The 922,746-nt window shown below is 42.1% G+C and carries 611 protein-coding genes, 9 tRNA genes, 3 rRNA genes and 7 pseudogenes (2 of these 630 running past the window's edge); 269 read left to right on the top strand and 361 right to left on the bottom strand.

What is annotated here, in order from left to right:
- The 9 genes and pseudogenes from KSX81_RS17750 to KSX81_RS17710 form a co-directional block, all read left to right on the top strand.
- Positions 1-1,520, top strand: the 3' portion of a protein-coding gene (locus KSX81_RS17750; protein WP_004312905.1) for an ATP-binding protein. It extends 886 nt beyond the left edge of the window; the window shows 1,520 of its 2,406 coding nt (coding positions 887-2,406); its start codon lies off the left edge, out of view; it ends in the stop codon at positions 1,518-1,520.
- The gene (locus tag KSX81_RS17745; protein ID WP_004308106.1) at positions 1,498-2,784 is read left to right on the top strand and encodes a sigma-54-dependent transcriptional regulator; all 1,287 of its coding nucleotides are present in this window, start codon (positions 1,498-1,500) and stop codon (positions 2,782-2,784) included. Before KSX81_RS17750 ends, KSX81_RS17745 begins: the two co-directional genes overlap by 23 nt.
- Before the next feature lie 214 nt (positions 2,785-2,998).
- The gene (locus KSX81_RS17740; protein ID WP_004308105.1) at positions 2,999-3,616 is read left to right on the top strand and encodes an RteC domain-containing protein; all 618 of its coding nucleotides are present in this window, start codon (positions 2,999-3,001) and stop codon (positions 3,614-3,616) included.
- Between the two features lie 242 nt (positions 3,617-3,858).
- A complete protein-coding gene (mobA, locus tag KSX81_RS17735; protein WP_224202605.1) occupies positions 3,859-4,203 on the top strand; it encodes a conjugal transfer protein MobA in 345 nt (114 codons plus the stop codon).
- 89 nt (positions 4,204-4,292) lie between these two features.
- Complete coding sequence (locus KSX81_RS17730) at positions 4,293-4,979, top strand: relaxase/mobilization nuclease domain-containing protein (RefSeq protein ID WP_004308102.1); 687 nt, start codon at positions 4,293-4,295, stop codon at positions 4,977-4,979.
- A 138-nt stretch (positions 4,980-5,117) separates the two neighbouring features.
- Positions 5,118-5,417: a hypothetical protein gene (locus tag KSX81_RS17725; protein ID WP_004308101.1), complete on the top strand. Its 300-nt coding sequence runs from the start codon at positions 5,118-5,120 to the stop codon at positions 5,415-5,417.
- A gap of 33 nt (positions 5,418-5,450) precedes the next feature.
- A pseudogene (gene mobC, locus KSX81_RS17720) lies at positions 5,451-7,463 on the top strand (conjugal transfer protein MobC).
- 38 nt (positions 7,464-7,501) lie between these two features.
- A pseudogene (locus KSX81_RS17715) lies at positions 7,502-8,245 on the top strand (DNA adenine methylase).
- Entirely contained in the window at positions 8,246-8,407 is a 162-nt protein-coding gene (locus tag KSX81_RS17710) for a hypothetical protein (protein ID WP_004308096.1), read from the top strand. It abuts the pseudogene before it with no gap.
- Positions 8,408-8,533: 126 nt separating this feature from the next.
- Here KSX81_RS17710 and KSX81_RS17705 read toward each other — a convergent pair whose 3' ends face one another.
- Genes KSX81_RS17705 through KSX81_RS17695 form a run of 3 tightly spaced genes read right to left on the bottom strand, consistent with a single transcriptional unit; the run spans position 8,534 to position 9,953 of the window.
- Positions 8,534-9,280, bottom strand: a complete 747-nt coding sequence (locus KSX81_RS17705) for a toprim domain-containing protein (protein ID WP_004318633.1) — start codon at positions 9,278-9,280, stop codon at positions 8,534-8,536.
- 45 nt (positions 9,281-9,325) lie between these two features.
- Positions 9,326-9,484 (bottom strand): hypothetical protein, encoded by a 159-nt coding sequence (locus tag KSX81_RS17700; RefSeq protein WP_004311895.1) that lies wholly within the window; start codon positions 9,482-9,484, stop codon positions 9,326-9,328.
- Positions 9,485-9,500: 16 nt separating this feature from the next.
- Positions 9,501-9,953 (bottom strand): M23 family metallopeptidase, encoded by a 453-nt coding sequence (locus tag KSX81_RS17695; protein ID WP_008771124.1) that lies wholly within the window; start codon positions 9,951-9,953, stop codon positions 9,501-9,503.
- A gap of 230 nt (positions 9,954-10,183) precedes the next feature.
- Here KSX81_RS17695 and KSX81_RS17690 point away from each other — a divergent pair, with 230 nt between their 5' ends.
- The 11 genes from KSX81_RS17690 to KSX81_RS17640 all read left to right on the top strand — a co-directional run bounded on the left by KSX81_RS17690 (position 10,184) and on the right by KSX81_RS17640 (position 22,649).
- Positions 10,184-11,323 (top strand): DUF4099 domain-containing protein, encoded by a 1,140-nt coding sequence (locus KSX81_RS17690; protein ID WP_004318630.1) that lies wholly within the window; start codon positions 10,184-10,186, stop codon positions 11,321-11,323.
- A 5-nt stretch (positions 11,324-11,328) separates the two neighbouring features.
- On the top strand, positions 11,329-12,753 hold the full coding sequence (locus KSX81_RS17685) for a DUF6047 family protein (RefSeq protein ID WP_004311892.1): 1,425 nt from the start codon (positions 11,329-11,331) through the stop codon (positions 12,751-12,753).
- A 4-nt stretch (positions 12,754-12,757) separates the two neighbouring features.
- Entirely contained in the window at positions 12,758-13,573 is an 816-nt protein-coding gene (locus KSX81_RS17680) for a DUF6047 family protein (protein WP_004311891.1), read from the top strand.
- 4 nt (positions 13,574-13,577) lie between these two features.
- A complete protein-coding gene (locus KSX81_RS17675; protein WP_004318628.1) occupies positions 13,578-15,026 on the top strand; it encodes a DUF6047 family protein in 1,449 nt (482 codons plus the stop codon).
- A 6-nt stretch (positions 15,027-15,032) separates the two neighbouring features.
- Positions 15,033-15,344 carry a hypothetical protein gene (locus KSX81_RS17670; RefSeq protein WP_004311889.1) on the top strand — a complete coding sequence of 104 codons (312 nt, stop codon included), beginning with the start codon at positions 15,033-15,035 and terminating at the stop codon, positions 15,342-15,344.
- Positions 15,345-15,373: 29 nt separating this feature from the next.
- Positions 15,374-16,444 (top strand): DUF6047 family protein, encoded by a 1,071-nt coding sequence (locus tag KSX81_RS17665; protein ID WP_004311888.1) that lies wholly within the window; start codon positions 15,374-15,376, stop codon positions 16,442-16,444.
- Between the two features lie 20 nt (positions 16,445-16,464).
- Entirely contained in the window at positions 16,465-18,231 is a 1,767-nt protein-coding gene (locus KSX81_RS17660) for a DUF6047 family protein (protein WP_004311887.1), read from the top strand.
- Positions 18,232-18,242: 11 nt separating this feature from the next.
- A complete protein-coding gene (locus KSX81_RS17655) occupies positions 18,243-19,445 on the top strand; it encodes a DUF6047 family protein (RefSeq protein WP_008643579.1) in 1,203 nt (400 codons plus the stop codon).
- A complete protein-coding gene (locus tag KSX81_RS17650; RefSeq protein WP_004318625.1) occupies positions 19,445-20,317 on the top strand; it encodes a hypothetical protein in 873 nt (290 codons plus the stop codon). Before KSX81_RS17655 ends, KSX81_RS17650 begins: the two co-directional genes overlap by 1 nt.
- A 209-nt stretch (positions 20,318-20,526) precedes the next feature.
- The gene (locus KSX81_RS17645) at positions 20,527-22,419 is read left to right on the top strand and encodes a type IA DNA topoisomerase (protein WP_005680137.1); all 1,893 of its coding nucleotides are present in this window, start codon (positions 20,527-20,529) and stop codon (positions 22,417-22,419) included.
- Between the two features lie 11 nt (positions 22,420-22,430).
- Positions 22,431-22,649 carry a hypothetical protein gene (locus tag KSX81_RS17640; RefSeq protein WP_004318621.1) on the top strand — a complete coding sequence of 73 codons (219 nt, stop codon included), beginning with the start codon at positions 22,431-22,433 and terminating at the stop codon, positions 22,647-22,649.
- A gap of 34 nt (positions 22,650-22,683) precedes the next feature.
- On the opposite strand, the gene KSX81_RS17635 is transcribed toward KSX81_RS17640, so the two are convergent.
- Entirely contained in the window at positions 22,684-23,091 is a 408-nt protein-coding gene (locus KSX81_RS17635; RefSeq protein ID WP_004311882.1) for a deaminase, read from the bottom strand.
- Between the two features lie 658 nt (positions 23,092-23,749).
- Between KSX81_RS17635 and KSX81_RS17630 the strand changes: the two genes are divergently transcribed.
- The gene (locus KSX81_RS17630) at positions 23,750-23,917 is read left to right on the top strand and encodes a helix-turn-helix domain-containing protein (RefSeq protein WP_008771129.1); all 168 of its coding nucleotides are present in this window, start codon (positions 23,750-23,752) and stop codon (positions 23,915-23,917) included.
- A gap of 5 nt (positions 23,918-23,922) precedes the next feature.
- Positions 23,923-24,234 carry a helix-turn-helix domain-containing protein gene (locus tag KSX81_RS17625; protein ID WP_004311879.1) on the top strand — a complete coding sequence of 104 codons (312 nt, stop codon included), beginning with the start codon at positions 23,923-23,925 and terminating at the stop codon, positions 24,232-24,234.
- Between the two features lie 65 nt (positions 24,235-24,299).
- On the opposite strand, the gene KSX81_RS17620 is transcribed toward KSX81_RS17625, so the two are convergent.
- The 25 genes from KSX81_RS17620 to KSX81_RS17500 form a co-directional block, all read right to left on the bottom strand.
- Positions 24,300-25,529: a site-specific integrase gene (locus tag KSX81_RS17620; RefSeq protein WP_004311878.1), complete on the bottom strand. Its 1,230-nt coding sequence runs from the start codon at positions 25,527-25,529 to the stop codon at positions 24,300-24,302.
- A 962-nt stretch (positions 25,530-26,491) separates the two neighbouring features.
- Positions 26,492-26,923 carry a DUF4369 domain-containing protein gene (locus KSX81_RS17615; protein WP_004301660.1) on the bottom strand — a complete coding sequence of 144 codons (432 nt, stop codon included), beginning with the start codon at positions 26,921-26,923 and terminating at the stop codon, positions 26,492-26,494.
- A gap of 216 nt (positions 26,924-27,139) precedes the next feature.
- Entirely contained in the window at positions 27,140-29,068 is a 1,929-nt protein-coding gene (locus KSX81_RS17610; protein WP_004301658.1) for a transglutaminase domain-containing protein, read from the bottom strand.
- Positions 29,069-29,072: 4 nt separating this feature from the next.
- Positions 29,073-31,082, bottom strand: a complete 2,010-nt coding sequence (locus KSX81_RS17605; RefSeq protein ID WP_004320926.1) for an O-antigen ligase family protein — start codon at positions 31,080-31,082, stop codon at positions 29,073-29,075.
- Complete coding sequence (locus KSX81_RS17600; protein WP_004308524.1) at positions 31,070-32,263, bottom strand: hypothetical protein; 1,194 nt, start codon at positions 32,261-32,263, stop codon at positions 31,070-31,072. Before KSX81_RS17600 ends, KSX81_RS17605 begins: the two co-directional genes overlap by 13 nt.
- Positions 32,264-32,273: 10 nt before the next feature.
- A complete protein-coding gene (locus KSX81_RS17595) occupies positions 32,274-34,589 on the bottom strand; it encodes a carboxypeptidase-like regulatory domain-containing protein (protein WP_004320927.1) in 2,316 nt (771 codons plus the stop codon).
- 110 nt (positions 34,590-34,699) lie between these two features.
- Positions 34,700-34,942, bottom strand: a complete 243-nt coding sequence (locus KSX81_RS17590; protein WP_004301649.1) for a hypothetical protein — start codon at positions 34,940-34,942, stop codon at positions 34,700-34,702.
- A gap of 23 nt (positions 34,943-34,965) precedes the next feature.
- Positions 34,966-36,306, bottom strand: a complete 1,341-nt coding sequence (locus KSX81_RS17585) for a radical SAM/SPASM domain-containing protein (RefSeq protein WP_004301647.1) — start codon at positions 36,304-36,306, stop codon at positions 34,966-34,968.
- A 150-nt stretch (positions 36,307-36,456) separates the two neighbouring features.
- Positions 36,457-36,837, bottom strand: coding sequence for a hypothetical protein (locus KSX81_RS17580; protein WP_004301645.1), 381 nt, complete (start codon positions 36,835-36,837; stop codon positions 36,457-36,459).
- A 32-nt stretch (positions 36,838-36,869) separates the two neighbouring features.
- Entirely contained in the window at positions 36,870-38,279 is a 1,410-nt protein-coding gene (locus tag KSX81_RS17575; protein ID WP_004301643.1) for a glycoside hydrolase family 28 protein, read from the bottom strand.
- A gap of 35 nt (positions 38,280-38,314) precedes the next feature.
- Entirely contained in the window at positions 38,315-41,578 is a 3,264-nt protein-coding gene (locus KSX81_RS17570; protein ID WP_004301641.1) for a DUF4450 domain-containing protein, read from the bottom strand.
- A gap of 16 nt (positions 41,579-41,594) precedes the next feature.
- Positions 41,595-43,706, bottom strand: a complete 2,112-nt coding sequence (locus KSX81_RS17565) for a hypothetical protein (protein WP_004301639.1) — start codon at positions 43,704-43,706, stop codon at positions 41,595-41,597.
- A 123-nt stretch (positions 43,707-43,829) separates the two neighbouring features.
- Complete coding sequence (locus KSX81_RS17560) at positions 43,830-45,503, bottom strand: RagB/SusD family nutrient uptake outer membrane protein (RefSeq protein WP_217725631.1); 1,674 nt, start codon at positions 45,501-45,503, stop codon at positions 43,830-43,832.
- Positions 45,504-45,505: 2 nt separating this feature from the next.
- Complete coding sequence (locus KSX81_RS17555) at positions 45,506-48,646, bottom strand: SusC/RagA family TonB-linked outer membrane protein (protein WP_004301631.1); 3,141 nt, start codon at positions 48,644-48,646, stop codon at positions 45,506-45,508.
- 20 nt (positions 48,647-48,666) lie between these two features.
- On the bottom strand, positions 48,667-50,346 hold the full coding sequence (locus KSX81_RS17550; protein ID WP_004301626.1) for a hypothetical protein: 1,680 nt from the start codon (positions 50,344-50,346) through the stop codon (positions 48,667-48,669).
- 7 nt (positions 50,347-50,353) lie between these two features.
- Positions 50,354-52,087 (bottom strand): DUF5108 domain-containing protein, encoded by a 1,734-nt coding sequence (locus KSX81_RS17545; RefSeq protein WP_032846044.1) that lies wholly within the window; start codon positions 52,085-52,087, stop codon positions 50,354-50,356.
- 16 nt (positions 52,088-52,103) lie between these two features.
- Positions 52,104-53,651: a RagB/SusD family nutrient uptake outer membrane protein gene (locus KSX81_RS17540; protein ID WP_004301622.1), complete on the bottom strand. Its 1,548-nt coding sequence runs from the start codon at positions 53,649-53,651 to the stop codon at positions 52,104-52,106.
- 13 nt (positions 53,652-53,664) lie between these two features.
- Complete coding sequence (locus tag KSX81_RS17535; RefSeq protein ID WP_004301619.1) at positions 53,665-56,931, bottom strand: SusC/RagA family TonB-linked outer membrane protein; 3,267 nt, start codon at positions 56,929-56,931, stop codon at positions 53,665-53,667.
- Between the two features lie 12 nt (positions 56,932-56,943).
- Positions 56,944-59,217 (bottom strand): fasciclin domain-containing protein, encoded by a 2,274-nt coding sequence (locus KSX81_RS17530; RefSeq protein ID WP_004301617.1) that lies wholly within the window; start codon positions 59,215-59,217, stop codon positions 56,944-56,946.
- A 26-nt stretch (positions 59,218-59,243) separates the two neighbouring features.
- Positions 59,244-60,935 (bottom strand): polysaccharide lyase family 1 protein, encoded by a 1,692-nt coding sequence (locus tag KSX81_RS17525; protein ID WP_217725632.1) that lies wholly within the window; start codon positions 60,933-60,935, stop codon positions 59,244-59,246.
- Positions 60,936-61,108: 173 nt separating this feature from the next.
- The gene (locus tag KSX81_RS17520; RefSeq protein WP_004301613.1) at positions 61,109-63,538 is read right to left on the bottom strand and encodes a glycoside hydrolase family 88 protein; all 2,430 of its coding nucleotides are present in this window, start codon (positions 63,536-63,538) and stop codon (positions 61,109-61,111) included.
- Positions 63,539-63,840: 302 nt separating this feature from the next.
- Complete coding sequence (locus KSX81_RS17515; RefSeq protein ID WP_004301612.1) at positions 63,841-65,151, bottom strand: glycoside hydrolase family 28 protein; 1,311 nt, start codon at positions 65,149-65,151, stop codon at positions 63,841-63,843.
- Between the two features lie 293 nt (positions 65,152-65,444).
- Positions 65,445-65,879 carry a hypothetical protein gene (locus KSX81_RS17510; RefSeq protein ID WP_004301610.1) on the bottom strand — a complete coding sequence of 145 codons (435 nt, stop codon included), beginning with the start codon at positions 65,877-65,879 and terminating at the stop codon, positions 65,445-65,447.
- Positions 65,880-65,925: 46 nt separating this feature from the next.
- Positions 65,926-67,470, bottom strand: a complete 1,545-nt coding sequence (locus KSX81_RS17505; RefSeq protein ID WP_004301607.1) for a right-handed parallel beta-helix repeat-containing protein — start codon at positions 67,468-67,470, stop codon at positions 65,926-65,928.
- A gap of 512 nt (positions 67,471-67,982) precedes the next feature.
- Positions 67,983-69,446, bottom strand: a complete 1,464-nt coding sequence (locus KSX81_RS17500) for a glycoside hydrolase family 28 protein (protein ID WP_004301602.1) — start codon at positions 69,444-69,446, stop codon at positions 67,983-67,985.
- A 220-nt stretch (positions 69,447-69,666) separates the two neighbouring features.
- Here KSX81_RS17500 and KSX81_RS17495 point away from each other — a divergent pair, with 220 nt between their 5' ends.
- The 9 genes from KSX81_RS17495 (at position 69,667) to KSX81_RS17455 (ending at position 85,971) form a co-directional block, all read left to right on the top strand.
- Positions 69,667-71,568 (top strand): rhamnogalacturonan lyase, encoded by a 1,902-nt coding sequence (locus KSX81_RS17495; protein ID WP_004320943.1) that lies wholly within the window; start codon positions 69,667-69,669, stop codon positions 71,566-71,568.
- Between the two features lie 137 nt (positions 71,569-71,705).
- On the top strand, positions 71,706-76,043 hold the full coding sequence (locus tag KSX81_RS17490; protein WP_004301597.1) for a two-component regulator propeller domain-containing protein: 4,338 nt from the start codon (positions 71,706-71,708) through the stop codon (positions 76,041-76,043).
- A 199-nt stretch (positions 76,044-76,242) separates the two neighbouring features.
- Entirely contained in the window at positions 76,243-79,206 is a 2,964-nt protein-coding gene (locus KSX81_RS17485; protein ID WP_004301596.1) for a glycoside hydrolase family 2 protein, read from the top strand.
- Positions 79,207-79,338: 132 nt separating this feature from the next.
- The gene (locus tag KSX81_RS17480) at positions 79,339-80,217 is read left to right on the top strand and encodes a sialate O-acetylesterase (RefSeq protein WP_004320945.1); all 879 of its coding nucleotides are present in this window, start codon (positions 79,339-79,341) and stop codon (positions 80,215-80,217) included.
- Between the two features lie 211 nt (positions 80,218-80,428).
- Positions 80,429-83,560, top strand: a complete 3,132-nt coding sequence (locus tag KSX81_RS17475) for a SusC/RagA family TonB-linked outer membrane protein (protein WP_004301593.1) — start codon at positions 80,429-80,431, stop codon at positions 83,558-83,560.
- A gap of 19 nt (positions 83,561-83,579) precedes the next feature.
- Positions 83,580-85,184 carry a RagB/SusD family nutrient uptake outer membrane protein gene (locus KSX81_RS17470; RefSeq protein ID WP_004301592.1) on the top strand — a complete coding sequence of 535 codons (1,605 nt, stop codon included), beginning with the start codon at positions 83,580-83,582 and terminating at the stop codon, positions 85,182-85,184.
- A 160-nt stretch (positions 85,185-85,344) separates the two neighbouring features.
- Positions 85,345-85,593 carry a DUF3791 domain-containing protein gene (locus KSX81_RS17465; RefSeq protein WP_032848700.1) on the top strand — a complete coding sequence of 83 codons (249 nt, stop codon included), beginning with the start codon at positions 85,345-85,347 and terminating at the stop codon, positions 85,591-85,593.
- On the top strand, positions 85,590-85,865 hold the full coding sequence (locus tag KSX81_RS17460; protein ID WP_004301589.1) for a hypothetical protein: 276 nt from the start codon (positions 85,590-85,592) through the stop codon (positions 85,863-85,865). The genes KSX81_RS17465 and KSX81_RS17460 overlap by 4 nt, the downstream gene beginning before the upstream one ends.
- Positions 85,765-85,971, top strand: coding sequence for a DUF3791 domain-containing protein (locus tag KSX81_RS17455; RefSeq protein ID WP_074726648.1), 207 nt, complete (start codon positions 85,765-85,767; stop codon positions 85,969-85,971). The genes KSX81_RS17460 and KSX81_RS17455 overlap by 101 nt, the downstream gene beginning before the upstream one ends.
- 98 nt (positions 85,972-86,069) lie before the next feature.
- On the opposite strand, the gene KSX81_RS17450 is transcribed toward KSX81_RS17455, so the two are convergent.
- The 11 genes from KSX81_RS17450 to KSX81_RS17400 form a co-directional block, all read right to left on the bottom strand.
- Positions 86,070-86,843 (bottom strand): hypothetical protein, encoded by a 774-nt coding sequence (locus tag KSX81_RS17450; protein WP_004301588.1) that lies wholly within the window; start codon positions 86,841-86,843, stop codon positions 86,070-86,072.
- 82 nt (positions 86,844-86,925) lie between these two features.
- Positions 86,926-88,206 (bottom strand): rhamnogalacturonan acetylesterase, encoded by a 1,281-nt coding sequence (locus KSX81_RS17445; protein ID WP_032848697.1) that lies wholly within the window; start codon positions 88,204-88,206, stop codon positions 86,926-86,928.
- A gap of 21 nt (positions 88,207-88,227) precedes the next feature.
- Positions 88,228-89,832: a fimbrillin family protein gene (locus tag KSX81_RS17440; protein WP_004301586.1), complete on the bottom strand. Its 1,605-nt coding sequence runs from the start codon at positions 89,830-89,832 to the stop codon at positions 88,228-88,230.
- Between the two features lie 21 nt (positions 89,833-89,853).
- Complete coding sequence (locus tag KSX81_RS17435) at positions 89,854-90,744, bottom strand: fimbrillin family protein (RefSeq protein ID WP_004301585.1); 891 nt, start codon at positions 90,742-90,744, stop codon at positions 89,854-89,856.
- A 31-nt stretch (positions 90,745-90,775) separates the two neighbouring features.
- Entirely contained in the window at positions 90,776-91,726 is a 951-nt protein-coding gene (locus tag KSX81_RS17430) for a fimbrillin family protein (RefSeq protein ID WP_004320947.1), read from the bottom strand.
- 173 nt (positions 91,727-91,899) lie between these two features.
- Positions 91,900-93,030, bottom strand: a complete 1,131-nt coding sequence (locus tag KSX81_RS17425) for a glycoside hydrolase family 88 protein (RefSeq protein ID WP_032848694.1) — start codon at positions 93,028-93,030, stop codon at positions 91,900-91,902.
- 13 nt (positions 93,031-93,043) lie between these two features.
- Positions 93,044-94,012: a polysaccharide deacetylase family protein gene (locus KSX81_RS17420; protein ID WP_004301582.1), complete on the bottom strand. Its 969-nt coding sequence runs from the start codon at positions 94,010-94,012 to the stop codon at positions 93,044-93,046.
- A 166-nt stretch (positions 94,013-94,178) separates the two neighbouring features.
- Positions 94,179-98,462, bottom strand: coding sequence for a two-component regulator propeller domain-containing protein (locus KSX81_RS17415; RefSeq protein WP_004301581.1), 4,284 nt, complete (start codon positions 98,460-98,462; stop codon positions 94,179-94,181).
- Between the two features lie 90 nt (positions 98,463-98,552).
- Positions 98,553-98,867, bottom strand: a complete 315-nt coding sequence (gene rhaM, locus KSX81_RS17410; RefSeq protein WP_004301580.1) for an L-rhamnose mutarotase — start codon at positions 98,865-98,867, stop codon at positions 98,553-98,555.
- A gap of 18 nt (positions 98,868-98,885) precedes the next feature.
- Positions 98,886-100,295 (bottom strand): glycoside hydrolase family 105 protein, encoded by a 1,410-nt coding sequence (locus tag KSX81_RS17405; protein WP_032845785.1) that lies wholly within the window; start codon positions 100,293-100,295, stop codon positions 98,886-98,888.
- A 3-nt stretch (positions 100,296-100,298) separates the two neighbouring features.
- The gene (locus KSX81_RS17400) at positions 100,299-102,140 is read right to left on the bottom strand and encodes a rhamnogalacturonan lyase (RefSeq protein ID WP_032845783.1); all 1,842 of its coding nucleotides are present in this window, start codon (positions 102,138-102,140) and stop codon (positions 100,299-100,301) included.
- A 244-nt stretch (positions 102,141-102,384) separates the two neighbouring features.
- Between KSX81_RS17400 and KSX81_RS17395 the strand changes: the two genes are divergently transcribed.
- The 3 genes from KSX81_RS17395 to KSX81_RS17385 all read left to right on the top strand — a co-directional run bounded on the left by KSX81_RS17395 (position 102,385) and on the right by KSX81_RS17385 (position 107,764).
- On the top strand, positions 102,385-103,527 hold the full coding sequence (locus KSX81_RS17395; RefSeq protein WP_004301577.1) for a glycoside hydrolase family 88 protein: 1,143 nt from the start codon (positions 102,385-102,387) through the stop codon (positions 103,525-103,527).
- 129 nt (positions 103,528-103,656) lie between these two features.
- On the top strand, positions 103,657-105,291 hold the full coding sequence (locus KSX81_RS17390; protein ID WP_217725633.1) for a rhamnogalacturonan acetylesterase: 1,635 nt from the start codon (positions 103,657-103,659) through the stop codon (positions 105,289-105,291).
- Between the two features lie 712 nt (positions 105,292-106,003).
- Positions 106,004-107,764, top strand: a complete 1,761-nt coding sequence (locus tag KSX81_RS17385) for an ATP-binding protein (protein ID WP_004301572.1) — start codon at positions 106,004-106,006, stop codon at positions 107,762-107,764.
- On the opposite strand, the gene KSX81_RS17380 is transcribed toward KSX81_RS17385, so the two are convergent.
- From KSX81_RS17380 to KSX81_RS17345, 8 genes are all read right to left on the bottom strand, one after another.
- Complete coding sequence (locus KSX81_RS17380; protein WP_217725634.1) at positions 107,745-111,143, bottom strand: DUF6250 domain-containing protein; 3,399 nt, start codon at positions 111,141-111,143, stop codon at positions 107,745-107,747. The two genes, KSX81_RS17385 and KSX81_RS17380, sit on opposite strands and share 20 nt — an antisense overlap.
- A gap of 170 nt (positions 111,144-111,313) precedes the next feature.
- The gene (locus tag KSX81_RS17375; protein ID WP_211480714.1) at positions 111,314-113,449 is read right to left on the bottom strand and encodes a hypothetical protein; all 2,136 of its coding nucleotides are present in this window, start codon (positions 113,447-113,449) and stop codon (positions 111,314-111,316) included.
- Between the two features lie 77 nt (positions 113,450-113,526).
- The gene (locus KSX81_RS17370; RefSeq protein ID WP_004301569.1) at positions 113,527-115,248 is read right to left on the bottom strand and encodes a RagB/SusD family nutrient uptake outer membrane protein; all 1,722 of its coding nucleotides are present in this window, start codon (positions 115,246-115,248) and stop codon (positions 113,527-113,529) included.
- A 21-nt stretch (positions 115,249-115,269) separates the two neighbouring features.
- Positions 115,270-118,320 (bottom strand): SusC/RagA family TonB-linked outer membrane protein, encoded by a 3,051-nt coding sequence (locus KSX81_RS17365; RefSeq protein WP_055234858.1) that lies wholly within the window; start codon positions 118,318-118,320, stop codon positions 115,270-115,272.
- A gap of 46 nt (positions 118,321-118,366) precedes the next feature.
- On the bottom strand, positions 118,367-120,379 hold the full coding sequence (locus KSX81_RS17360; protein WP_004301567.1) for a RagB/SusD family nutrient uptake outer membrane protein: 2,013 nt from the start codon (positions 120,377-120,379) through the stop codon (positions 118,367-118,369).
- Between the two features lie 21 nt (positions 120,380-120,400).
- Positions 120,401-123,580 carry a SusC/RagA family TonB-linked outer membrane protein gene (locus KSX81_RS17355; RefSeq protein ID WP_004301566.1) on the bottom strand — a complete coding sequence of 1,060 codons (3,180 nt, stop codon included), beginning with the start codon at positions 123,578-123,580 and terminating at the stop codon, positions 120,401-120,403.
- Positions 123,581-123,639: 59 nt separating this feature from the next.
- The gene (locus KSX81_RS17350) at positions 123,640-125,265 is read right to left on the bottom strand and encodes a fimbrillin family protein (RefSeq protein ID WP_004301565.1); all 1,626 of its coding nucleotides are present in this window, start codon (positions 125,263-125,265) and stop codon (positions 123,640-123,642) included.
- 45 nt (positions 125,266-125,310) lie between these two features.
- Positions 125,311-126,324 carry a fimbrillin family protein gene (locus KSX81_RS17345; RefSeq protein ID WP_157452186.1) on the bottom strand — a complete coding sequence of 338 codons (1,014 nt, stop codon included), beginning with the start codon at positions 126,322-126,324 and terminating at the stop codon, positions 125,311-125,313.
- A gap of 399 nt (positions 126,325-126,723) precedes the next feature.
- On the opposite strand from KSX81_RS17345, the gene KSX81_RS17340 reads away from it, so the two are divergent.
- The 3 genes from KSX81_RS17340 to KSX81_RS17330 all read left to right on the top strand — a co-directional run bounded on the left by KSX81_RS17340 (position 126,724) and on the right by KSX81_RS17330 (position 133,650).
- The gene (locus KSX81_RS17340) at positions 126,724-127,902 is read left to right on the top strand and encodes a tyrosine-type recombinase/integrase (RefSeq protein WP_211480715.1); all 1,179 of its coding nucleotides are present in this window, start codon (positions 126,724-126,726) and stop codon (positions 127,900-127,902) included.
- Between the two features lie 510 nt (positions 127,903-128,412).
- Entirely contained in the window at positions 128,413-131,544 is a 3,132-nt protein-coding gene (locus KSX81_RS17335) for a SusC/RagA family TonB-linked outer membrane protein (RefSeq protein ID WP_211480716.1), read from the top strand.
- Between the two features lie 24 nt (positions 131,545-131,568).
- Positions 131,569-133,650 carry a RagB/SusD family nutrient uptake outer membrane protein gene (locus KSX81_RS17330; RefSeq protein WP_004301560.1) on the top strand — a complete coding sequence of 694 codons (2,082 nt, stop codon included), beginning with the start codon at positions 131,569-131,571 and terminating at the stop codon, positions 133,648-133,650.
- 101 nt (positions 133,651-133,751) lie between these two features.
- Here the strand turns inward: KSX81_RS17330 and KSX81_RS17325 are convergent, their stop codons facing one another.
- The 5 genes from KSX81_RS17325 to KSX81_RS17305 all read right to left on the bottom strand — a co-directional run bounded on the left by KSX81_RS17325 (position 133,752) and on the right by KSX81_RS17305 (position 140,900).
- Positions 133,752-134,438: an SGNH/GDSL hydrolase family protein gene (locus tag KSX81_RS17325; protein ID WP_004301559.1), complete on the bottom strand. Its 687-nt coding sequence runs from the start codon at positions 134,436-134,438 to the stop codon at positions 133,752-133,754.
- Between the two features lie 88 nt (positions 134,439-134,526).
- Positions 134,527-135,912, bottom strand: a complete 1,386-nt coding sequence (locus tag KSX81_RS17320; protein ID WP_004301558.1) for a glycoside hydrolase family 28 protein — start codon at positions 135,910-135,912, stop codon at positions 134,527-134,529.
- A gap of 44 nt (positions 135,913-135,956) precedes the next feature.
- Complete coding sequence (locus KSX81_RS17315; protein WP_004301557.1) at positions 135,957-136,322, bottom strand: hypothetical protein; 366 nt, start codon at positions 136,320-136,322, stop codon at positions 135,957-135,959.
- Positions 136,323-136,360: 38 nt separating this feature from the next.
- The gene (locus tag KSX81_RS17310; RefSeq protein WP_211480717.1) at positions 136,361-138,511 is read right to left on the bottom strand and encodes a beta-galactosidase; all 2,151 of its coding nucleotides are present in this window, start codon (positions 138,509-138,511) and stop codon (positions 136,361-136,363) included.
- Between the two features lie 31 nt (positions 138,512-138,542).
- Positions 138,543-140,900 (bottom strand): family 43 glycosylhydrolase, encoded by a 2,358-nt coding sequence (locus tag KSX81_RS17305; RefSeq protein WP_181990078.1) that lies wholly within the window; start codon positions 140,898-140,900, stop codon positions 138,543-138,545.
- A gap of 242 nt (positions 140,901-141,142) precedes the next feature.
- Here KSX81_RS17305 and KSX81_RS17300 point away from each other — a divergent pair, with 242 nt between their 5' ends.
- The 6 genes from KSX81_RS17300 to KSX81_RS17275 all read left to right on the top strand — a co-directional run bounded on the left by KSX81_RS17300 (position 141,143) and on the right by KSX81_RS17275 (position 151,686).
- Positions 141,143-144,019, top strand: coding sequence for a sugar-binding domain-containing protein (locus KSX81_RS17300; RefSeq protein WP_118418879.1), 2,877 nt, complete (start codon positions 141,143-141,145; stop codon positions 144,017-144,019).
- 129 nt (positions 144,020-144,148) lie between these two features.
- Positions 144,149-145,387: a rhamnogalacturonan acetylesterase gene (locus KSX81_RS17295; RefSeq protein ID WP_004301553.1), complete on the top strand. Its 1,239-nt coding sequence runs from the start codon at positions 144,149-144,151 to the stop codon at positions 145,385-145,387.
- Positions 145,388-145,435: 48 nt separating this feature from the next.
- Positions 145,436-146,971, top strand: coding sequence for a glycoside hydrolase family 28 protein (locus tag KSX81_RS17290; RefSeq protein ID WP_118418878.1), 1,536 nt, complete (start codon positions 145,436-145,438; stop codon positions 146,969-146,971).
- Complete coding sequence (locus KSX81_RS17285) at positions 146,922-147,524, top strand: DUF4450 domain-containing protein (protein ID WP_118418877.1); 603 nt, start codon at positions 146,922-146,924, stop codon at positions 147,522-147,524. The genes KSX81_RS17290 and KSX81_RS17285 overlap by 50 nt, the downstream gene beginning before the upstream one ends.
- Positions 147,521-148,924, top strand: a complete 1,404-nt coding sequence (locus KSX81_RS17280; protein WP_004301550.1) for a glycoside hydrolase family 28 protein — start codon at positions 147,521-147,523, stop codon at positions 148,922-148,924. Before KSX81_RS17285 ends, KSX81_RS17280 begins: the two co-directional genes overlap by 4 nt.
- Positions 148,921-151,686 (top strand): glycosyl hydrolase, encoded by a 2,766-nt coding sequence (locus KSX81_RS17275; protein WP_004305257.1) that lies wholly within the window; start codon positions 148,921-148,923, stop codon positions 151,684-151,686. Before KSX81_RS17280 ends, KSX81_RS17275 begins: the two co-directional genes overlap by 4 nt.
- Before the next feature lie 346 nt (positions 151,687-152,032).
- On the opposite strand, the gene KSX81_RS17270 is transcribed toward KSX81_RS17275, so the two are convergent.
- Both KSX81_RS17270 and KSX81_RS17265 read right to left on the bottom strand, forming a co-directional pair.
- Positions 152,033-153,205, bottom strand: a complete 1,173-nt coding sequence (locus tag KSX81_RS17270) for a MalY/PatB family protein (RefSeq protein WP_004301548.1) — start codon at positions 153,203-153,205, stop codon at positions 152,033-152,035.
- A gap of 184 nt (positions 153,206-153,389) precedes the next feature.
- Positions 153,390-154,379 carry a hypothetical protein gene (locus tag KSX81_RS17265; protein WP_004301547.1) on the bottom strand — a complete coding sequence of 330 codons (990 nt, stop codon included), beginning with the start codon at positions 154,377-154,379 and terminating at the stop codon, positions 153,390-153,392.
- A 332-nt stretch (positions 154,380-154,711) separates the two neighbouring features.
- Between KSX81_RS17265 and KSX81_RS17260 the strand changes: the two genes are divergently transcribed.
- The 6 genes from KSX81_RS17260 to KSX81_RS17235 all read left to right on the top strand — a co-directional run bounded on the left by KSX81_RS17260 (position 154,712) and on the right by KSX81_RS17235 (position 163,641).
- On the top strand, positions 154,712-154,858 hold the full coding sequence (locus KSX81_RS17260; protein WP_004301546.1) for a hypothetical protein: 147 nt from the start codon (positions 154,712-154,714) through the stop codon (positions 154,856-154,858).
- A 200-nt stretch (positions 154,859-155,058) separates the two neighbouring features.
- Positions 155,059-155,844 (top strand): Cof-type HAD-IIB family hydrolase, encoded by a 786-nt coding sequence (locus KSX81_RS17255; RefSeq protein WP_004301545.1) that lies wholly within the window; start codon positions 155,059-155,061, stop codon positions 155,842-155,844.
- Positions 155,845-155,846: 2 nt separating this feature from the next.
- A complete protein-coding gene (locus KSX81_RS17250; protein WP_004301544.1) occupies positions 155,847-157,841 on the top strand; it encodes a tetratricopeptide repeat protein in 1,995 nt (664 codons plus the stop codon).
- A 365-nt stretch (positions 157,842-158,206) separates the two neighbouring features.
- Positions 158,207-160,735 carry an AsmA-like C-terminal region-containing protein gene (locus KSX81_RS17245; protein ID WP_004301543.1) on the top strand — a complete coding sequence of 843 codons (2,529 nt, stop codon included), beginning with the start codon at positions 158,207-158,209 and terminating at the stop codon, positions 160,733-160,735.
- A 19-nt stretch (positions 160,736-160,754) separates the two neighbouring features.
- A complete protein-coding gene (locus KSX81_RS17240) occupies positions 160,755-161,369 on the top strand; it encodes an L-threonylcarbamoyladenylate synthase (protein WP_004301542.1) in 615 nt (204 codons plus the stop codon).
- A 145-nt stretch (positions 161,370-161,514) separates the two neighbouring features.
- Positions 161,515-163,641: a GDSL-type esterase/lipase family protein gene (locus KSX81_RS17235; protein ID WP_004301541.1), complete on the top strand. Its 2,127-nt coding sequence runs from the start codon at positions 161,515-161,517 to the stop codon at positions 163,639-163,641.
- Positions 163,642-163,743: 102 nt separating this feature from the next.
- Here the strand turns inward: KSX81_RS17235 and nagB are convergent, their stop codons facing one another.
- From nagB to KSX81_RS17220, 3 genes are read right to left on the bottom strand one after another with little or no spacing between them, the layout of a single operon-like run.
- On the bottom strand, positions 163,744-164,556 hold the full coding sequence (gene nagB, locus KSX81_RS17230; RefSeq protein ID WP_004301540.1) for a glucosamine-6-phosphate deaminase: 813 nt from the start codon (positions 164,554-164,556) through the stop codon (positions 163,744-163,746).
- Between the two features lie 48 nt (positions 164,557-164,604).
- On the bottom strand, positions 164,605-165,801 hold the full coding sequence (locus tag KSX81_RS17225; protein WP_004301539.1) for an FprA family A-type flavoprotein: 1,197 nt from the start codon (positions 165,799-165,801) through the stop codon (positions 164,605-164,607).
- A 58-nt stretch (positions 165,802-165,859) separates the two neighbouring features.
- Entirely contained in the window at positions 165,860-166,837 is a 978-nt protein-coding gene (locus KSX81_RS17220; protein ID WP_004301538.1) for a TIGR01212 family radical SAM protein, read from the bottom strand.
- A 476-nt stretch (positions 166,838-167,313) separates the two neighbouring features.
- On the opposite strand from KSX81_RS17220, the gene KSX81_RS17215 reads away from it, so the two are divergent.
- Entirely contained in the window at positions 167,314-171,654 is a 4,341-nt protein-coding gene (locus KSX81_RS17215) for a hybrid sensor histidine kinase/response regulator transcription factor (RefSeq protein ID WP_004301535.1), read from the top strand.
- Between the two features lie 133 nt (positions 171,655-171,787).
- Here KSX81_RS17215 and KSX81_RS17210 read toward each other — a convergent pair whose 3' ends face one another.
- Both KSX81_RS17210 and KSX81_RS17205 read right to left on the bottom strand, forming a co-directional pair.
- Positions 171,788-172,555, bottom strand: a complete 768-nt coding sequence (locus KSX81_RS17210) for a class I SAM-dependent methyltransferase (RefSeq protein ID WP_004301534.1) — start codon at positions 172,553-172,555, stop codon at positions 171,788-171,790.
- Between the two features lie 223 nt (positions 172,556-172,778).
- The gene (locus tag KSX81_RS17205; protein ID WP_004320962.1) at positions 172,779-174,785 is read right to left on the bottom strand and encodes a family 43 glycosylhydrolase; all 2,007 of its coding nucleotides are present in this window, start codon (positions 174,783-174,785) and stop codon (positions 172,779-172,781) included.
- A gap of 338 nt (positions 174,786-175,123) precedes the next feature.
- Here KSX81_RS17205 and xyl3A point away from each other — a divergent pair, with 338 nt between their 5' ends.
- Positions 175,124-177,715 (top strand): xylan 1,4-beta-xylosidase, encoded by a 2,592-nt coding sequence (xyl3A, locus tag KSX81_RS17200; RefSeq protein WP_004301531.1) that lies wholly within the window; start codon positions 175,124-175,126, stop codon positions 177,713-177,715.
- Between the two features lie 723 nt (positions 177,716-178,438).
- On the opposite strand, the gene KSX81_RS17195 is transcribed toward xyl3A, so the two are convergent.
- The 12 genes from KSX81_RS17195 to KSX81_RS17140 all read right to left on the bottom strand — a co-directional run bounded on the left by KSX81_RS17195 (position 178,439) and on the right by KSX81_RS17140 (position 200,045).
- The gene (locus KSX81_RS17195; RefSeq protein WP_004320963.1) at positions 178,439-180,013 is read right to left on the bottom strand and encodes a glycoside hydrolase family 28 protein; all 1,575 of its coding nucleotides are present in this window, start codon (positions 180,011-180,013) and stop codon (positions 178,439-178,441) included.
- A 25-nt stretch (positions 180,014-180,038) separates the two neighbouring features.
- Positions 180,039-182,450, bottom strand: a complete 2,412-nt coding sequence (locus KSX81_RS17190) for a pectinesterase family protein (RefSeq protein ID WP_004301529.1) — start codon at positions 182,448-182,450, stop codon at positions 180,039-180,041.
- 41 nt (positions 182,451-182,491) lie between these two features.
- Positions 182,492-184,348, bottom strand: a complete 1,857-nt coding sequence (locus tag KSX81_RS17185; RefSeq protein WP_004320964.1) for a fimbrillin family protein — start codon at positions 184,346-184,348, stop codon at positions 182,492-182,494.
- A 55-nt stretch (positions 184,349-184,403) separates the two neighbouring features.
- The gene (locus tag KSX81_RS17180) at positions 184,404-186,056 is read right to left on the bottom strand and encodes a DUF5123 domain-containing protein (RefSeq protein WP_004301527.1); all 1,653 of its coding nucleotides are present in this window, start codon (positions 186,054-186,056) and stop codon (positions 184,404-184,406) included.
- 20 nt (positions 186,057-186,076) lie between these two features.
- A complete protein-coding gene (locus KSX81_RS17175) occupies positions 186,077-187,978 on the bottom strand; it encodes a RagB/SusD family nutrient uptake outer membrane protein (RefSeq protein WP_004301526.1) in 1,902 nt (633 codons plus the stop codon).
- Positions 187,979-188,003: 25 nt separating this feature from the next.
- Complete coding sequence (locus KSX81_RS17170; RefSeq protein WP_217725786.1) at positions 188,004-191,216, bottom strand: SusC/RagA family TonB-linked outer membrane protein; 3,213 nt, start codon at positions 191,214-191,216, stop codon at positions 188,004-188,006.
- A gap of 44 nt (positions 191,217-191,260) precedes the next feature.
- Positions 191,261-193,648: a BACON domain-containing protein gene (locus KSX81_RS17165; protein WP_004301524.1), complete on the bottom strand. Its 2,388-nt coding sequence runs from the start codon at positions 193,646-193,648 to the stop codon at positions 191,261-191,263.
- A 34-nt stretch (positions 193,649-193,682) separates the two neighbouring features.
- A complete protein-coding gene (locus tag KSX81_RS17160; RefSeq protein WP_004301523.1) occupies positions 193,683-195,488 on the bottom strand; it encodes a DUF5123 domain-containing protein in 1,806 nt (601 codons plus the stop codon).
- Between the two features lie 12 nt (positions 195,489-195,500).
- Positions 195,501-196,385: a hypothetical protein gene (locus KSX81_RS17155; protein WP_004320966.1), complete on the bottom strand. Its 885-nt coding sequence runs from the start codon at positions 196,383-196,385 to the stop codon at positions 195,501-195,503.
- 395 nt (positions 196,386-196,780) lie between these two features.
- On the bottom strand, positions 196,781-198,310 hold the full coding sequence (locus tag KSX81_RS17150; protein ID WP_004320967.1) for a pectate lyase: 1,530 nt from the start codon (positions 198,308-198,310) through the stop codon (positions 196,781-196,783).
- Positions 198,311-198,428: 118 nt separating this feature from the next.
- Positions 198,429-199,247, bottom strand: coding sequence for a LytTR family DNA-binding domain-containing protein (locus KSX81_RS17145; protein ID WP_004301518.1), 819 nt, complete (start codon positions 199,245-199,247; stop codon positions 198,429-198,431).
- Positions 199,248-199,250: 3 nt separating this feature from the next.
- Positions 199,251-200,045, bottom strand: coding sequence for a LiaF transmembrane domain-containing protein (locus KSX81_RS17140; RefSeq protein WP_004301517.1), 795 nt, complete (start codon positions 200,043-200,045; stop codon positions 199,251-199,253).
- Between the two features lie 346 nt (positions 200,046-200,391).
- Between KSX81_RS17140 and KSX81_RS17135 the strand changes: the two genes are divergently transcribed.
- The 7 genes from KSX81_RS17135 to KSX81_RS17105 all read left to right on the top strand — a co-directional run bounded on the left by KSX81_RS17135 (position 200,392) and on the right by KSX81_RS17105 (position 214,132).
- Positions 200,392-203,649, top strand: a complete 3,258-nt coding sequence (locus KSX81_RS17135) for a SusC/RagA family TonB-linked outer membrane protein (RefSeq protein ID WP_004301515.1) — start codon at positions 200,392-200,394, stop codon at positions 203,647-203,649.
- A gap of 25 nt (positions 203,650-203,674) precedes the next feature.
- The gene (locus tag KSX81_RS17130) at positions 203,675-205,582 is read left to right on the top strand and encodes a RagB/SusD family nutrient uptake outer membrane protein (protein WP_004301514.1); all 1,908 of its coding nucleotides are present in this window, start codon (positions 203,675-203,677) and stop codon (positions 205,580-205,582) included.
- A 15-nt stretch (positions 205,583-205,597) separates the two neighbouring features.
- Positions 205,598-207,517: a DUF5123 domain-containing protein gene (locus tag KSX81_RS17125; protein ID WP_004301513.1), complete on the top strand. Its 1,920-nt coding sequence runs from the start codon at positions 205,598-205,600 to the stop codon at positions 207,515-207,517.
- 84 nt (positions 207,518-207,601) lie between these two features.
- Positions 207,602-209,230 carry a pectinesterase family protein gene (locus KSX81_RS17120; RefSeq protein ID WP_004301512.1) on the top strand — a complete coding sequence of 543 codons (1,629 nt, stop codon included), beginning with the start codon at positions 207,602-207,604 and terminating at the stop codon, positions 209,228-209,230.
- Positions 209,231-209,323: 93 nt separating this feature from the next.
- On the top strand, positions 209,324-210,907 hold the full coding sequence (locus tag KSX81_RS17115; RefSeq protein ID WP_004301511.1) for a hypothetical protein: 1,584 nt from the start codon (positions 209,324-209,326) through the stop codon (positions 210,905-210,907).
- A gap of 31 nt (positions 210,908-210,938) precedes the next feature.
- The gene (locus KSX81_RS17110) at positions 210,939-212,600 is read left to right on the top strand and encodes a hypothetical protein (protein WP_004301510.1); all 1,662 of its coding nucleotides are present in this window, start codon (positions 210,939-210,941) and stop codon (positions 212,598-212,600) included.
- Between the two features lie 35 nt (positions 212,601-212,635).
- The gene (locus KSX81_RS17105; protein WP_004301509.1) at positions 212,636-214,132 is read left to right on the top strand and encodes a pectate lyase; all 1,497 of its coding nucleotides are present in this window, start codon (positions 212,636-212,638) and stop codon (positions 214,130-214,132) included.
- A gap of 144 nt (positions 214,133-214,276) precedes the next feature.
- Here KSX81_RS17105 and KSX81_RS17100 read toward each other — a convergent pair whose 3' ends face one another.
- The 4 genes from KSX81_RS17100 to KSX81_RS17085 all read right to left on the bottom strand — a co-directional run bounded on the left by KSX81_RS17100 (position 214,277) and on the right by KSX81_RS17085 (position 223,265).
- Entirely contained in the window at positions 214,277-218,812 is a 4,536-nt protein-coding gene (locus KSX81_RS17100) for a two-component regulator propeller domain-containing protein (protein WP_217725785.1), read from the bottom strand.
- A gap of 165 nt (positions 218,813-218,977) precedes the next feature.
- A complete protein-coding gene (locus KSX81_RS17095; RefSeq protein WP_171035768.1) occupies positions 218,978-220,726 on the bottom strand; it encodes a pectinesterase family protein in 1,749 nt (582 codons plus the stop codon).
- 358 nt (positions 220,727-221,084) lie between these two features.
- Positions 221,085-222,056: a pectinesterase family protein gene (locus tag KSX81_RS17090; RefSeq protein ID WP_004301505.1), complete on the bottom strand. Its 972-nt coding sequence runs from the start codon at positions 222,054-222,056 to the stop codon at positions 221,085-221,087.
- Positions 222,057-222,065: 9 nt separating this feature from the next.
- The gene (locus KSX81_RS17085; protein WP_004320969.1) at positions 222,066-223,265 is read right to left on the bottom strand and encodes a glycoside hydrolase family 88 protein; all 1,200 of its coding nucleotides are present in this window, start codon (positions 223,263-223,265) and stop codon (positions 222,066-222,068) included.
- Between the two features lie 301 nt (positions 223,266-223,566).
- On the opposite strand from KSX81_RS17085, the gene KSX81_RS17080 reads away from it, so the two are divergent.
- From KSX81_RS17080 to KSX81_RS17070, 3 genes are all read left to right on the top strand, one after another.
- Positions 223,567-224,973 carry a PTS galactitol transporter subunit IIC gene (locus KSX81_RS17080; RefSeq protein WP_004301502.1) on the top strand — a complete coding sequence of 469 codons (1,407 nt, stop codon included), beginning with the start codon at positions 223,567-223,569 and terminating at the stop codon, positions 224,971-224,973.
- A gap of 67 nt (positions 224,974-225,040) precedes the next feature.
- Entirely contained in the window at positions 225,041-225,961 is a 921-nt protein-coding gene (gene kduI, locus KSX81_RS17075; RefSeq protein WP_004301501.1) for a 5-dehydro-4-deoxy-D-glucuronate isomerase, read from the top strand.
- 328 nt (positions 225,962-226,289) lie between these two features.
- A complete protein-coding gene (locus KSX81_RS17070; protein WP_004301500.1) occupies positions 226,290-227,807 on the top strand; it encodes an MFS transporter in 1,518 nt (505 codons plus the stop codon).
- A 399-nt stretch (positions 227,808-228,206) separates the two neighbouring features.
- Here KSX81_RS17070 and KSX81_RS17065 read toward each other — a convergent pair whose 3' ends face one another.
- From KSX81_RS17065 to KSX81_RS17045, 5 genes are all read right to left on the bottom strand, one after another.
- The gene (locus KSX81_RS17065) at positions 228,207-231,728 is read right to left on the bottom strand and encodes an AAA domain-containing protein (RefSeq protein ID WP_004301499.1); all 3,522 of its coding nucleotides are present in this window, start codon (positions 231,726-231,728) and stop codon (positions 228,207-228,209) included.
- Positions 231,691-232,527, bottom strand: coding sequence for a twin-arginine translocase subunit TatC (tatC, locus tag KSX81_RS17060; protein WP_004301498.1), 837 nt, complete (start codon positions 232,525-232,527; stop codon positions 231,691-231,693). Before tatC ends, KSX81_RS17065 begins: the two co-directional genes overlap by 38 nt.
- A 17-nt stretch (positions 232,528-232,544) precedes the next feature.
- Positions 232,545-232,766 carry a twin-arginine translocase TatA/TatE family subunit gene (gene tatA / locus KSX81_RS17055; RefSeq protein WP_004301497.1) on the bottom strand — a complete coding sequence of 74 codons (222 nt, stop codon included), beginning with the start codon at positions 232,764-232,766 and terminating at the stop codon, positions 232,545-232,547.
- Between the two features lie 157 nt (positions 232,767-232,923).
- Positions 232,924-235,464, bottom strand: coding sequence for a bifunctional UDP-N-acetylmuramoyl-tripeptide:D-alanyl-D-alanine ligase/alanine racemase (locus KSX81_RS17050; protein ID WP_015532379.1), 2,541 nt, complete (start codon positions 235,462-235,464; stop codon positions 232,924-232,926).
- Entirely contained in the window at positions 235,440-236,459 is a 1,020-nt protein-coding gene (locus tag KSX81_RS17045; protein ID WP_004301494.1) for a GSCFA domain-containing protein, read from the bottom strand. The genes KSX81_RS17050 and KSX81_RS17045 overlap by 25 nt, the downstream gene beginning before the upstream one ends.
- 167 nt (positions 236,460-236,626) lie before the next feature.
- On the opposite strand from KSX81_RS17045, the gene dxs reads away from it, so the two are divergent.
- The 3 genes from dxs to KSX81_RS17030 are packed head-to-tail and all read left to right on the top strand — an operon-like array spanning position 236,627 to position 241,345.
- On the top strand, positions 236,627-238,531 hold the full coding sequence (gene dxs / locus KSX81_RS17040) for a 1-deoxy-D-xylulose-5-phosphate synthase (protein ID WP_004301493.1): 1,905 nt from the start codon (positions 236,627-236,629) through the stop codon (positions 238,529-238,531).
- A 1-nt stretch (position 238,532) separates the two neighbouring features.
- Positions 238,533-239,873 carry a Trk system potassium transporter TrkA gene (gene trkA, locus KSX81_RS17035; RefSeq protein WP_004301492.1) on the top strand — a complete coding sequence of 447 codons (1,341 nt, stop codon included), beginning with the start codon at positions 238,533-238,535 and terminating at the stop codon, positions 239,871-239,873.
- A 20-nt stretch (positions 239,874-239,893) separates the two neighbouring features.
- Positions 239,894-241,345 carry a TrkH family potassium uptake protein gene (locus KSX81_RS17030; protein ID WP_004301491.1) on the top strand — a complete coding sequence of 484 codons (1,452 nt, stop codon included), beginning with the start codon at positions 239,894-239,896 and terminating at the stop codon, positions 241,343-241,345.
- A 213-nt stretch (positions 241,346-241,558) separates the two neighbouring features.
- Here KSX81_RS17030 and KSX81_RS17025 read toward each other — a convergent pair whose 3' ends face one another.
- The 5 genes and pseudogenes from KSX81_RS17025 to KSX81_RS17005 all read right to left on the bottom strand — a co-directional run.
- Positions 241,559-242,941 carry an SGNH/GDSL hydrolase family protein gene (locus tag KSX81_RS17025; RefSeq protein ID WP_004301490.1) on the bottom strand — a complete coding sequence of 461 codons (1,383 nt, stop codon included), beginning with the start codon at positions 242,939-242,941 and terminating at the stop codon, positions 241,559-241,561.
- A gap of 49 nt (positions 242,942-242,990) precedes the next feature.
- Positions 242,991-244,124: a glycoside hydrolase family 130 protein gene (locus KSX81_RS17020; protein ID WP_004301489.1), complete on the bottom strand. Its 1,134-nt coding sequence runs from the start codon at positions 244,122-244,124 to the stop codon at positions 242,991-242,993.
- Between the two features lie 78 nt (positions 244,125-244,202).
- Positions 244,203-246,359, bottom strand: coding sequence for a GH92 family glycosyl hydrolase (locus KSX81_RS17015; protein WP_004301488.1), 2,157 nt, complete (start codon positions 246,357-246,359; stop codon positions 244,203-244,205).
- A gap of 30 nt (positions 246,360-246,389) precedes the next feature.
- Positions 246,390-248,663, bottom strand: coding sequence for a GH92 family glycosyl hydrolase (locus KSX81_RS17010; protein ID WP_004320975.1), 2,274 nt, complete (start codon positions 248,661-248,663; stop codon positions 246,390-246,392).
- A gap of 275 nt (positions 248,664-248,938) precedes the next feature.
- A pseudogene (locus KSX81_RS17005) lies at positions 248,939-249,271 on the bottom strand (DUF5005 domain-containing protein); the annotation flags it as partial.
- Between the two features lie 564 nt (positions 249,272-249,835).
- Between KSX81_RS17005 and KSX81_RS17000 the strand changes: the two are divergent.
- Positions 249,836-251,638: a reverse transcriptase domain-containing protein gene (locus KSX81_RS17000; RefSeq protein ID WP_008646012.1), complete on the top strand. Its 1,803-nt coding sequence runs from the start codon at positions 249,836-249,838 to the stop codon at positions 251,636-251,638.
- 115 nt (positions 251,639-251,753) lie between these two features.
- Here the strand turns inward: KSX81_RS17000 and KSX81_RS16995 are convergent.
- Positions 251,754-252,725, bottom strand: a pseudogene (locus KSX81_RS16995) (DUF5005 domain-containing protein); the annotation flags it as partial.
- A gap of 357 nt (positions 252,726-253,082) precedes the next feature.
- Between KSX81_RS16995 and KSX81_RS16990 the strand changes: the two are divergent.
- The 6 genes from KSX81_RS16990 to KSX81_RS16965 are packed head-to-tail and all read left to right on the top strand — an operon-like array spanning position 253,083 to position 264,238.
- On the top strand, positions 253,083-254,927 hold the full coding sequence (locus KSX81_RS16990; RefSeq protein ID WP_004301485.1) for a RagB/SusD family nutrient uptake outer membrane protein: 1,845 nt from the start codon (positions 253,083-253,085) through the stop codon (positions 254,925-254,927).
- A gap of 15 nt (positions 254,928-254,942) precedes the next feature.
- The gene (locus KSX81_RS16985) at positions 254,943-255,398 is read left to right on the top strand and encodes a DUF5004 domain-containing protein (protein ID WP_004301484.1); all 456 of its coding nucleotides are present in this window, start codon (positions 254,943-254,945) and stop codon (positions 255,396-255,398) included.
- Between the two features lie 15 nt (positions 255,399-255,413).
- Entirely contained in the window at positions 255,414-256,481 is a 1,068-nt protein-coding gene (locus tag KSX81_RS16980) for a DUF4961 domain-containing protein (RefSeq protein ID WP_004301483.1), read from the top strand.
- A 33-nt stretch (positions 256,482-256,514) separates the two neighbouring features.
- The gene (locus KSX81_RS16975; RefSeq protein ID WP_004320976.1) at positions 256,515-259,346 is read left to right on the top strand and encodes a SusC/RagA family TonB-linked outer membrane protein; all 2,832 of its coding nucleotides are present in this window, start codon (positions 256,515-256,517) and stop codon (positions 259,344-259,346) included.
- Positions 259,347-259,360: 14 nt separating this feature from the next.
- Complete coding sequence (locus KSX81_RS16970) at positions 259,361-261,136, top strand: RagB/SusD family nutrient uptake outer membrane protein (RefSeq protein ID WP_004320977.1); 1,776 nt, start codon at positions 259,361-259,363, stop codon at positions 261,134-261,136.
- 6 nt (positions 261,137-261,142) lie between these two features.
- The gene (locus KSX81_RS16965; protein WP_004301480.1) at positions 261,143-264,238 is read left to right on the top strand and encodes a SusC/RagA family TonB-linked outer membrane protein; all 3,096 of its coding nucleotides are present in this window, start codon (positions 261,143-261,145) and stop codon (positions 264,236-264,238) included.
- Between the two features lie 255 nt (positions 264,239-264,493).
- Here KSX81_RS16965 and KSX81_RS16960 read toward each other — a convergent pair whose 3' ends face one another.
- The 10 genes from KSX81_RS16960 to KSX81_RS16915 all read right to left on the bottom strand — a co-directional run bounded on the left by KSX81_RS16960 (position 264,494) and on the right by KSX81_RS16915 (position 283,697).
- Complete coding sequence (locus tag KSX81_RS16960; RefSeq protein WP_004301479.1) at positions 264,494-265,291, bottom strand: KilA-N domain-containing protein; 798 nt, start codon at positions 265,289-265,291, stop codon at positions 264,494-264,496.
- A 384-nt stretch (positions 265,292-265,675) separates the two neighbouring features.
- The gene (locus KSX81_RS16955) at positions 265,676-267,820 is read right to left on the bottom strand and encodes a TIM-barrel domain-containing protein (RefSeq protein WP_004301478.1); all 2,145 of its coding nucleotides are present in this window, start codon (positions 267,818-267,820) and stop codon (positions 265,676-265,678) included.
- Positions 267,821-268,851: 1,031 nt separating this feature from the next.
- Positions 268,852-271,533 (bottom strand): family 78 glycoside hydrolase catalytic domain, encoded by a 2,682-nt coding sequence (locus KSX81_RS16950; RefSeq protein ID WP_004320978.1) that lies wholly within the window; start codon positions 271,531-271,533, stop codon positions 268,852-268,854.
- Between the two features lie 9 nt (positions 271,534-271,542).
- A complete protein-coding gene (locus KSX81_RS16945; protein ID WP_044918361.1) occupies positions 271,543-272,949 on the bottom strand; it encodes an SGNH/GDSL hydrolase family protein in 1,407 nt (468 codons plus the stop codon).
- Positions 272,950-272,994: 45 nt separating this feature from the next.
- Complete coding sequence (locus KSX81_RS16940; protein WP_118418868.1) at positions 272,995-276,084, bottom strand: discoidin domain-containing protein; 3,090 nt, start codon at positions 276,082-276,084, stop codon at positions 272,995-272,997.
- 48 nt (positions 276,085-276,132) lie between these two features.
- Positions 276,133-278,472 (bottom strand): GH92 family glycosyl hydrolase, encoded by a 2,340-nt coding sequence (locus KSX81_RS16935; protein ID WP_004320981.1) that lies wholly within the window; start codon positions 278,470-278,472, stop codon positions 276,133-276,135.
- Positions 278,473-278,490: 18 nt separating this feature from the next.
- Positions 278,491-281,055, bottom strand: a complete 2,565-nt coding sequence (locus KSX81_RS16930; RefSeq protein WP_004320982.1) for a glycoside hydrolase family 38 C-terminal domain-containing protein — start codon at positions 281,053-281,055, stop codon at positions 278,491-278,493.
- A 12-nt stretch (positions 281,056-281,067) separates the two neighbouring features.
- On the bottom strand, positions 281,068-281,298 hold the full coding sequence (locus KSX81_RS16925; protein ID WP_004301471.1) for a hypothetical protein: 231 nt from the start codon (positions 281,296-281,298) through the stop codon (positions 281,068-281,070).
- Between the two features lie 77 nt (positions 281,299-281,375).
- Positions 281,376-281,900 carry an RNA polymerase sigma-70 factor gene (locus KSX81_RS16920; protein WP_004301470.1) on the bottom strand — a complete coding sequence of 175 codons (525 nt, stop codon included), beginning with the start codon at positions 281,898-281,900 and terminating at the stop codon, positions 281,376-281,378.
- 192 nt (positions 281,901-282,092) lie between these two features.
- Positions 282,093-283,697 carry a DUF6377 domain-containing protein gene (locus tag KSX81_RS16915; protein WP_217725737.1) on the bottom strand — a complete coding sequence of 535 codons (1,605 nt, stop codon included), beginning with the start codon at positions 283,695-283,697 and terminating at the stop codon, positions 282,093-282,095.
- Between the two features lie 262 nt (positions 283,698-283,959).
- On the opposite strand from KSX81_RS16915, the gene KSX81_RS16910 reads away from it, so the two are divergent.
- From KSX81_RS16910 to KSX81_RS16860, 11 genes are all read left to right on the top strand, one after another.
- The gene (locus KSX81_RS16910; protein WP_004320983.1) at positions 283,960-284,337 is read left to right on the top strand and encodes a hypothetical protein; all 378 of its coding nucleotides are present in this window, start codon (positions 283,960-283,962) and stop codon (positions 284,335-284,337) included.
- Positions 284,338-284,455: 118 nt separating this feature from the next.
- On the top strand, positions 284,456-284,806 hold the full coding sequence (locus KSX81_RS16905) for an NADH-quinone oxidoreductase subunit A (protein WP_004301466.1): 351 nt from the start codon (positions 284,456-284,458) through the stop codon (positions 284,804-284,806).
- Positions 284,797-285,399: an NADH-quinone oxidoreductase subunit B gene (locus KSX81_RS16900; RefSeq protein WP_004301465.1), complete on the top strand. Its 603-nt coding sequence runs from the start codon at positions 284,797-284,799 to the stop codon at positions 285,397-285,399. The genes KSX81_RS16905 and KSX81_RS16900 overlap by 10 nt, the downstream gene beginning before the upstream one ends.
- Positions 285,400-285,426: 27 nt before the next feature.
- Positions 285,427-287,019 carry an NADH-quinone oxidoreductase subunit D gene (locus KSX81_RS16895; RefSeq protein WP_004301464.1) on the top strand — a complete coding sequence of 531 codons (1,593 nt, stop codon included), beginning with the start codon at positions 285,427-285,429 and terminating at the stop codon, positions 287,017-287,019.
- A gap of 112 nt (positions 287,020-287,131) precedes the next feature.
- Positions 287,132-288,208 carry an NADH-quinone oxidoreductase subunit NuoH gene (nuoH, locus tag KSX81_RS16890; protein ID WP_004301463.1) on the top strand — a complete coding sequence of 359 codons (1,077 nt, stop codon included), beginning with the start codon at positions 287,132-287,134 and terminating at the stop codon, positions 288,206-288,208.
- Between the two features lie 12 nt (positions 288,209-288,220).
- Positions 288,221-288,709 (top strand): 4Fe-4S binding protein, encoded by a 489-nt coding sequence (locus tag KSX81_RS16885; protein ID WP_004320984.1) that lies wholly within the window; start codon positions 288,221-288,223, stop codon positions 288,707-288,709.
- Between the two features lie 2 nt (positions 288,710-288,711).
- Complete coding sequence (locus KSX81_RS16880) at positions 288,712-289,224, top strand: NADH-quinone oxidoreductase subunit J (RefSeq protein ID WP_004301461.1); 513 nt, start codon at positions 288,712-288,714, stop codon at positions 289,222-289,224.
- 32 nt (positions 289,225-289,256) lie between these two features.
- Positions 289,257-289,565 (top strand): NADH-quinone oxidoreductase subunit NuoK, encoded by a 309-nt coding sequence (gene nuoK, locus KSX81_RS16875; protein ID WP_004301460.1) that lies wholly within the window; start codon positions 289,257-289,259, stop codon positions 289,563-289,565.
- Between the two features lie 55 nt (positions 289,566-289,620).
- On the top strand, positions 289,621-291,510 hold the full coding sequence (nuoL, locus tag KSX81_RS16870) for an NADH-quinone oxidoreductase subunit L (RefSeq protein WP_004301459.1): 1,890 nt from the start codon (positions 289,621-289,623) through the stop codon (positions 291,508-291,510).
- 13 nt (positions 291,511-291,523) lie between these two features.
- Positions 291,524-293,008, top strand: coding sequence for a NuoM family protein (locus KSX81_RS16865; protein ID WP_004305342.1), 1,485 nt, complete (start codon positions 291,524-291,526; stop codon positions 293,006-293,008).
- Positions 293,009-293,045: 37 nt separating this feature from the next.
- Entirely contained in the window at positions 293,046-294,485 is a 1,440-nt protein-coding gene (locus KSX81_RS16860) for an NADH-quinone oxidoreductase subunit N (RefSeq protein WP_004301457.1), read from the top strand.
- Between the two features lie 140 nt (positions 294,486-294,625).
- On the opposite strand, the gene KSX81_RS16855 is transcribed toward KSX81_RS16860, so the two are convergent.
- From KSX81_RS16855 to KSX81_RS16845, 3 genes are all read right to left on the bottom strand, one after another.
- A complete protein-coding gene (locus KSX81_RS16855; RefSeq protein WP_004301455.1) occupies positions 294,626-297,436 on the bottom strand; it encodes an ATP-binding protein in 2,811 nt (936 codons plus the stop codon).
- Positions 297,437-297,628: 192 nt separating this feature from the next.
- Positions 297,629-298,837: a hypothetical protein gene (locus KSX81_RS16850; RefSeq protein WP_004301448.1), complete on the bottom strand. Its 1,209-nt coding sequence runs from the start codon at positions 298,835-298,837 to the stop codon at positions 297,629-297,631.
- Between the two features lie 43 nt (positions 298,838-298,880).
- Positions 298,881-301,595, bottom strand: a complete 2,715-nt coding sequence (locus KSX81_RS16845) for a TonB-dependent receptor (RefSeq protein WP_004301446.1) — start codon at positions 301,593-301,595, stop codon at positions 298,881-298,883.
- A gap of 456 nt (positions 301,596-302,051) precedes the next feature.
- On the opposite strand from KSX81_RS16845, the gene KSX81_RS16840 reads away from it, so the two are divergent.
- On the top strand, positions 302,052-303,617 hold the full coding sequence (locus KSX81_RS16840) for an ATP-binding protein (protein ID WP_004301441.1): 1,566 nt from the start codon (positions 302,052-302,054) through the stop codon (positions 303,615-303,617).
- Positions 303,618-303,643: 26 nt separating this feature from the next.
- Here the strand turns inward: KSX81_RS16840 and KSX81_RS16835 are convergent, their stop codons facing one another.
- The 4 genes from KSX81_RS16835 to KSX81_RS16820 are packed head-to-tail and all read right to left on the bottom strand — an operon-like array spanning position 303,644 to position 307,867.
- The gene (locus KSX81_RS16835) at positions 303,644-304,540 is read right to left on the bottom strand and encodes an AraC family transcriptional regulator (protein ID WP_004301439.1); all 897 of its coding nucleotides are present in this window, start codon (positions 304,538-304,540) and stop codon (positions 303,644-303,646) included.
- 34 nt (positions 304,541-304,574) lie between these two features.
- Positions 304,575-305,915 carry a mechanosensitive ion channel family protein gene (locus KSX81_RS16830; RefSeq protein WP_004301436.1) on the bottom strand — a complete coding sequence of 447 codons (1,341 nt, stop codon included), beginning with the start codon at positions 305,913-305,915 and terminating at the stop codon, positions 304,575-304,577.
- 37 nt (positions 305,916-305,952) lie between these two features.
- A complete protein-coding gene (locus KSX81_RS16825; RefSeq protein WP_004301434.1) occupies positions 305,953-306,981 on the bottom strand; it encodes a DUF4435 domain-containing protein in 1,029 nt (342 codons plus the stop codon).
- 22 nt (positions 306,982-307,003) lie between these two features.
- Positions 307,004-307,867 carry an AAA family ATPase gene (locus tag KSX81_RS16820; RefSeq protein WP_004301432.1) on the bottom strand — a complete coding sequence of 288 codons (864 nt, stop codon included), beginning with the start codon at positions 307,865-307,867 and terminating at the stop codon, positions 307,004-307,006.
- A 122-nt stretch (positions 307,868-307,989) separates the two neighbouring features.
- Between KSX81_RS16820 and KSX81_RS16815 the strand changes: the two genes are divergently transcribed.
- Entirely contained in the window at positions 307,990-308,907 is a 918-nt protein-coding gene (locus tag KSX81_RS16815; protein WP_004301430.1) for a DMT family transporter, read from the top strand.
- 90 nt (positions 308,908-308,997) lie between these two features.
- On the opposite strand, the gene meaB is transcribed toward KSX81_RS16815, so the two are convergent.
- From meaB to KSX81_RS16785, 6 genes are all read right to left on the bottom strand, one after another.
- Positions 308,998-310,089, bottom strand: coding sequence for a methylmalonyl Co-A mutase-associated GTPase MeaB (gene meaB, locus KSX81_RS16810; RefSeq protein ID WP_004320987.1), 1,092 nt, complete (start codon positions 310,087-310,089; stop codon positions 308,998-309,000).
- 11 nt (positions 310,090-310,100) lie between these two features.
- Positions 310,101-311,168 carry a DUF1573 domain-containing protein gene (locus KSX81_RS16805; protein WP_004301426.1) on the bottom strand — a complete coding sequence of 356 codons (1,068 nt, stop codon included), beginning with the start codon at positions 311,166-311,168 and terminating at the stop codon, positions 310,101-310,103.
- Between the two features lie 236 nt (positions 311,169-311,404).
- Positions 311,405-317,140 carry an alpha-2-macroglobulin family protein gene (locus KSX81_RS16800; protein ID WP_004301424.1) on the bottom strand — a complete coding sequence of 1,912 codons (5,736 nt, stop codon included), beginning with the start codon at positions 317,138-317,140 and terminating at the stop codon, positions 311,405-311,407.
- Between the two features lie 588 nt (positions 317,141-317,728).
- Positions 317,729-317,899 (bottom strand): hypothetical protein, encoded by a 171-nt coding sequence (locus KSX81_RS16795; protein ID WP_004301421.1) that lies wholly within the window; start codon positions 317,897-317,899, stop codon positions 317,729-317,731.
- 883 nt (positions 317,900-318,782) lie between these two features.
- The gene (locus KSX81_RS16790; protein WP_004320988.1) at positions 318,783-320,240 is read right to left on the bottom strand and encodes an aminoacyl-histidine dipeptidase; all 1,458 of its coding nucleotides are present in this window, start codon (positions 320,238-320,240) and stop codon (positions 318,783-318,785) included.
- A gap of 121 nt (positions 320,241-320,361) precedes the next feature.
- The gene (locus tag KSX81_RS16785; protein ID WP_004301414.1) at positions 320,362-321,348 is read right to left on the bottom strand and encodes a lysylphosphatidylglycerol synthase transmembrane domain-containing protein; all 987 of its coding nucleotides are present in this window, start codon (positions 321,346-321,348) and stop codon (positions 320,362-320,364) included.
- Positions 321,349-321,464: 116 nt separating this feature from the next.
- Here KSX81_RS16785 and rsmA point away from each other — a divergent pair, with 116 nt between their 5' ends.
- From rsmA to KSX81_RS16770, 3 genes are all read left to right on the top strand, one after another.
- The gene (gene rsmA, locus KSX81_RS16780; protein WP_004301411.1) at positions 321,465-322,265 is read left to right on the top strand and encodes a 16S rRNA (adenine(1518)-N(6)/adenine(1519)-N(6))-dimethyltransferase RsmA; all 801 of its coding nucleotides are present in this window, start codon (positions 321,465-321,467) and stop codon (positions 322,263-322,265) included.
- 65 nt (positions 322,266-322,330) lie between these two features.
- On the top strand, positions 322,331-323,671 hold the full coding sequence (gene mgtE / locus KSX81_RS16775) for a magnesium transporter (RefSeq protein WP_004301409.1): 1,341 nt from the start codon (positions 322,331-322,333) through the stop codon (positions 323,669-323,671).
- 85 nt (positions 323,672-323,756) lie between these two features.
- Positions 323,757-325,610: a DUF349 domain-containing protein gene (locus KSX81_RS16770; RefSeq protein ID WP_004301408.1), complete on the top strand. Its 1,854-nt coding sequence runs from the start codon at positions 323,757-323,759 to the stop codon at positions 325,608-325,610.
- 297 nt (positions 325,611-325,907) lie between these two features.
- Here KSX81_RS16770 and KSX81_RS16765 read toward each other — a convergent pair.
- A tRNA-Gln gene (locus KSX81_RS16765) sits at positions 325,908-325,978 on the bottom strand.
- A 265-nt stretch (positions 325,979-326,243) separates the two neighbouring features.
- On the opposite strand from KSX81_RS16765, the gene rsfS reads away from it, so the two are divergent.
- The 3 genes from rsfS to KSX81_RS16750 are packed head-to-tail and all read left to right on the top strand — an operon-like array spanning position 326,244 to position 329,628.
- A complete protein-coding gene (gene rsfS, locus KSX81_RS16760; RefSeq protein WP_004301405.1) occupies positions 326,244-326,603 on the top strand; it encodes a ribosome silencing factor in 360 nt (119 codons plus the stop codon).
- Positions 326,604-326,612: 9 nt separating this feature from the next.
- Positions 326,613-328,763, top strand: coding sequence for an ATP-dependent zinc metalloprotease FtsH (ftsH, locus tag KSX81_RS16755; RefSeq protein WP_044918366.1), 2,151 nt, complete (start codon positions 326,613-326,615; stop codon positions 328,761-328,763).
- Positions 328,764-328,779: 16 nt separating this feature from the next.
- Positions 328,780-329,628 carry a phosphatidate cytidylyltransferase gene (locus KSX81_RS16750; protein WP_004301401.1) on the top strand — a complete coding sequence of 283 codons (849 nt, stop codon included), beginning with the start codon at positions 328,780-328,782 and terminating at the stop codon, positions 329,626-329,628.
- Between the two features lie 102 nt (positions 329,629-329,730).
- Here the strand turns inward: KSX81_RS16750 and KSX81_RS16745 are convergent, their stop codons facing one another.
- From KSX81_RS16745 to surE, 3 genes are all read right to left on the bottom strand, one after another.
- On the bottom strand, positions 329,731-330,513 hold the full coding sequence (locus KSX81_RS16745; RefSeq protein ID WP_004301399.1) for a NigD-like protein: 783 nt from the start codon (positions 330,511-330,513) through the stop codon (positions 329,731-329,733).
- A 93-nt stretch (positions 330,514-330,606) separates the two neighbouring features.
- Positions 330,607-331,743: a lipid-A-disaccharide synthase gene (lpxB, locus tag KSX81_RS16740; RefSeq protein WP_004301397.1), complete on the bottom strand. Its 1,137-nt coding sequence runs from the start codon at positions 331,741-331,743 to the stop codon at positions 330,607-330,609.
- 12 nt (positions 331,744-331,755) lie between these two features.
- Complete coding sequence (gene surE, locus KSX81_RS16735) at positions 331,756-332,523, bottom strand: 5'/3'-nucleotidase SurE (RefSeq protein ID WP_004305393.1); 768 nt, start codon at positions 332,521-332,523, stop codon at positions 331,756-331,758.
- Positions 332,524-332,879: 356 nt separating this feature from the next.
- Here surE and KSX81_RS16730 point away from each other — a divergent pair, with 356 nt between their 5' ends.
- The 5 genes from KSX81_RS16730 to KSX81_RS16710 all read left to right on the top strand — a co-directional run bounded on the left by KSX81_RS16730 (position 332,880) and on the right by KSX81_RS16710 (position 339,081).
- Complete coding sequence (locus tag KSX81_RS16730; protein WP_004301394.1) at positions 332,880-333,644, top strand: ParA family protein; 765 nt, start codon at positions 332,880-332,882, stop codon at positions 333,642-333,644.
- 15 nt (positions 333,645-333,659) lie between these two features.
- The gene (locus KSX81_RS16725; RefSeq protein ID WP_004301392.1) at positions 333,660-334,550 is read left to right on the top strand and encodes a ParB/RepB/Spo0J family partition protein; all 891 of its coding nucleotides are present in this window, start codon (positions 333,660-333,662) and stop codon (positions 334,548-334,550) included.
- A complete protein-coding gene (locus KSX81_RS16720; protein ID WP_004301390.1) occupies positions 334,551-335,438 on the top strand; it encodes a DUF5683 domain-containing protein in 888 nt (295 codons plus the stop codon).
- 34 nt (positions 335,439-335,472) lie between these two features.
- Positions 335,473-336,768, top strand: a complete 1,296-nt coding sequence (locus KSX81_RS16715) for a lytic transglycosylase domain-containing protein (protein ID WP_004301388.1) — start codon at positions 335,473-335,475, stop codon at positions 336,766-336,768.
- Between the two features lie 72 nt (positions 336,769-336,840).
- A complete protein-coding gene (locus KSX81_RS16710) occupies positions 336,841-339,081 on the top strand; it encodes a RelA/SpoT family protein (RefSeq protein ID WP_004301386.1) in 2,241 nt (746 codons plus the stop codon).
- A gap of 123 nt (positions 339,082-339,204) precedes the next feature.
- Here the strand turns inward: KSX81_RS16710 and KSX81_RS16705 are convergent, their stop codons facing one another.
- The gene (locus tag KSX81_RS16705) at positions 339,205-339,549 is read right to left on the bottom strand and encodes a MerR family transcriptional regulator (RefSeq protein WP_004301384.1); all 345 of its coding nucleotides are present in this window, start codon (positions 339,547-339,549) and stop codon (positions 339,205-339,207) included.
- 20 nt (positions 339,550-339,569) lie between these two features.
- Positions 339,570-340,538 carry a M23 family metallopeptidase gene (locus KSX81_RS16700; RefSeq protein ID WP_004305395.1) on the bottom strand — a complete coding sequence of 323 codons (969 nt, stop codon included), beginning with the start codon at positions 340,536-340,538 and terminating at the stop codon, positions 339,570-339,572.
- A 171-nt stretch (positions 340,539-340,709) separates the two neighbouring features.
- On the opposite strand from KSX81_RS16700, the gene alaS reads away from it, so the two are divergent.
- From alaS to KSX81_RS16670, 6 genes are all read left to right on the top strand, one after another.
- Positions 340,710-343,328: an alanine--tRNA ligase gene (gene alaS, locus KSX81_RS16695; protein ID WP_217725738.1), complete on the top strand. Its 2,619-nt coding sequence runs from the start codon at positions 340,710-340,712 to the stop codon at positions 343,326-343,328.
- Between the two features lie 338 nt (positions 343,329-343,666).
- Positions 343,667-345,904 (top strand): GH92 family glycosyl hydrolase, encoded by a 2,238-nt coding sequence (locus KSX81_RS16690; RefSeq protein ID WP_217725742.1) that lies wholly within the window; start codon positions 343,667-343,669, stop codon positions 345,902-345,904.
- A gap of 29 nt (positions 345,905-345,933) precedes the next feature.
- A complete protein-coding gene (locus KSX81_RS16685) occupies positions 345,934-346,491 on the top strand; it encodes an RNA polymerase sigma-70 factor (RefSeq protein WP_004301378.1) in 558 nt (185 codons plus the stop codon).
- Positions 346,492-346,525: 34 nt separating this feature from the next.
- Positions 346,526-347,533 carry a FecR family protein gene (locus KSX81_RS16680; protein WP_008650585.1) on the top strand — a complete coding sequence of 336 codons (1,008 nt, stop codon included), beginning with the start codon at positions 346,526-346,528 and terminating at the stop codon, positions 347,531-347,533.
- A gap of 44 nt (positions 347,534-347,577) precedes the next feature.
- Positions 347,578-349,884, top strand: coding sequence for a GH92 family glycosyl hydrolase (locus KSX81_RS16675; RefSeq protein WP_217725739.1), 2,307 nt, complete (start codon positions 347,578-347,580; stop codon positions 349,882-349,884).
- Between the two features lie 104 nt (positions 349,885-349,988).
- Entirely contained in the window at positions 349,989-352,259 is a 2,271-nt protein-coding gene (locus KSX81_RS16670) for a GH92 family glycosyl hydrolase (protein ID WP_217725740.1), read from the top strand.
- 1,020 nt (positions 352,260-353,279) lie between these two features.
- On the opposite strand, the gene KSX81_RS16665 is transcribed toward KSX81_RS16670, so the two are convergent.
- From KSX81_RS16665 to KSX81_RS16650, 4 genes are read right to left on the bottom strand one after another with little or no spacing between them, the layout of a single operon-like run.
- Positions 353,280-354,587, bottom strand: coding sequence for a DUF4989 domain-containing protein (locus tag KSX81_RS16665; protein ID WP_195355001.1), 1,308 nt, complete (start codon positions 354,585-354,587; stop codon positions 353,280-353,282).
- A gap of 20 nt (positions 354,588-354,607) precedes the next feature.
- Positions 354,608-356,035 carry a BT_3987 domain-containing protein gene (locus KSX81_RS16660; protein WP_217725741.1) on the bottom strand — a complete coding sequence of 476 codons (1,428 nt, stop codon included), beginning with the start codon at positions 356,033-356,035 and terminating at the stop codon, positions 354,608-354,610.
- 26 nt (positions 356,036-356,061) lie between these two features.
- Entirely contained in the window at positions 356,062-357,222 is a 1,161-nt protein-coding gene (locus tag KSX81_RS16655; RefSeq protein ID WP_004301372.1) for a DUF1735 and LamG domain-containing protein, read from the bottom strand.
- Positions 357,223-357,231: 9 nt separating this feature from the next.
- The gene (locus KSX81_RS16650) at positions 357,232-358,302 is read right to left on the bottom strand and encodes a glycoside hydrolase family 18 (protein WP_117685348.1); all 1,071 of its coding nucleotides are present in this window, start codon (positions 358,300-358,302) and stop codon (positions 357,232-357,234) included.
- Positions 358,303-358,538: 236 nt separating this feature from the next.
- Here KSX81_RS16650 and KSX81_RS16645 point away from each other — a divergent pair, with 236 nt between their 5' ends.
- The 6 genes from KSX81_RS16645 (at position 358,539) to KSX81_RS16620 (ending at position 368,847) form a co-directional block, all read left to right on the top strand.
- Positions 358,539-361,865 carry a TonB-dependent receptor gene (locus KSX81_RS16645; protein WP_004301370.1) on the top strand — a complete coding sequence of 1,109 codons (3,327 nt, stop codon included), beginning with the start codon at positions 358,539-358,541 and terminating at the stop codon, positions 361,863-361,865.
- An 11-nt stretch (positions 361,866-361,876) separates the two neighbouring features.
- Entirely contained in the window at positions 361,877-363,499 is a 1,623-nt protein-coding gene (locus KSX81_RS16640; protein WP_004301369.1) for a SusD/RagB family nutrient-binding outer membrane lipoprotein, read from the top strand.
- Positions 363,500-363,598: 99 nt separating this feature from the next.
- A complete protein-coding gene (locus KSX81_RS16635) occupies positions 363,599-364,684 on the top strand; it encodes a glycoside hydrolase family 18 (RefSeq protein ID WP_004301368.1) in 1,086 nt (361 codons plus the stop codon).
- 11 nt (positions 364,685-364,695) lie between these two features.
- Positions 364,696-365,862 (top strand): DUF1735 and LamG domain-containing protein, encoded by a 1,167-nt coding sequence (locus KSX81_RS16630; RefSeq protein WP_004301367.1) that lies wholly within the window; start codon positions 364,696-364,698, stop codon positions 365,860-365,862.
- 25 nt (positions 365,863-365,887) lie between these two features.
- A complete protein-coding gene (locus tag KSX81_RS16625; RefSeq protein WP_149944041.1) occupies positions 365,888-367,312 on the top strand; it encodes a BT_3987 domain-containing protein in 1,425 nt (474 codons plus the stop codon).
- Positions 367,313-367,344: 32 nt separating this feature from the next.
- A complete protein-coding gene (locus tag KSX81_RS16620) occupies positions 367,345-368,847 on the top strand; it encodes a BACON domain-containing protein (RefSeq protein WP_217726107.1) in 1,503 nt (500 codons plus the stop codon).
- 267 nt (positions 368,848-369,114) lie between these two features.
- Here the strand turns inward: KSX81_RS16620 and KSX81_RS16615 are convergent, their stop codons facing one another.
- Positions 369,115-370,533 (bottom strand): ATP-dependent RecD-like DNA helicase, encoded by a 1,419-nt coding sequence (locus KSX81_RS16615; protein ID WP_217726108.1) that lies wholly within the window; start codon positions 370,531-370,533, stop codon positions 369,115-369,117.
- A gap of 95 nt (positions 370,534-370,628) precedes the next feature.
- Here KSX81_RS16615 and KSX81_RS16610 point away from each other — a divergent pair, with 95 nt between their 5' ends.
- From KSX81_RS16610 to KSX81_RS16600, 3 genes are read left to right on the top strand one after another with little or no spacing between them, the layout of a single operon-like run.
- Positions 370,629-371,315, top strand: coding sequence for a hypothetical protein (locus tag KSX81_RS16610; protein WP_008776763.1), 687 nt, complete (start codon positions 370,629-370,631; stop codon positions 371,313-371,315).
- The gene (locus KSX81_RS16605; protein ID WP_008776762.1) at positions 371,315-372,085 is read left to right on the top strand and encodes a DUF3822 family protein; all 771 of its coding nucleotides are present in this window, start codon (positions 371,315-371,317) and stop codon (positions 372,083-372,085) included. The genes KSX81_RS16610 and KSX81_RS16605 overlap by 1 nt, the downstream gene beginning before the upstream one ends.
- Positions 372,076-372,609 carry an RsmD family RNA methyltransferase gene (locus KSX81_RS16600; RefSeq protein ID WP_004314595.1) on the top strand — a complete coding sequence of 178 codons (534 nt, stop codon included), beginning with the start codon at positions 372,076-372,078 and terminating at the stop codon, positions 372,607-372,609. The genes KSX81_RS16605 and KSX81_RS16600 overlap by 10 nt, the downstream gene beginning before the upstream one ends.
- Before the next feature lie 24 nt (positions 372,610-372,633).
- Here the strand turns inward: KSX81_RS16600 and cls are convergent, their stop codons facing one another.
- From cls to KSX81_RS16585, 3 genes are all read right to left on the bottom strand, one after another.
- Complete coding sequence (gene cls / locus KSX81_RS16595) at positions 372,634-374,073, bottom strand: cardiolipin synthase (RefSeq protein WP_004301164.1); 1,440 nt, start codon at positions 374,071-374,073, stop codon at positions 372,634-372,636.
- 132 nt (positions 374,074-374,205) lie between these two features.
- Positions 374,206-377,127 (bottom strand): TonB-dependent receptor, encoded by a 2,922-nt coding sequence (locus KSX81_RS16590; protein ID WP_217726109.1) that lies wholly within the window; start codon positions 377,125-377,127, stop codon positions 374,206-374,208.
- An 83-nt stretch (positions 377,128-377,210) separates the two neighbouring features.
- Complete coding sequence (locus tag KSX81_RS16585; RefSeq protein WP_004305412.1) at positions 377,211-377,615, bottom strand: hypothetical protein; 405 nt, start codon at positions 377,613-377,615, stop codon at positions 377,211-377,213.
- Between the two features lie 80 nt (positions 377,616-377,695).
- Here KSX81_RS16585 and aroB point away from each other — a divergent pair, with 80 nt between their 5' ends.
- A complete protein-coding gene (gene aroB, locus KSX81_RS16580) occupies positions 377,696-378,757 on the top strand; it encodes a 3-dehydroquinate synthase (protein ID WP_004301156.1) in 1,062 nt (353 codons plus the stop codon).
- Positions 378,758-378,869: 112 nt separating this feature from the next.
- Here the strand turns inward: aroB and KSX81_RS16575 are convergent, their stop codons facing one another.
- Both KSX81_RS16575 and KSX81_RS16570 read right to left on the bottom strand, forming a co-directional pair.
- Positions 378,870-379,739: a helix-turn-helix domain-containing protein gene (locus tag KSX81_RS16575; protein ID WP_004301155.1), complete on the bottom strand. Its 870-nt coding sequence runs from the start codon at positions 379,737-379,739 to the stop codon at positions 378,870-378,872.
- A 679-nt stretch (positions 379,740-380,418) separates the two neighbouring features.
- Entirely contained in the window at positions 380,419-381,267 is an 849-nt protein-coding gene (locus tag KSX81_RS16570) for a 5' nucleotidase, NT5C type (RefSeq protein WP_004301154.1), read from the bottom strand.
- Between the two features lie 327 nt (positions 381,268-381,594).
- On the opposite strand from KSX81_RS16570, the gene KSX81_RS16565 reads away from it, so the two are divergent.
- The 6 genes from KSX81_RS16565 (at position 381,595) to KSX81_RS16540 (ending at position 387,514) form a co-directional block, all read left to right on the top strand.
- The gene (locus KSX81_RS16565) at positions 381,595-382,818 is read left to right on the top strand and encodes a site-specific integrase (protein ID WP_005775881.1); all 1,224 of its coding nucleotides are present in this window, start codon (positions 381,595-381,597) and stop codon (positions 382,816-382,818) included.
- Complete coding sequence (locus KSX81_RS16560) at positions 382,815-383,204, top strand: hypothetical protein (RefSeq protein ID WP_004328110.1); 390 nt, start codon at positions 382,815-382,817, stop codon at positions 383,202-383,204. The genes KSX81_RS16565 and KSX81_RS16560 overlap by 4 nt, the downstream gene beginning before the upstream one ends.
- 422 nt (positions 383,205-383,626) lie before the next feature.
- On the top strand, positions 383,627-384,832 hold the full coding sequence (locus KSX81_RS16555) for a primase-helicase family protein (protein ID WP_004328112.1): 1,206 nt from the start codon (positions 383,627-383,629) through the stop codon (positions 384,830-384,832).
- Between the two features lie 257 nt (positions 384,833-385,089).
- Positions 385,090-386,028 carry a toprim domain-containing protein gene (locus tag KSX81_RS16550; RefSeq protein WP_005775883.1) on the top strand — a complete coding sequence of 313 codons (939 nt, stop codon included), beginning with the start codon at positions 385,090-385,092 and terminating at the stop codon, positions 386,026-386,028.
- Between the two features lie 176 nt (positions 386,029-386,204).
- The gene (locus KSX81_RS16545; RefSeq protein WP_004329306.1) at positions 386,205-386,570 is read left to right on the top strand and encodes a MobC family plasmid mobilization relaxosome protein; all 366 of its coding nucleotides are present in this window, start codon (positions 386,205-386,207) and stop codon (positions 386,568-386,570) included.
- Complete coding sequence (locus tag KSX81_RS16540) at positions 386,567-387,514, top strand: relaxase/mobilization nuclease domain-containing protein (protein WP_004329305.1); 948 nt, start codon at positions 386,567-386,569, stop codon at positions 387,512-387,514. Before KSX81_RS16545 ends, KSX81_RS16540 begins: the two co-directional genes overlap by 4 nt.
- Before the next feature lie 21 nt (positions 387,515-387,535).
- Here the strand turns inward: KSX81_RS16540 and KSX81_RS16535 are convergent, their stop codons facing one another.
- Complete coding sequence (locus KSX81_RS16535; RefSeq protein WP_004329304.1) at positions 387,536-388,195, bottom strand: helix-turn-helix domain-containing protein; 660 nt, start codon at positions 388,193-388,195, stop codon at positions 387,536-387,538.
- A 23-nt stretch (positions 388,196-388,218) separates the two neighbouring features.
- Here KSX81_RS16535 and KSX81_RS16530 point away from each other — a divergent pair, with 23 nt between their 5' ends.
- Complete coding sequence (locus tag KSX81_RS16530) at positions 388,219-388,407, top strand: hypothetical protein (protein WP_005775886.1); 189 nt, start codon at positions 388,219-388,221, stop codon at positions 388,405-388,407.
- Positions 388,408-388,454: 47 nt separating this feature from the next.
- On the opposite strand, the gene KSX81_RS16525 is transcribed toward KSX81_RS16530, so the two are convergent.
- A complete protein-coding gene (locus tag KSX81_RS16525) occupies positions 388,455-389,354 on the bottom strand; it encodes a helix-turn-helix domain-containing protein (RefSeq protein WP_004329302.1) in 900 nt (299 codons plus the stop codon).
- 130 nt (positions 389,355-389,484) lie between these two features.
- On the opposite strand from KSX81_RS16525, the gene KSX81_RS16520 reads away from it, so the two are divergent.
- The 5 genes and pseudogenes from KSX81_RS16520 (at position 389,485) to KSX81_RS16500 (ending at position 394,475) form a co-directional block, all read left to right on the top strand.
- Complete coding sequence (locus tag KSX81_RS16520; protein ID WP_004329300.1) at positions 389,485-390,261, top strand: MBL fold metallo-hydrolase; 777 nt, start codon at positions 389,485-389,487, stop codon at positions 390,259-390,261.
- Positions 390,258-390,926, top strand: coding sequence for a radical SAM mobile pair protein A (locus KSX81_RS16515; RefSeq protein ID WP_004329299.1), 669 nt, complete (start codon positions 390,258-390,260; stop codon positions 390,924-390,926). The genes KSX81_RS16520 and KSX81_RS16515 overlap by 4 nt, the downstream gene beginning before the upstream one ends.
- Positions 390,923-391,798: a radical SAM mobile pair protein B gene (locus KSX81_RS16510; protein ID WP_004329298.1), complete on the top strand. Its 876-nt coding sequence runs from the start codon at positions 390,923-390,925 to the stop codon at positions 391,796-391,798. Before KSX81_RS16515 ends, KSX81_RS16510 begins: the two co-directional genes overlap by 4 nt.
- Positions 391,799-393,160 (top strand): annotated as a pseudogene (locus tag KSX81_RS16505) (hybrid sensor histidine kinase/response regulator); the annotation flags it as partial.
- Positions 393,153-394,475, top strand: a complete 1,323-nt coding sequence (locus KSX81_RS16500; protein WP_005775887.1) for a sigma-54-dependent transcriptional regulator — start codon at positions 393,153-393,155, stop codon at positions 394,473-394,475. The pseudogene KSX81_RS16505 and the gene KSX81_RS16500, both read left to right, overlap by 8 nt.
- A 272-nt stretch (positions 394,476-394,747) precedes the next feature.
- Here KSX81_RS16500 and KSX81_RS16495 read toward each other — a convergent pair whose 3' ends face one another.
- The 5 genes from KSX81_RS16495 to KSX81_RS16475 form a co-directional block, all read right to left on the bottom strand.
- The gene (locus tag KSX81_RS16495; RefSeq protein ID WP_004301153.1) at positions 394,748-395,623 is read right to left on the bottom strand and encodes a LysM peptidoglycan-binding domain-containing protein; all 876 of its coding nucleotides are present in this window, start codon (positions 395,621-395,623) and stop codon (positions 394,748-394,750) included.
- A gap of 141 nt (positions 395,624-395,764) precedes the next feature.
- Positions 395,765-396,844 carry a hypothetical protein gene (locus KSX81_RS16490; protein ID WP_224440819.1) on the bottom strand — a complete coding sequence of 360 codons (1,080 nt, stop codon included), beginning with the start codon at positions 396,842-396,844 and terminating at the stop codon, positions 395,765-395,767.
- A gap of 979 nt (positions 396,845-397,823) precedes the next feature.
- Positions 397,824-398,852, bottom strand: coding sequence for a phage/plasmid replication protein (locus KSX81_RS16485; RefSeq protein WP_118419194.1), 1,029 nt, complete (start codon positions 398,850-398,852; stop codon positions 397,824-397,826).
- A gap of 37 nt (positions 398,853-398,889) precedes the next feature.
- On the bottom strand, positions 398,890-399,690 hold the full coding sequence (locus KSX81_RS16480; protein ID WP_118419195.1) for a helix-turn-helix transcriptional regulator: 801 nt from the start codon (positions 399,688-399,690) through the stop codon (positions 398,890-398,892).
- Between the two features lie 23 nt (positions 399,691-399,713).
- On the bottom strand, positions 399,714-400,958 hold the full coding sequence (locus KSX81_RS16475; RefSeq protein WP_118419196.1) for a site-specific integrase: 1,245 nt from the start codon (positions 400,956-400,958) through the stop codon (positions 399,714-399,716).
- 679 nt (positions 400,959-401,637) lie between these two features.
- Between KSX81_RS16475 and KSX81_RS16470 the strand changes: the two genes are divergently transcribed.
- The 3 genes from KSX81_RS16470 (at position 401,638) to KSX81_RS16460 (ending at position 403,553) form a co-directional block, all read left to right on the top strand.
- Positions 401,638-401,712, top strand: a tRNA-Pro gene (locus KSX81_RS16470).
- A 57-nt stretch (positions 401,713-401,769) separates the two neighbouring features.
- Positions 401,770-402,990 (top strand): S-adenosylmethionine:tRNA ribosyltransferase-isomerase, encoded by a 1,221-nt coding sequence (locus KSX81_RS16465; RefSeq protein ID WP_004301146.1) that lies wholly within the window; start codon positions 401,770-401,772, stop codon positions 402,988-402,990.
- 44 nt (positions 402,991-403,034) lie between these two features.
- Positions 403,035-403,553, top strand: a complete 519-nt coding sequence (locus KSX81_RS16460; RefSeq protein ID WP_004301145.1) for an NUDIX hydrolase — start codon at positions 403,035-403,037, stop codon at positions 403,551-403,553.
- On the opposite strand, the gene KSX81_RS16455 is transcribed toward KSX81_RS16460, so the two are convergent.
- Positions 403,531-404,073: a glutathione peroxidase gene (locus KSX81_RS16455; RefSeq protein WP_004301144.1), complete on the bottom strand. Its 543-nt coding sequence runs from the start codon at positions 404,071-404,073 to the stop codon at positions 403,531-403,533. The genes KSX81_RS16460 and KSX81_RS16455 overlap by 23 nt on opposite strands.
- Positions 404,074-404,283: 210 nt before the next feature.
- Here KSX81_RS16455 and KSX81_RS16450 point away from each other — a divergent pair, with 210 nt between their 5' ends.
- From KSX81_RS16450 to KSX81_RS16435, 4 genes are all read left to right on the top strand, one after another.
- Positions 404,284-408,609, top strand: coding sequence for a CusA/CzcA family heavy metal efflux RND transporter (locus KSX81_RS16450; RefSeq protein ID WP_004301143.1), 4,326 nt, complete (start codon positions 404,284-404,286; stop codon positions 408,607-408,609).
- Between the two features lie 62 nt (positions 408,610-408,671).
- Positions 408,672-409,565, top strand: coding sequence for an efflux RND transporter periplasmic adaptor subunit (locus KSX81_RS16445; RefSeq protein ID WP_004301142.1), 894 nt, complete (start codon positions 408,672-408,674; stop codon positions 409,563-409,565).
- 70 nt (positions 409,566-409,635) lie between these two features.
- Positions 409,636-410,703 (top strand): sensor histidine kinase, encoded by a 1,068-nt coding sequence (locus tag KSX81_RS16440; protein ID WP_004301141.1) that lies wholly within the window; start codon positions 409,636-409,638, stop codon positions 410,701-410,703.
- A gap of 5 nt (positions 410,704-410,708) precedes the next feature.
- Entirely contained in the window at positions 410,709-411,503 is a 795-nt protein-coding gene (locus KSX81_RS16435) for a LytR/AlgR family response regulator transcription factor (protein WP_004301140.1), read from the top strand.
- A gap of 362 nt (positions 411,504-411,865) precedes the next feature.
- On the opposite strand, the gene KSX81_RS16430 is transcribed toward KSX81_RS16435, so the two are convergent.
- From KSX81_RS16430 to KSX81_RS16295, 28 genes and pseudogenes are all read right to left on the bottom strand, one after another.
- Positions 411,866-413,812, bottom strand: a complete 1,947-nt coding sequence (locus KSX81_RS16430; RefSeq protein ID WP_004301137.1) for a glycoside hydrolase family 97 protein — start codon at positions 413,810-413,812, stop codon at positions 411,866-411,868.
- 53 nt (positions 413,813-413,865) lie between these two features.
- Positions 413,866-414,813 carry a glycoside hydrolase family 43 protein gene (locus KSX81_RS16425; protein ID WP_044919587.1) on the bottom strand — a complete coding sequence of 316 codons (948 nt, stop codon included), beginning with the start codon at positions 414,811-414,813 and terminating at the stop codon, positions 413,866-413,868.
- Positions 414,796-417,123, bottom strand: a pseudogene (locus tag KSX81_RS16420) (GH92 family glycosyl hydrolase); the annotation flags it as partial. The gene KSX81_RS16425 and the pseudogene KSX81_RS16420, both read right to left, overlap by 18 nt.
- Positions 417,124-417,131: 8 nt before the next feature.
- Positions 417,132-417,929, bottom strand: a complete 798-nt coding sequence (locus KSX81_RS16415) for a basic secretory family protein (RefSeq protein WP_004323619.1) — start codon at positions 417,927-417,929, stop codon at positions 417,132-417,134.
- A gap of 12 nt (positions 417,930-417,941) precedes the next feature.
- Entirely contained in the window at positions 417,942-420,284 is a 2,343-nt protein-coding gene (locus tag KSX81_RS16410) for a GH92 family glycosyl hydrolase (protein ID WP_004323618.1), read from the bottom strand.
- A gap of 12 nt (positions 420,285-420,296) precedes the next feature.
- Entirely contained in the window at positions 420,297-422,576 is a 2,280-nt protein-coding gene (locus KSX81_RS16405) for a GH92 family glycosyl hydrolase (RefSeq protein ID WP_004297324.1), read from the bottom strand.
- A 76-nt stretch (positions 422,577-422,652) separates the two neighbouring features.
- On the bottom strand, positions 422,653-425,175 hold the full coding sequence (locus KSX81_RS16400; protein WP_004297323.1) for a glycoside hydrolase family 31 protein: 2,523 nt from the start codon (positions 425,173-425,175) through the stop codon (positions 422,653-422,655).
- A 116-nt stretch (positions 425,176-425,291) separates the two neighbouring features.
- The gene (locus KSX81_RS16395) at positions 425,292-425,750 is read right to left on the bottom strand and encodes a hypothetical protein (RefSeq protein ID WP_230595735.1); all 459 of its coding nucleotides are present in this window, start codon (positions 425,748-425,750) and stop codon (positions 425,292-425,294) included.
- A gap of 81 nt (positions 425,751-425,831) precedes the next feature.
- Positions 425,832-426,977 carry a SusE domain-containing protein gene (locus KSX81_RS16390; protein WP_004297320.1) on the bottom strand — a complete coding sequence of 382 codons (1,146 nt, stop codon included), beginning with the start codon at positions 426,975-426,977 and terminating at the stop codon, positions 425,832-425,834.
- A gap of 36 nt (positions 426,978-427,013) precedes the next feature.
- On the bottom strand, positions 427,014-428,933 hold the full coding sequence (locus tag KSX81_RS16385) for a RagB/SusD family nutrient uptake outer membrane protein (protein ID WP_004323617.1): 1,920 nt from the start codon (positions 428,931-428,933) through the stop codon (positions 427,014-427,016).
- 22 nt (positions 428,934-428,955) lie between these two features.
- Positions 428,956-432,093, bottom strand: coding sequence for a SusC/RagA family TonB-linked outer membrane protein (locus KSX81_RS16380; protein ID WP_004297318.1), 3,138 nt, complete (start codon positions 432,091-432,093; stop codon positions 428,956-428,958).
- Positions 432,094-432,202: 109 nt separating this feature from the next.
- A complete protein-coding gene (locus KSX81_RS16375; protein WP_224440820.1) occupies positions 432,203-433,798 on the bottom strand; it encodes a C2 family cysteine protease in 1,596 nt (531 codons plus the stop codon).
- Between the two features lie 432 nt (positions 433,799-434,230).
- On the bottom strand, positions 434,231-435,790 hold the full coding sequence (locus KSX81_RS16370; protein WP_004324754.1) for a glycoside hydrolase family 76 protein: 1,560 nt from the start codon (positions 435,788-435,790) through the stop codon (positions 434,231-434,233).
- A 42-nt stretch (positions 435,791-435,832) separates the two neighbouring features.
- Positions 435,833-437,986 carry a TIM-barrel domain-containing protein gene (locus KSX81_RS16365; RefSeq protein ID WP_074557423.1) on the bottom strand — a complete coding sequence of 718 codons (2,154 nt, stop codon included), beginning with the start codon at positions 437,984-437,986 and terminating at the stop codon, positions 435,833-435,835.
- A 231-nt stretch (positions 437,987-438,217) separates the two neighbouring features.
- Positions 438,218-442,168: a helix-turn-helix domain-containing protein gene (locus KSX81_RS16360; protein ID WP_118023839.1), complete on the bottom strand. Its 3,951-nt coding sequence runs from the start codon at positions 442,166-442,168 to the stop codon at positions 438,218-438,220.
- Positions 442,169-442,881: 713 nt separating this feature from the next.
- Positions 442,882-444,447, bottom strand: coding sequence for an IS66 family transposase (gene tnpC, locus KSX81_RS16355; RefSeq protein WP_004296722.1), 1,566 nt, complete (start codon positions 444,445-444,447; stop codon positions 442,882-442,884).
- 86 nt (positions 444,448-444,533) lie between these two features.
- On the bottom strand, positions 444,534-444,884 hold the full coding sequence (gene tnpB, locus KSX81_RS16350) for an IS66 family insertion sequence element accessory protein TnpB (RefSeq protein ID WP_004296723.1): 351 nt from the start codon (positions 444,882-444,884) through the stop codon (positions 444,534-444,536).
- The gene (locus tag KSX81_RS16345; RefSeq protein WP_004319308.1) at positions 444,872-445,276 is read right to left on the bottom strand and encodes a hypothetical protein; all 405 of its coding nucleotides are present in this window, start codon (positions 445,274-445,276) and stop codon (positions 444,872-444,874) included. The genes tnpB and KSX81_RS16345 overlap by 13 nt, the downstream gene beginning before the upstream one ends.
- Before the next feature lie 403 nt (positions 445,277-445,679).
- Positions 445,680-447,068: a phosphoglucosamine mutase gene (glmM, locus tag KSX81_RS16340; protein ID WP_004297312.1), complete on the bottom strand. Its 1,389-nt coding sequence runs from the start codon at positions 447,066-447,068 to the stop codon at positions 445,680-445,682.
- 42 nt (positions 447,069-447,110) lie between these two features.
- On the bottom strand, positions 447,111-447,806 hold the full coding sequence (locus tag KSX81_RS16335) for a DUF4827 domain-containing protein (RefSeq protein ID WP_004297311.1): 696 nt from the start codon (positions 447,804-447,806) through the stop codon (positions 447,111-447,113).
- A 118-nt stretch (positions 447,807-447,924) separates the two neighbouring features.
- The gene (locus KSX81_RS16330) at positions 447,925-448,962 is read right to left on the bottom strand and encodes a DHH family phosphoesterase (protein ID WP_004297310.1); all 1,038 of its coding nucleotides are present in this window, start codon (positions 448,960-448,962) and stop codon (positions 447,925-447,927) included.
- A gap of 46 nt (positions 448,963-449,008) precedes the next feature.
- Positions 449,009-451,102, bottom strand: coding sequence for a ComEC/Rec2 family competence protein (locus KSX81_RS16325; RefSeq protein WP_004323610.1), 2,094 nt, complete (start codon positions 451,100-451,102; stop codon positions 449,009-449,011).
- 8 nt (positions 451,103-451,110) lie between these two features.
- Positions 451,111-451,761: a ribulose-phosphate 3-epimerase gene (gene rpe / locus KSX81_RS16320; RefSeq protein WP_004297307.1), complete on the bottom strand. Its 651-nt coding sequence runs from the start codon at positions 451,759-451,761 to the stop codon at positions 451,111-451,113.
- Positions 451,762-451,859: 98 nt separating this feature from the next.
- A complete protein-coding gene (gene fmt, locus KSX81_RS16315; protein ID WP_008776731.1) occupies positions 451,860-452,831 on the bottom strand; it encodes a methionyl-tRNA formyltransferase in 972 nt (323 codons plus the stop codon).
- 71 nt (positions 452,832-452,902) lie between these two features.
- A complete protein-coding gene (locus KSX81_RS16310) occupies positions 452,903-454,696 on the bottom strand; it encodes a chloride channel protein (protein WP_004297305.1) in 1,794 nt (597 codons plus the stop codon).
- Positions 454,697-455,260 (bottom strand): L-threonylcarbamoyladenylate synthase, encoded by a 564-nt coding sequence (locus KSX81_RS16305; RefSeq protein WP_004297304.1) that lies wholly within the window; start codon positions 455,258-455,260, stop codon positions 454,697-454,699.
- Positions 455,261-455,462: 202 nt separating this feature from the next.
- Entirely contained in the window at positions 455,463-457,088 is a 1,626-nt protein-coding gene (locus tag KSX81_RS16300) for a RagB/SusD family nutrient uptake outer membrane protein (protein ID WP_004297303.1), read from the bottom strand.
- A gap of 25 nt (positions 457,089-457,113) precedes the next feature.
- Entirely contained in the window at positions 457,114-460,140 is a 3,027-nt protein-coding gene (locus KSX81_RS16295; protein WP_004323608.1) for a SusC/RagA family TonB-linked outer membrane protein, read from the bottom strand.
- 489 nt (positions 460,141-460,629) lie between these two features.
- On the opposite strand from KSX81_RS16295, the gene KSX81_RS16290 reads away from it, so the two are divergent.
- The 24 genes from KSX81_RS16290 to KSX81_RS16175 all read left to right on the top strand — a co-directional run bounded on the left by KSX81_RS16290 (position 460,630) and on the right by KSX81_RS16175 (position 485,358).
- The gene (locus KSX81_RS16290) at positions 460,630-461,061 is read left to right on the top strand and encodes an acyl-CoA thioesterase (protein WP_004297299.1); all 432 of its coding nucleotides are present in this window, start codon (positions 460,630-460,632) and stop codon (positions 461,059-461,061) included.
- A gap of 207 nt (positions 461,062-461,268) precedes the next feature.
- Positions 461,269-462,792: a histidine ammonia-lyase gene (gene hutH / locus KSX81_RS16285; RefSeq protein WP_004297298.1), complete on the top strand. Its 1,524-nt coding sequence runs from the start codon at positions 461,269-461,271 to the stop codon at positions 462,790-462,792.
- Between the two features lies 1 nt (position 462,793).
- Positions 462,794-463,522 carry a 3-oxoacyl-ACP reductase FabG gene (gene fabG, locus KSX81_RS16280; protein ID WP_004297297.1) on the top strand — a complete coding sequence of 243 codons (729 nt, stop codon included), beginning with the start codon at positions 462,794-462,796 and terminating at the stop codon, positions 463,520-463,522.
- 26 nt (positions 463,523-463,548) lie between these two features.
- Positions 463,549-464,772 carry a beta-ketoacyl-[acyl-carrier-protein] synthase family protein gene (locus tag KSX81_RS16275; protein WP_004297296.1) on the top strand — a complete coding sequence of 408 codons (1,224 nt, stop codon included), beginning with the start codon at positions 463,549-463,551 and terminating at the stop codon, positions 464,770-464,772.
- A 21-nt stretch (positions 464,773-464,793) separates the two neighbouring features.
- Positions 464,794-465,045, top strand: coding sequence for an acyl carrier protein (locus tag KSX81_RS16270; protein WP_004297295.1), 252 nt, complete (start codon positions 464,794-464,796; stop codon positions 465,043-465,045).
- Between the two features lie 2 nt (positions 465,046-465,047).
- Positions 465,048-465,965, top strand: a complete 918-nt coding sequence (locus tag KSX81_RS16265; RefSeq protein WP_004297294.1) for an acyltransferase — start codon at positions 465,048-465,050, stop codon at positions 465,963-465,965.
- An 18-nt stretch (positions 465,966-465,983) separates the two neighbouring features.
- Positions 465,984-467,054: a class I SAM-dependent methyltransferase gene (locus tag KSX81_RS16260; RefSeq protein ID WP_004297293.1), complete on the top strand. Its 1,071-nt coding sequence runs from the start codon at positions 465,984-465,986 to the stop codon at positions 467,052-467,054.
- Positions 467,051-467,488: a hydroxymyristoyl-ACP dehydratase gene (locus tag KSX81_RS16255; protein ID WP_052587878.1), complete on the top strand. Its 438-nt coding sequence runs from the start codon at positions 467,051-467,053 to the stop codon at positions 467,486-467,488. Before KSX81_RS16260 ends, KSX81_RS16255 begins: the two co-directional genes overlap by 4 nt.
- Complete coding sequence (locus KSX81_RS16250; RefSeq protein ID WP_004305454.1) at positions 467,485-467,928, top strand: acyl-CoA thioesterase; 444 nt, start codon at positions 467,485-467,487, stop codon at positions 467,926-467,928. The genes KSX81_RS16255 and KSX81_RS16250 overlap by 4 nt, the downstream gene beginning before the upstream one ends.
- Positions 467,913-469,685, top strand: a complete 1,773-nt coding sequence (locus tag KSX81_RS16245; protein WP_052587874.1) for a beta-ketoacyl synthase N-terminal-like domain-containing protein — start codon at positions 467,913-467,915, stop codon at positions 469,683-469,685. Before KSX81_RS16250 ends, KSX81_RS16245 begins: the two co-directional genes overlap by 16 nt.
- On the top strand, positions 469,678-469,959 hold the full coding sequence (locus tag KSX81_RS16240; protein WP_004297289.1) for a phosphopantetheine-binding protein: 282 nt from the start codon (positions 469,678-469,680) through the stop codon (positions 469,957-469,959). Before KSX81_RS16245 ends, KSX81_RS16240 begins: the two co-directional genes overlap by 8 nt.
- 3 nt (positions 469,960-469,962) lie before the next feature.
- On the top strand, positions 469,963-471,153 hold the full coding sequence (locus tag KSX81_RS16235; RefSeq protein WP_004297288.1) for a beta-ketoacyl-[acyl-carrier-protein] synthase family protein: 1,191 nt from the start codon (positions 469,963-469,965) through the stop codon (positions 471,151-471,153).
- A gap of 24 nt (positions 471,154-471,177) precedes the next feature.
- Positions 471,178-472,176: a beta-ketoacyl synthase chain length factor gene (locus tag KSX81_RS16230; protein ID WP_004297287.1), complete on the top strand. Its 999-nt coding sequence runs from the start codon at positions 471,178-471,180 to the stop codon at positions 472,174-472,176.
- Positions 472,173-472,850 (top strand): polysaccharide deacetylase family protein, encoded by a 678-nt coding sequence (locus tag KSX81_RS16225; protein WP_004297286.1) that lies wholly within the window; start codon positions 472,173-472,175, stop codon positions 472,848-472,850. The genes KSX81_RS16230 and KSX81_RS16225 overlap by 4 nt, the downstream gene beginning before the upstream one ends.
- 13 nt (positions 472,851-472,863) lie before the next feature.
- Complete coding sequence (locus tag KSX81_RS16220) at positions 472,864-473,499, top strand: LolA family protein (RefSeq protein WP_004323602.1); 636 nt, start codon at positions 472,864-472,866, stop codon at positions 473,497-473,499.
- Positions 473,474-474,034, top strand: coding sequence for a hypothetical protein (locus KSX81_RS16215; protein ID WP_004324728.1), 561 nt, complete (start codon positions 473,474-473,476; stop codon positions 474,032-474,034). Before KSX81_RS16220 ends, KSX81_RS16215 begins: the two co-directional genes overlap by 26 nt.
- Positions 474,035-474,037: 3 nt before the next feature.
- On the top strand, positions 474,038-474,472 hold the full coding sequence (locus KSX81_RS16210) for a 3-hydroxylacyl-ACP dehydratase (protein WP_004297282.1): 435 nt from the start codon (positions 474,038-474,040) through the stop codon (positions 474,470-474,472).
- Positions 474,469-475,659 carry a DUF2062 domain-containing protein gene (locus KSX81_RS16205; RefSeq protein WP_004297281.1) on the top strand — a complete coding sequence of 397 codons (1,191 nt, stop codon included), beginning with the start codon at positions 474,469-474,471 and terminating at the stop codon, positions 475,657-475,659. Before KSX81_RS16210 ends, KSX81_RS16205 begins: the two co-directional genes overlap by 4 nt.
- Positions 475,656-479,513, top strand: coding sequence for a trifunctional MMPL family transporter/lysophospholipid acyltransferase/class I SAM-dependent methyltransferase (locus KSX81_RS16200; RefSeq protein WP_004297280.1), 3,858 nt, complete (start codon positions 475,656-475,658; stop codon positions 479,511-479,513). Before KSX81_RS16205 ends, KSX81_RS16200 begins: the two co-directional genes overlap by 4 nt.
- Before the next feature lies 1 nt (position 479,514).
- Positions 479,515-481,005 carry a phytoene desaturase family protein gene (locus KSX81_RS16195; RefSeq protein ID WP_052587873.1) on the top strand — a complete coding sequence of 497 codons (1,491 nt, stop codon included), beginning with the start codon at positions 479,515-479,517 and terminating at the stop codon, positions 481,003-481,005.
- Positions 480,998-482,695 carry a C45 family peptidase gene (locus KSX81_RS16190; protein WP_004297278.1) on the top strand — a complete coding sequence of 566 codons (1,698 nt, stop codon included), beginning with the start codon at positions 480,998-481,000 and terminating at the stop codon, positions 482,693-482,695. Before KSX81_RS16195 ends, KSX81_RS16190 begins: the two co-directional genes overlap by 8 nt.
- Complete coding sequence (locus KSX81_RS16185) at positions 482,679-483,974, top strand: phenylacetate--CoA ligase family protein (RefSeq protein ID WP_004297277.1); 1,296 nt, start codon at positions 482,679-482,681, stop codon at positions 483,972-483,974. Before KSX81_RS16190 ends, KSX81_RS16185 begins: the two co-directional genes overlap by 17 nt.
- A 56-nt stretch (positions 483,975-484,030) precedes the next feature.
- Positions 484,031-484,600 carry a hypothetical protein gene (locus tag KSX81_RS16180; RefSeq protein ID WP_059365526.1) on the top strand — a complete coding sequence of 190 codons (570 nt, stop codon included), beginning with the start codon at positions 484,031-484,033 and terminating at the stop codon, positions 484,598-484,600.
- A 17-nt stretch (positions 484,601-484,617) separates the two neighbouring features.
- Positions 484,618-485,358, top strand: coding sequence for a hypothetical protein (locus KSX81_RS16175; protein WP_004297275.1), 741 nt, complete (start codon positions 484,618-484,620; stop codon positions 485,356-485,358).
- A gap of 277 nt (positions 485,359-485,635) precedes the next feature.
- Here KSX81_RS16175 and KSX81_RS16170 read toward each other — a convergent pair whose 3' ends face one another.
- Entirely contained in the window at positions 485,636-486,496 is an 861-nt protein-coding gene (locus KSX81_RS16170; protein ID WP_004297274.1) for a phosphodiester glycosidase family protein, read from the bottom strand.
- A 263-nt stretch (positions 486,497-486,759) separates the two neighbouring features.
- Between KSX81_RS16170 and KSX81_RS16165 the strand changes: the two genes are divergently transcribed.
- From KSX81_RS16165 to dnaG, 11 genes are all read left to right on the top strand, one after another.
- Complete coding sequence (locus KSX81_RS16165) at positions 486,760-486,981, top strand: DUF3791 domain-containing protein (protein ID WP_004305471.1); 222 nt, start codon at positions 486,760-486,762, stop codon at positions 486,979-486,981.
- Between the two features lie 23 nt (positions 486,982-487,004).
- Positions 487,005-487,460, top strand: a complete 456-nt coding sequence (locus KSX81_RS16160) for a DUF3990 domain-containing protein (RefSeq protein WP_004297271.1) — start codon at positions 487,005-487,007, stop codon at positions 487,458-487,460.
- Entirely contained in the window at positions 487,457-487,687 is a 231-nt protein-coding gene (locus tag KSX81_RS16155; protein WP_004297270.1) for a hypothetical protein, read from the top strand. Before KSX81_RS16160 ends, KSX81_RS16155 begins: the two co-directional genes overlap by 4 nt.
- A gap of 205 nt (positions 487,688-487,892) precedes the next feature.
- Positions 487,893-489,611, top strand: coding sequence for a single-stranded-DNA-specific exonuclease RecJ (gene recJ, locus KSX81_RS16150; protein ID WP_004305474.1), 1,719 nt, complete (start codon positions 487,893-487,895; stop codon positions 489,609-489,611).
- The gene (locus tag KSX81_RS16145) at positions 489,604-491,514 is read left to right on the top strand and encodes an ATP-dependent DNA helicase RecQ (RefSeq protein ID WP_138293815.1); all 1,911 of its coding nucleotides are present in this window, start codon (positions 489,604-489,606) and stop codon (positions 491,512-491,514) included. The genes recJ and KSX81_RS16145 overlap by 8 nt, the downstream gene beginning before the upstream one ends.
- Positions 491,515-491,552: 38 nt before the next feature.
- Positions 491,553-492,515 carry a tetratricopeptide repeat protein gene (locus KSX81_RS16140; protein ID WP_004297267.1) on the top strand — a complete coding sequence of 321 codons (963 nt, stop codon included), beginning with the start codon at positions 491,553-491,555 and terminating at the stop codon, positions 492,513-492,515.
- A 300-nt stretch (positions 492,516-492,815) separates the two neighbouring features.
- On the top strand, positions 492,816-493,664 hold the full coding sequence (locus KSX81_RS16135; RefSeq protein ID WP_004297266.1) for a prephenate dehydratase: 849 nt from the start codon (positions 492,816-492,818) through the stop codon (positions 493,662-493,664).
- On the top strand, positions 493,639-494,817 hold the full coding sequence (locus tag KSX81_RS16130; protein WP_032844052.1) for a pyridoxal phosphate-dependent aminotransferase: 1,179 nt from the start codon (positions 493,639-493,641) through the stop codon (positions 494,815-494,817). Before KSX81_RS16135 ends, KSX81_RS16130 begins: the two co-directional genes overlap by 26 nt.
- Before the next feature lie 90 nt (positions 494,818-494,907).
- Positions 494,908-495,969 carry a bifunctional 3-deoxy-7-phosphoheptulonate synthase/chorismate mutase type II gene (locus tag KSX81_RS16125; RefSeq protein ID WP_004297264.1) on the top strand — a complete coding sequence of 354 codons (1,062 nt, stop codon included), beginning with the start codon at positions 494,908-494,910 and terminating at the stop codon, positions 495,967-495,969.
- A 155-nt stretch (positions 495,970-496,124) separates the two neighbouring features.
- A complete protein-coding gene (locus KSX81_RS16120) occupies positions 496,125-496,898 on the top strand; it encodes a prephenate dehydrogenase (RefSeq protein ID WP_004297263.1) in 774 nt (257 codons plus the stop codon).
- Between the two features lie 106 nt (positions 496,899-497,004).
- Entirely contained in the window at positions 497,005-499,086 is a 2,082-nt protein-coding gene (dnaG, locus tag KSX81_RS16115) for a DNA primase (protein ID WP_004315469.1), read from the top strand.
- 29 nt (positions 499,087-499,115) lie between these two features.
- On the opposite strand, the gene folE is transcribed toward dnaG, so the two are convergent.
- The 14 genes from folE to KSX81_RS16045 all read right to left on the bottom strand — a co-directional run bounded on the left by folE (position 499,116) and on the right by KSX81_RS16045 (position 510,833).
- Positions 499,116-499,706: a GTP cyclohydrolase I FolE gene (folE, locus tag KSX81_RS16110; RefSeq protein WP_004297261.1), complete on the bottom strand. Its 591-nt coding sequence runs from the start codon at positions 499,704-499,706 to the stop codon at positions 499,116-499,118.
- A gap of 7 nt (positions 499,707-499,713) precedes the next feature.
- Positions 499,714-500,157 (bottom strand): SPOR domain-containing protein, encoded by a 444-nt coding sequence (locus KSX81_RS16105; RefSeq protein WP_004297260.1) that lies wholly within the window; start codon positions 500,155-500,157, stop codon positions 499,714-499,716.
- A 140-nt stretch (positions 500,158-500,297) separates the two neighbouring features.
- Complete coding sequence (gene tpiA / locus KSX81_RS16100) at positions 500,298-501,053, bottom strand: triose-phosphate isomerase (protein WP_004297259.1); 756 nt, start codon at positions 501,051-501,053, stop codon at positions 500,298-500,300.
- Between the two features lie 107 nt (positions 501,054-501,160).
- Positions 501,161-502,519 carry a BT_3928 family protein gene (locus KSX81_RS16095; RefSeq protein ID WP_004297258.1) on the bottom strand — a complete coding sequence of 453 codons (1,359 nt, stop codon included), beginning with the start codon at positions 502,517-502,519 and terminating at the stop codon, positions 501,161-501,163.
- The gene (locus tag KSX81_RS16090; protein ID WP_004297257.1) at positions 502,509-503,051 is read right to left on the bottom strand and encodes a DUF1599 domain-containing protein; all 543 of its coding nucleotides are present in this window, start codon (positions 503,049-503,051) and stop codon (positions 502,509-502,511) included. Before KSX81_RS16090 ends, KSX81_RS16095 begins: the two co-directional genes overlap by 11 nt.
- A 122-nt stretch (positions 503,052-503,173) precedes the next feature.
- Entirely contained in the window at positions 503,174-504,046 is an 873-nt protein-coding gene (locus tag KSX81_RS16085; RefSeq protein WP_004297256.1) for a peptidoglycan DD-metalloendopeptidase family protein, read from the bottom strand.
- A 20-nt stretch (positions 504,047-504,066) separates the two neighbouring features.
- On the bottom strand, positions 504,067-504,531 hold the full coding sequence (gene ndk, locus KSX81_RS16080; RefSeq protein WP_004297255.1) for a nucleoside-diphosphate kinase: 465 nt from the start codon (positions 504,529-504,531) through the stop codon (positions 504,067-504,069).
- Positions 504,532-504,754: 223 nt separating this feature from the next.
- Positions 504,755-506,851 carry an ATP-dependent DNA helicase RecG gene (gene recG / locus KSX81_RS16075; protein ID WP_004323589.1) on the bottom strand — a complete coding sequence of 699 codons (2,097 nt, stop codon included), beginning with the start codon at positions 506,849-506,851 and terminating at the stop codon, positions 504,755-504,757.
- Positions 506,852-507,511: a 2-C-methyl-D-erythritol 4-phosphate cytidylyltransferase gene (locus KSX81_RS16070; protein ID WP_004297252.1), complete on the bottom strand. Its 660-nt coding sequence runs from the start codon at positions 507,509-507,511 to the stop codon at positions 506,852-506,854.
- Positions 507,512-507,518: 7 nt separating this feature from the next.
- Entirely contained in the window at positions 507,519-508,070 is a 552-nt protein-coding gene (locus KSX81_RS16065; RefSeq protein ID WP_004297251.1) for a DJ-1 family glyoxalase III, read from the bottom strand.
- 27 nt (positions 508,071-508,097) lie between these two features.
- A complete protein-coding gene (locus tag KSX81_RS16060) occupies positions 508,098-508,973 on the bottom strand; it encodes a cell envelope integrity protein TolA (protein WP_009000282.1) in 876 nt (291 codons plus the stop codon).
- Between the two features lie 6 nt (positions 508,974-508,979).
- Positions 508,980-509,396: an ExbD/TolR family protein gene (locus KSX81_RS16055; protein WP_004305499.1), complete on the bottom strand. Its 417-nt coding sequence runs from the start codon at positions 509,394-509,396 to the stop codon at positions 508,980-508,982.
- A 7-nt stretch (positions 509,397-509,403) separates the two neighbouring features.
- Positions 509,404-510,120 (bottom strand): MotA/TolQ/ExbB proton channel family protein, encoded by a 717-nt coding sequence (locus KSX81_RS16050; protein WP_004297248.1) that lies wholly within the window; start codon positions 510,118-510,120, stop codon positions 509,404-509,406.
- Positions 510,117-510,833 carry a pyridoxine 5'-phosphate synthase gene (locus tag KSX81_RS16045; RefSeq protein WP_004297247.1) on the bottom strand — a complete coding sequence of 239 codons (717 nt, stop codon included), beginning with the start codon at positions 510,831-510,833 and terminating at the stop codon, positions 510,117-510,119. The genes KSX81_RS16050 and KSX81_RS16045 overlap by 4 nt, the downstream gene beginning before the upstream one ends.
- A gap of 148 nt (positions 510,834-510,981) precedes the next feature.
- Between KSX81_RS16045 and KSX81_RS16040 the strand changes: the two genes are divergently transcribed.
- Complete coding sequence (locus KSX81_RS16040) at positions 510,982-511,851, top strand: NAD kinase (RefSeq protein ID WP_004305502.1); 870 nt, start codon at positions 510,982-510,984, stop codon at positions 511,849-511,851.
- Positions 511,852-512,482: 631 nt separating this feature from the next.
- Here KSX81_RS16040 and KSX81_RS16035 read toward each other — a convergent pair.
- The 9 genes from KSX81_RS16035 to KSX81_RS15995 form a co-directional block, all read right to left on the bottom strand.
- A complete protein-coding gene (locus tag KSX81_RS16035; RefSeq protein ID WP_004297244.1) occupies positions 512,483-513,355 on the bottom strand; it encodes a hypothetical protein in 873 nt (290 codons plus the stop codon).
- Positions 513,356-513,549: 194 nt separating this feature from the next.
- Entirely contained in the window at positions 513,550-515,235 is a 1,686-nt protein-coding gene (locus tag KSX81_RS16030) for a hypothetical protein (protein WP_004297243.1), read from the bottom strand.
- A 33-nt stretch (positions 515,236-515,268) separates the two neighbouring features.
- Positions 515,269-517,137: a hypothetical protein gene (locus tag KSX81_RS16025; RefSeq protein ID WP_004297242.1), complete on the bottom strand. Its 1,869-nt coding sequence runs from the start codon at positions 517,135-517,137 to the stop codon at positions 515,269-515,271.
- A complete protein-coding gene (locus tag KSX81_RS16020) occupies positions 517,124-519,337 on the bottom strand; it encodes an alpha-N-acetylglucosaminidase (RefSeq protein ID WP_004297241.1) in 2,214 nt (737 codons plus the stop codon). The genes KSX81_RS16025 and KSX81_RS16020 overlap by 14 nt, the downstream gene beginning before the upstream one ends.
- A gap of 103 nt (positions 519,338-519,440) precedes the next feature.
- The gene (locus tag KSX81_RS16015) at positions 519,441-520,901 is read right to left on the bottom strand and encodes a DUF3823 domain-containing protein (RefSeq protein ID WP_004323584.1); all 1,461 of its coding nucleotides are present in this window, start codon (positions 520,899-520,901) and stop codon (positions 519,441-519,443) included.
- Between the two features lie 20 nt (positions 520,902-520,921).
- On the bottom strand, positions 520,922-522,772 hold the full coding sequence (locus KSX81_RS16010; protein WP_217725689.1) for a RagB/SusD family nutrient uptake outer membrane protein: 1,851 nt from the start codon (positions 522,770-522,772) through the stop codon (positions 520,922-520,924).
- Positions 522,773-522,778: 6 nt separating this feature from the next.
- A complete protein-coding gene (locus KSX81_RS16005) occupies positions 522,779-526,048 on the bottom strand; it encodes a TonB-dependent receptor (RefSeq protein WP_254884187.1) in 3,270 nt (1,089 codons plus the stop codon).
- Positions 526,049-526,335: 287 nt separating this feature from the next.
- Positions 526,336-527,478, bottom strand: a complete 1,143-nt coding sequence (locus tag KSX81_RS16000; RefSeq protein ID WP_217725691.1) for a FecR family protein — start codon at positions 527,476-527,478, stop codon at positions 526,336-526,338.
- 144 nt (positions 527,479-527,622) lie between these two features.
- Positions 527,623-528,213 carry an RNA polymerase sigma factor gene (locus KSX81_RS15995; RefSeq protein WP_004297236.1) on the bottom strand — a complete coding sequence of 197 codons (591 nt, stop codon included), beginning with the start codon at positions 528,211-528,213 and terminating at the stop codon, positions 527,623-527,625.
- A gap of 634 nt (positions 528,214-528,847) precedes the next feature.
- Between KSX81_RS15995 and mdh the strand changes: the two genes are divergently transcribed.
- From mdh to KSX81_RS15970, 5 genes are all read left to right on the top strand, one after another.
- Positions 528,848-529,789: a malate dehydrogenase gene (mdh, locus tag KSX81_RS15990; protein WP_004297234.1), complete on the top strand. Its 942-nt coding sequence runs from the start codon at positions 528,848-528,850 to the stop codon at positions 529,787-529,789.
- Positions 529,790-530,061: 272 nt separating this feature from the next.
- Complete coding sequence (locus KSX81_RS15985; protein ID WP_217725692.1) at positions 530,062-531,525, top strand: TolC family protein; 1,464 nt, start codon at positions 530,062-530,064, stop codon at positions 531,523-531,525.
- Positions 531,526-531,631: 106 nt separating this feature from the next.
- Positions 531,632-532,624, top strand: a complete 993-nt coding sequence (locus KSX81_RS15980; RefSeq protein ID WP_004297231.1) for an HlyD family secretion protein — start codon at positions 531,632-531,634, stop codon at positions 532,622-532,624.
- A gap of 2 nt (positions 532,625-532,626) precedes the next feature.
- Positions 532,627-533,808 carry an ABC transporter permease gene (locus KSX81_RS15975; RefSeq protein WP_217725693.1) on the top strand — a complete coding sequence of 394 codons (1,182 nt, stop codon included), beginning with the start codon at positions 532,627-532,629 and terminating at the stop codon, positions 533,806-533,808.
- Positions 533,809-535,068: an ABC transporter permease gene (locus tag KSX81_RS15970; protein WP_004297229.1), complete on the top strand. Its 1,260-nt coding sequence runs from the start codon at positions 533,809-533,811 to the stop codon at positions 535,066-535,068. It abuts the gene before it with no gap.
- A 154-nt stretch (positions 535,069-535,222) separates the two neighbouring features.
- Here the strand turns inward: KSX81_RS15970 and KSX81_RS15965 are convergent, their stop codons facing one another.
- Positions 535,223-535,792 (bottom strand): porin family protein, encoded by a 570-nt coding sequence (locus KSX81_RS15965; protein ID WP_004314733.1) that lies wholly within the window; start codon positions 535,790-535,792, stop codon positions 535,223-535,225.
- 398 nt (positions 535,793-536,190) lie between these two features.
- Between KSX81_RS15965 and KSX81_RS15960 the strand changes: the two genes are divergently transcribed.
- From KSX81_RS15960 to KSX81_RS15950, 3 genes are all read left to right on the top strand, one after another.
- Positions 536,191-536,556, top strand: a complete 366-nt coding sequence (locus KSX81_RS15960; protein WP_004297225.1) for a BlaI/MecI/CopY family transcriptional regulator — start codon at positions 536,191-536,193, stop codon at positions 536,554-536,556.
- 18 nt (positions 536,557-536,574) lie between these two features.
- Entirely contained in the window at positions 536,575-538,392 is a 1,818-nt protein-coding gene (locus tag KSX81_RS15955) for a M56 family metallopeptidase (RefSeq protein ID WP_004297224.1), read from the top strand.
- Between the two features lie 189 nt (positions 538,393-538,581).
- Positions 538,582-540,495, top strand: coding sequence for a TlpA family protein disulfide reductase (locus tag KSX81_RS15950; protein ID WP_004297222.1), 1,914 nt, complete (start codon positions 538,582-538,584; stop codon positions 540,493-540,495).
- 307 nt (positions 540,496-540,802) lie between these two features.
- On the opposite strand, the gene KSX81_RS15945 is transcribed toward KSX81_RS15950, so the two are convergent.
- The 8 genes from KSX81_RS15945 to mnmA form a co-directional block, all read right to left on the bottom strand.
- Positions 540,803-541,903 carry an Mrp/NBP35 family ATP-binding protein gene (locus tag KSX81_RS15945; protein WP_004297220.1) on the bottom strand — a complete coding sequence of 367 codons (1,101 nt, stop codon included), beginning with the start codon at positions 541,901-541,903 and terminating at the stop codon, positions 540,803-540,805.
- A 90-nt stretch (positions 541,904-541,993) separates the two neighbouring features.
- Positions 541,994-542,752 (bottom strand): tRNA (guanosine(46)-N7)-methyltransferase TrmB, encoded by a 759-nt coding sequence (gene trmB, locus KSX81_RS15940; RefSeq protein ID WP_004297219.1) that lies wholly within the window; start codon positions 542,750-542,752, stop codon positions 541,994-541,996.
- A 112-nt stretch (positions 542,753-542,864) separates the two neighbouring features.
- Positions 542,865-543,488: a DUF975 family protein gene (locus KSX81_RS15935; protein ID WP_217725694.1), complete on the bottom strand. Its 624-nt coding sequence runs from the start codon at positions 543,486-543,488 to the stop codon at positions 542,865-542,867.
- 45 nt (positions 543,489-543,533) lie between these two features.
- On the bottom strand, positions 543,534-544,565 hold the full coding sequence (locus tag KSX81_RS15930; RefSeq protein WP_255299315.1) for a branched-chain amino acid aminotransferase: 1,032 nt from the start codon (positions 544,563-544,565) through the stop codon (positions 543,534-543,536).
- A 38-nt stretch (positions 544,566-544,603) separates the two neighbouring features.
- Positions 544,604-544,813: an exodeoxyribonuclease VII small subunit gene (gene xseB / locus KSX81_RS15925; protein WP_004297216.1), complete on the bottom strand. Its 210-nt coding sequence runs from the start codon at positions 544,811-544,813 to the stop codon at positions 544,604-544,606.
- Positions 544,814-544,873: 60 nt separating this feature from the next.
- Positions 544,874-546,163 (bottom strand): exodeoxyribonuclease VII large subunit, encoded by a 1,290-nt coding sequence (xseA, locus tag KSX81_RS15920; RefSeq protein ID WP_032849644.1) that lies wholly within the window; start codon positions 546,161-546,163, stop codon positions 544,874-544,876.
- Positions 546,164-546,175: 12 nt separating this feature from the next.
- The gene (locus KSX81_RS15915) at positions 546,176-547,543 is read right to left on the bottom strand and encodes a S8 family peptidase (protein ID WP_074559857.1); all 1,368 of its coding nucleotides are present in this window, start codon (positions 547,541-547,543) and stop codon (positions 546,176-546,178) included.
- 24 nt (positions 547,544-547,567) lie between these two features.
- Entirely contained in the window at positions 547,568-548,653 is a 1,086-nt protein-coding gene (gene mnmA, locus KSX81_RS15910; RefSeq protein ID WP_195355863.1) for a tRNA 2-thiouridine(34) synthase MnmA, read from the bottom strand.
- Positions 548,654-548,763: 110 nt separating this feature from the next.
- On the opposite strand from mnmA, the gene KSX81_RS15905 reads away from it, so the two are divergent.
- Positions 548,764-549,627, top strand: coding sequence for a hypothetical protein (locus tag KSX81_RS15905; RefSeq protein ID WP_074559861.1), 864 nt, complete (start codon positions 548,764-548,766; stop codon positions 549,625-549,627).
- Here the strand turns inward: KSX81_RS15905 and KSX81_RS15900 are convergent.
- Genes KSX81_RS15900 through KSX81_RS15885 form a run of 4 tightly spaced genes read right to left on the bottom strand, consistent with a single transcriptional unit; the run spans position 549,617 to position 552,430 of the window.
- Complete coding sequence (locus KSX81_RS15900; protein ID WP_004297211.1) at positions 549,617-550,624, bottom strand: metallophosphoesterase family protein; 1,008 nt, start codon at positions 550,622-550,624, stop codon at positions 549,617-549,619. The two genes, KSX81_RS15905 and KSX81_RS15900, sit on opposite strands and share 11 nt — an antisense overlap.
- A gap of 19 nt (positions 550,625-550,643) precedes the next feature.
- Entirely contained in the window at positions 550,644-551,126 is a 483-nt protein-coding gene (gene ispF, locus KSX81_RS15895) for a 2-C-methyl-D-erythritol 2,4-cyclodiphosphate synthase (protein ID WP_004297210.1), read from the bottom strand.
- 39 nt (positions 551,127-551,165) lie between these two features.
- On the bottom strand, positions 551,166-551,780 hold the full coding sequence (locus tag KSX81_RS15890; protein ID WP_217725695.1) for a fumarylacetoacetate hydrolase family protein: 615 nt from the start codon (positions 551,778-551,780) through the stop codon (positions 551,166-551,168).
- Positions 551,780-552,430, bottom strand: a complete 651-nt coding sequence (locus KSX81_RS15885) for a redox-sensing transcriptional repressor Rex (RefSeq protein ID WP_004297208.1) — start codon at positions 552,428-552,430, stop codon at positions 551,780-551,782. Before KSX81_RS15885 ends, KSX81_RS15890 begins: the two co-directional genes overlap by 1 nt.
- Positions 552,431-552,595: 165 nt before the next feature.
- Between KSX81_RS15885 and KSX81_RS15880 the strand changes: the two genes are divergently transcribed.
- Positions 552,596-552,946, top strand: a complete 351-nt coding sequence (locus KSX81_RS15880; protein ID WP_217725696.1) for a translation initiation factor — start codon at positions 552,596-552,598, stop codon at positions 552,944-552,946.
- 36 nt (positions 552,947-552,982) lie between these two features.
- On the top strand, positions 552,983-553,492 hold the full coding sequence (locus tag KSX81_RS15875) for a TlpA family protein disulfide reductase (protein ID WP_217725697.1): 510 nt from the start codon (positions 552,983-552,985) through the stop codon (positions 553,490-553,492).
- Positions 553,493-553,691: 199 nt separating this feature from the next.
- On the opposite strand, the gene tsf is transcribed toward KSX81_RS15875, so the two are convergent.
- The 5 genes from tsf to KSX81_RS15845 form a co-directional block, all read right to left on the bottom strand.
- On the bottom strand, positions 553,692-554,684 hold the full coding sequence (tsf, locus tag KSX81_RS15870) for a translation elongation factor Ts (RefSeq protein ID WP_217725698.1): 993 nt from the start codon (positions 554,682-554,684) through the stop codon (positions 553,692-553,694).
- Positions 554,685-554,806: 122 nt separating this feature from the next.
- On the bottom strand, positions 554,807-555,643 hold the full coding sequence (rpsB, locus tag KSX81_RS15865) for a 30S ribosomal protein S2 (protein ID WP_004297204.1): 837 nt from the start codon (positions 555,641-555,643) through the stop codon (positions 554,807-554,809).
- Between the two features lie 121 nt (positions 555,644-555,764).
- On the bottom strand, positions 555,765-556,151 hold the full coding sequence (gene rpsI, locus KSX81_RS15860; protein WP_021645279.1) for a 30S ribosomal protein S9: 387 nt from the start codon (positions 556,149-556,151) through the stop codon (positions 555,765-555,767).
- A gap of 6 nt (positions 556,152-556,157) precedes the next feature.
- On the bottom strand, positions 556,158-556,619 hold the full coding sequence (gene rplM / locus KSX81_RS15855) for a 50S ribosomal protein L13 (RefSeq protein WP_004314716.1): 462 nt from the start codon (positions 556,617-556,619) through the stop codon (positions 556,158-556,160).
- A 647-nt stretch (positions 556,620-557,266) separates the two neighbouring features.
- On the bottom strand, positions 557,267-557,413 hold the full coding sequence (locus tag KSX81_RS15845; RefSeq protein WP_004297200.1) for a hypothetical protein: 147 nt from the start codon (positions 557,411-557,413) through the stop codon (positions 557,267-557,269).
- 546 nt (positions 557,414-557,959) lie between these two features.
- Between KSX81_RS15845 and KSX81_RS15840 the strand changes: the two genes are divergently transcribed.
- On the top strand, positions 557,960-558,967 hold the full coding sequence (locus KSX81_RS15840) for an IS110 family transposase (RefSeq protein WP_004307071.1): 1,008 nt from the start codon (positions 557,960-557,962) through the stop codon (positions 558,965-558,967).
- Here the strand turns inward: KSX81_RS15840 and KSX81_RS15835 are convergent.
- On the bottom strand, positions 558,949-559,869 hold the full coding sequence (locus KSX81_RS15835) for an IS3 family transposase (protein ID WP_138297508.1): 921 nt from the start codon (positions 559,867-559,869) through the stop codon (positions 558,949-558,951). The genes KSX81_RS15840 and KSX81_RS15835 overlap by 19 nt on opposite strands.
- Positions 559,870-559,904: 35 nt before the next feature.
- The gene (locus KSX81_RS15830) at positions 559,905-560,285 is read right to left on the bottom strand and encodes a transposase (RefSeq protein WP_004323573.1); all 381 of its coding nucleotides are present in this window, start codon (positions 560,283-560,285) and stop codon (positions 559,905-559,907) included.
- A 1,000-nt stretch (positions 560,286-561,285) separates the two neighbouring features.
- On the opposite strand from KSX81_RS15830, the gene KSX81_RS15825 reads away from it, so the two are divergent.
- Together KSX81_RS15825 and KSX81_RS15820 are read left to right on the top strand one after the other, a co-directional pair.
- Positions 561,286-563,094, top strand: a complete 1,809-nt coding sequence (locus tag KSX81_RS15825) for a leucine-rich repeat domain-containing protein (protein WP_254884246.1) — start codon at positions 561,286-561,288, stop codon at positions 563,092-563,094.
- A gap of 55 nt (positions 563,095-563,149) precedes the next feature.
- Positions 563,150-563,389: a leucine-rich repeat domain-containing protein gene (locus KSX81_RS15820; RefSeq protein WP_254884248.1), complete on the top strand. Its 240-nt coding sequence runs from the start codon at positions 563,150-563,152 to the stop codon at positions 563,387-563,389.
- Between the two features lie 294 nt (positions 563,390-563,683).
- Here KSX81_RS15820 and KSX81_RS15815 read toward each other — a convergent pair whose 3' ends face one another.
- The 8 genes from KSX81_RS15815 to yaaA form a co-directional block, all read right to left on the bottom strand.
- Complete coding sequence (locus KSX81_RS15815) at positions 563,684-564,175, bottom strand: DUF4488 domain-containing protein (protein ID WP_004297193.1); 492 nt, start codon at positions 564,173-564,175, stop codon at positions 563,684-563,686.
- 139 nt (positions 564,176-564,314) lie between these two features.
- Positions 564,315-565,718 (bottom strand): asparagine--tRNA ligase, encoded by a 1,404-nt coding sequence (asnS, locus tag KSX81_RS15810; RefSeq protein WP_004297192.1) that lies wholly within the window; start codon positions 565,716-565,718, stop codon positions 564,315-564,317.
- 105 nt (positions 565,719-565,823) lie between these two features.
- On the bottom strand, positions 565,824-567,317 hold the full coding sequence (locus KSX81_RS15805; RefSeq protein ID WP_004323572.1) for a pseudouridine synthase: 1,494 nt from the start codon (positions 567,315-567,317) through the stop codon (positions 565,824-565,826).
- A 74-nt stretch (positions 567,318-567,391) separates the two neighbouring features.
- Positions 567,392-568,738: an adenylosuccinate lyase gene (gene purB, locus KSX81_RS15800; protein WP_004297189.1), complete on the bottom strand. Its 1,347-nt coding sequence runs from the start codon at positions 568,736-568,738 to the stop codon at positions 567,392-567,394.
- 141 nt (positions 568,739-568,879) lie between these two features.
- Positions 568,880-568,954 (bottom strand) — tRNA-Val (locus KSX81_RS15795).
- Between the two features lie 35 nt (positions 568,955-568,989).
- A tRNA-Val gene (locus KSX81_RS15790) sits at positions 568,990-569,064 on the bottom strand.
- A gap of 187 nt (positions 569,065-569,251) precedes the next feature.
- Positions 569,252-569,797: a sugar O-acetyltransferase gene (locus tag KSX81_RS15785; RefSeq protein ID WP_004297187.1), complete on the bottom strand. Its 546-nt coding sequence runs from the start codon at positions 569,795-569,797 to the stop codon at positions 569,252-569,254.
- Positions 569,798-569,800: 3 nt separating this feature from the next.
- A complete protein-coding gene (yaaA, locus tag KSX81_RS15780) occupies positions 569,801-570,574 on the bottom strand; it encodes a peroxide stress protein YaaA (protein WP_004297186.1) in 774 nt (257 codons plus the stop codon).
- Positions 570,575-570,712: 138 nt separating this feature from the next.
- On the opposite strand from yaaA, the gene KSX81_RS15775 reads away from it, so the two are divergent.
- A complete protein-coding gene (locus tag KSX81_RS15775; RefSeq protein ID WP_004297185.1) occupies positions 570,713-572,695 on the top strand; it encodes a family 20 glycosylhydrolase in 1,983 nt (660 codons plus the stop codon).
- A gap of 101 nt (positions 572,696-572,796) precedes the next feature.
- Here the strand turns inward: KSX81_RS15775 and carB are convergent, their stop codons facing one another.
- On the bottom strand, positions 572,797-576,018 hold the full coding sequence (gene carB / locus KSX81_RS15770; protein ID WP_004297184.1) for a carbamoyl-phosphate synthase (glutamine-hydrolyzing) large subunit: 3,222 nt from the start codon (positions 576,016-576,018) through the stop codon (positions 572,797-572,799).
- A gap of 427 nt (positions 576,019-576,445) precedes the next feature.
- Between carB and trpS the strand changes: the two genes are divergently transcribed.
- Positions 576,446-577,540, top strand: a complete 1,095-nt coding sequence (gene trpS, locus KSX81_RS15765) for a tryptophan--tRNA ligase (RefSeq protein ID WP_004297181.1) — start codon at positions 576,446-576,448, stop codon at positions 577,538-577,540.
- Positions 577,541-577,630: 90 nt separating this feature from the next.
- On the opposite strand, the gene KSX81_RS15760 is transcribed toward trpS, so the two are convergent.
- The 9 genes from KSX81_RS15760 to guaB form a co-directional block, all read right to left on the bottom strand.
- Positions 577,631-579,976, bottom strand: coding sequence for a DUF2339 domain-containing protein (locus KSX81_RS15760; protein WP_128131787.1), 2,346 nt, complete (start codon positions 579,974-579,976; stop codon positions 577,631-577,633).
- A 718-nt stretch (positions 579,977-580,694) separates the two neighbouring features.
- A complete protein-coding gene (locus tag KSX81_RS15755; protein WP_004297176.1) occupies positions 580,695-581,882 on the bottom strand; it encodes an OmpA family protein in 1,188 nt (395 codons plus the stop codon).
- Between the two features lie 103 nt (positions 581,883-581,985).
- Positions 581,986-583,887, bottom strand: coding sequence for a DNA mismatch repair endonuclease MutL (gene mutL / locus KSX81_RS15750; RefSeq protein ID WP_004297175.1), 1,902 nt, complete (start codon positions 583,885-583,887; stop codon positions 581,986-581,988).
- 17 nt (positions 583,888-583,904) lie between these two features.
- A complete protein-coding gene (locus KSX81_RS15745; RefSeq protein ID WP_004297174.1) occupies positions 583,905-584,204 on the bottom strand; it encodes a hypothetical protein in 300 nt (99 codons plus the stop codon).
- Position 584,205: 1 nt separating this feature from the next.
- A complete protein-coding gene (locus KSX81_RS15740; RefSeq protein WP_004297173.1) occupies positions 584,206-585,969 on the bottom strand; it encodes an OstA-like protein in 1,764 nt (587 codons plus the stop codon).
- 22 nt (positions 585,970-585,991) lie between these two features.
- On the bottom strand, positions 585,992-587,374 hold the full coding sequence (locus KSX81_RS15735) for a peptidylprolyl isomerase (protein ID WP_004297172.1): 1,383 nt from the start codon (positions 587,372-587,374) through the stop codon (positions 585,992-585,994).
- A 9-nt stretch (positions 587,375-587,383) separates the two neighbouring features.
- Positions 587,384-588,229, bottom strand: coding sequence for a hypothetical protein (locus tag KSX81_RS15730; RefSeq protein ID WP_004297171.1), 846 nt, complete (start codon positions 588,227-588,229; stop codon positions 587,384-587,386).
- Between the two features lie 54 nt (positions 588,230-588,283).
- Positions 588,284-589,828, bottom strand: a complete 1,545-nt coding sequence (locus KSX81_RS15725; RefSeq protein WP_149964533.1) for a peptidylprolyl isomerase — start codon at positions 589,826-589,828, stop codon at positions 588,284-588,286.
- A 103-nt stretch (positions 589,829-589,931) separates the two neighbouring features.
- The gene (guaB, locus tag KSX81_RS15720; protein ID WP_004297169.1) at positions 589,932-591,410 is read right to left on the bottom strand and encodes an IMP dehydrogenase; all 1,479 of its coding nucleotides are present in this window, start codon (positions 591,408-591,410) and stop codon (positions 589,932-589,934) included.
- A gap of 175 nt (positions 591,411-591,585) precedes the next feature.
- Between guaB and KSX81_RS15715 the strand changes: the two genes are divergently transcribed.
- Both KSX81_RS15715 and KSX81_RS15710 read left to right on the top strand, forming a co-directional pair.
- Positions 591,586-593,376 (top strand): site-specific integrase, encoded by a 1,791-nt coding sequence (locus KSX81_RS15715; protein ID WP_055256596.1) that lies wholly within the window; start codon positions 591,586-591,588, stop codon positions 593,374-593,376.
- Positions 593,377-593,820: 444 nt separating this feature from the next.
- On the top strand, positions 593,821-594,702 hold the full coding sequence (locus tag KSX81_RS15710) for a hypothetical protein (RefSeq protein WP_055256626.1): 882 nt from the start codon (positions 593,821-593,823) through the stop codon (positions 594,700-594,702).
- A 79-nt stretch (positions 594,703-594,781) separates the two neighbouring features.
- On the opposite strand, the gene KSX81_RS15705 is transcribed toward KSX81_RS15710, so the two are convergent.
- Positions 594,782-596,626, bottom strand: a complete 1,845-nt coding sequence (locus KSX81_RS15705; RefSeq protein ID WP_109116201.1) for a DEAD/DEAH box helicase family protein — start codon at positions 596,624-596,626, stop codon at positions 594,782-594,784.
- Positions 596,627-597,548: 922 nt separating this feature from the next.
- Here KSX81_RS15705 and KSX81_RS15700 point away from each other — a divergent pair.
- The 3 genes from KSX81_RS15700 (at position 597,549) to KSX81_RS15690 (ending at position 599,897) form a co-directional block, all read left to right on the top strand.
- Positions 597,549-598,568 carry a DUF3871 family protein gene (locus KSX81_RS15700; RefSeq protein WP_109116202.1) on the top strand — a complete coding sequence of 340 codons (1,020 nt, stop codon included), beginning with the start codon at positions 597,549-597,551 and terminating at the stop codon, positions 598,566-598,568.
- A gap of 311 nt (positions 598,569-598,879) precedes the next feature.
- The gene (locus tag KSX81_RS15695) at positions 598,880-599,152 is read left to right on the top strand and encodes a hypothetical protein (RefSeq protein WP_004321173.1); all 273 of its coding nucleotides are present in this window, start codon (positions 598,880-598,882) and stop codon (positions 599,150-599,152) included.
- A gap of 157 nt (positions 599,153-599,309) precedes the next feature.
- Positions 599,310-599,897 (top strand): tyrosine-type recombinase/integrase, encoded by a 588-nt coding sequence (locus tag KSX81_RS15690; RefSeq protein WP_004321170.1) that lies wholly within the window; start codon positions 599,310-599,312, stop codon positions 599,895-599,897.
- Positions 599,898-600,331: 434 nt separating this feature from the next.
- Here the strand turns inward: KSX81_RS15690 and KSX81_RS15685 are convergent, their stop codons facing one another.
- Positions 600,332-601,405, bottom strand: coding sequence for an IS110 family transposase (locus KSX81_RS15685; RefSeq protein WP_008645115.1), 1,074 nt, complete (start codon positions 601,403-601,405; stop codon positions 600,332-600,334).
- A 514-nt stretch (positions 601,406-601,919) separates the two neighbouring features.
- Here KSX81_RS15685 and KSX81_RS15680 point away from each other — a divergent pair.
- Together KSX81_RS15680 and KSX81_RS15675 are read left to right on the top strand one after the other, a co-directional pair.
- Positions 601,920-602,105, top strand: coding sequence for a hypothetical protein (locus tag KSX81_RS15680; protein ID WP_004321167.1), 186 nt, complete (start codon positions 601,920-601,922; stop codon positions 602,103-602,105).
- 6 nt (positions 602,106-602,111) lie between these two features.
- Positions 602,112-605,147: a BACON domain-containing protein gene (locus KSX81_RS15675; protein WP_004321165.1), complete on the top strand. Its 3,036-nt coding sequence runs from the start codon at positions 602,112-602,114 to the stop codon at positions 605,145-605,147.
- Between the two features lie 109 nt (positions 605,148-605,256).
- On the opposite strand, the gene KSX81_RS15670 is transcribed toward KSX81_RS15675, so the two are convergent.
- The 6 genes from KSX81_RS15670 to tig form a co-directional block, all read right to left on the bottom strand.
- On the bottom strand, positions 605,257-605,649 hold the full coding sequence (locus tag KSX81_RS15670; RefSeq protein ID WP_010536483.1) for a hypothetical protein: 393 nt from the start codon (positions 605,647-605,649) through the stop codon (positions 605,257-605,259).
- 7 nt (positions 605,650-605,656) lie between these two features.
- Positions 605,657-606,316 carry a hypothetical protein gene (locus KSX81_RS15665; protein WP_010536482.1) on the bottom strand — a complete coding sequence of 220 codons (660 nt, stop codon included), beginning with the start codon at positions 606,314-606,316 and terminating at the stop codon, positions 605,657-605,659.
- 1,033 nt (positions 606,317-607,349) lie between these two features.
- Positions 607,350-609,530, bottom strand: coding sequence for a DNA helicase RecQ (gene recQ, locus KSX81_RS15660; protein WP_004305598.1), 2,181 nt, complete (start codon positions 609,528-609,530; stop codon positions 607,350-607,352).
- Positions 609,531-609,698: 168 nt separating this feature from the next.
- Positions 609,699-610,943 carry an ATP-dependent Clp protease ATP-binding subunit ClpX gene (gene clpX, locus KSX81_RS15655; protein ID WP_004297166.1) on the bottom strand — a complete coding sequence of 415 codons (1,245 nt, stop codon included), beginning with the start codon at positions 610,941-610,943 and terminating at the stop codon, positions 609,699-609,701.
- 2 nt (positions 610,944-610,945) lie between these two features.
- Positions 610,946-611,608, bottom strand: a complete 663-nt coding sequence (clpP, locus tag KSX81_RS15650) for an ATP-dependent Clp endopeptidase proteolytic subunit ClpP (RefSeq protein ID WP_004297164.1) — start codon at positions 611,606-611,608, stop codon at positions 610,946-610,948.
- Positions 611,609-611,751: 143 nt separating this feature from the next.
- Positions 611,752-613,107: a trigger factor gene (gene tig / locus KSX81_RS15645; RefSeq protein WP_004297162.1), complete on the bottom strand. Its 1,356-nt coding sequence runs from the start codon at positions 613,105-613,107 to the stop codon at positions 611,752-611,754.
- 441 nt (positions 613,108-613,548) lie between these two features.
- Between tig and KSX81_RS15640 the strand changes: the two genes are divergently transcribed.
- Positions 613,549-613,794: an RNA recognition motif domain-containing protein gene (locus KSX81_RS15640; RefSeq protein ID WP_004297160.1), complete on the top strand. Its 246-nt coding sequence runs from the start codon at positions 613,549-613,551 to the stop codon at positions 613,792-613,794.
- A gap of 66 nt (positions 613,795-613,860) precedes the next feature.
- Here the strand turns inward: KSX81_RS15640 and KSX81_RS15635 are convergent, their stop codons facing one another.
- On the bottom strand, positions 613,861-614,631 hold the full coding sequence (locus KSX81_RS15635; protein ID WP_004297155.1) for an ABC transporter ATP-binding protein: 771 nt from the start codon (positions 614,629-614,631) through the stop codon (positions 613,861-613,863).
- Positions 614,628-615,371: an MlaE family ABC transporter permease gene (locus KSX81_RS15630; RefSeq protein WP_004297154.1), complete on the bottom strand. Its 744-nt coding sequence runs from the start codon at positions 615,369-615,371 to the stop codon at positions 614,628-614,630. Before KSX81_RS15630 ends, KSX81_RS15635 begins: the two co-directional genes overlap by 4 nt.
- 75 nt (positions 615,372-615,446) lie before the next feature.
- Between KSX81_RS15630 and lptB the strand changes: the two genes are divergently transcribed.
- Positions 615,447-616,208, top strand: a complete 762-nt coding sequence (lptB, locus tag KSX81_RS15625; RefSeq protein WP_004297152.1) for an LPS export ABC transporter ATP-binding protein — start codon at positions 615,447-615,449, stop codon at positions 616,206-616,208.
- A gap of 106 nt (positions 616,209-616,314) precedes the next feature.
- On the opposite strand, the gene der is transcribed toward lptB, so the two are convergent.
- The 10 genes from der to KSX81_RS15575 form a co-directional block, all read right to left on the bottom strand.
- Positions 616,315-617,628, bottom strand: a complete 1,314-nt coding sequence (gene der / locus KSX81_RS15620; protein WP_004297149.1) for a ribosome biogenesis GTPase Der — start codon at positions 617,626-617,628, stop codon at positions 616,315-616,317.
- Positions 617,629-617,676: 48 nt separating this feature from the next.
- Positions 617,677-618,558, bottom strand: a complete 882-nt coding sequence (gene era, locus KSX81_RS15615; protein WP_004297147.1) for a GTPase Era — start codon at positions 618,556-618,558, stop codon at positions 617,677-617,679.
- An 86-nt stretch (positions 618,559-618,644) separates the two neighbouring features.
- Positions 618,645-619,652: a beta-ketoacyl-ACP synthase III gene (locus KSX81_RS15610; protein ID WP_004297146.1), complete on the bottom strand. Its 1,008-nt coding sequence runs from the start codon at positions 619,650-619,652 to the stop codon at positions 618,645-618,647.
- 87 nt (positions 619,653-619,739) lie between these two features.
- Entirely contained in the window at positions 619,740-619,925 is a 186-nt protein-coding gene (gene rpmF / locus KSX81_RS15605; RefSeq protein ID WP_004296852.1) for a 50S ribosomal protein L32, read from the bottom strand.
- A gap of 12 nt (positions 619,926-619,937) precedes the next feature.
- A complete protein-coding gene (locus tag KSX81_RS15600; RefSeq protein ID WP_004297143.1) occupies positions 619,938-620,516 on the bottom strand; it encodes a YceD family protein in 579 nt (192 codons plus the stop codon).
- 206 nt (positions 620,517-620,722) lie between these two features.
- Positions 620,723-620,833, bottom strand: a 5S ribosomal RNA gene (rrf, locus tag KSX81_RS15595).
- Between the two features lie 77 nt (positions 620,834-620,910).
- Positions 620,911-623,790 (bottom strand): 23S ribosomal RNA (locus KSX81_RS15590).
- Between the two features lie 160 nt (positions 623,791-623,950).
- Positions 623,951-624,024 (bottom strand) — tRNA-Ala (locus KSX81_RS15585).
- A gap of 63 nt (positions 624,025-624,087) precedes the next feature.
- Positions 624,088-624,164: transfer RNA gene (locus tag KSX81_RS15580), tRNA-Ile, on the bottom strand.
- A gap of 185 nt (positions 624,165-624,349) precedes the next feature.
- Positions 624,350-625,878: ribosomal RNA gene (locus KSX81_RS15575) — 16S ribosomal RNA — on the bottom strand.
- Together the 16S, 23S and 5S rRNA genes with 2 tRNA genes alongside form the textbook arrangement of a ribosomal RNA operon.
- Positions 625,879-627,208: 1,330 nt before the next feature.
- On the opposite strand from KSX81_RS15575, the gene KSX81_RS15570 reads away from it, so the two are divergent.
- The 5 genes from KSX81_RS15570 (at position 627,209) to gldH (ending at position 631,969) form a co-directional block, all read left to right on the top strand.
- Positions 627,209-627,721, top strand: coding sequence for a ferritin-like domain-containing protein (locus KSX81_RS15570; protein ID WP_004299950.1), 513 nt, complete (start codon positions 627,209-627,211; stop codon positions 627,719-627,721).
- 187 nt (positions 627,722-627,908) lie between these two features.
- Positions 627,909-628,862, top strand: coding sequence for a methylenetetrahydrofolate reductase [NAD(P)H] (gene metF / locus KSX81_RS15565; RefSeq protein WP_117610972.1), 954 nt, complete (start codon positions 627,909-627,911; stop codon positions 628,860-628,862).
- A 1-nt stretch (position 628,863) separates the two neighbouring features.
- The gene (locus KSX81_RS15560) at positions 628,864-629,988 is read left to right on the top strand and encodes an ATP-binding protein (RefSeq protein ID WP_004321058.1); all 1,125 of its coding nucleotides are present in this window, start codon (positions 628,864-628,866) and stop codon (positions 629,986-629,988) included.
- Positions 629,989-630,003: 15 nt separating this feature from the next.
- Positions 630,004-631,518 carry a stage 0 sporulation family protein gene (locus tag KSX81_RS15555; RefSeq protein ID WP_004304909.1) on the top strand — a complete coding sequence of 505 codons (1,515 nt, stop codon included), beginning with the start codon at positions 630,004-630,006 and terminating at the stop codon, positions 631,516-631,518.
- Positions 631,496-631,969 carry a gliding motility lipoprotein GldH gene (gene gldH, locus KSX81_RS15550; RefSeq protein WP_004324646.1) on the top strand — a complete coding sequence of 158 codons (474 nt, stop codon included), beginning with the start codon at positions 631,496-631,498 and terminating at the stop codon, positions 631,967-631,969. The genes KSX81_RS15555 and gldH overlap by 23 nt, the downstream gene beginning before the upstream one ends.
- 2 nt (positions 631,970-631,971) lie before the next feature.
- Here gldH and rodA read toward each other — a convergent pair whose 3' ends face one another.
- From rodA to KSX81_RS15475, 15 genes are all read right to left on the bottom strand, one after another.
- Positions 631,972-633,429 (bottom strand): rod shape-determining protein RodA, encoded by a 1,458-nt coding sequence (gene rodA / locus KSX81_RS15545; RefSeq protein WP_004304911.1) that lies wholly within the window; start codon positions 633,427-633,429, stop codon positions 631,972-631,974.
- Positions 633,410-635,272 carry a penicillin-binding protein 2 gene (gene mrdA / locus KSX81_RS15540; RefSeq protein WP_004324644.1) on the bottom strand — a complete coding sequence of 621 codons (1,863 nt, stop codon included), beginning with the start codon at positions 635,270-635,272 and terminating at the stop codon, positions 633,410-633,412. The genes rodA and mrdA overlap by 20 nt, the downstream gene beginning before the upstream one ends.
- A gap of 2 nt (positions 635,273-635,274) precedes the next feature.
- Positions 635,275-635,772, bottom strand: coding sequence for a rod shape-determining protein MreD (gene mreD / locus KSX81_RS15535; RefSeq protein ID WP_004299943.1), 498 nt, complete (start codon positions 635,770-635,772; stop codon positions 635,275-635,277).
- On the bottom strand, positions 635,769-636,614 hold the full coding sequence (gene mreC / locus KSX81_RS15530; protein WP_004299942.1) for a rod shape-determining protein MreC: 846 nt from the start codon (positions 636,612-636,614) through the stop codon (positions 635,769-635,771). Before mreC ends, mreD begins: the two co-directional genes overlap by 4 nt.
- Before the next feature lie 7 nt (positions 636,615-636,621).
- Positions 636,622-637,644, bottom strand: a complete 1,023-nt coding sequence (locus KSX81_RS15525) for a rod shape-determining protein (protein WP_217725858.1) — start codon at positions 637,642-637,644, stop codon at positions 636,622-636,624.
- 126 nt (positions 637,645-637,770) lie between these two features.
- Complete coding sequence (purH, locus tag KSX81_RS15520; protein WP_120078909.1) at positions 637,771-639,294, bottom strand: bifunctional phosphoribosylaminoimidazolecarboxamide formyltransferase/IMP cyclohydrolase; 1,524 nt, start codon at positions 639,292-639,294, stop codon at positions 637,771-637,773.
- Positions 639,295-639,445: 151 nt separating this feature from the next.
- Positions 639,446-641,482 (bottom strand): M13 family metallopeptidase, encoded by a 2,037-nt coding sequence (locus KSX81_RS15515; protein WP_004299939.1) that lies wholly within the window; start codon positions 641,480-641,482, stop codon positions 639,446-639,448.
- A gap of 209 nt (positions 641,483-641,691) precedes the next feature.
- Positions 641,692-643,647 carry an ABC-F family ATP-binding cassette domain-containing protein gene (locus KSX81_RS15510; RefSeq protein WP_032844152.1) on the bottom strand — a complete coding sequence of 652 codons (1,956 nt, stop codon included), beginning with the start codon at positions 643,645-643,647 and terminating at the stop codon, positions 641,692-641,694.
- A gap of 142 nt (positions 643,648-643,789) precedes the next feature.
- Positions 643,790-644,701 (bottom strand): NDP-sugar synthase, encoded by a 912-nt coding sequence (locus KSX81_RS15505; protein ID WP_004299937.1) that lies wholly within the window; start codon positions 644,699-644,701, stop codon positions 643,790-643,792.
- A 128-nt stretch (positions 644,702-644,829) separates the two neighbouring features.
- Positions 644,830-647,172, bottom strand: a complete 2,343-nt coding sequence (locus tag KSX81_RS15500) for a BamA/TamA family outer membrane protein (protein WP_032844153.1) — start codon at positions 647,170-647,172, stop codon at positions 644,830-644,832.
- A gap of 2 nt (positions 647,173-647,174) precedes the next feature.
- Positions 647,175-651,686 carry a translocation/assembly module TamB domain-containing protein gene (locus tag KSX81_RS15495; protein WP_165860829.1) on the bottom strand — a complete coding sequence of 1,504 codons (4,512 nt, stop codon included), beginning with the start codon at positions 651,684-651,686 and terminating at the stop codon, positions 647,175-647,177.
- A 114-nt stretch (positions 651,687-651,800) separates the two neighbouring features.
- Positions 651,801-654,134 (bottom strand): hybrid sensor histidine kinase/response regulator, encoded by a 2,334-nt coding sequence (locus tag KSX81_RS15490; RefSeq protein WP_217725857.1) that lies wholly within the window; start codon positions 654,132-654,134, stop codon positions 651,801-651,803.
- A gap of 40 nt (positions 654,135-654,174) precedes the next feature.
- On the bottom strand, positions 654,175-655,533 hold the full coding sequence (locus KSX81_RS15485; RefSeq protein WP_217725856.1) for an MATE family efflux transporter: 1,359 nt from the start codon (positions 655,531-655,533) through the stop codon (positions 654,175-654,177).
- 83 nt (positions 655,534-655,616) lie between these two features.
- On the bottom strand, positions 655,617-656,855 hold the full coding sequence (locus tag KSX81_RS15480) for a M16 family metallopeptidase (protein WP_004299932.1): 1,239 nt from the start codon (positions 656,853-656,855) through the stop codon (positions 655,617-655,619).
- Between the two features lie 5 nt (positions 656,856-656,860).
- Positions 656,861-657,700: a peptidylprolyl isomerase gene (locus tag KSX81_RS15475; RefSeq protein WP_022199759.1), complete on the bottom strand. Its 840-nt coding sequence runs from the start codon at positions 657,698-657,700 to the stop codon at positions 656,861-656,863.
- Positions 657,701-657,787: 87 nt separating this feature from the next.
- On the opposite strand from KSX81_RS15475, the gene KSX81_RS15470 reads away from it, so the two are divergent.
- The 3 genes from KSX81_RS15470 to KSX81_RS15460 all read left to right on the top strand — a co-directional run bounded on the left by KSX81_RS15470 (position 657,788) and on the right by KSX81_RS15460 (position 661,474).
- Entirely contained in the window at positions 657,788-659,161 is a 1,374-nt protein-coding gene (locus KSX81_RS15470; protein WP_004324634.1) for a sigma-54-dependent transcriptional regulator, read from the top strand.
- A gap of 215 nt (positions 659,162-659,376) precedes the next feature.
- On the top strand, positions 659,377-660,933 hold the full coding sequence (locus KSX81_RS15465; protein WP_128131700.1) for a sulfatase: 1,557 nt from the start codon (positions 659,377-659,379) through the stop codon (positions 660,931-660,933).
- 274 nt (positions 660,934-661,207) lie between these two features.
- Entirely contained in the window at positions 661,208-661,474 is a 267-nt protein-coding gene (locus KSX81_RS15460) for a hypothetical protein (RefSeq protein ID WP_004299920.1), read from the top strand.
- Positions 661,475-661,593: 119 nt separating this feature from the next.
- On the opposite strand, the gene KSX81_RS15455 is transcribed toward KSX81_RS15460, so the two are convergent.
- The 7 genes from KSX81_RS15455 to KSX81_RS15425 all read right to left on the bottom strand — a co-directional run bounded on the left by KSX81_RS15455 (position 661,594) and on the right by KSX81_RS15425 (position 677,300).
- A complete protein-coding gene (locus tag KSX81_RS15455) occupies positions 661,594-663,165 on the bottom strand; it encodes a LamG domain-containing protein (protein ID WP_022276192.1) in 1,572 nt (523 codons plus the stop codon).
- Between the two features lie 36 nt (positions 663,166-663,201).
- Positions 663,202-665,130, bottom strand: coding sequence for a RagB/SusD family nutrient uptake outer membrane protein (locus KSX81_RS15450; protein WP_004299918.1), 1,929 nt, complete (start codon positions 665,128-665,130; stop codon positions 663,202-663,204).
- Between the two features lie 13 nt (positions 665,131-665,143).
- The gene (locus tag KSX81_RS15445; protein WP_008649705.1) at positions 665,144-668,389 is read right to left on the bottom strand and encodes a SusC/RagA family TonB-linked outer membrane protein; all 3,246 of its coding nucleotides are present in this window, start codon (positions 668,387-668,389) and stop codon (positions 665,144-665,146) included.
- 36 nt (positions 668,390-668,425) lie between these two features.
- On the bottom strand, positions 668,426-669,817 hold the full coding sequence (locus KSX81_RS15440) for a glycoside hydrolase family 76 protein (RefSeq protein ID WP_004299916.1): 1,392 nt from the start codon (positions 669,815-669,817) through the stop codon (positions 668,426-668,428).
- A gap of 14 nt (positions 669,818-669,831) precedes the next feature.
- Positions 669,832-671,079, bottom strand: a complete 1,248-nt coding sequence (locus KSX81_RS15435) for a SusE domain-containing protein (RefSeq protein ID WP_004299915.1) — start codon at positions 671,077-671,079, stop codon at positions 669,832-669,834.
- 18 nt (positions 671,080-671,097) lie between these two features.
- Entirely contained in the window at positions 671,098-673,071 is a 1,974-nt protein-coding gene (locus tag KSX81_RS15430; protein WP_032844600.1) for a LamG-like jellyroll fold domain-containing protein, read from the bottom strand.
- A gap of 188 nt (positions 673,072-673,259) precedes the next feature.
- Positions 673,260-677,300: a response regulator gene (locus tag KSX81_RS15425; RefSeq protein ID WP_217725855.1), complete on the bottom strand. Its 4,041-nt coding sequence runs from the start codon at positions 677,298-677,300 to the stop codon at positions 673,260-673,262.
- A gap of 210 nt (positions 677,301-677,510) precedes the next feature.
- On the opposite strand from KSX81_RS15425, the gene KSX81_RS15420 reads away from it, so the two are divergent.
- The 7 genes and pseudogenes from KSX81_RS15420 (at position 677,511) to KSX81_RS15390 (ending at position 686,888) form a co-directional block, all read left to right on the top strand.
- A complete protein-coding gene (locus tag KSX81_RS15420) occupies positions 677,511-679,793 on the top strand; it encodes a GH92 family glycosyl hydrolase (RefSeq protein ID WP_004299912.1) in 2,283 nt (760 codons plus the stop codon).
- 53 nt (positions 679,794-679,846) lie between these two features.
- Positions 679,847-680,797 carry an endonuclease/exonuclease/phosphatase family protein gene (locus KSX81_RS15415; protein ID WP_004299911.1) on the top strand — a complete coding sequence of 317 codons (951 nt, stop codon included), beginning with the start codon at positions 679,847-679,849 and terminating at the stop codon, positions 680,795-680,797.
- 52 nt (positions 680,798-680,849) lie between these two features.
- On the top strand, positions 680,850-682,007 hold the full coding sequence (locus KSX81_RS15410) for a glycoside hydrolase family 76 protein (RefSeq protein WP_052587971.1): 1,158 nt from the start codon (positions 680,850-680,852) through the stop codon (positions 682,005-682,007).
- A gap of 59 nt (positions 682,008-682,066) precedes the next feature.
- Positions 682,067-683,512 carry a glycoside hydrolase family 125 protein gene (locus KSX81_RS15405; RefSeq protein ID WP_004299909.1) on the top strand — a complete coding sequence of 482 codons (1,446 nt, stop codon included), beginning with the start codon at positions 682,067-682,069 and terminating at the stop codon, positions 683,510-683,512.
- A gap of 495 nt (positions 683,513-684,007) precedes the next feature.
- A pseudogene (locus tag KSX81_RS15400) lies at positions 684,008-685,033 on the top strand (glycoside hydrolase family 130 protein); the annotation flags it as partial.
- Positions 685,034-685,165: 132 nt separating this feature from the next.
- Entirely contained in the window at positions 685,166-686,524 is a 1,359-nt protein-coding gene (locus tag KSX81_RS15395) for a transposase (protein ID WP_217726205.1), read from the top strand.
- A gap of 136 nt (positions 686,525-686,660) precedes the next feature.
- Positions 686,661-686,888 carry a hypothetical protein gene (locus KSX81_RS15390; RefSeq protein ID WP_332058876.1) on the top strand — a complete coding sequence of 76 codons (228 nt, stop codon included), beginning with the start codon at positions 686,661-686,663 and terminating at the stop codon, positions 686,886-686,888.
- Positions 686,889-687,189: 301 nt separating this feature from the next.
- Here the strand turns inward: KSX81_RS15390 and KSX81_RS15385 are convergent, their stop codons facing one another.
- From KSX81_RS15385 to KSX81_RS15370, 4 genes are all read right to left on the bottom strand, one after another.
- Positions 687,190-689,460: a GH92 family glycosyl hydrolase gene (locus KSX81_RS15385; protein WP_008997876.1), complete on the bottom strand. Its 2,271-nt coding sequence runs from the start codon at positions 689,458-689,460 to the stop codon at positions 687,190-687,192.
- A 219-nt stretch (positions 689,461-689,679) separates the two neighbouring features.
- On the bottom strand, positions 689,680-690,351 hold the full coding sequence (locus tag KSX81_RS15380; protein ID WP_004304960.1) for an RluA family pseudouridine synthase: 672 nt from the start codon (positions 690,349-690,351) through the stop codon (positions 689,680-689,682).
- Between the two features lie 9 nt (positions 690,352-690,360).
- Positions 690,361-691,107: a 3-oxoacyl-[acyl-carrier-protein] reductase gene (fabG, locus tag KSX81_RS15375; protein WP_004299904.1), complete on the bottom strand. Its 747-nt coding sequence runs from the start codon at positions 691,105-691,107 to the stop codon at positions 690,361-690,363.
- A 16-nt stretch (positions 691,108-691,123) separates the two neighbouring features.
- Positions 691,124-691,714, bottom strand: a complete 591-nt coding sequence (locus KSX81_RS15370) for a TetR/AcrR family transcriptional regulator (protein WP_004299903.1) — start codon at positions 691,712-691,714, stop codon at positions 691,124-691,126.
- A 237-nt stretch (positions 691,715-691,951) separates the two neighbouring features.
- On the opposite strand from KSX81_RS15370, the gene KSX81_RS15365 reads away from it, so the two are divergent.
- Positions 691,952-692,024 (top strand) — tRNA-Met (locus tag KSX81_RS15365).
- Between the two features lie 259 nt (positions 692,025-692,283).
- Here the strand turns inward: KSX81_RS15365 and KSX81_RS15360 are convergent.
- From KSX81_RS15360 to KSX81_RS15250, 23 genes are all read right to left on the bottom strand, one after another.
- A complete protein-coding gene (locus KSX81_RS15360; protein ID WP_115483804.1) occupies positions 692,284-693,081 on the bottom strand; it encodes a sialate O-acetylesterase in 798 nt (265 codons plus the stop codon).
- A gap of 17 nt (positions 693,082-693,098) precedes the next feature.
- Entirely contained in the window at positions 693,099-695,774 is a 2,676-nt protein-coding gene (locus KSX81_RS15355) for a glycoside hydrolase family 2 TIM barrel-domain containing protein (RefSeq protein WP_115483803.1), read from the bottom strand.
- Between the two features lie 19 nt (positions 695,775-695,793).
- A complete protein-coding gene (locus KSX81_RS15350; protein WP_115483802.1) occupies positions 695,794-698,151 on the bottom strand; it encodes a TIM-barrel domain-containing protein in 2,358 nt (785 codons plus the stop codon).
- An 8-nt stretch (positions 698,152-698,159) separates the two neighbouring features.
- Positions 698,160-699,953 carry a glycoside hydrolase family 71/99-like protein gene (locus KSX81_RS15345; RefSeq protein WP_217725407.1) on the bottom strand — a complete coding sequence of 598 codons (1,794 nt, stop codon included), beginning with the start codon at positions 699,951-699,953 and terminating at the stop codon, positions 698,160-698,162.
- Positions 699,954-700,009: 56 nt separating this feature from the next.
- Positions 700,010-701,023, bottom strand: a complete 1,014-nt coding sequence (locus KSX81_RS15340; protein ID WP_115483825.1) for a DUF6528 family protein — start codon at positions 701,021-701,023, stop codon at positions 700,010-700,012.
- Between the two features lie 57 nt (positions 701,024-701,080).
- A complete protein-coding gene (locus KSX81_RS15335) occupies positions 701,081-702,637 on the bottom strand; it encodes a hypothetical protein (protein ID WP_115483800.1) in 1,557 nt (518 codons plus the stop codon).
- A 389-nt stretch (positions 702,638-703,026) separates the two neighbouring features.
- The gene (locus KSX81_RS15330; protein WP_115483799.1) at positions 703,027-704,586 is read right to left on the bottom strand and encodes a hypothetical protein; all 1,560 of its coding nucleotides are present in this window, start codon (positions 704,584-704,586) and stop codon (positions 703,027-703,029) included.
- Between the two features lie 28 nt (positions 704,587-704,614).
- Positions 704,615-705,226, bottom strand: a complete 612-nt coding sequence (locus KSX81_RS15325) for a fasciclin domain-containing protein (protein WP_004310456.1) — start codon at positions 705,224-705,226, stop codon at positions 704,615-704,617.
- 13 nt (positions 705,227-705,239) lie between these two features.
- The gene (locus KSX81_RS15320) at positions 705,240-706,709 is read right to left on the bottom strand and encodes a RagB/SusD family nutrient uptake outer membrane protein (RefSeq protein ID WP_115483798.1); all 1,470 of its coding nucleotides are present in this window, start codon (positions 706,707-706,709) and stop codon (positions 705,240-705,242) included.
- 13 nt (positions 706,710-706,722) lie between these two features.
- Complete coding sequence (locus KSX81_RS15315) at positions 706,723-709,860, bottom strand: SusC/RagA family TonB-linked outer membrane protein (RefSeq protein ID WP_004322162.1); 3,138 nt, start codon at positions 709,858-709,860, stop codon at positions 706,723-706,725.
- Between the two features lie 335 nt (positions 709,861-710,195).
- Complete coding sequence (locus KSX81_RS15310) at positions 710,196-714,221, bottom strand: ATP-binding protein (protein WP_217725408.1); 4,026 nt, start codon at positions 714,219-714,221, stop codon at positions 710,196-710,198.
- Between the two features lie 111 nt (positions 714,222-714,332).
- On the bottom strand, positions 714,333-715,232 hold the full coding sequence (locus tag KSX81_RS15305) for an AraC family transcriptional regulator (RefSeq protein WP_004304986.1): 900 nt from the start codon (positions 715,230-715,232) through the stop codon (positions 714,333-714,335).
- Between the two features lie 144 nt (positions 715,233-715,376).
- Positions 715,377-716,531, bottom strand: a complete 1,155-nt coding sequence (gene fucO, locus KSX81_RS15300) for a lactaldehyde reductase (RefSeq protein WP_004304988.1) — start codon at positions 716,529-716,531, stop codon at positions 715,377-715,379.
- Between the two features lie 19 nt (positions 716,532-716,550).
- Positions 716,551-717,360 carry a rhamnulose-1-phosphate aldolase gene (gene rhaD / locus KSX81_RS15295; protein ID WP_217725409.1) on the bottom strand — a complete coding sequence of 270 codons (810 nt, stop codon included), beginning with the start codon at positions 717,358-717,360 and terminating at the stop codon, positions 716,551-716,553.
- A 93-nt stretch (positions 717,361-717,453) separates the two neighbouring features.
- Complete coding sequence (gene rhaT / locus KSX81_RS15290) at positions 717,454-718,473, bottom strand: L-rhamnose/proton symporter RhaT (protein WP_004304992.1); 1,020 nt, start codon at positions 718,471-718,473, stop codon at positions 717,454-717,456.
- A 3-nt stretch (positions 718,474-718,476) separates the two neighbouring features.
- Positions 718,477-719,733: an L-rhamnose isomerase gene (locus KSX81_RS15285; protein ID WP_004299875.1), complete on the bottom strand. Its 1,257-nt coding sequence runs from the start codon at positions 719,731-719,733 to the stop codon at positions 718,477-718,479.
- A 46-nt stretch (positions 719,734-719,779) separates the two neighbouring features.
- Positions 719,780-721,240, bottom strand: a complete 1,461-nt coding sequence (gene rhaB / locus KSX81_RS15280; protein ID WP_217725410.1) for a rhamnulokinase — start codon at positions 721,238-721,240, stop codon at positions 719,780-719,782.
- 271 nt (positions 721,241-721,511) lie between these two features.
- Positions 721,512-722,531, bottom strand: coding sequence for a phosphodiester glycosidase family protein (locus KSX81_RS15275; RefSeq protein ID WP_004322169.1), 1,020 nt, complete (start codon positions 722,529-722,531; stop codon positions 721,512-721,514).
- 44 nt (positions 722,532-722,575) lie between these two features.
- Complete coding sequence (locus tag KSX81_RS15270; protein WP_004324621.1) at positions 722,576-724,429, bottom strand: phosphodiester glycosidase family protein; 1,854 nt, start codon at positions 724,427-724,429, stop codon at positions 722,576-722,578.
- An 18-nt stretch (positions 724,430-724,447) separates the two neighbouring features.
- Positions 724,448-726,199: a RagB/SusD family nutrient uptake outer membrane protein gene (locus KSX81_RS15265; RefSeq protein ID WP_195645537.1), complete on the bottom strand. Its 1,752-nt coding sequence runs from the start codon at positions 726,197-726,199 to the stop codon at positions 724,448-724,450.
- Positions 726,200-726,222: 23 nt separating this feature from the next.
- The gene (locus KSX81_RS15260) at positions 726,223-729,798 is read right to left on the bottom strand and encodes a TonB-dependent receptor (RefSeq protein ID WP_004324620.1); all 3,576 of its coding nucleotides are present in this window, start codon (positions 729,796-729,798) and stop codon (positions 726,223-726,225) included.
- A gap of 150 nt (positions 729,799-729,948) precedes the next feature.
- Positions 729,949-730,971: a FecR family protein gene (locus KSX81_RS15255; protein ID WP_004299860.1), complete on the bottom strand. Its 1,023-nt coding sequence runs from the start codon at positions 730,969-730,971 to the stop codon at positions 729,949-729,951.
- A 119-nt stretch (positions 730,972-731,090) separates the two neighbouring features.
- The gene (locus KSX81_RS15250; RefSeq protein WP_004299858.1) at positions 731,091-731,663 is read right to left on the bottom strand and encodes an RNA polymerase sigma-70 factor; all 573 of its coding nucleotides are present in this window, start codon (positions 731,661-731,663) and stop codon (positions 731,091-731,093) included.
- 267 nt (positions 731,664-731,930) lie between these two features.
- Here KSX81_RS15250 and KSX81_RS15245 point away from each other — a divergent pair, with 267 nt between their 5' ends.
- From KSX81_RS15245 to KSX81_RS15210, 8 genes are all read left to right on the top strand, one after another.
- Complete coding sequence (locus tag KSX81_RS15245) at positions 731,931-732,404, top strand: arginine repressor (RefSeq protein ID WP_004310466.1); 474 nt, start codon at positions 731,931-731,933, stop codon at positions 732,402-732,404.
- 27 nt (positions 732,405-732,431) lie between these two features.
- Positions 732,432-733,010, top strand: coding sequence for a GNAT family N-acetyltransferase (locus tag KSX81_RS15240; protein ID WP_004299851.1), 579 nt, complete (start codon positions 732,432-732,434; stop codon positions 733,008-733,010).
- A gap of 13 nt (positions 733,011-733,023) precedes the next feature.
- Positions 733,024-734,232: an argininosuccinate synthase gene (locus KSX81_RS15235; RefSeq protein ID WP_004299848.1), complete on the top strand. Its 1,209-nt coding sequence runs from the start codon at positions 733,024-733,026 to the stop codon at positions 734,230-734,232.
- Positions 734,229-735,197 (top strand): N-acetyl-gamma-glutamyl-phosphate reductase, encoded by a 969-nt coding sequence (argC, locus tag KSX81_RS15230; protein WP_004304997.1) that lies wholly within the window; start codon positions 734,229-734,231, stop codon positions 735,195-735,197. Before KSX81_RS15235 ends, argC begins: the two co-directional genes overlap by 4 nt.
- Positions 735,198-735,209: 12 nt before the next feature.
- On the top strand, positions 735,210-736,331 hold the full coding sequence (locus tag KSX81_RS15225) for an aspartate aminotransferase family protein (RefSeq protein ID WP_217725411.1): 1,122 nt from the start codon (positions 735,210-735,212) through the stop codon (positions 736,329-736,331).
- 136 nt (positions 736,332-736,467) lie between these two features.
- Positions 736,468-737,241, top strand: a complete 774-nt coding sequence (gene proC, locus KSX81_RS15220; RefSeq protein ID WP_004324616.1) for a pyrroline-5-carboxylate reductase — start codon at positions 736,468-736,470, stop codon at positions 737,239-737,241.
- 39 nt (positions 737,242-737,280) lie between these two features.
- Positions 737,281-737,835: a helix-turn-helix domain-containing protein gene (locus tag KSX81_RS15215; protein ID WP_004299841.1), complete on the top strand. Its 555-nt coding sequence runs from the start codon at positions 737,281-737,283 to the stop codon at positions 737,833-737,835.
- Between the two features lie 7 nt (positions 737,836-737,842).
- On the top strand, positions 737,843-739,498 hold the full coding sequence (locus KSX81_RS15210; RefSeq protein WP_004299839.1) for an AMP-binding protein: 1,656 nt from the start codon (positions 737,843-737,845) through the stop codon (positions 739,496-739,498).
- A gap of 111 nt (positions 739,499-739,609) precedes the next feature.
- Here KSX81_RS15210 and KSX81_RS15205 read toward each other — a convergent pair whose 3' ends face one another.
- Positions 739,610-741,151 carry a glycoside hydrolase family 28 protein gene (locus KSX81_RS15205; RefSeq protein ID WP_004299837.1) on the bottom strand — a complete coding sequence of 514 codons (1,542 nt, stop codon included), beginning with the start codon at positions 741,149-741,151 and terminating at the stop codon, positions 739,610-739,612.
- A gap of 212 nt (positions 741,152-741,363) precedes the next feature.
- Between KSX81_RS15205 and KSX81_RS15200 the strand changes: the two genes are divergently transcribed.
- Positions 741,364-745,743, top strand: a complete 4,380-nt coding sequence (locus KSX81_RS15200) for a two-component regulator propeller domain-containing protein (protein WP_115483794.1) — start codon at positions 741,364-741,366, stop codon at positions 745,741-745,743.
- 36 nt (positions 745,744-745,779) lie between these two features.
- On the opposite strand, the gene KSX81_RS15195 is transcribed toward KSX81_RS15200, so the two are convergent.
- From KSX81_RS15195 to KSX81_RS15170, 6 genes are all read right to left on the bottom strand, one after another.
- Positions 745,780-747,084 (bottom strand): pectinesterase family protein, encoded by a 1,305-nt coding sequence (locus KSX81_RS15195; protein ID WP_004299829.1) that lies wholly within the window; start codon positions 747,082-747,084, stop codon positions 745,780-745,782.
- 33 nt (positions 747,085-747,117) lie between these two features.
- Complete coding sequence (locus KSX81_RS15190; RefSeq protein WP_115483793.1) at positions 747,118-748,791, bottom strand: DUF5123 domain-containing protein; 1,674 nt, start codon at positions 748,789-748,791, stop codon at positions 747,118-747,120.
- 16 nt (positions 748,792-748,807) lie between these two features.
- A complete protein-coding gene (locus KSX81_RS15185; protein ID WP_004305005.1) occupies positions 748,808-750,883 on the bottom strand; it encodes a RagB/SusD family nutrient uptake outer membrane protein in 2,076 nt (691 codons plus the stop codon).
- A gap of 10 nt (positions 750,884-750,893) precedes the next feature.
- Positions 750,894-754,145 carry a SusC/RagA family TonB-linked outer membrane protein gene (locus KSX81_RS15180; protein ID WP_115483823.1) on the bottom strand — a complete coding sequence of 1,084 codons (3,252 nt, stop codon included), beginning with the start codon at positions 754,143-754,145 and terminating at the stop codon, positions 750,894-750,896.
- A gap of 111 nt (positions 754,146-754,256) precedes the next feature.
- A complete protein-coding gene (locus tag KSX81_RS15175; protein WP_004299817.1) occupies positions 754,257-756,737 on the bottom strand; it encodes a glycosyl hydrolase family 95 catalytic domain-containing protein in 2,481 nt (826 codons plus the stop codon).
- Positions 756,738-756,758: 21 nt separating this feature from the next.
- On the bottom strand, positions 756,759-758,378 hold the full coding sequence (locus KSX81_RS15170) for a pectinesterase family protein (protein ID WP_115483792.1): 1,620 nt from the start codon (positions 758,376-758,378) through the stop codon (positions 756,759-756,761).
- A 283-nt stretch (positions 758,379-758,661) separates the two neighbouring features.
- Here KSX81_RS15170 and KSX81_RS15165 point away from each other — a divergent pair, with 283 nt between their 5' ends.
- Complete coding sequence (locus KSX81_RS15165) at positions 758,662-760,302, top strand: pectate lyase (RefSeq protein ID WP_004324613.1); 1,641 nt, start codon at positions 758,662-758,664, stop codon at positions 760,300-760,302.
- 167 nt (positions 760,303-760,469) lie between these two features.
- On the top strand, positions 760,470-760,670 hold the full coding sequence (locus KSX81_RS15160; RefSeq protein ID WP_004299812.1) for a DUF2007-related protein: 201 nt from the start codon (positions 760,470-760,472) through the stop codon (positions 760,668-760,670).
- 176 nt (positions 760,671-760,846) lie between these two features.
- On the opposite strand, the gene KSX81_RS15155 is transcribed toward KSX81_RS15160, so the two are convergent.
- A complete protein-coding gene (locus KSX81_RS15155) occupies positions 760,847-761,281 on the bottom strand; it encodes a hypothetical protein (RefSeq protein ID WP_004305010.1) in 435 nt (144 codons plus the stop codon).
- Positions 761,282-762,328: 1,047 nt separating this feature from the next.
- Here KSX81_RS15155 and KSX81_RS15150 point away from each other — a divergent pair.
- Positions 762,329-764,413, top strand: coding sequence for a BT4734/BF3469 family protein (locus KSX81_RS15150; protein WP_032845420.1), 2,085 nt, complete (start codon positions 762,329-762,331; stop codon positions 764,411-764,413).
- A gap of 180 nt (positions 764,414-764,593) precedes the next feature.
- Here the strand turns inward: KSX81_RS15150 and KSX81_RS15145 are convergent, their stop codons facing one another.
- The 8 genes from KSX81_RS15145 to KSX81_RS15110 form a co-directional block, all read right to left on the bottom strand.
- Positions 764,594-765,847, bottom strand: coding sequence for an acetylxylan esterase (locus KSX81_RS15145; protein WP_004299805.1), 1,254 nt, complete (start codon positions 765,845-765,847; stop codon positions 764,594-764,596).
- Positions 765,848-765,889: 42 nt separating this feature from the next.
- The gene (locus tag KSX81_RS15140) at positions 765,890-767,179 is read right to left on the bottom strand and encodes an alginate lyase family protein (RefSeq protein WP_004305013.1); all 1,290 of its coding nucleotides are present in this window, start codon (positions 767,177-767,179) and stop codon (positions 765,890-765,892) included.
- 34 nt (positions 767,180-767,213) lie between these two features.
- Positions 767,214-768,611, bottom strand: a complete 1,398-nt coding sequence (locus tag KSX81_RS15135) for an Ig-like domain-containing protein (RefSeq protein ID WP_115483791.1) — start codon at positions 768,609-768,611, stop codon at positions 767,214-767,216.
- Positions 768,612-768,638: 27 nt separating this feature from the next.
- Positions 768,639-770,375, bottom strand: coding sequence for a RagB/SusD family nutrient uptake outer membrane protein (locus tag KSX81_RS15130; protein WP_004324609.1), 1,737 nt, complete (start codon positions 770,373-770,375; stop codon positions 768,639-768,641).
- A 12-nt stretch (positions 770,376-770,387) separates the two neighbouring features.
- On the bottom strand, positions 770,388-773,624 hold the full coding sequence (locus KSX81_RS15125; protein WP_217725412.1) for a SusC/RagA family TonB-linked outer membrane protein: 3,237 nt from the start codon (positions 773,622-773,624) through the stop codon (positions 770,388-770,390).
- Between the two features lie 134 nt (positions 773,625-773,758).
- On the bottom strand, positions 773,759-774,274 hold the full coding sequence (locus tag KSX81_RS15120) for a sigma-70 family RNA polymerase sigma factor (protein WP_369746308.1): 516 nt from the start codon (positions 774,272-774,274) through the stop codon (positions 773,759-773,761).
- Position 774,275: 1 nt separating this feature from the next.
- Positions 774,276-775,589 carry a hypothetical protein gene (locus KSX81_RS15115; protein WP_229036790.1) on the bottom strand — a complete coding sequence of 438 codons (1,314 nt, stop codon included), beginning with the start codon at positions 775,587-775,589 and terminating at the stop codon, positions 774,276-774,278.
- A gap of 163 nt (positions 775,590-775,752) precedes the next feature.
- Positions 775,753-779,814, bottom strand: a complete 4,062-nt coding sequence (locus KSX81_RS15110) for a two-component regulator propeller domain-containing protein (protein WP_217725413.1) — start codon at positions 779,812-779,814, stop codon at positions 775,753-775,755.
- A gap of 154 nt (positions 779,815-779,968) precedes the next feature.
- On the opposite strand from KSX81_RS15110, the gene KSX81_RS15105 reads away from it, so the two are divergent.
- Complete coding sequence (locus KSX81_RS15105) at positions 779,969-782,236, top strand: heparinase II/III family protein (RefSeq protein WP_115483786.1); 2,268 nt, start codon at positions 779,969-779,971, stop codon at positions 782,234-782,236.
- Between the two features lie 226 nt (positions 782,237-782,462).
- On the opposite strand, the gene KSX81_RS15100 is transcribed toward KSX81_RS15105, so the two are convergent.
- From KSX81_RS15100 to prmC, 14 genes are all read right to left on the bottom strand, one after another.
- On the bottom strand, positions 782,463-782,627 hold the full coding sequence (locus KSX81_RS15100; protein ID WP_231940575.1) for a fibronectin type III-like domain-contianing protein: 165 nt from the start codon (positions 782,625-782,627) through the stop codon (positions 782,463-782,465).
- A gap of 170 nt (positions 782,628-782,797) precedes the next feature.
- Entirely contained in the window at positions 782,798-783,940 is a 1,143-nt protein-coding gene (locus tag KSX81_RS15095; protein WP_004299795.1) for a DUF1735 and LamG domain-containing protein, read from the bottom strand.
- A 32-nt stretch (positions 783,941-783,972) separates the two neighbouring features.
- Positions 783,973-785,094, bottom strand: coding sequence for a glycoside hydrolase family 18 (locus KSX81_RS15090; RefSeq protein WP_004322189.1), 1,122 nt, complete (start codon positions 785,092-785,094; stop codon positions 783,973-783,975).
- A gap of 33 nt (positions 785,095-785,127) precedes the next feature.
- Positions 785,128-786,768 (bottom strand): SusD/RagB family nutrient-binding outer membrane lipoprotein, encoded by a 1,641-nt coding sequence (locus KSX81_RS15085; protein ID WP_004299793.1) that lies wholly within the window; start codon positions 786,766-786,768, stop codon positions 785,128-785,130.
- 15 nt (positions 786,769-786,783) lie between these two features.
- Complete coding sequence (locus tag KSX81_RS15080; RefSeq protein WP_004299792.1) at positions 786,784-790,107, bottom strand: TonB-dependent receptor; 3,324 nt, start codon at positions 790,105-790,107, stop codon at positions 786,784-786,786.
- Between the two features lie 161 nt (positions 790,108-790,268).
- A complete protein-coding gene (locus KSX81_RS15075; RefSeq protein ID WP_052587969.1) occupies positions 790,269-791,255 on the bottom strand; it encodes a FecR family protein in 987 nt (328 codons plus the stop codon).
- Positions 791,256-791,311: 56 nt separating this feature from the next.
- The gene (locus KSX81_RS15070) at positions 791,312-791,866 is read right to left on the bottom strand and encodes an RNA polymerase sigma-70 factor (protein WP_217725414.1); all 555 of its coding nucleotides are present in this window, start codon (positions 791,864-791,866) and stop codon (positions 791,312-791,314) included.
- Positions 791,867-792,141: 275 nt separating this feature from the next.
- Positions 792,142-792,225: transfer RNA gene (locus KSX81_RS15065), tRNA-Leu, on the bottom strand.
- Between the two features lie 16 nt (positions 792,226-792,241).
- Positions 792,242-792,314: transfer RNA gene (locus tag KSX81_RS15060), tRNA-Gly, on the bottom strand.
- Between the two features lie 93 nt (positions 792,315-792,407).
- A complete protein-coding gene (gene argH / locus KSX81_RS15055; RefSeq protein ID WP_004305025.1) occupies positions 792,408-793,748 on the bottom strand; it encodes an argininosuccinate lyase in 1,341 nt (446 codons plus the stop codon).
- A gap of 10 nt (positions 793,749-793,758) precedes the next feature.
- Positions 793,759-794,169, bottom strand: a complete 411-nt coding sequence (locus KSX81_RS15050; RefSeq protein ID WP_004299788.1) for an SRPBCC family protein — start codon at positions 794,167-794,169, stop codon at positions 793,759-793,761.
- A 95-nt stretch (positions 794,170-794,264) separates the two neighbouring features.
- A complete protein-coding gene (gene pyrE / locus KSX81_RS15045; RefSeq protein WP_004299787.1) occupies positions 794,265-794,903 on the bottom strand; it encodes an orotate phosphoribosyltransferase in 639 nt (212 codons plus the stop codon).
- A gap of 78 nt (positions 794,904-794,981) precedes the next feature.
- Positions 794,982-795,464 (bottom strand): regulatory protein RecX, encoded by a 483-nt coding sequence (locus tag KSX81_RS15040; protein WP_004299786.1) that lies wholly within the window; start codon positions 795,462-795,464, stop codon positions 794,982-794,984.
- Positions 795,461-796,297: a peptide chain release factor N(5)-glutamine methyltransferase gene (gene prmC, locus KSX81_RS15035; RefSeq protein WP_004299785.1), complete on the bottom strand. Its 837-nt coding sequence runs from the start codon at positions 796,295-796,297 to the stop codon at positions 795,461-795,463. The genes KSX81_RS15040 and prmC overlap by 4 nt, the downstream gene beginning before the upstream one ends.
- 36 nt (positions 796,298-796,333) lie before the next feature.
- Here prmC and ribD point away from each other — a divergent pair, with 36 nt between their 5' ends.
- From ribD to KSX81_RS14995, 8 genes are all read left to right on the top strand, one after another.
- Complete coding sequence (gene ribD, locus KSX81_RS15030; protein ID WP_004299784.1) at positions 796,334-797,389, top strand: bifunctional diaminohydroxyphosphoribosylaminopyrimidine deaminase/5-amino-6-(5-phosphoribosylamino)uracil reductase RibD; 1,056 nt, start codon at positions 796,334-796,336, stop codon at positions 797,387-797,389.
- Between the two features lie 142 nt (positions 797,390-797,531).
- Complete coding sequence (locus tag KSX81_RS15025; protein ID WP_004299783.1) at positions 797,532-799,037, top strand: DUF6242 domain-containing protein; 1,506 nt, start codon at positions 797,532-797,534, stop codon at positions 799,035-799,037.
- Positions 799,038-799,064: 27 nt separating this feature from the next.
- Entirely contained in the window at positions 799,065-799,799 is a 735-nt protein-coding gene (locus tag KSX81_RS15020) for an isoprenyl transferase (protein WP_004299782.1), read from the top strand.
- A gap of 30 nt (positions 799,800-799,829) precedes the next feature.
- Entirely contained in the window at positions 799,830-802,484 is a 2,655-nt protein-coding gene (gene bamA / locus KSX81_RS15015) for an outer membrane protein assembly factor BamA (RefSeq protein ID WP_004299781.1), read from the top strand.
- 23 nt (positions 802,485-802,507) lie between these two features.
- Entirely contained in the window at positions 802,508-803,023 is a 516-nt protein-coding gene (locus KSX81_RS15010; RefSeq protein WP_004305030.1) for an OmpH family outer membrane protein, read from the top strand.
- 56 nt (positions 803,024-803,079) lie between these two features.
- On the top strand, positions 803,080-803,595 hold the full coding sequence (locus KSX81_RS15005) for an OmpH family outer membrane protein (RefSeq protein WP_004299779.1): 516 nt from the start codon (positions 803,080-803,082) through the stop codon (positions 803,593-803,595).
- Between the two features lie 108 nt (positions 803,596-803,703).
- A complete protein-coding gene (murI, locus tag KSX81_RS15000; protein WP_004299778.1) occupies positions 803,704-804,546 on the top strand; it encodes a glutamate racemase in 843 nt (280 codons plus the stop codon).
- A gap of 76 nt (positions 804,547-804,622) precedes the next feature.
- Positions 804,623-804,856 carry a DUF2007-related protein gene (locus tag KSX81_RS14995; protein ID WP_004299777.1) on the top strand — a complete coding sequence of 78 codons (234 nt, stop codon included), beginning with the start codon at positions 804,623-804,625 and terminating at the stop codon, positions 804,854-804,856.
- Here the strand turns inward: KSX81_RS14995 and KSX81_RS14990 are convergent.
- Entirely contained in the window at positions 804,825-805,973 is a 1,149-nt protein-coding gene (locus KSX81_RS14990) for a pyridoxal phosphate-dependent aminotransferase (protein WP_004299776.1), read from the bottom strand. The two genes, KSX81_RS14995 and KSX81_RS14990, sit on opposite strands and share 32 nt — an antisense overlap.
- 105 nt (positions 805,974-806,078) lie before the next feature.
- Here KSX81_RS14990 and proB point away from each other — a divergent pair, with 105 nt between their 5' ends.
- The 5 genes from proB (at position 806,079) to KSX81_RS14965 (ending at position 812,249) form a co-directional block, all read left to right on the top strand.
- Positions 806,079-807,161 (top strand): glutamate 5-kinase, encoded by a 1,083-nt coding sequence (proB, locus tag KSX81_RS14985; protein WP_004299775.1) that lies wholly within the window; start codon positions 806,079-806,081, stop codon positions 807,159-807,161.
- Positions 807,162-807,631: 470 nt separating this feature from the next.
- Positions 807,632-808,657, top strand: coding sequence for a hypothetical protein (locus KSX81_RS14980; protein WP_004299774.1), 1,026 nt, complete (start codon positions 807,632-807,634; stop codon positions 808,655-808,657).
- Between the two features lie 34 nt (positions 808,658-808,691).
- On the top strand, positions 808,692-809,738 hold the full coding sequence (locus KSX81_RS14975) for a hypothetical protein (RefSeq protein WP_004299773.1): 1,047 nt from the start codon (positions 808,692-808,694) through the stop codon (positions 809,736-809,738).
- A 226-nt stretch (positions 809,739-809,964) separates the two neighbouring features.
- Positions 809,965-811,221 carry a glutamate-5-semialdehyde dehydrogenase gene (locus tag KSX81_RS14970; RefSeq protein ID WP_004299772.1) on the top strand — a complete coding sequence of 419 codons (1,257 nt, stop codon included), beginning with the start codon at positions 809,965-809,967 and terminating at the stop codon, positions 811,219-811,221.
- A gap of 71 nt (positions 811,222-811,292) precedes the next feature.
- On the top strand, positions 811,293-812,249 hold the full coding sequence (locus KSX81_RS14965) for an acetylornithine carbamoyltransferase (protein WP_004299771.1): 957 nt from the start codon (positions 811,293-811,295) through the stop codon (positions 812,247-812,249).
- Positions 812,250-812,282: 33 nt separating this feature from the next.
- On the opposite strand, the gene KSX81_RS14960 is transcribed toward KSX81_RS14965, so the two are convergent.
- The 7 genes from KSX81_RS14960 to rpmH form a co-directional block, all read right to left on the bottom strand.
- Complete coding sequence (locus KSX81_RS14960; protein WP_004299770.1) at positions 812,283-812,675, bottom strand: rhodanese-like domain-containing protein; 393 nt, start codon at positions 812,673-812,675, stop codon at positions 812,283-812,285.
- Between the two features lie 14 nt (positions 812,676-812,689).
- On the bottom strand, positions 812,690-813,391 hold the full coding sequence (locus KSX81_RS14955; RefSeq protein ID WP_004299769.1) for a hypothetical protein: 702 nt from the start codon (positions 813,389-813,391) through the stop codon (positions 812,690-812,692).
- Positions 813,388-814,536, bottom strand: a complete 1,149-nt coding sequence (locus KSX81_RS14950) for a 1-acyl-sn-glycerol-3-phosphate acyltransferase (RefSeq protein ID WP_004299768.1) — start codon at positions 814,534-814,536, stop codon at positions 813,388-813,390. The genes KSX81_RS14955 and KSX81_RS14950 overlap by 4 nt, the downstream gene beginning before the upstream one ends.
- A 100-nt stretch (positions 814,537-814,636) precedes the next feature.
- On the bottom strand, positions 814,637-815,611 hold the full coding sequence (locus KSX81_RS14945; RefSeq protein ID WP_004299767.1) for a D-alanine--D-alanine ligase: 975 nt from the start codon (positions 815,609-815,611) through the stop codon (positions 814,637-814,639).
- On the bottom strand, positions 815,608-816,681 hold the full coding sequence (locus KSX81_RS14940) for an RluA family pseudouridine synthase (protein ID WP_004299766.1): 1,074 nt from the start codon (positions 816,679-816,681) through the stop codon (positions 815,608-815,610). Before KSX81_RS14940 ends, KSX81_RS14945 begins: the two co-directional genes overlap by 4 nt.
- Before the next feature lie 26 nt (positions 816,682-816,707).
- Positions 816,708-817,361 (bottom strand): PASTA domain-containing protein, encoded by a 654-nt coding sequence (locus tag KSX81_RS14935; RefSeq protein WP_008776429.1) that lies wholly within the window; start codon positions 817,359-817,361, stop codon positions 816,708-816,710.
- Positions 817,362-817,731: 370 nt separating this feature from the next.
- Positions 817,732-817,890 (bottom strand): 50S ribosomal protein L34, encoded by a 159-nt coding sequence (gene rpmH, locus KSX81_RS14930; RefSeq protein WP_004299762.1) that lies wholly within the window; start codon positions 817,888-817,890, stop codon positions 817,732-817,734.
- 192 nt (positions 817,891-818,082) lie between these two features.
- On the opposite strand from rpmH, the gene efp reads away from it, so the two are divergent.
- Entirely contained in the window at positions 818,083-818,649 is a 567-nt protein-coding gene (efp, locus tag KSX81_RS14925; RefSeq protein ID WP_004299761.1) for an elongation factor P, read from the top strand.
- A 70-nt stretch (positions 818,650-818,719) separates the two neighbouring features.
- Here the strand turns inward: efp and KSX81_RS14920 are convergent, their stop codons facing one another.
- Together KSX81_RS14920 and KSX81_RS14915 are read right to left on the bottom strand one after the other, a co-directional pair.
- A complete protein-coding gene (locus tag KSX81_RS14920) occupies positions 818,720-820,120 on the bottom strand; it encodes an alkaline phosphatase (protein WP_004299760.1) in 1,401 nt (466 codons plus the stop codon).
- A gap of 161 nt (positions 820,121-820,281) precedes the next feature.
- Entirely contained in the window at positions 820,282-821,877 is a 1,596-nt protein-coding gene (locus KSX81_RS14915; RefSeq protein WP_004305037.1) for a DUF6377 domain-containing protein, read from the bottom strand.
- 244 nt (positions 821,878-822,121) lie between these two features.
- Between KSX81_RS14915 and KSX81_RS14910 the strand changes: the two genes are divergently transcribed.
- The 7 genes from KSX81_RS14910 (at position 822,122) to KSX81_RS14880 (ending at position 836,337) form a co-directional block, all read left to right on the top strand.
- Entirely contained in the window at positions 822,122-823,975 is a 1,854-nt protein-coding gene (locus KSX81_RS14910) for a glycoside hydrolase family 13 protein (protein ID WP_004299758.1), read from the top strand.
- Between the two features lie 197 nt (positions 823,976-824,172).
- Positions 824,173-826,389 carry a glycoside hydrolase family 97 protein gene (locus tag KSX81_RS14905; protein ID WP_004299757.1) on the top strand — a complete coding sequence of 739 codons (2,217 nt, stop codon included), beginning with the start codon at positions 824,173-824,175 and terminating at the stop codon, positions 826,387-826,389.
- 105 nt (positions 826,390-826,494) lie between these two features.
- A complete protein-coding gene (locus tag KSX81_RS14900; protein ID WP_004299756.1) occupies positions 826,495-829,542 on the top strand; it encodes a SusC/RagA family TonB-linked outer membrane protein in 3,048 nt (1,015 codons plus the stop codon).
- A 29-nt stretch (positions 829,543-829,571) separates the two neighbouring features.
- On the top strand, positions 829,572-831,182 hold the full coding sequence (gene susD / locus KSX81_RS14895) for a starch-binding outer membrane lipoprotein SusD (RefSeq protein ID WP_004299755.1): 1,611 nt from the start codon (positions 829,572-829,574) through the stop codon (positions 831,180-831,182).
- A 35-nt stretch (positions 831,183-831,217) separates the two neighbouring features.
- The gene (locus tag KSX81_RS14890) at positions 831,218-832,390 is read left to right on the top strand and encodes a SusF/SusE family outer membrane protein (protein WP_004299754.1); all 1,173 of its coding nucleotides are present in this window, start codon (positions 831,218-831,220) and stop codon (positions 832,388-832,390) included.
- Positions 832,391-832,415: 25 nt separating this feature from the next.
- Positions 832,416-833,897, top strand: a complete 1,482-nt coding sequence (locus KSX81_RS14885; RefSeq protein WP_004305043.1) for a DUF5115 domain-containing protein — start codon at positions 832,416-832,418, stop codon at positions 833,895-833,897.
- Between the two features lie 163 nt (positions 833,898-834,060).
- Positions 834,061-836,337, top strand: a complete 2,277-nt coding sequence (locus KSX81_RS14880) for an alpha-amylase family glycosyl hydrolase (RefSeq protein WP_004299752.1) — start codon at positions 834,061-834,063, stop codon at positions 836,335-836,337.
- Positions 836,338-836,502: 165 nt separating this feature from the next.
- Here the strand turns inward: KSX81_RS14880 and KSX81_RS14875 are convergent, their stop codons facing one another.
- From KSX81_RS14875 to KSX81_RS14840, 8 genes are all read right to left on the bottom strand, one after another.
- A complete protein-coding gene (locus KSX81_RS14875) occupies positions 836,503-837,267 on the bottom strand; it encodes a UDP-2,3-diacylglucosamine diphosphatase (RefSeq protein ID WP_004299751.1) in 765 nt (254 codons plus the stop codon).
- Positions 837,268-837,339: 72 nt separating this feature from the next.
- Entirely contained in the window at positions 837,340-837,651 is a 312-nt protein-coding gene (locus KSX81_RS14870) for an iron-sulfur cluster assembly protein (protein WP_004299750.1), read from the bottom strand.
- A 161-nt stretch (positions 837,652-837,812) separates the two neighbouring features.
- Complete coding sequence (locus KSX81_RS14865) at positions 837,813-840,452, bottom strand: glycoside hydrolase family 2 protein (protein WP_052587968.1); 2,640 nt, start codon at positions 840,450-840,452, stop codon at positions 837,813-837,815.
- Between the two features lie 165 nt (positions 840,453-840,617).
- A complete protein-coding gene (locus KSX81_RS14860; RefSeq protein ID WP_004299748.1) occupies positions 840,618-842,657 on the bottom strand; it encodes a GLUG motif-containing protein in 2,040 nt (679 codons plus the stop codon).
- A gap of 27 nt (positions 842,658-842,684) precedes the next feature.
- Positions 842,685-844,880, bottom strand: coding sequence for a hypothetical protein (locus KSX81_RS14855; protein WP_004322195.1), 2,196 nt, complete (start codon positions 844,878-844,880; stop codon positions 842,685-842,687).
- 47 nt (positions 844,881-844,927) lie between these two features.
- Complete coding sequence (locus tag KSX81_RS14850) at positions 844,928-846,880, bottom strand: DUF5006 domain-containing protein (protein ID WP_004299746.1); 1,953 nt, start codon at positions 846,878-846,880, stop codon at positions 844,928-844,930.
- A 29-nt stretch (positions 846,881-846,909) separates the two neighbouring features.
- Positions 846,910-848,697, bottom strand: coding sequence for a RagB/SusD family nutrient uptake outer membrane protein (locus KSX81_RS14845; RefSeq protein ID WP_217725415.1), 1,788 nt, complete (start codon positions 848,695-848,697; stop codon positions 846,910-846,912).
- 10 nt (positions 848,698-848,707) lie between these two features.
- Positions 848,708-852,034, bottom strand: a complete 3,327-nt coding sequence (locus KSX81_RS14840; protein WP_004299744.1) for a SusC/RagA family TonB-linked outer membrane protein — start codon at positions 852,032-852,034, stop codon at positions 848,708-848,710.
- 257 nt (positions 852,035-852,291) lie between these two features.
- On the opposite strand from KSX81_RS14840, the gene KSX81_RS14835 reads away from it, so the two are divergent.
- Positions 852,292-856,227, top strand: coding sequence for an ATP-binding protein (locus KSX81_RS14835; RefSeq protein ID WP_217725416.1), 3,936 nt, complete (start codon positions 852,292-852,294; stop codon positions 856,225-856,227).
- A 33-nt stretch (positions 856,228-856,260) separates the two neighbouring features.
- Here the strand turns inward: KSX81_RS14835 and radC are convergent, their stop codons facing one another.
- Complete coding sequence (gene radC / locus KSX81_RS14830) at positions 856,261-856,956, bottom strand: RadC family protein (protein WP_004299741.1); 696 nt, start codon at positions 856,954-856,956, stop codon at positions 856,261-856,263.
- Between the two features lie 144 nt (positions 856,957-857,100).
- On the opposite strand from radC, the gene KSX81_RS14825 reads away from it, so the two are divergent.
- Positions 857,101-859,116: a family 20 glycosylhydrolase gene (locus KSX81_RS14825; protein ID WP_004299740.1), complete on the top strand. Its 2,016-nt coding sequence runs from the start codon at positions 857,101-857,103 to the stop codon at positions 859,114-859,116.
- Between the two features lie 146 nt (positions 859,117-859,262).
- Here KSX81_RS14825 and KSX81_RS14820 read toward each other — a convergent pair whose 3' ends face one another.
- The 3 genes from KSX81_RS14820 to pta all read right to left on the bottom strand — a co-directional run bounded on the left by KSX81_RS14820 (position 859,263) and on the right by pta (position 862,612).
- Positions 859,263-860,252: a glycosyltransferase gene (locus KSX81_RS14820; protein WP_004299739.1), complete on the bottom strand. Its 990-nt coding sequence runs from the start codon at positions 860,250-860,252 to the stop codon at positions 859,263-859,265.
- A gap of 101 nt (positions 860,253-860,353) precedes the next feature.
- Positions 860,354-861,553 (bottom strand): acetate kinase, encoded by a 1,200-nt coding sequence (locus KSX81_RS14815; RefSeq protein WP_004299738.1) that lies wholly within the window; start codon positions 861,551-861,553, stop codon positions 860,354-860,356.
- Between the two features lie 39 nt (positions 861,554-861,592).
- Positions 861,593-862,612: a phosphate acetyltransferase gene (gene pta, locus KSX81_RS14810; RefSeq protein WP_004322197.1), complete on the bottom strand. Its 1,020-nt coding sequence runs from the start codon at positions 862,610-862,612 to the stop codon at positions 861,593-861,595.
- A 196-nt stretch (positions 862,613-862,808) separates the two neighbouring features.
- On the opposite strand from pta, the gene KSX81_RS14805 reads away from it, so the two are divergent.
- Genes KSX81_RS14805 through KSX81_RS14790 form a run of 4 tightly spaced genes read left to right on the top strand, consistent with a single transcriptional unit; the run spans position 862,809 to position 865,948 of the window.
- Complete coding sequence (locus KSX81_RS14805; RefSeq protein ID WP_004299736.1) at positions 862,809-863,252, top strand: CidA/LrgA family protein; 444 nt, start codon at positions 862,809-862,811, stop codon at positions 863,250-863,252.
- Positions 863,249-863,944 (top strand): LrgB family protein, encoded by a 696-nt coding sequence (locus tag KSX81_RS14800; RefSeq protein ID WP_004299735.1) that lies wholly within the window; start codon positions 863,249-863,251, stop codon positions 863,942-863,944. The genes KSX81_RS14805 and KSX81_RS14800 overlap by 4 nt, the downstream gene beginning before the upstream one ends.
- Before the next feature lie 56 nt (positions 863,945-864,000).
- Positions 864,001-864,918, top strand: a complete 918-nt coding sequence (locus tag KSX81_RS14795) for a DUF2156 domain-containing protein (RefSeq protein WP_004299734.1) — start codon at positions 864,001-864,003, stop codon at positions 864,916-864,918.
- A 13-nt stretch (positions 864,919-864,931) separates the two neighbouring features.
- Complete coding sequence (locus KSX81_RS14790) at positions 864,932-865,948, top strand: GNAT family N-acetyltransferase (RefSeq protein WP_004299733.1); 1,017 nt, start codon at positions 864,932-864,934, stop codon at positions 865,946-865,948.
- 91 nt (positions 865,949-866,039) lie between these two features.
- Here KSX81_RS14790 and KSX81_RS14785 read toward each other — a convergent pair whose 3' ends face one another.
- From KSX81_RS14785 to KSX81_RS14765, 5 genes are all read right to left on the bottom strand, one after another.
- Positions 866,040-867,173: a glycoside hydrolase family 88 protein gene (locus KSX81_RS14785; protein WP_052587983.1), complete on the bottom strand. Its 1,134-nt coding sequence runs from the start codon at positions 867,171-867,173 to the stop codon at positions 866,040-866,042.
- Between the two features lie 4 nt (positions 867,174-867,177).
- Positions 867,178-868,473 carry a BNR repeat-containing protein gene (locus KSX81_RS14780; RefSeq protein WP_004299731.1) on the bottom strand — a complete coding sequence of 432 codons (1,296 nt, stop codon included), beginning with the start codon at positions 868,471-868,473 and terminating at the stop codon, positions 867,178-867,180.
- A gap of 9 nt (positions 868,474-868,482) precedes the next feature.
- The gene (locus tag KSX81_RS14775) at positions 868,483-869,523 is read right to left on the bottom strand and encodes a glycoside hydrolase family 43 protein (RefSeq protein WP_052587982.1); all 1,041 of its coding nucleotides are present in this window, start codon (positions 869,521-869,523) and stop codon (positions 868,483-868,485) included.
- 222 nt (positions 869,524-869,745) lie between these two features.
- Positions 869,746-871,479: a BNR repeat-containing protein gene (locus KSX81_RS14770; protein WP_004299729.1), complete on the bottom strand. Its 1,734-nt coding sequence runs from the start codon at positions 871,477-871,479 to the stop codon at positions 869,746-869,748.
- A gap of 49 nt (positions 871,480-871,528) precedes the next feature.
- Positions 871,529-873,529 carry a DUF2264 domain-containing protein gene (locus KSX81_RS14765; RefSeq protein WP_004299728.1) on the bottom strand — a complete coding sequence of 667 codons (2,001 nt, stop codon included), beginning with the start codon at positions 873,527-873,529 and terminating at the stop codon, positions 871,529-871,531.
- A 206-nt stretch (positions 873,530-873,735) separates the two neighbouring features.
- On the opposite strand from KSX81_RS14765, the gene KSX81_RS14760 reads away from it, so the two are divergent.
- Both KSX81_RS14760 and KSX81_RS14755 read left to right on the top strand, forming a co-directional pair.
- The gene (locus tag KSX81_RS14760; RefSeq protein ID WP_052587967.1) at positions 873,736-876,327 is read left to right on the top strand and encodes a helix-turn-helix domain-containing protein; all 2,592 of its coding nucleotides are present in this window, start codon (positions 873,736-873,738) and stop codon (positions 876,325-876,327) included.
- 82 nt (positions 876,328-876,409) lie between these two features.
- Positions 876,410-878,890 (top strand): glycoside hydrolase family 31 protein, encoded by a 2,481-nt coding sequence (locus KSX81_RS14755; RefSeq protein ID WP_004299725.1) that lies wholly within the window; start codon positions 876,410-876,412, stop codon positions 878,888-878,890.
- Between the two features lie 804 nt (positions 878,891-879,694).
- Here the strand turns inward: KSX81_RS14755 and KSX81_RS14750 are convergent.
- The 7 genes from KSX81_RS14750 to folP form a co-directional block, all read right to left on the bottom strand.
- Positions 879,695-880,555, bottom strand: a complete 861-nt coding sequence (locus KSX81_RS14750) for a TonB family protein (RefSeq protein WP_004299723.1) — start codon at positions 880,553-880,555, stop codon at positions 879,695-879,697.
- Between the two features lie 208 nt (positions 880,556-880,763).
- Positions 880,764-882,710: a glycoside hydrolase family 97 protein gene (locus KSX81_RS14745; protein ID WP_004299722.1), complete on the bottom strand. Its 1,947-nt coding sequence runs from the start codon at positions 882,708-882,710 to the stop codon at positions 880,764-880,766.
- Between the two features lie 35 nt (positions 882,711-882,745).
- Entirely contained in the window at positions 882,746-885,211 is a 2,466-nt protein-coding gene (locus tag KSX81_RS14740) for an alpha-L-arabinofuranosidase C-terminal domain-containing protein (protein ID WP_004299721.1), read from the bottom strand.
- Positions 885,212-885,531: 320 nt separating this feature from the next.
- The gene (locus KSX81_RS14735; protein WP_032853229.1) at positions 885,532-886,509 is read right to left on the bottom strand and encodes a glycoside hydrolase family 43 protein; all 978 of its coding nucleotides are present in this window, start codon (positions 886,507-886,509) and stop codon (positions 885,532-885,534) included.
- Positions 886,510-886,554: 45 nt separating this feature from the next.
- Positions 886,555-888,891 (bottom strand): beta-galactosidase, encoded by a 2,337-nt coding sequence (locus KSX81_RS14730; RefSeq protein ID WP_217725417.1) that lies wholly within the window; start codon positions 888,889-888,891, stop codon positions 886,555-886,557.
- A gap of 205 nt (positions 888,892-889,096) precedes the next feature.
- Complete coding sequence (cdaA, locus tag KSX81_RS14725) at positions 889,097-889,861, bottom strand: diadenylate cyclase CdaA (protein WP_004309664.1); 765 nt, start codon at positions 889,859-889,861, stop codon at positions 889,097-889,099.
- Positions 889,862-889,872: 11 nt separating this feature from the next.
- On the bottom strand, positions 889,873-890,739 hold the full coding sequence (gene folP, locus KSX81_RS14720) for a dihydropteroate synthase (RefSeq protein WP_182423421.1): 867 nt from the start codon (positions 890,737-890,739) through the stop codon (positions 889,873-889,875).
- A 117-nt stretch (positions 890,740-890,856) separates the two neighbouring features.
- Between folP and KSX81_RS14715 the strand changes: the two genes are divergently transcribed.
- Entirely contained in the window at positions 890,857-892,872 is a 2,016-nt protein-coding gene (locus tag KSX81_RS14715; protein ID WP_217725418.1) for a sensor histidine kinase, read from the top strand.
- Between the two features lie 77 nt (positions 892,873-892,949).
- Complete coding sequence (locus KSX81_RS14710; protein ID WP_217725419.1) at positions 892,950-894,245, top strand: UDP-N-acetylmuramoyl-tripeptide--D-alanyl-D-alanine ligase; 1,296 nt, start codon at positions 892,950-892,952, stop codon at positions 894,243-894,245.
- A gap of 81 nt (positions 894,246-894,326) precedes the next feature.
- Here KSX81_RS14710 and KSX81_RS14705 read toward each other — a convergent pair whose 3' ends face one another.
- A complete protein-coding gene (locus tag KSX81_RS14705) occupies positions 894,327-894,719 on the bottom strand; it encodes a VanZ family protein (RefSeq protein ID WP_004299714.1) in 393 nt (130 codons plus the stop codon).
- A 103-nt stretch (positions 894,720-894,822) separates the two neighbouring features.
- On the opposite strand from KSX81_RS14705, the gene KSX81_RS14700 reads away from it, so the two are divergent.
- Both KSX81_RS14700 and KSX81_RS14695 read left to right on the top strand, forming a co-directional pair.
- Positions 894,823-896,193, top strand: coding sequence for a sodium-dependent transporter (locus tag KSX81_RS14700; protein ID WP_004299713.1), 1,371 nt, complete (start codon positions 894,823-894,825; stop codon positions 896,191-896,193).
- Entirely contained in the window at positions 896,193-897,110 is a 918-nt protein-coding gene (locus KSX81_RS14695) for a helix-hairpin-helix domain-containing protein (protein WP_004305086.1), read from the top strand. Before KSX81_RS14700 ends, KSX81_RS14695 begins: the two co-directional genes overlap by 1 nt.
- Before the next feature lie 182 nt (positions 897,111-897,292).
- Here KSX81_RS14695 and KSX81_RS14690 read toward each other — a convergent pair whose 3' ends face one another.
- From KSX81_RS14690 to KSX81_RS14680, 3 genes are read right to left on the bottom strand one after another with little or no spacing between them, the layout of a single operon-like run.
- Positions 897,293-897,949 (bottom strand): ABC transporter ATP-binding protein, encoded by a 657-nt coding sequence (locus tag KSX81_RS14690; protein ID WP_004322218.1) that lies wholly within the window; start codon positions 897,947-897,949, stop codon positions 897,293-897,295.
- 7 nt (positions 897,950-897,956) lie between these two features.
- The gene (locus KSX81_RS14685) at positions 897,957-898,691 is read right to left on the bottom strand and encodes a ThiF family adenylyltransferase (protein ID WP_032842925.1); all 735 of its coding nucleotides are present in this window, start codon (positions 898,689-898,691) and stop codon (positions 897,957-897,959) included.
- Complete coding sequence (locus KSX81_RS14680; RefSeq protein WP_217725420.1) at positions 898,673-900,808, bottom strand: cation:proton antiporter; 2,136 nt, start codon at positions 900,806-900,808, stop codon at positions 898,673-898,675. The genes KSX81_RS14685 and KSX81_RS14680 overlap by 19 nt, the downstream gene beginning before the upstream one ends.
- Positions 900,809-901,060: 252 nt before the next feature.
- On the opposite strand from KSX81_RS14680, the gene KSX81_RS14675 reads away from it, so the two are divergent.
- The 16 genes from KSX81_RS14675 to KSX81_RS14600 all read left to right on the top strand — a co-directional run.
- The gene (locus tag KSX81_RS14675; RefSeq protein WP_004299708.1) at positions 901,061-902,068 is read left to right on the top strand and encodes an aspartate-semialdehyde dehydrogenase; all 1,008 of its coding nucleotides are present in this window, start codon (positions 901,061-901,063) and stop codon (positions 902,066-902,068) included.
- Between the two features lie 240 nt (positions 902,069-902,308).
- Entirely contained in the window at positions 902,309-905,146 is a 2,838-nt protein-coding gene (locus KSX81_RS14670; protein WP_004299707.1) for a TonB-dependent receptor, read from the top strand.
- Between the two features lie 4 nt (positions 905,147-905,150).
- A complete protein-coding gene (locus tag KSX81_RS14665) occupies positions 905,151-906,383 on the top strand; it encodes a DUF4876 domain-containing protein (RefSeq protein ID WP_004322223.1) in 1,233 nt (410 codons plus the stop codon).
- The gene (locus KSX81_RS14660; protein ID WP_004299705.1) at positions 906,376-907,887 is read left to right on the top strand and encodes a DUF6850 family outer membrane beta-barrel protein; all 1,512 of its coding nucleotides are present in this window, start codon (positions 906,376-906,378) and stop codon (positions 907,885-907,887) included. The genes KSX81_RS14665 and KSX81_RS14660 overlap by 8 nt, the downstream gene beginning before the upstream one ends.
- Positions 907,888-907,922: 35 nt before the next feature.
- Complete coding sequence (locus tag KSX81_RS14655) at positions 907,923-909,548, top strand: fimbrillin family protein (protein ID WP_004299704.1); 1,626 nt, start codon at positions 907,923-907,925, stop codon at positions 909,546-909,548.
- 202 nt (positions 909,549-909,750) lie between these two features.
- Entirely contained in the window at positions 909,751-910,338 is a 588-nt protein-coding gene (locus tag KSX81_RS14650; protein ID WP_004299703.1) for a hypothetical protein, read from the top strand.
- Positions 910,325-910,891: a PepSY-associated TM helix domain-containing protein gene (locus KSX81_RS14645; RefSeq protein WP_004299702.1), complete on the top strand. Its 567-nt coding sequence runs from the start codon at positions 910,325-910,327 to the stop codon at positions 910,889-910,891. Before KSX81_RS14650 ends, KSX81_RS14645 begins: the two co-directional genes overlap by 14 nt.
- Before the next feature lie 22 nt (positions 910,892-910,913).
- Positions 910,914-911,801: an ABC transporter ATP-binding protein gene (locus KSX81_RS14640; RefSeq protein ID WP_004299701.1), complete on the top strand. Its 888-nt coding sequence runs from the start codon at positions 910,914-910,916 to the stop codon at positions 911,799-911,801.
- A 70-nt stretch (positions 911,802-911,871) separates the two neighbouring features.
- Positions 911,872-912,540 carry a hypothetical protein gene (locus KSX81_RS14635; protein WP_004299700.1) on the top strand — a complete coding sequence of 223 codons (669 nt, stop codon included), beginning with the start codon at positions 911,872-911,874 and terminating at the stop codon, positions 912,538-912,540.
- Between the two features lie 40 nt (positions 912,541-912,580).
- Positions 912,581-913,615, top strand: coding sequence for a DUF4857 domain-containing protein (locus KSX81_RS14630; RefSeq protein ID WP_004322229.1), 1,035 nt, complete (start codon positions 912,581-912,583; stop codon positions 913,613-913,615).
- Between the two features lie 261 nt (positions 913,616-913,876).
- Positions 913,877-915,151, top strand: coding sequence for a hypothetical protein (locus tag KSX81_RS14625; RefSeq protein ID WP_008776472.1), 1,275 nt, complete (start codon positions 913,877-913,879; stop codon positions 915,149-915,151).
- 91 nt (positions 915,152-915,242) lie between these two features.
- The gene (locus KSX81_RS14620; protein WP_004322231.1) at positions 915,243-916,715 is read left to right on the top strand and encodes a sodium:solute symporter; all 1,473 of its coding nucleotides are present in this window, start codon (positions 915,243-915,245) and stop codon (positions 916,713-916,715) included.
- Positions 916,716-916,728: 13 nt separating this feature from the next.
- The gene (locus KSX81_RS14615; RefSeq protein ID WP_217725421.1) at positions 916,729-919,179 is read left to right on the top strand and encodes a DUF4922 domain-containing protein; all 2,451 of its coding nucleotides are present in this window, start codon (positions 916,729-916,731) and stop codon (positions 919,177-919,179) included.
- Positions 919,180-919,191: 12 nt separating this feature from the next.
- A complete protein-coding gene (locus KSX81_RS14610) occupies positions 919,192-920,562 on the top strand; it encodes a SpoIID/LytB domain-containing protein (protein ID WP_004322233.1) in 1,371 nt (456 codons plus the stop codon).
- 16 nt (positions 920,563-920,578) lie between these two features.
- Positions 920,579-921,862: an MFS transporter gene (locus KSX81_RS14605; RefSeq protein ID WP_004299693.1), complete on the top strand. Its 1,284-nt coding sequence runs from the start codon at positions 920,579-920,581 to the stop codon at positions 921,860-921,862.
- Between the two features lie 38 nt (positions 921,863-921,900).
- On the top strand, positions 921,901-922,746 hold the 5' portion of the coding sequence (locus KSX81_RS14600) for an acyltransferase family protein (RefSeq protein ID WP_004299692.1). Its footprint extends 270 nt past the window's final position; 846 of the gene's 1,116 nt are visible here — the first part of the coding sequence; its start codon is at positions 921,901-921,903; its stop codon lies beyond the right edge, outside the window.

Raw genomic sequence — 922,746 nt, 5'->3', positions numbered from 1 at the left:
GGGATCTGAACAGGATAAACCAGTATCAGCGTCAGCTGGAAGCCTCCAATCGTGAGAACACGGAGCTCCTACAATCCAGAAAACGCATGATGCTCACCATCGCTCATGACCTTCGTGCGCCACTGGCTACTATCAAAGGATGCGCCGAACTGCTCCCCGGGGAAGAAAAGAAGAGCCGCAAGGACGAGTATGCGGAAAATATACTCCATTCTTCCGATTACATGATCGGGCTGGTCAATACGCTGATCGGATTCTACCTGCTGGATACCGGCAGGAACAAACCCATCCTTTCGATTTTCCGGCTGGAGACCCTTTTCAGCGAAACAGCCCGGAACTACGGTTCGCTGGCCAAAAAGAAAAAGCTGCGGCTGACAACCGCCTTTTCCGGTCTGGATGTGGTAGTAAGCGGTGACCGTTCCCAGCTCCAGCAAATCCTGAACAATCTGCTTTCCAACGCCATTAAATTCACCCGGCAAGGTGAAATCCGCCTGCAAGCGGAATACCGGAATAAAGAATTGCATTTCTCGGTACAGGACACCGGTACCGGGATGACGGAGGAAGAAACAACCCGGATATTCACAGCTTTTGAACGGTTGGACAATGCCCGTAATGTTCCCGGTTTCGGATTGGGGCTGGCCATTGCAAGCAGGCTGGTCTCCGGGATGCAGGGAAGCCTTACCGTAAAAAGCAAACCGGGTGAAGGCAGCACGTTTACCGCATTCCTGCCACTCCTTGAGGCGGATGAATCCACCCAGATGGATGAGACACGCATCGCTACTGATTATCATCTGGATGGAATCAACGTACTGGTCATTGATGACGACCGGATGCAACTGAACATTACCAAAGAGATGTTTAACCGTAACGGAGTGCGGTGCGACTGCTGCCAGACCAGCCGTGAACTGGTTACCCGGCTACGGTCACAAAGATATGACCTGCTGCTGACGGATATACAGATGCCTGAAACGGACGGCTACGGAATACTTGAACTGCTCCGGGCATCCAATATGGAGAACGCAAAGACAATCCCCGTCATAGCGGTAACGGCACGGGTGGATGATGACAACGAGTATCTGTCGGGCGGCTTTTCGGGCTGCATCCATAAACCATTCTCTATGGAAGAACTGATAAATACAGTGGCACAAGTGATAGGAGAAAAAGACAGAAAGGAGTATGCTCCCGATTTCTCACTCATCCTTTCAGGAGAGGACAACAGGGAGGAAATGCTCGCCCTGTTTATCGAAGAGAGCCGGAAAGACCTTGCCGCATTAACCGCTGCCTTAGACCGACAAGACAAGGAGGCCGCCGCCTCCATCCTGCATAAGAACCTGCCCCTATGGGAAACCGTCCGTCTGGATTTCCCCTTGTCTCATTTACGGGAACTGGTGACAGAACCTGCGACAGAGTGGACCAATAGACAATCCATGGAAATGCGGGACATCATCCGGGCAGTGGAAAAACTGATAGTATACGCTGAAAAATACGGGAGGAAAGCCTATGAAAACAATCCTGATTATTGAAGATGATATTGTGTTCAGCCGTAGCATCAGCAACTGGCTGGTGAAAAAAGGGATGAAAACCGAATGCGTGGCAACCCTTGCGAATGCCCGTAAAGCCATCGGGCAAAAGGAGTTCGACCTAATACTGGCAGACCTGCGCCTGCCGGACGGAAATAGCACCTCGCTCCTGAAATGGATGAATGAGAAGTACTACTCTATCCCTTTTCTGATCATGACCAACTACGGACAGGTGGAGAATGCGGTGACAACCATGCAACTGGGAGCCATCAACTACCTGTGTAAGCCTGTGCAGCCAGACAATCTCCTGGCTCTGATAACGGAGATACTGGATAAAAACGATAACGAACAGGAGTTCTACCGAGGTGAAAGCCCCAAAGCCCATGAGATGTACCGTCTGATAGAGATGATTGCCTGTGCCGACATCTCCGTTCTGCTCCGTGGGGCTTCCGGCACCGGGAAGGAGCACATTGCAGCCGAGATACATGCCCGGAGCCATCGGAAGAACAAGCCGTATCTGGCTATCGACTGCGGGGCCATTTCCGATGAGCTTGCCGCCTCCGAGTTTTTCGGTCATCAGAAGGGAGCCTTTACCGGTGCGGAAAGCGACAAGGTCGGATTGTTCCGTGCCGTTAACGGAGGGACATTGTTTCTGGACGAGATAGGCAACCTTTCCTATAAGACACAGATGCTCCTGCTCAGGGCCTTGCAAGAGAAACGCTGCAAGCCGGTAGGTTCCACGAAAGAATACTCTTTTGATATCCGGCTGGTTGCCGCCACCAATGAGAATCTGGAAAAAGCCATCGGAGAAGGACGCTTCCGGGAAGACCTGTTCCACCGGCTCAATGAGTTCACTCTGCGGATTCCTACACTGGCAGAATGCCGGGAAGACATCCTTCCTCTGGCTTATTTTTTCTTGAAACTCACTTGCGCCAAGGCCCATAAATCGTTTCGTGGCTTTGACCGGCTGGCAGAGGCGGCACTGCTGGAATATCCCTGGCCGGGGAATATCCGTGAACTGAAGAATGTAATAGGTCGAGCCGTACTCATCTGCCAAGAGCAATGGATTTCCGTTTCAGACCTGAACCTTGAAATCTCCCTTCCTAAAGAAGAAGAAACGCAGTGGACGGAAGAAGAAAAAGAAAAGGCGTTGCTTCTCCAGACCCTTGAAAAGACGGGTGACAACCGTTCCAAGGCGGCCCGGTTGCTCAATGTCAGCCGGACTACCCTGTATGAGAAACTAAGGAAATACCATATCATCGACTGACCGGAGGATAACCCGAAGCAAATGAGGTTTACAAAAGTGTAAGCCGTCCTAACATTCTTGTCAAGGACGGCTTACACTTTTTATTTACACCCGTTTCTATATGAAATTTGTTTATTGTTGATTGTCAGTATTTTAAAAAGGTATAGAGCTTTAAACGATAGCAGAGGCATTTCATTTGGCTTACTCCGGTATAAACAAATCAAATGTATGCCGTATGAAACCATTTACAGAATGCCGTATATTCAATTATTTATCTCTGGCTTCAAGCCCAAAACAGACAGTTTCCGATGAAGAATTCTCTTCCTCCTATACCGAATATGAACAATACCTTTACGACCTCGCCATCGAATCGGTTTCCGTATCGGAAAGGCTGCGCCATCTGCTTCACAGCAAGGTAGAACTGATTTCCCTAAAGAAGTTATTCACCCGAACAGGACATTTCCACACGGCAGTAGCCGAATTCTATCTGGACAAATGCCTCCTGCTGGTGGAGGCGGAAATAGAGCTGGTCAATTTTGGTGTACAGTACCCCGGAACCATCACGACACCTTCCTCGTTTCTTTCATCGCTCCATTGGAAAGGTTCGCTGGTCAACCTGATGGAACTGATCTCCTCGCTGGATTACAGCGGGCTGATTACGGACGAAAGCGGCAAACGCCTCTCTTTCGCCGGTATCGTTTCCGCTTTTGAGAAACTCTTCAATGTTGCCATTCCCAAACCATATGACCTGCGTGCCGACCTTGCCCGGCGCAAAAAGAACTATTCCGTCCTGCTGCCCAAACTAAAGGAAACCTTTGAAAAGAACATCGCGGCTTGCGGAAACGGGAAGTGAACAGGGGTATTTTTACCCCCTGTCACAAATAGTCATCTCTTGTCATTTGTAGTCACTTTCCGATTTTAGGTTCGTATCAAAATTATCACTTATTTTGCTGCCGGATAAATAAAACCTGAAAAGATATGGCTAAAATCAATAGTACACGCAAACCCGGACGGGCTGACACTTCGAGCAAATGAAGAGGCGGACGGAATCCCAAAGAGGAATCAGAACTTCATTCTTATTATTACGGATTCCGTCTGGACGAACTCCAGAACATCGAGTTTGAGAGGCTCTTTGAGAATTCGGGAGCTAATAATAAATCCCAGTTCATCCTTGCCGCCCTTTTCGACAAACCGATGAAAGTCGTGAAAATAGATAAGGCGGCAACGGACTACTACATCAAGCTGACCAACCTGCAGAGCGAATACCGCCGGATCGGAGTAAACTATAACCAGGCAGTCAAAGCTCTGCATACCGGACTATCCGAAAAGAAGGCTCTTGCCATGCTCTATAAATTGGAGCAACTGACTATTGAACTAATATCTCTCAACCGGGAGATTATCCGTCTCACCCAAGAATTTGAACAATGGTTGCAAAAATAACATCAGGAGCCTCCGTTTACGGGGCATTATACTACAATCAAGAAAAAGTGGACAAGCAGCAGGCACGGCCACTGGCATGAAACCGGATCATGGAACCGGCAGACGGCCATCCGACCATCCAGCACTGCATCCGTTCCTTCGAACCGTATCTGGCGGCTAACCGCCGGACTGAGAAGCCCGTTATCCACATTTCATTAAATCCACACCCGGACGATGTGCTGACCGATGAACAGTTGACCGCTATCGGCCAGGAATACATGGAAAAAATGGGATATGGCAACCAACCCTATATCATCTACCGGCATGAGGATATCGGCAGGCCCCACATCCATATCGTCTCCCTGCGTATTGACGAGCAGGGAAAGAAAATTAAAGATTACAAAGAATGGCAACGCTCGACCGCTGTTTGCCGGGAGCTGGAGAGGAAATACCATCTGTTACCCGCCGAGAAGATGGAGCGACGGGAATCCCTGCCGCTGACTGCCGTCGATTACCGGAAGGGGGATATCAAGCATCAGATAGCCAATGTGGTCAAGCCCGTCATGCAGGGATACAAGTTCCAATCCGTCAAGGAGTTTAAAGCCCTGCTTGGCCTTTTCCATGTAACGGTGGAAGAGGCCCACAAGACGATAAAGGGAAAGACCTATCATGGACTGGTCTATGCGGCTACCGATGAAAAAGGAGAACGGACCGGCGTAGCCATCAAATCCAGCAAGATCGGTAAAAGCGTAGGCTACGAGGCACTCCAAAAGAAATTTGTGAAAAGCAAACAATGAATTGCCCGACATCCCGTACCCGTACAGACGAAGGAAGCTATCGCTACCGCCCTGCAAGGACAGCCCACCCGTCAGGGATTCCTGCAGGAACTTTCTGGAAAAGGCATTGCCGCCATACTCTGGCAGAACGATTCCGGTGTGATCTATGGCGTGACCTACATCGACCATAACTCAAAGACCGTATTCAAGGGCTCGCTTCTGGGCAAAGAATATTCGGCATCGGTTATAAACCGGAAGTACGGCACGATCCCACCGGAAAAGACTGAAGAAGCCCCTGTTATCCATCCGTCCGAACCGGAAATGAAAGAGACGGAGCTGGTGGAAGGACTGCTTGATATATTCTCTTTGGAATCCTATCCGTATCCGGCAGACGACCTGACGCAAAGCCCTTACGGGAAAAAGAAAAAGAGAAAACGCAGAGGTCCGCATCTGGGCTAATAAAATGTATCACCATTAATTATCATACCGCTTATGTCACAAGACGAAACCAGAGGGCTCAATAAGAACCTTGACTTCATGAGGGCCATCAGCATCCTATTTTTAGTGATGAATGTCTATTATTTCTGCTATCCCTATTTTCTTTCCATGAACCTGAACATCGGTGTCGTGGACAAGATACTGCTCAATTTCCAGCGGGATACCGGGCTGTTTTCCCATTCGCTGGTGAGCAAGTCCTTCAGTCTGCTCTTCCTTTTCTTCTCCTGCATGGGAGCGAAAGGACGGAAGGACGTGGAGATGTCATGAAGGAGTATCGGCTGTTACCTTATAGCCGGGATGCTGCTCTTTTTTGGTAGCGAGCTCTTACTGACGGCACGCTTCCCCGTCGCGCTTCTAACCTTATTATATGTAGCTACCGTAGCTGCCGGATATATCAGCCTGCTTACCGCCGGAACCTGGATCAGCCGCCTGTTGAAGAACCAACTCATGGATGACGTCTTTAACGACGAGAACGAGAGCTTCATGCAGGAGCGCAGGTTGATTGCCAATGAATACTCGGTAAACCTGCCCACCCGTTTCCGTTACCAACGAAAGACCTATTCAGGCTGGATAAACGTGATTAATCCCTTCCGCGCCTCATTGATATTAGGCACGCCGGGATCAGGAAAGAGTTATGCCATCATCAATAACTATATCCGCCAGCAGATAGAGAAAGGATTCGCCGCCTATATCTATGATTTTAAGTATCCGGATTTAAGCATAATTGCTTATAACCAGCTGCTTAAAAACAAGGATAAGTATGCCAAGCCGGTCGGATTTTATGTGATTAATTTCGATGATCCCAGATACAGCCACCGGTGCAATCCCCTCAATCCTTCGTTTCTATCCGATATCGCGGATGCATACGAATCAGCGTATGTAATCATGTTAAATTTGAACAAGAGTTGGATTCAAAAGCAGGGAGATTTCTTTGTAGAAAGCCCGATTGTGCTATTTGCGGCGGTGATCTGGTATCTTAAAATCTATGAAAACGGGAAATTCTGCACCTTCCCACATGCCATAGAGCTATTGAATAAACCGTATTCCGACCTGTTCACCATACTGACCTCTTACCGGGAGCTGGAGAATTACCTGTCACCTTTTATGGATGCATGGAAAGGTGGTGCGATGGAGCAGCTCCAAGGGCAGATAGCTTCCGCCAAAATTCCGCTATCAAGGCTGATCTCACCTGCCTTATATTGGATTATGACCGGAGATGACTTCACGCTGGATATCAATAATCCGGAGGAACCCAAAGTTTTGTGCGTCGGCAATAACCCTGACAGACAGAATATTTACTCATGTGCGTTAGGATTGTATAATGCCCGTATCGTTAAAATGGTCAACCGAAAAGGCAGGCTCAAATGCTCTATTCTAGTGGATGAGGTTCCCACACTTTACTTTAAAGGACTTGACACCCTGATCGCTACCGCCCGTAGCAACAAAGTGGCAGTATGTCTGGGAGCACAGGATTTCAGCCAGTTAATACGTGACTACGGTGATAAGGAGGCGCGGGTGATCCAGAACACAATTGGAAATATCTTTTCCGGGCAAGTGGTCGGAGAAACAGCGAAAAACCTTTCTGAAAGGTTTGGGAAAGTGCTCCAACAGCGCAAATCCATTAATATGACCCGTGAAGACACCTCAACCAATATCAGTACCCAGCTCGACTCGCTGATACCTGCCTCCAAAATCTCCAACCTCTCGCAAGGAGAGTTTGTCGGCAGTGTCTGCGACAACTTCGGGGAGAAGATAGAACAGAAGATATTCCATTGCGAGATCGTGGTGGACAATGAACGGGTAGCCGCCGAAACAAAAGCCTACAAGCCTATCCCCGTCATAACCGACTTTACCGGTGCGGATGGTAAGGACCACATGCAAGAGGAAATCGAAAGGAACTACTATCAAATCAAGGAAGACGTGACGCAAATCATCGAAAAAGAGCTGCTTCGCATCCAAAATGATCCCAACTTGAAACACCTGCTGGAAACGGCAGACGATGAATAATCCCTATTTAATTTATTAATCATTTAAATGTTGTAAACATGGAAAAAAAGAAAAGTTCTCCGGCCAACCTGCCGGGAAAACCCTGCTTCCCCTGGGTGGGAGGTAAAAGAAGACTGCTTCCCGTACTTATCGAATCCCTTCCGAAAGACTTCGGACAGATGGATACCTATGTAGAACCGTTTGTCGGTGGCGGCGCCCTCTTCTTCTGAATAAGACAAGCCTATCCGGAAATCCGTTGCGTCATCAACGACTCCAACGAGGCTCTGATCAATGTCTACCGCGTCATCAAGGAATCCCCGGAGCAGCTTATTAAAGTGCTTGCCCGGATACAGGACGAATACATCGCGCTGGAGGAACATACCCGAAGAAGGGTCTACTTCATGGAGAAACGTACCTACTACAATGAAGGAAACCCGAATAACATCACCCGTGCCGCCCTGTTTATCTTCTTCATGCGTACCTGTTATAACGGCATCTACTCCGTGAACCATAGCGGAAAGCTGTCCGTCACTTTTGGTGCCGGGGGACGGGTAAAACTGTTGGAAGAGGAACTGATCCGCTTTAACCACAAGCTGCTGCAAGATGTTGTGATTCTGGACGGTGACTACCGGCAGACCGCAGAATACACCGGAGCCAACTCCCTATTTTATTTTGACCCGCCTTATAAGCCGGTCAATGAGGGTAACTCCTGCACCTCCTACATGCCACAGGACTTCGGAGATGAAGAGCAGATCAACCTGGCAAATTTCTGCAAGGGAATAGGTGAAACCGGTGCCAAATGAATGCTTTCCAACTCCGATCCCCGGCAAAAGAACCCTGAGAACACCTTCTTCGACGACCTCTATGCCGGTTTCCATATCCAGCGAATCAGCATCTTCCGTTCCATCTGTTCCATAGCCGAGAAAAGAGAAGCGGTCAATGAATTGCTGATCAGAAATTATTAAGAATAAATATCCGGTGGTAGCCGGGTAGCAATAAAAAGAGAGCCAAATTCCCTCCAGCAGGGATTTGACTCTCTTTTTTATTGCCTGCCTTTCATGCATCAGACAAGGACCAGTATTTTATAATTTTCAACCGGACTGTTTCTTTGCAGGCTTTTCAATCAGCTTCGGGGCTGTTTCGTGCTGATGATCCGTCTTGTTCTCCTGCGCCATCTTCCTGCCCAACAGGTAATCGTTCAAATCGTTATACTCCCGGTAGCAGTCGGACTTGTCCCTGACCGGGCATCCGGCTTGCGCCATCTGCTGAAAAGCCTGCCTTCCGGCGGAATCGTTATCCAGTAGGCAGAGGGCACTCTTATACTCTTTCAAGACAGGGATAGCCTTGCCTACATTGCTGACCGAATTTAAAACGATATAGTCCGGACCGTTTCCTTTAGGCTGTCCGTTACCGGGATGCGTAGCCTTGAGCGTGAGGTATGAGAGATAATCCATAAAGCCTTCAACCACTATGCAACGGTCGCTGCCATTTTTGATATGGGTAATCTCTTTGGGCGATATGCTGCCTTTTAGGTATTTGTTACGGATCTCGTACCCGCCGCTCCGGTTGGCAAAGCCTACGGCAAAATACCATTTTCCCTTGTTCTGAAAATGCACTTCCTTGCATGCTTCCCTTGCGATTTCAGGCAAGATGCCTCTTTCTTTGAGATATCCCAGCAAGACCGGGTTCGTCAGCGGATCAATGCGTACCTGCCGGTAGCCGGTAGCCTGCGGTTCCGCCTGCCGGGGAGAGGCTGCTACCGGACGGAAAGCAGCCGGAAAATGTCCCTCTATCGTTTTAAGCGCATAAGAGATATCCTTCGTCTTTTGAAGCTCCATCGCCAGGGTGATGATGTCCCCTCCCTGTCCGATGCCGAAATCGTATCATAGGTTGCGGGATGCGCTCACCTTGAAAGAAGGTGTCTTCTCCTCACGGAAAGGGGAACAATACCAGATACTGTCCCCTTGTTGTTTTACCGGGTTGAACCCCATACGCCGGAGATAATCCTCCAACTGAATGCTCTTGGCTTCTTCAATGTTCATTGTGTAACGGATTAAATTAATGACTCTTTTTAGAACGGGAATCCTTTAGTATCACCCACTGCAACGGATTCTGCGGCTTCCCGTTTTTTCTCAGTTCAAAATGCAGATGGTTGCCGGTCGCTATGCCGGTATGACCGACATTGCCGATATGCCGACCTATGCGTACATCGCTCCCTTTCCTCACATGCAATTTGCTCAAGTGTGCATACAACGTGGAAAAGCCGCCCGCGTGCCGGATTTCGATGTACCAGCCGTAACTGCTGCTATACCTGGCTTCAACGACTTTCCCGCTTCCTGAAGCATAGACCGGCGTGCCATAGGGTGCGGCAAGATCCACTCCGGCATGGAGTATCCTTTTCTTTTTCACCGGATGCATCCTTATACCGAAACCGGAAGAAACGGCATACCTCCTCCGACTTTCATTCAATGGATACAGAATAGGATAATCGGCCAGTACGGTAACCGGCAACCGGCTGTCTCATATGAAAGACTTTCACTGCCGGGCAGAGTGGATACGGTAGATGACAGCACTGAGTCCGGCTTTATATCCCTTTGACGGGGACTGTGCAAAAGCCGGACATGACAATAAGTGACAGAACATGACAATTAATGACAACTTCCTCATAATCAAACTATTTAATGACAAAGATAGTAATTTTACCCTCGTAAATGATTCATTAATCTTTAAAATTAACGTATATGAACGATGTGAATTTAGCTCCTGAAAACAAGGAAGCAACCCCGGAACACGGGTATTTGATGGCGTATGACAAGAAAGAGCAGAAAGCCAAAGGTGTAAAAGGAATCGCAGCGAACGGAGAGCTGGAAACGCTCGAAGCTAACGAGGCGAACAGGGACCAGTTTATCAAAGTGGACCAACGTGGAAACTTCTTCACCAACTTCGGGAAGAATTTTCTCTACCAGTACAATAATCCCGGTCGTTACTCCCTCTACAACATGCCGAAGGAAACGCTCGTAGAGCAGGCCAAAGAAAAGATCGAAGCGGCGCAGGAACCACAGAACGAAGCAGTCAGAAGGGAACTGGCTTCGACCAGGGTGTATAATAACCATCGCTTCAACGAGCGGGAAGTGAATTGGGAACAGGCCGCCAAATACGGCATTACCCCGGACGGACTGAAGAACGCAAAGGACAGCCTCGAAAGAATGTTGCAGGGAAAGACTTCCGCTATCGCTTTCCGTGTGGCAAAAAATTCCGAGCTGGGGCGTGAAAACGGGGATGCCAAACTCTCCCTGTTCCGCGACGAGAACGGAGCTGTCAAGTTCGACATCCACTACATCCGTCAGGCTCCCAAGATCGGGGAAGACTACAGGGGACATGTCCTGACGGAAGAAGACCTCAAGGCCCTGAACCAGACCGGCAATCTCGGCAAGGCGGTGGATGTAGTCATTGACTACCGTACCAAAGAAACCAAATCCTGCTACCTTTCCAAAGACCCGGTGACCAATGAATTGTTCCATATGCCCGTAGAGCAGGCACGCATTCCGCGTAAGGTGAAAGATTATACGCTTTCTCCGAAAGAATACGATGCTGCCGTGCGCGGTGAGGAAGTACCGATCCGTTTCAAGTCTGATAATGGAAAATTTTATGCCACCTCCATCCAGATGAGTGCCGCCGAGCGAGGGGTGGAATTCCTCTGGGAAAGAAGCACCAAGAAGTTGGAAGAGGCACAGAAACAAGGTCAGGAACAAGACGGAAGCCAGCAGCAGCCCCATGCACCGGTACAAGTAGCCGGAAAACCCCGGAAAAAAGAGGAAGCCTCACAGCAAGCGGAAAAGAAACCGCGTACCCGTAAACCGTCCATCACACCTAAAATGTAAGAAAAATGGCAACCTATATTTCTGATGATCCCAAACTATTGGACGAGCTTTTCAGGAAAGACGGTGAAGGCCAGCTCCTTGTCGGTTATGAAACCGGCAAGGAGAAACCCCATGCAGAATCCTCCTATATGCTTTATCCTGCCAATCCCGACAGGCAAGACCCTGTCTATACGTTTATGGCCTTGTTCAGCCAACAATCGATAAAAGCCAAATACTCCGCCTTCGTACCGAATACCCGTCTGGAAATCTATTCATTCCCGAAGATGACGGATGTACCGGCTATCTCCGGAGATATTTCCAAAAAGGAATATATCAATCAGGTATTACTACCCTATATCCGGGAAAAGGGACTGGCTCCTCTAATAAGTACCAATCTGAGAAATGTCCTGTTTGCGCAGTCACGCAGCGATATCCTCATGATATCGGGAGAACTTCCGAAACTGACCACACAGCAGTTGGACGAGCTGGTCCATTTTCATCAGAAGCAGGATGAGCTGGCTGCCAGGTATGATTATAATCCGGTTTACAAATTACCGCTGCATGCTGTGGAAACGTCCAAAGGAATCTTGTTTTTCAGTGATACCAAAATGGGACGGGAGGGATTGAAGAGCTTTTACCAACAGTTATCCGGCAATTATTTCTGGGTTCATGGCGAACCCGGTCCTGTCAGGCAATACAACGTCAACTGCCTGTCCGACGATATCTGTCCTTTGGTGGATGCCTGCTACCGGAAGAATCCCCAAAGCGGAAAAGGGGAATATGATTTTGATAATGCTGTATTCTCAAAAGAGGCTTTCCGTGACAGGAAACAGTGGAAACTGGCGTTTGAAACGGACATGGAGCCGAGCGCTTCTGAATTTCTCCGCCTGAATGAATTTGCCGGATGTCCTGCGAGCCGTAACAATGCGGATATCAGCAAACTGTTGTATCTGATGGAGAACGGATTCAAGCGGGATATAATAAATGATCCCGATTTCGGATACCGGAATGTCTTTCAGGAGTATGTCACCCGGATAGACGACTGTATCAACGGACAGTCCTCGGGGCCAGATTTGTCAGATGTGCTGGATGACATGCGTTGGAAAGCGAAGAATATCCTTCTGACGGATTTCGATGTCCGTGGACACCGTACATTGGAAAGGACACTGAATGACAGGAGCGTCCCGTTTCTCATCAATGGAACCGATGCCGGCGAAGCCATGAGGCAAGCCTTGCTGGAAGGAAAGTGGATCTACTGTCCCCAAATATCCAAGTCAATGCCAGATTTACATTTCCTCCATGCCGAAAAGACATGCAACCGGGTAATGGCATATACCAAATCTCCCGTAAACAAGACCGTGTATCAGGAGAAAAACGGCAAAATCATTCCATATGTACCGGCTTTGAAAAAGGTATCGAAAACGAAAAGGAACAATTCCCTCAAAATGTAATGATATGAAGCAACCTGAACAATCCTATACAGCCATAGAGACAGCCCATGGCTTTGTGTTCTTTACTGATACGACGGAAGGACAGAAAAACAGGCAGGACTTTCTGCAATTTATGGCAGACCATTACTTCGATCCCCATTTCAATCTTGGTCCGGTAAATGTTTACCGGGCAGAAGGAGTCCTAAAGGATGGATCCTATGTCAATCCGGGTGAAGGCCTGTACCCGGAATATGCTTACCTGCAGATGGATAAGACACCGGAAATGGAGCTGGTCTACCGGAATGAGATGAAGCCGACCTGGGAGGATTTCGGTAGTTTCTGCCACAATATGCATTGTACCAGCAGCCATCGCAACCGTAATATCGCTGATATTTTGGAGGAAATAGAAAGCAAGGACCGTAAATTACTGGAGCTTTCCAAACAAGGTACAGCATCGGATATCCGGCAGCAGATAGAAGAAACCGGCCAGGATAAAGCCTTGCTGGACAAACTCCTCAAGCAGTATTACGATGTGCGTGGACACCGGACTGTTGGGAACATCCTCCGCGACCCGATGGAATGTGTCACCGTAGACGGTGTCCGGCTCTTTACCCCTCACCGGCAAGTATTGGCGGCAGGGCACGGACTCTTCCTGCCGGGAGAGGCAAAAAGCAACCCGTCCCATGCCTATGCATGGATAAACGGGGATTTCACCCGGATCGTATTTTCTAAGGATCCTCCTGCGAACAAACAGGTGTTCAAAGTGAAAACAGTCATCGAAAAGGCTTTGAATAAAAAGCAGGACGTGAAAAAGAAAAGAAATACCCACCCTAAATTGTAGAAATATGGACAAGAGAAACCAAATGGAAAATCCTTTTTTCGATCCCGACAAGCCGGGAAGTATTTTTGTCGGTATGGACCGTTACCATCAGTACTCTCCCCACCAGCCCCGAAATGCCCTCACATTCATTCAGAAAGGAGATGCGGACAGCCTGTTCCGCAAATTCCTGATTGACAATATCAAGGAAGCGGAGTGCTGCCCCTATATTCCGGATACGGAACTGCTCCGGTTTGACCTGGCGAACATGAGGCAGGTTCCACCGGTAGATACCCATACCCCTTTCGAGGAATATATCAGCAAGGAACTGCTGCCGTATTTTCAAGAACACTGCATTCCCCCTGCCAAACGCATTTCCCTGCGTGATGCGGTCTATACCTATAAATACAAGAATGAACCGGACGGCGGCATATTGAAGAAGTATCTCATGCAGGAACCCGCATACTTGGAGTTTCGATTACAGCAACAGGAAAAAAGGACATTGTACCGGTGCCAGCCGCGGTACACATTCCCCTTAAAAGTGGTGGAGAATGACTTCGGATACCTTATCTTTTCCGGTAACGAGATCGGCAGGAACGGATTCAGGGAGTGCATCCGGTACATCACGGACCATTACTTCGACCCGCACTACGATACCGGCCATCTGGCCGTCTACGACAGTACGTTCATGGACAAGAACCTGGTTCCTCTCATAGATGCCGCTTACAAGCCGTGCAAACCGATGGAACTGGATTATTCCTTCGATTTTTATCCGGCATCCTATATCGGTCTTGACGAACTGCCCAAAGAATTCATCGACAGTTTAAAACCGGTATGCTACCATTCGATGGAAGCGACAGCCGGGGATTTTATAAAATTCGCCACCGACTGGCATTTCAATAAGGATACGCAGGTTTCCATCAGCCGGGAGAACCATGACATTTACCGGCTGCTGACCGTCATGCGTAACGGTTATATGAATATTCATGAACAACCGTTTACCTATTTCAATGAACTGCTGCCGTATGCCAAGGAATTTGAAAAAGTCACGCAGGTTAAATCTGCCGGCGAATTCGATACGGGAAAGTTCAAGCGGTTGTCTACGGAAATCCGGAAGGCTGCCGATGGAATTTTGAAAAGGGATTTCGATGTGAGAGGGCACCGTTCCCTTGAGAATATGTTGAATGACTCCACCGTTACCTTCACCGTCGGAAGCCGAAAACTGAATGAAGTTCAAAAGACGGCACTGGCTTCGGGATACGCACTGTATCTCCCGGAAAACAACAAGGAGGCGACAAGGCATCTCCTTTTTTGCAAGGCCGACTTTGAGCAGGGCAGAATTGAGGGTTCCTCCAAGCCCTTCGGCGTCAGGACATACGTGATAAAGGACGGACTGCTCTGTCCGCTGCCGGAAGAGAAGAATACCGTTAAAAAGACTGAGAATAAGAACAGACATAACAATAACCGTTTAAAATAAAGCGATATGATACCTAAAAGTCAGATGTACCTCGGAGCGCGGATTGTAGAGAACGATCCGGAAGAGGAAACTCCCGTTGTTCCCTATAAAGGAACAGTAACAGCCATTGAAGAAACCGGAAAAGGGGAACTGGATTACTTTGTCTATATCCGGCTGGATGATGAGTCCATGAAACAAAAAAGAATCTCCCTTTGCTGCCCGGACAAGATCATGACCTGTTTTCCATGGACTATAGACCTGGAAGAAAAACAGAAAATGGAGCAGAAAATGAAGAATAAAAAAGTTCCCGACCCGTCGAAACGGCATAGACTATCTTAATCAACCATTCATCTAAACCATAAAATAATATGAGTACATACATTGGTTTCAATTTGAACAGCAACAGGCAGATTGAACATTTCCAGACCATAGAGAATCGTTATGGCATCAATTCAGATGGCGGCAAATTTCTTTTCGGGCAGGCAGAACTGGCCTTGAAAGGCTCCTACATTCCTAAGGAAGAAGTCTATTTAATACCATATCAGGGTGCTGTACAACCGGGGAACATTGAAAGGTTCATCAAGGACATGACCCATAACGGAGGACTGTCTTGTGCAACTCATTTCCCATTGCGGGATATCGCCTTCGTTTACGAGAATACATCTCCTTATGGCATCCATAATGTGGATAGCATCCAGAGAATGCTTCAAAAGGCCAAAGACAATCCCCTGCTGAAAAAACAACTGAACGCTTACCGCGCATTCCATCAAGAAAAGGAAAAAGATATCTACAACAGGGTGATTACTGCAATAAATACGAACCAGGGAGTCCTGATGTTCAATGATACCGGCAGGGGGATACAGTGTGCGCAGAAATACCTGCAGCATATTGGCGATAATTTCTTCTCGCCGGTTTACAGGGATGCGGATAAACTGCAAATATATTATTTCAGCACTTCCAATATCAATCTGATCAAAGAGGCGTCAAAGTGTTCGAACATGTTTGAACATGGCTTAAAAAAGATATACCTTCCCCAAAAGGCTCATTTCCTGGATTCAAATATGATAGCCAACTATACCCCGGCGGTAGAATGCAGCATGGCTCCCTCTTTGGAATGTTATAACCAACTGGCCGAAAAGTTGAATCTGGGCAAGAGCCAGAAGAATTATAACATAGGCGTACTCGACCGGATCTGCAAGACCGGGCAAATCGGGAATTTGGAAAAAGACAGCCGGTTCAACCATCAAAACAGCTTTGTCTCCCTGGATGAACGGATCAGGCTGTCTTATGTGGGGAAGCAGGATGGCACACTGCTGAAAAATGCACTTGAACGGACCATCAAGGATACGGCAAAGAGAATCCTGCAGACGGACTATGCGGTACGGGGCTATGAACCGCCCAAACAGGAAAAGAAAAAGAGTAGAAGTATCACCATGTAACTATTTTAAATTTCAATCGTATGCAAAAGCAAGAGATTTCAAACATTATGATTTTCTTTGTTACCCAGGACTTGGAAGGGCAACCCCGACAACTGGAGATGCACCTGATGCCGGAGAAAGAAGTATCGATGATGAATCAACGATTCACCGAATACCTCCAGCGGCAAAGGGAAATGTACAAGCCGTCCCTTGTCCAAAGCCACTTGCCGGATCTTTATCTGTGCCGCTACCAGTTTCCGGCAGGAGTAAGCTACCCGGATATCCGGCTCTTTGACAAGGATAACAGCTTGGTACAAAAATTCATCACCCGGAACGGAGGAAGCATGCAGGGCAATGTCTCATTGCGCGGACTGGAATACCTGCATTCTCACGATGAAGAAAAAAGCCTGCCCATGCTGGTAGCCAGCGGACTTGCCGACCACCTGCTTGTACAGCCGGAAGCCAAACGGTTCGCGCTGGCACAGGATACTCTCCACGACGATCCGTCGGAAACCCTGACCGCCGTGGAAACCGCCAAAGGAGTGCTTCTGTTCGAATATTCCGGCTTTGGAAAGACATGCTGCCATGCCTATATGCAACATCTGGCCGACCGTTTCTTCATTACGGACGAAGAGAAACCGGAGTTTGTCAACCTGTACAAGCTGACCCGTCCGGACGCAGAAGTGGTAAAGGCATTCCAAGCATCTCCCAATGCCTTCTCCTTATATACAAACTCTTTTCTGCCGGAGAAAGCACAATATCTGGATGCGACTATCCTGCGGAATGCCCGGCTGGACAGGAGCCACCGCATAGAACCGACATTCGATGCCTATGACAAGTTTGCTTCCTCCTATAACGTGCTCCCCAGTATTGCCAATGCCCAGATACTCCGGTTACTATCCTTACAGGAAACCGCAGGAATCTATGGGATAGACTATACAACCAGAAGGATTCCGTTCATACACAAGAATTCTTTCAACTCCCAGTTCAATGCGCTGCAGAATATTCCGGCTGAAAATAAAGGCGGACAGGAGAAGGTCAAATCACAGATCCGGGATCAGGCGGCCTATATCCTGAAACGTGATTACGGGCTTATCCCGGACAGCCTGCAAAACAAAGAGATAGACCCCATCATTTCCCTCCAGACTCCCAAAGGAGCCGTCTACCTGCCCGCCACGGATGAAGGAGCCATCTATAAACAGTGTTACCTGCAATATCTGGCTGACCGTTTCTTCACTCCGGAAGTACAGGCTCTGGGACGAATCAGAGAATTCTATATTTCCTGCCCGAACCATAGCACGGAGCATTACATGCAGAAGCATCTGGACCTTTTCCGGTCCAATCCTTTCTACGGGCAGCTGGCGAAAATGCCATTGTATCCGATAGAGCAATCCGAGCTGTTGAAGAAAGGCGGCTATCCCATAGAGCCGACATACCATGCATTCAAACAGTTTACGGAAGATTACCGGCTTTCGGTAACGCCGGAGAATGCCGAGATATTCACCCTGCTCTTTATACGGGAATACGGATTACCGGCTGATTTCAATACTAATGAAAGCTATAAGGAGTTCACCCACAAAGGAAATTTTAAACCGCTGGATCAAGAAATGTCCGAACTGCAATCCAAAAAGGGATATAGTGAAAAGGCATTCTACAATATTCAAAACAGGCAGCAGCAACTCGCGGACAAGATACTTGGCCTGAGATACAGACTGACCTGTCCTCCGTTGCAACTGACCGGACCGGCGGCTTCGGAAAAGAGAAAGACGGCTTCCCGTCAGAACAAGTCACATAATCCCCGCATCTAAAACTGATTATCATGCCTGCATGGATGGAAAAAATAAAAGATACATTCACCGCTAAAGCGGATTTAAAGAGCCTGTTTATTGTGTTACAGCCGGATAATCAAGTCTCGACTGTCATGGTCGTGTCGTATGTTCCGACGGATAAGGACTCTTTTCAGGTATTTATGGATCTGACCGCCCGGATTGCTATGGATCAGAAAACCATACCGGATAACTTATTGCTGCATTTTGAGGGAATACCTGCTAAAGATATTCCTTTCACCAGCGAACTACCGGCGAAAGACAGTGAGAAAGCCCTCAGTTTCATCGCCTCTTACGGAGGCATCACTGAAAACAACTCCGTACCTTTACGGAAAGCGGCTTATTTGAGAGCATGCCAAAGGGAACTGACGGCAGAGAATATCCGGGATCTGGACTACTCACCAGCTTATAAGTGCTTTATTGCACACGAAGATGCGATGGAGAAGATTGCGGCAGGAAAGCAAGCCAAACAGTTCTACACCATAGCTGAAACGGAACAAGGTGTCCGCGTATTCAATGACGGACTTTCCGGGACTATAAAGTTTCGGGATTACCTGCAATCGACAGCGGACAATTTCTACTCAAGCTCTTTGCAGGATGTGGAGTCATTGAATATTTACCGGATAGAAACCGTCTCCCGCCGGATGCTGGAACTCTCCAACGGGAATCAGACCACCATGCCGCAGGCCGGGATGGAAATTCTGGCGAATTACAAGCCGTCCGTCACTTTCGACATGCATCCTACGGGAGAAAATCTCAACCGGTTTGTCACAGCCGGCGCATTGGAACTCTCTATCCGTAACCGGAACATTATGACACTTCAGGACATAGCAGCCAGAGGATACGCCCATTTACCGGCAGACGAATCGTTTGCCTATAAAAAGGATTTCTTGTTTGTGGAGAAAGGTATCCGTGAGATTACCCGGCAAAAGGAATTGTACCGGGATTATCCTTTCTGGCAGAAGATGGATGAATTACAAAATGCTGCCAGGTCATTGGCGCAAACACTGTTAAACAGGGATGGAGTCCGGAAGAACTATCATCGGGTAAGCCCGCCTGTTGTTGTTTCTAAGAAAGGAGAAGCTCAAACAGCCGAAAAACCGCAAGACAAGCCCGGACTGTCCTGTGGCAATGAAAAGAAAAAGGTCAAGACAAAAACCGCTTCCGTTAAAAAGCAGGCGAAGCCCAAATTATAATGCATATGGAACTGATAAATAATACATTCATTCCCGAAAAAGAGATACCACGTAGCCGCAGGGCTGCCGGAAGGAAAGCATTCCTGCAAACTTTCAGAAACCTGTTTACCAGCCGGAATCATTTCAGGAGATTCATGGATACTTACCGTTTCAACACGATCCGCTGGAGCGCGTCCAACCTCCACGAACCCTCATGGGGAAAACGGATCGGATTATTCTTTCGTACCAAAAATCCAATCGCTATCCTCCGGGATGATTACCGGAGCAATCGCAGTAATCTGTTGAATAAATGGGAAACGTCCAGCCTGAACCGTATCCAGATGGAACTGGTCCGAATGGGTAGTATGCCTATTCAGAATAAGGACAGACATACTTTCAAAGCTCTGAACAGCATTGAAAAGAAAATCAAACAACTGCAGGAATATGAAGGATGTCCCGATATGAGCCATGAAAAGCAGCTTCTGGCAACATACAAGTACATTCTTTCTTCTCCTTTTGACCGGAAGTTCGGAGGATTGCCACCCGATGAGATTTGTGGGATGCTTCAGCAGAACGGACTGTCTGAATCAAACCTTCCTTACCAAAATTACGAAGGAATCCTCCAGGGCCGTGAAACAGTCATGTACGAACTGGCAACCGGAAAGAACGGGGAGAAATACCTCCAACCGGCAGATCAGGTGAAACTGAATGCGGGAATGTCAGGAATCTCAATGGATTTAATCAGCCGTTTTCCGGCAAAGGAAATACCCCTGCCGAATCTGACGGAAAGCATACAAGTATCGGAAAAGAAAGAGAAGCTCTCCATTCCCAAAGAACCGAAGAAAAGGGTACGGAAAGAAAAATCAAAGGTCAAGAGTGTAAAAATTAAATAGTCATTCATATTAAAAAAGAAAGTAACATGAAAACAATTTGTATTTGTGAGAAGCCCTCGGTGGCACGCAGCATTGCCCGGGTCCTGGGCGTAACGGAGAAACAGGAAGGATACTTGAGTGGGAACGGATATGCCGTCACATGAACTTACGGCCATCTGTTGGCATTGGCCCTGCCTCAAGACTACGGCATTGTCCATGTGGAAAAGGAGATGCTGCCTATTATTCCCGACCCGTTCAAACTGGTTGTCCGTCAGATTAAAACCGAAGATGGATACAAGGCTGATCCGACGGCTCTGAAACAATTGGAAGTAATCCGTAAACTGTTGGGTCAGGCTGATCAAGTGATATCCTGTACTGATGCAGGGCGGGAAGGAGAGTTAATTATGAGATATGTGCTTGAATATCTGGGATATCATAAGGAAACCAAACGCTTGTGGATATCTTCCATGACAGAAAAATCGATACGGGAAGGATTTGATAGCCTCAAATCAAGTAAGGAGTTTGACAACCTGTACCGTGCCGCTAAAGCCAGGAGAGAATCAGATTGGGTCGTCGGTATGAATGCCAGCCTGTCTTTGAGCATGGCTGCAGGCAAGAGTAACTATTCTCTGGGAAGAGTACAGACACCGGCACTTGGCATGATTTGCCGTCGATATCTGGACAACAGGGATTTTATAGCCAAACCCTATTATCTGCTACAGCTACGGACAACGAAAGCAGGGAAAGAACTCGTCTTAACCTGTACCGGGAAATATGATACACCGGAAAAACTCGATGTGGACCGTAAAAAAGTGTATGAAGAGACGACAGCCAAAGTGGTGCAAGTGGAGAAGAAAGAGGTTCCAGAAGAAGCTCCGCTACTTTATGACCTGACCGCCCTGCAACGAAGTGCCAATACCAAACTCGGACTGACCGCAGAACAGACGCTGAACATTGCTCAAAAATTATATGAAGGAGGCTACATTTCGTATCCCCGTACCGGATGTAGCTATATCACAGAAGACATCTTCGAACAAGTCCCTTCCCTCATCGGCCTGCTTAAGCAACATCCCCGTTTCACATGGCATGCGGAAAACCTCTGTAACCAGCCTTTAAACCGGCACTGTGTGGACGATAGCAAGATGACGGACCATCATGCGTTAATCATTACGGAGAACTATCCCCAGAGGCTTTCCCTTGACGAGCAGAATATCTATTCCATGATCGCGGGACGCATGTTGGAGGCTTTCTCCGGCAAATGCCTGAAAGAAACGGTATCCGTACAAGCGGACTGTAACGGCGTTCTTTTCGGGATAAAAGGAAGCCAAATCAAAGTTCCGGGGTGGAGAGGCATCTATAACGAACCCAGTGAGAAAGAAGAAGGAAGTCTTCTGCCCGAATTTCAGGAAGACGAAATATTGCCCGTGCTCGGTATTGATACATTGGTCAAGAAAACCAAACCGCAGCCCATATTCACTGAGGCAAGCCTGCTTGCTGCGATGGAAGGTTGTGGCAGAACATTGGACGATGAAAAGGAAAAAGAGGCAATGGAGGATTCCGGCTTGGGTACACCGGCTACACGTGCCGGAATCATCGAACTGCTCATTGCCAGACACTACGTGGAAAGAAACGGACGGTCACTGATTCCCACTCCCAAAGGACTGGAAGTATATGATATTGTAAAAGAGAAGATGATCGCCAACGTGAGCATGACCGGAGGGTGGGAATGCGCCTTGCATGAAATCGAAACCGGCAAAGTTTCCACGGAAACATTTACTCAGAGCATCAATTCCTATACCCAACAAATCACCTCGGAACTGCTTGCCCTGAAACTTAACCATCCGGACTTGCCACATTGTAACTGCCCCAAATGCGGAGCAGAAACGATTATCGTCTTTAACAAGGTCGCCAAATGCAGCGATCCCAATTGTGGGTTCCTGTTATTTAGAACGTTCAACGGCAGGGAACTGACGGATAATCAGATGCTCCTGCTGCTATCGGGGAAACGTACCGGATATCTGAAGTTTACCAGCAAGAAAGGAAAGAAGTATGAGGCATCACTCGAGCTGGATGACAATTACAGGATTGAGATGACTTTCAAGGATAATAAACCTAAAAAATAAAGAAGCGACTTATGAAAAAAGAAATGGAAGAGATACCGGATGAACTGAATCCGGACTTAATGCTGAATACGATTGCTTCCGAACTGCTGATCAAGATAGCCAAAGGGGAGATTGATATCCAGAAGCTGGTCAGGAAACAACTCTCGGACAGGGGAATCGATGACCAACGGAACTGGATAGGACCGGACAAGGCAAGAAAATATTGGGAGAAATATAAGATGCCTGTCTAAACCAAGTCAGTCAGGATAAGAAGATAATTGCAGGTTATTCAATCCGTTTGTAGGCCAGCCTGCAAATACCGGATCTGAAACATTTGTTCCCGGTCATTTCCCATGAGGAAGGACCGGGAATTTCTGTAAACAGACGTATGCCGTCCCCTTGGATATACGGTGCGACAAAAAGGATGATTTCATCCACCAACCAGTATCTGAACATGCTGCTTATAACGGAAATTGTATCCGGAGCCGCTTCTATGAAATAAATACCTTCATTTTTCTTTTTCCATTGTGTCAATGAGATGAAAGATACATCCGGCCCGAGAGTCTGTGTAGCACGTTCCCGTATTTTGGTGAGGCCATATTTGTTCGGATTATCCCACAAAGGGGAAGAAACAGTCCTGTCGAAGAGGTATCCGTCAAGAGTAGTGATTGCAAGTAATTGGAGTTTTGCCATAAGTATAATATTTAACCTATAAATATTATTCGGCAGAAGTATTTGAGAAAGCGTGGCCTTACCCAACTCCAAGACGGAGGTTCTGGTAAACCTATGAATAGTAGCTGTGTAAGCCACGCTATGACAAAGCATAGCATAAGCAATACACAAAAAGCCTCTATTCATTGAAATTTACCAGATTTCCGTCTTGAGACATTCTGCGAATGTTATGTCTATATCTAATTGGAAGGCTATTGCCTGCCATTTAAATCTATATTTCGTTCCAAAGATACTCATATTTCTGATTTCTCCGAAGAAATCCATATCATAAAGAAATGTGGCAGGGCAAAAAAGGAAAAAAGATGAAAGAGTTACCATTTGTATAAGGGATGTCGGATTTCACGACTCCCCCGTTAAATAAAAAGTATAAGAAAAGCTACGCTGACAAAAAATGACTATTAATGACTATTAACGACACTGGAAACTAAACGATTGATTTATAGTAATATTCCCTTTATCTTGCACCCAATTTCATTATTCACAATTTAATTTATAAATCATGGAACTGACAATTATCGAAACAAGTGCTTATCAGGACTTGAAGAAACAACTAAGTATGCTGTCCGTGCAAATGATGGACTTTCAAAAGAAAATAGCCCCCGTAACACCGGACAAGTGACTGGATGCGCAGGATGTGTGCCTGGCTCTCAATATTTCCAAAAGGGCACTGCAGACTTACCGGGATAACGGGCTGATTCCTTATTCTAATATCGGTGGAAAATTCTTTTATAAAGAAGTGGACATCCAGCAAATTCTGGAGGAAGGACTAATCAAAAAAAGAAAATAAAGAGTATGGCAGACATTATCACTAAAGATTCGGAAGAGTTCAAGGAACTTACCGGATGGATCAAACGGACAGGAAAAAATCTGGAGGCTGCTGCGGCACGGATACGTCCGACGATTGCAGACGAACATTATCTGAGTGGAGATGAGGTATGCCGGATGCTTCATGTTTCCAAGCGTACATTACAAACACTACGGGATGAAAAGGCAATACCTTATACCTCAATTACCTCTGTCGGGGGTAAACTGCTCTATCCGGAAAGCGGGCTATACGAGGTACTAAAAAAGAACTATAAAGATTTCAGGCGTTACTTGAAATAAGCAACCTGCCTGAATACGAAAAACACCCTTCAACATTTGCTGAAGGGTGTTTTTTCATACTTATTCTAATTGGCCAAGCGATACACGGAACCAATCTTGTCGCACATCCTATCCGTATCTTCCCCAACCTTCGGATTGATCAGTTCAGCATAGACTTGTGTGGAAAGAATCGATTTGTGTCCTAATACTTTTTGCAAAGTTTCTAACGGCATGCCTTTCAATATAGCCAAAACTGCAAAGGTATGTCTCCCGATATGAGGGGTGATATTTACATTACAATCACACTTTTTCCCTAAAACCTTAAAACTACTTTTCATGGTTTCATAATCACCGACGGGGAAAACGCAATCAGGAGAATCTTTCTTTTTGTTATCACCCTTATACTTTTCTACAAGTTCAATTGCTATAGGTAATAATTTCACGACGTATGCTACGCCTGTTTTTATACGGTTTCCCATGAGCCATGTGCCACCATCAGAATCTGTATGGATATTCTTATAAGTAATTGCTTTCAGATCTGCGAAGGCGAGGCCTGTGAAGCACATGAAAAGTAGCATGTCACGCATAGCCTGCTGACGTTTATACCTCAATTCTACATGTATAAGCCTCTGCAGTTCTTCTTCAGAGAGAAATGAACGTCTTTTATATCCCGGCTTACATCCAAAACCCGTGAAGGGATGAACTTTTATTAAACCTTTCTCTTGAGCGATATGCATTAGCCATTTCATGGTATTAACACGTCCGAATGCTGTAGAACTGGCCGAGCCGCATGTGCCCAACATCCAATTATAATAGTCTTCAATAAAATCTTTGTCAAGTTCATCAAGTGCAATGTCCTCAACATTCTTTTTGTCTTTCAAAAAAAGCAATGCGCTCTTATAATCGGCTACTAAACCAAGATAGGTGCTTTTTGCCTTTTCCTTGCCTACTTTCTCCTTGTATGACTCAAGCTGTTCCCTGAAAAGCTCCATAAGGGTGTGGGAATCTTCTTTAAAACCGACATAGCGGCTATAGACTTTCTTGGCTGTGACAAAACTGTCATGATCGCATATGTATTGGTAATGCTTGGCAATTTGGGCTTTGGCATTATCAAGTTCCTGGTTTAACATTCTAGCTTCTTCGGATTTCCCTTTAGCCCTATTAGCTTTGGCGTCCCATAAAGAAATAGACACCTCCTTCTTACAGCTAAAGCAAGCTGTGGTCTTGTTGATGGTAATACGTCCCATTACAGGTACTTTACCATTCTTAATCGATTGATTTTTAGTGTAAAACAACACTCTGAATGTACTTCTCATAACTCAACTTTTTTAGTTACAAATTTAATTACTGTTGAGGTATTTGAAGTTATGAAGAATAATGCAATATATTGAAAACTAATGCCTTATATCCGATTAGTAGGCAAATTGGAAGAGGTAACAGATAAGTAACATAACTCACTCCCAAATATGCTCTATTTAGCTTTATTCACCACATCCGATTAAAACATTAGTTTTATAACTATTTGAATTTTAATAGGTTTGCACTATATTTGCGCATCTTGAAAAAACACTTTGTTTCATGCTTTGAAACGAAGTGTTTCACACCGAGAAACGAATAGTTTCAAGCCTTGAAACTATTTTTGAAACTAATCGCCACAGGTGAAGAGGTGGTGAAGTTGTTACCCTTCACCCGCAAACTCCTTATTCATCGAAGAGACAGAGAAAAGGTGAAAGAAAACATAGAAAGATTGAAAATAAATATCCGATGAGAAAATCCATTCTATTCTGTAATAATTAAAAACCGCACCGATTAATTACTAATCCGTTAATCACTATTTAATACCTTTGTGCACCATTACGAGCTTTCCAACTAAATTTCAAAAGAGCAACTACACCCAAACTTCATATTAAGAAGAGCTATTTTGAAATAGCCTCAATGAAACGAGGGGCATTATTATGTATACTATCCAACAGAGATTTAGTCTTTTCTCTATACTCCTCCTTTTTAATAGTATAGTCCCGCCAAGCCAAAAGGATGTCCCGATCCGCTTTGGGCATTAAATTGAGAATATGCAGGCATTTGGAGAAAACAGGACTCTTTGACGCTCTTCGCCCATTCAAATAGAAAGATAACCAATATCGTACAACATTTGGATACATAGCATATTTCTCTAAGAAAATAAATTTCCCTTCCTCGGCATATGTGTATACCTCACTTAAAGATATACATTTATTATCTTTTAGAGTATCACTTTTTATTGTATCTTCTCGTTTAGTTCTTAAAGAACGCGTCTTACCAATTGTTTCCCCCGTTCAATAATATATTTGTTGTAATCGTCGTTTATAGAAGTACCTGACACATCACCATCACTTGCCCAGTCAACAACGCGCATCTGAATATTGCCAGGTTCTACTATAAAAGTTGTGCTATATTTAAGATATCTGCTTTTACTACAAAGAACTAATGCTAAAAAAGGTTCTTGATTGATCGTTCCTTCATAATGAAACACTTTATCGACCACCAATATACTGTCAATGAATGCTTGCTTTGAACGTTCATATTCACCTTGAAGAGATGAGAAATCATATAGCAATACATATTCATTATCCAAAGAATGATCAGGAAATTCACCTCTGATTGTGTATCTTTTTTGTCCATAAGATAGATGTAGCATAGATACGAAAATAAAAAAGAATAGATGTTTTATCATAATATTAGTCCAAATAAAAGTTTATCATTCACGTTGTAACAAAGAAAACCATTAATAGATTAATATAAAAACATTAACCGTATACAAATGTGTATACATTGGTAAATATACACACTTTGTATACGGTTTTTAAAGAAAGATCATTTTAAACGCAACGATTTAATAAAGTCAATAATCGTTTCATAAATAACATTCATTTTTAATAACAGATAAAGCTTACCACCACACTTGTTTACCATCTTCATAAGTAAAAATTCTCTCCTCTACACCATTGGTTAGATTATGTAAAATATATAATCGGCCAGTAGGTACATTTGAAAAATTTAAACTGAAATCGGTAGCAATCTGTTCTCCAAAAAATTTCCAAGAAGAATTGTCCCAATATTCCAAACGATATTGATTTCCCGGAACTATAAAGTTAGAATCTGTTTGAGGAACATATCTTACGCGCGTTATCTCATATGAATTATCCTTTCCTAAATCTAAACAAATATTACCTTTTTCTCCCTTATTCTTCTTAAAATAAGTATCGAAACTCCGATCCAAAGCCATCGTCCAATTTGTTTTAGTTTGCTTTATTGGTTCTCCGCTAAATCCACCTGTCAATAGAACTTCAACATTTGTCCCTCTCTTCTTCCCATAAAATTCTATTTCAGCCAAATTACCTTCTTTCTGTTCATCAAAAACGAATCGCACATACCTGTATGGTCTATTCACTGTTACGGTTGAATCAAAAATATCTTCATTCCCTAATTCATCAATTGTTATCAAGGTCCTGCCTGAAGAGAATTCTCTATCATCTGATACTTCTATTTTAGAGCCCAATAGTCCTTTCCTAAAAGAAGAAATGCGTGTGAATTTCGGGTATTTACGAACCAACCGCATATCTACATGATTTTTTGTGTAACATTGAATCAATTTTACTTCACCACTTTTGGTTAGAACAAACGGCTCTGTAGCCGAAATAAAAGTTCCATTAACATAAAAACCAGCCATATAACATACATCGCCTATCATATTTTGAAAATGAAATACCCCATCAGTCACCTTACCAAAATCAACAGGTACCCATTTCTTATTATCAAACACACAAATAACTCCATAAGGATAGTTCTTATATTGTTTCATATCACTGCCCTTTATCTCCACATCATAGGTATTAAAATAAAGATGTGAGACATCCATGCGATTTGGATTTAGCATATAGTCAGGAACATATTTTCTCGCATTCCCATCAATAACCTGTGTTTCAAAAGTTTGCCGATAAATTTTTGCTGGTTTATAAGCCAATTTCATTTTCTTTCGATCTAATGCGTCAAAAGCAAGAAATGCTCCACTATCCTTTAGAACTGCCACCCATTCATGTCCACCAGCTCTGTTCCCCCAACAATTAACATAATCTATTGTTGCAGGAATGCCACAAGCACGTAAAGCTGCCACATAATACTCACAAAAATGACGACATGATCCTCTACGAGTTTTTTCTAATTGAGATTTAGTTAAAGATATCGCATAATTCCACATTTGCTTACTATTTTGGTATTTACGTACTTTGACAAATTCGTGATATAGATCTTTTATAATCCGACTTTCGTCAAACATAGAATCTCTTAGAGAACGCAATTCCTCGAATTGTTTTCTTCGCTCCGGCTCTATTGGCTCATTGCCAACCCGATAAGGCAATACGTATCTGCAGAATAGATTAAAATCACGCGTGATAAAATTAGGGGCTGTTTGCCATGCTTCAAAAGCCACATCAATATTATCTATTAAAAAAGATGCAGATAAAGTTTTCCTATCATATTCACGTTCAAATAGTGAAGGTTTCATTTTCCCATAAGTCTGAATTAAGGTATGCCAACATTTTTTTGCCAGTTCTGGTTCTGATGAGGTTTCTCCTTTTTTATTTAATTCATCATAAAGTGCAAAAATCGTGTCATAACGTTCAATATCCTCTTTACAATAAGCAAATTTGTCACCTATATTATCCAACAAGAATGTTGCTGCCGCTAATTTCAATGAATCATTTTGATAATGTGCTAAAACTTTCCGTGTGATAATCCTATTTCCAGAGTAGAAATATACTCCCCAGCAAATAACAGTAACACCGAGAAGCAAAAAACTTATTTTCATCAACGCTTTCATATCTTTATTCTATTTCATTCTTCAAATTTTCATTATACCACAGATTAAATAAAAAAGAGTATTGCTCATTGATTATTTTATTTATATCTTGCTCTACGGGAGGCATATAACTTCTGTCTTTAGAAAAAACACCTAATTCCATTATACTCCCTCTTTGTCGGTACAGACTAGCTTGTTCTAATTTTCCCTCTTTCTCCAATATGGAAGCTAAATTAAACCATACCCGGGATAGGTTGGGTAATTGTTTGCTAACTTCATTCAAATAGGACAGTGCTAAATCGTTTTTTCCTAATTGTAAAGCAATACTTCCCCACTTAGCTAATTCTATTACATTTAAAGGCTTTTCCTGTTTTTCTTTTAATAATCCGCCTACTACCAGCTCTGCGAATCCAGGCTCTTGTTCATTAAGTTCTTTCCAAAAAGAAGTCCCAAGAATTCGAGGATTTTGTAAGATACAAGATCTTAATTCAGTTGCAGCGTTCTCTAACTGATGCTGTTGTTTATATTGCTCATATAGTGTCCACCGGAACAATAATTTGTCAGGATAGAGTTCCGTCATTTTTCTAAGTTTATCTTCGTTGTGAACTGCATTTTCTTTTTCTGACCAGCAATATTCATAATAAGCCAGATGAACATCTAAGGGATTTTTTAATTGGGCTTGCTTTATACATGTCAACGCCTTTGGTATATTAACCTTTCGATAAGCCATAGACTGATTAACTAATCTTGCAACATCATGATTAACGTTACAATTAAATCTAAAAATATAAAATACACATATCCATGCCAAACAGGGTATAGCAGCTAAAATCTTTATATTCGATCGTTGCACAATTACTATTTCTTCTTTTTGCAGGAAAGCGATTAATATCAAAGCTGATAATCGGACACTACTGGAATCAAAGAATGTAGAAAATGTTTGTTCCCGAAGAAAAAAGGCGAACAGAAAAAGAAATAATAGCCACAAATTACGCTTCTTCGCCTTCACTAAGTAGTAAACTATGGATAAAAGAAATAATATATAAAATATCAGACCGGCATATCCGCCTTCAATACCTATCTTTAAAAATGAATTCGCAGCGTATGAAGTATAAGAGTCAACCCTTTTTTCTCCATGCAAATAATAGTCCTTTGCCAATGTGTAATTATTGAGTCCCACTCCAAAAGGATATTCTTTCAAGACATCCGTTGTTAATTGGAAGGTATTTATTCGGCTTTTCGTACTACGCTGTTGGGATACAGTCTCATTTCCATGAAGTGTTTTTTTTATTTCTGTTGAATAAAGGCAAGCAACAACTATTACTAACAAACAATAGCCTCCACCAATAATTATCTTTTTCCTTTCGAATAATTTCCTATGTTCCAGCACAATTAACAATATGATGAAAACAATACCGGCAAGATAAATACCTCGTGAGAATGAAACTAAAGCCAAACATAAGATTATTGCACCTGATAGTAAAGCTATACCTTTTATTATTTTATTCTCACTATAAATATAGACAGCCGTTATAATCCCGCCAAACAACCATTGAAGGCTACTCCATTCATTATTGGGTACTCCCAATGGTTTATATAAAAATCTGAAATCATAAAGAGAACTAAAACCCATTTCATGCACTGACACACAGAAAAGATAAAAAGAATAAAAGGCTAATGCGGATAAGACAGCAATACAAACGGTAAATGATGATAGCAATGACTGTTCTCCTTTCTTATCGTATGTGATAATATACCTCAAAAGAAAGTAATACAGGATATTTGATGTGAGTGTAATAAAAGAATACGCACTCCCTGCGAAATTAACAGTAGGTCCCATCCCTATATATGCCCATAAAAGGAGCAAACATAAATCAATGATAGTCAGTTTTATCATTTGCCTGGTTAGACAGACAGTAAGGCAAATAACCAAAAGAAAAGTACAGATAAAGTATGGATCTTGTACGTAGAAAAAACGCATAAGAAACATGAAAACCAATAAACAACAAGCTATTTTATTTATTATTTTTTCCATATTATTTTTCTTAATAACGGACTCAACATTCTATACAGCATATAAAGAAAGAAATACAAAAACACTATTTGTAAAATACATTGTTGCAGATTCCCCCAATTAGGCATTTGATGATGTGACAGATTCATTAATAATAGTTCAATTCTTTCAGGAAAAGTATGATAGAATCTAATAAAAAAAAGTGGTAGTATATACAAGAAATAAAATCCGAAAAAGAAGTTTACCACTATTGTATAGATAACCAATGCTATTTTAGTTCCTTTGGAGAGTGACATTAAGTAAGGAACTTTATTAGTATTTTTATGCCTAAATTTGTTTATCATATACAGCATCCATTCTTTTCCTTTTTGACGTAAATTGGCAACACCTAAAACATCTGTCATAATCCAATATCCATCGAATTTAAAGAATGGATTTAGTGTGAGTAGGAAATTGAAATTCATAATCAATATGATATAGCTCAATAAACTACTTTGAGAATATAAATAAATTACCAAAAATGGAATTAAAAGTAATATCTGGAAATAGACTCCTCCAACATTAACAATACATCTTTTTTTTCTTGGAAGTTTCCAGACGCTTGATACATCTGTATAAAAGACTGGTATATTAATGTACAATCCAAGCCCGATCCCTCCATGAGAAATATCAAAATAGCGACAAGCTGAAGCATGTCCTAACTCGTGAAAAAGAGAAGAAAGAATAAAAAAGAATAGTAATCCGCTTAAAATATAAATATTCAAATTTAGGTGTTCTTTACCTATTGTACTGTATTCTATAAAGTAGAGAACATCCAAAGCTATAAAAAATAATATGACGAACAATATGAACCATTTATTAAATAAAGGAGCTAACAACGAGGAACATTTGTTGATGACATTCGCTGATATGAGTTCTCTATTATACAGAAAAGACTTTCTTTTGTTAGGAAGTTCGCTCTCTTTTTCCAACTTCTTAGCAAAATCATTTAAAAACGTCAAAATCTCCTCTTTCGAAAACTTTCCATTTTGTTTAGAATATTCTTCAATACTTGCTTCTTCACAACCGTTACATTTAAAGTAGGTCAGAAGTTCAGCCACATCTTTACCTATTTCAAAGAAACGTCCCGAAACCTCCATAAGAAAAGTTTCATGAAGGGAAGAAGTTGAAAATGGCCGGATTTCTATCTCTTGTAAATTCATTTGCTTCGTTTTAATCGCTTGATATGGTTGACTGATTCGTATCTTGTATAACCGAGTTATCGAATTTATGTTTTTTCTTTCCAAAAGTGAAACGATAATTTACTGATAAGCTAATTACATGATCGCTAACACGAGGTATTCGGTTTTCATATCTTCTTTCATAACCAATTTGCTGAAGGTGCCCCTTAGAAACTGCCTTGTACGGCGTTTGCATATATAAATCAATATTCCAGTTGCTGATACTGTAACCAGCTCCGAATCCCAGCATTCCAGGAAAATGAGTCATAAGACCGGAAGTGATTTTCATATACTTTGATGGTGCCATATAGTTTACATCAAAGCTCCAACCATTATGCATATAAAAAAGAGAACAGCAAAAGAAAAAACGATCAAAAGAAAAATCTTTCCACAAGGACACATCCATGCGATCATAAATCAGCACTGGCCTTAAACTAAATATCTGGGGAATAATATCATATTGCAAAGCCAATTCATAGTGCTGACTCAAACTTTTGCTTCCATTCAAATTTTGATATACAAACATTTTCCGTTCGTCATCATAACGATATAGTTCATAGTTCTGCGGATTACTTATGTGCAAACTAGCATAAGAAAGCAATGTCCACCTGGAATTCATAGTCCAATCATAATTTAATCCTGCATTATATTGCAAATAGTCTTTTAATTTAGGATTTCCTACAAACATCTCGTATTCATTTTTTTTATATTCGTAACCGGTACGATTTGAAAGACTTATTTCTGTACTACGGACAGTTCCGGTCAACTTCAACGAATGTCCCTTATGAAGATAGGAGAGTTTCAATGAAGGTATGAAGAAAGAACTGAACACATGATTTCCATTCGTCGTAGTATATGATAAATGTTCGGCAATGCTAGCTTGTAGATTAAATTTCTTCTTAATGCGATAATTATATGTAGCATAAAAACTGGTATTACCTTTATTTAAAAAGATCTCTGAATTTTGCCCCTCTTTTGTATTTAAGTTGTTAGTATGCGTAAAATTCTGATTTAGAGTCAAACTGACAGATGATTTATTTTTGAAACTTTTACTATAGTTACAATTAAGTCTTCCATACCAACTACCTTCGGCAGTAGCATTGGCATAAGAAGACGTTATGACTTCATCCGTACGCTGCTCATACCATCGATTGTAATCGTTGTTTCCATAACTTCCATACAACTCCAATCGAAGTATCTGCCTTTTGGGAAGAGTACGATTATAGCGTAATTGTAAAGCCGGATTCAACCTAACAGTATGTTTGTATTCTTGTTTCACGAGAACAGCGGATGTATTATTATACCGTTGCCGATTCCAGTTGTCATTTTCAGACATACTCCTATTCATCCGTAAAGAAGAGTAAAATGTTTGCAACTTATCTTTATATATATAATTTAGATAAGCTTTCAGGTTATTATTATTGTTTAATGAGGGCAATTCATCGTCTGTCCGGATGATGGTTTCGTCAGGAAAATGATAAATTGTTTCGGTATATCCTTCGTCATGATTTCTAAAATGAGTATAATTGTCCGATACTGATACAGCCCATTCAGATTTTCCTTCAAAATACTGGGCAGTTCCTCGTCCAGTGCCTGTTGGTTTGTTCAATTGATGCCTTGCGTTTAAAGCGATTGTTCCTAAGTAATCCCGTTCTTTAAGTATATAATCTAATATAGTAGAAGCTTCCGGGTAATCGGAACGACCTTGAGAATAAAAATCTACACGTTTAATATCTTTTGGGTTTAGATTCTGCACTTCTTCCCGTGTTGCCTCACGTCCGTCAATACACAATAATACGTTTTCTCTATGATAAGTGATAGTTGCACTTCGAGGGTCAGCTTCCAGCCCCGGAATCATTAACGCACGCAAAGCACTGTATCCGTCATAAGAGTGTCGTAACTGCTCGCGAGTAGGGAATGCCATTATTTTGTCTTCGGTATTTATCCGATTGGGAGCTAGCACAGTTACTTCCTGCATCTGTACCACTTTCTTATCCATCGTTATTTCTCCTAAACGAATCAGGGTCTCTTTGGTCGGATTCAATACTAAAGTAGTTTCTTTATAACCTAAATAACTGATTAATAGCTTGTACTTTTGTTCCGTATGTGGAAGTTTGAGTTCAAATTCTCCTTTACTATTCGTAGTTCCCCCTACCACAAAAAGCGTGTCATTCAGATAGCAGCGTATAGTTGCAGCCACTAAGTCTTGTTTCTCTTCATCTATCAGATGCCCCTGAATTTTCAGTTCCTGTCCAAAAACAGATATAGAAAAGAGTAACATACAAACTAAAAATACATTATTTTTCATTCTATATAAAATAAAAATAGAAGTTACATATCAGTATACTCTCTCAAATCAATTGAGAGAATATACTGAAAATAGATTCAATAATTAGCTTTAATTCATTACGGAATTACCTAATCTACCGAACAATGAAATCTTCCACAATGCTCTGAACAATGGTCATCGCAATGAACGTCACAAGTAAATTCATCGCAATCTTTACCACAAGAATATGCTTCAACTCCATCAAAATCTCCAGATAGTAATCCACCGATAGCCAACGGATCGGTTTCTAACCGCTGTTCCAATTCTTCAACATAAAGAGTTGGCAACTCTACATTCAAAGAACGTAGTTCTTTTTTCTCATTTTGTTCCATAAAAATAAATTTTAATTAATATTTTATTTAATGCTTAAATAAGCCTTATTCGCAGCATTATGAACTATATCCTCCATATGCGTACAACGATGTTTCTGTAAGTTTTGTGCCGGACATCCACCGCCACACAGTAATGCGTATTTACAGCTTGCGCATATAGCATTCTCCAAAAGATAGGTCTTTCTCCAACGTTCTTCGACTTGCTCATTCCAAACAATATCATTATTCAAAGAATAATTACCTATACAATGTTCTTTTTGATTCACAGTCTCCCAGCATGTATAAATTCTACCAAATGGATCAAACACAAATCCACCCGTTTGAGCACTACAAAAAGTAGAACGAAAAGATAGAGGTTTACCTTGTTTTATCGCTGCATGAATTCTACGATATACTCCATAATCTTGGCAAGTAGATTCCAAGCCATGTTTTTTATGCCATTCTATAAAATCTTTCTGTGAGAAGTATTGATAGGCTTTTTCTGTACTATCGGAATAATTTCTTAATAATGCAGAGTTTATAGAAAATAAAGGGTTCTCTGTATAGCCCAAATCACAAAAAATCGTTTGTAATCCCTCTAAATCTTCTATATTGTTTCGATCAGCATTCACTCTAACTGAAATAGCAACTCCTTTATTCAAAGCAATTCCAATATTTTCTACAATCGTATCAAATGTAGGGTATCCTTGATAATGAATACGACGTTGATTATGACGTTCTCTAATGCCGTCTATCGTTATCTGAATAAAGCTAATATCTTCCGGCGAGAGAAGATCTTCATAATATTTCAGGTCATAACCATTAGAGATAGCAGAAAACTTAAATCCTAATTCTTTACCCTGTTCAATAATATAAGATATAATATTCTTATTTCTCTTTAATAAAGGCTCACCGCCATACAAGGTTATTGACCTTGAGCGTAGTCTTTCGTCTGGTGCTATCTGTAATATAGCTTGATAGGCTTTATCTACCATCTCTTTGGTGAACGCTGTTCCATCTTTCTGAATATCTTTTTCAAAGCAATAAGGACAACGAAAGTTACAATCATAGGTAATTAGAAAAGTAAAACCTTTACGTAGCATACTTTCTTTTCTAAAAAGTGCTGTTGCTAAACGTTTAAAGTATTCTTTTTCTTCATCTTCTGTTTGTAAAGTGATATATCCTCTTTTTTCAAGAGTATCTTTTGTACTTTCTTCACAAGGTAGCACAGCCCTATCAAAATAAGGATTTTCTATCAGAAACCTTACTATGGACTTATCTATTAAATCTATAGCACCGGTATAGCCATGTATTAATAGGCTATCGTCAGGTTCACTTTCTAATTCTATCGATATTGCATACGATGATAATCTGTATTTTTCCATAATATTAGTATGAATGAAAAATGTTTTTCAATGATAATTTGTTGCAAAAGAATACATTTCTAAGTTAAGAGAAAAATATTAACCATATACAAATGCGTATACATTTACTTATACACACATTTATATATGGTTTTACTATAAAAAAGAGAATTATTCTAAATACAATGATTTGACAAAATCTGTAATAGATTCACAAGCAACATTCATTTTTTTCTTCAATCTACTACGCCGTATTCTAAAAGAACTCTCTAAAACATGAAACAACTCTGAAATTTGAGCATTATTAAAATCAATACGTAATAAAAGAATGATATGTATATCGTCTTCCGAAAGTGCAGGATAATAATGTCTTAACTTATAGATAAAACCATCCTGATGAAGATTTATCCAAAGTTCTAATTTATTCCAATCATGATTACTTATTACAGACAGAGATGTGATATAAATTTGTGCATCATAAGCTGTTTTCCAATCATTCTGTATATTTGAAACAAAACATTGGAGTTCTTCTAAATCTTCTTTTTCATTCATATTCGGATATTCTAAATTACTACAATTATACCCTATTTCACCAATTCACCATTGATATAAAGGTTCTTAAAAGTAACATCTTTTGCCCCTTTAATATCATTTGCTCCTTTGGCTACATTATTAAAATGAGAATCCTCTACACTGATATTATATACATGTTTATCATCCTCCAATCCGATAATAAGCACACCTAATTTACTCTTCTCACAAGTTACATTCTTCAAATGCACATTACGGACAATCGGGTCAAACCCTCTCTTACATTTCTCCCGATTCTCATATTGCAGATTGATGCGAAGTACAGCTTCACGACATTGTCCTACCGTCACATTGCGTACATATACATTTTCTATAAGTCCTCCGCGGCAAGTGCTCGTCTTAATACGAATGACACGATCCAGATTCGGGCTATCCATCCGGCAGTCTTCTACAAACAAATTGCGGTAACCACCCGAAATCTCACTGCCGATCACGACTCCTCCATGTCCATTCTTCATCATACAACCGCGTACAATAATATTCTCACTGGGAATATTCCATTTACGCCCGTCTTCATTACGTCCTGATTTAATGGCAATACAATCATCACCCGTATCAAATGTACAATTCTCAATCAACACATTCTTACAAGATTCAGGATCACATCCGTCTCCGTTAGGTCCACGATTGAAAACAGTCACTCCGCTAACAATCAAGCTCTCGCAGAAAAGAGGATGAATCACCCAAAATGGAGAATTTAACAAAGTAACACCTTCAATCAAGATGGTGTGGCAGGAATGTAAGTTCAATAGCTGCGGACGCATACCATCTTCCGGCCTCATCAGACGTTTGTACACAGGAGTCGATGTTTCACCATACATCAACAGACGTTCACGACCTCCATTGCGTTGAGCCACCATGCCTTCTTTCCAACCATACTTTACGGCTCCACACATCGGCCACCAAGTTTCCATGCTACCTTGTCCATCGATAATACCTTTTCCGGTTATGGCAATATTGCTTTCACCATAAGCATAAATCAAGGGGTGAGCATTATAGCAATCAATTCCTTCCCAACGAGTTAAAACTGCAGGAAAATAAAGGCTTTGATCTGTAGAGAATTTCAAAACAGCTCCCTCTTCGAGATGGAAATTCACATTGCTCTTTAGAGTAATAGGTCCGGTATAGAAAGTACCTTTAGGAACAATTACTGTGCCACCTCCTGACAGACTGCACTGTAGAATAGCCTGATTAATGGCTTCATGGCAAGGATTAGCCTCATCATCCGTTTTTGCTCCAAAATCAGTTATAAGAAATGTTCGTTTCGGAAAAGAGGTCCGTTTAATCTGTTTTTCGATACGGGCGCTTTCTTTAAATGCTTTATCAAAATCAACAGTATTCGCAGATGTTACCTCTGCCACAAAAAGCAACATCAGTAGTAAATTAATAGTTCTTCTCATCATAATTCTTATCCTTTTATTAATATGTTATTTTTATTTTATTGCAATGTAACTCCCATCAGACCGATAACAACATCGTTTGAAAGTGTTTCCAACGTCAGATGACTTAACTCTTTGGAAGGATTCAGAGGCATGTCCAAAAGTACACCTGCTCCTCCCTCGATGGAACGTCCATAAACACCCTTTATGCCTAAGTCCTTTCCCAAATCATTGCTAACCAAACCCGTCTTAAAATGAATGCGATAAGGACGGGGAGAAACAACGGTGAATGCCTGACCATCAACATAGAAATCCTGCTCAATAGGACACCAGTTATCCGGATTCACTAATTCCAATACATCAGAAGTTCCATCTGTATAGTATACACGAACAATACCATTAGCAATGCGACACTGCATGTGGTTGGTACTGCCTGCCATCATTAAATAGGCATGAGAAGCCCGACCGGAAAGCGGAATACTTAAACTGTCGGGATAATTATCCCACAACGAAGTAAAAGCAATATTGCTTCCTTGAGCCAATGTTCGGAACGGCACACCCAGTTTGGTAGTCAGCATCTCATCACGTACCAAGGCACGCAAACCTGCATCATCAATATCAGCAGTTAATTTAGGATGGCACCACTCGCCAATGCCCTGAACAGGAAGTTGTAAAGTGGTATAAGGCGAACGGGGTGTCAGATACTCATTCCGGAAAATATCAGTCACATTCGCATTGAACAAAGAATCCATATTCATCATCCGGCACTCTGACGTATTTACCTGTGAGAAAGGAAGAATGACCGGTGATTTTTCCGATTTTGTAATCTGTACGTTTACAGGCTGCCACCATTCCATCTGTCCTTGTTTCATGCGAACAAAGAATGTATGATGCCCCAAATGATCATTGACCTTACTTTTTATTAATGTATCACTAACATTCGGCTGTATCAGCACTCCCTGCGGATCATATATTTCACCGAATACCGCCCCTAAAATGGATGGAACACGGATCTCCGCTAAAGCCTCCGCCTGTCTTTCAGGCAAAACCGGATTCAGACAGTTTCCTTCCCACACAATTTCGACAATTGCTTTTTTGGCAGAAGAAGCAGGAATAACAACCACCGGATAACCGGAAGCAGCTTCCGCAAAGCTCCAGTCAACTTCTTTCCCATTTACTTTCACAGAATGAATCCTTTCTCTCCCGACATTCACTTGTAATGTCAATGCCAAAGGTGCCTTAAAACGTTGCTCTATCCGGTAAATATCTGTATCTTTCTCCCTGACAAAGTGATAGGTTATGTCAGGCAAAGAAATAGAAGCTTTTGACCATCCTGCGGGAAATCCCGGACGAATCACCATCTTCCCGTTCAATACATCGGGTAAAATGCCATACAATCCTTGTACCAGTAATCGGGAAGCTACCCCTATCGGATCTCCAAAGTCACGATAACACTCTCCACGGGCAGCATCATAAAAGCTGACTTGCCCCAAATTGCCGGGACTGTTACCTAAGTACATGCCATCCAGAAATGAACTTTTCATCAATCGATATGCTTCCTCCGGACGTCCTGCCTGGAAATAGGCCAAAGCTGTATGCATTACCTCTGCGAAAGCCACATTATTGATACTCCAGGAATAAGGTAACCAATTGGTAGTGGCAATCGTTGCATACCCCTCTTCCAGTCCATCGGCATACACGGGGATATGTGGTATTTCCGTATCAACATACCGTGTAGCCTGATAAGCTTGAAAAGGATCAGCAACGTCGCTATCGAGTGCATGGTATATAGTCCATAATCCCGGACTTTCGTGAAGCCGGCGATGTCCCATAAAATCCTGATATTCCGCCCAACAACCTTTGCCCTGCATCCAAAGACGCTTATTCATCGCTTTCAATATTTGCTCGGCTTCGTTCTGATAAGGTGAAGGATCTTCGCCTATCAAAGAAGCAAGAAAAGCTGCCATTTTATTGGCACGGTAGTTATAAGCCGACGAATGGGTGACCGCGCCACTGTTGTAGTAAAGCGCATCACTTGCCCAAATACAAGCGTATGCATCATATAAACCATCATTGTCCGGATCATAATTTAATTTTTCCCAAGCTAGATGGCGGGTAATCACAGGCCACATTTTGCGGACATACGCAGTATCTCCCGTCCAGTTGAAGTGCCATAACAATTCATCCATGTAACAAAGATTCATGTCATAGTGGTGCATCTGGTTGTTACGTTCAGGATTCCGGCAAATATACCCATTGCTATATTGAGGAGTTCCCCAACGTTTTTCCGAACGCGCCAGATTCATTGTAGAATCTTGTGCCGGATGAGGTATTGTATTCGGGACATCAGTCACCTGACTGGCTGCATAAGCATCAAAATGAGTCCGTGCCCGGTCATGCCAACCTAAAGCATCACCAGTATATCCGGCCCTCCACCCACTTAACGGCATACGCCAGCCAATAGCACCGTGCAACCAAGCCTGTCCGTCCCAGATTCCATCGGCAGCTGCGACCAATGCACCACCCAACGTGTTCAAATAAGGGTCCGGTGTTTCTATCTTCAAATGAGAAGCCAACGCCATAGAGGCTGCCTCCGCTTGTTGATAAAGTTTACGGACATTATAGCCTTCGGGAACCTCCCCACGTACCAAGTATACTTCTTTCTGCAAAGAAAGTTCACCTGTGACAAGGTCAGTCGCTTCGGCAGGAAGTTCGAAGCAATCAGCCGGATCTACCCCCATATCTCCATTACGACTCAAACGTTTTCCGGTAGCTCCCCCATGTTGCCAACGAAGTATAGCTCCTTTAGGCATATTCGAAGGAGAAAAACGCCAAATAGCTCCATCCATATCGGCTAATGCCAATACAGAAATACGCAGTTCTCCTTTTCCCCAAGACGGGTCTGTCAAATAATAGGTACGTTTTCCAGCCGAATAACGGGATTCACAATGCCCGGTGCAGTCAAGCGCCAATTCTGTTCCGTCACGAAGAATGACTTTGAAACTTATATTTCCTCCGCGTCCGTTATTATAAAAAGCAAAAACCGGCCGGTCACTTGTTTCTACACGAAAGGGACTGTGACTACCGTACAAAGCACGGGTATACCGATTCTTACCATTGACACAAACAAACTCATCACCATCGGGACGATATTGCAACGTCCTTTTTGTACCTCGCAGATGTTCATTCAAGGAGATGGATTCTTTAAAGTCACCGATCTGCTTTGCCTCTCTTTGAGCATTTAATGGTATCGCCGGCAACATCAAGAGGCAACAAACTGTCAGCTTTCCTTTTAAAATAAGATTCAGATGAAAATAACTCATATTTTTTTGTGTTTGATTATGGTAATGGCTTCAATCCTTCCCAACGGACATTCCAAGTTCCATCTTTCGGAAATCCCGGATTAATCTCCGTACATCCGTCCCAACCGGCACACATCATCGCAATAGCAGTCAGCAAGCCGCCATTACCCGGTAAATAAATACGTAAACGACCGTCCTGATAATTATGACCATTCGGCAAGTATGTGTTTGTGCGTTTATCCATCAGTAAAGCTCCGACGGCCTTTTCCGGTTCACCCAAACGGGCAGCATTCATAGCCGTCATCGGATAATCCCATCCCCAGGTTTTACCCCAATTCCAGTTATCCCAAATCCAGTGCAATGTATTTTTCATATAATCTTCCCGGATAAGTTTATTCATCGGAAGAATACCGACTGCCCCTAATACTGCCATGTGGTCGGAAGTATAACGAATATCTTTATAAGTATCTATGGCTGTTTCAGCAGCCAGATAAAGTCCTTCATTATTAGATGCTAAAGGGGAAAGTTTGTCGATCATTTCATCCCATTCCAGACTACGTTGCTGTCCCATACGTTCACGCCATTGTTGAGCGGTCTGCATGGCAAAATGCCAGTAAGAAAGTTCAAAAGGAGGATTAATTGTTTCTGCAGCACGCAACGTTTCTTGTGCAGGAATGGCACCTTTCAATACGTAACGTCCTTCCAGTTCATCGTATGTAGCAAAAGAGTACATAAATTCTGCAGTCTCCTGTACCAAACGATTATATTTCTCCAATACTTCTTTAGTCGGATCAGCACGATAAAGTAATTCTGCCAAATAAATTAAATGAGGTTGTTGCCAAATCAGAAAACTTCCTACTTTGGAAGGGGCTTCTGTTCCTGAAGGATCGGTCATTTTCATCCAGCGAACACCATCAAACCCTTGTCTTTGGGCTATTTGACGCGCTATCGGTTCAGCCTTTTCATACCAGCCTAATGTACGGTCAAGTAAGTTGCTACGATTCCAAAGAGCAAATTGAGCCTCGTGCCACCAGATCATTTCAAGATGGAATTTGCCAAACCACGAATTATAGGTAAGCCCCGTCTCTTGCGGAGGAGTAGTACCTGCGCTCTGAATAGCAAGCAAATATTGGCTAAGTACCACACGTCGTTCCAGTTCTTTGGCCCGTGGGTCTGTACATGCCGAAAAGTCAACAGCTGCGCCTTCCTTCCAAAACGAGTTCCAATAGTTTTTTGCTTCTTCTTGAGTTTGTGCTACAGTAACAGGCTGCGTTGAAGGAGCTGTACTAGTAAAAGCACATGTAAAAGCTAAATGATCGTCCATCGGAGTCAGGACAAAATAATGTTTTGCTTTCTCATTGAAAGTAGCCTTCCCTTCCCAATACAAAGTTACGAAATACTCTGTGCTATCTAAAGTATGTTTCAAAACTGCGGAAGATTCATTTTGAGTAACAATAGCCGTTGTATGTTTATCAATGGCTTCCCAATTACATGCATCATCACAATGAGCGCCCGTAGGATACGGAAAACGAAAACAAATCCCGGTATGCGCCTTAGAGGTAATATTTGCAGCAATCATATCATTAGAAGGATGGCAGACTGTCTCCACTTGATAATCTTCACCGTTTAATTTAAACCGACTTTCGATTTTTCCATCCCACAAGCAAAGTTTCTGATGAACGTCAGTTACCTGTTCAATATCCGTACCTTCTTCCACGTCAAAACCGACAATTCCTAAATGAAGACGATGCGGATTGACACGAAACCAATTAGCGGCATCCTGCTGTCTGCCTTCTTCTTTGAATTGAGTAGCGTAAAGTTCTTTCTTTCCCCTGCCAAAATCGTATTCTTTCAGGGTTTCTTCCGGAGTAAGCCGGTCCGGATTGGCGAAGCTATGCCAGCCCCACTGGCTTTGCGTTCCCAATGGAACTCCTTTTTTATAATTGTCCGGAAACGTCTGTAATCCGGTTATGTCTACCGTATAAGCAAACTCTCCATTTCCTACAGAAAGTGAAGCTAATGAATCGAATGCCGTCACAACAGGACTATTCCTTTCTACTAATGCCTCGCGGTCAATTATCGGCTGATTTCCATCTCCGCAAGCTGTCCAAATAAAAAGTACTGCAATAGATACTGCGAATGTTTTCATGATTCTTTATTATTGTTATTTACAAAAGTATTTATATTTGAAACAAATGACGCGGATTCTCATTCAAAAACCCGCGTCACCCATATTTTACTTAATCCATGTCAGTGGATTATTCAGGAAATTTTATTTTAAATTCCATTTGATGAAATAGTCTCCATTCATGATCTTTTCACGGATAGCGGCAACATTCCCCTTGCCTTCATATTTCTCGCAAATATATTTTGCCATAATACTGTTGTCATTATAACGTTTCGCCATACGGATCATAGCTGGATAAACCTTTCCTTCACAAGCCATTTCCAGCATCATTTCCTTCAACAGTTCCTCATCATTGCTTTTGATATCATTGGTGAATGACCGAGAGCCCATATTGGTTTTGGCAGTTCCACGCAAGCCGTTATCTCCATAAGCACGGTTAGTAATACTCGTCGTTCCGTTTGCCAGTTTATATACAGTTTTCAAACTGGTCCAGTGGGGAGTAAAGCCGTTCCATGTTCCGGAAAGAACTCCATCCGCATTTCTCTCGAATTCATCCACATAACCTTCAACACCGGTATTTATCAATGCATCAACGGCATTCTTCTTGCCGAGTTGGTTGAACGCTTCCGCCATCATGAGATAAAGTTCTGCACCACGGTACAAATAGACAAACACGTCATCGCGATAAGCGGCACGCACCGGATTATAGGGCGGACGGAATTTGCTGATAACCCACTTGCCATTGTATTCCTTGAAAGTATAGGTTTTCCTGAAATCTTCTTCGTTGGCACCTATCGGGTCGAAGTCTTTATCCGAGAAGCGTTCCATCGCTTTTTCAGCAGGAGCAAGCCAGAACTTATTGGGGTAATCGGAATCAAAATGTTTTAACAGACTGTTTGTCTGCTTATTCTGATAGTTGTACATAACAGCAGATACCGACTCATAATCGTAAGGAGTCTCGTAATTAAAGAACTTTCCCCATTGTCCCAGCAATTGGGCGTTACGCAGATAGGCGATAGACTGGTTCTGACTCTGTTGGTATCTTCTATTCATTTCACCTTGTATCAGATCAATACATTTCTGGTATTTACCCATCCACAAGCAGATTTCCGCATATACGGCATAGTAAGGAGGCGTCATCATATCCCAACGACGGTATTCACTGTTTGCAAGTTCTGTATCCGGATCCACCCAGTCTTTCCAAGCAGTCTCGTATGTTCCGTCTACATCATCAAAACCAATGTCCAGCAGATTTTTGCAGGCTGCCATGACATCATCCAATTCCAAAGTCTTGAATTTGGAAAGATCCCTTAATGAATCCATCGGTTTGTCCACCCATACGACTTTACCATAAATCTTGGCAATCGTCATAAAAGTCCATGCTTTTATACGCAACGTACTGCTGACCAAAGCTTTATAGCGGGTCATATCTATTGAATTGCTCTCCTTGTATGTCTGTAACTTCCGAAGATAGTCGTTGCACGCATTGATTATCTCATAATATCCAGCAGGATTCGCATACGAGTTTCCTTCCAGATCATCATCATAATTGTACAAGCTATACAATTCTGTGGGAGCGGTTGAGGTGGGTTCTACCAGTTCCCCCCTTAGTTCATTCAAGTAAATTGCCTTGTCACCGACAGCCTGCATCTTTGCCATGATACCCATATATCCCGAATACATTTCGCTCTCTTCAGAAATATATTCGCTGCCGTCCAACGTGTCATCCGTATCTACTTCAAAGAAGCTGTCACAGCTACCCATTACAGCAGCTGCAAAGATCAATGCGACATTCAGTATTATTTTTTTCATCTTCATAATTAGAATTTCAAGTTTATACCCAGTTTAACGGATTTTGGTTGCATTACTTTCGCATAATCGAATCCTTGTGTTGCGTTGTCGCTAGACGAATAAGCAAATTCAGGATCCAATCCTAAATATTTGGTAGCTGTCAGCAAGTTTTCACCGGTTACGTAGATCGTTCCGGAGCGGAAGAAGTTCCATATCGGTTTATCAAAGTTGTAGCTCAATGTGATATTCTTTATACGCAGATAAGAAGCATCCTCTATCCAACGTGAAGAGAAGTTGTTATTGCCGATAGCGTCTCCGAAGGTTGCACGAGGCATATCAGTCACTTGCCCTTCCACGCTCCAACGATTACTGACGGCAACGCTCTGGTTAGAAAAAGAAGAAGCCGATTCCAAAGTACGTCTTACGGCATTGTATGCTTTGTTTCCTTTAGAGTATGCAAATTCTGCGGACAGTGCGAAATGCCGGTAGCGGAAGTTAGTGTAAAAGCCTCCGAAATAATCGGGAGCGGCGCTTCCCAAAGATATACGGTCTTTTATGTCAATACGTCCGTCGTTATTCTGGTCAATGAAACGCACGTCACCGGCTTGATATGCCTGCATACTGCTGTTGACCAAATTGGCTTTGTCAGCTTCGGCTTGAGTGGCATAGACTCCGTCGGCCTGTAATCCGTAGAATTCGTACGGGCTTCCACCTACACGACTGACCACTGTGGCGCCATCGCTATATTCCAATGTCTTTTGGTCATATCCGCCTAAAGACTTGATCTTATTGTCGGTGAACGCGATATTTCCTCCCACAATCCATTCGAAATCGCGCAGATGGATTAAAGAAGCCTGGAAGGAGAGTTCTACCCCTTTGTTGTCGATTTTTGCACAGTTGGTATAATAGCCGGAAGTACCGTAAACGGCTGAAGTGTTGACATTCATGATTACATCCTTGCTTCTGCCCCGATAATAATCAACTCCCAAACTGATGCGGTTTCTCAAGAAAGCGGCGTCCAAGCTCAAGTTCATCTGTGTGGTCACTTCCGGTTTCAGGTGTGTATTCGGGATTTGTGTCCGCACAATGCCGGATACTGCCATGTACGGCAAACTGCTATAGTAATTTCTGCCATAATTGGAAGAGAAACGGCTGTTGCCGGTAACACTATATTCGGCACGGAGCTCCAGACGGTTAACCCAATCCTTGTCAATCAGGAAAGACATATTCTTTGCCATCCATGTCAATCCGGCAGACGGATATACACGGAAACGATTGGTATATTTTCCATTGGCAGAAGAACCGTCGACAGACATATTTGCAGAAACATTCAAAAGATTGTTATACGTATAGTCGGCATGGGCAAAGATGTTCATCCAGTTCCATTTTGCCAGATAACCGTCGAAATAAGAACCCACCTTATTGGCAGAATTTAATACTTGATAAAAGTCGTTTGTCGTATTACGGGCAAAAGCTCCATCAAGTTCGTTCTGCGTAGTCAGCACTTGGCATCCCGCCATTGCGTTAAGGACGTGTCTGTTACTGAACACTTTGTTGAAACGGGCATTCAGGTTATAGAAGTAGTTCTGCGTTTCCGCCACTCCTTCGCGCACGACGTTCTTCTGTTCACCGTAAGTGTCAATAGCGGGAACAATAACCGGATCGCTTACACCCGGCATGAAGATGTGCTCTTTGTTATAGTTATAATAAATGCCAAATACACCGTCGACAGACAGTCCGGGAATAATCCGATAGTTGAATCCGGCTTTGATATTGACATCATATTGACGGTTGTTAGCGTCCACTTCGTTCACGATGGCGACAGGGTTACTGACTGCAAAAGTCAAATCCTGACAGATACCATAATAATAAGATGAATAAAGAGGAGTAAAGTCACCATTGGACGTTTTCTGGTAAGGAGCAAGCAAAGGTGATTGCGCATAGGCTGCCAAAATCGGGTTGGTATGCCGGGACATTCCCTGTTCTTGGAAATGACCGTTCATATAAGCCAGACCGATAGTGGCATACACTTCAAAGTTCTTGCTTACGAGGAAGTTACCGTTTAATTGCGTGTGATAACGGTCTTGCTTCGTACTTTTCAGTATCCCCTGTTCGTTGGCGTAACCCAATGACAAGTCGTACTTGGCAATATTGTCACCACCTTCTATACGGAACAAATTGTCTGTGACGAATCCATTCCGGTAGAGTTCATCCTGCCAGTTGGTATTGTTGTTGTAAAGGTAACCGTTTTTGCCTTCTGCATCATTCATGAACGGGAAATTATTGAAAAAGTTCTCCATATTTCCATAGTAATTCATACCCATGTCAGACAGGAACGACTTATAATCGATACCAGACAAAAGCGGTATACGTTTATCATTCCAACTCATTCCGAACTGTCCGTAATAACTGATTTCCGTGTTCATATTGTCTGAAGTAGCACCGTCGGTTTCTATCAGAATAACGCCATTGGCACCCATCGAACCATAGATAGCAGCTTCCGCACCCTTTAAAACAGTGATGTTCTGAATATCATTGATATTATAGGCTTGAAAAATATTTCGACTATATCCGTTGATCATCTGCGAATTGTGCACGTCAGGAATATAAGGAATGCCATTGATAATCACTAGCGGAGCGTTGTTACCGACAAATGAACGCACACCGCGCAGATTCATATAGCTTCCTTCCCCCGGCATACCACTGCCGCGAGTGACCTGTAAACCGGCGATCTGACCGGCTAACGCACGGTCAATATTCATGCTGGCAGGCGTGAAATCCTTTTTAGTGATGTTCTCTGCCGAAGTAGTGACTTCATTCGTTTCAACCCGAAAAGGCAAAACCGTTGTCTCATTATATTTATATTTAGATTCGGGAATCAGGATGATGTTGATATCCTTCCGTCCGTCCAATGCCTGACGAACCGTGTAGTAGCCTACCGCCCAGACAGAAATCCACGCTTTCTTCAGATCCTTACATTCAGTTTGGAATACTCCGTTTTCATCTGTGGTCACATCTTCACTTCCTGTAACGGACACTACCGCTCCCTTCACCGGAGTATTGAGAGAAGATAGGATTTTTCCGCTTACCTTGTCCTGTTTCTGCGCACATACATCGGCTGCAAAAAGGCAAAGCAGAAAAGTGAAAAATAAAATTTGTATCTTTTTCATTTTGTCTTTATTTCATAAGATTAATAACAATCCTCTGTAGGTTTCAAACACCAGTGGAAGAAGATAGCCTTTGTCAAGCTATTACCTGAACCTTCAAAACGTATCGTGATAGGTTTGGCTTCTCCCGTAACGACCAACTCATTGGACATGACTCCACCATCGCGATCATAGTTACTATATTTGCTAACTCCGGCAGCTTTGGCAGCATTAGCATCATATCCTTCCGCATATCCACCGCCATTACGGTCGAAATGGAAATTGGTACCTTTATTTGCACTTTCTGAAGCGGTTCCTACCTCCACGTCATTGACAAATATCTTCACCTGTCCAACTTTACCACTTTTGTCCTGTTCAAATCCGAAATAAATCTTATATGTTCCTTCCGGAATCTTATAAGGTGAAACCTCATGCTCTGTAGTTCCCATTTCTTTATACTTGAATGGTGTAAATTCAAGCGTATAAGTTTTGTTTGCAGGATCTGCCAGATCATACACCAAAGTGTAATAATAGATTCTAGGAAATCCCATTGCAGGCCATCCGTCATGATAACTTTTACCATCGCTATGTCCAATTTCCTTATATGCCAGATTTGTCGTTTTGAAATAAGTTTCTTTTTCTAATGCCGTCATCTTTTCATAGTAATAAAAATGATCTTTCAGACGATAAATCAACACATTGGTAGGAATTTTCATCTTCTTCACATAGTATGCAGTTCCGTTACTCATGTTTACCGGATGGTCAAGATCTACTTCCTGAACGGTGGTACGCCACTGCTTGGAAAACACCGATTTGAGGTCTTCGTTCTCCTCAAAATCCAGTTTAGTGTACTTCTTGTTGAAAAACGCAGCTTGGAATACCCAGTTTCTAATGATACTGTCTTCGCGTTCCAGTCCCCATTCTGTCAGTTTCTGACGTGCGGTAGTCAAAGCATCATTGATTACCTCGTTGGAAGGAATCAGCATGGTTGCAGTCACGTTTTCCGACATAATGTCGAAGCCTTTATTCTCAAAATAAGGGGCTTTTACAGTAAATACGGAGTCGTAAACCGTATTTCCCGTGTTGTCCACTCCAATAATTTCACTGGCGTTCTTGTCGAATGTCAGTTGATTGCGCGACAAGATCATCTGACGGAAAATGGAATAATCGTCTCCCAATGATTCAATAATCTCATACATACTTCGCGGAGATACAATCGCCTGATCCAGTATGTAAAGATAACCATTAGTCAGTTTCACTATTTTAGTTACTGTTGCATTATTGAACTGGATGATGTTCCCGGTTTCTTCTTCCGTTTTCTTGATATTCAAAAATTTGCCACTCCACATCAAAAGACGTTGGCCATCTGTAATTTTAGACGGAGAAATAGATGCATCGGAGATATAAGTTTGAGCGGTATATACATCATCGTTGCTTGCAGCTCTTGTTGGTGCCAGATCTGCTTCCGTAGCTAAGATGGTGTACATCTGTTCCTTTTTCTGCATTTCGTCAATCATACCGGTTTCCTTAAACAACTGATACATATTGGTCAACGAAGATTCTTCTGCCAGATACTCGGTCAGCGGTTTATTGACAATCGTAATTTGGTCATTGTTTACTGCACTCTGCTCTTGAGCGTAATGGTTGTCCCATGTGTCGGAACAACTACTGCCTATCAATGTCAGAAAGGATAGAGCATATAGTATGTATTTTTTCGTTTTCATGGTTCTTTTATTCTTCTATTACAGGTTCAAATAAGATATAATCCAGATAAATACGATATTTAGAGTTGGAACTAGCGCTAGCTCCCGGATCTTTCAATACTATTTTTAAAGTATATGATTGAGTATCTGTAAACTCTATTTCATTATTTATGACGCTTTTATAGAGTCCTAATTTAGGAGCTGAACCTTCTAATTCTGTATAAGGCTTATATTCAGTTTGCTCGTTCAACAAAACTTCTTCTGTTCCGCTTATCAGCTTGAAATCCATTTGTCCGCCATTGCTATTACTTTGTTGCTTAATGAATAGTTGCGATGTAGCATATCCAAACTGCAGAGTCACTTTATATTTACCTTTGATAATGGAAGGAGTTTGCATGGAAACCCATCCAGTGTTACCAATATTCAGCATTAGAAGATCACCATTATTTGCTGTTTTCCAATCATTTTTTGAACTTATCTGGAAATAAGTAACATTATAATAACTGTCATACGCTCCTGCCGGATTTACTAATTCATATTGATAACAGTTTAATTCTGTCACCGAACACTTTTTCTCTTCATCTCCTACTGCCTGAAATTTGATACCTTCTTCTCCATGACCAGCTGCAATCCATTCACCGATGAGGGAGTAATTACACAAGTCGAACAAAACAGTTTCCGGTTCAGCTTCGGCGATGGGCAACCATGTGCTGACTTGATGAATGTATCCGTTCTTTGCCTGCAAGTCACTGTAATCTTCGAGGAACGTGGCACGATGTTCCTCATCTGCATAGTTGAGATAGAAAATATCATTCTTGTTGCTTACCTTGACGATATTTCCGGTACTTGAAGTATCCCAAATTTTAGAAGTTACGTCTGCTGTATCAAAACTCCTCATTTTCTTCAGATCATAGCTTCCCGGCAAAATATGATAGGCAACGTACTGATAAAGAGCATTATCCGGATTAGTATAGTCAGAACCTGCTTCCAATTTCCGTACTAAATCTTGCAAACTACTGATACCGTTTTCACTAAAAACTGCATCCGTTACGGCAAGGAAGGTATAGTTTCGCTTTTGCTGAGTAGTACCTCCCGACTGATTTTCTATGGTGTCGTAGATGGTATTGATTTCCTTTCCCCATCCGGTAGCATCCAATGCACCTTTCAGGATGGTGTAGTCTCCATTTTCAGCGATACGTTGATACACACTCTCGGTCAACGGAGTCAACGTGTTTTCAAGCACATAAACGTAGCCGTTTGATACCAAATTGGCAAACTCTATGACATGGGCTTCCTTATTCAGATAGACTGATTGCAAACCACCGCCGCCATTTTCAGCACTGCCGAAAGACACCGAAAGGAAGTCATCGGAAACCGTTTTTTTACTTAACGTGCCTTCTTGCTCGATAAATTTTTCCTGACTGATTGTATCTTGAACAATATGAAAAGAAACTAGGTTACGAGCATATTCCACTCCCAATTCTTCAATAGAAGTAATCCCCTTCTTCGTATAGAATGCTTTCACCGCCTCGTTCGTGGGGACAAAAAGGGTGAAATATTGAGTCGCTTGATTGACGGCATTGTATAGGTCAGCGTATTTCATAATGGAAATCCATTCTGAAAATTCACCGGAACGGCTGGACAAGTAAGTAGCAGCCGGCTGTATATCATAAACAGAGAACGTGTCTCCTTCATACGGATCATTGCAGGCCGTGCATAAGATAATGAGCAGCATCCAATAAATCCTTCCTATCTTTTTCATTTTATTCATGGTTTGATTATTTATCATAATAAGGGTTCTGTTCCAATAATCGGTTGGTGTTCACATCACTTTCGGGAAGAGGCAGATACCAGGCATCGCTGTTATTCAAAGCGGAATTTAGCCATTTAGGCTCTGCGGTGCTGTTGTTCTGCATCACGAGTTCCTTAAATTCAGCCTTATACTTAAAATTTTGCTGCTTTCCCAGACGAAGCAGATCATACCATCGTTTTCCTTCTGCGGCAAACTCCATGTCCCGTTCGTTCAGCAATAGTTGCAACAAATCCAGTTCACTAATTTCTTCCATAGCCACGGTCAAGGGAACTAAGTTGGAACGTTTGCGAATCTGGTTCATTATCTCTACGGCTTCCGTCCAATTCTCGCTACCGCCTTTCCGAATCAATGCTTCGGCTTTCATCAACATGACATCTGCCATCCGGTAAATGATATAATTGGCATCCATCTGATTTCCACCACGGATAGCTATCAGACTATTTGTACCCATCCCTGAGTATTTCCAAATAATGGCATTATCGGGATAATCGTCATAATAGCTGGGTGTATGAAGATTTTCGCGTGGTGCACATGAACCGAAATAAGTACGGACAGCCTCTTTCAGACTCTCCTCATACAAACGCAATGTCATCGCTTCAGAATACATATAAGTTTTATTGGTACTGGAAGTACTGTATGGCATAATACTAGTCGGACAATTGTTTGTCTGGTAATAAGTAGCGCCATCGAACTGCAATTCAAAAATGGACTCATTGCTATTGCCCGGATAAAAAATTTGGAACCATTGGCTGGGGACAGACATGAAAACCGGACGCCTACCGGAGGTAGCATTAATTAGATAGTCAGCGTAAGTGACGCATTCGTCATAATCTTCCGCCCATAAGCAGGTTTCCGCCATCAACGCATACAAAGCCCATTTGGTGGAACGTCCTTTAGTTGCCCATGAATCTTCAAAAAATTCCTTGGCTGCATTGGTATCCAGAGCTGTACGCATATCGCTCTTTATTTGTTCCAAGATTTCCTGTTCAGATGATTTGGCCACATTGGTCGGCATCTCATCATCCACGTAAGGTTCGGTGATCAAAGGTACTTCTCCATAATTACGTACCAGATACAGATACATCAATCCACGAATAAAATAGGCTTCCGTACAGTGTGAATTCATCTGGGATTCATGGTAACTTTCGTCTTTCTCCATCACACCCGGCGCATATTTCAATACAGCATTCGCCATGCCAATGGCTTGGTAGAATGTACCCCATGCCACTCTTGAATTGTTAGGAAGTACTTGAAAATTCTGGACTCTACCATTCTCGGTAGCTCTGGAAGGAACAATTACCGATCCGCCCCGCAACTCTCCCCAGTCAATCATATATGGAATACAATTGCGCATACAACTGTATCCTTGCGCAAGGATGGATTCCACGTCTTCAGCAGATTGCCAGTACATATCCGTGCTCTGCTTGTCTTTAGGCAGTACATCAAGCCAGTCACTGCAACCGCTCGTCAACAAGCCTCCTGTCAGTAATAGTATAACAAATATTTTTTTCATGTTCGTAGCGTTTTTAAAAACTTAGATTAAAACCACAAGTGAGCTGGATGGAGGTCGGCGTTACCGCTTCATCCTTTGCCAATGTTCTTTCCGTCTTCACTTCCGGATCCTGTCCTGTATATTTAGTAAAAGTGAAGAGGTTACGGCCGGTCACATAGAAATCAATATTATTGACTCCCCAAGCTCTGCATACTTTTTTAGGCAGACGGTAACTCAATGATAAAGTTTGCAAACGAAGATAAGAAGCATCTTCCACAAAACGGTCGGAACCTAAAGTGTTGTAACCTTCCCCATAAAGCGCGCGCGGGATTTCGGTCATATCACCTTCGTTGCGCCAACGTCTGAGCACAGCGGTACTTTGGTTGTTGATTCCGTACATAGATTCGTTGTTCAAACGAGTCATGTTAATGACTTTCTGTCCGTAACGGCCATAGAAGTTGGCAACCAGTTTGAATTGCTTGTAAGTAATGTTAAAACCGCATCCTCCGGTAAATCTCGGCTGTGAGTTGCCCAAATAGACAATATCATACTGATTGATGACACCATCATGGTTGATGTCTTCATATATGGCATCACCCGGAGCTACAGTATAATGACCGTTCATCATTACAATAGGATTACCTTTAACGTCTTTCATAATGTTGCCCTCTGCATCACGTGCATGAGTTGCTTCCGCATTCTGGTAAACACCTTTGTAGCGATAACCGTAAAAAGAGCCTAAAGGACGATCGACTTCATAACGAAAAGCATAGTTCCCGTTACCGAATGTGTAGTTTTCTTCCGTATAGTTTACCGGAATTTCTGTAATCTTATTGGTATTTTGGTTGATGTTGAAATTGAATCCCAACTGAAAGTCCTTACGTTTAAGAGCGATTATGTTTGCACGGAACTCCCAACCTTTATTAGTCATCTTTCCTGAGTTATAGTAAGCCATCCTATATCCACTACCGTAACCAATGCTGGTAGGCGTGCTCATTTTTGGTTGCAACATATCTCTTGTATACTTCTGATACACATCCACTGTTAGACTTACTCTGTTCTTGAAAAGAGAAATATCCACTCCTGTATTATATTCGGTAGTCGTTTCCCATTTCAACCTGTTGAGCTGCATGCTACTGGGTTTGATGGAGTTCATATTCATATAGTTGTCACCGGATGCATAAGAACCCAGATAGATGGAAGTACCTTCGGCGCCATTACCTTTTTCACCGACACTGAAACGGAGTTTGAATTCATCCAACCACTCGTCTGTGTTATTCATGAACGGTTCGTCAGCCAAATGCCAAGCAAAACCTGCCGCAGGGAAAATCCCCAAACGTTCGGACTTACCCATTGCCGAGTTACTCTCTACTCCAATGGTTCCGTTGAATACATAACGGTTGAGCAGCGTATAGTTAACAACGCCAATGCCATTGATATTACGCACCTTAGAATCACCGGAACTTACTTTTTGCACCGTGCTTCCGATAGTAGGGTCGGACAGGCTGGAAGATGCATTACCGGAAGTTTGACTGCCATAACTGGAGTTAGTCGTTTCATTCGTACGGAACAACAAGTTGGCAACCAATGAATGTTTGTCTTTCCAACTGTTGCGATACATCAACTGGTTTTCCGTAGCAATGGTCAGCTGGTCGGAAGAGGTATCTGTACTACGGTTGGCAAAACTGTCTGTCCAAGGAAGGCCGGTAGCAACCTGAGGCAAGAACATACGGCCTTTGGTATTACGGATATTCAAGTTCGCATAGGCTTTATAAGTCAACCCTTTCAATATCTGATATTCGATACGGAAAGTCATCTTGCTCTCCCGTTGGATCGTTTTCTTGACGCTCTCGTTTGCCATCGCTACCGGATTGTAATATTTGCTACCATTACCGTCCTCCTTGAATGCCGGATCCAAGTTGCTATATTCACTGTGATTGAAATACTGTGAAGTAAGTTCTCCGGTCGTGTCGTCAACGTAATAAGGCGATTTGTTTGGAGCTTTGCGGAAAGCTTCCGAGCGCACGTTGTAATAGTTTTCATCTCTTTTTGATTGAGAGTAGTTGAACTGTGCCCCGAAATTCAATCTTCTTGAGAACTTATAGTTGATACTCAAAGAAGAATTCAAACGGCTGAATCCGGTTCCGATCGTCGTACCGCCTTCATTGAGGTAGCCTAGAGAAAAACGATAAGTGGCTTTTTCACCACCCCCGCTCATGGAGAAGTTATTATCCCATGTCTGTGTATTCTTGCGTACCGCAGCCAACCAATCGGTATCTTGGTTGTATTCGTCAAAATAAGTCCAGTCCGGTTGATAACCGATCTCCGGAGAGTTATAAAGCATATTCAGATAATTTAGCGAATTACTAAGACCTATATAGTTGGCACTGTTCCACAGAGCTTCGGAAATCATGGCTGAATATTGGTTACCGTCCAGCATCGGAATGCTCTTCGGTTCAAACTTGGCAGAGAATTTGGAAGAGAACGTGAAACGGGTCTTTCCTGTTACTCCTTGCTTGGTTTTGATCATCAATACACCGTTACCGCCTTTAGTACCCCAGATGGCAGTAGCAGCAGCATCTTTCAAAACTTCAATGGATTCGATGTCCTGTGGAGATATGTTAAGTAATGCTCCCAAATCATCATTACTGATCGTAGAGAAGTCGGTATCGTCACTAATATTAGCCGGATAGGGCACACCATCGATTACAATCAACGGGTCGGCATTGGCATTCAGCGTACTTGCACCACGAATCTGAATATTAGCACGTGCACCCGGGTCGCCACCGCCCAACACAACATCCACACCACCCAACTGCCCTTGCAAGGCATCTTCGATGGTCGTAATCGGAGCTATGTCTACCAAGTCGCTCATCTGTACTTTCTGGGTAGCGGAAGTCTGTTCTCTGGCGGTAATACCCAATTCATTGCGTTCGATACGTTTTCCTTCAATGACTACTTGGTCAATAGTTCTCGTATCCTCCTGCAAGGTGACGTTCAACTTTTCTTGTCCCGTATACTTGATTCTCTTCGTTTTCATTCCAATATAAGAGAATACGATTGTCAGGTTTTTCTCCCCGGCAGGAATCTTCAGATTATAGATACCATCTACATTGGAAACGGTTCCACCCAAAGAACGGTTCTGGGAGTTCATGACGTTTATGTTGACTCCCATCAAAGGATCCGCTGTCGATCCGAACATTTCCGATACTTTACCGGACAAGACTTTGACTTGCCCGAAAGCCTCTCCGGTAGTGACAACGAATACTAATGCTACTAGTATGTATTTTAATAATTTCATAACTTATGTTTTTCATTTTAAAAAGACGCCATCAATCAAGTGAAAACAACCGTCTCCAAAAGCAAACGGGAAATTGGAATAAGTTGAAACCACTTGGCACTTGCCGTGTCCCTGCAATTCGAGGTTCAGAGTGCTTCCATTATCCGTATAAATGAGGTTGGGAGCTACGCTACTTTCAGTCTTGTATGTTCCGCTTTTGAAACTGGAACCGGGATAAGGATAGGCCGCGATGGTGTTTTTGGCACCGGTGATAAAATAGGAATTCAAATAATCCTTCAACGTCGCTGTGTCGAACTCTCCGGTCAGCTTGCCGTCTTCATCGAAAGAGGCATTGGTAGCGCCCGGAATCTTTCCTTCTGACAATGCTGTCTGTATGGCTTCATTCGTCGGAATAAATGCGACAAAGCGTCCTTTGCCAAAGATATTCATCATAGTCTCACCGACAGTAATACCCGCCTCCTTGAGCAATTGGGCAAAGTTGTAATAAACATAGCGCTTGTCGGCACAAATAGCGATGGAACGAGACAAGTCACCATTTTCCGCGCTAAAGAGCTGTTCATTGTCAAACCAATAAGAAGTACCGTTAGAGCCTTCACCAACTTTCGTGAACGAAGAGAATACCGTTCCTTGGAATTCTGGATTCAGTTGCATATTGAAACGGGCGTTACTAGTGATTTTCCCGTCTTTGACAAACCAGAAGTTCCAACTTGTCTGGGTAGTAATGACCCTTATCCCATTGTCCGGCAAAGAAGCCGATTGCGTTTCCGGGATATTCGCCGAATGAATATTCACAATACCTTGTTTGGAAGAATTGCTCAATTCCACCCATCCATCTTCCGTGTTCTGTTCCAACGTTGATGTGCTATAAGAGGTTCTAATCTCTGAACCTTCAAATTGCGCTGCTTTCGGAATCAACATAATGTATTTTGCATTGTTTGAAACGAAAGATGGTTGAAGAGAGGTTCCGTTCATTGCATAAAGGAACGAACGTGCTTCTTTATTTTGGAACATGGTGCCAAGTACGGAAGCAAAAGTAGTCGGTGTGCTGATTTTGTTCATACCATATAATACTCCGTTGACACACATAATTTTATCGTTCAGCGTATTCGGATTGACATTGATTTCGGAACCTTCCACAGACACGATTTTATCCTCACTTTTCGTACTACTGATACTCTTTTCTATGTCACCGGGAAATACTGCTAATCCGGCATCAATGAACTGACGCAGGAATGAATTCATAGCCAGTTTATCAACTTCGCCCAAGGAAGTATATCCTCCTTTTGCCCAGAATTCCTCAAAGAAGCTGTCGATTGCAGTATTGGACGGCGCAAAGATGGTATAACCCATAGCTGTCAAAGAGGTGAAAGCGAGTGAGGAGCTAACCGGCCATTCGCAAGCAATGTTAGGCAGACCATTGTGTTGATATTGGTATAAAGTGTCCACACCGTATGCTGCAGCATATGATTTGGTCAGGTTGTCATCGGCAACATATTCTCCAAAAGACTCGTATAGATTGAAAAATGTAGAATATTCGTCCCGTTTTTTCATCTCGGTATAGATAGTTTCCAAAGGTTCAAGCACACGGTCAATGGCATGAATGTAACCGTTGTTGGCTATAATGCCATACTCTTTGACAGATGCATTGGAAACATTGAATCCATTGTCTCCTGTCCAAGTGGAATTGGGGTAGAAAGCTTCGTAATTGCTTTTGGCATCCAGCTTTCTTGACTGAAAAAAGCGGTAAGAAAATACCGGAAGATAACGTTCAAGATGATACACCATAACGGAAGAACCATCGGATCTGTTTTCTAATTCCGGAGTGTCCGAACTTCTGGTGCGGTGCTTGTAGAATAATCCAGCATCAACATTTTTTTCTTCTTCCGTTTCTGTACTTCCCACAGGACGGAAATTAACTAGATTCTCTTTGGTGTAAGAGTAATAAAGTACATGATAACCAATGAGCTTTTTGACTTCGTTAATGGGCACGACTTCAATATTGGCATATCCTTTTTCGTTCAGATAAGCCTGAAAGGCTGTGTCATCAGGAGCCATGATAGTCAGAATACTTTTGCCTTCCAGCATTTGTTTGTAACCGGAAATCTCCAGTCCCCGTAGGAAGATAGAATAGTTACCGTGTTCACCGGAACTTAACACCTCCCATGCGTTGTCTGCCACCCAATCGGGCACTTCATAGTGCTCGTCCATCTTATCCTCACACGAAAGCAAGATCAATGGAAGGCATAGCAGCCACAACATCTTTTGTAAAAATGTAGCGTTTTTCATTGTTTGATAAATTATTAGATAAGTTACTATTCTCCGTATGCTTCTTGCCATGCTTTCTCATATTCATTTGGGAATTCAAGCGAAAGAGCATAGTTTTCAATATTAGTATATCCGTTTGCTGCAGTTCTTACAGCATCATTCGGATCATTTTTATTTAAGCCCCATTTATCTTCAAAATCATCGGGCATACCGTCACTGTCCGTATCTACTCTAGGAGTGCCAATATTGATGCTTTGCCAAGTCTTGGCAAGAGGGTATTGGCGTTCTAGGTTTTGGTTACGGAAAATCGTTCCTTTAATCCCTAATGTGGTTAGTTCATCAATCATGAATTGATCTACCAAATCACGATTGGGTAAAACCGGACCAACATTTTTAACAACCCAGTGATAGGCTTCTGTAGCACTAACTTTTATGGTGATTTCCGGATGCTGGCTGTCTGGTTTACTCAAAAAGACAGGAGTGGCACTGCAATAAGTTTGCCAATTGCCTTGCGTGATTTCAAATCCATTTAATGTGCCATCTTTATTATCATCGTAATAGTTGCCTACACAATAGGTATCGAAATCGCCATCACCGGTACCACCAATGAAAGGTTTAGTCGGATTTACTTGTTGATAAGTATCTGCCAAATAATTGTTATTGTCACTACTTATTCCATTATAATGATATTTCGTTTCATCATCGAACATACTCTTATCTGTAGTTGCTATAGGATATGACGTATTCACCCATGTATAAGCTGGTCCTTTGATAAAATAATTATTTTCAATGACTGTGTTGGAGTGCCCAGAAGATTCGCCACCCATATTATAAGCTGCTCCATTTCCCCAATTGTAGAGAACATTATTAACAAATTGATTCAGTCCTTTTACTTTAAAATTACGAGTCTTATTATCAATAAATAGATTTCGGTAAACAGTAATTCCTTCTTCGTCACTCGTTTGAACTAATCCTCCACAAGAGTGATTCTGACATCCTTGCCCTAGTATTGAATTTTGTAATGTAATGTTATAAAGTCCCTCTGGCTGTTTGTCATTGTTAAGTGAAAAACATTCATCTGTCCCCCATGTAAAAGAACAATGGTCATAAATTTGGTCGTGACCGTAAGCCGCTCCTCCCGCATCTATATTGTCACTGCCACTAACCTGCCGACCGGCACGCATACGCATATAGCGTACAATCAGGTTATCTGCATTGGTAGAAGAAGTCCTACCATTATAAAGTTCAATACCATCACCTGGAGCTGTTTGGAACAGAACCGTTTGGTTGTCCTTAAATACGAGCACTTCTTTGTTTAAATCAATCACACCCGATACGTTAAATACTATAATTCTGTTTGACTGGCTGACGGCATCTCTTAGTGACCCTGTACCGCTATTATTCAGATTGGTTACAACATAAACAGATTTAGTGTTACTTCCACGGGCACCATCAGCGTTTCTTCCATATCCCACTGCACCAGGAAATGCTGGTGCATTATTACTGGTAAAGGAAGGAAATGCCGGACCTGTAATGCCTTCATTATTACCTTCTTCATCATCCTCCACAAAAGTAATAGGGGGATTAATAGCAGGGTCTACATCTTCTTCATCTACCGGTTCTTTATCAACACAAGCCGCTAGCGATGAAAACGAAAATAAGAAGAAATAGAAAATGCTTGTAAAGCATTTCATGGCAATAGATATGCCTTTCCTCTGAAAAGATACAGTGTTTTTCATTCTTATAAAATTATAATTAAAAATACTTATTTGATTAATAAATAAAATCAAATTTAAAAAGTGTACATCCTTTAAGGAGTGCCCTTAATAATATTCTTAGGAATAGAAATATCCACAAATACCCTTACAAAAGTGTTGCAATATATAGCAAATATTTTCATCCCAGAATCTTGTTATTTATTCAACTCAATACATCCCATAATGAAAGGTCCTGTTGCTTTAGCATCATTATCTCTCATCTTCTCTCCTATATAATACTCGAAACTGCCGTCACGGTAAGGCTTACCACCTAACCCACCCACTTGGCAACATCTTGTCAATGTCAATGTTCCGTCCGGATTTGAGATTAGCAGTTTATTGCACAGACCTTTAAAGGCTTTTTCTGCAATGGCACGATATCTACTATCAATATATCCTTTATTTACAGCTTTCATATAGGCATACATACATTGTGTCGTAACAGAAGCTTCCGGAAAATTACCGGTACGTGAAGGTTGGTCAATTACCTGATACCACAAGCCATTTTTATCTTGGTATTTTGAAAGGGTTTCTGCTAATTCTTTCGTCCATTTAATCATATCAGCATAACCTGAATGATCTTGGGGAATATATTCCAAAGCATCTACCATAGCCATAAACCACCAACCTATACTACGTCCCCAGAAATTAGGAGAATGACCAGTCTCCGGATCAGCCCATCGCTGGCTCCGGTCTTCATTCCATGCATGATAGTAAAGTCCGGTCTTGGCGTCATAAGTATGTTGATGGCATAGAGTGAATTGTTTAACAGCCTCATCAATCCATTCCGGACAATTAAATTCAGCTCCATATCGAGCCATAAAAGGAGAAGCCATATACAATCCATCCAACCACATCTGATTAGGGTATATTTTCTTATGCCAGAAACCTCCATCTGTTGTACGAGGTTGCTTTTTTAGCTGATCTATCAAATTCTCGATAGCCAATTTATATTTCTCCTTTTTGGTTTCCTTGTACAAATCAAACAGAACTTTTCCGGAATTTATATAATCCAGATTATAGGTTTCTTTCTTATATAAATGAATCTCTCCTTTGTCGTCTACCAAAGAATCAGCCCATGCCTCTACATAATCAAAGTACCTACGGTCTCCTGTTTTCTTCCAAACTTGTAACATCGCACAACAACCTACTCCTTGCGCATAACCAAAATACAGGCGTTTTCCATGATCCAGTTGCCACGCTTCCGGGAAACGACGAATTTCCGAATCGGCAAACAGACGATAATAAGTGTCGGGAGCAAAAGTATCCGTACGGAAAGGAACTGCCGGAAGTCCGGCTTTATTAAACAGATTCACTCTAAAGAAAGTCCCATAACCGTAGCGTACAGCTACAGGTGCAGAGACATAAGTTGAAGAAAGTGTTATCGAACTTCCATCAATCACAGCATCAGCCGGATAAAACCGCGCATCATTGCCGGCAATAAAAAATCCTTTTACCGGTTCATTGCCGGGTGTCTGCAGGCCACCTTCCGCAAATTCAAAATCTAATGTAATTTCTCTCCCATTCACTTTCATTGATTTGTAGAGAGGTCCTGAATAAACAATCTTTTTACCATATTGCTTTGCTAATGCCCAAGCTGCCAGCCGTTCGCCCGGTGCAACTTTATTTCGTGGATGTATGTCGGTAGAATCGGCTGCATCCGTCACTACTGCCATACCAATGTTTTCAAGTCCACTTAACCATGTTTTTAATTGTGCTTCACGAATACCTGCCGGTTGTTTGTAATGTGGTGCAATCTGTACAAAATAGAAAGGCATATCCGGCTGATTCCATTCTTTCCGCCAACTATTTATCAAGTTAGTAAATACTTCCTGATATTTCTCATAGCGAACAGAGTTGGATTCTCCCTGATACCAGATATTTCCTTTCACTGTATACCCTACTATAGGAGCAATCATACCATTCCACAAAGTAGCCGGAACCTTACACTTATCTTTTTCCCTACTCACCTTTTCCTTCGAATATTGTTTTAAGACATCAGCATACAGCGGATTGTTTTCCATCACTTTCATACTTGTCCAGGATTCAGCATGTGTTCCTCCCCAAGTAGACTGAATCAATCCAACCGGTGTACTCAATTCTTTATACAATTTACGTCCAAAGACAAATCCTACAGCAGAAAAGTCCTTCAGATTCTCCGGATTACAAACCACCCACTTTCCAACGCAATCTTCTTTTTCACCATCAGGTGCCAGTTGATGCTCTACATGAAACAGGCGGATTTCCGGAAAATCAGCATCTTTCATTTCTTCCGCTTCATTCAACATTCCTGTTTTCCATTTCACTTGCGGATTACGGGCTACGGGAAATTCCATATTTGACTGTCCCGTACAAAGCCAAACTTCACCTATTAATATATTATTGATCCGGATCTTATTATCACCTTTCAACATTACAGATTGTCCGGAAGTAGCAGCCGGTGTTTGTATCATCAGTTCCCAATGACCGTTTGCTAAAGCAGTCACCTTGTATTTCTTATGATCCCATGAAGTCTTTACCAAAATCTTTTCTCCGGGACGTGCTTTTCCCCAAAAACGTACTTTCGCATTTTGCTGAAGTACCATATTATCTGATAATATAGAAGGAAGTTGTATATCTGCATGAATACCTATTGGAAAGAAACAGACCAATAACCACAGACAAAAAATAATTCTACAGAATTTCATTGTATTTTATAGTTTTAGATTCAATATTTTACTGAATAAGCACATGTCAAAGATACCGCATTACATGGTAGAGTTAAAGAAAAGGAATATGGAGAATTCGACTTTCTTATGTAAATTCATGTGCGTACAGCCCATCACACGCCTATTTTGTACGATTTTACAGGCTATGTACGATTTTCCAGTCTTTCTACCATTCTTTTTTAATTCACTTTATTTATCTCAACCTTTCTCATAACCAATGCATCAATAATATTTTCATCTATCTTCACATCTTTTTTAGCCGTAATAGTCAAATTGTCAAAACAGAAATTGGATAATTTATATTGTTTTGATTTCTCTACAGCAAAAAAGGAATCACAATCCAGATGAATATTACGCATTGTAATATAGCTGGAATACGAGACTGGCATATCCTTGCGATCTTTCAAATCATAAAACTGTGTCCAAGGAGCAATAAAGATACAATTGCGGACATTTCCTTTTATGTCTTCAACGAGGATGTACTTATATTGTTGGGGAGTATCCGGACGCATTTTCAACCACAACAGGCGTTTAGCCTGATCCAGATTACAGCGTCGAAGAATTATATTATGATTATATATCGATTCGCTACCGCAAGTCAGCACTCCGTGACAGAATCCGAAAGTACAGTCTTCAATGATAATATCACAATTGCCACCATTATCGGGATCTTGATCAGCCCATGGTCCTTTGCCACCTTTTAATGCAATTGCGTCATCATTAACCGACATATAGCATCCCTTGACAAGTACATTTTTACACGCATCAATATCGATTGCATCCGTACTTGGAGCCTTTATGGGAAAAGAAGGTGAAAAGATATGCAAATTCAAAAGTTTTACGCTATCACATTTATAAATGTGAGTTGTCCAAAACGGAGAATTAACAAGTCGCACATCTGAAACTTGTACATTATTGCTATGAGATATATGAAGTAGACGAGGACGCAATTCATCCATATTAGTACATTTAGGAATAACACGCCGCCGCAACCAAAATGACTTCCAATATCGTTCACCGTTTCCATCAACTTTTCCGTTTCCGGAAAGGGTGAAACCATCTACCTTATCAACATTAATCAAAGCTGAAAAGTACTTTAGGTTCTGTCCCTCCATCCGTGTTTCTATTACAGGAAAGTTGCTAATATCGTCACTACCTTTTAATATAGCTTTCTCTTCCAAATGCAAGTGTGTTCCCGGTTTAAAGAAAAGCGCACCACTAAGATAAGTACCTTCAGGTATAACAATGACTCCGCCTCCATTATCAGACGCCAAATCTATAACAGCCTGAATTTGCTCTGTCTGTAACAGTGTACTATCATTCACTACTCCATAGTCGGTAATCAAGAAATTCTTTCCTAATCCATTTATATCAGTTTTTTCATTTTTGTAAAACCAATCCGGTATAATTTTACCATCGGGAAATTTTTCCTGACTAAACAGTTGCAGACTACAACATGTCGCTACTATTAAAAATGCTGACTTTATCATTTTCTATATCTCGTTACTTTTTTTGCAAAAGTACCGCATGTTTCCATTTGCCCCAAAGCAAAGGATATGGAGATATTGATTTTCTTATGGAGTTCTATGCAAAAGATTCAAATACTACTTATCTATATACAATATTCCATATTCAGACTTATTTTTGTACATATATCGAATTAAAATAAAACGCTCTCTACAGTATCAAAAAAGCGCATCCTCTTTATAAAAGAAGACACGCTACGAATAGAGTTAAGTTTTTCTTATATCATTTATTCCGGGATGAACAATCCGGTAGACTATTATTTTGTAAACACAATCTCTCCTTTACGTCCGCCACCACGAAGAAAGATTTCATAAGTACTATTACCTGATTCTTTTATTTCCAACAGATCCAAATCCGTATTTTTTGTTTGTTCCCCGCGTATAACCGTTTTTAATACCCCTCCTGTTTTCCGCCCAGTTGAAAGTCCTCCTTTCCAAGTGAGTATATATTGTTTTCCTTCTGTTAGATTGGTTATTGCTACTTTTTCTGTAGCCAAAGTCATGCACCAGTTATTGGGCTGTTCAAGTTCGATCGCAATATCCCAGGTGAAATGAGGAGTTCCGGTTATACCAGTTTCTTCCGTAATAGTATCTTCCTTGCTACATGATGCGATAAGAACACAAAGTAGCAGGAAAAGCATTGCTTTCCTAAATATATCCAATGGTCTGTTTATTATCGTTTCTCTATTCATATTCTCTTTATTTTATGAATCGGTTTCATAATTCTATATTTCTGCGTCACCTGATCTGTTTCAATTTAGTTACGCCACCATTATCTGTCGTCGCTTTCAAATCAATTTCTCCCTTATAGGCCGATAAATCCACTTGTCTATCAGAGAAAGAAACTGCCTTACCATTAATATAGAAGTACACAAATGCTTCTGCGCCATGACCTACTATCTTTGCCACATCTCCCTCAACAAGTATTGCCGCATCTTCCAGCCAATCATAGCTAGTATCTTCACTGCCCCCGGCAAGAAAACAACCCATTCCGGCATTATATAATTTACTATTCGTCTTCAGCCGCAAAAATTCTACATAAGGAAGACTTCCGTCTGACTTACGAGGTAAGGCAAGCTGGGAAGCATCCAAACTAACAAAATCATCATCCGTCACAGCCATATCTACCGGAAGAAAAGAGTTGTTTGCTATTTCACATTCCGCTTGATTAACGTCTATGATATGTTTTCCCGAAGACTTTGGTGTATGCGACAAGTTATTCTTTATAATATGACCATATCCCGGCACGTCAACCGCTTCCGATGCAGTCTTCCTGTTCAACATACAGAAATTGGACGGGTTCTGATAACCCGTATTATTATACCACGCTATCCCTCCTAAATGATGATTGGCATAAAACCCCTTATTCTTATTCATATAAGCAAGGCAGTACTGAACAATGTGCATAGGAATCACACTTGGTGCTTTAGGATTATCACTCATCCCATATCCTCCGGACTTAAATCCGGTGCCATCACCAGCTTTACCACCGTCTTTCGTATATCCATTCAAGAAAGACCAACAGTTATCAATGGTAAAAACCGCCTGGCAGTTAATCAAATCAAAACCATCATCACTGTTATACCACGCACGACACCCCCGGAATACATTGCCTGTATATTGGGGAGAAGTGAGATGTCCACCGAATCCGTCGACGTTTCCACCTTTACCGCCATCGGATACAGGATCATAATTATTATAGGCATCGCAATTCAGCACCAGATTGTTCTTACCCGTCACTATATAGAAACCGATCGCCATACCGTCATGCATCGACAGATGTTCGTAGATATTATCACTTCCCCCTTCATTGCGGAAACATTCGGACTGGGTATGTCCCACAATAGTTACTTGTGTTCCCACCACCTCTATATTTCTGAAATGCAAATAAGAGCCACTTACATAAAACACAATAACACGTTCATTTTCCGGCTTTACCGCCGAAAGGTCAAAAACCGGACGCTCATTTTTATAACCGGAGTAACAAATTCGTTTGTCCGGTCCAGTTCCACTCTTTGACATTTTAAATACCCGGCTCCAAGTAGTACTTCCCGCAGTATAATGTTCCATTATCTCTGCTTCCGTCACTCGATATGTACCTTGCCGGATATATACAGTATCTCCTGCCATCACTTTTGATTGTGCTTTGTCCAACGTGGCAAAAGGCTTATCAATCGTCCCACTGTTTGAATCGCTTCCATTAGTAGCCACAAAATAATTCGTAGCCGAAAGAGAAAAGAGGAAACATCCTATAAAAAAAAGAAGAAGGCTAATGCGTTTCATGGTATATCAAGTATTATGTAGCAGCAAAGCTACTGTTTTTTATACCATAGGAGCTGTAATATCGTACGCAAAGAATAGAGTTTTGTGACAACGACGTCTATATCATTTACTTTTCATAACATATCCAAGATAAAGCATAATTTATCTTGAACCAAAAAGAAAAAAGATGACTCTTCTTTCATAATCTTCGTCAACGTTCTTAATAAACTATTGAAGAGTTTATTATAAACGGTATCCAAGTTTATTATAAACGATGAATCTCCGAATTAAGGATATAACCGTGATTTTTCGCAACAAAAAAGGCTGCAAATCCCATAAAGATTCACAGCCTTTGGCTCATACAGAAACTCTCACAGCTTAACTACTGTAAGGACTCCCTGATATATTGTCATCATATTGTACTAGTTTCTTTTTCATTCTTTTTAATCAAACCTTTTATCCATTGATATTCACACCTACAAATATACAACATAAAAAAGGCTTTGTCAAGAGCTTCCTGCCTGTAAGGAGAATTATTTGTAATTAATCTCAATCTTACTATCTATATTATCCGTTTGCCGCAATCGGCTTTTATCTTTTACCGTCAAATGAATATCCTGTAACTGGAAATTCTTTCCATAAGTTATCTTTCCGACAGATTCCACCTCCGCATTAATGTTAGACAGATAAAAATTCTCGATGCGATGACTTGCGCTCCATCCCGAAGCGGAAATAAAACGTTTTGCTCCATCTGCTTTTACGTGAGAGAAATACACATTACGAAAATGAGGATACCCCTTTTCCTTCGGCTCTACCGGAGTCAACATAGTAGTCCAGTGTTCAGGAACATCTTTTCCTTCATATTCTTTCGGCAAGGCAGAATAACTATATTTCGGATTCCAGTTCAAATCGACAGACAGAATATGAGTCACACTATCAGCCTCAACACGCGTCATATAGATATTCTCGACCGTTCCGCCACGGTTCATGGATGATTTCAGACGCAATGTCGTTCCTGTGCCATACGCTATCAGATCATGAGCCAGTACATTGCGGATAGAACCGGAAGTCTCACTTCCGCAAGTCAGCAAGCCCGCACCTTTACGGGCAATACAGTTACGAACCACCACATTCTCCGTCGGACGATTCACACGCAGTCCATCCGCGTCACGCCCTGCCTTAATACAAATATTATCATCGTTGCAATCCACATCACAGTTTTCTACCAGAATATTGGTGGATGAATCAATATCAATGCCATCCGTACTTGGTCCGTGACCTCCTACATTATTATTAATAGTAAGTCCGCTCACCGAACAATGATCCGAATACAAAATCTGACAAGCCCAGAATCCCGTACGCACCAACGTAAAGTCTTTCAACGTGATATGCTTGCTGTTGGAAACCAGTACTCCCCTCACCCGCTTGCAATCATAATCCACAATCCAGCGCAGATTCTTCTTCTCATATTCCTCCCGCATCGCCCAATATTTATCCCAGAATACTTTTCCGCGGCAATCGATAAAGCCTTCCCCCGTAAGAGCGGCATTTTCCGCATCCATTATATTGATAACAGCCGAAGGCCATGTCATTTCGATACCGGCAATGCGGGAAGGAAATTCCGGATAGTCCTGAATATTATCACTCGCAAGCAAGGTAGTACCTTTACTAAGATGCAGGTTCACACCACTCTTGATAAACAAAGCACCTATTTTATAATACCCCGGGGCAACAACTACCGTGCCTCCTCCCTGTTGGTGACAAGCATCAATAGCGGCCTGGATAGCAGGAGTACTAAATACGGAAGTGTCATTCCGCAACCCGAACTTTCCGGCATCCCATTCTGTGTTTTTCGGAGTCCTCTGCGCCCCCACCTGATCGGCCCACGATAAATCCGGCTTTGCAGACACACTTCCCCAATCATAAGCGGGAGTTGTCTTTTTCGGAGTTGTAACACCAATCAAGGCCAATAGTACAATAGATAAAAGATACTTCATAATTACTTCTTTTAGTTCATGTTGCAAAATTATCGCATATCATCAAAGAGGTAATGGACGGATGTACGCAAAAGATAGAATATTATATCATACGGACAATTAATTTGAAAGGGTGCACAATTGTATATAGTCTTTGTACATTTCTCCATTTCATACATTCAAAAAAGGAGTAATTTTGCGAGTGAATAAATATAATAAGGTCCAAACCGATGAAACAAATATGAGAAGAATTGCAATTTATCTATTGTGCATATTCATGTTGCTGCCTGTTGCAACAATGACAGCACAACCTGGTTATAACTACTCAAAGTTACAACGGGAGAAACTAAACCGCGGCGTAGTTGCCATTCGCGAAAACCCTTCAGAAGTAATCGTTTCGTGGAGGTATCTTTCTTCCGATCCGATACAGACCGGTTTCAATGTGTACAGAGACGGGAAGAAACTGACAGACACTCCCATCACAGTCAGCACCTTGTTCCGTGATAAGAATAACAGTCAGAAAACGGCTGTTTACGAAGTACGTCCTGTTCTAAAAGGCAAGGAGACGCATCACATTGACGGTACATACACACTCCCGGAAAACGCGCCTCTCGGCTATCTGGAAATTCCCCTGCAAAAACCGGCGGACGGAATAACTCCGGCAGGTGATACCTACACGTACAGTCCCAATGATGCTTCCATCGGTGACGTAGACGGTGACGGCGAATACGAAATTATCCTCAAATGGGACCCCAGCAATTCACACGACAATGCACATGAAGGCTATACAGGCGAAGTATACATCGATTGTTACCGAATGAACGGAGAACAACTATGGCGTATCAACTTGGGTAAAAACATACGTGCAGGAGCTCATTATACTCAATTCATGGTGTACGATCTGGATGGTGACGGCAAAGCGGAAGTAGTGATGCGGACTGCCGACGGAACAATAGACAGCAAAGGGAAAGTGATAGGAGATGCAAATGCAGACTATCGCGAAGAGGGAACTTTCGATCCCAGCAGAAATCAGATAATGAAACAAGGACGTATTCTGAAAGGCAAAGAATACCTGACTGTTTTTTCTGGAGACACCGGTGAAGCCTTACATACCATCGACTATATCCCTGCCCGCGGCAACGTTGCCGACTGGGGAGACGCAAAAGGTAACCGAAGCGACCGCTTCCTGGCTTGTGTAGCCTATCTTGACGGAGTACACCCAAGTGTTGTCATGTGCCGAGGCTACTACACGCGTACTGTTCTGGCTGCCTTCGACTGGAACGGAAAAGAACTGAAGAACCGTTGGGTATTCGACAGCAACCATCCCGGATGTGAGCAGTACGCCGGACAAGGAAACCACAATCTGCGTGTAGGCGATGTGGATGGTGATGGATGCGACGAAATCATTTACGGTTCCTGTGCTATCGACCACAACGGCAAAGGACTTTATTCTACCCGAATGGGACATGGAGACGCCATCCACCTGACACATTTTGACCCTTCACGAAAAGGTCTGCAAGTGTGGGACTGCCATGAAAACAAACGTGACGGCTCCACTTATAGAGATGCTGCAACGGGAGAAGTGTTGTTGCAGCTAAAAAGCAATACCGATGTAGGACGTTGTATGGCCGCCGACATTGACCCGACTCATCCGGGTGTGGAAATGTGGTCAGGAGATTCACAAGGTATTCGAAACGTAAAAGGAGAAATCATAGCCCCCAAAATGAGAAATATGCCGACCAATATGGCTGTCTGGTGGGATGGAGACCTATTGCGCGAACTACTGGATAGAAGCATGATTATTAAATACGACTGGGAAAATAAAAAGTTTGTTCCGCTTGTCAAATTCACAGGAACTCTTTTCAACAATGGAACGAAATCGAATCCTTGTCTGCAAGGTGACATTATAGGCGACTGGCGGGAAGAAGTACTCGTACGCTCCGAGGACAACGCTTCTCTCCGGCTCTACGTATCGACTATCCCGACCGAATACAGATTCCACACCTTCCTTGAAGAACCGATATACAGAATCAGTATCGCTACCCAAAATGTAGGCTATAACCAGCCAACACAACCGGGATTCTATTTCGGACCGGACCTTATAAAGATGAAAGGTACTTTCAGAGGATATCAAATCAAGTAAGTGTTATACTAAAAGTATCAGCGCCAACCACAAATACACATCTCTTGCCCTTGGTATTTTACTATACGAAGGGCAGATTTGTTTAAAATCCAAAGAAATAACTATCTTTGCCTGCATATAACACATATAAATCCACTATGAAGAAGAATACATTCCTTATATTATCGCTTTTATTGCTTTATCTCTATCCACTGTCGGCCTCCGTGGAAATTCGCTCCAATAAGCTGACTACCGGAGATGGATTAGCAAATAATTCGACCCGCTATATGATGCAGGACAGTAAAGGATTTATCTGGCTGGGAACTCTCAACGGATTAAGTTATTATGACGGCAATTCTTTCGTCAATATCTATCCGGATATAAATAACCCGCTCTCATTAGCCGATTCCCGCATCCGAAGCATGGAAGAAGACCCGAACGGCTTCATGTGGATTTCAACAATTTCTTCTTTTATCAGTTGCTATGATTTGCGTCATGGCTGTTTTGTAGATTTCACCGGAAATGGGGAATACAAGGAAAACTATTCCAAATTCATTATCCTTTCCGACAACTCTATTTGGTTATGGCATAATCAAAACGGTTGCCGCAGAGTCGTTTATCAGGACGGCAAATTTTCATCGCAAGCGTATAAAGAGAAATCAGGCAACCTGCCTTCCGATAAAGTACAATTCGTTCTGGAAAGTGCAAAAGGAGAAGTCTGGATTGGTACGGACAAAGGGTTATTGAAGTATCAGAATGGTAAAACGAACAACCTCGACCCGCAACAACAGAACTGGGAACACATCATTTCTTATGATAAATACACTTGTATCATTACCGATAAAAATGAAATCTACCGTCATACCTATTCCACGGACAAGCTGGAAAAGGTTGCGTCGTTAGCCGAGGGCTTTGATGATATAGGCCACGTCACAGGCAACTTCCTCTTGCAGGATAAATGGGTATTGTTTACCGTCAACGGCAGCTATATACTGGATATTCCGACCGGTAAACTAAGTCGTTACTCGGAACTGAATATCAAAAATGGCGCTGTCACCAGGGACAATAAGAAAAATGTATGGGTACATAACTATACGGGCAATTTATGGTACGTCGATATAACCACCGGCAAAATCAAACCTTTCCAGTTCCTTTCCTCCAAACATATCGGTTACATCGATGTGGAACGTTACAGCATCGTACACGACTCACGGGACATTCTCTGGATATCGACTTACGGCAACGGGCTTTACGCTTATGAATTATCGACGGGTAACCTGCAACACTTCACATTCGAAGTCAATCAATCCAGCCACATCAACTCCAACTATCTTCAATTTGTAATGGAAGACCGTTCCGGAGGTATCTGGGTAAGCTCCGAATTCTCGGGTTTATCTCATTTGGAAATTCTGAACAAAGGAACACAGCGTATTCATCCCAGCGGTGAAAACAGTTCCGACCGCTCGAATACCATCCGCATGCTCTTTCAGACTCAAAACGGCAATATCTACATGGCCAACCGCATGGGTAGCCTTTACGAATACAACTCTGCCCTGACCAAAGTGATCCGGCAAGAGGACTTCACCCATAACGTTTACAGCATGAACGAAGATCAGGAAGGCAACTTATGGCTGGGAATGAGAGGGATCGGCCTTCGCATCGGCGCAAACAAATGGTATAAGAATGACCCCAGAAACGCTAACTCTCTATCCAACGACCAGGTTTACTCCATTTATCGCGATAGAAAAGGACGTATGTGGCTAGGCACTTTCGGTGGAGGATTAAATTTAGCAATTAAAACTACCGACGGCTACCAGTTCAAACACTTCTTACAAGACAACTACGGTGAAAAACGCATCCGTGTCATCGAAGAGGACAAGAACGGACGCATGTGGGTAGGCACGAACAACGGTATTTATATCTTCCATCCGGATTCACTGATTGCATCACCCAAGAATTACGTGATTTACAATCATGCCAACGGCACATTCCCCAGCAACGAGATCCGTTGTTTGATGAACGATGATAAAGGTAATATGTGGATTGGTACTTCCGGGGCCGGATTCGCAGTCTGCCACCCGGGAGACAGCTATCAACACCTGACTTTCGATTGCTATGATATAAAAGACGGATTATCCAATGCAGTCGTACAATCCATTGTCCAGAATAAGGACCATAAAATGTGGATTGCAACCGAATATGGCATCTCCCGTTTCACCCCGGCTACCAAACAGATAGAAAATTACTTTTTCTCTTCCTACACTTTAGGAAATGTATATAGTGAAAACACCGCTTGCGTCAGCAATGACGGCAAATTATTGTTCGGAACAAACTATGGCTTGGTAGTACTGGATGCCAACAAGATAGAGACGTTGGACAAGCCTGCCTCCGTTATCTTCACCGGACTTCAAATCAACGGTGCGCACATGCTTCCGGGAGTGGAGGATTCGCCTTTACAAGAAGCAATGCCTTACATCAACGAACTGAACCTGAAATATTATCAGAGTTCACTCACGATCTCTTTCTCTACCTTCAACTATCTGGACGGGGTATCCAAATACTCTTACAGTCTTCCTCCATACGATACGGAATGGAGTTCGCCCTCCAGCCTGAACTTTGCCACTTACCGGAATCTGCCTCCGGGCAAATATGAACTACATGTGAAAGCCTGCAACGCCGCCGGTATCTGGGGAGAAGAAAATGTGATGGAAATCGTAATAGCTCCTCCTTTCTGGAAAACCGGATGGGCTTACCTGATCTATGCCATTCTAATAGCCATAGCGGGTTACTTCAGTTTCCGTATTATCAGAAATTTCAATGCGCTGCGTAACCGTATCGCTGTAGAAAACCAGTTGACGGAGTATAAACTGGAATTCTTTACCAACATCTCTCATGAATTCCGCACTCCGTTGACACTGATTCAAGGTGCTTTGGAAAGAATTGTCAACATGGGAAACCACTCCAAGGATATGCAACACTCCCTGAAGATCATGGACAAGAGCACGAAACGAATGTTGAGGCTTATCAACCAACTACTGGAATTCCGGAAAATGCAGAAAAACAAACTCGCCCTCTCCCTGGAGGAAACGGATGTTGTCGCTTTCTGCTATGAGATATTCCTTAGTTTCAAGGACGTCAGCGAATCCAAAAACATGGATTTCCGTTTCGAGCCCTCACAGAACTCTTACAAGATGCCTGTGGATAAGGGGAATCTTGATAAAGTGATCTATAACCTGCTCTCCAACGCTTTTAAATATACTCCTTCCAACGGAAAGATTATATTCAAAGTAGACGTACAGGAACAGAAGAAACAGCTCTGCATACAAGTGATCGACACAGGACTGGGCATCCCGAAAGAGAAGCGTGCCGAACTGTTCAAACGCTTTATGCAAAGCAGCTTCTCACACAGCAGTGTAGGCGTCGGACTTCATCTGACATACGGTCTGATCAATATACATAAAGGAACGATTTCTTATAATGAGAATGAAGGCGGCGGTTCCATCTTCACCGTCGAACTACCAACGGACGCCAGTGTTTATGAAGAAAAAGATTTCCTGGTTCCTAACCAGTTATTGATTGAAGAAGAGAAACAACGCCATAAAGAGTTTGTCACAGACGAAAATACGGACGAACAGGCAGCACCTCCCGTACCGTTGAACAAGCGGAAAGTATTAATCATTGAAGATGATAATGATGTCCGCGAATTCCTGAAAGAAGAAATCAGTCATTACTTCGAAGTAGTGGCAGAAGCGGATGGTATCAGTGGCTTCGAACGTGCACAAACTTATGATGCAGATCTGATTATCTGCGACGTATTAATGCCGGGTATGACGGGATTCGAAGTGACCAAGAAATTAAAGAATGAATTTGCCACCAGCCACATTCCCATCATTCTGCTAACCGCCCTCAATATGGAAGAAAAATATCTGGAAGGTATCGAATCCGGCGCGGATGCTTATATCACCAAACCATTCAGCATCTCCTTATTACTGGCCAGAATCTCCAAACTGATCGAACAGCGGGACAAACTGCGTGAAAAATTCTCCAACGAACCGGGAATGGTTCATGCGGCTATCTGTACGAACAACAAGGACAGCAAATTCCTGGCAAAACTGAATGAAATGCTGAACGAGCACATGGTGGAAACGGAATTTTCCGTAGATGACTATGCCAACCTGATGGGATTGGGACGTACCGTATTCTACAAGAAAGTACGTGGTGTCACCGGATACTCTCCCAATGAATACCTGCGTGTCATTCGTTTGAAGAAAGCTGCGGAATTATTGTTAACCGAAGACCTGACTGTTTCCGAGATTTCCTACAAAGTAGGTATCAACGATCCCTATTATTTCAGCAAATGCTTCAAGAATCAATTCGGAATAGCCCCTTCTGTTTATCAGAAGAACGGTGGTAAAGCTCCGGCTTCCAATGATACGGCAGAGAACACAGAACAAGCTTCCGAAGAAAAAGAAGAAGAGAATGAAACGGATGTTTAAAAAGAACATGTGCTAACCGCAGATAATAGTATCTCATTCTCCTATCAACGGGGAATGTGTACTATTATCTGAAATTGTGTACAAATACCAGTCGCTTTTTTTCATCATGAGATAAAAATTACATCCTTTCCGTACGGTAGTATATGTATGTTTTCTCTCAATGTACTTCCTTTGCAGCAGAACATTTTAATAGACTATCATGAAACACAAATTATTTCTTTTCGTATTTCTGCTGACTGCACTGTCTGTCATCAACGGACAGGCATCCGAACGCAAAAAATACAATTTCAACAGCGAATGGAAGCTGCGGATAGGAGACTTTCCTAAAGCCAAAGACGCAAAATTCGACGACAGTAAATGGAAACAAGTGACTTTGCCTCATGCCTTCAATGAAGACGAAGCATTCAAACTTTCCATCGAACAATTGACAGATACAGTGGTATGGTATCGCAAGAATTTCCGGATTCCGGAACTGAAAAGTAATCAGAAAGTATTCGTCGAATTTGAAGGAGTACGCCAACGCGGAGACTTCTATCTCAACGGACATTATCTGGGCAGACACGAAAATGGTGTTATGGCGGTAGGGTTCGACCTGACTCCACATATCAAAGAGGGTGAGAACGTGATTGCCGTTCGCACCGACAACGACTGGATGTACAGAGAAGAAGGAACTAACTCTAAGTTCCAGTGGAACGACCGCAATTTCAATGCCAACTATGGCGGTATTCCTAAAAACGTCTTCTTGTACGTTACTGATAATGTATATCAGACTCTTCCCCTATATAGCAACCTGAAAACGACAGGCGTATACGTCTATGCCCAAGACTTCGACATCCAAGGACGCAAAGCTACGATTCATGCCGAATCGGAAGTCAGAAATGACAGTAAAGCTCCCCGGCAATTCAGCTATCAAGTGAGTGTACTTGATGCAGACGGCAAACTAATGAAAACTTTCCAAGGTGATAAAGTGACTTTGAAAGCCGGAGAGACTAAAACGGTAAAAGCATCCGCCACCCTCCATAATCTTCACTTCTGGAGTTGGGGATATGGTTACTTGTATACGGTAAAAACCGCTCTGAAAGATGACAACAATCAGGTATTCGATGAAGTAAGTACCCGCACCGGCTTCCGCAAGACACGTTTTGCAGAAGGAAAGATATGGCTGAACGACCGTATTATCCAAATGAAAGGATATGCACAGCGTACCAGCAACGAATGGCCGGCAGTAGGCCTGTCCGTACCTGCCTGGTTGAGCGATTTCTCTAATGACCTGATGGTGAAAGGAAACGCGAATCTGGTTCGCTGGATGCACGTTACTCCGTGGAAACAGGATGTAGAATCCTGCGACCGTGTAGGTCTGATACAGGCAATGCCTGCCGGAGATGCTGAAAAAGACCGTGAAGGACGTCAATGGGAACAACGGGTAGAGTTGATGCGAGACGCGATTATCTACAACCGTAATAATCCGAGTATCCTGTTCTACGAATGTGGCAACAAAGCCATCAGCCGCGAACACATGATAGAAATGAAAGCTGTCCGCGACAAATACGACCCGTTCGGCGGACGTGCCATCGGATCACGTGAAATGTTGGATATCCGCGAAGCAGAATACGGCGGCGAAATGCTGTACATTAACAGAAGCGAACATCATCCGATGTGGGCGACCGAATATTGCCGCGACGAAGGTTTAAGAAAGTACTGGGATGAATACAGCTATCCTTTCCATAAAGAAGGTGACGGACCACTTTATAAAGGACAACCGGCCACTGACTATAACCGCAACCAAGATGAGCTTGCCATCACCATGATAGCCCGCTGGTATGATTATTGGCGTGAGCGTCCCGGAACGGGTAACAGAGTCAGCTCCGGCGGTACTAAAATTATCTTCTCCGACACTAACACTCATTACCGGGGTGCGGAAAACTACCGAAGAAGTGGAGTGACGGACGCGATGCGTATCGAAAAAGATGCTTTCTACGCACATCAGGTAATGTGGGACGGATGGGTAGATACGGAAAAAGACCAGACCTACATCATCGGCCATTGGAACTATCCGGAAAATACGGTAAAACCTGTGCAGGTAGTATCTACTGGAGAAGAGGTGGAACTTTTCCTGAATGGTAACTCCCTGGGTAAAGGCAAACGCCAATACAATTTTCTCTTTACTTTCGACAACGTAGCCTTCAAACCGGGCAAGCTGGAAGCTGTCAGCTACAATAAAGCAGGGAAAGAAATCAGCCGCTATGCTCTAAATACAGCCGGTGAACCTGCCAGTCTGAAACTTACCGCTATCCAAAACCCCGAAGGATTTCATGCAGACGGTGCGGATATGGCATTGATACAGGTAGAAGTGGTAGATAAAGACGGAAAACGCTGTCCGTTGGACAACCGCACCGTTCAGTTCACACTCAACGGTCATGCGGAATGGCGCGGAGGTATTGCTCAAGGTGAAAACAATCATATTCTTGATACAAACCTTCCGGTAGAATGTGGTATCAACCGCGCACTGATCCGCAGTACGACGACTGCCGGAAAAGTAACTCTGACAGCACAGGCTAAAGGACTTCCAAGTGCCTCTCTCACATTGGAAACGGTGCCTGTAAAAGTGACTGGAGGTTTGAGTTCCTATCTTCCGCAGTCTACCTTGAAAGGCAGACTGGACAGAGGCGAAACACCTTCTACCCCTTCTTACAAAGACAGCAAAAAGGGCGTACGAATCGTTTCGGCAAAAGCCGGTTCCAACAATAATGATGCTGAAAAAAGCTACGATGATATCGAACTGACCGAATGGAAGAATGACGGCAAACTAAGCACTGCATGGATTACCTATACATTGGAAAGAGATGCCGAAATAGACGATATATGCATCAAACTGCAAGGATGGCGTTCACGAAGTTACCCGCTGGAAGTATATGCCGGCAACACCTTGATTTGGAGCGGAAACACGGATAAAAGCCTGGGATATATTCATCTCAATATAGAAAAGCCCGTACGTGCCAATACGATAACCATCCGCTTGAAAGGAAACACTAGTGACAAAGATGCTTTCGGACAGATTATCGAAGTAGAGGCTAAGGCCGCCAATAAAATGGAACTGGAAAAAAGCAGCAGCAAAAACCAGTTAAGAATCATCGAAGTAGAGTTTCTCGAAACAATCAAATAAATAGTTCTCAACAGGTATTAGATTTCTCACACGATTGTTAGTTTGATAAGAAGTCCTCCCGAGCGATAATAAACGTGAGGAGGACTTTTTATTACCTCCATAGTTTATAAAATCATAAAGCATATTTCTATCATGAAGAATTTACTGATCCTTTTCATACTTGCATTCAGCTGCAACTGTATGGCGGGCAACAACGAACCTGCCCATGTGATTATCACCGCCGGACAATCGAATACCGACGGACGTGTACCCAACGACCGTTTGCCGGATTACATCAAAACAATGGCAACAGATACGGCTTTTACGACAGGAGCCTACAAGTATTGCAGAATTGCCCAGAACCGTACAGACGGGAAATTCCGTCCCTTCTGGCCTAAGAGTAAAAGAAGAGCCAAACCCAATACCTGGGGGTACGATGCTATTACCTACTATTGGCTGGAACAATGGTGGCAAGAGCCTTTCTATGTTATCAAATGGGCAATCGGCGGAACTTCTATCGAGCCTTCCAATGCTTCGGACAAATCAATTCATTGGTCGGCAAATCCCGAATGGCTGGCAAATAATACGGCAACCAGTGAGAAAGGACGTTCTTTACTTCTGTCCTTCATCAATGACATAGACGGCTGCATCGACAATACATTATCCAAGTTGAAAAACGGTTATCAGATTGATGCATTCCTATGGCATCAGGGAGAAAGTGACCATGCACATGGAGATAAATATTATGAAAACCTGAAAGCAGTAGTCACTTATGTACGCAACCATCTAAGCGAAAAAACAGGAAAAGATTACTCCAACCTACCTTTTATTTTCGGTACGGTAGCCAAGAAGAACAAACAGTATGGCAGCGAAGTGGAAGCCGCCATGAAACGTTTTGCTAAAGAAGATAAGAACGCATATTTGATAGACATGTCGGATGCGGAATTGATGGGCGACCGTTTGCATTTCAACCAAAATTCTGCCGAATATTTGGGCAAACAGATGTATGAACAGATAAAGGCAATCCGTTGAAAAGGCTATATTTGTACGTTCATAGGGGGTGGCGTACAAATGCCAAATGTGTTTTTTAGCAATTAGTATGAAATTACATCTTTTCCGTACGAATACTTGAGCGTAATTTCTCCTAATACACTTCCTTTGCAGAGGAAGTCAGACAAATGGAAAAACAAACCATGTCTGCATCTTCCGTTATTTACTAATTTAATCACTTAGAGATATTAACATGAAAAACATTTTGCATGGAAATGGCAGTCTGGGAAGGAAGATTCAATATCTCCTTTTAATGACTCTGTTCGTAGTACAATCTACCCTGTCGTTCGCACAAAACCGGACGGTGACAGGTGTAGTCGTAGATGAGAAAGATGAACCGATTATCGGTGCAAACGTCACTGTGAAAGGAACCGCCAAAGGAACGATTACTGATTTAGACGGTAAATTCGTACTCTCCGCTCCCAAAAGTGCCAAACTGCTGGAAGTGTCTTTTATCGGATATAACACTCAAACAGTAACCATTACCGATAAAACGCTGCAAATCAAACTGTCGGAATCCGCTATCGCACTGGATGAAGTCGTAGCAATCGGCTACGGTAGTGCCAAGAAAGGAAATGTGACCGGAGCTATCGCCAAAGTAAATGCCGAAAAGCTGGAAGACCGGGCATCAACCAATATCGCTTCTTCCCTGCAAGGACAACTGGCAGGTGTGGAAGTTCGTAGCACCACCGGTGAACCGGGTTCCGAATTACAGATTCGTGTACGTGGAGCTGCTTCTATCAACGCAGATGCTACTCCTTTATATGTAGTAGACGGTATTCCTGTCGATGACCTCGGTAGCCTCAACCCCGGAGACATACAGTCTATTGAAGTATTAAAAGATGCTTCCTCATCGGCTATCTATGGTTCCCGCGGTGCCAATGGGGTTGTCTTGATTACCACCAAACAAGCCGGTACTGATGAAAAAGTGAGAGTACAGTTCCAGGCCTCTTTCGGTATTCAGTCATTGGAAAGAAAAGTAGATGTACTGTCGCCCGAAGAATGGATTGAATTCCGTACCGCATATAATAATAACAGATATATTTCTCAATACGGGAGTAAAGGGGCAACGATTGAAGATGATTACGCTACCCGTCTGGCAATGATCGGTGGAAAGGAAAGTTATTATTTCCTGAATGACCCCCGCTGGACAGAACCCGGTTACGGCAATCTGAAATTGATTGACTGGCAGGATGAATTCTTCCGTCTGGCTCCGATACAGAATTATCAACTCTCTCTTTCAAGTGGTCGCGGTAACACTAAATATCGTGTATCAATGGGATACACAGATCAGGAGGGTATCGCTATCGAAAGTAATTATAAGCGCTTGAATTTCCGTGCCAATGTAGAATCGAAAGTATTCAACCGGATTACTGTCGGAGTTAATCTGGCACCATCTGCCAGTTGGAATGAAGGAGGACGTGTAGATGGTAAAGACCGTCAGGCAACGAACGTACTTACCATGGCTCCGGTTGCAGAACCTGAAGATGGCATCTATACCGGTGCAGGGGCTTACGGCTACTATCGTTGGACCAGTTCCAGCAAAATCAGTCCTGTTGCCTATATGGAACATGTACAAAACAAAGGAGAAAAGGTGCAATTCAGTTCATCTGCCTATATTAAAGCGGATATATGGAATGGCATTAAAGCAGAAGTGACCGGTTCGTATAATTTTAATAGTGCCCAAAGCCGTTCTTTCGTACCGAGCACCATCACCAAATACCGGACGGATGTGGAAGGCTACAGAACGACAGCAAGTCGTACCGAATCACGTGGTAATAAATTCCTTCTCCAAGGGGTGTTGCATTACAACAAGACATTTGGCCGGCACACTGTTGGAGCAATGGCCGGTTATTCTATGGAAAGTTCCGGTGGTTCTTCCATGAGATTATCAGCCACTCAATTTCCGGACAACTCTCTGGAAGTGATCGATATGGCCGACGTCGTACTCACTGCTGCTACAGCGTCCTTATCAACTCCATCCCGCCTGATGTCTTACTTCGGACGTTTACAATACGAATATGACGATCGCTACCTGCTGACGGCAAGTATCCGCCGTGATGGCTCTTCCCGTTTCGGAAAAGCGAACCGTTGGGGTATCTTCCCGGCTGTTTCCGGTGCTTATCGTATCTCAAACGAAAAATTCTGGCCGAAAAATTTCGTCATGAATTCATTAAAACTGCGTGCCAGCTGGGGAACAAATGGTAACAACTCCATTCCTACAAATACAGCGCTTGCCAAACTAAGCAGTGCCAATTATTCATCCGGAAGTATTATCAACGGTTTTGCACCGACATCGCTCGCCAATCCTGATCTTGGCTGGGAAAAGACTGAAAGCTGGAATGTTGCTTTCGATATGGGATTGTTCAACAACCGTATCTTCCTTTCTGCCGACTATTATGTGAAAACAACCAAAGACTTGTTATACCAGGTGACTGTTCCCGCATTGCTCGGCTTTACCAAAGCATGGGGAAACATCGGTTCTATCCGTAACAAAGGTTTCGAACTGGAAGTAACTACGCAGAATCTGACAGGCAGACTGAAATGGAGCACTTCTCTGAACGTTTCTTACAATCAGAACAAAGTACTTAGCCTGGGAGATGATAACAGCACTGTATTTACAGGATATGACAGCACCACACAGGTGTTTATGGTGGACCAGCCATTGAGATCTTTTTATATGTACGATGCTGTCGGAGTCTATCAGACACAAGCTGACTTACAAAAATATCCTGTAATGCAGAACAGCAAAGTGGGCGACGTACGCTACCGGGACGCAAATGGCGACGGAGTTATCAATGACAGCGACCGCACCTTGATGGGCAAACCCGATCCGGATTATACTTTCGGTATAACAAACACCTTCAAGTATAAAAACTTCGACTTATCTTTCCTGATTACCGCACAGACAGGAGGCCAGATTTACAGCGTCCTGGGACGTGCCATGGACCGTCCGGGTATGGGAGCCAACGGTAATGTATTGTCTCATTGGAAAAATATGTGGAAATCGGAAGCAGAACCGGGCGACGGAAAAACTCCGGGTATCGACAACGCCAATACGGGACAGTTCTATGACAGCCGATGGTTATACAGTACAGATTTCATAAAACTCAAAAACGTAACATTGGGATACCGTATTCCATTCAAAAAGAAGTTCATACAGAATGCCCGTGTTTATCTGACAGGGGAAAATCTTCTGATGTGGGATAAATACGAAGGTGGTTTCTCACCTGAAGCTAACAATGGCGGTTCAACGGGAGACTATGACTACGGTTCATATCCGCAAGCCAGAGTCATTACGTTAGGAGTGAATGTTACATTCTAAATAAAAAAAGAAAGAAACTATGAAACTATATAAATATCTTATAAGTGGAGGATTAGCGCTGACATTGTCACTGTCCTCTTGTGAAAGTTGGCTGGAAGTGGAGCCTAACGACACACGTACCACGGACTATTTCTATTCAACTCCCAGTGAAATGGAACAAGCCATTATCGGTATCTACAACGGCCTGCTTCCTATTTCGGACTATTCCTGGCTTATGTCGGAAGTTCGTTCAGACAATGCGTGGGTGGATAAAACGACGGATAAACAACGTGACTATATCGATATAGGAACTTTCAATCCCAACATTTCTACCATCAGTACCCTTTCCGGAGCCTGGAATAATCTGTACGAGATTATAGCCCGTGCCAATATGTTTCTTAGCAAAACCGACGGGGTTACTTTCTCTTCAGAAGCTATCAAAAACCAGTTTATCGGCGAGGCCAAATTCCTTAGAGCATTGGCTTATTTTGACTTAGTACGCTACTTCGGACGTATTCCTATCGTATTGGAACCGGTATCTGTGAATGAAGCGATGACGATCAAACAGTCTGAACCGGTGGAGGTATATGAGACAGCAATCGTCCCGGATTTGGAGGACGCAGTAAAGAAACTGGTAGACACTCCGCTGAATTATATGGGAAACAGCGCTTCAGCCGGGCGTGCTACCCAAGTGGCTGCAAAGTCTTTATTAGGACGCGTTTATCTGACAATGGCAGGATATCCCGTACAGGATGCATCTAAAAAGGCGTTGGCCGAGGAACTATTTAGCGAGGTGATCGATTATTCTTTCGCCAACAATAAATATTGGGCGAGCACAGCCGACGAATGGATTAAAATATGGATCAGTGACAACGACAACAAATATCATATTTTCGAGATCCAGTATATTGCAGCCAAGAACTATGGTAATCCAATGGTATTCAACTCTGTACCGGCTGTCAACGATTCTTATACGAAGATACAAATGTCCGGTAACAGAATATGGTGTGAGAACCAATTGGACGGTATTTTCAAGCAAACCGACGAAACAGGTGCTTTCATTGACAAACGTTGTGCAGGAACTATCAATACAAGTGAATTTGTCGACGAAGACGGAACTCCATATACAGGAGGGGATTTCTTCCTGAAATTCTTCGAGCACAAAATGAAACGCAAACTTTTAGGATACGAAGACATCGATGACCAGATTGCCGACCGCACCTATTTCCCCATCAATTATCCACTAATTCGCCTGGAAGATGTGATGTTGATGTATGCTGAAATTGTAGGACCTACCGGCAAAGGGAAAGAAATGGTGAATAAGATTCGTACACGCGCCGGACTGGATGCTTTGGATGATGATATTACCATCGAGAATTTTGCAGACTCTGTAGATATTGAACGCCGCCGTGAACTGGCATCTGAAGGAATCCGCTGGCACGATTTGGTACGTCAGAACCGATATGTAGGTGTATTGCAGGATATGTTCAAGCGCAATGGTTCCGATGCCAACGGAGTAATCACCAAGCCGGAAACGTACGAATTATACAAACTGGTCACCAAAGACTCATACATCTACCCGATACCGGATTCACAAATGAAAGTAAAAGAAGGATTGTACGAACAGAATAAAGGATATAATTAAGCGACATAATACTATTTATAAATTTGTTTGAAGGTTAGTAGTGAAAGTCCTCCGGCGGCAGCTTGGAGGACTTTTACTTGTATATACAAAAAAGTTCCGGCAATGTTGTTTATTTGCCTGCCATCAAGTATCTTTGTTTATAAACTGAATTTTAATGCTTATGTGTAAACAACCAGATATCCTAGAAAGTGAAAAGATTCACTTTGCAGTCATGGCGATAGAAGCCGGAGCACGCGAAATGGGAATTTCTCCTATGGAAATGCGCCGACGTTTAGAGAAAATGAACCTAATCAAACGTCTTCTACTGGACAATTACGAAGTGATGCACACACAAAGCCTAAAACATGTAGGCGAGGATGTGGCTGAAGCTTTGAAAAACTGGGAAGCACAGGAGGGCGGAAAAGTATGAAAATAACACTTTATCATGGTTCCACCCTTTCTATAGAGCATCCTTTAGCCAAAGTGGGACGTGCCGATTTAGATTTCGGTAATGTTTGCTCAATCAGCAACTCATTGATACACAGCTACATTTTGATAAGAGTTTTCCACTGGATACAATGGACAGAAAAGGAGGTAATAAATGAGAGAACAAGTACTTTGGAGAAAAATAAGTCGTATCATCCTATTATTATCGGTCCGATTGGAGATAAGCCCGGAACGAGCATTAAATCTGTTTTATGAAACAAATGTATGTGCCATGTTACATGACTCCCGTTACGGTCTGCATCTAATGAGCGATACTTATATTATAAATGATGTATTACGTGAATTACAAGACAAGCAGTGATTCAAGAATATAATATAGCTTACCACAACTCAAAAAGGAGGAAAGTTGTCTACAATGCAACTCTCCCCCTCTTCTATTTAATAGATTAATATATTCTATTATTTTCCTATAGCGCCAGCCCAATCTCTGGCAAAGCGGAAATTACCGATATTTCCTTTAAAGCCACTGCGATTTCTAAACGAAATAGCTTTCAGACCAGCTTTCAATGCACCTTCTTCACCAGCCACTACAACATCGGCTTTCGGTTCATTCTGATTTAAATCAGGATCAACGAATAAAGAAACTTCATTCTTGTCATAATCAACTTTCAATACCAGCAGATGCGTTGTATTATAATCATATACCATAGGAGCTTCGTTACGTTCTTTCATCAAGCCTACAGCAAATTTGATTTTATCATTTCCTTCACGTCTGACATATACTTGACCACGATTTCCTCCGCCAACATAACTGGCACTGGCAGCCAAGATATCTGCCAAATTACTTGAACCGACTTTAGCAAAGTTCACCAGACAAGCCAGGTAATAAGTTCCTTTAGAGTAAACTTTTCCTGATTCTACCAAAGAATATACGCTGACACGGGAACCTTTCACACCTTGCGGAAAACCAAAATTGATAGATGATCCCGCCTCACTATATCCGTCATAAGTCAAAGCCTTTCCAACAGTAGGACTTACCACTCCTTCAACCGATGTCGTAGTAAATGCTCCACACCAAGTATCTACGTTAATAGGAGCCCGTTTATCATCATAAACCGTTTTCTCCAAAGTATCGCCTACCTTATAACCTTTCAACAGGTCATTCTTCAAAACTTGTGCCTGGCTTCCCAATGCAAGAACTGCCAACGCCATTGATACAAACACTTTTTTCATAATCCCTCTTCTATTTTATGTTTTTAATCTACGTTATTTATTGATATTGAACCGGAATAATCCGCTATTATATTTCCATTTATTAATTACCATCCGGTTTCTCTATCTCCGTAAACGGGCAAAGATTCCATTTAAAGTCTTCGAATCTGTCGGGATGGTCTGGATTGAATCCTTTATAATCCTTCCTCAAGAACTTCACCGCATCCAAATCAGCTTTCTTCATTCCTTCAATAATACATTTAGCCAGTTCATAAGCACCGAAAGTATTGGAGTGGGAATTATCTTTCAGTTCCTTTGTCTGTCCCGGATAAGTATTAGCCGGATAATGCACGAACGCATGTTTAGAGCCATCTTCGCCCATTGCCTCGTAAAGTGTACGACTTATTTCATTCAAATCAATCAAAGGTACGTTTTCTTTGGCTGCCAACCAACGAATCGCATCAGGATAATCAAGGTGAGTGTTTACAATCTTACCGTTCTTATCAAAACGACGACGTTGCGTCGGAGTCACTAATACAGGATACGCACCTCTGGAACGGGCTTCATCAATATAAATCTTCAGATTATACATGAAAGAATAGAAAGCTCCTTTGCCGGGTCCTTTCTGTTTCTGATCGTTGTGTCCGAACTCCATAAAGAGATAATCGCCCTTCTTCATCTGTGTCAGGGCTTTTTTCAAACGTCCGGCACCGATAAAGGTATTAGCAGATTCTCCGGATTCAGCATAATTGGCAATAGCTACCTGATCGGTGAACCACCGTGGAAACATTTGTCCCCAAGCGGCCCAAGGTTCGTTATCATAATCAACCACGGTGGAGTTGCCGCAAAGAAAAATGGTAGGCACTTTATCTGCACGTTCAATGACCAGAGAAGTGATACGGGGCGCATCACCATTAAATTCAATAGTCAGTTTTTCATCCCAGTTCAGTTTATTCTTTTCACGTGCCTTGATTTTGACTTTCTCTCTTTCGCTGATTTTCATGTTCCGCTTGTTGACAGTAAAAGATTCGGTAATCATTTCTCCCTTTTTAGTCGGAAGATTTTCAATAAACAGTCGGCGGGACTCGGCACGCACCGTAGTATTTCCGGCTGAATCCTTACTGCCAAGGGTGACGGTTACTTTATAATTGCCATCGGGAACATTGACGGAGAAGAAGAAAGGCTGATTACTTTTTCCATCCCATGCCGGTTGCAAATCATATCCGTAACCTTGTTCGTCATTGAACAAGGTTTCGGGTGTCACTTTAGTATATCCCTCTTTTACCTTTTTGTCGGAAGTAAAGTCGAATTTATAGACTTGCGCACGTACTAAAAGGCAACCGGTTACCAACAAAAGACTAATAAGAAATAGTATTCTCTTCATCATCATACAAATATCTTTAATTTAGAATCCCAGGAAAAAACGATAAGTGTAAGTATTGGTCTTGACACCACCGGTTCCTGCCGAGCCAGCTGTTTTAGAATAAGTAACAATGTACATATTCTTATTATTCCGTTCCGTACTACTCCAATAGGTAGCAGATATATCCATTGTTTTATCCGATACTTTTATCAACTTAGTATTCAGCTTACTCTCTAAAGAATTATCTTTATCCTGCAAAGCAACAAGTTCCCCACTGGAAGGCACATACCAACCGGTAGTTATAGACGGAGACGGGAAGCTACTTTCACAATCATCCTGATATTGGAAACATTCAAAATCTGTTTTGAAAGTATCGTAGTACAAATCTAATACTTCCGAGTTGTTATATCCCAAAAAGCGAAGAGGTTTGTTTTTATTATTTTCATTTGCATCATAATATCCGGTAACAGATACATAAGAAGAAGTAAACGAAGTAGTCATAAACCAGTCGTGTATACTTTGAGTAAGAGCAGGAGAGAATTTGCCCGTTTCTGTATAGAGGCTCATAACTAACCCATGAACACAATTGGGATGCGAACGGAGCAATGCATCATTAGTGGCAGTATAGGGAGTTCCCGCCACATCTTTATACAACACAGAAGGCATCGGATTTCCCACCCAACAAACGATTCCAATACAATTATCCTTTGCAGGTTCTGCTTCATTGCCACTTACCACACTTCCATCTGCATAATAATAATCGCCTACCTGCAGATGATGGGTCACCTCTTTATATCCACCATCGACAACAAAACGTTTGTATTTTCCTTCTTTCATCTTTTCAGCCGTATCAAGCGTACATTGCTTATCATTATAATGACCGATAATCTGATTTTCCGAAGACGGTTTTCTTAGCAAACGATATTCATCTTTCTTTGCGTCATAATAAGGAGAAATTTTAGTTCCTTCCTCCACATTATCAAGATAAAAAGCTACATCGACAGACATAGCAACATAAGGAGTTTCTTCCGGCATTGCCACTCCTTCGGCATCTGTAAAGATATAACGAGTGGAAGGCAACTTCACAACAACCAAGCTCATACGGTGTGTTAACTGAAAGCTCAATGAGTAGTTTCCGTTCTCACCAATCAATGCAGTTGCATTTGAGGTCATCAAATCCTGTTTCGCATATGCTTTCTGATCACTTTGTTCTGTTGTCAATTCCCAACCGGCTGCCAGAGGAGCAAAAAAATCATCACCTATCAAATCCGTTTTTCCTGTCATTTCCGATTGATAAGGATAGTAAGCATAGAAATTCACTCCCACCAGACGATCATCATACAATATCGGTTTACCCGACCAGCTCGAACCATTGAAAGTGAAAGGCATATTATTGATTTCGTCCAATATCGCACCGTCTTTCACGGCGAACAGTCCAATCTGGTCGCCTTGTGTAAAGGTCGTGACGAATCCCGTATCTTCTGTACGCGTAGACGGTTCATTGCTAATTATCCCTGTATCAGTCACGTTCAGTACAATCCCATTCCGTACATTTCCCGGAACTTCTTCCTCATTTTGAGAACAACCAGCCCAACCGAACAATAGGATTGCCAGCAAGGCCACTTGCATAAGTTTATATTGTTTCATCTTCGCTTCAAATTTTGAATATTATTCTCTATCAGTTCCTTCAACCTCTTCGTCATCACCGTCCCACGAAACAGAATCTTTTTCTATTGTCACTTTCAATCCCGGTTTACCAACTCCTACATTGTATGTATATTGGTGTCCACCTTCTAATATGCCTTCACCATTGCCCGGCGTATGACCGAAATTCCTGCCGTCTTTCAACGCAACTTTAAAGAATAATTTGCCGGACATATCCTGCGGAATCATCAGCAACTGAAAAGAATAAGCGTATCCTTCTCTGGCATTTTCCAACAAATAAGGTTTCATCACTGTCGCTTCAACTCCTGCGGCAGACTGTAATTTGCCTTCTGCCATACTGCCCTTTGTTACAGCACTTACAGTGAACACAATATCCTTCAAATCTTCTTCCGATACAGTGTCTCCGTCACCTTTCACGTTGATAATCAGCTTCACCGTTCCGTGATGGAATTTAAGCTTCCGCTCGCTACGGAATTTCATTTTCTCATAGGCATAAAGGAAATCCGAGTTTTTATATGATTCTTCAATAGTCTGATCGGAAGCTACGGTCCACTCTGTCAACAAAGTTTCCGAAGAAGGATACCAGGCAAACAAAGTCTCTTCTTCCGTCGTTGTATACCAATAAAGAGGATCGTTATTTTTAGCACTCATTTCTCCTGATTGAGAAACCTCATACAACTTTTGTGAGAAACCATCGTATAGGGAAACAAGCTCTCCTCCATCCCATTCAGTCTTCTCCCCGATGCTACGCGTGAAAGTTATAGCTGACTTTTCCGCCATTAGCTCCATCGGATATTTATTATTTTGAGACTCGTCTTCCACTACATTGGTACAAGCTCCGAAGAAACCTGCTACTGCCAATAAACAGCCGAGCCATAATTCATTTCTTTTCATATCATTCTTTTTTTGAATCCTTGTCAGTCGTTTATTCAGTAACCGAAGCAGTTACATCTTTATCATCTTCTACGATCCAGTCTTCTATTTCCGCTTTGGTGATTGTCATTGCAGGATTTTCGAAGGTCACATTATAAGGATAGGCATGTCCACTCTCCAGATTCTGAACAGGCATGTATTGCGTGTAGGTCTCATCATTCATTCTCACTTCCAGCAAAACTTTCTCCGGCATATCCTGTGGGAATAAAATAATGGATGCAGTCATTTCACCTTCTGCCGGTTTAGCAATATCCATGCTTAATTCTGAATTTGGAGTAGCACCGCTTTTGGCAACAGCCTCACCGGTAGTCACATTAAAAGAGCCTTCCAACTGCAGGCTTTTCAAATAGACTTTCATATTATTTAATGTAGCTCCGTTGGTTGCTTTAAACTTCAATATGATTTTAGTCATTTTATGTGAGAAGTCGAAGGTAACAGGAGACTCTGCACGAACTCCGGTAGCCTGGGCAAATAGAAAGTCTATTTGTGGCTGTTTGTCGGTTGTCTGGTCTGCTCCGCTGATTGTTTTTGCAATCACTCCTTCTGTACCCGGCAATGTACCATTCGCTCCCTGATACGGATAATAAGCATTCAAAGTAAACTCACCTTCTCCTTTCAAACGGATATTATTGTCTGTTGAGCCTTCGTTCACAACACGGAACGAACCTCCGGTTTCATTGCGATATTGGATATTAATATAGGTATCCACTGCATTAGCGGTCGCATTATCCTCATCCGCTTCAACAGTCACTCCAATCCGGTCGTCCGAGCCCCATGCCGCACCGACAGCACGAGTTTCCTGTACATTATTCACCACTTCATTGATATTTCCATAAATTTCGATGGGTTTATAAGCGCGATCCGCCTTTCCCGACTCTTCATCACTACAAGCAGAAAAAGCTAATGACACTACCATAGCAGCAGCTAAATACATGTTTTTCATTGATGTCTTCATTTTAAGTTATTGTTTTTTTTAGTTTTTTACTCCTGCAAATGTAGACGTACTTATTGAAGTATACAATGGACGATTGTACGCAAATACCTTGGCAATTATCCATTCAAGGGAAGTAAGGCTACCGGAGTATAATTACCCATGGAGAAGTGTATATTATTCTATTATTTCAGCTTGTACACTTCCGTTCCGGCAAGCAGGAAACAACCTACACCGTAATCTTCAAAGTCGGGTACACTCTTATAAGTAACCGGCTGACCGTCTTTGGGCTCCTTACCCGTACCTTGTACATATCCCAGGAATCCGTTCGGATGTACGGCATCTTTCACCATAGCGTTCCACGCTTTTAAAAGGATGGGAAGATATTCTTTACGGTCGAGCAGTCCGTTACGAACTCCCCAAGCCATACCGTAAACAAACAGTGCTGTGCCGGAAGTCTCTTTGCCTCCGAAGTTCGTAGGATCATGAAGGCTGACATTCCAGAAACCGTCTTCACGCTGACACTTCTTCAATGCCTTGCTCATGGTCAGGAAATCATTGACATAGTCCTGACGGTGTTTTTCGTCAGAGGGAATTTCATCCAAGACACGCACCAAAGCAGCATATACCCATCCGTTTCCACGACTCCAATAGCAATCCTCTCCATTAGGCTCCTTATAGGGAGGATTGAAATCCTGATCGCGCCACCACAGACCGTCTTTCTGATTGAACATACCGGTTTCATCGTGCTGACTGCGTGTATAATAGTACATATCCCACATCTTGTCGTAGTACTTCTGTTCCCCAGTCATCTTTCCGAATTTAGCAAAAATAGGCATTGCCATCTGTACAGCGTCAATCCACCACCAGTCGTTCACCTGCGGGGTGTTCACTACCATATCGATACTTGCTTTGATATTCCGGATCATGTTCGGGTCTGACGGACAAATATTATATAAGTCGATATACGTTTGTCCACAGCAATGGTCGTCGGCGTTACGGGTGGTATTGCCGTTTCTCATTCCCCATTTGTGAAAATCAGCCCAATCGTAGGCATACTTATAATAATCCTCACGCGGATAAATAGAATAGAGCGCCATCAGCCCCTCATAATATACGCCACGTGTCCAGATATTACTGGGACGTACACGACCATAAAAACTGGGGATAGTATAATCGGCATACTTTTTCATAAAGTAACCGTTCACTTTCTTCATGACCTCCAATGTTTCCTTTTGATCGGGCAAGTTTTGAGCATTTACACTGACAGCACCTGTCAATATGAAAAAGAGTAATAGTACTAATTTATTTTTCATGTACATTCTTAGATTATTTATTGTTGAAACTTACTTTAATTTTCCCTGCATACGGATTGAAATCGAAAAGAACTTTATCTCCGGAAATATGTGCGGAAAGCTGCTTTTTACCTTGTTTCACAGACACCTTTTCTACTGCTTCTCCCACAAGCACCATGGTTAATGGTTCTGTATATATTTTCTTGTCCAATGTCATTTCAGGAGTAATCGTCAATCCCCTCTTATGTGTGGAAACGTTTAATCGAATATCATCCCTCTCCCTTATATAAGCAGCCACTTCACGAAACGTACCTACCCAAATCTTATCTTCCAGACTTTTCACTTTATCCAAGTGTTCCCAAAACAACGAAGGTTCCTTAAAAGCATCATATCCGTAATTGATTCCATGCGTCATACCTACTCCCCACTCCTCTTTCGTCATTAAATCATCCAGCCATTTGGCAAATCGTTGAGGGCTAGATTTTCCGCCAATCGAAATCTGTTTGGTACGTGTTCCCACTCTGTTTTTAGAAGCCAGCGCAACGATCTCATCTGTCTTATAGTTATATGGATAACAATAAGTGACAGGCATCACACCTATATTGGCAAAAATCGCACTATCATTCTTCTCTATTTCAGATTTCACTTGTTCCAAGGTCAAACGCTTCGCATTCTGATGTGACCAGCTATGATTGGAGATTTCATGTCCGTTCTTTGCCATTTGCTTTAGTTCATCCCAAGTCATTCGAGGTAACTTGGATGATGCCCCTTGTTCCGTATAAAAACCGCAAACCCAGAAGGTTCCTCTAAAGCCACGCTTTTCCAATTCCGGCGCAGCCACTGTGGAATGTTCTGCCAAACCATCATCAAAAGTATAGGTGATAGCACAAGTTTTGTCCTGCTTATATTTGGCAACGTAAACTTTCCAATTGGCAGCTGATAGGGTACTTATACCCAAAATATAGAAAAAAGAAGTCAGAATAAATAAAGAAAGTGTTTTCATGATTCTATTAAATGATTAAAGATATGAATATGAAAGCCATAGTCACACACTATTTACCCTGCAAAGATAGGTGTACCTTCCCTATTGTACAATGGACTATTGTACACAAATACAAGGACTATTATTCAATATAAAGGTCCGGAAGCGAAATGGATAAAAATCTGTTCTACATGGAATCTCCTTCACTATTCACACCACGCTGATAAACCGATGGTGCTACCCCAAACTGTGCTTTAAAGCATTTACTGAAATAGAAAGGATCACTGATGCCTACCTTGTAAGAGACTTCCGCAACCGTCAGATTATCTTCTGACAGCAATAACTCCGCCGCTTTCTTCATGCGCACCACACGCAAATATTCATTAGGCGAATATCCTGTTACGCCGCGTAATTTCCGATAAAAAACAGTTCGTCCCAACTTCATAAGCTGCGCAAACTCGTCAATAGAAAATTCCGGGCGGGCAAGATTCTGTTCGAGAATGGCAGCCAAACGGTCTGCAAATTCTTTATCCCGGTCGGTAGTACACATAGCCGGACGCACAATACCCGGTTCACTGGAGAACTTCTCACGCAATTTATCGCGCTGCTCGATCAAACGGAATACACGTGCCAACAGCAGTTTAACGCTGAATGGTTTGGCGATGTATGCATCCGCACCTGCCTCAATTCCTTCCAGATGCTTTTCCGGTGAGTTCAACGCAGTCAGAAGGATAATGGGAATATGACTCGTATCAAAATCTGTTTTTAGTTTCTTGGTTACTTCAAATCCGGTCATACCCGGCATCAGAACATCACAGATAATCAGGTCGGCATCATACGTACGGGCCTTTTCAAATCCGGACGTGCCGTCGGCAGCCACTTCCACTTCAAAGTATGCGCCGATTTCTTCCCGTAGAAACTCACGGATATCATTATCATCTTCAATAATCAGCACTTTCCGTTTATTCAAAGGAGCAACCATCTTTTCCGGGTCAGGAAGCTCTTCCGAAAGCTGTAACAAATGATGTGCGTGACCATCCGCCTCTTTCAGCAATACGTTGCCCGGAACAAGGAAGTCTTTCTCCGAATACACCGTCTTATCTGTCGGAATACATACGGTAAATACAGAACCGCCACCTTCATTGTCTTTATATTCAATCGTGCCTTTATGTACCTGCACCAGTTCGTGGCTCAAATGCAGACCGACCCCAATACTGTCACCGGAGAAATTACTCTGCATAAACCGCTTGAACAATTCGTTCTGTTTCTCTTTAGGAATCCCCACTCCTGTATCCGAAACCTGAATTTGCAATGTTTGTTTCCCTTCGTCCACATTCACCGAAAGAATAATCGTTCCGTTGGAAGGAGTATATTTAAATGCATTTGAAAGCAGGTTATAAGTCACCTTATCCAAATTTCCTTTATCAATAAACATCTTATAAGATGGCACCGAAGGCAAGAAACGGAAGTTCATATTCTTCTGTTCCGCCACGTCGCCGAAACTCAAGAATATTTCATAAAGGAAAGAGATGACATCCGTTTCCTCTAAAGAGAGTGCCAGCTTATTATTCTGCATCTTTCTAAATTCCAGCAACTGATTGATAAGCCTCAACATACGCTGCGTGCTCTTATCCATTGTTTTCAGCGGATATATCAATTCACGCGGGATATCAGTCACACGTTGAATCTTCTCCAATGCTCCCTGAATCAAGGTAAGCGGAGTACGGAATTCATGAGAGATATTGGTAAAAAACACCAGTTTATATTCTGTCAACTGCTTTTCTACATTGATGCGGTTACGCAAGCCGTTAAAGTTACGAACGATACGGAAAGCAAAGTACAAGGCTATGATTAATAACAGCACATAACCCAGCATTGCCCAAGTCGTTTTCCAGAATGGAGGGACAATTACAATTTTCAGTGTAGTCTCGCTATCATTCCAAACACCTGATCCATTGCTCGACTTGACGTGAAGTATATAAGTTCCCGGATTAAGATACTTAAACGAAGCAAAATTCAGAGGAGAAGGAGCACTCCATCCCTGATCGTAATTTTCCAGCCAATACATATATTTGGTATGGCCGCTATCCGAATAATCAAAAGTAGAGAAATCTATCAAGAATGAGTTCTGAAAAAACTTTAGGGTTATTTCGTCCGAATAAGCCAACGATTGCTTTAACGGAGAGTCCTCCATCTGCGGATTCATCTGGGTTCCATTGACATATAAATCCGTGAAAACAACCGGGGAGAAAGTTTCGTTATCCTGTATCTTTTCAGGATCGATCACTATTAATCCGTAGTTTGTGCCAAAAAGCAGTTTTCCATCTTCGCGCATACAGGCACTATTCTCACTATACACATTTCCCAATGTATAGGAAGAAAAGAAATAGTTTTCAAAAGAATGGGTAGCCGGATTAAATTTGGAAATACCATATTCGGTGGCAACCCAGAGATTCCCCTTTTTATCTCCCAGAATAGACTGGATTACATCGTTAACCAATCCTTCGGAAGTTCCGTAATGTTCATATTTCAAAGAGCAATAGTTATCCTGCGGCTCACAAAGATTCAGTCCCGAACCGGACGTACCAATCCACATCCGCCCTTCCGTATCCCGATAGATACACTTGATTTCATTACTGCAAAACTTTCCGTTTGTATAACTGAAAAGATGATAATTATCAGCATCTGCAATCAATGAATCCGGATGAAAAATACAAATACCCTCACTGGTTCCTACCCACACCATCCCATTTGCGTCTTCTTCTATCACACGCACCATTCTCATCCCGAATGTTTGCTGGAAGAAATGACGGAATTTATATTTACCGTCGGGAGTAGGTTCAGCCAGTTCCAGCCCACCGCCAAATGTTCCTATCCACATGCGGTCTTTACGGTCGCGATAAATGGCAAAAACGTTATTATCGGATAAGGCTGTCAAATCAGAAGGATTATTATAATACCAGGTGTCCCCCACTTTGAGACCATTTCCACGAGTTCCCATCCACATTCGTCCCTGTTTGTCTTCGGTGAGAGCATAGATATTAGAATGGAAATATTGATTGGTCATTTTTGAATGAAGGCTCGAATCAAAGGTGTATAATCCCCCCTTACGCGTACCTACACAGATATCCCCATTAGACATTCTGGTAAGCATACGGATGGTGTTCGACCGGTCGAACAAATCACGGGATTCGGGATAGATACGGGAAGTTCCTTCATTCAATACGGAAATACGGGACAAGCCTGAATATTCCGAAGCTACCCAGATGCCACCGGCACGATCTTCCATCACATATTGCAGGAAATCCGAACTGATATGACTCTGGTCATTAATGTTCGCCACAAAATGCTCCAGTTTATCTTCGGCGGTATTATAAGCGAAAAGCCCATTTCCATAGGTCGAAATCCAAATAATTCCCCGGGAATCATGGACGATATGATAACGTTCAAAGTCGATATAACTTATCTTATCCTGGGGAATCAACTGGAAATCCTTACTCTCTCCGGTTTCGGCAAGCACGTATGTAAGCCGTCCCGTATGATTGTATATCCAATAATCTCCACGATTATCACGTATCAATTCTCCCTTTTTAATATTCAAACGAGGATCTGCGGCCATCTCTCCGGTAGCAAACTTATAAGTATATACTCCGGTAGTAGTCAGGATCACCCACTTATCTTTCAACAGGAAATTTCCGGTTGGCGATGTCGCCCCTGCCACAGTGGCAAGAGAAGCCAACTTTTGCATCTTTTGAGTAGCCTCCTGATAATAATAGATATCTCCATCTGCTGTAAGGAAATACATATCGTCCTTATAGGACAGCGAAGAAGTGAAGTGGATTAATCGGTCTTCTATCCGATATTGTCCGTTGGAGACAGAAACCAGTCCGCATTGAGTGCCGATCCAGATACGGCCACTGGCATCCTCATTCACAAATTTCACCCGGTTATCCGGCAGGTTTCCACGTTCGGTCCTGAATACGGTAGATGTCATCTCACCATTTTTCTGATGTACCATCTTCCGGCAGCCATTTCCCGAATGGGAAAGCCAGACATCTCCGTTAGCAGCGACAAAAACCGTTGAATAATTCTGCCTTAACTCGCCACAACCGGTATAGTCCACAAAACGGGCACGTTGCAAATCATAGCAACTATATAATTCAGGTGTAGTAGAAATCCACAAAAAACCATCTTTATCTTCTGTCAGATCGTAAATACGGTTGTCTGCCAAAGATACCTCATCACCGATTTCCGGACGGAAAGTGAGAAAAGAGTTGCCATCATAACGACTTAACCCGTTCAAGGTAGCCAGCCACAAAAAACCTTTACTATCCTGATAAATATATCGAATAGAGTTATTGGGAAGGCCGTCACTCGTTCTCATTTGTGTAGAACGAAGCTCAATTGCACTATAAGCATTCAACACAAAACTAACAAGAAAGGTAAAGATCAAAAGGTGTCTTTGCATCATATAGATTCCAAGATTAATAATAAATGTTGGACAAAAATAGTCAAGATAGTTGAGATAATGAAAGAAACGGCTCACCTAATTACTAAAAAATCAATCCATGTGGAATACTTCCGGCAAAGGAATGGACACCGGTGAGTTGTCCGGATTCACTTCCATGATATCCGCCATATAGTCCCACCATTTCTGCACAATCTCCGTATTACCCAAGTCCTGCGAACCGGCCTCACCTTCCGTTTTCTGGAAAGCAAACAGGATATTGGTCTCCTTATCCCAATAAATCGAATAGTCCGACACTCCGTTTTTGGAAAGCAATGCTTTCAATTCAGGCCAGATGGCAGCGTGTCTTTTCTCATATTCAGCTTCACATCCGGGTTTTAAATACATTTTAAAAGCTTCTCGTTTCATGGTTCTATCTATTTAAAGTTAATCTTTCTTTTCTTCTGTATCGATGGCAAAAATAGGTGCAGTCGTCTTCTGTTTCACCTGATAATACTGAACGGCACTGTCATTCATCTGCGGGTACTGATTCTTCAATAGAGAGATCATTTCCGCACCTGCCCAAAGCACTGGTCCGTATCCATGTGCCGCATATACATTGACCGGACGATAGTAATAAAAAGCAGGATCGAAAGCCATCCCCGTACCCACACAAGTGCCTTCCACCTGACCTTCCGCATTGATCTTACCGGCCACGGCATGCCATCCCAAATGAGCGACAGGTCCATAAGCAATGGCATCAATCCAGCCTTTATTGATAGCATGCGCCAAACAGTATACGTAAATAGCCGTAGCAGACGTCTCCAGATAAGAATCATTCCGGTCGAGCAATTGATGCCAAAGCCCTTCTCCACTTTGCAAGGCAGTCACTCCGCGTACATGAGCCCGGAAATAATCCATCACTTTCGCACGTTGGGGGTAATCTTCCGGCAATACATCGAGCAATTCGCATGCTGTCAGCATAGCCCACCCATTGGCACGCGCCCAACAAAAGGCAGGATGATCGGTACTGCTTTCTACCCATCCATGACGATACAATCCTTTTTCAGGGATAAACATACGGTCGGCAAATTGCAGGAATTGTCTGACAGCCTCCGCCAGATATATCTCTTTTTGAGCCTTGTCATAACGGCTCATCTGGGCTACTGCGGGAATCCCCATAAACATGTCGTCCAGCCAAAGTGTATTATGTTGCGGACGATTGCGGGCAAAAGTACCATCTGCCAACCGGTATTCTTTATTCTGAATAAAATCAAAATAGTTCCCAATTAATCCGTCTACAGGAAGTGAGCGGTCTTTCACACGGACTTTCACCATCGCTGCACACACAGCCCCGGCATCATCCAGAGCATGAGGAGTGAGGATTTGCAGCAATTGAGGGTCTGTTGTGCCTTTCTCTTCGTACACACGCTTAAAATGAGGCGCCACTTCCGCCAGAAAGCGGAAACGGTTCTGCACATAATCCATGTAACGTTGATCGCCCGTAGCTTCGGCAGCTGCTATCAAGGCTGAATAGGTTACTCCCCATTCGTAACTTGCCAGACGGAAAGCACCACGTTCCAGTTGCGCTTCCTCTCCCATCGTGGTGTAGTCGGTAATCAGTTTACCTGTGTTCTTATCTACCACGCGTGCCGGAGTCTCCTTATCAATATAAGCAAATACACGATCTATATCTTTCTTGACCTGCCCGGGTGTCAGGTCACCATAAGTGCCCTGATAAGCAGGTTGCAGCAAATGCAAAGGAGTATTTGAATCATTCACTACCGTTTTCTTTTTCTGTGCACTAACCGGCAAAGTTGCCAGCAATAAAGCAATGGTTATGATACGAATATTCATAATCTATTTTTTAGGTATTTTACATCCTCTGAATACAGTGCCCTGAAGCTCCGGTCCGAAATAGAATCCGGGCTGTGTAGGCTGATTATAAGCCACATTCTGGGTAGCGATACTTATACGATAAATCGGATCTTCGAGGAAAGTATGAAAACGATAGTCGGTAGGAATAGTGGAGACGTAAAGCCGTAAAGCTGTATTATCAGCTGTACGCATCAGTATTTCTTCGCGCCAGTCACCTACGATATCTCCCTGAAGGCAAGGATTCGCTTTGGTTCCATTATTGGAAAGAGTTCCCTCAAAAATGGCTATGCGCTCACACACTCCTTTTTCCCAATTATATTTGCTGACCATATTTCTATCCAACAATTCACGCAACAAATCTCCATCCCACCAAACAGCCATATTACAGGATAAACCTCTTACCCGGTCTTTTACCACCTCTCCTTTCACATTCCTTATTCCTCCGGAAGCAACAGACCACATTTCAACGCCCGGTTGAGTCGGGTCAATATCAGCTGCCATACAACGCCCTACATCTGTATTGTCTTTAATCTGAAATAGAACTTCTCCGGTAGCTGCATCCCGATAGGTAGAACCATCACGTTTATTTTCATGACAATCCCATACTTGCAGCCCTTTACGAGAGGGGTCGAAATGAGTCAGATGAATGGCATCGCCGTGTCCCATTTCCGTGGTGTAGAGTCCTTTACCGTTATGGTCTATGGCGCATGAACCGTAGATGATCTCATCGCATCCGTCACCGTCCACGTCACCTACCCGCAGGTTATGGTTTCCTTGTCCGGCATAATCTTTACAACCGGGATTATTACTGTCGAATACCCAACGTTGTTTCAGCTCCTTTCCATCCCAGTCAAAAGCAGCCAAAACAGTACGTGTATAATATCCACGACACATCACTACGCTTGGGTGTATGCCGTCGAGATAGGCAACGCAGGCCAGAAAACGGTCGCTGCGATTACCACGACTGTCTCCCCAACCCATCAAGTCTCCTCTTACGGGCACATAATCAATTGTTTGCATCGCTTCTCCTGTCAATCCGTTAAAAACTGTCAGATATTCCGGTCCGGTCAGGATACGTCCTTGTTCATTCCGATAGTCAGCCTGCGCATCCCCAATCACTTTTCCTGTTCCATCCACCGTTCCGTCCGCGGTCTTCATCACTACTTCCGCTTTGCCGTCACCATCGAAATCGAACACCATAAACTGGGTGTAGTGTGCACCGGCACGTATGTTACGTCCCAGATTAATACGCCATAATAGTTTTCCGCTCAACTTATAGCAATCAACATATACTTCTCCCGTATAGCCGTCATGTGAATTATCATGTGCATTACTCGGGTCCCATTTCAGAATAATCTCATATTCGCCATCACCGTCCACGTCACCGATACTGGCATCATTCGGAGCATAAAAATAGTTTTGCCCTGACGGAGTCGTACCATCTTCGGGGCGGTTCAACGGAATATTCAGATAACCCAATGGGGCATTTGCCGGTAATTGATAGCTACTTTCCGTTTTACCTTCCCTTGCTTTCACGGTATAAAGTACAGATTCTGTCCCTGCATAGGTATCCTGAAAGAAAGTGGCATCCTTCAACGGGTGTTTGTTTATCTTTTCATCGTTCCTATAAATATCAAAAGATTCATTCATCGGGTCGGAAGACAAATAACGCCAGGAAACAGCCACAGTAGACGGATTCTCTCGGATAGCAATTACACCACGTCCCAGACGTTCGCGTTTCAACTTCGAAAAGTCATAGTTTGGCTGAGCTATCGAGAAGATAGCTATCAGGCAGAAACTAAAAAAAAGAGTTATGCACTTCATAGTTTTATCGATTAATCAAATTACAACACAAAAGTAAAGGACGCAGCCCATTGATAAAATAGAATATTGTACAGATATATGTAGAAATCATCATTAGACGTACTTTTAACACTATTTTCTGTCGTCTCGTGAACGAATTTAAAGACATTTGCACGGAAATCCATTGAAAAAGAAAAGAACGTCTCTTACCTTTGCCATAGAAATTAGTATAAACAGCAAATTAATAAAACAGAACTATTGTACCATGAAGAAACCACTATTCTTACTCTTTACAGGATTACTTCTTTCTTGTCTGATACCAGTCCATACGGTCGCAGCACAAGAACTCCCGACACAAAAAGAGACTTTAGAGAATATCATAAAGGTAAATGACTACTTTATGAAAAAGTATGCCGATTACACTACTCCCAGTTTTTACGGTCGTGTACGTCCCAGCAATATATGGACGCGTGGTGTATATTATGAAGGATTGATGGCTCTCTATTCTATTTATCCGCGTGAGGATTATTATAAGTATACTTACGACTGGGCCGATTTCCACAAATGGGGAATGCGCAACGGCAATACTACCCGTAATGCGGACGACCATTGTTGCGGACAGGCGTACATTGATATCTATAAAATCTGCCCGTCAGACCCGAACATGATTCGGAATATCAAAGCAAGTATCGATATGGTGGTGAACACCCCGCAGGTGAACGACTGGTGGTGGATTGATGCTGTGCAAATGGCAATGCCTATCTTCGCTAAATTCGGAAAGATGACCGGAGAACAGAAATACTACGATAAGATGTGGGATATGTACTACTACACACGCAGCCAACACGATAAAACGGGTATGTTCAACCCCAAAGACGGCCTGTGGTGGCGCGATCAGGATTTTAATCCTCCATATAAAGAGCCGAATGGCGAAGATTGCTATTGGAGTCGTGGAAACGGATGGGTATATGCTGCCTTGGTACGTGTATTGGATGAGATTCCTTCTGATGAGAAACACCGTCAGGACTATATCAATGATTTCCTGACCATGAGCAAGGCTTTGAAGAAATGTCAGCGTGAAGATGGTTTCTGGAATGTCAGTCTTCACGACCCGACGAACTTCGGAGGAAAAGAGACTTCCGGTACAGCCTTATTTGTTTATGGTATGGCTTGGGGAGTCCGCAACGGATTGCTCGACCGTAAAGAGTATCTTCCCGTCCTTTTAAAAGCATGGAACGCTATGGTGAAAGATGCCGTACATCCGAACGGATTCCTGGGATATGTGCAGGGAACAGGCAAAGAGCCTAAAGACGGACAGCCGGTTACTTATAAGAGTGTGCCCGACTTTGAAGACTACGGAGTCGGTTGTTTCCTGCTTGCCGGAACAGAAGTTTATAAATTAAAATAACATACACAGTTTTTTCATTAGGTTTAAAGATAATCATTCATTAGGTTTAGTTAGAGGTTAGTTAGTAGCTAGTTCCCTCACTGACTGTTTAGACACCGGTCAGTGAGGGATTTCAAAGAAAACAGATTCATGAAAAACAAATTATTCCCGTATATATGTTGGCTGACAGCCATTACATTCAGTTTGCAACTGCAAGCGCAAAATAAAGTTTCCGCTCCCATGGCAGATGTCAATCAGGTGGTTGACAACACGCTGGATAGCCTGAATAAAGCACGTACCTCGCGACCGGAAGCCGGTTCCAGCCGGAAAGGTGACAACCCTGTTCTGTTTCTGGTAGGTAATTCGACCATGCGTACCGGAACTTTAGGCAATGGCAACAACGGACAATGGGGATGGGGCTATTTTGCTGGTGAATATTTCGATTCCAACCGGATTACTGTTGAGAATCATGCGTTGGGAGGTACCAGCAGCCGTACTTTCTACAACCGTCTTTGGCCGGATGTAATCAAAGGTGTACGCCCCGGAGACTGGGTTATCATCGAATTGGGACACAATGACAATGGTCCTTATGACAGCGGACGTGCCCGCGCCTCTATTCCGGGAATCGGCAAAGATACGCTGAACGTAACCATCAAAGAGACTGGAGTGAAAGAAACCGTATATACATACGGGGAATATATGCGCCGTTTTATTCAGGATGTAAAAGCAAAAGGTGCTCATCCGATCCTATTCTCGCTTACTCCCCGCAATGCCTGGGAAGACAAAGACAGCACCATCATCACACGTGTCAACAAAACTTTCGGATTGTGGGCAAAGCAGGTGGCAGAAGAACAGCATGTTCCTTTTATTGACTTAAATGATATCAGTGCCCACAAATTTGAGAAGTTCGGCAAAAATAAGGTGAAATATATGTTCTACATCGACCGTATACATACAAGTGCTTTCGGTGCTAAAGTCAATGCAGAATCTGCTGCAGACGGAATACGTGCGTATGAAGGGCTGGAATTAGCCAATTATCTGAAATCTGTTGAGAAAGATACAGTGACAGGTTCCAGTCGGAAAGAGGGACGTCCGGTATTGTTTACTATCGGAGACAGTACGGTCCGAAATGAAGATAAAGACAAGAACGGTATGTGGGGTTGGGGAAGCGTAATTGCTGACGAGTTCAATTTAAATAAAATTTCTGTAGAAAATCGTGCTATGGCAGGACGAAGTGCACGTACTTTCCTCGATGAAGGTCGTTGGGATAAGGTATACAATGCCTTGCAACCGGGGGACTTCGTTCTGATTCAGTTCGGACATAATGATGCAGGAGATATAAACAAAGGGAAAGCCCGTGCCGAATTGCGCGGTTCGGGAGATGAGAGCAAAGTCTTTCTAATGGAAAAGACAGGCAAATATCAAGTTGTTTATACTTTCGGCTGGTATCTTCGAAAGTTCATCATGGATGTTCAGGAGAAAGGTGCCATTCCCATCGTTCTTAGTCATACGCCACGCAACAAATGGAAAGATGGAAAGATAGAACGTAACACCGAGTCTTTTGGCAAGTGGACACGTGAAGCTGCGGAAGCTACGGGAGCTTATTTCATTGACTTGAATAAGATTAGTGCCGATAAACTTGAAAAGAAAGGTGTGAAGAAAGCTGCAGCTTACTACAATCACGACCATACACATACTTCTTTGAAAGGAGCACACATGAATGCCAAAAGTATTGCGGAAGGGTTGAAAAAGAGTGATTGCCCGCTAAAAGAGTATTTGAAATAATACGAAAGAGAATCCTGTAAAGATAGCAAAGGACTAAAGGGAAATATAGACTATCCGGACTGTTTAAATATTCTATCTTAAAAAAGGAATATTTAAGCAGTGCAGAATGGAGAAAACAGCATAGCAGATGAAGAAGAATAAAAAAGCTCCGACATTTGTCAACACGCAAATCCTCATTCTTATCATTTATAGAGTTTATCTAGCATTTCACACCTATTTTATCCTACAACACTTGCAAGTCGATATCGATTCAGGGATTAATCTTCCATTATGTTATTATTTTCTTATTCAAAAGTCCAGGTAAATCAGAGAAAAACTAGCTTAAAAAAGCACATTTATATCTTCCTCACCGATGAAGGACAAGTTCATCGGTGAGGAAGATAGCGTTCATCGGTGAGGATCACCCTGTTGGTTTAAACCTAACGAACTCTTTTTCCGTTAGAAAAGACGCATATTCTGTCTGATATTATTCACTTTTCGCCTATATTTCTGCATATTATTGCACTTATTTATGCAGTTTTTTCTCTGATTCATCAATTTCGCAACGGTTATTTTCTAATATAATCTTAAAAACAGAACATCTGGACAGGATATGTTCATCCCCATTCAAGGGAAAAATGAATGTTCGTATCCAACATAATACAGTCGCAAATCATTGATTTATTCCACGGAATAGATTAACTTTGCCTGTACAAATTAAAAGCCTGCCAATATGAGCCAAGTGAAAGGAATACCATACGGAATATCCGACTTCAACCGGATGCGGAACGAAAACTTCTATTTCGTCGATAAAACCATGTATCTGCCCCTTATCGAGGAAATGCCCAGTTACCTTTTCCTTATTCGTCCGAGACGTTTCGGAAAAAGCTTATTCCTAAGCATGATGCGTACTTATTACGACATAATACAGAAGGATAACTTCGACAAGTATTTCGGTGACTTATGGATAGGAAGCCGTCCAACCAAACAACATAACAGTTTCCAAGTCCTTTTCTTCGACTTCTCAAAAGCAGGCTGCTCACTGCCGGGAGCAGATTTGATGAGTAGCTTTAATGAATATTGCAGTATCATCATCAACCAGTTTGCCCATGCATACGCATCTTATTATGATGAAGATTTCAAGTCAACAGTAGAAAGCATTGAAAGCGCTAAAGCAAAATTATCATATATAGAAGTAAAGGCTAAAGAAAAAGGATATCCTCTCTATCTGATAATTGACGAATATGACAACTTTACCAACGTCATATTGAGCGAACACGGACAGAAAATGTTCCATGACCTGACTCATGCCAGCGGCTTCTACCGTGAATACTTCAAGCAGTTCAAAGGTATGTTTGACCGAATTTTCCTAATGGGAGTCAGCCCTATCACACTGGATGATTTATCTAGCGGGTATAATATTGACTGGAATATATCGACTGATTCCCGTTTTAATGCCATGATAGGATTTGATGAAACTGAAGTACGTGAAATGCTCCGTTATTACCAACAAAATGGAAAGCTGGTCGGTGATGTAGAAGCGATGATTACAGAAATGAAACCGTGGTATGACAATTATTGCTTCGCCAGAACATCTTTGGACAACGACCGTGTGTTTAATTGCGATATGACTTTATACTATTTACGTAACCAAATTGATTTTCACCGTCCACCCGAAAATATGGTAGACAAGAATATCCGTACGGATTACAGTAAACTGAAAATGCTGGCACGCATTGACCACGACAACACCCATGAGGGAAGCCGCATGAGTACTATCGAAGAAATTGCGGCAAAAGGTGAAATACTGGTAGACTTACATACTTCGTTCCCGTCAGAAAAGATAGCAGATATAGAGAACTTCCGAAGCCTGCTCTATTATTATGGTTTACTTACCATGTGCGGCACCCGTGGCGACCGTCTGAAAATGTGCATACCTAACAATTGTGTGCGCGAGCAGTACCTTGGATTCTTGCGCGACTACTATCAACAGGCCCATACCCTGAATCTTTCACATCTGAAAGACTTGATAGATGATTTCGCCTTCGATGGTCATTGGCAACCATTCTTCGAAACCATCGCCCGTGCCTATCGGGAGAACTCTTCCATACGTGATGCGATAGAAGGGGAAAGAAACCTGCAAGGTTTCCTAAAAGCCTATCTTGCCATTGCTTCTTATTATCTCGTACAGCCGGAACTGGAAATGAACTATGGCTATTGTGACTTCTTCCTATTGCCGGACAAAATGCGTTATTCCGATATAGAACACAGCTATATCCTGGAGTTGAAATACGCTACACGTACAGCTACCAATGCTGAACTTGAAGCCCAAGCAGAAGAAGGAAGACAGCAACTGTTGCGATACAGTAAGGATAAAGTTGTGCAGAAACTGGCTACTGGAACGACACTTCACCTATTATTAATTCAGTTCCAAGGTTGGGATATGGTGAAATGTGAAGAAATAAATGCTTCTGCTATTCATCCTTCGGAATAACTTCCTGCATATAAATAGCATCCAAGCTCCAAAGAGCAGCATCATTCGTGCTAATGCTCGTACATTCATCTAATGGAGACGGTACTTCCGGCGGAAGTATGGTAGTGATGCGGAAAGGCGGTGCAGGTGTATGTTCCAACCGGGTAAACAAATCTTTCCAGGCTTCTTCAGCCATTTGGGTATTGCGCAAGTGATAAGCTGCGTAAGCCATCAGACGGGAGACACGAAAACGGCTATGGCTAAGTTCCCATGCTTTCTTCTTGTAACGTGCAGCATGATCAAGCCAGGCGTCTTTCCATTCGGGTATATCAATCATACGCATCATTTCATTGGCTATCTCAAATCCGCCCATGATCGTCATTAAATGGTTGGTTGTTTCCAATTTGGGGTCACATTCGGTTGTGATGATTCCTGTTGACGGATCAAATCCTAGAGCTTTGGGGCCGGTAAAGAGGCGGTTAGGCAGGACGGCAATGCTTTTCATTCCTGCTATTATTTTATCACGATAAGCAGTGTTACCTGTGCGCTCCCATTCTGTCATCCAATTACCGGCATAAGCCAGCCAGTCGGGACCGATACGCAAACGGGCGGGAGCGGTACAAGGATATTCACTGCGAGGTTGGGCCAGGCGCATAGGGTCCAAGTCATAGAGTTTGTGGTCGGCATCCTTCACTTCAGTCATTAAATCACCGCAACGTTCGTCTGTAGTAAGGTAATAGTAGAAACGGTTCCAGGCGGCCTGGCTGATTCGCGCTTCTTTAGCTCCGCATCCCCAATGACTTACATTATGCCGACTGCCTAATCCGGCATTGGGACCGATATGATAGACATCCACTTCGCCTGTATGACGCGTCATAGCTTCTGCCATACGCCAAATATCAATACGCCCGGTACGCAGGAAATTATACCATAGCCACATATTAGAAGCCAGTTCCGTATTGTCCCAGGCAAATCCTCCGACATCGTAACGCCAGGTATGACGAACAGGGTCATAAGCGTGCATCACATCACCATAATTCCAGAAACCGTACCACTTGTTTTGTTCGATTGCTTTCTGATAGAAGTCAATGTAAGCATCCAAGCGGTCTTCTACACGACTACGTAATGGAGTAGTACGGTCAGGGAGACTCCATATCCCGAAAGCTTGGCGGGCATGAAGATAATTCGGGGTTGGCATTAACAGACTAGGACTAGAAAACTGTTTGGCATAATCAGCAAAAGCCTTTTTCCCGGTATAGCCACTTTGTGGGATCAGTGTAAACGTAGTTGTACGAGCAATGCCGTATGGCGTATTCATGCCCTCCTGAACATCTTCATAGCTGGCATTCAGGTCATGAGCTATACGATCATAATGCCGCAAATCCATAGGTTCGGACTCCGGGCTCCACAACCAGGCGGTAAGGGTAGCTACCGGGGTTCGTGCGTCTGAAATTTCAATAGAAGAGGGATAAGACTGCCAAAAGTCATGCATACAAAGTCCTAATCCTCCGGTAATATCCCCGACAAAAGTATATCCATCGCTACGTGTGCCGGAAAAGGTTCCTATCCAGGGATTATCGTTATTGGCACGTTTACGAATGGAGAAAGCATCGGCAGTGAGTTGAGACAGACGGTAGTCATTCCATGAAGCCCAGTTATCAAGCAGAGAGCAGTTCTTTTCATCGAAAGATTCATAAGGTGGAATACGTTTGCCTTCCATTTGCTGTTGTTGCAGGGAGGGTTCATCAGTCGGCTTCTGTTGTGCATCCTTCTTTTCATTACTGTTTTTCTTATTATCTGTCTTATTTAAAGTGAGTATGCGACGCCCTACCAATGGTTGTACCGGCTCGCTCCACACTCCTCCATCTGCACACGAGAAAGCAATATGACGATTATACAGACCTTCACGCATAGGAACATCGAAACGGATACCCAAACTACGAATGAAATCTTTCTTCTGATCTCCGTCATAGACGAAGCTATGTACCATTTTGATCTGTTCACTGCCACCATAAAAGTAGAGACGTACCACAAAAGGAAGCCACTCACGGTTATTCCGTTTGTTCATATCAGAGTGATTCGCATAGTTCCCTTCCCCTTCAGAGTGATTCGTATCAATCTTCTTATTCCTGTTCCGATGTATCCCTTCCAACTTTACAAGTGCCCGTACAGAGCCCAGACGTTCGATGGTTACTGATTTTATTTCTCCTATGTAATGAGTAAAAGATATTTGAGATGTATTTTCTTGAATCGGCTCGCTTTGAGTATTACAAATCAGACGCGCTTTCTCTCCTACTTTAGTTCCTTTATATAATAGGCTATCAATCAGGAAATCTCCGCGTCGGGGAATAAATACAGAAATTAGCCCTGTTTCAATTTGAATATCTTCAGGCGTTTCAGTGATTGCAATAGAAGCATTAGGCTGTTCATTGATAGTTTTTGCTTTTCGGGGGGCTTTTTCTAATGTCAGTCTTTCCGTTCCGGCAGGAATGACCCCGGCAACTCCGCTCCATTTCACGGAACCATCCGGCCAGTAAGCCAAGGGCCAAGTATCTACCGGAATCTCTTGATTTCTATCTGTTTTTAGTCGCAATGAAGTTTCAGGAAATAGGTAGCCTTCATCAAAAGGAACTCCGAAACTTACAGCTTTGTCTTGTTCAGGAGTATTGCCGATCCAATGTAAAGGAACAGTAGACGTTTGGGGTGGTAAACATTCGTAGCGGAAGTTTGTAATGCGGGTACGGGATAAGGTGGTGCGAAAGCCGAACCATCCTTCTGTCAGAGGTTCGGCATCGCGGAAGTCCACCAGTCGCTTGCCGTCTATGTAATAACTAACCCTATTATTTTCATTTGTTATCTTAATGTGATACCAGTGATTCGCTTTTAACAAATGTTCGGTATCTGTATATTCTTTCAGTATGGCAGGACGTACCTTGGGATCTGTGATTCCTGCTTCATTGCCGTCATAACGACGGAAGCGTGTAGTAGAGTTATAATTTCCACCATATCCCATGTAATAGAGTTGCAAAGAATAACAATTCAGAAAGATTCCGCTACGCCACTTCTCACGTTTCCATATATTATCAGGATGTTTGGGGTCCGAAGCCATCCAAAAGCAATTCAGGTCACTCAAACGGTCTCCTTCTTTTTCTACAACTACACACGCATCATATTCAATGGTTACCCGTCCGCTCATCTTTTCTTTCCTCCATAAAGTAAGGCCTTTAGGAGACAGTATTTCAGCGGTATCGCCCTGAAATGTTACTTTATAATCCGGAGATTCCGACTCTACCTTCCAATATTTATGAAACTGGCGGGCGTTGAGGCCGGAAACTTTATTGTTTTGTGCGTTTGTTCCTAAAGTAATGAAAAGGAACAAAAGGATAAAGAGTTTTTTCATATGTATATTTGCTATCTCACCTTACAAAGGTAGGGAGAGCCGTTCAATTAAGAAATAGAATATTATCCATATATATGGCGATTCGTTCAACTATGGAAAAAGAACAACCCGATACTGTAACCGGATTGTTCTTTCCTTATAAACTTATACTAAATAGAATAAGATTTTTCTTATTCTTTCGGTTCTTCCGTTTCGGATGACTTCAAAGTTTCGGCACCTACATAATACCCCAGGTTAGTTCCCTGATTGTATCCCATGTTCTGCATAGCCTGAGACATGTCATAGTTATGGTCGGTCATCAAGTGTGGCAGACGGTGTGTAGTAGGATGATTCGTTGAGAATATATAGATTGATTTATAATCACTTGAGCCTAAAATAACCTCTTCACGGTAATCACCCAAAAAATCACCATAATAACAAGGATTATATTTTGAGGCATGATTTCCCTGATTACTACCATAAAGGTCAAAAGATATCAGACGATTCTTATTTGACTTGTTTACATCAGGGTTCGCTTTATAGCTCACAATACAACCGCGGTCTAACATTTCCCGAGTAGACTGACCACTCCAATAAATAGCCACATTATACATCACTCCGCTACCAATTCCAGTAGGATATGTAGTAGAAACCAATCCGGTACCATTACAACTAAACATACCTTCTTGTGTAGAAGACCAATATTCAAAATCCGGGCTATCCGGATCAACATCCGCTACTATACAACGCCCAACATCACTTGCATCTGCCGGTAAATTTCGTCCATGACCGGTAATCATACTACCATCTCTTGCATTCATCACCTGACAGGCATATCCATTTCCCTGACCTTCATAATCTTTTGACTCTTCAAAAGAAGCAACAATCTGCAATCCGGAACGGTCTTTTATGAATTTTCCGACATGCAATATATCTCCATGCCCATTTCCACTACACCATAACTCGCTTCCATTATCATCAATAGCTGCCGAACCATACAAAATCTCATCCCTTCCATCACCGTCCAAATCAGCAACACGGAAACAGTGTGAACACATCCCTAACCATTTAGACGAATGATCTGCTGTATCAAACTTCCAACGTGGAACCAATTCATTACCTTTTAAGTCAAGTGCCCAAACCTGCCAATTCTTATAAATACCTCTACTGATTATCAAACTAGGATTAGCCACTCGCGCTCCGGTTGTTTCATCAGGAATACCATCCAAATAAGCAACACCGATAAAGAAGCGATCCATACGATTGCCAAAATCATCTCCCCAATATTCACTCCAATACTTGGCACGTGACACTTTCGATCCTTCTCCTCCACGTGGAATATTATCTATACGAGTTATTTCACGTCCGTCATATCCCCTGCAAATAGAGATATATTCGGGACCCTCCATTATCAAACCGCAAGTAGTAGCTGTAGACGGGTCATTCAGATCTCTCGCAATAGCCGCTCCGGAGTACCAACCTTTACCATCTGTTTGACGATTACGATAATCATTCACTTTCCCATTTGCGTCAGTGATAATCTTACCATCGGCAAACTTTGTACCTTCGGAAGTACGGAAAGCAATTTCACACAAACCGTCACCATCAAAATCATACAAGATATAAGAAGTATAATGTGATCCGGAACGGATGTTAATTCCCAAATCAATCCTCCACAAGAAAGTCCCGTCCATTTTATATGCTTCCAACAGAGTAGTACCATTAAACCAAACTCCCATATTCGCTCCGTCGTATGGTTCTCTCTTCACCACAATCTCTAATTCACCGTCACCGTCCAAGTCACCTAGCTGAATATCATCAGGAGAATATGTAATCGATGCATCGGGTACATTCATGTTTAATCTAATTTCATGATAAAACTTTTCTGCCATTTCAGAAGTAAATGTATAATCGCAAAGCGTTTCAGCCTGATTAGCAAGAGTAACCCGATATACATTCGTTTTTGATACATCAATATCTGCATCCACCCAGGAAGTCGTATTTGAAATAGGTTCTTCATTCAATTTCACTTCCATCTCACCGTCTACTGATTTATAAATATCAAAAGCAACATTAGACGGATCGGTCTTCAATAATCTCCAGCTAATCAATGCGGATGCAATCCCTGATGCGTTATTGGGATCAGAAGCCGAAATAGGATCATAACTCACCCACATGGCGCGGCTACCCGTTATGACTTCGGTCGGCAGAGGAGGCAATTCTTCTGTTTGATTGCCATTGTTCACTTCAACGACGGGGTCATTATCTGAGCAAGCAACTATAGCCAGCAAATAAAACAGCCCCAATATTATATAATGTATCTTCATTTCTTTCGTTTTTTATTCTATAAACATCCGTTCTATGCAAGAATATCCTATTTCTATTCATCAGTATTCCGGTTAAGTTACCAACCCGGATTCTGCTCCAAATTAGGATTTTTCGATTTTTCACTCTGAGGAATCGGGAAGAAATACATCTTATCATCCCAACTTCTTTCTTTTACCTTACGCTCATACGTATAAGTATCATCCCCATTTTTCGTAATTTTCATTTCAACAATGTTTTTGAAATGTTTGTCACCCTCCTTCCAACGACGTACATCCCAAAAACGATGTCCTTCAAAGGCCAATTCTACCATACGTTCATTCTGATATTTCTTCCAGAAAGCATCATTGGTCATCCCTTGAGGGAATCCGGGCATCTCGGCACGCGTACGAACTACTTTGATAGCATCCACAGCCGAAGTTGTAAATTCATTATCCGTTGCATACGGACTACCCAGATACTTATATACAGCTTCCGCATAATTCAAATAGAACTCTCCAAAACGGAATGTAATCCATGAATGATAGGTCTTTGAAGCTGTACCGGCACGTAAGTCTACTGCCGTCTGACAATACTTCTTCAGATAATAGCCAGTCGGAGTTCCGCCACTCAAAGGCTCCGCATTTAGTCCGCCCTGATAGGTTTGCAGAGGAACAGTATTCCAGTTAGGCCACTTTTCGTCCCCATTCTTGGCAATAGTCAGATAGAAACGAGGGTCGCGGTTGGTATAATAAGGATTAGCAGGATCATAGTTATCCAACTCGTCCGGACGCAACCCTGTATCCTTCATCTCATACGCATCCACCAGTGTCTGTGTGGGACAGTTTCCACCTTTACAATTTTCCAACCCTACCGGGAAGTTATATCCCTCAAAAGAATTAGTGGTAGTAGTGGCACGACGGAGAAAAATCAATTCATTAGTAGCGTCATTGTAATTGTCCTTGCTCCAAAGTGATGAATAATCCTCCACTAAGAGTTTTGCCTTTTCAGCAAACCCATTACTGTCATCTAAAATTTCCTTATTGGCTTTAGCTGCACGATACCACAGTTCTCTATTATCAGTCGGATTAAATAAAGGACTTGCCGCATACAATGCTGCACGAGCTTTCAAGGCCAATACCGTTTTACGGTTGGCACGTCCTGTTTCCGCCGGACTACTAGGCAATGCCATATCTCCCAGTTTACTGTAATCGACGATAATCTTATCTTTAATATCATCACATTCGGCTATGATATAATCAAAAATCTCCTGTGCCGGTCTGCGCGATAACGTATTCGATTCTTCGGCTGTTAATATATGGTCGCTAAACGGCACATCTCCATATTGCCGTACCAAGTTAAAGTAGAAATATGCACGAAGGAAACGTACCTCATACTGGTAATTGGTATAGCGGAACATCTGTTGTGCATAATCACTGTTCAAAGCCAACTCGGGAAATGTCAGTCCGGTAAACTTCTCCAGATATAAATTACAATTGGCTATCCCTTCATAACAGGACGTCCACATGCTACTTTTAGCATTCGACGGACTCCAAGAACCATTGTAAAAGTCTTCAATCTGATTTCCCGAATAAGCATATTCGGACTCATCGGTAGCAGAACCAAGAATTGCCCCGCTATAGTTTCCAAAGTCCACATCCATGGACAAATAGATATTTGTTATCAGCCCTCCTACATTACCGAAGTTGAGCTTCACAAAATCCTCATCATAATTATTGTACTCATGATATTCCATCTTATCTGAGCAGGAACCGAGTGCGGCTACACACATCATTCCGTAGATAATGTTTTTCAGTTTCATTCTTTCGCTTTGTTTTTATGATTAAAAACCAATCGTAACACCGACTACTACACTCTTATTCAGCGGAGTCGCTACACCATAACATTCCGGATCTGTCACATCAATATGATCTGAACAGAACAAGTCTGTTCCTCTGACATATAACTTGGCACTCCCCAATATCTTAGTCTTCTTCATCCATTCTTCCGGAAATCTGTAATACACCTCCGCGTTACGTAACTTCAAGAATGACCGGTCCGCCAACCAAACTGTATTAGCCTGATAGTTATTGGCATTACTCTGTGAACTCAAACGAGGATATTTGGCATTTTGATTTTCCGGTGTCCAACGATTCTCATAATAATGAGTAGAAAGTGTCGTATTATTTATCAACGGCCAAAACATACTCTTCGTATTCAAGACAGCAGAATAGTTACCTGTTCCCTGAAACATTACATCTACTCCAATCCCTTTCCATTCGGCTCCCAAATGGAAAGAATAATAAATTTCCGGAGCCGTCGTACTATAACCGATAGCTGTTTTATCATTGGCATCAATGATTCCGTCTCCATTCACATCTTTATATTTTATGTCTCCCGGCACTACCGTACTAAAGTTTTGCGGAAGGCTGTTTGCTATATCTTCTTTATCTTTGAAGAAACCTTCAGCTACCATTCCATATACTTGTCCCAACCGATTTCCTGTTTGCACAAGATTCTTATACAAACGCGGTTCTTCCAGTTGTTCCTTAATTTCATTCTTATTCCAAGCAAAATTACCGCCAAGGTTGAACACTACATCTCCTAACCGTTTCGTATAGTTAAGTCCTAGTTCCACGCCATAGCTATCAACGATTCCGGCATTCTCGAACGGAGCATCTACGCCCAACACATCGGTATATTTTCCTTCGGAAGAGACCCAAATATCTTTTCTCCGTTGGTAATAGCCTTCTGCCGTCACGTCCAGTCCATTGAACAACACGGCATCAACACCAACATTGTATTTATACGCTTTCTCATGTGTCGAATTAGCAGTTGCCAGGCGCCCGATAATAGTACTTCCGAATTCAGAGTCGTAACTACTGTTAAACTTATATTGCGTACCGGTAGTCGTATAAATCTGATCCCAATAGTCATATACGGTAGTACTTCCGTCTTTAGGCAGATAATCAACATTGATCACTCCAAACGAAGCGCGCAATTTCAGGAAGTTCACCCAAGACACATCTTTCAACCATTTTTCTTCCGAAAGCACCCAAGCAGCAGAAATGGTAGGCGAGAAAGCCCATTTATGCCCCGGTGCCAATAAACTGGAGGCCGAGCCAACCAATGCCAGATCCAAATAATAGCGATTAGAGAAACCTACATGATTATACCAGGATACATTTTGCCGATAAATAGTAGTGTTCAATCCGTATGAATCACGATACTCATAATCCCATTTGAATTGAGAATACACATCCCACTTCCGAAACGAGCGATTGTAATCGACACTACCTGCAAAGTTAAATTGGCGCGCCCAGTTGTCAATACCTGCACCCGAACCCATTTCACTGGATTCGCCACCTGAAATGGCAGTATAAAACGGACCGTTAGTTGTCCAGCTTGTTGCATAACCGGCATACGTATAAGTCTTGCTATGGTCTTCCAGAATATTGGAATAGTTGTCATAAGCTAAACGAAAGTTTGCTCCCAATCCTTTCAGCAAACCAGATAAATCTTGTGACAAGGTAAGGTCGGCAAACAAACTGCGAGAGTGTCCTTTAGAATAAGCAGCTCCCTGCGATTGTGCGACAGGATTCGATGTTCCCGCCCAAGTAGTACTTCCTCCCCAACTGTCATCTTCCGTACGAACCGGAAAAGCTGCAGAAGGAATCGAATAAATCATATCCCATAGGTTAACCGAAGCCCCCGGAATCCGAGATTCGGACAAGGTACCGAGAAGATTCAACTTCAATTTGGTAGTGGCGGTTAAATCAATATCCAGATTTGTACGCAAATTAGCACGTGAATACATATTCTGTGTAGAATATCCGTCATTTGCATTCGGGGTTTTGATAAACCCTTTGTCTGTTAATAAATTCGCCATAGTATAGTAGCGGAACTTTGCTCCTCCCCCACGGAATTCGATCGTATATTTATTAGAAACTCCTCTGTCTTTAAAGGTTTCATCAATCCAGTTCACATTAGGATAGAGATAAGGGTACATACGGGAAGCCCCTCCACTACCTACTCCATTACGGAAAGCATCGACTTCTTCCGGAGTATACCGAGCTCCCAAACCTTCATATCCACGCGCTTCATTCACTGCAGAAGCATACGTAGCTGCATCTACAAATTCCGGACGTCGAGACTGAGTGTTAATGATATGATCATACGTAAAAGTTATCTCTTTTGTTTTGTACTTACCACGCTTTGTAGTAATCAAGATCGCACCGTTCACCCCTTTGTATCCGTACAATGCCACAGCCGCGGCATCTTTCAGGATGGAAACGGATTCTACTTCTTCTGGGCTCACCAAGCTCATGTCTCGTTCCAAACCGTCAACCAGCACAAGCGGTGTACTACTTGACAAGCTCTGCAAACCACGTACATAAAAGGTAGGATCTGCCATTAACCCGGTACTGGCCGCATTCTGCAAAGTAGTAAGGCCCAATCCATATCCATATAAAGAATTGGATATATTCCGGGAAGACCGCTTATTAAACTCTTCGTTATAGGTGGTAGAAACAGCTGCTGTTGATTCATGACGACTGAATGTCCGGTTAGCTCCCACATCAATAGTCTGAGCTGCATATCCCATCACAATAGTCATCGGACCATCAGTCTTTGCCACAACTGTGGTAGAGCCTTTGTCGACAGAAACGACACTCAAACGTTGTCCTTTCTCGACCGCAATCTCGAATTTACCATCTTTATCAGTTTCAACCCGGGTCTCCACTGCGCCACCTTCCACATTAACGGACGCTCCATAGACTGGGTTTCCCGATTTATCAACAACAATACCTATAATGTTGTTGTCTGTATTCTGTGCTCTGACCGGAATGCTCAAACAAACCAGTAAAGCCAGTATCAGAATCTTATTTTTTCTCATATAAATCAATATTCAATATTGTTTTAATCTATTTCGCTGTCTCACATTACCAACCCGGATTCTGAATCAATCCATATCCTTTGTTAATTTCCGTTTGCGGGAATGGAGAAAGATACCATTTGGGATCAAATCCGTATGTCCACCACCGACGGACCGGCTTGGATAACTCAAACCTTTCATATTCAAAACGAGTAGGCTGCAATGCCCCCTTGTTCTTATCTCCTTCATTCCATTTAGCATTTCCCGTTATACGATTACCGGTATCATCCAAACGATAGGCGAGCAACCCGTGCAGGCGCTTCTCGAAACGATCGGCACGCTTGTAACGGACAAGATCAAAGTAACGGCTATCTTCAAGCCCCAATTCCCGAACACGCTCGCACAGCAATTCTTCCAATAAGGCTGCTTTGTCAGAAAGTAAATTCTTATCTGTAACACACTCCGCCAAATCTTTCTTCAATCCTACGCGGGCACGTACTATATTCATTTGGTCAATAGCACCCCGGTGATCATTCTTGGCTTGAAGCAAGGCCTCTGCATAAGTTAAATAAATGTCAGATAAACGAAGATATACCCAATGCGTATACTGACGTTGGTACTCTGTTCCCAAATAATATTTCATATTTTTATAACCAGTCGCATAGTTACCTGATTCAAGTGCAGCATTTTGTCCTTCATCGTATCCTCCGACCCACAATTCATAAGGTAAACCGGACATTGTTCCTGCACTCCAGTCTAACATCTTCGGCAATCCGTTTACCATGCAATGCTCATACAGACGAGGATCACGGGTTAATACGATTTCCGACAATAGTTGTTCTCCATTTTTGAATGTTCCGGTCAGGAACATTGCATCCAACTTACCTTCTGTTTCCGTCTTTTTCCAGTCAAACGGAGTACCGTCGGCCCATGGGAACATCTCCACATATTCCTGTGTAGGCGGATATTCGGTACGACAAAGTGACGGAACAGCCCAGGAATGCCACATATAAGAACTTGAGTTGAAAGCGTCCGACATATTCGTGCGGACAGAATGCAAGACCTCCTTGCTGTTCTGACGAATATATCCCATACGATATGCCTGCCGATACTGTTCCGGTGTTTCTTCCGAAGCCTTATTCAGGCTATATCCGCCTTGACTCTCCAGCTCTTTAAAGAATGCTTCACAAGCCTTCAAACAGTTATCCCAAAGTTCCGCATGGTAGCCGCCGTACCATACCAGATGCTGCTGTTCAGCCTCTGAGTTTCCTCCTGCATATCCGTTGACATCGTTAAACAACGGAGAAGCGGCAAATTGCCAGATTTTGCATTTCAATGCCATCGCACCGGCCTTTGTCCAGTGTCCGGCCTTGCTGGCAAGATCGGCATCAGCATAAGCCCACACCAATCCACCGGAATTGATAGCATCATCCAACATCTTTATCATGTAGTTAACAGTCTCCTCTACCGTAGCACGGGGGATTTCATAACCTGACTCCGTACCGGTGAATGAAGCATATAACAATGGAAGACCTCCATAATGACGGAACATATCAAAATAGCGTGCCGCAATCAGGCATTTAGCTTCTGCCACCAACTGAGTTTTTTCAGTGCTATCCATGCCCGGCACTCTATCTATATTTTCCATTAACAACCAGCACCAGCGCACTACTTCCCATACCATTTCCCGTGTATATGGGAAAATATTACCACGCGTGCCATAGTTGGCATTGAGAGAACCCAAATAATACTGCTGATATACAGTTGCGTCACTAAAATAAAGTGACCAGCAGTCTGTTAGCGCATCCTTCTTTCCTAAATAAGGACTGGAAGAATCAGGAATATTACCGTTACTGTCCGTATTATAAGGTAATCCGTAATACTGTCTACTGTAACAGGTATTCAAAAATTGGCGCGTATATTCCGCACTATTGAACACTGTGTCAATAGTAGCATTTCCGCCCGGTGCCTTATCCAAAAAAGAGTTTCCGAATTTAATTTCGTCCACACATGAAGTGGAAACCAAACAAACCGCCGCTCCCAACATCGCACCGATGAACCATTTATTTTGTAATTTCATTGTATCTTTCCTTTATCTATTTTAGAATCCTAATTTCAAGCTCAACGTATAAGTCTTGGACAATGGATAAGAAGGTGCATTAGTAGCTCTTGCCTCCGGATCACCCCACAAATAAGGTGTAATCGTCCACAAATTATATCCTGCAAAAGCCAACTGACATGTATTCAGTCCAAGTTTCTTCATTAATGGGAAGTGAAAATTGTATGCCACCTGAAGAGTTTTCAAACGCAAGTATTTGGCATCTTTCTCATATAAAGTGGAAGTAGCATAATTATTCTTTGCATTATCAATGGTAGCTCTCGGATACTCCGAAGATTGTGACGGATTTTCCGGTGTCCATGTATGATCCAGATGGTATGCCAACAATCCTCCCTGCTCGCTATTGGAAGATGAATAAAACGGTTGACGAAATACATCCGAAATCATACGACTTACATTCCAGGCCCCTGTCCATTGAGTACTTATTTCCAGATTCTTCCAACTGAATCCTAAATTAATACCTAGCATATATTCAGGATCGTCTGTAAAGCCATAGTCATAACTTGCATCATTTGCATCAATCTTACGGTCACCATTCAAGTCAACATATACTGCATCTCCATTTTGAAGAATACTCTCGTGAGTGGGGAACGGACGATTAAATGTCTGCTCATATAGCGCAGGTGTATCCTCATCATAGAAGCGCCAGAAAACATATTGACTACGCGAACCGATACGGTGTCCCTTCTGATATTGATATAAATTATTCTGCGGTGCTTCCTTCTTTTCAAGAATCTCATTCTGATTATAAGAAAGGTTAATACCCGCCCAATAACGGAAATTATCGCCAATCTTATCGTTCCATTTTAAAGAAAGTTCCCAGCCCCAACTGTCTACACTTCCTAAATTTGAATAGGGAGTAATGAACCCTAACATTCCCGGAGCTGTACCGTCACGCAAAAGGATGTCATTACGACGTTCTTTATAATATTCAAAGGTTGTTTTCAGACGGTCATCAAGGAAGTTAATATCAACACCATAGTTCCGTTTCAGAGCTTTTTCCCATGTCACAGCAGGGTTATTCTTAGCTACCTCACGCGCACCCAGACTAACAGTACCATTATCTGTTCCGAATCCATATCCCCAGGCGTTAGTTGCTCCTCCACTTGCCGTTACACGATTTGCCAAGTCACCTAAACCGACATTATATGGATCAGCCATATACATAAACCGCGATCCTCCAATATTATCGTTACCTACCAAACCGACACTGGCACGTAATTTCAAGAAGCTAACCACCGACTTCAAAGGACGGAAAAACTTCTCTTCACTCATCACCCAACCTATAGAACCAGCCGGGAAATAAGAAAAGCGCAAATCGGACGCAAAGTTTTCCGAACCGTTATAACCCACATTAAACTCTGCCATATAGCGGCTCTTCCAATCATAAGTGACACGTCCGACTAATCCGACATATCCATGAGGAATGTCCGAATATAATTTCGGATAATACTCTTTCTGTTGATTATACAAAACTAAGGCTGTCACCGTATGATCACCAAAAGTACGATTATAATTAAAGCTGGCTTCCATATACCAATTACGTGCTTTGCCTGTAGTATACGAATACTTCACATCTGTATTCTCTCCAAACTTACGATAAGCAATACTACCGTCATCCATCAATACAGGAGTGTATGTAGCAATAGACCCACCAGAACCGACTTTATTAACTGTAAACGAGCTGTTATAAGATCCCTTCACTTTAAAAGAAAGTCCTTTAGTCAAGAAGTCCATTTTTTGATCCAGAATCACATCCACATTCAGCGAATTGTTGCTGGTCTGGCTGAACCCATTTCCATAATATCCCATACCTGTACCTCCTGTAAATGGTAATTTCAGTCCGTCTGAATAAGTCTCATCGCTCGAATTTACCAATTTTCCATCTATGATTCCCGGACTGGAGAAAGGAGTAGCATAATACATATTTTTAATCAATCCGGAAGATCCCTGACTCGTACGCGGTTGATCTGAATTATTCACATTACCACTAATATTGAATGACAAAGTAGTCGTTTTAGTGACATCCATATCCAAGTTTGTACGATAGTTAAACCGACGGTACTGATAGCTTAAATTATAAGGAAGATCAAACTCACTAAAAAGTCCTCCTTGCGTATAAGCACCTGCAGAGATGAAATAACGTACTTTATCTGTTCCTCCCGAGATGTTCAGATTATGCTGGCTCTGAAGCGTAGAGCTTTTCATAATATAGTCAGCCCATTGTATATTTGGGAAACGAATAGGATCGGAACCATCTGCAAATTTTTGAATCACGCCATCACTAAATAAGGCAGATTTGCCATCACCGGACATCATTTGATTATGAAAACGGGCATAGTCATAGGAACTTGCCTGTTCTACCATTTTTGTAGGCATCAATACAGAAGCAGAAGTAGTAAACGAAATTTTCGCCTTTCCTTCCTTTCCTCGTTTAGTTGTAATCAAAATGACCCCATTTGCTCCACGAATACCAAATACGGCTGTTGCCGAAGCATCTTTCAAGATAGAAATGGATTCAATTTCATTCGGGTCGATATCACTCATACTTTCACGATCCACACCGTCTACCTGAATTAACGGTGAAGAATTTTCCCAAGTAGCTTTACCACGAATAAAAATTTCAGCGGCATCCGCTCCCGGCTCACCGGAATATTGTACGGTAGTCAAACCTGTCATCTGCCCTCCTAATACATTGGAAACCGAACCTACAGATACACGGGTCAATTCTTCTCCCTTCACACTAGCGATAGCTCCTGTCATGGTCACTTTCTTCTGCGTACCATAAGCTACGATTTCCACCTCTTCAAGTGCTGTCACATCCTCTACCAGAATGACTTTCATGTCATTTTTCGCTACTACTTTTTTATCGGTATAACCTATAAAAGATACTTTCAATTTCGCACCGGGACGTACATTTATTCTAAATACACCGTCAATATCGGTAATTGTACCATTAGATGTTCCTTCCGCAAGTACACTTGCTCCAATTATCGGTTCGCCTTGGCTATCTACTACTGTTCCTTTTATAGTACTTTGCTGCTGTACAACTTCGATGGCTGCCGAAGCTGTTTGCAATCCCCATGCAGGTGCAAAAGTTGCTATAGTGAAAAACAGAGCGACAGGTAAGGTTGTCCCCTTTATAAAGTTTTTCTTATTCATATATGTATATGTTCATGATATAAGTATAATTTTAACGGACTTTATATACCGTCATTATTTTAGAATGCAAGCATCATACGGAAATAACCGGCACGCGAATCACGTTCACAAATTATGTGATATCTTCCACCAGCCATACCGTGTGTCCATTGGTTGGCTGGAGAACGCTGTGTGCTACTCCAATAGTGTCCACTGTTAGTTCCTGACTCGACAGAGGTCATCTCATCACCATTTACATTCTTGAGACAACGGTTAATAACACTCAAATTCTTAGCGACTGTATCCCAACACATTATAGAGGGCAAATACCAAGGAGTCACATTTGCCGGAATAGCTTCCGCTTCACGATAAGCCTTGATATACGCATAAGCATGGTCGCAAGTAGAAGGACTACCCATACCTTCGTAACACATAGTAAGTAACTGTGTATTATTGTATCCCATTAGTGCTGGGAAAACCAATGAAGCATCATTCTTGTTAACATCCTTCTCTGTGTTACAACCTACAAACTTGTTTGCCCAATTCTCATCTGAAGTAAACCAGTCTGAATAATAACCGGACTTACTTGAATGGAACATTTTCAAAGCAACATCATTTTGTTCACTATCTTTTACCACAGAATTCTTAATAGATAGCACTATACCGTGCGTACATGCAGGGAAATCGCGACGCAAAGCATCAACTTCTGCTGAATAGAGTTCAGTATGTGTTACACTGGGTTGTGAATTTCCTACATAACATACAATACCAATCACATTCTCCGGCACCGTTTCCGCATCTACTGAAACTATTTTTCCATCTGCACAAAAATAGTCTCCTACCTGCAAAGTATGGTTGATTTTACTTTTATCTTCGATGGTATACATTTTCGCCGTTCCTCCTTCCAGCGTACCTTTAGCTTCATATTCCATCTCACTTACTCCAGAATAAGTACCCTTAATTGAGAATTCCTTCTTCGGATTAACCAAGAAACGGTATGTATCCGTACTTTCCTGATAATAAGGAGTTGCTTGAGTATTGTTCACTGTAAACGAACCGGCTGTTAATGGTAACAAATAATCATCTATACCGCCATTTGTAAAGCTATAGGTCAAATTAGGCATCTTCACTACCGCAAGAGCCATCCGATGTTGCATAGTAAAAGCGATCTGTCCTTTCAAACGATCCCCCTGAACACTACCCGTACTCGTCATCAAATCATATTGTGTATAATTTCCTTCATTTTGTTCACTGCCTATTTTCCAATTGTTGACGTATGTTTCAAAAGGATCCACCTTCGTCGGATCAAAAGTCACATTCGCATTATACGGATAGTATGCATAAAAAGTCATCCGCTGAAATTGTGAACCTTTGTATTCAATAGGATCCCCTCCATCAGTCAATTCCCAATAGCCATCTGTCAGTGTGAATTTCCGATTCTTGATATCCTCTACCACCGTTTCTCCTCTTACCGCAAATATACCGATAGCATCTCCGTTAGAAAATCGGGTAGTATATCCATTCTCTGTAGCACGTGTCTTACCACTTTCGTCCATAAATCCTTCATCAGACACACTAATCTGAAATCCCTGCAAAGAATCCGGTGTTTCTCCGGTGAGTTCTTCATTTTGCGAGCAAGACGCAACTATGGCTGCGCCAGCCAGAAAAAGCATTGATATATAATTATATATTTTCATAAATCTCATGTTTATATTTTTAGCATTTTTATCTATATTAGATTGGTAAACAGATCACTTCACAACAGGCTGTGGAGTTACGGTTTCTTCTGTAATATTCCAACTAGGATTAGTTATCTCTGTTCCAGTTTCAGCTATACTCGGGTCGGATGTTATAGGATCGTGGTTTTCATCCTCCCATCCTATTATTTGCGTTTGTTCTGTAATTGTCAACACATAATTATTGTCCTCGTATTTATTTGTCTTGATGATGTAATTATAAGAAAATCCTGATTTCAATTCTGTCAAGTTAGCAAACTCGGCTTCATAAAGATAACCGTTCATTCTAGCTTGGATAGTTACTTTGCCTTGCACCTTCTGTGGCAGTAAAATAGCTTGTACTGTATAATTATCCTGCTCTCCTATTTTATCCCAATAAATATCATCTTTATCCGTAACAGGGTCTTCACTGACTGTTGTCTCCCCTGTTTTAGGATTAAATGTACCATTATTCTTAAGCCCAATAAGATAACAAGTTATATCTGCCAAGTCCACACCTTCGCCAGCTTGAAACTCCAATCTAATACGACTCATCACATGATTGAATGCTAATGTCACGTTCGGGGTTTGTGATGTAGCCTTCCCTTTGGCAAAAAGAAAATCTATCTTCGCACGTTCTTCTGCTGTAGCTTGATTTTCACTAGCTGTAGTCACTTCTAATGCAGGTTGTTCTTCACCTGATGTACCAGAAAATGGAGCGTATGCCACTACATCATACTCTCCGGAACCTAATACCCAAATTTCTTCTGCATTTCCTCCTTTTGCTGCAAAAAGACCATTGCCCTTGTATTTGTAATGAATATTCACTTGTTCCGTACCACAAGTGATTCCTACCGAGTCTTCTGCCTCCCAGTTTGTTTCCGTAGCTCTTGTAACAAGATTGCTAGCCTCATGATTGTTTATTACTGCACTAAAAGAAACTTTCGCTCCCGTATCACCGGTAAACTGAATATCAGTTTCTTTAATATCGTTGCTACATCCTGCTAAAAGTAGTAAGGCAACAGCAGTTGTGACATAGTTTTTTTTCATACCATGTTTTTTAAAGTTAAACATATTTTTGTTGATTAGTAAAATCGTCGTAAAGTAAAAAAGACAATGGCTGCATTCTTTTCCAACCAGCAATTGAAATAAATGAAGCCTTTTTTTTGTTGTTTTCCATATTCATTAGTTATATCTGTTAAGTTAAACAAAAGTTAGATTCTCTTTTTAAAAGCAATTTTTCACATTCTACCTGTGAAAAAGTGTTGCAAACATAACGACTTAATCAAGATATAGCAATGCAGAATCGTACAAATGCATGGAAAATACCGTCTTTTGCACGATATTCCATGTTGTAGGAGCGATTTTCGATTAGTTCCTAATGACTATGAACCTTTTTGTTTCTATTTTATTGTATGGAAAATAGTAATTTATAAACCTAAAAATGATATGGCGAATTTTTCAATTGTAGTTGTTCCAACTAAAAAATTATCAAATGGCAGACACCGAATAAGGATAGCCGTAGCACATCATTCTCAAACCAGATATATATCTACCCAATTTACTTTGGATTCTGCCAATCAACTAAAAAATGGTCGAGTAGTAAGGCATGAGAATGCAGTGAATATGAATGCCTGTCTTCGGAAACTAATCAATGAGTATGAAGAAATTGTTACATCGATCAGCTATTTACCAGCAATCTCATGTACCGAACTTATACGTATAATTACTTATGAACAAAAGAAAAAAGGTATAACCTTTCAAGCTGTTGCAAAAGAATACATGAATTTCATGAAAGGAGAAGAGCGGGAGAAATCTTATAAACTTTATAAGATAGCTTCCGAAAGATTAGTCAAATATATGAAAGGGGATTTTCCTTTAATTCAATTGACACCTATACATATCCAAGGATTTGCCAAAGTTCTTCACGAGGAGAATCTGGCAGATACAACTATCAGAATATATCTGACTTTGATAAAGGTGATATTAAATTATGCCGGTAAGATGAATTATGTATCTTACTCCATTCATCCTTTTGTCCTCTTTAAGATGCCGGCAAGTAATGTGCGGGAACTTGATTTGTCAATAGATGAACTGAAGAGAATACGTGATGTCCGGCTTTTAAAGCCTTCTTTATCCATGGTGAGAGATATTTTTATGCTTACCTATTATTTAGGCGGTATCAACCTGAGAGATTTATTAGTATATGATTTTAAAAATAAGAACGATATGCGTTATGTGCGTCACAAAACACGTAATAGCAAGAAGGGAGAAAATGAAATTGTATTTACTTTGCAGCCTGAAGCAAAAGTGCTCATAGATAAATATATGTCGAGAAATGGGCATTTGCAGTTTGGTAAATATTCATCTTATAAACAAATATATAGTTTAGTCTTCCGACATATAAATAAGGTAACAGAACTTTCGGGGGTAAAGAAAAAGGTTACTTACTATTCCGCCCGAAAGACATTTGCACAACACGGATATGATTTAGGCATTCAAATTGAAAAAATAGAATACTGTATCGGACACAGTATGAAAAATAACCGTCCTATCTTTAATTATATTAAGATTATGCAAGAACATGCCGATAAGGTGTTCCGTGCCGTACTTGACCAATTGCTATAGTATAGATAGTTTTTCACTGCTATTTTTAGTTCCTTCTTTTGCTAATCGATTTCATTCCGATCGCTATCCTTTTTTCGTTCCACTATAGTTATCCGCAAAGTACACTATAGTTACCCTTGCGGATAACTATAGTCAAACGCAAAGATAACTATAGTGGAACGAAGAAAGATTCGCATACCGGATAACTCATAATAGGTAAAAAAGATATTAATGGTACTAATTGTTCAAATCTTATCCTCAATTGATTGCTAGCTGTATGTAGTCGTTTGATGCGCAGGTAGTTATGTTTAAAAAGAGAATCTAACTTTTGTTTAACTCTATAATAAATATGCTATGTAAATATAGAAATACCATACAATATATTATACAACTAAACCTCTATAAAGTACTACGTTACAGGAATATCCATATAAAATATAAAAAGAAACAAAGAGTCTTCATTAGAGGTTAAAAAGATAAATCAACAATAAAGGATCTATAAACCAATATTTATAACTTAATAATTAAAGTATGAAAAGCAACAAAAAAGGTAATCACCTGTATGCCTATAAGGATACTATCCGACGGCTATTTCTTCTCACTTTGTTCTCCTTTTTAATAGTAGAATCCTATGCCCAAAACAAAACGATTTCGGGTACGGTTACAGATTTTACCGGAGAACCGGTTATTGGTGCCAGTGTGCTGGTTAATGGTACTACTAATGGTACAATTACTGATTTAAATGGCAAGTTTTCTCTTTCCAATGTACCAACTAAAGGTACAATCACTATCACTTATATAGGATACAAAAAGCAAGAAGTATCCGTAGCAGGAAATACTAACTTCAAGATAACTCTTCAAGAAGATACTGAAACGCTGGATGAAGTAGTAGTTGTGGGCTACGGTGTACAGAAGAAAAGCGATGTAACTGGCGCTATGGCCCGCGTAGGAGAAAAAGAATTGAAAGCAATGCCTGTAAGAAATGCATTGGAAGGAATGCAGGGCAAAACAGCAGGTGTGGATATTACATCTAGCCAACGTCCCGGAGAAGTCGGTAACATTAACATTCGTGGACAACGCTCTATTAATGCAGAGCAAGGACCACTGTATGTCGTAGACGGTATGGTAATTCAAAATGGAGGTATTGAAAACATCAATCCTTCCGACATTGAAGCTATTGACATTTTGAAAGATGCTTCGGCCACAGCCATTTATGGTTCACGTGGTGCCAATGGTGTAATTCTCGTAACTACTAAAAAAGGAAAAGAGGGAAAAGTAACCCTGAACTATTCAGGTACTGTTACTTTTGAAACATTACATGATGTCACAGAAATGATGTCTGCTACAGAATGGCTGGATTATGCTCGCCTAGCCAAATACAATGCGGGTTCTTATGCTTCGGCCACTCCAACTTTTGAAGCAGATAAAGCAGCATTCGGCAGTGTAAGCGCTTCGTGGAAGAATATCGAGCAAGCATGGTCAAATGGCAATTATGATCCCTCAAAGGTCGGCTCCTACGACTGGGCATCTCACGGCAAACAGACGGGTATCACCCACGAACATACCTTAAGTGCCTCCGGAGGTTCGGACAAATTCCAAGGTTATGCTTCATTCGGCTATCTAGATCAAAAAGGAACACAACCAGGACAAGCCTATGAACGTTATACATTAAAGACATCATTTGACGTAACTCCTGTTGATTGGTTCAAAATGGGTTCTTCAATTAACGCATCATATTCTACTCAAGACTATGGATATAGTTTCTCTAAATCCGTAACTGGTTCCGGTGACTTCTATAGTGCATTAAGAAGCATGATCCCATGGACTATGCCTTACGATGAAAACGGGGAATATGTCCGTTATCCAAGCGGTGACGTAAATATCATCAACCCCATCCGGGAATTAGACTATAATACCAATCAACGCCGTACTTTCCGTGCTTCTGCCAGCATGTACTCACAGATTGATTTCGGAAAAATTTGGAAACCACTGGAAGGTTTATCCTATCGTCTTCAGTTTGGTCCCGAATTTCAATTTTACACTCTAGGAGTTGCTAACGCTGCTGATGGCATCAATGGAGATGGTAACAACGGTGCACAATATAAGAACGAACAAAAGCGTGCATGGACATTGGATAACCTGATCTATTACAATAAAACTCTAGGTCAGCATAGTCTAGGAATGACATTGATGCAATCCGCTTCTGCCTATCATTACGAGATGGGAGATATGAGAGCCACCAATGTAGCCTCGTCGGATGAGCTTTGGTATAATATGGGATCTGCCGGTACATTGAATTCCTTTGGTACTGGACTAACCGAAACTCAGATGGCATCTTATATGGTTCGACTGAACTATGGTTACAAAGATAAATACTTGTTAACGGCATCTATGCGTTGGGATGGTGCCTCTCAATTAGCCGAAGGGCACAAATGGGCAAGTTTCCCCTCTGCAGCTATTGCATGGAGAATGGATCAAGAAGATTTCATGAAAGACATCAGTTGGTTGAATCAGTTGAAACTTCGTGTAGGTATGGGTGTTACAGGTAATGCGGCAATCAAAGCATATGCAACTAAAGGCGCTATCACAGGCTTATACTATAACTGGGGACAGAATGAGTCATCCTTGGGCTATGTACCTTCAGATCCTTCACAGAAGGAACCCGCCAAAATGGCTAATCCAACTCTAGGCTGGGAAAGAACTACACAATACAATGTCGGTGTTGACTACGGTTTCTTTAATAACCGACTTACTGGTAGTATCGATGCATACAAAACGAAAACTGATGATTTGTTACTGGAAATGTCAATTCCTTCACTAACGGGCTATGTTTCTACTTATGCCAATGTAGGTAAAACATCCGGATATGGCATTGACCTACAAGTAAATGCAATACCTATACAAACAAAAGATTTTTCGTGGAGCACTACTTTAACATGGTCAATGGATAGAAACAGAATCGACGAATTGTCTAATGGTAGAACAGAAGATGTGAACAATAAATGGTTTGTCGGTGAGGAAATCGGTGTTTATTACGACTGGGTATATGATGGCATCTGGAAAACAGAAGAAGCCGAAGAAGCTGCCAAATACGGACGTAAACCGGGACAAATCAAAGTGAAAGATTTAAATAATGATGATACAATAGATGCCAATGACGATAAAAAAATTGTAGGTCACACACGTCCACGCTGGACAGGTGGATGGAGTAACACTTTCAGCTATAAGAATTTTGAGCTATCCTTCTTTATTTTATCACGTTGGGGATTTACTGTTCCACAGGGAGCTGTTACTCTTGACGGTCGCTATATGCAGCGTAAAATAGACTATTGGGTAGCCGGTACAAATGAGAATGCAAAATACTATTCACCCGGTTCCAACGGTGAAGGAGCCGATGCCTTTAACAGCGCAATGAACTATCAGGATGGCTCATACATCAAAGTTCGTAATATCTCATTGGGTTATAACTTTACCCCACAACAATTAAAGAACTTGGGTATCAATAATTTGAAGCTATATGTTCAAGCCATGAACCCATTCAATATCTATAAAGCATGTGACTTTTTGGATACAGACTTGGTAAATTATGACAATAATACCAAAACATTTGGTTCACCTACCACTTTGAAGAGTTTTGTAATAGGTGTCAACATCGGATTCTAATAAACAAATTAAAGTAAAGACATTATGAAATTAAATAGAATATTATTTGCTGCTTTAATAGCCAGCATAACAGGAAGCTCGATCACTTCGTGCAGTGAATCTTTCCTTGATGAGAATTTAACAACTCAATATAGTACCGACCGCTTTAAGACACAAGAAGGTCTTGATGAATTAGTGACTGGAGCCTATCAGAAACTGAAATTCAAATTCAACTATATATGGGGGATTCAGTGCTACAACATGGGAGTAGATGAATTTACTGATGCTAATAATGTTATTCCAGCATGGAATCACTATAGTCAAGATTTAAATTCATCTGAAAATGCCGCTAACCAACCTATCTGGGACAATTACTACGGACTGGTTGAACCCGCAAACATATTGATCCAAAACATACCTCAATATTATAACCAAAGTTCACCTACATACAACACACGCTTGGGAGAAGCACACTTTCTAAGAGCCTATGCTTATTTCGAATTAGTGAAGCAATTTGGTGGTGTGCCGTTGAAATTAGTTCCGTCTACAAGCGCGGAAACATATTTTACACGGAATTCTGCTGAAGAAATATACACACAGGTTATATCTGATTTTGGAGAAGCCTACAGACTACTTCCGGATAAAGGTGAATCAATCGGACGAATTAACAAATATGCTGCTGCCCATTTCCTTGCAAAAGCACATTTATTCCGTGCCTCCGAATTGTACAGCGATTGGAATAGTAATTATATAGCATCCGACCTCGATGCTGTTATTCAATATGGTTCGGAAGTTGTAGACGCACATCCGTTGTGTAATGATTATGTAGAACTTTGGGACTATGAACAGCCGAACGGAGCCAATGAAAAAGTAAGTGAAGTGATTCTAGCAGCTCAATTCTCTAATGATGAATCAACATGGGGACGTTATGGAAACCAGATGCATCTTTATTATCCGGCCGTATACCAAGGTAATGATATAGGTGGATGTAAACGTGACATCTCCGGAGGACGTGAATTCTCATACGTAAGTGCTACAGAGTATACCATGCAGGTATTTGACCGTGTCAATGACTCTCGTTTCTGGAAATCATTCATCACCTGTTATGGAGCCAACGAAACCAAAAGTGCTCCCACCTGGACAGCAGAAGATATGCCATACGCTCCGGCAGGTGTAAAAGAAGGTGACAAACGTTTCAGTGGAGGTGAACTCGGTATGAAATACATCGTGAATGACCCGGGAGACAATCGCTATGAGAAATATCCCAACGCTCCGGCATATACTGTTTTGAAAGATGGAAAAATGTGTAACACGTATACATATGTACGCTATTTCAAAGGACAGGAACACAGCTGGAATATAAATGAGAAAACAGGTAATTATTACGATATCATACCTCACAAGCGTTCAGTAGCTTTATCTAAATTCCGTGATGGTTATCGTGTTTCCATCGCATCTCAATTCGGTACTCGCGATGCTATCATCGCCCGTTCGGCAGATGATGTACTAATGGTTGCCGAAGCATATATTCGTAAAGGTGAAGCCAATTATGACAAAGCTGTCGAATGGATGAACAAACTACGTGAACGTGCCGGTTATAAAACTGGTGAAGACCGTAGTAAGAACGTAGATGGTGGACAAGCTTATAAGAATAATCCTTATTGTTCCGGGAAAGGAGGCGGTCACTCCTCCGAAGGTGCTATTTACTGGGAAGAAAACACCTATTATGAGTCAAACAATATCGAACAGGAGACTACTGCTTCTACCAAAACTACGATGAAATTAAATAGTGTGGCAGACGTTTATAACTCTACAGTCGACACTCCTATCTACAACGAACTGGGATGTACATCCAATGCTGACAAAATGATGTGCTTCCTATTAAATGAACGTACCCGTGAGCTTTGTGGCGAATTGCAACGCTGGGAAGATCTGGCACGTACCAAGACGTTAGACGCCCGCTGGCATAAATTCAACGACGGTGCCAGCAGAGGTCTTGGCGAATTCAAATCGGAGAAACATTACTATCGTCCGATCCCCCAAGCCTTCTTGGACGGTATCACCAATTCAAATGGTTCTGCACTAAGCAATGAAGAAAAGAAAGCAATGCAGAATCCGGGATATTAAGATAAACAACTAAACTTATTGCCACTTGGCACTCTTTGAAATAGTATTCCTAATCAAAGAGTAGCAAGTGGCAATATTATTTCTTATATCTCCGTTGTTTTTCACTTCGTCTTCCTCATAAACATCTTAATCTGTTCACTAATCTGCTCCATCCCCTTTATCGAAGGATGACCGCTCTTTTTGTCAATATCATGCAGTTCAATACAATCAATGTTATAGTGATTGCAGATAGCTCTGACTGATTCATTAAACTCTTCCTTTAAACCAGAGTTCAGCAGAAAGTAGATTTCAACATTAGGATAACGATCAATCATGTGGTCAAGCAGATATGCCATAGCCGGACGGAATGTATATAAATCTTCCTTGGTCCACCCTTCATACTTGTAATCCCCAAGCGGTGAGCCGGCCCAACAATCATTCGTTGCACCGAAAATAAAGATGATATCCGGACATCCCAGCTTATCCATACGGGTAATAAAAGAACGATCCGAATAATCAGCCTGATTATAACCGGTATTACAAATCGTTGCACCGGAAAAAGAGTTGTTGACACAAAGGCGGTAGTTATTCTCTTTGATGAATTTATGCCACCAGGTCTGCTTTACGGAAGTTACATCCGTTTGCTGTCGCGGAGAAACATAATACCAAATGCTATTGGTATCGGGTTGCAGGTATCCTTCAAATGTTGAATACGAATCGCCTAAAATAGATATAGATTTCAGGCTTTGAGCAAAGCTGATACTGCTATATAGAGTGATTAGCAGTAATAAATAAAAGGATTTCTTCATCTTAGCATAAAGTTTTCAATTTTGCTGCTAAGATACTACATTATACTAAAATTATAGCATGAAATTTTCTACTACTTTCAGGAAAGGGTCATTTCCCTTTCCTATCATAAGTCACATTCTTTTCCACTACATTCTCTACATTATTCACTTTCTTCACGAACTCCTTTACCTCTCCTACTTTTACATCCCTAATCATTACATTCTTAGCCGGAAGTTTGGAGTTACCTTTCAGTTCGTAAATAGCATCTGCCGATTCACAAGTCACCTTATCCATATAAATACCATCAATACGAGTAATTCGTTCTTCATAAGTAGGTACCAGATCTTTCCATTGGTATAACACTTCGGTATCTATTTCGAGTACACGTTGAGCCGTTCCTGCCTTTACATTCTTCATATAAACATTCTCTATAAATCCACCTCTGCGATGATTGGTTTTCACAAAGAAAAGGCGCATCACAGAATTCGGAGCAGTACAGTCATGCATATAAATATTCCGTATTCCTCCCGATATTTCGCTTCCGATACCAAGTAAAGTATGTCCTTTTAGAATCTGACAATTACGGATAACGATGTTTTCACAAGGAGTATTCAACCGCCAAGCATCCTGATTACGTCCGGCTTTAATCACTACTGCATCATCCCCCTGATCGAAAGAGCAATCTTCCACTAAAAAGTTACGGCTCATTTCAAAATCAATACCGTCATTATTATGTCCGTGTGCTTTTACATCGAGATTACGCACTAATCCCCCGTCACACATATAGAGATGAATGGTCCAAAACGGACTTTCACGAATCTTAAACCCATCCAATAAAACATTCTTGCAACGATTGAAATGAATCAAATGCGGACGAAGATGGTTCTCCCCTATTGCCATCTGACGTTCGATCACAGGGATATTAGTCGAAGCTTTTGTATACAACTCCTTCAATGCTTCCAAATGAGGCTGAGGACGTTTGAACCATACTTTCCAGGTATCCATCTTCGGCTGAAGAGTCCCTTTACCTGTAATCGCCACGTTCTCACATTCAAAAGCATAGAGTAATGGCGAATAATTATAACATTCCAAGCCTTCCCATGAAGTCATCACTGCCGGAAGATAATCAGAAGGATTATCCGTAAAATTCAAAACCGCATTCTCCTCCAAATAAAGATTCACATTACTTTTAAAATGAATGGGACCGGTCAGCCATGTACCTGCCGGAACAACAACACGTCCGCCACCGGATTGGTTACACGCTTCAATAGCACTAGTAATTGCTTTTGTATTATCTACTCTTCCTCCATTGACGGCACCGAAGTCTGTAATTATAAAGTCCTTATCAGGATAGATAAACACTTTAATAGGTTGCATCGGAAAAGGAGCGGTTACTTTAAGCACTTCATAGTTGCCATTTTTCGAAGTAAAAGAAGCGGCCAACAAATAAAAACAAGTACAAGTTATTAAACTTAGAAAATATCTTTTAATCATATCATTACTCTATTATCCAACATACCAAGATAAAACATTCTTAGCTATTTCACACTCTGAAAATCGGGAATTCGTTTCACATTAGCGCCTTTCATTACTCCCTTCTTTATTGCTTCATTTGTGGCAGTAATTTCTTGTTTTACTTTCTTATAATAATCTTTTGTTAACCCATTGGCTATGGCATCTGACTCTGTTGCCGCCCAGAAATATTGATAATCTGTCAATATCAGATCCGGTGCCACTTTTGCAAAAAAGACAGAATCTCCTTCAAATTTTTCACGTAAATCTCCTAAATAAATAGTATCCGCCGGATTTATTTTCTTATCATTTTGAGATTTATTACTCGAATTACCAACACAAGAAGCAATTAATATTCCTCCAATCAAAAAACAATAGTTCAACAGTCTCATAATAAATAATTTAATTGTAACATAATTCTTTTCAACACTTATTTCACTGAAAACACCAATACACCCGCTGTAGGAATCTCTGTAGTCCCGATCAATGCTTTGGCTCCCTTCGATAAGTTGAAGGTATAAGGCTGATCTGAATAGTTTAATACAATTCCTAACCCATTCCGGTATTCCATTGTCACGCCATAAGGCAAATCCATTACCGGGATATTCAGCTGTGCATATAGCTTTTTCAATATATCTTTTTCCAATGCTCCATTGTGGCTGTCCACTCCTACATAGGTAATCGTACCTTTCCCCAGTTTGCGGAAAGTCACAGCCGGACTTCCTTCATAGAATTCGTTTTTATAAGTAGCCCATACTTGAGCATCTGCCGGAGGATTCAGAATCTCTCCCCATGTATTCCAAATATACTCTTTTCCGTCCATAACAACAGTACCGGGATTTTCGGGAAGCAGCAAATCATAAAAGTTCATTTCATTTCCGGTCAGCGGAGTAATCATAGAACCAAAGGGAGCTTCCGGAAGACGACCATAACGGTCTTTCTGTGCCGTACGACAAGTCAGAATGAGGTTTCCGCCGTTCTTTACATAAGTGATCCATTTGTCTACCAGTTCTTTATCAGCTAATTGATAAGTCGGTGCAATAACGACCGGATAATCGGACAAGTTCTTGGCTTCGGAAATAAAATCGACAGGTGCTCCGAATGATTTTAAGGTACGGTAATACTTTTCAATATGTGCAAAAGTATCCCATGTCCGGTTCTGTTTCTGTCGCTCAATGCTCCAGGAGTTTTCATGGTTAAAAAGAACAGCTGTACGACGGGCAAGGTAATCGGAAGGTTTGGTTTCACGGGAAGAGCTATGTTTACGAAGTTCACGAATCTCCTTTATAAATGTCTCATATTCTCTTCCGCCGGGAGTAACAGTCACTCCGTCCGTGCCGACAATTCCGTAATGATATTGTTCCGTGCCGTAAAGAGGCTGGCGATAACGATAGGTGCAGATAAAATCACTTCCACCGGCAAACACACTCCACATCCACAGACGAACTGCGCCCGGAAGAGGTTGGGGATTGATACTGCCCCAGTTCACCTGTCCCGGCTGTAATTCCATCACACCATAAGTTCCCTGTATCGGACGGAAAAAGTCATTTGCCCAGGCTATCCGCAACGGATTACCTACCCGGTAGCCTCGACGACCAATCCCCTCATTATCACCATATACCATATAACGGGTATAACTTTGAAAATCAAGCGAGGGGCTACCACCAATGTGACCTTCATCATAATTCGGTATATAATTCGTAGTCACCCATTGGTTCTTTGCATATTTCTTTATCAACAGACATTGTTCGTTCAGGAAATCATTGGTTTGTGATGCAGCAAAACGGCGGTAATCCAAAATTTGATGATGATTCATAAACATCTGTACGCGCTTGGGAAGCGTTATTTCATCAAAAGACGAATAAACCTCACTCCAGAAAGCAGTGCCCCATGCATTATTTAAAAGTTGAATGTCATTATTGTATTTGGCACGGAGAAAATCACGGAAAGCAAGCTCCGCTTTCAGATTATAATCAAACTGTACAGCAGGTTCGTTGTCGAGTTGCCATCCGATAATACGGGAGTCATTGCCATAATGTTGCGCCAGTTTTTCAATCATCTTGTATGATAATTCCCTGTAAAGAGGCGAAGCAAATGAAGCATGCTGGCGAGCACCGTGGTCAAGTATCGTTCCATCCTCATTCTTCAATAGAATTTCGGGGTATTTCCGGCTCATCCATACAGGAGGAGTGGCAGTAGAAGTACACATGATAACTTTCAAATCATACTTGGCTGCCAAAGCTACAGCCCTGTCCAGCCATGCAAAATCATAGCGTCCCTCTTCCGGTTCCAGTTGCGCCCAGGCAAACTCGGCAAAATGGGTAAATTCAAATCCCAATTCATGCATTTTCTTGAAGTCACGTTCCCACTGGCTCTCATCCCAGTGTTCGGGATAATAATAGACACCCGTCAAAGTCAGGTCTTTATCATCAAACCAGGGAGAAGTTTCAATTACAGTCTTTTGAGCTTGCTTCTGTTGAGTTCCGGTTGCCAGTCTCTCTGCTGCCTGTATTCCGGTAGAAACGGTTAATAGACCGGCACAGAAAGTAGCCAGAATTTTACTTTTTACCATATACTTCATAAATTCGATTGATTATTAGCGTTATAAAACGTTATTCATATATTTTCCATTCCCACAAACCGGCATCTCCCCTACGAATATGAAGACGGAGATAACGTGTCTCTCCTATCTCCTTAGCAATATGTGGAGAGCATACTTGTACTTTCCCTTGTTCAGCACACATCTGCCAATGTTTTCCGTCGATAGACTTCTCCAGTCGCCAGGTATGTCCTTCAGTGGGACGGGTAAAATAGAGCTGGCACTCCCCGACCTTACGGATTTCCTTTAAATCGACTGTAATAAACGGACTGCTATCCGTATCAGCCGCCATCCAACGGGTTCCATTCGATTCGTCAGCTACATGGGTAGCCTGATAAGTATGCGTGCGGGTATAGCTCTTCACCGAACCTTTTTCCGGCAACGGTTGATTGGGTTGCGTTTCGATATTGACCACGGAAGTACGGGGAGATTTCTCACTGGAAGCATAAAAATGCGACTGTAATGCCAGATTCGGCCGGGTCTCTTGGGAAGCAGCCAGATAACCTACACCACGCATATCGGGGATTAATGTCTTTATCGTTCCATCGTCATTAAATTCCATCCGGTTAGCATACACTTGACGGGTAGTTCCGCCATCTCCGTATTCCAGATAGAGAAAAATATATTCATCCGTTCCCTCGTCATAAAACACGTTGCCATGTCCCGGTCCCCACACTTGATTTTCAGGAGAAGAGAATAAAAAAATGTCGTTCCCCTCCGGCTTTACAAAACCCGTCAAAGGAGACTCGCGACTCATCATATAAGCATTGACATAATTCTGATGACCACTCAACGTATAAATATAGTAATAGATACCTTTACGCTTAAACATCACCGGACCTTCGGAATATTCCTGGCGGGCTGTTGCCAGAGTTACCGGCTCACCATCCAGATGAAGCCTGTCCGCAGAAAGCCGTCCCGCATTCCGGCGACGCCAGAAGATATATCCTGAACCATCGTCATTAATAAAAGGTTCTCCGTCAATATCATCAACGACAGCCGGGCTATCTGTTCCTTCTTCTCCGGGAGGCAAAAGCCCCTGTCCCGCAGTAAAATGGAAAGGACCATCCGGGCGATCAGCTACAAGTACATAAGTTCCCATCTTGTCATCCGGTTTCACAAACGTAACGTATAAATAAAACTTGCCGTCCTGCTCAATCACTTTTCCAGGCGCCCAATACCGGAAATAGCCCTTTTTCTTTTCACCTTTATCATTCGTGTAGTCATATCCTTTCGACCAGTCGAATCCACTGATATGGGAACCTTCGAAACTCCAGTTCACAAAATCTTTCGATTTCCATACGACAGGAGTTCCGGCACGTCCAAGTCCGTAATCCAGATCGGTAGTGCCATAAAGATAATAGGTATCACCAAATTTGGAGACAGACGGATCCGCCAGATTATCGGGAATAAGCGGATTATAGTTCCGGTCGGCAATCAGTGACTCCACAATGGAGGCATCCACCGCAAACGCCGTTCCATGACGAATCCCCCTCGGAAAAAAGACCTGATCGGACACATCTTCCCATGTTTCACCATAGTCCAAAGAACGAACAGCTCCATAACGATGGTCACGGTATTTATCAAAATAGACATAAAGCGTATCACCTACAAAAAGAGGAGCCGGACCTTCCGCCCAATATTTTCCTGTAATAGGCGCCGATACTTTAGTCGGGAATCCTTTTTCTATCTTCTTCGTACGCGTAACGCGCAAATTCTTTTCCGGCGGATTGGAATTTTCATTCTTGACTACCATTATCAGGTCTTTCCGCTTCGGGTCTTTCACAATAGCGGCATCAATCACACTGAAATCTGGATTGAAGAACATCTTCGTCTTCGAGAAAGTACGAAAGTCCTTCGTTGTTACATAATAAATACGATGATTCAGTCCCTTCTCACTTTCACTGGTAGCCACTTCTTTGTGACGGCCGGGAATCGTAGTTGCCCAAAAGATATAATAGGTTTGTGAAGGTTCATCATAAAACAGTTCGGGAGCCCAACAGTTATGTGCATCCGGCTCGTGCATCATCACAGGGATTGCTTGTTGCTCACTCCAATGAACCAAATCGCGGGAAGAGGCATATCCGATAATCCGGTCCGTCCAACTGGAAGTCCAGACCATGTGAAAAGTTCCGTCCGGCGACTGGCAAATGCTGGGGTCACGCATTAATTTATCTTTACCAACCGCAGGGGTAAGATAAGAACGTCCGCCATGTAAAGGCAGCCAGTTCAATCCATCATAACTATATGCTAAATGCAGTCCGTCTTTACTGTCATTGATAAAATAAGAAAAGAGGTAAGCTGTCTCACCGGCAAAGACTGTCATCACCGACCAAAGACTTAGAGCTATCCAGATTACTACTTTTTTCATGGTTCCTTATTAAGATTAAAAAGTTTACCTTGCAAAGATAAGGCATCTCCGCCCCTCCTCAAAGATAAAGAGCATGGACAATATTTCAAATCCATGTAGTTTTGTACACGAACGCTTTTAGATGTCCATTTTGATACAATATTCTATGTATCTGTACATCTTTCTATTTACTAAACCCTTAAAAAGCTCTACTTTAGCGGCAGATTTTAAAAAGAATGAAAAACATATCAACTCTATATATCATGAAACGACTTTTAGTAAGTATTGCTATCGTATTTATCTCCATACTGACCGTAGCGGGACAAAATCACTCTTTCAGTTTATCCGGCAAATGGAATTTCCGGATAGACCGGGAAGATACCGGCGTCAAGGAACAATGGTTCAAAAAATCCCTCGACGATTCTATCAACCTGCCCGGCTCCATGCCCGAAAAACTGAAAGGAGATGAAGTGACCGTCCATACCCAATGGACCGGAAGCCTCTACGACAGTTCTTACTACTTCAACCCATATATGGAAAAATACAGGATAGAGGGACAAGTAAAGCTACCCTTCTTTCTGACTCCCGACAAACATTATGTAGGTGTGGCCTGGTATCAAAAGAAAGTGACAATTCCGGCTGACTGGAAAGGAGAAAGAATCACTCTTTTTCTGGAACGTCCGCACATCGAAACTACTGTATGGGTAAATCAGCAGGAGCTTGGTATGCAAAACAGTCTTTGTGTTCCCCATGTCTATGACCTGACTGCTGCAACTACCCCCGGAAAAACGTACCTGATTACCATCCGTATCGATAATAGAATCAAAGAAATCAACGTAGGTCCCGATTCTCACAGCATCACCGACCAGACACAAGGTAACTGGAACGGTATCGTCGGACAAATCGAATTACAAGCTACTCCTAAAGTCCATTTAGAAGACATTCAGGTATATCCCGATTTGAGCAATCAGAAAGCGCTGGTTCGCATGAATATACAGTCTGCTTCTTCCATCAAGGGAGAGATCACCCTTTCCGCTGAGAGCTTTAACACGGACATTCAGCACAAAGTGGCTCCCGTACATCAAAGTTTCAACATCCGTCCGGGAGATAATCCGGTGGAAATGGAACTTCCGATGGGAAAAGAGTTTCTGACGTGGGATGAATTCAGTCCGGCACTTTATAAACTGACGGCAAAATTGACCAACGGCAAGCAAACTGACACGCAACAAGTACAGTTTGGTATGCGTGATTTCAAGATAGAAGGGAAATGGTTCTATGTAAATGGTCGCAAAACGATGCTTCGCGGTACGGTGGAAAACTGTGATTTCCCATTGACAGGCTATGCGCCGATGGATGTAGCTTCTTGGGAACGGGTGTTCCGCATTTGTCGTAACTATGGTCTGAATCACATGCGCTTCCACTCCTTCTGTCCGCCGGAAGCAGCTTTCATCGCTGCCGATCTGGTCGGTTTCTATCTGCAACCGGAAGGACCGAGCTGGCCGAACCACGGTCCAAGACTAGGTAACGGACAACCGATTGACAAATACCTGATGGACGAAACCATTGCACTGACCAAAGAATATGGGAATTACGCTTCTTACTGCATGCTGGCTTGCGGCAATGAGCCTTCCGGTCGTTGGGTGGCATGGGTCAGCAAATTCGTGGATTATTGGAAAGCAACCGATCCGCGTCGTGTATACACAGGAGCTTCCGTTGGAAACAGCTGGCAATGGCAACCTCACAATGAGTATCATGTGAAAGCCGGCGCACGCGGACTTAGTTGGGCAGGTGCACAACCGGAAAGTGAATCGGATTATCGTACAAGGATCGACACGGTGAAACAACCGTATGTATCACACGAAACAGGTCAATGGTGTGTATTCCCGAATTTCAATGAAATTCGTAAATATACCGGAGTCAACAAAGCGAAGAACTTTGAAATCTTCCGGGATATTCTGAACGATAACCAAATGGGAAGCCAGAGTCACGACTTTATGATGGCTTCGGGCAAATTGCAGGCACTCTGCTACAAACATGAGATTGAAAAGACCTTGCGTACTCCGGACTATGCGGGATTCCAGTTGCTGGCTCTCAATGATTATTCCGGCCAGGGAACTGCATTAGTCGGTGTACTGGACGTGTTCTTTGAAGAAAAAGGATATATCAACGCAGAACAGTTCAGACGCTTTTGCAGTCCGACCGTACCTTTGGCACGTATTCCTAAATTTGTATATGCCAACAATGAAACATTCCATGCCGACATTGAAGTATCTCATTTCGGAGCTGCTCCCTTAGAAAGTGCAAAAACAGTATATACCATTAAGGATAAATTCGGAAAAGTATATGCTCATGGAACTGTCGGCACCCGTCACATTCCCATCGGAAATCTTTATTCTTTGGGTAGTGTAGATATGACTCTGGAAGGAATCGATACACCGCAGAAACTAAATCTGGAAGTACGTATCGAAGGCAGTGATGCCGTAAACGACTGGGATTTCTGGGTATATCCGGCACAAGTGGAACTGGTACAAGGAACAGTATATACCACCGACACCTTGGATGCCAAGGCATTGGCTGTGTTGCAGGACGGAGGAAATGTGCTGATTACAGCTGCCGGAAAGATACAATACGGCAAAGAAGTCAAACAATACTTCACTCCCGTATTCTGGAATACTTCCTGGTTCAAGATGCGTCCGCCGCACACAACCGGTATTTTCCTGAATGAATATCACCCTCTTTTCCGCGAATTCCCTACCGAGTATCATAGCAACCTGCAATGGTGGGAACTGCTGAACAAAGCGCAGGTGATGCAATTCACCGACTTCCCGGCAACATTCCAACCAACGGTTCAAAGTATTGATACCTGGTTTATCAGCCGGAAAATCGGCATGTTGTTCGAAGCAAAGGTATTGAACGGTAAATTGATGATGACCAGTATGGACATTACTTCCCAACCGGAAAAACGAATCGTTGCCCGCCAGATGCACAAAGCAATCCTGAATTATATGAATTCGGATGCTTTTCGTCCGGCAGACAAGATAGCTCCGGAGCTGATACAAGCATTATTCACCAAAGTGGCGGGAGATGTGAAATCTTATACCAAAGATTCTCCTGACGAGCTCAAACCGAAAATTAACTAAATGGGAATTATCAGGCACGAATTACACGGATTACGCTGTTGCTTTATAAAAGCGTAATTCTAAAAACCGTGAAATCCGTGTAATCCGTGCCTAAATTCCATAAACAATATACATTAAATATCATTTTACATGAAAACTACGATCATAGGCTTGCTACTCTTGGCTACGGCAAGTGTCAATGCACAGGAGAAAGCCCAAACATACCAGTTGGCAGATGCTCCCCGCTACAGTGAGGAGACGGGATATGGATATGATCTCGTCGCTACTCCCGAAAAAGGCAGCAAGGCACCCTTCTTCTTTTCTGTCCGCGTGCCGGACGGTAACTATCAAGTAACCGTTCGCCTGGGAAGCAAGAAACAGGCAGGGGTGACAACAGTAAGAGGCGAATCACGCCGACTGTTCATTGATAACCTCGCTACTAAAAAGGGACAATTCGTAGATGAAACATTTATCATCAACAAACGCAACCCCCGCATTTCCGAAAAAGAATCCGTACGTATCAAACCCCGCGAAAAAGCCAAACTGAACTGGGACGATAAACTGACGCTGGAATTTAACGGCGATGCACCCGTATGCCAGAGTATCAGCATCAAGCCTGCCGATCCGTCGGTGATTACCGTTTTTCTATGTGGTAACAGTACCGTAGTCGACCAGGACAACGAGCCATGGGCAAGCTGGGGACAAATGATACCTCATTTTTTCGGTACGGACGTTTGTATCGCCAATTATGCGGAATCGGGCGAATCAGCCAATACGTTTATTGCCGCAGGACGTTTGAAAAAAGCATTGAGCCAGATAAAGAAAGGAGATTATCTTTTCATGGAATTCGGGCATAACGACCAAAAGCAAAAAGGGCCGGGCAAAGGAGCTTATTACTCTTTTATGACCAGCCTGAAAACATTTATTGATGAAGCCCGTGCACGGGGAGCATACCCCGTATTGGTCACTCCCACCCAACGCCGGAGTTTCGACGCAACCGGACATATCCGTGACACACACGAAGATTATCCGGAAGCCATGCGCTGGCTGGCAGCTAAAGAAAATGTTCCGTTGATCGACCTCAACGAAATGACCCGTACGCTTTATGAAGCTTTGGGAACAGAAACGTCGAAACGTGCTTTCGTACACTATCCGGCAGGCACTTATCCGGGACAGACCAAAGCTTTTGAGGATAACACCCACTTCAATCCATACGGAGCCTATCAAATAGCCCAATGTGTGATTGAAGGAATGAAGAAAGCCGTACCGGAACTGGCTAAACACCTGAAAATAGACCCGTCCTATAATCCGGCACAGCCGGACGATGTAAATGGTTTCCACTGGAACGAATCACCATTCACGGAAATTGAAAAACCGGACGGAAATTAAGAGATAAGTAGTAGGTATTAAGTATTAAGAATCAGGCATTAGATAAATATGAAAACCAAAAGCATCTTCCCCCTGTTCCTATTGGCAGGCACACTTTTGACAGCAGCTTGCGCCACCCCAACGGCTAAACAGGCAGGAAACAACAGCTTCGAATGGGGGCAAGTACCGCAACAACCGGATTTGTCATGGGCCGATAGTGTAGGCAGCCGGCAAATGCCCGGAAACCATGTAATTTTATCCGCTAATTCTTTTGGCGCAGTAGCAGACAGCACGGTGCTTAGCACGGAAGCTATCCAGAAAGCAATTGACAGTTGTGCCGTCAGCGGTGGAGGAACGGTAGTTCTCCAGCCGGGATATTATCAGACTGGCGCACTGTTCATAAAAAGCGGTGTCAACCTGCAACTGGACAAAGGGGTGACTTTACTGGCCAGCCCATCCATTCATCATTATCCCGAATTCCGTTCGCGGATTGCAGGAATCGAGATGACATGGCCCGCGGCAGTTATCAACATTGTCAATGAAAAGAACGCTTCCGTCAGCGGAGAAGGAACGCTGGACTGCCGGGGAAAAGTATTTTGGGATAAATATTGGGAAATGCGGAAAGAATACGAAGCAAAAGGATTGCGCTGGATTGTGGATTACGACTGCAAACGGGTACGGGGCATCCTCATAGAACGTAGCTCGGACATTACATTGAAAGGATTTACCCTGATGCGTACCGGTTTTTGGGGATGTCAGATTCTTTACTCCGATTATTGCACGATAGACGGATTGACCATCAACAACAATATAGGTGGACACGGTCCGAGCACGGACGGTATCGACATTGATTCTTCCTGCAATATCTTGGTCGAAAACTGCGATGTAGACTGTAACGATGATAATATCTGTATCAAATCGGGACGGGATGCAGACGGACTGCGGGTGAACCTTCCTACGGAAAATGTGGTCATACGCAATTGCATCGCCCGCAAAGGTGCCGGACTTATCACCTGCGGAAGCGAAACTTCCGGTAGCATACGGAATGTATTGGGATATAATCTGGAAGCAATCGGCACCTCCGCCGTGCTGCGGTTGAAAAGCGCCATGAACCGTGGAGGGACAATCGAAAACATTTATATGACCGAAGTAAAAGCGGAAAACGTCCGTCACGTGCTGGCGGCGGACTTGAACTGGAACCCCAGTTACAGTTACAGCACTTTACCCAAAGAGTATGAAGGGAAAGAAATCCCGGAGCACTGGAGAATCATGCTGACTCCGGTAATGCCTCCCGAAAAAGGTTATCCGCGTTTCCGCAATGTCTACGTATCAAAGGTAAAAGCGGAAAATGTGGACGAATTTATCTCCGCTTCGGGATGGAATGATTCGTTACGTCTGGAAAATTTCTATCTTTATGCCATCGAAGCGCAGACCGACAAACCGGGCAAAATCTGCTATACGAAGAATTTCAACTTGTCTGAAATCACATTAAAGACAGAAGAAAAGAATGTCATTGAACTAAAAGAGAATGAACAAAGTAATATCAACTTCAACTATGTTAAGACATCTCCTGACCATCGTACTGCTGGGAATCTTGCTCATTGATGCGCAAGCACAAGCACTGACGCCACCTGCCGGCACTTTCCGGTTGGGTATATCAAAAGGAAATGAAAGCCACTGGCTAAAGCCTAAAGAAAAGATACGGGGAGTGTCCTTCCAATGGAAAGCACTGCCCGATAGTCGTGGATTTATCCTGGAAGTAGAAGTCGCCTCTGCTCCGGAAGCCGATGCCCTATTTTGGAGTTTCGGCGATTGCCAACCGGATTCGGACATCAATGTATTCAGCGTGGAGGGACAAGCCTTCACTTGCTACTACGGAGAAAGTATGCAATTACGGACGCTGCAGGCTGTCACTCCTACCGATGATATTCGCTTGAGTGACGGACATAAGGATGCAACTCCCCTGATGCTTTATGAATCAGGCAAACGAACCGACCGCCCTGTACTGGCCGGACGTTGCAGTCTCTCCCCGGCTTCTTCCCGAAACGAAGGAAGCAAGCCTTCTCGGCTTTACTTCTGTTTCTACGAACAGAATGAAAAAGCGGATTACAACTACTATATGTTACCGGATATTTTTGCCAAAATCGACAAAAAATGAAAAGGATCTATTTATTATTCAGTCTGTTAATAGGTTGCATCTATCTACATGCAGCCATTTATAATGTAATGGACTTCGGAGCCAAAGCGGATGGGAAAACGATTGATTCGCCTGCCATCAATCGTGCGATTGAAGCGGCCGCACAGGCCGGAGGAGGCACAGTATATCTACCTGCAGGAGAATATGCGTGTTATTCCATCCGGTTAAAAAGTAACATTCATATCTATTTGGAACAGGGCACCCGTATCATTGCCGCCTTTCCCGGAAAAGAGGAAGGATATGATACCGCCGAACCGAATGAACATAATAAGTATCAGGATTTCGGTCACAGCCATTGGAAAAACTCTTTAATTTGGGGAATCGGACTGGAGAATATTACGATCAGTGGTCCCGGCTTAATCTACGGCAAAGGCTTGACCCGTGAAGAGAGCCGCCTACCGGGGGTAGGCAATAAGGCTATCAGCCTGAAAGATTGCAGAAATGTGACCCTGAAAGATTTATCCATGCTGCATTGCGGGCATTTCGCCCTGTTGGCTACCGGAGTGGATCATCTGACGATTCTGAATCTGAAAGTAGACACCAACCGGGACGGCTTCGATATTGATTGCTGCCGGAACGTACGTATCAGCCAATGCACGGTGAACTCCCCCTGGGATGATGCCATTGTATTGAAAGCCTCTTATGGATTAGGACGCTTCCAAGATACGGAAAATGTGACGATCAGTGATTGTTATGTCAGCGGCTTTGACAAAGGCAGTGTAATGGACGGCACTTGGCAGTTGGACGAACCGCAGGCTCCCGATCATGGTTTCCGTACGGGACGCATCAAACTCGGCACAGAAAGTAGTGGAGGTTTCCGCAATATTGCGATTACGAACTGTATCTTTGAACATTGCCGTGGATTGGCATTGGAAACGGTAGACGGAGGACATCTGGAAGATATTGTAATCAGTAATATTACAATGAGAAATATAGTCAACGCACCTATTTTCCTCCGGTTGGGCGCACGTATGCGCAGTCCTGAAGGCACTCCTGTGGGCACCATGAAACGTATTCTTATCAGCGATATCAATGTATGGAATGCCGACAGCCGGTATGCTTCTATCATCAGCGGAGTGCCGGGTGCATGTATTGAGGACGTAACTTTTCGGAATATTCACCTCTATTATAAAGGAGGATATAGCGAAGAGGATGGCAAACGTATTCCGCCCGAACAGGAGAAAGTATACCCCGAACCCTGGATGTTCGGCACTATTCCCGCCAAAGGGTTTTATATCCGCCACGCACGGAACATTACCTTCGACGGCATCCGCTTCCACTTTGAACAGCCGGACGGACGACCGCTTTTTGTAACTGATGACGCAGAAAATATAGAATACTATAACACACTGAAAGAATGATGAATAAAAGACAATGGATAGTTCTTTGCCTGCTCGCCGCAGGTGGAGTAATGCAAGCACAACAATGGCCGGACACTCCGGTGGAAGCACGTCCCGGCGCCAGATGGTGGTGGCTGGGAAGTGCCGTAGACGAAAAGAATCTGACGTATAATCTGGAAGAATACGCACGTACCGGAATGGGAGCAGTAGAAATTACTCCTATCTATGGGGTGCAAGGCAATGACGCGAATGATATTCAGTTCCTTTCTCCCCACTGGATGGAAATGCTTAAGCATACACAAGCGGAAGGAAAACGTACGGGTATTGAGATTGATATGAATACCGGAACCGGATGGCCTTTTGGCGGACCTGAAGTTAGTATAGAAGATGCGGCTACCAAGGCTATCTTCCAGACATACGAAATAGAGGGCGGCAAAGAGATTGAACAGGATATTAATGTGACCGATCCCAAGCAACAACCATTTTCTGTACTAAGCCGGGTGATGGCATATGATGAGAAAGGCAAATGTATCAACCTGACTGCTCACGTCAAAAAAGACAAACTGCAATGGAAAGCGCCTGCCGGCAAATGGAAAGTGATCGCTCTTTACATCGGAAAAACAAGGCAGAAAGTGAAACGGGCAGCTCCGGGAGGAGAAGGCTATGTGATGAATCATCTCTCAAAAAAGGCGGTAAAAAATTATCTTTCCCGCTTTGACCGTGCTTTCAAAAGTAGCAAGACAAGTTATCCACATACTTTCTTCAACGATTCATACGAAGTTTATCAAGCTGACTGGACGGATGATTTCCTGGAACAGTTCGCTCGTAGACGGGGGTATAAACTGGAAGAACATTTCCCCGAATTCCTGGATAAAAACCGTCCGGAAGTTAGCAGACGTATCGTGTCGGATTACCGGGAAACCATTTCCGACCTCTTATTGGAGAACTTCAGTCATCAATGGACAGACTGGGCACACAAAAACGGTAGTATCACCCGTAATCAGGCACATGGTTCGCCCGGTAATCTGATTGATATCTATGCTTCCGTGGATATTCCGGAATGTGAAGGTTTCGGACTGTCGCAGTTCCACATCGAAGGATTGCGTCAGGACTCATTGACCAAAAAGAATGATTCGGACCTGTCTATGCTGAAATATGCCTCCTCGGCAGCTCATATTGCAGGAAAAACGTATACTTCTTCCGAGACATTTACATGGCTGACGGAGCATTTCCGTACTTCCCTGTCGCAATGTAAACCGGATATGGATTTGATGTTTGTTTCCGGAGTCAATCACATGTTTTTCCACGGCACTCCGTATTCTCCGAAAGAAGCCGAATGGCCCGGATGGTTGTTCTACGCTTCTATCAATATGAGTCCGACAAACAGTATTTGGCGTGATGCTCCTTCGTTCTTCAACTATATCACCCGTTGCCAGAGCTTTCTGCAAATGGGACGGCCGGATAATGATTTCCTGATTTATCTTCCGGTATATGATATGTGGAATGAACAACCGGGACGATTGTTATTATTCACGATACACCACATGGATAAACTGGCTCCTAAGTTTATCGACGCTATCCATCGCATCAACAACAGCGGGTATGACGGGGATTATATTTCCGATAACTTTATTCGCAGTACACGTTTCAAAGACGGACAGTTGGTTACTTCAGGCGGAACGGGCTACAAAGCATTGGTAGTGCCTGCTGCACACCTAATGCCGAGTGATGTATTGGCACATCTTTATGAACTGGCCAAACAGGGAGCTACTATCGTATTCCTCGAAAATTATCCGACAGATGTACCGGGATACGGTCAGTTGGAACAAAAACGCCAAAGTTACCAGCGTACGCTCCGGCAACTTCCGGCTGTTTCTTTCTCGGAAACAACCGTTACTCCAATCGGAAAGGGGAAGATTATCACAGGAACGGATTATGCACGCACATTGGCCAGCTGCAATATTTCTCCCGAAGAAATGAAAACCAAATTCGGACTACAAGCGATCCGAAGAGTGAATGATACGGGACACCACTATTTCATCTCTTCCTTGCAAAATAAAGGAGTGGACGGTTGGATCACATTGGGAACGAATGCAGCCGCAGCCGCTCTCTTCAATCCCATGACCGGAGAATGTGGTGAAGCTAAGGTAAGACAGGCAAACGGAAAAACACAAGTCTATCTGCAATTAAAATCCGGTGAATCGATCATTCTGCAAACATATCAACAACCTTTGCAGGCATCCAAACCGTGGAAGTATGTCAAAGAGCAACCTTTCAGTCTTCGTCTGGATCATGGTTGGAAGTTACACTTCGCCGAAAGCAAACCGGAAATTCAAGGAACATTTGATATAGATCGCCCCTGTTCATGGACCCATATCGATCATCCGGCAGCCCAAACGAACATGGGAACCGGTGTTTATTCCTTAGACATCGAATTGCCGACTTTGCAGGCCGACGACTGGATTCTTGATTTGGGAGATGTACGCGAAAGTGCCCGTGTCCGCATCAACGGACAGGAAGCGGGATGCGCATGGGCAGTGCCTTATCAACTAAAGGTGGGCCAGTTCTTAAAACCCGGAAAAAACCACATCGAGATAGAAGTCACGAATCTCCCTGCGAATCGAATTGCAGAATTAGACAGGCAGGGAGTGCAGTGGCGCAAATTCAAAGAAATCAATATTGTTGATTTGAACTATCGTCCGGCCAATTATGGACATTGGAGTCCATTACCCTCCGGCTTGAATAGTGAGGTACGGCTGATTCCGGTAAATGTGATGCCATAGTTGAGACATTGTCATATCATCATACCGCAACAAACTACTTTTTCAATCTTGTACTTAAGACTTTTCAGTGCAAAGATTAAGGGTTTTCAGTACAGAGATTAGTAGTTTTTTATGCAGTCGGTAAGTCGTCCCGTTACAATGGGACAATAGGCACATTGCAAGGTGACCAATATCACCTTATAAGATGATATTGGTCACTTTGTAATATGATTACCTGTCTTTGGGAAGATGAGAAGCACTAAAGATACAAAATTAAATAGTAAAAAGCAAGAGTGAGACAGGAAATATAGCTTCATCCCCTGAACGGATTGATTTTATTTCCGAACCGGGGAATGGACTTAAAAGACTATTTTAAATCCATTACAGCCTGCTCCAACTGTTTCAATGCTTTTTCCAGCGTAGCACGTGGACAAGCAACGTTCAACCGCATAAATCCCTCGCCTTCCTTACCGAATGTTGTTCCATCATTCAGCGCCAGATGAGCATCTTCTACAAAAAGACGGTTCAGTTCTTCCTGATTGAGTCCCAATGCGCGGCAATCCAGAAAGATCAAGTAAGAGGCTTGCGGACGGATCATCTTGATAGCAGGAATATGTTCTTTCAAATACGTTTCAGTGAAATCCACATTTCCTTTAATATATGCTACCACTTGGTCCAGCCATTCTGTACCATGACTGTAAGCAGCTGCTACACTTAAATAAGCAAAGAGATGTCCTTCGCTAAACTCGCTTGCTTCCATATATGTCTGGAAACGGTGACGAAGTTCGTCGTTCTCAATAATTGCATAAGAACTAGCCAATCCCGGCATGTTGAATGCCTTGCTGGGAGACATAAAGACAAGAGAGTTCATCCGTGCCTTCTCTGAAATCAAAGCAAAGGTAGGATGTTTGTATGGAGGTAGGGTTAAGTCAGCATGAATCTCGTCAGAGATAACCAATGTGCCGCTTTCATAGCAGATGTCGGCTATTTGAGACAGTTCCTCTTTGGTCCATACACGTCCACCCGGGTTATGGGGGTTGCTTAGAATAAGCAATTTGCATCCTTGAATATCTTGACGGAAGCGGTTGAAATCAATATAATATTGTTCATCTTTCAGGACTAACGGGCTGAATACCACTTCACGTTCATTCTTTTGAGTGACTAAAAAGAAAGGATGATAAACAGGGGGCATTACCATTATCTTATCTCCTTTTTGCGTAAAGCAGTGGATCACAAAAGCCAAGCCGCGAACAATACCGGGAGTGAAAGTCAACATCTCTTCACGGATTGCCCAACCATGGCGCTCCTTCACCCAGTTAATAATAGACTCCGACCATTCTTTGCAAGCAAATGTATATCCGAGTACTTCATGCTCCAGGCGTTTTTTCAAAGCCTCTATGACAAAAGGAGCTGTGCGGAAATCCATATCAGCTACCCACATTGGAATCAGGTCATTGCGTCCCCAACGATTCTCTACTGCATCCCATTTTACGGAATCTGTACCATGACGGTTTATTATTTCATCAAAATTATAGTTCATACTGCATAATATTGTTAGGTTATGTGTATAATAAACAGTTAGCAAAGATAGTTGTTTTCGTGGTATTACCGAAAGGCAGCCTCTAATTTTGTATGCTCTATCAAAACATAGAGGGCCGGAGCAATACAGCATCCGACCCTCATATTCATACCCTGAAAAAAAACTAAGAACCTATTTGTCTTTATTATTCATTCCAACGATGCACTATAAATCCACGCTTACCATCTTCTGTTTTTAAAGAGATGAAATAGATATGCGGATGGCTCGTCGGACCTGTACCGATACGTTTTTCCAAAATAAACTCGGTCAGTTTAACGGCAGAGGCTGCTTTGTCTGTATACGAAGTCTTAGTGTCATTGATAGTCGTTTCAAACTTCGGATTACGGTTGGCAGCATTCACACAATTTAAATTGTTTGCCCAACCACCGTTAAAGTAGACATAATATGTATCTTTCACTTCACCGTTTTGTTGATACCAGTACATATCTTTTGGCGTCGCATAAGATCCGGTACTGGAAACTCCGGCCGTGTTAATATCGGCACGATAACCATCCCAATAAATACGTGGCGTCGGGTCGTCAAGATTGAGCGGTACCCATAAATCTATGGAACGGCTTTCCTTTTCCTGGTCGGTCACAGTAATAGTTGTACCACCGTCACCTACCACAGTAACAGTTACTGTAGTGCCGGAGATTGCCACAGTAGCTACCCCTTCATTCAGAGATTTAACGGTATAACCGCCATTACCGGTCAGTATTTTCATTTCACGAAGAATAACACCGTCATTATCCAGACGCAATACTTCCACTCCCTCCGGGAGCGATTCGAGTGTCAGTTCCTGAAGTTTACGTACTTCAACCGTCATGAGAGCACGATTGTAGCTATCATCCGAAAGACGAACGATGGTGCTACCTATGTCACTGCCTGTCAACAGTATCTCGTTGCCAACCACCTCGGCAGTCACCACATCCTCATTATCACTCTCTACACGATAATTCACACCGTCCAAACCAATACCGATATGCAGGACTTCTCCCTCAACGAGCACCGGATTGTGCGTAGTAAGCGGAACATTGACATAAGGGTAATACACATCTTTGTCATTTTCACATCCCGTCATCAAGCAGAGAAGAGCTAGAAAAGGGATAAAGGATAAATATTTTATTTGTTTCATTGATTCAAGATTTTTAAAGCCCGATTAAATCTCCCCAAGGGAATATCCGGACAGACTGTTAGTTTTATCAAGTTCTGCAATATCCCGTCTTATTAAAACAGAAAGAAGCATAATTGCCATCCCATTAATAATTAGGATTCTGATTTATCGGCCTGCTGCAACGAGGCACCTTACTGCCTACTTTTGTACATTACGAATGGTTTGGCAATATCAAAATTAACCATGACGAACTTTTCATCCGGATCATCGAGAAACTGCTTCCTATCGTAGAAGCGAATAATGAACCCAGAAAGGTTATCGTATTGTCCGACGTGCTTTTCTCGTTTGACGGAATGAGCGAAACGGCATTGACTTTCAAAATAAAAGCACTCAAGAAACTTGGACAAAAAGCGTATGCACAAAGTGTTTATGACCGTTTCCAAAAGGAGTACCAGCAACTCTATGGAGAGAAGTATAAGGAGAATTCGTTAGAAGAATAAAGACTTGATGCCATGCTTGGGAAACTTTTTTAGTCAAAAGAATAAAGGAACCTATTATAATTAATCATTTTATTAGGCACTTTTAAATAATTGTGTTCCTATCGATAAGAGTAGAGACTTAAAAAAAGCATAAGAGAAATCTCCTAATTGCTATTTACATAGAAAAATAGTACTTTTGTACTCCATTCAAAAAAGAATTTATGACGAAAGCATTATTTTTTGATATAGACGGAACATTGGTCAGTTTTGAAACTCACCGCATCCCGTCGTCTACCATTGAGGCACTGGAAGCCGCCCGTGCAAAAGGACTGAAGATATTTATCGCTACGGGACGTCCGAAAGCCATTATCAACAACCTCTCCGAATTGCAAGACCGGAATCTGATTGATGGATATATCACCATGAACGGGGCTTACTGCTTTGTCGGGGAACAGGTAATCTATAAAAGTGCCATCCCCCAGGACGAAGTAAAAGCGATGGGAGATTTCTGCGAGAAAAAAGGCGTTCCCTGTATCTTTGTAGAGGAACACAACATTTCCGTTTGCCAGCCCAATGACATGGTGAAAAAGATATTCTATGATTTCCTGCACGTGAATGTGATTCCGACTGTATCTTTCGAGGAGGCAACCAGTAAGGAAGTCATCCAAATGACACCCTTTATCACGGAAGAGGAAGAAAAAGAAATCCGTCCGTCTATTCCTACCTGCGAGATAGGCCGATGGTATCCTGCATTTGCCGATGTGACCGCCAAAGGAGACACCAAGCAAAAGGGCATTGATGAAATAATCCGCTATTTTGATATTAAACTCGAAGATACCATGGCTTTCGGAGACGGAGGAAATGACATCAGCATGCTCCGCCATGCAGCCATCGGAGTAGCCATGGGACAAGCCAAAGAGGATGTGAAAGCCGCTGCCGATTATGTGACAGCTCCCATCGACGAGGATGGCATCAGCAAGGCAATGAAGCATTTTGGTATTATCTGATTATGAGCGTAGACACCAATAACGCAGCGTTTCAAGACGCCCTGAACCTGATTCAATATACGCGTCAATCGGTTTTCCTGACCGGGAAAGCGGGTACAGGGAAATCTACATTCCTGCGTTACGTCTGCGAAAATACCAAAAAGAAACACGTTGTACTCGCCCCGACAGGCATCGCTGCTATCAATGCCGGAGGAAGTACGATGCATAGTTTCTTCAAACTCCCTTTCTATCCGCTGCTGCCGGATGACCCGAACTTGAGTCTCCAGCGTGGTCGTATCCATGAATTTTTCAAATACACCAAGCCTCACCGGAAGCTGTTGGAACAAATAGAACTGGTCATCATCGACGAGATTTCAATGGTAAGGGCGGATATCATTGATGCCATCGACCGAATCCTACGTGTATACTCTCATAATCTGCGCGAACCTTTCGGAGGAAAACAACTGTTATTGGTAGGCGACGTATTCCAACTGGAGCCCGTCGTAAAAAACGACGAACGGGAAATATTGAACCGCTTCTATCCTACACCCTATTTTTTCTCTGCCAGAGTATTCGGCCAGATAGACCTGGTATCCATCGAACTTCAAAAGGTATACCGCCAAACAGACCCCGTTTTTGTCGGCGTCCTCGACCATATCCGGAACAATACAGCCGGAGCGGCTGATCTGCAACTACTGAACACCCGTTATGGAAGCCAGATAGAAGAATCGGAAGCTGATATGTATATCACTCTGGCCACCCGTAGAGACACGGTAGACTCTATCAACGAAAAGAAACTGGCGGAACTTCCCGGAGACCCAATTACTTTTGAAGGAGTCATCGAAGGAGATTTCCCCGAAAGCAGTCTACCCACCTCACAAGAGCTCGTACTGAAACCCGGTGCACAAATCATCTTTATTAAAAATGATTTCGACCGCAGGTGGGTAAACGGTACCATTGGTGTCATTGCCGGAATTGATGAGGAAGAAGAAACCATCTACGTTATCACCGACGATGGAAAAGAATGTGACGTAAAGCGTGAATCATGGCGCAATATCCGTTATCGCTACAACGAAAAGACAAAAGAAATAGAAGAAGAAGTCTTAGGTAGCTTCACACAATATCCCATTCGGTTAGCTTGGGCCATCACTGTCCATAAGAGTCAGGGACTGACTTTCAGCCGTGTAGTCATCGACTTCACAGGTGGTGTATTTGCAGGTGGACAAGCATACGTGGCACTAAGCCGCTGTACCTCACTGGACGGTATTCAGCTCAAAAAGCCTATTAACCGTGCTGACGTCTTCGTCCGCCCCGAAATCGTAAACTTTGCCGGACGTTTCAACGACCGGCAGGCTATCGACAAAGCTCTGAAACAAGCGCAGGCCGACGTGCAATACGCTGCTGCTTCACGCGCTTTCGACAAAGGAGACATGGAGGAATGTCTGGAACAGTTTTTCCGCGCCATTCATTCCCGCTATGATATTGAGAAATCTGTTCCCCGCCGTTTTATCCGACGTAAACTTGGTGTCATAAACACCTTGAAAGAGCAGAATAAGAAACTCAAAGAGCAAATGCGCGAACAGCAGGAACGCCTCCGCCAATATGCTCACGAATATCTATTAATGGGTAACGAATGTATCACCCAGGCACACGACTCACGTGCCGCCCTCGCCAACTACGACAAGGCACTTAGTCTCGACCCTAATTATGTGGATGCCTGGATACGCAAAGGAATCACTCTCTTCAACAACAAAGAGTATTTCGATGCTGAAAACTGCTTCAACACTGCAGTCACCCTCTATCCGGCAAACTTTAAAGCTGTCTATAACCGTGGAAAGCTCCGGCTAAAAACAGAAAACACAGAAGGTGCCATTGCCGACCTGAACAAGGCCACTAGCCTGAAACCGGAACATGCCGGTGCACACGAACTCTTCGGAGACGCTCTGTTGAAAGTCGGGAAAGAAGGAGAAGCCGCCTTACAATGGAGAATTGCAGAAGAACTTAGAAAGAAAAAATAGCCTATTCTTCCCGACCTCCGCACCTATCCATCTTTGTCATCTACACACTTACATAAAAATCATCCTACACACAATATCTCCATCAAACAGTGCCCCCGCATGGCCTCCCGGCCTCGTTTTTCCGACGTCAAGCGCAGGTGGTTTCTCCGGCGTTAAAAAGGGCAGACTGTTTGAGCGTAGCGAGTTTCTGCCCTTTAGCCGGAGGAAACACCGGAGTAGTCGGAAAAACGCAGCCTTGATTCTTTCTTTTTGGTTCCTTTTCTTTCGTATCAAGACGAAAGAAAAAGAACTGATTCTCCCTCTATATCAAAAACTTTTATTAGTTTTGCTCTTTGTAATATCTCAAACTCTTAAAATAGAAGCAAATGAAAAAAGGTTTGAAAATCGCAGCTATCACAGTAGGAGTCATCATCATTCTGATGTTCCTTCTTCCTTTCGCCTTCCAGGGAAAGATAGCCGACATTGTAAAAACAGAAGGCAACAAGATGCTTAATGCACAATTTGACTTTAAGAACCTTAACATTAGCCTGTTCCGTAACTTTCCACAGGCTTCTGTCACTCTCGAGGATTTCTGGTTAAAAGGTACTGGTGAATTTGCCAACGACACCCTTGTACAGGCCGGAGAAGTTACTGCCGCAGTCAACTTATTCTCTCTTTTCGGAGATAGCGGTTACGATATTTCTAAAATATTTATTGAAGATACACGTTTACATGCCATTGTATTGCCGGACGGACGTGCCAACTGGGATATTATGAAACCGGATACAACAGCAACAGCCGAAGCTCCTGTTTCAGAAGAAGAAGCATCTTCTCCTTTCAAAGTGAAGCTACAACGCTTTGTTATCAAAAACATGAACCTGATTTATGACGATCAACAAGGGAAGATGTATGCTGATATCCGCGACTTTAACGCAGTCTGCGCCGGAGACTTAGGAAGTGACCGCACTACTCTGAAGTTGGAAGCGGAAACCAAATCACTTACTTACAAGATGAATGGAATCCCTTTCCTGGCCAATGCCAATATCTCCGCAACAATGGATGTGGATGCCGACCTTGCCAATAACAAATACACATTAAAAGACAACACCATCCGCCTCAACGCCATTCAGGCAGGTATCGACGGTTGGGTAGCCTTGAAAGATCCGGCTATCGACATGGACTTGAAACTTAACACGAACGATATCGGGTTTAAGGAAATCTTGTCACTGATTCCAGCCATTTATGCAACGGAATTCTCCAGTCTGAAAACAGACGGAACCGCTACGCTTACTGCAACGGCCAAAGGTATCTTGCAAGGCGACACCGTTCCTGCATTCAACATTGATATGCAAGTCAAGAATGCCATGTTCCGCTATCCGGCTTTACTGGCAGGAGTGGATCAAATCAATATCAGTGCCAACGTCCAGAACCCGGGAGGAAATATCGACCTGACGACGGTCAATATCAATCCTTTCAGTTTCCGTCTTGCCGGAAATCCGTTTAGCCTGACGGCTAATGTAAAAACACCGATCAGCGATCCGGACTTTAAAGCTGAAGCTAAAGGGATTCTCAATTTAGGTATGATAAAACAAGTCTATCCACTTGGAGATATGGAGTTGAACGGTACCATTGACGCCGATATGCAAATGTCAGGACGCCTTTCCTATATCGAAAAAGAGGAATACGAACGTATGCAAGCTTCAGGTACTATCGGACTGACGGGTATGAAACTCAAAATGAAAGATATGCCGGACGTAGAAATCAAGAAGTCTCTCTTCACTTTCACCCCGAAATACCTCCAGTTGAGCGAGACAACCGTCAACATCGGAAAGAATGATATCACAGCCGACAGTCGGTTTGAAAACTATATCGGTTACGCATTGAAAGGTACTACATTGAAAGGAAACCTGAATATTCGTTCCAACTATTTCAATCTGAACGACTTCATGGCCGCTTCTGCGGATGAAGCGACTGCATCAGAAACTGCGTCTACCGACTCCGTAGCTACAGCTGCCACGGGTATTATGGAAGTTCCCCGCAACATCGACTTCCAAATGGACGCTAACCTGAAACAGGTGTTATTCGATAAGATGTCTTTCAATAATATGAACGGCAAGCTTGTGGTAAAAGATGGCAAAGTGGATATGAAAAACCTCTCCATGAACACCATGGGTGGCAACGTGGTCATGAACGGCTACTACTCCACTGCCAACGTAAAGAAGCCGGAAATGAAAGCCGGATTCAAACTCTCCAATATCGGTTTCGCACAAGCTTACAAAGAATTGGACATGGTGCAGAAGATGGCTCCTATCTTCGAAAACCTGAAAGGTAATTTCTCCGGAAGTATTAATATACTGACAGATTTGGATGCAACCATGAGCCCTGTACTGAATACAATGCAAGGTGATGGCAGCCTTTCCACCCGTGATCTTAGTTTGAGCGGAGTGAAAGCAATCGACGAAATAGCCGATGCCGTTAAACAGCCAAGTCTGAAAGACATGAAGGTGAAAGATATGACACTGGATTTCACCATCAAAGACGGACGCGTAGAAACCAAACCGTTCGATATCAAGATGGGAGACTACACATTGAATCTTTCCGGTAGCACAGGCCTCGATCAAACCATCGACTACTCCGGAAAAGTGAAGTTGCCGACATCTGTAGGCAATATCTCTAAACTAATGACTCTTGACTTGAAGATCGGAGGTTCATTTACCTCTCCGAAAGTCAGCGTCGATACTAAAAGCATGGCCAATCAAGCTGTCGAGGCTGTAGCCGATGAAGCTATCAGCAAACTCGGACAGAAACTGGGACTGGACTCTGCCGCTACCGCCAATAAGGATTCAATCAAACAAAAGGTGACAGAGAAAGCAGCAGAAAAGGCACTGGATTTCTTAAAAAAGAAACTCAAATAAGAGAGAAGGAGAATGAATTATGCTTCTGAAGCTATATGACAAAAATAATAACCCGCAGGATTTACAACGAATCATCGACATCCTGAATGACGGCGGACTGATTATCTATCCCACTGATACGATGTACGCCATCGGCTGTCATGGTTTGAAGGAACGTGCTATAGAACGGATATGCCGGATCAAAGAGATAGACCCTAGAAAGAACAATCTGTCTATCATCTGTTATGACTTGAGTAGCATCAGCGAATATGCGAAAGTAGACAATAATATATTCAAGCTGATGAAGCATAATCTTCCAGGGCCATTCACCTTTATTTTGAACGGAACCAACCGGTTACCCAAAATCTTCCGCAACCGGAAAGAAGTGGGTATCCGTATGCCGGATAATAATATCATCCGCGAAATCGCACGCCTGCTGGATGCTCCCATTATGACGACCACTCTGCCCTACGAAGAGCATGAGGACTTGGAATATATGACAGATCCCGAACTGATAGATGAGAAGTTCGGTGACATTGTCGATCTGGTCATTGACGGAGGTATCGGAGGTATAGAACCTTCCACTGTAGTGAAATGTACCGACGACGAACTGGAAATCATCCGGCAAGGGAAAGGCTGGCTGGAAGAGGTATAAAAGCCGAAAAATGAATCGAACTGGTATGCTATATGATAGGAACGTGAATAAATAAGTTTTATTATTAGTAGCATGCCAGTTCGTTTATACACAGCAAAACAACGATTGGTTATCCCCCCAACAAACCAAAACCATCATATTCATCATGAAAAAATTAAATCACATCGGCATCTTTCTTGTATGTCTATTCATTACTATCCAATCATTTGCAAGTGAACCCATACGGGTAGCGTGCATAGGAAACAGTATTACTTATGGAGCATTCATCCCCAACCGGGAAATGAACTGCTATCCGGCACAACTTCAAGCTTATCTGGGAGATGGGTATGAGGTCAAAAACTTCGGAGCCTCTGGTCGAACTATATTGTCTAAAGGAGATTACCCATATTCCGAAACAGATACCTACAAAGCATCTCTGGAATATCAGCCCGATATTGTATTAATCAAATTAGGTACTAACGATACCAAACCGCAAAACTGGAAATACAAAAACGAATTCAAAGACAATTACCAGACATTAATTGACACATACCGGAATCTGAAATCACATCCACGTATTATTCTCCTGACTCCTATCCGTTGTTTCCTGCCGGAGGGTTCGGAAATCAATGCACAACTGATAGAAAACGAGGTACGCCCCACGGTGGAAGAATTGGCCTGGAAAAATCAACTGGAAATTATCAATCTGTTTAATCTCTTCGGCGACCAGTGGGATTCGGTTATGCTACCGGACAAACTGCACCCCTCTTCTATCGGAGCAGGAGTCATGGCCCAAAAGATATATGAATATCTCGCTGTAAAAGCAACAGCTTCTCCAACAAAGCTGCAGACATCACTGGGAATACAAGATGCCAAACGATTCAACTTCCATGGACACCAAGGGTATGAATTTGAGAATGAGGGAGTAAAATGCCTTGTAGTAGAGCCCGCAAAAGAAGCCATAGGAAAACCTTGGATGATTCGTGCACGCTTTTGGGGGCATGAGCCACAGACTGACATAGCATTATTGGAACATGGCTTTCATATTGTTTACTGTGATGTAGCCGACTTATATGGCTCGGATAAAGCTGTTCAACGCTGGAATAGTTTTTACAAGCGAATGGTGAAAGCCGGATTCAACAAGAAAGTGGCACTTGAAGGGATGAGTCGTGGCGGGCTGATTGTCTATAACTGGGCGGCACAAAACCCGGAAAAAGTGGCATGTATTTATGCAGATGCCCCCGTAATGGACTTCAAAAGTTGGCCTATGGGACAAGGTAAATCTGCCGGTTCCGCCATGGATACGAAACAACTTCTCAATGCTTACGGTTTTAAAAACGAAGCTGAAGCGTTGAACTGGAAAAAGAATCCGATAGACTGTGCACCGACAATGGCAAAAGCCGGAATCCCCATCCTGCACGTGGTAGGTGATGCTGACCAAGTGGTGTCGGTTGCTGAAAACACAGCCATTTTCGAACAACGTATGGAGGAATTGCATGCACCAATTACTATTATTCATAAGCCTGGAGTGGATCATCACCCGCACTCCCTCAACAATCCCGAGCCTATTGTGCAGTTCATCCTCAAAGCTACGAACAGGGCGGAAAATATGTGTGTGCATCCTGTACCGGGAAATGAATTCCGTTCGGCAGCCGGATGGACCCAAAACTCGGACTGGAACAGCGTAGCAAAAGACATAACCACCACTCTCAATGGGAAACATTTAAAACTGTTGTTATTGGGAAATTCCATCACACAAGGTTGGGGAGGTAACAGAAAAGAAGTGACTTACAAGCCCGGCAAAGAGGCTATGGACAATGCCATAGGAAAGGATAATTGGGAAAGTGCCGGCATATCCGGCGACCGCACGCAAAACCTGCTTTGGCGTGTCCGTTATGATAACTACAATAGTTGCCACCCTGAAAACATAGTGATTGCCATTGGAATTAATAATCTGATAAGTGGAAAAGACAGTCCCGAAAACACGGCTGAAGGAATTATCGCAGTAGCCAATGAAGTACGGAAGCAATTCCCCGAATCACGTATCATTCTTTTAGGTCTGTTTCCATCCGGTAAGGAACAACAGAGTAAAGTGCGCACACAATGTGATAAGATTCATGACATATTACAACATCACCGATTCGAGAAAGTTGAATATATCAATCCCACCAAATGGTTCACCGAAGCGGACGGAACTATGAAAGACGGACTTTATGGAAATGATTACATTCATTTCACTGGTGAAGGATATAAAGTAGCAGCAACAGAAATAGCCAAAATACTTGCTCGTTAGACAATCATCCAAAATCTAATCTTCACATAATAGTATCAGAAATAAAAAGGGCTGCGTCACATTTTCAGTGCGCAGCCCTTATTTCTATTATTTCATTACAAATTACTTAATCAATGATTCCGGATCCAAATGAGCAGATTCGATATCTTTGAAGTAACGGTAAGTACCCACTTTCAATTCAGCTGTAGCAGCATCATCACAAACGATAATACCCTTTTCATGCATTTGCAATGCACTGATTGTCCACATCTGTGTGATAGCACCTTCTACCGCATGATACAAAGCACGAGCTTTGTTATGACCATTTACAATAATCATCACTTCTTTTGCAGAAAGCACAGTACCTACTCCCACTGTCAAAGAAGTCTTAGGAACTTTGTTGATGTCATTATCAAAGAAACGGGAGTTAGCAATGATGGTATCCATTGTTAACGTTTTCTGACGAGTGCGTGAAGTCAATGAAGATCCCGGTTCGTTGAATGCAATATGTCCGTCAGGACCAATACCACCCATGAACAGGTCGATGCCACCGTATGACTTGATCTTTTCTTCGTAACGTGCACATTCTGCATCCAGATCCGGAGCGTTACCATTCAGAATATTAGTATTCTCGGGTTTAATGTCGATATGACCGAAAAAGTTATTCCACATGAAAGAATAATAGCTTTCCGGATGTTCTTTCGGCAATCCTACATATTCGTCCATGTTGAATGTTACCACATTCTGGAAGGAAACGATTCCTTTCTTATTCAGGTCGATCAAAGCTTTATACATGCCCAGAGGAGATGATCCGGTGGGACAGCCCAATACAAATGGTTTCTCGGGGGTTGGATTGGCAGCTTTTATTTTAGCGGCAACGTAATGTGCAGCCCACAGAGATACGGACTGGTAGTCCGGCTGAATAATAAGTCTCATAAGTCGATTATTTTATAGGTTAGTTAATAAATTATCTCATTCACTGTTTTAACGATCTTTCTTCAAACGGTCCGCCATGGCACGTGCCAGATTTTCGCACTGGGTATAAGTCAGGTCTTTCATAGCCTGCTTCATCTCCACCGGATCACCGATCAATTCGAATTTACTCTTTTCAGCAAACTCCGCCAGACGTTTCACCGCAGCACCTGCCCATGCAAAAGAACCGAAGTAACCCAAATAGCGTCCCTTCACCTCACGCAGCAGAATCTTTGAAAGCAGCGCTTCCACCTCCGGAAATATCTGATTACTATACGTAGGAGAACCGATAATCAATCCCTTATAACGGAAAATATCCGCTATGATATAAGAAGGATGACTCTTTGTTACGTTATGCATAACGATATTCTTAACCCCCTGTGCAGAAAGCTCTTCAGCAATAGCTTCCGCCATCTGCTCTGTATTTCCATACATGCTTCCGTAGGCAATAACAACACCTTCATCCGCATCATAACGACTCAAACGATCATATATGCCGATCACCTTTGCAATATTCTCTGTCCATACAGGTCCGTGAGTAGAACAAATGGCAGAAATGGGAAGTCCACCTAATTTCTGCAAAGCCTTTTGCACGGAGCTTCCGTATTTACCAACGATATTAGAGTAGTAACGAACCATTTCTCCCCAGTACTTATCGACATTGATCCGGGTATCCAGGAATCCGCCATCTACAGTACCAAAACATCCGAATCCGTCACCGGAGAAAAGAACTCCATCCGTTTCATCAAAAGTCATCATCGTTTCCGGCCAATGCACCATTGGAGTCATATAAAAACGCAGTTTGTGACGTCCTAAAGCGAGGAAATCACCGTCCTTTACCAGATATTGTTCACCGGTTACCCCATAGAAACCTTCAATCATACCGAATGTTTGCTTATTACCCACGATAATAATTTCCGGATAATGTTGTTTAATCAATCGGATAGATCCCGAATGATCCGGTTCCATATGATTTATAATCAAATAATTAATGGGACGTTCTCCAATCACTTGCTTGATTTTACGCAAGTAGACTTCAAAATAACAGATATCTACCGTATCTACCAATGCCACCATTTCATCATCAATCAGATAAGAGTTATATGAAACTCCATAGGGCAATGGCCACATCGCTTCAAATCTGTGCTTGTTACGGTCATTTACTCCCACATAGTGGACATTTCCTTTAATTCTTGTTTTACTTTCCATCTTTCAAATCCATTAAATATTTCTTCCACTATTCTATACTCCGCAAAACAGCTATTTATTAAGTGGTAAGTTTATCGTTTGCAAAAATAATCCTTTTTTCCGAATCCCTATACTTCTTACCTTGATAAGCACCTCTTTCTTTCATTCTTTTTTGTAAACGAGCTACAAATTCATAATTTTTCAATCCCCAGTCCGGAGCTATTAATAAATCTTTAGGAGATTGGGAAACAAAACGTTCCACAACCATATCGGGACGGAGATGTTCTACATAATCAATCACCAGATCAATATATTCCTCAACCTCGTTAAACAAATGAAAGCCAGCAGGAGTTACGTCATACTCATGCGCCATTCGCGTACCACGGATCAACTGTAACTGATGGATTTTAAGTGTAGCTAAAGGCAGATCGGAAAGAATTTCGGCTTGTGCCACCATTGTATCATGTGTTTCTCCCGGAAGTCCGAGGATGATATGTCCACCTGTCAGGATACCACAGGCCGCTGTCTGACACACAGCTTCTACTGTATCTGCATAAGTATGCCCCCGATTGATGCGTTTTAAGGTTTCATCACAAGTGCTTTCGATCCCATATTCTACCATGAGAAACGTATGTTTGTTCAAATCTTCCAGATAACGCAACAAACTTTCCGGCATACAATCGGGACGCGTACCAATCACCAGCCCGACTACCCCATCCACCGCCAATGCTTCCTCATACTTACGCTTCAAGCCTTCCAACTCCGCATATGTATTGGTGTAGGCCTGAAAATAGGCCAAATATTTCATTTCCGGATATTTATGGGCAAAAAAGCATTTACCTTCTTCCAATTGAATAGCAATAGATTTCTCTGTCCGACAATAATCCGGATTAAAAGTCTGGTTATTGCAGTAAGTACATCCACCCCACCCTTTTGTACCATCACGATTGGGGCAAGTGAAACCTGCATTCAATGAAATCTTTTGTACTTTGTAAGGAAAATATTTCCGCAAAAAAGTAGGGAAATCATTATATAATAGCTGTGTAGACATATTCATTCACTTCATTCTTTATTTTACCTACAAACATAAGCAAAATCAACGAGTTACGGAAAGTTGGCACAAAATATCTTCAATATATTAAAAATTTCATAAATACCATAAGATAAATTAATAAATATTGCAATTCGAAAAACTATTTAATTAGCTTTGCTATGATTTTAGGTATTGGCAGGAGGATACTTGTGAAAGTCTTGTGCAATTTATTCCCCAATTATGATTTCATCTCACCATACCCCATGCAACTCTTGTCAATAAAATTATCCTCTTTATAATCTTATTCAGATTATAAAGAGGATTTTTTTAACTAATATTACTCTCTTATTTTTGTTCAAAACACAACATAGAGATCAATGCTGTATAGGATGAAGAGGAAAAAATAGGAAAAAACGAGTATTATTCGTTCAAACCACTTATCGGACTTTCCATTCTGCATTGTTTTGTTTATTTTTGCTATAAACATTAAAGTAACTACTATGAAACGGCTCCATACTTTATTTCTTCTTCTAACAATAGCGATCGATATAGCTGCTCAACCTATCTGCCAAGTTAAACATTTCTCCGTGAGTGACGGTCTCGCTCAAGGTAATGTAATGAGCATTTTACAGGATCAGAAAGGGCTTGTTTGGTTTAGTACCTGGAACGGGCTTAACAAGTTTGACGGATACACTTTTAAGACATATAAAACTTCGCAAGAGAGTAAATATGCATTCGGCAGTAATCGCATGGGAACTATTTCAGAAAGCAAATACGGAGATATATGGTGCCCCACTTACGATGGACAAGCCTGTCTTTTTGATGTGGAAACCGAGAAGTTTATTGATGTTCTCCAACCTATTGAACTTTCCACGAAACAAACTAACAATGTTACACGCATTTATTCGCTGGAGAAAGGGATTGCCTGGATTCTCTGTGAAAGCGGATATGCATTCAGAGTGGACGAACAATTATGCAAAAAAGGAGAAGGCATCACACTTTATTCAGCTTCCAACCACAACCTGAAAGGAAATCAAATATTTAACATTTATCAAGACTCTGAAGAAGATGAATGGATATTGACGGATAAAGGTGTTTCCATCATAGGAAAGAAAACACTGGATACTGACTTTCCTTTCCAGTTCATCACCCAAATAAAGGAAACGATCTATCTGATTGCAGAAAATGACAAGTTAGCCAGATATGACTTCCACACTAAAAAACTGAAATTCGTAGATATTCCTTATCCGCATCATAAAATAAACAATGTCACTACCATAGGAAAAGATATGCTGGCATTGGGAACGGATAATGGAGTGATTTTGTATTCTATCCCGAAGAACAGTTTCCAGCAAATAGACATCCGTACAGCTACCCAAACTTCCAACGATGTAGAATCTGTCTATCAAGACCACTTGGGAGATATCTGGATTTTTTCAAAAGATCCGGGCATTGTCCATCTTAACCTCGTGACCAATGAAAAAGAGCATCTGTTCACCCCAAAAGATGAGATTATCAAGCATGGGCGTAAAAGTCGCAAACTTATTTTTGAAGATAATGCGAAAAACCTATGGTTACTCCCCACGGAAGGAAACTTTTGCTACTATGACCGGAAAGAAAGAACTCTCAAACCGCTTCTTACGGATATCAATAATCCTAAGTCTATTTTCAGTCCGTTAGTCAGGTCTTATACATTGGATAATCAGGGAAACTGTTGGTTTGCAACAGCACGTGGTGTAGAGAAACTATGCTTCTTTCCACAGAGCTATCAATTTAACCTGACTGATTACGAGGCAGAAACACGTGCATTCCTGCAAGACAGCAATAAACGTCTATGGACAGCATCGAAATCTAATTATATCCAGATATTCGCACCGGATGGTAACCTGGTGGGGTACTTATCCAAACAAGGAAATATCATTAAGGAAAAACAATCGTTCTATAATGGGGTATATTCGATTCTGGAAGATAAAGATGGAAATATATGGTTGGGGACTAAAGAAATCGGACTTTTCCAACTTAAAAAGACAGGAGCAAATCATTACTCTATTCACCATTTTGAACACCAGACAAATGATCCTTATAGTTTAAGCAGTAATAGTATTTATGCTATCTTTCAGGACAGTCGTAATCATATTTGGATAGGATGTTATGGGGGTGGATTAAATCTGCTGGCACAAGCTAAAGATGGAAAAGTTTCATTTATTCATAGTAATAATGAGTTAAGAAACTATCCCATAGCTTACGGTATGAAAGTACGCAATATTGCAGAAGCTCCGGGAGGAGTGATTTTAGTGGGAACGACTAACGGACTGCTGACATTCTCGAACAACTTCGAACGCCTGGAAGAGATTAAATTCTACCGGAATATCCGTAGACCGGGAGATAAAAACAGTCTTAGTGCCAACGATATCATGCATATCTATACAGACAAGAATAAAACCACTTATATCATCAGTTTCACCGGAGGCGTAAATAAAGTGATATCTCCCAATCTGCTGAACGAGAATATCCAATTCAGAAACTACGACAAGAACAACGGGCTGGCTTCCGATTTGGCACTATCAATGATTGAAGATACACAGAATCAGCTATGGGTTGTTTCGGAGATTGCGCTCTCCAAATTCGATCCTGCCAAAGAAACTTTTGAGAACTATGAATTAAGTTCCATCTATCAGGAATTCAATTTCTCCGAAGCTCTTCCTATTATCAATGCCCGTAACCAAATTATCTTAGGAACTGATAAAGGCTTTCTGGAAGTTTCTCCGGAGAAGATGCGGAAGAGTAGCTATGTCCCTCCTATTGTGTTTACAGGACTCAAGATTCAAGGACACCTTACCGATCACTCTATTGACAATCTGGAAGAATTGGAACTGGAGCCCTCTCAAAGGAATGTAACTTTCCAGTTTGCTGCACTTGATTATGTCAATCCAAAAGGGATTTTATATGCCTATCGCCTGCAAGGACTAGAAGAAGAATGGAATGAAGCAGATAATAACCGTTCCGCTAGCTACATCAACTTACCTGCAGGCAAATATCAGTTGCAGATAAAGTCAACAAACAGTGACGGGGTCTGGGTGGACAATGTACGGACTCTATCTATACATGTACTCCCCACCTTTTGGGAAACCTACTGGGCATGGCTGCTCTATTTCATTCTATTCATACTCTTTACGGCAAGCATCGTATATGTGTTGTTTTACATCTATCGGTTACGTCACAGAGTGGATATGGAACAACAATTAGCAAATATCAAACTGCGATTCTTTACTGACATATCTCATGAGTTACGTACTCCGCTAACTTTAATCAGTAGCCCTGTGACAGAGGTATTAGAGAATGAACCGCTTTCTCCTTCCGCCCGTGAGCATTTGACTTTGGTACATCAGAACACAGAGCGCATGCTCCGACTGATGAATCAGATTCTGGATTTCCGCAAGATTCAGAATCAGAAAATGAAACTACTGATTGAAGAGACCGATTTGATTCCACTTTTGCAAAAGGTGATGAGTAGCTTCAAACTGATAGCTGAAGAAAAGAACATAAACTATCAGCTGACTTCTACCATCCAGTCGGTATATAGCTGGGTGGATAGAGACAAGTTTGAAAAGATATTCTTCAATCTGCTTTCCAATGCATTCAAATATACACCTGCCGACAAGTCGATTACAGTCAATATCACAACGAAAGAGAAGACGGTAGAGATAGAGGTTGCAGACGAAGGAATCGGAATTGCAGTAGAAAAGCAACATTCCTTGTTCCAACGCTTCGAGTCATTGGTAAAACAGAATATTCTGCAACCATCTTCCGGCATCGGGCTGTCTCTCGTGAAAGAGATGGTGGAAATGCATCATGGCACTATTACAGTAAATAGTCAACCCGGAGTAGGCAGCCGTTTTACAGTAAGCTTGCCTTTACAACGGGAAATTTTCGAGGAGGATGTACAGGTCGAATTTATCCTGAATGATAGTCAGAGTTCAGCGCCTCATCCCGTCGATAGCATGAAAGCGCCGGAAGAGGTGGAAGAAAAAGAAGACCTTGAGACTAATTCGGATGGTTTCTCCATATTGGTGGTAGAAGATAATGAAGAGTTAAAGGCTTTTCTGAAAAGTATTTTGTCGGAGAATTATACGGTAATCACAGCTTCCAATGGTGAAGAGGGATTGCAACATGCTGTTGACGACCTGCCCGATCTTATTATCAGCGATGTTATGATGCCGGTGATGGACGGTTTAGAAATGATTAGGCAAATCAAAGAGAACAACAATATTTGCCATATCCCCATCATTGTATTATCAGCCAAGGCCTCTCTGGACGACCGTATCGCCGGATTGGAACAAGGCATTGACGATTATATCACCAAACCTTTCAGTGCTACTTATCTAAAGACCCGTGTAGCCTCCTTGTTACGACAACGCAAAGCATTGCAGGAACTCTATATGAATAGGCTGATGGAAGGAAAGAATACCTCTTCTCCCGATCCTCTGACTCCTTCACAACCACAGATTACTCCATACGACGAGCAATTTATGAAAAAAGTAATGGCATACATGGAAGAACAGATGGACAATGCCGAACTAACGATTGACGAATTTGCAGAACAGTTGATGCTTAGCCGTACAATCTTCTACCGGAAATTAAAATCAATCGTCGGACTGACACCTGTTGACTTTATACGGGAAATACGTATCAAACGTGCCGTACAACTGATTGACAGCGACGAATATAACTTCTCCCAGGTAGCATATATGACGGGGTTCAACGATCCGAAATATTTCAGCAAGTGCTTCAAGAAAGTGATAGGAATTACCCCGTCAGAATACAAAGAGAGAAAAAAATAACTCTTTGATAAGAATATAAAAAGTCCCTTTATACCCGGTTGTCTCATTATTCGATCAATCGAAATTCGATAGAGTAAACTGATATAAAGGGACTTTTCATACAAGATAAAGAGATTTGCCTGTCAACAACACATCAATATCCAAACTTACATTGACAAACAAACACCTGTTTTTCCGAATCACCATTAAATACTTCTTCTTCAAATCCTCCATATTTATGAATAATACTAAAACCATTCCATTCCAAATATGAATCCAACTCTTGAGGGAAAAACATTCTCATATCCAGATTTTGAATAGAATTGAATTCACCATTGATAAAATAATGCCATTCGATCCGATTAATCTGGGTTTTATTTTCATATCGCATTGTCTGCTTTATCGAGACTTCTCTTCCATCGCCAGTTGTATACGTGGCTATTTCCTGCTGCTCTTTCTCACCTTCAACTATATACCGAATATTCGGATTAAAACAATCCAACAGAAATAAGCCTCCGTCTTTGAGGTGATTTTTAACGACATGAAGTACCTTAAATAAATCTTCATTCTCATATAAATGATGGATCGAATTAAATGGAATAAAAATAAGGTCGTACTTCTTCTGTAAATCCAGAGTCCTGATATCCGCCTGAATGAAATTGATTCTTAGTCCAGCCTCGGCAGCTTTCATCTTAGCCTGATGGAGCATTGAAGCAGTGTAATCAACCCCACTTATATCATATCCATCCTTTGCAATAGGAAGAGTAAGTCTGCCAATTCCACAGCAAAGCTCAAGTATTCGGGCATCCTTGTTTTTAGGTAACCACCGCTTATAAAATTGCAAATCATCCATGCTGGTATTCATTCCATCATAAATATTTGCATCATAAATTAAATCGCCAACTTTATAATCACTATTCATTTGCCTCCTCCAATATCCATTATTTACTATTATTTCTTATACAAACAAGAATATCCCCAACGCACAATGTACCAAAAGGATATTCTATAAATAACCGGAAGTATTACCGGTCGTTCGCAAATGTAGTAAATATCTATAAGCCAGCTATGATTATCCTCTAAAACCTTTACTTTAGTGATTTTCTATTTCGATAAAGGTTCGATATATGACCTTGCTGGATATTCTACTCAAATATGAAATTCTTAATAGATAAGCTCTTATTTGAACCTCCGAACACAAAATAGACTTTCTCTTTCTTTCGTAATTTCTTTACTTCAAAACTCTGCTTCGTCCACTCCCCGTTAGTAGATTGAATAGTGCAAGAAGCCAACAGTTCCCCTTGTAAAGAACCTCTTCTCATCTCAAGAACTCCTCCCGGATTCAAAGCCTGCAGTTCGAATGTTATCTTTCCGGGTCTTTTCTTAAATGTCAAGTTATTAAACACAAGCCAATCGCTGTCCTTTATATCCGTTAGAAATTGCATCGGACGTTTGCCGACAGGACGAACCAATGTCATCCCTTCCCGGTCGTCATAACGAAAGAAGTCTATTTCCGTAAATGCATCATAATGATTGCCGCGATGCGCACTTTCCAGTTCAAAAGAGTCAAAGTCGGCATATCCGCAAGGATTTCCTTTCATTACATTATAACAACAGAGTGCATGCCGTATCCCTAGAAATCCCCAGAAATTAGAAACACCTTCAGGACCGAAACGATGATATTGGCGATTATCCAAACTATAATGAAAACGAGTAGCCCCTTCTTTCGTTGTTTCTGTGCGCAGATAAATTCTCTGAACATCTTTCAATTCAAGACTATCCACAATCATCTCTGCCGCATTCCGGTTCCCTTTTCTCATTTCAAGCCAAAAGCGGTTGTCCTTCTTTCTGACTCCAAATTGATACATCATTCTTCCCATAATCCCATTTCCGGCAAAGTCACCTTCCTTTAAACCGGACAAGTCTAATAATACCGTGCCCGTGCTATACGGTCCTGTCACCTTTTGAGTTAACGAGTTCCTCGCCCAATAAAAACCTTTGGCATGTTGAGCATATATTCTAAAATAACCCGGCCTGTCCGTCAAGCTCCACTTCTCTTTATACGGAACATGATTAAATTCCCAGACCGGAGCCAATTCCGGTTTGTCAAAAGAATCGGAATGATGAGGATAATTCATCTTATGTTTACCTTTGACTGCCGGTTTCCGATAAGTAACCACTCCTTTCCCCGGTCTGCCTTCCGGTCCGACAACCGGCCATTCATTCTCCCATTTCATAGGATATAACATAAGACACCTCCCCATATAATCGCGATCTTGAAAAGTGTATGCCCAGGATTCTCCTTCAGCCGTTTCTATATACCCACCCTGATGAACACCTGCACCGGCATAATTAATATCATCATCTATCAGAACTTTCGTTTCATAAGGTCCATAAAGGTTTCGTGAACGGCTTATCATCTGCACCCCATCATACCCCAACGCCGGATTAAAGACATAATACCATCCGTTTCTTTTATAAGTGTGACATCCCTCAAACAAATGGCCGTAACCTTCGGGAGCTGTTATAATGAGCGTTCCTTTATCTTGAGGGTCGAGCACTCCCGTAGCATCATCTTTCAACCGCGTCAGATAGATTTTCCCTTTTCCGTGAGTGACATACTTTTTACCGTCATCATCAATAAAAAAGCCGGGATCATACAACCGCTTTTCAAACTTATGCATCGTATAAGGACCTTCCGGCCTCGTACTCTTAAACATGACGAAGCCATCATCCGCAATATTGACTCCTATATAATAAATGCCTTCATCATATCTGATGGTAGGGGCCCAGCACAAACGGCTATAAGCCGTTTTCTCATTTTCCATCCGATATTGAGGCTGGAAAGTGATACTGTCATAGGCATGACCGATAATTTGCCAATTAATCAAATCTTTCGAATGACAGACCGGAATTCCCGGCATTGCCACGAAGGACGAACTAACCATGTAATAATCCTCCCCTACACGGATAATATCCGGATCAGGATAATCGGCATTAATCACCGGATTGGTATAGGTTCCGTCACCATTATCGGAGGATAACAGGACATATCTCTGAACAGGTGCACAAGCTTGCAGGAACGTCAATATGCACCCCAGAATCAAAAGATAAGGTAAACACTTAAAAGAACAAGTCGAATGATACATCATAGTATTCGCATTTTAATCAATGAATAAACGCCCGGATGAGCTTAATTAACAATGCAATATTAAGCATTTCCTCCATCCTGCCAGAGTAATAATCAGTACAAAAGGAGGACAATCATACATACCCTTTCAAACAAACATTTCAGTATCTTTCTATTTACATTATAAAGTTCACGTTCTATTCAGCTAAAATGTTTTATCTTTGAACAGGTCTATGGATTTATCGGCTCCAAATAAGCCTTGCATAGGAAATCCTCCTTTTCTACCGGATATTCCCCACAAAAATAATGAAAAGCACGTACTATTGCAGTCTCAAATCTAAAAACCAAAAGAACTAGAAAATGAAAAAGCAATGGATCATTGCCTGTCTTATCGGAATTCAAGGGGTAAATGTACAGGCACAACAACCCAGCAAGTATCCCTATCAGGACACGAAATTAACTGCGGAACAACGGGCGGACGATTTACTTCAACGCCTCACATTAGAAGAAAAAGTGGCGTTGATGCAAAACAACTCACCGGCTATTCCCCGGCTTGGCATTAAGCCGTATGAATGGTGGAACGAAGCTCTTCATGGCGTTGCCCGCGCCGGACTGGCTACTGTCTTTCCACAAGCCATAGGTATGGCCGCTTCTTTCAACGACGAACTATTATACGAAGTCTTTGATGCCGTATCTGACGAAGCACGCGCCAAGAACCGCCAATTCAATGAAAAAGGACAATATAAACGTTATCAGGGACTGACCATGTGGACTCCCAACGTCAATATCTTCCGCGACCCCCGCTGGGGACGAGGACAGGAAACATACGGCGAAGACCCTTATTTAAGCGGACGTATGGGAATGGCGGCAGTCAGAGGTCTGCAAGGACCGGAAGATGCCGAATATGACAAACTTCATGCCTGCGCCAAACACTTTGCCGTACACTCGGGTCCCGAATGGAACCGTCACAGCTTCAACGCAGAAAACATTGCACCCAGAGACTTATGGGAAACCTACCTTCCTGCTTTCAAGGAACTGGTACAAAAAGCAGGAGTTAAAGAAGTGATGTGCGCTTACAACCGTTTCGAAGGCGATCCCTGCTGCGGCAGCAACCGTCTGTTAACCCAAATTCTCCGCAACGACTGGGGATTCAAAGGAATCGTAGTCACCGACTGCGGAGCAATCGGAGACTTTTTCCAACGCAAGAAACATGAAACGCATCCCGATGCCGCCCATGCCTCTGCCGACGCTGTTTTAAGCGGAACAGATCTCGAATGTGGCGGTAACTTCAAAAGCATCACCGATGCTGTGAAAAAAGGCCTGATTTCGGAAGAGAAAATCAATACATCAGTCAAAAGACTACTGAAAGCCCGCTTTGAACTGGGAGAAATGAATTCGACTCATCCCTGGAGTAACATTCCATTTTCTGTTATCGACTGTCCCAAACACAAAGAACTGGCACTGAAAATGGCACACGAAAGTCTGGTATTACTCCAAAACAATAACAACATCCTTCCATTAAACCGTCAGATGAAAGTCGCAGTCATCGGCCCCAACGCCAACGACTCGGTAATGCAATGGGGTAACTACAACGGCTTCCCTTCACATACCGTTACTCTACTGGAAGGAATACGCGCCAAACTACCTGACGCACAAATCATCTACGAACCTGTATGCGGATATACAAACGACACCACCCTGCACAGCCTATTCAATCAGTGCAGCATCGACGGAGAAGCCGGATTCAACGCCACCTACTGGAATAACCGCGAATATAAAGGCAAGATTGCCGCAACCGACCGTCTGACCACTCCTTTCCATTTCAGTGCAGAAGGTTCTACCGTATTTGCTCCCGGTGTAGGATTGAAAAACTTCACCGCCATCTATCGTTCCACTTTCCGCCCAACAGATTCCGGTGCCGCCACTTTCCGCGTGATGACTAACGGAGGAGTTACTTTATTCCTCAACGGCAAGCAAATAGCAGAAGCCACCAACATCAAGAATCATACCAATCTGTATTCTTTCAACTACGAAGCAGGAAAGAGTTACGACATCGAGTTGCGTTTTATTCAGGTTAAAGATAACCCTACACTGAACTTCGACTTGGCAAAACAAACTCCAATGGATGCCCGTGAAATCCTGAACAAGTTGCAAAGCGCAGATGTAGTTATCTTTGCCGGAGGTATCTCCCCCCTATTGGAAGGAGAATCCATGCGGGTATCCGACCCCGGATTCAAAGGCGGCGACCGTACAGAAATCGAATTGCCCGCCATCCAGCGCGAAGTTCTTGCTCTTCTAAAGAAGAATGGAAAGAAAACAGTATTCGTCAACTTCTCCGGTTCGGCAATGGCCATCGTGCCTGAAACGCAGAATTGCGATGCTATCCTGCAAGCATGGTATCCCGGACAGGCAGGTGGAACAGCCGTTGCCGATGTTCTTTTCGGAGATTACAATCCTGCCGGACGTCTGCCTATCACTTTCTATAAAAGCATGCAACAATTACCGGATTATGAAGATTATTCGATGAAGGGACGTACCTACCGTTTCATGACGGAAACACCTCTTTATCCATTCGGCTACGGTTTAAGTTATACCCGTTTCTCTTATGGGAAAGCGACCCTGAACCAATCGAAGCTGACCAAAGGCGAAAAAGCAATTCTTACTATCCCGGTAAGTAACGTCGGGCAGAGAGACGGTGAAGAAGTGGTTCAAGTGTACATCTGCCGTCCTGACGACAAAGAAGGTCCGCAAAAAACTCTTCGTGGTTTCCAACGGGTTAGCATTGCTAAAGGTAAGACACAGAACGTCCAGATAGAGCTTCCGTACGATTCTTTCGAATGGTTTGATGCAGCGACCAATACCATACGTCCTTTAAACGGAACATATAAGATACTTTACGGAAACAGTTCAAATGAAAAAGACTTGCAAACGTGCAGTATTCAGATTCAATAGGCAATGCTATTACATACAATTTGAGGCCGGGTTAATGAACTTAGGCTACATTGAGAATTTATAAAAAAATGGTTTTTATTGTCAGGCCAAGAGTTATGGCTTCATAAAGTGATTGTTTTCAAGCTATTACCCACTGACAATAGAAGCTGACAATAGGCTGACAATAAAGATTTTCGTCTTTTATTGTCAGCCTATTATTGTTTAAAACTGCACTATGCAGCTATTATCCCTTACTTACCAAGCCTGCATTATTCCGCAAAGACACCGTTATTGTTCAACTAAGGTGCCGTTATCGTTCTGCTAAAGTATCGATCTTGTTAGTTCTTCACGGCCGTGACGAGATCTTTCCACGGCTGTGGTAGTATCTCACCACGGCCGTGAGAAGAAGCTACCACGGCCGTGGGAAGGTAAAGATAGCGGCACCTTTGCCCAACTATACCGGCACACTAATCAAACTATACAGGTATACTTACTCAACTATACAGACATACTTACTCAACTGTACAGGCATACGAATGCAACTATATCAGAACCTTAAAACAACAATTCCAAGATGTCAGCATAACTATACAATAAAAAAACAGGCTGACAATAGAACTCTTAATTCTTATTGTCAGCCTATTGTCAGCTTCTATTGTCAACATATATTATACTGTAATTCACTTCTTTAACTTCCGTTCTGACAGATTGACAATAAAAACAGTATAAAAACGAGTAGTACAGTTAGTTCTTGGTCAGCAACCGTTTCTCTGAAATCGTTCCCAGATCTTTTCCGTTAATGGTGATATCCGTTGTATTTTCGATCTGTATCATAGATTGGTCAGGAGTGTCAATTTCAACATTCTCGATGTTGAGCTTTGCCACTTGATTCACTACAATACCCTCTTTAGCACCAGTAACCACCATATTCTTGATGGAAATATTCTCAATCGGCATTTCGGGAAGTCCGTTCAGATACGCCGCCCGTCCTGCTCCCCTGCAAAACACATCCGAGATATAGATGTTCCTAAAAGCAGGAGTCTCTTCACTCACACTCGGAATCGGTTCACCGGGAGCACTTTTGGCCGCATAATATAAATCGGCAATCAAAGCATCATTAGGAATATCAATCATATTTATATTATTGATGTAAATATTCTCCACGACGCCACCACGTCCACGGGCACTTTTAAACCGCAACCCGACATCCGTACCGATAAAAGAACATTCGGACACATATACATTCTTCACTCCTCCGGACATCTCACTACCAATTACGAATCCGCCATGACCATGCAAAACGGTATTGTTTCTCACAATCACATTCTCACAAGGTTCACCTCTGCGACGGCCATCTTCGTCTTTACCAGACTTCAGGCAGATTGCATCATCTCCCGCATCAAAGAAACAGTTGGCAATCAGCACATTCTTGCATGATTCCACATCGAGCGCGTCTCCGTTCTGCGAATACCAGGGATTGAACACCTTTACATCATTCAATATCAAAGATTCGCACGAAAGCGGATGAAGACACCAGCTCGGAGAGTTTTTGAAAGTCACGCCTTCCAGAAGCACCTTTTTACTCTTCACAATACTTAGCAGTACAGGACGCAGCCAACTTTTCATCTCCTCCCATTCTTCACTCGTGATTTCAGCCTGTTGATTCCCCTGGCCAGACATGAGAACGGATGCTTTCAATGCCCCTTCATTAGGATACCACACCTTGCCGTTCTCATCCACATTACCACCGGAGTTCACCAGATTCTTCCACTGTCTGTCCGTCATTTTATCCTTCTTCACAGGACGCCATCTGTCTCCCGCTCCATCAAAAACGCCATAACCGGTAATAGCTATGTTTTCTGCATTCATTGCCGAGATAGGCGACTGGCAGCGCCGTGTATCCAGTCCTTCAAATGAAGTCGTAATAATCGGATACAACGAGGTGTCACCGCTAAACACAATCAAAGCATTCTTTTCTGCATGCAAATTGACGTTACTTTGCAAAACAATGGGGCCTGTGAGCCACAAACCTTCCGGAATGATTACTTTACCCCCTCCTTTGTCGTGCACTACTTTGATAGCCTTATTAATAGCCTCCGTGTTCAGCGTCACCCCATCGCTTTTTGCTCCGAAATCACAGATATTTACCTGATAATCGGGAAAAACGGGACGCTCTATGGCGGGCATGGAGAAAGGAAGGTCTGCATACATTGCCTTCAAATCTGTCTCCACATCCACCTGCTTGGCAGTACCCTGACAAGCACAAAATAGTCCTATGATGACCGATACCAAGCCAGTCATTCGATTCAATCTATTCATCGTATCTTTTTACCTAAACATTTTATTATTTGAACCAAGCCACATCGGTATAGCCATCCCAACTCATGATGGTTTCACGTGTACCGAAGTATTGATCGTATTGTTCCTTACTAAGTTGCAGCACTGTATTGCGCACCGTTGCCGGAATAGATTGATAAATATCAGAACCCGATTCAGTCTTGCAGTTGTAAAGTTTGCAGCCGGTGGCAACAGTAGGTACAGCCGGTGTCAGCGGTTTATTCTCTCCTACAAAGTTAGGACCGTACACATCGGCAAACGTACAGTTTAAGAAGGTCAGATTGTCCGGCTCAAACTGATAAATCAAAGTAGAGTTAGTAACGCCTTCGCCTACCGTGAAACGGCTGTTCAAGAATACATAACCCAAGTAACCCGCACTGACACGCGCTTGCATTACAGCACGTGTACCGCTAGGTGCATGGATCTGACAATCTTCAAACAGTACCACCTTACCCGACCCCCAGATGAAATCGGTAGCTCCGGCTATGAAACAATCTTTGAACCAGTTGTAACCTCCACCGGGAAGCAAAGTATCCTGGAAACTCAAGACACGGCAATTGATAAAAGCAGCCGATTTGTTGTTAATATAAAGTGCCTCGGCCTGACCATTCTTGCCTAGTGTCCAGCCATACGCATTCTCTATCGTCACATTTTCAAAGCGGATTTTATCACTGTTACCATCGAGTATCACCACCGAACGACCTCCGGAAGAGGGCACAATAGTGCCGGTAGGGGCAAACTGATCGATATTGGTTCCGCCGCCTATACCACCGTTAATATCATTGCTGTTATCATATTGAATATTGACAGCCGTATTATCACTAGCATTTCCTTTTACTGTGATGTTGCTTTGATCGCGCAAGTAGATAATCTCCTGATAGATACCGTCATCCATCCGGAATGTCTTAGCAGCATTCAAATCGACATGTGTGGCACAGAAGTCAATAGCACCTTGCAAAGTATAGAAGTCAGCATTGGGGTCGGTGTGACTAATTTTCACCTCATAGTTCGGTCCGGTCAATGCTGGTGCCGGCTTCGTCTTGAACGTCCATGCACGGCCATATACTCCCTTGAAGTCTGTTTGTTTCACTGCTGCCTGTTCGATGGTTACATAATATTCGGTGTCGGGTTGTAAGCGCTGTTGATGAGGCTTGATAATGAAGCTCTTACCTTCCACCCGTGCCGGATAATAATTGACGATACGACGACTAACGGAAGAACCGGTAGGCGTAACGCCGATAATATCCATCCACGTATTCAGTTGGGTCTGACCGTTTACGATAGACTGTCTGCGTTCTGCCATATTGATTTCATCTACCTGTTTATGGTCGCTCATACGATAGATGCGGATACAACCACTCGTACCAAGTTCGGGTGCAGTGCCTTCAAAGGCGATTTTCAGTTCGGTATCTGCTAGTGCTTGCTGCGTGCCGTCGGCAGGTGTGAAGGCATATCCTGATACAGGAGTCTTGTCACCTTCGGCCGTTCCGTCCTCACTGCTTCCGTCTTCCCAGGGAGCTGATGAGTTTCCGCCTTCCACATTTTCAAGACGTCCCATTTCTACAAAGCCGCTGTCGTCTATGTAGAGTGCGAATGTGTAGCTATAACCTTTGTGGAATTGCGGCAAAGCAATGTCCAAATTAGTAAATATCCACTCTTTCTCTCTATCGTCCAATACGAAAGACACTTTATAGCTGTCTGTCAATGCCGATGGAAGAATGATAGCTTCGTAGAATCCTGTTGTAGCATTGTGATAAGGGTTGATTGTAGCAACAGAGCTTTCGTCAACCGTCAGTACATCTGTTTGTATATTGAATGAAGCGGCAGTTTGCATCCCCTCAATCCGTACATCACTTACTTCCAACGGTTCTTTTTCCATATTCACAAACTTCAGAATCACTTTTGCCAGACGATGGGTAAAGTTTAATGAGATATGGGGTTCGTTCTCCGGAGAGTAGGTGTATTCTTCTTTCGTGGCAGCATATAGTAAGTCGCACGCCGTACTTCCTCTTTCTTGAGCGGCCAGTTGCACGGGATAATTAAAATTACGTACATCGGCATTATACGGATAGTATGCCACAAACTTCACCGGTGTTCCATCATTTTGCACTTTCAGCGGTGTAGTGGAAGTGAAAGAAACCGACGCACCCTCTTCCGAGCAGACATAAGGTACATTCGCTGCTTCTGTGACAGGTTCAAGAGTCTTCATATCCAATACGTATGTTCCGATCTTATCTCCGTCATTCCATGACGATCCGTCTTGGGTGACACGGGTTGAGAAACCTGTGAGGTCTACACCGAAGGTAACCTCTCCCGCAGTAGTAGGTTGTTTTGTACCTGAATCTTGCTCATCATCCGAACAAGAGAGGCAAAACAAACCACCTAACAAGGGATATAATAATGAATGAAATAATTTCATAACTGTAATGTTTAATCAGTATTACAAGAGTAATTCAATGGTTATTTTACATTCTTATACCAACGCGGGTCACCTACTTGAGCATCAATTCTCAGTTTGAAGTTGCCGTTTCCTGCATCTTCAAACAGTTCGGTAACTGTTTTGGACGTATCTATCCAGGCATTAGGAAAAGTATTGGTATCAATTGCTTTTCCATGTACATTCAATACAGGCATCTGTCCGGCTTCGGTAGCTGCCGCTGCATAGTTACCGGAGAATTCCCGTACATCCATTTTATAGCCTATGTTAGGGTTACTTGTAACGAAGCAGGCCGAAATATTATTCTTATAATAGAGATTACCATTCGCATATCGGCTTTCAAATGGAGTCTTTGCCATATCTGCCAATGTGCAATTTTCGACAGTGATAACTACACTATTGGCATCTTTCACGTAAATAACGCGTTCTGTCATTTTATAAAGTGTAGAGTTAGTGATAGTGATTGCTTTAGAACCATAATAGTTGAAGACATTTTGCATATTGGCAAACAGACAATCATCGATCACTACAGCAGAAAGTAAGTTTTGTGCCCCGTTATCTCCGGTTGACCAGTCACAAACAGTCTTCATGTTACTAAAGTTACACTTCTTGAAATCTACCACAGCATCAGTAGCGAGTTGGGCAGTTTCATTGTTAGTCAGCAGAGCGGTTGAGTTATCACCTGTAATATCCAAGTTATTCAATGCTATCTTTTGAAGACTGGTATATTGTATCTGTTTCAGATTCATCTTCACTTGTTTTTCTGTATCACCAATCAGTAACAACTCTGTTACAGCTTCGGGCACTACCATTGCATCGCTAAAGGTATAACCTTCTGCATTGGCAGCAAATACTAACGCAACTTTACCGGAAGCACCGGACAATATTGTCGACAGGTTTGTTTCTGCATTAATCGCTTTTTGAGCATAATCAGCAGGAATTGCTTCATTCTCTGAAACTTTATCACCGTCGCCATCCTCGCTGCCACCATCACCCCAAGGTGTGTTGCTGCCGGAACCACCGCCTATTTCTCCGCTAGTCTCTTTTCCTACATTGATATTGAAGGTATACTCATAGCCTGCAACAAACTTATCTATCTTGCTGCCTTCAGGCACTGTGTACTGATACTTACCACCGTCTGCCATGATAGTGAGCGACATTTTATTTATCAACTCTTCAGCAGGCAACATGATACCAATAAAAGATTTATCTCCTGTTTTCTGCAGGGAAATAGACTTCTGCGTATCCATGTTAGTCAATTTCCCGTCTATCAGGCTGAAAGTAGCTGTGGTATTCATCCCCCCTACCGTTATACTTGTCACATTCGACACGTTTTCATTCGTAATCTTAACACGTAGAAGCACTAACTTATGATGGAAAGTGAATGCCAATCCACCTGCCAACAATGATTCCGTTGACTGGTTGGCAGCCTTTGCCCACATTAAATCGTGGGCAGAGATACCGTCAGACTGATCGCTTACATCTACTTTATAAAGTGCTGCTGTGGCATCAATAACATCTGCAGATGTAGTATGCGGATAATAGGCTACGAAATTCGTAGGCATATCATAGATTGCTATTCCGGGATCGGACGAGAAGTTCGCCGTAAGCCCCTCGCCAATCGTCGTATATTTCACGTTAAGGGCATCGTTCAACACATTCTTATCTTCCGTATCGAACATATATATACCAATAGCATCACCGTTCTCCCATTCACTGGTTTCGCTATTCAATCGTGTAGTGAAACGGTCGTTGCCCGAACTGATAGTGCGAAGCATTCTTTGACCATCGCCATCAGTAAGAGAATTTTCATTAACTTCACTACAAGCTACTGCCAACGTTCCGGCAACCGCTAAGAAAAATAAATGTTTCAGATTCATAATATTATATTTTAATTTATTCTTAATCATGTAAGTTCATATTCTCAATTTAAATTTAAGGCAACCAACGAGTATCACCGGCACGGTTGCTTACAATCGGAGAAGAGGTATCCTTAATCGTCAAGTCTCCATTAGCCGGATCGGCAAACAGTTCGGCTGCCGTAATTTTCAAATCGGTCGCATTCATATTCTTACCTCCCAATGTATAGTCTGCGGTGGTATAGTTATTAGAGAATGTAGTAGTAGTGTTAGCACCGATAGCAAACAAGTCACCGCAAGGGGATGCCAACAAGATACCTTCCATTACCAATTTAGAACCTACGGCAGATTCAATGTTAATCAGACGTTGATTACGGCTGTAGTTGTAAATAGTTACATTCTTATATTCCAGGTCGATAGGTTTATCCATATAAGGAGCATAGAAAAGGTTACCCCAGCCATAACCATTGGTTCCATCATTGTCGTTGCTAAATGTACAGTTGCGGAAGATTGCACGGTCTACCTGGTCATAAGAAACTCCGTTATCTTTGTCGAAAGACTGAAGATTAAATGCACCATAAGCACTTGTTTGCCATCCACAACCTTCGAAACGGCATCCTTCCATTTCCAGATTCATAATGTACTTGGCATTAGCGGACTGATGGCGCCAGAAACCTCGGCGAAGACTTATGAAATCGCAATTTACAAAGCTGACATTCTCTATTGTGTATGCCTTGCTGGTATTCATAAAGTAGTTATTGTTTGCTTCATGACGGAATTCAATATTATCAAACTCCAGACTGGAGAGGTAAGAACCCTCTGCAATACTCCAACTACCTTCCAAAACAACAATAGGTTTAACTCCATCACGACTACCGGCCAAACGGAAGCCTTTCATCAAAGCGAACGGAGTGACGCGGTAAGAAGAACCTGCAGGCAAATAGTATTCTGTACCTTCGGGCACTTCAGGATCGACATCGTTGTTCAGCAACATCGCAGATAAATCGTCATCCAAGCCTACCGGTATGGACATAGCCGACGGGCCTGCCGTACGGAACGTTACCTGATTATAAGGTTTGTCATATTTACGCGGTTTACTGGTATCATACAGGTTGACAGCATACAGTGTATTCTTCGTTAAACCATCCACCTCGGCAAATCCCTGCATCATTTCTTCAATGGTCAGATAGCGGCTAATACCAGGCAGTGTCGTATTCATCATAGGGATAATGCTTATACTATCCACCGGATTCTGTTTATTGTCTTTCTTCCAGCGAATGATAGCCGATGATTCCGTAATTTCGGTTTTGGAAACATCTTCCACCAGTTGGGCATATTCCGGACGAGCTTCAGTAGAGGCACTGGTGTATTTCCATTGCGAGTTGTTGGTAGCGTTGGCAGCATTACTGCGTACACGAATATAGAAAGTAGTTCCGTAAGGAATATCATCGATAAACACATAAGGATCAGTGGTTTCTATCTCCATAAACAAGCTGGTATAATATTGATCCTGATGTAGTTGTACCGTATAAGAGATAGCATCGTTCACTTTATACCATACCAATGTCACAGAGTTTGCTTTCACCTCCGGTTTCTCCAATACAAACCGGGGCTGGAACAGGTCGTCCACTTTCGTATATTTATCATCTGCCTCGCAGCCTATGAACAGGGTGCCGCAAAGGAGTGCGGGCAGCATAGCCGTTGCAAGTTTTCGTAATAACTTTATCATAACGTTTGTCTTTTTACTGATTAGTATCCATAATAGTTCCGAATCAATCCGCGATGGTCTGTTATAACCTTTGCAGGATAAGGACACAGGTATCTCACAGGATCGGTAGGTTTCACTAATTGATCGTTGTTCTTGTTGATAAATCCACGGAAACTCCATGAAATAGCATCCAACGTTTCATAAAGCTGTGTTTCTTTGTTCAACACTCTCCATCCCAACGCATACTCCAATACTGTGTAACCGGCAGGGCGACCTACACCGGGACCATATTCGTCAATACCTACAATGTCTAATACCTTTCTATCAGAATGTTCAGGGTCCGTCACTTGCTTGTAATAGATATTAGACGGTACTTTCTCAATGCCTGGTACGTAAGCTCCGTTAGCTACCAATCCCCAATTAGTCATCTCGTTATAAAGATTGTAGATAACTTCACCATATTTATTCCAACGCGCAAGATCGTATTTACGAATACCTTCACCACCAAACTCCCATTTACGCTCATCCATGACTGCCTGGAAGAAATCTGCTTCATTAGTCAGGCTCTCTACATAACTTTCTACTTTATCCGTCCATTGAGCCGCATCGAAAGCACGGCGGCGAACACGCTTCAGTGCTTCTTTGGCATCGTCACGCGGTCCGTAAAGTTCATTGACTGCTTCAGCATACATCAGCAAAACATCTGCAAAACGCATACGTACACTGTTGATACCTGTATTAGAACCACTGGAAGCACCCAGCGGAGACTGCATATAGAGTTTGGACCATTTACCAACACCCATACCAGTCACTCCCATATCAATCTCCTGATTCAGGTCTTTATCATATTTATAAGGTACACAAGTCATATCACGACGCAAATCATCCTTATCAAACGAATAAACATACGTACCGCAGAAAGTTACATAGTTGCGGGCGCTGCCATAAGAGTGCTTACCTTCTGCAATAGTAACACCGATATTATAGCCATAACGACTGGTGACACTTTTCAGCATCGGAACAGCGAACATGACATCATCGTTGTTGGCAGTCTTCCAGTTACATTCATTTACCCACAAGTTTTCAAAACTTTGAGTCAAGTCGTGTTTGCTTTCTTTGATTACCTTCCCCAGATAAGTGATGGCAATCTCATAATAATGTTCAAAGTTATCACCTCGTTCCATGTAACCTACGTGAGTCACATCTTCTTTGTCGGCACGAAGAGTCCAACCACCCCGATAGAGAGCCAACTGTCCGATAAGCGACTGGCAATATTCGCGTGAAGCACGTTCTACGCCATAATCCAAATCGACTGCATATTTCATCATCGGTTCTACAGCTATCAAGTCATCAATCAGATATTCCAGAATGACATTGCGGTCGGTAGTACCCAGGCTGAAGAAGTCATCGGTCGCTTCCGTTGGTTTGATAATAAACACTACATCTCCCCATGTACGGATCAAGTCCAGATAGAGCATGGCACGAAGAGTTTTCACTTCTCCATACATCTGTTGTGTTTCGGAAGGAGTATCACCTGTTACTTTATCGGAAAACAATGGTGACTCCTGCACAGCCTGCAAAAAGTCGTTGGCATAATTGATAGCATAATAGATATTGTTCCAAGTAGCGTTCAATACCGACCAGGTGGGACGGGAATCAAAGCAGCCTATATCCGAGCCATTGGTACTGACAGTGTTGTTCTTGAACGAACTCATTTCCACATCGGTATTCGTATTCAAACCGCTGGCAAGGTTACTTCCGTACAATCCGTCTTCCGTCATGGAAGAGTAGATACGGGTCATCAACGCTTTCATCTCCGATTCGCTGGAAAATATGTACTCGGGAGTAAAGCCGGAGGCGGGCTGCACATCAAGAAAATCATCGCAAGACGTCAAAGTGAACATAGTTCCGGCAATGAGTGAGTATATTAGTTTCTTATTCATTGTTCTTTCATTTTATAGATTTCAATTAAAAAGTCAACTGTGCACCAAATGTATAGGTACGGCTACGCGGATAACGGTTATAATCAATGTTCGGTGTCAAACCGGTAGCGATGTTCACCTCCGGATCATAACCACTATATCCGGTAAGGGTAAACAGATTATTGCCCGATACATAGAAACGCACTTTACTCAAACCGACTTTCTTCGTCCACACACTTGGTAAGGTGTAACCGAGGGTAGCTGAATTAAGACGCAGGAATGAACCGTCTTCCACGGCATACGACATACAGATGGGGCGTCCGATGGAAGTGGGATTCCACATGGTAGCATTCTTATTGAATTCTGCCAGTACTTCCGGACTGTAACGGATCTCATTACCCATGTCGTCGAAGTTACGCCAGCGTTTATCTGAAGCGATGTCCATCAGGAAGTTGTTCTCTTTATTGTCCGCCCAAGTGGTCAGCATAATTTTGTTGGCATTCAGTACATCAAAATCATACATAAAGTTGAAGAACATACTCATATCAAATCCTTTATAAGTAGCATTCAGACCAAAACCTCCCGAGAATTTCGGAGTAGTGTTGCCAATAACAGTACGGTCGGCTTCTGTCAGCTGATAAGGATTGGTGCTGTTGGGATCTACCGGAGTGAGTTTCTTGAACTTGGCATTACCGGGACGCGGAGTGTCGGACAATGGGCTTGAATCTACCACTCCTTCTTTCAGTTTCCATGTTCTGGATTTGGAGTCGAAAGATTCAAAATCGGCTACGGTATAGAATCCATCATTGACATAACCGTAAATCAAACCACTGGTACCACCCACATAGGCACGATAATCATCAGAGTTCACGACGTCATTTCTCCAGGCCGAAGTGAGAATCCATTCTTTTTCACCACTTGCCAGTTTATCAATCTTGTTTTTATTATGACCGATATTGAATGTGGCGTTCAGTGAGAAGTCTTTCGTTTCTATCAGCCAGGCATTCAGTTGAAGTTCTATACCCCGATTGGATGTCTGTCCCACATTGGTCATCAGTTTAGTGTAGCCTGTGTAACCTGGAATATCCGAAGGCACCAGCAAATCTTTGACTGTATTCCAGTACACATCAATCGTACCGCTAAGGCGTTCTTTAAAGAAACCGAAGTCAATACCAATGTTACGTGTGATGGTGGTTTCCCATTTCACATCAGGATTGTACACATATTTAGAGTTATAGAAGTTATAGTAATAGTGGCTGACTTCTCCCCATCCGGCAGGACGGGAACTGCTTACCCCATACAATTTCTGATAAAGGTCGGCATCGATACGGTCGTTACCGGAAGAACCGTAGCTTAATCTCAACTTTAAGTTGGATACGACCTGATTATCTTTCAAAAAGTCTTCGTTAGAGATACGCCATGCCAACGCTCCTGCCGGGAAGAATCCCCAACGGTTACCTTTGGCAAACTTGGAAGAACCATCGGCACGCAGCGTTACCGTAGCGAGGTATTTATCATTATAGCCATAGTTGATACGGCCAAAGAATGAAGAAATACGAGAGGGAGAGGCCGCTGACGAGGAGTTCTCATAAGGAGTACCCAGCGACAAATTATCAAAGACCTTTTCTGCCGTGATATTTTCCGGAAAAAAACGAGTAGAGTAAGTTTTGGTAGTAGTCTGGTTATGCTTGATTTCCTGTCCCAACATCAGACGGATATCATGTGCTTCTTTTAGCATAAAGTTGTAGTTCCACACGTTGGTAAGCTGCCACTTGGTACCTTGTTTCATGCTCCATTCCGCCACCGGCTGGTTATTGTTGCTACGAGCTTTACTGGTCTCCATACCCCAGAAACGGCGTTGTTCTTCAGAGTTATTCTCGAAACCAAATTCACTACGGAAAGTCATACCCTTCATAATATCCCAGGTCACGGCTCCCATCGTATTGAGCGACTTGTTGATTCTCTTTTTATAATTTCTTTTCGATTCTTCTTTGGGATCAAAAAGAGTTTCCTCTTCCAGTTGATCGGGATCGAAATACGTATCGTCTTCGGGAAGTTTCATATATTCATCCAGACCCTTAGTCGGTTTTTCACGCAAAGCAGTCAACAAACTAACGCCTTCCGTACCGGATCCATCTACTTCCTTATGCAACAAACGCGTGCGGTATTCCAACGTCAGGAATTTAAAAGGTTTGAAGTTGAAAGAAGCGTTCATATTGTTTTGTTTCAGTCCGTTGCCTACCATCACACTCGGTTGGTCCTGATGGATAAAGGATAGTTTATATTTGACTTTCTCCGTACCACCATTCACACTAAGGTCTACATATTTGGCCACCGGATTGGAACCGAACACCTCGTCCTGCCAGTCAGTTCCGGCATTTCCCTGATAGATGTAGTGTTCGTAAGCATGTCCATACTTATTATTAAAAGCTGTAGGATTAGAGCTTTTCTGACGCGCATTTTCATATTGCATCAATACAAATTCGTAAGGGTCCATCACATCCAGTTTGTTGGAAAGTTCTTTGGTCTGCACATAAGTGTTCAGGCTAATGACAACCCGTCCTTCAACAGGACGTTTGGTTGTCACCAAGATTACACCGTTGGCACCACGCGCACCATAGATAGCTGTGGAAGCCGCATCTTTCAAGACCTCGATAGATTCAATATCGGTAGGTGGAACATCGTTCAGACTGCTTACTTCAAATCCGTCCAATATGATAAGCGGACTGTTATCTTGTGTAATAGAACCGCCACCACGTACCAAAATCTTAATTTCAGCATCCGGCGAACCGTCTACAGCTGTCACCTGCACACCCGGCAGTTTACCGACGATGGCTTCAGCAGCAGAAGTGGTCTGTACTTTCTCCAATATCTTGCCGGATACGCTGGCGATAGAACCGGTAAGATTACCTCTTTTCTGCGTACCATAGCCGATTACGACTACGTCGTCCAACATTCCAACAGCTTCTTTCATGTGGATATTAATGTTCGAGGTACGTCCTTTCAACGGTTCTTTTGCTTCTTCCATACCTACATAGCGAACTATCAACACGGCCTTGGCTACATTGGGCACACTGGTCAATGTAAATTTACCATCCAAATCGGTCGTTGCACCTATTGAAGTGCCTTGCACCGTTACTGTGGCACCAATTACCGGCCCCATATCGTCGGTCACCATACCGGTCACGGTAGCAGTCTGTGCCATAGCACCCACTGCTACCCACAGCAGGATAAATATGCTTATGATTATTTTATTCATCATTCTATGCTTTTATTGTAAATAGATTTATTTGCTCCACACCTTTATTTCTTTTCCATTACTATTCCGCCTTGGTTCTGATAATAGATAATGTGCTGAACCAAGTTGTGGAAATAAACTTCGATGTTCGGATAGCGTCCGTTAGGATCAACCGACGAACTGATTTTTTGTGCATCACTCGGATCGTTAGGATTCAACCCGTAAGCTTCTTCCCAAATATCAGGAATTCCATCACCATCCGTATCAGGCCAGGGATTCAACGACTTCACCTTAATGTAACCTTCAGTATCTGATACTGTATCAATGATACCGGGTTGCTTGGCTTTGCCGTCTTCTTCAGGTTTGGAACCGATATAGGTGTAAGTACCATTCTTTACTTCACGAACGATACGCTGATCTATCACATCTCTACGCAAAGAAGCTCCGGCATATTCCAATACTTTATCGTAAGCTTGTTCAGCCGTGTGACTGGTCAGTTTGCTGAAAGGTTGGTAATCTGCCATCTTCATAGCTTGCTTTTCTGCTTCAGGAACCGTACCCAGTGAAGAATCGAATTGTCCCCAAACACCCTCTGTCCAGTTATCAGCCGTGACACCTGTGTTACCTAACACATAATTGCCATTGATATAAGCTCTGGCAGTAGGATCACTTGACAGGATACGGTAAGAACGGTTGTTTGTTCCGGTAGCTGGCCCCGGTTTATAATAGCAGTTGGTCAGGTTGAAAGCAGCATACTTTCCGCCATAACTGCCTTGTCCTCTTCCACTCCAGTTGTAGTAGACATTATTCCTCACATCGAAATATCCGGTAAAGTCATAAGATTCTTGTGTACCGGGAGCAGACAAATCGGAGATACGCGGGCAGCGGCTACCGTGGTGTGCTAACAGTATGTGGTGGAAAGAAGCATTATCTCCACTAAACATAGCACCATAACCATGAGCACCCTTGGCATGGTTAGACAGGTTCATACTTTCAGAAGCGATACACCATTGTGCCGTGAAGTTCTGTACGCCATAGAAAGTCAGTGTTTCATCCACACTCCATCCGGCTGTAATATGGTCGATAATGGCATCTTTGAAATAGCGTCCGCCAATCGCATCTTCTCCATAATCGGCAAACTGATCGCCCGGACGGCAACGCAAGAAACGAACAATAGCATTCAGACTGCCACCTGCACCAATAGCTGGATCTTTCGACAGGTTAAAGGTGAAGTTGTAATTCTTCAATGTGATACCGTCGCCCGGTGCGGTCTGACCAATGATACTCAAATTAGGATATTCATTCAGATACAGCCCTCTTTTCAGTTCGATGATACCGGATACATCAAAAATAATGGTGCGTGGTTGGTTGGATTTCTCAATTCCATAGCGTAAACTGCCCTCAATAGGGGTTTCGTTTTTGTTATAATCTGCCAGCGTGGTCACACGATAGATTTCGCCGCCACGACCACCGGTAGTAAAACGACCGCCACCTTCGGCACCCGGGAAAGCGAGTATAGAAGTAGAATGATCGTCACCGATGCTTGTATCGGGTTTACCATATTGGAAGATGGTAATTACTTTATCCAACATCTCTACCGTTGCTGTACGTGGAAAGACTGTTTCATTATTTTCGATATTCAATACGACTTCATTGGCAGTAGAGTTTTTCTTATCCTGCGTAATCCAACTCTCGGATATTACAGCATCGTAATCTACCGGGTTTTCTCCTTGCGGAGCCGAGATAACCAGTTTAGGACATTTATAAGGAATGATATACTCATCCTGTTCTATCGTCACCTCACCGCTTACACCGTCTTGTGTCACTTTCAGGACACGCTGCAATGTATAATCTCCTACGGATTTGAATATCAGGACGGCTGTTCTGGTTTTGTTTGCATTTGCATCTACGGCAAATGTTACTTCATCCGTCACAAAACTGCGGGTTCTGGGAGTTGCTTCCTTCAACTTGATCCAGTCGTACTCTGCTGCTATCTCCAGTTCCCATTCCACATTTGCCACTACTTTGCAGGTGAATGTACCTCCCCGGAATGACAAAGGGTCTGATGAATAATCAAACAAAATATCGGGATCGGCCCCCAGTTGCTCTACGCTAATCTCTTGTTCCAATGTCGAGCCTGCACCCGACATTGATACTTTTACTGTTCCGGTGCGCTTGGGACCGTCTGTATTCTCGGTAAAAAACAAACGGAGATCACCATTCCCCTCTCCGGAGCTTTTTGATATAGTCAACCAGTCGCCTGTCGAGGTCACTTCGGCAGTCCATGTAGAGGTAGCCGTTACGTTGATTGTAAACGAACCGTCTACGTTACTCAACTTCACCTCATTCTTCGACACTTCCAGTTTGGCAGCTGTTGCACCCGCATTAGATTCGTCGTCCGAACTACATGCGCTCAACAATCCTACCAATAATATGAATAGAAAATATCTCATGTTTTATATCTTTATATTGTTAATACTCTATTGATTATTTAATCCAATGCGGATCACCAATTCCATTTGTATATACTTCGGAGTTTTTATCAGTAATAGTGAAATCTCTACCAGCCACATCTTTGAAGAGTGTTTCCATAGGGAGAGCTGTTTCTACCGGTATTTCAGCAGTATCAACTCCCCAGTTAGCCACTACAAAGCCATTGGTGCGATAGTTATTCTCGAAAGTCTTGCTTGTGACGTTTCTTGTAGTGAACCAAGTTCCCTGTCCGACTTCACAAACACCACTAAAGAGATTATTACGGACAACTAAGTGGAATGAAGAGGTATTCTTCGGATTTAAGTCGAAGAAGGTCATTGCAGCAGGAGCCATACTCACAAATGTACAATTCTCTATTGTCACATTCAATTCGCCTGTCATACTGCCCAAACCGGTTATCAAAGCTCTTGTCAGATTGTTGGCATGGAACGTAGAGTTCTTGAACACAAAGTTGTGTACCGGCGCGTCCTGCTTGGTAGAAAGACCGAACAGGCCACTTCCACCGGAATTCAAACCTAAGAAACGACAATTCTCAATCACAATATGATCGGCAATCTGTTTCTGTGCAGCATCTACTTCCTGATACCACATTGTACGTACCAAATCGCTGATTTCACAGTTCTTCCAAGAGATAGTAGATACATGGAAAGCTTGGTTTTTAAACTTAAAGAAATCGGAAGTTGTCACCTTTATTTTCAGATTCTCGAAGTGGAAGGCTTCAATAATGGCATCAGGACAGTTGATACTCATGTTGCCCATTTCCATAAATGCCAATTCTTCACCATCACCCGGTGCCTGTCCCATGATGTAGAGAGCTTTCGGTATTTCGGTCTGTGTACCTAATTTATAGGTAGCACCTGCTTTCAGGAAAAGTTTCACCTCATTTACAGAAGCATCCGCCAGCATTGATTTACAGATTGATTCAAGGTTCTCTTCCGGACTTACATATCTGTATCCGTCAGGAATTCTCATCGGAGCTTCCGGATTGATATCTTCTTCGTTCCATCCTTCCGAAGCAATTGTTACAGTGTAATCTTGTATGATCGGTTCATCTACGTTGTTCAGTGCAAACGCCACTTGTACCGTATCATCAGGCAAGATGGGGAATGTGCCATCGATAGCTTTAGATTGGACTACCGTATTATTCTTATCCAGATAGTCGATACGCACAGATACTGTTCCGCCTTCGCTTTGCGTTTGAAACAATACAAAGTCATCGGTGTAGTTCACTCCACCGGTTGTTGTCTCTTTCTCGCGTTGCACATCTGTCGGAGCTTTTACAAAAGTAGCATCCGATAGTTTATATCCTGATATTGGTGAAGAAACGACTGCGCGTAATTTCGAGTAGCTTTTATCCGATTTACGATCGGTAGACTTCAGACGAAGCACACCTGTACGATTGTACATACGCACACTAAGCGGTTCGTCGAACGGGGATTTATACGCCACCGGTGCCGAAATGGCATATTTTGTTTTAGCCGTCGGATCCTGATGTATCACAATATCATTCAGATTCTTCGGACTGGGAATAGAATCGGATTGTGTGGTAGAAATAATGTTATAACTCCCATTGGGCAACTGAAAGCGATAAAGCGACGAATAGTTGGCTACATACTCACCATCGGCTGTATAGATAAACAGGGGTTTGTTAGAGGCACCTGTGTTCACCGCCCACGGTTCGTCATCCAGAAACAGTTGTATCTCTTTTACTACCGAAGTGGCATATCGTTCTTCTTCCGAACAAGCTGTTATTCCCAACAGGAGCATTATTCCCGTCAGTGAATAGAATATATTTCTCATATAACTCCTGTTTTAAAATTCTGAAACTTCTATTGTAAACGGTTGAGTGGATGTACTCTTATACATGACTGTGCGTACCGAAAGCCACGGCTCGTCCAAGTAATTCTCATCCGTAATTTTCATATGTACGGTAGAACGCTTGGAAGACTCAAAGCCTATACCGGTATCAAGAGGGCTGATGATGCGATTCACCTCCTCGCCTCCTTTCAGATATACCACATCTATAGATGTTCTGGAATCTCCATTCACTGTGGGAAATGAATAAACCGAAGCTCCAAAGCCGGTAGAAAGATTAGTGGAGATGGTCACATTTTCTGTAATACATTCTTTACTCTTTACTTTATAGCCTATTGCCACATTTGTAAAAGTGACATTCAACTGGTCAAAACGAGTGATAGCACTCAATTCCTCCTCCGTCTCTTTCGGCTGGAACACTGCTTGCCCGACTAAACGTTTCAATTCTACGTTGAGCGAACTGACCGAGTTATCTGAAGTAAAGCCTACGACATCCGAAATATAAACCGGCTTTTGAATATGAGCATCCTGATAAACTACAACTTTGGAAAGACTATCTGTATCCACCAGATGATCGGCATTTGCCACGATGAAGGTTTGCAGATTTTCTCCTAAAGGAAGGTCGACTTTTAAATCTCCATTATTTAAAGGGAGATTTTTTCCATATACCATGGAATCTTGCAGGTAGACATAAACACCGACCTCTGTAATTCCATGTTCAGCAAAAGTTTCAAGACTAGCCCTACTGAAAGAAACGCCAACCGGTTGGGTTTCGGGCACATTGGGAAGTTGTTCATTCGGTTTCCATTCATCATCCATTTGCTGTGAACAAGAACAGCAAAGCAGAAATGACAGAAGAAATAAACTTGCTAGATGTTTCATAAATATTAGTTTATATATAATTTAAAGATATACAATTATTAAAAGAATAAAAATTCTATGCCCTTTTTCTTTAAAAGGCGGATTCAAGCCTAAGGAGGATTGGCTATTATAAGTGCTGGCTTCATGTTTCTCATTTGTTTAGATTTTCATTGTACATTAATGATGTTTTTCGCTAGAGTGATTTTTTTGTTCTTTCACCAGTGCAAAATTGAGGATTAAGCAAGAGAAGATAGAGTAAGATTTAGTAGAAAAGGAGTAAAAAACGGACTGGGGTAAAAAAGTGCCCCTCTGGTATAGCCATGCACAAAAAAGATATGCCCTTCAAATGTTATCATAAAACACCTGAAGGGCATATCATCTAAATTCTCCGCATTGAACGGGGAATTGCTGATTACCTATTTGTTCTGTGCATCGACTATATGTTGCACCAAACTATTCAAATATACCTCAAGATTCGTATATTGTCCATTCGGATCTTTCGTTTTTGTATTTCCATCTACGGGATTATTCGGATCAAGTCCGTTTTTTATTTCCCACTCATCAGGTATGCCATCACCGTCCGAATCTACCGGTGCCGAAAGACCTGCTATTGATAATTCCGGCCAGGGAGAATCGCCTGTGTCTTTGGGGCTATTGATAAATCCGGGTTTATTTCCTTCTCCGGTGAAAGTTGCCGTTCCTTTCCGGGTGTCGGAAATGATACGTTTGTCTACTTCATCACGATAATTACAGCAACCTGCATAGTTCATCACCTGTTCATAAGCCTTGTCAGCCGAATAAGTAGTGATTACTCCAAAATCAAGAGGTTCTTTCAGACGGATAGATTCTTTGGCATCTTCTGTCCAGAGGAAATCTACTTTTTCATCATTCTTCAACTGGGCATAGACTCCGTCCGTCCAGTTATCGGCAGTAACTTTGTTGTTACCTTCTATCTTATTTCCATCAATATAGAAAGTTCCCCATTTCTGCAGGTAAGGTTGAAAAGCCAAGTTCTTTTTGGGTTCTCCATCAACGTAAACATAAGCTTGCGGATAAACTCCGACTTTGGCAATACGATATTGCACCTGTTTGGAAGCCTGTTTTGTTGCCGGTCCCGGTTTATAATAGTTATTGACGATATTGACATGCTGATCTTCCCCGCCATAGCAACCGTTTCCAGCCCAGTTGTAGAAAACATTATTCCGGATATCAACACATTCGCCAAGAGCTAATGTAGAAGGACGAGGGCCCAGACGAGGCACGCGACTCTCACAGTGAGCGATCAGGTTATGGTGATAAGAAGCTTTATGTCCTCCCCAATTGCCTCCATATCCATGTGCCCCTTTTACATGAGTCGCTTTTCTTAATGCTTCAGAGCCAATACACCATTGTACCGTAGAGTTTTCCATACCATAAACGGAAAGACATTCATCTACACTCCAACTGACAGAGCAATGGTCTACCATAATATCTTTCTTATCACAGCCGCCCAACCCATCGGGTTCTTTCCCACTGGCTTCTCCGGGGCGGAAACGAAGAAAACGGATAATTACATTATTAGAATTAATAGAAAAGCCATAATCAGCCAGACAGATTCCTCCGGGAGAAGTCTGTCCTGCAATGGTGAGATGATCTTTCCCTGTTCGTAATTCCGATTTCAGATGAATCGTACCTGCCACATCAAAGACAATCGTTTTAGGTCCATTTTGTTTCAAAGCCCAACGTAAAGTCCCCTGCGAACCATCGTCTTCCAAAGAAGTCACATGATACACTTTACCACCACGGCCGCCTGTCGTGTATCTACCGTGTCCTTCAGCTCCGGGAAAAGAGATCACTCGATCTTCCCGGCCGCCTGTCTCCTGTTTTTCGGGTATGTCATAGGAAAAGGACATCATTCCTCCCGCAACCATTGCCAGCAGACAAACATAAACTAATTTTCTTTTCATTTCCTTATTCACATTATTAGATGATGGAAACAAAAGTAGTGGAAGCTTTTCATTCTGACATTCATTTTTTGACCGATATAGGGGAAAAATCAGTTTTTATGATAAGATTGAACAAATTTTAGATCCCCAGCCGCTCTTTTAATAACCGGTAACCGGAAAGACTTACTTTAAGTTTCACGCCAGTCTTCAATAACAACTGATAAGTTTCTTTTCCGAAAAGCTCGACCCGCGAAATTTGTGTTACGTTGACAATCGTAGAACGATGCACACGCACAAAAGTATCAGGAGACAGATGGGTCTCAAAATATTTCATAGTTTGTTCTTTCAGATATTCTCCGGTAGGGGTTATCAACATTACATAATCTCCACAGGCTTGTATGTAGATCAGTTCGTCTGTCTTTACCAGATGAATGCGGGAACCGTCTTTCACCGTAATGCGATCTATTAATTCTGTCTGTGGTTCTCCTTGTTGTTCGGTCACAGTTAGCTGATGTGCAGCCAATTCTTTATCCAGTTCCTGATTCTGTACTTCTTCTTTAGTTACGATCAGGCGATACCATAAAGTAATGGCAATCAAGGTTGGCAGCCCGAACAATAACCGGAAAGGTATGGTCTGCACAAAAGGAATATAGGATATGCCTACAATCCTCACCATGATATCACAGATCATAAAACTACCCGCCAGCCATAATAGGCTTCCAACGATTATCATGATTATATCCGTCTGGAACAACGAAACAAGACCGACCACAAACCAGGCCAAATAGGCTATGGCTGCCAGCCAACCAATTGTTGCCACTCCATCTACCAGAGCAGGAAGATAGTCGTTTCCGGTATATCCACAGACTAAAGCCACCTGTGTCGCAACCAGAATAAACGCCAGCACCAGCATCGGAATCCAGCGGAATGGATAATCTATTATCGGATGTGGTTTCATACGCTAGTCTTTAACTTCCAAGCCTCCGAAAGAAAGCGTTCCACGAATGACCAATATATTCTCCTTGTTTACATTCCCATTTTGCCAGCGTTTGTCATCACATCCTCCAAAGAAAGCATTGCATTTGAAGACGACTGTCCAATCCGACGGGACATAAATCTCGACTCCTCCCCAACTGCAATCCAAATCAATATAGGTTTCTCCCGGTGCAATATGGGTATGGCGAAGATCAATAGTCGTCCCCCCGAAAGAGGTACGAATCATGGCTCCTTTAAACAACTCATCAAGTACTACGTGACGTGCAGCTCCCCAGACATTCTCCGAACGCAAAAAGCCATCTACTGATTCCGATTGTTGTTGCTCACTCTCAAAGTTCATGCCGGGTCTACCCTGATGCATCTTCATCCATTGCCGACGATGTTCCATTGTATGCTGACGAGCCCATTGCGCCCTCTTATTTCTGCCGGGTTTGAAGATAAATAAAACACCTGCTATTATCAGAGCGAGGGGCCACACCATTGCCTGTGAATTTTCCGGTAACCAGGAAAGTCCTCCTATCAGAAAATAAACACCCGCCAGAAAAAGGATGATTCCACCGATGAAATGGCGGCGAATCATTGCATATATACCTAATAATATAAGGAGTGAATGCCAGGATACGATCAAATCAAATACTTCTGAAGTTATCCATCCCATATTACGGGCAAACAGTAGAATCCCGGAAAGGATAAAAAGCAAAGCTATCAGTATTTTACCGGAAAAGCCTGTAGCACGGGGAAAATTTTGTTTCTCTTCCATTGTTTCTATTATTAATTGATTAATGGTTCAAAGATACATCATTTCCCTATGCTTCCACAGGCTTTTCAGTTGATTTACGGTATAAATTCCGATGAATGCCGGATAAAAACCGGTGAAAAAATCAATTTATAAATCTCTGATTCGTATATTTGCCGGCCTTTAGAACACAAATAACACCCTTCAAAGCTAATAACTACACCTCGCAACAAACTAAAAAACAAAAAATACGAGGTGAAAAACAAATATTGCACATCACTATATCTTCATTCTCATACTTTTGTAGCGATGAATGAACTCTCATCGGGATTTTTATGAAATATCAAACAACAACCATTAATTAATAAACATGCAAAGAATGTCTAACAAAGTGAAAAACATGCGCTCCTTATTGCTAATACTATTTTCAGCAATATCGCTTAGCGTATCTGCGCAAACGATTACCGTAAAAGGTAACGTGAAAGACACCAGCGGAGAGCCTGTTATTGGAGCCTCTGTTGTAGAAAAAGGTAATACTACCAATGGTACGATTACAGATTTAGATGGTAATTTTTCTATTAAAGTTGATGGCAAAAAAACATTGGTTATTTCATACATAGGTATGAAAACTCAAGAAGTAGCCGTTCAAGGTAGAAAAACAATTAATGTACAAATGGTCGACGACTCGAAAGCTTTGGACGAAGTCGTAGTAATTGGTTACGGTACGGTCAATAAAAGAGATTTAACCGGTTCTGTAGCCTCTGTTAGTGCCAAAGACTTAGCTGCTATACCAGTAGCAAGTGCATCTGAAGCCCTTACCGGTAAACTTGCCGGAGTTAGTGTTACTACTACTGAAGGTTCTCCCGATGCAGATATAAAGATCCGTGTTCGCGGTGGTGGTTCACTATCACAGGATAACTCTCCTTTATATATTGTAGACGGTTTCCCTGTTTCAAGCATTAGTGATATCGCTCCCTCGGAAATTCAAAGCATCGACGTATTGAAAGATGCTTCTTCCACAGCCATTTATGGTGCCCGTGGTGCAAATGGTGTAATCATCATTACTACCAAGAGCGGAAAAGAAGGTAAAACGCAAGTAGACTTCGGTGCTTCTTTCGGTTTTAAACAGGTAACCAAACTGACTGAAGTCTTGAGTCCTTACGATTTCGTTGCTTATCAGCGTGAAATCGGTTCTCTGGATTATGGAAACTTTGCCGATATGGATATCTGGCGTTCTATTGATGGTACCGATTACCAAGACGAGATGTTCGGACGTACTGGAAACCAGCAACAATACAACATTAATGTAAGTGGCGGAACCAAGCAAATGACTTATAGTGTCAGCTATGCCCATAATGAAGAAAAAAGTATCATGCTTAATTCCGGCTTCAAAAAAGACAATGTAAATGCAAAAATTAAATCAGAACTGAATAAATGGATGACACTGGACTTTAACGCCCGGTTAAGTTACTCTACCATTGACGGTTTAGGTGGTGGTGCTGATACCAATGAATCCAATGCTGCCAATTCAACTGTGGCTAATGCTACCGTATTCCGTCCGGTTGATTCACTTAAATACAGTGATGACGACGAAGAAAACAGTTCGGCACAACAGAAATCTCCATTGGAACGTCTGCTTGCAACGGATAAAACCCGCAATACTTTCAACCAGAACTACAATGTAGGTTTAAACTGGAAACCATTCAAGAACTGGACATTCCGTTCCGAATTCGGATATGGATGGAAGTTTGACGATACAGAACAGTATTGGGGAGTAGATGCAGTATCTAATTCTAAATATGGATATAACGGTCAGCCACAAGCCTACCTGTTGAGAGAAAAGACGATGAGCTGGCGTAATGCCAACACATTGACCTATGATAACAAAAAACTGTTCAAAGGTCGTGATAAACTCAATGTATTGATCGGACATGAAGTAAGCAGCAGCCAAAGGAAATCAATAGAAAATGTATCTGTAGCTTTCCCTGTTACTATGAATTTCGATGATATGAAAGCAAATATGGGTTCGGGCAAAGCTTTAGCCAACCAATCTACCATTGCTGCAAAAGAAAACATATTATCATTCTTTGGTCGTGTGAACTATACTATGATGGATAAATACTTGCTTGCTGTTACAGTACGTGCAGACGGTTCGAGCAAGTTCGGTTCCGGAAATCGTTGGGGTGTTTTCCCGTCAGCAGCTTTGGCATGGCGTATCTCTGACGAGGCTTTCATGAGTAACACTCAAGACTGGCTGTCAGCTTTGAAACTACGTTTAAGCTTCGGTACTGCCGGTAACAACCGTATCAATTCCGGTTTGCTTTCCACCACTTACTCTTTGGGAGGTAATGATGCACGCAATCCTTTCTTCAACGGAGAAAGCACTACCATGTTGGAACATGGAACGAACTTATACAACCCCGATTTGAAGTGGGAAACAACAGTTACCCGTAACATCGGTATTGACTATGGATTCTGGAACAATCGTATCTCCGGTGCTATCGACTTTTACTGGAATACAACCAGAGACTTATTGATGCGTACTGAAATTCCTTCTCTCTCCGGATATAACTATCAGTACAAGAACTTCGGACAGACATCCAATAAAGGTGTAGAATTGTCTGTTAGTGCTGTTTTATTTGATAAAAAGAATTTCTCTTTGAACTTCAATGCCAACATTGCTTACAACCGCAACCGCATTGATAAACTGAATACAGACTCTCCCTGGCAAAGTAGTAACTGGTCAGGTAGTACAATGGCCAAATACGAAGACTTCCGCGTAGAGAAAGGCGGACGTTTGGGTGAAGTTTGGGGATATAAGACAAACGGTTATTATACTGTATATGATCCTGTCACCAACCCTACCGGCGAACTGGTTTGGGCAGGTAGCGAATGGGGATTAAAAGACGGAATGCAAGATAACAGTCCTACTATCACCGGTGGTAAATACTATCCGGGTGGTTTGAAACTGGAATGTGATAAAGATGGTAACCCTCTCAAACAACGTTTGGGTAACACTATCGCTCCTACAACCGGTGGTTTTGGATTCGATGGTCGCGTAGGTAATTTCGACTTCAATGTATTCTTCAACTACTCTCTCGGAAATGTAATTGTCAATGGAACAAAACTGGCAGCTTCTTTCCGTTCAGGTTCAAGAACCGGTTATAACTTAAACAATGATTTCAGACTGTCTAACCGTTACACATGGATTGATCCGGAAACTGGTTTGAACCTGTCGTCCAGCTCTACAGATGTCCTTAATACCTATGGAGACATGACAACAGCAGGATTACGTCTGAATGAAATAAACGCTAACGCCAATATGTACAATCCGGCCAGCGCTACTACCATGCAGCTGACTGATTATGCAGTAGAAAAAGCCTCATTCCTGCGTTTGAATAACATTACTATCGGATACTCTCTTCCGAAAACAATTGTAAGGAGAGCGTTTATGCAGAATGTGAGAATCTATCTGACAGGATATAACCTGTTCTGTTGGACTAACTACAGCGGAGCAGACCCTGAAGTCGATACAAGCAGTAAGAAAAATGCGATGACTCCGGGTATAGATTACGCCGCTTATCCTAAGAGCCGCACATTTGTGGGTGGTATTAACGTTACATTCTAATTAAAACATTAAACAGATTGATCGTATGAAAATATATAAGACATTATTCCTGGGGCTGGGGTTAATTGCCCTGTCTTCCTGTTCGGACTTCCTGAATCAGACCTCACCGTCTGAATTGGATAATGAATCAACTTTTAATAATGCCTATTATACAGAATTGGCACTTAATAAAGTTTACGGCAGCCTGACGCAAGACCAGACTTATTCTAACTTCCTACCTATCATTGCCGGAACCAATACCGACTGTGAACTGATTGACGGTTTGGGTACGGATGCAAGCAACACGTCCAGCGAACGTGGTAATATGAACTACAACGCTAATCCGGGATGGTCACAACTTTCCAAAGTATGGGATGCCATGTACGGAGTAATCGAGAATGCGAATCTGGTAGTAGATGGTATAAACAATAGCCAACTGATACAACAAGCAGGAGCAACCCGTACCAGCATGATGAGATTCCGTGCAGAAGCGATGACATTGCGTGCGATGATTTATTTCGATCTGATCCGCTTGTTCGGTGATATTCCTTTCAAAACAGAATCTTCCAACAGCGACCTGTCTAATGTTTACATTGGAAAGGCAGATCGTGACGATATCATGGATGAATTGATAATTGAACTCGAGGAAGCTATCGGATATTTACCTTGGGCTGGTGAAGACGGTTATACAACCGAACATGTAAGCAAAGGCTATGCTCACGCTCTCTTGGCTAACATTGCAATGACACGTGCCGGATATGCTATCCGCGAACAAGCTAAAGACGGATATATCACCGGAGATAACAGTGACGCTACTTATCCTACTCAACGTTGCAGCGATACCAAACGTAGAGAACTATTCGAATTGGCCGAAAAACATCTGGCAGCTGTTGTCAGTTCAGGAAAACATAAACTGAATCCTTCTGTAGAAGAATACTGGCGTTTAATAAATATCGGACAACTAGATCAGACTTATCAAGAAAACCTGTTCGAGATTCCAATGGGACTAAACAAAAGTGGTGAGCTGGGATATACTATCGGATATCGTATAAACGGTGCCAGTTCCCTATTCGGTCCGAAAGGTAACTCATCCGGTAAGTTGAAACTGACTGCTCCTTATTATCTGTCATTTGGCGAAGGAGATATCCGCCGCGATCTGACTTGTGCTATTTCACAACTTTCTACAGACAAAAACACCAAAGTATTTAAAGAATATATGTTAGGAAATGCTCCTTTCGGTCTTTATTGTGGAAAATGGGATTATCGTAAGATGATGGAAAACTCTGAATGGTACGCAGCTGTATTGGCCAGCGATCAGAAAGTTTGTTCCGGTATCAACGTAGTGAAAATGCGTTATCCGCAAGTATTGCTGATGTATGCCGAAGTTGTGAACGAACTTTATGGTAAGGGTGCAACAGCCGAAGGTTGTACATTAACAGCCACAGCAGCCCTGAAAGAAGTACACGACCGTGCTTTCACCGATGCAACCAAACGTGATGCTGCATGGACTGCTCTAATGGGAAAAGACTTCTTCGATGCAATTGTTGACGAAAATGCATGGGAACTGGCAGGAGAAGGTGTTCGTAAGTTCGACCTAATCCGTTGGAACCTGTTGAGCGAAAAAATAGACGAGTTCAAAAACGAATATACAAATGCAGTGTATAATGGTACATATCCACAGTATGTGAACTATAAATATCGCACGGACAATCCGATGTATATCGATATGACTTCTCTCGTATTTGGAGCTAAAGTAGGTGGAGAATATGAAAACAAGAGCTTCTTCGGAGCTGAAACCAGTGACAAGGAGCAAAAGAATCTGAAAGTAAACTTGCCTAGTATTTCTGGCGGATTGAACAAGGCTGTGAAGAATCGTTATTTATTGCCGATAGCTTCTACAACCATCTCTACCTCAAACGGTAAATTACATAACTCTTATGGTTATTCGGATTAATCTTAAAATCGTAAAATGATGAAGAATATAAAAAATATATTGGGAATGGGAGCTTTCATGCTCCTGGCCTCTTTGGCTGTATCTTCGTGTACAGAGAAAAGTGATTGGGATATTGACTCTTCCTACAGCCGTCCTTTCGGAACTGATGAAAACGGAATCAGTGTAGAAACAGACAGTAAAGTAGCCAGAGCGGTAGTAACTTGGAGCTCAACATCTAATACCGACTATTACATTATCGAGATTAGTCCTAACGAGATGACTGACGAAACTCCAATGGGATCAGAAGAAAATGGAAATATCGTTTATGGAAATGATCCTGCCAACCGGATCAAGCAGTCACCTTACACAATGGATAATCTGGCTGTAAATACGACTTATTATATGCGTATCAAGTCTATTTCCGGAGAGAAAGAATCTCGCTGGGTAAATTATAAAAAGACTTTTGCTTCAGTTAAGGAAGAAGCTATCCTGAATATCCCAACTACTGAAGACTTACCTGAAGGTCAAGGAAAAGTACGCATGTCATGGGAAGCCGGATTAGCAGTCGATCATTTCGAAATCATGGAAACAGGTGCCACAGAAGCAACTTCACGTGTTATTTCGTCAACAGAAGCTGCCGCAGGTGAAGCATGGGTTGAAAATTTGAAGTCGTTCACTGAATACACAATTACTATTTATAATGAAAATAATCCGCGTGGTTCACAGACTGTTACCATTCCTGGTTTGGAAATCGAATCTACCATCAGTGATATAACAGCAAATTCAGCTGTATTCTCATGGGAAGAAACGGTGGATGTAGATGAATATGCTTGTGTTCTTTCTACCGAAGGAGTACCTGAATCAGGAACCCAATTATCACCAGCAGATATTGCTGCACATAAGGTGACAATCACAGGTTTGGCTTCCAGTACGGAATATACGGCTTATGCTTTCGCAAACGGCTCTATATGTTCCCGTATCACCTTTACAACTAAGAAAGGTAAACCGACGGGTTATACTGAAATAGAATGGGAAAATGTAGATTGGTCTACTTTGAGTGGAAAGGTACTGATTAATATAAGCAACGATGCATCAATAATTCTGCCTAATAACAGTATTCCTGCTGACATTGAGGAAATTGTATTCTGGGGAAGCGAAACAAAACCAAGTGTAGAAATTAATAACATTGATTTCTCTGGACAATGTAAAAAGATTGAATTCTATAATCTAGATATTTATTCTACAAATAAAGGTGGCAATTTTGTCATTTATTTGGATAATCAAGGTAAGACTAATTCTGGTTCTGTAGAAAAGTTAGTTATCTCATCTTGTATGATAAGAGATTTCCGTGGTGTTATTCGTGTACGTAAAACAACAAGTAATGCAAATACAACAATAGAAATTGACGATTGTATTATCAAAGGATTACAAGGTGGACATTATGGCATTCTACATGCAAGCGATATAACAGGAAGTAGTGGTGCAGGTTCTCTCGCATCTCTCAAATTAAATCTAACCAATTCTACCATTGCAAACTTCATTGGAGCCGCTTCATCAATAGTAAGAACAGCAAACACTCAACAGAATGTCACTACTAATATTGAAAATTGTACGTTCTATGGCTTAACAACATCTGGTGAGCAATTAATGAGAGATATTACTGGAGCAACATGTACATTTAATGTTTCAAATACTTTGTTCGCTGCAAGTAACACTAATTATAAAGTCTTTAATTCGGCAACAGTTGCACCGTCAAATGTTAGTTGGCAGAAAGTTTATGCTACTAGTGACTTCAAATTCACTAATACAACTAGTTCTACAACATATGACACTATGACTTTAAGTTCATCTGAATTATTCTCATGCACTGATTCTAATTCCGAATTCACATTGACTTATGGCAACAATGTTTCTGAAGAATACAAAGTCATCGGTGACCAACGTTGGAACAAATAACTAAATAAAACTACAAGGTTTTCCGTCAAGTCTGGAATTTGCATTTACTTGACGGAGAATCTTCTCTAAAAAGCAACAGATATTATGAATACAAATTCAATCAATACAATAAGTAAATACTTACTTCTGCTCTTGTTGATTCTTACAGGTGCTTCCTGTAATGACAACGATGATGCAGAAGATACAAGCATCCCTGTTCTGATTTCACAGAATATCAATGATGGTGATGTAGTAGGTCCGAGCGGATATGTAGAACTGACTTTCAGCAAAGCTATGCGTCAGGCTCCAGACACAGAAATCTATTTCAACGGAGGAGTAGTGCGTGTATCCATCAACTACGAAAAAGTACGTTATACCTTCTCTGGTATGGAAAACAAAGAATGTACTTTCGAAGTTCCTGCCGGAGCATTAACGGATATGCAGGGAAGAGCTTACGACGAAGACTTCTTTTTAAGCTTTACTGCCAAATCTGAAATTTCGGGTGGTGGAAAAGTATTCGATGCAATTGTTGATTCAAAAGGGAATGGCGATTACACTACTCTCCAGGCAGCAATCAACGCCATCACTACTCCACCGACCAGTCCTTATAAAATCTTCATAGCCAACGGAACTTATAATGAATGTGTCCGGATCAATAAGAATAAACCATTTGTTCATTTAATCGGTGAGAGCCGCGATGGTGTTAAAATCCAGTTTGCAGTAAACCGTGTAGATGATTCAAGTAATGCTACCTCATGGCCTTATTCTATTTTCAACGAAAACTCACCAGCCCGCAAAGCCGGATATAGTGAAGAGCAAAACACAGTAGTGTTGATTGAAGCCACAGATTTTTATGCTGAAAACATTTCAATCATCAATCTTTATGGTGCATTCTCAAATCGTCACACTGGTGGTTTAGGTAAAAACGGACAGGCAGAAGCCTTGATAAACCGTGAAGACCGCTTTGCTTTGAATAATTGTTTGCTTGTCTCCTATCAGGATACATGGTGGACCCGTTATTGGAACAATACAACCCCTCATCGTGCATACGTTTATAACTCATGGATTGAAGGTCATACAGATTATATCTGGGGAAGTGGCGATGTACTTATCGAAAACAGTACATTCTATAATACAGGCAATGACGGTGGTAGCGTTATAACTGCTTCGCGTACCAGTGAAAGCGATAAATACGGATATGTTATAAAAGATTGTACGGTAAACGGTGATGATACAAAATTCTCATTCGGACGTTCCCAAGCCACAACCACGAAAACTGTCTGGATCAACACCAAGTTGAAAATGGATATTATAGATTCACACTGGGGATATGGTGGACAAGTACCTACACTATATGCTGAATATAACACTATCGACAAGAATGGAAATATGATTGCGGAAAGTAAAACAATCACCTCCGGAAACGTTTCCTTCACTAGTTCAGTGCTAACAGCATCCGAAGCTGCTAAATATACATATGAGAATATAATAACTATTGACAGCTGGAACCCGAAAGAGTATATGGAAACTCCCCTTGCAGCACCTACCAATGTCAATCTGTCGGGAAACACTCTGACATGGGATGCAGTATCCGGTGCTGCCGGTTACCTCATCTTTATGAATGGCAACTATGCAGGGCAAACTACAGACACTACCGTTACACTGACCAACACTGACGAAAGCAATATTTATACAGTGAAAACTGTAAGCCAGTACGGTACAGTAAGCGAATAAAACCAATAAGATTTAATAAAGAGTTCTTTGTCACATCATCAGCAAATATAATGTATGAGACAAAGAACTCTATTTTTTTAAAAGATAATTTGTATGCTCAAATCTATTAAAATGGGATTATTGTGCTTCTGTGTAATCAACCTATCGGTTGCTTGCAGCAGCGAAGACCCAAGTATCACTGATGAAACACCGGGACAGAATACCGGTAACGGTGGTAATGAGAACGAAGGTGGTGAAGAAGAGACACCTGCCGAAACGCGTTATGCCTTTCCGGGTGCTTACGGTGCAGGTCGTTATACTACCGGCGGAGCAGGCGGAGAAGTGTATACAGTAACTTCGCTTGAAGACAACGATAACACAACACAAGGGACACTACGCTACGCATTAAATCGCACGGGAAAGCGCACGATCGTATTTGCGGTAAGCGGATTGATAGAACTGAAAAGCCCCTTGAAGATAACCAACGGAGATGTAACGATTGCCGGCCAGAGTGCACCGGGTAACGGTATTTGCCTGAAAGGACATCCCGTATCCGTACAGGCAGACAACGTAATCATCCGTTTCATGCGTTTCCGCATGGGATCGGACAACTTTACAACAGAAGCAGAAGCCGACAGTGGTGATGCACTGTGGGGAAAGCAACATAAAAATATTATCATTGACCATTGTTCGATGAGTTGGAGCACTGATGAATGTGCTTCTTTCTACGATAACACTAACTTTACCATGCAATGGTGTATCATCAGCGAAAGTTTGAATCGTTCGGTACACACCAAAGGTAATCACGGTTATGGAGGAATATGGGGAGGATCACCCGCTACATTCCACCACAATTTATTAGCCCACCACAGCAGCCGTACACCACGTTTATGCGGTAGCCGCTATACAGGGAAACCGGAAAATGAAAAAGTCGATTTACGAAATAATGTTTTCTATAACTGGGGACCGACCAATGGTGGCTATGCAGGAGAAGGAGGAAGCTATAATTTCGTGAACAACTACTACAAGCCCGGACCAGTTACCAATACCAAGAAAAATATTGTAAACCGTATCTTCCAACCTAACGGTGATGACGGTACAAATAAAAACACCAAAGGTATATGGGGTACTTTTTATCTGAAAGGAAACTATTTTGATGGCACATGTCCTGAATTGAAAGCCGAATATCAATCTCTGCTTACTTCTGTAAACAATGACAACTGGCAAGGGTTACACCCCAATGCAACAGAAGCCGTTCCTTTACCCGATGGAGGAGAAAAAGCACTTCAGTCAAGTAACGAATTTACTATTTCCGAAGATGCATCCGAATTCACTCAATCGGCAAAAGAAGCTTATGAATCAGTATTAAAGTATGCCGGTGCTTCCTTAAAATATGATGATGTCGATAAACGCATCATAGCCAACGTTCGCAACGGAGATTATACGACAGACGGCAGTAATGGCAGTGAAAAGGGACTTATTGATAAAGCCAGCGATGTAGGTGGCTGGCCGGAATATAAAAAGGAAACCGGTCCGAAAGACACCGACGGCGACGGCATCCCTGATGAATGGGAAACTGCCAACGGTTTGAACCCCAAAAGTAAGGCCGACGGTTCCAAATATACTCTAAGTAAAACGTATACCAATCTGGAGGTTTACCTCAACAGTCTGGTAGAAACGTTGTATCCCAACAAATAAATCGTCTATATCCCCAAACAGTTAAAAGATAATGAAGCAGAAAATATCTCTATTTTATGTAGCTATTGCATTCAGCATCGCAGGATTATGTACCTCATGCTCTTCCGACGATCCTGTAGATGATACAGGTGGAGGAACAAATAATCCAGGTGGAACATCTTCTGATGTCAAGCAACTGGATTATGGAGAACTTCTTGCTTTCCCATACGCCGAAGGTCACGGTCGCAATACCACCGGAGGACGTGGGGGAAAAGTTTATCATGTGACTAGCCTTGAAGACGACGCCAGTGGAAGTATCAGCGGAAGTCTGCGCTGGGCTATGAAACAAGACGGTCCTAAAACGATTGTATTTGATGTGTCGGGTACCATCTATTTGAAATCGGAATTAAAAACCCAGAAAGATGATCTGACCATTGCCGGACAAACATCACCGGGCGGTATCTGTATCGCCAATTATCCATTTACGATTAATTCCAGCAATATCATCATTCGTTTCATCCGTTTTCGCCCCGGAAACTCTAACGTAGACTGCGACGGATTAGGAGGTTGTGACAAACAAAATGTAATCATCGATCATTGTTCAGTAAGCTGGGGAAGCGATGAATGTCTTTCTGTCTATGGTATGCAAAATTCTACCGTACAATGGTGTTTAGCTTATCAAGCCTTACGTGTGACTGATGTAAAGATCAATGCTGCCACAGGTAAATTCGCTTCTCACGGATATGGCGGTAACTGGGGAGGAAACTATGCCTCTTACCACCATAACCTGATAGCCCATTGCGAAAGCCGTGTTCCACGCCTTGGTCCCCGATATACTACATTAGCACTGAACAACAACGATGGAGAGCGAGTGGATATGCGCAACAATGTTTACTACAATTGGGGAGGCGAAGGCTGCTACGGTGGTGAAGCGCAACACGTGAATATCGTTAACAACTACTACAAGCCAGGCCCCGGAACCGATGAAAGCGGTAAAGCAGACCGTGCTTACCGTATCGCCAAGCCGGATGTATATCCGGAAAATTACTCCGGCGAAGCTTACAAAAAATGGCTTCAAACTTGGGGGAAGTTTTATATCGACGGAAATAAAGTGGTAGGCAATACGACTGTTAGCAATGATAACTGGACAAAAGGCGTATTTGAACAAATGGATGAAAAAAACTGTGCAACTACGGAGCTTTGGAACCAACATACCCAGATAAAGTCAAATTCACCGGTAGTTAAGGCAGGAAATGTAAGAACTCATACGCCGGATGAGGCTTATGAACGTGTGATGAGCTATGCAGGAGCCAGCAACTATCGTGATAAAGTCGACGAGTTGATAATCAGCGACGTTAAAAACAGAAAAGCAAGTTGCACGGGAGATGCCAGCAAATGGAAAGATCTTTCCGGCTACTCACAAAACAAAAGTGGATATATCAACGACCCGAAAGATGTCTGCACAGCCTTAGGAGTAAATGATCCCTACGATGTTCTGAAATCTGTAACCAATGCAAACGTGAAAGATACGGACGGTGACGGTATTCCCGACTACTGGGAAGAAGAATATGGTTTGAATCCCAAGAAATCTGCTGATGGAAAAGAAACGACTATTGACAAAAACGGGAAGTACACTAATCTGGAAATGTATCTCAATAGTCTGGTGCACGAAATCATGGTAAATGGTGCGACAGGTGGCAGTGTTATAGAATAAATTTAGTAAATTCGAACCCAAATGATAAATTAGTAATGAAAAAGAATATATTAGCAATCTGTAGTTTGATATTGGCTTTTCCTCTAGTGGGACAAGCCATGCAACCTGCCATTTCGGTTGAAAAAACATCAAAGGACTATCCTACCCCGGATCGTTCCAAAGTTCTCGCCTTCCCCGGTGCCGACGGAGCAGGAAAATATACCACCGGTGGTGCCGGAGGTGCTGTATACACTGTTACTTCCCTGGCAGACGACGGTTCGGAAGGAACACTTCGCTGGGCTATCAGCAAGAAAGGTCCCCGCACCATTGTCTTTGCGGTTAGCGGAATTATTGAATTACAAAAAGCATTAAAACTCAGCAATGGTGATGTGACCATTGCAGGACAGACAGCTCCGGGTGATGGCATTTGCCTGAAAAACTATACATTCTCTATTCAGGCAGACAATGTAATCATCCGTTTCATCCGTTCCCGTATGGGAGTCGACATCAAACAAAAAGGTGACGACGCAATGAATGGTACAAAAGCGCACCAAAACATTATCATAGACCACTGCTCCATGAGCTGGTGTACGGACGAATGTGCCACATTCTATGATAACCGTAATTTCACTCTTCAATGGTGCATCATCAGTGAAAGTCTCGCCAATTCTATCCACGAAAAGGGAGCGCATGGTTATGGAGGTATCTGGGGTGGACAGCCTGCTACTTTTCACCATAACTTACTCGCCCATCACACTAACCGCACACCCCGTCTTTGCGGAAGCCGTTATACGGGTCGTCCGGAAGATGAAAAAGTGGAATTATTCAATAATGTGATTTATAATTATGGCAGTGACGGTGCTTATGCTGGTGAAGGAGGTTCCTACAACTTTATTAATAACTACTATAAACCGGGACCTTTCAGTGCGACAAAAGGTTCTTTCAAACGCTTGTTTACAGCGTATGCCGATGATGGCAAAAACAACAATAAAGCAGGTGTTCATGGTGTATTCTATTTCAAAGGTAACTATATGGATCCTACCTGTCCCAAACTGACTGACAAGCAGAAAGAGGCTCTTTATAAAGTGAATATGGATAACTCTTACGGACTGGTTATCAAAAAAGACTTTGCCACAGAAAAGGAAGTACTGTCTAAAAAAGCATTTGACATAGCCGAACATACTTCTTTGCAACCTGCCAAGAAAGCCTACAAAGATGTTCTCGAGTTTGCCGGTGCTTCATATCGCCGTGACGCCATAGACCAACGCATCGTAGATGAAACTCTCAAAGGCACTTATACTTACGAAGGTTCTCACGGAAGCACGAATGGAATGATTGACCAACCGTCTGATGTAGGAGGATGGCCGGAATATAAATCAGAAACAGCACTTGTTGATACAGATGGTGATGGTATTCCCGATGAATGGGAAAAGAAACACAACCTTAATCCCAATGATCCTTCAGACGGAGCCAAATATACATTAAGCCCGGAATATACAAACCTGGAAATATATATGAACAGCCTTGTGAATCATCTATACCCTAAAAAATAATTTCGGATAACCAAGATGAGGGTAAATGTATCGGAACTCTCATAAACAAAAAATCACCCTCGCCACAGATAGTTGTAGTGAGGGTGATTTCGATAAAAGGGGAGCTTTGAACATCCCCCTTTCTATTTCTTTCCTTTCCTATTATTATCTCCCCACTCTATCCCGATACTCTGTAGGCGTCATTCCAACCTGTGCTTTAAAGCATTTACTGAAATAACGCGGATCATTAATGCCGACCATATACGAAATCTGGGTCATATTAAATTCTCCGGTTTCTATTAATTGTGTAGCCCGCTTGATACGCATTTCTTTGATAAATTCAATCGGAGCCAATCCGGTAAGTGTTTTCAGCTTCTTGAAGAAGACAGAACGGCTGACAGCCAGTTCCCGAACCAAATCATCTACCACCAGTTCTCCATTATCCATGTTCTGCTCCATCAATTCAACCAATTTATCCATAAACTTACGGTCGTTGGGAGACATTTCGAGAGTTGTAGGTGGAGTTTCGGACACATCTTCTTCAGCAGACGGCATATCCGTAGCCACAGGCACTTCCTCCTGACCGGTAGAAATATTGATATGCATCAGACTATCCCGGTAGAAACTTTGCAGTTTCTTACGCTGCATCAACAGATTTTCCACACGTGCTTGCAGATAGGTAGCACTGAAAGGCTTCGTTATATAATCATCCGCACCATATTCCAATCCCTCCAGTTTGCTTTCAATCGTAGTTTTGGCAGTAAGCAAAATGATAGGTATATGGCTGGTCGTCATATCCGCACGCAGTTCACGCGTCATTTCGATACCGTCTTTTTCAGGCATCATCACGTCACTGATGATAATATCCGGCAGGTACTTCAAAGCCTTGCTTGCCCCCTCCTTACCGTCAGCAGCTTCCACCACCCGGTACATCGGAGAAAATATACTGCGCAAGAATTCACGTAACTCCTGATTATCTTCGACTAACAGCATCAATTCTTTGGAGTTCTCTTCTTTCGCAAATTCTTCCCCATACACATCATCAATCTTCTCCGAATCATCGCTTACCAACGTTTCAGACTGAATGGAAGAATTGGCAATATCCACTACCTGTCCCATTCTTGCCGGAGCATCCGCATCTTCCAGAATAAACTCGGCTTCCTTATCGTAATGTTCTTTTCCCTTGAGGAAATCGACTTTGAAGCAACTCCCTTCTCCCAAATGACTATCAACGGAAATAGTCGCTTTATGCATTTCCACCAACTCTTTCACCAATGAAAGTCCGATACCCGTACTAGCCTGATTGAAAAGATTCTTATCTACCAGATTCTCAAAACGGACAAACAGTGACTTCTTTTTGTTTTCCGCGATACCGATACCCTGATCTTGCACACCGATAGAAACCATCTTTTCATCTTCCCGGATAAACATCGTAATCATCTTGCCATTCGGCGTATATTTAAATGCATTGGAAAGCAAATTGAATACAATCTTTTCCAGCTTATCGGCATCCACCCAAAGATAAAGATGTTCCTTTTCGGTCTGGAACAGGAAATCAATCCGATGTTCCTCGGCCACAGCTTCAAAATTTTCCATCACCTTACGGACGAAAGGTACAATATCCACCCGCTGCACCTGCATCTTCATCTTCTTATTCTGAATCTTGCGGAAGTCCAGAATCTGATTGACAAGACGAAGCATCCGATTGGTGTTCCGTTCAACCACCACTAACTGTTCGCGAGCATCAGCCGGCAATTTATCATTCTTCAAGACCTGCTCCACCGGACCGGCTATCAACGTAAGCGGAGTACGCAACTCATGCGATATGTTAGTAAAGAAACGCAGTTTTATATCTGAAATCTGCTGTTCGACCGAAACTTCATGCTTCAACCGATAAATAGTAAACAGGATATAAACGGCTACGAGAATAATAATCAGAATAAAAAGAACATAAAGCACATAAGCTACCGGCGTCTCCCAGAAAGAAGGCAGAATAACAATGTTCAGTATACGTTCATTATCCACCCACACACCATCACTATTCGTTGAACGAACACGGAGCACATACTCTCCTTTCGGAAGATTCGTATAAGTCACACTACGCTGCTTGTCGGCAAAAGTCCACTGTTTCTCAAATCCGTCGAGAATATAAGCATACTGTATATTCTGCGGATTAGTATAATCGAGTGCAGCGAAGTGAACGGAGAAAATATTCTCTTTGTGTGAGAGCACCAATGGGTCGGTATCGTCAATATCCACCTTCAACAAGGAGTTATCTCCGGGCGTAATATCCTCATTAGTCACCATCAGTTTGGAGAATACGATAGGTGGGATATAGCTACTCTTACGAATAGAGTCGGGATTAAATATAAAGACTCCCCCACTGGCACCGAAAAGCATACTTCCTTTAGCCGTCAATGTGGAAGCCGCTTCACTAAAGCGCACTGGGAAAGTAATACTACGTTCGTCGTAACTTTCAAAACGTTCTTCAGACGGGATAAATTTACAAATTCCATTCTCCGTACTAATCCATAAATTCTCCTTACTATCTTCGCGGGCAGAAAGCAAGACGTCGGAAGGAAGACCGTCCAGTACGGAATATGATTTGAACTCTCCGTGGCCGTCCTTACTGATAGATATCAGTTTGTTGAGTCCCCCACCGAAAGTAGCCAGATACAGTTCCTTTTTCTTAGTGGAAATAATCCAATGGACATCATTATTACTCAGACTTTGCGTATCGTTCGGCATACGGGAGAAATGATAAAACTGCACATCCTCCGGTTTCTTAAAGTTCTCATCAAAAGCAACAGCTCCCGTAGTTGTACCTACCCACAGGAGTCCATTATTATCGGAAGTAATGAAACGCGCTTTGTAGCAAGGATCAATCGGATACCCTTTCAGATTATTCCGGTGATTGATAAACAATGTCTTTCCTGCTTCATTCTGCGTGATATAATTGATACCTCCGGCAAAAGTAGCTACCCAAATACGACCATAATGATCTTCATAGATACAATACACATTATTATCGCTCAAACTGTACATATCCTCTTCACGATGAAGATAACGGGTCAGTTTATAAGACATTCCGTTGGAAGAAGTCGGCTCGGCACGGACAAGTCCGTCTCCTTTTGTTGCAATCCAGATGATTCCTTTCGAATCCTGAATAACAAAATAAACAGTTCCCAACATGGGAGTACCGGTAGTAGAAACGATGCCGCTTTCGGTCAGGTATCCTTTATAAGCTTTATCGGCATCATACATACGAAGCATGCCATCTTTCAAACCAACCCACAGATTACCCAGTTTGTCTTCGCACAGGGCACGTACCTCATTATGCAATGATTCATGTTCATGCGGCATGGGAGTCATCATCGCAAAAGGTACATTCCGATAAGTCACCTTCTCCAATCCCTTGGAGTGGGTGCAAAGCCATAAATTACCTTGTTTGTCGGAGAAAGCCGAATGAATCTTATTGGAGAAGCGCCAGTCACGGCTACCCAGTCCGTTATAGAAAGGAACCAACCGTTTTTTTTGAGGATCGAAGTAAGAGAAACCTCCTCCGTAAGGGTGTACCCAAAGATACCCGTTTACATCTTCATGGATATGGAAGGCCGGACGGGAACGTTCGGGATTACTGTATTCAATAAGAATCTGTTCACAGGTCACCACTCCGGTCGAGGGATTAAAATGGGCTACAACACCCGGTTCTTCCTGCTCGAACCACACTTCCGAAGAACGGTCTACATAAGCAGAAAGGATTGGTTTGGCGGGTAAAGCCTTACAAGTCAAAAATGAGTAATGCACGTTTGTTTTGGTCCGCAGGTTATAAGTAAAGAAACCATCCGAATCGGTAGTAATTACAGAAACGTCCGGTGCAACGGGGTGAATGGAAGTGATCTGCCCTTTTGTAGGAAGTTCGATCAACGTAAATTCTCCGCTATCTTTCTGATAAGACCAGATACGTCCATGATCCGAAGCAAAGCAGATGTCCTTATCCCGCTCCTGTACTGCATAGAAGGCTTGGTTCATGCCGCCAAACTTCCCTTTTGTCTCCGTAAAATAGGAATCCGGTTCTTTCTTACCGGGGCGGATCATGCCGAGGCCGTTATCCGTCAACAGCCAGTCATTGCCTGCTTTATCCTGATGTACTTTGAATACATGCAAAGAGGGAAACAGTTCCGTCTTACTGGAATAAATATCCCATGTCAGACGATTATTCTCATTCGGATGAGTTAGGATGCGGATGGCTCCGTCATTTTCTGTCAGCAGCCAGACGGTTCCGTTCGGCATCACCTCAATGGTATGTACATTGAAAGCACTCCCCTCCTCTCCGGCAGCAGGTACTTGTTCGAAAGTCTCCGTCTTCGGGTCGAAACGATGAACACGATTATCATAAGTCAGTAGCCACAAAAAACCGTAACGGTCTTCATAGATACGGTCTACGCGATTATTGGTCAGACTGATGTAGTTTCCCTGACGGGCCTTATATGTTTTAAAGGTATAACCGTTGAAACGGTTGATTCCATCCCAAGTGGCAAACCAAAGGTTGTCTTTGTGATCTTGCAAGATGTTCATCACCGTATTTTGAGACAATCCATCTTCAGTAGAATAGTGGGTGAAAAAACAGTGCTGCTGCGCATGTGTCGAGAACACAATAGCTAGCAAAAGAATTACTGAAATTAAGGTTTTCTTCATCATATAACTCGGTTCTGTGCCGTAAAGATAGAAAAATAGTTGTACTTTTATGCAATCTTTAGCGGCTATTTAACAGAATCGAGCCATTCTATAGGACAAGTGATCTATTGTCTTTTATATATCCATTGTTTTTTGCTTAGTAATTCATTTCTTTACATATTCGTCAAGTCAACGTTTCACTGTTATCAGTTTGTTTCCGTCCGCTACCGGATTCCATCCATCTTCGCCTGCCAGTACAGTCGTAATCTCGTATCCTTGTAGGTTTTTCAGTTGTTGGGAGAAAGCGGCACGCGCTTTCGGATTGGCTCCTTCGCCCCGGCTCTCATATTCGGCATAGAAGACTGTCTTTTCGTTCTCTTTCTTGCCCCAGTTATTCCAGCCGACAGGGAGAATGTGCTTACCCAGTTCGCAACGGATAAATACAGCTTGCGCATACGGACGCCAGGGACGAGACAGATATACTTTTGTAGCTTCCGGTTCCGCAGTCAGTTTGCAATCATAGAATACATAGCCATATTTTTTTCCTTTATCTGTAGAGGGAGCGGTGACATAACCATCCCGTTTGCTATGAATGTGACAACGGTTGAAAACAGCCGTAGACCAGCCGAAGATAAAATCAACCGTTCCTTCGATGTAGCAGTCTTCATAATATTGGCGGCTTTGCTTGCTGTATGTATAGAGGGTATCTTGGAAGCCGAGGAAACGACAGTTCTTAAAATAGACACGATCGGCAGATACGAAACAGACAACTGCTTGTCCTACGGGACCTGATGAGTTCTCGAATGTGATATTCTCCGCATAAAAATCGGGGGCATAGATGTAACAGCTGGACGAACCGGAAGTTCCCATGTTCTCGCCGAATACATTTTTCTTGTTTGCAAAACCGTCATAAGTCAGTATCGCACCGTCTTCTCCAATCAAAGAGATATTAATCTTGGATTCAGGGATGATGAGCTTCTCTTTATAAGTTCCTTTACGAATCAGGATAGTGGTACGAACGTCTTTGCGAAAATCGGGAACAGCATTGATAGCTTCCTGCACGGTAAAGAAATCACCGCTACCGTCTTGGGCCACTACATAATCGAATTGACGGATATATTTCGCCAGTTCCGGAATTTCCTTGCCGATGGCATCCACTGCCAGTCCGGCAATTGTTCGTGCTCCGTATACGTTTAAATGAGTATTGTCTTCACGACCTTTCGGGAAAGCCGGCACCTGATTGGGTTCGACAAACATGAATAGTTTCTTTGATTCTACAGGTCCAAGTCCCTGCACCAGGTCATGAGTAATCTTGTTCATGTCGATGAAAGTCACTCCCAGTTCTTTTGCCACATTGCGGGGAGCATCCAGATAGGCGCCATGCGTATCGAATAAAACAGTTCCTTCTTTCGGTTGTTCCTTTTCCCCCGGTGTACGGCGGACATCTTTTGCGATGGCATCATCCTTCGGCTGCACAAAGTTCCGACGGACGATAGAGTTGAACAATACCGGTATTCCACCTTTGGCACGGGTCTCATTCACATACCGGCGAAGAATTTCATCAAAAGTACTGCCCGGATCGGTGTGACGGGTAGAGTCTGCTTTCTCATCATTATGACCGAACTGAATAAAAACGTAATCTCCTTTTTTCACTTTAGAAATTACTTTTTCCCAACGTCCTTCACTGATAAAACTCTTGGAACTTCGACCGTTGGCAGCATGGTTGTCTATCCGTATATCTTCGGAGAAGAATCCGGGAAGCACCATTCCCCAACCACGTTCGGGGTTTCCTCCATCCATTTTCTTGTTAGCCATCGTCGAATCGCCTATCATAAAGATAGTGATGACCGGTTTATCTGCACGAAATGCAGAAAAAAGAATAAGAGCCGTTGCAAGTAGCCCTACCATTTTAACCCTAAGTGTTTTCATATTCTTCATCCCCTCTTACGAGTTTTATTTTTTGTTTTTATCTGCCACCTGCAACGTTTTGCTTGTATCTTACTTGCAATCAACCGATTGCAGCGTTGCAGATACTGTTGCAGATACCGTTGCAGATGTTTATCTGCAACACCTTATATAATCCTGTTTTGCACGCAGACAAATTCAGTTTCCACGTATAGGAACTACAGTTTCCCCGGTAAGAAACGCTAGTTTCCACGTAGAGATACGACAGTTCCCACATAGGGAAACTGCAGTTTCCTGCCTTGGAACGGGAATTTCAAGCCAGGAAAGCAAATGCCCAAGCCCGGAAACAAAAATTTCAAGCTGCATAAACAGTCGGAAAACCTACGTATTTTTATTTATAAGGATACCAATTACTGCTTTCCTTAAAGATATTTTGCGGAGTATACTTCATTGCCTCCTTATTTGTCAACTGTTTAGCCCATGCCACACGCCCGGAAGTATCTGCGCCCGCACCCGTATTTCCGAATTCGGCATAACGGGCTGTCTTTTCGTTCTCCGGATTCCTCCAATTGTGCCATCCTTCGGGACGGATATGATTACCAAACTCACAATTGATAAAGACCGTTGCCGCATAAGGACGCCACGGACGACCCAAATATACTTTTTTCACTCCCGGAGCGGCTGTCAGCTTACAGTTTTTAAATACATAACCGAATTCTTCACTTTGAGGAGTGGAAGCGGCAGTGATATACGAATCACGTTTACTATGCAGTTCGCAATATTCGAATAGAGCGGTGGAAGGACCAAAAATAAAATCGGTAGTTCCCTCGATATAGCAATTCGTGAATAAGAGACGCGCTCCTTCTGTTCCTGTATAAATAGTATCCTGATTTCCCAAGAAACGACAGTTGACAAACATCAGTCTGTCACCTTCGGTGTGAAGAGCTACCGCTTGCCCCAGTGGAGCCGCATTATTTTCAATCGTCAGGTCTTTGAAAGTGATGTCATTTCCCTCCACTTTTACCGTATAGGTGCGGAAAGTACCCATCTTATTGATATTGGCATGGTCATCATAAGTGATAATCGTTTTTTCTGCACTTTCGCCCACTAATTGCACATTCTTTACCCAGGAAGGAATGACCAGCTTTTCTTTGTATATACCGTTCTTGATATAGATCGTCACCGTATAATCCATAAAAGCACGGACAGCTTCCACGGCTTCCTGAATGTTACGATACTCCCCTGTCCCGTCGCGTGCCACGACTAATGTGTCTTTGCGTTGCTGTTGTTGTGCATAAACAGATGTTGCTCCCACACCCAGTAGAAGCAAACACATCATTCCTTTAAAAATAGTCCTTTTCATTGTCGGAAATTACTTTTGTAAACGTTCGTATTCCAAGCTAGCCATAATAAAAGGTCCTACGGCTTTAGGATCGTTATTGCGGATAGTTTCATTAATATAATAGTCATAATCGCCGGAACGATATACCTTTCCTCCCAATCCTGCCACTGCACAAGCCTTGGTGATGGTTACCAATCCGTTCTTGTCTACTTCGATAAAATTATCCAGGAATCCTTTGTAGCCTTTCAATGCCACATCCAGATAAGACTTATCAATATATCCCAAACGAACCGCCTTAAAGAGCGAATAAATGAACATAGCGGAACAAGAAGATTCTACGTAATTACCCTTATCACCACTCCGATCCATCACCTGATACCATCCTCCGGTCTTCGGGTCCTGAAGTTTCTTCACCTGCACAGCTACATTATTCAATATATCAAGCAGGGAATCTCTTCCGGCTTCATGCTGCGGAATAAATTCGAGCACATCCACCAATGCCATCGCATACCATCCCATTGCACGTCCCCATGTATGTTTCGACTGTCCGGTCACCGGGTCCGCCCAACGTTGAGTGCGGCTTACATCGCACGCATGACGATAAAGACCATTTTTAGGATCGTACGTATGACGGGCACAAGTGACAAACTGGTTGATTACATCTGCATAGTCCTGCGGAAGATTATTACGGAATGCATATTCCGCGTAGAAAGGAGCTCCCATGTAAATTCCGTCCAGCCACATTTGGTGGGGATAAATCTTTTTATGCCAAAAACCACCGTCCTCATTACGCGGTTGTCCTTCAAACTGGCTATAAAGCAGGTCGAGTGCTTTCTTATATTTAGGATTCTTGGTCTGCTCATAGATACGGAAAAGGATTTTTCCGGAGTTGATACGGTCAAGACTGTAATCGGTTAATTTATAAGCGGTAATGCTTCCGTCCTCGTGCACCATTGTATCCGCATACGCGATGGCGTAATCGCGAATTTTCTTGTCGCCATAAGCGTCGTACACATCGAGCATGGCTCCCAGTTCAAGTCCGTGGCAATAATCCCACTTCAGTTTCGGCTGAAAGTCGAGCTGCCAGGATTCGGGGTAACGGATCATTTCCGATTCAGTCAGTCGTACAGACCAGGGAAGCTTGCTGTCTACCTGTTGTGCCGATACGGAAGCGGTCATTGTAACCAATAAAGCCACTATAAAAAAATTATAAAAAGGAGTTCGTCTCATGGTTTGTTATTTTAAGGATTCAACATAGTCTTTTTTCACGCTACGAAAGTAGTGTTTTTCCTCCAAACCGAGTGGGATTTTTTAGTCAAGTAGGTGCATTTTTTGTTTTTCGTGCACGGAAACGACTAATTTTGTGCACGCAAACGTCAAAAATGTCCATTTTTGATGCAATATCTCATAAATTAAGAGTTTCGTTTTGGAAGAAAGCAAAAAAGGTCTTACTTTTGGCACGGTTTACAACTAATACCCTCTGGGGAAACACAGGTAATTTATCATTAAAACAGAGAAAAAATAGAACAGAATGGAAGAAGTATTTAAGTACATTATCGGTCTTGGAGCGGCAGTAATGATGCCAATCATTTTCACGATTTTAGGAGTATGTATCGGTATTAAACTTCCCAAAGCGCTGAAGAGCGGTTTGTTGGTTGGTGTCGGTTTCGTTGGTTTATCAGTAGTGACGGCATTGCTCACCAGCAGTCTGGGTCCGGCATTAAGTAAAATGGTTGAAATCTACGGATTGGAATTGGGAATTTTCGACATGGGTTGGCCTTCTGCTGCGGCGGTAGCTTACAACACTTCAGTCGGTGCTTTCATTATCCCTGTTTGCTTGGGAGTTAACTTATTAATGTTGCTTACCAAAACAACCCGTACCGTCAATATCGACCTTTGGAACTATTGGCACTTCGCATTTATCGGTGCTATCGTCTACTTTGCTTCCGACAATATCTATTGGGGATTCTTCGCTGCCATCATCTGTTACATCATTACATTGGTAATGGCTGATATGACTGCTCCTGCTTTCCAGAAGTTCTATGATAAAATGGACGGTATCTCTATTCCTCAACCGTTCTGCCAAAGTTTCGTTCCGTTTGCTATTGTAATCAATAAACTATTGGATAAAATTCCGGGATTCGACAAACTGAATATCGATTCTGAAGGTATGAAAAAGAAATTCGGATTGATGGGTGAACCGTTGTTCTTGGGTATTGTAATCGGTTGCGGTATCGGCGCATTGGGTTGTGCCAGCTGGAAAGAAGTATTGGATAATATTCCGGGCATTTTAGGACTGGGTATCAAGATGGGTGCGGTGATGGAATTGATTCCACGTATCACCAGCCTTTTTATCGAAGGTTTGAAACCGATCTCTGACGCTACCCGCGAACTGATCGCTAAGAAATATAAGAATAACACCGGATTGAGCATCGGTATGAGCCCTGCACTGGTTATCGGTCACCCGACTACCCTGGTGGTATCTCTGCTGTTGATCCCTGTCACTATCTTCCTGGCTGTTATCCTTCCGGGCAACCGTTTCTTACCGTTGGCTTCTCTGGCAGGTATGTTCTACCTGTTCCCGATGATTCTGCCTATTACAAAAGGTAACGTAGTGAAATCATTTATTATCGGTCTGGTGGCATTGATTGTAGGTCTGTATTTCGTAACAGGACTGGCAGGCTTCTTTACACTGGCTGCTAAAGATGTATACGAAGCAACAGGCGACCCGACAGTAAACATCCCCGCCGGTTTTGAAGGCGGCGCGCTTGACTTTGCTTCCAGTCTCTTCTGCTGGGGTATCTTCCACCTGACTTACAGTCTGAAGATTATCGGCCCTGCCATCCTCGTGGCACTGGCACTCGGAATGGCTATCTACAACCGTATCCGCATGACTAGAAACGACGCAAAGAACGCATTGAACAGTAATAAGGAATAAGTCGAAAAGCCTTTAACTGATAATAATAAGTGGTATATAATATATAACTCAATAAAAAACTCGAAAGATGAAAAAATTAGCAATTGCAATGATGTTGGGTATCGCAGCAATGTCTGCCTCCGCCCAGGTGAATTACAAGATGCAAGTGGCTTGCAGCCCGCAAGACGTGAAAACGTATGATACTAACCGCTTGCGCAGTAGCTTCCTGATGGAAAAAGTAATGGTTCCGAACGAAATCAACGTTACTTATTCTATGTACGATCGTCTGATCTTCGGTGGCGCAGTACCTGCAACAAAAGAATTGGTACTTGAAACAATCGACCCGCTGAAATCTAAATTCTTCCTCGAACGCCGCGAACTGGGTGTCATCAACATTGGTGGCGAAGGTATCGTAACCGTAGACGGTAAAGAATATACGTTGAAATTCAAAGATGCTCTGTACGTAGGTAGAGGCAAGCAGAAAGTGACTTTCAAGAGCAAAGATTCCAGCAATCCTGCCAAATTCTACATCAACTCGGCTACTGCCCACAAGGAATACAAGACTCAATTGATTACTATCGACGGACGTAAAGGTTCTCTGAAAGCAAACTCATTCGCTGCCGGAAAGCTGGAAGAAAGCAACGACCGCGTTATCAACCAGTTGATTGTTAACAACGTACTTGAGGAAGGTCCTTGCCAATTGCAAATGGGATTGACAGAACTAAAACCGGGTAGCGTATGGAACACCATGCCGGCACACACTCACTCTCGTCGTGTAGAAGCATACTTCTACTTCAATGTACCGGCAGGAAATGCTATCTGCCACTTCATGGGCGAACCTCAAGAAGAACGCGTCGTATGGATGCAGAACGAACAAGCTATCATGTCACCGGAATGGTCTATCCACGCTGCTGCCGGAACAAGCAACTATATGTTTATCTGGGGTATGGCAGGTGAAAACCTCGACTACGGAGACATGGACAAGATCAAATATACAGAAATGCGCTAACCGTTGCGTATTCCTGTATGACATATAATTTTTCAGACGCAGATAACGCGGATAGCACGGATCAAAAAATAAGAATCCGCATTATCCGCGTCATCTGCGTCTAAAAGATTAGACTCATTTGCTCTTGATTCACAAACTCGTTTATCTTCTTTCTGTATTACCCCCAACGTTGCAAATGATAATGCTATGAGACATTTTTATATCCTTTGAAACAAATAGCATATATAATGCAACGAATAATACATGATTTTGACCAATTTTTACAAATAAAATTCAGTCGAAATACCGACCTTTGTCAACGAAACAAAATCTATTTAAATCCATTATCATGAATGCATTTCAAAAAACAGGCGAAAAGATGACAAACTACAGATGGACCATCTGTGCTATGCTATTTTTTGCTACTACAGTTAACTATCTCGACCGTCAGGTTCTCTCATTGACGTGGGATGAATTTATCAAACCGGAATTCCACTGGGACGAATCTCACTACGGTACTATTACTTCTGTTTTCTCCATTGTATACGCTATATGTATGCTGTTTGCCGGTCGTTTTGTCGACTGGATGGGAACTAAAAAAGGATTTTTATGGGCTATCGGTGTCTGGTCGGCAGGTGCTTGTCTTCATGCCGTTTGTGGTATTGTCACAGAAGCACAAGTTGGACTTCATAGTGCAGCAGAACTGGCCGGTGCCACAGGAGATGTGGTAGTGACTATTGCTACGGTCAGTATGTACTGCTTCCTCGCCGCCCGCTGTATTCTCGCTTTAGGAGAAGCCGGTAACTTCCCTGCTGCTATTAAAGTAACTGCAGAGTACTTCCCTAAAAAAGACCGTGCTTATGCTACTTCTATCTTTAATGCCGGTGCATCTATCGGAGCATTGATCGCTCCTCTTACCATTCCTATTCTGGCAAAAATGTTCGGTTGGGAAATGGCATTTATCGTAATTGGTGGACTTGGCTTTATCTGGATGGGATTCTGGGTGTTTATGTATGATGCCCCGTCGAAAAGCAAACATGTCAATCAGGCAGAGCTTGACTACATCGAGCAAGATAATCGCGAAGCAGGCAGTGCTCCAATGACAGACGAGAAAGATGAAAAGAGAATGAAGTTCTGGCAATGTTTCAGCTACAAACAAACATGGGCCTTTGTCTTCGGTAAGTTCATGACTGACGGCGTATGGTGGTTCTTCCTTTTCTGGACTCCGTCTTATCTGAATACACAATTCGGTATCAAAACCTCCGACCCGCTGGGTATGGCGTTGATCTTTACGCTTTATGCAGTGACTATGTTATCTATCTATGGTGGTAAACTACCTACTATCTTCATCAACAGAACAGGTATGAATCCGTATGCAGCCCGTATGAAAGCGATGCTAATCTTCGCCTTCTTCCCGCTGGTTGTACTGTTAGCACAACCGTTAGGTACTGTTTCTCCATGGTTCCCGGTTATCTTAATCGGTATTGGTGGAGCTGCTCATCAATCCTGGTCGGCCAATATATTCTCTACCGTAGGCGATATGTTCCCAAGAACAGCTATTGCAAGTATCACCGGTATAGGTGGTATGGCAGGAGGCGTAGGCTCTATGATTCTTCAGAAAGTGGCAGGTAACTTGTTCGTATATGCTTCCGGAACAACGATGATCGACGGCAAAGAGGTGGAAATGACAAAAGAATTACTCGAACAAGGAGCACAATTCGTACACCCAGCCATGACATTCATGGGATTCGAAGGCAAACCAGCCGGATATTTCGTTATCTTCTGCGTATGTGCAGTAGCTTATCTGTTGGGTTGGGTTATCATGAAGGCATTAGTTCCGAAATACAAACCTATCGTATTAGAGTAAATCTATTCGAACAGATAGAATCATTAAAAACAAAAGAGTAACTCGTCGCCGAGTTACTCTTTTGTTTTAGCCAATTATTCAAAAAAATGAAAAATGAAAAAATAAAAAAGCCTCTTCTCACGAAGAAGGCTTTTTAGGTTTACTTATCCTGCATCATCCTCCTGCAAAATTTTTAACCGAAACACTAGAAACAGTGTTTTTGCATTCCTATAATGAAGTATAGTAAACGTTAAGATGAAAAAAAGGGAAGTCTCACGACTTCCACAATTCTTCTAACCTTAAATCTAAATCTCTATGAAAAAAACGTGTTGCAAATATAGACGTTTGTTCAACATAGAGGTGTTAATGAATTGCATAAAGAGAGAATAAAAACTAACATCTGCAAAATGATGCAATTTTTCAGAAGCTTTCTATTAATTTTAATAAACTTTTATAGAGTGGATTGCGTTCGAGTAGTTCGGGAACTCCTGTAATGAACATCTGTTTTCTTGCACGGGTCAAGGCAACATTCAGTTTCCGGTCGATCAAAACACCCTCTTCTTCCGTCAGATTGGATAGAAATTTTAGTTGGTAAGGGTAGTTGACACAGAAGGAATAGATTATTACATCACGCTCGCTTCCCTGGAACCGTTCTACTGTGTCAACTAGAATTCGGTTCAGAGCTGGAATACCTAATGATTCTATTTCTTTTTTTATCAATGCTATCTGACTCCGGTAAGGGGTAATGATCCCTAAAGTACGGGATTCGTCAAAATCTGTCCGATGATCTTCATAAATGCGAGCAGCTAAGTCGGCAACAATACGTGCTTCTGAATAGTTGATCTTTGCAGATGTTCCGGCCTTCTCCGGCACAGAGGGATAAAAAGCCAAACGACAAATGGTATCGGATGATTCTATTTGGTGAGGTAGGCCGACAGGGATCAGACGCCCTCCATAAAAGGCACGATTAGCAAACAAAGCAACTTCCGGATGCATTCGCCCTTGACGGCACAGCATATCGTAGGAGCGATGAACCGTTGCAGTACAGTTCCGGTAGAGGCGTTCAAACAAGGAATCTTTCAAATTGGTCAACCCGATAGACAGTAAAGATTCATCATAAATGGCCGATTGCTCCGTATTTTGCTGTACCACAGCAGGCAGTTGTTTATGATCTCCGATCAAGACAAACTTATCTATTGCATCTTTTCCGTCTTCTCCACGTGCACAGAGGATACCCAACAACTGCGGTTCCAATATTTGGGTAGCCTCATCAATAATGGCTACATCAAAATGCTTCAAACGAAACAGTTCCGGTTTGCCGGAAATAGCCGCTACCGTTCCCACAATAATCCGACAATTCCGGATGCGTTCGTACACTTCCGAACGACGGTTACAAGAGGATAATTCATTTTCAATCAGATGCCCGCGGTAGGCTTCATCACATGATAATTCACTTCCCACACGTATAAAATCAACAGCCGGAGCAATGGAAGCCAGCGACTTGCATATCTCATCGACAGCCCGGTTGGTGTATGAAAGCAAAAGAATCTGCGCATCTTTATCTGCATGAAAAGTCTCTACCATTTTCTTCAGGGCACATGAAGTTTTGCCTGTTCCCGGAGGCCCGATAAGAAGGAAATAATCCTGTGCGGCTTTTGCTTTCAAGGCGATTCGCGTAAAATCGTCTTCCGAACGGGAAATCATAGGATCCAATGATTCATCAAACCGAGGAGGACGCTGTGACAGCAACAAGTCACGGCGTTCCTTCCTTGCAGAAAGATAAATATATAACCCCTGATACATCGAGCGGAATGTTGTATCCATTGTATCATGTTCTATCGCATAAAGGCTTTCGGCAGGAAGTACGGATGGATTCTGCTGGGTAGCACGTAAGCGAATACCTATTTCGTTTTCTGTCAGGTATTCAATATTACCCTTGAAAACCATTTTATTGGTAACGTTATCTGTATCGCGGTTACGTTCATAAAGGATAATGGCATCGCCTTGACGGAAATTAGGTAGAGAAGTCTCTGTTTCAAGAGCTTCACTTCTGACAGTCTTACTTGCAGAGGCTCCATTTCCAAGAATATCATTTCCAATAGCTTTATCTCCGGTAATGTCATTTCCAATAGCTTTATCTCCAGTAATGTCATTTATGGTAGCCTCATTCAACAAAGTTTCCCCAGCCTTTTCCTTTTTAAAGAAAGAAAAAGTAAGTCCGGCTTTATGTTCATCGGCCGCATGATTCTCCTTTATTTTCAAATCATAAATGATTTCTCCGGCCTCGCATTTCTCCGCTAATGTAGAAAGCCATAAAGAAGCTGCCCCGGTACGTCCTTCATAATCCACATCACCGGATTTTGAGGTATAAAGTTCCTTTGTAATAAAGTTATACACCGCATAGAAGTAATTCTTTTCCAGTGGAGAAAGAGCTTTCAGTTTCGATTGAAAGTTATCAATAGAGGGACGCAGGTATGTTTCCCAAAAACGTCCTTTCAATCCTCGTTCATTCAAGGTGGAGGCATTGATTTCTTCCAGTTTTTGTGCCGTATATTCCAGACTATTGCGTAATTGGACGCCATATTCATCGGCCACAATGCGGTTACGCAAATCAATCACCCGACGTACCATCGCCCACGAAGGACGGGAGGGATAAAGGAGCGGATAACGGGTATAAAGCAAATAGGCTTTCACTTTCCGGTGATCCATTCCCATTGAATATTGCAAGACTGCTTGATAAAGTAACATCTGTACTTTATTATTCTCCTTCGGCTCTACCTTGCCCCGGATAGCGTATTCATCCGCCTTGCCGGATTTCATTTCTATGAAAGAAGACATATCCCGCTGCATATAGTCGAGACGTCCCTGAAGTCCGAGTGCTTCACAGATATAAGACGGTTCAAGCACGGCATCTGTCTTGTCCAGTTCATAACCGGCTGCATGAAAGGTATCATTAACCGTTTCACGAATATGATCGAAGTGCAGTTTGCAGTCCTCAAAGAATTGGCGTTCTTTCTCTTTGTCGCGCAAATCGGAACAGGCAGCCAGCTCAATAGGATAACGCCGGAAGGCTTTCTGCATACAGGTACGATAATCTATGTCTTCACTCTTCGCATGAATCCATTCGTCCAGAAAAAGATTGGCTATATTTCCCAGTAACAGAGGCCGGGCATTTTCGATCGGTTGAAGACGGGAAAGAAAATAATTGGCCGGATGATGCCCGTAATCACGGAAACACTCTGCCAAAGAACTGATGTCAAGTAAATAATCCGGTTCGAGTACAATGAAAGAAGGAGTCAGGATTCCTGTCTCATCCACTGCAACATCCAATAAATTGACCTGGGCATGACGCCAAAGCAATTTGCACGTTTCTGCAAACTCTTCATTTATTTGAGGGATATTATAACGAACTAAATATGGTTTCTCCGAGACTTCGTCCAAGGGAGTCACATACAAATATTGCTCGTCAGCATACTGGAAGCAGACACGCATTCGCTGCACTCGTTCGCGGGCAGGAGACGCAACCAGGTAGGTAGCATCCGCACGCGGAAGTAGCCGGTATAGTTCCATGGGAATATCCTCTTCCAGGAGTTTACGAATAAAGAAAGCTAACGTTTTCGCATCGCGCAAGAGTTGTTCCCGGTTGGGCTCCTGCTGGCGGTTCAAGATAGCATTCGAAGTGAGCCGGAAAGTATGCAGCCGGTTCTGCTCTGCAACAGAAAGACCGACCTTAGCCGCCACGAAACTGATTCGTGCGGAAAGGTCGGTCATCTGTAAACTTTCGTTTTGCATTTGCGCGCGACAAATACGCTCCAGCAAGTCGCGCATTTGCTTATATCCTACGGCAAGATAAGCATCTTCCGCCCGGCAAACTGCTAAAAGGATTTCATAAGATTCTATCGCTTCACTCTTCGGACAGGGCAACTTCATCTCCAGCTTCATCTTCAACTTCCTCTTCTGTTTTCTTCTTGTCCTTTATCATCAAAATACTCATCTCGTACAACAGATAAAGCGGAATAGCGACAACACTCAAGGTGAACGGGTCGCCCGTCGGAGTAATAATAGCAGCAGCTATCACTATGACGACAACCGCATGACGGCGGTATTTCCGCAGGAAGGACTTGTTGACCACTCCCATTAAAGAAAGCAACCATGTAACCAATGGAAGTTCAAAAGCCAATCCCATGCAGAGAATCAGCATCATAAAATTGTCGATATAAGAATTGAGCGACAGGATATTCTCCACTTCCGAACTCAACTGATAAGTAGAAAGGAAACGGAGAGTCAACGGATAAACCATAAAGTAGCCCAACAGTACACCGATGAAGAACATCAGTGTTCCGATAGTCAATGCTTTACGCACGCCCTTTCTCTCATTCGGATAAAGGGCGGGATTGATGAAACGCCATATTTCAAAAAAGATATAAGGCATAGCCGTCACCACCGACATCCAAAATGCTGTCGACATGTGAATAAAGAAAGGAGCAGCCAAGTTGATATTGACCAGCTTCACATAAAATTGTTGCGTGAAGAAGTCATCGGTCAAATCAAATGTTTTACCGATATGCCGTAATAAATCGTAGAATATGAAATCATTGTGGCAAGGCGCAAGTATTACATGGTCGAAGAGGTAGGGCATAGCAATAAAATAGCCTATTGCCAATACAAACCAAACTCCAACTACCCGAAAAAGTACCTTACGCAGTTCGTCCAAATGATCCCAAAAGGTCATTTCTGCCATCCGTATGTTGTGCTCTTTTAGTTCTTAGAAGGATCTACAGGTTTGTCCAACTCGTCTTTAGCCTTGTTTATTTCATCTTTCGCTTCGTTTACACCGTCTTTGAAGCTCTTTACGCCTTTGCCTAATCCGCGCATCAATTCAGGAATTTTCTTTCCACCAAAAAGAAGAAGGATAACCAAAGCGATAATAATCCATTCGGAACCACTGGGCAAAAAGCCTAACAATAATAAGTTTGTCATAAGTTTATTTGATATAAGAGGTTTTTAATAGTTGCTGCAAATATAATCATTTTCACCACAGATTACACGGATTCACACAGATTTATAGCTTATCTTTCGATTTATTGCTACTATATATTCTCTTCAATCTGTGTGAATCCGTGTAATCTGTGGTGAATTAATCCTGATAATATACCCGTTTCACCCGTGTCGATATACTTGTCAACACTTCATAAGGAATCGTTTCCAGCTTATCGGACAACACCGTAATCGGCAGATCATCACCGAAGATGATAGCCTGATCGCCTTCCCGACAATCAATATCCGTCACATCGATCATGCAAACGTCCATACAGATATTCCCTACATAAGGAGCTTTCTTTCCGTTCACCAGGCAATAGGCGTTGCCGCGTCCCAAGTGGCGGTTCAGTCCATCCGCATAACCGATAGGAATAGCTGCAATGCGTGAAGGGCGTACCAAATGCCCCATCCGGCTATATCCTACCGTATCTTCTTGAGGAACATCCCGGATCTGAAGGATGGTAGTCTTGAGCGTACTTACATTATGTATTATCGAATTGTCTATCGGGCTGACTCCATAAAGTCCGATTCCCAAGCGCACCATATCGTACTGTGCTTCGGGGAAACGTTCGATTCCTGCCGTATTACAGATATGACGGAGAATCTTATGAGAGAAGGCGGCCTGCAATTCTTGCGAACCTTTCTCGAACAATTCAATCTGTCCGCGGGTGAAAGCGTCGAACTGTGACGAATCACTTCCTACAAAATGAGAGAATACCGAACGGGGAATCACCGCGCTCTGATTCTTCAGTCGACGGATAAGCAATGGAATATCCTCTACCGCAAAGCCCAAACGGTGCATACCTGTATCAAGTTTCACATGAATGGGGAAGTTGGTGATTCCTTCTTTCTCCGCAGCTTTGATAAGTGCGTCGAGCAGATGGAAATTATAGACTTCCGGTTCCAGTTTATAATCAAACATGGTTTTGAATGCGGTAAGTTCCGGGTCCATAATGATAATAGAGGCGGTAATGCCTGCCTTGCGGAGTTCGGAACCTTCGTCAGCAACGGCTACAGCCAGATAATCGACATGGTGTTCCTGCAAACTCTTGGCAATTTCATACGAACCGGCTCCGTAAGCTGATGCTTTCACCATACAGATCATCTTTGTTTCCGGATGGCGAAGCATAGAACGGTAATGGTTCAAGTTGGCTACCATCGCCCCGAGATTTACTTCAAGAATGGTTTCATGCACCTTCAATTCGAGGGCTTCGGATACCAAATCAAAGTTGAACACGCGGGAACCTTTCACCAAAATCACTTCCGAATGAAGCGATTTGAGTATATTGGATGCAAGGAGTGCTTCTGTGTTAGGAAAGAAATAGCGTTCGAGATCATCATTAAAACGGGCGGAACAAGAAGATATCTCCTGCCCTACTCCAATCAGTTTATTAATCCCTTTGCTCTGTACCAATTGTGCTACACGCCGATAAAGCGTAGCGGTACTTTGTCCGGTTTCCAGTATATCCGACAGGATAAGCGTCCGTTTCAAGCCTTTCTTTTCCGAGCGGCGTACAAGGAAATCGAGAGCAATATCCAATGATGCCAGGTCTGAATTGTAGCTATCATTAATCAGTACACAGTTATTCTTCCCTTCTTTCACCTCCAGACGCATGGCAATCGGTTCGAGACGGGCCATCCGCTCGGTTATCTGGTCGGCAGGTGTCATCAGGTAAAGACAAGCTGCCAGACAATTCAGTGCATTTTCAATGGAAGCGTCATCGATGAAAGGAATACAGAAAGTATTATCCATCTCCAGATAACGATAAGATATAACGGTATGATCTTCTTTCTTGGTCACACGGCTAATATACAACGGGCGTTCAATGTCGGTACGGCTCCAGGCAATCTCACGCGCCGTCAGCATTGATTTTGCGACACAATTACTGATTAACTCGTTATCACCGTTGTAAATCACGACATCACAGTCTTTGAAAAGCGTCAGCTTTTCCATGCATTTCTCCTGCAAGGAGAAGAAGTTTTCCTGATGGGCACCACCGATATTGGTCAGAATACCAATGGTAGGCTTAATCATTCGTTTCAAAGCTCCCATCTCCCCCATCTCGGAAATGCCGGCTTCGAAAATACCCAGTTCGGCTTCTTCAGAAAGTTGCCACACAGAAAGTGGGACTCCGATCTGCGAATTATAACTGCGTGGAGAACGAACGATGCAACGATCCGGGCTAAGTAACTGATGCAACCACTCCTTCACAATGGTTTTTCCATTACTGCCGGTGATACCAATCACAGGGATTTTAAATTTATCACGATGTGTTTCAGCAAGCTTCTGCAAAGCTTTCAGAGGATTGGGAACGATGAGGAAGTTGAGAGTTGAGAGTTGAGAATTGAGAGTGGGCTGCGCACCATCATGCTGCATAGAACTCTCAACTCTCAACTCTCCATTCTCAACTTCTTTAAAGTCTTCTTCCGTAATTACAAAATTACGTACGCCCCGGTCATATAAATCGGGGATATAACGGGCTCCGCTGTTTCGTTTGGTAGTTAAAGCAAAAAAAAGAGTTTCTTCCGGAAAACTCAAAGAGCGGCTGTCTGTTAGCAGCCAATCAATAGTCGCTTTATGTTTGCCCACACGGCGGGCACCGATACTTTTGGCTATGGATTCAATCGCATATGACATAGTTCTGTTTCTTTTTGAAAATCTAAGTACGGGTATTTTCCGATAAGTCGTTCTATTTTTAACACTATTTGTCCTAAAAAGCGTTGATACGCCTCTGATTCGGGATGAAAGGGTTTGTGCGCCAAGTCCCGGCGGATGTCTTGCACAGCTACGATAACCTGCTTTGTTTCAGGAGAAAAGAAGGTTTCGGAGAAGCGTTCCCACAGGTAACGAATCGCCAGAGGAGACGGATGCAACATGTCATCGGCATAGAAGCGATAATCACGTAATTCATCCAATATGATTTCATAAGAGGGGAAATAGAACACTCGTTCCGGAAACAGTTGTTGCAATCGGTCGATGGCGAGCAGCAGAGTCGATTTGCTTAACTGGTTGGCGTGCATCCCGTCGCGTATATGACGGATCGGGCTGACTGTAAACAACCATTTCAGATCCGGATTCCGGGCTGACATTTCGGTGATGAGTGCTGTATAATCTTCTACAATTTCTTCTACAGACAGCCGGTAACGCAAAAAGTGACTCTCCGGCAATTGATGGCAATTAGCTACCACTTGTCCACTCTCCTTTTGTTTATAAACGTAAGCAGTTCCCATTGTCACCATCAGCCAGTTCAATTCCGGCAGTTTTTTATAAGCGTGGTGAAGACGTGAATTTATGGCATGCAATGTCTCTTCGGGCGTAAAAGCAGAAAAAGAGCCATGATGCATCGGGCTATGCCATAAATCTTTGTAGGCAAACAGATCTTGTTTGTTGTATTCCTTATTTCTTATAATCTCCCTCAAAGCAGATGAGACGGACAAAGGATTATAAAGAATACCAAAAGGATTCAGGTCCAGTTGAAATCCGGCATCCATTAATTGTCGCCCGATATTTTCCGCAAAACAGGACCCCATCAGAAGAATATGATCTGCATGACTGACCGACGGCATCCCGGCAGGTAATTCTACAGATGTTTGAAAGTTCATACGATTTTCCATCATTTCATTACGTTTCATGTGCAAAAGTAATCAAAAAACTATTTCCGCCCTCTTTTTCCTCACGATTCAATAATCTTAGGAAGCATAGAAAAACAGATACGTCTTTATACCGGATAAGATTTTATAAAAAAAAGGAGGTCGAATATACTTTCTTTTCGTATTTTTGCACTAAATTTCCTAGAATCATGAATAGTGAACCAACATATAACTTGTTAAACTCCATCAATTACCCCGAAGACCTACGTAAACTAACCGTAGAGCAACTACCGGAAGTATGTGGTGAACTAAGACAAGACATTATTAAAGAACTCTGCTGCAACCCCGGACATTTCGCCGCCAGCCTGGGGACCGTGGAACTAACCGTAGCTCTGCACTACGTCTACAATACACCATACGACCGTATTGTATGGGACGTGGGGCATCAGGCATACGGCCACAAAATTCTTACAGGACGCCGTGAAGCATTTTCCACAAACAGGAAACTCGGTGGAATCCGCCCTTTCCCGTCTCCGGAAGAAAGCGAATATGATACTTTCACGTGCGGACACGCTTCCAATTCTATTTCTGCCGCTCTTGGTATGGCTGTCGCAGCCGCCCGGAAAGGAGACGCCAAACGCCATGTAGTAGCCATTATCGGCGACGGATCAATGAGTGGCGGACTGGCTTTTGAAGGACTGAACAACGCATCTGCCACGTCGAACAACCTGCTCATTATCCTGAATGACAATGATATGGCAATCGACCGCAGCGTAGGAGGCATGAAGCAGTATCTTTTCAACTTAACGACTTCCAACCGCTATAATCAGCTACGTTTCAAGCTCTCGCGCATGCTGTTCAAGCTTGGCATTTTAAACGAAGAACGCCGCAAAGCGCTCATCCGTTTCGGAAATAGCCTGAAATCAATGGCGGCACAGCAACAGAATATTTTTGAAGGGATGAATATCCGTTACTTCGGTCCGATAGACGGACACGACGTAAAGAACCTGGCAAGAGTATTACGTGATATCAAAGATATGCAAGGACCTAAAATCCTGCACCTGCATACTATCAAAGGAAAAGGATTCGGACCGGCAGAGAAACACGCTACCGAATGGCATGCTCCCGGCAAATTCGATCCCGTCACCGGCGAACGTTTCATTGCCAACACCGAAGGAATGCCCCCGCTTTTCCAGGACGTATTCGGAAATACACTGGTGGAACTTGCCGAAGCCAACCCGAAGATTGTCGGTGTCACTCCCGCCATGCCCAGCGGCTGTTCGATGAATATACTAATGGAGAAAATGCCGAAACGCGCTTTCGATGTCGGTATTGCCGAAGGACATGCGGTTACCTTCTCCGGAGGAATGGCTAAAGACGGACTGCAACCGTTCTGCAATATCTATTCTTCTTTTATGCAACGGGCGCATGATAATATCATCCACGACGTAGCGATTCAGAATCTCCCAGTTGTTTTGTGTCTCGACCGCGCCGGACTGGTTGGCGAAGACGGTCCTACTCATCACGGAGCTTTTGATATGGCATGTTTACGCCCGATCCCTAATCTGACTATCAGTTCCCCGATGGACGAACATGAATTACGTCGCCTGATGTATACGGCACAATTGCCGGACAAGGGACCGTTCGTGATCCGCTACCCCCGTGGACGCGGCGTACTGGTGGACTGGAAATGTCCGCTGGAAGAAATTCCGGTAGGAAAAGGACGGAAACTGAAAGAGGGTAGCGACCTTGCAGTGATTACTATCGGACCGATAGGAAACGTAGCCGCCCGTGCCATCACCCGGGCAGAAGCAGATTTAGGTCTGTCCATCGCCCATTACGATTTACGATTCCTGAAACCGCTGGATGAAGAATTGTTGCATGAGGCAGGACGTAAATTCCAACGTATCCTGACCATCGAAGACGGAATTATCAAAGGCGGTATGGGTAGCGCTGTCCTCGAATTTATGGCAGACAACGAATACAAACCGACCGTGAAGCGTATCGGTATCCCTAATATATTTGTAGAACATGGGGCAGTTGCCGAACTATACCAACTGTGCGGCATGGATGAAGAAGGGATTCTGACTAAAATAAAAGAATTTATCAATTGACATGAAGATTATTATTGCCGGTGCCGGCAACGTAGGCACCCATTTGGCCAAACTGTTATCGCGCGAAAAGCAAGATATTATCTTGATGGATGATGACGAAGAGAAACTAAGTGCTCTTAGCGCCAACTTTGACTTGCTGACTGTTGCCGCTTCTCCTTCTTCCATCTCCGGATTGAAAGAAGTGGGCGTCAAAGAAGCCGACCTGTTCATCGCAGTCACACCGGACGAAAGCCGCAACATGACTGCCTGTATGCTGGCTACCAACCTGGGAGCCAAAAAGACAGTGGCGCGTATCGACAACTATGAATATCTTCTACCCAAAAATAAAGAGTTTTTCCAGAAGCTAGGAGTAGATTCGCTGATTTACCCGGAAATGCTGGCTGCTAAAGAAATCGTATCTTCCATGCGCATGAGCTGGGTACGCCAATGGTGGGAATTCTGTGGAGGTTCGCTGGTTCTGATTGGTACGAAGATGCGCGAAAAGGCTGAAATCCTGAATATACCGCTGCACCAATTAGGCGGTCCCAACATTCCTTACCATGTAGTAGCCATCAAACGCGGAACGGAAACGATTATCCCTCGCGGAGACGATGTTATTAAATTGCATGATATTGTTTATTTCACCACTACCCGCAAATACATTCCTTATATACGTAAGATAGCCGGCAAAGAAGACTATGCCGACGTACGCAATGTAATGATTATGGGAGGTAGCCGTATCGCAGTCCGTACCGCACAATATGTGCCGGACTATATGCAGGTGAAAATAGTGGATAATGACCTGAACCGTTGCAACCGTCTGACAGAGCTACTGGATGACAAAACAATGATTATCAACGGAGACGGTCGCGACATGGACCTGCTTATCGAAGAAGGGCTAAAGAATACCGAAGCATTTGTAGCCCTGACCGGCAACTCGGAAACGAATATCCTGGCCTGTCTCGCCGCCAAACGCATGGGAGTGGAAAAGACGGTGGCAGAAGTGGAGAACATCGACTATATCGGTATGGCAGAGAGTCTCGACATCGGCACGGTTATCAATAAAAAAATGATTGCTGCCAGCCATATCTACCAAATGATGTTGGACGCCGACGTGTCTAATGTAAAATGCCTAACTTTTGCCAATGCGGACGTTGCAGAATTCACCGTACCGGAAGGAGCCAAAATAACCAAACACCTGATTAAAGACCTGGGACTTCCCAAAGGCACCACCATCGGAGGAATGATCCGTAACGGAGAAGGTATCCTGGTGACAGGTGATACGCAAATCCGCCCCGGCGACCATGTAGTCGTATTCTGCTTAAGCATGATGATTAAAAAGATTGAGAAGTTCTTTCACTAAGTATCAACAAATACTTGTATATGATTAACTCGAAGATGATATTCCGGATTCTGGGTTTTCTGCTTCTGATAGAAACAGTTATGCTATTATGTTGTGGGGGTGTTTCTCTTTTTTATAAGGAGAATGACTTGCAGAGTTTTCTGGTTTCATCGGCTATTACCACTAGCATCGGTATTCTGTTGCTCGCCATCGGGAAAGACGCAGTGAAATCCCTGAATCGCCGTGATGGATATGTCATAGTCAGTGTAGCATGGGTCACCTTTTCCCTTTTCGGAATGTTACCTTATTATATAGGAGGGTATATCCCAAGTGTTACGGATGCATTTTTTGAAACGATGTCCGGGTTCAGCAGTACGGGTGCCACCATCTTGAATAATATAGAGTCAATGCCTCATGGAATACTTTTTTGGCGGGCTATGACGCAATGGATAGGCGGTTTGGGTATTGTATTCTTCACCATTGCCGTTCTGCCGATTTTCGGTGTGGGTGGGATTCAGGTGTTTGCAGCAGAAGCCAGCGGTCCTACTCATGACAAAGTGCATCCCCGTATTGGTATCACTGCCAAATGGATTTGGGGTATTTATGCCGGAATGACAGGGACATTGATTGTCTTATTAGTATTTGGAGGTATGAGTGTGTTTGACAGTATATGCCATGCTTTCACGACAACCAGCACTGGCGGATTTTCTACCAAACAAGCAAGTATCGAATATTATCATTCACCCTATATAGATTATGTAATCTCTATTTTCATGTTTCTTTCGGGCATCAACTTCACGCTATTACTGTTGATGTTCAATGGAAAAATAAAGAAGTTCATTCATGATGCAGAGCTAAAGTTCTATTTCTGGTGTGTCTCTTTCTTTACTATATTTATTGCAGTCTGGCTTCATCAGACTTCTTCTATGGAGATAGAAGAGGCGTTCCGTAAATCACTTTTCCAAGTGATTTCCTTGCAAACTTCTACGGGATTTGCCACAGCCGATTATATGCTTTGGCCTTCTATTCTTTGGGGATGCCTTGTAATAGTGATGATCATCGGAGCCTGTGCCGGCAGTACAACAGGAGGTATAAAATGTATTCGTATGGTTATCCTGTTTCAGGTTGTGAAAAACGAATTCAAACATATTCTTCACCCTAATGCCGTGCTCCCGGTGCGAGTTAACAAACAGGTTATTTCTCCTTCCATCCAGTCTACAGTATTGGCCTTTACTTTTTTATATGCAGTCATCGCTATCATCAGCATACTTATCATGATGGGGCTGGGAGTCGGTTTTCTGGAATCAATCGGAACCGTAATCTCAAGTATGGGTAATATGGGACCGGGACTCGGTACATGCGGCCCGGCTTTTTCATGGAGTCAATTGCCTGATGCCGCCAAATGGCTGCTTTCTTTTTTAATGCTCTTGGGACGTTTGGAATTGTTTACAGTATTACTACTTTTCACTTCCGATTTCTGGAAAAAGAATTAAGAATTCAATAAAGGTAGTCTCTTTAATGCAAAAGCTACAATAAGACATACATTATCAAGCTATTACAAAGAGTACTTATCTATTCATATATTCTCAACGATACTCACTGTAATGAGAAAAAATACTCATCGCAATGAGAAAAAGTTCTCATTACAGTGAGAATTCTTTCTCATTACGGTGAGTATTCTATCGTATTTGTACGTTGTTATCGCATCATATCTTTCTAAGTAAAATCTTTCTTACAACAGGCTTATTTATTTCATAAATCTTATTGATAAGAACATCCATTTCCTGTTGGCGAGCATCACGGACAGCTTCAAACATCATCTTTGAATACATATCACGACGTCCCTTCAACCAAACGTTTTTATCCAAGTTTTCATCCATCACCTCGATCGCTTTTCTGTCGTCAGCATACAACAATCCCTTTTGCTGGAAAAAGCCGAATTCACACCACGCATATTCTCTGAATGTTCTTTCAATTTCCCAACGATATTCATTCAGGTGCATCACCGTCAATGCTTGTTGGTACTGGGGAGTTTTGGATTCAGCAGCAAGATTAATGCCCTTTGCCAGTTCATCTCCACTCCAAGTTCCAATTTCTTCATCGTCTATCAACAACTTATAATTGCCTTTTAGTCCTGTTACTTTCAACGTTTCACGGTTCATCTCTTCCATAAAAGGAACAACTTTCAGCACTTCTGCCTGGCTCTTTTTCTGTCCCCAACCACGAGCAATAGTATCTAAAGGATAAGGAAGAGCTTCTGCCAAATAGTCAAAACTCAAATCTTTTCCATTCTTCTTTATATTTGAAACGGTACAATTTTCCGACTTAACGGCTTGTTTTTTATTAGCATTAATCTCCATATCCGCTACTTCCTTACCTACAAATCCCTGGGCTTTCAGGAAAAGATAGGCCATTACCATGTGTCCGTCGTTATCGGGATGAATACGGTCACTGCCACAAAGGGTAAAGGTAGGATCTTTCTGCTGATATTGCTGATTAATAGCTGTCATAGGAGCATTTAAATCGGTAAATTCCCAATTATTCTTAGCTGCCGATTCTTTCTGATATTCAACAAGCCGTTTGATGGTTTCATTTTTTGTCTTGAACGGTGTATTCTCTTTGAGTTGTACGGTTTCATCATACGGAGAAGTCCCGACCATCACGATACGGGTATCAGGAAGATCTTTAAAACGTTTCTCCATCTGCTGGTAATTCTTTATACTTTCCTGATATTTCTGCTCACCGAATTCTTTGGGCTTATCACCGTTATATTCAAAATATCCGGAATCATTCATACCAAAAGTAACCATCAACACGGAAGGTTTCATCGCAAAAATATCACCATCCAGGCGTTTATTCATATCATACGCCGTATCTCCACCAATACCACCGTTGAAAACACGGATAGGCATATCCGGAAAACGAGTCATATAATATAACCAGATGTATGAATGGTAATGCCCACCATCCGTTATACTATTTCCCAGGAACACTGCTCTCTCACCCTCCTTAAAAGGTTTCACAGTTTGTGCAAACGCAGCAGTACATGTCATACAAGCCGCTGCAATCAATACAAAAAGTTTTTTCATGTCTTAATTTCTATTTTATAAACTGTTATTTTCATTATGAACGTTTTCTTTATTTTTTGAGAGGATCATATACGGCAACTGCCACGCGTGAATCGGCACAGCCATAATATAAGAACCATTTCTGATTGTGGAATACAAGCCCTTCTATAAATACGGTTCCGGCTGGATATTGTCCGCTCTTTTCAAAGTCTGATTCGGGAATATAGAAAGGTTTATCCAAGCGATCGATTAGTTTAGTAGGATCTTTGGCATCAAATAAGGCTTGTCCGGCGCAATAAGAGTTGGCTGTATACAGTGTGTCTCCTTCTGCGCCCGATTTATTTTTGCCGTTATAAAATAAAAGGATTCCTTTGTCAGTCAGGATGGCAGGAGGACCACATTCGGTCAGGTCACTGTCGAACTTACCTGCGCGGGGAGTCATCACTTTCAGGAATTCTCCATTTTCATCCAACATCGGTTCCCAGTTGACAAGGTCCGTGGAAGTGGCTACATTCACAAACTTTTCTCCCCAGTACATCCAGTATTTGCCGTCAATCTTGGCAATCACTTGTTTGCCGTCAATTAATTTGGTTACGATAGAGGCAGATTTGGAAAATTCATCCATGAATCTTCCGTTGTATGCTTTTGCGAAAGCCGGTCCATGTTTTTCCCACGTTTGAAGATCGCGCGAGGTGGCCACTGCCAAACGTGCCTGTTTGCGGTTCCATTGTGTGTAATGCATTACGTAAAGCCCGTCTTCTGTTACAGCAACACGTGGGTCTTCGCAACCGCCGGGATTTTCCAGTTCTTTCTGACTGTCGTCTGCCGGATAAAATACAGGTACGGACATTCGTTTGAAGTGTAGTCCGTCGTCAGAAGAGGCATATCCCAAACGGGAGGTACGTGATCCGATACCGATTGCCGAGTTGTCTTCAGCCCGGTAGAAGACTACTACTTTCCCATCATAAACAGTAGCAGCGGGATTAAACGTATCACTCGCTTCCCATGCTACTGACTCCTGTCGCATCGGACAATAGAAAAAGGTAGTAGTGTCAGGAGAAATAATCGGATTAATTCCTTCCGGACGCTGGAAATCTGCCCACGCCCAATCCGGGAATTCTGCTGTTTGCTTCTTCTCGCCACAGGAAGTGATTAATGCGGCAGCCATCAGTAGATAAGCTATGTTTTGTAGTTTTCTTTTCATTTTCACGTTTGATGTTATAAATAAGTGCTCTTACAAAATTATCTTATATCATAAATTTATATACCTCGTTGATTTGCTTTAAGGGAAAGAGGGAGGCGTCACTTTAGTTCCCCACTTCACGTCAGGCTTGGACGAAGTAGTGTATTCTATTGTAGCCCCATTATTCAGTTGATCCCAATCGATCCATGTACTGTCATACGGTTTACCGTTTAGCTTCATGGACTTGATATAAATATTCTTTTCCGAACCGCCTTTTATCACCATATCCCCTTTCTTTAAATGAACTTTCACGGATGAGAATATCGGAGTGTTCACCGTAAAGCCTCCCACTCCCGGTATTTCGGGATAAAGACCGATACAAGCGAACACATACCAGGCGCCCATCGTCCCTAAATCATCATTGCCCGGCAAACCATCAATTTTACTTGAATACTGTTCATTCAATACACGGTTAATAATCTCCTGTGCTTTATAGGGAGTTCCGACCCAGTTGTATATCCAGGGAATGTGAAAGCTCGGTTCATTGCCGGAAGCGAACCAGGCATCATTATAGCCGGCATCCAGACGAGTAAAGAATTCATCCAGGCGTTTTTCTGCCGCTGCTTTGCCTCCAATGATTTCTATCAGACCGGCAATGTCGTATGGCACCATCCAGAAATAATTCTTATAGGTCGATTCACGGAAATCTTCAGTCAGTGGTTTCCACGAACCATCGGGATTGCGTGATTGCAACCATCCGGTTTCCGGGTTATACAGATTCTTCCATGAACGTGCAAAATGGAAATAACGCCAGCTTGCAAACTCATCTCCTACGGCATGTAAGGCAAATTGTGCGATTGCAAAATCAGCGGAAGTATATTCCAATTGTATAGAAGCGTTGTAATATCCTTTATCCAAATACTGTTTCAGGCCCGGACGAGCCTCAACCTCCTGTGACATTGCTCCCGGTTCTTCCGCTCCTTTTCTCATGGTTTTGAAAATCGGTTTCGGGTCATAATTGCGAGCACCAAAAGCGTAAGCATTGGATATCAGGATAGGAGTCGGATCTCCTTGCATCACGCCGGTCTCTATATTAGCCATCACCCAACGCGGGAAAGCACCACCAGCTTCTTCGGCAAACAATTGGTGAGAAATAACAATATCAGAGGCTACTTCAGGATCAAGGATTGATAATAGTTGAATCTGTGTACGATAGGTATCCCAGTTGCTAAAAGAAGTATAGTGCTTGGAACGGGATTTATGCACTCTGAAGTCAGCTCCCATGTATTCTCCGTTCACATCGCTGCATACATTCGGGTGAATGAATGAACGATACAGATGAGTATAAAATTGAGTGGTACGATCCGGATTGGTTCCTTCTACTTCAATCTTACCCAAATAATGATTCCATTTGGATTCTGCCTGATTCTGAATCTGCAGGAAATCCCATCCGGTATTCTCCGCTTTCAGATTCTCGCGTGCATTTTCTACTGATACATAAGAAACCCCAATCTTATATTGGATATTTTTCTTCTTATTTACATCAAAAGTAAAATAGACTCCGGAGTATTCTCCTTCAGCAAAAGTCGTGTTCGGCTTCAGTTCATCTCTTTTCCATGTTCCCGATTCCAACGCATCCGTATCAAACTCTGCTACAAAATAGACTTTATACGGTGTACGGAGTCCACAGAAATTACCGCCTTCTGCATATCCTTCACACTTATTCGGTGCAGTAATAACGATGGCGGCCTGCTCTATCGGAGTTGCGGAAATGCCTCCACCGATAATTACCGTACCATATTGCTGATCTGCCGGATATTCATAACTCGCCATACCGGTTCTTTCGGTTACTGTCAGTTTTGCATGAATATCTTCCTGCACCTTTGCTTCATAATAACCGGCATGTCCTTTTTCTTCAGAAATATTGATACGGTAATTGAGAATATTGTCCGGAGACATCTTCAGTTTACCTTTTACCGGAAAAGTGGGAAAGTTACCCATGTGCTCGCAACCGCCACCACTCAACTGATTGATGACGAATCCGGAACGTTTGGAAAAATAAGAGGGAGTGAACTGCACCATTCCATAAGGATAGGTGGCTCCGGGATAAAGATATCCCGAAGTCAAACCCACGCCCTTCGTTCCTATCAGGGTATTTACCTGACGGGCATAATTACTCCCGGCGCTCTGCGCCGAGAGACTCCCCCACCCTCCAATCAAAACCAATAATAAACCTGTTAAAATTTTATTTTTCATACTGTATTCTTCTTATATCTTTTTAGTTTCTTATTCTTTCGACAATGAGAAGGGAGCGGCATACTTCGACGTACATCGTTCTTTATTCGGTTGACTTCCCATTTCAAAACGGATAATTCCTCCGTCTGCTATATCGTCGTATCTGATAAAATTCTTATCCAACACACGTCCATTTAAGGTAGCAGACTGGATATAGAGATTCTCTTTACTATTGTTGTTCGCTTCAATCACGAATTTATTACCGTTTTCCATCGTTATAGTAGCTTTCTTAAATAACGGACTGCCAATTACATACTCATCCGTACCCGGACAAACGGCATAAATGCCTAATGAGCTCAAGATATACCATGATGACATACCACCTTGATCTTCGTCTCCCGGATATCCTCTTTCTGTGGAATTATACAATCTTTCAACGATCTGACGCACCCAATACTGGGTTTTCCACGGTTGGCCGGCATAGCTATACAGATAAGGCATGTGCTGAATCGGCTGATTGCCGTGTGCATATTGTCCCATACCCGACAATTCCATTTCTTTCATTTCATGGATCACTCCTCCGTAAGTTCCCGGTTTAATAGTGCTGGGAAGGGTGAATACCGAATCCATTTTGGTCGTAAATCTTTGGTCGCTTCCGAACAAGTCTATTAATCCTTCTACATCATGGAATACGGACCAGGTATAATGCCAGGCATTACCTTCGCAGAAAGGTCCACCCCACTCCAATGGGTCAAACGGTTCCTGCCATTTACCATCAACGCCTTTTCCACGCATAAAACCGATAGACGGATCGAATACGTTTTTATAATTATACATCTGACGGGCAAAGACTTCCTGATAGTGTTTGTTTCCGGTCATTTTAGCCAGTTGGTAGCCACAGAAATCATCGTATGCATATTCCATTGTCTGTGCACTCGATCCCATTGATTCCGGATAAGGAACATATCCCAGTTCAAAATATTCTTTCCAGAAACCACGTCCGTTGGCACCTCCCCAAGGACCTTTATTCATGGCTTCGTGCGCGTATGCTTTTAAGGCTTTCTCCGGATCAAAAGTCCGAATCCCTTTTGCCCACGCATCTGCCAATAATGAAATGGAGTGATTACCCAACATTCCTCCTGTTTCTCCGGGAGCTGACCAGGAAGGTAACCATCCGCATTGTTCTTGTGCGGCAAGCAAGGCATTCATGTAACGTCCCTGCATGGTAGGATGAAGAATATTAGTTAATGGAAATTGAGAACGGAAAGTGTCCCAGAAGCCATTATCTGTATACATATATCCATCATATACTTTGCCGTCATAAGGACTATAATAATAAGGTTCTCCATTCGCTTTACGTTCATAGAATTTGCGTGAGAAGAGATTGGCACGGAACAGGCAGGAGTAGAAAGTCTTCATTTGTTCGTCTGTTCCACCTTCTACCTGGATTCTGTTCAATAATTCATTCCACGTTTTATGTCCACGTATTTTGGTGGCTTCCAAATTCTTATCTTTACCCAGTTCGTCGTTCAATGTAATCACAGCCTGCTCTGCGCTGATATAGGAAGAGGCAGCCTTTGCCTGTACTTTCGATCCTTTCTTAAATTTGATATAAGCACCATAGCCTTTGCCTTCTCCTTCCAACTTTTTAGGATAAATCTCATCTTTCTGATTTTCCCACATACCGTAATCCTCAAATGCTTTGTCGAACTGCACTACAAAGTAACTACGGAATGTCTTAGAGTTATTTACAAAACGTTGGTTATTCACCCAACCGGAGATTTGTCTCTTTGCCGGATCAATCTTAATTTCACTCATATCCGTATATCCGTCAATTACCAGATAGGCGTCTTCGGTAGAGGGATAAGAAAAGCGTAAATGTACACCACGAGTAGTTGGAGCCATCTCGGTTGTAATTCCATTATCCAGCATCACTTTATAATAATGCGGCTTGGCAATTTCATTATCATGGCTGAACTTCGTTGCCCGCATCTCCTGATTAACGACTAACTTCCCTACCATCGGCATAAAGGAATACACTGCATAATCACTCATCCACGGACTGCATTGGTGAGACTGGCAGAATCCTCTGATATTATCTACCGCATATTGATATTTCCAGCCTTCTCCATTTTTCCCTGTTTGGGCAGACCACGTATGCATGGCATAAGGCATACCGGTAGTAGGGTATGTATTTCCATAACTTAATCCGAAATGAGAGTCGGTACCTTGCAGTGTATTGACATATTGCACAAGGTCTTTCATTTGGGCATATATACTTGTTGATAAGAAAGAGAAAATTACTAAATAAATGAGCTTGTTCATGGTTATTTTTTTATGTGTTACATCTATTTCACTTGGCAAATCGAAACAACTATATCTATTTATTACCATAAGAATACCCTGCCAGTCATCTGTACGGAAAGGGGACGCCGGAAGGTTAACTCCATTGTATAAATTACAAATTGGATTATCTGCCCAAGCATAACGCACTGCTATTGGGAAAGCAACTTCAGGAGATGAGACGATGATGGAATTACCATCAATCACAGCATCAGCCCAATGAAACTTATGATCAACGTCAGAGATAGTAAATCCTTTTACTCAAGTGGAGCATCGTTATCGTACAATGATTCCCAATTAAATACACGGTAGAAATAAGGACGATAGAAGTCAGCACTACCCGGTGCATTGAAATTATCCCAAAAGTTGGAACAGTCTGTATTGGTAGAGATCACCAATTCACCGGTACGTGATAAAGCCGGATGAATATTTACCATATAAACATGTTGATAACGTTGTTCGCCAATCTTATCAAGAAATTCGGGCAATGTAAAGAGAGTCTTTTGGTCGACAAACGGCCCATAAGGGTGCTTACTACGGAACATCAGCACGTCTCTCCCGAACCACATGGATTGTCCGATCATGTAGTACTGCGCCCATAAGGGCATATAGTAAATGTAGGCTTAGCAACCTACCCGGCAAGGGTTTTCAACGCCGGTCATTAGCCAACTTATCCACTTAGCCGAAAGGCGGTGGGGAGTGTCGCATGTTGGAAACGGCATAAGTCAGCTAACTATCATGCTGCTACTGAATGTCTAAATGAAATGATAGATATGAGGATGAAGACTATACTGTTTGAACGACAGTCCGAGTTGTTAGTTGGTAAACCCCGACGGAAGATAGTTACAAACGTCGGGCTGCAATACTTCTACTTTCCTACCTCAAGTACGAGAGCCGAAAACCGATTGCAGAACAGCCGCAATAAGCGGAAAAGGACGAAAATCGCATCCGACAATCTATTGAGCTATGTTACTATATGTCTAAATGGGGATTGTCTAAGTAGGAATGCCGAAAGGCTATGGGGTTTGCCCCCTGAATATCCTATATGACAACAGAGTCTCCGTAGTAGTCCGAGCAAGGGAAAGCCTTGTACATGGCGAAGGGAGACAGTGAGTTATTATTTAATATGTTTAACGAATGATGTGTGAGACATTATGAGAGATTCAGCAAATGTATTAAACAGTCTGGCTGGGCACAGCCAAGACCCTAATTACAAGTTTGAACGGCTTTACCGACTGCTGTTCAATGAAAATCTGTACGCACTTGCCTATCAAAAGTTGTCGCAGAATGCGGGCAACTATACGAAAGGCACAGACGGGCAGACCATAGACGGAATGAGCATAAAGCACATTCACTCTATCATTGGACAGTTGAAAGACGAAAGTTACCGTCCGTGCCCTGCACGGAGAATTTACATTCCCAAAAAGAATGGCAAGCAACGTCCTTTAGGCATACCAGCCTTTAAGGACAAACTTGTACAGGAAGTTGTAAGGATGATTCTTGAATCCATCTACGAAGGTCATTTTGAAGACTGCTCGCATGGATTCAGACCACACCGTGGCTGTCATACGGCTATGGCTTCCTTACAAAAGGGAGGTACGGGAGCACGTTGGTTCATCGAGGGAGACATCAAGGGTTTCTTTGACAACATCAACCATGATGTTTTAATCGGAATCCTTGCTGAAAGAATCAATGACGAGCGTTTCCTGCGACTGATACGTAAATTCCTCAAAGCAGGCTACATGGAACAATGGGAGTACAAAAATTCCTATATCGGAACACCGCAGGGAGGCATAATAAGTCCGATTTTGGCGAATATTTATCTTGACAAACTCGATAAATTTATGCGGAACTACATAAACGTCTTCAATAAAGGTAAAGCACGTGTACGCAACCCCGAATATAAAAGGGTTGCAAATCGTAAGGACAAACGTGTAAAGAAACTGAAGAATGAAACAGACGAGCAGAAGAAAGAAGCATTGCGCAGGGAGATAGCCATTCTCCACCGTGAGATGCAACAACTTCCTGCAACTCTTGACATGGACGAAAACTTCAAACGCATGAGGTATGTACGCTATGCCGATGATTTTCTGATTTGCGTAATCGGAAGTAAAGAGGACTGTGTAAAAGCAAAGGGGGACATTAAGACCTTTCTGCAAGATACGTTGAAACTCGAACTTTCGGATGAAAAGACGTTAATCACCAACTCACACGACGCAGCCAAATTTCTCGGCTTTGATGTTACAGTCCGCAGTACGGACAAGACGAGAAAGGATTTCAGAGGAATCCCCATACGCTCACTTGACCATAAAGTGGTTCTTCTCCTGCCTTATGAGGTTATGAGAAAGAAACTGCTTGACTATAATGCGATGCGCATAATAATCAAGAATGGCAAGGAAGCATGGGAATCGACCTCACGCCCGTATCTCCGTAGTAATGATGACCTTGAAATACTCAACCGATACAATTCGGAAATTCGGGGAATCTATAACTACTACTGTATTGCAAACAATGTCAACATTCTCAATAGTTTCTATTACTACATGAAAGAGAGTATGTATAAAACATTATCATCCAAGTATGAATCAACCGTAAGGAAAATAATCCGTAAATATTGCCGGAATAAAGTCTTTACAGTAAGGTATGAAAACAACAAGGGCGAAATGTTGGAACGTACTATTTATCATGGAGGGTTCAAGCAGAGAAAAGACGCGCGTATTGACAATGCGCATATCATGCCCAGTTATCGCGGGACTGAAAGTACCAGCCTTATGGCTCGGTTGAAAGCCCGTGAATGTGAATATTGCGGAGCGGAGGACAACCTTAGAATGGTGCATGTCCGCAAGCTAAAAGACCTGAAAGGCAAACAGGAGTGGGAACGCTTCATGATTGCCAGACAGAGAAAAACAATAGCAGTATGTGAAAATTGTTATCGTAAGATTCATGAAAAGAAATAGACTGAAAATAACCATGGAGAGCCGTATACATGGAGACGTGTACGTACGGTTCGGTGGCGAGCGTTTAGAAACCTACCGTCCGAAAGGACGGCAAGGCGCTTTGCGCTTAGCCTGTGGTATCACCTTTTTTAAATACCCAAGGCATAGAACATGCACTTTCCAAAGGGATAATTGTAGAATTTTCAGCATCTTGGGTTGAGGGGTACTGCGTTGTCCACGAGAAATGTCCTTGCGGATCGGCCACATAATATTCCCACTGGCTGCCAAGGTCGCGTGTAGCGGTACGTGCCACAGCCACCTTATAATTGGAAGTTGTGTAAAGATAGATATGTCCGTCTTCGTCTTCCCACATAGTGTCGCCATAACCTAAAGTGTGGTCGTTAAAATTATCATTACGACTGATAAGTTTCATATAAGTAGCATCACCCGGCTTTCCTTCCAAGCTATAAGTAGCCAAGCAAGTACCAAAGCGGCGCATCAAGTTGTTCGGATCGGTATTATCAACGGCTCCCCACAACATTTGCATCTGATTGTTATATATCGTAGCATCTCCTGCCCAATAAAGATAATCCTGATCGATTTCTCCAGCTTGTATTTTTTCATCCGATAGTGTAGCTTTCGGATGACGAATGTGAGTACGTACCTGATAGTATCTATCCGCATTAGGATCGTTGGTTTGTACGTAATCAGCTAACCAAACAAGATTTTCATCCTTCTCACCAGGTGTTTGTACCATAATACTGTTACGAGGGAAACTACAATTACCTCGTGAACGATTTTCATTGATTACGCCATAGAAGCTATCATTGAACGACCAAAATATATTCCCGTCAGGCAAACCAGTGGTGAACACACCGTCTCCTCCATTCCAGCCCAACGACCGAGTGAAAAGGGCATTGTATTTCAAGTCTTTGTAGACGAACACTTTCCAATATTGTCCTGATCGATTTGGCATTAGTTCGAGATTCCATTCGGAATCAATTTGAGGCATCTTCACTTCTGAATTGCCGTAATAAGGTTCTTGCTGGTCACCACATGCTCCTCCGGCGAGGAGTGCGATACTTAGGATAAGATGAATTGGTTTCATGTTTAATAAGATATTTAAGATTATTTAATTTGTTTCTGCACCTGTAAAGCCGATAATACAAGCCATAAAGGTTGACAAAAAGATGCGTCTCATAATGTTATACTATTAGAGTTTAGGATAAAGACGATTCAGGAATGAAAAACCACTAATTCGGATAATTCTTTCTTTAGATGTATTTGATTTACTATCATTGCTCGAATAATACAATGACCTTTTCACTGAATAATAATACGTGAAAAAAAAGTATTGTGTTTAGTGGTGTATATCTTGTCAATCGTCTTAATACAAATTCAAGTCGTGAATTAGTCTCGGCTTATTGGCTTTAAATTGTTTAATTTTAATTTTATAAGTTTTACTATGAAATTGTACATGAAATCATTAACGCTACTCCTATTTTTAGGAACAGTTGCGTCCTGTAATGACAGTTTCCTCGATCAAACCCAAACTTCGGATTTAAATCGTGAGACCGTTTTTGCAGATAGTACGTATACCGCCAACTTCCTGACCGGAATTTATACCGATATCGGGTTTGATATCAACTACAACCGATGGACATACCTTTTGGCTAATGGTGGTGGGCTGCAAAGCGCTTGTGACGAAGCTGAATTTTATCCTTCGTCAACCATCTGGACAAACATGATGTTTGCTACCGGTACGGTTAATCCGGTTACGGTGAGTGATGATGCATGGTCGAAATGCTACACTAACATTCGCCGGTGTAACGTATTCCTTGCCAACATCGACCGATCACCGATGGTACAGAGCCGGAAAGCTCAATACATATCCGAAGCACTTTTCTTGCGTGCCTGGTACTACTTCATTCTGATGAAACACTACGGTGGTGTACCTATTATCGGTAATAACGTGTATGATGCTACTTCGACAATGAAAACCTCGCGCAACACATGGGCGGAATGTGTAGAGTATGTGTCCCATCAATGTGACTCTATCGTCCAACTCAATGTACTTCCCGTGCGACGAACAGGTCAAGAAAACGGTCGCGCCTCATCGGCAGCGGCATTGGGTCTTAAAGCCCGTGTCTGCCTCTATGCAGCTAGTCCATTATTCAATGGAAGTGATTTCGCTCCTACTGATACCAAAGAATTAGTAGGCTATCCCTCTTATGATAAAGAACGTTGGAAAACGGCAATGGATGCTGCCCGCGCAGTAATCAACCTAGGAACCTATAATCTCTTTATTAGAAGTAAAGATTTGAACGGCAAAGCCGAACCAGGTTTCGGATTCTACGTCGTATTCCAAGCCGGTGATACACGAAATGCCAATTTAACCGATGATGATGGTAAAAACAATAACGGAGCCTTTGCCGGCAATATCCTCGACCGTAAGTATCAACGTGAGTCCGGACATGAAGCTGCTTACTATCCACCTAGTGGAAGTCACTCCGGAACACGCCACGGCGGGTACATATACAAAGAATTGGCAGATGCCTTCCCTATGATTGACGGTAAACCCATTAACAACAGCCAATACACATTCGATCCTCTGAATCCCGCTCAAAATCGTGATCCACGTTTCAACAACACCGTGATTTATGATGGTGCTTTGGTCCCTGCTGACGATACTTACAGTGCTACCACAGTTGTTAACACATGGATTGGCGTAGGGCAAACAAGCGATGCCGTATACCAAGGCACTGCCACTGGTTTCTATGTACGCAAGGGATGTGATCGCTTATGTAAAGGTAGTACATGGAACCCAAGCCGTCACAACGATCCACTGATACGTTACGCCGACATTTTACTGATGTATGCTGAAGCAGCCAATGAATATCATGGGCCCGATTTCGAAGAAACACTAGGCGGACAACAACTTGGTTGCTATCCCATATTAAAACTCATTCGCAAGCGTGCCGGCATCGAGCCCGGTGCAGATGGTATGTATGGACTTAAAAAGAATATGACACAAAAACAGATGCGCCAAGCCATTCAGGAAGAACGCCGCCTTGAATTTGCTTTTGAAGGACATCGCTTCTTTGATGTACGCCGCTGGATGATTGCTCCGCAAACCGAAAGCAAAACCATGCATGGCATTGAAATCACTCGCGCCACTGACGGAACAAAGACTTGGAAAGAATTTGATGTACGCACGCATGTATGGCGTCCGGCTATGTACTTCTTCCCAATTCCTTACAATGAAACGGTGAAGTCGAAAGATTTGCTACAGAATCCCTACTATAATTAATAAAATACCCTAAATATGAAACATAGCATACATTTGGCGGCAATAGCCTTGCTGACTACTCTGCTTGTGACATCGTGTGATACGTTCTCTGCTCCTGCTGATCCTGACAAAAACACGGAGCAGGTCAAAGACATATCAGGCACGTGGCAACTCACCACAGTGAGCCGCAACAGTAATGATATTACCGAAACCATGGACTTCAGCCAGTTCCAAATTGACCTGAAGAAAGATGGTAAGTACACAATTGAAAACTATCTGCCTTTTGTGGTACGCCACAATGGCACGTGGAAAGTTGACGATATCTATTATCCTTTTCGCCTCTATTTCACAGAGGATGGAGCCACGGAGCAGGCCAGTACCGATATCCTATTCCCCATTACCAATGGCGAACGTAACATCGTGATTACTCATAGCCCCGGGTGTGGTTCGAATACCTACACCTATGTATTCAAGAAAATATCAGAAAACTAAAAATCATAACGCTTTATGAAAAAGAAATTAATCAGCTTGCTTCAACGCAAACGGCACATCGTAGCGTTATCAACTATACTTATGACTTTCATCGTTATGAGTTGCCTCTTTATCGATTCTGTCGATATAACCCAAATGATAGATGGAAAAGCCGTAAACTATGCAAAGGCCGGAACGACTGCTACTTTCAAAATGCATGGACACATTAAGGTTCAAGGAGACCCACGCAATGACAAACGACTTGTTTTCGGTTTTTTGGCTCCTAAGAGTTGGAATCTGGCACAAAATGCCAGAGTTTCGTACACAGAAGATACATTTGATCCGAATATAGGTGAGCAAAACATGACGCTTATCCCATTGACCGAACAACCTAGCAACAAACCAGGATTGTCATGGTCGGCTGCTCTCATGCAGGAATACGGTGTCGGTACCAATATTCTGGAAGATATGGAATGGGCAGCCTATTGGACAAGACCCTATAACGGTGTCGCAGATGAAATTCATTTTACAATCTATGTCCGTGTACCGGTAGGAAACAAAAATCTGCGTTTCAAACCATCATTCTTTATTAACAGTACTGACGATAACTTCAGTACAAGTGCAGATGCAAAGAAATGTGAGGAAGCCGGATGTTTTGAGGTAGTAGAAGGTGAAGGACTTGTCACTGACTTCTGTAGTGAACACTTCAACAAAACCACTCCATTAACAGCATTGCAAAACGACTTTGTAACCTTTAGCTTCATTGGAGGCATGGACGACGAAAATGCACTTGTCAAGGCCGATAAGATCTATTTTGAAGGAACGGCGGTAGCTAGCGACGGACACCGTTATACCGTAAATGAGAAGAGTGACAAGACCCTGATGAAACGAGAGAATCAGTATACCAAAACATACAATATCACATTCTGGCCGGAAGGGTTCTTCAATGTACCTGAAGGAACAGAGCTTGTAAGTATTGAATATGCCTTCACTAATGCCGATGGATCTATCTCCGTTACACAGTCTGATGATGACTTCGTAATGTTAAATATACCTCTTCCTCCGCAGAAGGAACCATTCATATATACGTTCTATTGCGAGTGATAACCTTATATTCTACTGATAATGAAACAGAATATGTATAAAATGATAACGACGGGACTACTATGTATAGCTGCCGTCGCACTAAAGGCACAAGATGCACCGATAGATAGTGTGGATCACACTAAAAGTAATACCCTAGGAGCATCTTCGACGGTTTATACCAACGACTTGATAAAATATCAGTCAGCCACCATCCTTACCGGATTGCAAGGACGATTGAAAGGTCTTAATGTATCACCTTTCCGTGGCATGCAACTGTTACGGACTGATGCCAATACTAAATCCGATATAGTGGGAGCTATTCCTAATGTAGGTGGAGGTATCTACGGAGATAATTCGGAGTTTCTCATTTCAGCACGCGGACAATCGCCTGTAGCCATTGTCGACGGTGTAGAACGTGACCTGTATTCCATAGATCCCGAAGCCATTGAATCGGTTACCATTCAAAAGGATGCCCTTTCCAATATGTTTTTAGGAATGCGCAGTTCACGTGGTGCATTGATTATTACTACCAAAAATCCTGATGCAAAAGGTGGTTTCCATCTCTCACTCACCGGAAAGTTTGGTATATCCAGTGCATTGAAATCTGGCCCAAATCCACTTTCGGCTTATCAATATGCTTATTTGCTCAACGAAGCATTGCTCAATGATGGCAAATCACCACTCTATACGTATGATGATTTCGAAGCCTATCGTAATGGAACTTCCCCTTATCTGCATCCCGACGTAAATTGGAAAGATGCTATTATGAACAATTCTACTACGTCGCAAGCCTATAATCTGAATGTAACAGGTGGCGGACGGGTGGCTCAATACTTTGTAAGTTTGGGATATTACAGCGAAAACGGATTGTTCAAGACGAGCGATGCTAATAGCTACAACACCAATTTCAAGTACAACCGGTATCTCATCACATCGAAGGTAAACATCAACGTGACAGATGAATTTAAGGTAAGCATGTCTTTAATGGGACGTATAGAGGAAGGAAACCAACCTGGAGGTATTTCGGGGACAGGATACAGCGACCTTTTGAGCAACGTATGGCAAACTCCCAACAATGCTTATCCCGTCTTAAATCCCAACGGTACGTATGGTGGTAACGCTTCGTATACCCAAAACCTCTATGCACAGACCACTGGTTCGGGATATATCTCAAGCAATACCCGCGACGTCGTAGGAACCATTAATTTGAAATATGACTTCGATAAATTGGTGAGAGGACTTTCTGTTGGTGCAACGGGAAACATCTCATCGCAAGTGCGTAATGCTATCGTTCGTACTAAACAGGCACAAGTATTTCAATACAGCATAACCCAACAAGGCAACGAGGCTTATGACAAGTATGGAGATGTAAGTTCACAAACCAACAGTTACCGTTCAGTATCGACGTACCAATATATGTATGGCAAAATGTATGTAGACTGGGAACGCCAATTCGGTATGCATGGTGTAAAAGCTTCACTTTGGGGCGATACACGTACTATACTCAACAACTACGACCTGCCTATGATTCCGTCGAACATCGGACAGAAAGTTGAATACAATTACGATAACAAATACTTCGCGCAAGCAGCCGTAACGGAAAGTTATTACAACCGCTATGACAATGGACGTCGCTGGGGAACATTCTGGGCAGTAGGTCTGGGTTGGGATATCAGCAAAGAGAAGTTTATGGAGGCATCGAAGATAGACCAACTCAAGTTACGTGCCACATACGGTCATACAGGAAACGGAATCGACAATGCCGGTTACTTCAGCTATTTAAAGAGATACAATGAAGATGGCGGATTCTGGTATAGCAACGGTACATCCATGAGCAACGGAGGTTCAGTGTCAGAAATATCCCCATTGGCTAATACCCTCCTGACATGGGAAAAAGGAAGGAAGGTCAATGTAGGTTTAGATTTAACCTTGTTAAAGAATCGTTTGACTCTCTCGGCCGACTATTACAATGACTACTACTATGACATATTGCAATCACGTGGTAAGAGCATCGAATTGCTGGGTATTGCTTATCCGGCAGAAAATATCGGAAAAACACGTTACTACGGATTGGAAACACAACTTAGCTGGCAAGATCACATCGGTAAGGTGAACTATTATGTATCAGCCAACTGGAGTATGGAACAGAACAAACGGTTGTTCATGGACGAGCAATACGTACCTTACGACTATCTGAAAATGACAGGTCAACCCACCGGTACCATCTACGGATTGGTAGCTACCGGATTCCTCACAGCTAAAGACATAGCCGATGGTTATCCCGTAATGAACGGCTTCAACAATATTCAAGCGGGTGACGTGAAATACAAAGACATGAACGGTGACGGCGAAATCAACGAATTCGACCGTACTGTGATTGGTGGCGACAAACCGACTTGCTATTTTGGTATTGATTTAGGCTTTGAATGGAAAGGGTTGGAAGTTACAGCACTTATCCAAGGTGCTTACAACCGCGACTTATATAATAGCGACCGCACGTTGCTCGAAGGATTCCAAGTGATCGGACAAAGCTACGGACAAGCTTACACCAATTTGCTGAATCGTTGGACACCCGAAACTGCTGAAACAGCTACGTATCCGAGACTGACTGCCGGAGGCAATATGTACAACTACGGAAACAACTGGAACTCTTCACTCTTTGTACAGAACGGAAACTACATTCGTCTCAAGAACGCCACCGTATCGTACAAACTACCCGAAAACTTCTGCCGTAATTACTTAGGCGGACTGCGCGTGAAAATATTTGTACAGGGACAAAATTTACTCACATGGTCACGTACCCGCTTGCAAGACCCTGAAGTTACCTTCACCAGCTATCCGTTACAGCGCACCATTACGACTGGAATCAATCTTAACTTCTAATAAAAATGATGGATATGAAACAAAATAAATATGGCACATGGGCAGTAGGAGCATTTATGCTGTTATTGAGTGCTGCCGCATGTACAGACAGTTATGAGAGTACGCCTGTAGATATGTTTACAGAAGATTACCTCTTCTCGAAGACCGACTCCAACGGAACTGTAGTACGTAAATACCTCAACCGCATCTACTATTACATGCGTAATGGACACAACGGCGTAAATGGTGACTACCTGGATGCCGCTTCCGACGATGCGCTCTCTGTTATTTCGTCCGAGTCCGATGTATACAAACTGGCCATCGGACGTTACAGTGCCTCCAATTTTATTAACTCGGATATGATTTGGAGCGACCCTTATTTGGTGATTCGCCGCGTGAACATTCTGTTGAGTGGCATTGACGTAGTACCTTTCAACACTACTTACACTGATGCACTCGGTAATACACGCAGGCTCAATGATTCTATGAAAGCCGAAGCCCGGTTCCTGCGTGCTTACTTCTATTTTGAATTGGTGAAGCGCTACGGTGGAGTGCCCATTATCGGTGATAAAGTGTACGAATTGAACGAAAACATCGAATTGCCACGTAGCACGTTCGAGCAATGTATCAAGTATATTGTAAGTGAGCTTGACGATATCAAAGATGACCTTCGTTCGCTGCCACTACCTGATGCCGCTGCGAGCGCACACGTAGTAAACACACAGGCAGCCCAGGCACTGAAGATTCGTGTATTGCTCTATGCAGCAAGTCCGTTATTCAACGAAAAGCCCATTGAATCTGGTAATGAGTTGATAGGATATGCCTCTTATGATCGCGAACGTTGGAAAATAGCAGCCGATGCCGCCCGCAACTTTATTAACACGTACGGAACAGGTGACGGAGCTATCATGGGACTTGACGATAATTTCAAGAATGTATTTACCAATTGGTATTCAAACGAACATAAAGAAGTTATCTTCTTCCGTGAAAACGCAATGGATAAGACGGTGGAAACAGCTAACGGTCCATTGGGACTTAGCGGTGCCAAACAAGGAAACGGCCGCACCAATCCCACACAGAATTTAGTCGATGCCTTTTTAATGAAAGACGGTCACTTTATCAATGATAAAGGTAAATATGAATACAATGAACAGCTTCCTTACGCACAACGTGATCCACGTTTGGAATATACCATTATACACAATGGTTCGTCATGGGTGAACTCTACGATGGAAACATGGCAGGGTGGAGCCAATAATCCTCTTGGTTCGTCGTACTCGCTCACGAGTTATTACATGCGCAAGTTTATGGGTGATTTCGAAGCAGCCAACGAATATCAAGACACACAACACAACTGGGTGATGTTCCGTTACGCCGAAATACTTCTGAACTTTGCCGAAGCCGAAAACGAATATTTGTCTACTCCTTCACAAGCTGTATATGATGCTATCATCGCCCTGCGCCGACGTGCAGGTATCGAACCTGGTGAAAAGAATTTGTATGGACTAACAACCAATGAGCAGACACACAATTTGACGCAAGCCGAAATGCGCAAAGTGATTCAGAATGAACGCCGCATTGAATTGGCTTTTGAAGAGCATCGCTATTGGGACATTCGTCGTTGGCGACTTGCCGAACAGGTCTATGCACAGCCTATTCAAGGAATGTACATCACTAAATCACAGACTTCCACGACCTATGTTCCGCAAGCTGTACTCAATGTACAATGGGACAATAAACGTTATTTCTATCCGATTCCTTATTCGGAAGTAATAAAAAATAAGAATATGGTTCAAAACCCTAATTGGTAATATCTTATGAAAAGAGTAATTATAACATTCTTGTGCCTCCTCTGCATTGTACAGGCATACTCCCAATCGTTTACGATAAGCGGTACCATTATTGATGGGGAAAGCAACGAACCGCTTATCGGAGCTGGTATTCTGGTAAAGGGAGCCGGAAGGGGTACCATCACCAATATAGATGGAAAATATTCGCTGGAAGTGAAACGTGGCGAAACATTGGTATTTTCGTTTGTGGGCTATCAAAATCAGGAAGTCGCAATAACAAATCAGCGCACACTGAATATCGCATTAAGGGTTTCCGAAGCCAACAACCTGAACGAAGTTGTTATCACAGGTCGCGGCAGCGCGAAACGTATCACTTTGACCGGTGCCGTGAGCGGTATTCAAGCCAACGAATTACGTAGAGTTCCTACAAGTAGCTTACAGAATACATTATCGGGTAAACTGCCCGGCTTCTTCAGTCAGCAACGTTCCGGTCAGCCGGGAAAAGATGCTTCCGACTTCTTTATCCGTGGTGTCAGTTCCTTGAATGAGGACGGTAACAAGCCGCTTATTATGGTTGATGATGTGGAATACAGTTACGAACAGCTGTCACAAATCAATGTCAATGAGATTGAAAGCATATCTATTTTGAAAGATGCATCAACGACTGCTATTTATGGTATCAAGGGTGCTAACGGTGTGTTGGTAGTCAAGACACGTCGCGGTGAAGAAGGAAAACCTGTGATCCATGTGCGTGCAGAAGCCGGCGGTCAGATACCTGTCCGTAAACCCAACTTCTTAGACTCATACAACACCGCCCTGTTAGTCAACGAGGCACGTACTAACGATGGTTTGACTAAAATGTTTACACAACATGATTTGGAACTGTTTAAAGACGGTTCCGACCCATACGGACATCCTAATGTAAACTGGTACGACGAAGTGTTCAAAAAATCGGCTATGCAGTCGAACATCAATGTCGACGTATCGGGTGGTACCAAACGTTTGAAATACTTCGTATCCGGGGGGTATTTCTCACAAGGTGGTTTGGTTCGTAACTTTGCTAAAGCGGATGACGATGTGAATACCGGCTATTTTTACCGCCGTTTTGACTACCGTACCAACTTGGACTTTACTGTTACTGATAATCTGACTATGCGTCTGGACTTCAGTTCGCGCTTCATGAACATCAACGAACCGAGTAGTCTGAATGCTACAGGCGAGATTTACAATTTCACCGCCATGCACCCCTATTCGGCACCGGTACTCAATCCGGACGGATCGTATGCTTATCTTTCAGATGTGGACGGTTACGGACCTACATTGAATGCACGTTTGGCTAACGAAGGTTACACGCGTACACGCCGTAACGATAACAACATTCTCTACGGTGTGAACTGGAAGATGGATTGGCTCACCAAAGGATTGTCAGCCAATGCTCGTATTGCTTACTCTACCATTGACGAAGTCTTCCGCAAAGTAAACCGTGGAAAAGATGCGTACCCTACCTACCACTACGATCCTACTACGGATCAGTATAACATCAACCCCAACCGTAAATATGCTTATTCACAGTATGCTCTGACGGCCGGAACCAACCAGGCTGTGAAAAATCTGGATGTTCAGGCCTCCATCAACTATGCACGCATATTCAATGGAATACATGACGTTAGTGCCACGTTGCTGTATAGCCGCCAAAGCCGTACCGTAGAAAAAAATCCAGACGATACAGGAGAAAAGATTCCCGAAAACTTTCAGGGTCTTACCGCTACCGTAGGTTACAAATATAAAGATAAATATCTGGTCGACTTCAATGTTGCATACAACGGTACCGACCGTTTTGCCGAAGGACACCGCTACGGAATATTCCCTGCTATTGGTGTGGGTTGGCGTATCTCCGAAGAATCGTTCTTCAAGGATAACATTTCTTTCATCCAACTATTGAAAATCAGAGCTTCGTATGGTATTGTAGGTTCGGACGTAGCTATGGGTAACCGCTACCTTTACAACCAGATATATACAGCAACTGATAATGCTTATAATTTCGGACAAAGCGATGTCACTTCCACTGCTATTACGGAAGGTGACCTTGGCAATAGCAGTGTGACATGGGAAGAAGCCAAGAAGTTTGATATAGGTCTCGACTTCAATGCATTCGACCGCTTCTCATTTACTTTCGACTGGTTCTATGACAAACGATACAATCAGCTTGTGAAACGCAATGACATACCGCAGATCTTAGGTGTGGGTACTTCACCTATCAACGTGGCACGCACCAGCAATATGGGTTTCGACGGACAGATTGGTTATCAAGACCGTTTCGGTGAGTTCAACTTCAATACCAACTTCGTATTCTCGTATGCTAAGAATAAGGTAGAATTTAATGCCGAAGCACAACAAAGATACGATTGGTTGTCGGCAACAGGTCGTCCTATCGGTCAACCATTCGGTTACACTTGGATAGGTTATTATACACCTGAAGAAGTGGACTTGATTCATGCAGGAGCCGCAAATGCACCGGCTGTGCCCAATACCGACGTTCCTATCCAAGCCGGCGACTTGAAATACAAAGATTTGAACGGAGACGGTGTTATCAACGACTTCGACAAGGGAGCTATTGGTAAGCCAAACTTACCCAACACCACGTTGGGATGGACAATCGGTGGTTCGTGGAAAGGATTGTCAGTGAGCGTACTCTTCCAAGGTTCGTTCAACTACAGTTTCTCGGTAAACGGCACAGGTATCGAACCTTTCAAGAGTCAATTCCAACCTCTACACCAGAAACGCTGGACATTAGAACGCTACCTGAACGGTGAAGCCATCGAATTTCCGCGCTTAACAAGCAATCCGTCGACTGTAAACAGCGCAGCAGCGTATATGTCCGACTTTTGGTTGATTGATGCTTGGTACATCCGCTTGAAAACCATCGACGTCTCCTATCAAGTGCCCACAAAAGTGTTGCCTTCATGGCTTACAAACCTCCGTGTCTATCTCAATGCTTACAACATGTTTACATGGACAAGTTTTGATAAGTATCAACAAGACCCGGAAATCAAGTCCAACTCCGCCGGTGATGCATACATGAACCAGCGCGTGTTTAACTTAGGAGTACAACTTACATTCTAATAAACTGATAAATACTCATAGTAGTATCAATGAAAAAGGGGATGCGTCTTCATAGATGCATCCCCTTTTTCATTGATAACACATTGTAAATCAAGCATTATTATTTGATAGGAAGCCGAATCCGTACATGTAGGGGTACATGGCTTGCCGTAAACGAAAACGTCCCACTCCACACACAAGTCGGTGTGCGGAGCGGGACGAAAACTATTATAGTTGTCGTGCTAAAAATCTATCGGTTCATTCTGGTAAAAGCAGCTACTTGAGGTACTTCTTGTTTACATCTTCCAGTATCTGCATCTGCTGGATAGCTATCCGGTTCAGCCGGACAAGCCTTTCGTGCTGAGGAAGTCCTTCTCCTATGAATACGGCATTCAGATTCTCCATGTTCGAGAGACAAATCAATTCGTTCACCGTGGCATAGTCGCGGACGTTTCCTTTCAGGTCGGGATGCGCATCGCGCCATTCGAGGGCAGTGAGGCCGAACATGGCAACGTTCAGCACATCGGCTTCGCTGGCGTAGATGCGGGAAGCTTGTTGTGGTGTGACTTCTGCCGGGATAAGGTTTTGTTTGATAGCATCGGTGTGGATGCGGTAATTTATTTTCGACAGTTCTCGCTTGGCACTCCAGCCCAGTTGCGCGAGTTCCTGCTCCTTAAGGCGCTGGAACTCGCGGACTAAATAGATTTTAAATTCAGCACTAATCCACATTCCAAATTCAAATGCGATGTCCTTGTGTGCATAGGTGCCTCCATATCTTCCGGCTTTCGCTTGAATACCGATAGCATGGGTCTTCTCCACGTATTCTTTCACGCTGATTTTGAAACTGTTCAACCCCGACTGATTTCTAATTGTGGCGAATTCGCCATAATTAAATCCTGGGTTATACAACCGCTCCCATATACCGAGGTATTCCAGTGTATTCCTGTTTCTCAGCCAGTCTGATATGAAGAAATCGCCATCTTTGGCTTTTAGCATGTCAGTAATGCAGATATAATCTTCGTTATTAATAGACACTACATTGATGTCTGTAGTCAATACTGTTATTTTGGTCATCTTGTCTTCTCCGGTTAAACGATGGGCAAAGGTACACTTTTCCCTTCAATCCCTAACACATTATTTATGAATAGTTTTCGTTTACAACAAGTCAAAGAACGCGTCAGGTGAATAAAACAGAGCCTCTGTTTAAGTGAAACGAAGCCTGCATTTCACTTAAACAGAGGCTCTATTAAACGAATATAGAGGCTCTAAAAAAGAGACTGAACTCATCTCTCTTTTTTGCTTTCGGTTCGCTTTCAGTCAAAAACCTTTTTTACTGATGTTTTTGACTGGAAGCTATTTTTAGTAATCACATTTGGATTATAAGGATGAAGTTTAGTTCTAAACAGTACAAAAAGAAGATGGTTAAATAAACGAACTCCTCATTTATTGTATTCTCCTTTACAATTTCACTGTAATGCCTTTAGCTATATCACCAGAAGATTTATAAGTATGGCCAGCATGCAATACTTCTACCTTTATCATTCCAAAATCAATTTGGTCTTCCCCTTTATCGTCTGTCACTTTTACAATAAGATGATGCCCGTCTACTAACTCTGCTTTAAAAGTTAGCTGTTTATAATCTCCTTTCTGAAATCCCCATCCATCTCCTTTGTCCCAATACAGAGAGCCTTCCGCTCTGCCATCCTCATCCGGGCAAACAACTAAAGTCAATGGGTCGAATGAATTTTCATTCACATTCTGAATTATTTTGCCTACTGGAATAATAGAACCACCTCTCACTTTTAATTTAGCCTGATATTTACCTTTTGTATCTCCTTTAACCAAAGATAAATTTTCCCAAATTCCTTTGGGTAGAGAAGGATTCTTTGCAAATGCAGGAATTATCAACAGGTCTGTCCCCAACATGAAAGCTTGCTCTTCAGCACGCAAACTTTCATCTTTCGGATCGGCAAAGAAAACCGGAGCCATCACAGGCTGTCCATCTTTATGAGCCACATGAAAAGCAGTGTAGAGATAAGGCAGCAAACGGTAACGACGTTCTAATGCCATGCGTGATTCCTTTTCTATATCTTTAGTAAATGCCCACGGTTCCTTGTTATTTGTATCACAGGAAGCATGTCCTCTGGAAAAAGGGAAAAATGCACCGAAGCCTAACCAGTTTCCCCACAAATCGGGAGTCGTATTCCCAGCAAATCCACCTATATCCGGACCATTGAAAGGCTGACCGGACAACCCCAATGTAATAGACATCGGTACAGAAAGTTTCATCTGTTCATAAGTAGCTTCGTTATCGCCCGTCCACATGGCTGCATAACGCTGTCCGCCAATAATATTGGAGCGGGAAAGAAGAAATGGACGTTTGCTTGGATTAGCAGCCATCATGCCATTATAAGAAGCTTCGACCATCAGACGACCATAAGCGTTATGATACATTAAATGGCTACCAATAGGTAAATTGCCTCCTCCTAAATGAATATTGTTCTCCGGCATCGTTCCCCCAGGACCATCAAATACAGACGGTTCATTCATATCATTCCAAATGCCATCTATTCCATTAGCCATAAAGTCTTTATAAAGTCCGGACCACCAAGTGCGCGTCTCCGGACGGGTAAAGTCAGGAAATGCGCAAGCACCCGGCCATACTTTCCCGTGAAACTCATTACGATAGATATCACAAACAAAAGCATTTTGCTCTTTTCCGGTTTTATATACAAAATAGTTATCATCCACTTTTACGCCTGGATCTATCATATACACGGAATGGAATCCATTATCATGCAGATACTTATTCATGCGCTTCGGATCTGGAAAATCCCTGTTATTGATCGTGAATACACGGAATTCATCCATATAGTTGATATCAAACCATATTACATCGCACGGTATCTTCTTTTCACGAAAAGTATTGGCAACTTCTTTCACTCTAGCTTCCGGCACGTAAGAAAAACGAGACTGATGATAACCGATTGCCCATCTGGGAGGCATACTTATAGTACCGGTCAATTCGGCAAGTCCTTTTAATACTGCTTGCGGAGATTCACGATCTATGATATAAGTACGAAAAGGTGCTCCTTCAGTATTAAATTCAATTTTATCTGAATTAGTAATCAATTCAGCCTTCCAAAAACTATCAAACAATACGCCAAATGCTGTCCCGTCCGGACGAACACCCAATACCCACGGATGCGTTTGATACAGACGTGAGCCACCATCAACCCGATACATACCATTATCCGTATTCCACATTTTAATCTTTTGCCCATTACGCAGCAACGGACCGGTCACTTCACCACCTCCATACAGACTTGTTCCGGCTGGAACATCCAATGAGGCATTTGCCTTGCCATCAGTCATCGTAAATTGAGGAACTAATTTCCAGTTTTCCGGTACTCCACCTTTCTTTTCCGGTTCATGGGAAAGAATTAATGAAGGCGTACGGGAAACATCATACCCTACGGGGATAAATTCTACAATTCCATTTCCTACCAGTGTTACTTTTTCTGTTTTTATATTACCTGCCCAAGCTACCTGAGCCGTAAAGAAGAAAACAGCCATTTGCAATAACGATATTCTTTTTCTCATTTAAATATTATTTTAGTTATTAGTTCCGCCAACGGATTTTAGTCTGGCAATTGCATAATCAAAAGCTTTGAAAACAGTCCTCATGATATCATATTTTCATTTTGGTCAAACAGGATTTCCAGCAACTCCTCCGGTCACTCATAAAAGAAGAATAAACAGACCGGAGGAATATTGGGAATTTCAAACACCAATCCTAACTTTTTACCTATATCTATTGAACTTTATACTATGAACGCTTGAAATTTAAGAAACCACTAAAGAGAAATTTAAAAAGAATCATATAAAAATAATAATCAAAGCGATTAACTTCAAGTCCATTTACTGGACAATTTTCCTAAAGTTAATTTTGTTTCTGCACAGACTTAAATTAAATGATAAATTAGTTTATTACGGTGCGTTTTTAAATGTATCAATAAAAAATTCAGCAGCTTCTAGAGAAGATTTTTCATTTTCCTTTCTCATATTCTCATAGGTGACTGATAAACAGCAAATAATCAAATAAATAGCTTATGAGAAAGACTTTCTAAGACGGCATTTCTCATAATACGCCTTCTATTTTAGCTTAAAATTCACCTTATTCTCATAGTATTTCAGAGTATTTCTCATAGTTAAATACTATCTTCTCCTTTTTTCTGGTTGAAGATAAACTGTAGTTCCGATTGTCCCATATATTATGGGAAAATGTTCCCTAATATTATGAGAATTTATTCCCACAAAATAAGAGAATCTTTTCCCTACTAGTAGGGAACACTTTCCCACAATATATGGGACAAGGAGAATATGTACTTCCCTGATAATGGTTGACTAGCTGTTTCTTTATTCTTGTATAGGTTGATTAGAAAAACACTATGAGAAATGCATCCAACAAGTATGAGAAATAAGGTAAAATACGGGGTATTTGACGGAAAAACTATGAGAAATACCATCTTAAAAATCATTTCTCATAGTCTATCCTATTAGTCTTCTGCCATTTATGATTAATGAATGAGAATATGAGAAATGAAAATCATAAATACACTCTAGTAGGGTATCTATTTCAAATTAAATAGAAAATCATAATGCCCTGCTTCTACATCAACAGTCTGCTCCTTAACGCTCACTTTCTTCTTATTCTTTTTACATGAGACAGCATTATTAGGGATGCAAACTGTAGCCGTTGTTCCGGCAGGAATTGTCAATTGAAGATTCAACTGATTATCATCTTTCAACTTCCAATTAACGGCAATTGTGCCATAAGGTGATTCTTTCGTTACTTTTGCCCAGGTCACACCGTTTGGAATTTGAGGATCGACATAGAAGTGACGATATCCAGGGTTAGCCTCGTCAAGACGTATTCCTCCTACAGCCTGATAAAACCAAGTACCAATTCCATTGTAACAATTGTGCACACGACTTCGTTCTCCGCTCCAATATTCCCAAGTCGCTGTCGCACCATGGTCAATCATATATAGATAACCGGGATAATCACGTTTCTTCATCATTTGATAGAAGAAATCCACTTGTTTATTCCGAACAGCCCATTCTGTCAAAATAGGCACTCCAACCAAACCTACAGCAATATGTCCTTTATATTTTTCTTCGGTCATGGCAACGACATTCTCTTTCACTTTATTGTACAAAGAATCAGGTACAACACCTACCAACATAGGATAGCACATATCCAACTGTGAACCGGTAGAATAGATCCCTTCATCCTCACGGTAGAATGTCTGATGAATCAACTTGTTGAGTTTTTCTCTACGGATAGCGAACTCTTCCGCCTCTTCTCTTTTTCCTAATGTTATGGCTGTCTTATACATAGTGCTCAAGCATTCGCTGATAAAACAGTTACTTACCAAATCCACTGAAGCCTGATTACCTGCATCTACTCCCATAGGTGCCAGCCAATCACCCAAATACCAGTCACGGTATTTGGTATCGGGCCAACGTTTCAGCAAACCATCTACTGTATATTTATCAACATACTTAAACCACTCTTTCATTTGAGAATAATATTTCTCAATCAAGCGGGGATCATTATAGTTGACATACGTTCTCCAGGGAGCCTGTACAAAGAATCCGCACCAATACGGACCGCCGCCACCGGCACCCGGATTAGGACCAACATGCGGCAAACTTCCTCCTTCACGCATGGAGTCTCCCCATGTTTGCACCCAGTTTTCAAATGTTGGAGCTACATCGTACATCGTTTGCAAAGACATCGTTGAGGAGTTTCCATCACCACCATATCCTGCACGTTCCAAATGCGGACAGTCTACCATATATCCACTAAAAGTCAGACATTTCATCGTATACTGAATCATTTGGTGAATAGCATTCAAGTCGGCATCCGAACATTCAAAAGTTGCGGTCTGTTTATAATCTCCATAAATCTGCAGAGATTTCATAGCACCTGTTTCCGGTTTTTGAGGAAGATTGGAGATGCGCACATATCGAAAAGCGTGATGATTGAATTTATTTCTGAAGTATTCTCCTTGCTTACCACCAGATATATAAATATCACTTTCACCTTGCTTGTCAAATTCACCGTCTTTCGTCAAATTATCACTATATTCCATAATAACTTCATGACCCGCCGGCAATATAGGCATTTGCATCTCAAACCATCCGGTCTGAACCTTCCCCATATCTACCAGCCAGAGACTTTCACCCAGCTTCTTTACAGACACAGCCTGCAAAATCTGATGTATCTTGTTTACCTCACACATTTGAGGGGAAGCGATATGATCGGGAACATTCACTTTCACAACAGGAGTCCATTTCATTTTGTCTAAAGCATGTGTTGAAAGATCTCGCGGAAGAATCCTTCCATCCACCCTCTCACCTCCAAACTGCAAAGCACGCCAAGTACCTGTATCCGAATAGCCACTTTCACGTCCGTACCATGATCCGTCTGTCTTCGTAACGACTTCCCATTTACCATTTCTCAACACATCCAATTCTGCTTTTACCAGCGGACCTTCATAAGCTGCTCCGAAAGTCGTCGTTTTATACCAACCTTGTCCCAGCCAGATAAGCAAATCATTTTCTCCTTCTCGTAAATAAGGAGTAATATCATAAGTAACAATTAGTGAACGTTTAGATAAATGTGATACAGCAGGGGTCAGAACGTCCTCCCCCACCTTTCTCCCATTGATATAAATTTCGTGATAACCTAACGTATTTACATGCAGGAAAGAAGTCTCGCCCTGAGTCAATTTCACTTTCTTGCGAAGAATAGGAGCACAAATCTTGCCACCTTCAACAGAAGCCCCTATATATTCTCCTTTCATCTGTGACTGATCCAAGATGCCAACTCCAAAACGGGCAACAGGACTCCATGATGAAGCTTGTTTTTTAGCATCCCAAACGCGTACCCGCCAATAACACAAAGAACGAGAAGTTAAAGCCTTTCCCTGATAAGGTACCATAACCGAAGTTTTGGATTTCAATTTTCCGGTATTCCATAAATCAGCTTTATCCTGCACCAACAGAATACTATCCGAAGCTACCTGTATTTCATAATAAGTTTGCCCGCCTTTCCAGCCGTCCCCCTTTAACTTCCAACTAAAGTGAGGAGTTACATTATCAATCCCCAAAGGATCAATAAGATTCTCACATTTTAATTCCGCCAAATAGAAAGGCGAAGTTTTCTCATTTCCATATACTATCATCGACAGACAACAGAAATAACAAATCAAACCTAAACATAGCAATCGTTTCATTCTATTCATCTTCTATTATTATTCAATCCTTGCCAGCCTCACTTTATGAGTGACAGGTTTATTGATTTTATAAATTGTTTCAACGAGACTCTTCATATAATTGCTCCAAACCTCCCGTATTTCGGGATTCATCGCTTTTATATACCAATCGTAGCTCATCCTAAGAAAACCATCTTTAGGCAAGTATTCTTTTAGCTTATCGATAGCTTTTTGATCATCTGCAAACAGTAATCCTTCCTTTTTCAGGAATGAATATTCAGTCCATAAGTATTCTCTGAAACGTTTCTCCACTTCAAACCGTTCCTCATTCAGATACATGATTTTCGCAGCTTGTTGATATTGGGGAGTATTCGGGTAATCTGCCAAATTCACTCCATTCGCCAACTTTTCGGATGAGAGATTGTCAATAAACTGATTGTCTATAGTTAACCGATACATTCCTTTCTCTAAGTTTGTTACCTGAAAACGTTCCTGATTAAACTCTTCCATAAATGGAACCAACTGCATTGCATCACGTTGTGACCTTTTATTTCCCCAGCCACTTCTAGAAATAGAATCCAGCGGATAAGGAAGAGCATACGCCAGATAATCAAAAGTCAGATCAGCTCCGCTCTTTTTTAGTTTTGAAATCTTACAGTTCTTATGGGTTATTACAGATGAATGATGTGCATCAATAGATACTGATGACACTTCATCCCCAGCCAGTCCCTGTGCTTTCAGAAACAAATAGGCCATGACCATCTGTCCGTCATTATCCGGATGAATTCTATCTATCCTGCAGAATGTAAATGTAGAATCTGCCTCCTGCTCTTTTCTGCATATCTCACGCATCGGTTGGTTAAAATCAACAAAACCCCAGCCATTCTTTTTAGCCGATGTACGTTGGGCATCTATGATTTTTAAAATGGCGTTATTCTTATTATGCAATATAAAATTATTAAACCGGGAAGTCTCATCATAAGGAGAACCACCAATCAATACTTTCTTTATTTTATTTTTAGCCAGTAAGCGTTCTTCTATTTCCTGATAGCTTTCCAATGACTTTGCAATCCGTTGTTCCGACAGTTCTTTTGCATCGCCTTTCATGTAAATATCATAACCGGTATCATTCATACCGAAAGTTAGAGTCACATAAGTTGGTTTCCTGTTGAAAACATCATAGTCCAAGCGATCCTTCATATCCCACGCACTCTCTCCACCAATTCCGGCATTCATGATAGTAATCGGTTTATCCGGAAAACGAGTCATGTAATACAACCAGATAAATGAATGATAATGTCCGCCGTGAGTAATGCTGTTTCCTACAAATACCACACGTTCCCCTTCTTCAAACCGGGGTATTGTTGTTTGTGCCTGTAAGTAATCGCAATTTATATAAACTAAAGATAACAACAAGAGTATCCTCATTTTTAGTCTATTAGCCATTTTCTTTATTCTTTTAATCAAACCATAAAGATAACCGTACAACAATCAATCTGCTATATCCAGCTTATTCTTCTCTGCTTTCCCATACTGTTTCACCAATACACTTACGCCTCCTTTCAACAGTTCGGGAGTCGCCTCCATAGTGATAACCTTTTCTTCGCCTGGCATCAACGTCACATAATTATCGGACATAATAATTGGAAGTATTCTTTTCTGCGTAGCCTTATTAACAAGCCTCACCCGATTAGCAAAAGCCACAGTCCCGGAATTGTTCTTTACAACAATCTTCATCTTTCCGTCAGACATCGATTTATCCACCAATCGGCAAGACAAATCGGCCTCTGGGAGTGTATTCAGCAATTTATAATCAAGATCATTCACACCATTCCGCCAATAGAAGTTTTCAGAGATTAGATTACCTTTGGCATCTGTCAGTTCCAACTTGATAAAATGAAGCGGAGTCAGTTCTTCTATCTCTTTTGGTTTCTCACCGTAGATTTCGAATTCGAACAATGAATATCCGAACTGTGTAGCACGGCTGATGCCTGCCAGTTTCACATAACGTGCTGTAACTGGTTCCAATTCAATCTGTTCAGTACCACCTCTTCCATCTTTGTTGGCATAAACGGTTTTCCATTCTTGCGCATCATTCGATACTTGCAGTTCGTATTTCTTAGCACAAGCTGCCTCCCATTTCAAAATAACCTTTTCTATCTTTTCTTCTCTACCAAGATCAATGTATATCCATTGAGGATCACTGTATGCACTTTCCCAACGACTTCCCGCTCCTCCGTCAGTAACCATTGAAGCACTTTTAGAGGCACCTGCTGAAGAAGAAGCTACAGCCTTCTTTCCATAAGCCAGATTGAAAGGATTAAAGTTCAAAGAAAATGCTTCTGCAATGTTGCTGGCTGCCACATCGACCTGTTTTGTCTGTCCGTATGCAGGCACTTCTTTTCCATTCAGGTTGTAAATTGTAGCTTTAGCTATTGCAGCCTTCAAGTCCTTTGCTGTAGTATTTATTACTTTTATATTATTATTAGAAGCATTCCATTGGATATGTAAAGGTTCACAAGCCTTTTTTGCTCCCCAATAAGCACCTGTAGGATCGTAATAATAGTCATAAGTCTGCCATACAAACGAGGGATAAGCCGGATGGCTCATCCAGATCAGAAGTCCGGCTGCATCATTCCACATCTTATCGTTCCAAGCCTCATACATACCTTTCATCACTTCGATATTCAGCATTTGCGCTTTCTCGCAGAATTCTTCCAGTCCGGATGATTCTCCGTACTGTGTGTTCACTGAATTCTTATAATTAACCGGGTTGGCATTAGACGCTTCCTTACCGAAGAAATGTTTGTTCCATACATTGTCATCATCATTCTTCAACTGCTCATCAGTAGGCAGAGGCCACCAGTCTTTTTCCGGGATAAACTCTTTGATGCTTTCAAATGTGGGGAAAGTGGCCGTTCCTATTTCTGTACGCATACCGTAACCGTGATCAATACCGTATGGATAAGCCGGTGTATTAAATGCCAGATTACTGCCTGAAGTTTCAAAATGGTGTCTTGGAGGTTGATTTCCCCACCAACCACTTCCGGACAATCCATCCTGATTGGAGCAAGACTTATACATACGGTCATTATTGTCCTCCTTCGCAATCATTTCACGCAGGTAATTATCCAAATCAGGTGCCGGATGCGTTTCATTTGCTCCACACCAAATAGCAATGGAAGGATGGTTTCTAAGACGTCTGACTTTATCAAGGGCATTCGCTTTAAATGCTTCCGGTTGCGCCACGTCATTGTATGCTACATATAACCAGAAATCATTCCATACCATAATCCCATATTTATCACAATAATCATAAAACTCATCATCAGTAACACACCCTGTCCATAGACGGATCATATTGTAATTCATTTCCTTATGAAGTCTGATTTTCGTTTCATACTCTTTACCCTGACAACGAAGCAGATATTCGCTCATTCCCCAGTTTCCACCTTTCAGATAGATCTTCTGTCCGTTGATAAAGAATGTAAGAACAGGATATCCCACTACATTATCGACCATTTTATACTCATACTTCTTGATACCGAATGTCATTTCTTTTACATCCGACACTTTTCCATCTACAGAACAAGTCAGCTTACAAGTATAAAGATTGGGATCACCATAACCATTCGGCCACCAAAGTTTCGGATGGTCAACGACCAATTGCGCTATGTCATCTTTGTTAATAGATAGTCTGGCTGTTGTTCCTCCTTCTACCCGAATGTCTTTAGAGAAAGAAATATTCCCCGGCTGAATCACTCCGGATACAACGACTTCTTTTGGGGAAGAAGAAGCATTTCTAATATCTGTTGAGACAGAAAGCTCTGCTTTCTGCAAGGTCGGTAACTCTGAACGTACCCAAGGATCTTCCATCACTACATCTCCCGTTACCACAAGATAAGCATTGCCTGTGATACCAGCCAGACGTCCCGGTACGTATGGCATCCAGTCCCAACCGGCACCAGCCAGATAACTGGGGCTACACGCAACTCCATACGGGTCTTTAGCCTTACGCGTCTTTTTCTGATCGGCATCGGTAATCAGAACAGCTATCACATTCTTACCGGATTTCTTTATCAGATTGGTCACATCAAACTTCGAACGTAACATGTGACCGCTTACATCTTTAGTAGATGTTTTTGTTCCTGATATCTTCTCGCCATTAAAATAGAAATCGGCAAAGCGATTCGTATTGTCGAAATGAAGCCATACCCGCTTCCCCTCCGAATAAGAAGACGGGAGTTCGAATTCCGTACGATACCAGAAAGGACGGTTATAAAACGTTTCGTCTACTTTATAAATATTATCGGCATAATTAGGATCAGGAACGATTCCTGCTTCAACATAAGCAGTAAAAACAGTTCCGGGAACCACACCTTTAACGTAATCGGACATTTTAAATTCCGGAGTAGAAATCTGCTCTCCGGTTATGTTCTCTAAATCTGCCTGGGGTTTCACTTCCCAGATAATCCGAGGATTAGAGCTGTTCAAAGACATCCATGTACTCTGCTCTGCACACCCTGTCTGGATTAGAGCTAATATAACCGATACAATGATAAGCCCAAGTTTATTCATCATACTATCAAGATTTTAAAGTAACAATTTGTTTTAAAGTATGTTATTCAATCAAAGTCCCCACTCAACATTAGGTTTATCACCCATAAACAGCTCTAATGTACCTCCGGCTGCAATGTCCGCAAAATCAAGATAACATTTATTGTATTCCTGACCGTTCAACAAGGCCTTTTGTATGTAGACGTTATTTATGCTGTTATTATGAGCTATCACCGTGAATTTCTTACCAGTATAATAGCTGGGATCAAGATTGAACTCTACTTTATCAAAAACCGGACTTGTAATCTCCATACGTGTATTTCCCGGACAGGAAGGATGAATACCGGAAGCAGCCAACACATACCACGCTGACATCTGACCTACATCTTCATTGCCAACAATCCCTTCAACTTTGTTTGCATAAGCCTTTTCACATGTATAGCGTGTCCATTTTTGAGTATACCAGGGAACTTCAAGCTGATTGAACAAAAAAGGAACGAAGTGCACAGGTTCATTCGCATGGTTATAATATTCATTCCACAGCATATTAGAAGGAGTTTTATTAAAGAAATCTGTTAAATCCGCAATAACTTTCTCCTTACCACCCATCAAATTCACCATTCCCGGAATATCGTGAGGTACAAACCAACCTTGCTGATAAGGGTTTGCTTCTATACACCCATACCATTCTTTAAGACGTGCATTCTCCGGCCATTCTACCCATGCACCATCTGCTTTACGGGGACGGAACCACCCCTTTTCTTTATCAAAAATAGAATGATATGCCTGTCCCTTTTCATAGAAACATTTGGCATCGTCTTCTTTCCCCATAGCTTTCGCTAATTGAGATATACACCAATCAGTATAAGCATACTCCAAAGTGGTTGAAATACTCAATGGTTCCGGAGCATACCCCAATGAATCATTACCAAAACGACGGGATGTGTTAATGGCATAACGATACGCTTTCTCTGCATCATACGTACGAATCCCTTTGATATAAGCATCCGCCAAAACAGACAAAGCAGGATTTCCCAACATACAGCCGGAATAGGAATTCAGCAATTCCCAACGTTCATAGTATTCGCGCCCACTCTGATCTGCCATAGTAATCAATGAGTTCAGTTCATCACTTACTAAACGCGGATTAATTATAGTCTGCAAAGGAAACTGACTACGAAATACATCCCATCCACTGAATATAGTACGTTTTGTAAAAGTGCTGTCAGCCGTATGTATTTTATAATCACCGCCTACATAACGTCCGTCTACATCTGTATAGATACGAGGATCAATCATCGTATGATACATGGCAGTATAGAATATCGTTTTTTCATCATCCGTACCACCGGATATCCGGACACGATTAAGTTCTTTATTCCACAATTCAGTAGCTTTCTGCTTTACTTGTCCAAAATTTTTAGAGGCTATTTCTTGTTCAAAGTTATTTGCAGCACCCTCCATATCAACAAAAGAGATACCAACTTTCATCTCTACAGTCTCTCCCTCCTTCGTTGGAAATTCAGTAAAAAAGCCTAGATGTTTACCCGTCAGTTCTTTCTTGTCTTTTATAACCGGAGCTTGTGATACACGAGTCAAATAAGGAATACTCACTACTTCATCACGTTTCCGAACCCAATGTTCGGGAATATCTGCACTCCAAAAGCCATAATTAGTCAAAGGTTTACTAAATTGTGCATAATAATAAACGGTATAATCGGCTTTTCCTTCACCATTACCCCATCCACCACCATCAGGTGTGCACTTCATCCATCCTTGAATTGTATAATCATCTACAACTTTAATATACTGTGAAGTAGATGTTCCCCCTACTCTACGAGCTAAATCAATCTGAATACGCGATTGGTCACTAGAAGGATAAGTAAAATGTAAAATTCCACAGTGTGGTGTCGCGCTACTTTCTACTTTGATATGATAATCAGTCAATTCTACCGAATAATATCCGGCCTTAGCCGTTTCAGTGGCTTTGTTATAAGCCGAACGATATCCTTTTATACTATCATTATTCTCTTTACCTGCCACTTTATATAATTCACCAGTTGTAGGCATCACAAGAAAATTGCCCAAATCACCAAACCATCCCACACCACTCATCTGGGTAAAGGCAAATCCTTCGATTGTCTTATGTTCATCACTGTATCCGGAACCGTTATCACCTCCCGTTATTGTATTAGGACTAACCTGTACCATACCATACGGAGTCGTAGCTCCGGGAAAAGTTTTACCTAATCCGTGATAAACACCGGCAGCCCCTACACTAGTACTGGCACCAATAAACGGGTTTACATAATCAGTCGGAACCAAATCTTCCGATACGGTATTGGTTGATGAGCAACCCGTCATCCAACACAAAAAGCAAACAATTAAAAGATTAGCAGTCGCTTTATACATAACAATAATCTAATTATTTTAAGTCAAACTAAGAACGAAAGTCTTAATACCAAACCGAGGCATTGAAATCGTCATTTCCGATTTACCTGCACGTGTTTTTATCTTCTTTCTTTCGATACATTGTCCATTCAAATCAACTTCCTCCACTCCGGATAATGGCATGTCAATGGTAACCTTTTGTAATTTTTCGTCCCCTTCAGAATTGAACAGGCGCAATAGTACCTTTCCATCTTTCATTTGAAGAGCACTCACTTGATAACCAGTATTCTGTAAATCAATAAATGATTTCGATTCCGGTTTTGCCACTGGATAGCAAGAATGCAGCAATGGTTCATTCCAACAATCGCTATCATCTGCGATTGATGCTTTGTCCCATTTGCCACGATGAGGTATAATTGCATACTTCATCCTCAAAGGGTGTGTTATTTTATAATCAGGTCCCCAAAGTCCTCCACCCGAATATTGAGCAGTCAGTCCTAATGGATAGTCCTCTCCATAAGAATAAGAAGTAGTATGGTCTGATAATAAAGCCAGAGCATAGTCGCCTTCCTGTTCAGCCAAGTCAACCCAATGAAGTATAATATTATGTTTGATTTGATCCCAAGAACCAAAGAAAGTATCAGTCAGTTTGCTTTCGCATACATCAAACGGTGCATTTTTATAAACACGGGGAGAATGTAAATCAGTCGGGAATAATACACTTAGTTTAAACCGATCGTCACAATAAGCCCGACGATTATCACGCCAACGTTCCTCTTTATATTCACCAATACCTACATTCTTTTTCCAGCCAACCGTCAAATCAAAATCGATTCGTCTCGTTCCTTTAGTGAGAGTGATTACCTGTGTAAACGGATGGGAAGCAATCTCACCCTCTATCTTAATTTTTTGCTCATATACATTATCCCTTACTACTGTCAGCTTGGCCGGAGTCTCTATAGAAGAACGAAATTTGCCTTCTTCATAAAAAAAGCCTCGTAACTCCCCTAAAGCATATTTCTCCGTTTTACCTGCAAAATCCTTATTCCCTTCTTTTTTAGCTATCAGGCTTTTTATGGTTCCTCCCTTTGATAAGTCAAAAACAATTTTATACATATCATTTTCAACCACGTATTCCTGTTTATTCACCTTATTACCTTCCAAAACGAATCTACTCTCCGAAGCCTCTTTCTTACCGGCTTCTTTCTTTTTTATACAATACGTGGAATAACCAAAGGGAGGAATCTCTGCCTCAAAAAATAATCTTATCTCTTTACCTTCATTTTCTACCAAACAACCTATATCTTTACCTTTCCAGTCATAAACACTTAAATCCGCATTTTCAGATTCCGTAGGCAGAAGAACACTTACGATTTCCTTTCTTCTCATTCCTAATGTATTAAAAACACGTATATATTGCTGTTGAGCATTATTTTGCGGAATAAACTTTTCATTAAAGCTCTGCATAGATGCCTCAATAATTCCATCTGCAAGATGATTGGTACTGTCTGTCCATCGCTTAATCTGATCAGCCCATGTTCCTTTTCTATTCAGTCCATTATAAGGCACAATCCACGAATCATGATGTTGTGCCAACATCAGTGTACGCCAAGCCTCATCCATATCTGCTTGTCGACAAATATATTTATTTTCCAGATAAGCCATTACAGACATTTTCTCTGCCATGACAATTCTATTTTCTGAAACGCGTACTTCTTGCGCTATTTTTTGCAAAACCTGACTTCCCCACATAAGATTCACATGTATATCTTCCTGTGAAAAATACCAGTTATCATCCGTTTTTCCGATGGAGACATTTTCAATGTAATCTCTCCATGTCATATATATAGAGTTATTTTTTGTGTTCTTTCCACTTCCCAGCCATGGGCCGTTTTTCCATCCCGCATCCTGAAAACACATACCAACGGGGTGTTTGATACCTGCGTTACGGCAATCTTTTAAATAAGCATCCGAATTTCCCCAAGCAGTTGTCTGCCAAGTTGATCCCGGCTCTAGTTTTTCACAAGCATATCTGGGAACGGTCAAGATTGCAGTCCCGTCCGGTCCCACCCAATTAACCAATTCTCCGCCATAAGCAGCAGTATACCCTCCCCAACAGGTATTGGGACATTTTAATACAGCATATTTAAAGCCGAATTGTTTAAGGATTTGTGGCAAGCAACTTGTGAAGCAAGGTTCTTCTACCGAATAGGTTACAAAATCGACCCCCGGAAAATGTGTGTTTATTTTAGCAATACCATATTGAAACTGTCTTATTATACTCTCTCCCGAGATATTATAGCAATAAGGCTGTGCATAAGTAGGATTCGTAAACTCTACCTGATTACTAGTAGCCATCTCTTTAAAACGCAAATAAGCCTCCGGAGTCTGCACTCTGACTGTATCCCATGTTTCAGGCTCTATCTCCATACAAATCCGCCAGTCCGGATGCATAGCCAGCTGATCCACAATGAATTGAGTTTTCCACTTTACCGGATAATGTCCATATATCCCGCCATGATACCCATCAACAAAATAAGCTTGTTGAGAATAAACATTTGCATAAAAGAAAACAGTCAGTAATATGATATAAATTTTACTCATAGTATCCTAAAGCTATTTATCTTTGTGTTGCTCCATTCTACGCATAAATTCATATAATTTATGTTGGACAACTTCTTTATTATTTTCATATTCCGGAGATATCCAATCAACGAGTGCCAGCAAATTCTGAATTTCTATAAATTCTTCCTTCAGCCTTTCGTTGTTTTCCACTTCTATGAGAAACTCTGTTTTTTCATCAGAAGTAAATTCATCCGCAAAATATTTATTCAGACAATTCTCCATATACACAGTCCTTTTTTATCAAAGAACGATTATCTCAATAAATACCCCTAAAAAATACCGATAAAATCATTAAAAAGTTATGCAGCCAATGTTACATTGAGTTTTGCTCTCAACTTTTTTAGTGCTATTCCCATCTGACATTCCACTGTATTTACCGAAATGCCCAAACGTTCGGATATTTCCCTATACTTCAATCCTTCCATGCGGCTTAACAAAAATATGTCACGACATCTTTTAGGCAAACTATTGATAGCATCCCGTATCAGTTTCTCCATCTGATTTCTTTCTGATATATCATATACATCAAAACGATCCAAAGATTGCAATTTCAGATTCAACTCAATCTCAAAAGAAGCCTTCACATTCTCGACATACTTTTGCTCGAATACTTTATGCTTTAAATAATCCAAACATTTGTTTCTTACAAGCCTGAAAAGATAAGCATTCATATTCTCAATATGATTCATTGACTCTCTCTTTTCCCATAAGTCTGTAAACACATCTTGTGTTATGTTCTCCGCATCCTCTTCCGACATCACAAATTCTTTTGCAAACCGAACTAGTTTGGGATAATAAATAAGATACAATTCTGAAAAACTCATAGTTGTGTGTTTCTTTAGATTAGTATTCAGTTATCAAAAATCTTGTGATGCAAATATAGAGATGAAAAAAGCCTACTTCTTAATGGAAGTAGGCGGGAAAGTAAACGTTTTACAGATCAATTATTATATATACATTTAATAATCAACAGTTTATAACAAGACCATTTTTTAGTTTTGGTAAACCGGATAGAATCATTTTTGAGACAAAGAACCAAGCATTTTTACCTCCTCCTCAAAGATATTACTATCAAGAGTGGACATTCTCTTCACTTTACTCTTATAATTATAGATTGTCTGCACAGAATAATGCAAAAATACAGCAATCTGTCCAACATCGGTAATTCCTAACCGTATCAATGCAAATATGCGTAATTCTGTATTCAGTTGATCTTTTTCCAAACGGTAGCGTTCTTCCGATTTCAACTGAGAATTAAACTCGACTACAAAATTTGGGTACAATTTAAAGAACGCTTTATCAAAGTTATGATAAAGTTCTTCAAGTTCCTTTTCAAAAGGACGGGAAGATGATTTATATAAATCATCAATTTGTCCGGTCTTGATTTTTCTATTCACATTCTTCCTGTACTCATCGAGCTTATTAATATAAACGGCACATTGATTCATAAAATACCCAACATACTTCTCCTTAATCAAATTAGCTTCGTCAAGGTTCTTATTCAACCCGACCAGTTCTTCATTCATGGCTTTAAGATGCCGCTTAGCCCGAGATACAATTTTTGTTTGTTTATATGTAAAATACAGGGTGATGGCAAGAGCTACCACAAACAAGCTAGTCAGAAATATATAGAAACGAAGATTCTGTTTTTGTTTTTCCAACCGGATTAAGTACGTGTTCTCAATAATCGGATGTATACGGGCAATGACCGTATTCTTAAAACGGGAATTATAAAAGATAGCATCATCCAACGCTACTTTTATATAATTATACGCTCTGTCTATATCTCCCTTATGATATAAATTAACTGCTAATGTCAACAAAGCCTCATTCTCTTTTACGGCTAATTTTGTATCTGTCATAGCAGCCAGCATTAGAAACTTTTCCTCCAGTATATAATTCCCTGTTAACCGATAGGCCCTTGCAAGTCCCATAGCCATCATAGCATATCCATGAGATGCCGGTTCCTGTTTATTATATATCTCTTTCAGAATCAGAAGAGCCTCTTTTGTACTCCCTTTATCTTGAAGCTTTACAGCTTTTTCTTTTCTATATTCATCCGACTGGTCAAATAAAATACTCATAACAGTATCTCGATAAGCTTCTTTTTCTGCTATATACTCATTTGAGAATCGTACATCGTCCGTGTATTTAATAAGATTCTCATAATAACGTATACGATTCCAGCAATACAAAGCTTTAAGATGATCGGGTAAATCGGCACACCTAATCGACTTAAAAATATCATTAGCTTGAATAAACAAACCTGATAAAGAATAGACAAAAGCCAACCGAAGCTGCTCTTCCAAAAGATATTCTTTATTACCAATTATTTTTGCTATATCAATATTCTCATGAATATATTGTTCCGCCGAGTCACAAACAAAAGTCTCATATTGGTGGATAATTTCTTTATTTAAATTATATATATCCTCCAATGAATTAAGACCAACCTTCTTTTTCTTCAATTCTTTTATGGTGGCTTCTTTTTTCTGGGTATATATCAAACGTTCAGAAATCACTTTGTCCAACACCTTCAACAAAGAATCATTCTCACTATCTGCATAGAGATAAAACAAGGAGTTTAGAAGGAAAAATAAAAACCAAAGTGTGCGTTTCATATTAGTATATTCTTTCTTAATCTGCAAAAAAATGTATTTTATTTGTGTAATTCGCAAAAAAGAGCATAAATCATTCTTTTTATTGCATCTTTTAACAAATAAAGATAATAGAGATTATCCTATTCTAAAACGAGATTTGTGAAACCATACTGACTAAAAAACGAATCGTAAAGAAGCGGAGTTAAAAAAAGCTTTTTTGCCACTCGGACTTTGCAAAAAGTATAAATATTAGTTCTATATTTGCAGCCGTTAAAGGAGAAAGATGAAACAAAACTTAAAATTCGGACTACTTTTAGTATTGGCTTTGCTTATCCATTGTGCAACTAACGGAGCAATGGAAGATATGTGCAAAGTTTCCTCCCCGACTTATCGGCAGGAGAAATGCTACGTGTCGCAAGATTGTCCGATACAAAATGCTTTAGAACGTCTTTACAACCTTTACGCTACCCAATCTTGTGATATGAGTCACACGGACGTCACGCATGTCCCGACAAATAAAAGCGTACTGTTGCCAGTTGCTTTTTCCGGAGAACATCACAATTCTCAAAGACCGTACCACTCTTCATCTTCTCATCCCCCAACGTGCTATTATGATCCTATCTCCTATTATATATATGGGTTAAGAAAGATAGTCATTTAGCCTACAGTACAGTAGACTCTTTTACTCGTCATTTATTACAGTTGGTTTTATTCTCCACAGGGCGAATAGACTAATTGTTTATTTCTATATAATATTCAATCTAAACAGCTATTGAATTATGAATTTTACATTTTTAGTTGTTGTTTTACTGACAGCGCTTGCTTTTGTCGGTGTAGTAGTAGCTCTTTCGCGTGCTATTTCTCCCCGTTCATACAATCTGCAAAAGTTTGAGGCTTATGAATGTGGTATACCGACACGTGGTAAATCATGGATGCAGTTTCGCGTAGGCTACTACCTGTTTGCCATCCTATTTCTTATGTTCGATGTCGAAACTGCTTTACTGTTCCCATGGGCAGTAGTTATGCACGACATGGGACCACAGGGACTTATTAGTGTTCTCTTCTTCTTTATCATTTTAGTTCTGGGTCTTGCTTATGCCTGGAGGAAAGGAGCTTTGGAATGGAAATAACCAAAAAGCCAAAAATAAAATCTATTCCGTATGATGAGTTTATCGACAATGAATCATTGGAAAAGTTGGTCAAAGAACTTAATGCAGGAGGAGCAAACGTTGCCCTCGGAGTTCTTGACGACTTTATCAACTGGGGACGCAGTAACTCACTGTGGCCGCTTACCTTTGCAACCAGTTGTTGCGGTATCGAATTTATGGCACTGGGTGCCGCGCGTTATGACATGGCCCGCTTTGGGTTTGAAGTAGCACGTGCCAGTCCGCGCCAGGCTGATATGATTATGGTATGCGGAACAATCACCAATAAAATGGCTCCGGTACTGAAACGACTCTATGACCAGATGCCCGATCCGAAGTATGTGGTTGCCGTAGGCGGATGCGCCGTCAGCGGAGGTCCTTTCAAAAAGTCTTATCACGTGGTAAACGGAGTGGACAAGATTCTTCCGGTAGATGTATATATTCCCGGATGCCCGCCACGTCCTGAAGCTTTTTATTATGGCATGATGCAATTGCAACGCAAAGTGAAAATAGAGAAGTTCTTTGGTGGAGTAAACAGAAAAGAGAAGAAACCGGATTATTTAAAAAATGAAGAATGATTCTACATTCTGTAATTTAAAGGATTTATGCAAGAAATACAATTTATAGCCCCTGCAGCGTTACACGACGAGATGCTGCGCTTGCGAAATGATAAACAGATGGACTTTCTCGAAAGCCTCACCGGTATGGACTGGGGAGTAGCCGATGAGAAAGACACTCCGGAAAAACTCCGCGGTTTAGGCGTGGTCTACCATCTGGAATCGACCATTACAGGCGAACGGATAGCACTAAAAACAGCGACAACCAACCGCGAGCTACCTGAAATTCCATCTGTCAGCGACATTTGGAAGATAGCCGACTTCTATGAACGTGAAGTTTTTGATTTTTATGGTATCACCTTCGTAGGTCATCCTGACATGCGCCGACTTTATCTGCGTAACGATTGGATAGGTTATCCAATGCGCAAAGATAATGATCCGGAAAAGGATAACCCATTGTGTATGACCAATGAAGAGACGTTTGATACGACTCAAGAAATAGAACTGAACCCCGACGGAACCATCAAAAACAAAGAGATGAAGCTGTTCGGTGAAGAAGAGTATGTAGTTAACATCGGTCCGCAACACCCTGCTACTCATGGGGTAATGCGTTTCCGTGTTTCTCTGGAAGGTGAAATCATTCGTAAGATTGATGCGAACTGCGGTTATATTCACCGGGGCATCGAGAAAATGAATGAAAGCCTTACCTACCCTCAAACATTGGCCTTGACAGACCGTCTTGACTATCTGGGTGCACACCAGAACCGCCATGCACTGTGTATGTGTATTGAAAAAGCCATGGGCGTTGAGGTTAGCGAACGTGTGAAGTATATCCGTACTATTATGGATGAATTGCAACGTATCGACTCTCACTTGCTATTCTATTCTTGTCTTGCCATGGACTTAGGAGCGTTGACGGCATTTTTCTATGGATTCCGTGACCGTGAGAAGATTCTCGACATCTTTGAAGAGACTTGTGGCGGACGTCTGATAATGAACTACAATACCATTGGCGGTGTACAGGCTGACCTTCATCCTAACTTCGTCAAACGAGTAAAAGAGTTCATTCCTTATATGAGGGGAATCATCCACGAATATCACGATATATTTACGGGTAACATCATCGCACAAAGCCGCATGAAAGGTGTCGGTGTGTTAAGCCGCGAAGATGCCATCTCTTTCGGTTGTACCGGAGGTACAGGCCGTGCTTCAGGATGGGCGTGTGACGTACGTAAACGAATGCCATACGGTGTATACGACAAAGTAGATTTCAAAGAAATTGTTTATACGGAGGGTGACTGCTTTGCCCGTTACCTAGTGCGTATGGATGAAATCATGGAAAGTCTGAACATCATCGAACAATTAATAGACAATATTCCCGAAGGACCTTATCAGGAGAAGATGAAGCCTATCATCCGTGTTCCGGAAGGCAGTTATTATGCTGCAGTAGAAGGAAGTCGTGGTGAATTTGGTGTCTTCCTTGAAAGCCAGGGTGACAAAATGCCCTACCGCCTGCACTACCGTGCTACGGGATTGCCGCTTGTTGCCGCAATCGACACCATCTGCCGGGGAACGAAGATTGCCGACTTAATTGCTATTGGCGGAACAATTGATTATGTCGTTCCGGATATTGATAGATAAAAAACAAGTATTAAGTAACAGGTATCAAGTATTAACCGACTATACAATATAAAAGGTCATTTCCTGCATGGAATTAATACTTAATACTTAAAACCTAATCATTAAAAAATATATGTTCGACTTTAGTATAGTAACAAACTGGATACATGAGCTACTACTCTCCATTATGCCGGAGGGATTAGCCATCTTTATAGAATGTGTAGCTGTCGGCGTGTGCCTCGTAGCACTATATGCCATCCTGGCTATCATATTGATCTACATGGAGCGTAAAGTTTGCGGTTTCTTCCAGTGTCGTCTTGGTCCGAACCGCGTTGGTAAATGGGGTTCTATTCAAGTGGTCTGCGACGTACTCAAGATGATGACCAAAGAAATCTTCATGCCGAAGGGTGCCGATCATTTCCTTTACAATCTCGCTCCATTCATGGTGATTATCGCCTCATTCCTGACTTTCGCTTGTATTCCTTTTAATAAAGGTGCAGCGATTCTCGACTTTAATGTGGGCGTGTTCTTCCTGCTGGCAGCTTCCAGCATTGGAGTGGTCGGTATCTTGCTGGCCGGTTGGGGTAGTAACAACAAATTCTCTTTGATCGGTGCCATGCGAAGCGGTGCACAGATTATCAGTTACGAGCTTTCGGTTGGTATGAGTATTATGACGATGGTAGTGCTGATGGGAACCATGCAATTCTCTGAAATCGTAGAAGGGCAAGCTGATGGCTGGTTCATCTTCAAGGGACATATCCCTGCGGTAATAGCTTTCATCATCTATCTGATTGCCGGAAATGCAGAATGTAACCGTGGACCGTTCGACCTTCCCGAAGCGGAAAGTGAGCTGACTGCCGGATACCACACAGAATACTCCGGTATGGGTTTCGGTTTCTTCTATCTGGCAGAATATTTGAACCTGTTTATCGTGGCCAGTGTTGCCGCCACTATCTTCCTGGGAGGCTGGATGCCGTTACACATCGTCGGGCTGGATGGATTCAACGCTGTAATGGATTATATTCCGGGCTTTATCTGGTTCTTCGCTAAAGCATTCTTCGTGGTGTTCCTTCTGATGTGGATCAAATGGACGTTCCCACGTTTACGTATCGACCAGATTCTGAATCTGGAATGGAAATATCTGGTTCCAATTTCTATGGTAAATCTATTATTAATGGCATGCTGCGTAGCTTTCGGCTTCCACTTTTGATAAATGAAAATTATGGAATATAAAGATAAAAAATATACGTACTTAGGTGGTCTGATGCATGGCATCAGTACACTGGCAACGGGTATGAAAACCAGCATCAAGGTATACTTCCGTAAGAAAGTGACCGAGCAATATCCCGAAAACCGGAAAGAGCTGAAAATGTTCGACCGTTTCCGTGGTACGCTGAATATGCCCCACAATGAGAATAATGAACATCGCTGTGTAGCTTGCGGACTGTGTCAAATGGCTTGTCCGAACGATACCATCAAAGTGACCAGCGAAACCGTCGAAACAGAAGATGGAAAGAAAAAGAAAATCCTGGCAACCTATGAATATGATTTGGGCGCCTGTATGTTCTGCCAGCTCTGTGTCAATGCTTGTCCGCACGATGCCATCACGTTCGACCAGAACTTCGAACATGCAGTCTTCGACCGGACGAAACTTGTCCTGAAATTAAATCATGACGGTAGTAAAGTAATAGAAAAGAAAAAAGAAGTTTAGATATGGGATCAACACTTGAAACAGTAGTATTCTACTTTTTGGCAGCATTTATTATTGCAATGTCCATCATGACGGTGACTACCCAACGTATCGTACGCTCGGCTACCTACCTGCTCTTCGTGCTCTTCGGCACGGCCGGTATCTATTTTTTGCTGGGTTACACCTTCCTGGGGTCTGTTCAGATAATGGTTTATGCCGGTGGTATCGTCGTTCTTTATGTATTCTCCATCCTGTTGACCAGCGGAGAAGGTGATCGCGCCGAGAAAGCAAAACGAAGTAAGCTCCTGGCCGGGCTCATTACCATGATTGCCGGTTTAGCAATTATCCTGACTATCACGTTGAAACATAATTTCATGCAGACGGCTAATCTTGCCCCGCACGAGATCAACATTCATGCTATCGGGAACGCTTTGCTTAGTAGCGACAAATACGGTTATATATTACCTTTCGAAGCTGTCAGCATCCTGTTGCTGGCTTGTATCATCGGTGGTATCATAATTGCACGTAAGAGATAAACAAGTATTAACTATCAAAATAGAGTTCGAATATGATACACATGGAATATTATCTGGTAGTTTCTACCATCATGATGTTTGCAGGAATCTATGGATTCTTTACCCGCCGGAACACACTGGCTATCCTGATTTCTGTAGAGTTAATGCTGAATGCCACGGACATCAACTTTGCCGTGTTCAACCGTTTTCTCTTTCCGGAGGGAATGGAAGGCTATTTCTTTGCACTCTTTTCCATCGCCATCTCGGCTGCGGAAACTGCAGTAGCCATCGCCATCATGATTAACATTTATCGTAATCTCCGAAGCATCCAAGTGCGCAACTTGGACGAGTTGAAGTGGTGATTTGTTTCTCACCAAGAACAAATAATAATAAATCAAGTAATAAAAATAAAACTGTATGGAACTAACAATTCTAATACTCCTTCTTCCTTTCTTCTCCTTTCTCATACTGGGAATCGGAGGTAAATGGATGTCCCACCGGACAGCGGGCACAATTGGCACGCTGATACTGGGAGCAGTAGCGGTACTATCCTACGTTACAGCTATCCAATATTTCTCGGCTCCACGACTGGAAGACGGAACATTCGCCACACTGATACCTTACAACTTCACGTGGCTTCCTTTTACAGAGACCTTACACTTTGATTTGGGCATCCTGCTCGATCCTATATCAGTAATGATGTTGATTGTTATCTCTACCGTGTCACTGATGGTACATATCTACTCTTTCAGTTACATGAAAGGTGAGGTAGGTTTTCAACGTTATTATGCTTTCCTATCCCTGTTTACCATGTCTATGCTGGGATTGGTCGTTGCGACCAACATCTTCCAGATGTACCTTTTCTGGGAACTGGTGGGGGTAAGTTCTTACCTGCTAATCGGTTTTTATTATACAAAACCGGCTGCCATCGCTGCTTCCAAGAAAGCGTTTATTGTTACTCGCTTTGCTGATTTGGGTTTCCTGATCGGTATCCTGATTTACGGATATTATGGTGGTACATTCGGATTTACCCCGGACACGGTATCCTTGATAAGCGGTGGAGCTTCTATGCTCCCGTTGGCTCTCGGATTGATGTTTGTCGGTGGTGCCGGTAAAAGTGCCATGTTCCCGTTGCATATCTGGTTGCCGGATGCAATGGAAGGTCCTACTCCGGTCAGTGCATTGATTCATGCGGCTACAATGGTCGTTGCCGGTGTATATTTGGTGGCACGTATGTTCCCGCTTTTCATTGCCTATGCACCGAATACGTTGCACATGGTTGCTTGGGTAGGTGCATTCACCGCATTCTATGCAGCAAGTGTGGCTTGCGTACAATCAGATATTAAACGCGTACTGGCTTTCTCTACCATTTCACAGATTGGTTTCATGATGGTAGCTCTGGGTGTTTGTACTTCCATGGATCCTCACGAAGGAGGTTTGGGCTACATGGCTTCCATGTTCCACCTCTTCACACATGCTATGTTTAAGGCATTGCTCTTCCTCGGTGCAGGTAGTATCATTCATGCTGTACATTCTAACGAAATGTCCGCGATGGGAGGTTTACGCAAATATATGCCGATCACTCACTGGACATTCCTGATTGCTTGTCTTGCTATTGCCGGTATTCCTCCGTTCTCGGGTTTCTTCTCGAAAGACGAAATTCTGGCTGCTTGCTTCCAATACAGCCCTGTAATGGGATGGGTAATGACAGTAATTGCTGCGATGACTGCTTTCTATATGTTCCGTCTGTACTACGGTATTTTCTGGGGCAAGGAAAACAAAGAACTCCACGCACACCACACACCACATGAAAGTCCGCTGGCTATGACTTTCCCGCTAATGTTCCTGGCAGTAGTAACTTGTGGAGCCGGATTTATTCCTTTCGGACACTTCATCAGTTCGAATGGTGAATCTTATTCTATCCATCTCGATCCGTCGGTGGCTATTACGAGCGTTGTCATTGCGATTATTTCGATTGCAATCGCTACATGGATGTACAAGAATGCCAAACAACCAGTTGCCGATTCATTGGAAAAACAGTTCAAAGGTCTGCACAAGGCTGCTTATAACCGCTTCTATATTGACGATATATACCAGTTTATCACGCATAAGATTATCTTCCGCTGCATCTCTACTCCTATCGCATGGTTCGACCGTCATGTAGTGGATGGATTCTTTGATTTCCTGGCATGGGCAACCAACACAACAAGCGACGAGATCCGTGGTTTGCAGAGCGGTCAGGTACAACAATATGCATACGTGTTCCTTTGCGGTGCACTGGCACTTATCCTACTATTAATCTTATAAAGCACAGAACGATATGAATTTCTTATCAATATTCGTACTTATCCCCTTATTGATGCTGGCCGGACTCTGGGCAGCACGAGGAATCAAAGCCATCCGGGGGGTTATGGTTACTGGCGCATCGGCACTTCTGATTGCCTCCGTCGTACTTACATTCCTGTATCTGGGAGAGCGTAGTGCCGGAAACACGGCAGAAATGCTTTTCCGTGCAGATACGCTTTGGTATGCCCCACTTCACATATCCTATTCAGTAGGTGTTGACGGAATTTCGGTAGCCATGTTGTTATTGTCCGCTGTCATTGTGTTCACCGGTACATTCGCTTCCTGGCGTCTGCAACCGCTGACAAAAGAATATTTCCTCTGGTTCACCCTATTGTCTATGGGAGTATTCGGATTCTTTATATCCGTCGATTTATTCACCATGTTCATGTTCTACGAAATCGCATTGATACCGATGTACCTGTTGATTGGTGTATGGGGATCAGGACGTAAAGAATATGCAGCCATGAAGCTGACCCTCATGTTGATGGGTGGTTCTGCCTTCCTGCTGATCGGTATTCTCGGAATCTATTTTGGTTCGGGAGCAACGACCATGAATCTTCTTGAAATCGCACAGTTGCACAACATACCTTTTGCACAGCAATGCATCTGGTTCCCGCTGACTTTCCTTGGTTTCGGTGTATTAGGTGCCCTTTTCCCGTTCCATACATGGAGCCCTGACGGTCACGCTTCTGCCCCGACTGCCGTATCTATGCTTCATGCCGGAGTATTGATGAAACTGGGAGGTTACGGATGTTTCCGTATCGCCATGTATCTGATGCCGGAAGCCGCCAACGAACTTTCCTGGATATTCCTGATATTGACAGGTATCTCTGTAGTTTACGGTGCATTCTCCGCTTGCGTACAGACCGACTTGAAATATATTAATGCTTATTCATCCGTATCTCACTGCGGACTGGTTCTTTTCGCTATTCTGATGCTGAATCAGACAGCAGCAACAGGAGCTATCCTTCAGATGCTTTCACACGGATTGATGACAGCCTTATTCTTTGCTCTTATCGGTATGATTTATGGACGTACACACACACGTGACGTTCGCGAGCTTGCCGGCTTAATGAAAGTGATGCCGTTCCTTAGTGTATGTTATGTAATTGCCGGTCTTGCCAACCTCGGTCTGCCGGGATTAAGTGGTTTTATTGCTGAAATGACTATTTTCGTCGGCTCTTTCCAGAACAACGACCAGTTCCACCGTGTACTGACTATCATCGCTTGTTCTTCGATTGTGATTACTGCAGTCTACATTCTGCGTCTGGTAGGTAAAATTCTATACGGAACCTGCACCAACAAACATCATCTCGAACTGACTGATGCGACTTGGGACGAACGTGTAGCCGTTATCTGCCTCATCGTTTGTGTAGCCGGACTAGGTATGGCTCCTTTCTGGGTTAGCCACATGATTGGTGAAAGTGTACTCCCCGTAGTCTCACAACTGATTCCATAACCTTTAATTTTTAATCTTTAATAATTAATTTGTAAATATGGATTATTCACAATTTCTATATATGCGAGAAGAGCTGTCGCTCATAGCTGTCCTACTGCTGCTATTTCTAGCTGACCTCTTCATGAGTCCGGATGCACACAAAAATGGTGGGAAAGCACGCCTGAACACAATGTTGCCCGTTATTCTGATGGCTATCCATACAGCTATCAACTTAATTCCGGGGACTGCTGCCGATGCATTCGGCGGTATGTATCATTATGTACCGATGCACACAGTGGTTAAATCCATCCTGAACGTCGGCACACTGATTGTTTTCCTGATGGCGCACGAATGGATGAAAAGAGAAGATACTTCATTCAAGCAAGGAGAATTCTATGTACTTACACTCTCTACCTTGTTTGGTATGTACCTCATGATTTCCGCCGGACATTTCCTGATGTTCTTCATCGGACTCGAAACAGCTTCTATTCCGATGGCAGCATTGATTGCCTTCGATAAATACCGTCACAACTCTGCCGAAGCAGGTGCCAAATACATTCTGACAGCTCTTTTCTCCAGTGCATTGCTGTTATTTGGTCTGTCCATGATCTATGGTTCTGCCGGGACTCTTTATTTCGATGACCTCCCTGCTCATATCGACGGAAATCCGTTACAGATCATGGCATTTGTATTCTTCTTCACAGGAATGGCATTCAAGTTATCACTGGTTCCGTTCCACTTATGGACAGCAGACGTTTACGAAGGTGCTCCGAGTGCAGTTACCGCTTATTTAAGTGTTATATCAAAAGGATCGGCAGCATTTGTATTATTGGCTGTCCTTATCAAAGTATTCGCTCCAATGATTAATGACTGGCAGGAAGTACTTTATTGGGTAACCATCGCTTCTATCACTATTGCAAATATATTTGCTGTCCGTCAGCAAAACCTGAAACGTTTGATGGCGTTCTCCAGTATTTCGCAAGCGGGATATATTATGTTAGGCGTTATCGGTGGTACGGCACAAGGCATGACGGCATTGGTATATTATGTATTAGTGTACGCTGCCGCCAACCTCGGAGTATTTGCCGTTATCACTATCGTGGCATTACGCAGTCAGAAATTCACGCTCGAAGATTACGCAGGACTTTATAAAACGAATCCCAAAATCGCTCTCTTGATGACTCTGTCTCTGTTCTCATTGGCAGGCATCCCTCCGTTTGCCGGATTCTTCTCTAAGTTCTTTATCTTCATGGCTGCTTTCGATGCAGGTTTCCACTTGCTGGTATTCATCGCATTGGTAAATACAGTGATTTCGTTGTATTACTATCTATTGATTGTAAAAGCAATGTATATCACTCCTTCCGACAACCCAATTCCTACTTTCCGCAGCGACCGCTGCACAAAATGGGGACTGGCACTTTGCACGCTGGGTATCATCGGACTGGGTATTGCAAGTATTGTATATCAATCCATCGATAAACTGTCGTTCGGAATTTAAACGGACTACACCTTTTCACCAAAGAAACGGTCTTGGTTTCATGTCAGTATCAATCGACATCAAAACCAAGACCGTCTCTTTTATATAAAACCCACTTTTATTAATGAGGAAGGAAGATATTCACCTGCCTCATTACCACTCTACCGGGCACAGCCCACCTCTTCCGTCACGATCACCCCGGGAATAGTAAACCAAAACCTTGATCCTTTTCCTTTTTCAGAATCAACACCAATCCGCCCACCTAATTGTTCAACGATGCTCTGACAGATAGAAAGTCCCAATCCTGTACCGTGTACAAAAGAATTAAGCTTCACGAAACGCTCAAAGATATGTGGCAACTGCTCTTTTTCAATACCGATGCCTGTATCTTCAACATAGAATTCCAATTCGCCATCTTTTAGTTTATATCCCACATGAATACTACCTTCAGAGGTAAATTTCATTGCATTGTTAACAAAGTTAGAGATCACCTGATGTATACGATTACGGTCACTAATGACATGACAAACCGGAAGGTGATTATCAAGTACCAGTTCCACCTCTCCTTTCGCTTTCATCCCCATAGAGCGGACAATATCCTCACATAACAGATTTACATCTACATCTCCGCTGGTAAACTCAAATGTACCCGCTTCAATCTTTGACAAATCGAGTATATCTGAAATTAATTGCAACAAAAGATCATTATTCTCACGTACAATCTTAATATACTCCTGACGTTCTGACAACTCTTCAGTTTCCACCAACAAATCGGAGAAACCGACAATGGCATTCAGCGGCGTACGGATTTCATGGCTCATATTGGCAAGGAAAGCACTTTTCAAACGATCCATCATCTCTGCTTTATCGCGTGCCTGAATCAATTCGGCTTCAGTCTCCTTCAATTCTGTAATGTCATAATTGATACCGATGATTTCTATTTCATTTTCCTCCGGTTTATAATTAGTGACCATCACATTACTACTCACCCAATTCCATTCATTCTTCGTTCCGGGACGACGAATACGCATCTCACCCTGAAAATGCCTTCTTTTTCCGTCTCTGACTTCATCATAAAAATCAAGGAAACGCTTACGGTCTTCAGGGTGCATATGGGTATAAACACCCACAACCTCATCCAAAAGCGTATCTTCCTCCTCACCTAAATTCTTATACCACTGTTTTATAGCATATCCTTTGCGATTCAAGAGATTCAACTTGGCATAACCAACTTTTGCATAATCGGATATCATCAGGAAGAAATTCTCAAAATCACGGATACGATTCATTGCATCAATCCGTTCGGTATTATCAATACTTATTAATATATATCCGCTGAAGTTGCCCTCATTATCATACAATTTACTAACCTTCGAATACAGTTCTATCGCATTAGAACGATTTGTCTCATAATATCCTTCCGCCTGTTCAAAAGAATAATTAAGCCTGAAATCTACCAAATCTTCATTCCGCACACGATCACGAATCCCCTGCGGCACATTCGGATTCTCAAAGAAATTAACCCCTATCACATCCGATTTATTCACTACACCGAATATTTCTAAATCCTTATTATTCAAATCTATCAAATAGCCGTCCTTATCGTAGATCTCTACTCCTGCCGGAATATTAGCAAAGATATTCTGAAAGAGCTTCTCGCTACGGTCCAATGCCCGATTAGCTTGTACCGATCCTGTAGAATCGAGGAACAAACCGACTATTTCATCTTTTCCGGGAGAATAAATAACCCAATGCGTATACCGTTCCGTTCTTGGGAAATATTCATCTTTCTCTCTATAAGAATTACTATCCAGTATTTCTTCCAGAAAATTAAGTTTTTGGAGATAGTCAGGATGCTTTTCAGATGCCAAAGAACCAATATACGACTCCAAAGGAAGCCCGAAAAAGGTTGAACTGACCTCATTCGCATCCGTCACCCGATAATCACAAGGTTTATTATTCTCGTCACGGATAATGGACATACGTATATATCCCATCGGCATAAAATGAAACAGATTATTTAGGAAAGTCTGTTCGCGGATTACCTTGTCCTTAGTTTTACGCAACTCGATACAGATATTTATAATATTTCCCAATGAGGAGAACCATTGAAAATCTTCATTACTCCAGTCATGGTAAGTCTCAACCAAATCAATCCCCATATATCCCCAAACGCGGTCGCCTGTCATCAAAGGAGTCACCATTAACGATTTGATTCCCTGAACTACAAGAATCTGATATTCATCAGGAGCCTCTTCTAATAATTGCTCCAGTGTATTTAAAATAATCGGCTTGCCCGATAATATCTGTTCACTCCACCATTTTGACTCACTGGCAGGCATGTCCTGCAGATTGTCTATCTCTGCCGATACTCCTTCAGAAACAACTTCGTAGATACAACTATGATGGGCATAAATTTCGTCGTATTCAAAAATATAAACACGACCTTTTCCATTATAAAGATTCAGAATATCTCTTAAAATATCTGCGATACAAGATTCTACTGCCTCATCACGTAGGAAACGAAGCAACGATTGCGAAACAAAATTCTGACGACAAAGCAAATCATTCACACGCCTTAATGCATCCCTTTGATCTTCTTCCTTGGGAGCCTCAACGCGCTGGATTATTCCGAAGGACTTATCACCTCCATCAACACCCGTACCCTTCTCACGAAAAGCCAGACGGGTATGCAGCCAAACCTCACCATATTTTGAATGAATCGGGAAAGTTTGTTCGTAAAAGTCCTTATGGATAGAAGAATTTGCCCGGAACTCCTGGGCAATCTGCTTGCGATAATCTTCACGTATCAGGTTTAGAAAATCCGAAGTAGAGATGGTGTCGCCGTCCAATCCCAAAAGATCAGAAAGATAATCGGAACATAAATAATATCCTGCCGTTAAATCTACTTCCCACCATCCGATTTGTGCAAGAGAAGCCATTTTTTTGTATCGCTCGTTGTCTGTTTGCATATTTTGTATCGTTGTAAAATAATAGGTTGACAAATATACGAAAAAGGTAATCACTGATACCATAAAGGAGCAAATAAAAAAGCTAAAAGAAGATTACGAAAACAAATAAATAGAATATGGGAGAATCTGTTTGTTACAAATTCTCCCATACCTCCTATTAAAAAAGATACACTTTGCTACTCTATATCTTATTTATAAGGAAGAGAAATTATATCCGCTCCAAGTGAACAGGGATGCATCTGCACCTGTATTCGTAGTTGGCTCGGTAAATGTATTCAATGTACCGTTCAGCTTATTCTTAAAGTTCAATGTATGGGTGATGCTGATGCTGGAAGCAGCATTTCCTGCACCTTTACTGTCATTCATATCAATCAAATCGATTGTACCGCCTGAACCTTTGACAAAGGCATTGGTGATCGTAGCTTTTGCTCCACGACGGATTTTAATCACATCTTGCATACGGTCTACATTATCCGTTGTATTGGCAGCATTATTTACGATTGTCATATTTTCAACCGTAAAATCCGACTGACGTAAATGATCCGAATAGTCACCATCCAAGTTACCATCTGCTTCAATGCCGCGCGGATCTGCTTCCGTACTGGTATAACCGCTTTCCCAAACGCCATAGCAGTTTTTCAATTTACCGGAATATCCTTGAGTGAAGTCGAACATGTCATCATCCGGGTTCACAGCCAACAAGTTGGTTACATTCACCGTACCGCCAAAGAATTCGACGGCATCATCCGCGCTCTCAAGAATGTAGATATTCTCAATCTTGGTACCGTTTCCAACACCGTTCAGTGTCAATCCGTTGTGCTCGATATCGGCAGTAGAGCGGGCACCGGCATAGCAGATTTTCACATAAGTCAGTGAACCGGAATTGTCATTATCGACATTACCACCGTATTTATAGTTGTTGTCGATTTCCGTCAGACCTGTATCACTCTTATTGGCGTTCGAACCGGAAATCGGAGCTTTACCATTGATAATGATTCCTCCCCAATAGCCGGATGTAGGGGTTGTTGAATTGGCAGTGAAAACAATCGGTTTATCAGCTGTACCGTCAGCATAAAGTTTACCGCCCTGTGCTACCAGCAGATAACTGCTGAAACCTTCGCGAGCCTTAATCGTTGTTCCGGCAGGGATATTCAGACGGCCTCCATTTTCAATGACTACCGTTCCGTTCAGAATATATTCCTTAGCTTCCAGTGTCTGTTCTCCGGTCAGCGTGCCGGACAGGATATTTTCGCCCACAACAATAGAGCTACCGGTCCCACCGTTGTTTCCACCATCTCCGTTACCATCACCGTCTCCGTCACTATCACTGCTACATGCAGTCAATGTAAGTGCTGTTGCCATAACGGCAAACGTCATAAAGTTCACAAACAATCTTTTCATTTTGCTTTCATTATTAGTTAATAATCTTATTTCATCACCCGGCTTAGAATGTACACGACACTCCCAGGCTTATATTTATTCCTTTCTTATAATCATTCAATATCACCTTTTCCCCGTTTTCGTTCGCTTTGCGACTTAACTTATAAGAGGAATTCAGCAGGTTGCGGGCTTTCAGGTTAAAGGAAAGATGCTTGTTCAGTTTGGCTTGGGACACAAAATCCAGGGTCAGTACTCCCTGCTCCATTATATCCTGATAGCCCTGTGTGCCAATGGTATATATTTTATCACTCACATAATTAAGTACCAATGTATTGACAAAACTGCGTTCTCCTTTCGTGAAGTTATGCGAGAGGTCGAAATTGACAATCCACGGTGCGGCTCCTTCCAGTTGCGAACCGGTGGTAACCGTTGCCAAAGGCATTTTTGCATTCGTGTAGATATAAGAGCCATTCAATCCCAAAGAGAGTTTATTCATTCCGTGCGCAGCATTACTCACCGGACGGACAAACAGATTCTTACGTATTTCTACTTCCACTCCTGCCACGGTTGCCTTATCCGCTATATTCTCATAAGAAAGATAACCTCCGGCGCTTGCCACTTCGATGCGGGATATCGGATTCTTAATCAATTTATAGAAAGCTGTGAGAGAAATCAACTCGGTCGGAGTGGGATTAAAGTCCCACTTCAGATCAAGGTTATAATGATCCGAAGGTTTCAGATTGGGGTTACCCTGACTGTTGAAGTTCACGCCGACATAACGGTAAGGAGATATTTCCTTTGCCTGCGGAAGCGTATATGTTTTACTAGCTCCCAGACGAAGCGAGTTTTTATCATTCAGATTGTATTTGAGATTCAAGCTGGGCAGGAAATAATCTTTTTGGATGGTATTGTTTCCTTTAGAGCCTCCACGATTCACATTGTAATCCACTTCAATATCTACTTTGTCGTATTTCATTCCCAGATTCACAATCCAACGGGGAGTAAACTGGTAGGTAGCCTCGGCATAAGCGGAATGGATATTCTTTTTTACGGTATATTCATCTAAGTTCTTTTGTATCTTGAACCAGTCGGAAGCAAAGTTTTCCTGATTATAATAATCGTCAAGCGAGAAGTCGTCCAAAGAAGGGAGGGTAGAAACATGTCCTACGGTCAGGTTATATTCCGTAGCTTTGAAGTTATCATCTACGAATCGGCCTGTATATCCAAAACGGACATTCGAAATTTCTTCTATATTATCTTTCAGACGATAGACCAAGCCCGCTTTTACATTCAAGTCGTCTTCATCTAAAGTTGAGAAGTAGCGCTGTTGTGAGTTGCCCCTTAGCAACGTATAGCCGTCTTCCGCTTTAGTCAGGTTATTGATACGACGATCCGGTTCATACCCTTTCACCATATTATAGGAAGCACCTGCATCAAGACTTAATGATTTGGTCAATCCCCAGTTAGTCATCAGTTGGTTAACGATCAGCATATTGTCATTCGTTTGTTGGCGACGGGTGAATCCGAGGTTTTCATAGTCGTCACTAAAAATCGAGTTCTTGCCGTTGTAATCGCCCACCGACTGGGTATTGGCATGAATCATCATCAAATTATAACTGATGTGATGACGATTCTGCATATCGAAATCCACATTGGCAAGTGCCAGCTGACTGATATTCTCCGCATACTTCTTTCCATTCATATCTTTGTAGACCGTACCGCTGGTAGTTGTATTACGTATGATTTCATCCGTATACTGATAGTCCGTCGTATGTCCGGCGGTCAGGAAGAAAGAAAGCGGATTTTTGTCTTTTCCGACATAGAATCGTTTACCTCCGGAAATACTGTAACTCCGGTTAATTTGAAAATGTTGAGCGGAAGGGTCTAACTTATTTCTGAAGTTCCATGAGTTTTCATCGGCAGGTTCGGTACGATTGGCAAAGCCCATGAAGTTCACTCCATCCTGTTTCAGAAAATCGGCTGCTACCGTTTGTGTATTCAAGCCACCGGAAATGCCGAATCCCAGATTACCGCTACCAATTAGTTCTTTGGATACAATATCAATGGTTGCCCCTCCGACATCGCTGCTGCCTCCCGCGTTGAATGCTTTATTTACGCCTACGGACTGAATAATATCCGTACCGAAGAAATCAAGAGAGATATTCTTATATTCCGGATCTTCGGAAGGAAGAGCAAATCCATTAAAAGTAGTTGCATTGTACCGGTCACCCAATCCACGGACAAAGACATTTTTCACTCCGTCTTGTTTAGACACTCCGGCAACTTTCGTCACAGCACCTTCTGCATCCGAAACACCCTTGCGGGAAAGCTCCCTGACACCAACAGATTGTACGGCAATGACTGCTTTTTGCTGTTCGAGCAACAGCATATTCTCATTTTCCCTATTCTTCTTAGCTACAACCACCACATCGGCAAGTTCCTGTGCATCGGTTTCCAACTCCAGATTCAGTATCACCAGTTTTCCATTCTCCACACGCACTTTACGGCGCACTTCCGTTTTGTAGCCTACATATTTAATCTCAATATCATACATACCTTCCAACACGCCCATGCTGTTCAATTCGAAATTACCCTCCATATCGGTCACTGCTCCGGCTTGAGTTCCGAGCAAACGTATCGTAGCTCCTATCAAAGGTTCCTTGGATAGTTTGTCTTTCACAGCTCCTTTAATCTTAATATTGGCAGCCAATGCAGGAAGTACACACAACAGGCAAAAGAAGGCCGCCACTGAAAATCGGATAAGAAATAGTTTTTTCATCTAACTTTGCTCTACGTTTTAATTACGCTGGCAAAGATAGAGGGTGGGCATTACAACTATAAGACGAAATAAATACAATCTATTGAAAGAGTCGTTGCAAGATGATGACAAGATGTTACAAACGTATTATCAATTACTTACGCTATTAGTTCAACTTGTTTATAAGCAAATTTAAGACCGGAACTTCACTCTTTTATCTCTCATTATGCATAAAATTAATCGTCTGACAGTTGTGAGAAGGTGAAAATTTTGGCTGATAGTGTATTTCCACCCGCTTGTCGTCAAAGATATGTTTCATCGCTTTTCAATGCATTACGCAAAGAAACACCGATAGCTCCTTTCCCACTAAGTATATATCCAACGTTGGACTTTCTTAAAAAAAGAACAGGCATAATTGACTTGAAACTAAATATCATTATCTTTGTGTATGTTTCACGCTAAAAACAGATATGCGTCATGGAAGAGAATTTCAGAAGATATCCGATAGGAATACAGAACTTTGAAGATTTACGCAATAATGATTGTGTCTATGTTGATAAAACGGAATTGATTTATCGTTTGACTCATACAAATAAAGTCTATTTTCTAAGTCGTCCCCGACGCTTTGGGAAAAGTTTGCTAGTTTCTACACTAGAGGCTTATTTCCTGGGAAAAAAAGAACTGTTTCAGGGCTTGGCTATGGAGACTCTGGAAAAGGATTGGACGGTTTATCCGGTATTACACTTTGATTTTAGTGTGAGTAAATATATAACCGCTGATATGCTGTCAGCCGTTATTAACCGCCAATTGCTTTTATGGGAGAAAATTTATCAACGGGAAGAAGGAGAAACGACTTTCAGTTTACGTTTTGAAGGAATTATTCGTCGTGCTTACAAACAGACGGGTAAACAGGTGGTGGTATTAATAGATGAGTATGACTCACCAATGCTGGACAGCAATCATAATGATGAAGTTCAAAAGGAAATACGTAATATCATGCGGGATTTCTTTAGTCCACTGAAAGCCCAGGGACAGTATCTTCGCTTCTTATTATTGACAGGTATCAGCAAATTCAGCCAAATGAGTATCTTCAGCGAGTTGAATAACTTGCAGAATATCAGCATGAGGGATGATTACAGTGCCATCTGTGGCATCACCGAACAAGAACTGCGCACGCAATTGCAAATTGATATTGAACAAATGGCCCAAGCCAACAAGGAAACATATGAGGAAGCCTGTGTACATTTGAAACAACAATATGACGGCTATCATTTCAGTGAGAACAGTGAAGATATTTATAATCCATTCAGTTTGTTCAATGCATTCGCACAGAAGAAGTATGCCAATTTTTGGTTTTCGACCGGTACTCCCACTTTCCTGATAGATATTCTGCAAGAAAGCGATTTTGATATCCGGGAACTGGATAACACGACCGCCACCGCCGAACAGTTTGATGCGCCCAGCAATAGAATCACCGATCCTCTTCCGGTGCTCTACCAAAGCGGTTATCTCACAATTAAGGGATATGATCCGGATTTCCAACTGTATACACTGGCTTATCCCAACAAGGAAGTAAGAAAAGGATTTATCGAATCGCTGATGCCCGCTTATGTGCATCTGCCTGCACGAGAGAATACATTTTATGTAGTGTCCTTTATTAAAGACTTGCGTATCGGTCATTTAGAGGAGTGTCTGGAAAGACTGAAATCTTTCTTTGCATCTATCCCGAATAAACTGAACAACAAGGAGGAGAAACATTACCAAACAATCTTTTATCTGTTTTTCCGGCTGATGGGACAGTATATAGATGTGGAAGTGGATACAGCCATCGGAAGAGCAGACGCGGTTGTGAAACTTCAAGATACCATCTATGTTTTTGAATTTAAAGTAGATGGTACACCCGAAGAAGCATTAGCGCAGATTAACAGCAAGGGGTATGCTATTCCGTATCAGGCGGATCACAGGAAAATAGTTAAAGTAGGTGTAAACTTTGACAGCGCCACACGAACGATTGGTGAGTGGAAGATAGAACTCGGGAGTTAATCACCGAGTTCATAAAAGAAAATGCGCTAAATCAGTTTCTTTTTCTTCCGATAGTTCTCACGAAACTCTTTGGGCGAACAACTCTTTTTCTTCTTGAAGATCCGGTTGAAATTGGAAAGGTTATTAAAACCGCACTCATAACAAATCTCGGCGATAGACATCGTAGAATCTACCAGCAACCGGGAAGCAAAGCCTAGCCGAATATCAATGATATAATCGGAAAGATTCTTGCCTGTACGCAGTTTGAAGAAGCGGCTGAATGACACATCCGTCATCCCCACCATATCGGCCAACTGCCCCAGACGTATTTCTTCCTGATAATGTGTATTGATGTACTCCTGCACTTTCTGCACACGCCGGCTGTCCGAATGAATATCTATCTTGGCAAAAGACGAACTGGACAAGGTACGCGCTTCTTCTTCAAAGAGAGAAAGTTCATACAGGATCGTCATAAACTTAATGACCGCATAAAATCCCTGTTTTTCGGAAGCAAGCGTATCCAACAACGGATATATTTTGAGTATGGCAGACATCGGGAAACAAAGCCCTTTTTGTGCTTTATCCAGCATCCGGCGGATAGAGTCGAACTGATTCTTATTGATAAAGCTCTTGAAGAAAAGATCGGAAGAAAACTGAATCGTAATCTCCCGTATCTCTTTCGAACGGCACTCGTTCTGTTCCCAGACGTGCTCCAAGTCTTTTCCTGTTATCAACACCAAATCATAATCACCTATCACTTCGGAAGAGTCTCCTACAATCCGCCTTACTCCGGCAGCCTTTTCGGTGAAGTTCAATTCAAACTCGGAGTGGTTGTGTATAGGATAAGTGAATTCCGTTTTATAACGTTCCGCAATGTAAAAGCAATCCTTATCTGACAAAGGAGTGATTTCACGGATAATCTGGTTGGATAACGGTGTAGTCATAGTAATTACAATTTATAAACGTTTTATCGTTTGATTAGTTTTCTATCTTTACCCCTATCCGATGCAGGTCTGCCCCCGACGGGTTTTGGAAGACACGCAAGTCGAATTCGGGAATAATGGCAAGCACATGATCGAAAACATCTGCCTGTATGCCTTCGTAGGCAACCCATACTTTATTGGCAGAAAAGAAATAAAGTTCCAATGGGATACCGGTTTCAGTAGGCTGAAGCTGACGTACCATACAGGTCAGGTCTTGGTTGACGGTAGGCAGATTCTTCAGATAGTTAGTCAGATAGGCACGGAAAACTCCCAGGTTTGTTTGCCGGCGTCCATTCACTAACACAGAGTTGTCGATATGATGTTCCTTATTATATTCTTCCACTACCTTTTCCGTTTCATCCACATAGTCTTTCAACAGTTGTATCTTCCGGTATTTTGCCAACATCTCCGGTGTACAGAAATGCACACTGGTCATGTCTATATTGATGGAACGTTTCACACGACGTCCGCCGGATTCCTGCATTCCCTGCCAGTTTTGGAAAGAATCACTAATCAATAGATAAGGAGGAATGGTGGTGATAGTATTGTCGAAGTTACGTACTTTTACGGTATTCAATGTTACTTCTATCACTGTACCGTCCGCACCGTATTTCGGCATCGTGATCCAATCACCCACCTTCAGCATATTATTGGCAGAAAGCTGGATGCCGGAGACAAATCCCATGATACTATCTTTGAAAACCAACATCAGAACCGCAGCAGAAGCTCCCAATCCGGTCAGCAACACCACCGGACTCTGCTTTATCAGAATACTGATAATGATGATAGCTCCTATAAAGAAGAGAATGACTTGTGCTGTCTGCAAAAGCCCCTTCAAAGGTTTGTCTTTATATTGCTCACGCGCGCTATATACCAGATACACAGCCGTGAACAAAGCACTGACGAAGCGAAGAAAGACTGCAAGGATATAAATCATGCAAAGTCTTCGAAGAAAATCAAGCAAAGCAGAGTCTGCATGTTCGGGAAAAGCAATAGGAATAGATATATAGATCAATATAGGTGCCACCATCCTGCTGATATTCACCATTACTTTATCATTAAATACAATATCATCCCAAGTGGCCTTCGTCTGTTTCACCAATTTGGATACGGTACGCAGAATAATCTTGCGGCAAATCAGATTGGCAAGTAATGCTATTCCAATAATAAACAATAAGATGATAAAGTTATCAATCTTATCAGCCATAGCTTCATCCACTCCCATCGAGAGCAAAGCATGATTCACTTCTTGCATCACCACATTACCTGCTTCTTCCGGTTGCCCGTTTGCTAATGCCACACTCACTGTATCAACCACTTCTTTTACTTCTTTCATAAGCAATCGTCTCTCTCTTTTTTAGTTTTTCTTTTATTTATGATCTCTGTTTCTTTTCTTCTTTATTCTTTCCTTCTTCCAAATATTCACTGATATCCTGCCGTAGCCAATCATAATGGAAGAGTCTTTTGTAGGCTACATTCTTCTTGAGCATGATTTCTACGTTCACCTGGCTGTTCTGATAACAAGTCAGTTCGTTTCTGAACTGTTCATTGTGTTCGGCCAACCGCTTGATTTCCTGTTCCCGTTCACGGCGCAATACGGTGCAGACCGGAATCAGTAGTTTCATTACCACATTATCCATCACATGGTGTCCCTGCATATACAAGTAAGTGTTTTCCGGCACCAAGCCCAGCTCTTTAAATTCAGTCCGCAATCCATTCACCTGATTGATGTTATGGGGGAATTTCTTTTTCAACTCTGCCAACTTCTGATTAACCCGTTGTTGAAGGGATTCCAAGCTCTTTTCCGGATGCCGGAGATTAATCTCGCGCAAAGAAGTATAAGTATGGAAATCGTACATGGGGAAAGTGTAAGTATCCCGTTGGCGATAGAACCATACGTTCCAGAGGAAAAGCGGATATACTATTTCAGAGTACTTCTTCAGGTAGAAGTTGAAATCTAAAATGGAACGGTCATTCAACGTAGCCTGCACACATACTTCGTGAAGGCTTTCGGCAAAACAATGATAGTTTTCAATAGCATAGGTATAAGTCTGAAAAATATACCTGTTCCGGTTGATTTTACGGGAAGTATTGGTAGCTCCCTGCAACAGGAAATCATAGTCACTGTCCACACAGGCAATCAGACTTCTCCCCAATTCGGCTGTATTCAGCGTGTTCATGAGTACCATCTTTTTTCCTTTTGCCAGGGAGGTGGCCGAAGGAAGCATCACTTGGAAATAGTGTTCGTCGTCTTCAAACTCTTCAAGCAATGTGCGCCAGAAAGCGATGTCGTCATAGCTTTCTACGTAAGCGATGATACGTCGGCGGGCTTTCTTCGGATAAAGCTTATGGGCGGCATTGAAATAAGAAGAAGTCAGATTATCTCGTAGTGAAGTTGCCATTTGTTCTATTACAGGTTACGAATTACAAATTACAGTTGGGAGAATCCTTGTCGAGCTTGTGCCCTACGGTGGTAGATATATCGCTTACTTCTGTCACGGCATCCAGCCAGCCTTCCATAATGACGGCAGGCGAATGGGTAGTCAGGATAATCTGCACATTCGGATTCAGTTCACGTATCATAGCAATCAGTTTCTGCTGCCATTCTATATGAAGGGAGGCTTCCGGCTCATCCATAAACAATACACAATGGCTGTTGTCCTGCACGAGTACGGTCAGCAGGATAACCAGCATTTGCTTTTCACCGGACGACAGTTTATAAGGGAATAATAGGTCGCCATCCTGATAGAAAGCGATATCGTTCCGTTTCCTGTCTATCTTTTTGCGTGTATAGCTGAACAGTTCGTCAATCATATCCTGAAAACGACGTTTGGCTACAGATAATGTAGCTGCTTTACGACGCTCTTCTTCATCAATGCTGGAAAGCATTTCAATCATCTTATTACCAATGTTGACCTGATAATCGAGGTAACGGCGTTGCAAGAGATAGAGCTGCCAGTCCAGTTCAGACTTTACATTCTTGTCGGCCATGCGGGCTGTGAAGTCACCCATAATCAGGGGACGGTCGTAGCTCCGGATGACGTCATAAGGAATATAGGTTGCCTGGGGATTGTCGAAAAAGAGACGCACTCCGTTCTTCTCGTCACTTTTCATTTCACCGGAAAGTTCTTCGAGGTATCCCACCGAACGGTTCAGAATGGTAGTCTTCCCCACTCCGTTGATGCCGGAGAGGATGTTCACATCGGGACGCAAATCCCATCCTATATTAAAGCGTTCCCATAGTCCGTGTATCTCGATACGACGGATATAATTGGCTTGTTGTTCCATAATATTCAAGTTTAATCAAGGCAAATATAAACAAATCATACGATAAAAGACTACCTTTGCAACCGTTTTCTCTATTTGATTGTTAATGATATCAGAGATATGGTAAAATAAATAGTATCAACATGGACAAAAGTAAGAACCTGTATGGTCATTTGTTTGCGCTTACAGCAAACGTTATGTGGGGATTAATGTCTCCCATCGGTAAGTCGGCTCTTCAAGAGTTTTCTCCAATTTCTGTAACTACGTTCCGCATGGTGGGGGCAGCAGCCGCTTTCTGGATCCTTTCCATGTTTTGCAAACAGGAACATGTGAATCATCAAGATATGCTGAAAATCTTCTTTGCTTCACTGTTTGCACTAGTATTCAATCAAGGAGTGTTCATCTTCGGGCTTTCTATGACTTCTCCTATTGATGCTTCTATCGTAACTACCACTCTACCGATTGTAACAATGGTTGTAGCGGCCATTTACTTGAAAGAACCTATTACCAATAAGAAAGTACTGGGGATTTTTGTAGGTGCGATGGGAGCACTTATTCTCATTATGAGCAGCCAGGCAGGAAGCAACGGAAATGGAAGCCTGATTGGTGACTTACTTTGTCTCGTTGCACAAATCAGTTTCTCCATATACCTGACTGTATTCAAGGGATTGTCTCAACGATATTCGGCAGTAACGATTAATAAATGGATGTTCATATATGCTTCAATGTGTTACATTCCGTTCTCCTATTATGATATTTCTACGATTCAATGGACTTCTGTTTCCACTGTCGCCATTCTACAGGTACTTTATGTCGTATTAGGAGGTAGTTTCCTCGCATATCTCTGCATTATGACTGCGCAGAGGCTGCTCCGTCCTACGGTAGTCAGTATGTACAATTATATGCAACCCATCGTGGCTACGATTGCAGCAATCGCGATGGGTATCGGAAGTTTCGGCTGGGAGAAAGGGATTGCTATCGCACTTGTATTCCTGGGAGTATATATTGTAACTCAAAGTAAATCGAGAGCTGATCTTGAAAAAGCAGAAAAGCCTCATTAATAGTACAAGCGGGTAGAAAGACTGACGTTTCCTACCCGCTTATGCTAAATGTATTCTTTAAGAATCAGAATCTTATTATCATTTAAAGTCTCATTTCAAATCCTCAAAATAAGTATCGAGCAAGCTTCTTGCAGCTATAAACGAAGTCAGGTTACCTTTCAATACCTGCTGTTCTTTTTCTAAGAGCATCGCTTCAATCTTCGGATTATGATAAAAGCTGTCACGAAGTTGTTCATTGATGCTTTCATACATCCAGTATTTACTTTGTTCGTTGCGGCGATATTCAAAATAGCCGTTTTCTTTCACAAAGTCAATGTATTCGTAAATCATGTCCCAGACCTCCTTCACTCCCAGGTTATAAAAACCGGAGTAAGTCAATACTTTGGGAATCCATCCGGATTCAGGTGCAGGAAACAGATGCAATGCATTACGGAATTGAGTGGCAGCCAACTTGGCACGTTCCAGATTATCTCCATCGGCCTTATTGATAACGATACCATCCGCCATCTCCATAATACCACGCTTAATCCCTTGCAGTTCATCGCCCGTACCGGACAACTGAATCAACAGGAAAAAATCAACCATCGAGTGAACAGCCGTTTCGCTTTGTCCCACTCCTACGGTCTCCACAAAAATCTTATCGAATCCGGCAGCTTCACAAAGAATAATCGTCTCACGTGTTTTGCGTGCCACTCCTCCCAAAGAACCGGCTGACGGACTAGGGCGGATAAACGATTTAGGATGCACGGAAAGCTGCTCCATACGCGTTTTATCCCCTAAGATACTGCCTTTACTACGCTCACTACTAGGGTCGATGGCCAATACCGCCAGTTTGCCCCCCTTTTCGAGTACATGCAGACCGAATACATCTATCGACGTACTCTTTCCTGCACCGGGAACGCCGCTGATACCAATCCGAATCGAATTACCGGAAAATGGCAGACACTTCTCTATGATTTCCTGTGAAACAGCCTGATGTTCAGGCTTTACGCTTTCAACCAATGTCACAGCCTGACTCAATATGGTGACATCACCTTTTACGATACCTTCTACAAACTCTGCTACTGAAAGTTGGCGTTTCTTAGGTTTCCGCTTTAAGTAGGGATTCACAGATGAGGGTTGCTCAATGCCTTTATTGACAACAAGCCCCTTATATTCTTCACTATTTTCAGGATGTTCCATAATCATAGGATTTAGCGTTTGATATTGATTTCAACTTTCGGGCGTAACGGATCATTTGTTATCATCAGGATACGTAAATGATGCTTCTTATTACCTACGTCACGCTTACGAATAGTTACTTTGAGCTTCGTCATTCCATCCGGAGGAAGGACTGTCTTCTTCAGGCTCACTCCTACCGATGAATTGAATACCTGCAACTTACTGATGACTAACGGAGTCTTTCCGGAATTGGCTATCAATATATCATGGCTTACCTTATTCTTCTTTATCAACGGGATACTAAGATCAATATCCGTTTCCGAAATGTGCATGGCAGGAGCGTTCAAAGAATCTTTTTCCGTCATACGAGAGAAGTCGGGAAGAAGAATGGCCGAAACCGGTATTTCATTATCTTCGCTCACCTTATCACCGGAGAAACGAGAAAGGTAGACAGAAGTCTGTGTCAATCCGTAATCTTTTAGCTGGCTCGCATCCAGCGTCAGTTTGATAGTTCCTTTCTTGCCTTTCAACAAGACTTTGGGTTCCGCTTCCATTTTCAGATAAGGAGGCAGATGCATCAATACCGGTTCGTAAGGACGATCCGAAAGATTGGCGATATCAAAGGTCAATGAAGGCTGCTGTCCGCGATAGACATCGGGGAAAGCAAACTCATCACGATCTAAACGAATATTTCCAATTGTATAAGGAAGTAGCTTTGTATAATCTTTTATTTCCTGCACTACTTCACCGGTAAACTTCAGATAGACCAAGCTCGGACTGGCATTGCTATATATTCCTATCGACTTTTCAAAATGTCCTAACGCTTTTGCGTCAAAAGAAGCTTTTACTACTCCTTTTCCTCCCGGGGCAATCGGTTCTTTGGTCCAGTCGGCCACGGCACAGGCACAAGAGGTTGTGACGTTGGTCAGTACCAATGGCTGGTTTCCCGTGTTAGTGATGGTATATTCCACTGTCACCGGACGTTTCCACTCAATTTGTCCGAAGTTATGTGTCTCTTTATTTGAAGAGATACGAGGTTGGGCAACGGCTGCCAAAGCGACAGTAAGTAAAGATAATATAGATAGTAAACTACGTTTCATGCGATATTTTTTATTTTGGTGCACAAATGTAGGGGTTTTAGATGAGTTTTTCACCACAGATTACACAGATTAACACAGATTGGGAAAAGACTTTACTTAATAGCAGTCCTTGTAAGCCCCTGTTTATAAGAAAAAAGTTCCTCACCGACGAAGGATGCCTTCCTCGGTGAGGAACACCCTCTTCATCGGTGAGGAACGCCTCGCTCGTCGGTGAGAATAAAAATCCCCTGCCGGAACTATTTAATAATAATTGTCATCGAAGCAGAATGCGAAGCGTATTCCGGTGCATAAGCACACTGCATAGTTGCCAAACCAGTTTCGTAAGTTCCTGCACGACTGACACGGTAACTATATTCCAACACGTATACACCCTTTCCTAAATGATCGAAGAAGAAATTAGTCGATGCATCTTTGATGTCTACGTAATAGCCAAGCCCGTTGTTCCAACGATAACCGGAGATACTGCCGATCGGTTCGAAACAAGCGCCCCGCTGATCTTTCAACTGTACAAAGTCCATCGGACGGTCTACGCGGATGCTCAAACGGGAAACGACTTTATCACCTACCTGAAGAACCGTTTTGGCAGTAATAGGCTGTAATTGAGGCACGTTATTCATCGTACGCTCCACATACAACTGTTTCTCAACATTCAGGTCGCCGCCCTGTTGTTTCACATCACTGACAGGAGATTCAAATTCTGCATACACAGCTCCCCAAGCAATACCCGGATTTCTCTTTTCCACTTCAATCTTGCGGGCATCCACCACATTCTTCTGTGTGAAAGAACGTTTGATATATCCCAATCCAGGAACAGTCGTTTTACTTGGACTAACAGTTTCCAGCACTTCATTAGCAATCACAATCCGTACATCTCCCTGATTGTCGAGTAAATTAGCGCCCTTCATCAGCAATGCAAATACCGCATCGGCAGTAGCTACCGGAGAATTCCACTGTTGTGTCTGCTTTTGCTTCAACAACCAAAGTTTCATTTCTTCCACTGTATCGGTATTGCCACCTGTCTGTTCCAGCGCTTCCATCACATCTACATGAGCCTGCATCTGCATTCCGCCCCATGTATATGGATTCTCGTTGAAAGCAAAGAACATTCCCTGTTCATCTGTCTTCGTCAGATGTTCTTTCAGAGAAGCGACAAATTCCTGCGCTTCCTTCTTGCGTCCGGCTTTATCAAGCACAATGGCGGCAATCGCTTTTGTATCCATCGAAGGAGAAGTCAGCAATTCTCCTACCTTAGAAAGATAATAGGTATAAGCCGCTTTATTGGCTGCGGGTACCTGCTCTCCCGAAATAGCGATGAGATACAAATATTGCAGAATACTGCCCGAAACGCCAGTAAACTTCACACCGTCTTTCTGTGCTTTCAGGATTTCCTTATACTCGTCCAAAGCTGATTGATGAAGGTAAGCGAAAGCCTTCTGTTGCAAGGAAAGAGCCGATCCGCTTAATTTCTCACCTGTCAGCATAGCCAGACGGGCATTCAGTTCGGCGATATAGGTAGTTACAGATCGACTCCCGTTCATTCCTTTATACCAGGACCATGCCCCATTTGAGTTCTGTAACTCCTGCAATCGAGTCAAAGCTGCGATATTATTACTACGGATGTTATTCAAATCAAACAAGGTGGCGATGCGCTCTTTCTGTTGCTCTTCCGTCTGTGCTTCGAGTACCCAGGGAGACTCGGACAAAATGATATTCTTCACTTCCTGATTCTTTTGCAGATTGCTCAAGAACGTTTCTTTCGTACCTCCTTGCAGTTTCCAACTTTCAAATACCGCTTTGATCTTCGGCTGACTGTTCATGATAAACGAAGCCAATGTATTGGCATAGTAGGCAGTAGCCCAGGAAATAGCGTTATTACTTGTCGGAAGACTCAATGAAGGCAATGCCTGAACGGCATACCAAGCCGGGTTTCCTGTAAATTCAACAGTTAGTTTACGATCTGTGGCTGTTTTACTTTGTTGATTGAACAGATGATCGAGTGAGAAAGTACGGGTTTCTTCTCCACGCACTGGCATTGGAAGTGTCTCCACCAAATGCTCTTTATTGCTAAGAACCGGAAGCAACTGTTGTTCTCCATCGCTGAAAGTACCACTGTCGGCAATCATCCGGCATCCCACTATTTCGTATTTATCACTAACGATAAACTGGAAGTCCACACCCATTGTCTTTCCGGCAGCAAGGCTGAATTTCTGTTTTTGTGTACTGATAACCTTCTCTGTCATCGGGTCAAAAAGGACCAGACTGACCGTTCCGGCTTGCGGCTTACCAGTCATATTAGAGATAGAAGCTGCCAGAGAAGTCTTATCACCCACACGCACAAAACGAGGGAGATTAGGAGTCAGCATAAATTCTTTGCTTGTGGTAGCTTCGCCATCCAATGTTCCCGTCAACATTCCCTTTGTATGAGAATATCCACGGAAGTTCCAACGCGTCAGACTTTCAGGCATCGTGAATGAGAAAGAGATCTCTCCCTGTTCATTGGTGCGAAGTTGAGGATAGAAGAATGCTGTTTCTGCTAAATTGGTACGCAAGTCAGCAGATGCTTCGGGAAGCATTTCGTTGTCAGATGCCTCATCCGCTTTTTCTCCCGTGGGTATCATTTCCGATTGAAATTCAACATTAGTCATGGCATCAGCAGCCATAGCCGATTTCATCTTTGGCGCATTACTCCTTAAAGTTGCAACGTCCAATGTCGAAACGCTACCTGTCACCGTCAACTTTCTCGTCGAGCCATATCCTCTCACTATTACTTCACCCAAATCTCTTCCATTATTATAATAGTCCGATAGCATCACAAAATGGTCATACTCCAGTGATGGCACTTTGAGACTCTTCGTATTCCACCAGTAGTTGAATGAATTATTGCCGGAATATCCACTCATCCAGTTAGAATATGGGACAATCTGGTTATAATAGATTTGGAAATTCTGTTGCCGATTCCATATTTTATCCAAGGAAGCATCATACATCGTTGCCAGCATTTCCGCGTTAGCAGCTTGTCCTTGCGGCGTTTTAATCGTCAGCTTCCATTCTTCCTTTTGTCCCGGACGCAATTTATCACGGAACACTTCCCACTTCATAGTCAGTGTCTTATCAGGAATCCGTTTGGTCAGCCGCACCTGTTCCTGATAAACCTGTCCGTCCCTCACCATACAGAGATTCACAAAGACACCATCCCCATAACTTTCCCGATATGGATACTCGAAACGTACAATCGTATCTGACAAATTCAACGTCTTGCTCTCCAGCAATTTATCACCGGAAAATACGTTCATCATCACATAAGCATCTTTTTTCGACGTACCGAAACAGAACACGGCCGGATGGGCAGCATCAAATTCCGTATTTGCACCATAGAACCACATCGTCGTTTCTACAGGCGGACGTTTGTCCTCAACAGAGAAAAGAATCGTGTTGGTGTCAGCAGTCACTTCCTTGCCCTGATTATCTTTCACTGATGCTTTCAGCACATAAGGTCCCGATGGAAGATTCTTCCAGTCGAGCGTCATGTCTTCATTAGAAGTAAAGGTTCCCGTTGCAACCGGTTTCTCTTCCAACTGCTTAAAGTCCTTGTCTTTGGCAGGGTACAAGTAATAATTCCCCTTCACCTCCACAGGTTGTCCATTCAGGTTCTGCACTTTAAACATTGTTTCGAAGGGTTGATCCTTGCAAGTCTTATCTTGCAATTCCACCTGCAAAATCAACGAACGGTTTCCTGCCGAAATCACGTCCGTAGAAGATTGTGTTTCACCTGCCACATTGGTAACAGTGGCCTCAATGGAATAACGATAATATACCTTATCATTATTCTTATAAGAGTCACTTTCCTGCAAACGAACCGGTATCGTGAATTCTCCATTCTCATTGGCCATCACTTCACCGGAAGCAATCTGCACAGATTCCGCAAACCGCCAAAGGCTGTATGCAGAACGCTTTACCGTATATTTCACCAGAAGATCCTGAAGCAGCACACCACTATAAGATTGTACCTTACCCTTCACCTGTACCTCATCACCCAGTTTGTAACTTCCTTGTTGCTTTTCAAAAGTGATATCAAATGTCGGACGTTTATAATCTTCTACCCGAATGCCTGTATGGCCTCTTCCCGCTTTCAAAGAAAACATTCCGTTCAGACAGGCCGAAGGCAATGCGAAATCGGTGGTAAACGAACCGAACTCATTGGTACGTACCGACTTCTGCCCTACTTCCTGATTGTTTACATCCAATAAAGTCACCGTATATTCCTTGTTCGGAAGTACATTCGCCGTATCCGATTGTTGAGAATAAGCAATTCCCTTCACATACACAGTCTGTCCGGGACGATACAAAGAACGGTCGGTCAATAAAGTCATATTTTCAGTCACTTTATCTTCGTCGCCGTAATATCCGTAACTTCCTGCATAAATGCCTTGTTTCGGCATTGCCGTATCCGTCCCCTTGGAAGCTTTCAGATAGCGGTATTCGGATTTCCAGGGAAATACGACCTTACCCTCTTCGTTTGTCGTAAACTCCTGCAACACTTTTTCGTCATTACTGTACATCGTCACTTTCGCATGGGGAATAGGATGCCCTGTCTGTCCATCCAGCGTCACCACTTGATACTGTTTGTCCGGCAAACGGCACGTCAGCACTTTGAAACGTGTTACATCAAACTTGCTTTCACTATCTCTCTTCGCACGAATATCCGGTATGATACGCATCACGTAAGATCCAAGTTCAGGAGCTTTGAATGTAAACACAGTGTCCTGCGTCTGATAATCTTTCGGACGAAGCACAGCGTAATGTTGTTCCTTTATCAGTTTCTTCGCCTGATAAAGACGGACAGTGAAACCATCCAGATTTTTGTGTGAGACCCTTAATTCTATCTCTTCGTTCGGAAAAGCCAAATCGGATGCATTAACATTCAAATAAGGAGCCAATATCTCTTCCCGAAGATTTTTCAAAGCATTGATTCTGCGATAGCCTGAATAAAGGCGGATTGCCTCATCGCAAAGCTGCAATGCATTGAGCTGCTGTTGTTTTCCAATAGTATATCGGGCTTCTGCCAAATAGACTTCGGCACAGATGGGTTCGGAAGCATACTTGTTTTTCAATCTGTTCAAAGCTTTCAGATAAGTATCTTCCGTCAGTACCGGAAGTTCGCCCTTAGCCTGCAGAGGTCGAATATTCCGATCAGCATTCCATCTCCATTCCAGGTAGTTAAGTGCTGTCAACACATAACCTTCTTTTAATCCGGTTGCTTTATAAGCGGAAATCATATTCCCATAAATAGCTATTATATCTTGTTTGACCGGATTCACAGTACCGTCATTAGTAATCCTGTTACCCAATTCTTCCACCCGTTGCAGTGCTTCAATGCTACGGGAAGCCAATAAATGATACATATCATGGTGATAGTATTCGCTCGTTTCCCCCAATTCTACAAAAGGAATATAGCCGCGTGAGGACGTTTTGAGCAGCAATACAGAATCGGCCAATGCCTCCTTTATATTTGTCCGCACTTTTTCGATGAACATATTGGCTGTCCATTCACGCATATCGGTAGCAGGTGTCTGGTCTACGATTTCTGTCCGTTGGCGGAGTTGCCACTGGTTGCTGGCTGCATAATCTGCATAGATTCCCGCTATCAAAGAGTGTAGGATGGCGCGATCCATTGGTTGGTCAGTCTGTTTCACCCATTGTTCCAGTCCTTTCAAATCAGCGTAAAGACTGTCGGGATTCAACATTTCCCGATATTTCATCCGCCACGTATATGCTTTGAGCATTTGTGGAGAGTTTTTCTCTTTTTCCCCTTTCTGATAAATCTCATCAGACAGTTTTATCACAGTCTTAGGCAAGCTCTTTTTCTCCGCTTGCTCCACTTCTTTCCATAATTTGTCGAAAGTTTGTGCCTGTACCGCCGGAATCACTCCCAACCATAGCAGCACCATCATACAAATCTGCTTTACTTTCATAATCTTTCTAGTTTAAGTTTGCTATAAGTCTCACTCTTATAAATAACAAAGTAAGGAAATAAAGTTTAAAGATTTGTACTTTTTAGCTTAAAAAAAGCTTTTATCAAGCTATCAGCCCCATACCATATTGTATAAACATTAGCCTATTAATCAACTCGCTCTGGAATAAAATAAAAAGTCCAAAAACTGCCACTCGGTTTATTATTTAATTGAAAAGTTTATCTTCTGCAATAAGATTCACCTATCTCTTACAAGTTCATAAATGCAAAAGTATCTTGCACCTTACACTAAACCAGCGATAGTCAACTGATATACAAGTATTTGAAGCAGTGCAAGATACCGTTGCAGATGCGTGCAAGATAGAGGTATCTTACACACTGTCTCGTTTATAAGAATCCGGGCATATTCATAGAAGACACTCAATAATTTGCAGCACCTCTACATAAAATGGCTTGTTCATGCCGGTGAACAAGCTGTTTTATGCCTTGAGACCAACAGTTTCAAGTAATGAAACTACCAGTTTCACACCGGAAAACTAAGTGTTTAATACCTTGAAACTAAGTGTTTAATACCTTGAAACTAAGTGTTTCAAGCGTATGAAACAAACTGTTCACAAGCTTGAAACTGATTTTCCCCTATGGAGAAGCCAATCGAAACCTTACGGAATACAATTAATTCATCCGTATCTATTATCTCGTTCAGCCTGTTATTCCAGATAATATTACGCCAGTTATCAGACACAAATACATCATCTTTCATGTATTAGTACCAGACAAATCAGCATACAACTTACTATAAATCAACTATTAAGCACTTATTACAGGTATAATTGTAGGGTGAGAGTAAAAATTACCCTCACCCTACAATCACAGTTACCCTCACCCTTTGTAACATCGATGAACAAAGGCTTTCAAGTGATTCGGTGAGGGTATGATAGTAAAATCAGCCAAACTCGCATGTGATACATTCCAGCCCAAGTGGCAAAAGACAGTGTACCCAAACACAGAAATTAAAGGAGGAACTGACACTGAAACAGATCCCCCGCCACAGTTGTTAGCTAAAACAACTCTATATAAAATTTTAGATATAAAAAATGGGGATATCGTATTTAATAACGTATCCCCACTCTAAACTTAGTTAATGTACTTGTTCTCATTTCTCAATTCTGTACCCCCATGAAAGCATTTCATTACGACCTACTTCACTAAGGATTTTTCTAACTAAAGAACCCATTTTCTTTGCCATAATCTTTAAACCTTTTAAATTACTAATTCCTGAAAACTAAAAAATAAAACTTACTTGTTTGGTTTGGTATTAATTGTTGAATATCCCCAAACATGTACATCGGCTTCGCCGATCTTTCTAAACAATCTTTTTAAACTTTTCATTTTGTTATCCTCCTAATTACATGTTTTACAACACAAAAATACAGCCTTTGTTTATACATTGATCTAAAAAAGAGAGAAATTTATGTTTTATAGCATATTTCTTGATTTGCATCAATTAATTTATTTGTTATAAAGCAGAATTGTAATATACGCTGCAATAAATATGAAAAAAAGGCACAGATGAAATATCATCCGTGCCTTCACTATGGTCACCTATTATATAATAGGAGAATATTTATATAAAGAGAAATACGTTATTTCATTGGAGTTTGCTCCAAAGTTGCCACCAGGAAGTCATAGAACTTCTGTACGGTAGGAATCAACGCTCTTTCGTCCGGTGAATGCGGTGAACGCAAAGTCGGACCAAAAGAAATCATGTCCAATCCCGGAATAATAGCACCGATAATACCACATTCCAAGCCAGCGTGAATCACTTTCACTGCAGGTTCTACACCAAACTGTTGTTTATAGGATGACTTCATCGCATGCAAAATCGGAGAATTTACATCAGGTTGCCAACCGGAATATCCGCCTGTCATCTCTACCTTCATCCCTGCCATAGAGAAACAAGACTCCAGGCTGGTAGTCAGATATTCTTTCATGCTATCGCTTGAACTGCGAGCCAGAATCTTAATGGCTGCCTTTCCTTCACCAATCGTTATAATAGCAAGGTTGGAAGAAGTTTCTACCGTATCTGGAACAGTAGGGATCATACGTGTCACACCGTTCTGACAAGCAAAGATTGCATCAATCAGATTGTCCTGAATTTCTTCAGGTACTTCACCGGCAGGAAGTTCTACACGTTCAGCCGTAAAACTGATCGGAGTTTCAATAGCTGAATATTCTTCGTTGAACAGGTTTTCGCAGTATTTCACCAAGCCCAGCAGTTCTTCTTCATTTTCAGCCGGAATGGTAATAACCGCATGTGCTTCACGTGGGATAGCATTACGCATATTACCACCTTCCCAGCTAGCCAAACGGGCTTCATAGCTGGCAACCGCTTCACGAACGAAACGAACCAGCAACTTATTGGCATTGGCACGTCCTTCATTGATTTCCAATCCCGAATGTCCGCCGCGTAATCCTTTCAAAGTAACTTTCACTGCGATATCTCCTGCTTCGGGAGCTACTTCCTTATATTCCAGGGTAGCAGTTACGTCCATACCTCCGGCACAACCGATATACAATTCACCTTCATCTTCGGAATCCAGATTCAAAAGGATTTCACCGTTCAGGGTACCCGGCTTCAAGCCAAATGCACCGTACATGCCGGTTTCTTCGTCTTTAGTGACAAGAGCTTCCAGAGGGCCGTGTTTCAGGTCTTTTGCTTCCAGCACGGCCATGATGGCAGCTACTCCCAGTCCGTTGTCCGCACCCAAAGTAGTACCTTTTGCCTTTACCCAGTCACCGTCTATATAAGTTTCAATCAGATCTTTTTCAAAATCGTGTACAGTATCGTTGTTCTTCTGCGGAACCATATCCATGTGCGCCTGAAGAATTACACCTTTCCGGTTTTCCATACCCGGAGTCGCCGGTTTACGGATAATTACATTACCTGCTTCGTCTACAAAAGACTCCAGACCCAAACCTTTTCCAAAACCTAGAAGAAATTCTGTTATTTTTTCCATGTGTCCTGACGGACGAGGAATCTGTGTCAACGAATAAAAATGCTTCCACACGTTTTGTGGAGCTAAAGAAAGAATGGTACTCATAATAAATATTTTAAAACGATTTTAAATCTAATAATTAAACAGTGCCAAGTTATGGAAAAGTTTTCAGATGGCAAAGGACGTCAGCAAAAACATTTAAGAATACACACTTTTAGCTAAAATTTCACCCTCGATGTCTGTTAGTGAACGACAGGGCAGCAAAGCCATAGATACCCAACAGAACAACCAGAAAGGTTTGAATACCATGCACAATCAGGGCAAAGATTCCGGCATCCGTCACATTTACCCCATAAAGCATCATCATAGAAATGATAGCGAAATGCCACGGTCCCGCCCCGTTGGGAGTAGGCACAATCACGGCAAACGTACCACCTACAAACATGACCAATGCTGCTAGAATTCCTAAATGTGCCGTAAAGGCGAAACAATAGAATGTGAAATAGAAATGGAGAAAATAACACGCCCAAATGGCCAGTGTATAAAAAATAAAGAGAGGAATGTTGCGTACTCCCTTTAAAGACATAATCCCCTCCCATATATTAAGTACAAAGCCTTTCACCCGTTCATAGAAGAACAGCGTTTTTCTTAAATAATAAAGAAGGATCGCCACACCGATAAAACAAAACAGGATGATATAAAACCATACCGAAGTCAGGAGATGAACAAGAGAAGGGATTTTTGTTCCGGTCTGTTGAAGAAAGGTAACGAATATCGGTAATTGAAGCAAGACTGTGATGCCTGTGATGAGAAGAATCGTCAATGTATCGACCAATCGCTCCGTAACGACTGTTCCCAACGACTTGGCAAACGAGACGTTATCATATTTCGCCAAGACCCCGCAGCGGCTCACTTCCCCGATCCGGGGAACTACCAGACTGGCGGCATAAGAAATGAAGATAGCATTCACGCAATCGCTCTTTTTCGGGAAAGCGTCCAACGGTTCCAGTGTCTGCCTCCACCGCCATCCACGAAAGACTTGCGCGAACACCCCGAACACTAATGAGAAGAGCATCCACCACCAATTTGTACCGTGTAATAATACATCGCCCGCTTTTGTAAAATCAAAGTCGCGATACACCCAGAATAAGATAAAGCCGCCTAAAACAACCGGTAATATCAGTTTCAGCGTCTTTTTTAATAGTTTCTTCATCCTTAATTCTTCATTAGCTTCGCTGACACATCATTTATTTTTTAATAAATAGTGGTACGTTCTTCATTTAAAAGAATTACCTTTGTCGACTGCAAAAGTAATTATTTAGTTGGTAAATGAAATTAGTAAAGCCTAAAAAGTTTCTCGGACAACACTTTCTGAAAGATCTGAAAGTTGCGCAAGATATTGCCGATACTGTCGACACCTTCCCTGAACTGCCTATTTTGGAGGTGGGACCGGGCATGGGAGTATTGACCCAGTTTTTGGTGAAAAAAGACCGGTTGATAAAGGTCGTAGAAGTTGACTATGAGTCGGTTGCCTATCTTCGCGAAGCTTATCCGTCGTTGGAGGACCACATCATCGAAGATGACTTTCTGAAAATGAACCTTCACCGGCTATTCGACGGCACACCTTTCGTACTGACCGGTAATTATCCGTATAACATCTCCAGCCAGATCTTTTTCAAGATGCTAGACAACAAAGATATCGTCCCCTGCTGTACGGGAATGATTCAAAAAGAGGTAGCCGAACGTATTGCAGCCGGACCGGGCAGCAAGACTTACGGTATCCTTAGCGTATTGATTCAGGCATGGTATAAAGTGGAATACCTATTCACAGTGAGTGAGCACGTGTTTAATCCGCCTCCCAAAGTGAAAAGTGCTGTTATCCGCATGACGCGCAACGAAACTAAAGAATTGGGATGTGACGAGAAACTGTTCAAACAGGTAGTGAAAACGACTTTCAACCAACGACGCAAAACATTGCGCAACTCTATTAAACCTATTTTAGGCAAAGATTGTCCACTCACGGAGAACATCTTATTTAATAAACGTCCGGAACAACTATCGGTAGCAGAATTTATCGACCTGACCAATAAAGTGGAAGAAGCATTAAAGACGGCAGGCAACAACCTATAACCGATCTACGGGCAGCAGTAAGCAGAGAACTGGATTTTGTAATTCGTAATTTGTAATTGACAACGATGAACGAGGAATACATTGACAACGTTAAACACCTTATTGAGCAAAAAGATGCCGATACGGTAAAAGGGCTTCTCATCGACCTCCATCCGGCCGACATTGCCGAATTGTGCAATGACCTGAATCCGGAAGAGGCTAAATTCATCTATCGCCTGCTCGATAATGAAATTGCCGCCGACGTGCTTGTCGAAATGGACGAAGACGCTCGTAAAGAACTGCTCGAAATGCTTCCTTCGGAGACAATCGCCAAACGCTTCGTTGACTACATGGATACGGACGATGCCGTAGACCTGATGCGTGAACTCGATGAAGATAAGCAGGAAGAGGTTCTTTCGCACATCGAGGACATTGAACAGGCAGGTGACATTGTCGACTTGTTGAAATACGACGAAAATACCGCCGGTGGTTTGATGGGTACGGAAATGGTACTCGTCAACGAGAACTGGAGTATGCCCGAATGTCTGAAAGAGATGCGTCAACAGGCGGAAGAGCTGGACGAAATCTATTATGTATATGTCATCGACGATGACGAACGTCTGCGAGGTATCTTCCCGCTCAAAAAGATGATTACTTCCCCTTCTGTATCGAAAGTGAAACACGTGATGCAGAAAGATCCGATTTCGGTACACGTAGATACTCCCATTGACGAGGTAGTACAGGCGATTGAGAAGTATGACTTGGTGGCTATCCCTGTTGTCGACAGTATCGGTCGGCTTGTGGGACAAATCACCGTCGACGACGTCATGGATGAAGTCCGTGAGCAGTCGGAACGTGACTATCAGTTGGCATCCGGTCTTTCGCAGGACGTAGAAACAGACGATAATGTATTGAGACAGACCACCGCCCGCCTCCCCTGGCTATTAATCGGTATGATCGGCGGAATCGGCAACTCTATGATATTGGGTAATTTCGACTCCACCTTTGCTGCCCATCCCGAAATGGCACTGTACATCCCGCTAATCGGTGGTACAGGAGGAAATGTCGGAACACAATCTTCGGCAATCATCGTACAGGGTCTGGCAAACAGCTCGCTGGACGCTAAAAATACCTTCAAGCAGATTACCAAGGAATCGGTAGTAGCTTTAATTAATGCCACTATTATCTCCTTATTAGTATACACCTACAACTTTATCAGGTTCGGCGCAACGGCTACGGTCACCTATTCCGTATCCATCAGCTTGTTTGCCGTGGTAATGTTCGCTTCTATTTTCGGGACACTGGTACCGATGACGCTGGAGAAGTTCAAAATCGATCCAGCCATTGCAACAGGTCCGTTTATAGCCATTACAAATGACATCATCGGAATGATGTTGTACATGGGAATAACCGTTTTATTATCATAAAAACACGATAAACAAAAAAAAATAAGCAAAATAGTATGAAGTAATCGTTTTATTTCATTAATTTGTGACCCAAAACTAATATACAATGATGGACGCTCATGACACTAATCAACCCTTGAACCAAGGGGAATTAGAAGAAGAAAAGAAAACAGTCGAGGTTTCTGAAGCTATTACAGAGACTCCGGCTGAAGATGTTACTGCCGAAGTTCAACCTGAAGCAGCTCCTAAACCTGCCACTAAGGAAGATGTACTAAACCAGCTAAAAGAGCTTGCGCAAGATGCTGAAAATGCGAACAAGCAGGATATTGACAATCTGAAACAATCATTCTACAAGTTACATAATGCCGAGTTGGAAGCTGCTAAGGTACAGTTTACAGACAACGGTGGAAACATTGAAGATTTTGTTGCCGAAGAGGACCCGACGGAAGAAGAATTCAAACGCCTGATGGGGGTTATCAAGGAAAAACGCAGTAAACAGGTTGCCGAGCTGGAACGCCAAAAGGAAGAAAACCTGCAAGTGAAACTTTCCATTATTGAAGAACTGAAAGAATTGGTGGAATCCGGAGATGACGCCAACAAATCTTATACGGAGTTCAAGAAGCTGCAACAGCAATGGAATGATACGAAACTGGTGCCGCAAGGTAAAGTGAATGAACTTTGGAAAAACTATCAATTATATGTAGAGAAGTTCTACGATTTATTGAAACTGAACAATGAGTTCCGCGAATACGACTTCAAAAAGAATCTGGAAATCAAAACGCATCTCTGCGAAGCTGCCGAAAAGTTGGCTGACGAGGAAGATGTTGTTTCCGCTTTCCACCAACTTCAGAAGTTACATCAGGAGTTCCGCGATACAGGTCCGGTAGCCAAAGAACTGCGTGATGAAATATGGAACCGGTTCAAAGCAGCTTCTACCGCTGTCAACCGCCGCCATCAGCAGCACTTCGAATCGTTGAAAGAAGCCGAACAGCATAATTTGGATCAAAAAACCGTCATCTGCGAAATCGTTGAAGCGATTGAGTATGATGAACTGAAAACATTCTCTGCCTGGGAAAACAAGACCCAGGAAGTGATTGCCTTGCAAAACAAATGGAAAACTATCGGTTTTGCGCCCCAAAAGATGAATGTGAAGATCTTCGAGCGTTTCCGCCATGCCTGCGATGATTTCTTCAAGAAGAAAGGAGAATTCTTCAAGAGCCTGAAAGAAGGAATGAACGAGAATCTGGAAAAGAAGAAAGCGCTCTGCGAAAAAGCGGAAGCCTTGAAAGATAGTACAGACTGGAAAGTAACTGCCGATGCACTGACCAAACTTCAAAAAGAATGGAAGACCATCGGACCGGTTGCCAAGAAACACTCGGATGCTATCTGGAAACGGTTTATCACAGCTTGCGACTACTTCTTCGAACAAAAGAACAAAGCTACTTCTTCACAACGTTCTGTAGAAACAGAGAATATGGAAAAGAAGAAAGCGTTGATCGAGAAGTTATCCGCTATTGATGAAAGCATGGATACCGAAGAAGCAAGTACATTGGTTCGGGATTTAATGAAAGAGTGGAACTCTATCGGTCATGTGCCGTTCAAAGAAAAAGATAAGTTATACAAGCAGTATCACGGAATCATCGATCAGTTATTCGACCGCTTTAACATCAATGCTTCCAACAAGAAGTTAAGTAACTTCCGTTCGAATATCAGCAATATCCAGGGAAGCGGTACTCAATCTCTGTACAGAGAACGTGAAAAGCTGGTACGTACTTATGAGAATATGAAGAATGAGCTTCAGACTTATGAGAACAATCTAGGCTTCCTGACTTCTACTTCTAAGAAAGGCAGCAGCCTGCTGACTGAATTGAACCGCAAGGTAGATAAGTTGAAAGCAGACTTGGAACTGGTATTACAAAAGATCAAAGTAATCGATGAATCAATAAAAGCAGAAGAATAAGAGTTCTGCCCGATTTAGAAAAATTAGAAACAGGTTTTATACTCACTTGAGCTATAAAACCTGTTTTTCTTTTCTACTAAACAAGACGACAGCCAGTTTAAGGATTTATTCTTTATCAATCAACCGCACGGCTTTTCATAAGATTAGCGTTTTTCGAACTATCAACGTGCATTCGTGTCACCGAATTAGCCACCGAATTAGCGTCAACTTTTTTCGGATGGTATTTGTCAAAGCACAAAAAAACCCGCTAAAATTGCATTTTTAGCGGGTTTTTGTCAGTAAAAAGCTGGTGTTTTGTTGGGCTACCTGGATTCGAACCAGGAATGACAGGACCAGAATCTGTAGTGTTACCATTACACCATAGCCCAATAATTTCCGTTTGCGGGTGCAAAGATACAAATATTTTGGGAATTCAAAACAATTCTGATATTTTTTTTTGCAAAAATGTCCAAATAAGCTTTCCAAACAAAAGTATCTCCACTAAAAAACACAAAAATTGAGGGATAACTTTCTTGTATCCAATAAATCAGCGTATATTTGTCAAAAATATCACGTTTATAATCAGAAACAAAGGGTTGCCTTTTTTTGTTATAAACAAATAGAGAACATGAATTATTAATCTCAATTACAGGAATGAACGATACTAAAGTATTAATTGAAAAAATAAAAGAAGGAATTCAAGAGAAAAAAGGTAAAAAGATAATCGTTGCCGATTTAACCAGCATAGAAGATACCATCTGTAAATATTTCGTTATCTGTCAGGGAAATTCTCCCAGTCAAGTGAGTGCTATTGTAGATTCAATCAAGGAATTTACACGCAAAGGTGCGGATAGCAAACCTTATGCAATCGATGGACTCCGGAATGCTGAATGGGTGGCAATGGACTATGCCGATGTACTGGTACACGTCTTTTTACCGGAGACAAGAGATTTTTATAATCTTGAACACCTTTGGGCAGATGCCAAACTTACTCAAATCCCCGATCTAGACTAATTAATGATTATGGACAATAATAATAGCAATAATAACAATAGCAATAAACCTAACAATAAGGTTAATATGCCGAAGTTCAACCTGAACTGGATGTATATGATTATTGCCCTTATGCTTCTCGGCCTCTGGTGGGGCAGTGATTCAAAGGGAGCTGGAAGTAAAGCTGTAACTTACAGTGAATTTCAGGACTACGTAAAAAAGGGCTATGTAAACAAAGTATTGGGTTATGAAGATAAGTCAATCGAAGCTTTTCTTAAACCGACTGCTGTAGGGGCTGTTTTTGGAGCGGACTCTACCAAAGTGGGACGTAACCCTATCATTACAAGTAGAACGCCATCTACCGATAAACTGGAAGAGTTTTTGCAGGCAGAAAAGGAAGCCGGTCATTTTGACGGTTCTTCCGACTATCCGCCCAAATCGGATATTTTTCCCGCAATCCTGATCCAGATACTCCCGCTTGTCTTGCTTGTAGCGTTATGGATCTTCTTCATGCGCCGTATGAGCGGAGGTGGCAGTGGTGGCCCTGGCGGTGTATTTAACGTAGGAAAATCAAAAGCCCAGCTTTTTGAAAAAGGTGGAGCCATCAAGATTACATTTAAGGATGTAGCGGGTTTGGCAGAAGCGAAACAAGAGGTAGAGGAAATTGTAGAGTTCTTGAAGGAACCGCAGAAATATACGGATTTGGGAGGTAAGATACCCAAAGGAGCATTGCTGGTAGGCCCTCCGGGAACCGGTAAAACTTTGCTTGCCAAAGCTGTGGCGGGTGAAGCTAATGTTCCTTTCTTCTCACTGGCAGGTTCTGACTTCGTGGAAATGTTTGTGGGTGTAGGTGCATCCCGTGTTCGCGACTTGTTTAAACAGGCCAAAGAGAAAGCTCCTTGTATCGTCTTTATTGATGAGATTGATGCCGTAGGACGTGCTCGTGGCAAAAATCCTGCAATGGGAGGAAATGACGAACGCGAAAACACATTGAACCAGTTATTGACAGAGATGGACGGTTTCGGTTCCAACAGCGGTGTAATTATCCTTGCTGCTACTAACCGTGTAGACGTACTTGATAAAGCATTGCTCCGTGCAGGACGTTTTGACCGTCAGATACATGTGGATCTGCCCGACTTGAATGAACGTAAAGAAGTATTTGGTGTGCATTTGCGCCCGATCAAAATAGACGATAGTGTTGATGTAGACTTGCTGGCTCGCCAAACTCCGGGATTCTCGGGTGCGGATATCGCCAATGTCTGCAATGAAGCTGCATTGATCGCTGCCCGCCACGGAAAGAAATTTGTAGGCAAGCAAGACTTTCTGGATGCGGTAGACCGCATCATCGGTGGTCTGGAAAAGAAAACCAAGATTACTACGGAAGCTGAAAGACGTTCCATCGCTTTGCATGAAGCAGGACACGCCTCTATCTCCTGGTTATTGGAATATGCCAATCCGTTGATTAAGGTAACTATCGTTCCCCGCGGACGTGCATTAGGAGCTGCCTGGTATCTGCCGGAAGAACGTCAGATTACTACTAAGGAGCAAATGTTGGATGAAATGTGTGCTACTTTAGGAGGACGCGCCGCTGAAGATTTATTCCTCGGCCGCATTTCAACTGGTGCCATGAACGACTTGGAAAGAGTGACTAAACAGGCATACGGTATGATTGCTTATTTAGGTATGAGCGACAAGCTGCCGAATTTATGTTATTACAACAACGATGAATATTCTTTCAACCGTCCATACAGCGAAAAGACAGCCGAACTAATTGACGAAGAAGTCAAGAGAATGGTGAACGAGCAGTATGACCGCGCCAAGAGAATTCTGTCAGAGCACAAAGAAGGTCACAACGAACTGACGCAATTACTGATTGACAAAGAGGTAATCTTTGCGGAAGACGTTGAACGTATCTTCGGCAAACGCCCCTGGGCTTCGCGTTCGGAAGAAATCATGGCTGCTAAAGAAAGCCAGGATGCCGCAAGAGCTGAAAGGGAACTTGCCCAAAAGTTAAAAGAAGAAGAAAAAGAAATCAAAGAAGAAGAAGCTGAAAATACTGCAGAGGAGCAAGCTCCCATTGACACCAAAGTTGCCGCAGCAGGTAACAAGGTTACAGTGGAAGGCAAAGTTACCGTAGAGGGTAAGTCCAATGGAGAAGAACAAGCTAACGGGTCCAAATAATTAAAACGAATAGATTTTGATTAACAATTTCATAAAACGAGCTATTACGGGTGTACTCTTCGTTGCCATCTTGGTAGGGTGCATCCTTTATGACGCATTCAGTTTTGGCATTCTGTTTACCGTTATCAGTGCACTGACTATTTATGAGTTTGCACAGTTGGTAAATATGCGCGCAGAAGGAGTCAAGATAAACAAGACCATTAATATGCTCGGCGGGGCTTATTTATTCCTCGCAATCATGGGATTCTGCATTGATGCAGCCGATTCGAAAATATTCATCCCGTATGTGCTTTTATTGCTTTACATGATGATTAGCGAGTTGTATCTGAAAAAGGAGAACCCGGTACTTAACTGGGCTTATTCGATGCTTAGCCAACTTTATATCGGTCTGCCTTTTGCTTTGCTGAATGTATTGGCTTTCCATAATGATCCGGCATCGGAATTCAGTAGCATAAGCTATAATCCGATTCTACCGTTATCCATCTTTATTTTCCTTTGGCTGAATGATACGGGTGCTTATTGCATCGGGTCACTGATAGGCAAACACCGACTCTTTGAACGCATCTCTCCCAAGAAATCATGGGAAGGTTCTATCGGCGGCGGAGTTGTAGCAATCGGAGTGTCTTTTATACTTGCTCACTACTTCCCATTTATGTCAATGATGGAATGGGCAGGACTGGCATTGGTAGTGGTTATATTCGGTACATGGGGCGACCTGACGGAGTCATTGCTAAAACGCCAATTGCACGTAAAGGATTCGGGAAATATTCTTCCGGGACATGGAGGGATGCTCGATCGGTTTGACAGTTCTTTGATGGCCATACCGGCAGCAGTCGTTTACTTATATGCATTAACATGGTTCTAACAGGAGTTTTTCTCATCGATTAGAATTGCACACAATACAAAAGGTCGGGAACTTCGATAGAAGTATCCCGACCTTTTTCACACACAGTAAATCATAGTTAGGTTATCGGATCGAAGAAGTGGAGTGTACATCCTTCGCAGCTTCCGGCACACCTACCGGATGTTCCAGATCAAGAACGATCACTCTTCCTTCTCCATGTTCTCTTGAATTTATAGTCACTTTAAAACCTTTCATTGTTGATTCGGCATCTTTTTCCGTTGGGAAGAACTTTTCCAAATTATAAGAAACTCGTCCCCATCCCCAATAGTCAGTCACATCCTCATACGTATTATAACGCAGTTCCAAATGTACGTAACCATCTTCAGCTACATTCAATGTTCCCGGTTCTGATGGTTCTCCCGTTTCTATCTTATTTTGCACAAGGCTGATACGATGTTTCTCCGAGCGAGGCAGCTCCTGACGGAAAATAACATTCAGGAATTTTCCTCCCAACCACATGTCACCCTGATAAATCAGGATAGGATCATTGCCGAATTCCACCGCTTCTTCCTCTGTGGTCATATCTTCCACTTCCTTTGTCAACAATTCCTGTACACCTTCCATTTTCACCTGAACTCCTTTTCCTCCTTCCATGTCATACAAAGGATTGAAAAAGGCCACTACACGTTCACCGTCTACCGGTTTAAACCAAGGTATGGAAGTAGCAACCGGATCAATCAATCCCCAACGATCACCTTCCAAATAATAACCTCCTCCACCGGTTGCCCGAACGGTCGCCCAATCCCAACTGAAATCTCCGATAGAATAACCATCATCATCACATGATTGCAACATTGGCACTAATGCCAATAACAACATTCCTAAAAGCCACTTAAATTTTTTCATATCTTTTTCCTTTCTTTTTTTAGTCTTCTGCTTAATAAATAAAAAAGCCGTGCAATTACTGCATCGGCTTTACGTTTATTCAGAAAAAGAAAGTTATTTTTTCAACAAGCGCAGCATTTCACGAGCTGCATGACAGGGAGCACCGGCAGGTCCCAACCGTTCCGCCACATATTCATATCCCAAAAGCATTTCATTTCTATATGCTTCATTTTCAATGATATTTTTCAATTCATTTTGCATATTCTTCACGGTCATCGTATCCGCCACCAACTCTTTTACCACTTCACGGTCGGCAATCAGATTAACCAACGAAATAAATTTCACGGTCAAGATATGACGCCGCAAGAAGGAAACCACTTTCCCTATCGGAGTGTAATAACAAACGACTTGGGGAACACGGAACAATGCCGTCTCAAGAGTAGCCGTGCCTGAAGTGACCAACGCCACATCTGCGTGTTGCAACAAACGATAGGTTTGATCGAAAATGATTTTCACTTTCGACTCTCCTACATATTTTTTATAATATTCAGGAGCAATGGCAGGAGCACCCGCCAGAACAAGCTGATAATCGGGAAAAGCAGAAGCAGCCTTCAACATATCTGGTAGATTATCTTTGATTTCCTGTTTCCGGCTACCTGCAAGAAGAGCTATTACCGGTTTTTCTTCCAGTTGATTCTCCGCAATAAACTGATCCTTATTTTTCGGATGAGCTTTCTGATAAGCCACCACCTCATCCACGGTAGGATTTCCAACATAGTGGATGGGGTATTGATGCTTTCCTTCGAAGAACTCTACTTCAAAAGGAAGAATGGAGAAAAGTTCGTCTACATCTCGTTTTATATTCTTGATGCGATACTCTTTCCAGGCCCATATCTTCGGAGAAATATAATAATAAACCGGGATCTGTGTCTTTGCATGGACAAACTTGGCTATATCCAGATTGAATCCCGGATAGTCCACCAGAATAACAACATCCGGTTGCCAGGAAACAATATCTCCTTTACAACGCTTCATATTTGCAAAGATAGTGCGCAGATGGAGCAACACGGGAATAAAACCCATGTATGCCAGTTCTTTATAATGCTTCACCATCGTTCCTCCGACGGCAGCCATCAAATCACCTCCGAAAAACCGGAAATCAGCCTGCGGATCTTCTGCCTTTAAGGCAGCCATCAGATGAGAAGCGTGCAAGTCGCCGGAAGCTTCGCCGACAATCAGATAATACTTCATGATAGTTGATAGTTAACTAAACCATTTGTTAAGTTCATCCATAAAGTGATAAGCTGTCACATCAACCGTGGTCGGAGTGATAGCAACATAGCCATTTGCCAAAGCCCAATGATCGTTCCTCTCATTTTCAAGTTCGTGATCGGTAAATTCACCGGTCAACCAGAAATAATTCGGATCGTTCAGACGGGGACAGGCAGCCCATTCGTTCGTCCAACGACCTTTTGCCTGTTCACAGATTTTGATTCCTTTGATATCGGTCGTATCCGGGAAGTTTACGTTCAGACAGGTTAAAGGAGGAAGTCCTTTTTCCAGTACCATGGCGGCAATACTGCGAATATAAGGTCCGGTAGCTTCAAAATCGGCATCGGGTGCATGATTGCACAAAGAGAAGCCTATAGAAGGGATTCCATTCAAACAGCCTTCGAATACCACTCCCATTGTGCCGGAATAATGCACGTTAGTGGCAGAGTTGTCTCCATGATTGATACCGCCGACTACCAAGTCCGGTGTCCGGTCGAGCACTGTGTTCCGTGCCAATTTGATACAATCGGTCGGTGTTCCCGAACATTTATAAACAGTTAAACCTACTTCTTTCTTTACTAACTGGTAATGAACAGGCTGCGTCACCGTCAGCGCACAACCACTGCCCGAGCGCGGAGCATCAGGTGCCATTACCACAATATCTCCCAAAGGGCGAAGAAACTTCACCAGTTCATTAATCCCTTTAGCCATCACGCCATCGTCATTTGAAACAAGTATCAACGGCTTTTCATTTTCCATATCTTCAATCCTTTCCTTTTTTATATTCGCACAAAAGTAACAAAAAGAAGCCGTACCGCCAAACACCTCCCTACATCAGATCGAAAAGTCTCTTTCCGCCCCACTCCTACCCGTTTACAAATCTTAATCTTCTGCAAGCGAGCAAAAAAAGAAATAGATATCCAATATAAATATGTATATTTGCAAGCTCGTTAAAGAGAAAAGAAGATGATGAACCTGTTGAAGTTTTGTAACCGTTTCGTCCGACAGTTATTAACAAAACAGGCGACTTATCAACAGAAATTGCAAAGTTTCTCTTTTTTCGTAGGCGCTCTAAGGATTTATCACTTATTTCGCTGCCAATAAATTTAGAGAATATGGGAAAAATTATTGCTTTGGCCAATCAAAAAGGCGGTGTAGGAAAGACAACGACTACGATTAATCTCGCAGCTTCACTTGCTACACTGGAAAAAAAGGTACTCGTAGTAGATGCCGACCCGCAAGCTAATGCCTCTTCCGGCTTGGGAGTAGACATCAAGCAGTCGGAATGCACTATCTATGAATGTATTATTGACAGAGCCAACGTACAGGACGCTATCCTTGATACGGAGATTGATTCTTTGAAAGTAATCTCTTCGCACATCAATCTCGTAGGAGCAGAGATTGAAATGCTGAACCTCCCAAACCGAGAAAAGATACTAAAAGAAGTACTCACGCCTTTGAAGAAAGAATATGACTATATTCTGATAGACTGTTCTCCTTCATTAGGACTAATCACGATCAACGCCCTAACGGCAGCCGACTCCGTGATTATCCCCGTTCAAGCTGAATATTTTGCTCTTGAAGGTATTAGCAAATTGTTGAATACCATCAAAATCATCAAGTCGAAACTGAATCCGGCTTTAGAAATCGAAGGTTTCTTACTGACAATGTATGACTCTCGTCTGCGTCAGGCTAATCAGATTTACGATGAAGTGAAACGTCATTTCCAGGAACTGGTATTCAACACCGTTATTCAACGAAATGTGAAATTGAGCGAGGCTCCCAGCTACGGTGTCCCGACCATCCTTTACGATGCGGAATCTACCGGCGCCAAAAATCACCTGGCCCTTGCTAAAGAGATTATCAACCGAAATAAATAAAAGAAAGAAGAAGATATGGCAACACAAAAAAGAAATGCATTAGGACGTGGTCTCGACGCCTTGCTCTCAATGGATGATGTGAAAACCGAAGGGTCTTCTTCCATTAATGAAATAGAGCTGGCAAAGATTACTGTCAATCCCAACCAGCCCCGCCGTGAGTTTGACGAAACAGCATTGCAGGAACTGGCTGATTCCATTGCGGAAATCGGTATCATCCAACCTATCACTTTACGCAAACTCTCGGACGATGAGTATCAGATCATCGCGGGAGAGCGTCGTTATCGTGCATCACAAAGAGCAGGACTGAAAACAATCCCTGCTTATATACGCACTGCCGACGACGAAAACATGATGGAAATGGCGCTGATTGAAAATATCCAGCGTGAAGACCTGAATGCCGTAGAAATCGCACTTGCCTACCAGCATCTGCTCGATCAGTACGAACTGACACAGGAACGTCTTAGCGAACGTATCGGAAAGAAACGAACGACGATCGCCAACTACCTGCGCTTACTGAAATTGCCGGCTCCAATACAGATGGCCCTGCAAAACAAGCAGCTGGACATGGGACATGCCCGTGCGCTGATTTCATTAGGCGACCCTAAACTACAAGTTAAAATATTCGAAGAAATACAAGAACACGGATATTCAGTCCGCAAAGTAGAAGAAATTGTTAAATCATTAAGCGAAGGAGAAGCTGTGAAAAGCGGCACACGGAAAATAACACCCAAACGTGGCAAACTTCCTGAAGAATTCAACTTATTGAAGCAACAACTCTCCGGCTTTTTCAACACCAAGGTACAACTCACCTGCTCTGAAAAGGGAAAAGGCAAGATCAGTATTCCTTTCGGGAACGAGGAGGAACTGGAACGTATCATGGAAATCTTCGATACGCTAAAGAAGTAAATGACAAGAAAAAGTAAGAAATATCAGTTACTAGTCAGCGCCCTGCTTCTCTGTTTTTTACAGGTGGCAGGGATTGATGTGTATGCACAATCCACTGTTACTCCGGCACGGAAAGATACAACAATCATACAGCGCGAAGCGCCGAAAGCCCGTGCACGAAGGCATCGTGATCCGATAATACAGGACTCGGTGAAGAAGGATTCTATCCAAATCATACCATCCAAAGAACTTCCGGCCATCGACAGTTTGTCAGCTGCTAAAATACAGATAGCGGATAGCTTGGATGCAGCCAACAAGAAAGAGCTGAAAAAGATAGAGCAACCTGCCTCCATTGTTGTAAAGACCGACACTGTGCCGCCACCTGCTCAAGATATTAACAAGAAAATATTTATCCCAAATCCGACCAAAGCAACGTGGCTGGCAGTCGTATTCCCCGGTGGAGGACAGATTTACAACCGTAAATACTGGAAATTACCTATTATATATGGAGGATTTGCTGGTTGTGCTTACGCCTTAAGTTGGAACGGTAAGATGTACAAAGACTATTCGCAAGCCTATCTGGACATTATGGACAGCAATCCGAATACGAAAAGTTACGAAGATTTGTTGCCCCCGAACTCCACTTATAATGAGGAGCAGCTAAAAAACACACTAAAAAGAAGAAAAGATATGTTCCGTCGTTATCGGGACCTTAGTATATTTGCATTTATCGGAGTTTACCTGATCTCTATCATCGACGCTTATGTAGATGCGGAGTTATCCAACTTCGATATAACCCCCGACTTGAGTATGAAAGTAGAGCCGGCCGTTATTGATAATAACAACCAGTTCCGCTCCAACAGTTTTAAAAACAAGTCGGTTGGTCTGCAATGCGTATTACGATTTTAAAAAACACAATTTAGATTGATCTTATTATTGAAGCATGAAGAAATTAGTTAACTATTGTTCGATTATTTTTCTTTTACTAGTGGCCACGTCGCAGGTAAAAGCGCAAAGTGTAGATGTAGTGATTCGTGAAAATGGAACTGAACGCAAAGAAAGCATCGACCTGCCTAAAAGTATGACTTATCCACTTGACAGTCTATTGAATGACTGGAAAGCTAAAAATTATATTGATTTAGGCAAGGATTGCAGTACGGCTGAAATCAATCCTTTATTCAGTGACTCTGTCTATATCGACCGCTTGTCACGCATCCCGGCCATCATGGAAATGCCTTATAATGATATTATCCGCAAATTCATCGATATGTATGCAGGACGCTTGCGCAATCAGGTTTCTTTCATGCTAAGTGCCTGCAACTTCTATATGCCGATCTTTGAAGAAGCACTGGATGCATACGGACTTCCACTGGAACTAAGATATCTGCCGATTATCGAATCTGCGTTGAACCCATCAGCCGTATCACGTGCAGGTGCTTCCGGTCTGTGGCAATTTATGATCGGTACAGGTAAGATCTATGGTTTGGAATCAAACAGCCTGGTAGATGAACGCCGTGACCCGATTAAAGCGACTTGGGCTGCCGCACGTTACCTCAAAGAAATGTATGATATCTATGGAGACTGGAACCTGGTAATTGCTGCTTATAACTGTGGCCCCGGTACAATCAATAAGGCAATCCGCCGTGCCAATGGCGAAACTGATTATTGGAAAATCTACAATTATCTGCCTAAAGAAACACGTGGCTATGTGCCTGCCTTTATCGCTGCCAACTATGTGATGACTTACTACTGCGATCACAATATCTGCCCGATGGAAACTAATATTCCGGCAAGTACTGACACAGTGCAAGTAAACAAAAATCTGCACTTCGAACAAATCGCTGACCTTTGTAATGTACCTCTGGATCAGATCAAGAGTCTGAATCCGCAATATAAGAAGCAAATGATTCCGGGTGACAGCAAACCTTATACGTTAAGACTGCCTATTGACGCGATCAGTACTTTTATCGATAAGCAAGATACGATTTATACGCATCGTGCCGATGAGTTGTTCCGCAACCGGAAAACCGTTGCTGTAAAGGATATTACACCTGCAACCCGCAAAACGACATCAGCAGTTGCCGGTAAGGGAAATCTGACCTATTATACAATAAAAAGTGGAGACACTTTATCCACTATTGCCAGAAAGTATGGTGTCACAATTAAGGATATACAAAGGTGGAATGGAATGTCTAGCACTAAAATTGCAGCAGGAAAACGATTGAAAATATACAAATAAATAACTTCCTGCTTGCATCGTTCGGAAATTTGCTTATTTTTGCAGAACTAAGCAAGTGAAAGGATAACAATTATGGATAATCTGGCCCCCAAAGAAATAGCTGACGAAGAGATGATTAATCAGGCGTTCCACGAACTACTGAATGATTATCTCAATACTAAGCATCGCAAAAAAGTTGAAATCATTACGAAGGCTTTCAACTTTGCCAATCAGGCGCATAAAGGTATCAAACGCCGTTCGGGCGAACCTTATATTATGCACCCGATTGCCGTTGCCAGCATTGTATGCAATGAAATAGGTCTCGGTTCCACTTCTATATGTGCAGCCTTGCTGCATGATGTGGTAGAGGACACTGATTACACAGTGGAAGACATCGAGAATATCTTTGGTCCGAAGATCGCCCAGATTGTGGACGGACTGACTAAAATATCCGGTGGAATCTTCGGTGACCGCGCTTCGGCACAGGCAGAGAACTTCAAGAAGTTGCTGCTCACCATGTCGAACGACATCCGGGTCATTCTTATCAAGATAGCAGACCGCTTGCACAACATGCGTACCCTTGGTTCCATGTTACCCAACAAGCAATATAAGATTGCAGGCGAAACGCTTTACATCTATGCTCCACTTGCCAACCGCTTGGGGCTTTATAAGATAAAAACGGAGCTTGAGAATCTAAGCTTCAAATATGAACATCCCGAAGAATATGCGGAAATAGAAGAGAAGTTGAATGCTACTGCCGCTGAACGTGATAAGGTTTTCAACGACTTCACGGCCCCGATTCGTACCCAACTGGATAAGATGGGATTGAAATACCGGATACTTGCCCGTGTAAAATCAATCTATTCCATCTGGAACAAGATGCAGACCAAACATGTTCCTTTCGAAGAAATATACGATTTACTGGCTGTTCGAATCATCTTCGAACCACGTAATGAAGAAGAAGAGCTCAATGACTGTTTCGATATCTACGTTTCTATCTCCAAGATATACAAACCCCACCCGGACCGTTTGCGCGATTGGGTCAGCCATCCTAAAGCTAATGGTTATCAGGCATTGCACGTCACTCTGATGGGTAACAACGGACAATGGATTGAAGTCCAGATTCGTAGTGAACGGATGAATGACGTTGCCGAACAAGGTTTCGCAGCCCACTGGAAATACAAAGAAGGAGGAGGCAGCGAGGATGAAGGTGAATTGGAAAAATGGTTAAGAACGATTAAGGAGATATTAGATGATCCGCAACCGGATGCCATTGACTTTCTGGATACCATTAAGCTAAATTTATTTGCTTCTGAAATATTCGTGTTCACTCCTAAAGGCGAACTGAAGACTATGCCGCAGAACTCTACGGCTCTCGACTTTGCATTTTCCCTGCACACGGATATTGGTAGCCATTGTATTGGCGCCAAAGTCAATCATAAATTAGTGCCGTTGAGCCACAAATTGCAAAGTGGTGACCAAGTTGAAATCCTTACTTCAAAATCGCAACGCGTACAACCGCAATGGGAAGTTTTTGCAACCACTGCCCGTGCCCGCGCCAAGATAGCAGCCATTCTCCGCAAAGAGCGTAAAGCAAACCAGAAGATAGGAGAAGAAATCCTTAGTGAGTTTCTGAAAAAGGAGGAAGTCCGTCCGGAAGAAGCTGCTATCGAAAAGCTACGCAAACTGCATAATGCCAAGAATGAGGAAGAACTGCTGGCTGCCATTGGCAGTAAAGCAATCGTTTTGGGAGAAGCGGACAAGAATGAACTGAAAGAAAAGCAAACCAGTAACTGGAAGAAATATCTGACTTTCTCTTTCGGCAATAGCAAAGAGAAGCAGGAAGAGAAAGAACCGCAGGAAAAAGAAAAAATCAACCCGAAAGAGGTGCTCAAACTGACGGAAGAAAGTTTGCAGAAGAAATATATCATGGCCGAATGTTGCCATCCTATTCCCGGTGACGATGTATTGGGATATGTGGATGAAAACGACCGGATCATTATTCACAAGCGCCAATGCCCTGTTGCTGCCAAATTGAAGAGTAGCTATGGCAACCGCATATTAGCGACCGAATGGGATACACACAAAGAACTGTCTTTCCTGGTATATATATATATAAAAGGTATAGATAATATGGGACTTTTGAATGAAGTCACTCAAGTTATCTCCAGACAGCTCAATGTAAATATCCGTAAGCTGACCATCGAAACCGAAGATGGCATCTTTGAAGGAAAAATTCAGTTGTGGGTACATGATGTAGATGATGTAAAAACCATCTGCAACAATCTGAAGAAAATACAGAATATCAAACAGGTGAGCCGTGTAGAAGAATAGCTTTCAAACGGTAAATAAGAAAACGATGAACGGTGAATAAGTTGCAGTATCATGCAAATTGTTCGCCGTTCATTTTGTTATGAGGTTTCTTGCCTATCGAATCCATGATCGATTAGCATTTATTTATTCCCGTCCATCCAATTCGCGTTTAATAGCCAAAAGCTCTTCTTTTATCGCTTTCAGCTTATTTACAATCTCATAATTACGAACCGTAGCTTCTTTATTATCCTTCAAACGTTGCCGGGCACCGGGAAGTGTCATGCCCTTTTCTTTTACCAAATGATAGATAAGACCGATCGTTTCTACGTCTTCTTTGCGGTACTGACGTATTCCTCTTCCCGCTGTCTTAGGAGAGATTTGCGGAAATTCCTTTTCCCAAAAACGGAGCAATGACGGATTGACTCCGAACATGTCGGCAACCTCCCCTATTGAATAATATAGCTTCAATTCTTTGTCTGTATTAAGCATAACACTCCTGTTTTAAGATTTTAATCGAATACTTTACCATGATTGGCTGCCAACTGAATCATCTTTTCATAATCTTCGGCACTCAAATCCATGAAATAATAATTGACCGGATTCACTACCTGCCCTTTCACGTGCACTTCATAATGCAGATGCGGACCGGTACTTTTTCCTGTACTACCCACTTTTCCGATAATCTCACCACGTACCACTTTCTTTCCGACTTTCGTATTAAATCCCTGCAAGTGAGCATACCGAGTGAGATACCCGAAGCCATGATCTATCTCAATGGTATTACCATATCCGGTTTCCCATCCCACTTTCACCACTGTTCCGTTTCCGGTAGCATATACATCCGTTCCCGGATGAGCAGAGAAGTCCATGCCTGCATGGAACTTTGTCGTACCATAAATAGGATCGATACGTGTACCATAACCGGATGCTGTCTGACGAAGATCCTTATTCGAAATAGGCTGTATGGCCGGAATACATTTCAGCATCTCATCATGGTTCTTACACATATCAATCACATCATCGAAAGATTTCGACTGGATATAAAGCCTTTTGGAAAGCACGTCCAATTTTTGAGTCGTGTTCACCACCAGCTTGGCATTCGCCAAATCCATCAGTTCTTCGTAACGGTTCGTCCCGCCATAACCTGCCTGACGAATAGCCGGAGAAACAGGATCTGCCTGTAAAATCACTCGATACAGATTATCGTCACGTTGCTGAATATCCTGAAGCACCCCCATAGCGTCGTCCAAACGCCGGGAAAGCACATTGTACTGCGCCAAAAGACGGCTGTTTTCAATTCTTAATTCCTTCTCCGACGGAGAACCAAAAATCAAAAGCAATACAATAAAGCAACCTGCTCCCAACCCCATTCCATAGAAAAGCCGACGCAGGATACTAAGCGCACGCTGCCGTACGGTAGGGTAAATTCGATCATAAGTCTGGGTCTGTGGATTATAGATGTAGTATACTTTGCGCATCTTTTTGGAAATATTTCGCTTGTTAATACGGCAAAAGTAATAAAAACAAGCTATCTTTGCACAGTTTTTACGAATTTATGAGTTGTGATTTATGATTTATTGGGGATTCTTCCCCTCTCTCATATCCCACAGCCCATAATTCATAATTCATAAATCATAATTCTTCATTATATGTTGACTGCAAAAGAGATCAGAGATTCATTCAAGAATTTCTTTGAGTCGAAAGGACACCACATCGTTCCCTCGGCTCCGATGGTGATTAAAGATGACCCTACCCTGATGTTTACGAACGCGGGTATGAACCAGTTTAAAGATATTATTTTGGGTAACCATCCGGCGAAATACCAAAGAGTCGCGGACTCGCAAAAATGTTTGCGTGTAAGCGGAAAGCATAATGACCTGGAAGAAGTAGGACACGATACGTACCACCACACCATGTTTGAAATGCTTGGTAACTGGTCGTTCGGCGATTACTTCAAGAAAGAAGCGATCAGCTGGGCGTGGGAATATCTGGTAGAAGTCTTGAAACTGAATCCGGAACATCTCTATGCAACCGTATTTGAAGGAAGTCCCGAAGAAGGATTGAGCCGTGACGACGAAGCTGCTTCTTATTGGGAACAGTTCTTGCCAAAGGATCACATCATCAACGGTAACAAACACGACAACTTCTGGGAAATGGGTGATACAGGACCTTGCGGACCTTGTTCCGAAATCCATATCGACCTCCGTCCTGCTGAAGAACGCGCCAAGATCTCCGGTCGCGACCTCGTGAACCACGATCATCCGCAGGTAATTGAAATCTGGAATCTCGTATTCATGCAATACAACCGCAAAGCAGATGGCAGCCTTGAGCCGCTTCCTGCAAAGGTTATTGACACCGGTATGGGATTCGAACGCCTTTGTATGGCTTTACAAGGAAAAACATCCAACTACGATACAGACGTATTCCAGCCAATGCTGAAAGCTATTGCAGCTATGTCGGGTACAGAATACGGAAAAGATAAGCAGCAGGACATCGCCATGCGTGTAATTGCCGACCATATCCGTACTATTGCATTCTCTATCACAGACGGTCAGTTGCCTTCTAACGCGAAAGCTGGTTATGTGATCCGCCGTATCCTTCGCCGTGCTGTTCGTTACGGATATACTTTCCTCGGACAGAAACAGGCATTTATGTATAAGTTGCTTCCTGTATTGATTGATAATATGGGAGAAGCTTATCCTGAGCTGGTTGCACAAAAGACACTGATTGAAAAAGTAATCAAGGAAGAAGAAGAATCATTCCTCCGCACTTTGGAAACTGGTATCCGTCTATTGGATAAGACAATGGAAGATACCAAAGCCAATGGAAAAACTGAAATCAGCGGTAAAGATGCCTTTACTTTATATGATACATTCGGTTTCCCGCTCGACTTGACAGAGCTGATTCTCCGTGAAAACGGAATGACTGTCAACATTGAAGAGTTCAATGAAGAAATGCAGCAACAGAAACAGCGTGCACGTAATGCCGCCGCCATCGAAACAGGTGACTGGATTGTACTGAAAGAAGGGACTACTGAATTCGTTGGTTACGATTACACTGAATACGAGGCTTCTATCCTTCGTTACCGTCAGATCAAACAAAAGAACCAGACATTGTATCAGATTGTACTCGACTATACTCCATTCTATGCAGAAAGTGGTGGTCAGGTCGGTGATACCGGTGTATTGGTGAGCGAGTTCGAGACGATTGAAGTGGTCGACACAAAGAAAGAGAATAATCTTCCGATACATATTACCAAAAAGCTACCCGAACATCCGGAAGCTCCGATGATGGCTTGTGTAGATACCGACAAACGTGCTGCCTGCGCAGCCAATCACTCGGCGACCCACTTGCTGGATGCTGCTTTGCGTGAAGTGTTGGGTGAACATATCGAACAGAAAGGTTCATTGGTTACACCGGATTCATTACGTTTCGACTTCTCTCACTTCCAGAAAGTGACCGATGAAGAAATCCGTAAAGTTGAACATATCGTCAATGCAAGAATCCGCGCTAATATCCCATTGAAAGAATATCGCAATATTCCTATCGAGGAAGCTAAGGAGTTGGGAGCTATCGCTCTCTTTGGTGAAAAGTATGGCGACAAAGTTCGTGTGATCCAGTTCGGCACTTCTATCGAGTTCTGCGGTGGTACACACGTAGCTGCAACCGGAAATATCGGTATGGTAAAAATCATCTCCGAAAGTTCTGTTGCTGCCGGCGTTCGCCGTATTGAAGCTTATACCGGAGCACGCGTGGAAGAAATGCTGGATACAATACAAGATACACTTAGCGACTTGAAGGCTCTCTTCAACAATGCTCCTGATTTGGGTATTGCAATCCGCAAATATCTGGATGAAAATGCAGGATTGAAGAAGCAGGTGGAAGACTTCATGAAAGAAAAAGAAGCAGCACTGAAGGAAAGACTGTTGAAGAATATACAAGAAATTCACGGCATCAAAGTGGTTAAGTTCTGTGCTCCGCTACCGGCAGAAGTAGTGAAGAATATCGCTTTCCAACTTCGTGGTGAGATTACAGAAAACTTGTTCTTCGTTGCCGGAAATATAGATAACGGAAAACCGATGCTGACAGTCATGCTTAGCGACAATCTGGTTGCGAGTGGTCTGAAAGCTGGCAATTTAGTGAAAGAAGCTGCCAAACTAATTCAAGGCGGTGGCGGTGGTCAGCCTCACTTTGCAACCGCAGGAGGTAAAAACACTGACGGACTACCGGCAGCTGTTGAAAAAGTACTGGAGCTAGCAGGAATCTAAAAGTAAATGAAAAGGAGTCTAATAAAAAGATAATAGGCTCGTTTTACATAAAGATTTAAAATTAGGCGCAGATTACGCGAATTACACGGATTTTTTATTCTTAAAACCGTGTAATCTACGAAATCCGCGCCTAAATATTACACTAATCGAGGCACCGATAAGCACTGTCCGGCACCGAGGAATATCGACCGGATGTAGAAGTCTATTTGTCTCTCTTAAAAAATATTAAGCCTATAATTTAGGCTTGTCACAGTTTTTTTCTACCTTTGTGACCTGATTAATTATTTTTCTTATCCTTCAAATAAATAAAATAAGTAATCACTAATACCTAAAGAATGATGAGAACACCTGCTTATCTATGCCTGCTGTTAACCTGCATGCTCATTTCTTGTACCCCTACGCAAGAAAAACACGAAATAGATTACACATCTTATGTAAATCCATTTATCGGAACAGACTTCACTGGAAACACTTATCCTGGTGCCCAAGCTCCTTTCGGCATGGTGCAACTTAGCCCGGACAACGGACTCCCCGGATGGGACCGTATCTCCGGTTATTTCTATCCGGACAGTACGATTGCCGGTTTCAGCCACACACATCTTTCCGGTACTGGAGCGGGAGATTTGTATGACATCTCTTTCATGCCTGTCACTCTTCCCTACAAAGAAGCGGAAGCACCGCTTGGCATCCACTCTAAATTCTCCCACAAGGATGAAAGTGCTCATGCCGGTTATTATCAAGTACGCCTGACTGATTATAACATCAACGTCGAACTGACTGCCACCGAGCGTTGTGGTATACAACGTTATACGTTTCCGGAAGCCCAATCTGCTATCTTCTTAAATCTGAAGAAAGCCATGAACTGGGATTTTACCAACGATTCTCATATCGAAGTCGTAGACTCCGTCACCATTCAAGGTTACCGTTTCTCCGACGGCTGGGCACGCGATCAACACATCTATTTCCGCACCCGATTCTCCAAGCCTTTTGAGAAAATGGAACTGGACACAACTGCCATCATCAAAGATAACAAACGTATCGGTACCGCTGTTATCGCCCGCTTCGATTTCAATACCCAAAAGGATGAACAGATATTGGTAAACACTGCCATTTCCGGTGTCAGCATGGAAGGAGCAGCCAAAAACCTGCAAGCTGAAGTCCCCGAAAATGACTTCGACAAATACTTGGCGGAAACAAAAGCAAACTGGAATCGCCAGCTCGGAAAGATTGAAATAAAAGGTGATAATGAGAACGATAAAGTGAACTTCTACACCGCTCTCTATCACTCAATGATTGCTCCAACTATTTACAGTGATGTAGACGGAGCTTACTACGGCCCCGATAAGAAAGTACACCAGGCCAACGGCTGGGTTAATTATAGCACTTTCTCCCTATGGGATACATACCGTGCCGCCCACCCGCTCTTTACTTATACCGAACCCGAGCGTGTAAACGACATGGTGAAATCCTTCATCGCCTTCTACGAACAGAATGGCCGCCTACCGGTGTGGAACTTCTACGGAAGTGAAACAGACATGATGATCGGTTATCATGCTGTTCCTGTTATTGTAGACGCCTATCTGAAAGGAATCGGCGACTTCGACGCAAAGAAAGCCTTGGATGCTTGCATAGCAACGGCTAATCTGGATAATTATCGTGGCATTGGACTCTATAAAGAATTAGGATACATACCTTACAACGTAACAGACCACTACAACGCAGAAAACTGGTCGTTATCCAAAACACTGGAATACGCTTTCGATGACTATTGCATTGCCGAAATGGCGAAGAAGATGGGCAAACAAGACATTGCGGACGAATTTTACAAACGTTCTCAAAACTACAAGAATGTTTATAACCCCGCTACTTCTTTCATGCAGCCACGTGACGACAAAGGCATCTTTATCAAGGACTTCAAGGCCGATGACTATACACCACACATTTGCGAAAGCAACGGATGGCAATACTTTTGGTCTGTTCAGCATGACATTAACGGACTGATCGACCTTATAGGAGGTAAAAACCGATTTGCCGAAAAACTGGACAGTATGTTCACCTATCATCCGGCAGCAGATGACGAACTTCCGATCTTCAGCACAGGCATGATAGGACAATATGCGCATGGCAATGAGCCAAGCCATCACGTTATTTATCTGTTCAATGCTATAGGACACGAAAATCGCACACAAGAATATGTGGCCAAAGTGATGAACGAGCTCTACAAGAACGACCCAGCCGGTCTTTGTGGCAACGAAGATTGCGGTCAGATGTCAGCATGGTATGTATTCAGTGCGATGGGATTCTACCCCGTCAATCCCGTCAGTGGAAAATATGAGATAGGTACTCCCCTATTCCCGGAAATGCAATTACATCTGGCAAATGGAAAGACTTTCACCGTATTGGCCCCCAAAGTAAACAAAGAAAATATCTATATCCAATCCATCAAAATAGATGGAAAACCGTATGACAAAACATATCTTACTCACGAGCAAATCATGAGTGGAGCGACTGTCGAATTCGAAATGAGTAACACCCCTAAAGCAATTGGAGTCATATTCGAAGATAAAAACCCATAAACGAAACATGAACTTAGTCCATCGAGAGAATGAATGAAAACTTTGATGTAACCTATAAAGCACTATTTCGCCGGTACTATCCCAGCCTGATTTTCTATGCAACCCGTTTGGTGGGAGAAGAAGAAGCAGAGGATGTAGTGCAGGACGTATTTGTAGAATTATGGAAGCGGAAAGACCACATAGAGATAGGCGACCAAATCCAGGCCTTTCTCTATCGTGCCGTTTACACCCGTGCCCTTAATGTCTTGAAACACCGCAGTGTGGAAGACGGTTATTGTGTTGCCATGGAAGAAATCAACCAAAGACGCGCAGAATTCTATCAACCGGACAACAACGAAGTGATTCGGAGGATCGAAGACAAGGAACTCCGCAAGGAAATTCATGATGCAATTAATGAGCTCCCTGACAAATGCAAAGAGGTTTTCAAACTTAGCTATCTGCATGATATGAAAAACAAGGAAATAGCCGATATTCTCGGAGTTTCACTCCGCACGGTGGAAGCCCATATGTATAAGGCTTTAAAATACTTGCGTGGCCGACTCGATCCTCTTTGGGCGATTCTTTTCTTATTTTTATGGCGATTATAATAAGTGTTTTTGCGTTTTGAATTGTATTACTAATATGAAGGAAAAGAAAATGAGTAATCTAAGTGAAGAAATAATAAACAGATATCTGACAGGACAGTGTTCTGAAGAAGAGCTTATCGAGGTCAATGCCTGGATGAAGGAATCGGAAGAAAATGCCCGCCAGCTCTTTCGTATGGAAGAAATTTATCATTTGGGTAAATTCGACCAGTACACTGATGAACAACGGATACTTCGTGCGGAAAAACAACTCTATAAAAAGCTGGACGAAGAGAAAGGTAAACAGAGCAAAATACTAAGCATGCATCGCTGGATGAAATATGCCGCAGTGATTGCTGCAATGTTGGTCATGGGTGGTGGAATCGGATATTGGTTCTATCAAAGCGGAAACAATCAACAAATGATGGTCGCAGTAGCCAGCGAAGGCATTGTTAAGGAGGTAGTCTTGCCGGATGGTAGCAAGGTTTGGCTGAACAATGCAGCAACCTTGAAATATCCACGTGAGTTCTCCGAAAAGGAACGCAATGTCTACCTGGAAGGAGAAGCTTATTTTGAGGTCACCAAAAACCGCCATAAGCCATTCACCGTTCAAAGTGATGCAATACGCGTACGCGTACTGGGAACTACGTTCAATTTAAAATCCGATAAGCGTTGCCGGATAGCGGAGGCGACACTTATTGAAGGTGAGATTGAAGTAAAAGGCAATAAGGAAGAGGGGCAGATTATCCTCACTCCAGGGCAACGTGCGGAACTGAACAAAAATAATGGACGATTGACCGTGAAACAAGTGGATGCCAAGTTGGATGCTGTTTGGCACGATAATCTGATTCCATTCCAAAAAGCAGATATCTTCACCATCACCAAAGCGCTGGAGCGTTTCTATGATGTGAAAATCATTCTATCTCCTGACATTCAGACGGGTAAAACTTACTCCGGTGTACTGAAAAGGAAATCGAATATCGAGTCAGTGTTAAAATCATTGCAAAACTCTATACCTATTGATTATAAAATTGTCGGAAACAATATCTTCATTTCTCCCAAATAAGAAGTAAAAGATGAACCGGCTAAAACTTAAAAGCTATTAATACCATGAAATTAAAAACATTCCTAATAGTAGGATGTTTAGGAGGTTTATTCACACTTAGCTCCTGTACAGCCCCCACTAATGTAAAAGACTATAGTGCTTACGTCAACCCTTTCATCGGTACCGGTGGACATGGTCATACCTTCCCCGGAGCGGTAGTTCCCCACGGGATGATTCAGCCCAGCCCGGACACCCGGATCGATGGTTGGGATGCTTGTTCCGGTTATTATTATGCCGACTCTACCATCAATGGTTTCTCTCACACACACGTCAGTGGTACAGGTTGTTGCGACTATGGAGATGTCTTGCTCATGCCAACCGTAGGTAAACAACAATATCGAACAACCGATCCCCAAAGCCAGCGACTGGCATACGCTTCCTCTTTCTCGCACAAGAATGAAATTGCAGAACCAGGATATTATTCTGTCTTTCTCGATACTTATCAAGTGAAAGCTGAAATTTCATCCACCAAACGAGGAGCAATCCATCGCTATACTTTTCCCGAAAACACCGAATCCGGATTTATCATCGACCTGGATTACAGCCTGCAACGACAGACTAACTCCGAGATGGAAATAGAAGTAATAAGCGATACGGAAATCTGTGGACATAAGAAAACAACTTATTGGGCTTTCGACCAATACATCAACTTCTACGCTAAATTTTCCAAACCATTCTCTTATACGCTCGTTACGGACTCTATTACCATGGACAATGGTAAACGACTTCCTGTCTGCAAAGCATTATTGCATTTCAACACCAGTAAAGACGAGCAGGTTCTTGTTAAAGTAGGTGTGTCCGCTGTCGATATTGCCGGTGCACGGAAGAACGTTGAATCAGAAATTCCCGGATGGGATTTCGAAAAAGTACGTAAAGACGCACGTACGGCATGGAATGAATATCTTTCCAAAATTGATATTACAACTTCCGATAAAGAAGATAAAGCCATCTTCTACACAGCCCTCTATCACACGGGAATCAGTCCAAATCTGTTCACTGATGCAGACGGACGTTATTTAGGAATGGATCTTGAAGTGCATCAAGGAGACACCCTTAATCCGATATACACAGTCTTTTCTTTATGGGATACTTTCCGTGCGCTACATCCGCTAATGACTATCATTGATCCTGATCTGAATAATCACTTTATCAATTCGTTAATTAAGAAACATCAGGAAGGTGGGATATACCCCATGTGGGACTTGGCTTCCAATTACACCGGCACTATGATTGGTTATCATGCTGTTCCGGTCATCGTGGATGCCTACATGAAAGGGTATCGCAATTTTGATGCCAAAGAGGCTTATAAAGCCTGCCTGCGTGCCGCCGAATATGACACTATCGGCATCAAATGTCCGGATTTGGTATTGCCTCATCTCATGCCTAAAGCAAAATATTATAAGAATGCCATCGGATATATCCCTTGTGACCGCGAAAACGAATCAGTGGCCAAAGCTCTGGAATATGCGTATGATGACTGGTGTATCTCTATCTTTGCAGAAGCAATGAGTGATTTTGAATCCAAAGCAAAGTATGAACGCTTCGCCAAGGCGTACGAATTTTATTTCGACAAATCAATCCGCTTCATGCGTGGACTGGACTCAAAAGGTGAATGGCGTACTCCATTCAATCCGCGTGCATCTACTCACCGCAGCGATGATTATTGTGAAGGAACAGCTTGGCAATGGACTTGGTTTGTGCCGCATGATGTAGAAGGATTAGTCAATCTGATGGGTGGAGAAGATGCTTTTGTCCAGAAACTCGATTCTTTATTCTCGGCCGATTCATCACTTGAAGGTGAGACAACCTCATCAGATATCAGCGGACTGATCGGGCAATATGCACATGGAAACGAACCAAGTCACCATGTGATCCATCTATATAACTACGTTAACCACCCTTGGAGAACTCAAGAGTTGGTGGATAGCGTTTACCGAAGTCAGTATACCAACAGTATAGACGGTCTTTCGGGCAATGAGGACTGCGGTCAGATGTCTGCCTGGTATATACTCAACTCTATGGGATTCTATCAAGTATGTCCCGGCAAGCCGGTATATTCCATCGGACGTCCTGCCTTCGACAAAGCAGTTATCAATCTGCCTGAAGGAAAGACTTTCAGTATTGTAGTAAAGAATAATGGGAAAAAGAATAAATACATTGAAAGTGTATCGCTGAACGGTAAGGCTCTAAACATTCCATTCTTTAACCATCAGGATATTGCGAATGGAGGAACGATGGAAATCAAGATGACCGATCATCCTACGAAATGGGGAGTCCTCTCTCCGGCTCTCTCCTCCAAAAAAGAGGAATGAGTTGGTACAGGCTGTTCAAATTGAATAAAAAAAATAAAACCTTGAAAAATAAATTGGCTCAATTGATTTCTGATTCGATTGAGCCATAAATAATAAATAAGACCATGAAAAAGTATCTCCTATTAGTATGTGCATTAAGTTGTATCGTCTTTGCAAAAGCCAAAGACTGGACGCAGTATGTCAATCCGCTTATGGGTTCTCAATCTAGTTTCGAGTTATCAACTGGTAATACTTATCCAGCCATTGCCCGTCCGTGGGGGATGAATTTCTGGACTCCACAGACAGGAAAGATGGGAGACGGATGGCAATACACTTATACAGCTAATAAGATTCGTGGATTTAAACAAACACATCAACCCAGTCCGTGGATTAACGATTACGGACAATTCTCTATTATGCCTATAGTAGGCAAACCGGAATTCAATGAAGAAAAGCGTGCCAGTTGGTTTGCCCACAAAGGAGAAACTGCCACTCCTTATTATTATAAAGTATATCTTGCAGAGCATGATGTAGTGACAGAAATGGCTCCAACCGAGCGTGCCGTTCTTTTCCGTTTCACTTTTCCGGAAAACGATCATTCGTATGTTGTAGTGGATGCCTTTGATAAGAGATCGTATATTAAGGTTATTCCGGAAGAAAACAAGATTATCGGTTATACAACTCGCAACAGCGGTGGAGTTCCCGAAAACTTTAAAAATTACTTTATTATTGAATTCGACAAGCCTTTCACTTATAAAGCTACGGTAGCCAATGGCAATCTGCAGGAAAATGTTACCGAACAGACAACAGAGCATGCCGGAGCCATTATTGGTTTCCAAACACATAAAGGCGAACAAGTACATGCAAGGATTGCTTCTTCTTTCATCAGTTTTGAACAGGCAGCTTTGAATATGAAAGAGTTGGGCAAAGATAATATTGAACAGCTAGCCAAGAAAGGAAAAGAAGCGTGGAACCAAGTGTTAGGCAAAATAGAAGTAGAAGGAGGCAATCTCGATCAATATCGCACATTCTATTCTTGTTTATATCGTTCATTGCTCTTCCCACGCAAATTCTACGAACTGGATGCTGCCGGACAACCGGTTCATTACAGTCCTTATAATGGGCAAGTATTACCGGGATATATGTATACCGACACAGGCTTTTGGGATACTTTCCGTTGCCTATTCCCGTTATTGAACCTAATGTACCCGTCAGTCAACAAGGAAATGCAGGAAGGTCTGATCAATACATATAAAGAGAGCGGTTTCTTCCCGGAATGGGCAAGTCCGGGGCACAGAGGCTGTATGGTTGGTAACAACTCTGCTTCTGTCTTAGTGGATGCTTACATGAAAGGAGTGAAAGTGGACGATATAAAAACATTGTATGAAGGGCTGATTCACGGAACGGAGAATGTACATCCACAAGTATCATCAACAGGACGTTTGGGATATGAATATTACAATAAACTGGGCTACGTGCCTTATGATGTAAAAATCAATGAGAACGCCGCACGCACGTTGGAATATGCATACAATGACTGGTGTATCTACCAACTGGCAAAGGAACTTAAACGTCCGAAAAAAGAGATTAATCTTTTCGCAAAACGTGCCATGAACTACAAGAATCTTTTCGATAAGGAATCTAAGTTAATGCGTGGACGCAACGAAGATGGTACATTCCAATCTCCTTTCTCTCCGCTGAAATGGGGGGACGCCTTTACGGAAGGAAATAGCTGGCACTATACTTGGTCTGTATTCCACGATCCTCAAGGATTGATTGACTTGATGGGTGGAAAAGAGATGTTTATCACCATGATGGATTCTGTTTTTGCCGTACCTCCAATTTTTGATGATAGCTACTACGGCCAAGTGATTCATGAAATCCGTGAAATGACTGTGATGAATATGGGTAACTATGCACATGGCAATCAACCGATTCAGCACATGATTTATTTATATGACTATGCAGGACAACCTTGGAAAGCCCAATACTGGTTGCGTCAAGTAATGGATCGTATGTACTCTCCTACTCCGGACGGCTATTGTGGCGATGAAGACAACGGACAAACTTCTGCCTGGTATGTATTCTCGGCATTAGGTTTCTATCCTGTTTGTCCGGGAACGGATGAATATATTATAGGTGCTCCGTTATTCAAGAAAGCTACACTTCATTTTGAGAATGGCAATAGTTTGGTTATTGATGCTCCGAATAATAGTAAGAAGAATTTTTATGTCAATTCGATGAATGTCAATGGTGCTGATTACACTAAAAATTATCTCCGACACGAAAATTTGCTCAAGGGAGGTACAATCAGTGTTGAAATGAGCAATCAACCTAATCAGAATAGAGGAACTAAAGAAGAAGATATGCCCTATTCTTTCTCTAAGCAACAATAATCCTTGCGAGATAATTTACCCTAATCTTGGTTTGAGTCTTTCAGTATTGCACCGAAATGAACCAAATGAACATTTATTGAAACGCAGATTAACGCAGATTTTCGCAAAGAATAAAAAAGTTCTCAAACATGGCGCAGCCTTCTAATAATCTGCGAAAATCTGCGTTAATCTGCGTTTCAATACTTATTTGCTAAAATATCAATTGATTCAGCACCGTACGGAAATGAGTAAAATGATACAGGTTTGAATACATAGTGAGAAAAACATCTATCATAGTATCATTCATTTTAATAATCTTCTAATTATCAAAGGAATAAGTATGATAGATAACTTTTAGAAAATGCATCTATCATACTTTTATTGCAAAAAACGGGTATCTATCACACCCATACTATATCTATTTAGTGTAGCATTAGGTGAGAGTATCCATTTAAAGGCATAAGAATGCACACTTTATAGGATGATAACCTGTATTGACAACTTAATAATCTATTGGAAGCGGCTGTCTTTCTATAGTTCACATGTGCAGGCTGTACAGCCCACGTATGTAAACCGTGCAGCCCACACATGCGGACTGTACAGCACACATACGTGGGCTATAAACTTATCGCCATTACATTTACATTATTAAGCCACGATAATCAGATTTATATGGCTCCCTTGTGACAAAAACAAGCTATCTTACACCTATTATGACCCTTATATGGCTATTTTGCACAATGATAGATAACCTGTTTTTACTGGTAAAAGTATGATAGATGCATTTTCTAAAAGCTATCTATCATACTTATTCCTTTGATAATTAAAAGATTATTGAAATAAATGATACTATGATAGATATTTTATTTCACTATGTAGCATTTAATTCAAATATTTAGGAACATGAGCAAACGTTAGACTTAGAAAAGTTAGCGCCTGCCCGTTCTTTGAAAAAGCAATTAAAAAGAGGCTGACTCAAAAACAATCTTGAGACAGCCTCTCGAATACAAACTTTAACCTATATTCTTTTTAGACTCAATACTACTTAAAGACGTATATTTCATAAAGCTCACATCCCCAAGAAGCCAAAAGATCAAATTTCACATACCGTGCAGTTATAGGTTCAATGAATTGATAGTAATCGGCATTCTCATCAGCAGTAGCTACTTTTCCTAGATAATTCCATGTGTTTCCATCAGAAGAAACTGATAATTGTACATTTTGAGGAGCATAATAATATATATAATCAAGACCTACTCCAGTGATTGTTTTTTCCTCTCCCATATCGAGTGTAAATGAAATATCTCCATCAGAACATATACCTTCATAGTTACCTTTGGTTTCACCATCAATAAGCGAACCGCCACCATCGTTTTGATAAAAATCACTACTATCTTCCACATCTACAGACCAACCCTGTTTGGCCCATTCTATCCAACCGGAAGGCCGTTTGTAAGATATGTGTTCAAATCCTCTTATATATTTATTTATATTCAAGGTGAAAGAACTTCTTTTCTCATCCTGCACGAAGACCGGATCTTCACATTCAAAAACAGCTGTGATATTTAATGTGTTTGACGAGTCGTCCGATGTACGCAACAAAAAGTCATTAGTAATCTCCCAAGTAATATCTCCTGATGTCTTTTCACCAGCAGGAATTATAATTTCTGCAGGAGTAATACTAATGTCTTTCAGGTATTCGTCATCCACTCCTTCCGTTGTAAGTTTCACCTTTACATCTTTCCGAGCAGGACGATCCAATTGTACACTGAATGTATATAGATTCCGCTCCGTGTCCTTAAATTCTCCGTTGAAATAAGTATGTTCGAATGTAGTTTTATTACCGACTTTTCCTTCCAAGAAACCTGTAGCTACATACGCCTCTTTCTTTATCAAAGCTTTTGCCTCCAAGGTAATAGATGGCATTTTATATCCTTGCACAGTAGCTCTCACTCCTAAATTACAGGTAGCTTCATCGTAATTAGATTGAAAAACATCCATATTTTTTATACCCAAAGTAACACTGGCATCCGTATAGCCTGCCGGAATTATCAATTTGGTATCACTTAACTCAACATCTTCTCCGATTGGCTCAAAAGTAACTATTGCGTCCTCGGGTGAAGCGTTAAAACGAAAGGTGAATATTGTGGGTTTATCGAATTCTAATATACCCTCATTATTATAGGTGGCATTTACCGTTATTTCCGAGCCTTCTCCGTCTTCCGCCACAAGAGAAAAATTGTTATCCGGGTAGGTAGCCAGACTTGGAGTTTCATCTTCCCCGCATCCAGAAAGGGCTGTCAGCGAACCGACTGCCAACAACAAGAAAAATCTATAAAGTGTTCTCATTTCTACAATTGTTTTTTTAATTATTGCAAATCATCGGGATATTGGTAAGGTGTGGCATCATTGTCCTTGTAGAACACGGTAGGTGCTTGTAACGGAGAACCATACAGAGTTTTCACATCAGACAGACGCCGGAATACATTGCCATAATTTTCCGGCTTCGGTGAAAAGCCCATAAACCATCCAGAGCCTTGGTTTATCAGTCTTTGTCCCTGTAAATCGCCACCTGTACCTCTAACAAACTCCATGGATTGACCGGAACATTCTTTGGATGTCAGGTCCCCATACGGAACTTGAGAAGGATCTCTACCATAATCACCCACTACAATGTCTATCCAGTTTTTAATAGTTACTCCATCAACAACGGTTGCCTTCGAACTATACATTCTTCTTAATGCATATACCGCTACGATTTTATCAGGCATTGCTTGTTTAGTTTCGTAGCATAAGCGTGCGGCAGCCTCTTCAGTAGGCTTTGTTAATGCCGGATTATTCGGATCATAAGCGCCTTCATATTCGTCATCAAAACATACCCCGTCCAGATTATATGCTTTGCAATACTGCGCTAGTTCTCGTGCAAAGTCTTTGGCACCTTGTTTGGAAAGTTGCGCCACTCCTGTTATATCCCCGTTACTAAGTATCCCTAATACTATTTTAGTTCCACGTTTACGAAGTGGTTGCAAAAATTTCTCATTATTGTCTAACAAATATTGTATATAAGCATTACATTTTAAATAAGGGCGTTGGGCTTGTGCGTCCCAGTTGATATTGGCAGCAAATGGGGATACTACATCCCACAGCAATTTTCCGTTTTCCAGTTGAAAAGAAAGAGCATTCAGTGGATTTGTACCATCAAAGAAGACAAATGACTTTACAACATCTTCTCCTTTGTAAGTATTTCCCAACTTTCTCATATCTTTTATCAAATAGATACAATGACCAGCTTTCTCATCTTTTATGGTAATGTCGCTACTTACGTGGGTAAGAGCTATAGGTAAAGCATAGGTTTTATCTTCTTTCAAAGTGCCGTCCGCCTGAATGGTGATGTCAGTCTGAGCAGATTTTGTTTGAGCATCTACTATGAGCTTCCCGTCATTCTTAAAAGAAACCAGGTGCACAGGATACAATTCAAAATCGGTTTCATGCTCTTTATTATAAGTATCCAAATAATCTGCATCAATAATTACTTGAGCAGAAGTACTGGTACTCGTCATTTTACTAAGACTCATTTTTACAGAAGTAGTATAAGTATCTTTGTATAGATCCACTACGTTAGAAGACAAATTGGACTTTCCGTCACGCAAGTATCCATTGTTTTCATAAATGCCGGTATATGCTGACTCATCTATTGCTTTATTTATGACAAGATCATCATCACAGGAGGTAAGGCAAGTTATGCCGCCTGCAAATATGGCAACCATCAACCCTGTTATCAGATATTTTTGTTTCATAATAATATTCTTTTTAATTAAAAGGATTAATATATTTGAGGAAGTTCTACAGGAACCCATATCGGATCTTTACTCGCTGTGATATCATTTCCATTGCCAGTACGATCTATAACAACCTTTCCAGACCCCTCATTAAATTTCCAGTAGGCTACAAGTCCTTCACTGGCAGGATTTACTTTATAAGGATTATCTGCAATTTGCTCTGCAGTTCTTTCTACGCTCCAAATACGAACCTCTGAAATTTCTCCCGGAAGCCAGCGGGTACCATCAAAAGAACGACCTATATAGCAATTCTTAGTTAAATTAACCGTACTATTTGCTGACTGGTCTTTATACACCGCCACACCATTCTTATAATAGATTCGGTTTTTATTGACAGTGTTATACACAACAGCTATGTGTACCCATTCGTCTACCGGAAGTCCAATACCTGGTGCGTGATTTGCTGGAGGAAAACTTCCACCTGGCACAAATGCCTGAAGTTGATCACGTGGACGGTCACCATCACCGATACGTATAAGGAAATTACCTTCAATTCCAAAAACAGAACTTAGTGCATTATCACGTTTGGCCACCCAGTCATCACTTCGTACCAATGCTTCCACTGTAATAGTAGTCATCTTGCTTACATCACTATTCCATTTTATCGGAAAATAGTTTTCTTTAATATTAGCTACAACATTAATAAGAGCAGCGCCTTTGATAATAAAATAAGTGGTACGGGCACTCTCAAGAAGTCCAATTCCAGATACATTTGTGATTGTAACAGGCAACACATAACGTCTTGAGTCGTCCAATTGATTCAAATTAACGAAATTCACTATGATATCATCTCCGGAAATTCCTCCGGGTTGAATCGTAACATTCTTCACAGGGATATCATAAAACGCTTCGGGAAGTGCTGTAGCATTATCCCCATAACATAGATTATAGGTAGCTGTTAAAGATGGTTTGGCATCAAAGCTGACTTGGATTTCGTTGTCGACAGGAGCAGCAAGCCGATAAGTAATTTTACGACTGTCAAACAATACATCTTCTTTAATCAGTAAATCTTCAGTTACGGGTACCGAACTTATATAAAGCTTATTGTCATAATGATGTTCATCATTAATATCCGTATCCTTGCAGCTGCTTACCGTAAATGCAGTAAGTGCTATAAATGCTAATTGATAAATATGCAATTTCATATTGTATTTCTATTTATTAGGATTCATTATATGAATAGTTTCACGTACTGTTCCATAAGTATTATTGTAATAATCCTTTTGGATATTGATGATAAAAATACCAGTGCAGGTATAATCTGGTGATGTCTGTACAATCCATTGAGCTGTACCTTGTGCAGCCAATACTTTATTTCCATTTGCATCCCGTGTATCCCAATAACCAATTATCATATCCTTATCTTCCTGTTGAGGAAACTGTGTACAGGCAATAAAACGATCTTTTGGAACAAGATCCGCATTCGTTCCTGCTACGTCTATGCCTGCTTGAATAGCCATAAAAACATTTAATGTCAGATCCTCCATGTTTTTAGAAGAAGCGGTTTTCAGTATCAGATGATTGTATTTATCCAGCATATCCATGTTTTCGGGAGCCAAATACTGCACATAACCGTAAAAAACCAATGTCTTGTCGGTATGCTTAATCCGCCAATCCAACACTCTGCTGAAGAAGTTTTGCTGACGTGCCTTGTATTGTTGTAACACATCTTCTTGCATACCCACCATTGAAAGTCCTGTATAGTCAATTAGGATACCATCATATCCATAACTGTCACATAGAGCCAGCATAGCATCCGTACGTTCATTCAGATATCTTTGTGCATCTTCTTCCGTCAATTCGGAATTATCCTTTGCCTTATTGTTCCATTCTTGTTCTAAACTCTCATAATTAATGCAGGAAAGCGTGCGGATATTCTTCTCGCGTATTTTTACCATTTCGGCCTGTGTTTCAGACGAGAGCTTTTCCGGATTATTCAAACAGATAAAATCCACACTGTCCGGTATAGCGGTGAGACGTTCGGTTTGATTGATTGGGTTAGTTTCCGGATTGTCAAAAGAGACAAAGACTAACTTATGTTCTCCATCCTTGTAGCGTTTCAGATCTCTGATATAGTCAGCATACAGTTGTGGGTTTTGCTCTTCAAATGTAGAGTAATGGATGTTAATGCTTTCTGGGTCTGTCCAGTCTTCGCATGAGGAATACATCATCCCCCACACCATCAATATTGCTGTAAACAAACTGTTTTTTACTATTCTTTTCATATATATTATCACTTAAAGATTTTAATCACATTATTTTCATCCAAGTTCTCTAAGTACTTGGTAAATTCTAAATATAGGTTATTCAAGGAGATATCAGATATTTCTTACTTTTTTCGAAAAAAAGAGAAAATGGACTAAGTGTTTATTATATTAGCATTGTTTTATTAACAAAGGAAGGGAAAGTCGACACTCTTCTTTTTGAGTTTAATAAAATGTATAACCATTAAATTAAATGTATGGAAAGCAAACATTCGCTTCGAAAGTCGAAGTTATTTCGAGCTTTATTGATTCTTTTGTTGATAGCAGTTCCTGTACAATGGGCTGCGGCACAGTTGACCTTATCAACTCCCCGTACAACTTTAGGAACTGTAATTAAACAAATTCAATCACAATCAAAGTACCAATTTTTCTACAATGACAAGCTATCAACTGTCACAGTTGAACCTTTAAAAGTAAAAGATGCTTCTTTAGAGCAAGTTTTAAACACACTTTTGAAAAATAAAGATATCTCTTATAAAATAGAAGAGAATATAATTTATTTATCAGAAAAAGAAAATTCCGATTCACTACAACAACAAAGCGGGAAAGAACGTACTATAACCGGACAAGTTGTAGATGCTAAAGGAGAACCATTGATTGGTGTTAGCATTTTAGTGAAAGGAACAACAGACGGAGCTATTACCGATTTGGATGGTAACTACAAAATTGTGACAAAAAGCAATAACCCAGTTATTGTTTATTCTTATATCGGATATAAGACACAAGAAATCCCTTTGAAAGGACAGACAGCCATTAATATTACGATGATGGATGATACCCAAGTGATTGACGAGGTAGTTGTTACAGCTTTGGGTATTAAGCGTTCAGAGAAAGCTTTGAGTTATAATGTCACACAGGTCGATGCAGAATCAGCTTTAGCTGTAAAAGATGCGAACTTTATTAATTCACTGAACGGAAAGGTTGCGGGTTTAAATATCAACTCTTCTTCTTCTGGTATTGGTGGTGCAAGTAAAGTTGTTATGCGTGGCTCCAGGGGTATCGAACAATCGTCTAATGCTCTTTATGTTATCGACGGTATTCCAATGTATAACCTGAGCGCTTCTGGTGGTTCTGAAGAGATGCAATCGCAAGGCTCTACAGAAGCTATAGCTGATATAAACCCAGATGACATTGAATCAATGTCAGTTTTGTCTGGTGCTGCTGCTGCCGCATTGTATGGTAGCAATGCATCTAATGGTGCTATTGTGATTACAACCAAAAAAGGAAAAGTGGGTCGTGTAGCCTTGACCGTATCTAGTAATACAGAAATGTTATCTCCATTCGTCATGCCACAGTTTCAGAATCGCTATGGAACTTCTGGAACAGATGCTAGTTGGGGTAAAAGATTGAATGAAGCTAATTACCGCGGATACGATCCTGCAAGTGATTATTTTCAGACTGGGCTTATTGGAACAGAATCTGTAACACTTTCTACTGGTACTGAACACAATCAGACATATCTTTCTGCCGCAGCCGTTAATTCGCGTGGCATTATTCCAAATAACAAATACGACCGCTATAACTTTACATTCCGGAACACCACTCTTTTTCTAGAAGATAAGATGAAACTGGATGTTGGTGCTCAATATATTATGCAGAAAGACCGTAATATGGTGAATCAAGGTATTTATGCAAACCCATTGTCTTCTGCTTACCTGTTTCCGCGTGGAAATGACTGGGAAGATTACAAAATGTACGAACGTTATGATTTAGAGCGTAATATGTATACGCAATATTGGCCTCAAGGAGGGGGATCGTTCCGTTTACAAAATCCTTACTGGATTAATTATCGTAACTTGCGTGAAAATGACAAAGATCGTTATATGTTGAGTGCAGCTTTAAGTTACGATATTCTAAGTTGGTTGAACGTAGCTGGACGTGTACGTCTAGATAATTCATACAACACATATACACAAAAATACTATGCCTCTACCATCGCAACTATTGCTGAAGGTGAAAATGGTTTTTATGGTGTAACAAACACTCGTGACAAGCAAACATATGCAGACTTATTGTTGAATATAAATAAAACATTTGGCGAGGATTGGAGTTTAACAGCTAATATCGGAGCATCTTATTCAGACAATCGTTCTGAAGCTCTTGCCGTTAGTGGACCAATTGCAGCGAATGGACTTCCTAACTTTTTCACAGTTGCTCAATTGGATAAAGAAACTGGGAAACGTGAAGAAACTGGTTATCGTGAACAAACACAATCTATATTTGCATCTGCAGAAGTTGGTTATAGAAGTACTTACTACTTGACTCTTACCGGACGTAATGATTGGCCAAGTCAATTAGCGGGACCGAACTCAAAACAGTCTTCTTTTTTCTACCCGTCAGTAGGAGGCTCTGTTGTTTTGTCTGAACTTTTCAAATTACCTGAAAGTATTTCATACTTAAAACTACGTGCTTCTTGGGCATCCGTAGGTCTACCATTTGGACGCTTCCTTGCTTATCCAACTTTTTCATGGAATACTTCAACAGGAGCATACTCTTCTCAGTCTGCATATCCATTGTATGATTTGAAACCGGAACGTACAGATTCTTGGGAAGTAGGTCTTACTGCACGTTTCCTTAAACATTTCAATTTTGATGTTTCATTCTATAATACCAAGACTTACAATCAAACCATGGATGCAAAGCTTTCTCCAACAGGAGGCTATAGTACATTCTATGCGCAGACTGGTAACGTACGTAACCGTGGTGTAGAACTTTCACTTGGTTACAAGAATACATGGAACAAGTTTTCATGGAGTTCTAACTACACATTCAGTGCCAATAAAAACAAGATTTTAAGCCTGATTGATGGTTACATAAACCCTGTAACCGGTGAAGAAATAACAAAAGACCGTATGGATGTAGGTGGTTTATCAAAGGCACGGTTCATTCTAAAAGTAGGTGGATCTTTAGGTGATCTCTACTCACAGTCTGACTTGCTTCGAGATTCAAATAATAAGATTTATGTAAATGCCGATGGAAATGTAGCAGTGAATGACAAAGCTGATGATATTTATTTAGGATCTGTTTTTCCAAAAGCTAATATGGCATGGCGCAATGACTTTCAATATGGTAACTGGGGACTTGGCTTCCTTCTTACTGCCCGTTTGGGAGGAGTCGTTTACTCTGCGACTCAAGCCGTTCTTGACTCCTATGGTGTATCCGAAGCTACAGCAGCAGCTCGTGATAATGGTGGAGTCGTGATAAACGGCAACGATATGATTGACGCGCAAAAGTGGTATACAGTGGTTGGTGCCGACAGCGGTATTCCTCAATATTACACTTATAGTGCTACCAATTTACGTCTGCAAGAAGCTTCTGTCAGCTACACTATCCCAAGAAAGAAATTGAAAAATATTATGGATATCACTCTTTCGCTGGTAGGTCGTAACTTGTGGATGATTTATTGCAAGGCTCCTTTCGATCCTGAATCTGTAGCCACTACAGGTAACTATTACCAGGGAATTGATTACTTTATGATGCCTAGCCTTCGTAGCGTAGGATTCAATTTGAAACTTAAATTCTAAAAACGGAAAAGATGAAGAAAAATACAATAATACAGTTTATAGCCACTGGTATGTTTCTTTTCGGTGCAACTGCATGTACAGGAAACTTTGAAGATTACAATAAAAATCCTCATGAACCAGACCAAAATGACATGGGAGTAGATTGGTATTTGGTAAGATCATTAGCTCTTAATTTACAAGATTTGATGATGCCAGAACAAGAGAACTTTTCTCAATATGTAGACTGTTTGATGGCAGGAGCATTTTCGGGATATGTAGCAGACTCCAATTTGGGTACAGGCTGGTCTGGTCGTTACGCAACTTATAATCCTTCAGACGATTGGAAAAAAATTCCATTCAATGATTTTTATTCAAAGTTTTATCCTGATTACTTCAATTTGAAAAATCAAAGCGATGATGAACTTTTCTTATCGTTGGCCGAGTTATATCGTATCGTCGTAATGTTACGTGTAACAGATACATATGGTCCCATCCCTTATTCAAAAGTAGGTGCAGCTAATGCGATCAAATCCCCTTATGATTCTCAGCAAGCTGTCTATGCCAAAATGCTAGAAGATTTGGATAATATTATTACAGTATTAGGAAAGTTTGGCAACCAAAGCTTCAGCTCAAGTGCTGATAGAATTTATAATGGCAATACATCAGCATGGTATAAGTTTGCCAACTCTTTGAAGCTAAGAATGGCGATGCGTACTTGCTATGTAGCAGGATTTAACGTGAATGGAAAAACATCACAGCAATTGGCTGAAGAAGCTGTAGCAGCAGGTGTTATGACTGCTGCAACTGATGGCGCTTATCGTAAAGTTGCCGATCATAATCCATGGCAACGTTTTATGGTACTATGGTCAGATGCACGAATTTCAGCGGATTTAACCTGCTACATGAATGCATACAACGATCCTCGTCGCGAAGCATATTATGATAAAAGTACTTTTGGCACCGTGTCGGGAAATGCATATACTGGAGAAGAAAGTTATGTAGGTTTACGTCGGGGTATTCTGCAAGGACAATATAACTCCTGGTCACAAGGCTCTTCTTGTATGAAAGTCACTACGAGTGATAATATAGTTGTGTTCCGTGCATCAGAAGTCGCTTTCTTGCGTGCTGAAGGAGCTCTTCGTAACTGGAACATGGGAGGAACAGCTAAAGACTTCTATGAGGAAGGAATCCGTTTGTCGTTTGAAGAAAACGGAATTACCAGTGGAGTCGAAAATTATCTTGCAAGTACGGGAAAAGTAGAAGCATATAAAGATCCACTGAAAGGACAAAGTGCCCAAACTTATGATTACTCTGGAGCTATTAATACAAATGTAACTGTGGCATGGTCTGGAGGTGATTTTGAAAAAAGCTTAGAACAGATTATTACTCAAAAATGGATTGCAAACTTTCCAAATGGTATGGAATCATGGACTGAGTACCGTCGTACAGGCTATCCTAAATTAATGCCAATGGCAGCAAATGCAAGTGGAGGAATTGTTAATGATGCGGAAGGTGCACGACGCATGCCATATCCAACTGATGAATATCGTGAAAATAGAGAAAGCGTAGAAGCAGCAGTTGCGACATTGACACAAGAGTCCAAGACTAAAAGAGGAGATACGATGGCAACTCACGTATGGTGGGACTGTAAATAAATCAACCAATGAGTAACAAAAAATAAAAATATATACCAAGTACTTAGAGTACTTAGTATATTAAATTATACAAATAAAATTACCTTAATTATAGCATATATGAGAAGAAAAATAAAATATCTCATGCCTGTAATGCTGGCATGTTCTATGATGCAGTTCTCGTGTTCTGACTGGACAGATCCAGAAAGCATCAATATACATACTCCTTCTATGGAGGAACAAAATCCGGAACTTTATGCTCAATACCTGGAATCTCTCAACAACTTTAAAGCAACAGACCATCAGGTAGTAATTGTTTCAGTTAATAATGTAAGTACTGTAACAACCTCACGCAGTCAACATCTTACTGATATGCCTGACAGTCTCGACTATATTTGTCTAAACAATACAATGGAAGTAAATCAGGCAAATATATCTGAGATGAAGGAAGTACGTCGATTGGGTACAAAAGTATTGGGATTAGTTGATTTCGATGCTATAGAAAGTGCATGGAAAAAGATTCTTGAAGAAGAAGCAGCCAACGCTGTACCTAATCCCGAATCTGATGAAACAGAAAATGGAGAAGAAGGAGAAGAGACTGTCGACGATGCAACACGTTTTATTGAATACTGCAAAAGTGAGATCACTAAACAAATCGCCGCAAGTAACGCTTTAGATGTAGATGGAATTGTAGTGAATTATACAGGCTTCGACCTCAATTCGCTTGTTGAAGAGAATGAAATTGCCGCTGAAACAGCACGTCAAGGAGCATTCTTTGACGCGGTAGCTAACTGGAAAGTTGCGAATACTAATAAGGACTTGCTTTTCAAAGGTTACCCGCAGAACGTTATTGGTAAAAGTCTGCTTTCTGATTGTAAATACATCATTGTCAATGCGCATGGAGCAAAAAACCAATACGAGATGTCTTATCTCATACTCATGGCATCAGCAAAAAACGTACCAACCGACCGCTTCATCATGGGAGTAACAACGCCTTATCTTACCAATTCGGGGAGTTACAATGGTGAACTCGGAGATGGCTCATCTGCCATCATTGGAGCTGCTCAATGGGCAGTGGCAAAGACGCCTGACTACACCAAAGCTGGAATTTCAATTGATGCAGCGGAAAAAGACTATTTTAATGCCAGCAATGTATACCCAACCTTAAAAGAAGCTATAAGTATATTGAGTCCAACCGTTAAATAAAAAACTGCCTTATGAAATTAAACAATTTAATATTTACAGCTCTTGCCGGTTTCTCAATAATTCTTGCCGGTTGCCAGAACAACGATGAAAATGAACAGCATTATGACAATAAACTCTTCATTTCGGCATCGAACTTTACTAAGGAAATACTGTTCAAAGCTGGTGATACAAATGTAGAAACTGGTCTTTCAGTAGCCATAGCAAAGCCTGAAGAACATGATATCAAAGTGACTATGTCACCTGCTCCCGAACTTTTATCAACTTATAAACTGGCATATTACGATGAAACTGCAGTACTTCTTTCTGAAGAACATTATTCAATGCCAGAAACTTCGACTACCATCAAATCAGGTAGTATAGTTAGTCCAGAATTGCCTATTGAATTCATTAATACAGGAGAACTTGATATCAAAACCACTTATGTGCTTCCAGTCACTATTAAATCAGTGGAAGGAATCGGCGTTTTGCAAAGTGCTAAGACATATTATTATGTATTCCGCGGAGCATCACTTATTAATGTGGTATGTAATATCAGTCGTAATCGTGCTTATCCGGACTTCAAGAATGACTCCAAATTCAATAATCTAACGGAGAATACGATGGAGATACTGTTCAAGGCCAATTCATTCCCTAATACTCTGAACACGTTGATGGGTATCGAAAGCAATTATTTGCTCCGTATCGGTGACGCAACCATTCCGAATAACCAACTTCAAGTAGCTACTTCTGTTAACAATTGTACAAGCGCAGACCTTCAACTTGAAAGTGGCAAGTGGTATCATGTAGCTGTCGCATTCAATAAAGGTAATGTCAAAGTATATATCAATGGCGTAGAAAAGCTTTCCGGTTCAACGGGAAAGAGTTCTGTTAGTCTTGGTGCTAAACATACCAATGAGGAAGACGGCTCACGTTGTTTCTGGGTAGGTTATTCCTATAAAGATGACCGCTATTTTGATGGCGTCGTTTCCGAAGTACGAATCTGGAATCGTGCATTAACAGCAGAAGAAATTCAGGCAACAAATCACTTCTACACAATAGAACCTGAATCGGAAGGGCTCATTGCATATTGGAAATTCGACGAAGGTTCGGGTACAGTAGCTAAAGATTACAGCGTGAGTGGCTATGATTTGACAATCGAAAAAGAACCTAAATGGGAATCTGTTTCATTGCCTCAATAATAAATCATTTAACTAAGAATTGAATATGAATATGATAAACAATATCAAATATGCTTTCCTGCCAGTGGTAATGTTCACTATGGCAACCTTCACATCTTGTGAGGAAGACATTGAAATAGGAAACAAGATAGATGAATCTTCTTATTTGGCATCGACTCAACTGAGCGGATTATTATTGGACGAAAATACGAATAAAAACAGTTCGGTAATCGAGCTCCGAAATAATGAATATAGCACTAATGTGGTATTCCGTCTTTCTAAACTACCTCAAAAAGGAGTAGATGTTCAAATAGCTGTCGAGGAATCATATGCAGCTATATACAACACTATCCATGAAACGGATTTCGAAGTGTTTCCTGCCGCTAATGTGAAAATCGCAAATAATGGTACTTTTGTACTTGCCCCAGATGATAAAGTTACCCCAAGCGTGAAAGTTACACTGACTGCGTTTGATGGAATGGAAGAGGATAAAACCTACATAGTACCTTTGACAGTAACATCTTCTACTGAAGGAGTAACATTTACTGAAACGTCCAAGCATATGGTGATTCTCGTTCAAGATTATCGCAACAAACCTAATACTAACAAAGGAGAAGATGCGGTACAAACAGTTCTTTATTTCGAAGTTAATGATACTAACCCGCTCAATGCCCTTGAGTTTCTGACTGAAAGTGGTAAATATTTTTTCGACCATATCGTACTTTTTGCTGCTAATATCAATTGGGATCCAGAGAAACAACGAGTATATTTAGCGAACAATGAAAATGTTCAATTCTTGCTCGACAATAATGATAAGTATCTACAACCATTGCGTAAAGCTGGTATGAAAATTATTATCAGCATCCTTGGTAATCATGACGAAGCTGGTGTCGCTCAACTTTCGGATATGGGAGCTAGGGAATTCGCCCGGGAACTGGCAGCTTATTGCCGTGCTTATAATCTGGACGGCGTCGCTTTCGATGACGAATATTCGAACTCACCAGACCTTTCAAACCCCTGGCTTGCAAGCCCATCAGCTTATGCAGGTTCACGATTAATGTATGAATGTAAAGCTGTCATGCCGGAAAAAATTGTCTCGCTCTATAACCTTGGCAACATGTATTCAAGTAGTCTCCAAGTTATCGATGGTATCGAACCTGGTCAGTATTGCGATTATGCTGTAGCTGACTATGGTGGTGCTGCTGGGCCAGGTACCGGTATGACATTGAAACAGTGTGCTGGTATGTCAATAGAACTAAGACGAGGCAGTGGCAACTCAAGTGAATCTACAGCGCGTTCTAGAAAAGAAGCTGGTTATGGATACTACATGTTCTTCGCACTTGACCCATCATTATATGGTTCACAAGTATATAGATGCCAATCCGTTTGTAAAGGTTTGTACGATGAAACATTAGTTTATCCAAGTTACTATTATAAAAAGAATAGTACAGAACGTGAAGCTATTAACTGATTAATGTATATTTTACCTTAAAAAGAATAGATATGAAATTATTTAAGAATTTAATGATAGTGTTATCGGTATCCCTCCTACTATGGGGTTGTTCTGATGATGATGAATCAATCAATAATGGTAATTCAACAATCTCACTATCGACCAATATACTCCAAGTGGATAAAAATGGAGGGGATGCTACAGTTACTGTAACAAGCTCCGATAACTGGCGGTTGTCAGGAATATGTGATTGGGCACATCCGTCAATAACTTCAGGTAAAGATGGTGATGTAGTTACTTTTACCATCGATCCTAACAAATTAGATGAAAAGCGTACTGCAACCTTCAAGTTTTTCACAGGTTCTTCAGTTGTGCCACTACAAGTAGAGTCTCAACCTGCATATATAATGGATTTACTTTCTGACGAAGCTCTTTCTATTACTAAAGAAAAAAGTACTGTGAGAATTCAACTTAATACCAATGTGACCGACCCAACGATAACATATAGTGACGGTGGTGAAGAGTGGCTGACATTCGATAGACGTAATGAATTCGGTGGCAAAGTAACTTTATCATTCACTGCTGCCGAGAACAAGACATATAAAGATCGTAGTACAAAAATTACAATCTCAAGCCCACTCGTTACTGAAAGTGTCAATGTAGATATTAATCAAAAACAAACAGATGCAATTATCACCGAAAGTAACACTTTAACATATGATCTAACAGCACGAACTATCTCTTTTAAAGTGAAATACAACGTCAATTACGCTATTTCCATAACAAAAGGGAAAGATTGGATTACTGATCAATCAATTTCCGAACCACAAAAAGGCGATGATGGTTTGACTACGGTTACTGTTACTTATAAACTATCCGCATCACCAGCTTCGCGTGGAGGTACAATTCATATTGCCCAAACCAGTGGTACATTAGTAAAAGATATTGCTATTGTTCAAAAAGATCCGGACGCCAGCCCTGTGGAAATTCCAGATGCCGTTCTTCGAGCACTTTGTATATCTAACGGTTGGGCTCTCCCTATTGATGATACCAAATGTATTATTCTTGAAGAAGGATTAAACGCAACTTCATTCTCTAACACCTCATACTCTAACCAGATTAAAGATTTAACCGGAATAGAGTATTTCCCTAACCTGACTTCATTACGTTTAGGTTATTGTTCAAACATGAAAAAGCTTGATATTTCAGGTTTACATAAGGTATCATCACTCACATTTAATAGCCCTACTATTTGTGAAGAGTATAATTTGGGAGATAATCCAATTACTAGTTTCAATGCAGGAGGTAGCTATGTTTATTCGGAGGCAGAAAGTCTTAAAGTCATCAGTAGTAAACTTGAGTCTTTGGATTTAAGTCTTGTTTCCTGGTATGCAAGTTATGATTATGTTACGTCAATTGATGCTTCGGAATGTCCAGCATTAACAAACTTAAACGCCAATCGTAGCAGCAAAATTAAGACTCTTTATTTAAAGACTGGTCAAGTGATACCAAAGTTAACTAAGAATGATGCAACTACTATTGTTTACAAATAATTAATATATAGAGAAATAATTTATAGAGAATCCCTTTATTTACTCTTTCCAAATCTGTGAATAGAGTCAAATAAAGGGATTATTGCTATCTATTTTTATCTAATGCTAGCTCTTATCTTAAAATACTCTTTTCATCTATAAACAAACCACAACCAGTACTCAAAGACTTTTTTGAATCCAACAATATTGAAATCAACTGATTATATAATCAATGTAACCTTAAAACTCTAAATCATATAAAGATTAAGAGTCATTCAAAAAACAAAACTATTCCACCTGCTCTTTCGGGTAATTCACCAAATACAGTGTCTTTGTCGCCCGAGTAAAAGCTGTATACAACCACCGGAAATAATCCGGAGTCAAATACTCATCTGTCATATACCCCTGATCTAAAAACACATTCTGCCACTGTCCGCCTTGCGCTTTATGACAGGTTATTGCGTATGCATATTTCACCTGCAAAGCATTGTAATGCGGATCGGCTTTCATCTTTTTCATCCGGTCTCTTTTGTTTGGAATATCTATATAATCCTCAAGTACCGTATAGAACAATCGGTCATTGTCTTCTTTCGGCAATGCAGGTGAGTCCGAATGTAAAGTGTCTAATAATAGATTCGCATCCAATTCAAAATCATTCTGATCAGGAAAGCGGAGAGTAACTTCGGCAAAACGAAAACCATATATTTCACGAGTTCGACGAACACGCCGGACAACTGCAATTTCTCCATTAGCTATAAAATCCATCTCCTTATATTTCTCCGTCCAATAGTAATTATTTTTGGCTATCATCAACATATCTCCTGTATTCAATTCATCTTCACGCCAAAGAATTTGAGCACGTATTCCATTGTTATATAGGTTTGCACGTTTATTGGAACGACAGACAACAATCGTCTCATCCATACCATCATGATCGTAGCAATTAGTTAGTTCCTCTATCAGTTCAGTTCCCGGCACCAGTTTAATATCAGGAAAACCTGCTATTTTTATCTCAGGCAGAGAATAACAATCATCCTCTGCTATCAATTGCCTCAACTGTGTGGCATTCCATAATATTCCGGATTCTTGCACCTGACGGACTACTTGAGTAAGATCAATCTCACGTACTTCAAGTCCATACCCCTTCAATGCATCGGAAAAAAGTGCCGGGCTTAACTCCTCTCCTACCGGAGGAAGCTGCGCGGTATCACCCATTAACAAGAGACGACATCCCTGTCCTGAATAAACAAATTGTACCAAATCGTCCAATAAACGACCTGTTCCAAACACACTCCCCGACAGTCCTTCGTTTGAAATCATGGAAGCCTCATCAACGATGAATAAAGTATTTGTAGCCAAATTGTCATTAATTGAAAAATTACTAAGCTCATTCGAAAAAGACTGTTGCCTATATATTTTTTTATGAATAGTAAAAGCTGGATGTCCTGCATACGCTGAAAAGACTTTTGCCGCACGTCCTGTAGGAGCCAACAATACAGATTTCTGCTGCAACTGATCCATGGTTTTCACCAATGCCCCCACTAACGACGTCTTACCGGTACCGGCATACCCTCTTAAGATAAAGACTTCATCTGCCAGTGTGGACAGCAGAAACTTTGAAAGAGATTTTACAGCAATTTCCTGCTCTAAAGTTGGTTGGTAAGGAAAATTTTCCTTAATTTGCCTTTCTAAATAGTTATTTATCATTTTTGTACGAGAAAAAAGTTCGAGGAACTATCGTATTTAAATTTATTTATTCTATTTTTGCGATGCGAATATAACAACTAAAAACATAATTTATCATGAAAACAGTATTTAATATTGTATTGGTGCTTTGTGCTGCTGCACTGATTTACATCTGCTACACCAGCATTATGGGTCCTATCAATTTTGAAAACGCAAAAAAAGACAGAGAAAAAGCAGTCATTGCCCGTTTGATTGACATCCGTAAGGCACAACAGGAATACCGTTCGCTGCACCGCGGAATGTATGCACCTCAATTAGACACATTGATTGATTTCGTTAAAAATCAAAAATTGCCGTTCGTCATGAAGATAGGAATGCTAACTGACAAGCAATTGGAAGACGGACTGACTGAAAAGAAAGCCATGGCTATCATCGAAAAAGCTAAGAAAACAGGCAAATATGATGAAGTTAAGAAATGGGGACTTGAAAACTTCAAACGTGACACTATGTGGGTAGCTGTATTGGATACTATCTATCCAAAAGGATTCAATGCCGACTCTATGAAATATATTCCTCACGGAAATGGTGCTCAATTCGAGATGAATGTGAAAAATGACACTGCTAAGTCTGGTGCTCCGGTATATTTGTTTGAAGTGAAAGCTCCATACGAAACTTATTTGAGCGGACTTGACAAACAAGAAATCATCAACCTAAAAGACCTGGATTCTAAACTTGGCAAATATAGCGGCTTGATGGTAGGTTCTATCGATACTCCAAACAATGGTGCTGGTAACTGGGAATAATGATTGATTTTACTAAATCAAAACAATATACTTTATCCATCCGTCTTAGTACGGATGGATTTTCTTTTTCTATCTATAACCCGATTCATGACGATTCGCTTTCAATAATAGAGAAAGAGATAAATGCGTCTTCATCCCTTACAGCAAATCTAAAAACACTCTTTCACGAATCGGATTTCCTCAGTCATCCTTACAAACGAGTAAACATTATGATGGCAGGCAAGCGTTTTACGATTGCGCCATTAGAATTGTTTGAAGAGGAACAGGCGGAACTTCTGTTTTATCATAATCATCAGAAAAAAGAAAATGAAACGGTGCTCTATAATATTCTAAGAAAGAATAATGTAGCTGTCATCTTCGGCATAGACAAAAGCGCACAGACCTTTTTGAATGAACAATATCCCGAAGCTCGTTTCTATTCTCAATCTACTCCATTCATCGATTATTTTTCTGTAAAAAGCAGATTGGGAAACAGTAAGAAGATGTATGCTTCTATACGCAAAGACGGCATTGACATCTATTGCTTTGAACGAGGACATCTGCTTCTGGCTAATTCCTTTGAATGTACGCACACAGAAGACCGTATTTACTATTTATTGTACGTCTGGAAACAACTGGAGTTTAATCAAGAACGGGATGAGTTACACCTAACCGGAATACTTCCGGAGAAAGACGTTTTAATGAGTGAATTGAAAAAGTTTATCCTACAGGTATTCATCATGAATCCTGCAACTAATATTGATATGCAAGCCTTATTAACATGCGAGTAATCAGCGGTATTTACAAACGAAGAAGATTTGACGTGCCTCGGACATTTAAAGCACGCCCTACGACAGATTTCGCCAAAGAAAATCTGTTTAATGTACTCAATAACTATATCGATTTTGAAGAAGGAATAACAGCTCTTGATTTGTTTGCCGGGACAGGAAGCATCAGTATCGAACTGGTATCCCGTGGATGCGACCGTGTTATCAGCATTGAGAAAGATCCTGCACATCACTCATTCATCTGCAAAATTATGAAAGAGGTGCAGACAGACAAATGTCTGCCGATACGCGGAGATGTATTCAAGTTTATCAAAAATGGCCGCGAACAGTTCGACTTCATCTTTGCCGATCCTCCCTACGCTTTAAAAGAGTTGGAAACAATACCCGAATTAATCTTTCAGAATAATCTTCTCAAAGAAGGAGGATTATTGGTACTGGAGCATGGAAAAGATAATAATTTCGAAGAAAATCCACATTTCCTTGAGAGAAGGGTGTATGGAAGTGTGAACTTCTCACTATTCAGATAAGATCCAAATACAATTTCATCCTTATTAAAGCAGCGGAGCCAATAAACGCACGATAGACTCCGCAGCTTTTTGTCTCCACGAACGTCTGCCCCAATTCTTCAAAAAGATCTGTGTACTTTCGCGCTGGTCCTGAAGAAATATTTCTTTCATTTCAAGGGCAGTTTCTACGTCATACATAAAAGCATTCACCTCAAAGTTATGCTCAAAGCTACGGAAGTCAACATTGGTAGAGCCTACAGTGGAAAGCATATCATCTGAAACCATCAGCTTAGAATGTAGAAAACCTTTCTTATAAAAATAGACCTTAACACCTGCCTGCATCACATCTGCCAAATAAGAACGCGATCCAAGATGAGTTATCCAGTTATCTGCACGTTCCGGTAACATCAAGCGTATATCCACCCCAGACAATGCTGCTGTTTGCATAGCTGCTAATATTGGTTCTGTAGGCAAAAAATAAGGTGTTTGCATATAGAAATATTTTTTTGCACTGGTAATGGCAACAGTCAATCCCTGCATGATTTCTTTCCAAGGCCCGATAGGCTCACTCGTGACAATTTGCACTAAAGAACTTCCGCAAGAGTCAATCTTCGGAAAATAACGGGAAGCGGTTATCAACGTACGGTCTACAAAATACCAATCAAGCAAAAAAGCCGTTTGTAAACCATGCACTGCCTTGCCTTCCAACATGATATGCGTATCTCGCCAAATCCCCCAAGAAAAGCCACGCATATAACGTTCTGCCAGGTTCATTCCCCCAACGAAGCCCACGCGTCCGTCAATAACGACAATCTTTCTATGGTTGCGGTAATTCACCCTACTGGTAAATAAAGGAAAACGTACTTTCAAAAAGCTCCTGACTTCAATACCGGCATTGCGCATTTCTTCAAAAAAACGATTAGGCACATGCCAGCAACCTACATCATCATAGATAACCCGTACTTCAACCCCGTGAGAAGCTTTTTCTATCAGCACATCCCTGACCATACGCCCGATAGCGTCATCTTCAAAGATGTAATATTCCATGTGGATATGCTGCTTCGCTTTTTGCAGTTCACGCAACAATGATTGAAGTTTGGTATATCCTTCGGTATAGACTGCCACACGGTTCCCCTCAAATGGAAACGCTTGATTCGTTTGCTGGAAAAGCTGAATAAGACGGGAGTATTCATAAGGAACGTCCGAACAATCCTGTGCGAGATATTCGGCCATTGGTTTCTTCAATAAGCGGTCGTAGCTTTTTTGCCCAATGATACGTTCGCGACGTTGACTCCGCCCAAAGAAAAAATAAAAGACAAGTCCGACAATAGGAAGGAAAAGTAATATGAGTATCCATGCCATGGTTTTAACTGGATTCCGGTTGTCAAGAATGATGATGACAATCGTACCGATAATGGCTCCAAAATAAAGAATATCAAAAGCCACTGTTGCTATCTGGCTAAGCATATAGTTCCAATCAATCATAGGAATCTCCTTTCATACGAATACTAAACAACAAATATAGAGTAAATTCTCGGATTAACAAAGAAGTCCCGGCAACAACATTGAATCGTTGTGCCGGGACTTCCTGTTTTTATTTAAACCTATTACTCTGCTTTAGTGTGGTCTGCCACCTCCAAAGCCACCACGCGGGCCACGAGGTCCACCACCATCAAAACCGCCATGACGCATATTGCCGCGAGCTTCTTTATTTCCAAAAACATTCAGACGATAAGAGAAACGAAGCATGCAGTAGCTATTAATTCCGTTATATTCAGAAACAGAACGCATATCGGCTGTTAACGAACGGCTGATATTAGATTGCTGCCGCAGAATATCATATACTTCAAAACTGATGGTTGCGGCATTGCCTTTCAGGAAGTTTTGGGCAATCTGTGCATTCCAAATAAGTTCATTCTTATTCATACTGGCATCACGATAACCACGACGAGCGTTATTAGTGATATTGGTAGACAACGTCATACTCCAAGGTAAAGAGATATTAGTACTTGCACCATAACCAAATGTATAGGGTTCTTGATTGTTTTCCGGACGCAGTTGATTTCGCTCAAAGTTATAGTTGATTGAACCATTCAAGGTAAATTCAAACCAGTCGTTACGGAAAGTTCCATTCAGATTCTCTCCGAAAGTCAGTGTCGTACTAGTGTTCTTGTCATTTATTTTAGTATCGTCATTAAAAAGATAAGAAACTGCATTGGTATAATTAGCACGGGAGAAAGAATTTATGGTAAACCGCTTGTCTCTCAATGCTGTATTGAATCCAAACATTCCCATCGCATTCCAGTTTCCGTTGATATTCTCCGGTTTAACAGTCACTCCACCAGTACTCTGATTATAAGTAGTGGCATTAGTAATGCTATTTTGAGTCATATTCAAGTTTACATGAGCCATCATGCCACGCTGTTTATCTGCATTATAAGTATTATAAAACAAACGCATAGAATGAGAGAAAGAAGGTTTCAATCCCGGATTACCCTTACGGATATTCAACGGATTAGAGTCATCAGTTACATCAAGCAAATTTTCCATACTCGGCTGGCTTGCACGTCCCCGATAGGTAAAGCGCAACTGGCTGACTTTAGAAAATCTGTAACGAAAATCAACGTTAGGAGCAAAATTGAACACATTTCTTTTTACTACAGTATCTACTTCGGCTTTCTTATAATCCAATCTGGTGTTCTGCGGTTGCAAAGATACTCCAAAGTTCAATCTATATTTCTCGCGGATAATATTTAGTCCTGCATTAATATCATGGTTATAATATTTATATTGAGCATACTTACTCAAATCTCTATCTTTATTCTCTTCATATCCTACAGGCAGACCATCACCAAAATTCCAAAACCAATCCTGTCCTTTATCGGCATCAGGAATCAAGCTGTATGTACTTCTGTCACTTTCACTATATTTATATTGAAATTTATAGCGGAACTGTAAGAAGGTAGCTCTCGCTATCGGTTCGCTATAGGTCAGTTCGGCAGTATAATCATAATTTTTGGTTGGAGAAGTAGTATATTGTTTACGCTCATCATCTTCTTTTTTTGCATTATCATCAAAATAACGCGTCAATGATTCACTAAACTGTTCGCTGTCATTATCTCCATAACTAAATGTACCACGGAAAGTGATGTTTCGTCCCTGATTATTCAATCTACGATTCACTTGCAAAGAAGCATTTGCAGAGAGATTCTGCCCTTCAGATTTTGATTCACTATTACTGGCGTTGACACGAATAGCTTCTAAAGGATCATCCGTACTTCCCCAGAAAATCTTATTCAAAAACTCATTAGGATTAATTATAAAATTAAATGGATCTCCATTAAAAGTTCCCGATTCGGAAATAGAATAACTATTAGACTTTCCATAAGAAACGTTCGGACGGAAAATGATATTTGTCAATGTGTCCGGTTTCCACTCCAACCGAAAGTCTGCATTAAAGTTCGTATTCTTATTGCGGCCTTTACTGTTCGAATTTGAATAAGAATTTCCATTTTGCAGGAAACGTTCCGAGTAGTTTGTAGATGTTGCATCCCGATCACTGAAATTATAACGGGCACTACCTCCCAGTTCCAATTTTTCAGTCTGGGTAGCAAAGTTAGCCCCTAACATCTTGGTAGCAGTCAAACCATTGCTGTTCCGGAAACGAGGTCCGCCACCTCCACCGGAGAATCCCTGATCGTTCACATTATTAGCAGAACCGATTAAAGAGAATTGGCTATTATCGACAAAACGATTCAACATCAAGTTGCTTCCGTAACGATCTTCTGTACCACCGGCAACACTTGCATTACCAAACCAACCTTGATTCATACCTTTCTTCACTTTCAGGTCAAGAACAGTTTCTTCTTCTCCGTCATCTATTCCGGTAACACGTGCCAAATCAGACTTTTTATCGTACGTCTTCAGTTTGTCGATCATGTTGACCGGTAAGTTCTTCAATCCGGTTTTCACATCACCGCCAAAGAACTCTTTACCATCCACCATAATCTTCTTTACTTCTTTACCATTGATTTTGACGTTACCGTCATCGTCTATTTCTGCTCCCGGAAGTTTCTTCACCAACTCTTCGAGCATCGCCCCTTCGGGAGTACGGTAAGCTGTTGAGTTATATTCCAGCGTATCTTCTTTCACGACCACCTGCGGAGCTTCGGCAGTAATCACCGCTTCCTTCAGCATGACAGCATCAGGGTCCAATGTAATGGTTCCCAATTTTTTATCAGTGGCGTTAGCAGATAATTGTACCGGTACGAGCTTGGTTCGGAATCCAATATAGGAAACTTTCAACACATATTTTCCAGCTTTTACTTTGGGGAGAGTAAACCATCCCTGGTTACTACTGGCTATACCGGCGGCATAAGCACTATCAGGTAATGATAGCAATTGAACTGTAGCCTGCGCTGCGGGCTCTTTAGTATCGGATTCCACCACACGTCCCGAAACGGTAATAACCTTATTCTGTGCAAAAATTGAGAAGGTGCATAGCAACATCAGCACCAACCCTGCTGAAAATCTTTTCATTTACCTTATTTACGATTATATTAGTAGCAATAACAATGTCTTTTTGACAAATCGAATCGCAAAAGGTTTAATTGAAAAGAAAATTATCTTTTAAAGAATCGATCAACAAGCGCTTTTTTCAGACCAAACTCCAGACAAAGCACATTAAAAACCAGAAAAGTAAGGAAAGAGGAAGTATCGACGTTTATCACATCTCCTTGCATAACACGCCACAACATACCACCAAAGACGAACAAGAATGTCAAAAAGATAGCATTACGAACAGCCGAATTCCGGATTTGCTCCGTTTCACGGCTTTCATTCTTACTCAATGCAAAGATTATTAACAAGCATCCTGCCATCATCAACAACTTTGTACATTCTTTATAAAACAGCAAGTTAGTATCAGTTACTACTCCCTGCATCACCAAAATAAAAGGGATAAACAGAGCTACCAACAAGACAACATATCCTAAAGGACGACAATATACAGGTAATAATGCTTTCATGATTAAACGTTTTAATGAGACAAAAGTAAGTAAAAAAAGATATTTTATATACATTTGCAGAGTAAAAAAGCAAAAGAATCATGAGTAAACAAGAAGTTATTCTCTGCGAAAGCTTGGAAACGAGCCTCGGTCGTGCCATTGAGCTATGTCCGCATGACAAATTATTCGTCCTTACAGACGAGCATACCCAGCGTCTTTGTCTCCCCTCTCTAAAGGAATCGGGTCTGTTGAAAGATGCTGTAGAAATCTGTATCGGAGCAGAAGATGTGCATAAAACTCTGGAAACACTCGCTTCCGTCTGGATGGCATTAAGCACTCAAGGGGCTACCCGCCACTCTTTACTTATCAATCTTGGAGGAGGGATGGTGACAGATCTCGGAGGTTTTGCCGCAGCTACATTCAAACGGGGCATTTCCTATATCAATATACCAACCACCCTGCTCGCCATGGTGGACGCATCAGTGGGGGGTAAAACAGGAATCAACTTCAACGGACTGAAAAATGAAATCGGTGCTTTCGCTCCGGCAAACAGTGTATTGATTGAAACTGAATTCCTACGCACATTGGACACACACAATTTCTTCTCCGGATATGCTGAAATGTTGAAGCATGGTTTGATTAGCAATACGGCACATTGGGCAGAATTGCTCAATTTCGATTCCTCTAGTATTGATTATGCAGCTCTCAAACAATTGGTAGGCCAATCGGTACAAGTGAAAGAAGATATTGTAGAACAGGATCCCTTCGAACATGGAATCCGCAAAGCATTAAATCTGGGACACACCGTAGGACATGCGTTCGAAAGTATGGCACTGGCAGAAAACCGTCCTGTATTACATGGATATGCAGTAGCTTGGGGAATTGTGTGCGAACTGTATCTTTCTCATCTCAAAGTAGGTTTCCCGAAAGAGAAAATGCGGCAAACGATCCAGTTTATCAAGGATAATTATGGCATATTTACTTTCGACTGCAAAAAATATGACCAACTGTATGCATTTATGACGCATGATAAAAAGAATACTTCAGGCACTATCAATTTCACATTACTAAAAGATATTGGAGACATTTGCATCAATCAGACTGCCGATAAGGACACTATCTTCGAAATGCTCGACTTCTATCGCGAATGTATGGGAATTTAACCCATCCTACATCAGATATACCGCATAATAAAAGGGAATGAAATAGACTTCATTCCCTTTCTCTTCCCAATCCCTATAGATATTATTGCCTATTGTGAGGCAATTGTCCGCACTATTGTTCTAAGTTACTCATTCGATATTGTGAAAGCGACATTCCTGTATGCTTTCTAAAAAAACGTCCAAGCGACGATTGATTCGCAAAGTTCGTTTTAATCGCTATTTCCTGAATGTTCAGGCTGGTATTTTTCAGCAAAGCCTTGATTTCTAATATGATGTATTCAACAATCCAGTCTTTGGCAGACTTCCCGCTTGTCTCCTTAATTACCATAGTCAGGTATTTGGAAGTAATACACAGTTTATCCGCATAAAAAGCCACATCCTTATTCTCCTTAAAATGCTTCATGATAAGCCCAAAGAATTTATTAGCCAACTCTTCTTTACGGGTATCCCTGCGGGCAGTCATCAAGGTAGATTCCTTTTGATAAGCATTGAACAGTTCCAGATACAGATACCTCAACAAATGAATAATCAGCTCCCGCCTATATATATCTTGAGAGGTAACTTTATCTTTTATCATACCCAGATAATTATATATCCGGGGAATATCTCGTTCTGACTGCGGATACCAGTAATGAGTCCGCATGTAGAAAAAGAAATGCGGAGAAAATCTGGGCACACCACTTAACGCATCACTAAACAGTGAAGTAGATATAACCATCGTAACGGTCGAGAAATCTTCACTTGGCTCACTAAATGAGACAAATTGTCCGGGTAATAATATAATCAATTCCTCCGGTTGTATCCAATGTACATCTTCATGCACTGTAATTTTGGCCTTTCCACCTAAACAATATATAATCAAAGCTGATTGATTATTAGAAGGATAAGAAGTCAAAGGAAGATACTTCAGATTTTGATAAAATTTAAAATCGTCACCCAGGACGTATATCTCTAATGTCTCTCTATTTTTAATGTCTAACATTTAACACCTTTCTAAACTAAGTCTTTTTACAAATGTATAACTTCCTAATTTACCACGCACCAAAAATGGAAATATAGTATCATACTAAGGAAGTCAAACACCTTTTATTTGCATTAATTTATAAACAAACTATCTGATTGTTAGTTCATTTATCATTTTCCTATTTCGTTTTATTATAGACTGACCTGTTTTTTATAGTGTTTTTAGGACAGGAAAAGGATTAATGCTTTCAAATGAAAAATAAGCAGATTGTTTTCTAATTCAAGCAAAATTAAAGAAATGTACTTTTATATCACATAAGAGGCAATCAAAAAAACTACTAACTCATTGAAATAAAGATTTGCATGTTCACAAGAAAGACTAATAATCAGAATAATAGCTATAAATCGGCACAATTCATACTAGAAAAATCAACGGATTATTTGCTAATTAAAAATTAATCTGTACTTTTGCATCCGCAATTCGGGGTGTAGCTCAGCCCGGTTAGAGTACGCGTCTGGGGGCATTGAAATGAGTAAAATATTTTCATCACACAATCATATATAAAACAAGGAGTTAGATAGTTATCTAGCTCCTTTATTTTTATACCGATTAAAATTCGATTAAAGTTTTCGGGATATTTAGTCCAAACTAAAGCAAATTGTAGTGTAAACTCTCTTTTGCGTTCTTCGTGTTTTTATCACAATAAATACCTTACCACAGACTCCCAATTTGGAAACCGTTCAGAACCGAACAATATAAGCTCACCTTTAAAATCAGCAGCACCATTCTTTTTCCTGTCATCTATTAAATAGTCACCTGCATTCAAGTTTTTATGGTGCGACAAGATCAAACGTTTATAGCATACTTCACCCAAATAACGTTTCACCCATTCCAACTTGTCAGACCATGCACTTGGGTTATCCCATGGAGCTGTTGATAAAATGTAAATGTCGTATTTGTCTTTTAAACGGTTCATGGCATCTATTGCCCCTTCATTGGGTTGCATTTTTGCAAATATATTAGGGACTTCATCATAACACCCCGCATATCGGCTTTTTAAATCCTCATTTAAGGCGTCTATGCCCGATTGGAAGTTTACCAATACATTATCCATATCTACATATAAAACTTTCTTATTTGAGCACCGTTCGAGGTACTCCAACGCTTCTTTATATGTTTCCAACTTCCAATGTGCCTTACCATTCAAACGGGTTACATCCATATTATCTTTTAAGTCTTGTATTTTAACCTTTGTAGCCAAACGATTAGTAGAGACACGTTCAATAAACGCTTTATAATCTTCACCCTCTTCTTTAATCAGACATTTTAAAGCCTCCAGTAGCCTGTCATCCAACCCTTCCGTTTTTAAATCCTCAAATGTTATAGATGTATCTTCTACAACATCATGCAACAATGCTACTATCTTTTCATCCTCTGTTTGACAGTGTAAAGCAACTCTGACTGGATGCAATATATACGGACTGCCACCTTTGTCTAACTGTCCAATATGAGCCTTATAGGCAATATTTAAAGCTTTGTTCAACATATTTCTATTGACATAAAATTAATCAGAATTAGAGATTCTGCATTACTCTCCTCACAAAAATACTTCAAATCTCTGGAAAAGACGAATAAAAAGGGACAAATGTCTTCGTAATGCCTGTCAATAAGGCGTTTGCGAAGACAAATGAGGACAGGCGAAAAATCGAGGTAACGTAAAGGAAAGCGGATTTATGAAGAAGAACGGTCTCCAAATCATTACCCGCCGAATGGTGATTTTTAACACACCGTGTTGTATTTGGCAGCTTGTGGCACAGGTTGGCATATCAAGGTCTAACTCGTTGAGTAATAACTTTGCAAACAAAAAACGAGTATGGCAAGAAGCACATTCAAGGTTCTGTTCTACGTGAACGGCAGCAAGGAGAAAAACGGTATTGTCCCCATCATGGGACGAGTGACAATCAACGGGACTGTGGCGCAGTTCAGTTGTAAGCAGAACATCCCGAAAACGCTTTGGGACGTGAAAGGAAACAAGGCGAAAGGCAAGAGCCGCGAGGCACGAGACATCAACCTTGCCCTTGACAACATCAAGGCGCAAATCATCAAACATTACCAGCGCATTTCAGACCGCGAGGCATTTGTTACGGCTGAGATGGTGCGCAACGCCTATCAGGGAATCGGCAGCGAGTATGAGACGCTGCTAAAAGCATTCGACCGTGAGAACGAAGTGTTCAAGAAACGGGTAGGCAAAGACAGGGTAATGGCTACCTATCGGGCACGTGTACGGGCAAGAAACCATGTAGCCGCCTTTATCAAGTCGTTTTACAGACGCAGCGATATGTCCATGTTGGAACTTACTCCCGATTTCATCAAGGAGTTCGCCGCATACCTCTCGACTGAAGCCGGATTGCGGAACGGTTCGATATGGGCAAACTGTATGTGGCTGAAAGGCGTGGTCATGAAAGCGCATTATAACGGGTTGATACCGCGCAATCCTTTCATCCAGTTTCATATCAGCCCCAATGTGAAAGAACGGGAATATCTGACGGAGGATGAACTGAAAGCGGTCATGACACATGAGTTTGCAGACAGCAAGCTCGCATACATCCGTGACATTTTCATCTTTGCCAGTTTCACCGCCTTGTCATTCGTGGACATTCAGGAACTGACGAATGACAACATCGTGGAGGTGAACGGCGAGAAGTGGATATTGTCCAAACGCCACAAGACAAAAGTCGCCTTCCAAGTGAAGCTGCTGGATATACCCTTGCAGATAGTCGAACGCTACCGACCGATGCAGAAAGACAATCGTATATTCCCCGGCTTGAACTATTGGTCTATCTGCAAACCGTTGAAACGGATGATAAGGGAATGTGGCATAACCAAGTCAATATCATTTCATTGCAGTCGTCATGGCTTCGCAACATTAGCTTTGAGCAAGGGGATGCCCATTGAAAGCGTAAGCCGTGTGTTGGGACATACGAATATAGTCACGACCCAACTCTACGCAAAGATAACCACGCAGAAGCTCGACAACGACCTGACCATGTTCGGCGACAAACTGAGTAAGACGTTTAACGGAATAACGATGTCATGAGTATGAGAAGAAACAGCATAACAGTGAATGAATCCGGCAATATCATCATGCCGGAGAATGTCTCAAACATTTGGATGAGCGAGCCGGAATTGGTGGAACTGTTCGGAGTAATTGCTCCGACACTTCGTTCTGCCATCAGAAACATCTATAACAGTGGAGCATTAAAAGAATACGAGGTACAGAAGTATGTTCGGCAGGAGAACGGGTATCATGCCGATGTGTTCAGCTTTCCGATGATAGTCGCACTTGCTTTCCGCATTGACAGCTTCGGTGCGGAACAGGTGCGCAATGCCATATTTAAAAGGCTGTACTTGCGAAAAGAGAAAACAAATATCTTCTTTTCGCTGGGTATAAATGGTTGGGATATGTCTAATTATCAGGCATAAGTTCTAATGATATGACGACATGAAGTAGTGAGACCTATGCGTATTCCCATTGCCAACAATGTATTTATACGAGTATGTGAATAGGTGTATTGCCATTCATACGTACGATTACGACAAAGAGGGTGTGTCAAAACTCAATTATTAAAAAGATGAACTTATAATTTGAAATTTGAGCATCCTAAAAGATCCCAAAAAGGGTCGTATCATTACTCCATACAGAGCTTGATACGACCCTTTTAAGTGTTATACGTTACAATCTGTAACTTTTAGAAGTTGTCATTTCTGTTTTGACACACCCTCCTTTTGTTGTATGTCATAAAGCCAAATCCAAGAAAATCTTACGTGAGGTATGCGTGAGTTGTTAATCCGTTCTGCGCTAATTGCCGAGTTTTGCACTGATTAAACAAAAAAATGAAGTGCTAATGAAACAAGGCAACTTTGAAAATGAGGAGTTTATCCGTGTGGGTACTACCCTCTACAAGTTAGTGAACCAGCCCCGTCTGAACGGAGGCTATGTGAAGAAGCGCATCGTGTGGAACAACGAAACACTGCGGCAGGACTACGGCAAGGACTATCTCGCCACCGTGCCGAAGTACGACGGCTTCTGCACCGTCCCCGACCATGTGGACTACCGTCCCGTGGTGGACAAGTTCCTGAACCTCTACGAGCCGATAGGACACCGTCCGCAACAAGGCGAGTTTCCCTGTATCCGGTCATTGGTGCGCCATATCTTCGGTGAACAGTATGAATTGGGCATGGACTATCTTCAATTGCTCTACCTGCAACCCGTGCAGAAACTGCCTATCCTGCTGTTGGTATCAGAAGAACGCAACACGGGCAAGAGTACATTCCTGAACTTCCTGAAAGCTGTGTTTCAAAACAATGTCACTTTCAATACCAACGAGGACTTCCGCAGCCAGTTCAATTCCGACTGGGCAGGAAAACTGCTCATCGTGGTGGACGAGGTATTGCTCAACCGCAGGGAGGACAGCGAGCGGTTGAAGAACCTCAGCACCACACTTTCCTACAAGGTGGAAGCCAAAGGCAAAGACCGTGACGAGATAGCGTTCTTTGCCAAGTTCGTGCTATGCTCCAACAACGAGTATCTGCCTGTTATCATTGATGCAGGTGAAACACGCTATTGGGTGCGCAAGATAGACCGTCTGCAATCCGATGACACAGACTTCCTGCAAAAGCTGAAAGCTGAGATACCTGCCTTTCTGTATTACCTGCAATACAGACAACTTTCCACCGAAAAGGAAAGCCGTATGTGGTTTGCGCCCTCTTTGCTGCATACCGAAGCCTTGCAGAAGATTATCCGCAGCAACCGCAACCGATTGGAGATAGAGATGTGCGAACTTATCCTTGACATTATGGAAAGTGTCGGCACGGACACATTCTCGTTCTGCCACAACGACATTCTTCTTTTGCTGGTACATTCGCAGGTAAAGGTGGAGAAGCACCAAGTCAGAAAGGTATTGCAGGAATGTTGGAAACTTACTCCTGCCTCTAACGGGCTTACATATACCACTTACCAATTCAATTACAATCGGGAGTGCCGATATGAGCCGATAAAAAGAGTCGGTCGTTTCTACACCGTCACAAGGGAACAACTTGAATCCCTGTAATACTATTCTTTTTTTGTTGAATTGATGAATAATGATATAACCATACTGATAATAAACAGCATACACTCTCAACAAATTCTCAACAATCGAAAAGAAAAGTTGAGAGGGAAACAGCATCAGTTTGTTGGATTCTCTATTTGTGAGTGGTTTGTTGAGAAGATGTTGAGAATATAAAGCATTAACGTATAGGACAATACATATCTCATTCATCAAATCAACGTTTTTACAGTCATCATCAAATCCATAGAAATTATATCATGAACATCCAAGAAGCAAAACAAATCAAAATTGCGGACTATCTGCAAAGTTTGGGTTATTCGCCCGTAAAGCAACAGGGAAACTGCCTGTGGTATAAATCCCCGTTCCGTCAGGAAACGGAAGCCTCGTTCAAGGTGAACACCGACCGCAACCTGTGGTTCGATTATGGACTGGGAAGAGGTGGTAACATCATCGCACTTGCAGGGGTACTGTACGCATCCGACCATGTGCCTTATCTGCTTGGCAAGATAGCGGAACAGGCACCACACATCCGTCCCATATCTTTCTCTTTTCGCCAGCAGGCATCCGAACCGAGTTTCCAACATTTGGAGGTGGGCGAACTCACCCATCCGGCATTGCTCCGATACTTGCAGGAACGGGGCATAAACATCGCTTTGGCAAAGGCGCAATGTAAAGAGCTCCACTTCACCCATAACGGCAAGCCCTATTTCGCCATCGGTTTTCCGAATGTGGCGGGAGGATTTGAAGTGCGTAACCGTTTTTTCAAAGGCTGTGTCGCACCCAAAGACATCAGCCATATTCGGCAACAGGGAGAAGCGAGAGAGAAATGCCTTGTATTCGAGGGCATGATGGACTATCTTTCATTCCTCACGTTGCGGAAGAGGAACTGCTCGAACTTGCCCGACCTTGACAGGCAGGATTACGTCATCCTCAATTCGACCGCCAATGTTTCCAAAGCTATAGATGTGCTGCACGGGTATGGACGTATCCACTGCATGCTCGACAATGACGAGGCGGGAAGAAAGGCGTATCGGGAATTGGAAAGGAAGTTCGCCGGACGCATCCGCGACTTCTCCGACAACTACAAAGGGCATAAAGACCTGAACGATTACCTGCGTGGAATCCGGCAGAAATTAGCCGTTAGTCCACCGCCAAGAACTATCGTAAAACCCAAGAAGAAAGGGTTGGGATTATGACATCCCGAATGAGAAAAACGGGAGATGCCCGAAACTCATTCCTTAAGGATTGGGAGGTAGCAAGTTTGTGTTTCGGGTGTACCGAAACCGCTTGCCACCCACCATCCAAATTGCAGGAGGTGGCATCCCGTCGGTCTATACAGTTGAATCAGTAACCGAATTAAAAGGAATAAAATATGGAACAGACAAAGGAACACAAGGAACGCAACAAGGGAGGTCGCCCCAAGAAGGAAGCAACCGAGAAACTGAAATACCGTATCGCAGTGAAAATGACGGCAGCCGACTACTTCCGCCTGCTGACACGATCGCATGAGGCGGGCGTATCACCAAGCGAGTACATGAGGGAATGTTTCCGTAACGGTCATGTGAAAGAACGGCTGTCGGAGGAACATGCCGGATACATCCGCCAACTCTGCGGCATGGCTAACAATCTCAACCAGCTTGCGCGTAAGGCAAACGCCGGAGGCTTCCACGATGAACGGTGGGACTGCAAGGTGGCAGTGGCAAGGATTCATGAACTTATAACCAAGATAGGGATATGATGGCGAAAATCGTAAAAGGAAGCGACTTCAAGGGTGCGGTGGATTACATCATCGACAAGAAGAAGGATACGCAGATAGTAGCAAGCGAAGGCTTGTTTATGGAAAATCTGGAAACTATCGCCATGAGTTTCAATGCCCAGTCACGGATGAACGATAAGGTGACAAAACCTGTCGGACATATCGCGTTGAGTTTTTCCAAAGAGGATGAGTTACGGCTGACGAACCGTATCATGGCAGGCATCGCGCTTGAATATATGGAACGGATGGGAATCAAGAATACGCAGTTCTTCATCGCCCAGCATTTCGACAAGGAGCATCCACACGTGCATATTGCTTTCAACCGCATAGACAACAACGGCAATACCATATCGGACAGGCACGAGCGTCTGCGCAGTACCCGCATCTGCAAGGAATTGACCTTGAAATACGGCTTGCATATGGCTGGCGGAAAGGACAATGTCAAACGCAACCGCCTGAAAGAGCCAGACAGGACGAAATATGCGCTTTACGACATCATCAAAATGGAAGTCGGCAGATGCGGCAACTGGAACGTGCTTATCGCCAACCTGAAACGGCAGGGAGTGGAAGTACATTTCAAGCATAAGGGGCAGACCAGCGAGGTGCAGGGTGTTGTATTCTCCATGAATGGCTACCATTTCAACGGCTCCAAAGTGGACAGGCGTTTCAGTTATTCCAAGATTGACGCGGCTTTGCAGCACAACAGATGCAGGGAACGTATGGGAATAACAGCCGGAATATATGAAACGGCTACACCAAGCGCACCGTCCGGCACGGCACAAAGCGAGTTGTTCAACGGCTCTTGGGGATTGCTAAAAAGCAGTGGCTCATCTTATAACGCTGCTGATGCGGAAGCCAATCAGGAAATGGTGGATATACTTCGCAGAAGGAAGAAAGTTAAGCGCAAGAGAGGTGTTGGGTTCTAATATTCTGTACTAATCCAATTCTCACGACACTTGCGCTCTATATTCATTCGGAGTGTAACCTACCTCTTTCTTGAACAGTCGGGTAAAATGTTGCGGGTACTGAAAACCGAGATTATAGGCGATTTCATTAACGGTGTCGTCTGTAGATGCAAGTTCCGTCTTGGCTATTTCAATAGACTTGTCATGAATGAAATGCAGGGCGGTTGAACCTGTTTCTTTTTTCAATAAATCACTGAAATAGTTGGGCGAGAGGCAGAGCTTGTCTGCACAATACTGTACAGTGGGCAAGCCTATCCGTTTAGCAGCCCCATCATGGAAGTATTCGTCAAGCAACCGCTCAAATCTTGCGAGGATGTCTCGGTTTTGGTTGTCGCGTGTGATGAACTGGCGGTCATAGAAACGTGTGCAGTAATCAAGGAACGTCTTGATGCTGTCTGTGATGAGGTTCTTGCTGTGACGGTGTATCGGATGGTTCAATTCATATTGAATCTTGTGGAAGCAATCCATGATGATTTGCCGTTCTTCCACACTAAGGTGCAATGCCTCGTTTGTCTCGTAGGAAAAGAACGAATATTCACGCATTATCCGCCCGAGAGGTGTATTCCGCAGCAGGTCGGGATGGAACATAAGCAGGTAGCCATCTGGTTGGAACTGCATGCCGTCATCTTCCGCACCGAACACCTGTCCGGGCGCGATAAATATCAGTGTGCATAATTATTCCTAAGTCTGTGAAACCGGAACGCATGAAGCAGAATCTCGACATATTAGACTTCACCCTGTCGGCCGACGACATGGCACGGATAAAGACGCTGGATACCGACAAGCCTTTCTTACTCGGCTCGCACGAAGATCCAGAAATCGTAAAATGGTTCATGCAGTACAAAAACGCCTGAACATCAACAACCATATTTCGATAGCCGCTATCGACTATATTAAGAAGTTATTCGTATATGCCTTTATTGTAATCCGTCATGTACTGAGTAAATGTTTTGCCTGTTTGCTGTTTGAAGAAGCGCATGAGATGGCTCGGATCAGAGAAATTGAAATCATCCGCCATTTCACTGACAGTGCGGTTGGAGAATAGCAATTCGTTCTTCAGTTCCTCAAGCAGACGTTGTTTTATCAAATGGGTAGCTGATACTCCGAATTGGGCTTTTACTGAGTTATTGAGTGTGATGCGACTGACATGAAGCATGTCTGCATATTCCTGCACCCGCTGGTGGGTGCGGATATTCTGTTCCAACAAGTCCTTGAACCGAAAAGCGAAATTGTTTTTAGCAATTTCAGCGGGCAAGCAATAGGCGGCAGCGTATGTACGATTGATAATCAGCAAAAGATAATATAGTAAGGAAACAATGATATTGTACGTATCGGACACTGGATTCATCAGCTCATACTTAATCTTTCCGAGCAGCCGCATATATTCCTTCATTTCGTCATGTGTGGCATTGATGTAAGGCGGCGTATCTGTCTGGTAACAATACAAAAGGCGAAAAACGAAGAACTTGTCGGCGATAAAAGTACGCATGAAATCTTCGCGGAATATAAGGAACGTGTAATCCAACGCCGTCTCATCTACATGCCACTCTTGTTGCTGATGGGGTGAAAGCAGGAGAACCATGCCGTCGCGCAGTTCAATCTTGCGGAAGTTCAGTAGCAAATATCCGTTTGCCTTACGGAAAAAGTAGAAGCTGAAGAAGTCTGTCTTAAACCGCTTGTTTTCTGTCAGCACAAGTCCGATGTCCTTGTTTATGGCAGTATTGATGTAAAAATCCACGCCGCAGCGTGTCTTGTTGAACGGTACGCTGACCAGTCGATCAGGGTTGATTATCTCGTCCATATCCTTGTCGTTTTTGCAAAGATAATAATTTCATTTATCAAAATGGCATAATTACCGTTTTTTCAGGCATAGATGTTTCGCCGGATTCTTCCGAACTTTGCACCCGTAATCAATAACAAGACATATAGTCATGAAAAAGACATCCACAGTACAATTGGTGCGCAATGCCACCTTGAAAATCAGGTATGCGGGACACACCATGCTAATTGACCCCGTTTTAGCCGACAAAGGCACTTTGATATCGGCCCTCGGTGTGAATAAAACACCGAGGGTACACCTCACCATTCCTATTCAGGATATTATCGGAGGCGTGGACATGGTGCTCCTGACCCACAATCACATCGACCATTACGAGCCGAGTGTCCCCACACATTTGCCCAAAGAAATTCCTTTCTACGTTCAGCCCCAGGACGCGGACGCCATCAGAAACGACGGATTTACAAATGTGATACCCATCGAAGAAATAAAAACAATAGACGGCATATCCATTTACCGCACGACCGGACATCATGGTTTCGGGCAGATCGGGCAGATGATGGGACCTGTATCAGGTTATGTGCTAAAAGCCGAGGGCTTCCCGACCGTTTATATAATGGGTGACTGCCGATGGGAAGCATGTATCCGAGACACCGTGGAACGGTTCAATCCTGACTATATCGTGGTAAACTCCGGAGGTGCAATCTTTCCCGAATTTTCCAAAACGGACGGTCCTATCATCCCCGACGAGAACGAAGTGATGCAGATACTTGACGAATTGCCTTCGCATATCAAGCTGATAGCCGTACACATGGATGCCATCGACCATTGCCAGACCACCCGTGCAATTCTGCGCAATGAGGCAACGCATCACGAAGCCGACATGAGCCGGCTGATTATCCCGGAGGACGGAGAAACAGTTGTGTTATGAGTGTCTGCATTAAATCCCTGATAAAAAACATGAACATAGTGGTAGGGTGCACTATAGGATGCCCTTACTGCTATGCCCGTAACAACTGCCGCCGTTTCCACATTACCGACGACTTTTCCGTGCCTGAATACATGGAACGAAAACTGCGCATCATCGATACGTCCCGTCCTCATGTGTGGCTCATGACAGGAATGAGCGATTTCTCCGATTGGAAGCCTGAATGGAACGCAGAAATTTTCGAGCGGATCAGCAGCAATCCCCAGCACGCCTATATCTTTCTGACGAAGCGCCCTGACAAAATCAGTTTCTCCTCTGACGACGAGAACGTATGGATGGGCGTGACCGTCACGCGCAGTTCCGAGAAAAGGAGGATTGATGATTTGAAAAAGAATATCAAAGCACGACACTACCATGTCACGTTTGAACCTCTCTTCGATGATATCGGCGAGATTGATTTCGAGGGAATTGACTGGATTGTCATAGGCACAGAGACCGGAAACCGAAAAGGAAAGTCATATTCGCGCCCCGAATGGGTGCTTAGCATTGCAGAACAGGCAAAGGCTCATGGCATACCGGTGTTCATGAAAGAGGATTTGCTGCCGATTATGGGCGACGAAAGAATGATTCAGGAATTGCCGGAACAATTTACCAGACGAATACAATGAATATGGATACAATAAAGGAAATAGATGTAAAGAGTGTAATGACCAAATCCTCTCTGCCGGTGGGAGGATATTCGGTCAACCCTTATGTAGGGTGTCCCCACGCCTGCAGGTATTGCTACGCATCGTTCATGAAACGGTTCACCGGGCACACCGAGCCGTGGGGTACGTTTTTAGATGTAAAAAACTGGAAGCCGATAACGAATCCTCATAAATACGACGGTGAACGTGTTGTAATAGGGTCTGTGACGGACGGTTACAATCCGTATGAAGAAGAATTCCACCGTACCCGAAGGCTGCTCGAAGAGCTGCGAGGAAGCGATGCCGAGATTATGATATGCACAAAGTCCGATCTTGTCCTTCGCGATCTCGACCTGTTGAAGAGTTTTCCCAAAGTGACTGTGTCATGGTCTGTCAATACGCTCGACGAGCAGTTCTGCGCAGATATGGACAACGCCGTAAGCATTGAACGCCGTCTGAAAGCGATGCGTCAGACATACGAGGCAGGTATCCGCACCGTATGCTTCGTCTCGCCCATATTCCCCAGAATAACAGACGTGAAGGCAATAATAGAGGAGGTAAAAGATTATGCTGATTTAATCTGGCTTGAAAACCTGAATTTACGCGGGCAGTTCAAAGGCGGGATAATGACGTATATCCGTGAGAAGTATCCTGACCTCATACCGCTTTACGAGGAAATTTACAATAAAAAAAGGCTTGAATACTGGCAGGCATTGGAGCAGGACATTTCAAATTACGCCAAGGAGCAGGGCTTCCCGTATCGTATAAACGATCTGCCATACGGACGCTCGGAAAAAGGCAAACCTGTCATCGTAAACTACTTCTACCACGAAAAAATACGATTGACAAAATGAGGCTATGCCGGACTGATGCAGAAAAGTTGTAGCGCGGATAAAAGCACCATGTATGTGGATAATATCCGGCAATCTTCCGAGCGTATGCGGGAGATGCTCAACACGCTGCTGGATTTCTTCCGTCTGGACAACGGCAAGGAGCAACCCAACCTTTCCCCTTGCAGGATTTCCGCAATCACGCATATTCTTGAAACGGAGTTCATGCCCATTGCCATGAACAAGGGGCTGACTTTGATAGTGGAGAGCCACACCGATGCGGTGGTTTTGACCGACAAGGAACGTATCCTGCAAATCGGCAACAACTTGTTGTCAAACGCCATCAAGTTCACGGATAACGGTAGTGTATCATTGGCAGCGGATTATGATAACGGTTTGCTGAAACTTATCGTTGAAGATACCGGTACGGGCATGACCGAAGATGAGCAACAACGAGTATTCGGTGCATTTGAACGTCTTTCAAATGCCGCCGCAAAAGACGGCTTCGGATTAGGATTGTCCATCGTGCAGCGTATTGTGGCGATGCTCGGTGGAACTATACACTTGGAAAGCGAGAAAGGCAAAGGGAGCCGCTTCACGGTGGAAATTCCCATGCAGACAGCCGAGGAACTGCCGGAACAGACAATTCAAGCGCAAATGCGCCATAATCATATCTGCCATGATGTGATTGCCATCGACAATGACGAGGTACTTCTCCTTATGTTGAAAGAAATGTATGCCCATGAAGGGATGCACTGCGATACCTGTACCAATGTTTCGGTACTGATGGAGCTGATACGAAAAAAGGAATACAGCCTGCTTCTGACGGATCTGAATATGCCTGAGATAAGCGGTTTTGAACTGCTGGAACTGTTGCGCTCATCCAATGTAGGCAACTCGAAGAGTATTCCCATAGTCGTGACAACCGCTTCGGGCAGTTGCAGCAAGGAGGAACTTATAGGGCGTGGATTTGCCGGATGCCTGTTCAAGCCGTTCTCCATATCCGAACTGATGGAGATTACGGATAAATGCGCATTAAGCAGCATATTGGATGAAAAGCCGGATTTTTCCACTCTGCTATCTTATGGCAATGAATCCGTCATGCTGGACAAACTGATAGCGGAAACCGAAAAGGAAATGCAGGCGGTCAAGGATGCAGAACAGCGTAAAGACCTCCAAGAACTGGACACACTTACACACCATCTGCGAAGTTCATGGCAGATTCTCCGTGCCGACCAGCCATTGAGGGAACTTTACGCCCAACTTCATGGAAGTGCCACTCCAGATGACGAAGCGATATGCAAAGCGGTGACCGGCTGTGCTGGATAAAGGTGCTGAAATTATCCGGCAGGCAAAAGAAGAAAGGAAAAATACGAAAATGGATAAAACAAGAATCATCGTGGTGGAGGACAATATCGTGTATTGCGAGTTTGTCTGCAACCTGCTGGCACGGGAAGGATTCCGTACCGTGCAGGCTTACCACCTCTCGACCGCGAAGAAACTTCTGCAACAAGCCTCAGACGGGGACATCGTGGTTTCTGACCTACGACTACCCGACGGTGACGGCATCGACCTATTACGATGGATGCGCAAGGAAGGCATGACACAACCGTTAATCATCATGACCAACTATGCCGAAGTGCATACGGCAGTCGAAAGTATGAAACTCGGCTCGCTGGACTATATCCCCAAGCAGCTTGTGGAGGATAAACTTATGCCTCTGCTTCATACCATCCTGAAAGAACGGAGTATCGGACGAAATCGTATGCCCGTTTTTGCCCGTGACAGTTCCGCCTTTCAGAAAATCATGCAACAGATAAGATTAGTTGCCCCTACTGATATGAGCGTGCTGATATTCGGAGAGAACGGCACGGGCAAGGAGCATATCGCCCACCATCTGCATGATAAGAGCAAAAGGGCAGGGAAACCGTTTGTGCCTGTGGACTGCGGTTCACTCTCCAAAGACCTTGCGCCCTCGGCATTCTTCGGACATGTCAAAGGCGCGTTTACGGGTGCGGACAGCACAAAGAAAGGATACTTCAATGAGGCAGAGGGTGGCACATTGTTCTTGGATGAGGTAGGCAATCTCGCATTGGAAACCCAGCAGATGTTACTCCGTGCCATACAGGAACGGAGATACCGCCCTATAGGTGACAAGACGGACAAGAGCTTCAATGTCCGCATCATCGCCGCCACCAACGAGGATCTGGAGAAAGCGGTCATTGAAAAACGTTTCCGACAGGATTTGCTGTACCGTTTGCACGACTTCGAGATAACTGTTCCGCCCTTGCGTGACTGTCAGGAGGACATCATGCCGTTGGCGGAGTTCTTCCGTGAGATTGCCAACAATGAATTGGAATGTAGCGTGACTGGGTTCGATGCGGAAGCCCGTAAGACATTGCTGACCCATCCGTGGCCGGGTAATGTCCGTGAGCTTCGGCAGAAGATAATGGGCGCGGTGTTGCAGGCACAGACGGGAGTTGTCATGAAAGAGCATCTGGAACTTGCCGTAACGAAACCGACCTCACCTGTCAGCTTCGCCTTGCGAAACGATGCGGAGGACAAGGAACGCATCTTACGCGCGTTGAAGCAGGCAAACGGAAACCGCAAGGTTGCCGCCGAATTGCTCGGAATCGGACGTACAACGCTGTATAGCAAGTTGGAAGAGTATGGATTAAAGTATAAATTTCAGCAATCATAGCCCGCAACTTGCCGAAAATAGAAGTAACGGTTAAACCGGATTATTCAGCGAAGATAAAAAACGTCCTGTGATAAAAATCATGGGACATTTTGATGTGTATCCGATTTTTATTGCTACTTTTGTACCAAGACGAGAGACATTGACAGCAACTCACAGCAGAACGTAGAAATAGACAGGGTTGCCAAATCATTACCTCATTTTTACCTTATCCTCAGAACTGCTTGCTAATAAAGTGGTTATAAAAATCTTCCAGAATTAATTCAAAACATTTTTCATCTACTAATACGTAAAGCCTGCCCTTCTCTCAACACTGTTGTTATTTTTACACGATTTAACTTACAAATTGTGTCTATAGAAACCCCTAATTTTTCTGCTATATCTTGGATTTTATCTCCATTCTTTACTTTATAGTATCTTATTTTTTGCTCATTTCTTTCCTCTACTGGTTTTATTCTACTTTTATGCACATATCCTTTTATTCCTTTTGCAGTTTGCACAATATACCAATTATCATTTGTTTCCCAATAAGTGAATACTTCCCTATCCACAATTTTACCTATAATTTCCGAATTTACACTATTTGACTTACGGATATTTGTATAGCCATCCGAATCAGTTATCACCCCCTTGCGCAATTGAGTGGACAATTCATTCACTGTTTCTACTTTATTTTTTATAGGAACAATGGACGAAATCATATAAGTTTTAGGAAACACTATAATAATTCCAACAGAACTCTCGACTTCTTTATAAGAATTGACACCGTAGTTATTTGCATAAAGACTTAATTTTTTCTTGGTAGTAACCACAACATCCATTTTTGAAATCCTGTCTATACCTTTGTAAATATAGGCTCCTTCACCACCATTGGAATATTTTATATGCAAATTCACCTTGTCTCCTTTTACATTCACGAATATATCATAATAATTCAAGGAACTATCGTATGCAATTTCTAATCCTGTAACTTTTATACGAGTATTTGTATCTGGCATAAAATAAGCCTCATCGTAATTGCAGAAACGTACCTTTCCATTTAACTCTGTTTTTACGCCAATTCCTAATTGTTGAGCTTGGACAGTTTTAATGGAACTTATAAATAAGAACATTACAGACATTCCTACTGATAAAATAAAATTCTTTTCCATAATAATGCATTATTTAAAATTTTGAACATATCATACATCTAACATTCTATTATTCTCCCTTTTTCTTTCGTACCATAGGAATATTTTCAAGTAAATTACTATAGCCTACCCAACGTACTATAGCCTAATACGTTATACAATTTATTCATATATTGAATATAACACAATTTCTTTTTTGTTAGAAATATTTGAATATTTTTGGGCAACTACAGATATAAGCTCTCCATCTAATTCCTGTATTTCAATTAGGTATCGTCCCTTCTTTAGCAAGGCAATATTAGCCTCTATGACCTTCTCCGCCTTTTGGCTAACTTTACCACTCCCCCAACGAGTATATAAAACTTTTCCTTTCTTCAATACTATTTCTCGAGTTAACGTACAAACAATCAAATTTGGGGAAAATCTATCAGTTAGGAACATCTTTCCATTAATTAGTTTTGCACCATTATTATTTTTAGCTTGATATTTGTATTCATTTCTATTAAACTCATCTAGATATTCAATATTTTCAGCTACTTTCACATCATTTATTTTAAGAATTTTTACAACCTTATTTGAATCTATGCAAGCCATATACCTAACAGCAAAATTCGTCTCTGAATCCCAACTATATCGCCCGGCACCCTTCTTCTCGAAAAATTCCTTCTTAAAAGAATTTCGCAAACTGTCTTGAACGCTCGCTTTAGTACTTTGCCAATATGAATATAGTTCATTTAGTTTATCTTGCAATCTATTTCTTTCTTTTATCTTAATGCTCCTTTCTTCTTTTTCTTTTCGTCTTTCAGGAGTATTTTTCAATGGATATATTGATAGGTCACCAATTCCATATATAGCAATTTCTATTTCTTTATCCCTTTCAAAAGATTCACTTTGTGTTTGCCCTACATTATCGAGAAAATCGCTCAACTTTCTTTTCGTAGCTACTACTGTTTTATTACCAGATGAATCCGTTCCTGTATATATATACTTTCCATTTCCCGAAGTGATAAATTTCACAGATATATTAATATTACGAAATATATATCTGAATTTTATCCCATATCCAGTATTAGGATTATAAGAAATCGTAAGAGATTCCCCTCCTAAAGTAGCTTTCCGAACATCATAAGGGTGTGGAGTAACATAATCAAGATATTCAAACGACCTTACAGAGGTTAATTTTTGAGCAAACATAGAAAGAGCCATTACTGCCCCTACTAGAAACAACAAAATTCTTTTCATAATATCACAGATTTGTTTCCCTAGCCCCAACAAGAAAGGTTTGTATAAAAAAGAAAGCGTGAGGCTGTTAGGATTATCTGTTTTAGAGGTTCTGGACAAACCTATCACACGAGATAAAACGACACCCCACGCTAAACTGTATATATCATTTGAGTATGTATATACGGCTAGCATGAACGTTTGTATCGCCAATCCCCGTGTGATTCGAAATTGTCCAGATTCCTAAAAACGGGATAAAGCTAAACGCTTCCATAATTAACTATGTCCACCAAACAGGGATAAACCTGTATGATGCGACAAATATAGTCAAAATTCCACGTCCTACAAACGTTTTTCGGGGTGTCATGGAACAAATTTATATAAAACTTGATACCCAACAAGGATTTCAGGAAATAACTTCGATGAGGCTTCCCAAACTTTTGATATCACTTTTGTCAATGTGACGTCACTATTAGCCTCATCACTAAAACCATTACCTATCCATCCATTACCAATCTACTCCAATCCATTCTATTTTAATCCTATATGACATTCTTATATTACCACCTATCCTCTACTCCTACCCCTAGCTTGTTACATCATTTACGGGTATCATCCAACTAATGTGAACACCCTCCCCCCATTCTTTTTTATGATAACTTGGAAATGGAATATCGACTCTTAGCAATAGCCTCATCACATACTTAATCATAGAGACTCGTTTTTGAGCGATATTAACCATTTTATCCCCTAACCGAGTAAATTATACTATTAAGGAATAAAAGTGGCAATACGCTTCCAATAGAGATGAAAGAAGATATATACGCAGGACAATAGCCTGCGTATATTGACGAAAGAGGACTTTGATATATTTCATATATCCAGTCCTCCTTTTATTTTTATGACCTCTCATAATAGTCTTTTATAGAAAAGTTACCCCTAATCAAACACTATTTCCCAACCATTAGAAGTTTATCTTGCATAGAACCTAATAGAGGGCTTATTTGACCGAAGCACTATCTTCCCGCACATTATAAGCATCGGGTGAGTTTTCGAACTTATCCGTTAGATATGCCTCAATCTTATCTGTCAGCTCTTGCATTAACTCTGTTTTTCCCATAGTACCACTAAAGTGCTTCATAGCTCCTCTAATTTTATCCTGTATTCTTTTATGGTATTGTCTATCCTGTCCATCCTTTTTATTGCCATTCGATTCGCCAAGACTCCGTTCTCTGACAGAGAAACGTCCTTTTACAAAAGAAGGAAGCCCAACAACACTATGAGCAATACAAATACACCACTCCTCAAAATCACTCAGCGTTTTTATCTGTTCAAAAGACACATCAAAAAGCTTATCCGATATTATACCTATTTCGTCATAGGAGTAGAGCCACTCGGATACCAACCTCCAAAATATATCTTTATCATACAAGTCTTTCGCTTTTAGCTGATGACCGAACATCCGCCTAATTGCCTTTTTACCAAAGCATATCTCGTATCTTAATAAATTCTGTTCCACACTTGTAGAGAAAGCACCGGGAGTATTCTTCTGATTTTTCCTTTTCTTACGCACTTCTTTGGACTTATCATAGAAACGTAACAATACCCCATTAGAAGGAAAATAGGTAGTCCCTTTCCACTTATTAGGGCAACATTCCCCCAAACTTTGCATTTTAGAAATATAAAATTCAGGGGGACGAGACATTTCAAAGTTTTCAGCCATATCCACCCGTTCCACATCAGCCTCTATCATAGGAACACCTAGCTCCTTACCCAATTGCTTGATAGCCTTTTCAACTTGTGACAAGGTTAAAGAATCGAGATTAGTACCTCTGAAATATTTAGAGAGGCTCCCCGTGACTCTGACATGTTTCTCCGTTACAGAGACACGTAATCCGTTTATATGTCCGCTACCACCTTCAACTTGCTTGTACTCGCTGGTTTGGTCAATCTTATTAAAGACAGACCTCCAATCGTACTTATCGCCTATATCCTCTTTTAGAAGTTTTAAAACTACTGTGTCATACATAACTGATTATTTTAAATGTATACAAATACCACTACTTTTATAGGTTATTATAGATATACTTGGAAGCCAACTCCGATTCTTTGCGTTTTATAAACTCATCTTTCGTTTCCTGTTTCCGAGCTGTCAGCCATTCTACAATTTCATCACGTTTGAATACCAATTTACGCCCATTAGCGCCGGAACGATGACACGGTATCTCTTTTGTGCGAGTCCACTTATAAATCGTATGCTTTGCATAGCCTGTCAATTCACAACAAATACCAAGACCAAATATCTCCGGATAATCTTCTATCCGTTTTAATGGTCTACTAGACGTCTGCGACTCACTTTTAGGAATATCACAAGCCATACCCAACATATTACAAACAACATCCCGTAATGACATTATCGGAGCCAACACTAAATACTCCCACTCTTTCCGCAAAAACTCTATGTCATGATAGAAACATGCACTTTCTACCGCATCCTGATGATGTTCATTTATAAAGCCATACTTTGCAATAGATTCATATAAATAATCTACTGACAGTGCAATTTTACCAGACTTCAACAAATAATTTTCTTCATGATAAATATCATCTAACTCTTGAGGTGTTATTTGTAATTTACTTCGATTAAAAGCAGCTACCCTTTCTTCATAAACGGATATAAAATAACTATCCTTCCAGTTAGCAACCATATCATCTATGTCTTTCAATACTTGCCGAAGTTTACCTTTATCCCCATTAGTTAAATTTTCAACATAAAGATAGAACCTCTTCTCCGATAATGCCGTTACTTCCCCCTTAAGGAGTTTATCTATTAATTTTCCCAAGGGTGTTTTTAGCGTTAAAATCATATCAAATAAGATTTAATAAATTATTATAATAACATTGCAACTCTATCCAAAACATTCTGTGACAAACTATCCAAATATGTCATGGTGGTTTTAATGTCACGATGTCCCAATACTGCGCTAATTGTTTCGCGGGAAACGTCATTACCCTGCAACGTCATAGCCATCGTATGACGACTCACATAGGTGGTAAGGTTCTTCTCAATACCTAATATCTTACCTAATTTCTTCAGGTTATTATTAAGTCGTTGATAACGGGTACGTATATGGTCATACAGTTGCTCTCCGTCATAATCTTTCGTTATTATAGGCAAAAGATAATTTCCCACTAAAGAAGTATTTTGTTTAAACCACTCCAATATATCTTTCAAGGCAGGGGTAACAGGTATTATTAACGGCTTCATGTTCTTGACATTCTTCGTCTTTTCCCGTTTATAAACAATATGTTCTATCCCTTCCGATACAACTATATTTTCAGTCGTAAGCTTTGCCATATCAACAAAACTCATCCCATAACAATAATAGGAAAATAAAAACAGCATACGGGCACGCTCCAATACAAAATTCGTTTGGGGCGAATTCTTTAAAAGTTCCAAATCCTTTGGCTGTAAATAGCGTTTCTCCGTTTCTTCCTCCAAACAACCTATTTCAAAACCATTTTTACCGAATGGATAGGTTTTCGATGAGGCTTCATGCTCCTTTATCGCCCTGTTCATAACCGCCCGTAATGTTTTAAGGTAATATTTACGGGTATTGCCACAGCACCCGTCTTTTTCCATTTCCAAATTAAAACGATTGATATATTTTATATCCAATTCTGAAAATACCCGTTCCTTAATCTTCGGGTCATACTTTGCCAACATACGCAGAGTTCGCTCATACACCTTTGCATTTCCAATATGTTTTGTAGCTTTCAAATTCTCGACCTGCCTCATAAAGTAGTCATAAACCTTCCCCTGCCTTGACATACCCAAAAATTCCGATTCAAACTGATTCAAAGTCCAATCTACACGCTCTTCCAAAAACTTCCTTAGGATAGTATTTTTTCGGTCTTCATAATGACTCAACAACCCATTATATAATTCATAATTAGGATTGACACGCTTATCATTCTTAAAGCGGCAAGTATCTTCATTCCACTGCCCCTCTAATGCTGATAATTTTAAATCAATGTACTTGAGCTTACCTTTTTTAGACACTCTCAAACATACAGGATAGCTCCCGTCTTTTCTTTTGTTGCTTTTGTACAACACAAATTTAACTGTTGCCATATTATTATTTTTTATCCTCCCGACAAACATTATTTATAAATATTACAACACAAATATATACATCAAAAAATAGATTTATCAGAAACAAAAACAATCATTAACATGTAAATTTTCACACCACCTCACCATGTTTATCTTCTTTATCAAAGCTGTTAAACAATTTACTAAGGTTCAACTTATTAATTAGAAACACAGAACCGATATATTGTTCTATTTTTTCATAAAATAAAGGATAAATACATCTCATATAATTACAAATTTCCATTTAGCGAATCTATAATTCCTCTGTGAAACTTTTTAAAATTACGGAACATAAAGTTACGAAATATAACTACAGACGCCACCTATTAATTATCATTTACATACATATATATACATAAATTAAAAGACAGTAATGAGATTCTGATGAGAAAATTCGATTAAAGTTTTATTAAAGTTTTTCGGTTAATTGATATGATTTAGTCCCACAACTCAGCTATTTGCATAAACTGGAAAATGCAATATGGAATTAAATATAAGTCCGTAACATCTTTTTATTCTGCCTCTACCAACAAACAAAACAATCCCACAATCTACTAATAACCAGCCGATAGCACTAAATAGTAAATTTATAATAGAAGAAATTTCACGCTATTTATTTGCTAATTAAAAATTAATCTGTACTTTTGCATCCGCAATTCGGGGTGTAGCTCAGCCCGGTTAGAGTACGCGTCTGGGGGGCGTGTGGTCGCTGGTTCGAATCCAGTCACCCCGACTGGTTAAAGAGGTTAGAAACCGAATGGGTTCTAACCTCTTTTTATTTTAGAAAACAATGAAAGAAGATCCTAGACATATCCATATCAGTGAATACAGTTATCCTCTTCCGGATGAACGTATTGCTAAATTCCCGTTGCCTACCCGCGACCAGTCCAAACTCTTAATATACCGTCGTGGAGAAGTTAGTGAAGATGTTTTCACGTCTTTGCCGGAATATCTGCCGCAAGGCAGCCTGATGATATTCAATAATACAAAAGTCATTCAGGCACGCCTCCATTTTCGAAAAGAGACGGGAGCACTGATCGAAGTGTTTTGTCTTGAACCGATCCAGCCAAACGATTATGTCTTAAATTTCCAACAGACAGCACATGCCGCCTGGCTTTGCATGATCGGCAATCTGAAGAAATGGAAAGACAGACAGTTGAAACGCGAAATGACCGTCAAAGGATTCCCTATTACTCTGACCGCTACCCGAGGAGAATGTAAAGGAACCAGCCATTGGGTAGATTTTGCATGGGATAATCCGGAAGTGACGTTTGCCGATATCCTTGAAGTATTCGGAGAACTTCCTATTCCTCCTTACTTAAACCGGGATACGGAAGAAAGTGACAAGGAGACTTATCAGACTGTTTATTCTAAGATTAAAGGTTCGGTAGCTGCGCCTACGGCGGGATTACATTTTACTTCACGAGTATTGGATGCTCTTCAAGAAAAAGGGATCGATCTTGAAGAATTAACTCTACATGTAGGAGCAGGCACATTCAAACCTGTAAAAAGTGAAGAAATCGAAGGTCACGAGATGCACACGGAATATATATCGGTCAATCGGAGTACCATCAAAAAACTGATTGACCACGACGGTTGTGCTATTGCAGTAGGGACTACTTCTGTACGGACTCTGGAAAGCTTGTATCACATTGGAGTTACATTGGCTGAAAATCCGTATGCTACGGAAGAAGAACTACGTGTCAAACAATGGCAGCCTTATGAAAAGTACGACCAGATTCCTCCCGTTGTTGCGTTGCAAAAGATATTAGGATATCTCGACAGGAATGGTTTGGAAACCCTTCACACCAGTACACAGATTATCATAGCACCGGGATACAATTATAAAATAGTGAAAGCGATGGTTACTAATTTCCATCAGCCGCAAAGTACCTTGCTGCTTTTGGTTTCAGCTTTTGTAAAAGGGAATTGGCGCACTATTTATGATTATGCACTGGCGCATGATTTCCGATTCCTAAGTTATGGAGATTCTTCTTTATTAATACCATAAGAAATCCTCCTCTCCGAAAGATTTTACGCAATATAAAAGACACTATGCCAAGTGATAATAACCAGGAAATGTTCCCTATCGTAGACGAACAGGGAAATATCACCGGAGCTGCCACTCGCGGAGAATGTCACAGCGGTAGCAAACTGCTTCATCCGGTAGTTCACCTTCACGTATTCAATGCCCAAGGAGACATCTATTTACAGAAACGCCCCGAATGGAAAGACATTCAACCGGGGAAATGGGATACGGCTGTAGGCGGACATATTGATTTGGGCGAAAGCGTAGAAATCGCCCTAAAGAGAGAAGTCCGTGAAGAATTAGGCATCACAGACTTCACTCCCGAGCTTCTCACCAGTTATATTTTTGAATCCAGCCGTGAAAAAGAGCTTGTTTTTGTCCACAAAACCGTTTATGAGGAAGAAATCCATCCCAGCGACGAACTGGACGGTGGACGATTTTGGAAGATCGAAGAAATAAAAGAAAATCTGGGTAAAGGAATCTTCACTCCCAACTTCGAAGAAGAGCTGAAAAAAGTCTCTCTTATTCCTTCTCTATCCAAGTAATAATCTTTTCAGAGAACGGACTTTCTTTCGGAGACACAACTCCCGCCCAATGTCCGTTCTCATCAATCATAAACTTCTGAAAGTTCCACTGAATCGGTGCACTTTCTTTTCCATTTTGTTTTTTCTCCGTCAACCATTGGTAAAGAGGAGCCATATCTTTTCCTTTAACGGAAATCTTAGCCATCATCGGAAAAGTAACATCATAGTTCAAAGAACAGAACTTGGCTATTTCTTCATTACTACCCGGTTCTTGTCCCATAAAGTTATTCGCCGGAAAACCGATAATAACAAAGTCTTTTTCTTTATATTTCTCATATAGTTTCTCCAGTTGAGCATACTGGGGCGTCAGCCCACACTTAGATGCCACGTTGACTACCAGCACTTTCTTACCTTTCAGTGAAGAAAGAGGAAAGTCCTTACCATCAATAGTTTTCACTGTAAAATCATAAAAAGACTTGTTTTGCGCTTCCGAAGAAATTGCAAACAACAGGCTTACCATCATCAAGACGAATGTTTTCATGTTGAATATACATTTAGTTTGTTTTTATATTAAACGAGTAAACTGAAAGAAATGTTTGTTCAGCAGTGAAACAAGAACTATGATTTTACATCTTTCAATTCCCAAATCCGTCACTTCACCCCACAATCTTTCCGCTTCATTTATTCTTAGTGATAACGGATGAAGATAGGCAGTAATTTTGTACTGTGAAATAATAATACAACGAAAATCATGTTTACAGCTATTGTACGTTTTTCAATCAAGAAGAAACTATTTGTAGGACTCACTACTCTCTTCCTGTTTATCGGAGGTATCTATGCGATGCTGACACTACCTATTGATGCCGTGCCCGACATTACCAATAATCAGGTACAAATAGTGACCGTATCTCCTACACTCGCGCCACAAGAGGTGGAACAACTCATCACTATGCCTATCGAAATAGCGATGAGCAATATTATGAATGTCGAAGATATCCGTTCTGTCAGCCGCTTCGGGCTATCGGTCGTAACGGTCGTTTTTAAAGAAAGTGTCCCCACACTCGATGCACGGCAGTTGATAAATGAACAAATACAAAGCGTAACAAGCGAAATTCCCTCCGAACTCGGAACACCGGAGATGATGCCCATCACCACCGGTCTGGGAGAGATTTACCAGTATATATTGAAGGTAGCTCCCGGATATGAGAAGAAATATGACGCAATGGAACTCCGCACCATTCAAGACTGGATGGTGAAACGTCAGTTGTCCGGTATACCCGGTATAGTAGAAATCAATAGTTTCGGCGGTTACCTGAAACAATATGAAGTAGCCGTCGATCCGGACGCCCTGTTTTCTTTGAATATCACTATCGGCGAAGTGTTCGAAGCACTTAGCAGCAACAACCAAAATACCGGAGGAAGCTACATTGAGAAGATAAAGAATGCCTACTATATCCGGTCGGAAGGTATGATTACCCGCATCAAGGATATTGAACAGATTGTAGTGACCAACCGGAATGGGATTCCGGTACATATCAGTGATGTAGGAGTTGTCCGCTTCGGTTCTCCAAAGCGTTTCGGTGCCATGACCAAGGATGGTGAGGGCGAGTGTGTCGGCGGAATTGCCATGATGCTGAAAGGTGCCAACGCAAATGTAGTGACTCAAGAACTCGAAAAACGGGTAGAAAAAATACAGCAGCTATTGCCCGAAGGAGTCAGTATAGAACCTTACTTGAACCGTTCGGAACTGGTAAATCGGAACATCTCTACGGTTGTCAACAACCTGATTGAAGGAGCAGTTATCGTCTTCCTTGTACTCATCCTCTTCCTCGGCAACCTCCGTGCCGGACTGATTGTCGCATCCGTCATCCCGCTGGCAATGCTTTTCGCTTTTATCATGATGCGTGTATTCAATGTCACCGCCAATCTAATGAGTCTCGGTGCCATTGACTTTGGTATTGTAGTAGATGGCTCTATCGTTATATTGGAAGGTATCCTCGCCCACATTTACGGAAAACAATTCCGAGGCCGCACACTGACCCGCAAAGAGATGGAAAAAGAAGTGGAAAAAGGAGCTTCCGGCGTTGCACGTTCGGCCACTTTTGCAGTGTTGATTATCCTTATCGTCTTCTTCCCCATCCTTACATTGAACGGGATTGAAGGGAAATACTTCACCCCCATGGCTAAAACACTTGTGTTCTGCATTATCGGAGCCTTAATTCTCTCACTGACTTATGTTCCTATGATGGCCTCCCTCTTTCTGAAGCATACCATTGTTGTGAAACCCACCCTTGCCGACCGCTTCTTCGAGAAACTGAACAAGATCTACCAGCATACCCTGCGCGCCTGTCTTCGTTACAAATGGCGTACCGTCATCATAGCCTTCTCCGCGCTGATCGGTTCACTTTTTCTCTTTACCCGCCTGGGAGCAGAGTTCATTCCCACTTTGGACGAAGGTGATTTTGCCATGCAAATGACACTACCCGCAGGAAGTTCGCTGACCGAAAGTATCGAAGTTTCCCGCTTGGCAGAGAAAGCATTAATGGATAAATTCCCTGAAATCAAACACGTGGTAGCCAAAATAGGAACGGCGGAAGTTCCCACTGACCCGATGGCAGTGGAAGATGCTGATGTGATGATTATCATGAAACCATTCAAAGAATGGACAAGTGCCGGAAGCCGTGCAGAAATGGTGGATAAAATGAAAGATGCACTTGCTCCGCTCTCTGAACGTGCCGAATTCAACTTCTCGCAACCGATACAGCTTCGCTTCAACGAGCTGATGACGGGAGCAAAAGCAGATATTGCCATCAAACTATATGGAGAAGACACGCACGAATTATATGAAAGAGCCAAAGAAGCAGCTACCTTTGTAGAAAAAGTGCCGGGAGCAGCGGATGTCATCGTTGAGCAGACGATGGGATTACCCCAATTGGTAGTGAAATACAACCGTAGCAAAATAGCCCGTTACGGCATCAACATACAAGAGCTTAACACCATTATCCGAACTGCCTATGCCGGAGAGTCAACAGGTGTAGTCTTTGAAAACGAACGGAGATTCGATCTCGTGGTACGGCTTGACCAGGAGAAAGTGGCCGACTTGAATCTTGATAAGTTGTTTGTACGCACTTCGGAAGGAATTCAAATTCCTGTTGGAGAGGTAGCAAGCATCGACCTTGTCAGTGGGCCACTGCAAATCAACCGGGATGCAACCAAACGACGCATCGTCATCGGTGTCAATGTGCGTGACGCAGACATCCAGCAAGTTGTCGCCAATATTCAAGAGACACTGAACAAGAACATCAAACTGAAGCCGGGATATTACTTCGAATACGGCGGCCAGTTCGAGAACTTGCAAAATGCCATCAATACCTTACTGGTAGTCATCCCCGTGGCATTAATGCTCATTCTATTGATTCTGTTCTTCGCATTCAAGAACATCACCTATACCCTGATGGTATTCTCAACCGTCCCCCTATCGCTCATCGGTGGTATCGCCGCACTTTGGCTACGCGGACTTCCGTTTAGCATATCGGCCGGAGTAGGATTCATCGCCTTGTTCGGGGTAGCAGTATTGAATGGTATCCTGATGGTAAATCACTTCAACGAACTTCGTAAACAAAATACCTATTCCATGACTACAAACCAGATTATCAAAAGAGGGACTCCACACTTGCTCCGTCCTGTATTCCTGACAGGACTGGTTGCATCTTTGGGATTCGTCCCGATGGCAATAGCCACTTCAGCCGGCGCAGAAGTACAACGTCCGTTGGCAACAGTGGTCATCGGTGGCTTGATTATTTCTACCGTACTGACTTTACTCATCATTCCAGTGTTTTACAAAATTGTAAATTCATTTGCTACCTGGAGACGTCCGGGAATCAAACTGCGCCGGCCTTTCGGGGGATTGTGTCTCCTGTTCTTGTTTCTTCCCGCGTTCGTTTCCGCTCAACAGACACAAACAGTCAGTCTCGAACAGGCGATAGAAATAGCCAAACAAAATCACCCTCGCCTGAAAATAGCCAATAATGCTATTCAACAAGCCAAAGCCACTCGCGGAGAAGTGATAGAAGCAACCCCTACCTCGTTCAGCTATTCCTGGGGGCAACTTAACGGAGAAAACAAAAAAGACAAGGAACTGGCTTTCGAGCAAAGCCTGGGCTCCCTTCTAACGCCATTCTACAAGAATGCGTTAGTCAACCGTCAGGTAAAAACGAACACCTATTATCGGCAGATGGTAGAGAAAGAAATCACAGCAGAAGTGAAAAGGGCGTGGGCCTACTACCAATATGCCACTAATCTCTGTTCAATGTATCGGGATCAGGATAAAATGGCAGAAGAACTGCAGCGCATCGGAGAATTACGATACCAACAAGGAGAGATTACCTTGCTCGAAAAAAATATGATGACCACCATAGCTGCCGATCTGCATAACCGCTGGTTCCAAGCAAAAGAAGAAGAGAAAATGGCATTGGCACGTTTCCAATGGAGTTGCTACTCCAACGATCCCATTGTTCCGATGGATTCCACTTTATCCTTATTCTATACCGGCATTTCGGATGGAAACCTGTCGGGAGCACATACAGCCTACTTTCAAAGCCAGGCAGATGAAGCGAAAGCAATGCTTCGTGTAGAGCAGAGCCATTTCTTTCCTGAAATCAGTGTGGGGTATACCCGTCAGGACATTCTCCCACTTAAGAATCTGAATGCCTGGATGATCGGGGTTTCTTTCCCCATCTACTTCCTGCCACAAAAGAGCAAAGTGAAGCAGGCACGGCTAACTGCCACTTCAGCGCAAATACAGGCAGATGCCAACATCCGGGAGTTAAGAAATAAAACACTCGAACTGGAAGCATCCCTCCGCAGATATAATGAGAGCTTACGATATTATACCTCTTCTGCCTTGAAAGAAGCGGACGAACTGACAAAGGCAGCCAACCTGCAATTGCAGCAGAGCGAAACAGGCATTGCCGAATATATACAGTCGATTACCACCGCCAGAGAGATACGCAGAGGCTATATTGAAACAGTCTACCAATACAATATTGCTGCACTGGAATATGAACTTTTCAAGTAGGTGGAAGATCGAGACATTGAATGACATACATCACCCAGAATAATTATTATAAAACATAAGATATGAAAAAGATAGTTTATCCCATCCTTTTACTAGTTCTAACGGCTTGCAAAGGAAACCAGCAAACTACAAATAACGAATCCGCCGCAATTCCCGTTGCCGAAACGATAGCAGATACCATCGCACAACCCGAAGTGGATGCCATCACTTCAGCTACCTCAAAGCCTAATCAGGTTTCGTTCAACGGACGAATCGTTCTTCCTCCTCAACGTCAGGCAACCATTGCTTTAACCATGGGAGGCATTGTAAAAAAGGCTTCTCTGCTTCCAGGGCAATGGGTGGCTGCAAACAGTGTAATCGCCACGTTAGAGAATCCGGAGTTCATCACCCTGCAACAAACTTATCTGGATAGTCACGCACAGACCGAATATCTCTTAGCTGAATACGAACGTCAAAAAAATCTGTCTGCCGAACAAGCAGCTTCTCAAAAGAAATTCCAGCAAAGTAAAGCGGACTTTCTCTCCATGAAGAGTCGCCAGGACGCCGCTGCTGCACAACTTTCTCTTTTAGGCGTCCAAACGGAGGCATTACTTAAGAACGGAATACAACCGCTACTGGAAGTCAAAGCCCCCATTAGTGGTTATGCCGCTAATGTAGCGATGAATATCGGCAAATATATCAATCCGGGAGAAGCACTTTGCGAACTTATCGATAAAAGCAGCCCGATGCTTTGCCTGACTACTTACGAGAAAGATCTTGCAGACATACAAGTCGGCAGCCCGGTACAGTTTCGGGTAAACGGAATGGGGACACAAACCTTTCACGGCATCGTGATTTCCATCGGACAAAAAGTGGACGAAACCAATCGTTCGCTCGAGGTATATGCTTCCATCAAGGAGGAAAATGTGCAATTCCGCCCCGGTATGTATGTCACGGCACACATTCAGAAACAATAATTGACCAACTGCGCCAACAGCATTCACATTTTATAACCGGTAACTCATAATTTACCACTATCTTTGTTGTATGATAGCCAAAGCAATAAAAAAAGATAAGTATATACTTTCCACAGTCATCATCTCCTTAGCGGTTGCCGTACTGATTCATTTTCCTGAATCAGTATCTCTTTTCGACCGTTTCGAAAGTCATTCCTTATTCCCGGGGATGAAGTTTATAGATGTGGCAAACGAAATACTGTTTACCTTTCTGTCACTATTGTTACTTTTTGCCATCAATACCCGTTTGTTTCATTTCAATCAGGCTTCCATTAAAATTACAGGGACAAAGATTTTGCTTTCCTTTATCGTGACATGGATATTGAGTAACTTGTCAGGACAGTTTTTTGTTTTCCTTCACAGAACGTTTGATATTCCGGCCATCGATGCCATGGTACATCATTATTTGCATCCATTGCGGGATTTTATTGTGGCATGTCTCGTCACCAGTAGTTGCTGCATCCTTCATCTTATATTCAAGCAGCAACTGGTACTTATCGAGAACGAACAGCTTCAGGCAGAGAATCTCCGCAATCAGTATGAAGTACTGAAGAATCAGCTGAACCCACACATGCTGTTCAACTCGCTGAATACCCTGCGTTCGCTGGTACGCGAAAATCAGGATAAAGCGCAGGATTACATTCAGGAACTCTCCCGGGTACTAAGGTATACTTTGCAAAGTAATGAGTCACAATGTGTCAGTCTCCGGGAAGAAATGGAATTTGTTTCCGCTTATATATTTCTATTAAAGATGCGTTTTGAGAACAATCTACAATTCGACATACAGATAAGCAATGCCTACGAAGAATATCTCCTCCCTCCAATGGCGGTGCAAGTGTTGATTGAGAATGCAGTAAAGCACAACGAAATCAGCAACCGGAAGCCGTTGACCATTCATATCACGACGGACGATAACGGCAATTTGTCTATCAGCAACGACATTCAGCCCAAATGGACTGCAACTTCCGGAACCGGTATCGGACTTGCCAACCTTGCCAAACGATACAGGCTCTTGTTTAAACGGGATATACAAATAACGGAGGACAGAGAGTTTACAGTTTGTATTCCTTTGATTGAAAAATCACAACTAGAACAATAACCACCATGAAGATTGTCATTATAGAAGACGAAAAAGCAGCAGTACGAAATCTGACTTCACTGCTTAATGAAATAAAACCGAATGGAGAAATCGTGACCATACTGGATAGTATCAGTTCCACTATCGAATGGTTCAGTTCTCATCCGATGCCGGAACTGGTATTCATGGATATTCACCTGGCAGATGGTTCCGCCTTCGAGATATTCAATCATATCAATATTACTTGTCCGATTATCTTTACAACTGCCTATGATGAATATGCATTACGCGCATTCAAAGTAAACAGCATCGACTACTTATTAAAACCCATCGGTAAGGAAGACATAGAACACGCTTTCGATAAGCTGCAAGGTTTACAGGATGCTGCTGACAAACACCTGTTTCCTTTTCCACAACAGGAGAATGAGCTACTGAAACTGATACATTCACTCCAAAAGCAGGAAAACTATAAAAGTCATTTCCTTATTCCTACCAAAGGAGACAAACTATTGCCTGTCTCTGTAGATATGATACAATTGTTTTATATTAAGGACTGTCAGGTCAAGGTAGTCTTAACCGATGAAACCGAATACTGTTTTTCTCAAACATTAGATGAACTTACGGAGTGTCTCAATCCTTCTCTTTTCTTTCGGGCTAACCGCCAATATCTTATTTCGCGAGAAGCTATCAAAGATATTGACTTATGGTTCAACAGCCGACTGTCCATCAACTTGTATTATTCAGGAATCAAAGAAAAAATACTTGTCAGTAAAGCCCGAGTAGCAGAATTTAAAGAGTGGTTCTCTAAGAGAAAGCGTTGATTCCGAGGCTTTGCCTTCTTAGAACAAATAGCAAAACAAAGTGTTTCGTGCCGTGAAACGATTGGTTTCAACGCTTGAAACAAAGAGTTTCAAGCCGCAAAACACTTTGTTTCAAGCCTATGAAACTGCAGTTTCCCGCCTTGAAACCAAAAGTATCCCCTGTTGAAACTTCTATTTACATACCAGCTTATGTTTATATGCAGGCATGTTCATTTCAAACGGTGATAGATGAAGATTAGGTGATAGATGGAGAACAACCTATCACCGCCCTGAAAGCTCGATGAACAAGGTGTTTCAGAAGGATGGTGATAGATTGAAAGATGATTTCCATTTTTATGTATGGAAAGTTAGAATATGTGCCATCATTCAATGACAGCTGCAAAGCCACCATTTCTAACCATCTTTATAGTTAGCTGCTCCCCGGCTTTCACCTGGGATGACTTGCAACGATAATCCATCGCCTGACGTCCTGCGTTGATACCATCCTCAAAAGATATCATTTGATAAGAGCGATCTTTATTCAAGAAATCTAACTTTATGGTAAACTCACGTTCCTTTTTACCATTATTAGTCATTCCTCCTATAAACCACTTATCGCCTTTCCGTTTTGCTACAATGACGTATTCACCCGCTTTAGCTTCCAATGCCACAGTCTCGTCCCATGTTACGGGAACTTGTGTGATGAAACGGGTACAATCTTCATTACGATAATAAAGAGTAGGATTATCTGCCAACATCTGCAGACCACTCTCAAAAACCACAAAGAGTGCCAACTGATAAGCACGTGTCCCGATACTTGCAGCATTAGGACGTTCCGACCGATACACATTAGGCTGCATACTAATCATCGCCCCGGGAGTATAATCCATCGGACCGACAGCATTACGCATAAATGGTAAATACAAACTATTATCCGGATAACAACCGCCCATTTGTTCCATGCCACGCACTCCTTCGTAAGACAGCACATTCGGATATTTATATTCCAGTCCGGCAGGTTTGAAAGAGCCATGAAAATCGACAAACAAATGATGTTTGGCTGCTTCCCGGGCTACCCGTTCGTAATAGTTGACCATCCACTGATCGCTTCTGTCCATAAAATCAATCTTAAGTCCTTTTACTCCCCATTCATTGAAAGTCTTGAAGAGATCAAAATTGTTTTCTACCGTCAACCATGTCAACCAAAGCACAATCCCTACATTTTTTTCTTTGCCATAACGAATCAACTCGTGCAAGTCTACTTTGGGATTAGGCGTATAAGGATCACGCGTACTTTTAGCCCAGCCTTCATCCATAATGATATATGGAATACCAAATTTAGAAGCAAAATCAATGTAATACTTATAAGTATCCAAGTTATAACCGGAAACAAAATCCACATCCGGTCCGTAAGGAGAAGCGTCATTCCACCATTCCCAGCTTACCTGTCCCGGCTTAATCCATGAAATATCCTGAAGTTGATTCTTTTCAGCCAGTTTATAAGTCATTGTGTTCTCAATCAACTGCTTATCATTTTTACTTATCACAAAGTAACGCCAAGGATAATTTCTCGTACCTTTTGTTTTAGCAATGTAATCAGCTTCTTGAGTAATCTTCACACTACGATCACTGTTTTCGGCAAACGCAAGCGGAGCTTTAGGAAAAACAGAAATTGCTCCGTTCGTGCCCGTTCCTTTGAGAAACATACATGGATAATCAGCCAAATCCGACTCGCTGATTAATATTTTATAGTCTTTTTGTGTGTCAATCAATACCGGCAAAACAGCTATCCGTTCTTCAGGCTTCCACGCATTACTTTGAACATGTGTGTAAGGTTCCTCATAAGCTGTATGGAAACTTCCCGGTTGTTGCAAGTGAAGAAGATAATCCGACGGGAAGTTGATAGCAAACTCTTCGTTCATTACTTCAACATCACCTTTTTGTGAGGTAATAAACCGGTAAGCAACTCCATCGTCAAAAGCACGGAATTCTACTGAATAATCTTTAAAGGTCAGTAGCAATTGATTATAACGATTATTGACTTTCGAATATTTCAAAGGAACAATAGGAGTTAATTGCTCGTCGACACTCCATTGCTTCTGACGACGCAACTTAGGGTTCTGTCCCAACACTTGATTTTTCAGAACCAACAAAAGAGAATTGTCTTTCAACAATACATCTCCGTTATAATCTATACTATAATAGATTTTATCCGAGAGATTCAAGGACACTTTCAGCTCTCCATTGGGAGAAACCAACTCTAACCGGTTCTGCGCATGAAGTAGTGAAACTAAGCACAAACACACAACTAACAGAATATATCTTCTCATGATTTAGATATTTAATTAATAATCGTTTTACATTGGCAAATGTAATAAAAACATCACTTCGTACTATCAAGCGGACTGGGTAATACTCCTTCAAAAGTCATTTTCACTGGTTTAATATACCCGTTTTCATCAAAATACATTCGATCAATACAAGTTGCACGACTATTTGCTGCTGTTTCACCTAACGGACGACGATGATAAACAATATACCATTCATCTTCTCCGGCTCCTTTTATCACCGAATGATGTCCTGCTCCGGTAGCTACCGAAAGATCCTGTTCCAGGATTTTACCAACCCTTTTGAACGGACCAAAGGGAGAATCTGAAATGGAATATGCTACACTATAGTTCGGGAGTCCCCAGCCACCTTCCGACCACATGAAATAATATTTTCCATTACGTTTCAACATAAATGGTCCTTCTACATAGTTTTCCGGAGTGACTTCCTTATACATCGTTCCGTCCTCAAAAGGAACAATACTCAATAAGTCAGGAGCCATTTTCACCATATTACAATGTCCCCAGCCACCATAATACATGTAATATTGCCCGTCATCATCCTTGAATACAAACTGATCGATAGGTTGAGCCCCATGAACGATCTTATCAATCAGCGGCTTACCCAAAGCATCCTTAAAAGGTCCGGCAGGACTATCTGACGTAGCAACACCAATCCCTCCTACTTCATTATTATTCTGAATATCATTAGCTCCGAAAAACAAATAATACTTATCATTCGCTGAAAGCACCGCTGGCGCCCAAAGAGCACGACGAAGCCAACTGATATTCTCTTTTGATATGACTTTCGGATGCTTTGTCCAGTTCACCAAGTCTTTAGACGAAAAGGCATCCATAAAGGTTTGTTCATCATAAGGTGCCGAATACGTAGGATAGATCCAATATTCATCTCCAAACACGACTCCTTCGGGATCGGCATACCAACCTTTAAAAACAGGATTACCACTCTTTTTCTTTTCTGAAAAATTTGCCTGATATTTCATTGTCTTTCCAGGCAACGACAAAGAAGGAGCTACCGCTTCATCCGATACCGCACGCTTATAGTTCGGTTTACTGCTCATGACAAAACGTAGTTTCACGCCATCACGTATATCCTCATATTTCAAATAAGACTTGTCATACTTCTTGCCGTTCACATACAATTCCTTTACATACACATTCTTCGGCGACCAATTATCTGCTACCATTTCAATCACCTTTCCGTTACTCATCCGAACAGTTATTGCCTCAACGCAAGGAGAACCGATGTTATACATATTGCTTGAAGGAGCCACCGGGTAAAAGCCTATGCAATTGAACATATACCAAGCCGACATCTGTCCGCAATCGTCATTGCCACTTAATGCATCCGGAGTATCGCCATAGAAACGGTCAGCAATCGTCCGTACCCACTTCTGACATTTCCAAGGTTCTTTCAAGTAATTATAAAGATACGCTACATGATGGCAAGGTTCATTTCCATGCCAATAGGCTCCGATACGGCCTTGAATATCATGTGCTCCCGGAATGTCATCCGGCAACTCTACTGTGAACAGTTCGTCCAACCGGTTGCGGAACTAGTTTTCGCCAGCTTCGTTGATATATCCTTGTACATCTTGTGGTACGTACCAGGTATATTGTACAGTAAAGCCTTCCGTAATATCCCCCCATCCATTTACAGATCCGGGGCCCTGATAAGCTACCGGAGTAAACGGTGTACGCCAGTTTCCCTGACTGTCCTTGCCACGCATATACTTCGTTTCCGGATCAATCAAAGTCTGATAAGAGAGTGCACGATTCAAGAAATAACGATAATCATCCTCTTTACCCAAAGCCTTGGCAGCCTGTGCCATACAATAATCATCATACGCATATTCCAATGTTTTAGATACTGATTCCGCCTCTTTATCGAAAGGCACATATCCCATCATACGATACTCCGGCAAACAGTCATAATTCGGATTCATCGCCGTGGTCTTCATAGCCTCATACGCACGTTCGTAATCGAACCCTTTTACTCCCTTCACAATCATGTCAGCCAATACGGAAACTGCATGATAACCAATCATACACCAAGTCTCATTTCCATAAAACGACCAGACAGGCAGCATTTTCTCCACACTTTTATCATAATGAGCCAACATGGAATTGGCAATATCGGCATTCACTTCCTGCTGCACCAGATTGAACCAGGGATGCAAAGCCCGGTAGGTATCCCAAAGAGAGAATACCGTATAGTTGGTAAATCCTTCGGCTTTCTCTATATTTTTATCTAATCCTCGAAACTGCCCGTCTACATCCTGAAAGATGAACGGATGCAAAGCCGCATGATAAGCCGACGTATAGAATGTTCTTTTCGTTTTACGGTCGGCAGTAAGGGTATATTTTCCAAGTTCTTTTTCCCACAGTGCTTCTCCTTTAGCTTTCAGTTCATCGAAAGCGAGTCCGGCAAGTTCCGCCATATTGTTCTTTGCCCCGTTTGTGCTGACCGATGAAATAGCAGTTTTTACAATCACTTCCTCTCCGGCTTTCGTATCAAAAGAGATGCAAGCCATCAAATTCTTTCCCCAGGCTTCATAGCTGCTACGAAACCGGGAGGTATTGTAAATCACCGGTTTCTTATTCTGCATAAAGCGCAAACCGGTCAACTTTTTAGAGAAAGTAGCCGTGAAATAAATATGCCGTTCCGGTCCCCAGCCTTTTACCAGTTTATATCCGGTGATGGTGGAATCATTTTCCATGCGCAGATTCGCCCATTCACAAGATTGCCATAAAGTATGGTTCATATCGATCATAATAAAAGCTTTATCCGATTGAGGATAGGTGAAGCGAAACATACCACTACGTACTCCTGACGTCATTTCAGCCTTTACTCCATAATCTGACAGCTCCACCGCATAATAATTAGGTGATGCCCATTCCTTCTCATGAGAATAACGTGAACGGTATCCCTTTTCCGGCTCCTCACGTGTCCCTGGATCCAGTTTCATCTCTCCTGTTCCGGGAATAAACAGAAAGTCTCCCAAATCAGGTATACCAGTCCCGCTTAAATGAGTCAGGCTGAATCCCAACAAGGTGGAATGATTATATTTATAACCAGAAGCCGCATCATAGTATTTACTATCTGTGTCCGGACTCATCTGAATTCCTCCGAAAGGAATCTGCGCACCCGGATACACATTACCATAACCATCTGTTCCCACAAATGGATTCACATAATCAATCAGTTTCTCGGTTTGAGCCATGCCCGGCAAAATACTCACCAGACACGACCAAACCAAAAACAATCTCTTTTTACCCAATCTACTAGCCATATTTATTCTTATTGTGCTTGTACATCTCCTACCGCAACTTGATATTCGTGCCACAGTTCATCAATATTATATTCATTCCCTAAAATATGTTTGATAGCACCATCAAACGACCAAGGCACCACCTCCAACGTACTGCGATTGAACTTACGCAAGAATTCAGGGTCTTTGTTATCACGCAGCCAGACAAAGAAATAACCGGCCGTACGATAACCGTCCATATAGTTCCCACCTTTTGGACGGGCATTAGGACCATCGAAACCACCGTTTGCCACACGTACAGCATCGGCCATGCCTTCAATAAATGCCCAGAAAACACGGTTAGTCCCATAAGAACCAATTCCTTGCGGTTCCAGCTGATAGGCATGTGTCAGTTCGTGCAGCAATACTCCGCGCGTTTCGAAAAACAGCTTTGCCGTATCATTCTTCGCAAATGATTTCTCAATATGCCGCGTGCTATAGAAGATTGTGACATCACCATTACCACCACCTTTAGCAGAAACGCCTTCAATATCTTCCAACGTATAATGTATCTTGTTCACTGTCGGAATACTATCATCCGGAGAATTATAAAGGGTAGCCAATACCTCACGTGCCTGGGCCTTGATATACGATTCCGCATCGGGGATAATCCGGTGATAGACATCAGAACCTTTCGTTTCCGGTGCTTTATCTTCAAACAGGATAGTGCCCACATTATATTTTCCCCATGTGTCAGTCACAACTTCAGCCTGATTCTTTGAAGTTGCAGAACAAGCTCCCATAGCGATTAGCATACAGGTAACATAGATCAAGTTTCTCTTTTTCATATCTTTATTTTATTATTTATTGATTCCATCGGTTAACGAGTAAGGTTTGTCTCCTTTCGCCAGACCACGACGTTTGTTGGGCGATGCGGACATCTTAAACTCCAATACTCCACCTTTTAATATATCCTCGTGTGTAATGTACATCTTATCATATACTTTCCCGTTCAGTTTCAGAGACTGAACATAACGCTTCTTGTCACTGACGTCCGGTGCTTTGATCTCCAATGTATTGCCATTGGGAAGTTTCAACTTCAGATAAGGCAAATACGGGGCTCCCAGTACATACTCGTCTGTTCCGGGACAAACCGGATAGAAACCCATTACGGAGAAAAGATACCAAGCAGACATCTGTCCGCAGTCGTCATTGCCACCCAGTCCGTTGATGTCATTACGATACATCTTATTCAGGATTTCACGCAACCAGTACTGTGTTTTCCAAGGTTCAGAGGTCCATGCATAGAGATAAGGAATATGATGGCTGGGTTCATTGCCATGCACATATCCGCCAACCAGGCATTCTTCCGTTATATCTTCGTTGTGCTCATAATACTTTTCCGGCAGATGCATGGAGAACAGCTTATCCAGTTTGTCTACAAACACTCTCTCCCCTCCCATCAGGTCCATCATGCCAAATACGTCATGGGGCACATGGAAAGAGAAGTTCCAGGAATTTCCCTCAATGAACCCCTCACCATAGGTCTGCAACACATCAAAGTCCTTCTTGAATGAACCGCCACTAAATCGGGGACGGGCAAAACCAATCGTCGTGTCATAGATATTACGGTAGTTCAAAGCACGCTTCCGATACGTTTCGGCAATCTCTTTCTTTCCGGATTTTAAGGCAGTCTGATAGATGGTCCAGTCATCATACGCATATTCCAACGTGGAGGAAGCTGCCGTACCGCTTTTGTCCAACGGGATATAGCCCAGTTTCATATAGTCCGCCACTCCTTCGTAATAAGGTACAGTAGAAGTACTGACCATTGCGTCCAAAGCCTCGTCTACATTGGAAAAAATTCCTTTAGTTATGGCATCCGCCAACACCGATACGGCATGGTAGCCACTCATACACCAGTTCTCATTACCCATCAGACTCCAGACAGGCAACATCCTGTGCACACTTTGCTGTTCATGCTTAATCATTGACTCCACCATGTCCACACTACGTTCCGGCTTCACTAGATTCAGGAACGGATGTTCCGCACGGTAGGTATCCCAGAGTGAAAATATCGTGTAGTTGGTGAAGCCTTTTGCCTGATGGATATTGTGATCCAAGCCACGATAAGATCCGTCTACGTCCATATAGACCGATGGATTAATCATCGTATGATAAAGCGAAGTGTAGAGCATTGCTTTCTGGTCTGCAGTTCCTTCCGCCTCAAAATGATCGAGTTCATTGTTCCAGTCCGTTCGGGCGGCTTCTGCCAGTTCTTCAAAGCTTTTTCTGGAAGCTTCGGCATGTAGATTCTTGATAGCTCCCTCGGTACTGACAGCCGACAATGCCACCTTTACGACCAGTTCGGATTCTTTGACTGTATCAAAGTTGAAGTAAGCCACAATCTTGCGTCCTGTAATCTCCGGAAAATTCTTTTCCATATTGAAACGACGCCAGAAGCCATTATAACGCACTTTTTCTTTGTCCTTATACCCATATTCCCTTATAGGTTGTGAAAGAGAAATTGCAAAATAAGTATAGTTGGTTCTTGCCCATCCGTTTGTTATGCGATAGCCCGTAAGCAAGGTATCATTTTCAACCCGCAGGTTTGCCCATAGTACCTTACCGTCATAATTATAGATACCATGTACCAAGTCCAGAATCAGATGACCGTCTTTTCCTTTCGGGAAGGTATATTTATGTATACCCACACGTTGCGTTGCAGTCAACTGCGCCTTAATGCCATAATCATCCAGCATCACTTCATAATATCCGGGAGCAGCTTTTTCCGTGGCATGGCTGAAACGGGAACGGTATCCTTCGTCCGGGTAATCCGCCCTGCCGGGATTCAGTTTCAGTTCACCTACGGCAGGCATCAGTAAAATATCGCCCAGGTCCGAATGTCCGGTTCCGCTAAGGTGTGTATGGCTAAAACCCACAATTGTCTTATCACGATATTGATAACCGGCGCAATACTCATAGGCGTTCTTCTGATAGGCTCCGTTTACGTTATGTGGAATTGTGTCTGTATCCGGGCTCAACTGTACCCATCCGAAAGGTGTGCAAGCACCGGGAAAGGTATGCCCCATACCATTAGTACCAATTATCGGATTCACATAATCCACTGGTTGTTGAGCCATGGCGGACGATACTGTAACCGCCGCCATAGCCATTATCCCTAATCTCTTCTTTATACCCATATCCAGTTAGTTTTAGTCGCGAGAGAAAGAATACGGATAATCTGATTCATTCACACCTCTTCCCATATTGGGTTTATTATCCATATTAAATAGCAGTCGCCCGCCCTTTAATAAATCAAAATGGTTCAAATAGTTCTTCGTATAGTTCTTGCCATTATAGTTCAATGAACGGATATAACGGTTTTCATCACTGTTCTTGGGAGCAGAGATTTCCAGCTTCTTCCCGTTTTCCAATGTAATAGTTGTCTTTTTGAAATAGGGAGCTCCCAGCACATATTCATTGCTGCCCGGACATACCGGATAGAAGCCTAAGGCCGTAAAGACATACCAGGCGGAGGTCTGTCCGTTATCCTCATCACCACAATAGCCATCCGGGGTAGCAAAGTACAGGCGGGTCATCACCTCACGCAACCAGTATTGTGCTTTCCAGGGTTCGCCGGCATAATTATACAGGTAAATCATGTGTTGGATAGGTTGATTACCATGCGCGTAATTCCCCATATTGGCAATTTCCATTTCGCGGATTTCATGAATGACTCCACCGTAGTAACTGTCGTCGAATACCGGTGGAAGGCTGAATACGGAATCGAGCATACTGACAAACATCTTCTTACCGCCCATCAGGTCGACCAGTCCTTGTACGTCATGGAACACCGACCAGGTATAGTGCCAGCTATTTCCTTCGGTAAAGGCATCTCCCCATTTAAACGGATTGAAAGGAGACTGGAACGTACCGTCGGCATTCTTTCCACGCATCAGTTTCGTTTCCGGGTCAAACAGGTTGCGATAGTTCTGACTTCTTTTTTTATAAACTTCCAGTTCCTCGGCAGGACGTCCCAGTTTCTCGCCCATACGATAGATACACCAGTCATCATAAGCATATTCCAGCGTACGTGCAGCACTCTCATTGATCTTTACATCGTATGGTACGTAACCCATTTTATTATAATATTCATATCCACGACGTCCGGTAGTGGAAACTCGCGGATGTACACTGTTGGCACCTTTCAGTAAGCCTTCGTACATTTTTTCTGCATCCGCTTTGGTTACATTCTTCATAAAGGCATCCGCCACTACTGAAGCAGAGTTGTTGCCAACCATACACCCTCTGTGTCCCGGACTAGCCCATTCGGGAAAAAAGCCGCTTTCCTGATAAGTATTCAACAAACCTTCCTGCATTTTTTCTCCCATGGAAGGATATACAAGGTTCACAAACGGAAACAGGCAACGGAAGGTATCCCAGAATCCGGTATCGGTAAACATATAGCCCGGACGGACTTCGCCGTTGTAAGGACTGTAATGAACTGTTTCGCCCTGCGCATTTACTTCATAGAACATACGGGGGAAAAGCACGGAACGATACAGACAGGAGTAGAATGTACGCATACGGTTTTCATCATTGTCTTCTATCTTGATGCGTCCCAGCACGTCGTTCCAAGCCTTACGCCCTGCTTCCTTCGTCTGCTCGAAGGTTTTCTTGCCGATTTCCTTCAAGTTCAGTTCTGCCTGTTCGGGGCTGATGAACGAGGAAGCGACCTTGGCATGCACCTGTTCGCCTTTCTTCGTGGAAAAACCGATAGCTGCTCCCACATGATTGGACTGCAACTCCAGATGTTTTTCTACCGTATGATAGTCTGCCCAGACTTTATTGAACGTGAAAGGTTTGTCGAACTCTATCACGAAATAGTTCTTAAAGTTCCGTGGAACGCCGCCGCTGTTGCGTGTCGTATATCCCACGATTTTGTTTTCTTCGGGGATCACCTTCACATACGAACCGCGATCAAAAGCATCTATCACGATATACGCATCTTTCGTTTCGGGAAAAGTGAACCGGAAATAAGCACAACGTTCTGTCGGAGCAATTTCCGTTGTCAGATTATATTCTGACAAATAAACACTATAATAATAAGGAGTTGCCTTCTCTGCCTTATGCGAGAACCAGCAGGCACGCTGCTCCTGATCAATTCTCAATCGTCCCGTCATTGGCATGATTGAAAACTGTCCGTAGTCATTGATCCAGGGACTAGGCTGGTGGGTTTGCTTGAAGCCACGGATTTTATCCGAAGCGTAAGTATATGCCCAGCCATCACCCATTTTGCCAGTCTGCGGCATCCAGAAATTCATCCCCCACGGCAATGCGATAGCAGGATATGTATTCCCATTGGATAACGAGATTTTAGAGTCGGTTCCCATCAAAGGATTCACGTAGTCGACAGGTTGTTTCTGCGCGAAAAGGAAATAAGTGCCCAATAACAGGGCACCTCCGAGAGACAAGAGTTTCTTTTTATTCATGGTTTGTGAATTAAGTATAATATTATATATTACTTTATTCGGTGATATTCATAAGCGAGCACGAAAAGAAATCTATTTATTGTTCATATTTAATCAACTGTAAGAACCATTTCACCTCATCCTCATTTAGTTTTTGAACATCTTTCAACAGGGCAGGCAAGTTTTTATAACTCTTCCAAAACTCAGCAGACAAATCATCCAAATTCTCTGGTGTGTAACGTATAGCCTCCTTGATGCTGCCCAATTTGCAAAAGTCCGGTTGAAAAACAATATAAGAATTACGATATTTCAATTTCTCCATCGCCTTAGCTACACGTTTGGCAGCACCAAATAATCCATCCAAATTGACTTCGGAAACAGGATATTCAATTGCAACCACTTTTTCTCTATTACAATCTTTCTGCGGAATATCTACCAACAGAGCGAATTCTTCATTCAGGTAAACGAAATCTTGTTTCTGTCCGTCTACTGTCACACTTTCAGGTATAGCCGAAGCAAGAACCTTTACCTGATAAGAACGTTGTGCAGGCATTTCCTTATAAGAACCTTTACGCGGACTAATAGTTAGCGTCAGTTTTGAGCCCGTCTTTTCAGAGTGAATAGCAGTCGTAGCAAATTCCTTCTGATAATTTTTATCATCGCCATTGTCCTCGTACAATGTAAATTCAGAAGAAGTCTTACCCGGAATAACATTCAAAACAATCGTTTCATCCTTACCGTTCAGATTCATCACTTTATCGTTGTACATCGGCAGTACCGCACCTGCTTTAATATAAATGGGGTATTCGTCAAGAGCGAAATAACGAGTCAATACTTGTCCCCCTTGCAACGTCTTTCCGGAAGCAAATTCATACCATTGTCCCTCCGGAAGCCATACTTTCACTTCGGTATAACCATCCTTCATAGGTGAAGTTGCAGGAGCTACCATTACATCATTACCAAACATATATTGATTGCGGTAATCATAAGCTTCTTGCGTTTCCGGATAATCATAATACATTGGGCGACAGAGTGACAGTCCTGTTTCATAAGCCTCACGAGCCATTGTGTAAATATAAGGTACCATATTATAACGCTGGCGAATGATGCCACGCAAAATATCAGATACCTCATTACTAAATACCCAAGGCTCTTTTGTCAAACCAGCAATCTTCGTACTATGTGAACGTAAAATAGGACTAAAAGCGCCAAATTGCATCCAACGAACATACAATTCCGGATCAATATGGTCTACACCCTGGTGACCTCCTATATCATGACTCCAATAACCATAAAGTACATTACTGGCAGTAGAGTTGAAGTAAGTCTGGTAATCGAGACTAGCCCAGGAAATAAATGTATCACCCGAAAAGCCCACCTGATAACGATGATTTCCAAGTCCTCCCCAACGATGATAAATCAATGGACGCGTCTGACGTTCACGCTCCATTTGGGAGAAAAATATATAATTCAGCCACCAAGTATTACTTAGATTTTTCACTTCTTTATCAAATGGTTCCTGCTGCCAATCCAGCCACCAAAAATCTATTCCGGCATTGTTCATAGGCATTAGAACATTCTTGAACATACTTTTTATGAAACTCTTTTTTGAAGATATCCAAGGTATTTCCTGTTTAGTAGCCGGATCCACTCCATTATCACGCGCCACAGCTTCATATTGTTCTTCGTAACTACGGACTCCTTCTGCAGGATGCAGGTTAAGGGTAACACGTAGTCCATTGTCAGCTTTCAAATCTTTAAGGAGTTTACGATAATCAGGAAACAACTCTTTGTTCCATGTCCATCCGGTCCAACTCCCCCGTCCCTTATCTGTATAATGCCAGTCCATATCTATTACAAGCACATCCAAAGGAATATTATAGTTTTCAAAATTCTTGCATAATTCTCGCAATTCATGATCACTATACATCCAATAACGACTCCACCAATAACCGAAAGCATAACGGGGAGGAAGAGGCATACGGCCGGCAAAAAGAGTATAGTCTTTCAATGCAGCTTTATAATCATGTCCATAAGCCATAAAATACCAGTCTTGAGCCCCCTCAACATGTTCACGAGTCTTCACCCAATTCCAGTTATCCGCATCACCATCGAAAAGAAAATTGTTGGAGTCATCTAAGCAAGTCCACCCGTCTTTAGCAAGAAGCCCATCTTCCAAATCCGCTTTGTGCCCCCAACACTTATCCCCGTCCCATCCGTCAAGTGTACGAGTCGTGCCTTTCAGATTATACTGTTGCTTCATACCTGGCTTCCAAACGAAAGCAGGTGTCAACCCTTTCATCGAAGAAATCTGAAGATTCTCGGCAGTGAAAGCACCACTATTTTTTTTATAACGCAGTTTCATTTTAGAGGTAGAAAGCTCAATCCATGCACCTTTCTTTAGTTTGAATTTAACTGCCGGATAATTACGTTCTACAGCCAAGAAAGAGTGTTGATTAATGAATTTACCATCAGGAGCATACTCCATACGAATTGTACCGTCAGAAATGACTGTAAAACGTACATTCGTATCCTCATAGGCAACGTTATTCGATTTTTCTTGTGCACCCAAGGAAATTGAAAAGAAAGTTATCAAAAAGAACAAGTAAAAGTTCTTCATCTGCTTGAATTTTGAATAATGAATAATTGGTTTGGTTTAGAATATTAAGGCATCTCTTCCACTTTTCATGCAAAAATACAAAAAAAGAAAGAAGAGATGTTTGAATTTACACAGAATCAATCTCTGGTAACATGAATGACAGCCGTTTTCACACTGCCTTCTTCGGCTAAAGCAGTAGAAATAGACAGATCAATAGGAGTTGCAGTGATGCTAATAACAACATCATAGGTACCTGTTTGTGTAAAGCCAGCTTTTGTCAAGTAGTCTTTTAATTGAACTTTACTTATGGTCATACTCAACACATTAAGTTCTTCTTCAACTGTCACCTCGTTGTTCAAGACTTCTGTGACAATATTCTCTGTATCAGAATCACTGGCTTTAGTAAATGCTACCGTATAAGTGGCATTACCTACATCTACCCAACGGAAAGCTATAAATTGAGGAGTGGTAAGATCTGTCATGTCCAACGTATACTCATCGGCCTCTATAATTAAACTTTTAGGTGAAGGAACACCGGCCCCATCTTCGTCAACGCAAGACTGAAAGCCCACAAATAGTAGTAAAGATACTACCAAACGATATAAATGTTTCATTGTAATCAAGATTTATAGTATTCAAGTTTTGAAGCCGGAATTCTTCCGGCTTCCATTCTTTTATTAGTTTGCAGGAACAAACTCTGTATGCATATCTTTCACATCCAAACAGAAAGTAAACTTGTAACGACCACTTACAGTAGGAACCCACTTGAGGTCACCGCCATCTTTTTCCAGACGATACTTTGTCAAGTCATGATTTGTTAACGGATCGGTAGCGGCCTCCGGAGCAAAGAAGAACGGATCTTCACCCCAACTTGAACCTCCAAGACTGATTTTTATTTCACCGCCAGCATTGAACTCACCTGTCCAAGAATACAGGTGTGGATTACGAGCATTCTCTATTTTGAAAAGACCATCACCACTATTAAGAGTCCAACCAACAGAACAACCATTACCTACCATATACATTGTTTCAGGAACAGGTAGTTCTAAAATTTCCATCATACGGCAATCATTATAATCGTTATTAGTGTCCACAATGAAAGTGCGACGTCCTGTTTCTGTATTAGTAAATTCTGTAATTTCACCCTCATTCAAATAGACCATATGAAGACCATCTCCACTATTACCGTAGGCAGGATAATCTCCACCTGCTACTGTAATAAAATGATACGCACAAGGAGTCACATCAAATGTACCCTCATAAATACCGGTTCCCATGTTGCGTTGTCCTAGCCGTTGAGTTGAGACTTTACCCTCATTATCTGTCATGTGAATGTAAATATAAGTAGGATACTTCTCATAACCCGACACAGTAAATTCTACCGTGGACGATTCCGGCTTTATGTATTTGTCCGCATTATGAACGGTACAAACGACTTGTGCAGTAACTTTAACCTCTTGCCCCGGCAACACCCAAGTACCAATAATAGCATTAAGTTCATCATGCGTGAAACTCTTTTTCCGATCAGTATCCAATTCATAAAAATCGGTATTATTTGCACTTTTATTTGCCGTAGCATACAAACGTAACGAGTAGGTCACTAAGTCAGTCTCATTGACCGGACTACTAGCGGCATCCCAAGTAAAGGTTATCGCAGTTTCGTCTTCCTTTCCTTTATCCAACACCAGCTTATCGGTAGAAGCTACAATATGCATCTCGTCAGGCTGTTCGTCCAGCGTGAAGTACTCTGGATCTTCATTACAGGCTGTCGCCACTCCTAATATGCTGCACAACCCCATTATTTGATAGAATATCTTCTTCATAATTTTTTACTTCATTAAATAATTGATTGTTATTCACTATTCGAGCCAGAACGGAGTTTGCACCAAATTCGGGTTCTTCTCATATTCATCAATAAAGACTGGCATCCAATAGTAACATCTTTTCCATACACGAGTCTGATAAACGGTACGTTTGAAGAAAGTCTCATTGGTAGTTCCCTCTGAATTCATACCATAATCATCACCAATCATTTCCGGTGTATTTTCCACATCTTTCCAACGACGAAGATCGTACCAGCGATTGTTCTCCAAACAAAGTTCTACACGACGTTCAGCTTTGACAACTTTACGCACAGCTGCTTGCGTGTTCTCTATATGTATAAAATTCTCATCCAAGTCAGAGACAGCGTCAAATGTGTACTGACGCACACCTGCCCGTTCTCTTACCTTATTTAAATATTTTAAGCACAATTCACGGGCAGCACTTGTATCATAGGCCTCATTATTAGCTTCGGCATAATCCAAATAAGTGAAAGCCAACCGATAAGTGAAACCTTGACGACTAGTATATACACCTGTTTTTTTGTTATCGGTCATACAAAGACTCTTACGAACCAAATAACCATTTTGAGGAGCATCATGAGGCGAGCTGGTACGAATATTGTCTTTTCCGTTGTAGAAGAAGTCATACGGACGCTTCGCACATTCTTGCCAAGATCCATGGAAAGAAACAGCATTATAAAAACGAGGTTCGCGGTTGCAATACATCTTATAGATTCCGGCAGCAGTTATTTCTCCCTCTTTACCGGTACCATAAGACCAGCTAGTATTACGTTTATCTACATTTTCCGAGAATCCCTTTTCTGAATAAGATTCATCCTCAAGAATAGGTAATCCCCTTCTTGTGAAAAATGCATCAACCAATCCTTGATAGACTCCTTGACCACCACCGCCACTGAATTCACGTGTGGAAGCTCCATAAAGGAAAAAATCAAAGTAACCGTTTCCTTTTGTTACCGGGAAAGTAATTTCTCGGTTTCCTTCACTCCATTTCTTGATATGGACATTATAGGTAGACATGAATGGATCGTTCTCACCGGTAGGACCTGTTTCAACATACAGTTTGTATCCTGCTTTTTCCGCTTCATCAATACAAAGCTTGCAAGCCTCGGCTGCTTTTACCCATTTGTTGGGATCGTAAGTCGGATTGAATACCAGTTCCCCCGCTTTATTACGATAATCTTTGTACCATTCATTACCATTAACCAGAGGGCTAGCAGCAAACAATAACATACGAGAACGAACAGTCAGTGCCATAATCTTATTGATACGACCATATTTAGAAGGATCATCGTAGATAGCAGGCAGTGCATTTGCGGCCTCCAACATTTGTTGATCACAATAATCTACTACTTCATCAAAAGGACTTTGTCCAATCATCAAATCAGACAAGGTGAAATCACTAGGGGTGATATAATCCGGTTTAAAAGGAATAGCACCATAGTTTTCAGCCAACTGCCACCAAGCATAAGCAGTTAGGAACTTAACTTCCATCTTCATATTATCTATTTCACTCTGTGGCAAATCACTATCCGGCAAAGCATAGGCACGTTGTTGAAAAATATATCCGTGACGGATATATTGCGGCATCATACGCCAAAAATCGCCATCCCATGTCGAATTGACAGTCCATTCACCAAAGATTTTAGGAATGGTGGTTTTACCATCCCATTGCTCCCAGCGCTTTGAAGGAGTCAGGTCATCAGCAAACACTTCGTAACCATCTTTCCAGATACGCCATTTATCAGGCTCATGAATTGTGTTGTACACAAAAGCCAACCATTGATACACCTTATCTCTATTGGAAAACACCATTTCGATGTCCAGTTCCGTGTCAGGTTCTTTATCAAGATAATCTGCACACGAAGTATTTGTCGTAAGCAGCGAAGCCGCCATAAGACCCGCTACCATATATTTTGAAAAATTGAGATGTCTCATAAAATTGTTTTTGAGGTTTAGTTTAGAAATTAATATCAATACCAAACAAAATAGAACGGTTCATCGGATATTTCAAACCATTATTAGTACCAAGTTCCGGATCCCACAATTTGAAAGGAGAGAAACATAAGAGGTTGTTACCGCTGACAAATACGCGCGCCCCCTTAGAGTAAATTTTTTCCATCCATTTCTTCGGGAAAGTATATCCGATTTCTACAGTTTTCAAACGTAAGAAACTCATATCCTTCTTCCACCAAGTAGAAGCACGATAGTTGTTCTTGTTAGGACCATATGTAAGGCGAGGCCAAAAAGCATACGGATCTTGATTATCATCCGTCCAACGATCATCCAGATTTTCAGAATAAGCATTCCCCTGCACAGTTGTACCACTACCTGGCAAGAAGATGGTTGAATTACCAATCACACGATGAGCGTCGGCAGTACCTTGAAAGAAGAAATTAAAATCTATGTTCTTATAAGCTATAACACCGCCAAAACCGTAAACGATACGCGGATCTTCCGTTCCGCCAATATAACCTTCGTCTTCTTCAGTAATTTTACCGTCTCCATTCATATCAACATATTTAATGTCACCCGGATAAAGTTTGTCAGCACCCACCTCTTGTTTTGGAATACCGAATTTCAATGAACCATCAGACTCAAAATCGTCTGCAGTGAACAAACGTTCAGCGGTAAGCCCCCAAAGTTCATTCATAGAGCGCCCTGTCTGTCCGCGATAAGTACCAATTTTAGAAGGAGCCTCGTCATACTCGTCTACACGATTCTTGGCAAAAGTAAAATTCCCATAGAAAGATGTAAACCAGTCTTTATTAAGTTGCTTGTGCAAATTAATCGAAACCTCCATACCGCCATTCGTTACTTTTCCATAGTTAGCCCAAGGATTTGTGATAAAACCTGTTTGTGTAGGAATAATACGACGTTGCATAAAGATATTCTTACGTTTTTCACGGAAAACATCTACTGTAATATCCAACGCGTTCCACAAACCAACTTCCAGACCAAGATTTGATTTAGTAGCTGTTTCCCAAGTCAGATTTGTCACACCAATCTCGCCTTCTGTAATACCTTTATCGTAGTTCTTTTGTCCTGTAGTCCCCCAAGTATATCCGCTGGCATCTGTTTTTAGTGTAGTCAAATAAGCAAAACGACGACCACCAATATTATCGTTACCTGCTTGTCCCATACTAGCACGGAATTTAATCTTATCAAAAGTGTTTTTCAAAGGCTCCATCCACGGTTCTTCACTCATCAACCAACCTAATGCTACGGAAGGAAAGAAACCGAAACGATGACCTTTGGCGAAATTTTCCGAACCATTATAACCGAAGTTGAATTCAGCTACATAACGGCTATCGTATGTATAAGACAAACGTCCTGCAAACCCTTGTTTACGATAATCCTGAATAGAACCGTCGTCATAAGCCTGTTGATTATAAAGAAGCAAAGCATCAATATCGTTCTTTCCGAACTTACGGCTATAATTCAAGTTAAACTCAAAATAAACATTGGTATTACCATATTCAGTGCCGGTTTCACTACCCATTGATTCATCGCCCACATCATACGACGTATACACCAAATTACCTTCTGCATCACGCCCTGTCGCCGGATGTACGGTAGGAGTATTGCTGGTACGCGACCTCCTGCTACTGTTCCAACGGTCGAAACTGAAGATACCTTTAGCTTTCAATCCCGGCGTAATCTGTCTCAAGTCTTGTTCTACAGAAAATAAAGTCTGAATCTTGGACGAGGTAGTGAAGTCATACCCTCCCTGCGTCGCAGTCCTCCACGGGTTAGCTCTATTCATTTCACGAGGAATGGAACCGTCGCTATAACGTGCCGGGTGCACAAAAGGTAAAGTCTCGAAAGCTTCGGAAAAAGCTTGGTCTGTGCTGCAACGTTGTTTCCTGAAACGATTCAGAAAACCACCAATATTTACACGCATCAAGGTAGTTTTGGTTACGTTCATATCAATATTCGAACGCATATTGAACTGATTATTGTCCGTAGAATTATCTACCGGCAATGTTTTATCTTGTTGCAGAATACCCGACTCATTAAAATATGAAGCTACGATACAGTAACGCAAGAAATCAGAACCACCACTTACCTCCAAATTACCTTTGGTTGTGTAAGCATAATCTTTTGTAATTGCATCAATCCAGTTTACGTTCGGATAAAGATCGGGATCATATCCGCTACGGGTACGATCAATACGCGTTTGATCAAAAGGTAATATCGCTCCATCCTGTGCAGCCAGTTGGTTGAGTAACGTCATATAATCCGGTGCATCCAAAAAATCTGGGAATTTGGTAGGTTGATTAATAGAATGTTCTACGTGTACTCTTACCTGGGGTGCACCAATTTGACCGTGTTTCGTTGTGATGACGATTACACCATTAGCACCACGTACACCATACATGGCACTAGCCGACGCATCTTTCAAAATAGAAAAACTTTCAATCTCGGCTACATCTACGTTATTAAGATCTCGTGCAATACCATCCACCAAGATCAATGGAGAATTACTGCCCGAAAAAGAACTAATACCACGAATCCAGAAGTTAGAATCATCATACCCCGGTTCACCACTACGCTGAATAGCAATTACACCACTTAACTTACCCGCTAAGTTGTTACTTAATGTACGACTTGTACCAAATTGCAGTTGCTGTGGTTGAATCGTCTCAATAGAACCGATGATAGACGCTTTCTTCTGGCTACCATAACCGGTAATTACAACTTCCTCCAACTCCGAAGCGTCTTCCTCCAGAACTACATTGAGTAACTTCGATCCATTTAACGAAACAGATTTCTTCTTAAATCCAATATAAGAAAACTCCAATGTAGAATTTTTGGCCGGAACGGTTATTTGAAACAAACCGTCAACATCTGTCACTGCCCCCGAAGGGTTTGCAACATTAGCTACAACAATCGTTACTCCCGGCAATGGATTCTTATCCTTATCAGTAACCATTCCCGTTACACGAACTCCTTTCTGCTGTTGCACTTCCAAAGTACTCTCTACGGAAGCTTCCCGCAAAGATGCAGCCATACCATCAGTTGGCAAACTCCAAACCGGGACAGCTAGAGAAGCAAAAAAGAATGTTCCCAAAATGCTTTGAATTACATTTTTCATACTTTAATGTATAATTAAGGTTAATATTAATTTTAAGTTTAACATATAAATAAGATCTTTTGAGTCCTGCGTTTTACAGGATATGAGTATATTCAAATATTAAATCAAACTACCTTCCAGTTCTTAATAAATGAGGAGCGATGCGCATTGGCATCGGAGTATAAGAAGGCGGTGTATAAGGAGATAAATTTCCTCCTACTCCAAATTCTTCTGCTGCTCCCGGTTCCATTATACGGAGATCGATAAGCGGCGGAACCGTATTATCATCCTTGATGAACAACATGCCGTCGCCCGTCCCGTCATGTCCACCACTAATAGTAGGCACTGCACCCCATGGATTACGCATGACGAAAAGCATCGTATCATCCACAGGCAAAGACACGGTATAAGCATGTGCAGAAACAGTTTTATACTTACCGTCGACAGGAACATCGCTTTTAGTGAATCCTCCTACCACCAGTTTTCCTCTCTTCAGTGAAACCGACACGGCACGTTGCAGCTCGGCAGGAGTTAATTTTTCCGGAGCAAAAGCAAAACTGGAGCCATTACCGGTGATGATAGCTGCTGCATATTCCGAACCGATACCGCCAATGTCCGACGTGTTTCTAAACGCTTGAAACCACTTGATGACTGCCTTTTCAAGAACTGTAGACCATGTGGGCTGACCGCTCTTGCCGGAACTTGCGCCCAAACTTCCACTCGTACCCACGAACAGATTACTTACTCCGACTTCGATCTGCTGTCCTTTCGGATCGTACAGCTTCACCGTAAATGTCTGGTTGCCATTATTCTTAATAATATTCTTGATAAATCCCGGATAAACGTAAGACAAAGAACCCATCACCGCACACAAACAGCAGTCACCAATGGAATGTTGGTTTACATCTGCCGGACAAGGTTCGCCAAAAGGATAAAGATTGGAGACTTGGAAACCAGCCCAACTCAATCCGGCAAAAGGATCCGGTTCTTTATTCGGATCTTTCAACCACAGCAATTTTTCCTGCGTAACGGACAAATCCGACTCGGCATGCTGAGTACCCATCACATTATCCGGACTATACGTACTTCCGGAAGATTTCGACATCAAATCATCAATGTCTCCAACGAAAGCAGATGCTGCCAATGACAACTCTGCGAGTTGAGTAGAACTTGCCCCATGATTACTTTGTATGCTCAATCTATAATATCTATATTCTTCTTCATTTTCTACAGCATACGTTTTCGTCTGTTTTCGTTCTGCGAAAGTCTGATCTTTCTGAGTGTCCAGTACTACCCATTTTTGATTGTCAGAAGAACCGGATAATGTCCACGATTTCGGATCTGCTTCCGGAGAATCAGCTGCCGATGTAAGTGAATAGGATTTTACTGAGACACTACTGTTTCCATTCCAATTTATATTCACATTACTATGATAAGTAACGTACTTTGTGTCTAAATCATTATCTACTAACTTTCCAACTTCCGACCCAACAGGTGCATCCGAATATTGAGTCCAAAGAGTTCCGCCACAAGGCATACTGGAATTATTGGCATCTAATGCCCAATAAGTCTGAAAGAAAGCTCTTCCTTTTCCTTGTTCATCATCATCTGAACAGCTAGCAGCACAAAACGACAATAATAAAATTGAAAATAGAAATCCACTCTTCATAAGAAAAGAATCGGTGTTCATCTTCCACCGCAACGATTTCGCGTGATGTTTTTTCATTCTAAATACATTCATTTTACTTGTTTATTAAGGTTACTAAATACATTTGTATTCTTAACTATGCATATATTTTTCTTGTTAACGAAAGCAAAATAAGTTCTTTTTCACCTATTACATATACTCTGGCGTGACAAAATGAAGACAAAATTTCGTTGACAAAGAAGCGCACAACAAGCACAATAAGAGCACAAAATAAAATCCTCATATTCAACACATTAAGCACCACTAAGCAGAATAAGAGAACAATAAGAGAACACAAGAGAAAAGTATTAATTCAAATCTGTATTCTCTTTTCAAACCCGAACAAAATGGGGTAAGGTACCGACTCCACTATTAATAGACGTAAAAAGACTAGCTATAATAATAAACGACTTGCCTAAGAATATATAACTTGCCGGCAGATATTTTTCCAAATACCTGCCGACGAGAAAATCAATTCTGTTTTTTTTCCCATACAGCTAAACGAGCATACAGTTCTACAAGTGCACCCTGATGTAGAATCTGCCATTTATTGCCACCGTCTTCTGTCGGAATATCTCCACTTAAACCACTCAAATCCTCATTATTAATCAATCCATTATTATGATGTGCTTTGCCAAACCAGGCGTGTAACATCGTACTATGTATATCTTCCAAATACAATGAGTTCTTGTCAATGGAGTAGAGTTCGAAAAATCCACGACACATAATAGTATTAAACCATGCGTGTCCGGGCGACAGGACTTTAAAATCACGTTTCAAAATATCCGAATGAAACTGTTTAAACCACTTATTGTGACAAGCTTCCGCTATTTGTTTTGCTAAATTCAAATAAGAATTCTCTTGCGTTATTTTATAAAGAAGACAAGCCAACTGCAAAGGCTGACCAGAATTATAAGAATACTTATTCTTCTCTATGTTACCTACCTGAGTGGGATCATCATCTTTAGGAGAAGCGTTATCATAATACAAATGATCACTAGGATCATACATATAAGTCTGCAACCAGTTAAAACACTCTTTTGCTTTATCCAAATAAATTTGTTTGTTAGTTAACTGATATAAAATACAACTCAATACCCCTGTCGGAGCTGTAGAACAAGTATTCTTCGACCTACTAGGTTCGTTCAATTCTCTCCAATGTACTCCGCCACCACAAGTTTCATCCCACCCATACTGTGCCAAATAATTCCACACAGCCTCAGCCTGAGTCAAATAACGTTTATCTCTAGTAATAATATACCATTCCGCCATATCAAGTCCAATCCATACATTATCATCATAAAAACGCTCGTTGCCAGCTGCCGGATACACACTATATGCAGTACGTCCACGATCTGCTATCCAAAAAGCCTGAATACCACTGAACATATCATTGTCCAAAGACTCATAGTGCCGTTCCTGCCCCGTACCAAGAGAAGCTTCTCTCATTGCCACAAACGCAGACAATCCACTACCTTGTCCCCATACAAGTGCGTCTCCATCCCAATAACCGTCAGCCTTAGGATACCATGTCTGCCAACACGTCCGAGGCCCCTTGTGATAATAATACTCTATAACCTTTGTCATCAAGGTATGAGCACAATCAAACATTTTCATTTGTGCATATTCAAAGGTTGCCGCTTCCTGACTTTTACTCTCCGACCGCAAACCATTGACTCCCACTAAAGTGACCGCTACCTCATACGTTCCCTCTGAAGGTACTTGTAGCAAATAATTTGCTCCGTTTTTGTATTTGACATCATTACCATTTAATAAAACAATGCTCCATTCCTGCGTCTTTCCGGTGTCTATCCTCCGATAAGCTATTTCTATCTGGAGATCTTTCACATAGGTTTTCCTCACAAAATTCACAACCAGCTCTTTCTCCCTATTTGTATTCAACACTTCCAGTTGCTCCACCGGATCAATTTTTTGGAGAAAGTTTTCCTCTTCTTTACTATCTTCACTACACGACTGCATGGTAGTCCCAACCACAAATAGAACTATCAATATACCAATTATCTTTTCCATATATTTTTTCATTTATTATTTCCCAACGAGGTGGTAGCCTGTTTACAATCCGACTTCAATACCTTCTGTCAGATTACCACTAGCCAGTCGAATACCTTGTTTAGTTATCACCTTGACAATTGCCATCCCTTTATTCTCCAGTTCTCTTTTTCCTGTTTTTCCAACCAGTTTCACCATGACTTTGTTACCATTACGTTCTGCTGTAAACTGTTGTAAACTATAATCACCTTTTTGGTATGACCAGCCGTCTCCAGCATCCCAATACATACTTCCGGAAGCCTTGCCTTGCTCATCCAAACAGACCAAAAGCATCAAAGGATCCAGTGAATTTTCAGTGGTATTCTGTATTATCTTGCCGGTAGGAATGATAGAACCACCACGAATCTTTAATTTTGCCTGATATTTACCATCCTTATCCCCGTCTACTAGTGACAAATCCTCCCATATTCCTTTAGGAAGCGCCGTTTTTTTAGCAAATGAAGGGATTACCAACAGGTCATCACCAACCAGAAATGCTTTTTCTTCCGCTCTTAACGAAAGATCTTTTGGATCAGCAAAGAATATCGGACGCATGATAGGCATACCTGTTGTGGAAGCCTCATGCAAAAGAGTATAATAATAAGGTAGCAAAATATATCTGCGTTCCAAAGCAATACGGGAAACCTCTTCTATTTCTTTTCCAAAAGCCCAAGGCTCTTTATTGTTGGTTCCGGCACAAGCATGACCGCGAGAAAAAGGGTAAAAAGCTCCCAGTGCAATCCAATTCCCAAACAAATCGGCATCTGCATGGAACAAGAAGCCACCAATGTCAGCACCACTCATAGGTTGTCCCGACAGTCCCAATGTTAACGACATAGGTACAGACATCTCCATATGCTCGCGACTGGAACCATTGTCACCTGTCCATGTTGCGGCATAACGCTGCCCTCCCAAAAAATTAGAACGAGTCAGAATAAAAGGACGTTTCTTAGGTTGCGCGGCTAACATTCCTTCTCTTGATGACTTAACCATTAAGAACCCGTAAACATTATGATATTGCAAATGAGTTCCGGCAGGAATTCCATTTCCACCTCTATGCAAATTATCTTCCGGCATCGTTCCGGTAGGTGTATTACTCACTTGCGGTTCGTTCACATCGTTCCAAACCCCATCTACGCCTTGCGCCATAAAGTCTTTATAAAGTCCGCCCCACCACTGGCAAACTTTAGGATCTGTGAAATCCGGCCATGCCACTTTCCCCGGCCATGCATCACCGTTATATTCTTTTCCATCTACAGTTTTTACCCAAACATCATTTGCTGTTCCCGAATCATAGACAGAATAACCTGTTTCAGCTTTAGCTCCCGGATCAATCATCCATACCGAATGGAACCCACGCAGATGCAAGTCTCGATTTACAGCTTTTGGATCAGGAAAACCTTGCGGGTTAAATGTGAATATACGATAACCATCCATATAATCAATGTCCATCCAAATTGCATCACACGGAATACGCTTGTAACGAAGCGTATCGGCTATTTCTATTACACGACTGTCAGGCGTATAAGAAAAACGGCATTGCTGATAGCCTAAAGCCCAGCGCGGAACCATCGGCATAGTACCGGTTAGTTCGGATAATCCTCGAACAACAGCCTGCGGTGATTCTCTGTCAATGATAAATACACGAAAAAGCTCCCCTTCACTTCTTAACTCTATTTTCTCATCTGTACTGCTTAATTCAGCTTTCCAAGTAGTATCAAACAAAATACCAAAGGCGGTTCCATCCTTCCTGACTCCCATCATCCATGGATGTGACTGATACAAACGCGTTCCATTATCAACTCCGTATGCTCCGGAATCGGTATTCCACAGTTTTATGGTTTTTCCGTTTCTTAAAAGAGATCCGGTAACTTCTCCGCCTCCGTAGATACTCGTACCTTCCGGTATGATTAATGATGCATTCGCTTTACCGTCAGTCAGTGAAAAATCGGGAACCAGCTCCCACCCGGAAGAAAGCGCTCCCTGTTCGCGAGGTTCTTTTTCAATTGCAAAAGAAGGTACTTTCTTGGCATCAAAGCCATCAGGTACAAATTTGGCAATTCCATTTCCTACCATAACGCTACGCGCGACATTTACCTTCCTCGTAGAGGCATTAATTGACAAAGACAATGTTACGAGCAAACTAATTGCTACAGTTTTAATGCAGTTTTGTTTCATGATTTCTTAATTAATGATTCTGTTGAATACTTATCCTTCAATGGCTAAGTACAAAGCGAATTAAACACTTTTTCACTCATTAATCATCCTCTGAAATGACAAAATGCTGGCAAAATCACATTGGTCAAAAGACACATAACATGTACAATGGGAGCACATTATAAACAAGACATTTACAATGTGTTACAATATATTGTGTATAATGAGCGCACAATATAAAGTACAAGAAAACTACGGATTCTTATGCTGTTCTCGATAATCCTTAGGTGTCATACCGAATTTTCTAGCAAATTCTTTGTAAAAATAGGAACGACTTGATATCCCCACATCAGCAATAACGTCCTGAATAGAAAGATCTTCCTCTCTTAAAAGGCGCGCAGCTTTCTCCATCCGATAGTTTTTAATCAGATCGCTAGGAGCAATGGGAGATATTTCCTTAAACTTACGATAAAACTGGCGCGGACTCATTGCCATACGATCGGCTATCAATGTTGAACCCAATTCTTCCTCTTCAAGATTCTGTTCAATCACTTGTAAAAGTTTACGGATAAAATCAGCCTGTTCTGCTGTAGTACACACTATTTGCCCTGCCAATTCACCCAAATCTTCCAAATAAATTTGTTTGGCTTCCCGCTTACCATAAATAGCTTTATGAACATCTTCTTTCAGAAAGAGAATATCATAGGGTAGTACAATATAGGAATCGGACCATTTAATCAATTCGCGTTGAATAACCGAACTTGCTTTCCATGTCAGCAAAGGAATAAAAGCTGTTTTCGATAAAGCCGAGCGATTCTTTCCAACATATTCCATAAACGTACTTTCCTCTTCCGCATACATAGCCATATCAACTAAAAAAACAGCAGGAACCGAACGATGAATTTCCTCAAATGCCACCTGTACACTTTTCACCGAATGTATCAAATATTCTTCAGAAAGTAATCCTGTTATCAACCAAACCATTTCTTCACGATCTTCTAATAAAAGAATCGTTTTCTTTTCACTCGATTGATTTTCAATTAATGTGGCGGGATCGAAAGTAAGCATCAGGCTATGTTGACCACTGTCAGATTCTACATAACGAACAACTGTATGAAGTTGCTCTAAAGCTGATTGCACAAAACAAAGCATCAACTGAATACCGAAAAACCGATCAATATCTTCTTTATTAAACACAGAGGAAGGAGTTCCGGTCAGTTGTTGTTGTAGTTCTTTAAGCACATCAACCGTACCAGATATTATTAACGACATCTTGCCGTTTTCTTCCTGCACACTAACCGTAATTCTGCCTGACGATGTTTTCTGACAAACAAACTGATAACAATAATAAAGAATACAACGTAAAGCATTTTTATAGACCGGAAAAGTAAAATTCGCAGGAATCAGAGATTGTACCAAAGTAACATCTACTCCTTCTGACTTCAACGTGCGAAGTACTTCCATAGATAACTCCTGTATACACATACGGGCAGACAAAACAAAGGTAGTAGGATAAAAATGCTTCAGTTTCTCTGAATAAAGCGTCTCTGGCCGGAAAAGAGCACTCATCGCTGTTTCACGTATTAACTCCACTTGCTTACGACGTTGTTCATAAGAGGTGTTTTCTGCACGTAGCTGATCGCAAGCATGGTAAATGAGGGTAAAACTATCCAATAAGTCACGATTATAACTACTACTTTCCAGCACCTTTTTATTATTTTCCGTATTGAGCAACCGTTTCAGTATACGTTCATGAAGGATATATTTACGAAGTAAATGAAACAAATAAACCACAAAGAGCACTATTAATAAAATATAAAGGAGATAAGCCCATAGCGACTGATACCACGGTGGAAGAATATGTATGGGAATGGAAAAGAATTTATACTCCGTATCGAACACGTCTTTCTTATAACGGACTTTAAAAATATAATCACCCGCAGGCACATCAGTATATGAAGCCTCATTGATGCTGCTGAATGAAGTCCATTGGTTATCATATCCTTCCAGGATGAATGAATATTCCACTTCTTTCCCGGTCAAATAATCAGGTACGGTAAAAGAAAGAGAGAAAGAAGTTTCCGCTCCTTCCAATTGCAGACTTTTTCCATCTTCCGTATAATAATCACCTAAATTTACTGCTGTCCGCCCAAGCCACAACCGACGTAACACAATATCCGGATAAAACTCAGGGGCAGCCGCCACTTTACGATCCAGATAAAGCAGTCCATCAATTCCTCCAAAGAAAAGACTGCCTGTATAAGGACACTGATAATAGGCATCATCACTAAACTCTCCTATTTGCACACCGGCACTGTAATAATAATCATGCGACGAGCCATTTTTCGGATTATATTTGATGAGTCCGCGATTGGTACCCAGCCAAAGGAAGCCATTGCCATCTTCCTGTATACCATGTATCATATCATTAAGAAGTCCCTGCTCCCTACCGATATAAGTAGCTTCTATCTTCTTTCCACAAAATGAAAGACAAACCAAACCAGAAGTTGTTCCTACATACATTTTACCATCTTCAGTGCGGTACAAACTTAATATATCGTCTACCGACTTGCGCAGCTTTTCTTTCAAAGAGATGACTTGATATTCTTCCGTTCGTTTATCGAAACGAACAAGTCCTTTTTCACGACTACCTAACCATAAGATAGAATCCCCTTCCGCCAACATGGGATAAAACATCATAATCTCCCGTTGCTCATGAAAAAAATGATAACGTTTTTGCTGACGTACATTAATAGTCCCTCCTTTCTTTTCAAGCACCATTTTATAAAAACCATCCACCGCCGTTACAGCATATAACACACTATCATTTTCTTCATAAATATCATGTATCTCAATAACAGGTCGACCGGAAGAATATTCTACCGAATGCACAGCATCATCTCTGAATGAATAATAAAATAATCCCGGATTTCCTGCCCCTATCCAGAAGCCATCCATATAGCGACTTTGGGCCAGTTTATAAACGTGAAACTCATGATTCCATTTAATATATGATGACATTACCTGTTTCTCTCCAGGAGAATAAACCATAGCCCTCCCAAGAGGATTTCCTACTGCTTCATGATAATCAGGCAAATGTAAAAGCCCATCTCCCTTTGTTCCAAACCATAATCCTCCATATTCATCTGTCAGTATCGAACGTACTTGTCTACTCAAATTAGGTGACATACGATTCAACATCAAATTGGTAGCGATCGAATATTTTTTGGCGTACATCACAGCTCCCTGCCCGTCCGATGCAATCCAAAGCAACCCTTGACGCGGTTCCCTATAAATTCCATAGATTCGGATATTACGATTGACGATCTCTTCTTCATACTTTTTAGAAGTACGTAAACGAATCAATCCATTAGCACGAAATCCAATGATAATATCTTCATAAAAGGGAACAATCCCTGTTATTACTCCATATTTCTGAACGAGTGATGAAAGATTACGAATATAAATCTTGGATTTACGAGAGATATCATACATATATAAATCTCTGTCACAATCTACGAAACAAAAAATACCATTCTGATAGAAAATATCTTCAATTGCTTTCGAATGGAACTTGTTTGTTGAGATAGATAATTTCACCGACAAACTATCCGTATCAAACCTATTGAGTGAGTAATTAAGAATTTGTCCCGTACTAGGTGGAAATACCCAAAGCCCCCCATCATCGGTCACAAATGCACGTCGTTCCATACTATCCACTGGTAAAACAGAAGTTTGTACCCGGATAAAACGTTGATGATGCGTATTATAATAGTAAATTCCGTCTCCGGTAAGTATCCAAGTGTTTCCCTGATTATTAGAATGAACATAATAATCACCTGAAAAATCATAGTTGGCTACCACTTGCCTCGCCTTTTGCGAGAAGCGGTTTACTCCCAAATGGGTAGAAATCCATAAGCAACTGTTATCTGCCTGCGAAATGGAATGAATCACGTTATTGCTCAACGTTTTGCTTTCTGAAAAATCAGAGCGAAACACTTCCATCGTCTTTCCATCCCAACAGTTCACTCCATCATACGTGCCAAACCACATCAGCCCCACATTATCTTGAAAAAGACAAAGCACTGCACTATTGGATAAGCCTTGTTGATAATCTACTTTTGAAAAGAAATAAGTATCATTGTCAGCTATAGCAGCCAATGATCTCATCATTATAAATAATGCTATCAGTTTTATTTTCATGTCGTACGTTTATCAATAAGCTGTTCAAAACCTGTTAGGCCTCTTGCTGATACTGTTACGGACATTAGTAACATTACTGGCAACACTTGTACCGTTTGCATGTTTTTCAATTTGTTAGTTCCTTCCTAGTCTCAACAGAAGTGTATACACAAAAGAAGCGCGAGACCGCTAAACTTATATCCAAGTGCAGGTTCTGGACTACCTCTGTGTTGAATACAAGCAAAAACAGCTCACGCCCTTGACTGTATATCAGCACCTAGGTGCAACATACAAACCAAAGGGAGAACGTTTTGTTTATTTCCTCAACACAGCTCGAATTGTCCAGATTCGCACTTGAGAAAAAGCACTAAACGCTTCCTTATAATAAAAACGTCCTAAAGGACAGTACAAATATACTACAATTTTCCTTTAATTATCCTTTTCACATATCAAATCTACATATATAAGCCGTTTATTTATCATTGATTATAAGATCTATAAACCTTTGTATATCACTAACCTCCTTATACTATATCTATTCTAACGAAGTAGAGAAGTAAGCTATATAGATTAGTTTCCTCTCAATACTGCTTACTTCTCATGTAATCTATTAATAGAAAAGTTGCTCTTGATTAAGTCCAAACTTTCTTTTTATTAACAGTAAAGTTGCTTTTCAGTAAGCGTCTCCGCGATTCTATATAGTGTATTAAAATAAAAAGGCTAATGATCCCTTTTTAGTCATTAGCCTTTTCCCATCTGTCAGGAAGCAGTTCCCTGTATTTTTCAATTGGTGTGTTCGGTTGCCATTCGGCTGTTCTGTTTATCACATCCGTGAGATACTCAAATAGATTCACTTTATGCATCCTACAAGTGAGTGCTATCGTATAGAGTATGGCGCCTCGTTCGGCCCCCTTATGGCTGCCGAAGAACAATGAGTTTTTTCTAGATAAGGATATGTACCGGTTCATCCGTTCAACCATATTGTTGTCCAGATAAGTGTCACCATAATTAAAGATGTCCACCACTGCATTCCACTCATTGCGAAGATAGGTAATGGCTTCCTGCAGTTCGCTCTTAGGTAATAAATCCCCCCGTTCTTCTATTTCATCAAGCACATCTTTTATTTCTCCGAGTATGTCCGGCGCATACTTTTTTCGATGCATAAGATTCTGTTCTACCGTCCATCCCTCAACCCCAACTTTATGCTTATGCTCGTTTTGATAAAGTGCGTTTATCAGCTCCACGATTCTTTTTGCATCCGGCTCCTTCTCACCGCAATCTATAAATTTCCGTTTTATATGTTGCAAGCACGGGATGCGTGTGATATTGGGATAAGCATCGCTTTCGAGCTTCCGGTAAGGTGAGTAACCATCGCTTTGTATGATACCTTTGCAACTGCCTAATTCGTTAAGAATAACTCTTTCAGACCGGGAGCCGTCATCATAGAGCAAGTATATCATCCTGGTGTTTATGCCGACAACCACCCAAAGGTATCCCTTCCTGACTCCTTTTCCCTTGCTGTTCTTTTCTGGGACGAGTATTTTGTAATAGGTTTCATCGGCTGCCTTATAAGGATCACTCAAAGCTGTCTGCCGGATGCACTTATAAAGATTTTCGAAGAGGTTTGAGGCTTTCTCTATCAACTTATGAGCCGTAGGTTTCTTCAGCGTAAAGCCATGACTCTCGAAGTAGTTGATGATTCTTTCAACAGGTAGCGATTGTATATAACGTAATTCCATCAATCCGGCAATAAATGAACCGTCATAGCTGGAATTCAAGAAGGCCGAAGCCGGTGTTTTTCCCTCAAACAGGCGACCTTCTTGCGTATAGGTGTGTATCTTGTAGACATGCTTGATGAAGCGCATGGGTACACATTCATAGCGGACGCATATTCTGGGAACAGTGGTAAACAACCGGGCCTTATTGATGTCAAAATCGGGATCATCGGGATAAACGACATGTTCTTCTTCCTCCATCTCATAATGCATGTCACGTTTGGCCCCATTGTTCTTTCTTGCTTTACGCTTATCTGCTTTTTCCGCTTCTATCTTCTGTCGCTCCTCTTCGGATATGGCAGATTGGGGAGCCTGTTGCTGTTCGGATGTGTTGGATACAAGTTTGGCGAGTCCCTTAGTAAGGCGCTGTTGCTTGCTAAGAGATTCGCCTTTTTGAAGGAGTGCCTCTTTAAGGGAAGAAACCTCCTTTATCAAAGCATCTATTTGGTCCAAGAGTCTGTTGTTGTCATCTCGTAATCCCTTGATTTGTTCCTTCAATAACTCTATGATCTCATCCTTTTTCATGGCATAAAGATATAAAAAATCAACGAATTGGCCAAATAAACCGGATGATATCTTTAGCGCAAATATCTAATAATCAGAATGTTGAATTAGATCCTAAAACGCTTTCTCAACCGTACAGACTTTAATGACACTCCATTTAAGATAAAAGACAAAACCTGATAAGAAATCTCGTAATTACCTGTATTGGGGTTAAATGTCGGTAACTCAAAACTTCCACCTTCGAGGCGCTTGTAGTACAGAAGAAAGCCATCGCCATCCCAACGCAGTATTTTTACACTTTGTCGGTTTTTACCAAAGAATAAAAAGATATCTCCGGAAACGGGAGACAAGTCCTTCATTTCCGATCGTATAATTTTGAATAAACCGTCAATGCCAAGGTTCATACGAACAAAGCCCTGGTACAGATAGTATCGATTGGCTGATGTTAGAGAATACATGGATCTCCCTCCGTTCTTTCGTAATCGCGCAACATTTTAATAACACCACCGGGTGTGGCCCGTTTGACCGAAATGGTGGTTCCACTGTTAAAGGTGATTGTGATCCCGGCAAGACTAAACTCTTCTTCCGACAACATGGCGGGTGCTATTTGAGTGAATGAAGGAGAGGAAGTTGTCGGTTGGGAGGGTTCAACGCCGCCATAATAATCACGGACCACATCTGCCTTGGCTTGTTTAACGCTATAGCCCCGTCTGGACATCCAGGAACTCATACCACCAAAAGTGGTATGCTGATCGCGGCAAACATCGGCTAAAGAACAATTGTAGTCTACTTTCAATGCTTCAAGGAAATGTTTCCAAGTTTTTCCAAATCGATTTTCTGCTAAATCCATAATGCTTCATTTTTATACATAGCAAAAATATAAGAATGAAAAAAGGGCGACAAGATAGAATCGCGGAGACGCTTACGCTTTTCATCCCTTCCAATCTATAAATGCAAGCTTCATTTATAAAAACAAAGGTTCCATTTTTAAAAACAAAACTTGCATTTATAAAAATGAAGCTTGCATTTTAAGTTTGTAAATAACAAAAGAGAAGTTTACTATTGGACGAAAGGAAGTTTAGACTTAATCAAAAGAAACTTTATTGTTAATACTCAAGGAGAAGAGTAACTATCATTATTCAGTGGATATCATCCTAATAAAAAGTCTCGTATATCAATGAGACAACTTATTCAGTTATCTTTATGATATACGAGACTCAAATGTTATAAATAAAATCCTATTTTACAGGATATTATTTTGCTAATTCATTAATCACATCCATTATCTTCTGACCGATTTCCTCGGCAGCTTCCATAGTAGAAGCTTCACTATACACACGGATGATCGGTTCTGTATTACTCTTGCGCAAATGCACCCATTTGTCGGCAAAGTCTATTTTCACACCGTCGATATCGTTGATTTCTTCGTTCTTATAGATTTCCTTCACTTTGGCAAGGATAGCATCTACATCGATTTCCGGAGTCAAGTCTACACGGTTTTTAGCAATGAAGTAAGGAGGATAAGTAGCACGGAGCTCGCTAACCTTTTTTCCTTCGTGAGCCAGATGGCTAAGGAATAATGCGATGCCTACCAATGCATCACGTCCGTAGTGACTAGCAGGATAAATTACTCCACCATTTCCCTCACCGCCGATAACGGCATTGGTTGCTTTCATCTTCGTTACAACATTTACTTCGCCTACGGCAGAAGCGCTGTATTCCATTCCATACTTGCGAGTTACATCACGCAAAGCACGAGTAGAGCTCAAATTAGAAACAGTGTTACCGGGGGTATGTTTCAGTACATAGTCGGCAACAGTAACCAGTGTATATTCTTCACCGTACATTACGCCATTCTCGCAGATCATTGCCAGACGGTCAACATCGGGGTCTACAACAAAAGCTACATCGGCCTTTCCACCTTTCATTAAGTTCATGATGTCACCGAGGTTCTTTTCAAGCGGTTCGGGGTTGTGCTGGAAGTTTCCGGTAGGTTCACAGTAGAGTTTCTCTACATGTTTCACACCTAAACGTTCAAGAAGTTCGGGAAGAATGATACCGCCTACCGAGTTTACACAGTCAATAGCTACCCGGAAATCAGCTTTTTTGATAGCTTCTACATCTACCAGGTCAAGAGCCAATACACTGTCGATATGTTTCTGATTATAAGTCAGGTCTTTGCGGTAAGATCCCAGATGGTCGACATCGGCATAGTCAAATTCTTCAGCTTCAGAAATACGAAGTACTTCGTTGCCTTCGGCTGCATTCAGAAATTCACCATGTTCATTCAGCAATTTTAGTGCGTTCCACTGTTTCGGGTTATGAGAAGCTGTCAGGATAATACCGCCACAGGCGCCTTCCATTGTTACAGCAAGTTCTGTGGTCGGGGTAGAAGCAAGATCAATGTCTACTACATCCCAGCCCATTCCCATCAATGTGCCGACTACTACGTTTTTTACCATTTCACCGGAAATGCGGGCATCACGTCCCACAACAATCTTATTACTCTTTGCCTTGCAGGTTCTACGAATCAAAGTAGCATAAGCCGAGGTGAATTTTACAATGTCAAGCGGGTTCAGTCCTTCTCCCGCTCCTCCGCCAATAGTTCCGCGGATTCCAGAGATAGATTTGATTAGAGTCATAGGTTCTTTAGTTAAAGATTTGATTTATCTAATGTTAGTGCTTTAGCTTTTTGCTTTCTCGAACTTCCGGATATCATAGAAATAAGGATTGACATATTGTTGTGCAGTTGTATGTCCCATCTTAGAAGGTACAATTAGGCGTACATGGGCATTATTACGCAAATATGGTAAAGCAATCAGCCATCCGGATGGAATTGCAGTTCCATAACCATTAGCAACTGTCCACAAATAGTCATAATCAAAATCACCAGATAAAACGATTCCATAAACAGTAGATGAGTTTTGCACATAACGGAATGTTAATGGAGACTTATAATATTCAGAAATATCCATCCATTTTTCCAAAGGAACATTGAAACATGTAGTATCTCCTGTCATCATATCCTGTTCTACATAGCGGGTACAAATGACATTATTGTTAGCAAAAGTATCTACCTCATTAATAACTTCAACTCCATTCTTATCCTCTTTTCCTCCACGATCTACGATCTGCATATATACGCCATTGGAGAAAGCAACGTATTCGTCATATCCATTCCCCGCTTCTTTAGAAGCTGTAATCGTATCCCGTTCAAACTCTTCCAGTGAAATGACACGGATATCATTATCTTTGATGAACTTATTCACCGCATTTTTCTCGTCTTCCAGCATTTCTGCATAAGTCTTCGAATTGTCGCATGCCTGGAACAGACTTCCGGCGGTTAACAAAGAGAGAAATAAAAATACAAGTTTCTTCATTATCTGTTATTTAGCTATATTCCGCACAAATGTATCTCAAAATCATTAAAAGTTGAAAGGGGGAAGTTGAAAGTTCGTATCTTTTAACCTTTCCATATTCACTTTTAACCTTCCATCTTTAGCTTTTCGCTGTTAGTAAAGGTTTATATTTCTCAAGCGCTTTCTCAAAGACCGCTTTTGCCTCTTCCATCGTTCCGAAAAATTCACCGCCCGAAGCATTCAAGTGGCCTCCTCCATGGAAGAATTCGGCAGCTAACTGATTGCATGGGAAGGTTCCTACTGAACGAAGGGATATTTTAATCATCGGTTTCTCGGTATCTTCCCTCAAGAAGCAAGAGAAACAGACATTTTTAATGGAAAGGGGAATATTAACAAAGCCTTCGCTATCGCCTTTTATATAGTTAAATTTGCTTTGCTCTGCTTTTGTCAGGGTGATTAGAGCCGAATTAGATTCCGAATACACAGTCATGTTCGATAATACATATCCCATCAAACGTAAACGGCTCTCCGAATAGGTGTTGTACACCTTACGATAAATATCATCTTTATCGATTCCTTTAGAAAGGAGTTCGCTAATGATAAAATAAATCTCCCGGTTGTTCGAGTTATAGGTGAACCCACCGGTATCTGTCATCATCCCTGTGTAGATACATTCTGCGCCTTCCTTAGAGATATCACTGAAATATCCCATACGGCAGATGAGACGAAATATCAGTTCGGAAGTAGAAGATATTTTGGGATAGGACATTACTATCTTACAGAAATCTTCGGGATATAAATGATGATCGATCATTATTTTACGTGCCGGAGAAGCGGCCACAGCATCTGCCATATCGTCGATACGCTTCAGTGCATTGAAATCGAGGCAACAGATGACGTCTGCTTCGGCGATCAATTTATCTGCAAAGTCTTTGTAACGGTCATACAACAGGATATCCTTACTGCCCGGCATCCACCGCAGAAAATCGGGAAAAGCATTCGGCACAATTACGTTTACTGTTTTCTCTTGTGAATCTAAAAAATGATATAATCCCAATGAAGAACCGATAGCATCGCCGTCAGGAGAAACATGAGATACAATTACTATTTTGTCAGCTCGTTCAAACCATTTAGTAAAATGGTCTATTTTGGCTTGTTCAATTACTTTCGTCAACATACTCTTATACTTTATCAAGGTGCAAATGTACGATAAATCTTTGTACTTAGAGCAAAAAGCGGACAGAACCTTCGTCGGATAGCGAGATAAACCGCAGACCGGATTGCTTGCATTCGCTTTCAAGGAGGTGTCTGCGGTATTCCGAGAGAGATGCGTCCAATATGACGTAAGAGAAAGAAAAGATTCGGGTGAGCTCTTCCAGATGTCCGTCATATCCTTTGCATAAGTAAAGATACTGAATATATAACGGAGAAACGGTGGTTTTGTTCCGCCAATGGTTATCATTTATTACACAAATATGACAGCCATGATAGGATATAATCTGCTGCTGACGATTAAGTTCCATATACCGGCAATCGGCAGTTATTTCTTTGGGAGGCAGAAGATGATGATGCTTCCAATAGTTAGCAGCCATGCGCTTCAGACGTTTTTCATTGGAGATAGTATCTACATAGTTTATCCAGGAACGTCCATCGCTCTCAATGCAATGTACTGCAGGGCAACCGCGCACGTTATAAAAGACCAGGCTTGTCCGGGGACGATCTAGCCAATATAATGTTGAATGATAAGTCCCCAGTAATAAGATAGAAAAAAGACAAATCAATAAATTCCGGTATCGACGGTTCATGAAATAATAGGTTAACAAAAAGCCAACGATATAGATACCCAATATTTCTGACTGATAAAGCCAGATTCCATCTATAGAAGCGTAAGGAAGCTGTTCCACCCATCGGACGAAGAAGTTAAGTCCTTCCAATAGTTTCTTAACACCTTCGGCCACTACGATCTGAAGCCACGAAAGAGGAGTCAGAAGAAGCATAATGACAGCAGCATACAGGATAATCGTAATGAAAGGAATAACAACCAAGTTCGTCAATAGAAAATGTACAGAGAACCGGGAAAAATAAAACATAACAAGCGGAGCCGTTCCTATTTGTGCAGCAACAGACACACTCATCAGTCCCCAAATATATTTTCCTATTCTACCTTTCACCGTAATCAGGTGATAGATTGGTTTTTGAATCAATAGGATGGAAGCAACAGCAAGGAAAGAGAGCTGGAAACCAACATCAAACAACCATGCCGGATTACAGAATAGCATCAACCATGCAGCTGCCGCCAATGTATTTAGAGATAGCGGTTGGCGACCAACCATATCTGCCATTGCTAAAATTGAAAACATACTGACCGAGCGTACTACCGAAGGAGAAAGTCCTGTGAAAAAGGCAAAAGCCCATAATAGGATAAGAAGAAGAACAGAACGTATAGCTCTACCTATATTTCCTCTTCGGGCAATAGGTTTCAGTATGAAAAAGAGCAGTGTATATAAAAGCCCGATATGCAAACCGGATAGAGCTAGAATATGACTTGCACCGGCCACCGAATAACTCTCACGAACCGAATCACTTAATTCCGTTTTGTCTCCTATGGTCAGTGCTGAAAGTACAGCCAGTTCATCACCGGAAAATCCCAGTTTCTGATAAAGTGAAATCATCCTTCTTCGGCAAGAGCTGGCTATACTTTTGAGATCAAGGTTATTCATCCCGTCCTGTTTTGTCCATTTCCCGGATGCAACATATCCTGTTCCACTGATTCCTTTCCGCATCAGGAAGCGGGCATAATCAAATTCATCAAAGTTCCGATTGTTGAGAGGGGGAGAAATACGGGCAGAAATCAGCAGTTCATCTCCACTTTTCAACCGGGTAACGACCGAATCTTGCTGTAGATAAAGAATTACAGCACGTTCTATCGGATATGTGCCGGCAGTATCACGACGTTCCTTTAATAATGTCTGGCAGAGGTAGGTATGTTCTTTCGCTTGAGGTGCATCCGTTATTAAAACCCGATACACTGTTTCTTCTTCCGGAAAAGAGTAGACAGCGTGTTGTAATTGCCAAGTTATTCCAAGCCATCCTCCTATAAAACAAAGGATAGAGACTGCTAATCCAAAGCACCATCGCAATGAATGGCGTTTCAGGAAATAAAGAACAAACAATAAAGCAATACAAAGTCCAAAGGCTAGAACACTCCAAAAAGGTTCCCATGAACGGTCAAAAAAATGATCTCCACAAAAAACGCCTGTTATCCAAGGGATAATCAGGCGTATATAGGGATATCGATGGATGTAAAAAGTACTCAACAGATGAGTTACAGTTCGTGCAACTGACGAATCATCGCCTCCGGATCGGGTGCCGCAAAGACAGCATTACCAGCCACTAACGCATCGGCTCCCGCCTCAACCAAGCGGGCACCTGTTTCCAGATTCACCCCACCGTCTACTTCAATGAGCGCTTTCGAACCTGTCCGTTCAATCAGGGCACGCAGCTCACGAACTTTTTCTACTGAATGTTCGATAAACTTCTGTCCGCCAAATCCCGGATTCACGCTCATGATAAGCACCATATATACATCCCGGATAATATCTTGTAAAAGAGCTACAGGAGTGGCTGGATTGATAGTTACAGCAGGCTGCATCCCAGCTTCTCTGATTTGTTGAATCACCCGATGCAAATGCGGGCAAGCTTCATAATGCACATTCATCGTATGGGCGCCCAACGCTTTTACCTCCGGAATAAACTTTTCCGGATTCACAATCATCAAATGCACATCCAGCGGTTTCTGGCTTAACTTCGCCACATATTTCAGTACCGGAAAGCCAAATGATATGTTCGGAACAAATACTCCGTCCATAATATCAATATGTACCCACTCCGCTTCACTGCGGTTTACCATTTCAATATCCTTTGCCAAATATCCAAAATCGGCAGAAAGAATGGAAGGAGCGATAATCGGTTTCATAATTCTTTTATTTTAGGTTCTAGCCGTCTCTTATTCGGGACGCTTTATTCTATTTATAATCTAATGGCTTGCTCGTTTTAATCTGCTCATCCGATTAATTACTTCATCAGACAACCATCTTCCAGGTGATATCCACGAAGCAATTCATCTATTTTCAGACGTTTTTTACCGGGAAGCTGTAAAGAAAGAATAGATACAAATCCATCCGGTACAGCTACTTTCATGAATTTCTTTCCATCGGTCACAATTGTTCCTGTAGCTAATTGATGTGATTCATAAATCTTCTCGCTTTCAAATATCTTCACGACCACTGCTGCTCCTTCTTCAGAAGTAATCAGTTCACTCCAAGCAGCAGGATAAGGTGATAATCCACGGATAAAATCATATATCTTCTTCACCGGCTGATTCCAGTCAATCCGACAGGTTTCTTTAAAGATCTTCGGAGCAGGACGAAGTTCACCGACAACCGCCATTTCTTCTTGAGGAATCGGTTTTACCGTTCCATTCAATATAGCGTCTACCGTTTCAAGAACCAGTTTTCCTCCCAGTACCATCAACTTATCATGTACCACTTCCACATTATCCGTATCTGCAATAGGTACATGTACTTGCTGAATGACTTCTCCGGTGTCTATCTCGTGTTTCAAAAAGAAAGTAGTAATTCCAGTTTCCGTATCACCATTGATAACCGCCCAATTAATGGGGGCAGCTCCACGGTATTGAGGAAGCAAAGAAGCATGAAGATTGAACGTACCCAGTCGTGGCATATTCCATACCACTTCCGGCAACATACGAAAAGCAACTACAATCTGCAAGTCCGCCTTCCATTCACGCAATGCTTCTACAAAAACCTCATCTTTTAACCTTTCCGGTTGAAGTAACGGTAAATTTTGTTCAAGCGCATATTGCTTTACAGGAGAATACTGGATCTTATGTCCGCGTCCGGCAGGCTTATCGGGCATTGTAATCACACCCACTACATTATAACCGCCTTCTACTAATTGACGCAGGGCCTCTACCGCAAAATCGGGAGTCCCCATATATACTATTCTTAAATCTTCTTTTTTCATAATCGTCTTATAATCTGCATAGCAACCTGTTATCTGCATAAACCCGGCTCCGGCATCTTGCCGATTGTCAGTTAGTCTTCAGAGAAATGTACCAATACTTGCCGGTATGAATTAAATATCTTCGATTTAGAAACAAATCCCTGATATCGCCCTTCTTCATCCACTACCGGAAGATTCCAGGCTTTCGTATCATCAAACGTCTGCATCACCTGTTCCATTCCATCCGTATCAAATATCTTGGCAGGGGCAGATGTCATTAATTTATTAACAGTGAAACGGTGATAAAGTTCTTGCCGGAACATGATGTTACGAATGTCGTCAAGAAGTACAATACCTAACAATTCACCTGTTTTTTTATCTGTCACCGGGAAGACATTTCGATGGGAAGCAGCAATTGCTTTCACTAATTCGCCCAAATCCATTTCCGGATGTACGACAACGAAATCTTTCTCCACCACATTCTCCATCTTCATCAACGTCAACACGGCTTTATCCTTATGGTGTGTAAGCAACTGTCCCTTCTTAGCTAAACGCATCGAATAGATACTATGAGGTTCGAAAGCTATAATGGTCAGATATGAACTTACAGATACAATCATCAACGGAAGAAATAAGTCATATCCCCCTGTCAATTCGGCGATCAGGAACACCCCTGTCAACGGAGCATGCATAACGCCACTCATCACTCCCGCCATCCCCATCAATGCAAAATTCTTTTCCGGCAAATAAGCGGAGAAAGCAAAGTCATTGCTAAAATGAGAAAAGACAAACCCGGCGATACATCCCAAATAAAGCGAAGGCGCAAAGATACCACCACAACCACCGCCACCATTCGTTGCACTGGAAGCAAAGACCTTCAGCAGAATAATCAGCATCAGATAAACCAGCAGCAAATTGCCATAGCCATAAAACATAGAATTGTTCATGACCGTATCCCACTCTGCCGCAGACGTTCCATTCAGCAAAAGATTAATGGTATCATATCCTTCACCATAAAGAGGCGGGAAAAGGAAGATCAATATACTCAACATCACACCACCGAAAGCCAGTTTCTTATAAGGGTTGTTGAGTTTACCAAAGACACCTTCCACCGAATTCATGGCACGCGTAAAGTACAATGAAATCAGTCCGCAAAAAATTCCCAGTAAAATAACAAAAGGAATACGCTCCAGTTCGAATGCCTGATCCAGATGAAACTTAAACATAGCCTCCGTACCGGTGATTATATATGAAACGGTTGCCGCTGTCACGGCAGAAATCAGCAGGGGAAGTAAAGAGGACATGGTCAGGTCGATCATCAAAACTTCCAATGTAAATACCAATCCCGCAATCGGAGCTTTAAAAATGCCGGCAATCGCACCTGCCGCGCCACAGCCGACGAGCAACATCAGCGTGCGGTGCTCCATCTTGAATACACTCCCTAAATTGGAACCGATTGCCGAACCTGTCAGTACAATCGGCGCCTCTGCTCCAACCGATCCACCAAACCCGATGGTGATCGCACTGGCAATGGTAGAGGACCAGATATTATGTCGCTTGATACGTCCCTGTCTACGGGAAATAGCATATAGAATTTTGGTGACTCCATGGCTGATGTCATCCTTTACAATATTACGAACAAACCAACCTGCAAGAAAAATCCCGACTACCGGATATACCAAATACAGGTAGTTAGCTTCCGTTGCATTAAAATTATCAGTTAGGAAATTCTGTATCTGATGGATAAAGAATTTCAATATTAATGCGGCAAACGCTGTGAAAATTCCGACCAGGAAACTTAATATCAGAATAAATTGCTTCTCCTTTATATTCGCTTCCCGCCATTTGATGCAACGCTGTAATAAACTAAGTTTTTCTCCCTTCATTTATTCGCGAATTATCTTTATCACTCCACCTTTTTCCAACTTAATAATACTTGAGGGTCTCGGCCGGCTCATATCGTCCTGGCGAAAGCCAACGATATAATCTACCGCCGATTTGATTTCATCACTGATTTCGCTAAAATTAGCCGCACCCGGCTGCCCGCTGACATTAGCCGAAGTAGAAACGATTGCTTTACGGAACTGCTGACAGAGTCGTCTGGAAAAATCTTCATTCGTCACCCGAATCCCTACACTACCATCCTCGGCCAGCAAATTCGATGCTAAGTTACGTGCTCCGGAATAAATAATCGTCAACGGCTTGTCGGCAACTTCAATCAAATCCCATGCAACATCAGGCACATCCTGTACATAAAAATCTACTTTAACCGGAGAGTCTACCAAGACCAGCATAGCCTTGCTGTCAGCGCGCTTCTTAATCTCATACACGCGGCGTACAGCCTCTTCATTAGTCGCATCACAGCCTATACCCCATACGGTATCGGTGGGATAAAGGATCACTCCTCCTTCATTCATCACCTGACAGGCTTTTTTAATATCTTCTATCATTTCTTGATTAATTTCCGTTAAGAACAAGATGCAAAAATAACACTTTTATTCCATTTAGTGAAATCTAGCCCGACGTTTTTAAGTCCCTCAAAAATATAGATTGACACAACAAACCATACAAAAAAGAAAGAACGATGTAAATTAAGAGATAACCTACATCGTTCTATAAAAAACAGATCATTCAAAAAATCAACCCCTAACGCTATCTATTCTTCCAACTATTGTCCAGATTCGGGTTCAAAATCACATCTTCATAGGGATAAGGAACATACATCTTACTGTCATCCCAAGTTCCGGTGACCGTTACTGCTTCTTTCCTGAAAACTCCGGACACCACTTCAATAGGCTCATTTTTCTTACGGAATTCAAAATGATCCTTATACCGGTACATTCTGAACATATCCCTGGCTCTGCTCGCAATACCGCCCCAATAATAACCGGCCATTTCCCAACCATGTTCATTGTAGGCTGCTTCCGCCAGTTCATCAGGAGACATATCCGTCGTATATCTATTTGTTTTTTCACCGTCTGCCCTGTTGCGCACTTCGTTCAACACTTTAACCGCCTGTTCATTGATTTCTCCCGCACGGCCTGTTGCTTCGGCATACCAGCAATATACTTGCGAAAGACGTAATAACTGGAATGTTTTCTCCCCCGATGCATTGACTACGGCAGGATTTGTATAATCAAATTCAGTTCCGCGTACAGCACCTTCCACGGTCTTCATAAATACAGGTGCCACTACCTCGCGGGAAGCAGGATCGGTATCATACCACCAATCATATAGTTTCCCGTCGCTAAGCATGATTTTCGGGAAATACGTAGCATCTTTACGAGGACCTTCGGGGAAGTTCATCCAGAAATTAATTTCTCCATTCGTATCTCCCCAACCGGCCTGTTTCATATCTTGCAGGAAATCGGTCAAGGGAGCGGATTGTCCTGTCGCATCCCTATTATAATAGATACCCAACAGAAGTTCCGTATTCTTATTATTGTATTCCCATGAATATACCTGGCTATATTCCGGCAGCAGTTTATAATAGTAGCTACCACCATCTGCACCGTCTATCACTTCTTTGGCTTTGGCGGCAGCCAGCTTGTAATATTCTACTCCTTTATTAAGTGGCCATCCTGCCATACACATATAGACATAAGCCATCGTTGCTTTTACGGCTCCCTCACTTACAGCAATGTTCATTCCATTTCTGCCATACGGTTCCTTCGTGTACAGTGCGGGGCAATCGGTTTCTGCTATTTTCAGGTCAGACAGAATCAATTCGTACACTTCCTCTTCCGTCTTCAACGGAGCATTATAATCTATTTCTTCTTTCAGCATGATGGGAACCCGTCCCCAAGTAGTCACCAGATAAAAATAAGAGTAGGCCCTCCAATAATGTGCTTGTGCAATAGCCACTTTTATATCGTCTTTTGATACCTCCGGCGTACGCTCCGCATTATTTATGATAAAATTGGCAGCCTTGATAACTTTGAAACGCTGCTCCCACATACTGGACAACCACGAGTTATTGTCTTTCACATCAAACTGATCGTGTTCACGAAGAGGTTGTTTATTACTGGAAGGATGAGTGGAGATATCATCTCCCACCAGGAAGTTCGTTCCACAAAGATTATTACTAGCCTGTGAACTTGCGATCACGGAATAGAGAGCCGTCAGCGAAGCGTCCAAGTCTTCTTTATTACTGAAATAGGTATCCGAAGGTAACTGTCCTTTCGGATCTTCTTCCAGAAAATCACTACACGAAGTCCAACACAAAGCTGTCAGAAGTACAGGCAAGGCTTTCATTATAAAGGTATATGCTGTTTTCATACGGTTATTGTCTTAATACACGGTTTTAAAATCTGAATTTGGCTCCAAAGGTGATTGTCCGAGGAATCGGATAAGCACCGTAATCCAGTCCGTCATAACTGGTGTACACTTCAGGATCCATTCCTTTGTAGCGGGTGATTGTAAAGAGATCCTGTGCACTGACGGACAGTTGTACACTTGCAAACTTCAGTACACGGCGAGGAATGCGGTACGAGAGGCTGATATTCTTCAACTTGATAAAAGAAGCATCTTCAAGCCAGAAATCCGAATTAGCATAACTCTTGTTGTCGGTATTGGTAAGGCTCGGATAAAGAGCGTCCGCTTTGTTGGCAACATGATCCCATCCTTTGAAGTAGGCATCACGCAAGGTTACGAAACGAGAGACGCCAGTCATGGATGCCGCCATAAAACGGCTGATATTCAACCGGTCATATCCGGTGGCAGCATTAAAAAAGACATTCAGCGTCCAGTTTTTCCAAGTAACAGTATTGTTCCAACCTACTGTCCATTTGGGACTTGCCTGTCCTTTCACAACCAAATCATCGGAAGTCGGATTCGTTGTCAGACTACCATCTGCTTTCTGATAAAGATTGGCGCCTTTATCATCGAATCCTTTCCATTGATAGACATAGAAAGATCCCATAGGATAACCGGGCTTCATAATCTGCATAGGACCTCCCAAATCGCTATAGTTAGCAGTGAGTACAAAGTCATCGCCTGCGAGATCTGCTACTTCATTCTTCACATAAGAAGCATTCAGGCTGGTTTCCCACGTCACAGCCTCCTTTACAGGGAAAGTGGTAAGGGATAATTCGACTCCGGTATTGTTCAGTTTTCCTTGATTCACCCAATAAGTACCACCTCCGTTATATTTAGGCACCTGTTTCTGAAAAAGCAGATCTTTCGTTTGTTTCTTGAACCAGTCCACTGTAATATTAAAGCCTCCGATACTCATATCCAATCCCAAATCATATTGGTAAGTTTTTTCCCAGGTAATGCCGGGTGTAGCAAACTGATATCCCCAATATCCCGTAGAGGAAGTGGAAGTTCCCCAGCCGTAAGATGCCCCCGACAACATACCTAATGTGCTGTAAGCAGCAATATCCTGATTTCCGGTGACACCAAAGCTGGCACGCAGCTTCAGCTGATCGAGCACGTGCTGGTTGCTCATGAAAGATTCTTGTGCAATATCCCAAGCCACAGCTGCGGAAGGGAAATATCCCCATTTGTTGTCTCCCTGAAATTTAGAAGAACCGTCAGCTCTTAATGCAGCAGTAATAAAATATCGTTTCTTATAATCGTAATTAGCACGCACGATGCCGGAAGCCAAAGAAAATTCCGTATATGAATTGCTCGCATCTCTGATAGCAGCATTGCCAAGATTCCAGTACCCAACACTTTCATTGTTCAGATTGGAACCGGTTCCCTTTAGTTGTGAGTCCCACGAACGACTTATTTCCCATACACCCATGGCGGTGAAGCTATGATCTCCGAATTGCTTTTGCCAGGTCAGATTGTTAGTATTCTGCCAATAGTTATGCAATGCGTTGGTATTGCTTGCGCTATTGATAGCACCCGGTGAATCCAGTTTCGACCGGAAAGAATAAGAAGGACTATTATCGTAGTCATAACCTCCCTGAACGGAAAGCGTCAGTCCTTTCATGATCTTAAACAGCAATGTCAGGTTGGCGTTTAAATTATAGCTATAGCTATCGCTATTGTTCACTATCATTTCACCGTAAGGGCTGGAACCGATCATATTATACGGGTCTGTATTGTACACGCCGGTTTCGGGATCTTTCAGCTCCATGGTAGGCGAAAAGTTAGTGACATGCAACCAGTTCGCCCCACCTTCATTGTGTTTGTGAAGACTGGATGCGTTTAATTTTGCAGAGATTGTCAACCAGGGTTTCACTTCCGAGTCGATGTTTGCCCGAATCCCATAGCGTTTATAGTCGGACATGATCGTGATGGCTTCCTGATCAAGCACATTTCCCGAAATAAGGTATTTCACTTTTTCGTTTCCTCCGGATATGGCGAGCCGATAATCCTGGGTGATACCTGTACGAGTCAGAAGATCAGTCCAGTTGATTCCTTTCGTTCCATTTTTATAAGCCTCAAGGTCTTCGGCAGAGATAGTAGACGATCCGCGAATATCATTCAGTGCAGTTGCATATTCGTAAGCGTTCAGCAGGTCATACTGTTTTCTGACAGTCGAAAGCCCTACCGATGCATCGAACGTTACCTGTGCTTTTCCCTCACTACCCTGTTTGGTGGTTATCAGGATAACGCCATTCGAACCACGGGAACCGTAAATGGCAGTGGAGGAAGCGTCTTTCAGTATTTCCATCGACTGGATATCAGAAGGGTTGATACCGTCCAAGCCACTGGAAGAGATGATACCGTCAATCACATATAAAGGATCACTGCTTTTATTAATAGAGGTAGTTCCACGAACGCGCACCTTCATACTTGCTCCGGGCATACCACTCGTAGCAGTGACTTCTACACCGGGAGTACGACCCTGGAGTATATTTTCAACCCGTTGTACAGGTTGATTTTTGTATTGTCTGTTGGATACACCGGACACAGCACCCGTAAGGTCACTCTTTTTGACGGTTCCGTATCCTACCACTACCACTTCATCCAATAACTGATTGTCTTCTTTCAACACAACACGAAGAAGAGATCTCTTTCTGACTTTCACTTCCTGCGTATGATAGCCGATATAAGAGATCACTAAAATCGCTCCTTCCGGAGCTTCGAGAGTAAACCTACCATCCATATCACTGGTAGTTCCGGTATCTTCACCTTTGATAATGACGGAAGCACCAATGATTGTCTCTCCCTGTTCGTCGTTAATCACTCCTTTGATTGTCTTTCCAGCATCCCCGTCGGTATTAGTATCGCTGTTTGTCGTAACTTCATTGTTATTTTCCGGGGCTTCCTGTGTTTCTGTCTTCTGTTTTTCAAGAGGAGGAGCCACCTGCGCAAATAATCCGAAAGGCAGAAACAGCATTAAAAGAATGCATAATAGCCATTTGTTTTTCATTATTACTTCCATTATTGTTCTAAAATTAGAATAGTTATTAGGATAGATTACCATCAATATTAGGCAATTTATGTGCCAAAAGCATAACAAAAGACTGAAACAACGAGACTTGCCAAGTTTAATCAAAGAGATTATATCACTCATTTTCAAATACATAAACAATTTGCAATAAAGAAAAAAAGCATTAATAACCAGATTAAGTTTCAAGTACGATCCTGTGCAAAAATTCCACAGAAATGTGGACATATTCCACAAGATAATAAGTTAAGAATAATCCGTATTTAAAAGTTCCTTTCCATCCTTCTGATTGTTTCCACATATCAGAAGTCAGAATAAACGTTCCAAAACTCCAGTTTAAACGATTATTAACTAATTTCTCCCCCGTCTCCGAGAACAGAATCATCAGAAATATCTATCTTTGCCCCAATTTCAAGCAAGAAAGCAAAAGTGCTATTTTTGTGTCGAATTTAAAACGTTTAAGAGAAAACAATGGAAGAAATCGTATTTCATCACACATTACCTATCCAATTGCGATTCAATGATGTAGACAAATTTGGTCACGTCAACAACACGGTTTACTTCTCCTTTTACGACTTGGGAAAGACTGAATACTTCGGTTCGGTATGCCCGGGAGTAGATTGGGAAAAGATTGGCATTGTCGTTGTTCATATTGAAGCGAATTTCGTTAAGCAAATTTTCGCATCGGACCACATCGCTGTACAAACCGCCGTCTCTAAGATAGGTACCAAAAGCTTTCATCTGGTTCAACAAGTCATTGACACGAAAACCAATGAGGTGAAATGTGTTTGCAAGTCCATCATGGTTACTTTCAATCTTGAAAGACATGAGTCCATGCCACTGACCAAGGAATGGATAGAAGCGATCTGCAAGTATGAAGGACGGGATTTGCAAAAAGCATAGATTGATTCCCCCCCACCGATGAAGACACCCTCCGGCACCAATGAAGGCATCGAGCGGTACCGGGGAACAAATCTCCCACGAATAAGAAACAAAACAAGCAAAACCAATTCCTTAGAAAAAGTTTTATCCTGATTCATGTCCGCTATATAACAGAAATTGCCTATTTTTGCACCTTATTATTAAGGCATAAAATATCTAGTACAGAAAATGATAGCTGACAAAAGTATAAATTTAGATACCCTTCATAAAGTATTGTTTGATAATGAGAAGCTGAAACTCTCTGAAGAATGTATTCGAAAAGTAGAAGAAAGCTTCGATTTTCTGCAATCCTTTTCCAGCGATAAGATTATTTATGGTATCAATACGGGGTTCGGCCCAATGGCACAATACAGAATAGAAGATCAGTCATTGATCGACCTTCAGTATAATATCATCCGAAGCCATTCCACCGGTGCCGGCAAACCGCTTCCCGAACTTTATGTAAAAGCAGCTATGATTGCCCGTTTGTACACTTTTCTACAAGGGAAGTCAGGAGTGCATCTGGAACTGGTTTCTCTCCTCTGTGAATTTATCAACCGCGGAATTTATCCGTTCATACCCGAACACGGAAGTGTAGGTGCCAGCGGCGATCTCGTACAACTGGCCCATATCGCCCTGACGTTAATAGGGGAAGGGGAAGTTTTTTATCAGGGTAAATTGTGTAACGCAGCTACGGTACTTCAGGAAAACGGCCTGAAACCTTTTTCCATGCGTATTCGTGAAGGTTTATCCGTTACAAACGGTACTTCTGTAATGACAGGCATCGGTATTGTCAATCTGATTTATGCAAAAAAACTACTCCGTTGGTCGGTGGCTGCCTCTGTAATGATGAATGAGATTGCCGCCTCTTATGATGATTTTATGGCACAGGCATTAAACGAGGCCAAGCATCATAAAGGTCAACAAGAGATAGCTGCTATGATGAGAGAATGGGTGGCAGGCAGTAAATCCGTGCTTCAAAGAGAGAACGAGCTATACAACCAGGTGCATAAAGAGAAAATCTTCGAACACAAAGTACAGCCCTATTATTCCTTGCGATGTGTTCCGCAAATACTCGGTCCTATTTACGATGAACTGGAGAATGCGGAAGAAGTATTAATAAACGAAATAAATTCCGCCTGTGACAATCCGATTGTCGATCCGGATACACAAAATATTTATCATGGCGGCAACTTCCACGGAGATTACATTTCTTTCGAAATGGACAAGTTGAAAATTGCTGTGACCAAGCTGACTATGCTTTGCGAAAGACAAATTAACTATCTGTTCCACGACCGTATCAATGGCATCCTGCCTCCGTTTGTAAATTTGGGAGTGCTTGGATTGAACTATGGTTTACAGGCTTCGCAATTCACTGCAACCTCCACCACAGCGGAGTGTCAGACATTATCAAATCCGATGTATGTACACAGTATCCCCAACAACAATGATAATCAGGATATTGTCAGCATGGGAACCAACTCGGCTCTATTAGCAAAAACAGTCATTGAGAATTCTTATCAGGTGATGGCTATCCAGTTTATGGGAATGGCACAAGCTATCGACTACCTGAAAATACAGGATCGCCTAAGTTCCAAAAGCAGGCAGGTTTATGAAGAAATACGCAGTTTCTTCCCTGTATTTACCAATGACACACCTAAATATAAAGAGATAGAAATGATGATAGACTATCTCAAAAAAGAAGATAAATAAAATGAAATATGCATTAGTAACCGGAGGAAGCCGAGGTATCGGCCGTGCTGTCAGTTGTAAACTGGCGGAAATGGGCTACTTTATACTGATAAATTATCAGAATAATGACGCAGAAGCGGAGAAAACGTTGCAGTTAGTACAGGAAAAAGGAAGTAATGGCGAGTTGATGAAGTTCGATGTGACCGACCCTGCCGCTATCACCCTTGCTTTGGGCAACTGGGCTTCCCAACACCCTGACGAATATATCGAGGTACTGATAAACAATGCAGGTATCCGCAAAGACAACCTGATGCTCTGGATGACAGGAGAAGAATGGAGCAAAGTGCTCGATATCAGCCTGAACGGATTCTTCAACGTGACACAGCCTTTATTGAAGAATATGCTGGTCAAACGTTATGGACGTATCGTAAATATCGTGTCATTGTCGGGCATTCAGGGAATGCCCGGCCAAGCCAATTACTCCGCAGCCAAAGGTGGCGTAATAGCCGCTACCAAAGCACTGGCACAGGAAGTTGCCAAGAAGAAAGTAACAGTCAATGCAGTAGCTCCGGGATTCATCCGTACGGATATGACGGAAGGAATTGATGAGAACGAATGGAAGAAACATATTCCCGCGGGACGTTTCGGCACTCCGGAAGAGGTTGCCGACCTGGTCGGTTTCCTGGCATCTCCAGCCTCATCCTACATCACAGGAGAAGTGATTTCCATCAACGGAGGACTATATACTTAAAATAAAAGCATAGAATAGACAAAATAATGAAAAGAGTTGTTATCACGGGAATGGGGATTTACTCTTGCATCGGCAAGAATCTGGATGAAGTAAAAGACTCACTATATCATGGAAAATCGGGAATTGGCATAGATCCGGTACGGAAAGAATTGGGCTATTTTTCTGCATTAACGGGGATATTGCAACGTCCCGACTTGAAGAAGTTGTTGGACCGCCGTAAACGTCTCTGTCTGCCGGAGCAGGGAGAATATGCTTATCTCGCTACATTAGAGGCTTTCCGTAATGCAGGGATTGACGAGAATTTTCTCGAATCCAACGAAGTGGGTATCTTGTATGGCAATGATAGTAGCGCCGCTCCTGTTATTAACGCAGTGGACATCATTCGTGAAAAGAAAAACACTGCACTAGTGGGTTCCGGTTCTATTTTCCAGTCGATGAATTCCACCGTGACAATGAACCTATCGGTTATTTTCAAACTTAGAGGGGTCAACTTCACTATTGCCGGAGCCTGTGCAAGCGGTTCTCACGCTATTGGTATGGGTTACCTGCTTATAAAATCGGGATTACAGGATTGTATTCTTTGCGGTGGCGCACAAGAAGTCAATCCTTATGCAGTAGGAAGTTTCGACGGACTAAGCGCATTTTCCACCCAGGAAGCAGCCCCCGAGAAAGCCTCGAAACCTTTTGATAAACGACGTGACGGACTGATTCCGAGTGGAGGAGCCGCCAGTCTGGTATTAGAGAGTTATGAATCGGCTGTAAAAAGAGGAGCTCCCATCTTGGCCGAAGTCATCGGTTACGGTTTTTCATCCAATGGAGATCACATCTCCGTGCCTAATGTGGACGGTCCGAAACGTTCTCTTCAAATGGCCATCAAAGATGCAGGGATTGCACTCGAACAGATCAGTTATATCAATGCACACGCCACCTCAACTCCGGTAGGTGACTTGAACGAGGCGAAAGCCATTGCGGAAGTATTTGAAGGGCATCACCCGTATGTGACCTCCACAAAGTCTATGACAGGACATGAAATGTGGATGGCCGGTGCCAGTGAAGTGATTTATTCCACCCTCATGATGAACAACGGTTTCATCGCTCCCAACCTCAATTTCGAGGAACCGGACGAGGCCTCTGCACAATTAAATATACCTACCCAACGGGTAAACCTGGAATTTGATACGTTCCTTTCCAACTCATTCGGATTCGGAGGAACCAATTCCACGCTAATCATACGCAAAATCAATCCATAATTTACTAAAGAAAACAGATATATGACAAACGAAGAAATCATCGAGAAAATAAGAACCACTCTGGCAGAAGAGTTTGAAGTAGGCATCGACGTTATCCAGCCGGATGCACCGTTAATGGAAACTCTTGAACTGGACAGCCTGGACTTGGTCGATATGGTGGTACTGGTAGAAAAGAACTTCGGTTTCAACGTAACCGGACAAGATTTTGCGGGTATCAAAACCTTCCAGGACTTCTACGATCTCGTTATCACCCGTATGCAGGAAGCCAAGTAAATATGTCGACGTGGAAAGGCAAAACCCGGGGAGGAACATTCGGATACTTATTCTTTATTTACCTGATTAAGTATCTGGGCATTACTGCCGCTTATATATTTCTAAGTCTGGTAGTATTGTACTTCGTACCGTTTGCTCCGAAAGCCACTAAAAGCACCTGGTTTTATGCCCGCCACATCCTGAAATACAACCGAATACGCTCTTTGGGTATGTTGCTGCGCAACTATTACCGATTAGGGCAAATCCTGATTGACAAGGTAGCCATTGGCAACGGAAAAGTCAGTCAATATCGGTTCGAATTCGAACAGTATCCGGAGTTTCTGCAATTACTGAACAGTGAACAGGGAGTGATTATGATTGGCGCCCATGTGGGAAACTGGGAAATAGGCGTTCCTTTCTTCGACGATTATGGAAAGAAAATCAATATCGTGATGTATGATGCCGAACATCGTAGAATCAAAGAGATATTGGAGAAAAATGGTCAGGATAAGGATTTTAAGATTATCCCCGTCAACGAAGATAACCTGACACACGTTTTCCGTATTACCGAGGCGTTAAACAAGAAAGAGTATGTATGCTTCCAGGGCGACCGTTATCTGAATAAAGAGAAACTGCTGACAGGAACACTCCTGGGACAGAAAGCTCCTTTCCCTGCCGGCCCTTTCCTGCTTGGTTCGCGAATGAAAGTTCCAGTGGTATTCTACTTTGCCATGAGAGAGCCGGGCAGAACCTACCGTTTTCATTTTATAAGGACGGAACCAGTCATACGAACCAAAGAAAAGAAAGCAGAGATCGCTCTGCTCGAACAATATACGACCGCTTTGGACCAAATACTGAAACGCTATCCGGAACAATGGTTCAACTATTACTCATTCTGGAAAACCACGAGTGACGGTTCGCCCTCCAAAGGATTGAAATAAAGATATAACAAAATAAAGATGCAACAGAATCAATATGATAAGGAACCGTTGACCGCGGTAGAGGCACAACGCTTGGCACAAGAAATAGCTTTCGGGCCCATCGTGTTTCAGGTATCACGCCTTATGCTCAAATTCGGTATTTTCCAGTTACTAGCCGACGAACGTGCAGGCATGACACAAGAAGAAATCAGCAAGGCTTGTGGCCTGTCTTCTTATGCAACACAAGTTTTGCTGGAAGCCTCATTAACGATCGGTACCGTATTGCGGCACAAAAACCTTTACCGCCTTGCCAAAGCCGGATGGTTCCTGCTCAACGACAGGATGGTACGTGTCAATATGGATTTCAACCACGATGTCAACTATCTGGGAATGTTCCATCTCGAAGAGGCTCTCACCAACGGACGTCCCGGAGGGCTGAAAGTATTCGGCGAATGGAGCACTATCTATGAAGGGCTGTCAAGCTTGCCCTCACAGGTACAAAAGAGCTGGTTCGGTTTCGATCATTATTACTCGGATTGCTCGTTTGACGAAGCTTTGGCAATTGTTTTCGCCCGTCATCCCAAGACTTTACTGGATGTGGGAGGTAATACCGGTCGATGGGCAACCAAGTGCGTAAGCTATGACGACGCAGTGGAAGTAACTATTATGGACCTTCCGCAACAATTGGAGATGATGCGTCAACAAACTAAAGAACTGCCCGGAGCAATGCGTATCCACGGGTATGGCGCCAATCTGCTCGATCCCGAAGTTCCTTTCCCGACAGGGTTCGATGCTATCTGGATGAGCCAGTTCCTTGATTGTTTCTCGGAAGAAGAAGTAACCAGCATACTGACCCGTGCAGCCCGCTCTATGAGCCGGGAGAGCCGCCTCTATATCATGGAAACTTTCTGGAACCGGCAAAAGTTTGACACAGCCGCTTATTGCCTGACACAAATCAGTCTTTATTTCACAGCCATGGCAAATGGTAACAGCAAAATGTATCATTCGGATGATATGGAACGGTGCATCAAAGCAGCGGGATTGGAAGTTGAAAAGATAGATGACCATTTAGGAATGGGACACAGCATTGTACAATGCAGATTGAAATGAACAACAGGGAAGTTATCATACAAGGAGAAGGAATGCTCAATTTGATTCCACAGCGTCCGCCCATCGTGATGGTGGACAGTTTCTTTGGTATCGAAGAGAATCATTCCTATTCCGGACTGACTGTTACTGCTGATAATATTTTCTGCGAAACCGGAAAACTGCAAGAGGCAGGAATTATCGAACACATCGCTCAATCGGCAGCGGCACGTATCGGATTTCTTTATACCCGGCAGGGTGAAAAAGTACCGTTAGGGTTTATCGGTTCGGTGGACAAACTTAAAATCCACGATTTGCCAAAGATCGGGATGAAACTATTTACGGAGATTACCGTTGTACAAGAGGTATTCGACATTACATTGATTTCTGCACAAGTGAAAGTGGAAGACAAGCTGATAGCTGAATGCAGGATGAAAATATTTATAAAAAAAGAATGAAACGGAAAACGAATCAACAGGTTGCAGCTTTGACTAACCGGACTACCTTCAGAGTGCGGTTCAGCGAAATAGACTCCATGCAGATTGTATGGCACGGTGAGTATGTGCGCTATTTTGAAGATGGAAGAGAAGCTTTTGGCAAACAGTATGGTTTGGATTATATGAGTATTTACCGGGAGGGATACATGGTTCCTATCGTGGATTTAACCTGTCAGTTCAAACAATCACTATCTTTTGGTGAAGAAGCGATTGTCGAGACGCGCTATATTGCCTGTGAGGCAGCCAAGATAAAATTTGAATACGTTATCTACCGGGCTACCGACCAGAGTATAGTAGCTACCGGAAGCACCATACAAGTGTTCCTGAACCTGAATAAAGAATTGGAGCTTATGAACCCTCCGTTTTATCTGGAATGGAAAAAGAAATGGAATATCCTTTAAATATATACATCACAGCCCATACGCTGATTAGTTCGTTAGGTTTCGGCATCCCGGAAAACCTGGAGGCCATCCATAACTACCGAAGCGGAATCCGTATGCAAGAAGCCGGCCTAATTTCCGATCATCCCCTATTGGCGGGAATGATTGATTCTGTGGAATTGGAAAAACGGGCGAAGCTGATGCAGATTACGGATTATACCCGAATGGAGCAATTATTCATACTGGCTATCCAAGAGGTTATTTCTCAATCGGGAGCCGACTTGCGGGAACCGGATTACGCCTTGTTATTATCTACCACTAAAGGAAATGTTGATTTATTGAGTGAATTACCTGCTGACAGTCCGGTTTTTCTTTGGAAAATGGCGGAGCGAATCGGAGATTTCTTTGGAGCGACAAATCAGGTAGAGGTCATCTCCAATGCCTGTATATCAGGAGTCTCGGCACTAATCGTCGCTAAGAGATGGATAGAATCAGGACGTTACAAACGAGTGATTGTGGCAGGTGGGGATATTCTTTCTCATTTCATTACCAGCGGCTTTCTATCGTTTCGATCTGTCAGCGCACACCTTTGCCGACCATACGATATACAACGGGATGGATTAAGTCTGGGCGAAGCCTGTGGAGCTGTTCTTTTAGAAACTCAAGGAAACGCGAATCATATTATTCTCTCCGGAGGAGCAATCAGCAATGACGCCAACCATATATCCGGTCCTTCCCGAACAGGGGACGGTTTAGCTCTAGCCATTAATCAGGCAATGGAAGAAGCCGGAGCACTCCCCGAAGACATTAGCTTTATCAATGCACACGGAACAGCTACGGTTTACAATGATGAAATGGAATCCAAAGCCATACATCTGGCGGGATTAGCTGCAGTTCCGGTGAATAGCCTCAAGCCCTATTTCGGTCATACATTAGGAGCTTCGGGCATTATCGAAACCATACTTTGCATAGAGCAACTAAAAGAAGGAAGATACTACGGAACTTTAGGGTATGAAACACTCGGTGTTCCCATGCCTATCACTGTCTATGCCACTCATCAGCCGATACCGATGAAATGCTGCATCAAAACTGCTTCCGGTTTCGGAGGCTGTAATGCCGCACTGGTATTATCCCTCCCCGATGCTCACCTGAAACAGAAAGTAAACTTGCAGGCAACCGACAAAGCGAGTGCTCCGTCAGTTTGCAAAGCAGTGGTGGAATCGGGCAACATGGTCACAATCAGGCCAGGAGCAGTAGAAAGTAAAGGAACAACTGTATTCAGCTCTTCGGAAACTGACTTTGCACCGTTCATCCGGGAAGCATACAAGCATCTGGGAGAAAACAATATGAAGTTCTATAAGATGGACAACCTCTGTAAGCTGGGATATGTAGCTGCCGAATATTTACTGAAAAATACACACCACCGTCCGGAAGAGATTGGAATCATTCTTGCCAATGCTTCTTCCTCTCTGGATACGGACTGCAAACATCAGGCAATCATCAGTAAAGAAGGGGACAAAGCAGCCAGTCCTGCCGTGTTTGTCTACACTCTCCCCAATGTAGTATTGGGAGAAATCTGTATCCGGCACAAGATTCAGGGAGAGAATACATTCTTTGTCCGTCGGCAATCCGATGCTGCCTCATTAGAGGATTATGCAAGGATTGTGATGGCAAAAGGTAAGTTACGCACCTGTATCATAGGCTGGTGCGAACTACTGGACGGACATTATCAAGCAGAATTTAAACAACTTAATAATATATCAACGATTTATGGATAATTTAGATCAAACCAAAAGAGAACTGATGGACGAAGTGAAAGGGAAACTAATCGAAGAGTTGAACCTTGAAGAAATCACTCCGGAAGATATTGACAATGAAGCCCCTCTGTTTGGCGACGAAGGTCTTGGCCTCGACTCCATTGACGCACTCGAAATCATCCTGATTCTGGAACGCGAATACGGTATAAAGATAGAGAACCCCAGTGAAGGAAAACAAATCTTCTACTCGGTACGTACACTGGCAGACTACATCATTGCTAATCGCAAAGCTTAACCGATGAAGATATACGTCACCGGATTGGGAGTTGTTTCGGGCATCGGTATCGGAGTTTCCGAAAATATAGAAGCGTTGAGACAAAGAAAGCATGGCATCGGAAAAGTAACTCTTTTTCCGACTGCTCTCGATGTGCCCGTATCCGAAGTGAAACGTAGCAATGAGGAACTAAAGCAACTGATCTCTTTACCTCCGCAACGCACTGTATCACGTACGGCCTTGTTGGGAATGATAGCAGCCAAAGAAGCAATGAAAGATGCGGGACTCACACCACCATTACGTATCGGTTTTATTTCCGCCACTTCCGTTGGCGGCATGGATTTGAGCGAGCACTTCTATGAATCTTTCAAGAAAAACCCGGGACAGGGACGGTTACGGGAAGTAATTTCACACGACTGCGGAGCCAGTACAGAATTGATTGCTTCGTATTTGGGTATCAATGATTTTATAACCACCATCAGTACAGCCTGCTCGTCAGCAGCCAATGCCATCATGCTGGGAGCAAGAATGATTAAACACGGGCTACTGGATGCTGCTATCGTGGGAGGTACGGATGCACTTTGCCGGTTTACGCTCAATGGATTCAACTCCCTGATGATTTTGGACAAAACACATTGCCGTCCCTTTGACCGCTCACGTACCGGATTAAATCTGGGAGAAGGTGCCGGTTACTTAGTGCTTCAATCGGAAAGTTCACTCCAAAGAACTCCTTATTGCGAACTTAGCGGTTACGCCAATACGAATGAGGCTTATCATCAAACAGGAAGTTCTCCTGAAGGGGACGGTGCCTTTCTGTCAATGAGTGAAGCTATCGCTTCCAGTGGTATTTCCCTTGAAGAAATCGATTATATCAATGTACATGGAACAGGTACTCCCGGCAATGATGCGTCAGAAGGCATGGCGCTCCGAAGAATCTTTGGAGAACACGTTCCGCCATTTAGTTCGGTAAAAGCTTTTATCGGACATACCTTAGGAGCTTCCGAAGGAATTGAAGCTGTTTACTCCGTTCTTTCAATAGATAAAGGGCTGATTTATCCCAACCTGAACTTTACGGATGCGATGCCGGAAACAGGACTGATACCGGAAACCTCTTTTCAAGAAGGAATCCCCATCCGACATGTGTTATCCAACTCTTTCGGTTTCGGAGGAAACGATTCATCGCTCCTCTTTTCCGCAACGAATTTTCCAGCATAAACGCACCTTTAAGTATTTAAGCCTATGCAGCCAGTTTATATTCAACGCATCGCTTCCATTCATCCGCCAAAGGATCATTCACCAGGAAATAATCGCCCTTATCTTCAGGCTTGCGAACCCGATTATAAGGATATTATCACCAATGCGACCTTGCGCAGACGCATGAGCCGTATCGTAAAAATGGGGGTGGCTTGCGGATTGGAATGTATGGGTGAACTATCTCCTGAAAAGATACAAGGAATCATCACAGCAACAGGATTGGGCTGCTTGACAGATACGGAAAAATTCCTGAACAACCTATTGGATAATGAAGAGCGGATGCTGAATCCTACTCCTTTTATCCAGTCGACATTCAATACAATCGGTGCACAAATAGCTCTGATTCATCAAATACATGCCTACAACATGACTTATGTCCACCGTGGTCTTAGTTTTGAAAGTGCTTTATTGGACGCTATGATGAAAATAGGAGAAGGAAGCGAGAATATACTTGTGGGAGCCATCGATGAAATGACAGAAACCAGTTACACGATTCAGCAACGGCTGGGAGTGCTGAAAGGGATAGCAGCCGGAGAAGGTGCTCAATTCTTCCTGTTAAGTCGGGAAGCCGGAGAGCATCCGTTGGCTGAAATACAGGGAATCGAAACTTTCATAGGGAAACAGACTACAGAAGAAATCAGCTCCCGAATCATCCGTTTTTTGCAACGAAATGGTTTAGAATGTCAGGATATTCAGTGGTTGGTTACCGGGAAAAACAAGAAGCCACACAATCAAGATGACTCTCACGAGCAAACTGTTGACAATGGCAACTCTATTTATGAAGAGCTTGAAACAAACCTTTTCCCGGAAAGTGTTCATCTTAGTTTTAAGAATGAATGTGGTGAATATCCTACCGCAACATCGTATGCGGTATGGAAAGCAGTGAACGAATCGGCCAACTGCACTACCTCGACCCATATATTGATTTATAATCATCACCACTCCATCAATCATTCATTGATTCTAATCCGGAAAAGCGTATGATAATCGTTTGCCTCCTTCTTTGCTTGCTCTTGCTCCTGTCTTTTCTCGTTTATGCCTCTTATAGCATTCAATCGGGAATTTACCTCCGGTCATTTTGCAAAAAGCATACTGCGGAAAAGATTGTCGCCCTGACTTTTGATGACGGCCCCGACTCCCTACAGACTCCCAAAGTTCTGCAGGTACTAAAAGAATATCAGGTAACCGCCTGTTTCTTCTGTATCGGTCATAAGGTAAAAGGGAATGAAGCAATCTTGCAAAAAATGGTGGCAGAAGGTCATCTGATTGGAAATCATTCGCATACCCATTCCGGTTTATTCCCGCTATACGGGCTCTCCAAGATGAAAAAAGACTTGCAAACTTGTCAGTGTGAACTAGAACGAGTAACTTCGCAGCCGGTTAGTTTGTTTCGTCCGCCGTTCGGTGTCACTAATCCAACGATTGCGAAAGCCGTTCGACAGTTAGGATATACCCCTATAGGATGGAGCATCCGTACACTGGATACACAACAAGCACCGGATAAAGTCCTTGCCAGGATTCGGAAACATCTTGAACCGGGAGCCATTATTCTGTTGCACGACCGGATGCCTGACAGCGACCAGCTAGTGAAACAAATCTTGGATTTGCTGAAAGAACAAGGATATACCGTTGTCCGTCCGGACAAACTATTGGCATAAAATAAAAAAAGGTATGAGAACTTTATTAATATATTTATCGCTTTTCTTCTTGTCAATAGCCTCTATCCATGCCCAGAGCATGAAAAAGATGGCGCAAAAGACAGAGTTTGAAAGCCGCCTGGCAAAGGAGGCGCAAACCGTAGAGTCCATCGAAAGCGATTTCACCCAAGTGAAATATCTCGATGTATTCGATGAGAAGGTTACTTCCAAAGGGAAGTTCTACTACCAGAAGACCCATAAAATCTGCATGGAATATTTCCGCCCGATGGATTATCTCATCGTGATAAACGGCAGTAAGCTCAAAATCGTTTCGGATGGCAAGAAAAGTATCATGAATCTTAGTTCGAACAAAATGATGGCACAGATGCAGGATATGCTGACCGCGTGTATGATAGGCGACCTGTCTAAAATGTCGTCCAACTACCTGCTGGAGTATTTTGAAGACGCACGATACTATCTGGTTAAAATAAAACCGACCAACAAAGCGGTACAAGCCTATATTGCCGGTATAGAAATCTATCTGGACAAGAAAGATATGTCGGTACACAAACTCCGTCTGTCCGAAACAGCCACAAACTATACAGAATACGAATTCTATAATAAAAAGTTCAACTCCCTGAAGAATGAGACGAAGTTTGCGATTCGTTAGTCTGATGGTTCTGCTGTTCTTATGGATACAGATCCAGACTTCCTGCTCTCCACGGATGAGCGGGGAAGGAAGTACTGTGCTCCCCGCTATCGAACTAACACAAGGAGAAAGCTCGCAAAAATACAATATCCAACTGGATTTCATGAAACATCACATGAGCGGTATGCTAATAGTACGCCGTATGCCTGATAACGAAATCCGGATCGTAGCGTCTACCTACTTCGGACTAAGCCTTTTCGATTTTTCTCTTCGCAACGATCAGTTTACTGTCAACAGTTGCATTGAACCCATGAAAAAGGAAAAGGTGCTGAAACTTCTGGAGATGGATTTCAGACGTCTGTTCTTAAGTGGGAAAGATACTCGTGTGAAAGCGACCAAAGACAGTGCTACTGAAAAAAGAACCAGTGGAAAAGGCTTTGGAAAGTCAGTGGTCTACATCACTGGCAATACTCCGGGCGATCCCGCACAAATAAAAATCAAACATCCGTGGATTCGGTTAACGATCCGTCTGGACAAACTATCTAAAGAGATTTAATATATGCTACTTGATAACTTCTATACCATCCTTTCCTCCGAATCATCGGACTCAACGATCTGGACTATCCAGATAAAGTTGAATCCCGGGCATCCTGTTTATCAGGGACATTTCCCCGGACATCCGGTAGTTCCGGGAGTTTGCCTATTACAACTTATCAAGGAATGTGTAGAAGACATTCGCCAGCAAAAATTGCAAGTAACACAAGTGTCTTCCTGCAAGTTTCTTTCGGCTATCAATCCGATAGAAACACCGCACATTTCGATGGCACTGACTTTTAAAGAGACAGAAGAAGGTACACTTCAGTTGCAAGCGGAAGGGAGTGTAAAGAAGGAAGCTGTAAAAAAGAGTACAGTGAAAGAGAGCACTGTAGAGGAAAATACCGTAAAGGACGAATGTTTCATTAAATTAAAAGCTGCACTTACCCCGACAGTATGAAGGAACAAATAAGTACAGCCTATTGGCACGAGAAGTTGAAACAATTAGGGATCATCGTTATCATCCCAAGTTACAACAATGGAAAGACACTGGCGGACGTCATAGAAAGTGTACGTTTCTACGCCCCCGATATCCTTGTTGTCAACGACGGTTCTACAGATGAAACTGCCGGAATACTTAGCCGAGAATCTAACTTACATACCATCACCCACCCTGCCAATCAAGGAAAAGGAGTAGCTTTGAGACATGGACTATCCTTTGCCAAAAAGCAAGGATTTCGGTATGCAATCACCATTGATTCTGACGGACAGCATTTCGCTTCGGATATTCCCGCATTGATCGAAGCCATAGAAAAAGAACCGGACACATTATTGGTAGGTGCCCGTAACCTCGCCTCGGACAATATGCCGGGAAAGAATACATTTGCCAATAAGTTTTCCAACTTCTGGTTTACCCTCGAAACAGGTATCAAACTGCAAGATACACAATCCGGCTACCGCCTGTACCCCATCCAACGAATGAATGTGGACAAGTGGTATTACACCGCCAAATACGAATTTGAGCTGGAAGCACTTGTCTTTGCAGCCTGGGGAGGCATTACCGTTAAAAACATCCCGGTACATGTTTATTATCCGCCACAGGAAGAGCGGGTTTCTCATTTTCGACCGTTCCGTGATTTCACCCGTATCAGTATCCTGAACACAGTACTGGTGCTCGTCACTTTGCTTTGGATCATCCCCCGAAACTTCTTCCGTAAACTGACCTGGAAGAACTGCAAGCAGTTTTTCTCGGATCATGTCACCCACTCCCCCGAATCTAATCTGCGGATCACGGCTGCCATCACACTCGGCGTATTCATGGGTATCGTTCCGGTATGGGGATATCAAATGCTAATCACGTTATTTCTGGCACATTTGTTCAGACTGAATAAAATCATAGCTATTGTAGCAGCCAATATCAGTATCCCTCCGATGATTCCATTTTTGCTGTACGGCAGTTACGTAACCGGTTGCAAAGTGCTGGGAGATCCTGTCAATCTGCATTTAAACGAACTTTCTTTTGAAAATGTAAAATCAGTCATAGAGCAATATTTAATAGGAAGTGTTATCTTTGCAGTCGTATGCAGCATACTGGCAGGAACCATCGCGTTCATTCTGCTCACGGCGTGTAGGAAAAAAAAGATATGACCCAGTTTTTTATCGGACTATATGATTATTTCGAGAGGCACAAGATTCTGTTCTATTTGTCACTCATCAGTTGTGTCCTGTTAATGGGATTCTTTGCCCTGCAAGTAAGGTTCGAAGAGAACATCACACAATTTTTCCCCGACACTAAAGATTCCCAGAACACAATCAAAGTGTTCGACAATCTCAAGATTAAGGATAAGATTATCATTATGTTATCCTCGGCAGATACCTGCCACCGCGTAGAACCCGACTCCCTGATAGAAGCAGCCGGACAACTGCAACAAACCCTGACTGAAAAAGCCGGAGGAAAACTGATTAAAGGAATTTTCGCACAGGTAGACCAAAGCCTCATCCAAGGAGCCACAGACTTCGTTTATGAACATCTCCCGCTTTTCCTGACAGATACGGACTATCAACGCTTCGATTCCTTACTGACGGATAAAGGGATACAGGCTGTCATGCAGAAGAATTATACCAACCTCCTCTCTCCTGCCGGAATTGCATTAAGAAGTTATATTCTCCGGGACCCGCTCGGACTGGGAAGCGAAACCCTGAAACATTTGCAAGATTTCCAGTTGGAAGCCAACTACGAGATTTATGACGAACATATCTTCTCCAAAGATGGCTCCACCTTACTTATGTTCATTACCCCGGTATTCAGTACAGGCAGCACCGGAAAGAACGACGAACTGATAAAGATACTCGAAGAAGAGCTCAAGCACGTACAGGGAGAATCTCCTACCATTCGAGCTGAATATTTCGGCGGTCCCTCCGTGGGAGTCTACAACGCCCGTCAGATTAAGAAAGATACCATCCTGACCTCCTCCCTGGCACTGCTTATCATCATTGTATTTATCTCACTCGTTTTTAAACGAAAGAGATCGATACCTTTGATTATTACTCCGGTACTGTTCGGAGGATTATTTGCCCTGTTTCTCATTTTCTTTATTAAAGGAAGTATCTCCGCCATTGCAGTGGGAGCCGGTTCGGCAGTGATGGGTATTGCACTAAGCTATTCCATTCACATGCTGGCACATCAGAACCACGTTTCCACCGTACAACAACTTATTAAAGAGATAGCCTATCCGCTTACGGTAGGTAGTTTCACCACCATCGGCGCATTTCTGGGATTGATATTCACCAGTTCCGATCTGTTACGCGACTTCGGATTGTTTGCCTCTCTGGCATTGGTGGGCACCACCCTCTTCTGTCTCATTTACCTGCCTCATTTTCTGAAAGGACAGGCAGACGTCAAACAGGGACGCATACTACGCATCATCGAGAAAATAAACGCTTATTCTTACGAAAAGAATAAATGGCTGGTAGGCGGCATCCTCCTCATTACAGTAATCTGTTTGTTTACTTCGCAAAAGGTGGGCTTCAACAACGATATGATGAGTCTCAACTATGAGCCCCGCCATCTCCAACAATCAGAAGAAAAATTACTGCAACTCTTCGACAACGACGAAAAGACCGTGCTTTTTGTCAGTGTGGGAAAAGACATGAATCAGGCTACCGAAACTTATGCAACAACCAATCAGAAGTTATCTATACTGAAAGAGCAGGGACTCATCAAAGAGTATGCCTCCGCCTCACAGTTTCTGATCTCTCCGCAAGAGCAGCAAAAACGCCTGAAGAAATGGAAAGATTACTGGACGGATGAAAAACAGCAACAAGTCCGTGAACAGTTGGAAACAGTTGCCGCCGAATATCGTTTCCGCCCGGGAAGCTTCGAACCTTTTTATCAATGGATGAACCAGCCTTTCGGTGAATATCATTACACCGCGCAAGAAGACGATTTATCCGGCAAGCTATTGAATGAATGGCAAACCTCTGCCGATTCCATCACCATGCTTATCAGCCAGATACGGATCAGCGAACCGAATAAGGAAGCTGTGTACCAGAACTTTAATAAAGACCCGAATGTAGTCATCTTCGACCGTTCCTATTTTGCCAACAAATGGGTATCGGCCATCAATGACGACTTTTACCTGATTCTGTACATCTCTTCTTTCCTCATATTCTTTGCACTATGGTTCTCCTACGGACGTATCGAACTTACCCTGATGAGCTTTCTCCCGATGCTAATCAGCTGGGTAATCATCTTGGGATTGATGGGAATTCTGGGGATTGAGTTCAATATTATCAACATCATCCTGTCCACCTTTATCTTTGGCATTGGAGATGACTTCAGTATCTTCATTATGGACGGGCTACAAAACAAATACCGTACAGGTCAGAAGGTGTTGAATTCCCATAAAACAGCCATCTTCTTCTCCGCCTTCACCACAGTGGTCGGTATGGGAGCACTTGTGTTTGCCAAACACCCGGCTTTGCAATCCATTTCCCTGATTTCCATTCTGGGTATGATAGCAGTGGTACTGGTGGCTTATACCATTCAGCCACTCATTTTCCGGTTCTTCATCGCAGGCCCCGCTTCCAAAGGATTACCGCCTTATACGCTTATCGGATTGATACGTACCGTGTTGCTCTTCCTGCTTTTCTTTATCGGCTGCATCGTCCTCCGTATATTGATTATTCTGCTTTATCCGGTGCCTGTGCGCAAAAGCAGCAAGCAGCGTTTGGTGTGCCGCCTGATACAAATCACCTGCAAAGGAATTCTGCTACTGGCCACCGCCGTCAAAAAAGAACATATCAACAAAGCCAACGAACGCTTCCGGCATCCGGCAATTATCATTGCCAACCACCAGTCGTTCATCGACATTCTGGTACTGCTGTCTCTTTCGTCTAAAATCCTGATGGTGACCAACCATTGGGTATGGCACTCTCCTTTCTTCGGAGCCATCATTCGTTATGTCGACTTCTATTATATAGGCGAAGGATACGAGCAATATATGGAACGGATGCGGAAAAAAGTGAAGGAGGGCTACTCCATCGCCATTTTCCCGGAAGGCACACGTACCTATAACGGAAAGATGAAACGTTTCCACAAAGGAGCATTCTATCTGGCAGAAGCATTGAAACTGGATATTCTGCCGATCCTGCTTTACGGTAATAACAAAATCATTGCCAAAGCACAGCCTTTCAATATCCGGAAAGGAATCATCTATACAGAAATACTTCCCCGTATACCACTAGACGATCTGTCTTTCGGAAGTACTTATCAGGAGCGTACCAAACGCATATCCGCTTACATGAAAGAGGTTTATGCCCGTATCTGCCGTGAACAGAACACGACGGACAATCCGGCGTTCTACGAAGCTCTTATCCAGAACTATATCTATAAAGGTCCCGTCGTAGAATGGTATATCCGTATTAAAGTAAAGATGGAAAAGAATTACCGGCTATTCAACCGGTTGATTCCCGTCCAAGGGCAAATCACAGACATCGGTTGCGGCTTCGGCCCGTTATGCTATATGCTGTCTCTGCTTTCCGAGGACCGGGAAATCCTGGGTATTGATTACGATGAAGACAAGATAGCGCTGGCGCAGCACGGATGGTTACGCAACGAGCATCTCCAGTTCAAGCATGGCAATGCATTGGAATATCCCCTGCCGGAAAGTGATGTCTTTATCCTGAACGACATGCTTCACTATATGAGCTACGAACATCAACAAACCCTATTGTTGAAATGTGCCGGTCGCTTGCGTTCACAAGGAATGATTATCATACGCGACGGAAATTCAGCCAACGCTTCCAAGCACCGGTTAACCCGGTTCACGGAATTACTATCCACCCGTATCTTCAACTTCAACCGGACAACCGGAGAACTGTATTTCACCACTGAAACCCAATTACGGGAAATAGCAGTCACCTGTGGAATGGCTGTCGAAATCATTCCTAATGACAAATATACATCAAACACCATTTACATATTTAGAAAACCGAACTAGTATGAGCAAATATGACATCATCATTATCGGCAGCGGCCTTGGCGGACTGGAATGCGGAGCGATTCTTAGCAAAGAGGGATTCAACGTATGCGTAGTAGAAAAAAATGCGCAATTCGGCGGATGCTTCCAGACTTACCAACGAAAAGGGCATCTGTTAGATACGGGTATTCATTATGTAGGAAGCCTGGATGAGGGTCAAGTGATGAACCAGTATTTCCGCTATTTCGGTATCATGGACAAGCTGAAAATAAAACGCTTGGACGATGCTGCTTTTGATACGATCTACTATAAAGGAAAAACATACGATTATGCAATGGGATACCCGCAGTTTATTGAAACCATCTGCCGTTCCTTCCCGCATGAGAAAGAAAACTTGAAATGCTATGCCGAACAGCTTCAAGCTGTCGGAAACCTGATTAGCGTAGACCACCTGAAACAAGGCACACTCGCTTTGGAGGGTATGAAATACTTTTGTACCTCTGCCGCCCACCTGATTGCGGATATCACTCCGGACCCCGCCTTACGAAATGTACTGGCAGGTTCAGCTTTACTCTACGGAGGTTTGAAAGATGTCTCCACTTTCTACCAGCATGCCATGATTAATCACTCCTATATTGAAGGCGCCTACCGTTTTGTAGACGGAAGTATGCAAGTCAGTCTGGAGCTAATCAATGTAATCCGGGCAAACGGAGGGACTGTGCTCAATAACAGTGAAGTCACCCGCATCATCGTTGAAAACGAAAAGGTACAAGGGGTTATCATCAACGGGGAAGAGCGACTGGAAAGCGACTTCGTCATCTCCAATATGCATCCCCAACGGACATTGGAGATACTGGATAAAAACCGTAGCATCAAGAATGCCTATATTTCCCGCATCCGTTCGCTGGAAAACACCTACGGCATTTTTACGCTCTACCTGGTAATGAAGAAAAAAAGCACTCCTTATCAGAACCGCAACCTGTATCTGCATGCGAACAATAAAGTGTGGTATGATAAACTGCTCTATCCGGGACGGACTACCAACTGTATGATTTCCATGCAAGCGTCTTCCGAGGACAGTCAATATGCCAGTGTCATTTCCATCCTGACACCTATGTATATAGATGAACTGTCTGCCTGGAAGGACACGACTCCCGAACATCGGGGAGAAGACTACCAATCCTTCAAAAAGGAGAAAGCAGAACAGATTCTCCGCTTCATCCGAGGACATGGCATTGACCTTTCAGAAAACATAGAAGAGATGTATACCACTACTCCATTAAGCTATCGGGACTATACAGGAACAGTGGATGGTTCCGCGTATGGGATTATCAAAGATTATAAATGTCCGCAAATTGGTTTCGTATCTACAAGAAGCCGCTTGGGAAATCTCTTTCTCACCGGGCAAAACCTGAATGTGCATGGTGCATTAGGGGTAACACTAACTGCCATGCTGACTTGTGCGGAGTTTGTAGGACAAGAATATCTGGCTAAAAAAGTAGGAAATGCATAGAATAGTCAAAAAGACACTCCAATACACGGGCTTCCTTTTCCTGTCGCTCATTGTTCTATTGATAGCCGGAATCAGCTATCTCTACTTTTCTGCGGATATGCAAACGCCCAAACATGAGCAAAGCATGACCACAGACAAAGTGATTGATATAGACAGTCTCCACCTCCGGCATTATGGAGATAACTTTCTCCGGCACAGCGACAGCGGCTTATGGGAATTGTTTGTGAAAGGGGATGCTTTCCAGAGAGGAGAAGCTATCGGGCAACTGTCTTCCGACCTGCTCCACCATCAAGAGAAAGTGTTCGTGGATCAAATTCGTGAGATTGTTCCTTCAGACAGTTATCTGAAATTCCTCCGGTTCTTCATTGTATTATTCAACCGTAATCTGGGTGAGAACGTCCTCGAAGAATACCGCGACGAGATTTACGGAATCTCGCTATCATGTACACATGAGTACGACTTCATCGGCACTCCTTACGAACGCCAGTTGAATTACCATTCGGCACACGACCTGGGACATGCCATGCAAGATTATATGTTAGTGGGATGCAGTTCGTTCGCCACTTGGGGAACACAAAGTGCAGATTCATCCCTGCTGATCGGACGTAACTTCGATTTCTACGTAGGAGATGCCTTCGCAGAGAACAAGCAGGTGGCTTTTTATGTACCGGAGCAAGGATACAGGTTTGCTTCCGTCGGATGGCCCGGTATGATAGGAGTGTTATCCGGCATGAACGAGACAGGTCTTACCGTGACAATTAATGCTGCCAAATCTGCTGTCCCCACAGGTTCCGCCACCCCCATTTCCATCCTGACCAGAGAGATTCTGCAATATGCAGCCACTATTGATGAAGCCTTTGCCATCGCCAAAAAACGGGAAACATTCGTCTCCGAATCCATATTGATAGGTTCTGCCAAAGATGGCAAAGCCGCGATTATCGAGAAATCTCCGGAGAAAACTGTGCTTTTCACCGGAAAAGAAGCCAATCGGCTCATCTGCACCAACCATTACCAATCGGAAGAATTCAGCAAGGACGAACGAAACATGGAAAATATCCGCACTTCCGACAGCCCATACCGTTTTGCACGATTAACGGAACTCATTAATGAGGATCTTCCGATCGATGTCTCCAAAGCCGCCTCTATCCTGCGTGACCACAAAGGCCTGCAAAACACAGACCTGGGACTGGCCAACGAAATGGCCATCAATCAGTTTATTGCCCATCATTCCGTCATCTTCCAACCGGAGAAACGGCTGATGTGGGTATCGACCTCTCCCTGGCAATGTGGGAAATACGTAGCCTATGACCTGAATAAGATATTCAAAGACACGATTGATTGGCAACACGAAATATACAGTTCCGACCTGACCATTCCGGAAGATAAATTCATCGACACACCGGAGTTCCAGCATCTTCTCACGTATAAGAAACTGACTCCGCTTTTATTGAAGAAAATCAGAAAAAAGGAACAGATAGAGGAATCTGTTTTAAAAACATACCAAGCCTCCAATCCTTCCCTATACTATGTATATGAAGTAATAGGAGATTACTACGAGGCCATGCAGCAACCTCAACAAGCCATTGCATACTGGCAACAGGCATTGAAGAAATCCATTCCCAAGTTGCAAGAGAAAGAACGTATCCAACAGAAAATTCAAAAACAATCCAAAGATGGAAAAGAATCCTGAAATTCAGTTCCGCTCACCGGAAGATATCAAAAGCTATCAGGAAGAACAGTTAGCCAAAGCGTTAGCCTACCTGCAAGCACATTCCAAGTTCTATCAACAGATGTTTGCCGAACATCACATTGATATCAATCAAATAAAGACGATTGAAGACTTGCAACAGATCCCCGTCACTACCAAGACGGACTTGCAACTCCATAACGATGATTTCATCTGCGTAGACAAAGAGGAAATTATCGACTATGTGACGACTTCGGGCACATTGGGAGATCCGGTCACTTTCGTTCTCACCTCTGAAGACCTGGACCGTCTCTCTTACAACGAATACCTATCTTTCACCACCACCGGATGCACTAAGCAGGATATTCTTCAATTGATGACTACCATCGACCGCCGTTTCATGGCAGGCTTGGCTTATTATATGGGAGCCCGCGAACTGGGTATGGGAGTGATCCGTGTAGGCAACGGCATCCCGGAACTGCAATGGGACACAATTCGACGGATACATCCGACTTGTGGAATGGTAGTCCCCTCTTTCCTTATCAAACTGATAGAGTTTGCCGAAAAGAATCATATCAACCATAATACCTGTTCCATGCAGAAGTGCATCTGTATCGGAGAAGCATTGCGCAATCAGGAATTCCAGTTGAATACGCTCGGACAGAAAATACACGATAAATGGCCTGCCTTGCAGTTGTATTCCACTTATGCCTCCACCGAAATGCAGTCGTCCTTTACCGAGTGTAATGAATTCCACGGAGGGCATTTGCAACCGGAACTTATCATTGTAGAGTTTCTGGATGATAACAATCGTCCTGTGGAAGAGGGAGAAGCAGGGGAAGTGACGATCACGACGCTCGGAGTCAAAGGTATGCCGTTGCTCCGTTTCAAAACAGGTGATATTTGTTACCACCACACCGATCCCTGTGGTTGCGGGAGAAATACCATCCGCCTAAGCTCCATCCTCGGTCGGAAAGGGCAAATGATTAAATACAAAGGAACAACGTTATATCCGCCTGCATTATTCGACATTCTGGATAATATACCTTCGGTAAAAAACTATATTATTGAAGTTTATACCAATGAATTGGGAACGGATGAGATTCTGATTCGTATCGGAAGCGAGAACCGTAGCGAAGCCTTTGCCAAAGAGATTAAAGATCTGTTCCGTTCGAAAGTCAGAGTGGCGCCAAGCATCAATTTTGAATCGGCAGAGTACATTGCCAAGATACAAATGCCTCCGATGAGTCGAAAAACGATAAAATTCATTGATTTACGATAATTATTTTCTACTTTTGGAAGTTAGTAACCAACTATATCACTTTAACATTAACGTATATGAAAAAACTTATTCTATTCTTATTCTTGAGCACGAGCCTGTTCTGTTTCGGACAAGGCAAGAGTGCATTGAAAGACATTCAGTCTATTAAGTTCTATGGGGTAGACTACTCCCAAGTAAAAATTTTCGGTGCAGATGAATCACCGGCACAATTCAAAGATGCTTTCAGACGTATCAATGAACTGTTCATCACAGAAGCTAAGAAGTATAACGTAGGAAAACAATTGAAAAAAGAAGTGACAGAGATTTCACTGGATGCCGTTAATCAGGTGAACGAAAACATCGACCTGACCGAGCTAATGACTGCTAAAAGAAAATATACTCTTAGTAAAGAGCAAATCAAAGCAGCCATCAACGCATTGCCTATCCAGAAAACACCCGGAGTAGGTATGGTGTTTATCGCACAGTTCCTGGACAAATCAAACAATAGAGGTACGTATGAAGTCGTATTCTTCAATACCGAAACAAAGGAAATCATTGAAGAATGGATAACAGATGGAAAAGCACGTGGTTTCGGATTACGCAACTATTGGGCAGGCTCTATTCATAGCGCACTCAAGAAATTATAAACCAATAACATATAAACATGAGAAAACTACTATTAGTACTGACCTTATTGTTAAGTATCAGTACTTATGTCGCAGCACAGAACTACACAGAAGTAGTGTATTTAAAGAATGGCAGCATTATCAAAGGAGTAATCATTGAACAAGTGCCCAATGTTTCTTTAAAAATCAAAACAAGTGATGGCAGCCTCATCATCTGTCAGATGAGTGATGTGACTAAAATCACAAAAGAAGAGCGGTACACAAGAGATTATCGTAAAGATACCAACGACCGCAAAGCCGCAAGAAATACATTAAAAGGCTATAAGGGTTTTGTAGACTTTGCATATATTGGCGATGTGAGTGACTACAATGCCTCTAAAATTGAATTATCAACCACACATGGTTATCAGTTCAACAATTATTTCTTTGTAGGTGGCGGTGTCGCTCTCAACTACTATACAGATGCAGATCTTGTTGCAGCACCCATCTATGCCAACTTCAGAGCTAACTTCATCAACAAAAAAGTGACTCCGTTTGCCGACGTAAAAGCCGGATATGCTGTAGGAGACATAGAAGGAGCGTATGCTTCAATAGGAGTAGGAGTACGTTTTTCTTTAAAAGGAAAAAAGGCCTTGAATTTAGCTTTGATATATAACTTCCAAGATTATGACACCACAACGGATTATAGTTACAGCTATGGAGGACATTATTATCATAACACTTGGGATGATACATGGGAGTTACATGGAGTAGGAATTAGATTCGGATTTGAATTCTAAGTCTGTTTGCAATACAGATAAATTTCTTACCCTACTATTGCTTTTCACTAATTAATTTTGTATCTTTAGTAATTTTCATCCTTTTGAAGATAGCTAGTCACCTTATAGAATGATAAATGTCACCCTATAAGGTGACATTCGTCTTTTTATAAAGTGCCCATTGTCCCGTTACAACGGGACGACTACCCGACTGCATAAAAAATCACTAGTTTCTGCACTGAAAAGTCTTAATCTATGCACTGAAAGACCTTAAATACAATGATGAATAATGGAAACGTTATTGATGCGTTATATAAAGAATATTAGGAACTTTACGTTCGCCGGCATGGTCAAACCGCCCATTGTCACAAGGATAATTAACGACTCCATTATCCGATGCACCGGACAACCAAAGAGTAGTAGATCCACCTCCATCCAAATTTAATGCATCCTCCCCCCCTAAAACACGAATCAGATGTGCCAATTCCGGAATATTCACTCCTCCTGCTTGTTCAGGAAAACGCCCGTCTACCGTTATCAACAGTATTTTTCCATCCTTAGTAGTAGCAACAGCACTACGAGGGTGCTTCGTCCGGATAAAATTCGGTTCACACGAGTTCCAATCACAAACCTGTCCGTCTTTCAACATTAACGGACCGGAAGCTAGTATCGTACCTGCTTTGCCTTTATAATTCTTTTCTATCTGTTTGTTCCAAGGAATTAATTTCATTCCCCTTTTGCGCACACTAATGGCTCCTGTGACACGCTGTTTAAACTCACTCTGCAGCGTTGTATCAATAACTTGGCGATCCGTCTTCAGGAAACAGACCGAGTTTCCCCGTTTCATGTCAAAATAGGAGCCATTAATGGCTGCAATAGCGTTATATTCAGAAGCAATCTTACTTGTTTCTTTCATTTTATCCGAAACGGCAACATCAACTTTCAAGCCCGCACCGGGATCAACTTCTATCAGACTAACAGACTGGGGTCCCTGATACAATCGGGGGATAGAAGCATACTTATAAATGAGTCCTTTTTGAGGACTTTCCACCTTCCATTGGGCAGATACGATTGCCAAAGAATCGGATGCGGTTTGCCCTTTCAATGTTCCGATAGAACATAAAATCAAGATAGCAATTAACAAGTTTCTTTTTATCATAGATAGAGAAATTAATCATTTAGGCCGCTAAAGCTAGTTAATAATCGCCATTCATCCAAAAATCCCTGTAACTTTCCGCTCGCTCCATTTTCTCTACCTCCCTTTTTTACTATCCAGATAATCCATATCTTCTGACTGCATCTAATTCAGAGTGAGCAACAGAGCTTTAAGTCAACTTTTAATAGCTTCTTATTTTTGATATTGCAGAGTTTTTCCTATCTTTGTTTTCGGAAGGTAATACAAATGAAGAAAGGAGAACCATGATGTCTCGCATAGAGAAAAACAAATTGAATTTTACTGTAGCTTTAATCGCAGAGTTCGCAGCGACTTATCAAATCAAGCAAAAACAGGCATTCAACTATTTGAATCGTTTTAAAGGCCTTGTTTTTTTACAAAAACACTATGAAGTAATGCACACACAATCTTTCGAAGATTCTATTGAAGCTTTATCAATGGTATGCCGTAGAAATGGAGGACAACTGTAATGAAGCTATAACATGGTTCAAATATGGAAATAAACAAGCCGGACCTATCTCGTTCAAAGCCCTTCAAAGACTTTGGCCAAGGATTTTATCTTTCTCCCGGTTATGAACAGGCACATGCCTTAGCCAAACAAAAAACCGATCAATTACAATCCGGAGAGCCATGTGTGACCATCTTCGAACTGGAAGATCAAATAATAAAGACTTCAGATCTGCAAATAAAAATATTCGATGATTACTGTGAAGAATGGGCACAGTTCGTTTTACTCAACCGCGACCGTAGCCATACACATCCTGCACACACTTACGATATAGTCATTGGTCCTATTGCCGACGACGGAGTAACCTATCAGTTACGTCGTTACAGCATGGGAGACATTTCAATGAGCAGATTGATTGAAGAACTAAAATATGCCAACGGGTTGACCATACAATATTACTTCGGCACTGAACATGCCCTTTCATACCTAAAGAAACTATGAAGCTGACGAATACACAAATAGAATGTATGATTGAAGATTTAAGTAGTGAAATCATACGGATACTCATGGAGGAATGGCAGTATAATATGACGCAAGCAATGGAAATCTACTACAATTCCGACACCTTTGAGCGTTTGAGTGATCCGACTACGGGACTTTATTACCAAAGTGCCGGTTACGTGTACGACTTTCTAAAAAAAGAACTGACCACAGGACAAGTTAGTTAGAATAGAGTTTCACACTTGCTTGTCAGCATCCCATATCTTTCACAAGTAAAAAAGCTACCTTTATCAAACCTCTGTTTTCTACAGCCTTGAAATATTTTCGTCTTATCTACTATACACTTCCGCTTTTTTTCGTACTTTTACCCCTTGTTGGAAAGAAGTGCCTTTTCAACCCTTGAGAACAGAAAAAGAAAAAACAATATATAAAATGAATCACAAATGGAATTATCGACCCATTACACCCGAACAGGCAGAGACAAGCCAGACATTGGCCCAGGAACTAGGGATTAGCCCGATACTTGGACAACTTTTGGTGCAGCGGGGAATTACGAAGGCAGCAGATGCCAAGAAGTTTTTCCGCCCGCAATTGCCCGACCTGCATGATCCGTTCCTGATGAAGGATATGGATATTGCAGTAGAACGTCTGAACAGGGCGATGGGAAAGAAAGAACGTATTCTAATTTATGGAGATTATGACGTAGACGGTACTACTGCCGTAGCATTGGTCTACAAGTTTATTCAACAGTTCTATTCGAACCTTGATTATTACATACCCGACCGATACAATGAAGGGTATGGCATTTCTAAAAAAGGAGTGGACTATGCCGCAGAAACCGGCGTAGGACTGATTATTGTACTCGATTGTGGAATTAAAGCAGTAGAGGAAATCACTTATGCCAAAGAGAAAGGGATTGATTTCATCATCTGCGATCATCATGTACCGGATGATGTGCTTCCGCCTGCCGTAGCTATTCTGAACGCCAAACGCCTGGACAATACGTATCCGTACACTCACCTTTCCGGTTGTGGAGTCGGCTTCAAGTTTATGCAGGCATTCGCTATCAGTAACGGTATCGAGTTCCACCACCTGATTCCTTTGCTTGATATTGTAGCCGTGAGTATTGCATCGGACATCGTTCCGATTATGGGTGAAAACCGTATCCTCGCCTACCACGGTCTGAAGCAACTGAACAGTAACCCGAGCATTGGTATGAAGGCTATTATCGACGTATGCGGACTTTCTGAAAAGGAAATCACCGTCAGCGATATTGTGTTTAAAATCGGACCGCGCATCAATGCATCAGGACGTATTCAAAACGGAAAAGAAGCCGTAGACCTGCTGACGGAAAAAGATTTCTCGATAGCGCTTGAGAAAGCCGGACAAATCAACCAGTACAACGAAACCCGGAAAGACCTCGACAAGAGTATGACGGAAGAGGCAAACAACATCGTTGCCAATCTGGAAGGATTAGCCGATCGCCGCTCCATCGTGCTCTACAACGAAGAATGGCACAAAGGCGTGATCGGCATCGTAGCTTCCCGTCTGACAGAAGTGTACTACCGCCCTGCCGTGGTACTGACCCGGACGGATGATATGGCAACAGGTTCCGCACGTTCAGTTTCCGGCTTCGACGTATATAAAGCAATCGAGCATTGCCGCGACCTGCTGGAAAACTTCGGGGGACATACATACGCCGCCGGACTGTCGATGAAAGTGGAAAACGTGAATGCCTTTACCAAACGATTCGAAGAATACGTTTCACAGCATATCTTACCGGAACAAACCAGTGCCGTTATCGAGATTGATGCTGAAATAGATTTCAGGGATATTTCATCCAAGTTCTTCAGCGACCTGAAAAAGTTTAATCCTTTCGGTCCTGATAACACGAAACCTATTTTCTGCACTCATCATGTTTATGATTACGGAACAAGTAAAGTGGTGGGACGCGATCAGGAACATATCAAACTCGAACTGGTCGATAATAAATCGAATAATGTAATGAACGGTATCGCGTTCGGACAGAGCTCACACGTACGTTATATCAAAACGAAACGCTCGTTCGACATCTGTTACACCATTGAAGAAAACACGCACAAGCGTGGTGAAGTACAACTTCAAATCGAGGATATAAAGCCGATTGAATAAGTATCAGGAGATATTAAAGCAATATTGGGGATATGACTCCTTCCGCGACTTGCAGGAGGAGATCATCACCAGTATCGGCGAAGGCAAAGATACACTGGGACTTATGCCGACCGGAGGCGGTAAGTCCATCACTTTTCAAGTGCCTGCTCTCGCCCAGGAAGGGATTTGCATTGTCATTACTCCTCTCATCGCCCTGATGAAAGATCAGGTGCAAAACCTGCGTAAACGCGGCATCAAGGCGCTTGCCATCTATTCAGGCATGACACGGCAGGAGATTCTCACTGCTCTTGAGAATTGCATCTTCGGTAATTATAAATTCCTCTATATTTCTCCGGAACGTCTGGACACGGACATATTCCGTACCAAACTGCGATCAATGAAAGTCTCCATGATTACGGTCGACGAAAGTCACTGTATCTCACAATGGGGATATGACTTCCGTCCTGCTTACCTGAAAATTGCCGAAATACGGACATTGCTACCGGGAATTCCGGTACTGGCACTTACGGCGACCGCCACTCCGGAAGTAGTGAAGGATATTCAAGCCCGCCTGGATTTCCGTGAAGAGAATGTTTTCCGCATGAGCTTCGAACGGAAAAACCTGGCGTATATCGTCCGGCAAACGGATAACAAAACTCAAGAGCTGTTGCATATCTTACGAAAGATACCCGGCAGCGCCATTATCTATGTCCGCAACAGACGACGCACCAAAGAAATCACCGAGTTACTGGTAAACGAAGATATTACCGCCGACTTCTATCACGCCGGACTGGATAATGCCGTAAAAGACCTCAGACAAAAACGCTGGCAAAGCGGAGAAGTTCGTGTAATGGTAGCTACAAACGCCTTTGGAATGGGGATTGATAAACCCGACGTGCGTATCGTATTGCATCTCGATCTCCCCGACTCTCTCGAAGCTTATTTCCAGGAGGCCGGTCGTGCAGGAAGGGATGGTGAAAAAGCGTATGCTGTAATCTTATACAGCAAAACGGACAGAACGACGCTGCACAGGCGCGTTGTGGATACTTTCCCCGACAAGGAGTATATTCTCAATGTCTACGAACATTTGCAGTATTACTATCAGATGGCAATGGGCGACGGTTTCCAATGTGTCCGCGAGTTTAATCTGGAAGAGTTTTGCCGGAAGTTCAAATACTTCCCGGTTCCGGTGGACAGTGCACTGAAAATATTGACTCAAGCCGGCTATCTGGAATATACGGACGAACAGGATAATGCCTCTCGTATTCTTTTCACGATTCGCCGGGACGAACTATACAAATTGCGAGAAATGGGAACGGAAGCCGAAGCACTGATACAGACGATTCTCCGCTCTTACACCGGAGTATTCACCGACTATGCCTATATCAGCGAAGCAACCCTGTCCATACGTACCGGACTGACCCGCGAACAAATTTATAATATACTGGTCACGCTTACCAAACGTCGTATCGTGGATTACATTCCGCACAAAAAGACACCTTATATTATATACACCCGCGAACGGCAGGAACTTCGTTTTGTGCATATTCCTCCTTCCGTCTACGAAGAACGCAAAGCCCGGTATGAAGCCCGCATCAAAGCGATGGAAGAGTATGTCACTTCGGAGAATGTGTGCCGGAGCCGGATGCTGCTCCGTTACTTCGGAGAGAAGAACGAGCACAACTGCGGACAATGCGATGTTTGTCTTAGTCACCGTGCAACCGATGCCCTGACCGAGAATTCTTTCGATTTCGAGGAACTGAAAAAGAAAATATCAGAATTACTCACCCAGAAACCGCTGACACCAATAGAAATAGCCGATAAGATAGAAGCGGAAAAAGAGAGCATCAGCGAAGTCATCCAATATTTATTGGAGGAAGGTGAATGGAAGATGCAGGATGGAATGATACATATTTCAAAATAAGTTACTACCTTTGCAAAGTAACTCAAAAATAACACACCATGCCGAACTTTTTTAAATCTTTCTTCTCCGGTAAGTCGGAAACTCCGGAAAGTGAAAAACAGAAAAACGATCAGAAAAATTTCGAGATTTTCAAATACGACGGTTTACGTGCGCAACGCATGGGACGTCCGGATTATGCAGTAAAATGTTTTATTGAAGCTCTTGCCATCAAGGAAGAGTTTGAAACAATGGGCTATCTTAGCCAACTCTATATCCAGATGGGGGAAACGGCAAAGGCCCGCGAGCTATTGGAAAAGATGGCTGCTATGGAACCTGACGTCACAAGCACTTTCCTGACACTGGCCAATGTATGCTTCATCCAGGAAGATTATCAGGCTATGGAAGAAGCTGCCAATAAAGCGATTGCCATCGAAGAAGGAAATGCCGTGGCTCATTATCTATTAGGGAAAGCCCGTAAGGGACAGGATGACGACCTGATGACTATTGCCCATCTCACCAAAGCAATCACTTTGAAAGATGATTTCATTGAAGCTCGCCTATTACGTGCGGAAGCATTGATGAACCTGAAACAGTATAAAGATATGATGGAAGATATAGATGCTGTGCTCGCCCAGAATCCGGAAGAAGAGACAGCCATGCTCCTGCGCGGAAAAGTGAAAGAAGCAGACGGCAAGGACGAAGAGGCAGAAGAGGACTACAAACTGGTGACGGAAATAAACCCGTTCAACGAACAGGCATACCTTTATTTAGGGCAACTTTATATCAACCAGAAAAAACTGACGGAAGCCATCGGCCTGTTTGATGAAGCCATCGAGCTGAATCCGAACTTTGCGGAAGCCTACAAAGAACGCGGACGTGCTAAATTACTGAATGGTGATAAGGACGGTTCGGTAGAGGACATGAAGAAATCTCTGGAATTGAATCCGAAAGAGGAAGCTGGTCTGAACGGAGAATTCAAGAACCTGGGACCAAAGCCTGAAGCACTTCCCGGCATCTTTTAAGTATCCTTTTCATCTATTTTAGGCAAGAAAACAAAAAAAGTATCGTTTTTTGTTTGCATCTAACAGAAAATTATTACTTTTGCCCCAGAATTAAAAACCAAAGCAAAAAAGATAGATTCGAATGAAATCATTTACTTATGCATATTACTTCTTTTTTTACTTTTACTTTAGCAACAAAGTAGAGCGGGAGTTTGTATGTATCAAGTGACAGTGATGCTTAAGGACTGAATAGAGAAATCAATCATATGAATCCCGCTCCAATATGGACGCGGGATTTTTTTATATAATATATTTAGAACAATGAAAAAGATAGCAATTCAAGGAACACTCGGCTCATATCATGATATCGCCGCACACAAGTACTTCGAGGGAGAAGAAATAGAGTTAATCTGTTGTGCCAACTTCGAAGATGTGTTTACTTCGATACGGAAAGACAGCCAGGTTATCGGAATGCTAGCCATCGAGAATACGATTGCGGGAAGTTTGTTGCACAACAATGAATTGTTGAGACAAAGCGGCACACAGATTATCGGTGAATACAAACTGCGCATCTCGCACAGTTTTGTCTGTCTCCCCGATGAGAACTGGGAAGATCTGACAGAAGTCAACTCCCACCCTATCGCCCTGATGCAGTGTCGCGAATTTCTGAATCAACATCCGCAGTTGAAAGTGGTGGAAGGTGAAGACACGGCCCGCAGCGCAGAAATCATCAAGAATGAAAATCTGAAAGGACACGCTGCCATCTGCTCCAAAGCAGCAGCTGAACGTTACGGTATGAAAGTCCTTCAGGAAGGTATTGAAACAAACAAGCACAACTTCACCCGTTTTCTGGTTGTTGCCGATCCCTGGCAAGTAGACGAACTCCGTCAACATCATGCCAATGCAACCAACAAGGCAAGTATCGTATTCACTCTTCCACATACGGAAGGCAGCCTGTCACAGGTTTTATCCATTCTATCGTTCTATAATATCAATCTGACAAAAATTCAATCGTTGCCTATCATCGGACGGGAATGGGAATACCAGTTTTACGTAGATGTAGCTTTCAACGATTATCTAAGATACAAGCAGTCTATTGCTGCAATCACTCCATTAACCAAAGAACTTAAATTATTAGGCGAATATGCAGAAGGAAAGTCAAACGTATAAAATCGCTCCTGCCGACAGATTGGCAAGTGTTAGCGAATACTACTTCTCAAAGAAGCTAAAAGAGGTAGCACAGATGAATGCAGAGGGAAAGGATGTTATCAGCCTCGGTATCGGAAGCCCTGATATGCCTCCCTCAAGGGAAACCATCGAAACATTGTGCAACAATGCTCATGATCCCAACGGACACGGTTATCAACCGTATGTAGGTATCCCTGAACTGCGCAAAGGCTTCGCTGCCTGGTATCAACGCTGGTATGGAGTGGAACTGAATCCGAATACGGAGATACAGCCTTTAATCGGCTCTAAAGAAGGAATTCTCCATGTTACGCTGGCATTCGTCAATCCGGGTGAGCAGGTGCTAGTCCCGAATCCGGGATACCCTACCTATACTTCTTTGAGTAAAATACTCGGAGCGGAAGTTATCAACTACGACCTGAAAGAAGAAGATGGCTGGATGCCTGACTTCAAGACACTGGAAAAAATGGATCTTAGTCGCGTAAAACTGATGTGGACCAACTATCCCAACATGCCGACGGGAGCCAATGCAACTCCGGAAATCTATGAACGTCTCGTTGACTTTGCCCGTCGCAAGAATATCGTAATTGTGAATGATAATCCGTACAGCTTTATCCTGAACGAAAAACCTATCAGTATTCTAAGTGTACCGGGAGCCAAAGACTGTTGCATCGAGTTCAATTCTATGAGCAAGAGCCACAATATGCCCGGCTGGCGTATCGGCATGCTAGCGTCAAACGCGGAATTCGTACAATGGATATTGAAAGTGAAAAGCAATATCGACAGCGGTATGTTCCGTGCCATGCAACTGGCTGCAGCTACCGCCCTTGAGGCTGAAACAGACTGGTATGAAGGTAATAATAAGAATTACCGCAACCGTCGTCACCTTGCCGGTGAGATCATGAAAGCATTGGGATGCACCTACGATGAGAAACAAGTAGGCATGTTCCTCTGGGGAAAGATTCCTGCTTCCTGCAAGGATGTAGAGGAACTGACAGAAAAGGTGCTGCATGAAGCAAGAGTGTTTATCACTCCGGGATTTATCTTCGGCAGTAACGGAGCAAGGTATATTCGTATCTCACTTTGTTGCAAGGACAATAAGCTGGCAGAAGCTCTGGAAAGAATTAAAAGAATCTAACCTCTTACAAAGAGAGAACGACAGCAGAATGAGACAACAGAACAATTTCAATGAAAACAAGTTATTAAAAGAATAAAAACAAATAAGAATATGGAACTCGAATCAATTTTATTACCGGGCGTTGAAGCTAAAAGACCGATTGTCATTGCCGGCCCGTGTAGCGCAGAAACAGAAGAACAAGTAATGGATACAGCCAAACAACTGGCTGCTAAAGGACAAAAAATATATCGTGCCGGAATCTGGAAGCCGCGTACCAAACCGGGAGGTTTCGAAGGTATCGGTGTAGAAGGTCTTGCCTGGTTGAAAGAGGTGAAGAAAGAAACTGGAATGTATGTTTCTACAGAGGTAGCAACAGCCAAACACGTTTACGAATGTCTGAAAGCGGGAATCGATATTCTTTGGGTAGGTGCACGCACCACTGCTAATCCTTTCGCCGTACAGGAAATCGCTGACGCACTGAAAGGGGTTGATATCCCTGTATTGGTTAAGAACCCGGTGAACCCGGATCTCGAATTATGGATCGGAGCACTGGAACGTATCAACAACGCTGGTTTGAAGCGTCTGGGTGCTATCCACCGAGGTTTCAGCAGTTATGACAAAAAGATCTATCGGAATCTTCCCCAATGGCATATTCCTATCGAACTGCGCCGCCGCATCCCTAATCTTCCGATTTTCTGTGATCCGAGCCATATCGGTGGAAAACGTGAGTTGGTTGCACCGCTTTGCCAACAGGCTATGGACTTGAATTTCGACGGTCTGATTGTAGAAAGCCACTGCAACCCGGATTGCGCATGGAGCGATGCTTCTCAACAAGTTACTCCGGACGTACTCGACTATATCCTCAATCTGTTGGTAATCCGTACGGAAACACAGTCTACCGAAAGTCTGGCACAACTCCGTAAACAGATTGATGAATGTGACGACAATATCATTCAGGAATTAGCAAAAAGAATGCGTGTGGCCCGTGAAATCGGTACTTACAAAAAGGAGCACGGAATCACAGTTCTTCAAGCCGGACGTTACAATGAGATTCTGGAAAAACGTGGCGCGCAGGGCGAACAATGCGGTATGGACAGCGAGTTTATGAAGAAGATTTTCGAAGCCATCCACGAAGAATCAGTTCGTCAACAGATGGAAATTATTAATAAGTAGTTAGAGTGAAGGTGTGTCATAATGAATAATAAAACGCAGATTAACGCAAATTATCGCAGAAATAATTTTATAAGTCGTTGATTAATATATCAATATAGTTGAAATAATCTGCGATAATTTGTGTTTTGACACACTCTCACTAAATAATAAACATTATGAGAATATTAATCCTTGGAGCCGGTAAAATGGGCTCCTTCTTTACTGATATTTTGAGCTTTCAACACGAGACGGCCGTGTTCGACGTCAACCCGCACCAGTTGCGTTTCGTCTATAACACGTATCGTTTCACTACATTGGAGGAGATTAAGGAATTTGAACCGGAACTGGTTATTAATGCTGTTACAGTGAAGTACACGTTGGATGCCTTTCGCAAAATACTGCCTGTATTACCGAAAGACTGTATCATTAGTGACATTGCCTCTGTAAAAACAGGATTGAAGAAGTTCTACGAAGAAAGTGGTTTCCGCTACGTTTCCAGTCACCCTATGTTTGGCCCGACTTTCGCAAGTCTTAGCAATCTAAGCAGCGAAAATGCCATCATCATCAGTGAAGGCGACCACCTGGGAAAAATATTCTTCAAAGACCTCTACCAGACATTACGGTTGAACATCTTCGAATATACATTTGATGAGCACGACGAAACAGTAGCCTACTCGCTTTCTATTCCGTTCGTATCGACGTTCGTATTTGCTGCCGTAATGAAACATCAGGAAGCCCCGGGAACTACGTTCAAAAAGCACATGGCAATCGCCAAAGGGCTGCTAAGCGAAGATGATTACCTGCTTCAGGAAATACTGTTCAACCCACGCACTCCGGGACAAGTGACTAATATCCGGACAGAGTTGAAAAACCTTCTCGAAATAATCGAAAACAAGGATGCGGAAGGTATGAAAAAGTATCTGACGAAGATCCGGGAAAAGATTAAATAATCAATACCGGTGCCAAGATTTAACGATCCCCTGCAAAAAAGTTCTTTGCAGGGGATTTTTTTATGTGTACCTTTGTATCCGCAAAAACGGATTCACAGGAGAAAGAATGATAGATCAAATTACCATAGACCGGATATTGGACGCGGCACAAATTATGGATGTCGTTTCGGATTTTGTCACCCTGCGCAAACGTGGTGTCAATTATGTCGGTTTATGTCCGTTCCACAGTGATAAAACCCCTTCTTTTTATGTCTCTCCCGCTAAAGGATTATGCAAATGTTTTGCTTGTGGAAAAGGTGGAAATGCCGTGCATTTCATTATGGAACACGAGCAGATGTCTTATCCGGAAGCATTGAAGTACCTTGCCAAGAAATATAATATTGAAATCAAGGAGCGGGAATTAAGCGATGAAGAGAAGTTTGTGCAAAGCGAACGCGAAAGTCTGTTTATCGTTAATAACTTTGCACGCGACTATTTCCAGAATATACTAAAAAATCATGTAGACGGGCGTAGCATCGGTATGGCCTATTTCCGCAACCGTGGCTTTCGCGACGACATCATTGAGAAATTCCAATTAGGTTACTGCACTGAAGCCCACGATGCATTCGCCAAAGAAGCAATCCAAAAAGGATATAAGAAAGAGTACTTGGTAAAAACAGGACTTTGCTACGAAACGGACGACCACCGGTTACGGGATCGTTTTTGGGGACGTGTTATTTTCCCTGTACATACGCTTTCCGGCAAAGTGGTGGCTTTTGGCGGACGTGTACTTGCCAGTGCTACGAAAGGGGTCAAAGTCAAATATGTCAATTCGCCCGAATCGGAAATCTACCACAAAAGTAACGAGTTATACGGTATATATTTTGCCAAACAGGCTATTGTAAAACAAGACCGTTGCTTTTTGGTTGAAGGCTACACGGACGTAATCTCCATGCATCAATCCGGCATAGAGAATGTGGTTGCTTCCTCGGGAACAGCCCTTACACCGGGACAAATCCGTATGATTCACCGGTTTACCAACAACATGACTGTGCTTTACGACGGCGACGCAGCAGGTATCAAGGCTTCTATCCGGGGAATTGACATGTTATTGGAGGAAGGTATGAATATCAAAGTCTGTCTTCTTCCCGATGGGGACGACCCAGACTCTTTTGCCCGCAAGCACAACTCAACGGAATTTCAGACTTTTATCTCGGAACATGAAACGGACTTTATCCGCTTCAAAACGAACTTGCTACTGGAGGATGCAGGAAAAGATCCCATCAAGCGTGCGGAACTGATTGGTAATCTGGTGCAAAGTATTTCTGTCATCCCTGAAGCAATTGTCAGAGACGTCTATATCAAAGAATGCGCGCAGCTACTTCATGTAGAAGATAAGCTGCTAGTATCAGAAGTTGCCAAAAGACGGGAAACTCAAGCAGAGAAGCGAGCTGAACAAACGGAACGGGAACGCCGGATGGCTGAAAGAACGGCTATGATGTCACAGGGCAGCACATCTCCTGAAGATGTTCCAATACCTAATGGAGATATTCCGTTACCTCCTGAAGTGGATGGCGGATATACAGATGTTCCTCCTGCTCTGCAGGAAGACAGTTATGCTTCCTTTATTCCGCAGGAAGGAAAGGAAGGGCAGGAATTCTACAAATTCGAGCGACTGATATTACAGGCGGTAGTTCGTTATGGAGAGAAAATCATGTGTAACCTGACCGATGAAGAAGGAAACGAAATTCCGGTAACCGTCATAGAGTATGTGGTTAATGATTTGAAAGAGGACGAGTTAGCCTTCCATAATCCGCTGCACCGCCAAATGTTATCGGAAGCTGCTGCACACATGCACGATTCCAACTTCATTGCCGAACGTTATTTCCTGGCACATCCTGATCCGGTAATCAGTAAATTGAGTGTAGACTTGATTAATGTGCGTTATCAGCTTAGTAAGTATCACTCCAAGTCCCAAAAGATTGTGACGGATGAAGAGCGGCTCTATGAAATGGTTCCGATGTTAATGATTAACTTCAAGTATGCAATCGTAACAGAGGAATTGAAGCACATGCTTTATGCCCTCCAAGATCCTGCTCTTGCCCATGATAATGAGAAATGCGACTCACTTATGCAACGCTATAATGAGTTGAGAACCGTACAAAGCATCATGGCAAAGCGGTTGGGAGATCGCGTCGTTTTACGATAAACTTATTTGTTTAGTGAGCAGAAAATAGATTATACTCTTCCGTGTTGAATCAGATTCATAAACTCTTCACGAGTCTTTGCCTGATTGAAAGCTCCGGTAAAGTCAGAAGTAGTAGTAATAGAGTTTTGTTTTTCTACACCACGCATCTGCATACACATGTGTTTGGCTTCCACCACCACCATTACTCCCAGTGGATTCAGCGTTTCCTGAATGCACTCTTTGATTTGCAGTGTCATGCGTTCCTGCACTTGCAGACGATGAGAGAATATATCGACTACACGGGCAATCTTACTCAACCCTGTGATATAGCCATTAGGAATATAAGCCACGTGCGCCTTTCCGTAGAACGGCAACATGTGATGTTCACAAAGAGAGAAGAAATCGATATCTTTCACAATCACCATCTGGCTATATTCTTCCTGGAATTTAGCGGAGCGAAGCACTTCGTGAGGGTCCATGTGATACCCTTTCGTCAAGCTTAACATCGCCTTAGCCACCCGTTCCGGAGTTTTCAATAACCCTTCCCTTTCGGCATCTTCACCCAACAAAGTTATAATACTACGATAATGACTCTTTAACTCCTCCAGATTCGGAGAAACAATTTCTTCTTTTTCTAACATGATACAATTATAAAGGAATATTGATCTGGTCTCTTACAATAGAAACCTCTTTAAACACACCGGTAGCTTTCAACCGACGCATCATTGCGTCCGCTTCTTCAATGCTACGGAAATCACCTACACGACAAAGCCAACGAGGCGGATTGAACGAAGTATATACCGTCAATTCAGGAAAATACTCTTTCACACGCGATGCTACATGATAAGCATCATTCTTCGCCTGACGAGTATTGTTACCGGCATACGCCTGGATTCTGAATCCGGAAGTCTTTATTACTTTCTGTTCACCTGTTGCAGGACGTTCCATACCTATCAGAGCCTCGATGCGGGGATCTTGATGGATAGTCACCTTTCCTTGCCCCGGAATGTTACGTTCCAAACTCTTGATAATACTTTGCGCTTGCGCAAAAGTAGCTGTCAAAACAAACAATAGGGTAAGTAAAACTTTCATTATTAAACAGTTGATTGTTGATAAATGATAAATGACAGTTAGAGAATGACAGTCGGAAAATGATAGTTGAAAAGATAAACGATAGTCGATAGCAGGCTATACTACATAGCAACTATCAACTATCATTTATCAACTATCATTTAATTGAAGGCATCAATGATACCTTTGAAATCAGATACTTTCAAAGCAGCACCACCAATCAAACCACCATCAACGTCCGGGTTAGCGAACAGTTCTTTAGCGTTAGAAGGTTTGCAACTACCACCGTAAAGGATAGAAGTATTGTCTGCGATTTCTTTACCATACTTGTTAGCTACGATAGAACGGATGAAAGCATGGATTTCCTGTGCTTGTTCAGGAGAAGCAGTTTTACCTGTACCGATAGCCCAAACCGGTTCGTAAGCCAATACAATCTTAGAGAAGTCTTCAGCAGACAGAGAGAATACAGATTCCATCTGTGCAGCTACCACTTCGTTCTGCTTGTTAGCTTCGCGTTCTTCCAACACTTCACCGATACAGAAAATCGGAGTCAGACCGTTAGCCAAAGCCAATTTTACTTTTTCTTCCAGGATAGCAACTGTTTCACCGTAGTATGCACGACGTTCAGAGTGTCCCAGAATTACATATTTTGCACCTGTAGAAGCAACCATTTCAGCTGAAACTTCACCTGTATATGCACCTGAAGCTTTGTCTGCACAGTTTTCAGCACCTACACCGATCTTTGCAGCGTCTACCAACGGAGTAACAGAAGCCAGGTGGATAAACGGAGTACAGATGATTACATCACAGTTAGGCTTTTCGTTAGCCAATGCTTCGTTCAATTCTTTAGCCAAAGCGATACCCTCTTGAAGGGTTTTGTTCATTTTCCAGTTTCCTGCAACAATGTTCTTTCTCATTTTGTTTTTTATTTTAAAGGGTTAATAAATTTACGATTTCACGATTGACAATTGAACGATCGGAATTAGCGTTCGTTACAGAGGCCGCTCGTTATCATTTATTTTTTTTATTCTTGTTCTTCTATTTTCGGATTCTCCGTTTTTAATTCTTTGCTTTTCATCTCTTCCTCTTGTTGCTTCCGCTTCGCGTTTTTCCGTTCTCTGCGGCGAACGACCAAAACATCCACCCCAAGCACTAACAACAATGGAATAACAAACCATAAGAATACATATCCTACCGTATGAGTGTCACTGCTCACCTTCTGCTTTCCTAACGACAGATTTTCCAGTTTGTCCGTCAGCACATATTCATCCGGTATATCCTCATCGCTCCATTTATTCAAAATTGTTCCGTTCTTAATCAGTATCAATCCCGGATTGGAACGAACCATCGTCTTTAATGTAATATCATCCATCTGACAGAAAGGATATTCGGCTCCCGTCTTGTCCTTCCACAATTCGATCTGTTCTTCCGGTGAAGAAGTGAGGCAATAAAACTTATAGCCATGCTCCACCGAATAGTCATATATCTCATTAATCAAATCAATGTTACTATCATCCGCCTCTTCAATCCGATGGGCAACCAACAGGAAGGTGTATCCTATATCCGTCAATACATCGTCTGTTATATCCTCGCCCGTATTCAGATCAATCATAGAGAAATCGTGAATAGCCGGTTCATATCCTTTTTCCTTCAGGATTGTCCGTGTGTCGACAAATGTCCAGGTACTATCCGGATAGTTATCCAACGTAAATTCTTTCTTCTCTCCGTTCTTTTCCAAGATAAAGATGCTTTCATATACACTCGGTTTCGCTCCTTCGGGCATTGTCATTCCTTCCAGAATATTCTTTCCGATCTTGTAAGGACGAAAGTCTAAAACAGGCAGACGGTCCAGACAATAGAACGACAAAGTAAATACAAAGAACAACGTATAGAGAGAAACCAGCCACTCCATTTTCACACTGATAAAACGAACCAGCATCCTTCTGTGACGGAAAGCCATCATTGCTGCAAACAGCAGAACTATATTCTTACCGAATGTCTCCCAGTTCGTCAACACCCAGGCATCTCCAAAACAGCCACAGTCCGAAACCGGATCAAAGATGGCAAGATACAAGGTCAGTGGTGTCATGAAAATCATCAGCATCAAAGCCAACGAAGTAGCCAATGTTCTTCTGGTAGCAAAAAATAAGGAGATACCGATAAAAAACTCAACGGCTGACAAGATGATGCCTCCCAATAAAGGGAAGAATGAAGGGAACCAGGAAGCCATTCCGAATGCGGTCAGATAATCCTGGATCTTATACTGGAACCCCAGTGGATCAACTGCCTTTACAAATCCGGAAAAGATGAACGATGCCGCCAAAAGAAAGCGACACGTATTCGCCACTACCTCCTGAATGATATGTAAGTTCTTATCCTTCAAATTCTATCTTAATCAGTCCGAAAACAGAGTAATTAATCATATCCATATAATTGGCATCAATTCCCTCTGACACCAATGTGTTGCCGGCCAGGCTCTCAATCTGCTTGGTACGGTAAATCTTCATCAAGATCAAGTCTGTGTAAGAGCTGACACGCATGCTCCGCCAGGCTTCATCATAATCATGGTTTTTGGCAAGCATCAGGTCTAATGCCTCTTTTGCATACTTATCGTATAAAGCCATCGCTTCTTCATTGCTGATGTCGGCAGACTCGGCATAACCCAATTCCAACTGGATGAGCCCGACAATGCCATAATTGACAATCGCAATAAACTCAGCACGGATTCCCTCATCAATCAAGGTCACTCCTTTGGTTTCAATACTACGAATCCGATTGGCTTTAATAAAAATCTGGTCAGTCACCGAAGCCGGACGCAGGATACGCCATGCAGGCCCGTAATCGTGCAGCTTCTTGGAAAATAAGTCACGGCACAAAGCGATGACATGTTCAAATTGTTGCTTGGTATCTTTCATCTTCTTCCAAATAGTGCGCAAAGGTAACAATAATTAAGTAAAAACAGAAAGAGGGCACTCTAAATTATATTAAAGTGCCCTCTCCTAAAGATATTGTATTACTGTTTTATAAGCTATATTTTTTATGAACAACGCAAAACCTGTCCGATACGCAAAGTAGTGGTCGGTTTGATACGATTCAGTTTGCAAAGCGTGCTGACTGATACGCCACGCAATTTAGCAATGCGGGACAATGTATCGCCACTCTTCACCTTATGATAACGGATAGTACCGTCAGCCACTTGGGTATCATGAGAGCCTGCACGTTTCACACCTTTTGTTTTGCGGAACGTATAAGTATCGGCAACGATATCCTGTTTTGGAAAGTCAAACATATAAATCGGATTAATTGCAATTCCCAGGAAGCGGGTTTCGAAATGAAGATGCGAACCTGTAGAACGTCCGGTGTTACCACCCAACCCGATCGGTTCACCAGCTTTTACCAACTGATTTTCTTCAACCAACTGCTTAGACAAGTGTCCATATATAGTTTCCAATCCATTATCGTGACGAATGACTACATATTTACCGTACCCTCTGCGTTCATATTTCACAATACGTACCTTACCATCAAAAGCAGAAACAATCGTATCACCGATATTAACTTTTAAATCAAGGCCATTATGCATTCTTCTCCAACGCGGGCCAAAAGGCGAAGTTATTTTTGTACTCGGAGTCGGCATACGAAAACCCGTCAGGTCAATTGTATATGTTTCCGGAATAATCGCATTTCCATAAGAATGCGCATATTGATTATTCCAATTCGGATAAAGACTTAAAGCGGGATATTCGGATTGTTCGGCACGGATTTGCTTCTGCAATGCCAAAGAATCTACTGATTTTAATTTTTTGTCTATCGGTGCCTGGCGGGCAATCAGGTCTTGTGAGAAAGAGCTCAAGCTGACCATAGCCGCAACAGCGACCAATCCTGTTTTAATAATGCAATTGAAATTCATTCCTTTTTTATCAATTCTATTTAATATTCGTCATTTGCATACAGGTAGTTAAATGTTGCCTGCTTGTAATCGAATATTTCTTCCGGTTTAAAAAATCTCTTTAATTCAATAGCCGCAGTCTCCGGAGAATCAGAAGCATGAACTATATTTTCCTGAAAGCTCATGCTGTAATCCCCACGAATGGTACCCGGGGCAGCCAGACGTCCATTAGTTGGTCCCGCCAACGTACGGACTGTTTGAATAGCATCCACATCTTCGAAACAACAAACAATGACAGGAGCTGTCATCATCGAATCTTTCACACGCTGAAAGAAGGATTTGCCGCTAAGGTGGGCATAATGTTCGCTCAACAATTCATCAGTCAGTTGCATCATCTTCATGCCAGCCAACCGTAATCCTTTACGCTCAAAGCGATGAGTAATCTCACCAACCAATCCCCGTTGAAGGGTACACGGTTTTAAAATGACCAGCGTTTTTTCAAGCATAATACTCGACTTTGCAAATGGTTAAACAATACATTTACTAAAAAAATTCTTCCAAAGATAGTGTTTTCCTACGAAATGGCAAGGAAGTTATTAACTATTTTTCAGATGCTTAGAACGAAAAGGAAGAGGAATCAGGTCGTTAAACTCCTATAAATAGGGAGAATAGAGCCGAAATATGTTTTGCAACACATTTACGCAAATAAACTGCATGTTTAACCGTTTTTCAGCTTATGGCAGCCCAGTTAACATTCGTTTTCCGTAAGGCTTTAAGCTGTCGCCATAAGATTTCGTTCTCCGGACTTTGTGCTGCAGGGTCTTGTTCTACAATACTTTCAGCTATAGCACGAACGTATTGCAACAGTTGACCGTCGCGGACAATATCCGCGATCTTCAAATCGAAAGCGATACCGCTTTGCTGTGTACCTTCAAGATCACCGGGACCACGCAATTTCAAATCGGCTTCTGCTATTTCAAAGCCATCATTGGTGCGCACCATGATTTCCAATCGTTTCCGGGTATCCTCCGTCAACTTGTAATTCGTCACCAGAATACAATAAGACTGTTCTGCTCCACGCCCTACTCGACCGCGCAACTGATGTAACTGTGATAACCCGAAACGTTCTGCATTTTCAATAATCATAACCGAAGCATTCGGAACGTTCACTCCCACCTCAATGACAGTAGTAGCCACCATAATCTGCGCTTTACCCGAAACAAAAAGCTGCATTTGCTCATCCTTCTCGGCTGGTTTCATTTTACCATGCACTTTACAAACCGTACACTTCGGAAACTCTTCCAGAATATGCTGATACCCTTCTTCAAGATTCTTCAAATCAATCTTTTCGCTCTCTTTAATCAGCGGATAGACAATATAAACCTGGCGTCCTTCGTCGATCTGCTTACGTACCGAACGATACATGCTTTCCCGGCGATTGTCGAATTGATGGATAGTAGTAATCGGTTTTCTTCCGGGTGGAAGTTCATCGATAACAGACACGTCCAAGTCACCGTACAAAGTCATCGCCAACGTACGGGGAATGGGAGTGGCAGTCATTACAAGTACATGCGGAGGTTGAACATTCTTACTCCAAAGACGGGCACGTTGAGCCACGCCAAAACGATGTTGTTCGTCAATCACAACGAAGCCTAAAGAAGAGAAATTGACAGTATCTTCAATAACGGCATGTGTGCCTATTAATATCTTCACATCTCCGGTCAACAATCCTGTCAGAATCGCTTCTCTCCTTTTTCCTTTAATCGAACCTGTCAGTAGCTCAACACGAATGTCCATGCCAAAAAGCAATTCCTTGATGGTTTCGTAGTGCTGGTTTGCCAGGATTTCGGTAGGTGCCATCATACAAGCCTGATAGCCATTATCCAATGCCAGCAACATACTCATCAAGGCAACCAGTGTTTTTCCGCTTCCTACATCTCCCTGCAAAAGGCGATTCATCTGTCTGCCACTGCCGACATCGTTCCGTATCTCTTTCAACACCCGTTTCTGCGCACCCGTCAGTTGGAAAGGAAGATTCTTTGTATAAAATGTATTGAACACATCTCCCACTTTTTCAAAGATGTATCCACGATACCTTTTCTGCCTGTCTTTGGCATATCGGAGAATGTTTAACTGAACATAAAACAGTTCTTCAAATTTAAGACGGTATTGTGCCCGACGGAGGACGTCAGGATTGGTTGGAAAGTGGATATTCCAGAGCGCTTCCGTCAAAGGCATCAAATGATGCTCCGTCAGCAACTTGGGAGAAAGTGTTTCAGGTAGAGGCTCCTGTATCTGCTGAATCACCGTTGCCATCATCTTCTCAATCGCGTGAGAGTTGAGGAAACTGCGTTTCATCTTCTCCGTCGTACTATAATAAGGTTGCAGCCCCACCGAGGAAAGTTTCAAATCATCCGGTTTGTCTACATCAGGATGCGCCACATTGATACGTCCGTTGAAAACAGTAGGTTTGCCGAAAATAATATATTCCTCGTGAAGTTTATACTTTCCCAAGATGTACTTTATACCTTGAAACCACACCAAATCCACGACTCCTGTACCATCCGAAAAATGCGCTGTCAAACGGCGCTGCCGTCCTTCACCAATGGTCTCGAAACCGAGGATTTCTCCTTTCAACTGGATATACGGCATATTGCCATCTATTTCATGAATGTAATAGATGCGGCTCCGGTCAATATATTTATAAGGGAAATAATAAATTAAATCGTGCAAGGAATAGATTTCCAACTCCTTATTTAATACAGCGGCTTTTTGAGGGCCTACACCGGAGATAAATTTTATGTCGCGTGTGGCTAAATCGAACATTTATAAAAGAGCACTCCCTACTTTTAAATCGAAAGGAGTTGTTATTTTTATATTTTCACGGTTGCCTTCTGCCAGATAAACGGGCATTCCCATCGCTTCCACAACGGAAGCATCATCTGTAAAGAAGGGGGTAAATTCCTGGGCATAGGCTTGTTGCAGCAACTCTACATCAAACACTTGCGGCGTTTGCACCAGTTTATAATCAATCCGGCTGACTGTTTCACTTCCGGCATCTGTCAAATGGCGAAGCGTCTCTACTACATCCACCACAGGAATCACTGCTTTTTGCACCTCTGCCAACTCATAACAACGGCGAATCACTTCTACTGATACAAACGGGCGTACTCCATCATGCACTCCCACCAATCCCGGCTCTTGCACCAGTGCCAGCCCGTTCTTTACGGAATGGAAACGTGTTTCACCTCCTTCTGCAAGGACATGTTTTACCGTAAAATGATGTTCATCGCAAAGTTGCTTCCAGAAACTTTGTTGCTCCTGCGGAAGCACCAATATGATTTGAAGTGCCTCGTCATATCTCCTGAAGACTTCCAGGGTATGCATCAACACAGGTTTATCACCCATGGGAAGGAATTGTTTGGGAAGATCACTTCCCATTCGCAAGCCCTTTCCACCGGCGACAATGATTACATATTTCTTCATGGACGGTTTAGCGTTTAACGCACATCGCTTCTACCAGTTCGTCTACTTTTTCTTTACCTACCAACAGGTCAACGATTGTCAAGGCAAATTCCATAGCAGCACCTGGTCCCATACCCGTAATGATGTTTCCATCACGTACGACATGTGCATTTACACATTCGGCACCATCCAGATATTGTTCGAAACTCGGATAACAGGTAGCCTTCTTTCCTTTCAGCAGTCCCAGTTTACCCAACACCATCGGAGCAGCACAAATGGCAGCAATAGGTTTACCTTTTGCAGCAAAATCAAGGATCAATTTGCGCAATCCTTCGTGCTTGTCAAGTGTAGCAGCTCCCGGCATTCCTCCCGGCAACAACAAAAGTTCAGCATCAAAGAAATCACAATTCTCGAAATTGATATCGCAAAGAACGGATACATCATGTGCTCCTACTACAATTTCATCCGGTGTAACGGATACGATTTCTACATTCAGTCCGGCACGTCTCAACGTGTCAATAGCAGTAAAGGCTTCAATTTCTTCAAAACCATCTGCAAAAAAAGCGTATACAGTTCCCATAATGCTTAATATATTTGGTTAATGATACTATCTCAAGTTAAAATAATAGGTGATTGTCCCTGTCTGGTTATTCACTCCATCGATCGTATTAAAACGGGCTTTCTTAGCTGCATCCTCCGCCGCCTTACGTAAAGCAGAATTTACAGTGTTCGTTTGAGGACTAATGCTGGTCGATATCACTTGCCCTGCAGGATTCACGGTGATATTCACCACTACACGTCCTTCTTCCTGCACATTATATACAGGCTTCGGCAAACTGCCCGTACCTAAAGAACGTCCGCCAAGGTCAAATGTTCCATAACCTCCGGTTCCGGTCTTCGCTCCGGTAGAAGAGTTACCCTCCTTGCTACCTTCGGTTCCCGTGCCACTAGCCGCTGTTCCTTTATTTCCTGTCATTTGCGCTCCTTTTCCAAACGCACCGGACACCCTCTTTCTGGCAGCTTCTTCGGCAGCCTTACGTTCACGTTCCGCTTTTTCTTCTGCCAGTCGTTTCGCTTCTGCAGCTTTTTCCGCTTCCGTTTTTTCCGGCTTCTTCACCGGTTCTTTCGGCTTGACCACCTCTTTAGGTTTCACCGTCTCTTTTTTCGGTTCTTCCGTCTTAGGCTTCAAAGTGACCGTTTCCTCTTCAGTCTGTGTCAGTAAATCCTGTTCAGAAGGGAGTTGCGGTTCTGTTTCCGCAGGCGGTGCTGCCGCATCTTCATCCATAATATCCACATCTACCAGAGAAGGATCATCAAAGCCGCTCGCTGTATCCACATTCCCCAGCATCACAGGCACTCCGCCTGCATCTTCATCCGGTTGGGGGACAGTAAAGCTCACCAGAATCAAAAGAGCAATCACTGCCACATGCACCAACAGTGCACCGAGCGCTCCTATGTATTCACCCTTTTTTCTTCTGTCCATTGTTTCTTATTTATTTTCAGGCGGGCGGGTAGCCAGCACCATCTTAAAATGATTCTCGTTTGCAATGTTCAATACCCTTACGATCTCACGATAAGGTACCGATTCATCTGCATACAATGCCACATACATTTCCGGTTCCTTCTCTGCACAACTCTGCAAAAATGAAGTCAGATCGTTCAGCGCCACCGGCTGCTCTTTTTCATTGCCGAAAGCGGCATAGAAATTCAAGTCCTTATCGATAACCACTCTTGTCAGCGGCTTGGCCGAAGTCTGCTGCTTGCCTTGAGGCAACAATACCTTTATGGCATTGGGCGACACCACCGTAGAGGTTATCATAAAGAATATCAGCAACAGGAAGATGACGTCCGTCATGGAGGCCATGCTGAAATTGGGCGATACTCTATTTCTTCTTTTTAATCCCATCTGCCAATTATTTTGCAGGCTCGTTCAACAGGTCCATGAACTCCATTGTACGAGATTCCATTTTATTTACCACACGGTCTACCAGCATCACCAGATAATTATAGGCAAACATAGCGATGATACCGACAATCAGACCACCGACCGTTGTAATCATAGCTTCATAGATACCTCCCGAAAGCAAAGTGATATCAATGTTTCCACTTCCGGCATTCGCCATTTCGTAGAATGCGCGTACCATACCGGTCACCGTACCGAGAAATCCGAGCATTGGAGCACCTCCGGAAATAGTTGCCATCACAGTCAGTCCTTTTTCCAACTTTGCAACTTCAATGTTACCCACATTCTCAATAGCTACCTGCACATCGTTAATAGGACGTCCCAGACGGCTGATTCCTTTTTCTATCATACGTGCCGAAGGGGTATTCATCGTACGGCAATAGTTAATAGCCGCTTTGATCTCTCCACTATGAATATAGTCTTTAATCCGTTCCATAAACATAGGGTCCTCTTTTCCTGCTTTGCGAATCATGTAGTTACGTTCAAACAGGATATAGAAACAGATAACCGACAGTACGCCCAATACAATCATAATCCATCCACCCTTGACAGCCATATCAAGCATGTTCATTTCCGGAGCGTTTACCTCCGTCAGCACGGGGTTGGCAGTAGCCAGTGAGTCGGCCATATTCATAGCCCCTTGGGCTAACAAGATCATTGCATTCATGAGCGTAAACAGTTTTTATATTCCTGAATGGTACGTTCGAGTCCCAGATACAGTGCATCGCTAATCAACGCATGTCCAATAGACACTTCATCCACCCAAGGAATGTTTTTATAGAAATAATTTAAATTCACCAGACTTAAATCATGACCGGCGTTCAATCCGATACCCAGTTTACGGGCAGTCTTTGCAGCTTCGATAAAAGGAGCGATAGCTGCTTCCGGATTCTTCGGATAGTCCGTCGCATAAGGTTCAGTATACAGTTCGACGCGATCCGCCCCTGCTTTTGCTGCATATTCCACCATTTCAGGATCGGCTGCCACAAAAACGGAAGTACGAATGCCGGCACTGTTAAACTGATCGAGAACTTCCGTCAGGAATTCCTGATTTGCTTTCGTATCCCAACCTGAATTGGAGGTGATCTGTGAAGGATCATCGGGTACTAAAGTAACCTGATGAGGTTTTACTTTCAACACCAAGTCAATAAATTCCGGAGACGGATAACCTTCAATATTAAATTCAGTCCGCAACAGAGGACGCAAGTCATATACATCAGAGCGACGAATGTGACGCTCGTCAGGACGGGGATGAACGGTGATACCATCAGCCCCAAAAGATTCACAATCAAGCGCTACTTTTACTACATCGGGCACATTTCCCCCGCGAGCATTTCTTAGTGTAGCAATCTTGTTTATGTTTACACTTAATTTAGTCATAGTTCTACGTTATATTTGCCGCAAAAATACAAATATTATTATTAGTTGCCTAATAATACGAAACGCATTCTCTACTCTTTTTTGGTTATTTAAAGTAGAAATCCAAGAAAAAATGCCAAATTTGCATCCTGAACTAATGATGTTGCTTATGAAATTTGCCATTTTTGGAAATACTTATCAGGCTAAAAAGTCTTCTCATGCTGTCACCTTGTTTAAACTTTTAAAGAAACAAGGAGCAGAGATTGGTATGTGCAGGGAATTTTATCAATTCCTAGTTTCTGAAAATATGGATATTGAAGCAGATCAATTATTTGATGGTGATGATTTTACTGCCGATATGGTAATCAGCATCGGAGGCGACGGAACGTTTCTGAAAGCTGCCCGCCGCGTAGGAAGAAAAGGGATCCCTATTTTGGGAATTAACACAGGACGTTTAGGATTTCTGGCAGATATTTCACCGGAAGAAATGGAGGAAACATTTGATGAAATCCAAAACGGCAGATATAGTGTGGAGGAACGGAGCGTACTTCAGTTAATCTGCAACGACAAACATCTCCAAGATTCTCCTTACGCCCTCAACGAAATAGCTATTCTCAAACGGGACAGCTCCTCTATGATTAGTATCCGGACAGCTATTAATGGCGCGTATCTGAATACTTATCAAGCTGACGGGTTAGTAATTGCCACTCCAACAGGTTCCACAGCCTACTCTTTGAGTGTAGGAGGCCCGATCATCGTTCCTCATTCCAACACTATTGCCATCACTCCGGTGGCTCCACATAGTCTCAACGTCCGCCCTATCGTTATTCGGGATGACTGGGAGATTACATTAGATGTAGAAAGCAGAAGTCACAACTTCCTCGTCGCCATTGACGGGAGGAGCGAAACTTGCAAAGAAACGACTCAACTAACCATTCGCCGGGCAGATTACAGCGTAAAGGTAGTGAAACGTTTTAATCACATTTTTTTCGATACACTCCGCAGCAAGATGATGTGGGGAGCTGACGGAAGACGGTAAGCAGTTCACATTATGCACCGTTATTCCTCATCGCCTAATTCAACTATACGGTACTTAAAAATAGAACTTCTAAAAAAAGGGACATTCAAGTTGTTGGGAATGCAACAAATTGGGTATAGATTCCAACTAAAGAGAAAAGGGGCCGGGATTTACTATCTTCAGAAATCAGATTAACATTATTTTCCCCTATATTTACTCAATAAGATTAAAATATACTGATTACACTTGCAAATCATTCTTTTATAGACAACAGTCATTCATTTTATCAGTTTCTCCTTACCTTTATTTACATACAAACTAGAGAAAAAAATAGCTTCTAATCATTCCTATATGAGTTCCTCACCGAGAAATGAGATGTCCCTCACCGAGGAACTTATCCTTTCTCGGTGAGGGACATCTCGTTGGTTTTAATCCAACGAAGGCTTCCATGATTAAAAAGCTGCATATTGTCTGCAAATTCATGCTGTGCTCGCCCTATTTTCTGTATATTATTGCAATTATTTATGCAGTTCTTTCCCCAGTTCATCCATAAAAGAACAACTGTTGCCCGAAGAAATATTAAAAACAGACCATCGGGTTAGCTAATATAGAAGAAAATAGAATATCGGTAGAGAAAAAGAATACCCCGATATTAATCTAACATAAAGGTCTGCGAACCAATCAGATTACCACCTTCGAAGATATCAACACGGTAGTTTCCGGCATACAAGAATTCTTCTACATCCCAAAACACATTGATATTCTGTTCTTCTCCGTTATATTCAATATACTTCTTAATTGAATAAACCAATGTACGGTTTTCATAAGGGAAAGTATTGGATGCACTCTTGGTCAGTACATCATTATCGGGTTTGGTTATACGTACATAGATGGTACGTTCACCGTTTTCGGCGGTTATATTCTTCACGACCGTGAAACTGATGGCTAACTTCACCACGTCTTTCACTTTCTTCGCCACTTTACCACGTTTATTGCGTGGTTCGATACGAATATTAGTTGCATCGAGTTGTGCGGCTAGCGTCACCTTCTTATTCAGATTCTTCTTTTCTTCAGAAAGGTTATCGATCTGTCGTGAAGCCTGATTATACTTTTGAGTCACTTCAGCTATGACCTGTTTCTGCTGTGCAGTCAGTTTATTCAGAGAGTCGATCTGATTAATATACCCAATCATTACCTTACGCAAAGTAGCCAACTCATTCTTTAAACGACGGATCTCTGTAGCATTCGTGCTCTTCACTGTACGAAGTTCTTCCAAGAGACGTTGAGTTTTCAATTGTTCCTGTTCCAGTAATTGAGATAAAGAGTCATTAGAAATCGTCATCTTTAACTCATCATATTGTTGTGCAAAACGGGTATATTCGTTTTCCAGATCTTCCTTATCTAATTGGAATTCCTGCACTAACTCCCGGTTAGCTTGTTTTTCGGTAAACAATAAATAAGTAATACCAATAATAGCTATCACCAAGATAGCCACGGCCGCAATAAGAAGGCTTTTTTTACTCATAGTTTCAGTTGTGAATTGATAACGTGCGCAAAAGTAATCATTTCGCAACAGAAGTCAAGCAGAAAAGCAGAGAGTTTTTTTATAACTCCCTGCTAATCCATATAATTTTAACTAATTAGTTTATCAACCCAGTCAAGTTAAGAGACATAATAAAGTCTATAGAGATTGAATCACACATTCCCCCCATCCTTTTATCAAAGAGACTGAAAGATTAATCCCTGCACATCTTCTACCAATTGCTTGAGATCATCCAAATCCAAATATAAAGCATTTTCGCACAATTCCTTATATCTCCGAACTCCAATCTGTTCTACTATATTCTGCACGACTTCTTCACAAGGAGAATTTATCCCATCGGATAAGTTCCACAATTCTTCCACCTTATCTATGCGCTTAGTAACAAACCGAAATCCCCTTTTCTTCAATTCCTGTACCAACTCTTCTTTCCCGATACGTGCATTCACATGTACGGTTTTATTCTCCAAGAGAACACCTTTTTCATAAGTATCCACCACTTTCTGTATATCACGTTTTATCCTGTCGATCGTTGATACAGGAGGAACAAACTGCCAAAACAATAATGGAATATATCCTTGAGTCAACTCATACAAAGGTTGTGATATTAAATATTCATTTAAATAAGTCCCCTGTACGGAAACCTTTGTTTGCTCCCGATTCTTATACATAAAATACATACCCATATTTGCACCGAGATTATACATATCCATCATATCATGAGTAGCAATCAAAGAATAAACTTGTGCCGGAGTATGTTCATAAATACCTTTTGATATATTATCAATCTGCCTGTTGACAACACCGCTCTCCCAATCGGCCAAGTCCTTACCTTTTTCAAGAGATAACGTATCATAGTCCACGACATTTCTTGATATCGTTTTGATGTCATGCTCTGAACCGGATTGGGTATATAAAATATAAAGAGAGCCGTCTGCATACTCCTGACCATCCACTCCGGTTTTACTAAGTTTCCGACAATAAGATTCACTTTTCACGTCTTCCCCTATGCCTGCGATAATTACATTTTCTACTTCATGTTCTATTATAAACTTCCGATATTCATCAGGCAAAGCCAATAATTTTATCCAGGCAACTCCGACATCATCCATGGAAGCATCATATCCCAATGTCGCATAACAAGGTACTCCAGCTTGCGAGGAATATTCTAATATGGAAGAAATTTCTTTGGTAGAATTGACAGAAACCAAAAAATGTAATGGCAATACAGGAGCCTCCATAGCTGCAGAAAGATAAGGTACCGTCGGTACTCCCGTAGCTATTATCACAGTTTTAAGTTTCTTCGACTTACCCAAATACTCATTATATAAATCTACTGTATGCTGAACGGATTGTTGAAGGAAATCAGGTGTCCCCCATACCGGTTTGGGACCTCCTCCCGGACCAATCTGCCATGTATGGCTCACACCTGCCGTCAGATTAGCTAAAGATTTTTGGACAGCATATTCCGCACTCATCCCACCATCGAGCATAAACACATTCAAACCTTTATATTCCTCTTTAGCGATCTGATAGGTAGTCAACATTCCGGGAATTACCACCCTAAAATAAGAAGAATATGTCAACTGTCCCTCCTCTTTTTGATAAACACCTACGGCTGCAGGCGTAAATTCTGAAGGAACTTCCCAAACAAATGGTTCTCCACCAATCTCCGCAAGAACCGGTTCTCCTTTCTTGGAGAGATATTTCAGTATAATCGTTTTACCTTCTGACTTCCCATCAAAAGTAAACACAACCTTCTCCCCTTGTGAATAAACGAATTTATCCGTCAGCACACGAGCTCCAATCTCTCCTCCTACCAATAGTGCAATGAAGAAAGTTACCATCAATTGTTTTATATTCATTTCGTTAGTTTAAATCTTAAATCCGATGTTATATCAATGTTCTACTAATCTCATATTTCCAACCTGTGCACAAATAGTACGAAGCTCCTCCAATGTCAGGTACTCCATCGACTTAACCGTATTCCGATACTTCTGCACTCCAATACGTTCAATTATATCATAAGCAAATTCTTCAGCCGAACCTATTTTATGATTAATGCGTCCCAAATACTCTTCCGTTTCTCCATCATCTTCCGGATTCCATTTATCTACACTCTGCCTAATTCTAATATTCTCCGAAGTGACACCTCTTGCTATCAGCTCGTCATAAAACTCATAGCGTCTCATATTAGAATTCAGATAGAAAGATCCCTCATACAGATGATCGACAACATCAGGAAAATACCCGGCAATAGCTGGCTTCAGATAACCATCAATACGTTCTACTGTAGAAGCCGCCGAATTAAATTGCCAATATAATAAAGGTACATATCCAACAAACGCTTCATATTGAGGGTGATTCGTAAGATACTCGTTAAAAATAACTCCATTCACAAAAGGTGCCTGCAACTTGCTTTGATTCTTTTTTATATATTGAAGCGTCAGGAAAGAAGATATATTGTACAAAGCCATCATATCATCAGTCTCAATCGTATAAGCTTTCACATTTGCCATCGCTTGCGCAGAGCCGGATATATTGGTTATCTGATCATCAACAATTCCGCTTTCCCAATCAGATATATACTGTCCTTCACCCAATTTTAACTGATTATAGTCATACAACCGATGTTTCAGTGCGTCAATATCGGCATCCGAACCAAAGTTAGTATACAATATATATAAAGAACCAGGTGCATATTCATCGGTAATTGTATTCTGCGTCAAAACCCTTCGGGAATAAGACTCTCCATGTCCTTCCTGACCTACTCCATAAATATAAACTTCTTCCACCTGATGGTCTTTTATAAATTGCTTATATTCTTCCGGCAAATCCAATAATTTTATCCAGGCAACTCCCACTCCAGGCATAGAACCGTCATAACCCAATGTGGCATAAGAGGCATATCCATTTTGATTGGAATAATCGAGTATAGCTTGTACTTCGGAAGCAGAATTAGCCGATACCAGATAATGAATAGGTAAATAGGCTGCCCCCATCATTGTTGCAAAGTAAGAAACAGATGCGATCCCCGTTCCAACCACCACTCTCTTTATCTTTGTGGCAGCTCCGATCTCCGAATTGTAAAGCTCAACAGTTTTGCGAACGGAACGTTGCAAAAACTCCGGAGTAGGCGCAACCGGATAAGTACCACCCTGCGGAGCCTCCTCCATGGTGGCAGCTATTCCCTGGTCGAAAGCAACTATCGTTTTTAATACACCGAACCCGGCACTCATATCTCCTATCTGACGATAAACAGGAAGTCCCTGATAATCTAACTTTTGAATATCGTAAGTCAACAGCGACTGCTCGTTGACAGCTCTGAAATATGTTCCGTCAATTGTAGTGGTTATCCCATCTTCAAAATCTAACAGGAACCTGACAGCACAAAAGGAAGAAGGCTTTAATGCAGCTGGAAGGGTATACAGTGTCCCGGCATCCACAGGAACAGATTGTCCCGGTTCTATTTGAATATGGGAAGCAACAGACTTTTCTATCAATACACACCCTCCATCATCCAAGTTCTGAATCACCACTTTTACTTCACGAATATCCATCGGATAGTTCGTTTCATTTTTCAAGGTAAAAGAGCAATTTACAGGATCTCCCGGCCAATAGGCAACTTTATTTAATTTCACATCAGAGGCTTTAGCCATTGTTGTACGAAAGCCGTCATCAACAACTTCCGAATCTTTGCATCCGCTCATAATAGCCAATGCAAAAAAAGTGATGATTATACTTGAAATATAACTAATTATTCTCATTGTGTTTTTCTTTTAAAATTGAATCCTTGTATTTATTCATCAATAAAGTAGCAATCTCAACAGCATTACCAACCGGTTCGGAAGGATAACGTTCATGTGACTTGACCCAGTCAATTTCAAACTGCGTCACTCTTTGATGAAAAGCATCAGCATTAAACGGCTGCTTGTTAGAAACAGAGCGAATAACTTCATCTATAAACATTTCCCAACGAGGCGCATAATATCCCGATACCAAACCTCCCCAAGTACGATTTGCATAATCGTTTAAACTTTGATCTTTATCTCCCCAGGTTGAAACGATAGTACGGGCATTTTCTTCGTAATAATTTTTAGAGGCTTCGTCTATACCTAATGAACGGGCATCTTCAATCCATTTTCCCAGTAAAAAAGAAGATTGTGTACTTAATAAAGTATTAACATCACGCAGTAGTTGTTTCATTTCAGCTCCTTTTTGTTTTAATAGCGGTAATTGCTTCCGGGAATAAGTTTCCGCAAATTCATCGCGAAGCTTCCCGAAATAATTCCCCAGCACTTGCCTTCCTATATTAACAACATCATATTCATAAGTAGAATGTCGATGTTCTCCGGCTTTCAACAACATCTCCCATACCTCAAACAAAGTTTCATTGGAATACGCTACCGTAGGCGTAGTCGTCCAATTGCCATTTCCTTTTAAACAAGGACGCGCATTCATCAATGTCCCCTGTCCCAAAGCAGCTGGTGCTGTATAAATACTGTCATAAAGCAATTTCCATGCCCGACGCATTTGTTGGTTTCTCAAGCCAATTCGCCTGTCTGCCAGTTGTTCTATCCATACAGAGTCCGGAAGATTACAATCCCATGCTTTACTGAAAACATATTCATACATGAAAGGATTTACATCAAACCCCTCCAAAGTAGAACCCAGTCCCGAAAAGTTTTCTCCACCATTGGTATATACATTTTCGATTCGTTTCCCCACTTCTTTGGTGTTTCCGGCAAGCATTGTATTTCCTCCGAAATTTCCTAAATAGCACCATAAATATGGTTGCCCGAAATACCGATCTGTCTGCTTCCAAACTTCAGTATTCTCACAATAATAGTCCAGTAGCAACAGTTTATTTTGAGGGACTGCTTTCAAGAAAGCTTCTACCCGTTCGTTTGTCCATAAATGTCGGTCAATATAGAATAACCATGTCATTTGTAACCAAGTAGCATCCGGATCGACATGCGTCATCGATTGATAAATATGCTTCGAGCAATTGGCTAAAAATTCCGGCTCCCAACTTGGAGGGGCTACTTCATTAAAAGGATCTGCCCCATAAATATGGTCTGTTCCGAACAACTTAGTTTGTTCTTCCAGAAACTCTTTCTGTATGGTTGCAAACAATGGGTCAAGCGGATCCAGAAAGTGGCTTCTGTATTTATCCTCGAAACCTCCCCAAGAGCTCATCCGGCTAATCTTAGCTTCCGGATAGATTCTTTTAAGTTCCGACGGTACATGTCCGGCAAATGCAGGAAGTATGGGGCGCATATTAAATTGACGTTCACGGGCTACGATTTGTTTCTGCAATGCTTCTTGTGTATCCAGCCATTCTTTAGGCAGAGGCCCCTGCCAATAATCCAAGTTAGACATACGATGCCAAGGCAAGTGAGCAGGCCCTGTGAAATAGTTCCGTATTTCCTCATCCGTCAATCCTAATTTCGTCCATACGCGATACCAGACAGATTCTTGTCCGGTGATTGCCAAAGGCATATTGATTCCATTTAAAGCCATCCAGTCTATCAACCGTTCCCAATCCTTCCATGTCCACCATGGCATTGTATAACCGAAGGTACAGTAATTAAGAAAGAATCGGTTCTTGCAACGGGCAGTCGAAATTATTTTTGCCGGTGGCATGGGTAATACTTCCGGCATCTCCACCGTATCGTTCACATACCAGGAAACAGAGGTAAGGCAGTAATGATTCAGATAATAGTTCAGCCCTACAGCCATCGAATTTGCGTTATTTCCCCGTATTCGTACTGTTCCTCCTTGCGCTTCTATTTCATACCAATCTTTATCAATCTTTTCTGATTGTTCAAAACTAAATTGGGAAGCATACTCCGGAAATAAACGTTCCACCATCTGTTGCATCGCTTTTTCATCTTCTGTACTTTCTTTGCAGGAAGAACACAATACGATCAACATCAGTAGAAATAAACATTTAATCTTACACATACTATTTATATTTTCATTTATATATTTCTTTAAAAAAACGAATGTATCCGATGTTACCCACTAGACACATTCGCTTGTCAAAGGGAGTAGTGTGATTACCGACCTAGTTGGTAATCGTCAGATGTGTAAGTCCCGCATCATCAAAATTCTTTTTAGTAAGCGGCACATCCGGTCCTATAATAACTGTGTTAAGTTTCTTCAGTTTCTTCAGAACTGTCAGGTCAACTTTCGGATTAATCGTTTTATCCACTGAGAAACCTTTACCCTTTATGATAGAAAGTGTTTCCAGATTAACAAAAGGTAAAATATCAACCAACGTTTGTATTTCTCCCTGAATCGTCAGTGATTTAAAGTTCTCTATATCCTGGCAAGCAGGCATACGGTCGGCAAATCCTATCAACCATGTGTCCCACCAATCGAAATATTCAAAACGTAAATCGGTAGTGGACCAGTCTTCGCCGATTGTAGGACCATATATCAATGCCCATTCACCTGATAATGATTTTTTAAATTCCGAATCATTGTAGAAAGGAACATTTTCCGGACGAGTGTTTGAGGCAGGTACATATTTATCCGTCAAAGATTTAGTCTGTACTTCAATCGTTTGTTCCGGACCGGCAACTCCTTTCGCCAGAAGTTGTACTTTGATTGTACTCTTTTGATTATGAGGTAAATTGGCAACGTATGAATAATCCGTAGGTTTAAATTTATCCATCACCTCTTCACCATCCCGATCCGTATAAGAAACCTTTATCTCGTCAACAACGGGAGGAAATGCCCACTGCAAAACAGCAGAAGTGGCACTACTTACTCCGACAGCGGCTTCAATCGGTAAGGAAGACAAATCAATATCTGTCGTATTAATCACAGTCTGTTCTGAATAATTCCAGTAATCTCCTGCTGATTCCGTACGTCCCAAAGCTCTCAGATAATATGTGCTGTTAGGGTTTAAGAACAGAGTCTCCGTAAATTCTCCCGACAATTCTGTCAAATTCTTCTTTATTCGTTTGTAAGTATGTGAACCGCTTTCGCTTTCATTCATAGCCGTACGTTGTCCGGGATATTGCTCTTTGCCATATACCAATCCTATTTCCTGATTCTTGGAACGTTCGTCATTTACCTGATAAGTAAAAGTGACGTTCGCTGTAATGCCGTACAACACTTCCACCTTCTTGATTTTCAATGTTACATTAGGGGTAACAATCAAGTCCATTTTCTTAAAACTACGAATATCACCATAAATGGTATCCAACTCAAAGAACGGTCCGTTCGCCCATACTTTATAGCGGGAAGGATATACTTTGGTATTGCGATATGTTCCTTCAGGAAGTGTGTTATACTCCAAGGGAACCGCTACATTTCCATACTCCAGATCAAGTAACTTTAATTTAGCTCCATAATATTCGGTAGCCACCTTTTCGCCGGTCAGCCTGTCAATAAAAGCGCCTTCGTAGCCACCGGTCAAATCGTCCACACGTTCGTCAAGTTCACACCCTGACAGATTCAGTGTTAACACTGCTAAAAGTAACAGTTTGATATTTATATATAATCTAGCTCTATTCATATTCTTTTCTTTTAGGGTTATCAATTCCAACCGTCATTCTGCACGATACCCGGGCTTTTGCTTAAAGGAAGCGGACAATAATAGTCTCTTTCCTCGAACCATTTCACTCTCGTAGCCAAATCCGGTGCTTCTACTTTCTCCAACGTATAATAAACGGAGGCAGGAGAAGTTGTTTCATCGATATGAAGAATGGGATAGAGAGCCTTCAACGTTTTATTGTGCATCTTTTCTTCCCCAATGCGCCAACGCTTCAAGTCCCAATAACGGAATCCTTCATACATCAAGTCTATCCGGCGTTCATGCCGTACAACCTCCAAGTCCATCGTTTTGGCAGGCAATCCTCCATGTATACTACGCAATAGGTCAAAAGCGACTTGGGCAACCGCTAAATAGTCATTCACTCCATAGGTTGAAAGCTCAACGGCAGCTTCAGCCAAATTTAAAATAACCTCGCCATACCGAATAACGACAGCATCCTGATCGTTTTCTTGTATAAGATAATCATCCAACCTCTTCACTCCATACAGTGTTTTTTTCAGAAAAAATCCCCAGTTAGTAGTTCCTGCGGCGGAAAGGTTCAAGAAGATACCATCTGCTCCACTTTTCATGTATTTTTCGTGACCGGGCACTTTCCCCGCTCCCATCCAATCTTCAGATTTTTCATAAGAATATTCTTCAGTAGTTCCATCTGGCCTTTTTACGAGTGTTTTCCGGTAAATAGAGAAACGTTCTCCCAAGAACTCTCCTCCCGGATAAATAACAGTGGCATCCAGACGTTTATCACGGTTTGCAAAAAAATCTTCGGGATTATTCTTTGAAGCGGCATAATCCAATGGCTGAATCTTACCGTCTAATGTTTCAAATTGTTCGACAACATCTAAAGGAGGAACCATAAAGGCACAGTAACCGGCCCGTTTAATACGATAAGACTGATACCAGTAATCCTCATATACAGCCACTCCTGTCTTGGCAACATTAGCAAAACGGAAAATTATCTCATTATTATTTTCATCTTTTCCATTAAACAAATCGCCAAATTCAGTAGAGAGCGCATACTTACCATCATCAACGATTTCCTTTGCTGCTTTTGCCGCTTCCAATAAATATGTTTTCGCCATTTCTTTGCGGATTCCCTGGAAACTATTATTTGAAACTTTTCCATACTTAGCAATAGTCCCCGCATACAACATAGCCCTCGACTTCAACGCCAAAGCTGTATACCGATTGGCACGGTCACGATCTTCTGATGCAATACGCTGTACTTTCGGAAGCAATACAAGAGCCGAGTCCAAGTTATCTTTTATATAATCCCAGGATTTTTCTTCTGTAGAACGATTGTTGATGGAGCTTACATCATCCAACGGACTTGAATACAAAGGCACGCCCCCATATCGTTTCACCATCTCAAAATACAGATAAGCACGAATAAAATAAGCCTCACCGACTGTACTCAACACCCCTTCATTATCCGAATTCTTATAAGTGGCGATAAACTTATTAACAATATTGATTGTCTTATAATTCCATACCGCCTCAAATATTTCACCTTTGCTTTGAGAAAAGACTCCTCCAAAAACAGTACCCGGAGTGTTATTTCTCATGACCCCATTCTCGTAGGTAATATTGCTCGCTCCATCATCGGTAAAAGCATCCAGATGATGTTGCCTGTACGACATTGCTCCGTCACCGATACAATGGATTGATTTACGTAATTCCGCATAATTGGATAAGAACTGTGCTTCTGCCAGTTCGGGATATTTGGCAATGTCCTCTTCACTAAGAATGGTTTTCGAATCGACAGTAAGCCAATCGCTACATCCACAGCACAAGCTCAATGCCAATACCATATATATGATAGATTTTACTTTCATAACCTGTTAGAATTTAAGATTTATACCTACATTAAATGACATGATTTGCGGATAGCTGGCAAACGAATACTGACTTTCAAGCTGTTCCGGATCAAAGAATTTCTGTGAGGAGAAGGTCAGGCAGTTATAAAGATTCGCATAAATCCTCAACTGTTTGATATTAGCTTTCTGGGTAATTCGTTGTGGCAAAGTATATCCCAATTCCACATTTTTCAGACGAATGTAACTTCCATTCCACATCCAAAAGTTAGAACTTAAACGATTAATCGTTACTGATGTAAAATCCCGGACCGCAGGAAAATACCCGGGTATCCATTCAGAATTCGGATCAGTATAATCGGCACGATGCCAACGATCGCCAAAATATTCCCAAGTGTTCAAGTTAGTAGCTCCTTCCTGGAAAGCATCCATATCGAAAGCACCGATCTGGAAGTCCGACAATGCCCCTCCCTGCCAGAACATGGAGAAATCAACTCCCTTCCAGGAAAGTCCCAGGTTAATACCATATACCAACTCCGGATAAGCATTTCTTCCGATAGGACGTTGATCATAATTGTCAATATAGCCATCGCCATTCCAGTCTTCATACTTTAAGTCACCCGGCAATATGGCACTGTTATTATTCGAATTATTATGCATGGGCGCATTGGCTATTTCTCCATACGACTGATAACGTCCAATGCAGTTATATCCCCAACGTACGTTATTCCAATGCCCTTCAGTGTTCCATTTCCATTCGTCATAACCGCTTGTAAATCTTCCGTGCTCAATATTCCCTTTCCGGGTTCTGGACCACGACATGTTTCCTCCGACAAAATAGTTGACTTCTCCTATTTTATATTGATGATTCAATGAGAACTCAAAACCGCGAGTGTTGTCATGGTCTAAGTTATACCAAGTAGCCAATGCTCCTGCATTATCATTGGCCTTTTGTGCCGGAAGTCCCTTACGCTGACGATAGAACACATCTGCCGATCCGCTAAGCAAGCCATTCCACAACTTAAAATCAACACCCGCATTTATCATTGACGAGGTAGCCCATGTAAAATCCGGATTAGGATTCAAGGTGGGATTTAATCCATAAATGGTGCGGTCACCAAAATTCATCGGAGTACCCGGATATTGATAGCCGCTTTGAAAATAGTATTGCTCATTATTAGCATAATATTGACTGGCAGCCGACAAGTCACCCAATTCTCCCCAAGAGGCACGAATTTTAAACTCATTCAAAACTTTCTTCAACGGATTCATAAACTCTTCGTTTGTCAGCATCCATCCTATAGAGGCAGAGGGAAAGAAACCCCACTTATCGGCAAAATACTGGGCACCATCATATCGGAAGTTGAAATCGACAAAATACTTGGAACGGTAATCATAAGAGAAGCGACCGATGAAAGAAGCCGTTCTGTATTTACGGAAAACTTCACTATTTGTCACTTGCTTATTGGCAATTCCACCCGCCATCATATCCAACACAGTAGAAGGAAATTCTCCACGAGACGTAACAGTAGAACGGTTTTCCGCATCCGAGAATTCAAAGACCAGTCCGCTGTTTATATTATGATTCCCGAACGAACGGATATAATTGATAAAACCTTGTCCGGTTATATTATAGGAAAACCCATCTTCCAAACTCAAACTTGCTTTATTGGCATTAGAGGCGGAAGCACTCTCATAATATTCCTGCGCATCCTCCCGATAGCCCATATAAACGATATTCATATTCCAGTTCTTATTCCACGAATCAGATTGCGTATATCCCATCGTAGCCTTCAAAGAGAGCCCCTCTACAAAGGGAACCTTATACTCCAAAGAAAAATCCACATTCAGATTCTTGGCTATTTTCTTGGAATATCCGGATGCCTCTTTATCCGCCAATGCCATCGGATTCACTGTGCCTTCCCCACCAAAAGCATAATAGTCGTCATGCCCCGGCCACTTTACCGGAATATTCGGAGCCATATCTTTCATTTTGCGGGCTATCTCATACGAAGCGGATCTCGGATAATTCAGACTGTTAATGACAGCTCCCACTCCGACAGATAACTTCAAGTTTTTCAGTATATCCGCATCCAAATTACTACGGAAATTGAAACGATTCTTATCAGTAGAATTTGTTGACCAAATACCTCCCTGATATAAATAGCCGGCTGAAATAAAATAACTGACTTTATCTGTGCCTCCCGAAATATTGATATTGGACTGGGTGATGGGAGCGTTCTTTATCATTTCCTCATACCAATTGGTATTATAAGCATAGTCACGTGTAGCCATATCAGCGGGAGTAATCACCGCGTTCTTATCATTAATCAATTTCATATTAGCATAATATTCACCGACTAATGTCTGCCACAGCGGGGTTGATGCAGGCTGTGGATAGTTATGAGGCATTTGCAATCCGAAGCGCGTATTGATATCCAATGTCGTCGGTTTGTTTTTTCCTCCTCTTTTAGTCGTTACAAGAATAACTCCATTTGCTCCCTGCATCCCATAAACAGCGGCAGCCGATGCATCTTTCAATACGGAAACGGACTCAATTTCGGAAGGATCGATATCACTGTAATTTCTTCCCGGAATACCATCTACTACCACCAAAGCAGAACCAAAACCGCGAATTTTCAAATCGGCACCATCTGAACCCGGTTCAGCACTAGTCTGACGGGAAAAGACTCCGGACACACGCCCTGTCAACGCATTCTCCAGATTGGGGACTGTGGACTTAACTAATTCCTGATTGTTTATAGTCGAGACGGAACTGATTAATTTCTCACGTGTACGGGTCGTATATCCTACCACAACCACTTCATCAATTGTTTTTGTATCTTCAACCAACACCACTTCTGACAGCTTATTCATTTCTTTTGCCGAATAAGTCACAGGAGCGAAACCTATATAGGAAAAAATAATCTTCGAATCATCCGAAGGCACATGAATGGAATAAGCTCCATTAAGTTCACTGACAGTTCCGATATTAGTACCTTGCACTACAATACTAACTCCTGGCAACGGTTCACGAGACTGGTCGAATACCACTCCTTTTACAATAGAGCTTTGACCTTCTTTCTTCGTTTTTTCCTGCAATACTTTCTTTTTAATAGTTATCTGTTTTTTATTAATGCTATAGGCAAGCTCCATGTTAGCAAAAACTTTATCCAGAATTTGCTCTACTGTCATGTTTTTGAAACGTGCAGGAATCTTCACATCCTTATCTATCAATACGTCATAGTAGAAAAAGACATAATCACTCTTTTCTTCTATCTTCTTAAAAAGTTCCATTAGTCCCAACTCTTTATAGTCCAAAGTAATTGTTTTCTTCTGGGCATACAATTCAGTAGGAAAAGCGGATAGCAGAAACACACCCAATGCTAGAAAAAAGCATATAAAGGGCCTTCTCACACTTAGGCAAGTGTGATTCTTTTTTTGATGTTTTTCATTCATCTGTTTAAGAATTAAAATTATACTTCAATATTTTAAGGCTATTCTATTACGAATAAAACTGGCTGGTATCCTTTCTCTCTCAAAAGGATAAATTAGAGTATGTTTTTTCACATATTAATCATAGGCTATTTTTTCTTTATTGTTACTTTATAAACATTGTTTTCCTTACTTATTATCACAGGAGCCGTTTCTGTGATAGTATTCAATATCTGTTCGATCGTATCGTCCAAATTCAGTTTTCCGCTACAAGTGATTTGTTGTTGTTTATCATAATCAATTCTTACGTTATAGTATCTGGACAGTTGTTTGAGTATTCCGCCAAGCTCTGTGTTTTTAAACGATAATCGTCCCTCCTTCCACGACACATAATCCTCCACATTCACTTTATCTACCACATATTTATCAGTGGATTGCCTGAACCGGTCATTGGGTAAAATACGTACAGATTCTCCATTAGATGCTGTTACCTCCACTTTACCTGTAACCAGCACAACACTTTTCTCTACATCTTCCCGATAAGCCGAAACATTGAAAGAAGTTCCCAACACTTTTACTCCCATATCCGACGTCTTAATAATAAAAGGTTTCTCCGGATTAGGAGTCACATCAATATATATTTCTCCATCTACATATATTTCACGCTTCTTATCTTCAAAATGTGTTGGATATAGAAGCACCGTTCCTGCATTCGCCCATATTTTCGTACCATCGCAAAGAGTGACACGGGCACGTTTGCCATACGAAACAACTAATTTATTAAATTCCCCTTCACCAGCATCTGTCTCCATTTGATCGTAAGCCAAATCCGGATTACTTTCAAAAGTTTCTTTCAACTGATCGTCAACAAAAAGCTGCGTTTTACCACTCATAAACACAGAGTCATTCACTTGCAACAAAGCTAGATAATCAATTGCCGGAGCACTTTTCCAAATAACCTCTACCGAAACAAACAGGATAAGAATAGCTGCCGCAACTGAAGCGCTCCACCATCTCATCTTATACAATCGATGTTTACGTTGAGACATTTTCCGATTTTGAATGGCTTGTTCCAGTTTCAAACAAGCATTATCCACTTCTTTTGGGGGTAAAACCGGCTTTTCCCACTTTAACGCCACCAGTCTCTCCATCGCTTCTTTTAAATACGGCTCACGATCGGGACAATCGGCAATGATTTTTCGATAATAATCTCCTTCTCCGGAATAATACCAGAAAAGAAATAAATCATCGTTCAAAAAATCAGCTGTAGTATATGATGAATATTCTTTCATTATTTATTTCAATTAAAGACCTGTTTACTATATATACGAGATTCGTATGCCTTTCATCTCCTTTTTTCCTCAAAAAAATAAATAAAAAAGCAGAGAGGTATAGGTTTACGCTCCCCGCCTTCCGTATACAATACTCTTTTTCAATTATTTAAAGACAGAAACGCCATGCAGGTATAAGATAAGAAAAAACAGAAAATAATCTTTTGAATCCAGTTTTCTTAATTTCTCCATCGCTTTAAAGACTTGTCCGCGCACCGTTTGAATTTTCATATCCAGCATTACCGCAATCTCTTCATAAGGCATTTCCTCTATAAAATGTAAATAGACTATTTCCCGCTGATGATCTGTCAGCAAATCAAGAATTCTATTCACCCTTTTTTTCAGTAATAAGTCTTCTTCATCAGAAATAAAGCTTTCTTCAACGGATACGGATAATTTAAAACTCCTTTCCTCTTCTTCTATAGAAGATGTATCTTTCTTTGTACGCTCCCAATCAATCAGCTGATTCCTAACCGAACGCAACAAATAAAATTTTATTTTCTTCTCATCAATACACAGGCGCTCATTGAAATACAATTTTAGATATACTTCTTGAATTGCATCTTTCACATCTTCGGTATTGAACCCCAAACTCACTCCATAAGCATACAAATCTTGATAGTAAAATTTGTAAAGTGCAATAAATTGCATATCCCCTTCCTGAACAGATTGATGATTTGATTCCCAGAACTTCATTTTGATATTTTCGATATTTTCAGCAGTTCATTAAACTTTCAATTAACAGATTGGCACAAAGATAATAAGCTTTCGGACTTTATTCGTTCATTATTTAAAAAACTTGCCAGGTTCCCTGCCACTTTAATTGGTATCTTCTTTTTCCATACAAAAATGAATCAAGCATACGGTTGAAAGGTATTGCCAAAAATTCTCCATCAAGATACTATCGTTATTTCTTTCTCTGCCTAATATTATTAATCTCATTGCTTATTATTACTTCGTTCTACTATAGTTACTCTTGCGTTCCACTATAGTTATCCGTAAGGGACACTATAGTTATTCTTGCGGAACACTATAGTGGAACGAAGTAACAGTAACTAACGAAGTAACTCCGAATAGGCAAGCAATTATAAAAAAATAGCTGAATGAATCATTTGCCATAATAGTACATTCTTACGCAGCTACATTCTGTATATAACCATGCAAAAAACAGCTTCTTCCACCCAAACTTTTTATCATACCTATATATTATCGGGAACTTCGACCTTTAACTAAAATTATTACGGAAAAATTTCTTTAATCAGGATTATCGTTGTAATTTTGTCGCGCTAAAAGATAAAACAAATTATCAACTTTTTAAATATATAGTATTATGTCAAAAGTAACCGTAGTAGGCGCAGGTAACGTAGGTGCTACATGTGCAAATGTACTTGCTTTTAATGAAGTAGCAGACGAAGTAGTAATGCTGGACGTTAAAGAAGGCGTTTCAGAAGGTAAAGCAATGGATATGATGCAGACAGCTCAATTGTTGGGTTTCGACACTACATTGGTAGGCTGCACGAACGACTATGCTCAAACTGCTAACTCTGACGTTGTTGTGATTACTTCAGGTATTCCTCGTAAACCGGGTATGACTCGTGAAGAACTGATCGGTGTGAACGCTGGTATCGTTAAATCGGTAGCAGAAAACCTGTTGAAATATTCTCCTAACGCTATCATCGTTGTTATCTCCAACCCAATGGATACAATGACTTATTTGGCATTGAAAGCTCTGGGCTTGCCGAAAAACCGTGTGATCGGTATGGGTGGTGCTCTGGATAGCTCTCGTTTCAAATATTTCTTGTCTCAAGCTATCGGTTGCAACGCTAACGAAGTAGAAGGTATGGTTATCGGTGGTCACGGTGATACTACGATGATTCCTTTGACTCGTTTCGCTACTTACAAAGGTATGCCTGTAGCTAATTTCATCTCTGCAGAGAAATTGGAAGAAGTTGCTGCTGCTACTATGGTAGGTGGTGCTACGCTGACTAAATTGCTAGGTACTTCTGCATGGTATGCACCGGGTGCAGCAGGAGCATTCGTAGTTGAATCTATCCTTCACGACCAAAAGAAGATGGTTCCTTGTTCTGTTTTATTGGAAGGTGAATACGGCGAATCAGATCTTTGCATCGGTGTTCCTGTAATCCTTGGCAAGAACGGTATCGAAAAGATCGTTGAACTGAACCTGAACGAAGACGAAAAAGCTAAGTTCGCAGCTAGCGCAAAAGCTGTTCACGGAACTAACGCTGCTTTGAAAGAAGTAGGTGCTCTGTAATTAAAATCCCCTTACTTTATATATCAAGAAAGGCTGTTCCTCGCCATGAGGAATAGCCTTCTTTCTTTTCAACAGAATCCATCCCCACTATATTTCTAAAAAAAGCTAATTCGTTTTGAGTTCTCACAGAAAGCACATACATTTGCATCGTTGTTTATGCAATTATTGTTTAATTAAACAAGTACAAAAAAACAGACTACTTTAATAAACAAATTGCATAAGAACAGGGTTATTTAAAATAGAAGTACCACCTTATTAATATGCAAGATGCGATGAAAAAAGTTTTTCTTCTGACATTTCTGTTAAGTTTCACTTTTACAGTAAAAGCGCAGAGCTTTCTAAGTCTGGATAGTTGCCGCGCATTAGCTCTTGCCAACAACAAAGATTTGTTGATAAGCAATGAAAAAATAAGTGCGGCTCATTATCAACGGAAAGCTGCATTTACAAATTATTTGCCTAATTTCTCGGCAACGGGAGCTTACATGAGGAACCAGAAAGAGTTTTCATTATTAAACAATGACCAGAAAGCCGCGCTTTCAGGGTTAGGAACGAATCTGGCTGGCCCCATCCAACAAGCTGCAACCGAGATTGCAACAGCACATCCTGACTTGGCACCACTTATTTCTTCCTTAAGTGGAAAATTAGGAGCGGTGCTGCCCGCCCTCGATCAAGCGGGAAACTCTTTAGTGGATGCACTCCGTACAGACACCCGAAATGTCTATGCAGGTGCCATTACATTGACACAACCTTTATACATGGGCGGGAAAATCCGGGCGTACAACAAAATAACAAAGTATGCCGAAGAGTTGGCTCAAGAACAACATCACGGCGGTATGCAGGAAGTAATCATGAGTACGGACCAAGCCTATTGGCAAGTCATTTCACTGGTTAATAAGAAGAAGTTGGCAGAAGGTTATCTAAAGCTTCTGCAACAGCTGGACAGCGATGTAGAGAAAATGATTAATGAAGGAGTAGCCACCAAAGCGGATGGTTTGTCTATACGCGTCAAGGTAAATGAAGCCGAAATGACACTGACTAAAGTGGAAGACGGATTGAGTCTTGCGCGAATGTTGCTGTGTCAACTATGTGGTATTGATCTTAGTTCTCCCATCACACTGGCAGACGAAAATATGGAAGACATTCCATTACTGACAACGGATCCTCATTTCGATCTATCCACCGCTTATGAGAATCGTCCGGAGATACGTAGCCTCGAATTGGCAACGCAGATTTATAAACAGAAAGTAAATGTAACCCGTGCGGAGCATCTTCCATCCATCGCATTGATGGGGAATTATATGGTAACCAATCCCTCTGTTTTCAACAGCTTTGAAAACAAGTTCAAAGGTATGTGGAATGTGGGAGTTATGGTACAGATACCTATATGGCACTGGGGAGAAGGTATTTATAAAACCAGAGCGGCAAAAGCCGAAGCTCGTATTGCACAGTACCAACTTCAGGATGCTCGTGAAAAAATAGAGTTGCAGGTCAATCAGGCTGCATTCAAGGTAAAAGAAGCTGGTAAGAAACTGGTAATGTCTTCTAAAAACATGGAAAAAGCGGAAGAAAATCTACGCTATGCAACACTTGGTTTTAAAGAAGGAGTGATTGCCACCAGCAATGTTCTTGAAGCACAAACAGCATGGTTGTCTGCTCATTCAGAAAAGATTGACGCGCAAATAGATGTGAAGCTGACGGAAATCTATCTGAAGAAGTCTTTGGGAACGCTGAAATAAATAAGATTCGGAAAAATAAAGTTAAGAACCCAATCAGAAACAACCCAATCTCTAACCAACTCACAATCTATAAATCACAATCCATAAATCATAATTCATAAATCATATGGCACCTATAAAATCACAAAACAGCAATATGCTTCTTGCATTCCTTACTCTGTTGGGAGTTATTGCAATCGTTGCAGTCGTTGGTTTCTTCATGCTCCGCAAAGGTCCTGAAATTATACAGGGACAGGCTGAAGTTACCGAATATCGCGTTTCAAGTAAAGTTCCGGGACGTATACTGGAATTTCGCGTGAAAGAAGGCCAAAGTGTCAATGCCGGAGATACGCTGGCCATTTTGGAAGCTCCTGACGTGGTAGCAAAAATGGAACAGGCACGTGCTGCTGAAGCTGCCGCACAGGCACAAAACGCAAAAGCAATCAAAGGCGCGCGTGAGGAACAAATCCAGGCGGCTTATGAAATGTGGCAAAAAGCCCAGGCAGGCGTTACCATTGCCGAGAAATCATATCAACGCATCAAGAATCTCTACGAACAGGGAGTGATGCCTGCACAGAAACTGGATGAAGTGACTGCGCAACGGGACGCAAGTATTGCAACAGAGAAAGCTGCCAAAGCACAATATACCATGGCGAAGAATGGAGCGGAACGTGAAGATAAGATGGCTGCGGAAGCTTTGGTAAACCGGGCGAAAGGAGCTGTTGCCGAAGTTGAATCCTATATTAAGGAGACTTATCTCATTGCTCCGGCTGCCGGGGAAGTTTCTGAAATATTCCCGAAGGTAGGCGAATTGGTTGGTACCGGTGCTCCTATCATGAATATCGCTGAACTCAACGATATGTGGGTAACATTCAATGTACGTGAAGATTTGCTCAAGAACCTGACGATGGGTTCGGAGTTCGAAGCTATCATTCCTGCTCTGGATAATAAAAAGATCCAGCTCAAAGTATATTATCTGAAAGACTTAGGCACTTATGCTGCCTGGAAAGCAACCAAAACGACCGGACAATTTGATCTGAAAACATTCGAGGTGAAAGCTTCTCCGGTAGAGAAAGTGGAAAATCTCCGTCCGGGTATGTCTGTTATCATTGACAAGTAACCATGAAAGAGAGAGAAAAGAAATATATAGCTTTGTGGCAGGTCATGCAAAGAGAGTGCCGGCGATTGGTATCACGCCCGCTCTATCTCTTCTGTATGGTCATTGCCCCGCTGTTTTGCTATATATTCTTCACCACTTTAATGGATTCGGGGCTTCCCAAGGATCTTCCTGCGGGAGTAGTGGACATGGATGATTCGTCTACTTCCCGTAATATTGTCCGCAATCTGGATGCTTTTTCGCAGACAGGGGTTGTAGCGCATTACAGCAATGTAACAGATGCACGTATTGCCATGCAGGAGGGAAAAATCTACGGGTTCTTCTATCTCCCCAAGGGTTTATCGGCAGAGGCACAAAGCCAACGGCAGCCAACGATCTCTTTCTATACCAATTACTCATACCTGATTGCAGGCTCTCTATTGTTCAGAGATATGAAAATGATGGGAGAACTCACCTCCGGAGCTGCAGCCCGGACGATGCTGTATGCCAAAGGTGCGACAGAGGATCAGGCTATGGCTTATCTGCAACCGATCGTAATTGATACACACCCACTAAATAATCCGTGGCTGAACTATTCAGTATACTTATGTAATACACTGATACCGGGAGTACTCATGCTATTAATATTTATGGTTACCGTTTATTCAATCGGTGTGGAAATCAAGGATCGCACTGCCCGCGAATGGCTACGAATGAGTAACAACTCCATTTACATTGCATTGGCAGGAAAACTGCTTCCCCACACAATAGTCTTTTTCATTATGGGTATATTTTATAATGTATACCTGTATGGATTTCTGCATTTTCCTTGCAATAGCGGCATATTCCCGATGATATTCGCCACACTGTGTCTCGTACTAGCATCTCAATGTTGTGGTATTGTTGTGATAGGAACTCTGCCGACTCTACGACTCGGATTAAGTTTTGCTTCCCTGTGGGGAGTCATATCGTTCTCCATTTCCGGTTTTTCATTCCCGGTCATGGCTATGCATCCTGTTCTACAGGCTTTGAGTAATCTATTCCCGTTGCGGCATTATTTCCTGATTTACGTCGATCAAGCACTCAACGGATATAGTATGGCTTACTCATGGACCAACTATATGGCACTATTAATATTTATGATGCTCCCCTTCTTTGTGGTTCATCGCCTGAAGGAAGCATTGGTTTACTATAAATATATACCCTAAATGAAAGATATAAAATTAAAAGACAAGATAGCCCAAGGCATCAATGACCTGTTTTATATCTGGAAGCGGGAGTTTCAAACAACTTTCCGCGACCAGGGGGTGCTGATATTTTTCATACTCGTCCCATTAGGTTATCCGTTGTTGTATAGTTTCATTTATGACAACGAAGTAGTGCGTGAAGTTCCTGCCGTTGTTGTAGACGATTCACATTCATCTCTTAGTCGTGAATATCTCCGTAAGGTAGATGCCACACCCGATATTCAAATCGTCTCTTACTGTGCTGATATGGAAGAAGCCAAACAAATGCTAAAGAACCGGCGTGCGTATGGTATCATTTATATCCCTTCGGATTTCAGCGACAATATTGCCAAAGGAAAACAGACACAAGTCAGTATCTATTGCGACATGAGCGGATTGTTATACTATAAATCGATGCTTCTTGCCAACACTGCCGTTTCTCTGGATATGAACAGGGATATCAAAATTGCACGTAGCGGAAACACGACCGACCGTCAGGATGAAATCACTGCTTATCCGATAGAATATGAAGAAATCTCCATCTTCAACCCCACTGCCGGGTTTGCCGCTTTCCTGATTCCTGCTGTATTGGTATTGATTATCCAACAGACATTATTGCTCGGCATCGGTCTCGCTGCAGGAACTGCTCGTGAGAACAACAGATTTAAGGATCTTGTACCTATTAATCGTCACTATAACGGGACGTTACGAATTGTATTAGGAAAAGGATTGAGTTATTTCCTAGTTTATATATTGGTAGCTTTCTACGTACTTTATGTCGTTCCAAGATTGTTTAGCCTCAACCAAATTGGGCAACCCAGTTCATTAATATTATTCGTTGTCCCCTATCTTGCGGCTTGTATCTTCTTTGCGATGACAGCTTCTATTGCCATTCGCAATCGGGAAACGTGTATGCTGATTTTTGTATTCACATCAGTCCCCCTGTTATTTATTTCAGGAATTTCCTGGCCGGGAGCAGCTATTCCTCCGTTTTGGAAGTATGTATCCTACATCTTCCCCTCAACGTTTGGAATTAACGGCTTTGTAAAAATCAACAATATGGGAGCCACTCTTAGTGAAGTAGCTTTTGAATATAAGGCTTTGTGGTTGCAAGCCGGCATTTATTTCCTGACCACCTGTTGGGTATACCGCTGGCAAATACTGATGAGTCGCAAACATGCAATAGAGAGATACAAAGAATTAAAAGAGAAAGCAAACTTATCCAAGCAGATAAGTGATTAATGAGTAAGAATTACAAGAGAGAGAATTAACGGTGTATCCTTTCAATGGGATATGCCGTTTTTCTTTTTATTAATAAGGATATAAAAAAATCCCCCGTTCCAAGAGAGTATAGAACGAGGGATTTTAGAGATATTATAAAGAGAGTATAATAAGTTTAGAACTTGTAACCTACGCCAATAGAGAAGTTCATGTTCTTCGGTGCACCGTCACCATCAGCCAATTTAGCCAAACCAAATTCTCCTGATAAGTCAATAAAGAATTTATTAATTTCATAAGCAACGCCTACACCGAGACCTGCATCAAATCTTTTTGCTCCAAATTGATCATCACCGTCACCAAAGAAATCAATTTTTTCATCACCAATTTTACACTTACCAGCAATACCAAATGCAAAATAAGGACCAGCTTTCACTACAATATTCTGGTTATCAGCAATTGCAAATCTTGCAGCAGCCAATACCGGAATCTCCAAATACATTGGATTCATTTTCACTTCATCCTGTTTAGCACCTTTTTGAGTGAACATCAACGAAGGTTGAATAGACCACATATCAGAGAACTGATATTCCATGCCAACGCCTACATTGAATCCAATCCTCATGTCAGTATCCATATCCCCAGTAAAGTTACTCATGTTCATACCAACTTTGGCATTCCAAGAAATCTGAGAATAAGAAACGATAGAAACAAGTGCAAATAGCACAAAAATCAAACCTTTTTTCATATCATTCATTTTTTAGTTTGCCTTCCTCTTCCCTTTGGTTGGCATTGTTAGTTAATAGTTCTGTTTGAAGTGTGGGGAATTATTCGCAACCGGTTAAAGTATTGAAACACACCCTTCCGTATTTAACGTATATTTTGTAGCCGCAAATATATTTCATTTATTTTATATAAAAAAATCCTTGATAGTCTATTTTTTGCATAAAGGTTATTAAAGAGTGACTATATAGAAAAAAATAATGTTCATCCGGTCTTTTTTTATGCTTAAATAATTTCCGAATAACAATGCAATTAAAATATTCTTGCAAGATTTATACATTTACAATTATTAACCGACTAGCTATTGCTTGTTTACGAAATATTCGTAGATTTGCGAAGTATTCGTAATTAAACAACATCTCCATGGAAAAGTTAACTATACAAGAAGAAGAAGTAATGATCTACATTTGGGAGTTACAATGCTGTTTCGTAAAAGACATTGTTGCAAAGTATACGCAACCGACACCTCCTTATACCACAGTAGCATCTATCGTAAAGAACCTCGAGCGGAAAGGATATGTCACACCGAAACGTGTGGGTAATACCTACCAATATACTCCTGCCATTCGCGAAAATGAATATAAACGCCATTTTATGAGTGGCGTAGTTCGTAACTACTTTGAGAACTCTTACAAAGAAATGGTTTCTTTCTTTGCCAAAGACCAGAAAATTTCGACCGATGATCTCAAAGATATTATCGAACTCATTGAAAAAGGAAAAGAAAATTAATAGAAAACATTCATCACCATGACTCCGGAACTAGCTTATTTTCTAAAGATAAATGTAGCGATAGCTCTGTTCTATGCATTCTATCGGTTGTTTTTCCATAAAGACACCTTCTTCCATTGGCGTAGGATGGCTTTGCTATGTTTCTTTGCCATCTCCATGCTTTATCCTTTACTGAATATTCAGGGATGGATAAAAGCTCACGAACCAATGGTGGCAATGGCAGATCTTTATGCAACCATCATCCTTCCGGAGCAAGTAGTTACTCCTTTACAAGAGCCTGTAATGAACTGGCAAGAGTTTATCATGCAGCTCGCGAAAGTTATCTATTGGAGCGGAATGTTATTACTAGCCACACGTTTCTTCGTACAACTGGGCAGCATCATCCGATTACACTTCCAATGCTCAAAAAGCAAGATACAAGGAGTACGCGTACATCTATTAAAGAAAAAAACCGGCCCTTTTTCTTTCTTCCACTGGATATTCATACACCCACAATCACATACGGAATCTGAAATCAGTGAAATTATTACTCATGAAGAGACCCACGCCCGTCAATACCATTCGGTAGACGTGCTTATCAGCGAGATAATGTGTATCTTTTGCTGGTTCAATCCATTTATCTGGCTGATGAAACGGGAAGTCAGAGGAAACCTCGAATACATGGCAGATCACCGTGTATTAGAGACGGGGCATGATAGTAAATCATACCAGTACCATTTGTTGGGACTGGCACATCACAAGGCTGCAGCAAATTTATCAAATAGTTTCAATGTTTTACCACTCAAAAATCGTATTAAAATGATGAATAAACGAAGAACGAAAGAAATAGGAAGGACAAAATATCTGATGTTTCTTCCCTTGGCTGCTATCTTAATGATTGTCAGTAACATCGAAATGGTAGCACGTACCACTGAAAAATTTGCCAAAGAAATGATGGGACAAGCAACAGAAGAAGTTGCCATGCAAGCTGAAACTACGGATATTCCGGAACTTCCTACAGAAGATATTCAAGGAACTACACTTCCACGGGATAAGCAAGAAAAGGAAATGGCGGAAACTCAAATCAAAAGTGTACCAGATTCCGTTGTCTTCCAGGTTGTAGAAGAAATGCCGGATTTTCCGGGAGGAGTACAGGCACTGATGGACTACTTATCGAAGAACGTCAGATATCCGGCTGAAGCACATGCAATCGGTGCACAAGGACGTGTGATTGTAAGCTTTACTGTCAAAAAGGACGGAAGCATAGCCGATACGAAAGTGGAGCGAAGTGTCAATCCGTATCTCGACAAGGAAGCCATGCGTGTAATTGCCGCCATGCCCAAATGGAAACCCGGCAAACAAAGGGGGGAAGCAGTGAACGTGAAATTTACAGTTCCTGTTGCTTTTCGGCTATCCGGTCCTGAACTTCCCAAAGCAGAAGAAGTAAAGCAGTCCGACATGGATGAAGTAGTGGTGGTGGGCTATGCTGCAAAAGATGATCCAACCCCAGAGGGAGGCAGTGTAAAAGGAGAAAATGAAGACGAAGTATTCACCATGGTAGAAGTAATGCCTAAATTTCCGGGAGGACAAGCCGGTCTGTTCCAATATCTGGCTAGAAGTATCAAATATCCCGTCATCGCTCAAAAAAGTAAGGAGCAAGGCAGAGTCATCATACAGATGGTTATTAGTAAAGACGGAAGTTTGTCGAATATCAAAGTCTTACGCAGTGTATCTCCGTCACTGGATGCAGAAGCCGTACGCGTAGTGGGTAATATGCCTAAATGGGAACCAGGAATGCAAAAAGGACAACCTGTTTCTGTCAAGTATACCATTCCTATCGTATTCAGGTTACAGTAATTTCTCTCTCCGGTGCCGCCCCCTTTCCTCATCGGTGAGGAACGGGGCGTTCATCGGTGGGAAACACCTTTCTCCCCGGAGCCGGATATATCCTTCTCCAGTACAAAAAAATCATTTCTTTTTTAGTTTTTTACAAGGATAGTTATAAAAAGATCCTTATATTTGTTCGTGTAATAAAACATTATTCACATGAAAAGATTCGTATGGATTATCGGTTTGATATTCTGCATAACCTGCACCATACAAGCCAAAGACAGAGTGATCGAGCGTCCTCCTTTTCTTGCATGGAGTTCCAATAGTATTGAGGTCGATAAAATTGTCATGAGTGATACAGTGACAACAGTGTATATAAAGGCTTTCTATCATCCTAAATATTGGATAAAAATAGCTACGGGCAGTTTCCTGAAAGACAACAATGGAATGCTTTATCCCATTCGAAGAGGAGTTGGAATCACATTAGATAAAGAGTTCTGGATGCCGGAATCAGGAGAAGCGGAATTCCAATTACAATTTCCTCCCATACCCGAAAATGTAACCAGTCTGGACTTCTCAGAAGGGGATTTTGACGGAGCATATAAGATATGGGGCATACAACTGGATAAGGACGCATTCTATAAACAGAAACTTCCCAAAGAAGCAGTCGTGCACAAAATAAATAAGAAAGCGATATTGCCGACTCCTAAGTTAGTCTATGGAACTGCCACCCTTAAAGGAAAAATACTAGACTATCAAAAAGAGATGATAAAGCAAGTGAAGATGCACATAGAAAGTCCTGCACTGAATATCCACAACGAACAGAATATCATAAAAATCAAGGAGGACGGCACTTTCCTGGCGGAAGTAAAGGTTGCATCTGTCACAAGCGTAGCATTGGAATTTCCTTTTGGTTGGATTGAATGTCTGATAGCTCCCAATGAAGAGACATCACTCATTATAAATACAAAGGAACTTTGCCGCAGACAAGCACATCTACAAAGAAAAGATAAAACGTATGGAGAGCCTGTATACTTCAATGGTTATCTGGCTAGCCTACAACAAGAATTAGCTTCAGTAGATATAGATATTGTATTAAAAAGCGTTTATTACATGGATATGTACAATGACATTGTCGGGAAAAGTGCAGATGAATATAAAGCTTATGTACTTGAGCGCCTTCCATCCGTTCGAAAAGAAATTGCGCAATCCCCATACAGCAATGCGTGCAAAGAGCTATTAAATATCCTGGTAGACCTGGATGCGACCGGCAAAATCGCCATGACGGAGAGAGAACTAAAATCAGCACATATTGCTGTTAACAAACTGAATAGAGAGCAGGCTGATGATTATTTTTATAATACCCGCATCGATACTCCTAAAGGCTACTATGACATACTGAAGGAATTCAGTTCTATCAACACTCTTAAAGCTTTATACGGCAAATATTACGCGTCAACGATATATTTAATAAACTTTCTGCCGAATTCTTTAGATGTACTTAAAGAGACACTAAGAACGGGACAGGGACCTCTATTCGATAACATTAAATTTAATAAGCTATATCAATCCATTAAGGATTTTACCCCGTTAACAGCAGAACAGAATGTTGAATTAAAGACTTTTTCTTCCCCGGTATATGCAGAGATGCTTACTCAAGTTAACAAAGAGATAATAAAAAAGATAGAATTAAACAAAAGAAAGACAGGCTTCACTGTTAACGAGACAGGACAAGTCTCCAATGAAGATTTATTCCCATCCATTATCTCTAAATTCCGGGGACACACACTGTTAGTTGATTTTTGGGCAACATGGTGTGGCCCTTGTCGCACAGCTAATAAAGCCATCACTCCAATGAAAGAGGAATTAAAAGACAAGGATATTATCTACCTCTACATCACAGGCGAAACTTCCCCCAAAGGTACCTGGGAAAACATGATTACCGATATTCATGGTGAGCATTTCCGTGTGACAAATGAGCAATGGAGCTTTCTAATGTCCAACTTCAATATCCGAGGAGTTCCCACTTATTTTGTTGTTGATCCGGAGGGTAATATCACCTTCAAACAAACTGGATTTCCCGGAGTAGACACCATGAAAAAAGAACTCATGAAAGCTTTGAATAAATAATTCAAACGTAAAAAATAGATCAAGCAGAAATCGTTGTTGATATACGCCATAAATAAATGCAAGACCCCTGATTGATATAGAAAAAATAGTGACGGTATATGCTTAGGATAGTGACGGTATCGTTGTCATATACCGTCACTATTTATATTGGATAGCGTCACTATTTTGTAGAAGAGAATCCGCCAACAACGGATTCTATATGATCCTAATAAATAAACGAGCCTCCATAGTCTTTGAAAAGACTACAGAGGCTCGCTCTATATCCTATGGATAACTTACTGCAAAGCTATCCAACTCCAGATTCCATTTATTTATGCATTTCCACGATTTGAGTCGGAGCCATCTCTACATTCCGGCGATCTACCTGACGAACAACACTGGCAGCCAGGGATAAGAAAGCGCGTCCGGTCACGGAGTCTTCATCCAATGCAACGGGAGTACCATTATCTCCTCCTTCACAGATGCTTTGCACGATAGGAATCTGCCCCAACAAAGGAACATTCATTTCTTCAGCCAGTTTCTTGGCACCTTCTTTACCAAAGATATAGTATTTATTCTCGGGTAGTTCAGCGGGAGTAAACCAAGCCATATTCTCAACCAAACCGAGAATAGGTACATTTACCTTATCGTTGGTGAACATATTGATTCCCTTACGGGCATCTGCCAAAGCAACCGCTTGCGGAGTACTGACAACAATCGCTCCTGTCATGGCTAATGTTTGAACAACCGTCAAATGAATGTCACTGGTTCCGGGAGGAAGGTCTATCAGGAAATAATCCAAATCTCCCCAGGCTGCATCAGCTATCAACTGTTTCAACGCATTACTTGCCATTCCGCCACGCCACAAAGTTGCCTGATCCGGATCGACAAAGAAACCGATAGACAATAATTTCACGCCATACTTCTCTACCGGAATAATCATGTCACGACCATCTATACGTTCAGCATAGGGGCGTGCATCCTCCACCTGAAACATCTTAGGCATGGAAGGACCGAAAATATCAGCATCGAGCAAGCCAACCTTATAGCCTAATTTAGCCAAAGCAACTGCCAAGTTCGCAGACACCGTAGACTTACCTACTCCACCTTTACCGGAAGATATACCGACTATATTCTTCACTTGTGGAAGGAGCTTGCCAACTTCCGGACGAGCGGCTTGCTTACTCTCTGCTGTGATTGTTACCTGCACATCAGGAGAGACATACGTATGAATAGCTGTTTCCGCAGCTTTCAACATTGATTTCATAAACGGATCAGTCGGTTTCTCAAAGATCAATGAAAAGCTGACAGTCATACCATCAATACGGAGATTATCGGCAACCATCTCCGCTTCCACCAAATTCTTTCCCGTACCGGGATAACGCACCGTTGCCAATGCATCCAATATCAATTTAGGATAGAGAGTCATTTTATTTACTATTTGACGATTTACAAATTACTATTTAAAGTCACTATTCAGATGGCTGCCGGTTCACTTTAGGGTGATTGTCCCGGCAAGCTATTTGCTTGTACTTAGACCGCTACGCTTGCTGCGGTTGTAGCTACGATAGGGATCAAGCTCTATTTCTACATCCGGCTCTTGCAGTTTACCTTCCTGCGGAAGCCGGAATTTGATATACTTTATATCTAAACCACGATCCAGCCATTGTTGTTCATAATAGGTTTTAATACCGAGAATATTATCTACCAGATCAGAATGATATAAATCTTCAGTCATAAACTCAACCGGAAGTTTGTTCGCCTCAATCATGTATTTTGTATAGGTAAACATAAAGTTGCTGTCCGTTTTCAGGTGGATAATACCATTCGGTTGCAAAAATTTGCGATACCTTTCCATAAAATAGGTAGAAGTCAGTCGCTTGGTTGCTTTCTTCATTTGCGGGTCAGAGAAGGTAAGCCATATTTCACTCACTTCGCCTTCAGCAAAAAAACGCTCGATGATTTCAATATTGGTACGCAGGAAAGCGACATTCTTCATTCCGGCCTGTAATGACTCCGTTGCTCCCGTCCACATACGGGCGCCTTTTATATCCACTGCTATAAAGTTCTTTTCGGGAAACATCTTACCCAGGCCAACAGTATACTCACCACGTCCGCAACCCAACTCGAGCACAATCGGATGATCGTTTTTAAAAAACTCCTTGTGCCATTTCCCTTTCATGCCAAAAGGCACGTTATCTACCGCCGAATAAGGATATTCGAACACGTGCGGATAACTCGCCATATCGGCAAACTTTTCTAATTTATTCTTTCCCATATCAATCCTGATTAGGTCGCAAAGGTACTGATTTTGAAGCAACCGACAAAAAGAAATGGAGCACAGATTTCTCTATGCTCCATTCTTCTATAGTACTGAATGATTCGTCTAATTAAATCTCAACATTCACTTCAACGTTTACCTCTACAGTTCCGCCTTGTTGTGCTTTCAAATCCTCATAGAAAGCAGCACGCGAAATAGCAACATACGGTTGCAGGAAAAGAAGTCCAATACCCAAAGTGAAAATACAAAGAATAGCCCAGCCAATGAAACTTAAATCAAGCATGAACAGCTTCATCTTGTTCCCTTCCATCATAGCCATACTTTTCTCAATAGCTGCATTGTTTTTCATTTCCGGTTCATCTTTCAAGATAAAAGATGTCATTGCATAAGAATAAGACTTAATGATACCCGGTATAACCAGCAACAGTGACCACAAAATTGTATAGACAGCCTGAAGCAACATAGTTACAAAAATACGTCCATAATCCTGGAAGCCTTCGAACAAAACACCAAAATCAATGTCTTTGCCTCTACATACGCCAAGCATTACAATAGTAAAGCCGTATGCAACCGGAAGTCCAACAAATAATGAACATAATCCGCCAATCACAGGAATAGCAGATAATCCACCGGCAATTGCTGAATAAATAAGTGCAGCAACGGCTGCCATAGGCCACTTTCCTCGAAGTGCCTCACGCGCCTGCGCACGTAGTTCTGAGTTTAGTTTTAACATAGTGAATAATATTAATTGATAAATGTGTTATTTCATAATATACAATTACTCTACAATCGTCACCCAGCCATGTGTATCCGGTTCGTCGCCATACTGGATTCCACGCAACTTATTATACAATTTCGTACAGATAGGTCCCGGCTTGCCGTCTTTAGAAATCACATAAGATTTTCCATTTTCCAAATCATCGATACGCTGAATCGGGCTGATTACTGCGGCAGTACCACAAGCACCAGCTTCTTCAAATGTTTCCAGTTCTTCTTCCGGTATCGGACGGCGTTCCACTTTGATACCCATGTCTTCTGCCAACTGCATCAAGCTCTTATTGGTAATAGAAGGTAAGATAGAAGATGATTTCGGAGTGATATAAGTATTATCCTTAATACCGAAGAAGTTGGCAGCACCACATTCATCAATATATTTCTTTTCTTTTGCATCAAGGTAGAACTCGCAGGAATAGCCCAGATCATGTGCCTTCTTGTTAGCACGAAGACTGGCTGCATAGTTGCCACCCACTTTATAAATACCTGTTCCATGAGGAGCGGCACGATCGAACTCACGAATGATAACGTACGGATTGGTAGAGAAACCACCTTTGAAATACGGACCTACCGGAGTTACGAACACTACAAACATATACTCTTCAGCAGGATGTACACCTACCTGGGCACTTGTTCCGATCAACAGCGGACGGATGTAAAGAGAAGCACCAGTTTCATAAGGAGGGATAAAACGTTCATTCAGTTTTACGACTTTCAAGATTGCTTCTTTAAACCGTTCTGTCGGAAGTTCTGCCATCAGGATTCCCTGGCAAGTAGATTGCAGACGGGCAGCGTTTTCTTCCAAACGGAAAATACGTACTTTACCATCTTTTCCACGGAATGCTTTCAGTCCTTCAAAAGCTTCCTGACCATAATGTAAGCAGGTTGCCGCCATGTGCAAATTAAGGTGTTCTTCACTGCTTACCTCCAGTTCTCCCCATGCACCATTACGGAAATTGATTCTCACATTGTAATCTGTCTTCATATATCCGAACGACAGATTCGCCCAGTCTATTTCTTTCATATTGTTATGTATTAGTTTATTTTCTATGCATTGAAACGCAAAAATAACTTTTATTCTTCAGATTGCCTCTTTTCTTGCAATAATTTTTCGACTTCCCGGTCGGCTTTTGTCAGTTTATCCTTGCAAAAGGCAATAATTTCATTGGCTTCTTTTATTTTCTCACTCAAAATGTCGATATCCAGTTCGTTATTATCTATCTGGCGAACGATCTTTTCAAGACGTTCCATCGCTTGGGAATATGTTTCTTTTTTTGCTGCCACGATGATTGATATTTAATGGTTAATAATGAATGTTTTTACAAATACACGTTTGACGGATAGCTACTTTTCTACTACCGATCGAACTTCTCCTTTCGATAGCCGGGTTATCAAATGCTCTCCCGGCTTCAGTGAAGAAGCATCCGTCACCGCTTTCCCATCCTTTATCGTAATACTATATCCCCGACTCAAGAGTTTATCCGGAGAAGCGTCCGCTATTCGTTGTTGCAAAAGTTCCAACCGGTGAGATTGACGGGCCACTAATGCTTTCGTCACCTGTGACAAATCTTTCTTTGCTGCCAGCAAAGAAAAACGGGCGTCCGCAAGTTTGCGATGAACAAGATTGGGAATACGGGTTTGAAGGGTTTCCAACCTCCGTCGTTCCAGATCAAGAAGCATATAAGCTCCCTGTTGAATCCGCATAGATAATTCTTCCAGATGCTCCGCGACTTCCGCCACCTGATGAATCAGGAGTTCGGCAGCAGCCGTAGGAGTTTTCACCCGGGTATGAGCCACGGAATCAAGCACTGTATCATCGCGTTCATGCCCAATACCGGTAATAATAGGTAATGGAAATTGCGCACATGCAGCTGCCAATAGATAAGTATCAAAGCCGGACAAATCGGAAGTAGCTCCACCGCCACGAATGATGACTACTACGTCAAATTCATTGATGCGGGCATTAATACGATCCAAAGCAGCCAACACGGATTCCTCCACCTGATTTCCCTGCATTAAAGCCGGAAAAAGCTCCGTATAGAAAAAGAACCTGCCCGAATTGTGCTGCAACTGATGACAGAAATCTCCATATCCGGCCGCAGTAGCCGAAGAAATGACAGCAATACGCTGGGGAAGAATCGGTATCTCAAGCTCTTTATTCAGCGTCAACACTCCCTCCTCTTCCAACTGCAATAATATTTCCCGACGGCGACGAGCCATATCTCCCAATGTATAAGCAGGATCAATATCAAGTACCGTCAGACTATAACCGTATAGCTCATGAAACTGAACTGTTACTTTCACCAACACCTTAATGCCGGAAGTAAATAGCTGCCCTGTGGTTTCCTCAAAATAAGGTTTCAACAAGCGGTAGATATTATTCCAAATCATACCGCGTGCCTTGGCTACGAGATTGTTGCTGCGAGGATCTTTCTGCACGAATTCCAGATAACAATGCCCTGTCGTATTGGAACGGACATCGCTCAACTCTGCCTGTATCCAATATTCATCGGGCAGGCATTGCTCCAGACTACGGCGCACGAGTGCATTCAGTTCTAAAAGAGAAAGCCTCTCCCCACCCTCTCCCAAAGAGGGTGAGTCAGATTGCTTCAACTTGTTTATAGCGTTTATCATACAACAGTCACCTTATTTCTTTTCCTTGGAAGAAGAGTTTAGATAAGCCTTCCACAAATCAGGAATACCATATCCATATATGTTATCCGGGAAATCGGCTCTATCCCCCGATTGACGTACCAAATCAATAATCTGCTTCGCTGTCAGCTTCGGACAAGCCTGCCACAGACAAGCTACCATACCGCACATAATCGGAGAAGAAAAAGAAGTTCCGTTGGCACGGCGAAGATTACCATCCGTTCCCATCACATCCGAATTCAGACCGACAGCCACTACATCCGGTTTCACACGTCCGTCAGCCGTATTCCCAACAGAAGAAAACGGCGCCAATTCTCCCCTTTTATTGACAGCTCCTACCGTTATTATATTCTCTGCGTCTCCCGGAGGAGTAATCTTCTTCCACGAACCTGCACCCGAATTTCCAGCGCTACAAACAACGACCATTCCTTTATCGGCTGCCTTCGCAGCTTCACGAGACATCAACGCATAATGACCATTCAAGTCACGATATCTATAATTCTTCGCAGGATCATCAAATGAGTAATATCCAAGCGATGTATTCACCAAATCCACTCCTACACTATCCGCAAACTCAATGGCTGCCGCCCAGTAATCCTGTTCTACCAGATTCTCCGAATATTCGTCCTCGCTACGCAACAACCAATAAGAAGCTTCAGGAGCTGTACCAATCATCACATGCGGCTGATTCATGGCCATACAGGACAATACAGACATTCCATGACTGCTTTCCGCATAAATATCTGCCTCCGGATTCACAAAGTCACGCACCCCGAGAATATGGATATTTTTCATGGCATCAATCTTATCTACATTATGGAATCCGGCATCAATCACGGCAATGGTCATTCCCTGTCCCTTAAAGCCCGCATCATGCAGAAGATCAACACGACTCATTGCCGCCTGTGTTATTGCAGGACCGTAAAGGCTATCGGTACGCACCGGTTTATTTATTAGCGAATCTCTTTGAAAGGCTCTTTGTGTGATACCTTTCCACACTCTTTCTGTGGAATGTACAAAAGGTAACTTTGCTATTTCGTCAATCAGAGTACTATCATTACAAGAAACAGTAACAAAATTATCCCATTTCCCCGTCACAAGTACATGAACACCCGTCTTCCGTATAGCATCTACATATTTCTTGCAGACCGGCAAATCGGTGGAATCAATGGGTAATCCTTGTTTCTTTCGCCGTTCTATAGATTTTATAGACAAATATTTTTCCGGTTTCTGCAAGGAATAGTCAGTAGCCGCCTTGTCTTTCAGACTAATTCGATATTTTAAGGTATCTCCCGGAGTAAACTGGGCAAACACACCCAAATACATATTTAAAGCGAGAATCAATACTATAAACTTCTTCATAAGTTATCTTTCTATTTTAATCAATCATAATTCTTCATTTTCCATAATCACCAGCCCGATTCCTCTTTGGGAAGCAATGAAAGCTCCTCCCAGCACCCGTTTTCCATCATAAAACACAGCTGATTGTCCGGGAGCAATGGCCGAAGCTATTTCAAGGAAATGTATCAACAAACGTCCGTCTTCCAATCTTTTCACCCGGCAAGGAATCGGACGACTGCGATAACGAATCCGTACCGTCAGATTCTCACATCCGAACAATTCCCGTTCATCCACCATTTTATCCTGCTCCGCCAACATGTATTCAGTTTCCAGCTGGTCGGCATTTCCAAGCATCACCGTATTTTTCTGCGGATTGATTTTCAACACATAAGCAGGCTTTCCTAAAGCGATCTCCAATCCTTTTCGTTGGCCAATCGTATAATAAGGTGCTCCTTTATGCTTCCCAAGCTTCACTCCTTCAGAGTTGACAAACCATCCCGGTCCAATTTCACTATCCAGTTCGGGGCACTGCTCACGAAGAAAATCACGGTAATCCCCCTTGATAAAGCAGACTTCCATACTTTCTCCTTCTTTCGACTTTGCTTCATATCCTTTCTCTGCAAGGTACTCACGAACCTTCACCTTCGTATAATCTCCCAATGGGAAAATACAACGTTTCAGCACATCCTGCCCCAATCTCCAGAGAAAATACGACTGGTCTTTCTTATCATCGTCTCCGGCTACTATATAAATATTTCCGTTTTTCTCTTCCAATCGTGAATAATGTCCGGTAGACACCCATGCACAATTCAATTTATCCGCCCACTCCGTCAAAACACGGAACTTAAACAACGGATTACACATCACGCACGGATTCGGTGTACGCCCCTGCTTATATTCGTCTATGAAGTTTTTTACGATGGTTTCTTTAAAAGGAATACGTTCATCTGCTACATAATGTTCGATCCCCATCCGTTCAGCCAACTCCCTGGCATCCTGTGGTTCATCTCCCCATACGCGCATGGTAACCCCTACAATCTCGTATCCTTGTTCCTGCAGCATCAAGCAAGTAGCGGTGCTGTCTATGCCACCACTCATACCTACCAATACTCTCTTATTTCGTTCTTCCATTCGAATTTTGAAAATTTATATGGATACAAATGTACGAGATTTCAAAGAGAAAAGTTGCTTTTCTGAAAGAAAATCCTTATATTTGAAATATACCAAAAGCGAGAACAATTATGGCTAACCCCAGATTACCGGGCATTTCCGAAAACGAGCAAGCCTTATTGTATGCCAAATTGAATGAGTACAACCGAGGCAGAGCCTCTTTTAAAGAGGTAGGAGTCTACCTGATGGTGTTGCCCCGACCGGGGAAACCAAATTATTCCCTTTGGCTGTACTCTCCCCTGCCCGAAAAGCAATCCATTCTTTATATACATGACCTGTCACCAGACATCAACGAGTCCCTGCGGATGGCCAGCACGATGTTTTATTATTCGAAGCGTTGCATCATCCTGGTAGATTACAATGAGAAAAGAATGCAGAGTAATGGTGACGATCTTATCTTCTTCGGAAAATACCGGGGACATTTTCTACATGAAATCCTCAAAATAGATCCCGCCTACCTAAGTTGGGTAGCATACAAATTCATTCCCAAAATACCGAAACAGGAACGTTTCGTCAAAATAGCACAAGCTTATCATTCCATACACCTGGATATAATGATAAGAAAATCGAGGGAGAAGCGTTCATCCAGCCGTTATCTGGGAGAATTAGGAGAAAAGCTGACAGACTTAAAATTAAAAGTCACCCGGGTAAGATTGGAAGACGATCCGTACAAAACAAGAGTGAACGGCACTACCCCACAGTTTTTTGTCAAGCAGGTACTGACTTTGACCGATGCCAGTGGAAATTTAGTCACCATGAGTATTCCATCAAAAAATCCCAGTGCGGTTTCATGCACTCTATCCGGGATAGAACATGAATACCGACTGGGAGATATTATCTACGTTGCATCGGCGAAAGTATCGCGCCGATACGAAAGCTATGGTTCAAAATACACGCGCCTTAGCCATGTGAAGTTCGCAAGCCTCAACGTTTAGTCCAATCGTCTTTGACAAAACTTGCCGGATAAGAGATTTTATCCACCACACCGTCTTTCTGACGAATCCAGGATGTGAATGTACGGGCACCCTCATCCAATACGATGATACGCGCACCATTCGGCAAATGGTTATATTCCGTATTTCCACCGGTAAAGCGTCCATAAGCCAGAAGGATATCTTTCCACATCACTGCATAGTCATTATCGTGGTCGTGTCCTACAAACATACCCATCACATCACCAGCTTCTTTCATCGCTGCAAACATTCCTGTATTCAATTTAGGCGCACAGGCTTCCTCCATACGAGTTCCACGAAGAATTGCATTTTCGCTACGGGCAGCTTCATTGTATTCAGGAAGAGGAATATGGAAAAAAGCAAGAGCCGGCAGAGGCTGTCCGCCGTTTTGCACTTTATAAGCCGCACTCTGTTGACGATACCAATTTATCTGGTCGAATGTAAGCCATGCATACCCCTTCACATCTTTCAAAGGAGAATAAGAGTGAGAATCCATGCAATATAGCAAAGCAGCATCCTTCTTTAGATTGGAAGACGATTTCACTGTCAATACATAATCCGGCGATAAAACTGTTCCGCGATCAGGCAATAAATTGCCGGGAACTTGACGGATGATATCATATAACTGTTCCCGTGTCATTCCCTGTTCATTGTCATGGTTACCAAAAGTGACCACAAAAGGTAGTTTACGTTTAACTACCGGTTCCAGTACCTGCAACATTCCGGAATCCGCCGGAGCAGAATAAACAACATCACCGGTAAATATCACCAAATCCGGACGTTCGTCATCAAGCACCTGATTAATACGTTCCAGAGCTATATCTGAAGCCCGATTTCCATATTTAAAATGCACATCGGTAAATTGCACAATCTTGAATTTACCATCTTTGCTAAATTTCAGTTCACTCTTCTGAGCCATACAAAAAGTCGTTACCAATAAGAAGGCAAGTGTTAAGTAAATTTTAAAAAGACGAATCATAATTATTTGTTTTAGGGGGTTAAGAAATCTTCTCTATCAGCACAGTAGCATAAGCCGATATACCTTCTTCACGACCTGTAAAACCGAGTTTCTCGGTAGTAGTCGCCTTAATGGAAATATCATCCATATCAATCCCCATAACAGTTGCCATCGTCTCCTGCATCAAAGGAATGTGCGCTTTTAACTTCGGGCGTTCGGCACAAATAGTTGCATCGATATTGCCCACTTTATATCCTTTGGTAGCAATCAACTCCACTGTTTTTTTCAGCAGTATCTTGCTATCTATATTCTTAAATTCTCCTGCCGTATCGGGGAAATGATAGCCAATATCACGCATATTCGCCGCCCCCAACAGAGCATCGCAAACAGCATGCAATAATACATCAGCATCCGAATGCCCCAGCAATCCTTTTGTGTGTTCCAAAAGAATGCCACCCAGCCATAACTCACGACCTTCGACCAACTGATGTACGTCGAAACCAAAGCCTACTCTTATCTTCATATTTTATATAACAAATGAGTACTAATGAATAAAAAAAGATCAACGAATATAGAAATCCAGCAGTTTTTCTCCCTCCAGATAACCTTGCAAACGCTGTCCGATACTAACAGGACCTACACCCACAGGAGTCCCAGTAAAGAGCAAGTCACCAATTTTCAAAGTTACAAACTGGCTTACATAAGCGATTATATCATCTATCTTGAAAAGCATATCTGCCGTACAACCGCGCTGCACTTCCTTACCGTCGATCAACAAATGAAAGTCAAGATTCTGAATATCCTTATAGTGCTCCACCGGAACAAAAGTTCCAATAGCAGCCGACGAATCAAAACCTTTGCAAAGCTCCCAGGGATTACCCTGCTCACGGAACTTTCGCTGAAGGTCACGAGCCGTAAAGTCGATCCCTACAGTCACTGCATCATAATAACGGTTAGCAAAGCGGGGAGCTATATTTTTCCCCAATCGATTAATACGAACCACCAGCTCCGTTTCATAATGTATCTCTTTAGAAAAGTCGGGAATGAAAAACGGTTTGCCATCCTTCAGAATAGCAGAATCAGGCTTCATAAAAATCACCGGCTCCGCATTTACTTGTGTATGTCCCAGTTCTTTGTTATGCTGGGCGTAGTTCATTCCTACTGCAATAATCTTCATTATTTCTCGTTAAAATTCAATCGGTTAAACATAACAGCCAAATGAGCATATAGAGACGTATTCTGCACCACTATATTCTCGGGTACACGGATTCGGAAAGGAGTAAAGTTCCATACGGCTTTTATGCCTCCGTCTACCATCTTATCTGTAATTTCCTGAGCAATATTAATTGGTACGGTCAATACACCGATATTTACATCGTATTCTTTCATCTTTGCTTCAAAGTCATCGGAATGAAAAATAGGAATACCATTCAGGTCTTTTCCCACCAGTTCCGGATTCACATCAAAAGCAGCCACAATCTCCAGTCCGAAATGATGCAAACCAGAATCCCGAAGCAAAGCAGCCCCTAGGCTACCTACACCAAACAAGAAGGCTTTGTGCATATTGGTAAATCCAAGAAAGCTCTCTAACACCTCAATCAGCGCATCAATATTGTATCCCACCCTCGTACGCCCCGAGATATTGACGTATGACAAATCCTTGGCGATTTGAGAAGCGTCAATATTTATTTCCTTAGAGATTTGTGTAGAAGAGACATACTGCTCCCCTTTTTCTTTCATTAGTTTTATATTAGACAGATACCAGGGAAGTCTGCGCAAGGTAGGCTCCGGCACTTTATCCGCCTCTTTTCGTATAGATGTGCTCATACTTCTTACTAAATTTGGTATTTTGCAAAAGTACAATCTTTTTTGAGACTGACAACCCTATAACAGAAAACCTTAATAGAGATTAAACAAAACAATGAAAAGAGGTTCAAATTTTGCTCTTTTCCATAAGTTTAATACTTTTGAAAAGGATTAAAAATGACGAGTATGAAAAATAATGATTGGAAAGATAGATTAAACGTTGTGTATTCCACGAATCCGGACTTCGGCTATGAAATGGATAATGATGAAGAGCAGGTCACCCTCGACAAAGCCAAACAAAACCTGCGAGTTTCCATTGACAAAAAGAATCGGGGCGGTAAAGTGGTCACATTAATTACCGGATTTATAGGTACAGAAAACGACTTGAAAGAGCTGGGTAAGCTACTGAAAAGCAAATGTGGAGTAGGCGGATCGGCTAAAGACGGAGAGATTATGGTGCAAGGAGATTTCAAAACAAAAATCATAGAGCTGCTCATCAAAGAAGGATACTCTAAAACAAAAGGTATAGGAGGTTAAACTAAATAGCATTTTGTAACTAGAAATTTTAAAGATATGAGAAAAGTAACATTATTCTGTGCAGCAACGTTATTCTCACTGTTGTCATTTGCACAAGACAACAATGCTGATATCGTCAAGATAGGCGATAGTATGCCATCTTTCACCCTTCATTCAACAGTGAACGGTACTGTAAACTCCGAGGACCTGAAAGGGAAAGTTGTATTAATCAATATTTTCGCTACTTGGTGTGGTCCTTGCCAAAGCGAACTGGCTGAAGTTCAAAAAACACTCTGGCCTAAATATAAGGACAACAAAGATTTCTGCATGTTAGTAATCGGACGCGAACATACCGACGATAAATTAACGGAATACAACAAGCGCAAAGGGTTTACATTTCCTCTCTACCCGGACCCGAAACGGGAAGTCACAGGTAAGTTTGCCAGTCAATACATTCCCAGAAGTTACTTAATCGACAAAGAAGGGAAAGTGATATCCGCCACTGTCGGTTATAAAAAAGAAGAAATGGACAAGCTGATGAAGGAAATAGACAAGGCATTGAAATAATCCTCCCCAAGAATGTGCCTCATGTTATACATGGCAGTTTCTTTAGGAATATTCCTAAAATATGAAAAGAAAAGGCAACTAACTCGTTATGAATTAGTTGCCTTTCTTGTATCTTCAAATAGAGAGTCTTAATGAATACCTCTATTAAGTTAACGTGTTCCGTTTTTAAGGACACATCATAGAATTTGAATCTGATTGATTATTCAGCTTTCAAAGTGAAACGCTTGAAATCAACAATCTTCAGTTCAGGGTCAGCAGCAGCCAACACTTCTCTTACAGTTTTCTTACCGTCCATGATATCTTCCTGGTTCAGCAAGCAAACTTCTTTCAAGAACTTGCCCAGACGACCTTTCGCGATGTTCTGAATCATTTGTTCAGGCAGATGTGCAGCCTTCTCTGCAGAAACAGTAGCAATGATTTCTTTTGCTTTAGCTACATCTTCAGCTGTAATCCATCCTTTAGCCATGTTGCTATCCATGTGTTCTTCGCTGTCCACATGAGCCGGGTTGATGTTAGCTTTCTTCAGAGCAGCTTCTACAGCTTTCTGTACCTGTTCTGCTTTTGTCTTCTCAATAGCAACTTCAATTTCTTTTTGCTTCACTTCTTCAGAAACACCATCCTCATCAATAGCGATCGGATTCATGGCAGCAATCTGCATAGCTACTTGCTTAGCCAACTGCTCGTCAACGTTCTTGTTAAAAGCAACAATCGTACAAAGACCATTTCTGTTCATGTGGTTGTAAACAGCAGTGCTTGCGCCTTCTACAGTCATGTAACCATCCAGTTCCATTTTCTCACCTGTGATACCGCTACGGTCAGTAACTGCATCCTGTACAGTACCGTTACCCATCGGCAATGCTTTTACTTCGTCCAAAGTAGCGCATTTATTAGCCACAGCAAGATCAAGAATATCCTGAGTCAGTTTCACGAAATCAGCATTCTGAGCCACAAAGTCAGTTTCACACTTCAAAGCAACGATAACAGCACGGTCACCGGTAGTTTTAGCCAAAACGCAACCTTCAGAAGCTTCACGTTCCGAGCGCTTAGCAGCAACAGCTTGTCCTTTCTTACGGATAATTTCCATTGCCTTGTCGAAATCGCCTTCAGCTTCAGTCAACGCGTTTTTGCAATCCATCATACCAGCTCCGGTCATTTTGCGCAGCTTGGTAATATCAGCCATACTTACAGCCATAATAATTTCCTTTATTTAAATGAATAATAATTTTCGAAACAAAAAAATGTGCCAATCTGCCAATCAAGATGCAAGTGTATAAGCATACTCTTGCACATTAGCAAATTGGCACATTTTATATATTAAGCCTCTTCGTCTTCCTTGATGAAAGCAGCAGCTTTAGCTGCGTTAATAGCTTCTTCGTCAGACTTGTCGAGTCTAGCTTTCACTGATTTCTTCTTGCCTTTGTTAGCAGGAGCTTCACCAGCAGCTTCCATATCGATCTTTTCAGCTTTTCTTTCTTCCAAACCTTCGATCATTGCAGCGCAGCAAGCATCCAAGATAACTTCTACTGATTTAGTAGCGTCATCGTTAGCAGGAATTACGAAATCTACGTTTGAAGGATCAGAGTTAGTATCAACGATACCAAATACAGGGATACCCAGACGGTTAGCTTCGCGAACTGCGATGTTTTCTTTCATTACGTCGATAACGAACAATGCAGACGGCAGACGAGTCAGGTCAGCGATAGATCCCAAAGTCTTGTCCAATTTAGCACGTTGACGAGAAATCTGAAGAACTTCTCTCTTAGAAAGGTTAGAATAAGTACCATCGTTCGTCAATTTATCGATAGTAGCCATTTTCTTCACAGCCTTACGGATAGTCGGGAAGTTAGTCAACATACCACCCGGCCAGCGTTCGATTACATAAGGCATATTAACAGATTGAGCTTTCTCAGCTACAACTTGTTTAGCTTGTTTTTTAGTAGCAACAAAAAGAACTTTCTTGCCAGATTTGGCAATCTGTTTCAAAGCTTCAGCAGCTTCGTCTACTTTTGCAACTGTTTTGTGGAGGTCAATGATATGAATACCATTGCGTTCCATGAAAATATAAGGAGCCATTGCAGGGTTCCACTTTCTCTTAAGGTGTCCGAAGTGGCAACCAGCCTCCAATAATGTATCAAAATTTGTTCTTGACATCTTGTTTTTTCTTTAAATCGTTTACTTTCTTTTTTGTTTTTTCTAAACCAACCGCCGGGTAGTCTATGAGCAGAGTCCCAGTAGTTTAGATACTAAACATATTCCTCTGTCAGGCAGCACATTAACGCTTGCTGAACTGGAATCTTCTACGAGCTTTCGGCTGTCCCGGTTTCTTACGTTCAACAGAACGCGGGTCACGAGTCATGAAGCCTTCTGCACGAAGAGCAGCTTTATCTTCAGCATTGATTTTAACCAGTGCACGAGCGATTGCCAAACGCAATGCCTGAGACTGACCAGTGAAACCACCACCACACAAGTTCACCTTGATGTCATACTTCTCAGCAGCACCCAGCTTGTTCAATGGTTGTTTTACAACATACTGAAGAATAGTTGATGGAAAGTACTCTGCAAGGTCTCTCTTGTTAATAGTAATCTTTCCTGTACCTTCGCTTACGAAAATACGTGCAATAGCACGTTTACGTCTGCCTAATGCATTTACTACTTCCATTATATCTTATTTATATGAATTAATATCAATCATTTTCGGGTTCTGTGCAGCCTGTTTGTGTTCGCTACCAGCGTAAACATACAAGTTATTCAGCAATTTAGCTCCCAGGATATTCTTCGGAAGCATGCCCTTCACTACTTTTTTCAGTAATCTCTCTTCACCGTTCGGTTTTGCAATCAAACGGGCAGGAGTCATTTCTCTCTGACCACCAGGATAACCTGTATATGACAAATAAACTCTGTCATTCCATTTGTTACCAGTCAGTTTTACTTTGTCTGCATTGATGATGATAACGTTATCACCGCAGTCTACGTGAGGAGTAAAGTTCGGTTTGTACTTTCCTCTCAACAATTTTGCAACTTTTGCTCCCAGACGGCCTAATGTTTGGTCTGTAGCGTCAACGATAACCCATTCTTTGGTTACAGTCGCTTTGTTTGCAGAAATGGTCTTGTAACTTAAAGTATCCACTCTAATTTTGTTTTTTAAATGTTACTACTAAAAATTTTCTTCACCACTCATTAGTCTTCCCCGGACAAAGGAATACTAACTTGCTATGAATTAATCTCTTATCATTTTGTGATAATAATCGGCTTGCAAAAGTACGGCTTTTCTTTGAATTGGCAAACTATTTCCTCCTTTTTTTGGATTTACCCGGTTGAGAAACAAGAAAAAACAGGAAGCAAAGAATGTTATATAATCAAGGCGGCTATGCTAATTCAATTCATTTCAAAACTGCACAGATTTGAATTAAATACTATATAGTGAAAAAACATCTATCATAAGTATCATTCATTTTAATAATTTTCTCATTGTCAAAAGAATAAGTATGATAGATAACTTTTAAAAAAGGTATCTATCATACTTTTATTGCAAAAAACAGCTATCTATCATGCCTATACTTTGTCTATTTTAGTGTAGTATTAGGTGAGATTACCCATTTAAAGGCATAAGAATGCACGTTTTATAGGACGACAACCTGTATTTGACAGCTTAATAATCTATTGGGAGCGGTGATGTTTCTATAGCCCACGTATGCAGAGGTAAAATGGCATGATTTTCTCTCTACTATAAAGTTGAAAAAGCGTGTAAGTATCTGCAACTGCAACAAAATGGCTTTAACCTGTTAATAGATAGTCGGTTACAGCGTTGCAGATACCTGTGGCAGATGGTGGCAGATAAGAGGTATCTGCCACACATCCGGTTAGGGGTGTGAAAGCTATCCTTTTAGAGAAAGAAGCCACTGCGTGTTTGGCAATTTCCATACGTGGAAACTACAGTTTCCATACGCGGAAACTCTGGTTTCTACATGCGGAAACTACAGTTTCCTGCCTGGAAACCGGAGTCCTAACGTAAGGAACTGTACTGTACTGGATTTAGTTGACAACTTCGCTTGTTATACCTAAGTTAGTTTACTCAATATTTTTTAAAACCTAAATAAGTTTACTTGTCCCTTTGTAATTCCTGTATAAGTTGTCATTTTAGATATTTTGCAAAATTATGTATCTTCTCTTATAAGTGCAAGACTTCGGGCTGTAAACTTTCATTAAATAACAAAAACTCTTCGCTCGGGGATCGCCCTAGCGGCAACCTTAGATTTGCAGCATCAAAATATTTATCTTTGAATTGATATTGAAAGGAAAGCAAAAGGAAAACCATCAGCGGCAATAGAAGTCAAGTCTAAGTCCCTATTCGGTCCTTTTGCTCCTTCCTTGAACTCAAACCCATATAAGAATTTCAGTAAACCTGTTTAAGGTTATTAGGTCAAGTTCAGGTCCTTTCTTTTTTGTTTAATGTTCAAAAACAAAAGTATGAAAGTTTTTTATTTAGGAGTTGATGTGAGTAAGAAAAAATTGGATTTATGTTTAAGGAGTAACGGTAAGGACATCCTTTATGATGTTATTCCTAATGATCTATCCTCTATTAAATCTTGGTTAACAAGAACGTTTGAGAAATTTTTCCTCTCTGAGGACAGTTTGGTTGTCTGTGCGGAACATACAGGGCAATATACCTATCCTTTGGTCTGTGCAACAAAAAGTATAGGAGTCTACTTATGTTTGGAAGATGCAGCTAAAATAAAATATTGTCATGGAATACCTCGTGGCAAAAATGATAAAATAGATGCCTGCCGAATAGCAATGTATGCAGAAAGATATAATGATTGCCTACAACCGTATACCGCATCAGAGCTTATAATACAAAAACTCAAAAACTTATCAACAGAACGCAGTATGCTTGTTGCAGATAGGGCTAAATATCAATCCCAGCTAAAAGATCAGGTAGACTATATGGAACACTCAATATATATTGCTAAATGCAATAGAGTTGAAGGGATTATCAATACATTTACGGATTACATAGCACAAATAGACCTTGAAATAAAAGAACTTATAAATCAGGCACCTGTCATTGCTCATCAAATGGATTTACTCATGTCTGTGGATGGAGTTGGGGAACGTGTTGCACTGAAGATGATCATGGAAACAGATGCTTTCACTTCTTTTACTGATCCCAGGAAGTTTTGCTGTCATGCAGGAGTTGTTCCGTTCGTCTATGTGTCAGGAAGTAGCCAACGTTCTAAAAATAGAGTATCTAATAGGGCTGACAAGAGCATCAAGCATTTGCTACATATGGCGGCACTATCTGTTTCACAAGTGAAAAATAGTCCATTGAAGAAATATTATGACAGAAAGGTCGAAGAGGGAAAAAATAAGATGTCGGTTCTGAATGCAGTTAGAGCGAAATTAGTTACGATTATGTTCGCTGTAATTAGGACGGATGCTTTTTTTTCGAGAAATTATCAAAATTCGCTTGCGTAATCCATAAGAATAGGGGCGGGAGCACCCGTCCCGACGAGCGGGACTTCAGCTACCTTTCCACTGCATTTACGAATATATTCCATCGGAGTTCTCATTTGTATGCCTTGATGCGGTCTAACATAATTGTATGCATATATGGCATCGGCTATACGTTTATCCAATTGTTCAAAGCTGTCATCTGTACAGTCAAAAAGCCACCCATTCTTGATCGTGTTATTCATCCGTTCAGCCAGAGCATTATGTAGCGGATCCCCACACGGAGTCATACTGATATTAATATGATGTTTCTTGAGCATACCTACATACAGGTTTGAGCAGTATTGCACTCCCCGGTCAGAATGGTGTATCAGATTATTCAAATCAACATTGTATCTGTTGTAAAAGTCCATAGCCATCCTAAGTGCCTTTAAAGGACCTTCCGCTTCGAGTGTTTTGCACAGGGCATATCCGACTATGGCCCGACTGCCCGCATCGGTAAGAAGGGACAGGTAAGCCCATCCCTGGCACGTGGCAACATAGGTTATATCCGCTACAACCATTGAACCGAATGTGTCAGTTACAAATTTAGGCGTGACATTCAGCAGGTCTGGATAAATGTAATAATTATGATTAGAATTTGTAGTCTTTGGCCTCACACGTCTGACACGTTGACAAAGGCCATTGGCACGAAAAATATTATAGCATTGATCACGTCCAATGACCATCCTGACACCAAACTTGCGAAGGCAGCATGCATAGAGTTCACGCATACCAGCCTTGGGCATAAGTTTACGTAACTCATTACAATACAACACAATGCTTGATGTGAGGATGTCTATTTCCATTTTTCTGTTGACATGCTTATAATAACCTTGTCTGGTTATGCCGAAGTAATCACAGAGGAACTGCAGACTGCCGCGCATATGACGGGCACAGTTCCCCTGTGACAAGGTGTCGATTACTTGGCATCGGAGTTTTTTCGAACCTTGATGTGATAGGTTGACTCCGCAAGATTAATCAATTCCTCACAAGCTTCATGACGAAGACTTTCCTCCTGAAGGGCACGCTGAAGTTTGCGGTTTTCGGCACGCAATGCAGCGAGTTCTTTCTCCAGTTCATTGAGAGACTCATCAGAGTCTTTTCTTAAAGAGGGTTGTTCTGTACTCATAACTTTATCATTTATATGATACTTATCAAGCCAAAGAATCAGCAAACGACGGCAAATACCCGTACGCTTGGCAAACTGAGACTTCGTTTCGGAAGTCGATAAATACTCACGAATATAAGACATTCGTTCAGATTCTGTGTAAGGAGTGTACTTCTTTTTTAATTCTTCCATGTGAATTTCGAATTTGAGAAGTGTCAACTTATTCAGTACACTACAAACTGCCCTTTCATATATCGGACTAAATTAAATGTCCTGCCCCCCAATATTTGTTGTTTACACAGTGTGGCAGATAAAGGGTATCTGCCACCATCTGCCACAGGATCTGCAACGATGTAACCGGCTATTTATTAACAGGTTAAAGCCATTTTGTTGCAGTTGCAGATACCGACACGCTTTTTCAACTTTATAGTAGAGAGAAAATCGCATTATTTTGCTCATTTCCGTACCGTTATGAACCAACTCCAGCTAATGATCTTATTAGCTACTTTTAAGTAATCGCTTCCCTATTAATATGTATTTCATTACCTATTGAGTTTTCGTTTGACAACTGTCGAACGATAGTTTAACTATAGTCAATCGTTCGTTTAACTTAAGTCAAACGAAAACTCGTTAGGCAATTGAAGAAATAATATAAGTAAGTGGAAGAAATAAAAACTGCATATTGACGGGTTATTGTTAGTGATAGCATCTTTGGCTTATTTCTGGTACGCAGTTGAGTAAGCAACTCTCCTAATCAGCTGTCAAGCCAATTAAATTACCCCATTAAAATACAGAGATGAATTTAGCTGACAAATTAAAGATATGAGAATATTTCAAAAAGAATATTCGGTCAATATAGATGTGCGTTAGTCTATGGATTATCAAGTAAAAGTTTGCCAAAAGCAGAAGAAAAACGTACTACATGGAAGAAATTCCCCAAAAATACCCAAAGAAAGTATTATAATAAAAAAAAATAAATTACCTTTGTAAGGTGGCGATTTATATTGAAAAAAATAAATCAAGCTATTTACAACAAACAAACTATAAGCACATGAAAAATAGACTATTACATCTCCTTGGAAAAGTATTATTACTATCCCTGTTGGCAACTGCTTGCCACAAAGAGACAGCCCAACCCGACCCAGCACCAGACAAACTAAATTATGAACTTTACGAGAATGTTTGTACTGATTTGAGTACCTATGTTAAGACCTACGAAGAGAAAGAGTATGATGCCCTGATCCGCTATGCAGAAGCGATTCCAGGCGTGGACTCGACACAAGTCATCGACAGCATCCTTTATGTCTACACTCAAGGCGGTTACGAGTGGTTCTATGACATGTATGGCTTGTCCGCAGTCGCACCAGCTGATTATTCTATTGACCCAGCGCAATTACAAGCCGAACTAGACTCTCTATGTATCGCTTGGGGAGATTCGATAATTACAGAAGAAAACTTTTCCGCTCCTGTTTCACCCGATAAGGCTTCCGATAATCTCTCACGATCAATTACCAGCAATAGTGTCGGAAGTTCCGATGTAATCCTAAAACGCAAAAACATCCTCTATTGGAATCCTTGGCCAGATTACAATGGCGAAAAGATTCATCTTTTTCCTGAATTATTACACTTGTATGAAAAGAAATTCGGAATAACATGTACCATAAAAACTGAAGCCACTCCGGACGTTATTCGAAGTTTCGGTAATTACGATTTAGTGTTAATCCGGACTCATGGAACCAAGGCAACTAATGGCCCCAATGGCTTATCCGCAGAGAACGGCCTTTTATCAGTTCCTATTTCTACTAATGCATTTCAGGATTTCCTATCGAAGAGACAAGCATCGTTTGGAGTGATACAGTATACATACGATGGGGAGTATATTGGTGCAAAAAAAGAAGGCATTGGTTTAAGCAAAGCGGTTTTTGACAATTTATTGCCTGATCTAGGTAACACCATTATTTGGACATGCATGTGCCACTCAACACACTCAGGTTTTTTCGAAGCAACTATGGATAAAAATGTACCGGTATTTTTTGGCGCAAATCAATTATGCGACATAACAGGTCCCTATGAGTGTCTGAAAAGGTTTCTACCCAAGTTTTATCTAGGAGCTAGTGCACGGGATGCGTTTAATGGAGAGGCAGATTACAGAGCATCAAGATACAAATCTTACGTATATGATTATCCGAAAGGCAGTCTACTAGGCTATAGTTTTTCGGGTTATGGAACTAGAAACGACCGCATTTATTGTTGGGGAGTAAAACCAAAATCATGGTCTGACCATTTGAATGATTTTATCGACTGTGTTAAAGCTTATTTCAGAGCACCTGTTGAAAAAATAACCAACAAGGATTACGAAACCGGAATCTATCTGATGAATACCGAAACAAATGAAGCCGATTACATCGCATTTACTGAAAACAACACAACAATATCTGATTATAAGGAATATGACAAGATGGTCGCTTCGGGGACACTGAACATAGCCGTACCGACATTAAAACCGAAGAGCAGTTATAAATATTGGACTTATCTCAAAGACGACGACGGAATTACTTTGTCGGACAACTTCTGCACGTTCACCACACCCAGCAACAATTTTATCCAAATGCAATACCAAGTTGTAGCTAAAGAATTAACAAGAATTTGCACATCAGCCGACGCATTTTTAGGCGATTCAAAATTCAAGATCATAGGTGTGGATTACGGAGAAGGAACAGGTCTGGAGAAATTCGAGATATCACACTGGTTCAAGACTAGCGGTTTGCATACAGTCAGAATCTATTATGATGGACAAATGACTGGTTTTAGAGATTTGGGGAGTGACGACTACCCGCTAAGCCCATTTTATGAGTGTTCAGCTTTGGCCTCCATCACAATTCCGAAAGGAGTGACAACGATAGGTGAAGGAGCTTTTTATTACTGTCATAACTTGAACTCTATCACGATTCCAAATAGTGTAACCCGGATCGGGAAACGCGCATTTCAGAAGTGCCTATAATTGTAAAGCTTTGACTTCCGTTACCATACAGGAAGGAGTGACGCGAATAGGAGAAATGGCATTTGGTGATTGTCGTGCATTGACCTCCGTTACAATTCCCCAAAGCGTGATGAAAATTGGACAATGGGCATTCAGTAACGACCAACTGACTGTGAAATGTTTACCAACATCACCTCCTTCTCCTTCTTCACCAGCTCCATTCATACTAAAGAAACTCTATGTACCGGCCAGTTCCGTTGACTCATATAAAAAAGCTTGGGAAGGCGCTTATAAAGATATAATCTTCCCCTTATAACAAAACGATTAACCCAGTCCACTTTAAAAGGATTTCTAAACATCAGTGAAGCAGTGACTTAGACAAGGAAAGCATAAGATTAAAATAATTCCAATAATATTGGCACAGATTTTAATTGCTATGTCATACAAAGCAGACTATAAGTCTGTTTCTGCTACATCTTTAAATCATTTTGGTATATCCTCTTTAGACTACCTATTTTTCTATCTATTTTCGTATAACGAGCCAAAAAAAGTTACGCACATCTTCTTCAAAAAGAAGATGTGCGTAACTTTAATACAATGGCAAATTCACTTATCTCACAATATCTTCCGGAAATTTAGCCGGCATCTCCACCCTCTTCCAGGTTTCATAATACCAGGTGTTCAACTCATTTCCATTCAAATCACTCTTGATAAAATATTTCAGATGGAGATAATCATTATCTTTAATCTCAAATTCCAAAATATTATCCTGATTATCCAGCATCGGGAGATGAATGTTCTTCTCGATACTTTCCTTATAAGAATCGTCCGTGAGTTGTTTGTACGTACCATACCCCGTAATAATCGCATCCGCACCAGGGATAATGGTAAAGTTCACAATCCGCCCGTCATCACTCAATACTTTAAATGTATTACTGGGTTTCAACGCTCCCGGAACATCGGGAGATTCCGACACATAATGGCAGAGCTGCCAAATACCTTTCAAATCGGCCGCTTTGAATTTGGTTTTCTTCTGGGCCATCGCACCTGTTACCGCTAACAACATTATTGAAAGCATGGTAAAGAAATAGAGCTTTTTCATTGTTGTATTATTTTAGTTAATACTCTCGAATGCGTATTTCCAAATATAAAGATTTATTTTGGAAATACAGCAATTCAGAGCATAAAAAAACTCGCATAACCTGAAGATCATGCGAGTTTTACATAAATATACCGAAATATTAGAAATCAGCATTTCTTGGTGTACGCGGGAACGGTATCACGTCACGGATATTCGCCATACCTGTTACAAACAATAACAGACGTTCGAATCCTAATCCGAAACCGGAGTGAGGACAAGTACCGAACTTACGGGTATCCAAATACCACCACATATCTTTCATCGGGATGTGCATTTCTTCAATACGGGTCATCAGCTTGTTATAGTCGGCTTCACGTTCGGAACCACCGATAATTTCACCGATTTTCGGGAAAAGAACGTCCATGGCACGCACTGTCTTACCGTCTTCGTTCTGCTTCATATAGAAGGCCTTGATTTCCTTCGGATAATCAGTCAGAATCACCGGACGTTTGAAGTGTTCTTCCACTAAGAAACGTTCGTGTTCGGAAGCCAGGTCCACGCCCCAGTAAACCGGGAATTCGAACTTATGTCCTTTCGCAACAGCTTCTTCAAGAATCTTGATACCGTCTGTATAAGGCAAACGTACGAAATCGTCTTTCAATACACCTTGCAGACGCTCAATCAAGCCTTTGTCGAACATATCGTTCAGGAACTTCACATCATCCGCACAGTTATCCAACGCCCATTTCACACAATATTTGATGAACTCTTCTGCCAAGTCCATGTTGTCTGTAATGTCGTTGAAAGCAACTTCCGGCTCAATCATCCAGAACTCTGCCAAGTGGCGGGGAGTGTTGGAGTTTTCGGCACGGAACGTAGGACCGAATGTGTAGATAGCTCCCAAAGCAGTAGCTGCCAGTTCACCTTCCAGCTGACCGGAAACAGTCAGACTTGCCTGCTTACCGAAGAAATCATCTTCATAAGAGATAGAACCTCTCTCGTCTTTCTTCAAGTCATACAGGTTCATGGTAGTCACCTGGAACATCTGTCCGGCACCTTCACAATCGGAAGCCGTAATGATCGGCGTATGGAAATAGAAGAAGCCTTTTTCATGGAAGAACTTGTGAATAGCAATCGCCATGTTGTGACGGATGCGGAACACTGCACCGAATGTATTGGTACGCGGACGCAAGTGAGCAATCTCGCGCAAGAATTCCATAGAATGGCCTTTCTTCTGTAATGGATATGTATTATCACAAGTACCCAGCACTTCGATTTCACGAGCCTGTACTTCCACTTTCTGTCCGGAACCCACTGATTCTACCATTTCTCCGTTCACGCTGATACAAGCGCCGGTAGTAATCAGTTTCAGCATCTCTTCATCGAAATTAGCCAAATCTACTACGATCTGCAAATTATTTATTGTAGAACCGTCATTCAGTGCGATAAAGTTTACTTGTTTGCTACCTCTACGGGTGCGAACCCATCCTTTCACATTGACCATAGCGCCAATATCCGTGCGCTTCAACAGATCAACAATTTTTGTTCTACCAATCTTTTCCATTTAACTTTTTCTTTTTAGATACAAGAAGACGAGGTTTCAAATGCAGGATGAATTCTTTCCTGCTTTCTTTCCCCGTCCTCTGTCAAGTTGTTATTTATTGACTTATTATTCAAACGAACCCATGCGGAGATAGTTTACTTCTGCTTCCGACAGGTAACGCCAGTCTCCGCGACGCAGACCTTTTTTGGTCAGTCCGGCGAAGAACACACGGTCGAGTTTTACTACTTTATAACCCAGTGATTCGAAAATACGGCGAACGATACGGTTCTTACCGGAGTGAATTTCGATACCTACCTGGTCTTTCTTGAAATCATCTGTATAGCTGATCGCATCTGCATGGATTTCGCCATCTTCCAACTGGATACCAGCTGCAATCTGCTCCATATCTGCTTTAGTCAGGTTCTTGTCCAGATGAACATGATAAATTTTCTTCTTCAGGAATTTCGGGTGTGTCAGCTTGGAAGCCAGATCACCGTCATTCGTCAGTAACAGTACACCAGTCGTGTTACGGTCCAGACGTCCTACCGGATAAATACGTTCGTTGCAAGCGCCTTTCACCAAATCCATTACTGTACGGCGTTCCTGCGGATCGTCCGATGTAGTAACGGTATCTTTCGGTTTATTCAGCAATACGTATACCTTGCGTTCGATGCTTACCGGTTCGTCGTGGAACTTAACCACATCCGAACGTTTGATCTTCGTACCCAATTCCGTTACCACTTCACCGTTTACAGAAACCACACCTGCTGTGATAAATTCATCAGCCTCACGACGGGAGCAAACACCTGCGTTAGCCAGGAACTTATTCAGACGAATCGGTTCATTCGGATCAACGAACTGTTCCTTGTACTCGATCTGTTTCTTTACGCTATACTTAGCGTTCGGATCATAATCGCCGGTACGCGGACGAGGACGATATCCTCCTTGACGATCGTTATTATATCTCGGACGATAACCTCCACCGCCGTTGTTGCTGCGATAGCCGCCACCTTCGCCGTTATTGAAACGGGGACGATACGGACGGTCACCACCTTCACGGTTGTAAGAAGGACGTTGAGGACGGTCGCCTCCTTCGCCGTTATTAAAGCGGGGACGGTAAGGACGGTCGCCACCTTCACGGTTGTAGGAAGGACGTTGAGGACGGTCGCCATAAGACGGACGCTCACCACCTTCGCCGCTATTGAAACGGGGACGTTGAGGACGGTCATAAGAACCACCTTCACGATTGTAAGAAGGACGTTGAGGACGATCATAAGAACCACCTTCGCGGTTGTAAGGACGTTGAGGACGTTCACCTCCTTCATTATTGTTATTGAAGCGAGGACGATACGGACGATCTCCACCTTCACGATTGTAAGAAGGACGTTGGGGACGGTCGCCATAAGAGCGGTCACCGTACGAACGCTGCGGGCGTTCGCCTCCTTCATTGTTGGCATTAAATCGCGGGCGATACGGACGATCCCCGCCTTCACGGTTGTAAGAAGGGCGATACGGACGTTCTCCACCTTCTCTGTTGTAAGACCTGTTACCATCACGGCCGGCACCTGTATTCTCTTCATTGAAAGAATTTTCGCGCCATTCTTCGTTTTCTGTGCTCATTTTTTTATTCGAATAAAATTAGACTTTGGCCTCACGGCCTATTTAAAAAACACGTTTATTATATAAGTAAACAATTAAAGCCCCGTATATGTATGGGGAGTGATTGCTCTTAACTCTTTTTTAATATCTTCGCTTACATTCAATTCTTCGATAAACTCTTTAATAGAACTTTCTGTAATAGCTTGGTTGGTGCGGGTTAACGCTTTCAAAGCTTCATACGGATGCGGATAAGCCTCACGGCGCAGGATGGTCTGAATAGCTTCTGCCACTACACTCCAACAATTATCCAAATCACGATAAATAGCCGGTTCGTTCAATAACAGTTTGCGCAATCCTTTCAAAGAACTCTGGATAGCAATCACGATATGACCGAAAGGCACACCTACATTACGCAGCACTGTCGAGTCTGTCAAGTCGCGCTGCAAACGGGAAACAGGAAGTTTCACAGCCAAATGTTCCAGGATAGACGTTGCTATACCCAGGTTACCTTCCGCATTTTCAAAGTCAATCGGATTCACTTTATGCGGCATGGCACTCGAACCCACTTCTCCGGCTTTGATCTTCTGCTTGAAGTACTCCATAGAGATGTACTGCCAGAAGTCACGATTCATATCGACCATAATCGTATTGATACGCTTCATACTATCAAAAACAGCAGAGAGGTTATCATAGTTCGAAATCTGCGTTGTATATTCTTCGCGTTCCAGTCCCAGTTTTTCTGCAACAAACCGATTGCCGAATTGTTTCCAGTCATATTGAGGATAAGCCACGTGATGCGCATTGTAGTTTCCGGTAGCACCGCCAAACTTAGCGGTAAGCGGGCATGCTTTCAACATAGCCAACTGACGTTCGAGACGGTAAACAAATACCATCACTTCTTTACCCAGACGGGTAGGAGAAGCCGGCTGACCGTGAGTTTTGGCAAGCATCGGAATGTTAGCCCATTCTGTCGCATAGGTTTTCAACTGTGCAATCAGCTCTTCAATCAACGGGTAATAAACCTGATCCAATGCTTCTTTGATAGAAAGAGGAACAGACGTATTGTTAATATCCTGAGAAGTCAATCCGAAGTGGATAAACTCTTTGTAGTCATCCATTCCGCCCATCTTGTCAAATTCTTCTTTCAGGAAGTATTCTACAGCTTTCACGTCGTGGTTAGTTACACTTTCGATATCTTTAATGCGCTGTGCGTCTGCTTCAGAGAAGTTACGGTAGATATTCCGTAAAGTTTCGTACACATTGCTATCGATTCCTTTTAATTGCGGCAAAGGGAGTTCGCACAAGGTGATAAAGTATTCCACCTCTACCTGTACACGGTATTTAATCAGTGCAAATTCAGAGAAATAAGCTGCCAAAGCTTTAGTTTTGCCTCTATATCGACCATCAATCGGAGATATGGCCGTTAATACATCAAGTTCCATACGTTTTCTTAGATAATTATCAGACTGCAAAATTAACTCTTTTTCCTGAGTTATAGAGCAAAAGGATAGAGAAAGTTTGTATAAAAGCGGTAAGAAATAAAAAAAGCCTCACGAATTTCTTCGTAAGACTCTGTTTTATAGTGGGCGTTGACGGATTCGAACCGCCGACCCTCTGCTTGTAAGGCAGATGCTCTGAACCAGCTGAGCTAAACGCCCTTGTTAATGAGCCGGAAGTGTTTCGTTTTTTTGTGTGGGCGTTGACGGATTCGAACCGCCGACCCTCTGCTTGTAAGGCAGATGCTCTGAACCAGCTGAGCTAAACGCCCGTACACTTCCGTTTCAAAAGCGATGCAAAGGTACGGCATTTTTTGAATTCTGCAAACATTTCATGTATTATTTTTCAAGAAAGTTTTTGCGCAATAAAGAAAAGCTCTGATTATCAACAAATAATACAAAAAAGTTTTTTTTCTCACAACTTTCACTTCGTCCAGTCTGTCTACCAGATAAAGCAACTTATTTACGAATCACCCGTGCCGGATTCCCGACTGCAACACTGTCGTCGGGAATATCTTTCGTCACAACACTCCCCGCTCCTATCACACAACGATTACCAATCGTCACACCGGGACAGATAATAGCGCCGCCACCAATCCAGCAGTCTTCGCCAATCGTCACCGGATAAGCATATTCCTTAGAGCCTCTTCTTTCCTGATAATCCATCGGATGATGAGGCGTATAAATCTGCACACAAGGACCGACCAGTGTATGAGTACCAATTGTGATATATCCTCCATCCAGGAAAGTGCAATTGGCATTAACAAACACATGTTCACCCAACTTGATTCCGTCTCCGTGATCGCAATGGAAAGGCGGGCATATAATGGAAGTTTCAGGAATCCCCGGTACCAACTTATCCAATAATTCTCTATAACCCTCATCGTACGTACTCATTCCCCGCATACGTGCCAATAGTTTTTTGGCATGTTCAAAACGTACCTGCAACTCCGGTGCAGACATATCAGCCAACTGGCTACTACGCATCTTCTCAACTTCCGTCATACCTTATATTTCTTTGCCGTTAGTAAATACAAACTTCTTTTCGTTCGAAAGAGATTCGTTAAATTCAAACCCTTCCCAAGAGAAGCTTTTCAGATCCTCCGGATTTTCAATTCGATTCTTCAGAATGAACCGTGTCATTTCACCACGGGACATTTTGATATATATCACTATCGAAGCCAATTTTCCATTCTTCCATACTTGAAATTCGGGAGTGATGACATGCACCTCTTTTTCCACCCGCTTCCAATCAAACAAGCTTTTCATCTCGTCACTGGCCAAATTGCAAAGTATGCCGCCGGCTTTCTTGATGTCTTCAATGAACACATCCGTCAAACGGGACTGCCAATAAGAAAACATCGTCTGATTACCCAGTTCAGGCAGCACTACATCTCCTTCCAACCGATAGGAACGAATAACGTCCAAAGGCCTCAACAGTCCATAACAAAAAGAAGTCAGCCGCAAGTGTTCCTGCGCATATTCAAATTCTACTTTCGAGAAATCTTTTGCATTCAACCGTTTGAACACAATTCCGGTATAAGCCAATAAAGCAGGCAGTTCCGGTGTACCCTCCGCATGAAAAGCCTGATAACGCTTGTAATTTTCCACAGCTATTTTAGCATTCACACGCAACAGGCGTTCCAGTTCGTCCACCGAAAACTGTGACATCTGCAAAGCAATCCCGGAAGCTTCTTTTTGAAATCGTGGAACCGTTTTCAAAGGAACTTTCACCTTTGAAGTTTCACTCATAGTCTTGGCACAAGATAGAAGTACTAACATTGTTAAATCTGATTTTATCTTTTCGAAAAACAAAAATAAAAAATAAATCGCTTCTCTTGCTGGCTAATAGACAGATTATCCCTAAATTCAGCCAATAATTAACTTTAATCATTTATTAATAACAAAAACACCCCCATTATGACATACACACTAATCCCCCTGAAAGTGTTATGCTTATTGACAATCTTCTGTTTGTATGGCAGTTTATCCTATGCCAGCGTAAACTCTAAACCTTTTGTTGTCCCCGAACTCAAACAATGGACAGGAAAAGATGGTAATTTCACTCCGGGAACAAATGCAAAGATAGTATGCACCTCTGCAAATCCAGAATTGCTGAGAATAGCCCAAATGTTTGCCGACGATTATCAGCAAATGTTCGGAAAAACATTAAGCGTAACTCAAGGCAAAGCCACACCCGGAGACTTCATCCTATCACTGTCAGCTGACAAAAAGCTGGGAGAAGAGGGTTATGAAATCAAGATTACCGATCGGATCACGACTTCTGCCCCCACCCTGACAGGGCTTTACTGGAGCACACGTACCCTCTTGCAAATAGCAGAACAAAGCCAGGAGCACTCATTTCCTAAAGGAATAATCCGCGACTATCCCGACTACTCCATCCGGGGATTCATGATAGACTGCGGTCGTAAATTCATTCCGATGAGCTATCTTCAGGATCTGGTAAAAATAATGGCTTATTACAAGATGAATACCCTGCAAGTCCATCTGAATGATAATGGATTCAAGCAATATTTTGATAACAACTGGGACAAGACTTATGCTGCTTTCCGTCTGGAGTCCGAAACTTATCCGGGACTCACAGCCCGCGACGGTTCTTATTCTAAAAAAGAATTTATTGATTTTCAGAAACAAGCTGCAACCAACTTTGTAGAGATTATACCGGAAATTGATATTCCGGCACATTCATTAGCATTCACTCATTACAAACCGGAAATTGGGAGCAAGGAGTACGGAATGGATCATCTTGACTTATTCAAACCGGAAACCTATCAATTTGCAGACAATCTGTTCAAAGAATACCTGAAAGGTGACGACCCTGTATTCGTGGGCAAGCGTGTGCATATCGGTACCGACGAATACTCGAATGCCAAGAAAGAGGTAGTAGAAAAATTCCGGGCTTTCACCGACCATTATATCCGGCTGGTAGAAGGCTTTGGCAAACAAGCCGTGATATGGGGCGCTCTCACTCATGCTAAAGGAGACACCCCTGTCAAATCAGAAAATATCATTATGAATGCCTGGTATAACGGATATGCCGACCCAGCAACCATGATAAAAGACGGCTACCAGCTAATCAGCATTCCGGATGCAATGGTTTACATTGTTCCATTAGCCGGTTACTATCAGGATTATCTTAACGAGGTATTTTTATATAAAGAATGGACACCGGCACATATCGGGAAAGCCGTATTCGAAGAAAAGCACCCTGCTATTCTCGGTGGCATGTTTGCCATCTGGAACGACCATGCAGGTAATGGAATTTCCGTGAAAGACATTCATCACCGTGTATTCCCTGCGTTACAAACTCTAGCAGTGAAGACATGGACAGGGAAAGAAACCAGTCTGCCATTCGAAGTGTATAATGAAAAGCGTAGTGCTATCAGTGAAGCCCCCGGAGTCAATCAATTGGGAAGAATCGGCAAGAGTCCGGCATTGGTATATGAGCGTTCTACCGTTGCTCCCGGCAGCACTTCCACTTACCCGGAAATCGGCTATAATTATACAGTCAGCTTCGACATTACCGGAGCACCAGAGAAAAGCGGAACAGAATTGTTCCGTTCACCCAATGCCGTATTCTATCTAGCAGATCCAATTCGAGGGATGATGGGTTTTGCACGCGATGGTTATTTGAATACGTTCCCATATAAAGTGAATCCGGGAGAGAAAGCGACCATTCAGATTGAAGGCGATCATCGTAGTACCACACTCAGAGTAAACGGAAAGGTTGTTGAAGAAATGAACATACAGAAATGTTATTTCAATGCAGGAAAAGATTCTATGAGTTATATACGCACATTGTTTTTCCCGCTCGAGAAAGCCGGAAACTTCAATAGCCGGATAGAGAATCTGAAAGTACACAATTATCGTGTAAGCAAATAACAGAAAACATCTATTCGCAACAAGACAACTTAAACAAAAAACTCCCCCTTTGGCATTCCAAAGAGGGAGTTCTTTTTATTTTGATAAACAGCTAAAGCAGTTTATTTATATTCCTGCCAGCTCTTGATCTGAATATCACCCAATTTCAATTCACAGAATGCTTCGATAAAGGCACTTGCCAGACGAGCATTTGTAATCAATGGAATGTTGTGATCGATTGCACCACGACGGATACGATAGCCATTCGTTAATTCACGTTTGCTATGATTCTTCGGAATGTTTACGATCAGGTCAAACTTATGGTCAGCGATCATCTTCATAACATTATTCTCTGCACCTGGTTTCTCATCCGGCCAGTAAACCGGAGTCGCGTCTACTCCATGAGCATTCAGGAATGCAGCAGTTCCGGCAGTAGCATAAATCTGATATCCCTTAGCAAACAGCATACGGCTGGCATCCAGCAAATCCACTTTCGACTTCATAGCACCGGAAGAGAACATTACTGCTCTTTCAGGAATCTTGAATCCGGTAGCGATCATTGCATTCAGCAATGCTTCAGAGAAATCATCACCGATACATCCAACTTCACCTGTAGAAGACATATCCACACCCAATACCGGGTCAGCCTTGTGCAGACGAGAGAAAGAGAACTGAGATGCTTTTACACCAATCCAGTCGATATCAAATGCAGATTTATCCGGACGTGAGTACGGAGCATCCAACATGATGCGGGTAGCTGTTTCGATGAAGTTACGTTTCAGTACTTTAGAAACAAACGGGAAACTACGAGAAGCACGCAAGTTACATTCGATTACTTTCACTTCGTTGTTACGAGCCAGGAACTGGATATTGAACGGACCGGAGATATTAAGTTCTTTAGCAATCTGACGGCTGATTTTCTTGATACGGCGTGCCGTTGCAAAGTAAATCTTCTGTGCCGGGAATACCAGTGTAGCGTCACCGGAGTGAACACCGGCAAATTCCACATGTTCAGAAATTGCGTATTCCACCACTTCACCATTCTGGGCAACAGCATCAAATTCAATTTCTTTTGTATTTTCAAGGAATTGAGAAACAACTACCGGGTATTCTTTAGAAACTTCGGCAGCCATCTTCAGGAAGTTTTCCAATTCTTCGTCATCGTAGCAAACATTCATAGCAGCTCCTGAAAGAACGTAAGAAGGACGAACCAATACCGGATAGCCTACTTTTTCTACGAATCCTTTCACCTCTTCGAGACTGGTAAGTTCCATCCATGCCGGCTGGTCGATACCCAGTTGGTCAAGCATAGCAGAGAACTTGTTACGGTTTTCAGCACGGTCGATAGAGATCGGAGAAGTACCCAATACAGGAACCGACTGGCGGTAAAGTTTCATAGCCAGGTTGTTCGGAATCTGTCCACCTACAGAGACAATCACACCGCGAGGTTGTTCCAGATCGATTACGTCGAGTACACGTTCGAACGAAAGCTCGTCGAAGTACAGACGGTCGCACATATCATAGTCAGTAGAAACCGTTTCAGGGTTGTAGTTAATCATGATAGATTTGTAACCCAATTTGCGGGCTGTCTGAACGGCATTTACCGAACACCAGTCAAATTCTACAGAGCTACCGATACGGTAAGCACCCGAACCCAGTACGACTACTGATTTTTCATTCTTATAATAGTTTACATCATAACCTTCCACTGCATAAGTCATATACAGATAGTTAGTCAGTTCCGGATGTTCGGAAGCAACTGTATTAATACGTTTTACAGCCGGGAGGATACCCATAGATTTACGATGAGCACGCACTGCCAGGTTTTCTTTCTCCATGTTTCCGGTTGGATTCAGTACGAAACGGGCGATCTGGAAGTCGGAGAAACCTAACACTTTAGCTTCACGCATTACATCGGCAGGTATATCTTCTACCTTATTATAGGTAGACAGTTTCGCTTTGTAGTCTACGATATTTTTCAGTTTGCCAAGGAACCATGGGTCAATCTTTGTCAGGTCATGAATACGTTCGATGGTATAACCTTCTTCCATTGCTTGTGCGATAGCGAAAACACGCAAGTCTGTCGGACGAGAAAGCTCTTTATCAAGATCATCAAAGTGCAGTTCGTCATTACCTACGAAACCATGCATACCCTGACCGATCATACGAAGACCTTTCTGGATGATTTCTTCAAAAGAGCGACCGATAGACATGATTTCACCTACCGATTTCATGCTTGAACCGATTTCACGGGATACACCGGCAAACTTCGTCAAGTCCCAACGAGGGATTTTACAGATATAGTAGTCAAGTTGCGGAGCTACGTATGCAGAATTCGGAGTCCCCATCTCACCAATCTGGTCGAGTGTATAGCCGAGTGCTACTTTAGCAGCAACGAATGCCAACGGATAACCGGTAGCTTTAGACGCCAATGCAGAAGAACGGCTCAAACGGGCATTTACTTCAATCACACGGTAGTCGTCCGTATCAGAGTTGAAAGCATACTGAATGTTACACTCACCCACGATACCGAGGTGACGGATACATTTAGTAGAAAGTTCCTTCAACAGAGTCAATTCTTTATCATCCAGTGAACAGGTAGGAGCCACTACGATGGATTCACCGGTATGGATACCCAGCGGGTCAAAGTTTTCCATGCTGGCTACTGTGAAGCAATGGTCGTTAGCGTCACGGATCACTTCAAATTCGATTTCTTTCCAGCCTTTCAACGATTCTTCTACCAGAATCTGTTTAGAGAAAGCAAAGGAGCTTTCAGCCAATTTCAGGAATTCTTCTTCGTCGGCACAGATACCGCTACCAAGACCACCCAATGCATAAGCAGAACGTACCATGACAGGATAACCGATTCTGCGTGCAGCAGCAATGGCATCTTCCATGTTTTCTACTGCCTGGCTAACCGGAGTCTTCATCTCGATTTCGTTCAGTTTCTTCACGAACAAATCACGGTCTTCTGTATACATGATAGCTTCTACCGATGTACCAAGCACCTTTACTCCGTATTTATCAAGAATACCCTGTGTGTAGAGTTCCGCACCGCAGTTCAACGCAGTCTGTCCGCCGAATGCCAGCAAGATACCATCAGGACGTTCTTTCTTGATAATTTCTTCTACAAAATAAGTATTTACGGGAAGGAAATACACTTTATCGGCAATACCTTCAGAAGTCTGAATGGTTGCGATGTTCGGGTTTACCAATACTGAGCTGATACCTTCTTCTTTCAAAGCTTTCAGTGCTTGTGAACCAGAGTAGTCGAACTCTCCGGCTTGTCCGATTTTGAGTGCTCCAGAACCCAAAACGAGAACTTTCTTGATTTCCTTTTCCATTTCTTTTGTTGTTATAATAAGTTGTTATTTCTAAGTTCGTCCATAAAAAAAATGCGTTACCCTCAAAAAAGGATTAACGCATTACCAAAGAACTAAAATATCGTTTTTGGAGAAAAGAGAAGAAGTCTGCCGTTTCCGGGTGCAAAACATCCGAATGTAGATAATACTTACTTCTGATTTCCTGTTGATTCATTGTTAATATCAAAATTTGTGCAAAGTAACGACATATTTTGCAAATGACAAAAAGAAACGTTCATTTTTTACTGAAATAGTTTACCGCGTCAATGAAACGGTTGTTTTTTCCGTTAGCTTTTTAATGAATACTTTTTTATCATAGTAAGCACAAATCATGAAGTAACTACATTTTGATGTATCTTTCAGTTTTTATCCTTATCTTTGTCGCCATTATATAATAAGGTAATAAAATATGGGAAAAGAAAAAATCATATTGACGGGCGACCGTCCTACCGGAAGACTTCATATCGGTCACTATGTAGGCTCGTTGAAACGCAGAGTTGACCTGCAAAATGCAGGTGATTATAGCAAGATGTTTATCTTCATTGCCGATTCGCAGGCATTGACAGACAATATAGACAATCCGGAGAAGGTGCGTCAGAATGTAATTGAAGTAGCCCTTGACTATCTGGCTTGTGGCATAGATCCGTCTAAAGCTACCATCTTCATACAGTCGCAAATTCCGGAATTATGCGAGCTTAGTTTCTATTATATGGACCTTGTAAGCGTATCTCGCCTGCAACGTAACCCGACTGTGAAATCGGAAATCCAGATGCGCAACTTTGAAGCAAGTATTCCTGTAGGTTTTTTCACTTATCCTATCAGCCAGGCAGCGGACATCACAGCATTCCGTGCAACAACTGTCCCTGTGGGTGAAGACCAGGAACCAATGCTTGAACAGGCTCGTGAAATCGTTCGCCGTTTCAACTATATATATGGTGAGACATTGGTAGAACCGGAAATCCTGTTGCCGGACAATGCAGCCTGCCTGCGTCTTCCGGGAACTGACGGTAAAGCTAAAATGAGTAAATCACTCGGAAACTGTATCTACCTTTCGGAAGAACCGGAAGAAATCCAGAAGAAGATCATGAGTATGTATACCGATCCGGGACATCTCCGTGTACAAGACCCGGGAAAGATTGAAGGTAACACCGTATTCACTTACCTTGACGCCTTCTGCCTCCCCGAACATTTCGAACGCTACTTACCGGATTATCCGAATCTGGCAGAATTGAAAGCACATTATCAACGCGGCGGACTGGGCGACGTAAAAGTGAAACGTTTCCTGAATTCTATTATGCAAGAAATACTCGAACCGATTCGTAATCGTCGTAAAGAGTTCAGCAAAGATATTCCAGCTATCTATGACATGCTTCAGCAAGGATGCGAAGTAGCCAGAGCTGCTGCTGCCGAGACTTTGGCAGATGTGAAAAAAGCAATGAAGATTAATTATTTCGATGACAAGGAGTTAATCGAGGAACAGGTAAAACGTTTCTCACAGGAATAAGGAAGTTTGCATAAAAACGTATCATATAAAGTAAAGGCTGCCTACTCTAAGAAAGAATGGCAGCCTTTATTATAATATATAATTTAAGATTTAGCTAACTTCATCTTCATCATTCTTGAATAATACATCCTTTAATTTCTGATAAAGGAATGAAAGTATCAGTAATATCAGTCCGAGAATGATGAATACAATGATCTTACCGATAGTAGGCATTGCCCACAAATCATCAAATACAAGTTTAAGCAGAACGATTCCAAAAGTCGAAAGGCTTATCATGCGCATGACTTTCTGATGCAAACGCATCCCTAGTCCCATCTGAACAAATCCGGCAATACTTAATGAAAGCGAAAGTCCGGCACTGAAATCATCCACTCCTACCTGCCAGAGGAAAGAGCGTACCATTGTCACCCAAAGAAGAGTGACCAGAATATTGAGATAAATAGTGAAACGACTCTTGATGCCGATTAATAGATAGTATTGGCGTGCCACATAGCATATATTCGCTATTACAAATGCTGCCGTGAACCATCGTAGTACAACAGGCACAAAAGCCATGTTCTCCCATTGATCTCCCCATATATTTATGATATATACAAGCGTATTTATCCCAATAGCTAACATATAGAAAGTCAGACATTGGGTGATCGGGAATCGTTTTCTAAAAGAATAACAAACACTCGAAATGGCAATGGCAGTAAACAAGAACATTGCTCCGCTCCTCGTAGCTCCCTCAAAATGCAGGTGAAACTCCATCATAAATGTATAATAAAGTATGGCTACAGAGACAAAAAGCATGAAAAGATTCCAGAAACCATATTTCAGTTGACGGGCTGTAGAGAAGAATGGTCTATAATACCCCATCAACAGAGCAAATGCTCCCATAGCCAGCCCTACAAACAAAGAGGTGGCAAATGAACTGTTCAGGAAAATAGTGCTGACAGCATGATGCTCATGCATTACTACATTATATATATCCATCAGGTAAGAAATAAAGGTGAGTCCTACCAGTATCTTTGCCGCATATTCATATACCCGGATTCTCGACTTGATATAAAGCCATAATAATAACACCATTTCTGACGCCCAAACTAATGTTATACAGTTTCCATCCAACTGAATCGGAACGGTAATAGAGACAAATGTCAACACAAGCCCCAGAGTGGTATACACCAGGAATTTATAGTCTTTCCGGCTCTTCCATAACCAAAGCACCAGTCCTAAATTAACAAGAGCAATGAATAGGCTCAACAAACCGCTTGCTTTGAAAGACCATCCCATATTCCGCAAGAACAAAGCTCCCGAAAGCAGATAAATAAAGTTATTCGTTATAATGACGAATACCAGCCCCCGACTCATTGTTCGCATATCTTCCCCACGAAGAATAGAGAACACCGGAAGTAGAAAGATAAAATAAAACAGAGTGGTAAACAAAAACAAGTGCCCCGAAATAACTGTAGAACTGGAGGTATAGCTAAATAAAAGAAAGATTCCCATTATCAGCCAGGTAAAGACAAATGAGATCATCGGAAGCTCACCCCACTTCTTATAAATGGAAAGTCCGAACATACCGAGATTCAGGATACTTACATAAGTGAACAGTACCAGATAACTTCCCTCTCCACTGCTTACGATGAAAGGTGCAAGAAATCCTCCGACAAGTGAAATGATAGCCAGTTCGCGCCGATTGTATACCACAGACAGAACAGACATAAATACAGTGACGCCTATCAGAATGATAAACGCCATAGTCTGCGAGAAGATATGATAATAATGGAATGCAATGGCAACCGTAAGATAGAATACAGCAAAAGCGCCACCCGCAAGTAACGAGCTAAATGTACGATATTTCTTTTGCAACCGTTCGGCAACGGCCAGCAATACAGCTCCCGTCAGGAAACCAAGTACGGTACGGAAAGTCTCATTGATCCAATTCTTATCAATAGCATACTTCACAAAGAAACCTACACCGATGACGAATATAAGGATACCGATCTTTCCGAAGAGATTCTCACCGATGAACTTCTCATAGTTCACTTGTTTCTTTTGTCTTGGAACAGCCTCAACACAAACATCTTCCAATTCTGTTTCAACCGTCTTTTCACGTGTTCCTTCCAGTGCCTCACGGATAACTGTTTCAACAACCGGCTTCTGTTTTTCCGGTACAGTTTCTTTTTGCTGTTTAGTCTCTAGTGTCGAAGTTTTTTCTATTATTTGAGGTGATGCAGAGATATCTTCGTTTTCCTTTTTCAATGCTTCTCCTTCAGGCTTTACCTTTTCAGTAACCCCTCTTTGCTGAACTTTGAGATAATCATCCATCCGTTTTTTTATCTCGTTCAGTTCTCTTTCTATCTTCCCAAAACGATTATCCAGCCTACTCAATAAAACAAAAAACATAATTAAAACGAGTAGTGCGTATACGGTATTTATATCGTCCATAATATTTTAGATTTGAGTTCCATATCACAAATATATAAAATATTGCTACACAGAGCGATTATTCCAGTAAGAATGATTCAAATCAAGAGTGAATTAACAGAGATTCAAGCCCTTTCACTTTGCTTTGTATGTAATTTCATTATAGCTAATCAGAATATCATTATAGCTAAAAGGAAGATGCTAATAGCAAAAACAAATATGCTAATAGATTATTTTTTTCATTGGGATGATTAAAAAAAACATTGCAGTGTTTGCCACAATTAATGCAATGATTTTAGAAAGCACTGTAATGACATTTTTCGATATGTAATGTGATGAATACGGTAATGAAAAGTCCTCCCTTCACCCGCAAACAGTTTATTCATCGAGAGTTCAGAAGAAAGGTGAAGAGGATTGAAAAAATAGCTATTTGCAGAGGAAGTGTGGAGTACCTCTTATTCCCCCTCTAAAGCGTAGCTTTAGGTAGGCAAAAGCTATGCTTTACGTTCCCTAAAGCTATGCTTCTTCAAGGTAAAACAACCTACATTTATAATCAGTGTAAGCGCTTCCATATACCTCAAACTCATAATCAAAAGCCCAGGCAAGTATTAATGGTCCTAAAATAAGAAAAGAAAAGGCAGCTGAAAGCGAAAATACCTTATTTCAGGATTCGCTTTCAGCCGCCTTCTCTCTTTCAGCAGGCGATCACAAAGAATCGCCGAATACTGAAATTATATGATTACTGTGCTGATTCGACCAATACTACACGGTTCAGAATCGGCTGACCGAATTTGTCAACACCACCACCGGCTGCAACTTTCAATCTATCGGCAGAGATGCCATACTTCTTAACGAGCAGGTCTTTAACAACTTGTGCACGTTCCAAACTCAACTTCTGGTTGAAAGCCGGAGTACCTGTTGCAGAGTCTGCATATCCGTTGATTGTGTATGTAGTGTTCGGAGATTCTTTTATCTTGCTGGCAAGATATGACAAGTTCATTTCTTCCTGCGGAGACAATTTATCAGAACCGATCTTGAAGAATACAGTACGTGGAGCAATATTAGTATCTGTTATAACAACTTCTTCAGTATCTTCTACTTCAACCGGTTGTTGTGCATTTGCCAACTGCTGTTGTAATTGCATATTAGCTGCTGCCATTGCATTCATCTGGTTACGCATCTGGTTCAATTCAAGTTCAGAGATAATCTGTGGAACCGGACGTTGGAATCCGCGAGTCGGGAAATAATAAGTCACCCCGATGGTAGCACCTAAAATACCATCATAATCGGGTTTACCTCCATGTTCTCCGTCAAACTTGCCTTCCAGACCTGTTGCACTCAACTCCAGATTTAAGTCAACAGCATTCGACAAACGGAAACGGTTGATAATACCTGCATTGAAAGTAGCGGAGTTAGTGTGAGGACGAGAATAAGCATGAGCCCAACCGGCACCAATATAAGGGATAATTTCATATACACGGTTCGGATTGTATCCACCGAAAAGTGCATTCAGGTTAATCATCAAATCACCATGCAAGTTCATGTAGTCCCATCTTTGTTTGTAAGAACCATCTTCTCTCGGACCGCCAACCACATAATTAGCATTTTCGCTGGTGGTAAATCCTTTGGCTTGTAATCCGCTGTACTGCAAACGCAATCCGAATCCCGGAGTTACCCATTTACCAACAGACACGTTAAATGTGGGAGCAACACGATCTCTGAACTTACCGATATGGTCATTGTTTCCATACAATACCTGGGCACCTCCTCCTACAGAGAAGAACCAGTTACTCCAGAAAGGATTAGTTATTACTTGATATTTATCTTGCACCTGAATCACTTCGTATTCAGTTACAGTCATTGTCTGCTGCGCAGAAGCGACAGACGCAACGCCGGCAAATGCCAGCAACATCAGAATCTTTTTCATATACCTAATAGTTAAGTGGTTATTTAAATCTTTTTCTTTGTTGAACTATTTAAATAACACGAACTGAACTAAAAGGTTTTAGGAAAAGATGAATTTATTTGTTTTATTTGAATAATCTTTCGATGTCCTCCTCCTTAATGGTTGTCAAAACGGTTTTCCCATCGGGTGTGTAATTCGGTGAGGGACAGGCAAAAAGGTTGTCTACAAGGCTTACCATTTCTTCATTACTCAACACCTGTCCGTAGACAATAGCCGCTGCCCGCGCCAATGTTAATGCCAGAATATTTTGGATTTCTTCCTTAACGTCATTCCCTTTTTCCATCGCTGTATGTAGCATATTACGCACCAGTTCGACCGGATTCAGTCCTTCAATACCCGAAGGGATGCCATTGATGGCATAGCTACCGCCTCCCAGATTGCTCAAATCGAAGCCGACTGCCGACAAATCATCCATAATGCTTTGAAGAACAGCAGCTTCTGAAGCCGGTAATTGTAATATTTCCGGGAAGAGAACGCCCTGAGATACTCCCTGTTTCTGTTGAATCTGTACCATATAGCGATCAAAAAGCACCCGTATGTGTGCCCGGTGTTGATCGATTAGCATCAGACCCGATTTAACTGAAGTCAAAATAAACCGCCCTTTAAACTGCAAATGCTGATTTCCTTTTTCCATCACCGGTTCGTTGGCATACAAAGTAGAAGAAGCGGCGGATGTCACCGTCTCTATCTTTTCTTCCACGAAGGCCGGTTCGCCTCCAATAGAAGAATCCTCCCAATCCATTTCGGGTTCCGGCTGCGGATTATTCATCTTACTGGCTTTTGTCAGCCCTCCGTACAAATCCTCCCATTCTACTTTCGAACGACTATACGATCCGCCACCACCGCCACCGGCAGAGACTTTAAACGGATTATAATCTGTATTATAATGTACCTTCGGAGGTTCGGAAGATATCTTTTCCTCAAATGCCGGAATATCAGGCATATCCTCCGTATCAAAATCAATGGAAGGGATAGCACTGAACTTACCCAACGATTCCTTAACGGATGCTGAAAGTATCTGCCAGATGGCCTGCTCATTCTCAAACTTGATCTCGGTCTTTGTCGGGTGAATATTCACATCAATATTAGCCGGATCTACATCAAAATAGATAAAATAGGAAATCTGTTCACCGGCGGGAATCAACTGCTCATAAGCCTCCATGACTGCCTTATGAAAATAAGGATGGCGCATATAACGTCCGTTGACAAAGAAATACTGATGGGCTCCTTTCTTACGGGCAGTCTCCGGTTTGGCTACGTATCCGGAGATTTTCACCATGGTAGTGTTCACGTCTATATTCAGTAATTGCTGGTTGAGCTTCTTACCGAAAATAGCAAGAATACGCTGGCGTAACTGTGATACCGGAAGATTGAACAGTTCCGAATCATTACTATAAAGCGAAAAGGCAACTTCCGGATGCACCAAAGCGATACGCTCAAATTCGGCAAGGATGTTGCTCAATTCAGTGGAATTAGCCTTTAAAAATTTACGACGGGCAGGCACATTAAAGAACAGGTTCTTTACAGAGAAGTTACTTCCTTTAGAACAGGATATAGCCTCCTGGCTCTCCACTTGAGAACCCGCAATCACCAGTTTCGTTCCCAGTTCTTCCGATTCCGGACGCGTCTTCAGTTCTACCTGCGCCACTGCTGCGATGGATGCCAATGCTTCCCCACGAAATCCCATGGTACGCAAAGCAAACAAGTCCGCAGCTTCCCGTATCTTGGAAGTAGCATGCCGCTCAAAAGAGAGACGGGCATCCGTTTCGGACATTCCTTTTCCATCATCAATCACCTGAATACAGGTTTTACCCGCATCAGTCACTAACACATGTATATTTTGCGCATCTGCATCAATCGCATTCTCCACTAGCTCCTTGATAACAGATGCCGGACGTTGTATCACTTCACCGGCAGCAATCTGGTTAGCTACCGAATCAGGTAACAAATGAATGATATCGCTCATACTTCGTAAATTAACAATTAAAAACTCCAGCTTCCTGTTGCTAAATAATGCCACAGATAGAGAAGGAAGGCAATGATTATCAGTATGATTCCGAAAGAAACCGGTTTGCGGCCACTTGCTTTTCTTCTTTTCAAATGTGTAGTACCTTCGACGAATTTACCGCGAATATCTTCCGGATTAAATTCTTTCTCCGGCAGCATCCCCAAGTCACGTTTGGCGTTCTCCTCCATCTTAGCGAGCTTTTCTTTCCGCTCGTCTACATAAATGTATTGATGATTAAAGCCCCGGGGCTTTCTCATTGAGTTAAACATTCCCATACTACTTCATATTTATTAAGTTTCGCTTTTCTGTCTTTGGTCGCCGGTCGGTAGTCGGCTTCAATGTTTCTCCCGCACGCTTGCTGCGCCAGTTGAAAATATCGTCCTTATTTAGCGGACGGACATAATCGAACCAGGCAAAAGTAGGAAGACGCAGTTTATCAGGCGGTATCTGGTCCATCGGATACATCGTTCCGTTGGATTTACCGATAAAAAGTCCTTTTTCCATTCTCTTATCCTTCATATAAAGATGCAGCATACTACCTTCCAGACAATTAAATCCGGTCATCGTACTGTCTTTCTCTTCAGGATAAAAAGCTGTCAGCACATTACCGATCACTTCAATATGGCGCATATCTCCATTAACGAAATAGGCTTTCATCTCCTTGCCGGACACTTGATTATAGTGAATAGAGTCTTTCATCTCCACTGTCAACGCCTGGTTGATAATGTGCGCCCAGTCAATCGTGCTGTCATTCATATAAATCTTGATCTGCTCACCAAGCAGTTGCTGTCCGTCATTCCAAAGAATAGGGTCAGTATACATGGTCATACAAGAATCTTTCGAATTATAGACCAGTGAGTCACATACTCCCTGAACATCTGTACGATACATACGTACTTTATGGTAAGCCTTCATCAACCGGTACAAAGAATCGGTATTCAGATTATAGGACACCATCTGCAAAGTATCCCCATGCATATAAAGACTGTCTCCCTGTGAATAATCGATAGCAACAGCACGTTTTGTTGCAAACGCGGAGTCCGTCAATTCATTATAGAAACAATAATCGCCCGTCAGCATATTCTTATTGATGGAGTCTGTCATCTTCACATTATCGAATGCTTCTCCGTAACCGATTATCCGGTCATAGAACAGACTGTCGCCTACAAGTTTCTTCCCCTGATTGGTCAGGACCGAACGGTCCAACAATTCCGCTTGTTCGGTCAATGTGTTATAGAATCCCCGTTCCGAATAGATATGATTATTATCACTGACAATATTGGAAGGTCCGAGAATTACTGCTATTTTGTTTTCGGTATTATACCTCAATGTATCGGAGGTCAACACAAACTTAGGGTTCACCAACTTCACATCATGGTTGAATACCGACTGTTTTGTTGCAGGGCTATATTCGCCCCAATCGGAGGTCAGTACATTCTCTTCATCCATCAAAGTTCCCCCTTCGAAATAATATCCGAGATCGTAGAGACGGTCGTAGTTCAAGCTGTCCGTCAGCAGGGTCGTGTTCCGGTTAATCATCTTCACATTTTCACGAAGTTGCGCAATTTGCGTCATTCCGTCATAATAAAGATAATCACCATAAATGAACAAGGTGTCTCCCTGTTCCATACGCACATTGCTGAAGGCTTCTACGGAGTTGGTTTTCTCAAAAATCAGTGCACTGTCACAGTACATATACATACTGTCATGGCGCAACTTCACGTTACCAATCAACACCTGCACATCCGGACGTGCCAGCTTATCCGCCTGTCCTTCGTCAGCATGGAGCAAGTAAACTTTGGTCTTTTTATTCTCCGGTTGCTTCTTGTTGTCCGATTGTTTCTTATTACCCGCCGGCGTTTTGGTTTTGGGAGCCGTCTTAGACGTATCCGCAGTCGATTTTGTCGAAGCCCCTGCCGTGGGTTTCTGTCCCGTCGGCCTCACTTGTGCCACAAGACATACACCAAACAGGCATAGAAAGCCTATAAGGAGCCATCTATGCCTGTCTTGTTGTTTATTTTTCTTATTCTTTTTCAGCATATAAAGTCAAAGCAAGGTTATATCAGTCATTCTTGACCCAACCCGGATACTTGAAGTCACACTTCTGCCAGTTTTCGTTGATGCGTACATAAGTGTGTTTTTGCTTGTTCAGAATCCATTTCTGCAACACCTCTTCGCGACGCTTATCCATTACGATTTCTTTCAGATCCTGATAGTCTTCCGCGATGGTTGCTTTATGACCATTGATTTTAGTTTTCAATTTCACGATAGCGCATACTTCTTTTCCATCTTTCTCATTAATCATTGTAAAAGCTTTGGAAATCTCGCCAACATTCATCTTATCCACTACCTTAGCAACGTCTTGAGGAAGATCCTGCATCTGGAACTTAGAAGTAGTGATACCTGAATGTTCATTGATGTTCACCATGATACCGTGATTGTTGCGGGTATCCTTATCTTGTGAGATAACGGCAGCGGCATCATCAAATGTGAATTTGTTAGCACGAATATCATCTGCAATAGAATCCAGACGGGCACAAGCCTCGGTCAGTTCTTTTTCCGAGACTTTCGGACGCAACAGGATATGGCGGGTATTAACACGGTCACCACGCTTCTCAATCAACTGGATAATATGGAAACCAAATTCCGATTCTACAATTTTGGAAACTTTCTTCGGGTCCTGCAAGCTGAATGCCACATTCGCATAAGCGGGGTCCATCATACCACGTCCCATAAATCCACATTCACCACCTTTAATGGCAGAAGCCTTATCTTCAGAATACAAACGGGCCAATGTAGAGAAGTCGATTTCTCCTTTTGTCACACGATCCGTATAATCACGCAGTGTCCTCTTTACATCCTCGATTTCCGAAACGGGTATTTTGGGTTGCAAAGTAATAATCTGCACTTCCACCTGTGTAGGAATGTAAGGGATACTATCCTGTGGAAGATCTTTGAAGTAACGGCGTACTTCTGCCGGAGTCACTTTGATATCTCCTGCCAGTTTCTGCTGCATCTTCTGAACCGTCAATCCGTCACGTGCATTATCACGCAAAGTTTCACGAATCTGGGTGGATGTTTTATTGAAATACTCCTCCATTTTCTCTCTGGAACCGATCTGCTGGATGTACATATTGGTCATCATATCCACACGCTGGATGATTTCCGCTTCGGAAACCTCGATACTGTCCAACTTTGCCTGATGCAGGAATAACTTCTGCACAGCAATCTCTTCAGGAATTACACAATAAGGATCGCCTTCGAATCTGCGTCCATTATACAAGGCATCCATACGGGCCTCTTCTACATCTGATTTTAAAATAGCTTCGTCACCTACTACCCAAACTACTTCATCAACCACATTATCTTGTGCATAGGTTGCCACATTAGCAAATATTGCCAGGACAAGGGTAACAACAAATCTAAAGTTCACAAACTTCTTCATTCTTTGTATTTAATAATTATATATAATCTTCTTCTTACTTACCGCCTGCTGATACAAGTCGTTCTTTACCTGTTCCATAAAGCTCACCCGTTTCTGATTTACCAGTAAGTCTTTCACTTCCGAGCGGGCAAATTCATACGGTTTCTCCTCACCAACTCCGCGATAATCGCTCACATTCAGGAAATAATAATAAGCCGTATCTTTCAATTCTACCTGACGGTGTTTGTTTACGTACTCTTCCGGTGCCTCTACTTTCAACGGAATCATGTCCAGGACATCGGTCACGGACACCCATTTATCATAGAAATATTCATATTTCACCGCATTCTGCAAACTATATTTTTCCAGGCTCTCGATAGCATCCTGTTTTTCCGACTTATACCATCTGCGCACATTGTTCAACTGGGGAGCTGTCAACGGCACTTTAATAAACAATCCCTTAATCAACGGACTTTCCAGTTTAAACAATTCCTTGTTTTTGCCATAATACTCTGCTATCTCATGTTCGGAAATATCATTCGTCAACTTCTGGCTAATCAACTCCTGCTGATAAGTATGCATTATCAACGCTTTCCGATAATTCTCCACCAGCTTGTCTACATCCACATTATCGGGGATATTGTTCGCAGCTTTCTCATACAATAAAATCTCTTCCGCCCAACTACGAATATAGTGCTCGGTGAAGAGAATGCTATCATCTTTTGACAATCCGACCGGAAGCACGGACATCAAATCTTCTTTATATAAAAAATTACCGTCCACCTCTACCAAAGGAGTCTTTCCTTTGTGGTCGTGCTGTTCCTTGCACGCTCCACAACCAAGAAGGGTAATCAGTAAGAGGACTAATATTCGCATCGGCAACTAAAATCTACTTATTTAAGGTACGAAGATAGTGAATAATCGGTTACATCAGTTATTATTAACTGTTTTTAAAACCTCTTGGTTTATTTCAACCTTACCGGACTCACTCAATTCCCGCATCCAGCACGTGTCAAGATAGCTTCGATAATCCTTTCGAACCCGATCAATTACTTCCCGATAATCATCCGGACCTTTCATTTTTTCGCCTACTACAATAGTAAAAGGATAAGACATCAAAGGATCAAAATCACCCTTCTTAAAAACCAGTTTATCTATATATTTATTGTCTCCGTCGGCAAAAATTCCTTGTTCAACTTGTATCTTTTCCTCCCCGGATGTATTAAAAGTTTGCCGAAGCTTGTCCGCCCACTCTTTTTCCGGCACTTTCTTCAGCATTTTTTTGGCTTGCTTTGCCGTCTTTTTATCAACGCAATGAAGCACGACTCCTCTATACCGGGGGCTCTCCCACCGATAATCCGACGAATGAAATTTAAAATAAGTAGCCAATCCCGCCCGGTCATTAGCTGCGGGCAAATCTATTTTCTGACGTGTTATCTCTTCCACCAAATAGTTTTCATCAGATTCCCGCAAGGCATAAGGAATTTCCGGATGCTTTTTTTCGATATTCCGGCTTTCATAATCCAGCAATGACTTAGCTATAAATCCTTCCAACTGCCGTTTGACAGCTTGAGGATGAGAAGAGGCAAAATGCGTGAACATAGTTCCGGTGTATGCTTGTCCGTCAATCGTAAACAGGGTTTGTTCTGTACGGCCTTTCGCCAGCAGTTCTTCCATTGCCGCCTGATTGGGAGCATACTGCCATGCTTTTTTCAAGCGTTCGAGCACCGCGCCTGTACCTTTGTCCAAAATCTCCTTGCGCCGTAACCGTTCCATTAACCTGGCACTGACATTTTCGTAAGCAGCTGTTTCCTCCCGATCCATCACTTTCAAGATATGAATCCCTTCAGGAGTGAAAAAGGGCTGCGATGCCATACCTTTTGCCAGAGAGAAAGCAACATTCTCAAACTCGCTCGTTGTTTCCAGACATTCGATCCATCTACTTTGCTTATCATCCGAGTATATTTCGACCAAACGGTTAAAGTTCAAATCCGGCTGATTCTGTATCATCCGGTATATAGAATCCATCCGCGTTTTTTCTTCTTCTAAATGCCGGGAAGTGATTGTCTGTGGCAAACGTTTGAAAATCTGCATCACCTGTACCCTGCCGCTACGTGCTTTCAACCCCATCTTCTGATAGATAGCACGGGCACAACTATCCATCACTTGCCTGTCTATCAGATAAGATTCCACCAACTCGGTCCGGCATTTCTCCTGTTGTTTACGAAAAATAGAGGTCGTATCAAGTCCGGCAGCCCTGGCTGCTTCCACTTTCAACTTCGATTGAGCGAAAAGTGCCGCATACTCTTTGGACGAAAGTCTGGCATTTGAACGTTCCGCATAACGGCGGTATGCATATTCAAATTCCGAACGGAGTATCTCTCTTCCGTTAACACGCATCAATACCGGATCTTCCTGTGCAAAGACCGCGACTACAAAGAGAGAAATACATCCCAACAACAGGCTTCTTTTCATCATCAACTTTTATTTTTCAAACAACAAACGGTGAGCAGTGAACACCCTGCTGATTATACAGCCTGTTCACCGTTCACCGTTAATAGTTCACCGTATCTATCTATTATTCCGGACGGCTATAGTTAGGCGATTCACTGGTAATCGTCACGTCGTGCGGATGACTTTCCATTACACCTGCATTGGTAATGCGGGTAAACTTAGCGTCATGAAGTTTCTCAATGTTAGCAGCGCCACAGTATCCCATACCTGCACGCAAACCACCAGTCAGCTGATACACAACTTCGAAAAGCGTACCTTTATAAGGAACACGGGCAGCGATTCCTTCCGGAACAAGCTTCTTCACATCAGCCGTTCCACTCTGGAAATAGCGGTCTTTCGAACCGTTCTCCATTGCTTCCAATGAACCCATGCCACGATAGGATTTGAATTTACGACCATTGAAGATAATAGTGTCACCCGGAGATTCTTCTGTTCCGGCAACCAATGATCCGATCATTACGCAATATCCTCCGGCAGCCAATGCTTTCACCACGTCGCCCGAATAACGCAAACCACCATCGGCAATCAAAGGAATACCTGTACCCTTCAACGCTTTTGCTACATCATAGACAGCCGATAACTGTGGAACACCTACACCGGCAACCACCCGAGTGGTACAGATAGAACCCGGGCCGATACCTACTTTCACAGCATCTGCACCAGCTTCCACCAAAGCTTTGGCAGCTTCTCCGGTAGCAATGTTACCTACCACAATATCAATATTCGGGAAGCGTTTCTTTGCTTCTTTCAGTTTTTCAATCACAAACTTAGAGTGTCCGTGAGCTGTATCAATCACGATTGCATCTGCACCGGCATCCACCAATGCCTGCATACGTTCCAGCGTATCGGCAGTAACACCTACACCGGCAGCTACACGCAGACGACCTTTGGCGTCTTTGCAAGCCATCGGTTTATCTTTTGCTTTTGTAATATCTTTATAAGTGACAAGACCGATCAACTTTCCGTCCATTCCGACAATCGGAAGTTTCTCAATCTTATGTTTCTGAAGAATCTGTGCAGCAGATTCCAAGTCAGTAGACTGGTTAGTAGTCACCAATCTTTCTTTCGGAGTCATGACAAGATCAATGTGTTTTGCCATGTCTCTTTCGAAACGCAAATCTCTGTTGGTAACAATACCCACCAAATAACCTTCATCATCTACCACAGGGATACCACCGATTTTATATTCCGCCATGATGTCCAGTGCATCCTGAACAGTAGAACCTCTTTTAATCGTTACAGGGTCATAAATCATACCATTTTCGGCACGCTTTACGATAGCAACTTGTCTTGCCTGTTCTTCGATAGACATATTTTTGTGAATCACACCGATACCACCTTCACGAGCAATGGCAATCGCCATTTTCGCTTCGGTAACTGTATCCATGGCAGCCGTCACAAAAGGTATTTTTAACTCAATGTTTTTTGAAAACTTAGTCGAGAGATCGACAGTGCGCGGTAAAACTTCAGAATAAGCGGGGATCAACAATACGTCGTCGTAAGTCAACCCATCCATTACAATCTTATCAGCAATAAATGACATAGGGCTATGCGTTTAAAAATTATTGCGTGCAAATATACGGTTTTTTATTCAAAATGCGCAAACTGTGCACCAGAATATTTAATGAGGGGAGCTAATTAATACTTATCAGAAAGAATTGCCTTAAAAGAACACATTCAAAGAACCGAATTAAAGAACAACTTTAAAGAACAAGATTATGGAAAGGCAGATTTTTATTAATGAGATGCAAGCTCGTTTCAATTTAAGAAAACCACGTAGCGAGAAGCCAACCAATCTCTATTTAGTATGCAGAATAAACAACAAACAAGTTAAACTATCTACAGGGGTAAAGATATATCCAGACCACTGGAATGAAAAAAGACAAGAAGCATATATCAGCGTACGCCTATCAGAGATAGATAATATAAATAACACTATAGTGAACAAGAAAATCACAAAACTAAAAGAATATTTCATCGAATTTAAGCATTATCTTTGTATGCATCCAGACGAGATTGGAGAAAGTATGAAACTATTAAAACAACACATATATAAAGATAGGATGAAGAAAGAATTACAGAAACCCGCAACTTTTATAATGAAACAAATTATAGAAGCAAAGACTTGTGCAGAAAGCAGTAAGAAACAATATCGTTCTAACATAGACAAGTTTGAGCGTTTTCTCAAAGAGAATGAAATTCCCAATACATGGGAGAGCATGAATTTAGATACTATCAATCGCTACCAAAAGCAAATCATAAAAGAAAACCCATTGCATCCTCATAACACTTTACGTAACATAATTAAAGGAACTATATTTAATTTACTAGGGATAGCAGATAAAAGACTGGATATTCCTTTCAAATGGTCTGACAGCAATTTAAACAGTTTTGAGTTCGTGAAAGATAAGTCCAACAAAGAATTAGCAGACAACAAAAAAGTTTCATTAACAGAAGAGCAACTGAATAAATTCTACAAGCATATCATCACAGGAACAGAAAGACAAATAAAGAAATACACAGAAATCAGAGACTTATTCATACTACAATGTTTAGTTGGGCAACGAATTGGCGATATGCAAAAATTCTTTAATGGAGATAATGAAATGGACGAAGAAGCAGGAACCATCTCCATTATACAACAAAAGACAAAAGCCAGAGCTATAATTCCACTATTGCCATTAGCCAAAGAAATTATATCCAAATATGAGAATAAAGAATTATTATATTATAAAGAAAGAAAGTCCATTGTCAATGAAGCCTTAAAAGAAGTAGCAGAACAAGCAGGATTAGACGAGCCTATCACTTATGAAGAAAACGGGATTAAACAAACCCAACCTCTTTATAAATTACTGCATACACATACAGCAAGGCATACTTTTATCACAATATTGTGTAGAAAAGGCATCCCAAAGGAAACTGTTATTATAGCGACAGGACATGAAGATACAAAAATGATAGACAAAGTTTATTCTCATTTAAACAGTAAAGATAAAGCAAAGAAAGTCTCTAATGCTTTCAAAAGTTTAAATAATGGCATTTTCAATATGGGCAAGGTGGAGACAAATTCTCTCAATGAAGTAAAGCCTACGAACGATGCAACTAATAATATAACCTTCGATACTCTGTTGGACACTCAATTTTTTGCATCTAAAATCAATAAAGCCAGTGACATGTTTGAACGTATGGGATATGTGAAGAACGGCAAACTATATGATTACAATAGCGAGATAAGTGGTATTGTGAAAGAAATAGAGGCTTATATGCAATCTCCCGCCTCCGGCCTTGAAGTAGCCCATAAATATGTGGAACGGCTGTCTGTTGGTAATCTGTCCAATTTGAGGGACGAGCTTAAGCTGTTAATTGTCAAATGTATAAAGATAGAGGTAAATGTGGAAACTGTCATGCAGATTGTTGATAAGGCTTTCAAAATGGGGATTCTGGATAATGACAGCCTTAATGACATGAAAGAAATTGTAGCGGCAATATTGAGGGCCAAGGACAAGTAAAGTGATTCTACTACTCAAACCGCCATATTCTCCCCAAACAGATACGGCTGTAAGGAGAATTAGGGTATGGTAAAATCTCATTAACTGACGTTAACAGACAATCTATATTTGTACAATAATCCGGACGAAATCAACCATAATGGATTGTAGAATTTGGATGTTATCAGTAAAATGGTTTATCTTTGCAGCAGTTAAATGATTAACTCATATTGTTGATGAGTAAGCATTGAACAATTCGTTCATTGACATCATGTACAATCCGACCCCAGCACCTCGGTGCTTTAAGCTATCGCTTTTTGCTTGGAAGTGATAAGCTGTGGCAATTAGTTCATAATTGTTAATATTATTAATTAGGCAATTCTCGGATTGCCGGGTATATATGAAGGTATAAGTAAGTATGCCCGCTCTTATATACCGTTTAATAATTTCGATAATATTAATATTATGAAACATTTAAATATGGGGAGCGAAGATGCTCCCAAATGGTACTTTGCTACCACTATATTAATAAATGGCGAAGAACAGGAAATCATTCCTGCCTTCACCGATTATTCTATCAGGCGTAAATGCCTTGAGAAGAATAAAACCTATGAATCTATAGATAAGAGCAAGCTCCTGCCGACTGTGTTTTGCTTCTGTGATGCAAAACCATTCTACGCAGAGAATGTTCCTTTATACGATTACGTTGGTAGTAAAATAGGGAATCTTCCCGATAATGCTCCGGCCGTAATGGTCTACCTGGATAAAGCCGACAATGTTAACTTGCTTGGTTTGACAGATGAGCCACTGCAAGCTGAATTAGTGGAATGTGATAGCGTTGCTGACGCTTATCACAGAGTAGCAACAACTGCATATCTCTCCCAATGTCCTTCAAAGGATGAGTGGATAGGATATGCCGGAATTGTAACGGGAGATGAATTATTACTGAATATCCGCAAGTTCGGCATAATGTACTCTATGTCTGGCACTGCCGTACAGGGATATTTTGGTATAAGCACTACTGTTTCTTTATTACAAAGCAAAGCCCTTGCTATGAGTTCTTCTCTTTTTAAAGAAGAATATAGAACTTATGCGCAGGCAGAGCAATTGATGAAGGCAACAGTACAAGCCTTTGGCGTGAAAGCTGCAAAACAGACCAGATATATTAAGGCCATTAATTATGGTATCTCGGAATATGGTTTTGCTACAGTCTGTGATGTATTAAACAGCATTGAAGCAACAGAGAAGTTGCGGATTGAAGCAGCTAAGTGCGAAGATAAAATTAGCTGTATTCAGCACTTAATCATCGAGCGAGTTATTGAGATGCGTAACGCTCAACAGCAATAAGAATAACCGGATTGTACATGATACATAAAAATAAGAGGCTGTCTCAAATTGATTTTGAGTTCAGCCTCTTTCTGTTTGTTTACAATATTCCTCGAATCTCAAAGCCATTCTTCCGGCCGTTGGCGGTCGGTATCTTGACGGGATGAATCTCAAAGAATTCATTGAGGTCGGTCGCCTTCGGTGACTTGTCAATGCCTAGCCTGTCATATACATCATGTAAGGTTTGCTGAATATCAGTAGTTAATATTCTGTCTCCGATATGAATAATGCCGTGTAATTCATGACGAATCTTATTTTTGGTTTTCATGATATGGATTTCATTGAGCAGTTTCTTCTCCTTATAATTCAGAGCTTTAATCCTGTCAACGCCCAAAGCCTCATAATAATACCTCAATTCTGGATATTTGCTTTCCAGTGTTGGCATTGCGAGATTGACAATCAGCCCTTGCTTGGCACGATATTCACAGTATGCCTGCATCCTGTCTACAAATGGCTCCTTTTTGATTAGATGTTTCAACTGTTCTTGGTAAACGGCATAAGTTTGATTCTCACTGACATCGAAACTACTATCTTGGAGCAGTTTCTTTACAATTACCCCATTCTGATAATTGAACTTCTGGACATCAAAACAGTATTGCTCATTTACATAGGCTAAACGGTTGAAAACAAATTCTCCTTTCTGTTCATCGTACATTGTATATGAATCCTGATATTTTACATTATCGGGGATTCTCCTAAAATCCTTGATACGTTTGGCTCTCAATGCTTCACCGGCATTGTTGTTGTCTCTAATCTCGTCAAGTGTCACATTGACCTTCCGGCACAGATGCTCATTGAATGTCTCCTGCTCTACCTCCTCTGCATTGACATTGTAAACGAAGGTGAGGAACTGCCTGAAGGGGTTGCATGCCAGACGCTGCCTGCCTGCAATCTGTACCAGTTCCGTTGCTATATCAACCGCAGTGTTCGGGCGATTACAATCACTAATGACAAAAGTTGCGGCATTGGTAGAGTAAAAATCACAGCCCGCATAAGCGGTGGAAGTACAGAAGGTGAATTTCTTGTGCGTCTCCCCCTTCAAGGGAATTCTTCCCCGTTTAAATCCTTCCCCAATCCTTGCAATCTGTCTGTCGTTATCTTCGGAGTTGCCTACAATGATATTCACTTCTTCCGGTTTGAGTTCTGTTTGTTTAATAATATTCACAATATTATTTACACTATTGAGAAATATAACACATTCTTTGGAGTAAATCCTTTCCCCATTAACATACACAGAAGGATAATTGCCATTCTGATAGTAGCGAACTATTTCCAATGCTGCATTGATAGGATTCTTTGTGCGTTCTCTATATACTCTGACAATATCCTTTTCTTCCCAGTCAAGCTGATAGTAATTCATATCCTTGAAGTGGTCAATCTGTTCCAGATATTTGTCAAGAATTGGAGTTGCCGATAAGAATGTAACATACGGAAACGACCTTGAATTATCCAAAAAGTGCAATTCTATTTCAGACTTGAAACTACTATCTGCCAACAGGCATTGGAATTCATCCACTACTACACGCCAATCTGATTTATATTTAATACAGCCAATCAATTTATACACGGAATCGTAGGAGACCAGAATCTTGGGAAGCTCCGCAGTCTGCAAATATGTCTCAATCTCTTTGGTGTCCACCCCGCCAATTACAAGCAAGGTATCAGGGTATTGTTCATGTTTGTTTTTCAACAGCTCATTGCGAGGGCTGCATATAATAGTTTTATGTTCATCTGTCAGTGCGACTGTAGTTGCTCCACAGCCGGGTATCTCTTTATTCAAAATACCATTGGGAAGTTCAAACGGTTTCCCGAATTCTTCTATGAACTTCTCCCGTTCGGTCAAATACTTGATATTTGCCGGAATTTTAATCATTTCTTTCTTCATAAGTTAAGTTAAAAGTTAATTTGACTGGAATAATCTAATCTAGTGTTGTCCACTTTATAGAGAATTTTTATCTTTAGTATAAGGGAGTCATGGTAGAAATATTGGACAGTCACAAGAATGATAAAACCTGATACGCATCAGGTCGAATTATACCCGTTTAGGGTATCTCTAACATGGAATCGGAATAATTTTGAGGATTATATTTGGGGTGTTTCCCATTGTCCTGATATTGCAAAGGTAATTAATATTCCGACAGTAAAATCATGAATTGTGGACAATCTGCAAACTTTATACTGATACTGGCATAAGTCCGTTATTCTATAGGGGAGTATGTCCTAAAGGGCACTAATGGCATTTGAGAGTGATATATATTACTGGTAAAGTTCCCTTTGATACCCAACTCAAAAATATAGGTACTTAAAATTCATACCCCCCACCCCTTTTATTGAGGAAGTGTTTCTATTTGGAGTTTATGCAGTGATAGAGTGAAATATTTGATTTGTCAGTGAGCGTATCAAATGTATATCGTGCATAAGCCCCTTCTATTACCCAAAATACCCCTCACCAATCATTAGGAAAAATGAAAGGATAACATGAATCGCTATTCAGCCCACAAACCTTTTGAACTTCTGAAATGTGCGGACTTATCAACGATTTGTATATGTCTACATATAAAGATGCACAAAGGAAAGTGAATGAATAGTGCTTCATGTTAAGCCCTCATTTTGTCCTTAAATACACTATTTACTAATCTATTATTATGCGTATGGAGAATTTAAAGATTTTATTGACGTTTGGAATAATTCTAATTGTGCCAGTAGTCTTAATGCCGCAGTTCTTTATTGGATTATTAATATTGATTGTGGCTTGCTTAGTTTTCAGACAGAGGAATTTCTAATATTAACTAAATAAATTACAGATTATGGAATCAACATTACAGATTATGCCAGTGCAGAGAACTAGTAGAAACTTTGGTGAATTTGCAGAAGATGCAACTATAGTAGTAGAAGAGTCTGTTGTTAAATCAAGCGTATCTTTCTTAGATGCTAACACAAATCCCGTTACATTGGAAGAATTGACAACTCAATGCGTTGTACCTACATGGGCAAACCAAGAGTTGACAATCGCACATCAAGATTTTATATCATGTGTGCATGATGCAGCCAGTTCTTTTTATGCAGGGGAGACAGTAAATGCGCCTGATATTCGTTGCAGTCATATTGTACGTGGCAGAACTCCCCAAAGTTTGGGCAAGAAAGCTTCTGAACTGTTAGAATGTGAGAAAACACAATTCTATCAAAGACTTGCTTTTGCATTTACAATTCCAACTATTTATGAGACAGTAAATGGGCAAAAACTTGAATTGTGCGTGGGTGGAGTAAGGAATTATTCAGACTTAAACCTCTATCGCTCAACAAAAGGCTTGGAGAAATTTTCAGTCTTTATTGGGTGGCGTGTTCGCATTTGTAGTAATCAAGTACTCACAGGAGAAGGAGTTAAGTTCTCTATGGAAGTTTCAAACATTGGTGAACTCTATAGAAATGTGCTTGACTTGTTTAACAATTTCAATCCAGCCAAAGAAATCCATTTGATGCAAACTTTATCCAACACTTCACTTAGTGAATCACAGTTTGCACAAATCATTGGTCGTTGTCGTTGCTATCAAGCATTGCCAATTGGTTATCAGAAATCAATACCTAAACTATTGATAACTGACAGCCAGATAAACAGTGTTTGCCGTGACTTCTATCACAACGAAGCGTTTGGAATGAAAGATAATGCTATTTCTCTTTTCGATTTTCACAATTTGCTCACCCAATCCAACAAGAATAGTTACGTGGACACTTATTTGCAGCGGGCAGTTAATGCAACGGAAATCAGTGTTGGAATTAACAACGTTTTACGTGGAATAGATGACAAATATCAGTGGTTTCTTAGTTAGTGGTATTTGAGAATACACAGGATTATCAAATACAGAAAAAGGGCATCTATATAATAAAGTATAGGTGTCCTTTCTTTATTCTGTCACTTATTAATAATCAAAGATTTATGTTACAAACGTTAGTAGTCGTTACATTCTGGATTATAGTTTTCTTTATTGCGTGTGCAATTTCACCTGTTGTATTCTTCTTGATGATTATTTGGACTATATACCAGATTATTACAATGAAGTAGTACATTAAAATGCAGAGAAACAAAGGGCATCTATACAGGTGCTCTTTTTATTTATAAACCTCTTAAATATTAAAGAATATGGTAATAGAAGGCAGTCGCGAATACAAGGCAGCGCAAGAACTTGAAAGAGCCTTGAACGATTATAGTTGGAATCCTAAAAGGTTTGCAGAGAGTACAAGGTGTTATCACCGTACACTACAGCAGGAATTAATGAAAACCATAGTGGAGATTATCCGCATGGTTGGCAGTAAGGACTATGGCACAGACCTTAGGAATCAGGCATCACACGAACTTTGTCAACGGATAGTTGACAGTGGCGTGTTGGATGAAGCTCACCTACCTTTTATATAGGTTGAATGAAGTAAGGACATTATTTGCTTAGTGTCCTTGCTTTATAAAAATGTTCACTTTCTTTATTAGTGAATGTTTAACTAGTAATCAGCAAGTTAGATATTCCAATTAAAAAATAATATTCACTTTTATTAGTTTTACTATAAAACAGAACATTATGTCACTTAAATATTCAAGTACAACAGCAGATTATCTGCAATGGAGCGAAGCAATGAACTTAATAAGAAAATTGGCAAGGGATAGTAATTATAAGATGTCACTTCTTATCGCTTTAGGTTGCTTCACAGGTTTAAGAATTTCTGATATTCTTGCTTTAAGGTGGAATCAGATATTAGATGCAGAAGAGTTTACCATTACAGAGATTAAGACAGGGAAGCAAAGGACAATTAGGATTAATATGCAGCTACAGCAACATATCAGAGATTGTTATGAGCATATAAATCCAGTTGGCATAAATGCTCCTGCATTGATAAGTCAGAAGGGGACAGTGTACACAGTTCAGAGAATCAATGTCATGTTGAAGGAGATAAAGAAGAAGTACAAGTTGCATATAGGCAATTTCAGTTGCCATTCTCTTAGGAAGACCTTTGGCAGACAGGTCTACAACATGAATAACGATAATTCAGAGCTTGCACTTGTTAAGCTCATGGAGCTATTCAATCATTCCAGTGTGTCAATTACTAAGAGATACTTGGGATTAAGGCAAGAGGAATTATTAAATACCTATGATTGCCTTAGCTTCTGATAATGATAATTGGGTTGGTATGAAAATTCAGAATTTCTACTTATATGGAGATTTGACAAGTTTCATACCAATCCTGAATTATTGAGTAGAGACAGCTCTCAACTTTTAATAAACAATAGTTCTTGCAAATTAAACAGCTTTTAGTAACTTTGTAGCAATTTCAGACTTCTATGGAGATAGTTCTGAAAGGACATAGTTAACGAAGAGCGTTTGATATATTATCCTGTTATGAAATCTGGACAATTTCAAAGAATGAGGATAGTAGGCAAGAACGCTCACGTCAGTGTTATATATTCATCTTAAGGGATGAACTATATATTTTTCTGGCGTGGGCTATTGTTTATTACTCATTCTTGGGCAGTCCAGAGCCTCATAACGGTAATATTCAATAGTTTCCACGTATTCTATGCTAATATCCTAATCTCTTATTCCGTTTAACAATAAATTAACTTCTCGTTCTTTTTCCTTTCTATAACTTCTCGTTCTTCATAATATTTGTATGTATTTTGATCATATGGTACTTTCTTCCTGACTAATGCCACTATGATTCTTATGAGTTTGTTCTTGACATTATTTAAAGCCACTTGAGGCTTCTTTCCCTTACTAATCAGTCTTTGATAGTAATCTCTAATTTCGGGATTATATATTTTGGCTATATGAGCTGCTTGTCCTAATAATGATTTAATAAGTTTATTGGCGAAATGGCTTGTATGAGCAGGTGTATTTACACTCGTTCCGGATTGTTTACCAAAGGGGGCAACTCCATAATAGCATGCAATCTTTCTTGGGTCATATCCGAATTTTTTGAAGTTGTTTGTGTAGACCAACATACAGGTTGCGTTTTGCCTGGCTACGCCTTTTATTGAGGTTATAATAGCATAATTTTCTTTCAGTTCCTCATCCGCCTCTATTATGCTATCAATGGCCTTATCGCATTCGGCAATTGTTTTGTTTATCTCCGCAATAAGGTGTTTGCTCTTGCGGTTGATGAAGGATATTGCTTTTGACTTGTTTGATTGTGATTTGTCCTCTTTTCGTAATTCCATTGCCACTCTTTGCCCAACTAGCTTATGCCTATAGAGGAAAATCTCCCTTAGTTGCGCAAGGGATTCATTCAATGGTTCAAAGGGTACAACCTTGTCCTGTTGCCTCCATGCGTATTCAGCAATGATTGCTGAGTCCGCCTTATCGTTTTTCACACGCTGGATACCACTGCTATGTTTTATGGCGTAAGCGTTCTCAATCCATATGTCATAGCCTTTTCCGTAAAGCCATTTGCTCAGTCCTATACTACATGAACCTGTGTCTTCTCCACAGAATAGCCATTCCTCAGCAATTGTATTCCAAGCGTTTGTTTTAACCCAATTACATAACTTGCGGTAGCCCGTAGTGTTATTTGGGAAACACCCATACTCACGGGAGCCTATTTCGTTCATTCCACATGCGAGAATTATCGTCGCGTCAAGTTTCTCCTTTGAAAAATCAATTCCAATAAATAATTTTTTCATATTTTTGCTGTACTTTTCTAAGACTGGTAAAAGCTGTTTGAACTCTAAACTCTAAATAGGCTCGCAACCTTGATATTCTATCGGAGCTTTGCAGCTTGGCGGAGAGAGGCCGTTACGTGGGCTAGCCTCAAGTGCTTTCTCTTTTATGGTGTCCTCTTCCCGCCTATCAGTCTTTATCTTAATACAACAAAGATAATAAGACTGATATTTTCCTGATAAGATGCGGAGGTAATTATTCGTCTCGCTTGACTTTTTTAAAATAAATTTCCGACCTCTTATCTATTAACTGCAAACTTAGAGCTTTTTTGTATTGTATAACAGTCAGCAGGGAACTCTGGCTATAATAAATATTCTATAGACACAAAAAGAAAAACAATTATTACTTATCAACACTTAAATGCAGTGGAATCAATGATTTAATATAAAGTGACAGTGTTTTGCTGTGAATTCCCCACTTTATCAATAAACTATTATCTTTAAAGGGAATGAGAAGATTACAGATAACTATGATTACATGGAAAAGAAATTCAAACTAATAATTTCCCCAGAACGGTGTGATGCAGAAGCGTTAGCTCATTTTATAGCAGAGCTTGAAAGGCTTAAATTAGGTGTACTTACAAATGGAGAAATTGTTTACGATGACAAGAATGAAAAAGAAGTCTTTAATTTAATGGAGAAATGTATTTTAAATAAAGAGTAACAGATTATGAAAGCATTACATTTTTTACCAATAACCTTATTGAGCATTATCTCATGTATGAGTATCATCGCTTGTAGTAACGATGATAGCAATAAGAAAAATGATGAAGTCATTACTATTACCCCTTTGGGAAATTCTCAAAGATATTTCGATAATGGGCTAACTTTTACTTCACAATCTGGAAGTGAAAATATAGAATTTACTTGTAATGGAGACTGGAACGTTTCTGTAGCTAATACAATTGGAGGAGAGACATGGTGCACTGTTACTCCTGCAAATGGCAAAGCAGGAGAAGGTGGGTTTACTGTGAATATAGTTGAGAATAAAGGATATGATGATAGAAATGTTACCATAACTCTCACTGTTGGAAATATAAAGAAAACAATTGTTGTAACTCAAAAGCAAAAGGATGCTATATTGCTGACTGCGAACAAATATGAGTTAGACAATAAAGGTGGCAAGATTAATTTGGAGGTAAAAACCAATGTCAACTATACTGTTACAATAAATGAAACAGACAAAAAGTGGATAAAACAAGTAGGTAGTAATACTAGAGCTTTATCAAGTAGCACGTTAACCTTTGATATATCTCCCAATGAAGAATATGAAAAACGAGAAGGAGTAATTTATATTACAAATGGTGAGCTAACAGAGACTGTACACGTCTACCAAGCTAGTGGTGGAGTTGTCATGTTGACTAAAAATGAATACTTTATAAGTGATAAGGAGCAAACTATTGCTGTAGACATAAAAAGCAATTTTAATTTTGAGGTTAAAATGCCTAATGTGGATTGGATTTCTATTGCACCTTCAACCAAATCAATGTCCAGCCACACTCTTTATTATATAATCAGTCCAAATGAAGAATATGATAGTCGTGAAAGTGAAATCATTTTTTATGATAAGAGCAATGTCAAACTTGCAGATACATTAAAAATTATACAAGCGCAAAAGGATGCTATTATCATATCTAAGAAAGAATATGAAGTAAACTCAAAAGAAAATACAATTGAATTTGAAGTAAACTCAAATATTGATTTTAATGTTTCTATTCCCAGTGCTGCAAGTAAATGGATAGAGAATATAACTACTACTCAAACTAGAGGTCTTACTTCTCATAAAGTCTATCTAAAAATAAATGAGAATACCTCTACTTATGAACGTTCTGCCAAAGTTGCAATCAAACATACACAGAGTAATGTAGCGGACACTGTATTCATTAGTCAATTAGGTGTACCAAGCTTGTCGCCTAGCAGCAAAACATATCATACTTATCCTAAAGGTGGAGAAATCTCCGTTTCCTTGTCCACCAATACTAATTATACAGTGGAAATTCTTGGAGATGCAAAAGAATGGATAACTCAACCACAAACAAGAGGCTTTAGAGAAGATATCTTATCTTTCTTTATATCTGAAAACAATGGTGATAAGCGGACTGGAGAAATAAAAATTATTAGTGAAAATGAAGAAACGGAATCAATTATTACAGTTGAACAAGAATCATACATTCATGAAGGAAATATTTCTATTCGGGGAAATCGGAAATTGCAAGAGATAGGGGAAAGAGGATATAAACAAATAAATGGAAATCTTGATATTCTTTGTTTTAATAATAACAAAGAAGATATGATAACCTCTTTAGAGGTTTTAAACTCAATTACACAAATTAATGGAGACTTACTACTCAATAATTGTGATATTGAGAACTTTAATGGACTGAATCAATTGAGAAAAATACAAGGGGATTTTGTGATTGAATCGCTGAATAATTTCAATAGAATAGAGTCTTTTAATGGGCTAGATAATCTTGAAGAGATTGGTGGAGATTTTATAATGAAAGACAGATTACCATATAACGGTGAAAAATCTACTGTAAATAGTAATTTTTCACAGCTAAAGGACTTTAAAGGATTAGAAAATCTTAAGAAGATAGGTGGCAATTTCCAACTCATTGGATTAGGATATTTTCGATATCAAAATTCTCCTTATTACTATACTTCGTTTAACGAATTAGAATCATTTGAAGGGTTGGAAAGATTAACTACTATTGGAGGGAACTTTAAAATTTCTTCTGAAGGAAATGATAAGTATATATCATTTAAGAAACTTTCCTCTTTAAACAATTTAACTAATCTAGCAAGCATAGGTGGTAACTTTGAAATATATGCTCCAGAGTACGAAATTGCTCAATTAAATACAATTGAATTACCTACCCTAAAGCAGATAAATGGTTATATCTATATGAGAAATGGTTTCTATATGGGAAATAGAAATCGGATGAATCTTGTTCTTGAAAATCTTGAAAAATTGGGAGGTTTTGAATGTAAATCCTATACAATCCTCAATGCCCCCAAGTTAAAAAGGATTGATGAAAAATTATATATTGGAGTAGCGGCATCAAAAGTTGGGAGTATAAATGCACAAGAAATTCTGAATGGTCTTTCTGCGATTACTTATGTTGGTAAGGATTTAAGAATCGACTGTTCTGGTATAGAATCTTTTGAACCTCTTAGAAATTTGTCATTTGTGGGAGGAGATTTGATATTTGATATTGGTGGAAGTGAAAGAAATAATTTGCAATCTTTCACAGGATTCGAAAGTTTGACTACAATTGGTGGAAGATTAATATGGGGAACAGGTGTGAGTTCTGCTGGTAGTGTTAGCACTTATACCAGTTTTAGCAATATACAATCCTTTCAAGGCTTCAACAATTTATCATCCATTGGTGGTTTTCGAATGAGTATTAACTATGGTGATTTTTCCAAGTTTACATCTTTTGCAGGATTGGAGAATTTGAGACAAATAAAAGGTGATTTCACTATTGAAATTGAAGATAGTTTTTGGGGATTATCTGATATTAGTGCGTTAACAAATTTAGAAACTGTAGAAGGTAGTGAATTCAAAATAAAAGGGTGTTACAAGTTAAAAGATTTCACTCCTTTAAAGCAAGCATTAACTTCATATCAAGGTACTTTTTTAACATATTCTAATGGCTATAATCCTACCAAAGAACAAATCCTAAATGGGGAAGGTAAACAATAACATATAATCAAAAAGAAGAAAGGCAGCATTTGAAGTAACATTCATTTGCTGCTTTTTTTTACAGAAGGGTGCAAATTAATGCCCCTCATACACGCTTTATTTTTTTATCCTATTTATTGAGTATGCTTACAATAGGAACAGTCTTATCAAAACCTGCCTTTGTTGAGTATTTGAATGTCCCAATCTGCTTTGCACATTTTCCTTCAGGAACTTTGATAACTTGGTCGTCATAATACGATTTCCCTTCATCACACAAAAATAAAACCATTAGTCCTGTTGATATTGAGAGTTCGTCAATTTCATTAGCTAAAGCGTCACCTGAATCAAGAACCTGAAAGACCTCAAAATTATTTTCACTAATGCAATCCCCTTCTTTTTCAAAGAATGTCATTCCATTATTTGAAGATTCTCCATTTGACGAATTTCCAATAAGTGCAGCAATAACAAGCATTAAAATAGCACCTGTAACAATGCCTGCAATAAATATTAATACCTTTTTCATAATCTAATTATAAATCTTCACCATTTGCCCTATTGTATTCATTATCATAGTACATTGTTATGTAATATTTTCCTTGAAAATCAGAAATCATAAACCAAACAGGTCTCTTCATTAAATACTCTATGGAAAGTTTAACCATTTCTGATTGTAATTCTTCTGTTGGATTTGCAAGCTGCTCGGTTGTATATTTAGGCGATAGAGCTGACATTAACATTTTCGCAACAGCAATAGTATCTGTTTTTTGATAAAAAATAGCTTCATAACGTTTCTTATGCACAGTCATTTCATAAGAAATATCTTCATCTTCGGATATAGTCTGATTCTCCTCCAATGAAAGATACTTAGAATTATTTTTAAACTGCTCACAAAGTTTATTGAACCTTATTTGAATAGACCTTTCATCAATGTTATTAGCATCGCAAACCATTATTCGACAAACCTTATTGTTGTTTGTGGCAATATGTATATTGACATCCGTACCATTAAACTCACCAACTAGAATATCCTTATTGTGTTGACTGCTTGTATAACCTTTAGCTTTTAATTTCTGAATCATTTCAGATTTACTCCCATCCACAGGAATACCTAGAAATTTAGTAACGTCTTCTTGCGCATAAATCACTATTGAAGATATGAGCAACATTGTAATTGATAGTAGTTTTTTCATATTATCAAAATTTTCCGTTCTTCAGTTTCTACAAGAACATCAATACAATACATCGAAGCGTGAAACTGTAATGCTATCTTTGCCCCTTTGAATAATTTCCCACATTTTGCAACAAGGTAGCATAACGCTTCTGTTTTACTAATTCAATTACAAATATAATAATTATTAATTATATGAATAATATCTTTTTATCAAAAAACTTAGATTTAATAGATGCATTAATATATGAACGAATAAAAAGGGGACAAATTAATTGCACCCTTAAAAACTGATTCAACTAATTATCTATTATACAAGAAGGCGGCATTTGAACTATCTATCATATGTCGCCTTTTTAGTTCATCTTCTTCTCTTCTTAACTAAGTTATGTTTATTCTTCTTAGCTGAATTTGAGAATAGTTGTTCTAACATTTCCCTTGTAATAGGTAGGTATGTAACCTCTGTTAATCTAGTTTCTCTAATCTCTTGTGGTAAATAATGAATTGTGTTAGTCTTCTTTGGTGCTACTTGCATATTTGTGTGGAAATAAATAGGTTGGTAATTGATTTATCTACAGCAAAGGTACTGATAAGAATCTGTCCAATCTAATGTAAAAGATACATTCTGGATTATTGAGGTATGTGTTTGTATTGGAAGAAAATGTCAAGGTGGTAGATAGCGTATAAGCAGAATAATGGATAAAGATGTACATAAACTAAAGGAAGTCCCGAAGCTAAGAATTATGCAGAGAACTTTGCCGAGTATTATGAAGATATACTAAGCAAATAAATGATTAAAAATTAAAAGCCAGTTATCGAGATGATAGCTGGCTTTTTATCTAAATATGAATTGTCACATCTAAATGCAGACTAAAATTCTAATCTCAAAATTATGCCTTATACATAATTAATCCTATCTTTGTGTCGTTCAAACAAGGCAAGATAAGTACAAATTTGAGGAACTAACTTTGTAAGTTACTGACAAACAGTACCCAATCTAAACATACGGTTTTTATTCAAAACCGCATACCTGCACGCCTATTTTTTTCGCTTTTTTAATTAGCCATTTCAGAGATGAACTTAATACGTACCAAACGAACTTCCTCTTCCGTGAAGTCATCGCCTAATTCGTCAAGCGCATCATCAATCTTATCAGTGGTAGATTCCTTGAAATAATCGTAGATATCAAGCAAATGATCTTCATCCATGATTTCTTCCAGGAAGTAATCTATATTCAGTTTGGTTCCCGAATAAACGATCGCTTCTACCTCGTCCAGCAGTTCACCAAATTCAATCCCTTTGGAAAGAGCGATATCATCTAACGCCACTTTACGGTCAATTGCCTGAATGATAGCTACCTTCATCTTTGATTTATTGGCAACCGTACGTACCCGCAAGTCTTCAGGACGTTCTATTTCATTCTCTTCACAGTGGCGTTTGATTAATTTACAGAACTCTTCACCGTAACGTTTTGCTTTTCCAGCTCCTACGCCCGGTATATTCTGCAACTCGTCCAATGTCACCGGATAAATGGTAGCCATTGCTTCCAAAGACGGGTCCTGGAAGATCACATAAGGCGGTACTTCCAGTTTCTTCGAGAGTTTCTTCCGCAAGTCCTTCAACATGGAATAAAGAGCCGGGTCTACTGCACAGGAGCCACCGCCGCGTGCCGGAACTTCTTCTTCCGTCTCTTCGAAATCGTTGTCCTCGGTAATCTTGAATGACTTCGGTCTCTTCAGGAACTTGTGTCCTTCCTCCGTCACTTTCAGGAGTCCGTAATGCTCCACATCTTTGCTCAAGTAACCTGCAATCAGCGCCTGACGAATCACTGCGTTCCATGTCTTATCCTCTTCACCCATACCGGAGCCGAAGACTTCGAGGTCTTCATGCAAATGCGCCTGTACTTCGGAAGTTTCTTTACCTTGTAGTATGTCTATAATATAATCTGCCTTAAAATTTTCTTTCACCGCGATAATCGCTTCAATCACGGCACACAATAACTCTTGAGCCTCCACTTGTTTTTTAGGGTTTAAACAGTTGTCACAATTTCCACAATTTTCTTCCGTATATTCTTCACCGAAATAATGCAGCAACGTCTTGCGTCGGCATACGGAAGATTCGGCATAAGCAGCGGTTTCCAACAGAAGCTGCTTGCCAATTTCCTGCTCTGCCACAGGTTTTCCTTGCATGAACTTTTCCAGTTTCTGCAAGTCTTTGTTTGTATAAAAGGTTATGCACTGACCTTCACCGCCATCTCTACCGGCGCGCCCGGTCTCCTGGTAATACCCTTCCAGACTCTTTGGAATATCGTAGTGAATCACGAACCTCACATCCGGTTTGTCAATTCCCATACCAAAAGCGATAGTCGCTACAATAACGTCCACTTTTTCCATCAGGAAATCATCCTGATTCTTGGTCCTGGTCAACGAATCCATTCCAGCATGATAAGGACGCGCATTGATACCGTTTGCCTGCAGGATTTCAGCAAGTTCCTCCACTTTTTTCCGGCTAAGGCAATAGATAATGCCCGATTTCTCCGGATTGTTTTTGATAAACTTGATAATATCCCTGTCAATATTAGCGGTCTTCGCACGTACCTCATAATAAAGGTTCGGACGGTTGAACGAAGATTTGAAGACTTGGGCATCTACCATTCCCAGATTTTTCTGGATATCATGCTGCACCTTCGGTGTCGCCGTTGCGGTAAGCGCAATCAACGGAGCTTTACCTATTTCATTGATAATAGGGCGAATCCGCCGGTATTCCGGTCGAAAGTCATGGCCCCATTCAGAAATACAGTGAGCTTCATCCACTGCATAGAACGAAATCTTTACCGAACGCAAAAACTCTACGTTTTCTTCTTTTGTCAGCGACTCCGGCGCTACATATAGCAATTTTGTCTTTCCGGCAAGGATGTCCGACCTCACTTGGTCTATCGCGCCTTTATTTAATGAAGAATTGATAAAATGGGCGACGCCATCTTCTTCACTGAAATTGCGCATTGCATCCACTTGATTCTTCATCAACGCAATGAGCGGAGAAATTACGATTGCCGTACCTTCCATCAAGACCGAAGGTAGCTGATAGCATAAAGATTTCCCGCCACCGGTAGGCATCAGTACAAAGGTATCTTTACCATCGAGCAAGTTATTAATGATCGCTTCCTGGTTTCCCTTGAACTTATTAAATCCGAAATACTTTTTCAGTTCATCTGTTAAATTAATCTTCCCTGCCATCTTAACTAAGGTTGTTTTATTCAGTTCATGGTTTAACTTTAAGTATGTTCTCTTCTTCAAGAGAGCCAAACAAAGTTATAAACAACTTCGTAATTACCAAGCAAAATGCGACTAATATTTTCAAGAAAATACAGTTACGATCATTTTCTGTAGCCTTACTCTTTGATTTTAAGCGGTTTGTAGTCGTGCCATATTCGCTTTTTCCAGTTGCATCTTTGCATAATCCAGCGTCACCTTATACTCTTTTTTGTTCTCTGAAGGGATTTCAAACATGACATCCATCATAATTGTTTCCACAATAGAGCGCAATCCGCGGGCACCTAGCTTATATTCTACCGCCTTGTCGACGATATATTCGAAGACATCATCTTCAAATGTCAGCTTGATACCATCCATTTCAAACAGTTTGATGTACTGTTTGATGATTGAGTTTTTCGGTTCGGTAAGGATCGCACGAAGCGCATCCCGGTCCAGCGGATTCAAATAAGTCAATACCGGAAGACGTCCGATAATTTCGGGAATCAGTCCGAATGACTTCAAATCCTGTGGAGCGATGTACTGCATCATGTTATTCTTGTCTACCGTCGCTGTTTTCTGCGATGCCGTATAACCTACGACATGGGTGTTCAACCGTTGGGCGATCTTCTTCTCGATACCGTCGAACGCACCGCCGCAGATAAAGAGAATATTCTTGGTATTTACCGGAATCATCTTCTGGTCCGGATGCTTACGGCCTCCCTGGGGAGGTACGTTCACCACAGAGCCTTCGAGCAATTTCAGTAATCCCTGCTGTACGCCTTCACCGCTCACGTCGCGAGTGATGGAAGGATTATCTCCTTTACGGGCAATTTTGTCGATCTCGTCGATAAACACGATACCCTGTTCAGCTTCAGGTACATTATAATCTGCCACCTGAAGCAAACGGGTTAAAATACTTTCGATATCTTCGCCCACATAACCGGCCTCCGTCAGCACTGTAGCGTCTACAATAGTAAACGGCACGTGCAGTAACTTAGCAATCGTGCGTGCGAGCAACGTTTTCCCGGTTCCGGTACTACCCACCATAATAATGTTCGACTTTTCAATCTCCACATCATCACCGCTGTCTTTTTGCAACAAACGTTTATAATGGTTATAGACCGATACGGAAAGGAAGCGTTTTGCATCATCCTGCCCGATCACATACTGGTCGAGGAATTTCTTGATTTCTACCGGTTTGGGCAGTTCTTTTAAGTTGAGCTTGGTAGCTCCTGCACTTTTCTTGCCTTCTCCCAATGCTTCCTGAGTGATCTCATAAGCCTGGGTAGCACAGCTGTCGCAGATGTAACCGTTCATTCCCGTAATCAGGAATCCGACTTCATTCTCCGACCGTCCACAGAAGCTACACCTTTTCTTTGTTTTTGAATCAGCCATTTTTATTTCTTAATCAATACCTCATCAATCATACCGTACTCTTTCGCTTCCTGAGCTGTCATCCAGTAGTCACGGTCAGAGTCCGCCCATACTTTATCGAAATCAGTATGCGAATGATCGGCGATAATCGTATAAAGTTCTTTCTTCAATTTCTGAATCTCACGAGCTGTGATTTCAATGTCCGATGCTTGTCCCTGCGCACCACCCATCGGCTGATGAATCATCACACGTGAGTGAGGCAATGCAGAACGTTTGCCTTCAGCACCGGCAACCAGCAATACGGCTGCCATTGAAGCTGCCATACCTGTACAGATGGTAGCAACATCGCTTGAAATAAACTGCATCGTATCATAAATGCCCAGTCCGGCATATACACTTCCGCCCGGAGAGTTGATATAGATAGAGATATCCTTACCCGGATCCACAGAATCCAGATACAACAACTGTGCCTGGAGCGTATTAGCTGTATAGTCATCAACTTGTGTACCAAGGAAAATGATGCGGTCCATCATCAAACGGGAGAAAACGTCGAGTTGAGTTACGTTCAACTGTCTTTCTTCCAGAATATAGGGATTCAAATACCCGGCCTGCGACTTAATCACATCATCCAATACCATGCCATTCATTCCTAAATGCTTGGTTGCGTATTTTCTAAAATCATCCATGTTAATTGTTCCTTTCTTATAAATTAAAAATAAACGTAAGTACAAAGAAACGAAAAAGAATACAGAGACACAAAAAAACACAGAGTTATAATTTTATAAAAACTCTGTGTTTCTGTGACTTTATATTTTATTCAACCGAATGATTACTCAAACATTTTATTGAATTCTTCGATCGAAACGTTCTTGTTTTCCAAAGTAACCTGTGCTTTCAGAGCAGCAGCAAGTTTCACTTCTACCACACGACTTACCAAATTATTGATAGTTTCTTTCTTCTTCAACATTTCCTGTGCATAGTTGTCAAGCACATCGTCAGGAATAGACAACATACCGTATTGAGCAAACTGTGCCTTTGTTGTTTCTCTAGCCATCTTCAGAACATCTTCCTGTTCTACTTTGATATCGTTTGCTTCAACCAACTGTTCCTTAATCAGGTGCCAAGTCAGTTCCTCGATGCTCTTATCATAGTTTTCAGCAACATATTCTTCTCCCTTTTCTTCGTTGTTCAGCAACATGATACGTTTCAGCAGGGCATCAGAGAATTCCAGTTTACCTACTTTTTCCATCATCACCTTGCGAATGTCGATCAGGAATTTATAATCGCTGTCAGCCACAAATCTAGCTGCGATTTCTTCTTTAATCTTAGCGCGGAATTCTTCTTCAGTCTTCACAACACCTTCGCCGAATGCCTGGTCGAATACTTCCTGAGTCAATTCACCCGGAACAAAACGAGTGATTTCTTCTACCTGGAAGCTGAAATCAGACTTCACGTCTTTTGCAATTTCCTTGTCAATCTTCAACAAAGAACCCAGTTCAGCAGCATGTCCGTCATAAGCCACATTCGGATTGAACACCAATACATCATTTACTTTTGCATTAGCAAAAATAGCTTTCTGATCGTCGTTCTTCATGTAAGCAGGCATCAATACTGCAGCTTCTACCTGGATACCACCTTCTTTTGTGTTGCCTTCTTCGTCCAACTGTGCCAGCAGACCTTTCAGCATATCATTATCTTCGTAAGCGTCTACCTTATCATACTTGCCAGTGCGTTGAGTATACATCTTCACCTGGTTGTCGATCATTTCGTCAGAAACTTCGATAGTATAATAATCTACTTTATCTTTAGCACTTACTTCTGCTTTAAATTCAGGTGCCAAAGCAATGTCGAATACGAAATCGAATTCTTCCATTGTATCGAAATCAATATTCTGTTGCTTTTCTTCGTTAGGCAACGGCTCGCCCAACATATTCACCTTATTTTCTTTAATATAATTGTAAACAGCTTCTTGCAGTGCCTTATTCACAACCTCTGCAATTACCGACTTACCATACATCTTTTTAATAAGACTTGTCGGAACCATACCTTTACGGAATCCCGGAATCTGTGCCTTCTGACGGAGTGACTTCAACTCTTTGTCTACTTTCTCCTGATAATCGGCTTTCTCAAGCTTTACAGTAAGCTCTGCGCTTACTTTGTCAATGTTTTGTAATGAAACGTTCATTCTGACAATTATTTATTTGATTTATACTTTGTTCTATACTCAAAGAGGGTGCAAAATTAGTGCTAATCTTTCAAATTTCAAAAGACATTGCAGATTTATTTCAGCAACGCCACCCATCTTTCACACATCTTTTATCGATATTTCACTGATATTCCATCTATAAACAAGATAAAATCACCATCAACACCCACCCCGCCAGGTTCCCCCGGCCTACTTTTTTTCTGATAATCCGCAAATTAACTTTCCAAAAAGATGGTTAATCCAAAAATTATTCTTTTCTTTGTTGCGGATTGATGGACCATTAGTTTCTCGATTTGATTACAAGGTTTTTACTTCCGTTACCAAAACGCATTTGTAAACTCTCTGTCGTTTTAATCTTTTTATTAGTAACCATCTATCCAGAGAGTTTTATTCATTTATTTATTTTTTATCATTTTCATTATGAACATTTATGTTGGAAACCTTAACTACCGTGTTAAGGAAGGAGATCTGCAACAAGTGATGGAAGATTACGGAGCAGTATCATCAGTTAAAGTTGTTATGGACCGTGAAACCGGTAAATCCAAAGGATTCGCTTTCATCGAAATGGAAGACGACGCTGCAGCTGCAAAAGCTATTGCTGAATTGAACGGAGCTGAATACATGGGCCGTACAATGGTAGTTAAAGAAGCTAGACCTAGAGCTTAATTGCCGACGCTAACATAGCTAAGAAAAAAAAGAAACTTCTGTCACCCGATGACAGAAGTTTTTTTATTACCCTTCCATTCCTTGCATTTCGACGTCCTTCACCTTACGGAGCAAGTCTGAAGCAAAGATAAAGTTATTCAGTCGCTCATTGGTAGAAGTAAAGATATCATCTTTCGTACCTTCCCACTCTTTATGTCCCTCATAAATATAAATCACCTTCTCACCAATTCCCAATACAGAGTTCATATCATGCGTATTGATAATGGTCGTCATGTTATATTCCTGCGTAATATCATGAATCAGATCATCAATCACCAATGACGTTTTCGGGTCCAGCCCCGAGTTCGGCTCATCGCAAAACAGATATTGCGGATTCAAGGCAATCGCACGCGCAATAGCCACACGCTTCTGCATACCACCACTGATTTCTCCCGGAAACTTATCTTTCGCTTCCCCCAGATTCACACGATCCAGACAGAACATCGCCCGTTTAATCCGGTCACGCAAGATATCGTTGCTAAACATATTCAGTGGAAACATCACATTATCAAATACGGTCATAGAGTCAAAAAGAGCCGCACTCTGGAAAATCATTCCCATTTCCTTGCGAAGCATCTTCTTCTCCTTCTTCCCCATCAGCACAAGGTTACGTCCGTCATACAAGACTTCCCCTTTCTCCGGAGTTAACAATCCTACAATACATTTCATCAACACCGTCTTACCGGAACCACTCTGACCGATAATCAAGTTTGTCTTTCCATTTGCAAAGTCAGCATTAATATCACTCAATACTGTCTTGTCATCAAATGATTTATAAAGTCCTTTAATCTCAATCATCCCATCAAAAGTTTAGTTAATATCAAGTCTGAAAACAGAATCAATACACTGCTGGATACTACGGCATCCGTAGAAGCCTTTCCTACAGCAATCGAACCTCCCTCTACCGTGTATCCGAAGAAAGCGGACACACTTGCAATTATAAACGCAAAAAAGAGGGATTTGATGATACCCGCCCAGATAAACCATTCGTTAAACATATACTGCAAACCATATTCGAGATCGACAGCATTCATAACCCCGGCAAACCAACACGTGCAAAAGGCACCGATGATTCCGGCAAAGATACTAAACGTCACTAGAATAGGAATAACAGTCACCATCGCCGTAATCTTAGGCAAAATCAGGTAGTTCGCCGAATTGATACCCATAATTTCGAGCGCATCAATCTGTTGCGTCACCCGCATCGTTCCTAATTCCGAAGCGATATTCGACCCGACTTTTCCGGCAAGAATCAAACACATGATGGAAGAAGAAAATTCCAGCAACATAATTTCACGTGTCACATATCCCACTGTCCAGCGGGGCATCCATGGACTTTCGATATTCAACTTAATCTGGATGGTAATCACTGCGCCGATGAAAAACGAAATCAACAGCACAATACCGATGGAGTTCACACCTAGCTGCTCCAACTCGTTAAGGTATTGCCGGAAGAACATACGCATACGTTCGGGGCGGGAAAAAGTCCGACCCATCAGCATGAAATATCTCCCGACGGTTCTCAATGCTTTTATCATAACTCACACTATTTGTCTGCAAATGTACATTATTTCAGCTTATTTTTACTACATTTGCCGCAAAATAACTAGAATATGGAAGAAAGCAAGATGGTGCTCCGCACGGAAGACCTGGTTAAGAAGTACGGTAAACGAACCGTTGTAAGCCACGTTTCCATCAATGTGAAGCAAGGTGAGATTGTAGGTTTGCTGGGACCGAACGGTGCCGGTAAGACGACTTCATTCTATATGACTGTAGGGCTGATTACTCCTAATGAAGGACGTATTTTCCTCGATGACCTGGAGATTACCAAATATCCGGTTTACAAACGCGCACAAACGGGAATCGGCTACCTTGCACAGGAAGCTTCCGTTTTCCGCCAGATGAGCGTGGAAGATAATATCGCCTCTGTACTGGAAATGACCAACAAGCCCAAAGAATATCAAAAAGAGAAACTCGAAAGCCTGATTGCAGAGTTCCGTCTGCAAAAGGTACGCAAAAATAAAGGTAACCAGTTGTCGGGAGGTGAGCGCCGCCGTACAGAGATTGCCCGTTGTCTTGCCATCGACCCCAAATTCATCATGCTTGACGAACCTTTTGCCGGTGTCGACCCGATTGCCGTAGAAGATATCCAGCAAATTGTATGGAAACTGAAAGACAAGAATATCGGAATCCTGATTACCGACCACAACGTACAAGAAACGCTTAGTATCACAGACCGCGCCTATCTGCTGTTCGAAGGAAAGATCCTTTTCCAGGGAACACCGGAAGAATTATCGGAAAATCAGATTGTACGTGAAAAATACTTGAGTAACAGCTTCGTGTTACGCCGAAAAGATTTCCAGTTGGAAAAATAAGTCTACTACAAAGTAATACAAGATCTCACAGAGATATATTTATAAAAAGACACGGATTGTCTCTCTATATATTCTATATAATTGAGACAATCCGTGTCTTTTTTATTTATTTCTGTCGAATATAAATATTAACCGGAGTACCTGTCAGATTCCATTTCTCACGCATCTTATTTTCGAGGAAACGTTTATATGGCTCTTTCACATACTGCGGTAAGTTGGCGAAATACACAAATGAAGGCACCTGTGTATTCGGCAACTGTGTGATATATTTAATTTTGATATACTTACCTTTATTTGAAGGAGGCGGATAAGCCTCGATCAACGGAAGCATTTCTTCATTCAAACGTGCGGTCGGGATCTTTGTCGTCCGGTTCTCATACACACTACGTGCTTCTTCAAGCACTTTCAGAATACGTTGCTTAGTCAGTGCAGAAGCAAAGATGATCGGGAAATCGACAAACGGAGCAAAACGCGAGCGAACAGCTTCCTCAAACGCTTTCTGTACTTTCACAGATTTATCTTCCACCAAATCCCACTTATTTATAACAACTACCAGACCTTTCTGATTCTTCTGAATCAGAGAGAAGATATTCAAGTCCTGCCCCTCAACACCTCTTGTAGCATCCAACATCAGAATACAAACATCCGAACCTTCGATAGAACGAATCGAACGAACGACTGAATAATATTCCAAGTCTTCATTTACCTTGTTTTTCTTACGGATACCCGCTGTATCCACCAGGTAAAAATCAAATCCGAATTTATTGTAACGAGTATAGATAGAGTCGCGGGTAGTTCCGGCAATCTCTGTTACGATATTACGTTCTTCCCCAATAAATGCATTTACAATGGAAGACTTTCCGGCGTTCGGACGCCCTACCACAGCAAAACGGGGAATATCATCATCCAGGATTTCTGATGATTCTTTCTTGAAATTGCTGACAATCAAGTCCATCAAATCACCCGTACCACTTCCTGTCATGGCAGAAACGCAATACGGATCGCCCAATCCCAGTTTATAGAATTCGGGAGCGTTATATTGCAAATCGTGATTATCCGTTTTATTGGCAACCATAATCACCGGACTATTAGCGCGACGCAGAATAGCAGCTACCTGCATATCCAAGTCAGTCACTCCATTCATCACATCCACTACAAACAGAATGACATCCGCTTCTTCCACAGCCAATAATACCTGCTTACGGATTTCCTCTTCAAAGACATCATCCGAGTTGACCACCCATCCACCGGTGTCAACCACAGAGAATTCACGGCCCAGCCACTCAGACTTGCCATATTGTCTGTCGCGGGTTGTACCCGCTTCTTCATTCACAATAGCCTGACGAGTCTTCGTCAGACGGTTAAATAAGGTAGACTTGCCCACATTCGGGCGTCCTACAATTGCAACTAAATTACCCATAGTTCAATACCTTGTTTTTTCACGACTATCACAGTCTCATGAATACTCTTAATCTAACTGATAACCAAAATTGCGGAGTTCCTTATCCGAACTACGCCAATCCTTATCCACTTTCACATACGTTTCGAGGAAAATAGTCTTTCCAAAGAAACGTTCCAGTTCACGGCGAGCCTCGGTAGCCACCTTCTTCAACGCCTTTCCCTGTTTACCGATAATGATTCCTTTCTGCGAATCACGTTCCACGTTAATCACCGCCCGAATATGAATCTTCTTCGGTTCTTCCTTAAACTCTTCCACGACAACCTCCACCGAATAGGGAATCTCTTTATCGTAGTAGAGCAGAATCTTTTCCCGGATAATCTCATTCACGAAGAAACGGGCAGGCTTATCCGTCCACTGATCCTTTCCAAAATAAGGAGGAGAATCGGGCAGCAGTTCTTTGATCCGCTTCATCACATAGTCTACATTGAACTTTGATGTAGCAGAAATCGGAATAATTTCGGCTTGGGGAAGCAACTCTTTCCATTCTTCCACCAGCTTTACCAGTTTTTCCTGATCTGTAAGATCTATCTTATTGATGAGCAAGAGAACAGGCACCGTCATCTGACGCACCTTTTCCATAAACTCATTATTCTTATCCGGCGTCTCCACCACGTCCGTTACATAAAGCAAGATATCCGCATCCGTCAATGCCGAAGTAGAAAAATTCAGCATAGACTCCTGTAGCTTATAATTGGGCTTCAACACACCCGGAGTATCAGAAAAAACAATCTGCATCTCATCCGTATTATAGATTCCCATAATCCGGTGACGAGTAGTCTGTGCTTTGAAGGTAGCGATCGAAATACGTTCGCCCACCAAGACATTCATCAATGTCGACTTTCCGACATTCGGATTTCCTACGATGTTTACAAAACCTGCTTTATGCATTTCTCTTTATTTTATTGGTTGAGACAAAAAAACGCATCGAATCGAAATAGGATGCGTTTTTGAGTGTTATAATTCAGTAACTTACGTTACGATTCCTTCTTTCCATCATAACCCCATTTCACGTACACTGCACCCCAAGTAAATCCGGCACCGAATGCAGTGAAAATGATGTTATCGCCTTTCTTGAGTTTATCTTCATAATCCCAGATACACAGAGGAAGTGTAGCGGCACTCGTGTTACCGTAATGCTCAATATTTACCAACACTTTATCCATTGGCACATCCATACGGTGAGCCACAGCCTCGATAATACGGACATTCGCCTGATGCGGAACAATCCAGTTGATACTATCTTTCGTCAGACCATTCTTTTCTGCGATTGCAGCAGAGACATCCGACATGTTGGATACAGCATATTTAAATACTGTTCTTCCTTCCTGAAACAGATAGTGCATTTTATTGTCTACTGTGAAATAAGACGGAGGACAAACCGAACCACCAGCTTTCATGTGGAGGAAAGGCAAACCTTTGCCATCTGTTCTCAGTATCGAATCCATGATTCCGTAATCTTCCGTAGTGGGCTCCACCATAAAGGCAGCAGCACCGTCACCGAAAATAGGGCATGTAGCACGATCTGTATAGTTAACCATTGACGACATCTTATCGGCACCGACAATGATAATTTTCTTATATCTTCCCGAACGGATGAAATTAGCAGCTGTCTCCATCAAATACAGGAATCCGCTACAAGCAGCCTGCAAGTCGAAGGCAAAAGCATTCTTTAGTCCGAGTTTATCACAAAGAATAGAAGCTGTAGAAGGGAAGTGATAGTCAGGAGTAGTGGTAGCAACAACAACCAAATCGATATCATCAGGATTAGCACCAGTCTTCTTCATCAACTGTTTGGCAGCTTTGCGTGCCATGTATGAACTACCTAATCCTTCCTCATTCAGAATATGTCTTTCCTTTACTCCGATACGAGTCATAATCCATTCGTCGTTGGTATCCACCATTTTTGATATCTCGTCGTTAGTCAAGATATAATCGGGTACGTACCCGCCGACTCCTGTGATTACTGCATTTATTTTTTCCATCAAACCTATTTTAAATTAGCAATACTATAATACTTAAAGCAGCCGGAGAGTTTCACCCCCAGGCTGTTTTCAGTATAACTGTACTAATTATACAGCTGCTTCTTTCTCAATAGCGAGCTTGCCTCTGTAATAGCCACAAGCACCACATACAGTGTGGTAAACGTGCCATTCACCGCAATTCGGACAAATAGCCAATGTAGGAGCTACTGCCTTATCATGAGTTCTTCTCTTCGCTTGTCTCGTACTTGATTGTCTTCTCTTAGGATGTGCCATTTTCTTAAAACTTTAATTATTATCTAATATTTTTTTTAATTCATTCCAGCGGGGATCAATTTGTTCCTCCACTTCTTCCTCAATTACGATGTCATCTCCACCTGTGTCGAAAGTATCATCGCTATCCTCATTCGCATTTGTTTTCAAATGCTTGTTCAATTTACCAGTCATCGCTTTATTGCACTTACCGGGAGCATGTACATGCTTCATGGGTACAGAGAGCGCAACAAACTCATACATGAACCATGCAACGTTGATTTCCCCTTCTTCCTCGGGAATCACAATCAGGTTGTCACCTTCTTCTGCATATTCATGTCCAAACTTTACCATCAGTTTATCAGAAGAACTGATAGGTAGCTCCATATCATCCAGACAACGGTCACATGGTACTGATACCATTCCCTCAGTCTGAAAACTCAGCTCGAAAGCACGAGAGGTTCTTTTCACGGTCAATGTAACATTCACCTTTCCTTTCTGAACTTCAGGACCATCAATGTGAGCGAAGTAAAGGTTATCCAATACAAACTCATACTTAGCAGAGTCTGTTTGCATTCCTTTCAAGTCAATTTTGTATTTATCAAACTTTCCCAAAGCTTCTCTCTTTTTTAAATCGTTAGCTTACAATTCGGGCGACAAAGATACAAATAAATATCCTCACAACATACAAATTATCAGTAAATATTCACTTTTTTAATAGGTATTATGAGGTTTGTATCTGTTAAAAACGGCGATATAAATACCAAAGTAATAAAAAACAGAAAGCCTCGCCCGTCCAATAGACAAGCGAGGCTTCTTAAAAACGGCGGCTACCTACTCTCCCACTGTTACGCAGTACCATCGGCGTGACGAGGCTTAACTTCTCTGTTCGGAATGGGAAGAGGTGGAACCCTCGTGCTATAACCACCTGAAGAAGGTTATGACATGATGAAAAGTAAAATTTCAGTGTCTAGCAAGCTAAACGTATATACCCAACCGGTACATGTCCGAAAGAAAGTGAACGGGCAATTAGTAATGCTCGGCTTTGATGTTACCACCTTTACACCTGCATCCTATCAACGTCATCGTCTTTGACGACCCTAAGAAATCTAATCTTGTGGCTGGCTTCGTACTTAGATGCTTTCAGCACTTATCCAATCCCGACTTAGATACCCAGCAATGCACCTGGCGGCACAACTGGTAAACCAGCGGTCAGTCCAACACGGTCCTCTCGTACTAGTGTCAGAGCCACGCAAATTTCATACGCCCACGATAGATAGAGACCGAACTGTCTCACGACGTTCTGAACCCAGCTCGCGTGCCACTTTAATGGGCGAACAGCCCAACCCTTGGGACCTTCTCCAGCCCCAGGATGTGACGAGCCGACATCGAGGTGCCAAACCCCTCCGTCGATATGAGCTCTTGGGAGGGATCAGCCTGTTATCCCCGGAGTACCTTTTATCCTTTGAGCGATGTCCCTTCCATACGGAAACACCGGATCACTATGCTCTAGTTTCCTACCTGATCGACTTGTCTGTCTCCCAGTCAAGCGCCCTTATGCCATTACACTCTACGGACGGTTACCAATCGTCCTGAGGGCACCTTTAGAAGCCTCCGTTACACTTTTGGAGGCGACCACCCCAGTCAAACTACCCACCAAACAGTGTCCTCGTATCTACGAGTTAGAACTCAAATAATCAAAGGGCCGTATTTCAACAGCGACTCCACAAATACTGGCGTACCTGCTTCAAAGTCTCCGGCCTATCCTACACATCAATTACCCAAATTCAATGTTAAGCTATAGTAAAGGTTCACGGGGTCTTTTCGTCCCATCGCGGGTAATCGGCATCTTCACCGATACTACAATTTCACTGAGCTCACGGTTGAGACAGTGTCCAGATCATTACACCATTCGTGCAGGTCGGAACTTACCCGACAAGGAATTTCGCTACCTTAGGACCGTTATAGTTACGGCCGCCGTTTACTGGGGCTTCAATTCAATGCTTCTCTTGCGATGACATCTCCTCTTAACCTTCCAGCACCGGGCAGGTGTCAGGCTGTATACGTAATCTTTCAATTTGGCACAGCCCTGTGTTTTTGTTAAACAGTTGCCTGGACCTATTCTCTGCGCCCAACTCTCGTTGGGACCCTTTATCCCGAAGTTACAGGGTCAATTTGCCTAGTTCCTTAACCGTGAATCACTCAAGCGCCTTAGTATATTCAACCCGACTACGTGTGTCCGTTTGCGGTACGGGTACCTTAAAGATTAAGTTTAGCGGATTTTCTTGGGAGTATGCTTACACGCACTATTACCTTATTCCGAAGAATTTGGTATACTATCAGGTTCGACTCTTATCCTGGATTTGCCTGGGATAATCAACATCTACACCCTTCAACGGACTATTCCGTCAGTCCGCGGCGCTGTCACTCCTCCGTCTCCACGTCACTCCTTAAGGTAGTACAGGAATATTAACCTGTTCTGCCATCGGCCTCACCGTTCGGCTGAGCCTTAGGACCCGACTAACCCTGATCCGATTAGCGTTGATCAGGAAACCTTAGTCTTTCGGCGAGGGGGTTTCTCACCCCCTTTATCGTTACTTATACCTACATTTGCTTTTCCACACGCTCCAGCAAAGCTCACGCTTCACCTTCGACGCAGAGTGGAATGCTCCCCTACCGATCATTACTGATCCCATAGCTTCGGTAAATTGCTTGATGCCCGATTATTATCCACGCCAAACTCCTCGACTAGTGAGCTGTTACGCACTCTTTAAATGAATGGCTGCTTCCAAGCCAACATCCTAGCTGTCTTAGCAATCTGACTTCGTTAGTTCAACTTAGCAATTATTTCGGGACCTTAGCTGATGGTCCGGATTCTTCTCCTTTAGGACATGGACCTTAGCACCCATGCCCTCACTCCTGGGATCGAACTACTGCGCATTCGGAGTTTATCAAGACTTGATAGGCGGTGAAGCCCTCGCATCTTATCAGTCGCTCTACCTCACAGTAGTAATTCCCAAGGCTGCACCTAAATGCATTTCGGGGAGTACGAGCTATCTCCAAGTTTGATTAGCCTTTCACCCCCACCCTCAGTTCATCCGGAAGCTTTTCAACGCTTATCGGTTCGGTCCTCCAGTTAGTGTTACCTAACCTTCAACCTGACCAAGGGTAGATCACTTGGTTTCGCGTCTACTCCTTCCGACTAATCGCCCTGTTAAGACTCGCTTTCGCTTCGGCTGCGGATCTCAAGATCCTTAACCTTGCCGGAAAAAGTAACTCGTAGGTTCATTATGCAAAAGGCACGCCGTCACTGCTGAAGCAGCTCCGACCGCTTGTAGGCGCACGGTTTCAGGGACTATTTCACTCTTCTATTCGAAGTGCTTTTCACCTTTCCTTCACAGTACTGGTTCGCTATCGGTCTCTCGGGAGTATTTAGCCTTACCGGATGGTCCCGGCAGATTCACGCAAGATTCCTCGTGTCCCGCGCTACTCAGGATACCACTACGCTTCATTTAGCTTCGAATACCGGACTATCACCGTCTATGGTCCCATTTTCCAAAGGGTTCTTCTCACTAAATTTCTTGCGAGAGCGTGGTCCTACAACCCCAATATTGCCGTAACAACATTGGTTTGGGCTAATCCCCGTTCGCTCGCCACTACTAGGGGAATCATTATTATTTTCTTTTCCTACAGGTACTAAGATGTTTCAGTTCCCTGTGTTAGCCTCTTGCTATGCAAGATGTCATTCCTTCAGAATGACGGGTTGTCCCATTCGGAAATCTTCGGATCAAAGGTTATTTGCACCTGCCCGAAGCTTATCGCAGCTTATCACGTCCTTCATCGCCTCCGAGAGCCAAGGCATCCGCCATGCGCCCTTGCTTACTTTCTTTCAAACGTTTTATTCTCGTACTGGTATTGGTAGTGGAATTGCTTCCTTCTATCAATATTGCATACTCGAACACGTACGGTTTGATATATACTTTTAGCTCTTACTAAAATTTTACTTTTTGTACATCATGTCAAAGATCGTTTCTCTTTTTCAGAGATCGTGGAGAATAACGGATTCGAACCGTTGACCCTCTGCGTGCAAGGCAGATGCTCTAGCCAGCTGAGCTAATCCCCCAAGAGGTTATTCAAGAATTTTGTTTTTTAGCTTTTAGCTTTCCCTGTTCCTCATTCTTGAGCTTGGTAGTCCCAGGCAGAGTTGAACTGCCGACCTCTACATTATCAGTGTAGCGCTCTAACCAACTGAGCTATAGGACTAGTTCAACCTTGTCTACCTTTCGTCTAGACTCGGCTTCTTTTTTCTCTTGTTTATCTCTATCTATACTTCTATAGATGGTTGATCTATATGTTATAAATAAACAAGTACCAGTAGTACAAAAAACAGAACCTTTAAAGTCTTTTAGTGGCTGCCACGTTTTGTGACAGTTACGGCATCGCTCCAGAAAGGAGGTGTTCCAGCCGCACCTTCCGGTACGGCTACCTTGTTACGACTTAGCCCCAATTACCAGTTTTACCCTAGGACGCTCCTTGCGGTTACGTACTTCAGGTACCCCCGGCTTTCATGGCTTGACGGGCGGTGTGTACAAGGCCCGGGAACGTATTCACCGCGCCATGGCTGATGCGCGATTACTAGCGAATCCAGCTTCACGAAGTCGGGTTGCAGACTTCGATCCGAACTGAGAGAGGTTTTTGGGATTAGCATCCTGTCACCAGGTAGCCGCCTTCTGTACCCCCCATTGTAACACGTGTGTAGCCCCGGACGTAAGGGCCGTGCTGATTTGACGTCATCCCCACCTTCCTCACATCTTACGACGGCAGTCTCTCTAGAGTCCTCAGCATAACCTGTTAGTAACTAAAGATAAGGGTTGCGCTCGTTATGGCACTTAAGCCGACACCTCACGGCACGAGCTGACGACAACCATGCAGCACCTTCACAACAGCCTTACGGCTATACTGTTTCCAATATATTCTGTTGCAATTTAAGCCCGGGTAAGGTTCCTCGCGTATCATCGAATTAAACCACATGTTCCTCCGCTTGTGCGGGCCCCCGTCAATTCCTTTGAGTTTCACCGTTGCCGGCGTACTCCCCAGGTGGAATACTTAATGCTTTCGCTTGGCCGCTTACTGTATATCGCAAACAGCGAGTATTCATCGTTTACTGTGTGGACTACCAGGGTATCTAATCCTGTTTGATACCCACACTTTCGAGCATCAGTGTCAGTGACAGTCTAGTGAGCTGCCTTCGCAATCGGAGTTCTTCGTGATATCTAAGCATTTCACCGCTACACCACGAATTCCGCCCACCTCTACTGTACTCAAGACTCCCAGTTTCAACTGCAATTTTACGGTTGAGCCGCAAACTTTCACAACTGACTTAACAATCCACCTACGCTCCCTTTAAACCCAATAAATCCGGATAACGCTCGGATCCTCCGTATTACCGCGGCTGCTGGCACGGAGTTAGCCGATCCTTATTCATATGGTACATACAAAATTCCACACGTGGAAAACTTTATTCCCATATAAAAGAAGTTTACGACCCATAGAGCCTTCATCCTTCACGCTACTTGGCTGGTTCAGGCTCTCGCCCATTGACCAATATTCCTCACTGCTGCCTCCCGTAGGAGTTTGGACCGTGTCTCAGTTCCAATGTGGGGGACCTTCCTCTCAGAACCCCTATCCATCGTAGTCTTGGTGGGCCGTTACCCCGCCAACAAACTAATGGAACGCATCCCCATCGATAACCGAAATTCTTTAATAAAAATATCATGCGATATTCGTATGCTATCCGGTATTAATCTTTCTTTCGAAAGGCTATTCCGGAGTTATCGGCAGGTTGGATACGTGTTACTCACCCGTGCGCCGGTCGCCATCTTCAGTTTGCAAGCAAACTAAAATGCTGCCCCTCGACTTGCATGTGTTAAGCCTGTAGCTAGCGTTCATCCTGAGCCAGGATCAAACTCTTCATTGTAAAAGTATTTTTTATCATCGGTTAAGATGATCTTTTTGCTCTGTTCAGGACGCCGTAAATTTATTGACCTTATTCAAATACCTATTAGTCTTAATTGTATCACTACTTCATAAGACAAGTATTGACGGTTCTATTTTTTTACTTGTACTACTTGTATTGTTTATCAATATTTCAAAGAACTAACGTGGCTTCCGCCGCGCCTGCTTTCTTTGCGAAAGCGGATGCAAAGATAAGGACTTTTTCAGATAACCTCCAAACTTTTTTCAAAGTTTTTTTGTTTTTATTTTCTGTGGCCTTCATCTTATAGCAGAATGTCAATCATTAGGCTCTGTCTCTCTAGCAAAGCGGGTGCAAAAGTAGACAACTTATCTATAACATCCAAATATATCTGACTATTTTTTCTAATTATTTTTAGATATCCGCCCTAACTTACTGAATCATAACGATGTTGTAGAACATATTTTTCTTCATATATGTTACATCTATATGAAAACAGGCCGGAAATGGTACATTATTATATTACATACGCGCGTGTAGAGCAAATAACAAAAAGATATTCGCAAAGAGAGGGTAAAAAGAGAAGTACTCTTAAAGAAACAAACTAAAAAATAGATTTCTACAGGACAAGAACACATAAAAAAGTGAGAATAGCTATCTGTTATCACTCTACTTTAGTTTATAATTCGCTCCTACTAATCAATAAATAAATTACTATCCTAATTTCAGCATACAGGTATCTTTCTTTATAAGATATGCCACTTCATAGGCTTTCTTCTTATGTTCAATATCCATTTGCTTAGTAGTTGGCAAGGGCTCACTGCAGTGAACAAATAAGCTATCAGATGTAAACAAATAAGCTAACGATAGTAAACAAATTCGTTCACTGCAGTGAGCCGTTAAAAGACATTAGGGCTTATCAGAAGAATCACGAGGGATAAACATCTATTATATAAGGCATTGACGTCTATTGTATAGGAGAGTATAAGATAAAAGCGAATAGACAAGACACTTATTATAAACTGTTTAAGATAGAATCAGGACAAGACAGGGTGAGGGTAAAAAGTTACCCTCACCCTACTACCGCACTTACCCTCACACGTTGTAACCACGATGAATAAAGGAATTGAGCGAAGGTGTGAGGATGTGAGGGTAAAAGTGATACAAAAATTTAGTTGAAATGAAATATTAAAAGCATCCATGTTCTATTAAAAAAGAAGGAGCTGCACAGTGCAATGCATTCTTTCTGTTAAAACCTCCGGGATACTCAAACAAAAAGAACCTCCGTCTGTTACATTAGCGATTTAAACATAGTAACCTAAACTTTAAAATTATGGCTAGAGAAAGTGTAAAAATCCTACAAGGTAAATTAGATGTAGAAAGTTTAATTTCACAGTTGAACGCAGCATTGGCTGAAGAGTGGTTGGCATATTACCAATATTGGGTAGGTGCATTAGTAGTGGAAGGCGCCATGCGTGCCGATGTACAAGGTGAGTTCGAGGAACATGCCGAAGAAGAACGTAGACATGCACAGCTGCTTGCCGACCGTATCATCGAGCTGGAAGGGGTTCCGGTACTTGATCCGAAACAATGGTTCGAACTGGCAAGATGCAAATATGATGCTCCGCAAGGCTTCGATTCAGTCAGTTTGCTGAAGGATAATGTTGCTTCCGAACGCTGTGCCATTCTCCGTTATCAGGAAATTGCCGACTTTACTAACGGGAAAGATTTCACCACTTGTGATATCGCCAAACATATTCTTGCCGAAGAGGAAGAACATGAACAAGATTTACAAGATTATCTGACTGACATTGCCAGAATGAAGAAATCATTTCTCGAAAAGTAAATTCTAATTTAATAATGATTAGGTGAGAGAGGGTGCATCCGAAATACAGGATATGCCCTCTTTTATGTAATAGTACGATAAAAACCAAACTATTTTCAAACAAATCAAGAAGAAATCTTTCTTTTTTCGTATTTTTGTCCCAATATGCATGTTTAATCCAAGTAGATAACAACATCAACGAAAAGGAATGAAAGTAATTGATTTAATAAATAACAGTAAAGGTACAGCTTTTTCTTTCGAAATTCTCCCTCCTTTGAAGGGAACCGGAATCGAAAAGCTCTATCAGACAATCGACACTCTTCGAGAATTTGATCCGAAATATATCAATATCACCACGCATCGCAGCGAATATGTCTACAAAGATCTCGGCAACGGGCTCTTTCAGAGAAACCGCCTGAGAAGGCGTCCGGGAACAGTCGCTGTGGCGGCAGCCATTCAGAATAAATATAATATTACTGTGGTTCCTCATATCCTGTGCAGTGGTTTCACGCGTGAGGAGACCGAATATGTATTGCTGGATTTGCAATTTCTGAATATAACAGATTTGCTGGTACTCCGTGGAGACAAGGCTAAACATGAATCGGTATTTACTCCCGAAGGAGACGGATATCATCATGCGATTGAATTGCAGAAGCAGATTAATAATTTCAATAAGGGAATCTTCGTTGACGGTTCGGAGATGAAAGTCACCGCCAGTCCTTTCTCGTATGGTGTGGCGTGTTATCCGGAAAAGCATGAAGAATCTCCTAACATAGAGACAGATCTTTACTGGCTGAAAAAGAAGGTAGAAACTGGTGCAGAGTATGCTGTGACACAATTATTCTACGATAATAAGAAATATTTCGATTTTGTGGAGCAGGCTAAGGCAGCAGGTATCAACATTCCTATCATTCCGGGAATCAAGCCTTTCAAGAAAATCTCCCAACTAAGCATGATCCCCAAAACATTCAAGGTGGATTTACCGGAAGATCTGGTGAAAGAAGCATTGAAATGCAAGAATGATGCGGAAGCCGAACAGGTGGGTGTTGAATGGTGCGTGGCTCAATGCAAGGAGTTGATGGAACACGGAGTTCCGAGCATCCATTTCTATTCTATCGGAGCAGTAGACAGTATCAAGGAAATAGCCAAAATCATTTATTGATATGTTTTTTAGAGACGTAATCGGACAAGAAGAAATCAAGCAACGACTCATTCAGGAAGTGAACGAGGGGCGTATTCCACATGCCCAACTCATTTGCGGTCCCGAGGGAGTTGGTAAAATGCCATTGGCTATCGCATACGCACGCTACATCAGTTGCACCAATCGGGGCGAGGAAGATGCTTGCGGTGTCTGTCCGTCTTGTGTGAAATTCAATAAGCTGGTACATCCGGATGTGCATTTCGTATTCCCCATCGTGAAAAGTGCGAAAGGAAAGAAAGAAGTGTGCGATGATTATATTGCCGATTGGCGGCTATTCGTTATTAACAATCCTTATTTTAACCTCAACCATTGGTTGGGTGAAATGGACGCGGAGAACTCGCAAGCGCTGATTTATGCCAAAGAGAGCGATGAGATCCTGAAGAAGCTCAGTCTGAAATCCAGTGAAGGTGGATTTAAGATTACGATTGTATGGTTGCCGGAGAAAATGCACCCGGTATGCGCCAATAAGTTGCTGAAACTGCTTGAGGAGCCACCCGAAAAGACGATTTTTCTGTTGGTATCCGAAGCTCCGGACATGATTCTGCCTACCATTTTGAGCCGTACTCAACGTATGAATGTGCGGAAAATTGACGAAGCCAGCATCGACCGGGTATTGCAGAGTAAATATCATGTTCAGCCTGCGGATAGCATTTCGATTGCCCATCTGGCAAACGGAAATTTCGTCAAGGCACTCGAAACGATTCATCTGAATGAGGAAAATCAGTTATTCTTCGAGCTCTTCGTCAACCTGATGCGCTTGTCCTATCAACGGAAAATAAAGGAGATGAAGATGTGGAGCGAACAGGTGGCCAGCATGGGACGCGAACGCCAGAAAAACTTTCTGGAATATTGCCAGCGCATGATCCGCGAAAACTTTGTCTTCAACCTGCACCAGCGCAATTTGACGTATATGACGATTAATGAACAGAATTTTGCAACCCGCTTTGCGCCTTTTGTCAACGAACGGAATGTGATGGGTATCATGGACGAACTGAGCGAAGCGCAACTACATATAGAACAGAATGTAAATGCTAAAATGGTATTCTTCGACTTCTCGCTGAAGATGATTGTACTGTTGAAGCAATAATAAATATATAAACTTATGGAATATAAACTTCATAATGGAAGCGGTGGCCTTTGCTGCAAAGGATGCTCCCGACAAGATAAAAAGCTGAACACCTACGATTGGCTGGCGGACATTCCGGGCAATGCGGAAGAGAGTGACATGGTGGAAGTGCAATTCAAAAATACCCGGAAGGGATATTTTCGGAACAGCAACAAGATTAAACTGGAAAAAGGAGATGTAGTTGCCGTTGAAGCGGCTCCCGGCCATGACATCGGCGTGGTTACATTGACCGGCCGGCTCGTTCCCCTGCAAATGAAGAAAGCAAACTTCAAAGCAGATACGGAAATCAAGCGTGTCTATCGGAAAGCTAAGCCGGTAGATATGGAAAAGTTCAACGAAGCCAAAGCCAAAGAACACGCTACGATGATTCGTGCGCGTCAGATTGCGTTGAATCTCAATCTGGATATGAAAATCGGTGATGTGGAGTATCAGGGAGATGGCAACAAAGCTATTTTCTACTATATCGCCGATGAGCGGGTAGACTTCCGGCAACTGATTAAAGTATTGGCCGAAGCATTCCGCGTACGTATCGAAATGAAACAAATCGGTGCCCGTCAGGAAGCAGGACGCATCGGCGGGATCGGTCCTTGCGGACGCGAACTTTGCTGCGCTACATGGATGACGAGCTTCGTCTCTGTTTCTACCAGTGCAGCCCGTTTTCAGGATATCTCATTGAATCCGCAGAAACTTGCCGGACAGTGCGCTAAGCTGAAATGCTGTCTGAACTACGAGGTGGACTGTTATGTGGAAGCTCAAAAACGTCTCCCTTCAAGAGAGATAGAGTTGGAAACGAAAGATGGCACTTTCTATTTCTTCAAAGCGGATATTCTAAGCAATCAGGTTTCTTATTCTACGGATAAAAACTTCCCAGCCAATCTGGTCACTATCAGCGGCAAACGTGCGTTTGAAGTAATCTCCATGAATAAGAAAGGGATGAAACCGGACAGCTTGCTCGAAGAAGAAAAGAAACCGGAACCAAGAAAACCAGTTGATTTGCTGGAACAGGAAAGTGTTACCCGTTTCGACCGCAGCCGGAATAATAAAGAGGGCGGCAATAACGCTAACCGGAATAATAAAAAGAAGAAAAAAGGAAACAATAATAACGGAAACCGCCCGCAACAGCAAGCAGAAGGCGGCAATCGTCCGCAACAACCTCAACGGGAGAATGAAAACCGCCCGCAACAGCCAGAAAACGGCAACAGAGGGGAAAGAGACAACCGCCCGAGAAATAACAATAACAACAACCGGAACAGAGGACAAAACCAGGGACGGAACAACGAAAACAGACGTCCGGAAAGAGGATCAAATCAAGAACGTCCACAAGGACAGGAACGGTCGAATCAGGAACGTCCGCAACAACAAGACCGTCAACGGGAACAGCAAGGGCAGGAACGTCAAGAACGCCGTCCCAACCACGAGCGTCCTTCCAGACCGGAAAGAAATCAGAATCAGGAGAAACAGTCAACTAATGAAAAGCCTACTCAAGAATAGTATATTGAGTCTATTCAGCGCTTGCTTACTGACAGCCTGCAATGAACATACAGTGTATCACTCTTATCAATCCCTTCCCAACAAGGGATGGGGAAAGAGTGATACACTCTCTTTTCAGATTCCCATAACTGACAGCGTTCCCACTACTCTCCGGCTTTTTGCGGAAGTCCGCAACAGTATCGAATATCCTTATCATAACCTCCATTTATTTATCAGTCAGAATCTACAGGATTCTACGGTATGGCGCACTGATACCATTGCTTTCTGCCTGGCTGACTCTACCGGAAGATGGACGGGACACGGATGGGGAAGCATTTACCAATCGGAAACTTTTATTACATCTGTTCGCCCTTTACATCCTACAAATTATACTATTAAAATTATGAGCGGAATGAAAGATGAAAAGTTACAAGGATTGAGCGATGTAGGTATCCGTATTGAGAAGCAGTAAGATTAGAGTCTTCTGCCACGTCCTGCATCAATACGCAGGAAGATAAACAGCAATATCGTAAATCCCCATAAAGAAGAACCTCCATAGCTGAAGAAAGGCAATGGAATACCGATAACCGGAGTTAACCCCAGCACCATACCGATATTAATAAATAAGTGGAAAAGGAAAATACTGACAACCGAATATCCATAAACCCGCCCAAAGTTGGAAGTCTGCCGTTCGGACAGGAAGATTAATCGTAAGATCAAAATAAGGAAAGCCAACAGGACAGCAGCCGAGCCGACAAATCCTTGCTCCTCACCCACTGTACAGAATATAAAGTCGGTATCCTGTTCGGGCACGTACTTTAATTTTGTTTGCGTACCATTCAGGAATCCTTTTCCTGTCAACCCACCGGAACCGATGGCAATCTTGGACTGATTCACGTTGTATCCGGCACCGGTCAAATCTTCTTCCAAACCGAGCACTACTTTGATACGGACTTGCTGGTGAGGTTCGAGCACATTATCAAATACATAGTTACTGGAATACAGGAAGCCGACAGAACCAATTGTAAACAGGGCAATCAGGAAATAAGTACGCTGCCGCTCACTTAATGCCAAATAAATCAGATAGCCTATCACCACAATACAAAGCGCCCATTGCACCCAAACGAGGCTAAAATGTACCCAATATTCGGATATTAAATAAGCAATCAATAATATAGCCAAACTTCCACCAATGATATTGCGGGTAGCAGACCATTTCTTGCGATATACCCACACCATACCACCGGCAAATAATAAGATCAATAGTAATACGATAAATTCTCCCAGTGGTGTAGGAGTATCGGCGATAAAGACTTCATCAAAACGGATGCCGACCACAAAGTAGATTACCGCACATACGCCCGCAAAAAGCACTACTCCCGGCATTCCTTCACGATAAAGAACCAGAAAAAAAGCAAGATAAACCAATGCAGATCCTGTCTCCCGCTGCCCGATAATCAATAACATCGGGAGAAGAATGATGAATCCCAGAATAAAGGCACACTTTTCTTTCTTGATACTGAATGAATAAGAATTCATGTATTTAGCCAACGCCAAGGCCGTAGCGAACTTGGCAAACTCGGCGGGTTGCAGGCTCACAGGCCCCATGACAAGCCAAGAGCGTGATCCTTTGGTGTCCGGTGCTATGAAGATGGTAACAATGAGCAAGAGAATCATCCCCACATATATAATGTACGCGAACATATCATACATACGGTCTTCCAGCATCAACAGCACGAATCCGAGTCCGAAGGAACAGATAATCCACACGAACTGCTTGCCGGCACGGGTTGAGAAGTCGAGGAAGTCGCGTTCGCCATAGTCATAGCTGGCTCCGCAGACGCTAAACCATCCGCCAACAATCAGGAGCAGGTAAATAAAAATCGTTACCCAGTCCAGCGTTTTCCACAAACTATCGTTCCTCGTTACCATATAATATCACTCTGTTACTAAATTCTTCCGCCCTCAACTCGTTTTCCGGCGAGAGCTTGCCTTTCAAATACTGTTCCATCATCAGTGCGCCGAAAGGAACTCCATAAGTAGCCCCCCATCCGCCGTTCTCTACATAGACGGCAATAGCTATCTTCGGTTTGTTCATCGGCGCAAAGCCCATAAATACCGAGTGGTCGTGTCCGCGATTCTGCGCAGTACCCGTTTTTCCACAGGCTTCCAAATCCGGAACCATCACTGACAGCATACGACAAGTTCCTCCGGTAGCTGCGCCACGCATCCCTTCTACGACTGATTCATAATGTCTTTTCTCAATAGTGGTATAGCGTGGTACGCGATAGATGCTGTCCAACTGATTATCTTGGATTTCCTTTACAATATGCGGTGTCACAAAGTATCCTCTGTTAGCTATGGTTGCTCCCAGATTAGCAATCTGAAGGGGAGTGGATAAAATTTCCCCCTGTCCGATAGAGATACTGATTACTGTCAGTCCGTTCCAATGTCCGCGATAGGCTTTATCGTAGAACTGCGCATTCGGAATCAAGCCCCGTTTCTCTCCCGGCAAATCTACTCCCAGTTTGTAGCCAAATCCTTGCGAAACCATGTGGTCTTTCCAGACCGTAATGGCGTTTTGCGGCGAACCGTATTTACGGTCGCCAAACATACGGAACAATCCCCAACAGAAATAGGAGTTGCACGATGTAGCAATAGCCGGAATCAATGGCAAGGGAGACCCGTGAGCATGGCAGCCTACTGTCAATCTTCCGTAATGGAACCCATGTGAACAAGGGAATGCCGGACTTTGTTCAGTGATGATTCCTTCTTGCAGGAACGTCAGTCCTTGCGCTGTCTTGAACGTAGATCCCGGAGGATACACTCCCATCAGGGCACGATTCAAAAGCGGTTTAGTCATATCACGTTGCAAAGCCAGATGGTTCTTACCACGCTGGCGGCCAATCATCAAATGCGGATCATAATTGGGAGAGGATACCAGACAAAGGATTTCTCCGGTCTCCGGTTCGATAGCCACAATACTTCCAATCTTATTCTTTAATAAACGTTCACCCAGCATCTGTAAGTCAATATCCAGACTCAATGTCAGGTTCTTGCCGGGAACGGAAGGACGGTCATATTCACCATCCATATAATGCCCTTGGATACGACCGTGTGCATCACGAAGCAGAATCTCAATTCCTTTCTCGCCACGAAGGTACTTTTCATACGATTTCTCGACTCCTAACTTGCCGACATAATCCCCACGGATGTAGTATCCTTCTTCATCCGCTTCCATTTCTTTTGCGGAGACTTCTCCTATATCTCCCAAAGCATGGGCGGCAGCATTGTACGAATATTGACGAATGGTACGCCGTTGGATATAAAAGCCACGAAACTTAAACAGCTTTTCCTGAAAGACACCACATTCTTCCGCCGAAAGTTGCGACATAAACAACTGGTTGGTATAGCGGGAATACCCCGGATTGCGGCGACGGTCTTTCATGTCGCTCATTATTTTGAGAAACTGCGCACGGGTGATATTCAGCGATTGGCATAAATCGAGTGTGTCCAGATTCTCTATTTCCTTTGGCACGATCGTTATGTCGTATGCCGGCTGGTTGAATACCAATAGTTTACCGGTCCGGTCATAAATAGCACCACGCGAGGGGTATTGGATCTTATTCAGAAAAGCGTTACTGTCAGCATTCTTCTTGTAGTCATCGGTCGTGATCTGCAATACAAAAAGACGTATCAGATAAATCAAAACAATGGAGATAGCAATGCCTCCGATTACAAATTTGCGCTTCTCTAAGATATAATCTTTTGCCATCGTTACTTCTTAATCCCTTCTATAGCTATGATACAGGTTACAGTCAGAATAGTGCAAAGAAGCACTCGCAACAGTAACAGCCAAATGCTGGTAAATGAGAAGAACTCAATGGAGAGTAATGCCAGACTGTGCACAAAAACACTTGCAGTAGTATATTTTAAGAAAGGACTGATTCCCATCGTCTTGAAAGAGGGAATAAGGCTGTCCGGATTATCACGGGGCATGAACAGACGAAGCAAAGAGGGACGGAGAAAGGCAAGCAATACGGTAGCTGCCGCATTCATTCCCGGAGTATCGGAGAATATATCAATGGTCAGCCCGAAGAAAAAAGCCCACAACATCAGTTCATTCCGGGAAGTGCCGGAGCTGAATTTCAGAATAAAATAAATATAGAGAAAAGGAGTAGCATAGCCGGCAATATGTACACTATTAAGGATTAGCACCTGAAGAAGTACCAAGCCGATAAACCATCCGATTCTATGTATATAAGTAATAATCATTCTTTCATCACCTTGTTTTCAAGTTTCTTCTGTTCTTCCTGACCTGTCCGGGCTACCACCCGAACGTCACTCAACTTACCGAAATCAGTAGCCAGCTTGATTTTCAACAGATAGGAAAGTCCGTCATTAGAGTCGGACATATCATCTACCGTCCCCACCATTATACCTTCGGGAAAGACGGTGGAGAAACCACTGGTAACGACTGTATCTCCCAAATTAAACTCTGCATGACGAGGCAAGTCTTTCAGATAAGCATAGCGCGAATCTCCATGTTCCCATTTCAGGTAGCCGAAATAATCACTGCCGATAATCTTGCAACTGATATTCGACTTGCTGTTCAGTACCGAAATCACCACCGAGTAGGAAGGAGAGGTTTCATAAACAATCCCTACAATCCCATTACCATCCACCACTCCCATTTCGGAGCGAATACCGGAAGAGGAACCTTTATCGAGCGTGATATAATTATCAACCAGATTCAAACTGTTCTTTATCACATGCGCTTTAAACAACTGATAATCCGCTTGCGGCACCTGCCGGATGCTGTTGATGGCCATAGAATCGAGCTGCTGCTCTCTCAATGCTTTTTCCAGATTAGTGATCTGTTGTTCGAGCACCATGTTGCGATCCAACAGATCTTCATTGACCGATTTCAGATGAAAATAAGAGGAAATCCCTCCCGAAACTTCATAAACCGCCCCCACAACCGTATTGGCAGAAGTGAAGAATGCACTCTGCTGATAACGGTTGAACCGAAATAACAAAACAAAACTGGCTACCTCCAATAAGATGAAGAGGAACCAGTAATTGTATTTCAGAAGGAAGTTTAATAAATTCCTCATCCCCAGTTTATCTCATTAAGAAAGAGAAACGGTCTACGTTCTTCAATGCCACTCCTGTACCTTTGGCAACTGCATGCAAAGGATCTTCCGCAATATGGAAAGGAATGTTGATCTTATCGGTCAATCTCTTATCCAGTCCGCGAAGCAATGCACCACCTCCGGAGAGATAGATACCATTGTGCACAATATCAGCATACAGTTCAGGAGGTGTATTTTCCAACGCACTCAAGATAGCAGTTTCGATCTTTGAAATTGATTTCTCCAGACAGTGAGCTACTTCCTGGTAGCATACAGGCACTTCCATCGGAAGAGCCGTGATACGGTTCGGACCGTGAACGATATAATCTTCCGGAGCATCATCACCCAGTTCGGTTAAAGCAGCACCTACATTGATTTTGATACGTTCTGCCATACGCTCGCTGACTTTCACATTGTGCTGACGGCTCATATATTCGCGAATATCCTCTGTCAGGTCATCACCGGCTGTGCGGATGGAGTTGTTGGAAACGATACCTCCCAAAGAGATAACGGCAATTTCCGTAGATCCACCACCTATATCGACAATCATGTTTCCTTCCGGAGCTTCCACATCGATGCCGATACCGATTGCCGCAGCCATCGGCTCGAAAATCAAATAAACATCACGACCGCCGGCATGTTCCGCAGAGTCACGGACAGCACGGAGTTCGACTTCCGTACTTCCCGAAGGAACGCCAATCACCATGCGAAGAGCAGGTGAAAACAAATGGTTGCGAGTATTCACCTGCTTTATCAAACCGCGCATCATCTGCTCGCAAGCATAGAAGTCGGCAATCACTCCGTCTCTCAACGGACGGATGGTACGTATGTTTTCGTGGGTTTTTTCATGCATCAACTTCGCCTTTTCCCCCACGGCAATCATCTTTTCTGTACGGCGATCCAAAGCTACAACCGAAGGCTCATCCACCACGATTTTTCCGTTCGTGATGATGATAGTATTGGCTGTGCCCAAGTCCATTGCTATCTCTTGTGTAAAAGAAAATAATCCCATTTTTTTATTTACTATTTGACAATTTACTATTTACTATTTGATACATACTTATTACTATCTGACAATCAAATCCATATTGCCGAACGGCTGAATAGTAAATTGTAAATTGTCAAATAGTAAATCGCTTTAGTGTTTAAAATGACGGATACCGGTAGTCACCATCGCCATACCGTGCTCATTGCAATAAGCAAATGATAAATCGTCTTTTACCGAACCTCCCGGTTGGATAACAGCCGTAATACCTTCCTGATCCGCAATTTCCACACAATCGGGGAACGGGAAGAAGGCATCGGAAGCCATGACTGCACCATTCAGGTCGAAACCGAATGATTTGGCTTTTTCAATTGCTTGTTTCAATGCGTCTACACGTGAAGTCTGTCCTACACCGCTTGCAAGAAGTTGTTTATCCTTTGCCAATACGATGGCGTTGGATTTGCTGTTCTTTACAATTTTGTTGGCAAACAACATATCTTCCACTTCTTCCGGAGTAGGAGCTTTGTCTGTCACGGTTTTCAGGTCGGCTACCGTTTCAATATTAGTATCTTTATCCTGCACCAATACGCCATTCAGCAAAGCACGGAATTGTTTCTTAGGCAATTTAGCTTCCTTACGAACGAGGATGATGCGGTTCTTTTTCTGTCCCAGGATTTCGAGTGCATCCACATCATAATCCGGCGCGATAATCACTTCAAAGAAAATCTTGTTGATTTCTTCCGCAGCTTCTTTGTCGATGACACCATTCGTAATCAATACACCGCCGAAAGCAGAAACCGGATCACCGGCCAATGCGTCTTTCCAAGCTTCCAAAACTGTAGTGCGGGAAGCTAATCCGCAAGCGTTGTTATGTTTCAGGATAGCGAAAGTGAGGTCATCGAATTCGTCGATCAAGTCAACGGCTGCGTTGATGTCGAGAAGATTGTTATAAGAGATTTCTTTTCCGTGAATCTGGTCGAACATTGCTTCCAGATTTCCGTAGAAATAACCTTTCTGATGCGGGTTTTCACCGTAACGAAGTTGCTTCTGGCTATTAACAGAGCAACGGAAAGCAGAACCTTCGCCGGCATCGAAATAGTTGAAAATAGCCGAATCGTAGTGAGAAGAAACGGCAAATGCTTCTTTAGCCATCCAGCGACGTTCTTCGAGTGAAGAAGTAGCGCCGTGCTCCATCAACATATCCAATAATGGTTTGTATTGAGCTTGAGAAGCTACGATGATTACATCGTTGTAGTTCTTGGCTGCAGCACGAATCAGTGAGATTCCGCCTATATCGATTTTTTCAATAATGTCTGCTTCAGATGCACCGGAAGCTACAGTAGCTTCGAACGGATACAAATCAACAATAACCAGATCTATCTCGGGAATTTCATATTTCTCAATCTGTTGCATATCCTGTTCCAGGCCGCGACGACAAAGAATACCTCCGAAAATTTTCGGATGTAATGTCTTTACTCTACCACCGAGAATAGAAGGATAAGTGGTCAAATCTTCCACTGCCTTGCAAGGATATCCCAATGATTCAATAAACTGACGAGTTCCGCCTGTTGACAAAAACTCTACTCCCTCTTCATGAAGTTTGGTAATAATTTCATCCAAACCTTCTTTATGGTATACAGATACCAATGCAGTTTTTATTCTTTTAGACTCTGACATTGAATTGCTTATTAAGTATTTGGTGTGCAAAGTTACGAAATATTGTTTATCGTACGTAATAAATAAGGTGTGAATTAATAAAAAAAAGCGTTGACTCTCCTCAACGGAAAATCAACGCCTCTTCGCATATATGCTATCTATTCAAAAACTATTACCAGATAGATACTCGTTTTTCTTTAGGTACGAACATCGAATCCTGTTCGGTGATTTTGAATGCTTCATACCAATTCTGGATATGAGGAAGAGCACCGTCCACACGCCATTTGCCTAATGAGTGAGGATCAAGTTTGGTTAATCGGAGAATCTCTTCCGGACGGATATTTCCTGCCCACACATTAGCGTAAGCCAGGAAGAAACGTTGTTCCGGAGTAAATCCGTCAACAATTTCCAGCGGTGCGGCTTCTGTTGCATTCTTGAATGCCTGGAAAGAAACTTGCAAACCTCCGTGGTCGGCGATGTTCTCTCCAAGTGTCAGGCTACCGTTTGCGTGTACGCCCGGAGCAACTTCGATACTGTCAAAGAAGTTAACCATCACCTGTGCCCGTTCTTCGAACTTTTTAGCATCTTCTTCTGTCCACCAGTCTTTCAGGTTTCCGTCTTTGTCATATTGACGTCCCTGATCGTCAAATCCATGAGTCATTTCATGGCCGATTACCACGCCGATTGCACCGTAGTTCATAGCATCGTCCGCATTCATATCGAAGAACGGAGGTTGCAGGATAGCTGCCGGGAAGCAGATTTCATTGGTAGTCGGGTTATAATAAGCGTTCACTGTTTGAGGAGTCATCAACCATTCATCCTTGTCTACCGGTTTGCCGGCTTTGGCAATCATTTCGTTGTAATCCCATTCGTTGGCACGCTCGATATTTGCCCAGTAAGAATCATCTTTGATCTCCAGTGCGGAATAATCTTTCCATTTATCAGGATAACCTATTTTTACATGGAAGGTTGCCAGTTTCTCCAACGCTTTTTCCTTGGTCGGTTCACTCATCCATTCCAAACCTTTGATACGTTCTCCCAAAGAAGTTTGCAGGTTCTTCACCAGTGTAACCATACGTTCTTTGGCAGCAGCCGGGAAGTACTTCTCTACATACATCTGTCCTACCACTTCGCCAAGTACACCATCTACGGTGCTCACGGAACGTTTCCAGCGAGGTTGCATTTCTTTCTTTCCAGACATTGTTCTGCTGTAGAAATCGAAGTTTTGTGCTTCAAAATCATCGCTTAGATAAGAAGCGGCAGCATCTATCAATCCCCATTGGAGATATAGCTTCTGATCGTCCAGTGATACGGTATTAATCACATCGGCTACTTCCTTCATGGCAGCAGGCTGACCTACGTTCACTTCTTCCAAATCTTTCAAACCGGAAACGGTGAAATAAGTATCCCAGTCAAAAGTCGGGAAGTTCTTTTTCAGCGTCGCCCTATCCATCTTGTTATAATTAGCATGAGGATCACGCAATTCCACTTGTGAACGAGCCGCTTTCGCCAGGCGAGTTTCGATGTTCATCACTGCTTTCACAGCTTTCTGTGCAGTAGCCTCATCATAACCTGCCAACTGGAACATTTTGGCGATATGTTCCTGATATTTATTACGGATATTTTTAGTCTGCTCGTCATTCTCCAGATAATAGTCACGCTGTCCCATTCCGATACCGCCTTGATAGGTCTGTACGATATTCATGGAACTGTTCATATCATCCGCACTTACAAACATGGTGAAGTAAGGACGGATGCCTTTCTTCTGGCTCTCTGCGATATATGCGTAGATTTCTCCTTTATCCTTGAGAGCGTCAATGGCTGCCAGTTCTGCTTTGATCGGAGCTACACCTTCCTGATTCAGCTTCACGCTATCCATTGCGATATTATAAAGATCGCCTACTTTCTGCGCAGCACTGCCCGGTGCGTTATCTTTCTTCGCTGCCAATTCGGCAATCAATGCTTTCAGTTGTTCACGACTGTTTTCGCGCAACATGTCGAATGTACCGAAACGTGAATACTCGTCTGTCAGCGGATGATCTTTCACCCAACCTCCACAGGCATATTGATAAAAACTTGTACCCGGCATAGCCGTGGTATCCAGATTAGCAAGGTCGATACCGGACGTCAGCACGGCCTCTTTCTTACTGTTACATCCTGTTGTCATAAGGCATACGGCAAGAATTGGTAAATACTTGGTTACTTTCATATTGTATAAATAATTAAATAGTCTCTCTAATCAACAATCATCCTACCCGCAGTCCGGCACCGAGGAAGAAGGTGACCGACACCGAGGAACGCCTCGTTCCTCAACGAGAAACACCTGTTTCGACACCGAGAAACAGATACCCGCCAGGAATACCTTCTATCGAGGTATAGCGTTTCTCTCACATAGTGCTCGGAAGTATGCGTTTTGTTCTAGTTTTTCGTTTCTTCCAGTTCCATCGAAACCCGCTCCCACTCTTCAACAATGCCATCCAACTGTTGCTTCAGTTTTTGATGCCGTTCATAGAGCTGCATATCCGAAGCTCCTTCGGGAGTTGCCATCTTCGCTTCTACGATAGCAATCGCGGATTCGGTTTCCTCTATTGAAGCTTCACAGTCCGCCACCTGGCGTTCGAGTTTCTTAATCTTCTTATTAAGTTCTTTCTGGGCTTCGTAAGAGAGCTTATTCTCCGAAGGCTGAACGGTTTCAGGTTCATTACCTTTAGCTGAAGCCGTGGGAGAAGCCGACAGTCCCGCTCCTTTCTGAAGCTCGTTCAAGCTATCTATCTTTTTCTTTTGCAAGAATTCATAGATACCTCCAAGATGTTCTTTTACAAGTCCACCACCGAACTCATATACTTTAGTCGCAAGTCCATCCAAAAAATCACGGTCGTGGCTGACAAGAATCACTGTTCCGTCAAATTCGCGGATAGCTTCCTTCAAAACATCTTTCGAACGCATATCCAAATGATTGGTCGGTTCGTCCAGAATCAGTAGATTTACGGGTTCCAGCAGAAGTTTAATCATCGCCAATCGCGTACGTTCTCCACCGGAAAGGACTTTCACCTTTTTATCCGAAGCTTCGCCTCCAAACATGAAAGCTCCCAGTATATCACGTATCTTCAGACGGATATCTCCTGTCGCTACCCGGTCAATCGTATCGAATACAGTCAGATTCTCATCCAACATTTGTGCCTGGTTCTGCGCAAAATAACCGATTTGTACATTATGTCCGATCGTTAATTTACCTTCGAAATCAATTTCGTCCATGATACATTTCACCAAGGTAGACTTACCCTCTCCGTTCTTTCCGACGAAAGCCACTTTCTCTCCCCTGTTGATAGTCAAGTTGACATCATGGAAAACGACATGGCTACCATACGCTTTGCGCACATCTTCGCAAATCACAGGATAGTTTCCGCTACGACTGGCTGGAGGGAATTTTAAACGCAAGGCGGAATTATCTTCTTCGTCCACTTCGATGCGGTCTATCTTTTCCAGTTGCTTGATACGGCTTTGCACCTGTACGGCCTTCGTTGCTTTATAGCGGAAGCGTTCGATGAATTCTTCTGTATCCTGTATTTGTTTCTGCTGATTTTCGTAAGCACGGAGTTGCTGTTCACGGCGTTCTTTACGCAGGACTACAAACTCATCGTATTTCACTTTGTAGTCGTAAATCTGACCGCAAGAAATTTCGATGGTACGGGTAGTTACGTTATTCAGGAAAGCACGGTCATGGCTGACTAATACGACTGCATTGGCACGTGTAGACAAAAAGTTTTCCAACCATTGGATACTTTCAATATCAAGGTGATTGGTCGGCTCATCGAGCAAAAGCACGTCTGGGCGACGTAAAAGCAGTTTTGCCAATTCGATACGCATACGCCATCCACCGGAAAACTCCGAAGTAGGGCGTTCAAAATCTTCCCGGCTGAATCCCAATCCGAGAAGCGTCCGTTCGATTTCCGCCTGAAAGTTCGTACCGCCCATCATCAGGAAGCGGTCGTTTTCATGCGTGAAACGATCTATCAACTGATGATATTCTTCCGAATCGTAGTCTGTCCGTTCCGCCAGTTCCTGATTCATCCGTTCCAACTTCGCCTGAAGCTCAAATATATGTTCGAATGCCAATTCTGCTTCTCCCATCACCGTCCGGTTGTCAGAAAGAATCATGACCTGTGGTAAATATCCGATGGTTACATCTTTCGGAGTAGCTACCACTCCGCGTGTCGGTGACTGCAAACCTGCCAATATCTTCAGCATGGTTGATTTGCCGGCACCATTTTTTCCGACCAATGCAATGCGGTCTTTCTTATTAATTACATAGCTGACGTCCTCAAAAAGCGGCGTCGCATTAAATTCTACTGATAATCCTTCTACTGAAATCACTTCTGCTTCTGATTTATAACATTTTGGACTGCAAAGATACTGAATATTTATTAGATACTACTTAGTATGATACGTTATGAAAAACAAAAAAAGCAGTCATTCTTATGAATGACTGCTCTTTATCTTAATCAATGGCTCTTCTTTAGAACAACTTAGCAGGATATTCACCGGCATCTACCAATGCCTGAATCTTGTCTACTACGCTCTGACGGTCTTCCGGATAAGTGACGCCGAACCACTTGCTGGTAGTATCCAGTACTTCAACAGTGGCAGTTCCGTCATTAATCAATTTATCTACCATCAATGGGATGAAGAACTCGCTCTTCAGGTTTTCCATATTCTTCGGATCGCTTAGGAAAGTCTTGAAGAATTCCTGGCTGTAAGCGAAGTAATCAGGAGTGAAGCCCCAGAAGTTCATACTTACCGGAGTCGTATCGGGAGTAGCCGTCCATTCGCCATCATCACCGATATATTTCACTTCACCGTCCAGACGTTGAATCTTCGTACGTTCTACTACAGATGTCAACAATCCTTTAGCATCTGTACTACAGATACCACGAGATACCGTACCGCTTTCGCTCAATGTATTTCCTACACGGAAACCTACCATCGAATAAACGTTCTTTGAATTTTCAGGAAGAGCAGAAAGGAATTTGCCCATTACCTGGAAAGAATCACGACCATAGAAGTCATCACAGTTGATCACTGCAAACGGTTCCTTAATCACATCAGCGCCCATCATTACTGCATGGTTAGTACCCCAAGGTTTGGTACGGTCTGCCGGGCAAGTAAAGCCTTCCGGAAGATCGTCGATTGATTGAAATACCAGTTCGCAAGGAATGTGACCTTCGTATTTGGAAATAATTTTATCACGGAAATCTTGTTCAAAATCTTTGCGGATTACAAATACAAGTTTGCCAAATCCGGCATTGATAGCATCATAGATTGAGTAATCCATAATAGTTTCGCCATTAGGACCCAGTCCGTCTAATTGCTTCAAGCCTCCATAACGGCTACCCATACCGGCTGCCAATAAGAATAAAGTTGGTTTCATAAATTGTGTAATATTAAAAGGTTAGTGATGTCAACGGCATCAGATTTCGTTGCAAAATTACAAAAATAGTTGAATCCAACAGGACAAATATCAATCATTATTTACCAAAATCGTACAAAAATCATTCATTAGAAGGGATAACCGATAGCAAAATGTATTCCCAGATTCTTCATAAAGGATCCTGTGACATTGTAATATCCGCTTCGTTCTGTATCGTAAGGCAGATGCAAAGGAATACCGAAATCAAGACGGAACACAAGAATATCCATATCATAACGAATACCGACACCGGTGCCCAAAGCGATCTGTTTCGGGAACGTTTTCAGTTCGAGTTGTGAATTGGGACGGGCCTCATCCTTGCGCATCAGCCACACGTTTCCCGCATCCAGGAAAGTGGCTCCCCAAAAACTTTTAAAGATACGGAAACGGTATTCTACATTTGCCTCAAAACGGAAAGTACCCGTCTGGTCGAGGTAAGAATAGCGGCTTTCTGCCGGATGGTATCCGCCCGGGCCGATGCTACGTACTGTGAAAGCGCGGATGCTGTTGGCACCACCCACATAGAATTGTTCGCTGTAAGGGGCTATCGTTGCATTACCGTAGGCGAAGAGAGCGCCCAAAGCTACACGGGAAGCAATCTTATTATTCTTGTCCATATTCCACAAATGGCGGAATTCCGTATTCAGTTTCACAAACTGCGCGAAAGGGACGTTCAGCAAACGTTTGTCCTCTTTGTTGAAAGACTGACCGAAAGCACGGTAAATCACCGAGGTCAGGTTACCGGCAGAGGTTACAGTCGATTGCCACCAAATCGGATTTTTAATACCGCGTGCGGAAGCATTATCATAGGTATAGGTATATTCCATAGCAGGAATAAACTGGTCTTTTAAACTGATATATAATGCAGGATTGGCATCGGCAATTTCCCTGAATTCTTCCGATTGGTGTTGCAGGACGTTGAATGTCAGTTTGAAAGGGGTGATACTATGCCGGCTTGTACGTGTCGGCTGGAAATCGTAGGTAGCATTTCCGCCGAATGACAACAGTTTATAATACCTGGCACGGTTCAACTGGTCGATGTATAGACGGAATGTAGTGGTAGCCGGGAAGTCAAACTCCCTTTTCCCCCAATGCGGGAAAACCACGCGCGGGAAAGTCAGAGAGGTGGAAACTCCCATCTCCCAGCTGTTCATCAAAGAGCTTTTTTCTCCTCCGCCGGTTTGCCATTCATAAGAGCCTTTCAGCTTCACGTTCCAGCTTTCACCACCTCCGAATACATTGTTCCGGGTGACACCGAATGATGCCCCGGGACCGGTTTGGTCGTTACTTTTGGTTACGACATTCAATTCCAGTTCGGCGTCCAGTGGCTTGGCAAATGTGGCCTGCATGGTTACGTTCAACGTATCACAAACGGCTGTCGTATCTTTCGGGGCATATTGCAAATCCAGATAACTGAAGATTCCCAACTGGCTAAGTTTCTCCTGCACCTGCTCCTGTCGATACTGACTGTAAAGACGGGTGCGATTGGAAGCCCGCATCTGTGCATTCCGCACAAACTGTTGATAGTTCAACCAACGATAAAGCATATTCGGACGTACCTGCAATTTCTTATAATAATGTATATTCAGATTCTTATACATCATGCTGTCATTGGGCGCCTCACCATTCTTGCCAAACAGGTAAACAGAAGCATCTCCTACATAGTAAGGACGTTGTGCCGCAGCGGGTAATCCCGGAACGGGAATCAGACGAAGGCTGATATGTCCACCGGGAACCAATGTCGTATCTGCCTGATAAGTCATATAATCGGGACGGAAGTAAAAATATCCCCGGTTACGCAACAGCGTACTGATACGGGTACGCTCTTCATCCAGATCGACCACGTTAAACTGCTCGCCGGGACTTATATAAGACATTCGACGTCCCCGTTCCATAATGCGCAACGTTTGAGGAGTGAAACGCTGATAATAAACCGTATCTATAAAATAAGGATTCTTCATGTCTACCGTATAAAGAATACTTGCTTTCAGGCTGTCTTTCTTATCGACCAATGTTTCATAAGTCACTTTCCCATTGAAGTAACCATAATCACGGAGTAAGTTTGTAGCCACCTTGATACGAACCTCCGGATTGACAGTAGAGATAAACACCGGAGGATTGGCAGCCAGGCGGTTGAACATCCACTTTCCAAATCCCTTTTTATATTTCACAAAGTCGTTATACATCCACATTTTAAAAGGAATAGGCAGAAGGCCTCCTAACATCTTTGTACTGGGAGTTTTGTCAAGAGCCGCATCAATCTCTGTTAAAGCCGTCTCTCCTACCGGTGTTGCCGACTTATTCTCTACCACCGTTTTTCCTCCTGTATAAAGTACCTCCCCTTCAGGCAGGTGTTTTGTCACCGAACAGCCCGAAAACAAAATGATACCAATCAGACAACTTGCTAATATGTTATTATATATCCCTTTCATGCTTACTTCTTTTTCTTAAAGATGAACAGTTCACTGAGTTTGTCCAGTTTCTTGCGAAGTACCAGACCGACTCCTGTTTCCGTAATCTCGCCTTCGAGTACACTCTCGTAGTTTTTATCGTAGAACAGACGAACATAACGGGTTCCGGTTCTATCCAAACGATATTCCAGAGAGATGTTATCGATAAAGGATTCCGCATCATTCGTCGCATTCTCACCTGTAGACACCTTACCTCCGATTACAATCTGGAAACGGTTGTTAAAGAGACGTTGTGAATAACGGAAACTGTAATCCGTACGCTTACCACCCGTATCCGACAAATCGTGATCTTCGATACCGACAGAAACACTGGCATTTTTCAAATTTCCCATCAATGAGTTGATTTGGCTGCTTAATACGGAGTTCAGTGCGGAACCCATATTCAGTTTACCCAATCCACCACCTCCGCCACCAATCGGTCCGGTGCCAAGATAGGTTTTCATAACCATAATATAGAGGGCTTGTTTACCTCTCTCTTCCGCCCCCATGGCTGTCAACTCGTTTTGTATGGTTGCATCTTCGGGAGCAGATACATCAAATGCAAAAGAAAGATTATCCAACCGGTTCTTGACAACGATGGACACATCGAAATTAACCGAACGTGTTCCGCCGTTCTCTCCCTCGGAAACAGAAGCACGGATACGATCGGTTGCTTTGAAGTTCAACATCGGATCCATGGGGTTTCCTGTCCATTCCACATAGCTACCGTTATCGATAGCAAATTCTTTGGCAGCAATGACAGGTAAAGCATATTTCATCAAACCGCCGCTCAACGTATAGCGTCCGGTCAATGTCAGATCACCTTGCGGAGTATATTTCATAGAGAGGTCACCTCCCCCTTCCAGTTCGACACGATTGTCATTGCTTGCATCCAAATCGACTTTCAAACGGACGGATGGATCGATATGTACCATCATCACCATGTCCAACCCGCCTAAAGAAACAGTCGGCACTTCTTGTTGGACAACCGTAGTGGTGTCGCTAAACGAAGTAAAGGTTACCAGACTTCCCAAACGATCCTGTACCGTCAACGGCGAGTCGGTCAAGATATAGGAAACGTCTGTATTACCCAGCAGGCTCATGTTTCCACGCATGTTCAATCCATCCAACGGCCCTTTCACTGTTGCCCGGAAATCGGCAAAGACTTTTCCGTAGACCAGACTCTCACGAGTGCGTTTGGCATCCAGAAGCGTATAGTTCTGCGCCAGCAGATTCAGATTCGCCATCGGTCGGGACATATCCCTGAAATCAACAGATCCGTCAATCGTGAATGGAGTTTTTCCTGTTGTATAGATAGCGAATTTATCAAATTCCAACCGATTATTCTTTATCTGTACCGGACGGTCGTCGAACCTGAAATTAGCACCATATTGGCGGGAAAGAACAGAAACGCTATCCAATATCAGTTCGCCATTTATCAAAGGCTGCTCGGTGCTACCCGCAATATTCAGATTACCATCCATATCACCGGCCAGCGTAGCCATTTTATCAGGAATAAATACGTTAGCTACACGTAGCGGGAAATGCTCCAGAGTAGCGTTTACTTCCAGACTGTCTTTTCCTGTCTGGGTTGGAACCAGCTTACCATCCGCCACCATCACTTCCACTTTGTCATGATTCAGATAGGCGTTCAGGTATTGTTTTCCCTGTTCGCCTGGCAGCCAGGTGGCTCCCACTGTCACGTCACCAATTCGTTGACGTTCATAAGTCAATTCATCAATAGCTGCTTCAACCGAAAGTTGAAGATCCTTTTCGGTCTGTACATAGTGCGCTTCCGCAGAGAATAAACCGGTTATTTCCGGGAAGTAAGGAAGTACACTGCTCAAATCAGCCAAACTGATTCTTCGGATTTCCACATCAATATTCTGTAGAGAAACGGTGTCTCCCCGTACAGAATGTACACGGAATCCCATTCCTTCGTCATCCCACATATCTACATTGGCGTATACACGCATATTCTTATGCACATAAATCCAATTATGATTTTCATTAAAATGAAACTTCTGGAAGGCGATTATCGGTTCTTCTGGAATCAAGGTGAGAGCCAGTCCATCGCCTTTTCCTTTGCCCTCGAACAAGGGACGTGCATTGACACCGAGTAATACTCCTGTTTCTCCTTTTCCATTCTTAAAGTCTACCAGCAATTCGGCATCCCGATCACGAATTTCTCCCGTCAGTGTGGTAGAGAAGGAGAATTGCGGATTCTTGGGACCGTTAATAACTCCGGCACGCAATTTCATGAGTGTGGTATCTTGTTTGACGGTAAAGAAGATGGTATCCAATTGCAAGGTATCTACTTTCAAGGCGTGGATAGCGGCTTTTCCATTAATTCCCCAGTTGGGAGCCGTTCCGAATTTCACTGAAGCGTCATGGTAAGCTATCTTCTTGGTAGCCAGGAAATATGCCAAAGGGTTCTCTTGTCCTGCGGAGAAAGAGAAAATAGCAGTTGGCAATGCTTTGCGTAATTCAGCGTGATTCAAGGCTTTCTCATCAATCTGCTTCATCAGTACATCCACAAAATGAGTGGACTGACGAATCAAAGGATTAACACCGGAACGTGCACTCAAATCGAGTTTCATATCTCCGGAGATTAAATGGGTAAATACGCGGTTCTGACGAGCCTCTGCCGAAAAATTGAAAGTCAGCGGACGCTTCATTGGCTCCTGCATGATTCCCAGTTCATGCAAATCCAGTTGGGTGACATCAATCGTTATTTTACCGTCGGGGTAGCTGTGTGCCAGATTGTATTCAGCATCCGTTGTCATTTTCAATAAAGCATTGTCACTTGTCAGATGTGCAGTGACCAATGCGCCTTTAAGTTCTCCCGTCAGATCAAGATTGGAAAGATGGTATTTAGCATAATGAAGCTGATCTAATGAAAGATTCAATTTGGCAAATGAATGGTAGGACATGACATCTAATCCACGACCATTAGCCGCAGCCGAAAGAGAAAGTTCATAGATAGAGTCTTTCGGGAGGAAACTATGAAGTTGCAGATTGTCTATTTTCAGATCAGCCTTATAGACTTCGGTAGTGGTATTTAAGGCTGCATTCACGTCCATAGCTCCTTGTCCTTCTTTCAAACGGAGATTTGCTTTATATTCAGGACCTTTGATATCCACTTTCGCCACCAGATTCATGCTGTCAGGAATGACAAGCGTACCATTAGGCGCTTCTCCCGACAGAGCGGTCAGGAAGTTCAGGTTTTGAGTAGTCATTTTCAGGCCGATGGTTCCGGTGCGTGTGAGGCTGTCGGTGAGGTTTTCCAAAAGGCCACCGCCCTCCAATGCAAAAGCACCCGGCAGGTCTACCGTGAAACGGGAAATCTGCATTTCTTTCAGATTGCCGTCCGTGCCGGCACGGATGACGAGCGGACGAAATGGATAGGCTTCTTTGAAGCTTTCGGGCAGACCGCCGGCAAACAGCATGACGTCTTCTTTGCCGATATAGGCATTGAGACGGGCGGATAAGCGTCCCGTAGTGGGGATATTGACCAGTTCCCAATAGGTATGGGCAGATAAATCGATTTCAGAATGGGGAGTGTTCAGTTTCAAACCAGGAACACAGATAACTGAATCATTGGAGTAGGCTCTACCCGTCAGGGAAGTGACGCTCAATCCGGAACGTTCGTTCATGGTAAACTCACGAATGACTGCGTTCATATCCCTCCCTTTATACAGCAAGGAATCCAGAGCGATGCGAATATCCCGGACGGCAATATGAGAAGCGTCGAAGCCCTCTGCCGGTTGAGCAGTTCCGGTATCATAGCTGACGGAGGTTCCCGATAATAAGAACTTCTTCAAGTCGTAGTACTGATTCTTCAAATCTGCTTGAGCATCATCGATGGCTGCTTCTCCAATATGGGCCGCCATACGCATGGAATCAGCAGGAAGTTGCATACTGAACGATACATTTTTCAATTTCAACTGATGAAGAGCTACTTTCCAGTTGATCGGAGCAGAAGCTGTGGTATCTTTGGGCGTAGTTGTGGTATCATTCATCAGTAGCTGCACGTGAGTGTCGGATAGTTCGACCTGATTGATTACCGCTAGTTCATTAGACAAATCGACGCCATGACTTTGCAGGAAGAAACGTCCCAAAACGCCTTTAATATTCATTCCCTCCATCAAATCGGCTGAATTAACGGCTACCCGGCTCAAAGTGACTTCATCCACTTCTACTTTTCCTTTTATCAACGGCCATGCCTGTACACGAACATTGAGACTTTCCAAAGACAAAAGGGTATCCGGCTGTTGAATAACCTCCACGCCACGTACCAACAGATTAAGCGGGAAACGAAGGTCTATCCGCTCCACCTGAATCTGCATGCCGGTTGCTTTAGAAGCGTATGCAGTAACCTCCCGACGCAAAAGATTCTGAACGGGAGGAACATAAAGCAATACCATTAGTATTACAAAGAGTATTATAGGAGTAAGCAATATCCAGCTTACCCAACGTATCCATTTTCGTTTCATGTAAAATGTGTCAGTGTAAATAAGGTGACACAAAGTAAACAAATTATTTTGAAAAAAGGTTTGGGTAATAGTAAGAAAGATACAGATAGTAGCCAAGGAGTAGAAGAAAACGGCTTATTGGGTATTCTTCATTACCTCCAAATAATGCTCCGCTTCACTAATTATTTTACGGACAGCTTCTAATGTATTGAATGTTGTTTCTTCTATTTTTTCCGAAAATTCTTCTCCACGACAAGCCTCCAACCATTTTAACGGGGCGATAGTTTCCTCCGCTCCGATCATTGTGAAAAGAGGGAGAAGTTTATGCGCCATGGCAGCTATCCCATCCACTTCTTTTTCATTCAATGCTTGTTGCATCCGTTCGACATTCTTGCCTGTCTCTTCAATAAAAGTGTGAATGATGGAGTATGCTGCTTCCGGATCATCTTCAGAATAAGCAGTCAGTGCAGAAAGGTTGATCCCGACAGTTCCCATATCTTCTGTTATATGCGCTTCATCGGCCGAAAGTTGACCTTCATTTACTGTTAGCAACAATTCCTTTACTGTAAACGGTTTATGCAAACAACCGGCAAAACCATGTTCATGTAAAGCGGCTTTATCCATTTCACTACGGGCAGTCACAGCAATAACAGGGATTGTTTTTGCTTGTGGTATATTAGAAGCCCGTAATAGTTTTACCAGATCAAACCCGTTAATGGCAGGCATTTGTATATCTGTCAGCAATACATCGAAGACGGAAGAGCGAAGTTGTTCAATCAGCTGTTCCAGCTGTTCACAGCACACTGCATCAATACCATGCTGTTTCAACATGGCGGCAGTCAGATTCAGCTGAATCTTATCGTCATCAATCAAAAGCACACGAATGACTTTCATGGGAGGAATGGCAGCCGACTGTTTGGGAGCGTATGGACTTTCATTCTCCGAAGATTCACTTTCCGGAGATTCGCTCTCTGCAAGGGATTTACCTACCGGATAAAGAGGTAAAGTTACAGTAAAACAGCTCCCTTTTCCTAATGTGCTTTGCACGTCAATGGTTCCTTCAAGCAAAGTTACCAATTTCTTCACAATAGAGAGTCCGAGTCCGAAACCTTCTTCCCCCTGCGCACCGGAAAGACGTGTAAATTCTTGGAAGATACGTTCACGATCTTCTGATGCCATTCCTTTTCCTGTATCGGCAATGGCGATGGTTAACTTAGAAGAATCATAACTGGCTGTCAGGCTAATTTCTCCTTTTTGAGTAAACTTTACGGCATTGGACAAAAGGTTGTTCACAATTTGCCGGAGTCGCAAAGGATCACTGATATATCTTCCATTCAGTTCCGGGACGACGTGACATTGCAAGGCTAAACCTTTGGCAGCGGTCAAAGGTTCGAAACTGACATAAATTTCGTCGAATAGCTGGGAAGGGTTAAAGGTTACGCGATTCACTTCCGCTTTATTGAGATCAAGCCGGTGGAAATCAAGCAAGTCACTGACTAACTTCAATAAATGTTCTGAAGAACTTTTCATATTGTCGAGGTAGAATCGTTGCCGTTCATCTTCTGTCAATCGGGACAGGAGTTCGGTATATCCCATAATTGAGCCTAACGGAGCTTTAAAATCATGGGTAATGGCAAGCATTAATTTTTCACGGGCGATCAGCAAATCTTCCGCCCGTTTATTCGCCACCTCCAATTGCTGGCGGTAACGGTTGCTACGGGAAATATCCCGCATAATCAATATCAGGAAAAAAGCCGATAATAGTACGGCACCAACCGCGATACCGCCGATGATACGTGCCGACCGCATCCTCACTTCCTGCTGAAGTTCGGCATCCTGACGGGCACGCAAGGTCATTTCTTCCTCATACTGTTTAATCAAGCTATCCATCCGTGCCGTCAACTGCGTATTCATCCGCTGGTACTTTGTACTGGTACGTCGGATTGTTTTCCTCCGTTGCAACCGTTTTTCTTCGGTAGCCATGCGGATTTTCTGCTGAAGAGAATCTTTAGAAGTGCTCGGTTGGAGAATGGTATCAGTGGCTACTTCCAACGATGTATTTACTAATACGGCACTGTCTTGTTTAGAAGGGGAAAACACTTCGGCGAGTCGTTTGAAGAATCCCTTCTTTTTAGGAGTAGTGATTAACGAGTCACGTTTGGTGATGACCCGATGTTGTACCCGTTGCTGGGTAATCACAGAATCCTGTTCGGATATGATTTCTTCTATTTCCGAAGCAGAGAGAAGGCTGTCGTTTGCCTCACTTAGCACCCGCAACATCTGAATCGTGTTTTGATCTTTCTCATGGAGAAGGGTCAATAAACTGTCTGTTCTTAAATTCTGTTGATCGTCGGCGGCCGACAATGCTTCCATCTCACGATGTACAAACACCAGCGAGAAAAGGAGGATCGCCAGCAACAAAGTGTAACCGGCGGTTATTTTCAACTTTGTAAAACGGAAGGAAGCCATTGGGGTTAAGTATTAAGTTTTAATTATCAAGTATTTAGCATCAGATTTTGGGGTGAGGTTCGGGGAGTTTCGTCATGTGATGAAAACGCCACCAAAGCATCAATCCTGCGCTCGTCAAACCAAAAGGAAATGCCATCCAGACACCTACTACTCCCCATCCCATGACAAAGCCGCAGAAATAACCTACAGGAAGAGAAATAATGAAATAGGCGACAAAGGCGATAATCATCATTAGTTTTACATCTGAAATTCCACGCAAAGCATTGGCGAAAGTAATCTGCAGTCCGTCGCCAAACTGGTAAACGAGGAAAGGGAAGATTAGAGAGGTCACCATAGCAGCCACTTCCTGACTGTCGGTAAACCAGCCTCCCAAGTAATTCCGGCAAAGGAAGACAATCAAAGAAAGCACAACGCCCAATGTCATCATCAGATGAAAACCTGCATAGGCAGAACGACGTACATTAATGATATCATTCTGACCTTTGAAGTTACTGACACGAACAGCCACAGCAGCACCCATACCGTAATACATCATAAATGTAAACTGCGAAATAGCCAGCATAACCTGATGAGAAGCCAGAGCGATAGTACCCAGCCAACCGATCATGATCGCACTTAGACTAAAGGAGGCTGTCTCCATTCCCATTTGAAAAGCAACCGGCCATCCGAGACCATTCAAATGCCCAAATACAGCTCGTGACCATCCCAAACGGAAAAAGCCAATCTTATAGCGGACAAAACGCGGACTACGCATAAAGATGATGATAAATATAATCACCATCACGATACGCGAGAACAGCGTGCTGACACCTGCTCCCAACAGACCTAACTCGGGCAATCCGAGCTTTCCATAAATCAGGATATAGTTTCCTATGATATTCAAGACATTTCCACCAAGCAATATCCACATAGCGGTTTTTGTATCCGTAATTCCGTCTGTAAACTGCTTGAATCCATTGAAAAGCATGACAAACACTAGTGAAGCGAGCAAAACAAGGTAATACGGTTTAATCAGGGGAATCAATTCTTCCGGCTGTCCGAGACGTTCTATATTTAGATAAAGAACAGTCATACAGACAGTCAGCAGCAATGCAACCATCAGGTTTGCCAGCAAACTGTTGCGTAAAGCCTGTCCCGCAGGGGCATACTGGCGGGTTCCATACAAACCTCCCACAATGGGAGTCAGCCCATACGAAAAACCCGTACTGAAAATAATCGCCAGATTGAACACATTATTGACGAAGGAAGCTGCTCCCAGCTCAATCGTACTATGATGCCCGATCATTAACGTATCCGCAAATCCAAGAACGATTACTCCTATTTGACCGATCACAATCGGCAGTCCGAGAAAAATTAGTGCTTTATAATGCTCTTTATATGTACTATAAATATGTCTCATTTACTTTTCCGTTACCTAAACGTATCTCCATTTTCAGGCAAAGGGACTTTTCCCTTTCACTGATAGATTAAAAAAGGGAGAATTTAATTTTGTTGTTTCTTATAATATAGTATTACTCCGTTCTCCTTACGGAAAGCAGATTGAGCTACCGCCCGCAATTGTTCAGCCGTGACAGACCGATAACGATCGACCTCTTTTTCCATGTCCTCCGCCCGGCCAAGCAATTCGTACCAAGCCAGGTTGGTTGCCACATTCAAATAATTGATGTTGCCGAATATCTGGGTGGACTCAAATTTGTTCTTCACTTTTTCCAGTTCCTGTTCGTCAACCAATTCTTGCTGCAACAGTTCCAGTTCTTCCCGCACTGCCGCTTCCGCCTGTTCCAGGGTGACACCTGCCGAAGGTTTACCACTAATATGGAATAACCCCGCATCTACACTGCCGGAAATATAAGCATCTATACTCGAAAATAATTGTTTCTGTTGTACCAAACGCTGGTTTAACCGGCTGGAACGTCCGTTGCTCAACACATCCGACAAAATATCAAATGCATAATAATCCGGATGGCAATGGGCAGGCATGTGGTATGCCATAAATAAAGAATCGAGAGGAACATTTCTCTCTACCGTCAGCCGCCGTTCTTCCGTCTGTTCCTGTTCTTGTGGCAGGTTCCGTTGAGGAACTTCCCGACGAGGAATAGAGCCGAACCATTTTTCCGTCAAAGCAACCGCCTCTTCGAAAGAGATATTACCGGTCACAGCTAATATGGCATTATTAGGAGCATAAAAACGGAAAAAGAATGCCTTCACTTCTTCCAGCGTAGCATTGGCAATATGCGACAACTCTTTTCCGATAGTAGGCCATTGATAAGGATGCGTCTGATAAGCCAGAGGACGCAAAAGATGTCCGATATCCCCATAAGGCTGATTCAAACATCGCTGTTTGAATTCTTCCATTACTACTCCCCGCTGTACCTCCAGACTCCGTTCGCTAAAATCAAGACTCAACATCCGGTCGGATTCCAACCAAAAGCCGGTTTCTACATTCTGACGAGGTACAGTGAGGTAGTAATTGGTTATATCATTATTCGTCCAGGCATTATTCTCTCCACCCGCCAATTGAAGCGGCATATCATAATCGGGAATATTCACCGACCCTCCGAACATCAGGTGTTCGAACAAATGGGCAAAACCGGTATGTTCGGGATCTTCGTCGCGAGCTCCCACATTATATAATATATTAAGGGCAACCATCTGCGTACTTTCGTCCTGCGAATGTACCAGACGTAACCCATTATCAAGAATATGCCTGTTGATTTTCATATATTTCAGTCAAGTATTGTCACCTTTGTTATTTTTACATCTTCTTCGGGACGATCGCTACGGTCGGTTTTCACCTGCTGGATTTTATCCACAATATCCAAACCTTTCACTACTTCGCCGAACACAGTATATTCGCCATCCAGATGCGGAGTTCCTCCCACCGTTGTATAGGCTTCAATCTGTTCCGGAGTGAAATGAAATTCCGGTTGTTTAGCTGCCATTTCCTGTGCCTCTGCAAACAACTTTTCCTGCAAATCATAAAGACCATTTTCGTCATTTGCTTTTCGCATCTTATAAATTTCCTTCATGTGTTTCTGTGCCAGCGTATTGAAAATAACATTAATCTTATTCTCATTCATCTGGCTTTCCATACCCAGCAAGGTAGAGTCATTGAACACCTTACCTGTCACGATATAGAACTGACAACCGGAAGATTCTTTCTTCGGGTTCACATTATCTCCCTGACGGGCAGCGGACAGGGCACCTTTCTTATGGAAATATTTAGGATATACAAATTCAGCGGGAACAGTATAACCTACATCTCCCGTACCCAGCATTTTTCCTTTCGGTGCATTCTTTGAGTCCGGGTCACCAGCCTGAATCATAAAATCTTTGATAACACGATGAAACAGTGTGCCTTCATAAACACCGTCCTTCACCAGTTTGATAAAATTATCACGATGTTTCGGTGTCTCATTATATAGTTTCACCTCGATATCTCCTACAGTTGTCTCAATCTTTACCAACGTTTCTTTATCCATGTCTCCTCCTTTTTTTGTTCCGGTTTTGCAGGCAGTAAGTCCGCAAAACGATATGGTTAATACTATCAATAGAATCTTTTTCATAACACTTTTATTTAATTTAAGTTTGCAAATATACCACTTTCGCCTAAATCCTCTTACCTTTGTGACTTAAAAGAATCAAAACCTGACATGATGAGCTCCATATTGATCGTTGAAGATGATATCACTTTTGGAATGATGCTAAAAACCTGGCTAGGCAAAAAGGGCTTTGAAGTATCATCAGTGAGTAATATTGCCCGCGCCCGAAAACATATCGAAAGCCAAAACGTCGATCTGATTTTATCAGACCTGCGACTACCCGACCACGAAGGTATCGATCTGCTGAAATGGATGAATGAACAAGGCATGGACATTCCTTTAATCATCATGACTGGCTATGCGGATATACAATCCGCCGTACAGGCAATGAAACTGGGAGCACGTGATTATATAGCCAAACCGGTAAATCCGGAAGAATTACTGAAGAAAATTTCTGAATGTCTGCAGTCTGAAAAGAGTCTTGCTACTCATAACGTTGCTAAATCTTCTTCTAAAAAAGGTGCTTCTACTTCATCTAAAGATTCAACAGAAAATCATCGTGCTTATCTGGAAGGAGAAAGTGATGCAGCCAAACAACTCTACAATTATGTAGGTCTGGTAGCTCCGACCAATATGTCCGTACTTATCAACGGTTCCAGCGGAACAGGAAAAGAGTATGTGGCGCACCGTATTCATCAACTTAGCAAACGAAACGATAAACCGTTTATTGCCGTAGATTGTGGATCTATCCCCAAAGAACTGGCTGCTTCCGAATTTTTCGGTCATGTGAAAGGTTCGTTTACAGGTGCTCTGACAGATAAAACGGGTGCTTTCGTTGCAGCCAACGGTGGTACTATCTTTCTGGATGAGATCGGAAACCTTAGTTATGAAGTGCAGATACAACTGCTTCGTGCCTTGCAAGAGAGAAAAATACGTCCGGTAGGTTCTACACAGGAGATATCGGTAGATATTCGTCTGGTATCTGCCACCAATGAGAATCTGGAACAAGCCATTGAAAAAGGTACTTTCCGTGAAGACCTTTATCATCGTATCAATGAATTTACCCTCCGTATGCCCGATCTGAAAGAACGGAAAGAAGATATTCTGCTCTTTGCCAATTTCTTCCTCGATCAGGCAAACAAGGAACTGGATAAACACCTGATTGGTTTCGATGCAAAAGCATCGCAAGCTTTAATGAATTATCATTGGCCGGGAAACTTGCGCCAAATGAAGAACATCGTCAAAAGAGCAACGTTATTGGCACAAAGCAGTTTCATTACTTTATTGGAATTGGGGACCGAGCTTTTAGAAACTCCTGCATCCAGCAATACGAGCATTGCATTACGCAATGAAGAGACTGAAAAAGAGCATATTTTGGAGGCGCTACGCCAAACAGGAAACAATAAGAGTAAAGCAGCGCAATTACTGAATATTGATCGAAAGACTTTATATAATAAATTGAAATTATACAATATTGATTTGTAACAAGTTACGTTCTTGCATTTTCTCAAGTGTTCTCATGCCTATGAGAAAATTTTCTCAATGCGATGAGAAAAAGTTCTCATTACTATGAGTATTTATTCTCATCACGGTGAGAAATGATTCCTTTTTGTAGTGCTCGAACTTATCTTTAACCGAATCTATCGCATTACCAGATATTATTAATTTTAATGCATATTCCATAGAATAAAATGACCCCCATGAATAAAAAAACATTATTACCCCTTGCATTTGTGCCACTCGCAGTAACCAATCTGCAAGCACAAAGCAATATGCAAATAGAACGCGCGGACAAACGTCCGAATATCATTCTCTTTATGGTAGACGATATGGGATGGCAGGATACTTCACTCCCATTCTGGACACAGAAGACACACTATAACGAATTGTACGAGACTCCCAATATGGAGCGGTTAGCAAAACAGGGAATGATGTTTACTCAAGCGTATGCCAACAGTATCAGTTCTCCTACCCGGTGCAGCCTCATCACCGGAACCAACGCCGCACGTCACCGAGTAACTAACTGGACGCTGCAAAAGAATACAATGACAGACCGTAAAGATAGCATTCTGGCAGTCCCTGACTGGAATTACAATGGAGTAAGTCAAGTGTCCGGCACTAATCATACTTTCGTAGGAACCTCCTTCGTGCAACTGCTAAAGAACAGCGGTTATCATACTATACATTGTGGAAAAGCCCATTTCGGAGCGATAGATACTCCAGGGGAAGATCCGCATCATTGGGGATTCGAGGTAAATATTGCCGGACATGCGGCCGGTGGACTTGCCAGTTACCTGGGAGAAGAGAACTACGGACATACCAAAGATGGGAAAGCGGTATCACTGATGTCTGTTCCCGGATTAGAGAAATATTGGGGAACGGAAACCTTTGTAACTGAAGCATTGACGTTGGAAGCCATTAAAGCACTGGATAAAGCGAAAAAGTATAATCAGCCTTTCTATTTGTATATGTCGCAATATGCCATCCACATTCCTTTGAACAAAGATATGCGCTTCTATGAGAAGTACAAGAAAAAAGGAATGACAGACCATGAAGCTGCTTATGCCACACTGATTGAAGGAATGGATAAAAGTTTAGGTGATTTAATGAACTGGCTGAAAAAGAATGGAGAAGCCAACAACACTATTATCATTTTTATGAGTGATAACGGAGGACTTGCATCCGAATCCGGATGGCGTGACGGCAAGCTGCATACACAGAATTATCCATTGAACAGTGGTAAAGGTTCTACTTATGAAGGCGGTATCCGCGAACCGATGATTGTCAGTTGGCCGGGAGTAGTAGCTCCGGGAAGCAAATGCAACAACTACTTGTTGATAGAAGACTTCTACCCTACTATTCTTGAAATGGCAGGTGTCAAGAACTACCAGACAGTTCAGCCGCTAGACGGTATCAGTTTCATCCCTCTGCTGAAACAGACAGGCAACCCAGCTAAGGGTCGGAGTCTTTTCTGGAATATGCCTAACAACTGGGGAAATGACGGTCCCGGAATCAACTTTAATTGTGCCGTTCGAAACGGTGACTGGAAATTGATTTATTACTATGGAACAGGAAAAAAAGAGTTATTCAACATACCTGATGATATAGAAGAAAGCAACGACCTTAGTGCACAGCATCCGGACATCGTGAAGAAACTTTCTAAAGAGCTGGGCAACTTTCTAAGAAAAGTAGATGCACAACGACCAACTTTCAAAGCGACAGGTAAACCTTGTCCCTGGCCGGATGAAATTAAGTAAATAGATTACCTAAATAAAAGAACTGTGGCGGGGTGTGTGGAATAATTCCACACTCCCCGCCACAGTTTCCACACACTCCACACATACTTCCCCACTATCCTAATTAGCATCATCTTCCTCATTCCCTTATTTATCAATCACTTATCATACATTATCTAATTTTGGCACGCGCTTTGATCTTTAATTAGACGTTAGCGAAAAGCAATAACCGATTCCTTAACACAAAGGTAGAGAATTGAAAACATATGTCTAATAATCATTAAAGCAAACGATTATGAAAAAATTAGTATTAGTAGTAGCAATGTTTATGTTTGTTTGTGGTGGTTCATTCCTTGTAAAGGCTCAGAGTTCTGCAGAAGCTGTGACAGCCCCGACAGAAATCAATGCAACAGTTGTCAATGATACAGTAGTAAAAGATACTGTAACTAAAGAAGACGCGCCTGCAAAGGCATCACTGGTTGCACTCGCCGCCAATGTCAATGATACAGTTGTCACAGACACTACATCAAAAGACAAACCGGCTGAGCCTGTCAAGGAATAACCTTGCCAACAACATGCAGGACATAGTCTGCCGAAGAATAGTAAGCACACTACAAAAAAAGCCATCCCTACTTTCGTCTATTCCGGGGATGGCTTTTTTATTATCCTATCTTCTTACAATTATTCTGTAGGAGTACTTGTTTCCAATATCGGATCTGTTTTCCAACTTGAAACAATATTTGCCGCCTCTGCTTCGAAGCTCTTTCCTGCCAAGGACACAAATGTCTTGGTATTACCATTTCCATTATTGAATAACCAATTAGCTACCATTCCATCCTTATCCTCACTCAACAACTTGCCGCTCTGCTCGGAGATCTGTTGATCCGACAAGGCTTTTGTCCAAATACGGGCATAACTGATAGCTCCGTTCAACCGGCGTTTACCATCAGACTGGCCGATGTAGAAATCAGAAGTAAGATTGATCTCTTTCAAATCATCCGGCGTACCGTTTGATAATTGAAGCGTTTCTCTGACACCATTTACATACAATGCAATCCGTTCGCTTCCGCTCTTACTATTATCCAATACCACAGCCACATCATACCACTTATTGGTTTCTATCTTAGTAGAGCCCTCATAGCGAATACTACCTTTATCATCTGCAGCAAGCTGAAGGAAACGTTCTTCATCATTGCTTCCTCCCTTATGCACGTCGACACGCAGCAGGAATTTCTTCTCTATACCCATCACCGTATTAATCCGGGCATTTCCATTGTCATTGCCATTCAACGACTCAATATTGAAACGAGCCTCAAATGTGATCGTACTCAAATTCTTTAGCGATTCATCTGCCGTACCATTATATTCAAACGGTACTTTAAAGTAATTACCGCTACCTAGGTTCGCTACTTTATCTGCCTGTACCACCGTAACGGTCAGACTTAATTCCTGTTCCGCTTCGTCTCTGACAAACACGGTAGTGATACCCGCTTTTTTACCTATTAAATTGAAACGAGTGTCATCCACCTGCTGAATAGCTACAATCTCTTCATCCTCTGCTGTCAGACTATAACCTCCGTTTCCTTTTTCTACCGTAATCATGATCTTATTGTTGACTCCCACTCTCGGTGTCAGATTGGAGACATCGATAGAAATCGGATTTACCGTCACCTGAACCACTGCCTGTTTTCCTTTATGGTCTGTAAAAGTCACTGTTGTATGTCCGTTCTTCAAACCTGTCAAAGTATAGAAAGGACGGAACTGATCTGTATTAACCATGCTGACAACCGTTTCATCCTCCACCTCATAAGACAATTCATCATTGCTGGAAAAGTTTCCCATGCTAACAATCAGTTGCTTTTCACCGGCAACTTCCAAGATCACCTCCGGTTCATTCACTTCCAATTCAAATACACCTACATTCACAGAAATATTGGCAACTACTCCTTCTCCATCCATTACTTCGACGGTAGTGGCCCCATTCTGTGAGCCACTTTTTACAGTTATCAATTCGCCGGAAACGGTAGCCGTTGCAATGGCAGTGTTGAAACTTCTCACGGTATAGTTTCCGTTTCCAACCACTACATTCACTTTGGCTTCCTCATTCTGCCCGATACGTATTACCGGTTTGTTCACAATCAACTCTATCAAGTCTTTAGCCACATCGTCGTCATCATCGTCATCACAACCTGTAACGGCAAACGATAATACCGACAAAAGCAACAGACACATATATGTATAGATTCGTTTCATCTGATTTTCTTTTTAAAGTTATACATTCCTACTGGTTTACCATCCGGGATTTTGCTCAATGGTCGGTGTCTTCTGCAACTCACTCTGGCGAATCGGGAACAGATAATGCTGAATAGAGAACGTACGTTCTTCCACGCAGAAACGCTCCATTCTATATTTCACACCGTCAACCGTAATGGCCCCATTCTCATCCTGCACCGGACGCATTCCGTTAATCATTCGCTGGCAACGAGGCAATGCACCGTTATTGGCAGCCCAGTATTTCTGTGTACGTTTTGAATTGTCACTCCCGCTCGATTTCCAAAGGCTTTCCTTTGCTAGCTCTTCCTTACTGGTGGGTTCCAGATACAAGCGGCAAGTCCACGGACGTTTTCCTTCATAAAAAAGTTCCACGCGACGTTCGCGCTGAATGTATTCACGCATCAACTGTTGATTAGTCTTTACTTCCGGCGGCATCGGTTTCATAAAAGAACGTTCACGAACCGTATTCACCAATTTATAAGCTTCATCGATATCCTCGCCCAATTCATTACAAGCCTCTGCATAAATATAAATAAACTCCGGAAGACGCCAGATGGCGGGCGCATTGATACTGAAGTTACCGGATTTGTTCCATGACTCCTGTTGGAATTTACGTAAATAATAACCGGTAGTAGTTGCATTGGTAGCACCAATCTTATCGGAACCACTCGCCGTATTGATCGTTTTCGACTCGTTCTTATTATTACGGTAAGGAGCTCCGTGATAAATTACATCACGATAGAAACGCGGGTCCCGAGTACCTTTCACATACGGATTAGTATCATCATAGCCACCTTTGCGGGCTTCTGCCGAATATACCGGATAGCCATAATCACCTACGATATATTCGTATTCATCCACTTGTTCCTGCACCGGTTGCTGGCGCGAACTTCCCTCACGGCTGGGCGGATAAATATCACCCTGCCATGCCTGATCCTTGCTCTTCGTCATAAAGAACACATACTCATTGGCAAAGGCATCCATATCATAAAACATATCCCACAAACGAGCATATACACGGCTGTCATTCAGATTACCGTCAGCCGGATCCTTGAAATCATTTGCATCATGTTTCGTATAGAGAGAATAACGCTTGGTTCCGCCGACTTCGAAATCCAGAACGGCTTTAGCCGCTTCTTTGGCTTTTCTCCAACGAGTAGCATCATAAGCATACTCATTTTCAAACACACGACGCAAGTTGTATCCATATTGAGAAGCACCGTTCCACAACGGAGTAGCCGCTACCCAGCGAACAAAAGAAATCAATCCCAGACAGGCTCCCTTATCCACACGCCCAAAATTCTCGGAAGTTTTCACATATTTATTAGGAACCATGCCATAAGCAGTTTGCGCATCCGTCACAATCTTTTCAACCATCGAATGAACAGATTCTTTCTTGAAGTCCATATTATCTCCGGCATTAATCACACGGTCAATATAAGGAGCTTCGCCATACATACGCAATAACAGCATGTGGAAATAACCACGCATGAAATACATCTCACCGATACGGTTGCGAAGATCACCATCCTGCTGTGGGTTGTCGGGCGTGTTATACTTCTGTACATTTTCTATAATCAGGTTCGCTTTACGGATTCCTTCATAAAGAGCTTCCCAATATTGCCCTACACTACCGGGCAAAGAATTCGGGTTCCAGGCACCGTTATTGAAGTTATTCGTAATGTTTCCCTCTACGTTGGTTCCTTCACATTCGTCCGTAATGGCACTGTTGCTGAAGTGCTCGAAGAACACCAGCGGACGGTCTGCTTTCTTTGCAGCCGCGTATACGTCGGAAACCAGTCCGTTCACTTTTTCGTAACGGGCAAAAACGTCCGCTTCCGTAATATTATCATCATCGTCCCGATCCAGGTAATCGCTACATGAAGTAAAGACCAACGGCAGGACCAATAAAGCAATTGCTGAAAATCTATATAACTTTTTCATATTTCTATCTTATTTAGAATGTTATATCAATACCAAAATTGAATACCTTTTGAATAGGATACCAGGAAGCTCCGTCTCCGGATTTCGTTTCCGGATCTATATCCACATCACCCAGTTTATCAAAAGTCAACAGATTCAGACCTTGCACATAGATACGTGCCTGTTGCACATGGAATTTACGTAATAATTTGGGTGATACATTGTAACCAATTTCCACATTCTTAAGACGCAGGTAGGAAGCATCATACAAAAACAAACTACTGTTTCCATTCTTGTTGTTATCATGTGTTCCATAATGCAATGCCGGATATTTGGCAGTAGCAGCCGTTTCCGGTGTCCAACGGTCCAGATGCATTTTCTTCACACGTCCGATCTTATCTTGTTCAAATTGCGGGAAGTCAAATACAGCAGCCCCATTCAACAGAATAGATGATTTTGTCGCACCTTGCAATAATACACTAAAATCAAAGTTCTTATACTGGAAACCGAAAGGAATACCGAACATCAGTTCCGGACTACGCGGATTTCCCATTGCTGTACGGTCTTCATCATCAATCACTCCGTTACGATCCAAATCCTTATAAACAACATCTCCCGGAATTAATTGTCCCCACGGCTGATAACCGATCTTGTTCAAACGGTCAGCCTCTTCCTGATCGGCTACAAAATGATCGAACACATAAACGAAGTTTTCGTATAAACGTTTACCGGTTTCTTTACGCCAGGAGTTCTTGCGGGCAACTTCCGCTTTATATTCCAAACGGTTGCGGGAGAAAGTCAGGTTCGGACGAATATAGTAACGGAAATCCTTTCCAATCTTATCATTCCAGCTCAATTCGATATCCACACCGCGGTTGCTTACTTCACCCAGATTCTGTAAAGCTGCATCTTTACCTACAATATCCGGATATCCCATGATACCGTCACTATTCATATCTGTAATAATGTCAAAACGATATTCATAAAATGCATCTATCGTCAATGCCAAACGTTGGTTCAGGGTAGTAAAGTCAATACCGACATTCAGTTTACGGGCTTTCTCCCAAGTCAGATTCGCATTAGCCAGATTACCTTCGGAAGTACCGCCTACATTCGTACCAAAGTTATTACCGAAATCATAACCACTGCCACCACCGTAGAAAGCCAGATATGGGAAACGGCTGCTGACATTGTCACTACCTACCAAACCATAGGAGGCTCTTACTTTCAGGAAGTCAATCCAGGAAGCCTTTTTCATAAATTCCTCTTCAGAGACTACCCAACCGATTGAACCAGCTGGGAAGAACCCGTAACGTTTGCCCGGAGCGAAGTTTTCGGAACCATTGTAACCGAAGTTAAATTCCATCAGATACTTCTGATTATAATAATAAGCAAAGCGTCCGGTGATACCCTGGCTATGATAAGCCAGTTCATTGTTAACAGTACGGTTACCACGGTTTGCCAATAACATGGCGGTCACTTCGTGGCGGTTGCTAAACAAACGGTTGTAATCCAAACGTGCCTGTATATAAGTACGTCCGTCAGAAGCGTTATGACTGAATCCGTTGCCAATAGTCTGGTCAATATCATATTTGTTACCCGTTTTGTAAGCACCCGTATAGTGTCCGCCTGCCATATAAGCATCCGAACCTTCGATCGGCATAAACGTCGCATATTTCGGATATTCACGATAACCGTCTTTGTAAGTATCCAGTTTGCGATTAATCCAGCGTCCTTCAGAAGCATCATAAGAGAACATCACTTCCGCTTTTAATCCTTTCGTCAGAAATTCCATATCCAGATTCATGGCAAAACTACCATTCAGATACGTGTTCTTTTCATTCAGATAACCGGTACGGCTCAATTCACCCAGAAGATTGTAACGGTAGATATTGTCACCATAAAGCATTCCACGAGGATTTTGCTGAATGTATTCCTCATTCTGCGGATGCGCATTTTCTTCCACCAGGATGGGCAGATATGGAGGCTGGGTAGCACAGATGGTCATCAGGCGACCGGCTGTTGTACCCGGTGCATTACGGTCGGTAATACGGGCCCCCAAATCCAAACGGGTACTCAAATAACGATTAATGTTGATATCGATGTTCGAACGGAAGTTGTAACGGGTGAACTTGGTTTGCGAGTCATATTCACCGGCATTCGAATATTTGTAGTTACCGCCTTGTGAAAAGTAATTGGCCAATACATAATAACGTACCTTGTCCGTACCTCCACGAATGGAGAGGCTGACATCTTCCTGCAAACCGGGTTTGAAGGCAAAATCATAATAATCCCAGTCATATCCCAAACCATCGGAGTTGTCTCCTTTCGCACGGCGGAAATTGTCAATCGCCTGTTGAGAGAAAAGGTTCAAACTGCTGATGTCTGCGCCCGTCATCTTGGCATCGTTCAATCTGGCTTCATTATATAAAGTTGCATAATCGGCAGAGCCTAAATATTCGGGGAAACCGATCGGCTGGTTAATACCAATAGAGGCTTTCAGGTTCACGGTTGCCTTTTCCGCTGCCTTACCACGTTTGGTAGTAATAACGATTACACCATTTGCACCACGGATACCATAAGCGGCAGTGGCGGAAGCATCTTTCAGGATAGTGAATGTTTCAATTTCATCCGGTGCGAGGTAACTCATGTCACGTTCGATTCCATCGACAATGACAATGGCACTCTGGTTACCGTAAGTTGCCTTACCACGGATAAACAATTCACTTTGATCCACACCCGGTTCACCACCCGCATACTGGTTTACAATCAACCCCGGCAGACGTCCGGCAAGCGCATTGTTGATATTGGCAGTAGGACTTTGCGTCAGATCTTTTGTCGTGATGGTAGCAACAGAACCGATCATCGTTTCTTTACGTTGTTTGGTATAACCTACCACAACCACTTCCTGCAAGGCTTTCGTATCTTCCTGTAGTAAGACAGTCAGTTCCTTCTTTGCACCGGGAACAATTTCCTGTGGCTGGTAACCCAGGTAAGAAAACACCAACGGAGCTTCCGCATAAGGCAGCTTCAATGTAAACTTACCATCCATATCTGTAATCGTACCTGCATTGGCCACCCCTTTCACGACAACAGACACACCGATCAACGGGTCATTTGTCGTCTTGTCCAATACCGTACCCGACACTGTTATTTTATGGTTTTGTGTGGCCTGCACCTTTGCCGTTCTTCCCGTTTGCGCCACACCCTGCAAAGGTATACCTGCAAGAAGAGTGCAAGAAACAGCCACCAGACAAATATTTCTTTTTATATGTATCATCTTTCTTTTCGATTTTCTATGTGTAATAAATCAATCTTATTCCTCTGCTTTCTTACCGAAATCCGGTCCGACCCAGTTGGCCTTTTCCGTTGCTTTACCTTGTACCCAGTCTTCATAACGAGCACGGATTTCAATCATTGTTGCTCCCGGGACTTCCGCATTCAAGGAGATTGTCAGGCGATCTTCCCTGTTGTCACGATTACCGAAGGTCGGTGCTTTTGCCCAGTCGTACTCCCACACATAATAGCCTTCGGGATGAGCCAACGTCCAAAGCACATCAGAACAGCTGCGCAATGCAGCGATAAACTTATTCTTGGTCTTTTCCGGATAAAGGCTGTTAGTCGGCTGTTTCACCATATCCAGGAAGTAACGGACAAATATTCCACGGAATAAAAGATTATCTCCCGAATTTCCTTCACCACTGAATACCGGATAGTTGGAATCCATCTTCTTATTCACTTGGTAAGAGCCGAAAGCAACCGCATTACGAAGATATTCATCCTCACCTGTAGCGTTGTACAGCTCCAGGGCAGCCGCCATAAATGTTCCCTGATTATAAGACAAGGCTACTTTATCAGGATCTCCCGGTGTTCCGTCATCTTTAATACTAAGATTATCATATACCTGTCCGGTGGAAATATCACACAGATAAGCCGTCATCCAGTTGTATACCTCTTTGGCGAAGTTCAGGTAATAAGCAGCCTGCTCTTCCCAGCCATCTTTAGCCTCCTTAACGGTAAGTTGATACAATTTCATAGCCAGAAGGCAACCGGGACCATTGGAACAAGACATACGTGAAGCCGGCGCATCCGTTTTCCATGCCATTCCTCCTACCCCTTTATAGTCATTCTTCGCTCCCTTGATATGGTTCCACATCTTCATCAACGCACTGTAGTAATCCTGATCGCCAGTCAATTCATAAACCCGTAGACAAGACAGTGCCATCCATTCCATATCATCATAGAAGTTATTCCAGAAGTCTTTGCCACCATAACCGCAATGTTCATTCCAGTCATCAAAAGCCGGCAGGAAAGGTTTCATGATGTTTTCATACAAATGAGCTTGATATTCGGGATTGTTTGCGTGACGGATATAAGCATCGATCACGATGTCCAATGCATGTCCCTGCGACCATCCGCCGCTACCGCCCGTGCTTGCCGGTTCTCCGGTTTCCGGTGTATTCGGTTTTTCCCAGTAAATGCTTCCACAAAAGGTATCCCGTCCGCTGGCATTCTCATAGAAATATTTGATATAAGTTCCCGTACTTTTGTCGGCTGCATCTGTCCAGTTCACATCCGACACATATTCACCGGATGAATTACCTTTGTAGATGTCTCCCAGATCGCCGTCGTCACAAGCTGTAAATATTGCCAGTGCACCGCTTAACAACAAAGCTCTTTTTGATAATGATACTATATAGTTCTTCATATTATTATTCAGTTTTAATCTTCATTCGTTTCCGAAGCTACCCAACGGTGGGTGTACGTTCCAAACTCTGCATTGAAATAGAGGGTTACATCGGTTTTCACCGTAGCATAATAGACATTTCCCTGCTTTTCGCCCCATTGCAGTAATTCGTCGCAGAAACGGAAACTGTAATCCCATGGATCTGTGCCCAATGCCAGTTGATATAAATTATAATAGCTGTTGTCGGTAGTCAGATTCGGTTGCCCTTTATCTTTCTCCTTATGTCCCCAACGGTAGGTTGTTCCGTTGATTTCCATCTTAAAGCTATGACGGGTTTCACCGCTTCCTGCCCAACTTTCCGTTTGTTTCCGGGCAGTATAATTCTTCACACCCCATTTGCCATATCCCAGATAGTTGAAATCCTGTCTATACCCACCCGAATGGTTATAAAGATATACAGCTCCTATTTCATCGTAACTGATCGTTTGTTCACCCATATTGATGGTAATCCGGTAGATGCCTGATTGAGGAACCGTAACTGTATAGTCTTCACCATCATTACGCTCACGCAACACTCCGTTGTCGTCTACATAATAATAGCATTTGCGACCTTCTACAGTAGACATAAATATAAATGGCTGGTCGGCTTTCAATTGAGTGAAAGTCTGATAGATTCCTTCATTCTGACGGAGCATTTGTTGTGCTTCCGCTTCATCACCATCATCTTCCGTGCCCACGCCAGTGATATAAACCGGCTCGTTTTCAGAAGGCATATCATCAATGCCGTCCATCATAAAAATTACGAAATAACCTTCCAGACTACTAAGAGCCTGATCCAATCCGCAATAAGCACGCACCTTCCAACGCAGTGTGCCGTTGGTATTGCAACGGAATTTAGCCAGTTTACCTATTGTGTTTGCCTGATAATGGGTTAAAGTCAACTGCGATTCCAAACCGTTATTGTCAGAAAAGATCGTTTCTACCGGTTTGGTAAAGTCTCCCCCGATCGTATCAATCAATACTTCATAACGATATACTGTATTTCCGTGTTTCTCGGTAGGCGTCCATTTCAGAACAATATCCGTCAACGAAGCACCCGAAAGTACTACTCGCTCGCCACTAGCCATTGCATCCATTGTTCTAACAGGTTCAGGCGGAACAATCGGTTCATAATCATCCGGATCAAATCCCGGATTCAGTTTATTGTCACAAGCCGTCAGTCCGATAAGAAAAAACAGCAGGGCAAATTTGATTAGTTTTTTTGTTATCATATTGTTTCTCATATTATTATATTCCTAGTTTTAGTATGAATGAGGACATTCAATTGGTTCAAAGCGGCTCTTATCTCCATTATAAGTTGCAGGAAGTTCCGCTCCCCAGGCAGGTTTATTTTCGCTTATATTCTGCAAACAAACTTGCGCATCCAATCCGCTGCCGCCATTTCCCCAATTTTCAAAAACTGTAGTACCTCCGACACCTTTCGAGAATACCCAATATCCCATCAAGTCAGAGTGTTCTTCTGCATTAAGGATTTTGCACATATTCGCTTTAATTTCACTTTCGTCCAACGCTCTCTTCCACATCCGTGCCTGATAAACTTTGCAATATCCTACCCGATATGAATCTCCGGAACGTCCAATCAACAGTGCTTTATCATTTCCACCTACATCTGTCAGATTGAGAGATGAATTAGGGGCACAATCCTCATAAGAGTTATCTGCAGGAGTCAACGTTTCTCTCACCCCGTTTATATACATTTTATAAGCCTCTTTAGTACTTGATTTCGTTCCATCATATACAATGGCTATATGATACCATTTACCCGGAGTCTTACGTCCACCTTCCGAATCATCGCAATAAATAGTTTGCTGACTACGGAAACGGGGATCACTCTTACCATTAATTTTAGTGGCTATTTCAAAACGCGGATTCACATCCTTAGCTTCTGCACGAAGCAGGAATACACTTTCCAAACCTATAAACGATTGCATAGAACGAGTATAAGTCGGATAGAACACAACCTCAAAAGTAAGCTGATTCATACTTTTCACCTCTGAATGTGATTCGGCATACTTTTTAATATCAATTTTAAAGCATACGTCATATTCCATACGATAACATACCGGATTCACATAAACTGGTAACGTCAATTTCTGACCTGCCGCATCAGACAGTTCCAGTGTGGTAGTCCCGAGCTTCTTTCCTGTTAGTTTTAACTTGGTAGCCCCGTCTTCCGTAATCAATTCTGCGGTTTTCAAATAGGTTTTATTATCATCTGTGAGTTGTGCCAACTTATAATCACCATTTCCTCTGGTAATAGCTATTTCTGTAGATGCCTCATAACCACCGATGATTAAAGAAGTTGCTTCATTTTCCAGTTTAAGGTTATATGGATTCACTTTCACCGAAATCTCCTCCACAGAACCTTTCTGATCTGTCACAATCACTTTCACATCACCTCTAGCTTTGGGTTTCAAGGTAATCAGGTTCTCTTTTTCAGTAGCTTCCACAATCGTTGCATCCGTAGTAGGCTCGCCGTCTCCCACCTGATAAGCGAAACTATATCCGCCATTACCTCTCTCAATAGAGATATATTGAGATTCGGCATCCGGTTCGGCAAAAGTGGCTTCATCACTTTTCAGTGTCAGATCCACGATGTTCACTACCACAGGAATAGTGATTGTCTTACCTTTCTTATCTGTTATCGTAATATTTACCGGATCGGCTCCAGTCTCGAACTTGGCAGTCAACGGAATAACTTGTCCGGATAGTTCACCCACTTCCAAAAACTTATCAGCACCTTCCGGTATGGAAATCTGATAATCTCCGTTACCGGTCAAAATCTTCACCAGTCTCTTTTCACCGATAAAAAGGTCAAAACCTTCTTCCGGTGCATCTACCGTCAAATCCCAGAGTTTTGCTACCCGAACCAGCACTCTAGCCACTTTCTTACGTCCATCTACTATTAATATAGTGGTTTCCGTACGGTTATTTTCTTCCAACTGGCTATTTTCGGTAGCTTTAATAGTCACCTTATTACCATTGATTGTAGCCGTCGCCACGTTTTCATCAAATGGCTTCACATAATAATCGCCATTACCGGAGGTGATACTCACCGTAATTTCGTCTCCTTGTAGTAGTGTCACCGAATTATTATCGACAACCAGATCTGTTGCCGGTTTCACTTCCTGTTCTTCTTTATCATCACTGCACGATACCATAAAAAATGGAATGGTCAATGCTGAAAGAAATAAAAAACTAAGTTTCCTTTTCATTAGATTAAAGATTAATAAATTAATACTTTTCAAGTTTATCTACTCAAAAACTTCGATGAGACAAAGATAAAATCACTAAACTCTACCAAAAGAAAATTAACTATCCTTTTTTACCTTTTGGCACGGATATTTACTATATTAACACGGATATTTACTTCTTCTTTTTCTTTAAAAATTCCCGCCACAGGCTACTGCTGAACCTCTTCCAAATGTTTCATCCGAAACTCTTTTGGCGTGCACTCATACTTTTCACGGAACACCTTAAAGAAAGTAACTTTGTTCGAGAATCCCGAATCGAATACAATTTCATCAATCGTCTTTTTAGTGGTCAGCAATAAATCTTTCGCTATGTGCAAACGACATTCCTTAATCAGATCGGTCGGGCTATCCTCTCCTATCTCTTCCATCTTCCGATAAAGACTCCGGGGACTGATTGCCAGCCGATCGGCGATATAACGTGGAGTCAAATCTTTGTTCGTTATATTATCATTGATAATCTTCAAAACCGACTGTAGGAACTTCTTCGACTCTTTATGCGTCAACTTCCCGTCCGACTTTTCAAAAGAACTGATCGGCGAACTGAAATAATTTTTCAACACCTCTTTCCGTTCTATCACCTGACAGACAGAGATACGAAGATACTCCGCACTAAACGGTTTTGTGATATACATTTCCGCACCAGCAGAAAGGGCTTCCATCTGTTGTTCCATCTCGTGTCGTCCGGAAACCACAATAATAGGAATATGCGCCGTCTCTTTCACCGATTTAATCCGCCTGGTCAGTTCAATGCCACCCATTCCCGGCATCATGACATCACAGATAATCACATTCGGATAAACCTCATTCATCACCTGATCCAGCCGTTCAGGATCTTGCAAGGTTACCACATTGAAGTCAGCCGAGAAGATTTCTCCAATAAACCATAGCATTTCGATTTCATCATCGACAACCAAAAGCGTAGGACGCATCTTATCAAACTCATACTGGGGAAGTTTCAGTATCGATTGAGTATCTATCTTAGGGATGTATTCCGCTGTGAGCCGCTTGGTTTCCACCACTCCGGTAGTCAGTTTCACGACCGGCAAGGTTAGTGTAAACATCACCCATCCGTCAGGAGTATTTTCCACTTTCAACGTACCATTCAGCAACTTTGCCATATTATAAGAGATGGCTAGCCCCAGTCCGTTCCGTGAAAAGTTCTTTTCATCCTGATTCTCGAAATTATCCAAAATGGCATACCGATTAAAAATATACTGAAAATCCTTTTCCTTGATGGTACTTCCTTCATTTGCTACACGAAGAGCCAGCATATTTTCCCGGCTCGTATCCACTTCAATCTTGATACTCTGTCCGTCGGGAGTATATTTAAAGGCATTAGAAATCAGATTAATAATGATCGTATTCAGGAATCCTTTGTCCGAGTTCCACATCACCTGCTCGGGTATCTTGCTCAAGAAAGTGATGTTTCTGGATTTAGCCATTTCTACAAACGTTTTGGCTATTCCTTTCACAATGGAAGACACATTCAATGATTCAACCCGCACTTCCCTGTTTCCCGTTTCAATCCGACGGAATTCGATCAACTCATGAATCAGGTTGTTGAGACGTTCCGCATTCGTCTGAATCATCTGTACGTAGTCCACGACAAATTTACTAAGTCCCTTCGATGAAAGGATTCGTCCGCAAGGACCATAAATCAAAGTCAGCGGAGTACAAAATTCATGTGCGATATTAGTAAAGAAACGAAGTTTGGACTCAAAGACATTCTTTTGATGGCGTTTCTCTATCTCGTTCAGCAATTCCTGCTTTTTACGTTTGGAGCGCAGGATAAAGGAACGTATCAGCAAGGCTGCCAGTAAAAGCAGACACAGGGCATAAATCAAATAAGCCCACCAGGAAGCATACCACGGATCACCTATACGAATCACCAGAGAATAGACATCACTCTCTTTATCAAAAACACTATTGTAATATTTCACCAGTAAGGTATATTCGCCGGGAGCCATATTCGTAAAAGAGACTCCGCTTTCCGAACCATTGTTTACCCATTGGTCACTCAATCCTTTTAGTTTATAGAAATAGGTACAGTTATTACCATTCAGATAATCCACAGAGGCAAATGAAACAGAAAAGAAATTCTGGTCATACTGCAAATTCAAGACTTCAGTTTCTTTTTTCCGGGTGAGAAATTCGCCCAGATTGTATTGTTCACCGAAGATAGACAGCTTATCAAAATAAACAGGAGGCATATAAAGCTGCTCCGGACGGCCATCCGCCCGGATAGCTACGACTCCATTGATTCCGCCAAAGAACAGAGTACCAGTCTGGGAATCCCGAAAAGCGGCTCCGTCACTAAACTCTACCACCTTTAAACCATCTCCAAAACCGTATGAACGAAAGACATTCCTTTTCGTATCGAAATTGATTAATCCAAGATTGGTGCTCAACCAGAAGTCGTCGGACGAGTTTCTAAGAATTGCATGAATGGTATTATTCAGGAAACCATTCTTGGCATTGAAGAGCTGATAAGAGGTTTCCGATGTGTACTTTATCAATCCGTAGCTCGTTCCGAAAAGATAGTTATTGCTGCTGTCTTTACTGATAGCGAGAATATTATTCAGGGTCATGTTTTCGTATTTGTGAGTAGACACCGGTTCCAGGCCATTCGTCGTTTCGTTATAGCGGAATACCCCATATCCTTTATTGCCAAACAACAGGTTGGCTTCATTCTCCGCATAAATAGTAAAGAAATAGTTCGATCCCAGTTCGCCGTCATTGATGATGTAACGTTGCGCATCCACAATCACCGGATTGTCCGGTGTTCCGGCAATACGAGCTTTCACCACTCCCATGCCAACACTCGCCAGCCACAGTTCGGAATCTGCTGTTTCATAAATGTCATGGATGTATTTGAAATCTTCGTTACCGATCCGTATTGGTATACTCTTGATACGTTTTTCCCGATATGAATAATAAGTTAATCCTTCTTCGTCTCCTATCCAAAGCAAATTCCGGTGGCTCTTGGCAAAACAATAAACGGCATTACTACTCAAAGCACTATTAGAGGTAGTCAACACCTCCGCCCGACAGTCGGAGATGTTTTTATCGAATTCGTAATCATAGATTTTAAGAATTCCGTTTCCTTTGGTTCCCACCCAGAAAGTACGTTCATCATCAAGATAGATGGCACGCACGGGGCGTTCTATTTTCTCGGTATAATTGCTAAGCACCATTGATTTGATAGAATAAAGCGGGTTCGAATAAAGATAAACACCCTGCCCGTCGGTACCAATCCAAACAACATCCTGAAAACGGTCTTTCTTGAGACAGAATACACCGCTGTTGATAGGTAACGACTGAATTTGATAATGATTCGTCTCCTTCTGTTTCTCCAACAGCAGAATACCATCCATCAAAAAGCCCACAAAATAGCTGTTATGATAATGAACGATGGAAGAAATTTTACCACGTTCCTGTATTTCTTTACCTAGATTGGCAATAAACTCATTCTTCTGGGTCGGAATATGGAAAGCATAGAAATTAAATTCCTTGTCTATGTAATAAAGAGATTGCTCGTCATTGAAACAATAAATCAAGGAAGTCTGATAAATCAGGTTCGTTTTCTGGGGTAACAGGGTGATATCTCCCGATGCGGCTTCCTGCTGTATATCATAACAGCGGTTATATCCTTTCATGACTACCCACATCCGGTTGTTACCGTCGATAAAGAAGTTTACGATATCGGAAATCGGGATTCCCGTGATATTGATTTTCTTGAAGACTCCTTCTTTTTTATGATAATAATAAATGCAGTTACTATCCTGGATAATGAACAGATTACCATGACTATCCTTATTCATAAAGAAGAGTTTCTGAAATTCATTATAGTGAGTGATTGTATTGGTTTTCCGGTTCAAACGGTTCAGCCCATAGTAGGTTTGAATCCAGTAAATATCTTCACCCGTATACACAATATTGTCAATCAGATTACCAGATAAGTAATCCTCCTTGTCACGAGTCTTAAATTCCTCAATCTCCTGTCCATCATAAATATTCAGTCCGTCGCAGGTCCCGATCCACATCAATCCACGCTCATCCTGGCACAGAGATGTAATCGAACTATTAGACATATACTCTTTATCTGCAACTTGCTTCAAATTATAAGCATAAGCATTATGTATCAACAGATTAAGAAAAAAGAATAGAATAAAAACCGACTGTTTTCCCATAGTGTATTATTCTTAGATTTGCTATATGACAAAGGTAAACAAAAAAACATTCCGAGCTTTTTTTTGGCCGGAATATAAGTAAAGCTCCGTGCCAGAGTAGTTAATTTCAGCGACAAGAGGCGATTTAGCCCCTCTATTACTAGAAGCACATTCCTTTTCTCCCTATTTTCGTCGTAGAAATTATTTTCAAATCTATAAATTCATTTGTTCATGAAAACACATTTTTCATTTAAACACTTGCTATTTCTTGGAGGTGCCGTGTTGTACAGCCTGCAATCTTCTGCCGTTAAGAATCCGGTAGATTATGTCAGCACACTGGTAGGCACTCAATCCAAGTTTGAACTGTCTACCGGAAACACGTATCCGGCTACGGCATTGCCGTGGGGAATGAATTTCTGGACACCGCAGACCGGTAAAATGGGAGACGGTTGGGCGTACACGTATGATGCCGACAAAATCCGGGGATTCAAACAAACACATCAGCCCAGTCCCTGGATGAACGACTACGGGCAGTTTGCCATCATGCCTATCACAGGCGGACTGGTATTCGATCAAGACCGACGTGCCAGTTGGTTCTCTCACAAAGCGGAAGTTGCCAAACCTTATTATTATAAGGTATACCTCGCCGACCATGATGTAACAACCGAGCTTGCTCCTACGGAGCGTGCCGTCATGTTCCGTTTCACGTATCCGGAGACAAAGAATGCCTACGTGATTGTAGACGCTTTCGACAAAGGTTCTTATGTGAAAGTGATTCCGGAAGAAAACAAGATTATCGGCTATTCAACCAAGAATAGCGGCGGTGTGCCGGAAAACTTCAAAAACTATTTCGTGATTCAATTCGACAAACCATTCACATTCGTTTCCACAGTTTTCGAAAACAACATTCTTCCGAATGAAACAGAAGCAAAAGGAAACCACACAGGGGCCGTGATCGGATTCGCCACAAAAAAGGGAGAAATCGTACACGCACGTGTTGCTTCCTCCTTTATCAGCCCCGAACAGGCGGAGTTGAATCTCAAAGAGCTTGGCAAAAACAGTTTCGACCAACTAGTAGCGAACGGAAGAGAGATCTGGAACCGTGAAATGAGTAAAATAGAGATAGAAGACGATAATATCGATAATTTACGTACCTTCTATTCCTGTTTATACCGTTCCATGCTTTTTCCACGCAGTTTCTACGAGATAGATGCTAAGGGACAAGTCATGCATTACAGCCCCTACAACGGCGAAGTGCGTCCCGGTTATATGTTTACCGACACCGGATTCTGGGACACGTTCCGCTGCCTGTTCCCTTTCCTCAACCTGATGTATCCGTCAATGAATCAAAAGATGCAGGAGGGACTAGTAAATACTTACAAGGAAAGCGGTTTCCTGCCGGAATGGGCCAGCCCGGGACATCGGGATTGTATGGTAGGCAACAACTCGGCTTCCGTAGTGGCCGACGCTTACATCAAAGGATTGCGAGGATATGATATCGAAACTCTTTGGGAAGCATTGAAGCATGGAGCAAATGCACATCTTCGCGGGACTGCTTCGGGGCGTCTCGGTTACGAGTCTTACAACCAACTGGGATATGTTGCCAACAATATCGGCATAGGACAAAACGTTGCACGTACACTGGAGTATGCATATAACGACTGGGCAATTTATACATTAGGCAAGAAACTCGGTAAACCGGAGAGCGAAATCGACATTTATAAGAAACACGCGCTGAACTACAAAAATGTCTATCATCCGGAACGCAAACTGATGGTTGGCAAAGACAACAAAGGCGTATTCAATCCGAATTTCGATGCAGTGGACTGGAGCGGTGAATTTTGCGAAGGGAATAGCTGGCACTGGAGCTTCTGCGTATTCCACGACCCGCAAGGACTTATCAACCTGATGGGAGGCAAGAAAGAATTCAACGCGATGATGGATTCCGTCTTTGTCATCCCGGGTAAACTGGGAATGGAAAGCCGCGGCATGATTCACGAAATGCGTGAAATGCAAGTAATGAACATGGGGCAATATGCGCACGGCAACCAGCCTATTCAGCACATGGTATATCTCTACAACTATTCGAGCGAGCCCTGGAAAGCCCAATACTGGATACGTGAGATTATGAACAAGCTATATACCGCCGGTCCCGACGGTTATTGCGGTGACGAAGACAACGGACAGACTTCCGCCTGGTATGTATTCTCCGCACTCGGTTTCTATCCGGTTTGCCCGGGAACGGATGAATATATCATAGGAACCCCGCTTTTCAAATCAGCGAAGTTACATCTGGAGAACGGAAAGACCATCACAATCAAGGCAGATAACAACCAGCTTGACAACCGCTACATCAAGGAAATGAAAGTAAACGGGAAATCACAAACCCGTAATTTCCTTACACATGACCAGCTGATTAAAGGTGCTAATATTCAATTTCAAATGAGCCCCGTACCCAATAAACAACGGGGAACCACAGAAAAAGATGTACCTTACTCTCTTTCGTTTGAATAAAATATTGTACTTTTGGAGATCAATGAATTATCTACCAAACAAACTATAAAAACATGAAACTGAAAAACCTTTTACTAATTGCCCTTGTTGCGATCGTCTTTTGCGGTTGTCAAAGTAACTATCAGCCTACTTCTATCACCGTTGCCTCCTACAATTTGAGAAACGCCAACGGTGGCGATTCAATCAACGGAAACGGTTGGGGACAACGTTATCCGGTCATTGCCCAAATAGTGCAATACCACGATTTCGATATTTTCGGCACGCAGGAGTGCTTTATTCATCAACTGAAAGATATGAAAGAAGCATTACCCGGTTATGATTATATCGGTGTAGGTCGCGACGACGGCAAAGAGAAAGGTGAACATTCTGCTATTTTCTATCGCACAGACAAGTTTGACGTGATAGAGAAAGGTGATTTTTGGTTGTCGGAAACTCCCGACGTGCCGAGCAAAGGATGGGATGCCGTGTTGCCGCGTATTTGCAGTTGGGGACACTTCAAATGCAAAGATACCGGCTTCGAATTCCTTTTCTTCAACCTGCACATGGACCATATCGGCAAGAAAGCACGCGTGGAAAGTGCGTTCCTCGTACAGGACAAGATGAAAGAACTTGGCAAAGGCAAAGAGCTTCCGGCTATCCTGACGGGAGACTTCAATGTCGACCAGACCCACCAGTCTTATGATGCTTTTGTGAGCAAAGGGGTGTTGTGCGACTCTTACGAGAAGGCCGGCTTCCGCTATGCTATCAACGGCACGTTCAACAACTTCGACCCGAACAGCTTTACGGAAAGCCGTATCGACCATATATTCGTTTCTCCGTCTTTCCAAGTGAAAAGATATGGTGTGCTGACTGATACTTACCGCAGCATCGTAGGCAAGGGAGAAAAGAAGCAGGCGAACGATTGCCCGGAAGAAATCGACATCAAGACTTATCAGGCGCGCACTCCTTCAGACCATTTCCCCGTAAAGGTGGAACTGGAGTTCGACCAGCGTCAGCAGAAATAATCTTTGTATCTAGTTATAACCTGAAAGTTTCACCACACAACCCGATATTCCTATGAGAAATATATGTTTTGTAGCCTGTATGTTATTTTGCCTTACCTCCGCAGTGGGAAAGACACCGGGAAATACCCGTTATCTTTCTATTGCCGACTCGATTCTATCTAATGTATTGAATCTCTATCAGACGAATGACGGACTACTAACAGAAACGTATCCTGTCAATCCCGACCAAAAAATTACTTATCTGGCGGGCGGAACGCAGCAGAACGGAACGCTGAAGGCTTCTTTTCTATGGCCGTATTCCGGGATGATGTCGGGTTGTGTGGCTTTATACAAAGCGACCGGAAACAAGAAGTACAAAAAGATTCTCGAGAAAAGAATTCTACCGGGAATGGAGCAGTATTGGGATAACAGTCGCTTGCCGGCCTGTTATCAGTCATACCCCACCAAGTACGGGCAGCACGGACGTTATTATGACGATAACATCTGGATTGCACTGGATTACTGCGATTATTACCAACTGACTCACAAGCCTGCATCTTTGGAAAAAGCCGTTGCATTGTATCAATATATCTACAGTGGATGGAGCGATGAGATAGGCGGTGGCATCTTTTGGTGTGAACAGCAGAAGGAAGCGAAGCATACTTGTTCCAATGCACCGTCTACTGTGCTCGGTGTCAAGTTGTACCGGCTGACGAAGGATGCCAAATACCTCGAAAAAGCAAAAGAGACGTATGCCTGGACGAAAAAGCATCTGTGCGACCCTACCGACCATCTTTACTGGGATAACATCAACCTGAAAGGGAAAGTTTCCAAAGAGAAGTACGCCTACAACAGTGGACAGATGATTCAGGCGGGTGTATTGCTCTATGAGGAAACGGGAGATGAGCAGTATTTGCACGATGCACAGCAAACAGCCGCAGGAACAGATGCCTTTTTCCGCACAAAAGCCGACAAGAAAGACCCGACTGTCAAAGTGCATAAAGACATGGCCTGGTTTAACGTGATCTTATTCAGAGGACTGAAAGCTCTGTATAAGATTGACAAGAATCCGGCGTATGTCAATGCGATGGTGGAAAATGCGCTTCACGCCTGGGAAAACTACCGGGATGAAAACGGATTATTAGGCAGGGATTGGTCGGGACACAACAAGGAACAGTATAAATGGCTGCTCGACAATGCCTGTCTTATTGAATTCTTTGCAGAGATTTAACACTTCTTCTCCGCAACACTTTCATAATCAATACTAATCAACAAAAAAAGACTATTACCATGAATATAACTAAAGCCTTTTGTTTGTCCATAGCACTCTTGGGCGCTAGCAATATGCAGGCTATAACGAACAGTGATTTTGTCATCCAACAAGATAATACCAAAATCAACAACTATCAGACGAACCGTCCGGAAACATCGAAACGTCTGTTTGTCTCACAAGCTGTGGAACAACAGATTGCGCATATCAAGCAACTGCTGACGAATGCCCGCTTAGCATGGATGTTCGAAAACTGTTTCCCGAACACACTGGATACTACTGTTCATTTTGACGGTAAAGACGATACGTTTGTTTATACAGGTGACATCCACGCCATGTGGTTGCGCGATTCGGGTGCACAAGTATGGCCTTACGTGCAACTCGCCAACAAAGACGCAGAACTGAAAAAAATGCTCGCCGGCGTTATCAAACGTCAGTTCAAGTGTATCAATATCGACCCGTATGCCAATGCTTTCAACATGAATTCCGAAGGCGGCGAATGGATGAGCGACCTTACGGACATGAAGCCCGAACTGCACGAACGCAAATGGGAAATCGACTCGCTCTGTTATCCTATCCGTCTCGCTTATCATTACTGGAAGACGACGGGAGATGCCAGTATATTCTCCGACGAATGGCTTACAGCCATCGCCAAGGTTCTGAAAACGTTTAAGGAACAGCAACGAAAAGAAGATCCGAAAGGTCCTTATCGTTTCCAACGTAAAACGGAACGTGCACTCGATACGATGACCAACGACGGCTGGGGTAATCCTGTAAAGCCGGTCGGACTGATTGCTTCTGCTTTCCGTCCTTCGGATGATGCTACAACTTTCCAGTTCCTCGTTCCATCCAACTTCTTTGCTGTAACTTCATTGCGCAAAGCTGCCGAAATTCTGAATACAGTCAACAAGAAACCTGATTTAGCTAAAGAATGTACTACACTGTCGAACGAAGTGGAAGCAGCCCTGAAAAAATATGCGGTTTACAATCATCCGAAATATGGCAAAATCTATGCTTTCGAAGTGGATGGTTTCGGCAACCAACTGTTAATGGATGATGCCAATGTGCCGAGTCTCATTGCCCTGCCTTATCTTGGAGATGTGAAAGTGAACGATCCTATTTATCAGAATACCCGTAAGTTTGTATGGAGCGAAGATAATCCTTACTTCTTCAAAGGTACTGCCGGTGAAGGAATTGGCGGTCCGCACATCGGATATGATATGATTTGGCCCATGAGTATTATGATGAAAGCATTCACCAGTCAAAACGACGCAGAAATCAAGACCTGTATCAAAATGCTGATGGATACGGATGCCGGAACAGGGTTCATGCATGAATCTTTCCACAAGAACGACCCGAAAAACTTTACTCGTTCCTGGTTTGCATGGCAAAATACGCTGTTCGGAGAACTAATCCTAAAACTCGTGAATGAAGGAAAGGTAGACTTGCTGAATAGTATCCAATAGTCTTCTATTATGTTTTTATTGTATTCCCGCTTATGAGATAACTGTTTCTAACCTTGAAGCCTACGCTTCCAAAGTAGTTTCAAGGTTGAAGAACTTTAGTTTCAGGCCTTTGAAACCATAGTTTCAAGTAAGTGAAACTAGAGTTTCTCACCGATGAAACTAAAGTTTCCCACTGACGAAACAGAAGTTTCAAGCAATAGAACTTTTAGTTTCAAGTACTGAAACTCTCTCTTCTGTAATAGTCTGATAATCCTTGAATACCGCTCCGGATAGAGAAATAAGTACCCACATAGCAGAGAAACAATAAAATCCTTGCTTTCAACAAAGTGACAGCAAAGTTGTCGTCACCTTGCCGTCACATCATGCTGTCACACTGCAGTATATTTATAATCAATCATTTATGCCCAATCAGGTGACAGATGACAGCATTTTATTTATTTTCCAATTTATATGTAGGGAGTATATGACTCCTAAAAAATAAATGACCCATATAATATGAACAATATGAAATCAACTTTTTTATTCCTACTTACTACAACCATGATGACCTGTACTGCCTACGGACAGTCTTCCAATCATAAAGAGAACAAATTACCCGATTGGGCTTTCGGTGGTTTTGAACGTCCAAAGAATGTCAATCCGGTAATATCTCCTATAGAAAACACCAAGTTTTACTGTCCATTGACCAAAGATTCTATTGCGTGGGAATCGAACGATACATTCAATCCGGCTGCTACACTCTACAATGGTGAGATTGTCGTGTTATACCGTGCAGAGGATAAATCAGGTGTCGGTATCGGACACCGGACTTCCCGCCTCGGTTATGCCACTTCTACCGACGGCACACATTTCCAACGGGAAAAGACTCCTGTATTCTATCCGGATAATGATTCACAAAAAGAGTTGGAATGGCCCGGCGGCTGCGAAGACCCACGAATTGCCGTAACCGATGACGGATTATATGTAATGATGTACACCCAATGGAATCGCCATGTACCTCGCCTGGCAGTAGCGACCTCCCGCAACCTAAAAGACTGGACAAAACACGGTCCTGCTTTTGCCAAAGCATTTGATGGAAAGTTCTTCAACCTGGGTTGTAAGTCCGGCTCTATCCTGACCGAAGTTGTTAAAGGGAAGCAGGTTATCAAGAAAATCAACGGGAAATACTTTATGTACTGGGGAGAAGAGCATGTATTCGCAGCTACTTCCGATGACTTAATCCACTGGACACCGATTGTCAACATTGATGGCTCCCTAAAAAAGCTGTTTTCTCCCCGTGACGGCTACTTCGACAGCCATCTCACCGAATGTGGGCCTCCGGCTATCTACACTCCGAAAGGAATTGTCCTTCTTTATAATGGTAAGAACCATTCAGGAAGAGGTGACAAACGCTATACCGCCAATGTCTATGCTGCCGGACAAGCACTCTTCGACGCCAATGATCCTACCCGCTTTATCACCCGTCTCGACGAACCGTTCTTCCGCCCGATGGATAGCTTTGAAAAGAGTGGGCAATATGTAGGGATATTCCTAAAATAATAAAATTTAAGGCAACTAATTCATTGCGAGTTAGTTGCCTTTTTTGTATCTTTAAGCATTCCCCCCCAAAAACGGTTTGACGGCCAAAACGGGGGGAATTAAAAATAAAAACACATGGTAAAGATACAAAAAATCTCAGAAATCGAACCTTGTTTAGGTTTTACCGAGTTCGATATGCTTAAAAAATATCGTCAAAGTTTTGCAACGAGTGAATTAGGTCGACTCCATTCTCTGTTCCCTTTCTCGGAACTGGCCCGACAAATGCATTTGAAGTCCTCTCCTTTGGGGCGTAAAAGTTATTTTTCTCCCGAAGGTAAAATAGCCTTGATGGTCTTGAAGTCCTATACCAACTTTTCCGATGCACAACTGATTGAGCATTTAAACGGTAATATTCATTACCAGTTATTTTGTGGTATTCAGATTGATCCGCTTCATCCACTGACCAATCCTAAAATCGTCAGTGCAATTCGTCAGGAACTAGCGGATCGCCTTGATATTGAGTCCCTCCAGCTCATTCTTGCCGAGCATTGGAAACCTTATCTTGAGAACCTTCATGTCTGTATGACCGATGCCACCTGTTATGAAAGTCATCTGCGCTTTCCTACTGATACCAAACTCTTATGGGAAGGTATTGTATGGCTTCATCGTCATCTGTGCAAACATTGCCAGACCTTGCACATACAACGTCCCCGTAACAAGTATCTTGATGTACGCCGTGCCTATCTTGCTTATAGCAAACTGCGTAAACGCAAGAAATCACAGACTCGTATGATTACACGAAGGTTACTTCAGTTATTGGAAAAGTTACTTGACCAGCTGGAGCAGCTTCATTCATCCTACAGGAACAGGCTTACACTATCCTCTGATTACCAAAGACGTTTCTCGGTCATACAGACAGTCCTTGAGCAAGGGAAAAATTTATTTGCAGGCAAAAAAGTGTCCAACCGTATCGTGAGTATCGACCGGCATTACCTTCGTCCCATTATCAGAGGCAAGGAAACCAAATCCGTTGAATTCGGAGCCAAAGTCAACAATATACAGATAGACGGAATCTCCTTTATAGAACATATCTCCTTTAAGGCTTTTAACGAAGGAGTACGTTTGAAAGACTGTATTCATCTGCAACAACAACTGACCGGGGTCAGGGTTAAGGCGCTTGCGGCGGATTCAATCTATGCCAATAATGCCAACCGGAAATTTTGTACAAAATATCATATAAGTACTTCCTTTAAGCGTAAGGGCAGAGCTGCCAAAGATGAGCCGCTTCGGAAAATCTTACGGTCGGAACTCAGCCGTGAAAGAGCTACCCGCCTGGAAGGAAGTTTTGGAACGCAGAAACAACATTACTCACTGGCCAGGATAAAAGCTAGAAACAGGAAAACGGAAGTACTTTGGATTTTCTTTGGGATACATACAGCCAATGCGGTATGTATGATAGAAAAGGTCGAAAAGAAAAAAAGAAAGGCAGCATAATCTGACTAAAATAACAGGAAAAACAGGAGAGGTTTTAACTTCCCCTAAAAAAGACATGTACATAATGCAAGGGTGGGAAGGAAAAAACAAGAATATGTAAACAATATTGTACAAAAAAGATAGAAGACTGGGAGAGTTGAACGAAAAAATCAAGAGAAAAGCTCACGTAAAGCAAAGCTTTTCTCTTGATTTTTTAGAAAGAGGAACATTTACTGAATATCCCTATGTAGATGGAACCGTATTTATCGAAGGAATGGTCTACTTCAAAAACAAATGGTATTTGTATTATGGTTGTGCTGACTCCAAAGTAGGAGTAGCCGTTTATGATCCGAAACGGCCGGCAAAGGCTGATCCGCTGCCATAGTTATAAAAATAGTCTTGATTACATTCTTTTTTAAAGGAAAGATGTAATCAGGACTAACTTATTTCTTAAAACTATATTCCCCAAAACGGCTGAAAACAGTAAGTTCTTGTTAAGGATTTGCTTTTCAGCCGTTTCTAGTATAAAATAAAGCTTTCCGAAGCAGAATTAAATGCTACAATCGGAAAGCCTTATAATACCTATTGAAAACTGAATTGAATATTGAGAACCAGCTTTATTCTTTCATTGTCGGAGGCTTCTTCCTCCTTTCAACAATTAGCTGTCTTTTATAAGTAAGCCATCTTTATCCATTTATCTTATTCAAAACAACCGGTCTGTTTGCCGGAGCCTTACCAAAATTCTTATTAGGCTTTTTCCCCATTACAAACTTCAATGTGCTGCCATTTATTATATCCTGATAAGTGATATAACTCTTATCATAAGGCTTGCCATTCAAATACACTTTCTGGATATAGATATTTTCTTTGCTGTTATTGGGTGCTTCTACAGTAAAAGTGTTACCACCACGTACCTTCACTTCTACTTTCTTAAAACAAGGGCTACCGAAAACAAATACACCATCCGACGGGTTCACCTGATAGAGTCCCATAGATGAAAGAAGATACCAGGCAGACATTTGGCCACAATCCTCATTACCGATGATACCGTCCGGCTGGTCTGTGTAAAAATCGCTCATGATAAAACGAACCTTTTCCGCCGTTTTCCATTGTTCACCGGCATACGCATAAAGATAAGCAACATGATGGCTCGGTTCATTTCCATGTGCATATTGTCCGATCAATCCGGTTATGTCGCTCGATGCTCCTTCCCCCATACTGTCGGTATTGGTAAAGAAACCATCAAGCCTCGTTGTAAAAGGTTTGTCACCTCCAAACAAGGCAATCAGCCCATAGGGGTCTTGTGGAGCAAAGAAAGTATATTGCCATCCGTTTCCTTCACAGAAATCTCCAACAGTATGGATGGAACGTGCCGGATCGTAAGGAGTACGCCAAGAGCCGTCTTCCAGTTTCGGACGAATGAAATGGATAGAAGAATCAAAATAGTTCTTGTAATAATGAGCACGTTTTGAGAATGTTTCAGCATCTTCTGTCTTTCCCATCTTACGTGCCATAGCGGCAATTCCCCAGTCGTCCACTGCATACTCCATGGCTATGGAAGTAGCTTCATGAACTTTGTCGGCAGGGATATAGCCTTTTTTGACTACATAAGGTACTCCTTTCTGCTTTTCATAAGTAGCTGTAGCTATCATTGCTTGCAATGCTTCTTCCGCATCGAACCCGGTAAATCCTTTCAGATATGCATCGGCAATCACCGGCACGGAGCTATACCCCGGCATCTGATCGGTCTCTCCACTCATCAAAGGCCAGATAGGGAGTTTGTCCTGCTGACGATAGATGGAAATCATCGAATTGACTACATGGTCAACCATTTCAGGTTGAGTAATAGTCATCAAAGGATTTAATGCACGGTAGGTATCCCATAAAGAAAGAGTCGTATAGTTGGCTTTCTTCGGGTCTGTGTAAATCATGTCATTCATCCCTCTATACTCTCCATTCACATCGCAAAAAAGCGTAGGGGCAATCATAGTATGATAATGGGCGGTATAGAATACACGTTTGGAAGCCTCATCATCAGTCTCTACTGTCATCTTCTCCAGTTGCTTATTCCATCGGTCGGCACTCATATCCACCACCTTATCAAAATCCCAGTGAGTAAGTTCGGATTGCAGGTTCATCGCTGCGTTGTCACAGCTGACAGAAGAAAGGGCGACTTTTATCTTCACTTCCTTCACGTTACCAAAAGTGAGGACACTCTTCACCGATGCCACTTTCAGTTGGTCCCAAGGTTGCGGGTTATTATCATCATAGGCAGTAAACTGCTCTATCTTCTTATCACTTTTCAACACAAAATAAACTTTGCGGGAAGGACTCCAGCCTCTCACATAACGATAACCCTCTACTGTATAATCATCTACCTTACGGATATAGCTGTCGTAAGCATTCGATCCGTTTCCTTCACGTAAGTCGATTAATATGGAAGCCGGTTTTCCTTCAGGATAAGTATAACGATGGAAGCCTACACGATCTGTAGCTGTCAACTCGGCTTTGATATTGTAACGGTCGAGAAGCAAAGAGTAATATTCGGGACGGGCGATTTCATTCGCATGAGAATATCTGGAAGCATACCCATCACGTATATCATCCTGATTGCCTCTGGGAGTACGGATCTCATTCAATGGCATGATGAGAATATCACATAAGTCAGTACAGCCCGTACCGCTCAAATGGGTATGTGAAAAGCCAATTAAAATACTATCGGAATAATGATAACCCGAGCACCAGTCCCAACCTTTATGGATATTGGTAGGACCCAGCTGTACCATTCCATACGGAACACTCGTCCCAACAAAGACGTGTCCATGATAACCGGATCCGATATACGGATCGACGTACTGCAATAATCCTTCACTTTTTGAATAGTTCTGTTGCGCTACTCCATTTCCTGCTGCAAGCAAGACACAAGAAGTAAGTGCAAGTAGTTTAAATGCCTTCATTCGTATTTTTCTTTGGTATGATTGAAAATTATAGTTAGCGAATGATGCAAATATACTACCTATTTAGGAATTAACTAACTGTCGCTAGAGTTTACAAGAAAAATGGCAGGCAGGTTTACTCTTTTGGCAAGTTCCAACCACAGATTTACACGGTTTTCCACAGAAAAACTGCGTACCGTCTACTAAATAACATAATAAATGAATCTGTGGAAATCCGTGTTAATCTATGGCGAATCCTTTCCATAAATTCCCTTCGGGAAGAGGAGCTTCAAGCTCTATCAGTTCTTTTGAGACAGGATGTACGAACCGTACTCTCCGGGCATGCAGACAAATGCTCCCATCCGGATTGGAGCGTGGAGAGCCATATTTCAAATCTCCCTTGATAGGGCATCCCATTTTTGCCAGCTGACAACGAATCTGATGATGACGTCCGGTTTTTAAATCGACTTCGAGCAAATAGTAATTCTCCGAATGACCGATCAACCGGTAATGCAAGATCGCTTTCTTGCTGTTCGGCACTTCTTTGTCGTATGCATAACTTTTGTTCTGCTTTTCATTACGTACAAGAAAATGTACCAGTTCACCTTCCGGTTCTTGCGGAGCATTTTTCACAACCGCCCAATAAGTCTTTTTCACCTCACTGGTGCGAAACATTTCGTTGAGCCTTGTTAATGCCTTACTCGTTTTGGCAAAAATAACAAGACCGCTTACGGGGCGGTCCAGCCGATGTGTCACACCGAGGAAAACATTTCCGGGTTTCTGATACTTCTCTTTCAGATACTGTTTCACAGTCTCCGAAAGCGGCGTATCCCCCGTCTTGTCTGCCTGGACAATCTCGGAAGCGGTCTTGTTGACTACAATGATATGGTTGTCTTCGTATACAACAGTCATTCTGTTCGATTACATATTCATACCACCATCTACCTGAATCACCTGACCTGATACATAAGAAGACATATCAGAAGCCAGGAAGGTAGCGATGTTTGCCACATCTTCAGGAGTACCACCACGACGCAAAGGTATTTTCTTTGCCCATTCAGCTCTTACTTCGTCAGAAAGAGCAGCTGTCATGTCTGTCAGGATGAATCCCGGAGCGATAGCATTGGCACGGATGCCGCGAGAGCCCAACTCTTGTGCGATAGACTTAGCCAATGCAATCATACCTGCTTTGGAAGCAGCATAGTTAGCCTGTCCTGCATTTCCGTGAACACCTACAACAGAGGCCATATTGATAATGCTACCAGCTTTTTGACGCATCATGATAGGTGTACAAGCATGGATGAAGTTAAATGCAGACTTCAGGTTCACGTTGATTACCATATCCCATTGCTGTTCGCTCATGCGCATCATCAAACCGTCACGAGTGATACCGGCATTGTTTACCAATATATCGATCCGTCCGAAGTCCTTGTGGATTTCTTCAACGACCTTTGCAGTATCTTCAAAGTTAGCCGCGTTAGAAGCGTAACCTTTGGCTTTCACGCCCATTGCTTCCAATTCTTTAGCTGTATTTTCTGCATTTTCGTCAATGACAAGGTCAGTAAATGCGATGTTTGCACCTTCGGCAGCAAACTTAAGAGCGATAGCCTTACCAATACCGCGAGCAGCACCGGTCACAATGGCTGTTTTTCCGTCTAATAATCCCATACTAAAAGTTATTTAATTAAATTTCTGTTCTATGCAGTGCGCCAAACACAATGTTGGACACATATCTATTTCTCGTATCTTCATCCAGATGTGCACCTATATGGCCACGAATGTAAGGAACTTCAATTCCTTTCACACAATAATGTATCAAGTCGGCAGTCATCTCCACATCGTCAATATGGAAAACTCCTTTTGCCTGTCCCTCCAGAAGAACGGCTTTAAAGAGCTGGACTTCTTTTGCATCAAACTTCTTACGAACTTTTTCCACCCGCCATATATCACGGAAGAAATAAGCACGCAATGTTCCGTTTCGATAGACCACCTCTTTTACCGCGTCCAACCGGGTATATATCATCTCCAACAATTTCTCGTCCGGTGAGATATTTTTCTCGGCCACCCGCTTCATCATATCCGACAGAATATCCAATTCCGATTCCACAACAGCCAAATAAATTTCATCCTTACTTTTAAAATAAGTATAGAGCGTTCGTCTACCTTTTTTAGAAGCAAGAGCGATATCATTCATAGTTGTGTTTTCTACTCCCATCTTCGCAAAAAGCTGACGGGCTACATCTACTAATTTGGCTTTTGTCTTGGATACGGTCATAGGTTACAAATTGCACATTGCTGAATATTTTGAGCAAAAGTAATTCTTTTCTTTAGACCATACAAGAAAATAGAGAGAATATTAACATTTGTATATTAATAGGTGCTAAGAAAAAGTTTCATCATTATTTCATTCATTCTCAACCAAATAAGAAAAAAGTGATGATTTATTCGAAAAATATTCAGCGAATTATTTGTTTGTTTCAAAAAAAGCCGTACCTTTGCACCCGTTAAACATCGCGGAGTGGAGCAGTTGGTAGCTCGTTGGGCTCATAACCCAAAGGTCATTCGTTCGAGTCGGATCTCCGCAACTAAAGATAAGAAGAATCGCAGAAATGCGGTTCTTCTTTTTTATGACGACTCTTCTTTACTGGTTTTATTCACAACCTAACTTCAGTTATCAACAAGGATATCAACAAAGTTATTAACAGGTTAATTTACTTATAATAAGACAATTAACTATATATACTCCTTTTCTATCAACAAGGCAGTATTTAGTTATTCACCATACAAAAGCCGGCTGATCCCTCATGAATCAGCCGGCTTTTATGTTCCTCGAAAAAGGGTATTCTATTGATGTTTATAGAACTTCAGTACCTTTTTCGCATAACGTTTTCCTAATAACAGTTGTGCTTCCGTATTAAAATGAGGGTCCTTCTCATCTTTATACCATCCCAATCCTTTCGATGATACCCAATCAGAATGGGGAATAAATGAAGAAACTTTTTTAATCATCTGATTGAAGGGAACAGTACCCGCTTCTCTCTTCGTCCAGTTCCATTGAGAAATCTGTCCGACAACAACCGGTAGCTCCGGCATATTCAAATCCTCCCGCAAGTCTTTCACCAAAGAAATCAGTTTTTGTTTATACGCTTCCGGATTGGAACAATCGGCTTCTCCCTGATGCCAAAGGATCGCTTTCAAAACGCCTCCCTGTTTCATTGCAATCCGAATCCGGGAGAGGGCTTCTTCATAATATCCATCTTTACTGCCTTTTAGCCAAGAGTTGATAGAAGAACCACCACGCGCATTTACTACCAGTCCGAGAGGACGTTTCGTTTTCCGCGTCATTTCTTTGGCAAAACCATAAGCCGGTCCCAAGCGTTGCATCGACAGGTCTTTACGGACTGTCGAATAGCGATTGAGAGGATTTACTGCCGGTTCAAAATTCCCCTTATCATTCAATAGATATACATTTTGCAGCGTATCCATGACTTCCGGAGTCAATGTTGCACGCCCCGCCATGTTGGATTGACCGATGCATACATACAAATCAAATGTGGATGGAACACCTTCCTTTACATTTCCCGCAAAAGCAAACAGGGATTGCAGGAGGAAAAAAGACAGTAAATAAATAGACCTAAGCATACGAACTGTGTTTATGATTAATAGTTTCTATAAATACGGATAGCATTCAGAATAGGTTCTCCTTCTTTTTTATGAAAGTCGACACTCACTCCTTTTCCATCCTTTACTGTTATTACAAACTTTTTGATAACAGCACGGGCATATCCGTAATCACGGGCTACGTTGAAATCATCTGAAACGGTTGTTCCATTGATTGAAATACCAAAGCTGCGATTTCCGGCAAATGTTTGTTCCGAGTCAGCTCCCAAATTATAGACCAATGCTTCTCTTTCTTTGTCCGACTCCAACTCTGCCCAGTACAAATATACGGAATATTCTCCATTCGGTACATCAGCTTTAAAAGATTTTATTCCAACACGTTGGGTCTGGAAGATTGGATTCATGTCTGTTCCGTGAATATCGATATCCGAACCAAGCATGGTGCCGAATCCTGTTTGACGACGATAGGACGTTCCGCCGATAAATCCCCAGCTACCGGGCTTATATTCCTGTTCGGGAATCCATGCTACGTTTGCCGCACGGTCTTCAAAATATCTCGGAGAACCTAACATTACATTTAATTCCGTAAATGGTACAGCTTCGTCTTTCAACTGCGAGCCTACCAACTGGAACTGAATCCGAAGCATATCACGCAACTTGTTATCACCAGTCACAGCAACAGCTTCCAGCAGATTCTCTCCACCCACAAACGGTACATCAAACAAAGCATAATTATTTTCTATCTTTTTCTTTCCCAAGCTCTTGTTATTCACAAACAGCTCTACTTCTTCCGCATTAGAGAATACAGGGACAGATTGGATACATTCTTTCTGTGCCGTATTCACCACTCCCCCACGGCTTTTCCACTCCCGATTACCAATGACAAGTATCGGACGACGTGACAAGGCTGTCTTATAGAACCAATAGACATCTTTCTTCTCCCTGTTTAACCCAACAACGCCTTTATTGTTTACATGAGGAACAGCATCTACACGGGATTCGGAATAAAAATCATTCAGATTCCACAGACTGGAACCGGCTATAAACGGACGTTTCATCATTTCATTGAGGTAATGTTTATGATATACCAGTCCATATTCCTGCGAGAAGTCAAAACGTTCCGGCTGGTACGAATGAACTCTCGGATCCACTCCCGGTCCATATTCCGTTACCATCAGCACTTTTCCTTTGTATGCTTTATGGGCACGGTCGAGCAAACGCTGGAACTCATTGATATCCGGTTCATACCAACCTTGATACAAGTTCCATCCCTGAATCATCGGGATTTCGGTGAGATGAGCATCTTCGTAGTATTGAGGCATATTGTGATAAGCCATCATCGTATATCTTGAAGGATCTTCCTCACGGATAGTCGCCTCCAAGGCACGGGCTACTTTTTCCGTGAAACGATAGTAATCTTCCAACTGTTTGCCTTCGGTATAGGGACGACGCAGGAAAATCTCATTCATATACCCCCAAATCATTACGGAAGGACGGTTGAAGTCCTGACGTACCATCTCTTTCGCCATCTCAACAGAATTATGCAGGAACTCTTCGGTTTCTGTAACAGCATTAACGACGGGAATTTCAACCGAAGTCACAATGCCCAGTTTATCACACATTTCCATGATAACAGGATCTTGGGGATAGTGTGATACACGCAGGTAGTTTCCTCCCATCTCCTTCAATAGCAATACATCCTGTACGTGCAATTCGTCACGCAAAGCATTTCCTTTCTGAAAATAATCCTGATGGCGGGCAGTTCCGATCAGTTTGCGTCCTTTGCCATTCAGGAAAAAACCTTTTTCCGAATCAAACTTGAACCAGCGCAAACCTAACGGATTCACCACTTCATCCAGCAAAGTACCCTTTCTTTTATCAAGAATACGGGTATATACCATATAGCGATAAGGATCGTCTATATCCCACAGACGAGGAGAATCTATTTTTATCTTTTTGGAGATGTCCGTCTTCGTCTCGCCGGCTGCCAGCTTTACTTCTGCCTGCGTCTTTTTCACTTCCTTGCCATCCGCATCACAGATTATATTCTCCACCCTGATTTCCGTAGCCTGGGACATATCGTTTGTCAGTAGCGTAGTGATTTCTACCGAAGCAGCGGAGTTATTCACTTCGGGAGTACGGATATAAACTCCCGACGAAGCATAATCATTCGTTGCAATGTGCACCGGATTCATAAACTGCAAATAGACATCCCGGTAGATACCGCCAAAGAAAGTAAAATCGGCAGATAAGGGGGGAATATTCGGATTATAGACATTGTTTACATAAATGGCAAACAGGTTTTCCTGTCCATAACGCAAATGGGGAGTGATGTCAAAACAGAAGCGGGTATACCCTCCTTTGTGCTCCCCAACGAACTGCCCGTTCAGGTAGAATCGTACTTCCTGATTGGCTCCTTCAAAATAGATCACTGCCTGACGTCCCTCCTGGCTTTTGTCTATAAACAACTGTTTTCGATACCAGACCGGCCCCCGATAGAATCCCGGAGTTTCATCGTCTGCATCTTTATCATTCCAAGTATGAGGTATATTGACCGTCTCCCATGAAGAGTCGTCACAGCCAGTCAGTTGTGCTTCAAACGGAGATCCTTTTGTAAATTTCCACCCGTCGTTGATGGTGTATACCACGCGTTGCTGTGCCTGCGCCCATCCCACAATAAACAATAGAATAAAGATATAGAATAACTTCTTCATAATCTATGTATGCATCTAATTAAAACTTTATTTTTACCTCTCTGCCTGTGTAGACACACTCTTTACTCTCAAGAGCAGCACCGTCAGGCAGATATAACTTCACACGCATTTTTACTTGTTCCGGCATACCGGGATAACTTCCTTCACGCAGCCCGATCGTCAATGTCCGTTCCGAATCTTTCCATTGCATCGGTACTTTGGAACATACGCCGTCTTCATAGCGGTAGGAGTCGCCTTCGTCCTCATACCATAAGAAAGAAGCATCCGCTCCTCCGTAAATACGCAGTTCCAATTCACGGTCAGGGTATTCCATTGCATATTGCTTCACTTCTGCCAAAGGCAAGATAGAACCGGCTTTTACATACAGGGGAAGGATGTCGAGGGTGTTTGCTTGCATTTGTTCTCTTCCTCCTTCAAAGGCCTTTCCGGTCCAAAAATCGTACCAATATCCGCCGTTGTGTTCCGGCAGATAGACACTGATGTTCTTTTCTTCCGATTGCGGATGAAATACCGGGCGTACCAATAAAGAGGTGCCGAACATATAGGCGTTATCAATATCAAAAGTCCGGGTATCTGTGGTGAAATCCATTGCCAAGCCTCTCAACAGGGTATAGCTGTTGGCTGTGACTTGGTGGGACATCGAGTAAATGTAAGGCAACAGACGGTAACGCAGATGGATATATTTCACCTGATTATCATAGTAAGATGTTCCCTTTTCACCGAATTGCCAAACTTCACGCGGCACATTCGTGCCGTGAGCACGGAAGATAGGAGTAAATGCACTGAACTGGAACCAACGGGAATACAACTCTTTATAATCATTGCTTTTCAACCCATCAGAATATTTTGCATCACGTTCTGTGACAAAGAATCCTCCTGTATCGGAAGTCCAATACGGAATACCGGACATGGATAAGTTTAAACCGGCAACCAGTTGTTTATGCATATTTTCCCATGAAGCCGAGACATCACCCGACCATACTGCCGTACCATAATGCTGTTGTGAGGCAAAGGCGGAACGGGTTAAGATAAATATGCGCTTCTGATCGCTTTCGGCTCGAAGACGTTGATAGAAGTCCTTCAGCATCTCCAAAGAATAGGTATTCAGATAACGGTGGAAACTGCCCAGATAAGTATTTCCGGCTGATTTCGTCCTCTCTTCCTGCTTCAACTGTGTGAATCCGTCACGGAAAGAAGGCTCTGTCGCATCCATCCACCAGGCATCCACACCCATATCATAGAGTCCTTTCTTGAGATATTGCCAAAAGATATCCCGTGCGGCAGGATTATACGCATCAAAGACTTTATAACCTGCCCATGTAGGTTCGCTAAATAAGGCACCGATAGAATCGAGCGACTGATAAACAGCTGTTTCCGGTCCGAATCCGGGCCATACGGAAAGCATAAAGTGAACATGGTCCTGCTGATGCAATTCTTCAATGACTTGCCGGGGATGATCGAAGTGCGCCGGATGGAAAGTCAGACTGTTCCAATGGGGTTTATCTCCCCAATACTCCCAGTCCTGCACAATGTTATCCAACGGAATCCCCCGTTTACGATACTCCTTTACAACGGCTTTCAACTCATTGAACGATTTATAGCGTTCTTTAGACTGCCAGAAACCATATACCCACTTCCCGAACATCGGCACGTCTCCCGTCAATTCCCGATAACCGGCAACGACTTCGTCCATATTCTTGCCATATACAAAATAATAGTCGGAAGCATCGCCTACCTCGGAAGTAAATGAGTATCCTTCTTTCGTATCTTCAAACTTTGTTGAAGAATAATTATCCCACAAGATACCATATCCGTTAGTCGAGATAAGGAACGGATTGACAATATCCATATTAGCCTGTAACAGAAGTACGGATTTTCCACGATAGTTCATGATTCCGTTCTGATACTGCCCCAAACCGTAAATAGCCTCATCGTCAGTAGGAACAAAGCGTTGGGTTACTTCAAGGCATTGCTCACCTCCGGCAACCGAACGTTTGAAGTGCCGTGCCTTTTTAGCTTCTTTCTCTTTCAGTAACAGCTTTCCTGTCGATACTTCCTGAAAAGTGAAAGCCGCATCTTCTTTATCAAAAGCAACGGAAAGCTCACGGGTAGAAAAGATCAGTTGCTGCCCTGTATCTTTCCATTTATAATCTTTGAATGCCGATTTTTGCGAATCGACAACCAATCTTTTTGTTACCAGCGTATCACCTTCAGGAAAAGACAGAATCCGCACGCATCCCTCCGATATAAACTCAACCCTGTATTGAATACTGTCGGATACGAAAGCACATCCCCTGCCGTCTTCATGAACCGACGAGGAACACCCGAAACAAGATAATACGGATAAAACTAATAACCAATTTTTCAAACTCTTCATCAATACATTTATTTGACAGTGTAGATGGTATAACCCAATGACAAATTACGGACAACGACATTTCCTTTTAAATAGAACGTAGGCATATTGAATCCATTTACGATATTATCTTTATACAGTTCCACTTTTGCACTTTTCCATTCGCCTGTATTATCGGTACGTATCCGGGATACAATTTTAAACGGTTCTTTCGGTTCGCGCTGTGTGGACGAACGTATAAAAAGAGATTCATTTCCTTTGTCCAGGTATTCAAAATAGAGATACCCTACATAGTTATTCATTTGCAGTTTGGAAACCAATTCTTTGGGCAAAGAGATAGAAAGCGTTTCTTCGGCATTGTAACCACCTGATTTTCGCTTTCCCTGAATCTTCATGTCCGACTCACGCAAACGCATCATCTCAACCGCCAAAGCGGATTTGGCTGTCTTGACATCATTTTCTATTTGTGACAACAAACCTATCGCCACCGGATAACGTCCCTGGCTAATCAACAACGCTGCCTTATCGAGCGAACGTTGACAAGCAGATACGTCCATCTTCGTCTTTTCCAGGAAACGGGCTTCTTTTCGCAAACGGAAAAGCATTAAAGGTAAGGTTAAGCCACGCTCGTCCGCCTGTTCGCCTTTGAATTCTGCCGCATACTTTAAAGTGGTACGCAGTTCGCGGTCACCGTTTTCGATGGTAGGTTCTATTTCATGCCCTTCGGTATAGTCGCTCCACGAAGCGATAAACATCATGTCCAGACTGTCTTTCTCCGCCATACAGAACTTCCACATACTTTGGTAAGTTTCTCCATTATTGCGAGGGATATAATAGAAGTGTCCGCGTCCCCAGCCTGCACAACCCCGGTTATCCATTCCCGGCATGGCAAATCCCGACTTAATGGTATAAGCAGGATTATTACTATGCCAAATCGAGTCACGGAAAGGTTTCATAAACTCAATAACATCATCCTGCGTGGCATAATTATCCCATTCAGCATGTGCCTGATCTCTTGTACGGACACGGGCGGGAAGCCATGCGGTCGGTATTTCTCCCACTTTTTTCCAGGCATCCATATCATCACTGCGGGTGACAGGAATGTATTTATCGTTTTCCAGTTTTCCCCAATCCGCCCAACGACGTAAGGCAACGGGTTGCTTCATTCCTTGCGGAAACTTCACCTGTGATAATACTTTCTCGTATTCATCGACTTTTGCTCCGGGGCCGAAATGATAAAAAACAGGCATTCCCTTCACCATAGGAGCAGTCGGACCGGTAAAGACACTATCTACTAAATATTGGTAACATTTAGCCATATATTCGGTCTTTGCCTCACGGGTGTTAACTTCCGGATAAATCTTCGTAATCCAGTCATAATACAACCAACCGTCGCACCAGTTTACACCGATTTCAAAGTCATACTTCGCTGCCACTTTCTGCATTTCACGCAGCAAGATGTCATTTTCGTGAGGCTTGAATCCCCATTCGATAAAGAATCCGTCTATCTTGGCAGCTTTTGCCGACAATATCTGATATTCGATATAATCCGGATCGAGATTGGACTGCATTCCGACTTGGGGATAGGCCACTGCCGCTATCTCATGTCGCCCTTCACTGTCTATCAGGTCGGCATTATAACACAGGGATTTCCTTCCCGTACTTGATTTCTCCGTATTGGCATACATCTCCCAACGCCCCAACTTTCCGTCATGTTGCCGGGTATAACGCACACCGTGGAAGTCAGCATACACTTTCTTTCCGTTCTGCGCCAAGGCCGGTAATGCAATAGATGCCAATAAAAAAAGAAGAAGTTTCCTCATTGTTCCAAACTTAATTATTCAACTTATGTATTTTATTACCCTTCGACGATACTTAATCAATCCTCGCCCAATACGAAATCGTGCTTTTCCGGATAACTGAAAGTATTGTCTATCATCCAACGACCTTTATAAATCTTAGCTCCGTCCATCTTGAAGAGTTCTTCTCCCTTCTCATTTACAAGTCCTTCAGCCCACCACTCTTCAGTCGGTTTCAGCATCAAGATTCCGTCAGGTCCGTTACAGATGCTTTTTATATCAGCTATATTGTAGACTTTCTCACAAGTCGGTTCGGCAGAATCATTAGTCGTAGCGTCGGTAACTCCTGTCAAATCAAACTTATAGACAGCCGAAGCAGCTGTAAGCCATAATTTATCTTCTTCACCATATACCGGAAACAAATCATGTCCGCCCGATTCATTGCTAAATGTATAAAGGGTAGTCTGATTTATTAACTTAGGATTGCTACGATTGCCATCATACTTAAAACGGAATAATGCAGTAACTCCCTCTTTTTTGGTAGCTGTAGCATAAAGATAGGACCTTTTCTTATCCCAAACTACATTATGCGCATTACCCAACTTCACCGTATTAGCCTTCGCTCCCAATACCTTAACCGTGTCAACCACAAAGGTATTGATTTCGCCGTTCTTAGATTCTGCCGTCACAATATTTCCATCGGGTAATACCTCCGCAGAGTGAGGATTCTGTCCGCAATTTGCATAGAACATTAATTTATGGTCCGACAAACGGATTAAAGCCACAGCTCCGCCGGAGGCAGTCATCAAGATATAGCGTCTATTGAAAACAGGTTTCACTTCACTCGGATTGACAAACCAACCCTGTTGGGCAGCAGGAACACAAGCCGTATAAGGGTCCCAACTCCAAATATTACGATGTGTCTCCGCATCCCTGATGACGATAGCCCGTCTGGATTGCTCCGCCAGTACATAAGCCTTTTCCGGAAGTTGAAAGATTTGATCTTTTACTACAGGAGCGGCATCATCATCGGAACATGCTCCCAAAGCTATATTAAATCCTAAGAGGATTGCGAATAAACTAAACTTCTTCATGGTCATAACTATTTTAATTCTAAATATTCAATTTGTCTTTTTAATGTTTCCGTTAATCTATTGAACCGATTTTGTATCATAATAATCGATCAATGAATGAACTGCAAGATTTACCTGTCGCATCTGCGACAGAAAAGATGTATAAGGCTCGTATTCGATGGAGACTATTCCTTTATTAGAAGCTTTTCCGTTAGAATCGTAGCCGTCATTATATTCAAAGTGTACCCACCCCACACAATTTCGGGTTTCCAGCAAACGCAGGCAGAAGTTCTGATAAAACTCACCTCTATTTTTCTGTGTATGCACCAGCCATCCACCTCCTTCGGTATTGGCATATCCAGTTCCCTGATAACTGGCATCTTCTGCTTTCGTATAGAATTCCGAAACTAAAAAAGGTTTCGTTCCACACCAAACTTTCAGGTTTGCCAAGAAATCTGCTTCCGGTTGCCAACGGGCATAATAATTGATAGAAACAAGATCACAATAACGAACACAAGCTTCCACCACTTTCTGATTGTATTTACTCCAGTCATGCAGCCGTGTTCCCAATATCAAATGCTCTTTATCATATCGTCTGACGGTAGCGGTAGCCAACTGATAATAAGATTCGGCAACCATCCCCCGAAAGTCTTCCTGATTTTTCTTGGTGATCGCTCCGGCAGAAGCTATACCGTTATCCCGCATGAACTTTTCTGCATACTCACGAGCTGCTTTATAGCGTTCGGGTAAGGACAAGAAATGTTTCAGATCAATTCCTCGCAAAGGGTCAGTATTCTGATAACTGGCAAACGGCAATTCATTGTCAAGATAGAAACCTATAAAATGCCGGTCACCGGCAAATAAAGCTGACTTCTCTTGTACGAGATGATCTATGTACGTAGCAAATGTCGGTTCGAAAAGAAGAACGAGACGATTATACTTGTCATCATCAAACGCGTAGCCCAAATTCTTGCTCATATCCCACATAAAGGTACGGAGCAGATACAGATTTTCTGCATAAGCAATCTTTTGCGTCTTAGGCGTCAACAAGTTAGCACGTACTGCAGCAGGAAATACTTCAATACGGTTCGAGCCATACGAAATATAGTTTATATGATTGTCTGCCAACAGTTTGCCTGTCTCTTCACTCCATCGCGCCTCACTACCGTATCGAGTACCGAAAGCCTTCTTATGAGCAGTAGATTCTCCCGGACGAACATGCTGAATTCCATGAATGATAACAGCTCCATTATCCGGATCGAGCAAATAAGAACGGCCTCTACAATTAGCCACTCGGAAAAAACCCTCTTTTCCAACCACAGATGAAGGTTGTAAACCAATTCGTCCTCCCCATGCAGTCCGGCTATAATCCGAAGATGGAGTATACCAATTCATATTATCAATGGTACGTGTTTCCCTTGAATCTGCCGTTGTCCATGCCTGGAAAGTTCCGTTCTGCCACTTCCGGTATTCTACGTTCAGAAAAGTATATTCATCTTTTTCCGAAGAAGTATCTCCTCCTTCCGGTTTCAAAGGTTCTATTTCGTTGGAAGAGGAGGAACAACTAAGCGTCAACTGCATCAGTCCGACCAAAGATAAAAAGAGGAAATACCTATATATTATATGTTTTCTCATATTACTTTCAGCTACTGCACATTATTACTTAACCAACGTATTTGTTATCAATCGCATCTTTCGTATACTCTATCTACTGTTCACCGGGATAGCTGTTAATAACTCTCGCGTCGGCTATTAATAGAAAAGTTATCCTCCACTAGGAGAGAACTTCCTTCCTCCTTGTTGCAAACTTCTTTTATCCTTATTATAAACTATAAACGCAAGCTTTGTTTTTATAATTGCAAGTTTTGTTTTTATAAACGCAACTTGCATTTATAAAAACGTAAGCTTCGTTTATAGTTTGTATCGGACAGAGAGCAACTTTACTCCCAATGAAAGGGAAGTTTAGTCTTAATAGAAAAGAAGTTTTCTATTAAGACTTCAGGCGGTAGGTAATACTACCCTGCTTACTTCTTCTTAGGGAATTTGATTTCAACAGTTAATACACGAGCTTGCGTATTGACGCTGTTTAAAGCTCCCTCACCGTAAGAAGGTGTTATATCCATAATTTTCATCACACCTATTCTATCTGCACCAGCGGTAGAAGCCGACGCTGTTTTAAAAGCAATGATATCTCCCACAGCTATAGGTTTTACAAATTTTGCAGTTATCATGCTACCTGGAATTTTAGATGAAATAGAAGTTACTGTTGCATTATTATAGTCAAAATCAGTAAGTTTAAGTAACAAAGTGGTATTCTTTACACTTGCCGAATTCAAATTCGCACTAGAACCTTTAAAATCACTTTGTTTCTCTCCATTTATCGGATACAACCGAGGCTCTGATTCTGTTTTCGATCCTTTTCCCATACAGAAAAAGCACAAGTCCACATTTTTGGCATTGTCCGCACTTTCCAAAGCATAGTCGACAGAATACGTTTTCATGTCATTTAATGACAACAAACCATAGACACCCGGATAGTTATTATGACCAGTATTCGCCAAAGGCTGACTAGCTATATTGAGAGTTACGACTTCCATATTTACATATACATTGACAATACCTTCCGTTTCCTTTCCAATTCGTCCGTCAGAAACAACCACTTTTATCTGTGAAGTAGCTTCCGTCAAACTTATTTCTGCCAAATAATCCAAGTTTAACTCACCATTTTTCTTTTCATTCAAAACTTGCCTTTCTTTTCCATTCTCAATAAGATAGATCGTCACTTCACGAATTCCACGCACAGACTCTGCTTTTATAGGAACTGATAATTTGACATCAGTAGTTCCCGACATTGGTTCAGACGGCAAAATCAATACAGGTTTCGGAACGGTTTTATATTCCACAGGTAAAGTTGAGATAGTCACATTATCATATATGTCTATGGCTTTTACCTTAAAGCCTTTGTCTCCCTCTTTGTAATCAACCATCTCGTCATACGTGAATTCCTTTTCACCTCCCAATTCTGCAGAACCTTTCAGTTCCTGTCCAATCTCGGAAACTAGATATGCTTCTACTTTCTTCAAACCAGCTTCCGAAACAATTTTAAAAGTGGTACGAGGCATTACCGGATTCTCATCCATCTCATCATATACAATCTCTTCCGGATCGAATGTAATGACAGGACGTGCCATTACATCGGTAACAGCAATTGGTAAAGTCCCACTCGTAACATGATTCAGTTTATCCGTAGCTTCAATGATAAAAGCTTCATAATTTGCATTGTACTCCAAGTTTTCAGACAAGCTGTAAGAGTTGGGGTTAAAAAAGTCGGTTACAGTTTTATATTCTGTCACTCCCTCTACCGTCTGCAATTTCATTGTCACGCTCTGAAGCCCTGCCTGTGATTTAATAACAGCCACTACCGGCAGATTGTCTACTTTATTCAAATCAACGTCCAGCTGCTCCATAGGAAAATTAATCACAGGAGCTGCTGCATTAGGATCCAGTCCATCATTATCGTCGCCACAGGCAGCAAAGCCCAAGCAAAGTCCTAATATTAATAAGGTATATATTTTACGAATCATAATTAGTTCTCTTTTTAATTAACTGTGGTTATTTGGAATATTTGCAATAGTTCTCAAATATATGAATCACACCGTTTGTCGGCAGAATATTGCTAGTCTTAGCTTGCCGTTGCGGAGATTTTCCGTTGCTTCCGGTCTGATTCACCAGAATCTTACCTACTGCAGCCTGCCATGGATTTTTCCATACAGACATTGTCATCAATCCAGTCTCACCTTTCAGCATAGTCAAGACGAACATCGGTTCAACCTGCAACTGCCCATAAGAACTATATTCTCCATCTACAATATGATAAAGCAACATATTCTTCACCTTTTCTTTATCACAATCTGTAATGGAAGCTACACCTGCAAATTCATTCTCCCGATAAAGCTGCATACCAGCATTATTCAAAGCCAGAAAAGTATATTTATTATCAGTCTGTGTATAATAGTCCTTCAAACCTGTATACTCGATAGCTGCTATCAACTCCGAGAACATATCTTTGTGATCCTGAAAATATTCCCATGCTGTCACTTTTACATACGGATCATCCACCGAAGGCTCATAATCATAGTTCTTTTGCAAGTCCAGGTCACAACCGGTCAATGCCAAAATTGTCCAACAAAAGAAAAGAGTCTTATATAATATTGTCTTTTTCATTGCTTCTACCTTTTTAGTTGTTAGTATTACCATAATACGTATTCTGCACAATCTTCGGATTTTCCAAGATATGTGAATAATGGATCGGGAAAAGTTCATTGCCGTCCTGCTCCATACCGTTAATAGGTTTCATCACTTCCTTCCACTTTCCGGTACGCAACAAATCAAACCAACGGCGTCCTTCACCGGCTAACTCCACCTGACGTTCACGCAAGATATAATTGACTACCTCTTCTTCTGAAGCAAAATCATTTTCAGTCAGTGTATTCAATCCGGCACGGTCACGTACAGTTTTTACTAAATCCAAAGCTTCCCCCCATTTTCCCTGATGAGCACGAGCTTCAGCTTGCAACAACATCATATCTGTGTAACGATAGATTGGATAGGCTACTTCGCATGTCTTATTCAAAGAGTTACTGATGTCACCTGCCATATATTTACGCAATTCATTTCCATTTTGGTAATTCTTCACTGTATAATCTTTACGTAAATCACCTTTCATATCCTTTTCATCAAAGATACTCATAAACTTATCAGACATGACTGCCGCACGATTCCCTGAACCGGAAAACCATTGATACATATAACTGTAACCATTCGTGCCGACTTCATCCATATTGAAATGAACAAGGAAAATAAACTCTCTGGAGTTATACTCATCATTTTCCGGTGTATCATCGGAAGGTTTATTAGTCAGCTCTTCCGTAAACATAGTATGCCAAGTAGCAATGCTAGGTTCGAAGTCTACAAAACGACCGCCTTTTTTGGAAGCAATAGTTGCCATCTTATCGATGGTCTGGTCAGCCAGATTATATTCTTTAGTCCACATATAAGCATCCGCCATGATGGCCCATACGCCACAGATAGAAATGCGTTTACGTTCGTAATTCTTGTTACGGTTTATCAGTCCTTCCGCTTTCTTCAGGTCCGGAAGAATGACATGTTCCAAAATGTAGTTTTTATCCGTACGCTCTTTGTAGATGGCCTCCGAATACTTTTCAGTAGGTTCTATAAACAAAGGTACGTCTCCCCAAACACGGATAGCATAGAAGTAGGCCAAAGCACGCAATGCATAAGCTTGTCCGAGATAGTCATTTCGGTCTGCCACATCAGGCATACTGATATTAGGAATATATTTAATAGCCAGATTTGTCTGGTTAATCATCTGATACAGAGTCGTCCACTTTGCGCATTTCTCGTCCGTAGACATCAGGTTGTTGATAACACGTGCCTGATCGGCCATTACCGGTGCTCCGGGAGCTACATTATCCGAACGGAACTCACCCCAATAGAAATAGTTCTCCCGTAAAGTGGAACGTAACAATCCATAGATTTCATTTATACCTGCCTTAGCGTCACGGGCAGTCTGCCACATGTCACCTGCCGGAATTTCACTTACCGGTTCCTCATTCAGAAAGTCTGAACAGCTATTCAATGATAGAGCCAGGCATACAGCTCCAACAAAATATTTTATATTCTTCATACGATATCTTCAATTAAAAGTTTGCAGAAAAACCAATACCATATTCTCTCTTTCTCGGATAACGGTAAGAGTCTTTACCTACCTGCAGAGGATTGTTGGTAGAGAATTCAGGATCGAATCCCGAATAGTTGGTCCATGTCAAGGCGTTGTTTACAAAAGCGTAGATATTTATATTCTTCAACATCAGCTTCTTTATCCAGTTTTCAGGAAGATCGTATGCTACACGTATGTTCTGCAAACGAATAAATGAAGCATCTTCCAGATAGAACGAGTTACCCATACGGGCATTGTTGTAATCATCATTATACGGACGCGGATAGATTGCCTGGTCACCCGGATGCAACCACATATTATGGATGACTTCCGGTGAAGGAGTAGTTCCGGTGTATTTGAACATATTACGATTATGTTCGGCTGCATTATAAATCTGTCCTCCCAATGAATAATAGAATCCTAAGTATAAACTCAAATTCTTCCAAGTCACCGTTGTATTCAAACCACCAGTTACATCAGGCATGGCATTACCGATCACCATACGGTCATTATCATCAATCACACCATCACGGGCTCCTTCCGGTTCCTCCCAGTTGTAATCTCCACCACGGAACGGTTTGCCGTTCGGCAACGTCTTCTGACGAATATTACCTGTATATTCTTTTCCATCCAACAAATATTTGTACTGAAATACACCATTCTCAAACACCGGAGTCAGTTGTTCCCATTTATCAGTGAAAGCATTCGATTCGTCGTATGCAAAGACACCGGCGCTTTTAAATCCGTAGAAGTCACCCACACGGCCACCTTCCTGCATCCACCAGATATCACCTTCCATATATGCCTTACCTTCAGACAGCTTCTCAATACGGTTGATGTTTCTGGAGATATTGAAAGAAGCATTCCACTTCCAGTCCTTCGTGCGGATAATATCACCGGTAACAGCTATTTCAAAGCCTCGGTTACTCATTTCACCGACATTGGTTTTCATATATGCAAAACCAGATTCTTTAGGCAATTGGTAGTTTGCCAGCAAACCGTCTGTATATTTATCGTAATAATCGGCAGTGACTGTCAAACGGCTATTCCAGAAATTCAAGTCCAGACCAAGGTTGAATTGTTTAGTTTCCTCCCATTTCAGATTGTCTTTACCGATACGAGTCGGAATAACGCCACCCACTCCGTCATAAATAGAATTCGGAGAATAAGAGTAGATATAGTCGTAATTGCCGATTGCTTCGTTACCCGTGATACCGAAACTTGCACGGATCTTACCATCTTCGAGAAACTTTTTCGAAAATTTCATGAATTTCTCATCCGAGAAGCGCCATCCCACAGATACGGAAGGGAAATTACCCCATTTGTTCTCTTTGGCAAAACGAGAAGAACCGTCACGACGCATAATGGCATTGAGCAAATATCTTCCTTTATAATCATAAGTCACACGGGCAAAAATGGAAGCCATAGAGTGATTGCTTAATGTGGAGCCTGTAGATGACAAATCCAGGTTTGCAGCAAAAGCATTCATTGTATAGATAAAATCTGTAGACGAGTTTATCCCCACAAATGTTTCGTTTTCATAACGCCACTGCTGTGCACTAACACCTACCATGGCCGTAAAATTATGATCTTTTATTTTGCGTGCATAAGTAAGGATGTCTTCATTCATCCAGTTCCAGTTCAGGTAATTATAAGAATAACCTTTATTCTGTTTCTGCCATTCATCGGTGATAAGACTCGGTTCGAGTTTTTTGCGTTTATCCAGATAGAAGTTGGCATTAATATTAGCTCTAAACTTCAAATACTTGTTGAATTTGATTTCAAAGAACTGGAAGAAGTTAGCCTTATAAGAATCAGTAAAGTCGGTGGTATAATTGACCTGCGCAATAGGGTTCTTCTGACCGTTAAACACTCCGACCAAAGAGCCATCCGGATAATAAGTATTGAAATAAGGACGACGAGTCAACACTGCGCTCAATAAAGTACCTTCATTCAGACCTTTCTTTTTAGAATAAGTCAAAGAAATACGGCTACCCATATTCATCCAGTCTGTCGGTGAATAATCGGAGTTGATACGAGTATTTAATCTCTGGAAACCTGTATTGGAAATAATACCTTTCTCATTATAATAACCGGTATTGATGAAATATTTCAGTTTCTTTGTACCACCACCTACACTGATATCCACCTGATCTTTTTGTGCAGTGCTTGTAATCATGTCCAGATAATCGTTATCCACATTAAAGAAAGAGTTCAACGGATCATTCAGTATATCACTACTTTCATCCGGATTACCTCCGCCGTATGTTTCAAAATACTCTTTACGATACTGGTCGTACAACAAACGTTCTTTACGGTTTGCTTGTGGAACCTTGTGAGACAATGTACCCCACGAGTGATTATACTTGATATCAATACGAGCTTTACCTTCCTGCCCACTTTTGGTAGTGATAATAATCACACCGTTCGCCGAACGGGAACCGTAGATAGCTGCAGAAGCGGCATCCTTCAAAATCTCCATAGAAGTAATATCATTGGTATTGATACCATCGATACTTTCCAAAGGAACACCATCTACAATATAAAGAGGAGTCACACCTTCGGCAGAGAACGTGGAAGTACCACGAATTTTGATAGAAGAAGATTCACCGGGCTGTCCGGAACCGGACACCACCTGTACACCGGCAGTAGTACCTTGCAGTGCTTCAAAAACATTAGTAGCCATTTTTTGCTCAATGGCCTCGCTTGAGATGGAAGTAATAGCTCCTGTTACATCACGCTTTTTCATCGTACCGTAACCCACCACCACTACTTCGTCCAATAACTTAGAGTTCTCTTCAAGCGTAATATTCATTGTTTTATCTTTCACTACCACATCTTTAGGGGTATATCCCATGAATGATACAGTCAAAGTAACTCCCTTCTTCGAAACATTCAATGAGAAATTACCATCTAAATCTGTAATTGTTCCATTAGATGTTCCCTTTTCCATCACATTGGCGCCAGGCAAAGGAAATCCTGTTTTATCCACAATAACTCCCTTCACTGCAAACCCGCCTTGAGCATAAGCCGGATTGACAAGGAAAAAGAGACTCAAGGAAATCAAAAGGAACGACTGAAGCAACCGCACTTTTGTCCTACTCTGCAAATTTTTCATAACTAGAATAAAATTAAATTGGTTAATTATCAAGGTTTTACTCACTACTTAATTAATTGGGAAAAATATATTGATTCTCTCCAATAAGATGCTATCTTTTATTTACTACATGGATATTTGTCTTTCATAATACTACACAATAATTATTATATTAGAATAAAGATTACACAGCACCCGGTCTACCAAATAAAAGTGTGTGCGGACACACCTAACCAAAGAAAACTCAAGTACAAGCTGGCATTATCCAACGCCACAAAAGTATCGCATTTGAATATATTGCACCCTATCGAATTGTTCGTTTTATCTAGTCTAAAAATTCAGATGACTTATTTTAATCACTTCACAGAGGGTTCGGAGGAGGTATTATGAGCTTTTCGGTATTGCGTAGGAGCAATATCAAAAAGTTCTTTAAAGCATTTATTGAAGTATTGAGGATTTCCAAATCCTAACCGGTAAGCAATATCCGATATATTCATTTCCGGAGAATTCTGCAGAAAATATGCCGCTTTTTTCAGACGCAGATTCATGATAAAATTATTTGGCGTACTTCCCGTGATACCTTTTATCTTCTGGAATAAGACAGTACGTCCCACCCCCATCTCACGTGAGAAGACATCTACACTGAATTCGGGATTTTCCATATTATCTTCCACTACCTGCGTCGCTTGTTCGATAAACCTCTGATCGAGTTCATTCGTTGCAATCTTCTCCGCTTTGCTATCCAGCTGATGGGCATATTTATTCTGTAAAAGTCTGCGGGTATTAATCAGATTATTGCATTGCATCACCAGCCGCCGCATATTAAACGGCTTCACCACATAAATATCCGCTCCAATTCTCAATCCTTCCAACTCACGTTCGGGCGCACTAAGGGCAGTCAGAAGAACGACAGGGATATGACAAGTTTCAATATTGTTCTTAATTTTGGCACACAATTCCGTTCCGGGCATTCCGGGCATCATAATATCCGAAATAACCAGATCAGGTTGCATCATCTTTACTTTCTCATACCCTTCCTCACCATCACTTGCAGTTTCAACCGTGTACAATGGAGAAAAGATATCTACAAGGATATTTCTGATTTCTTCATTATCATCAATAACCAACAGCTTGCAGTCAGTAGTCCCACTCTCACTTTGAGCCGTCTGTACCTCCTTAACCAATAGTTCTTTATCTTCCGAATAATAAATATATTCCTTATCCTGCTCCGGTTCAATCCGGGAAACAGAAGAATCAAAGTGAGCATCTCCTTTCTTCAGAGTGACCTTAAAGCATGAACCTTTCCCCAACTGGCTTTCTACAGTTATATCTCCCTGATGAGCTTTCACAATTCCCTGACTTAAAGCCAGCCCGATACCCGTTCCTCCATACTGTCCGATATTCTCGGCCTGATAGAACCGCTCGAATATCTTCACGTAATCTTCCTCGGATATTCCTGCCCCATTGTCTGAAACGGAAAACATACATTCATCCGCTCCATCAGCCAATTCCATACTGATACTTCCACCGTCTGAAGTATATTTAAAAGCATTCGACAGCAGGTTATTAACCACTTTCTGCAATTGCATACGATCTCCCCACACGAGGCATTGCTCACAGTCAGCATGCAAAACAAACGAAATATTCCTGTTAGCTGCCAATTCTTTGAACAATACATAATGCTCTTTGAGTAAAGAATATAAATCAAATTGAGAAACTTTCAGTTTCAAAAGTCCCTGCTCCTGTTTCCGGAAATCAAGCAACTCCGTTATCAATGATTTCAGGTTACCGGCATTTTTATGTATATTCAGTAATTTCGAATAAGCATACGTAGACAACTTACCGGAATTCAACAACAGATCAACCTGCCCCAGGATAAGGGTAATAGGGGTTCTGATTTCATGTGAGATATTAGTGAAGAAACGCAGTTTAGATTGGTTCATTTCTTCAATATATTGTTTCTCACGAAGTTCAAAATCCAATGATGTTTTCAAGAACAGTCGAATTCTATATTCTCTCACCACAAAGAATAGAATCGTCAGAATCACACATACATAAATTGTATAGGCCCACCAGGTGGCATAAAAAGGTGGTGTGATCGTTATATGAAGAGATCTGATTACTTCCGGAAAGTTCTTCAATCTGATCTCAAAAACATAATCGCCCGGAGATATATTTGTATAGGTAATGTCATTCCCCAAACGATTCTCACTCCATTCGTCATTAGAACCTATCAACCGGTATTCTACCTCACCACCGCCAATGTGCAGAAAGTTGTCTGTCGAGAAACCGATAGAAAACACATTCTGCAAATAATTCAATTTAATCCGGTCGGTATAGGCAAAGGACTTATTTAGGATGCCGGTTTGATCGCCTGTGATAATCTCTTTATTATTGACATACAAATGAGCCAACTCCAAATCATATATTTTCGGAGGATAGGACAAACTACTTTCACGAATGGCAACCAGTCCGGTAGCTCCTCCCATATAAATATCATGATTGCGGGATACATGCATGGATTTCCTATTAACAAGAGTCAGCGGAAATCCTGTTTTAGAATTGAAGTTTATCACTTTCCCGTCTTTCTGTTCTAACACAGACAATCCATGTCCGGTACCAATCAATAAATTCCCGGAAGGAGTTTCACCCAATACTCTGATATTTTCTCCCGACAATACGCTTTCAGGAGTATGCAAACGAAACAATCGATCTTTCTTATCCAACAAGAAAAGCCCGTTGCCATGTGTTCCGACCCAAATGTTTCCCCTTCGATCTTCATAGATAACATTGACCAACTCTTTTTGAGATCTGACCCGTTTCTTCAGACTTATCCTATAGGTTTCAAACCGCTTTTCATCAATCACATAGGCTACACAACCGTCGTCGGCAGCAAACCATAATCTGTTTTTCGAATCAAGCAATAGGGTGTTATAATTATGTGTAAACAGTTCCTTCTGATGAAACAACACCTCGGATTTCAAGGTCTGTTTATCCAAACTCACAATAGCGGATGTTGTCCCGACATACAATTCACGAGGAGTATCCGCCAAGGCAAACAGGGCTTCTCCTACACTTTCTTCTCCAAGCGGTTCGAGATTATAGATATCATTCCGATAGTTATTAAGATGAAAACAATTCACCTTATTGGTAAAGTCGGCTGCAATCCATAAGCAATTATTAGCCTCATCAAAAACAACATCTTTCAGGTAGTCCGTACTGAAATGATATCCCGTATGCGCATTAAAATGCTTGAACTTTCCCTGTTCCGGTTGATATAAATCTAATCCCCCTCCTTCCGTACAAATCCAGATATTTCCGACTTTATCTTCTGCCATAGCACCGACCACCGGAAAAGACAATCCGGTGTCCGAAGCATGATAATGCACAAAATGCTGATATTCCGGAGAGAAGAAGTTTACCCCTCCCCAATAAGTCCCCACCCAAACAGTTCCTTGTTTGTCGGTATAAAGAGACGTCACCGAACGATTGGACATAGCACCCACCCGGTTAGGATCAGCCTGATAATGGAATATTTTCCCGGTAGCCACTTCAATCTTACTCAATCCACTTCTGTAGCCTACCCATATATTCCCTTCCAAATCCTGACATAACGCTCTCGCCATATCGTCCCGAACCGTGTAAACACTCTTATCATTATATTCATAGTGATGTATGATCGTACCTTGAGGTGAAAAACAGAAAACGCCCTGATCCTGCGAACCAATCCAGATATTCTGGTCGTTACTTTTTATCAGTTTCATCACTTTAATTCCGGGCAAGTGAAGTGACATCGATCCGCAAGTATCTACACGCATCACCCCACCCTCTTTCAAAGCAATCCAGAGACTTCCTTCGGAACCTTCCACCATCGTCGGGCCACTATCCGGCAGCTGCAAATCGGCATACATCGGTTTCAAGAGGCGGGTATTCTTATCGTATAAGAACAGTTTCCCTCCTTCTGCAATCCACACTCCCGTCTTTCCTTTGGCAAGAGTGGAGGGAGAAGTCACCGGAAGAATATAATATTTTTCTGTTTCAAGGTCGAACTGGAAAAGTCCGGTAGAGGTCAACAGGAAAAGACTTCCCTGACCGTCTTCCACCATTTGAGTCACATATAAATTACCATAACTGATAGAGTCGTTATGAAAGTGGTTGAAGACTTTGATGTGATTGCCATCGAAACAATTCAGCCCGTCCAAAGTGGCAATCCATATACGCGATTTCTCATCCTGGCAAATATCGCTCACCGTTATTTGCGACAATCCATCTTCCACACCCAATGTTCTGAACTTGTATTCCTGTGACCGGAGTGGAAATACAAATCCAAAAAGAGATAGCAGAATAAAAAAATGGATCTTAGATAGTCTTTGTTCGCGCATATCAAGAATGATGGTTTATAGCACACATTAATCTCGTCACAAAAGTAACAGTTTTTATGATATTCCCAAAATCAGAGCAAAATAACTGATAGATATAGACTTCACCCTATTTTATTCTTCCCGTCCGAACGAACGATATTCCAACGGGGTAAGCCCTGTACGTTTCTTGAAAAAAGAGAAAAAATATTCAGTAGACTGGAAACCCAGAAAAAAAGAAATCTCTTTCACTGATTGGGAAGTTCCTACTAACATTTGTTTGGCTTTACGGAGTTTCAATTCCTGGAAATATTTGGCAGGAGCATAACCAGTATACTCCTTGAAAACACGTCGAAACCATGAATAACTGATGTTAAGCCGCATTGCTAACTCTTCCGGATCTACATTACCGGAAACATTTTCATTCATGATGATTTTCGCCTGTTCTATCTTCTGATCCACATCACTCATCTCGAAAACTTTATTCTTGGAGACAGAAAGAATCATACCTATCATGTGGAGCACAATCCCGGAAAGATATTGTTGCGCGGAAATCTTATCCGCTTCAGCTACAGCAAGAGCACGGGAGAACAAGGAAACCAACTCTTCATTAATACCGATTTCCAATATTTGCTGCTCCTGCGACAAAAAAGCATCATTAACGATGGCATCTATCATTGGCCCCTCAAAGCCGATGTAATATTCCGTCCAACCAGTCTGCCGTAACGGGCGGTAAGTATGCCATTGCCCGGGAAACAATACCATCAGCCGGCCTTTACAAACCTGCTTTTCAGAAGTGGAATCGGATGAAAACAAACCACGCCCTTTTGTGATATAGACCAACTGATATTCGCGAAGCACCCTTCCTTTTTCCGCATTAAAAAAGTAACCGGAGGGATGCTCTTTCAATGGATAAGGTGAATCAGGAGGGATAGACTGATAGCCGACGGTATTCACCCACAGCCCGAATTTACGGTCCATGTCATTTACAATCAGATATTTAAATTCCAATCCCAAACTATTATCCTCGATCATATCAGAGTGTTTTCATGTAATTGAGTTGGACAAAAATAGGAATTATTTTCAGAAAACACATGCAAGGGTATAAAAAAACATCCGGAGTGTACTTTCAAGTATCCCCGGATGTTTATATAAAAACAAACTTTACTATGACGAGATTTAGAATGCTTTATGATACAAGGCTTCAATATCCGCTACCGAAGTAGGACGAGGATTACCACCTGTACAAACATCATTGAAAGCAGCTACAGCCAATGCAGGAATGTCTTCTTCTTTCACATTGATTTCATGCAATTTCTGTGGGATATTAATGCTGATAGAAAGTGCTTTCACAGCTTCAATAGCAGCTTTAACGCCCTCCGCTTCACTCATTCCGGTAGTGTCCACTCCCATTGCTTTCGCAATATGGATATATTTCGGAGCTGCCGGAGATTCAGCATTGTATTCCATCACATACGGCAACAGCAAGGCATTAGCTACCCCGTGAGGAGTATCATAGAATGCACCCAACGGATGAGCCATTGAATGAACTATTCCCAAACCGACATTCGAGAATCCCATACCGGCAATATATTGTGCCTGCGACATTGCTTCGCGGGCTGCCACATCTTTACCATTGTCTACGGCTGCTTTCAGATTTTGTGCAATCATCTCAATAGCCTTCAATTCGAACATATCGCTCATTACCCAGGCACCGGGAGTAATATAACTTTCGATGGCATGCGTCAAAGCATCCATACCGGTAGCGGCAGTAAGCCCCTTCGGCATTGAGTACATCAGTTCGGGGTCTACGATAGCCACGGCAGGGATGTCGTTCGGGTCTACGCAAACCATCTTCTTACGGGCATCTTCATCAATAATCACATAATTGATAGTTACCTCGGCAGCCGTTCCGGCAGTAGTAGGCAGTGCAAAGGTAGGTACAGCTTTGTGTTTGGTATCAGCTACACCTTCCAGAGACTTCACATCCGCAAAATCCGGGTTATTCACAACAATACCGATTCCTTTGGCAGTATCGATAGAAGAGCCACCACCCAAAGCAACGATAAAATCGGCTCCGGAAGCTTTGTAAGCTGCCACACCGTTTTGCACATTTGCAATAGTAGGGTTAGCCTTTACATCGCTATAAAGTTCGTAAGGAATCTGGTTCTCATCAAATACTTTAATGATTTCAGCAGCCACACCAAACTTGATAAGGTCTTTATCTGTTACAAAAAAGGCTTTCTTAAAGCCACGTCTAGCTGCTTCCACAGCAATCACACTTCGGCATCCGGCACCGAAGTAAGAAGTTTCGTTTAAAATAATTCGATTCATGGTTGTGCTATTTGTTGTTTTATTTAGGCAGATTGAAAGCAACAGTCATTTCTTTCATCTGTTCCTGACTCATACCATCCGGCTCGAAGCCCATATTTTTCGCTGCGATATAGATGAGAGCCGATTTATTAAGTACATCGATCTGATCGAACGCCTGCATCGCATCGCAATCAACTGCAAATACACCATGTTTCTCCCACATCACAACATCATAATCCTGCAATTCCTTGATGGTAGCTTCCGCCAGTTCTACAGAACTAGGCAATTTATAAGGAATGATACCCAAACCACGCGGGCAGAATGCCTTTGTTTCGGGAATCATACTCCACAACAGATTGGTAGCCACATCTTTTTCCAGAAACTTCGGGCAATGTGTCATGGCAATCAGTTCAATCGGGTGTGTATGTACAGACGCTTTATAAGGAGAGTTTTTACTCAACAGGTCATTATGCACACTCAAGTGAGAAGGCAATTCCGATGTCGGAGCCACAGCCTCGTCCGCAATAATTACGTAGCTGGCACAGTCGTCCAGAATACGGATTACCGAACCATTCTCCATTGGCCAGCGAGCTAAATCACGCATGCGCTTATTCGTTCCCTTGCAATAGAAATAACATCCTCTCAGATAAGGAAGAGTCACACCGATAGATTTAACTTCACTGATCGGTTTCATCTGACGGATTTCATCGTCTACAAACTCTGTGATATTAACAGTGATATTACCACCGTTACGTTCAGCCCATCCTTTCTGCCACAAGTATCCGGCAACTTCTGCTACCTTGTTTACTTCTTTGGCAAGTCCCGGACGATTCTCTAAAATTGATTTCATTCTATATATAATTTTAATTAGGCATGGATTACACTGATTTCGTCGCAAGTTATAAAAAAACTGCGTAATCCATGTAATCCATACCTAAATTTTTTAAAACAAATTTGGGAACACTAATGAGAAGATAAGTACGATCAGACCAGCTATCAGCACAGTTATGGTCTTGTTTGACACGCCTTTCCATTCTTTCAGAATAATTCCCCAAACATTACTAAATGTGACATTCAATGCCATCAAAATACACCAGGAGAAAGCCAACAATACCGGACTCTCCGTAAGGAAACTCTTACCCATTTCCAGTCCGAAGAACTGCATGTACCATAATACGCCAGCCAACGCACAAAAAACTAAATTATTGCCCCATACTTTTCCTTTAGCATAGTCACCCATCGATTTATTAGCCACATTCTGTTGCAGGCAGTAAACTGCATTTGTCAGGAACCCGCCAAATGTAACCAGGAAAATCACCGGGAGACCGGCGTAAAGTCCTTCCACTCCACCGGCTAAGGCAGCTTCCTTGATAGGTGTTCCTGCATCCAGTCCCAAAGCGAAGCAAGCACTCATGACACCGGCCAGGAGTGCAACCAGTAACCCTTTTGTCAATGCAAAGTCTTTTACAGCAGCACGTTTTTCTTCTTCGCTCATGTTTTGCGCACGCAAACTACCGGCATACCCGATAATAGCAATACCTGCCAACGTGATGCAAACACCCAACAAAAGAATCAGCCCGTTACCTTCAAACAAGTTTGTACCTGCAAAAAGAGCCGGAAGAAGGGTTCCGAAACCGGCACAAGTCCCTAATGAGATACTCTGTCCCAGTGCAACCCCCAAATAGCGCATGGAAAGTCCGAAAGTCAAACCTCCTACTCCCCACAATATACCATAAAAGATGCTCATTCCAGCACCTCCCGCTCCCCACAAGTCGAACAAACTGCTCTCTTGGGGTACACCCAGTAGTGAACCCAGAAACGGGAACACTAACCAGGCAAATACACCTTGTATTAACCAGAAGCTTTCCCAGCTCCATTCCTTTACCTTTTTAATAGGCACATAAGAACTGGACTGGCAAAAGCTACCGATGGCTATAATCAATAAGCCGATTAAAATATCCATAACTTATCGTTTAGAAGTTACTTCGGCTTCGTACTTTTCGATTTCTGCGATGAAATCTTCACCTACAGGAACATTATTCTTCAAGCAGAACATATCCCAAACTGCATTCCAAGGCAGCGCTTTTTCTTCTTCGAGCAGAGCCAGACGCTGGAATCCCTGTCCGTTTGCTTCGTATTCACGCAACTTCGCAATCGGTTCGAGCAAAGCACGAGTCATACATTTCTGTGCTGCACGGCTACCAATCACATAAGCGCCAATACGGTTGATAGATGCGTCGAAATAGTCAAGACCATAATGTACACGGTCCAAAGCACCGCAACGAACGATTTCGCTGAACAGTTCCATAGTCGGGTCATCCATGATAGTTACGTGGTCTGAATCCCAACGAACCGGACGGCTTACGTGCAACATCAATTCAGGAACATAAAGCAATAATGAAGATACTTTATCAGCTACACTTTCTGTCGGGTGGAAGTGACCGGTATCCAAAGTAATCATCTTATTGCGAGAAGCACCGTAACCGATATAGAAGTCATTAGAACCTACCGTGTAGCTTTCCAGGCCGATACCGAACACCTTAGATTCGATACAATCTTTCATATTCTTATATTCGGTAGCGAAAATCTGATCCAAAGAATCTTTCAACAACGCACGATATTTCATTCGGTTTACAGTGATATCCTTGCTTCCGTCATGCACCCAAAGGTTCATGATACACGGATCCCCCTGTGCCTTACCCATTTCTTCCGCAACGGCACGACAGCGTTTGGTATGTTCAATCCAGAATTGACGGATACCTTCATCAGGATTAGAAAGTGACAAGTCACCAGATTTCGGATGAGAGAAAGAGGTAGAGTTGAAATCGAGCTTCATGTTATGTTCTTTACCCCATTCTATCCAACTCTTGAAATGTTCCGGTTCCACTTGGTCACGGTCTACCACCTTACCTTGGAAATCTCCATAGATTTCATGCAAGTTCAAACGATGAGTACCCGGGATATAAGAAGCAGCTTTCAAGATGTCAGCACGCAGTTCATCAATGTTACGAGCTTTGCCCGGATAATTACCGGTTGCCTGGATACCTCCGGTCAATGAACCGGCCTGTACTTCAAATCCTGCAACGTCATCAGCCTGCCAGCAGTGAAGTGACAGATGAAAATCCTGCATAGTTTTCAATACTTTTTCGGTGTCTACACCTACTGCTGCATAACGTTCCACAGCAATTTCATACGCTTTCTGAATCAGTTCTTCTTTTTTCATGATATTCTATTAGTTTTAAAAATGATTATTCTGTCGATCGTTCTATTTATTTCCGAACGCAATTTTTAAAATGGATATAAGCCGCGTCCCAAACTTCCGTATCTTGCGGCTGATAAGTTTTCAACGGGATAGAGCGGTTGATTAACTGGCGCATACCGGCAACATCCGTTGCTTCACCTGCTGCCATTGCCTGAATCATCACATTACCGATGGCTGTTGCTTCAGATGGACCGGCTACCACAGGAATTCCTATCGCATTGGCAGTAAACTGGTTCAGCAAATCATTCCGGCTACCTCCGCCAATCACGTGCAATGTTTCAATCGGACGGGGAGAAAGTGAACGCAAATTCTCCAACACCTGGCGATAACGCAAAGCCAAACTTTCAAAGATGCAACGCACTACTTGTCCGCGTTTCTCGGGAACCGACTGTCCGGTAGCCCGGCAATATTCTGTAATAGTTTTTTCCATGTCCGCAGGATTCGCGAAACAGTCATCATCCGGATTAATCAGACTACGGAACGGTTCACAAGCATCCGCCTCACTGATTAATTCAGGATAACTTGTATCTCCCCAATTCAGACGGCAACGTTCCAGCAACCACATTCCACAGATATTCTTCAATAGACGGATAGTTCCTTCCACACCACCTTCATTGGTAAAGTTCAACGCTTCCGTTTCGGCATTAATCACCGGAGCATCCGTTTCAACTCCCATCAGTGACCAGGTTCCGCTACTCAAATAAGCAAAGTTACGATCGAGTGCCGGAACGGCAGCAACAGCAGAACCGGTATCATGTCCGGCTACTGCAATTACAGGAATTGCCCCCAGTCCGGTTATCTTTTGCACTTCTTCCGTCAATACTCCCACCTTTTCGCCCGGGAACACAAAACATCCGAAATTCTTTTCACTCAAGCCGACTGCTTTCAACAGCTCCGGCTCCAAACGGCGTGTCTGTGCATTCACCAGCTGCGCTGTCGAAGCAATCGTATATTCCGTCACCATCTCTCCGGTAAGCATATAACTCAACGCATCCGGCATAAACAGAATTTTATCTGCCGCCTCCAACGCACTGTCGTGATTGCGACGTAAAGTATCTAATTGGAAAAGTGAATTAAAATTCATAATCTGAATACCCGTTTTACCATACACTTTGCTACGGGAAATACGGGAGAAAAGAGCCTCCGGTGCTCCTACTGTATGCGGGTCACGATATGCATAAGGCTGGCGAAGCAAGTTACCGTCTTTTCCGACACATACAAAATCCACTCCCCAGGTATCGATACCGATAGAAGCAATGGACTCTCCACGGTGAGCAACCAACTTCAACCCGTCAAGAATATGACGATATAATGCATAAATATCCCAATAGAAATGTCCACCTACTTCAACCAGGTGGTTAGGAAAGCGATTAATCTCTTCCAGATTTAATCCGCCTTCAATGAAAGTTCCTAAGATTGTACGGCCGCTCGTTGCGCCCAGGTCGACTGCAAAAAAGTTTTGTTTCATGGTATTCTGTCTATATATTTAAGGTATCCATTTACCTACATGGCAAAGATAGGCGATTCCCTCCTCCTTTTCCTTATGTATTTTGATTGAAAGGGTATACATTTTGACACAAAAGACAAAAGACACAATACAATTGCAAATATAAACAGATTCACATTTTCCCTACACCTCTGTATAGGTACTAATAAACGGTATAAAGCCATCTTTGCTAAATGGATTTATACCGTTTACAATATATAAAATACCTATTTTATGATGAAATGATTAAGATCTACTTTCTTTTTACTATAATATGAGTTGTTACACGACGTTGTCCATAGTGGTTAAAGACTCCATTATCAGTAGGATAATTGACAACATCTGTTTTTGCCGCTCCTTTCCCCTTCACATACATAGTAGTAGATCCACCACCATCCATATTAAGTGCATATTGAGGATTGAAATGCTTTTTGAGGAATAAGGTTACTTCTTTTGCGCTCATACCTTCCGCCTTACCAGCCCAGCGCCCATCAATAGTGACTAACAACAAATCTTTATCCTCTGTCACAGCAACCACCGTACGAGGATGACGTACTCCTTGATGTCTGCGATAATCTTCATAGTCAAAAGACTCCAATTGTTCCATAGTATAATTACCAACAAAAGTTTCACCTAACGGATTGTAATCGTCAATCAGTGTGGGGGCACTAGCTAACAAATACTTTGCAGAATGTTGTTTATATGTATCAATTGCAGCCTTTCCATTTCTGCCGCCATATATAATTCCAATATCAGATTTTCCATCCGAATAAAGCGCACCATCATGTTTCCAGTATCGTAAATGTCCCTCCGGTAGTGTCACTTCAGAGATATTAGTTCCATTGATACGAATATAAATAGCTTCCTGTTCATACCCACCATTAATACCACCAATAGCCCCACGTACTTGTGCTGTAGTTGAAAGAGAATCTCCATTATTATATGTAAATTCAACTTTGTACTTATTGGAAAGTAAATCAATTTCCAGCACATTTACAATCTGTTGAGCCTTACTCACATCGTCATACCGTTCATAGTTATAATAAATAAAACCATCATCGATAGAATCAATTTTCCATTCATCTTGGACATTCTTCTGTAGAGTCGGAACTTTTACAACGGAAGGGTTGTCCGGTTCGTCCGGTTCATTTGGTGTTACCGGCTCTGTAACATCCGGTGTTTTGGGGTCATCATTGATCCCATCACTTCCACAAGCGACAACTAGACAAAAAAATACGGATAAAAAAGCAATTGTTAACTTCGTAAACTTCATAATATAATTTTTTAAATAAACATATAGATTCCCTATTCGTATCATTACTTATCATTAAAAGATTTCAATAATGGAGTTACGCCTGAAAGATCCCATATATCTGTAGACCAACCTATTTTCTTAGCAGCATCTACACTATTTTCCGTAGTAATACCATGGCAAATTGCAGTTTTATTGTTACCCCAATCATAAGTTCCGGCAGTATTAGCATCGGCCCCCGTCATACCTTTGTTGGGTCCCCATGCGATAATCATATCTTTTTTCGCATAACAATCCGTAGCCTTCGTATAGGTATTTGACTGCCATCCAATAACACGTCCTGATACAGGTTCACCATCAATCTGTTCATTCCAAGCGATACAACCTTTTATTGTAGGATTATTGCCATTAAGTCCTCCGGCAATACCACCTGCATTTCCTGTACTATAAAGAGTTCCTGTCGCAAAACAGTTTTCAACAACTACAGCATTCCTTGGTTCAGCAACAATACCACCGGCACGAGAAGACCCGATTACTTTTACATCTGCATAACAATTCCGTACAGTACCTTTAGCAAAAATGCCACCAATACCACCCACTTGCTGTATGCCACTTACAGTACCAGACACATATACATTTTCAATCAAACACTCCAAAGCATTTGTTCCCAAATAACCGGCAACAATACCCGTACAAGAAGAACCATATCCAATAACTTCCGCATTTTCAAAGCGCACATTACGACATGAACCATTCATTACCCCAAAGAAACTGGCGTACCGAGAACTGATCTCACAATGTAAATTTCTAATCGTATGTCCCTTACCATCAAAATGAATCTTTATATCAAAACGGTCAACAGGCTCACCCGTATTCAGCGGTTTCCAGTCAATGCCAGTCATATCAACATCATTCGTCATTTCGAAATAATAAGTTTTATCAAGTTCTACAACAGACATCATGTTCCTCATATGATTCCTATTGCTAATCAAATAAGGATTATCAACCGTTCCATCACCACCGTCAAATAAAGAAGAAGCTGCAACATAGATCACAGTAGACACTGTACCTTCGCCTTCATGATCATACTGTCCATTTCCAACCGGATGATTCACTACGCCTTTACCTGATGTCCATAGCGTGGAAGAACTTCCGTCAGCCAAACAAACCGCATTCTTCATCCCCAATGTTTTGGCAATAAAAGCTGCCTCCTCAAGTGTTGCACCATCAGCATTTCCCGTTATAGCACCATCAATAGTAAGCAGCATCATTTTTCCCTGAGCAGTTATCCCAATCACAGACCGAGCCATACGTTGTGTATAAATAGCATCTTGAGGAAACGAACACACTTTCCCTTCCATAAGTAACATTGGACCTGATGCTAAAGCTGATTCATATTCATCTTCCACATCCGTATAATCTGAAAACGTACAAGACTTCACATCTACAGAACCTTCCGCATCAATAGCAATCACTCCGTTCACTTTACTGGCAGATTCGATCGTAGACGCAACCTTCACCACCTTATCCACCATAGTAAATGTAGACGGATTTCCGGAAATAGAATAACTGCCATTGATAGCAAACAATGCTTTTTTATCTTTAGCAATCATACTAGTTTTGGCAGGAGTATCACATACAGCAACTCTGGTAGAAAACATAGTCGTCGGATATACCACATAAGAAACGCTTTGGGTAGTCCCCCACATGCTCGCTTGTGCCGTACAAACAGCTGCCCCGTTACCTAAATCCGTTTTTTCCCAAGATGCTCTCATAAGAGCCAATGAATCCACATCCCATTTAATTTCTTGGTTGAAATCTTTTTTCAACATTTCGCTATAATCTGAATTATCTCCAGAGTCACTACAACTATAGACTAACGCCAATAGAAAAGACATATATAAATATTTCATTTTCATTATTTTCTCCATTTAAAATTAAAAAATAAGTCCATCATTCCAACCCGGGTTCTGCGTTAATGCTCCATCTGTTAAAACACGATCCTTTGTTGGTATCGGGTACAAGTAATCCTTGTCCTCATTCCATACTCTTTTGATACTTTGATGAATAATCAAATTACCACTTGTCTCATGATCCAAGCTAAGTTCACCACCTATCTCAAACTGATCTACACAAGAAGAGTTTCCTTTATCAGTACTCAAATACAGATAAACATCATTCGTTCCATCACCGTCCAAATCATATTCACCCGGACCGGGAAAATAAATACCAAGAAATGGTTTTTCAAATATTTTACCTTCCTTCCAACGCATGATATCATAATATCTAAAGCCTTCCATTACCAGTTCTATAGCGCGTTCACGTCTAATTTCAAGGATAATCCCCTGATTATCGTCACTTTCCACGTGCGGATACCACTCCTTCAAATAAGGGTCCGGATTAGCATTTGCTGTTGCCATTAATAAATTCGGCATATTTACACGAGCCCTTAGCTTATTAATTGTTTTATTCAAATCATCCTGAGTCAATGTCCCCAATTCTGCTTTTGCTTCCGCACAATTCAAATAAACTTCGGCTGTACGAAACAATGGCAAATCAGATTCAGAAGACATATCATATTTAACTCCACAATCGTACTTCTTCAGATGATACCCTAATTTTGCCAACTTAAAGTTTGGCAGATATTTTTTCCCGTCATCACGTACATATCCTGCTGCACGAATCGTTTGTGTCAGACGCGGATCACGGTTTTTCATCTCTTCCACAAATCCAATAGTCTCATAATTACTCTTATCTGTAAAACGAGAACCATCTTTCATCAGATAAGAATTAACAAAACGCTTTGTCACACCTGAATTTGCCTCACCAGGAGAATTGCAAAATGCCTGTACAATATTAGTCAATCCCAAAGCTGCATTGTAATCTTTCGCCAGGATTATTTCCGTGGGTTCAGCATTCAAAGAGCCAAATAAATTGAAATAAGGGGTAGAACCTGCCGTATAAACTGTATAACCACTCTCATTGATAAAGATATCCGATGCGGATGCACATTCACGAAGATACTTTTCCCAATCATTCAAACCATGATACTTTCGAAATGTACCTTCAAACAAACAAATTCTGGATTTTAAAGCCAAAGCAGTCCAACGAGTCACCCGGTATACATCTTTTTGTTTTCTCAAATTATCAATCGCGAAATCAATGTCCTCCAATACTTTCCCCATTACAAACTCACGAGAATCTCTAGGTTTACTCAAAGCTTCCGTATCAGCACTTCCAATCACATAATCATACCATGGCACATCTCCAAAACGCCTCACCTTTACAAAATAAAAATAAGCTCTAAAAAAACGTGCCAAACCTTCATAATGATTCCGTACTTCCTCATTCTGGCAACGATAAATGTTCTCCAGGCAGAAATTAATATCACGAAGGGCTCCCCAACCCCAACCATCGAAATTAGAATCTGTTTCAGGTATAGTGCGTTGCCCGCTAATCGCTTTTTCCAAGATAGGCTGAATAATTACATCACCGTAATCTTTAAACACTCCTGTACCCGAAATACAAGCGACATAGAAATTGTTTGAATACAATTCTAACTCGTTTTCTGTTGTAAAGAATGTTTCCGGTGTAATTTTATCTTCCGGAAATTTATCCAAAATACTTTCACAAGAAATCATTGCCATCAGAGGCAAGAGCATCCATATTTTATATTTTATACTACTCATATTATCCTAGTTTTTATTTTCCATTAAAAAGTCACATCAATTCCAAATGAATAGGTCTTACTCATTGGATAAGAAGTCACGTTCGTATGACCACTTTTCCAGCTCGTAGAAGCCCCAGCATGTTCCGGATCAATATAATTACTATGTAAAGGGCTGAATGTAAAAAGATTCTCTCCACTAAAATAAACCCTGACACGTTCCATATGCAAAGCCTTTAGCCAAGTACGTGGCAAAGAGTAACCGACTGTTACATTTTTAAGACGGCAATAAGCCACATTTTGCAAATAGCGAGTATTAGGTTTAGACAACTCACGTGGATTAACATCCAATGCCACATAGCCTCTCGGACGTGGGAAATAAGCATCCGGATTATCTTCTGACCAAACATCTGTCAAGAAATCCTTCGGAATAAAAGTACAATAAGGACGGGCATAGGGACCCCAGAACAGACTAGTTTCACCATTGGGATACCAATGTTGGCGACCGACGCCTTGCAACAAAGCAGAAAAATCAATTCCATTCCAATCTGCAGCTAATCTGACAGAATATGTATATCTTGGTAAAGAATTTCCAATCACTTTCTGATCCTTCACATCGTTTGCCGATAAAGTAGGAGAAATAATATTATCGCCATCCAAGTCCACATATTTCACATCCCCCGCATGGAGACCTTGAGATTTTACAGAAATATTCAATATATTATTTACGTAACTCTGATTTACCGGATAGTTTTCAGCTTCTTCATCAGTTTTGAAGAGACCATCAACAACATATCCCCAAATCTCTCCCAGTTGTTGTCCTTCATATGGAGTGCCCAATGTTTTGTTATCATTGTTATACTTTGTCACTTTAGTCGTATTATCAGCCAAGCCTAGTACGACAGAATAATGGAACGCTTTTCCCTTTAGATTAAAAGAATCATTCCAACTAATCGATGCTTCCCAACCTTTCGTACGTAAGTTAGCAGCATTTGTTTTTGGAGAAGAAGCACCATATACATTCGGAAGATCCTTGGAAGCCATCAACATATCTTTCGTATCACGTACATATATATCAGCCGTCATATTCAAACGATTATTCAATAGTCCGAGATCCAAACCGATATTTTTTGTAACAACCGTTTCCCAAGTGAAATCAGAAGCATTCGGAGCAGAGATACTAGCACCTGACGCTTTATTTTTATCACCAAAAGCATAAGAAATTGTACCACCAGAAGATATAGTCTGCAAATAGTCATAATATCCGACTTGTTGGTTTCCTAATGCTCCCAAAGAAAAGCGTAATTTCAAATTACTAATTTGTTTACGTAATGGTGCAAAGAACTTTTCTTCATTAATTCTCCACCCGGCAGAAACTGAAGGAAAAAAGCCATAGCGATGTCCCCGGGCAAACCGTGAACTACCATCATAGCGTCCGCTAAATTCAAATAAATATCTATTTTTATAGTCATAATTCAAACGATAAAAAAGACCGAAAAGAGCATATCTATTTTTACCACCCGCAATACTCATTTCATCACCATTAGCTAAATTAAAATCAGTTAAATCTTCGGACAATAAATCATTACGTTGTATTTTGATGTCTTTAAAAAATTTAGTTTCATAATTGACACCGGCAGTTGCACTTACATGGTGCACATCGGCAAATGTATTTGTATAATTTCCATAAATATTGTATGAATGAAACCAATCATGATTAGAACGTTCATAAAGAGTATTAAGGCCATAACCATCTGTTTTCCAAAGAACTTCTCCGGGTACACGTGAATATGGATAATTAGCACTACGATTCATTGCCGTATATTCATGTTGAGCAAACGAATAATTAGCCGTCACCGTTACATTCTTAACAGGTGTCATTACCGCCTCAAAGGTGGTATTAAAAAAGTAATTAGTATCCTCATTCTTGTGTTTACCGTATTCAAGAATTGCACTAAGATCATTAGCAGGGCGATATCCTCCTGTAATAACTGTTGCATTCCCCATATATGTACCATCCGGATTGATTGGAACAATAGAAGCTAAGGCATGCTTACTTATCGCATCAAAAAGATTGTTAATAGCACCTGGCCCCGGAAATGGATAAGAATCCTTTTTGTATGACGTATTATTACTTATCTTCAACCATGGAGCAATCTCAATACTTACCTTGGAACGGAAATTGTATTTAGTGAAACTATCCATATTTTTCCGAATAACTCCTTTCTGATCATAATAAGCACCGGAAAGGAAATAGTGCACTTTCTTATTGCCACCACTGACACTAATATTGTGTTCCCATGTAGGACGAGACTCATCCATGAAGTAGTTATACCAATCAAAGTTACCATAATATTTATATTCACCATCTTTGATAACCACCCACGGTCGTTCCGGATTTTCCGTTTTATCATTACGCCGGATCCACATTTCATAATAATCTTCATCATTATAATTCGTATAGTTAGAACCTTGATAGGTAGAATAAAACATATCATTGATAGCCGCCGAATAATAACCGCGAGTCTCAAAATCTCTGGAAACTGTAGGTGAGCCAAAGCTATAACGTCCGTTATAAGAAACACGTGTTTTACCATCATTACCAGATTTTGTTGTAACCAAAATTACTCCATAAGCTGCACGAGCCCCATATACAGCAGCCGAAGAAGCATCTTTCAATACACTAATAGACTCCACATCATTGGGATTCACTGCATCGATAGTACCTTCTACACCATCAACTAATATCAAAGGCGTGGCACTACTACTGATAGAATTGATACCACGAATATTTATGCTACCACCCTGTCCCGGACGACCGTTAGAAACAGTAACATTCATATTAGGAACAGCTCCTTGAAGTAGTTTAGACAAATTATCGGCCGAACGTCCGATTACTTGTTTATCGTCAACCACAGCAACAGCACCCGTCAAATTGATTTTTTTCTGTGTACCATATCCCACAACAACTACTTCTTCCAAAACCTTGGTATCCTCTTCCAATGTAATAATCAAAGTTTTACCATCCTCAACTTTTACCTGTTGGTCTTTATAACCAATATATGAGATATTCAACACATTAAGCTTTCCTTCTTCTCCGTTTAAAGAAAAATTTCCGTTTACATCACTCACCGTTCCTCTATTGCTTCCTTTCAGAGCAATTGTAACACCAATCAACGGTTCACCGTTCGTATCAACGACCTTACCTGTAATCTTCTTCAAATTTCCATCAGGCGCAAATCTTTTACTAGACAAAATTATGCTTTTATCAAGCACTGAATAAACAACGTCACTTCCCTTAAAAACCTCATCTAGAATTTTAAAAATATTCTGTTTATTGACATTAATAGAGACACGTTTATGTACATTAACCTGCTGACTGTTAAAGAAGAATACAAAGTCAGTCCGCGATTCTATTATTTTCAAGACGGTTTCAATCGTTTGATTATTGACTTTCAAGTCAAGGATCGCATTTTGCGCATAAGTATTTGTCGCACGAATGCATCCTATCGAAACACATAGCATAATAATTAATAATCTCATAGGCAATGGAATTCCTTTTAAAGTTGCTTTCAGTAGCCTTTTAATCCCAAGAATTTGGATACTACAATGTTTTTGCATAAATTTGTTGTGATTTAAATTAAAAATAAAGTTAACTACACTTGTCGGCAAACAAGTAAGGCTAAATGATTTTTTATATGGGAAGAATAGTGCTATATTTTTCCCATATTTTTTGTTTAAGGAGGGAGTGTTTTCATAGTTCTTTTTTGTTTAATAAATTTCTATTATTGTTTTCTCTTTCACAACACCGTTGTCCAATGCCGATTCAAGATATCTGTATCTCACCCCTGAAGCTATTTTGAAGTGTTCCAAGATCTTATCCAGACGTTGATTAATAAAAGTACCTGTAAAGCAATATTTCTTTAATAATGGATTAACAATACGGAACTCTACGTCAAAACGCTTGCTCAAAGTTCTTAAAGCATCTTCAAGAGGAGTATCTCGATAAATGATCCTTCCACTTTTCCAAGCAATATCAGATTCAACAAAAGTAGTTGTACACAAAAGTTTCTCATCCAATAAATTATAAATCACCTTCTGTCCGGGTTGCATACTATAAGTAACCTCCCTGCCTTTCTGCTGACAATGGAATTTTACTCTACCTGTCACCAAAGTAGCAGCTACAAACTTATCATCCGGATAAGCATCCACGTTAAATTCAGTACCTAAAACCTCTAATTCAATCCCCTTTCCTACATCGACTAAGAATTTCCGTCCATTATCCTTTTGTACTGAAAAATAAGCTTCTCCGAGCAATTCAACCTTTCGATATTCTCCTTCAAAAGACACTGGATATTTTAGATAAGAAGCAGAATTCAGCCATACCCAAGTACCATCCGGTAACTCCACTTTTGTCATCATCCCCGGATTAGACCGAATTTCGACATAACGATCATAATTTTTATCTTGATTAAATACAAAATAGAAGAAAGATAAGAATAAAGGAATAAATAACACAGCTGCTGCTCTTATCCCCCATTCCCACCAGTTTATTTTCTTCCTTTTTGACAATCTCTTATCCAGCTTCACCAATGCCTGTTTAGGATCTATCTGCTTCACGGTATCTATTATATCTGTTACGTGGTGTATGTAACAAATCTGTTTAGCTATTTTTCTGTTCTCTTCAGAGAGGGAAATCCAATTTTCTACCTCTTCTTTTTCTTTCTCTCCTAGTGTACCGGAAAAATAAAGGAGTAAAAGAGCCTCATCTATATTTTCATGTAATTCCATCATCTTTTATGTTCATTTTATTAAGAAGACGGAATACTTCAATTAGCCCCTAAACAAAAATGCAACTTTTTTAATTAAAAGCTGCATTTTTATTTTAAGACTCAAAAACGAATCGGCTATCCTTAGAGAAAATAAGGGAATATGATTGTAATCAACGGTAAATAGTCTTTTAGTTCTACACGTAAAAGTCTCAATGCTTGCTGGATACGATACTCCACTAATTTTATGGAAACGTTTAATTCTTTCGCAATCTCTTTATATGTTTTATCTTGATAACGGCTCATCTCAAAAGTTATACGATAGGAGTCCGGCAATCGCATCACGGCCTTTTCTATTTTCGCCATCAATTCCTCCACTACATAAAAATCAGGATCTTCAAAACTTGTCTGCATTTCTTTAGCAAACATATGCTCATAACAACGTCTTTTTGTCTGATTCTTACTTATTAAATCCAAGCATCTGTTTCTGACCGCCATAAACAAATAACTTCGCAAAGAAGTTTCTATGATCTGGAATTCTCTGTTTTCCCATAGCCATGTCATGATATCCAAAACAACTTCTTCAGCATCTTCTATAGGAATATAGTACTTCCCGAAGGCACATAGTATGGAATAATACTTCAAAAATAAAGTATCAAAAGCCTTTCTATCTCCTTTTCTAAAAAGAGAATAAAGCTCAATATCTTCATCTATCATACGATTTGTCTCCTTATTCACTTTACAAATTTATATATTTAAAAATCCCTAAACAAACAATTGCATCTTTTTTAATAGACAATAAAAAAAGTCAGCACAAAATGAAGCAATAAAGAAACAACTTTGTTACATATACCCACATATATCCTGATTATATCACTATCCCTTTCTAAAGTATTTTCACTTTTATGCAAAAAAACTTTGGTTTTATGCATCTTTTCTCCGAAATAATGCATACTTTTGCGCCATTCTTAGAATAATTATACAATGAAGAAGAAAGCAAATCGGTTAGACGCCATCAAAATGATAATCTCAAGCAAGGAGGTCGGTTCGCAGGAAGAACTGCTGCAAGAGCTGAACCGCGAAGGCTTCGAACTGACACAGGCCACCCTCTCCCGCGACTTGAAACAATTGAAAGTAGCCAAGGCTGCCAGTATGAACGGGAAGTACGTATATGTACTGCCGAACAACATTATGTATAAACGTTCTACCGACCAGAGTGCCGGTGAAATGTTACGTAACAACGGATTTATCTCTTTACAGTTTTCCGGTAACATTGCCGTTATCCGCACCCGTCCCGGTTATGCGAGCAGCATGGCGTATGACATCGACAACAATGAATTCAGTGAAATTCTGGGAACCATTGCCGGTGACGATACAATCATGTTGGTGTTGCGTGAAGGAGTTGCCATCAGCAAAATACGTCAGCTTCTGTCACTCATCATTCCCAATATCGAATAATTATACCTATTATTATATAATAAAGAAATGGACACTCAACAAATAGATGTTATGGTAGCCGACGCCTCACATGAGGTTTACGTTGACACTATTTTGGAAACTATCAGAAATGCTGCCGCCGTACGAGGAACAGGAATTGCGGAACGCACACACGAATACGTAGCGACAAAGATGAAAGAAGGTAAGGCGATTATTGCTCTTTGTGGCGATACTTTTGCCGGATTCACCTACATCGAATCATGGGGAAACAAGCAGTACGTGGCTACTTCCGGTCTGATCGTTCATCCCGATTTCCGTGGATTAGGACTGGCCAAACGTATCAAACAGGCTTCTTTCCAACTGGCACGTCTCCGATGGCCGAAAGCAAAAATATTCAGTCTGACCTCCGGAGCAGCTGTCATGAAGATGAACACCGAACTGGGTTATGTGCCTGTCACCTTCAACGAACTGACAGACGACGAAGCTTTCTGGAAAGGATGCGAAGGATGTATCAACCATGATATCCTGGTAGCGAAAAACCGCAAGTTCTGCATCTGTACAGCCATGCTATACGATCCGACAGAGCCGCGGAACATCAAAAAAGAACAAGAAAGAAATAACATTTAAAAGATACAGCACTATGGAAGAAAAGAAGAAAAAAGTAGTGGTGGCATTCAGCGGCGGACTGGACACATCGTTCACCGTCATGTACCTCGCCAAAGAAAAAGGTTACGAAGTATATGCAGCTTGTGCCAATACGGGTGGTTTCAGTGAAGAACAACTGAAAACAAACGAAGAAAATGCTTATAAACTGGGAGCTACGAAATATGTAACAATAGACGTTACCCAGGAATACTACGAAAAGAGCCTGAAATACATGGTTTTCGGAAATGTGCTGCGTAATGGTACTTATCCTATTTCGGTTAGTTCCGAACGTATTTTCCAGGCATTGGCTATCGCACGCTATGCTAACGAAATTGGTGCAGACGCCATTGCACATGGTTCTACCGGCGCAGGTAACGACCAGATTCGTTTCGATATGACTTTCCTCGTACTGGCTCCCAATGTGGAAATCATCACATTAACCCGTGATATGGCATTGAGCCGTCAGGAAGAAATCGACTATCTGAACAAGCATGGTTTCAGTGCAGACTTCACCAAACTAAAATACTCTTATAACGTAGGCTTATGGGGTACTTCTATCTGTGGTGGCGAAATCCTCGACTCCGCGCAAGGACTCCCGGAAACAGCTTACCTCAAGCACGTTGAAAAAGAAGGCAGCGAACAGCTCCGCCTGACTTTCGAAAAAGGGGAACTGAAAGCTGTCAACGACGAGAAGTTTGACGACCCGATCAAAGCCATCCAGAAAGTGGAAGAGATTGGCGCAGCATACGGTATCGGCCGTGATATGCACGTAGGCGATACAATTATCGGTATCAAAGGCCGTGTAGGATTCGAAGCAGCTGCCCCGATGTTGATTATCGGCGCTCACCGTTTCCTTGAGAAATATACATTAAGCAAATGGCAACAATATTGGAAGGATCAAGTAGCTAACTGGTACGGTATGTTCCTCCACGAAAGTCAATACCTGGAGCCGGTGATGCGTGACATCGAAGCCATGTTGCAGGAAAGCCAGCGCAACGTAAACGGTACAGCTATCCTCGAGCTTCGCCCTCTTTCCTTCTCTACGGTAGGTGTAGAATCGGAAGATGATCTGGTGAAGACTAAATTCGGAGAATACGGTGAAATGCAGAAAGGCTGGACAGCTGAAGACGCAAAAGGCTTTATCAAAGTAACTTCTACTCCGCTACGTGTTTACTATAATAACCACAAAGACGAAGAGATATGATTAAAGCAGGAATCATTGGTGGCGCAGGATATACTGCAGGCGAGTTAATCCGTCTGCTGCTCAACCATCCGGAAACTGAAATCGTATTTATCAACAGCAGCAGTAATGCCGGAAACAGAATTACCGACGTACACGAAGGCTTGTATGGAGAAACGGATTTAACGTTCACCGACCAGTTACCTCTGGACGAAATCGACGTTCTTTTCTTCTGTACCGCCCACGGAGATACAAAGAAATTCATGGAAAGTCACAACATACCGGAAAACCTGAAGATTATCGACCTCTCCATGGACTACCGTATCAAAAGTGACGACCACGACTTTATCTACGGTCTGCCAGAACTGAACCGTCGCGCCACTTGTACGGCGAAGCACGTAGCCAACCCCGGCTGTTTTGCAACCTGCATCCAGCTTGGTTTGCTTCCGCTTGCCAAGAATCTGATGCTGACAGATGATGTAATGGTAAATGCTATTACAGGAAGTACGGGAGCCGGAGTGAAACCGGGTGCTACCAGTCATTTCAGTTGGAGAAACAACAATATGAGTGTGTACAAAGCATTCGAGCACCAGCATGTTCCGGAAATCAAGCAATCACTGAAACAGCTGCAAAACAGTTTCGATGCGGAGATCGACTTCATTCCATACCGTGGTGATTTCGCCCGTGGTATCTTTGCAACGCTGGTAGTCAAAACCAAAGTAGCGCTGGAAGAAATCGTTCGTATGTATGAGGAATATTATGCAAAAGACTCCTTTGTACACATCGTAGACAAGAATATTGACTTGAAACAAGTCGTTAATACTAATAAATGCCTGATACATCTGGAAAAACATGGTGACAAACTATTGATTATCTCTTGTATCGACAATTTGCTGAAAGGCGCCAGCGGACAAGCGGTTCATAACATGAACCTAATGTTCAATCTGGAAGAAACCGTAGGACTACGTTTGAAGCCTTCAGCTTTTTAAAAACAAAGAATTATGAAATTATTCGACGTATATCCTTTATATAACATCAACATTGTCAAGGGCGACGGTTGCAAAGTATGGGATGAGAACGGAACGGAATATCTGGATCTCTACGGAGGTCATGCCGTTATCTCTATCGGACATGCACACCCTCACTATACAGCAATGATAAGTAACCAGGTGGCTAAACTTGGTTTCTACTCAAACTCCGTCATCAACAAGCTCCAACAAGAGGTAGCCGAACGACTGGGCAAGATTTCCGGTTATGAAGACTACAGCCTGTTTCTGATTAACAGTGGTGCCGAAGCAAACGAGAATGCTCTGAAACTTGCTTCTTTCCACAACGGACGTACTAAGATTGTATCTTTCAATAAAGCATTCCACGGACGGACGTCTCTTGCAGTAGAAGCGACTCACAATCCTTCCATTATCGCTCCTATCAACAATAACGGTCATGTCACCTATCTCCCACTCAACGATGTGGAAGCGATGAAACAGGAATTGTCTAAAGGAGACACATGCGCTGTTATCATTGAAGGAATACAAGGTGTAGGCGGTATCAAGATACCAACCACCGAATTTATGCAGGAACTCCGCAAAGCTTGCAGCGAAACAGGAACGATCCTGATTCTCGATGAAATTCAGAGCGGATACGGACGTAGCGGTAAATTCTTCGCTCATCAATATAATGACATTAAGCCGGATATCATCACTGTAGCCAAAGGAATCGGTAACGGCTTTCCGATGGCAGGTGTCTTAATCAGCCCGATGTTTAAACCGGTATATGGCCAGTTGGGAACTACTTTTGGAGGAAATCACCTGGCATGTTCGGCAGCTCTCGCTGTGATGGATGTCATTGAACAGGAAAATCTGGTAGAAAATGCTAAGGCAATAGGTGATTACTTACTGGAAGAGCTGAAAAAATTCCCGCAAATCAAAGAAGTGCGCGGACGCGGACTAATGATCGGCCTCGAATTTGAAGAACCGATTAAGGAACTACGCAGCCGTCTCATCTATGACGAGCATGTATTTACCGGAGCAAGCGGCACGAATGTACTTCGCCTGTTACCTCCTCTCTGTCTCAGCATGGAGGAAGCGAAAGAGTTCCTCGCCCGGTTCAAAAAAGTACTCTAACCGCTCATTTGATTAATAAACAGCCAACAATAAAAGCAGCCTTTATTAGAAATTTATTTCTTATTCTGGCTGCTTTTTGTTTTTTCGTAATTAACTGTTACCTTTGTCTGTAACAACTCATTAAAAACAAGCGTATATGAAAATAGCCATTATCGGTGCAGGAAACATGGGCGGTTCAATAGCCCGTGGCCTGGCAAAAGGAAGTCTGATAGACGATTCGGATATCATTGTATCCAATCCCAGTGCCGGAAAACTAGAGAAACTGAAAAAAGAATTTCCGTGTATCTCCACCACCAACAATAATCTGGAAGCAGCCACAGGAGCAGACATTGTCATCCTTGCCGTCAAACCGTGGTTTATGGAATCGGTGATGCGCGAGTTGAAATTAAAAAGCAAACAGATACTCATCTCCGTAGCTGCCGGCATCAGTTTTGAAGAACTGGCTCATTATGTCGTAGCACCGGAAATGCCCATGTTCCGTCTGATTCCGAACACCGCTATCAGCGAACTGGAAAGCATGACGCTTGTTGCCGCGCGCAACACGAATGATGAACAAGACAACTTCATCCTCCGGTTATTTAGCGAGATGGGAACAGTGATGCTTATCCCCGAAGATAAAATAGCGGCAGCCACCGCATTGGCATCCTGCGGTATCGCTTACGTACTGAAATACATTCAGGCAGCCATGCAAGCCGGAATCGAAATGGGACTCCGCCCTAAAGATGCCATGCAGATGATAGCCCAATCCTTAAAAGGAGCGGCCGCACTGATTCAGAACAACGACACCCACCCCAGCGTAGAAATCGACAAAGTAACCACTCCGGGCGGAATCACCATCAAGGGTATCAATGAATTAGAACACAACGGCTTCACCTCTGCTATTATCAAAGCCATGAAAGCTTCCAAATAACACCATAGAATTATTAATCATAAAATACTAACCATTTGTATGAATGAACAAATTAAACAGATAGCAGAACGCCTCCGCGGATTACGTGATGTATTGGAACTGACCGCAGAGGATATCGCCCGCGATAGTGACATTTCTGCTGAAGAATACCGGCTTGCGGAAACAGGAGATTACGACATCTCTGTCAGCATGTTACAAAAAATAGCCCGTACGTATAATGTAGCCCTCGACGCTCTGATGTTTGGCGAAGAACCTAAAATGAGCAGCTACTTTGTGACTCGTGCCGGCAAAGGTATCAGCATTGAACGTACCAAAGCTTATAAATACCAGTCACTGGCTTCAGGATTCATGAACCGTACCGCCGATCCGTTCATCGTTACCGTTGAACCGAAAGCAATCGACGAGCCGATCCATTATAACAAACATAATGGACAGGAATTCAACCTTGTCATCGAAGGACGTATGCTTATCAACATCGAAGGCAAAGAAATCATCCTCAATCAAGGAGACAGTATTTATTTTAACTCTAAACTTCCACATGGCATGAAAGCGCTCGATGGCAAAACGGTACGTTTTCTGGCAGTAATTATGTAACAACATCATGGTAGAAAGATTTTTATCACAGACCTCTTTCAGCTCACAAGAGGACTTCAACAAGAATTTGAAAATAAACGTCCCGGAGAACTTCAACTTCGGTTATGACGTAGTAGATGCCTGGGCAGCCGAACAACCTGACAAGAACGCTTTACTTTGGACAAATGACAAAGGCGAAAGTCGCCAATTCTCATTTGCCGACATGAAACGATCTACGGACATGACCGCTTCTTACTTCCAGAGCCTGGGTATCGGCCGTGGCGACATGGTGATGCTGATTCTGAAACGCCGTTATGAGTTCTGGTATAGCACCATCGCTCTTCACAAACTAGGAGCAACTGTCATTCCGGCTACTCACTTGCTGACCAAGAAGGATATTATCTATCGCTGCAATGCTGCCGACATCAAAATGATCGTAGCTGCCGGCGAAGGAATCATCCTGCAACATATCAAAGAGGCTCTTCCCGAATGTCCCACGGTTGAAAAGTTAGTCAGTGTCGGTCCGGAAATCCCGGAAGGCTTCGAAGATTTCCATCAGGGTATCGAAAATGCTGCTCCGTTTGTACGTCCGCGCCATGCGAATACTAATGATGACATCTCTCTGATGTATTTTACTTCCGGCACTACCGGCGAACCTAAGATGGTGGCACATGACTTTACTTATCCGTTAGGTCATATCGTTACCGGTAGTTTTTGGCACAACTTGGATGAAAATAGCCTTCACCTCACCATTGCCGATACCGGCTGGGGAAAAGCAGTATGGGGAAAACTCTACGGACAGTGGATTGCCGGAGCCAATATCTTCGTCTACGACCACGAGAAGTTTACCCCGGCAGCTATTCTGGAAAAAATCCAGGAATATCATGTCACCTCTCTCTGTGCACCTCCTACCATCTTCCGGTTCTTGATTCACGAAGACCTGACAAAGTACGACTTGTCTTCACTTAAATATTGCACCATTGCCGGAGAGGCATTGAACCCTGCCGTATTTGAAACTTTCAAGAAGCTGACGGGTATCAAACTGATGGAAGGTTTCGGACAAACAGAAACAACCCTCACCATCGCCACCATGCCTTGGATGGAACCGAAACCGGGAAGCATGGGGCTGCCGAATCCTCAATATGATGTAGACTTGATCAACCATGAAGGTCGCTCTGTTGAAGCGGGTGAACAAGGACAAATTGTAATCCGCACCAGCAAAGGTAAACCTCTCGGACTTTTCAAAGAATACTACCGGGATGCGGAACGTACTCATGAAGCTTGGCACGATGGTATTTATTACACCGGCGATGTTGCCTGGAAAGATGAAGACGGATACCTGTGGTTTGTCGGTCGTGCAGACGACGTTATCAAGAGTTCCGGTTACCGCATCGGCCCATTCGAAGTGGAAAGTGCGTTGATGACTCATCCGGCTGTTGTGGAATGTGCCATTACCGGAGTACCCGACGAGATTCGCGGTCAGGTAGTAAAAGCTACGATTGTTCTATCCAAAGACTATAAAGCACGTGCCGGAGAAGAACTGATTAAGGAATTGCAGAACCACGTGAAGAAAGTGACTGCTCCTTATAAATATCCGCGTGTGATCGAGTTTGTAGAAGAGCTTCCTAAGACAATCAGCGGTAAGATCCGCCGGGTGGAGATTCGCGAAAACGATAAGAAGTAAATTATAAACAACTCTAATCAATAGAAGAACGATATTACAGATGATGTAATATCGTTCTTCTCATATCTACCCAACAATAAAATTCAACAGAAATAATATGATAGTTCCTGTTTATTTAAAACTCTCTTTTTTCCAATAATTATGTCCTTCAATAATATGACTGTTATTAGCTTTATAAAAATCCTTCACAGGAGTCATCTGAAAACAATTATTAATAATAGCATTATCGACATCTTCAAAAGTAACAATCGGTTGTTGGTTTACAGGATACTTCGATCTAACATTATTCAGAACAATCTGCTTACACTTACTGAATTGCCACGGTGAACCAGTCTGCGAAGAGAAATCCACATTATCAAAACGAATATCCTCAGCAATATCAACTATAAATCCAACCTCTGCCTTCATATTAATATTTGAAAAGGACAAACCTTGTACAGGCATTTCTTCAATCCCTTTAATATAACCAATTTGCTTGATATCAGAACCTGTGATATTACTCAAATGAATGTTCCGGAAAACAGGAGTCCGTTCACTGACAGGTTCCACTTTTGATTCTTTATCATAGAACAAATCAAAGATGAAGGCATTCCGCTGAATATTCTTCATGACGATATTATCTACCCGAAGCTCTTCAACAACTCCTCCTCTCCCACGAGAAGATTTCAAGCGAATACCGGAATCCGTACCATCGAAAACACAATTAGAAATTGTCACTCTCCTTACACCGCCTGACATTTCACTACCAATAACTACCCCTCCATGACCGGAAAGCATAACACAATTAGTTATCGTTATATTTTCACATGCCTTTCCATATTTCCGTCCATCAGCATCACGCCCCGATTTAATTGTAATACAATCATCCCCCACACTAATAAAACAATCAGAAATACGCACATTCCGGCAAGAAGAAGGGTTTATTCCATCCGTATTGGGACCTTTTGGGTCTTTTGAAGGGTTATATATCGTCACTCCATGCACTGTTACATTATCACAAAAAGCCGGATTTATGGTCCAAAAAGGAGAATTGACAATTTTCACATTCTCTATCAACACATTGTTACATTCATAAAACTGAATAAAAGGAGGCCGAAACATACGACGCTCTAAAGAAGGTTTATAATAATCCGAAATTTCCAGATCTTCATTAGCCTCTTCCCACATTCGTTGTAGTTTATTCAAAGCAGGCAATTTTCCTCCGTTCTTTTTAATCAGCTCCCGTGTTTCTTTCTCCCAGCTCCACCATTTGAATCCATTACCGTTCAACGTTCCACGCCCGGTTATAGTCAAATTCTCCGCATCATGCGCATAAATCAGGGGAGACAAAGTATTCATCACTGTACCTTCCCAACGAATCTTCACAAAAGGAAGATAATCTTCAAAACGATCTGAAAAACGAAGAACAGCTCCGGACTCCACATACAAAGTTATATTACTTTTCATGTGGATAGTGGCTGTCAAATAAACACCTGCCGGGAAATAAATAGTTCCTCCACCTTCAGAAGATGCTTTTTCAATCGTTTGGTTTATTAACTCCGTACAAGATTCAATACCTCGGGGATCAGCTCCAAGCTCCTTCATATTAAAGGTACGAGACCATGCGGTTACGGCTATAACAAGTCCCACTACACAAATAAATAGACGTTTCATTTATAGTTTTCATTTAAAATTTTACCAGTTCTAATTGTCAAAACAAAAGTACGAGGTATCTTCTCTCCTTATAGGGTAATAATTGTGCTTGATAGAGGATAGACAGGTGGATTAAATATGCAAAAGCGTGCATTTTATGTTCAATCACGGTTTTATATTTCCTTTTTAATCCAGTTTTATCTATTTTTGCTCTACACATAATTTATAATATCATGAAGACACTCTATGTTTTCCTTTTATGCTTATACACCAGTCTGACTGTAGCAGCTCAACCTCTTTGCCAGATTAAACACTTCTCTGTCAATAGTGGCCTTTCGCAAGGAGTAGTAGTGAATATAATGCAAGACAAAAAAGGATTTCTTTGGTTCGCCACCTGGAATGGACTGAACAAATTCGACGGATACACATTTAAAAATTACAAAGCATTTCCGGGAGACGGCTGTACTTTAACGACTAACCGTTTCTCTTATATTACAGAAAGCAAAGACGGAGATATATGGTGCAAATCTTATGATAACCGTGCATATCTATTTGATATTCAGACAGAGAAGTTTATTGACATACTCCTTCCTATTGAATCATCCCTGCAACAGACCAACACAGTCAGCAATATCTATACCTTAAATAAAGGGATTACATGGATCACCTGCGAACAAGGTTATGCTTTCAGAATCAATGAGCAAACCTGCAAAGAAGGAAAAGATATCATTTTATACAGCAGTTTCAACCAAAATTTAAAAGGAAACAAGATATTCGACATTTACGAAGATTCCGACGGGGACGAATGGATCATGACAGATAAGGGAGTAACCATCATCGGGAAAAAACGAATCAACAGCGATTATCCGTTCAAAATGGTCAAAGAATATAATAAGAGAATATATCTTATCTCAACTTCCGGAAAAATCGCAATATATGATCCCAAGAACGGAAATATAAAATTCCAGGAGTTACCATGTCCTGTCACAGATATCTATTCCATATCTTCCATTTCCCCTTCTAATGACAAGATCGGCTTAGGAACTGACAACGGATTTATAACATACGATACAGAAAAGAAAAAATTCCAACATTTTAATATACAAACAGCCACCCAGCCATCCAATGAAGCTCATTTCTTTTATCAGGACAAAACCGGAGAAGTCTGGATCTTTGCCAATACCTCCGGTGTGATAAAGCTAAATCTGAAAACAGGAGATAAGCAGCACTTCACAGCTCCTATACAAAACCTAATCCAATATGAACGCGACAACCGGTACATGATCTTTGAAGACCATGAAGGCACACTATGGATGAGTCCTCAAAAAGGGCATTTGTGCTATTATGACCGCGACAGTAATCAACTGAAACTATACTTTGCAGATGAAAATAATCCCGCTTCCCTATTTGCCCCCTCTATTCGCTATTATTATACCGACCGGCAACAGAATGTATGGATTACCAATGACCGGGGCGTAGACAAAATATCTTTCTATCCCAATAAATACAGAATACGTCCCATAGACAATGGATTGGAAATACGTGCTTTTCTTGCCGACAAACAGAAACGTCTCTGGGTTGCTTCCAAAAAGGGAAACGTCAGAATTTACCGTCCGGATGGGACATTAGAAGGCTACCTTTCTCCACAGGGCATAATCACCCCTCAAGAGGTTACTTTCGGAAAAAGTGTGTACTGTTTTATGGAAGATAAACAAGGAAATATATGGATGGGAACCAAAAAAGACGGCCTCATCCTTCTAAAGAAGAAAAATGAGCACTCCTATCTTTTACAACAATTCGTCCATCAGCCACAAGATACATACAGTTTAAGCAACAATAGTGTCTATAGTATTATTCAGGATAGTCATGACAATATATGGATCGCATGTTATGGAGGTGGCCTCAACCTATTATCACACGCACCTGATGGTTCTACCAACTTTATCCATAGCGGCAACCGGCTGAAAAACTATCCTGTTTCTACTTCACTCAAAATAAGACATATCGCAGAAGCCCCCAACGGAGTGTTATTGATTGGCACAACCAATGGTTTACTTACATTCTCCAATAAGTTCGATCAGCCTGAAGAAATTAAGTTCTATCACAGCAACCGTATCCCTAATGTAGATTCCAGCCTTAGCAGTAATGATGTCATGCAGATATTTACTGACAGTCGAAAAAACACTTATGTAATAACATTCACCGGAGGAATCAGCCAGGTTATCTCTAAAAATCTGCTCACGGAAGATATACAATTCAAAAGTTATACAATCAAAGACGGATTAGCTTCTGATTTGGTACTTTCAATGCTCGAAGATACTCAAAAACAATTATGGGTAATCTCCGAAAACTCCATATCCAAATTCAATCCACAACAAGGAACATTTGAGAATTATGGAAGTAATTACTTTCAGAGAGAACTGAATCTCACTGAAGCAGTTCCCACACTAACCAGTCAAAAGAAAATCGTTCTCGGAACCAATCAAGGGATACTTGAAATCAACACAGAACAAATGAAAAAAAGTTCTTACGTACCTCCTATTGTATTTACCGGACTCAAAATACAAGGAAGTCAACTTCATGTAGCGCTTGATGACATAAAAGAACTGGAACTAAATCCTTCGGAACGTAATGTCACCTTTCAATTTGCAGCCATTGATTATGTAAATCCCGATGCCATCGAATACGCCTATCGTCTGCAAGGCCTGGAAGAAGAATGGAACGAAGCCGGTAATAACCGCTCTGCAACATACATAAATTTACCTGCCGGAGAATATCAACTGCAAATCCGTTCCAGCAATAGCGACGGAGTATGGACCGATAATATACGCACTCTCCCCATTCATGTTTTACCCACTTTTTGGGAAACATACTGGGCATGGTTATTCTATATTGTCATGTTCGTGTTATTCACTACTATCATTGTATACATTCTGTTCTATATCTACCGTTTGCGGCATCAGGTTGACTTGGAACAACATTTATCCAATATCAAATTACGCTTCTTCACTGATATTTCACATGAATTACGCACTCCTTTAACTTTAATATCCAGCCCTGTATCAGAAATTCTAGCGCATGAAGCAATCTCTCCGACAGTTCGGGAACATCTAAATTTGGTACATAAAAACACAGAACGTATGCTTCGTCTGGTTAATCAACTACTGGATTTCCGCAAAATCCAAAATAAGAAGATGAAAGTGTTGGTAGAAAAGACAGAACTCGTTTCCCAATTACAGAAGATAATGGAAAGCTTCCACCTTATAGCAAAAGAAAAGAGAATTGATTTCCAACTTCAAACTAATACAGACAAAATATACGCATGGGTAGACCGTGACAAATTTGAAAAGATATTCTTCAATCTACTTTCAAATGCCTTCAAATATACACCGAACGGGAAGAAAGTAACGGTAAATATGATAACAGGTTCGGAGCAAGTCACCATCTCCGTATCTGATGAAGGCATTGGCATTGCTCCCGAAAAGCAACAATCCCTATTTTATCGATTTGAAACACTGGCACAATACAATATCCTGCAGCCCTCATCCGGCATTGGGCTTTCACTGGTACGCGAATTAATAGAATTACATCACGGAAATATCCAAGTGAAAAGCGAGCCGGGAAGTGGAAGTGAATTCATTGTCACACTTCCTAAGGAAGAAAAAGCATTTGCAGACGATCAACAAGCCGAATTTATTTTATCCGACAGTGACAATAATTCACCGACGATACAAGCTACTGAAGAAGATTCGGATAGTACATCCTTCAAGGCAGCATACGCAAAGAATGAAAATAAAACCGACGCAGAGGATGAAAAAACTTCCATTCTTATTGTCGAAGACAACAATGAATTACGTCATTTCCTATGGAATATCCTGTCAGAGACTTACACTGTTCTCGAAGCAACAAATGGAAAAGAAGGATTAAAATATGCACAGCAGTACATTCCGGATCTGATAATCAGTGATGTTATGATGCCGGTCATGGATGGATTAGACATGGTGAAAGCAATCAAAGCCGATCATGACACCTGCCATATTCCTATTATATTACTATCAGCAAAATCTTCTTTAGATGATCGGATAGCAGGACTGGAACAAGGTATCGATGACTACATTACCAAACCATTCAGCTCTACATACTTAAAAACCAGAATCTTGTCGCTGCTCCGTCAACGTAAACAGCTACAAGATCTATATTTATCGAAACTGTCAGAGCATACTCAAGAAGAGGATCATATAAATGGGTGGGAGCCTTCACAACCTCAAGTGACTCCATACGATGAACAATTCATGCAACAAGTAATGGCGTTTATGGAGGAACAAATGGATAATACAGATATCACCATCGACGACTTCGCCAACAAACTAATGTTAAGCCGTACGGTATTCTACCGAAAATTAAAATCCATTGTTGGGCTGACTCCGGTAGATTTCGTATGTGAAATGCGCATCAAACGAGCCGCCCAGCTAATTGAAAAAAGTGAATACAGTTTCTCCCAAATTGCTTATATGACCGGTTTCAATGACCCGAAGTACTTTAGCAGGCGCTTCAAAAAAATCATGAGAGTCACTCCTACAGAATATAAAGAAAGAAAGGGAGATGCCTCATAAGCACCTCCCCTTTCCTTACCAGTTTTCTATATTCAATTACAATACACCTTTTTTACCTTGCGTTCCATATTGATTCACGGCAGATACCTTCAAAGCATAATTCACTTCCGACACCGGAAAAGAGGTATCAGTAGTCGTCCCGAGAATCTGTTCTCCATCATATACAATATATCCGATCGCATTTTTCACAGGATTCCATTTAAGAGTGCCTTGCTGATAAACCAGACTGCGCGGACTTCCTAATTTCTCCATCATAATACGCGGATTCCAGCCATCATTACCCGGAATCATATTTTCGTACGTATATTTGTCCGCCTCCTCTTTCGTTATAGTTGCCTGACAGGTACCCGATACTTCCTTACCGGTTTGGCGGTCTTTATATTGATATTCCGTTTTGCGTTTACTTAAATCCAACACATTACCCTGTGCATCACGACTATTGTATTCGGCAAAAATTCCGGGAACCGTTCCCATATTCGTCCATCCTTCATCAGCGACAGGGATAAGCATGATGGTATTGATATACACCGTCTTCGAATTATTATGCCATGGACGCCCCAACTTCAAACGTCCGTCAGCCGCTTCACTGTTTCCATCTATAGTGCAATTACGAAAAGCATAACCATATTTAGCATCTTTATGGGAAGGAGCCACTATTACTGCTCCACTCCGTACATTATAAAGCGTACAGTTTTCCAGCAACACATCACCACCACCATAAAAATAGTCTACCGCGCCTTCTATCCAGCAATCTTTCACATAGTGCCGACTGACATCATTATTGGCAGTCATCCAAGTATCTTGAAAAGAACGGAACTTACAATTATAAAAGGAAGCACAATCTGCCTGACTATTCATAGCCAAAGCCTGCGGACCATTATCTGATAAAACTCCCCAGTCATTCACATACGAAATGTTTTCCGTATAAAAGTGGTCTCCTTTTACCACCACTACCGATCCCTCGTATTTATAAACTGGAGAGGAAGGATTATGAACCGAGTGTTCCCAATAAGCTGTTTTTCCACCTATTTCTTTACCGGTCAGTTTACTACCAACATTCAAGTTTAAATGAATAATGGTCTTATCCTTATCCTGGCCTATTAAATGTACGTATGGCTTATTCTTAGGGATAATCACCTGCTCATTATACAAGCCATTCTTTATCAGAATCAACCAAGGTTTCGTCTGTCCGTCAGGTACAGCATTGATTGCTTCCTGAACCGTTTTATAATCTCCACTACCATCAACAGCTACAATAGCCTGATAAGGCGATGAGTCCGCCTGTGCATAAATCATTGCACAGGCACTCATCAATAAAATTGATAATACAATATTCTTCATGATATTCTTTATACCTAACAATTATAGGATCAATTAATACCAACGTGGATCACCAGCATTACCCGTTCCGGCGAACCCGGCTCCCGGTTTAATATGGAAATCACCGTTTAATGGATCAACGAACAAGTCATCCGAGCTTTGTTTTATTCTCGTTATTTCTTCAAACCTGTTATTGCCTTCCTGCAGGTCGGAGGTGATATAACAATTATCAGAGAAGTTCAAAATGTCATAAGCACCATTTCCACTATTCATTTTCTTTCCTTTGTTCGGACCGGAGAAAATCAAATTCCGCATTGTCGCAGATTTCGGAGAAGGCGGAGTACTTGCCGCATTATCGAAACGGAAAACTTTAGGCAATTCCTTCTTAGCATCCATAGAATTATAGAAAGTACAATTTTCCAATATCACATCACCGATTCCCCCTTTCACGTCCATCAACTGGTCACCAATATTAATCAATGTACTATTCGTTATAGAAACCCTTTCCAACTGATCGATATTTTTTCCGAAATTAATCATTCCATATCCGTCCGTACCAACTTCGGATATGACACAGTTATCGATCGTAATATCCGTCATGAACACACCACTTCCATCGCTAATACGTACAAGCGTACGTTTTATGTTCTGTATAGCACAGCCTGTGAATGAAATAGACTGGGCATAAGAACTATTTTTCCAATCCGTCATATAACTGGCCTCGCCATTTCCATTCAGGCAAACAAACTCGAATGACAGAGACTGTATCGGAGAAGCCAATGATATTTTATTAGTCACAATAAGCTGTGGACGATTATTTTCATTAGCTTCCGTACTGGTAAACAAAATATTATCCAATCCCGGAATCTTTAGTTCACTTACCTTATACACCGCCCCCGGAGTAAGTTGGACAGTTACATTGCTACATTCTTTCTCTTTCACAAAATTAGATAACAATGTACTTAAATCAATGACTCCGGTTTCCGTAGCCTCCACAAAAAGGATTTCGCTACCACCCAATCCCAGTGTCTTGAATACATACGAACCACGTAATGCATCATTATTATAAATCCGAACACGATAGGTCGCTCCATTCTCCAATTCGGAGAGTGTTTTTGAACAAGCCACTATATCTTCCGAAGTCAAATCAATCTGTTTTTCCTCACCATATTTCGTATCCACCATTTGAGCCAACGTCAGATGAGTTACTCTGTTCGTTTCTTCCCATGTCAAGGTTGCGGAATTAGCTGTAACTTCCACTCCGGTAAATAATTGCTCATCCGGAGTTTTAAATGCTACACTGACATAAGTGCTTGCCTTTCCCTGCGCATCTTCTCCTTTCATACGAACAGAATATTGCGTAGAACCGTTGAACTCCTGAAACAAAGTACGATATTCCACCCTCATAGGCGTATTACTCTCTGAAAATACAGTCAATGTATCTTTCAGAATCGTATCTGTCCTTACATAATTTTCCGCATTAAACTCCAAGCTGTCCGTATAAAACTCAAAAATATAGACTTTTGCATTCACAATCTGCGAATATCTTAATGTAACCGAAGTCGCATCGGTAGCCGACTTATCGAACGTCAACGGACGGAACAAAGCATCATAGTTCTTATTAACTGTCCAGTCATTGGCATCGTCCTCACAGGAAAACATACCCACTATCAAAGCCAATAGTACATACAGGCATGCTCCGGATAATCTATTAACTAGTCTTTTCATTTTTTCCTGCCATTAATTATTTATAACCATACGAATTAGAAACATACCCTTGCGTCTTATTGACATCCTCATAATAAATAGCGAATACATGGCGATAATTACACACTCCATTACCAACAGAATATTTACGGAACTCCGCTTCGGCTTCACCGCCCCAGTTCAGCCTGCCAAACAAATTCGAATAGTCGTAAGACGCATTCAGCCCTGTACCGCAAACCAATATTCTAGCCATTGTTTTCACATAATTAGTATTCAGGGTTGCATTTATATCACCATCCTTATTCAATGTCACCTGCATACTGATCCAGTTGCACTCATACTGTCCTTTTGATGTAGAAGCAGTACCGGTTCCCATATCCTCATTGAAGTTAACAGACGACATATCAATGTATTCCGGATTATCAGAGTCTTCATATTTATAATAGATTTTTCTCGGTATTTCATCCACTTGATAAGTCTTCCCGAAAATAGTCACCGGCTTGTAGTCATACAACATACAAAGACCTATTTTCATCTCTTCTATTTTCTCCGCCAACAATCCCCAACGTGTCAAATCCTGACGACGAATAGATTCACAACCAAACTCCCATGCCCGTTCATTGACAATAGCCGTGAAGAAATCCGCGTCATACTGCGTGATTTCGGGAGCACCAGTACCAAATGCTCTTTCACGAACCTTTTCCAAAGCCTGTCGGGGAGACATACCGGCAATCGGACTAACTGCATCCGGCCCTGTCAATACATTTTGAGCCTCCGCAAACATCAGGTAAATATCTGAATACCGCATCAAAATCCAGTTGATACCAGTAGCAATACGTGAATTAGCTTTCGGGAAACGGACTTTCATATAATTATCAGTCATCCAATACCAACGCCATTTACCACAAGCCACTCCTAATGGATTACAGCGAATAACTTCCTTATTTTTTCCATTCTCATTGATATATTCCTGGAAAACACAAGTAACATCCCGACGGGTGTCTGCCGGATCAAATGAATAAAAATAGTAAGCAGTAGTAGCCGCATATCCTGCCCCTCCCATACCTTGGGTGGTATTAAAAACCCCTCTGTTCAGGTTGTATCCCATCGTGGCCCCCACATCTCCATTCTGTCCTTCACCAAAAGCAACTTCAAACAGGTTTTCATTATACTTGTTGTATTCCAGATGATTGACAGTAGACCAAATATTCTCATAACTGGGATCAAGCTCATGAGGATTATCAGTCGCTCCCAAAATCTCCGCACACTGTTTGGCAGCCAGTTCATAATAATCTTTCCAATTCTTAGGGCGACCGACGAAATATCCGTTCATTTCCGGAATGGTCGGATGATGTTCCACATCCAAGTCCGGAAACTGATTTCCATCCCGTACAGACCATCCTCCGGCAAATAGCGCTACTTTTGCCAGCAGTCCTTTGGCAAAACCTTTATTCATGCGTTCTACCGTATATGATTCTTCTCCCATCCAAGGCAGATATTCAATTGCCTCTTTCAAATCCTCTATGATATAATTATAAACAATATCACGATCCACTTTTCCTATATAGACATTTCCCAATCCGCTTTCAGACGCATGCTCTTTATATGGCACATCTCCCCAATAACGAATCAATTCAAAATAGCCTAACGCTTTTAGTGCTAATGCCTCTCCTAAATATCTACGCATGGCAGCCTTGTCCGAAGTAGATTGCATCAACGGTGACCGACGTATACCATCTACGATAGTAGTGGCGGATTCTGCCAGATAATAAAGTTTGTCCCATCTGGTATTCCGGTTATAATTATCGTCATAAAAATTGCCAGCACCTTCATCACGAAGTGTCGAATTATAGTTTTCCGTAGAAAACGCACCCGAGCCAACCTCCACGTCAGAAGCTCCCTGCCAGTTGACACACAGTTTCTGACCATATATATAGGTGTCCGTCATTGTCGCATATACACCCATCAGGGCTGCTTCCGTCAGAGCAGTCGATTTAAACAGATTCTCATCACTTGGAATAGAAGGACTTTCGGTATCCAAAAAATTATCCATACACGAAGTGCATAACACAGAGGAGGATAAAACCGCTAAAAATAGTTTCTGTATTTTCATTTTTCAAGTATTAAAAAGTAACATTAAGACCGAATACATAAGAATGTGCTTTCGGATATGCAGAATAATCCACACCCGGAGTCAAAGGGGTAGAACGTTGTGTGCTCACTTCAGGATCCTGTCCGGAATAAGCTGTCCAGCAAAACAGGTTATTGGCCGTAGCATACACGCGCAGGTTCTTGACTCCTAGCTTACGAGTCACAGTAACCGGAAGCGTATACCCTAACGTCAGGTTACTACAACGCAAAAAAGAACCATCTTCAATCGCCCAGTCCGTCACAAGCGTACGCCCCATCATAGGCATCCAGATAGAGGCTTTGGAATTGATTTCAACAAAGCGTTCCGGATTGGCGTCATTACCATACATTACATTGGCACCCGTTTCCGGATCAATAATCGACCAACGGTTTTCCAAACTCATAAAATCTCTGATATTATTATATTTACGATTCGTATGAGTGGATGCCATAATCTTATTGGCATTATATACTTTATTGCCATATGACCAGTTGAACATTGCCGCCAAGTCAAACCCTCTCCATGCAGCATTCAGCCCGAATCCGCCAATATGCTTTGGCTGTACACTACCGATCACTTTACGGTCATTATCCGCATCGATCACACCGTCATTATTCTGATCCTTCAGTTTGATAAAGCCCGGACCAAAGTTAGGCAGGTCATTAGAGAACAAAGCCCTGTCGTCTACTACCCCTTCATTCAGTATCCATTTTTTCGTATTCTCATCAAACGTAAAGTCGTCTACAGAATAAAAGCCCTCTACTTCGAATCCATAAATCTGTCCTACCGCCTGACCTACAATAGCACGAAAATCATCAGAGCCGATATCCGGTCGCCAGTTGGATTGCGCACTCAATACGGTTGCCGTTCCATCCAGTTTATTCACTATATTTTTATTGAATGATATATTGAAGTTAGCGCCCAGATAGAAATCTTTACTATTGATAATCGTTCCGCTAAGCGTAAGTTCAACTCCCCTGTTCGTACTGCGGCCTACATTCTGATACTGATATTCATATCCCGAATTTGAAGGAAGATCCATGCGTAAGATTAAATCTTTCGTTATATCATTATAGAAGTCAACCGTCACATTCAAACGGCTATTAAAGAGGCTGGCATCTATTCCCACATTAGAGGATAACTTCGTCTCCCAAGTCAGATTCTCGTTCCGCAAGGTGTTCTGCAATTTCAGGGCACTCTGTACTGTTTCATTCAGATAATATTGCCTATTGGCAGAAGATTCCATTTTATAATCCTGTCTCCAGTATGAATTGACACGCGCATTACCAACTGACCCGTAACTCACACGAAGTTTCAGATTATCCAGCCAGTCTTCCGTCTGCTTCATAAATTTTTCCTGGGAAATGCGCCATGCCAATGCCATACCCGGGAAAAATCCCCAACGGTTTTCAGGAGCGAACACATTCGTTCCGTCGGCACGGGCTGTAAAAGTGAACATGTACCGGTCTTTGAAAGCATAGTTTAAACGACCGAAGTAAGATGCCGTACGAGAAGGTTCACCAAGAGTGGTATACGTTGGTTGGGATTCTCCATAGTTCCACATAGCCAACACTTCGCTCGCCGTAAAATCCATAGGATAATATTTGGATGAGGCAATCATCTGATTTCTGTAATTACTCACCATTTCATGTCCGGCCATCAGATCAAGACGGTGATTCTTTTTCAGAGAGAACCGGTAACTCAATATGTTCTGCAAGTTCCATCGTGCACCTTTCTCATCCGTACGTTTGGCTACGGGCTGACCGGCATTGGAGCTCGACTCTCCGGTTTTCTTTAACCAGACATTATCGGTATAATTATAAGTGTAGGCGTAACTACCTTTCAGCTGATAAGTCAATCCTTTAACAATTTCCCAGTTAAAGCCGGCATTATAAGTCATAGAAAACTGGTTTTGCTTCTTATACTCATTCACCGTATTATATACAGGATCATTCAATGATGATAACAATGCATCATCCGAATAATCAATTTCACCCCCCAAAGCATCTCCCGCATCTATACTTGCAAGGCTGTTGATTGGCGAGAAAAGAACGGCATCTCTCAATTTACCTCCATTGGTACCCGCACCGTCAATCACCATTCTAGTCAAACGGCTGGAAAACTCAAACTTCAATTTGTTACTCAACTTTTTATCCATCTTCACACTCAAGTTATCCCTCACATAATTGGAGTTGAGCATAATGTACTTCTCATCATCCCGCGTATAACTCAAATTATAACGCAATGTGGCATCCGTTCCTCCTGTTATACCAACGTTATAGCTTTGTTTGAATCCGGTGTTTCCATATACTTTATCCTGCCAGTTCGTGCCTTCTACCGAACGATAAATATTGCGGTCGTCCCAACGTCCATACATCGAATTAATGCTACTAGTCAGAGAGGTGCCCGGATCAAGTTCTTTCTGATAACAGTAGTATTCGTAAGGTGAAAGTACCCCCGTCAGATTATACACATTACTGACACCCCAGTGAGCATTGAATGAGACTTCTGTTTTTCCCGCCTTACCGCTTTTGGTAGTAACAAGAATAACGCCGTTCGCACCTTTAGCTCCATAGATGGCGGTAGAAGAAGCATCTTTCAAAACATCAATGCTTTGAATATCACCGGGAGGAATATCATTGATATTACTCACCTGAAAACCGTCAACAATATATAATGGTGAATTGTCCTGGGTAATAGAACCACCACCACGTACTGTAATCTGGATTGTTGCATCGGGCGATCCATCAGTAGCCACTACATTCACACCTGCCAGTTTTCCTGTAATAGCCGCAGCCGCAGAAGTTATCGGAATATCCTTCAAAACCTTCTCACTCACTGAAGAAATCGCACCGGTCAAATCTCCGCGGCGTGAGGTTCCGTACCCTACCACTACCACTTCGTCCAAAGTCTGATTGTCTTCTTCCAACACAACTTTCAGATGTTTGCCCGGTTTCACAGTCGCAACAACTGATTTCATTCCTACAAAACTAATTTCCAACTTTGTTGCATCTTCGGGAACAGACAAAGTGAAATTTCCATCCAAGTCGGTAATTGTACCGACGGAAGACTTTTTCAACACCTTCACACTAGCACCAATAATAGCATCGCCGTTGGTATCCACCACCGTTCCTTTCACAGATACCTTCTGTGCATATACTGTTGTCGCCGTTATAAAGCACAAGAGCAAGCAACATATATACGCAAAGCATCTTCTCAAAAATAAATGTCTTTGTACATCCATAGTATTATCTTGATTAATTTGTTTCATTTTTGATGTTACAAAAGTCACACTTTTACATCTGTTTTCCACTCATTATTTATGCAAAAGCGTGGACTTTTTATATAGAATGTCTTATTTTACTGTAACAATAATCACCTCTCCTTCGCGTGTATCCACATCATACAAATAAGTATCACGTAATGCCACTCCTTTTAAAGGCGCTTTTTCACTAATCATCGGACGTGAGATTTGCTGTACTTTAAATAATGCGTTCGGATTCGCTTCCTCTTCCTTCTTCTGTTTCAACAATGCTCCTTCAGCAGCCAATTTCCAGTAAGAGCGCAGGCGCAGATTGCCTCCGGTTTCCGAACGTAACACAGCTTTTACCAGCTTACCGTCCTTCCAGGTCAATTCATCAATCAAAAAACCTCCCCGGGCACGCAACCCTTTCACTGTCCCGCTCTTCCATTCCGAAGGCAACGAAGGCAACAGATGAATCGCACCATCATGACTTTGCACCAGCATTTCGGCAATACCAGCCGTGCAACCGAAGTTACCATCTATTTGGAAAGGTGGATGCGCGTCGAATAAATTAGGATACGTTCCGCCTCCCTGTCCTTTTTGTATTTCAGGGCTGACATAAGTCAGCTGATTCTTTATCAACTGATAAGCATGGTCCCCATCAAGCATACGGGCCCAGAAACAAACTTTCCATCCCATTGACCAACCGGTAGAAGGATCTCCCCGTTGTATCAATGTGTTTTTTGCCGCTTCAAAGAGTACCGGAGAACGATAAGGAGAAATCTGATAACCGGGATATAGCCCCCAAAGATGAGAGATGTGCCGGTGACGATCATTAGGATGATCCCAGTCTTCAAACCATTCCTGCAATTGTCCGTACTGCCCTACCTGCATCGGAGGCAACTGCCGGCGCATATTCTTCAATGTATCACAAAAATCAGTATCTGCGTTCAGCACTTTGGCAGCTTCGCATGTATTTGAAAATAAATCAAAAACCAACTGATTATCCATTGTGATTCCTGCAAAAAGATTACTTTTCTTCTTTATCCAGCGCGGAGAATTCTCGGGTGAGTTGGAAGGAGTGACAACCAGATAACCCGTGTTCGGGTCGCGTACCAGAAAGTCGACAAAGAATTCCGAAGCACTTTTCATCATCGGATATACTTCCTCCAAATACTTCTTATCACCGGAAAACAAATAACGGTCCCATAAATGCTGGCAAAGCCATGCATTAGCCACAGGCCATGTCCCACAATAAGGACGGTCCACCGCACCCGTCATACGCCACAAATCCGTATTATGATGCAACACCCAGCCACGACAACCATACATTCGACTGGCAGCTTCACGCCCATTCTCGCTCAATTCACGTACCATCTGGATGAATGGTTTATGAAGTTCGGCCAAGTTGGTGATTTCCGCCGGCCAGTAATTCATTTCAGCATTAATATTCGTTGTATAATTGCAGCTCCAGGGAGGTCCCGGGTTATGATTCCATTTGCCCTGCAAGTTGGCGGGCTGGCATCCGGGCTGTGAAGATGAAATCAATAAGTAACGTCCATACTGGAAATACAATGCTATCAATGCCGGATCATAGGATGAAGAAAATTCCTTGATACGTACATCCATCGGCTTATTGGCTTGGGAAGTTTCACCCAAATCCAAAGTTACACGATTGAATTGTTTCTGATAAGCAGCAATATGAGCGGCTTTCGCTTTACTATAATCTTTCGCTGCATTTTTCAAATAAGCTTTATTCCGTTGATACGGATCGCCCGATATATCTTTATAGTTGACAAAGTTAGTCGCCATCGAGATATACAATGTAAGTTCACTGGCTCCTTGAACGCTAAGCAACGTGTCATTGGCAGTTATCACTTTCCCACCTTTATGTTTCACATCCAAATCGGCACAATAGTGCACTTTACCCGGAAAATAACGGCTACCATGCGTAATACCTTCCAGCCGCAAACCTTTCTTTCCATAAATACTACGTTTCGGATCTCTCATCGGGGTATTAAAAAACAGTTCGCAATTGATTGTTCCCGGTTTGGATGCTTTGATATGCCTGATAACCAGTTGATCGGTAAATGATGCAAATGTTTCTTCGGTAAATTCCACTCCGTCTACTTCGTAGCGAGTCACAGCTACTGCATTGCTTATATCCAGATCACGATAGTAATTATTTACTTTTTTGTGATCTTGATAACGGATATTCAGACGACCCACTGTCTGGTAAGGCATTTCATTCCCCACTTGTGAAAGAATCTTCGTTGCCGCCATGTTCTGCGCTTCTTCGTACTTTCCTTCAAAAATCAACCGGCGCATTTCCGGCAAAGCCGTTTTTGCTTCTTCATTATAGTTCTGGTAAGGAGAGCCCGCCGACACTGTTTCTTCGTTCAACTGTATTTGTTCCAGTTGAGGGTCACCGAACACCATTGCTGCAATCCGTCCATTACCAACCGGGAGTGCTTCTTCCCAATAAGAAGCGGGTTTGTCATACCATATTCTATAGATGTTTTGTCCTTCCACATTCCCCAACAGAGAAGAAAAAGCCAACATACAACTGAATACTTTACTTATCATTTTCATATTTTAAAGTTTTAATTGTCATCACTCTTTTGAAGGTTCACTCAAAGACCCATACTCACTAACGGCCTTCACCTGATATGTCTTTCCTTCCTCAACATTACAAGACGTTTCCTTGGTTATTTGTACAGTTTCATCGTTCGCAATTACCAAATAACAAATTGCATATTTTGAAGCATCCCAACTTAATATTCCGTTTTCTCTTTTCAGATTTTCCGGTGCGGATATTTGTTCCATATATTTCTTCGGGTCCCAATTATCGCCCTCACAAACAACGTTTTCATACGTATACCGAGCTGCTTCACCTGCCGTAAGGACAGCCTGACAAATGCCTGTCACCGGATTCTCTTGTTCATCCTGATAGGTATATTGCGTTTTACGCTGGCTTAAATCTACAGTATTCCCCTCCTTATCCTTACTGTTATATTCAGCAAACATTTGAGGAATAGCTCCCATATCCGTCCATCCTTCCGGAGCTATCTTTATATTAAAAATCGTATTGAGATATACAGCTATCGGAGAATTATGCCAGGGACGCCCCAACTTGACACTTTCTGTATCAGCCAATTCATTTCCATCCACAATGCAATTATTCAACACATATCCCCAACGTGTTCCTACTTTATGAGAAGGAGCAACAATAATTGCGCCATCCCTCATATTATAAAAGGTGCAATGTTCGAGAAAGCAATTCCCGTTTCCATAGAAGTAATCAACGGCTCCTTCAATCCAGCAATTCTGTGCATACAGTCTGCCGTTATCCGACTTAGGTCCTGTCTGCCATGTATCTTGATAAGAGAGAAACTTGCAGTTATTGAATGAGTTACGATCGTTTTGGGTATACATAGCCAATGCCATAGGACCTTTCTGCAACTCCTTACCATATCCGTTTACAAAAGAAATATTCTCGGCGTAAAAATCCGTAGCTTTCACTGATACCATAGCGGCTTCCGTTTTTCCTAAGTTCTTATAAGAGTACTTCCACACATCCGGATCAGTCGCACTGGCTTCGGTTGAGCTGTTAATTCGTAACTTGACAATTGTCTTATCCACATCCTGTCCGATGAGATGAATATACGGTTTGTCTTCAGGAATAATAATTTGTTCTTCATACGTTCCGTTCGCCACGAAAATGAGCCAGGGTTCTGTTCTTTTCGAGGGGACATTATCTATTGCTTTCTGTATACTGGTATAGTTTCCTTTTCCGTTAGGACTGACCACCGCATCAAATATGCGTGCTTCCGGTTGAGGACGTTCTCTGATTGTAAACTGAATACTAACACCTTCGAATACATTTCCCTGAAAGTCTATGACTGCACCTTTGGGGAGGCTGAACTGACAGACCTGATTATAGTCCAAAGCAGTATAAGCGTAAGACGCTGTTTTACCTTTGAAAGTCAACTCCACTTCCTCGCCATTAAAATTCGCTTTCCCTTCTCCCGCTTTCACATACTCGTTAAAAGTAAGCAGAATCGTATTGTTTTCTTCGGCCGTTTCACCATTTGCAGGAGTTACAGACACCAAAGAAGGGGCTTCATGGTCGGGAACAAAAAAGTTATTGCTACTTTCCTTGCAACTTGTTGCCAGCAAAGCTGATAACAACAATAGTCCTTGGGACATCTTTGAAAATAAATGTGCTTTCATAAATTATTTGTTATATTCTTAATGATAGATTCTTATTCCATTATTATTTGGTCGTCCTGTCTTGAGCAGTTACTATTTCACGTTACAAAAGTATACGGAACAACATGAATACTTTCTCACTATTTGTTTGTTTGCGTGGACTTTTTTTAATATCATTCAAAAGTTGCGGACTTTTTGTGCAATCTGGTGCACTATCTATGCAACCAGTTGTCTATCAAATTCTATCCGCTTACATTTGTATCAGTATCACTATCATCACACTTTATAAAAAATCAGGTAAGATATGAAAAACAACAAGGTAAAATTCATTTTCGTGGCACTACTGTTTGCCACACAAGTAGAAGCGTTCTCCTCCTGTTCCACATCTTCAGTCAATGAAGAAAATAAAGAACAGGAGACTCCACCGGATTCTCCCTCCGTATCTCCACCAGTGGAAGAAACAGCATATGCCTTTCCCGGAGCTGAAGGAGGAGGAATGAACACTACAGGAGGAAGAGGTGGAAAGGTATATATTGTCAGATCCCTGGAAGACTCCAAAGCACCGGGTACCCTCCGGTATGCCATCGAACAAAAGGAGCCTCGTATAATTGTCTTCTGTATATCCGGCACCATTTATCTAAAATCGACACTGGACATTCGGAACGGTGATGTCACGATAGCCGGACAGACAGCTCCCGGAGACGGTATCTGCCTGGCTCACTTTCCAGTAAATGTATCGGCCGATAATGTAATTCTACGATACCTGCGTTTCCGAATGGGAGATACGGATTTGCTGGGCTCTTCGGCTTCCGACGGTGCAGATGCTCTGGGAGGACGCCAGAAAAACAATATCATGATTGACCATTGTTCCATCAGTTGGAGCACTGACGAATGTGCTTCATTCTATGATAATACTAACTTTACTATGCAATGGTGTATTATTTCAGAAAGTCTCCGCTTATCGGGACATACCAAAGGCCCTCATGGATATGGCGGTATTTGGGGAGGAGTCAACGCTTCCTATCATCATAATCTGATGGCACACCATGACAGTCGCACACCACGTTTCGGTTCCGGAGTAAAATATCAAGGTCAGGAACGTACTGATATGCGTAATAATGTTATTTATAACTGGAGCGGTAACGGATGTTATGGCGGCGCAGCAATGGGTATTAACATTGTGGACAACTACTACAAACCCGGACCCGCTACGGATGCCAAAGTGGCCAACCGTGTGATGGCTATCGACATCAGCTCTTCTGATGGAGATTTTGCACCGATCAAAGGGGTATTGGGACAGTATCATATCAGCCGGAATTACTTCGAGGCAGGAAACCAACTGACAGAAGCATCCGCCGCAAAAGTGAACAAAGACAACTGGACTGGTATCCGTAACAACACCGGTCACTCTCTCGATGAACTGAAACGGGATACTCCGGTAGAAGTAGATGCGGTAACTACCCACACAGCACAAAAAGCTTACGAGCTGGTGTTGAAATATGCGGGTTGCAGTCTCAAACGAGATGATATAGATACTCGTATCGTTGAAGAGACACGCACAGGAACGGCACAATTCATCGGAAAGAACGAACACAACGGATTAGGAGATGCCCCCTGCCCGAACGGTCCTTGTGAACATTGCGACAAAGGTATCATCCATTGGAAAAGTCAGAATTATCCTAAGGGCGGACTTATCGATAGTCAGAAAGACCTAAAGCCTTCCGGAGCTGGTAGCGACTGGAGCGCATGGCCAACATTAAAATCATTGCCACAAATTACTGATTCTGACAATGACGGCATGCCTGACGAATGGGAAACCGCCAACGGATTGAACCCAAACAAATATGATGCAAACGGAAGAAATCTAAGTACTGCCTATGATAATATAGAGGTTTATATCAATAGCCTTGTAGAAACAATAACAAATACGCAAAATAAGAAATGAATGATGTGAGGGAAAACAACTCTTATTAACGCAAAAAACTGGTCAATTAATACAAATCCTGATTCAATGAATCATTTGTATACTATATATGAAACAATATTGCACCTCTATGTTGCTTTTCTCTCTTATCTTTGTCGCAGTAAAAACAAAAACACACTATAAAGATCATGATTACAAGTAGAAAGATTTCTCAAGTCAAAGTTTTTGCTGGTAGTCCTTGGGAGGTAGCCAGCGTAAAGAGTTTGTTGAATGCAGCTTATATTCAAGTGTCAACGAAAGACAATGGTTTAAACAGTATTTTGATTTCTGTTCCTTGCGAATACTATACTGCGGCCATGCGTGTAATTAATAACAGAAAAGTTTCATAGGTTTTAGGTTTACATATAAATTGGAGGGTTCTTATTGTCAGCAGGAGTTTTGGCTGGATAATACGGTGACTAGCAACTCATTGCACCCTGACAATAGGCTATGACAATAGGCTGACAATAAAAAGATCGTACTTTTATTGTCAGCCTGTTATTTAATAGATAAATTCACAGCAGAATTATAGAATTCGTTTCAATCTCCTGCATATCTTTCTGATCCAGCAGTTGCTACAAATAGCGTTGTCCGACATAGAATTCTTCTCGAAGGATCGCAGTCTTTCGTATTGTTCCTCCACCATTTTCCATAAACCGTCCAGTCGCGAACTTTGTCCTCTAATTGCCATTAATTCCTGATCCCGCATATTCAAGAGTGAAGCATACAATCGGCTGGTTTTGTTTTTTTCCATGCAAAGTTGCTCTAATTCATCGATATATTCAGACGTAATTCCCAGCTTAGTCCGTTTTATGAATTGCTGGATACTATCATCATCTATGGAAACTGTATCGTTCTCATAAGACACTGTGATTTTTTTCATTTCCACCCAGAGCCAGATATACTCTTTTTCGAGTCGGTATTTCTCGGCTGCCGCTTCTATGCTAATCCATTGTGACATAGTGTTTGTTTTTAATTTGTTATACAACAAGGAATAAATAGCACTCTATTGATGTTGATTCAACAAACATTCGCGCTTTTTGTATTCCGGGCGGACAGGAGATTGGGGTTGGGGATTTTTAAGGGTTATGAAACCAACCGGATACAAAAAAAGCGTGAATGCTGTTGAATCATTATCCGTATTTGAGGCCTAGCAAACCCGTCCGAAAGATAATGATAACAACAGACATCCACGCTAATTGTGTATATATAACACATCTTTCATCGATATGTTGACATACGACCGTTCACGTGGAATATCTGTTGCCCCCCCTCTACGGACAGAAACTTGCTAGATTTCAAATACGAGGGATAATGCAATAATATTCCTATTTATAAATAAAAAACGCTTCTTACCTGTTTCATCACGCTGGTGAACAGAAAGCGTATGACAAAGATATGCTTTTTTTTCGAAACAAAGTGGAAATACGGAAATAAATACAGGAAGTTTTGTATTGAAAGAGAGGAAGTTCAATATTAGCAAAGAGCCTATAAGAAATATAAACTCGCTACGAAGCGAATGTCGCCCCGTTAAATGAGTAGTTAAATGAGTACTGCACATCCGGTATCTTTCACTAAAGAAGCAGGTATTGTTCTGCTAAAGTAACAGTATTGTTCCGTTAAAGCAGCAGCATTGTTCGGCTAAAGCAGCAGTATTGTTCTGCTAAAGTACCGGTATCTTTACCTTCCCACGGCCGTGGTTACTTCTTTCCACAGCCGTGACGAATTCCTACCACGGCCGTGGGAAGATCTCGTCACGGCCGTGGCGAACTACCAATACCGGTAAGTTAACGTAAGAATAACGGTGTCTTTATGCAACAATACACAGTGGCGAGCATATCTTTACTTGCTTGTTAATGTTTCAAGTCCGCCTTCTTGAATAGAGTATAACAAGAAAGCACATTCTTTATCGCGATAAAGCGCAAATAGTTTGCTTTACAGATACCTTATCCGTACCTTTGAAACCAATAACAAACACTTACTCTCATTAAATATCAAGAGAAGAAAAATGAAGATTACACAAATCAGGGAAAACGGAGATACGGAGGCACTAAGCGTAACAGACATCGACCTGCTGATAGAAAAAATGAAAAAAGAAACTAAGCTCCGCCCGGTAACCGGATTACGTCAGGCCCTGCATTTTGTTCTACCCGATGAGCCTTGTTCCCTCGCCAGCAAACTACCACGAGTGATTCCCGCAGCAGCCTTCGGGCGAGTGAACGGAGTGAAGCGAATGAAAACCTACAATGGCATTGTAGAACTGACCATCGGTCCGCTAGCCGGAAAGACAGAAGTGGAAATCGTGAAGCAAAAGGCTGCCGAACTTCCCCAAACAATGCTGGCTTTTATGGGAGCAAGTGGTAAAAGCGTCAAGATATGGACTTGCTTCACCCGTCCGGACGGCACTTTACCGCAAACAACGGAAGAAGCCGAAGTGTTTCAGGCACATGCTTACCGGCTTGCCATTAAATGTTATCAGCCTCAACTTCCCTTCAACATTCTATTAAAAGAGCCGAAACTGGAACAATTCTCACGTCTTAGTTATGATCCGGACTTGATTTATCGTCCCGCTCCCGTACCTTTCTATCTTTCACAGCCCATCGGTATGCCCGGCGAGATGACTTATCATGAGAAATCGAGCACTGAAGCATCTCCGCTGAATCGAGCACTGCCGGGGTATGACACGGAAGATACGGTAGCATTGCTTTATGAAGCGGCATTGCGGAAAACATTCGAAGAAATGGAAACGGACTGGCATCGAAACGATCATGATTTGCAAACATTAGTAGTCCCGCTTGCCGAAAATTGTTACTACTCCGGCATCCCGGAAGAGGAGGTAACCCGACGAACCATCACGCGTTATTACAAAAGAAAAAATCCGATGCTGGTACGCGAAATGATAAGAAACGTATATAAGGAATGTAAGGGAGTGCCCAAAAGCAGCTGCCTGACTAAAGAGCAACGTCTTAGCCTGCAAATGGATGAATTTATGAACCGTCGTTATGAGTTCCGTTATAATACGCAGATCGGGGAAGTGGAATATCGGGAGCGTTTCTCGTTTCAGTTTTATTTTCATCCTATTGACAAACGGGCACAAAACAGTATCATGCTTGATGCCCAATCCGAAGGTATTGGCGTATGGGACAGGGACATAGACCGATACTTACATTCCAACCGTGTGCCAATCTACAATCCGTTGGAAGAGTTCCTGTTTCATCTGCCTCATTGGGACGGCAAAGACCGTATTCATGCTTTGGCAAACAGGGTTCCTTGCAAAAATCCGCATTGGGAATTACTTTTCCACCGTTGGTTCCTGAATATGGTTTCACATTGGAGAGGGGTAGATAAAATGCACGCGAACAATACGTCACCCATATTAGTGGGCCGCCAGGGAACTCATAAATCAACTTTCTGTCGTGAAATGATTCCACCTGCACTTCGCGCTTACTATACAGACAGTATTGATTTCAGCCAAAAACGGGACGCAGAACTGTATCTGAATCGATTTGCGCTCATCAACATCGATGAGTTTGACCAGATTACCCTGCCACAACAGGGATTTCTGAAACATATTCTTCAAAAGCCTGTGGTCAATCTACGGAAACCGCACGGTCGCTCGGTACTTGAATTGCAGCGGTATGCTTCATTTATCGGTACAAGCAATCAGAAGGATTTGTTGACTGATCCTTCGGGAAGCCGCCGTTTCATTTGTATTGAAGTGACAGGAAACATCGACACTACACAGCCGATAGATTATGAACAGCTTTATGCACAAGCCATACACGAGATTTATCATGGTGAACGATACTGGTTTGACAGTGAAGATGAGCAGATTATGACTGAAAATAACCGTGAGTTTGAGCAAACACCAGCTATGTTGCAATTGTTTTATCAGTATTTCAAGACTGCGCAAACGAAAGAGGAAGGGGAATTTCTTACTCCAGTCGAAATCTTGAATTTTCTGAAGAAAAAAAGCGGTATTTCATTGTCCGATAACAAAGTATATCACTTCGGGAGATTGCTGCAAAAATGCGGCATTCCTTCGAAGCATACTTATAAAGGTACTGTTTATCAGGTTATAAAGGTATTATAAGAGATAAAAGTAAGGCTGACAATAAAAGTCGGGATATTTTATTATCAGCCTATTATCAATGGTTATTGTCAGGTGACAGAGTGCTGATATTCATCTACTTGAGTGTATCCCTGACAGTATGACAATAAAACAGGTACAAATCTTATATGAGTAGTAACATACGAATCATAAGAGCCCCTCTCACATTCCCTGTTTAGAATAAATCCATTGCAAAGCCTGTGACCAATGTTCCGGATAAGCATAGTGCTCGGCTTCCTCCATTATCACAATCTCTTTAGGGGAAGTAATTACGTTATATACAGAAAATGTGGAAGTAGGAGGACATACCATGTCGTTATATCCTAAATAGAAGAAGACCGGGACTTTCAGCTGCTTTGCGAAATTAGCCACATCATAATAAGAAGATACTTCCAATTTCTTCTTTCTGATTTCGACAGCATCGGTGGAATCTCTGAATAAATGCGGCCATCCACCTGCCCGTCCTTTCTCATAGCCGCTCAAATCGCTAAGTGCCGGAAAGAAGCTAACGACTCCTGTCACACGCGGATTAAGAACCGCCGTGACGATGGCCAACGCACCTCCCTGACTACCTCCCTGCACCAAGAGGTTGCTGCCATCAAATTCTTTCATAGAACAAAGATAATCTACCGCACGTACACATCCCATATAGACGCGTTTATAATAAACTTCATCACGATTGTCCCAATTCTGATATTGATATCGATAAAGTCCTCCCTGGCTCAAACTAGCATAAACGGACGGTTCTAATGTTACCGGAATACCATGGATGCCAATCTCCAACGTAATCATACCTTTTTCCGCTTCTACAATCGCACCGGCATATCCCCGTACTCCCGCTCCCGGTACCCGCAATAAAGCAGGATACTTTCCGGGCTTTACCGGCACACAAAGAATACCATATACCCGGCTGTTCAAACGGTAGTTCTGTACATTCCATTCATAAACATTCACCTTCTCGGTACAACGTTCGGGCAGTAAACGCAATTTCACATTCATAGGAATTCGAACATTCTCCTGTTTGGCACTTTCCCAGAAAGTATTGAAATCGTTTGGCAAAACAGCTGTCGGTTTTATCTTCTCAGGTTCAAAGGCAGCCGTAGCCCGTCCTTCAACAGTTCTACCGTCATATTTTGTCCAGACACGACAACGCAAAAAGCCAGGAGTTTTCATGGTTCCGGCATCCAATGTCAGCACACCATTTTCCAAGACAATGGTATCTTTGAGTAATGGATGCATCATATCCTGAGCAACTTCATACCATACAGTCACATTTTCTTGAGGTACACGATTCTTTGTCACCACAACGTTGAATTTCACCTTCTCACCCAGTTCGTACTTCCAATCGACATGATCAGGTACAACATTCACTTTAACCATTCTTTCCTGCAATTGGGCGGACAGAGCCGCCGCCATGCAGAAAGAAATGAATATAAAAAACAGTCTTTTCATAAACTACTATTCAAAACCTTCGCTACAATACAGAAAAGTCCCATACCCCAAATGAGCAATATCAGTACCGGCGTTTTCAGGACGAACCTTTGTTTCTAAGACTTCTTTCACATAAGGCATTCCCAATCCTAAACGTGTCGCATAATGATTGTACACCCGCTCATAGACAGGAGCAAATTTACCACGTCTTGATTCAGGTCTCTGACCACTGGCTACCTCTTTCTTGTCTACTTCGTCTATTTCATACCAATTATACTTCCCGGTGAGTTCCGGCATATACTTGAATGGCACATCATACCCTAAATTATATTTAGCTGTATATTCATAGCCTTTCAGCAAGCGGTTGTCTAACACACCGTAGAGATCAGTACCTTGTTTCCAGGCCGTCTCACAAAGCATGGACATCATACCTAATCCCAACTGTGCATGTGTTTGGTCACGACCACTTTCCTGACATTGTCCAGTTTCTCCATCTATATAATAACGTATAGAACCATTTTCATATCCGTAAAGATAAATATCTATAGCTTTCTTATACATTTCCATATCATCCAATACAATCGCCATGGCCATGTAACAGTTAATGGCAGATGCGCCAAAGTTACCGACTGCCTTATTCTTAGGCTCTGTGATAGAGAAGAAATCATCTAATACGGGAATAAAACACCGCTTAAACATATCACATGCTCCCTGAAAGTCCTCATTCGTCATCCCGGAACCATCAAGATATCGCATAAGTTCAACAGCATAAACTAGTTTTATGCATAAGTTACCCACCATCAATACATGATCCAAACCGGCTTGTCTCGCACTATAGACAGGCTTTTTAAGGCTGGCGGAATAGCCACGTATTATCTCCATTGACTTATCAGCATAGCCTTTTTGTTGTGTAGCAGCAAACATAATGGCATTCTGACAAGCAGCCGCAAAATCGTTTCCAAATTGATTCATGATGTTCGGATGAGAAGCATCTTCACCGGCATAAATTTCATCATAAGGACCATTCATTATATATGTACTTTGAGAGAGTTTATCCGCGCTCAATAATTCATAACCCGCATATTGTGGTTGTATCTGTTGGGTAGCAATCTTACGAAAACGCTCGATGTCTTCTACAGTAAAAACAACTCCCGGGTGTTCAAATTCCGTAGGGTAGGTCACTTCTATGCGAGGCAACGGCCAACTATCTATATCGGTCGTCCCATCTTCTATTTCACTGTTACATGAGCATAGTGAGGTGCAGGCAATCACCATGCCTGCTACCTTTATCTGATTCTTTATATAATCTATCTTCATAATCATTTAACTATAAGGTGAATATAAGTCCATATTATTTCCCAGCCTCAACCTCTGAAAACGTCATCATTTCTTCTACACTCTTAAATGTACGTATCCAGTCTGCCGAGAATGAAGGAATATCGACTTTTAATATCTTGAACATAAAGGCTCTAATCGGAACAACCCCTTCTGTATTGGTAAACTGTGCTAAGGAAGATGCGTCATAATAAACCAGTTGTGTACCATCTGACAATTTCTCAACTTTCATAGCCGGTGCGATATTTACGGTATTTCCCAAGTTAGCAAGATTAAGAGTATATTGTGCACCCGATGGTATATCTGTGCATTTCATGGCAATCACCGGATAATCTTTAAAATTCATATCCATCTGATTAGCTACCGTACTATAGACTCTTTGCATATACACGCGCTTATTATTATCAGCAGTCACGGTCATAACCAGTTTTCCGTCTTTACGCTCCATAGAGCCAATATTACTATTGATAGCCCATCCCTCAAAGTCTGTTGTGGCATCCCATACATAAAAACCTGAGGCTACAGTCAAGTCGATAGTCGATTTATTGCCAGTCTCTATACAAGTGGCAGTAACAGTGGCTGCTCCGAAGCCCATGGCTTTCACTTTTCCTCCTTCCACAGTCAATACCTTCTCATCGCTTGATGTCCATTCCACAGAATTTACAGTAGCTACTTCCGGTGTTAGCGTAAAGTCTAAATCAAGTTGCTGTTTCCAGTAGAGAACATCCGTATGAGGAACAATCTCAACATTCGTCGCAGGTTCATATTTCATCACTTTCAATGAACATTCTCCTCTTACATTACTGCCATCGTGCGTATATGCATAGATAGTCACATCTCCGGCTTTTATCCCCGTCACTACTCCATTCTTATCTACCGTCGCAATATTTTCATTGCTACTTGCCCAAGTCAAATAAGAATAAGTATGGTCAGCAGGCAATATATCATATTTCAACTGTAATTTATCAGTTTCGTAAACTCCTTCCTCAATGTTTGTAAACTGAATCCCGGTAGTCTTGATTACTTCCGGAATCACTGTTACCTCGATAGTCCGTACAGTGGATGCTGTTCCAAATCCTACCGATGGAGTTACGGTAATCATCGTTTTTCCCAACGATTTAGCAGAAATCGTTCCATCTTGTGATACTGTAGCTACCAATTCGTTAGTAGTCGTCCACTTCAACTCTGTATGATCCGCATTTTCGGGAGTAATATGATAGACAATAGTTGTATCTGTTCCCAACTGCACAGGCAGTTCACTACTCACTTCCAATGAAATAGCTGTAATCAACTTGTTCTCGGGCATGTCAGTAGTAAATTCCTTCTCTCCGCAGGAAGCTATTAACAGACATAAGCCAAGTAATACACCAGCCTCCCAATATCCTTTCTTAAACAATGAATATCTGTTTTTCATGTCACTTACAATTATTTGTTTTTATTATTATTCCCATCCGGGATTCTGTTGCAAATTAGGATTCAACTGCAACTGGTCACTCGGCAACGGGAACAGATAGTTCTTTTCTTCCCATTTACGCCCCTTTTCAATAATGATACAACCTTCAGCATTGGTCTCATAAGGACAATTCGCCCACACTTTTTCATACTCCGTACCTTTCCACTGAATTCCTACAATATCCATCGGCATTTCTGTTTCTGCTGTCTTCCAACGTTTCAGGTCATCTAAGCGGAAGCCTTCATTGAATAGTTCAATGGTACGCTCACGGCGGATTTCTGTCCGCATATCCATACCCGCATTTTGGGTAATCAGTTCATTAGTCAATGGAGTCATAGCCGGATTAACACGGAGACGCACCAAATTCAAGGAAATATTCAGGTCAGTATTCGAGATCTTGTCGTCCCGTTCATACACTGCCTCTGCATAATTCAACAAAACTTCAGCATAACGGATTATAGGAAAATCATAACCTTCTTTTTTATCTTCCACCTTACGCTCTGTTGCCCATTTCTGATTGTGATATCCGGTCCCCGTCTTCGGCACAAAATTAGATATATATGGGTTCTTATCCTTTCCATCCCAAGAAGTACGTGGTTTCTGATTGTTCCAAAAGTTATCGTGAGGACGCATCATTGTATAACGCATACGATTGTCACGATCCTGAAATTCATCATCTATTTTCATATACCCTTTGAATTGAGGGTTTGTTTTTCCTCCATAAGTGATGGGAAGTCCATTTTGACAAAGATACATATTGGCGAATTTACGACTAATCCATATTGCATTATATAATGAACTTTGTGTAATATTCCAGTTGATAGGTGCCAATATTTCATCAAAGCGCCGAGCAAATATATATTCTTTATTAGCACTTTTCTGTAATCCGGCAGGATTAGACTTCGCATCCTCCAAGATGAACATATATTTCTGTGCACTGTCACCCAATGCTTCCGGTTTGAACAAACTGAATGTTTTGCTATCGATCACGTCTTTGGCAGCTTTCGCCGCAATATCCAGCAGTTCTTTTCCACGTTCTACGTTACCACGACTTTTTTGCCAGGTACCTTCGTACAACGCCACTCGTGACAAGAATGCCTGACATCCTTCCCGACTTATGCGCCCATACTCTTGTATTTCGGAGAACTTCGGTAACAGAGGAACGGCTTCTTTCAAATCTTTAATGATGAAATCAGCCACTTCACTACGATCATTCTGCTTGACATACATTCGCGCATCAGTTACCTCCATAGGTTCCTTCACCAAAATAGCATTGCCATATAGTTGCAATAAATCGAAATAAGAATAAGCACGAAAGAATTTTGCTTCACCCACATACTGGGCTATGTCACTCGGAGTGGCATATGACTCTGCATTTTTCAATAACAAATTCGTACGGCGGATGTGCGAGTAATTGCTGGTATAGTTAGCATCCGCAGGCTGTACAGCATTGCTTCCATTGCTAAATAAATTACGTTCATCTTTATTGGTAAACAGATCTGAAGTATAATCAGAATGTACCGGTTTTGTCGACTTATATTCCATTGCTCCTGAAAAGTGACGTGTCCAGCCATAGAATTGATTGGCAAATAGCATATAGTCATCCGGTGTGTTCCAGTAGTTCGTTTCCGCCAACTGTTCTTGCGGCTCGAGATCAAGGCAAGAGTGTGTGGACAGTCCCAAGGTTAAAACGACAAACAGATTTTTTATTTTATTTAATCTCATACTATTTAATATTTAAAAGGTCAAGTTTAATCCTACCGTCAGGTTTCTCGTAAAAGGATAGCGGCCAAATGTCTCTACTTTGCGCGACGCTTCCGGATCCCATCCATCCTTGATTTTACTATTCTCCCACAAATCAGCTCCCGATACATAAATACGGGCATAGCTTATGAATTTAGTCTTCGAAAGCACATTTGCCGGAAACGTGTAGCCTAACGTAACATTCTTCAGACGAAGATAAGCACCATCTTCCACTGACCAGGAAGAACAAATATAGTTATACAGATTGATCTGTGTCTGATGTGTGTAAGTGGGATAATGGGCGTTCGGCGTTTCTGCCGACCATACATTACCAACCGACTGATTCGTTGAATTATTATACCAAGACATCATCGGTATCCGCCAATTGTCATTCTTTCCCTTTTGATTATTTTCGCCACCACGCCATACTGTGCGTTTACCGGCTCCTTGGAAAATAACCGAGACATCGAAGCCTTTCCACGATAATCCGGCATTAAAAGAGAAAGACACCTTCGGATCGTCAGTTCCCAAATATACATAGTCAGCTTCTGTCAATTTACCATCTTTATTGACATCTTCATACATATTATCTCCCAAACGCAAGTTACCAGGCATAGCAATATTGTTATCGCCATTGGCATATTGATTAATATATTTATCCAACTGATCTTGCGTTTGTATCTTACCGCAATATTTCAAACCGAACACGGAATTCAACGGATAGCCTTCACGATTTGAAACTACACCGGATTTAATCACAGCGTCACCCCCATTATCTACCAATTTGTTAGTGGTATAGGTGAAAGTCCCCCCCAGATGATAGGAAATTTCTCCTATTTTATCCGACCAGTTAATCGTGCCTTCCCAACCGTTTGCCTTAAAACTACCTCTATTAGCGGTAGGAGCTTTATCCCCCAATGTTCCAGGATAGGTGACATCAATCAACATATTGTTACACTTCTTCCAAAAAAGTTCGGCAGTACCTGTCAGTCGATTATCCAGGAAACCGAAATCCAAACCGATATTGTAGTTCTTGATGACTTCCCATGTACGGTCTGTACTCAACAGCTTACCGTTTGTATCCACATAGGAAAGTAAACCACTCCCCACTAATGCACCTCCATTCTGTTTGAAATCGTATAGCTGCACACCATCGTATCGATCAATACCTCCCTGATTACCCACTGTACCATAAGAAAGACGTAGTTTCAAATCATCGAAAACACCCAGCCCTTTCACAAACTCTTCTTCACTGATACGCCATCCTCCGGATACACCTCCAAAGAAAGCCCAACGATTCTCCGGCTGAAATTTAGAAGAACCGTCATAACGGAAATTTCCTTCAAGCAAGTATTTGGATTTATAGTTATAGTTCAAACGTGCAAAATAAGAAAGCAATGCTTCCTGATATCTGGAAGGTCCTTCATTCTTTGTGTTGCGTAATGTTATCTCTCCTATTCCGTTGATAATATTCAGTGAAGGTAAAATATTCAAAGCCTTAGTTGCAGTATAATCATATTCTTTCATGCTATATTGCGTACCAAGCATCATTCCGAGATTATGACTACCGAATGTCCGCTTCCAGTTCAAATAGAAATTTAACGTATACAGATTGGTTCGTGCAGTTGTTTTAATATAATAAGTATCCTCTTGCCTGGGTTCCACACGCGTTTCCCGTTTTGTACCAGTGTAGTCATAATAATCTACTGTTTGGTTTTTCACGTCCCGAATGGCAGTAGAGGTGTTATACCCCAAAGTGGCTACTGCATCAAAATGCTCGTCAAAACGATATTTAAATGTCTCACTGATATTGATACCGGAAGTGTTGAGTTTGTTGTCTCCTCCCAATTCACAACGCCAGTTGGGCGTAGCCCAGTTACCCCACGCATAAGGTTTCCCATCCATCGTGGAAGAAGGAAAACCCGGTTGTTGCGTTCCGGCTGTCAAAGCTTCTCCAATTTGCGTCGGTGACACTTGATCCTGACGATAATAGAAAATGATAGACTCAAGATCAAAGTTCTTTGTAAGATGGAATGTATTACTCAAACGAAAATTATAACGTTGATTCTTATTGTTACCCCATTTCAAATTACTATCATCATACATATATCGTCCGGAAAGACGGAAGACAGACCTTTCGTTACCACCCGATACGCTCAGTTCATGTGAAGTGGAAGCTGCTGTCCCCCACATGATATCTTGCCAATCGGTATCAAAAAAGACGAAGTCGTATAAACCTTGGAAAGAATCCGGGAAAGGATTACCCGACTGCTCCACATTAATATAATGTCCCTTATTCTGACGAGCCAAAGCTACGTATTGCAGCCATTGATCGTCTGCCAGCTTTTTGTTATCATTCAAACGAGCTTGTTCCATAGCATCACACCACTCATCCAATGTCATCAGTGTAGGCTGCAACCCTACGAATTTAGCAGTTACCGAACCACTATATTCCACCTTTACCTTACCTTCTTTGGCCTTTTTAGTCTGTACCAGAACAACACCTCCGGCAGCTTTACTACCATAGATAGCTGCAGAAGCGTCTTTAAGGAAATTGATGGACTCTATATCACCCGGATTTAATTGGGAAAAATCGTCAGACTCCACACCATCAATAATCACCAACGGAGCTGAATTATTCTTCGAGAATGAACCGCGTAATTTCATATTCCAGCTCTCATCTCCCGGAGCAGCCGAGTTACGGGTTATAATGACTCCCGGCACTTGTCCTTGCAAAGCCTGTGCAGGATTAGAGAGAGCTCCCTTATCCTTTAACATCTTGTCACTAACTACGGTCACCGCACCTGTTAGTGTTTCTTTCTTCTGTGCGCCATATCCTACAACTACCACTTCTTCGAGCACTTCAGTACTCTCCTTCATTGTCACATTTAGTACCGCTTTTACACCTGCATCAATTATTTGGTCTTCGTAACCGATATAACTAAATTTCAATTTAGTACCCGCAGGAACATCTAGCGAATAGTTGCCATCAATGTCGGTAATCGTACCACCCGTTTGTCCGACTACACTCACATTGACGCCGATAAGCGGCTCACCTAACACGTCAATCACTTTTCCTTTAATTTTCTTCAGGGTTTGTGCTACCGACTGCTGTTCACCGACAGCCGCTTGTATCCCAGCAACGGGATACACCACACACACCAAACAAGCAAAGATTGTTATCTTCTTCACCTGCTTTACCATACATAGCATTTTCTTTCGGAGTTTCATGAAATTAAATCTGAGGTTTTTACATTATTATTTTTATTCTCAAGACTCGGCAAGATGTGCAGACATCCCGTCATTTTACTTTTTCTGCTTTTTTTCTTCATAGGCTTCACTTCTATTTATTGATTCAGTTCATATTAAATGCAATTCTTCATATATCGGCGCATGTCACGACGTCCTAAAAATAAATGATAATCTACCGTACGCTGACTAAGATTCAACATATTGGCTATCTCTTCCGTATCTTTTTCTTCATAACGGCTCAACGCATACACCGTACGCCGTTGTACAGGAAAGGCAGCAAGTATCCGTTGTTCTGTCTTACACAAGTCATCGGCAATAATCTTCTCTTCTGTTTCATTAGTAAAAGAAGGGATCATATCATAGATATAATTATTCACTTCTTGTTTTTTGTAGTATCTGCGTAAATAATCGGTTACGATGTTACGGGCAATGGTAAACAAGAAATACTTTACAGTATCCGGACGAAGCATTTGTTTATAATCCAATAAACGTACAAATACATCTTGAGCCAAATCTTCTGCCTCACAACGATGAGTGATGCGATAGGTTATGTAATTGAGAATTATCTGGTGATACTCTTTATAAGAGCAAGTTATGATATCATCAAAAGTATTAGCCATCATTGTTATTTTAAAGTTCTCTATAATATTGAATAAAGGCAGCAAGAGGAATTCCCATTGTCGGATAATTAGGATATGGATGGGGATTTCCGGTCTGTATTCCGTCACGATTCCGGTTGTACCCTTTTTCATTATCAATGGTAATGCCTATGTCAACGACATAGTATCCTTCACTTTCCCTACCATCAAATGTATCAATGATATTTTTTCGCAGTTGCCACATGGCTGCATTCTGCCGTAACGTAAAATCTCCTCTGATATTGTTGAGCGAACCACAGGTTGTACACGGGATCAGAATTATAAATTTACCATCGGGCACAGCTTTGTAATATGACTCTTTCATCTCGGCAATCTTTTTATTCCATTCCCGATAATCGGCCGTCAAACTGTCGCGATAATCATTGAGCCCCAACATCTGTGCAAAGAACTTAGGTGCATCAAGATTCCACATATCCAGATATTTTCTATAATTGAAAGCCCATTTTCTCTCATCAACCTCAACATTCTTCCACTTCTTTTCTGTATAAACCATGTAGCTTCCACGTGCATTATCATACATTAAATCGTTTTTCTTCGGAGCTGCCAAATAACCTGTCTCCTTATCGAATTTAGTTATGCATTGATCGTATCTCCCACAGTTATAGACTATTTCAGTATCTGTCAGTTCACCATTAATCACCTTATAACAGTTTTTCCAAAACTCACAACTCCCCCAATATCTATATTCACCCACAGGTTGCATATATCCATGATATGATGTCATCTCTCCTTTAGGAATCTCGAAGTATTTCTTCACTGTCCATCCACCCCGCCCTTCATCATACTGTCCTTCTTCATTCTTTATATTCCTTAGTCCGACCAGTTTTATACCAGGAATATAATTCTTCGACAGCAACGCGTCCCTGAAAAAAGCTCCGTTGACAAAACTGTCCCCCAGTATCTGAACAGTAACTTCCTGAGTTCCTATTCCTTTTTTCCCTACGCATATAGAAATTGCTTTTTCTTTTATTATTTCAAACTCATCCGAATTGACCAATTCGATTTTCATATTCGATCCATCCACAGGAGTATCGACAGAAGCTACACGATTCAGTTTTCTCGAATAAACACAGTCACCCGAAAATCTCACAAAGTCATTGTAAGGTCTCCATCTTTTAATTAGTGCTTCGACAAAAACATCATTCCTTATATCCGAAAGCATATACAGTTTGCCCGGAATACAAATGTCATTTTTAAAGTTACTTTTCTGTCCCCAAAGCGGATGAAGTGAAAAAAGAAATAGTGGTAATACAATAAATGTTCTTTTAGATAGAATATTCTTCATGGTTCCATCATTTTGCAGTTCATAGTTATTTTTAATCACACTGCAAAAATAGACGAATCCAATCGACACCATTGAGATAATTTGTCCCGATTATTAGGTTAGTTTGTCTCATTATACCCTTTTTAGGGCATTTTCAGTATATAAATGGGAATGGAGAGACTTTTTATTTAGTCTCTCCACTACCATTCGAACGATATTGCGTCGGAGTGAATCCGAACTCTTCTTTAAAGTATTTATTGAAATATTTAATGGAATTGAATCCGACCCTGTCCGAAATCTCCGAAATATTATATGAACTGCCCCGAAGCAACTGGGCAGCTCGTTTCAATCGGACAGAACGAATAAAATCATTCGGTGTCAATCCTGTAATGGACTCAAATTTACGGTATAGCTGACTACGACTCATCCCCAAGTCATCACACAAGTTATTAACCGAGAACTCCGGATTTTCCATATTCTCTTCCACCAACCGTAAGGCTTTCTCCACAAATTCTTCATCTAAAGAAGTAATAGTGATATTCTGAGGAGAGATTTCTATTTCTTTATGAAATATTTCCTTACGCTTTTCCTGCTGTTCTAAAAGCATATTAATACGCGTCAGTAATATGTCATAATTGAAAGGTTTCGATATATAAGAATCAGCACCAGCTTTATAACTTTCTATCCGAGCTTCGTCTGAAATACGTGCCGTGAGCAAGATAATCGGGATATGTGAGGTCTGAATATTGTTTTTAATCCGGACACACATTTCCAGACCATCCACTTTCGGCATCATCATATCGGATATTATCAGGTCCGGCGACTTATGTATGGCAACTTCTTCGCCTTCGGCTCCGTCTCCAGCCTCCAGAATATTAAATTGACCTATCAATTGTTCCACCAAAAAACGACGGAATTCTACATTGTCTTCCACTATCAAAATAGTTTTCCTGTCCGAATATACCACCTTTTCTTCCACATCGGGAGACATAGCCGGAACTTTGGATTCACTGTCGTCTCCTTTCAAGTCGGATGGAATATATATCAAAAATGTTGTTCCTACTCCTATTTTGCTATGCACTTCTATCTTTCCGTTATGCAAAGAGACATATTCTTTGACCATATGCAAACCAATACCGGAACCTGTCACACCAGGAATTGGCTCCGACTGATAAAAGCGGTCAAATATCACATTCAAGTCTTTTTCACTGATTCCACATCCTGTATCGGATATTTCGATTCTTACGAATATCTTTTCATCTTTTTTCTCCGTCGCTACAATCGTTGAGATAAGCCCTCCATCAGGAGTGAATTTAAATGCATTGGAATAAATATTATTCAGAATCCGTTGCATTTTCGTATCATCAAACCAGATATTCATGCCAGGACATTCACTCTCTATCGAAAACTTTATAGATCGATTTGTCGCCAGTTCTTTAAACCCTGAACCAATGTACCGCACAAACTCTACGATGTCAGCCTGATGTAATTTCAGACTTTCACCTCCCATCTCCAGTTTCCGAAAATCAAGCAGTTGATTAATCAACTCCAACAAATTACCGGCATGGTTATAGATTGACTTCAATTTGTCCTTCATTGGATTCTCCGCTTGTTGAATAAGGATACCTAAAGGCGTCATTATCAAAGTAAGCGGAGTACGGAATTCGTGACTGATATTGGTGAAAAAGCGGAACTTCATCTGATTAAGCTCTTCTTTCTGCTGTTCACGTTTCAATGCCTCTTGTTCGAACTGCTTTTTAAGTTTTTTCTTCCTATAAGCTTTTAAAAACAAATAGATGACTCCACCTGCAATCAATATGTAAAATATGTAAGCAGGAACAGTTGCCCAAAAAGGCGGAGAAACGACAATAGTCATTTCTGCGGCCTGTTCTCCCCAACTTCTGTCATTATTGGCTGTGTATACCACTAATTTATATTTCCCCGGATGTAAACCGGTATAGGTAGCCACTCCCAGACCATTGGTCTTTATTTCATTCCAGTCCGGATCAAAATTCTCGAGTTTATACCTATAGTAGGTTTGCAAAGTATTCACATAGTTAAGCCCGGCAAATTCGAAAGTAACAAAGTTCTCATTATACTTCAAATGAATCTCACGAGTATTATTTATCGGATATTCAAGAATAACACGCCCTTTATATTCTGTGTGTTCCTTAACAGGAGAATTGAACAGACGGAATGCAGTGAATATAGGTTTATTGTGGACATGATTATAATAAATCTTTTGAGGTTGAAACGAATTAATGCCATGATGACCGCCAAAATACAGTTCTCCATCACGGGTTTTTAACGATGAATTCTCATAGAACTTTCCTCCCTGCAATCCGTCTTCTGAACTGAAGTTGACTATGAGAAAATCATATCCTTCAGAAGTCTCTTTTAATTCAATTCGTGAGATACCACTTACCGTTGATACCCAATAAATACCGCTATCATCCTCAATGATTGACGATATAGAATTGTTAGCCAATCCGGTCTCTGTAGTTATCGTATGAGCTTTCTTCTTTTGTTCGTCCCATACACGAATTCCAATATCCGTCCCAAACCATTCTAGCGAATGGCTATCTTTGTACACACAATTATAGCTTACCTGAGGCCCCATAAATTTAGGATTATCCGGATCGTCTATTTCAGGAACAAAGATTTTATCTTTATGAGTATCATAGTAGTAAATACCATTTTCCCCAAACACCGCAAAAGTAGAATTGCTGACAGGATAAAAACCATAATCGCGTTTATGAAAGCTAATCTTCGGATGTTTATCCCGCAACAATCGTATTTTTCCCGTTGAGGTGTCTAGCTCACCTACTCCTTCATTACTGACACTGACCCAGTAACGCCCATCCGGATCTTCATAAACTGCTCGGGAGATATTCTGCTCCGGGAATAACTCTGTATTAACTAATTGTTTATTGTAATATCTCACATTTTTTCCATCTATGCAGCAAAATCCATTCAAATACGTTCCAACCCACAATCTCTTTTTACTGTCTCTATAAAGAGTCAGACAAAGATCACCGGACAGAATATCTTTGAATGCCCTGCTGACTTCTCCCGTAGAAGGAGAGTAACGCATCAATCCGTATGCAGTAGTACCAATGAGTATCGTTCCGTCTTCGTCTTCCAACAAACAACGCACCGATTCGTTGGTAATCATTGTTTTATTCTGAACAGTCTGAATTAGCTTGAACTTATACATACTCGGATTATAGTAACAGATACCTTGCCACAAAGTGCCTACCCAAATTCCGTCATTATTATCGGCAAAGATGCACTGTATGTCATTACTTAACACACTGCCGTCACCTAATTTCAATCCGGGCATTGTTTCAATTCTATGTGTAGAGTTTTCAATTTTCCGCAATCCAGACCACGAAGAACCGACCCATGCGTTTCCTTGCTTGTCCAAATCCATACAGGTAAAGAAGTTGGACATACCTTTAATGGTGCTTATCTCTTGCCAACCTTTATCAGTTTTATCACGATAGCAAACAGCCTGATTATACATCAGCCATAGATTCCCATCGGAGGTAGATTGTATTTTTAACCGGTCTGTAGCTTCAGAGATACGTCCTACAAAAAAAGTATCCTGCCCGGTGTAATCTCGCAAGGTTTTGTCCCAACGACGAATCAGCCCGCTCGAATATACGATATAATAAGTATTCTTATATTGAGCTAACTCGTACGGAATACCGTGCCGATATGTAAAGTCACTGTTCCCCTTTTCGATTATCTGTAATTCTCCTGCGGATATATCAAAAAAATAGAATGTATTATCTTCGGTAAGAAACCAATAGTTCTTGCTCTCATCAATAAACAAATTCTTCAATTTTCCACTTACTCCCATCCGGCGTAATTCGGAATCAATATCATAAATAAACTGATTGGTATTCAAATCGAATAATAACAAATATCCCGGAGATTTCATCCATATCCGTCCGTAAGCATCGTGATAATCTTTAAATATTTGATTCCGGTTGAAATCCCATTTATAGATTTTCCGCCTATCGTGATAAAAATGTTCGAATGTAGCACCATTGTAGATGTTTAAAATAGAAGCTGTTCGAATGACCATACGACCATCCGGTGCCATTGTAAAATATCGTATTTGATTATCCGACATCCCATCAACCACATCCCAATGCCGAAACATATATTGTGAGTATACCTTAAAAATGCTTAGCAGGAGAACGAGTGTGATAATGCTTGTACGCTTTGTATTTTTCATAAGCCAGCCTAATTTGCCAGACAAAAATAGAGATTAAACATCAATACAACAAGGGTATACATTATAATTTTCGAAAAAACACAAATGATTAAGCGAGATAGACGTTTCATTCGTATTTCATTTAAATAAGGAACCAATTTATGCAAAATGTAATATGAAACGAATTCTTTTATGTCTTTCAGCAGCTTTATATTTACTTTTTATCCATGCAGAAAAAATAAAGCATCCAGCCTTACTTTATACCCCTCAACGAATTGAGCAGGCAAAAATAAGTGTCAGACAGGATACACGAATGTCTGAAGCTTGGAATTCAATCAGGAAAACTGCCGATAACCTATTGCAGAAAACTCAATTGAATAAGATAGACTATTTAGCACTCTCATTTCTAATGACGGATGAAAAGAAGTATGCTGATAAAATAAAAGAGATTTTGCAGGATGTCACTGAGGACGAAACTTGGGGCAATCAAGAAATGATGGCTCGTACCCCAGCCTGGAACGCCGACCTTGAGATTGCACATAAAGCTTTTTATGCAGCAATAGCTTATGACGCCATCTATCAAGAACTTTCTCAATCTGAAAGAAGAAAAATAGCTCACGGATTAAAACGTCTGGCAATGGACCCGCTATTAGGTGACTGGATCTTGGAGCCAACACGTATTCATTCACTAAACTCAATGGGGCACAACTGGTGGACTTCTTGTACGTGTATGGGTGGTCTACTTGCACTAAGCTTACAGAATGAATTGGAAGAAGCAAGAGATGCTGTAAAGATTATCAACGAAGTCCTTCCCGAATGGTTTGAGTTTGCAGGAGATGTGCTTCATCAAAAGCCAAAGACCTTTGATGAGGCCGGTGGAATGTATGAATGTCTGAACTATGCAAACTACGGGATTCAAGAGGCTTTATTATTCCGCTTAGCTTGGATGAATACTCACAAGGAAGATAAAGCAATAGAGATACCCCAACTGGAGAAGTTATCAGATTTTTTTGTACATATCTGTTATCCACGTACAGGTATGCTTTATAATATAAACTTCGGGGACAGTCATAAAAACACGGCTGCCGAAAGTAGTCTGATGTTATTATATGCAATGGGGATTCAAAATGATGATATGCTTTGGTATATGAATCAGATAGAGCAAGGGCAACACCGTGATGGATATTTTATCGACCGCCCGATAGGATTTCTCTATACTCCCAATTTGAGTAAAGCACCCAAGGTTCCTAAACTAAAGAAATCACAATTATTCAAAGACTTCGGTTGGGCAACCATGCGCAACTCTTGGGAGAAAGATGCCACAATGTTAGCCGTCAAGTCCGGATATACCTGGAATCATTCTCATGCCGATGCCAATTCATTCATAGTCTTTCATAAAGGAGAGGATATTATCAAAGATGGAGGACGATGTTGGTATGCGAATCCCGAATACCGCAACTACTTCTTTCAAAGCGAGGCACATAATGTCGTATTATTCAATGGCAAAGGGCAAAGACGAGAACAGCAATATTATGGTTCTACCTTAAGAGGATATCTGCATTATCTGTTGGATGCCGGAAATATAAAATATGTGTTGGCAAATGGTACAGGTCCTTATTCGGACCAGTTTAGCCGCAACTTCCGTCACTTTTTGTGGATAGACAACGTCATCTATATCATTGATGATTTAAAAACCTATGAAACCGGTCATTTTGAATGGTTGTGGCATCCGGGAGGAATAACTGAGAAAAAAGGGACAGATCTAAACATTACAAATGGAAATTCTTCAGTAATAGTCCGTCCATTATATCCTCGCACGTTGGCACGATCTAATTTTGTGCATGATTATCCGGACGATTTGTATTGGGAAGTAATAGAAGTACCGACTGAAGATTTGAAAAGTAAAGATAGTTATTATTCTTTTCACTTGCCTGACGAAGTCAATAGAGTGAAAGGTGTGACTGCTATTATTTTAAAAGAGACTCCCGATGAAAAAGAGCTTCCTGAGATTGAGAAACGTGAAGGTAAAAACTGGATTGGTTTACGCATCCGCAATAAGGGTAAGATTACAGATATTTATATTAATCAGTTAGCAGACGGACGATTAATGCATAGCAATTCATGGATTGAAGCCGATGGCTGGTCTACAGATGCTTATATGTTTATAGTTACATATCCGGAAAAGAGCGCTCCGGCAGATGCTAAAGAGTATTTTATTGGTTATGGCAGTTCATTAAAAAGAGGAACTACCTCTTATTTCTCCTCGCTGGCAAAACTATTTATTATTCAGAAAGAAGAAAATAGACGCATGCAGCTATGGATTGATGGCTCCACCAAAGTCAAAGCCTATATCAGAAGTTTACAATGCCCGGTATCTGTGTCTGTTAATGGGGAAAGTATTCCCATAGTCTATGATCATTCAAATCTAAAAATCGAATTATAAAGCGCGAACCAAGTGGAATGAAATGATAGCATCGAGACTATATTTCATTATCAGCCTATTATCAGAGGTTATTATCAAGAGAGCATTGATATTCATTTATTTGAATGTTATACTAACTGTTTGACAATAAAAATAGGTGCAAGCTACAAATACATTCAGTGTGTCGGAATTTCCGACACACTGAATGTATTTAGAAAACATATCAAACAGTCAAAGATGGCATCTCCTATTTTATAGCTACTTTCGTCTGTAATCTTATGTCATCGGAAGCAGCACCAATCATTATCTGAAAAGTTCCCGGCTCCACAATCCTCTTTAAATTCCGATCGACAAGCGAGAAATCCTCTTCGGACAAAATAAACTTCACTTCCCGTTCTTCACCACGCTTCAAAAACATTTAGATGGAAAAGATATAAACAGGATAAATAGTAACTTCTTCATAAAACAAACATAAATAAAAGAAACCTGCTTACCAAAAGAATATTATCTTTTCAGTAAGCAGGCTTTCACTCATATTCAAAAATGCAAAGAGCAAAAACTCTCACAAATTTGTGTGTTCCATTAATTGATAGCTATCGGAGCATCCAACGTCTTAATAGTAATTCCATTTGTAGTACCGTTTATACGCCCTGTGGCATCTTTGATAACTCCACCTTCCTGAGTCTCTGATCCGTCTAGTTTATAATAAAGTGCCAAGCCTTCTGAAGCAGGGTCAACACCCAGCATATTCTGCTTAAGTTGATTTTCCGTACGGGCTACACTCCAAACACGGACTTCACTCATTTTACCATGGAATGGACGTTCACCCCATTTAAAACCATAGATTCTACCAATATAAAAACCCATGTCCGAATTCGGATCAAAACCGTCAATACCCCAATCTGAACCAGCCCATTTCTCACCATTTACATAAATACCTGTTTTTCCTGTCGGTTGATCATAAGTCAACGCTACATGATACCAACGATTTGTTAACAACGGTTTCGTTACACGGTAGTTCTGTCCTCCGGCCACTTCCAAATAATCTTTAGGAGTAATTCCTCCTCCTGCATCACCGATACGGAGAATCATCACACCTTCGGTTCCCATAATCGTATTATTATCGAGGAAATAATCCACATTAATCAATGCTTCGTAAGTGAATGACGAGAAGAAAGTACCGACAGGGAACTTCACAGAAATATAGTGGTTACTGAAATTACCAGCTTTGGTAATTTTCAACGGTTTGGAGAAAAAGAAATATGCAATGTTTGTTCCGGAAAGAGTCGACACCGAAGACGAATGCACCCGCATAGGCAAAACATATGAGTTCCCGGCTTTCAAGGCTTCTAACCCGGAAAGTTCGACTTCTATATTATCCGCATACAATTTTCCACTCGAAATAGAAGATGTCGTACTGCTTAGCTTTACCTGCGAAACATCAAGCATCTCATAATTTGTGCCATACTTTGCATTGTATTCGTCTACTACACTTGGTTCGGCTACACTATATGATACGTCTACCTGAGAGGAAGTTGCTGACGAGAGTCTTGAAACCAGATCAAATGTCATTACATCCATTTCATCTTCCACCGAGAAATTATATTCCTTGCTTTCGAAATAAACCTTAGGCTCCAGCAGGTCATTCATGCTGTCGTTGCAAGCGCCCAACAATAACGCCATACTACCTACCATCAAATAATAGAATATATGTTTATTCATCATCTTTTTACTGTTTTAGAATTTTATAAGTCCACTTATTTCTGCGGTTTATTTTCCGCTTCGTTTTGTTTCGCTTTCCATTCATTGAAAACCCGCTGATTGATTTGAATAGCCTGACGCATCCATTTATAATTTGGCGTATTGTCATAATCATTATCGAAGCGATAAGCTCCTACTCCACCTTTATAACCTTCTTGCGGCATAGCAGCAGCCTGCTTCAGCAATTGACCTCCATTAGTGGCATACTTTTCAAAGTTCTCTGTGCAGATTATTTTTTTAGGATCAACGCCATAACCATCAAAACCGGGATTGGAACTACCATAACTTTGTATAATCCAATAATCGACATACTCATCCAATTCACGGGTAAGCCCATAAATATTTCCATCAATACAGATCATTTTATGTCCTTTACCTTCCGGATCGCTTTTCGGACCAATGTAATTGTTCATCTCTTTAACCAAATGAATCAAATGCTTATTCTGACTCAATGTGCCATCCATATCAAACACACCACTACCGATTTCCCAGTCTACATCATAACCGTCCCATTCGTTTGCATACAAAGAATCGCACAGAGCTTTGGCAAACTTCGCCAGACATGCATAATGGTTTTCACTTTCAAACTGACCTTCAAATCCCCAATATTTCCAACGGGCTTGTTTCTTCGCTGTTTCCAATTGAGCCGCCGACCAGCCTTCTTCCTCCGCTTGTTTTTCCACTTCGAGGTATACCGAATTTGGTGTCGCGCCCTTACCAAGATAAGAAAGCAGACTTACCTGCAACAGTTTCGTTCCTTTCACCTTTTGCACAAACTCTTTATCTGCCTTCTGCTCCGGAGTGATTTCATAACGTCCTGGAGCGCCACTCCACATAGAAACAAAATCCATACTATCGGGCATAGCAGAGAGATATCCTCTTCGATAAGCTCCAGCAGGCGCCCAATTGGAATACCATCCGAAAGCTACGGGACGATTGTAATTCCAAGCAGTCGCCTTATAGGCGCGCAGATTGGCATAATATGCCTCACTCTCCGCATTGTTCATTGTGGCATACCCGCCTATATGGTCTATCTCAATATTCTCCACATCCATGCAAGAAGTTACCATCATGCCTGTCAATGGAATAATATATAACAATTTTCTTAATGATTTCATATTCTTCATCTGTATTAAAATGATACATGTAGGTTATCTCTTACAATCCCACCACAAACGGGTAGAAGACTTATCTTCGCCACCTGCACCGTTATTGAACAACTTCAAGGCTGCTTCATAAATAGCCTTTCCCTCGTTAGTCTGAGAAAAACTGGTGGGATAAATCATACGGCGAATACCGCCCTCAAGAGTTGCGCCTTGCACTGCTCCTTTCAAAGTCTTAATGACATTCAACTTCGGATAACCGGTTCTTCTCCATTCCGTCCACGCTTCCTGTCCGTTAGGAAACAAAGCAATCCACTTCTGAATCATAATTTTTTCCAACTTCTGCTCAGTTGTCCCTTCAAACTTGACAGTAGTCTCACACGGAGCAGAAAGTGTTTGCCCATACTGATAATGGGAAAGAACATATGCCCGAGGTGACAAATTGGAATTCATATAATCGTCTACAGGATCAGTCACACCATTCTCCTGAAAAGACATATCAATGCCCTGTTTATACCATGAATCCGCACTGCCGAAACCTTCCCACACTAAAGCTGCTTCCGCACGCAAAAAATAAACTTCCGATGCACGCAGCCAATATGTAGGAGTTCCACTTTGAATATTGGGCTTTGAGCAAGATTTATAGATATCATTCTGCGCATTGGCATGCCCTGCCGGCACCGCTTGATATGTTTTTCCATCGAAAGCCTCAACACCATAAGAGGCATTACCATCCATCGGCAAAAAATAAACGCTTAAACGCGGGTCTTCATATCCCATCAGATAAGAAAAGATGGAAGAACCCATACGAGCTTCATTATAGTTGCCTGCCAGCCATTCAATGTTGTTGCGAAAAGTCATACCTGCCCCTTGACTCATTTGAGCCGCATCATCCTTAGCCGTCATCACGCCGATAGAATGATTTACTGCTTGAGTAGCATACTTTTTCGCCAGTTCCGCATCAGCGAAGCGGACACGCATAGCCAAACGAAGCATCAGCGAATTGCCATATTTCACCCATTTGGTAGCATCTCCGGCATATACCGCATCATAAGCGCCCATTACATTCACCCCATTTTCCGCCTTTTCTGTTAATTCTTCAATGGCTGCAGTCAATTCTTCAAACATCGCCGTATACACCTCTTTCTCCGAATCGAACGGAATGTTCATTGTAGCGTCCGCCGCATGAGAATAAGGCATCGGGCCGAAACTTTCAAGTGTCTTGTGCCAAGCGGAAATCTTCAGAATTTGAGCCAAAGCAAAGACTTCGGGCGTACCATTTTTCTCGGACGCTATTTTCAATTTCTTCCAAGGATCAAGAGCATTGGTATAAGACTGCGTATAGGTCGCTTTTATCCAATTGTCCAACAAATAATAAGTAGTATTGTTACTACCTGCGTTCCAACCGTTACTGTTGTTCTCGCCAAAAAATCCACTCCAATTATCGGCCGATAGATGATAAGCTATTTGATATTCATTGATAACATCTGTATCATCAGCCTGTGTGCCTACGGGAATCACTGTCCGTTGCATAGCTGTAATCAGCCCTCCGACTTCAAAACCATCCATCGCACCTTCTCCGTCGCTCATTTCAAATTGGTTGGTATTGATTTCTTCAAAATTGCATGAGGCAAATAGCGCCATTGCGCATATCACCGCTAATAGTTTAAAATGATTCATTTTTCTCATAATAAAGAAGGTGTATTATAATTTAAATTTAATACCGAAGCCAAAGCTACGAACACTCGGTTGCATAAAATAATCATTACCTTGTCCGTAAGTACTAGTGGAAGGAGTCAGTTCCGGATCGAACGGAGCTTCGCAATACAACATCCAAGGATTGTTGGCTATAAACGAAACCGTAACATCTTTCAACACGTTACCAAACCACTTATTAGGCATAGTATAGCTAAAGGTAAGTTCTTGCAAACGAATATTAGTGGCACTGTATACATAGTAACCGGAAGTTTCATAATTTCCCGTACCTGTCATCTGATAATAAGACTTCGCATCTACCAGACCTTGTCCCTTCAACAATACGCCTCCCGCTTCACGAGCCTCAGCCGAACGTTTGGATACACCGAAACGATCAAGCAATGCCTCTGTAGAAGAGGTCACCACGCCTCCAAAACGTCCGTTGATCTGGAATCCGAGCCCAAAGCCTTTGTATGTCAACATATTACTCCATCCCATATTGAAATCAGGAGAAGTTTTTCCCAAATAAACGGGTTCCCCCTTTTCCATTCCAAAGGTTCCGTCGCTCTTTACCTCAACATATCCCAAGTGGTCTTTCTTCAAGAAGGTGTTGGCATAAATATCGTGGATACTTCCGCCTTCTTTCAAGATGACACGACCACCATCCTTCAAAACCTCCGGAATATTAATCGGTTCATCCATCAAATCCGTATGATAGTTTTCAACCATCTCCTTAATCTCGTTTATATTACGAGAGAATGTCAATGTTGAAGAGATTCCTAATCCGAACTTAAACTGATCGGAATAGCTTAATGAAGCCTCCCAACCACGATTTTCCACATTACCGGCCTGCAAATAAATCTGCTTGTATCCGGTAAATTCCGGAAGATCACCCAAGAAAGTCTGATTGTATGTATTAGAATGATAGTAGGTTACCTCCGCACTTAATTTATTCCACAACTTCAGACTTAATCCAAATTCGTATGACTTTGTACGCTCTGCCTTGAAATCAGTAAACGGATAGATACCGGTAGGATCTAATGCACCACCCACAATAGGGGTAGTTACCGTACCCGGAGTCAGTCCCGAACGGGATACAGGCGCACCGACTTCCGTATACGAACCGCGAACTTTCAGGTAAGAGATAAATTCGGGCAATTTGACCATCTCGGAAATAATCCCGGATAGACCGATTGAGGGATAGAAGAAAGATTCTTCATCGGTATTCACCAAACGTGAATTCCAGTCATTACGTCCGGTCAGTGTCAAATAAAGCATACTCTTCCAACCAAGTTCCAAATTGGCAAAAACAGCATGATTACGTACACGACTATCACCACCCTTTTCTGAGATACGACCATTAGCCGGATCGATATTAGAAGCCGCAAATTTATTGGGCACTCCCAATAATGTCCCTTTGTATCCTCTCTCCAATGCCCAATAGTTAGAATAGTTCCAACCCGCATTGGCAGAAATACTGAAATCAGCTATATGTTTATTTACGTTCAACATAAAGTCGGCATATTCCTGACGGTCTTCATAGTTATTGTATCCATACAGTCCTTTCTTTCCTTCCGCAAATTTATCGTCGGATGAAGCGTAAATCTTGCGTTCAAACAATACATGTGTGTCATCCATTCTGAAACGGGCTGTCGCATTCAACCAATCGGTAATATTATAAGTCAACCCTACGTTAAACATATAACGACTCTTTTCATTCGTAGCTACATTGCGATAAGCAGTCCAGTAAGGGTTCTGTGAAGCATATACCGGATCTGCCACCGGCCAATACTGAACCGGAAGTTGGCGACTTTCATCGAAATGTTCGAATGACTTAATTCCATCAAAGTCTTCACCACGAGGGAACAAATAGGCGGCCATCACCGGATTCCAATATTGTCCTTGCGATACCATATTCTTGTCTTTCTGTTTCACATACGACGCACCTAAATCGAGTTGTAATTTATCATTAAGGAAAGTTGCCGTATTACGGATTGTGAAATTCAAACGTTCATATTCATTATTAGGCACAATACCTTTGGAATTGGTAGAAGAAACAGAAGCAAAAGTCTGATTCGATTTCGTACCGGTGGTCAACGTAACCGAATTAATAAAGTTTGTTCCGGTATTAAAGAAATCCTTCTTAGGATCATAACTTGTAGGAGTCAACAGTTTCTCACCCCAGCTTTCATACATATCTTTTTTGTTACCATACGTATTTTGAAACTCAGGAGTCATATAAGCTTTGCTGAACTCTGAAGAAGAAGAGAACTGCACTGAAAGTTTTCCTTCTTTTCCTTTTTTAGTGGTAATCAAAATTACACCGTTAGCGGCACTACTACCATACAACGCAGCAGCCGAAGGACCACTCAAAACAGAAAGACTTTCAATATCTTCGGGATTGAAGTCGGCGATTCCTTCTGTTCCGGCCTTACCTTCACCCATAATACCACTGTCGGTATTTCCCATATTGGTATTGAACAAAGGAATACCGTCCACCACATACAAAGCATTGTTATCACCTTCGATAGATTTTGCACCACGCATTACAACACGTGTCGCACCACCAACTCCACTAGCACTTTTGTTAATACTCACTCCGGCTATCTTACCGTTCAGCGAGTTTACGAAGTTAGCATCTTTTACCGTAGTCAGTGCATCTCCCTTGACTTGTTGTACATTGTAAGACAACGCCTTTTCTGCACGTTTGATACCCAATGCCGTTACAACAACTTCATCGAGCACTTCTGTATCCTGCTTCATTACAACCGGATAGAAATCTTTCTTGGAAACAGGAATTATCTGTGCAGCATATCCGATATAAGATACTTTGAGAATAGATTTCTCTGCTGCCTTGATCGTAAAGTTACCATCGAAATCGGTAATCGTACCTGTAGAACTACCATCCACAGATATATTTACTCCAATCAACGGTTCACCGCTCTCATCAGTAACCTTTCCTTTGATATTTTTAAGGATTTGTGCAACTACAGGCTTCTTTTCAGCTATTATAATGTAGTTACCTTGTATTTGGAATGAAAAGCCCGTCCCTTTTAAGATGGTATCAAGTGCGGTTTCGAGGGATGCGTTCTGCAAATTTAACTGGGCTATTACTTTTCCTGTCAATTCGGAATCACTATAATTTATAGACATTTTAGACTGTTTTTCCACAGTCTTTAAGGCATCAATGACAGTAATATTCTTTTGTTGGATAGTTATTTTACTATCATTTTGAGCCAAAGCGAAAGTCTGTATAAGAATAAGACTTAAAAAAGTGAGAAAGACCCGCTTATGAGCTATTTTTTCTGCTATTTTTTCGTAGATTTGTAGCATCTTTAGTATTAGTTAATTGGTTATTATTCTAGGATCATTCAGAATAGCGTCAATATTACGCTAATATTAAAAGAGATTGATTTCATATCCGGGAGGAACGGCCATTCCTTCCGGGTATTTTTTTGCATTACGTATTAAATTTAAAAGGTTCTACAATATATTTATTCTTTACTAGTTACATAACACTTATTTCCCTTGATAACATAGTTTACATTTCCAACAACTTGCGATATAATCTTCATAACTTCTTCCAAATTCGCCTGTTTGGAGAAGCGGAAACTATATGTATTCTTTTTCAAGCTATGAAGGCTATATACAAAAGCATAAGGAAATTTGCGTTCAAGACTTGTAAAAATATCCTCCAGATGCATATTACTAAAAACCAGTTCCCCACGTTGCCATGCCGTCACATCATCTATCTCAGGCATCCGCAGATTGTGCGCTTTCGTATGTTTGTCATACACCAACTGTTCATTAGGCTTTAAAATAATATTGGACAGCAAGTTATTGAATTCAACTTTCACACTACCTTCCAGCAAAGTAGCCATCAGTTCGCTATTTTCCGGATAAGCATTTACATTAAATTCAGTACCTAAAGCAGTAACTTGATAATCATTGGCCTTTACAATGAAAGGATGCTTCTTATCCGGTTTCACTTTAAAGTTGGCCTCACCAATCAAATATACACTTCTAGTCTCTCCTGTAAATTTTTCCGGATATAGTAGTATACTCTTCGAATTCAACATGACATATGTACCATCCGGTAATGTAAGTTCACGAATTTCCGCTGTCGGTATATAGCATTCAACTAAATCTTTTTCCGGCCGTTCCTTTTCCAACATCAAATAAATAGAAACAGATGAGACTGCTAACAATAAAATAGCTGCAGCTCTCCATATAAGCAACTGGTAATTTCTACGTGAAGTGATAGACTGCATTCCCAGATTCTGCCGCATTCGTTGTATTGATTGTTGCATGCCATCAGGCACTTTCTGTTCTCCTGCTTGTTTCCAAAGCTCACGAAGAGCCTCACTCTTTTCATCAACATGCTCCTCATCAGCCAACCACTGTTGCACTTTCTTATGCGTATCGGCTGAATAGTTATTATGGCCGAACAATTCTATGAGTTGTTGAATATAATCTTTCATGAATCTTTTTCTTTCTTTTTGGGCTTTATACACTAAATACAACTACTACATACATACTACTTAAAAATATCAGAGAAAAAAATAAAAAAGAGGAGTACCTTCTTTAATTCGATCAATGCCAAATAAACCTGATGCTCTATTGTTCGGATAGAAACATCGAGTTTATCAGCTATTTCTTTATGACTTAATCCCCTGAAACGACTTAGTTCGAATATCAACCGACGACGCTTCGGCATCTTCTCCAGTGTCAACTGAATAATTAAGAGCATCTCCTTATAATACACACTATTCAATATCTCTTCCTTTTCTGTCAATTCATAAAGAAAAGTTTTTTCTATAACCTCCGTCTGATATTCTTGCTCTACCTGTTGATGTTTAAAGATGTTCAGAACTATATTTCTAGTCATTATGAAAATGTAATTATCTAGTTCTTTATCATTATCCAGCCATAACTCCGGCTGCATCCAAAGCTTACAGAAAACATCTTGAGCCACATCTTCTGCATCACTTTCAGATTTAAGCAGCATTTGAGCTAAGTTCTTTACTTTCGGAAAATTCACAGTAAAAAACCTCTGAAACTTTAATTCAATCTGCTTGTCGTTATTTTCCATCTCTCTAGTATTTTTCAGCGTTAACGGTTAAATTAAATGTACCATGTATAAGGTTAAAGAAGCGGTAATATAATAATTCATTATAAACTTATAATCTGAAAGCAAAATAAAAGATTAATAACACAATAAAAAAATATTATTACTGTTTTTTGATTTTTTTTCAAGTAGCCATTACTACAAAGCTCCCTCAAACAAAACAAATGTATATTACACACCCATAAAAATAAAAAAGGCTTCATGAATCAATGATTCATAAAGCCTATAAAGAATACTCGTACTCGAAGCGGGACTTGAACCCGCACAGCCGCAATGGCCAAAGGATTTTAAGTCCTTCGTGTCTACCATTCCACCATTCGAGCATCCTTTCAAAGAAAGAGCGGAAAACGAGACTCGAACTCGCGACCCTAACCTTGGCAAGGTTATGCTCTACCAACTGAGCTATTTCCGCGTTTTTTCAACGGGTGCAAAGATAAGTAGTTTACTTGTTTCTGCCAAATCTTTTCGGAGGAAAGTTTAAAAAACTATCCTCCGAAAGTCTATTTTATCTTCCAAGCAGTGCTTTCTCCGCTTTCTCCATTCCACAAAAGTTGAATCCATCAATCACTTGCTGCATCAATGCGGAGATTTCTGCATTACAGAGGTTGCCGATACTACCTTCATGAGTATGGTGTACTTCTTTAGTATGCGAGAATTTACCTGCTTCAATATCCAAACCAACCTTCTTATATGCATCACGGAAAGGCATACCTTCACGTGCCAAACGATTTACCTCTTCCACGCTAAAAATAAGGAGGTATTTGTCATCATCAAGAATATGTTCATTTACCTTTATTTCATTCATGATATAGGTTGTCATCTGCAAACAGTCTTTCAGTTCCTGAAAAGCAGGAAGGAAAACTTCTTTGATAATCTGCAAATCACGGAAATAGCCAGAAGGCAAATTATTCGCAATCATCATGATCTGTTGGGGAAGCGATTGCAGTTTATTACATTTAGCACGTGTCAGTTCAAAGACATCGGGATTCTTCTTATGAGGCATAATGCTGGACCCCGTGGTACAGTCATCAGGCAACTTAACGAAACCGAAGTTTTGACTGTTAAACATACAGGCGTCAAAAGCTAATTTGGAAATCGTCCCGGCAATCGTAGCCAATGCAAAAGCAACATTGCGTTCCATCTTTCCACGCCCCATTTGAGCATATACAACATTGTAATTCATTGAATCAAAACCTAATAAGTCAGTCGTCATGGTACGGTTCAAAGGAAAAGACGAACCATATCCGGCTGCTGAACCTAATGGATTACGATTGCACATTTTAAATGCTGCCTGCAAAAACAGCATATCGTCCATAAGACTCTCGGCGTAGGCACCAAACCACAAGCCAAAAGAAGAAGGCATTGCAATCTGCAGGTGTGTATATCCCGGCATCAAAACGTTTTTATACCGTTCGCTCTGACGGATCAAGACATGAAATAGTTGTTCTACCGCTTCGGCAACCTCTTTTATTTGCGTACGGGTAAAAAGTTTCAAGTCCAACAGAACCTGATCATTTCTGGAACGACCACTATGTATTTTCTTTCCGATATCTCCCAAACGACGGGTCAACATCAATTCTACCTGTGAATGTACATCTTCCACCCCGTCTTCTATCACAAATTCGCCTTTTTCGGCCGAGGCATAAATACTCTTCAATTCCACCAGCAACTGGTCCAGTTCTTCTTTTGTCAACAACCCAATGCTTTCAAGCATCGTAATATGAGCCATAGAACCAAGCACATCATGCTTGGCCAAATAAAGATCCATCTCACGATCACGACCTACCGTGAAACGTTCGATATCCTTATTTACCTGTACGGACTTCTCCCAAAGTTTCTGTGCCATAAAAAAAAGTTTAATATCCAATAACTGCCAGCATATCAACCATCTTCTCCAAACCTTCCTGGAGAGGTTTCTGTACCATTGCTTTCATAAATGGATTAAGATCCATTCCGATAGTTACCTTCACTTTGCACTCTTCTTCTGCAGTTTCAACCAATTGAATCCACATATTAAAAGGAAGAGGAGAGTTAGTTGTTGCCAACTTTATACATTTACAAGGATCACGCTCTACAATTTGCAAAGTCAACTTTCCGATAGGAGAGACACTAAAACTCAACGTGTCCGAATCAAAACTCAAATCCTGCACCTTATCTTTTGGCAAACGGTCTTTGACTGCTTCCAGATTACTTAAATCTGAAAGTTTATTATATACGCGCTCCTGGCTGTAAGGTATTACCTTGACACTACTCTCAAAATTACTCATAATTTTCTATTAGTATAAAACAAAAAAAGAACAATCCGGCCAAATATTGCCCGAACAGTTCTTTTTACCAAATATGTTTGATCAAAAAATGAATCTTATTTTCCAGCATCCCAATGAGCAGGGTCTTTACGCCATTCGTTCAATGTCTGTATGTCTTCTTCTTCGATATAACCTGTACGAAGAGCAACATCAAGCACGGCTTCATAATTGGTCAACGTTACCAAAGTCACCTTCGCATTTTTGAACGCCTCTTCAGCTACCGGGAATCCGTATGTATACGCTGCAACCATACCGATCACTTCACAACCATCGCGACGAATTGCTTCAACAGCCTTCAAACTACTACCACCAGTAGAAATCAAGTCCTCTACGACTACGACTTTCATACCCGGACGAAGTTCACCTTCAATCAGGTTTTCTAATCCATGATCTTTGGGGGTAGAACGAACATACACGAACGGCAAATTCAATGCATCAGCCACCAAAGCTCCCTGCGGAATAGCGCCTGTAGCCACACCAGCAATCGCATCCACCTGTCCGAATCGTTCTAATATCAGACGTGTAATTTCAATCTTCACAAAATTACGAAGAGAAGGATAGGACAGAGTTTTACGGTTGTCACAGTAAAAGGGGGATTTCCATCCAGAAGCCCATGTAAAAGGGTTAGCGGGTTGAAGTTTAATAGCTTTAATCTTCAACAGTTTCTCCGCAAATAGTCTCTCTAAGTTTTTCATAACTAAACTAACTATTAATTATTTGCCGCAAAAGTACAGAAATTGAACGAGAATAAAAAGAAGAATCCGTTTATTTTTTCAGTCAATTTGTTCCTCTTCATCGGGAATGTCGATACAACGCTTAATATCTTTCAGTTCAAATCCACGACTCATGGCAAATCGCATCAGCTTTCCATTCAATTCATAATCGTCTGCCGCATGAATACTTTTCCGTTTGGAAGCCAGCAGGTCACGCAGAATAGAAAGGTATTCTTCTTCATCAATTTCATTCAGATAACGCCATGCCACATCAGAAGGGATCTTCTTCATGTAAAGCCCCTGGGCTATTTTCATTTTCCCCCACTTGGCAAAGCGGAACTTGTCATTCACAAAAGCCCTGCAGAAACGTTCATCATCAATGAACTTCTCTGATTCCAGTCGGTCAAGAATACGCGCAATGGTATCATAGGCAATTCCCCAACGTTGTAACTTCTCATTTATTTCTGCCCGGCAATGCTCGGCAGTGGAGCAGTAAGAGGCTACGCGATTTAAAGCCTCTTCATCAGTTAATTGTGCACTCATCGGTTAGCTGTAACTATTCTATCTTTTCCAAATATGTCTTTTATAACACGAACATCACGATATTGGTTCATTTCAAGTATGTGTGCTGTTTCCCGGCCATAAGCCTGGTTGATTTCAAAATAAAGTTTTCCGCCCGGCAATAGCAATTCACTTCCCAGACAGGCTATACGATTATAAAACCGTAAAGGATCCTCGTCAGGAACGAACAATGCCAACCCTGGTTCCCAATCAAGGACATTAGCGTCCATTTCATTCTTTTCCGTTTCAGTCACATAAGGCGGATTACTGACGATCACATCAAAAGACGGCACCTTTTCCCAGTCATCAGACAATACATCTCTTTGCAGAAATCTCACCCCGGCTTCCAAATCTTCATTGTTTTTACGGGCAATAGCCAACGCTTCTTCCGAAATATCCCATGCCTCTACGTCTACATCCGGAAGTTTTTTATCCAGAGAGATCGCAATGCATCCACTTCCTGTACCTATATCTAACAGATGACGGGCATTCGGATTCTCCTTTACTATTAGCTCTACGAGTTCTGCGGTCTCCGGTCGAGGGATTAACACGCCGGAAGCAACCTTAAAATTCCTTCCACTAAACTCTGCAAAACCGCGAATGTACTGTATCGGTTCATTTTTCTGTAAACGGAATATAATGTTTTCTAATTCACGCTGTTTGCATTCGGATAAAATTATATCTTTGCCCATGTAAATATCAAGCGCATCTAAGCCTAACATGTCGCAACAAATCAGCATTGAAAGAGCTTTTATCTCTTCCTGCGGATAGCTTTCCTGCAAAGACTGGCGAATGTAAGCGGTGATACGATTCATATTTTCACAATTTCGGAGTGCAAAAGTAAGAATAATATGGCGAAGAGCACCAAAATGGAAGAAGAAAAATACATGAGGCGTTGCATTGAGCTTGCAAAGAACGGGTTATGCAATGTGCCTCCAAACCCGACGGTAGGGGCTGTTATCGTATGTAACGGACGTATTATCGGCGAAGGTTATCACATTCGCTGCGGAGAGGCACATGCGGAAGTCAATGCAATCCGTTCTGTCAAAGATGAGTCTTTATTGAAACATTCTACGATTTATGTCAGTCTGGAACCTTGCTCCCACTACGGGAAAACACCTCCTTGTGCGGATCTGATTATAGAGAAACAGATTCCACGCATTGTTATCGGATGCCAGGACCCCTTTTCTGAAGTAGCCGGACGGGGGATTCAAAAACTACGGGATGCCGGACGAGAAGTTACAGTCGGCATATTAGAGGAAGAATGTCAATCACTGATTCGTCGTTTTATTACTTTCAATACACTTCATCGGCCTTATATTACATTAAAATGGGCAGAGTCAGCCGATCGGTTTATTGATATAGAACGTACAAGTGGAATGCCTTTGATACTCTCCTCTCCTCTCACTTCAATGCTAGTACATAAAAAAAGAGCGGAGGCGGATGCGATTATGGTAGGCAGGCGAACAGCTTTATTGGATAATCCGTCGCTAACGGTACGCAACTGGTATGGACATAATCCAATACGTGTCGTATTAGACCGCACATTATCTCTTCCGAATGATTTACAAATATTCGATGGGAATGTGCCAACATTAGTCTTTACTGAAAAGAAACAGCCAGCAAGAACCAACATCACATATATCTCCATCGACTTCAATCATAACCCACTGGAGCAGATTATGGAAGTACTGTATCAACGGAAAATACAATCCTTACTGGTAGAAGGAGGCAGTCAATTGCTGCAATCGTTCATTAATGACGAGCTATGGGATGAGGCGTATATCGAGAAGTGCCCCAGCAGACTACATTCCGGTGTTCAAGCACCCCAAATGAACGATAATTTTAGTTACTCGATAGAAGAACACTTCGAAAGACAATTTTGGCATTATGTTCATCGGATATAGCTAAGATAGTTCTATTCAGGGGGTTTTACGTCGATAAAAACAGTGTTATTATCTATAATTTTATATAAAACTTACCTGTAATGTTCATTATCGGAAAAAATGTTTCTATTTTTGCAACTTGTAAATAAACACAATCTTTCAAATGAAAATAAAGTTTTTATCATTCATTGCGAGTTTTTTCATGGTGTCATTTGTTATAACGTCATGTCTTGATGACGATAATAACATCGAATATAGCCCGGATGCAACTATCCATGCGTTTGCACTTGACACAGCAGGCCTTGGGAGTTATAAATTCACTATTGATCAATTATCACGTGAAATTTATAACGAGGACTCTCTTCCTGTTCATGCCGATACCATCATTGACAAGATTTTAATCAAAACATTAACTACGGCATCAGGCGTCGTAACAATGAAAGACAAAAGCGGTAACGATTCTGTCATAAACATCAATGATTCTATCGATCTTCGGGAGCCACTTACTATAAAGGTATGGTCGACAGAAGCCTTAGCGGGAATATCTCCTAATCAAACTAAGGAATATACTATTAAGGTAAATGTGCATCAGCATGATCCCGATTCGTTGAGATGGAATCACGTTGGTAAAATGCAGGATGAGATCATTGGAGAACAAAAAACGATTGAATTCAACAATAAAATCCTTACCTATTCCGTAGTAGAAGGAAAAAATTTGAAAGTATACCAAAACAGCAACTATTCAAATTGGACAGCGGCAGGGACCAATACTACGGGTGATCTTACCAGTACACTACCTAATTCTATACTTCCTTTGAATGGAATCATATTAGCGACCGCTAATAATAAGGTATATGAATCAACAGATGGTGTTGCTTGGACAATTTCTGATAAATTCTCCGGCAATGTAAAAACATTTATCTCAAAAATACCTGTAGATACTGATACTAAAATAACCTATATCAAAACTGAAGACGGAAAACAATATATCTATTCAATATTAGAATCAGAGCTAGGTGCAGCGGATTCAGAAAAAAAGATCGAAGAAGCGGACAAGGAATTCCCTGTGGACAATATTTCTTACACAACCTTTAGTAAAGGAAGTAGTTACTATCGTAATATCATCGTAGGAAAGCATGAACCTGCAATAGAGATCGATATTAATAATAAGAAAGTTCCTATTACTATTGCATGGGGATATGACGGTAATGTTTGGGCTAAGTTGGGAACAAAATCTACAACAGCTTACTGTCCGGCATTTGATAATCCAACCGTTATTTATTATAACGAACTTTTTTATGTGTTTGGAAACGAGTTCGAATCAATCTATGTTTCTCAAAACGAAGGAATAGCCTGGCAAAAAGCAAATAAAAAATTCTCCTTCCCCCATCAGGACTGGAATGAATCTGGTTTTACTCCGAGTATAGAAAAACCAGAATTCAGAGGAAGAAAGAACTATTCTATAGTGCAAGATACAGAGAATAAGTTTATTTATGTTTTATTCGGTAAAGAACAAAACATTACTTTCACTGAAGAAGTAGAAAAAGCTGAAGAAACTCGAGCTACCGAATCTAAAGTCAGGGGGCCTTACAGTCATGATTCAGAAGTTTGGCGTGCTCGTCTTAATCAGCTATGGTTTGATCTGAATCCGGAATATGCCGGTCAATAAAAAAACGTATACGTTTAAAATAAAAAGATGTCCTATATAGAACAAATAGACAAAACTCGGATACCACAACACGTGGCCATCATTATGGATGGGAACGGACGATGGGCAAAACAACGAGGGGAAGAACGTACTTACGGTCACCGTGCTGGCGCAGAAACGGTACAGAATATTACCGAAGATGCCGCCCGTTTGGGAATCAAGTACCTGACACTGTACACCTTTTCAACCGAGAACTGGAATCGGCCGCAAGATGAGATTGCGGCTCTGATGAATCTATTGCTAGAATCTATTGAAGAAGAGACATTGATGAAAAACAATATTCGCTTCAATGTAATCGGTGATTTCAAAAAGTTACCTGTTGAAGTCCAGAAAAGTTTGGCATCATGCATAGAACGTACATCCAAAAATAGTGGTATGTATATGGTATTAGCTCTTAGTTACTCATCCCGTTGGGAAATAACCGAAGCTGTACGGCAAATAGCAACACTGATAAAAGCAGGAGAAATGTCTCCCGAACAGATAACGGATGAATGTATCTCATCTCATCTGGATACTAAATTTATGCCCGATCCGGATCTACTGATCCGCACGGGAGGAGAAATCCGGCTAAGCAATTACCTCCTATGGCAATGCGCTTATTCGGAGCTTTATTTTTGTGACACCTTTTGGCCCGACTTCGATAAAGAAGAACTCTACAAGGCCATTTGGGAATATCAACAAAGGGAACGCCGATTCGGCAAAACCAGTGAACAGATCAGCTAATATAACTCGAAACATCAAATTATAACATAAATGCATTATCGTATTTCCTTTATATTCATAACGTTTGTCTGCCTGTGCTGCTTTGCGACAACAGGCATTGCGCAAAATGCTAACACTGATGAAGACTCGAAACCTGTCATCTTATACTCCGGAACACCCAAAAAGTATGAGATAGCAGATATTAAAGTCGAAGGCGTAAAGAATTATGAAGACTATGTATTGATTGGACTATCCGGACTATCGGTAGGACAGACAATTACTGTGCCGGGTGACGAAATTACTGGAGCAATCAAACGTTATTGGCGTCATGGCTTGTTCTCAAATGTACAAATCACAGCCGAGAAAATTGAAGGTGACAAAATCTGGTTAAAAATCAGTCTGACACAACGCCCACGTATCGCAGATGTACGCTATCATGGTGTGAAGAAGTCGGAACGTACCGATCTTGAAAGCAAGCTGGGAATGGTAAAAGGTATGCAGATTACTCCGAATACCGTAGACCGTGCCAAGACATTAATCAAACGTTACTTCGACGATAAGGGATTCAAAAATGCAGAAGTAATCATCTCGCAGAAAGACGATCCATCCAGCGAAAATCAGGTGATCGTCGACATTGATATCGACAAGAAAGAAAAAATCAAAGTACACGAAATCCAAATCGTTGGTAATCATGCGATCAAGACTTCCAAGCTGAAGAAAGTTATGAAGAAAACCAATGAGAAAGGTAAACTTCGTAACCTGTTCCGCACCAAGAAATTCGTGCCAGAGAACTTCGAGGCAGACAAGCAACTGATTATCGACAAATATAATGAGTTGGGATACCGTGATGCAATGATTGTAAAAGACAGCGTTTCACAGTATGACGAAAAGACTGTAAACGTTTATTTGAATATAGACGAGGGACAAAAATATTATCTGCGTAACGTTACATGGGTAGGTAACACTCTCTATCCGTCAGAACAGTTGAACTTCCTGCTCCGCATGAAGAAAGGTGACGTATACAACCAGAAGTTATTGAACGAACGTGTTTCTACAGATGATGACGCTATCGGTAACTTATACTACAACAACGGTTACCTGTTCTATAACCTTGACCCGGTAGAAGTAAATATCGTTGGCGACTCTATCGACCTCGAAATGAGAATCTATGAAGGCCGTCAGGCTACTATCAATAAGATCAAGATCAGTGGTAATGACCGTTTGTATGAAAACGTCGTTCGCCGTGAACTTCGTATTCGTCCGGGACAATTGTTCAGCAAAGAAGACTTGATGCGTTCTTTGCGTGAAATTCAGCAGATGGGACACTTTGACCCGGAAAAACTGCAACCAGATATTCAACCGGATCCGATGAACGGAACTGTTGACATAGGTTTGCCTTTGACTTCCAAAGCTAACGACCAGGTGGAATTCTCTGCAGGTTGGGGACAGACGGGTATTATCGGTAAGTTGAGCTTGAAGTTTACCAACTTCTCTGTAGCCAACTTGTTGCACCCGGGTGAAAACTACCGTGGTATACTTCCTCAAGGTGATGGTCAGACATTGACTATCAGCGGACAGACGAACGCTAAATACTACCAATCATACAGTATTTCATTCTTCGATCCATGGTTTGGCGGCAAACGTCCGAATTCATTCTCTGTATCGGCATTCTTTTCTGTACAGACAGATATCAGTAGCCGTTACTACAACTCCAGCTACTTCAACAACTACTACAACAGTATGTATAGTGGCTACGGTGGTTATGGTATGTACAACTATGGTAACTATAACAACTACGAAAACTATTATGACCCTGATAAGTCTATCAAGATGTGGGGACTTTCCGTAGGTTGGGGTAAACGTCTGAAATGGCCGGATGACTATTTCACTCTTTCTGCAGAATTAGCTTACCAACGTTATAACTTGAGCGACTGGCAATACTTCCCGGTCACCAACGGTAAATGTAATGACCTTAGCATTTCATTGACTTTGGCTCGTAACTCTATTGACAACCCAATCTTCCCTCGTTCGGGTTCAGATTTCTCACTGTCAGTTCAGTTCACACCGCCTTACTCGTTGATGGACGGTAAAGACTATAAGGGATATTACAGCAACCCTGAAACAGGTAGCATTACCCAGGACAACATGAATAAACTTCATAAATGGATAGAATACCACAAATGGAAATTCAAAGGCAAAACATATACTCCGCTGATGGATCCGGTTGCTCATCCTAAATGTCTGGTATTAATGACACGTACGGAATTCGGTCTGTTAGGTCACTATAACCAATACAAGAAATCTCCGTTCGGTACATTCGACGTAGGTGGTGACGGTATGACCGGTTATTCAACTTATGCAACTGAAAGTATCGCTTTGCGTGGTTACGAAAACAGCTCATTAACACCATACGGTTCTGAAGGTTATGCCTATGCACGTCTCGGTATCGAATTGAGATATCCGTTGATGCTGGAAACAAGTACTAACATTTATGTGTTAGGTTTCCTTGAAGCAGGTAACGCATGGCATGATATCAAGAAATTCAATCCATTCGAGTTGAAACGTTCTGCCGGTGTCGGTGTTCGTATCTTCCTTCCGATGATTGGTATGATGGGTATTGACTGGGGTTACGGTTTCGACAAAGTATTTGGTTCTAAACAATATGGAGGAAGCCAGTTCCACTTTATCTTAGGACAAGAATTCTAATGTATCATCAAAAACTAAACGTTATGAGAAAGTCTGTTCTATTAATCATGATGCTATTTGCTGTCAGCATGGCAGCAAATGCACAGAAATTTGCACTGATCGATACGGAATATATTATGAAGAATATTCCGGCAGCTCAAAGCGCTAACGAGCAAATGCAAGAAGCTACGAAGAAATACCAGAGTGAAGTAGAAGCTCTGGCTAAAGAAGCACAGAAGATGTTCCAGGATTACCAGGCAAAATCTTCCACTTTTTCTGCCGCACAAAAAACAAAGACAGAAGATGCAATCGTAGCGAAGGAAAAAGAAGCAGCCGAGCTGAAGCGTAACTACTTCGGTCCGGAAGGCGAATTAGCCAAGATGAGAGACAAGTTGATTACTCCGATTCAGGATGATATTTATGAAGCAGTGAAAGCTATATCACAGCAACATGGATATGATATGGTAATTGACAGAGCCTCTGCTACAGGTATAATATTTGCAAATCCACGCATAGATATTAGTGATGAAATCCTAAGAAAATTAGGATATTCAAATTAATTTCATACATTTGCAGCTGGAAATAACTAAAAATCATTCAAATAAATTATAGAACTATGCTAAAAAAAATTGCACTTGTAATGTTGCTTGCACTCCCAATGGGTGTATTTGCACAGAACCTGAAATTCGGCCACATTAATGCACAGGAAATCATCACTGTGATGCCGGAATTCACCAAAGCTCAAAATGATATTCAGACTTTAGAAAAACAACTTACTGCCGAACTACAGAGAACGCAGGAAGAATTCAACAAGAAATATCAGGAATTCCAACAAGCTATCGCTAAGGATTCTCTTCCTCCTAACATCGCTGAAAGAAGACAGAAAGAGTTGCAAGATATGATGCAGAGACAAGAGCAATTCCAACAGGATGCTCAACAACAAATGCAGAAAGCTCAAAATGATGCAATGGCTCCTATCTACCAGAAGTTGGACAATGCTATCAAAGCAGTAGGTGCTGCTGAAGGGGTGATCTATATCTTCGACCTGGCAAGAACTTCGATTCCTTATGTAAACGAATCACAGAGCATCAACTTGACTAGCAAGGTAAAAGCAAATCTTGGTATCAAATAAGAGCTGACCAAGAATAAAGAAATACCAAAAGGGAAAGAGAAAGAAGGATCATCTTCTTTCTCTTTCCCTTTTTTTGGTGTACATTTGCGTATATAAATCAAGTGTGTCATGAAGCAACATCTATCCCATACGCCCGGACCTATCGGAGTATTCGACTCCGGATACGGAGGTCTGACCATCTTAGACAAGATTAGAGAAGTATTACCGGAATATGATTATATCTATTTGGGAGATAATGCACGTGCCCCCTATGGGACACGTTCTTTCGAAGTCGTATACGAATTTACCCGGCAAGCCGTCAACAAACTGTTTGATATGGGATGTCATCTGGTTATATTAGCTTGCAATACTGCTTCCGCCAAAGCTTTGCGCAGCATTCAGATGAATGATTTACCCCAAATCGATCCTGCCCGCCGTGTGCTCGGAGTCATCCGCCCCACTGTAGAATGCATCGGAGAGATTAGCAAGAATCAGCATATCGGTGTACTGGCAACAGCAGGCACCATCAAATCCGAATCGTATCCATTAGAAATACATAAACTGTTTCCTGAAATTCAGGTTAGCGGGACAGCATGTCCGATGTGGGTATCCTTAGTTGAGAATAACGAATCACAAGACGAAGGAGCAGACTATTTTATCCGGAAGTACATCGACCAATTACTGTCAAAGGATCCTCAAATAGATACTGTCATCCTCGGATGTACCCATTTCCCCATACTCCTACCTAAAATCCGGCAATACATCCCGGATCATATCAGTGTAATTGCACAAGGAGAGTATGTTGCAGAAAGCCTGAAAGACTATCTGAAAAGACATCCCGAAATGGATGCCAAATGTACCAAGAATGGCAACTGCCAGTTTTACACGACCGAAGCGGAAGAAAAGTTTTCAGAATCGGCCTCTACTTTCCTGAAACAGCAGATTAGCGTAAAACATATCACACTCGAATAATTTTTAAGAAAATAAATAACCATTTCTCTCTCTTTTTTGTTATATTTGTAGATAACAACCCCTAATAAGTAAGATCATGAAAGAAGAAGATTATAGCAAGGCAATAGAAGTATTCTCCGGATCCCCCTGGGAAGCCGAGATCATTAAAGGGTTATTAGAAAGCAATAATATCCGTTGTGTAATCAAAGATGGAATTATGGGGACATTAGCACCCTATATCGCTCCTTCCGTATCCGTCCTCGTGACAGAGGAAGAATACGAAGCAGCCACCGAGCTAATCAGAAGCCGAGACGAGAAAGGTAGCGATTGATACGGTCCAGTCCTTCTTTGATATTCTCCAATGAGTTTGCATAGGAGAAGCGTACATATCCTTCACCTCCCGTACCAAAGTCCACCCCGGGAGTAATGCCGACATGCGCATGTTCGAGTACATCGAATGCAAAGCGATAAGAGTCGGTAGTAAATTTGCGTGCGTTGGCAAAAATGTAAAATGCTCCTTGAGGTTCTACTTTAATCTCAAACCCCATTTCCCGAAGACGAGTAATCATGTACCGGCGACGCTCATCATAAATCTGTTTCATCCGTTCCACATCCGAATCAGCCTGCCACAATGCAGCAATCCCAGCCTGTTGGGCAACGCTGGACGCACAAATAAATAGATTTTGCTGCAACTTCTGCAAAGAACGCATACAAGATTTAGGTGCAATCAAATAACCCAGCCGAAGACCTGTCATCGCAAAACGTTTAGAAAATCCGTTCAAGACAAAAGCCTGATCGGTATATTCAAGAATGCTGTGCGCACGTCCTTCATAGACAAGTCCATGATAAATCTCATCCGAAATAACAGGAACTCCCAGTGCCGCCACTTCCCTCAAGAATTTTTCATCCAGCAACATTCCGGTCGGATTCATCGGAGAATTGATAAAGATAGCCGCTGTATGTGGATTCACACATTTACGAATAGCTTCTATGTCGTATTGCAAATACTCCTTAGACAAAGGAACCAAAACGGGTTTAGCCTGGGTAGCCAATACAAAATTACGGTAACAAGCATATCCCGGATTGGAAAGAATCACTTCGCTATCCGTGTTGCAAAGCAACATCAACGCAAGAAGAATGGATGGAGAAGAGCCGGAAGTCACCACAATGCAATCCGGATCTACCGTCACTCCATATTCCCGTAGATAAAAAGCAGCAATTTCCCGCCGGAGTTCCGGGTCCCCCAAAGAATGTGTATAGTGAGTAAGATGACGATCATAAGCCGCTTTTGCTGCTTCCGACACACAAGACGGTACATCAAAATCGGGTTCACCAACCTCCAAATGAATAATATCAACACCTTGTTTCTGTAATTCGTTTGCCCTCTCCAACACATCCATTACGATGAAGGAGGTCATCTGTTCTACTTGTGGATTTGTATGTTTCATTGTTTATCTTTTCTCTATCTAGCTGCAAAGATAATTCTTTTTAGCCTGTTTAGGTAGCATATCGGCAAAAAGCTCTATATTTGTGCTTTCAAATCGTTAGTAAGGATGAAACAGGAATTTACACGAATCGCAGTAAAAGTAGGAAGCAATGTATTGACACGCCGCGACGGAACGCTGGACGTTACCCGTATGTCGGCACTTGTTGACCAGATAGCGGAATTACATAAGTCCGGGGTAGAAATCATTTTGATTTCTTCGGGAGCTGTTGCTTCCGGACGCAGTGAAGTGCATCCGCAGAAAAAACTCGATAGTGTAGATCAGCGCCAATTATTTTCTGCTGTGGGTCAGGCCAAACTAATCAACCGTTACTACGAACTTTTCCGTGAGCACAATATACCTGTCGGCCAGGTACTGACAACGAAGGAAAGTTTTGGAACTCGCCGCCATTATCTGAATCAGAAAAATTGCATGACGGTAATGCTTGAAAACAATGTCATTCCTATTGTCAACGAAAACGATACGATTTCCGTCAGTGAGCTGATGTTCACCGATAATGATGAATTGTCCGGACTCATCGCTTCGATGATGGATACGCAGGCACTCATTATCCTAAGTAATATTGATGGGATTTACAATGGTTCTCCTTCCGATCCAAACTCTTCTGTTATCCGGGAGATCGGTCACGGCAAAGACTTATCCAACTATATTCAGACAACTAAGTCCAGTTTCGGACGGGGGGGGATGTTGACGAAAACCAATATTGCCCGCAAAGTTGCTGATGAAGGAATTACAGTGATTATTGCCAACGGGAAGCGGGATAATATTCTGGTAGATTTATTACAGCATCCTGAAGAAACTCTTTGTACACGTTTTATACCATCAGACGAACCGGTATCCAGCGTCAAAAAGTGGATTGCCCATAGCGAAGGTTTTGCCAAAGGGGAAATTCACATAAATAAATGCGCTACAGAAGTTCTAAACTCTGAAAAAGCTGTCAGCATCCTCCCGATTGGAATCACTCATATTGAAGGTGAATTTGAGAAAGATGACATTGTACGTATCATGGACTTTCAAGGAAACCAGGTTGGCGTTGGAAAAGTGAACTGTGACTCCAAACAGGCACAAGAAGCGATTGGCAAGCATGGAAAGAAACCAGTAGTACATTATGACTATCTATACATTGAATAATTAATAATAAGAATTTCTGTTTTATCCGATTTTAGACTAAAATTAGCTTGTTTCTGTACGGTTTTCACCACAGAGTACACAGAGGTGAATCTTGTTCATGACTGCACGGTAATAAACTGTTTCATCCTATTCTAGCAAGGGGATATTCTCACTGCAATGAGAAAAAGTTCTCATTGTAATGAGTATTTCTTCTCATCCCTATGAGTATTTTTTCTCATAGGGATAAGTATAGTTGAGAATGTTTACGGAAGTTTTTTTGAATTATAATTGTATGAGTTTACCTCATTTCTGCACCCAAATGAAGCTCTTATTCAGGTAGAATATTAGCTTCTTTAGTGAAGATAAGCGCTTTTATTTTCAGTTATATAATGTATTATAGATAGACATCTGCAACATAAATACAGGGACTTTATTTGCAAAAAACTATTAATAGCAGTATATTTGCCCTCTAAACAAACAATATAATCCCCATGCTACTAAAACATTGGAACCTTATACTCATATTTTTAACATTCTCAATTATATCTTGTGAGAGCAGTAAGAATGAACCTGAAGTAAACAGTACACCGTCATTTCCTGTCGGCAGAGAGTTTAATGTCAGTTTAAATATAGCTCCTTTTCTTGAAGTAGCCGAACAACCTTTAAGCCGTTCCACCTCCACGGTGGCTGACGGAATATATGCAGTTAATGTTTTTTGGAAAGGAAAAGGCCTGACTTCTTTCCAGCCCTATGCTTCAGGCCTTTTCGATAATCCATATCGAGTAGAAATCGGGTTAATCGAAGGATATGTGTATCGCTTTGACTGCAGCTTCCTGGGATATAAAGACCGCCCATATTATACAATACAAAGTGACAGCATACTTTATGGACTTCCTTTTTCATCTACTCTGCAGAAAGAGGTGAACGGGTTAGTCAACAACGATTTAAAGATTTCAATCAATCCCCTGAATATCAATGGGGCATTTCACCAACATATTTACAAAGGAGAAATGCATATAAAATGCGATAGTACTAGTACTCACCCTACCGTCAAACGCTTTTTCGGCAGTGAGCAATTGGACTTTTCAAATCCCAATATGAATACCTCCGTTTCAATGACATTGAAACGTGCTTATTATTCTATACAATTCGTTACAGACGAACTTGCACCGGGTGACTCCATCAAAATTAAAGCAGCGGACGTTGCTCCATTTTATCTACTATATTCCAAAGATGGAACATCCCGGACGGAGGAACGAATTATCTCTATGTACGATATATCCGACTATTATACGGCCAAACTTAAGGAAGAAGAAACAATCGCTTTCACTATTTCCTACCGCCCGGCCAATGAAGAGAAATGGTATTCTCTATATACCAATCAAAGTATTAAAATGAAAAGAAACAAAAAGAACATAGTCAAAATAGTCAAGATAGATGAGCATATAGGGGATGCTACTATCTCTTTTGGTGAAGAAGCAGAAATGGAAGAATCAGAACAAGAAATAGGGAAATAATAATCATACTCAACAACTACTAAAAAAGATTCATATGAAAATCAAACATCTTATGATCGCAGGCTGTCTATTCACAGCTTTTACTCTACAATCATGTATTAAGGAGAAAGATCTGTATCAGGCACCTCCTACTACGTATTCCGAACTTAACTTACAACTGGACGGAGACTACCTCTCAACCGAACTGCCCATGGCACGCGCTACAACTCCAACCAAAATTAATGAAAGTGAAACATTAGTGGGAATCGCCATTACCATGACACCCAAAGAGGGACAGAATCCATCTTCAAAACCATACGCTTATGGTATTTTCCAGTTAGACAAGGCGAAAGATCCCAATAACCTAAAAATAAAAGTTATTGATGGATACACTTACCGCATCTCTTGCTCTATGATTGCAAATGCAAAGGACTCAATCATAAAAGACGAAAAAGGCTTCTTCGGAGCCCCTTTCGATTTGGAACGTAGCGGAAAAATCAAAGGGGAATGCCTGAACAAATTCCTGACTGCCGAACAAGCAGATGGAATCAAATTCTTATACAATATTGAAAACCCGAGAATACAAACGAGAAACGGATCACAAGACGCCTGCAACCGCCCGTTCATCGAACGTTATCATGGATTAAACGATAAAGTGGAAGTGACAGATGGCATGCAAAATCACATCATGCTCTATCGCCGTTTTTTCGGAGTAAAATTCAAACAAACAGGTTTAGAGAAAGGACGTCTTAGAATAAAACTTGAAGACGCACCAAGCATCTATTTGAATGCTAATGCAGATATTCATAAGACTGTTGAATCTGAATTAAAAATGGTCAGCATGAGAAATCTCACTGCCAATATACCTACTGGTGATAATCAACATTTAACAGAGAATGTAAAAGTGGAAGTATTTTGGGAAGAGACTCCAGGAGCAGAAGAAAAGACAATCATCAGTAGCAGTATCACATTCAAGAGAAACTATACCCATTCTATCGCACTAACCAATATCGAACATATAGGAACACCTAGTGACATAGGAATTGAAGTCGAATCAGGAGAAATGGGAGAAGATATTGAACAAGACATTCCATGGCAATGAGATAATGCCAAATAGGAGTTCGAATAACAAGCACTATACCAATATAGTGCATAAATGAAAAATACGAGATTCAGAATTGAGTCTCGTATTTTTTTAGTATTAATCTTGTAAAAAAACCAGTGAATAAGTAAAGAGCAACATTTATTTCTATTTTCAACAAGTTTTATTCACATCATTCACTATATTTGCATAGTTTATCTTTCCATTTAATGCAAAAAAGGAGCAAATGACTACAAATTTAAACGAGACCTTTGCCGCTGTACAAGTAGCAAGTCGGGAATTAGCCCTGCTGAATGATAATGTCATCAATCAGATTTTAAATGCAGTAGCTGACGCAGCAATTGCAGAAACACCTTTCATTCTTTCAGAGAACGAAAAAGACCTCGCACGGATGGACAAAAATGATCCGAAGTACGATCGGTTGAAACTAACGGAAGAACGTTTGAAAGGTATTGCCGCAGATACACGCAATGTAGCAACACTCCCCTCTCCTTTGGGTAAAGTGCTGAAAGAGAGTGTTCGTCCCAATGGAATGAAGTTGACGAAAGTCAGCGTTCCTTTCGGAGTCATAGGAATCATTTATGAAGCGCGCCCTAATGTTAGCTTTGATGTTTTCTCCCTTTGTCTGAAGAGCGGAAATGCCTGCATATTGAAAGGAGGAAGTGACGCCGATTGTTCCAACCGGGCCATCATCAGTGTGATTCACAAAGTATTGAAGAAGTTCAAAATCAATCCGCACATTGTAGAATTACTTCCGGCTGATAGAGAGGCTACGGCAGCGTTACTGAATGCTGTGGGCTACGTAGACTTGATTATCCCCAGAGGCAGCAGCAGTCTTATTCATTTCGTACGCGAGAATGCAAGGATTCCTGTCATTGAAACAGGAGCAGGTATCTGTCACACTTACTTCGATGAATTTGGGGATACAAACAAGGGAGCAGACATTATTCATAATGCAAAGACACGTAGAGTTAGCGTATGTAATGCATTGGACTGCACCATTATACATGAGAAGAGACTGGCCGACCTCCCTCTGATTTGCGAGAAACTAAAAGACAGCCATGTCATTATTTATGCTGATCCGCAAGCTTACCAGGCATTGGAAGGCCGCTATCCTGCCGAGCTCCTGGAACATGCAAAAGCAGAAAGCTTCGGCACGGAGTTTCTGGATTATAAAATGGCTGTCAAGACTGTAAAGAGCTTCGAAGATGCCTTAGGACATATTCAGGAAAACAGTTCTAAACATAGCGAGTGTATTGTTACCGAGAACGGGGAACGTGCAGCTTTATTCACCAGAATCGTGGACGCAGCTTGCGTATACACCAATGTGTCTACCGCTTTCACTGACGGGGCACAATTCGGATTAGGAGCCGAAATCGGAATCAGCACGCAAAAGCTACACGCACGCGGTCCGATGGGACTTGAGGAAATCACTTCTTACAAATGGGTCATTGAAGGAGATGGACAAACGAGAAGAAATTGAGACTATACCTATATGTTAAAAATCAAACAAGGTTTTGAGCGAAGCTAATTAAAAATTAAAAAATAAATGATATGAAGAAATTTACTTGTGTACAGGACATTGGCGATTTAAAATCAGCCCTTGCAGAAGCATTCGAAATTAAAAAAGAGCGCTTCAAATATGCAGAACTAGGACGAAACAAGACTTTAATGATGATCTTCTTCAACTCTAGTTTACGTACCCGCCTCAGCACACAGAAAGCTGCCATCAATTTGGGAATGAATGTAATGGTACTGGATATCAATCAAGGTGCATGGAAATTGGAAACTGAACGTGGCGTAATTATGGATGGTGATAAACCGGAACATATATTAGAAGCCATTCCGGTTATGGGATGCTATTGTGATATCATTGGAGTACGCTCTTTTGCCCGTTTTGAAGACCGTGACTTTGACTATCAGGAAACTATTATCAATCAATTCATCCAATACTCCGGACGTCCTGTCTTTTCGATGGAAGCGGCAACACGCCACCCATTGCAGAGCTTTGCCGACCTGATTACCATCGAGGAATACAAGAAAACAGTACGTCCCAAAGTAGTTATGACCTGGGCTCCTCATCCACGTCCATTGCCACAGGCTGTCCCTAATTCCTTTGCTGAATGGATGAATGCAACGGATTACGAATTTGTCATCACTCATCCCGAAGGTTATGAGCTTGATCCGCAATTTGTAGGTAATGCAAAAGTAGAATATGACCAGATGAAGGCCTTCGAAGGAGCCGACTTCATATATGCCAAGAACTGGGCTGCTTATTCTGGCGACAACTATGGACAGATATTAAGCAAAGATCGTGATTGGACTGTCAGCGACCGCCAAATGGCAGTTACCAACAATGCTTATTTCATGCATTGTCTTCCGGTTCGTAGAAATATGATTGTGACAGACGATGTCATTGAAAGTCCGCAATCTATTGTGATTCCGGAAGCTGCCAACCGTGAAATCTCGGCAACTGTCGTTCTGAAAAGGTTATTGGAAGGACTGAAATAACCCCCAAAAATAAAGTGCTGATAAATCAGCACTTTATTTCTCTATTTCTTTACCTGCTTCCTGCCAGGAATTAAATCCCTTATCAAGCTCAAAAACTTTATATCCCTTCTCGCTCAAAATTGCCGCAGCCTTCTTGCTTCGTTTTCCACTGCGACAATATACAGCCACCGGTTTGTCTTTTTGCAACAAAGAATCAGCCATTGAAGCAAAAGAGTCATCCATCACATTGATGTTGATCGTCTTCGTGATATGCCCCTCCGAATATTCCGCAAGTGTACGAACATCCAGACGTTGTATATCCTCATTCTGAATAAGAGAATCAAACTCCTCTACATTCATTGATTGAAAATCCCCTTTCTGCTGACAAGAGAAAAGGGAAGAGAGAAATAAAAATATTCCCACGATTAATTGATTCAATTTAAACATATACACTCCATTATTCAATTCTGTCCCGGAGTATAGTCAAACCCAGGATCACAGTACTTATCAGATTCTATCGGAGAACCATCCTTATCGTACGTATAATATTTAAACTTTACCTTTATCGTCCGACCCGGATTCTCTTCATCTATATATTGCGCCAAAGGAACAGAAATGTAAGCACGCCGATTATAGTATTCTCCATCACTGTTCGCATCATGGTATAACAACATATTCACAATGCCATTTGTTTTAAGTTCGGACACATCTTCCACTATACCGAAAACATGTCCCTTGCCCGTACTGACCTTGAGATTCAAAATCATATTCAGATAATCCCTTCCAAGCCAGATACTGACCATCTCTACCGGATCTAGCTTTATACCGTCCTTGTAAATCGGATCATCTTCCGGTTTAGGTACCGGCGTTATGAGCGATTGCAAAGAATATATAGTAGCAGTGTTCTCACCGGAAAGCACCTCATAGTTACTCATTACACGTCTGGAAGTGTTTGGAGAGATAGTAGAACCCGTACGGTCTTCCGAAACAGTCAAGACTTCTCCCTTATCAGGAATAAGCGTTTGTATGCGACCGTCTTCTCCGGCCTCTACAGTCACAAATTCCAGTTTCACCGAAGGATAATAATAGTCATCATCTCCACAGGCAGTCATCAGGAAAAGCAATCCCCACAACCAAACAACATGTAATTTTCTTCTTTTCATCGGCAAGCTGCTAAATAATTAACTAACGGATTGGAATACATTAATAACAACTTCTCACGCAAAAAGTCTTCATCCTTATTCGGAATCTTGATCTTTGCCAATTGTTGTTCAATATAGTTCATAAACTGCTGTTTCTCTTCTTCCGTGTAATTGGACACGAATTCCGTTGTGCCATTCAGCCAATCATACGCCACATAATTTCCCGGATATATCCGGTAATTACGATGGATGCGGCGATCAAGACAGGCAGAAATACGGGCAAACAAATCCGGTTTCGGCAACGAACGGTCCAAGCCTTGCAAGTCATCATTCAAACAAGGAGCAACCTGAAAATGTACCCTGCCTTTATATCCGAAAAGCCCTGTCTGCATATTAATCAAATCGTCTTGTGTCGTCTTTTTATATCCTTCGATGTCTCTCTTCAACTGAAACTCTTGCGCTTTCAGAAAATCACACGGATCATATTCGTATGAAATAGCAAGCGGAGCAATATTCATTTCCATCAGGCGGTCTATCAAATCGCCTTCACCTCCCATTGCCAACATTTTCAATACACTGTCTTGTGTACGGTCATTCGAATCTTTTGCACGTCCTTCACGCTGCGCAATCCAAATAGACTGATTCTTCTCTGAAATGGTGTAATGCATATAACGGGACATACGCGCTGAAGATTCCAACATTTGCCGCATGGTCAACGCCCGCTGTACAATAAATGATTTATTGACACGCACCAGTTTCTTAATCCAGGGATAAATAAGCAAATTGTCGCCAATCGCAATTTCTACCGTATCCATTCCCTGGTCAATCAACAAAATAGAGAGAAAGCCCGAATCAAGAATAATATCTCTATGATTCGATATATACGTATAAGCTTTACTTTTATCCGGTATGGCGGTATGATCCAGTGTCAGTCCGGCAGTATGATCTGCCGCTATCTTCCACAAAATGCCATAACAAAATGCCTCCTGAAAATCAAGCTTAGTCTTACAGGCACGCATTTTTTGCGCCAGAAGTTCAAATGGAACGTTCGGTATAGCACCGGTAGCAGCTTTCTGAAAAGCCGGATCGGCAATCAGTTCCTCAAAGATTTGAGGAAGTTCCTCATCATTGTAAGGACGAATTTCATTAAACTCTGTCAGATCCATAAGTCTCAAGTATTATGTGCTCAAGTATTAAGTAATAAGTATAAAGTATTAGACTGCGTACAAACCGCATGGTTAATACTTTATACTTGATACTTAATACTTAAAACTTGTTTTCAATAATATCAGTCATCACATCCTTTATATCCAGTCCGGCTGCACGCACTTGCTGGGGAATAAAACTGGTAGTAGTCATTCCCGGAGTAGTATTTACTTCGAGAAGATTCAGTTTTTCACCGGCAGTTATAATGTAATCTACACGGATAATGCCGGAACAACCTAATATATCATAGATAGCTGAAGTCAGCATCTGTACGCGTTTGGTCAATTCATCCGAGATACGCGCAGGAGTGATTTCATCTACCTGTCCATTATATTTAGCATCATAATCAAAGAACTCATTGTGCGTCACTACTTCCGTAGGTGGAAAGATGACCGACTTCTCTTTTGTCTTATAACAGCCGCAAGTCAGTTCCGTTCCGTCCATAAACGCTTCAACAATCACCTCTTCCGCTTCTCCGAAAGCTTTAACAATGGCCGGTTGTATTTGTTCTTTTGTCTTCACTTTCGTAACTCCGAAACTCGAACCTCCCAGACTAGGCTTGATAAAACAAGGCAGGCCAATCTTTTCCACTACTTCCTCGTCAGAAACCGATTGTCCTTGGCGCAACAACAATGATTCGGCAATGCGCACTCCAAAAGCCTTCAGATATTGATTGCAGGTAAACTTGTCATAAGTAATGGCAGCCGCCAACACTCCACAACAGGAATACGGAATACGCATCATATCAAAATAGCCTTGCAGCCTGCCATCCTCACCCGGCGTACCGTGGATGGTGATATAAGCAAAGTCGAACACAACCTTCTCCGTTCCGTTCGTAAAACTAAAGTCGTTTCTATCCACCGGCACTTTGTTTCCGTCCGGTAATTGTACTTCCCAGCGACGGCCTTCCATCTCCACGATATACAAATTATACTTTTCCTTATCAATAAAGGAATAAATACCCTGTGCGCTACGCAGGGAAACTACGATTTCAGAGGTATCTCCTCCTGCTACGATAGCGATGTTGCGTTTCATTCTAATTCTCTATTACTTATATAGCCTCTCCACTTCTCGATAAGCCGGGTCATGTCATCCGGAAGTTCGGAAGTAAAATACATCTCTTCACCTGTGACGGGATGCACAAACCCCAATGTCATAGCATGCAAAGCCTGTCGGGGACAAGTGTCAAAGCAATTATTTACAAACTGTTTGTATTTACTAAAATGGGTTCCTTTCAATATCTCATGACCGCCATAGCGTTCGTCATTGAACAGCACATGACCGATATGTTTCATGTGGACACGAATCTGATGAGTACGTCCTGTTTCAAGTATACATTCCACAAGGGTTACGTATCCCAGTCTTTCCAGTACGCGGTAGTGTGTAACGGCATGTTTGCCCACTGTCGGATCGGACATCACCGCCATTTGCATCCGGTCTCTCGGATTACGGGCAATATTACCGACAATCGTTCCTTCATCCTGTTCCATAACACCCCACACCAAAGCACGATATTTGCGTTTGGTAGTCTTATTAAAAAATTGAATTCCCAGATTTGTTTTGGCATCCGGTGTCTTGGCAATCACCAGTAAGCCTGAAGTATCTTTATCGATGCGATGAACAAGTCCCACGTGCGGGTCATTGGCATCATAATCCGGTATATCCTTCATGTGCCAGGCCAGCGCATTGACCAGCGTGCCGTGATAGTTTCCGTGTCCCGGATGCACGACCAATCCCGCCGGTTTATTCACAACCATCAGATAAGGGTCTTCATAAACGATAGTAAGGGGAATATTTTCAGGAATAATTTCATTTTCATAACGGGGACGGTCCATCATTACCGTAATGACATCCAGCGGTTTCACTTTGTAGCTACTCTTCACCGGTTTGCCATTAGCCATAACGAATCCGTCTTCGGCAGCCTTCTGAATACGGTTGCGCGAAGCATTGACAATACGTTCGAACAGATATTTGTCGACTCTGACCATCGCCTGTCCCTTGTCTACAACCACGCGGAAGTGTTCGTAAAGCTGGGATTCGTCACCGACAGGTTCTATATCATCCAAATCATTCTCCAGTTCATCCGGAAGTTCTTCCTCTATCATGCGAGTCCGTTTCTGTTATTTATCTATTAAAACCAACTATCATCTTGAGCAGGTGATGATTCCGACGTAACCGGTTTCTCCGTATCCACGGAAACATCAACCGAGTCCTCTTCTTCCGACATATCACCGGAGCCGTCTCCCACCATCAATGTCAAAGAAGCTCCCAAAGGAATCTTTTCTCCGGCAGCCAACTGACGTCCCTGATACTTCACGCCGTACACCCAGTCTTTCTCACCATTTACCAATTGAATCTGATTCAGTTTAAAACCGGCATTCAGTAACTTGGCCTGTGCCTGGCGGAGCGAGCTGTTGTCCGCCACATCGGGAATGGCACGTAAAGGGACATCCAGGGTATTGACTGTCAGGTATACTGTACGTCCTTCCTTCACTTTTTCACCGGCTCCCGGTTTCAGTTCAAGAATGATACCCGCTGCTTTATCTTTGACATATTTGGTATCAGAAATCACATATACCAAACCGTGATTCCGGAACATCTTCGTAGCTTCTTCCACTGTCATTCCCTTCACATCGGGAACTACCACGCTTTCACCATGATGTGTATGTATATCAAGCCATTTCAACACACCAAATATCATCACTACCATCACCACAATCATGGCGATAATATTCACCCAGAAATATTTATTGGTTTTAAAAGAAAAGAATTCTTTAATAGTCATACGCATTGCTGTTAATATGCGCCAAAGATACGACAAAATAGTTGAACTTTTAAAAAGTAGGCGATGAAAAATGTCCCTACCTATTATGCAAAGACGCTTATCATCGCCAGAATTGCTGCAACTATAATCCCCACTCCTATAGATTTCAACAACCTTATTATAATGATACGGGGTTTCATGTCCCGGATATACTCTACCATCGCGTATGTTCGTTTATGAGTTTTATTTAATCTCACAAAGAAAAGCAAAAAGTCATAAATAAGAGCAAACAATACCGCTTTTTAACATACTATCCCCTTGAAAAACAGAGAAACAAAAAAGGCGAAGATTAAATTCTCCGCCTTTTTTGTTTCCTGATGACAAGTGATTATCACTTTTGTCCGTTGTACTCATCAGAAACAGTCAGTTTCTTTCTGCCTTTCGCACGACGAGCAGCTAATACTCTACGACCATTAGCCGATGCCATTCTCTCACGGAAACCGTGTTTGTTCTTTCTCTTTCTGTTAGAGGGTTGAAATGTTCTTTTCATTACTGTATCTTGTTTTTATGTTATTATTCTACGTAATCGGGCTGCAAAAATAGGCACTTTTTTTAAATTAACCAAGAGATAACTCATTTTTGCTCAAAAGTTTTTGTGTTTTTTACCGATTTAGATTACTTTTGCAGTCGAATTCCTGCGAAAACAATTAAATAACAATAATATAATAAGAAAAATAGCAGTATGATTAATGCTCAAGACATCAAAAACGGAACTTGTATCCGTATGGACGGAAAGCTCTATTTCTGTGTAGAATTCCTGCATGTAAAACCAGGTAAAGGTAACACTTTTATGCGTACTAAACTGAAAGATGTAGTTAGCGGATACGTTCTCGAACGCCGTTTCAACATCGGTGAAAAGTTGGAAGATGTACGTGTAGAACGTCGTCCATACCAATTTTTGTATAAAGAAGGAGAAGATTATATCTTTATGAACCAGGAAACATTCGACCAACATCCTATCGCTCACGATCTGATTAATGGTGTTGACTTCCTGCTCGAAGGTTCAGTATTGGAAGTTGTTTCTGATGCTTCTACTGAAACTGTACTTTATGCAGACATGCCGATCAAGGTTCAGATGAAGGTGACTTATACAGAACCGGGCATGAAAGGTGATACAGCTACTAACACACTGAAACCTGCAACTGTGGAATCAGGTGCAACAGTACGTGTTCCTTTGTTCATCAGCGAGGGTGAAACAATCGAAATCGATACTCGTGACGGTTCTTACGTAGGACGTGTGAAAGCATAATTTGCAAAAACATATAAAAATAGCCGGGATTCCAAGGACTTCCGGCTATTTTTATATTCATACAGTTCTATTATTTATATCCTGCAGCTTTCGCAATTCTTTTAGGAATTTCTGTATTGTCAATCTTCTCACCAAACAGTTGAGAACCTGCACCAATAGCAAATACAGGAACATAACCGGCAGAGTGCCCGCCACTTACCCAACCTATCATAGCGATTTCATCCATCACTTCCTTTGCACGTGCAGCCATCGGTTCGCTCTTAGAGTACATACTTTCAGCAAATACGACTTTATTCTTCACGAATGATTTCTCAAATTCATCACGCAACGTCTTTTCCTGTTCCCAAGAAAGAGGGAATTGTTTCCAGAAGCCCATTTCTTCGCCGAGGAATGTTTTCATGTCCTCCCAAGTGACTTTATTGCCTTTTGATTTTCTCAATTCACTGATACGTTGTGAAAGTCCGTCAGCAGAATGTTTCTGATATTGCAATGCTTTCAGGTTCAACGCATATTTTCCCGTACCGAGCACGATACCACCTGTTTCATGGTCTGCGGTAATCACAATCAGCGTTTCTTTCGGATGTTTCTTATAGAATTCATAAGCTACTTTGATGGCATTATCCATGTCTTTCACTTCGTTGAACACAGTAGCGGCGTCATTAGCGTGGCATGCCCAGTCTATTTTACCTCCTTCTACCATCAGGAAAAAGCCTTTATTATTGCCTTTAGTAAGAAAGTCAATAGCACTTTCCGTAATTTGTGCTAATGTCAAATCATTCTCTTTGCGGTCAATAGCATAAGGCAGACAAGAAGGATTGGCTCCCTCTTCCTGAATCAAGATCATCTTTTCTGCTTTTGCAGCTTTTGCCTTATAGTCATTGTAACCACGTGCTACTGTATATCCTGCCTCTTCAAAAATAGGGAAAATGCTCGGAGCTTCTTTCTTGTCATAAGTGGTGGTAGGTTTCAAGAAACCACCGCCTGCATAAAAATCGAAATTGGCTTTCGGCAAATCAAGAGCAATTTCATAATTCATATTACGATCGGGTTGATGTGCATAAAATGCGGCAGGAGTAGCATGATCCACACTGACAGAAGTCGTTACGCCCACCTTTTTTCCTGCTTTCTTTGCTTTTTCTGCGACAGTCTGAATAGCATTTTTATCTTCTCCTACAGAAATAGCGCCATTATAAGTTTTCTTTCCTGTTGCCAATGCAGTACCTGCAGCTGCAGAGTCTGTTACTGAATTTTTAGCAGAGAAAGTGGTTGCTACGGTAGCAACCGGAAATTGAGTAAATAACAAAGGCTCGACTCCAATACGACCATTTTGAATTTCCGCCTGATACATCTCCGTACCATTTACTTGATTGACTCCCATTCCATCTCCGATGAAATAGAATACGTACTTTGCCTGCCCGTTGGCTACAACGGAGATAAGGACAAAGAACAGTGTGTAGACTAACTTTTTCATTTTCTAGTATATTTATTTTAGATTAGTTGTCTACAAAGGTAGAAAAAAAAGAGAGATGCACAGTGGATTATTGAACACTAAAAGTAGATATTTGCTTTATACACAAGCATTATTGGCTCGTATATTACGAAGTAATAACATATTGCTATCTGTGAATAACATTATAGGTTCATTACATTCTGCTCGAACATATCTTTATCTCCGGCAGCTTTATTACGCATCCGGCTACGATAATTATAGATAGTTGCCAAAGAATAACCGAGAAAATGAGCAATCTTGTTACTGTCTACTACTCCCAGACGGATAAGGGCAAAGATACGAAGTTCTGTTGTCAGAAGTTCATCGGATTTAGGATACACTCTTCCTTCTTCTACCAGCAAATTATTGAAAGCTGAAATAAAGTTCGGGAAAAGTTTCAGAAAAGACCTGTCGAACTCATTATAGAATTCATCCCGCTCATCCCGGATAAACTGTTCGGACTTGATAGCTTTAAACAAATCTTCGATACGCGATGCCATTGCCAATTTTGCCAATGAACGACGATAAGTTTCCAGTTTGTCGAGATAGTTGACACATCTGTCCAGATAGCGGGCGATATAGACTTCTTTTATTTTTCCGGTTTGCTCCAGTTCCGCGTTGACCGCAGACATTTGTTTGTTAGCCAGACTAAGATTCCGCCGCATAACAGACAACTTCTTCATCCAACGATATAGATAGAAAATAGCAATCAGAAGAAACAAAGACAACAAACTGACACTAATCAACATAGCGCGGGAAACGGCACGTTCTTTTTCTTCTTTTAATTTATACGCCTTGTCGATAATCGGAAAAAACTCCGTCACCTCAATAAACCGCAAACGGGCATTACACGCCACAGCATCTTCCATCGAGCAACTCAAGTATTTGTAGGCACGGTCAATATCTCCTGATTCATACATCAGATGCGCGAGTTTCTGCAATGAAGCATACTCCCTCACCGGAGTTTCCAGATCCGCAATGGCAGTCAGAATCAGATAGTAAACTTCTTTTTCGATATCTTTCTTCATACTATAAGCTTCGGAAAGAGTATAATAAATATATACTTTCTGACGTTCATCCTGAATTTCTTTCAAAGCATTGTTCAGCATATCCACAGCGACATCGGCTTTCCCGTTCATTATGCATTTTTCGGCTAAAACAATCGTTTTGTTTGCCTCTGGAGGCATCGCAGCAATAATGGAATCTCTATATAAATCGGTTTTCTTCAAATACTTTTCTTTTTCATTCTTATTGGTCGTATAATCTGCTAACCACCCGTAGCAGGCACGATACGTCTGATAATAAGATAACCGAGTCCACTCATTCAATTTTTTAGGATCAATCCTCTCCAACTGTTCAATGGCTTCTATATACATTCCCATTACTCCCATTACCGTAGCACGATTAATGATGATCTCATACTCCAATTCCGGGCGGTTCAACAATGGAAGGATTTCCATCTCACGGTTAATATAATATAAGGACGAGTCTGCCTGATAATGCAAATAAGCACCAAAAAGAGAGGCATATAATTCATATTTTCGAACAGGATCAGTAGAATGGGCAAGTTCTAATTTCAAGTTATTAATCTCTTTCTCTTTCCGAATCTGGAAAGTCTCTTTCTTGCTTATAACTTCATCCAGCTTTTTAAGAGCAGCCGCATTATCCGTATGCATTGCACACAACGAAAAAGGAAAGAGCAAAAGAAGAAATAGCATATAAAGGGTTAGATTTTTCATAAGGTTCCTTTTTAAAGATGTTACAAATATAAGAAATATAGTAATGAAAACGAAAAATATGGGTATAACTATTTTCATTTTCACTTGTATTTTTCGGCATAAGGTATTAGAATATCCAACTAATTATCAGCAACATAGTCAGATAACAGGTTTATATTTCCATTCTAATCTCACAAAGGTGCACAGCATCCCCCTACATTTGCATCATCGGTTCTCCGAGCAAACAGTTAAAAATCTAGCTACCATGAAACGAAATTTGTTATTTGCTATTTTACTATTACTTCTATCGGGTTATCATCAAGCATTCGCCGCAACCAATATAAAGAAAGTGGCTCCTACCTTTTGGTGGGCAGGAATGAAGAATCCCGAACTACAAATACTTCTATACGGCGATGGCATATCATCCGCAGAGGTAAGTATTTCTTCTAATGACATCACCCTGCAGGACGTGGTGAAACAGGAAAATCCTAATTATCTGATCTTATATTTAGATCTTTCAAAAGCTATCCCTCAGCACTTCGACATTCTCCTGAAACAAGGTAAAAAACAGACTAAAATACCATACGAACTTAAACAGCGCAAAGAGAATGCTTCAGCAGTAGAAGGCTTCAACTCCAGTGATGTACTTTATCTCATTATGCCGGACCGCTTTGCCAACGGCAACCCCTCCAATGATATAATTCCCGGAATGTTGGAAGCAAACATAGACCGCAACGAACCTTTCGCCCGTCATGGCGGTGATTTAAAAGGAATAGAGAAACATTTGGATTATATTGCAGACCTCGGAGTTACGAGTATATGGCTTAACCCGATTCAGGAAAATGACATGAAGGAAGGCTCTTATCATGGATATGCCATCACCGATTACTATCAAGTAGACCGTCGCCTCGGAAGCAATGAAGAGTTTCGCAATCTCGTAAAAGAAGCCAATGCTAAAGGGCTAAAGGTAGTCATGGACATGATCTTCAACCATTGCGGTTCGAACAATTATCTATTCAAAGACATGCCTGCCAAAGATTGGTTCAACTTTGAGGGAAACTACATGCAGACCAGTTTCAAAACTGCCACCCAAATGGACCCTTATACTTCCGATTATGATAAAAAGCTGGCCATTGACGGTTGGTTCACACTGACTATGCCGGACTTCAACCAACGAAACCGTCACGTAGCCACTTACCTGATACAGAGTAGTATCTGGTGGATAGAATATGCGGGTATCAACGGAATCCGCCAGGATACACATCCTTACGCCGACTTTGAAATGATGGCGCATTGGTGCAAAGCGGTCAATGATGAATATCCTTCATTCAACATTGTCGGTGAGACATGGCTGGGCAGCAATGTACTGATCTCCTACTGGCAGAAAGACAGTAAACTTGCTTATCCGAAAAACAGTTATCTTCCTACTGTCATGGATTTCCCACTGATGGAAGAAATAAATAAAGCTTTCGACGAAGAAACCACCGAATGGAACGGAGGACTTTTCAGACTCTACGAATACCTCTCACAGGATATTGTCTACGCCGATCCAATGAGTCTGCTGACCTTCCTCGATAATCACGATACTTCCCGTTTCTACCGTTCGGAGGAAGATACCAAGAACCTGAACCGATATAAACAAGCCTTGACATTCTTACTGACTACCCGTGGAATTCCACAAATATATTATGGAACTGAAATCCTGATGGCAGCCGACAAAGCAAATGGAGACGGATTACTCCGATGTGACTTTCCGGGAGGTTGGCAGAATGACGCCAAAAACTGTTTTGAAGCAACCAACCGTACTCCGCAACAAAATGAAGCCTTCTCTTTTATGCAAAAACTGCTCCAATGGAGAAAAGGAAATGAAGTCATCGCCAAAGGCAAACTAAAACATTTCGCACCCAATAAAGGCATTTATGTTTATGAACGCAAATACGGTAACCAATCAGTCGTTGTCTTTCTGAATGGAAACGACCGGGAACAGACTATTGACTTACATCCTTATCAGGAAATACTCTCCACCTCGTCTGCTCATGATTTGCTCACAGACAAAAAGATTGAATTAAGAAATGAATTAACACTTCCAAGCCGTGGGATATACCTTTTAGCCTTCTAAGCAAGTTCACTACGACTTATATTTATCCAATGAAATCAGATAGATAAACAATTATAAAACAAGATACTAGCATTTATACAAACTTGTATTTTTATTCTAATCAAGCAAAAAAGTGAAGGTGGTTGCTACATTTGCAATATCCGAAACAAACAGGAATAGAAATATCGGTTAGCTTACAATTTAATACCATAAATAGAATGAAAAAGAAAAAGTTTTTTTCGATCATCGCATTCCTTTGCATCTCATTCATTGCGAATGCACAACAGAAACTGACCTCACCGGATGGCAATCTGGTTCTGACCTTTCAGGTTAACAAAGAAGGCGCACCAACCTACGACTTGACTTACAAAGGCAAGGTGGTAATTAAGCCGAGCACTCTCGGACTGGAATTGAAAAAAGAAGATAATACCAGAACCGACTTTGACTGGGTAGACCGCAGAGACCTCACCAAGCTCGATTCTAAATCCAATCTTTATAATGGCTTCAAGCTGAAAGATGCGCAAACGACTACCTTTGACGAAACCTGGCAACCAGTCTGGGGAGAAGAAAAGGAAATCCGCAATCAGTATAACGAACTGGCAGTCATTCTGTTTCAGCCAATGAACGACCGTTCCATCGTTGTTCGCTTCCGCCTGTTCAATGATGGTTTGGGATTCCGTTATGAATTTCCGCAACAGAAATCACTGAACTACTTCGTTATCAAGGAAGAACATTCCCAATTTGCCATGGCAGGCAACCATATCGCATACTGGATACCGGGCGATTACGACACTCAAGAGTACGACTACACCATCTCCCGTCTATCGGAAATCAGAGGTTTGATGCAACAGGCGATCACTCCAAATTCTTCTCAAACCCCATTTTCACCGACAGGTGTACAGACGGCACTGATGATGAAAACAGATGATGGTTTATACATCAATCTGCACGAAGCCGCTTTGATTGATTATTCTTGTATGCACCTCAATCTGGACGACAAAAACATGATATTCGAATCCTGGCTGACACCGGATGCAAAAGGGGATAAAGGTTACATGCAGACTCCGTGCAACTCTCCGTGGCGTACGATCATCGTCAGTGATGATGCACGTAACATTCTCGCCTCCCGCATCACCCTCAACCTGAACGAACCTTGTAAGATTGCAGACGCCGCCTCCTGGATTAAACCGGTGAAATATATAGGCGTATGGTGGGACATGATTACCGGAAAAGGTTCCTGGGCTTATACAGATGAACTGACCAGCGTGAAACTTGGCGTTACAGACTACTCCAAAACCAAACCGAACGGCAAACATTCTGCCAATACAGCTAACGTGAAACGTTACATCGACTTTGCCGCAGCCAACGGATTTGATGCAGTGCTGGTAGAAGGTTGGAATGAAGGATGGGAAGACTGGTTCGGCAACAGCAAAGACTATGTATTTGACTTCCTGACTGCATATCCTGATTTCGACGTACAGGAAATCCATCGTTATGCTGCAAGCAAAGGAATTAAAATGATGATGCACCATGAGACTTCTGCATCTGTTCGCAACTACGAACGTCACCTGGATAAAGCTTACCAATTCATGGTAGACAATGGATATAACTCGGTTAAAAGCGGTTATGTGGGTAATATCATTCCACGCGGAGAACATCATTACGGTCAATGGATGAATAATCATTACCTGTATGCCGTGAAAAAAGCCGCCGATTATAAAATCATGGTCAATGCACACGAAGCAACCCGTCCAACCGGTATCTGCCGTACATATCCCAATCTGATCGGTAATGAATCCGCACGTGGAACAGAATATGAATCATTTGGAGGAAATAAAGTATACCACACGACGATTCTGCCTTTCACACGCCTGGTCGGTGGTCCGATGGATTACACTCCCGGCATCTTCGAGACTCACTGTAACCAGATGAATCCGGCAAACAACTCCCAGGTACGTTCAACCATTGCACGCCAACTGGCATTGTATGTCACCATGTATAGCCCTTTGCAGATGGCTGCCGATATTCCGGAAAACTACGAACGCTTTATGGATGCTTTCCAGTTTATCAAAGACGTCGCTCTCGACTGGGACAAAACAATCTATCTGGAAGCAGAACCGGGAGAATACATCACAATTGCCCGCAAAGCAAAAGGAACGGACGACTGGTACATAGGCTGCACAGCCGGTGAAAACGGCCACGACTCCCAATTAACGTTCGATTTCCTGGAACCGGGAAAACAATACGTCGCTACCGTATACGCAGATGCCAAAGATGCCGACTGGAAAGATAACCCGCAGGCATACACCATCAAAAAAGGTATCTTGAATAATAAAAGCAAACTGAATCTGCACGCTGCCAATGGCGGTGGATACGCAATCAGTATCAAAGAGGTGAAAAACAAATCAGAGGTTAAGGGATTGAAAAGACTATAAATAAAGGATAGTCTTAAAAAAAGTGTTTTCAATAGGTATTTTTAAAGAAACTTTTAAGAGAGAGAAATAATATTACTATATTGTTAACTTTAATTTTTTAAATGCATGAAGCAAGTTAAATTTAGAATCGTTCAAACGATTCTCCCCTTGTTAATAGGGATGTTTTTATCATTGGGCGCTTATGCACAGCAAATCACAGTCAAAGGACATGTGAAAGATGCTATGGGCGAACCCGTGATTGGCGCCAATGTCATTGCCAAGGGTACCACAACGGGTACCATCACTGACTTTGACGGTAACTTCACATTGAATGTTCCTCAAAATTCTATTCTGTCCATTACATTCGTCGGTTACAAAGCAGCAGAAATTAAAGCAGCTCCTTCGGTAATGGTCACACTGGAAGATGACTCTCAAGTATTGGACGCCGTAGTCGTTGTAGGTTACGGAACAGTAAAGAAAAACGACTTGACGGGATCAGTTACTGCCATCAAGCCGGATAAAATCAGCAAAGGAGTAACCACCAGCGCACAGGATATGATAACAGGTAAAATAGCCGGTGTGAATGTAATTTCCAGCGGTACTCCGGGTGGAGGAGCTACGATTCGTATTCGCGGTGGTTCATCATTGAACGCCAAAAACGATCCGTTGATCGTTATCGACGGACTGGCAATGGATAATAGCGGTGTGCAAGGTTTGACTAATCCTTTGGCAATGGTAAATCCGAATGACATCGAAACTTTCACTGTTTTGAAAGATGCTTCGGCCACCGCCATCTATGGTTCACGTGCTTCTAATGGTGTGATTATCATCACTACAAAGAAAGGGAAAGCAGGCAGCAAACCACAGGTGAACTATGAAGGTAACGTTTCCGCCGGTATACTGCAAAAGACAATAGACGTAATGGATGCCAATGAATTCAAAGGATACGTATCCAAACTTTATGGTGAAGGAAATGCTCCAAGCCCCTTCGGTGAAGCAAACACTGACTGGCAGAAAGAAATTTTCCAGACAGCCGTTAGTACAGACCATAACGTGACTGTAAGCGGTGGTTTGAAAAATATGCCTTATCGTGTTTCTTTCGGTTACACCAATCAGAATGGGATCCTGATGACATCTAATTTCGAGCGTTATACCGCCTCCGTCAATCTGACACCCTCTTTCTTTAAAGATCACCTGAAGTTCAATATCAATGCTAAAATGATGTGGGCCAACCAACGTTATGCTGACGACGGGGCTATCGGCGCAGCTTTGACCATGGACCCGACCCAACCTGTATATGACTCTTCGGACATGTACAAAAACTTCGGTGGATTCTACCAACCGACCAGTGACGGTAGTTCATATAACGATCCGGAATGGCCGCTTACACTGGAAAGTAATTCAACCGCCAACCCTGTTTCCCTACTGAAACTAAAGAAACATACTTCCAGAAACACCAGTTTTATCAGCAATGTAGAAGTAGACTATAAATTCCACTTCCTCCCTGACCTGCATATCCATGCTAACGTAGGCGGTGACTACTCGGAAGGTAAGGAAAAGAATGTAAATTCACCTTATGCCCCGGGCTCTTATTACTATGGTTGGAACGGGACTGACTACGGCTACAAATATAACCTGTCGGTGAATGCCTATGCACAATATTCCAAAGAAATCGGGGATCATTATGTCGACGTAATACTGGGTGGTGAAGAGCAACATTTCCACTATACCGGATATAAAGTCGGACAAGGAACAAATCCGTTAACAGGCGAAGCCTACAATCCGAATCTGCGCTCACAAACAGCCTGGGGACATCACAGTACATTAGTTTCTTATTTTGCCCGCGTAAATTATACATTACTTAGCCGTTATTTGCTGACAGCCACTTTCCGCCAGGACGGTTCTTCCCGTTTCTCTAAAGACAACCGTTGGAGTAGCTTCCCTTCTGTTGCTTTGGGATGGAAACTGAAAGAAGAAAATTTCCTGAAAAACGTAGAAGTATTGTCAGATCTGAAACTCCGCCTCGGATGGGGTATCACGGGTCAGCAGAACTTAGGCGACGATTATGATTTCCCTTATATGGCACTGTACCGCGTCAACGCAGCCGGAGGTTATTATCCTTTCGGGGATACCTATTATGGCACTATGCGTCCTAAAGCTTATAACGAAGACCTGAAATGGGAAGAGACAACGACTTATAACGCAGGTTTCGACTTTGCTTTCCTGAACGGACGTATCTCCGGCTCGATGGATTACTATTACCGGAAAACCGACGATTTAATCAATACCGTAAAGATTGCGGCGGGGACTAACTTTAATACCCAACTGATCAGCAACATCGGTTCATTAAAAAATACGGGGCTTGAATTCACCATCAATGCCAAACCTATTGTAACCAAAGATTTTGTCTGGGACTTGGGATATAACATCACTTGGAACAAAAATGAAATCACTAAACTGACCGGAGGAGATGATTCTAATTACTATGTAGAAACCGGAGGTGTATCTACTGGTATTAGCGGTGCAACCTGCCAGGTACAGAAAGTAGGTTATCCGATGAACTCATTCTTCGTTTACCAACAAGTGTATGATAAGGATGGAAAACCGATTGAAAACATGTTCGTAGACCGTAACGGAGATGGTGTCATCAACGCTTCGGACAAATATATCTATAAAAAACCTGCCGCTGACGTATTGATGGGACTGACTTCCAAATTCACTTATAAAAATTGGGATTTAAGCTTTGCCCTCCGTGCCAGCCTGAATAACTATGTGTACAATGACGTACTGGCCAGTAAATCCAGTGTCGGTAAGGGAGGAATCTTTAATCATGGATACTATTCCAACCGCCCGACAGCTGCCGTGAATCTGGGATTTGAAGGAAAGGGAGACTATTATCTGTCCGATCGTTTCGTTGAGAATGCTTCATTCTTGCGTTGTGATAACATAACAGTAGGTTATAGCTTCAAAAATTTACTGAAGTCCCAGGCTTATAAAGGTATCAACGGCCGTATTTACGGTACTGTACAGAATCCCTTCGTTATCACCAAGTATACAGGACTCGATCCTGAATCGGTTATCAGTTCAGGAAATGATGCCGGAGTAGCAGGTATTGACAGGAACATTTATCCTCATCCGATCACTATCCTGTTCGGGCTAAGTCTTCAGTTCTAAGATTGTAATTTATTAAAAAGTAGACTATTATGAAGTTCAAATATATAAAATCAATAGTTTCAGCAGCGTTGTTCCTTAGCCTGACCACCGGAATTACCTCCTGTATCAATGACCTGGATATATCTCCAATCGATCCTCAGATGACTGCCACCTTCGACCAAGATATGTACTTTACCAAACTATACGCTTCACTGGGACTTACCGGACAAAAATTGAGCGAAGATCCGGATATCGCAGTAAAGGACGAAGGTCAATCCTGTTTCTATCGCGCTCTTTTCACTAACAATGAATATGGCACTGATGAGATGATATGGACCTGGCAAGAAAATGCCGGTATCCCCGAACTAACTTATATGCGTTGGAACTCCTCTCATCAGCAGACAGAAATATTATATAATCGTTTAGCATATAATATCACACTCTGCAATTTCTTCCTGGATCAGATCGCCGGAAAAGAGGATGCTACCTCCGTTCAGCAACGTGCCGAAGCCCGTTTTCTCCGTTCCTTATTTTACTATTATCTGATGGACACCTTCGGAAAAGCTCCTTTCACCGAACACTTCTCCAAAGAGAATCCTCCTCAAAAGACGGCCTCCGAACTGTTCGCTTATATTGAAAGCGAACTGGAAAGCATCGAAAATGATATGAGCGAACCGCGTCAAGCTCCTTTCGGACGTGCCGACAAAGCTGCTTGCTGGTTGCTGCGTGCCCGTTTGTATCTCAATGCCGAAGTATACACCGGACAACCGCGTTGGAATGATGCTATCACCTATGCCGGCAAAGTGCTCGATCCCTCCAATGGATACGGATTGTGTGGAAATTACGAACAACTTTTTATGGCAGACAATGATGAAAATCCCGATGCTAAAAAAGAAATCATCCTTTCTATCCGTCAGGATGGTGTACAAGCAAAGAGTTACGGAGGAAGTTACTTCCTGATTGCTGCAACGCAAAAGAGCGACATGCCGAATCGCGGAACAAATGACCCTTGGGAATGTATCCGTACACGCAAAGCACTGGTTGACAAGTTCTTCGCAAACAGTGAGGATATTCCTTTCACCGAATATACCGATAATAAATGGCAGAATGTGAGAGATGTGCAGGCTGCTGCAAAAGATGAACGCGCCTTGTTCTATACAACCGGTCGCAAAGCCGAACTGGAAAGTGTAGGTAAATTCACCGACGGACTTTCATTTATGAAATGGAGTAATCTGCGCTCGGACGGACAACCCGCTCACGATGCTAAAATTCCTGATACGGACATTCCGTTCTTCCGTTTGGCGGAAGCTTATCTGATTCGCGCGGAAGCCTATTTGAGAGCAGGCGGCGCAAATGCACAACAAAATGCCTGGTTGGATATCAAAGCCCTCAGAGACCGTGCCAAAGCAACAGAAATACCCTCTGCCAATAACCTGACATTAGATTATATTCTGGATGAACGTGCCCGCGAATTGTATCTGGAAGGATTCAGACGCACAGATTTGATCCGTTATGGCTATTTCACCTCAAGCACCTACCTCTGGGATTGGAAAGGCGGTTCCTTTGAAGGAAACGGTGTGAGTTCGATCTATAATCTCTATCCGATACCGAAAACAGAAACGCTGACGAATACAAATATGACTCAGAATCCGGGATATTGATAGAACCTTTATTCACGTTTTAAAGACTGAAAACAATGAAAAACCTATATAAACTATTTACATTGACAATGGGGCTACTAGCTCTGTCCGCCTGTGAAGCAGACCGTGACAGCAACCCTGTGTTGAACGAACCGGATACGTTCGTACTGAATGTGCCAGCTTTTGCTTCCAACAACGTGTACGACCTTAAAAACTCCGAATCATTGGAATTAACCTGTACACAACCGGATTACGGGATTCCGATGGCAACCACTTATTCAGTACAAATTTCACTGGAAGAAATTTTCGTTGACGCTCATGCAGAGACAAATACGGAAGCTAATTATACAACTTTGGGTACTACCCATTCTTCTGCCAAAATGGAAGTGAAAGCTTTAGAATTTGCATTGGCACTGGGAGACTTGTGGAGTGCATCCTCCGATGAAGAATTTCCGACCACTCCCATACCCGTTTATGTACGCCTGAAAGCGGAACTGACCAATAGTGGTCGTGGCATCGCTTTTTCGAATGTAATTGAACTTCCCAAAGTATTGGGATATAAAGCTGTACCGCCTCTCGAATTACCTTCCAGTATATTTATCAATGGCTCGATGGCAGGTAGTAATTGGAGCAACTGGGTGCCTTTGGCAGCAGTAAACGGAATGTCCAAGTTCTTCGGTTTATTCTATTTCGGAGGCACTGATATGTTCAAGTTCGGTACTAAAGAAGGAGAATACATCGGATTCAACGATCCACGTCTGACAATAGCCTCGGATGCATTCACCGGATCGGATGATGGATTTGGCGGACAAAATATCAGCGTTAATGTCACAGGCTGGTATACAGTGATCATGTCTGTAAGCATCAAAGGGACTGATTATGCCTTTACGCTGGATATTGCTCCGGGCGAAGTTTGTCTGATAGGCAATGCTATAGGAGATTGGACATTCGGCGATAAAGGCAAATTCCAAGCACCAACAACGGCAGATGCAGACTTTGTTTCACCGGTATGCACCGGAGGCGGAGAATTGCGTATGTCCGTCAAAGTTCCGGGAGAAGACTGGTGGCGTACGGAGTTCGCTATACCTAATGGAAAAATCGTGTTCCGTGAAAACAAAAGTGTGATTGACAGTTGGTCGGAAATAGGTCCTGAATATGCGATAAACGTTAAGGCAGGGCAGAAAATAAATCTGAACTTTGTTCAGAAAACAGGTTCCGTTACTCAATAATCGTTAACTTTAATAACTGAATATCATGAAAAGATTATCATATATGGCGTGTCTGTTGCTTGCTTCGGCAGCTTTCACCGCTTGCGATGAAGATTTTAAGGACTGGGCTGATCCCCAGTCCAATCCCCAGGAAGAAGCTATAACTGCAATGGTAGATATAACTCCGGTTGCCAGTATGAAACTTGAAGAACAGCCGGGCGATTCTGTGGTAATCGCCTCTGTTTCTTCGATTGCAGAAAACTTCTCACTCACAGCTTGTAATATAGAATTAGTTGCCGAAGGGCAGATATTAAATCTACCGTCAAAAGTAAAAGATGGGAATATAAAAGTCAGGTTGACAGAACTTGACCAAAAAGTGGCAAGTTTGTATAAGTCACAAAAATCTTTAGAGCGCGAAGTCACTTTAAAGCTGACACCGGTAGTCATGACAACCAACGGTGAAGCAACTTCACTGACTGAATACCCGGAAATGCAATCTGCCATCACTCCGGTCGCAACTCCGGCTGTGGATACGGAATACTATATAGTAGGTGATCTAAACAGCTGGCAGATGGACAAATCGACAGCCACAAAGCTCGAAGTAGACAAAGACAATCAGTATCTCTTTTCAGTAGTCGTCGAGTCGGAAGAGAAGTTTGATTTCAAGATTGTCCCGGGAAGTGCGATAGAAGCTCCGGATGCCTGGCAAAGAGCCTTGGGTGCTTCCAAAGTAATAGAAGATCCGGATCCGGGATTATTGGCTTTCAGGGATAAAGAAGGAGCCGACCCGGATAATCTCACCTGCGCCGGCGGAAAGAAAATGAAAATTACGATTAATGTAGAAGATTATACATACACAATCAAGGAGGATCTACCCGAGCACATGTACATCAATGGATCTCCGTACAGTCTTGGGTGGGATTGGGCAGTAGCTCCTGAAATGGTTCCTGTCACACAGACTCCCGGAATGTTCTGGAGTATACAATATTATACGGCGGGAGACCAAATCAAGTTTGCTCCGGTTAGAAAATGGGAAGGAGACTTTGGTTATGACGAAGAAATCTTATCTCCGGAAGCAATTGATTTCGCCGAATTAACATCCTCAGGAGGCAATATTGGCATTGGTAAATCCGGATGGTATCTGGTAATTGTCGCAGTGACTACAGAAGGAAAAACAATTTCATTCCGTTTGCCGGAAGTTTACCTGTTGGGAGGTGTGATTAACAATTCGTGGAATTGCGATGAAACGACCTTGTTCAGGATTCCGACCGATAAAACAAGCGACTTCATATCACCGGCAGCAACCGTTACAGGCATGGCACGTATTTCTACTACGGCTGTAGATGCCGGAGGCTGGTGGAAGAGCGAATTTACACTTGATCTGGCTAATGAAGGCGATGGTACTATCGTTTACCGTGAGAATAAGAACGTATCGGATAATCTAAGCGAACTTGGCTACGAATGTAATGTAAAAGCCGGTCAGAAAGTCCATATTAACTTTACGACAGGCAAAGGTAAAGTCGAATAACTATCAGACACTCTTAAACAGCACAACGAGTAGAATCAATTACGATCATATCTCAAGTCTCCCTCTTCGGGAAAGAGGAGATTTGAGATATGATCGAAATCTGACACACTCAAAGCTAAATATAGTACCACTACATTGGAAGAAGAATTCTAAAATAAGGCTTATGAAAGACTTTAAATATATTTGGCTCCTTTTATTGCTGATACTCAACAGCTTTGGAGCTTGTTCAGATGATGATCCGTTGATGCCGGGCGAGCGTCCTTCGTCCGGAACTGATCCTGCCCCGGAAGAACAAGTTCTCCACGACGGATTTAATTTTGATCCGGCTATTCCTAAAGCGGATGAACCACTGACTATCACCTTCAAAGCACCCGAAGGAAGTAACTTCTATGGTTACGCTGACGACTTGTACTTACACTCCGGAACAGGAGCAAACTGGACAGGTGCACCTACATGGGGAGATAATCAGAATAAATACAGACTGAAAAAGACAAAGGACAATGTGTGGAGTATCACCCTTTCCTCATCTATCCGCCATTTCTATTCTGTTGCTCCATCTACTCCCTTACAGACCATTAACCTGATTGTACGTGATGCGGAAGGTAGCCAACAAACCTACGATTACGCAACTTTAGTAGAAGATAGTCAAAACGGATTTATCTGGGAAGAACCGCAAAAAGCCCCTCTCCCCATATCCGGAGAAGAAAAAGAGGGTATTCATATCCATTCGGCCACTTCGATAATGCTTGTATTATATGATAAGGACAGTCAGGGCGGTCATAAAGATTGTGTATTTGTAACAGGTAATTTCAACAACTGGAAACTGGATAGTCGCTACATGATGAAATATGACGAAACAAACCATTGCTGGTGGATCACTCTGGAGGAATTGACTGCCGGTGAAACACAGTTCCAGTACTTTGTGTACAGTGCTTCGGATGGCGGTACTTACTTGTGCGATCCTTATTGTGAGCAAGCATTGGAAAAGGGAGTGGATACCAACTTTCCCACTGGCGCACAAGCACCTTACGTATCAGTCGTAAGCACAAACCCACAACCCTATCAATGGAGTGCCGGAGAATTTGAGATGAAGAATAAAGAAAATCCGGTTATCTATGAGCTCTTGTTGCGGGATTTTACTTCCAGTGGAAATCTGGCAGGAGCAATGGAAAAGCTGCCTTACTTAAAAGAACTGGGAATAGATGCTATCGAACTGATGCCTGTACAAGAATTTGCAGGTAATGACAGTTGGGGATACAACACCGGACTATACTTTGCACTGGATGCCTCGTATGGAACTCAAAATGAATATAAAGCTTTTATTGACGCCTGCCATCAGAATGGAATCGCCGTTATTTTCGATGTAGTCTACAACCATACGAACAATGATAATCCGTTTGCCCGTATGTACTGGGATACGTTTAATAACCGCCCTTCCACTAAGAATCCATGGCTGAACGCTGTAACACCGCATCAGAAGTATGTTTTTTCACCGGATGATTTCAATCACACTTCAGAACAAACAAAAGCTTTTGTCAAACGCAACCTGAAATATCTGTTAGATACTTACCACATCGACGGTTTCCGTTTCGATTTCACCAAAGGTTTCACACAGAAACAGACAACAGGTGATGATGATTTGGCGGCAACCGACCCTGCTCGTGTATCAGTACTGAAAGAATACTACGAAGCCGTAAAAGCTGTCAAAGAAGATGCAATGGTTACCATGGAACATTTCTGTGCAAATGAAGAAACAACTTTAGCCACAGAAGGAATTCATTTTTGGAGGAATATGAACCATTCTTATTGTCAGTCGGCTATGGGCTGGAAAGATAATAGTGATTTCTCCGGATTATATGACACCACCCGTCCGAATCAATTTGTGGGCTATATGGAAAGTCATGACGAAGAGCGGTGTGCCTATAAACAGATTGAATACGGAAATGGAGCCTTAAAAACCAACCTGTCCGAACGGCTCAAACAGTTATCATCCAACGCCGCATTCTTCTTTACGGTTCCAGGTCCGAAAATGCTTTGGCAATTCGGCGAAATGGGGTATGATATTTCAATAGACGAAAATGGACGTACCGGAAAGAAACCAGTCCTTTGGGAATATCAGACAGAGCGTAAAAGCTTGGTAGATATTTATACAAAACTAATCACTCTACGGACAACACACTCCGATTTATTCAACGCTTCTTCTCAATTTACCTGGAAAGTCAGTTATAATGATTGGGATAATGGACGTACACTGACATTGAAAGCTGTGAATGGGAAACAACTTCATGTGTATGCGAATTTCACCAATGCATCTATCGATTATACTATTCCTGAAGGTACATGGTATCTATATCTGGAAAATGGGAATCCCGTGGAGGGAGAAAAAAAGATCAGTGTTCCTGCACACGAGTTCCGCTTATACACCAACTTTGCCGAATAACGAGCGGGTGTTTTGAGCAGAAAGGAAGATTTAACTAATAAGCATTGAAGATTCTCTAACGACAAAGGCACAAAGATGGCAGGTTATTTTTCTGCTACTTCTTTGTGCCCTTGTTTTATATTTTGTTCCGTATTATGCCTGACCTTTTATTTTGTTGAAACATAATTAGACCTGTGTCTCTCCCTCGATATACTCTTCCAAAAAGAGATTCTCTCCGTCAAACACGGCATAAGAGAAGAAGTTAATCCAGTCTCCCAAAATCAACACACGGGAGGTGGCGCTCAACATCAAATCCAGTTCAATGTGACGATGTCCGTAAATAAAGAAGTTGATATTGGGATGGCTTTTCAAGTAGTCTTTGGTATATAGTACCAAGTGTTCCTTGTTTTCTCCCATATAATCCGGTTCCTTTCCGTCCGCCCGTTTTTGTCGGCTGTGCTTAGCCCATGTTAAACCCAATTCAACACTCCAGCGGGGATGAATAGCAGAAAACATCGTTTGCAAAGTTTTGCTGTGGAACATCGAACGAAGTAGCTTGAACTTCTTATCCGGATCACCCAAGCCGTCACCATGAGCAAGATAAAACTCCTTTCCGTAGATTTCAGTAGTCAATGGTTCGCGATGCATGATGACACCACACTCTTTGGTGAGATAGTCTCCACACCAGATGTCATGATTACCTATAAAAAAATGCACCTCTACACCCATATCTGTTAGTTCGGAGAGCTTCCCCAAGAAACGGGTGTACCCCTTAGGAACTACCAGCCGGAATTCATACCAGAAGTCGAACATATCTCCCAGTAGATAAATGGCGGAAGCCTTATGCTTTATACTATCGAGGAAGTTCACCAAACGCCGTTCTTGAGTACGCCCGTGCTCAATAGCACGAGAACCAAGATGTGCATCGGAAAGAAAATAAATGTTCTTCATTTAATTACCAGTTACGAGATCTAATAACGAATTACAACTTATAAAATCAGAGCACTGCCTGACATAGAACGATTAAAGAAAACCTAATTCCAATTTGGCTTCTTCACTCATCATGTCTTTATCCCATTCAGGTTCGAAGACCAGATTGATGGTGGCGGAATTCACTCCTTCTACTGACTCCACTTTTTGGCGAATATCCTCCATAATAAAATCAGCAGCCGGACAATTGGGAGCTGTCAGCGTCATATCGAGTGCCGCTTCTCCACTATCGGAGACGTCAATCTTATAAATCAGTCCAAGATCGTATACATTGACCGGAATCTCCGGATCGTACACTGTCTTTAGCATAGCTACAATCTTCTCTTCTATTTCAATTTTTTCCATACGTCCTTATTTATTATGTATCGCAAAGATAGAGATAAAAAATGAAACATAAAAAATTAGGCACGGAATGCGTATCCCGTGCCTAAAGAATATATCATTTACTCTCTATCTCCGGTTACTAAAAAACACACCGGAACAGTAAATTGTTGTAATGAGTAGTCTTAATCTACTTTCTCACCGAAATCTGTCTGTTGTTGCTCCACTTCTTTCAGTTTTAATTCATTCAGTTCACGACGGCGGCGTTCCAACTCCAGTTCAGCATCACTCTTCTTGTCCATGGAGAACGATTCGGATGGCTTAGGCAACGCTTCTTCTTTCTTATCAAATATCAATGGATACATTGGAGCGGAAGATGTTAGTTCCAGTTCACCGCTTACGGGCATCTGTGATCCCTCAAACAAAACACTGGCTCTTACCTTAATCTTTCCGGGAGTCGTGGTCGACTGGATCAATACGGGAGCACTGCCCCATTTCACCGGAGCAGGATTTGCCAATACATTAGCTCCGCCCAAAATACGTCCCTCTCCTTCTACAAAGAACTTGATATAATAATTATTCAAACGCTTTACATTTCCATTCTTATCTGTGATTTCTGCCACAACAGTAACAAAATCAGATCCATCAGCACGCAGTCCGATTCCTTCGTTGTCTACTCTCAAACGAATCTGTTCTGCACGGCGGGCGGGCATTACTTTATGTGTAGCCACCACCTTGCCATCCATCAGTCCCTCTGCCAGGAAATAGACGTCCGCATCATGCTTTTCACGAGTCATCTTCTTATCAACCATAAAGTCAAATATCCCGGGGAAAGTTATTACCGGAGAAGGCATTCCTTTTCGTGTCTTGTCTTTTTTATAGGTATAAGTTTGCCCATCTTTATTCACAGTCAAACGAACTTCATCGCAGTTGGAATACACCGTTACATCTCTGCTTGAGAACGGTGTCATCTCGTGAGCGATATAAACCATCGGTCCGCTTTCTGCCAAACTCTCGGAAACGACAGCCGGACGTTGCGCCTTAAACATATAATAGGAATACTTAGGCTGACGGAATACATCCATCAATCCACCATAGAACGGGTCCGGATGGTATCCCCGCTGATGATCGAACGAATGCCACAAGCATCCGCCCACATGGCAGGGAGACTCTTTATACAAACCATCATAGCAAATGTAATTATAATAAGGAGAAGCGTAATGAGCAGCCTGTATAAGCATAGGCTGTTCTCCCCAGTTACGGGCTGTGCGACTTGGAGAATTGTGCGAACTCCAATCATCGACATTATCTCCCCACTCGCGTGTAAAATATGTAATTTTAGGATCACGTTTTGAAAGATCCATCGGATGGGCAAACTGTACCGGAAAATATTGCGAGCCCTTGGCTTGCACATCACAACCGGAATAGCAGGACGGATAAGGATATTCCTCATCAACAATCCCTTTCACACGCCCGGCAAAATCTTCCGGATACCATGTTTCATTCAAGATCGGTTCCCACAGCCATACACAAGGATGGTTACGGTCACGACGAACCATATTACGTATATCATTATAAACCCGTTTGGCAAAAATGGGTTCGTTATTCCAGAATTGCCATCCCGGAGTATTCACGATAACAAACAGACCAAGTTCATCACAAGCATCCATAAAAGCAGGATCTTGCGGACAATGTGCATTACGGATTACTTCCAGCCCCAAATCTTTCAGTTTCTTGGCGTCACGCCAGTGAATACTATTGGCAACCGCATTTCCTACAACTGCAAAATCCTGATGCCGATTAGCTCCCATCAAAGGTTTACCATAAGGTTTTCCATTCAGCCAGAAGCCATCTTTTCCCTTAAATTCGATACTACGGATACCGACACGACGACGATAACCATCTACTACATTTCCATTCTTATCATAAATACGCACACACAGATTATACAGATAAGGTGATTCAGGAGTCCATAAATGCGGCTGCTTCACTTTCATCTTTCCATTATGACTTGTCGCAGTCCCTTTACGGATATTCAGTTTCACATCTGACGATGCCACTTCTTTTCCTGCACGGTCTACTAAAGAATAGGAAATTTTTCCTGCAAAGCCCTGTTTGTCTTCATTACGTATATGCGCTTTCAAGAGAATATCTGTCGATTGCTCCGATACACGATCGGTGGCAATAAACAGTCCGCCTCCTGCTATTTCGTTCTCGTAATTCGGATCCGTGATAAACACATAATTATGTGCAATCAGCCAGCAATCCCGATAAATACCTCCCAAGTAGGCATAATCTAACACATCTTGTGGTTTTCCAGGCGCATAGGTCGGATCGTCGCTATTATCAGCCCACACCGCAATCACATTGTCCTCTCCCCACTTCAATGCATCAGTCACATCTACCGATACGGGAAGATAGCCTCCAAAGTGCTCTGCCAATAATTTACCGTTTACATAAATCTTACTTTTACCCATAATGGCTTCAAAGTGGAGAAACAGTTTCTTTCCTTTCAATGCTTCGGATGGAGTAAAGTGTTTACGATACCATACTTCCCCCTGATAATTGATGCAACCACTAGCCTCAGTAGGAAGATACTCAATACCATTAGGTAAAGACACCACCTGCCAGGCTTTGTCGTTAAATTCTTTTGCTTCGGCACCCACCGCACTTCCTTTATAAAAACGCCAGGCAGGATTCATCGAGTACACATCACGCCCGGTATCCGGCAACCGGAAGAAACCGGCTGTTGAAAATTCCGGCTCATGGGCATAGCCCATAAAAAACAGAGATAAAAGCAGTAAGCTAACAAAGATTCGTCTCATATAAAGTTTTATTTTACGATGAATGTCATGTTGTATGTCGCAATCAACCCAAAGATGTCTTCGACACACAAAGATAGTATATTCCAGATACGAATCCCCCTATTTGTCCTCTTCATATACAAAACAAGGATAAATAAGGGGATTCAAACTAATACCTGTCAGTTATTATTCATCCGGTTGAATGAGTAAAGGTACTCTGGCACTGTCGGTTCCTGTATTTTCAACATACTTGTAACCAGAGCCAGCTATCGCTTGATTCATGGATGCAATTTTATCAATCAGGGCAGCAGCATCGCTTACCTTAGTTGAAGTTGGTAAGTTTCCACCCGGATTCGAAACTCCGTCGGACATAAAATAACATTCGTTTGCTGTCACTGATCCCGTTGATATTCCACAAATGGTAACAGAAGCAGTGCCAGAAAGCACAGAAGTTGAATAACATCCTGTCAAAGTTCCACCATTTTTCACCAAACCGCCAATATTTCCGGACGCTTTGGCCACTATTTCACTAGCAGCAAACGAAGCGGTTACAGGTCCTTCGTTTCCTCCCACCAGACCACCGGCATTCACAGCTGTAAATGCAGTAATAGTCATCAAAGAATAACAGCCAGTTATGGTTCCCTGAACATTCCAACCCACAAGTCCTCCGATGGCACCTTCACCATTACCTCTATATACAAAGGATACCTCCTTGTCAATCGAAGAACCTTGTATTTGTGCCTTAGACCACCATCCGTTCACACCTGCCAATCCACCAGCATTTACTTTACCACCGGCAACAGTCAGTACCACATTACCTTTTACCTTACAATCCTTTATCATTGACGCACCAGTCTGATTATGTCCGGTAATAGCCCCCAACTTAGCATCTGTTCCATTGACAGTCAACGCTCCTCCATCAATGACGCAATTCTGAATCGTTCCGGTATTTATTGCTGCAAATGCTCCAGCTGCGCCTGACACTTGTTTCACCGTTACATCTTTAAGGGTTAAATTTTTAATGATACCATTATTAGTTATAAACAAACCGGCATCGTTTCCTGTTGCTTCAATTGTAAGACCGGAAATAGTCTTGCCATTGCCGTCCAATATACCTTTAAACTCCGTAACCGGTACCCATGCCTCTTTAGTCGACATATCAAGATCAGCATCTAATGTAATTACCGTAGCAGCATTCGTCATAACAGTCGGTTCACTTGCCAAATTTATCAACCCGTCTTCTTTCTTGACTAAATACTTACCCGCTTCAGTCTCCTCATATCCCAAGTCTGCCACCAGCATAAATGATATACCATATCGCTTTCCAGCCACATATTTATATTCATCTCCTGCTACCACCGATTCGGCATTATAAAGTTCACTGATCTTTCCTTTTTTCTCTATTGTTTCCGTAGAGGAAGAATCTCCCACTTTTTCTATCGTAGCAGTAAAAGTTAATTCTGTATCCTTTGTCATGTCTGCTATCGGAAAGAAACTCAAATAACCGTATGCAACTTCATTCTTTGCCATTTCCAAACTTGTCATAGACAAAGTCAGACTATTACTTTTATCACCATACGTTTTCTCTTCTCCCGAAACTGTCAACGTTTTTGGGAAAATAGCAGCATCAGCCGAAACAACCACCTTTGTCACTTTATAGGCATCCGGTCTTCGATTGGTGAATTTAAACTGATAAAGAGCTGTCAAATGTTCAAACTTAAGATTGGTGACGGTAGTCCCATTCACCGTGCCTTTAGCAAGCATGTGCATCGTATTCTGCAGCTCTGCTTTTTGGGCACTTTGCGTAGCATCTCCCAACGTAAAAGTGAAAACATTCCCTGAAGTCGGAACATCTTTTTTCGGATAGATTCCCCAAACAGTAGCTCCCTCTTCAAAGTTACCATTCCCTGCAAATTCCACATTTCCAGACGGTTCACTCTCATCATAATTTATGGTTGTGAAATCATAGCCATTTGTTCCATTCCAAAGTGTAACCTTATCATCGGCATTCCACATAAAGGAACTACCGTCATCTTGTACGTTGGCACGTGTAGACGATTCTTTGTCCGTATTTTCATACCCCCGGATAGAAGCAACAGCCACATAAGTCTGTGATTCTCCCCGTTGCAGTTCATCCCCACCTTCAATGAAAACATCTTCTTTACAAGAGCTTAGGGTGGCTGCACTTAGCAGCCCGATCCCTAATAAAGAATAGATTTTATTCATGATTTATTTTTTTCTGTTATCAGTTATTTAAATATCACCACCATCTCCAAAATCTGATCCACCGAAGCCAGGTTCTTTCACAGCCCCCTGTAGAATCAACGGACAGTATATATTAGTTCCGGCATCCTCATTCACTTTAAAGCTAAAACCAAATTCTGGATCCTTGGCTTCTATTGCCAGATTCATCTGACGTTTCTTATCCTTGAGTTGAGTAGCTGTTACCTTACTAATTCCATTTACAGATCCGCTTCCTACAGAATTAGTCACCGTCTCGCCTACGAAATAACACTGGTTGATTCCTGTTGAATTCGAAGCGACGAAAGCTCCCAATTTATTACTTCCAGCATTATTAGTCACATTTATCTGCGTGGTCGAGTAGCAAGCCGTCACAGTAGCATCAGCATTATTAATGGTATTCTGTGCAATGAAACCGCCAGTATTATTATAGATAGTTCCACTAATTGAACCGGCTACATAACAGGCCAGAACCGTACCGTTACTATTAGCCCCTATAAGTCCTCCTACTTGTCCGGAACAAGAAACCTCAAGTTTGGCTAATGAGTAACAACCTTTGACTTTACCGGAGTTGTTCCAGCCAACAAGTCCGCCGACACAGGATGCACCACTAGAGTTACTAGGATGCTTGATTGTTACATCTGCACCGACATACGAATTTATAATAAGAGCCGTTCCATTAAAATGCTCACCAACCAAGCCACCATAATTAGAATTACCAGCACCACTCAAATTAAGGTTAATAGTTCCACTGATAACTTGACAACCTTCTATTCTTCCTTCGGAGTTTCGACCGATCAAACCACCAAAAACTACCGGTTTTATAACGGTTACAGTCACTCCCTTGACTGTACAATTCTGAATGACACTCGTTGAACTTTCGGCAGCCAATGCTCCTGCTCCCTCTGTGATATCAGCAGAGAAACTTACATTTTCCAAAGTCAAATTCCGGATAGTTCCCGTATTGGTAGCTATAAAACCTTTATTAGCTATTTGCAAATTGCGGATGGTAACACCATTACCTTCAAATACACCTCCAAACGCACTAATAGGTTCCCAAAGTTCATTACCCATATCAATCACTTTTATTCCATCCCCTGCCGGTTCATCGATATATTCTTTTTCTAAAGTAACAGTTGCCTTACGGTATTCATCCGCAATTTTATTCCATCCGAATAATCCAGTCTTATTATAGATATGAATATTTCCATCATCATCGATCATATAGCCCTCATCAGGAATTCTGAAACGATAATCTACCTCAAAATCCATTTTATAATGCTTGCCGGCTGCAAACTGATTGGCAGTAGCATCCATATCAAGTCCGATGTTATCCTCCAAATCTTTGACTTTTACTTTTTTCAGCAGGATAATATCCTGTTCCACTTCATTATTCAAAACGCTTACTGTAATATTCAGTTCGGTCGTACTTTTCATCAACCGGGTATCACCATAGGTTGTAGGTAATATATTCAAATACCCGTTTAATGTTTCATTCTGCGCCAATGCTTGTCCACTCATGTCAAGTGTCAGTTTGTTACGCATACCTGAAAGACTCTGTAGCACTCCGTCTTCGTCGATCTTCAACTCTGCGGGAAATACATCATCATCACTCTCCAGCGTAATATAGCGAATCTTCAGTTCCCGGTCCGACGTGTTTTTCAAACCAAACTGTATCAATGCAGTCAATGGTGAAAACGTTAATGCAGGAATCTTATTATCAGTCACATCCCCGGTGGCAACCATATAGGTAGTAGCTGCCAGTTCTGCTGTTTTTCCAGTCTGAGTAAATGTCTCCGGCATAGAAAAGGTAGCCAGGTCATTAAATGTTTTTGCTTCTTTCCGTGGAAATACCGCAATCAGCTTATGGCCATTTTCTACAGCAGCTTTTCCTGTGAATTCAGCAGATTTGTCAGGTTGGTTGTCATTATACCCCGGGGTGATAGAGAAATCATAGCCGGCTCCGAAGTTGCGATTCCATAATGTAACAGCATCTCCTTTATTCCATGTATACACTCCATTCTGCAAATTGCTGCGACCCAAAGGGGCGGACTGTTTAATAGAAGCTATAAATGAATAATCAGTCAGATTCTTGTCGGTTTCGTTCCCTTCACCGTTATTTTCATTCACTATCTTGTCCTCTTCGCAAGAGGTTAGTGCCATTGCGCCCAGCAGTGCAACGCTCAATAAGTGATAAACCTTTTTCATAACTATATAAAAGTTTGTTCGATTAAATATCTTTATTTCAACAACCATTAATACATTGGTTTGTTACGCGTTGGAGTACCACTTCCAAAATAGTCGTAGGTTGGCTTCTTATAGAAACGTATCCAGTCGATTTCCATACGTGGCGTATCATTGCTAGACTTACTTTCCTGATAAGAAATATGCTTAAAGTCGTTTGCCCAACTACCATCTTTAGCAGCCTGTTCTGCCGCAGCGTCACCAAGCGCCCATTCATTACATCCGGCAAATGTCAATAGTAAATGTAACCCTTCCGTATTGTATTTGTCCGTAAACGGCCAATGTGTAGACGAGTTCCATGAAGCCGTTCCATTAGCTATTCCGGTATAGCTGCCGTCAGTCCTCATGCGTACATTCTCTTTACCATTAATACCTAAAGCAATCTCGTTATTATCTCTCCATTCCATCCAATAGATATCGAATTCATCCATATCCGATATTATCAACTGTCCTGAGGACGGTTTATACTTATCACCGGATGAAGTGGATATATCATTCCAGTGGAAAGTCTGCCAAGCGCCATTCGGATTCGCATTGGTAGCCGGATTTTCCAGAAGATCAACCTCACCATAGGTAGACCATTGCACACCTCTGATATTTCCTTGGAACCAGACTGCCGAGTTGAAAGAGTGTTTCTTTCCACGCACACGGATTCTAACTTCCACACGAGTGCCCGGCAAAATGCGTACATTGCTGGATTCCCAAGAATCAGCACCCGTAGGCACACCATCAAACTTACTTGCATAGAGGGAGGAAACTCCAAAATCTCTTGTTCCCGTAATTTCCCCTGTCACACTGATTCCCGGATCATACGCACACCACATTTTCAAATATCCATCTTGAGTCATCGTTGCATATTTCTCATTTACAACCGCTTGTACTTTCTGTGTGTTAGCCACATTCTGTGCCGCCATAAAACGTGGAGGACGATTACCATACTGATTGGGGAGTCCGGTACCTTCTGTCAAAGCATCAATCGGATGGAACTCATAAGAATTCAGGAATGTCCATCCTTCAGCAGCTAACGCTTCATTCGGATGCGGATCACCCTCCTTTATCAATAGTGCTGACGCAGCTCTGACCTCATCCCATTTTTCTACAGCCTTTTTATTGCTGGCTGATACAAATATCTGATCCGGATCTGTATAAACCCATTGCTCATTGGTTAACTCGGTGCCCGGAGTCAAACCTGCATCCGTATCAGTAACCTTAATTTCCAACTCGTCCCCATATACCGGATGAATTTCAGAATCGGTAGCAAAAGACATAGACACAGAAGTGAAAGTATTCGGTCCTTTCTCTCCTTTCACCCATATAAGTTCAGATTCAGCTGTTTTATACCCGGCTTTCACCACCAATTCGCTCGGCAGATTCTCATATTTATCCGCATCTTCACCCGCATCAATATGAACGACTACATCTTCCTTAGCTGACGCTCCTACCGTAGCGACCAGAATAAATGAGCCATACTCTTTCACCGTATTGTCCGAATTGTTCTTCAATGACAAGATGGTGTAGTGTTTATCAGATACCACAATCGGACGTTCAGCCGCATTGATCTTGTATCCTCTGACATAAGCGGTGATAGTACCCGATATAGGATATTTAGCCAGATCGTTCTTTACCTTAAATTCGGTAAATCCCTGTTTCTCACCTTTCTTCATAAAAAGATGACCGGCAAAGCCTTCAAAGACATCAGATACAGGGACATCCTTTCCTTCTACATTCTTACCTGCAAAAGTCAGAACAACGTCTATATCTTCTTCGAGTGCCAACTGATTGTCTTGCTGATCTACCTTCACAGTAAAGGTCACATTATCTCCGATAGCAGCACTTTGAGTACTGATTTCGGCCACCAGATTCCGGGCTTCTCCGATAGAGATAACCGTCTCGGTGTCATTACAGCCTGTCATTACAAGGATAAACAGGCAAATTGGTAATAATCTATAGAAATATTTCTTCATAATCTATCCTATTATATCATTATTAATGATTACCATTTCGGGTTTTGTTTCAACTTTTTGTTCAATTCCAATTCTGAAGGAGGGATCGGTAACAGATAATCCCTATCTGCATGGAATTGATATCCGCTTGGCAGAGTCCCGGCCATCGGATCCGCCCATTTGTTATCATCAAGGGTCAGACGCTCTCTGATTCTTTTCTGATTATCCGGACTGTAAGATTTGAATAAAATAGATTCATCACCTACATAAGCACCTTTACCACGCTTTCCAACAATCAGTTTATCGGCTTTCCAACGCATGAGATCATCCAGCCGGAAACCTTGCAAAGCAAGTTCAGAACGGCGTTCACGACGGATTTCCTGTAAAACAGGAGTCAATGTATAACCGAAATCGGTGAAATTAGCATCCTTTGCCGGTGCCAGATATTTCACTCCTGCACGTTCACGAAGCGCTTTCAATGTCTTATTCGCTATATCATCGCTCCACATTTCCAGTTCAGCAGCAGCTTCTGCATAAGCCAAAAGACCTTCGGCATAACGAATAATAGGTAAAGCAGTCTCACCATTACCACTTACAAAGGTGGTATCTATTCCCAAACGGATGTGATAACCCGTCAAAGAACGTGTGTTTCCATCTCCTGCCAATTTAGGAGGACTAATAGTATTCTTCTTCTCATCCGTATATTCTTCCAGATGCATTGGGGTCGCAGTAGTGGCAGAAGCAAATTTGGCACCTTCATTCATCACCGTTTGAATCAATCTAGGGTCACGGCCTTCAAATGTTTCCTTAAAATCCTTAAATTTCTCATTTGTCGGATCAATAAATGTTCCATCGGCATTCAGATAATTATCCACCAGGCTTTGAGTAATTCCGGCAGCTCCTTCCGAGTCGACAACACCTGCCTTCAGATTACCGTTGACATCATGAAAGACTCCTTCATCACTCGAATATTTCCTCCACAATAGCACTTCGCCCATTCCTGACAAATCTTTGCTATTGAACAATGCCGCAAAAGCATCTCCCGGATTTTGCCCGGTTTTATACAGATCAATGCCACAACCGAACAGTTCATTTCCCCAGTTAATAACTTCACCCAAGAAATAATTTGATTCGTTAGTGGAAGATGCAAAATCATCGCTGCTGTGATACTTTTCCCAAGTTCCTTCATACAACGCCACATTCATTGCCAAAACCATGGCAGCTTCTTTATTGATACGAATTCCGGAATATTTACCGCGCGAATGCAACAGATTCTTCGCCTCAACCAAATCACTCAAAATAAATCGGGCTACCTCATTACGTGTCTTTGCGGGAATCTGTAATCCTGCGATTGTCGCATTCTCATCCCAAAAAGCATCCATTACCGGAATAGAACCGAATTTCTTCAATAAATCGAAATGCCAATAGGCACGTAAAAAGTAAGCCTCCCCTTTCAACGACAGTACATCTTCGTTTTCCTGTGCTTCGGGTACTTTATAATTATGGAAAAAATAGTTCACTTTACGCAGGTTCTGATAACCAGTCTGCCAATCGGAAGCTCCGCTAAACTGGTTATTCTGTCCATGCAAACGGGCATCATACTTTTCTGCAATAATATTGTCACTATTCTTTTCTTCACTGCGAACTCCCAAACCGAACTTACTAAAAGACGGCAACGTCATATATAGTCCGTTAATATAGTTTTCGACCTGTATAACACCTGTCAGAAAATTACCGGCTTCCGGCTTGGTTATCGGTTCCCTATCCAGAAAATCAGAACAGGATGAAAATGGTAATATTGAAGCGGCTACAAAAGCCATTATATATATTCTTTTCATATCTTATGGTTTAAAAGGTAAATTCAATACCAAATACGTAGTTTTTATTCAACGGATATACCTTTCCGTTACCATTTTGCTTCATTGGGGAAGTCAATCCCGGAGCAGTTTCGTTACTACCCCCAGCCCATGTATTTACCTGATTCAAGGTTTCAGGATCGAATACGTCCGGCAAATTGTCAATCGTGAAGAGATTATCACAAGTGAAATACACTTTCAAGTTCTCCAATCCCATCTTCTTAACCAGTTTAGGCTGGAAGTTATAAGAAATCATCAAGTTTTTGAGTCGCATATAAGCTGCGTTCAATAAATAACGTGAAGTGTTGTAACCTACGTTCGCATTATATTCAGGACTGTCGGGTTTTGTCAGACGCGGCAGGTAAGCCCCCGGGTTGTACACATTATAATAATCCAAATGTTCTTTAAAGAAGTTGGAATCACCGCTAAACAGATAAGTACTTGCAGCCATCGGGAAATCACGTTTCATGACTCCCTGGAACAATGCGGAAACTTCAAAACCTTTATAACCGGCATGTAAGTTCAGACCGAAGGAGTAACGAGGAGTCGTATTACCGATAATCTTCAAATCACCGTGATCTTTCAATGTACCCGAACCCGGATCAATTTTACCATCACCGTTCGAATCGATATATTTCAAATCACCACGTTGCCAATCCTTATTCGGTTTGAAGAAAGACATGTCTACTCCTCTCAGATATTCATCCACTTCCTGGTTGGTGAGAAACAGATCATTTGCTTCATATCCCCAGATTTCACCTAAATCCATTCCCTGGTAATAACCTTTGTTACGAACCAGACCGGTGTGGTTGTTATAAATCAATCCTTCCGGATTATTGTATTTGGTTACCACTGCTTTGTAGTCAAAGATATTGAAACCGATTCCATAACTGAAACCATTCTTCAGCTGGTCAGACCAGTTAACCGACAATTCCCATCCACGGTTACGTAGCGTTGCATTATTTACTTTAGCACGTTGGTCAACAGCAATACCGCCAATATCAGGAATTGCTTCAGCCGGGCCAATCATGTCTTTGGTCGTACGTTGGTAAATATCCGCCGTAATCGTCAAACGATTGTTAAGCAAAGTCAGGTCGAAACCTAAGTTGGCATTATCCACTTTTTCCCATGTAATGTACGGGCTTACCATAGAAGGTGTTAAAGCGACTGTACCACGTACCGGAGTAGCCGAAGTGACACCGGAAAGCAACCATGCATTTGAATAGTCCGGTCTCAATGTCATGAAGTTCAGATAATCATATAGTCCGGCTCCATTCTGATTGCCTAAACGTCCGTAAGACAAACGCACTTTCAACTGTGAAACAGGCAAGCTCCATTGCTTGAAGTAGTCGGTACGGGCAATGTCATAACCGGCAGAGAAAGAAGGGAAAAATCCCCAACGATTGCCGGAAGCGAAACGTGACGAACCATCATAACGTCCGCTAAATTCCAGAAAATAGACATTCTGGTAGTTCCAGTTCAAACGGGTATAGAATCCCATGGTTGCCCAATGGTCACGCGCTTCACTATTATAGGCTTTTCCGTTTGCATTGTCAAAAGAGAATGTATCATCGCTCATCACTCCGTCTTTATACGCATACATGCTTGAGTTTTGCTGCACTTCCATCTGGAAACCGGCCATTGCCTTAAAGAAATGGTCACCCCATTGATTCGTATATGAAGACGACACACTGGGAGACAAATAATAGTTGAATTGATTTCCACGAGTCATTGATCCCCACAAAGAATTCGAATATTCGATACCGGGATAAGAATATCCCTGCCGGGGAGCGGTAACATTCTCTATGGTTCCGTCGGGCCGTGTGGTACGGGGCTGCTTCTGCAAGAATTCATCATTCTGCACATCAAAACGAACTTTCATCTCTCCGATAATGTCCCAGCCTTTCAGAGGCGTAACAGTAGCTGCAAAAGTCATGGCATCAGAAATGCGGTTCTGCGAATAGCCCACATTGTCCAGATACAAAGCTTCATTCCATGAAGGAAGATTATAAAGCCCGGAAATAGGAACTTCAGTCACCATATTAGGCTGCGAACGAGCTATCTGATGATAAAGAATAGACATATCGGGGAGCGGGCGGGAAATCAGATTCAACGTGATATTGTTATTGAAGTTAAACTTCAACCAGTCATTCGGCTTGATCTGAAATTTGGTATTCACGTTGTATTTATCCAGAGAGTCTTCTACACGATCCAGCAAACCACCCTGGTAAGTATAACCCAGACCGACATAATAAGTCACTTTGTCCGATCCACCGGAGATACTTAGATTGTGTGAATGACGCAAAGATTTGTTTTTATAGAAATAATCAAACCAGTCGGTATTGGCATACTGCGATTCACCGCCACGCCAACCGGTATTCTCCTGATTGGCGGTAATACCGAGCAGACCTTCACCATAGGGGTTCTGCAAAAACTGATTCATCAAATCAATAGTCTCCTGTGAGAAGTATGGAGACTCACCAATTGCCGAACGGTACGCATTTTTATAATTGGCAAACTCTACAGAGTTCATCATCTCGGGCATGTTGATAGGTGCACTCATACCCACAGAACCGCGATAAGTCACCCGGGCTTTATCCTGTTTACCGCTCTTGGTCGTTACTAACACCACACCATACGCAGCACGAGCACCATACACGGCTGCTGCAGAAGCATCTTTCAATACACTGATACTTTCTATATCGGCAGGATTTACATTCTGCAAGCTCTGTTCCACACCATCCACCAATACATAAGGCTCTCCACCATTAATAGAACCGATACCGCGAATATTAAATTTGATTTCTCCGCCAACTTCACCACCGGTACCGCTTTCAGAAGCATCCGAAGCAAAGTTCAAACCAGCCACATTACCTTGTAAGGCGCTGGTTACATCCGTCACAGGACGGGTAGCGATTGCATCCGCATTAACTGTTGCTACAGCCGCTGTAATAGTATTACGTTTCTGTGTTCCCATACCGACTACCACCACTTCATCTAAAGTTTTGGAGTCTTCCTTCATCACGAACCGATTTCCTGTTAGCTTAGTGATTTTCACTTCCAAAGGAGCATAGCCCACATAGCTGACAGTTATCGTTGTACCTACTTTACCGTTAATTTTAAAGTTTCCATCCAAATCGGTAATGGTACCATCAGTAGAACCTTTCACCATAACGGTTGCTCCGATTACGGACTCGCCACGTTCGTCTACCACCTTACCAGTGATAGTGCCCTGTTGAGCAAAGAGCTCCACAGGGAAGAACAGTAAAAGCATTGAAAAGAGACACACCAGTTGCATCCTAATCTGCATTTTCTTCATAACATTATATTAAAGTTAATACTAAAAGTTTTTTTGAGTTCCATTTGCCAATAGCCCACACTATCCGGCATTGAAATACACCACAAAAATAGATTGATTGGCAGAATGGCGAGTTCATAAAATCGCCAAAATATTTCCAAAAACATCCATATTCCGTTTTTGAACGTCTTTGTGGCGGTTTTTGGAAATATTTCTTTTGTTTTAGCGGAATTAATCATACTTTTGTTTCACTAATCTCCCCTTAATAATCTTGACTGATGAAAAAAAGTATTTGGATAAAACACTTTTTCTGCTTACTGGCTTTTCTTATCGTAGGCACATTTCCAGCAATAAGTATAGGTAACCATTACGACTTTAAACTGATTGGTTCCCAAAACGGAATGCCGTCTATCATCAGCTGTATCTATACCGAACAAAAGGGATTCATCTGGATCGGTACTCCGACAGGACTAATCAGATTTGATGGAACGGAACTCAAAAAGTACACCGCACAACCTGATAATGAAAATTCCCTGCCTAACGACAGTATCCTGCAAATTATTGAAGATAATCAGCAGACAACCTGGATACTGACCACCACAGGAATCGCCCGTTATTCTCTTATTCACGACAACTTCTTTATCCCCAAACTAAATAATCAGCCCATCATTGCCAAATCGATCTGCAAAATAGCAGACGGGCTTCTGTTCGGAGGGATCAACAAGATATATAAATATTCTTATGCCACCAACACGATTTCTCTCATACGGGAATTCAAGACCGACGAGCCGTTCATTATACGATCCATACAAATGTGGAAACCCGATACCATATTGTGTCTAAGCTGGCAACAGGGAATACTGCAAATGAACTTCAAGAATTTCGAGATAACCCCATTTCCTTTCCAATACGGGAACGACAACGTAGGAATCATCATAGACTCCCAACAAAGAATATGGCTGTCAACCTACAACAATGGCGTCAAGTGTTTCTCCGCCCAGGGAAAATTGATAGCCAGCTATACCACTCAAAACTCCCGTTTGAGCAGTGACATCGTATTGTGCATGACCGAATTCAAACAAAAAATATGGATGGGAACAGACGGGGGAGGTATCAATATCCTCGATCCCACAACCGGCAATATTACCGTACTCGAACATATCTCCGGAGATAATCATTCCCTTCCCACAAATACAATACTCTGCCTGCATAGCGACTCTGCCGGAAATATATGGGCGGGAAGTAAACGTGAAGGGGTTATCAACATTCGTGAAGTATCCATGAGAACTTACACTAATGTTGTGTTAGGGCACAACAAAGGATTAAGTCAAAGTACGGTATTACAACTATATCAGGAACCGGCTTCCGAAGAACTCTGGATCGCTATGGACGGAGGAGGTATCAATAAATTCATTCCTTCTACAGAAACATTTGTGCACTATCCCGACACTTGGGGAGACAAGATGGTCTCCATCACCGGCTTCACACCCAACGAATTGTTAGTATCTGCCTTTTCCAAAGGTATCTTCATATTCGATAAAAAGACAGGAAAGAAGCGTCCTTTCGCTATTATGAGCCCTTCATTAGAGCATCACATCCGCTATAGCGGACAGCCAATCAACTTATACCGGGATACTCCCAATTCGATCTTAATATTAAGTTCGCCTCCTTACCGCTACCATACTTCCACCCGGCAACTCACTCCTGTCCCTTGTGCCAAAGAAGTGAAAATAAAAGGCTTGTTGAGTTCCATTGGATATGATTCCACTGCCATTTACCTGAACGATCCTTATAATATATATAGACTGGATCGTAAAAAAGACACAGTGGAGATATTTGCAAGTGCTCCACAGGGATTCTTCAATGCTGTATCCAGGGATGACAAGGGCGTATTCTGGATTGCAGGCACCCGTGGCCTGTACACCTATCACCCTGATACCCGCAAATTCGAAAGAATTCCTACCACCTTATTTAATGAAGTAAATACCGTGTTATGCGACAATAAAGGAAAAGTGTGGATAGGAGCTGAACAGAAACTCTTTATATGGCTCACCGATACCAAACGTTTTGTATGGTTCGGAGAAGCGGATGGAATTTCCCCCAATGAATACTTGGCCGAGCCCCGTCTCATTTCCCCCAAAGGCAACATCTATATGGGAGGTGTAAAAGGCTTACTATGTATCAATGCAGACACTCAAATAGAAAAGAGTAGTGACTCTCCGGAAATACGCCTTGCCGAACTGACCATAAACGGAGAGAACAGGATGTATCAGCTCAATCAAGACAAGATATCCATCCCCTGGAACAGTAAAAACATTAAGATCCGTGTCATGACTTATGGTGCGGACATTCTCCGGCTCAAAGTCTATCATTTCCAAATGGGAGACCTTAAAACCGAAGGCTACAACCCTGAATTGATGATCCCATCTCTTGCTCCGGGAAGTTATCCCATCATGGTGAGCTGTAACACACAGGAAGGAAATGAAACAACTCCCCAGTTTCTTTTCACATTAAACGTACTGCCACCCTGGTACAGAAGCTGGTGGTTCGTTTCTCTCTGCATCATTGCTTGCATAGGCATTGTGGTACAAATTGTTTTCGTTCTGCTTCGACGCAAAGAAAACAAGATGAAATGGATGATGAAAGAACACGAGCAGAATGTGTATGAAGAAAAAGTTCGTTTTCTGATTAATATCAGCCATGAACTGCGAACTCCGCTCACACTCATATATGCCCCGCTAAGCCGCATATTAAAGACACTTCCTTCTACAGATGCCATTTATCCACCGTTGAAGAATATACATAAACAGGCTCAACGGATGAAAGATCTTATCAACATGGTGCTGGACGTACGTAAGATGGAAGTAGGAGAAACCAAGTTGAAACTCCAAGCCTATCCATTTAACTCATGGATAAAGGAGATTGGTGCCGATTTTACGGACGAGGGAGCTGCCCAGGAAGTGCAAATAGATTATCAGCTCGACGACAGCATAAAAGAGGTGGTATTTGACAAGGGTATGTGTACAATCGTAGTCACAAACTTATTGACGAACGCACTGAAACACAGTCCTAAAAACACAACCGTCACTATCCGTACCAGCAAAAATGACTCATACGTCCGTGTTTCCGTTTTGGATCAGGGAGAAGGTATGCAAGAGGAAGACATGGAGAAAGTATTCATCCGTTTCTATCAAGGCAAGCAGGAAATTGGCGGTAGCGGAGTCGGACTTTCATACGCCAAGATGCTGGTGGAATTGCATAAAGGTAAAATCGGAGCCATGAACAACGAAGCGGGAGGAGCCACTTTCTTCTTCGACTTACCTTTGGGATTGGAGTCGGGCGAAGTCATCTGCCAGCCGAAACCTTACATCAATGAATTGATTACACCGGACGTAGATCATGAGATCAACGCTCCCGAGACACTCGACTTCTCTACGCAGAATTACACAGTGCTATTGGTAGACGACAATCATAACCTGACAGATTTCCTCTCCAAAGAATTGAAATCCTTATTCAAAGCAATTTATATAGCACATGATGGCCGGGAAGCTTTCGAAATAGCGCAAAAGCAAGTTCCGGATATTATAGTGAGCGATGTGATGATGCCGGTTATGAATGGATACGAACTGTGCAAAGCGGTAAAAGAGAATATCGGCATCAGTCATATTCTTGTGATTCTGCTCACGGCACGCAATGATGAACAGAGCCGACTGTATGGGTATAAAATCGGGGCGGACGCTTATCTGGGAAAACCTTTTGAGATAGACACTCTTGTTAAGATTATACAGAACCGGCTATACAACCGGGAGCAAACGAAAGAGCACTATCAACATATAGGCAACTTCCCTCAACCGCTGGAGAGTACTTTCAGCCAGGCGGATGAAACGTTCTTGTTAAAGTTTAACAAGCTCATTTCCGAGAATATCAGCAATCCGTCTTTAGATATTCCTTTTATCTGCAGAGAGATCGGAATGAGTAAAACATCTCTTTACAACAAGTTGAAGGCTATCACCGATATGGGGGCAAATGACTATATCAACAAATTCAGGTTGGAGCAAGCCATTACTCTGATAAAAACCACCGATCTGACATTTACTGAAATATCAGATCAGATAGGTTTCACTACTTTACGTTATTTCAGTACTGCATTCAAACAGTACACAGGCTTGACGCCCACGCAGTATAAAAATGAATGCAGGAGTGAGAATAAATAAGATATTCTCACTTAAATAAGGTAGTATTACTAATTAGAGTAGGCCCTCATCTGCAAAGCTGAAAAATCCGTCTTCACAAACGATGACGTGATCTATCAGACGGATATTCATCGTTTCCGCCGCTTTATGGATATGCTCTGTCAAACTCCTGTCCGGTTGGCTGGGATGAATATTTCCCGAAGGATGGTTATGCACCACCGCGATTTGTGTAGCTCTTTGCAGCAATGCTTCCCGGAGAATGGTGCGCACATCGGTATAAGTTCCGTCTATGCCACCAGTACTTATACGTACCTTATCAATTAGTTTGGTTGCCTGGTTCAATAGGAGCACCCAGAATTCTTCCTGTTCCAAGTCACACATGATCGGTTGGAAAATATCATAGATATCTTTTGAGCAAGTGATTCGAAGTCTCTCTTTGGTTTCTTGCAGCTTTCTTCGTTTGCCTAATTCCAAGGCTGCCATCACTGTAATGCTCTTTGCGGGTCCCATACCTTTGAAAGAGGAATAGTCACACACTTCCCATTTTGCCAATGAATTCAGATTGTTATCACAAGACAGGAGCAGGCGTCTCATCAATTCGACAGCACTTTCTTCCGTATTTCCGGAGCCAATCAATATAGCGAGTAGTTCGGCATCACTCAATGCGGCTGCTCCCTTCTCCATCATTTTTTCCCGTGGGCGGTCTTCCAGTGCCCACTGGTTGATGGATAGTTTGTGTTTACTTTCCATTATTAATCAAATTAAGTCACAAAGATACTCCTATATAACTGAAAAAATGAATTTTGGAAGCTATAAGTCTATTTTTAGAATCCCTTTACTTCCAAATATCGTAGTTTTGCGCTATCAAGATTAATATATAAACATCTAATAAATATGAAAAAGAGAATAAGCATCTTATCCATCTTACTACTATTAGGAATGACAGTATACGCTCAAACGGATATCCCGCAGGTGATTCCCTCCTTACAACATTGGAATGGGGCAAAAGGCAAACTGACACTACCGGAAACAGGAAAGATTATAATCGCTCCGGAAGCAGAAAGCCTGTTGAAAGAAACTGCGGAAATAATGGCAAAAGACTTAAAAGATATGTTCGGCTGGAATTATCAGGTAACCTCCGGAAAACCGAAAAATCATTCTATCTATCTGTCAGTGAAAAAATCGCCTTCATCATTGGGAGAAGAAAGCTATGAACTGGATATACGCAACCATGTAACCATCGAAGCCTCCACCGTAAAAGGAGTATTCTGGGGAACTCGCACACTGTTGCAAATGATCCATAACCAGCCTTTTGGACTCATGAAAGGAAAAGCATTGGATTATCCGCAGTATGCTCACCGCGGACTGATGATTGACGTAGCCAGGAAATTTTTCACAATGGACTATTTGCAGGATTACGTAAAAATTCTCTCGTTCTATAAAATGAATGAACTGCAAATACATCTGAATGATAATGGTTTCGTTGAGTTTTTCGATAATGACTGGAACAAAACATACGCCGCCTTCAGATTGGAAAGCGAGCGTTTTCCGGGACTCACATCCAAAGATGGTTCCTACACCAAAGAAGAATTCCGCAACTTCCAGCAAATGGCCGCACGATATGGAATCAATATCATCCCAGAAATTGATGTTCCGGCACACTCACTCGCTTTCACTCATTACAATCCGATACTGGCAGCCGACAAAAAAGAATATGGTATGGATCATCTCGACCTCTATAAAAAAGAGGTATATGATTTCCTTGATACTTTGTTTGACGAATATCTCTCGGGAGATCACCCGGTATTTGTCGGACCGGACGTACATATCGGCACTGATGAGTACAACCTCAAAGAAGCGGAACAATTCCGCTATTTCACTGAATACTATCTGAAGTATATCACCAAATATGGAAAAAATCCGCGATTATGGGGAAGTCTGAAACACATGAAAGGAAATACCCCCGTAAATCTGAAAGGAAAAACGGTCAATGCATGGAATTATAGCTGGCTAGACCTAGAAACCGCACTGCAGGAAGGAGCCAAAGCGATTAATACATGCGATGCATTTCTATATATCGTACCAGCCGTGAATTACTACCATAACTTTCTGGATCATCAATGGATATATGAGAGTTGGTCACCACGAATGATGCAAGAGGGAGAAATGATAGAGCAGTCTACTAATTTATTAGGAGCCATGTTTGCTGTATGGAACGACCGTGTCGGAAATGGAATCAGCCAACAGGATGTACATATACGCACCTTTCCTGCCATGCAGGTTATGAGCGAGAAACTTTGGAAAGGAGAAAACACAAGAAACATACCGTTTGAAACCTTCGAAACGTGGTGCAGGACAACACCGGAAGCACCGGGCGTAAATCTACAGGCCAGCATAGATGACAGAAAAGACCTAACGCTTTCCGGCCAGGAAATTATCCTGCAAGGTAACGACTCGGTTCTTACCTCTATACCCGAAATCGGTTATCCATATAGTGTGGAATTTGAAATCTACGCAGATCCAAAGCCCAATATCGATGCGGTCTTATTCAAAGGTCCCCATTCTGTTTTCACCGCGAACTGGCAAAATACGGGTAAATTCGCATTCTCGCGCGACGGCTATGAATTCATCTTCCATTCCTATCGTTTGCCTGTGGAAAAATGGACAAAGGTTCGTGTAGAGGGAGATGCCAAAGGGACCTCACTTTACATAAACGGAGAGCTACAAGAACGTTTGGAAGGACGAATCGGTGTAGTTTACAATCAGAAAAGCCTGCGTAAAGACAGCATTTGGTATCAGGAAACACTTATCTTCCCATTGAAACAGATAGGCGACAAATTGCTGGGGTTTAAGGGAAGAATAAGAAATGTGATTTGCACTCCACTAAATGAAAAAAGATATAGCCTATAAAAATTTCTTCGATTGCATCCATTACTTTTTTTCCATGAAAGTATAACTTGTCTGACACCCGGGTGTCAGACGTATTGAGACCCGGGTGTCAGACAACATTCCTTTTAAACAAAAACAGGAATGGTAATAGGCAAATAAAAAATGGATTACTTATAAAAATTCTTTTGGAAAGCCTCAAACTCATCCTTCCCTCTGATACAACGCTGCCACCATGCGCGCCAAAAGCCTGTACCATAGCCGATAAGCTGTATAAATGCGGCGGCAATGGAATAAACGCCAATAGACAGACTTTTATTCTGAATAGTAGAATCAATGCATACGAGTAATGCATAGAGAATGATAGGCGTGAAACTGAAGAGGCAGAAGGGGGTTCCTAATAATAGAAGCGCCACTCCCAATGTAAATACGGCTGGAAGCAAATGCACCAGTTTCAGAGAATCCGGATATTTCTTATAAAGATTAATACGGGCAATGCCGGAGTTATGCACCTGCTTGAAGAATTTTTTCAAGTCAGTCCGACGTTTATGATATACCCAGGCATCAGGAAAAAGACGACAAGTGTACCCATTCTTAAAGATACGGATACTGAAATCAATATCCTCCCCAAAACGCATCTTTGAAAAACCTCCCAAAGCCTCGTACACTGCCCGGCGAACTCCCATATTAAAACTACGGGGATAGAATTTGTCCATCTTCTTTTTTCCGCCACGGATACCTCCGGTCGTGAAGAAAGAGGTCATGGAATAGTTAATTGCCTTCTGAATATCAGTGAAAGAATCGTGTGCACGGTCGGGGCCACCAAAAGCATCGGCAGGAGAAGTGGTGAGCTCCTTCTCTACCGCATCGAAGTAGCCTTCGGGAAGGATGACATCAGAATCCAATATAATAAGGTATTCGCCTTCGCTACGTTCTGCTCCGTAATTACGGGTTTGTCCCGGACCGGAATTGGGTTTAGAGAAATATTTTATATTCAACCGATCTGCATACCGGTCTACTACTCCTTTACAGGGAATGGAAGAACCATCTTCAACAACAACAACCTCAAAACCCTTAAAGTATTGTACAGTAAGACTTTGCAATAATTCATCCACTTCATCGGGACGATTATAAACGGGAATTATGACGGAGTAACGCATATCAAAAACGGGATATAACTATTTGATATGCAAAGTAAGACAAAAAAAAGATGGACTCGAAATCGAGTCCATCTTTTTTTTGTATATCAGCAATAAAATTATTACTTATTCAGGATATCCATTGTATCCGATGCGATCAACAGTTCTTCATCTGTTGGGATCACTACTACTTTCACTTTAGAAGCAGGAGTAGAAATGATTGCTTCTTCACCGCGAACCTTAGCATTTACTTCGTTATCAAGTTCGATACCCATGAATTCCATATCCTTACAAACTTCACGACGACATTCCATCTGGTTCTCACCTACACCACCGGTAAACAGGATAATATCTACACCGCCCAATGCAGCAGCATAAGCGCCGATATATTTCTTAATACGGTAATAGTACATCTTTTCAGCAAGGATAGCTTTCTCATTGCCAGCTGCACAAGCAGCCAAGAGTTCACGCATATCGCTTGATACACCCGAAACACCCAGTACACCACTCTTCTTATTCAACAGATTGGAAACACCGGTTGTGTTCAAGCCTTCTTTTTCCATGATAAATGTTACTGCACCGGCATCTATATCACCGCTACGAGTACCCATCATCAAGCCTTCCAATGGAGTCAAGCCCATAGTAGTATCCATACATTTACCATCTTTGATAGCAGCGATAGAACCACCGTTACCAATGTGGCAAGTGATAATTTTCTGTCCAACCGGATTTACACCCAGGAATTCACATACACGTTTTGACACATAACGATGAGAAGTTCCGTGGAAGCCATAACGACGCACACCATACTTTTCATACAGTTCGTGAGGAATAGCATACATGTAAGCATAATCCGGCATTGTCTGATGGAAAGCCGTATCGAATACACCTACCTGCGGAATGTTAGGAAGAATAGCAGAAACTGCATTTACCCCTTTCAAGTTAGCAGGATTGTGAAGCGGAGCCAAGTCATTGCAAGCAGCGAAAGCTTCCAACACTTCCTTGTTCAGCAATACAGATTCGCTGAAACGCTCGCCTCCGTGTACCATACGGTGACCTACTGCATTAATCTCATCCAAAGATTTAATAGCGCCGTATTCAGGATTAATCAGCGTGTTCAGGATAAACTCTACTCCTACTGTATGTTCAGGAATATCTTTCTCCAATATTTTCTTTTCACCATTCGGCAAAGTAAGTTTCAAGAATGATCCTTTCAGACCGATTTTTTCGATACCACCTTGTGCAATCACCTCTTTGGTGGTCATATCGAACAATTTATATTTAATAGATGAACTTCCGCAGTTCAATACCAGAATCTTCATGTCGTTGTCGATTTATACTTAATACTTTATATCTAATACTTATTTTTTCGCTTTTGCTGCAATGGCCTGATTAGCTGTGATAGCAATCATGCGATATACATCTTCGATAGAACAACCACGAGACAAGTCGTTTACCGGACAGGCAATACCCTGAAGAATCGGACCAACAGCGTCAGCATGTCCCAGACGTTGAACTAATTTATAAGAAATATTACCAACTTCCAAACTTGGAACGATCAGCACATTTGCTTCTCCGGCTACTGGAGAACCCGGCGCTTTGCTAGCACCCACTTCCGGTACAAGAGCAGCGTCAGCCTGCATTTCACCATCCAAATCAAGAGTAGGAGCCATCTCTTTTGCAATCTTAGTAGCTTCTACCACTTTATCCACTACTTCGTGTTTAGCGGAACCCTTGGTTGAAAAGCTCAACAGAGCTACTTTCGGATTTTCAATACCGGCAACGGCTTTCGCAGTCTGCGCAGTACAAATTGCTATCTGTGCCAGCTGATTAGCATCCGGAACCGGAGTTACAGCAACATCACCCATTACCAGAATGCCATTCTTTCCGTATTCAGGAGCATGAGTCAAAAGCAACATAGCACCAGACACGCAAGTGATTCCCGGCGCGGTCTTGATAATCTGCAAAGCAGGACGCAATACGTTACCAGTAGTGTTACGGGCACCAGCCAACTGACCGTCAGCATCACCGCTCTTAATCATTAAACAACCATAGAACAAAGGATCGCTCGTCAATTTGCGGGCTTCTTCGATAGTCATCCCCTTCTTTTTACGAAGTTCACACAACAACTGTGCATATTCTTCGTGTTTCGGAGAAGTTTCAGGATCAATGATAGTAGCTTTACCGATGTTTCCCAATCCCCATTTTGTAGCAAGTTCATTAATTTCATCCGGTTTACCCAGTAAAATTAGATCGGCTACTTCATCTGTCAAAATCATATTGGCAGCTTTCAATGTGCGTTCTTCAGTTCCTTCCGGAAGAACAATACGTTGGCGATTTGCTTTCGCACGCGCCACGATTTGGTTGATTAAATTGAGCATAGATATATTGAATGTTATTATAAAACCTCATTACAATTTGTAATTTGCGGTGCAAAAGTACTCAATTTTGCAATATCCACATTACAATTTCGCCTATTTTTCTCTTCCAAGTCTAAAATATTGTAATATTTAACACTGTACTCCTATTTTTCATACCTTTGCAGCGTTTTCAAACAAAATCAATAGGTTATTAGTTATGATACGTCAGTGCGCCATTTTATTTGGCTGTTTGGCTTTGGGTGAATTAATAGTTTATCTTACGGGTATCAAGCTCCCCTCCAGCATCATCGGTATGCTGCTGCTCACCCTCTTTTTAAAATTAGGTTGGATTAAGTTACACTGGGTACAGGGATTGTCCGACTTTCTGGTTGCTAACTTGGGATTCTTTTTCGTTCCACCCGGTGTGGCTCTTATGTTGTACTTTGATGTTATTGCGGCAGAATTCTGGCCAATTGTGATAGCTACCATTGTCAGTACCGCACTTGTACTTGTTGTAACGGGATGGGTACATCAGATCGTCCGCAAGTTCAGGCTGGCGCGTCAGATCAAACTGGCACGCAAACTTCATCTGTCAGATTTCCATCTGCCGGAGAAACTACACCTTAAAGATAAAATCAACTTAACGAATAAAGACAAATGAGCTTCTTAGAAAATAATTTCTTCCTGCTGGCCATTACCTTCGGGATTTTCTTCTTTGCCAAACTGCTTCAGAAGAAAACAGGACTGGTATTATTAAATCCTATATTGCTGACCATCGCACTATTAATCATCTTCCTTAAAATGACCAATATCTCTTATGAGACATATAATAAAGGAGGACATCTGATCGAATTCTGGCTACGCCCGGCCGTTGTGGCTTTAGGCGTACCCTTATATCTTCAACTGGAAATGATAAAAAAGCAGTTATTGCCTATTCTACTGTCTCAACTGGCAGGCTGCATCGTCGGAGTCATTTCAGTAGTACTGATTGCGAAATTCATGGGAGCCTCACAAGAGGTAATCCTGTCACTGGCTCCGAAATCGGTTACGACCCCGATTGCGATGGAAGTAACCAAAGCTATCGGCGGTATTCCGTCACTAACGGCGGCAGTTGTTGTAGCAGTAGGTTTATTAGGGGCTATCTGTGGCTTTAAGACAATGAAAATCATGCGCGTAGGCAGTCCGATCGCCCAAGGGCTTTCAATGGGAACAGCCGCTCATGCCGTCGGAACCTCCACTGCAATGGATATCAGCAGCAAATATGGAGCATACGCCAGCCTGGGACTGACGCTAAATGGAATATTCACTGCACTGCTAACACCTACTATCCTTCGATTATTAGGTATTTTGTAAAAACAAAATCTCTTGATTTTCCGTTATATAAAGAGTTAAACGCAAAAAGCAATCTTATGATTCCATTTAAAGATGTCACGTTAGCAGACAGAGACACAATCACCTCATTCACGATGAAAAGTGATCGCCGCAATTGCGATCTTTCATTCTCCAATCTTTGTAGTTGGAGGTTCTTATATGATACCCAATTTGCAGTGGTCGACAACTTCCTGGTGTTCAAGTTCTGGGCGGGAGATCAACTCGCTTATATGATGCCCGTAGGTACGGGAGATTTGAAAGCAATATTGGGGGAACTGATAGAGGATGCCCGCAAAGAGAACCAGCATTTCTGTATGTTGGGAGTGTGCAGTAATATGCGTGCTGATCTCGAAGCTATCCTTCCGGGACAGTTCACATTTACAGAAGACCGCGACTATGCGGATTATATCTATTTGAGAAGTGATCTTTCAACACTGAAGGGTAAGAAATTCCAAGCGAAAAGAAATCATATCAACCGGTTCCGCAACACTTATCCGGATTATGAATATACACCGATCACTCCGGACCGCATTCAGGAATGTCTGGATCTGGAAGCAGAATGGTGTAAAGTGAATCACTGCGACCAGCAGGAAGGGACGGGCAATGAACGTCGTGCTCTGATTTATGCCCTCCACAACTTCGAAGCACTCGGACTGACGGGTGGAATTCTTCATGTGAACGGTAAAATCGTAGCATTTACATTCGGTATGCCTATCAATCATGAAACGTTCGGCGTGCATGTAGAAAAAGCGGATACCAGCATTGAAGGCGCGTATGCTATGATTAATTATGAATTTGCCAACCGGATTCCCGAACAATATATCTATATCAACCGGGAAGAGGATTTAGGTCTCGAAGGTTTGCGCAAAGCCAAATTGTCTTACCAACCGGTGACGATTCTGGAAAAATACATGGCTTGTCTCAAAGAGCATCCCATGAATATGGTTAAATGGTAAACTCTTTATAAATATGATGATAAAGGAGCAAGTAAAAGCATTGTGGAAAGTCTGTTTTGACGATAGTGAAGAATTCGTCGAGATGTACTTCAGACTACGCTATAAGACAGAGGTGAACGTTGCCATCAAAAGTGGTGATGAGGTAATCTCTGCCCTTCAAATGCTTCCTTATCCGATGACTTTTGGTGGAGAGACTGTACAAACCTCCTATATTTCAGGAGCCTGTACGCATCCCGATTTTCGAAGCAAAGGAGTCATGCGCGAGCTTTTATCACAGTCTTTCGCCCGGATGTTACGGAATGGAGTACACTTCAGCACATTGATACCGGCAGAACCTTGGTTGTTTGATTATTATGCCCGTATGGGATATGCTTCGGTATTCAAGTATTCAACTAAAGAGATCGTTTTGCCCGAGTTTATTCCTTCTAAAGAGATAGCGGTCAGTGTTGTTTCAGAATTTCAGGAGGAGGTCTATTCCTATTTGAATAAGAAGCTTTCCGAACGGGCTTGCTGTATTCAGCACACACCGGAAGACTTTCAGGTTATTATGACCGATCTTGCCATTAGTGGAGGTTATTTATTTGTAGCCAGACAGGAAAACGAAATCAAAGGAATAACCATTATATATAAAGGAGACAAACATATCATTATCAATGAACTTTGCGCTGATGATAAGGATGTGGAATATAGTTTATTGTATGCGATCAGGAAGCACACCGGATGCAAGCGCATGGTTCAACTACTGCCTCCTGAAGATAAACAGCCTCAACATCTGCTAGGTATGGCACGTATCATCAATGCCAAAGAAGTGCTGCAAATCTATGCCGCGGCTTTTCCTGAAGATGAAATGCAGCTGGAATTATCGGACAAACAATTGTCTGTAAACAACGGCTATTATTACCTGTGCAAAGGAAAGTGTATGTATAATACCGAGCGACTGCCCGGTGCACATATACAAATGAATATTAGCGAATTAACCAATAGAATACTTCAGCCGTTAAAGCCATATATGAGCTTGATGATGAATTAAATTTTAGGCACGGATTACACGGATTACGCTGTTGACTTATATTAAGGCATGCCTCTAAGAGCTGTGAAACCCGTGTAATCCGTGCCTGTATTTATTTATTCAAATAACGAACCCGTTCACAGGCTGCCAATAGAAACGCACCTACTCCAAAATTCGAAGTTGAGTTTGCGTCTACCACCTGACCGGGTATCGCTTTCTCACCAATCGGTTGCACATAACCAATCTTGCCATCAGGCTGCAAAGCAACTGTTGAGAGATATTTCCATGCTTTTTCAACCACCGGCTGATATTCTGCAGCATCCAGAAAACCGTTATTGATTCCCCATTGTAAACCATAGGTAAAGAAAGCCGTTCCACTGGTTTCCGGTCCCGGTGCATGCAATGGATCGAGCATACTGCGTGTCCAGTAACCTTCCGGCTGTTGACAAGCAGCAACCGACTTAGCCAGGGTACGGAAACGATCTATATATTCCGGACGATACTTATCTGTTTCAGGAAGTTCTTTCAAGACTTTTGCCAATCCGGCCAATACCCAGCCGTCTCCACGTGCCCAAAAATCCTTTTTGCCGTTCACACTTTTGTGTTTAGGATACACGTATTTTCCATCCCGGTAATAAAGTCCGGCCTCTTCATCATACATAATACTATCAGCATAGGCGAGGTATTCATGCAGTTTCTCCAAATAGAGCGGATTCTTAGTAATGTTATACATCTTTGTCATGACCGGCATGACCATATATAAGCCATCTGCCCACCACCAATAATCATGATTGGGGGTACTCATCTGATATTCCATCACTTCGCGGGCACGGGCTATTTTCTGTGTATCCGGTTCCAGATTATAGAGATCGGCATACGTCTGGAAACAAATCTGATAGTCACCGAAAAGCACATAATCATCACTTTCACCGTAACTGTACTTCCAGTTTTCCTTATGATCTGATTTTGCCCCTTTCCATTCATTATGTTCCGCCCAGGCTTTCGAATATTCCAAATACTCCGGCTGCTTAGTCAAAAAATAAGCTTCCATATTTCCGGTGTGATAGGCGGCATTATCCCAAAAAGAACGTCCGTGTTCCGGATGATTCGTCTGCCAATAATTATTCACTTTATGAATGGTGTTTATCACTTCTTCAGCAGAAGCATCCTTCTTATCCGTACAACTTGCACAGATTGCACCGCCTAGAAAGAGTGCAGAAAAAAGAGTTGCATATAGTTTCTTCATATCTTTATTTATTTGTATCCATATTCGTTTCCAATACATATATCATTTGAGGCTCAATTTCCGCTGTGCGTTCACCGTCTCCCTGACGGGTGTGTTGTACAAAGAGATGCAGTTTCCGCTGCTTTTTCCAAAGTTCCGTATCATGAGAGGGTTCCCAGGCATCCACCGAAAAATCCGTCAGATCCGTTATCGTCCACTTACTGGTACCCACATCAGTCGCATGTGCCATCGACACACGGCTTCCCCGTTCTTCGTCACGGAAAATATAAAAGACTTCTCCACCTTCTACCACAATACGCGGACGGGCAATAGGGATCATTTTCGTACCTCCACCTTTCAAGGTAAAAGGTGTCTGGCGATCGGTTATCTGCCGTTGATGCCACATCTTCCCATCATTCCAGACGATGCGGTATTGAGGAACATCACTATTGGGTTCCCGCCAATAAGTAGCTATATACGGATTTCCTCCCGCATCGGCACTCATACTCGTCTGATTAATCAACTCACAGTTTTGAGGTAAACGACAGGCATACTCCGCATTGGACAATTTGATCGGGAGTTCATATCGTTCTCCACTCGTCTTATACCAAGTTACCCCATTATCAAAAGAACGGGCATAACAAATATCATGGTTTGTTTCCACATGCCAAGTCTCGCGCCATACCCATGAAAGATGAATCGTCCCTTTCTCATCAACATATAACTGCCAATAGGCATTCCGTTTATTTTCCCCGTCGATCAGTATATCCTGCACACGAGTCCATTTATGTTCTTTCAGCGAATAACGGTTCATTACCAGATTTCCACGACCCGAAGAACCGGAGCGGTAAACAAACAATAAATCTCCTCCGGATAAAGGATAGAACTCCGGATAGGTGACATTTCCTTCGTCAACTCCGGTCATGGGCATTTTATCCCCCAGTTCCAGAGAACCGGGAGCAATGCTCCGGCAATAATTCAATGGATGTCCGTGATGGTCAAAAGATACGTGTATATACCCTTCTCCATCTATCATCATACTAATTATATTATGAGCATCCTTCACATTTCCCTGATATTGGGTGCGATGTAATGTCCATTGTTCCGAATCCAGTTTCCGCTTTCCAAGTACCAGATAGCCATCGTTATCGTAATAACTGATATATTGTTCATCACCGTGTGTAACCAGCGAATTATTCCGAAAGACCGTCGTATTGACCGAAGTACAGCTATACCCCTTTCCCACTTCAACCAAATGCTGGGAACAGGCAATAACGGGAACGAGCATTATTCCGCAAAGTAGTAGCAGTATCCGTTTCATATTTATTTTTTATTTGTCAAAGATAGAAAGGTTCCATTTTTCATGCCAAGGGATAGTTATTTTCCCATCTTTTACCAACACAGGCAGCCATACATAACGGGAATCTTCCAAATCCTTCTTCTTCCAACGGTCGAACATGGCAATATATGCATCCTTCTTTCCGACAACAGGCTGGACATAAGTACTCTGGGCATAAAACGTTTTATCCGCATCCGGTCCCGTACAAGGGTTTCCGATTGTCTTCCATGTTCCCATAATAGAATCGGCTACTGCGATCTCGGCTATATTAGGATCCCAGCCAGTACAACCGGAGCTTAACATATAATATTTACCATTATATTTAAATACTGCCGGAGCCTCTCTCGATTCTTTTACGAAATTGCGTGTAAAACGTCCGCTCGGTTTCAGATAATCATCAGTCAGAAGGCTGATATACATCGTTTCATTATTTTCTGAAGAATAAAACTGATAAGCACGTCCGTCATCATCCACAAAAACAGTCTGATCGCGGCTCATCGCATTGTTCGGACGAAAACTTCCCTGATAAACGAACGGACCGACAGGAGAATCGGAAACTGCCACTCCGGCACAAGCCTTACTGTAATCAGCACTTTCCACATGGGCCCACATTACAAATTTGCCCGTTTTCTTATTATAAACCACTTTCGGACGTTCCAATACTTTGGAGGGATGCAGGTCATGATTCGGATCGTCTTTAACTGCCGGAAGTACAATACCCTCAAATTTCCAATTCAGCAAGTCTTTAGAAGAGTAACAACCTACTCCGGTCACATCCGTACGATAACACTCCCACGTAGCCCAGTCAGGCAAAATGGTTTTCCCTTTCTTGTATTCACCATACCAATAGTAAGTGCCGTTATGATATAGAAGTCCACCACCATGGGCATTGATCGGATTCCCATCCGTATCTTTCCAAACTTCACCGGGGATAAACTCCGTATACTTCTGTGCATGCACTGATACAGGCAGTAATGATATACAAACCACCCCTAATAATATAAACTTAATTATTCCACAATGTCTATTCATATTCATGATATTAAATAAGATTTCTTGTCTACAAAGATAGATGATACATAAAATATAAAGGTCTACTTATATGTCAAAAAAGGGCTAAAAACAATCATTCTCTATTAAATGTATGATATTATGGAGAATTTGTACTTCGAACTTAGTCCTCATTTATTATATAATACGATATAAACGAGGATTCCACTTATTAGCCCACTCCATAAAAGAGTTCGCTCGCTTTCAATCAAAGTCAATTCTCTGATCGAGCAAGTCATTTATATATACACATAAAACACCTTTCTTATATTCCATCCTCAAACGAACCTCCCCATATTTCTGCGGAGTATACCACTTGCCACCGGTTCCACGAGCCTGTGTTTTCCAACAATCCGATGTTCCCAATACATTTGTGCTGGTATATACCTTCCCTTTATATCTGATTTCAGGTTTCATCGTTTCTCCGTTTAGATAATATTCCAGATCACCGAGTTGCAACAAGCAACCTTGATAATTATCTGCGCCAAGAGTAATCGTCTGTTCCAGCACAAAAGGCTTTTCAGGATTAAATCGTATTTCTTTGCCGGATGCCGCTATCATCTTCTTCTTTTTTCTATCGGGGAATCCTTTGAAGTCGCAGGCTATTCCTGTAGAATAGCCTTGTGGATGTTGTAAACTGACAATCCAATCATAATAGTTGCCATACATCCAAGTCAGCCGCAATGGGGTACCCTCTGAAGCCGGTATCATATAAGGACGGACATTATTCAGTTGCGAGTCTTTTGTGACTGCCTCCTTAGAAATAACCTCTCCATCTTCACTCATGATAAATCTTACAATCTCATACACCTTACCATATTTTCCCTCTACCGGTAATGAGCAATATACCTCATTAACATTCGACGGATCGATAGCCATACCGGCACTATAACACTTTTCTAAATTCGGCGTCTGATGAAAATGTCCACCGGCATTAATAAGAAAAGTCTTTTTCCACTCGTGTCCGTTCCATTTTGCATAGTAATAATCATGAGATTCTTTATTATCGCTGATACGTACCATTGCTATCACCGGATTTCCGTTCCTGTCCGAAGCTATTTGCCATACCCAGTCACGTTCAGAAGGATTATCCACTACCGTAGACGGGTATTGTTTCGCATAATCACCTGTCTTGTTCACCTTAAATGTGCCGTCGGCAATAGTAGAAAGTACGGTTCCCCTGACATCAGTCAACTGCAATGTTTTGATATCGATATAATTAAAATAAAGGAAGTTGGGAAGTTCATTATCCGGATGTCCCGTGGTGTAAGTCAAATAAATCTTATCTTTCCCGTTAGACATGTATTTCGCATACGGACGGACGCCGGTAGATTGTACGATTTGATACGGTCCCCATACTACATCCACCTCATCTTTGTCGTCCGGTAACGAAAGCTTGGCAATAGTCGGATGCCAACCGATTCCACGCCAGCATAAATAAATATGTTCAGGATCATCCGACAGAATAAACGGAGAAGGATAAGTCGTATTATTTTTTGTTTCAATCCTCTTTTCTTCACCTAAAGTAGTAATATCCCCCGGGATTCGGGAGACTCTGTAATAAAAACAAGGTTCATCCGTATGTCTTGAATAGAAAATCATAATTCTTTCATCGGGCAATACAAGAAAAGTGGGATTGTTATGATCGTCCGGCTGAAAATACGAACGGATCAATACTTCTTCCTGTTCCTTCTTTTGAAAGTCATACTGCATCGCCTTTATATTACCATGAATATCGATGTAACCGATATATGTCTTATTTATAGTTCCCTCCTTGTTTTCATAATGCAAGGCTCTCGGATCGGCAAACCAACACCAAGCTCCTTCAGCTGCAACTTGATACCCACCGCCAGTAGGATTATTTTCTGCAGTTTGGGCATTCAAATGAAAGCTACATAGATATAAAACGACAAAAATCCAAACAATCTTCTCTTTCATGATAGCAATATGTTTCTTAATTAAATATCAGTTACTTGAATGGGATTCATTACTCAAACGAAATAGTTTTTATTTCACCGTTTGATAAACAAACCGTCACCTGTTTCTTATCCTCTGACACATGGACAGATTTCACCGGTGTCAGCTCTTTTGAAGTAAAACCTCTTTTCTCATTCTTCTTCCATAATTGAAGTGTCACATATATTTTTTCACCGGATAACTGATCGGAAACCATATTTAATGCACATTTCTCACTTACAGGATGCACTCCCTCCGGATATACCGTATATGTTTTCTCCCAACCTGTCAATGGTATCATTGCCAATTCATATTTTCCGTTAGAGAGTACCGGAATATTCTGTTTACCCACCTTACAACATGTTTCCTTTATATCGGAATCCAGACGAGGCAGGGAATAATGTCCCAAACAAATCTCCGCCGGTTCTGAAACAGTCACCTTATCTATCCGCAGAATTCCATCCGGTAGAGGAATATCCGCCAACTGATACTTCACAGTGCTATCCGTTTCGAGCACAGCGTCACGACGATAAATTCCATTTTCGAAACTTTTGAACGTATACAACCGCAACACTTCCCATTCCCCTTTTTTATTCCTTGTTCCATAATTCATGGAAATCTCCCCATTCTTCCCATCTGCCATCCAGGGGAACTCTGTATGGTAAGCCAGTTTATTATAATTTTCGGTACTGCGGAATTTCTGCCAATCTTTTGCCACAGTCTCATGACACCATGAACGCATTTCAGATCCGCCACAATTCGGGTAATTGGTTATCAATAGATTAGTTCCCTGCTGGAACTTATTATACACTTCCCCTTTTTTCAGTTCTTTCTCCCAAGGACCGTTATTTTCTGTAGCCGACCAATAGTTAGAGTTTTCCGGCAACAACAAACTAAGAAAAGCTTTTCCGCACCAATAAACACTACCCCGGCAACTATAAATCTGAACAGCAGGAGCAAAAGGTCCGTAGAAACCCATTGTCGGAACACCATCTTCCAGAAATTCCGGACGTTCTAAAAATTGCAACAACGTAGAAGAAGCTATCCTTCTCATCCATCCATAATTCACATTACCACTTTTGTCATATTCATACAAAGACAAAGGAGCAGTAACGGCAAAACGATAACAAATACTCCGTCCCCACATATTCATCCTGCCATCACGGCTGAACAGAAATGGATAATTATCAACCATGTCATGCTGATTTTCCATAAACTGCCTTGCATATTGAGGGTATTGTTTCTTCCCGAACATTTCCGCCCAAATAGGTCCGTAAGTCTGATAAGCCCACGCACTATAATAGTCATAAGCCGGAGCGTCATTGTACCAGCCTTCGCCCCGATAGCGTGCGAGAAGTTTTTGCAGGTTCGACTCCAGGTAGCTTTCATTCACGGCATATCCCTGATCTTTCAGAAAACTCAAGATAAAGACATTGAAAAACATCCAGTTGGAACCAATAGTCGGTCCCTCTCCATAACTCAACATGGTAGCAGCCAGTGAATCTTTCTGTTTCTTAGTGAGAGGATTCCATAACACTTCCTGTGCAGCTTTCATCGAGATTGCCAAAGAGCCCAGTTCCAACAATGTCTGACTGGGACCTCCCGTACGATGCGGAATATAGCTCCTACTTTCAGGGTTAGAGATATTTATCAGTTGATAACGATAATAGTCTGCCACTTTTATCCCGTTCATCTCCAGTTCTGGATTATCTTTCAAAAGAGGAGCAGCTACAAATAGAGTCCGTGCCAGACCTTCCAGCTTTGCTACTGGAATTTCTCCCGTATTTCTCGGATATGTTTTATCCAGCTGTTTCGGAAAATACATTTGATCGTCTAATGTATGTATATAGTTAAATGCACCTTTTAATAAATACTCGCCTGCCTGTATCCAGTGCTGACGAGTCATTCCCGTATAAGGGCTTTTCTGATAATCCGGCTGCCAGACGGTGAATATGTTTTCCTGCGCAAAGACCACAGAGAGTTTTAATGATAAAATAGCAAACAATAAAAATAATGCAAATCTTGCTTTCATGGTAATGATATGTTTATAATGTCAGATTCATCGCAAAAGTAAAGCTTTATATACAAACATTCGTCTGAATATCATTCATAAAAGCCCAAAATTAAGTCAAAATGCCACTTTTTATCAGCTGAATGATAAATAACTGCCTTTAACAGATAGAAAAGTCGTGCTTCATAAGCCGACTTTTTTTATCTTTGTAATCTTGAAACATAGCCATGACTACCAATAGTTTGAGAAACATACGGATTCTGCTCTGCTTATTTTTCTGTTTCAGGATGGCACCGTTCATATATGCCGGTGAATTCCTGTTCACCACCATCAATGCGTCGCAAGGATTGAGTGATAACCAAATACGTTATATCCTCCAGTTGCCCGACGGAAGAATGGTATTCACCACCAGCGGTAATGTAAATCTATACGACGGTGTACATTTCAGCTATCTTCACCGCACCACGGAATACGTATATCCATTAAACCAATATAACGGGCATTACCGCATTTACCAGAGTGGGGATTCTCTGTTATGGATTAAAGATACTCACAAACTGATGTGCATTGACCTGTACAGAGAGGAATACATTCCTGATTTAGATGCTTACTTTAAGAACAGAGAGATACAAGCCCCCGTAGAAGACCTTTTTGTAGACGATTCAGGACACATCTGGCTACTCATAGCTAACGAATTACTGGAATTAAACAACAAGACCCGTATAACCTTGCCCGGCAAGTATTCCGGAAAATTGCAGGACCTGAATGCCGACAGTACCTCCCTATATTTATTCTATGACACAGGCGAAGTGTCCTGTTACCACATAGCCGACCAAAAAACCGTATACAACATAGCCGCTTATCCTGCATCCGAACAGGCTGAATATCAAAATACTTCTCTCGTCGTCAAAAGTGCAGACGGCTTCTATCAACTACGCAACGGGCGTAAAGGCGGTTTATTCTATTTCAATAGCCACGAGCGCACATGGAAAAAACTCTTCGAACAGAACTATACTCTCAACACCCTTATCATTACCCCTAATGGTGAGAAAGCCTATATCAGTTGCGTTCACGGGTTTTGGATGATTGACCTCCACACAGGAACACAAAAATACATCCCCCTATTGGAAACCGGAAACGGACAGATTGTCTCTACCGAAATCAGCACTGTCTTTCAAGACCGACAAGGAGGGTTATGGCTCGGAACTTTCAATCGGGGTTTATTATATCATCACCCGTCCATGCATAAACTGACTCATATAGGTCGCAATGCATTTCCCGTCTCCCCGGAAGAAGAAATCAATATTGAATCTTTCGCCGAAGATAAAGATGGAAATATCTATCTGAAAGCTCATTCCCGAATTTATCGACTGACAGCTAATGAACAAAAATCCTATGTATTAAAGTCAGCAGCTATCCCGTCTGTCTCTCCTGAAATACTGAATCGGTTGAACCCCAACAAGAACCATCATTTCAGAAATAAAGTATACAATACATTATATACCGACACACGCGGCTGGACATGGGCAGGAACTCCTGACGGGCTGGAACTTTTTACCAGCGAAAACGACTCTATCCCACGTATCTTCTATCGTGAAAACGGATTGAGCAATAACTTTATCCAGGGCATTATTGAGGACAAATATCGAGATATCTGGGTAACGACCAGTAACGGTGTCACACGCATCCACATAAATCCGGAGAATAAGAACATCAGTTTCACCCGGTTCAATCAGTTGGACGGTGCTTTGGACGGCGAATACATAAAAGATGCCGTATTCAGTTCTTCCGACGGCACTCTCTATTTGGGTGGTATTGATGGCTTTAGCATATTCCATCCCGACAAGGACTCCATTCATCCGATGCTTCCTGATCCGCCGGTTTTCACAGCCTTACGCTTGTATGGAGAAAAAGTGAATACAGGAAAAGAATATGGCAACCGCATCATCCTGTCCAAGGCTGCTCCTTATACAACCGAAATCGAACTGGACTATAACCAAAACTTCCTGACTTTCGAATTTTCAGCATTGAATTATATCAATCATGAACGCACATACTACCGTTATCAACTGGAAGGTATCGACCCGCAATGGATGAGTACATTTGCAGGAAGACAGGGAAATGCGACTGTAGGGAAAGGTCTTCTTCAAGCTGTTTACACCAATTTACCACCGGGAGATTATACATTCAAAGTCATGGCCTCGGACAATCCTCTTCAGTGGAACGGCAAAGTGACAGCTATAAAATTAACCATCCATGCACCGTGGTGGAAAACAACCACGGCTTATATCCTGTATGCAGTCATTTTATTACTGATTGCTTTCACCGGTATCCGATTGTATATCTATTGGAGCAGAAAGGAAATGGAACGCAAGCATAAAGAAGAGATTCTATTACTCCGTATCCGCAACCTGATCGAACAAAATAATTCTCTAACCTGTGGCATAGAAGAAACGTCTCCCGACCATCAGCAACAGGATACGGAAGAGTCCGCATTTCTGGCACAAGCCATCAAACTGGTGGAACAGAATCTGCACGTCAATGGCTATTCGGTGGAGCAACTAAGCCGCGACCTCTGTATGGAGCGAACGGGATTATACCGCAAACTGGTGACTATGCTCGATCAGTCTCCCAGCCTCTTTATCCGTAACATTCGTCTGCAACGGGCAGCACAACTGATAACAGAGGGCAAGCTAAGTATTACAGAAATTGCGGAACACACAGGTTTTAGCAGTTCCAGTTATTTAAGCAAATGTTTTCAGGAAATGTATGGATGCCGCCCGTCAGAATATGCCGAAAAAGCGAAGAAATCAACGTGATTACTGTTTGTTTCAACCTGATTGTTGTCCGTTTTGCTTGCCTCTGCCCTACTTTTGCTGCATCATAAAGTACTTAAAAACCATGAAAATGAATCTTATTAGAAAAGCCGGTTTCTTGCTTGTATGTGCAACAATGGTTGCAGCAGGCAATGGTACAGCACAAAATGTACAGCGTACCTCACAAGGTATCAAGTGTGCCACACAGGGGATGGATGTCAACGTAGAGTTTTATTCACCCTCCATTGTCAGGGTTTATAAGACGCCCAGTCAGAAATCTTGCAATAAAGAAAGTCTGGTCATTGTCAAAATGCCCGAGTCGACTCCTGTTTCTTTCGGTGAAAAGGGGAAAAATGTGACATTAAGCAGCCGTCTTATCCAAGTGGAAGTGAACCCGGAGACTGGTGGTATCCATTTTTTCGATTCGTCCGGGCAACGTCTGTTGACGGACAAGGATTACGGAACACAATTCACTCCTTTCAATGATGCAGGTGTTCCGTCTTTCAATGTCCGCCAGGCCTTTTTGCTGGATAAAGACGAAGTAATCTACGGTTTGGGACAGCAGCAGACGGGTAAAGTGAACCAACGCAATCAGAAACTGTTTCTCCGCAATCAAAATATGAGTATCTGCATTCCATTCATTCATTCCGTCAAGGGATATGCCCTTTATTGGGATAATTACTCTCCTACTACTTTCCTCGACAATCCGCAAGAGATGTCGTTCGACTCGGAAGTAGGCGATTGCGCTGATTATTATTTCATTTACGGCGGCAATGCGGACGGTGTAATAGCCGGAGTGCGCGAGCTGACCGGTCAGGCCCCGCTCTATCCGCTCTGGACACTGGGATTCTGGCAATGCCGCGAACGCTATAAAAGTCCGGACGAACTCTGCGAAGTAGTAGATAAGTACCGTGAACTGAAAGTACCTTTGGACGGTATCATCCAAGACTGGCAATATTGGGGATGCAACGAAAACTGGAACTCGATGAAATTCCAAAACCCACGCTATATCAACAAAATGGGTGATCCGGAATACATGAAATTCCTCCCGAACGGAGAAGACAGAAATGCTAATTATGGAACGCCACGCATCAAAAGTCCGAAAGAAATGATCGACTATGTACATAAACAGAATGCACATATCATGATTTCAGTATGGGCCTCGTTCGGTCCGTGGACAGAGATGTACCAGAAAATGGATAGCCTGAAAGCATTGCTTCACTTCGAGACATGGCCTCCCAAAGCCGGAGTAAAACCTTACGACCCGTTCAATCCGACAGCACGCGATATGTATTGGGCAGAAATGAAAAAGAACATCTTCGATCTCGGTATGGATGGTTGGTGGCTCGACTCTACCGAGCCGGATCATCTGGAAATCAAGGACAAAGATTTCGACACCCCCACTTATCTAGGTTCATTCCGCAGAGTGCACAACGCTTTCCCTTTGATGTCCAACAAGGGTGTATACGAACATCAACGTGCTACCACTTCCGACAAGCGAGTATTCCTGCTCACACGTTCGTCTTTCCTAGGACAGCAACGTTATGCGTCACATTCATGGAGCGGCGATGTAGTCTCTACCTGGGAAGTGATGAAGAAACAACTGGCGGCAGGACTAAATTACTCACTATGCGGCATACCATACTGGAATACCGACCTAGGCGGCTTCTTCGCATGGAAATATAACAATAATGTACACAATATCGCTTATCATGAATTGCACGTGCGCTGGTATCAGTGGGGAGCATTCCAGCCGATCATGCGTTCGCACAATTCCAGTCCGGTAGCTGTGGAAATATACCAGTTCGGCAAGAAAGGAGACTGGGCTTATGACGCACTCGAAAAATATACTCACCTGCGCTATCGCCTTTTGCCCTATCTCTACAGCACTTCATGGGAAGTTACCAACAAAGCGGGCAGCATCATCCGACCACTCATGATGGATTTTCCTAAAGATAAGAAAGTACTTGAGATGGATACAGAGTATATGTTTGGCCGTAATTTCCTTGTCCGCCCCGTAACTGATTCGCTTTATACATGGCAGGACGACAAACAGAACGGCTATCAGAAGAATATGAATAAGATAGGAAAGACAGATGTTTATCTACCCGCAGGTGCCCAATGGGTTGATTTCTGGACCGGAAAAAGCCTGAAAGGCGGACAAACCATCCAGCGTGAAGTGCCTATCGATATCATGCCAGTCTATGTCCGTGCAGGTTCTATCCTACCCTGGGGACCGGCTGTACAATATTCCACCGAAAAGAAATGGGATAATCTGACACTTCGCATTTATCCGGGCGCCGACGCTGAATTTACTCTTTACGAAGATGAGTTCGACAACTACAATTACGAAAAGGGAGCATACACTACCATTGCCATGAAATGGAATGATAAAGACCGTACCCTGACGATTAACGACCGGCAAGGTAACTACAAAGGAATGCTGAAAAATCGTAAATTCAACATTATCATTGTAGAACCGGGAAAAGGTTGTGGTGACGGTGATGCTACGACATTCGATCAATCTGTTTCTTATAGGGGAAAGAGAGTAGACTTAAAATTATAAAGTTTCAACTTTATTCCCACCATCTCACACTGGGGAAATAAACAGTAACCAATCGGTAAATTTCCCTCTAACACCTGTTTTTCAATTTTACAAGTACAGCCTTCACCCTTCACAATGCCCTATTCATCGGCATTAGCGGGTGAAGACTGCTCTTTCATCCGCCTTTCACCCTCCGTTTTCTTAACCCTGTATAATTCTTCTCCACCTGTTACTTCTAAAAACATATCTAACCTGTTTCCCACTCATTACTAACTAACTTCTTTTTCATTAATAACAAACTTTCTTTTGATTACTGGTAAACTTCTTATTACCAGTATGTAAACTTGTTTTTCATTAAATGCAATCTATAATTGCAAGTTGCGTTTATAAAAACAAAAGCTTTGATTATATAAATGCAAGTTTCATTTATATAATCAAAGCTTGCATTTATAGTTTTCTTATGATGCAAAGAAAGTTTGGTTCCTATACAAAGGAAGTTTATCCCTTATAGAAAAGAAGTTTTCCTATAATAGTCTGGAAGCTATCTGCTAACACTTCTTCTGCCAACTATAGATAAAAGATTTAGCAGACTAGACAATCTGTGAAAACCAGGGTAGAAAGGTGAAAGGAAAGTGAAAGCCTGCCCTTCACCCGCTAATGCCGATGAATAGGGCATTGTGAAAGGTGAAGGGTATTTTCTTGAATTTCCATAAGATCCCGCAACGATTCAAAACGGAACTTTCCGGGAACTATCGTTTCAAATAAGTCTTCTAAAACGAATGTACTCTTCCTTCAACAATGGCAAATCTATACAGAGAGAAATTATCAATCAGCCATTATCTTCACATCAGGCGACGGAACACGGAACCAATACTCCACCCATCGTTTTTCTTTATCGGGCATTGAGAAGGATAACTTAATCAGATTGTCGTGGAGACGTTCAACACTAATTTCATTCTCTGTTCCCGGAACGAAAACAGGATCGGACGATTTTCCCAATATCTCGACATACACGCTGTCTGAAGGCAAACGATACTCTCCCTGGGAAAATATAATGGCATTCGATTTCGCATCCCTGCCACGTGTCATGATGTTTATAAATGTTTTATCGGCAGAAATTACTTTTAAGACCGGTAATAATGCAATCCGAAAATCATGTGCACCGGGCTGCACAAGACAGCTTTGCCATACTCCCTCCAGACTCTTATTAGTGACTTCCTGACCGCTAGGGACAGTAAGTTCAGGAATATTCATATTCGGAGTATTGCCATTTTGCTTTTTCGACAGGCTGAACATTACAGGAATAGTGAAACGCACTTTGACAGCCTTGCCATCCGCCATTCCGGGTGACCATTTAGGCATTGTTTTCACCACGCGCAAAGCCTCTTCATCCAACAGGGGATCAACTCCTCTCACTACCTTTCCCTGTCCCGGTGTTCCATCTTCCATCACTACGAACTGGATAATCACCCGACCGGAAACTCCTTTCTTCTGGGCTTCGACAGGGTATTTTACGTTAGTTGCCAAGTATTTCATCATGGCTTGCATGCCTCCCGGAAACTTCGGCATCTCATCGGGAATTAAATAAACTCCCTCACTATCTATTCTGGGGACTGACTCTTTCTGTGCAAACAATGGCAAACACAGAAACAACGCTATGAAAAGACTTACTAGTTTGGTATGCATGGTTTTCCGTTTTAAGGTTGAACAATAAACGAAGATAACATCTTTACGCTAAAAGACCAACAAAAAAATCGTTTATTTTCCTCATACACAGCAGTTATTTATTGCACAATAAATACTGTTGCCACCAAGCCACAAGTAAATAACAAATAAAAATGTGAATTCGGGATAAGGGTATTTATCCCGAATTCACATCCAAAAGAAATATCATCTAGTTGTTCACCAATACAACACCTCCCTGTGGAAGGATTTCCAGTTGCACTTTTCCGCTTTCTTTTACTTTCAACGTCACAAGTTGAGGTTCTCCTTTTTTATCATCCTTATACAGAGAAACGGTTTTTCCGGCAAACATATCTAAATCCAGTTTCAACTTTACGATTTCTTTCCCGGCATTCACAGCAGCCAGATACCAGGTGTCACCGTGGCGACGTGCCAAGACTACATATTTTCCCGGATATCCGTCAATGAAACGTGTTTCATCCCACGTGGTAGGAACCGTTTTCATATAGTCCACACAAACAGGGGAAACATCTTTTAGGTTGTTGGGAGCAAGCGCAAAATTCTGTACCGGATTCTGGAATAATATGGTAGTGGCTAATTGAAATATATCAGTAGTACGGCGGGTAGTTCCTCCGTCATTGTTGCGATTCAGCCGTTTGTTCAGGAAACAACCACCGAATTCCATGCAACCCACCACGTTGCGGATAAACGGATGCAGACAGGCATTGAAAGCCTCTTCATCACAGAAGTGCTGGCCGAAAACCATATTTTCGGAGGCCAGTACAGCCTCGCTGCCTACATAGTTCGGGTACATACGTTCCCATCCGCGAGGGATGGTGCAACCGTGGAAGATTACCATCAGACCGTGGTCGTCAGCATCACTCAAAATATCTTCATACAGGCGCATCGTTTCCTGCTTGTCGCCACCAAAGAAATCAACTTTGATTCCTTTCACTCCAAGACTTTGCAACCATTTCATTTCACGTTTGCGGATAATAGCATTGTCCATGTGATTCACCGGCCCCTGCTCAATATCATTCCAATAGCCGGAAGAGCTATACCATAAGAAGAGTTCAACTCCTTTGCTTCGTGCGTATTCTATCAAAGATTTCATGCGGTCACGGCCGATGTTCATATCCCACCAGTTATCGATCAAGGCATACTCATACCCCATTGCAGCTGCAAAATCAATATAGCGCACCTGATCGTCATAGTTAATACTACCATCCTGCCAGAGAATCCAGCTCCATGTGCCGCGTCCGAAACGGTAGTCATGCTTCGTTTCATAAAGAGGACGTACGACATCCCAGATAACGGTTGTTTCCACAATCGGTTTCAAGGTTTCGCCAACAGTTATGGTACGCCAGGGAGTAGCACCGGGAAGGGCAAACGCCGGAGCAGAAGTTCCGTTACCGTTATTTTCTGCTGCCATCGGGAAAGCAACCGTATACAGATTACCTTCGCTTACATCGCTCAAACGAGAACCGCAATAACGACTGTCTACACCTGTTTCGCTGACTAATACCCAACCATCGTCACCGATACGGAACAGACAAGGGAACGTGTAGCCATGCCCGTACTGCGAACGGTCACTCATGGGAGCATCTGCCTTGTACTCTTCCTCATAACTGGGTTTGGTACGCTTCCAACCTATCATAGCATCGCTTTGCGGACATAAGAAAGTAGTTGTTTGTTGCGGAAAGCGAAAGCCGGTTTCTTCGGCAGTTACCGTTACACTTCCTTTTCCATCCTGACGCGGAAGAGTATAACGGAAAGCTACATCGTGATTGCTGACACGAAAGACTACATCTATTTTCTGCCCTTTCGGATTCTCAAAATTACAAATCAGTTCGTTTGCCTGATAATGCACCTTGGAGGTTTTAATACGATCCTGATGATAGACAGTGTCAATCGGAGTAACAGCGTGTCCTGTCAGTTTCATTCCTTTTGCAAAGTCACCGATATTCGTATTCATACCCAAAGGAGATTTCTCCAACATTGGCTTTCCATTGTAGGTAATCGAATAACTTGGCTTTTCGGCTGGAGAAGCAGATACAACCAATTGCAGTTTTTCATCCGGCCCTTTCACTACCACTTCCTGTGCTATCAGAGAAGTCAGACAGCAACTAGCCAGCAGGGTACTTATTATCTTCTTCATATTATTTATGTTGTTATTATCTTCACTTTTTTCTGTTATTTCTCATTTGCCTTCTTTATGCGGATCACCGTAAAAGAATAGGCAGGTAATTGATAGTCAAACTTTTCTGCTACTTCCATCGTGTCTTCAACAGGTAGCGGGGTATCGGTCGGTTTGCCGGTCAGTACGGTTCTTTTTGCAGAAGACTGTATAGCACCGATTCCGGAAAGGTCGACATTCGTATTCACCTCTACGGGAAGTAAATTGACCAGCTTCACAATCACGTCGCCACTTGCCGAGTCACGGACAATAGAAGAAGCAATGCGTTTCCGTACTTGATCGTCTCTATTATCAAGAGTGATCTTTGACGGCAAATATTCGTTTCCGGCATTCTGTCCGTAGAGTTTCTGAACATAGTAGCCGGTGGTAGGTTTCACTTCCCGGTTATTGAAGTAAATCAAATCCGGATTCCACTGGGTATGTCCTTCTTTAGCGAGAAGAGGGGCATAGGAAGTCATGTGTACAACATCTCCATTACGTTCCAAGGCTGCAAGATAAAGAGCTTCTGTCAGTGCTGTTTCGATATTCGCCTTTCGTCCCGGTATGTGAGTTGCATATTCGCCCAAGTATACTTTTGTCTTTTTCGAACGATCGTATTTGTCGTAGAAATCCTGGTTGTTCAGGAACCATCCCGGAGTCTGGTAATAATGTTCGTCGACCATCGGAATACCCAGTTTGTCCGCCAGTTTCCATCCTTCCACGTAGTCTGTACCCTCATTGAATGGTCCCACTGTACCGACAACAATCATTTCAGGATATTTTTCTTTGATGGCATTGAAGATCATCGTGAAGCGTTCTTCGAAGATATCAGTGATAAGATCTTCATTTCCGATACCGATGTATTTCAGATTGAATGGTTTCGGATGCCCGGCTTCGGCACGTACCTTTCCCCATTTGGTCTTCTTAGCGTCACCGTTTGCCCATTCTATCAGATCAAGAATATCCTGAATATAAGCTCCCATTTCGCTCATCGGGATACCACCTTGTTGTCCTCCTCTCAAGTCGCCGTGACAGGCAGAGTTCTGGCAAGGAACACCGGCCGCCAGCACTGGAAGCGGTTCCGCGCCAATATCTTCGCAAAACCGGAAATATTCAAAATAACCCAATCCCATGCTTTGATGGTATCCCCAAAGATTACGCTGTGCTTTTCTTGCTTCCAACGGACCTACTGTATTTTTCCATTGATAAATGTTTTTCAAGCCATCACCATGAGCCACACAGCCACCGGGGAAACGGATGAAACGGGGATGAATATCAGCCAACACTTGAGCCAGATCTTTGCGAAGCCCGTTCTTACGTCCTTTAAATGTATTCTGCGGGAATAGGGAAATCATGTCCAGATTCAATTCACCAACAGATTGAGGGATGATTTCGAGATGAGTGTCCGCAGTAGCTTTAGCAGTTATCACCGCTTTATATGTTTTCCATTGACGGGAAGACACTGTTAGAGAAGTTTCTCCACACACATTTCCTTTTCCATCTACCAGACGAACTTGCAATTTATTTGATTTACCCTGCGGAACACGGGCGAAGATGGAAAAATCATATTTCTCTCCGGTGTTCAGTGCGATTCCATCAAAACCTGTATTTTCTAATGCAGCTCCCGGTTGTTCTACATTCAGCACGGCATAATGTGGGTTATTGATATGAATAGGGTCGGTAGTATCAATAGTGAAAGTCGTTTTCTCTCCTTTCAGTGCCCAGGAATGAGTGCTGTTCCAGTTCTTATCTCCTTCCCTGTCCGAAGGGTCGTACTCGAAGTCGCGGTTTTGGATAAGTTCTGCATAGAGTCCTCCGTCTGCCGAATAATTGATGTCTTCAAAAAAAGCGCCCAGCAATACATCACTAATGGCTTTTGCGCCTTCCGGTTGTACAGTGACCGTTGCTTTTACAGGCTTCAAACCGGCAAAACGTTCTCCATCCTGTACCGGACGTTCTCCATGTAATGAGTTCCGATATTGATTCCAGCCATAATTTTTATCCAATCCATCCACCAAGGTCCAAACTACCCGGTTGATATTTCCTTTCTGCTCTTCTCCGGCAACAATAGCTTTCACTCTCACTCCGTCAAAATCCGGCGTAGTACGGGGATATTTCTGACTGGTCCAGTTGATTAAATCCTTGGAAGTAGCTTGGCCGTATCCATCATGGTCATTCAGTTTCCAGGTACAAATCCATTCGCCATCGGACGATTGTTTCAAATAAGGATCGAGCATTTTCTTCTGTGATCCCCAGCGGCTATAATCGCACCGGAGATATCCGTAGTTCCGGCCAATTTCAAACCAGTTTTCTTTATCTGTACTCCAGGCAAAACGGAGTCCGCTGCGTCCGTCGTCTCCGGAAGTTGCAAAAGAAAACAGATAAACCGAATCGGGTGTACTCGTCATTTCTTTGATTGCAGCTAAAGTGAGCTGCTGGAACGACAAAAACAAGACAACTAAAAAGAGGAATAATTTTCTCATGGTATATATTGCATTAAGATTATCAATCGCAAAGTTAAGATTTTCATCATTCTAACAAGCGTGTTTCATATAATAATTGGTAATTATACACTTAAAAATATATAAGAAACAAGTAAACAAGGGTAAAATATACACTTTTCCCCATACCGTATACTGTTTTCCTGGATTACAACTAGTTGAATCCATCTTATCAGAATAACTCAAAAGAAAACAAAAGGATGGGAATACTCACTGGGAAGCGAAGATTACCCGCCTGAAAAACAATTGGTTTAACAAATCAGGGACAGGTGTTTTTCTCCTGTCCCACGAGATATTTTAGTTCAGAAACCTTCGGGTTTGCCATAGGCCTTGAAGAGGCGTTTCAACTCTTTTGGGGTAATCGGTATGACAGTGCCATGGCGCGGATGGAAATCCATACTGATAGCATGGTCAATCACTTTGAAATGTTCCAGATCGGAACTTTCGGTAAACTGGTATTTACCTTTCGTATATACATCATACATCAAAATATACTTATCGGAACCAACCAGCGGGAAAATACCCGAACCTTCTACCGGATCCTTCGTCTGCTGTTTATAGTCATCCGATTCTGTCCATTGGCCGGAGGTTAGAGAGGAGGTAGTGGCCTTTTTAATTCCATTTCCATTCCCTTCCGTTTTGTAGAACAAATGATAGAGTCCATCTTTGTAAATAATGTCGCCGTCAATACATGATTTTTTGTTTTCCGGAAGAAACAGTGGCTTCGGTTCTCCTTCTATATCGGTAAAATCTTTGTTGGCATAAGCATAATAAATGATATCGGGACCATTGCCATGTTGCATGGACCAGTAAACCATGTACTTTCCTGCTTCCCTATCATAAATAGTTTGTGGAGCCCACACACGTTTCAGATCCTCCTGATTGGGATATTTTTTCTGGATATTCACGATATTGGAAGTCCAGTGTACAAGGTCTTTTGATTTCAATAATATCATGGCACGGTTAGAACTCCATCCATTGCCGGACACCATATCTGTCACCACCATATAAAATGTCTTCCCATCTTCACAGCGCAAGATATGGGGATCACGTACTCCACCTGTTGAACTAATCACACGGGAATCAAGTACCGGCTGATTTCCATTCAAGGCTTTATAATTATATCCATCGAGGCTAACAGCCATCCGGACGGCTTCTTCACTCATGCGATTGCCGGTGAAGTAAACAAACAGGTAAGCAGATTGCTGGCAATACCCAGTCAACACTCCCACAAATAGGAATGCGAAAAGAATTATATTTTTCTTCATATTCATCATCATTTCAATGCTTTTTCATCCATTGTTTTATTCTTGTCCATTCACTGTTTAGTAGTTGAAATCAGCAGGTTTCACATATACACGATATTCCTTAATCATACCCGGATACCCTTTTTCGGCGCGGGGCAGATAGCGGAAACCGGTCACATTTTCCACTTTGCTCAAGTCAATTACCAATTGATGAGGATAAAGAACATTGTCCACTGTCATCCAGAAAGTGGATTCCTGCAAGTCGAATATTTTGTCAGCTGTACGGTTGCCACTACGTGTTTCTTCACTATCGGCATAACGAATCTTCCAATGTTCGCGGGATACCGGTTTACTATCAACTCCCAGGACATCAAACTCTGCTATAGCTGCGATGTTATCATTTGCTTGTGGAGAAAGTGCTTCCAGACAGAAATAACGTCCTTTCACCGGAGTGGCAAATCGCACTTCCTGCCAGCCGTTACCCGGAGTGAAAGCTCCTTCATGGACCACTTTCTCACCCGTCAGTTTCAGTTTTTCTCCATCCTTGCGGTGTGTTTCGGGAGCTTTTTCACGAAGCACATCGAGAATTGGTTTCTTCAAACCTTTGATGGAAGCCCGGGTAGGACCTTTCAAATCCAGAACGAGGATTTCATTCTCTCCTTCTTTCAGCCAGCACCCCGGCATAAAGAGAGTCTGCTGCGGACCGATTTCCCAGAAACGCCCCATTGCATGACCGTTCACCCAGACCATACCTTTTCCCCATGTACTCATATCCAGGAAAGTATCTCCTACTTTATCCAGTGTAAAGGTGCTCTTATAATAGGCAGGCATAGTCGGTAATATCTTTGTATCGCTATATTTCTTATCTTTTATAAAGGAATAATCTACCGGGAAGTTATATACAGTCCAGTTTTTCAATTCCTTAGTCTGGTTACCCGAAATAAGTTCCACCTTTTCAGTGATTCCTTTGCGGTCGTGGATGGATTTGTCAAAGTTAACACGTCCCATTGCTTCCACAAGAATATCCAGTTGTGTGCCTTTTTTCAGCGCGGGCAGGGTCGTTGTAAATTCTCCCTTACGACGGTCCAAGCGTGCCAGCAGTTTACCGTCGGCATATATCTGCGCCCAGTCGTGCACTTCCGTAATTTTCAAAGTGGTGCCTGCAAGAGTCGTTTCGGGCAATGTGGTGCGATACAGAATCGTTCCCCATCCCTGGTTGAATTGTTCCATCGGTTGAATATCCACCGTTTGTTTTGCCTCCGGCAGATTTGAGAAAAGCGGAGCCACTTTATGGAAGTGAAACTCGGGGATTTCAATAACAGGCAGAGCTGCGGGCACTGCGGGCAACGTCTCACCTGCCGGAAGATAGTTTTTCAACAAGTCACGAAGCAAGAAAAACTTGTCGGTCGTCCATCCGGGTTCGCTAATCGGAGCATCATAATCGTATGAGCTGCACATGGCAGAATAAGCCGGGTTGTTCGCACCTCCCCAATGTCCGAAAGTCGTTCCTCCGTGAGTCATATACAGACTGAAAGAGATGTTCCGGTCGAGCATATCCTTGATGCCCTGTACCATATCTTTTGCAGGACGTGTCTCATGTTTGCGTCCCCAGTGGTCGAACCATCCGCTCCAGAACTCGCTACACATCAACGGAGTTTCAGGACGAAGTTCTTTGAGTTTTTTAAATTGCTGGTCGATATTGGCACCTGTTCCAAAGTTCACCGTCCAAATCAGGTCATCGAGCGCGTTATTGGTGAAGTTACTGCTCCAGTCACATTGAAACAGAGGTACATCGGAAAAACCGGATTCACGAACCAGGTCGCGCACGGCAGAGACATAAGGTTTGTCGATTCCATAAGAACCGTATTCATTCTCTACCTGTACCATGATGATATTTCCCCCTTTATTCACTTGCAGCGGAGCCAGTTGCTTACCGACCTCTTTCATAAAGATGCCTACCCGTTCCATATAATAGGGATCGAGCGTACGCAAGGCTATATCTTTTTTCTTCAACAGCCACCAGGGAAGTCCCCCCATCTCCCACTCCGCACATACATACGGACCAGGACGGACAATGACATACATACCGTGTTTCTGTGCCGCACGGCAGAAAGCTGCAATATCATTCTGACCGGAAAAATCGAACTTTCCTTCTTCCTGTTCATGGATATTCCAGAAAATATAAATACAAATAGTATTCATGCCTAATGCCTTGCACATCTCAATGCGATGCTCCCAATAAGCTTGCGGGATGCGGGTGTAATGCAACTCGGCAGCCTTCACCACAAACGGTTTTCCATCCAGCAAGAATGTGTTCTTGCCTGCCTCAAACTTCCGTGCAGTAGTTTGCGCCTGTGCAGTACTAAAGAAAATAACTGTAAAAAGTACCAGTAAAGCAATCAATCTGTTTTTCATGGTTTATTCAAAAATAGAATTTTAATAGTATACGGCAAAGGTAGGCGATTCACCTAAAAAGGAGGGCATAATTATCATTCAAAAAGGGTTGGAAATAAAGCAAAATAGCGCCAAATAGCAGATAAAACAACAATGGTCGGAAGATGAGAGGCATTTTACCATGCTCATCTTCCGACCATTTGTCCGGTATGTGATTACAATAAAATCAGTTTTCTTTTGTCAATAGACTTTCCAGTTCTTCCGCATTCAGGCGGAGGTAGAATTGTCCGCGATAGGCTACGGAGATAGCGCCCGTTTCCTCTGAAACAATAATGGCATGTGCGTCCGACTGTTGAGAGATTCCCATCGCTGCGCGATGCCGCAAGCCAAGTTCCTTCGGTATATTCAAATCATGGGAAACAGGAAGGATACATCCCGCCGCCTTGATACGTTTTTTGCTGATTACCATTGCGCCATCGTGCAACGGGCTATTCTTGAAAAAGATATTCTCGATTAAACGCTGATTGATTGCCGCATCAATCAATTCGCCCGTACGAACGACCTCATCTAAAGGAGTATTATGCTCAATGACAATCAATGCGCCAACTTTTTGTTTCCCCATGCTTAAACAAGCCATTACCACGGGCATGATATCATCGTGCTTCAACGATTCTTTCTTCGATCCGCTAAAGAGACGGGCCAATGCACTGACATGCCGATGAGATCCCAAAGTCAAAAGAAAACGGCGTATCTCATCCTGAAAAAGCACAATCAACGCTATTACACCCACATTCATCAATGTGTCGAAAATAGAGCCCAACAATTTCATTTCCAGCACTTGCGTCACCACCAACCAGATCAGGATAAAAACCAGAATTCCGGTGAACACCTTGATAGAACCGGAAGCTTTCATCAATTTGTAGGTATAGTACAAAACAAAAGCTACCAGCAGAATATCGATAAAATCTTTTATGCCAAACTCAAAAAACATGCACCCTCCTCTTATTTGTCATATCCACTCTCTATTTTTAATTTCTCTGTGATCCGGACAGCTTCCACCGCCTCACGCACATCATGTACACGCAGGATATGCGCTCCTTTCATTAACGCAACAGTGTCCAATACGGTTGTCCCGTTTAATGAATCTTGCGGGGTTCCTCCCAATAATTTATAAATCATTGATTTCCGCGAAACTCCCACTAAAACGGGAAGTTCGAATATGTGGAATTCTTCCAGATGCGCCATCAGTTCATAATTATGCTCCAATGTTTTTCCGAATCCGAATCCCGGATCGAGAATGATATCTTTCACTCCCAAGTCGCGAAGTTGCTGCACTTTACGGGCGAAATACAGGAAAACATCTTTAATCAGGTTATCATAAGACGGTTCTTTCTGCATACTTTGGGGGGTTCCCTTCATATGCATCATAATATAGGGTACTCCCAAGTCGGCTACTGTCTGAAACATCCGGTGATCCATTTCACCGGCAGCTATGTCATTAATAATAGCCACTCCATATTCTTTCACACATTCTTCCGCCACATCAGCCCGGAAAGTATCAACGGAAATAATGGCTTCGGGATGATTACGGTTCAGAATCTCCAAACCGGTGCGCAGTCTTCGCATCTCTTCTTCAGCAGAAATATGTTCGGCATTCGGCCGTGAAGAATAGGCTCCTATATCAATTATTGAAGCACCTTCATCAAGTATCTGCCGGGCCCGGGCAGCAATGTCTTCTTCAGTCTGCATCCGGCTGCCGGAATAAAAAGAATCGGGAGTAACATTTAAAATTCCCATCACCTGCGGAGTAGCAAGATCGAGCAACCGCCCTTTTACATTTATATAAATAGGAGATATAGGTTTCATCATTGACAACATTCCTTTTAGATCGCCTACAAATGTAGATAAAAAAAGCAAGTATTCGTACTAAAAAGAAGAAATAAACGTATATTTGCAAACTATAGAAGAACCCGAAAAATTCATACCATGAGCCGATTAACCCTATTTCGCGTAGGATTTCTTTTCCTCATTTTGTTCTTTACCACTACTGCTAAAGCTCAAAAAGAGGCTGAAACCTTCAATGTTGACTCTACTCTCTATGAATATTATCAACGTTGTCAAGAATACTTATTAGAGCCTGTTGTACTTAATATGTCCGACACTTTATTCCGAATGGCCGGCGAACGGCAGGACGAACGAATGCAGGCAGTAGCCATAGCCACTCAACTGGATTATTATTATTTCCAGGGAACCAATGAAGACAGCGTAATCCACTATACCAACAAAGTAAAAGAATTCGCCAAGGCCACTCATCAGCCTAAATACTATTACTTCGCATGGGCGAACAGATTAATCACCTATTACCTAAAAACAAGCAGAACAAACATAGCACTTTATGAAGTGCAAAACATGTTAAAAGAAGCTCAAGAAGAGGATGATAAGACCGGCCTCTCCCGTTGCTATAACATCATGTCGCAAATCTACACCATCAAAAGATTCGATTCAATGGCGTTCGAGTGGCGATTGAAAGAAATCGAACTGACTGAAAAATACAAGATCGAAAACTACAACATCTCCCAGACCTATGCCCAGATAGCCAACTATTACATCAACCAGAAAAAGCAAAAAGAAGCATTAGCTGCTGTGGAAAAAGCCATTGCGACTGCCAATTCCTCTACGCAACAAATATCTGCCAAGTTGGAATTTGTAAACTACTACAGCAAGTTCGGCGACTTTCAAGCTGCCGAAAAATTACTGAAGGAGTGTCAGACAGCGTTTGAACAGGACAAAAGACTGGAGTCTATCAAAAAGAGACTGTATAATATAGAATGTTTATACTACCAGCAGACCAAACAATATCAGAAAGCGCTGGAAGCCGCAAAGATGCAGGAAAAAGAAGAACGTCGTTTAAGCGAAAGCATACTTAGCAGCATTCATTACCGCACACAGGGAGAAATCTACCAAAAGATGGGGAATATGAACCTGGCGGTCAAATATCTACAAATGTACATCAACGCGGATGACTCTTTGAAAATAGCCAATGAACAAGTGTCCAGCAGCGAATTCGCCACCTTATTAAATGTAGAAAAGCTCAATGCCGAAAAGAAAGAACTCATGCTTCAAGCACAAGAGAAGGAGTTGCATAATAAAACAACCTTGATTATTTCATTGATTATTTTATTAGGTATCTTATTCATATTCCTTTATAGAGAAAATTTCCTGAAACGCAAACTGAAAGTTTCGGAAGCCGAACTCAAAACAAAGAATGAGGAACTTACGGTGTCGAGGGAAGAATTACGTAAAGCCAAAGACATAGCGGAAGCGAGCAGCCGGATGAAGACAACGTTCATCCAGAGCATGACCCATGAAATCCGTACACCGCTCAACTCTATTGTAGGCTTCTCGCAGGTGTTAAGCGATCACTACAGCAATAGTCCGGAAACACAGGAGTTTGTCAATATTATCAAGAGCAACAGTAACGACTTGCTCCGACTGGTCACTGACGTGCTCGCTCTGTCGGAACTGGATCAATATGAGCAACTGCCCACAGATGATGAAACAGATATGAATACGATCTGTCAACTTGCCTCTGAAGTGGCCAAAGACAACAGGCAAAAGGATGTGGAAGTTCTGTTCGAACCTGCAAAAGAAAACCTGCTCATACGCAGTAATTCGGAACGCATATCACAGGTGTTGAACAACCTGGCACATAATGCCGCCAAATTTACAACTCATGGCAGTATCCGCATAGCTTATTCCGTACTGGAAGCTGAAAAGAAAATTGAAATCAGTGTCACCGATACAGGAACTGGTATTCCGAAAGATCAGCAGGAGGCGGTATTTGAGCGTTTCTACAAAATGAATTCTTTCACACAAGGCACCGGTCTCGGACTGCCGATATGCCGGAGCATTGCCGAGAAGTTAGGAGGCAGCCTCCGGATCGACTCTTCCTATACGGACGGATGCCGGATGATACTGACTCTTCCTTTGGTATATGCCTAAGTAAAAATCTGTCCGAACTCCCATCAAATCCGAAAGAATAGCCTATCTTTGCAACGTTTTAAATAAAAGATCAGGTTATGAAACTTTCTGCTCTTTACCAGATTTTTCTGGATTGCCAATCAGTAACTACTGATAGCCGGAACTGCCCGGACGGTTCTTTGTTTATCGCCTTGAAAGGTGAGTCATTCAACGGTAATGCATTCGCAAAACTAGCGCTAGACTCCGGATGCGCATTTGCCATTATTGATGAAGCCGAATATGCCGTAGAAGGTGATAAACGATATATACTTGTAGACAACTGCTTGCAGACAATGCAGCAACTTGCCAACTATCATCGCCGCCAACTCGGAACGCGTGTGATCGGTATTACGGGCACTAATGGGAAAACGACCACCAAAGAATTAATTTCCAGTGTTCTCTGCCAAGCCCATAACGTGCTTTATACTTTAGGTAATCTCAACAACCACATCGGTGTACCGACCACCCTATTGCGTTTGAAACCGGAGCATGACCTTGCTGTCATAGAGATGGGTGCCAATCATCCGGGAGAAATCAAGTTTCTTTGTGAAATAGCCGAACCGGATTATGGTATTATCACCAATGTAGGTAAAGCTCACTTGGAAGGATTCGGTTCTTTCGAAGGGGTGATTAAGACTAAAGGAGAGTTATATGATTTCCTCCGTAAGAAAGATGCCATCACCTTTATTCATCACGATAACGCTTATTTGATGAATATCGCGCAGGGATTGAACCTGATTTCTTATGGAACTAAAGATGATCTCTATGTCAACGGACAGATTACTGACAATTCGCCTTATCTCGCTTTCGAATGGAAAGCCGGTAAGGACGGTGAACGCCATCAGGTTCGCACACAGTTGATCGGAGAATATAATTTCCCGAATGCCCTGGCTGCCATCACTATCGGACGTTTCTTCGGAGTGGAAGCGAAGAAGATTGATGAGGCTCTGGCAAGCTATACGCCACAGAACAATCGCTCCCAACTTAAAAAGACAGAAGATAACACGCTTATCATCGACGCATATAATGCAAATCCAACCAGCATGATGGCTGCTTTGCAAAACTTCCGGAACATGACAGTCCCCCACAAGATGCTCATATTAGGAGATATGCGCGAACTGGGTGCTGAAAGCCCGGCCGAACATCAGAAAATCGTTGACTACATAAAAGAAAGTGGTTTTGAGAAAGTATGGCTCGTAGGAGAACTGTTTGCCGCAAGCGAACATTCTTTCAAAACGTACGCCAATGCGCAGGAAGTTATAAAGGACCTGCAAGCTGACAAACCCAAAGGGTATACCATTCTTATCAAAGGCTCTAACGGAATCAAACTTAGCTCAACGGTAGAGTATTTGTAAACGGAAAAATAAACTAGTGAACAGTAAATGATAAACGGTGAATATTGGATGCAACCATTATTCACCGTTTCTATTTTTCATTCACTGCTTATTCATCATTCTGGGGCGTACGACATAATAGGCTATTAAACTAGCCAGAATCGCTCCCGTAGTATTAGCTGCAAAGTCCAACCAGTCTCCACCCCGGTAAGTAGTGCAATATTCCTGCAGTAATTCCACACAACCACTAAAAAGTATAGGGCAAAGGAATGCGCCTACCCATGCATGCCACATCGGAGCATTGTCTCTGCGATGTGCACGCAAAAATTCCAGCCACAGCATTCCCGACATACCAAAATACATACAAACATGAACCAGTTTGTCGAGGTTGGGAATTTCATCTAAATCCGTCTTAGGCGGTTTAAAGAACGACAGATAAATCACTGTCAGAATGATAAAAAGCGAGATCGGATATTTCTTAATATAAGATAGCATATCTAAATAATATTACAATTTTCGTGCAAATATAAGTATCATTTTCTATATTTGCGCTCTAATACGTATATTTTATAACGATTTGTAAGATAAAACAAGATTTATGGCAAAAAATGATAGAGCAAACTTCGGCAGTAAATTAGGAGTCATACTCGCTTCTGCCGGCTCTGCAGTCGGATTGGGTAATATATGGAGGTTTCCCTATGAAACAGGAAACCATGGAGGCGCTGCTTTTATATTGATCTATTTAGGCTGCATTCTTCTTCTGGGATTGCCTATTATGATTGCCGAGTTCCTGATAGGACGCCGTTCGAGAGCTAACACAGCGAGAGCATATCAGAAATTAGCACCTGGAACACATTGGCGTTGGGTAGGACGCATGGGAGTATTGGCAGGCTTCCTGATACTTAGTTATTATGCTGTAGTAGCAGGATGGACACTCGAATATATTTTTGAAGCTGCTACTAATGGCTTTGCCGGAAAAACCTCCGGAGAGTTCATATCCTCTTTTCAACAATTCTCCAGCAGCCCATGGAGACCGGTTGTATGGTTGGTGGCATTCTTGTTGATTACTCATTTCATCATTGTGAAAGGGGTAGAAAAAGGAATCGAAAAGTCCTCCAAGATCATGATGCCTACCTTGTTTATCATTATCCTCATACTGGTTGTTTGCTCGGTCACTCTGCCGGGAGCCGGTGCAGGTATCGAATTCCTGCTCAAGCCCGACTTTAGCAAAGTGGACGGAAATGTATTTTTGAGTGCCATGGGACAGGCGTTCTTCTCATTGAGTTTGGGAATGGGATGCCTTTGCACGTACGCCTCCTATTTCAGCAAAGAAACCAACCTGACTAAAACAGCTTTCAGCGTAGGAATCATTGATACCTTTGTGGCGATACTAGCCGGATTTATCATTTTCCCGGCAGCTTTTTCCGTAGGCATACAACCTGATTCTGGTCCGAGTCTGATCTTTATCACCCTGCCTAATGTATTCCAACAGGCATTTAGCGGAGTTCCCATACTGGCATATATATTCTCTGTCATGTTCTACGCGTTGTTGGCAATGGCTGCTTTAACTTCTACTATTTCCTTGCACGAAGTAGTAACCGCTTATTTACATGAGGAGTTCAACCTCTCCCGTGGAAAAGCAGCAAGGTTAGTCACCGGCGGTTGTGTCTTCCTCGGAATATTCTGTTCATTATCACTGGGAGTCATGAAAGGATTTACCGTTTTCGGACTAGGCATGTTCGACCTCTTCGACTTTGTTACAGCTAAAATCATGTTACCACTAGGCGGATTGTGCATCTCCCTCTTTACCGGATGGTATCTGGACAAGAAGATTGTATGGTCGGAGATTACCAATGACGGTTCATTAAAGGTACCGGTATACAAACTCATTATCTTTATATTAAAATATATGGCACCAATCGCCATCTCACTGATATTTATCAATGAACTGGGATTAATCAAGCTATAATGTGGAAAGACTTCCTTTATTATACTAAAACTGAACGACAAGGCATTATCGTCCTTGTCGTTCTTATTTTAGGAGTATATGCCGCCCCTAAACTCTTCTCCTTTTTCACACACGCTGAAGATACCGACTGCAGAGAGAACGAGAAGTTCGATAAGGAATACAACGACTTTATTTCCTCCCTCCGGGAAACCCAACCTCACCAAAAGTCCGGTCATTCTTTTCAATCATCCCCTCAAAGGGAAATCAAACTTGCGGTGTTCGATCCGAACATCGCAGACTCTACTACTTTTCTTTCGCTTGGGTTACCATCCTGGATGATAAAGAATATCCTGCACTATCGCTATAAACAAGGTAAATTCCGCCACCCGGAAGATTTCCGAAAGATATATGGACTCACGGAAGAACAATACCAGACTCTTCGTCCTTATATACAAATTACAGAAGATTTCAGTTCGACAAATAAAGACACGGTACGATTGTTAACCACACCAAGCATACAACGGGACACCCTTGTGAAATATCTCCCGGGAACTATCATCAGCCTCAACTCCGCAGATACCACCGAACTGAAGAAGATTCCGGGAATCGGAAGCAGCATTGCCCGGATGATTGTGAATTACCGCGAACGGCTGGGAGGCTTTTTCCGAATAGAGCAGTTACAGGAGATTCATCTAAAGGCAGAGAAACTCCGTCCGTGGTTTTCCATTGACACCCATCAGACACGCCGCATCAATGTAAATAAAGCCGGTATGGAACGAATGATGCATCATCCATACATAAACTACTACCAAGCAAAGGTTATCATAGAATATCGGAAAAAGAAAGGATTCTTAAAAAGTCTGAAGCAATTATCTCTCTATGAGGAGTTCACTCCTATTGATCTTGAACGGCTAGAGCCCTACATTTGTTATAATTAATAAAAAAAAGATGCATTCCTATCACACCAGACAAGAATGCATCACACACAAACAAAACAAACACTCTACTATCATCTTCACAGACTTCCGTAGAGAAGCGACTATAAATATATAGCTAAAAGATAGAACACTTGCAAGGCTCTACCTTTTTGGTATACATTTTTAGAAATTAGGTTCTCTAATTAATCTTTTTTAATCATACCATCCACTATATGAACGGTCCGGTCCGTAATTTTGGCAAGCCCCTCGTCATGCGTCACAATGACAAAAGTCTGCCCCAGCCGGTCTCTCAAATCGAAGAACAGTTGATGTAAATCTTCTTTATTATGTGTATCCAGACTACCGGATGGTTCGTCTGCCAGAATAACTGCCGGATCGTTGATTAAAGCCCTCGCTACCGCCACCCGTTGTTTCTCGCCTCCCGACAATTCATTCGGTTTATGAGAAGCCCTGTCAACCAGTCCCATAAAATCCAGAATCTTCATAGCGCGTTCGTGCGCCTCCTTCGAAGATACCCCGGCGATTAAAGCGGGAATCATCACATTTTCCAATGCCGTGAACTCCGGCAGTAGTTGGTGAAACTGGAAAACAAAACCAATATTCTTATTACGAAATGCAGATAGTTCTTTCTCCTTCATCCGACTCACCACTGTTCCGTCAATCTGTACCACACCTGCGTCCGGTTCATCTAAAGTGCCCATTATCTGCAATAACGTAGTTTTACCCGCACCGCTCGGGCCTACAATACTAATAATTTCTCCTTTGTTGATTTCCAGATCAATGCCTTTCAACACCTGTAATGAGCCGAAACTCTTCGTAATCCCTTCTAGTTTTATCATAATAGCCTTATAATCGTTTAATGACATATTCAGCCAGATAACACCCAAACACGGCCGGCATATAACTAACTGTTCCACATGTCGATTTCTTATTCTGTTCATCCTCCGTCAGCAATACCGCTTTCGGATCGGCTTGCTCCGTACTGAATACCACCGGAAGTTTCCGTTTCATTCCCATCTTCTGCAAACGCTTTCGCACAGCCTTACTCAAACCGCAATGATACGTCTCCCAAAGATCGGCAAAACGAACTTGGGTGATGTCACTCTTCGCTCCTGCTCCCATACTGGAAACAATCTTTATACGACGTTTCATCGCTTCATAAATCAGAAAGCATTTCGGACTGATCGTATCAATAGCATCTACTATAAAATCATATTTATCGGCATCCAGCAGTTCCGGTATATTTTCATCCTTCAGGTAAACAGGAAGGACAGTCAGCTCAATCGCCGGATTTATATCTTTATAACGGGCTGCCAACACTTCCGCTTTCGTCCTCCCCAGCGTGGAATGCATGGCCGGCAACTGACGATTCATATTAGTAGGCTGCACTGTATCGGCATCTACAATCGTCATCCGCCCGACACCTGCACGGCAAATCATCTCGGCGGCATAAGCACCTACTCCACCCAGTCCCACGACCAATACGTGCGCGTTCCGGATGCGTTCCATCTTTTCCTCTCCTAACAGGAGTTCCGTTCTCTGTTGCCAGTCGTATCTTTCCATTAGTTTTTCTTTAACCATTTATAGAACCATTTGCCGACCTTCTCATAATGTTGAGACTCATTATGTCCACGAGGATCGGAGAATGACACAATTTCCTGCGGTTCGCCAAACTGGTCGGGATACAGGATTATCAAACTATTATTAGAGAAATATTTTCCTAATTGTGCCGGGAGACGTTCAAAAGAGGGATCATAAGAGATAGATCCGCGACGGGCAGAGATAACTGCCAATAAATGGTCATAATTCACCTGCCCTGTCAACAGCAAGAGATCCTCCCACTCCTCCAATATGGAGAATTCCGTCGGAGTACCTGCATGTCGCTTTTTCACAAGTTGCTGAACACGCATCAATGTACGCTCATTGGCAAAAAAATGCACCCGACAGCCCAGGATACTTCCCATACGGCAGAAATGTTCCACCCACTTTGAGAAACCCGATTCATATTCAGCTTTTGGCGGAACGGCAATATTAATTCGGCGCAGGGTGTTAACCGGCATCAGGAATTTGGCAATCATCACTTCACGATGCGTACCTTTCAACAGACTTTCGGCCAGATGTCCGAAGAAAGAGTCGACAATATTTGCTTTCCGGTGCAGACCGATCACAATATCCGTAGCTTCATACTCCTTGATTGTATGGATAATCCCCGAAGCAATATTCAAGTCATAGCGACTCACCATCGTAACAGGCACATCAGCGGCAGCGGCAATCATAGCCGCCTTCTCCAGATTACGTTTACCCTGCTGCTCTTTCTTCTCCGAACTATTATTGTCATTGATAACGTTCAATGCCACCAATGCATTTTTCTGCTTAGCATCCTTTATTACTAAAGCCAGATTAATCAAATCTTCAATCGTCTCCGGGTTAGCCACCGGAATCAAGATTTGTTCCGTATTTACTTTCTTAGCTTCTTCTTCCGCCTGCACATTTTCATCCAGAGCAAAACGACGTGCCGAACGTTCGGTTACCAAAGAACTGATGACACAAGTGAAAAGTATCATCACTACCGTACCGTTCAATACATCATCATTCAGCAACCGTTCTCCATTCTCCATAATGATTTCATGACCGATCAACACTGCTGCCAGTGTAGCTGCGGCCTGCGCATTACTTAAACCGAATATCATGCTCCGTTCATTCGACTGCATCCGATAGATCTTTTGTGTGATCCAGGCAGCCAGCCATTTACTAAAGGTTGCCACCACTGTCATCACAATAGCCACTTTCAATGCTTCACCTCCGGTAAACAGGCTTCTTACATCAATAATCATTCCGACACCAATCAGAAAATAGGGAATAAACAGTGCATTTCCCACAAATTCCAACCGGTTCATCAAAGGAGATACATGAGGAATCAGGCGATTCAATACCAAGCCCGCCAGGAAAGCTCCTAAGATTCCTTCCATTCCTACAAATTCCATCAATCCTCCTCCGAGGAAAACCATCGCCAGCACAAACACAAACTGCATCACGCTGTCATCGTACTTCCGGAAGAACCAGCGTCCGATACGGGGGAAAAAGAATACAATCAGGAATCCGAGGAAAGCCACTTTTGCCACAAGAAATACCCAGAACCAGCCATCGACAGTCCCCTTAAACATGCCTCCTATGACGGCAAGAATAATCAAAGCAAGGGTGACGGTGACAGCAGTACCACCAATGGTGATATTGACACTGCGCAAACGAGACAATCCGTAACGGCTAATAATAGGATAAGCAATTAAGGTATGGGAAGCATACATACTTGCCAACAGCACCGCCGTGAGAAAACCATATCCCAGCATACTCATACTACTCCATATTCCCAACGCCATAGGAATCAGAAAAGTGAGCCAGCCGAACACGAAACTTTTCGTCCGGTTCTTCTTAAAGTCCTCCATATCCATCTCAAGACCGGCAAGGAACATGATGTAATAGAGTCCTACTTTACCAAACAGTTCAAAACTACTGTCGCGGTCGAGCACATGAAAACCGTGTTCGCCAATCAGCACACCCGCCAGAATCATGCCTATAATATGAGGTATATGGAGACGCCCCAAAATCATCGGAGCAAAAAGAATGATAATTAGTACCAAAAAGAACACCCAGGTCGGATCAGAAATCGGCAGCGTTAAATTGAGATCAAACAGGTTCATAGGCTGTGTTTTTTAGGAATTTTCTGCAAAGGAACAAAAAAGTTTGCAGAATCCAATGAATGTCTAATGGTCATTTCACTCCAATAACCACGTCCAACTATACGGAAGCATGAGTAATCCGCCGAAAAACTGAAATATTTCTCTCAAAATCGATGTTTATATGCTAAATTGTTATAATTTTGCAGCCAAATCTTTTCTATTCGACAGGATAAGGAGAGAAATTCAATATTCACAATTTAACAAAAGAAAAAGATGAAAGTAGCTATTGTTGGCGTAAGCGGAGCCGTAGGACAAGAGTTCCTGCGCGTGCTCGATGAGAGAAACTTCCCGATGGACGAGTTAGTTTTGTTCGGTTCTAAACGTAGTGCCGGAACAACATATACTTTCCGCGGTAAACAGATCGAGGTGAAACTCTTACAACACAACGATGACTTTAAAGGGGTAGACATTGCTTTCACTTCTGCCGGTGCAGGAACATCTAAGGAGTTCGAGAAAACAATTACCAAGTATGGTGCTGTGATGATCGACAACTCCAGCGCTTTCCGTATGGATGCCGATGTGCCTTTGGTGGTGCCTGAAGTAAATGCAGAGGATGCATTGGAACGTCCGCGCGGCGTTATCGCCAACCCTAATTGTACGACTATCCAGATGGTAGTTGCACTGAAAGCCATCGAAAAGCTTTCTCATATAAAAACCGTGCACGTGTCTACCTATCAGGCAGCAAGTGGTGCGGGTGCCGCTGCCATGGACGAATTGTACGAACAATATCGTCAGGTATTGGCAAACGAACCTGTGACTGTAGAGAAGTTTGCCTATCAGTTGGCTTTCAACCTGATTCCGCAGATCGACGTGTTTACAGAAAACGGTTATACGAAAGAAGAGATGAAGATGTATAATGAAACACGCAAGATCATGCATTCTGACGTAAAAGTTAGCGCAACTTGCGTACGTGTTCCTGCATTACGTGCTCACTCTGAAAGTATTTGGGTAGAAACTGAACGTCCGATTTCCGTAGAAGAGGCTCGTGAAGCATTCGCTAACGGTGAAGGTCTGGTTCTGCAGGACAATCCTGCCGAAAAAGAATACCCGATGCCGCTGTTCCTGGCAGGTAAAGATCCGGTATACGTAGGCCGTATCCGCAAAGACCTGACAAACGAAAACGGATTGACTTTCTGGATTGTAGGTGACCAGATCAAGAAAGGCGCTGCACTGAATGCTGTGCAGATTGCCGAATATCTGATTAAAGTAAAAAATATCTAATACAATAGACTGGATATAATATCCGGTCAATGATAGATAAGCCAAATAAATCAACCGGTTTGCAATGTGATAGTAATCGCAATGCAAGCCGGTTTTTTATTCTCCAAGCTGCAATTAGAGGGAAAATACCTATTCGTAGGTAACGAGTCACTAGTTATAGGTATCAGGATTTGCCAAAATAACTATTTATAGCGATTGATACAAACTCGTTTTTTATCGAATTTTGCGCAAAACTTATCTATGAAGTATTGTCTTTTTAATATAGCATTCTGGGGGCTACTATTTTTCAATTTATTTGAGGCCGCAGCTAATTCAAACATCTATACAATCTCGGGACGTGTGACCGAGGCAAAAACGAATTCTCCCCTGCCTGGTACTTCTATTCTCATTAAAGGTACCTATTTGTGGGCCGTATCCAATCAGAAAGGAGAATTTACGATACAAGGAGTACAGGAAGGGAAATATAATCTGGAGGTTTCTTTTTTGGGTTATGTACCGGCAACAATTCCCGTAAATGTGCGCAGCAATATCAATAACCTTCCTATCATACTCAAAGAAAATACACTTGCACTGGATGATGTAGTCGTTACTGCACAAGCACCTAAAAATGAATTAAACACGACGCTCACCATCGGAAATCATGCATTGGAGCATCTACAGGTATCCAACGTGAGCGATATCTCCGCTCTCCTTCCGGGAGGAAAGACTAAAGTGCCGGATCTTACCGCCAATAATATCTTCTCATTACGCGACGGAGGGTCAACAGCCGGCAATGCCGCATTTGGAACAGCCGTAGAAGTGGATGGAGTTCGTATTGGAAACAATGGTTCGTTTGGCAATATGAGCGGAGTGGATACCCGGAATATCACTGTTGCAGATATTGAATCGGTGGAAGTCATCACCGGAGTGCCTTCGGCAGAATATGGAGACTTGAATAGTGGTATGGTCAAGATTCACACCCGGAAAGGGAAAACACCCTGGAACATATTGCTGTCTATCAATCCTCGCACCGAACAGGTTTCATTTGCTAAAGGATTGGATTTAGGAAACGATAAAGGAGTCATCAACATAAACGGTGAGTGGACCAAGGCTACTCAAAAGTTGGTATCTCCCTATTCTTCTTATACAAGAAGAGGATTCTCTGCCGGATATAGCAACACGTTCCGCAACGTATTAAGATTCGACATCGGTGTTACAGGCAATATCGGAGGAATGAATACCAAAGATGATCCTGATGCCTATTCGGGAGAATACAACAAAGTGAGAGATAACGTATTCCGGACAAACACTTCACTGGCCTGGCTGCTCAACAAATCGTGGATAACCAACCTTAAGTTCGACGCATCAATATACTACAATGATAACAACTCCCACGCGCATACGTTCTACTCCTATGCATCGGAGCAACCGGCTGTCCATGCCACGGAGGAAGGATATTTTATGGCAAACAAACTGCCATATACTTACTTTGCCGACCAAATCATCGACTCCAAAGAACTGGATTATGCCGCATCGTTAAAATATGAATGGAACAGACGGTTTAAGACTGTAAACAGCAACCTGAAAGCGGGTGTTCAATGGAAAGCAACAGGCAATGTGGGTGAAGGAGAATATTACAAAGACCCGTCATTGGCTCCGAACGGTTATCGTCCCCGTCCTTACACTACTTATCCATATATGCATAATGTTTCGCTTTATGCAGAAGAAAGTCTGTCATTTCCTGTGGGAAATACCATGCTTAGACTGATGGCAGGGGTGCGTTGGGAACATTTGTTTATCAAGGGAACGAAATATAAAAATCTGAATACTCTATCTCCGCGTTTCAATGCCAGATGGCAGTTGAACGAATATATCGCTATCCGTGGCGGCTGGGGAATTACCGAAAAGCTGCCCTCTTTCTACACCTTGTATCCCAAACAGGAATATCGGGACATACAGACCTTCGGCTTTTCCTATAATAAGATTGAATCATCTTATATATATTATAGTCAGCCCTACACGTTATTGCACAATGAAAACCTACGCTGGCAACGGAATCAGAACGCAGAAATCGGTCTGGACGTCAACATTGCCCGTACCAGAATTTCATTAGTCGGTTATTTCAACCGTACCAAGCTGCCGTATAAATACGCAAGTACTTATACTCCGTTCTCCTATGATGTGCTCCAATTGCCGGATGGATTCACTATGCCGACTAACCCGCAAATCAATGTAGATAACCAGACAGGGATGGTTTACATACGCGACAATGCATCCAGTTACTGGACTCCTATGGATGTCAAAGTGACCGACCAGACTTTTGTAAAGTCAACTTCTCCCGACAATGGAATGGACGTGATTCGTCGCGGAGCGGAAATGATTGTTGATTTCCCGGAAATTACTCCGATTCGCACGCAATTCCGGGTAGATGCCGCTTATACTTATACGAAATACATCGACAACTCTTTATCGTATTATTATCAGAATGGATGGTCGCACACCAGTCTTGCCAATCGTTCTTACCAATATGTAGGTATCTACGCCAACGGCGACAACTTATCGACTACTGCCAACGGCAAGCGTACCCACTCGCTGGATGCCAATATCACAGCCATCACCCGTATTCCGAAAGCCAGACTGATTATCTCGTGCCGACTGGAAGCTTCGCTTGTGAAGCGTTCGCAGAACATCTCCGAGTATCAAGGAAAAGAATATGCTTTCAATGTGAGCGAAAGCAGTAATACCCAAACCGGGGGAAGTATCTATGACGGTAACTCTTATACCGCTATCTGGCCGGTAGCATACCTCGACCTGAATAATGAGATGCATCCTTTCACATCAGCGGAAGCCGCGAATCCGGAATTCTCCTACCTGATACGCAAATCGGGCAATGCCTATACATTTGCAGCAGACGGATATGATCCTTATTTTTCTGCCAATATCAATATCACCAAAGAGATTGGAGACTATGTATCTCTTTCTCTCAATGCGATTAATTTCACCAACTCACGGCCTTATGTAAAATCTCATGCAACGGGTGTAAGCGCTCTCTTCACCCCGGATTTCTATTATGGACTTACTTGCCGTATCAAATTCTAACTATATGAAACAATTCATCTACATATTATTACTAACAGTGACTGGCATCTTTGCGGGATGCACAGATATCGATAAAGAGAATCCGTATGACAACCAGTTGCACAGCCTGCAGGTTACTGCCGTATATCCGGACGGATACACGGATCATCTCCGGGAAGGAGTGACCGTAAAGATTGAAGATGTCGACCGTGGAAATTCTTACAAGGCTAAAACCGACAAGAATGGAGTGGCGCAATTCTCTTTGACCAAAGGTATATACCGCGTACAAGTCAGCGACAAAGGCGGAAAGGATATTTTCAACGGATTAGCTGATAATGTCAAACTAACCAGCGGAGACATATCTCTTAATCTCCCACTCATTCATTCCAAGGCCGGGACGATCATTATTAAAGAGATTTACTGCGGAGGATGCACAAAGTTACCGCTGGAAGGAAATTATCAATCCGACAAGTACATTATCCTGCATAATAACGACTCGGAAGTGCAATATCTGGATAGTTTATGCTTCGGAGCACTCGACCCTTACAATTCACAAGCCACTAATGTATGGGTGACACAGGATGAAGCAACCGGAGCAACTATCTTCAAGGACTTTGCTCCCATCGTTCAGTGTATCTGGCAATTTGGCGGTACCGGTAAAACGTTCCCGCTTCAGCCGGGAGAAGATGCAGTGATTGCCATCAACGGAGCGGTTGACCATGCGGCACAATATCCGCAATCTGTCAACCTGAACAAACCCGGATATTTTGTATGCTATAATAATGTTTATTTTCCGAACACACAGTATCATCCGGCTCCGGGCGACCAGATCACACCGGATCATTACCTGAACGTAGTGTTGAAGACTGGTCAGGCGAACGCCTATTCATTCTCGATATTTTCTCCTGCCGCGGTTATTTTTAAAGCCAAGGATACCACGATACAGGACTTCGTTCTAAAAGAGGGAAGCGTCATACAAAAACCGGGAAGCACTACGGATCAGGTGATAGCGATACCACTTGACTGGGTGATTGATGGCACGGAAGTATATTATGGCGGTTCTTCCAACAATAAAAAGCGTATTTCTCCATCCATCGATGCGGGATATGTCACTCAAAGTGCCACATACAACGGACGCAGTTTATACCGTCATGTGGATGAAGAAGCGACACAGGAAGCGGGTTACGAAGTACTGGTAGATACAAACAACTCTTCTACCGATTTTTATGAACGGGAAAAACAATCTTTGCATGAGTGAGATGAAGAAAATATATATAACAGGCCTTTGGATCCTATGTCTGACATCCGGAGTTTCGGCGCAGACTTATGACATCATCGAACGGCGTAACTCCTGGAATGCCGGGACAAATGTCACAGGTATCATGATGGACAGTATTTCTGCTTCCTATGCCGAACTGTACGGAAAGAATAACCACGGTGATTTCCACAACTATTACGAAGCAAAAGAAGCATGGAGTGCCGGAGCGGTAGCAAAGTCCATCACTCATCTGAAAGGCTATTCACTGACGGGTTCATTCTCATTCGATCATACTTCAGGCAAGGATATGAGCGGTTCGATGTTTATCCACCCAGGATTTTATCCCGTAGACCTCCTGGAGTTCACACCCGGACGTAAAGACTTGCAAACTTACACTTTCATGGGTGGTATTGCAACTGATATTTCACCCAACTGGCGATTAGGAGGAAAGATAGACTTTGCCGCTTCCAACTATTCCAAACGAAAGGACTTGCGGCATACCAATTACCGACTGGATTTGAAAATAGCCCCCAGCGTCATGTATCATTCGGGAGATATGGCGATCGGCTTTTCCTATATTCTCGGTAAAAACAGTGAATCAGTGAAAGCAGAAGTCATCGGTACAGCCGAAAACTCTTACAATGCTTTTCTGGATAAAGGACTTATGTATGGAGCTTACGAGGCATGGGACGGGAGTGGAATCCATCTTAGTGAATCGGGTGTCAACGGTTTCCCCATCAAAGAATTGTCGAACGGGGGAGCCTTGCAACTTCAATGGAAAGGATTTTACGGAGATGCTGAATACACGTATTCTTCAGGTTCTGCCGGTGAAAGAGATGCTATCTGGTTTAAATTTCCAACCCACCGAATTACCTCCCATTTGAGTTATCATTTCAAACAGGAAAAGAAAGAGCATTTTCTGCGACTGAACTTGCAATGGTCACATCTGGTCAACAACGAAAATGTGATAACCAAAGAAACTGTGAACGGGATAACGACCACTCACGTACACGGTTCCAATCGTATTTTTGAGCAGGATGTTTTCTCCGTCCATCCCGAATATGAATTGATTAGTCCCCGCACGGAACTTCGCCTGGGAACGAATATATCAACATTCAGACGACTGACCACACAGATGTATCCTTATGTGGTTTCGGAAAAGATGATTTGTAGCCAGACTTATATCTCCAGCGTATTTCATCTGGGGAAACTCGACCTGAAAGCGGCTGCATCCTTTGCCATAGGAAACTTTACCGAGAAAAACAGGACTACGGCAACAGATACGGAACCGGGTGATCCGCCTTATCGGCTGACTGATTATTACAATCTGAAAAATGAATATGCAACCGCCCCACAAGCGACATTTCATCTCGGATTGCGCTATCATTTCAACTATGGAATTTATGCGGAAGTACAGGGTAGTTATACGCACGGTTTCAACCTGCAATATATAGATGGTTCGAACCGTTGGAACGAGACTATCAAATTAGGATATACTTTTTGAGAACAATGAATATAAATAAACTAAATTATTAAGCAATGAAAAAGAGTTTGACATTTATCTTCGCAGCAGCGCTTTTGGTCTCTTGTCAGCAGGAAGAGAACGAAGCTACGACTCCTGCAAACAGTCGCATTACTATCTCTCCCATTATTACACGTGCTACGGAAGTTAACTTTGAAACCGGAGATAAAATCGGTGTTACAATCACCCAAAACGGTGACTTCGTATATGCAGAGAATAAACAGATGACATACAATGACGGAGTATTTGCAGGCGATTTACTCTGGTACCCGGAAGGAAATGACAAATCGCAAATAGTAGCCTATTATCCCTATAAAGAGAGTAATACTCCGGCTTCATTTACTGTTGAAACCGATCAGACTAGTGGATATGGAGCGTCAGATTTTATGGCAGCAAAGAAATCGGATGTACTTCCGACTACCAACGTTATAAGCATGAACTTCAAACACATGTTTACTAAATTAGTGATTAATGTAACAAAGGAAGTAGAAGCTAACATCTCGTCTATCGCATTGAAAGGTTCCATCCCGACTGCAACTCTTGATTTGAGTGCTCTCACAGTGACTGCTGATGCAAACGCCTCCGCAACAAGCATTGTTGCACAAGCCGTTAAAGCGAATGAGACATACCGCGCCATTATCGTTCCCCAAACAGTAGCCTTGACGCTTGAAGTAGCAACATCTGACGGCAAGACCTTGTCACAGAAGCTCACATCTACCACTTTGGCACAAGGAGGACAATACAGTGTGAACATTCGCGTGTTACCTGACGATATAGAAGTCAAACTTAGTGGTGACATTGAAAACTGGACAGATGAGGGTGAAATTGGAGCTGATAATGAGATTCCTTTCGAGGAACATCTCGATCAGAACTATTTCCTGTATGATAATGTAAAATATAAGACTGTAACTCTCTCAAACGGTACGACATGGATGGCTGAACCGCTTATTTATTTACCGAAAGGGTATACTCCTTCAAGTGATCCAACTGCTGATAGCCATGTTTGGTATCCGTATGAAATCACAGCCGACGGTGCAACCGTAGCTACAACAAAAGAAAGTGCCATAAAAGAATTAGGTTATCTATATGATTTCCAGGCTGCACTGGGTGGTAAAGAAATTACTGATAGTAATCTGACCTCCTTTGAAGGAGCACAAGGAATCTGCCCGAAAGGATGGCACATACCGACACGTCTGGAGTACTTTAATCTGGTAGGAAAAACAACGAATGATGCCGACGGCAAGGTACCGGCTGATGGTGATAAAGCTCTTTTTTATGATACAGCTTATGATGGAGCCAAAATATCATCACTGATGGATGCAGGATTCAATTACCAATTCTCCGGTGTTCGTATGGCAACAAGTCTTACAGGCGCCGGCAGCTACCAAAAAACTGCAATAGCAGATGACGCCAAGATTCAAGCTGCGTGGCATGGAAAACCGGCAATGAATTATCTCATGACTTCGACCGCCTACAAGCCCATATACAATAGTACCAGCGGCCTACTAACCAATATACAGTTCTTTGGATTAATGAGTACAATCAATGCAACCAAGTATCCGGAAGGCAGATTATCATTATCTTATGTTAGCATTAAAGCCGGTATGCAAGTTCGTTGCATAAGGGATCAAGCCGGCAACTAAAAGACTAATATTTGTTTCATGCCTTGAAACCTTTAGTTTCTCGGTGAGAAACCAACAGTTTCAAGGTTTGAAACTACCAGTTTCACACTGGGAAACTAAAAGTTTCAAGTAAGGCTACCCCCCTCGCCCGTAAGGCGAACTACGATAAGCTATAAACAAACGAAAAACAGATTACAAACTATATAAAAACGAAGCAATAACAATGAAAACAAAAAAGCTAACAATCGCAATTGCCATCGTGGCAATGACTTTTATCGGAACTTCATGTGGTAACAAACAACAGAAAAGCGCATCAGAAGCGACTACAGAACAGTCTGCATCTTCCGCCTTGGAAATTGATTCTCTTCTTGCCAATGCCGAAAGCCTTGCAGGACAAGAAGTGACCATTGAAGGCGTCTGCACACATACCTGCAAACATGGCGCAAAGAAAATCTTCCTGATGGGTAGCGACGATACCCAAGTGATCCGTGTAGAAGCGGGCACTTTGGGAGCATTCGATCCTAAATGCGTGAACTCCATCGTTCGTGTTACCGGAACACTGAAAGAACAACGCATTGACGAAGCCTACCTCCAGAACTGGGAAGCACAACTCAAAGCACAAGCTGCCGAAAAACACGGAACCGGTGAAGCCGGATGCGATTCTGAAAAGAAAGCACGCGGCGAAACAGCCAACAGTCCCGAAGCCCGCATCGCAGACTTCCGCGCAAAAATAGCCGACCGCAAAGCAGAAACAGGAAAAGAGTATTTATCTTTCTATTTTATGGAAGCCAACTCGTATGGAGTGGAGTAGTACTGTTCGTAAATGGAGCCGGCTCATACACCGTGACCTGTCATTTTTCTTTTCCGGAATGGTATTGATATATGCCATTTCCGGAATTGTAATGAATCACCGTGATACGATTAATCCGAACTTCTCCATCACGCGGAAAGAATATAAAATAGCGGAAAAGCTACCGGACAAAGCAGGAATGAGTAAAGAGAAAGTACTTACTCTACTGGAACCTTTGGGAGAAACCGGCAACTATACCAAATTTTACTTCCCGAAAACGGACGTAATGAAAGTCTTCCTGAAAGGCGGCTCCAATCTCCTGGTAAACGTGAAGACAGGAGAAGCGGTATATGAATCCGTCACCCGCCGCCCGCTTATCGGAGCAATGTCCCGTTTACATTACAACCCGGGACAATGGTGGACTTACTTTGCTGATATTTTCGCCATCGCTCTTATTATCATTACTCTCTCCGGCATCATCATGCTGAAAGGAAATAAGGGTATTATCGGCAGAGGAGGAATTGAAGTCATTGTCGGAATCTTGATTCCCATTCTTTTCCTTTTCTTCTTTTGAATAGAATAACAGATAAAATCAAATGGAACATATTATCGAATGTAACAATCTGACGCACTATTACGGCAAACGGTTGATTTACGAAAATCTTAGTTTCACAGTACCCAAAGGACGCATCCTGGGACTGTTGGGAAAGAACGGTACGGGCAAGACCACCACTATCAATATCTTGAGCGGTTACCTGAAACCCCGTTCGGGAGAATGTCGCATCTTCGGACAGGAGATACAGACAATGGCACCGGCTCTGCGTCGCAATATCGGACTGCTCATCGAAGGTCATGTGCAATATCAATTCATGACCATCACCGAGATAGAGAAATTCTACGCAGCTTTCTACCCCGGTCAATGGAAAAAGGAAGCGTACTATGAACTGATGAATAAGTTGAAAGTCGCTCCCGGACAACGTATCTCACGTATGTCATGCGGACAGCGCTCACAAGTTGCCCTCGGACTTATCCTTGCACAAAACCCGGAACTTCTAGTATTGGACGACTTCTCACTCGGACTCGATCCCGGTTACCGCCGCTTGTTTGTCGACTATCTCCGTGACTATGCCCGCTCGGAAGGGAAAACCGTCTTCCTGACCTCACATATCATTCAGGATATGGAACGACTCGTTGATGACTGTATTATCATGGACTACGGAAAGATACTGATTCAGAAACCAATCGTCGAATTACTGGAAAAAGGACGTCGCTACACTTTCACTATTCCCGAAGGTTATGAACTTCCTGCGTCTGATGATTTCTATCATCCTTCTGTCATGCGAAACCAGTTGGAGACCTTCTCCTTCCTGCAACCGACAGAGACAGAAGCAAAACTGAAATCAATGTCAGTGCCTTACACTAATTTTCATAGTGAACAGGTAAATTTGGAGGATGCATTTATCGGCCTGACAGGCAAATACTGATTAAATTAAGAATAAAAATTGGCTACTCGTAACCCACAAATCATAATTCATAAATCATAAATCCTCAAAAATGTACGCTATATTTTATAAAGAATGGATAAAGACACGGTGGTATTTTCTGCTTGCCGTGCTCGCCACACTCGGTTTTACAGGCTATTGTATGCTTCGCATCAACCGGGTGGTAGAAATGAAAGGGGCTGCTCATGTATGGGAAGTCATGCTGCAACGCGATGTTATCTTCATTGATATGTTGCAATATATCCCCCTGATTGCCGGAATCCTGATGGCAATCGTGCAGTTTGTCCCCGAGATGCAACGCAAATGTTTGAAACTGACTCTCCATCTGCCTTATCCGGAACTAAAAATGACGGGCAATATGTTACTCTCCGGACTCATATTGATTCTTGTCTGTTTTGCTTCTAATTTCCTGTTGATGGAAGTATACCTGAACGGAATACTTGCCCATGAACTGAAGAACCACATATTGCTCACCGCTTTAACGTGGTATCTTGCCGGGATTTCCGGCTACCTGCTCGTCGCATGGATCTGCCTTGAACCGGCATGGAAACGTCGTATTCTGAATCTCATTATCGCTGTATTGTTACTCCGGATCTTCTTTCTGTCGCCCACACCGGAAGCATACAACAAGTTCCTCCCTTATTTAGTGGTTTATACTTTGTTGACAGCTTCTTTCTCGTGGCTTTCTATCGTACGATTTAAGGCCGGAAAGCAGGACTAAACAATTAAAAATTAAAGATTAAAAATTAAAAGATTGAGAAATGAGACGTTTCAGTACCATACTATTATATGTAACCATCGCTTTCCTGCTTCTTTGGCAGTTGCCTTGGTGTTACAATTTCTTTGTCGTAAAGCCGGAGAAGACTCCCTTTACCCTATATAGTTTCGTCATTGGCGATTTCGCACAGATGGGACAGGAAGAGGGAAAGGGAAGCGTGCGTCGCGACTTGGCAGGAAACATTTATTCGGAAGCTGCTTTCGACAGCATCCTGCCTATGTTTTACTTCCGCCAGTTGATGTCTGACGAGCGTTTTCCAGATACCATTCAAGGAATCGCAGTGACTCCCAAAATGGTGCAGACGGAAAACTTCAACTTCCGCAGCGTTCCTTCGGATATCAATGCGCCTTCTATCGGACTTTACCCGCTAATGGAATCCATGTCAGGACGTGTGGATTTAAAAATGCCGGATGATGTATTCCGCATCACCTCCAAAGGGATCGAATTCATCGACATGGCTACCAACAGCGTGAAGGAAGATAAAAGCCTTCAGTTTACCGAAGCTATGACTAAGAAAGATTTTCGTTTCCCGGCAACGGAGATTGTAGGAAATCCGACGGTGAAAAAGGAGTATGACGAAGGTTACCTTCTATTGGATGCCGACCGCCGTCTGTTTCATCTGAAACAGGTGAAAGGGCGTCCGTATGTCCGTGCCATCACCTTGCCTGAAGGACTGACGTTAAAGCATCTGTATCTGCCCGAGTTCAGAAACAAAAAGACGCTTGCTTTTATGACCGATGTCAACAACGCCTTCTATGTGTTGCAGAATCGGACGTATGAAATCGTAAAAACAGGAATCCCGGTATTCAATCCCGAAACGGATGCACTAACCATTATCGGTAATATGTTCGATTGGACGGTACGTGTGACTACTCCGACCTCTGATAATTATTACGCATTGAATGCCGACGATTATTCATTGATTAAAAAATTAGAGAACGCATCGTCTACTCATTCCATGCCCGGTATTACTTTCACATCTTATACTGATAAATATGTAATACCACGTTTCGAATAGTATTCCCATATTGAATGTAACAGTTGTAAGGGACTATCAAAAGTCAATCTATTAAATATGACTTAGGGTAGTCCCTTACAGTTTTCTTCCCATGCGTGTATAGGAAACAAAAAGAATTACAATCTTTTCTTCTGTAAGTATAGGCTTTTTCCGGCAAGAAAGTTTATCTTTGCCGACTCATTCAAATATTCAGACCGCAATTGCTTCTGCATTATACACAAACAAATACGGTAAAACGAAAAAACTCAAATTAAAAACCGTATGAAAGTTTACAAAGCATTTGCTTTCCTAAGTATCTTCATCATATTGTTCTATAATTGTTCGCTCCCTGCTAATGACGAAGAAAAAGGAGATTCAGAGGGAGAGGATACAGTTACCTCCGAACTTCCCTGGGAAGGAGAGATGGACAAATTCACCATCAATTCTAAAGAAGGAATCCATCTGAATGATCCATACGAAGACGCCGGAACAGCTTATGTCACCATTCCTTCCACCTCTGTAAAAAATACCCGTTGGGAATTTGGAGTTCACCTCACCTTTAATCCTTCCGCTAACAATTATGCACGATTTTATCTGACTTCTTCCTCAAACATTCTTTCCGGTAATTTAAACGGTTATTATATTCAGATAGGAGGAGCCAAAGATAATGTAACTCTTTATCGTCAAAACGGAGACCAATCTAAACTACTGGCTTCGGGAAGAGAGTTGATGAAAGGAGACTCTTCACCGAAACTATATATAAAAGTAGAACGTGACAATAATGGTTACTGGACTTTTTGGACACGACGTGAATCCGAGAATGAATACGTAAAAGAAAAACAAATAAAAGATACCGATATACAAACTTCCCGCTACTGCGGTATATACTGCATTTACACCAAAACCCGCTGTAAAGGATTTACATTTCATCACATACAGCTATCTAATAACGTAGAAACGGACACTACACCTGATGAAACACCCGATCATCCCGGAACAGACATTCCAGATAATCCGAACACCCCCGAATTACCGAAAGATGTGAGAGGTATGCTTCTTTTCAATGAAATCATGTATAATAATGCCACTGATGGTGCAGAATATATAGAAATCTACAATCCGACTGAACAGGCTATCATTTTACCGGCACTTTATCTATATAAGATGTATAAAGACGGGGCAATATACAATACTACCATCCTTCAAAATGAAAGTCCTTCTACTCCCCTAACCATTCCTGCCAAAGCATATCTTTGCTTCACGAAATACTTCAACAGAGTTGTTCAGAAACATAAAGTCGGTGGAGAAAATATAATAATTATACCGAACTTCCCGGCACTGAACAATAATGGCGGGTATCTGGCACTTTCAAGTAGTAAAGAGACTGCACCAGGACATACTTTTGACACTTGTTGTTTTAGAGATGAAATGCACACCATTGATAAAATAACCGGCGTTTCGCTTGAAAAGAAATCTCCGGAGTTGTCCTCGCTCAACAAAAACTGGCGTTCCTCCAAACATGCCACCGGAGGCACACCCGGAATAAAAAATATGTAAGAGTATGTATATCTATGATAAATTCCCTACATTTGTAGGCAAAGTAAACAAGTTCCGGATATTCATCCTCAAACGAATTTAAACAGCAGATATGAGTCCAGCCGTTATATCTATTACTACTGTGGCATACTTTATCATCCTGTTCACTATCTCTTATATAGCAGGACGCAAAGCCGACAATGAAGGATTCTTTGTAGGAAACCGTAAATCAGCCTGGTATATCGTTGCCTTTGCCATGATCGGTTCCACCATTTCCGGAGTCACCTTCGTTTCCGTTCCGGGTATGGTACAGGCAAGTAGCTTTTCTTACCTGCAGATGGTGCTGGGATTCATAGTAGGACAAATTATCATTGCATTTGTACTTGTTCCCCTCTTTTATCGCATGAATCTGGTTTCCATTTATGAATATCTGGAGAACAGGTTCGGAAGCTCTTCCTACAAGACGGGAGCCTGGTTCTTTTTTATTTCAAAGATGCTAGGGGCAGCCGTCCGGCTCTTTCTCGTATGCCTGACATTGCAGTTTCTTATCTTCGATCCTTTCCATCTCCCATTCCTGTTGAACGTGATCCTTACGGTATTTATCGTATGGCTTTACACTTTCCGCGGTGGAGTGAAATCATTGATATGGACGGATGTTCTAAAAACATTCTGCCTGGTAGTGTCGGTTGTACTTTGCATCTATTATATTGCTTCCAGCCTGCATCTGAATTTCAGCGGTCTGGTTAGTACGATTTCAGACAGTGACTTTTCCAAGACATTCTTTTTTGACGATGTCAACGACAAACGATATTTCTTCAAACAATTCCTGGCAGGTGTATTCACCGTTATTGCCATGAACGGGCTCGACCAGGATATGATGCAGCGCAATCTTAGCTGCAAGAACTTCCGGGACTCGCAGAAAAATATGATTACCAGTGGAATCTCACAGTTCTTTGTCATTCTGCTTTTTCTGATGCTGGGAGTACTGCTATATACGTTCACAGCACAGCAAGGCATTGAGAATCCGGGAAAAAGCGACGAGTTGTTTCCGATGATCGCTACCGGAAATTATTTTCCCGGCATAGTCGGAATATTATTCATTATCGGACTGATAGCCTCCGCCTATTCTGCAGCGGGTTCTGCCTTGACGGCACTGACCACTTCTTTTACTGTAGATATTTTACATGCACAGATAAAAGGAGAGGCGGCACTTAGCAAGATACGCAAACAGGTACATATCGGTATGGCAGTTGTGATGGGGGCAGTCATTTTTGTATTCAATTTGCTGAACAACACCAGTGTGATTGATGCGATTTACACATTGGCCAGTTATACGTATGGTCCTATCTTAGGGTTGTTCGCTTTCGGCATCTTCACCAAGAAACAAGTTTATGATAAATATATTCCGTTGGTAGCTATCGCTTCTCCTATTCTTTGCTATATCCTGCAACGAAATTCGGAAGCATGGTTCAACGGTTACCAAATTAGTTACGAGCTGCTATTATTTAACGCTGCATTTACTTTCATCGGGCTTTGCTTCCTCATTCGAAAGAAATCAACGATGGACAATACGACAGTTCTTTAATATTAAGATGAAGATGAAGAAGAAAATTAATTGCTTCATACCTTTCGGCACCCCGGAAGATACCATGCAGACAGTAAAGGAACTACAAGTGTCAGAGCTAGTAAATAAGATCTATTTATTAGGTTCGGAGCCCGGTAAGAAAGCTCTTCCGGGTTGTGAATATCTCTCTGTTAAAGGGTTCTATTCCACAGACACAATGAAAACAATTGCAGCCAATGCCAATACGGAATATACTCTGTTCTACTTGAAACAAACTCCATTAAAACTGGGACTGTATGCCTTGGAACGCATGGTGCAAATCATGGAGAACGATAAAAAGAATGGAATAGTTTATGCCGACCACTATCAGCTGATTAACGGAGAACTTAAACAAGCACCTGTCATTGACTACCAATTAGGAAGCGTCCGGGATGATTTCGATTTCGGTTCCATGCTTCTATTCAGTTCTTCTGCCTTCACTAAAATAGCAGATGCTTTGCGTGAAGAGTACAAATACGCAGGACTATATGCTATGCGTCTATTCATCTCTTACAAATATTCAATTGTGCACATCAATGAATATCTATACATCGAAATTGAAACAGATACCAGAAAAAGCGGAGAGAAACAATTCGACTATGTAAACCCCAAAAATCGGGAAGTACAAATTGAAATGGAAGCTGCCTGCACCGAATACCTGAAATGTATTGATGCTTATTTCATGCCTACTTCTTCACGGCCTGTAAATCTTCACAGCGAAAACTTTGAATTCGAGGCATCTGTCATCATCCCTGTACGCAATCGTGCTCATACAATCCGCGATGCTGTCAATTCGGCTTTAAACCAACGGACCACTTTCTCTTTTAACATTATTGTTATCGACAATCATTCCACCGATGGAACGACGGAAATTCTCCAGGAACTAAGTAGCGATAAAAGATTGATCCATATCATCCCCCAAGAAAATGATTTAGGTATAGGAGGGTGCTGGAACAAGGGTATATGTCACGAAAAATGCGGAAAGTTCGCTATACAGTTAGATAGCGACGATTTATATAAAGATGAATCCACTTTACAGAAAATCGTAGACACCTTTTATAAGGAAAGCTGCGCAATGGTTATAGGTACCTATCTAATGACCGACTTCCAACTGAACGAAATCCCCCCCGGTATCATTGACCACAAAGAGTGGACACCGGAAAATGGAAAGAACAACGCTCTACGTATCAATGGTTTGGGTGCTCCACGAGCTTTCTACACTCCTATTCTTCGTGATATCAAATTGCCGAATACCAGCTATGGTGAAGATTACGCCATAGGATTACGAATCTCACGGGAGTATAAGATCGGACGTATCTATGATGTAATATACCTCTGTCGCCGTTGGGAAGGTAACTCTGACGCCGCATTAAGCACAGAAAAAGTCAATCGGAACAACTTCTACAAAGACCGAATCCGCACATGGGAAATTAAGGGCAGAATCCAGATGCATACTATCGATGAAGAGTTTCAAGAACTTGTAGAGGAAATGATAGAAAACCAAAAAGAAAACTGGGAACTTGCGAAAAGGAACTATGAAGCGTTGGAAGAAAATCTGGAAAAGAAAAAAGTCTTGAAACTGAAGGAAGAAGATAGAGAGATGAAAGTTAGAATTTTCCCGAATCCTCAACGCATCCTCTCGACCATGGCAAAAACAGATAGTCGTTCTATCCAGGAAAGGCCTTGTTTCTTATGCGGGAAAAACCGCCCCGCAGAGCAAACATATCTAGCATTCGGACATTATGAGGTATGCCTCAACCCCTACCCCATTTTTCAGCGTCACTTGACAATCATCGACAAGGAACACACTCCACAAAGCATGAAAGGACGTTTTGAAGATATGCTTCACTTAGCTGAAAACCTGGACGAGTTCTATATACTCTATAACGGACCGGAGTGCGGTGCTTCCGCCCCTGACCACATGCATTTCCAGGCAGCAGGAAAAGAAGAAGAACTGACTAACCCTTTTGCGCTGAATTTCTTGAAGAGTATATTAGAAAATGAAAACGGCGTAACAACTTATGTAGACAATGTATTCACAACTTGCATAGGTATGACATCAGGTCTGAAAATTGACTTAATGCAACAATTTGAAAAGGTCTACCAAAATCTTTCCATCATTTATTCGGATAAGGAACCTTTAATCAACATGATAACCTGGTATGGTCTCGATAAAATAAGCCATTTCGGAGGTGACGAAATAGAAGTATGGAATTGCATCATTTTCCTACGCTCAAAACATCGTCCCGATTGCTATTATACCCCAAAAGAAAAAGGGCTATTAATAAGTCCGGCTGTTGCAGAAATGGGTGGCATATTCCCGATTGTCAGAGAAGAAGACATGGATAAATTAAACGCCAAAAAACTCACAGAGATTTACAAGGAGATAAGTTTATCTCCCCAACAATTAAATACTCTATGCGATCAATTATTCAAAAAGAAATAGTAATAAAGTAATATGCGAGTCCCCTTAATAAGTGTTGGTATTCTTTCCGGGAAAGAGATTGAATTTTCTTTCCCTATAAAATTTATCTCCTCCGACGGAACGGAAAGCTCCGGTATGCAAAAGGCTATTTACCGGGATGGGAAGATTCATTGGCAAGGGAAAGAATATAATGAATTATCTTTCACTCCCCAACAAGGTGCACCTGCTTTCTTTGAACTGAAAGATGTGACCATCGGAATCAACTTCCATTGGGAACGCAAAGAAGTCCAGAAATTCAAAGGGGAGTTAAAGATCATCGTCGAAGGGGAACAACTTACTGCTATCAATATTATTTCCATCGAAGAATATCTCATCAGTGTGATTTCATCAGAAATGAGTGCTACTGCTTCTTTAGAACTACTAAAGGCACATGCTGTTATTTCCCGAAGTTGGCTGTTGAATAAGTGTAAGACAGAGAGTAGAAAACAGGAAATGAAGAACGAGAAAACAGGAAAGTCTATACAGAAGGATAGCGCAACCTGTTCTCCATCTTTCGTTTCGGATTCTCAATTTATCAAATGGTATGACCACGAAGCGCACAAAAACTTTGACGTATGCGCAGACGATCACTGCCAACGGTATCAAGGAATCACACGTGCCTCAACACCACAAGCTATCGAAGCAGTCACTGCTACCCGGGGCGAAGTATTGATGTATGCAGGAACGATTTGTGATGCCCGTTTCTCTAAATGTTGCGGCGGGGCTTTTGAAGAGTTCCAGAATTGTTGGGAAAACGTAAAGCACCCCTATCTCATCGGTCAACGGGATTGTAAGATCGAAGACCAACTACCCGATTTGACAATAGAGACGGAGGCTGATAAATGGATTCGTACTTCTCCTGTCGCATTCTGCCACACGCAGGACAAAAAGATTCTAAGCCAGGTTTTAAACAACTATGACCAGGAAACGACAGACTTCTATCGTTGGAAAGTCTGCTACTCCCAACAAGAACTTTCAACCCTGATTCATCAACGTTCGGGGATTGATTTCGGGCAAATTCTGGACTTAATTCCTATAGAACGGGGAACGTCGGGACGCCTTGTCCGATTGAAGATTGTAGGAACCTTGCGGACACTTATTATCGGAAAAGAGCTGGAAATACGTCGTACCCTATCTACTTCCCATCTTTATAGTTCCGCCTTCGTAATAGACAAGGAATATGAAGAAAAGGGACATAAAAAAGATAAAATTCCTTCACGATTCATCCTTACCGGAGCCGGATGGGGACATGGAGTAGGACTTTGTCAGATTGGTGCTGCCGTAATGGGAGAGCAAGGTTATAAGTATGAAGAAATACTGTCTCACTATTACCCCGGCAGTACGCTCGAAAAACAATATCAATGAAAAAAAGAACAATGCCATGACAACACCCACTATAAAAAGAAATCCCTGGAGCTGGATACCAACCCTCTACTTCGCAGAAGGGCTGCCCTATGTAGCGGTAATGACGATTGCTGTTATCATGTACAAGCGTTTGGGATTATCCAATACGGAAATAGCCTTATACACTTCCTGGCTCTATCTTCCCTGGACTATCAAACCTCTATGGAGTCCATTCGTCGATCTGGTGAAAACAAAACGGGCTTGGATTATTGCCATGCAAGGTTTCATCGCCGCCGGATTTGCAGGGATAGCCTTCTTTATCCCAACTGCACATTATGTACAGTTGACTCTTGCTTTTTTCTGGTTGCTAGCCTTCAGCTCCGCTACACATGACATCGCTGCAGATGGTTTCTATATGCTCGGACTCAATAATAAGGAACAATCTTTCTTTGTCGGTATCCGGAATACCTTCTATCGGCTTGCCAACATCTTCGGGCAGGGAATTCTTGTCATGCTGGCAGGATGGTTGGAAACATCACAAAACAATATTCCCTTGGCATGGAGTATTACATTCTACCTTCTTGCAGGATTGTTTCTTGCTCTTACTATCTATCATCGTCTGATTCTCCCCCATCCTGATTCGGACATTAAACGTCCCGGACTCACACCGGGTAAATTGTTGGGAGATTTTCTTCTGACCTTTGTCACCTTCTTCAAGAAAAAGAACCTGGGTCTCATGTTCTTTTTCCTTCTCACTTACCGGTTGGGAGAATCACAGTTAGCCAAAATAGCTTCTCCTTTCCTGCTCGATGCTACCGATAAAGGTGGGCTAGCTTTATCTACCGCAACTGTCGGAATGATCTATGGAACTATAGGCGTCATAGCTTTATTAGTTGGCGGAATCATCAGTGGTTTCCTCGTTTCCCGCGACGGATTCAGAAAATGGATATTACCTATGGCGTTAGCTATCAACCTTCCTGATCTATTATATGTATGGATGGCTGCCGCCACTCCGGATAATCCTATATTTATAGCCATTTGCGTAGCTATCGAACAACTGGGCTATGGTTTCGGCTTTACCGCTTATATGCTATATCTGATTTATATTGCGGAAGGCGAACACAAAACGGCGCACTATGCTATCGGAACCGGGTTTATGGCACTTGGTATGATGCTTCCGGGGATGCCTGCAGGATGGATACAGGAGCATCTCGGATACACCAACTTCTTTATTTGGGTTTGTATTTGTACCCTACCCGGTATCGTCGCCTCATTAATGATCCGCAACCGACTGGAAGATTCTTTCGGAAAGAAACAATAAACTTACTTATTAACTTAACACATTAAAAAGTGACAGTCATGAATACAACAAGTAACAAACGCCTTTTGGCACTCGATGTAATGCGAGGCATTACTATCGCAGGAATGATTCTGGTTAATAATCCGGGCTCTTGGGGACATGCATACGCTCCCCTAAAACATGCCCAATGGAACGGTCTTACCCCCACAGACCTAGTTTTCCCTTTCTTCATGTTTATCATGGGAATCTCCACCTACATCTCACTTAAAAAGTATAACTTTACATTCAGTACTCCGGCTGCCCTGAAAATAATCAAAAGAACCATTGTTATTTTCCTTATCGGAATAGCCCTCAACTGGTTTGCCTTACTGTGTTACACCCACAATCCTCTCCCATTTGAGCAAATTCGCATCTTGGGAGTCATGCAGCGTCTTGCGCTCTGCTATGGTGCTTCAGCACTTATTGCCTTGCTATTGAAACACAAGTATATACCTTATCTGATTGTGGTATTATTAGTAGGTTATTTCATTATTCTCATTACCGGTAATGGTTTTGCCTACAACGAAACGAATATTCTTTCCATCGTCGACCGCAGCATCTTGGGAGACGCTCATATGTATCAAGACAACCACATTGACCCGGAAGGACTTCTTAGCACTATTCCTTCTATCGCACACGTATTGATCGGATTTTGCGTCGGCAAACTACTCATGGAAGTAAAAGATATACATGAAAAATTGGAACGGCTTTTCCTTATCGGTACTATCCTGACTTTTGCAGGTTTCCTATTTAGCTATGGTTGCCCATTCAACAAAAAGATATGGTCGCCCACCTTTGTGCTGGTCACTTGCGGATTAGGCTCCAGCCTATTAGCTTTACTCGTCTGGATTATCGATATCAAAGGA

It is taken from the genome of Bacteroides sp. MSK.18.37 (assembly GCF_019129155.2).
GTDB classification, from domain to species: Bacteria; Bacteroidota; Bacteroidia; order Bacteroidales; family Bacteroidaceae; genus Bacteroides; species Bacteroides ovatus.
The sequence above is the reverse complement of the archived record's forward strand: the minus strand, read 5'-3'. Positions and strand labels throughout refer to the sequence as shown.

What these genes read in the sequence shown, in the direction of transcription:
- KSX81_RS17745 (WP_004308106.1), top strand. Translation starts at nt 1,498, where the DNA reads ATGAAAACAATCCTGATTATTGAAGATGATATTGTGTTCAGCCGTAGC.
- KSX81_RS17740 (WP_004308105.1), top strand. Translation starts at nt 2,999, where the DNA reads ATGAAACCATTTACAGAATGCCGTATATTCAATTATTTATCTCTGGCT.
- KSX81_RS17730 (WP_004308102.1), top strand. Translation starts at nt 4,293, where the DNA reads ATGGAACCGGCAGACGGCCATCCGACCATCCAGCACTGCATCCGTTCC.
- KSX81_RS17710 (WP_004308096.1), top strand. Translation starts at nt 8,246, where the DNA reads ATGCTTTCCAACTCCGATCCCCGGCAAAAGAACCCTGAGAACACCTTC.
- KSX81_RS17705 (WP_004318633.1), bottom strand. Translation starts at nt 9,280, where the DNA reads ATGGAGCTTCAAAAGACGAAGGATATCTCTTATGCGCTTAAAACGATA.
- KSX81_RS17700 (WP_004311895.1), bottom strand. Translation starts at nt 9,484, where the DNA reads ATGAACATTGAAGAAGCCAAGAGCATTCAGTTGGAGGATTATCTCCGG.
- KSX81_RS17690 (WP_004318630.1), top strand. Translation starts at nt 10,184, where the DNA reads ATGAACGATGTGAATTTAGCTCCTGAAAACAAGGAAGCAACCCCGGAA.
- KSX81_RS17685 (WP_004311892.1), top strand. Translation starts at nt 11,329, where the DNA reads ATGGCAACCTATATTTCTGATGATCCCAAACTATTGGACGAGCTTTTC.
- KSX81_RS17680 (WP_004311891.1), top strand. Translation starts at nt 12,758, where the DNA reads ATGAAGCAACCTGAACAATCCTATACAGCCATAGAGACAGCCCATGGC.
- KSX81_RS17675 (WP_004318628.1), top strand. Translation starts at nt 13,578, where the DNA reads ATGGACAAGAGAAACCAAATGGAAAATCCTTTTTTCGATCCCGACAAG.
- KSX81_RS17670 (WP_004311889.1), top strand. Translation starts at nt 15,033, where the DNA reads ATGATACCTAAAAGTCAGATGTACCTCGGAGCGCGGATTGTAGAGAAC.
- KSX81_RS17665 (WP_004311888.1), top strand. Translation starts at nt 15,374, where the DNA reads ATGAGTACATACATTGGTTTCAATTTGAACAGCAACAGGCAGATTGAA.
- KSX81_RS17660 (WP_004311887.1), top strand. Translation starts at nt 16,465, where the DNA reads ATGCAAAAGCAAGAGATTTCAAACATTATGATTTTCTTTGTTACCCAG.
- KSX81_RS17655 (WP_008643579.1), top strand. Translation starts at nt 18,243, where the DNA reads ATGCCTGCATGGATGGAAAAAATAAAAGATACATTCACCGCTAAAGCG.
- KSX81_RS17650 (WP_004318625.1), top strand. Translation starts at nt 19,445, where the DNA reads ATGCATATGGAACTGATAAATAATACATTCATTCCCGAAAAAGAGATA.
- KSX81_RS17645 (WP_005680137.1), top strand. Translation starts at nt 20,527, where the DNA reads ATGCTGCCTATTATTCCCGACCCGTTCAAACTGGTTGTCCGTCAGATT.
- KSX81_RS17640 (WP_004318621.1), top strand. Translation starts at nt 22,431, where the DNA reads ATGAAAAAAGAAATGGAAGAGATACCGGATGAACTGAATCCGGACTTA.
- KSX81_RS17635 (WP_004311882.1), bottom strand. Translation starts at nt 23,091, where the DNA reads ATGGCAAAACTCCAATTACTTGCAATCACTACTCTTGACGGATACCTC.
- KSX81_RS17625 (WP_004311879.1), top strand. Translation starts at nt 23,923, where the DNA reads ATGGCAGACATTATCACTAAAGATTCGGAAGAGTTCAAGGAACTTACC.
- KSX81_RS17620 (WP_004311878.1), bottom strand. Translation starts at nt 25,529, where the DNA reads ATGAGAAGTACATTCAGAGTGTTGTTTTACACTAAAAATCAATCGATT.
- KSX81_RS17615 (WP_004301660.1), bottom strand. Translation starts at nt 26,923, where the DNA reads ATGATAAAACATCTATTCTTTTTTATTTTCGTATCTATGCTACATCTA.
- KSX81_RS17610 (WP_004301658.1), bottom strand. Translation starts at nt 29,068, where the DNA reads ATGAAAGCGTTGATGAAAATAAGTTTTTTGCTTCTCGGTGTTACTGTT.
- KSX81_RS17605 (WP_004320926.1), bottom strand. Translation starts at nt 31,082, where the DNA reads ATGGAAAAAATAATAAATAAAATAGCTTGTTGTTTATTGGTTTTCATG.
- KSX81_RS17600 (WP_004308524.1), bottom strand. Translation starts at nt 32,263, where the DNA reads ATGAATTTACAAGAGATAGAAATCCGGCCATTTTCAACTTCTTCCCTT.
- KSX81_RS17595 (WP_004320927.1), bottom strand. Translation starts at nt 34,589, where the DNA reads ATGAAAAATAATGTATTTTTAGTTTGTATGTTACTCTTTTCTATATCT.
- KSX81_RS17590 (WP_004301649.1), bottom strand. Translation starts at nt 34,942, where the DNA reads ATGGAACAAAATGAGAAAAAAGAACTACGTTCTTTGAATGTAGAGTTG.
- KSX81_RS17585 (WP_004301647.1), bottom strand. Translation starts at nt 36,306, where the DNA reads ATGGAAAAATACAGATTATCATCGTATGCAATATCGATAGAATTAGAA.
- KSX81_RS17580 (WP_004301645.1), bottom strand. Translation starts at nt 36,837, where the DNA reads ATGAATGAAAAAGAAGATTTAGAAGAACTCCAATGTTTTGTTTCAAAT.
- KSX81_RS17575 (WP_004301643.1), bottom strand. Translation starts at nt 38,279, where the DNA reads ATGATGAGAAGAACTATTAATTTACTACTGATGTTGCTTTTTGTGGCA.
- KSX81_RS17570 (WP_004301641.1), bottom strand. Translation starts at nt 41,578, where the DNA reads ATGAGTTATTTTCATCTGAATCTTATTTTAAAAGGAAAGCTGACAGTT.
- KSX81_RS17565 (WP_004301639.1), bottom strand. Translation starts at nt 43,706, where the DNA reads ATGAAAACATTCGCAGTATCTATTGCAGTACTTTTTATTTGGACAGCT.
- KSX81_RS17560 (WP_217725631.1), bottom strand. Translation starts at nt 45,503, where the DNA reads ATGAAGATGAAAAAAATAATACTGAATGTCGCATTGATCTTTGCAGCT.
- KSX81_RS17555 (WP_004301631.1), bottom strand. Translation starts at nt 48,646, where the DNA reads ATGAAAAAGATACAAATTTTATTTTTCACTTTTCTGCTTTGCCTTTTT.
- KSX81_RS17550 (WP_004301626.1), bottom strand. Translation starts at nt 50,346, where the DNA reads ATGAAAACGAAAAAATACATACTATATGCTCTATCCTTTCTGACATTG.
- KSX81_RS17545 (WP_032846044.1), bottom strand. Translation starts at nt 52,087, where the DNA reads ATGAAAAAGATAGGAAGGATTTATTGGATGCTGCTCATTATCTTATGC.
- KSX81_RS17540 (WP_004301622.1), bottom strand. Translation starts at nt 53,651, where the DNA reads ATGAAAAAAATATTTGTTATACTATTACTGACAGGAGGCTTGTTGACG.
- KSX81_RS17535 (WP_004301619.1), bottom strand. Translation starts at nt 56,931, where the DNA reads ATGAAATTATTAAAATACATACTAGTAGCATTAGTATTCGTTGTCACT.
- KSX81_RS17530 (WP_004301617.1), bottom strand. Translation starts at nt 59,217, where the DNA reads ATGAAAAACGCTACATTTTTACAAAAGATGTTGTGGCTGCTATGCCTT.
- KSX81_RS17525 (WP_217725632.1), bottom strand. Translation starts at nt 60,935, where the DNA reads ATGAAAAACACTGTATCTTTTCAGAGGAAAGGCATATCTATTGCCATG.
- KSX81_RS17520 (WP_004301613.1), bottom strand. Translation starts at nt 63,538, where the DNA reads ATGGTACTTCAGCAAAATGCGAAAGTACGTTTTTGGGGAAAAGCACGT.
- KSX81_RS17515 (WP_004301612.1), bottom strand. Translation starts at nt 65,151, where the DNA reads ATGATAAAGTCAGCATTTTTAATAGTAGCGACATGTTGTAGTCTGCAA.
- KSX81_RS17510 (WP_004301610.1), bottom strand. Translation starts at nt 65,879, where the DNA reads ATGAATAGAGAAACGATAATAAACAGACCATTGGATATATTTAGGAAA.
- KSX81_RS17505 (WP_004301607.1), bottom strand. Translation starts at nt 67,470, where the DNA reads ATGAAACGCATTAGCCTTCTTCTTTTTTTTATAGGATGTTTCCTCTTT.
- KSX81_RS17500 (WP_004301602.1), bottom strand. Translation starts at nt 69,446, where the DNA reads ATGAAGTATCTTTTATCTATTGTACTATTGGCCTTGATTGGTGTTACA.
- KSX81_RS17495 (WP_004320943.1), top strand. Translation starts at nt 69,667, where the DNA reads ATGAGAAGAATTGCAATTTATCTATTGTGCATATTCATGTTGCTGCCT.
- KSX81_RS17490 (WP_004301597.1), top strand. Translation starts at nt 71,706, where the DNA reads ATGAAGAAGAATACATTCCTTATATTATCGCTTTTATTGCTTTATCTC.
- KSX81_RS17485 (WP_004301596.1), top strand. Translation starts at nt 76,243, where the DNA reads ATGAAACACAAATTATTTCTTTTCGTATTTCTGCTGACTGCACTGTCT.
- KSX81_RS17480 (WP_004320945.1), top strand. Translation starts at nt 79,339, where the DNA reads ATGAAGAATTTACTGATCCTTTTCATACTTGCATTCAGCTGCAACTGT.
- KSX81_RS17475 (WP_004301593.1), top strand. Translation starts at nt 80,429, where the DNA reads ATGAAAAACATTTTGCATGGAAATGGCAGTCTGGGAAGGAAGATTCAA.
- KSX81_RS17470 (WP_004301592.1), top strand. Translation starts at nt 83,580, where the DNA reads ATGAAACTATATAAATATCTTATAAGTGGAGGATTAGCGCTGACATTG.
- KSX81_RS17465 (WP_032848700.1), top strand. Translation starts at nt 85,345, where the DNA reads ATGTGTAAACAACCAGATATCCTAGAAAGTGAAAAGATTCACTTTGCA.
- KSX81_RS17460 (WP_004301589.1), top strand. Translation starts at nt 85,590, where the DNA reads ATGAAAATAACACTTTATCATGGTTCCACCCTTTCTATAGAGCATCCT.
- KSX81_RS17455 (WP_074726648.1), top strand. Translation starts at nt 85,765, where the DNA reads ATGAGAGAACAAGTACTTTGGAGAAAAATAAGTCGTATCATCCTATTA.
- KSX81_RS17450 (WP_004301588.1), bottom strand. Translation starts at nt 86,843, where the DNA reads ATGAAAAAAGTGTTTGTATCAATGGCGTTGGCAGTTCTTGCATTGGGA.
- KSX81_RS17445 (WP_032848697.1), bottom strand. Translation starts at nt 88,206, where the DNA reads ATGAAGAGAATACTATTTCTTATTAGTCTTTTGTTGGTAACCGGTTGC.
- KSX81_RS17440 (WP_004301586.1), bottom strand. Translation starts at nt 89,832, where the DNA reads ATGAAACAATATAAACTTATGCAAGTGGCCTTGCTGGCAATCCTATTG.
- KSX81_RS17435 (WP_004301585.1), bottom strand. Translation starts at nt 90,744, where the DNA reads ATGAAAAGAAATGAATTATGGCTCGGCTGTTTATTGGCAGTAGCAGGT.
- KSX81_RS17430 (WP_004320947.1), bottom strand. Translation starts at nt 91,726, where the DNA reads ATGAAAAACATGTATTTAGCTGCTGCTATGGTAGTGTCATTAGCTTTT.
- KSX81_RS17425 (WP_032848694.1), bottom strand. Translation starts at nt 93,030, where the DNA reads ATGAAAAATAAATTAGTACTATTACTCTTTTTCATATTGACAGGTGCT.
- KSX81_RS17420 (WP_004301582.1), bottom strand. Translation starts at nt 94,012, where the DNA reads ATGAAAACACTTTCTTTATTTATTCTGACTTCTTTTTTCTATATTTTG.
- KSX81_RS17415 (WP_004301581.1), bottom strand. Translation starts at nt 98,462, where the DNA reads ATGATGCAAAGACACCTTTTGATCTTTACCTTTCTTGTTAGTTTTGTG.
- rhaM (WP_004301580.1), bottom strand. Translation starts at nt 98,867, where the DNA reads ATGAAACGAGAAGCTTTTAAAATGTATTTAAAACCCGGATGTGAAGCT.
- KSX81_RS17405 (WP_032845785.1), bottom strand. Translation starts at nt 100,295, where the DNA reads ATGAATATTCGTATCATAACCATTGCTTTATTGCTGGCAACTTTGCCG.
- KSX81_RS17400 (WP_032845783.1), bottom strand. Translation starts at nt 102,140, where the DNA reads ATGAAGTGCATAACTCTTTTTTTTAGTTTCTGCCTGATAGCTATCTTC.
- KSX81_RS17395 (WP_004301577.1), top strand. Translation starts at nt 102,385, where the DNA reads ATGAAGAAACCACTATTCTTACTCTTTACAGGATTACTTCTTTCTTGT.
- KSX81_RS17390 (WP_217725633.1), top strand. Translation starts at nt 103,657, where the DNA reads ATGAAAAACAAATTATTCCCGTATATATGTTGGCTGACAGCCATTACA.
- KSX81_RS17385 (WP_004301572.1), top strand. Translation starts at nt 106,004, where the DNA reads ATGAGCCAAGTGAAAGGAATACCATACGGAATATCCGACTTCAACCGG.
- KSX81_RS17380 (WP_217725634.1), bottom strand. Translation starts at nt 111,143, where the DNA reads ATGAAAAAACTCTTTATCCTTTTGTTCCTTTTCATTACTTTAGGAACA.
- KSX81_RS17375 (WP_211480714.1), bottom strand. Translation starts at nt 113,449, where the DNA reads ATGAAGATACATTATATAATATTGGGGCTGTTTTATTTGCTGGCTATA.
- KSX81_RS17370 (WP_004301569.1), bottom strand. Translation starts at nt 115,248, where the DNA reads ATGAAACTGAAAAACATTATCTACGGAATGATGTGTGTAGCCGCACTC.
- KSX81_RS17365 (WP_055234858.1), bottom strand. Translation starts at nt 118,320, where the DNA reads ATGAGAAAAAATAAGATTCTGATACTGGCTTTACTGGTTTGTTTGAGC.
- KSX81_RS17360 (WP_004301567.1), bottom strand. Translation starts at nt 120,379, where the DNA reads ATGAAATTACAAAATAAATGGTTCATCGGTGCGATGTTGGGAGCGGCG.
- KSX81_RS17355 (WP_004301566.1), bottom strand. Translation starts at nt 123,580, where the DNA reads ATGAATAAGAAAAACTTTATAAAGGGGACAACCTTACCTGTCGCTCTG.
- KSX81_RS17350 (WP_004301565.1), bottom strand. Translation starts at nt 125,265, where the DNA reads ATGAGATTTATGAAAATATATAATTATATATCAATGCTTTTTCTGGCT.
- KSX81_RS17345 (WP_157452186.1), bottom strand. Translation starts at nt 126,324, where the DNA reads ATGAAAAAAAACTATGTCACAACTGCTGTTGCCTTACTACTTTTAGCA.
- KSX81_RS17340 (WP_211480715.1), top strand. Translation starts at nt 126,724, where the DNA reads ATGGCGAATTTTTCAATTGTAGTTGTTCCAACTAAAAAATTATCAAAT.
- KSX81_RS17335 (WP_211480716.1), top strand. Translation starts at nt 128,413, where the DNA reads ATGAAAAGCAACAAAAAAGGTAATCACCTGTATGCCTATAAGGATACT.
- KSX81_RS17330 (WP_004301560.1), top strand. Translation starts at nt 131,569, where the DNA reads ATGAAATTAAATAGAATATTATTTGCTGCTTTAATAGCCAGCATAACA.
- KSX81_RS17325 (WP_004301559.1), bottom strand. Translation starts at nt 134,438, where the DNA reads ATGAAGAAATCCTTTTATTTATTACTGCTAATCACTCTATATAGCAGT.
- KSX81_RS17320 (WP_004301558.1), bottom strand. Translation starts at nt 135,912, where the DNA reads ATGATTAAAAGATATTTTCTAAGTTTAATAACTTGTACTTGTTTTTAT.
- KSX81_RS17315 (WP_004301557.1), bottom strand. Translation starts at nt 136,322, where the DNA reads ATGAGACTGTTGAACTATTGTTTTTTGATTGGAGGAATATTAATTGCT.
- KSX81_RS17310 (WP_211480717.1), bottom strand. Translation starts at nt 138,511, where the DNA reads ATGAAGTATATGGTAAAAAGTAAAATTCTGGCTACTTTCTGTGCCGGT.
- KSX81_RS17305 (WP_181990078.1), bottom strand. Translation starts at nt 140,900, where the DNA reads ATGAAAAAAGTAGTAATCTGGATAGCTCTAAGTCTTTGGTCGGTGATG.
- KSX81_RS17300 (WP_118418879.1), top strand. Translation starts at nt 141,143, where the DNA reads ATGAAACGACTTTTAGTAAGTATTGCTATCGTATTTATCTCCATACTG.
- KSX81_RS17295 (WP_004301553.1), top strand. Translation starts at nt 144,149, where the DNA reads ATGAAAACTACGATCATAGGCTTGCTACTCTTGGCTACGGCAAGTGTC.
- KSX81_RS17290 (WP_118418878.1), top strand. Translation starts at nt 145,436, where the DNA reads ATGAAAACCAAAAGCATCTTCCCCCTGTTCCTATTGGCAGGCACACTT.
- KSX81_RS17285 (WP_118418877.1), top strand. Translation starts at nt 146,922, where the DNA reads ATGTTAAGACATCTCCTGACCATCGTACTGCTGGGAATCTTGCTCATT.
- KSX81_RS17280 (WP_004301550.1), top strand. Translation starts at nt 147,521, where the DNA reads ATGAAAAGGATCTATTTATTATTCAGTCTGTTAATAGGTTGCATCTAT.
- KSX81_RS17275 (WP_004305257.1), top strand. Translation starts at nt 148,921, where the DNA reads ATGATGAATAAAAGACAATGGATAGTTCTTTGCCTGCTCGCCGCAGGT.
- KSX81_RS17270 (WP_004301548.1), bottom strand. Translation starts at nt 153,205, where the DNA reads ATGAACTATAATTTTGATGAAATAATAAACCGTCATGGTACAGATTCC.
- KSX81_RS17265 (WP_004301547.1), bottom strand. Translation starts at nt 154,379, where the DNA reads ATGAAACAAATAAAATATTTATCCTTTATCCCTTTTCTAGCTCTTCTC.
- KSX81_RS17260 (WP_004301546.1), top strand. Translation starts at nt 154,712, where the DNA reads ATGAGCGAAACGGCATTGACTTTCAAAATAAAAGCACTCAAGAAACTT.
- KSX81_RS17255 (WP_004301545.1), top strand. Translation starts at nt 155,059, where the DNA reads ATGACGAAAGCATTATTTTTTGATATAGACGGAACATTGGTCAGTTTT.
- KSX81_RS17250 (WP_004301544.1), top strand. Translation starts at nt 155,847, where the DNA reads ATGAGCGTAGACACCAATAACGCAGCGTTTCAAGACGCCCTGAACCTG.
- KSX81_RS17245 (WP_004301543.1), top strand. Translation starts at nt 158,207, where the DNA reads ATGAAAAAAGGTTTGAAAATCGCAGCTATCACAGTAGGAGTCATCATC.
- KSX81_RS17240 (WP_004301542.1), top strand. Translation starts at nt 160,755, where the DNA reads ATGCTTCTGAAGCTATATGACAAAAATAATAACCCGCAGGATTTACAA.
- KSX81_RS17235 (WP_004301541.1), top strand. Translation starts at nt 161,515, where the DNA reads ATGAAAAAATTAAATCACATCGGCATCTTTCTTGTATGTCTATTCATT.
- nagB (WP_004301540.1), bottom strand. Translation starts at nt 164,556, where the DNA reads ATGAGACTTATTATTCAGCCGGACTACCAGTCCGTATCTCTGTGGGCT.
- KSX81_RS17225 (WP_004301539.1), bottom strand. Translation starts at nt 165,801, where the DNA reads ATGGAAAGTAAAACAAGAATTAAAGGAAATGTCCACTATGTGGGAGTA.
- KSX81_RS17220 (WP_004301538.1), bottom strand. Translation starts at nt 166,837, where the DNA reads ATGAATATGTCTACACAGCTATTATATAATGATTTCCCTACTTTTTTG.
- KSX81_RS17215 (WP_004301535.1), top strand. Translation starts at nt 167,314, where the DNA reads ATGAAACGGCTCCATACTTTATTTCTTCTTCTAACAATAGCGATCGAT.
- KSX81_RS17210 (WP_004301534.1), bottom strand. Translation starts at nt 172,555, where the DNA reads ATGAATAGTGATTATAAAGTTGGCGATTTAATTTATGATGCAAATATT.
- KSX81_RS17205 (WP_004320962.1), bottom strand. Translation starts at nt 174,785, where the DNA reads ATGATGTATCATTCGACTTGTTCTTTTAAGTGTTTACCTTATCTTTTG.
- xyl3A (WP_004301531.1), top strand. Translation starts at nt 175,124, where the DNA reads ATGAAAAAGCAATGGATCATTGCCTGTCTTATCGGAATTCAAGGGGTA.
- KSX81_RS17195 (WP_004320963.1), bottom strand. Translation starts at nt 180,013, where the DNA reads ATGAATAGATTGAATCGAATGACTGGCTTGGTATCGGTCATCATAGGA.
- KSX81_RS17190 (WP_004301529.1), bottom strand. Translation starts at nt 182,450, where the DNA reads ATGAAATTATTTCATTCATTATTATATCCCTTGTTAGGTGGTTTGTTT.
- KSX81_RS17185 (WP_004320964.1), bottom strand. Translation starts at nt 184,348, where the DNA reads ATGAATCTGAAACATTTATTTTTCTTAGCGGTTGCCGGAACGTTGGCA.
- KSX81_RS17180 (WP_004301527.1), bottom strand. Translation starts at nt 186,056, where the DNA reads ATGATAAAGTTATTACGAAAACTTGCAACGGCTATGCTGCCCGCACTC.
- KSX81_RS17175 (WP_004301526.1), bottom strand. Translation starts at nt 187,978, where the DNA reads ATGAATAAGAAACTAATATACTCACTCATTGCCGGAACTATGTTCACT.
- KSX81_RS17170 (WP_217725786.1), bottom strand. Translation starts at nt 191,216, where the DNA reads ATGAATAAAATAATCATAAGCATATTTATCCTGCTGTGGGTAGCAGTG.
- KSX81_RS17165 (WP_004301524.1), bottom strand. Translation starts at nt 193,648, where the DNA reads ATGAGATATTTTCTATTCATATTATTGGTAGGATTGTTGAGCGCATGT.
- KSX81_RS17160 (WP_004301523.1), bottom strand. Translation starts at nt 195,488, where the DNA reads ATGAGAAATATATTCTATTCACTGACGGGAATAATGCTCCTGTTGGGA.
- KSX81_RS17155 (WP_004320966.1), bottom strand. Translation starts at nt 196,385, where the DNA reads ATGAAACATCTAGCAAGTTTATTTCTTCTGTCATTTCTGCTTTGCTGT.
- KSX81_RS17150 (WP_004320967.1), bottom strand. Translation starts at nt 198,310, where the DNA reads ATGAAAAGAAAATTAGTTTATGTTTGTCTGCTGGCAATGGTTGCGGGA.
- KSX81_RS17145 (WP_004301518.1), bottom strand. Translation starts at nt 199,247, where the DNA reads ATGAAACCACATCCGATAATAGATTATCCATTCCGCTGGATTCCGATG.
- KSX81_RS17140 (WP_004301517.1), bottom strand. Translation starts at nt 200,045, where the DNA reads ATGGAAGAGAAACAAAATTTTCCCCGTGCTACAGGCTTTTCCGGTAAA.
- KSX81_RS17135 (WP_004301515.1), top strand. Translation starts at nt 200,392, where the DNA reads ATGCAAAGAATGTCTAACAAAGTGAAAAACATGCGCTCCTTATTGCTA.
- KSX81_RS17130 (WP_004301514.1), top strand. Translation starts at nt 203,675, where the DNA reads ATGAAAATATATAAGACATTATTCCTGGGGCTGGGGTTAATTGCCCTG.
- KSX81_RS17125 (WP_004301513.1), top strand. Translation starts at nt 205,598, where the DNA reads ATGATGAAGAATATAAAAAATATATTGGGAATGGGAGCTTTCATGCTC.
- KSX81_RS17120 (WP_004301512.1), top strand. Translation starts at nt 207,602, where the DNA reads ATGAATACAAATTCAATCAATACAATAAGTAAATACTTACTTCTGCTC.
- KSX81_RS17115 (WP_004301511.1), top strand. Translation starts at nt 209,324, where the DNA reads ATGCTCAAATCTATTAAAATGGGATTATTGTGCTTCTGTGTAATCAAC.
- KSX81_RS17110 (WP_004301510.1), top strand. Translation starts at nt 210,939, where the DNA reads ATGAAGCAGAAAATATCTCTATTTTATGTAGCTATTGCATTCAGCATC.
- KSX81_RS17105 (WP_004301509.1), top strand. Translation starts at nt 212,636, where the DNA reads ATGAAAAAGAATATATTAGCAATCTGTAGTTTGATATTGGCTTTTCCT.
- KSX81_RS17100 (WP_217725785.1), bottom strand. Translation starts at nt 218,812, where the DNA reads ATGATGAAGAAAACCTTAATTTCAGTAATTCTTTTGCTAGCTATTGTG.
- KSX81_RS17095 (WP_171035768.1), bottom strand. Translation starts at nt 220,726, where the DNA reads ATGAAGAATATGAAAACACTTAGGGTTAAAATGGTAGGGCTACTTGCA.
- KSX81_RS17090 (WP_004301505.1), bottom strand. Translation starts at nt 222,056, where the DNA reads ATGAAAAGGACTATTTTTAAAGGAATGATGTGTTTGCTTCTACTGGGT.
- KSX81_RS17085 (WP_004320969.1), bottom strand. Translation starts at nt 223,265, where the DNA reads ATGAGACGAACTCCTTTTTATAATTTTTTTATAGTGGCTTTATTGGTT.
- KSX81_RS17080 (WP_004301502.1), top strand. Translation starts at nt 223,567, where the DNA reads ATGGAAGAAGTATTTAAGTACATTATCGGTCTTGGAGCGGCAGTAATG.
- kduI (WP_004301501.1), top strand. Translation starts at nt 225,041, where the DNA reads ATGAAAAAATTAGCAATTGCAATGATGTTGGGTATCGCAGCAATGTCT.
- KSX81_RS17070 (WP_004301500.1), top strand. Translation starts at nt 226,290, where the DNA reads ATGAATGCATTTCAAAAAACAGGCGAAAAGATGACAAACTACAGATGG.
- KSX81_RS17065 (WP_004301499.1), bottom strand. Translation starts at nt 231,728, where the DNA reads ATGAAGCTGGAGATGAAGTTGCCCTGTCCGAAGAGTGAAGCGATAGAA.
- tatC (WP_004301498.1), bottom strand. Translation starts at nt 232,527, where the DNA reads ATGGCAGAAATGACCTTTTGGGATCATTTGGACGAACTGCGTAAGGTA.
- tatA (WP_004301497.1), bottom strand. Translation starts at nt 232,766, where the DNA reads ATGACAAACTTATTATTGTTAGGCTTTTTGCCCAGTGGTTCCGAATGG.
- KSX81_RS17050 (WP_015532379.1), bottom strand. Translation starts at nt 235,464, where the DNA reads ATGTCATATGCGATTGAATCCATAGCCAAAAGTATCGGTGCCCGCCGT.
- KSX81_RS17045 (WP_004301494.1), bottom strand. Translation starts at nt 236,459, where the DNA reads ATGAAACGTAATGAAATGATGGAAAATCGTATGAACTTTCAAACATCT.
- dxs (WP_004301493.1), top strand. Translation starts at nt 236,627, where the DNA reads ATGAATAGTGAACCAACATATAACTTGTTAAACTCCATCAATTACCCC.
- trkA (WP_004301492.1), top strand. Translation starts at nt 238,533, where the DNA reads ATGAAGATTATTATTGCCGGTGCCGGCAACGTAGGCACCCATTTGGCC.
- KSX81_RS17030 (WP_004301491.1), top strand. Translation starts at nt 239,894, where the DNA reads ATGATTAACTCGAAGATGATATTCCGGATTCTGGGTTTTCTGCTTCTG.
- KSX81_RS17025 (WP_004301490.1), bottom strand. Translation starts at nt 242,941, where the DNA reads ATGAAAAAACTTTTTGTATTGATTGCAGCGGCTTGTATGACATGTACT.
- KSX81_RS17020 (WP_004301489.1), bottom strand. Translation starts at nt 244,124, where the DNA reads ATGAAAAGAAAACTACAAAACATAGCTTATCTACTGATGGCTGCCGCA.
- KSX81_RS17015 (WP_004301488.1), bottom strand. Translation starts at nt 246,359, where the DNA reads ATGAAAAATAAAATTTTAACAGGTTTATTATTGGTTTTGATTGGAGGG.
- KSX81_RS17010 (WP_004320975.1), bottom strand. Translation starts at nt 248,663, where the DNA reads ATGAACAAGCTCATTTATTTAGTAATTTTCTCTTTCTTATCAACAAGT.
- KSX81_RS17000 (WP_008646012.1), top strand. Translation starts at nt 249,836, where the DNA reads ATGAGAGATTCAGCAAATGTATTAAACAGTCTGGCTGGGCACAGCCAA.
- KSX81_RS16990 (WP_004301485.1), top strand. Translation starts at nt 253,083, where the DNA reads ATGAAATTGTACATGAAATCATTAACGCTACTCCTATTTTTAGGAACA.
- KSX81_RS16985 (WP_004301484.1), top strand. Translation starts at nt 254,943, where the DNA reads ATGAAACATAGCATACATTTGGCGGCAATAGCCTTGCTGACTACTCTG.
- KSX81_RS16980 (WP_004301483.1), top strand. Translation starts at nt 255,414, where the DNA reads ATGAAAAAGAAATTAATCAGCTTGCTTCAACGCAAACGGCACATCGTA.
- KSX81_RS16975 (WP_004320976.1), top strand. Translation starts at nt 256,515, where the DNA reads ATGTATAAAATGATAACGACGGGACTACTATGTATAGCTGCCGTCGCA.
- KSX81_RS16970 (WP_004320977.1), top strand. Translation starts at nt 259,361, where the DNA reads ATGAAACAAAATAAATATGGCACATGGGCAGTAGGAGCATTTATGCTG.
- KSX81_RS16965 (WP_004301480.1), top strand. Translation starts at nt 261,143, where the DNA reads ATGAAAAGAGTAATTATAACATTCTTGTGCCTCCTCTGCATTGTACAG.
- KSX81_RS16960 (WP_004301479.1), bottom strand. Translation starts at nt 265,291, where the DNA reads ATGACCAAAATAACAGTATTGACTACAGACATCAATGTAGTGTCTATT.
- KSX81_RS16955 (WP_004301478.1), bottom strand. Translation starts at nt 267,820, where the DNA reads ATGAGAAAAAGAATATCGTTATTGCAAATGGCTGTTTTCTTCTTTACG.
- KSX81_RS16950 (WP_004320978.1), bottom strand. Translation starts at nt 271,533, where the DNA reads ATGAATAGAATGAAACGATTGCTATGTTTAGGTTTGATTTGTTATTTC.
- KSX81_RS16945 (WP_044918361.1), bottom strand. Translation starts at nt 272,949, where the DNA reads ATGGCTAATAGACTAAAAATGAGGATACTCTTGTTGTTATCTTTAGTT.
- KSX81_RS16940 (WP_118418868.1), bottom strand. Translation starts at nt 276,084, where the DNA reads ATGATGAATAAACTTGGGCTTATCATTGTATCGGTTATATTAGCTCTA.
- KSX81_RS16935 (WP_004320981.1), bottom strand. Translation starts at nt 278,472, where the DNA reads ATGTATAAAGCGACTGCTAATCTTTTAATTGTTTGCTTTTTGTGTTGG.
- KSX81_RS16930 (WP_004320982.1), bottom strand. Translation starts at nt 281,055, where the DNA reads ATGAGTAAAATTTATATCATATTACTGACTGTTTTCTTTTATGCAAAT.
- KSX81_RS16925 (WP_004301471.1), bottom strand. Translation starts at nt 281,298, where the DNA reads ATGGAGAATTGTCTGAATAAATATTTTGCGGATGAATTTACTTCTGAT.
- KSX81_RS16920 (WP_004301470.1), bottom strand. Translation starts at nt 281,900, where the DNA reads ATGAGTTTTTCAGAATTGTATCTTATTTATTATCCCAAACTAGTTCGG.
- KSX81_RS16915 (WP_217725737.1), bottom strand. Translation starts at nt 283,697, where the DNA reads ATGAAACGCACACTTTGGTTTTTATTTTTCCTTCTAAACTCCTTGTTT.
- KSX81_RS16910 (WP_004320983.1), top strand. Translation starts at nt 283,960, where the DNA reads ATGAAACAAAACTTAAAATTCGGACTACTTTTAGTATTGGCTTTGCTT.
- KSX81_RS16905 (WP_004301466.1), top strand. Translation starts at nt 284,456, where the DNA reads ATGAATTTTACATTTTTAGTTGTTGTTTTACTGACAGCGCTTGCTTTT.
- KSX81_RS16900 (WP_004301465.1), top strand. Translation starts at nt 284,797, where the DNA reads ATGGAAATAACCAAAAAGCCAAAAATAAAATCTATTCCGTATGATGAG.
- KSX81_RS16895 (WP_004301464.1), top strand. Translation starts at nt 285,427, where the DNA reads ATGCAAGAAATACAATTTATAGCCCCTGCAGCGTTACACGACGAGATG.
- nuoH (WP_004301463.1), top strand. Translation starts at nt 287,132, where the DNA reads ATGTTCGACTTTAGTATAGTAACAAACTGGATACATGAGCTACTACTC.
- KSX81_RS16885 (WP_004320984.1), top strand. Translation starts at nt 288,221, where the DNA reads ATGGAATATAAAGATAAAAAATATACGTACTTAGGTGGTCTGATGCAT.
- KSX81_RS16880 (WP_004301461.1), top strand. Translation starts at nt 288,712, where the DNA reads ATGGGATCAACACTTGAAACAGTAGTATTCTACTTTTTGGCAGCATTT.
- nuoK (WP_004301460.1), top strand. Translation starts at nt 289,257, where the DNA reads ATGATACACATGGAATATTATCTGGTAGTTTCTACCATCATGATGTTT.
- nuoL (WP_004301459.1), top strand. Translation starts at nt 289,621, where the DNA reads ATGGAACTAACAATTCTAATACTCCTTCTTCCTTTCTTCTCCTTTCTC.
- KSX81_RS16865 (WP_004305342.1), top strand. Translation starts at nt 291,524, where the DNA reads ATGAATTTCTTATCAATATTCGTACTTATCCCCTTATTGATGCTGGCC.
- KSX81_RS16860 (WP_004301457.1), top strand. Translation starts at nt 293,046, where the DNA reads ATGGATTATTCACAATTTCTATATATGCGAGAAGAGCTGTCGCTCATA.
- KSX81_RS16855 (WP_004301455.1), bottom strand. Translation starts at nt 297,436, where the DNA reads ATGCAAACAGACAACGAGCGATACAAAAAAATGGCTTCTCTTGCACAA.
- KSX81_RS16850 (WP_004301448.1), bottom strand. Translation starts at nt 298,837, where the DNA reads ATGAAAAGATTGTTTGTGAACTTTATGACGTTTGCCGTTATGGCAACA.
- KSX81_RS16845 (WP_004301446.1), bottom strand. Translation starts at nt 301,595, where the DNA reads ATGAAAAAACTATTTCTTATCCGATTTTCAGTGGCGGCCTTCTTTTGC.
- KSX81_RS16840 (WP_004301441.1), top strand. Translation starts at nt 302,052, where the DNA reads ATGGAAGAGAATTTCAGAAGATATCCGATAGGAATACAGAACTTTGAA.
- KSX81_RS16835 (WP_004301439.1), bottom strand. Translation starts at nt 304,540, where the DNA reads ATGACTACACCGTTATCCAACCAGATTATCCGTGAAATCACTCCTTTG.
- KSX81_RS16830 (WP_004301436.1), bottom strand. Translation starts at nt 305,915, where the DNA reads ATGAAAGAAGTAAAAGAAGTGGTTGATACAGTGAGTGTGGCATTAGCA.
- KSX81_RS16825 (WP_004301434.1), bottom strand. Translation starts at nt 306,981, where the DNA reads ATGGCAACTTCACTACGAGATAATCTGACTTCTTCTTATTTCAATGCC.
- KSX81_RS16820 (WP_004301432.1), bottom strand. Translation starts at nt 307,867, where the DNA reads ATGGAACAACAAGCCAATTATATCCGTCGTATCGAGATACACGGACTA.
- KSX81_RS16815 (WP_004301430.1), top strand. Translation starts at nt 307,990, where the DNA reads ATGGACAAAAGTAAGAACCTGTATGGTCATTTGTTTGCGCTTACAGCA.
- meaB (WP_004320987.1), bottom strand. Translation starts at nt 310,089, where the DNA reads ATGGAACATCCTGAAAATAGTGAAGAATATAAGGGGCTTGTTGTCAAT.
- KSX81_RS16805 (WP_004301426.1), bottom strand. Translation starts at nt 311,168, where the DNA reads ATGAAACGTAGTTTACTATCTATATTATCTTTACTTACTGTCGCTTTG.
- KSX81_RS16800 (WP_004301424.1), bottom strand. Translation starts at nt 317,140, where the DNA reads ATGAAAGTAAAGCAGATTTGTATGATGGTGCTGCTATGGTTGGGAGTG.
- KSX81_RS16795 (WP_004301421.1), bottom strand. Translation starts at nt 317,899, where the DNA reads ATGAAAGATGATGTATTTGTGTCTGATAACTGGCGTAATATTATCTGG.
- KSX81_RS16790 (WP_004320988.1), bottom strand. Translation starts at nt 320,240, where the DNA reads ATGAGTACCATTCTTTCTTTAGCTCCACAAAACGTGTGGAAGCATTTT.
- KSX81_RS16785 (WP_004301414.1), bottom strand. Translation starts at nt 321,348, where the DNA reads ATGAAGAAACTATTAAAAAAGACGCTGAAACTGATATTACCGGTTGTT.
- rsmA (WP_004301411.1), top strand. Translation starts at nt 321,465, where the DNA reads ATGAAATTAGTAAAGCCTAAAAAGTTTCTCGGACAACACTTTCTGAAA.
- mgtE (WP_004301409.1), top strand. Translation starts at nt 322,331, where the DNA reads ATGAACGAGGAATACATTGACAACGTTAAACACCTTATTGAGCAAAAA.
- KSX81_RS16770 (WP_004301408.1), top strand. Translation starts at nt 323,757, where the DNA reads ATGATGGACGCTCATGACACTAATCAACCCTTGAACCAAGGGGAATTA.
- rsfS (WP_004301405.1), top strand. Translation starts at nt 326,244, where the DNA reads ATGAACGATACTAAAGTATTAATTGAAAAAATAAAAGAAGGAATTCAA.
- ftsH (WP_044918366.1), top strand. Translation starts at nt 326,613, where the DNA reads ATGGACAATAATAATAGCAATAATAACAATAGCAATAAACCTAACAAT.
- KSX81_RS16745 (WP_004301399.1), bottom strand. Translation starts at nt 330,513, where the DNA reads ATGAAAAAATTTAAGTGGCTTTTAGGAATGTTGTTATTGGCATTAGTG.
- lpxB (WP_004301397.1), bottom strand. Translation starts at nt 331,743, where the DNA reads ATGAAGTATTATCTGATTGTCGGCGAAGCTTCCGGCGACTTGCACGCT.
- surE (WP_004305393.1), bottom strand. Translation starts at nt 332,523, where the DNA reads ATGGAAAATGAAAAGCCGTTGATACTTGTTTCAAATGACGATGGCGTG.
- KSX81_RS16730 (WP_004301394.1), top strand. Translation starts at nt 332,880, where the DNA reads ATGGGAAAAATTATTGCTTTGGCCAATCAAAAAGGCGGTGTAGGAAAG.
- KSX81_RS16725 (WP_004301392.1), top strand. Translation starts at nt 333,660, where the DNA reads ATGGCAACACAAAAAAGAAATGCATTAGGACGTGGTCTCGACGCCTTG.
- KSX81_RS16720 (WP_004301390.1), top strand. Translation starts at nt 334,551, where the DNA reads ATGACAAGAAAAAGTAAGAAATATCAGTTACTAGTCAGCGCCCTGCTT.
- KSX81_RS16715 (WP_004301388.1), top strand. Translation starts at nt 335,473, where the DNA reads ATGAAGAAATTAGTTAACTATTGTTCGATTATTTTTCTTTTACTAGTG.
- KSX81_RS16710 (WP_004301386.1), top strand. Translation starts at nt 336,841, where the DNA reads ATGGATAATCTGGCCCCCAAAGAAATAGCTGACGAAGAGATGATTAAT.
- KSX81_RS16705 (WP_004301384.1), bottom strand. Translation starts at nt 339,549, where the DNA reads ATGCTTAATACAGACAAAGAATTGAAGCTATATTATTCAATAGGGGAG.
- KSX81_RS16700 (WP_004305395.1), bottom strand. Translation starts at nt 340,538, where the DNA reads ATGCGCAAAGTATACTACATCTATAATCCACAGACCCAGACTTATGAT.
- alaS (WP_217725738.1), top strand. Translation starts at nt 340,710, where the DNA reads ATGTTGACTGCAAAAGAGATCAGAGATTCATTCAAGAATTTCTTTGAG.
- KSX81_RS16690 (WP_217725742.1), top strand. Translation starts at nt 343,667, where the DNA reads ATGAGAACACCTGCTTATCTATGCCTGCTGTTAACCTGCATGCTCATT.
- KSX81_RS16685 (WP_004301378.1), top strand. Translation starts at nt 345,934, where the DNA reads ATGAATGAAAACTTTGATGTAACCTATAAAGCACTATTTCGCCGGTAC.
- KSX81_RS16680 (WP_008650585.1), top strand. Translation starts at nt 346,526, where the DNA reads ATGAAGGAAAAGAAAATGAGTAATCTAAGTGAAGAAATAATAAACAGA.
- KSX81_RS16675 (WP_217725739.1), top strand. Translation starts at nt 347,578, where the DNA reads ATGAAATTAAAAACATTCCTAATAGTAGGATGTTTAGGAGGTTTATTC.
- KSX81_RS16670 (WP_217725740.1), top strand. Translation starts at nt 349,989, where the DNA reads ATGAAAAAGTATCTCCTATTAGTATGTGCATTAAGTTGTATCGTCTTT.
- KSX81_RS16665 (WP_195355001.1), bottom strand. Translation starts at nt 354,587, where the DNA reads ATGAGAACACTTTATAGATTTTTCTTGTTGTTGGCAGTCGGTTCGCTG.
- KSX81_RS16660 (WP_217725741.1), bottom strand. Translation starts at nt 356,035, where the DNA reads ATGAAACAAAAATATCTGATAACAGGGTTGATGGTTGCCATATTTGCA.
- KSX81_RS16655 (WP_004301372.1), bottom strand. Translation starts at nt 357,222, where the DNA reads ATGAAATTGCATATTTATCAATTAGCATTTATAGCACTTACTGCATTT.
- KSX81_RS16650 (WP_117685348.1), bottom strand. Translation starts at nt 358,302, where the DNA reads ATGAAAAGAATAGTAAAAAACAGTTTGTTTACAGCAATATTGATGGTG.
- KSX81_RS16645 (WP_004301370.1), top strand. Translation starts at nt 358,539, where the DNA reads ATGGAAAGCAAACATTCGCTTCGAAAGTCGAAGTTATTTCGAGCTTTA.
- KSX81_RS16640 (WP_004301369.1), top strand. Translation starts at nt 361,877, where the DNA reads ATGAAGAAAAATACAATAATACAGTTTATAGCCACTGGTATGTTTCTT.
- KSX81_RS16635 (WP_004301368.1), top strand. Translation starts at nt 363,599, where the DNA reads ATGAGAAGAAAAATAAAATATCTCATGCCTGTAATGCTGGCATGTTCT.
- KSX81_RS16630 (WP_004301367.1), top strand. Translation starts at nt 364,696, where the DNA reads ATGAAATTAAACAATTTAATATTTACAGCTCTTGCCGGTTTCTCAATA.
- KSX81_RS16625 (WP_149944041.1), top strand. Translation starts at nt 365,888, where the DNA reads ATGAATATGATAAACAATATCAAATATGCTTTCCTGCCAGTGGTAATG.
- KSX81_RS16620 (WP_217726107.1), top strand. Translation starts at nt 367,345, where the DNA reads ATGAAATTATTTAAGAATTTAATGATAGTGTTATCGGTATCCCTCCTA.
- KSX81_RS16615 (WP_217726108.1), bottom strand. Translation starts at nt 370,533, where the DNA reads ATGATAAATAACTATTTAGAAAGGCAAATTAAGGAAAATTTTCCTTAC.
- KSX81_RS16610 (WP_008776763.1), top strand. Translation starts at nt 370,629, where the DNA reads ATGAAAACAGTATTTAATATTGTATTGGTGCTTTGTGCTGCTGCACTG.
- KSX81_RS16605 (WP_008776762.1), top strand. Translation starts at nt 371,315, where the DNA reads ATGATTGATTTTACTAAATCAAAACAATATACTTTATCCATCCGTCTT.
- KSX81_RS16600 (WP_004314595.1), top strand. Translation starts at nt 372,076, where the DNA reads ATGCGAGTAATCAGCGGTATTTACAAACGAAGAAGATTTGACGTGCCT.
- cls (WP_004301164.1), bottom strand. Translation starts at nt 374,073, where the DNA reads ATGATTGATTGGAACTATATGCTTAGCCAGATAGCAACAGTGGCTTTT.
- KSX81_RS16590 (WP_217726109.1), bottom strand. Translation starts at nt 377,127, where the DNA reads ATGAAAAGATTTTCAGCAGGGTTGGTGCTGATGTTGCTATGCACCTTC.
- KSX81_RS16585 (WP_004305412.1), bottom strand. Translation starts at nt 377,615, where the DNA reads ATGAAAGCATTATTACCTGTATATTGTCGTCCTTTAGGATATGTTGTC.
- aroB (WP_004301156.1), top strand. Translation starts at nt 377,696, where the DNA reads ATGAGTAAACAAGAAGTTATTCTCTGCGAAAGCTTGGAAACGAGCCTC.
- KSX81_RS16575 (WP_004301155.1), bottom strand. Translation starts at nt 379,739, where the DNA reads ATGTTAGACATTAAAAATAGAGAGACATTAGAGATATACGTCCTGGGT.
- KSX81_RS16570 (WP_004301154.1), bottom strand. Translation starts at nt 381,267, where the DNA reads ATGTTGAACAAAGCTTTAAATATTGCCTATAAGGCTCATATTGGACAG.
- KSX81_RS16565 (WP_005775881.1), top strand. Translation starts at nt 381,595, where the DNA reads ATGGCAAGAAGCACATTCAAGGTTCTGTTCTACGTGAACGGCAGCAAG.
- KSX81_RS16560 (WP_004328110.1), top strand. Translation starts at nt 382,815, where the DNA reads ATGAGTATGAGAAGAAACAGCATAACAGTGAATGAATCCGGCAATATC.
- KSX81_RS16555 (WP_004328112.1), top strand. Translation starts at nt 383,627, where the DNA reads ATGAAACAAGGCAACTTTGAAAATGAGGAGTTTATCCGTGTGGGTACT.
- KSX81_RS16550 (WP_005775883.1), top strand. Translation starts at nt 385,090, where the DNA reads ATGAACATCCAAGAAGCAAAACAAATCAAAATTGCGGACTATCTGCAA.
- KSX81_RS16545 (WP_004329306.1), top strand. Translation starts at nt 386,205, where the DNA reads ATGGAACAGACAAAGGAACACAAGGAACGCAACAAGGGAGGTCGCCCC.
- KSX81_RS16540 (WP_004329305.1), top strand. Translation starts at nt 386,567, where the DNA reads ATGATGGCGAAAATCGTAAAAGGAAGCGACTTCAAGGGTGCGGTGGAT.
- KSX81_RS16525 (WP_004329302.1), bottom strand. Translation starts at nt 389,354, where the DNA reads ATGGACGAGATAATCAACCCTGATCGACTGGTCAGCGTACCGTTCAAC.
- KSX81_RS16520 (WP_004329300.1), top strand. Translation starts at nt 389,485, where the DNA reads ATGAAAAAGACATCCACAGTACAATTGGTGCGCAATGCCACCTTGAAA.
- KSX81_RS16515 (WP_004329299.1), top strand. Translation starts at nt 390,258, where the DNA reads ATGAGTGTCTGCATTAAATCCCTGATAAAAAACATGAACATAGTGGTA.
- KSX81_RS16510 (WP_004329298.1), top strand. Translation starts at nt 390,923, where the DNA reads ATGAATATGGATACAATAAAGGAAATAGATGTAAAGAGTGTAATGACC.
- KSX81_RS16500 (WP_005775887.1), top strand. Translation starts at nt 393,153, where the DNA reads ATGGATAAAACAAGAATCATCGTGGTGGAGGACAATATCGTGTATTGC.
- KSX81_RS16495 (WP_004301153.1), bottom strand. Translation starts at nt 395,623, where the DNA reads ATGGAAAAGAATTTTATTTTATCAGTAGGAATGTCTGTAATGTTCTTA.
- KSX81_RS16490 (WP_224440819.1), bottom strand. Translation starts at nt 396,844, where the DNA reads ATGAAAAGAATTTTGTTGTTTCTAGTAGGGGCAGTAATGGCTCTTTCT.
- KSX81_RS16485 (WP_118419194.1), bottom strand. Translation starts at nt 398,852, where the DNA reads ATGTATGACACAGTAGTTTTAAAACTTCTAAAAGAGGATATAGGCGAT.
- KSX81_RS16480 (WP_118419195.1), bottom strand. Translation starts at nt 399,690, where the DNA reads ATGATTTTAACGCTAAAAACACCCTTGGGAAAATTAATAGATAAACTC.
- KSX81_RS16475 (WP_118419196.1), bottom strand. Translation starts at nt 400,958, where the DNA reads ATGGCAACAGTTAAATTTGTGTTGTACAAAAGCAACAAAAGAAAAGAC.
- KSX81_RS16465 (WP_004301146.1), top strand. Translation starts at nt 401,770, where the DNA reads ATGAAAGAAGATCCTAGACATATCCATATCAGTGAATACAGTTATCCT.
- KSX81_RS16460 (WP_004301145.1), top strand. Translation starts at nt 403,035, where the DNA reads ATGCCAAGTGATAATAACCAGGAAATGTTCCCTATCGTAGACGAACAG.
- KSX81_RS16455 (WP_004301144.1), bottom strand. Translation starts at nt 404,073, where the DNA reads ATGAAAACATTCGTCTTGATGATGGTAAGCCTGTTGTTTGCAATTTCT.
- KSX81_RS16450 (WP_004301143.1), top strand. Translation starts at nt 404,284, where the DNA reads ATGTTTACAGCTATTGTACGTTTTTCAATCAAGAAGAAACTATTTGTA.
- KSX81_RS16445 (WP_004301142.1), top strand. Translation starts at nt 408,672, where the DNA reads ATGAAAAAGATAGTTTATCCCATCCTTTTACTAGTTCTAACGGCTTGC.
- KSX81_RS16440 (WP_004301141.1), top strand. Translation starts at nt 409,636, where the DNA reads ATGATAGCCAAAGCAATAAAAAAAGATAAGTATATACTTTCCACAGTC.
- KSX81_RS16435 (WP_004301140.1), top strand. Translation starts at nt 410,709, where the DNA reads ATGAAGATTGTCATTATAGAAGACGAAAAAGCAGCAGTACGAAATCTG.
- KSX81_RS16430 (WP_004301137.1), bottom strand. Translation starts at nt 413,812, where the DNA reads ATGAGAAGATATATTCTGTTAGTTGTGTGTTTGTGCTTAGTTTCACTA.
- KSX81_RS16425 (WP_044919587.1), bottom strand. Translation starts at nt 414,813, where the DNA reads ATGAAATATCAGGCAAATTTTTCAGAAAAGAAAAAGAGTGGTAATCCT.
- KSX81_RS16415 (WP_004323619.1), bottom strand. Translation starts at nt 417,929, where the DNA reads ATGAAAAAGAGAAACTTGATCTATGTTACCTGTATGCTAATCGCTATG.
- KSX81_RS16410 (WP_004323618.1), bottom strand. Translation starts at nt 420,284, where the DNA reads ATGGGTATAAAGAAGAGATTAGGGATAATGGCTATGGCGGCGGTTACA.
- KSX81_RS16405 (WP_004297324.1), bottom strand. Translation starts at nt 422,576, where the DNA reads ATGAATAAAAAGAAACTCTTGTCTCTCGGAGGTGCCCTGTTATTGGGC.
- KSX81_RS16400 (WP_004297323.1), bottom strand. Translation starts at nt 425,175, where the DNA reads ATGAAGAACTTTTACTTGTTCTTTTTGATAACTTTCTTTTCAATTTCC.
- KSX81_RS16390 (WP_004297320.1), bottom strand. Translation starts at nt 426,977, where the DNA reads ATGAAGAAGATATTCTATCAAATAATGGGGTTGTGCAGCATATTAGGA.
- KSX81_RS16385 (WP_004323617.1), bottom strand. Translation starts at nt 428,933, where the DNA reads ATGAGACATCTCAATTTTTCAAAATATATGGTAGCGGGTCTTATGGCG.
- KSX81_RS16380 (WP_004297318.1), bottom strand. Translation starts at nt 432,093, where the DNA reads ATGAAAAATGTAATTCAAAGCATTTTGGGAACATTCTTTTTTGCTTCT.
- KSX81_RS16375 (WP_224440820.1), bottom strand. Translation starts at nt 433,798, where the DNA reads ATGAAAAAACATCACGCGAAATCGTTGCGGTGGAAGATGAACACCGAT.
- KSX81_RS16370 (WP_004324754.1), bottom strand. Translation starts at nt 435,790, where the DNA reads ATGGAAAAGATAATTGGTATATTGATAGTTCTATTTGTGGTTGGGACT.
- KSX81_RS16365 (WP_074557423.1), bottom strand. Translation starts at nt 437,986, where the DNA reads ATGAAACAAAACTGCATTAAAACTGTAGCAATTAGTTTGCTCGTAACA.
- KSX81_RS16360 (WP_118023839.1), bottom strand. Translation starts at nt 442,168, where the DNA reads ATGAAAATAAAACTGATAGCATTATTTATAATGATGAGATCATTGGCT.
- tnpC (WP_004296722.1), bottom strand. Translation starts at nt 444,447, where the DNA reads ATGAAAAAGGATGAGATCATAGAGTTATTGAAGGAACAAATCAAGGGA.
- tnpB (WP_004296723.1), bottom strand. Translation starts at nt 444,884, where the DNA reads ATGTATTCTCTAACATCAGCCAATCGATACTATCTGTACCAGGGCTTT.
- KSX81_RS16345 (WP_004319308.1), bottom strand. Translation starts at nt 445,276, where the DNA reads ATGGATTTAGCAGAAAATCGATTTGGAAAAACTTGGAAACATTTCCTT.
- glmM (WP_004297312.1), bottom strand. Translation starts at nt 447,068, where the DNA reads ATGACTCTAATCAAATCTATCTCTGGAATCCGCGGAACTATTGGCGGA.
- KSX81_RS16335 (WP_004297311.1), bottom strand. Translation starts at nt 447,806, where the DNA reads ATGAAGAAACTTGTATTTTTATTTCTCTCTTTGTTAACCGCCGGAAGT.
- KSX81_RS16330 (WP_004297310.1), bottom strand. Translation starts at nt 448,962, where the DNA reads ATGTTGACGAAAGTAATTGAACAAGCCAAAATAGACCATTTTACTAAA.
- rpe (WP_004297307.1), bottom strand. Translation starts at nt 451,761, where the DNA reads ATGAAACCGATTATCGCTCCTTCCATTCTTTCTGCCGATTTTGGATAT.
- fmt (WP_008776731.1), bottom strand. Translation starts at nt 452,831, where the DNA reads ATGAAAAAAGAAGATTTAAGAATAGTATATATGGGGACTCCCGATTTT.
- KSX81_RS16310 (WP_004297305.1), bottom strand. Translation starts at nt 454,696, where the DNA reads ATGAAGGGAGAAAAACTTAGTTTATTACAGCGTTGCATCAAATGGCGG.
- KSX81_RS16305 (WP_004297304.1), bottom strand. Translation starts at nt 455,260, where the DNA reads ATGATAGAAGATATTAAAAAAGCCTGTCAGGTGATGAATGAAGGAGGA.
- KSX81_RS16300 (WP_004297303.1), bottom strand. Translation starts at nt 457,088, where the DNA reads ATGAAAACAGCATATACCTTTATAATGAAAGCCTTGCCTGTACTTCTG.
- KSX81_RS16295 (WP_004323608.1), bottom strand. Translation starts at nt 460,140, where the DNA reads ATGAAAAACAAATGGCTATTATGCATTCTTTTAATGCTGTTTCTGCCT.
- KSX81_RS16290 (WP_004297299.1), top strand. Translation starts at nt 460,630, where the DNA reads ATGGAAGAAATCGTATTTCATCACACATTACCTATCCAATTGCGATTC.
- hutH (WP_004297298.1), top strand. Translation starts at nt 461,269, where the DNA reads ATGATAGCTGACAAAAGTATAAATTTAGATACCCTTCATAAAGTATTG.
- fabG (WP_004297297.1), top strand. Translation starts at nt 462,794, where the DNA reads ATGAAATATGCATTAGTAACCGGAGGAAGCCGAGGTATCGGCCGTGCT.
- KSX81_RS16275 (WP_004297296.1), top strand. Translation starts at nt 463,549, where the DNA reads ATGAAAAGAGTTGTTATCACGGGAATGGGGATTTACTCTTGCATCGGC.
- KSX81_RS16270 (WP_004297295.1), top strand. Translation starts at nt 464,794, where the DNA reads ATGACAAACGAAGAAATCATCGAGAAAATAAGAACCACTCTGGCAGAA.
- KSX81_RS16265 (WP_004297294.1), top strand. Translation starts at nt 465,048, where the DNA reads ATGTCGACGTGGAAAGGCAAAACCCGGGGAGGAACATTCGGATACTTA.
- KSX81_RS16260 (WP_004297293.1), top strand. Translation starts at nt 465,984, where the DNA reads ATGCAACAGAATCAATATGATAAGGAACCGTTGACCGCGGTAGAGGCA.
- KSX81_RS16255 (WP_052587878.1), top strand. Translation starts at nt 467,051, where the DNA reads ATGAACAACAGGGAAGTTATCATACAAGGAGAAGGAATGCTCAATTTG.
- KSX81_RS16250 (WP_004305454.1), top strand. Translation starts at nt 467,485, where the DNA reads ATGAAACGGAAAACGAATCAACAGGTTGCAGCTTTGACTAACCGGACT.
- KSX81_RS16245 (WP_052587874.1), top strand. Translation starts at nt 467,913, where the DNA reads ATGGAATATCCTTTAAATATATACATCACAGCCCATACGCTGATTAGT.
- KSX81_RS16240 (WP_004297289.1), top strand. Translation starts at nt 469,678, where the DNA reads ATGGATAATTTAGATCAAACCAAAAGAGAACTGATGGACGAAGTGAAA.
- KSX81_RS16235 (WP_004297288.1), top strand. Translation starts at nt 469,963, where the DNA reads ATGAAGATATACGTCACCGGATTGGGAGTTGTTTCGGGCATCGGTATC.
- KSX81_RS16230 (WP_004297287.1), top strand. Translation starts at nt 471,178, where the DNA reads ATGCAGCCAGTTTATATTCAACGCATCGCTTCCATTCATCCGCCAAAG.
- KSX81_RS16225 (WP_004297286.1), top strand. Translation starts at nt 472,173, where the DNA reads ATGATAATCGTTTGCCTCCTTCTTTGCTTGCTCTTGCTCCTGTCTTTT.
- KSX81_RS16220 (WP_004323602.1), top strand. Translation starts at nt 472,864, where the DNA reads ATGAGAACTTTATTAATATATTTATCGCTTTTCTTCTTGTCAATAGCC.
- KSX81_RS16215 (WP_004324728.1), top strand. Translation starts at nt 473,474, where the DNA reads ATGAGACGAAGTTTGCGATTCGTTAGTCTGATGGTTCTGCTGTTCTTA.
- KSX81_RS16210 (WP_004297282.1), top strand. Translation starts at nt 474,038, where the DNA reads ATGCTACTTGATAACTTCTATACCATCCTTTCCTCCGAATCATCGGAC.
- KSX81_RS16205 (WP_004297281.1), top strand. Translation starts at nt 474,469, where the DNA reads ATGAAGGAACAAATAAGTACAGCCTATTGGCACGAGAAGTTGAAACAA.
- KSX81_RS16200 (WP_004297280.1), top strand. Translation starts at nt 475,656, where the DNA reads ATGACCCAGTTTTTTATCGGACTATATGATTATTTCGAGAGGCACAAG.
- KSX81_RS16195 (WP_052587873.1), top strand. Translation starts at nt 479,515, where the DNA reads ATGAGCAAATATGACATCATCATTATCGGCAGCGGCCTTGGCGGACTG.
- KSX81_RS16190 (WP_004297278.1), top strand. Translation starts at nt 480,998, where the DNA reads ATGCATAGAATAGTCAAAAAGACACTCCAATACACGGGCTTCCTTTTC.
- KSX81_RS16185 (WP_004297277.1), top strand. Translation starts at nt 482,679, where the DNA reads ATGGAAAAGAATCCTGAAATTCAGTTCCGCTCACCGGAAGATATCAAA.
- KSX81_RS16180 (WP_059365526.1), top strand. Translation starts at nt 484,031, where the DNA reads ATGAAAAAACTTATTCTATTCTTATTCTTGAGCACGAGCCTGTTCTGT.
- KSX81_RS16175 (WP_004297275.1), top strand. Translation starts at nt 484,618, where the DNA reads ATGAGAAAACTACTATTAGTACTGACCTTATTGTTAAGTATCAGTACT.
- KSX81_RS16170 (WP_004297274.1), bottom strand. Translation starts at nt 486,496, where the DNA reads ATGATAAAAAGAAACTTGTTAATTGCTATCTTGATTTTATGTTCTATC.
- KSX81_RS16165 (WP_004305471.1), top strand. Translation starts at nt 486,760, where the DNA reads ATGTCTCGCATAGAGAAAAACAAATTGAATTTTACTGTAGCTTTAATC.
- KSX81_RS16160 (WP_004297271.1), top strand. Translation starts at nt 487,005, where the DNA reads ATGGAAATAAACAAGCCGGACCTATCTCGTTCAAAGCCCTTCAAAGAC.
- KSX81_RS16155 (WP_004297270.1), top strand. Translation starts at nt 487,457, where the DNA reads ATGAAGCTGACGAATACACAAATAGAATGTATGATTGAAGATTTAAGT.
- recJ (WP_004305474.1), top strand. Translation starts at nt 487,893, where the DNA reads ATGAATCACAAATGGAATTATCGACCCATTACACCCGAACAGGCAGAG.
- KSX81_RS16140 (WP_004297267.1), top strand. Translation starts at nt 491,553, where the DNA reads ATGCCGAACTTTTTTAAATCTTTCTTCTCCGGTAAGTCGGAAACTCCG.
- KSX81_RS16135 (WP_004297266.1), top strand. Translation starts at nt 492,816, where the DNA reads ATGAAAAAGATAGCAATTCAAGGAACACTCGGCTCATATCATGATATC.
- KSX81_RS16130 (WP_032844052.1), top strand. Translation starts at nt 493,639, where the DNA reads ATGCAGAAGGAAAGTCAAACGTATAAAATCGCTCCTGCCGACAGATTG.
- KSX81_RS16125 (WP_004297264.1), top strand. Translation starts at nt 494,908, where the DNA reads ATGGAACTCGAATCAATTTTATTACCGGGCGTTGAAGCTAAAAGACCG.
- KSX81_RS16120 (WP_004297263.1), top strand. Translation starts at nt 496,125, where the DNA reads ATGAGAATATTAATCCTTGGAGCCGGTAAAATGGGCTCCTTCTTTACT.
- dnaG (WP_004315469.1), top strand. Translation starts at nt 497,005, where the DNA reads ATGATAGATCAAATTACCATAGACCGGATATTGGACGCGGCACAAATT.
- folE (WP_004297261.1), bottom strand. Translation starts at nt 499,706, where the DNA reads ATGTTAGAAAAAGAAGAAATTGTTTCTCCGAATCTGGAGGAGTTAAAG.
- KSX81_RS16105 (WP_004297260.1), bottom strand. Translation starts at nt 500,157, where the DNA reads ATGAAAGTTTTACTTACCCTATTGTTTGTTTTGACAGCTACTTTTGCG.
- tpiA (WP_004297259.1), bottom strand. Translation starts at nt 501,053, where the DNA reads ATGAGAAAGAACATTGTTGCAGGAAACTGGAAAATGAACAAAACCCTT.
- KSX81_RS16090 (WP_004297257.1), bottom strand. Translation starts at nt 503,051, where the DNA reads ATGAAAGATACCAAGCAACAATTTGAACATGTCATCGCTTTGTGCCGT.
- KSX81_RS16085 (WP_004297256.1), bottom strand. Translation starts at nt 504,046, where the DNA reads ATGAATTTCAATTGCATTATTAAAACAGGATTGGTCGCTGTTGCGGCT.
- ndk (WP_004297255.1), bottom strand. Translation starts at nt 504,531, where the DNA reads ATGCTTGAAAAAACGCTGGTCATTTTAAAACCGTGTACCCTTCAACGG.
- recG (WP_004323589.1), bottom strand. Translation starts at nt 506,851, where the DNA reads ATGTTCGATTTAGCCACACGCGACATAAAATTTATCTCCGGTGTAGGC.
- KSX81_RS16070 (WP_004297252.1), bottom strand. Translation starts at nt 507,511, where the DNA reads ATGAAGAAATATGTAATCATTGTCGCCGGTGGAAAGGGCTTGCGAATG.
- KSX81_RS16065 (WP_004297251.1), bottom strand. Translation starts at nt 508,070, where the DNA reads ATGGGAACTGTATACGCTTTTTTTGCAGATGGTTTTGAAGAAATTGAA.
- KSX81_RS16060 (WP_009000282.1), bottom strand. Translation starts at nt 508,973, where the DNA reads ATGGACAGAAGAAAAAAGGGTGAATACATAGGAGCGCTCGGTGCACTG.
- KSX81_RS16055 (WP_004305499.1), bottom strand. Translation starts at nt 509,396, where the DNA reads ATGGGATTAAAAAGAAGAAATAGAGTATCGCCCAATTTCAGCATGGCC.
- KSX81_RS16050 (WP_004297248.1), bottom strand. Translation starts at nt 510,120, where the DNA reads ATGAATGCAATGATCTTGTTAGCCCAAGGGGCTATGAATATGGCCGAC.
- KSX81_RS16045 (WP_004297247.1), bottom strand. Translation starts at nt 510,833, where the DNA reads ATGACTAAATTAAGTGTAAACATAAACAAGATTGCTACACTAAGAAAT.
- KSX81_RS16040 (WP_004305502.1), top strand. Translation starts at nt 510,982, where the DNA reads ATGAAATTTGCCATTTTTGGAAATACTTATCAGGCTAAAAAGTCTTCT.
- KSX81_RS16035 (WP_004297244.1), bottom strand. Translation starts at nt 513,355, where the DNA reads ATGAGTAAAAAAAGCCTTCTTATTGCGGCCGTGGCTATCTTGGTGATA.
- KSX81_RS16030 (WP_004297243.1), bottom strand. Translation starts at nt 515,235, where the DNA reads ATGAATATAAAACAATTGATGGTAACTTTCTTCATTGCACTATTGGTA.
- KSX81_RS16025 (WP_004297242.1), bottom strand. Translation starts at nt 517,137, where the DNA reads ATGAGAATAATTAGTTATATTTCAAGTATAATCATCACTTTTTTTGCA.
- KSX81_RS16020 (WP_004297241.1), bottom strand. Translation starts at nt 519,337, where the DNA reads ATGTGTAAGATTAAATGTTTATTTCTACTGATGTTGATCGTATTGTGT.
- KSX81_RS16015 (WP_004323584.1), bottom strand. Translation starts at nt 520,901, where the DNA reads ATGAATAGAGCTAGATTATATATAAATATCAAACTGTTACTTTTAGCA.
- KSX81_RS16010 (WP_217725689.1), bottom strand. Translation starts at nt 522,772, where the DNA reads ATGAAAGTAAAATCTATCATATATATGGTATTGGCATTGAGCTTGTGC.
- KSX81_RS16005 (WP_254884187.1), bottom strand. Translation starts at nt 526,048, where the DNA reads ATGGAACTTTTTAAGAAGATAGAAGAAAAGAGTGATTATGTCTTTTTC.
- KSX81_RS16000 (WP_217725691.1), bottom strand. Translation starts at nt 527,478, where the DNA reads ATGAAAGAATATTCATCATATACTACAGCTGATTTTTTGAACGATGAT.
- KSX81_RS15995 (WP_004297236.1), bottom strand. Translation starts at nt 528,213, where the DNA reads ATGAAGTTCTGGGAATCAAATCATCAATCTGTTCAGGAAGGGGATATG.
- mdh (WP_004297234.1), top strand. Translation starts at nt 528,848, where the DNA reads ATGTCAAAAGTAACCGTAGTAGGCGCAGGTAACGTAGGTGCTACATGT.
- KSX81_RS15985 (WP_217725692.1), top strand. Translation starts at nt 530,062, where the DNA reads ATGAAAAAAGTTTTTCTTCTGACATTTCTGTTAAGTTTCACTTTTACA.
- KSX81_RS15980 (WP_004297231.1), top strand. Translation starts at nt 531,632, where the DNA reads ATGGCACCTATAAAATCACAAAACAGCAATATGCTTCTTGCATTCCTT.
- KSX81_RS15975 (WP_217725693.1), top strand. Translation starts at nt 532,627, where the DNA reads ATGAAAGAGAGAGAAAAGAAATATATAGCTTTGTGGCAGGTCATGCAA.
- KSX81_RS15970 (WP_004297229.1), top strand. Translation starts at nt 533,809, where the DNA reads ATGAAAGATATAAAATTAAAAGACAAGATAGCCCAAGGCATCAATGAC.
- KSX81_RS15965 (WP_004314733.1), bottom strand. Translation starts at nt 535,792, where the DNA reads ATGAAAAAAGGTTTGATTTTTGTGCTATTTGCACTTGTTTCTATCGTT.
- KSX81_RS15960 (WP_004297225.1), top strand. Translation starts at nt 536,191, where the DNA reads ATGGAAAAGTTAACTATACAAGAAGAAGAAGTAATGATCTACATTTGG.
- KSX81_RS15955 (WP_004297224.1), top strand. Translation starts at nt 536,575, where the DNA reads ATGACTCCGGAACTAGCTTATTTTCTAAAGATAAATGTAGCGATAGCT.
- KSX81_RS15950 (WP_004297222.1), top strand. Translation starts at nt 538,582, where the DNA reads ATGAAAAGATTCGTATGGATTATCGGTTTGATATTCTGCATAACCTGC.
- KSX81_RS15945 (WP_004297220.1), bottom strand. Translation starts at nt 541,903, where the DNA reads ATGACTCTCTATCCTAAATTGATATTGGATGCATTGGCAACGGTGCGT.
- trmB (WP_004297219.1), bottom strand. Translation starts at nt 542,752, where the DNA reads ATGGGAAAGAATAAATTAGAAAAGTTTGCCGATATGGCGAGTTATCCG.
- KSX81_RS15935 (WP_217725694.1), bottom strand. Translation starts at nt 543,488, where the DNA reads ATGTTAAAACTAAACTCAGAACTACGTGCGCAGGCGCGTGAGGCACTT.
- xseA (WP_032849644.1), bottom strand. Translation starts at nt 546,163, where the DNA reads ATGATAAACGCTATAAACAAGTTGAAGCAATCTGACTCACCCTCTTTG.
- KSX81_RS15915 (WP_074559857.1), bottom strand. Translation starts at nt 547,543, where the DNA reads ATGAAGAAGTTTATAGTATTGATTCTCGCTTTAAATATGTATTTGGGT.
- mnmA (WP_195355863.1), bottom strand. Translation starts at nt 548,653, where the DNA reads ATGGAAGAACGAAATAAGAGAGTATTGGTAGGTATGAGTGGTGGCATA.
- KSX81_RS15905 (WP_074559861.1), top strand. Translation starts at nt 548,764, where the DNA reads ATGGCTAACCCCAGATTACCGGGCATTTCCGAAAACGAGCAAGCCTTA.
- KSX81_RS15900 (WP_004297211.1), bottom strand. Translation starts at nt 550,624, where the DNA reads ATGATTCGTCTTTTTAAAATTTACTTAACACTTGCCTTCTTATTGGTA.
- ispF (WP_004297210.1), bottom strand. Translation starts at nt 551,126, where the DNA reads ATGAAGATAAGAGTAGGCTTTGGTTTCGACGTACATCAGTTGGTCGAA.
- KSX81_RS15890 (WP_217725695.1), bottom strand. Translation starts at nt 551,780, where the DNA reads ATGAAGATTATTGCAGTAGGAATGAACTACGCCCAGCATAACAAAGAA.
- KSX81_RS15885 (WP_004297208.1), bottom strand. Translation starts at nt 552,430, where the DNA reads ATGAGCACATCTATACGAAAAGAGGCGGATAAAGTGCCGGAGCCTACC.
- KSX81_RS15880 (WP_217725696.1), top strand. Translation starts at nt 552,596, where the DNA reads ATGAAAAATAATGATTGGAAAGATAGATTAAACGTTGTGTATTCCACG.
- KSX81_RS15875 (WP_217725697.1), top strand. Translation starts at nt 552,983, where the DNA reads ATGAGAAAAGTAACATTATTCTGTGCAGCAACGTTATTCTCACTGTTG.
- tsf (WP_217725698.1), bottom strand. Translation starts at nt 554,684, where the DNA reads ATGGCTGTAAGTATGGCTGATATTACCAAGCTGCGCAAAATGACCGGA.
- rpsB (WP_004297204.1), bottom strand. Translation starts at nt 555,643, where the DNA reads ATGTCAAGAACAAATTTTGATACATTATTGGAGGCTGGTTGCCACTTC.
- rpsI (WP_021645279.1), bottom strand. Translation starts at nt 556,151, where the DNA reads ATGGAAGTAGTAAATGCATTAGGCAGACGTAAACGTGCTATTGCACGT.
- KSX81_RS15845 (WP_004297200.1), bottom strand. Translation starts at nt 557,413, where the DNA reads ATGGAAATTGCCAAACACGCAGTGGCTTCTTTCTCTAAAAGGATAGCT.
- KSX81_RS15840 (WP_004307071.1), top strand. Translation starts at nt 557,960, where the DNA reads ATGAAAGTTTTTTATTTAGGAGTTGATGTGAGTAAGAAAAAATTGGAT.
- KSX81_RS15835 (WP_138297508.1), bottom strand. Translation starts at nt 559,869, where the DNA reads ATGCGCGGCAGTCTGCAGTTCCTCTGTGATTACTTCGGCATAACCAGA.
- KSX81_RS15830 (WP_004323573.1), bottom strand. Translation starts at nt 560,285, where the DNA reads ATGGAAGAATTAAAAAAGAAGTACACTCCTTACACAGAATCTGAACGA.
- KSX81_RS15820 (WP_254884248.1), top strand. Translation starts at nt 563,150, where the DNA reads ATGGCATTTGGTGATTGTCGTGCATTGACCTCCGTTACAATTCCCCAA.
- KSX81_RS15815 (WP_004297193.1), bottom strand. Translation starts at nt 564,175, where the DNA reads ATGAAAAAGCTCTATTTCTTTACCATGCTTTCAATAATGTTGTTAGCG.
- asnS (WP_004297192.1), bottom strand. Translation starts at nt 565,718, where the DNA reads ATGGAAAAGATTGGTAGAACAAAAATTGTTGATCTGTTGAAGCGCACG.
- KSX81_RS15805 (WP_004323572.1), bottom strand. Translation starts at nt 567,317, where the DNA reads ATGAGCACAGAAAACGAAGAATGGCGCGAAAATTCTTTCAATGAAGAG.
- purB (WP_004297189.1), bottom strand. Translation starts at nt 568,738, where the DNA reads ATGGAACTTGATGTATTAACGGCCATATCTCCGATTGATGGTCGATAT.
- KSX81_RS15785 (WP_004297187.1), bottom strand. Translation starts at nt 569,797, where the DNA reads ATGACGGAAGTTGAGAAGATGCGTAGTAGCCAGTTGGCTGATATGTCT.
- yaaA (WP_004297186.1), bottom strand. Translation starts at nt 570,574, where the DNA reads ATGTTAGTACTTCTATCTTGTGCCAAGACTATGAGTGAAACTTCAAAG.
- KSX81_RS15775 (WP_004297185.1), top strand. Translation starts at nt 570,713, where the DNA reads ATGACATACACACTAATCCCCCTGAAAGTGTTATGCTTATTGACAATC.
- carB (WP_004297184.1), bottom strand. Translation starts at nt 576,018, where the DNA reads ATGGAAAAGGAAATCAAGAAAGTTCTCGTTTTGGGTTCTGGAGCACTC.
- trpS (WP_004297181.1), top strand. Translation starts at nt 576,446, where the DNA reads ATGGGAAAAGAAAAAATCATATTGACGGGCGACCGTCCTACCGGAAGA.
- KSX81_RS15760 (WP_128131787.1), bottom strand. Translation starts at nt 579,976, where the DNA reads ATGGACGATATAAATACCGTATACGCACTACTCGTTTTAATTATGTTT.
- KSX81_RS15755 (WP_004297176.1), bottom strand. Translation starts at nt 581,882, where the DNA reads ATGAAAAAGATTCTGATGTTGCTGGCATTTGCCGGCGTTGCGTCTGTC.
- mutL (WP_004297175.1), bottom strand. Translation starts at nt 583,887, where the DNA reads ATGAGCGATATCATTCATTTGTTACCTGATTCGGTAGCTAACCAGATT.
- KSX81_RS15745 (WP_004297174.1), bottom strand. Translation starts at nt 584,204, where the DNA reads ATGGGAATGTTTAACTCAATGAGAAAGCCCCGGGGCTTTAATCATCAA.
- KSX81_RS15740 (WP_004297173.1), bottom strand. Translation starts at nt 585,969, where the DNA reads ATGCTGAAAAAGAATAAGAAAAATAAACAACAAGACAGGCATAGATGG.
- KSX81_RS15735 (WP_004297172.1), bottom strand. Translation starts at nt 587,374, where the DNA reads ATGAAGAAGTTTGTGAACTTTAGATTTGTTGTTACCCTTGTCCTGGCA.
- KSX81_RS15730 (WP_004297171.1), bottom strand. Translation starts at nt 588,229, where the DNA reads ATGCGAATATTAGTCCTCTTACTGATTACCCTTCTTGGTTGTGGAGCG.
- KSX81_RS15725 (WP_149964533.1), bottom strand. Translation starts at nt 589,828, where the DNA reads ATGAAAAGAAGCCTGTTGTTGGGATGTATTTCTCTCTTTGTAGTCGCG.
- guaB (WP_004297169.1), bottom strand. Translation starts at nt 591,410, where the DNA reads ATGTCATTTATTGCTGATAAGATTGTAATGGATGGGTTGACTTACGAC.
- KSX81_RS15715 (WP_055256596.1), top strand. Translation starts at nt 591,586, where the DNA reads ATGGAAAGGCAGATTTTTATTAATGAGATGCAAGCTCGTTTCAATTTA.
- KSX81_RS15710 (WP_055256626.1), top strand. Translation starts at nt 593,821, where the DNA reads ATGAAACATTTAAATATGGGGAGCGAAGATGCTCCCAAATGGTACTTT.
- KSX81_RS15705 (WP_109116201.1), bottom strand. Translation starts at nt 596,626, where the DNA reads ATGAAGAAAGAAATGATTAAAATTCCGGCAAATATCAAGTATTTGACC.
- KSX81_RS15700 (WP_109116202.1), top strand. Translation starts at nt 597,549, where the DNA reads ATGGAATCAACATTACAGATTATGCCAGTGCAGAGAACTAGTAGAAAC.
- KSX81_RS15695 (WP_004321173.1), top strand. Translation starts at nt 598,880, where the DNA reads ATGGTAATAGAAGGCAGTCGCGAATACAAGGCAGCGCAAGAACTTGAA.
- KSX81_RS15690 (WP_004321170.1), top strand. Translation starts at nt 599,310, where the DNA reads ATGTCACTTAAATATTCAAGTACAACAGCAGATTATCTGCAATGGAGC.
- KSX81_RS15685 (WP_008645115.1), bottom strand. Translation starts at nt 601,405, where the DNA reads ATGAAAAAATTATTTATTGGAATTGATTTTTCAAAGGAGAAACTTGAC.
- KSX81_RS15680 (WP_004321167.1), top strand. Translation starts at nt 601,920, where the DNA reads ATGGAAAAGAAATTCAAACTAATAATTTCCCCAGAACGGTGTGATGCA.
- KSX81_RS15675 (WP_004321165.1), top strand. Translation starts at nt 602,112, where the DNA reads ATGAAAGCATTACATTTTTTACCAATAACCTTATTGAGCATTATCTCA.
- KSX81_RS15670 (WP_010536483.1), bottom strand. Translation starts at nt 605,649, where the DNA reads ATGAAAAAGGTATTAATATTTATTGCAGGCATTGTTACAGGTGCTATT.
- KSX81_RS15665 (WP_010536482.1), bottom strand. Translation starts at nt 606,316, where the DNA reads ATGAAAAAACTACTATCAATTACAATGTTGCTCATATCTTCAATAGTG.
- recQ (WP_004305598.1), bottom strand. Translation starts at nt 609,530, where the DNA reads ATGGCAGGGAAGATTAATTTAACAGATGAACTGAAAAAGTATTTCGGA.
- clpX (WP_004297166.1), bottom strand. Translation starts at nt 610,943, where the DNA reads ATGGCTGATTCAAAAACAAAGAAAAGGTGTAGCTTCTGTGGACGGTCG.
- clpP (WP_004297164.1), bottom strand. Translation starts at nt 611,608, where the DNA reads ATGGATGATTTTAGAAAATACGCAACCAAGCATTTAGGAATGAATGGC.
- tig (WP_004297162.1), bottom strand. Translation starts at nt 613,107, where the DNA reads ATGAACGTTTCATTACAAAACATTGACAAAGTAAGCGCAGAGCTTACT.
- KSX81_RS15640 (WP_004297160.1), top strand. Translation starts at nt 613,549, where the DNA reads ATGAACATTTATGTTGGAAACCTTAACTACCGTGTTAAGGAAGGAGAT.
- KSX81_RS15635 (WP_004297155.1), bottom strand. Translation starts at nt 614,631, where the DNA reads ATGATTGAGATTAAAGGACTTTATAAATCATTTGATGACAAGACAGTA.
- KSX81_RS15630 (WP_004297154.1), bottom strand. Translation starts at nt 615,371, where the DNA reads ATGATAAAAGCATTGAGAACCGTCGGGAGATATTTCATGCTGATGGGT.
- lptB (WP_004297152.1), top strand. Translation starts at nt 615,447, where the DNA reads ATGGAAGAAAGCAAGATGGTGCTCCGCACGGAAGACCTGGTTAAGAAG.
- der (WP_004297149.1), bottom strand. Translation starts at nt 617,628, where the DNA reads ATGGGTAATTTAGTTGCAATTGTAGGACGCCCGAATGTGGGCAAGTCT.
- era (WP_004297147.1), bottom strand. Translation starts at nt 618,558, where the DNA reads ATGCATAAAGCAGGTTTTGTAAACATCGTAGGAAATCCGAATGTCGGA.
- KSX81_RS15610 (WP_004297146.1), bottom strand. Translation starts at nt 619,652, where the DNA reads ATGGAAAAAATAAATGCAGTAATCACAGGAGTCGGCGGGTACGTACCC.
- rpmF (WP_004296852.1), bottom strand. Translation starts at nt 619,925, where the DNA reads ATGGCACATCCTAAGAGAAGACAATCAAGTACGAGACAAGCGAAGAGA.
- KSX81_RS15570 (WP_004299950.1), top strand. Translation starts at nt 627,209, where the DNA reads ATGGCTAGAGAAAGTGTAAAAATCCTACAAGGTAAATTAGATGTAGAA.
- metF (WP_117610972.1), top strand. Translation starts at nt 627,909, where the DNA reads ATGAAAGTAATTGATTTAATAAATAACAGTAAAGGTACAGCTTTTTCT.
- KSX81_RS15560 (WP_004321058.1), top strand. Translation starts at nt 628,864, where the DNA reads ATGTTTTTTAGAGACGTAATCGGACAAGAAGAAATCAAGCAACGACTC.
- KSX81_RS15555 (WP_004304909.1), top strand. Translation starts at nt 630,004, where the DNA reads ATGGAATATAAACTTCATAATGGAAGCGGTGGCCTTTGCTGCAAAGGA.
- gldH (WP_004324646.1), top strand. Translation starts at nt 631,496, where the DNA reads ATGAAAAGCCTACTCAAGAATAGTATATTGAGTCTATTCAGCGCTTGC.
- rodA (WP_004304911.1), bottom strand. Translation starts at nt 633,429, where the DNA reads ATGGTAACGAGGAACGATAGTTTGTGGAAAACGCTGGACTGGGTAACG.
- mrdA (WP_004324644.1), bottom strand. Translation starts at nt 635,272, where the DNA reads ATGGCAAAAGATTATATCTTAGAGAAGCGCAAATTTGTAATCGGAGGC.
- mreD (WP_004299943.1), bottom strand. Translation starts at nt 635,772, where the DNA reads ATGATTATTACTTATATACATAGAATCGGATGGTTTATCGGCTTGGTA.
- mreC (WP_004299942.1), bottom strand. Translation starts at nt 636,614, where the DNA reads ATGAGGAATTTATTAAACTTCCTTCTGAAATACAATTACTGGTTCCTC.
- KSX81_RS15525 (WP_217725858.1), bottom strand. Translation starts at nt 637,644, where the DNA reads ATGGGATTATTTTCTTTTACACAAGAGATAGCAATGGACTTGGGCACA.
- purH (WP_120078909.1), bottom strand. Translation starts at nt 639,294, where the DNA reads ATGTCAGAGTCTAAAAGAATAAAAACTGCATTGGTATCTGTATACCAT.
- KSX81_RS15515 (WP_004299939.1), bottom strand. Translation starts at nt 641,482, where the DNA reads ATGAAAGTAACCAAGTATTTACCAATTCTTGCCGTATGCCTTATGACA.
- KSX81_RS15505 (WP_004299937.1), bottom strand. Translation starts at nt 644,701, where the DNA reads ATGAAACCAACTTTATTCTTATTGGCAGCCGGTATGGGTAGCCGTTAT.
- KSX81_RS15500 (WP_032844153.1), bottom strand. Translation starts at nt 647,172, where the DNA reads ATGAAAGGGATATATAATAACATATTAGCAAGTTGTCTGATTGGTATC.
- KSX81_RS15495 (WP_165860829.1), bottom strand. Translation starts at nt 651,686, where the DNA reads ATGAAACGAAAATGGATACGTTGGGTAAGCTGGATATTGCTTACTCCT.
- KSX81_RS15490 (WP_217725857.1), bottom strand. Translation starts at nt 654,134, where the DNA reads ATGGCTTCCTTCCGTTTTACAAAGTTGAAAATAACCGCCGGTTACACT.
- KSX81_RS15485 (WP_217725856.1), bottom strand. Translation starts at nt 655,533, where the DNA reads ATGAGACATATTTATAGTACATATAAAGAGCATTATAAAGCACTAATT.
- KSX81_RS15480 (WP_004299932.1), bottom strand. Translation starts at nt 656,855, where the DNA reads ATGAAAATCAACAGGCATATTCTTGATAATGGGTTACGTCTGGTACAT.
- KSX81_RS15475 (WP_022199759.1), bottom strand. Translation starts at nt 657,700, where the DNA reads ATGAAAAAGATTCTATTGATAGTATTAACCATATCGTTTTGCGGACTT.
- KSX81_RS15470 (WP_004324634.1), top strand. Translation starts at nt 657,788, where the DNA reads ATGATGAGCTCCATATTGATCGTTGAAGATGATATCACTTTTGGAATG.
- KSX81_RS15465 (WP_128131700.1), top strand. Translation starts at nt 659,377, where the DNA reads ATGAATAAAAAAACATTATTACCCCTTGCATTTGTGCCACTCGCAGTA.
- KSX81_RS15460 (WP_004299920.1), top strand. Translation starts at nt 661,208, where the DNA reads ATGAAAAAATTAGTATTAGTAGTAGCAATGTTTATGTTTGTTTGTGGT.
- KSX81_RS15455 (WP_022276192.1), bottom strand. Translation starts at nt 663,165, where the DNA reads ATGAAACGAATCTATACATATATGTGTCTGTTGCTTTTGTCGGTATTA.
- KSX81_RS15450 (WP_004299918.1), bottom strand. Translation starts at nt 665,130, where the DNA reads ATGAAAAAGTTATATAGATTTTCAGCAATTGCTTTATTGGTCCTGCCG.
- KSX81_RS15445 (WP_008649705.1), bottom strand. Translation starts at nt 668,389, where the DNA reads ATGATACATATAAAAAGAAATATTTGTCTGGTGGCTGTTTCTTGCACT.
- KSX81_RS15440 (WP_004299916.1), bottom strand. Translation starts at nt 669,817, where the DNA reads ATGAAGAACTATATAGTATCATTATCAAAAAGAGCTTTGTTGTTAAGC.
- KSX81_RS15435 (WP_004299915.1), bottom strand. Translation starts at nt 671,079, where the DNA reads ATGAGAAACAATATGATAACAAAAAAACTAATCAAATTTGCCCTGCTG.
- KSX81_RS15430 (WP_032844600.1), bottom strand. Translation starts at nt 673,071, where the DNA reads ATGAAAAGGAAACTTAGTTTTTTATTTCTTTCAGCATTGACCATTCCA.
- KSX81_RS15425 (WP_217725855.1), bottom strand. Translation starts at nt 677,300, where the DNA reads ATGGGAAAACAGTCGGTTTTTATTCTATTCTTTTTTCTTAATCTGTTG.
- KSX81_RS15420 (WP_004299912.1), top strand. Translation starts at nt 677,511, where the DNA reads ATGAAAACACATTTTTCATTTAAACACTTGCTATTTCTTGGAGGTGCC.
- KSX81_RS15415 (WP_004299911.1), top strand. Translation starts at nt 679,847, where the DNA reads ATGAAACTGAAAAACCTTTTACTAATTGCCCTTGTTGCGATCGTCTTT.
- KSX81_RS15410 (WP_052587971.1), top strand. Translation starts at nt 680,850, where the DNA reads ATGAGAAATATATGTTTTGTAGCCTGTATGTTATTTTGCCTTACCTCC.
- KSX81_RS15405 (WP_004299909.1), top strand. Translation starts at nt 682,067, where the DNA reads ATGAATATAACTAAAGCCTTTTGTTTGTCCATAGCACTCTTGGGCGCT.
- KSX81_RS15395 (WP_217726205.1), top strand. Translation starts at nt 685,166, where the DNA reads ATGGTAAAGATACAAAAAATCTCAGAAATCGAACCTTGTTTAGGTTTT.
- KSX81_RS15385 (WP_008997876.1), bottom strand. Translation starts at nt 689,460, where the DNA reads ATGAAGGCATTTAAACTACTTGCACTTACTTCTTGTGTCTTGCTTGCA.
- KSX81_RS15380 (WP_004304960.1), bottom strand. Translation starts at nt 690,351, where the DNA reads ATGACTGTTGTATACGAAGACAACCATATCATTGTAGTCAACAAGACC.
- fabG (WP_004299904.1), bottom strand. Translation starts at nt 691,107, where the DNA reads ATGGGATTATTAGACGGAAAAACAGCCATTGTGACCGGTGCTGCTCGC.
- KSX81_RS15370 (WP_004299903.1), bottom strand. Translation starts at nt 691,714, where the DNA reads ATGACCGTATCCAAGACAAAAGCCAAATTAGTAGATGTAGCCCGTCAG.
- KSX81_RS15360 (WP_115483804.1), bottom strand. Translation starts at nt 693,081, where the DNA reads ATGCTTAGGTCTATTTATTTACTGTCTTTTTTCCTCCTGCAATCCCTG.
- KSX81_RS15355 (WP_115483803.1), bottom strand. Translation starts at nt 695,774, where the DNA reads ATGAAGAAGTTATTCTATATCTTTATTCTATTGTTTATTGTGGGATGG.
- KSX81_RS15350 (WP_115483802.1), bottom strand. Translation starts at nt 698,151, where the DNA reads ATGAAGAGTTTGAAAAATTGGTTATTAGTTTTATCCGTATTATCTTGT.
- KSX81_RS15345 (WP_217725407.1), bottom strand. Translation starts at nt 699,953, where the DNA reads ATGAGGAAACTTCTTCTTTTTTTATTGGCATCTATTGCATTACCGGCC.
- KSX81_RS15340 (WP_115483825.1), bottom strand. Translation starts at nt 701,023, where the DNA reads ATGAAGAAGTTTAGTTTATTCGCAATCCTCTTAGGATTTAATATAGCT.
- KSX81_RS15335 (WP_115483800.1), bottom strand. Translation starts at nt 702,637, where the DNA reads ATGAGAAAACATATAATATATAGGTATTTCCTCTTTTTATCTTTGGTC.
- KSX81_RS15330 (WP_115483799.1), bottom strand. Translation starts at nt 704,586, where the DNA reads ATGATTCGTAAAATATATACCTTATTAATATTAGGACTTTGCTTGGGC.
- KSX81_RS15325 (WP_004310456.1), bottom strand. Translation starts at nt 705,226, where the DNA reads ATGAAAAAGACAATATTATATAAGACTCTTTTCTTTTGTTGGACAATT.
- KSX81_RS15320 (WP_115483798.1), bottom strand. Translation starts at nt 706,709, where the DNA reads ATGAAGAATATAAAATATTTTGTTGGAGCTGTATGCCTGGCTCTATCA.
- KSX81_RS15315 (WP_004322162.1), bottom strand. Translation starts at nt 709,860, where the DNA reads ATGAAAAATTTGCAGAGTAGGACAAAAGTGCGGTTGCTTCAGTCGTTC.
- KSX81_RS15310 (WP_217725408.1), bottom strand. Translation starts at nt 714,221, where the DNA reads ATGCGCGAACAAAGACTATCTAAGATCCATTTTTTTATTCTGCTATCT.
- KSX81_RS15305 (WP_004304986.1), bottom strand. Translation starts at nt 715,232, where the DNA reads ATGATCGAGGATAATAGTTTGGGATTGGAATTTAAATATCTGATTGTA.
- fucO (WP_004304988.1), bottom strand. Translation starts at nt 716,531, where the DNA reads ATGAATCGAATTATTTTAAACGAAACTTCTTACTTCGGTGCCGGATGC.
- rhaD (WP_217725409.1), bottom strand. Translation starts at nt 717,360, where the DNA reads ATGAAATCAATTTTAGAGAATCGTCCGGGACTTGCCAAAGAAGTAAAC.
- rhaT (WP_004304992.1), bottom strand. Translation starts at nt 718,473, where the DNA reads ATGGATATTTTAATCGGCTTATTGATTATAGCCATCGGTAGCTTTTGC.
- KSX81_RS15285 (WP_004299875.1), bottom strand. Translation starts at nt 719,733, where the DNA reads ATGAAAAAAGAAGAACTGATTCAGAAAGCGTATGAAATTGCTGTGGAA.
- rhaB (WP_217725410.1), bottom strand. Translation starts at nt 721,240, where the DNA reads ATGAAACAAAACTTTTTTGCAGTCGACCTGGGCGCAACGAGCGGCCGT.
- KSX81_RS15275 (WP_004322169.1), bottom strand. Translation starts at nt 722,531, where the DNA reads ATGAAGTTTACGAAGTTAACAATTGCTTTTTTATCCGTATTTTTTTGT.
- KSX81_RS15270 (WP_004324621.1), bottom strand. Translation starts at nt 724,429, where the DNA reads ATGAAAATGAAATATTTATATATGTCTTTTCTATTGGCGTTAGTCTAT.
- KSX81_RS15265 (WP_195645537.1), bottom strand. Translation starts at nt 726,199, where the DNA reads ATGAGTAGTATAAAATATAAAATATGGATGCTCTTGCCTCTGATGGCA.
- KSX81_RS15260 (WP_004324620.1), bottom strand. Translation starts at nt 729,798, where the DNA reads ATGCAAAAACATTGTAGTATCCAAATTCTTGGGATTAAAAGGCTACTG.
- KSX81_RS15255 (WP_004299860.1), bottom strand. Translation starts at nt 730,971, where the DNA reads ATGATGGAATTACATGAAAATATAGATGAGGCTCTTTTACTCCTTTAT.
- KSX81_RS15250 (WP_004299858.1), bottom strand. Translation starts at nt 731,663, where the DNA reads ATGATAGATGAAGATATTGAGCTTTATTCTCTTTTTAGAAAAGGAGAT.
- KSX81_RS15245 (WP_004310466.1), top strand. Translation starts at nt 731,931, where the DNA reads ATGAAGAAGAAAGCAAATCGGTTAGACGCCATCAAAATGATAATCTCA.
- KSX81_RS15240 (WP_004299851.1), top strand. Translation starts at nt 732,432, where the DNA reads ATGGACACTCAACAAATAGATGTTATGGTAGCCGACGCCTCACATGAG.
- KSX81_RS15235 (WP_004299848.1), top strand. Translation starts at nt 733,024, where the DNA reads ATGGAAGAAAAGAAGAAAAAAGTAGTGGTGGCATTCAGCGGCGGACTG.
- argC (WP_004304997.1), top strand. Translation starts at nt 734,229, where the DNA reads ATGATTAAAGCAGGAATCATTGGTGGCGCAGGATATACTGCAGGCGAG.
- KSX81_RS15225 (WP_217725411.1), top strand. Translation starts at nt 735,210, where the DNA reads ATGAAATTATTCGACGTATATCCTTTATATAACATCAACATTGTCAAG.
- proC (WP_004324616.1), top strand. Translation starts at nt 736,468, where the DNA reads ATGAAAATAGCCATTATCGGTGCAGGAAACATGGGCGGTTCAATAGCC.
- KSX81_RS15215 (WP_004299841.1), top strand. Translation starts at nt 737,281, where the DNA reads ATGAATGAACAAATTAAACAGATAGCAGAACGCCTCCGCGGATTACGT.
- KSX81_RS15210 (WP_004299839.1), top strand. Translation starts at nt 737,843, where the DNA reads ATGGTAGAAAGATTTTTATCACAGACCTCTTTCAGCTCACAAGAGGAC.
- KSX81_RS15205 (WP_004299837.1), bottom strand. Translation starts at nt 741,151, where the DNA reads ATGAAACGTCTATTTATTTGTGTAGTGGGACTTGTTATAGCCGTAACC.
- KSX81_RS15200 (WP_115483794.1), top strand. Translation starts at nt 741,364, where the DNA reads ATGAAGACACTCTATGTTTTCCTTTTATGCTTATACACCAGTCTGACT.
- KSX81_RS15195 (WP_004299829.1), bottom strand. Translation starts at nt 747,084, where the DNA reads ATGAAGAATATTGTATTATCAATTTTATTGATGAGTGCCTGTGCAATG.
- KSX81_RS15190 (WP_115483793.1), bottom strand. Translation starts at nt 748,791, where the DNA reads ATGAAAAGACTAGTTAATAGATTATCCGGAGCATGCCTGTATGTACTA.
- KSX81_RS15185 (WP_004305005.1), bottom strand. Translation starts at nt 750,883, where the DNA reads ATGAAAATACAGAAACTATTTTTAGCGGTTTTATCCTCCTCTGTGTTA.
- KSX81_RS15180 (WP_115483823.1), bottom strand. Translation starts at nt 754,145, where the DNA reads ATGGATGTACAAAGACATTTATTTTTGAGAAGATGCTTTGCGTATATA.
- KSX81_RS15175 (WP_004299817.1), bottom strand. Translation starts at nt 756,737, where the DNA reads ATGAAAATGATAAGTAAAGTATTCAGTTGTATGTTGGCTTTTTCTTCT.
- KSX81_RS15170 (WP_115483792.1), bottom strand. Translation starts at nt 758,378, where the DNA reads ATGAAAGCACATTTATTTTCAAAGATGTCCCAAGGACTATTGTTGTTA.
- KSX81_RS15165 (WP_004324613.1), top strand. Translation starts at nt 758,662, where the DNA reads ATGAAAAACAACAAGGTAAAATTCATTTTCGTGGCACTACTGTTTGCC.
- KSX81_RS15160 (WP_004299812.1), top strand. Translation starts at nt 760,470, where the DNA reads ATGATTACAAGTAGAAAGATTTCTCAAGTCAAAGTTTTTGCTGGTAGT.
- KSX81_RS15155 (WP_004305010.1), bottom strand. Translation starts at nt 761,281, where the DNA reads ATGTCACAATGGATTAGCATAGAAGCGGCAGCCGAGAAATACCGACTC.
- KSX81_RS15150 (WP_032845420.1), top strand. Translation starts at nt 762,329, where the DNA reads ATGAAGATTACACAAATCAGGGAAAACGGAGATACGGAGGCACTAAGC.
- KSX81_RS15145 (WP_004299805.1), bottom strand. Translation starts at nt 765,847, where the DNA reads ATGGCGGCGGCTCTGTCCGCCCAATTGCAGGAAAGAATGGTTAAAGTG.
- KSX81_RS15140 (WP_004305013.1), bottom strand. Translation starts at nt 767,179, where the DNA reads ATGAAGATAGATTATATAAAGAATCAGATAAAGGTAGCAGGCATGGTG.
- KSX81_RS15135 (WP_115483791.1), bottom strand. Translation starts at nt 768,611, where the DNA reads ATGAAAAACAGATATTCATTGTTTAAGAAAGGATATTGGGAGGCTGGT.
- KSX81_RS15130 (WP_004324609.1), bottom strand. Translation starts at nt 770,375, where the DNA reads ATGAGATTAAATAAAATAAAAAATCTGTTTGTCGTTTTAACCTTGGGA.
- KSX81_RS15125 (WP_217725412.1), bottom strand. Translation starts at nt 773,624, where the DNA reads ATGAAACTCCGAAAGAAAATGCTATGTATGGTAAAGCAGGTGAAGAAG.
- KSX81_RS15115 (WP_229036790.1), bottom strand. Translation starts at nt 775,589, where the DNA reads ATGAAGAATATTCTATCTAAAAGAACATTTATTGTATTACCACTATTT.
- KSX81_RS15110 (WP_217725413.1), bottom strand. Translation starts at nt 779,814, where the DNA reads ATGAAAAATACAAAGCGTACAAGCATTATCACACTCGTTCTCCTGCTA.
- KSX81_RS15105 (WP_115483786.1), top strand. Translation starts at nt 779,969, where the DNA reads ATGAAACGAATTCTTTTATGTCTTTCAGCAGCTTTATATTTACTTTTT.
- KSX81_RS15095 (WP_004299795.1), bottom strand. Translation starts at nt 783,940, where the DNA reads ATGATGAATAAACATATATTCTATTATTTGATGGTAGGTAGTATGGCG.
- KSX81_RS15090 (WP_004322189.1), bottom strand. Translation starts at nt 785,094, where the DNA reads ATGAAATCATTAAGAAAATTGTTATATATTATTCCATTGACAGGCATG.
- KSX81_RS15085 (WP_004299793.1), bottom strand. Translation starts at nt 786,768, where the DNA reads ATGAGAAAAATGAATCATTTTAAACTATTAGCGGTGATATGCGCAATG.
- KSX81_RS15080 (WP_004299792.1), bottom strand. Translation starts at nt 790,107, where the DNA reads ATGCTACAAATCTACGAAAAAATAGCAGAAAAAATAGCTCATAAGCGG.
- KSX81_RS15075 (WP_052587969.1), bottom strand. Translation starts at nt 791,255, where the DNA reads ATGAAAGATTATATTCAACAACTCATAGAATTGTTCGGCCATAATAAC.
- KSX81_RS15070 (WP_217725414.1), bottom strand. Translation starts at nt 791,866, where the DNA reads ATGGAAAATAACGACAAGCAGATTGAATTAAAGTTTCAGAGGTTTTTT.
- argH (WP_004305025.1), bottom strand. Translation starts at nt 793,748, where the DNA reads ATGGCACAGAAACTTTGGGAGAAGTCCGTACAGGTAAATAAGGATATC.
- KSX81_RS15050 (WP_004299788.1), bottom strand. Translation starts at nt 794,169, where the DNA reads ATGAGTAATTTTGAGAGTAGTGTCAAGGTAATACCTTACAGCCAGGAG.
- pyrE (WP_004299787.1), bottom strand. Translation starts at nt 794,903, where the DNA reads ATGAAAAACTTAGAGAGACTATTTGCGGAGAAACTGTTGAAGATTAAA.
- KSX81_RS15040 (WP_004299786.1), bottom strand. Translation starts at nt 795,464, where the DNA reads ATGAGTGCACAATTAACTGATGAAGAGGCTTTAAATCGCGTAGCCTCT.
- prmC (WP_004299785.1), bottom strand. Translation starts at nt 796,297, where the DNA reads ATGAATCGTATCACCGCTTACATTCGCCAGTCTTTGCAGGAAAGCTAT.
- ribD (WP_004299784.1), top strand. Translation starts at nt 796,334, where the DNA reads ATGGCGAAGAGCACCAAAATGGAAGAAGAAAAATACATGAGGCGTTGC.
- KSX81_RS15025 (WP_004299783.1), top strand. Translation starts at nt 797,532, where the DNA reads ATGAAAATAAAGTTTTTATCATTCATTGCGAGTTTTTTCATGGTGTCA.
- KSX81_RS15020 (WP_004299782.1), top strand. Translation starts at nt 799,065, where the DNA reads ATGTCCTATATAGAACAAATAGACAAAACTCGGATACCACAACACGTG.
- bamA (WP_004299781.1), top strand. Translation starts at nt 799,830, where the DNA reads ATGCATTATCGTATTTCCTTTATATTCATAACGTTTGTCTGCCTGTGC.
- KSX81_RS15010 (WP_004305030.1), top strand. Translation starts at nt 802,508, where the DNA reads ATGAGAAAGTCTGTTCTATTAATCATGATGCTATTTGCTGTCAGCATG.
- KSX81_RS15005 (WP_004299779.1), top strand. Translation starts at nt 803,080, where the DNA reads ATGCTAAAAAAAATTGCACTTGTAATGTTGCTTGCACTCCCAATGGGT.
- murI (WP_004299778.1), top strand. Translation starts at nt 803,704, where the DNA reads ATGAAGCAACATCTATCCCATACGCCCGGACCTATCGGAGTATTCGAC.
- KSX81_RS14995 (WP_004299777.1), top strand. Translation starts at nt 804,623, where the DNA reads ATGAAAGAAGAAGATTATAGCAAGGCAATAGAAGTATTCTCCGGATCC.
- KSX81_RS14990 (WP_004299776.1), bottom strand. Translation starts at nt 805,973, where the DNA reads ATGAAACATACAAATCCACAAGTAGAACAGATGACCTCCTTCATCGTA.
- proB (WP_004299775.1), top strand. Translation starts at nt 806,079, where the DNA reads ATGAAACAGGAATTTACACGAATCGCAGTAAAAGTAGGAAGCAATGTA.
- KSX81_RS14980 (WP_004299774.1), top strand. Translation starts at nt 807,632, where the DNA reads ATGCTACTAAAACATTGGAACCTTATACTCATATTTTTAACATTCTCA.
- KSX81_RS14975 (WP_004299773.1), top strand. Translation starts at nt 808,692, where the DNA reads ATGAAAATCAAACATCTTATGATCGCAGGCTGTCTATTCACAGCTTTT.
- KSX81_RS14970 (WP_004299772.1), top strand. Translation starts at nt 809,965, where the DNA reads ATGACTACAAATTTAAACGAGACCTTTGCCGCTGTACAAGTAGCAAGT.
- KSX81_RS14965 (WP_004299771.1), top strand. Translation starts at nt 811,293, where the DNA reads ATGAAGAAATTTACTTGTGTACAGGACATTGGCGATTTAAAATCAGCC.
- KSX81_RS14960 (WP_004299770.1), bottom strand. Translation starts at nt 812,675, where the DNA reads ATGTTTAAATTGAATCAATTAATCGTGGGAATATTTTTATTTCTCTCT.
- KSX81_RS14955 (WP_004299769.1), bottom strand. Translation starts at nt 813,391, where the DNA reads ATGAAAAGAAGAAAATTACATGTTGTTTGGTTGTGGGGATTGCTTTTC.
- KSX81_RS14950 (WP_004299768.1), bottom strand. Translation starts at nt 814,536, where the DNA reads ATGGATCTGACAGAGTTTAATGAAATTCGTCCTTACAATGATGAGGAA.
- KSX81_RS14945 (WP_004299767.1), bottom strand. Translation starts at nt 815,611, where the DNA reads ATGAAACGCAACATCGCTATCGTAGCAGGAGGAGATACCTCTGAAATC.
- KSX81_RS14940 (WP_004299766.1), bottom strand. Translation starts at nt 816,681, where the DNA reads ATGATAGAGGAAGAACTTCCGGATGAACTGGAGAATGATTTGGATGAT.
- KSX81_RS14935 (WP_008776429.1), bottom strand. Translation starts at nt 817,361, where the DNA reads ATGACTATTAAAGAATTCTTTTCTTTTAAAACCAATAAATATTTCTGG.
- rpmH (WP_004299762.1), bottom strand. Translation starts at nt 817,890, where the DNA reads ATGAAAAGAACATTTCAACCCTCTAACAGAAAGAGAAAGAACAAACAC.
- efp (WP_004299761.1), top strand. Translation starts at nt 818,083, where the DNA reads ATGATTAATGCTCAAGACATCAAAAACGGAACTTGTATCCGTATGGAC.
- KSX81_RS14920 (WP_004299760.1), bottom strand. Translation starts at nt 820,120, where the DNA reads ATGAAAAAGTTAGTCTACACACTGTTCTTTGTCCTTATCTCCGTTGTA.
- KSX81_RS14915 (WP_004305037.1), bottom strand. Translation starts at nt 821,877, where the DNA reads ATGAAAAATCTAACCCTTTATATGCTATTTCTTCTTTTGCTCTTTCCT.
- KSX81_RS14910 (WP_004299758.1), top strand. Translation starts at nt 822,122, where the DNA reads ATGAAACGAAATTTGTTATTTGCTATTTTACTATTACTTCTATCGGGT.
- KSX81_RS14905 (WP_004299757.1), top strand. Translation starts at nt 824,173, where the DNA reads ATGAAAAAGAAAAAGTTTTTTTCGATCATCGCATTCCTTTGCATCTCA.
- KSX81_RS14900 (WP_004299756.1), top strand. Translation starts at nt 826,495, where the DNA reads ATGAAGCAAGTTAAATTTAGAATCGTTCAAACGATTCTCCCCTTGTTA.
- susD (WP_004299755.1), top strand. Translation starts at nt 829,572, where the DNA reads ATGAAGTTCAAATATATAAAATCAATAGTTTCAGCAGCGTTGTTCCTT.
- KSX81_RS14890 (WP_004299754.1), top strand. Translation starts at nt 831,218, where the DNA reads ATGAAAAACCTATATAAACTATTTACATTGACAATGGGGCTACTAGCT.
- KSX81_RS14885 (WP_004305043.1), top strand. Translation starts at nt 832,416, where the DNA reads ATGAAAAGATTATCATATATGGCGTGTCTGTTGCTTGCTTCGGCAGCT.
- KSX81_RS14880 (WP_004299752.1), top strand. Translation starts at nt 834,061, where the DNA reads ATGAAAGACTTTAAATATATTTGGCTCCTTTTATTGCTGATACTCAAC.
- KSX81_RS14875 (WP_004299751.1), bottom strand. Translation starts at nt 837,267, where the DNA reads ATGAAGAACATTTATTTTCTTTCCGATGCACATCTTGGTTCTCGTGCT.
- KSX81_RS14870 (WP_004299750.1), bottom strand. Translation starts at nt 837,651, where the DNA reads ATGGAAAAAATTGAAATAGAAGAGAAGATTGTAGCTATGCTAAAGACA.
- KSX81_RS14865 (WP_052587968.1), bottom strand. Translation starts at nt 840,452, where the DNA reads ATGAGACGAATCTTTGTTAGCTTACTGCTTTTATCTCTGTTTTTTATG.
- KSX81_RS14860 (WP_004299748.1), bottom strand. Translation starts at nt 842,657, where the DNA reads ATGAATAAAATCTATTCTTTATTAGGGATCGGGCTGCTAAGTGCAGCC.
- KSX81_RS14855 (WP_004322195.1), bottom strand. Translation starts at nt 844,880, where the DNA reads ATGAAAAAGGTTTATCACTTATTGAGCGTTGCACTGCTGGGCGCAATG.
- KSX81_RS14850 (WP_004299746.1), bottom strand. Translation starts at nt 846,880, where the DNA reads ATGAAGAAATATTTCTATAGATTATTACCAATTTGCCTGTTTATCCTT.
- KSX81_RS14845 (WP_217725415.1), bottom strand. Translation starts at nt 848,697, where the DNA reads ATGAAAAGAATATATATAATGGCTTTTGTAGCCGCTTCAATATTACCA.
- KSX81_RS14840 (WP_004299744.1), bottom strand. Translation starts at nt 852,034, where the DNA reads ATGAAGAAAATGCAGATTAGGATGCAACTGGTGTGTCTCTTTTCAATG.
- KSX81_RS14835 (WP_217725416.1), top strand. Translation starts at nt 852,292, where the DNA reads ATGAAAAAAAGTATTTGGATAAAACACTTTTTCTGCTTACTGGCTTTT.
- radC (WP_004299741.1), bottom strand. Translation starts at nt 856,956, where the DNA reads ATGGAAAGTAAACACAAACTATCCATCAACCAGTGGGCACTGGAAGAC.
- KSX81_RS14825 (WP_004299740.1), top strand. Translation starts at nt 857,101, where the DNA reads ATGAAAAAGAGAATAAGCATCTTATCCATCTTACTACTATTAGGAATG.
- KSX81_RS14820 (WP_004299739.1), bottom strand. Translation starts at nt 860,252, where the DNA reads ATGCGTTACTCCGTCATAATTCCCGTTTATAATCGTCCCGATGAAGTG.
- KSX81_RS14815 (WP_004299738.1), bottom strand. Translation starts at nt 861,553, where the DNA reads ATGAAGATTCTGGTATTGAACTGCGGAAGTTCATCTATTAAATATAAA.
- pta (WP_004322197.1), bottom strand. Translation starts at nt 862,612, where the DNA reads ATGCTCAATTTAATCAACCAAATCGTGGCGCGTGCGAAAGCAAATCGC.
- KSX81_RS14805 (WP_004299736.1), top strand. Translation starts at nt 862,809, where the DNA reads ATGATACGTCAGTGCGCCATTTTATTTGGCTGTTTGGCTTTGGGTGAA.
- KSX81_RS14800 (WP_004299735.1), top strand. Translation starts at nt 863,249, where the DNA reads ATGAGCTTCTTAGAAAATAATTTCTTCCTGCTGGCCATTACCTTCGGG.
- KSX81_RS14795 (WP_004299734.1), top strand. Translation starts at nt 864,001, where the DNA reads ATGATTCCATTTAAAGATGTCACGTTAGCAGACAGAGACACAATCACC.
- KSX81_RS14790 (WP_004299733.1), top strand. Translation starts at nt 864,932, where the DNA reads ATGATGATAAAGGAGCAAGTAAAAGCATTGTGGAAAGTCTGTTTTGAC.
- KSX81_RS14785 (WP_052587983.1), bottom strand. Translation starts at nt 867,173, where the DNA reads ATGAAGAAACTATATGCAACTCTTTTTTCTGCACTCTTTCTAGGCGGT.
- KSX81_RS14780 (WP_004299731.1), bottom strand. Translation starts at nt 868,473, where the DNA reads ATGAAACGGATACTGCTACTACTTTGCGGAATAATGCTCGTTCCCGTT.
- KSX81_RS14775 (WP_052587982.1), bottom strand. Translation starts at nt 869,523, where the DNA reads ATGAATAGACATTGTGGAATAATTAAGTTTATATTATTAGGGGTGGTT.
- KSX81_RS14770 (WP_004299729.1), bottom strand. Translation starts at nt 871,479, where the DNA reads ATGAAAGAGAAGATTGTTTGGATTTTTGTCGTTTTATATCTATGTAGC.
- KSX81_RS14765 (WP_004299728.1), bottom strand. Translation starts at nt 873,529, where the DNA reads ATGAAAGCAAGATTTGCATTATTTTTATTGTTTGCTATTTTATCATTA.
- KSX81_RS14760 (WP_052587967.1), top strand. Translation starts at nt 873,736, where the DNA reads ATGACTACCAATAGTTTGAGAAACATACGGATTCTGCTCTGCTTATTT.
- KSX81_RS14755 (WP_004299725.1), top strand. Translation starts at nt 876,410, where the DNA reads ATGAAAATGAATCTTATTAGAAAAGCCGGTTTCTTGCTTGTATGTGCA.
- KSX81_RS14750 (WP_004299723.1), bottom strand. Translation starts at nt 880,555, where the DNA reads ATGCATACCAAACTAGTAAGTCTTTTCATAGCGTTGTTTCTGTGTTTG.
- KSX81_RS14745 (WP_004299722.1), bottom strand. Translation starts at nt 882,710, where the DNA reads ATGAAGAAGATAATAAGTACCCTGCTGGCTAGTTGCTGTCTGACTTCT.
- KSX81_RS14740 (WP_004299721.1), bottom strand. Translation starts at nt 885,211, where the DNA reads ATGAGAAAATTATTCCTCTTTTTAGTTGTCTTGTTTTTGTCGTTCCAG.
- KSX81_RS14735 (WP_032853229.1), bottom strand. Translation starts at nt 886,509, where the DNA reads ATGATGATGAATATGAAGAAAAATATAATTCTTTTCGCATTCCTATTT.
- KSX81_RS14730 (WP_217725417.1), bottom strand. Translation starts at nt 888,891, where the DNA reads ATGAAAAACAGATTGATTGCTTTACTGGTACTTTTTACAGTTATTTTC.
- cdaA (WP_004309664.1), bottom strand. Translation starts at nt 889,861, where the DNA reads ATGTTTTTTGAGTTTGGCATAAAAGATTTTATCGATATTCTGCTGGTA.
- folP (WP_182423421.1), bottom strand. Translation starts at nt 890,739, where the DNA reads ATGATGAAACCTATATCTCCTATTTATATAAATGTAAAAGGGCGGTTG.
- KSX81_RS14715 (WP_217725418.1), top strand. Translation starts at nt 890,857, where the DNA reads ATGAGCCGATTAACCCTATTTCGCGTAGGATTTCTTTTCCTCATTTTG.
- KSX81_RS14710 (WP_217725419.1), top strand. Translation starts at nt 892,950, where the DNA reads ATGAAACTTTCTGCTCTTTACCAGATTTTTCTGGATTGCCAATCAGTA.
- KSX81_RS14705 (WP_004299714.1), bottom strand. Translation starts at nt 894,719, where the DNA reads ATGCTATCTTATATTAAGAAATATCCGATCTCGCTTTTTATCATTCTG.
- KSX81_RS14700 (WP_004299713.1), top strand. Translation starts at nt 894,823, where the DNA reads ATGGCAAAAAATGATAGAGCAAACTTCGGCAGTAAATTAGGAGTCATA.
- KSX81_RS14695 (WP_004305086.1), top strand. Translation starts at nt 896,193, where the DNA reads ATGTGGAAAGACTTCCTTTATTATACTAAAACTGAACGACAAGGCATT.
- KSX81_RS14690 (WP_004322218.1), bottom strand. Translation starts at nt 897,949, where the DNA reads ATGATAAAACTAGAAGGGATTACGAAGAGTTTCGGCTCATTACAGGTG.
- KSX81_RS14685 (WP_032842925.1), bottom strand. Translation starts at nt 898,691, where the DNA reads ATGGTTAAAGAAAAACTAATGGAAAGATACGACTGGCAACAGAGAACG.
- KSX81_RS14680 (WP_217725420.1), bottom strand. Translation starts at nt 900,808, where the DNA reads ATGAACCTGTTTGATCTCAATTTAACGCTGCCGATTTCTGATCCGACC.
- KSX81_RS14675 (WP_004299708.1), top strand. Translation starts at nt 901,061, where the DNA reads ATGAAAGTAGCTATTGTTGGCGTAAGCGGAGCCGTAGGACAAGAGTTC.
- KSX81_RS14670 (WP_004299707.1), top strand. Translation starts at nt 902,309, where the DNA reads ATGAAGTATTGTCTTTTTAATATAGCATTCTGGGGGCTACTATTTTTC.
- KSX81_RS14665 (WP_004322223.1), top strand. Translation starts at nt 905,151, where the DNA reads ATGAAACAATTCATCTACATATTATTACTAACAGTGACTGGCATCTTT.
- KSX81_RS14660 (WP_004299705.1), top strand. Translation starts at nt 906,376, where the DNA reads ATGAGTGAGATGAAGAAAATATATATAACAGGCCTTTGGATCCTATGT.
- KSX81_RS14655 (WP_004299704.1), top strand. Translation starts at nt 907,923, where the DNA reads ATGAAAAAGAGTTTGACATTTATCTTCGCAGCAGCGCTTTTGGTCTCT.
- KSX81_RS14650 (WP_004299703.1), top strand. Translation starts at nt 909,751, where the DNA reads ATGAAAACAAAAAAGCTAACAATCGCAATTGCCATCGTGGCAATGACT.
- KSX81_RS14645 (WP_004299702.1), top strand. Translation starts at nt 910,325, where the DNA reads ATGGAGTGGAGTAGTACTGTTCGTAAATGGAGCCGGCTCATACACCGT.
- KSX81_RS14640 (WP_004299701.1), top strand. Translation starts at nt 910,914, where the DNA reads ATGGAACATATTATCGAATGTAACAATCTGACGCACTATTACGGCAAA.
- KSX81_RS14635 (WP_004299700.1), top strand. Translation starts at nt 911,872, where the DNA reads ATGTACGCTATATTTTATAAAGAATGGATAAAGACACGGTGGTATTTT.
- KSX81_RS14630 (WP_004322229.1), top strand. Translation starts at nt 912,581, where the DNA reads ATGAGACGTTTCAGTACCATACTATTATATGTAACCATCGCTTTCCTG.
- KSX81_RS14625 (WP_008776472.1), top strand. Translation starts at nt 913,877, where the DNA reads ATGAAAGTTTACAAAGCATTTGCTTTCCTAAGTATCTTCATCATATTG.
- KSX81_RS14620 (WP_004322231.1), top strand. Translation starts at nt 915,243, where the DNA reads ATGAGTCCAGCCGTTATATCTATTACTACTGTGGCATACTTTATCATC.
- KSX81_RS14615 (WP_217725421.1), top strand. Translation starts at nt 916,729, where the DNA reads ATGAAGAAGAAAATTAATTGCTTCATACCTTTCGGCACCCCGGAAGAT.
- KSX81_RS14610 (WP_004322233.1), top strand. Translation starts at nt 919,192, where the DNA reads ATGCGAGTCCCCTTAATAAGTGTTGGTATTCTTTCCGGGAAAGAGATT.
- KSX81_RS14605 (WP_004299693.1), top strand. Translation starts at nt 920,579, where the DNA reads ATGACAACACCCACTATAAAAAGAAATCCCTGGAGCTGGATACCAACC.